General features: G+C 32.4%; 859 protein-coding genes, 38 tRNA genes, 6 rRNA genes, 2 other RNA genes, 4 pseudogenes, 8 riboswitches and 3 other annotated features (2 of these 920 only partly in view). Of the genes and pseudogenes, 551 read left to right on the forward strand and 358 right to left on the reverse strand.

Annotation, left to right across the window (positions count from 1 at the left end; all coding sequences use genetic code 11):
* The 18 genes from ACW5YJ_RS05765 to fabZ all read left to right on the forward strand — a co-directional run.
* Window positions 1-528: the 3' portion of an L-threonylcarbamoyladenylate synthase gene (locus ACW5YJ_RS05765; RefSeq protein WP_457338571.1), read on the forward strand. 516 nt of this gene lie to the left of the window's left edge; the window shows 528 of its 1,044 coding nt (coding positions 517-1,044); the start codon falls outside the window, past its left edge; it ends in the stop codon at window positions 526-528.
* Window positions 525-941 (forward strand): low molecular weight protein arginine phosphatase, encoded by a 417-nt coding sequence (locus tag ACW5YJ_RS05770; RefSeq protein WP_457338572.1) that lies wholly within the window; start codon window positions 525-527, stop codon window positions 939-941. Before ACW5YJ_RS05765 ends, ACW5YJ_RS05770 begins: the two co-directional genes overlap by 4 nt.
* A 152-nt stretch (window positions 942-1,093) precedes the next feature.
* Complete coding sequence (locus ACW5YJ_RS05775) at window positions 1,094-1,618, forward strand: TIGR01440 family protein (RefSeq protein ID WP_457338573.1); 525 nt, start codon at window positions 1,094-1,096, stop codon at window positions 1,616-1,618.
* A gap of 23 nt (window positions 1,619-1,641) precedes the next feature.
* Window positions 1,642-2,880: a serine hydroxymethyltransferase gene (gene glyA / locus ACW5YJ_RS05780; protein WP_457338574.1), complete on the forward strand. Its 1,239-nt coding sequence runs from the start codon at window positions 1,642-1,644 to the stop codon at window positions 2,878-2,880.
* Between the two features lie 18 nt (window positions 2,881-2,898).
* Entirely contained in the window at window positions 2,899-3,528 is a 630-nt protein-coding gene (upp, locus tag ACW5YJ_RS05785; RefSeq protein WP_017722086.1) for a uracil phosphoribosyltransferase, read from the forward strand.
* Window positions 3,529-3,550: 22 nt separating this feature from the next.
* Window positions 3,551-4,681: a non-hydrolyzing UDP-N-acetylglucosamine 2-epimerase gene (gene wecB, locus ACW5YJ_RS05790; protein WP_457338575.1), complete on the forward strand. Its 1,131-nt coding sequence runs from the start codon at window positions 3,551-3,553 to the stop codon at window positions 4,679-4,681.
* A gap of 157 nt (window positions 4,682-4,838) precedes the next feature.
* Window positions 4,839-5,189: an ATP synthase subunit I gene (locus ACW5YJ_RS05795; RefSeq protein ID WP_080619628.1), complete on the forward strand. Its 351-nt coding sequence runs from the start codon at window positions 4,839-4,841 to the stop codon at window positions 5,187-5,189.
* Between the two features lie 28 nt (window positions 5,190-5,217).
* The gene (atpB, locus tag ACW5YJ_RS05800) at window positions 5,218-5,940 is read left to right on the forward strand and encodes a F0F1 ATP synthase subunit A (protein WP_017722088.1); all 723 of its coding nucleotides are present in this window, start codon (window positions 5,218-5,220) and stop codon (window positions 5,938-5,940) included.
* A gap of 36 nt (window positions 5,941-5,976) precedes the next feature.
* Window positions 5,977-6,183, forward strand: coding sequence for a F0F1 ATP synthase subunit C (atpE, locus tag ACW5YJ_RS05805; protein WP_017722089.1), 207 nt, complete (start codon window positions 5,977-5,979; stop codon window positions 6,181-6,183).
* Window positions 6,184-6,280: 97 nt separating this feature from the next.
* Window positions 6,281-6,808, forward strand: a complete 528-nt coding sequence (locus ACW5YJ_RS05810) for a F0F1 ATP synthase subunit B (protein ID WP_017722090.1) — start codon at window positions 6,281-6,283, stop codon at window positions 6,806-6,808.
* Window positions 6,808-7,347 (forward strand): F0F1 ATP synthase subunit delta, encoded by a 540-nt coding sequence (locus ACW5YJ_RS05815; RefSeq protein WP_119603883.1) that lies wholly within the window; start codon window positions 6,808-6,810, stop codon window positions 7,345-7,347. Before ACW5YJ_RS05810 ends, ACW5YJ_RS05815 begins: the two co-directional genes overlap by 1 nt.
* Window positions 7,348-7,367: 20 nt before the next feature.
* A complete protein-coding gene (atpA, locus tag ACW5YJ_RS05820) occupies window positions 7,368-8,879 on the forward strand; it encodes a F0F1 ATP synthase subunit alpha (RefSeq protein ID WP_107530642.1) in 1,512 nt (503 codons plus the stop codon).
* A gap of 31 nt (window positions 8,880-8,910) precedes the next feature.
* Window positions 8,911-9,777 carry an ATP synthase F1 subunit gamma gene (gene atpG, locus ACW5YJ_RS05825; protein WP_017722093.1) on the forward strand — a complete coding sequence of 289 codons (867 nt, stop codon included), beginning with the start codon at window positions 8,911-8,913 and terminating at the stop codon, window positions 9,775-9,777.
* A gap of 21 nt (window positions 9,778-9,798) precedes the next feature.
* Window positions 9,799-11,211, forward strand: a complete 1,413-nt coding sequence (atpD, locus tag ACW5YJ_RS05830) for a F0F1 ATP synthase subunit beta (RefSeq protein ID WP_017722094.1) — start codon at window positions 9,799-9,801, stop codon at window positions 11,209-11,211.
* A gap of 19 nt (window positions 11,212-11,230) precedes the next feature.
* Entirely contained in the window at window positions 11,231-11,635 is a 405-nt protein-coding gene (locus tag ACW5YJ_RS05835) for a F0F1 ATP synthase subunit epsilon (RefSeq protein ID WP_017722095.1), read from the forward strand.
* Between the two features lie 354 nt (window positions 11,636-11,989).
* Complete coding sequence (locus tag ACW5YJ_RS05840; protein ID WP_017722096.1) at window positions 11,990-12,223, forward strand: DUF1146 family protein; 234 nt, start codon at window positions 11,990-11,992, stop codon at window positions 12,221-12,223.
* A 107-nt stretch (window positions 12,224-12,330) separates the two neighbouring features.
* On the forward strand, window positions 12,331-13,596 hold the full coding sequence (murA, locus tag ACW5YJ_RS05845) for a UDP-N-acetylglucosamine 1-carboxyvinyltransferase (protein ID WP_017722097.1): 1,266 nt from the start codon (window positions 12,331-12,333) through the stop codon (window positions 13,594-13,596).
* Between the two features lie 57 nt (window positions 13,597-13,653).
* Entirely contained in the window at window positions 13,654-14,091 is a 438-nt protein-coding gene (fabZ, locus tag ACW5YJ_RS05850) for a 3-hydroxyacyl-ACP dehydratase FabZ (RefSeq protein ID WP_017722098.1), read from the forward strand.
* A gap of 49 nt (window positions 14,092-14,140) precedes the next feature.
* Here the strand turns inward: fabZ and ACW5YJ_RS05855 are convergent, their stop codons facing one another.
* Entirely contained in the window at window positions 14,141-14,581 is a 441-nt protein-coding gene (locus ACW5YJ_RS05855) for a YwpF-like family protein (RefSeq protein ID WP_017722099.1), read from the reverse strand.
* A gap of 190 nt (window positions 14,582-14,771) precedes the next feature.
* On the opposite strand from ACW5YJ_RS05855, the gene ACW5YJ_RS05860 reads away from it, so the two are divergent.
* From ACW5YJ_RS05860 to yidC, 7 genes are all read left to right on the forward strand, one after another.
* Window positions 14,772-15,191, forward strand: a complete 420-nt coding sequence (locus ACW5YJ_RS05860; RefSeq protein WP_017722100.1) for a single-stranded DNA-binding protein — start codon at window positions 14,772-14,774, stop codon at window positions 15,189-15,191.
* Window positions 15,192-15,612: 421 nt separating this feature from the next.
* The gene (locus ACW5YJ_RS05865; RefSeq protein WP_017722101.1) at window positions 15,613-16,302 is read left to right on the forward strand and encodes a transglycosylase family protein; all 690 of its coding nucleotides are present in this window, start codon (window positions 15,613-15,615) and stop codon (window positions 16,300-16,302) included.
* A gap of 263 nt (window positions 16,303-16,565) precedes the next feature.
* Window positions 16,566-16,664: riboswitch (TPP riboswitch) on the forward strand.
* A gap of 75 nt (window positions 16,665-16,739) precedes the next feature.
* Window positions 16,740-17,420, forward strand: a complete 681-nt coding sequence (gene tenA / locus ACW5YJ_RS05870) for a thiaminase II (RefSeq protein ID WP_017722102.1) — start codon at window positions 16,740-16,742, stop codon at window positions 17,418-17,420.
* Between the two features lies 1 nt (window position 17,421).
* The gene (gene thiD / locus ACW5YJ_RS05875; protein WP_017722103.1) at window positions 17,422-18,243 is read left to right on the forward strand and encodes a bifunctional hydroxymethylpyrimidine kinase/phosphomethylpyrimidine kinase; all 822 of its coding nucleotides are present in this window, start codon (window positions 17,422-17,424) and stop codon (window positions 18,241-18,243) included.
* A complete protein-coding gene (gene thiM / locus ACW5YJ_RS05880) occupies window positions 18,236-19,024 on the forward strand; it encodes a hydroxyethylthiazole kinase (RefSeq protein WP_017722104.1) in 789 nt (262 codons plus the stop codon). The genes thiD and thiM overlap by 8 nt, the downstream gene beginning before the upstream one ends.
* A 2-nt stretch (window positions 19,025-19,026) precedes the next feature.
* The gene (gene thiE, locus ACW5YJ_RS05885; protein ID WP_017722105.1) at window positions 19,027-19,665 is read left to right on the forward strand and encodes a thiamine phosphate synthase; all 639 of its coding nucleotides are present in this window, start codon (window positions 19,027-19,029) and stop codon (window positions 19,663-19,665) included.
* A gap of 87 nt (window positions 19,666-19,752) precedes the next feature.
* Window positions 19,753-20,622, forward strand: coding sequence for a membrane protein insertase YidC (gene yidC / locus ACW5YJ_RS05890; RefSeq protein ID WP_017722106.1), 870 nt, complete (start codon window positions 19,753-19,755; stop codon window positions 20,620-20,622).
* A 101-nt stretch (window positions 20,623-20,723) separates the two neighbouring features.
* Here yidC and ACW5YJ_RS05895 read toward each other — a convergent pair whose 3' ends face one another.
* Window positions 20,724-21,371 carry an HD domain-containing protein gene (locus ACW5YJ_RS05895; RefSeq protein WP_107551576.1) on the reverse strand — a complete coding sequence of 216 codons (648 nt, stop codon included), beginning with the start codon at window positions 21,369-21,371 and terminating at the stop codon, window positions 20,724-20,726.
* 104 nt (window positions 21,372-21,475) lie between these two features.
* Window positions 21,476-22,960: a cardiolipin synthase gene (cls, locus tag ACW5YJ_RS05900; protein WP_457338576.1), complete on the reverse strand. Its 1,485-nt coding sequence runs from the start codon at window positions 22,958-22,960 to the stop codon at window positions 21,476-21,478.
* Window positions 22,961-23,102: 142 nt separating this feature from the next.
* Here cls and csoR point away from each other — a divergent pair, with 142 nt between their 5' ends.
* The 3 genes from csoR (at window position 23,103) to ACW5YJ_RS05915 (ending at window position 23,971) form a co-directional block, all read left to right on the forward strand.
* A complete protein-coding gene (gene csoR / locus ACW5YJ_RS05905) occupies window positions 23,103-23,396 on the forward strand; it encodes a copper-sensing transcriptional repressor CsoR (RefSeq protein WP_039834258.1) in 294 nt (97 codons plus the stop codon).
* A gap of 14 nt (window positions 23,397-23,410) precedes the next feature.
* The gene (csoZ, locus tag ACW5YJ_RS05910) at window positions 23,411-23,614 is read left to right on the forward strand and encodes a putative copper chaperone CsoZ (RefSeq protein ID WP_017722110.1); all 204 of its coding nucleotides are present in this window, start codon (window positions 23,411-23,413) and stop codon (window positions 23,612-23,614) included.
* A gap of 216 nt (window positions 23,615-23,830) precedes the next feature.
* Window positions 23,831-23,971, forward strand: a complete 141-nt coding sequence (locus ACW5YJ_RS05915) for an Lmo0850 family protein (RefSeq protein ID WP_017722111.1) — start codon at window positions 23,831-23,833, stop codon at window positions 23,969-23,971.
* 373 nt (window positions 23,972-24,344) lie between these two features.
* On the opposite strand, the gene ACW5YJ_RS05920 is transcribed toward ACW5YJ_RS05915, so the two are convergent.
* On the reverse strand, window positions 24,345-25,550 hold the full coding sequence (locus tag ACW5YJ_RS05920) for an FtsW/RodA/SpoVE family cell cycle protein (protein ID WP_017722112.1): 1,206 nt from the start codon (window positions 25,548-25,550) through the stop codon (window positions 24,345-24,347).
* A 251-nt stretch (window positions 25,551-25,801) separates the two neighbouring features.
* Between ACW5YJ_RS05920 and ACW5YJ_RS05925 the strand changes: the two genes are divergently transcribed.
* The 21 genes from ACW5YJ_RS05925 to rrf (ACW5YJ_RS06025) all read left to right on the forward strand — a co-directional run bounded on the left by ACW5YJ_RS05925 (window position 25,802) and on the right by rrf (ACW5YJ_RS06025) (window position 46,760).
* Window positions 25,802-26,872, forward strand: a complete 1,071-nt coding sequence (locus ACW5YJ_RS05925) for a D-alanine--D-alanine ligase (protein ID WP_017722113.1) — start codon at window positions 25,802-25,804, stop codon at window positions 26,870-26,872.
* Window positions 26,873-26,884: 12 nt separating this feature from the next.
* On the forward strand, window positions 26,885-28,240 hold the full coding sequence (locus tag ACW5YJ_RS05930; protein WP_457338577.1) for a UDP-N-acetylmuramoyl-tripeptide--D-alanyl-D-alanine ligase: 1,356 nt from the start codon (window positions 26,885-26,887) through the stop codon (window positions 28,238-28,240).
* A gap of 566 nt (window positions 28,241-28,806) precedes the next feature.
* On the forward strand, window positions 28,807-30,333 hold the full coding sequence (cshA, locus tag ACW5YJ_RS05935) for a degradosome RNA helicase CshA (protein WP_017722115.1): 1,527 nt from the start codon (window positions 28,807-28,809) through the stop codon (window positions 30,331-30,333).
* Window positions 30,334-30,521: 188 nt separating this feature from the next.
* Window positions 30,522-31,001 carry a PH domain-containing protein gene (locus ACW5YJ_RS05940; protein ID WP_017722116.1) on the forward strand — a complete coding sequence of 160 codons (480 nt, stop codon included), beginning with the start codon at window positions 30,522-30,524 and terminating at the stop codon, window positions 30,999-31,001.
* A complete protein-coding gene (locus ACW5YJ_RS05945; protein WP_017722117.1) occupies window positions 30,994-32,502 on the forward strand; it encodes a PH domain-containing protein in 1,509 nt (502 codons plus the stop codon). The genes ACW5YJ_RS05940 and ACW5YJ_RS05945 overlap by 8 nt, the downstream gene beginning before the upstream one ends.
* The gene (locus tag ACW5YJ_RS05950) at window positions 32,489-32,980 is read left to right on the forward strand and encodes a PH domain-containing protein (protein ID WP_107552348.1); all 492 of its coding nucleotides are present in this window, start codon (window positions 32,489-32,491) and stop codon (window positions 32,978-32,980) included. Before ACW5YJ_RS05945 ends, ACW5YJ_RS05950 begins: the two co-directional genes overlap by 14 nt.
* A 61-nt stretch (window positions 32,981-33,041) precedes the next feature.
* Window positions 33,042-33,404 (forward strand): holo-ACP synthase, encoded by a 363-nt coding sequence (gene acpS / locus ACW5YJ_RS05955; protein WP_119604259.1) that lies wholly within the window; start codon window positions 33,042-33,044, stop codon window positions 33,402-33,404.
* A 102-nt stretch (window positions 33,405-33,506) separates the two neighbouring features.
* Window positions 33,507-34,655 (forward strand): alanine racemase, encoded by a 1,149-nt coding sequence (gene alr / locus ACW5YJ_RS05960; RefSeq protein ID WP_457338578.1) that lies wholly within the window; start codon window positions 33,507-33,509, stop codon window positions 34,653-34,655.
* Between the two features lie 87 nt (window positions 34,656-34,742).
* Window positions 34,743-34,913: a type II toxin-antitoxin system antitoxin MazE gene (gene mazE, locus ACW5YJ_RS05965; protein ID WP_017722121.1), complete on the forward strand. Its 171-nt coding sequence runs from the start codon at window positions 34,743-34,745 to the stop codon at window positions 34,911-34,913.
* A complete protein-coding gene (locus ACW5YJ_RS05970) occupies window positions 34,910-35,272 on the forward strand; it encodes a type II toxin-antitoxin system PemK/MazF family toxin (RefSeq protein WP_047172098.1) in 363 nt (120 codons plus the stop codon). The genes mazE and ACW5YJ_RS05970 overlap by 4 nt, the downstream gene beginning before the upstream one ends.
* Before the next feature lie 349 nt (window positions 35,273-35,621).
* Window positions 35,622-36,623: a SpoIIE family protein phosphatase gene (locus ACW5YJ_RS05975; protein ID WP_107552440.1), complete on the forward strand. Its 1,002-nt coding sequence runs from the start codon at window positions 35,622-35,624 to the stop codon at window positions 36,621-36,623.
* Between the two features lie 79 nt (window positions 36,624-36,702).
* Window positions 36,703-37,029, forward strand: coding sequence for an anti-sigma factor antagonist (locus ACW5YJ_RS05980; protein ID WP_017722124.1), 327 nt, complete (start codon window positions 36,703-36,705; stop codon window positions 37,027-37,029).
* 1 nt (window position 37,030) lies between these two features.
* The gene (gene rsbW, locus ACW5YJ_RS05985) at window positions 37,031-37,513 is read left to right on the forward strand and encodes an anti-sigma B factor RsbW (protein WP_017722125.1); all 483 of its coding nucleotides are present in this window, start codon (window positions 37,031-37,033) and stop codon (window positions 37,511-37,513) included.
* Window positions 37,488-38,258 carry an RNA polymerase sigma factor SigB gene (gene sigB, locus ACW5YJ_RS05990; RefSeq protein WP_017722126.1) on the forward strand — a complete coding sequence of 257 codons (771 nt, stop codon included), beginning with the start codon at window positions 37,488-37,490 and terminating at the stop codon, window positions 38,256-38,258. The genes rsbW and sigB overlap by 26 nt, the downstream gene beginning before the upstream one ends.
* 146 nt (window positions 38,259-38,404) lie before the next feature.
* On the forward strand, window positions 38,405-40,555 hold the full coding sequence (locus tag ACW5YJ_RS05995; RefSeq protein WP_017722127.1) for a Tex family protein: 2,151 nt from the start codon (window positions 38,405-38,407) through the stop codon (window positions 40,553-40,555).
* Window positions 40,548-40,997 carry a SprT family protein gene (locus tag ACW5YJ_RS06000; protein ID WP_119604270.1) on the forward strand — a complete coding sequence of 150 codons (450 nt, stop codon included), beginning with the start codon at window positions 40,548-40,550 and terminating at the stop codon, window positions 40,995-40,997. The genes ACW5YJ_RS05995 and ACW5YJ_RS06000 overlap by 8 nt, the downstream gene beginning before the upstream one ends.
* Before the next feature lie 483 nt (window positions 40,998-41,480).
* A tRNA-Leu gene (locus tag ACW5YJ_RS06005) sits at window positions 41,481-41,563 on the forward strand.
* Between the two features lie 21 nt (window positions 41,564-41,584).
* Window positions 41,585-41,658 (forward strand) — tRNA-Gly (locus ACW5YJ_RS06010).
* A 143-nt stretch (window positions 41,659-41,801) separates the two neighbouring features.
* Window positions 41,802-43,354 (forward strand): 16S ribosomal RNA (locus tag ACW5YJ_RS06015).
* Between the two features lie 288 nt (window positions 43,355-43,642).
* Window positions 43,643-46,565: ribosomal RNA gene (locus ACW5YJ_RS06020) — 23S ribosomal RNA — on the forward strand.
* 80 nt (window positions 46,566-46,645) lie between these two features.
* Window positions 46,646-46,760, forward strand: a 5S ribosomal RNA gene (gene rrf / locus ACW5YJ_RS06025).
* The 16S, 23S and 5S rRNA genes sit together here with 2 tRNA genes alongside, the layout of an rRNA operon.
* 946 nt (window positions 46,761-47,706) lie before the next feature.
* On the opposite strand, the gene ilvA is transcribed toward rrf (ACW5YJ_RS06025), so the two are convergent.
* The 9 genes from ilvA to ilvD form a co-directional block, all read right to left on the reverse strand.
* Window positions 47,707-48,975: a threonine ammonia-lyase IlvA gene (gene ilvA / locus ACW5YJ_RS06030; protein ID WP_017723409.1), complete on the reverse strand. Its 1,269-nt coding sequence runs from the start codon at window positions 48,973-48,975 to the stop codon at window positions 47,707-47,709.
* 37 nt (window positions 48,976-49,012) lie between these two features.
* A complete protein-coding gene (gene leuD, locus ACW5YJ_RS06035) occupies window positions 49,013-49,588 on the reverse strand; it encodes a 3-isopropylmalate dehydratase small subunit (RefSeq protein ID WP_017723410.1) in 576 nt (191 codons plus the stop codon).
* 1 nt (window position 49,589) lies between these two features.
* Window positions 49,590-50,960 (reverse strand): 3-isopropylmalate dehydratase large subunit, encoded by a 1,371-nt coding sequence (leuC, locus tag ACW5YJ_RS06040; RefSeq protein ID WP_107551647.1) that lies wholly within the window; start codon window positions 50,958-50,960, stop codon window positions 49,590-49,592.
* A gap of 18 nt (window positions 50,961-50,978) precedes the next feature.
* Window positions 50,979-52,019, reverse strand: coding sequence for a 3-isopropylmalate dehydrogenase (gene leuB, locus ACW5YJ_RS06045; protein WP_017723412.1), 1,041 nt, complete (start codon window positions 52,017-52,019; stop codon window positions 50,979-50,981).
* Window positions 52,016-53,551, reverse strand: a complete 1,536-nt coding sequence (locus ACW5YJ_RS06050; RefSeq protein WP_457338580.1) for a 2-isopropylmalate synthase — start codon at window positions 53,549-53,551, stop codon at window positions 52,016-52,018. The genes leuB and ACW5YJ_RS06050 overlap by 4 nt, the downstream gene beginning before the upstream one ends.
* A gap of 141 nt (window positions 53,552-53,692) precedes the next feature.
* Window positions 53,693-54,697: a ketol-acid reductoisomerase gene (gene ilvC / locus ACW5YJ_RS06055; protein WP_017723414.1), complete on the reverse strand. Its 1,005-nt coding sequence runs from the start codon at window positions 54,695-54,697 to the stop codon at window positions 53,693-53,695.
* 48 nt (window positions 54,698-54,745) lie between these two features.
* A complete protein-coding gene (ilvN, locus tag ACW5YJ_RS06060) occupies window positions 54,746-55,219 on the reverse strand; it encodes an acetolactate synthase small subunit (protein WP_017723415.1) in 474 nt (157 codons plus the stop codon).
* Window positions 55,216-57,006: a biosynthetic-type acetolactate synthase large subunit gene (ilvB, locus tag ACW5YJ_RS06065; protein WP_017723416.1), complete on the reverse strand. Its 1,791-nt coding sequence runs from the start codon at window positions 57,004-57,006 to the stop codon at window positions 55,216-55,218. The genes ilvN and ilvB overlap by 4 nt, the downstream gene beginning before the upstream one ends.
* Window positions 57,007-57,018: 12 nt before the next feature.
* Window positions 57,019-58,707 (reverse strand): dihydroxy-acid dehydratase, encoded by a 1,689-nt coding sequence (gene ilvD, locus ACW5YJ_RS06070; protein ID WP_017723417.1) that lies wholly within the window; start codon window positions 58,705-58,707, stop codon window positions 57,019-57,021.
* A 954-nt stretch (window positions 58,708-59,661) separates the two neighbouring features.
* Between ilvD and tsaE the strand changes: the two genes are divergently transcribed.
* The 5 genes from tsaE (at window position 59,662) to ACW5YJ_RS06095 (ending at window position 62,918) form a co-directional block, all read left to right on the forward strand.
* On the forward strand, window positions 59,662-60,123 hold the full coding sequence (tsaE, locus tag ACW5YJ_RS06075; RefSeq protein WP_457338581.1) for a tRNA (adenosine(37)-N6)-threonylcarbamoyltransferase complex ATPase subunit type 1 TsaE: 462 nt from the start codon (window positions 59,662-59,664) through the stop codon (window positions 60,121-60,123).
* Window positions 60,104-60,766, forward strand: coding sequence for a tRNA (adenosine(37)-N6)-threonylcarbamoyltransferase complex dimerization subunit type 1 TsaB (gene tsaB, locus ACW5YJ_RS06080; protein ID WP_457338582.1), 663 nt, complete (start codon window positions 60,104-60,106; stop codon window positions 60,764-60,766). The genes tsaE and tsaB overlap by 20 nt, the downstream gene beginning before the upstream one ends.
* Window positions 60,739-61,203: a ribosomal protein S18-alanine N-acetyltransferase gene (gene rimI / locus ACW5YJ_RS06085; protein ID WP_017723420.1), complete on the forward strand. Its 465-nt coding sequence runs from the start codon at window positions 60,739-60,741 to the stop codon at window positions 61,201-61,203. The genes tsaB and rimI overlap by 28 nt, the downstream gene beginning before the upstream one ends.
* A complete protein-coding gene (tsaD, locus tag ACW5YJ_RS06090; protein ID WP_017723421.1) occupies window positions 61,196-62,221 on the forward strand; it encodes a tRNA (adenosine(37)-N6)-threonylcarbamoyltransferase complex transferase subunit TsaD in 1,026 nt (341 codons plus the stop codon). The genes rimI and tsaD overlap by 8 nt, the downstream gene beginning before the upstream one ends.
* 274 nt (window positions 62,222-62,495) lie before the next feature.
* Window positions 62,496-62,918 (forward strand): VOC family protein, encoded by a 423-nt coding sequence (locus ACW5YJ_RS06095; protein ID WP_017723422.1) that lies wholly within the window; start codon window positions 62,496-62,498, stop codon window positions 62,916-62,918.
* 132 nt (window positions 62,919-63,050) lie between these two features.
* On the opposite strand, the gene ACW5YJ_RS06100 is transcribed toward ACW5YJ_RS06095, so the two are convergent.
* Complete coding sequence (locus tag ACW5YJ_RS06100; protein WP_107551650.1) at window positions 63,051-64,652, reverse strand: MutS-related protein; 1,602 nt, start codon at window positions 64,650-64,652, stop codon at window positions 63,051-63,053.
* Window positions 64,653-65,018: 366 nt separating this feature from the next.
* Entirely contained in the window at window positions 65,019-66,947 is a 1,929-nt protein-coding gene (abc-f, locus tag ACW5YJ_RS06105) for a ribosomal protection-like ABC-F family protein (RefSeq protein ID WP_457338617.1), read from the reverse strand.
* 151 nt (window positions 66,948-67,098) lie between these two features.
* Between abc-f and ACW5YJ_RS06110 the strand changes: the two genes are divergently transcribed.
* The 3 genes from ACW5YJ_RS06110 to ACW5YJ_RS06120 all read left to right on the forward strand — a co-directional run bounded on the left by ACW5YJ_RS06110 (window position 67,099) and on the right by ACW5YJ_RS06120 (window position 69,292).
* Window positions 67,099-67,740 (forward strand): redox-sensing transcriptional repressor Rex, encoded by a 642-nt coding sequence (locus ACW5YJ_RS06110; protein ID WP_017723425.1) that lies wholly within the window; start codon window positions 67,099-67,101, stop codon window positions 67,738-67,740.
* A 217-nt stretch (window positions 67,741-67,957) separates the two neighbouring features.
* The gene (locus ACW5YJ_RS06115; RefSeq protein WP_457338583.1) at window positions 67,958-69,046 is read left to right on the forward strand and encodes a YeeE/YedE family protein; all 1,089 of its coding nucleotides are present in this window, start codon (window positions 67,958-67,960) and stop codon (window positions 69,044-69,046) included.
* A gap of 21 nt (window positions 69,047-69,067) precedes the next feature.
* Window positions 69,068-69,292: a sulfurtransferase TusA family protein gene (locus ACW5YJ_RS06120; protein ID WP_017723427.1), complete on the forward strand. Its 225-nt coding sequence runs from the start codon at window positions 69,068-69,070 to the stop codon at window positions 69,290-69,292.
* Window positions 69,293-69,680: 388 nt separating this feature from the next.
* Here ACW5YJ_RS06120 and ACW5YJ_RS06125 read toward each other — a convergent pair whose 3' ends face one another.
* Window positions 69,681-69,866, reverse strand: coding sequence for a hypothetical protein (locus ACW5YJ_RS06125; RefSeq protein WP_017723428.1), 186 nt, complete (start codon window positions 69,864-69,866; stop codon window positions 69,681-69,683).
* A gap of 195 nt (window positions 69,867-70,061) precedes the next feature.
* Here ACW5YJ_RS06125 and ACW5YJ_RS06130 point away from each other — a divergent pair, with 195 nt between their 5' ends.
* The 3 genes from ACW5YJ_RS06130 to ACW5YJ_RS06140 all read left to right on the forward strand — a co-directional run bounded on the left by ACW5YJ_RS06130 (window position 70,062) and on the right by ACW5YJ_RS06140 (window position 73,555).
* The gene (locus ACW5YJ_RS06130; protein ID WP_457338584.1) at window positions 70,062-71,024 is read left to right on the forward strand and encodes a LacI family DNA-binding transcriptional regulator; all 963 of its coding nucleotides are present in this window, start codon (window positions 70,062-70,064) and stop codon (window positions 71,022-71,024) included.
* A gap of 84 nt (window positions 71,025-71,108) precedes the next feature.
* Window positions 71,109-72,593 carry a sucrose-6-phosphate hydrolase gene (locus ACW5YJ_RS06135; protein WP_457338585.1) on the forward strand — a complete coding sequence of 495 codons (1,485 nt, stop codon included), beginning with the start codon at window positions 71,109-71,111 and terminating at the stop codon, window positions 72,591-72,593.
* Window positions 72,590-73,555 (forward strand): carbohydrate kinase family protein, encoded by a 966-nt coding sequence (locus tag ACW5YJ_RS06140; RefSeq protein WP_135092816.1) that lies wholly within the window; start codon window positions 72,590-72,592, stop codon window positions 73,553-73,555. Before ACW5YJ_RS06135 ends, ACW5YJ_RS06140 begins: the two co-directional genes overlap by 4 nt.
* A 35-nt stretch (window positions 73,556-73,590) precedes the next feature.
* Here the strand turns inward: ACW5YJ_RS06140 and agrA are convergent, their stop codons facing one another.
* The 6 genes from agrA to ACW5YJ_RS06170 form a co-directional block, all read right to left on the reverse strand.
* Window positions 73,591-74,307, reverse strand: a complete 717-nt coding sequence (agrA, locus tag ACW5YJ_RS06145; protein ID WP_017723432.1) for a quorum-sensing response regulator AgrA — start codon at window positions 74,305-74,307, stop codon at window positions 73,591-73,593.
* A 12-nt stretch (window positions 74,308-74,319) separates the two neighbouring features.
* Window positions 74,320-75,615: a quorum-sensing sensor histidine kinase AgrC gene (gene agrC / locus ACW5YJ_RS06150; protein ID WP_457338586.1), complete on the reverse strand. Its 1,296-nt coding sequence runs from the start codon at window positions 75,613-75,615 to the stop codon at window positions 74,320-74,322.
* A 29-nt stretch (window positions 75,616-75,644) separates the two neighbouring features.
* Window positions 75,645-75,782 (reverse strand): cyclic lactone autoinducer peptide AgrD, encoded by a 138-nt coding sequence (agrD, locus tag ACW5YJ_RS06155; RefSeq protein WP_069795725.1) that lies wholly within the window; start codon window positions 75,780-75,782, stop codon window positions 75,645-75,647.
* 2 nt (window positions 75,783-75,784) lie between these two features.
* On the reverse strand, window positions 75,785-76,354 hold the full coding sequence (locus tag ACW5YJ_RS06160) for an accessory gene regulator AgrB (protein ID WP_457338587.1): 570 nt from the start codon (window positions 76,352-76,354) through the stop codon (window positions 75,785-75,787).
* Between the two features lie 766 nt (window positions 76,355-77,120).
* On the reverse strand, window positions 77,121-77,906 hold the full coding sequence (locus ACW5YJ_RS06165) for a carbon-nitrogen family hydrolase (RefSeq protein ID WP_017723437.1): 786 nt from the start codon (window positions 77,904-77,906) through the stop codon (window positions 77,121-77,123).
* Between the two features lie 364 nt (window positions 77,907-78,270).
* Window positions 78,271-78,900, reverse strand: a complete 630-nt coding sequence (locus ACW5YJ_RS06170) for a nitroreductase family protein (RefSeq protein ID WP_457338588.1) — start codon at window positions 78,898-78,900, stop codon at window positions 78,271-78,273.
* Between the two features lie 194 nt (window positions 78,901-79,094).
* Here ACW5YJ_RS06170 and ACW5YJ_RS06175 point away from each other — a divergent pair, with 194 nt between their 5' ends.
* Window positions 79,095-81,890 carry an SdrH family protein gene (locus ACW5YJ_RS06175; RefSeq protein ID WP_457338589.1) on the forward strand — a complete coding sequence of 932 codons (2,796 nt, stop codon included), beginning with the start codon at window positions 79,095-79,097 and terminating at the stop codon, window positions 81,888-81,890.
* Window positions 81,891-81,968: 78 nt separating this feature from the next.
* Here the strand turns inward: ACW5YJ_RS06175 and mroQ are convergent, their stop codons facing one another.
* The gene (gene mroQ, locus ACW5YJ_RS06180) at window positions 81,969-82,712 is read right to left on the reverse strand and encodes an intramembrane glutamic endopeptidase MroQ (RefSeq protein ID WP_017723439.1); all 744 of its coding nucleotides are present in this window, start codon (window positions 82,710-82,712) and stop codon (window positions 81,969-81,971) included.
* Between the two features lie 178 nt (window positions 82,713-82,890).
* Between mroQ and groES the strand changes: the two genes are divergently transcribed.
* The 3 genes from groES to ACW5YJ_RS06195 all read left to right on the forward strand — a co-directional run bounded on the left by groES (window position 82,891) and on the right by ACW5YJ_RS06195 (window position 85,663).
* Window positions 82,891-83,178, forward strand: a complete 288-nt coding sequence (groES, locus tag ACW5YJ_RS06185; protein WP_017723440.1) for a co-chaperone GroES — start codon at window positions 82,891-82,893, stop codon at window positions 83,176-83,178.
* 65 nt (window positions 83,179-83,243) lie between these two features.
* The gene (groL, locus tag ACW5YJ_RS06190) at window positions 83,244-84,866 is read left to right on the forward strand and encodes a chaperonin GroEL (protein ID WP_017723441.1); all 1,623 of its coding nucleotides are present in this window, start codon (window positions 83,244-83,246) and stop codon (window positions 84,864-84,866) included.
* A gap of 329 nt (window positions 84,867-85,195) precedes the next feature.
* Window positions 85,196-85,663, forward strand: coding sequence for a DinB family protein (locus ACW5YJ_RS06195; protein ID WP_017723442.1), 468 nt, complete (start codon window positions 85,196-85,198; stop codon window positions 85,661-85,663).
* Between the two features lie 255 nt (window positions 85,664-85,918).
* Here the strand turns inward: ACW5YJ_RS06195 and ACW5YJ_RS06200 are convergent, their stop codons facing one another.
* Complete coding sequence (locus tag ACW5YJ_RS06200) at window positions 85,919-87,208, reverse strand: aminotransferase class I/II-fold pyridoxal phosphate-dependent enzyme (protein ID WP_107551523.1); 1,290 nt, start codon at window positions 87,206-87,208, stop codon at window positions 85,919-85,921.
* Between the two features lie 201 nt (window positions 87,209-87,409).
* Here ACW5YJ_RS06200 and ACW5YJ_RS06205 point away from each other — a divergent pair, with 201 nt between their 5' ends.
* The 7 genes from ACW5YJ_RS06205 to pmtD all read left to right on the forward strand — a co-directional run bounded on the left by ACW5YJ_RS06205 (window position 87,410) and on the right by pmtD (window position 91,706).
* Window positions 87,410-87,505, forward strand: coding sequence for a Trp-rich small protein (locus ACW5YJ_RS06205; RefSeq protein WP_230454283.1), 96 nt, complete (start codon window positions 87,410-87,412; stop codon window positions 87,503-87,505).
* A gap of 236 nt (window positions 87,506-87,741) precedes the next feature.
* A complete protein-coding gene (locus ACW5YJ_RS06210) occupies window positions 87,742-87,921 on the forward strand; it encodes an SE1626 family protein (RefSeq protein WP_017723445.1) in 180 nt (59 codons plus the stop codon).
* 220 nt (window positions 87,922-88,141) lie between these two features.
* Entirely contained in the window at window positions 88,142-88,522 is a 381-nt protein-coding gene (gene pmtR, locus ACW5YJ_RS06215; RefSeq protein ID WP_017723446.1) for a PSM export ABC transporter transcriptional regulator PmtR, read from the forward strand.
* Entirely contained in the window at window positions 88,519-89,406 is an 888-nt protein-coding gene (gene pmtA, locus ACW5YJ_RS06220) for a phenol-soluble modulin export ABC transporter ATP-binding protein PmtA (RefSeq protein WP_107551524.1), read from the forward strand. The genes pmtR and pmtA overlap by 4 nt, the downstream gene beginning before the upstream one ends.
* 16 nt (window positions 89,407-89,422) lie before the next feature.
* Entirely contained in the window at window positions 89,423-90,085 is a 663-nt protein-coding gene (gene pmtB / locus ACW5YJ_RS06225; RefSeq protein WP_135092820.1) for a phenol-soluble modulin export ABC transporter permease subunit PmtB, read from the forward strand.
* 20 nt (window positions 90,086-90,105) lie between these two features.
* Window positions 90,106-90,978, forward strand: coding sequence for a phenol-soluble modulin export ABC transporter ATP-binding protein PmtC (gene pmtC / locus ACW5YJ_RS06230; protein WP_017723449.1), 873 nt, complete (start codon window positions 90,106-90,108; stop codon window positions 90,976-90,978).
* The gene (pmtD, locus tag ACW5YJ_RS06235) at window positions 90,978-91,706 is read left to right on the forward strand and encodes a phenol-soluble modulin export ABC transporter permease subunit PmtD (RefSeq protein ID WP_107551526.1); all 729 of its coding nucleotides are present in this window, start codon (window positions 90,978-90,980) and stop codon (window positions 91,704-91,706) included. Before pmtC ends, pmtD begins: the two co-directional genes overlap by 1 nt.
* Window positions 91,707-91,781: 75 nt before the next feature.
* On the opposite strand, the gene ACW5YJ_RS06240 is transcribed toward pmtD, so the two are convergent.
* On the reverse strand, window positions 91,782-92,342 hold the full coding sequence (locus ACW5YJ_RS06240) for a thioredoxin family protein (RefSeq protein WP_457338590.1): 561 nt from the start codon (window positions 92,340-92,342) through the stop codon (window positions 91,782-91,784).
* Window positions 92,343-92,549: 207 nt separating this feature from the next.
* Between ACW5YJ_RS06240 and ACW5YJ_RS06245 the strand changes: the two genes are divergently transcribed.
* From ACW5YJ_RS06245 to ACW5YJ_RS06255, 3 genes are all read left to right on the forward strand, one after another.
* Window positions 92,550-92,996, forward strand: a complete 447-nt coding sequence (locus ACW5YJ_RS06245) for a hypothetical protein (protein ID WP_368679795.1) — start codon at window positions 92,550-92,552, stop codon at window positions 92,994-92,996.
* 90 nt (window positions 92,997-93,086) lie between these two features.
* On the forward strand, window positions 93,087-93,662 hold the full coding sequence (locus ACW5YJ_RS06250; RefSeq protein ID WP_119604289.1) for an HAAS signaling domain-containing protein: 576 nt from the start codon (window positions 93,087-93,089) through the stop codon (window positions 93,660-93,662).
* Entirely contained in the window at window positions 93,659-94,510 is an 852-nt protein-coding gene (locus ACW5YJ_RS06255; protein WP_017723454.1) for a DUF4097 family beta strand repeat-containing protein, read from the forward strand. Before ACW5YJ_RS06250 ends, ACW5YJ_RS06255 begins: the two co-directional genes overlap by 4 nt.
* Before the next feature lie 92 nt (window positions 94,511-94,602).
* On the opposite strand, the gene ACW5YJ_RS06260 is transcribed toward ACW5YJ_RS06255, so the two are convergent.
* Window positions 94,603-95,643 carry a C45 family autoproteolytic acyltransferase/hydolase gene (locus ACW5YJ_RS06260; protein WP_017723455.1) on the reverse strand — a complete coding sequence of 347 codons (1,041 nt, stop codon included), beginning with the start codon at window positions 95,641-95,643 and terminating at the stop codon, window positions 94,603-94,605.
* Between the two features lie 626 nt (window positions 95,644-96,269).
* On the opposite strand from ACW5YJ_RS06260, the gene ACW5YJ_RS06265 reads away from it, so the two are divergent.
* Window positions 96,270-96,440, forward strand: coding sequence for a hypothetical protein (locus ACW5YJ_RS06265; RefSeq protein WP_017723456.1), 171 nt, complete (start codon window positions 96,270-96,272; stop codon window positions 96,438-96,440).
* 174 nt (window positions 96,441-96,614) lie between these two features.
* Here ACW5YJ_RS06265 and ACW5YJ_RS06270 read toward each other — a convergent pair whose 3' ends face one another.
* Window positions 96,615-97,025 (reverse strand): YolD-like family protein, encoded by a 411-nt coding sequence (locus tag ACW5YJ_RS06270; protein ID WP_017723457.1) that lies wholly within the window; start codon window positions 97,023-97,025, stop codon window positions 96,615-96,617.
* A 119-nt stretch (window positions 97,026-97,144) separates the two neighbouring features.
* Here ACW5YJ_RS06270 and pglS point away from each other — a divergent pair, with 119 nt between their 5' ends.
* Window positions 97,145-98,188 carry a 6-phosphogluconolactonase gene (gene pglS, locus ACW5YJ_RS06275; RefSeq protein WP_026113522.1) on the forward strand — a complete coding sequence of 348 codons (1,044 nt, stop codon included), beginning with the start codon at window positions 97,145-97,147 and terminating at the stop codon, window positions 98,186-98,188.
* 112 nt (window positions 98,189-98,300) lie between these two features.
* Here the strand turns inward: pglS and ACW5YJ_RS06280 are convergent, their stop codons facing one another.
* The 3 genes from ACW5YJ_RS06280 to ACW5YJ_RS06290 all read right to left on the reverse strand — a co-directional run bounded on the left by ACW5YJ_RS06280 (window position 98,301) and on the right by ACW5YJ_RS06290 (window position 101,363).
* Window positions 98,301-99,680: an aldehyde dehydrogenase gene (locus tag ACW5YJ_RS06280; RefSeq protein WP_017723459.1), complete on the reverse strand. Its 1,380-nt coding sequence runs from the start codon at window positions 99,678-99,680 to the stop codon at window positions 98,301-98,303.
* Between the two features lie 149 nt (window positions 99,681-99,829).
* On the reverse strand, window positions 99,830-100,756 hold the full coding sequence (locus ACW5YJ_RS06285) for a manganese-dependent inorganic pyrophosphatase (RefSeq protein WP_017723460.1): 927 nt from the start codon (window positions 100,754-100,756) through the stop codon (window positions 99,830-99,832).
* 55 nt (window positions 100,757-100,811) lie between these two features.
* The gene (locus ACW5YJ_RS06290) at window positions 100,812-101,363 is read right to left on the reverse strand and encodes a cysteine hydrolase family protein (RefSeq protein ID WP_457338592.1); all 552 of its coding nucleotides are present in this window, start codon (window positions 101,361-101,363) and stop codon (window positions 100,812-100,814) included.
* 137 nt (window positions 101,364-101,500) lie between these two features.
* Between ACW5YJ_RS06290 and ACW5YJ_RS06295 the strand changes: the two genes are divergently transcribed.
* Both ACW5YJ_RS06295 and ACW5YJ_RS06300 read left to right on the forward strand, forming a co-directional pair.
* Complete coding sequence (locus tag ACW5YJ_RS06295) at window positions 101,501-102,589, forward strand: glycosyl hydrolase family 28-related protein (protein ID WP_017723462.1); 1,089 nt, start codon at window positions 101,501-101,503, stop codon at window positions 102,587-102,589.
* Window positions 102,590-102,725: 136 nt separating this feature from the next.
* Entirely contained in the window at window positions 102,726-104,285 is a 1,560-nt protein-coding gene (locus tag ACW5YJ_RS06300; RefSeq protein WP_017723463.1) for an SLC13 family permease, read from the forward strand.
* A gap of 309 nt (window positions 104,286-104,594) precedes the next feature.
* Here the strand turns inward: ACW5YJ_RS06300 and ACW5YJ_RS06305 are convergent, their stop codons facing one another.
* Window positions 104,595-105,398: a prephenate dehydratase gene (locus ACW5YJ_RS06305; RefSeq protein WP_017723464.1), complete on the reverse strand. Its 804-nt coding sequence runs from the start codon at window positions 105,396-105,398 to the stop codon at window positions 104,595-104,597.
* 39 nt (window positions 105,399-105,437) lie between these two features.
* The gene (locus ACW5YJ_RS06310; RefSeq protein ID WP_457338593.1) at window positions 105,438-106,502 is read right to left on the reverse strand and encodes a nitric oxide synthase oxygenase; all 1,065 of its coding nucleotides are present in this window, start codon (window positions 106,500-106,502) and stop codon (window positions 105,438-105,440) included.
* Between the two features lie 241 nt (window positions 106,503-106,743).
* Between ACW5YJ_RS06310 and ACW5YJ_RS06315 the strand changes: the two genes are divergently transcribed.
* The 11 genes from ACW5YJ_RS06315 to ACW5YJ_RS06365 all read left to right on the forward strand — a co-directional run bounded on the left by ACW5YJ_RS06315 (window position 106,744) and on the right by ACW5YJ_RS06365 (window position 118,959).
* The gene (locus ACW5YJ_RS06315; protein ID WP_107551536.1) at window positions 106,744-108,213 is read left to right on the forward strand and encodes a nicotinate phosphoribosyltransferase; all 1,470 of its coding nucleotides are present in this window, start codon (window positions 106,744-106,746) and stop codon (window positions 108,211-108,213) included.
* Window positions 108,206-109,027, forward strand: a complete 822-nt coding sequence (gene nadE, locus ACW5YJ_RS06320; protein WP_017723467.1) for an ammonia-dependent NAD(+) synthetase — start codon at window positions 108,206-108,208, stop codon at window positions 109,025-109,027. The genes ACW5YJ_RS06315 and nadE overlap by 8 nt, the downstream gene beginning before the upstream one ends.
* 82 nt (window positions 109,028-109,109) lie before the next feature.
* The gene (locus ACW5YJ_RS06325; protein WP_017723468.1) at window positions 109,110-109,688 is read left to right on the forward strand and encodes a DUF2179 domain-containing protein; all 579 of its coding nucleotides are present in this window, start codon (window positions 109,110-109,112) and stop codon (window positions 109,686-109,688) included.
* Window positions 109,685-109,870, forward strand: coding sequence for an NETI motif-containing protein (locus ACW5YJ_RS06330; protein WP_017723469.1), 186 nt, complete (start codon window positions 109,685-109,687; stop codon window positions 109,868-109,870). The genes ACW5YJ_RS06325 and ACW5YJ_RS06330 overlap by 4 nt, the downstream gene beginning before the upstream one ends.
* 222 nt (window positions 109,871-110,092) lie before the next feature.
* Window positions 110,093-111,388, forward strand: coding sequence for an adenylosuccinate lyase (gene purB / locus ACW5YJ_RS06335; protein WP_017723470.1), 1,296 nt, complete (start codon window positions 110,093-110,095; stop codon window positions 111,386-111,388).
* Between the two features lie 86 nt (window positions 111,389-111,474).
* On the forward strand, window positions 111,475-111,777 hold the full coding sequence (locus ACW5YJ_RS06340) for a YerC/YecD family TrpR-related protein (protein WP_017723471.1): 303 nt from the start codon (window positions 111,475-111,477) through the stop codon (window positions 111,775-111,777).
* Window positions 111,778-112,034: 257 nt separating this feature from the next.
* Entirely contained in the window at window positions 112,035-112,715 is a 681-nt protein-coding gene (locus ACW5YJ_RS06345; protein WP_457338594.1) for a M15 family metallopeptidase, read from the forward strand.
* Between the two features lie 116 nt (window positions 112,716-112,831).
* The gene (pcrB, locus tag ACW5YJ_RS06350; RefSeq protein WP_017723473.1) at window positions 112,832-113,524 is read left to right on the forward strand and encodes a heptaprenylglyceryl phosphate synthase; all 693 of its coding nucleotides are present in this window, start codon (window positions 112,832-112,834) and stop codon (window positions 113,522-113,524) included.
* The gene (gene pcrA, locus ACW5YJ_RS06355; protein WP_017723474.1) at window positions 113,521-115,731 is read left to right on the forward strand and encodes a DNA helicase PcrA; all 2,211 of its coding nucleotides are present in this window, start codon (window positions 113,521-113,523) and stop codon (window positions 115,729-115,731) included. Before pcrB ends, pcrA begins: the two co-directional genes overlap by 4 nt.
* Window positions 115,732-115,734: 3 nt before the next feature.
* Window positions 115,735-117,738, forward strand: a complete 2,004-nt coding sequence (gene ligA, locus ACW5YJ_RS06360) for an NAD-dependent DNA ligase LigA (RefSeq protein WP_017723475.1) — start codon at window positions 115,735-115,737, stop codon at window positions 117,736-117,738.
* Window positions 117,739-117,750: 12 nt separating this feature from the next.
* Window positions 117,751-118,959, forward strand: a complete 1,209-nt coding sequence (locus ACW5YJ_RS06365; RefSeq protein WP_017723476.1) for a CamS family sex pheromone protein — start codon at window positions 117,751-117,753, stop codon at window positions 118,957-118,959.
* Window positions 118,960-119,053: 94 nt separating this feature from the next.
* On the opposite strand, the gene putP is transcribed toward ACW5YJ_RS06365, so the two are convergent.
* Window positions 119,054-120,589: a sodium/proline symporter PutP gene (putP, locus tag ACW5YJ_RS06370; RefSeq protein WP_017723477.1), complete on the reverse strand. Its 1,536-nt coding sequence runs from the start codon at window positions 120,587-120,589 to the stop codon at window positions 119,054-119,056.
* A 368-nt stretch (window positions 120,590-120,957) separates the two neighbouring features.
* Here putP and gatC point away from each other — a divergent pair, with 368 nt between their 5' ends.
* From gatC to dinB, 7 genes are all read left to right on the forward strand, one after another.
* Complete coding sequence (gene gatC / locus ACW5YJ_RS06375) at window positions 120,958-121,260, forward strand: Asp-tRNA(Asn)/Glu-tRNA(Gln) amidotransferase subunit GatC (RefSeq protein ID WP_017723478.1); 303 nt, start codon at window positions 120,958-120,960, stop codon at window positions 121,258-121,260.
* Between the two features lies 1 nt (window position 121,261).
* A complete protein-coding gene (gene gatA / locus ACW5YJ_RS06380; protein WP_017723479.1) occupies window positions 121,262-122,719 on the forward strand; it encodes an Asp-tRNA(Asn)/Glu-tRNA(Gln) amidotransferase subunit GatA in 1,458 nt (485 codons plus the stop codon).
* A 12-nt stretch (window positions 122,720-122,731) separates the two neighbouring features.
* Window positions 122,732-124,159 carry an Asp-tRNA(Asn)/Glu-tRNA(Gln) amidotransferase subunit GatB gene (gatB, locus tag ACW5YJ_RS06385; protein ID WP_457338595.1) on the forward strand — a complete coding sequence of 476 codons (1,428 nt, stop codon included), beginning with the start codon at window positions 122,732-122,734 and terminating at the stop codon, window positions 124,157-124,159.
* Window positions 124,160-124,550: 391 nt separating this feature from the next.
* The gene (locus ACW5YJ_RS06390) at window positions 124,551-125,468 is read left to right on the forward strand and encodes a diacylglycerol kinase (RefSeq protein ID WP_017723481.1); all 918 of its coding nucleotides are present in this window, start codon (window positions 124,551-124,553) and stop codon (window positions 125,466-125,468) included.
* 72 nt (window positions 125,469-125,540) lie between these two features.
* Window positions 125,541-126,902, forward strand: coding sequence for a 23S rRNA (uracil(1939)-C(5))-methyltransferase RlmD (rlmD, locus tag ACW5YJ_RS06395; RefSeq protein ID WP_171914579.1), 1,362 nt, complete (start codon window positions 125,541-125,543; stop codon window positions 126,900-126,902).
* A 212-nt stretch (window positions 126,903-127,114) separates the two neighbouring features.
* Window positions 127,115-127,666, forward strand: a complete 552-nt coding sequence (locus ACW5YJ_RS06400; protein WP_107530768.1) for a DUF3267 domain-containing protein — start codon at window positions 127,115-127,117, stop codon at window positions 127,664-127,666.
* A gap of 202 nt (window positions 127,667-127,868) precedes the next feature.
* A complete protein-coding gene (gene dinB / locus ACW5YJ_RS06405) occupies window positions 127,869-128,939 on the forward strand; it encodes a DNA polymerase IV (RefSeq protein ID WP_457338596.1) in 1,071 nt (356 codons plus the stop codon).
* 48 nt (window positions 128,940-128,987) lie between these two features.
* Here dinB and ACW5YJ_RS06410 read toward each other — a convergent pair whose 3' ends face one another.
* Together ACW5YJ_RS06410 and ACW5YJ_RS06415 are read right to left on the reverse strand one after the other, a co-directional pair.
* Window positions 128,988-129,542, reverse strand: coding sequence for a 3'-5' exonuclease (locus ACW5YJ_RS06410; protein WP_017723485.1), 555 nt, complete (start codon window positions 129,540-129,542; stop codon window positions 128,988-128,990).
* 296 nt (window positions 129,543-129,838) lie between these two features.
* Window positions 129,839-130,342 (reverse strand): ferritin, encoded by a 504-nt coding sequence (locus tag ACW5YJ_RS06415; protein WP_017723486.1) that lies wholly within the window; start codon window positions 130,340-130,342, stop codon window positions 129,839-129,841.
* A gap of 168 nt (window positions 130,343-130,510) precedes the next feature.
* On the opposite strand from ACW5YJ_RS06415, the gene murT reads away from it, so the two are divergent.
* Window positions 130,511-131,830: a lipid II isoglutaminyl synthase subunit MurT gene (gene murT / locus ACW5YJ_RS06420; RefSeq protein ID WP_017723487.1), complete on the forward strand. Its 1,320-nt coding sequence runs from the start codon at window positions 130,511-130,513 to the stop codon at window positions 131,828-131,830.
* Window positions 131,827-132,549 carry a lipid II isoglutaminyl synthase subunit GatD gene (gatD, locus tag ACW5YJ_RS06425; RefSeq protein WP_017723488.1) on the forward strand — a complete coding sequence of 241 codons (723 nt, stop codon included), beginning with the start codon at window positions 131,827-131,829 and terminating at the stop codon, window positions 132,547-132,549. The genes murT and gatD overlap by 4 nt, the downstream gene beginning before the upstream one ends.
* Before the next feature lie 192 nt (window positions 132,550-132,741).
* On the opposite strand, the gene ACW5YJ_RS06430 is transcribed toward gatD, so the two are convergent.
* Window positions 132,742-133,728: an FUSC family protein gene (locus ACW5YJ_RS06430; RefSeq protein ID WP_426432726.1), complete on the reverse strand. Its 987-nt coding sequence runs from the start codon at window positions 133,726-133,728 to the stop codon at window positions 132,742-132,744.
* A gap of 176 nt (window positions 133,729-133,904) precedes the next feature.
* Between ACW5YJ_RS06430 and map the strand changes: the two genes are divergently transcribed.
* The 5 genes from map to vraR all read left to right on the forward strand — a co-directional run bounded on the left by map (window position 133,905) and on the right by vraR (window position 137,525).
* Window positions 133,905-134,657 (forward strand): type I methionyl aminopeptidase, encoded by a 753-nt coding sequence (gene map, locus ACW5YJ_RS06435; RefSeq protein WP_017723490.1) that lies wholly within the window; start codon window positions 133,905-133,907, stop codon window positions 134,655-134,657.
* Window positions 134,658-134,761: 104 nt separating this feature from the next.
* Window positions 134,762-135,148 carry a hypothetical protein gene (locus tag ACW5YJ_RS06440; protein ID WP_017723491.1) on the forward strand — a complete coding sequence of 129 codons (387 nt, stop codon included), beginning with the start codon at window positions 134,762-134,764 and terminating at the stop codon, window positions 135,146-135,148.
* Between the two features lie 16 nt (window positions 135,149-135,164).
* Entirely contained in the window at window positions 135,165-135,866 is a 702-nt protein-coding gene (gene vraT, locus ACW5YJ_RS06445) for a cell wall-active antibiotics response protein VraT (protein ID WP_457338597.1), read from the forward strand.
* Window positions 135,863-136,906, forward strand: a complete 1,044-nt coding sequence (gene vraS, locus ACW5YJ_RS06450) for a sensor histidine kinase VraS (protein ID WP_017723493.1) — start codon at window positions 135,863-135,865, stop codon at window positions 136,904-136,906. The genes vraT and vraS overlap by 4 nt, the downstream gene beginning before the upstream one ends.
* Complete coding sequence (vraR, locus tag ACW5YJ_RS06455) at window positions 136,896-137,525, forward strand: response regulator transcription factor VraR (protein ID WP_017723494.1); 630 nt, start codon at window positions 136,896-136,898, stop codon at window positions 137,523-137,525. The genes vraS and vraR overlap by 11 nt, the downstream gene beginning before the upstream one ends.
* 269 nt (window positions 137,526-137,794) lie before the next feature.
* Here the strand turns inward: vraR and ACW5YJ_RS06460 are convergent, their stop codons facing one another.
* The 3 genes from ACW5YJ_RS06460 to ACW5YJ_RS06470 form a co-directional block, all read right to left on the reverse strand.
* Complete coding sequence (locus ACW5YJ_RS06460) at window positions 137,795-138,940, reverse strand: YihY/virulence factor BrkB family protein (RefSeq protein ID WP_017723495.1); 1,146 nt, start codon at window positions 138,938-138,940, stop codon at window positions 137,795-137,797.
* Window positions 138,941-139,295: 355 nt separating this feature from the next.
* Complete coding sequence (locus ACW5YJ_RS06465; RefSeq protein WP_017723496.1) at window positions 139,296-139,580, reverse strand: hypothetical protein; 285 nt, start codon at window positions 139,578-139,580, stop codon at window positions 139,296-139,298.
* Between the two features lie 6 nt (window positions 139,581-139,586).
* Window positions 139,587-140,051 (reverse strand): low molecular weight protein-tyrosine-phosphatase, encoded by a 465-nt coding sequence (locus ACW5YJ_RS06470; RefSeq protein WP_017723497.1) that lies wholly within the window; start codon window positions 140,049-140,051, stop codon window positions 139,587-139,589.
* Between the two features lie 134 nt (window positions 140,052-140,185).
* Between ACW5YJ_RS06470 and ACW5YJ_RS06475 the strand changes: the two genes are divergently transcribed.
* From ACW5YJ_RS06475 to ACW5YJ_RS06485, 3 genes are all read left to right on the forward strand, one after another.
* Window positions 140,186-140,389, forward strand: coding sequence for a DUF1128 family protein (locus tag ACW5YJ_RS06475; RefSeq protein WP_017723498.1), 204 nt, complete (start codon window positions 140,186-140,188; stop codon window positions 140,387-140,389).
* Between the two features lie 17 nt (window positions 140,390-140,406).
* Window positions 140,407-141,645, forward strand: a complete 1,239-nt coding sequence (locus ACW5YJ_RS06480) for an aminopeptidase (RefSeq protein WP_017723499.1) — start codon at window positions 140,407-140,409, stop codon at window positions 141,643-141,645.
* A 92-nt stretch (window positions 141,646-141,737) separates the two neighbouring features.
* Window positions 141,738-142,259, forward strand: coding sequence for an acyl-CoA thioesterase (locus tag ACW5YJ_RS06485; RefSeq protein WP_017723500.1), 522 nt, complete (start codon window positions 141,738-141,740; stop codon window positions 142,257-142,259).
* A gap of 151 nt (window positions 142,260-142,410) precedes the next feature.
* Here the strand turns inward: ACW5YJ_RS06485 and yfkAB are convergent, their stop codons facing one another.
* Window positions 142,411-143,565, reverse strand: a complete 1,155-nt coding sequence (gene yfkAB, locus ACW5YJ_RS06490) for a radical SAM/CxCxxxxC motif protein YfkAB (RefSeq protein WP_017722809.1) — start codon at window positions 143,563-143,565, stop codon at window positions 142,411-142,413.
* Between the two features lie 259 nt (window positions 143,566-143,824).
* Between yfkAB and ACW5YJ_RS06495 the strand changes: the two genes are divergently transcribed.
* From ACW5YJ_RS06495 to ACW5YJ_RS06525, 7 genes are all read left to right on the forward strand, one after another.
* A complete protein-coding gene (locus tag ACW5YJ_RS06495; RefSeq protein WP_135092843.1) occupies window positions 143,825-144,007 on the forward strand; it encodes an SE1561 family protein in 183 nt (60 codons plus the stop codon).
* An 86-nt stretch (window positions 144,008-144,093) separates the two neighbouring features.
* Window positions 144,094-144,612 carry a type 1 glutamine amidotransferase domain-containing protein gene (locus ACW5YJ_RS06500; RefSeq protein ID WP_017722811.1) on the forward strand — a complete coding sequence of 173 codons (519 nt, stop codon included), beginning with the start codon at window positions 144,094-144,096 and terminating at the stop codon, window positions 144,610-144,612.
* A gap of 300 nt (window positions 144,613-144,912) precedes the next feature.
* Window positions 144,913-145,722 (forward strand): monofunctional peptidoglycan glycosyltransferase SgtB, encoded by an 810-nt coding sequence (sgtB, locus tag ACW5YJ_RS06505; RefSeq protein ID WP_017722812.1) that lies wholly within the window; start codon window positions 144,913-144,915, stop codon window positions 145,720-145,722.
* A 266-nt stretch (window positions 145,723-145,988) separates the two neighbouring features.
* Window positions 145,989-146,807, forward strand: a complete 819-nt coding sequence (gene recX / locus ACW5YJ_RS06510; RefSeq protein WP_017722813.1) for a recombination regulator RecX — start codon at window positions 145,989-145,991, stop codon at window positions 146,805-146,807.
* Entirely contained in the window at window positions 146,785-147,099 is a 315-nt protein-coding gene (locus tag ACW5YJ_RS06515; RefSeq protein WP_017722814.1) for a YfhH family protein, read from the forward strand. Before recX ends, ACW5YJ_RS06515 begins: the two co-directional genes overlap by 23 nt.
* A gap of 15 nt (window positions 147,100-147,114) precedes the next feature.
* Window positions 147,115-148,647, forward strand: a complete 1,533-nt coding sequence (locus ACW5YJ_RS06520; RefSeq protein ID WP_107551933.1) for an ATP-binding cassette domain-containing protein — start codon at window positions 147,115-147,117, stop codon at window positions 148,645-148,647.
* A gap of 9 nt (window positions 148,648-148,656) precedes the next feature.
* Complete coding sequence (locus tag ACW5YJ_RS06525) at window positions 148,657-149,496, forward strand: sugar ABC transporter permease (protein WP_107551934.1); 840 nt, start codon at window positions 148,657-148,659, stop codon at window positions 149,494-149,496.
* Between the two features lie 164 nt (window positions 149,497-149,660).
* Here the strand turns inward: ACW5YJ_RS06525 and ACW5YJ_RS06530 are convergent, their stop codons facing one another.
* The gene (locus tag ACW5YJ_RS06530) at window positions 149,661-150,638 is read right to left on the reverse strand and encodes a metal-dependent hydrolase (RefSeq protein WP_017722817.1); all 978 of its coding nucleotides are present in this window, start codon (window positions 150,636-150,638) and stop codon (window positions 149,661-149,663) included.
* A 122-nt stretch (window positions 150,639-150,760) separates the two neighbouring features.
* On the opposite strand from ACW5YJ_RS06530, the gene mutY reads away from it, so the two are divergent.
* The 3 genes from mutY to ACW5YJ_RS06545 all read left to right on the forward strand — a co-directional run bounded on the left by mutY (window position 150,761) and on the right by ACW5YJ_RS06545 (window position 154,361).
* A complete protein-coding gene (gene mutY, locus ACW5YJ_RS06535) occupies window positions 150,761-151,807 on the forward strand; it encodes an A/G-specific adenine glycosylase (protein WP_457338598.1) in 1,047 nt (348 codons plus the stop codon).
* Between the two features lie 67 nt (window positions 151,808-151,874).
* Window positions 151,875-152,417 (forward strand): nucleoside tri-diphosphate phosphatase, encoded by a 543-nt coding sequence (ntdP, locus tag ACW5YJ_RS06540; RefSeq protein WP_017722819.1) that lies wholly within the window; start codon window positions 151,875-151,877, stop codon window positions 152,415-152,417.
* 207 nt (window positions 152,418-152,624) lie between these two features.
* A complete protein-coding gene (locus tag ACW5YJ_RS06545) occupies window positions 152,625-154,361 on the forward strand; it encodes an ABC transporter ATP-binding protein (protein WP_017722820.1) in 1,737 nt (578 codons plus the stop codon).
* Window positions 154,362-154,443: 82 nt separating this feature from the next.
* Here the strand turns inward: ACW5YJ_RS06545 and ACW5YJ_RS06550 are convergent, their stop codons facing one another.
* Together ACW5YJ_RS06550 and ACW5YJ_RS06555 are read right to left on the reverse strand one after the other, a co-directional pair.
* Window positions 154,444-155,538: an FUSC family protein gene (locus ACW5YJ_RS06550; protein WP_017722821.1), complete on the reverse strand. Its 1,095-nt coding sequence runs from the start codon at window positions 155,536-155,538 to the stop codon at window positions 154,444-154,446.
* Window positions 155,539-155,602: 64 nt separating this feature from the next.
* Window positions 155,603-156,892: a glutamate-1-semialdehyde 2,1-aminomutase gene (locus ACW5YJ_RS06555; protein ID WP_017722822.1), complete on the reverse strand. Its 1,290-nt coding sequence runs from the start codon at window positions 156,890-156,892 to the stop codon at window positions 155,603-155,605.
* 82 nt (window positions 156,893-156,974) lie between these two features.
* Between ACW5YJ_RS06555 and bcp the strand changes: the two genes are divergently transcribed.
* The 44 genes from bcp (at window position 156,975) to fumC (ending at window position 177,117) form a co-directional block, all read left to right on the forward strand.
* A complete protein-coding gene (bcp, locus tag ACW5YJ_RS06560; protein ID WP_017722823.1) occupies window positions 156,975-157,430 on the forward strand; it encodes a thioredoxin-dependent thiol peroxidase in 456 nt (151 codons plus the stop codon).
* Between the two features lie 6 nt (window positions 157,431-157,436).
* Window positions 157,437-158,387: a phosphoglycerate dehydrogenase gene (locus ACW5YJ_RS06565; RefSeq protein ID WP_457338599.1), complete on the forward strand. Its 951-nt coding sequence runs from the start codon at window positions 157,437-157,439 to the stop codon at window positions 158,385-158,387.
* Between the two features lie 94 nt (window positions 158,388-158,481).
* Window positions 158,482-158,934 (forward strand): peroxide-responsive transcriptional repressor PerR, encoded by a 453-nt coding sequence (perR, locus tag ACW5YJ_RS06570; protein WP_457338600.1) that lies wholly within the window; start codon window positions 158,482-158,484, stop codon window positions 158,932-158,934.
* An 862-nt stretch (window positions 158,935-159,796) separates the two neighbouring features.
* Window positions 159,797-161,349: ribosomal RNA gene (locus tag ACW5YJ_RS06575) — 16S ribosomal RNA — on the forward strand.
* Between the two features lie 103 nt (window positions 161,350-161,452).
* A tRNA-Ile gene (locus ACW5YJ_RS06580) sits at window positions 161,453-161,529 on the forward strand.
* A gap of 20 nt (window positions 161,530-161,549) precedes the next feature.
* Window positions 161,550-161,625 (forward strand) — tRNA-Ala (locus tag ACW5YJ_RS06585).
* Window positions 161,626-161,815: 190 nt separating this feature from the next.
* A 23S ribosomal RNA gene (locus ACW5YJ_RS06590) occupies window positions 161,816-164,738 on the forward strand.
* Between the two features lie 80 nt (window positions 164,739-164,818).
* Window positions 164,819-164,933, forward strand: a 5S ribosomal RNA gene (gene rrf, locus ACW5YJ_RS06595).
* 9 nt (window positions 164,934-164,942) lie between these two features.
* Window positions 164,943-165,018: transfer RNA gene (locus ACW5YJ_RS06600), tRNA-Val, on the forward strand.
* Window positions 165,019-165,034: 16 nt separating this feature from the next.
* Window positions 165,035-165,110: transfer RNA gene (locus ACW5YJ_RS06605), tRNA-Thr, on the forward strand.
* Window positions 165,111-165,117: 7 nt separating this feature from the next.
* A tRNA-Lys gene (locus tag ACW5YJ_RS06610) sits at window positions 165,118-165,193 on the forward strand.
* A gap of 13 nt (window positions 165,194-165,206) precedes the next feature.
* Window positions 165,207-165,288, forward strand: a tRNA-Leu gene (locus ACW5YJ_RS06615).
* Window positions 165,289-165,291: 3 nt separating this feature from the next.
* A tRNA-Gly gene (locus ACW5YJ_RS06620) sits at window positions 165,292-165,366 on the forward strand.
* An 8-nt stretch (window positions 165,367-165,374) separates the two neighbouring features.
* Window positions 165,375-165,460 (forward strand) — tRNA-Leu (locus tag ACW5YJ_RS06625).
* A gap of 17 nt (window positions 165,461-165,477) precedes the next feature.
* Window positions 165,478-165,551: transfer RNA gene (locus ACW5YJ_RS06630), tRNA-Arg, on the forward strand.
* An 8-nt stretch (window positions 165,552-165,559) separates the two neighbouring features.
* Window positions 165,560-165,633 (forward strand) — tRNA-Pro (locus tag ACW5YJ_RS06635).
* An 18-nt stretch (window positions 165,634-165,651) separates the two neighbouring features.
* Window positions 165,652-165,727: transfer RNA gene (locus ACW5YJ_RS06640), tRNA-Ala, on the forward strand.
* A gap of 27 nt (window positions 165,728-165,754) precedes the next feature.
* Window positions 165,755-165,828 (forward strand) — tRNA-Met (locus ACW5YJ_RS06645).
* 27 nt (window positions 165,829-165,855) lie between these two features.
* Window positions 165,856-165,929 (forward strand) — tRNA-Ile (locus ACW5YJ_RS06650).
* A 9-nt stretch (window positions 165,930-165,938) separates the two neighbouring features.
* Window positions 165,939-166,031: transfer RNA gene (locus ACW5YJ_RS06655), tRNA-Ser, on the forward strand.
* Between the two features lie 44 nt (window positions 166,032-166,075).
* A tRNA-Ser gene (locus ACW5YJ_RS06660) sits at window positions 166,076-166,168 on the forward strand.
* Window positions 166,169-166,181: 13 nt separating this feature from the next.
* Window positions 166,182-166,255: transfer RNA gene (locus ACW5YJ_RS06665), tRNA-Met, on the forward strand.
* 8 nt (window positions 166,256-166,263) lie between these two features.
* Window positions 166,264-166,339: transfer RNA gene (locus ACW5YJ_RS06670), tRNA-Asp, on the forward strand.
* 10 nt (window positions 166,340-166,349) lie between these two features.
* Window positions 166,350-166,422: transfer RNA gene (locus ACW5YJ_RS06675), tRNA-Phe, on the forward strand.
* 10 nt (window positions 166,423-166,432) lie between these two features.
* Window positions 166,433-166,508: transfer RNA gene (locus ACW5YJ_RS06680), tRNA-Thr, on the forward strand.
* Window positions 166,509-166,514: 6 nt separating this feature from the next.
* Window positions 166,515-166,598: transfer RNA gene (locus ACW5YJ_RS06685), tRNA-Tyr, on the forward strand.
* A 17-nt stretch (window positions 166,599-166,615) separates the two neighbouring features.
* Window positions 166,616-166,689, forward strand: a tRNA-Trp gene (locus ACW5YJ_RS06690).
* Between the two features lie 2 nt (window positions 166,690-166,691).
* Window positions 166,692-166,764: transfer RNA gene (locus tag ACW5YJ_RS06695), tRNA-His, on the forward strand.
* A gap of 11 nt (window positions 166,765-166,775) precedes the next feature.
* A tRNA-Gln gene (locus ACW5YJ_RS06700) sits at window positions 166,776-166,847 on the forward strand.
* Window positions 166,848-166,856: 9 nt separating this feature from the next.
* Window positions 166,857-166,927 (forward strand) — tRNA-Cys (locus ACW5YJ_RS06705).
* A gap of 100 nt (window positions 166,928-167,027) precedes the next feature.
* Window positions 167,028-167,102 (forward strand) — tRNA-Gly (locus ACW5YJ_RS06710).
* A gap of 15 nt (window positions 167,103-167,117) precedes the next feature.
* Window positions 167,118-167,192, forward strand: a tRNA-Gly gene (locus tag ACW5YJ_RS06715).
* Between the two features lie 15 nt (window positions 167,193-167,207).
* Window positions 167,208-167,282 (forward strand) — tRNA-Gly (locus ACW5YJ_RS06720).
* 187 nt (window positions 167,283-167,469) lie between these two features.
* Complete coding sequence (panD, locus tag ACW5YJ_RS06725; RefSeq protein ID WP_107552541.1) at window positions 167,470-167,856, forward strand: aspartate 1-decarboxylase; 387 nt, start codon at window positions 167,470-167,472, stop codon at window positions 167,854-167,856.
* 319 nt (window positions 167,857-168,175) lie between these two features.
* Window positions 168,176-168,258 (forward strand) — tRNA-Leu (locus ACW5YJ_RS06730).
* Window positions 168,259-168,525: 267 nt separating this feature from the next.
* Window positions 168,526-169,593 carry a PTS sugar transporter subunit IIC gene (locus ACW5YJ_RS06735; RefSeq protein WP_457338601.1) on the forward strand — a complete coding sequence of 356 codons (1,068 nt, stop codon included), beginning with the start codon at window positions 168,526-168,528 and terminating at the stop codon, window positions 169,591-169,593.
* A gap of 292 nt (window positions 169,594-169,885) precedes the next feature.
* Window positions 169,886-171,352 (forward strand): ABC transporter substrate-binding protein/permease, encoded by a 1,467-nt coding sequence (locus tag ACW5YJ_RS06740; protein ID WP_457338602.1) that lies wholly within the window; start codon window positions 169,886-169,888, stop codon window positions 171,350-171,352.
* The gene (locus ACW5YJ_RS06745) at window positions 171,345-172,067 is read left to right on the forward strand and encodes an amino acid ABC transporter ATP-binding protein (RefSeq protein WP_107552076.1); all 723 of its coding nucleotides are present in this window, start codon (window positions 171,345-171,347) and stop codon (window positions 172,065-172,067) included. The genes ACW5YJ_RS06740 and ACW5YJ_RS06745 overlap by 8 nt, the downstream gene beginning before the upstream one ends.
* Window positions 172,068-172,229: 162 nt before the next feature.
* A complete protein-coding gene (gene queG / locus ACW5YJ_RS06750; RefSeq protein ID WP_017723189.1) occupies window positions 172,230-173,360 on the forward strand; it encodes a tRNA epoxyqueuosine(34) reductase QueG in 1,131 nt (376 codons plus the stop codon).
* 1 nt (window position 173,361) lies between these two features.
* Window positions 173,362-173,832, forward strand: a complete 471-nt coding sequence (trmL, locus tag ACW5YJ_RS06755) for a tRNA (uridine(34)/cytosine(34)/5-carboxymethylaminomethyluridine(34)-2'-O)-methyltransferase TrmL (RefSeq protein ID WP_457338603.1) — start codon at window positions 173,362-173,364, stop codon at window positions 173,830-173,832.
* Between the two features lie 182 nt (window positions 173,833-174,014).
* Window positions 174,015-174,614 (forward strand): sugar phosphate isomerase family, encoded by a 600-nt coding sequence (locus ACW5YJ_RS06760; RefSeq protein WP_017723187.1) that lies wholly within the window; start codon window positions 174,015-174,017, stop codon window positions 174,612-174,614.
* Window positions 174,615-174,634: 20 nt separating this feature from the next.
* Window positions 174,635-174,820: an SAS053 family DNA gyrase inhibitor gene (locus ACW5YJ_RS06765; protein ID WP_017723186.1), complete on the forward strand. Its 186-nt coding sequence runs from the start codon at window positions 174,635-174,637 to the stop codon at window positions 174,818-174,820.
* 272 nt (window positions 174,821-175,092) lie between these two features.
* The gene (locus tag ACW5YJ_RS06770) at window positions 175,093-175,503 is read left to right on the forward strand and encodes a hypothetical protein (RefSeq protein ID WP_017723185.1); all 411 of its coding nucleotides are present in this window, start codon (window positions 175,093-175,095) and stop codon (window positions 175,501-175,503) included.
* A gap of 228 nt (window positions 175,504-175,731) precedes the next feature.
* Entirely contained in the window at window positions 175,732-177,117 is a 1,386-nt protein-coding gene (fumC, locus tag ACW5YJ_RS06775; RefSeq protein ID WP_017723184.1) for a class II fumarate hydratase, read from the forward strand.
* A 224-nt stretch (window positions 177,118-177,341) separates the two neighbouring features.
* Here the strand turns inward: fumC and ACW5YJ_RS06780 are convergent, their stop codons facing one another.
* The gene (locus tag ACW5YJ_RS06780) at window positions 177,342-178,169 is read right to left on the reverse strand and encodes an RluA family pseudouridine synthase (RefSeq protein ID WP_107552079.1); all 828 of its coding nucleotides are present in this window, start codon (window positions 178,167-178,169) and stop codon (window positions 177,342-177,344) included.
* Between the two features lie 190 nt (window positions 178,170-178,359).
* On the opposite strand from ACW5YJ_RS06780, the gene ACW5YJ_RS06785 reads away from it, so the two are divergent.
* The 6 genes from ACW5YJ_RS06785 (at window position 178,360) to ACW5YJ_RS06810 (ending at window position 184,756) form a co-directional block, all read left to right on the forward strand.
* Window positions 178,360-179,469, forward strand: a complete 1,110-nt coding sequence (locus ACW5YJ_RS06785) for a GAF domain-containing sensor histidine kinase (RefSeq protein WP_135092746.1) — start codon at window positions 178,360-178,362, stop codon at window positions 179,467-179,469.
* Between the two features lie 21 nt (window positions 179,470-179,490).
* A complete protein-coding gene (locus tag ACW5YJ_RS06790; protein ID WP_017723181.1) occupies window positions 179,491-180,114 on the forward strand; it encodes a response regulator in 624 nt (207 codons plus the stop codon).
* A gap of 120 nt (window positions 180,115-180,234) precedes the next feature.
* Complete coding sequence (locus ACW5YJ_RS06795) at window positions 180,235-181,515, forward strand: dicarboxylate/amino acid:cation symporter (protein ID WP_457338604.1); 1,281 nt, start codon at window positions 180,235-180,237, stop codon at window positions 181,513-181,515.
* A 274-nt stretch (window positions 181,516-181,789) separates the two neighbouring features.
* Window positions 181,790-182,974, forward strand: coding sequence for an FtsW/RodA/SpoVE family cell cycle protein (locus ACW5YJ_RS06800; protein ID WP_017723179.1), 1,185 nt, complete (start codon window positions 181,790-181,792; stop codon window positions 182,972-182,974).
* A gap of 44 nt (window positions 182,975-183,018) precedes the next feature.
* Complete coding sequence (locus ACW5YJ_RS06805; RefSeq protein ID WP_107551659.1) at window positions 183,019-183,933, forward strand: LCP family protein; 915 nt, start codon at window positions 183,019-183,021, stop codon at window positions 183,931-183,933.
* A 34-nt stretch (window positions 183,934-183,967) separates the two neighbouring features.
* Window positions 183,968-184,756, forward strand: a complete 789-nt coding sequence (locus ACW5YJ_RS06810) for a sulfite exporter TauE/SafE family protein (RefSeq protein WP_017723177.1) — start codon at window positions 183,968-183,970, stop codon at window positions 184,754-184,756.
* 294 nt (window positions 184,757-185,050) lie between these two features.
* On the opposite strand, the gene ACW5YJ_RS06815 is transcribed toward ACW5YJ_RS06810, so the two are convergent.
* From ACW5YJ_RS06815 to purU, 5 genes are all read right to left on the reverse strand, one after another.
* Window positions 185,051-185,359 carry a hypothetical protein gene (locus tag ACW5YJ_RS06815; RefSeq protein WP_017723176.1) on the reverse strand — a complete coding sequence of 103 codons (309 nt, stop codon included), beginning with the start codon at window positions 185,357-185,359 and terminating at the stop codon, window positions 185,051-185,053.
* A 189-nt stretch (window positions 185,360-185,548) separates the two neighbouring features.
* The gene (locus tag ACW5YJ_RS06820) at window positions 185,549-186,349 is read right to left on the reverse strand and encodes an ABC transporter permease (RefSeq protein WP_017723175.1); all 801 of its coding nucleotides are present in this window, start codon (window positions 186,347-186,349) and stop codon (window positions 185,549-185,551) included.
* A gap of 228 nt (window positions 186,350-186,577) precedes the next feature.
* Window positions 186,578-187,333, reverse strand: coding sequence for a pyruvate formate-lyase-activating protein (pflA, locus tag ACW5YJ_RS06825; protein WP_457338605.1), 756 nt, complete (start codon window positions 187,331-187,333; stop codon window positions 186,578-186,580).
* 18 nt (window positions 187,334-187,351) lie between these two features.
* On the reverse strand, window positions 187,352-189,601 hold the full coding sequence (pflB, locus tag ACW5YJ_RS06830) for a formate C-acetyltransferase (RefSeq protein ID WP_107551661.1): 2,250 nt from the start codon (window positions 189,599-189,601) through the stop codon (window positions 187,352-187,354).
* A gap of 392 nt (window positions 189,602-189,993) precedes the next feature.
* Window positions 189,994-190,845 carry a formyltetrahydrofolate deformylase gene (gene purU, locus ACW5YJ_RS06835; protein WP_153672511.1) on the reverse strand — a complete coding sequence of 284 codons (852 nt, stop codon included), beginning with the start codon at window positions 190,843-190,845 and terminating at the stop codon, window positions 189,994-189,996.
* A gap of 431 nt (window positions 190,846-191,276) precedes the next feature.
* Between purU and xdrA the strand changes: the two genes are divergently transcribed.
* The 6 genes from xdrA (at window position 191,277) to yhaM (ending at window position 199,100) form a co-directional block, all read left to right on the forward strand.
* Window positions 191,277-191,741: an XRE family transcriptional regulator XdrA gene (gene xdrA / locus ACW5YJ_RS06840; RefSeq protein WP_017723171.1), complete on the forward strand. Its 465-nt coding sequence runs from the start codon at window positions 191,277-191,279 to the stop codon at window positions 191,739-191,741.
* 259 nt (window positions 191,742-192,000) lie between these two features.
* Entirely contained in the window at window positions 192,001-193,131 is a 1,131-nt protein-coding gene (locus tag ACW5YJ_RS06845; protein WP_017723170.1) for a DUF445 domain-containing protein, read from the forward strand.
* A 68-nt stretch (window positions 193,132-193,199) separates the two neighbouring features.
* Complete coding sequence (locus ACW5YJ_RS06850) at window positions 193,200-193,544, forward strand: YlbF/YmcA family competence regulator (protein WP_017723169.1); 345 nt, start codon at window positions 193,200-193,202, stop codon at window positions 193,542-193,544.
* A 495-nt stretch (window positions 193,545-194,039) separates the two neighbouring features.
* Window positions 194,040-195,224: a metallophosphoesterase family protein gene (locus ACW5YJ_RS06855; RefSeq protein WP_017723168.1), complete on the forward strand. Its 1,185-nt coding sequence runs from the start codon at window positions 194,040-194,042 to the stop codon at window positions 195,222-195,224.
* Window position 195,225: 1 nt separating this feature from the next.
* Entirely contained in the window at window positions 195,226-198,159 is a 2,934-nt protein-coding gene (locus tag ACW5YJ_RS06860; protein ID WP_153672512.1) for an ATP-binding protein, read from the forward strand.
* On the forward strand, window positions 198,159-199,100 hold the full coding sequence (gene yhaM, locus ACW5YJ_RS06865) for a 3'-5' exoribonuclease YhaM (protein ID WP_017723166.1): 942 nt from the start codon (window positions 198,159-198,161) through the stop codon (window positions 199,098-199,100). The genes ACW5YJ_RS06860 and yhaM overlap by 1 nt, the downstream gene beginning before the upstream one ends.
* A 184-nt stretch (window positions 199,101-199,284) precedes the next feature.
* Here the strand turns inward: yhaM and prsA are convergent, their stop codons facing one another.
* The 4 genes from prsA to ACW5YJ_RS06885 all read right to left on the reverse strand — a co-directional run bounded on the left by prsA (window position 199,285) and on the right by ACW5YJ_RS06885 (window position 202,167).
* Entirely contained in the window at window positions 199,285-200,277 is a 993-nt protein-coding gene (gene prsA / locus ACW5YJ_RS06870) for a peptidylprolyl isomerase PrsA (RefSeq protein ID WP_017723165.1), read from the reverse strand.
* A gap of 211 nt (window positions 200,278-200,488) precedes the next feature.
* On the reverse strand, window positions 200,489-201,052 hold the full coding sequence (locus ACW5YJ_RS06875; RefSeq protein ID WP_017723164.1) for a DUF3267 domain-containing protein: 564 nt from the start codon (window positions 201,050-201,052) through the stop codon (window positions 200,489-200,491).
* Window positions 201,053-201,290: 238 nt separating this feature from the next.
* Window positions 201,291-201,662 carry a YtxH domain-containing protein gene (locus ACW5YJ_RS06880; protein ID WP_017723163.1) on the reverse strand — a complete coding sequence of 124 codons (372 nt, stop codon included), beginning with the start codon at window positions 201,660-201,662 and terminating at the stop codon, window positions 201,291-201,293.
* Window positions 201,663-201,741: 79 nt separating this feature from the next.
* A complete protein-coding gene (locus tag ACW5YJ_RS06885) occupies window positions 201,742-202,167 on the reverse strand; it encodes an HIT family protein (protein WP_017723162.1) in 426 nt (141 codons plus the stop codon).
* Between the two features lie 128 nt (window positions 202,168-202,295).
* Between ACW5YJ_RS06885 and ecsA the strand changes: the two genes are divergently transcribed.
* Entirely contained in the window at window positions 202,296-203,033 is a 738-nt protein-coding gene (gene ecsA, locus ACW5YJ_RS06890) for an ABC transporter ATP-binding protein EcsA (RefSeq protein ID WP_017723161.1), read from the forward strand.
* Window positions 203,030-204,253 (forward strand): ABC transporter permease EcsB, encoded by a 1,224-nt coding sequence (gene ecsB / locus ACW5YJ_RS06895; RefSeq protein ID WP_457338606.1) that lies wholly within the window; start codon window positions 203,030-203,032, stop codon window positions 204,251-204,253. Before ecsA ends, ecsB begins: the two co-directional genes overlap by 4 nt.
* A 79-nt stretch (window positions 204,254-204,332) precedes the next feature.
* Here the strand turns inward: ecsB and ACW5YJ_RS06900 are convergent, their stop codons facing one another.
* Window positions 204,333-204,836, reverse strand: a complete 504-nt coding sequence (locus ACW5YJ_RS06900) for a signal transduction protein TRAP (RefSeq protein WP_107551665.1) — start codon at window positions 204,834-204,836, stop codon at window positions 204,333-204,335.
* A gap of 262 nt (window positions 204,837-205,098) precedes the next feature.
* Between ACW5YJ_RS06900 and hemE the strand changes: the two genes are divergently transcribed.
* The 12 genes from hemE (at window position 205,099) to ACW5YJ_RS06960 (ending at window position 210,380) form a co-directional block, all read left to right on the forward strand.
* A complete protein-coding gene (hemE, locus tag ACW5YJ_RS06905; protein WP_017723158.1) occupies window positions 205,099-206,133 on the forward strand; it encodes a uroporphyrinogen decarboxylase in 1,035 nt (344 codons plus the stop codon).
* An 85-nt stretch (window positions 206,134-206,218) separates the two neighbouring features.
* Window positions 206,219-207,142 (forward strand): ferrochelatase, encoded by a 924-nt coding sequence (hemH, locus tag ACW5YJ_RS06910; RefSeq protein ID WP_017723157.1) that lies wholly within the window; start codon window positions 206,219-206,221, stop codon window positions 207,140-207,142.
* Between the two features lie 17 nt (window positions 207,143-207,159).
* Entirely contained in the window at window positions 207,160-208,554 is a 1,395-nt protein-coding gene (gene hemY / locus ACW5YJ_RS06915; RefSeq protein ID WP_017723156.1) for a protoporphyrinogen oxidase, read from the forward strand.
* Between the two features lie 180 nt (window positions 208,555-208,734).
* Complete coding sequence (locus tag ACW5YJ_RS06920; protein WP_017723155.1) at window positions 208,735-209,292, forward strand: RBBP9/YdeN family alpha/beta hydrolase; 558 nt, start codon at window positions 208,735-208,737, stop codon at window positions 209,290-209,292.
* 376 nt (window positions 209,293-209,668) lie between these two features.
* A tRNA-Met gene (locus ACW5YJ_RS06925) sits at window positions 209,669-209,742 on the forward strand.
* 9 nt (window positions 209,743-209,751) lie between these two features.
* A tRNA-Asp gene (locus ACW5YJ_RS06930) sits at window positions 209,752-209,827 on the forward strand.
* An 11-nt stretch (window positions 209,828-209,838) separates the two neighbouring features.
* A tRNA-Phe gene (locus ACW5YJ_RS06935) sits at window positions 209,839-209,911 on the forward strand.
* 20 nt (window positions 209,912-209,931) lie between these two features.
* A tRNA-His gene (locus ACW5YJ_RS06940) sits at window positions 209,932-210,007 on the forward strand.
* A 13-nt stretch (window positions 210,008-210,020) separates the two neighbouring features.
* Window positions 210,021-210,094: transfer RNA gene (locus ACW5YJ_RS06945), tRNA-Gly, on the forward strand.
* A gap of 10 nt (window positions 210,095-210,104) precedes the next feature.
* Window positions 210,105-210,179 (forward strand) — tRNA-Asn (locus tag ACW5YJ_RS06950).
* Window position 210,180: 1 nt separating this feature from the next.
* A tRNA-Glu gene (locus ACW5YJ_RS06955) sits at window positions 210,181-210,252 on the forward strand.
* Between the two features lie 39 nt (window positions 210,253-210,291).
* Window positions 210,292-210,380, forward strand: a tRNA-Ser gene (locus ACW5YJ_RS06960).
* A gap of 25 nt (window positions 210,381-210,405) precedes the next feature.
* Here ACW5YJ_RS06960 and ACW5YJ_RS06965 read toward each other — a convergent pair.
* Window positions 210,406-210,980: pseudogene (locus ACW5YJ_RS06965) on the reverse strand (tyrosine-type recombinase/integrase); the annotation flags it as partial.
* Window positions 210,981-211,026: 46 nt separating this feature from the next.
* Between ACW5YJ_RS06965 and ACW5YJ_RS06970 the strand changes: the two are divergent.
* Entirely contained in the window at window positions 211,027-211,191 is a 165-nt protein-coding gene (locus tag ACW5YJ_RS06970) for a YolD-like family protein (protein ID WP_241962529.1), read from the forward strand.
* 337 nt (window positions 211,192-211,528) lie between these two features.
* Window positions 211,529-211,726: a Trp family transcriptional regulator gene (locus ACW5YJ_RS06975; protein ID WP_107552425.1), complete on the forward strand. Its 198-nt coding sequence runs from the start codon at window positions 211,529-211,531 to the stop codon at window positions 211,724-211,726.
* On the opposite strand, the gene ACW5YJ_RS06980 is transcribed toward ACW5YJ_RS06975, so the two are convergent.
* Entirely contained in the window at window positions 211,723-212,625 is a 903-nt protein-coding gene (locus tag ACW5YJ_RS06980) for an ABC transporter substrate-binding protein (RefSeq protein ID WP_119604032.1), read from the reverse strand. The two genes, ACW5YJ_RS06975 and ACW5YJ_RS06980, sit on opposite strands and share 4 nt — an antisense overlap.
* Before the next feature lie 878 nt (window positions 212,626-213,503).
* Between ACW5YJ_RS06980 and ACW5YJ_RS06985 the strand changes: the two genes are divergently transcribed.
* The 4 genes from ACW5YJ_RS06985 (at window position 213,504) to ACW5YJ_RS07000 (ending at window position 216,397) form a co-directional block, all read left to right on the forward strand.
* Complete coding sequence (locus ACW5YJ_RS06985; RefSeq protein ID WP_017722221.1) at window positions 213,504-213,695, forward strand: hypothetical protein; 192 nt, start codon at window positions 213,504-213,506, stop codon at window positions 213,693-213,695.
* 302 nt (window positions 213,696-213,997) lie between these two features.
* Complete coding sequence (locus ACW5YJ_RS06990; protein WP_119604033.1) at window positions 213,998-214,420, forward strand: hypothetical protein; 423 nt, start codon at window positions 213,998-214,000, stop codon at window positions 214,418-214,420.
* Window positions 214,421-214,943: 523 nt separating this feature from the next.
* The gene (locus ACW5YJ_RS06995; protein WP_153672326.1) at window positions 214,944-215,453 is read left to right on the forward strand and encodes a YagU family protein; all 510 of its coding nucleotides are present in this window, start codon (window positions 214,944-214,946) and stop codon (window positions 215,451-215,453) included.
* Window positions 215,454-215,890: 437 nt separating this feature from the next.
* Window positions 215,891-216,397: a staphylokinase domain-containing protein gene (locus ACW5YJ_RS07000; RefSeq protein ID WP_457338049.1), complete on the forward strand. Its 507-nt coding sequence runs from the start codon at window positions 215,891-215,893 to the stop codon at window positions 216,395-216,397.
* A 493-nt stretch (window positions 216,398-216,890) separates the two neighbouring features.
* On the opposite strand, the gene ACW5YJ_RS07005 is transcribed toward ACW5YJ_RS07000, so the two are convergent.
* From ACW5YJ_RS07005 to ACW5YJ_RS07020, 4 genes are all read right to left on the reverse strand, one after another.
* Window positions 216,891-218,195 carry a trypsin-like serine peptidase gene (locus ACW5YJ_RS07005; RefSeq protein WP_457338050.1) on the reverse strand — a complete coding sequence of 435 codons (1,305 nt, stop codon included), beginning with the start codon at window positions 218,193-218,195 and terminating at the stop codon, window positions 216,891-216,893.
* 52 nt (window positions 218,196-218,247) lie between these two features.
* Complete coding sequence (locus ACW5YJ_RS07010) at window positions 218,248-218,514, reverse strand: hypothetical protein (RefSeq protein ID WP_017722216.1); 267 nt, start codon at window positions 218,512-218,514, stop codon at window positions 218,248-218,250.
* A gap of 5 nt (window positions 218,515-218,519) precedes the next feature.
* On the reverse strand, window positions 218,520-219,521 hold the full coding sequence (locus ACW5YJ_RS07015) for a glycosyltransferase family 2 protein (protein ID WP_107552517.1): 1,002 nt from the start codon (window positions 219,519-219,521) through the stop codon (window positions 218,520-218,522).
* Between the two features lie 745 nt (window positions 219,522-220,266).
* Window positions 220,267-220,830, reverse strand: a complete 564-nt coding sequence (locus ACW5YJ_RS07020) for a PepSY domain-containing protein (RefSeq protein WP_457338051.1) — start codon at window positions 220,828-220,830, stop codon at window positions 220,267-220,269.
* A 265-nt stretch (window positions 220,831-221,095) separates the two neighbouring features.
* On the opposite strand from ACW5YJ_RS07020, the gene menE reads away from it, so the two are divergent.
* Together menE and menC are read left to right on the forward strand one after the other, a co-directional pair.
* On the forward strand, window positions 221,096-222,475 hold the full coding sequence (menE, locus tag ACW5YJ_RS07025) for an o-succinylbenzoate--CoA ligase (protein WP_457338052.1): 1,380 nt from the start codon (window positions 221,096-221,098) through the stop codon (window positions 222,473-222,475).
* A gap of 18 nt (window positions 222,476-222,493) precedes the next feature.
* Window positions 222,494-223,498 carry an o-succinylbenzoate synthase gene (gene menC, locus ACW5YJ_RS07030; protein ID WP_153672323.1) on the forward strand — a complete coding sequence of 335 codons (1,005 nt, stop codon included), beginning with the start codon at window positions 222,494-222,496 and terminating at the stop codon, window positions 223,496-223,498.
* On the opposite strand, the gene yidD is transcribed toward menC, so the two are convergent.
* Window positions 223,492-223,731 (reverse strand): membrane protein insertion efficiency factor YidD, encoded by a 240-nt coding sequence (yidD, locus tag ACW5YJ_RS07035; protein WP_119604210.1) that lies wholly within the window; start codon window positions 223,729-223,731, stop codon window positions 223,492-223,494. The two genes, menC and yidD, sit on opposite strands and share 7 nt — an antisense overlap.
* Before the next feature lie 72 nt (window positions 223,732-223,803).
* Here yidD and ytkD point away from each other — a divergent pair, with 72 nt between their 5' ends.
* Complete coding sequence (ytkD, locus tag ACW5YJ_RS07040) at window positions 223,804-224,274, forward strand: RNA deprotection pyrophosphohydrolase (RefSeq protein ID WP_167750752.1); 471 nt, start codon at window positions 223,804-223,806, stop codon at window positions 224,272-224,274.
* Complete coding sequence (locus ACW5YJ_RS07045) at window positions 224,258-225,031, forward strand: alpha/beta hydrolase family protein (RefSeq protein ID WP_171915699.1); 774 nt, start codon at window positions 224,258-224,260, stop codon at window positions 225,029-225,031. Before ytkD ends, ACW5YJ_RS07045 begins: the two co-directional genes overlap by 17 nt.
* A gap of 72 nt (window positions 225,032-225,103) precedes the next feature.
* Here the strand turns inward: ACW5YJ_RS07045 and pckA are convergent, their stop codons facing one another.
* Entirely contained in the window at window positions 225,104-226,693 is a 1,590-nt protein-coding gene (gene pckA, locus ACW5YJ_RS07050) for a phosphoenolpyruvate carboxykinase (ATP) (RefSeq protein WP_135092736.1), read from the reverse strand.
* Window positions 226,694-226,859: 166 nt separating this feature from the next.
* Window positions 226,860-226,972: riboswitch (SAM riboswitch) on the forward strand.
* A 109-nt stretch (window positions 226,973-227,081) separates the two neighbouring features.
* Here pckA and metK point away from each other — a divergent pair.
* The 3 genes from metK to ACW5YJ_RS07065 all read left to right on the forward strand — a co-directional run bounded on the left by metK (window position 227,082) and on the right by ACW5YJ_RS07065 (window position 230,404).
* A complete protein-coding gene (gene metK / locus ACW5YJ_RS07055; protein ID WP_135092735.1) occupies window positions 227,082-228,278 on the forward strand; it encodes a methionine adenosyltransferase in 1,197 nt (398 codons plus the stop codon).
* A 93-nt stretch (window positions 228,279-228,371) separates the two neighbouring features.
* On the forward strand, window positions 228,372-229,280 hold the full coding sequence (locus ACW5YJ_RS07060; RefSeq protein ID WP_029376984.1) for a nuclease-related domain-containing protein: 909 nt from the start codon (window positions 228,372-228,374) through the stop codon (window positions 229,278-229,280).
* A gap of 287 nt (window positions 229,281-229,567) precedes the next feature.
* On the forward strand, window positions 229,568-230,404 hold the full coding sequence (locus tag ACW5YJ_RS07065; RefSeq protein ID WP_457338053.1) for an aldo/keto reductase: 837 nt from the start codon (window positions 229,568-229,570) through the stop codon (window positions 230,402-230,404).
* Window positions 230,405-230,625: 221 nt separating this feature from the next.
* On the opposite strand, the gene ACW5YJ_RS07070 is transcribed toward ACW5YJ_RS07065, so the two are convergent.
* The 3 genes from ACW5YJ_RS07070 to ACW5YJ_RS07080 form a co-directional block, all read right to left on the reverse strand.
* Window positions 230,626-230,979: a fluoride efflux transporter FluC gene (locus ACW5YJ_RS07070; protein WP_457338054.1), complete on the reverse strand. Its 354-nt coding sequence runs from the start codon at window positions 230,977-230,979 to the stop codon at window positions 230,626-230,628.
* A complete protein-coding gene (crcB, locus tag ACW5YJ_RS07075; protein ID WP_017722203.1) occupies window positions 230,979-231,341 on the reverse strand; it encodes a fluoride efflux transporter CrcB in 363 nt (120 codons plus the stop codon). The genes ACW5YJ_RS07070 and crcB overlap by 1 nt, the downstream gene beginning before the upstream one ends.
* A gap of 229 nt (window positions 231,342-231,570) precedes the next feature.
* Entirely contained in the window at window positions 231,571-231,876 is a 306-nt protein-coding gene (locus tag ACW5YJ_RS07080) for a hypothetical protein (protein WP_017722202.1), read from the reverse strand.
* A 278-nt stretch (window positions 231,877-232,154) separates the two neighbouring features.
* Between ACW5YJ_RS07080 and ACW5YJ_RS07085 the strand changes: the two genes are divergently transcribed.
* From ACW5YJ_RS07085 to ACW5YJ_RS07095, 3 genes are all read left to right on the forward strand, one after another.
* Complete coding sequence (locus ACW5YJ_RS07085; RefSeq protein ID WP_017722201.1) at window positions 232,155-232,868, forward strand: transaldolase; 714 nt, start codon at window positions 232,155-232,157, stop codon at window positions 232,866-232,868.
* Window positions 232,869-233,076: 208 nt separating this feature from the next.
* The gene (locus ACW5YJ_RS07090) at window positions 233,077-233,712 is read left to right on the forward strand and encodes a pentapeptide repeat-containing protein (protein ID WP_017722200.1); all 636 of its coding nucleotides are present in this window, start codon (window positions 233,077-233,079) and stop codon (window positions 233,710-233,712) included.
* Between the two features lie 136 nt (window positions 233,713-233,848).
* Window positions 233,849-234,298 carry a hypothetical protein gene (locus tag ACW5YJ_RS07095; protein WP_107551465.1) on the forward strand — a complete coding sequence of 150 codons (450 nt, stop codon included), beginning with the start codon at window positions 233,849-233,851 and terminating at the stop codon, window positions 234,296-234,298.
* A gap of 8 nt (window positions 234,299-234,306) precedes the next feature.
* On the opposite strand, the gene ACW5YJ_RS07100 is transcribed toward ACW5YJ_RS07095, so the two are convergent.
* Both ACW5YJ_RS07100 and ACW5YJ_RS07105 read right to left on the reverse strand, forming a co-directional pair.
* Window positions 234,307-234,729 (reverse strand): competence protein ComK, encoded by a 423-nt coding sequence (locus ACW5YJ_RS07100; protein WP_107551464.1) that lies wholly within the window; start codon window positions 234,727-234,729, stop codon window positions 234,307-234,309.
* Window positions 234,730-234,741: 12 nt separating this feature from the next.
* Window positions 234,742-235,209, reverse strand: a complete 468-nt coding sequence (locus ACW5YJ_RS07105; RefSeq protein ID WP_457338055.1) for a sigma-70 family RNA polymerase sigma factor — start codon at window positions 235,207-235,209, stop codon at window positions 234,742-234,744.
* 217 nt (window positions 235,210-235,426) lie between these two features.
* Between ACW5YJ_RS07105 and ACW5YJ_RS07110 the strand changes: the two genes are divergently transcribed.
* Window positions 235,427-235,651, forward strand: a complete 225-nt coding sequence (locus tag ACW5YJ_RS07110) for a hypothetical protein (protein ID WP_017722196.1) — start codon at window positions 235,427-235,429, stop codon at window positions 235,649-235,651.
* A 165-nt stretch (window positions 235,652-235,816) separates the two neighbouring features.
* Complete coding sequence (sagB, locus tag ACW5YJ_RS07115; protein WP_017722195.1) at window positions 235,817-236,671, forward strand: peptidoglycan release complex glucosaminidase SagB; 855 nt, start codon at window positions 235,817-235,819, stop codon at window positions 236,669-236,671.
* 430 nt (window positions 236,672-237,101) lie between these two features.
* Here sagB and ACW5YJ_RS07120 read toward each other — a convergent pair whose 3' ends face one another.
* Window positions 237,102-238,028 (reverse strand): osmoprotectant ABC transporter substrate-binding protein, encoded by a 927-nt coding sequence (locus ACW5YJ_RS07120; RefSeq protein ID WP_017722194.1) that lies wholly within the window; start codon window positions 238,026-238,028, stop codon window positions 237,102-237,104.
* A gap of 171 nt (window positions 238,029-238,199) precedes the next feature.
* Between ACW5YJ_RS07120 and ACW5YJ_RS07125 the strand changes: the two genes are divergently transcribed.
* The 5 genes from ACW5YJ_RS07125 (at window position 238,200) to ribH (ending at window position 243,573) form a co-directional block, all read left to right on the forward strand.
* Complete coding sequence (locus ACW5YJ_RS07125; RefSeq protein ID WP_017722193.1) at window positions 238,200-239,663, forward strand: FAD/NAD(P)-binding protein; 1,464 nt, start codon at window positions 238,200-238,202, stop codon at window positions 239,661-239,663.
* A gap of 265 nt (window positions 239,664-239,928) precedes the next feature.
* A riboswitch (FMN riboswitch) is annotated at window positions 239,929-240,062 on the forward strand.
* Window positions 240,063-240,226: 164 nt separating this feature from the next.
* Window positions 240,227-241,270, forward strand: a complete 1,044-nt coding sequence (ribD, locus tag ACW5YJ_RS07130) for a bifunctional diaminohydroxyphosphoribosylaminopyrimidine deaminase/5-amino-6-(5-phosphoribosylamino)uracil reductase RibD (RefSeq protein WP_119604069.1) — start codon at window positions 240,227-240,229, stop codon at window positions 241,268-241,270.
* A 6-nt stretch (window positions 241,271-241,276) separates the two neighbouring features.
* Complete coding sequence (gene ribE, locus ACW5YJ_RS07135; protein WP_017722191.1) at window positions 241,277-241,909, forward strand: riboflavin synthase; 633 nt, start codon at window positions 241,277-241,279, stop codon at window positions 241,907-241,909.
* 10 nt (window positions 241,910-241,919) lie between these two features.
* The gene (locus tag ACW5YJ_RS07140; RefSeq protein WP_017722190.1) at window positions 241,920-243,101 is read left to right on the forward strand and encodes a bifunctional 3,4-dihydroxy-2-butanone-4-phosphate synthase/GTP cyclohydrolase II; all 1,182 of its coding nucleotides are present in this window, start codon (window positions 241,920-241,922) and stop codon (window positions 243,099-243,101) included.
* A 13-nt stretch (window positions 243,102-243,114) separates the two neighbouring features.
* A complete protein-coding gene (gene ribH, locus ACW5YJ_RS07145) occupies window positions 243,115-243,573 on the forward strand; it encodes a 6,7-dimethyl-8-ribityllumazine synthase (protein ID WP_017722189.1) in 459 nt (152 codons plus the stop codon).
* 202 nt (window positions 243,574-243,775) lie between these two features.
* Here the strand turns inward: ribH and ACW5YJ_RS07150 are convergent, their stop codons facing one another.
* Complete coding sequence (locus tag ACW5YJ_RS07150) at window positions 243,776-244,777, reverse strand: proline dehydrogenase family protein (RefSeq protein WP_017722188.1); 1,002 nt, start codon at window positions 244,775-244,777, stop codon at window positions 243,776-243,778.
* 266 nt (window positions 244,778-245,043) lie between these two features.
* Here ACW5YJ_RS07150 and ACW5YJ_RS07155 point away from each other — a divergent pair, with 266 nt between their 5' ends.
* From ACW5YJ_RS07155 to ACW5YJ_RS07165, 3 genes are all read left to right on the forward strand, one after another.
* Window positions 245,044-245,868 carry an alpha/beta fold hydrolase gene (locus ACW5YJ_RS07155; RefSeq protein ID WP_107551459.1) on the forward strand — a complete coding sequence of 275 codons (825 nt, stop codon included), beginning with the start codon at window positions 245,044-245,046 and terminating at the stop codon, window positions 245,866-245,868.
* 216 nt (window positions 245,869-246,084) lie between these two features.
* The gene (locus tag ACW5YJ_RS07160) at window positions 246,085-247,041 is read left to right on the forward strand and encodes an L-lactate dehydrogenase (protein ID WP_107551458.1); all 957 of its coding nucleotides are present in this window, start codon (window positions 246,085-246,087) and stop codon (window positions 247,039-247,041) included.
* A 150-nt stretch (window positions 247,042-247,191) separates the two neighbouring features.
* Entirely contained in the window at window positions 247,192-247,593 is a 402-nt protein-coding gene (locus ACW5YJ_RS07165) for a transcriptional regulator, SarA/Rot family (protein WP_029377004.1), read from the forward strand.
* Between the two features lie 99 nt (window positions 247,594-247,692).
* On the opposite strand, the gene mnmM is transcribed toward ACW5YJ_RS07165, so the two are convergent.
* Window positions 247,693-248,253 carry a tRNA 5-(aminomethyl)-2-thiouridylate-methyltransferase MnmM gene (gene mnmM, locus ACW5YJ_RS07170; protein ID WP_107551457.1) on the reverse strand — a complete coding sequence of 187 codons (561 nt, stop codon included), beginning with the start codon at window positions 248,251-248,253 and terminating at the stop codon, window positions 247,693-247,695.
* Complete coding sequence (gene mnmL, locus ACW5YJ_RS07175; RefSeq protein ID WP_017722183.1) at window positions 248,250-249,203, reverse strand: tRNA modification radical SAM protein MnmL/YtqA; 954 nt, start codon at window positions 249,201-249,203, stop codon at window positions 248,250-248,252. Before mnmL ends, mnmM begins: the two co-directional genes overlap by 4 nt.
* Before the next feature lie 109 nt (window positions 249,204-249,312).
* Here mnmL and ACW5YJ_RS07180 point away from each other — a divergent pair, with 109 nt between their 5' ends.
* The 3 genes from ACW5YJ_RS07180 to ACW5YJ_RS07190 all read left to right on the forward strand — a co-directional run bounded on the left by ACW5YJ_RS07180 (window position 249,313) and on the right by ACW5YJ_RS07190 (window position 253,789).
* Window positions 249,313-250,482 (forward strand): MDR family MFS transporter, encoded by a 1,170-nt coding sequence (locus tag ACW5YJ_RS07180; protein WP_457338056.1) that lies wholly within the window; start codon window positions 249,313-249,315, stop codon window positions 250,480-250,482.
* A gap of 561 nt (window positions 250,483-251,043) precedes the next feature.
* Window positions 251,044-253,458: a leucine--tRNA ligase gene (leuS, locus tag ACW5YJ_RS07185; RefSeq protein ID WP_457338057.1), complete on the forward strand. Its 2,415-nt coding sequence runs from the start codon at window positions 251,044-251,046 to the stop codon at window positions 253,456-253,458.
* Window positions 253,459-253,477: 19 nt separating this feature from the next.
* Entirely contained in the window at window positions 253,478-253,789 is a 312-nt protein-coding gene (locus ACW5YJ_RS07190) for a rhodanese-like domain-containing protein (protein WP_017722180.1), read from the forward strand.
* Window positions 253,790-254,136: 347 nt separating this feature from the next.
* On the opposite strand, the gene ACW5YJ_RS07195 is transcribed toward ACW5YJ_RS07190, so the two are convergent.
* A complete protein-coding gene (locus ACW5YJ_RS07195; protein WP_119604074.1) occupies window positions 254,137-255,411 on the reverse strand; it encodes a BaiN/RdsA family NAD(P)/FAD-dependent oxidoreductase in 1,275 nt (424 codons plus the stop codon).
* Window positions 255,412-255,540: 129 nt separating this feature from the next.
* Here ACW5YJ_RS07195 and ACW5YJ_RS07200 point away from each other — a divergent pair, with 129 nt between their 5' ends.
* From ACW5YJ_RS07200 to ACW5YJ_RS07235, 8 genes are all read left to right on the forward strand, one after another.
* Window positions 255,541-257,178, forward strand: coding sequence for a putative polysaccharide biosynthesis protein (locus tag ACW5YJ_RS07200; RefSeq protein ID WP_457338058.1), 1,638 nt, complete (start codon window positions 255,541-255,543; stop codon window positions 257,176-257,178).
* On the forward strand, window positions 257,175-257,873 hold the full coding sequence (locus ACW5YJ_RS07205; RefSeq protein ID WP_017722177.1) for a pseudouridine synthase: 699 nt from the start codon (window positions 257,175-257,177) through the stop codon (window positions 257,871-257,873). Before ACW5YJ_RS07200 ends, ACW5YJ_RS07205 begins: the two co-directional genes overlap by 4 nt.
* An 18-nt stretch (window positions 257,874-257,891) precedes the next feature.
* Window positions 257,892-258,305, forward strand: a complete 414-nt coding sequence (locus tag ACW5YJ_RS07210) for a YtxH domain-containing protein (protein ID WP_017722176.1) — start codon at window positions 257,892-257,894, stop codon at window positions 258,303-258,305.
* 351 nt (window positions 258,306-258,656) lie between these two features.
* Complete coding sequence (gene pepV, locus ACW5YJ_RS07215) at window positions 258,657-260,066, forward strand: dipeptidase PepV (protein ID WP_017722175.1); 1,410 nt, start codon at window positions 258,657-258,659, stop codon at window positions 260,064-260,066.
* A gap of 2 nt (window positions 260,067-260,068) precedes the next feature.
* The gene (dat, locus tag ACW5YJ_RS07220) at window positions 260,069-260,914 is read left to right on the forward strand and encodes a D-amino-acid transaminase (protein WP_017722174.1); all 846 of its coding nucleotides are present in this window, start codon (window positions 260,069-260,071) and stop codon (window positions 260,912-260,914) included.
* A gap of 458 nt (window positions 260,915-261,372) precedes the next feature.
* Window positions 261,373-262,164, forward strand: coding sequence for a phosphotransferase family protein (locus tag ACW5YJ_RS07225; protein WP_017722173.1), 792 nt, complete (start codon window positions 261,373-261,375; stop codon window positions 262,162-262,164).
* A 12-nt stretch (window positions 262,165-262,176) separates the two neighbouring features.
* The gene (gene trmB / locus ACW5YJ_RS07230) at window positions 262,177-262,812 is read left to right on the forward strand and encodes a tRNA (guanosine(46)-N7)-methyltransferase TrmB (protein WP_017722172.1); all 636 of its coding nucleotides are present in this window, start codon (window positions 262,177-262,179) and stop codon (window positions 262,810-262,812) included.
* A 199-nt stretch (window positions 262,813-263,011) separates the two neighbouring features.
* The gene (locus ACW5YJ_RS07235) at window positions 263,012-263,839 is read left to right on the forward strand and encodes a YtnP family quorum-quenching lactonase (RefSeq protein ID WP_426432695.1); all 828 of its coding nucleotides are present in this window, start codon (window positions 263,012-263,014) and stop codon (window positions 263,837-263,839) included.
* A gap of 208 nt (window positions 263,840-264,047) precedes the next feature.
* Here the strand turns inward: ACW5YJ_RS07235 and ACW5YJ_RS07240 are convergent, their stop codons facing one another.
* Window positions 264,048-264,365, reverse strand: a complete 318-nt coding sequence (locus ACW5YJ_RS07240; RefSeq protein ID WP_017722170.1) for a PepSY domain-containing protein — start codon at window positions 264,363-264,365, stop codon at window positions 264,048-264,050.
* Between the two features lie 115 nt (window positions 264,366-264,480).
* Here ACW5YJ_RS07240 and ACW5YJ_RS07245 point away from each other — a divergent pair, with 115 nt between their 5' ends.
* The 10 genes from ACW5YJ_RS07245 to ccpA all read left to right on the forward strand — a co-directional run bounded on the left by ACW5YJ_RS07245 (window position 264,481) and on the right by ccpA (window position 277,703).
* On the forward strand, window positions 264,481-265,524 hold the full coding sequence (locus ACW5YJ_RS07245) for a M42 family metallopeptidase (protein WP_398575113.1): 1,044 nt from the start codon (window positions 264,481-264,483) through the stop codon (window positions 265,522-265,524).
* Between the two features lie 15 nt (window positions 265,525-265,539).
* Window positions 265,540-265,848 carry a thioredoxin family protein gene (locus tag ACW5YJ_RS07250; RefSeq protein ID WP_017722168.1) on the forward strand — a complete coding sequence of 103 codons (309 nt, stop codon included), beginning with the start codon at window positions 265,540-265,542 and terminating at the stop codon, window positions 265,846-265,848.
* Between the two features lie 130 nt (window positions 265,849-265,978).
* Entirely contained in the window at window positions 265,979-266,842 is an 864-nt protein-coding gene (locus ACW5YJ_RS07255) for a DUF1444 domain-containing protein (RefSeq protein WP_017722167.1), read from the forward strand.
* A gap of 13 nt (window positions 266,843-266,855) precedes the next feature.
* On the forward strand, window positions 266,856-267,455 hold the full coding sequence (gene ytpR, locus ACW5YJ_RS07260) for a YtpR family tRNA-binding protein (protein ID WP_017722166.1): 600 nt from the start codon (window positions 266,856-266,858) through the stop codon (window positions 267,453-267,455).
* Window positions 267,456-267,472: 17 nt separating this feature from the next.
* Window positions 267,473-271,336 carry a DNA translocase FtsK gene (locus ACW5YJ_RS07265; protein WP_171915724.1) on the forward strand — a complete coding sequence of 1,288 codons (3,864 nt, stop codon included), beginning with the start codon at window positions 267,473-267,475 and terminating at the stop codon, window positions 271,334-271,336.
* 23 nt (window positions 271,337-271,359) lie between these two features.
* Window positions 271,360-272,673 carry a UDP-N-acetylmuramate--L-alanine ligase gene (murC, locus tag ACW5YJ_RS07270; RefSeq protein ID WP_017722164.1) on the forward strand — a complete coding sequence of 438 codons (1,314 nt, stop codon included), beginning with the start codon at window positions 271,360-271,362 and terminating at the stop codon, window positions 272,671-272,673.
* 70 nt (window positions 272,674-272,743) lie between these two features.
* Window positions 272,744-273,238, forward strand: coding sequence for a DUF948 domain-containing protein (locus ACW5YJ_RS07275; protein ID WP_017722163.1), 495 nt, complete (start codon window positions 272,744-272,746; stop codon window positions 273,236-273,238).
* 80 nt (window positions 273,239-273,318) lie between these two features.
* Window positions 273,319-274,716 carry a hypothetical protein gene (locus ACW5YJ_RS07280; protein ID WP_017722162.1) on the forward strand — a complete coding sequence of 466 codons (1,398 nt, stop codon included), beginning with the start codon at window positions 273,319-273,321 and terminating at the stop codon, window positions 274,714-274,716.
* 420 nt (window positions 274,717-275,136) lie between these two features.
* Window positions 275,137-276,228 carry a bifunctional 3-deoxy-7-phosphoheptulonate synthase/chorismate mutase gene (locus ACW5YJ_RS07285; RefSeq protein WP_017722161.1) on the forward strand — a complete coding sequence of 364 codons (1,092 nt, stop codon included), beginning with the start codon at window positions 275,137-275,139 and terminating at the stop codon, window positions 276,226-276,228.
* A gap of 485 nt (window positions 276,229-276,713) precedes the next feature.
* Entirely contained in the window at window positions 276,714-277,703 is a 990-nt protein-coding gene (gene ccpA, locus ACW5YJ_RS07290; RefSeq protein WP_107551384.1) for a catabolite control protein A, read from the forward strand.
* A gap of 314 nt (window positions 277,704-278,017) precedes the next feature.
* Here the strand turns inward: ccpA and ACW5YJ_RS07295 are convergent, their stop codons facing one another.
* Complete coding sequence (locus tag ACW5YJ_RS07295) at window positions 278,018-279,175, reverse strand: acetoin utilization protein AcuC (RefSeq protein WP_017722159.1); 1,158 nt, start codon at window positions 279,173-279,175, stop codon at window positions 278,018-278,020.
* Between the two features lie 13 nt (window positions 279,176-279,188).
* The gene (locus ACW5YJ_RS07300; protein ID WP_171915507.1) at window positions 279,189-279,821 is read right to left on the reverse strand and encodes a GNAT family N-acetyltransferase; all 633 of its coding nucleotides are present in this window, start codon (window positions 279,819-279,821) and stop codon (window positions 279,189-279,191) included.
* A gap of 180 nt (window positions 279,822-280,001) precedes the next feature.
* On the opposite strand from ACW5YJ_RS07300, the gene acsA reads away from it, so the two are divergent.
* The gene (gene acsA / locus ACW5YJ_RS07305; protein ID WP_426432693.1) at window positions 280,002-281,711 is read left to right on the forward strand and encodes an acetate--CoA ligase; all 1,710 of its coding nucleotides are present in this window, start codon (window positions 280,002-280,004) and stop codon (window positions 281,709-281,711) included.
* 317 nt (window positions 281,712-282,028) lie between these two features.
* Window positions 282,029-283,696, forward strand: a complete 1,668-nt coding sequence (locus ACW5YJ_RS07310) for a formate--tetrahydrofolate ligase (protein WP_171915443.1) — start codon at window positions 282,029-282,031, stop codon at window positions 283,694-283,696.
* A 213-nt stretch (window positions 283,697-283,909) separates the two neighbouring features.
* Here the strand turns inward: ACW5YJ_RS07310 and ACW5YJ_RS07315 are convergent, their stop codons facing one another.
* Complete coding sequence (locus ACW5YJ_RS07315) at window positions 283,910-284,809, reverse strand: biosynthetic peptidoglycan transglycosylase (protein WP_017722155.1); 900 nt, start codon at window positions 284,807-284,809, stop codon at window positions 283,910-283,912.
* A gap of 385 nt (window positions 284,810-285,194) precedes the next feature.
* On the opposite strand from ACW5YJ_RS07315, the gene tyrS reads away from it, so the two are divergent.
* Window positions 285,195-286,457, forward strand: a complete 1,263-nt coding sequence (gene tyrS, locus ACW5YJ_RS07320) for a tyrosine--tRNA ligase (protein ID WP_135092725.1) — start codon at window positions 285,195-285,197, stop codon at window positions 286,455-286,457.
* Between the two features lie 308 nt (window positions 286,458-286,765).
* Here tyrS and ACW5YJ_RS07325 read toward each other — a convergent pair whose 3' ends face one another.
* Window positions 286,766-288,061 carry a S1C family serine protease gene (locus ACW5YJ_RS07325; protein ID WP_119603616.1) on the reverse strand — a complete coding sequence of 432 codons (1,296 nt, stop codon included), beginning with the start codon at window positions 288,059-288,061 and terminating at the stop codon, window positions 286,766-286,768.
* Window positions 288,062-288,228: 167 nt separating this feature from the next.
* Between ACW5YJ_RS07325 and ACW5YJ_RS07330 the strand changes: the two genes are divergently transcribed.
* The 3 genes from ACW5YJ_RS07330 (at window position 288,229) to ACW5YJ_RS07340 (ending at window position 291,846) form a co-directional block, all read left to right on the forward strand.
* Window positions 288,229-288,849 (forward strand): lysophospholipid acyltransferase family protein, encoded by a 621-nt coding sequence (locus ACW5YJ_RS07330; RefSeq protein ID WP_017722152.1) that lies wholly within the window; start codon window positions 288,229-288,231, stop codon window positions 288,847-288,849.
* 179 nt (window positions 288,850-289,028) lie between these two features.
* Window positions 289,029-290,525 (forward strand): N-acetylglucosamine-specific PTS transporter subunit IIBC, encoded by a 1,497-nt coding sequence (nagE, locus tag ACW5YJ_RS07335; protein WP_017722151.1) that lies wholly within the window; start codon window positions 289,029-289,031, stop codon window positions 290,523-290,525.
* 199 nt (window positions 290,526-290,724) lie between these two features.
* Window positions 290,725-291,846, forward strand: a complete 1,122-nt coding sequence (locus tag ACW5YJ_RS07340) for an HAD family hydrolase (protein WP_017722150.1) — start codon at window positions 290,725-290,727, stop codon at window positions 291,844-291,846.
* A 278-nt stretch (window positions 291,847-292,124) separates the two neighbouring features.
* On the opposite strand, the gene serA is transcribed toward ACW5YJ_RS07340, so the two are convergent.
* The 3 genes from serA to ACW5YJ_RS07355 all read right to left on the reverse strand — a co-directional run bounded on the left by serA (window position 292,125) and on the right by ACW5YJ_RS07355 (window position 295,501).
* Window positions 292,125-293,741 (reverse strand): phosphoglycerate dehydrogenase, encoded by a 1,617-nt coding sequence (serA, locus tag ACW5YJ_RS07345; RefSeq protein ID WP_017722149.1) that lies wholly within the window; start codon window positions 293,739-293,741, stop codon window positions 292,125-292,127.
* A complete protein-coding gene (locus ACW5YJ_RS07350) occupies window positions 293,734-294,894 on the reverse strand; it encodes a pyridoxal-phosphate-dependent aminotransferase family protein (protein WP_017722148.1) in 1,161 nt (386 codons plus the stop codon). The genes serA and ACW5YJ_RS07350 overlap by 8 nt, the downstream gene beginning before the upstream one ends.
* 166 nt (window positions 294,895-295,060) lie before the next feature.
* Window positions 295,061-295,501, reverse strand: a complete 441-nt coding sequence (locus ACW5YJ_RS07355) for an SACOL1771 family peroxiredoxin (protein ID WP_107551391.1) — start codon at window positions 295,499-295,501, stop codon at window positions 295,061-295,063.
* 79 nt (window positions 295,502-295,580) lie between these two features.
* Between ACW5YJ_RS07355 and ACW5YJ_RS07360 the strand changes: the two genes are divergently transcribed.
* On the forward strand, window positions 295,581-296,321 hold the full coding sequence (locus ACW5YJ_RS07360; protein WP_017722146.1) for a glycerophosphodiester phosphodiesterase: 741 nt from the start codon (window positions 295,581-295,583) through the stop codon (window positions 296,319-296,321).
* A gap of 94 nt (window positions 296,322-296,415) precedes the next feature.
* Here the strand turns inward: ACW5YJ_RS07360 and ACW5YJ_RS07365 are convergent, their stop codons facing one another.
* The 3 genes from ACW5YJ_RS07365 to ACW5YJ_RS07375 all read right to left on the reverse strand — a co-directional run bounded on the left by ACW5YJ_RS07365 (window position 296,416) and on the right by ACW5YJ_RS07375 (window position 298,480).
* A complete protein-coding gene (locus ACW5YJ_RS07365; protein ID WP_171915743.1) occupies window positions 296,416-296,928 on the reverse strand; it encodes a GNAT family N-acetyltransferase in 513 nt (170 codons plus the stop codon).
* A gap of 229 nt (window positions 296,929-297,157) precedes the next feature.
* A complete protein-coding gene (gene rpsD / locus ACW5YJ_RS07370) occupies window positions 297,158-297,760 on the reverse strand; it encodes a 30S ribosomal protein S4 (RefSeq protein WP_017722144.1) in 603 nt (200 codons plus the stop codon).
* A 255-nt stretch (window positions 297,761-298,015) separates the two neighbouring features.
* Window positions 298,016-298,480, reverse strand: coding sequence for a GAF domain-containing protein (locus tag ACW5YJ_RS07375; protein ID WP_017722143.1), 465 nt, complete (start codon window positions 298,478-298,480; stop codon window positions 298,016-298,018).
* Between the two features lie 223 nt (window positions 298,481-298,703).
* Here ACW5YJ_RS07375 and ezrA point away from each other — a divergent pair, with 223 nt between their 5' ends.
* The 9 genes from ezrA to ACW5YJ_RS07420 all read left to right on the forward strand — a co-directional run bounded on the left by ezrA (window position 298,704) and on the right by ACW5YJ_RS07420 (window position 308,557).
* Entirely contained in the window at window positions 298,704-300,395 is a 1,692-nt protein-coding gene (gene ezrA / locus ACW5YJ_RS07380) for a septation ring formation regulator EzrA (protein WP_017722142.1), read from the forward strand.
* Window positions 300,396-300,569: 174 nt separating this feature from the next.
* Window positions 300,570-301,706, forward strand: coding sequence for a cysteine desulfurase family protein (locus tag ACW5YJ_RS07385; RefSeq protein WP_426432690.1), 1,137 nt, complete (start codon window positions 300,570-300,572; stop codon window positions 301,704-301,706).
* Window positions 301,703-302,926, forward strand: coding sequence for a tRNA uracil 4-sulfurtransferase ThiI (gene thiI, locus ACW5YJ_RS07390; RefSeq protein ID WP_017722140.1), 1,224 nt, complete (start codon window positions 301,703-301,705; stop codon window positions 302,924-302,926). Before ACW5YJ_RS07385 ends, thiI begins: the two co-directional genes overlap by 4 nt.
* Before the next feature lie 42 nt (window positions 302,927-302,968).
* Complete coding sequence (locus ACW5YJ_RS07395) at window positions 302,969-303,742, forward strand: sulfite exporter TauE/SafE family protein (protein WP_426432689.1); 774 nt, start codon at window positions 302,969-302,971, stop codon at window positions 303,740-303,742.
* A gap of 284 nt (window positions 303,743-304,026) precedes the next feature.
* Entirely contained in the window at window positions 304,027-305,019 is a 993-nt protein-coding gene (gene sppA, locus ACW5YJ_RS07400; RefSeq protein ID WP_107551394.1) for a signal peptide peptidase SppA, read from the forward strand.
* An 8-nt stretch (window positions 305,020-305,027) separates the two neighbouring features.
* The gene (locus ACW5YJ_RS07405) at window positions 305,028-305,570 is read left to right on the forward strand and encodes an RDD family protein (protein WP_171916311.1); all 543 of its coding nucleotides are present in this window, start codon (window positions 305,028-305,030) and stop codon (window positions 305,568-305,570) included.
* 91 nt (window positions 305,571-305,661) lie between these two features.
* Window positions 305,662-306,156 (forward strand): thiol peroxidase, encoded by a 495-nt coding sequence (gene tpx, locus ACW5YJ_RS07410; protein WP_017722136.1) that lies wholly within the window; start codon window positions 305,662-305,664, stop codon window positions 306,154-306,156.
* Between the two features lie 169 nt (window positions 306,157-306,325).
* Entirely contained in the window at window positions 306,326-307,273 is a 948-nt protein-coding gene (locus tag ACW5YJ_RS07415) for a class I SAM-dependent methyltransferase (protein WP_017722135.1), read from the forward strand.
* Window positions 307,274-307,357: 84 nt separating this feature from the next.
* Complete coding sequence (locus tag ACW5YJ_RS07420) at window positions 307,358-308,557, forward strand: acetate kinase (protein WP_017722134.1); 1,200 nt, start codon at window positions 307,358-307,360, stop codon at window positions 308,555-308,557.
* 171 nt (window positions 308,558-308,728) lie between these two features.
* Here the strand turns inward: ACW5YJ_RS07420 and ACW5YJ_RS07425 are convergent, their stop codons facing one another.
* Both ACW5YJ_RS07425 and ACW5YJ_RS07430 read right to left on the reverse strand, forming a co-directional pair.
* Window positions 308,729-309,907, reverse strand: a complete 1,179-nt coding sequence (locus ACW5YJ_RS07425; protein ID WP_457338059.1) for an esterase-like activity of phytase family protein — start codon at window positions 309,905-309,907, stop codon at window positions 308,729-308,731.
* A 238-nt stretch (window positions 309,908-310,145) separates the two neighbouring features.
* Entirely contained in the window at window positions 310,146-310,649 is a 504-nt protein-coding gene (locus ACW5YJ_RS07430) for a universal stress protein (RefSeq protein WP_017722132.1), read from the reverse strand.
* A 142-nt stretch (window positions 310,650-310,791) separates the two neighbouring features.
* Here ACW5YJ_RS07430 and ald point away from each other — a divergent pair, with 142 nt between their 5' ends.
* Window positions 310,792-311,907 carry an alanine dehydrogenase gene (gene ald / locus ACW5YJ_RS07435; protein ID WP_107551397.1) on the forward strand — a complete coding sequence of 372 codons (1,116 nt, stop codon included), beginning with the start codon at window positions 310,792-310,794 and terminating at the stop codon, window positions 311,905-311,907.
* A 122-nt stretch (window positions 311,908-312,029) separates the two neighbouring features.
* On the opposite strand, the gene ACW5YJ_RS07440 is transcribed toward ald, so the two are convergent.
* Complete coding sequence (locus ACW5YJ_RS07440) at window positions 312,030-312,659, reverse strand: copper homeostasis protein CutC (protein ID WP_107551398.1); 630 nt, start codon at window positions 312,657-312,659, stop codon at window positions 312,030-312,032.
* Window positions 312,656-313,708, reverse strand: a complete 1,053-nt coding sequence (locus ACW5YJ_RS07445; protein ID WP_107551399.1) for a M24 family metallopeptidase — start codon at window positions 313,706-313,708, stop codon at window positions 312,656-312,658. The genes ACW5YJ_RS07440 and ACW5YJ_RS07445 overlap by 4 nt, the downstream gene beginning before the upstream one ends.
* Before the next feature lie 210 nt (window positions 313,709-313,918).
* Here ACW5YJ_RS07445 and ACW5YJ_RS07450 point away from each other — a divergent pair, with 210 nt between their 5' ends.
* The gene (locus tag ACW5YJ_RS07450; protein ID WP_107551400.1) at window positions 313,919-314,608 is read left to right on the forward strand and encodes a metal-dependent hydrolase; all 690 of its coding nucleotides are present in this window, start codon (window positions 313,919-313,921) and stop codon (window positions 314,606-314,608) included.
* Between the two features lie 73 nt (window positions 314,609-314,681).
* On the opposite strand, the gene ACW5YJ_RS07455 is transcribed toward ACW5YJ_RS07450, so the two are convergent.
* Window positions 314,682-315,095 (reverse strand): universal stress protein, encoded by a 414-nt coding sequence (locus ACW5YJ_RS07455; protein WP_017724728.1) that lies wholly within the window; start codon window positions 315,093-315,095, stop codon window positions 314,682-314,684.
* 227 nt (window positions 315,096-315,322) lie between these two features.
* On the opposite strand from ACW5YJ_RS07455, the gene ACW5YJ_RS07460 reads away from it, so the two are divergent.
* From ACW5YJ_RS07460 to pyk, 8 genes are all read left to right on the forward strand, one after another.
* Complete coding sequence (locus ACW5YJ_RS07460) at window positions 315,323-316,615, forward strand: DRTGG domain-containing protein (protein ID WP_457338060.1); 1,293 nt, start codon at window positions 315,323-315,325, stop codon at window positions 316,613-316,615.
* Window positions 316,616-316,642: 27 nt separating this feature from the next.
* Window positions 316,643-317,578 (forward strand): DHH family phosphoesterase, encoded by a 936-nt coding sequence (locus ACW5YJ_RS07465; RefSeq protein ID WP_017724726.1) that lies wholly within the window; start codon window positions 316,643-316,645, stop codon window positions 317,576-317,578.
* 21 nt (window positions 317,579-317,599) lie between these two features.
* Window positions 317,600-320,803 carry a DNA polymerase III subunit alpha gene (locus tag ACW5YJ_RS07470; RefSeq protein WP_457338061.1) on the forward strand — a complete coding sequence of 1,068 codons (3,204 nt, stop codon included), beginning with the start codon at window positions 317,600-317,602 and terminating at the stop codon, window positions 320,801-320,803.
* Window positions 320,804-321,059: 256 nt separating this feature from the next.
* Window positions 321,060-322,292, forward strand: a complete 1,233-nt coding sequence (gene ystJ / locus ACW5YJ_RS07475) for an NADP-dependent malic enzyme (RefSeq protein WP_457338062.1) — start codon at window positions 321,060-321,062, stop codon at window positions 322,290-322,292.
* A 78-nt stretch (window positions 322,293-322,370) separates the two neighbouring features.
* On the forward strand, window positions 322,371-323,237 hold the full coding sequence (gene accD, locus ACW5YJ_RS07480) for an acetyl-CoA carboxylase, carboxyltransferase subunit beta (protein WP_017724723.1): 867 nt from the start codon (window positions 322,371-322,373) through the stop codon (window positions 323,235-323,237).
* Window positions 323,230-324,174 (forward strand): acetyl-CoA carboxylase carboxyltransferase subunit alpha, encoded by a 945-nt coding sequence (locus ACW5YJ_RS07485; protein WP_017724722.1) that lies wholly within the window; start codon window positions 323,230-323,232, stop codon window positions 324,172-324,174. Before accD ends, ACW5YJ_RS07485 begins: the two co-directional genes overlap by 8 nt.
* Window positions 324,175-324,443: 269 nt before the next feature.
* Window positions 324,444-325,412, forward strand: a complete 969-nt coding sequence (gene pfkA / locus ACW5YJ_RS07490; RefSeq protein WP_017724721.1) for a 6-phosphofructokinase — start codon at window positions 324,444-324,446, stop codon at window positions 325,410-325,412.
* Between the two features lie 20 nt (window positions 325,413-325,432).
* Complete coding sequence (pyk, locus tag ACW5YJ_RS07495; protein ID WP_017724720.1) at window positions 325,433-327,193, forward strand: pyruvate kinase; 1,761 nt, start codon at window positions 325,433-325,435, stop codon at window positions 327,191-327,193.
* Between the two features lie 211 nt (window positions 327,194-327,404).
* Here pyk and ACW5YJ_RS07500 read toward each other — a convergent pair whose 3' ends face one another.
* Window positions 327,405-328,763: an amino acid permease gene (locus ACW5YJ_RS07500; protein ID WP_017724719.1), complete on the reverse strand. Its 1,359-nt coding sequence runs from the start codon at window positions 328,761-328,763 to the stop codon at window positions 327,405-327,407.
* Between the two features lie 353 nt (window positions 328,764-329,116).
* Here ACW5YJ_RS07500 and ACW5YJ_RS07505 point away from each other — a divergent pair, with 353 nt between their 5' ends.
* The 30 genes from ACW5YJ_RS07505 to ACW5YJ_RS07650 all read left to right on the forward strand — a co-directional run bounded on the left by ACW5YJ_RS07505 (window position 329,117) and on the right by ACW5YJ_RS07650 (window position 364,957).
* A complete protein-coding gene (locus ACW5YJ_RS07505) occupies window positions 329,117-330,235 on the forward strand; it encodes a citrate synthase (RefSeq protein ID WP_119603901.1) in 1,119 nt (372 codons plus the stop codon).
* A 113-nt stretch (window positions 330,236-330,348) separates the two neighbouring features.
* Window positions 330,349-331,614 carry an NADP-dependent isocitrate dehydrogenase gene (gene icd / locus ACW5YJ_RS07510; RefSeq protein WP_017724717.1) on the forward strand — a complete coding sequence of 422 codons (1,266 nt, stop codon included), beginning with the start codon at window positions 330,349-330,351 and terminating at the stop codon, window positions 331,612-331,614.
* Window positions 331,615-332,103: 489 nt separating this feature from the next.
* Window positions 332,104-332,814 (forward strand): response regulator transcription factor, encoded by a 711-nt coding sequence (locus ACW5YJ_RS07515; RefSeq protein ID WP_017724716.1) that lies wholly within the window; start codon window positions 332,104-332,106, stop codon window positions 332,812-332,814.
* A complete protein-coding gene (gene pnpS / locus ACW5YJ_RS07520; protein ID WP_107551861.1) occupies window positions 332,814-334,502 on the forward strand; it encodes a two-component system histidine kinase PnpS in 1,689 nt (562 codons plus the stop codon). The genes ACW5YJ_RS07515 and pnpS overlap by 1 nt, the downstream gene beginning before the upstream one ends.
* 405 nt (window positions 334,503-334,907) lie before the next feature.
* Complete coding sequence (gene polA, locus ACW5YJ_RS07525) at window positions 334,908-337,538, forward strand: DNA polymerase I (RefSeq protein WP_457338063.1); 2,631 nt, start codon at window positions 334,908-334,910, stop codon at window positions 337,536-337,538.
* A gap of 15 nt (window positions 337,539-337,553) precedes the next feature.
* Window positions 337,554-338,426 (forward strand): bifunctional DNA-formamidopyrimidine glycosylase/DNA-(apurinic or apyrimidinic site) lyase, encoded by an 873-nt coding sequence (gene mutM, locus ACW5YJ_RS07530; protein WP_017724713.1) that lies wholly within the window; start codon window positions 337,554-337,556, stop codon window positions 338,424-338,426.
* Window positions 338,427-338,441: 15 nt separating this feature from the next.
* Window positions 338,442-339,062 (forward strand): dephospho-CoA kinase, encoded by a 621-nt coding sequence (coaE, locus tag ACW5YJ_RS07535; protein ID WP_017724712.1) that lies wholly within the window; start codon window positions 338,442-338,444, stop codon window positions 339,060-339,062.
* A 284-nt stretch (window positions 339,063-339,346) separates the two neighbouring features.
* Window positions 339,347-340,372, forward strand: coding sequence for a type I glyceraldehyde-3-phosphate dehydrogenase (gap, locus tag ACW5YJ_RS07540; RefSeq protein WP_017724711.1), 1,026 nt, complete (start codon window positions 339,347-339,349; stop codon window positions 340,370-340,372).
* Window positions 340,373-340,701: 329 nt separating this feature from the next.
* A complete protein-coding gene (nrdR, locus tag ACW5YJ_RS07545) occupies window positions 340,702-341,172 on the forward strand; it encodes a transcriptional regulator NrdR (protein WP_017724710.1) in 471 nt (156 codons plus the stop codon).
* Window positions 341,173-342,555: a replication initiation and membrane attachment family protein gene (locus ACW5YJ_RS07550; protein ID WP_017724709.1), complete on the forward strand. Its 1,383-nt coding sequence runs from the start codon at window positions 341,173-341,175 to the stop codon at window positions 342,553-342,555.
* Window positions 342,556-343,479, forward strand: coding sequence for a primosomal protein DnaI (dnaI, locus tag ACW5YJ_RS07555; RefSeq protein WP_107551856.1), 924 nt, complete (start codon window positions 342,556-342,558; stop codon window positions 343,477-343,479).
* Window positions 343,480-343,829: 350 nt separating this feature from the next.
* Entirely contained in the window at window positions 343,830-345,767 is a 1,938-nt protein-coding gene (thrS, locus tag ACW5YJ_RS07560) for a threonine--tRNA ligase (RefSeq protein WP_017724707.1), read from the forward strand.
* Window positions 345,768-345,827: 60 nt separating this feature from the next.
* A riboswitch (Lysine riboswitch) is annotated at window positions 345,828-346,002 on the forward strand.
* Between the two features lie 215 nt (window positions 346,003-346,217).
* Window positions 346,218-347,708, forward strand: a complete 1,491-nt coding sequence (locus tag ACW5YJ_RS07565) for an amino acid permease (protein WP_122062491.1) — start codon at window positions 346,218-346,220, stop codon at window positions 347,706-347,708.
* Between the two features lie 60 nt (window positions 347,709-347,768).
* Window positions 347,769-347,897 (forward strand) — a sequence feature (ribosomal protein L20 leader region).
* A gap of 23 nt (window positions 347,898-347,920) precedes the next feature.
* Window positions 347,921-348,448, forward strand: a complete 528-nt coding sequence (infC, locus tag ACW5YJ_RS07570; RefSeq protein WP_039069398.1) for a translation initiation factor IF-3 — start codon at window positions 347,921-347,923, stop codon at window positions 348,446-348,448.
* A gap of 29 nt (window positions 348,449-348,477) precedes the next feature.
* Complete coding sequence (gene rpmI / locus ACW5YJ_RS07575; RefSeq protein WP_002507378.1) at window positions 348,478-348,678, forward strand: 50S ribosomal protein L35; 201 nt, start codon at window positions 348,478-348,480, stop codon at window positions 348,676-348,678.
* Window positions 348,679-348,740: 62 nt separating this feature from the next.
* Window positions 348,741-349,097 carry a 50S ribosomal protein L20 gene (gene rplT / locus ACW5YJ_RS07580; protein ID WP_017724704.1) on the forward strand — a complete coding sequence of 119 codons (357 nt, stop codon included), beginning with the start codon at window positions 348,741-348,743 and terminating at the stop codon, window positions 349,095-349,097.
* 210 nt (window positions 349,098-349,307) lie between these two features.
* Window positions 349,308-349,919, forward strand: coding sequence for an NUDIX domain-containing protein (locus ACW5YJ_RS07585; protein WP_017724703.1), 612 nt, complete (start codon window positions 349,308-349,310; stop codon window positions 349,917-349,919).
* Between the two features lie 12 nt (window positions 349,920-349,931).
* A complete protein-coding gene (locus ACW5YJ_RS07590; protein WP_107552299.1) occupies window positions 349,932-350,855 on the forward strand; it encodes a hypothetical protein in 924 nt (307 codons plus the stop codon).
* Between the two features lie 167 nt (window positions 350,856-351,022).
* Window positions 351,023-352,333 (forward strand): trigger factor, encoded by a 1,311-nt coding sequence (tig, locus tag ACW5YJ_RS07595; protein ID WP_107552301.1) that lies wholly within the window; start codon window positions 351,023-351,025, stop codon window positions 352,331-352,333.
* Window positions 352,334-352,518: 185 nt separating this feature from the next.
* Window positions 352,519-353,781: an ATP-dependent Clp protease ATP-binding subunit ClpX gene (gene clpX, locus ACW5YJ_RS07600; RefSeq protein ID WP_017724700.1), complete on the forward strand. Its 1,263-nt coding sequence runs from the start codon at window positions 352,519-352,521 to the stop codon at window positions 353,779-353,781.
* Between the two features lie 277 nt (window positions 353,782-354,058).
* A complete protein-coding gene (gene yihA, locus ACW5YJ_RS07605) occupies window positions 354,059-354,646 on the forward strand; it encodes a ribosome biogenesis GTP-binding protein YihA/YsxC (protein ID WP_017724699.1) in 588 nt (195 codons plus the stop codon).
* A 173-nt stretch (window positions 354,647-354,819) separates the two neighbouring features.
* Entirely contained in the window at window positions 354,820-356,154 is a 1,335-nt protein-coding gene (gene hemA / locus ACW5YJ_RS07610) for a glutamyl-tRNA reductase (RefSeq protein WP_017724698.1), read from the forward strand.
* 21 nt (window positions 356,155-356,175) lie between these two features.
* Entirely contained in the window at window positions 356,176-357,012 is an 837-nt protein-coding gene (locus ACW5YJ_RS07615) for a cytochrome C assembly family protein (protein ID WP_017724697.1), read from the forward strand.
* 49 nt (window positions 357,013-357,061) lie between these two features.
* Window positions 357,062-357,988, forward strand: a complete 927-nt coding sequence (gene hemC, locus ACW5YJ_RS07620; protein WP_026113599.1) for a hydroxymethylbilane synthase — start codon at window positions 357,062-357,064, stop codon at window positions 357,986-357,988.
* 18 nt (window positions 357,989-358,006) lie between these two features.
* Window positions 358,007-358,693 (forward strand): uroporphyrinogen-III synthase, encoded by a 687-nt coding sequence (locus ACW5YJ_RS07625; RefSeq protein WP_119603905.1) that lies wholly within the window; start codon window positions 358,007-358,009, stop codon window positions 358,691-358,693.
* Window positions 358,683-359,663: a porphobilinogen synthase gene (hemB, locus tag ACW5YJ_RS07630; protein WP_017724694.1), complete on the forward strand. Its 981-nt coding sequence runs from the start codon at window positions 358,683-358,685 to the stop codon at window positions 359,661-359,663. Before ACW5YJ_RS07625 ends, hemB begins: the two co-directional genes overlap by 11 nt.
* A gap of 13 nt (window positions 359,664-359,676) precedes the next feature.
* Window positions 359,677-360,960, forward strand: coding sequence for a glutamate-1-semialdehyde 2,1-aminomutase (hemL, locus tag ACW5YJ_RS07635; RefSeq protein WP_457338064.1), 1,284 nt, complete (start codon window positions 359,677-359,679; stop codon window positions 360,958-360,960).
* 94 nt (window positions 360,961-361,054) lie between these two features.
* Window positions 361,055-362,125 (forward strand): AbrB family transcriptional regulator, encoded by a 1,071-nt coding sequence (locus ACW5YJ_RS07640; protein WP_457338065.1) that lies wholly within the window; start codon window positions 361,055-361,057, stop codon window positions 362,123-362,125.
* Window positions 362,126-362,432: 307 nt separating this feature from the next.
* Entirely contained in the window at window positions 362,433-363,836 is a 1,404-nt protein-coding gene (locus ACW5YJ_RS07645; RefSeq protein ID WP_017724691.1) for an MFS transporter, read from the forward strand.
* Between the two features lie 272 nt (window positions 363,837-364,108).
* Window positions 364,109-364,957, forward strand: coding sequence for a YitT family protein (locus tag ACW5YJ_RS07650; protein ID WP_457338066.1), 849 nt, complete (start codon window positions 364,109-364,111; stop codon window positions 364,955-364,957).
* Between the two features lie 384 nt (window positions 364,958-365,341).
* Here ACW5YJ_RS07650 and ACW5YJ_RS07655 read toward each other — a convergent pair whose 3' ends face one another.
* Together ACW5YJ_RS07655 and ACW5YJ_RS07660 are read right to left on the reverse strand one after the other, a co-directional pair.
* Window positions 365,342-365,503, reverse strand: a complete 162-nt coding sequence (locus tag ACW5YJ_RS07655) for a hypothetical protein (protein ID WP_171914356.1) — start codon at window positions 365,501-365,503, stop codon at window positions 365,342-365,344.
* A 400-nt stretch (window positions 365,504-365,903) separates the two neighbouring features.
* Window positions 365,904-366,482, reverse strand: a complete 579-nt coding sequence (locus ACW5YJ_RS07660) for a DNA-3-methyladenine glycosylase I (RefSeq protein WP_119604228.1) — start codon at window positions 366,480-366,482, stop codon at window positions 365,904-365,906.
* Window positions 366,483-366,540: 58 nt separating this feature from the next.
* Window positions 366,541-366,782: a binding site (T-box leader), on the forward strand.
* Between the two features lie 42 nt (window positions 366,783-366,824).
* Between ACW5YJ_RS07660 and ACW5YJ_RS07665 the strand changes: the two genes are divergently transcribed.
* The 6 genes from ACW5YJ_RS07665 to ACW5YJ_RS07690 all read left to right on the forward strand — a co-directional run bounded on the left by ACW5YJ_RS07665 (window position 366,825) and on the right by ACW5YJ_RS07690 (window position 373,896).
* Window positions 366,825-369,455 carry a valine--tRNA ligase gene (locus ACW5YJ_RS07665; RefSeq protein ID WP_119604227.1) on the forward strand — a complete coding sequence of 877 codons (2,631 nt, stop codon included), beginning with the start codon at window positions 366,825-366,827 and terminating at the stop codon, window positions 369,453-369,455.
* 11 nt (window positions 369,456-369,466) lie between these two features.
* On the forward strand, window positions 369,467-370,732 hold the full coding sequence (locus tag ACW5YJ_RS07670; protein ID WP_457338067.1) for a bifunctional folylpolyglutamate synthase/dihydrofolate synthase: 1,266 nt from the start codon (window positions 369,467-369,469) through the stop codon (window positions 370,730-370,732).
* Window positions 370,733-370,975: 243 nt separating this feature from the next.
* Entirely contained in the window at window positions 370,976-371,794 is an 819-nt protein-coding gene (locus tag ACW5YJ_RS07675; RefSeq protein ID WP_457338068.1) for a squalene/phytoene synthase family protein, read from the forward strand.
* Between the two features lie 288 nt (window positions 371,795-372,082).
* Window positions 372,083-372,787 (forward strand): prepilin peptidase, encoded by a 705-nt coding sequence (locus tag ACW5YJ_RS07680; protein WP_026113598.1) that lies wholly within the window; start codon window positions 372,083-372,085, stop codon window positions 372,785-372,787.
* A 2-nt stretch (window positions 372,788-372,789) separates the two neighbouring features.
* Window positions 372,790-373,467, forward strand: a complete 678-nt coding sequence (gene radC, locus ACW5YJ_RS07685) for a RadC family protein (RefSeq protein ID WP_017724683.1) — start codon at window positions 372,790-372,792, stop codon at window positions 373,465-373,467.
* A 147-nt stretch (window positions 373,468-373,614) separates the two neighbouring features.
* Window positions 373,615-373,896, forward strand: coding sequence for a hypothetical protein (locus ACW5YJ_RS07690; RefSeq protein ID WP_017724682.1), 282 nt, complete (start codon window positions 373,615-373,617; stop codon window positions 373,894-373,896).
* A gap of 253 nt (window positions 373,897-374,149) precedes the next feature.
* On the opposite strand, the gene ACW5YJ_RS07695 is transcribed toward ACW5YJ_RS07690, so the two are convergent.
* Complete coding sequence (locus tag ACW5YJ_RS07695; protein ID WP_107551686.1) at window positions 374,150-374,326, reverse strand: hypothetical protein; 177 nt, start codon at window positions 374,324-374,326, stop codon at window positions 374,150-374,152.
* A 149-nt stretch (window positions 374,327-374,475) separates the two neighbouring features.
* Here ACW5YJ_RS07695 and ACW5YJ_RS07700 point away from each other — a divergent pair, with 149 nt between their 5' ends.
* The 24 genes from ACW5YJ_RS07700 (at window position 374,476) to ACW5YJ_RS07815 (ending at window position 398,546) form a co-directional block, all read left to right on the forward strand.
* Window positions 374,476-374,934, forward strand: coding sequence for a DUF4930 family protein (locus tag ACW5YJ_RS07700; protein ID WP_017724681.1), 459 nt, complete (start codon window positions 374,476-374,478; stop codon window positions 374,932-374,934).
* 69 nt (window positions 374,935-375,003) lie between these two features.
* Window positions 375,004-375,159, forward strand: a complete 156-nt coding sequence (locus tag ACW5YJ_RS07705; protein ID WP_017724680.1) for a hypothetical protein — start codon at window positions 375,004-375,006, stop codon at window positions 375,157-375,159.
* Window positions 375,160-375,817: 658 nt separating this feature from the next.
* On the forward strand, window positions 375,818-376,660 hold the full coding sequence (mreC, locus tag ACW5YJ_RS07710; protein ID WP_017724679.1) for a rod shape-determining protein MreC: 843 nt from the start codon (window positions 375,818-375,820) through the stop codon (window positions 376,658-376,660).
* The gene (gene mreD, locus ACW5YJ_RS07715) at window positions 376,660-377,184 is read left to right on the forward strand and encodes a rod shape-determining protein MreD (RefSeq protein ID WP_017724678.1); all 525 of its coding nucleotides are present in this window, start codon (window positions 376,660-376,662) and stop codon (window positions 377,182-377,184) included. Before mreC ends, mreD begins: the two co-directional genes overlap by 1 nt.
* Before the next feature lie 29 nt (window positions 377,185-377,213).
* Window positions 377,214-377,287 (forward strand) — a sequence feature (ribosomal protein L21 leader region).
* A gap of 12 nt (window positions 377,288-377,299) precedes the next feature.
* Window positions 377,300-377,608, forward strand: a complete 309-nt coding sequence (gene rplU / locus ACW5YJ_RS07720) for a 50S ribosomal protein L21 (protein WP_017724677.1) — start codon at window positions 377,300-377,302, stop codon at window positions 377,606-377,608.
* Window positions 377,609-377,610: 2 nt separating this feature from the next.
* Entirely contained in the window at window positions 377,611-377,931 is a 321-nt protein-coding gene (locus ACW5YJ_RS07725; protein ID WP_026113597.1) for a ribosomal-processing cysteine protease Prp, read from the forward strand.
* Window positions 377,932-377,943: 12 nt separating this feature from the next.
* Window positions 377,944-378,228, forward strand: a complete 285-nt coding sequence (gene rpmA / locus ACW5YJ_RS07730; RefSeq protein WP_017724675.1) for a 50S ribosomal protein L27 — start codon at window positions 377,944-377,946, stop codon at window positions 378,226-378,228.
* Window positions 378,229-378,360: 132 nt separating this feature from the next.
* Window positions 378,361-379,656 (forward strand): GTPase ObgE, encoded by a 1,296-nt coding sequence (gene obgE / locus ACW5YJ_RS07735; protein WP_017724674.1) that lies wholly within the window; start codon window positions 378,361-378,363, stop codon window positions 379,654-379,656.
* Window positions 379,657-379,668: 12 nt separating this feature from the next.
* A complete protein-coding gene (locus ACW5YJ_RS07740; protein WP_017724673.1) occupies window positions 379,669-380,124 on the forward strand; it encodes an ACT domain-containing protein in 456 nt (151 codons plus the stop codon).
* Window positions 380,125-380,136: 12 nt separating this feature from the next.
* Window positions 380,137-380,739, forward strand: a complete 603-nt coding sequence (gene ruvA, locus ACW5YJ_RS07745) for a Holliday junction branch migration protein RuvA (RefSeq protein ID WP_017724672.1) — start codon at window positions 380,137-380,139, stop codon at window positions 380,737-380,739.
* A 31-nt stretch (window positions 380,740-380,770) separates the two neighbouring features.
* Window positions 380,771-381,775 carry a Holliday junction branch migration DNA helicase RuvB gene (gene ruvB / locus ACW5YJ_RS07750; RefSeq protein ID WP_017724671.1) on the forward strand — a complete coding sequence of 335 codons (1,005 nt, stop codon included), beginning with the start codon at window positions 380,771-380,773 and terminating at the stop codon, window positions 381,773-381,775.
* A 2-nt stretch (window positions 381,776-381,777) separates the two neighbouring features.
* Window positions 381,778-382,803, forward strand: coding sequence for a tRNA preQ1(34) S-adenosylmethionine ribosyltransferase-isomerase QueA (gene queA, locus ACW5YJ_RS07755; RefSeq protein WP_017724670.1), 1,026 nt, complete (start codon window positions 381,778-381,780; stop codon window positions 382,801-382,803).
* Between the two features lie 20 nt (window positions 382,804-382,823).
* Window positions 382,824-383,963, forward strand: a complete 1,140-nt coding sequence (gene tgt / locus ACW5YJ_RS07760) for a tRNA guanosine(34) transglycosylase Tgt (RefSeq protein WP_017724669.1) — start codon at window positions 382,824-382,826, stop codon at window positions 383,961-383,963.
* An 18-nt stretch (window positions 383,964-383,981) separates the two neighbouring features.
* Entirely contained in the window at window positions 383,982-384,242 is a 261-nt protein-coding gene (yajC, locus tag ACW5YJ_RS07765) for a preprotein translocase subunit YajC (protein ID WP_017724668.1), read from the forward strand.
* 528 nt (window positions 384,243-384,770) lie between these two features.
* Window positions 384,771-387,047: a protein translocase subunit SecDF gene (secDF, locus tag ACW5YJ_RS07770; protein ID WP_457338069.1), complete on the forward strand. Its 2,277-nt coding sequence runs from the start codon at window positions 384,771-384,773 to the stop codon at window positions 387,045-387,047.
* A gap of 232 nt (window positions 387,048-387,279) precedes the next feature.
* Entirely contained in the window at window positions 387,280-389,559 is a 2,280-nt protein-coding gene (recJ, locus tag ACW5YJ_RS07775) for a single-stranded-DNA-specific exonuclease RecJ (RefSeq protein WP_457338070.1), read from the forward strand.
* 12 nt (window positions 389,560-389,571) lie between these two features.
* Window positions 389,572-390,090 (forward strand): adenine phosphoribosyltransferase, encoded by a 519-nt coding sequence (locus ACW5YJ_RS07780; RefSeq protein WP_017724665.1) that lies wholly within the window; start codon window positions 389,572-389,574, stop codon window positions 390,088-390,090.
* 372 nt (window positions 390,091-390,462) lie between these two features.
* Window positions 390,463-392,652: a RelA/SpoT family protein gene (locus tag ACW5YJ_RS07785; RefSeq protein ID WP_119604053.1), complete on the forward strand. Its 2,190-nt coding sequence runs from the start codon at window positions 390,463-390,465 to the stop codon at window positions 392,650-392,652.
* Between the two features lie 12 nt (window positions 392,653-392,664).
* Entirely contained in the window at window positions 392,665-393,117 is a 453-nt protein-coding gene (dtd, locus tag ACW5YJ_RS07790) for a D-aminoacyl-tRNA deacylase (RefSeq protein WP_457338071.1), read from the forward strand.
* Window positions 393,114-393,989 (forward strand): N-acetylmuramoyl-L-alanine amidase, encoded by an 876-nt coding sequence (locus ACW5YJ_RS07795; protein ID WP_017724662.1) that lies wholly within the window; start codon window positions 393,114-393,116, stop codon window positions 393,987-393,989. Before dtd ends, ACW5YJ_RS07795 begins: the two co-directional genes overlap by 4 nt.
* 326 nt (window positions 393,990-394,315) lie before the next feature.
* Window positions 394,316-395,578, forward strand: coding sequence for a histidine--tRNA ligase (gene hisS / locus ACW5YJ_RS07800; RefSeq protein WP_017724661.1), 1,263 nt, complete (start codon window positions 394,316-394,318; stop codon window positions 395,576-395,578).
* Between the two features lie 12 nt (window positions 395,579-395,590).
* On the forward strand, window positions 395,591-397,357 hold the full coding sequence (gene aspS, locus ACW5YJ_RS07805) for an aspartate--tRNA ligase (protein WP_017724660.1): 1,767 nt from the start codon (window positions 395,591-395,593) through the stop codon (window positions 397,355-397,357).
* 64 nt (window positions 397,358-397,421) lie between these two features.
* A non-coding RNA gene (ssrS, locus tag ACW5YJ_RS07810) (6S RNA) lies at window positions 397,422-397,612 on the forward strand.
* Window positions 397,613-397,775: 163 nt separating this feature from the next.
* Entirely contained in the window at window positions 397,776-398,546 is a 771-nt protein-coding gene (locus ACW5YJ_RS07815; RefSeq protein ID WP_171915207.1) for a tRNA threonylcarbamoyladenosine dehydratase, read from the forward strand.
* A gap of 105 nt (window positions 398,547-398,651) precedes the next feature.
* On the opposite strand, the gene ACW5YJ_RS07820 is transcribed toward ACW5YJ_RS07815, so the two are convergent.
* Window positions 398,652-399,926: a replication-associated recombination protein A gene (locus ACW5YJ_RS07820; RefSeq protein ID WP_017724658.1), complete on the reverse strand. Its 1,275-nt coding sequence runs from the start codon at window positions 399,924-399,926 to the stop codon at window positions 398,652-398,654.
* Window positions 399,927-400,012: 86 nt separating this feature from the next.
* On the opposite strand from ACW5YJ_RS07820, the gene cymR reads away from it, so the two are divergent.
* From cymR to ACW5YJ_RS07835, 3 genes are all read left to right on the forward strand, one after another.
* Entirely contained in the window at window positions 400,013-400,432 is a 420-nt protein-coding gene (gene cymR, locus ACW5YJ_RS07825; protein WP_017724657.1) for a cysteine metabolism transcriptional regulator CymR, read from the forward strand.
* A 132-nt stretch (window positions 400,433-400,564) separates the two neighbouring features.
* The gene (locus tag ACW5YJ_RS07830; RefSeq protein ID WP_017724656.1) at window positions 400,565-400,747 is read left to right on the forward strand and encodes a CsbD family protein; all 183 of its coding nucleotides are present in this window, start codon (window positions 400,565-400,567) and stop codon (window positions 400,745-400,747) included.
* 35 nt (window positions 400,748-400,782) lie between these two features.
* A complete protein-coding gene (locus ACW5YJ_RS07835) occupies window positions 400,783-400,950 on the forward strand; it encodes a hypothetical protein (protein WP_017724655.1) in 168 nt (55 codons plus the stop codon).
* A 352-nt stretch (window positions 400,951-401,302) separates the two neighbouring features.
* Here the strand turns inward: ACW5YJ_RS07835 and ACW5YJ_RS07840 are convergent, their stop codons facing one another.
* Window positions 401,303-402,301, reverse strand: coding sequence for an LLM class flavin-dependent oxidoreductase (locus ACW5YJ_RS07840; protein WP_017724654.1), 999 nt, complete (start codon window positions 402,299-402,301; stop codon window positions 401,303-401,305).
* 290 nt (window positions 402,302-402,591) lie between these two features.
* Between ACW5YJ_RS07840 and sal the strand changes: the two genes are divergently transcribed.
* From sal to holA, 33 genes are all read left to right on the forward strand, one after another.
* Window positions 402,592-404,223 carry a Sal family ABC-F type ribosomal protection protein gene (gene sal / locus ACW5YJ_RS07845; protein WP_457338072.1) on the forward strand — a complete coding sequence of 544 codons (1,632 nt, stop codon included), beginning with the start codon at window positions 402,592-402,594 and terminating at the stop codon, window positions 404,221-404,223.
* 60 nt (window positions 404,224-404,283) lie between these two features.
* Window positions 404,284-405,429 carry a cysteine desulfurase family protein gene (locus tag ACW5YJ_RS07850; protein ID WP_017724652.1) on the forward strand — a complete coding sequence of 382 codons (1,146 nt, stop codon included), beginning with the start codon at window positions 404,284-404,286 and terminating at the stop codon, window positions 405,427-405,429.
* Window positions 405,430-406,542 (forward strand): tRNA 2-thiouridine(34) synthase MnmA, encoded by a 1,113-nt coding sequence (gene mnmA, locus ACW5YJ_RS07855; protein ID WP_017724651.1) that lies wholly within the window; start codon window positions 405,430-405,432, stop codon window positions 406,540-406,542. It begins immediately after the preceding gene.
* Window positions 406,543-406,677: 135 nt separating this feature from the next.
* Entirely contained in the window at window positions 406,678-407,343 is a 666-nt protein-coding gene (locus tag ACW5YJ_RS07860; protein ID WP_457338073.1) for a tetratricopeptide repeat protein, read from the forward strand.
* A 3-nt stretch (window positions 407,344-407,346) separates the two neighbouring features.
* Window positions 407,347-409,734, forward strand: a complete 2,388-nt coding sequence (gene recD2, locus ACW5YJ_RS07865) for an SF1B family DNA helicase RecD2 (RefSeq protein WP_017724649.1) — start codon at window positions 407,347-407,349, stop codon at window positions 409,732-409,734.
* Window positions 409,735-410,082: 348 nt separating this feature from the next.
* Window positions 410,083-412,713 (forward strand): alanine--tRNA ligase, encoded by a 2,631-nt coding sequence (alaS, locus tag ACW5YJ_RS07870; RefSeq protein WP_017724648.1) that lies wholly within the window; start codon window positions 410,083-410,085, stop codon window positions 412,711-412,713.
* Between the two features lie 68 nt (window positions 412,714-412,781).
* Window positions 412,782-413,042 carry an IreB family regulatory phosphoprotein gene (locus ACW5YJ_RS07875; RefSeq protein ID WP_017724647.1) on the forward strand — a complete coding sequence of 87 codons (261 nt, stop codon included), beginning with the start codon at window positions 412,782-412,784 and terminating at the stop codon, window positions 413,040-413,042.
* A 3-nt stretch (window positions 413,043-413,045) separates the two neighbouring features.
* Complete coding sequence (gene ruvX / locus ACW5YJ_RS07880) at window positions 413,046-413,474, forward strand: Holliday junction resolvase RuvX (protein ID WP_017724646.1); 429 nt, start codon at window positions 413,046-413,048, stop codon at window positions 413,472-413,474.
* Between the two features lie 16 nt (window positions 413,475-413,490).
* Complete coding sequence (locus ACW5YJ_RS07885; protein WP_017724645.1) at window positions 413,491-413,817, forward strand: DUF1292 domain-containing protein; 327 nt, start codon at window positions 413,491-413,493, stop codon at window positions 413,815-413,817.
* Between the two features lie 648 nt (window positions 413,818-414,465).
* The gene (locus tag ACW5YJ_RS07890; RefSeq protein ID WP_017724644.1) at window positions 414,466-415,107 is read left to right on the forward strand and encodes an O-methyltransferase; all 642 of its coding nucleotides are present in this window, start codon (window positions 414,466-414,468) and stop codon (window positions 415,105-415,107) included.
* A complete protein-coding gene (locus tag ACW5YJ_RS07895; RefSeq protein ID WP_017724643.1) occupies window positions 415,104-416,027 on the forward strand; it encodes a peptidase U32 family protein in 924 nt (307 codons plus the stop codon). The genes ACW5YJ_RS07890 and ACW5YJ_RS07895 overlap by 4 nt, the downstream gene beginning before the upstream one ends.
* 13 nt (window positions 416,028-416,040) lie before the next feature.
* Complete coding sequence (locus tag ACW5YJ_RS07900) at window positions 416,041-417,309, forward strand: peptidase U32 family protein (RefSeq protein ID WP_017724642.1); 1,269 nt, start codon at window positions 416,041-416,043, stop codon at window positions 417,307-417,309.
* Window positions 417,309-417,932, forward strand: coding sequence for a uridine kinase (gene udk / locus ACW5YJ_RS07905; protein WP_017724641.1), 624 nt, complete (start codon window positions 417,309-417,311; stop codon window positions 417,930-417,932). The genes ACW5YJ_RS07900 and udk overlap by 1 nt, the downstream gene beginning before the upstream one ends.
* A gap of 27 nt (window positions 417,933-417,959) precedes the next feature.
* A complete protein-coding gene (greA, locus tag ACW5YJ_RS07910; protein WP_017724640.1) occupies window positions 417,960-418,436 on the forward strand; it encodes a transcription elongation factor GreA in 477 nt (158 codons plus the stop codon).
* Between the two features lie 304 nt (window positions 418,437-418,740).
* On the forward strand, window positions 418,741-419,463 hold the full coding sequence (gene pxpB, locus ACW5YJ_RS07915; protein ID WP_026113596.1) for a 5-oxoprolinase subunit PxpB: 723 nt from the start codon (window positions 418,741-418,743) through the stop codon (window positions 419,461-419,463).
* 1 nt (window position 419,464) lies between these two features.
* A complete protein-coding gene (locus ACW5YJ_RS07920) occupies window positions 419,465-420,463 on the forward strand; it encodes a 5-oxoprolinase subunit C family protein (RefSeq protein WP_017724638.1) in 999 nt (332 codons plus the stop codon).
* Between the two features lie 2 nt (window positions 420,464-420,465).
* A complete protein-coding gene (locus tag ACW5YJ_RS07925) occupies window positions 420,466-420,906 on the forward strand; it encodes an acetyl-CoA carboxylase biotin carboxyl carrier protein (protein WP_457338074.1) in 441 nt (146 codons plus the stop codon).
* Between the two features lie 21 nt (window positions 420,907-420,927).
* Window positions 420,928-422,289: an acetyl-CoA carboxylase biotin carboxylase subunit gene (locus ACW5YJ_RS07930; RefSeq protein WP_107551187.1), complete on the forward strand. Its 1,362-nt coding sequence runs from the start codon at window positions 420,928-420,930 to the stop codon at window positions 422,287-422,289.
* Entirely contained in the window at window positions 422,286-423,044 is a 759-nt protein-coding gene (pxpA, locus tag ACW5YJ_RS07935; RefSeq protein WP_457338075.1) for a 5-oxoprolinase subunit PxpA, read from the forward strand. The genes ACW5YJ_RS07930 and pxpA overlap by 4 nt, the downstream gene beginning before the upstream one ends.
* A 3-nt stretch (window positions 423,045-423,047) precedes the next feature.
* Window positions 423,048-424,280, forward strand: a complete 1,233-nt coding sequence (locus tag ACW5YJ_RS07940; protein WP_017724634.1) for an NRAMP family divalent metal transporter — start codon at window positions 423,048-423,050, stop codon at window positions 424,278-424,280.
* Window positions 424,281-424,510: 230 nt separating this feature from the next.
* The gene (mtnN, locus tag ACW5YJ_RS07945; protein ID WP_017724633.1) at window positions 424,511-425,197 is read left to right on the forward strand and encodes a 5'-methylthioadenosine/S-adenosylhomocysteine nucleosidase; all 687 of its coding nucleotides are present in this window, start codon (window positions 424,511-424,513) and stop codon (window positions 425,195-425,197) included.
* A gap of 15 nt (window positions 425,198-425,212) precedes the next feature.
* Window positions 425,213-425,740 carry a YqeG family HAD IIIA-type phosphatase gene (locus ACW5YJ_RS07950; protein ID WP_017724632.1) on the forward strand — a complete coding sequence of 176 codons (528 nt, stop codon included), beginning with the start codon at window positions 425,213-425,215 and terminating at the stop codon, window positions 425,738-425,740.
* Window positions 425,741-426,847 (forward strand): ribosome biogenesis GTPase YqeH, encoded by a 1,107-nt coding sequence (gene yqeH, locus ACW5YJ_RS07955; protein ID WP_457338076.1) that lies wholly within the window; start codon window positions 425,741-425,743, stop codon window positions 426,845-426,847. It begins immediately after the preceding gene.
* Window positions 426,848-426,859: 12 nt separating this feature from the next.
* The gene (gene aroE, locus ACW5YJ_RS07960) at window positions 426,860-427,657 is read left to right on the forward strand and encodes a shikimate dehydrogenase (protein WP_457338077.1); all 798 of its coding nucleotides are present in this window, start codon (window positions 426,860-426,862) and stop codon (window positions 427,655-427,657) included.
* 11 nt (window positions 427,658-427,668) lie between these two features.
* On the forward strand, window positions 427,669-427,959 hold the full coding sequence (gene yhbY, locus ACW5YJ_RS07965; RefSeq protein ID WP_017724629.1) for a ribosome assembly RNA-binding protein YhbY: 291 nt from the start codon (window positions 427,669-427,671) through the stop codon (window positions 427,957-427,959).
* Window positions 427,959-428,531 carry a nicotinate (nicotinamide) nucleotide adenylyltransferase gene (nadD, locus tag ACW5YJ_RS07970; RefSeq protein WP_026113595.1) on the forward strand — a complete coding sequence of 191 codons (573 nt, stop codon included), beginning with the start codon at window positions 427,959-427,961 and terminating at the stop codon, window positions 428,529-428,531. Before yhbY ends, nadD begins: the two co-directional genes overlap by 1 nt.
* The gene (gene yqeK / locus ACW5YJ_RS07975; protein ID WP_107551137.1) at window positions 428,521-429,105 is read left to right on the forward strand and encodes a bis(5'-nucleosyl)-tetraphosphatase (symmetrical) YqeK; all 585 of its coding nucleotides are present in this window, start codon (window positions 428,521-428,523) and stop codon (window positions 429,103-429,105) included. Before nadD ends, yqeK begins: the two co-directional genes overlap by 11 nt.
* A complete protein-coding gene (rsfS, locus tag ACW5YJ_RS07980) occupies window positions 429,106-429,459 on the forward strand; it encodes a ribosome silencing factor (RefSeq protein ID WP_017724626.1) in 354 nt (117 codons plus the stop codon).
* A gap of 2 nt (window positions 429,460-429,461) precedes the next feature.
* On the forward strand, window positions 429,462-430,178 hold the full coding sequence (locus tag ACW5YJ_RS07985; RefSeq protein WP_119604131.1) for a class I SAM-dependent DNA methyltransferase: 717 nt from the start codon (window positions 429,462-429,464) through the stop codon (window positions 430,176-430,178).
* 48 nt (window positions 430,179-430,226) lie between these two features.
* Complete coding sequence (locus tag ACW5YJ_RS07990) at window positions 430,227-430,940, forward strand: helix-hairpin-helix domain-containing protein (protein ID WP_457338078.1); 714 nt, start codon at window positions 430,227-430,229, stop codon at window positions 430,938-430,940.
* A gap of 84 nt (window positions 430,941-431,024) precedes the next feature.
* A complete protein-coding gene (locus tag ACW5YJ_RS07995; protein ID WP_017724623.1) occupies window positions 431,025-431,486 on the forward strand; it encodes a ComE operon protein 2 in 462 nt (153 codons plus the stop codon).
* Between the two features lie 127 nt (window positions 431,487-431,613).
* On the forward strand, window positions 431,614-433,713 hold the full coding sequence (locus tag ACW5YJ_RS08000; RefSeq protein ID WP_135092648.1) for a DNA internalization-related competence protein ComEC/Rec2: 2,100 nt from the start codon (window positions 431,614-431,616) through the stop codon (window positions 433,711-433,713).
* Window positions 433,714-433,785: 72 nt separating this feature from the next.
* Window positions 433,786-434,760 (forward strand): DNA polymerase III subunit delta, encoded by a 975-nt coding sequence (gene holA, locus ACW5YJ_RS08005; protein ID WP_107551134.1) that lies wholly within the window; start codon window positions 433,786-433,788, stop codon window positions 434,758-434,760.
* Window positions 434,761-435,209: 449 nt separating this feature from the next.
* On the opposite strand, the gene rpsT is transcribed toward holA, so the two are convergent.
* Window positions 435,210-435,461 carry a 30S ribosomal protein S20 gene (rpsT, locus tag ACW5YJ_RS08010; RefSeq protein ID WP_017724620.1) on the reverse strand — a complete coding sequence of 84 codons (252 nt, stop codon included), beginning with the start codon at window positions 435,459-435,461 and terminating at the stop codon, window positions 435,210-435,212.
* A gap of 320 nt (window positions 435,462-435,781) precedes the next feature.
* Between rpsT and lepA the strand changes: the two genes are divergently transcribed.
* The 8 genes from lepA (at window position 435,782) to ACW5YJ_RS08050 (ending at window position 445,426) form a co-directional block, all read left to right on the forward strand.
* The gene (lepA, locus tag ACW5YJ_RS08015) at window positions 435,782-437,605 is read left to right on the forward strand and encodes a translation elongation factor 4 (protein ID WP_017724619.1); all 1,824 of its coding nucleotides are present in this window, start codon (window positions 435,782-435,784) and stop codon (window positions 437,603-437,605) included.
* A gap of 98 nt (window positions 437,606-437,703) precedes the next feature.
* Complete coding sequence (hemW, locus tag ACW5YJ_RS08020; protein WP_017724618.1) at window positions 437,704-438,828, forward strand: radical SAM family heme chaperone HemW; 1,125 nt, start codon at window positions 437,704-437,706, stop codon at window positions 438,826-438,828.
* Window positions 438,829-438,928: 100 nt separating this feature from the next.
* Window positions 438,929-439,909: a heat-inducible transcriptional repressor HrcA gene (gene hrcA / locus ACW5YJ_RS08025; protein ID WP_119604096.1), complete on the forward strand. Its 981-nt coding sequence runs from the start codon at window positions 438,929-438,931 to the stop codon at window positions 439,907-439,909.
* Window positions 439,910-439,935: 26 nt separating this feature from the next.
* On the forward strand, window positions 439,936-440,547 hold the full coding sequence (gene grpE / locus ACW5YJ_RS08030) for a nucleotide exchange factor GrpE (RefSeq protein WP_017724616.1): 612 nt from the start codon (window positions 439,936-439,938) through the stop codon (window positions 440,545-440,547).
* Window positions 440,548-440,602: 55 nt separating this feature from the next.
* Window positions 440,603-442,447, forward strand: coding sequence for a molecular chaperone DnaK (gene dnaK, locus ACW5YJ_RS08035; protein WP_017724615.1), 1,845 nt, complete (start codon window positions 440,603-440,605; stop codon window positions 442,445-442,447).
* A 146-nt stretch (window positions 442,448-442,593) separates the two neighbouring features.
* Window positions 442,594-443,730 (forward strand): molecular chaperone DnaJ, encoded by a 1,137-nt coding sequence (gene dnaJ, locus ACW5YJ_RS08040; RefSeq protein ID WP_017724614.1) that lies wholly within the window; start codon window positions 442,594-442,596, stop codon window positions 443,728-443,730.
* 3 nt (window positions 443,731-443,733) lie between these two features.
* Window positions 443,734-444,672 carry a 50S ribosomal protein L11 methyltransferase gene (gene prmA, locus ACW5YJ_RS08045; protein WP_017724613.1) on the forward strand — a complete coding sequence of 313 codons (939 nt, stop codon included), beginning with the start codon at window positions 443,734-443,736 and terminating at the stop codon, window positions 444,670-444,672.
* 1 nt (window position 444,673) lies between these two features.
* Window positions 444,674-445,426, forward strand: a complete 753-nt coding sequence (locus ACW5YJ_RS08050) for a 16S rRNA (uracil(1498)-N(3))-methyltransferase (RefSeq protein WP_026113594.1) — start codon at window positions 444,674-444,676, stop codon at window positions 445,424-445,426.
* Window positions 445,427-446,600: 1,174 nt separating this feature from the next.
* Here the strand turns inward: ACW5YJ_RS08050 and ACW5YJ_RS08055 are convergent.
* A complete protein-coding gene (locus tag ACW5YJ_RS08055; protein WP_017724610.1) occupies window positions 446,601-446,828 on the reverse strand; it encodes a hypothetical protein in 228 nt (75 codons plus the stop codon).
* Between the two features lie 338 nt (window positions 446,829-447,166).
* Between ACW5YJ_RS08055 and rpsU the strand changes: the two genes are divergently transcribed.
* From rpsU to recO, 10 genes are all read left to right on the forward strand, one after another.
* Window positions 447,167-447,343: a 30S ribosomal protein S21 gene (rpsU, locus tag ACW5YJ_RS08060; protein ID WP_002483157.1), complete on the forward strand. Its 177-nt coding sequence runs from the start codon at window positions 447,167-447,169 to the stop codon at window positions 447,341-447,343.
* Between the two features lie 346 nt (window positions 447,344-447,689).
* The gene (locus ACW5YJ_RS08065) at window positions 447,690-448,328 is read left to right on the forward strand and encodes an NfeD family protein (RefSeq protein ID WP_216652801.1); all 639 of its coding nucleotides are present in this window, start codon (window positions 447,690-447,692) and stop codon (window positions 448,326-448,328) included.
* Window positions 448,329-448,340: 12 nt separating this feature from the next.
* Window positions 448,341-449,324 carry a flotillin-like protein FloA gene (gene floA, locus ACW5YJ_RS08070; protein ID WP_017724608.1) on the forward strand — a complete coding sequence of 328 codons (984 nt, stop codon included), beginning with the start codon at window positions 448,341-448,343 and terminating at the stop codon, window positions 449,322-449,324.
* A 16-nt stretch (window positions 449,325-449,340) separates the two neighbouring features.
* Window positions 449,341-450,009 carry a hypothetical protein gene (locus tag ACW5YJ_RS08075; protein WP_017724607.1) on the forward strand — a complete coding sequence of 223 codons (669 nt, stop codon included), beginning with the start codon at window positions 449,341-449,343 and terminating at the stop codon, window positions 450,007-450,009.
* A 386-nt stretch (window positions 450,010-450,395) separates the two neighbouring features.
* Window positions 450,396-451,343 (forward strand): PhoH family protein, encoded by a 948-nt coding sequence (locus ACW5YJ_RS08080; protein ID WP_119615130.1) that lies wholly within the window; start codon window positions 450,396-450,398, stop codon window positions 451,341-451,343.
* Window positions 451,344-451,805 (forward strand): rRNA maturation RNase YbeY, encoded by a 462-nt coding sequence (gene ybeY, locus ACW5YJ_RS08085; protein ID WP_029377168.1) that lies wholly within the window; start codon window positions 451,344-451,346, stop codon window positions 451,803-451,805.
* An 8-nt stretch (window positions 451,806-451,813) separates the two neighbouring features.
* On the forward strand, window positions 451,814-452,152 hold the full coding sequence (locus tag ACW5YJ_RS08090; protein ID WP_017724604.1) for a diacylglycerol kinase family protein: 339 nt from the start codon (window positions 451,814-451,816) through the stop codon (window positions 452,150-452,152).
* A gap of 101 nt (window positions 452,153-452,253) precedes the next feature.
* The gene (cdd, locus tag ACW5YJ_RS08095; RefSeq protein ID WP_017724603.1) at window positions 452,254-452,658 is read left to right on the forward strand and encodes a cytidine deaminase; all 405 of its coding nucleotides are present in this window, start codon (window positions 452,254-452,256) and stop codon (window positions 452,656-452,658) included.
* Window positions 452,658-453,557 carry a GTPase Era gene (era, locus tag ACW5YJ_RS08100; RefSeq protein WP_017724602.1) on the forward strand — a complete coding sequence of 300 codons (900 nt, stop codon included), beginning with the start codon at window positions 452,658-452,660 and terminating at the stop codon, window positions 453,555-453,557. The genes cdd and era overlap by 1 nt, the downstream gene beginning before the upstream one ends.
* 32 nt (window positions 453,558-453,589) lie before the next feature.
* The gene (gene recO, locus ACW5YJ_RS08105; RefSeq protein WP_017724601.1) at window positions 453,590-454,348 is read left to right on the forward strand and encodes a DNA repair protein RecO; all 759 of its coding nucleotides are present in this window, start codon (window positions 453,590-453,592) and stop codon (window positions 454,346-454,348) included.
* A 647-nt stretch (window positions 454,349-454,995) separates the two neighbouring features.
* On the opposite strand, the gene ACW5YJ_RS08110 is transcribed toward recO, so the two are convergent.
* Window positions 454,996-456,387 (reverse strand): glycine--tRNA ligase, encoded by a 1,392-nt coding sequence (locus ACW5YJ_RS08110; protein ID WP_017724600.1) that lies wholly within the window; start codon window positions 456,385-456,387, stop codon window positions 454,996-454,998.
* Between the two features lie 324 nt (window positions 456,388-456,711).
* Here ACW5YJ_RS08110 and ACW5YJ_RS08115 point away from each other — a divergent pair, with 324 nt between their 5' ends.
* The 30 genes from ACW5YJ_RS08115 (at window position 456,712) to gcvPB (ending at window position 484,338) form a co-directional block, all read left to right on the forward strand.
* Complete coding sequence (locus ACW5YJ_RS08115) at window positions 456,712-457,356, forward strand: helix-turn-helix transcriptional regulator (RefSeq protein WP_017724599.1); 645 nt, start codon at window positions 456,712-456,714, stop codon at window positions 457,354-457,356.
* Window positions 457,357-457,370: 14 nt separating this feature from the next.
* Complete coding sequence (locus ACW5YJ_RS08120; protein WP_017724598.1) at window positions 457,371-458,192, forward strand: pyruvate, water dikinase regulatory protein; 822 nt, start codon at window positions 457,371-457,373, stop codon at window positions 458,190-458,192.
* Window positions 458,193-458,238: 46 nt separating this feature from the next.
* Entirely contained in the window at window positions 458,239-460,023 is a 1,785-nt protein-coding gene (dnaG, locus tag ACW5YJ_RS08125; protein ID WP_426432670.1) for a DNA primase, read from the forward strand.
* Window positions 460,024-460,153: 130 nt separating this feature from the next.
* Window positions 460,154-461,260 carry an RNA polymerase sigma factor RpoD gene (gene rpoD, locus ACW5YJ_RS08130; protein ID WP_017724596.1) on the forward strand — a complete coding sequence of 369 codons (1,107 nt, stop codon included), beginning with the start codon at window positions 460,154-460,156 and terminating at the stop codon, window positions 461,258-461,260.
* 207 nt (window positions 461,261-461,467) lie between these two features.
* Window positions 461,468-462,145, forward strand: a complete 678-nt coding sequence (locus ACW5YJ_RS08135) for a tRNA (adenine(22)-N(1))-methyltransferase (RefSeq protein WP_153672181.1) — start codon at window positions 461,468-461,470, stop codon at window positions 462,143-462,145.
* The gene (locus ACW5YJ_RS08140; protein ID WP_017724594.1) at window positions 462,146-463,249 is read left to right on the forward strand and encodes a Nif3-like dinuclear metal center hexameric protein; all 1,104 of its coding nucleotides are present in this window, start codon (window positions 462,146-462,148) and stop codon (window positions 463,247-463,249) included.
* Window positions 463,250-463,525: 276 nt separating this feature from the next.
* Window positions 463,526-464,866 (forward strand): DEAD/DEAH box helicase, encoded by a 1,341-nt coding sequence (locus tag ACW5YJ_RS08145; protein WP_119604304.1) that lies wholly within the window; start codon window positions 463,526-463,528, stop codon window positions 464,864-464,866.
* A 9-nt stretch (window positions 464,867-464,875) separates the two neighbouring features.
* On the forward strand, window positions 464,876-465,766 hold the full coding sequence (locus tag ACW5YJ_RS08150; RefSeq protein WP_107551754.1) for a deoxyribonuclease IV: 891 nt from the start codon (window positions 464,876-464,878) through the stop codon (window positions 465,764-465,766).
* Between the two features lie 225 nt (window positions 465,767-465,991).
* Window positions 465,992-466,765 carry a metal ABC transporter ATP-binding protein gene (locus tag ACW5YJ_RS08155; protein WP_017724591.1) on the forward strand — a complete coding sequence of 258 codons (774 nt, stop codon included), beginning with the start codon at window positions 465,992-465,994 and terminating at the stop codon, window positions 466,763-466,765.
* Window positions 466,762-467,622, forward strand: a complete 861-nt coding sequence (locus tag ACW5YJ_RS08160; RefSeq protein ID WP_107551753.1) for a metal ABC transporter permease — start codon at window positions 466,762-466,764, stop codon at window positions 467,620-467,622. Before ACW5YJ_RS08155 ends, ACW5YJ_RS08160 begins: the two co-directional genes overlap by 4 nt.
* Complete coding sequence (locus ACW5YJ_RS08165; protein WP_107551752.1) at window positions 467,612-468,025, forward strand: Fur family transcriptional regulator; 414 nt, start codon at window positions 467,612-467,614, stop codon at window positions 468,023-468,025. The genes ACW5YJ_RS08160 and ACW5YJ_RS08165 overlap by 11 nt, the downstream gene beginning before the upstream one ends.
* 258 nt (window positions 468,026-468,283) lie before the next feature.
* On the forward strand, window positions 468,284-468,883 hold the full coding sequence (locus tag ACW5YJ_RS08170; RefSeq protein ID WP_017724588.1) for a superoxide dismutase: 600 nt from the start codon (window positions 468,284-468,286) through the stop codon (window positions 468,881-468,883).
* 122 nt (window positions 468,884-469,005) lie between these two features.
* Entirely contained in the window at window positions 469,006-471,057 is a 2,052-nt protein-coding gene (locus tag ACW5YJ_RS08175; RefSeq protein ID WP_135092638.1) for a peptidoglycan D,D-transpeptidase FtsI family protein, read from the forward strand.
* Window positions 471,058-471,179: 122 nt separating this feature from the next.
* Window positions 471,180-471,329: a 50S ribosomal protein L33 gene (gene rpmG, locus ACW5YJ_RS08180; RefSeq protein ID WP_002483181.1), complete on the forward strand. Its 150-nt coding sequence runs from the start codon at window positions 471,180-471,182 to the stop codon at window positions 471,327-471,329.
* Window positions 471,330-471,459: 130 nt separating this feature from the next.
* Window positions 471,460-472,002 (forward strand): 5-formyltetrahydrofolate cyclo-ligase, encoded by a 543-nt coding sequence (locus ACW5YJ_RS08185; protein ID WP_017724586.1) that lies wholly within the window; start codon window positions 471,460-471,462, stop codon window positions 472,000-472,002.
* Between the two features lie 11 nt (window positions 472,003-472,013).
* The gene (locus ACW5YJ_RS08190) at window positions 472,014-473,471 is read left to right on the forward strand and encodes a rhomboid family intramembrane serine protease (protein WP_017724585.1); all 1,458 of its coding nucleotides are present in this window, start codon (window positions 472,014-472,016) and stop codon (window positions 473,469-473,471) included.
* Entirely contained in the window at window positions 473,455-473,652 is a 198-nt protein-coding gene (locus ACW5YJ_RS08195; RefSeq protein ID WP_026113590.1) for a YqgQ family protein, read from the forward strand. Before ACW5YJ_RS08190 ends, ACW5YJ_RS08195 begins: the two co-directional genes overlap by 17 nt.
* Window positions 473,653-474,037: 385 nt before the next feature.
* Complete coding sequence (locus ACW5YJ_RS08200; RefSeq protein WP_017724583.1) at window positions 474,038-475,024, forward strand: glucokinase; 987 nt, start codon at window positions 474,038-474,040, stop codon at window positions 475,022-475,024.
* Window positions 475,024-475,347 carry an MTH1187 family thiamine-binding protein gene (locus tag ACW5YJ_RS08205; RefSeq protein WP_029377188.1) on the forward strand — a complete coding sequence of 108 codons (324 nt, stop codon included), beginning with the start codon at window positions 475,024-475,026 and terminating at the stop codon, window positions 475,345-475,347. Before ACW5YJ_RS08200 ends, ACW5YJ_RS08205 begins: the two co-directional genes overlap by 1 nt.
* Before the next feature lies 1 nt (window position 475,348).
* Entirely contained in the window at window positions 475,349-475,972 is a 624-nt protein-coding gene (locus ACW5YJ_RS08210; RefSeq protein WP_457338079.1) for an MBL fold metallo-hydrolase, read from the forward strand.
* Between the two features lie 97 nt (window positions 475,973-476,069).
* Window positions 476,070-477,044 (forward strand): competence type IV pilus ATPase ComGA, encoded by a 975-nt coding sequence (gene comGA / locus ACW5YJ_RS08215; RefSeq protein ID WP_017724580.1) that lies wholly within the window; start codon window positions 476,070-476,072, stop codon window positions 477,042-477,044.
* On the forward strand, window positions 477,016-478,083 hold the full coding sequence (gene comGB / locus ACW5YJ_RS08220; protein ID WP_119604186.1) for a competence type IV pilus assembly protein ComGB: 1,068 nt from the start codon (window positions 477,016-477,018) through the stop codon (window positions 478,081-478,083). Before comGA ends, comGB begins: the two co-directional genes overlap by 29 nt.
* A 19-nt stretch (window positions 478,084-478,102) precedes the next feature.
* A complete protein-coding gene (comGC, locus tag ACW5YJ_RS08225) occupies window positions 478,103-478,420 on the forward strand; it encodes a competence type IV pilus major pilin ComGC (protein WP_017724578.1) in 318 nt (105 codons plus the stop codon).
* Entirely contained in the window at window positions 478,395-478,844 is a 450-nt protein-coding gene (comGD, locus tag ACW5YJ_RS08230; protein ID WP_245168349.1) for a competence type IV pilus minor pilin ComGD, read from the forward strand. The genes comGC and comGD overlap by 26 nt, the downstream gene beginning before the upstream one ends.
* Window positions 478,831-479,130, forward strand: coding sequence for a hypothetical protein (locus ACW5YJ_RS08235; protein WP_119604245.1), 300 nt, complete (start codon window positions 478,831-478,833; stop codon window positions 479,128-479,130). Before comGD ends, ACW5YJ_RS08235 begins: the two co-directional genes overlap by 14 nt.
* Complete coding sequence (gene comGF, locus ACW5YJ_RS08240; RefSeq protein ID WP_135092634.1) at window positions 479,102-479,545, forward strand: competence type IV pilus minor pilin ComGF; 444 nt, start codon at window positions 479,102-479,104, stop codon at window positions 479,543-479,545. The genes ACW5YJ_RS08235 and comGF overlap by 29 nt, the downstream gene beginning before the upstream one ends.
* A 206-nt stretch (window positions 479,546-479,751) precedes the next feature.
* Window positions 479,752-480,225, forward strand: coding sequence for a shikimate kinase (locus tag ACW5YJ_RS08245; protein WP_051035296.1), 474 nt, complete (start codon window positions 479,752-479,754; stop codon window positions 480,223-480,225).
* A riboswitch (glycine riboswitch) is annotated at window positions 480,222-480,328 on the forward strand. Its footprint overlaps the gene before it by 4 nt.
* Before the next feature lie 83 nt (window positions 480,329-480,411).
* Window positions 480,412-481,503 (forward strand): glycine cleavage system aminomethyltransferase GcvT, encoded by a 1,092-nt coding sequence (gene gcvT, locus ACW5YJ_RS08250; RefSeq protein WP_107552363.1) that lies wholly within the window; start codon window positions 480,412-480,414, stop codon window positions 481,501-481,503.
* 17 nt (window positions 481,504-481,520) lie between these two features.
* Complete coding sequence (gene gcvPA, locus ACW5YJ_RS08255; protein WP_135092633.1) at window positions 481,521-482,873, forward strand: aminomethyl-transferring glycine dehydrogenase subunit GcvPA; 1,353 nt, start codon at window positions 481,521-481,523, stop codon at window positions 482,871-482,873.
* The gene (gene gcvPB, locus ACW5YJ_RS08260; protein WP_017724570.1) at window positions 482,860-484,338 is read left to right on the forward strand and encodes an aminomethyl-transferring glycine dehydrogenase subunit GcvPB; all 1,479 of its coding nucleotides are present in this window, start codon (window positions 482,860-482,862) and stop codon (window positions 484,336-484,338) included. The genes gcvPA and gcvPB overlap by 14 nt, the downstream gene beginning before the upstream one ends.
* A gap of 181 nt (window positions 484,339-484,519) precedes the next feature.
* On the opposite strand, the gene ACW5YJ_RS08265 is transcribed toward gcvPB, so the two are convergent.
* A complete protein-coding gene (locus tag ACW5YJ_RS08265) occupies window positions 484,520-484,906 on the reverse strand; it encodes a rhodanese-like domain-containing protein (RefSeq protein WP_017724569.1) in 387 nt (128 codons plus the stop codon).
* 172 nt (window positions 484,907-485,078) lie between these two features.
* Between ACW5YJ_RS08265 and ACW5YJ_RS08270 the strand changes: the two genes are divergently transcribed.
* Window positions 485,079-485,909 carry a lipoate--protein ligase family protein gene (locus ACW5YJ_RS08270; RefSeq protein ID WP_017724568.1) on the forward strand — a complete coding sequence of 277 codons (831 nt, stop codon included), beginning with the start codon at window positions 485,079-485,081 and terminating at the stop codon, window positions 485,907-485,909.
* Window positions 485,910-486,051: 142 nt separating this feature from the next.
* Here ACW5YJ_RS08270 and ACW5YJ_RS08275 read toward each other — a convergent pair whose 3' ends face one another.
* Window positions 486,052-486,273: an SA1362 family protein gene (locus tag ACW5YJ_RS08275; protein ID WP_017724567.1), complete on the reverse strand. Its 222-nt coding sequence runs from the start codon at window positions 486,271-486,273 to the stop codon at window positions 486,052-486,054.
* Window positions 486,274-486,295: 22 nt separating this feature from the next.
* The gene (locus tag ACW5YJ_RS08280; protein WP_017724566.1) at window positions 486,296-486,883 is read right to left on the reverse strand and encodes a hypothetical protein; all 588 of its coding nucleotides are present in this window, start codon (window positions 486,881-486,883) and stop codon (window positions 486,296-486,298) included.
* 103 nt (window positions 486,884-486,986) lie between these two features.
* Between ACW5YJ_RS08280 and ACW5YJ_RS08285 the strand changes: the two genes are divergently transcribed.
* From ACW5YJ_RS08285 to ACW5YJ_RS08375, 19 genes are all read left to right on the forward strand, one after another.
* Complete coding sequence (locus ACW5YJ_RS08285) at window positions 486,987-488,045, forward strand: M24 family metallopeptidase (protein ID WP_107551713.1); 1,059 nt, start codon at window positions 486,987-486,989, stop codon at window positions 488,043-488,045.
* Between the two features lie 28 nt (window positions 488,046-488,073).
* Entirely contained in the window at window positions 488,074-488,631 is a 558-nt protein-coding gene (gene efp, locus ACW5YJ_RS08290) for an elongation factor P (RefSeq protein ID WP_017724564.1), read from the forward strand.
* Between the two features lie 560 nt (window positions 488,632-489,191).
* Complete coding sequence (accB, locus tag ACW5YJ_RS08295) at window positions 489,192-489,683, forward strand: acetyl-CoA carboxylase biotin carboxyl carrier protein (RefSeq protein WP_017724563.1); 492 nt, start codon at window positions 489,192-489,194, stop codon at window positions 489,681-489,683.
* Window positions 489,683-491,041: an acetyl-CoA carboxylase biotin carboxylase subunit gene (gene accC / locus ACW5YJ_RS08300; protein WP_017724562.1), complete on the forward strand. Its 1,359-nt coding sequence runs from the start codon at window positions 489,683-489,685 to the stop codon at window positions 491,039-491,041. The genes accB and accC overlap by 1 nt, the downstream gene beginning before the upstream one ends.
* Before the next feature lie 12 nt (window positions 491,042-491,053).
* Window positions 491,054-491,416: an Asp23/Gls24 family envelope stress response protein gene (locus ACW5YJ_RS08305; protein WP_107551714.1), complete on the forward strand. Its 363-nt coding sequence runs from the start codon at window positions 491,054-491,056 to the stop codon at window positions 491,414-491,416.
* Between the two features lie 130 nt (window positions 491,417-491,546).
* Entirely contained in the window at window positions 491,547-491,933 is a 387-nt protein-coding gene (gene nusB / locus ACW5YJ_RS08310; protein ID WP_017724560.1) for a transcription antitermination factor NusB, read from the forward strand.
* 14 nt (window positions 491,934-491,947) lie between these two features.
* Window positions 491,948-493,285 (forward strand): exodeoxyribonuclease VII large subunit, encoded by a 1,338-nt coding sequence (gene xseA / locus ACW5YJ_RS08315; protein ID WP_017724559.1) that lies wholly within the window; start codon window positions 491,948-491,950, stop codon window positions 493,283-493,285.
* Window positions 493,278-493,523: an exodeoxyribonuclease VII small subunit gene (locus ACW5YJ_RS08320; protein WP_026113588.1), complete on the forward strand. Its 246-nt coding sequence runs from the start codon at window positions 493,278-493,280 to the stop codon at window positions 493,521-493,523. Before xseA ends, ACW5YJ_RS08320 begins: the two co-directional genes overlap by 8 nt.
* Entirely contained in the window at window positions 493,516-494,400 is an 885-nt protein-coding gene (locus ACW5YJ_RS08325) for a polyprenyl synthetase family protein (RefSeq protein WP_017724557.1), read from the forward strand. The genes ACW5YJ_RS08320 and ACW5YJ_RS08325 overlap by 8 nt, the downstream gene beginning before the upstream one ends.
* 363 nt (window positions 494,401-494,763) lie before the next feature.
* A complete protein-coding gene (gene ahrC, locus ACW5YJ_RS08330) occupies window positions 494,764-495,216 on the forward strand; it encodes a transcriptional regulator AhrC/ArgR (RefSeq protein WP_017724556.1) in 453 nt (150 codons plus the stop codon).
* Window positions 495,217-495,238: 22 nt separating this feature from the next.
* Window positions 495,239-496,915: a DNA repair protein RecN gene (gene recN, locus ACW5YJ_RS08335; RefSeq protein WP_026113587.1), complete on the forward strand. Its 1,677-nt coding sequence runs from the start codon at window positions 495,239-495,241 to the stop codon at window positions 496,913-496,915.
* Window positions 496,916-496,994: 79 nt separating this feature from the next.
* Window positions 496,995-497,891 carry a phosphate acyltransferase gene (locus ACW5YJ_RS08340; RefSeq protein WP_171915395.1) on the forward strand — a complete coding sequence of 299 codons (897 nt, stop codon included), beginning with the start codon at window positions 496,995-496,997 and terminating at the stop codon, window positions 497,889-497,891.
* A 306-nt stretch (window positions 497,892-498,197) separates the two neighbouring features.
* Window positions 498,198-499,259 (forward strand): butyrate kinase, encoded by a 1,062-nt coding sequence (gene buk / locus ACW5YJ_RS08345; RefSeq protein WP_426432664.1) that lies wholly within the window; start codon window positions 498,198-498,200, stop codon window positions 499,257-499,259.
* 10 nt (window positions 499,260-499,269) lie between these two features.
* On the forward strand, window positions 499,270-500,691 hold the full coding sequence (lpdA, locus tag ACW5YJ_RS08350) for a dihydrolipoyl dehydrogenase (RefSeq protein ID WP_017724552.1): 1,422 nt from the start codon (window positions 499,270-499,272) through the stop codon (window positions 500,689-500,691).
* Between the two features lie 16 nt (window positions 500,692-500,707).
* Window positions 500,708-501,706, forward strand: a complete 999-nt coding sequence (locus ACW5YJ_RS08355) for a thiamine pyrophosphate-dependent dehydrogenase E1 component subunit alpha (RefSeq protein WP_135092631.1) — start codon at window positions 500,708-500,710, stop codon at window positions 501,704-501,706.
* Window positions 501,699-502,682 carry an alpha-ketoacid dehydrogenase subunit beta gene (locus ACW5YJ_RS08360; RefSeq protein ID WP_017724550.1) on the forward strand — a complete coding sequence of 328 codons (984 nt, stop codon included), beginning with the start codon at window positions 501,699-501,701 and terminating at the stop codon, window positions 502,680-502,682. Before ACW5YJ_RS08355 ends, ACW5YJ_RS08360 begins: the two co-directional genes overlap by 8 nt.
* A gap of 12 nt (window positions 502,683-502,694) precedes the next feature.
* Window positions 502,695-503,990, forward strand: a complete 1,296-nt coding sequence (locus ACW5YJ_RS08365; protein ID WP_017724549.1) for a dihydrolipoamide acetyltransferase family protein — start codon at window positions 502,695-502,697, stop codon at window positions 503,988-503,990.
* Between the two features lie 369 nt (window positions 503,991-504,359).
* Window positions 504,360-504,797 carry a bacilliredoxin BrxB gene (gene brxB, locus ACW5YJ_RS08370; RefSeq protein ID WP_017724548.1) on the forward strand — a complete coding sequence of 146 codons (438 nt, stop codon included), beginning with the start codon at window positions 504,360-504,362 and terminating at the stop codon, window positions 504,795-504,797.
* A gap of 12 nt (window positions 504,798-504,809) precedes the next feature.
* Window positions 504,810-505,802, forward strand: coding sequence for an aromatic acid exporter family protein (locus ACW5YJ_RS08375; protein ID WP_426432663.1), 993 nt, complete (start codon window positions 504,810-504,812; stop codon window positions 505,800-505,802).
* Window positions 505,803-505,927: 125 nt separating this feature from the next.
* Here ACW5YJ_RS08375 and prli42 read toward each other — a convergent pair whose 3' ends face one another.
* Window positions 505,928-506,026 carry a stressosome-associated protein Prli42 gene (prli42, locus tag ACW5YJ_RS08380; protein WP_017724546.1) on the reverse strand — a complete coding sequence of 33 codons (99 nt, stop codon included), beginning with the start codon at window positions 506,024-506,026 and terminating at the stop codon, window positions 505,928-505,930.
* A 213-nt stretch (window positions 506,027-506,239) separates the two neighbouring features.
* Between prli42 and ACW5YJ_RS08385 the strand changes: the two genes are divergently transcribed.
* From ACW5YJ_RS08385 to ACW5YJ_RS08400, 4 genes are all read left to right on the forward strand, one after another.
* A complete protein-coding gene (locus tag ACW5YJ_RS08385; protein WP_171915672.1) occupies window positions 506,240-507,370 on the forward strand; it encodes a M20/M25/M40 family metallo-hydrolase in 1,131 nt (376 codons plus the stop codon).
* 74 nt (window positions 507,371-507,444) lie between these two features.
* Window positions 507,445-508,854, forward strand: a complete 1,410-nt coding sequence (gene gndA / locus ACW5YJ_RS08390) for an NADP-dependent phosphogluconate dehydrogenase (RefSeq protein ID WP_107551721.1) — start codon at window positions 507,445-507,447, stop codon at window positions 508,852-508,854.
* 223 nt (window positions 508,855-509,077) lie between these two features.
* A complete protein-coding gene (locus ACW5YJ_RS08395) occupies window positions 509,078-510,091 on the forward strand; it encodes a LacI family DNA-binding transcriptional regulator (protein ID WP_107551722.1) in 1,014 nt (337 codons plus the stop codon).
* Window position 510,092: 1 nt separating this feature from the next.
* Window positions 510,093-511,742, forward strand: a complete 1,650-nt coding sequence (locus tag ACW5YJ_RS08400) for a glycoside hydrolase family 13 protein (protein ID WP_171916485.1) — start codon at window positions 510,093-510,095, stop codon at window positions 511,740-511,742.
* 300 nt (window positions 511,743-512,042) lie between these two features.
* On the opposite strand, the gene ACW5YJ_RS08405 is transcribed toward ACW5YJ_RS08400, so the two are convergent.
* Window positions 512,043-512,915, reverse strand: coding sequence for an AraC family transcriptional regulator (locus ACW5YJ_RS08405; RefSeq protein WP_107551970.1), 873 nt, complete (start codon window positions 512,913-512,915; stop codon window positions 512,043-512,045).
* Between the two features lie 409 nt (window positions 512,916-513,324).
* On the reverse strand, window positions 513,325-514,809 hold the full coding sequence (gene zwf / locus ACW5YJ_RS08410) for a glucose-6-phosphate dehydrogenase (RefSeq protein WP_107551971.1): 1,485 nt from the start codon (window positions 514,807-514,809) through the stop codon (window positions 513,325-513,327).
* Window positions 514,810-514,959: 150 nt separating this feature from the next.
* On the opposite strand from zwf, the gene rnz reads away from it, so the two are divergent.
* A complete protein-coding gene (rnz, locus tag ACW5YJ_RS08415) occupies window positions 514,960-515,880 on the forward strand; it encodes a ribonuclease Z (RefSeq protein WP_017724539.1) in 921 nt (306 codons plus the stop codon).
* 97 nt (window positions 515,881-515,977) lie between these two features.
* On the opposite strand, the gene proC is transcribed toward rnz, so the two are convergent.
* The gene (proC, locus tag ACW5YJ_RS08420; protein ID WP_107551973.1) at window positions 515,978-516,793 is read right to left on the reverse strand and encodes a pyrroline-5-carboxylate reductase; all 816 of its coding nucleotides are present in this window, start codon (window positions 516,791-516,793) and stop codon (window positions 515,978-515,980) included.
* Window positions 516,794-516,930: 137 nt separating this feature from the next.
* Between proC and ACW5YJ_RS08425 the strand changes: the two genes are divergently transcribed.
* On the forward strand, window positions 516,931-517,680 hold the full coding sequence (locus ACW5YJ_RS08425; RefSeq protein ID WP_457338080.1) for an SDR family NAD(P)-dependent oxidoreductase: 750 nt from the start codon (window positions 516,931-516,933) through the stop codon (window positions 517,678-517,680).
* 700 nt (window positions 517,681-518,380) lie between these two features.
* Here the strand turns inward: ACW5YJ_RS08425 and ACW5YJ_RS08430 are convergent.
* On the reverse strand, window positions 518,381-519,295 hold the full coding sequence (locus ACW5YJ_RS08430) for an aldo/keto reductase (RefSeq protein WP_017724536.1): 915 nt from the start codon (window positions 519,293-519,295) through the stop codon (window positions 518,381-518,383).
* A gap of 159 nt (window positions 519,296-519,454) precedes the next feature.
* Between ACW5YJ_RS08430 and ACW5YJ_RS08435 the strand changes: the two genes are divergently transcribed.
* The 3 genes from ACW5YJ_RS08435 to xerD all read left to right on the forward strand — a co-directional run bounded on the left by ACW5YJ_RS08435 (window position 519,455) and on the right by xerD (window position 521,477).
* Window positions 519,455-519,997 (forward strand): NUDIX hydrolase, encoded by a 543-nt coding sequence (locus ACW5YJ_RS08435; RefSeq protein WP_017724535.1) that lies wholly within the window; start codon window positions 519,455-519,457, stop codon window positions 519,995-519,997.
* A gap of 103 nt (window positions 519,998-520,100) precedes the next feature.
* Window positions 520,101-520,547 (forward strand): ferric iron uptake transcriptional regulator, encoded by a 447-nt coding sequence (gene fur, locus ACW5YJ_RS08440; RefSeq protein WP_017724534.1) that lies wholly within the window; start codon window positions 520,101-520,103, stop codon window positions 520,545-520,547.
* 42 nt (window positions 520,548-520,589) lie between these two features.
* Window positions 520,590-521,477 (forward strand): site-specific tyrosine recombinase XerD, encoded by an 888-nt coding sequence (xerD, locus tag ACW5YJ_RS08445; protein WP_107551976.1) that lies wholly within the window; start codon window positions 520,590-520,592, stop codon window positions 521,475-521,477.
* A 75-nt stretch (window positions 521,478-521,552) separates the two neighbouring features.
* Here the strand turns inward: xerD and ACW5YJ_RS08450 are convergent, their stop codons facing one another.
* Complete coding sequence (locus ACW5YJ_RS08450; RefSeq protein ID WP_017724532.1) at window positions 521,553-522,059, reverse strand: DUF309 domain-containing protein; 507 nt, start codon at window positions 522,057-522,059, stop codon at window positions 521,553-521,555.
* Between the two features lie 92 nt (window positions 522,060-522,151).
* On the opposite strand from ACW5YJ_RS08450, the gene ACW5YJ_RS08455 reads away from it, so the two are divergent.
* The 6 genes from ACW5YJ_RS08455 (at window position 522,152) to ACW5YJ_RS08480 (ending at window position 527,777) form a co-directional block, all read left to right on the forward strand.
* Complete coding sequence (locus ACW5YJ_RS08455; RefSeq protein ID WP_119603885.1) at window positions 522,152-522,889, forward strand: segregation and condensation protein A; 738 nt, start codon at window positions 522,152-522,154, stop codon at window positions 522,887-522,889.
* Entirely contained in the window at window positions 522,879-523,421 is a 543-nt protein-coding gene (scpB, locus tag ACW5YJ_RS08460; RefSeq protein WP_026113586.1) for an SMC-Scp complex subunit ScpB, read from the forward strand. Before ACW5YJ_RS08455 ends, scpB begins: the two co-directional genes overlap by 11 nt.
* Window positions 523,414-524,151 carry a pseudouridine synthase gene (locus tag ACW5YJ_RS08465; protein WP_135092629.1) on the forward strand — a complete coding sequence of 246 codons (738 nt, stop codon included), beginning with the start codon at window positions 523,414-523,416 and terminating at the stop codon, window positions 524,149-524,151. The genes scpB and ACW5YJ_RS08465 overlap by 8 nt, the downstream gene beginning before the upstream one ends.
* A 130-nt stretch (window positions 524,152-524,281) precedes the next feature.
* The gene (locus ACW5YJ_RS08470; RefSeq protein ID WP_017724528.1) at window positions 524,282-525,004 is read left to right on the forward strand and encodes a response regulator; all 723 of its coding nucleotides are present in this window, start codon (window positions 524,282-524,284) and stop codon (window positions 525,002-525,004) included.
* Window positions 524,991-526,766 (forward strand): ATP-binding protein, encoded by a 1,776-nt coding sequence (locus tag ACW5YJ_RS08475; RefSeq protein WP_039835895.1) that lies wholly within the window; start codon window positions 524,991-524,993, stop codon window positions 526,764-526,766. Before ACW5YJ_RS08470 ends, ACW5YJ_RS08475 begins: the two co-directional genes overlap by 14 nt.
* Window positions 526,767-527,027: 261 nt before the next feature.
* Window positions 527,028-527,164: riboswitch (FMN riboswitch) on the forward strand.
* A 67-nt stretch (window positions 527,165-527,231) separates the two neighbouring features.
* Window positions 527,232-527,777, forward strand: coding sequence for an ECF transporter S component (locus ACW5YJ_RS08480; protein ID WP_017724526.1), 546 nt, complete (start codon window positions 527,232-527,234; stop codon window positions 527,775-527,777).
* A 341-nt stretch (window positions 527,778-528,118) separates the two neighbouring features.
* Here ACW5YJ_RS08480 and ACW5YJ_RS08485 read toward each other — a convergent pair whose 3' ends face one another.
* Window positions 528,119-528,367 carry a ferredoxin gene (locus ACW5YJ_RS08485; protein ID WP_026113585.1) on the reverse strand — a complete coding sequence of 83 codons (249 nt, stop codon included), beginning with the start codon at window positions 528,365-528,367 and terminating at the stop codon, window positions 528,119-528,121.
* A gap of 110 nt (window positions 528,368-528,477) precedes the next feature.
* Here ACW5YJ_RS08485 and ACW5YJ_RS08490 point away from each other — a divergent pair, with 110 nt between their 5' ends.
* From ACW5YJ_RS08490 to ypdA, 4 genes are all read left to right on the forward strand, one after another.
* Window positions 528,478-529,440, forward strand: coding sequence for a helix-turn-helix domain-containing protein (locus ACW5YJ_RS08490; protein WP_017724524.1), 963 nt, complete (start codon window positions 528,478-528,480; stop codon window positions 529,438-529,440).
* On the forward strand, window positions 529,430-530,812 hold the full coding sequence (locus ACW5YJ_RS08495; RefSeq protein ID WP_017724523.1) for a RecQ family ATP-dependent DNA helicase: 1,383 nt from the start codon (window positions 529,430-529,432) through the stop codon (window positions 530,810-530,812). The genes ACW5YJ_RS08490 and ACW5YJ_RS08495 overlap by 11 nt, the downstream gene beginning before the upstream one ends.
* Window positions 530,813-530,952: 140 nt before the next feature.
* On the forward strand, window positions 530,953-532,449 hold the full coding sequence (locus ACW5YJ_RS08500) for a LysM peptidoglycan-binding domain-containing protein (protein WP_457338081.1): 1,497 nt from the start codon (window positions 530,953-530,955) through the stop codon (window positions 532,447-532,449).
* 222 nt (window positions 532,450-532,671) lie between these two features.
* Window positions 532,672-533,658 carry a bacillithiol disulfide reductase YpdA gene (gene ypdA / locus ACW5YJ_RS08505; RefSeq protein ID WP_107552024.1) on the forward strand — a complete coding sequence of 329 codons (987 nt, stop codon included), beginning with the start codon at window positions 532,672-532,674 and terminating at the stop codon, window positions 533,656-533,658.
* 252 nt (window positions 533,659-533,910) lie between these two features.
* Here ypdA and ACW5YJ_RS08510 read toward each other — a convergent pair whose 3' ends face one another.
* Complete coding sequence (locus ACW5YJ_RS08510; protein ID WP_107552025.1) at window positions 533,911-534,885, reverse strand: asparaginase; 975 nt, start codon at window positions 534,883-534,885, stop codon at window positions 533,911-533,913.
* Window positions 534,886-534,963: 78 nt separating this feature from the next.
* Here ACW5YJ_RS08510 and cmk point away from each other — a divergent pair, with 78 nt between their 5' ends.
* From cmk to ACW5YJ_RS08635, 25 genes are all read left to right on the forward strand, one after another.
* Window positions 534,964-535,623 carry a (d)CMP kinase gene (gene cmk / locus ACW5YJ_RS08515; protein ID WP_171914408.1) on the forward strand — a complete coding sequence of 220 codons (660 nt, stop codon included), beginning with the start codon at window positions 534,964-534,966 and terminating at the stop codon, window positions 535,621-535,623.
* A 293-nt stretch (window positions 535,624-535,916) separates the two neighbouring features.
* Window positions 535,917-537,098 (forward strand): 30S ribosomal protein S1, encoded by a 1,182-nt coding sequence (gene rpsA, locus ACW5YJ_RS08520; protein WP_017724518.1) that lies wholly within the window; start codon window positions 535,917-535,919, stop codon window positions 537,096-537,098.
* 179 nt (window positions 537,099-537,277) lie between these two features.
* A complete protein-coding gene (gene der, locus ACW5YJ_RS08525; protein ID WP_017724517.1) occupies window positions 537,278-538,588 on the forward strand; it encodes a ribosome biogenesis GTPase Der in 1,311 nt (436 codons plus the stop codon).
* 16 nt (window positions 538,589-538,604) lie between these two features.
* The gene (locus ACW5YJ_RS08530; protein WP_017724516.1) at window positions 538,605-539,603 is read left to right on the forward strand and encodes an NAD(P)H-dependent glycerol-3-phosphate dehydrogenase; all 999 of its coding nucleotides are present in this window, start codon (window positions 538,605-538,607) and stop codon (window positions 539,601-539,603) included.
* A gap of 169 nt (window positions 539,604-539,772) precedes the next feature.
* On the forward strand, window positions 539,773-540,045 hold the full coding sequence (locus tag ACW5YJ_RS08535) for an HU family DNA-binding protein (protein WP_002483248.1): 273 nt from the start codon (window positions 539,773-539,775) through the stop codon (window positions 540,043-540,045).
* 322 nt (window positions 540,046-540,367) lie between these two features.
* A complete protein-coding gene (locus ACW5YJ_RS08540; protein ID WP_171914406.1) occupies window positions 540,368-540,940 on the forward strand; it encodes a heptaprenyl pyrophosphate synthase subunit A in 573 nt (190 codons plus the stop codon).
* A gap of 1 nt (window position 540,941) precedes the next feature.
* Window positions 540,942-541,643 carry a demethylmenaquinone methyltransferase gene (locus ACW5YJ_RS08545; RefSeq protein ID WP_171914404.1) on the forward strand — a complete coding sequence of 234 codons (702 nt, stop codon included), beginning with the start codon at window positions 540,942-540,944 and terminating at the stop codon, window positions 541,641-541,643.
* Between the two features lie 25 nt (window positions 541,644-541,668).
* Window positions 541,669-542,622, forward strand: a complete 954-nt coding sequence (locus ACW5YJ_RS08550; protein ID WP_171914403.1) for a polyprenyl synthetase family protein — start codon at window positions 541,669-541,671, stop codon at window positions 542,620-542,622.
* Between the two features lie 151 nt (window positions 542,623-542,773).
* Entirely contained in the window at window positions 542,774-543,223 is a 450-nt protein-coding gene (ndk, locus tag ACW5YJ_RS08555) for a nucleoside-diphosphate kinase (RefSeq protein ID WP_017724512.1), read from the forward strand.
* A 454-nt stretch (window positions 543,224-543,677) separates the two neighbouring features.
* Window positions 543,678-544,844 (forward strand): chorismate synthase, encoded by a 1,167-nt coding sequence (gene aroC, locus ACW5YJ_RS08560; protein ID WP_017724511.1) that lies wholly within the window; start codon window positions 543,678-543,680, stop codon window positions 544,842-544,844.
* 38 nt (window positions 544,845-544,882) lie between these two features.
* A complete protein-coding gene (gene aroB / locus ACW5YJ_RS08565; RefSeq protein ID WP_457338082.1) occupies window positions 544,883-545,950 on the forward strand; it encodes a 3-dehydroquinate synthase in 1,068 nt (355 codons plus the stop codon).
* Window positions 545,951-545,959: 9 nt separating this feature from the next.
* Window positions 545,960-547,258: a 3-phosphoshikimate 1-carboxyvinyltransferase gene (gene aroA, locus ACW5YJ_RS08570; protein ID WP_017724509.1), complete on the forward strand. Its 1,299-nt coding sequence runs from the start codon at window positions 545,960-545,962 to the stop codon at window positions 547,256-547,258.
* Between the two features lie 4 nt (window positions 547,259-547,262).
* Window positions 547,263-548,510: a tetratricopeptide repeat protein gene (locus ACW5YJ_RS08575; RefSeq protein ID WP_107551358.1), complete on the forward strand. Its 1,248-nt coding sequence runs from the start codon at window positions 547,263-547,265 to the stop codon at window positions 548,508-548,510.
* Between the two features lie 18 nt (window positions 548,511-548,528).
* Window positions 548,529-549,089: a YpiB family protein gene (locus ACW5YJ_RS08580; protein ID WP_017724507.1), complete on the forward strand. Its 561-nt coding sequence runs from the start codon at window positions 548,529-548,531 to the stop codon at window positions 549,087-549,089.
* 4 nt (window positions 549,090-549,093) lie between these two features.
* On the forward strand, window positions 549,094-549,696 hold the full coding sequence (locus ACW5YJ_RS08585; RefSeq protein WP_017724506.1) for a DUF1405 domain-containing protein: 603 nt from the start codon (window positions 549,094-549,096) through the stop codon (window positions 549,694-549,696).
* Between the two features lie 36 nt (window positions 549,697-549,732).
* Window positions 549,733-550,428 carry a zinc metallopeptidase gene (locus tag ACW5YJ_RS08590; RefSeq protein WP_017724505.1) on the forward strand — a complete coding sequence of 232 codons (696 nt, stop codon included), beginning with the start codon at window positions 549,733-549,735 and terminating at the stop codon, window positions 550,426-550,428.
* 403 nt (window positions 550,429-550,831) lie between these two features.
* A complete protein-coding gene (locus ACW5YJ_RS08595) occupies window positions 550,832-551,149 on the forward strand; it encodes a nucleotide pyrophosphohydrolase (protein WP_017724504.1) in 318 nt (105 codons plus the stop codon).
* Window positions 551,150-551,180: 31 nt separating this feature from the next.
* On the forward strand, window positions 551,181-552,329 hold the full coding sequence (gene bshA / locus ACW5YJ_RS08600; RefSeq protein ID WP_107551357.1) for an N-acetyl-alpha-D-glucosaminyl L-malate synthase BshA: 1,149 nt from the start codon (window positions 551,181-551,183) through the stop codon (window positions 552,327-552,329).
* Complete coding sequence (locus ACW5YJ_RS08605; protein ID WP_457338083.1) at window positions 552,322-553,521, forward strand: CCA tRNA nucleotidyltransferase; 1,200 nt, start codon at window positions 552,322-552,324, stop codon at window positions 553,519-553,521. The genes bshA and ACW5YJ_RS08605 overlap by 8 nt, the downstream gene beginning before the upstream one ends.
* A complete protein-coding gene (locus tag ACW5YJ_RS08610) occupies window positions 553,514-554,485 on the forward strand; it encodes a biotin--[acetyl-CoA-carboxylase] ligase (RefSeq protein ID WP_457338084.1) in 972 nt (323 codons plus the stop codon). The genes ACW5YJ_RS08605 and ACW5YJ_RS08610 overlap by 8 nt, the downstream gene beginning before the upstream one ends.
* A 29-nt stretch (window positions 554,486-554,514) precedes the next feature.
* On the forward strand, window positions 554,515-557,214 hold the full coding sequence (locus tag ACW5YJ_RS08615; RefSeq protein ID WP_017724500.1) for a helicase C-terminal domain-containing protein: 2,700 nt from the start codon (window positions 554,515-554,517) through the stop codon (window positions 557,212-557,214).
* 92 nt (window positions 557,215-557,306) lie between these two features.
* Window positions 557,307-558,599 carry an asparagine--tRNA ligase gene (gene asnS, locus ACW5YJ_RS08620; protein WP_107551353.1) on the forward strand — a complete coding sequence of 431 codons (1,293 nt, stop codon included), beginning with the start codon at window positions 557,307-557,309 and terminating at the stop codon, window positions 558,597-558,599.
* A gap of 84 nt (window positions 558,600-558,683) precedes the next feature.
* A complete protein-coding gene (locus tag ACW5YJ_RS08625; protein WP_457338085.1) occupies window positions 558,684-559,370 on the forward strand; it encodes a DnaD domain-containing protein in 687 nt (228 codons plus the stop codon).
* Window positions 559,360-560,019: an endonuclease III gene (gene nth, locus ACW5YJ_RS08630; protein WP_017724497.1), complete on the forward strand. Its 660-nt coding sequence runs from the start codon at window positions 559,360-559,362 to the stop codon at window positions 560,017-560,019. The genes ACW5YJ_RS08625 and nth overlap by 11 nt, the downstream gene beginning before the upstream one ends.
* A gap of 5 nt (window positions 560,020-560,024) precedes the next feature.
* Entirely contained in the window at window positions 560,025-560,354 is a 330-nt protein-coding gene (locus tag ACW5YJ_RS08635) for a YpoC family protein (protein ID WP_017724496.1), read from the forward strand.
* Window positions 560,355-560,576: 222 nt separating this feature from the next.
* Here the strand turns inward: ACW5YJ_RS08635 and ACW5YJ_RS08640 are convergent, their stop codons facing one another.
* Window positions 560,577-562,745, reverse strand: a complete 2,169-nt coding sequence (locus ACW5YJ_RS08640; RefSeq protein WP_017724495.1) for a transglycosylase domain-containing protein — start codon at window positions 562,743-562,745, stop codon at window positions 560,577-560,579.
* Window positions 562,742-563,368 (reverse strand): Holliday junction resolvase RecU, encoded by a 627-nt coding sequence (recU, locus tag ACW5YJ_RS08645; protein WP_107551350.1) that lies wholly within the window; start codon window positions 563,366-563,368, stop codon window positions 562,742-562,744. Before recU ends, ACW5YJ_RS08640 begins: the two co-directional genes overlap by 4 nt.
* A 251-nt stretch (window positions 563,369-563,619) precedes the next feature.
* Here recU and ACW5YJ_RS08650 point away from each other — a divergent pair, with 251 nt between their 5' ends.
* From ACW5YJ_RS08650 to ACW5YJ_RS08690, 9 genes are all read left to right on the forward strand, one after another.
* Window positions 563,620-563,958 carry a DUF1798 family protein gene (locus tag ACW5YJ_RS08650; RefSeq protein ID WP_107555587.1) on the forward strand — a complete coding sequence of 113 codons (339 nt, stop codon included), beginning with the start codon at window positions 563,620-563,622 and terminating at the stop codon, window positions 563,956-563,958.
* Window positions 563,955-564,521: an SLOG family protein gene (locus ACW5YJ_RS08655; protein WP_107551349.1), complete on the forward strand. Its 567-nt coding sequence runs from the start codon at window positions 563,955-563,957 to the stop codon at window positions 564,519-564,521. The genes ACW5YJ_RS08650 and ACW5YJ_RS08655 overlap by 4 nt, the downstream gene beginning before the upstream one ends.
* Window positions 564,522-564,531: 10 nt before the next feature.
* The gene (locus tag ACW5YJ_RS08660; RefSeq protein WP_017724491.1) at window positions 564,532-564,894 is read left to right on the forward strand and encodes a DivIVA domain-containing protein; all 363 of its coding nucleotides are present in this window, start codon (window positions 564,532-564,534) and stop codon (window positions 564,892-564,894) included.
* Between the two features lie 139 nt (window positions 564,895-565,033).
* An RNA gene (gene rnpB / locus ACW5YJ_RS08665) (RNase P RNA component class B) lies at window positions 565,034-565,408 on the forward strand.
* Between the two features lie 167 nt (window positions 565,409-565,575).
* Window positions 565,576-566,709 carry a THUMP domain-containing class I SAM-dependent RNA methyltransferase gene (locus ACW5YJ_RS08670; protein WP_107551348.1) on the forward strand — a complete coding sequence of 378 codons (1,134 nt, stop codon included), beginning with the start codon at window positions 565,576-565,578 and terminating at the stop codon, window positions 566,707-566,709.
* A gap of 40 nt (window positions 566,710-566,749) precedes the next feature.
* Complete coding sequence (rarD, locus tag ACW5YJ_RS08675) at window positions 566,750-567,655, forward strand: EamA family transporter RarD (protein ID WP_017724488.1); 906 nt, start codon at window positions 566,750-566,752, stop codon at window positions 567,653-567,655.
* Window positions 567,656-567,938: 283 nt separating this feature from the next.
* Window positions 567,939-568,574: an SDR family oxidoreductase gene (locus tag ACW5YJ_RS08680; protein ID WP_017724487.1), complete on the forward strand. Its 636-nt coding sequence runs from the start codon at window positions 567,939-567,941 to the stop codon at window positions 568,572-568,574.
* A 350-nt stretch (window positions 568,575-568,924) separates the two neighbouring features.
* On the forward strand, window positions 568,925-572,365 hold the full coding sequence (locus tag ACW5YJ_RS08685) for a dynamin family protein (RefSeq protein ID WP_107551347.1): 3,441 nt from the start codon (window positions 568,925-568,927) through the stop codon (window positions 572,363-572,365).
* Between the two features lie 20 nt (window positions 572,366-572,385).
* Complete coding sequence (locus ACW5YJ_RS08690) at window positions 572,386-573,267, forward strand: 5'-3' exonuclease (RefSeq protein WP_017724485.1); 882 nt, start codon at window positions 572,386-572,388, stop codon at window positions 573,265-573,267.
* A 120-nt stretch (window positions 573,268-573,387) separates the two neighbouring features.
* Here the strand turns inward: ACW5YJ_RS08690 and ACW5YJ_RS08695 are convergent, their stop codons facing one another.
* On the reverse strand, window positions 573,388-573,792 hold the full coding sequence (locus ACW5YJ_RS08695) for a ribonuclease HI family protein (protein ID WP_171915643.1): 405 nt from the start codon (window positions 573,790-573,792) through the stop codon (window positions 573,388-573,390).
* 167 nt (window positions 573,793-573,959) lie between these two features.
* Between ACW5YJ_RS08695 and ACW5YJ_RS08700 the strand changes: the two genes are divergently transcribed.
* A complete protein-coding gene (locus ACW5YJ_RS08700; RefSeq protein ID WP_315969111.1) occupies window positions 573,960-574,532 on the forward strand; it encodes an RBBP9/YdeN family alpha/beta hydrolase in 573 nt (190 codons plus the stop codon).
* A 16-nt stretch (window positions 574,533-574,548) separates the two neighbouring features.
* Here the strand turns inward: ACW5YJ_RS08700 and ACW5YJ_RS08705 are convergent, their stop codons facing one another.
* Window positions 574,549-575,253, reverse strand: a complete 705-nt coding sequence (locus tag ACW5YJ_RS08705; protein WP_457338086.1) for a queuosine precursor transporter — start codon at window positions 575,251-575,253, stop codon at window positions 574,549-574,551.
* 251 nt (window positions 575,254-575,504) lie between these two features.
* Between ACW5YJ_RS08705 and ACW5YJ_RS08710 the strand changes: the two genes are divergently transcribed.
* From ACW5YJ_RS08710 to ACW5YJ_RS08805, 20 genes are all read left to right on the forward strand, one after another.
* Entirely contained in the window at window positions 575,505-575,699 is a 195-nt protein-coding gene (locus tag ACW5YJ_RS08710; protein WP_029377283.1) for a zinc-finger domain-containing protein, read from the forward strand.
* Between the two features lie 16 nt (window positions 575,700-575,715).
* On the forward strand, window positions 575,716-575,973 hold the full coding sequence (locus tag ACW5YJ_RS08715) for a NifU N-terminal domain-containing protein (protein ID WP_017724480.1): 258 nt from the start codon (window positions 575,716-575,718) through the stop codon (window positions 575,971-575,973).
* 15 nt (window positions 575,974-575,988) lie between these two features.
* On the forward strand, window positions 575,989-577,107 hold the full coding sequence (locus ACW5YJ_RS08720) for a conserved virulence factor C family protein (RefSeq protein WP_171915804.1): 1,119 nt from the start codon (window positions 575,989-575,991) through the stop codon (window positions 577,105-577,107).
* Between the two features lie 40 nt (window positions 577,108-577,147).
* Window positions 577,148-577,582 carry a bacilliredoxin BrxA gene (brxA, locus tag ACW5YJ_RS08725; RefSeq protein ID WP_017724478.1) on the forward strand — a complete coding sequence of 145 codons (435 nt, stop codon included), beginning with the start codon at window positions 577,148-577,150 and terminating at the stop codon, window positions 577,580-577,582.
* Window positions 577,583-577,900: 318 nt separating this feature from the next.
* The gene (locus ACW5YJ_RS08730) at window positions 577,901-578,857 is read left to right on the forward strand and encodes a thymidylate synthase (RefSeq protein ID WP_119604000.1); all 957 of its coding nucleotides are present in this window, start codon (window positions 577,901-577,903) and stop codon (window positions 578,855-578,857) included.
* A gap of 100 nt (window positions 578,858-578,957) precedes the next feature.
* Window positions 578,958-579,443, forward strand: a complete 486-nt coding sequence (locus ACW5YJ_RS08735; protein WP_017724476.1) for a dihydrofolate reductase — start codon at window positions 578,958-578,960, stop codon at window positions 579,441-579,443.
* 9 nt (window positions 579,444-579,452) lie between these two features.
* Window positions 579,453-580,292, forward strand: a complete 840-nt coding sequence (locus ACW5YJ_RS08740; protein ID WP_107551340.1) for a DegV family protein — start codon at window positions 579,453-579,455, stop codon at window positions 580,290-580,292.
* A gap of 126 nt (window positions 580,293-580,418) precedes the next feature.
* Window positions 580,419-580,946 (forward strand): peptide-methionine (S)-S-oxide reductase MsrA, encoded by a 528-nt coding sequence (gene msrA / locus ACW5YJ_RS08745; RefSeq protein WP_017724474.1) that lies wholly within the window; start codon window positions 580,419-580,421, stop codon window positions 580,944-580,946.
* The gene (gene msrB, locus ACW5YJ_RS08750) at window positions 580,939-581,367 is read left to right on the forward strand and encodes a peptide-methionine (R)-S-oxide reductase MsrB (protein ID WP_017724473.1); all 429 of its coding nucleotides are present in this window, start codon (window positions 580,939-580,941) and stop codon (window positions 581,365-581,367) included. The genes msrA (ACW5YJ_RS08745) and msrB overlap by 8 nt, the downstream gene beginning before the upstream one ends.
* A gap of 14 nt (window positions 581,368-581,381) precedes the next feature.
* Window positions 581,382-581,882 carry a PTS sugar transporter subunit IIA gene (locus ACW5YJ_RS08755; protein WP_017724472.1) on the forward strand — a complete coding sequence of 167 codons (501 nt, stop codon included), beginning with the start codon at window positions 581,382-581,384 and terminating at the stop codon, window positions 581,880-581,882.
* Window positions 581,882-582,103 (forward strand): YozE family protein, encoded by a 222-nt coding sequence (locus ACW5YJ_RS08760; protein WP_017724471.1) that lies wholly within the window; start codon window positions 581,882-581,884, stop codon window positions 582,101-582,103. Before ACW5YJ_RS08755 ends, ACW5YJ_RS08760 begins: the two co-directional genes overlap by 1 nt.
* 154 nt (window positions 582,104-582,257) lie before the next feature.
* Entirely contained in the window at window positions 582,258-583,733 is a 1,476-nt protein-coding gene (locus ACW5YJ_RS08765) for a S41 family peptidase (protein WP_017724470.1), read from the forward strand.
* A gap of 21 nt (window positions 583,734-583,754) precedes the next feature.
* Window positions 583,755-584,264, forward strand: coding sequence for a GNAT family N-acetyltransferase (locus ACW5YJ_RS08770; protein WP_017724469.1), 510 nt, complete (start codon window positions 583,755-583,757; stop codon window positions 584,262-584,264).
* Window positions 584,265-584,274: 10 nt separating this feature from the next.
* Window positions 584,275-585,348 (forward strand): undecaprenyldiphospho-muramoylpentapeptide beta-N-acetylglucosaminyltransferase, encoded by a 1,074-nt coding sequence (locus ACW5YJ_RS08775; protein ID WP_017724468.1) that lies wholly within the window; start codon window positions 584,275-584,277, stop codon window positions 585,346-585,348.
* Between the two features lie 15 nt (window positions 585,349-585,363).
* The gene (locus ACW5YJ_RS08780; RefSeq protein ID WP_017724467.1) at window positions 585,364-585,978 is read left to right on the forward strand and encodes a phosphatase PAP2 family protein; all 615 of its coding nucleotides are present in this window, start codon (window positions 585,364-585,366) and stop codon (window positions 585,976-585,978) included.
* A 539-nt stretch (window positions 585,979-586,517) separates the two neighbouring features.
* Complete coding sequence (locus tag ACW5YJ_RS08785) at window positions 586,518-587,180, forward strand: response regulator transcription factor (protein WP_017724466.1); 663 nt, start codon at window positions 586,518-586,520, stop codon at window positions 587,178-587,180.
* Window positions 587,177-588,532 (forward strand): HAMP domain-containing sensor histidine kinase, encoded by a 1,356-nt coding sequence (locus ACW5YJ_RS08790; RefSeq protein WP_017724465.1) that lies wholly within the window; start codon window positions 587,177-587,179, stop codon window positions 588,530-588,532. The genes ACW5YJ_RS08785 and ACW5YJ_RS08790 overlap by 4 nt, the downstream gene beginning before the upstream one ends.
* A 330-nt stretch (window positions 588,533-588,862) precedes the next feature.
* Window positions 588,863-591,664: a 2-oxoglutarate dehydrogenase E1 component gene (locus tag ACW5YJ_RS08795; protein WP_107552444.1), complete on the forward strand. Its 2,802-nt coding sequence runs from the start codon at window positions 588,863-588,865 to the stop codon at window positions 591,662-591,664.
* Window positions 591,665-591,677: 13 nt separating this feature from the next.
* Complete coding sequence (sucB, locus tag ACW5YJ_RS08800) at window positions 591,678-592,940, forward strand: dihydrolipoyllysine-residue succinyltransferase (RefSeq protein ID WP_107552446.1); 1,263 nt, start codon at window positions 591,678-591,680, stop codon at window positions 592,938-592,940.
* Between the two features lie 362 nt (window positions 592,941-593,302).
* Complete coding sequence (locus tag ACW5YJ_RS08805) at window positions 593,303-593,485, forward strand: hypothetical protein (RefSeq protein WP_017724462.1); 183 nt, start codon at window positions 593,303-593,305, stop codon at window positions 593,483-593,485.
* 140 nt (window positions 593,486-593,625) lie between these two features.
* On the opposite strand, the gene ACW5YJ_RS08810 is transcribed toward ACW5YJ_RS08805, so the two are convergent.
* Complete coding sequence (locus ACW5YJ_RS08810) at window positions 593,626-594,174, reverse strand: helix-turn-helix domain-containing protein (protein ID WP_457338087.1); 549 nt, start codon at window positions 594,172-594,174, stop codon at window positions 593,626-593,628.
* 268 nt (window positions 594,175-594,442) lie between these two features.
* Window positions 594,443-595,321 (reverse strand): helix-turn-helix transcriptional regulator, encoded by an 879-nt coding sequence (locus ACW5YJ_RS08815; protein WP_135092466.1) that lies wholly within the window; start codon window positions 595,319-595,321, stop codon window positions 594,443-594,445.
* Window positions 595,322-595,441: 120 nt separating this feature from the next.
* Between ACW5YJ_RS08815 and ACW5YJ_RS08820 the strand changes: the two genes are divergently transcribed.
* From ACW5YJ_RS08820 to ACW5YJ_RS08850, 7 genes are all read left to right on the forward strand, one after another.
* Complete coding sequence (locus tag ACW5YJ_RS08820; protein ID WP_457338088.1) at window positions 595,442-596,308, forward strand: sugar phosphate isomerase/epimerase family protein; 867 nt, start codon at window positions 595,442-595,444, stop codon at window positions 596,306-596,308.
* Between the two features lie 108 nt (window positions 596,309-596,416).
* On the forward strand, window positions 596,417-597,307 hold the full coding sequence (locus ACW5YJ_RS08825; RefSeq protein ID WP_457338089.1) for a sugar phosphate isomerase/epimerase family protein: 891 nt from the start codon (window positions 596,417-596,419) through the stop codon (window positions 597,305-597,307).
* Complete coding sequence (locus ACW5YJ_RS08830) at window positions 597,307-598,452, forward strand: Gfo/Idh/MocA family protein (RefSeq protein ID WP_457338090.1); 1,146 nt, start codon at window positions 597,307-597,309, stop codon at window positions 598,450-598,452. The genes ACW5YJ_RS08825 and ACW5YJ_RS08830 overlap by 1 nt, the downstream gene beginning before the upstream one ends.
* Window positions 598,453-598,478: 26 nt before the next feature.
* Complete coding sequence (locus tag ACW5YJ_RS08835; RefSeq protein ID WP_457338091.1) at window positions 598,479-599,486, forward strand: Gfo/Idh/MocA family protein; 1,008 nt, start codon at window positions 598,479-598,481, stop codon at window positions 599,484-599,486.
* A 154-nt stretch (window positions 599,487-599,640) separates the two neighbouring features.
* Window positions 599,641-600,210, forward strand: coding sequence for a dihydrofolate reductase family protein (locus tag ACW5YJ_RS08840; RefSeq protein WP_107552215.1), 570 nt, complete (start codon window positions 599,641-599,643; stop codon window positions 600,208-600,210).
* A gap of 27 nt (window positions 600,211-600,237) precedes the next feature.
* Entirely contained in the window at window positions 600,238-601,056 is an 819-nt protein-coding gene (locus tag ACW5YJ_RS08845; protein WP_457338092.1) for an ATP-binding cassette domain-containing protein, read from the forward strand.
* Between the two features lies 1 nt (window position 601,057).
* A complete protein-coding gene (locus tag ACW5YJ_RS08850) occupies window positions 601,058-601,762 on the forward strand; it encodes an ABC transporter permease (RefSeq protein WP_171914787.1) in 705 nt (234 codons plus the stop codon).
* Between the two features lie 96 nt (window positions 601,763-601,858).
* On the opposite strand, the gene ACW5YJ_RS08855 is transcribed toward ACW5YJ_RS08850, so the two are convergent.
* Window positions 601,859-602,059 carry a hypothetical protein gene (locus tag ACW5YJ_RS08855; protein WP_017724452.1) on the reverse strand — a complete coding sequence of 67 codons (201 nt, stop codon included), beginning with the start codon at window positions 602,057-602,059 and terminating at the stop codon, window positions 601,859-601,861.
* 216 nt (window positions 602,060-602,275) lie between these two features.
* On the opposite strand from ACW5YJ_RS08855, the gene ACW5YJ_RS08860 reads away from it, so the two are divergent.
* The 6 genes from ACW5YJ_RS08860 (at window position 602,276) to ACW5YJ_RS08885 (ending at window position 609,698) form a co-directional block, all read left to right on the forward strand.
* Window positions 602,276-603,088, forward strand: coding sequence for a VOC family protein (locus ACW5YJ_RS08860; protein ID WP_017724451.1), 813 nt, complete (start codon window positions 602,276-602,278; stop codon window positions 603,086-603,088).
* Between the two features lie 18 nt (window positions 603,089-603,106).
* Window positions 603,107-603,310 (forward strand): DUF6501 family protein, encoded by a 204-nt coding sequence (locus tag ACW5YJ_RS08865; protein WP_017724450.1) that lies wholly within the window; start codon window positions 603,107-603,109, stop codon window positions 603,308-603,310.
* Window positions 603,311-603,473: 163 nt separating this feature from the next.
* Window positions 603,474-604,265 carry an ATP-binding protein gene (locus tag ACW5YJ_RS08870; RefSeq protein ID WP_026113580.1) on the forward strand — a complete coding sequence of 264 codons (792 nt, stop codon included), beginning with the start codon at window positions 603,474-603,476 and terminating at the stop codon, window positions 604,263-604,265.
* Window positions 604,266-604,277: 12 nt separating this feature from the next.
* Window positions 604,278-606,167, forward strand: coding sequence for a vWA domain-containing protein (locus ACW5YJ_RS08875; protein ID WP_171914785.1), 1,890 nt, complete (start codon window positions 604,278-604,280; stop codon window positions 606,165-606,167).
* A 123-nt stretch (window positions 606,168-606,290) separates the two neighbouring features.
* Window positions 606,291-607,634 carry a branched-chain amino acid-like transporter carrier protein BrnQ3 gene (gene brnQ3, locus ACW5YJ_RS08880; protein ID WP_017724447.1) on the forward strand — a complete coding sequence of 448 codons (1,344 nt, stop codon included), beginning with the start codon at window positions 606,291-606,293 and terminating at the stop codon, window positions 607,632-607,634.
* A 555-nt stretch (window positions 607,635-608,189) separates the two neighbouring features.
* Complete coding sequence (locus tag ACW5YJ_RS08885) at window positions 608,190-609,698, forward strand: BCCT family transporter (protein ID WP_017724446.1); 1,509 nt, start codon at window positions 608,190-608,192, stop codon at window positions 609,696-609,698.
* A gap of 290 nt (window positions 609,699-609,988) precedes the next feature.
* Here ACW5YJ_RS08885 and ACW5YJ_RS08890 read toward each other — a convergent pair whose 3' ends face one another.
* From ACW5YJ_RS08890 to ACW5YJ_RS08900, 3 genes are read right to left on the reverse strand one after another with little or no spacing between them, the layout of a single operon-like run.
* Entirely contained in the window at window positions 609,989-611,119 is a 1,131-nt protein-coding gene (locus ACW5YJ_RS08890) for a toxic anion resistance protein (protein WP_017724445.1), read from the reverse strand.
* Window positions 611,120-611,149: 30 nt separating this feature from the next.
* A complete protein-coding gene (locus ACW5YJ_RS08895) occupies window positions 611,150-611,773 on the reverse strand; it encodes a 5-bromo-4-chloroindolyl phosphate hydrolysis family protein (protein WP_017724444.1) in 624 nt (207 codons plus the stop codon).
* Window positions 611,774-611,786: 13 nt separating this feature from the next.
* The gene (locus ACW5YJ_RS08900; protein ID WP_017724443.1) at window positions 611,787-612,056 is read right to left on the reverse strand and encodes an acylphosphatase; all 270 of its coding nucleotides are present in this window, start codon (window positions 612,054-612,056) and stop codon (window positions 611,787-611,789) included.
* 360 nt (window positions 612,057-612,416) lie between these two features.
* Between ACW5YJ_RS08900 and msaA the strand changes: the two genes are divergently transcribed.
* Entirely contained in the window at window positions 612,417-612,725 is a 309-nt protein-coding gene (gene msaA, locus ACW5YJ_RS08905; protein ID WP_017724442.1) for a regulatory protein MsaA, read from the forward strand.
* Between the two features lie 182 nt (window positions 612,726-612,907).
* Window positions 612,908-613,108, forward strand: coding sequence for a cold shock protein CspA (gene cspA, locus ACW5YJ_RS08910; RefSeq protein ID WP_001831260.1), 201 nt, complete (start codon window positions 612,908-612,910; stop codon window positions 613,106-613,108).
* Between the two features lie 246 nt (window positions 613,109-613,354).
* Here cspA and lysA read toward each other — a convergent pair whose 3' ends face one another.
* The 10 genes from lysA to ACW5YJ_RS08960 all read right to left on the reverse strand — a co-directional run bounded on the left by lysA (window position 613,355) and on the right by ACW5YJ_RS08960 (window position 624,782).
* Complete coding sequence (gene lysA, locus ACW5YJ_RS08915) at window positions 613,355-614,620, reverse strand: diaminopimelate decarboxylase (protein WP_017724441.1); 1,266 nt, start codon at window positions 614,618-614,620, stop codon at window positions 613,355-613,357.
* Window positions 614,621-614,623: 3 nt separating this feature from the next.
* Window positions 614,624-615,697 (reverse strand): alanine racemase, encoded by a 1,074-nt coding sequence (locus ACW5YJ_RS08920; protein ID WP_017724440.1) that lies wholly within the window; start codon window positions 615,695-615,697, stop codon window positions 614,624-614,626.
* Window positions 615,694-616,851 (reverse strand): M20 metallopeptidase family protein, encoded by a 1,158-nt coding sequence (locus ACW5YJ_RS08925; protein ID WP_017724439.1) that lies wholly within the window; start codon window positions 616,849-616,851, stop codon window positions 615,694-615,696. Before ACW5YJ_RS08925 ends, ACW5YJ_RS08920 begins: the two co-directional genes overlap by 4 nt.
* A 257-nt stretch (window positions 616,852-617,108) precedes the next feature.
* A complete protein-coding gene (gene dapD / locus ACW5YJ_RS08930; protein WP_017724438.1) occupies window positions 617,109-617,828 on the reverse strand; it encodes a 2,3,4,5-tetrahydropyridine-2,6-dicarboxylate N-acetyltransferase in 720 nt (239 codons plus the stop codon).
* A gap of 22 nt (window positions 617,829-617,850) precedes the next feature.
* Window positions 617,851-618,573 carry a 4-hydroxy-tetrahydrodipicolinate reductase gene (gene dapB / locus ACW5YJ_RS08935; protein WP_017724437.1) on the reverse strand — a complete coding sequence of 241 codons (723 nt, stop codon included), beginning with the start codon at window positions 618,571-618,573 and terminating at the stop codon, window positions 617,851-617,853.
* On the reverse strand, window positions 618,570-619,457 hold the full coding sequence (dapA, locus tag ACW5YJ_RS08940; protein ID WP_017724436.1) for a 4-hydroxy-tetrahydrodipicolinate synthase: 888 nt from the start codon (window positions 619,455-619,457) through the stop codon (window positions 618,570-618,572). The genes dapB and dapA overlap by 4 nt, the downstream gene beginning before the upstream one ends.
* Before the next feature lies 1 nt (window position 619,458).
* Window positions 619,459-620,448: an aspartate-semialdehyde dehydrogenase gene (locus tag ACW5YJ_RS08945; RefSeq protein WP_107551997.1), complete on the reverse strand. Its 990-nt coding sequence runs from the start codon at window positions 620,446-620,448 to the stop codon at window positions 619,459-619,461.
* A 50-nt stretch (window positions 620,449-620,498) separates the two neighbouring features.
* Entirely contained in the window at window positions 620,499-621,701 is a 1,203-nt protein-coding gene (locus ACW5YJ_RS08950; protein WP_017724434.1) for an aspartate kinase, read from the reverse strand.
* A gap of 89 nt (window positions 621,702-621,790) precedes the next feature.
* A riboswitch (Lysine riboswitch) is annotated at window positions 621,791-621,969 on the reverse strand.
* Between the two features lie 191 nt (window positions 621,970-622,160).
* Window positions 622,161-622,991: an aldo/keto reductase gene (locus ACW5YJ_RS08955; RefSeq protein ID WP_171914569.1), complete on the reverse strand. Its 831-nt coding sequence runs from the start codon at window positions 622,989-622,991 to the stop codon at window positions 622,161-622,163.
* Between the two features lie 186 nt (window positions 622,992-623,177).
* On the reverse strand, window positions 623,178-624,782 hold the full coding sequence (locus tag ACW5YJ_RS08960; RefSeq protein WP_017724432.1) for an ABC-F family ATP-binding cassette domain-containing protein: 1,605 nt from the start codon (window positions 624,780-624,782) through the stop codon (window positions 623,178-623,180).
* 143 nt (window positions 624,783-624,925) lie between these two features.
* Between ACW5YJ_RS08960 and ACW5YJ_RS08965 the strand changes: the two genes are divergently transcribed.
* The 6 genes from ACW5YJ_RS08965 (at window position 624,926) to phoU (ending at window position 630,833) form a co-directional block, all read left to right on the forward strand.
* Entirely contained in the window at window positions 624,926-625,825 is a 900-nt protein-coding gene (locus tag ACW5YJ_RS08965) for a CvfB family protein (RefSeq protein ID WP_017724431.1), read from the forward strand.
* A gap of 437 nt (window positions 625,826-626,262) precedes the next feature.
* Window positions 626,263-627,216: a PstS family phosphate ABC transporter substrate-binding protein gene (locus ACW5YJ_RS08970; RefSeq protein WP_017724430.1), complete on the forward strand. Its 954-nt coding sequence runs from the start codon at window positions 626,263-626,265 to the stop codon at window positions 627,214-627,216.
* 132 nt (window positions 627,217-627,348) lie between these two features.
* Entirely contained in the window at window positions 627,349-628,278 is a 930-nt protein-coding gene (gene pstC / locus ACW5YJ_RS08975) for a phosphate ABC transporter permease subunit PstC (RefSeq protein WP_017724429.1), read from the forward strand.
* A gap of 1 nt (window position 628,279) precedes the next feature.
* Window positions 628,280-629,194, forward strand: coding sequence for a phosphate ABC transporter permease PstA (gene pstA, locus ACW5YJ_RS08980; RefSeq protein WP_017724428.1), 915 nt, complete (start codon window positions 628,280-628,282; stop codon window positions 629,192-629,194).
* A 105-nt stretch (window positions 629,195-629,299) separates the two neighbouring features.
* Window positions 629,300-630,175, forward strand: a complete 876-nt coding sequence (gene pstB / locus ACW5YJ_RS08985; RefSeq protein WP_017724427.1) for a phosphate ABC transporter ATP-binding protein PstB — start codon at window positions 629,300-629,302, stop codon at window positions 630,173-630,175.
* 7 nt (window positions 630,176-630,182) lie between these two features.
* Window positions 630,183-630,833 (forward strand): phosphate signaling complex protein PhoU, encoded by a 651-nt coding sequence (phoU, locus tag ACW5YJ_RS08990; protein WP_119604023.1) that lies wholly within the window; start codon window positions 630,183-630,185, stop codon window positions 630,831-630,833.
* A gap of 71 nt (window positions 630,834-630,904) precedes the next feature.
* Here phoU and pepF read toward each other — a convergent pair whose 3' ends face one another.
* Complete coding sequence (pepF, locus tag ACW5YJ_RS08995; RefSeq protein WP_171914852.1) at window positions 630,905-632,713, reverse strand: oligoendopeptidase F; 1,809 nt, start codon at window positions 632,711-632,713, stop codon at window positions 630,905-630,907.
* A 243-nt stretch (window positions 632,714-632,956) separates the two neighbouring features.
* Here pepF and ACW5YJ_RS09000 point away from each other — a divergent pair, with 243 nt between their 5' ends.
* Entirely contained in the window at window positions 632,957-633,307 is a 351-nt protein-coding gene (locus tag ACW5YJ_RS09000; RefSeq protein WP_017724424.1) for a hypothetical protein, read from the forward strand.
* A 79-nt stretch (window positions 633,308-633,386) separates the two neighbouring features.
* Here ACW5YJ_RS09000 and ACW5YJ_RS09005 read toward each other — a convergent pair whose 3' ends face one another.
* Window positions 633,387-634,394 (reverse strand): siderophore ABC transporter substrate-binding protein, encoded by a 1,008-nt coding sequence (locus ACW5YJ_RS09005; protein ID WP_171914854.1) that lies wholly within the window; start codon window positions 634,392-634,394, stop codon window positions 633,387-633,389.
* Between the two features lie 1,006 nt (window positions 634,395-635,400).
* Here ACW5YJ_RS09005 and ACW5YJ_RS09010 point away from each other — a divergent pair.
* Complete coding sequence (locus ACW5YJ_RS09010; protein ID WP_107552000.1) at window positions 635,401-635,922, forward strand: HdeD family acid-resistance protein; 522 nt, start codon at window positions 635,401-635,403, stop codon at window positions 635,920-635,922.
* Window positions 635,923-636,257: 335 nt separating this feature from the next.
* On the opposite strand, the gene ACW5YJ_RS09015 is transcribed toward ACW5YJ_RS09010, so the two are convergent.
* The 16 genes from ACW5YJ_RS09015 to ACW5YJ_RS09090 form a co-directional block, all read right to left on the reverse strand.
* A complete protein-coding gene (locus tag ACW5YJ_RS09015) occupies window positions 636,258-637,517 on the reverse strand; it encodes an aminoacyltransferase (RefSeq protein ID WP_457338093.1) in 1,260 nt (419 codons plus the stop codon).
* A gap of 28 nt (window positions 637,518-637,545) precedes the next feature.
* Window positions 637,546-638,808, reverse strand: coding sequence for an aminoacyltransferase (locus ACW5YJ_RS09020; RefSeq protein ID WP_017724420.1), 1,263 nt, complete (start codon window positions 638,806-638,808; stop codon window positions 637,546-637,548).
* A 464-nt stretch (window positions 638,809-639,272) separates the two neighbouring features.
* Window positions 639,273-639,932 carry a type 1 glutamine amidotransferase domain-containing protein gene (locus ACW5YJ_RS09025; protein WP_017724419.1) on the reverse strand — a complete coding sequence of 220 codons (660 nt, stop codon included), beginning with the start codon at window positions 639,930-639,932 and terminating at the stop codon, window positions 639,273-639,275.
* Window positions 639,933-640,048: 116 nt separating this feature from the next.
* Window positions 640,049-640,777 carry a tryptophan synthase subunit alpha gene (gene trpA / locus ACW5YJ_RS09030; protein WP_017724418.1) on the reverse strand — a complete coding sequence of 243 codons (729 nt, stop codon included), beginning with the start codon at window positions 640,775-640,777 and terminating at the stop codon, window positions 640,049-640,051.
* Entirely contained in the window at window positions 640,770-641,984 is a 1,215-nt protein-coding gene (gene trpB / locus ACW5YJ_RS09035; RefSeq protein WP_457338094.1) for a tryptophan synthase subunit beta, read from the reverse strand. The genes trpA and trpB overlap by 8 nt, the downstream gene beginning before the upstream one ends.
* A gap of 2 nt (window positions 641,985-641,986) precedes the next feature.
* The gene (locus ACW5YJ_RS09040) at window positions 641,987-642,616 is read right to left on the reverse strand and encodes a phosphoribosylanthranilate isomerase (protein ID WP_135092448.1); all 630 of its coding nucleotides are present in this window, start codon (window positions 642,614-642,616) and stop codon (window positions 641,987-641,989) included.
* Window positions 642,613-643,395 (reverse strand): indole-3-glycerol phosphate synthase TrpC, encoded by a 783-nt coding sequence (gene trpC / locus ACW5YJ_RS09045; RefSeq protein ID WP_457338095.1) that lies wholly within the window; start codon window positions 643,393-643,395, stop codon window positions 642,613-642,615. The genes ACW5YJ_RS09040 and trpC overlap by 4 nt, the downstream gene beginning before the upstream one ends.
* Window positions 643,379-644,395, reverse strand: a complete 1,017-nt coding sequence (gene trpD / locus ACW5YJ_RS09050) for an anthranilate phosphoribosyltransferase (protein WP_457338096.1) — start codon at window positions 644,393-644,395, stop codon at window positions 643,379-643,381. Before trpD ends, trpC begins: the two co-directional genes overlap by 17 nt.
* Window positions 644,364-644,960, reverse strand: a complete 597-nt coding sequence (locus ACW5YJ_RS09055) for an anthranilate synthase component II (protein WP_457338097.1) — start codon at window positions 644,958-644,960, stop codon at window positions 644,364-644,366. The genes trpD and ACW5YJ_RS09055 overlap by 32 nt, the downstream gene beginning before the upstream one ends.
* A complete protein-coding gene (locus ACW5YJ_RS09060; protein ID WP_457338098.1) occupies window positions 644,957-646,363 on the reverse strand; it encodes an anthranilate synthase component I in 1,407 nt (468 codons plus the stop codon). Before ACW5YJ_RS09060 ends, ACW5YJ_RS09055 begins: the two co-directional genes overlap by 4 nt.
* A gap of 592 nt (window positions 646,364-646,955) precedes the next feature.
* Window positions 646,956-647,168: a hypothetical protein gene (locus tag ACW5YJ_RS09065; RefSeq protein ID WP_029377356.1), complete on the reverse strand. Its 213-nt coding sequence runs from the start codon at window positions 647,166-647,168 to the stop codon at window positions 646,956-646,958.
* A gap of 239 nt (window positions 647,169-647,407) precedes the next feature.
* Entirely contained in the window at window positions 647,408-647,878 is a 471-nt protein-coding gene (locus ACW5YJ_RS09070) for a GNAT family N-acetyltransferase (RefSeq protein WP_457338099.1), read from the reverse strand.
* A gap of 74 nt (window positions 647,879-647,952) precedes the next feature.
* On the reverse strand, window positions 647,953-648,591 hold the full coding sequence (locus ACW5YJ_RS09075) for a LysE family translocator (protein ID WP_457338618.1): 639 nt from the start codon (window positions 648,589-648,591) through the stop codon (window positions 647,953-647,955).
* A 503-nt stretch (window positions 648,592-649,094) separates the two neighbouring features.
* On the reverse strand, window positions 649,095-650,054 hold the full coding sequence (locus tag ACW5YJ_RS09080; RefSeq protein ID WP_436944669.1) for an accessory Sec system protein Asp2: 960 nt from the start codon (window positions 650,052-650,054) through the stop codon (window positions 649,095-649,097).
* Window positions 650,055-650,070: 16 nt separating this feature from the next.
* Window positions 650,071-652,344 (reverse strand): bifunctional glycosyltransferase/CDP-glycerol:glycerophosphate glycerophosphotransferase, encoded by a 2,274-nt coding sequence (locus tag ACW5YJ_RS09085; protein ID WP_457338100.1) that lies wholly within the window; start codon window positions 652,342-652,344, stop codon window positions 650,071-650,073.
* On the reverse strand, window positions 652,344-653,699 hold the full coding sequence (locus ACW5YJ_RS09090) for a glycosyltransferase family 2 protein (protein WP_326012395.1): 1,356 nt from the start codon (window positions 653,697-653,699) through the stop codon (window positions 652,344-652,346). The genes ACW5YJ_RS09085 and ACW5YJ_RS09090 overlap by 1 nt, the downstream gene beginning before the upstream one ends.
* Window positions 653,700-654,641: 942 nt before the next feature.
* On the opposite strand from ACW5YJ_RS09090, the gene ACW5YJ_RS09095 reads away from it, so the two are divergent.
* Window positions 654,642-654,818: a hypothetical protein gene (locus ACW5YJ_RS09095; protein WP_182478240.1), complete on the forward strand. Its 177-nt coding sequence runs from the start codon at window positions 654,642-654,644 to the stop codon at window positions 654,816-654,818.
* Window positions 654,819-655,220: 402 nt separating this feature from the next.
* Here the strand turns inward: ACW5YJ_RS09095 and ACW5YJ_RS09100 are convergent, their stop codons facing one another.
* The 3 genes from ACW5YJ_RS09100 to ACW5YJ_RS09110 all read right to left on the reverse strand — a co-directional run bounded on the left by ACW5YJ_RS09100 (window position 655,221) and on the right by ACW5YJ_RS09110 (window position 657,702).
* Window positions 655,221-655,505, reverse strand: a complete 285-nt coding sequence (locus tag ACW5YJ_RS09100) for a hypothetical protein (protein ID WP_457338101.1) — start codon at window positions 655,503-655,505, stop codon at window positions 655,221-655,223.
* Between the two features lie 115 nt (window positions 655,506-655,620).
* Window positions 655,621-656,655 carry a M42 family metallopeptidase gene (locus ACW5YJ_RS09105; protein ID WP_426432652.1) on the reverse strand — a complete coding sequence of 345 codons (1,035 nt, stop codon included), beginning with the start codon at window positions 656,653-656,655 and terminating at the stop codon, window positions 655,621-655,623.
* 120 nt (window positions 656,656-656,775) lie between these two features.
* Window positions 656,776-657,702 carry a D-2-hydroxyacid dehydrogenase gene (locus ACW5YJ_RS09110; protein WP_457338102.1) on the reverse strand — a complete coding sequence of 309 codons (927 nt, stop codon included), beginning with the start codon at window positions 657,700-657,702 and terminating at the stop codon, window positions 656,776-656,778.
* A 351-nt stretch (window positions 657,703-658,053) separates the two neighbouring features.
* On the opposite strand from ACW5YJ_RS09110, the gene ACW5YJ_RS09115 reads away from it, so the two are divergent.
* Window positions 658,054-659,145 (forward strand): prephenate dehydrogenase, encoded by a 1,092-nt coding sequence (locus ACW5YJ_RS09115; RefSeq protein ID WP_017724405.1) that lies wholly within the window; start codon window positions 658,054-658,056, stop codon window positions 659,143-659,145.
* A 143-nt stretch (window positions 659,146-659,288) separates the two neighbouring features.
* On the opposite strand, the gene ACW5YJ_RS09120 is transcribed toward ACW5YJ_RS09115, so the two are convergent.
* Window positions 659,289-660,551, reverse strand: a complete 1,263-nt coding sequence (locus tag ACW5YJ_RS09120; protein ID WP_153672486.1) for a Y-family DNA polymerase — start codon at window positions 660,549-660,551, stop codon at window positions 659,289-659,291.
* A 149-nt stretch (window positions 660,552-660,700) separates the two neighbouring features.
* Between ACW5YJ_RS09120 and ACW5YJ_RS09125 the strand changes: the two genes are divergently transcribed.
* The gene (locus ACW5YJ_RS09125; RefSeq protein ID WP_017724403.1) at window positions 660,701-660,886 is read left to right on the forward strand and encodes a 2-hydroxymuconate tautomerase; all 186 of its coding nucleotides are present in this window, start codon (window positions 660,701-660,703) and stop codon (window positions 660,884-660,886) included.
* A 254-nt stretch (window positions 660,887-661,140) separates the two neighbouring features.
* Window positions 661,141-661,233, forward strand: coding sequence for a type I toxin-antitoxin system Fst family toxin (locus tag ACW5YJ_RS09130; protein WP_107531577.1), 93 nt, complete (start codon window positions 661,141-661,143; stop codon window positions 661,231-661,233).
* Between the two features lie 243 nt (window positions 661,234-661,476).
* Here ACW5YJ_RS09130 and ACW5YJ_RS09135 read toward each other — a convergent pair whose 3' ends face one another.
* Complete coding sequence (locus tag ACW5YJ_RS09135; RefSeq protein WP_017724402.1) at window positions 661,477-662,457, reverse strand: LCP family protein; 981 nt, start codon at window positions 662,455-662,457, stop codon at window positions 661,477-661,479.
* 139 nt (window positions 662,458-662,596) lie between these two features.
* Here ACW5YJ_RS09135 and msrA (ACW5YJ_RS09140) point away from each other — a divergent pair, with 139 nt between their 5' ends.
* A complete protein-coding gene (gene msrA / locus ACW5YJ_RS09140) occupies window positions 662,597-663,112 on the forward strand; it encodes a peptide-methionine (S)-S-oxide reductase MsrA (protein WP_017724401.1) in 516 nt (171 codons plus the stop codon).
* Between the two features lie 158 nt (window positions 663,113-663,270).
* Here msrA (ACW5YJ_RS09140) and ACW5YJ_RS09145 read toward each other — a convergent pair whose 3' ends face one another.
* The 12 genes from ACW5YJ_RS09145 to parE form a co-directional block, all read right to left on the reverse strand.
* The gene (locus tag ACW5YJ_RS09145) at window positions 663,271-664,185 is read right to left on the reverse strand and encodes a D-ribose ABC transporter substrate-binding protein (protein ID WP_135092442.1); all 915 of its coding nucleotides are present in this window, start codon (window positions 664,183-664,185) and stop codon (window positions 663,271-663,273) included.
* Window positions 664,186-664,198: 13 nt separating this feature from the next.
* A complete protein-coding gene (locus ACW5YJ_RS09150) occupies window positions 664,199-665,143 on the reverse strand; it encodes an ABC transporter permease (protein WP_171914834.1) in 945 nt (314 codons plus the stop codon).
* On the reverse strand, window positions 665,130-666,620 hold the full coding sequence (locus ACW5YJ_RS09155) for a sugar ABC transporter ATP-binding protein (protein ID WP_457338103.1): 1,491 nt from the start codon (window positions 666,618-666,620) through the stop codon (window positions 665,130-665,132). The genes ACW5YJ_RS09150 and ACW5YJ_RS09155 overlap by 14 nt, the downstream gene beginning before the upstream one ends.
* A gap of 14 nt (window positions 666,621-666,634) precedes the next feature.
* Window positions 666,635-667,024 carry a D-ribose pyranase gene (gene rbsD / locus ACW5YJ_RS09160; protein WP_017724397.1) on the reverse strand — a complete coding sequence of 130 codons (390 nt, stop codon included), beginning with the start codon at window positions 667,022-667,024 and terminating at the stop codon, window positions 666,635-666,637.
* 42 nt (window positions 667,025-667,066) lie between these two features.
* The gene (locus ACW5YJ_RS09165) at window positions 667,067-668,041 is read right to left on the reverse strand and encodes a LacI family DNA-binding transcriptional regulator (RefSeq protein ID WP_017724396.1); all 975 of its coding nucleotides are present in this window, start codon (window positions 668,039-668,041) and stop codon (window positions 667,067-667,069) included.
* 477 nt (window positions 668,042-668,518) lie between these two features.
* Window positions 668,519-671,044, reverse strand: coding sequence for a bifunctional lysylphosphatidylglycerol flippase/synthetase MprF (gene mprF, locus ACW5YJ_RS09170; protein ID WP_017724395.1), 2,526 nt, complete (start codon window positions 671,042-671,044; stop codon window positions 668,519-668,521).
* Between the two features lie 488 nt (window positions 671,045-671,532).
* A complete protein-coding gene (locus ACW5YJ_RS09175; RefSeq protein ID WP_017724394.1) occupies window positions 671,533-672,759 on the reverse strand; it encodes an AI-2E family transporter in 1,227 nt (408 codons plus the stop codon).
* 535 nt (window positions 672,760-673,294) lie between these two features.
* A complete protein-coding gene (locus ACW5YJ_RS09180; protein ID WP_107551917.1) occupies window positions 673,295-674,386 on the reverse strand; it encodes an acyltransferase in 1,092 nt (363 codons plus the stop codon).
* Between the two features lie 292 nt (window positions 674,387-674,678).
* Window positions 674,679-675,542 carry a glucose PTS transporter transcription antiterminator GlcT gene (gene glcT, locus ACW5YJ_RS09185; RefSeq protein WP_135092436.1) on the reverse strand — a complete coding sequence of 288 codons (864 nt, stop codon included), beginning with the start codon at window positions 675,540-675,542 and terminating at the stop codon, window positions 674,679-674,681.
* 140 nt (window positions 675,543-675,682) lie between these two features.
* Window positions 675,683-677,125 (reverse strand): glutamine transporter AlsT, encoded by a 1,443-nt coding sequence (gene alsT, locus ACW5YJ_RS09190; protein WP_017724391.1) that lies wholly within the window; start codon window positions 677,123-677,125, stop codon window positions 675,683-675,685.
* A 237-nt stretch (window positions 677,126-677,362) separates the two neighbouring features.
* A complete protein-coding gene (gene parC / locus ACW5YJ_RS09195) occupies window positions 677,363-679,765 on the reverse strand; it encodes a DNA topoisomerase IV subunit A (protein ID WP_017724390.1) in 2,403 nt (800 codons plus the stop codon).
* Window positions 679,762-681,756 (reverse strand): DNA topoisomerase IV subunit B, encoded by a 1,995-nt coding sequence (gene parE / locus ACW5YJ_RS09200; RefSeq protein WP_426432901.1) that lies wholly within the window; start codon window positions 681,754-681,756, stop codon window positions 679,762-679,764. The genes parC and parE overlap by 4 nt, the downstream gene beginning before the upstream one ends.
* A 200-nt stretch (window positions 681,757-681,956) precedes the next feature.
* Here parE and plsY point away from each other — a divergent pair, with 200 nt between their 5' ends.
* Both plsY and ACW5YJ_RS09210 read left to right on the forward strand, forming a co-directional pair.
* Complete coding sequence (gene plsY, locus ACW5YJ_RS09205) at window positions 681,957-682,565, forward strand: glycerol-3-phosphate 1-O-acyltransferase PlsY (protein WP_457338104.1); 609 nt, start codon at window positions 681,957-681,959, stop codon at window positions 682,563-682,565.
* 294 nt (window positions 682,566-682,859) lie between these two features.
* Window positions 682,860-683,156 (forward strand): HesB/YadR/YfhF family protein, encoded by a 297-nt coding sequence (locus tag ACW5YJ_RS09210; protein WP_017724387.1) that lies wholly within the window; start codon window positions 682,860-682,862, stop codon window positions 683,154-683,156.
* A gap of 225 nt (window positions 683,157-683,381) precedes the next feature.
* Here the strand turns inward: ACW5YJ_RS09210 and menI are convergent, their stop codons facing one another.
* From menI to ACW5YJ_RS09225, 3 genes are all read right to left on the reverse strand, one after another.
* Entirely contained in the window at window positions 683,382-683,840 is a 459-nt protein-coding gene (gene menI, locus ACW5YJ_RS09215; RefSeq protein ID WP_017724386.1) for a 1,4-dihydroxy-2-naphthoyl-CoA hydrolase MenI, read from the reverse strand.
* Window positions 683,841-684,176: 336 nt separating this feature from the next.
* Window positions 684,177-686,879, reverse strand: a complete 2,703-nt coding sequence (gene acnA, locus ACW5YJ_RS09220) for an aconitate hydratase AcnA (protein WP_426432651.1) — start codon at window positions 686,877-686,879, stop codon at window positions 684,177-684,179.
* A gap of 277 nt (window positions 686,880-687,156) precedes the next feature.
* Entirely contained in the window at window positions 687,157-688,800 is a 1,644-nt protein-coding gene (locus tag ACW5YJ_RS09225) for a BCCT family transporter (protein WP_107551921.1), read from the reverse strand.
* Window positions 688,801-689,003: 203 nt separating this feature from the next.
* Between ACW5YJ_RS09225 and mscL the strand changes: the two genes are divergently transcribed.
* Entirely contained in the window at window positions 689,004-689,357 is a 354-nt protein-coding gene (mscL, locus tag ACW5YJ_RS09230; protein ID WP_029377388.1) for a large conductance mechanosensitive channel protein MscL, read from the forward strand.
* A gap of 132 nt (window positions 689,358-689,489) precedes the next feature.
* Here mscL and sbcC read toward each other — a convergent pair whose 3' ends face one another.
* The 8 genes from sbcC to sosA form a co-directional block, all read right to left on the reverse strand.
* Window positions 689,490-692,519 carry an exonuclease subunit SbcC gene (gene sbcC / locus ACW5YJ_RS09235; protein ID WP_457338105.1) on the reverse strand — a complete coding sequence of 1,010 codons (3,030 nt, stop codon included), beginning with the start codon at window positions 692,517-692,519 and terminating at the stop codon, window positions 689,490-689,492.
* Window positions 692,520-693,650, reverse strand: coding sequence for an exonuclease subunit SbcD (sbcD, locus tag ACW5YJ_RS09240; protein ID WP_171915547.1), 1,131 nt, complete (start codon window positions 693,648-693,650; stop codon window positions 692,520-692,522).
* Between the two features lie 210 nt (window positions 693,651-693,860).
* A complete protein-coding gene (locus tag ACW5YJ_RS09245; RefSeq protein WP_017724380.1) occupies window positions 693,861-694,328 on the reverse strand; it encodes a CcdC family protein in 468 nt (155 codons plus the stop codon).
* 246 nt (window positions 694,329-694,574) lie between these two features.
* Complete coding sequence (locus ACW5YJ_RS09250; protein WP_017724379.1) at window positions 694,575-694,760, reverse strand: hypothetical protein; 186 nt, start codon at window positions 694,758-694,760, stop codon at window positions 694,575-694,577.
* A 638-nt stretch (window positions 694,761-695,398) separates the two neighbouring features.
* A complete protein-coding gene (locus ACW5YJ_RS09255; RefSeq protein ID WP_017724378.1) occupies window positions 695,399-695,638 on the reverse strand; it encodes a YneF family protein in 240 nt (79 codons plus the stop codon).
* 208 nt (window positions 695,639-695,846) lie between these two features.
* Window positions 695,847-697,835, reverse strand: coding sequence for a transketolase (gene tkt / locus ACW5YJ_RS09260; RefSeq protein ID WP_457338106.1), 1,989 nt, complete (start codon window positions 697,833-697,835; stop codon window positions 695,847-695,849).
* Between the two features lie 76 nt (window positions 697,836-697,911).
* Window positions 697,912-698,160 carry a DUF896 domain-containing protein gene (locus ACW5YJ_RS09265; RefSeq protein ID WP_107531355.1) on the reverse strand — a complete coding sequence of 83 codons (249 nt, stop codon included), beginning with the start codon at window positions 698,158-698,160 and terminating at the stop codon, window positions 697,912-697,914.
* A gap of 129 nt (window positions 698,161-698,289) precedes the next feature.
* Complete coding sequence (gene sosA, locus ACW5YJ_RS09270) at window positions 698,290-698,520, reverse strand: DNA damage-induced cell division inhibitor SosA (protein ID WP_216652781.1); 231 nt, start codon at window positions 698,518-698,520, stop codon at window positions 698,290-698,292.
* Window positions 698,521-698,665: 145 nt separating this feature from the next.
* Here sosA and lexA point away from each other — a divergent pair, with 145 nt between their 5' ends.
* A complete protein-coding gene (gene lexA, locus ACW5YJ_RS09275; RefSeq protein WP_017724374.1) occupies window positions 698,666-699,289 on the forward strand; it encodes a transcriptional repressor LexA in 624 nt (207 codons plus the stop codon).
* Window positions 699,290-699,484: 195 nt separating this feature from the next.
* Here lexA and ACW5YJ_RS09280 read toward each other — a convergent pair whose 3' ends face one another.
* From ACW5YJ_RS09280 to rpsN, 3 genes are all read right to left on the reverse strand, one after another.
* Entirely contained in the window at window positions 699,485-700,498 is a 1,014-nt protein-coding gene (locus ACW5YJ_RS09280; RefSeq protein ID WP_182477230.1) for a CAP domain-containing protein, read from the reverse strand.
* A gap of 20 nt (window positions 700,499-700,518) precedes the next feature.
* Window positions 700,519-701,496: a GMP reductase gene (gene guaC / locus ACW5YJ_RS09285; protein ID WP_017724371.1), complete on the reverse strand. Its 978-nt coding sequence runs from the start codon at window positions 701,494-701,496 to the stop codon at window positions 700,519-700,521.
* Window positions 701,497-701,686: 190 nt separating this feature from the next.
* Window positions 701,687-701,956 carry a 30S ribosomal protein S14 gene (gene rpsN, locus ACW5YJ_RS09290; protein ID WP_017724370.1) on the reverse strand — a complete coding sequence of 90 codons (270 nt, stop codon included), beginning with the start codon at window positions 701,954-701,956 and terminating at the stop codon, window positions 701,687-701,689.
* Between the two features lie 150 nt (window positions 701,957-702,106).
* Here rpsN and rpmG (ACW5YJ_RS09295) point away from each other — a divergent pair, with 150 nt between their 5' ends.
* Window positions 702,107-702,256: a 50S ribosomal protein L33 gene (gene rpmG / locus ACW5YJ_RS09295; protein ID WP_017724369.1), complete on the forward strand. Its 150-nt coding sequence runs from the start codon at window positions 702,107-702,109 to the stop codon at window positions 702,254-702,256.
* A 414-nt stretch (window positions 702,257-702,670) separates the two neighbouring features.
* On the opposite strand, the gene ACW5YJ_RS09300 is transcribed toward rpmG (ACW5YJ_RS09295), so the two are convergent.
* Complete coding sequence (locus ACW5YJ_RS09300) at window positions 702,671-704,158, reverse strand: catalase (RefSeq protein WP_017724368.1); 1,488 nt, start codon at window positions 704,156-704,158, stop codon at window positions 702,671-702,673.
* 224 nt (window positions 704,159-704,382) lie between these two features.
* Between ACW5YJ_RS09300 and ACW5YJ_RS09305 the strand changes: the two genes are divergently transcribed.
* Together ACW5YJ_RS09305 and ACW5YJ_RS09310 are read left to right on the forward strand one after the other, a co-directional pair.
* Window positions 704,383-705,828 (forward strand): amino acid permease, encoded by a 1,446-nt coding sequence (locus tag ACW5YJ_RS09305; RefSeq protein WP_135092428.1) that lies wholly within the window; start codon window positions 704,383-704,385, stop codon window positions 705,826-705,828.
* A gap of 291 nt (window positions 705,829-706,119) precedes the next feature.
* Window positions 706,120-706,434 carry a hypothetical protein gene (locus ACW5YJ_RS09310; RefSeq protein WP_017724366.1) on the forward strand — a complete coding sequence of 105 codons (315 nt, stop codon included), beginning with the start codon at window positions 706,120-706,122 and terminating at the stop codon, window positions 706,432-706,434.
* Between the two features lie 262 nt (window positions 706,435-706,696).
* Here ACW5YJ_RS09310 and ACW5YJ_RS09315 read toward each other — a convergent pair whose 3' ends face one another.
* The 4 genes from ACW5YJ_RS09315 to ACW5YJ_RS09330 are packed head-to-tail and all read right to left on the reverse strand — an operon-like array spanning window position 706,697 to window position 710,817.
* Complete coding sequence (locus ACW5YJ_RS09315; protein ID WP_017724365.1) at window positions 706,697-707,503, reverse strand: Cof-type HAD-IIB family hydrolase; 807 nt, start codon at window positions 707,501-707,503, stop codon at window positions 706,697-706,699.
* Window positions 707,504-707,547: 44 nt separating this feature from the next.
* A complete protein-coding gene (gene thrB, locus ACW5YJ_RS09320; protein WP_017724364.1) occupies window positions 707,548-708,468 on the reverse strand; it encodes a homoserine kinase in 921 nt (306 codons plus the stop codon).
* 1 nt (window position 708,469) lies between these two features.
* Entirely contained in the window at window positions 708,470-709,531 is a 1,062-nt protein-coding gene (gene thrC / locus ACW5YJ_RS09325) for a threonine synthase (protein ID WP_171914821.1), read from the reverse strand.
* 5 nt (window positions 709,532-709,536) lie between these two features.
* The gene (locus ACW5YJ_RS09330; RefSeq protein ID WP_017724362.1) at window positions 709,537-710,817 is read right to left on the reverse strand and encodes a homoserine dehydrogenase; all 1,281 of its coding nucleotides are present in this window, start codon (window positions 710,815-710,817) and stop codon (window positions 709,537-709,539) included.
* Window positions 710,818-711,005: 188 nt separating this feature from the next.
* Between ACW5YJ_RS09330 and ACW5YJ_RS09335 the strand changes: the two genes are divergently transcribed.
* A complete protein-coding gene (locus tag ACW5YJ_RS09335; RefSeq protein ID WP_017724361.1) occupies window positions 711,006-712,373 on the forward strand; it encodes an aspartate kinase in 1,368 nt (455 codons plus the stop codon).
* An 82-nt stretch (window positions 712,374-712,455) separates the two neighbouring features.
* Here the strand turns inward: ACW5YJ_RS09335 and ACW5YJ_RS09340 are convergent, their stop codons facing one another.
* Window positions 712,456-713,049, reverse strand: coding sequence for a hypothetical protein (locus ACW5YJ_RS09340; RefSeq protein ID WP_017724360.1), 594 nt, complete (start codon window positions 713,047-713,049; stop codon window positions 712,456-712,458).
* A gap of 112 nt (window positions 713,050-713,161) precedes the next feature.
* Complete coding sequence (locus tag ACW5YJ_RS09345) at window positions 713,162-713,632, reverse strand: sugar phosphate isomerase family (protein WP_017724359.1); 471 nt, start codon at window positions 713,630-713,632, stop codon at window positions 713,162-713,164.
* A gap of 270 nt (window positions 713,633-713,902) precedes the next feature.
* Between ACW5YJ_RS09345 and ACW5YJ_RS09350 the strand changes: the two genes are divergently transcribed.
* Window positions 713,903-714,766, forward strand: a complete 864-nt coding sequence (locus ACW5YJ_RS09350; protein ID WP_457338107.1) for a hypothetical protein — start codon at window positions 713,903-713,905, stop codon at window positions 714,764-714,766.
* A gap of 108 nt (window positions 714,767-714,874) precedes the next feature.
* Here ACW5YJ_RS09350 and nucI read toward each other — a convergent pair whose 3' ends face one another.
* A complete protein-coding gene (nucI, locus tag ACW5YJ_RS09355) occupies window positions 714,875-715,411 on the reverse strand; it encodes a thermonuclease NucI (protein ID WP_017724357.1) in 537 nt (178 codons plus the stop codon).
* A gap of 277 nt (window positions 715,412-715,688) precedes the next feature.
* Here nucI and ACW5YJ_RS09360 point away from each other — a divergent pair, with 277 nt between their 5' ends.
* Window positions 715,689-715,880 (forward strand): hypothetical protein, encoded by a 192-nt coding sequence (locus tag ACW5YJ_RS09360; RefSeq protein WP_107531964.1) that lies wholly within the window; start codon window positions 715,689-715,691, stop codon window positions 715,878-715,880.
* Between the two features lie 407 nt (window positions 715,881-716,287).
* Here the strand turns inward: ACW5YJ_RS09360 and ACW5YJ_RS09365 are convergent, their stop codons facing one another.
* The 8 genes from ACW5YJ_RS09365 to hflX form a co-directional block, all read right to left on the reverse strand.
* Entirely contained in the window at window positions 716,288-717,157 is an 870-nt protein-coding gene (locus tag ACW5YJ_RS09365; RefSeq protein ID WP_367651157.1) for an AraC family transcriptional regulator, read from the reverse strand.
* 462 nt (window positions 717,158-717,619) lie between these two features.
* Complete coding sequence (locus ACW5YJ_RS09370; RefSeq protein ID WP_017724353.1) at window positions 717,620-717,817, reverse strand: hypothetical protein; 198 nt, start codon at window positions 717,815-717,817, stop codon at window positions 717,620-717,622.
* 498 nt (window positions 717,818-718,315) lie between these two features.
* Window positions 718,316-718,924, reverse strand: coding sequence for an FMN-binding negative transcriptional regulator (locus ACW5YJ_RS09375; protein WP_017724352.1), 609 nt, complete (start codon window positions 718,922-718,924; stop codon window positions 718,316-718,318).
* A 398-nt stretch (window positions 718,925-719,322) separates the two neighbouring features.
* Window positions 719,323-719,751: an organic hydroperoxide resistance protein gene (locus ACW5YJ_RS09380; protein ID WP_119614601.1), complete on the reverse strand. Its 429-nt coding sequence runs from the start codon at window positions 719,749-719,751 to the stop codon at window positions 719,323-719,325.
* A 388-nt stretch (window positions 719,752-720,139) separates the two neighbouring features.
* Window positions 720,140-721,480: a type I glutamate--ammonia ligase gene (glnA, locus tag ACW5YJ_RS09385; protein WP_017724350.1), complete on the reverse strand. Its 1,341-nt coding sequence runs from the start codon at window positions 721,478-721,480 to the stop codon at window positions 720,140-720,142.
* Between the two features lie 20 nt (window positions 721,481-721,500).
* The gene (locus ACW5YJ_RS09390) at window positions 721,501-721,869 is read right to left on the reverse strand and encodes a MerR family transcriptional regulator (protein WP_017724349.1); all 369 of its coding nucleotides are present in this window, start codon (window positions 721,867-721,869) and stop codon (window positions 721,501-721,503) included.
* 262 nt (window positions 721,870-722,131) lie between these two features.
* Window positions 722,132-723,370, reverse strand: coding sequence for a methionine gamma-lyase family protein (locus ACW5YJ_RS09395; RefSeq protein WP_457338108.1), 1,239 nt, complete (start codon window positions 723,368-723,370; stop codon window positions 722,132-722,134).
* 16 nt (window positions 723,371-723,386) lie between these two features.
* Entirely contained in the window at window positions 723,387-724,622 is a 1,236-nt protein-coding gene (gene hflX, locus ACW5YJ_RS09400) for a GTPase HflX (RefSeq protein WP_017724347.1), read from the reverse strand.
* 104 nt (window positions 724,623-724,726) lie between these two features.
* On the opposite strand from hflX, the gene ACW5YJ_RS09405 reads away from it, so the two are divergent.
* A complete protein-coding gene (locus tag ACW5YJ_RS09405) occupies window positions 724,727-725,200 on the forward strand; it encodes a glutathione peroxidase (RefSeq protein WP_119604081.1) in 474 nt (157 codons plus the stop codon).
* A 427-nt stretch (window positions 725,201-725,627) separates the two neighbouring features.
* Here ACW5YJ_RS09405 and hfq read toward each other — a convergent pair whose 3' ends face one another.
* The 21 genes from hfq to ACW5YJ_RS09510 all read right to left on the reverse strand — a co-directional run bounded on the left by hfq (window position 725,628) and on the right by ACW5YJ_RS09510 (window position 749,268).
* Window positions 725,628-725,852 carry an RNA chaperone Hfq gene (gene hfq / locus ACW5YJ_RS09410; RefSeq protein ID WP_119604080.1) on the reverse strand — a complete coding sequence of 75 codons (225 nt, stop codon included), beginning with the start codon at window positions 725,850-725,852 and terminating at the stop codon, window positions 725,628-725,630.
* A gap of 1 nt (window position 725,853) precedes the next feature.
* On the reverse strand, window positions 725,854-726,801 hold the full coding sequence (gene miaA / locus ACW5YJ_RS09415; protein WP_017724344.1) for a tRNA (adenosine(37)-N6)-dimethylallyltransferase MiaA: 948 nt from the start codon (window positions 726,799-726,801) through the stop codon (window positions 725,854-725,856).
* A gap of 19 nt (window positions 726,802-726,820) precedes the next feature.
* Window positions 726,821-727,747, reverse strand: a complete 927-nt coding sequence (locus ACW5YJ_RS09420) for an alpha/beta hydrolase (protein WP_017724343.1) — start codon at window positions 727,745-727,747, stop codon at window positions 726,821-726,823.
* 194 nt (window positions 727,748-727,941) lie between these two features.
* Window positions 727,942-729,615, reverse strand: a complete 1,674-nt coding sequence (locus tag ACW5YJ_RS09425) for a glycerol-3-phosphate dehydrogenase/oxidase (RefSeq protein WP_153671943.1) — start codon at window positions 729,613-729,615, stop codon at window positions 727,942-727,944.
* A gap of 144 nt (window positions 729,616-729,759) precedes the next feature.
* Window positions 729,760-731,262 (reverse strand): glycerol kinase GlpK, encoded by a 1,503-nt coding sequence (gene glpK / locus ACW5YJ_RS09430; RefSeq protein ID WP_107551866.1) that lies wholly within the window; start codon window positions 731,260-731,262, stop codon window positions 729,760-729,762.
* Between the two features lie 182 nt (window positions 731,263-731,444).
* Window positions 731,445-732,263, reverse strand: coding sequence for an MIP/aquaporin family protein (locus tag ACW5YJ_RS09435; RefSeq protein ID WP_017724340.1), 819 nt, complete (start codon window positions 732,261-732,263; stop codon window positions 731,445-731,447).
* 171 nt (window positions 732,264-732,434) lie between these two features.
* Window positions 732,435-733,475 carry a S66 family peptidase gene (locus ACW5YJ_RS09440; protein ID WP_457338109.1) on the reverse strand — a complete coding sequence of 347 codons (1,041 nt, stop codon included), beginning with the start codon at window positions 733,473-733,475 and terminating at the stop codon, window positions 732,435-732,437.
* Window positions 733,476-733,606: 131 nt separating this feature from the next.
* Entirely contained in the window at window positions 733,607-734,140 is a 534-nt protein-coding gene (locus ACW5YJ_RS09445; protein WP_017724338.1) for a glycerol-3-phosphate responsive antiterminator, read from the reverse strand.
* Between the two features lie 11 nt (window positions 734,141-734,151).
* Window positions 734,152-736,146 carry a DNA mismatch repair endonuclease MutL gene (gene mutL / locus ACW5YJ_RS09450; protein WP_457338110.1) on the reverse strand — a complete coding sequence of 665 codons (1,995 nt, stop codon included), beginning with the start codon at window positions 736,144-736,146 and terminating at the stop codon, window positions 734,152-734,154.
* Between the two features lie 12 nt (window positions 736,147-736,158).
* A complete protein-coding gene (gene mutS / locus ACW5YJ_RS09455) occupies window positions 736,159-738,813 on the reverse strand; it encodes a DNA mismatch repair protein MutS (RefSeq protein ID WP_107551869.1) in 2,655 nt (884 codons plus the stop codon).
* Window positions 738,814-739,248: 435 nt separating this feature from the next.
* Window positions 739,249-739,737 carry an energy coupling factor transporter S component ThiW gene (gene thiW / locus ACW5YJ_RS09460; RefSeq protein ID WP_017724335.1) on the reverse strand — a complete coding sequence of 163 codons (489 nt, stop codon included), beginning with the start codon at window positions 739,735-739,737 and terminating at the stop codon, window positions 739,249-739,251.
* Window positions 739,738-739,778: 41 nt separating this feature from the next.
* A complete protein-coding gene (locus tag ACW5YJ_RS09465) occupies window positions 739,779-740,138 on the reverse strand; it encodes a YlbF/YmcA family competence regulator (protein WP_017724334.1) in 360 nt (119 codons plus the stop codon).
* The gene (miaB, locus tag ACW5YJ_RS09470) at window positions 740,138-741,679 is read right to left on the reverse strand and encodes a tRNA (N6-isopentenyl adenosine(37)-C2)-methylthiotransferase MiaB (protein ID WP_017724333.1); all 1,542 of its coding nucleotides are present in this window, start codon (window positions 741,677-741,679) and stop codon (window positions 740,138-740,140) included. The genes ACW5YJ_RS09465 and miaB overlap by 1 nt, the downstream gene beginning before the upstream one ends.
* Window positions 741,680-742,150: 471 nt before the next feature.
* A complete protein-coding gene (locus tag ACW5YJ_RS09475) occupies window positions 742,151-742,447 on the reverse strand; it encodes a thiamine-binding protein (RefSeq protein WP_017724332.1) in 297 nt (98 codons plus the stop codon).
* Between the two features lie 108 nt (window positions 742,448-742,555).
* A complete protein-coding gene (locus ACW5YJ_RS09480) occupies window positions 742,556-743,452 on the reverse strand; it encodes an NAD(P)/FAD-dependent oxidoreductase (protein WP_457338111.1) in 897 nt (298 codons plus the stop codon).
* A gap of 65 nt (window positions 743,453-743,517) precedes the next feature.
* Window positions 743,518-743,907 carry an RrF2 family transcriptional regulator gene (locus ACW5YJ_RS09485; protein ID WP_017724330.1) on the reverse strand — a complete coding sequence of 130 codons (390 nt, stop codon included), beginning with the start codon at window positions 743,905-743,907 and terminating at the stop codon, window positions 743,518-743,520.
* A 72-nt stretch (window positions 743,908-743,979) separates the two neighbouring features.
* The gene (locus ACW5YJ_RS09490; RefSeq protein WP_457338112.1) at window positions 743,980-744,603 is read right to left on the reverse strand and encodes a poly-gamma-glutamate hydrolase family protein; all 624 of its coding nucleotides are present in this window, start codon (window positions 744,601-744,603) and stop codon (window positions 743,980-743,982) included.
* Window positions 744,604-744,720: 117 nt separating this feature from the next.
* Window positions 744,721-745,353, reverse strand: a complete 633-nt coding sequence (locus ACW5YJ_RS09495; RefSeq protein WP_107552053.1) for a poly-gamma-glutamate hydrolase family protein — start codon at window positions 745,351-745,353, stop codon at window positions 744,721-744,723.
* A 383-nt stretch (window positions 745,354-745,736) separates the two neighbouring features.
* Entirely contained in the window at window positions 745,737-746,603 is an 867-nt protein-coding gene (locus ACW5YJ_RS09500) for a 2-oxoacid:ferredoxin oxidoreductase subunit beta (protein ID WP_017724327.1), read from the reverse strand.
* Window positions 746,604-748,364: a 2-oxoacid:acceptor oxidoreductase subunit alpha gene (locus ACW5YJ_RS09505; protein WP_119604215.1), complete on the reverse strand. Its 1,761-nt coding sequence runs from the start codon at window positions 748,362-748,364 to the stop codon at window positions 746,604-746,606.
* A gap of 115 nt (window positions 748,365-748,479) precedes the next feature.
* Entirely contained in the window at window positions 748,480-749,268 is a 789-nt protein-coding gene (locus ACW5YJ_RS09510; protein ID WP_017724325.1) for a TIGR00282 family metallophosphoesterase, read from the reverse strand.
* A gap of 166 nt (window positions 749,269-749,434) precedes the next feature.
* On the opposite strand from ACW5YJ_RS09510, the gene ACW5YJ_RS09515 reads away from it, so the two are divergent.
* A complete protein-coding gene (locus ACW5YJ_RS09515) occupies window positions 749,435-749,650 on the forward strand; it encodes a hypothetical protein (RefSeq protein ID WP_017724324.1) in 216 nt (71 codons plus the stop codon).
* A gap of 217 nt (window positions 749,651-749,867) precedes the next feature.
* On the opposite strand, the gene rny is transcribed toward ACW5YJ_RS09515, so the two are convergent.
* The 17 genes from rny to rbfA all read right to left on the reverse strand — a co-directional run bounded on the left by rny (window position 749,868) and on the right by rbfA (window position 770,722).
* Window positions 749,868-751,427 carry a ribonuclease Y gene (gene rny, locus ACW5YJ_RS09520; protein ID WP_017724323.1) on the reverse strand — a complete coding sequence of 520 codons (1,560 nt, stop codon included), beginning with the start codon at window positions 751,425-751,427 and terminating at the stop codon, window positions 749,868-749,870.
* Window positions 751,428-751,910: 483 nt separating this feature from the next.
* Window positions 751,911-752,960, reverse strand: coding sequence for a recombinase RecA (recA, locus tag ACW5YJ_RS09525; protein WP_017724322.1), 1,050 nt, complete (start codon window positions 752,958-752,960; stop codon window positions 751,911-751,913).
* Window positions 752,961-753,133: 173 nt separating this feature from the next.
* A complete protein-coding gene (locus ACW5YJ_RS09530; RefSeq protein WP_017724321.1) occupies window positions 753,134-754,276 on the reverse strand; it encodes a CinA family nicotinamide mononucleotide deamidase-related protein in 1,143 nt (380 codons plus the stop codon).
* A gap of 206 nt (window positions 754,277-754,482) precedes the next feature.
* The gene (pgsA, locus tag ACW5YJ_RS09535) at window positions 754,483-755,058 is read right to left on the reverse strand and encodes a CDP-diacylglycerol--glycerol-3-phosphate 3-phosphatidyltransferase (protein ID WP_017724320.1); all 576 of its coding nucleotides are present in this window, start codon (window positions 755,056-755,058) and stop codon (window positions 754,483-754,485) included.
* 51 nt (window positions 755,059-755,109) lie between these two features.
* Window positions 755,110-755,502 carry a helix-turn-helix domain-containing protein gene (locus tag ACW5YJ_RS09540; RefSeq protein ID WP_457338113.1) on the reverse strand — a complete coding sequence of 131 codons (393 nt, stop codon included), beginning with the start codon at window positions 755,500-755,502 and terminating at the stop codon, window positions 755,110-755,112.
* 31 nt (window positions 755,503-755,533) lie between these two features.
* Window positions 755,534-756,364 carry a YmfK family protein gene (locus ACW5YJ_RS09545; RefSeq protein WP_017724318.1) on the reverse strand — a complete coding sequence of 277 codons (831 nt, stop codon included), beginning with the start codon at window positions 756,362-756,364 and terminating at the stop codon, window positions 755,534-755,536.
* Between the two features lie 185 nt (window positions 756,365-756,549).
* On the reverse strand, window positions 756,550-757,254 hold the full coding sequence (gene ymfI / locus ACW5YJ_RS09550; protein ID WP_017724317.1) for an elongation factor P 5-aminopentanone reductase: 705 nt from the start codon (window positions 757,252-757,254) through the stop codon (window positions 756,550-756,552).
* Between the two features lie 2 nt (window positions 757,255-757,256).
* A complete protein-coding gene (yfmH, locus tag ACW5YJ_RS09555; RefSeq protein WP_017724316.1) occupies window positions 757,257-758,549 on the reverse strand; it encodes an EF-P 5-aminopentanol modification-associated protein YfmH in 1,293 nt (430 codons plus the stop codon).
* The gene (yfmF, locus tag ACW5YJ_RS09560) at window positions 758,549-759,838 is read right to left on the reverse strand and encodes an EF-P 5-aminopentanol modification-associated protein YfmF (protein ID WP_107552014.1); all 1,290 of its coding nucleotides are present in this window, start codon (window positions 759,836-759,838) and stop codon (window positions 758,549-758,551) included. Before yfmF ends, yfmH begins: the two co-directional genes overlap by 1 nt.
* Before the next feature lie 10 nt (window positions 759,839-759,848).
* Window positions 759,849-760,562 carry a GntR family transcriptional regulator gene (locus tag ACW5YJ_RS09565; RefSeq protein ID WP_017724314.1) on the reverse strand — a complete coding sequence of 238 codons (714 nt, stop codon included), beginning with the start codon at window positions 760,560-760,562 and terminating at the stop codon, window positions 759,849-759,851.
* Between the two features lie 2 nt (window positions 760,563-760,564).
* Window positions 760,565-763,015: a DNA translocase FtsK gene (locus tag ACW5YJ_RS09570; RefSeq protein WP_107552015.1), complete on the reverse strand. Its 2,451-nt coding sequence runs from the start codon at window positions 763,013-763,015 to the stop codon at window positions 760,565-760,567.
* A gap of 300 nt (window positions 763,016-763,315) precedes the next feature.
* Entirely contained in the window at window positions 763,316-764,989 is a 1,674-nt protein-coding gene (rnjB, locus tag ACW5YJ_RS09575; RefSeq protein ID WP_017724312.1) for a ribonuclease J2, read from the reverse strand.
* A gap of 414 nt (window positions 764,990-765,403) precedes the next feature.
* The gene (pnp, locus tag ACW5YJ_RS09580; RefSeq protein WP_457338114.1) at window positions 765,404-767,497 is read right to left on the reverse strand and encodes a polyribonucleotide nucleotidyltransferase; all 2,094 of its coding nucleotides are present in this window, start codon (window positions 767,495-767,497) and stop codon (window positions 765,404-765,406) included.
* Window positions 767,498-767,839: 342 nt separating this feature from the next.
* On the reverse strand, window positions 767,840-768,109 hold the full coding sequence (rpsO, locus tag ACW5YJ_RS09585; RefSeq protein WP_017724310.1) for a 30S ribosomal protein S15: 270 nt from the start codon (window positions 768,107-768,109) through the stop codon (window positions 767,840-767,842).
* 103 nt (window positions 768,110-768,212) lie between these two features.
* Window positions 768,213-769,184, reverse strand: coding sequence for a bifunctional riboflavin kinase/FAD synthetase (locus ACW5YJ_RS09590; RefSeq protein ID WP_017724309.1), 972 nt, complete (start codon window positions 769,182-769,184; stop codon window positions 768,213-768,215).
* 13 nt (window positions 769,185-769,197) lie between these two features.
* Complete coding sequence (gene truB, locus ACW5YJ_RS09595) at window positions 769,198-770,115, reverse strand: tRNA pseudouridine(55) synthase TruB (protein WP_017724308.1); 918 nt, start codon at window positions 770,113-770,115, stop codon at window positions 769,198-769,200.
* A gap of 259 nt (window positions 770,116-770,374) precedes the next feature.
* On the reverse strand, window positions 770,375-770,722 hold the full coding sequence (rbfA, locus tag ACW5YJ_RS09600; RefSeq protein WP_026113574.1) for a 30S ribosome-binding factor RbfA: 348 nt from the start codon (window positions 770,720-770,722) through the stop codon (window positions 770,375-770,377).
* A 611-nt stretch (window positions 770,723-771,333) separates the two neighbouring features.
* Here rbfA and ACW5YJ_RS09605 point away from each other — a divergent pair.
* On the forward strand, window positions 771,334-772,206 hold the full coding sequence (locus ACW5YJ_RS09605) for an HTH domain-containing protein (protein WP_017724306.1): 873 nt from the start codon (window positions 771,334-771,336) through the stop codon (window positions 772,204-772,206).
* Window positions 772,207-772,710: 504 nt separating this feature from the next.
* On the opposite strand, the gene ACW5YJ_RS09610 is transcribed toward ACW5YJ_RS09605, so the two are convergent.
* The 26 genes from ACW5YJ_RS09610 to ylqF form a co-directional block, all read right to left on the reverse strand.
* Window positions 772,711-773,709 carry a hypothetical protein gene (locus ACW5YJ_RS09610; protein WP_457338115.1) on the reverse strand — a complete coding sequence of 333 codons (999 nt, stop codon included), beginning with the start codon at window positions 773,707-773,709 and terminating at the stop codon, window positions 772,711-772,713.
* A gap of 398 nt (window positions 773,710-774,107) precedes the next feature.
* Window positions 774,108-776,216 (reverse strand): translation initiation factor IF-2, encoded by a 2,109-nt coding sequence (gene infB / locus ACW5YJ_RS09615; RefSeq protein ID WP_017724304.1) that lies wholly within the window; start codon window positions 776,214-776,216, stop codon window positions 774,108-774,110.
* Window positions 776,217-776,220: 4 nt separating this feature from the next.
* The gene (locus ACW5YJ_RS09620) at window positions 776,221-776,538 is read right to left on the reverse strand and encodes a L7Ae/L30e/S12e/Gadd45 family ribosomal protein (RefSeq protein WP_017724303.1); all 318 of its coding nucleotides are present in this window, start codon (window positions 776,536-776,538) and stop codon (window positions 776,221-776,223) included.
* Window positions 776,535-776,819 carry an RNase P modulator RnpM gene (gene rnpM / locus ACW5YJ_RS09625; RefSeq protein WP_017724302.1) on the reverse strand — a complete coding sequence of 95 codons (285 nt, stop codon included), beginning with the start codon at window positions 776,817-776,819 and terminating at the stop codon, window positions 776,535-776,537. Before rnpM ends, ACW5YJ_RS09620 begins: the two co-directional genes overlap by 4 nt.
* 17 nt (window positions 776,820-776,836) lie before the next feature.
* A complete protein-coding gene (gene nusA / locus ACW5YJ_RS09630) occupies window positions 776,837-778,009 on the reverse strand; it encodes a transcription termination factor NusA (protein ID WP_017724301.1) in 1,173 nt (390 codons plus the stop codon).
* A 23-nt stretch (window positions 778,010-778,032) separates the two neighbouring features.
* Window positions 778,033-778,500 carry a ribosome maturation factor RimP gene (gene rimP, locus ACW5YJ_RS09635; RefSeq protein WP_017724300.1) on the reverse strand — a complete coding sequence of 156 codons (468 nt, stop codon included), beginning with the start codon at window positions 778,498-778,500 and terminating at the stop codon, window positions 778,033-778,035.
* Between the two features lie 382 nt (window positions 778,501-778,882).
* Entirely contained in the window at window positions 778,883-783,199 is a 4,317-nt protein-coding gene (locus ACW5YJ_RS09640; protein ID WP_017724299.1) for a PolC-type DNA polymerase III, read from the reverse strand.
* Window positions 783,200-783,612: 413 nt separating this feature from the next.
* Complete coding sequence (locus ACW5YJ_RS09645; protein WP_171914817.1) at window positions 783,613-785,313, reverse strand: proline--tRNA ligase; 1,701 nt, start codon at window positions 785,311-785,313, stop codon at window positions 783,613-783,615.
* Between the two features lie 20 nt (window positions 785,314-785,333).
* Window positions 785,334-786,620, reverse strand: coding sequence for an RIP metalloprotease RseP (gene rseP / locus ACW5YJ_RS09650; RefSeq protein WP_026113573.1), 1,287 nt, complete (start codon window positions 786,618-786,620; stop codon window positions 785,334-785,336).
* 394 nt (window positions 786,621-787,014) lie between these two features.
* Window positions 787,015-787,797 carry a phosphatidate cytidylyltransferase gene (locus ACW5YJ_RS09655; RefSeq protein ID WP_457338116.1) on the reverse strand — a complete coding sequence of 261 codons (783 nt, stop codon included), beginning with the start codon at window positions 787,795-787,797 and terminating at the stop codon, window positions 787,015-787,017.
* Between the two features lie 17 nt (window positions 787,798-787,814).
* Entirely contained in the window at window positions 787,815-788,576 is a 762-nt protein-coding gene (locus ACW5YJ_RS09660) for an isoprenyl transferase (protein WP_107551592.1), read from the reverse strand.
* A gap of 230 nt (window positions 788,577-788,806) precedes the next feature.
* Entirely contained in the window at window positions 788,807-789,361 is a 555-nt protein-coding gene (gene frr, locus ACW5YJ_RS09665) for a ribosome recycling factor (protein ID WP_017724294.1), read from the reverse strand.
* A gap of 17 nt (window positions 789,362-789,378) precedes the next feature.
* Window positions 789,379-790,101: a UMP kinase gene (gene pyrH / locus ACW5YJ_RS09670; RefSeq protein ID WP_017724293.1), complete on the reverse strand. Its 723-nt coding sequence runs from the start codon at window positions 790,099-790,101 to the stop codon at window positions 789,379-789,381.
* A 131-nt stretch (window positions 790,102-790,232) separates the two neighbouring features.
* A complete protein-coding gene (gene tsf / locus ACW5YJ_RS09675) occupies window positions 790,233-791,111 on the reverse strand; it encodes a translation elongation factor Ts (RefSeq protein WP_171915556.1) in 879 nt (292 codons plus the stop codon).
* A 93-nt stretch (window positions 791,112-791,204) separates the two neighbouring features.
* Complete coding sequence (rpsB, locus tag ACW5YJ_RS09680; protein ID WP_017724291.1) at window positions 791,205-791,993, reverse strand: 30S ribosomal protein S2; 789 nt, start codon at window positions 791,991-791,993, stop codon at window positions 791,205-791,207.
* 297 nt (window positions 791,994-792,290) lie between these two features.
* A complete protein-coding gene (codY, locus tag ACW5YJ_RS09685) occupies window positions 792,291-793,064 on the reverse strand; it encodes a GTP-sensing pleiotropic transcriptional regulator CodY (protein WP_017724290.1) in 774 nt (257 codons plus the stop codon).
* 23 nt (window positions 793,065-793,087) lie between these two features.
* Window positions 793,088-794,497 (reverse strand): ATP-dependent protease ATPase subunit HslU, encoded by a 1,410-nt coding sequence (hslU, locus tag ACW5YJ_RS09690; protein WP_017724289.1) that lies wholly within the window; start codon window positions 794,495-794,497, stop codon window positions 793,088-793,090.
* A 142-nt stretch (window positions 794,498-794,639) separates the two neighbouring features.
* Window positions 794,640-795,182 (reverse strand): ATP-dependent protease subunit HslV, encoded by a 543-nt coding sequence (gene hslV, locus ACW5YJ_RS09695; protein ID WP_017724288.1) that lies wholly within the window; start codon window positions 795,180-795,182, stop codon window positions 794,640-794,642.
* A gap of 3 nt (window positions 795,183-795,185) precedes the next feature.
* A complete protein-coding gene (gene xerC / locus ACW5YJ_RS09700) occupies window positions 795,186-796,076 on the reverse strand; it encodes a tyrosine recombinase XerC (protein ID WP_107551590.1) in 891 nt (296 codons plus the stop codon).
* 118 nt (window positions 796,077-796,194) lie between these two features.
* Window positions 796,195-797,502 (reverse strand): FADH(2)-oxidizing methylenetetrahydrofolate--tRNA-(uracil(54)-C(5))-methyltransferase TrmFO, encoded by a 1,308-nt coding sequence (gene trmFO, locus ACW5YJ_RS09705; protein ID WP_107551589.1) that lies wholly within the window; start codon window positions 797,500-797,502, stop codon window positions 796,195-796,197.
* Between the two features lie 142 nt (window positions 797,503-797,644).
* The gene (topA, locus tag ACW5YJ_RS09710; RefSeq protein WP_017724285.1) at window positions 797,645-799,711 is read right to left on the reverse strand and encodes a type I DNA topoisomerase; all 2,067 of its coding nucleotides are present in this window, start codon (window positions 799,709-799,711) and stop codon (window positions 797,645-797,647) included.
* Window positions 799,712-799,915: 204 nt separating this feature from the next.
* Complete coding sequence (dprA, locus tag ACW5YJ_RS09715) at window positions 799,916-800,785, reverse strand: DNA-processing protein DprA (RefSeq protein WP_017724284.1); 870 nt, start codon at window positions 800,783-800,785, stop codon at window positions 799,916-799,918.
* 249 nt (window positions 800,786-801,034) lie between these two features.
* Entirely contained in the window at window positions 801,035-801,940 is a 906-nt protein-coding gene (gene sucD / locus ACW5YJ_RS09720; protein ID WP_017724283.1) for a succinate--CoA ligase subunit alpha, read from the reverse strand.
* 21 nt (window positions 801,941-801,961) lie between these two features.
* Window positions 801,962-803,128 (reverse strand): ADP-forming succinate--CoA ligase subunit beta, encoded by a 1,167-nt coding sequence (sucC, locus tag ACW5YJ_RS09725; protein WP_017724282.1) that lies wholly within the window; start codon window positions 803,126-803,128, stop codon window positions 801,962-801,964.
* A gap of 107 nt (window positions 803,129-803,235) precedes the next feature.
* A complete protein-coding gene (locus ACW5YJ_RS09730) occupies window positions 803,236-804,006 on the reverse strand; it encodes a ribonuclease HII (protein ID WP_017724281.1) in 771 nt (256 codons plus the stop codon).
* 6 nt (window positions 804,007-804,012) lie between these two features.
* On the reverse strand, window positions 804,013-804,873 hold the full coding sequence (gene ylqF / locus ACW5YJ_RS09735; protein ID WP_107551586.1) for a ribosome biogenesis GTPase YlqF: 861 nt from the start codon (window positions 804,871-804,873) through the stop codon (window positions 804,013-804,015).
* Between the two features lie 372 nt (window positions 804,874-805,245).
* Between ylqF and ACW5YJ_RS09740 the strand changes: the two genes are divergently transcribed.
* Complete coding sequence (locus ACW5YJ_RS09740) at window positions 805,246-807,825, forward strand: YfhO family protein (protein WP_457338117.1); 2,580 nt, start codon at window positions 805,246-805,248, stop codon at window positions 807,823-807,825.
* Between the two features lie 41 nt (window positions 807,826-807,866).
* Window positions 807,867-810,500, forward strand: a complete 2,634-nt coding sequence (locus ACW5YJ_RS09745; RefSeq protein WP_457338118.1) for a YfhO family protein — start codon at window positions 807,867-807,869, stop codon at window positions 810,498-810,500.
* A gap of 328 nt (window positions 810,501-810,828) precedes the next feature.
* Here ACW5YJ_RS09745 and rplS read toward each other — a convergent pair whose 3' ends face one another.
* From rplS to rpsP, 4 genes are all read right to left on the reverse strand, one after another.
* Window positions 810,829-811,179 carry a 50S ribosomal protein L19 gene (gene rplS, locus ACW5YJ_RS09750; protein WP_002483481.1) on the reverse strand — a complete coding sequence of 117 codons (351 nt, stop codon included), beginning with the start codon at window positions 811,177-811,179 and terminating at the stop codon, window positions 810,829-810,831.
* 102 nt (window positions 811,180-811,281) lie between these two features.
* Window positions 811,282-812,019 carry a tRNA (guanosine(37)-N1)-methyltransferase TrmD gene (gene trmD / locus ACW5YJ_RS09755; RefSeq protein ID WP_457338119.1) on the reverse strand — a complete coding sequence of 246 codons (738 nt, stop codon included), beginning with the start codon at window positions 812,017-812,019 and terminating at the stop codon, window positions 811,282-811,284.
* The gene (gene rimM, locus ACW5YJ_RS09760; protein ID WP_017724276.1) at window positions 812,019-812,525 is read right to left on the reverse strand and encodes a ribosome maturation factor RimM; all 507 of its coding nucleotides are present in this window, start codon (window positions 812,523-812,525) and stop codon (window positions 812,019-812,021) included. Before rimM ends, trmD begins: the two co-directional genes overlap by 1 nt.
* 242 nt (window positions 812,526-812,767) lie before the next feature.
* Entirely contained in the window at window positions 812,768-813,034 is a 267-nt protein-coding gene (rpsP, locus tag ACW5YJ_RS09765) for a 30S ribosomal protein S16 (protein WP_017724275.1), read from the reverse strand.
* A 214-nt stretch (window positions 813,035-813,248) separates the two neighbouring features.
* A riboswitch (TPP riboswitch) is annotated at window positions 813,249-813,347 on the forward strand.
* Between the two features lie 111 nt (window positions 813,348-813,458).
* On the opposite strand from rpsP, the gene ACW5YJ_RS09770 reads away from it, so the two are divergent.
* The 3 genes and pseudogenes from ACW5YJ_RS09770 to ACW5YJ_RS09780 all read left to right on the forward strand — a co-directional run.
* Window positions 813,459-814,211, forward strand: coding sequence for a 3-oxoacyl-ACP reductase (locus ACW5YJ_RS09770; RefSeq protein WP_017724274.1), 753 nt, complete (start codon window positions 813,459-813,461; stop codon window positions 814,209-814,211).
* A gap of 20 nt (window positions 814,212-814,231) precedes the next feature.
* A complete protein-coding gene (locus ACW5YJ_RS09775) occupies window positions 814,232-815,533 on the forward strand; it encodes an LLM class flavin-dependent oxidoreductase (protein ID WP_457338120.1) in 1,302 nt (433 codons plus the stop codon).
* Window positions 815,534-815,794: 261 nt separating this feature from the next.
* Window positions 815,795-815,908: pseudogene (locus tag ACW5YJ_RS09780) on the forward strand (IS3 family transposase); the annotation flags it as partial.
* Window positions 815,909-816,073: 165 nt separating this feature from the next.
* Here ACW5YJ_RS09780 and ffh read toward each other — a convergent pair.
* The 10 genes from ffh to fapR form a co-directional block, all read right to left on the reverse strand.
* Window positions 816,074-817,441, reverse strand: a complete 1,368-nt coding sequence (gene ffh / locus ACW5YJ_RS09785) for a signal recognition particle protein (RefSeq protein WP_017724272.1) — start codon at window positions 817,439-817,441, stop codon at window positions 816,074-816,076.
* Window positions 817,442-817,464: 23 nt separating this feature from the next.
* On the reverse strand, window positions 817,465-817,797 hold the full coding sequence (locus ACW5YJ_RS09790) for a putative DNA-binding protein (protein ID WP_017724271.1): 333 nt from the start codon (window positions 817,795-817,797) through the stop codon (window positions 817,465-817,467).
* Window positions 817,784-819,001, reverse strand: coding sequence for a signal recognition particle-docking protein FtsY (gene ftsY / locus ACW5YJ_RS09795; RefSeq protein ID WP_457338121.1), 1,218 nt, complete (start codon window positions 818,999-819,001; stop codon window positions 817,784-817,786). The genes ACW5YJ_RS09790 and ftsY overlap by 14 nt, the downstream gene beginning before the upstream one ends.
* Window positions 818,998-822,567 carry a chromosome segregation protein SMC gene (smc, locus tag ACW5YJ_RS09800; protein WP_457338122.1) on the reverse strand — a complete coding sequence of 1,190 codons (3,570 nt, stop codon included), beginning with the start codon at window positions 822,565-822,567 and terminating at the stop codon, window positions 818,998-819,000. The genes ftsY and smc overlap by 4 nt, the downstream gene beginning before the upstream one ends.
* 148 nt (window positions 822,568-822,715) lie before the next feature.
* Window positions 822,716-823,420, reverse strand: coding sequence for a ribonuclease III (gene rnc / locus ACW5YJ_RS09805; RefSeq protein WP_371094549.1), 705 nt, complete (start codon window positions 823,418-823,420; stop codon window positions 822,716-822,718).
* Between the two features lie 267 nt (window positions 823,421-823,687).
* A complete protein-coding gene (locus ACW5YJ_RS09810; protein WP_017724267.1) occupies window positions 823,688-823,921 on the reverse strand; it encodes an acyl carrier protein in 234 nt (77 codons plus the stop codon).
* 155 nt (window positions 823,922-824,076) lie between these two features.
* Window positions 824,077-824,811: a 3-oxoacyl-[acyl-carrier-protein] reductase gene (gene fabG, locus ACW5YJ_RS09815; protein ID WP_457338123.1), complete on the reverse strand. Its 735-nt coding sequence runs from the start codon at window positions 824,809-824,811 to the stop codon at window positions 824,077-824,079.
* Window positions 824,804-825,730 carry an ACP S-malonyltransferase gene (fabD, locus tag ACW5YJ_RS09820; protein WP_457338124.1) on the reverse strand — a complete coding sequence of 309 codons (927 nt, stop codon included), beginning with the start codon at window positions 825,728-825,730 and terminating at the stop codon, window positions 824,804-824,806. Before fabD ends, fabG begins: the two co-directional genes overlap by 8 nt.
* Window positions 825,723-826,709 (reverse strand): phosphate acyltransferase PlsX, encoded by a 987-nt coding sequence (gene plsX, locus ACW5YJ_RS09825; protein ID WP_135092394.1) that lies wholly within the window; start codon window positions 826,707-826,709, stop codon window positions 825,723-825,725. Before plsX ends, fabD begins: the two co-directional genes overlap by 8 nt.
* A complete protein-coding gene (gene fapR / locus ACW5YJ_RS09830) occupies window positions 826,702-827,271 on the reverse strand; it encodes a transcription factor FapR (RefSeq protein WP_017724263.1) in 570 nt (189 codons plus the stop codon). Before fapR ends, plsX begins: the two co-directional genes overlap by 8 nt.
* A 472-nt stretch (window positions 827,272-827,743) precedes the next feature.
* On the opposite strand from fapR, the gene ACW5YJ_RS09835 reads away from it, so the two are divergent.
* The gene (locus ACW5YJ_RS09835; RefSeq protein ID WP_107551772.1) at window positions 827,744-829,303 is read left to right on the forward strand and encodes a M4 family metallopeptidase; all 1,560 of its coding nucleotides are present in this window, start codon (window positions 827,744-827,746) and stop codon (window positions 829,301-829,303) included.
* 182 nt (window positions 829,304-829,485) lie between these two features.
* On the opposite strand, the gene recG is transcribed toward ACW5YJ_RS09835, so the two are convergent.
* From recG to ACW5YJ_RS09860, 5 genes are all read right to left on the reverse strand, one after another.
* Window positions 829,486-831,531, reverse strand: coding sequence for an ATP-dependent DNA helicase RecG (recG, locus tag ACW5YJ_RS09840; RefSeq protein WP_457338125.1), 2,046 nt, complete (start codon window positions 831,529-831,531; stop codon window positions 829,486-829,488).
* 2 nt (window positions 831,532-831,533) lie between these two features.
* Window positions 831,534-832,403 (reverse strand): L-serine ammonia-lyase, iron-sulfur-dependent, subunit alpha, encoded by an 870-nt coding sequence (gene sdaAA, locus ACW5YJ_RS09845; protein ID WP_017724260.1) that lies wholly within the window; start codon window positions 832,401-832,403, stop codon window positions 831,534-831,536.
* 12 nt (window positions 832,404-832,415) lie between these two features.
* Window positions 832,416-833,081, reverse strand: a complete 666-nt coding sequence (gene sdaAB, locus ACW5YJ_RS09850; protein ID WP_017724259.1) for an L-serine ammonia-lyase, iron-sulfur-dependent subunit beta — start codon at window positions 833,079-833,081, stop codon at window positions 832,416-832,418.
* 381 nt (window positions 833,082-833,462) lie between these two features.
* Complete coding sequence (fakA, locus tag ACW5YJ_RS09855) at window positions 833,463-835,121, reverse strand: fatty acid kinase catalytic subunit FakA (protein WP_457338126.1); 1,659 nt, start codon at window positions 835,119-835,121, stop codon at window positions 833,463-833,465.
* A 14-nt stretch (window positions 835,122-835,135) separates the two neighbouring features.
* Window positions 835,136-835,507, reverse strand: a complete 372-nt coding sequence (locus ACW5YJ_RS09860) for an Asp23/Gls24 family envelope stress response protein (RefSeq protein ID WP_017724257.1) — start codon at window positions 835,505-835,507, stop codon at window positions 835,136-835,138.
* Between the two features lie 248 nt (window positions 835,508-835,755).
* Between ACW5YJ_RS09860 and rpmB the strand changes: the two genes are divergently transcribed.
* A complete protein-coding gene (gene rpmB, locus ACW5YJ_RS09865; protein ID WP_002483503.1) occupies window positions 835,756-835,944 on the forward strand; it encodes a 50S ribosomal protein L28 in 189 nt (62 codons plus the stop codon).
* An 89-nt stretch (window positions 835,945-836,033) separates the two neighbouring features.
* Here the strand turns inward: rpmB and ACW5YJ_RS09870 are convergent, their stop codons facing one another.
* The 11 genes from ACW5YJ_RS09870 to ACW5YJ_RS09920 all read right to left on the reverse strand — a co-directional run bounded on the left by ACW5YJ_RS09870 (window position 836,034) and on the right by ACW5YJ_RS09920 (window position 846,721).
* Entirely contained in the window at window positions 836,034-836,669 is a 636-nt protein-coding gene (locus ACW5YJ_RS09870; protein ID WP_107551775.1) for a thiamine diphosphokinase, read from the reverse strand.
* 5 nt (window positions 836,670-836,674) lie between these two features.
* A complete protein-coding gene (gene rpe, locus ACW5YJ_RS09875) occupies window positions 836,675-837,319 on the reverse strand; it encodes a ribulose-phosphate 3-epimerase (protein ID WP_017724255.1) in 645 nt (214 codons plus the stop codon).
* Window positions 837,320-838,195 carry a ribosome small subunit-dependent GTPase A gene (rsgA, locus tag ACW5YJ_RS09880; RefSeq protein WP_107551777.1) on the reverse strand — a complete coding sequence of 292 codons (876 nt, stop codon included), beginning with the start codon at window positions 838,193-838,195 and terminating at the stop codon, window positions 837,320-837,322. It lies immediately after the preceding gene.
* 716 nt (window positions 838,196-838,911) lie between these two features.
* A complete protein-coding gene (gene pknB, locus ACW5YJ_RS09885; RefSeq protein WP_457338127.1) occupies window positions 838,912-840,960 on the reverse strand; it encodes a Stk1 family PASTA domain-containing Ser/Thr kinase in 2,049 nt (682 codons plus the stop codon).
* The gene (locus ACW5YJ_RS09890; protein WP_017724252.1) at window positions 840,957-841,700 is read right to left on the reverse strand and encodes a Stp1/IreP family PP2C-type Ser/Thr phosphatase; all 744 of its coding nucleotides are present in this window, start codon (window positions 841,698-841,700) and stop codon (window positions 840,957-840,959) included. Before ACW5YJ_RS09890 ends, pknB begins: the two co-directional genes overlap by 4 nt.
* Window positions 841,701-841,704: 4 nt before the next feature.
* Window positions 841,705-842,799 (reverse strand): dual-specificity RNA methyltransferase RlmN, encoded by a 1,095-nt coding sequence (gene rlmN, locus ACW5YJ_RS09895; RefSeq protein ID WP_017724251.1) that lies wholly within the window; start codon window positions 842,797-842,799, stop codon window positions 841,705-841,707.
* 3 nt (window positions 842,800-842,802) lie between these two features.
* Window positions 842,803-844,110, reverse strand: a complete 1,308-nt coding sequence (rsmB, locus tag ACW5YJ_RS09900; RefSeq protein ID WP_230454294.1) for a 16S rRNA (cytosine(967)-C(5))-methyltransferase RsmB — start codon at window positions 844,108-844,110, stop codon at window positions 842,803-842,805.
* A gap of 2 nt (window positions 844,111-844,112) precedes the next feature.
* On the reverse strand, window positions 844,113-845,045 hold the full coding sequence (gene fmt, locus ACW5YJ_RS09905; RefSeq protein WP_026113572.1) for a methionyl-tRNA formyltransferase: 933 nt from the start codon (window positions 845,043-845,045) through the stop codon (window positions 844,113-844,115).
* Window positions 845,038-845,526, reverse strand: a complete 489-nt coding sequence (locus tag ACW5YJ_RS09910) for a peptide deformylase (protein ID WP_017724248.1) — start codon at window positions 845,524-845,526, stop codon at window positions 845,038-845,040. Before ACW5YJ_RS09910 ends, fmt begins: the two co-directional genes overlap by 8 nt.
* A gap of 228 nt (window positions 845,527-845,754) precedes the next feature.
* Window positions 845,755-846,444, reverse strand: a complete 690-nt coding sequence (locus ACW5YJ_RS09915) for a GNAT family N-acetyltransferase (protein ID WP_457338128.1) — start codon at window positions 846,442-846,444, stop codon at window positions 845,755-845,757.
* Between the two features lie 82 nt (window positions 846,445-846,526).
* Entirely contained in the window at window positions 846,527-846,721 is a 195-nt protein-coding gene (locus ACW5YJ_RS09920) for a hypothetical protein (RefSeq protein ID WP_017724246.1), read from the reverse strand.
* Between the two features lie 599 nt (window positions 846,722-847,320).
* Here ACW5YJ_RS09920 and ACW5YJ_RS09925 point away from each other — a divergent pair.
* Together ACW5YJ_RS09925 and ACW5YJ_RS09930 are read left to right on the forward strand one after the other, a co-directional pair.
* A complete protein-coding gene (locus ACW5YJ_RS09925; RefSeq protein ID WP_457338129.1) occupies window positions 847,321-847,899 on the forward strand; it encodes a DUF5067 domain-containing protein in 579 nt (192 codons plus the stop codon).
* A 670-nt stretch (window positions 847,900-848,569) separates the two neighbouring features.
* The gene (locus ACW5YJ_RS09930) at window positions 848,570-848,797 is read left to right on the forward strand and encodes a hypothetical protein (RefSeq protein WP_026113570.1); all 228 of its coding nucleotides are present in this window, start codon (window positions 848,570-848,572) and stop codon (window positions 848,795-848,797) included.
* 176 nt (window positions 848,798-848,973) lie between these two features.
* Here ACW5YJ_RS09930 and priA read toward each other — a convergent pair whose 3' ends face one another.
* From priA to gmk, 4 genes are all read right to left on the reverse strand, one after another.
* The gene (priA, locus tag ACW5YJ_RS09935) at window positions 848,974-851,382 is read right to left on the reverse strand and encodes a primosomal protein N' (RefSeq protein WP_017724244.1); all 2,409 of its coding nucleotides are present in this window, start codon (window positions 851,380-851,382) and stop codon (window positions 848,974-848,976) included.
* A 1-nt stretch (window position 851,383) separates the two neighbouring features.
* The gene (coaBC, locus tag ACW5YJ_RS09940) at window positions 851,384-852,592 is read right to left on the reverse strand and encodes a bifunctional phosphopantothenoylcysteine decarboxylase/phosphopantothenate--cysteine ligase CoaBC (protein ID WP_017724243.1); all 1,209 of its coding nucleotides are present in this window, start codon (window positions 852,590-852,592) and stop codon (window positions 851,384-851,386) included.
* A gap of 454 nt (window positions 852,593-853,046) precedes the next feature.
* A complete protein-coding gene (gene rpoZ / locus ACW5YJ_RS09945; RefSeq protein ID WP_017724242.1) occupies window positions 853,047-853,259 on the reverse strand; it encodes a DNA-directed RNA polymerase subunit omega in 213 nt (70 codons plus the stop codon).
* The gene (gene gmk / locus ACW5YJ_RS09950; RefSeq protein ID WP_017724241.1) at window positions 853,259-853,882 is read right to left on the reverse strand and encodes a guanylate kinase; all 624 of its coding nucleotides are present in this window, start codon (window positions 853,880-853,882) and stop codon (window positions 853,259-853,261) included. Before gmk ends, rpoZ begins: the two co-directional genes overlap by 1 nt.
* Window positions 853,883-854,041: 159 nt before the next feature.
* Here gmk and ACW5YJ_RS09955 point away from each other — a divergent pair, with 159 nt between their 5' ends.
* On the forward strand, window positions 854,042-855,739 hold the full coding sequence (locus ACW5YJ_RS09955) for an Rqc2 family fibronectin-binding protein (RefSeq protein ID WP_153672352.1): 1,698 nt from the start codon (window positions 854,042-854,044) through the stop codon (window positions 855,737-855,739).
* Window positions 855,740-856,010: 271 nt separating this feature from the next.
* Window positions 856,011-856,376 (forward strand): annotated as a pseudogene (locus tag ACW5YJ_RS09960) (transposase); the annotation flags it as partial.
* A gap of 62 nt (window positions 856,377-856,438) precedes the next feature.
* Here the strand turns inward: ACW5YJ_RS09960 and ACW5YJ_RS09965 are convergent.
* Window positions 856,439-856,846 (reverse strand): VOC family protein, encoded by a 408-nt coding sequence (locus tag ACW5YJ_RS09965; RefSeq protein WP_017724238.1) that lies wholly within the window; start codon window positions 856,844-856,846, stop codon window positions 856,439-856,441.
* A gap of 150 nt (window positions 856,847-856,996) precedes the next feature.
* Window positions 856,997-857,851, reverse strand: coding sequence for a YitT family protein (locus ACW5YJ_RS09970; RefSeq protein ID WP_457338130.1), 855 nt, complete (start codon window positions 857,849-857,851; stop codon window positions 856,997-856,999).
* Between the two features lie 827 nt (window positions 857,852-858,678).
* On the opposite strand from ACW5YJ_RS09970, the gene ACW5YJ_RS09975 reads away from it, so the two are divergent.
* A complete protein-coding gene (locus ACW5YJ_RS09975) occupies window positions 858,679-859,587 on the forward strand; it encodes an Mph(C) family macrolide 2'-phosphotransferase (protein ID WP_017724236.1) in 909 nt (302 codons plus the stop codon).
* Between the two features lie 396 nt (window positions 859,588-859,983).
* Here the strand turns inward: ACW5YJ_RS09975 and ACW5YJ_RS09980 are convergent, their stop codons facing one another.
* The 29 genes from ACW5YJ_RS09980 to bshC form a co-directional block, all read right to left on the reverse strand.
* Window positions 859,984-860,166 (reverse strand): hypothetical protein, encoded by a 183-nt coding sequence (locus tag ACW5YJ_RS09980; RefSeq protein ID WP_017724235.1) that lies wholly within the window; start codon window positions 860,164-860,166, stop codon window positions 859,984-859,986.
* A gap of 22 nt (window positions 860,167-860,188) precedes the next feature.
* The gene (gene pyrE / locus ACW5YJ_RS09985; RefSeq protein WP_426432642.1) at window positions 860,189-860,800 is read right to left on the reverse strand and encodes an orotate phosphoribosyltransferase; all 612 of its coding nucleotides are present in this window, start codon (window positions 860,798-860,800) and stop codon (window positions 860,189-860,191) included.
* Window position 860,801: 1 nt separating this feature from the next.
* Entirely contained in the window at window positions 860,802-861,494 is a 693-nt protein-coding gene (pyrF, locus tag ACW5YJ_RS09990; RefSeq protein ID WP_135092380.1) for an orotidine-5'-phosphate decarboxylase, read from the reverse strand.
* Window positions 861,495-861,598: 104 nt separating this feature from the next.
* A complete protein-coding gene (gene carB, locus ACW5YJ_RS09995) occupies window positions 861,599-864,772 on the reverse strand; it encodes a carbamoyl-phosphate synthase large subunit (RefSeq protein ID WP_119604190.1) in 3,174 nt (1,057 codons plus the stop codon).
* Complete coding sequence (locus ACW5YJ_RS10000) at window positions 864,765-865,865, reverse strand: carbamoyl phosphate synthase small subunit (RefSeq protein ID WP_153672356.1); 1,101 nt, start codon at window positions 865,863-865,865, stop codon at window positions 864,765-864,767. The genes carB and ACW5YJ_RS10000 overlap by 8 nt, the downstream gene beginning before the upstream one ends.
* On the reverse strand, window positions 865,865-867,139 hold the full coding sequence (locus tag ACW5YJ_RS10005; protein WP_017724230.1) for a dihydroorotase: 1,275 nt from the start codon (window positions 867,137-867,139) through the stop codon (window positions 865,865-865,867). Before ACW5YJ_RS10005 ends, ACW5YJ_RS10000 begins: the two co-directional genes overlap by 1 nt.
* Window positions 867,136-868,038, reverse strand: coding sequence for an aspartate carbamoyltransferase catalytic subunit (locus tag ACW5YJ_RS10010; protein ID WP_017724229.1), 903 nt, complete (start codon window positions 868,036-868,038; stop codon window positions 867,136-867,138). The genes ACW5YJ_RS10005 and ACW5YJ_RS10010 overlap by 4 nt, the downstream gene beginning before the upstream one ends.
* A gap of 31 nt (window positions 868,039-868,069) precedes the next feature.
* Complete coding sequence (locus ACW5YJ_RS10015) at window positions 868,070-869,374, reverse strand: uracil-xanthine permease family protein (RefSeq protein ID WP_153672357.1); 1,305 nt, start codon at window positions 869,372-869,374, stop codon at window positions 868,070-868,072.
* 277 nt (window positions 869,375-869,651) lie between these two features.
* Entirely contained in the window at window positions 869,652-870,179 is a 528-nt protein-coding gene (gene pyrR, locus ACW5YJ_RS10020) for a bifunctional pyr operon transcriptional regulator/uracil phosphoribosyltransferase PyrR (RefSeq protein WP_017724227.1), read from the reverse strand.
* A gap of 589 nt (window positions 870,180-870,768) precedes the next feature.
* Window positions 870,769-871,686, reverse strand: coding sequence for an RluA family pseudouridine synthase (locus tag ACW5YJ_RS10025; protein ID WP_017724226.1), 918 nt, complete (start codon window positions 871,684-871,686; stop codon window positions 870,769-870,771).
* Between the two features lie 12 nt (window positions 871,687-871,698).
* Window positions 871,699-872,175, reverse strand: coding sequence for a signal peptidase II (lspA, locus tag ACW5YJ_RS10030; RefSeq protein ID WP_017724225.1), 477 nt, complete (start codon window positions 872,173-872,175; stop codon window positions 871,699-871,701).
* Between the two features lie 212 nt (window positions 872,176-872,387).
* On the reverse strand, window positions 872,388-873,182 hold the full coding sequence (locus ACW5YJ_RS10035) for a VOC family protein (protein WP_017724224.1): 795 nt from the start codon (window positions 873,180-873,182) through the stop codon (window positions 872,388-872,390).
* Window positions 873,183-873,429: 247 nt separating this feature from the next.
* A complete protein-coding gene (ileS, locus tag ACW5YJ_RS10040) occupies window positions 873,430-876,180 on the reverse strand; it encodes an isoleucine--tRNA ligase (RefSeq protein WP_017724223.1) in 2,751 nt (916 codons plus the stop codon).
* A gap of 250 nt (window positions 876,181-876,430) precedes the next feature.
* On the reverse strand, window positions 876,431-877,048 hold the full coding sequence (locus tag ACW5YJ_RS10045; protein ID WP_107551543.1) for a DivIVA domain-containing protein: 618 nt from the start codon (window positions 877,046-877,048) through the stop codon (window positions 876,431-876,433).
* A 153-nt stretch (window positions 877,049-877,201) separates the two neighbouring features.
* On the reverse strand, window positions 877,202-877,981 hold the full coding sequence (locus tag ACW5YJ_RS10050) for a YlmH family RNA-binding protein (protein ID WP_017724221.1): 780 nt from the start codon (window positions 877,979-877,981) through the stop codon (window positions 877,202-877,204).
* Window positions 877,982-878,070: 89 nt separating this feature from the next.
* Window positions 878,071-878,361 (reverse strand): YggT family protein, encoded by a 291-nt coding sequence (locus tag ACW5YJ_RS10055; protein ID WP_017724220.1) that lies wholly within the window; start codon window positions 878,359-878,361, stop codon window positions 878,071-878,073.
* 12 nt (window positions 878,362-878,373) lie between these two features.
* On the reverse strand, window positions 878,374-878,973 hold the full coding sequence (locus ACW5YJ_RS10060; protein ID WP_017724219.1) for a cell division protein SepF: 600 nt from the start codon (window positions 878,971-878,973) through the stop codon (window positions 878,374-878,376).
* A gap of 5 nt (window positions 878,974-878,978) precedes the next feature.
* Window positions 878,979-879,653, reverse strand: a complete 675-nt coding sequence (locus ACW5YJ_RS10065; RefSeq protein ID WP_017724218.1) for a YggS family pyridoxal phosphate-dependent enzyme — start codon at window positions 879,651-879,653, stop codon at window positions 878,979-878,981.
* 17 nt (window positions 879,654-879,670) lie between these two features.
* A complete protein-coding gene (pgeF, locus tag ACW5YJ_RS10070; protein WP_017724217.1) occupies window positions 879,671-880,459 on the reverse strand; it encodes a peptidoglycan editing factor PgeF in 789 nt (262 codons plus the stop codon).
* Between the two features lie 125 nt (window positions 880,460-880,584).
* A complete protein-coding gene (gene ftsZ, locus ACW5YJ_RS10075) occupies window positions 880,585-881,760 on the reverse strand; it encodes a cell division protein FtsZ (RefSeq protein WP_017724216.1) in 1,176 nt (391 codons plus the stop codon).
* A 29-nt stretch (window positions 881,761-881,789) separates the two neighbouring features.
* Entirely contained in the window at window positions 881,790-883,217 is a 1,428-nt protein-coding gene (gene ftsA / locus ACW5YJ_RS10080; RefSeq protein ID WP_017724215.1) for a cell division protein FtsA, read from the reverse strand.
* A gap of 105 nt (window positions 883,218-883,322) precedes the next feature.
* Entirely contained in the window at window positions 883,323-884,210 is an 888-nt protein-coding gene (locus tag ACW5YJ_RS10085) for a cell division protein FtsQ/DivIB (RefSeq protein ID WP_457338132.1), read from the reverse strand.
* Window positions 884,211-884,225: 15 nt separating this feature from the next.
* The gene (gene murD / locus ACW5YJ_RS10090; RefSeq protein ID WP_017724213.1) at window positions 884,226-885,575 is read right to left on the reverse strand and encodes a UDP-N-acetylmuramoyl-L-alanine--D-glutamate ligase; all 1,350 of its coding nucleotides are present in this window, start codon (window positions 885,573-885,575) and stop codon (window positions 884,226-884,228) included.
* A gap of 1 nt (window position 885,576) precedes the next feature.
* The gene (gene mraY / locus ACW5YJ_RS10095; protein ID WP_119613807.1) at window positions 885,577-886,542 is read right to left on the reverse strand and encodes a phospho-N-acetylmuramoyl-pentapeptide-transferase; all 966 of its coding nucleotides are present in this window, start codon (window positions 886,540-886,542) and stop codon (window positions 885,577-885,579) included.
* 216 nt (window positions 886,543-886,758) lie between these two features.
* A complete protein-coding gene (locus tag ACW5YJ_RS10100) occupies window positions 886,759-889,074 on the reverse strand; it encodes a penicillin-binding protein (protein WP_107551541.1) in 2,316 nt (771 codons plus the stop codon).
* Window positions 889,055-889,447, reverse strand: coding sequence for a cell division protein FtsL (ftsL, locus tag ACW5YJ_RS10105; RefSeq protein WP_017724210.1), 393 nt, complete (start codon window positions 889,445-889,447; stop codon window positions 889,055-889,057). The genes ACW5YJ_RS10100 and ftsL overlap by 20 nt, the downstream gene beginning before the upstream one ends.
* Window positions 889,448-889,461: 14 nt before the next feature.
* On the reverse strand, window positions 889,462-890,397 hold the full coding sequence (gene rsmH, locus ACW5YJ_RS10110; RefSeq protein ID WP_017724209.1) for a 16S rRNA (cytosine(1402)-N(4))-methyltransferase RsmH: 936 nt from the start codon (window positions 890,395-890,397) through the stop codon (window positions 889,462-889,464).
* A 15-nt stretch (window positions 890,398-890,412) separates the two neighbouring features.
* Window positions 890,413-890,844, reverse strand: coding sequence for a division/cell wall cluster transcriptional repressor MraZ (mraZ, locus tag ACW5YJ_RS10115; RefSeq protein WP_017724208.1), 432 nt, complete (start codon window positions 890,842-890,844; stop codon window positions 890,413-890,415).
* Between the two features lie 148 nt (window positions 890,845-890,992).
* Window positions 890,993-892,606 carry a bacillithiol biosynthesis cysteine-adding enzyme BshC gene (bshC, locus tag ACW5YJ_RS10120; RefSeq protein WP_457338133.1) on the reverse strand — a complete coding sequence of 538 codons (1,614 nt, stop codon included), beginning with the start codon at window positions 892,604-892,606 and terminating at the stop codon, window positions 890,993-890,995.
* Between the two features lie 270 nt (window positions 892,607-892,876).
* On the opposite strand from bshC, the gene ACW5YJ_RS10125 reads away from it, so the two are divergent.
* Complete coding sequence (locus tag ACW5YJ_RS10125) at window positions 892,877-893,323, forward strand: N-acetyltransferase (protein WP_017724206.1); 447 nt, start codon at window positions 892,877-892,879, stop codon at window positions 893,321-893,323.
* Window positions 893,324-893,456: 133 nt separating this feature from the next.
* Here ACW5YJ_RS10125 and ACW5YJ_RS10130 read toward each other — a convergent pair whose 3' ends face one another.
* From ACW5YJ_RS10130 to ACW5YJ_RS10305, 36 genes and pseudogenes are all read right to left on the reverse strand, one after another.
* The gene (locus ACW5YJ_RS10130) at window positions 893,457-894,143 is read right to left on the reverse strand and encodes a YjjG family noncanonical pyrimidine nucleotidase (protein ID WP_119613811.1); all 687 of its coding nucleotides are present in this window, start codon (window positions 894,141-894,143) and stop codon (window positions 893,457-893,459) included.
* A 116-nt stretch (window positions 894,144-894,259) separates the two neighbouring features.
* Entirely contained in the window at window positions 894,260-894,394 is a 135-nt protein-coding gene (locus ACW5YJ_RS10135; RefSeq protein WP_017724204.1) for a beta-class phenol-soluble modulin, read from the reverse strand.
* 43 nt (window positions 894,395-894,437) lie between these two features.
* Window positions 894,438-894,572: a beta-class phenol-soluble modulin gene (locus tag ACW5YJ_RS10140; RefSeq protein ID WP_017724203.1), complete on the reverse strand. Its 135-nt coding sequence runs from the start codon at window positions 894,570-894,572 to the stop codon at window positions 894,438-894,440.
* Between the two features lie 42 nt (window positions 894,573-894,614).
* Window positions 894,615-894,749: a beta-class phenol-soluble modulin gene (locus ACW5YJ_RS10145; protein ID WP_017724204.1), complete on the reverse strand. Its 135-nt coding sequence runs from the start codon at window positions 894,747-894,749 to the stop codon at window positions 894,615-894,617.
* 43 nt (window positions 894,750-894,792) lie between these two features.
* Entirely contained in the window at window positions 894,793-894,927 is a 135-nt protein-coding gene (locus ACW5YJ_RS10150) for a beta-class phenol-soluble modulin (RefSeq protein ID WP_017724203.1), read from the reverse strand.
* 41 nt (window positions 894,928-894,968) lie between these two features.
* Window positions 894,969-895,103 carry a beta-class phenol-soluble modulin gene (locus tag ACW5YJ_RS10155; RefSeq protein WP_017724202.1) on the reverse strand — a complete coding sequence of 45 codons (135 nt, stop codon included), beginning with the start codon at window positions 895,101-895,103 and terminating at the stop codon, window positions 894,969-894,971.
* A gap of 477 nt (window positions 895,104-895,580) precedes the next feature.
* Window positions 895,581-897,464, reverse strand: coding sequence for a DUF5776 domain-containing protein (locus ACW5YJ_RS10160; RefSeq protein ID WP_457338134.1), 1,884 nt, complete (start codon window positions 897,462-897,464; stop codon window positions 895,581-895,583).
* A gap of 665 nt (window positions 897,465-898,129) precedes the next feature.
* Window positions 898,130-898,336 (reverse strand): annotated as a pseudogene (locus ACW5YJ_RS10165) (ABC transporter ATP-binding protein); the annotation flags it as partial.
* A gap of 33 nt (window positions 898,337-898,369) precedes the next feature.
* Window positions 898,370-898,537, reverse strand: coding sequence for a hypothetical protein (locus ACW5YJ_RS10170; protein ID WP_017724199.1), 168 nt, complete (start codon window positions 898,535-898,537; stop codon window positions 898,370-898,372).
* A 700-nt stretch (window positions 898,538-899,237) separates the two neighbouring features.
* Window positions 899,238-899,954, reverse strand: coding sequence for a trypsin-like serine peptidase (locus ACW5YJ_RS10175; protein WP_457338135.1), 717 nt, complete (start codon window positions 899,952-899,954; stop codon window positions 899,238-899,240).
* A gap of 684 nt (window positions 899,955-900,638) precedes the next feature.
* Entirely contained in the window at window positions 900,639-901,238 is a 600-nt protein-coding gene (locus ACW5YJ_RS10180; RefSeq protein WP_196583684.1) for a hypothetical protein, read from the reverse strand.
* 40 nt (window positions 901,239-901,278) lie between these two features.
* Complete coding sequence (locus ACW5YJ_RS10185) at window positions 901,279-902,091, reverse strand: hypothetical protein (RefSeq protein WP_196583685.1); 813 nt, start codon at window positions 902,089-902,091, stop codon at window positions 901,279-901,281.
* Between the two features lie 14 nt (window positions 902,092-902,105).
* Window positions 902,106-902,291: an XRE family transcriptional regulator gene (locus ACW5YJ_RS10190; RefSeq protein WP_196583686.1), complete on the reverse strand. Its 186-nt coding sequence runs from the start codon at window positions 902,289-902,291 to the stop codon at window positions 902,106-902,108.
* 157 nt (window positions 902,292-902,448) lie between these two features.
* On the reverse strand, window positions 902,449-902,607 hold the full coding sequence (locus tag ACW5YJ_RS10195; protein ID WP_326016520.1) for a hypothetical protein: 159 nt from the start codon (window positions 902,605-902,607) through the stop codon (window positions 902,449-902,451).
* Window positions 902,608-902,653: 46 nt separating this feature from the next.
* Window positions 902,654-903,064: a YolD-like family protein gene (locus ACW5YJ_RS10200; RefSeq protein ID WP_457338136.1), complete on the reverse strand. Its 411-nt coding sequence runs from the start codon at window positions 903,062-903,064 to the stop codon at window positions 902,654-902,656.
* A gap of 167 nt (window positions 903,065-903,231) precedes the next feature.
* On the reverse strand, window positions 903,232-903,780 hold the full coding sequence (locus ACW5YJ_RS10205; protein WP_196583689.1) for a hypothetical protein: 549 nt from the start codon (window positions 903,778-903,780) through the stop codon (window positions 903,232-903,234).
* A 302-nt stretch (window positions 903,781-904,082) separates the two neighbouring features.
* Window positions 904,083-905,030, reverse strand: a complete 948-nt coding sequence (locus ACW5YJ_RS10210) for a peptidoglycan recognition protein family protein (RefSeq protein ID WP_457338619.1) — start codon at window positions 905,028-905,030, stop codon at window positions 904,083-904,085.
* A 427-nt stretch (window positions 905,031-905,457) separates the two neighbouring features.
* The gene (locus ACW5YJ_RS10215; protein WP_196583690.1) at window positions 905,458-905,715 is read right to left on the reverse strand and encodes a phage holin; all 258 of its coding nucleotides are present in this window, start codon (window positions 905,713-905,715) and stop codon (window positions 905,458-905,460) included.
* A gap of 27 nt (window positions 905,716-905,742) precedes the next feature.
* A complete protein-coding gene (locus ACW5YJ_RS10220) occupies window positions 905,743-906,246 on the reverse strand; it encodes a phage holin family protein (protein ID WP_330999342.1) in 504 nt (167 codons plus the stop codon).
* Window positions 906,247-906,294: 48 nt separating this feature from the next.
* Window positions 906,295-908,184, reverse strand: coding sequence for a glucosaminidase domain-containing protein (locus ACW5YJ_RS10225; RefSeq protein ID WP_196583691.1), 1,890 nt, complete (start codon window positions 908,182-908,184; stop codon window positions 906,295-906,297).
* A 55-nt stretch (window positions 908,185-908,239) separates the two neighbouring features.
* Window positions 908,240-908,572 carry a DUF2977 domain-containing protein gene (locus ACW5YJ_RS10230; RefSeq protein ID WP_186335311.1) on the reverse strand — a complete coding sequence of 111 codons (333 nt, stop codon included), beginning with the start codon at window positions 908,570-908,572 and terminating at the stop codon, window positions 908,240-908,242.
* Complete coding sequence (locus tag ACW5YJ_RS10235; protein ID WP_457338137.1) at window positions 908,572-910,431, reverse strand: BppU family phage baseplate upper protein; 1,860 nt, start codon at window positions 910,429-910,431, stop codon at window positions 908,572-908,574. The genes ACW5YJ_RS10230 and ACW5YJ_RS10235 overlap by 1 nt, the downstream gene beginning before the upstream one ends.
* Window positions 910,431-912,338: a phage baseplate protein gene (locus tag ACW5YJ_RS10240; protein WP_457338138.1), complete on the reverse strand. Its 1,908-nt coding sequence runs from the start codon at window positions 912,336-912,338 to the stop codon at window positions 910,431-910,433. Before ACW5YJ_RS10240 ends, ACW5YJ_RS10235 begins: the two co-directional genes overlap by 1 nt.
* Window positions 912,339-912,352: 14 nt before the next feature.
* A complete protein-coding gene (locus tag ACW5YJ_RS10245) occupies window positions 912,353-914,206 on the reverse strand; it encodes an SGNH/GDSL hydrolase family protein (protein WP_457338139.1) in 1,854 nt (617 codons plus the stop codon).
* Between the two features lie 11 nt (window positions 914,207-914,217).
* The gene (locus ACW5YJ_RS10250) at window positions 914,218-915,144 is read right to left on the reverse strand and encodes a phage tail family protein (protein ID WP_457338140.1); all 927 of its coding nucleotides are present in this window, start codon (window positions 915,142-915,144) and stop codon (window positions 914,218-914,220) included.
* Between the two features lie 11 nt (window positions 915,145-915,155).
* The gene (locus tag ACW5YJ_RS10255; protein ID WP_196583696.1) at window positions 915,156-918,245 is read right to left on the reverse strand and encodes a phage tail protein; all 3,090 of its coding nucleotides are present in this window, start codon (window positions 918,243-918,245) and stop codon (window positions 915,156-915,158) included.
* 2 nt (window positions 918,246-918,247) lie between these two features.
* On the reverse strand, window positions 918,248-918,556 hold the full coding sequence (locus tag ACW5YJ_RS10260) for a hypothetical protein (protein WP_196583697.1): 309 nt from the start codon (window positions 918,554-918,556) through the stop codon (window positions 918,248-918,250).
* 62 nt (window positions 918,557-918,618) lie between these two features.
* Window positions 918,619-919,113, reverse strand: a complete 495-nt coding sequence (locus tag ACW5YJ_RS10265) for a tail assembly chaperone (RefSeq protein WP_196583698.1) — start codon at window positions 919,111-919,113, stop codon at window positions 918,619-918,621.
* Window positions 919,114-919,164: 51 nt separating this feature from the next.
* Window positions 919,165-919,713 carry a phage tail protein gene (locus ACW5YJ_RS10270; RefSeq protein ID WP_196583776.1) on the reverse strand — a complete coding sequence of 183 codons (549 nt, stop codon included), beginning with the start codon at window positions 919,711-919,713 and terminating at the stop codon, window positions 919,165-919,167.
* A gap of 2 nt (window positions 919,714-919,715) precedes the next feature.
* A complete protein-coding gene (locus tag ACW5YJ_RS10275; protein WP_196583699.1) occupies window positions 919,716-920,138 on the reverse strand; it encodes a DUF3168 domain-containing protein in 423 nt (140 codons plus the stop codon).
* An 11-nt stretch (window positions 920,139-920,149) separates the two neighbouring features.
* Window positions 920,150-920,563, reverse strand: a complete 414-nt coding sequence (locus tag ACW5YJ_RS10280) for an HK97-gp10 family putative phage morphogenesis protein (protein ID WP_196583777.1) — start codon at window positions 920,561-920,563, stop codon at window positions 920,150-920,152.
* Window positions 920,550-920,885, reverse strand: a complete 336-nt coding sequence (locus ACW5YJ_RS10285; protein ID WP_196583700.1) for a phage head-tail adapter protein — start codon at window positions 920,883-920,885, stop codon at window positions 920,550-920,552. The genes ACW5YJ_RS10280 and ACW5YJ_RS10285 overlap by 14 nt, the downstream gene beginning before the upstream one ends.
* A 1-nt stretch (window position 920,886) precedes the next feature.
* The gene (locus ACW5YJ_RS10290) at window positions 920,887-921,183 is read right to left on the reverse strand and encodes a phage head-tail connector protein (RefSeq protein WP_196583701.1); all 297 of its coding nucleotides are present in this window, start codon (window positions 921,181-921,183) and stop codon (window positions 920,887-920,889) included.
* The gene (locus ACW5YJ_RS10295; RefSeq protein ID WP_196583702.1) at window positions 921,183-921,476 is read right to left on the reverse strand and encodes a Rho termination factor N-terminal domain-containing protein; all 294 of its coding nucleotides are present in this window, start codon (window positions 921,474-921,476) and stop codon (window positions 921,183-921,185) included. The genes ACW5YJ_RS10290 and ACW5YJ_RS10295 overlap by 1 nt, the downstream gene beginning before the upstream one ends.
* A 13-nt stretch (window positions 921,477-921,489) precedes the next feature.
* On the reverse strand, window positions 921,490-922,422 hold the full coding sequence (locus tag ACW5YJ_RS10300) for a sugar-binding protein (protein ID WP_196583703.1): 933 nt from the start codon (window positions 922,420-922,422) through the stop codon (window positions 921,490-921,492).
* Between the two features lie 12 nt (window positions 922,423-922,434).
* Window positions 922,435-922,746 carry the 3' portion of a phage scaffolding protein gene (locus ACW5YJ_RS10305; RefSeq protein ID WP_196583704.1) on the reverse strand. It continues 213 nt past the right edge of the window, so 312 of the gene's 525 nt are visible here — the last part of the coding sequence; its start codon lies off the right edge, out of view — the gene reads right to left on this strand; the stop codon is at window positions 922,435-922,437.

Consider the following 922,746-nt stretch of genomic DNA (forward strand, 5'->3'; position numbering starts at 1 on the left):
GATGGGATTGTTAATGGTGACCAAAGTGAAGAGGGGCTAGAAAGTACAGTGTTAGACTGTACACAATATCCTTTTAGAATAGCAAGACCTGGATCAATTACAAAATCAATGATTGAAAAAGTATTACCTAACAGTATTGCCACAGATGTATCGTTGAATACTGACAAGCCGATTGCTCCAGGTATGAAATATAAACATTATTCACCAGACACACCTATAAAAATATTAGAAAATTTTCATAAGAAACCTTCATCAGCTAAGAATTGGAGTAAGGTTGCCTTTATTGTCCCACAGAGTCATCGAGAAATAGTTCCAAATCAAGCAAAATTTATACCATTATGTAAAGATGGTAATGATATTAAAGGCGCCAACCATAACCTTTATCATATATTACATCGATTAGATCAAGATCGTGAAATAGAGCGTGCTTATATCTTTGGCTTTACCTTGAACGATGATACTACTGCAATTATGAATAGAATGATGAAAGCAGCTAACCAAACTGTTATAAAAGGAGACCAATTATGAAAATCGTTTTCGTATGTACAGGGAATACATGTAGAAGTCCTTTAGCAGAAAGTATAGCGAAAGCAAAATTACCTAACCATACTATAGTATCAAGAGGTATTTATGCTATGGATGGTCAACCTATCTCTAAACATTCATTAAATATAATAGAAGAAAAAGGATTGCCAGTACCAAAACATGCGATGTCGTTTACACATAAAGATTTAAATGCAGATTTGATTTTGACCATGAGCCGTTCGCATAAGTTAGCTATTCAACAAATGGGTCATGATGCAGCACATGTTTTTACCTTGAACGAATATGTTGGAGTGCATGGAGAAGTCTCAGACCCATTTGGCGGTAATAAAGCTGACTACATTAAAATATTTAATGAATTAAATATACTGATAGATAGTTTAAAAAATAAAATATAAAAAAATTAAATTTGTGAAATGAGTATGAGAGCGTTCGTAAATACGTTATAATGATAACGTGTAGCAAATTTGCTGTCAGTCAATTTTGTATGTTGTTAAAGCACCTTGGTATTTACATACTTTTATTCAACTTAATTAAAAGGGGTGGAAGAATGGAAGACTTAAAGTTACTGTTAAACGAGTTAAAAGCACAATCATTTTTTAAAGCTGGTGAGTTATGCCTCATTGGTTGTTCTACATCTGAAGTAATTGGTGAACGTATCGGTAGCGTTGGATCAATGGAAATTGCTCAAGAAATATTTGGGGCATTAAAAGAAATTGAAAACGAAACAGGCGTTTCGTTTGTATTTCAAGGTTGTGAACATATTAATCGTGCAGTGACCATTGAGAAATCAAACTTTAACCCCATTACAATGGAAGAAGTTACAGTTGTACCAGATGTTCACGCTGGTGGAAGCTTAGCAACTTATGCGTATCAACATATGGTTGATCCAATGGTTGTTGAGCATATTTCTGTACCTAAAGGTATTGATATCGGACAGACTTTAATTGGAATGCATATCAAACATGTGGCTATTCCAGAGCGTACGAGTGTCAAGCAAATTGGTGAAGCAATTGTTACAATCGCTTCTTCAAGACCAAAAAAAATTGGTGGCGAAAGAGCAAAATACAACTAATACAGAAACGAGGGAATTACCAAATGTCATTTATTCAAGAGCAAGATAAGGAAATATATGAAGTGATTCAAAATGAATTTAACCGTCAAAACAACAATATCGAGCTAATTGCTTCAGAAAACTTCGTATCAGAAGCGGTTATGGAAGCGCAAGGTTCAGTATTAACTAACAAATATGCTGAAGGCTACCCAAACAGAAGATACTATGGTGGTTGTGAATTTGTGGATGTTTCAGAAGCTTTAGCGATTGATCGTGCCAAAAAATTATTTGGTGCAGAACATGTTAACGTACAACCACACTCAGGTTCTCAAGCAAATATGGCTGTTTATCTCGTAGCATTAGAACACGGTGATACTGTATTAGGTATGAATTTAAGTCATGGTGGGCACTTAACACATGGCGCGCCTGTTAACTTTAGTGGCCAATTTTATAACTTTGTTGAATACGGCGTAGACGAAGAAAATGAACAAATTGACTATGATGAAGTATTAAAAGTAGCCAAAGAACATCAACCTAAATTAATCGTTGCAGGTGCTTCTGCGTATTCAAGAACAATTGATTTTAAACGTTTTAAAGAAATTGCAGACGAAGTAGGCGCAAAATTGATGGTAGATATGGCTCATATTGCAGGTTTAGTAGCAGTTGGTTTACATCCAAATCCTGTAGAACATGCTGATTTTGTAACTACTACAACTCATAAAACATTACGCGGACCTCGTGGTGGAATGATTTTATGTAAAGAAGAATATAAAAAGCAAATCGATAAAACAATCTTCCCAGGTATCCAAGGTGGTCCATTAGAACACGTTATCGCTGCTAAAGCTGTGGCATTTGGGGAAGCATTGCAAGACGACTTTAAGGTATATCAACAACAAGTAATTAACAATGCTAAAACTTTAGCAAATACATTGACTGACGAAGGATTTAGAGTTGTCTCAGGTGGTACTGATAATCATCTTGTTTCTGTAGATGTCAAAGGTTCAGTAGGCATAACTGGTAAAGTTGCTGAAGAAACATTAGATGCTATAGGTATTACATGTAATAAAAATACAATTCCATTTGATCAAGAAAAGCCATTCGTGACAAGCGGAGTTCGTTTAGGTACACCAGCAGCAACAACACGTGGATTTGATGAAGCTGCTTTTGAAGAAGTTGCAAGAATCATTAGCTTAGTTTTAAAAGATCCAGAAAATGAAAAAGTGTTAGAAGAAGGAAAAGAAAGAGTTAAAGCTTTAACTACTAAACATCCTTTATATAACTAAAATTGGAGGAAATAAATTATGGGCAAAGTACATGTTTTTGACCACCCACTTATTCAACACAAATTAAGTTACATTCGAGACGTACATACTGGGACTAAAGAATTTAGAGAATTAGTAGATGAAGTTGGTATGTTAATGGCATACGAAGTAACAAGAGATTTAGAATTACAAGATGTAGAAATAGAGACACCTGTTACTAAAATGATAGCTAAACGCTTAACAGGTAAAAAATTAGCTTTCGTACCAATTTTAAGAGCTGGTTTAGGTATGACACAAGGCATATTGAACTTAGTACCAGCAGCTAGAATTGGACATGTGGGACTATATAGAGATCCTGAAACACTTGAAGCTGTAGAATACTTTGTAAAATTACCGCAAGACATCGAAGAGAGAGAAATTGTAGTTGTTGATCCTATGTTGGCAACTGGAGCATCAGCTATAGAAGCAATTAACTCACTTAAAAAACGTGGAGCTAAAAATATCCGTTTTATGTGCTTAATTGCAGCGCCTGAAGGTGTAGAAAAACTACAAGAAGCTCACGAAGACGTAGACATTTTCATCGCAGCATTAGACGAGAAATTAGATGAACATGCTTATATTACACCAGGCTTAGGTGATGCAGGAGACCGTTTATTCGGTACAAAATAGTTTCGCCTAGGAGTGGAATAAAATGAAAAAAATAATGACTGTATTTGGGACACGTCCTGAAGCAGTAAAAATGGCCCCTCTTGTACAAGCATTGAAAAAAGATGATGAACTAGATCCGATTGTTGTAGTTTCGGCTCAACATAGGGAAATGCTTGATTCAGTGTTGGAAAGTTTTCATATCACGCCAGATTATGATTTGAATATTATGAAACAAGGGCAATCTTTATCAGAAATTACATCGCGTATTTTACAACGGTTAGAGCATGTCATTCAAGAAGTGAAACCAGATATGATACTGGTTCATGGCGATACTATGACGACTTTTGCTGGGAGTTTAGCTGCTTTATACAATCAAGTACCTATTGGGCATGTTGAAGCTGGCTTACGTACATGGGATAAATATGCGCCATTTCCTGAAGAAATGAATCGACAAATGGTAGGAGTAATGGCAGATTTGAATTTTGCTCCTACTAATAATGCTGCAAATAATCTTATTGCAGAAAACAAACCGTTGGATTCTATAGTAATAACTGGTAATACAGCAATTGATGCGATGAAGACAACGATTCACGAAAATTATCAATCTGATATTATTTCGAAACATAAAGATAAACGTATCATCCTATTGACTGCGCATAGACGTGAGAATATTGGTGAACCAATGTCACATATTTTTAAAGCGGTAAGAGATATTGTGGATACTTATGAAGATGTTGTTGTTGTTTATCCTATGCATAAGAATCCTCAAGTACGAGAAATTGCTGATATTTATTTATCTGGACATAATCGTATAGAATTAGTCGAACCGTTGGAAGTGGTTGATTTCCATAATTTCGCCCACCAATCGTATTTGATATTGACTGATTCTGGAGGAGTACAAGAAGAAGCGCCATCATTAGGCAAACCTGTGTTAGTTTTAAGAGATACAACTGAAAGGCCAGAAGGTGTAGAAGCTGGCACACTTAAAATAGTAGGTACAAATGAACAAACAGTATTTGAGGCTACAAAACAATTACTTGAAAATCAACAAGTGTATGAAACAATGAGTAGTGCCCGCAACCCTTATGGTGATGGTAATGCATCATTACGAATATGTGAGAATATTAAATATTATTTTCATATAATTTCTGAAAAGCCAGAATCATTCAAATAATAAAAGGTGTTAATGTGTCATTTTTGTGACAATCATGTAAAAAATAAAACTACATTTTGAATAGAATTGACACGTTAACTACCCTATATTATTATTAAAATTGTATGATTGAAATGGTTTTCATAATTGAACGAAAAAGACGAAGTGAGGCACAGTCATGAAACGTTTCAACATCTTTTTTAATAGGTACGTTAAATACTATTTTTATGGTATAATTGTGTTATTAATTGTGTTTATTTTCACATACTCACCATTTGTTTTGGGACTTATAATAGGTACGCTCGGATCACTTATTAACACCTTTACTTTCGAATATTATTTAGAGAAAGCAAAAGAGAAAGACAATATACATATATCAACGGGCAACGTTTGGAGATATTTAATAGTGATACTTTCGTGTTGTATTTGGTATTTTTATAAGGAGCAAATTAGTATTATTGGTGTAGTCATTGGTTTAATGATTTCGTATGTTTTGATTGTTTTCAAACCATTTATACACAAGAAATAAATTTAATATATGAAAGAGGTGAGAAAGCATGAAGCATAAAGACCCTCTTGTCAGTTGGGATGTATTCGGTATAGACATCGTGTTTAACCTATCATCAATTTTGATGTTGATTATTACATCGGTTATTGTTTTTGTCATAGCTATTATTTGTACACGCAACCTCAAGAAACGTCCGACTGGTAAGCAAAATTTTATCGAGTGGGTTTTTGACTTTGTACGAGGAATTATTGAAAGTAACATGGCTTGGTCCAAAGGCGGTCAATTCCATTTCTTAGCTGTTACATTAATATTTTTTATATTTGTAAGTAATATGCTAGGGCTACCATTTCAATTAATTTCAGGTCATACACTGTGGTGGAAATCACCGACAGCAGATGCCACCGTAACTTTAACACTATCAACATTAGTCATCCTATTGACACATTATTATGGTGTTAAGATGACAGGTACTAAAGGCTATTTCCAAAACTATACAAAACCTATCTTCTTATTACCGATAAACATTTTTGAAGAATTCACTTCAACGTTAACTCTTGGTTTACGTTTGTACGGTAATATATTTGCAGGTGAGTTATTACTTGGATTATTGTCAGGTTTAGTATTTAGTTTCCCTGCGTGGGGATGGATAATTGGATTACCTGGACTCGTAGTTTGGCAAGGTTTTTCAATATTCATAGGTACAATTCAAGCATACATTTTTGTAATGCTTTCAATGGTTTATATGTCCCATAAAGTTCAGGACAGTCATTAAATAAAATTAAAAGAAAAAATTAGGAGGATTTTATAAATGAATACAATCGCAGCAGCAATCGCAATCGGCTTATCAGCATTAGGTGCAGGTATCGGTAACGGTCTTATCGTTTCAAGAACAGTAGAAGGTGTAGCACGTCAACCAGAAGCACGCGGACAATTAATGGGTATTATGTTCATTGGTATTGGTTTAGTTGAAGCATTACCTATCATTGGTGTAGTTATCGCTTTCATGTCACTATAATTCAAACAGCTATTCAGGCGAAGTCACTGTGACTTTCGCCGTTCGTTTTTATAAATATGTCTTATGATGATAATGAATGAAAGGAGTGTCTATGTAAGTGACTGCTACGACAAATATGTTCGTACTTGGTGCAGCTGGAGCAAGCGGTGTGCAATGGGGAACTATTATAGTTACCTGTATAACTTTCGGTATCTTATTACTATTATTGAAAAAATTTGCATGGGGTCCATTAAAAGAAGTAATGGATAAACGTGAACGTGATATTAATAAAGATATTGATGATGCTGAACAAGCTAAGCTAAATGCACAAAAGTTAGAAGAACAAAATAAACAAACACTAAAAGAAACGCAAGATGAGGTTCAAAGGATTTTAGAAGACTCTAAAATTCAAGCACGTAAACAACATGAAGAAATTATACATGAAGCGAATATCAGAGCAAATGGTATGATTGAAACAGCACAAAATGAAATTAATAGTGAGAAAGAACGTGCAATTGCAGATATCAATAATCAAGTTTCTGAGCTTTCAGTATTAATCGCATCGAAAGTACTTCAAAAAGAAATTTCAGAAAAAGACCAAAAAGCATTAGTTGAAAAGTACATTAAAGAGGCAGGTGATAAGTAATGGCTAAAATAGCAAAAAAATATGCCAAGGCATTATTTGATACTGCTAAAGATGCAGACATCCTTGACGCAATGTATGAAGAATTTTCAACTATTGATAAAGCAGTTCATTCTGAAATAAAGAAGTTACATGAATTGGATAGAGATCCACAAAAAGATGTTGACCAACGTCACCGTTTTGTGAATATTGTTTTTGGCCATGCCAACCAGTATATGCAAAATATGTTGATGATATTAGCTAGTAATCGTCATCTTGGATATATTCATGAAATATACACAGAATTTGAAACTTTATACAATGAACTTCACAATCAAGATTATGCTGTTATCGAATCAGTATATGAACTCTCTGAAGAAGAAGTATCACGTATAGAAGAAATTATAAAAGCTCGTACAAAACTTTCTAAAACAATGATTACTAATAAAATTAATCCAGAACTTATCGGTGGTATCAGAGTAAAAGTAGGTACTAAAGTTATGGACGCAAGTTTGAAAAATGATCTTGCACAATTAGAAAAACAATTTACTAGAGTGAAATAAAAATAAAAGGAGTGACATAGATGGCCATTAAAGCTGAAGAAATCAGTGCATTACTTCGCTCACAAATAGAAAATTATGAGTCGGAAATGGCAGTTACTGATGTAGGTACAGTTCTACAAATTGGTGATGGCATCGCTTTAATCCATGGATTAAATGATGTTATGGCTGGTGAGCTAATAGAATTCAAAAGTGGCGTTCTAGGCTTAGCACAAAACTTAGAAGAATCAAATGTAGGTGTCGTTATTTTAGGGCCATACGCTGATATCAAAGAAGGGGACGAAGTAAAACGTACTGGACGTATTATGGAAGTACCTGTAGGTGATGAATTAATCGGCCGTGTGGTTAATCCATTAGGACAAGCTATTGATGGGCAAGGACCAATCAATACTACTAAAACACGCCCTGTAGAGAAGAAAGCAACTGGTGTAATGGATCGTAAATCCGTTGATGAACCACTACAAACAGGTATTAAAGCCATTGATGCGCTTGTACCAATTGGTCGTGGGCAACGTGAATTGATTATCGGTGACCGTCAAACTGGTAAAACAACAGTAGCAATCGATACAATTTTAAACCAAGCTGATCAAGATACAATCTGTATTTATGTCGCAATTGGACAAAAAGATTCAACAGTTCGTGCCAATGTTGAAAAATTACGTCAAGAAGGCGCATTAGATTATACAATCATCGTATCTGCATCAGCAGCAGATCCGGCTCCAATGCTTTACATAGCGCCATATGCTGGTGTTGCTATGGCTGAGGAATTCATGTTTGCTGGTAAAGATGTATTAATCGTTTATGATGACTTAACGAAACAAGCTGCTGCTTATCGTGAATTATCATTATTATTACGTAGACCGCCAGGCCGTGAAGCTTATCCAGGTGATGTATTCTACTTACACAGTAGATTACTTGAGAGAGCTGCGAAATTAAATGATGATTTAGGTGGAGGCTCAATTACTGCTTTACCAATTATCGAAACACAAGCTGGTGATATTGCAGCATACGTTCCAACAAACGTAATCTCAATTACTGACGGGCAAATCTTCTTACAATCAGATTTATTCTTCTCTGGTGTTAGACCTGCAATTAACGCAGGACAATCCGTATCACGTGTTGGTGGTTCAGCTCAAATTAAAGCGATGAAAAAAGTTGCCGGTACATTACGTTTAGATTTAGCGTCTTATCGTGAATTAGAGTCATTCGCTCAATTTGGTTCTGATTTAGATGAATTCACTGCTCAAAAATTAGAGCGTGGTAAACGTACGGTTGAAATCTTGAAACAAGATAAAAATAAACCACTACCTGTAGAAAACCAAGTTTTAATTATTTATGCTTTAACTAAAGGTTATTTAGACGATATCCCTGTTGAAGATATTACACGTTTCGAAGACGAGTTAAATCAATGGGCTAAATCTAATGCGACTGAATTATTAAATGAAATCAGAACTTCAGGTGCGCTTCCTAAAGATGACGCGTTTGAATCTGCAATTAATGAATTTAAAAAAAGTTTCAGTAAGTCAGAAGCGTAATAGTTAAAGTTAAATAAAAGGTGGTGAGATAATGGGGTCTCTTAAAGAGATTGATACACGTATAAAATCAACCAAAAAAATGAAACAGATTACGAAAGCAATGAACATGGTATCAAGTTCAAAATTGCGTCGTGCTGAAAGTAATACAAAACAATTCAGACCTTATATGGAAAAAATGCAAGATGCTATTACTGCAGTAGCTGGTGCTGATAAAAATTCACATCATCCAATGTTACAACAACGTGAAGTGAAGAAAAGCGGCTACTTAGTGATTACTAGTGATAAAGGCCTTGCAGGTGCATATAACGCAAATGTACTCAAACACCTAGTGAAAGATATAGAGAGTAAACATGCTAGTAAGGATGAATACTCAATCTTAGTCTTAGGACAAACAGGTGTGGATTTTCTTAAAAATAAGGGATATGAAATTCATGAATCGCTGATAGATGTACCAGATCAACCTTCGTTTAAAGAAGTACAAGCGATTGCTAAAAAAGCGATTGATTTGTATAGCGAAGAAGTTGTTGATGAGGTTAAAATTTATTTTAGTCATTTCGTTAGTGTATTAGAAAATACGCCTTCAACTAAAACCGTGCTTCCATTGTCTCCTGAAGATTCTAGTTTAGGACATGGTCAAATGTCTTCATATGAGTTTGAACCAGACAAAGAAGCTATATTAAGCGTTATTTTACCTCAATATGTAGAAAGTTTAATATATGGAACAATTTTAGATGCAAAAGCAAGTGAACATGCTACACGTATGACTGCAATGAAAAATGCGTCAGATAATGCGTCAGATATTATTGATGACTTATCAATACAATATAACAGAGCAAGACAAGCAGCGATAACTCAACAAATTACTGAAATCGTTGGTGGTTCAGTAGCGCTTGAATAATTATTAAAGGAGGAAAAAAACATGGGATTAGGCCGTGTAACACAAGTTATGGGTCCAGTAATTGATGTTCGTTTTGAGCACAATGAAGTTCCAGAGATTAACAACGCCTTAGTACTTGATGTAGAAAGAGACGAAGGTACTGTTTCTCTTACATTAGAAGTCGCATTACAATTAGGCGACGATGTAGTTCGTACGATTGCAATGGATTCAACTGATGGTGTTAAACGTGGTACAGAAGTTCGAGATAGTGGTAGCAGTATTAGCGTACCAGTTGGTGATGCTACACTTGGGCGTGTGTTTAACGTTTTAGGTGATACAATTGATTTAGATGATAAACTTGAAAGCTCCGTTAAACGTGATCCGATTCATAGAGAATCACCTGCTTTTGACCAATTATCAACAAAAGTTGAAATTTTAGAGACAGGTATCAAAGTAATTGATTTACTTGCACCTTATATTAAAGGTGGTAAAATCGGTTTATTTGGTGGAGCTGGAGTAGGTAAAACAGTATTAATTCAAGAATTAATTAACAATATTGCTCAAGAACATGGTGGTATTTCAGTATTTGCTGGTGTAGGTGAACGTACACGTGAAGGTAATGACTTATACTATGAAATGAGCGATAGTGGTGTTATTAAGAAAACTGCCATGGTGTTTGGTCAAATGAACGAGCCCCCTGGTGCGCGTATGCGTGTTGCATTATCTGGTTTAACAATGGCAGAACATTTCCGTGATGAACAAGGCCAAGATGTTTTACTATTTATTGATAACATTTTCAGATTTACACAAGCTGGTTCAGAAGTATCAGCGTTGTTAGGCCGTATGCCTTCAGCAGTTGGTTATCAACCAACACTTGCTACTGAAATGGGACAATTACAAGAACGTATCACATCAACTACTAAAGGTTCGGTTACTTCTATTCAAGCAGTATTCGTACCAGCCGATGACTATACTGACCCAGCGCCAGCTGCAGTATTTGCTCACTTAGATGCCACAACAAACTTAGAACGTAAATTAACTGAGATGGGTATTTATCCAGCAGTTGATCCATTAGCATCTACATCAAGAGCACTTGATCCAACAATTGTTGGGCAAGATCATTATGAAATAGCGCGTGATGTACAATCTACATTACAAAAATATAGAGAATTACAAGATATCATTGCTATTTTAGGTATGGATGAATTATCTGAAGAAGATAAACAAACAGTTGAACGTGCACGTCGTATTCAGTTCTTCTTATCACAAAACTTCCACGTAGCTGAACAATTTACTGGTCAAAAAGGATCATATGTACCTGTTCAAAAAACTGTAGAAGGCTTCAAAGCAATTTTAGATGGTGAATATGACCATATCCCAGAAGATGCATTCCGTCTTGTAGGTAGTATGGAAGAAGTAGTTGCCAAAGCTAAAGATATGGGTGTTGAAGTTTAAAAATTAGGAGGTATGGATAATGAACACATTAAGCCTAAATATTGTCACTCCTAATGGTTCTGTTTACGACCGAGAAGATGTTAATCTTGCAGTGTTACAAACTACTGCAGGTGAGATTGGTGTCATGTATGGACATATTCCAACTGTTGCAGCACTTGAAATTGGCTATGTCAAAATAAATTTTGACGGTGGTTCAGAATATATTGCAGTGAGTGAAGGTTTTGTTGAAGTAAGACAAGATAAATTATCAATTATTGTACAAACTGCAGAACCTGCGAAAGAAATAGATGTTGCTAGAGCAGAATTAGCAAAATCTAGAGCAGAATCTCATTTGAATAATGAAGAAGATAGTAGCGATATTAATAGAGCTAAACGTGCTTTAGATCGTGCGAATAACCGGATTCGTGTTGCTAATTTACAATAAATTATGCGTTAAAGTTTCTTAAGTAGAAATGTCTTAAAACTGTTGATAAAGTCACTGGCTTTATCGACAGTTTTTTTATGTTGTTAGTGAAACGCTGTATTTTACTATACAAATAGTCATCACTATTTACTTTACAATCATTGATTGACAATATTGTTTTTACATAATAGTTACAATGAGCTATGCGATTTATGAGTTATCTTTCTTCGGAAAGAATATGAATAATGCATTTGAAACGGGGAAAAGGTACCATATAAGCAGTGAGAATACCTTAAATAGTGCAGTTCTAAAAGTATCATTTCGTCCATTTTTCATGTAAAATAAATGGACAGTGTAAAGCGAGGAGCATGACTTATGGAATATTTAGGACAATTTTCGATTGTACATCTCATCTTACATGTTATTTGTATTTGTATTGCTTATTGGGCACTAAACGCAGTAAGGTTAGAGCAGTTTTTTAAAAAAGGCTTCCCTATGCAAGTTCAAATTTGCATGATTTTCTTAGCGATTTTATTAGGTACTGCTGTAAGTAATTTTATTGTGGATTTACTACAATTTTCAACACAAATAAAATATTTGGCACAATAATTCAAATGCTTGTATATTTTTTTGAATTATAGATATAATTAATAAGAAGTACTTAATAGTTAAAAATTTAAAACGAAATATATAAGTAGTTAAGTGGAGGATTTAAGATGGATATGATAGAAATCAACGGTGGAAATAGATTAACTGGTGAAGTCAAAGTTTCAGGTGCAAAAAATGCTGTATTACCAGTATTAACTGCTTCACTATTAGCATCAAAAGGTGTTAGCAAACTTATGAATGTGCCAGCATTAAGTGATGTAGAAACAATTAATAATGTTATTTCAACGTTAAACGCAGACGTTTCTTATAATAAAGAAGAAGAATCTGTTACAGTCGATGCAACAAAGCAACTAAATGAAGAAGCACCATACGAATATGTGAGTAAAATGAGAGCAAGTATTCTTGTTATGGGTCCTTTATTGGCACGTTTAGGTCATGCAAAAGTTGCCTTACCAGGTGGGTGTGCGATTGGTTCTAGACCTATTGAACAACATATTAAAGGTTTCCAAGAATTAGGCGCAGATATTCATATGGATGGCGGTTTTATTTATGCTAGTACTGAAAATGGTTTAAAAGGAACAACAATCCATTTAGATTTTCCAAGTGTAGGTGCTACACAAAATATAATCATGGCAGCATCTTTAGCAGATGGTAAAACAGTATTAGAAAATGTTGCTCGTGAACCTGAAATCGTTGATCTAGCTAATTACATAAATGAAATGGGAGGAAATGTTACTGGAGCAGGAACAGACACAATTATTATACACGGCGTAGATGAGTTACATGGTGTTGAACATGCGATTATTCCTGATAGAATTGAAGCCGGTACATTGTTAATTGCTGGTGCAATTACTCGTGGTGACGTTTTAGTTAATGGTGCGATTAAAGAGCATATGACTAGCTTAGTATATAAATTAGAGGAAATGGGTGTCAATTTAGATTATCAAGATGACGCGATTCGAGTGACAGTTGAAGATGAACTAAAACCAGTAGATATCAAAACATTACCTCATCCTGGTTTTCCTACTGATATGCAATCTCAAATGATGGCTTTATTACTAACAGCCGAAGGCCATAAAGTGGTTACTGAAACAGTATTTGAAAATAGATTTATGCATGTAGGCGAATTTAAGCGCATGAATGCTAAAATCACAGTTGAAGGTAGAAGCGCTAAAATAGAAGGTAAAAGTCAGCTACAAGGAGCACAAGTCAAAGCAACAGATTTACGTGCCGCAGCTGCATTGATTTTAGCTGGTTTAGTAGCAGATGGCAAAACCCAAGTTACTGAATTAAAACATTTAGATAGAGGTTATGTTGATTTGCATGGTAAGTTAAACGCATTAGGTGCAGATATTAGACGTATAGACAATTAAAATCTTGCTACAATAATTTATGAATTGCAACGAAAGAAGATTTGGAGGAAGAAAACGATGGAAACAATTTTTGATTACAATGAAATAAAAGAAATTATACCACATAGACAACCTTTTTTATTAATCGATCGTGTGGTTGAATATGAAGCAGGTGAACGCTGCGTCGCAATTAAACAAGTTTCTGGTAATGAACCCTTTTTCCAAGGCCATTTCCCTGATTACGCTGTTATGCCTGGTGTATTGATAACAGAAGCACTGGCACAAACAGGTGCAGTAGCTATCTTAAATAGTGAAGAAAATAAAGGAAAGCTAGCACTATTTGCAGGTATAGATAAATGTAGATTTAAGAAACAAGTAACTCCTGGCGATACATTAAAACTAGAAGTTGAAATTACTAAAATGCGTGGACCAATTGGTAAAGGTAATGCCAAGGCTACAGTAGATGGTCAATTGGCTTGTAGTTGTGAATTAACGTTTGCCATTCAAGCTAAATAAATAAAAGCCTCAAGGTTTAGGTGTATCATACACCAACCTTGAGGCTTTTCTATTTTTCTATTTTTTCATCTTTTAGACGTGGTTTCGATTGCATCATTCGATTAAATGATTTTTTTAGTTCTTCGCCAGTTAATCCTTCATCAATTAATTGTTCTAATAAGCTTTCTGCATAAACTTGTCTAAGTGTATAAATATGACATTCAAAAACGACAGAGATAGAATGTTCAAGTTTACTGATATTTTTTATAGTTGCATCAAAAAGTGCCGGATCATTTGCAGGCCGTGTAATAACCACACGTATATCTAATAACGTTTCATCTTCCATATACGTTTTCATAGTTTCATAATGAAAGTCTGAAATAACAATTTCTAATAACCAGCCAGTACCACTATTTTCTTTATTGATTATAACTCCATCTTCTAATTCGTATTCAGTGACACCACCACTTTCTGATACGATTTGAAATCGAACAGCTTTAAATGATTTCATCGTCCTCACATCCATTTAATAAATTTAAATTCTACAATTATTTCATTTATACAATCATTATAACGTAATTTTAAATAGTAGAGGTGAATTTTGTAGAATTTAGTGTGAATTCACTTTTAAATTCTAGTATTAATGCATTTTGACCTGTGATTTGAAAATGATTAGTATAAAGTTATAAAGGAGGTGACATATGATTAACAACATTGTCATAGTAGGGAGATTAACCAAAGACCCTAAAATTTATGAGAAGGAGGGGAATAAATTAGCTACAATGTGTGTAGCGATAACAAGAAATTATAGAGATAAGGACCAAAATACCATTTGTGATTATCTATATTGTAAGGCAGTTGGTAAAATAGCTAATAATATCGAACTATATTTAAATAAAGGATCACTTGTGGGAATTACTGGTCAAATGCAATCAAGAAAATATGAAAAAGAAGGGCAGATGCATTTTGTATCAGAACTTTTTATCGAAACGATTAAATTTATGTCTCCGAGAAATAAAGATGAAATTAGTGAATTTCATGAAATATTCCCTATAGAGCAAGTTTGTAATTCAACTAAAGAAAAAAGTCTACAAGATAATGAAATATACGAAATTGTATAATACTCCCAATTTAAACCTACCTCAAAATTAACCCACCCAAATCTATATACATTAAATCCTACTATCAATTATACTTCTTCAGGCTATTCCTCTTAATATAAGTAAAAAAGAGGGGTAGCTTTTTAAATATAAAGAGTTTTGAGAAATAGGAAAGAAATATAGGCATTAATCATCCAGAATAATCAGATAAATTACAATTACATTACATACTATATAACGATGAAATATTCTGGAAAACTTTCACAGTAGTATTTAAGTAGAAAAAAATTAATTTCAAAATATATTTATATGTAATTTAATCGTAAAAAAACTACAGGTTTTTTCATTTCTCTGTAACCTACTATAGTTTTATGAATGTTATAGTTGTACTTGCAAATTAATCATAAATAACTTATTTACCTTATAGGAGGACTTTTTTACAATGAAAAAAACAGTAATCGCATCAACTTTAGCAGTAGGACTTGGAGTAACAGGATTTGCAGCAGGAAATTCAGCTGACGCTGCTGAACAAGGTGTAGACAAAGCTCAATTAGCGCAACAAGCACTAACTAATCCAGAATCATTAAACGAAGCACCAGTTCAAGAAGGTGCATATGACATTAATTTCACATATAATAATACAAATTTTAATTTTTCTTCAGACGGTGAAAACTTTAGCTGGAGCTACGGAGAAGGTTCAAGCGAAGAATCAAACACGTCAGTAGAACAAACTACAGATAATAATGCACAAGAAGAGCAAGCTCAACCAGCTCAAACTGCTACAGAGCAACCAACACAAGAAGCAGCACCTCAAGAAGAAACAACACAACAACCACAACAAGAAGCAACTTCACAATCTTCTTCTAGTTCAAATGAAGCTTCAGAAGGTTCATCAGGTGTGAATGCACACTTACAACAAATTGCACAACGTGAATCAGGTGGCGATATTCATGCTACAAACCCATCATCAGGTGCTTCAGGTAAGTTCCAATTCTTACAAAGCACATGGGATTCAGTAGCACCAGCTCAATATCAAGGTCAACCAGCTGCTAATGCACCAGAAGCAGTACAAGACGCTGCAGCGCAAAAACTATATGATGAAGTTGGCGCTTCACAATGGGTAACTGCATAATTTAACAGTACCCAAATAAAGTATCTTATTAAAGCCCTCGACATAACTATATGTCGAGGGCTTTTTAGCGTATAGAAAACACGCTAGTAGAGTGTATAAAGTTAAAGATTAATATGATTTATAAAATAGTCATATTTCTAGGGGAGTAATTAATCTAATGAAATCATTTTAACTTAATATAATTTTACACCTTCGTTTTATATAAACTGTTTTATTGCAATAGGTGGTATACTTTGATATGTTTTAGATAAATATAATATATAAAAATCTACTAGGGGAGCCTTTTGGCTGAGATGATTTACATCAGACCCTTACAACCTGATTTGGTTAATACCAACGTAGGAAAGTAGTTTAATTATAGTTAAATTGCTATACCTTTCTATTAATTAACTACGTTCCTAGTTGGAATGTAGTTTTTATTTATAGGAGGAAATCATTTGTTATTTTCAGAAACGTTAAAGAAAGAATCACAAAATATTATAGATGATATTTATAATGATCCATTTATTCAAGAAATGTTGAACGGTAATTTACCTATTGAGGCAACAAAATTTTATTTACGTGCCGACGCATCGTATCTAAAGGAATTTGCTAATATATATGCATTGCTTATTCCAAAAATGAATAAATTAGAAGACGTGAAATTTTTAGTGGAACAAATTCAGTTTATTGTTGATGGTGAAGTGGCAGCACATGAAATATTAGCTGAATATGTTGGAGAAAATTATGATGATATTGTAAGTGAAAAAGTATGGCCACCAAGTGGTGACCATTACATTAAGCATATGTATTTTAATGCGTATGCAAAGGAAAATGCAGCATATACGATTGCTGCTATGGCACCTTGTCCTTATGTTTATCAAGCTATTGCTCAACGTGCATTAGAAGATAATCAATTAAATAGAGATTCGATATTAGCAAAATGGTTCGATTTTTATAGCACTGAAATGGATGAATTGGTTGATGTATTTGATAAATTATTGAATAAATTAACTGAAGCATGTACTGTGGATGAAAAGCATGAAATAAAAATGTGTTTTTTACAAAGTACAATTCATGAACGTAATTTCTTTAATATGTCATATATTGAAGAAGATTGGTTATATGGAGGGGAATAGAATGAAAAAACCAAAAATTGCTTTAACCATTGCAGGTACTGACCCAACTGGTGGTGCCGGTGTAATGGCAGATTTAAAATCTTTTCATGCTTGTGGCGTGTACGGGATGGCCACTATAACGAGTATTGTAGCTCAAAATACGAAAGGCGTACAACATATACACAATTTAGAAACACAATGGTTATCTGAACAACTTAGCAGTGTTTTTGATGATGAGTTACCACATGCAATTAAAACAGGGATGATTGCATCAAAAGATATGATGAAAGTTATTCAAGAGTATTTAGTAACGTATCCTGATATACCATATGTTATAGATCCAGTTATGCTAGCAAAAAGTGGAGATTCATTGATGGACGATGATGCTAAAAAGGATTTGCAAAATATTTTATTACCTTTAGCTACAGTCGCAACGCCAAATTTACCTGAAGCAGAAGAAATCACTGGATTGACGATAGAGGATGAAGCGTCTATTTATAAAGCCGGTAAAATTTTTATAAATGAAATTGGTAGTAAAGGCGTTGTGATCAAAGGTGGGCATGCAGAAGATTTAGATAGAGCTAAAGACTACTTATTCACCAAGGATAATGTTTATACCTTTGAAGAGCCACGTTATGAAACGAAACATACACATGGTACAGGATGTACATTTTCAGCGGTAATCACAGCGGAACTAGCCAAAGGTAAATCAATTTATGAAGCAGTAAAAAAAGCCAAAGCCTTTATTTCGTTAAGTATAAAATACACACCTGAAATTGGTCAGGGTAGAGGGCCGGTAAACCATTTTGCATATATGAAGAAAGTAGGTTTAGATGATGAGTAGCTTGAATCTATTAAGAGAAAATAATCCGTTAGTTATTTGTTATACGAATGATGTTGTGAAGAATTTTACAGCCAATGGCTTATTAAGTTTAGGTGCAAGTCCAGCTATGAGCGAAGCACCGGAAGAAGCGGTTGATATGCTTACTTATGCAAATGCACTACTAATAAATATTGGTACATTGACGAAATCAAGAGAAGTAGATATTTTAAAGATTGCTAAAACGGCAAATCAAATAGGGACGCCCGTTGTTTTTGATCCTGTAGCGGTAGGAGCGTCTCAATATAGAAAAGATTTTTGCGCGACATTCTTGAAAGAAATTGATGTTGCCGTAATCAAAGGTAATGCATCAGAAGTATTAGCATTGATAGATGCTGACACAACAATGAAAGGGACAGATAGTGACCAAGATTTGGATGCGATTACTATTGCTAAAAATGCATATAATCAATTTGATACAGCGATAGCTATTACAGGAGAAACAGATATTGTGGTTTATGACAATAAAATTTATAAATTATCTAATGGGTCACCATTACTTGCAAAAGTAACAGGTGCAGGATGTCTATTGGGTGCAGTTATAGCTAGTTTTTTAAATAAAGATAAAAAAGTGACTACGGAAATGTTGATAGAAGCTATTTCAATTTATAATATAGCTTCAGAACATGCTGAACAAAATTCAAAAAATGACGGACCTGGGTCATTTATGATTGAATTACTAAATGCACTTTATCATATTAAATACGATGACTATTTAAAATTGAGTAATAGACAAGAGGTGTAGTGATGTTCGATAAAACTAGTTTGAAAGTTTATTTTATATGCGGCACACAAGACATACCTGAATCAAAATCGATAAAAGAAGTTGTAAAAGTAGCCTTAGAGTCAGGCATTACTATGTTTCAATACAGAGAAAAGGGTGATGGCTCTTTAACTGGGAATGATAAAGTTGAAATGGCACGACAATTATTAGAACTATGTCACTTTTATAATGTACCTTTTATTGTAAATGATGATGTAACATTAGCTGAAAATATAAACGCTGATGGAATTCATGTAGGGCAAAATGATATGAAAGTTACGGAGTTTGCACAAAAATTTAAAAATAAAATTATTGGTTTAAGCATTAGTGATGTTAATGAATACCAGCAATCTGATTTAACTTATGTTGATTATATCGGTGTTGGCCCCATGTATGCTACTAATTCTAAAAAGGACGCAAACTTACCAGTAGGTCCTGAAATGATACCTAAGTTAAGAAGTTATATTGAGGGTTTTCCAATCGTTGCAATAGGTGGAATTACCGTTGATAATACCAAAGAAATAATTCGAGCTGGAGCAGATGGAGTATCAATCATTTCCGCAATTAGTAAAAGTGATAATATAAGTAAGACAGTGAGACAATTTTTACAAAATGTTGATTAAAGTATAAAAATTTCTTTTTTTGTTTTCTACTTCCCTCCTAATATGATAAAATAAATTCTATGTGAATATATCATTAGAGGTGGAAAAATGAAGAAGAAAGCGCTACTCCCTTTATTATTAGGTGTAATGGTCTTTTTGGCAGGCTGTGACTATTCAAAACCTGGAAATAGAGATGGATTTTTCTATAATACGTTCGTAGAGCCAATGGATAAAGTTATACATTGGTTAGGAACTAGTTTTAATAACGACTATGGTTTAGCAATCATAGTACTTGTATTGGCAATTCGTGTAGTATTATTGCCATTCATGTTATCAAACTATAAAAACAGTCACATGATGCGTGAGAAAATGAAGGTTGCAAAACCAGATATTGACGCTATTCAAGAAAAAGTTAAACGTTCACGTACGCAAGAAGAGAAGATGGCAGCAAACCAAGAAATGATGGAAGTTTATAAAAAATATGATATGAACCCTATGAAGAGCATGCTAGGTTGTTTACCAATCTTAATCCAAATGCCGATTATTATGGGATTATTCTTCGTATTAAAATACCCTTCGAGCGGTGGTTTCACTGAACACCCTAACTTCTTATGGTTTAATTTAGCAAAACCAGATATTTGGATTACAATTATTGCAGGTATTTTATACTTCTTACAAGCATACGTTTCAAGTAAGAGTATGCCAAATGAACAACGTCAAATGGGTTATATGATGATGGTCATTTCACCTATAATGATTGTGTGGATTTCATTGAGTTCTGCATCTGCGTTAGGTTTATATTGGTCAGTCAGTGCGGCATTCTTGATCGTACAAACACAAGTAGCGAATATGTATTATTCAAAACTTGCTAAAAAAGAAGTGGCACCAATGATTGAAGCAATGGAGAAAAATAAAGCAGAATCAACTGCTAAAGGTAAAAATACACAAGTAGTATCTAAGAAGAACAAAAGGAAATAAAATAAGCACCAAAAATTAAAATTATAGATATAAAAAGAATCCCGAACTGATAATTAACTCAGCTCGGGATTCTTTTCAATTATTTAAAGTTGATGATACAACTAGTAATACCATTCATTAAAAAATTGTTCAACAAATTGTTGCATGTATTTATGACGTTGTTGTGCGATTTGTTTTGCAGTTGCTGTGTGCATTAAATCTTTAAGTTTAAATAATTTTTCATAAAAATGTTTAATGGCAGAGGGCGACCATTCGCTATAAAAAGACGCATGGACTTCGTTAATATTCTTAGTATCATGTTCTAACCACATAGGTTCTTTAAAATGACCAGAAAATTGAAAAGTCCTAGCAATACCAATAGCACCAATTGCGTCTAACCTGTCAGCATCCCGTACAATTTGGCCTTCAATAGATAATGTTACATGGTTATTTTGGCCATTTTTATAACTGATATGTTCAATAATGTATAAGATATGTTGTAGCTGTTCGGGAGCTAATTGTAAGTTTGTTAGAAAATCTTCCAAGTTTTGTAATGATTTGTGAGTATTTGTAAGTTTTGTATCAATGGTGTCATGTAACAAGCTTGCTAGTTGGATTGTTAACAAATCACCTACTTGTTCCTGTTCTGAGATGTATGTCGCCATTTTAACTACACGATTAACGTGAGCAACGTCATGCCCTGTCGCATCATGTTTATGAAACTGAGTCATATACTCAGTTGCTTGATTAAGTATGTCTGTATGATTCAAAATAAAATCACCTCTAAAGTTGTATATTGATGAATAAATGTTACTTTTAAAATAAAGGTCTAAGTAGTTTAGCTCATAAACGTTATCTTAGACCTTAAAGCATACTATAATATTGGAGATAATAATCTAGAAATGCCTTCTTTAAATTTAATCCATAAACTCCGCTGTTCGTAAATTTCTTTAGTTAATCTATAAGATACTTCTAAATCCTTTTCAAAAGCAAATCTTAATTCTTTAGCTATATGCGTATCATAAATAAAGGCATTTATTTCAAAGTTCAACGTAAAGCTCCGATGGTCCATATTAGTAGTACCTACACTTGCAACTTCATCATCAATCACTAATGTTTTTGAATGTAAGAATCCATTATTATAATGGAATATATTTACACCTGCATCTAATAAAGAAGCAACGTTATTGTATGTCGCCCAATATACAAATGGGTGATCAGGTTTATTTGGAATCATAATACTTACATCAACACCACCAAGTGCTGCAATTTTTATTGCGTCTAAAAATGATTGATCTGGAATAAAGTAAGGAGATTGAATATGGATAGATTGTTTTGCTGAAGCAATCATTTTTAAGTAACCATATTTAATTTGTTCCCAGGCTTCATCTGGGCCGCTAGATGCTATTTGTACACCTATGGTACCTCCTGAATCTACATCTGGGAAATAGCGGTCAGCATATTTGAGATTATCACGTGTAGCTTGCGAGTTCCAATCTAGCATGAAACGTAACTGTAAGGCGTTGACAGCATCACCAACAATACGTAAGTGTGTGTCTCTCCAATAACCAAATTTTTTCTTCTTGCCTAAATATTCTTCACCCACGTTAAAACCGCCCACATAGCCAATGTGGCCATCAATAATAACAATCTTTCTATGGTTTCGATTATTCATTCTAAGGTTGATAAGTGGTAATTTAGAAGGGAAGAACGCTTCTACTTGGCCACCATTTTTTCTGAAAGATTTAAAATCTTTCAGTGAAAGACCTCTAGAACCCATATCATCATAAAGCATTTTAACTTCAACACCTTGTTCAAGCTTTTGCTCGAGTGCGTTCAGGATAAGTTCTCCAAGCGAATCATTTCTAAAAATATAGTATTGAATATGGATATAGTCAGTTGCTTCATCTATATCTTTAAGAAGAGAATCAAATTTTTCTTTGCCATCAGTAAAAATTTTGATTTCATTGTCTGTTGTTAAGAAAGCAGCATTATTATATAACAACATTTGAACCATATCTTTAAACTTCACTATTTGATGATTGCCTTTAGAAAAATCATCATTTTTTAAGGCTTCTAGTTGTTCACTTACAATCATTTCAATACCGATTTTATCATCTTCATCCAATGAGAAGATGTGATCGCGCTGGATTTGTCTTCCAATAAATAGGTAAATAATAAAACCTAAGATGGGTATTAACACAAGGACTAAGAGCCAAGCCCATACCGAACCAGCTGATCTTCGTTCCATAAATATAATTGTAAACGCAAAGATAAGGTTTAATATAAATGCAGTAATCAAAATAATGTTAATCACTACATTGGTATAATTGAGTGACATTGAAAATATTTCTATCATATTAAACCTCCAAAATACAATTAATTAATTTTTAACTAGCGAAAGTCTTAATTATTGTAACATGTTCATACTGTTTTATCACTTGACTAATACCTATAAGGGGTATACTATATTGATGATATATGTAGGAGGTGTTGAGAAAGTGACAGAAATGCAAAAAGCGCATCATTCAGACCAAATAAAATCAAATTTGAAATCGAGACTAAATAGAATCGAAGGGCAAGTACGAGCGATCAATCGCATGATAGATGAAGATGTTTATTGTGATGACGTACTTACTCAAATTAGAGCGACACGTTCTGCACTAAATAGTGTAGCAACTAAATTGTTAGACCATCATATGAAAAGTTGCATCATGGATAAAGTGGAAAAAGGTCAACAAGAGGAAGCGATGGAAGAACTGTTAGTAACTTTTCAAAAATTAATGAAGGATTAGATAGGGTGACAAAAATGCAATCAAAAGTTATTCACGTCTCAAGTATTAATTCAGAACAACAACAATATCAAATAAAACAACAATTAATGAATGTTATAGGTGTACACAATGTTGCTATAGACAGTGATAAAGGAGAAATACTTATTAATTTTGAAACACCTGCGAGTTTAAATAATTTAGAGAAAGAAATTTACGATTTAGGATATCAAATATTCTAATAAACTTATGAAGTGAATTATATTACAATTTGAGTTTAAATACCTACAGCATAGTTATAAAATGTAAAATAACGATATAAAACTAAAATTTAAATGGAATTATACAATTAAAATTACAATTTTTTTGAAGTGATTAAAAAAATTTTAATATAATGTGGTATTTTTCATTCAAAAAGGGTAAGATATAGTAGAAGCTAGAGATATAGGGGTGATGATATGAATAAAGATAACGAAAAAATTCAAAACGTAGTTAAACTATTATCATCATTAGGGGTAAACATAAAGAAAACCAAATCACGATTAGAAGTTATGCACACTCTACCAACTACTGTGAAAACCGCTAACGAATTGAAATAGTCAAGTTACCCAATGAAGTGATTGGAGCCAATGGTTCTAGTCGCTTTTTTATTTTTCACTATATAAAACAAAAGTACCTATAATAATTGATATTTATAATATTTAATTATAAAGGCGCCCCTAGAAGTTAGATTTTTGTCCAACTTTTAGGGGCTCAATATTGTTTAGCGCTAATTGTCATCTATACGGTAAGGTAGTTGAGTAAATTGATAATTTGTAGTAGTTAACACGTGAGCATTACTTAGGGAAGTATTAAATGACCATTACTTCATACAAACAATTTTCTAATAGTAATCTACCTCGCCGTTCTGTTCGCTATAATTTTTAATTTATATAATTACATATCATTGTATGGCGACAACATTAATGAAACCTAATTCTTTGATCTAGTTAATGATTTTGTCGTTGAATATTGTTTTGGTTGATGATAAGTAAACGATAATATAACACCGATTCCGCACATTAAACTCCATAACGAACTACCACCGTAACTGATAAACGGTAATGGAATACCTGTTATTGGTAATAACTGAATAGTCATGCCAATGTTTTGTAATACATGGAATAAAACAAGAGTTGCATACCCAATAATAAATAATTTACTGAAGGGTAATTCGAATTTCGTAGCAAGCCTAACTAAATGGAATATAAAGGCTAAGAAAACTAATATTAAAATAACAGAACCAATAAATCCAAATTCTTCACCGATAACGGAAAATATAAAGTCTGTATGATTTTCTGGAATATAAACTTCGCCATGATTAAAGCCTTTACCAAATAGTTGTCCTGAACCAATGGCTTTAAGTGATTCAGTTAAATGATAACCATCACCACTACTATATGTGTAAGGGTCAAGCCAAGAATTAATACGCCCCATTTGATAAGTCTTGATACCAAAACTATTTTCAATTAGTGAAGGCTTGTAAATGATTGAAAGAATAATGCTTGATGCTAAGACGATTCCTGCAATAAATACAGGCGCTAATATCTTCCAAGAGATACCACTTACGACAATAACTCCTACTATAATTGCACAAAGTACCAACATAGTCCCTAAATCATTTTGTAATAATATAAGGCCCATTGGGATAACTGAAATGCCTGCAATTTTTAATAATAGTTTAAAATCAGTTTCTAATGATTTGTTAAAGGTAAATTGATTATGCCTAGAAACTAATTTTGCAAGTGCTAGTATGAGTACAATTTTCATAAATTCTGAAGGTTGTACACTAATTGGCCCTAATTTATACCAACTTTTAGCTCCATTAATAATAGGCGTGATAGGTGTTTCCGGAATAATAATGAGTATAAACAAGGCTGCACAAAGTAAAAAATATAACAAGTATGTATATTTTATTAATTTCTTAGGTGATACGAGCATTATTAAACATGCGATTAAACCACCCAACACGTAATATAAAATCTGTCGTATGCTAAAGTTGGCACTGTATTGGCCGCCGCCCATAGCTGAATTAATAATCGTGACACTAATTATTGCTAATAATACGAGGATACCTATTAAAACCCAATCAATCCGCCGTATCCAATGGTTATTTTTTAATTGACGTGAAATTCTCATTTCTTACCCCTTTAAACTACTTAGATTTCTCTAGATTTGTATTATATATAGATTTTACCGAACTTTAGCATATTTTGCTAGAATGAGGGTGCTTTATTTAGAAAATTATAATTATTATAATACTGCAAAACTTTAAAAATACACTGGAGATATCTTTGGAAAATAAATGCTTTTAATACTACTAAACAAATGCAAAAAATTATTAAATCGTGATATGATGTAGTTTAAGAATTGTATATGGAGGCTAAAATATGGCTAAAGAAAATGTATGTATCGTATACGGAGGAAAAAGTGCAGAACACGATGTTTCAATATTAACAGCACAGAATGTTTTGAACGCTATTGATAAAGCGCAATATCAAGTAGACATTATTTACATAACAAATGATGGTGCGTGGAAAAAGAAAGAAAATATCGTAGACACTATAAATGATATAGACACTTTGCGTTTAACAGAAGTTGAAGCGGGGGAAATTTCCCAGTTGCTTAACGTAGGTAGTACTGGAAATCCTTATAGTGCAGTTTTCCCTGTATTACATGGGCCAAATGGTGAGGATGGTACAATCCAAGGTTTGTTTGAAGTATTGGATATACCGTATGTAGGGAATGGCGTTTTAGCTGCCTCAAGCTCAATGGATAAATTAGTAATGAAACAACTTTTTGCACACAGAGGCTTACCTCAATTGCCATATGTGAGTTTTTTAAGAAGCGAGTATCATAAATATGAAGGTAATATCTTAAAATTGGTACATGATAAATTAGAATATCCAGTGTTTGTTAAACCAGCTAACTTAGGATCCAGTGTAGGGATTAGTAAATGTAATAATGAAGAAGAATTAAAAGTTGGTATTGAAGAAGCATTTCAGTTTGACCGTAAGTTAGTTATTGAACAAGGTATTGATGCTAGAGAAATTGAAGTTGCTGTATTGGGTAATGATTATCCTGAAACTACTTGGCCTGGAGAAGTCGTTAAAGACGTTGCGTTCTATGATTACAAATCAAAATATAAAGATGGAAAGATTAGATTAGAAATTCCAGCTGATTTAGATGAAGAAGTTCAAATGACTTTAAGAAATATGGCTGTCGAAGCATTTAAAGCAACTGATTGTTCTGGCTTATTACGTGCCGATTTCTTTGTTACTGAAGATAATCAAATTTTTATAAATGAGACTAATGCTATGCCAGGATTTACTGCGTTTAGTATGTATCCTAGTCTATGGGAGAATATGGGTGTATCTTATGCAGATTTAATTAAAAAATTAATTGAATTAGCTAAGGAAAAACACAATGATAAAAAACAAAATAAATACAAAATTGATTGAGGCGGATAAATTATGATTGAGGTAACATTAGAACAAATTCAAGAATGGATTCCTTGTGAAATTGACAATGAATATATGGATCAAGGTATACAAGGTGTTTCTATTGATTCACGCGATATTAAAAGCCAAAATTTATTTATTCCGTTTAAAGGCGAACACGTTGATGGGCATCAATATGTAGCACAAGCATTAAGAGATGGTGCAGGTGCTTCATTTTATCAAAAAGATACGCTTTTAGATGAAAATGTTGAAGGCCCGATTATATGGGTAGAAGATACATTAACAGCGCTACAACAACTTGCAAAAGCTTATTTAGAGTTTGTGAATCCTCAAGTTATTGCAGTTACAGGATCAAATGGTAAAACTACTACTAAAGATATGATTGAAAGTCTATTAAAACCACAATTTAAAGTTAAGAAGACACAAGGCAATTATAATAATGAAATTGGTATGCCATTAACAATTTTAGAATTGGATATAGATACTGAAATATCAATTCTTGAAATGGGTATGTCAGGTTTTCATGAAATTGAATTTTTATCAAATTTAGCAGAACCTGATATTGCTGTAATTACTAATATTGGTGAGTCACATATGCAAGATTTAGGTTCTAGAGAAGGTATTGCGAAAGCTAAAGCTGAAATTACACTAGGTCTAAAACCAGGCGGTTTGTTTATCTATGATGGTGATGAACCGTTATTAAAACCTTATATAAATCAATTATCTAATATAGATTTAATTAGCATAGGTAAACATTCAACTAATTCACTTGTGAGTCAAATTGAGTCTATTAATAATGATGGTATTTCATTTACCGTTAACGAAGAAGAGCGATTTGAGCTTCCAATATTAGGTGAACATAATATGAAAAATGCTACGATTGCAATTGCAGTAGGCAAGAGGATGAATTTGAGTTATGATACAATTTTTAATAATTTACGTGAAGTTCAATTGACTGGTATGAGAATGCAGCAATATCACACTTCAGATAATTCATTAGTAATCAATGACGCTTATAATGCAAGTCCTACTAGTATGAAAGCGGCTATAGATACTTTAGCAGTGATGAATGGTAGAAAAATACTAGTATTAGGTGATGTATTGGAGTTAGGCCCTAACAGTCGAATCATGCATGAACAAGTTGGAGAATATTTAAATGGTAAAGACATAGATACATTATTTACATTTGGTGAGGAGTCACAATATATAAGTAACGTAGGTAATCAGTATGTAAATCATATGGAGCATTTTGAGAATAAGCAAAAGTTGATTGAAACTATAAAAACATATGTACAACCAGAAGACAAAGTTTTAGTAAAAGGTTCAAGAGGCATGAAATTAGAAGAAGTCGTTGAATCATTAATTTAAGCTAATTAATATTAAATAGTAGTTGTAATTATGAAAGTTAATCATATTATTAAAAGTTCATTATCATATATGAGACATATCTAAATACATTAGGCCGAGGCATAAAATGTCTCGGCCTTATCTACGCTAGTAACACATAAGATTATTGTATATCGCTATATGCAGTTGATATATAATGATGGATTTTAATTCAATTATCTATTATTTAAATTTATTATAGTGAACTATTATAATTTTCTAATGGTATAAAATATTTAAATAAATATATTTAAACTGAAAGGTAGTTCCGCTTTCACAGTATAATAATCTGACAATTAACTGAATAAATAAATTAACAAAAAAATTTAAGAAGTTAAAACTCATGTTGTAAAATATAATTAAACGCTTACAACCTATGTTTTACAAGGTTTATAGTGTCTACAGTGACAATCAATACATAGGATATAGCTTATTTAATCAAATTTGGTTTATTGCGATTATATACTTGAGGTGGTACTATAAAGAAGTTGAAGAAACTTAAGTGAACATATATGTATAGAAATACAGATAAATAAAGGAGAATTATATTGCAAAATTTTAAAGAATTAGGGATCTCAGATAAGATGGCAGAAACCCTACAATCCATGGGGTTCGATGAGGCCACTCCTATACAAAAAGAGAGTATCCCTCTTGCCTTAGAAGGCAAAGATGTTCTTGGTCAAGCACAGACTGGTACAGGTAAAACAGGTGCATTTGGTATTCCATTAATTGAAAAAGTGGCAGACCAAGAAGGTGTTCAATCATTAATCCTTGCACCAACAAGAGAATTAGCAATGCAAGTTGCTGAATCGCTTAAATCGTTTTCTAAAGGACAAAATGTCCAAGTAGTTACAGTATTTGGCGGTATGCCAATTGATCGTCAAATCAAAGCGCTTAAAAAAGGACCACAAATCGTAGTAGGCACACCAGGCCGAGTGATTGATCACCTAAATCGTCGTACATTAAAAACAACTGATATTCATACGTTAATTTTAGATGAAGCGGATGAAATGATGAACATGGGCTTCATCGATGACATGAAATTTATCATGGATAAAATACCTGCTGAACAACGTCAAACTATGTTGTTCTCAGCAACTATGCCTAAAGCAATCCAAACATTAGTACAACAATTCATGAAATCACCTGTCATTGTTAAAACAATGAACAATGAAACTTCCGATCCACAAATCGAAGAATTTTACACTATTGTAAAAGAATTAGAAAAATTCGATACATTTACAAGCTTTTTAGATGTACACCAACCAGAATTAGCTATCGTATTCGGTCGTACAAAACGTCGTGTTGATGAGTTAACAAGTGCGTTAATTTCAAAAGGGTACAAAGCTGAAGGTTTACATGGTGATATTACACAAGCTAAACGTTTAGAAGTGTTGAAAAAATTCAAAAATGATCAACTAGACATTTTAGTTGCAACAGATGTTGCAGCAAGAGGATTAGATATTTCAGGCGTAAGCCATGTTTATAACTTCGATATCCCTCAAGATACTGAAAGTTATACACACAGAATTGGACGTACTGGTCGTGCCGGTAAAAAAGGTGTAGCGATTACATTTGTTAACCCAATTGAAATGGATTATATCCGTCAAATTGAACAAGCAAACAAACGTCAAATGACAGCTTTGAGACCACCTCATCGCAAAGAAGTGCTTAAAGCTCGTGAAAATGACATTAAAGGTAAAGTTCAAAACTGGATGTCTAGAGACAGTGAACCTAGATTACAACGTATTGCTACTGAGTTAATTGAAGAATATAATGATGTGAATTTAGTTGCTGCATTATTACAAGAGTTAGTTGAATCTAATGATGATGTTGATGTTCAATTAACATTTGAAAAACCATTATCTCGTGGCAAAGGTCGTCAAGGTAAAGGTGGACCAAAACGTGGTGGTGGAAATCACAAACGTGGCGGTGGCAAATTCGATAACAAAAATCGTCGTTCAGGTAAAGGCGGATTCAACAACAAGAAGAAAAATGATAGACCTTCTTCAGATAGAAACAACAATAAGAAATCATCAATGAAAGGTCGCACATTTGCTGACCATAAAAAATAAAAAATAATTTATCATATATGAAATTTAGGTTTAATCACTCCAATTATTTGGGGTGATTTTTTTGTATGTAAACATAAATTGTACGTTATTATTGAAATACAGTTTAATATATATACTGCATAAGGGAAATGAAGCTTGTAATAACCATATGTTATAATGAGTTGAAAACTCAATGGAGGAGTGTATATATGTCGAGCGAACAACTATTTAAGAAAAGTCCTAGTCAAGCATTAACTTACTATTATATAAGTGAAGGACTATCATTTATAGTTAATATGATTATAGCAATTGTCTTAATATTTTTATGGAGTCATTTCGATTGGTGGCATTTTATAATCTATTTAATTTGTGCATTTATTTTATTTGATATTATATATGCAGCCTTAAAACCTTGGATTACTTATCGGCATACTTATTTTCGCATTATGGAAAATTATATAGAAATTAAATTCGATTTCTTTTTTAAAACACAAAAAATTGTGAAACTCGAGCGTACTCAATTTACTGAACGAAAAAATAATCCAATCTTAAAGAAGCTAGGCTTGGCTAAAGTATCTTTAGTTACGGCAGGTCATAAAGTGAGCTTCCCGTTAATATCGGTTAAAGATTCAAAAGCTTTTGAATCTAAGACACTCAGTTATTTGAGAGGAGCTGATTTTGATGTATAAACCACAAAAACTTCATCCTATTTCATATTTAACAGGTATTATTGAAGCAATTAAGCAAAATATCTTTTTAATCATTATATTTTTGGTGTTTAATATTAGAGACTTTGATTTCACTAATATTTATGCTTATATCTTTCCAGGTATAGTAAGTTTGTTTTTTATTATTTCTTTTATAACCCAAGTGCTAAAAGTTTATAATACGCGCTATTGGATAGAGAACGATCATTTTGTTTTAGCAACAGGTATATTTACAAAAGAAAGAAAAGAGTTAAATATCCGTCGCATTCAAACGCTAGATACATCACAAGGTATCATCAATCAATTAGTTGGTGGTGTTAAATTACAAATCAAAACACCTAGTGATGGTGTTGATCTAGATACAGTTTCAAAATCACAAAGTGAAACGATACAACAAGCTTTGAGAGATAAACAAAAAGAATTAATCAATGGTAGTGAAGAAATTCAAAGTGAGAAAGAAATTTTGATAGAAGATGAATATACTACTGAAGTAACCAATCAGCCTTTACATTTATATAAGCTGAACTTTAAAGAATTGTTATTTATGGCACTGACTAGCGGTGCTATAGGTGTTGCGTTTGCTGCTATATCACCAATTATAGGCGGTTTGTCGAATGTGATTCCTTGGGGTTGGTTAACAGATGAATTTGCACAAATATCACAGGCAATTTTCGTCATAGTGCTAATGATGGTTGCAATGATTGTGGCAATTAGTTATATAGTAGGAACGCTTATCGTCATCATACGTAATTTTAATTATACTGTGACACAAAACGATAATCAGTTAAATATTAAATATGGTCTTTTTAATGTAAAAAGTATTACTGTTCCTACAGATAGGGTACAAGCAATTGTTGAAAAACAATCCTTTTTCAGAAAATTATTTGGCTATACATCAATCTACTTTGTAATTACTAGTGACATGAACGGTAATGATAAAGATGATGTGTCGTTAGATGGCAATGTTATGATTCTACCATTTATTAAACGTGATAAAGGCTATGCGATTATTAAAGAGTTAATTCCTAGTATGTCATTTGATAAGCCGGAACAAGGTATGCCTTGGCGTGGTTTCCATAGACACTTTTGGAGAGAGTCTATTGTTCTAATAATTGTTGCTGCTATCATAAATTATTTTTGGCAGCCATGGGTCTTTTTAATCACTGGAATAATAATACTTTTATTAATCATACATAGTTATCTTATTGTTAAGTATTCCGGCTTGAAAGTACGAAATGATGAACTCGTAGTACGTAATGTAACTCTATTTGGATTTAGAAACTCATATTTTAAGCATAATAAAATATTGGGGATGGAGATAAGGCGGAATCCGTTTCTTATTAAAAGTAATTTAGGTAATTTTAATTTTATTATTGCAAAAGCTGCGGGGAATGAAGCAGTAGGTCTTGATTTTAATCCGCAGCAGCACGTACAAATGCTTAGGAATTGGTATTTGAGAGGTGAAAACGATGGAGAACTATAATAATATGCATGAATCAGGAAAAACTGTCATGCGTCTATCTGCAATTATTACTGTTTTGATTTTTTTAATAGTATTAACTATATTTAGCGTGGTCAACCGTTTATGGATCGAATGGATTGATAAAGAACATATGAAATGGGTTTTGATCATTGGAGTATGTATAGCGTTTATATACTTAATTTTAAATGCTATATTCTTTCCTATCTATAGATATAAAATTTTTAAATATAGTATAGATAATCACGTAGTTACAGTTAGAAATGGTTTGTGGTTTGTATCAGTAATGAAGGTTCCATTGTTTAGAATACAAAATGTAGATACACACGAAGGGATTTTAATGAGAAAATACAAATTAGCAAATCTAACATTATCAACTGCCGGTGGTAATATAAATATTAAATTTATTAATAAAACAACTGCGACAAAGTTGAAACAACAAATTAAATACGTTAATAACGATAAAAATCAGTCAGACTAAATGATAAATATGTATTTATAAGTAAGAGAAAAAAGTTATATAAAAAATGAGGAGAAGCGCTATGATACATGGTATTGGTGTTGATTTGATTGAGATTGATAGAATAAAGAAACTATATCAAAAGCAAGATAAACTTGTGGGACGTATCTTATCAGCGAATGAACAATATAAATTTAACAGTTTCCAAAATGAACAACGTAAAATAGAATTTCTAGCTGGACGCTTTGCATGTAAAGAAGCATTTAGTAAAGCATTAGGTACAGGTATTGGTAAAAAAATCGCTTTTAATGATATAGATTGCTTCAATGATGATAATGGAAAACCTTGCGTCAATTACAATGGCTTTAACGTGCATGTCAGTATTACGCATACAGAGCACTATGCGATGAGCCAAGTTATTTTAGAAGCTGATGAAGTTTTTTAAAATTTACAGTATGTTTGATTTGGCTATCGTCTCGTGAGTGTTATAAAATTAATTTAATGTAAAAAATGTATATCATATAAGCATATAGGAGGTATAAATTTAATGTCTGATAAGTACTATAGATCGTCATACTTGAATGTGGATTTAAATGCGATTGTTTCTAATTTTCAAGTCTTTCGAAAATTACATCCAAATAAAACAGTTATGCCAGTAGTTAAAGCAAATGGTTATGGCTTAGGAAGTGTACCAATTGCTAGACAACTTATGGAAAATGGTGCGGAATTTTTTGCAGTGGCGACACTTGATGAAGCTATTGAGTTACGAATGCATGGTATAGATGCGAAAATACTCGTATTAGGTGTAATACCTTCATATAATATTAGTAAAGCTATTCAACATCGTGTTGCAATTACAGTACCTTCAAAGGCTTGGTTAACTGATGCAATTCAAGAAATTCCAGAAACAAATGAAAAAGATATTTGGTTACATATTAAATTAGACACTGGTATGGGTAGATTAGGTATGAAGGACGTTGATGAATACAAAGAAGTTATATCGCTTATCCAAACACAAGAACATTTGATTTTTGAAGGTGTGTTCACACATTTTGCATGTGCAGATGAAGCTGGTGAATCAATGAACCAGCAACAATCTTTATTTGAAGAAATAGTTAATCAAGCTGATAAACCGAATTATATACACTCTCAAAATTCAGCAGGTGCATTAATAAAAGATACACAGTTTTGTAATGCAGTTAGAGTCGGCATCTCATTATATGGTTATTATCCTTCTCAATATGTCAAAACGAATGTTAAAGTACATTTGAAACCTAGTGCGCAGTGGATTAGTGAAATTGTTCAAACAAAAATATTACAATCGGGAGAATCAGTAAGCTATGGTAGTGTATATACAGCTGATGTACCAACAAGAATAGGTATTATTCCAGTGGGATATGCGGATGGTTTTCCGAGAATGATGAAAGGCTTTAGCGTTAATGTGAATGGTATTCAATGTGAAATCATTGGAAAAGTATGTATGGATCAGATAATTATAAAAATTCCTGAGGATATACAAGCAGGAGATAAAGTCATCATTATGGACCATCATAGTGATAATCCACAATCTGCTGAAGCGTTGGCACACCAGCAAAAAACAATTAATTACGAAGTTTTATGTAGGTTAAGCAGGAGATTACCAAGGATTTATCATGAGACTAAAGGCTTAGAAATTCGAAATGAATTGCTAAAATAGTATAGTCACTGTGTGTAAAATTTGTTATTATATATCTAACAACAAATCTCGATATATTCTATTTTAGTCACCTGGAGGTCTTTATTCATGGCAAGTTTTAATCAAAGTAGAAATCATAGTATTGAACAACTATTAAAAGAAGGCTATTCTCAAATGGCTGACTTAAATCTCTCCCTTGCAGCAGAAGCCTTTCCATTTGAATGTGAAGCTTGTGATTGCAATGAAGTTTACATTAGCTCCAAGAATAATAATGAATGATGAGAAGAGGAGACGTTTATTTAGCTGATTTATCACCAGTGCAAGGGTCTGAACAAGGGGGAATTAGACCCGTCGTTATTATACAAAACGATACTGGGAATAAATATAGTCCTACAGTAATTGTAGCCGCAATTACTGGTAGGATTAATAAAGCTAAAATACCTACACATGTAGAGATAGAAAAAAGTAAATATAAACTTGATAAAGATTCTGTTATATTGTTAGAACAAATCAGGACTTTAGACAAAAATAGGCTAAAGGAAAAATTAACATATCTTTCTGAGAAAAAAATGAAAGAAGTTAACATTGCTATTGATATAAGTTTAGGATTACATAATATTAGGAATCATAAATCCTAATTTTCAAGGGGTTACTTAATAAGTAAATATAATAGTAAATGACAGGCATCGATTTGCTATAACATGTAACAACCATTTAATTGTTGAGTTAATTAAGTTTGCTGAATTTTGATTTTTATTATAGTGGTTGGATACCTTTGCATAAGATGTCTAAGTGAGAAGCTTTAGGGTGTCCTAAAGCTTTTTTAAATATTAAAGTTAAGGCTATTCTAAATGATAATTTAGCTTATAGACATACTAAAGCAATGCTTAACACTTAAATACCCCGTTAAAAACATACATAAAGAACATATATATGTTACATCCAATGTATGCGATTTATATTTGCATTTTGAGGAGGATATACCGCGTGGAAGAATTCAAAAATCAATATAAAGCGCTAATTGATAAGAGCTTATATACTAATGATTCAACCGGATTATTAAACGAGTGTAAGCGTTTTACTGAAGAGGTGATAAAAAAGGATTTATTACCTGAAGATATAGTGCAAATACATAAAGAGTACATAAAGAGTCATAGTCTAGATGAATCCCAAATTTTAAAAACATTTAATGTATTAAAAGAAATTGTTAAAGGATTTGGTTATAGCTACAGGGACTATAAACAATTAGTAGATCGCTTACAATATCATGATAAAGAGATTGATTTAGCATCACGTTTACAACAGACTATGTTGAAAACAGATATACCTCAATTTGACAGTATACAAATCGGTGTGATTTCTGTTGCAGCTCAAAAAGTAAGTGGTGATTACTTTAATCTTATTGATCATAAAGATGGAACGATGAGTTTTGCGGTAGCAGATGTCATTGGGAAAGGTATCCCAGCTGCATTAGCTATGAGTATGATAAAGTTTGGTATGGACTCATATGGACATTCTCAGTTACCAAGTGATGGTCTGAAAAGACTGAATCGTGTGGTAGAAAAAAATGTTAACCAAAATATGTTTGTAACTATGTTTTATGGACTATATGAAGAACTGAACCACTTATTATATTGTAGTTCAGCTGGCCATGAACCAGGCTATGTATATCGTGCAGAAACTGAGGCCTTTGAAGAAATCACTGTACGCGGACGAGTCTTAGGTGTAAGTCAACAAACACGCTATAAGCAGCAAGAAATTCCAATCTATTTAGACGACTTAGTGATTATATTTACTGATGGGGTGACAGAAGTTAGAAATGAAGCTGGAGACTTTTTAGATAAACATCATCTATTAGATATGATTCATAAATATAAGCACATGCATCCTCAGGATATAGTGCAGCTTTTATATGAGGCGATTTTAAAGATACAGAATCCAGAAAAAAGAGATGACTTAACAATATTAATAATAAAAAGAGTGAATTAGTTTTTGATATTTTAGATTTAAAATTTAACTTTAAGGGTATAAAAGTTATTAATGAGACTATAATTAGGAGTGTAATGTTATGAACCTTAATATTGAAACTGTGACTCATGATACTCATTATGAGGTGAAAGTTGGTGGAGAACTGGATGTTTATACAGTTCCTGAGTTAGAAGAAGTCTTAGTTCCAATGAGACAAGAAGGAACACATGATATATATGTATACTTAGAAAATGTTAGTTATATGGATTCAACTGGCTTAGGTTTATTTGTAGGCACGTTAAAAGCGCTAAACCAGAACGATAAGGAATTATATATTCTAGGTGTTTCAGATCGGATAAATCGACTATTTGATATTACAGGATTAAAAGATTTGATGCATGTTAATGAAGGAACGGAGGTCGAATAACATGCAACATAAACAGGATTATATTGAAATGCGTTTGCCAGCCTCAGCAGAATATGTAAGTTTAATACGATTGACATTATCAGGCGTGTTTTCACGTGCAGGTGCTTCGTATGATGACATAGAAGATGCCAAAATTGCAGTTAGTGAAGCGGTTACTAATGCAGTGAAACATGCGTATAAAGATGACCCAAATGATGTAGGAATGATAAACCTTTGTTTTGAAATTTTTGATGACAAGATAAAAATTGTGATTTCTGATCAAGGAGAAAGTTTTGATTATGAAGAAACTAAAGCACAATTAGGACCTTATAAAGAAAATGAAAACATCGATTTCTTAAGAGAAGGAGGTTTAGGTCTGTTTTTAATTGAATCATTAATGGATGAAGTTACGGTTGATAAAAAATCAGGAGTAACAATCAGCATGATAAAGTATATTAAAAAAGAGCAGGTGCGAAATAATGGCGAGAGAGTCGAAATCAGTTAATGATGTATCACCTGAACAAATTAACCAATGGATTACAGAGCACCAAAACAATGAAAATTCTGATGCTCAAGATAAACTTGTAAAGCACTATAGAAAGTTAATCGAATCGTTGGCATATAAATATTCTAAAGGTCAATCTCATCATGAAGACCTCGTTCAGGTCGGTATGGTTGGTTTAATCGGTGCAATTAACCGGTTTGACTTATCCTTTGATAGAAAGTTCGAAGCCTTTTTAGTACCAACTGTAATTGGTGAGATAAAACGTTATTTACGTGATAAAACATGGAGTGTTCATGTACCTAGAAGAATTAAAGAAATCGGACCACGTATCAAGAAAGTAACAGATGAATTAACAAACGAACTTGAGCGTTCACCCTCTATTGCAGAAATTGCTGACAGACTTGAAGTAAATGAAGAAGATGTATTAGAAGCAATGGAAATGGGTCAAAGCTATAATGCGTTAAGTGTTGATCATTCTATTGAAGCAGATAAAGATGGTTCTACAGTCACATTATTAGATATAATGGGGCAACAAGATGATAATTATGATTTAACAGAAAAAAGGATGATATTAGAAAAAATATTGCCTATTTTAACGGAAAGAGAAAGACAAATTATTCAATGCACATTTATCGAAGGTTTGAGTCAAAAAGAAACAGGAGAAAGAATTGGTCTGAGCCAAATGCATGTTTCAAGATTACAAAGAACTGCGATTAAAAAACTTCAAGAAGCTGCGAATAAATAATTATTAAAACCAAAAGGCAAGATCTCTAAATATAGAGTTCTGCCTTTTTTATTTGTAGTTATATATTTAAAATAATGTATTAATCAAATATGTTAAAATGTATAAGATAGACAAGAATAAATACATAATTGTGAGTGGAGGATTTTATGGATAGTAATTTAATACAATCTATAAGGAATAAATATAATTTTACGACTAAACAAATCAATGCAGTGTTAGCTTTATTGGAAGATAAAAACACTGTACCTTTTATTGCTCGTTATAGAAAAGAACAAACTGGTGGTTTAGACGAAGTTGAAATTAAACAAATTGATGATGAATACCAATATATGGTTAATCTACAAAAAAGAAAAGAAGAAGTTATACATAATATAGAAGAGCAAGGTTTATTAACAATAGATCTAAAAAAAGATATTTTGAAACAGACTAAACTTCAACGTGTTGAAGATTTATATAGACCATTTAAACAGAAAAAGAAAACAAGAGCTACAGAAGCAAAAAGAAAAGGATTAGAACCATTCGCACAATGGTTAAAACAATCAACGATAGATACATCGATCGAATCAAAAGCACAACAATTTATTACAGAAGAGGTTCCAAGTGTAGAAGATGCAATTAAAGGCGCACAAGATATTATTGCAGAGTTAGTGTCAGATGAACCTAAATATAGAAGCAAGATTTTAAAAGACACATTTCAACATGCTAATATTGTGACTCAAAAGAAAAAGAATGCTGAAGATGAGAAAGAAATATTCTCGATGTATTATGATTATGCTGAACCAGTTAAAAAGATTGCGAACCATCGTGTATTAGCTGTTAATCGTGGAGAAAAAGAAAAAGTACTAAGCGTAAAAATAGAAATGGATACGCAAGGCATTGAAAACTTTATTTGCAAAAATGAAATAAAAGATAAGCATGAAGGCACTTATATAATTGAAGATGCTATAAAAGATAGTTTAAAACGTTTAATCATGCCTTCTATTGAAAGAGAACTAAGAGGAGATTTAACTGAGAAGGCTGAAAATCATGCCATAGACGTGTTTAGTGAAAATTTAAGAAATTTATTGTTACAGCCTCCAATGAAAGGCAAACAAATATTGGGTGTAGACCCAGCTTTTAGAACTGGGTGTAAACTTGCAGTAATCAATCCATTTGGGACTTTTGTTGCTAAAGGTGTTATGTACCCACACCCGCCAATTAATAAAAAAGAAGATGCTGAAAAAACGTTTGTAGAATTTGTACAATCGTATGATGTTGAATTAATCGCTATAGGGAATGGGACAGCTAGCAGAGAAACGGAACAATTTGTTGCAACAATGATTCAAAAACATAAACTAGATGTACAGTTTATTATTGTAAATGAAGCAGGTGCATCTGTGTATTCTGCATCAGAAGTGGCAAGAAGTGAGTTTCCTGAATTTCAGGTTGAAGAACGAAGTGCAGTTTCAATAGGTAGAAGAGTACAAGATCCACTAAGTGAACTTGTTAAAATAGATCCCAAATCTATTGGTGTTGGACAGTATCAGCATGATGTAAATCAAAAAGCTTTGGAAGGTGCGTTAACATTTGTAGTTGAAACGGCAGTTAACCAAGTAGGAGTTGATGTTAATACTGCTTCTCGTTCATTACTACAATATGTTTCTGGGCTGACGCCAACTATTGCCCAAAATATAATAGATTATAGAGAAGAAAATGGTGCAATAACTCATAATAAAGATATCGCTAAAGTAAAACGATTAGGCGCAAAAACATTTGAGCAAAGCATTGGTTTTATGAGAATAGTGGATGGTAAAGAACCATTAGACAATACATCAATTCATCCTGAGAGTTATGATGTTACTTATCAATTGTTAAAAGAAATTGGGATGACTTCAAATGATCTGGGTTCAGAACAGCTTAAGTTAGCATTAAATCATGTGAATATTGAATTAACTGCAGAAAAGCTTAATGTTGGACAACCAACATTAGAAGATATAATAAAATCATTAATTGCACCAAATAGAGACCCTAGGGATGAATTTGAAACTCCGATATTAAAATCAGATGTGCTTTCTATTGAAGATTTATCTAAAAATATGAAACTTCATGGAACGGTGAGAAATGTCGTGGACTTTGGAGCGTTTGTAGACATAGGTGTAAAACAAGATGGTTTAGTACATGTATCCAAATTGTCTAAGAAATTTGTTAAAAACCCAATGGATATTGTAAGTGTGGGAGATATTGTAGATGTATGGATTTTAGATATAGATGAGAAAAAAGGAAAAGTATCATTGACGATGATAGATCCTAATGGATAATAATGATTTACAACATTTAACAGAAGAAATATCAACAACTTATTTTGACCGAAGATTTGAACATAAAGTGTATTTTAATAAAAGATTAAAAACCACTGGTGGGCGCTATCTATTAAATTCACATAATATAGAAATAAATGAAAAGCAATTTATAAAATATGGCGAATCTGCAATTATTGATATTATTAAACATGAATTATGTCACTATCATTTACACATTCAGGGTAAAGGTTATAAACATAAAGACTCAGATTTTAAATGTTTAAGTAAACAGACAGGGGCACCAAGATTTTGTACACCATTAGAAAATTATGAAGAACGAGCGAATTATATTTATAAATGTAAGAAATGTGAAGTTGAATTTCTAAGAATAAGAAAAGTAAATACAAATAAAATGGTCTGTGGCAAATGTAGAGGTAAATTAATTCAAGTAGAAAATTAGATTATTAAGGTGAGAGAATGAGTCTGGGACATAAATAGATGTCTCAGGCTCATTTTCAATTTGGCAGTAGGTGCCAGAATTGAAAATACGATTGATTATATCAAGCTATTTTCAATCCTAGTCACAATTGCTGGGGTGGGACTACGAAATCTATATTAGAAAATTTGATTTCTCTCCCACTCCCATTTTGTATGTAAAAGATACTTAAAACACTATTAACGAAAGAAATAAATGAGTATTTTAACAATATATGAGGATTATAATGAATAAGGTTGTGTTTTTACTCATTTTAATTTTTGTTTTATATTGACGTTAGGATTTATATGTTATAAGATAATAAACGTTGAAAAAATAATAACTACTTCTGTTAAGGAAATATTAACTTCATTAAATTGAATTTAAAAAGTTGTTGACAAAATGTTAAATGTATATTACAATAGTATACGTTACTTAATAGAGATGAAAGAAAAACCGTTTTGCTAAGCGGCCGTGGCGGAACGGCAGACGCGCTAGGTTGAGGGCCTAGTGGGAGTATTCCCGTGGAGGTTCAAATCCTCTCGGCCGCATCAAATACCTTAATTGAATATGCGGGTGTAGTTTAATGGCAAAACCTCAGCCTTCCAAGCTGATGTTGTGGGTTCGATTCCCATCACCCGCTCCATATAGAAATTTTAATGAACATTGAAAACTGAATTGCAATATGTCAACGTTAATTCCGAACACAACATTAAATTGTTGGTTCAAAACAAGTGTTAGAGATAACACAAATTAGTATTTTATGAGCTAATCAAACATCATAATTCATTTATGGAGAGTTTGATCCTGGCTCAGGATGAACGCTGGCGGCGTGCCTAATACATGCAAGTCGAGCGAACAGATAAGGAGCTTGCTCCTTTGACGTTAGCGGCGGACGGGTGAGTAACACGTGGGTAACCTACCTATAAGACTGGGATAACTTCGGGAAACCGGAGCTAATACCGGATAACATTTGGAACCGCATGGTTCTAAAGTGAAAGATGGTTTTGCTATCACTTATAGATGGACCCGCGCCGTATTAGCTAGTTGGTAAGGTAACGGCTTACCAAGGCAACGATACGTAGCCGACCTGAGAGGGTGATCGGCCACACTGGAACTGAGACACGGTCCAGACTCCTACGGGAGGCAGCAGTAGGGAATCTTCCGCAATGGGCGAAAGCCTGACGGAGCAACGCCGCGTGAGTGATGAAGGGTTTCGGCTCGTAAAACTCTGTTATTAGGGAAGAACAAATGTGTAAGTAACTGTGCACATCTTGACGGTACCTAATCAGAAAGCCACGGCTAACTACGTGCCAGCAGCCGCGGTAATACGTAGGTGGCAAGCGTTATCCGGAATTATTGGGCGTAAAGCGCGCGTAGGCGGTTTCTTAAGTCTGATGTGAAAGCCCACGGCTCAACCGTGGAGGGTCATTGGAAACTGGGAAACTTGAGTGCAGAAGAGGAAAGTGGAATTCCATGTGTAGCGGTGAAATGCGCAGAGATATGGAGGAACACCAGTGGCGAAGGCGACTTTCTGGTCTGTAACTGACGCTGATGTGCGAAAGCGTGGGGATCAAACAGGATTAGATACCCTGGTAGTCCACGCCGTAAACGATGAGTGCTAAGTGTTAGGGGGTTTCCGCCCCTTAGTGCTGCAGCTAACGCATTAAGCACTCCGCCTGGGGAGTACGACCGCAAGGTTGAAACTCAAAGGAATTGACGGGGACCCGCACAAGCGGTGGAGCATGTGGTTTAATTCGAAGCAACGCGAAGAACCTTACCAAATCTTGACATCCTTTGAAAACTCTAGAGATAGAGCCTTCCCCTTCGGGGGACAAAGTGACAGGTGGTGCATGGTTGTCGTCAGCTCGTGTCGTGAGATGTTGGGTTAAGTCCCGCAACGAGCGCAACCCTTAAGCTTAGTTGCCATCATTAAGTTGGGCACTCTAGGTTGACTGCCGGTGACAAACCGGAGGAAGGTGGGGATGACGTCAAATCATCATGCCCCTTATGATTTGGGCTACACACGTGCTACAATGGACAATACAAAGGGCAGCTAAACCGCGAGGTCATGCAAATCCCATAAAGTTGTTCTCAGTTCGGATTGTAGTCTGCAACTCGACTACATGAAGCTGGAATCGCTAGTAATCGTAGATCAGCATGCTACGGTGAATACGTTCCCGGGTCTTGTACACACCGCCCGTCACACCACGAGAGTTTGTAACACCCGAAGCCGGTGGAGTAACCATTTATGGAGCTAGCCGTCGAAGGTGGGACAAATGATTGGGGTGAAGTCGTAACAAGGTAGCCGTATCGGAAGGTGCGGCTGGATCACCTCCTTTCTAAGGATATATTCGGAAACATCTTCTTACGAAGATGAAATAGGAATAACATTGACATATTGTATTCAGTTTTGAGTGCTCATTGGAGTATTCATTGCATTATTTTGTACATTGAAAACTAGATAAGTAAGTAAAATTTATGATTTTACCAAGCAAAACCGAGTGAATTAGAGTTTTTTAACAAGCTTTGAATTCAAAAAGAAATAATCGCTAGTGTTCGAAAGAACACTCACAGATTAATAACATTTTGGGTTTTCAACCGACTTGTTCGTGTTGAAAGTCAAAAAAGATTAAGTTATTAAGGGCGCACGGTGGATGCCTTGGCACTAGAAGCCGATGAAGGACGTTACTAACGACGATATGCTTTGGGGAGCTGTAAGTAAGCTTTGATCCAGAGATTTCCGAATGGGGAAACCCAGCATGAGTTATGTCATGTTATCGATATGTGAATACATAGCATATCTGAAGGTAGACGCGGAGAACTGAAACATCTTAGTACCCGCAGGAAGAGAAAGAAAAATCGATTCCCTGAGTAGCGGCGAGCGAAACGGGAAGAGCCCAAACCAACGAGCTTGCTTGTTGGGGTTGTAGGACACTCTATACGGAGTTACAAAAGAATAAACTAGACGAATCATCTGGAAAGATGAATCAAAGAAGGTAATAATCCTGTAGTCGAAAGTTTATTCACTCTTGAGTGGATCCTGAGTACGACGGAACACGAGAAATTCCGTCGGAATCCGGGAGGACCATCTCCCAAGGCTAAATACTCTCTAGTGACCGATAGTGAACCAGTACCGTGAGGGAAAGGTGAAAAGTACCCCGGAAGGGGAGTGAAATAGAACTTGAAACCGTGTGCTTACAAGTAGTCAGAGCCCGTTAATGGGTGATGGCGTGCCTTTTGTAGAATGAACCGGCGAGTTACGATTTGATGCAAGGTTAAGCAGTGAATGTGGAGCCGTAGCGAAAGCGAGTCTGAATAGGGCGTTGAGTATTTGGTCGTAGACCCGAAACCAGGTGATCTACCCATGACCAGGTTGAAGTTCAGGTAACACTGAATGGAGGACCGAACCGACTTACGTTGAAAAGTGAGCGGATGAGTTGTGGGTAGCGGAGAAATTCCAATCGAACCTGGAGATAGCTGGTTCTCTCCGAAATAGCTTTAGGGCTAGCCTCAAGTGATGATTATTGGAGGTAGAGCACTGTTTGGACGAGGGGCCCTTATCGGGTTACCGAATTCAGACAAACTCCGAATGCCAATCAATTTAACTTGGGAGTTAGAACGCGGGTGATAAGGTCCGTGTTCGAAAGGGAAACAGCCCAGACCACCAGCTAAGGTCCCAAAATATATGTTAAGTGGAAAAGGATGTGGCGTTGCCCAGACAACTAGGATGTTGGCTTAGAAGCAGCCATCATTTAAAGAGTGCGTAATAGCTCACTAGTCGAGTGACACTGCGCCGAAAATGTACCGGGGCTAAACATATTACCGAAGCTGTGGATTGTCCGTAAGGACAATGGTAGGAGAGCGTTCTAAGGGCGTTGAAGCATGATCGCAAGGACATGTGGAGCGCTTAGAAGTGAGAATGCCGGTGTGAGTAGCGAAAGACGGGTGAGAATCCCGTCCACCGATTGACTAAGGTTTCCAGAGGAAGGCTCGTCCGCTCTGGGTTAGTCGGGTCCTAAGCTGAGGCCGATAGGCGTAGGCGATGGATAACAGGTTGATATTCCTGTACCACCATAATTCGTTTTAAGCGATGGGGGGACGCAGTAGGATAGGCGAAGCGTACTATTGGATTGTACGTCCAAGCAGTAAGACTGAGTGTTAGGCAAATCCGGCACTCTTAAGGTCAAGCTGTGATGGGGAGAGGAAATTGTTTCCTCGAGTCGTTGATTTCACACTGCCGAGAAAAGCCTCTAGCTAGAATTGTGGTGCCCGTACCGCAAACCGACACAGGTAGTCAAGATGAGAATTCTAAGGTGAGCGAGCGAACTCTCGTTAAGGAACTCGGCAAAATGACCCCGTAACTTCGGGAGAAGGGGTGCTCTTTAGGGTTCACGCCCAGGAGAGCCGCAGTGAATAGGCCCAAGCGACTGTTTATCAAAAACACAGGTCTCTGCTAAACCGTAAGGTGATGTATAGGGGCTGACGCCTGCCCGGTGCTGGAAGGTTAAGAGGAGTGGTTAGCTTCTGCGAAGCTACGAATCGAAGCCCCAGTAAACGGCGGCCGTAACTATAACGGTCCTAAGGTAGCGAAATTCCTTGTCGGGTAAGTTCCGACCCGCACGAAAGGCGTAACGATTTGGGCACTGTCTCAACGAGAGACTCGGTGAAATCATAGTACCTGTGAAGATGCAGGTTACCCGCGACAGGACGGAAAGACCCCGTGGAGCTTTACTGTAGTCTGATATTGAAATTCGGCACAGCTTGTACAGGATAGGTAGGAGCCTGAGATACGTGAGCGCTAGCTTACGTGGAGGCGTTGGTGGGATACTACCCTCGCTGTGTTGGATTTCTAACCCGCACCATTTATCATGGTGGGAGACAGTGTCAGATGGGCAGTTTGACTGGGGCGGTCGCCTCCTAAAGAGTAACGGAGGCGCTCAAAGGTTTCCTCAGAATGGTTGGAAATCATTCATAGAGTGTAAAGGCATAAGGAAGCTTGACTGCGAGACTTACAAGTCGAGCAGGGTCGAAAGACGGACTTAGTGATCCGGTGGTTCCGCATGGAAGGGCCATCGCTCAACGGATAAAAGCTACCCCGGGGATAACAGGCTTATCTCCCCCAAGAGTTCACATCGACGGGGAGGTTTGGCACCTCGATGTCGGCTCATCGCATCCTGGGGCTGTAGTCGGTCCCAAGGGTTGGGCTGTTCGCCCATTAAAGCGGTACGCGAGCTGGGTTCAGAACGTCGTGAGACAGTTCGGTCCCTATCCGTCGTGGGCGTAGGAAATTTGAGAGGAGCTGTCCTTAGTACGAGAGGACCGGGATGGACATACCTCTGGTGTACCAGTTGTCGTGCCAACGGCATCGCTGGGTAGCTATGTATGGACGGGATAAGTGCTGAAAGCATCTAAGCATGAAGCCCCCCTCAAGATGAGATTTCCCAACTTCGGTTATAAGATCCCTCAAAGATGATGAGGTTAATAGGTTCGAGGTGGAAGCATAGCGATATGTGGAGCTGACGAATACTAATCGATCGAAGACTTAATCAAATTTTAAATTGTTTTGTTTTGGTTAAATCATATTTTACTTACTATCTAGTTTTGAATGTATAATTTCATACATTTCATTGTCTGGTGACAATGGCAAAGAGGTCACACCTGTTCCCATGCCGAACACAGAAGTTAAGCTCTTTAGCGCCGATGGTAGTCGGACTTACGTTCCGCAAGAGTAGGACGTTGCCAGGCAATTAAAGACCCAATAGGGTCTTTTTTTTATGCGCAAAGAGCTTAACTTCAACTGAGAGTAATTGTCGAGAGAAAGCGTTTGAAGCTGACGAACTAAATGAGCGACGAAACGAGCTTACGAGTGGTAAGTGAGTAAGGAGAGCGTGCAAGTGAGGAAAGATGCGAGCGCTTGTCTCACGGCAAGAAAGGTCTTTAGCGCCGAAGGTAGCAGACTTACGTTCCGCAAGAGTAGGACGTTGCCAGGCAATTAAAGACCCAATAGGGTCTTTTTTTTATGCGCAAAGAGCTTAACTTCAACTGAGAGTAATTGTCGGTGGTTTTAGACGGAGTACATGAGCAAAAGCTCATGCATAAGTCCCACTAATACAATGAAATATAACATAGTAAGAGATTTACGAGTCTATCTTAATAAATTTAGAAGTTAGAATTTAAAAAGTGGGACTATAGAAGCTGACGAACTAAATGAGCGACGAAACGAGCTTACGAGTGGTAAGTGAGTAAGGAGAGCGTGCAAGTGAGTAAGGAGAGCGTGCAAGTGAGGAAAGATGCGAGCGCTTGTCTCACGGCAAGAAAGGTCTTTAGCGCCGAAGGTAGCAGACTTACGTTCCGCAAGAGCAGGACGTTGCCAGGCAATTAAAGACCCAATAGGGTCTTTTTTTATGCGCAAAGAGCTTAACTTCAACTGAGAGTAATTGTCGGTTTTCAACGGAGTACATGAGCAAAAGCTCATGCATAAGTCCCACTAATACAATGAAATATAAGCTGATGAGAGCGTCACAAGTTTACCTTAATAAATATAAAGTTAGAATTTAAAATAGGACTTGATAAAAAAACCGAAACATATATTTAATATGCCTCGGCCATAATATACATATAATCATTGTATAAGAAGGTATAGAAAAATTTATTTTTCATATAAACAATGAAATTCTTTTAGTATGCATAACTAAATTAGTAAGGAATAAAGCATTTTATTTTCATTAATATAAATATTAGAATTATCAAACTCATCTACATTTGCTTTTAAGTTATCTAAGTCTTTGTGATTATTTAATTGAATACCTATGATTACTGTGCCTGTATTTTGAGAAGATTTTTTTAGATATTCAAATTTGGTTATATCATCTTTAGGTCCAAGGACTTCATTAACAAATTCTCTTAATGCACCAGGGCGTTGTGGGAAATTTAAAATAAAATAATGTTTCATTTCTTCGAATAATAAGGAACGTTCTTCAATTTCTTTCATTCGATTAATATCATTATTACCACCGCTAACTACACATACAACTGTCTTACCTTTGATTTCTGCTTGATATTGATCAAGCGCTGCGACGCTTAACGCACCAGCAGGTTCTGCAACAATGGCTTGTTTTGAGTACATATCTAAAATAGTGGAACAAACAGCACCTTCATGTACTTGAACATAGTCATCAACTACATTTCTGCAAATATCAAATGTGATTTGACCAACACGTGCTACAGATGCGCCATCAACAAATTTATCTATATCAGGTAATGTGACAATTTGTTTTTCTAAAACTACTGAAGCATACATACTACTTGCACCAGCAGGTTCTACACCAATAATTGAAGTCTCAGGAGCATGCTCTTTAAAGTAAGTACCTACGCCTGAAATTAAACCGCCACCACCGATTGCAGCGAATAAATAATCAAATTGAATATCGTCTTCTTTTGATTGTTCAAGTATTTCTTTTGCTAGTGTCCCTTGTCCAGCAATTGTAAAAATATTATTGAAAGGATCAATAAAGTTCATGTTATTTTCTTCTGTGTAAACAAGAGCTTCTTTTAAGCAATCATCAAATGTATCTCCAGTTAAAACTACTTCAGTATTACTGCCACCAAAGAATTTTACTTGATTAATTTTTTGTAATGGGGTAGTTACTGGCATAAAAATCACTGCATTTAAATTCAACTTACTAGCAGTATATGCTACACCCTGAGCGTGATTACCAGCACTAGCACATGTAATGCCGTTTTGGCGATCAATTTCATTTAGCGCTATAATTGCGTTATATGCACCTCTAAGTTTAAATGACCTTACCCATTGTAAATCCTCACGCTTAAGATAAACATTACAATCATATTTATGAGATAAATAATGATCTTTTTGTAATGGTGTCTCTTTAGCAATATCTTTTAATTGTAAATAAGCTTCATCGATATCTTTAGAAGACACAGTAGTTTTTACAGTCATATGATTTCACACCTTTACTTATTAATTTAGTAATTATTTAATACGTTTTTGCTGTTTCATAGGCTTTAATTGCATCCTCGTATTGTAAAGTCAATGCAATATCATCAAGTCCATTAACGAGCTTATTTTTCCAAGTTTCATCGATTTCAAAATCAAAAGATTTGTCTAATGTAGAAACTGTTTGATTTGGTAAATCTACAGTAATTTTACTTGCTTGTGCAAGATATTTTCTTGTATTTTCATCTAAAACTATTGGTAACATAGCATTTTTAGTGCAATTCATATAAAATATATCACTATAACTACCAGCAATAATAATATCAAAACCATAATCTTTAAGGGCCCAAGCGGCGTGTTCACGACTTGAACCACAACCAAAGTTTTCACCAGTAATTAAGATTGAAGCCCCTTTATATTCAGGCTTATTTGGATTAAAGTCTGGATTATCTGATCCATCATCTAGGTAGCGCCACTCATCAAATGCAAAAGGACCGAAACCTGATTTTGATATGCGTTTCAAATGTGCTTTAGGTATAATTTGATCGGTATCAATATTATCATGGAATAATGGAACTACTTTACCTGTATAAGTAGTAATAGGTTTAATTTCCATATCAGACAACCACCTTTCTTACATCTACAAATTTTCCGTTAATTGCTGCAGCTGCTGCCATAGCAGGGGAAACTAGGTGTGTTCGTGCACCTTTACCTTGACGACCTTCAAAGTTTCGGTTACTAGTTGATGCACAATGTACGCCGTCAGGTACTTGATCAGGGTTCATACCTAGACACATTGAACAACCAGGTTCACGCCAATCAAATCCTGCTTCTTTAAAAATTTTATCAAGACCCAATTTTTCTGCTTCGATTTTTACAGTACGTGATCCTGGAACCACAATAGCTGTAATATTTGGATGTACTTTATTTCCTTTTACGATATGACTAGCTTCAACCAAGTCAGAAAGACGAGCATTTGTACATGAACCTAAGAATACATAACCTAGATTAATATCTTCAGCTTTTTGACCAGGTTCAAGACCCATATAATTATAAGCACGCTCATCGTTAACATTCTTTATTTCAGGGAAAGGTGTATGGAAACCAACTCCCATTTCTGGGCTTGTCCCCCATGTAACTTGAGGTTCTAAATCAGATACATCCATTTCAATGACTCTATCAAATTCAGCGTCTTCATCTGTATAGAGTTCACGCCAAGAATCAACATCATATTCAAAGTTAGTAGAATATGGACGTCCTTTAACATAATCAAATGTAGTTTCGTCAGGGGCCATCATACCGTATTTTGCACCTGCTTCAATAGCCATGTTACAAATAGTCATTCGCGCTTCCATAGATAAGTTTTGAATTGTTTCACCAGCAAATTCTAATGCGTATCCCGTACCAAAATCAACACCATATTGGTTAATTAGATATAGAATAATGTCTTTTGCATAAACGCCAGTAGGTAATTGTCCAGTGACTTCAATTTTTAGGTTCTTAGGTTTGGTTTGCCAAAGTGATTGTGTAGCAAAAACATGTTCTACTTCACTAGTACCAATGCCGAAAGCAATTGCACCAAATGCACCATGTGTTGCAGTGTGTGAATCTCCGCATACTATAGTTTTTCCTGGTTGTGTTAAACCTGTTTCAGGTCCAACCATGTGGACAATACCTTGTTCATCTGAACCCATATCAAATATATGAACACCAAAAGCCTTAGCATTATTTTGCAAAGTCGTAATTTGTTTATTTGCAATTTCATCTTTAATATTAAAAATATCTACAGTTGGCACATTATGGTCAAGCGTCGCATAAGTTAAATCTGGTCTGCGTAGTTGTCTATTATTTATTCTTAATCCCTCAAAAGCTTGAGGAGATGTGACTTCATGTATTAGATGTAAATCTATATATAATAACTGTGGGTCACCTTCTTTACCAGTTAAGACATGTTTGTTCCAAACTTTGTCAAATAGTGTTTTACCCATATGACATCTCCTCCTTTTTTAAAGATTTTTCTTAACGTAATTAAAAATATCAGATGTATTATAATCACCATTGAGATCGCGTGTTGTTTTACCTTCTTTAATTAATTGATAAATAACTGTTTCTAATTTATCAGCTGCCTTATTTTGGTTTAAACTTTCTCTAAGGCACATTACAACAGATAGTAGCATACCAAATGGATTAGCAATATCTTGATTAGCAATATCAGGTGCTGAGCCATGTATAGGTTCATAAAGTCTAGGTCCATGTTCACTGAAACTTGCAGAAGGTGAGAGGCCTAGAGAACCTGGAATAACAGATGCTTCATCACTCAAAATATCACCGAATAGATTTTCTGTAACTATTACGTCGAATTGGGCTGGGTTAGTTATTAAGTGCATGGCACAAGCATCAACAAGTAAATGATTCACTTCAACTTCAGGATACTCAACCGCGACGTCGTTAATCACTTGACGCCACAATTTACTAGAGGATAAAACATTTTCTTTATCTACTGAAGTTAATTTTTTATGGCGTTTTTGAGCTAAATCAAAACCAACTCTAGCAATTCTTTCTATTTCAGCTCTGGTATAGGTTAATGAATCGAGCGCATCGTTATCATTTAATTTTTTTGGTTCACCGAAGTAGATACCACCAGTTAACTCTCTTACTAAAATGAAATCTGTACCTGCAACACGTTCTTCTTTAATAGGGGATAAATGACTAGTGCCATTTGTAACTGTAGTAGGGCGTATATTTGCAAACAGACCTAATGCTTTACGAATACCTAATAAACCTTGTTCTGGTCTATTATTAGGATCTGTCCAATTAGGCCCACCCACAGCGCCTAATAGAATTGCGTCTGCATTTTTGCAAGCATTTAATGTTGATTCTGGAAGTGGTTCACCGTGGTTATCAATGGCAATGCCACCAAAATCATGTGTTTCTATATCATACTCAAAATTAAAGGATTTACTTAGTTGTTGTAATACTTCTAATGAACCATTCAATATTTCAGGTCCAATTCCATCTCCTGGAAGGGCTACAATCTTATGGCTCATGAGTGAATACCTTCTTCCTCATGTGTATTTGCAACATATTTAGCATGTGCTTCAACATATGATTTACAAGAAGCTAATAAGATATCATGGTCAATACCTACACCAGTAACAATTTGATCATCTATCTTAATTTGTACATGTACTTCTGCTTGAGCATCAGTACCTTCAGTTACCGAATCTATGCGATATTCAATAAGTTCTGTCTTGCGATCAAAGATACGATCAACAGCGTTGTATACTGAAACAATTGAACCTGTACCAATACTTGAATCTTGATAAGTATTACCATCTTTATCTTTAATGACGACAACGGCACTTTGTAGTCCGTTAGATACAAATTGTAACTGTAACGTTTCCACTTTATATATAGCATTTTGTTCATGCTCTGTGCCTTGAATTAATGCATGAATATCACGATCTGTGACTGATTTTTTCTTATCTGCAATTGTTTTAAACTGTTTAAATAAAGCTTTTTGATCTTCAGGCTCTACATCGTATCCTAAAGCTGTCAGTTTTTCTGCAAAGGCATGTTTACCTGATAGTTTACCAAGAGGTAGTTCAGTTGTTTTCACACCAACTAGTTGTGGAGTCATAATTTCATATGTTTCTGGATTTTTCAGAACGCCATCTTGATGAATCCCAGATTCATGACTGAATGCATTTTGCCCGACAATAGCTTTATTTCTAGGAACTCGAATACCCGCAAATCTTGCAATTAAATCTGAAGTTTGTTTGGTTTCTTCTAGGTTGATTTTTGTCTGATTATTGTAATGATCTTGTCGAACGTAAAGGCCGAGAGCAACTTCCTCGAGAGCTGTATTACCTGCACGTTCCCCAATACCATTTAATGTACCTTCGATGCGTTTTGCACCATTTTCAATTGCTGCCATACTATTGGCAACAGCAAGTCCAAGGTCATCATGACAATGCGCACTGTAAATTACTTCATGATTCGTTGTTATTGATTCTTGCAGTGTTTTGAAAATTTGGCCATATTCTTTAGGATAACTGAATCCTACAGTATCAGGTATGTTGATAACACTGGCTCCGGCGTCTACAGCTGTTTGAACACATTCGATTAAAAATGATGGTTCTGTTCTTGTAGCATCTTCAGGTGAAAATTGAACGACATCAAAGTATCGTTTCGCATAAGATACATGTTCTTTGATTGAAGCTAATACTTCTTCTTTAGACATCATTAATTTTGAATCTCGGTGTATTGGACTAGTCGCTATAAAAACATGAATTCTCGGTATTGCAGCTTCTTTTGTCGCTTCATATACAGCATCTATATCTTTCTTTACACAACGTGCTAATCCACAAACTGCAGTTGTAGTTAATGCTCTAGATATTGCTTCAACAGATTTGAAACTACCAGTACTTGATGCAGGAAAACCTGCTTCTATAATATCGACGCCCCATTTTTCCAATTGTTTTGCTATCTTCAATCTTTCATCGAATGAAAAGTTTACTCCAGGTGTTTGTTCACCGTCTCTAAGTGTTGTATCAAAAATTTGAATATGGCTACTCATTTTCAACATCTCCTATTACTAAATTTTAGACACAATTATATTAAGTCGTAAGTATTAAAGAATCTCAAAGAGGGGAAAACTATAGTATGATTATACCTAATGAGATTCTTCTTACCACGAGTTAATAAATTTAGTGTCTATTTATTTTTCAATACTTTTAGATTTAATGAATGGCATCATTTCACGAAGATCTCTACCAACTGCTTCGATTTGATGTCCATGTTGCTCTTCACGTAATTTATGGAATTCTTCAAAGTTATTTTCATTATCTTTAATAAAGCGATCACTGAAGTTTCCTTTTTGAATATCTTCTAGTACAGCTTTCATATTATCTTTTACATCTGGAGTGATAACACGTGGGCCAGAAACATAGTCGCCAAATTCTGCTGTATTAGAAATTGAATAGCGCATGTTTTCCATTCCGCCTTCATACATTAGATCAACGATAAGTTTCATTTCATGTAACACTTCGAAGTAAGCAATTTCAGGTTGATAACCCGCTTCTACTAATGTTTCAAAACCAGATTGAATTAATTTAGTAGTTCCACCACATAAAACTGCTTGTTCACCAAATAAATCAGTTTCAGTTTCTTCTTTAAATGAAGTTTCTAATACACCAGCACGTGTAGCACCGATACCTTTGGCATAACTTAATGCTAAATCAGTGGCTTCACCACTAGCATCTTGTTCAACGGCGAATAGGGCAGGGACTGCGCTGCCTTCAGCGAATGTACGACGCACTAAATGTCCTGGTCCTTTTGGTGCAACTAAGAATACATCAACGTCTTCTGGTGGTTGGATAACACCGAAATGAATATTAAATCCATGAGCGAATACTAATGCATTATTAGGTTCTAAATTAGGTGCAACTTCTTCTTTATATACTTGTCCTTGGATTTCATCTGGTAAAAGTACCATGATAACATCAGCTTGTTTTGCTGCTTCATTTACAGGATATACTTCGAAGCCGTCATCTTTTGCTTTATCAAAAGAACGTCCATGTCTGATACCGATAATTACGTCATAACCGTTGTCTTTTAAATTTTGAGCGTGGGCGTGTCCTTGAGATCCATAGCCTAAGACTGCTATTTTTTTACCTTGTAAAGCGTCTTTCGTTACTGATTGGTCATAATAAACTGTTGTCATAATAAAATCCTCCATGTTTTTTAAAATTTAGTTATTGTTGTTTCAAAACTATACTAAAGCTGCTGAACCAGTTCTTGAAACTTGTTCAATTTTATATGATGATAGATCATCTAATAAATTATCCATCGTATATTGTGGGCCTGAAGCTTGAAGATAAGTATACTCATCTTCATTTTTCAATATAGAGACTAGCGCATCATAAGGTTTGATTACTTTTTGTAAGTCTTGTTGATTTATTGGTTTTTGTAATTTCACCAATACTAATTCTCTATTGTAAGTATTGGTTTCGGTAATATCTTCAACATCTATGATGTTAATTTGCTTTTCAAGTTGTTGTAATAAATTACGTAATACATCTGTATCTGGTACTTCTGCTACAAAAGTTATATCAGATATACCTTCCTCTAATGTAGGTGTCGCAGAGAGTGTAACGATGTTAAATTGTCTACGAACAAAAATACTCGTTAATCTATTTAATGTACCAGCTTTATCTCTTACCTTAGTTCTAAATGTCCTTCTCATAATAGTCCCTCCATCTCATGGTTGGCTTTACCACTTGGTACCATAGGAGTTACTGGTTCGATTGGTGAAATACGAACATCTATTAGTGCTGGTCCATCATGTTGGAAAGCCGCATCAATTTGTTGTTCTAATTGTGCAGGATCATCAACGATATATCCTTTGACATTATATGCTTCAGCGATTTTTAAAAAGTTCGGTTGACCATTAAATACTGAATGTGAGAAACGTTTATTGAAAAACTTATCTTGCCATTGTTTAACCATACCTAGCGTACCGTTATTAACAATTACAATTTTTATATCAAGATTGTATTCTTCTAAAATTGCCATTTCTTGGTTGGTCATTTGGAAACCACCATCGCCTACAAAGCAAATAACTGTTTTATCAGGTTCTGCAAGTTTTGCTCCAATAGCAGCAGGGATACCAAATCCCATTGTTCCTAAACCACCACTTGTTACAAGTTGCCCGTGGTCTTTGAATGGGTAGTACTGAGCAACCCACATTTGATGTTGACCCACATCAGTTGTTACGATTGCATCTCCATTTGTGATTTCACCTATATACTCAATTGTACGTTGCGGTTTGGAGAAAACACCTTGCTCATCTTCTTGATAGGCAAAAGGTTGATTTACTTTGTTTTCGTTACAAGTTTCTAACCATGATCCATGTTTAATTGAATAGCTATCAAAATCTAATAGTGCCTCTAATGTAGCTTTACAATCTGCAACAATGCCTAAATCTACTTTGATTATTTTATTAATTTCTGATGGATCGATGTCTACGTGAACGATTTTAGCATTTGGCGCAAATTCATCTGGATTACTAGCTAAACGGTCATCAAAGCGGCTACCAAAGTTGATGAGTAAATCACATTCAGTTAATGCCATATTACTGGCGTATGATCCGTGCATACCGCCCATACCCAAGAAATAGGGGTTTTCATATGGTATTGCACCAAGACCAAGTAATGTACTAACTACTGGTAATTGATGTCTATTTATAAATTCAGTAAATACATCATTTGCTTTTGCATGGTTAATGCCTGCACCAGAAAGCACAACGGGTTTTTTAGAGCTTTTTAAATAATCACGAAGTTTTTGTATGTCTTCCTTTGCTGGTTGATTTGGCACTGTATAACCTGGTAATTCTATTTCGTTTGTGGTTTGAGCGTTAGTTGATAAAATACCCATATCTTTAGGAAAATCGATAACGACAGGGCCTTTTCTACCACTATTAGCGATATAGAAAGCTTCGTGGATTATTTTAGGAATATCATTAACATTTTTTACTTGGTAGTTATGTTTTGTTATTGGTGTTGTCATAGAAAGTAAATCTGCTTCTTGGAAGGCATCTTTACCTATGCCTGGTGTTGCTACTTGTCCAGTGATTACTACCAAAGGTAACGAGTCACTATAAGCATCAGCGATACCAGTAATAGCATTTGTGGCCCCTGGACCACTTGTTACAACAACTACACCAGTATTGCCTGATACACGTGCATAACCTTCTGCTGCATGAGTAGCACCTTGTTCATGTCTTGCTAGAATATGCTTGATTTTACCTTCATAAAAAGTGTCATAAAGCGGAAGAACCGCACCACCAGGGTATCCAAATATAAAATCTACTTTTTCATTTGCAAGAGATTCAACGAGCAATTCTGAACCAGATTTCATTTCATCTATTGTTTCTTGTTCTAATTCAACTTCAGGTTCAACAGTTTCAGCGGCTTCTAAATAATCGAAATTTTCTGACATTTCTTGTTCAAGCGTTTCAGTTTGTCTAGACATAGTGCTCACTCCTTAAATTAGATTTTCTGGTACTTGCATGATTCCACCTGTATTAGCGCTTGTTACTAAAGCAGTGTAACGTGCAAGATAACCTGTTTTTACTTTTGCTTTAAATGGTTTTAAATCTTGTTTTCTAGCTTCTAATGTTTCAGTTGATACTTCAACGTCTAAGGTTCTATTTGTTAAATCAATTGTAATTTCATCACCATCTTTGATGAGTCCAATTGGGCCACCTGAAGCCGCTTCTGGAGATACATGACCTACTGCGATACCACGTGTTGCTCCTGAGAAACGGCCATCTGTTATTAAAGCTACATCTTTACCTAATCCTCTACCTACAATTGAGGAAGTAGGGGCTAACATTTCTGGCATTCCAGGACCACCTTTAGGGCCTTCGTATCTAATAACAACTACATGACCTTCACGAACAATATGATTATCAATTGCTTCAACTGCTTCATCGTGTGAATCAAAACAAATTGCTTTACCTTTAAATACTTTAATAGATGGGTCAACTCCACCAACTTTTATAACTGCACCCTTTGGCGCTATATTACCGTATAAAATGGATAAGCCACCTTGTTTATCATAAGGGTTATCAAGATGCCTAATAACATCACTGTTTAAAATCGCCTTGTCTTCATTATTTTCTCGTAATGTTTTGCCTGTAGCTGTTATTCTGTCTGGATGAAGTGTGCCTTCTTTTTTGAACAGTTCATTGATGATTGCAGGAACGCCACCAGCTTCGTGTACATCATGCATTGAATATGAAGAGCTAGGTGCAATTTTTGAAAGATAAGGTGTCTTCTTGGCAATTTCATTGATTCGTGTTAAATCATAATCAATACCGGCTTCATTAGCGATTGCAAGTGTGTGTAATACAGTATTTGTTGAACCACCCATCGCCATGTCTAATGCGAATGCGTCATCAATGGCTTCACGTGTTACAATATCTTTTGGTTTTAAATCGTTTTTAATATTATCTACTAATTTAAATGCTGCTTCTCTAATCATTTCTCTGCGTTGTTCACTCACTGCTAATGCTGTACCATTGTATGGAAGGGAAAGACCTAATACTTCCATTAAACAGTTCATTGAATTGGCTGTGAACATTCCAGAACATGAACCACAGGTAGGGCATGCATTTTGTTCCATATCTAAGAATTCTTCTTTTGAAATTGAACCATCTTTAAAAGCGCCTACTGCTTCAAACATTGATGATAATGTTAAGGCTTTTCCTTCAGAAGATAATCCTGCTTTCATAGGTCCTCCTGAACAAAAGATTGCTGGGACATTTGTTCTTACTGCAGCTAATAACATGCCAGGTGTTATTTTGTCGCAGTTTGGAATGTAAAATACGCCATCAAACCAGTGTGCATTAATTACAGTTTCTGCTGCGTCTGCGATGATTTCTCTAGAGGGTAGGGAATATCTCATTCCAATATGGCCCATTGCGATGCCATCATCTACGCCGATTGTGTCAAATTCAAAGGGAATTGCGCCTGCTTCACGAATTGCTTCTTTGGCAATATCTGCTAATTCTCTCAGATGTACATGTCCTGGGACAATATCGATATACGAATTACAAATTGCCACGAAGGGCTTGTTCATATCTGTTGGTTTTTCTAATGCACCAGTAGCGTGCAAAAGACTTCTTGCTGGAGCTTGCTGATCTCCTTTTTTGATCATATCGCTTCTCATATCTAATTCCCCCATAAAATTGAAAATAAAAAAGCGTCCCAATAAATAATTGGGACGCTTTTAAGTCCCATTCAACTAGAATAAGGACTTAAACGTTTAGTAGCTTCTTTACTAAAGTTCCAGTCCTATGAGCATAATAAAATGACTAAAATATTTGAAGTTGTCGGTTGATATTGCATTGTATATTTGGTCATTTTATTATACTCCTCTCGATAGAATGGTTTATTTTTTGATTTGTTTGAAATGTCTAAAAATTTGATAAATTAAATTTACTACATCACATTGGCGATGTCAACAACTTTTTGTAATTTTCTATCAATTCAAACTATTCTAATTTAGTAAGAACTTGTTTCACTTTGAAGTAATATTGGAAAAAATTTGTTAAACTATAATAGTTAATTTTATGTAGATAAAAAATTATAAGAATGTATAGACGCAAAATTTTTGTTTAAGCTTGCAAAGTTTATTATTCAACAGTGACTACTAATGCATAAGTGCCACTAATCCAAATAAATTTGGAAGTATAACAAGGGCCGCCTTAGCTTAAAGCCAATGCAAAAGCCAATGCAAAAGCGACACTAATCCAAATGAATTTGGAAGTATAACAAGGGCCGCCTTAGCTTAAAGCCAATGCATAAGCGACACTAATCCAAATGAATTTGGAAGTATAACAAGGGCCGCCTTAGCTTAAAGCCAATGCATAAGCGACACTAATCCAAATGAATTTGGAAGTATAACAAGGGCCGCCTTAGCTTAAAGCCAATGCAAAAGCGACACTAATCCAAATAAATTTGGAAGTGTAACAAGGACCGCCTTAGCTTAAAGCCAATGCAAAAGCGACACTAATCCAAATGAATTTGGAAGTGTAAAAAGGACCGCCTTAGCTTAAAGCCAATGCATAAGCGACACTAATCCAAATAAATTTGGAAGTGTCGCTAAAAAAGGGAGAGGACAATGATAAAAATTAATAATATCAATGACATGTCACATTTTGGTGAGGTGTTAACAAAATATCTATCTGCCGGTGACTTAATTTTACTAAACGGAGACTTAGGTGCTGGAAAGACAACTTTAAGCCAATACATCGGAAAAGCTTTAGGTGTAAAGCGAAACATTAATTCTCCAACGTTTAATATAATAAAGTCATATCAAGGTACAGATTTAAAATTACATCATATGGATTGTTATAGATTAGAAGATTCAGAAGAAGATTTAGGATTTGAAGAATATTTTGAAGATGACGCCGTAATTTTGATTGAATGGAGCCAATTTATAGCAGAATTTTTACCTGATTATTATTTATCTATTAACATTCAAACAGAGAATAATACTGAGCGCACGATAACTATAGATGCTCAAGGGGAGCATTATCTTAGAATTAAGGAGGATGTTGAACGTGAACTATCTGCTAATTGATACGTCCAATCAACCTTTATCCGTTGCCGTAACACAAGATAATAAAGTGTTAAACGAGATAAATACTAACGAGAAAACAAATCATTCGGTTCAGTTAATGCTAGCTATTTCCAAAGTGATTACTGGCAGTCAAATAGCAAAGGAAGACATAGATGCCATTATTGTAGCAGAAGGACCAGGTTCATATACTGGTCTGAGAATTGGAGTTACTGTAGCGAAAACGTTAGCCTACGCTTTAAATGCTGAACTATATGGTGTATCTTCATTGAAAGCACTTGCTGCAACAGCACCTGAAGAAGCTGGTTTAATTGTACCTATATTTGATGCGCGACGTGAAGCTGTTTATACAGGCGTTTATAAAAACGAAAATGGACAACTAAAACAAATTATAAAAGACCAATATATTACAATTAAGAGCCTGTTAGTTATATTACACGAACTAGCTGAACCATATAAATTTATTGGAACAGATAGCGAAAAGTTAGAAGCTCTATTAGATAGCACTTGTATTCCAAATTTACCACAAGCCAAGTATATGCAAGCACTCATAGACCAACCAACTGATGTACATCAATTTAAACCAAACTATATTAAAGTGTCCGAGGCTGAAAGAAATTGGTTAAACCAACAGAACAAGAGTTAAATATTCGGTTAATGAATTTGGGAGATGTCCCTCAAGTATTTGATATAGAAAGAAATAGTTTTAATGATAGCAGTTGGTCAATTGATGCATTTTATCATGAAGTGGAAAAAAATGAATTTGCACATTACTTCATTATAGAATTTAATGAAAAAATAATTGGCTATATAGGTGTTTGGATTGTTATAGATCAAGCACAAATAACTACGGTTGCTATTGATGAATCATATAGAGGTTATGGGCTTGGACAATTATTACTTAAATATGCAATGAGTTATGTACAAACTAAATGTGAAGTAATGAGTTTAGAAGTGCGTGTGGATAATGAAATTGCACAACATGTTTATACAAACTTAGGCTTTCAATATGGTGGTAAGCGAAAAAATTATTATGGTGAAGGTGAGGATGCAATAGTTATGTGGGTGAATTTAAATGAATGAGACAACAATAATATTAGCAATTGAATCCAGTTGTGATGAAACAAGTGTCAGTGTTATTAAAAATGGAACAGATATACTGAGTAATATCGTCCTAAGTCAGATTGAAAGCCATAAAAGATTTGGGGGCGTCGTACCAGAAGTAGCGAGTAGGCACCATGTTGAAGGTATCACAACTACTATTGATGAAGCGTTGAACACTGCTGATGTAACAATGCTGCAGGTTGATGCAGTAGCAGTCACGCAAGGTCCTGGATTAATAGGAGCGTTGCTAGTCGGTATAAATGCTGCGAAAGCATTAGCATTTGCATATGACAAACCATTAATTCCAGTTCATCATATAGCAGGTCATATATACGCGAATCATTTAGAAAAGCCACTCCAGTTTCCAGTCATGTCTTTAATCGTTTCGGGTGGACATACAGAGTTAATTTATATGAAAGATCATTTGAACTTTGAGGTTATTGGTGAAACTAGAGATGATGCCGTAGGTGAAGCATATGACAAAGTAGCTAGAACCATCGGGCTTAGTTATCCAGGGGGGCCACAAGTTGATAAATTAGCAGCTCAGGGTCAAGATAGTTATGATTTTCCAAGGGTATGGTTAGACAAAGATAGTTATGATTTTAGTTTTAGTGGATTAAAAAGTGCAGTAATAAACAAACTTCATAACGTTCGACAAAAAGGTGAAGAAATTAACGAAGCGGATGTTGCCACAAGTTTCCAAAATAGTGTGGTTGAAGTATTAGTTGGCAAATCTATATCAGCATGTGAAGCTTATAATGTAAATCAACTTATAGTCGCGGGTGGTGTAGCGAGTAATAAAGGTTTAAGATCTGCATTATCTGAAGCTTGTGAAAGTCATAATATCACACTCTCAATACCAAGCCCTAAATTATGTACAGATAATGCTGCTATGATTGGTGCAGCGGCTCACTATTTATATAATGCTGGTGTTAGAGCAGATATGACATTGAATGGTGTTAATAGTTTAGATATTGAATCATTTACAGTTAAATAATTAGTGAAAATTATCAATTTAATATTAGGTAGTTACTTTCAAAAAGGTCCTGGATATCAATAAATGTCTTGGACTTTTTTTGTGTTTATCAGATTTATAGATGTTAGATAAATTGATTGTTGCTCTTTAAGTTTTTAACTATTTAAGGTTGTAGTACAAAAATTTAAAATTCTAAACTTTATAACAATAGAATATGGGTATAGGTAGTTTATAGAGATTCAAATAATTGATTTAATATGTGTTGATGTTTAACACCACAAGGAGGAAGTTAATAATGAAAGCAGTTCAATATTTTAATTTTCAAAATAGTTTAGCCGCGTTAAATTTTTATGAAGAACATTTTGGTGCAACGGATATACAACGTGTAGGTGGAGACCATGAAATGTTCGCAAATATGCCTGAGGAATATCAAGTAGACGCAGATTTTACGATGAACGCCTCATTTAATATACTTGGCGAAACATTCTATTGTAGTGACACGTGGAAGAACAAGAAAATAGATAATAGTGGCGCGATTGTTACATTTACATTTGATGGTTCGAATGAAGCGGAAAAAGAAACAGCAAAAGCCTTCTTTGATAAAGCGGTAGCAGCAGGATGTGAAGTGACGATGCCGTTAGGTAAAACAGAATGGTCAGATTTCTATGGTATGTTTAATGATCCATTTGGTGTTACGTGGATGGTTAATGCGGAATAAATCATGAATTTAAAATCGAATCTTTATAATAAATATGTTTAATTTATCCAAATAGAGAGGGCGGGTTATGTATCCATCCTCTCTATTTGTAGTTATAAGCAATATCAAATGAAACGAAAAAACAATTTTAAATTAAGTATTACGGTTTGCTGTTGACTTTGCTCGATTATAAATTTTCTTTGGAAATGCCATAATCCTAAGTAATTCTATCGCATTTCGGGTGTCAGCTTTACCTTGCTTAATCTTAAAGTCGAAGGAAATATTATCCTCAGTTATAGACTCGTTAAAATGATAGTTTGAATATATATTGTCTAATAAAGAAGAGAGTTCAATATCATGCGTAGCGGCAATGACAGTATAGCCTTTAAGTTGATCAAGATAACTTAGAACAGACTCTGATGCAGCAATACGCTCAGTTGTATTTGTACCTTTAAAAATTTCATCAATAAAACAATAAACTTTTTCAGTTGTAGTGATATCAAATAGACGTTTAATAGATTTGATTTCAGTCATGAAATAACTATCACCTGTTAAGATATCATCTTGGTTTACCATTGAAGTATAAACCATACCGGGTTTATACCTAAATTCTTCAGCTGTAGCAGTGTTAACTGTTTGTGATAATACGATGTTTAGTGCAACAGCTTTCATAAATGTGGACTTACCCGATGCATTTGAACCAGTTAGTAAGATATGATTGTCTATTGCTAAATTGTTTGGTACTGCATCATTAATCAATGGATGTGTTAATTGTTCAAAATGAATAACATCTTTTTCTATAACCTGAGGAACTGTATAATGATCTAGAGTTTCTCTCCATAAAGCAACGGCGTAGTGATTATCAATATTAGCGATGTATTCATAACACGCCATTACTTCATCTTCATACTTTTTAAAACTGTTTTGAATTAAATGAAATAGATGGTAATCCACCATAAAGATTAATTTGAATAATAACGAAAACACGGATGTTTCGTCGTTTGAGTTCACACGACCTAACAATCCACTAAATTTGCGTGCAGTAATAAAATGTTTAAAGTCAACATCTAAATTAGGCGCAAGTTCGTGTTGTTGGATGGCATAAGCTTTTTTAATAACCGTTGACGTGTAGAACATTGAATTTAAATCTTGTTCATAGGTCTTTTTTAAGAAGCCACTTAACATCATATTAAAAATTGCGGAAAAAATAGTTAAAGTTATGCCAATACTAGGTGTGAAAATGGATAGAATTATAAAAATTAATGGTAAGTAAGTACAAAGCATAAAAAAGTTATTGCGCTTAATCGATGAGATTTGATCTGGAAAAGTAGGGTAGATTGCTTTTCCGATTTGCGCTAAATACAGTGATATTTCATTTCTGAAATCTATGTTAGTTGTAAAATTATAAAGAAGTTTAGCGTCTGTTACTTGAAACATATTTTTTAAAGTTGCAAAAAGTCTCATTTCACCAATAGCTGTAAAGTTAAAATTCATATTATGAAATACGCTATCAAGATTTAAATCTGACCACGTTTTTTCATCTGTCAATGTTGCACTGTTAAATTTGTGTTTATATGTATCAAATTGATAACGATAAGTATGATTCGGTCTAATAAAGTTTTCTAAAGGACGTTTATTAGCCCATAAAGGTTTGATATCGTGCATAAGTTTTTTGTTGGCGACAATGGGTGAGATAATCATCAATGCAGTACCCAATAAAAGAAAAGCTATGAAGAACCAAAAAATTGTTGGCATGTTGTATTACTCCCTTTATTAATATGTAAATAGCTATGAGATAATTATGACATTATCGCTAAAATTTAACAAACTGAGATAATATATTACATAAGACAAAATAATCTAATGTCAATAGAGAACATGCGTACTTATCAACAAATAGTGCACAAGTTGTGGATAAGTTTGGGTAAAATATGTGGATATAAGCTATTATCTGAATTTTATACGCAAAAAAAGATTACTTTTTACTTGTGGATAACTAGGATAACTTTGTGGATAGCCTTTGTTATGGGGTGAATAATGTGAATAGTTATTGTGTAGTTCATGCTAAGAAAAAAAGTTAAAGTAGAAAATTCTACTTTAACTTTTGTTTTGAATAAGGATTTATATTAACTTTTCTTGTAATTCTGCCCATTCGGCCATGACTTGTTCTAGTTTTTGTTCGATTTCTGATTTTGAAATTGCTAAGGAATTTGCTTTTTCAGGATCAGAGTATACGTCTGGCAAGGTAAGTTGATGATTAATATCATTTATTTCTTCTTCATAGGTTTCTATATTTAATTCACATGTTTCAATTTGACGTTCGATTTGACGTTGTTCACGTTTTTGTTGTTTTTGATCAATATATGAGTCATTTTGTTTGATAACCGTATCATCTACTGTTGGATTTTCTAATTCTTCTTTTGCTTTTAATGCTGCTTTTTCCTCAGTTTTTTCAATGTAATATTGATAATTTCCTAGATACATTGTGCCACCCTCAGAATCTAAATCGTAAACTTTATTGGCTAATTCATTAATAAAATAACGATCATGAGATACAAATAGGATTGTGCCTTTAAAGTTTGCTAAAGCTTGTTCTAACATTTCTTTTGAATCTATATCTAAATGGTTTGTAGGTTCATCTAAAATGAGTACATTGTTTCGCTCAAGCATTAATAAAGCAAGCTGTAAACGTGCTTTCTCTCCACCCGATAGATCGTTAATTATTTTTTTAACGTCTTCTTGTACAAATAGAAAACGACCTAAAACAGCGCGAATGTCTTTTTCATTCATAGTAGGGTATTGGTCCCATAAGTAATCAAGTATTGTTTTATTTGATTTAAATTCGGCTTGCTTTTGATCATAATAACCAATTTTTAAGTTGGCACCGGTAGTGATTGTCCCATTTAATGCATTTTGTATATTGGCAATGGTTTTTATTAAAGTTGATTTCCCAATGCCATTAGGTCCGATAATTGCAATATGATCTCCTTTTGTTACTTCAAAAGTGATTCCTTTAGTAACCGGAGACTCATAGCCGATTTCTAAATTTTTTATATGGAAGACATCATTACCAGTATTACGATCAAATTCAAATTGAATGTTGGCACTTTTAGCATCAATCATAGGTTTATTTATGCGTTCAATCTTTTCCAACATTTTCCTACGGCTCTTAGCCATACCTGTAGTTGAAGCGCGGGCAATATTTTTATCGACAAAAGTCTCTAATCGTTTAATTTCAGCTTGTTGATTCTCATATTCTTGCATACGTTTTTCATAATATTTATCTCTTTGATTAATAAACTGAGCATAATTGCCTACATAATGTTGAACATCACCGAGTGCAACGTCATAAATTTGAGTCACAATTTTATCTAAGAAATATCTATCATGACTAATAATTACGATGGCACCTTTAAAGTAATTTAAATAACTTTCTAACCATTGGGTCGTTTCCATATCTAAATGGTTGGTGGGTTCGTCTAAAAGTAATAAATCAGGTTCGCTTAGTAACATTTGTGCCAAAGATAATCTTGTTTTTTGACCACCGCTAAAGTCGTTGATAGGTCGGTCGAAATCCGCTTCACTAAAATTCAATCCGTGTAAGACTGTTTTAATTTTGCTTTCATATTGATAGCCATCTTGTTGTTCAAATTGATTGGATAACGCTTCATAGCGATCGATATGAGATTTATATGCCTCAGTATCATACTCATTCGCATGTTGTGCTAACCAATCTGTTTCCAATTTCATTTCTTGTTCTAAATTTTTCATTGCCTCAAACGGCTTAGACATTTCTTCAAATACAGTTTGATCTGTATTTAATGTCATTTGCTGTGTTAAATAACCAAGTTTCAAATTTTTACTCTTAGAAATATGACCACTATCATAATCTTCAACACCAGCAATTATTTTCATTAATGTAGATTTTCCGGCGCCATTACGACCTACAATACCAATGCGTTCACCAGTTTTAACTTCAAAATCCACATTATTAAAAATATCTTCGCCGTCGAATGATTTAGTTAAATCATTGAGTTGTAATAATATCATCTGATTTTGCACCTCTCTATTCATTATCATTCTACAGTATTCAGCGTGTTGTTAAAACTATCATTGTTTATTTTTATTATTCAGTCATGTATAATGTTGTAGTGATTATAAGATTAATGAATAACAGATAATGAAATAGGGGGAAATAATCTTGGCTAATCAAAGCGAAAAGATTCCTCGTGCCACATTGAAACGTTTACCGTTATATTATAGATTCGTCAATACATTAAAATCTAAAGGCATTGATAGAGTTAATTCTAAAGCCATCAGCGAGGGCTTAAATATTGATTCTGCGACGATTCGAAGAGATTTTTCTTATTTTGGCGAGTTAGGCAAGAAAGGCTATGGCTATAATATTGATAGCTTATTACATTTTTTTAAAAATGAAATTAGCGAAAATGACGAGATTAAAATTGCAATTGTAGGTGTAGGGAACTTAGGTAAAGCATTATTAACATATAACTTTTCAATACATGATGAAATGACTATAACTGAAGCATTCGATATTCGTGAAGAGGTTATTGGGACACAAATAGGTAAAGTGACAGTAAGTCCATTTGATAAAATAAAGGAAATATTAACACAAGAAGATATAGATGTAGTGATATTGACTACGCCTGAAGAAGCAGCTCAAAACGTAGCTGATGTATTAGTAGATTCAGGTGTTAAAGGGATACTTAACTTTACACCAAGTCGTGTGCTAACTCCATCAGACGTTCAAGTTCATCATATTGATTTAGGTATTGAATTACAATCGCTATTATTTTTTATGAAAAATTATAGCAATAAATAAAAAATGATTAGTTAGTTTTTTATAGATACAGTAATACACTCAGTGTGCTGTGTTTATAAAAAACTATTTTTTTTATGGGTGTTTAATTTTAATTTGGAAATACTGTTACTATATAAGTTAGTAGAAAATTAAAAATTTATGAGTTGCAAGGTTGAAATTTTATACGATTTCTAATATTATTAATCTTATTGATTTTATCGGAAAAGAGGTTATTAATATGACTTGGTTAATAATCAGCGGCATTATTGTGGGAAGTCTTTTAGGCTTTGTTATGCAAAGAACACGGTTTTGTCTGGCTGGTGGATTTAGAGATATGTATATTCAAAAGAGTAACAAAATGTTTTATGCATTACTTATAGCAATTACAGTTCAAAGTATAGGATTGCTCATTTTGACTTCTACTGGTTTAGTACAAATACCTGAGTCAACTTATCCTATTATTGGAACAGTAATAGGTTCATTTATATTTGGTTTAGGTATTATATTAGCTGGCGGATGTGCAACCGGTACATGGTATAGAGCAGGTGAAGGTTTAATAGGCAGTTGGATGGCACTCATCGCCTATGCATTTACTTCGGCAGCTACGAAATATGGATTATTATTACCATTAATGGATGGTTTAAATAAGCCTACAAATGTTAATACAAGCATATCACAAACTACAGGGATACCGACATGGGTTTGGGTAGCAATACTTACATTTATCACAGTGTTTTTTGTAGTCAAAACTTTACGCAAACCGAAACCTAAATTTGCTGTTCCTAAATTAAAACAGAAATTCACAGGTTTGCGGCATTATTTATTTGAAAAGAAATACCACCCATTTGTTGCTGCTATTGCAGTAGGGCTCATTGCTTTAATTGCATGGCCTGTAAGTGAGTCGACAGGAAGAATGTATGGACTAGGTATTACAACACCATCCGCTAATCTAGTACAGTTTTTTGTAACTGGTGATTTGAAATTATTAGACTGGGGTGTTTTCTTAGTTCTTGGGATATTCCTAGGATCTTATATTGCGGCTAAAGGGGCAAGAGAGTTTAAATGGAGATTGCCAGATACAAAAACTATTCGTAATAGTATTATTGGCGGCGTGCTTATGGGATTTGGCGCTTCAGTAGCAGGTGGTTGTTCAATAGGTAATGGACTAGTAGAAACAGCAACGATGTCATGGAAAGGTTGGATTGCGCTTGCTTCAATGATTTTAGGAGCTTGGACAATGAGTTATTTTGTGTTTATCAGACCTATGAAAAAAGCGCAGAAGCAAACTTCTAACGAAACTGTAACATCACAAACGCAAACAATATAATTAATATAGGAGGCACAAATTATGGTACACGAGTTAGGTACAGTTGGAATGGTTTGTCCATTCCCGTTAATAGAAGCACAAAAGAAAATGAATACGTTAGATAATGGTGATGAATTAAAAATAGATTTTGATTGTACTCAAGCAACTGAAGCTTTACCAAATTGGGCAGCTGAGCAAGGCTATCCAGTTACTAATTATGAACAATTAGATGATGCATCATGGACAATCACAATTCAAAAAGCTTAATTAATAGTAATAGTTGAGATTGAGACTGCAAGTGAACTTCACTTAGTCAATTAGACAACATAATAATTAAAATAAAAATGATTGAATTCATAGCTATGCTCTGAGTTCGATCATTTTTATTTTAAGTCTTTTTATTATTTGAATTTATTATATATTTTGTAGTCAAAATTTTGTTTTTTTAATATTTGTAATTGATGCATAGATTCCAATTATTAAAATTATTATCGGTAGAACAATGACCAAATAAATAGAAAAAGATTCAAAGGTATTAGTATTTAACGCTAATATTAAAACAATGAGTAAAAATAAATTTAATAAATTTAGCCTTACAGTTTTTGTCATGTTTTGCCTACATTAAACTGAATAACTATATAACCAATAAACATTCTTAATCTTTATCTTTATTAGTGCCTTTAGCTTTAAAGATAAAGTAAATAATTAATATCATTATAGGGATAAAGGCTGAAAAAATTGCTGAGTAACTACCATTTTTAAGTAAAAATGACAAAGAAACAACAATAACTATTATACAAATACTTAATATTATAAAGGTGTACAATTTACCTTTATTCATGGTATATCGCTCCTTAAGGTTGTTATTTCCACAACTATATCATATTAAAATCTCAATTTATATATCACTTATTTAGAGATACTATTAGTAAGTTTTAACCTTTCTATAAACGTAGATTTAAATAGTATTTAAAGCGATTGCATTATGATAAAATAAGTATTGTTTATAATAGCTAATTAATGAGAGTGAGAAAATATGAAGAACATTGCTGATATAGCTAAGATTGCTGGCGTTTCAAAAAGCACAGTGTCGAGATACTTAAATAATGGATCGGTAAGTTTAAAAACAAAACAAAGATTAGATAAAGTCATTCGCGAAAATGACTATCAGCCTAATCAATTTGCACAAAGTTTACGTGCGCGTAGAACTAATATGATAGGGGCAATTATACCTAGAATGAACTCTTTTGCTGTTGATGAAACAATTAAAGGAGTCAAAATGATTTGTGATCAATTGAATTATAGTTTGCTTCTAAATTATACAAATCTTAATACTCAATTAGAAATTGATGCCCTTGAAACGTTTAATAGAAGTAAGGTAGATGGTATTGTCTTTATGGCAACAGAGATCACAGATAAACATTTAGAAGTTATTAATAAAATAAATGTTCCTGTGATTATCGTTGGTCAAGCACATAATGATTTACATTGCATCATTCATAATGATTATCAAGCTGGATACTTGGTTGGTGATATGTTAGGTCAAAAAGGTTATAAACATATTAAATTCTTTGGTGTGACAGAAAGTGATATTGCTGTAGGTGTTCAACGTAAAGAAGGTCTGATTGCGGGTTTAGAATTACACGATATACAACCTCATATTTCACTAACATCATTTAATTATCAAGAGGCGATGATCGATGTTGTAGAAGCGTTGCAAGATTGCCCTCATTATGATGCAATTGTTGGGGCTACGGATTCAATTGCCTTAGCCATACATAAATATAATTCAGAACACACGCCACATAAGCATGAAAAGTATATTGTTGGATTTGGTGGAGATCCAGTAACTGATATTGTGTCTCCCTCTATCCATACCATAAATTACAATTTTGAATTTGCAGGTAGTGTAGCTATGGACAAACTAAATCAGATGATACAACATCAAGAAATTGAACAGCGCATTATTATTGATGTTGAACAATCATTTAAAAATTAAAAGAAAAATGGTATGATGAAAAAGTATATTATGGAACCGGTACCATTTAAATGAGGTTATTTTTTAAATAGGAGGATACGCACCATGACGGAGTGGACAAAAGAACAACGTTATCAAAGATATGAAGATATTGATCAACAAACGATTGAATCATTAATTGAACAAGTTAAACAGTCAGAATATAGACAAACTTTTCATATACAACCCCAAATAGGATTGTTAAATGATCCTAATGGGCTTATCTATTTTAAGGGGAATTATTATGTATCTCATCAATGGTTTCCTTTAGGACCTGTACATGGACTGAAATATTGGTATACATATCAAAGTAAGGATCTTGTGGATTTTGAAGCTATTGGTCCAACGATTAAACCTAATACAAAAGACGATAGTCATGGTGTGTATAGTGGCAGTGCATTTGAATATCATGATCATTTATATTATATGTATACAGCAAACCACCGTGATAGTGATTGGAATAGAATTTCTACACAACATATAGCAAAAATGGCTAAAGATGGATCGATAAATAAATTTCCTAAAGCGGTGATATCAGAACCGCCCTTTGGATATACTCAACATTTTAGAGATCCTAAGGTACATGTTCAAGATGGAATTTATTACGCAATGATAGCTGCACAAAATATTAAAAAACAAGGGAGAATTCTGCAATATCGTTCAACAGATATCGTAAACTGGGAGTTTCAAGGAGAGATACAAACGAATCTAGATGATTTTGGTTATATGTGGGAGTGTCCAGATTACTTTAATTTAAATGGTTATGATATGTTACTATTTTGTCCTCAAGGTATAGATTCAGAAGGGGAGCGTTTTAAGAATATTTATCAATCTGGATATATTATGGGCCAGTATGACATTAATAATTTAACTATGAACCATGGTGATTTTCATGAATTAGATTATGGTTTTGATTTTTATGCTCCTCAGACATTCTTAGATGAAAATGGACAACGCATACTAATTGGATGGATGGGTTTACCAGAAATCAACTATCCTTCAGATGCCGATGGTTGGGCGCATTGTTTAACTATCCCACGTGTATTAACAATTGAGTCAGGCAATTTAAAGCAGCGTCCAATAAAAGCACTTGAAAAACTTCGCACAAATGAAGAAACGGCACTAGGTTATGCTAATAAATTCACTAGACAATTACATCCATATGAAGGTAAACAGTTTGAATTAATCATTGATATTTTGGAAAATGAGGCGACAGAAGTATACTTTGAAGTACGAACATCTAAGACTGAATCTACACTAATTACGTACAATAAGAGAGAACAAAAATTAACATTAGACCGTAGTGAAAGTGGTCCATTACCAGAACCTGTTGAAGGAACAACGAGGAGTACTTATTTAGATACTCCGTTATCAAAACTACAATTATTTGTAGATACTTCTAGTGTTGAAATTTTCTGTAATGACGGTGAACGTGTGATGACGACAAGAATATTTACTGATGAAAACGCAACAGGCATTAAAACATCTACTGAATCAGGCCAAGCCTATTTAAAATTTACAAAATATGATTTGAAAGGTGACACTATATGAAACGTCTACTAGCAATTGGAGAGGCTTTAATTGATTTTATACCGAATACTACAGATTCTAAATTAAAAGATGTAGATAAGTTTACTCGACAAGTCGGGGGAGCACCATGTAATGTGGCTTGTACAGCAACAAAACTGGGTGGCAATGCTGAAATGGTCACACAATTAGGACAAGATGCATTTGGTGATTTAATTGTGGAAACGTTAGAGAATATAGGTGTAGGTACCCATTATGTGAGTCGCACTGATGAAGCCAATACCGCCTTAGCATTTGTGAGTTTAACTAAAGACGGTGAAAGAGACTTTTCATTTTATAGGAAACCATCTGCTGACATGTTGTACAGTATAGATGCAGTAAGTACTATCAATGTAACTGAAAATGATATGTTGCATTTCTGTTCAGTTGATTTAGTGGAAAGTCCTATGAAATATGCACATAAGAAATTGATTGAAAAAGTGACAAATGCAGGGGGAACAATTGTGTTTGATCCTAATGTGAGATTACCATTATGGGAAAATGAAGCGGATTGTAAGTCAGCAATCCATGAATTTATTCCATCAGCACATATCGTCAAAATATCTGATGAAGAATTGGAATTTGTAACTGGAATTGCAGACGAAAAACAAGCTATACAATGGTTGTTCCAAGGAAATGTAAATGCAGTGATTTATACGAAAGGCGCTGATGGCGCAGTCATATATTTTAAAGACGGGATTGAAATTTCTCAACAAGGATTTAAAGTTAAAGCCATTGATACTACAGGTGCAGGTGATGCATTTATAGGTGCCTTAATTAGCAAATTATTAATTTCTGAAAGTACAGACGTGATAACAGTATTGAAAAGTGAAGGTGAAAGGATACTTGAATTTAGTAATTACGTAGCTGCAAAGGTTACTACTAAATACGGAGCGATATCAAGTATTCCAACTTTAGAAGAAGTGAATAAAGCAATAAAAAGCTGAGCATGTATTTAATTACATGCTCAGCTTTTTATGTATTATATCTTTTTAACATTTCTTACAGATGCATAACAATGTTCATTGTTTTTAAAATAAACTACGCGTGATTTAGAGTCGATGGACTCGATATTGTGTCTATTTACTACGAAACTATTATGACATCTAAAGAAACGTTTATCTAACTGATCAATTTCTTTTAGGTTTCCATAGAATTCGATTTGACGATTATCGAGATGTGCAATTAAACGATGGGATTTACTAGATGATTCGAAGAACATTACATCGTCATATTGTACATAAATAGAATTGCTACCACGTTTTAATTCTATTGTTTCAACACTACTTTCTTTTGAAAGTAGTTTTAATCGTGATTCAGATGTTTCTAAGCAATCAATCACTCTTGATTTTAATTCGTCTGGATCATCTTTGAAAATGAAATCCATTGCTGCAACCTTGTAGACAAATGTTAAGTATGTCAGTTCACTATGACTTGTAACAAAAATAATATTACCAACCGGATCATGTTTGCGTATTTCACTTGCAAGCTTGATACCATTGATGTCAGCATCTAGTTGAATATCTAAAAAGTAACATCCTATATCATTAATGTTCTTTGAGCGTTCTAAAATGTCATAAGGATCAGCTGTTGCGACTTCAATTTCCATTGGTTTTTCTTCAATCATAATATAGTTATTTATAATTGAGACCATATGTTCACGTTGTCTTTCATCATCTTCGCAAATGAATATTTTCATAGTAACACATCCTTATGAATCAGAATTTAAGATTTCCACTTTTTGAATAAAGTAGTTGTTATCAATAGTTGTATCTAATAAAACATTTGTTGTTGAATCAGTCAATTCTTTTAATGTGGATAATCCAAGTCCACGGTTTTTTCCTTTAGTAGAAAAGTTTTCTTGGAAAAGAGTATGTACTTTTGGCATATCTGGTTCACACTTATTCATAACGATAAATGTCACGGATGTGTCTTCATTTTTAATAAAAGCGATACGAATAAGTGGTTCTTCAGTGATTTTTTCAGAAGCTTCAATTGCATTATCAAGTAATATACCGATTACTCTACTTAAATTTATAATAGGCATACCGATTTTTTCGATTGGTTCTGGGACCTCGATGCTGATGCGAATATTTTTTTCTTGAGCTTGAAGTATTTTAGTAGTTAACAAACCTTTAATTTCACGAACATGCAAGTTTTCAATACCATTGATTTTAATTGCATTCATTTGCATACTATCTTGCATGGGTAATATTTCAGAATGAAAGTAATCTCTTAGACCTTCCATATCTTCTTCTCTGATAAAGTCAGAGAGGGTAGAAAGTATATTGACATAATCATGTCTGAATTTACGCATTTCATTATTGATTTTTTCAATCTGTAACGTATATTTATAATAATTTTCGATTTCCTGCATATTTCGCTTATATTGAATTTGGCGAATAATACTAAAAGAAATTGTAATGATAAGAATAGCAGTGGTAATAATAACAACTGCATATATAATTGACAGAAATTTTGCATCTCCAAAAGATATAATTCTATTAGGTAAATAAAAGTAAATTAAACCTAAAATTATTAATAAAAATAGGCTCACTAGTGTTAGGTAGATTTTATTTAATGATAAATATGAAAATGATAATTGATTAATGAAAAATCTTGCTATATATGCATAAACTAAAGAAGCAATTGTAAATGTAACTATAAAAATAATAGAAAAAGCATATTTTACTGTTATTATATCTACAATTAAAGTAGTAATCCAAACACTTGTGAAATTTGCCATATATAAAATAAAAAAGCAAATTAGCACAGATACTATACCAATAAATTTTCTCCTAATATACATAAATATGATACTAGTGAAAAATAGGAAAAATACTACTTTAGTATCAAAATAGATAAATAAAATAGTAGAAGGGATTATAATCCCAGCAATCGAAATATAATCCCTTTTAGTATAATTCATACCATTTATAAGCTTAATATTAAAGAATAGTATTATAGCTTGTAATAATGATAAAAAAACTGAATTTAAAACTTCCATTTTATACACACTTTCTACATTAGAAACTTTTATTCATAAAGATTTGTTAATTCTTTTGGCACTTCTGGCTCATCTACAAAACCACTACAAGGTTTCATTCCAGAAATAGCTCCAATAACAGCAAAGAATTTAGCGATAAAATTTAAGATAGATTCAAAAATATTCATGATTAATTATCCTCCTTAGGGAAAAGTATTGGGAATTGCAAGATAGAAATAATAATAATCCCTAGTAACATAAGTTGTTGATAGGGTTCGTTTAAAAATAGAGAAATTACCAATAAAACTATAGTTACAATAATTGTTTTTATTTTCTTGCCTCCTCTAAGACGTTGTGGAATTGGTTGCTTTTTAGTAGCAGATGGTGCGTATTTTATAAGTATTAATAAACTAATTATAGCTAATGGATACATTATTAAAGACGACACTTCCATATACCCGATAATCCAAGGAAGTAAAACAAAATAAAATAGACTTTCTAAATAACAAGCAAAAGAATTTTTGGCATGTGCTCCATGTGCAAAATGTCTAATTAAAAAAAACGATAAATGTACAGTTAGTGTGTATAAAAAAAGATGACAAAGGATTGAAACCCCGTAAATAACAATTGTTTTTAGAATATTACTAACGACAACTTGCATACCTAAACGCATTTTTAAATATTCAATATGGTCTAAATTGTTGCGTAGTTGAAGACTTTTAGCAAAGTTGTCTATTTTAGTATCAATTAATTTACTCATTGGCTTTTCTCTCCTTACTCGTATTATACAATTTTAATTAAATTTTATGCGTCTTATTGCTTAACTGTATATTTTCAATTCCTAACTGTTTAAAATATTTATCTGACTAATTTTATCATATTTATGCTTACATTTAGGAATAAAAACTAACGAGTTAGGGAATTTTTAACATTAATTTAAAAAATCATGGTTAAATGTACTTGTATCACAAAGAAGTGATTACATTTTACAAATCATTTAATCAAAATTTTGTTTGAATTTTTGTTTGAATGATAACGTTGATTAGACTTTTGAGCAGGAGTCTGATTAACACACTGATATTGTAACTGTACTTTCTTCGTATAGTTGTTATAGTTACAAGTTAAGTTCTCGTTTTTCAATTAATTGATTACAAGCAAGAGGAGGCTGATGTAGTGACAAACCATTTCTCAGCAATGATTAGTGATTTCGTAAAATAATACTTTCAGGTACACAACGCGCTTAATTTTATTAAGCAATCCCGAATTTGAATTCGTAGAACATTCCCAGTCTCAATTCAAATATCATTTTTAACATTGCCTACAACAGAGGCGATTTAAAGTATTAACATGTAAGCTATCGTAAACATCATTCAATTTATCATTTTAATCGGTAAATTCACTAAATTTTTTCATAATTAATAACATCCCCAAAAATAGATAGAGAAATAACTGTAAAAAACATTCCCTTAATAATAAGTTACAAAAACCGTGAGTCCCTCCCAAGCTCACGGTTTTTATTTTGTTATTTATTTATATAAATGAGGGCGAAGATTTTTGAAAACTGGAATGTTTTCTCTTTGAGTAGTAACTTCATCTAAGTCGATATTACATGAAATGTGATCCGGCTTACCTTCTAATTGCGCAATTATTTCACCATTTGGATTAATTACGATAGAATGACCAGCATATTCTGTTTGTCCATCGTCCCCACATGCATTACATCCTATTACAAACATGTCATTTTCAATAGCACGTGCTTTTAAGAGTGCTATCCAATGACTCACCCTTGCTTGAGGCCATTGTGCTACATAAAAAGCTATTTCTGCATCTTTTCGAGCAGGGTAGCGTAATAATTCAGGGAAACGTAAATCATAGCAAATAATTTGCGTGGCTTTAATGCCATTAGTTAAATTAAATGCTTCAGGTACAGCGTTACCAGCAGTTAAGAACGTAGGCTCGTTTAACATAGGAACTAAATGAACTTTGTCATAACTATTGATTAAATAGCCATTTTTTGAAACTGCAAATGCAGTATTATACACATCATCTTTCATAGCATTTGAAACAGAGCCTGCAATTATATCAACATCATATTGAATCGCAAGCTTTGATATAAACTCAAAGCTACGTGATAGTTGATTGTCAGCTAGTTCTTTTAGCTGAGGTAAAGCATATCCATTATTCCACATTTCTGGTAATACAACGACATCAGTTTCTGGGGTTACAAATTTAGAAAACCAATTAACGATGTTTTCTTCATTTAATGAAACATTTGCCGGTTCGATTTTAAATTGAAAAATTTCTATATTCATTTTTATCGCCCCTTAAATTATTGTTAGCATCAATATACTAAAAATATTCTGATAATTCAAAATTAGTAGCTGTTTTAGATTAATAACTTTAGAAAGGAATAAACTGCGGTGGAAAATAGTTGTAGTAACTAGTGAAGATATTTGTTTTTTTTTATTTAGAATTAAGTTGGAGAATGAAATGGAGTTTATAAGCATGTTATTTATGTGCGTAAAATTGAACTTATTAGTTTTGGTGGAAATAAGATATAAATTTCATTTCCTTAAATTTATTGAGTTAAATCATTTGATATTAAAAGAGGTCGAAGCATTTATATGCTCGACCTCTTATTTCTCAATTAAATACTAATGAAGTAAGTAAAAGTAATTATTTTCTAACTAAAAAGCGTTTGCTTATATCATGGAATTCTTTCTCTCCAGCCTCATCACGAACATTACCGAAAGGCATTTGCGCTACAAGCTTCCATGTTTTAGGTATTTCAAAAGCTTCAGAAACGGCAACATCAACAAGTGGATTGTAATGCTGTAATGAAGCACCAACACCTACAGTACTTAAAGCTGTCCAAATTGCAAATTGGTGCATTGCATTTGTTTGGCTAGACCAGATGGCAAAATTTTCTGCATAGTTAGGCATTTGATTTTGTAACCCTTCGATAACATCTTGGTCTTCAAAGTAAAGAATTGTACCATGAGAATGTTTGAAGTTATCTACTTTGTCAGAAGTTGCTTGGAAATCACGGTCTTCGCCCATAGCGTTTTTAAGTTCTTGTTTAGCGATATCCCAGAATTTGTTATGGCTATCATTTAAAAGTAATACAATACGTGTGGATTGTGAGTTAAATGATGATGGAACATGTTTAATAGCATGCTCGATAATATCTTCTACTTCGCTATCAGAGATTGAAATCTCTTGATCTAAACTATAAATAGTACGTCTCGTTTCTATTGCATTTTGAAAAGTTTCCAATGTTGAGTCTTTTTTACTAAATAATCCCATTGTGAATGCTCCTTTATATCAATTTATTTTATATAGTAAGTATAATAATTATACCATAGTTTGTAAATAGGATTTTACATAAATTTTCAAAAGGATTAATATTTGTTTTCAATAAATTGGTTTTGATGAAAAATAGGTCTTTTTCTTATATACTATATATGAATGTAAAAAATATGAATTTTGGAGGTGAATCTATGAAATGGTATTTTTCGCATAAACTTGTGATGTCCAGCTTTGCTATAGCTTTAAGCACAACATTTATTTCTAGCCAAACTCACGCTGCTGAACAACAACTTAATGAAAAACTAACAAACGAAACCCCAAACCAATCAAATAAAAAGCCAATTCATTCTGATCCTAAAAATCATACAGATAGTTCAAGAGCAGGGAATACAATACAAAGCGATGATACAACTAATCTAGGAATTGATAACAGCTCAGGTGAAACGCCGCAATCTGAAGTACTTAATCAGGCTCAATCAGATCAAAGTAGTGACATTGTTTCAACTGAAACAGTTCAAAATAATGAAGAAATGCAAAATACTTCTGATAATCAAAATCCCAACAATAATGCATTAAGTAATTCTGAAAGACTAGAAGATAATAGTAATTTAACTGAACAAAATCAATCGAATACAGATAAGCAAAGTACTGAAGACAACACAGACAATCAACAAACCTCAGCTGAACCAAATAATGGGGATGATGGAGATAATACTCCGACCCCTGACAGCCCAGATAATGGGGACACTGGAGATAATCAACCAAATCCGGACAACCCAGATAATGGAGACACTGGAGACAACCAACCAAATCCGGATAAGCCAGATAATGGAGATGGAGGAGACAATCAACCAAATCCGGATAAGCCAGATAATGGAGATGGAGGAGACAATCAACCAAATCCAGATAATCCAGATAATGGAGACGGAGGAGATAATCAACCAAATCCAGATAATCCGGATAATGGGGACACTGGAGACAATCAACCAAATCCAGATAACCCGGATAATGGGGACACTGGAGATAATCAACCAAATCCGGATAAGCCAGATAATGGAGACGGAGGAGACAATCAACCAAATCCGGATAATCCAGATAATGGGGACACTGGAGACAATCAACCAAATCCGGATAATCCAGATAATGGAGACGGAGGAGATAATCAACCAAATCCGGATAATCCAGATAATGGAGACGGAGGAGACAACCAACCAAATCCAGATAATCCAGATAATGGGGATGGAGGAGACAACCAACCAAATCCAGGTAAGCCAGATAATGGAGACACTGGAGACAATCAACCAAATCCAGATAACCCGGATAATGGGGACACTGGAGATAATCAACCAAATCCGGATAAGCCAGATAATGGAGACGGAGGAGACAATCAACCAAATCCGGATAATCCAGATAATGGAGATGGAGGAGACAATCAACCAAATCCAGATAATCCAGATAATGGAGACGGAGGAGATAATCAACCAAATCCAGATAATCCGGATAATGGGGACACTGGAGACAATCAACCAAATCCAGATAACCCGGATAATGGGGACACTGGAGATAATCAACCAAATCCGGATAAGCCAGATAATGGAGACGGAGGAGACAATCAACCAAATCCGGATAATCCAGATAATGGGGACACTGGAGACAATCAACCAAATCCGGATAATCCAGATAATGGAGACGGAGGAGATAATCAACCAAATCCGGATAATCCAGATAATGGAGACGGAGGAGACAACCAACCAAATCCAGATAATCCAGATAATGGGGATGGAGGAGACAACCAACCAAATCCAGGTAAGCCAGATAATGGAGACACTGGAGACAATCAACCAAATCCAGATAACCCGGATAATGGGGACACTGGAGATAATCAACCAAATCCGGATAAGCCAGATAATGGAGACGGAGGAGACAATCAACCAAATCCGGATAATCCAGATAATGGAGATGGAGGAGACAATCAACCAAATCCAGATAATCCAGATAATGGAGACGGAGGAGATAATCAACCAAATCCAGATAATCCGGATAATGGGGACACTGGAGATAATCAACCAAATCCGGATAAGCCAGGTAATGGAGATGGAGGAGACAATCAGCCAAATCCCGACAATCCAAGTAGTGGAGGTTCAGAAGACCCAGACCCTCCTCATGACGAAGATAATACAAATAACCCCAATGACGGTAGTCATGGTGGTTCAAACATCCCCAATAATCCTGAAGTAGATAATACAAGACCTTCTAAACCTAATGGTCAAGGAGGTTCAAATGGAACTCTAAGTTCAGGCTCTAACACCGATAATAATGATTCAAATACTACTAACAATGCGATTAATTACAATAATGATAATAAAAATGAGCATCAATATGGAAGTTCTAGTCATCATGAGTTTGCAAGTGGTGGAGCTTCAGTGAGTTATGGTGATTTAGCCAAAAGCGAAAAACCTCAATCGAACGAAAAACAATTAATAAATAGATTTGATCAAATGTCTACTGGTTCGTTTAAATATAATCCTTTTGTAGTTAATCAGGTTAAGCAGCTGAGTTCTAGTGCTAAAACAGTAACTGATAGAGAGATTTCGTCGATTTTAAGGCGCCAAACCTTTGCAGATAATGCATTTTTAAATGAATTACAAAAAGGCACAAATTATTTTAAATTCCAATATTTTAATGTTTTAAAATCTAGTGATTATTATAAAAATTTAGATAACCAAGTATTAGCATTGATTACAGGTGAAATTGGCTCAATGCCAGATTTAAAAAACCCTAAAAGACAACAATCATCAGGTAAATACGAATATCATTCAAGTAGTGAGGATGAATTGACACATACTACAAATGGACAATCTAAAAATGAAATTGATGTTAAATTTGAACGTACACTATTTGCTTTAATCACAGCAATGATAATTATCTTTATTGGTATGGTCTTAGGATATTTCGTCAATAGAAGAAATAAAAAAGATAACAAATAATAATCAAAACATAAAAAAGGGAAGAAGCTATGACATAAAATGATGTCATAGCTTCTTCCCTTTAATGTTTGATAATGGTTAAAATAAAAAGTTGAAAATAAATGAAGCAGATTCCTGTATTTCTTTTATTTTTTCTGGTCCTACTAATACTTGAATTATAACTACAAAACCATTTTGCATAATATGTACTAAAATAGGAACCCAAATTCGTTTAGTATAAACATATAATGCTGAGAAAATCATACCCATACCAAAGTAAATGATAAAAAAGGAAGGGTCTGAATGGGCAGCACTAAAAATAATTGAACTCACAATCCCTGCAATTAAAAATCTAATAGTTTTATTCGCTTGAATTATATTATAAATTTCACCGAAAATCACTTTTCTAAAAACAAATTCTTCTAAAATAGGACCAACTACTGAAATTAATATAATGAATATAGGAATTTCTTGAGCTACTTTCATCAGTCTCTCTGTGTTTGGACTAGATTGAGGTGCGCCTAATAAATAGATATTAATCATATTAGCAATAATTTGATAAATCATTACTACAAAATAACCAACAAGCGCCCATCCAATAGCGTATCTTTTCTTTTCTTTGGGTTGCTGTTCTAAAGAAGTAGGGTTAGCGATAAAATGATTAATTATAATAATTATGAAAGATGCAATAATAAATAATATAACTTGTGTATAAATTTGCGCAAAGACAAGTTCTTTGCCACTATAGTTATTAAATAGACCAGACAATTGTAAAATGATTACACCAAATTGTGCTAGGCCATATATAACCAATGTCAATATGGACACCCATAAACGAGACATAATGAACCTCCAAAAATTAAATGATACCTTATTTTATCGTAAAATAGTGTTTTATACAAAATTTAGCTGAATAGTTTTAACTTGAAATATTGACCAACTTTGATTATTATAGAAGTACATTAGCACTCATTCACTTTAAGTGCTAAAAAATTTTATTCTTTTTAAGGAGGAACAATCAATGTTAAAGCCATTAGGTAACCGAGTAATTATTCAAAAATCAGAACAAGAGCAAACAACAAAGAGCGGTATTGTATTAACTGATAGCGCGAAAGAGAAATCCAACGAAGGTACGGTAATTGCAGTAGGTGCAGGGCGTATTTTAGAAGATGGTACTCGAGTTGCTCCTGAAGTAAATGAAGGCGATAATGTAGTATTCCAACAATTCGCTGGAACAGAAGTAAAACGTGGAGACGAAACTTATTTAATCGTAAATGAAGAAGATATTTTAGCTATTATTGAAGCATAAAAAATCATAAATAAATTCTGATAATTTCAAATAAATCAATAAAACATCATGGAGGTATAAGTAATATGGCGAAAGATTTAAAATTCTCTGAAGACGCACGTCAATCTATGTTAAGAGGTGTAGATAAATTAGCTAATGCCGTTAAAGTTACAATTGGACCAAAAGGGCGTAATGTAGTATTGGATAAAGAATATACATCACCGCTTATCACAAATGATGGTGTGACAATTGCTAAAGAAATTGAGTTAGAAGATCCTTATGAAAACATGGGTGCAAAATTAGTTCAAGAAGTAGCTAACAAAACAAATGAAATTGCTGGTGACGGAACAACAACTGCGACTGTTTTAGCACAAGCTATGATACAAGAAGGATTGAAGAATGTTACTAGTGGTGCAAATCCAGTAGGTTTACGTCAAGGTATTGATAAAGCTGTAGAAGTAGCTATTGATGCATTACATGATATTTCTCAAAATGTAGATAATAAAAATGAAATTGCTCAAGTTGGTTCAATTTCTGCTGCTGATGAAGAAATCGGTAAATATATTTCTGAAGCTATGGAAAAAGTTGGTAACGACGGCGTTATTACCATTGAAGAATCCAGTGGTTTTAACACAGAATTAGAAGTTGTAGAAGGTATGCAATTTGATCGTGGTTATCAATCACCATACATGGTAACAGATTCAGATAAAATGGTTGCAGAACTTGAAAAACCTTATATTTTAATAACTGATAAAAAGATTTCATCATTCCAAGACATTTTACCGCTATTAGAACAGGTTGTTCAATCAAACCGTCCAATCTTAATCGTAGCTGACGATGTGGAAGGTGACGCATTAACAAATATAGTATTAAATCGTATGCGTGGTACATTTACTGCTGTTGCTGTTAAAGCTCCTGGTTTCGGTGATCGTCGTAAAGCAATGTTAGAAGACTTAGCGATTTTAACAGGCGCACAAGTAATTACAGATGATTTAGGATTAGATATTAAAGACGCTACAATTGATATGTTAGGTACATCAAATAAAGCTGAAATTACAAAAGACAATACAACTATTGTTGATGGTGATGGAGATCAAAATAATATTGATGCACGTGTAAGCCAAATTAAAGCTCAAATTGAAGAAACAGATTCTGAGTTCGATAAAGAAAAACTACAAGAGCGTTTAGCTAAATTAGCAGGTGGAGTAGCTGTAATTAAAGTTGGTGCAGCAAGCGAAACAGAATTGAAAGAACGTAAATTACGTATTGAAGATGCGTTAAACTCTACAAGAGCTGCTGTTGAAGAAGGTATCGTAGCTGGTGGAGGAACTGCCTTCATGAATATTTACGATAAAGTTTCTAAAATTGAAGCTGAAGGCGATATAGCAACTGGTATTAATATTGTATTGAAAGCTTTAGAAGCACCGGTACGCCAAATTGCTGAAAATGCTGGTTTAGAAGGTTCAATTATAGTTGAAAGACTTAAAAATGCAGACGTAGGCGTTGGTTTCAATGCGGCTACGAATGAATGGGTAAACATGTTAGAAGCTGGTATTGTTGACCCTACTAAAGTAACACGCTCATCACTACAACATGCTGCAAGTGTTGCTGCAATGTTCCTTACTACAGAAGCAGTGGTTGCTAATATTCCAGAAGAAAGTAGTAACGACGCTCAAGCAGGTATGGGCGGAATGCCAGGCATGATGTAAAGTTCAATATAGATATTTAATTAAATTGCATGGGACTTCTTTTGATAACATTAATAAATTATATGTAGTAAAATCTATAGAGGCTGGGACAAATTTTTAATTGTCTCAGCCTTAGTCTTTGTACTAGTATTAACTTACTATAATGAAGAGATAGGAATTTTATTTTTAAGTACATAAATTTTGAAAAATCAGTTTGATTTTATAAAGCATTTTATTATGTGAATATTTAATTATAGTTTAGGGTAAAGTATGTAAGTATAATTAGAAGCGGTTCTTATACATGATTTTAAGTGTACTTAAATTTTTGAAAGACGAAAGGAAGTTTAATTATGACAAAACCAACAGTTTATGAAGTTATCGATTTAGGTATTAACTATTTAATATCAGGATACGATAATTGGAGTAACGAACAGGTATTAGATGATAAGATTGCTGCCTTTCCAAATACAATTCATTGGCAATATGGACATGTACTTACGATATTTGAAAGTGCATTATCATTATGTGAACAAAACGAAGTAGATATTGCTAAATATACAAGTTTATTTGGATATGGTTCTTCACCAGAAAAGTGGGGAGATGAAGATATTCCTACCGTTGATGAAATATTTGAACATTTAAAAACATTACCAGACCGTGCGAGAAGCTTAACTGATGAACAGTTAGAACAAGAATTGACAGAAACTATTGCTGGTTGCAGTACACTAAATGAATTATTAGTACTCAATGCAATTCATATTCCACTACATGCTGGTAAAATTGAAGAAATGTCACGTATACTTAAACAACATCAATAGATATAACGAATTTAATAAGCTCATAACATAAAAAGATGTTTTGGGCTATTTTAATACATCGTTGATCTTGTTCGAGCTGGATGAGCATAACGAAAGATTTTTTAGCAAAAGTCGGTGTTGCGGCACTCCTGCTGGGGTGGACACTAGTTAGTAATATTTACAATGGTTGTAGGATTTTTCAATTATGAAAAAAGAGGGGTAATGAAAGCTTTAAACTTTCATTGCCCCTCTTTAATGTTATATTAAATTAATAAATTATTCTTGTAATTCTGAGATTGCTTTTGCAATTGTATCAAATACATGTGGGATGTCGTCTTTTTCGACACAACTGAACGCGATACGTATATCAGTACCATTTAACGCGATTATACCAATTGAATACGTTTCTATTAAATGTAAACGCAATTGTTCAGGATCTACACTATGAACTTTTAACGCCATGAAATATCCAGAATTAAAGTCATACACTTGCCAATAAGGAGCATATTGCTCGTCATAAACTACTGACTTAGTAATTTCATATCTCGCTTGTAGTGTATCAATATTGTGTTGTATTTCATTTTCGAAAGTTTCAGGGTGTTCTAAAACATATTTAACAGCACTTTGAGAAGGCATTGGTCCACTTGAGATGTTACTTCTAATTAATCCTTTTACTTTTTCTTCAAGAACGTGTTTAGTCGTTTCATTTGAGACGCCAAAGCTAATGAATCCAACTCGAAGCCCCCAAGCAAAGAATTCTTTTGTAGCACCATCTAAGCGGATTGGCAATACATTATCTAAATGTAAATTTGTTAAAGCAGTAAATAGTGATTGTGTATATACGTCTTCATAAAATAAACCATAATAAGCATCATCTACCAAGGCAATAACATTTGTACCACGTTCTGCTAATGTTTTGATAGCAGCAACTATTGTACTAACTTCTTCTTTAGTAGGTGTGTAGCCTGTTGGATTATTAGGATAGTTTAAAATTAAAACTACTTTATCTTTTTGGTAGTTATCCAAAGTATCAACAAAGTTATCAGTTGTAAAATGGCCATCTTCATCAAAGATATCATATGTTTCGATATCAGCGTTATGTCTAGCGCTATATACAAGTTTATAATTCCCCCAATTATGAGTTGGTAATAGTAATGTATCACCACTATCAACAAACATGTCGGCTACTAATGATAAACCATGTGTTAAAGCATTAGTAAGGATTGGTTTAGTCATGTCGCTCGGATCTAAATCTGGGTTTTCTTTTAACATTTTTTGTTGCCATAAATCACGGAGTGATTCAATACCTTGAGGAGGAGCGTACGGAAAGATTTCATCAGGAGTAAGCTCTGTAAAAACATCATTTAATGTATTAGCATACATTTTACTGTCTTTATAAGTAGCCATACCAATTGTTGCATTATACTTTGTAGATTTTGCTTCAGCAGACTGAGATAAAATACCTTTCGGATAATACATTAATTTTCCAAGGTCTGATAGCATATCTGCTATTTCTGGGTTTGATTTAGATAATTTTTCATTCAAATCTAAAGCTAAAGGATTCATATGTTGGTCAACCTCTCTTTACTATTTCAGGATACTATTATATTATCGCGAAACAGCTTGAAATTAAAGCATAGCGCAAAGATTTGACGGGAAAATAAAAAAACTATAGTTTTATACGAACATGTGTTCTGTTTTATGTTAGAATATGGTTAGGCCATCGAAATCCTACATGGTACTTTTTTCTGTGGGAGGTGTAATATGATCACGTGGTGGCAAGAAATCATAACAACTTTGTTAACAGGTAGCTTACTTGTTGTATTCCGTGTTTGGTTAGAAAATAAATGGAAAGACAAATAGGTGGCCTTACACACAAAAGACCCCAAGTCTGCGTCATCAGACTTGGGGTTGTGTAATATAATCCGTGGATACATTAATAATTTTATCATCATATTTTAATGACTGCAAACAATATATTTTATTGCTTGAAATATGGTAGCGAGAAAATAAAAATCAACAAAATTAAATGAAACAATAGTGATTTAGAAATATTTAACATAATTTGGTATAATGAAAATTGTTTTGAGGTGAAATGGATGAAATATTTAACAAAGATATTTGTAATTATTGCTATTGTCTTGTTTGTGGTGGGGTATTACTTGCAAGCTACAGGACATGAAAGTTCTGGCATAAAATTATTAATCGCAGCTATAATGTTTATAGTTTGCGCGTTTATTAATCGTAACAATAATAGACGAAAAAAGAAAAATGACTAACAGAAGTAAAAGTTATTATAAAGACTATATTTATGAAAACGACAAAAATTTGTTTTCTTTCATAATATAGTCTTTTAATTTTGTATATGAATCTCAAATATAATATTTAGTGTTTCAAATTTACAAAATTAAAAAGCATGCAATTAATTTCTAATTTTCTCTTTACAAGTGTGTATATATTGTATATATTGTGTATATACAGTTGCAAGGGAGGACGTCCGTGAAAATACTTTTGAAAAATAGTAGTGAAAGCCCTATTTATGAACAAATCAAGCAACAAATTAAAGAGAATATTTTAAAAGGATACGTAGTTCCAGGTGAACATTTACCTTCTATGCGTGAATTAGCACAAGATTTAAGCGTTAGCGTGATAACCACTAAGCGTGCATACGAAGACTTAGAAAAAGATGGCTTTGTCTTTACAATCAGAGGTAAAGGTACATTTGTAAAAGAACAAGATAGTTCCATTCTGAAAGAAAAACAATTCATCGTGATTGAGTCATTAGCTAAATCAATGAGCAAAGAAGCTAAGACAATCGGCATGTCATTGCCTGAGCTACAAGAAATTCTAGAGATGATCTTTGAGGAGGACGAGGAATGAATGCTATAGAATTAAATGCTGTTAATTATCAGCATAAAGAATTCAAGTTGAATGATATTTCTTTTGAAGTTCCTCAAGGATTTGTCACAGGATTTATTGGCGCAAACGGTGTTGGCAAAACGACACTCATTAGATTAATTATGGATTTAATTGAACCAGAACAAGGAGAAATCTTAGTTTTTAATAAACAGATGAAAGATAACGCTGAAGAAATCAAAAATAGAATAGGTTTTATTTATTCAGAGCTGTATTTAAATGACAAGTGGACAGTTAACAAAATTGAAAAATATATCGCTCCTTTTTACAAAAAGTGGGATAATACGCGTTTCAATTATTTTCTTAAAAAATTTAATTTAGTTCGGGATAAAAAGATTAAAACTTTCTCAACAGGTATGAAAATGAAATTATCTATTGCGATTGCTTTTAGCCATCATGCAGAATTATTTATTTTAGACGAACCTACTTCTGGTTTAGATCCGATTGTTCGAAATGAAGTTTTAGATATCATTCAACAAGAACTCATCGATGAAAATAAAACTGTATTTATTTCCACGCACATTATTTCAGATTTAGAGAAAATTGCTGATTACTTAGTGTATTTAAAAGATGGTGAAATTGTGTTTAATGATTTTTTAGATGATATTTTGAATAAGTTTCAAATTGTAAAAGGTGATTCAAATCAGATAGACGATGAGTTGGCGTCCTTAGCATATTATATAGAATATAATAAAACCGGCTATACGGCGCTTACAACACATGCAAATGTGTTTAAAGAAATATTTGGTAATGAGGTAGCAATAACTAGACCGAAAATTGAAGAATTAATGGTTTTCCTTGAAAAAGGGCTACACAAAATTGAATTTGAAAATGATGGCATTTCATAGTGAGGAGGGCCATTAGATGAAAAATTTACTTATTAGAAATATAAAATTACGTAAATGGACTATAATTATTTATTCGATGTTATTGTTATTTTCACCATTACAATTAGTGATTGGAAATGATACTTTACTTACTAAATCAATTTATTCAGTAATTGCGATGATATTATTGTTCATATCTATCGTTGATTCTGGACATGCGTTTAGATTCAATAGTAAATTAGGACACAAAATGTCATACGATTTTTTTGCGAGTTTACCAGTTTCAAAAAGCGCTCTACTTAATGCAAACTATGTAACGGTAATTATGTTTACATTAATAGGAGCAGGTATATTATCTCTATACAATATACCGGATTCTAACGTTTCTGCGGACCAATTAAATTTGAATGTTATGGTGCCTTACTCTTACATAACAATTAACTTCTTTGCTATACCTATAGCATTTAAAAGGTATACTGAACAAAAATCTGAGTATATTTCTTATTTGATATATTTACTAACGATGTTTATTATTATACCGGTTTTTGTCATACTGATTGCTGTTGGTCTTATCGCAGTATTTAACTTTAATATAAGAGAATTGGATTATTTAGAACCGATGTTTAACTATGGATTTTTAGTAATGAGTATTCTGTTTTTTATTACTAATTATTTCATTCAATATAAAAAAATAAATTAATCTCAAAGGGAGGCGCATTTATGGAATTAAAGAATATTACTAAAACGTATGGTAATAACAATGTTTTAGACCATATTGATTTTGATTTTGGTCAGAGCCAAATTGTTGGCTTAATAGGTAAAAATGGTGTCGGTAAAACAACACTTATGAAAGTTATGAATGGAAATATTATCAATTATAAAGGGGATGTAAAAACAGGTAATAAAGAAAATATCGGTTACTTAATTGAACATCCCAAACTGTATGATAATAAATCAGGATTATATAATTTAAAACTTTTTGCGAATGTTTTAGGTAAAGGATTCGACAAAAAATATGCAGACCAAATTATCGATGCATTTGGTATGAGACCTTATGTTAAGAAAAAAGTTAAAAAATACTCTATGGGTATGAAACAAAAATTGGCAATCGCTGTTTCATTAATGAATAAGCCGAAGTATTTAATTCTTGATGAACCTACAAATGGTATGGATCCAGATGGTTCCATTGATGTTTTAAAAACAATTCAATCACTTGTGAAAGAATTAGAAATGAAAATTTTAATTTCTAGTCATAAGTTGGAGGATATAGAATTAATTTGCGATAGAGCAGTATTCTTACGAGACGGTAAATTTGTTCAAGATGTAGATATGAAAGAAGGGACACCTTCTGACTCTACAGTAATACTGTTTGAAGATAAAGATTTCGATACTGCTGCAACATTCTTAAATGAAGAGTTTGATGTAATTCAAACACAACAAGCGAGCGGAGAAATTATTATAAAAGCTCAAAATAGTTATAAAAATGTTCTTAAAGGTTTAGCGAACAAAGACGTTTATCCGAAATTTATTGAAACACGTAAAAGTTCATTGCGTGATACTTACTTCAATATTAATCAGAAAGGTGGTCAATAATGAATAGTTTACAACTCGTAAAATATGATATGTTCAGCATTTTTAAAAGTCCATTAACGTATTTAGCGTTGCTTCTAACATTGTTACCAATGGTTGGCTTCATAATTTTATTTTTACAACAGGCAGATGAAATGAATGGCAATACATTACTTACAATAGGTAGTTGGTTCTTTTCAATTATGGGCTTGCTATTTGTAATCAAAACAATTACACGTGATATTTCACAAGGTACAATTCAACTTTACATGAATAAAACTTCTAACCGTATTGGTTATATTATTGCAAAAGTGATTTCGATTATTTTAATTGCAGTATTGATTACAGCTGTATTAGTTGCGTTTGTACTTATTGTTCAAGGTTTCGTTGATGGGGACAATATTAAAACTAAAAAGATTTTTGAACTATTATGGTTCTTTTTAATGTTCCATTTATTCTTTGGATTACTTTTATATTTATTTTCACTTATCGTACCTAAGACAGCACTTATATTTACGCTTGGTGTATTCTTAGTGTTAATTGTTCCATTTGCGGAACCATTCCTGCCTATGATTCCTAAAATTGGAGACAATATACAAGATTCATTAAAATATATTCCATTTAGCTATTTAACTTCAAAAACAACTTCAGGTGATTACACATTTACGAATTGGCAATGGTTTATAACTTCAGCGTCGATCGTTATCTTGTTTATTGTTAATTTATTCTATTCATCTAAGAAAGATATTTAACAATGGATAACTAATAAAAGAGTTAAAAGAAAGACGTATGAATGTGCAGTTAAACAGCATCATTCATACGTCTTTTTATTTTATGATTAACTTATCTAATATGGAATCATAAACATATTTCCATAATTGAGAATCAGTTTTGTAACGATTCATCATAATTGTATGTGCTTCAGCAGACTTGTCTTCAAAAGTTGGATCGTCCTTTGCTGGGACGTTTGAACGTGCTTCATCTACAAAATGCTGCACTTGTCTTGCACGGGGCCCCCAAACAGTTTGTTGTTCATAAGCATCATTTAAGAAAACGAAAATAGGTATTGAACGAGCGGTTCCATTTGTTAAATACTGATCTATTAAATCAGTGTTCTCGTCGCGATGGAATACTCGAACTTCTAAATTTAAAGTTTCACTAATATGTTTTAAAATTGGGACATTCATCATGGCATCCCCACACCAATCTTCAGTGATGACTAAGACTTTGGAATAGTTTAATGATTTAATTTTTTCAATTCGATTATCCTCTTCTGGTAAAGAGAAAGAATTGTAAATCGTTAACAAATTCTCTTTGTTTTCAGTCATAGCTTTGATATATTGATCAAGCGGTTGACTGTTTTTGAAATAAGTTTCTAAACTTGTCATAATATTTCCCCCTTTAGCGTATTAGTTATTATTATATCAATTTTTAATATGAAAGAAAATTTTAAATACTTAGAAAAAATAAATTTGATTTCAAGTTAACCTGATAATTAAAAATATCAGATTTGTCTTTTATTAAATATATGGAGTGTGACAACAATATTGAATTTACATAATAGACCATTTAAATTATTAATATTTACTCTCTTTATGACAATGGGGACAGGGACTATCTTAATTGTGAATTACATTAATTATACGCAATCTACGAATTTATCTCAGTTAACTATCGATAATATGAAATTAGACACACAAATAGATGACCAAAAATATACAGCGTATAATCATATCGTAATGAAAAATCATAGTTTTTATATAAAAGGGCACGAACCTCATTTAACATTTAAAGTAAATAAAAAAGACGGTTACATGAAAGGTATCACGCTCGTTAAAGATACGACAATTGAGACTAATTTTAATGCAAATATAGATGGCGATATACAAAGCGTAATTAATAAATTAGGTGAACATTATAAGAGTAAGAAGTTACATAAATCATATAAAGTTATTACTTATAGAGACAAAGTTAATCAAATAAAGTTATCTATTGTGTGTAAACATGATAAAATAAAGAAAATTGAATTCTACAAAAAATGAAGGATTTAAAAATCTAATGAATGACAATCTTATGCAATACGTTATTCTTAGATATTACATAAAATATTTTGATTCGAATCTAGAATTAGAATGGCGGTAGATAACTTGGATAAAATCACTTTCTTGAATGAACTTGAACAAGAATTAAGTAGCATACCAAGCGCAGAACGAGATAGCGTCATGTATGAGTATGAGCAATACTTCTTTGATCAAGAAAGAGAGGGGAAAAATGAATATCAAATTATAGGTGCATTAGAATCACCTAAAAAAATTGGAAAAGAAATTAAAGCAAAAAATGCAATTGTTTCTGCAGAGTATAGGCCAAATGCTAAATCAATTCTTAGAGCTATTATGGCCTCACTAGGTATGGGAATTTTGTCTTTAATCATTATCTTGATACCAATGATATTTATTGGCAGTTTTATGTTCGTGTTACTTTTAGTTGCATTGTTTTTAGCAATTAGCCCGATTTTATTAATTATTCATGGCTCATTATATAATATGTTCAGTTTAGCAATTAGTAATTATCTTTTTGCGTTTTCATTTACTGGTTTAGGTATTGTATTATTTGTGACCATTGCGAAATTAGCTCAATTCGTTTATCGTTTGATACTAAAATACTTACGTTGGAATATCAAGACGATTAAAGGAAGTGCAAATGAATGAGGAAATTATTTTTTAGTGGTTTAGCATTATTTATCGTGTGTTTTACCTTAGGCTGTATTACTTGGTTTGGTTTTGAAAAGCAAAACAATAAACTTAATGTTATTGATAAAACGTATAATGATGCGGAAGTAAAGCATTTAGATATTGACAGCCGCTCTAGTAATGTAACGATTACAAAAGGAAATAAGTTTGCAATTCATTATAAAGGCCAACAGAAAGTAGATATAAATAAAGATAAGCAATCATTAAAGTTGAAAGAAACTAGTAATCGAGTTGATAATTATGGCTTGAATTATAACCCATTTAGACAAATTAAGGCTAAAATGAAAATCACCATACCAAATGAGAAATTAAAGGAATTGAAAGTTTCGAGCAAGGCACGCAATATTAAACTTCAAAATATCGAAGTTGATAAAGTCGATTTTAATATGAACGATAGAACTGGTAGTCGTGTTTATGTGCAAAATTCAAAAATTGAACAATTGTTGTATAGAGGTTTGAAATCACCTATACATATTAGTGATAGTAAAATTGTTAATGCTAATATTAAAACAAAAGAAGCGAGTATATATGCTGAAAATGCACTAATTAAAAACTCTGTATTGCTTGCCCAAAGTGGTCATATCCAATTAGATCGTATGGACATTGATTCTGCATTTAAAGCTTCTAGTCAAAATGGTGATATTATTATGTCTTACAATAAAAAACCAGATAATACGTTATTGAAATTAAACCCTGATGATGGCGTAGAAAAAGTCAATAATAAGAGTTTTGATAACGATAGAGTTGGAGAAGGTGATAATATTTTAGAATTCTATACTGTACACGGTGATATTCATATTAATTAATAGACTGTATATTATAATAGCTATGGAGAAATCTATATTGATAGATGACTTCATAGCTATTTTTCTAACTTATTATCATATTTAACATATATTTAATAACTGGCAAAGGTCAAATCAGTGTCTATATGTCCATAAAGGGCATGAATATCTAGTGACTGTCCGTTTAGCCATTGTTGAAAATCAATTACTGCAGGTGTGTTATTTTCACCTAAAGTCATGTATGCTTTAAGTGACTGTGGTTCATACATAGTTGTATGAATTGTACCAGACCAACTTTTAAATAATTTACTATATATTTCAAATTCTGGATTATTAAATAATTCAAATGCGTGCATTTTATCCAGGCCATTCGGTGTTTGTTTTAAAAGTCTATCTAAACGTTCTTTAGACTCTTTTGTATAGTTTCTATTTTCATGAGTTAGCAATTTGAAATGGTTCGTACATGTATGATCATACCTTACATCAAGTGATCTAGGAGAAACCTCGATTATGGCGTGATTTAAGTGCTTATCCATGACAATATAGCTAAATGAACTTCTATGTGGAATTTCTTTCAATAATTGAATTGCCTCTGGTACGTCTTTACAATATTGTAAAATGAGTCTGCCAATCATATAGCATACGAAGCCATCGCCTGGATGTTTTCTATGCATAAAGTTATACCCCATAGATAGTCCAGCTTCATTCATACCATCCATTCTACCAGTCACGCGAGATGTTGGACCAATTTGTGCTAGACCTCCATCATTTGGTTGGAAAAGCTGATAACGACCATCATAAGTTGCAGGGTGATAGTCATAATTTCTTACCATGTAGTCTTGTCCTAAATACACCGTACAGCCACTATTTTTTAGTGGTGTAAAACGATAGTGTGCAAAGTTTAATATCATTTGATTTGTTGGTAGATTAAGGACTTCTTGCATACCTCTGATTTCTTCCCAAATTTGAGGTGCGTAGGTTTGGAAGATATCATATGTTTCCTTTATGTGGATATCGAAACGAGGCATACGTTTTTTCCATTCTTTTTCTCTATTTTTTAATAATGGTGTTTGTTGCATCCATTGAGCAGTTTGTACACCTAAATCAAAATGTGACCCGCGGTGAGTTAATATATCTGTTTTTACTTTTTGCATAATGTAAAACTCCTATTTTAGTTGTGTAATCTTACAAATTTGTAACTATATTGTAACCCCACGTTAATTGTATTATACGATGCTTGTCGTTATTATTAAGTATAACAACGACGACTGATTATTTATTTTTAAATTAAAATGAGGTGATTGCAATGGCAAATTATTATGATACTGTTAGAGATGCAATGAGTACTTGGTGGGGCAAGTAATTGACTAAGCGGCTGGGACAAATTAATTGTCTCAGCTTTAAGTATTATATAGAGTTAGTGGGATATTAGCATGAGCGTCAGCCCAGTTAAACTATTTATCCATATTAATTCTAGTGAATTTTGTTGGGGTGGGACCGTGAAATATTTTTAAATAAATTAGATTCCTTTCCCACTCCTTTTTCTAATATGACTAATAAATGTAATCTTTCTAAGAGTTCTGTTATTATTAAAGTATTAAAGGTAGTAATTAATATACAGTATTTAATTATAACTTAAAGCATTACTACAATAATATCATATTATTACTATAATAATATTTAAATTAAAGTAGTGAAAAGTAGGTATATATTTATTGATGCTTTTAAGTATGCTATCATTAATAATGGATATGTTAATAATTTATTGAGGTGAAACAGAATGTGGAATTTTATTAAAGGTTTATTTAAATTTGTATTCGGTACAATCCTTACTGTATCATTAGCAGCAGGAATTGGTGCAGTTGTGTTCGCTTATATTTTCAAAAAAGACTTTGAAGATATTGAAAGTAAAACAAAAGAGATTGTTTCAGATATCGAATCTAATAATTAAATTATTAATAGAACACTTTAGAGTGTTCTATTTTTTTTATGAATATCGGTAGTGATTATTTGATGAGACAATTAGTTGTTCTTTCGTAATAAACATGAGCTTAGTTGAACTCTCCAAAGTTATATTAGTGAAATAAGTCTAAGTATGAGATTTTGTAGTATAAGAACTTAGGAGTTATGGATTATATGGATTAATGCGAGTGATATCAAAAAGTGATAATTTAATAACTTCTGATTTGTTTAGCGAATAGCCTTCTAAATACATATGAACCATGTCTATATTCTTAATTTTTAATGTTATGTGTTCTAGCCATCCGGATTGGTAATATTCAATTGTGATATGTTGTTCTGTATGTAGTGCTTGATGAAGTTGTAAGTTAAGTTCATTCAATTGATCGTCCGATAGCGTTGGGCGATCAATTTTATTTTGATCAATCAAATATTGCTGTATGGTTTCGAATTGTTCCGGTAAGGTAGCGAAGGGTTGCCATTTAACCATGCCACGACCTTTGGGTATATTTGGATTTAAATATTCTCTAGGGATATTTCTATAATCAGTTTCGTTCTTAAATTCTTTCGGAATCATTTTATCACCTCTATATCATTATAGAACATATGTTCGATTTAGTGAAGTGATAATTCATTATATTGTATTTGTAATAAATCTCTATTAAAATGAAACTATCATAATATGGAGGGGTTTTCATAATGACGATAGGTTATATCGGTACTTATACAAAAAAAGAAGGTAAAGGGGTCTACCGTTTCCAACTTGATGAACAAACAGGGAAAATAATTGAAGTTGAAACTGGTTATGAACTAGAAGCCTCAACTTATTTAAATCAACATAATTCATTTTTATATGCAATAAATAGAGAGGGCGACAACTGTGGTATCGCTAGTCTTAAAATAGAGGAAGATGGCAAGTTAAGCCTCATTAATAAATGTTTAGCGTCAACAGCTGGTACTGGTTGTTATGTTGCAGTATCGCCAGATGGTAAATATATTTTTGAAACTGTTTATGGTGCAGGATTAGCGCGTATATATGAAGCAAATCCATATACGGGAGAAATTGTTCGACTTATACAGGAATTAGCGCATGATTTTCCAACTGGTCCGTCAGAGCGACAAGATCATGCACATATTCATTTTATGGATATTACACCAGATAAAAAATATGTAGTGGCGATGGACTTAGGTACGGACAAATTAGTGACATATGAGTTTGGTGATGAAGGATACAGTGAATATGCTGTGTTTGATTTTGAACCAGGTGATGGACCTAGACATATTACCTTCCATGAAAATGGTGAATATGCCTATGTAGTTCATGAAATATCAAATATTGTAAGTACAGTAAAATATGAAGATGGTAAATTTACAGAAATAGAACGTCATTTGACGATACCAGAAAACTTTGAAGGCGATACAAAATTAGCAGCAGTGAGATTATCAAAAGATCAAAAATTCTTATATATTAGTAATCGAGGTCACGATAGTATTGCTATTTTCAAAGTAGCTGATGAAGGCGACATGATTTCATTAGTGGATATTGTATCAAGTGGCGGGGAGTTTCCACGTGATTTTAACATTACTGATTCAGATGATTATTTAGTATGTGCACACCAAGAAGGTGATTATGCACTTACTGTATTTAGACGTGATAAAGTAACAGGTGAACTAGAAAAAGTAGACGATAAATACACTGCGCCTGAAGGTGTTTGTGTACAGTTTTTAAAAGAAATATAAAATTGGAAGTTTGTTAAATGACTCAATTACTAACTTAATAACATAAAAATGCGCCTTTCCCAAATGTAATGGGAAGGCGCATTTTTATGTTATAGAACTTTCATAAACAGAGTTACTTATTAAAGAAGGTCTTAATATATTTAAATTTACCTTTGTATGGTGGGAACAATAAACTAGATTCAAGTCGAGTTGATTTAAAAATATATGATTTGTCATGACTAAATGTATCGAAACTGTATTTACCATGGTATTGACCAATACCAGATGCGCCAACACCACCAAATGGTAAGTTTGAATTTGCCAATTGCATTAAGGTATCGTTAATTGCGCCCCCACCAAATGATATTTCATTTAATACACGTTCTGTTGCATTTTCATCTTCGCTAAACAAATATAAACTTAGCGGTTTAGGTTTGGAACGTATAAAATCAATAGCTTCATCAAAATCATCATACGTAATGATTGGTAAAATAGGACCGAAAATTTCGTCTTCCATTATTTTAGCATTAAAAGTAATACCATCTAATAGTGTAGGAGCAATGTACCTTTCATCTTTGTTTGATTTACCACCAAAGGCAATCTCAGCATGATGAATCTTTAATAAATTATCTAAACGACTAAAGTGTTTATGATTTACAATACGTCCAAAATCAGGGCTTTCCTGAATGTCGTTACCGTAAAATTCGGTAATGGTTTTTTTTAGCGCAGCGATTAATTCATCCTTCACTTTACGATTCACAAGTATATAGTCAGGAGCAACACAAGTTTGTCCAGCATTTGTAAATTTTCCAAAACTGATACGTTCACTTGCGACTTTAATATTTGCTGTTTCATCAACAATTACTGGAGATTTACCGCCAAGTTCTAACGTTACAGGAGTTAAATTTTTACTTGCTGCTTGATACACAATTTTACCAACTTGTTCGCTACCTGTGAAAAAGATATAGTCAAATGGTAATTGGATTAATGATTGCGTAGTTTCAGCATCACCTTCACAAATACTAATATATTCAGAATCGAATACATCTTCGATTATATGTTTAATAACTTCTGAGATGTTTGGCGTGAATTCAGAAGGTTTGAGTATGGCAGTATTTCCAGCTGCTATAGCGCCAATAAGTGGCTCAATTAATAATTGGAAAGGGTAATTAAAAGGTCCAATTATTAAAACTGTGCCATAAGGCTCTTTTAGGATATAGCTTTTAGTTGGAAACATATAAATAGGCGTATTGACTTGTTTCCTTTTAGCCCAATTTTTTAGCTCTTTACGAGCATTTTTAATATTTTTTAAAGTGAAGCCGATTTCTGTAGCATAAGCTTCAACTTTATTCTTACCTAAATCTTTTTGAAAAGCCTCTAATAAGGTGTCTTCATGATTTTTGATACTTTTACCTAAAAGCTTAAGTTGTTTTCTTCTGAATTTTAAATCTTTAGTAACGTGTGTTTTAAAATATTGAGTACTATTGTGGAAAGTTTGCTCTATTGAATTCAAATATATTCCTCCTAGTATAATAGATGCGTTTCGTAGGTATAAGTGATAAAAAACTGGAACATATGAACTATGCTCCAGTATAATGAATTTTTAAATCTAGATATTTAATTAAAATCACCTTAAAACTGTACTAATTTAAAGGCGTTTTATTAGTTTAAAGCCTCTGTGATTTGTGGAACTACTTGCTTTTTACGTGATACAACACCAGGTAAAAATGCAGTATTATTATCAAGCTCTACATTGAAAGCAATGCCAACTTTATCTTTTTCAGCACCAACTACTAAGATTTTAGAGTCGCTATTAATAATGTCTGTAACAACTAATACAAATAAATCATATTTTTCATTAGCGCTTACTTCTAACATTTCTTTTTCCAATTCTTCTTGACGTGCAAATACTTCATCAATATCAACAGTATTAACTTGTGCGATACGAGTTACGTAGTCACCCATGTTGAATGACTTCGCATCCATAGTTAAAATGTCTGTTGCTGATTTTTCTTTAGTAGAAGCGCCAGCTTTTAACATTTCTAAACCATAAGTTTCTAGGTCAACACCAGCAATTGATTTTAATGCTTCAGCGGCTTTTACATCTTCTTCTGTACAAGTAGGTGATTTGAACAATAGGCTATCTGAGATAATTGCTGATACCATTAATCCAGCAATCTCTGGTTTGATTTCAAAACCACGTTCTTGATACATTTTGTATAAAATTGTAGCTGTACAACCAACTGGTTCAGAACGGTAGTATAATGGTGCTGCCGTTTCAAAGTTAGAAATTCTGTGATGGTCGACCACGTGGTGAATTGTAGCATCATTAATTGAATCAGCACTTTGTTGGAATTCATTATGGTCTACTAGAATTACTTTTTGATCGGATAAATCATCATTAAGTAACGCTGGTGCAGTTACATTAAAATGATCTAAAGCATATTGTGTTTCAGGTCCTACTTCGCCTAAACGGTATGCTGTAGCTTCAGTGTTACCTGTTTGTTGTTCGAAATCTGCCATGATAATAGCAGATGAAATTGCGTCTGTGTCTGGATTTTTATGTCCGAAAATATAAGTTTTTGCCATATCTAAATTCTCCTTATTTATATAGTTATTATTATTCTAGCACGATTTTGCATAGTTATTCTACTACAGCACCTAGTGAATTTTTAAAATGATCTAAAGCCCATGCGTGCCCCGAAGGATTAAAGGAAGCAACCCCACGATGTGAAATAGTTATTGCGTACCCTAGATTATAAGCGCTAATTGCTGAATGAAGCACGCAAATATCTGTACATACTCCGACAAATTCCAAGTGTGTAATATTTCTCTCTCTTAGCATTAAATCTAAAGAGGTCCCACAGAAAGCATCATAACGTGTTTTATCTAGGGAATGTATGTGATCATTAAACAAAATATTTTGATAGATATCATTCACTTTGCCATAGAGTTCTCTACCAACAGTACCAATAATATTATGTGGAGGGAATAAATTACTTTCTGGGTGATATTTATTTTCTTCATAATGTAAATCCATCATGAAAAAGATATCGTGTTGCTTTTTATTGTACACTTCAATTCGTTCAACAATATAGTTTTCAATTTGCTGACCTGGAAGGCCACAAGTTAATTTTCCGTTGTCAGCTACAAAGTCATTCGAGTAGTCAACTACGATTAATGCGCTTTTTTTCATAAGATAAAAACACTCCCAATAAACAATATAAAAGTAATTATATACTAAGTCGCTCAATCAATAAAGGGAGCGTAAATGCGTTTGAAAGATATCATTTTTGTTTATTATAAAGTAATAGCTGAGAAAGGAATTAGCATATGATAATTAATGCAAAACAATTTGGTTTAAAAGGGAAAAGTAAATACGCAGATACAAGAGCGATGCAAAAAGCGCTAAATTATGCTAAGAAGCATAAACCAACGACTATATTCGTACCAGAAGGTGAGTATCATATACGTAAACCACTGGTTATATATGATTCAACAACGCTGTTACTAGATGAAGCGGCAGTACTTAAAAGATGTGGAAAAGATACATTGTTGAAAAATGGACGCAGATTTAAATTGTATTATGGGTATAACGGTAATAGTCATATTCACATATCTGGTGGGACATTTGATATGAATGGTTTCAAATATCCATATAATAATACAACGGTGTGCATGGGACATGCAGAAGATATTCAGATACAAAATGTAACTTTTAAAGATGTTGTAGGTGGGCATTGCTTAGATGCATGTGGTGTCAATGGATTATATATCAATAATTGTAAGTTTTTAGGTTTTAGAGATCTAGATGGAACTCGTTTTTTCTCTGAAGCAGTTCAGATAGATATACAGGTTCCGGGCGCTTTTCCTAAATTTGGTGCTACTGATGGAACAATTACTAAAAATGTAATTATAGAGCGTTGTTATTTTGGTGATTCAGATACACCAACAATGCAAAGTTGGAATCGTGCAATTGGCTCACATGCCAGCCGCTATGATCAATATTATCAAAATATTCATATCCGCTATAATACATTTGATGGATTGAATCAATACGCACTTACACCGTTGAAATCAAAAAATACTTATATTCATCACAATATATTTAAAAATTGCGCTGGTGGTATAAGATTTTTAGCAGTTAAAGACGGTAAAAATGCTAAAGACTTAAAAGGTATAGAGCGCGGGACGCAAGCTGGCAGTAATTTAAATATTTATCAAAATAGTTTCATTGGAGAAATGGATAAAGAATCAATACGCATTCAAAGTTATAACGAGGTTAAACATCAAGCTGTACTTATAGCTGATAATATTTTTGATCATTCATCCCAAAGTATGCATTTACAAGATATAGAAGCATTACTACTATTTAATAATAAAGGTAGTGATATTAAAATAAGAAAAGTTCGTGTGGAATGATTATATTTTTGAAATAAAATCATAAATATTCTTTATATAAGCGATTAAAAATGCTAACCCTATTTAAAATATATTATGTTATACTCTAATAAATTATTATGAATATTCAGATAATAATTAAAAGGGGGAAGACATTATGAATGATTTGAATAAAGGGGATATGAGACAATCACATTATTTGAAGTTTTTTTCAAACAAAAAGGAAAAGAAGTCATATAATGCCGGCCAATTAACAGGTTTAATATTGGGACCATTGTTATTTGCGTTAACGTTATTACTATTTCATCCGGATGATTTATCGGGTAAGGGTGTTTATGTTTTAGCAATCACACTTTGGATAGCGACTTGGTGGATTACTGAAGCGATACCCATTGCTGCAACTAGTTTGTTGCCATTGATTTTATTACCAATTGGACATGTGTTGAATCCAGAAGAAGTTTCAGCTCAATACGGTAATGATATTATTTTCTTATTCTTAGGTGGTTTTATTTTAGCTATAGCGATGGAAAGATGGAATTTACATACTCGTGTTGCTTTATCTATTATTAATACACTTGGTACAAGTACTGGGAAGATTTTATTAGGCTTTATGATTGCTACTGGATTTTTATCAATGTTTGTTTCTAATACAGCGGCCGTGATGATAATGATACCTATTGGTCTTGCGATTATAAAAGAAGCAAATGAATTAAAAAGTCAAAATACTAAACCGGAAAGTATATCTAAATTTGAACAATCTCTTGTGCTTGCAATTGGTTACGCAGGAACAATCGGAGGACTTGGTACACTGATTGGCACACCACCTTTAATAATTTTAAAAGGGCAATATCAATCAGCATTTGGTGAAGAAATTAGTTTTGCTAAATGGATGATTATTGGTGTGCCAACAGTAATTGTATTACTCTTTTTGGTTTGGATATATATTCGTTATATTGCATTTAAGCATGATATGAAAGAATTACCTGGCGGACAAAAATTGATAAAAGAAAAATTAAATGAATTAGGTAAAATGAAGTATGAAGAAAAAATTGTTTCAGTTATATTCTTACTTGCCAGTTTCCTGTGGATCAGTAGAGAATTTTTATTAAAAAATTGGTCAGTTACTTCTGGAGTTGCTGATGGCACAATTGCAATGTTTATATCTGTTTTGTTATTTCTTATTCCTTCTAACAACAAAGAAAAACATAAGAGGATTATAGATTGGGAAGTTGCTAAAGAATTGCCTTGGGGCGTTTTAATACTGTTTGGTGGGGGTTTAGCTTTAGCAAAAGGTATTTCAGAAAGCGGGTTGGCAAATTGGCTTGGTGAACAATTGAAATTAATCGAAGGTGTAAGTCCATTGATTATTGTTCTTGTAATCACAATATTTGTTTTGTTCTTAACTGAAATTACATCAAATACAGCAACAGCTACAATGATTTTACCTATTTTGGCAACACTTTCAGTTGCAGTAAATGTGCATCCGTTGTTACTTATGGTACCAGCAGCCATGGCTGCTAATTGTGCATATATGTTACCGGTTGGAACACCACCAAATGCTATTGTATTTGGTACGGGTAGAATAAGCATCAAGAAGATGGCATCTGTAGGTTTTTGGGTCAATTTATTAAGTATAGTTGTAATTGTCCTAGTTGTGTATTTCTTAGTACCACCAGTGTTAGGTATTGATGTTACAAAACCATTGCCATTGAAATAAAAAATAAGAATCATTTATATTATATAGAAAGCATATCGTATCAAAGTTACTCAATGTAACACTGTGGTACGGTGTGCTTTTTTAATATATATCAAGTTAAATCAATTTAGTTTGTAAATAACAGCTGTTCAGAATATAGTGAATATAAAATAGACAAAAAATACCGACAAAGTCAGGGGAGACGATGTCGGTATTATGATATTTACCATTGAATAGTCTTTTTTGACGATAAATAACTTAGTTTAATAGCGTTTTTTAATTTATATTAAATATTGAATTATGAAATATCCTGTTGCTAATTAGCTTGTACTAATTCAATTTGTCAAACGAACCTATTATAGTAACTTGGAAGTCTAAAGTATTGAGAATTTTAATTACTTTAGATAAATCTTCTGTTATTGGTGTGTCTGCTTGGACAAAAAAGTGATACATACCTAGTTGAGTTTTTAATGGTCTAGATTCTATCCAAGATAAGTTAATATTAAACAATACAAACGTATTTAATATACTAGCTAATAACCCTGGCTTATCGAACTGAGGAGTTATAAGTAACATAGTATCGCTAGCATTTTCTATATGACGTGGTTGGTTACTAACGACTAAAAAGCGAGTAACGTTATGTGGATAATCTTCTATATTTTGCTCTATAGGTGAATAGCCATACGTTTCTCCACTGCCAAGTGGTGCAATAGCACCGACGCCATTCTTAATCATATCTAAGCTTTTAATTGTGCTATCTACGTAATCAATCTCGAAACCATATGATTGGATATATTTACTAGTTTGACTAATGGCAGGTCCAATAGAATAAACTTTTGAAATATCGTTCACAGAAGCGCCATCAACACCATATAATGCAAATTGAATATCTAAATGTAGTTCGCCTTGTGCGTAAATATTTTGTTGTGTTAATGCATCTGCAACGATATTGATAGTACCCTCTATTGAATTTTCAATTGGCACAACAGCTATGCTATCGTTGTCTTCAGATACAGCCGCAACTACCTCATATAAATTAGACTTTGATACATAATCTATGTCTGTTTCTGATTGATATTGTGTTGCAGCTAAGTAGGAAAAAGTTCCTTTTGGACCTAAATAATAAAGTTTCATTTGACGTTACCCCTTGTTTATATGTGTGTGGTAGGGTCGTTAATGAAATGGACAACCATTAGCTTCTGTTTTTTTATAAAAGAAATTAGGCTCTTTCATAACATTTTTATATCCGTGATGATAATTGGATACTAATGTGGGTGACAGGGAAGGAGCTAACCATGACCATTTACCAGTAACTTCTCTACCATTTCTTGTTTCGTTTAGTTCGAATCTTTCAAATTGCTTCGATGCAGTGAGATGATCAACAATAGATACCCCAGATTTTTTAAAGGAGTGATAAACTGCATAATTCAATTCGACAAGTGTGCGATCTTTATTGAAAGAATTATTCTTTAGTGTATCAAATTCAAACGCTTCTGCAACACTTTCTAATAAATTATAACGATAAGAGTCTGTAAAATTACGTACAGCTATTTCATTTACCATATACCAACCATTAAATGGTGCAGTTGGATATGTAATACCGCCAATCTTTAGATCCATGCTAGATATGATTGGTACCGCGTACCATTTTAATCCAAGTTGCTGTAATTTTGGAAAATGGTCATGTTCAATTATAACTTCTTTGATTAAGTGTGGTTGATATTCATGATATTTCATTGTCTCATTAGGCATTTTATAAATTAAAGGTAAAATATCGAAGTCAGTATGTGAACCATGCCAGCCAAGATGTTCAGCAAGTTGGGTAATGCTTTTCTCTGCGGGGTCACCTATATCTTCATAACCTGCATATCTGATTAATTGATTATTAAATATTTGAGGAGGATTATCCTTCGAGAATATTGTGATATAGGGTTTTATTTTTCCGTTATTTGTCGCTGTTGCAATATGGTTTTCTATTGCATTAATAAACTCATTTTCAGATTGTATGTGTCTTGCATCAACAACAGTTAATGAATCCCAAAAAAATCGTCCAATACAGCGATTGGAATTACGCCAAGCCATTTTCGTTCCATAAGTTAATTCTTCTGCAGTATGTTCATAAGTTCCGGTTTCTTCAATGGCATACTCAACTTCTTTAATTCTTTTTGAAATGCTTTGGTTATCATAATTTAATTCTTTATACATCGTGTCGATGAAGGATTTTGCTTCTTTTAACATATAAACACCTCAATTAAGATTATAAATCATTTTTGAGTTTTTATAATCTTATATCATATAAATGTCACGACATTGTCGTTAGTCATGTCACATTTTAAACAAATTTAAATCATAGATTAAATTGTATATGAAAAAAATATAATCTTATGTTGAATTTTCCAGTATATTTAAGTCCTCTTTCATGTGCTATCAAGCTTTCATTTATGCTAAACTAATGGAAAAGCCGATTGGAGAGATGGTTGTGTACCAATTTGAAGACGATACGTTAGTATTGCATAACGATTTATATCAAATAAATATGGCAGAAAGTTATTGGAATGATGGGATTCATGAACGTATGGCAGTATTTGATTTATATTTTAGAAATATGCCTTTTGATAGTGGGTATGCTGTTTTTAACGGGTTGAAACGTGTCATTGATTACATTAATGGTTTTCACTTCTCAGAATCAGATATCGATTATTTAAAATCTATTGGTTACCAACAAGATTTTCTAAGTTATTTAAAAACTTTAAAATTTACTGGCAATATTCGTTCAATGCAAGAAGGGGAACTTTGCTTTGGTAATGAACCGTTATTAAGAGTCGAGGCACCCTTAATACAAGCACAATTAATAGAAACGATGCTATTAAATATCGTTAATTTCCATACATTAATAACAACAAAGGCGAGTAGAATTAGACAAGTAGCACATGAAGATATGTTAATGGAATTTGGTACGCGTCGAGCACAAGAAGCAGATGCAGCATTATGGGGAGCTCGAGCTGCTTACATTGGTGGATTTAACTCTACAAGTAATGTACGAGCAGGAAAATTATTTGGTATCCCTGTTTCAGGAACACATGCGCATGCCATGGTACAAACATATGGTGATGAATATATTGCGTTTAAAAAATATGCTGAGCGTCATAAAGATTGTGTGTTCTTAGTTGATACGTTCCATACATTAAAATCTGGTGTACCGACAGCAATTAAAGTTGCTAAAGAATTAGGTGATAAAATTAATTTCGTGGGCATTCGTTTGGACTCTGGGGACATAGCATATTTATCAAAAGAAGCACGTCGTATGCTAGATGAAGCTGGATTCCCTAATGCTAAAATTATCGCTTCGAATGATTTAGACGAGCAGACAATTACTAGTTTGAAATCACAAGGCGCAAAAGTCGATTCATGGGGTGTCGGAACAAAACTCATAACTGGTTTTGATCAACCTGCATTAGGCGCAGTTTATAAATTGGTTGCAGTAGAAGGTAATAATGGTGAGTATGTGGATCGTATTAAGCTTTCTAATAATGCTGAAAAAGTTACAACACCAGGTAAGAAAAATGTTTACCGTATTATCAATAAAAAAACGAATAAAGCTGAAGGTGACTACATTACGCTTGATCATGAGGATCCATATGAAGAATCGCCTTTAAAACTATTCCATCCAGTTCATACCTATAAAATGAAATTTATAAAAACATTTATCGCAAAAGATTTACATCATGATATTTTTAAAAATGGTCAACTAGTTTACGAAATGCCAAGTGAGAGTGAGGCACAAACGTATTTAAGAAATAGTCTTGATTACTTATGGGATGAAAATAAACGTCATTTAAATCCACAAGAATACCCAGTAGATTTAAGTACAGCATGTTGGGAAAATAAACACAAACGTATTTTTGAAGTTGCTGAACACGTTAAAGAGATGGAGGAAGAAAATGAGTAACCTACAAGATATTGTTGTTAGAGAAATGAAAGTGAAACCTGAAATAGAAAGTAAAATTGAAACAAAACAGATTATTCATTTTATAAAAAGTTATGTACAATCCCATTCCTTTGTACAAGCATTAGTATTAGGAATTTCAGGTGGCCAAGATTCAACATTAGCAGGGAAATTGTGTCAAATGGCAGTTGAAGAATTAAGAGAAGAAGGTAATTCATGTGAATTTATAGCGGTCAAGTTACCTTATGGGGAGCAAAAAGATGCTTCAGAGGTTGAAGATGCATTAACCTATATTCAGCCAGATGAAATCAAAACTATAAATATTAAACCTGCAGTGGATCAAAGTGTACAATCCCTTAAAGATGCTGGAATTACTTTGACAGATTTTCAAAAAGGCAATGAGAAAGCTAGAGAGCGTATGAAAGTTCAATTTTCAATTGCATCTAACAAAAGAGGCATCGTTGTAGGTACGGATCATTCTGCTGAGAATATAACAGGTTTTTACACTAAATATGGAGATGGCGCTGCAGATATTGCACCTTTATTTGGTTTAAATAAAAGACAAGGTAAGCAACTATTAAAATATTTAGGTGCGCCCAAACATCTTTATGAAAAAGTGCCAACTGCTGATTTAGAAGAAGATAAACCCCAGTTACCTGATGAAGAAGCGCTAGGTGTAAGTTATAATGATATCGATGATTATTTAGAAGGTAAATCAGTACCTAGTGATGTAAAGACTATAATAGAAAATCATTATATTAAAACTGCACATAAAAGAGAGTTAGCATATACAAGATATACTTGGCCAAAAAATTGATTAAGTTCTAAATATTTTTAGTGACAAAATAAAAAGATGTTGGTAAAATAACTTGAATTTGATATCAGAAAGGAAAATGGTCATGTCAGTGATAACATCTAACCCATGGTTAATGGTTTTAGCGATTTTTATTATAAACGTTGCCTATGTAACGTGTCTTACAATGAGAACAATATTAACACTTAAAGGTTATCGCTATGTAGCTGCAATTGTCAGCTTTTTAGAAGTTCTTGTATACGTCGTTGGATTAGGCATGGTAATGTCTAGTTTAGATCAAATTCAAAATGTATTTGCATATGCCTTTGGGTTTTCAATTGGGATTATTGTAGGTATGAAAATAGAAGAGAAATTAGCGCTAGGTTATACTGTCGTTAACGTTACCTCATCTGAATATGAGTTAGATTTACCACGACAATTAAGAGATTTAGGTTACGGTGTAACGCACTATACAGCTTATGGTCGTGATGGAAATCGACTAATTTTACAAATTTTAACGCCACGACGTTTTGAATTTAAGTTAATAGAGACCATTAAACAAATAGATGAAAAAGCATTTATTGTAGCGTATGAACCTCGTACAATTCACGGTGGTTTCTGGGCGAAAGGTGTTAGAAGTAAAAAGCTTAAACAATATGATACGGATGAAGTTGAAAGCATATGAAAAAACAGCAAAAATTTAAAGTAGAAGAAAATGAAACAATTCAAGATTGTTTGCAACGCATGCGTGATGCAGGGTACACACCTGTGAAGCGCTTTGAAAAACCACTTTATAAAGAGAATGAAGATGGAACTTTTGAAGTGTATAAGCAAGAAATAGAATTCGTTGGTAAAATTTTACAATAATGATTGGTAAACCGTTATGGAATTACATGTCCATAACGGTTGTTTTTATCGGCACTTAAATTTTTTATGCAGATAGTTGAAAAGGTTTATACTTTTCATAAGAATTCTGTTAAACTAATAATGAAAAGGATAAACACGAACTTTTATTTAAAATTATGTTTTAATGTACATGTTTTAAGGCGTAATATTAACAAAAATTATGTATGATAGGAGCTTATTTCAATGATTGAACGTTATTCTAGAGAAGAAATGTCTAATATTTGGACTGATCAAAACCGCTATGAGGCGTGGTTAGAGGTAGAAATCCTTGCGTGTGAAGCATGGAGTAAATTAGGAGATATACCTGCAGAAGATGTTAAAAAAATACGTCAAAATGCTAAGGTTGATGTGACGCGTGCACAAGAAATCGAACAAGAAACACGTCATGATGTTGTTGCATTTACAAGACAAGTATCAGAAACGCTTGGCGAAGAACGTAAATGGGTACACTATGGTTTGACATCAACAGATGTTGTAGACACTGCGTTAAGTTATGTTATTAAACAAGCAAACGATATTATTGAAAAAGATTTAGAACGTTTTATTGAAGTATTAGCGAAAAAAGCAAAAGACTATAAATATACATTAATGATGGGACGTACACATGGCGTACATGCTGAACCAACAACATTTGGTGTTAAGATGGCACTATGGTACACAGAAATGAAACGTAATTTAGAACGTTTTAAACGTGTAAGAGAAGAAATAGAAGTTGGTAAAATGAGTGGTGCAGTAGGTACTTTTGCAAATATTCCACCTGAAATTGAAGCATATGTTTGTGAACATTTAGGACTAGACGCAGCCCCAGTTTCAACACAAACATTACAACGTGATCGACATGCTTATTATATTGCGACACTTGCTTTAATTAGTACATCAATGGAAAAATTCGCTGTAGAAATACGTAACTTGCAAAAAACTGAAACGCGTGAAGTTGAAGAAGCATTCGCGAAAGGTCAAAAAGGATCTTCTGCAATGCCACATAAACGTAATCCAATTGGTTCAGAAAACATTACTGGTATCGCACGTGTAATTAGAGGTTACGTAACAACTGCATATGAGAACGTGCCATTGTGGCATGAACGTGATATCTCACATTCATCTGCTGAACGAATCATGTTGCCAGATGTTACAATTGCATTAGATTATGGATTGAATCGTTTCACTAATATTGTAGAAAGATTAACAGTATTTGAAGATAATATGCTTGATAATATCGATAAAACATTTGGTTTAATTTATTCACAACGAGTATTACTTGCTTTAATAAATAAAGGTTTGGCTCGTGAAGCTGCATATGATAAAGTACAACCAAAGGCAATGGAATCTTGGGAAACAAAGACACCGTTTAGAACTTTAATTGAACAAGATGAGTCAATTACAGAGTTATTGACTAAAGAAGATTTAGATGAATGTTTCAATCCTAAACACCATTTAAACCAAGTAGATACAATTTTCCAAAGAGCCGGTTTAGAATAATTGAATTTTTCAAGTGAAATCGTTACACTTTAATGTATTAGTACGTTAAACTGAGATTAAATTGAAAAATACAGGGGTTGTTTTAAATGCAAATAGAAAAACTAAAAGGGAAAGCATTAGATGAATTGTTTGATGCTATTTTAACACTAGAAAATAGAGAAGAATGTTATCAGTTCTTTGATGATTTATGTACTGTTAATGAAATTCAGTCATTATCACAGCGGTTACAAGTAGCAAAAATGATTAAACAAGGCTATACGTATGCAACCATTGAACAAGAGTCTGGTGCATCAACTGCAACTATTTCACGTGTGAAAAGATCATTACAATGGGGTAATGATGCTTATACGATGATTCTAGAGCGCATGAACATAGAAACGGCCGATTAACGATTTCGCAAATTAGAAAATAAAAGATTTGGCTTATTTGAGCTAACGATAAGATGTTTAACATCTTTGTCGTTAGCTTTTTTGTTTTTATAAGGAATATCATTGAAACTATTAAAAAGCCTTTTTTAAATGTATACATATTATAAAACTTGGTTTAAATGTTTATAAAAATAAAGTAAGGTAATTGAAAGGTAACAACGAATAAATATAATAGTCATTGAATTGACTTGTGTAATTGAGTGAAAGGAAGTAACTTTATGTTCAAAAAATTGTTATTTGGTTTGATAATAATAATATTATTATTAGTCCTTATATTTGGAATTGTTTTGGCAGTATTTTCGAATTCATACACACCAACTAAATCGAGTATTGTAAAACCTACCAATGCCTTGCCAATCATTAATAAAACACAAGGAGTTACACGTGTTAATGGTCATGTAATTGTAAATAAAAAATATAAACTCCCTCCACAATACCATCCAGGTGAAGATAAAATAGCGAAACAAAATTTTAATAAATTATTAGCTAAAGGTGAAACAGATCAATTAGATTTAAAATTTTCTAGCGGTTATCGAAGTTATAGTGAACAACAAAAAGTAGTGAAAGAATATGAGAAAAAAGATGGTGAAAAAGTTGCACATCAATATACTGCAAAACCTGGGCACTCAGAACATCAAACAGGTCTTGCATTTGATGTTGGTACCAATAAACCGTTAGATGACTTTCATAAAGATTTTGAGAAAACTAAAGAAGGTCATTGGATAGCACAAAATGCATCAGACTATGGCTTTATTATTAGATACCCAAAAGGTCAATCACATGAAACAGGTTATGCATATGAGGCATGGCATCTTCGTTATGTTGGTAAACCGCTTGCCAAAATTATTGATGAACAAGATACTAATTTAGAAAGTTACTATCGTTTAAATGAAAAATGAAATTAAAATAAACAAATCACTTCGAAAATTCGGGGTGATTTTTTCTACATCATTTTAGAACTCATAGCATAAAAATGCTATAATCAAATGTATGCTAAAAGAAGGAGTAACATGTTATGAATGAGATTAAAAAGTGGAAACATATTTTTAAATTAGATCCTGCAAAGCCAATTAGTGACGAGGATTTAGGGTTAATTTGTAGGTCTGGAACCGATGCTATTATGATAGGTGGTACAGATAATGTTACCGAAGATAACGTTTCACACTTAATGAAAAAAGTTAATACTCATTCCGTACCGTTAATATTTGAATTTTCAAATTTAGAGAGTATCGTGCCAGGGTTTGATTTATATTTTATACCTACAGTGTTAAATAGCATGGATGTAAAGTTTCATAATGGTATGCTCTTAGAAGCACTGAAAAATTATGGGTATTTAATCGATTTTGAAGAAATAGTATTCGAAGGTTATGTTGTACTAAATCCCGATTGTAAAGTGGCAAAATTAACACAAGCTAACACACAAATAACAACAGAAGATATTGAAGCATATGCACAAATGATTAATGATATTTATAAATTACCGGTTATGTATATTGAATATAGTGGTGTTTATGGAGAAGTTGATATGGTAGAAGCAGCAGCTTATTCATTATCTAATACACAATTATTTTATGGTGGTGGTATTAGTGATTATGAAGAAGCAGAGGCAATGGCTTCTGTGGCTGATACAATCATCGTCGGCAACATTATTTATGAAGATATAAATAAAGCACTAAAAACAGTTAAGATAAAGGAGACACATAAATGAATGCATTAGTTAATAAAATGAATGATGAACAAAGCCAGGCAGTACGTACAACAGAGGGCCCATTACTTATAATGGCAGGCGCGGGTTCAGGTAAAACGCGTGTCTTAACACACCGTATTGCTTATTTGTTAGACGAAAAGGGAGTGTCTCCGTATAATGTTTTAGCGATTACTTTTACAAATAAAGCAGCTAAGGAAATGAAAGAACGTGTCCAAACTTTAGTTGGTGAACAAGCTGAAGTTATTTGGATGTCAACGTTCCACTCAATGTGTGTGAGAATACTTAGAAGAGACGCGGATCGTATTGGTATTGAAAGAAACTTTACAATTATTGATCCAACTGACCAAAAATCAGTTATTAAAGATGTTTTAAAAAATGAAAATATAGATAGTAAAAAATTTGAACCTAGAATGTTTATAGGCGCAATTAGTAATTTGAAAAATGAATTAAAGACACCTGAGGATGCGCAAAAAGAAGCAAATGACTATCATACGCAAATGGTTGCGACTGTATATAAAGGTTATCAACGTCAACTTTCAAGAAATGAAGCACTAGACTTTGATGATTTAATTATGGTGACAATTCGATTATTTGAGCGTGTTCCAGAAGTATTAGATTATTATCAAAACAAATTCCAATACATCCATGTGGATGAGTATCAAGATACGAATAAAGCGCAATACACATTAGTGAAATTATTAGCATCAAAATTCAAAAATTTATGTGTAGTGGGAGATTCCGATCAATCAATTTACGGTTGGCGTGGGGCAGACATCCAAAACATCTTGTCATTTGAAGAAGATTATCCTGAGGCAAAAACAATTTTCTTAGAACAAAATTATCGTTCTACTAAAAATATATTAAATGCAGCGAATGAAGTTATTAAAAATAATTCAGAGCGTAAACCTAAGGGGTTATGGACAGGCAATACAGATGGAGATAAAATTCATTATTACGAAGCAACAACTGAACGCGATGAAGCAGAATATGTTGTACGTGAAATCATGAAGCATCAACGAAATGGTAAGAAATATCAAGATATGGCAATACTATATCGTACCAATGCACAATCACGTGTTTTGGAAGAAACTTTTATGAAATCTAATATCCCTTATACTATGGTCGGGGGCCAAAAGTTCTACGATAGAAAAGAAATTAAAGATTTATTAAGTTACTTAAGAATAATTGCAAACAGTAATGACGATATTAGCTTACGTCGTGTTATCAATATTCCAAAACGTGGTATTGGTCCATCTTCAGTAGATAAAATTCAAGCTTATGCCGTACAAAATGATTTGAGCATGTTTGATGCATTAGCAGAAGTTGATTTTATAGGTTTATCTAAAAAAGTAACACAAGAATGCATAACTTTTTATGATACGATGCAAAACATCATCAAACAGCAAGAATTTTTAGAAATTACAGAGATTGTAAATGAAGTATTAGAGAAATCAGGTTATCGTGAAATGTTAGAGCGTGAACAAACATTAGAATCTAGAAGTAGATTAGAAAATATTGATGAGTTCATGTCTGTGCCAAAAGATTATGAAGAAAATACTCCGTTAGAAGAACAATCTTTGATAAATTTCCTTACTGACTTATCATTAGTTGCTGATATAGATGAAGCACAAATTGAAAATGGTATAACGTTGATGACAATGCATTCGGCTAAAGGTTTAGAATTCCCGATTGTTTTTATAATGGGGATGGAAGAATCGCTATTCCCACATATTAGAGCGATTAAAAGTGATGATGAACATGAAATGCAAGAAGAAAGACGTATTTGTTATGTGGCTATTACACGTGCAGAAGAAACATTATACTTAACACATGCTACATCTAGAATGTTATTTGGTAGACCGCAGTCTAATATGGCATCTAGATTCTTAAGAGAAATTCCTGAAGATTTATTAGAAAATGAGTCTAAGCGTAAGTCTACATCTCAAAGTCAAGGAAATCGTTTCCAATCAGCTACGAAACAACCCGCTAAAAGAGCACATAGCCAAAAAACTACTGCTTCAAGAAAAGCTCAAGCAACAACTAATTGGAATGTTGGCGATAAAGTGATGCATAAATCTTGGGGTGAGGGTATGGTTAGTAATGTGAAAGAAAAAAATGGTTCGGTAGAATTAGATATTATCTTTAAATCAGAAGGACCAAAACGTTTACTAGCACAATTCGCACCAATTGAGAAGAAGGGGGAGTAACAAGTGGCTGATTTGCAATCGCGTGTAAATGAATTACATGAATTATTAAATCAATATAGTTATGAATATTATGTTCAAGATAATCCGTCCGTGCCAGATAGCGAGTACGATAAGTTGTTACACGAGTTAATAGATATTGAAACAACTCATCCTGAATATCGAACAGAGGATTCACCTACAGTGAGAGTAGGTGGTAGTGCGCAATCGACATTTGAGAAAGTGCAACATGATACCCCTATGCTTAGTTTAGGTAATGCATTTAACGAGGAAGATTTAAGGAAGTTTGATCAACGTATACGTGACAACATTGGTGATGTGGAGTATATGTGTGAATTAAAAATAGATGGTTTAGCTGTGTCATTAAAATATGAAAATGGAAGATTTGTCCAAGGGTTAACACGTGGCGATGGTACAACAGGTGAAGATATAACAGAAAACTTAAAAACCATTCACGCTATTCCTTTAAAAATTAATGAACCTAGAACATTTGAAGTTCGTGGTGAGGCGTATATGCCTAGAAAATCATTTTTTAATTTGAATGAAGCTAAGGCAGAAAATGATGAACAGCCTTTTGCAAATCCAAGAAACGCAGCTGCAGGTTCGCTAAGACAATTAGATTCTAAACTTGCAGCTAAACGTAAATTAAGCGTCTTTTTATATAGTGTGAATGATTTTACGCAATTTAACGCAGATACTCAAAGCGAAGCGTTAGATGAGTTAGACCAATTAGGATTTAAAACAAATCAAGCACGCCAACGTGTTCAAACGATAGACGAAGTGTTAGCATATATCGAAAAATGGACAGAACAACGAGAAGATTTGCCATATGATATTGATGGTATTGTTATTAAAGTGAATGCTTTAGAACAACAAGAAGAACTTGGATTTACCCAAAAATCACCGCGTTGGGCTATTGCATATAAATTCCCTGCAGAAGAAGTAATAACAGAGTTGTTAGATATTGAGTTAAGTATTGGTAGAACGGGTGTTGTGACACCAACAGCAATACTGGAACCGGTAAAAGTTGCAGGAACAACTGTTTCTCGCGCTTCGTTACATAATGAAGATTTGATACATGAGAAAGATATTAGGATTGGTGACAGTGTTGTTATTAAAAAAGCTGGAGATATTATCCCTGAAGTTATCAAGAGCGTGTTAGATAGACGTCCTGAAAATGCAGAACAATATAATATGCCTACACATTGTCCTAGTTGTGATCATGAGTTAGTAAGGATTGAAGGCGAGGTTGCATTACGCTGTATCAATCCGAAATGCCAAGCACAATTAGTAGAAGGTTTAATACATTTTGTTTCTAGACAAGCTATGAACATTGACGGTCTAGGCACAAAAATTATTCAACAATTATATGAAAATGAACTGATAAAAGATGTAGCTGATATTTTCTACCTTACGAAAGCGGACTTAGAACCACTTGATCGCATGGGTGAGAAAAAAATCGATAACCTGCTTAAAGCTATCGAATTAGCAAAATCTAATTCTCTTGAACAATTATTGTTTGGATTAGGTATAAGACATCTAGGTGTGAAAGCAAGTCAAGTCATTGCAGAAAAATATAGTACCATGGATAAGTTGTTTGATGTTACAGAAGAAGATTTGATAGCAATCCACGATATTGGACATAAATTAGCACAATCAGTAGTGACTTATTTAGAAAATGAAGATATTCGTGCACTGATTGAAAAATTAAAAGCTAAAAATGTTAATATGACTTATAAAGGTGTTAAGACAAGTGAACTTGAAGGACATCCTGAATTTAAAGATAAAACAATTGTCCTTACTGGTAAGCTGTATCAAATGACACGAAATGAAGCATCAAAATGGTTAGCGTTACAAGGTGCAAAAGTAACAAATAGTGTTACTAAAAGTACAGATTTGGTCATTGCAGGTGAGGATGCTGGATCTAAGCTAACTAAAGCAGAAAAATTCGGTACCGACATTTGGTCTGAAGAAGACTTTGTTCAGAAACAAAAAGAAATTGAGGGATAGAGGAGATAATGCATGAAAAGAACGATAATATTAATCATTTCAGCAATTTTTGTATTATCAGCATGTGGTCAAAACGAAGAGAAACCAAAAGAAAAATCAAAGGGTAATGAACAGCAACAAGAATCAGGTTCTGTAAAAGAAATCGCAACTGATAAAAATGTACAAGGTGATAACTACAGAACAATTTTACCTTTTAAAGAAAGTCAGGCTCGAGGATTATTACAAGATAATATGGCTAATAGTTATAATGGAGAAGACTTTGAAAATGGCCTTTTAGATTTAAGTAAAAGCGTATTCCCAACTGACGAATATTTATATCAAGATGGCCAATACTTAGATAAATCCACAATTAACGCATTTTTAAGTCCGAAGTATACGAAATCTGAAGTAGATAAGATGGATGAAGATGAGCGTAAAGAGAAAAAAGCAAATGAGAATTTAGGGCTTAATCCTTCTCATAATGGTGAGACAGACCCTGAAAAAATTGCTAAAAATTCCCCAGCCTATTTATCTAACATTTTAGAGCAGGATTTTTATGGTAGCGGTGATACTAAAGGTAAAAAAATCAAAGGTATGACAATAGGTTTAGCAATGAATAGTACATACTATTATCAAAAAGAAAAAGATGGCGAAACTTATAGTGAAGATTTAGATGATAAAGAAATTAAAAAGCAAGGCAAGCAAATGGCAGGAGAAATTCTATCTAGAATTCGTGAGCATAAAGATTTAAAAGAAATACCAATCCATTTTGCAATCTACAGACAAACTGGAGAAAATTCTATTGTACCTGGAGAGTTTATTGCAGGTACAACTGTTGAAGAAAGTAAAACTCGTATCAATGACTGGAAAGATATTAATCAAAAGACAGTCTTATTACCTTCACAAGAAGCGGCTGATTTAGATGAAAACTTAAATAATGATTTTAAACAGTTTAATGATGACTTGCAAACTTATTTTAATAACTTTACTCAAGCAGTAGGAACGGTTAAATTCGATAAAAAAGAAGCAAAACAATTGTCTGTCGATGTACCAATTGATTACTATGGTAAAGCAGAAACAATTGGTATCACTCAGTATGTGACAGAACAAGCAGAAAAATATTTTGATGATATTGATGAATATGAAATTCATATTAAGGATGGTAATAATCCCAAAGCCTTAATCAGTAAATCAAAAGATGATAAAGAACCGCAAGTTCATATTTATAAAAATAATAATTAGTAAATAGAATATATTAAATTAACGCCCTTCAAGATGGTAACTTTATATCAATCTTGAAGGGCGTCTTCACATTATATAAAGAATTAGCAAGTGTTTATTCTTTAATAAGTTGTTTGACTTTATTGAGATCTTTTTCGACAAAATCTCCAGGTTTTTTAGTATATTTACTAACAAGGTAAGTTACAATCACACTTGTCAAGAAACCAGGTATGATTTCATACATACCAAATATTTCGTTGATAGTAGCTAAAGGTTTTATCCAAGCAATCCAGATAATAACAACTACTGCACCTGTAATCATGCCAGATAAAGCCCCTGCATGTGATAAACCTTTCCAGTATAGTGAGAAGATAACTAAAGGACTGAAAGCAGCGCCAAATCCTGCCCATGCATTTCCGACTAAATTTAAAATAGTATCATTTGGTGACCAAGCAATCCAAATAGCAACAATGGCTACTAACAATACAGATAACCTACCAACTAAGACGAATTCTTTTTCATGTTCTCGGGCTTTATCTTCTCCACGAATTAATTTATAAAAATCTTCAGTTAATGAACTAGAGGTTACAAGTAACTGAGATGATATTGTGCTCATAATTGCAGCCAATATCGCTGCTAATAAGAAACCACCTACAAGAGGGTGGAATAAAATTTGACTCATAACAATAAATAGGGTTTCAGGATCTTCTAATTGAATATTGCGCTCAGAAACAAATGCAATACCAGTAAGCCCAACTGCTACAGCACCTAACAAACCTATAACCATCCAACTAATGCCAAGTCGCCTTGCTTTAGGTAACAATTTATGTGTTTTAATAGACATAAACCTAACAATGATATGTGGCTGACCAAAATAGCCTAAGCCCCAAGCAAATAATGAAATAATGCCTAGTACTGTTGTACCTTTAAATAAGTTCATATTTGTTGGTTTCATTTCAGCTACTTGTCTAAATGTATCCAAACCACTGAGCTCTAGGAGAGCAACAATGGGTACCATGACCATGGCAATTAACATGATAACTCCTTGGAAGAAATCTGTAATAGAAACAGCTAAGTAACCTCCAAAAAAAGTATAAAAAATGACAATAGCAGCTACTATAATAAGCCCCCAGTGATAGTTCAAACCAAAAGCACTTTCGAATAATTTGCCCCCTGAAACAAAACCAGAGTGTGTATACAGCGTGAAGAAAACTACGATAATTAAACCAGAAATAATTTTTATATAATTATTTTGATCATTCAGTCTATTTTTGAAAAAATCTGGTAATGTAATCGCATCGCCTGCGAGTTCAGTATAAACTCTTAACCTAGGCGCTACGACAAAGTAGTTCACATATGCGCCTAATGAGAGACCGATTGTTATCCACATTGCTGAAAGCCCCGTACTATATACAGAACCAGGTAATCCCATAATCATCCAACCACTCATATCCGATGCACCAGCTGAAAGAGCGGTGACATAAGGACCAATACTTCTGCCTCCAAGCATAAATTCACTTAAATTACTTGTAGACTGTTTATACCCATAATAACCAATAACGAGTAGTATAATGAAATATATTACGATCATAATATAAGTTTGCCAACTCGCATGAACTTGATTAGCTAATGAAGTGCCCAAAATCAGCATGGCTCATCATCTCCCTTTGTCTTTATCTATTAAATTGTTGTACATGAATGATTATACAATAAAATTTATAAATAGAGTAGTACTATTTTTATTTTTAAAAGATATATTGCGTTTATCAAACTATTGTTAAGCGCTTACATATTTTGTTGTAATGATACACTTGTTATAAAATTTTGTGATTTAATATGCAATTTAAAATGATTAACCTATAGATAAAGATAATGAATCCATTATAATTAAAAAAGTAAATGGTACATCTTAGTAAATTAAAACGCTTTAATTTGCGTATATTATTGAAAAACTTAGATTTTTGACCGGAATTTTGGTACAATTTTGTAATGAATGAGTAAAAAGGAGGCTTTTATTTAATGGCTAAAGTTACACGAGAAGAAGTTGAACACATCGCTAATTTAGCAAGACTTCAAATTACTGAAGATGGAACTGCAGAAATGCAAAACACTTTAGAAAGTATTTTAAACTTTGCTAACCAAATAGATACAGCGGATACAAGTAATATTGAACCAACATATCATGTATTAGATTTACAAAATGTATTACGTGAAGATAAAGCAGTCGAGGGCATTCCCCAAGAACTTGCATTAAAAAATGCTAAAGAGACGGAAGATGGGCAATTTAAAGTGCCATCTATCATGAATGAGGAGGACGCTTAAGATGACGATCCGTTATGAATCTGTGGAGAATTTAATCAGCTTAATCAAAAACAAAGAAATAAAACCATCACAAATTGTCAATGACATTTACGATGCAATTGAAGAAACGGATCCAACTATTAAATCATTTCTTGCGTTAGATAAAGAAAATGCAATTAAGAAAGCACAAGAGCTTGATGAACTACAAGCTAAGGATCAAATGGAAGGTAAGTTATTTGGTATCCCAATGGGAATTAAAGATAACATTATTACCGAAGGCGTGGAAACAACTTGTGCTAGTAAAATGTTAGAAGGATTTGTACCGATTTATGAATCAACTGTAATGAACAAGTTACATAATGAAAATGCGGTACTTATCGGTAAATTGAATATGGATGAATTTGCAATGGGTGGTTCAACAGAAACATCTTATTACAAAAAAACAGTGAATCCATTCGATCATACTGCGGTTCCAGGTGGCTCATCTGGTGGTTCAGCAGCAGCTGTAGCAGCTGGCTTAGTACCGTTTAGTTTAGGTTCAGATACTGGTGGCTCAATCCGTCAACCAGCTGCATACTGTGGTATCGTAGGTCTAAAACCAACATATGGACGTGTATCTCGTTTTGGTCTTGTTGCATTTGCATCATCATTAGATCAAATTGGTCCATTGACACGTACAGTTAAAGATAATGCACTAGTGCTAGAGGCAATTACAGGTGTTGACGAAAATGATTCAACAAGTGCTCCTGTTGAAGAAGCTGATTATACAGCTGACATAGGAAAAGACATCAAAGGTCTTAAAGTAGCTTTACCAAGTGAATATTTAGGCGAAGGTGTTTCTGATGAGGTTAAAGATTCAGTTAAAGAAGCAGTCGAAACACTGAAATCATTAGGTGCAACAGTTGAAGAAGTTTCATTACCTAATACGAAGTATGGTATTCCGTCTTATTATGTTATTGCATCTTCAGAAGCATCATCTAACTTATCTCGTTTTGATGGTATAAGATATGGCTATCATTCACCTGAAGCCAATTCATTAGAAGAATTATATAAAATGTCCAGAAGTGAAGGTTTTGGTGAAGAAGTTAAACGTCGTATCTTCTTAGGTACATTTGCATTAAGCTCAGGATATTATGATGCTTTCTACAAAAAATCACAAAAAGTTAGAACTTTAATTAAAAACGACTTTGATCGTATTTTTGAAAATTATGATGTTGTAGTAGGACCTACTACACCAACTACTGCATTTAATTTAGGTGAAGAGATTGATGATCCACTTACAATGTATGCGAACGATTTATTAACAACGCCTGTAAACTTAGCAGGATTACCAGGTATATCTGTACCGTGTGGGCACTCAAATGGTCGACCAATTGGTTTACAATTTATCGGTAAACCTTTTGATGAAAAAACATTGTACCGTGTCGCTTACCAATACGAAACACAATTCAATTTTCATAATGAATACGAAAAATTATAAGGAGTGGAAATCATGCATTTTGAAACAGTTATTGGGCTAGAAGTCCATGTTGAGTTGAAAACAGATTCTAAAATGTTCTCATCATCACCAGCGCATTTTGGAGCGAAACCAAACTCAAATACAAATGTAATTGACCTTGCATATCCTGGTGTCTTGCCAGTAGTAAATAAACGTGCAGTTGATTGGGCTATGAGAGCATCAATGGCATTAAATATGGAAATTGCTACGGAATCAAAATTTGACCGTAAAAACTATTTCTATCCAGATAATCCAAAAGCATATCAAATATCACAGTTCGACCAACCAATTGGTGAAAATGGCTATATTGATATCGAGGTTGATGGAGAGACAAAACGTATTGGTATCACACGTTTACACATGGAAGAAGACGCTGGTAAATCAACACATAAAGATGGCTATTCTTTAGTTGATTTAAATAGACAAGGTACGCCATTAATTGAAATCGTATCTGAACCAGACATTCGTTCACCACAAGAAGCGTACGCGTACTTAGAAAAATTACGTTCTATTATTCAATACACAGGCGTTTCTGATTGTAAAATGGAAGAAGGTTCACTACGTTGTGATGCTAATATTTCTTTACGTCCATATGGTCAAGAAGAGTTTGGTACAAAAGCAGAACTTAAAAACCTAAATTCATTTACGTATGTTCGTAAAGGTCTAGAATATGAAGAAAAACGCCAAGAAGAAGAGTTGTTAAATGGTGGGGAAATTCTTCAAGAAACACGTAGATTTGATGAATCTAATGGTAAAACATTATTAATGCGTGTTAAAGAAGGTTCTGATGACTATCGTTACTTCCCGGAACCAGATATTGTTCCTTTATACGTTGATGATGAGTGGAAAGAGCGTGTTCGCCAAACAATTCCAGAATTACCAGATGAAAGAAAAGAAAAATATGTTAACAAATTTGGTTTACCAGCTTATGATGCACATGTACTTACGCTTACTAAAGAAATGTCAGATTTCTTCGAAGGTGCTGTAGCACAAGGTGCTGACGTCAAATTAACATCTAACTGGTTAATGGGCGGGGTGAACGAGTATTTAAATAAGAATCAAATTGAATTATTAGATACTAAACTTACACCTGAAAACTTAGCTGGAATGATTAAATTAATCGAAGACGGCACAATGAGTAGTAAAATTGCTAAAAAAGTATTCCCAGAACTTGCCGAAAATGGTGGGGATGCCAAGCAAATTATGGAAGATAAAGGTTTAGTTCAAATCTCGGATGAGGCAACGCTTCTGAAGTTTGTAAATGAAGCATTAGATAATAATGAACAATCAATTGAAGACTATAAAAATGGTAAGGGTAAAGCGATGGGCTTCTTAGTTGGTCAAATTATGAAAGCTTCGAAAGGCCAAGCAAATCCACAACTAGTCAATCAATTATTGAAACAAGAATTAGATAAAAGATAATAGTTCACGCATAGATATTTATTAATTGCAAAATTATTATCATATGTGCTGAAACTTTTATTGCTAATACTAGTGGGCTGGGACAATTTAATTGTCTCAGCCTTAATCATTATATTTGAAATAGCTAAAGTCGCACTTCTCTAAAGAGTCACTTCTTTATTTGTTAAGTTAGTGGCTCTTACACATGAGAACAAACTCAGGTGTTCCGCTTTTAAGAGTTAGTGGGACTTATGCATGAACGCAAGCTCAGGTAAAGCTCATAATCCAAACAATGCTAGTCATTGCCAGGGATGGTTATATATTTTCTTTTAAAATTTAACGTAAAATGCTTTTATCATCTATGTAAATCATTTAATATAGTTAATGAGTATACGAAGTTGAGGGATAAATTATGAGAAAACGAGCTAGAATCATTTATAACCCAACATCTGGAAAAGAACTTTTTAAGCGCACCTTACCAGATGTTTTAATTAAATTAGAAAAAGCAGGTTTTGAAACAAGTGCTTACGCAACTGAAAAAGTCGGAGATGCTACAACAGAAGCAACACGTTGTTTAGAACAAAATTACGATGTACTCATAGCCGCTGGTGGTGATGGCACTTTAAACGAAGTTATCAATGGTATAGCAGAAAAAGCCAATAGACCGAGTTTAGGTATCATTCCAATGGGCACTGTTAATGATTTTGGTCGTGCGTTACATTTACCTACTGATATAATGAGTGCGATTGATGTTATCATTGAAGGTCACATTACGCGTGTAGATATAGGGAAAATGAATAGTCGCTATTTTATTAATTTAGCCGCAGGAGGACAATTAACTCAAGTATCGTATGAAACACCGAGTAAATTAAAATCAATTGTTGGACCGTTTGCATATTATATAAAAGGGTTTGAAATGTTACCGCAGATGAAAGCAGTAGATATCCGCATTGAATATGATGACGAATTATTTCAAGGCGAAGCACTTTTATTTTTACTTGGTTTGACAAATTCAATGGCAGGTTTTGAGAAATTAGTACCTGATGCAAAATTAGATGATGGTTATTTTACTTTGATTATCGTTGAAAAGGCGAATCTTGCAGAACTAGGTCATATAATGACTTTAGCTTCAAGAGGTGAGCATACGAAACATCCAAAGGTACATTATAAGAAGGCGAAATCTATAAGTATTTCCTCATTTACTGATATGCAACTTAATGTAGATGGCGAATATGGTGGTAAACTACCAGGTAATTTCTTGAATTTGAAACAACATATTGAAGTGTTTACACCAAGTGATATACAAAATGAAGAAATAGTTGAACAATAAAATATAGAATAAACTACGAGGTTAGGTCAGTCTATAAATATTCCCTAACCTCTTTTAATGTGGGGTGAAATAATGAACACAATTCAAAAAAATGAAGTCGTAGAGGGTAAAGTTGTAGATTTAACGCACGAAGGTCATGGTGTTGTGAAATTCGATCGTTATCCTGTTTTTGTTCCTAATGCATTAATTGATGAAATTATTGAATTTAAAGTAATTAAAGTGAAGAAAAATTTTGCAATAGGTAAATTAATGACTATTAAAGAGCAAAGTGAGTCGCGTGTAGAACCACCTTGTGTCTATTATTATAAATGTGGTGGTTGTCAGTTACAGCATATGACTTATCAATCACAATTAGATATGAAAAAAGAACAAGTGATAAATTTATTTCAACGAAAAGCAGGGTTTAAAGACGTAGTTATACACGATACAATTGGAATGGATAATCCTTGGTATTACAGAAATAAATCACAAATTCCAGTAGGTAAAAATAATGAGCATGAAGTAATAACTGGATTTTATCGTCAACGTAGTCATGACATAATCGACATGGATGAATGTTTAATACAAGATAGTTTACATCAAGACGTTATAAATAAAGTTAAAGTATGGTTTAATGAACTTAATGTGAGTATTTATAATGAACGTCAGAAGCAAGGATTAATGCGTCATGTAGTTATTAGAACTGGACACCATTCGAGAGAATTAATGGTTATCTTTGTCACAAATGGCAAAAAATTTAAACAAAGTGACATCATAACAGATAGATTAGTGGCTGACTTCCCAGAAATTGTCAGTATTAAACAAAATATAAATACAACACATTCTAATGTAATTATGGGAGACAATTCATATACTTTATATGGAAAAGATGAGATTGAAGATACATTATCTGATGTTACATTCAAAATAAATGACCAATCATTTTATCAAATTAACTCCATTCAAACTGAAAAGTTATATCAGCGTGCTATAGAATATGCTGAACTACAAGGTGAAGAAGTTGTACTTGATACGTATTGCGGTATTGGTACTATAGGATTATACATGGCTCCAAAAGCGAAACATGTTTATGGAGTTGAAGTTGTTCCTGAAGCGATTAAGGACGCGCAGTTAAATGCGACTATAAACCAATTTGAAAATACTACTTTTGTCTGTGGCAAGGCCGAAGATGTTATCTTAAAATGGGAATCAGAAGGAATTAAACCAGATATAGTAATGGTTGATCCACCTCGCAAAGGGTGTGACGAAACATTTTTGGAAACATTATTGGAATTAAAACCCAAAAAGATCGTCTACATTTCCTGCAATCCATCGACACAACAACGTGATGCTCAATTACTAGCACGTCATTATAAATTAACGCAAATAACACCCGTAGATATGTTTCCACATACAACACATGTTGAGACTGTTGCACAATTTGAGAGACTTTAGATTTAAATCATTAAGTGAATGGGATGTTTTATTATATATAGTAATTGTGAAATTAATTAATTAGTTGTTTACTGAGTATTGCAGATTATTGCAAATCGAGTAAGTTTGTTAAAATTTAATTACAAGCAACTAACTTTCTTGAAAAGCCCTTTATTAGTGGAGATAATCGTTGTATACTCTAGGTAATAACGAATGACATGGAGGGTTGACTGATGTTCAAAATTGATTTATTTTCGAGCAAAAAGGCGCTTGAAGGCTTTATCTTATTTCAATTTACAATTGTGATGATTAGCATTTTAGTATCTTATAAATTAGCTTATTCTATGACACATATTATTGAACAGAATATTGTTTTAAATTTGTTGCTTGGCATAATAGGTTTTGCAGTTGTATACTTTTTACATGAATTTATTCACAACATTATGTTTCGAATGTTTGCAAAGGGTAATAAACCTACGTATCGTATTCGATTAGGTTTAATGACAACACATATGCCAAATGTTTATTTCAAAAAATGGCAGTACATCAGCATCATGTTAGCTCCATTAGTCATCATTACAAGTGCGCTATTCGTATTATTTTCTTTCTTTGCATATTCATCGCTTATATTTATAGCATGTTTTCACATAGGATACTGTGTGTTGGATTTGTACTTTCTATCAGGTGCTTTTAATAAAAATGTGCAATTGATTGAAGACACAGAAGATGGTATTATATTTTACACTAAAGCTTCACTTCAAGACTTACAAACAGAAGCAAAATAGCATATATTTAACATAAATTGTTTTTAATTAGAGAGTTAGGCTTCTGCTATTAACATACATATTGACGATACGTTCAGTATGTATGTTAATAGCTAGAACTAACTCTTTTTTTATGAGCAAATTTGAAGAATTAGAATATAGTAAATTGTAAGATATAAGTAATGTAAAATTTGAAAAATAGTAAAAAGAGGAGGTGAGGTTATTGTCAGAGAGAAGAATCATTCATATTGATATGGATTATTTTTTTGCGCAGGTTGAAATGAGAGATAATCCTAATTTAAAGGGGAAACCAGTTATTGTAGGTGGTAAAGCAAGTGGTAGAGGCGTTGTTTCTACAGCGTCTTATGAAGCAAGGAAATATGGCGTCCATTCTGCAATGCCCACCGCTCAGGCTCATAAACTTTGTCCAAATGGTTATTATGTGAGACCTCGGTTTGAAGCTTATAGGGAAGCGTCAGAACAGATCATGAATATATTTAAAAGTTATACTGATATAGTTGAGCCACTTTCATTGGATGAGGCCTACCTAGATATTACACATCTTGTCAGACAGGATTTACCTGCTTCTCATATTGCACAATATATACGAAGAGATATTTTTGAAGCGACACAACTCACTTCATCTGCAGGTGTCTCTTATAATAAATTTCTGGCAAAGTTAGCTAGTGGGATGAACAAACCAAACGGCTTAACTGTAATTGATTATCATAATGTACACAAAATATTGATGGAGTTAGATATTGGTGATTTTCCGGGGGTAGGTAAAGCTTCGAAAGAAAAAATGCATGAGCATCATATATATACGGGGCAAGATTTATATAATCAAAGCGAGCGAGAGCTTATTAGATTGTTTGGTAAAAGGGGTCACGGCTTATATAACAAGGCGAGAGGGATAGACGATAATCCGGTTAAATCAACGAGGATTAGAAAATCTGTCGGCACAGAGCGAACATTTGCTACAGATATGAACGATGATGATGAAATATTACAAAAAGTTTGGGAATTAAGTAATAAAACAGCAGAAAGGTTAGCTAAATTGCATAAATCGGGTAAAACAGTAACCGTTAAAATAAAGACATTTAAATTTGAAACATTATCAAAGCAACGCAGCTTACGTGATCCTGTACGGAACGAAACCGATATATATAATGTTGCATATAGTTTATACACTGAGCTAAAAGATTCCGATACACCTATTAGACTTATAGGTGTAACCGTAGGGAACCTAGAAAAGGCGATATTCGAAAATATGACAATTTATGACTATATTTAAATGAGTTTAATTTATATAGCTTTAACAATTTATATGTCTTAATAGTGTTTAGTCCTTATCTCTAAGATCTTTACCGTATACCCTAAGCATACTGGGTAAATTGTCATAATGTTTTAAAAGTCTAAATGTAATCATAGCACAAGCTTTAGCGTCGTTTAGAGCATCGTGATGTCCATGGAAATCTAAATTGTAATATTGCATCATATAGTTTAAGCCATAACGGTGATGATGAATTGTTCTTCGTGATAATTGAAGTGAACAAAAATAAGTCATGCACGGTGTTTCAATCCCTAATGATTTAATACTTTCATGTAATACAGTCATATCAAAAGCTGCATTATGAGCTACTACAGGTAAATCACCTATAAATTTTAACATGTATGGGTACACAGTTTTAAAAGTAGGAGCATCTGCAACTTCCTCGGGATGAATACCATGAACCGCAATATTTTGTTTTGAAAAGAAGTCATTAGGATTAATGAGTGTATAAAATGTTTCTGTTATTTGATGATTGATAACTTTAACCATCCCAACTGAACAAATACTCGTACGTTTTCCATTTGCAGTTTCAAAATCTAGTGCAATAAAGGCTTCTGAATTCATGTTACATGGTCCCTTTCTTAATATTAATATGTAATGACTTTATATAAATATAGCAAACTAGTCAAGTTAACAGAACTATTCAAAGTCGTTTTTGTAATTAGTTTAAAGAATATTATATTGTGGAAAAATATAAAAAAGAGGAAGTGGAGTAAAAATCAATTTAACAAAAATTTGATTTGTAATCTGCGCCTTTTATGATTTACCAAATTAGGGCATGGAGTGTAAAAAAAGATATTTATGCTATGGTATTTTGATAGCATAAATATCTTATAAGTAGGTTAAATGTAAGATGAGACTTAAGCTTCCTCGTCGAAAGAACGTGCAGCTAATTCTTTTTCATAAAGATAGAGTGTATTACTATCATCACCAATACGATTTAAATAATCGATATGTGTTTCAAACATAGCTTCTTCTTCAACTTGTTCATCTAAGAACCAATTTAAGAATGAAATTGTTGCGTAGTCTTTAGCTTTATTGGCTAAATCAGATAAGTTATAGAACCTACGTGTAACGTCTTGTTCTTGTGCTAAACCATCTTTAAATGTTTCTAAAATACTTGAAAATTCTGTTTTTGGAGCAGGGATTGAACTAAATAGTGCATGGCCGCCACGATCATTAATGTAGTCGTATATTTTTTTACCATGGAAACGTTCTTCTTTAGCTTGTTGAATATAGAAGTTAGCAAACCCTTCATAAGAATTATCATCACAAAAAGCAGCCATAGCCATATATGCATGAGCTGCATAAAATTCATGATTCATTTGTTCATTTAACGCATATAATAAGTCTTCATTTAACATAATTAATAAGCCTCCAATGCTTTTTTTTAAGTATATCAAAACTATTCATAGTAGTAAATTATACACAATAACATTAGTAAAAATGTAATGGTAATTTAGATTTAGAATTGTTTGGAATACAACATAATCATGTTATAATATTCTAGTGAATAGTAGAGGAGGAAGTATATGAGACATTGGACTGCAACCCGATTAGCAAAAATGGCTAGGCAAGCGAGTAGAGCTGCCGGTAAAAAAGGCACAGATTTGCCAGGTCAAGTTGCTAGAAGAATAGATAAAAATATATTACGAAAATTAGCTTCTAAAGTTGATGAGATTGTCTTTATTAGTGGTACAAATGGGAAGACTACAACTTCGAACTTAATCGGTCATACATTAAGAGCTAATGATATAGAAATCATACATAATAATGAAGGTGCAAATATGGCTGCAGGTATAACATCAGCCTTTATTTTGCAAAATAACAAAGATACAAAAATTGCAGTTATTGAGATAGATGAAGGGTCAATTCCAAGAGTGCTTAATGAAGTAACACCGACAATGATGGTTGTTACGAATTTCTTCCGAGATCAAATGGATCGTTTTGGTGAAATCGATATTATGGTTAATAACATAGCAAATGCAATCAATAATAAGGGAATTAAGTTGCTATTGAATGCGGATGATCCATTTGTTAGTAGATTAAAAATAGCTAGTGATACAGTTGTTTATTATGGGATGAAAGCACATGCACATGAATTTGAGCAAAGTACAATGAATGAAAGTCGTTATTGTCCAAACTGTGGTCGATTATTACATTATGATTATGTACAATATAATCAAATCGGGCACTACCATTGCGAATGTGGATTTAAACGTGAAGATGCAAAATACGAAGTATCTCAATTTACGCTTACACCATTTATTAATTTAGATGTAGGAACAACTACATTTAATATGAAAATAGCTGGTGATTTTAATGCATATAATGCGATAGCAGCATACACAGTTTTAAGAGAATTAGGCTTAGATGATGAAGGTATACGACAAGGTTTTGAAACTTATACTTCGGACAATGGGCGTATGCAGTATTTTAAAAAAGATAGTAAAGAAGCAATGATAAATCTTGCGAAAAATCCTGCTGGAATGAATGCAAGTTTATCTGTGGGAGAACAATTAACTGGTAGTAAAATTTATGTGTTGAGTTTAAATGATAATGCAGCAGATGGTAGGGATACATCATGGATATATGATGCAGACTTTGAAAAGTTAACTAGACAACAAATTGAAGCAATTATTGTTACAGGTACACGTGCTGAGGAATTGCAATTACGATTGAAACTTGCTGGTGTTAACGTACCGATTATTTTGGAAAAGGATATATATAAAGCAACAGCTAAAACAATGGATTATAAAGGAAGTTTCACCGTGGCCATTCCAAATTACACTTCACTTGCACCAATGCTAGAACAATTAAACCACTCATTTGAGGAGGTCAAAGTGAAATGAATGAATTAACTATTTATCATTTTATGCCAGACAAATTAAATTTATATAGTGACATAGGTAACATTATAGCACTAAAGCAACGTGCCAAATTAAGAAATATTAAATTGAATGTTGTAGATGTTAACGAAACAGAAGGTGTTACATTAGATGAGTGTGATATATTCTTTATTGGCGGTGGAAGTGATAGAGAACAAGCCCTTGCAACAAAAGAGTTGAGTAAAATTAAAGAAATTTTAAAAGAAGCGATAGAAGATGGAATGCCAGGTCTAACAATTTGTGGAGGATACCAATTTTTGGGTAGTAAATATATTACTCCTGATGGTACAGAACTTGCGGGCTTAGGTATATTGGATTTTTATACAGAATCACAAAAAGAGCGTCTTACTGGTGATATCGTTATACAAAGCGAGACTTTTGGCACAATTGTTGGCTTTGAAAATCACGGCGGTCGCACATATCATCCATATGGTACATTAGGCAAAGTAACACATGGTTATGGTAATAACGATGATGAAGCAGCAGAAGGTATCCATTATAAAAATTTATTAGGTACGTATTTACATGGCCCAATTTTACCAAAAAACCATGAAATTACAGATTACTTATTAGAGAAAGCGTGTGAGCGTAAAGGTATAGAATTTGAGCCGAAGCAAGTGGATAATACAGAAGAAGAAGCTGCTAAAAGAGTAATTGTTGAGCGTGTACAAAAAAATAATTAAATTTAAAGACTTTACGATAAATGTTTTGAATAAAGTGTATTAAAAATTTATGTTAATACGATAGCATGATTTACTGTTGATGCAAAAGAGTGGTACAGAAATTATTTTTGGCTTAAATAATTTCTGTACCACTCTTTTTTATGTATAATTATTTGAAAAAATGAAAGCATATAGATTGTAATTATAATGTTATTAAGCGAAACGATGATCTAATATGCGATATATTAATAGAATTTCATAAATGATGTGACTTTTAATTTGGTTTTCGTCAAATTCATCTAAACCTTTGACTGATGTCTTTAGCAATGAAGCATGGCGTGGTTGGCGTTCAAAATGTCCAGTAGCATAGATGTTATTTATACTATGTGCAATATAAAGGATAGCCAATTTTTCCTCATGTGTAAATGTTACTTTAGTATCTTTTGGTAAGTAGACTAAATTTGATAAATGAGTTATAAATAATCTATTTGTGTGTGATCGAGTAGTTAATGATTTTAATCGTAACCAATCGGAGTCATTATGCTTATGGTAACTAAGTTCATCTTTTTGGTAAGCTAGTAACATTTCCACTTTTTGATTAATGTCAATTAAAGCATTTAACTGGCGATAAGGTGCGTTTTTGGTAAATTTACCAAGTAAGAGTTGACGCATCCTTAAATTAAACAGAGCATACATTTTACGTTCTGAAGTATTAATTGAAGATTCTAATTGCTCATAATACTTTGGCGGTAAAATTATAAAGTTTACAAGGCCAGCAGTTACAAGGCCAATGATAGCCGTTAAAAGTCTGGAAAAGAAGTTAAAGAAATAAGCATCGTGAATGCCTGGAATCATAGCCATTGCTGTCAGCGTTGCCACTGTTGTACCTACGTGTAAATTTAATTTTGTACACAAAATAATTGTAAATGTTGCACTAAAAGCATAGGCAAAAGGTGATTGGTCACCGAAGATAAATGTAAATACTACGGCAAATAAAGCACCAATAATTGTTGCTGGCAGTCTTCGATAGCCTTTTTTTAGAGAAGCTTTAGCAGTCGGTTCAATCGTAACAATTGCTGTTAAAATTGCAAAAATAGGGTTTAAGTCTAAAGCTAAGCAGAAAAATGCTGTTAAAAATGTAGCTAATCCTGTTTTGATTGTTCGTGCACCAATAATCTTTTTATACCAAATGTCATTCATAGAAAAACTCCTAATGGTGTGCATAGTAGTCAAATCAACATGAAATATTAAAAGTAGTCATGTCATTCGTTCCATAAAATGTTAAACTATACATGTTAAAATTTTCTAATTTATTATATCAAAAAAATTCTGCTATAATAAGGGTGAATATAATATATATAAAGGAACGGGATAATATGATCGTAAAAACAGAAGAAGAATTAACAGCTTTAAAAGATATTGGTTACATATGTGCTTTAATAAGAGATGAAATGCAAGCTGCCACTAAACCAGGCGTAACTACTAAAGAGTTAGATGATATAGCAAAAGTATTATTTGAAGAACATGGTGCAATCTCAGCACCTATTCACGATGAAAACTTTCCAGGTCAAACATGTATCAGTGTAAACGAAGAAGTTGCTCACGGTATTCCTGGGAAGCGCAAAATAAACGAAGGTGATTTGGTAAACATCGATGTGTCAGCCTTAAAAAATGGTTATTATGCGGATACAGGAATTTCATTTGTTGTTGGTGAAGCTGATAATCCATTGAAACAAAAAGTTTGTGACGTAGCACTAGAGGCTTTTGAAGCAGCGATGACAAGAATTAAACCCGGTGCAAAGCTTAGCCAAATCGGTAAAGCAGTGCATGCGACTGCACGTAAAAATAATCTTACTGTAATTAAAAACTTAACTGGTCATGGTGTTGGACAATCATTACATGAAGCACCAAATCACGTGATGAACTATTACGAACCAAAAGATAAAACTTTACTAAAAGAAGGTACAGTCATAGCAGTAGAACCATTTATTTCTACAAAAGCAACATACGTTACTGAAGGGAAGAATGAATGGGCGTTTGAAACAAAAGACAAAAGTTTTGTGGCTCAAATTGAACATACTGTCATTGTGACAAAAGATGGACCGTTATTAACTACTAAAATAGATTAGATAGTGTTTCGGTCTAAAGTCCTAATATAAGATGGTTCCGGAGCCTATATTAAAGGTTCCGGATAATTTTTATAATAGAAGCTAATCAATCATGAGGTGATTCTATGAATTATATTAAGACTTACTTAGAAAAAATGACAAAAAACACTTTCTATACTAGTTTAGTAGAATATAGACAGTATTTAGATAAAAAATTAAGAAGTATTGAAATGTACATAAATTACTTAATCGAAAGAAAAATTTATGTAGAGAAATTAATTGATAATTTAACTTTATCATTAGAAAATAAGTATATTGATATGATAGATGAAGATTACATTTATTGTGCTCAAGAGATTGAGGATATCGAAATAGATAGAATAAAAAATGATTTAAATGAAATGGAAGCAGACTACGCTCGAATCGAATCCGATCTATCACAACAAGCAGTTGAAAGAGCAAATATCGAAACTGAGTGTGATTTAATCGAACGCATTAGTTTAGTCGCTTGAAGAAAGGTGGCGAAACATGACTCATAAATATATATCGACAGAGATGCTTATTGTTTTTACAGCATTGATGATTATTGCCAATTTTTACTATATTTTCTTTGAAAAAATTGGCTTTTTACTTGTTTTATTACTTGGTTGTATTTTAGTTTATGTAGGTTATATTTATTTTCATAAAGTACGTGGGTTACTCTCGTTTTGGATAGGGATATTGTTGATTGCATTTACGCTGCTGTCTAATAAATACACGATTATAATCTTGTTTGTATTTTTAATAGTACTTATTGTGAGATACATTATATATAGATTTAGACCTTTAAAAATAACCGCTACTGAAGAAGAGGTCGATACGCCAGACTTTATAAAGCAAAAATGGTTTGGTGAACAACGTACGCCTGTATATGTATATAAATGGGAAGACATACAGGTACAACATGGTATTGGAGACATCCATATCGATATGTCGAAAGCAGCAAATATTAAAGAGAATAATACTCTAGTTATCCGTCATATTATTGGGAAAGTACAAATTATCGTCCCATTGAACTACAATATAATCTTGCATTTCACGACACTATATGGCAATGCCTATGTAAATGAGACATCTTATAAAGTCGAGAACAATAATATCAAAATTATTGAGGAAACTAAAGAGGATAACTATGCTGTGAACATTTATGTTTCGTCCTTCTTAGGTGATGTTGAGGTGATTTATAAATGAATCACTATATTAGAGCAATAGGTTCAATGTTGATATTAGTTTATAGTACATTTTTTGCCATATTTTTTATTGATAAAGTATTTGTTAACATCATGTACTTTCAAGGTATGTTTTATACGCAAATATTTGGTATACCCGTCTTATTATTTTTAAATCTAATGGTTATTTTACTCTGTATTATTGTAGGTTCTGTATTAGCTTATAAAATAAACCAGCAAAACCATTGGTTAAAAGACCAAATAGAAAGGTCAATAGAAGGGCAAACTGTAGGTATAAATGATCAAAATATAGAATTGTATAACGAAACCATTGAGTTATATCAAACGTTAGTCCCTTTAAATCAAGAAGTACATAAATTAAGGATGAAAACGCAAAATTTAACAAATGAATCATATAATATTAATGATGTAAAAGTGAAAAAGATTATTGAAGATGAACGACAAAGGTTAGCACGCGAACTACATGATTCGGTGAGTCAACAGTTGTTCGCAGCTAGCATGATGTTATCAGCGATAAAAGAAACAAAATTAGAAGCACCATTAGATCAACAAATTCCAGTACTAGAAAAAATGATACAAGATTCTCAGCTAGAGATGAGAGCTTTATTATTACATTTAAGACCTTTAGGTTTGAAAGATAAATCACTTGGTGAAGGTATTAAAGATTTGGTTGTAGATTTACAGAAAAAAGTACCGATGAAAGTTATACATGATATAGAAGAATTTAAAGTACCTAAAGGTATCGAAGATCATTTGTTTAGAATCACACAAGAAGCTATATCGAATACGTTAAGGCATTCGAAAGGAACTAAAGTGACTATAGAGTTATTCAATAGAGATGATTATTTATTATTGAGAATACAAGATAATGGTAAAGGCTTTAATGTAGATGATAAAGTAGAACAAAGTTATGGCTTGAAAAATATGCGTGAACGTGCACTTGAGATTGGCGCAACGTTTCATATTGTGTCATTACCTGACGCAGGTACCAGAATTGAAGTTAAAGCCCCATTAAATAAGGAGGATTCATATGCCGATTAAAGTTTTATTTGTGGATGACCATGAAATGGTCCGAATTGGAATATCTAGCTATTTATCAACACAACCAGATATTGATGTTGTAGGAGAAGGGAAATCCGGAAAGGAAGCAATTGAAAAGGCACACCAATTGAATCCAGATTTAATATTAATGGATTTACTAATGGATGATATGGACGGTGTTGAAGCAACTGAACAAGTTAAAAAAGATTTACCTCATATGAAGGTAGTCATGCTTACGAGTTATATAGAAGATAACGAAGTATACCGTGCGCTTGATTCTGGTGTAGATAGTTACATTTTAAAAACAACGAGCGCTAGTGATATTGCAGAAGCAATAAGAAAAACCTATAATAATGAATCGGTTTTTGAAGCAGAAGTTTTAGTTAAGATGAGAAATAGGATGAAACAACGTGCAGAATTATATGAAATGTTAACAGAGCGTGAGATGGAAATCTTATTATTAATTGCAAAAGGCTACTCAAACCAAGAAATAGCAAGCGCCTCACATATTACAATTAAAACCGTTAAAACACATGTAAGTAATATTTTGAGTAAATTAGAAGTACAAGATAGAACACAAGCTGTTATTTACGCTTTTCAACACAACTTAATTCAATAAGTTACAAAGTATTTAATAAATAAAGGCTAAAACAGAAACGTAATCATTTAATACGTTGTGTTTTAGCCTTTATTTTTATATAAAGATGAGCCAAGTCAGTCATAATTAGTATATTAAGTTAGTAGGACTTGTGCCTAAACTACAGCTCAAGTAATCACTTTATAACTATTAAGCTAGTCATTTTTTGCGGATAAGAGCGACGAAAAATTTTTATAAATTGGATTTTTATCTCGCTACCATAACTAAAGGTATTATATTGTTGTTAAAATTTATTGATTATTTTCTTTGCTATTATTAGAATCAGTAGCTAAATTTACATCTTCTGAATTAGATTCTTGTCGTTCAGATGATGTATGATTTTGTTTGATTTCTTCAAAAGTTTGTTCTTCAGGTGTCTTACCAACAACAACTTTTCTTTGATGAAAAATGGCATTGATTTCAGCACCTATAATGATAATAAAACCAGTGATATATAACCAAAGCATCAATATAATAATACCAGCGATACTACCGTACGTTTTAGAATAATTGGAAAAATTAGATATATATATACCAAATAAGTATGAACCAGCTAAGAAAACGATAGTTGCAAAGATAGCGCCAGGTATGACAGACATTAACTTAATTTTAACATTTGGTGCTAAGGTATATAAGACCATGAATGCAATCAAAACTACAATTACTGGAAGTACATAACGTATCGTGTCAAATATCCATTTCACTTGTTCGCCTAGACCGAGTGGGCCGAATAATAAATCGCCAATTTGTTGACCGAATGTCGGTAATACCAGTGCTACTGGCATAACAATTATCATAGCTAATGTAAACAAAACACTAAATAATTTTGAAACAACAAAATTTCTACTATCTTCAACATCGTAGGCAACGTTAAATGAATTCATTAATGCAGTCATTCCATTAGATGCTGACCACAATGCTAAGATTAAACCTACAGATAAAATACTACCACTAGCATTACTCATGATATCGCCGATGATATCAGCTACCTGTGAAGCATAAGTAGGTGGCACATGATCTTTAATCATATCTCTAATAGTAGATTGTTTTACACCAACTACAGGAACTATTGATAGTAAAAATAATAGCATAGGGAATAGGGATAACATGAAGTAATAAGACAGTTGGGCTGATAAACCAGATGCGTCATCTTTTCCTATTCTATATACCAAATAAGAGAAAAAATTAGAATCTTTGGTATATTTTGCTGGTTTGTTAATACGTGATACAAAGAACGCTTGATTGTCCTTTTTGGGTGATTTTGATTTGAATTCGTCAGGTGTAATATATGTACGATCACGTTTAATCTGTTCACCATTATTTTCGTTTGAGTCCTTCTTTTCCATCTCTTTAGCAGAATTTAAAAAGTTAGAATTAGTTTTTTCTTTTTTAGACATATCAAAACTCCTTATGTATTTATATTTTTAATATACTTTAAAATGATAATAAGGTAAATATGTGTTGCAATATTCTTACTGTAAAAATGAAATGAATAATTCTAGATAATATTGTAAATTATAAAATAATATAAAAAGGAGCGAGACAGAAATCAAAATTTTAATCTGATTTCATGTTTCGCCCCGAGTTAGAGTGATTGATATCTAAAAAAATAAAATGACTAATACTTAGTATTTAAATATCAATTATTACTGTGTATGGAATTACTATAGAATTACAAACTTGCAATTTTAGTTTGTTAATGATAATAAATAACATACAATGTAATACCTCATGTTTATTTCAGAAACTGCATTAGCTGTTTAAACGATTGTTTTTACGTTCGACAAATGTGTTTTTAGCTTCTTTTATTGAGCGTTCCAATTCAGGATTATTGCGTCTGATTTCTTCAACAACATCTTTCCAATAAAATACTTCATCTTTTATATTATTAAGTGCAGATGGTTTTTGAGGACGGTTGCCTTCTTTTCTATCTTTAATAGACTGCTTTAAAGACTGTCTTGTTGATTTGTCTGCTAATGTTGCTGCACCTCCGATGATGGCACCTATTAATATTCCTGGAATTAATTTGTTTTGCATTATATTTTACCCCTCTCTTAAGTTTGCATCTTTAATTATAAAATTAATTAAATTATCACAAGATGATTGTACCATTTTATAAACACCTTCGAAATTATTTGTATAATAAGGGTCTGGCACATCAGTTTCGTCCATATCACTAAAGTCTAACAATTTGTATAATTGACCTTTAATGTTTGGATTGATTTGTTTAATGTTATCTACGTTACTTTGATCCATTGCAATGATATAGTCAAAGTCATCATTAGGCTGAAACAATTCGCTAATCATACCATTGAATGGTATGTTATGCGAGTTTAGAATTGCTTGAGTCCCTTCATGAGGAGGTTCTCCTAAATTCCATTTCCCTGTACCTTTAGAGGATACATTGATATCTTGAATGTTTCTATCTAGTAATTTTTGTCGCATAATGGCTTCTGCCATAGGCGAGCGACATATGTTACCTAGACACACGAATGCTACAGTTGTCATATGAGTACCTCCAAATTTATATAATCCTCATTCCCATTTTAAAGCTTTTTTAATCATTTCTAAAGGGGGAATTATGATAAAAGTTTTACAAGGTAATTAAATTTGATAAAATGAGAAAAAAAGAGGTGAATAATTTGGCAAATAATAATGAGCAAATGATAGACGAAATAAGAGGACGCTTAAATCTTGTGAATCAAAGCGTGATTGATCCAGAAAAGTTTAAAACAGCGAATGAGCAAGAAATTCGTGAAATTTACGATTATGTTACATCAAAGGCGTCATTTACGCCAAGTGAAGCATCAGCTATTGCAGAGGCACTTGGTCAGATTCGTCAATAGAAATGGAGTGAGTACATATGACTCAATTACAAGATAAACTTAAACAATATGCCGAACTTTTAGTAGGTGTAGGTATGAATGTTCAAAAAGATCAACCAGTATTTATTCGTTCGAGCGTTGATGCATTGGAGTTAACACATTACATAGTAGAAGCTGCTTATCAACGCGGTGCCTCTGACGTTAAAGTCGAATATAGTGATGATAGATTGTCACGCTTGAAATTTGAGTATGAGACAGTAGAACATTTTGAGAAAAATGAAGTTAAATCATACGAAGTTGAACAACGCATGGATTATGTTAAAAGAGGTGCAGCGAATCTTGCGTTAATTACTAAAGATCCTGATTTATTAAGTGGTATAGATGGAGATAAATTATCCGCATTTCAACGAGAATATTCAATGGCATATAAAGGATATATGGAAGCGAGTCAAAAAAATCAATTTCCTTGGTGTGTAGCAGCATTTCCATCTAAATCATGGGCAAAACGTGTCTATCCAGAACTATCTGAAACAGACGCATACTGTAAATTTATTGATGAAGTGCTAGATATTGTGCGTGTAGATGGTAATGATCCAGTTACGAATTGGCAAAAACACGTAGACAATTTAAGTCAACATGCTAAAAGGTTGCAACTTAAAAACTATAAAGCTTTTCATTATGTGTCAGAAGGTACAGATTTAGAGATTGGTTTACCTGAAGGGCATATTTGGGAAGACGCTACGAGTTATACAAGTGAAGGACAAGCTTTTGTAGCTAACATTCCTACAGAAGAAGTTTTCACTGCACCACATCGATTGAAAGTTAATGGCTATGTTACGAATAAATTGCCTTTAAGTCATAATGGCAATATTATTGATAATTTCACGTTAACATTTAAAGATGGTGCTGTAGTTGACTTTAAAGCTGAAAAAGGCGAGTCAGTATTACGCGACTTATTAAATACTGATGAAGGTGCAAAACGTTTAGGAGAAGTAGCGCTTGTACCTGATGATTCACCGATTTCAAACAGAAATACGATTTATTATAATACATTATTTGATGAAAATGCTTCATGTCATATTGCTTTAGGTGCGGCATATGCTTTCAATATTGAAGGCGGTACAGAAATGACAACAGATGAAAAAATAGAACACGGACTTAATGACTCATTGGTGCATGTCGATTTTATGATTGGTAGTCGTGATTTAACTATTTATGGTATTACACAAAATGGTGAAAAAGAACTAGTGTTTGAACAGGGAAATTGGGCAAAATAAGATATAACGGTTAATAAATAAATTTACAGTGTTTTGATGTCATTTCAGAACACTGATTTTTATTAGTTCAAAGCAAAGGAATGGATTATATTATGGGAAATGTAAAGCGTAAGTCAATGTCAGAATCAAGAAGTATTAAGGAACGACAAGTATTTCCGCAAGATACAAACCATTTGCATACAATGTTTGGAGGCATGTTGATGGCAAATGTGGACGAAATTTCTGCAATAACAGCAACGAAACATAGTAATTCTCAAGTAGTAACAGCTTCAACAGATTCTGTCGATTTTTTAAAACCGATTAAGACTGGTGATATTGTGTCCTATGAAGCTATGGTGTCATATGCAGGACAATCATCTATGGAGGTTTGTGTACAAATCATTATAGAAGATATTATAAGAAATGAGCGTCATTTAGCAGCGTTAAGTTTCTTAACTTTTGTTGCACTAGATGCGGATGGTAAACCACAAGAAGTACCTCAAGTTTATCCAGAGACACAAACTGAAATGTGGTTTCATGACACGGCGCTTGCACGAGTGAAACGTAGAAAAGAACGTAGAAATGAAAGTAAAGAAACCATAGCTTTTTTAGCAAATGCTCAAAATATGAAATAGTGATTGGCACAACGAAATCTAATATAATGATAAAAAAAGCGGCTAGGACCTTTAATGGTCCTAGCCGCTTTTTTTATCATATTAGTATAACTCGAGTTTCGTCCTATTTTTATAATTGAATTAAAACAATTACGATACATATGATTAGTATTTAAAGCATTGTATGTAATGAGTGCATATCTTTTTCTTTTTCTTTAAAATCAGTGTTTGGATAATACATGTTTTTTACAAGAACATTAGGACCAAGACAACTAAATGATGAACAATGACAATTGAGAGATTGTGCGAGTGAAGAGTTTAACCAATGGTTAAATACATCGGGTAATTTATCATTTTTAATATTTGAAATAGTGCCGTTTTCGTCTCCAAAATCTGTGACAATTACATTACCTGTAAACACATTAACATTTAATCTGTTTCTACCATCCGGGTCATTGCGCATTGTGACATTTGGCGTATCGCGCAAACGTTGAAGCAACGCTTGGTCATTTTCGTCATTAATACATGGATAAATTGGTAGCGTACCAAATAGCATCCATAAGTCTGGATCACGTAAATCTAAAAGATGATGTATCGCTGCTTTCATGTCTTTAAGTGATAATACATCCAATTGACTCGCAAAATCTGCAGGATACATCGGATGAATTTCATGTCGTTGACATTTCATATCATTAACGATTTCTTTATGAATCTTTTCAAGATATGGTACAGTACTTTGATTTAACATAGTTTCAGCTGAAACAAACATACCTTGATCAGAAAGAGTGCTAGAATTTGTAAGCATCTGATCATATAATTTAAGTTTTGCTTTTAAAGGCGGTTGCTTATCCATGGCTCCGAAACCAACGTCTGTAAATTCATCGATGGTACCCCAATTGTGGGAAATGTGCATAACATCTATATATTCAGCGATATCTAAATAGCGATCTAATGGTAATGTAAGATTTGAATTCATTTGCGTGTAAATACCACGGTCATAAGCGTATTTTAATAATGGTTTAACGACATTTTTAATAGATTTCTTAGAAAACATAGGTTCTCCACCGGTAATTGACATTGTTTTAAGATCTGGTATTTCATCCAAACGACGATAAATTAAGTCCATAGGCAGTGGATCAGGATCGGCTGTTTGCAATGTATAACCAACAGCACAGTGACTACAACGCATATTACATAAATTGGTCGTAGTAAACTCTATATTACTTAACGTTAAACGCTTGTGTTCTTGCATGTCATTGTAAGCTTCCCAAGGGTCATTGTTTAGTGAAATTGGTTTTTTTGACTTAGTAGTGTGTAGATTTAGCATAAATTAAACTTCCTTTTTATTAACTTTGTACTTAGGATAATTGAAAATAAATGAATTTTAGTAATTGCATCATAGCATAATAAATAAATGAATTTAGTGAGTAGTAATGTGATTTATAAAATAATGTATGTATGATTTTTTGAGGTATGGAAACATAAAACAAATCAAACATTCAATTTAATATTATTAAGACTATACCAAAATTTGTCAAATCCATGTTAGGATATAACTATCATAAAAAAAGGAGTCATTTTTAAAAATGGATGAAAATCAAACGATTGATCAAATAAAGGCTAGATTAGAAAAATTTATCGATGACATTGACCATGTTAATCCAGATGAAGTCAAAGTGGAAGATATTGATGAGTGGATTGGCTTACTCGATCAACTAGAAGAAAAAGTTAAAACTGTTTCAAGCACTTCTGACTCAAACAACGCATAAGTAAATGAAAATAAGAAACTATGTTTAAATCCTAGTTATTTAGTCTATATAGTATGTAGAACTTAAATAGAGAAAGGTGATTATACATGGCGAAAAAAGTAGCGATCATAGTAACGAATGAATTTGAAGATAGCGAATTAACAAGTCCTAAAGAAGCAATTGAAGAAGCAGGACATGAAACAGTTGTAATTGGCGATGAAGCAAATAGTGAAGTAGTCGGTAAACACGGTGAAAAAGTTACAGTAGATTTGAGTATTGCAGATGCTAATCCTGAAGATTATGATGGATTATTAATTCCTGGTGGATTTTCACCTGATCACTTGCGTGGAGATTCTGAAGGTAGATATGGCACATTTGCGAAATACTTTACTAAAAATGATGTTCCAACCTTTGCAATTTGCCACGGACCACAAATTCTAATAGATACTGATGACTTAAATGGTCGTACACTAACTGCAGTATTAAACGTCCGTAAAGATTTGGCTAATGCCGGAGCACAAGTTGTCGACGAATCTGTAGTGGTAGATAAAAATATCGTTACAAGTCGTACACCAGATGATTTAGATGATTTTAATAGAGAGATTGTGAATCAACTTAACGACTAAGAGTAACACTAATTAAATAAAATAGTGGTTTAATTTTCCATTACTGGAAAAACATATGATAACGCATATTAATAAGTGATATTTTTTAATTTATCATGAAATAATATGTAAGTGTCTCTGTTTTTCCAGTTTTTTTATGGAAATGTAAGTTATTTTATGTGGCTTAGTTATAATGTAAAACTTCATGTTGAGTATGGCATACACCCTTGGACTGATTTTTACAATTAGCTCTAGATAAACATTTAAACTATTGATAAACTCACTTATAATGATATGAGAGCAACATAAAGGAGCTACCGCATGAAAAGAAGCGATCGATATAAAGAAAATAAACAATATAAAGCAAAAGGTTCGAATATACCGCACCACAATACTTACTCACAACCTGTTAGTAAGCCAAAGAAAAAGAAAAAAGGCATCGGGTTGTTATTTAAACTATTAATGCCAATTATTCTCATAATAGGGGTTTTTATAGGTGCAATGTATGCTCTGTCTTTACGAGCAGATGTTGATGAATTAAAAACAATTGAAGACAAAGAAAGCTTTGTTTCTGCTTCAAATATGCCTGATTATACAAAAGGCGCATTTATTGCTATGGAAGATGAACGATTTTATAAGCATCATGGATTTGATTTCAAAGGAACTTCAAGGGCACTTTTTTCAACACTAAGCGATAAAAGTGTTCAAGGTGGAAGTACCATCACCCAACAAGTAGTGAAAAATTATTACTACGATAATGAACAGTCTTTTACTAGGAAAGTCAAAGAATTATTTGTCGCTCATAGAGTAGAAAAAAATTATGATAAAAATGAAGTGTTAAGTTTTTATATGAATAATATATATTTTGGTAGCAATCAGTATACTGTAGAATCTGCAGCGAATCATTATTTTGGGGTAACAACAGATAAGAACAACCCTAATTTACCACAAATATCAGTTTTACAAAGCGCGATCTTAGCAAGTAAAATTAATGCACCAAGTGTGTATGACATAAATGATATGTCAGGGAATTTTATTAATCGAGTTAAAACAGATTTGGAAAAAATGAAGCAACAAGATTATATAACAAATGAACAATATGAAAATGCTATACAAGAATTAGGTGTTTAACTAAATAAAGCAGCAATATGATAACTAGTACCAAAAGGATATCATATTGCTGCTTTTCTATATTTTGGAGAAAGTATATGCAAACTGTTTTATGTTGTTCGTACTAATATTCGTTTGAATTTATGATATATTCATAAAATTTTTTACGTTATTAATGTTATAATTTAGTAATACATATTATGAATTAAAATTAATTTTAAATATGCTAGACACTATAATTCCATTAATAAACAATATAAGTTATCCTAATAAGTGGAGTGAGGATTATGCCTAAAATTACTAAAATAGAAGTTCAGAAAAAGAATAAAGAGCGCTTTAATTTATATTTAGATGGCGAATTTGAAATGGGTATAGATATGGACACGTATATTCATTTCAATTTAAAAAAAGGCCAAATTGTCGAAGCGCAAGATATGGAAAAAATTCAAAATTATGATCAATATAGACAAGCTGTAAATACAGCGATTCAATATATATCTTATCGGAAAAGAACAGATCATGAAGTTATACAACATTTACAAAAAAAAGAAGTTTCAGAATCTGTAATAGCAAAGGTAATAGAATACTGTCATGATCAACGTTTGATTGACCATAACGATTACGCTAATAGCTTAAAAAACACTATGATTTTAACTACTGACAAAGGTCCAGGTATATTCAAAGAAAAATTACGTGAAGCTGGTGTCGAGCAAATTATCATAGATGATTATGTAGACAAATATGAAGCAGAACAACCATTAGAAGCGGTTGTTAAAGTAGCGAATAAGATTTTAAAGCAAAAAAAAGGTCCAGTAGTAAAGAGAAAAGAAAAATTAACTCAGTCATTAATGCAAAAAGGATACTCATTTGAAAAAATTAAAGAAGTTATAGATGAATTGGATTTTTCTCAGCCAGAAGAAGAATTAGATGGTTTATTACAACAAGAATTAGAGAAAGTATATAACAAACAGTCTAGAAAATATTCGGGCAGAAAATTGATTAATAAAACGATTGAAGGTCTCATGAGAAAAGGCTATAAATATGATAAAATTAAAGGTAAATTAGAAGAGAGTGGTATTGTCGATGGAACAGAAGAAATTGAGTGAAATGAGTGAAATAGAATTACGTCACGAAATTCAAGGTTACAAAGAAAAAATGAGAAAAGCAGAAATGAATGGTATTTTAAATGAATATGATGTCTATCAAAGTAAAGTTATAATTGCAGAAAGCTACTTAGTTGATAGAACAAAAATTGAACTAGGAAAAATATACAAATTAAATGATGGTACAGGAAACTATTTTAAAGTTGAAAGATTAAAAGGTGTATTTGCATGGGGCTTTAGAATTAAAAGTGCAGAACCTGAAGAAGGTTTACCTATTGCATTATTAAAATTATAGAAGGATGAAGATAGGATGGGTAGTTCAATTATATTAAAGTTACTGAATGTAACGCATTATTATAGAAATAGAAAATCCAAAAAATGGTATCAACCCTTTGGTTATGATGCAGAAGATATAGAATTGAATAATATTAACCTACATATCTATCAAGGTGAAGCCTTAGGTATAATTGGTGAAATCGATTCCTCTAAATCATTGATAGGTCGTTTGTTGAGTGGTGAAATCAAACCAGATAAGGGTAAAGTTGTGAGAAAGACAGATATGTTTTTCGCGGATATCGAAGATAAATCGTTGTTATCTTTATCGGTAAGTGATTATGTAAAAAATGCAATTACATTATTCCAATACAACACTTCTGAACATAAAGTAGAACAAATAATAAAGTTTTCACATCTTCATGATGTAACAAATGCACCAATTAACTCTCTAACCGATCAACAGTATGCTCAATTGCAATTTACGTTAGCTAGAACGTCTAAAGCTAGCATTATTATCATGAATCAAATCTTACATAATTTGGATGAAAGTTATTTTGAAAAAGCAATTGAATTAACAGATGAATACATAAATAATAACTTAACAATAGTTATGATAGATGATGATATAAATCGTATTTCAAGAGCTAGTAATTATTTAGCATGGATTTCTCACGGACAATTAAGAATGGAAGGTTCAATCAAACAAGTATTGCCTATGTTTAAAGAACATGAAAAGGATAGACAATCATTAAAGAGTGAAGAAGAGAAAGATAATTTTGATGTGGACTGGAAAAAAAGTAGAACAAGAATTCCAGAATTGACTTACAATTTTAGAAGAATTGAACGTTATAAACATGCGAAGCCACCTGTTGCATTGGTTCGTTTTTGGACTTTGTTTACGGTTTTCTTTATGGGTCTGTTATTTATGGCATTATTGATGTTTAATGATTTAGGTAAACTTGAGATTGGTGAAAATCAAGACCAGGCTTCTATTCAAAATCAACAGAAAAATCCATATGAAGAGAAATTGGCGTATGGCATTGTATTAAATGATGCTGTTAATTTAGAGAACATGAAAAATGGTAAGAAAATGAATGCAGATCAATATTCATTCGTCACTATCACTGGTGAAAATTCTAAAAACTACCGTGTTGTTGTAGATAATACCAATTATAAAATTGCCAAAAATAAATTACGCTATTTTGACCCAGCGGGATTATTTGAAGAGCATAGCTTGAAATCATTATCACCGTATATGCATACAAATTATAGTAATTACAATGAGTTTTTTAACAGTCATTTGCATAAAAAGCATAATAAAGTAACAGACTCACTTGTACCTGAAAACGGGAAAGATAATCGCTTTAATGTACCAATTGTACAACAACCAATTGCTATGATTTTTGACGATCAAAATAAATTAACTGGTTTCACTTTCCCTATTAAAGATAAAAAAGAATTGAAAGATAAATTTGATATTGAAAATAATTTCTGGATTACTAAATCAGGCGATGGTTTTTTCATGGCAGATTTAAAGAATAATAAATGGATTTATATTGAATTGTAGGTGTAAAAGATGATTGATAGTATGATTAGCTATTTTAAAAATACGCCATATTTAATGAAACATGCATATCATCGTTTGAAGTCAAAGTGGATGTGGTTAGTAATACCGTTTATGGTAAGCATTGCTATGTTACTTATAATGATGTTGATATTTCATTTAAGTGGTACTGAAGAAATTAAGCAAGCACGTGGTTATTTTAGATTATCTTCATTAGTCTGTTTTGTGTTTATTTGGGTTGCGATATACCAAAGCTATAACACATTTAAAGACGATTATTTTATAGTGAAATTATTTAATTTAAACCCTATTTACCAAAATGTTCTTATTGCGATTGTTACAAGTATAACTATGTTTATTACACTCATAATTATTATCTTAGCAACGCCTGTTAATATTGAAAGTTCTATTTATTCGGCATTATTTTATGTTGTTATGACTATGCTGTTTATAGTAGTTATATCTACTCTTTTAGGTTTAATTTCAATCATACAAAGTAAAGTTGATATCATATTCTATGTTGTTACATTCATTATGTTCTTTACTGTACCAATTATTTTTATTCCTAATAGTGACACCTCTATATGGTCGCATATTTTAATGTTGAACCCTTTGTTCTATTTGGTTGAAGGTATTTCACAATCTGTAGTGTTAGGCGCATTGAGTTTGAATAATATTCCATATCATTTATATTTTGTTTTGTTTTTAGCAATTATGTGTGTATTTATCTATGCATTGTATAGAATAATAGCATATAAAAAATATGTTTACGCGGAATCACTTTCAAATAAGGAAGAGACAACACAAGAAAACCAACAAAATGAAGAAGAACAACATACACCAGAATATTAAATGTATAACCTTAATAGTATGAAAAATTCAAATTATAAATGATTTCTAATTTAAAGTATTATTTTCGTTGTTTTAAAAATAATATTTGTAAATGAAACAGAAAACTGGAGGCAACCGTTAAAAAATAACGTGTGCCTCCAGTTTTATTAATGAAATATTGATTTTTACTTTGCAAATAATTTACGTTGTAATTTATCTTCGCTAAATACCCAACCAATGTATGAATGGTCTATCTGCATATTTTTATCTAAGTGAGCAATAGCAACAAAAGAATAGTGACCATTTTTTAAATAGCGTAAATCAACTAGCCTTATTTCAGTAGTACCATCCTCTAATTTTTTGGCTTGCCAACGATAAATAGAGGAAAAATTAAGGAAAGTTCTTATGTTTTTATCATTTTTTACATATTGCATTAAATCATCATTAGGAAATGACTGCCGTTTACCTTTATCACTGAAGACTATATTACGTCCATAACTTCTTCCTACATAATCGTGTTTTTCAGTTTGAATAGCAACGCGCCATTGCATAAAACGAATAGTTGGTGCTACAAAAACTTTTACAGGATTATGTTCTTGCTTGATTTGTTTCAATGCTTGTTGTTTAATTATCGCTTGCATTCTAAAACGTATCATATAATATACTACAAGAATAGCGATGATAGGGAAGAAAGCGACATATGGATGGATACCAATTAGCCAAAATAATATTCCTACGCACCATAATATGAAAATAATAGGATCAAAAGTATTGATTACGCTTAACTGAATCCATTTATTAGTAATGGGTCTAAGGGCTTGCGTACCATAAGAATTGAAGATATCAACAAATACATGAAGAAATACAGCAAGTTGAGCCCATAACCAAACATGTGTGGTATCTACATTTTTAAAAAATGTGAAAATGAAAAGTGTGATTAATAAAGGCCATAGAATTGTAAAAGGTATTGAATGTGTTATCCCTCTATGATTGGATATATAAGTAGCATTATCTTTTAATTTAAAAACCGTGTCACCATCAGGTATTAATGAACCAACTACTAACGTTGTAGCTGTTGCTGCAAAAGAACCAGCCATAGCTGGGTCTTGGGTAGCTAATGCAGTGAGTCCGATACCCATGACTATATGTGTTCCTGTATCCATAAGTATTCACTCTTTTCATGTCAATATTATATTCATTATAATCGAATATGCATAATTTTAAAAATAACATACTATGTTAATCATAAAAAACTTTTACTAAACTAAAGAAAGAGATGTGGAAAATGTTTAATGAACAGAAATTTAAAAACAATCTTGTAACATGGTTTGAAACCAATCAACGTGAAATGCCATGGAGAGAAACTTCAAATCCTTATTATATCTGGTTAAGTGAAGTCATGTTGCAACAAACACAAGTAAAAACAGTTATAGATTATTATCATAGATTTATTAACCGTTTTCCTACAATTGAAGATTTAAGTAATGCAGAAGAAGATGAAGTGCTAAAGTATTGGGAAGGTTTAGGTTATTATAGTAGAGCGAGAAATTTTCATACTGCAATTAAAGACGTCCATGAAAACTATCGTGGACAAGTGCCTAATTCACCAGAAGTATTTGGTGAATTGAAGGGCGTGGGACCGTATACACAAGCCGCAGTGATGAGTATTGCATTTAATTTACCTTTAGCAACTGTAGACGGTAATGTCTTTAGAGTATGGTCAAGGTTAAATAATGATACTAAAGATATTAAATTGCAATCAACAAGAAAAGCATATGAAAAAGAATTACAACCATATGTTGAACAAGATTCTGGTACATTTAATCAGGCTATGATGGAATTAGGAGCTTTAGTTTGCGCCCCTAAAAATCCACTGTGTTTATTTTGTCCTGTACAAGAGAATTGTGAAGCATTTGAAAAAGGGACTGTCGAGGACTTGCCTGTAAAAACAACAAAAATTAAAAAGAAACATGTAAAGCAACATGTATACATTGTTAGAAATGAAGATGATCAATTACTAATAGAAAAAAGAATGCAGAAATTGTTAAATAATATGTGGGAATTTCCAATGTATGAGGCGGATGAAGCAGAAAATATTAATACGAAACTAAATACAAATCTTCAATTTTCCCAAGCACCTATTTATAAATTGAAACATCAATTTACTCATATTACATGGGATATTGAAGTATACTTAGCGGATAAAGTAATTAATAAAATGGATGTTAATTTGCCTGAAAATATGACATGGATGCACGTTAATGAGAAAGAATTGTTTAATTTTCCTGTGAGTATGTCGAAAATATTTAAATTCATTTCAACACATGGTTAGACTCGTTGTTGAATCCATACTTATGTTATAATTTATATTGTGAAATTAAGAAAAGGTGGTGTGGAGCATGGTAAAAGAATCCATACCTAAAGAAGGTCAGACAATTAAGATTCAAAGTTATAAACATGATGGTAATATACATCGTGTTTGGTCTGAAACTACTATATTAAAAGGTACGGAACATGTTGTAATTGGTGGAAATGATCATACGCTTGTTACTGAAAGTGATAGTCGCACATGGATAACTAGAGAACCAGCAATTGTTTATTTCCATTCTGAATATTGGTTTAATGTTATATGTATGTTTAGAGAAGATGGTGTGTATTATTATTGTAACTTGTCATCACCGTTTGTTTGTGATGAAGAGGCGTTAAAATACATTGACTATGATTTAGATATTAAAGTTTATCCAAACGGTAAGTATCATTTATTAGATGAAGATGAGTATGAACAGCATATGAGACAAATGAATTATTCTTCAGATATCGATGTGATTTTAAGACGTAATGTTGATATTTTACAACAATGGATTGAACAGAAGAAAGGTCCGTTTGCTCCCGATTTTATAAAAGTTTGGCGTGAACGATATAAAAAAATTAGAAATTATTAAGCACATTTAATGTTTTTAATTACATTATCATTTATAGTGATATGCGTATGAGCTATTTAGGCATGGCAAAACATGTTTGATATAAATAATCGTATGCGCGCGAATGAAATGATAAACAAACCAAGATAACGCGTTTACTACAGCCTCGTTGATAGCTCAATGTAGGCTGTTTCATTTGCTATCAAGTTTGGGGGAGGAATGAAATATATGATTCGTAGATATTTACAATTTGTAAAACCATATAAATGGCGAATCATTGCTACGATACTTGTTGGTATTTTAAAATTTGGGATTCCGATGTTGATTCCATTATTAATAAAATACGTTATTGACGATATTATTAATAATAATTCAATTTCGGTAGAAGAGAAATTTACAAGATTAGCTATTGCTTTGGGGATTGCAGTGTTTATTTTTGTAATTGTACGACCACCAATTGAATTTTTAAGACAATATTTAGCACAGTGGACAAGCAATAAGATTTTATATGATATACGCAGAAGACTTTATAACCATTTACAAGCATTAAGTGCTAGATTTTATGCAAATAACCAAGCAGGACAGGTTATATCTAGAGTAATCAATGATGTCGAGCAAACAAAAGATTTTATTTTAACAGGATTGATGAATATTTGGTTGGACTGTATCACCATTGTGATTGCACTTTCCATTATGTTTTTCTTAGATGTTAAATTAACACTAGCAGCACTTGTGATTTTCCCGGTGTATATACTAACTGTTTACTTTTTCTTCGGTCGTTTAAGAAGTTTAACTAGAAAGAGATCACAAGCATTAGCGGAAGTTCAAGGTTTTTTACATGAGCGTGTACAAGGTATGTCTGTTATTAAAAGTTTTGCCATTGAAGATAATGAAGCGCAAAATTTTGATAAACATAACCGTAATTTCTTGCAAAGAGCATTTAATCATACACGTTGGAATGCTTACTCCTTCTCAGCGATTAATACAGTAACTGATATAGGGCCGTTAATTGTTATTGGCTCAGGTGCATTTTTAGCTATCAATGGCTCAATAACTGTTGGGACATTGGCTGCATTTGTCGGCTATTTAGAACAATTATTTGGTCCGTTACGTAGACTTGTATCTTCATTTACAACATTGACACAAAGTTTTGCTTCAATGGACCGTGTTTTCCAATTAATGGATGAAGGTTATGACATTAAAAATAAAAAAGGTGCATTACCAATTGAAATTAATAAAGGTCATATAGAGTTAAATGATGTAAGTTTTAAATATAACTCAGAAGAGTCAACAATTTTAAATAATATAAATTTAGAAATTAATCAAGGTGAAACTGTGGCATTTGTTGGTATGAGTGGTGGAGGAAAATCTACTTTAATCAATTTGATTCCAAGGTTCTACGATGTAACAGATGGTGAAATAAAAATTGATGGAACCAACATCAAATCATATTTAACTGGAAGTTTAAGAAATCAAATAGGTTTAGTCCAACAAGATAACATCTTGTTTTCAGATACAATAAAAGAGAATATCTTATTAGGTCGTCCTGATGCCACAGATGAAGAAGTAATAAAAGCTGCCAAAATGGCAAACGCTCATGACTTTATCATGGAATTATCTGAAGGCTATGATACAGAAGTTGGAGAAAGAGGCGTAAAACTTTCCGGAGGGCAGAAGCAACGCGTATCTATCGCTCGTATTTTCTTAAACAACCCACCTATTATTATTTTAGATGAAGCTACAAGTGCATTAGATTTAGAGAGTGAATCTATTATACAGGATGCATTAAATATTTTAAGTGAAAATCGTACGACATTGATAGTGGCACATAGACTTTCAACTATTACGCATGCTGATAAAATTGTGGTAGTTGAAAACGGAGAGATTGTCGAAATAGGCACACATGAAGCGTTATTAGCTAAAAGAGGTGCTTATGAACACCTTTATAGTATACAAAATCTATAAAATGCTACTTTTCTGCTGCTGATTTAAATAAATGATATAAAAAAGCCCGAGGTTGTTGTAATAACACAACCTTGGGCTTTTTTTATAAATCGAAATCTTCATCTAAAATATCAATTTCATTATCGTTATTATGATATGAGAAGAAACTGATGCGTAATCTGTCTAAGTGTTCTAGTGTATAGCGATATTCTTCTATAGCAGATATAATTTGCATAATATTAGCATAGGAGTATACCGTTTGATATGGGTTTTTAATTATTTCTTTTTGGAAAGCATCCATAAGTTCTTTTTTCTGTGGATTCTCTATTTGACTATCAAATTGACTGACATCATATTTAGCTTTTTTAGATAGACTTATAAATATTTGTTCATGATATGCAATTAGTGTATCTAGTTCTAATTTAATTTGTAGTAATAACTCATGATTTAAATTGTGTAAATCGTTTTGATAGCGATTCATTTTTTTTAGTACCTCATATGCATGACGAGTACTGCGGACGACTTCTTTAAAAAGAATCTTTTTACGATTTTGCGCATATACTTGTTTTTTAGTAAATGGTCGTTCTTCTTCATAATAACTAAATGTTTGTTCAAGTCTCTTAATACGACCGCTTATTACACCTCTATCTTCTTTAATATGATGATATTCTGATGTATCGTTCAATACGAGTTTAAACCATACAAAAATATCAGAACATATATTCAAGGAGTTGTAATAAATTTTCGATTCAAATTTTGGTGGTAAGAATAATAGATTAACTGTTGAAGAACTAATTACACCAATCATAACTAGTACAAATCTATAAAATGCAGAAACATAAAAATCTCCTGAGTGCTGTCCCATAATAATTAACGCTGTAACACTCGCTAATGTAGCAACATGTGCTAAATTGAAACGGAAAAGTATAGCAATTAAAAGTATGACAGTAACACCCATAATTATGACGTTATCTCCAAATACCGTAACCATTGCTACAGCAAGTAATGCGCCAACGACATTACCAAGCGCTTGGTCAGAAACAGTTTTTATAGATCGAAAAACGCTTGGTTGCATAGCAACGACTGCACTGACTCCAGCGATTGCTTTTAAACCAGCTTCATCAGGTAATAGAGAAGCGATAAACAAAGCAAGTATAATGGCTATACCTGTCTTGAGAATACGGGCTCCTAATTTCAAATGTACCGCTCCTTAATAAATGTATTTATACTTGTTATACAATGATTGGAGCTAAAATTCAAGTTTATTTCATTTGACTAAAAGCGTAATCAGCTGCTTTTAATGTTATATCTATTTCTTCTTCAGTATGTTCCGTTGTTAAGAACCAAGCTTCGAATTTAGAAGGTGCTAGGTTTATACCTTGATTTAGCATCAATTTAAAGAATTTAGCGAATGCCTCTCCGTCAGAATTTTCCGCCTGATCATAGTGGACTACAGTTTCTTCTGTAAAATAGAGTGTCAAAGCACCATATACTCTATTAACTGTCGCTGTGATATTATGCTTTTCTATTAATGAAAGAAGGCCATCTTCTAAACGTTTACCTAAGTAATCTAATTTTTCATAAACACCTTCTTGTTCTAGTACTTCTAATAACGCAATACCTGCTTTCATAGATAAAGGATTTCCAGCCATCGTACCAGCTTGATATGCAGGTCCCAATGGGGCAACTTGTTCCATGATGTCTTGTTTACCACCGTATCCACCAATTGGTAGACCGCCTCCGATAATTTTGCCAAACGCAGTTAAATCAGGATAAACGTTATACAAATCTTGAGCTCCGCCAAAATGGAATCTAAACGCAGTTATCACTTCATCATATATTACTAAACTACCATTGTTATGTGATATTTCATTCACTTGTTCTAAGAAGTTGGGTTGTGGTTTCACCATACCAAAATTTCCGACAACCGGTTCAACAAGAACTGCAGCAATTTCGTCGCCCCAATAATCTATAGCTTCTTTGTAAGCGTCAATATCATTGTAAGGCACAGTAATAACCTCTTGAGCAACACTTAAAGGTACACCAGCAGAATCAGGAGAGCCTAATTGTGATGGACCGCTACCAGCAGCTACTAATACTAAATCTGAGTGTCCGTGATATTGTCCGGCAAACTTGATGATTTTTGTTCGATTGGTATAAGCACGTGCAACACGTATAGTAGTCATTACAGCTTCGGTACCAGAGTTAACAAACCTAATTTTCTCTAATGAAGGAATTGCTCCACGTAATTTCTTGGCGAATTCAATTTCTAATTCAGTAGGCGTCCCATATAACACGCCTAATGCTGCTTGTTCTTGAATCGCTTTAGTAATATGTGGGTGAGCATGCCCAGTGATAATAGGACCATATGCTTGTAAGTAATCAATATATTTGTTTCCATCTACATCATAAAGATATGCGCCTTGTCCAGAACGCATCATTACTGGTGCACCACCGCCAACTGCTTTATATGAACGTGAAGGTGAATTAACACCACCTAAAATATATTCATCAGATAATTTCTGAAGATTTTCACTTTCAGTAAATTTCATAGTTATCAACCTCTTTTTATTTAATATTTGCGTCTATTATCGTATCATAAATTAAAGAATAAAAAGAAATAGGGTGAATGAAATGTTAAAAAAAGGAAGTCAGTTTCCAAAATTTGAATTAGAAAACCAGAATGGTGAGTTAATATCAAATGAAAGTATTAAAGGTAAAAAGGCTGTGCTTTATTTTTACCCGAGGGATAATACACCCACATGTACTACAGAAGCTTGTGATTTTAGAGACAACCTTGAAATGTTCAATGAATTAAATGTAAATGTTTATGGAATTAGTGGAGATAGTAAAAAGAAACACCAAAATTTTAGTAATAAGTTAGAGTTGAATTTTGATTTATTGGTAGACGAAGATTATAAGCTTTCTGAAGAAGTTGGTGTATACCAATTGAAGAAATCTTTTGGTAAAGAGTCTATGGGTATTGTAAGAACTACTTTTGTTTTAGATGAAAATGGGATTATTATAGATGTGATTAATAAAGTTAAAGTGAAAACTCAAATAGAAGAACTAAAAGATATATTGGGGTGATTTAAAATGAAAGCTGTAAGCTTAATGAGGATGGATGATCTAGAAACCGATTTAATTGAACGCTTTCCCAATGTCGACTTTGTATTTACAAAGGGTGTTTCTAGCATCAATGCTGAAGATAAACAAACTTTAGATATATTGTTTGGTTACGATAGTGACTTAGATGCTGCATTTTTAAGTGATTGTCCAAATTTAAAATGGATAGCCTGGTACTCTACAGGTGTCAATATACTTCCGTTAAAATTTATTGACGAAAATAATATAAAACTTACAAATGGTAAAGGTGTACATGCAAAACAGATGTCAGAGTTTATCTTTGCATATATCTTAGATGATTATAAAAAAATGAGAACTTCCTATTTAAATCAAATTAATAAGCATTATGATTCAAAAATGAGTGGTAAAAGATTAAGTGGCCAACGTATATTATTTCTAGGTACAGGCAGTATCGCACAAAATACCGCTAAAATAGCTAATACTATGAATATGGAAGTACTTGGGATAAATACAAGTGCTCATGATGTAGATGGCTTTAGTAAAACATATGCTATTAAAGATTTAAAGAAAGTTATATCTGAAGCGGATATTATTGTTAACACACTCCCCGAAACAAATGAAACAATACATCTACTCACAAAAAATCATTTTGAATTGATGAAAAACGAAGCATTATTTATTAATGTAGGTAGGGGAACTATCGTAAAAGAAGAAGTTTTAGTTGAAGTTTTAAATGAAAAATTGATTAGACATGCATATTTAGATGTATTTGAAAATGAACCATTAACTTCTGAAAACCCACTATATGAATTAGAGAATGTTACAATTACAGCTCATATTACTGGTAATAACTCAGAAAACAAAGCAGAAGTAACAGAGATTTTTATTGAAAACCTAACATCTATTCTCAATAATAATAAGCTAATTGAGAATTTGGTTGATCCAAAGAGTGGATATTAACGAGTTTAGACTAAGAATATTGACATTTCCCTAATTTAACAGTTATATTAATATTAAGTAATAATAATTCTTAAATAGAAAGATGGTGAGGGAAATGAGTGCAGAGATGGAAACAGTTGAACATCAACTAGAAGATTCAATTGCATCTTTAAGAAATAATGGCGTGAGAATAACTCCACAAAGACAAGCAATTCTTAAATTCTTAATTGCTTCAGAGTCACATCCTACAGCCGATGAAATTTATCAAGCACTTTCACCTGATTTTCCAAATATAAGTGTTGCTACTATATATAATAATTTACGTGTCTTCAAAGAAATAGGGATAGTTAAAGAATTACCGTATGGAGATTCATCAAGCCGTTTTGATTTCAGTACACACAATCACTACCATGTTATATGTGAAGATTGTGGTAAAATCGTAGACTTTCATTATCCACAACTAGATGAGGTAGAACAATTAGCCCAACACGTAACAGACTTTAATGTAACGCATCATCGTATGGAAATTTATGGTTTATGCAAAGATTGCCAAGATAAAGAAGAATAATCGTAACCATAGTTGAAGTAATGATTAATTTAATAGCTATGAAGAAACTAAATTGAAAGTAAGTAAACATATTATGGAAATAATTTACTTTTTATGCACAGAGAAAACTAATTATGTTTGAAATTGATATTTAGCATCTTTAAGCTTCTAATTGTTTATCAATTAAATGGACTGTTAAATAAGTTCAACTTGTACCAGTTAGTTGTTGTCTTGTACAAAGCTAGAAACCGAGATATCTGATATCTCGGTTTCTTTTTATTTTCAATTCTTTCTATAAGTAGAAACAAGTATTATTAAAAATATATGATTATTTAAAATATAGGAGATAGATCGTATATAAAAATACATTTACTTACTAGGAGGATGAGAAATTACAACAAAATGTGTAATTAGTTATACAATGTTATTACACCATTTTAAAAACCTGTACATCTATTTACTAAATAGTGAATATAAAGGTAAAATTCAACTAAAAAGATTCGCAATAATTATTGACGATATGGAATAATCTTGATACTATATAAAAGTCGTCAAAACAAGACGCATTGCAACATCAATTGAAACAAAATGAATTTTAAAAAGTGTAAAATTAACGCTTGTGAATATCATTTGTAAGTTATATAATAGTAAATGTTGAGTTGAGGAAAACGAAACAAACTTAACGAAAAAATTAAAAATTTATCATTGACTTAACAAAAACTTAATGATAAAATAATTTCTTGTAACACATTAATGAACATTGAAAACTGAATTGCAATATGTCAACGTTAATTCCGAATACAACATTAAATTGTTGGTTCAAAACAAGTGTTAGAGATAACACAAATTAGTATTTTATGAGCTAATCAAACATCATAATTCATTTATGGAGAGTTTGATCCTGGCTCAGGATGAACGCTGGCGGCGTGCCTAATACATGCAAGTCGAGCGAACAGATAAGGAGCTTGCTCCTTTGACGTTAGCGGCGGACGGGTGAGTAACACGTGGGTAACCTACCTATAAGACTGGGATAACTTCGGGAAACCGGAGCTAATACCGGATAACATTTGGAACCGCATGGTTCTAAAGTGAAAGATGGTTTTGCTATCACTTATAGATGGACCCGCGCCGTATTAGCTAGTTGGTAAGGTAACGGCTTACCAAGGCGACGATACGTAGCCGACCTGAGAGGGTGATCGGCCACACTGGAACTGAGACACGGTCCAGACTCCTACGGGAGGCAGCAGTAGGGAATCTTCCGCAATGGGCGAAAGCCTGACGGAGCAACGCCGCGTGAGTGATGAAGGGTTTCGGCTCGTAAAACTCTGTTATTAGGGAAGAACAAATGTGTAAGTAACTGTGCACGTCTTGACGGTACCTAATCAGAAAGCCACGGCTAACTACGTGCCAGCAGCCGCGGTAATACGTAGGTGGCAAGCGTTATCCGGAATTATTGGGCGTAAAGCGCGCGTAGGCGGTTTCTTAAGTCTGATGTGAAAGCCCACGGCTCAACCGTGGAGGGTCATTGGAAACTGGGAAACTTGAGTGCAGAAGAGGAAAGTGGAATTCCATGTGTAGCGGTGAAATGCGCAGAGATATGGAGGAACACCAGTGGCGAAGGCGACTTTCTGGTCTGTAACTGACGCTGATGTGCGAAAGCGTGGGGATCAAACAGGATTAGATACCCTGGTAGTCCACGCCGTAAACGATGAGTGCTAAGTGTTAGGGGGTTTCCGCCCCTTAGTGCTGCAGCTAACGCATTAAGCACTCCGCCTGGGGAGTACGACCGCAAGGTTGAAACTCAAAGGAATTGACGGGGACCCGCACAAGCGGTGGAGCATGTGGTTTAATTCGAAGCAACGCGAAGAACCTTACCAAATCTTGACATCCTTTGAAAACTCTAGAGATAGAGCTTTCCCCTTCGGGGGACAAAGTGACAGGTGGTGCATGGTTGTCGTCAGCTCGTGTCGTGAGATGTTGGGTTAAGTCCCGCAACGAGCGCAACCCTTAAGCTTAGTTGCCATCATTAAGTTGGGCACTCTAGGTTGACTGCCGGTGACAAACCGGAGGAAGGTGGGGATGACGTCAAATCATCATGCCCCTTATGATTTGGGCTACACACGTGCTACAATGGACAATACAAAGGGCAGCTAAACCGCGAGGTCATGCAAATCCCATAAAGTTGTTCTCAGTTCGGATTGTAGTCTGCAACTCGACTACATGAAGCTGGAATCGCTAGTAATCGTAGATCAGCATGCTACGGTGAATACGTTCCCGGGTCTTGTACACACCGCCCGTCACACCACGAGAGTTTGTAACACCCGAAGCCGGTGGAGTAACCATTTATGGAGCTAGCCGTCGAAGGTGGGACAAATGATTGGGGTGAAGTCGTAACAAGGTAGCCGTATCGGAAGGTGCGGCTGGATCACCTCCTTTCTAAGGATATATTCGGAAACATCTTCTTACGAAGATGAAACAGGAATAACATTGACATATTGTATTCAGTTTTGAATGCTCATTAGAGTATTCATATCGGAATGGGCCTATAGCTCAGCTGGTTAGAGCGCACGCCTGATAAGCGTGAGGTCGGTGGTTCGAGTCCACTTAGGCCCACCATTAGATTTGAATATTTTTATGGGGGCTTAGCTCAGATGGGAGAGCGCCTGCTTTGCACGCAGGAGGTCAGCGGTTCGATCCCGCTAGTCTCCACCATAAAATTTGTACATTGAAAACTAGATAAGTAAGTAAAATTTATGATTTTACCAAGCAAAACCGAGTGAATTAGAGTTTTTTAACAAGCTTTGAATTCAAAAAGAAATAATCGCTAGTGTTCGAAAGAACACTCACAGATTAATAACATTTTGGGTTTTCAACCGACTTGTTCGTGTTGAAAGTCAAAAAAGATTAAGTTATTAAGGGCGCACGGTGGATGCCTTGGCACTAGAAGCCGATGAAGGACGTTACTAACGACGATATGCTTTGGGGAGCTGTAAGTAAGCTTTGATCCAGAGATTTCCGAATGGGGAAACCCAGCATGAGTTATGTCATGTTATCGATATGTGAATACATAGCATATCTGAAGGTAGACGCGGAGAACTGAAACATCTTAGTACCCGCAGGAAGAGAAAGAAAAATCGATTCCCTGAGTAGCGGCGAGCGAAACGGGAAGAGCCCAAACCAACGAGCTTGCTTGTTGGGGTTGTAGGACACTCTATACGGAGTTACAAAAGAATAAACTAGACGAATCATCTGGAAAGATGAATCAAAGAAGGTAATAATCCTGTAGTCGAAAGTTTATTCACTCTTGAGTGGATCCTGAGTACGACGGAACACGAGAAATTCCGTCGGAATCCGGGAGGACCATCTCCCAAGGCTAAATACTCTCTAGTGACCGATAGTGAACCAGTACCGTGAGGGAAAGGTGAAAAGTACCCCGGAAGGGGAGTGAAATAGAACTTGAAACCGTGTGCTTACAAGTAGTCAGAGCCCGTTAATGGGTGATGGCGTGCCTTTTGTAGAATGAACCGGCGAGTTACGATTTGATGCAAGGTTAAGCAGTGAATGTGGAGCCGTAGCGAAAGCGAGTCTGAATAGGGCGTTGAGTATTTGGTCGTAGACCCGAAACCAGGTGATCTACCCATGACCAGGTTGAAGTTCAGGTAACACTGAATGGAGGACCGAACCGACTTACGTTGAAAAGTGAGCGGATGAGTTGTGGGTAGCGGAGAAATTCCAATCGAACCTGGAGATAGCTGGTTCTCTCCGAAATAGCTTTAGGGCTAGCCTCAAGTGATGATTATTGGAGGTAGAGCACTGTTTGGACGAGGGGCCCTTATCGGGTTACCGAATTCAGACAAACTCCGAATGCCAATCAATTTAACTTGGGAGTTAGAACGCGGGTGATAAGGTCCGTGTTCGAAAGGGAAACAGCCCAGACCACCAGCTAAGGTCCCAAAATATATGTTAAGTGGAAAAGGATGTGGCGTTGCCCAGACAACTAGGATGTTGGCTTAGAAGCAGCCATCATTTAAAGAGTGCGTAATAGCTCACTAGTCGAGTGACACTGCGCCGAAAATGTACCGGGGCTAAACATATTACCGAAGCTGTGGATTGTCCGTAAGGACAATGGTAGGAGAGCGTTCTAAGGGCGTTGAAGCATGATCGCAAGGACATGTGGAGCGCTTAGAAGTGAGAATGCCGGTGTGAGTAGCGAAAGACGGGTGAGAATCCCGTCCACCGATTGACTAAGGTTTCCAGAGGAAGGCTCGTCCGCTCTGGGTTAGTCGGGTCCTAAGCTGAGGCCGATAGGCGTAGGCGATGGATAACAGGTTGATATTCCTGTACCACCATAATTCGTTTTAAGCGATGGGGGGACGCAGTAGGATAGGCGAAGCGTACTATTGGATTGTACGTCCAAGCAGTAAGACTGAGTGTTAGGCAAATCCGGCACTCTTAAGGTCAAGCTGTGATGGGGAGAGGAAATTGTTTCCTCGAGTCGTTGATTTCACACTGCCGAGAAAAGCCTCTAGCTAGAATTGTGGTGCCCGTACCGCAAACCGACACAGGTAGTCAAGATGAGAATTCTAAGGTGAGCGAGCGAACTCTCGTTAAGGAACTCGGCAAAATGACCCCGTAACTTCGGGAGAAGGGGTGCTCTTTAGGGTTAACGCCCAGGAGAGCCGCAGTGAATAGGCCCAAGCGACTGTTTATCAAAAACACAGGTCTCTGCTAAACCGTAAGGTGATGTATAGGGGCTGACGCCTGCCCGGTGCTGGAAGGTTAAGAGGAGTGGTTAGCTTCTGCGAAGCTACGAATCGAAGCCCCAGTAAACGGCGGCCGTAACTATAACGGTCCTAAGGTAGCGAAATTCCTTGTCGGGTAAGTTCCGACCCGCACGAAAGGCGTAACGATTTGGGCACTGTCTCAACGAGAGACTCGGTGAAATCATAGTACCTGTGAAGATGCAGGTTACCCGCGACAGGACGGAAAGACCCCGTGGAGCTTTACTGTAGTCTGATATTGAAATTCGGCACAGCTTGTACAGGATAGGTAGGAGCCTGAGATACGTGAGCGCTAGCTTACGTGGAGGCGTTGGTGGGATACTACCCTCGCTGTGTTGGATTTCTAACCCGCACCATTTATCATGGTGGGAGACAGTGTCAGATGGGCAGTTTGACTGGGGCGGTCGCCTCCTAAAGAGTAACGGAGGCGCTCAAAGGTTTCCTCAGAATGGTTGGAAATCATTCATAGAGTGTAAAGGCATAAGGAAGCTTGACTGCGAGACTTACAAGTCGAGCAGGGTCGAAAGACGGACTTAGTGATCCGGTGGTTCCGCATGGAAGGGCCATCGCTCAACGGATAAAAGCTACCCCGGGGATAACAGGCTTATCTCCCCCAAGAGTTCACATCGACGGGGAGGTTTGGCACCTCGATGTCGGCTCATCGCATCCTGGGGCTGTAGTCGGTCCCAAGGGTTGGGCTGTTCGCCCATTAAAGCGGTACGCGAGCTGGGTTCAGAACGTCGTGAGACAGTTCGGTCCCTATCCGTCGTGGGCGTAGGAAATTTGAGAGGAGCTGTCCTTAGTACGAGAGGACCGGGATGGACATACCTCTGGTGTACCAGTTGTCGTGCCAACGGCATCGCTGGGTAGCTATGTATGGACGGGATAAGTGCTGAAAGCATCTAAGCATGAAGCCCCCCTCAAGATGAGATTTCCCAACTTCGGTTATAAGATCCCTCAAAGATGATGAGGTTAATAGGTTCGAGGTGGAAGCATAGCGATATGTGGAGCTGACGAATACTAATCGATCGAAGACTTAATCAAATTTTAAATTGTTTTGTTTTGGTTAAATCATATTTTACTTACTATCTAGTTTTGAATGTATAATTTCATACATTTCATTGTCTGGTGACAATGGCAAAGAGGTCACACCTGTTCCCATGCCGAACACAGAAGTTAAGCTCTTTAGCGCCGATGGTAGTCGGACTTACGTTCCGCAAGAGTAGGACGTTGCCAGGCAATTTATATGGAGGATTAGCTCAGCTGGGAGAGCATCTGCCTTACAAGCAGAGGGTCGGCGGTTCGAACCCGTCATCCTCCACCATTTATTACTTTTAATAGCCGGCCTAGCTCAACTGGTAGAGCAACTGACTTGTAATCAGTAGGTTGGGGGTTCAAGTCCTCTGGCCGGCACCATTTTAAAGAGCCATTAGCTCAGTTGGTAGAGCATCTGACTTTTAATCAGAGGGTCAGTGGTTCGAGCCCACTATGGCTCACCATTATTTTAATATCGCGGGTGTGGCGGAATTGGCAGACGCACTAGACTTAGGATCTAGCGCCTTACGGCGTGGGGGTTCGACTCCCTTCACCCGCATATGCAGAAGTAGTTCAGCGGTAGAATACGACCTTGCCAAGGTCGGGGTCGCGGGTTCGAATCCCGTCTTCTGCTCCATTATTTTTGCCGGGGTGGCGGAACTGGCAGACGCACAGGACTTAAAATCCTGCGGTGAGAGATCACCGTACCGGTTCGATTCCGGTCCTCGGCATAATCCTATAAAATTATGCGCCCATAGCTCAACTGGATAGAGTACTTGACTACGAATCAAGAGGTTATAGGTTCGACCCCTATTGGGCGCATTAATTTACGGGAAGTAGCTCAGCTTGGTAGAGCACTTGGTTTGGGACCAAGGGGTCGCAGGTTCGAATCCTGTCTTCCCGATAAACCTAAAATATATATGGGGGCTTAGCTCAGATGGGAGAGCGCCTGCTTTGCACGCAGGAGGTCAGCGGTTCGATCCCGCTAGTCTCCACCATATTTAATAATACAACATAAATACAACGGCGGTGTAGCTCAGCTGGCTAGAGCGCACGGTTCATACCCGTGAGGTCGGGGGTTCGATCCCCTCCACCGCCACTAATTATTAGTTGTAAATTATATTTAGGACCTTTAGCTCAGTTGGTCAGAGCTAACGGCTCATAACCGTTCGGTCGCAGGTTCGAATCCTGCAAGGTCCATATAATTTTGGAGGAATACCCAAGTCCGGCTGAAGGGATCGGTCTTGAAAACCGACAGGGGCTTAACGGCCCGCGGGGGTTCGAATCCCTCTTCCTCCGCCATTTTTATCATAATTGAATATAATTTAATTTTAGCTAATATTTGTGGAGGAATACCCAAGTCCGGCTGAAGGGATCGGTCTTGAAAACCGACAGGAGCTTAACGGCTCGCGGGGGTTCGAATCCCTCTTCCTCCGCCATTAATATTATTATCGCGGGATGGAGCAGTTCGGTAGCTCGTCGGGCTCATAACCCGAAGGTCGGTGGTTCAAATCCGCCTCCCGCAATTTTTAAAGGTCCCGTAGTGTAGCGGTTAACACGCCTGCCTGTCACGCAGGAGATCGTGGGTTCGAATCCCATCGGGACCGCCATTTTAATTATGGTTCAGTAGCTCAGTTGGTAGAGCAATGGATTGAAGCTCCATGTGTCGGCAGTTCGATTCTGTCCTGAACCATTTTATGCAAGCCGGCCTAGCTCAACTGGTAGAGCAACTGACTTGTAATCAGTAGGTTGGGGGTTCAAGTCCTCTGGCCGGCACCATTCTTAGGAGGGGTAGCGAAGTGGCTAAACGCGGCGGACTGTAAATCCGCTCCTTCGGGTTCGGCAGTTCGAATCTGCCCCCCTCCACCATTTATTTTTAATTTAATAGGGGCATATTTCAACGGTAGAATAGAGGTCTCCAAAACCTTTGATGTGGGTTCGATTCCTACTGCCCCTGCCATGGCGGTTGTGGCGAAGTGGTTAACGCATCGGATTGTGGTTCCGACACTCGTGGGTTCGATTCCCATCATCCGCCCTCTATATTAATGGGCTATAGCCAAGCGGTAAGGCAATGGACTTTGACTCCATCACGCGCTGGTTCGAATCCAGCTAGCCCAGTTTTTTATTGGCGGCATAGCCAAGTGGTAAGGCAGAGGTCTGCAAAACCTTTATCACCGGTTCAAATCCGGTTGCCGCCTTCATCAAAATGCGGGAGTATTTCAACTTTCAGAATACGTTCCTTCCCGGAACGTGGTATAGGTGTAAGTCCTATCTTCCGCTCCATAATTTAATAATTAAGCGGGAGTAGTTCAACTCTCAGAACACATTCCTTCCCGGAATGAGGTATAGGTGTAAGTCCTATCTTCCGCTCCATAATTTAGTAATTAAGCGGGGGTATTTCAACTTTCAGAATACGTTCCTTCCCGGAACGTGGTGTAGGTGTAAGTCCTATCCTCCGCTCCATAATTTAATAATTAAGCGGGAGTAGTTCAACTCTCAGAACACATTCCTTCCTGGAATGAGATATAGGTGTAAGTCCTATCTTCCGCTCCATTTATTCTTCCTTATGGGAAGTTTTTTTATATCTTTTTTGTCTTAACATGTAATCTTATTTTAAATTCTAATATTTGTAGCAATTTCTATATAATATGGTAATATGAATAATCATAATAGTATTTTGTACTATTAATTTAAACAACATACATTATTATAAATATTTTGTGGTAGGAGATTGTATATAATGATTAGAACAATGATGAATGGAAAAATTCATAGAGCGAGAGTTACGGAATCAAATTTAAACTATGTAGGTAGTATTACTATAGATAAAGATTTATTAGAAGCAGTTGATATATTACCTAATGAAAAAGTAGCTATTGTAAATAATAATAATGGGGCAAGGTTTGAAACATATGTGATTGAAGGTGAACGAGGTAGTGGTAAGATTTGTTTGAATGGCGCGGCCTCTAGATTAGTTGAAGTGGATGATGTGGTAATCATTATGAGTTATGTTCAACTGAAGGAAGAAGAGCTTTCTACACATGCCCCAAAAGTTGCTGTTTTGAATGAATATAATCAAATTACACAAATGATTCATGAAGTTGAGAGTGAAGTCATAACTGATTAGCATTAATATTTTACTTTGATCTTTTTAATTCCTCTATATAATTATATAGAGGAAATTCATGTTTTATAGATTTTAACTTTTACTTAATTTTTAACATTTATCTAAGTTATTATGCTTAAAGCTTTGAAGTTGAATAGTGACAAAATTTACAATTTACATTTTAAATTATTGTACTTAAACCTAGCAATTACAGGTTTATTTAATAAATCTATTGACGACAAATGTAGTTAGTAATATAATGTATTTATGCCATTTAGAAGTTGTATAATATTTACAGATATAAATGATGATTAATAAATAGTCTCGTATGAGCTATTGAGCCGGCGTGGCGGAATTGGCAGACGCGCGGGACTCAAAATCCCGTTCCTTTTTGGAGTGTCGGTTCGATCCCGACCGCCGGTACTAATAAAATAACTAACACTTTAGAAACATCATTTAATGATGTTTCTTTTTTTTTTACTTTCTTTAAGTTTAAATAGAAGTAAATTTAAATATTGTATTTTAAATTTAGTCATATGTCATTTCTTTTATTAATATAGAAGTTTTTTTGTAAATCTCTATACTTATAGAACCTTTAAAATTAATTATTACTATGCTTAAGTTAATATTGTAGTTTAATACAATGTGTAATATTATTAGTCTAATGTTATATTTGGAGGACATAATTTGATGGTTAAGTATAAAAGTTCAGAATCAAATGGAAAACAATTTTTTAGTAATATTTTACAAGCTGTTGGTGCAGGAGTAGTAATTGCTTTATTACCTAATGCATTATTAGGAGAGTTATTAAAGTTTTTTAAAGATGGTAATCAATTACTAGAATCAATATATCAACTTGTAGTATTAATTCAGTCATTTATGGCATTTATCATTGGCGTTTTGGCAGCACATCAATTTAAGTTTAATGGTGCAGGTGCTGCAATGGTTGGTGTCTCTGCTATGTTAGGTAGTGGTGCCGTGAAAATTACAGCTGGAGGATTTGTGTTAAATGGTATCGGTGATATTATAAACACTATTCTCGTCGTTATTGTTGCATGTTTTTTATATTTATTATTACGCGATAAACTAGGTTCATTAGAAATGATTATTTTACCAGTGTTAATACCTGTAATAAGTGGCGTTATTGGATTATATACGCTAAGTTACGTATCAAATGTTACTAAAGGTTTAGGGCATTTTGTTAGTTCGTTTACAGAACTTAATCCAATGTTAATGTCGATATTAATTTGTATTACTTATTCATTATTAATGGTAACGCCAATATCTGTTGTAGCTATTGCAACTGCCATAGGTTTATCAGGATTAGGAAGTGGGGCTGCAAATATGGGGATAGTTGCTGCGTGTGTAACATTTTTATTTGGTTCAATTAGAGTTAATAGCGCTGGCGTGAATTTAGTTCTAATAATCGGTGCTGCAAAAATGATGATACCGGTTTATTTTAAACATTTAATTATTGCAGTTCCATTAACTATAAACGGTATAATTGGTGGCTTGATTGCTTATTTCATAGGTATACATGGCACACCAATGTCTGCTGGATTTGGATATACAGGCCTTGTAGGACCAATAAACGCATTTAATCGTATGGATGGAGATCCGACGACCAACATTATTCTACTTGTTTTTGGTTACTTTATCATACCTTTTGTATCAGCGTTTTTTGTACATGAATTATGTAAAAAATTCATTGGTAAATATTCTGATGAAATTTACAGATTCGAAATCCCGAGACAATAGGCGTATCAAACGCTATAAACTAAAACAAATAATTTAAATTTTGCATATACTTATACCTATACCAAAATAAAGGAAAGTATATGTTATATCACTCTTTGAGGTGCTTAATAGGGCGGTTTAGGAAATCATTACTAAAATTTTGATTTCTAACCGCTTTTTTTATACATATTTTTTGCATAATAATTTATTTTAATTAAAGGAAGTGCGATATAACAATAATTTTTAAATTTGCTGTTGAATAATATTACGTTATTGTGTATAATAATTGATATTATAGAGAGGGGATACGAAAATGAAATACATATTAAAAAGCTTTATGGTATTTATAATTATTTTTAGTGCCATAATAAGTTATATAAACCCTACAGCTCATGCACAAGCGCAAGATGATCAATGGGAAAAAATAAAAGAGCGTGGTGAGTTAAGAGTCGGTTTGTCCGCGGATTATGCACCTTATGAATTCGAACATAATGTTAATGGCAAAACTGAATACGCGGGAATAGATATTGAATTAGCTAAAAAAGTAGCAAAGGACAATGATTTAAAATTAAAAATTGTAAATATGCAATTTGATAGTTTACTGGGAGCTATTAAAACTGGGAAAGTAGATTTAATTATTTCTGGTATGACACCTACACCAGAACGTAAAAAGGAAGTAGACTTTTCTGATCCTTATATGACGGTTCAACAAAAAATGATTATAAAAAAATCCGATACTGATAACTTAAAAACTATTGATGATTTTACTAATAAAAAAATAGGGGTTCAAAAGCAAACGCAACAGGAAAAAATCGCTCAATCAGATATTGAAAATGCTCAAATTCAATCACTGACTAGAGTTCCAGAAGTCATCATGTCATTAAAAAGTGGAAAAGTTAGCGGCATGGTCATTGAAGGCCCAGTGGCAGAAGCGTATTTAAAACAAAATAAAGATTTAACTTTTGCTGATGGAGTGAAATTTAATGAAGGAACTAAAAGTACTGCAATTGCTGCACCAAAAAACGCTCCTAAATTAATGGAAAAATTAAATTCTAGTATTAAAGAAGTTAAGGATAAAAACTTAATTGCAGATTATAAAGATTCAGCTGCAGAAGCAATGAAGAAAGATGATGGTAACTTCTTTAGCAAGTATGGCAACTTTTTCTTAAAAGGTATTCAAAACACTATTTTAATTTCAATTGTGGGAGTGTTATTAGGGACTGTTTTTGGAGCTATTATAGCATTAATAAAACTTAGTAAGATAAAAGTACTTAGATGGATAGCTTCAGCTTATATTGAATTTTTAAGAGGTACGCCATTGTTAGTACAAGTATTTTTAGTTTATTTTGGTACCACAGCGATGCTTGGTTTAGATATTTCAGCTTTAATTTGCGGTATGATTGCGCTTGTAATTAACTGTTCTGCTTATATTGCCGAAATAATAAGAGCAGGAATTAACGCGGTAGATAAAGGACAAACGGAAGCTGCACGTAGTTTAGGGCTTACTTACGGTCAAACTATGAAAACAGTTATATTACCTCAAGCGATTAAAAAGATATTACCAGCGTTAGGTAATGAATTTGTAACTGTAATTAAAGAATCATCAATTGTTTCTGTAATAGGTGTAAGTGAAATCATGTTTAACGCTCAAGTAGTACAAGGTGCTTCATTTGATCCATTCACACCATTATTAGTGGCAGCAGTCTTATACTTTATACTTACATTCACACTATCTAGAGTGATGTATTTCTTTGAAGGGAGAATGAAAGTTAGTGATTAATATTAAAAATTTATATAAAACTTTTGGTAAAAATGAAGTTTTAAAAGGTATTGATATGTCAGTGAATCAGGGAGAAGTTGTAGCTATCATTGGACCTTCAGGTAGTGGGAAAAGTACATTGCTGCGTTGTATGAATTTATTAGAAACACCTACAAGTGGTGAGGTTATATTTAAAGATCATAGCTTAACGAGTAAAAATACAGAGTTAGAAAAATTACGTCAACAAATGGGGATGGTATTTCAAAACTTCAACCTATTCCCACATAAAAAAGTAATAGATAATATCATTTTAGCCCCAAGTTTATTAAAAAAAGACAAGCAAAGTAATTTAAAGGAACAAGCTCAGGAATTACTAGATAAAGTAGGATTAAGTGATAAAGCTGATGCATATCCTTCACAATTGTCAGGTGGACAAAAACAGAGGGTTGCTATTGCTAGAGCATTAGCCATGAATCCAGAAGTTTTACTTTTTGACGAACCTACTTCAGCATTAGACCCAGAAGTGGTTGGTGATGTTTTGAAAGTTATGAAAGATCTTGCAAAAGAAGGTATGACAATGGTTGTTGTAACTCATGAAATGAATTTTGCTAGAGATGTGAGTGATAAAGTAGTATTTATGGCAGATGGTGTTATCGTTGAATCAGGTACTCCGGAAGAAATATTTGAGCAACAACAACATGAAAGAACTAAAAACTTCTTAAGTAGAGTATTATAAATTTTTGTTAAAGCCAGGTAGATTAAGTAATTATGATAATACAATTACTTATTTGCTTGGTTTTTATTTTTGGTAATAAAAATTGAATTTGCGCATACTCTTAACACGAAATAATGTGTTAAACTGTAGGATGTATGTTTTTAATGTGGGGTGTAAGAATAAATGGATTTAAATCAATTAAAACAAGATGTAATTGACTATGCACATACGATAGGTATTGATAGTATCGGTTTTACCACTGCTGATCCATTTGATGAAATGAAACAAAAATTAGTTGACTATCATGCTAAAGGTTATGCATCAGGTTTTGAAGAATCAGATATAGCGTTGAGGACTGAACCGAAATTAACATTACCAACTGCACGTTCCATTATAGCGATTGCGGTAGGTTATCCTAATAAATTAAAGGGCGCACCTAAAAGTACTAGAGGAGATAGAAGAGGTATGTTTGCTCGTGCTTCATGGGGGCAAGATTATCACTCTATTATGAGAAAACGCTTGGATAAACTAGCCGACTACTTGAGAGATAGAGTAGATGGTGTTGAAATCCAGTCAATGGTAGATACAGGAGCATTGTCAGATAGAGCTGTGGCAGAGCGTGCTGGTTTAGGCTATGTTGGTAGAAATGGCTTTGTAATCAACCCTGAGCTAGGAACTTGGACATATTTAGGAGAAATGCTTGTAAGTGTGCCTTTTCCACCAGATGACCCATTACTGGATAGTTGTGGAGATTGTACCATTTGTGTTGACCGTTGTCCGACTGGTGCACTAGTTGGAGATGGTCAGTTAAATAGTCAAAAATGTATTAGCTTTTTAACTCAAACAAAAGGATATTTAGCAGATGAATATCGTTATAAAATAGGTAATAGGCTATACGGATGTGATACTTGTCAGCAAGTGTGTCCAAGAAATAAAGGTATTAACACCCAGCATGAAGATATTGTCTTAGAACCTGAAATTTTAAAACCAAGATTAGTACCATTACTAAAAATGAGTAATAAAGAATTTAAAAATACGTATGGTCATTTAGCAGGTGCTTGGAGAGGCAAAAAGCCAATCCAGCGTAATGCGATAGTAGCGTTAGCACATTTTAAAGAAGAGAGTGCTATTCCTGACTTACAAGATGTAGCATTAAATGATCCTCGTCCAATGATTAGAGGTACTGCGTATTGGGCAATTGGACAAATACAGGGCGAAGATGCTAGAAGTTTTATTGAACAACAATACCAAAATGAACTAGAAGAAGTTCAACAAGAAATGTTAAAAGGATTAGAAATGAGGAGAGAACAATAGCATGACAAACCATATCGTATTATTTCAACCGCAAATACCAGGCAACACTGGTAGTATTGCAAGAACTTGTGCAGGAACATATACCAATTTACATTTAATTAAACCATTAGGATTTAGTACAGATGATAAAATGTTAAAACGTGCAGGACTAGATTATTGGAAAACTGTAAACATCATGTATCATGAAAGTATAGAAGAATTTTTTGAAGCCACTGAAGGAACATATTATTTGTTAACAAAATTTGGAGAAAAAACATATTCAGACTTTGATTTTACAAATACAGAGCATGACCACTTTTTCATATTTGGTCGAGAAACAACAGGCTTACCTGACTGGGTAAAAGAGAAATATGCAGATACTGCACTTCGTATACCTATGAATGATAATATTAGATCTCTGAACCTTTCAAACACTGCTTCTTTACTAATTTATGAAGCCTTGAGACAACAGAAATTTCCAGAGTTGCATTAATACTTACCTAAATGAATGAAAATATACTAAAAGCTTTGTATAATGATAATAAGTCTTATAATGGCTATTTGGACGAATCGTCACTTAGTTTAATAAAGTACTGGTTTACAGAAACATTATGTAGGGTATTAATAAAAATAATGCTAGAACCGTCTTAATAGAAAAAGAGGAGTGTAATTACTATGGCAATGAACTTTAAAGTTTTAGAAAACGAAAAAGTTGTAGCTGAATATGCTGCAGATATTTTAAGAAAACAATTTAACAATAATCCAACAACTATCGCAGGTGTACATCTTGCTAGTGACAATGCTCCTGTATTGGATGAATTAAAGAAAAATGTAGATAAAAACGCAGTAGATTTCAGTCAAATAAATATATTAGATTATGATGATAAGAAATCTTATTTTGAAGCGTTAGGAGTACCAGAAGGTCAAATATATAATGTATCATTTAGTGAAGATACTGAGTCATTTATTAAAGATAAGATTAAAACTAAAGAAAACAAAGGCAAATTAGTGACACAAGTACTTTCTATTGATACAAAAGGTAATTTGGACGTAAGTATCAATCAAGGTCTTTTCTCTGCACGTGAAGTAATTTTAATCATTACTGGTAGTGAGAAAAAAGAAGTAGTTCATAAACTTTATGAAGAAAATGGTAAAACAAGTTTTGAACCGTCAGATTTAAAAGCTCACCGTATGGTTAATGTAATTTTAGATGAAGCGGCTGCAGAAGGTTTACCAGAAGATGTTAGACATTATTTCACAGCACGTTTTGCATAAACAAATGTGAGGTGATTCAAATGACAAAAAATAAGAATTCAGATGAACAACCAAACGAATCTTTAGTACCCGAGAATGAAATGGTCGACGATTACGATGATGTTGTTGAATTAGGCAAAGAGATGGAACAAATTTCAGAAGAAAATGATGAAGATAAATTAGATAAATCACATGATACTGAAGTACGTTCTGATCTTAATGATTAATATATAGCTACCCGAGACATAATTAGTGTTTCGGGTTTTTGTATGTCACATAGTATTTTACAATTAAAAAGTGTATCACTTGTTTTAGCTAATAATAGTAACCTTACGATAACATGTGTATTTATAGATGAAGAAATAGAATGCAGATGGAAAGTTCTATATTGTTGTTGACTTATTGCAAATTAGATTATAGTGCGAGTTACAAAAAGCAATGCAATGTTAAAAGTTAATATGGTATGATTAAATCATTATTGATTTAAGGAGATTTATATATGTTAAGTAAGCAATGGAAATATATCATGATAGTTGCAGTAATTGTTAACTTAGTATCAATTAAAGGTTTCCCAATGGCAATAGGTGCTATCTATTTACCTGTATTATTTAAAATTATTAAATTGCAGATAAATCTGTCACGTGGCCTTGTAGATCAGGTTAATGCTTCAACATTTGTTAAAGGTAATCAAACAGGTATTATTATCAGCGTTTTATGTTGTATGATCGTAACTGTTTTATTGTTTAAGCCGCTAGGAGAGTTTTATAGTAATTTAGATGGCTTTTTAGGTTTTCTAATAACGATAAGTCCAGTAACTATGGTAATCGGTGCAATACTGTTAATTTTAACTGCTATTGGTATTATTCAAGCTGCTAAAGAACAGTTTAAAAACGTAAATATTACAAAATAACTATAATGACTCATCATTTTTAAGTAGAAAACCTCGGAAATATTCGAGGTTTTCTTTTTTATATAAGAAGAAACTATTTATCGAAGAGATAGAAGAAAGAGTTGGTAAAAATTATGTTTTTAAGAAAAATGAATTTATTATGAAAACGCTATATAATACGATTGCCCGTTTAAAATGATTAATGCTATACTTAAAACGAACTAAGATTAATGAAGGGGAGATTTATAAATGTCAGTTAGAATTGAACATGATACATTCGGTGAAATAGAAGTACCGTCAGACAAATACTGGGGTGCACAAACAGAAAGAAGTAAACGTAACTTCCCTGTTGGTAAAGAACGTATGCCAATTGAAGTCGTTTATGGATTTGCTCAATTAAAAAGAGGTGCCGCTTTAGCTAACCATGAATTAGGAAAATTATCGGATGCTAAAAAAGATGCAATTGTTTATGCATGTGACCGTGTATTAAATAAAGAATTAGATGATCATTTTCCTTTAGTAGTTTGGCAAACAGGTAGTGGTACGCAAAGTAATATGAATGTTAATGAAGTTGTCAGCTTTGTGGCAAATACTTATTTAAAAGAGCAAGGTAGCGATGAGTCTATTCATCCTAATGATGATGTCAATAAATCACAAAGTTCTAATGATACGTTCCCTACAGCAATGCACGTTGCATTATATAACGAAGTAGAAACGAAACTAGAGCCTGCTTTAAAAGCTTTAAGAGACACATTTAAACAAAAAGAAGAACAATACAACGATATTATTAAAATAGGGCGTACACACTTACAAGATGCTACCCCAATCCGTTTAGGACAAGAAATTAGTGGTTGGCGTTATATGTTAGATAAATGTGAAACATTATTAACTGAATCAAAAGCACATATCTTAAATTTAGCAATAGGTGGAACTGCCGTTGGTACAGGTATTAATGCCCATCCTGAATTTGGTGACAAAGTCGCTAAATTCATCGCAGAAAATACAGGTTATCCATTTGTATCTTCTGAAAATAAATTCCATGCATTAACTGCACATGATGAGGTAGTACAATTACATGGTTCTTTAAAAGCGCTTGCGACAGACTTAATGAAAATTGCTAACGATGTTAGATGGTTAGCATCAGGCCCACGTGCAGGATTGGCAGAAATCTCAATACCTGAAAATGAACCAGGTTCATCGATTATGCCAGGTAAAGTAAATCCTACACAATGTGAAATGTTAACAATGGTTGCTGTACAAGTTATGGGGAATGATACAGCAGTAGGAATTGGTAGTTCACAAGGTAACTTTGAATTAAATGTATATAAACCTGTTATCTTACTAAATACACTACAATCTATTTATTTATTAGCAGATGGTATGGACACATTTAATAGTAACTGTGCTGTCGGAATAGAACCAATTCCTGAAAATATCGATAATTACTTAAATCAATCGCTTATGTTAGTTACTGCTTTAAACCCACACATTGGTTATGAGAAAGCAGCAAGTATTGCTAAAAAAGCACACAAAGAAGGCTTAACTTTAAAAGAATCTGCAATTCAATCAGGCTATGTAACAGAAGCACAGTTTGAGCAATGGATTAAACCAGAAGATATGGTTGAACCGAAGTAAATATACCGTAAAAAATCAATTGTTGTTATCAACTAAGTAATGTCTTGTAATCACATCGAAAGATATATTCTTAACTAATAAACACACTGCCATTTTAACTGACAGTGTGTTTTCTTTTTATGATATTAAGAATTTTGAATTAACAACTATATATAACCTATAATAAAATAGGTGGTGAAATAATGGTTATAACTTTGAGTAAATAGTATAACTTTGCTACTTAATTAGATTTCATCATCTAGACTGACAGAAATTTGTGCTTGTGTCAGTGGATGGATGAACTCAATTTTGTAACTATTTAATTGAAGTTGTCTCAATGTAGAATTTCCATATAATGGGTCACCTATAACTGGATGTCCAATTTCAGCTAAATGAACACGAATTTGGTGAGTACGACCTGTATCTAATTTTAATTCTAATTCACAGACATCTTCTTTTAGCATTTTTGAGTCAAGAATATGTGTAATTGCTGATTGACCTGTTGGTGATACCCTACGTTTGTTAGAATGGAATTTATCTTTACCAATCGGCATATCAATAGTTTGAGGTTTGATTGGTAATAAACTATAAACATTAGCTTTATAGATACGATCAATTTCATTTTCTTCTAACATACGATCTAATATTTTCTTCATCAATGGATTTTTCGCTACAATTAATAAACCAACCGTTTCTTGGTCTAGGCGGTGAATTGGTTCAACATAGTCACTTTTAACTGTATAAATAACGTGATTCATTAATGTATTGCTTTCTTTTAAATCATTTGGATGTGTTTTAACACCTTTTGGCTTCATGACTATAGCGATATCATCATCTTCATAGTAAACTTGTGCAAAACGATAACTAGGTAAATAGTTACTTACTTCATCTGGAGTAGGAATAAAGACTTTGTCACCTGTGTTAACTTTTGTCATTAATGAAGCGGTTGCGTCGTTAATTGTAATTGCTTTAGACATGTTTAGATTATGCAAATCTTTTTTTGGTAAATGCAATTGTTGGAAAATTTCTCTTAACGTTAAATTATTGTATTTAATAGGGATTTCAAATTTCATAGTATCCTCCTTGATAATCAACTATTATCATAACACAAACATAGATTTAAAAATATTAGATAAATACTTTCAGTAGATTAAAAATTACATTTGTAATTACAACATACATTTAAACAATAAATCAGGATTTTTAAATTGTTCACTGAGAAGGTATAATAAATATAAAGTTGTAAAGAAATGGACTGGTTAAATGGAAAAACCAACGAGACTTGCATTGTTAAAAGAAATTGCTGAATTTTTAAATGAAGAGACAGAAACATATAATATGATTCAGGGTGCATTGGAATATTTAATCGAAGGTACTGCATTTACTACGGGTTGGATATTTTTTATAGATGATGCTGGACAACATGAATTAGTTGCGCATTATGATTTACCTGGTGCATTAGCAAAGCGAAATTGTAAATATATGTGTGAAGGTACCTGCTGGTGTGTGCAAGCTTATCAAAATAAAAAACTGACAAAGGCATCAAATATTATAAATTGTTCGCGTATTAACCTTGCAAATCGAGCGTTTCAAGAGGAAACAGAAGGCATTACACATCATGCCACGGTGCCGCTGCGTTCGGGAGATGAATTGTTTGGTCTTTTAAATATAGCAACGCCATACAAGACAAGTTATAGTGAAGAAGATTTAGAATTATTAGAGTCTGTTGCTTTTCAGATAGGGTCTGCAATAAAACGCATCATATTAACGGATCAAGAGAAAGAAGCAGCACGTATAAGTGAAAGGAATCGCCTTGCACGTGATTTACATGATTCAGTAAATCAATTGCTCTTTTCTGTAAAATTAACCGCGCATGCTGCACAAGGTATTTCTAATGAAGAAGTGTCACGTAAAGCTTTTAATATAATTGAAGAAACGAGTCAACAAGCAGTAAATGAGATGCGAGCATTAATTTGGCAACTAAAACCAGTTGGGTTAGAACGAGGTTTAGTTAAGGCTATTCAAAATTATAGCGACGTATTACAATTAAATTTATCAGTTAGTGTAGAAGGTTTAATTAGTTTACCAAGTATTATTGAAGAAAATATCTATAGAATTATCCAGGAAGGTATGAATAATACTAAAAAGCATGCTCAAGATACAGAAACTACATTAAAATTAGCGCAAAATCAAAACTATTTTTATGTAGAAATTAAAGATTACGGTGTAGGTTTTAATATGCGACAATCAAACTATAATAATTCTCATGGCATTAATAATATGAAACAACGAGCAAAAGTGATTAATGCCGATATAGAGATAACATCTGAAGAAAATAAAGGAACTCAAATTTATATAAAAGTGCCGTTATAATATGATGGAAGGAAGATTAAAATGAATCGAATCGTGCTTGTTGATGATCATCACATTGTAAGGCAAGGATTAGAATTTTTATTGTCTACAGTAGATGATTTAGAAGTCATTGGGGGATTTTCAGATGGTAAATCATTTTTAGCATCCTTAACAACTAATGTTTTACCAGATATTGTATTACTAGACTTAGTCATACCAGAGATGAACGGTATTGAAATTACAAAGATATTAAAAGATAATTACCCACAAATAAAAATATTGGTCTTAACGAGTTATGTTGATGATGAACACGTAATATCTGCCATTGATCAAGGGGCTGATGGGTATGAAATGAAAGATGTTGAACCAGAGCAATTAATTAAAACAATAAAAAAAGTGTTGAATGGAGAAAAAATAATTCATCCACAGGCTCAAAGTGTTATAGAAGCTGTTAGTAAAAAACCACATTTTACGAATAAATTATCTAAACGTGAGGCAGAGGTTTTAGCTGAAATGGCTAAAGGTAAGACTAATAAAGAAATTGCAGAATCATTGTTTGTATCTGAAAAAACGATTAAAACGCACGTAAGTCACATATTTAATAAATTGCAAGTTACGGATCGTACACAAGCAGCTATCTATGCGATGCAGAACAACTTAATATAAATTTCGATTTTATTTAAAAATATACTATGAGGTAGCAATTTGCTCAGTATTTTGAAAAATTACTTTAAAATATATAAAAATACTATATAATAAAGTTAATACTCAAAAGGGGATGTTGCTATGAAAACAAAAAATCTTTCATTGAAGATCGTCATAGCATTAATACTAGGTATTGCAATCGGTTCTATTTTTAATATTTTTGCGGGCTCAGTGTTTGTAGAGAACGTAGATAAATACCTATTTAATGTTATTGGACAAATTTTCTTGAATTTAATCTTTATGCTTGTAGTACCAGTAGTATTTGTATCTATTGTATTAGGCGTAGTAGGTGTTGGGGATCCGAAATTATTGGGAGGAATTGGACTAAAGACAATTACTTTCTTTTTAACTACGACTGCAATTGCAATTACAATCGGACTTACTTTGGCAATGTTGTTACAACCTGGTGCAGGTAAATCTGATCTTTTAAATAGTGATGATGTATCAAGTTATCAAAAAACACTGGATAAAGAGAATAGTGCGCAAGATTCAGCTGCAAAACAAACATTTGATCAAACACTTATTAATTTATTTCCTAAAAATCCATTGCAAGCAATGACTGAAGAAAATATGCTGCAAATCATTACATTTGCGATATTTATTGGCGTTGGTATTATTATGGTCGGTTCAAAAGCACAGATGGTACATAAATTTTTAGAACAAACCAATGAAGTTTTAATGTATATCGTTACTATGATAATGAGTGTATTTGCTCCAATAGGGACGTTTGGATTGGTAGCACATGCATTTACAGGAGCAGGATTTGGGGCAATTCAACAACTGGGGATGTACTTCTTTATTGTATTGTTAGCCCTAGCAATACATTTCTTTGTAGTATATGGTACTGCTGTCAAGGTTATGGGTAGAACAAGTCCGTTAAAGTTTTATAAGGAATTTATTCCTGCTATTACATTAGGGTTTAGTGCTTCAAGCTCAACCGCAACTTTACCTGTTTCTTTAGAATGTACAAAGAAAATGGGAGTTAGACGTGAAATTGCTTCATTTGTCCAACCTTTAGGTGCAACTATTAATATGGATGGTACAGCAATAATGCAAGGTGTTGCTACTATATTTATTGCTCAAATATCCGGTGCATCCTTATCTTTTGCCCAAATTATAACGGTAGTCGTAATTGCCGTAGTAGCTTCAATTGGTACTGCTGGTGTTCCAGGTGTGGGTCTAATAATGTTAGCTATGGTGTTAAACGCGGTAGGATTAGATCCAGCTGCAATTGGGATAATCTTAGGTATTGATAGGTTACTGGATATGACAAGAACTTCAGTGAATATAACTGGTGATGCAGCCTGTGCATTAATTATTTCTAGAGCTGAAGAGAGAAAATTAGCCGCAAAGAATGAATAATTTTAAATAGTTAGAATGATAATTTAAGAGGACGAAACATTATTATAATGTTCTGTCCTCTTTTTTTAATTAAAATCAATAGTTGTAAAAATAAATATGTTATTGGTTAATTGTTTTTATAAATTATTTTATAAAAACAAATTATATGTTTTAAGTTGTTGTTAAAATTATTTTTGTTATCTAAAATAAGACTTTAGGACTACCTAAAAAATATTGCCATAACATTACCTTTGTGCAACAATTGTAAACATAGTATTAAGAAAGGGTAAATGTAATGTTAAATATATTGAGAAGCTTTAAAAAGCGATTAAAACATTTAGATATTGGTATCATAATTAGTTTTATAATTCTAAGCGTCATCGGTGTCATAATGGTATACAGCGCAAGTATGGTTCCGGCTTCTAAAGGGAGTTTAACAAATGGAACACCCATAGAAGCTAATTATTTCATGAAAAGACAATTTATCTTTTTCATTTTAAGCGTTTGTATAATCTTATTTATTAGTATGTACTTTAATATCAAAATGCTAAGAAATGCCAGCACTCAAAAATTTCTAATAGTAGGGACATTTGCATTATTAATCCTGACATTACTGATTGGTAAAGATGTAAATGGTTCTAGAAACTGGATTAATCTGGGATTGTTTAGTTTACAATCCTCTGAGTTTTTAAAATTAGTTGCTATTTTTTATCTTTCATTTATTTTAGATAAAAAATTAACTAACAATAGAGATTATAAGTTGAAGAATATTGTTCCACCATTAGGCATATTAGGTGTGGGATTAGTTCTAGTTCTAATGCAGGGAGATCTCGGAGGCACATTATTAACAGTTGCAATTATTGTAGCTATCTTAATGTATTCGGATATCAAAAATAAAATAAAAATCCAAATTTTAACAATTACTTCAATTCCTGTAGTACTATACATCTTTTATACTTTAGTTTTTGATTCGAAAAATCTATACAGAATGAAGCGAATTAAAGTAGTATTGGATCCATTTAAATATGAAAATAGTGATGGATATCAACTGACAAATGCATTAGTTTCAATAAGTAACGGCGGGGTGTCCGGCCGTGGTCTAGGTAATGGTATCTTGAAATTAGGCTATTTACCAGAACCACATACAGACTTTATATTTACTGTTATTTCAGAGGAATTAGGACTCATAGGTGTATTACTTATACTACTAATGTATGGCTTTATTATTTTAAAAGGATTTATTTATGCAAACAAAACGCGTAATCACTTTTATAAATTAATTTGCGTAGGTGTAGTGAGCTATTTATTTATGCAAGTATTTGTAAATATAGGCGGTGTATCTGGCTTGATACCATTAACTGGTGTAACACTCCCATTGTTAAGCTATGGTGGGTCATCCATGTTAAGTATCAGCATAGCATTGGGTATTTTATTGGCAGTTATCCGAGAAATTAAAAAAGAGACAAAAGTATATGAATGATACATAAAAAACAATTGAATAATAAGTGGAAAGGAAGAAGTAATTTGAAATTATCGAAAAGAGGCAAAATTGTAGCGATTATTTTATTGTTAATACTTATAATAATTGGATTTTTTGCATATAAGTTATTTCATTTGAATCAAGCAATACATGATTCAGACGGAACAGATGAAGCAACGAAAGCAACACAAGAAAAAATAAAAAACAATAAACCAATATCTATCGCAATATTTGGGGTGGATTCAGATGTGAAACGCGCTGAGGAAAATATGGGACAACGTACAGATACACTATTAATTGCATCAATAAATCCCGAAAAGAATAAAACAAAACTCATTTCTATACCTCGTGATATGAATAGTAATATCCCTGATGTCGCTGGTAATCAAAAGATTGCACATGCTTACGCATATGGTGGTCCGAAGACAGCAATGGAGACACTTAGACAAAATTTAGATGTACCGGTAGATGCTTATGTTACTTTAGATATGGATGGTTTCAAAAAGATGATCGACATTTTTGATGGTGTAACTGTAACAAGCAATGCTACATTTAGTTATAATGGTTCTAGTTTTAAAGAGGGACAAAAAGTAAAATTAGCTGGTGATAAAGCACTTAATTATGTGCGTAGTCGTAAAGAAGAAGGTGCAGGTGGTGACGAAGGTCGTACTGAAAGACAACGTCAAGTAATTGATGCACTGTCTAAAAAAGCAAATGGGTCTTCCAATTTATTTAAGTTAAACAAAATACTTAAAGTTAGTGAAGAAAATGTTAAAACTGACCTTAATGTTGGAGATTTAAAATCTTTATATTCAAATTATAAGGATGCTACAGAATCTATTGATAAAGAATCTATCGATGGTGAAAATTTAATAGAATCTGATGGAGTTTGGTATTTTGAACCAAATGAAGAAGACAAAAATGTTAAAATAAACGAATATAAGAATAATTTAAAATAGAATATAGGGTTTGAATGTTGAGAGGTGTAAAGCAATGACAATTATTATATTGCTTATAATAGGACTCGTTTCCTCTATTATAGGTTCTTTGATCGGTGTTGGTGGGGGTATTATTATTGTACCAACACTTGTTTTTATAGGTGCAAATTTTGATTTATTAAGTGGTATTACAACACAAACTGCAATTGGCATTTCATCTTTGACGCTTGTTTTTACAGGTTTATTTTCAATAATTGCTTACCGAGGTAAAGGTAAAGATACAATTGATTTTAGAAATGGTATTTTATTTTCTATTGGTATTATTCCGGGATCGTTATTAGGTGCTTATCTAAGCCAATTTCTGAATGATATATATTTTAATATTATATTTGGTATATTTTTATTTTTAATTTCAATTTTGCTCTTTGTAAAAGACTATTTGGCATCTAAAAAGGATAGCACTACAGAAAAAAATGTGAATTTAACAATAGGAATTATTTTTGCATTTTTTGTAGGTATCAGTGCTGGGTTGTTTGGAATTGGTGGCGGTGTGTTAATGACACCGTTAATGATTATTGTCTTTAACTTTACGCCACATGTAGCTGTAGCAACAAGTATGATTATTATTTTTACTTCAAGTTTAGCCAGTTCAGTAGGTCATGTGATTCAAGGACATGTTATTTGGGGTTATGGGTTAATATTAATCATTGCCAGTTATGTAGGAACAAAATGTGGTGTAAAAATTAATAGGTCGATTAATTCTGCAAAGTTATCAAACTTACTTAAATTCGTTTTGATTTGTTTAAGTATTTATTTGATTATTAAAGGATTTATCGAATTATAAATTTAAAAGTATGAGCAAAGAATGTGGCTAATTGATTAATCACTGTCGCTTGCTTATGACACAGTTGGCTAGAATTGAAAAAGTTGTTTAAGCGCTTTTTGAATTCTAGCCAGCTTTTAACAATTTAATAAAAATGAAAAAGATTGGTAAGTGCATTTTTTAATATACTTGAAAACTTGCAATCATCTTTACAGAAAACAAGGCTAAGACATGTTAATGTTTTAGCCTTGTTTTAAAAATAGTAAGCATTAGTAAAATAATTAATATATTATCTCTTTGCGCTAAATTTTTAAACTAATGAATTTTATTATAAAGTTCTATAAATTGCTTACCTTTTTTACGATTTATAGAATTAAAAACCCATGGTTCGCCGTCTAGGTCCATAATAACTATCCTATAACCGATTAATGTTAAACCCATTTTTATGTTTTTAATGTCTGAAAATAGTAATTCATCTTTAAAGTTTGGTAGTTTTGCACCATCACTAGTTTTAAAATATATGCGATCGCTGAGCAAAATTAAATCTCCAACAATTGATTGTGAAAGTGAATATTTCAATGTAGCTTGAATAGTACATACTGGATTATTCATATCTATATTCATAACTTATTCCTCCAAGGTTTAATTACTGCGTTAAATTAATGAGAGTTTGACATAAGATCTAACTATTTATTTAATATTACCACTAATGTTGCGTGCTATAAAATATTTACAGAACTAATAACCCACCTTATTTCATCATTAATGATATAAAGTGGGTTTTGTATAAATATAAATTTGATGAAAGAGATTTTACATAAAATCGGCAAAATGGTCTCTATAACGCATGTGCAATATAGAACCAACAATAAATAAAATAACTACTAGTACAAGGTTATAAAGCGTTAAGTGCCAGTGTTCTATAAAATACCATTCATGGTGAAGAACAGAGGCTCTATAGCCCTCTGCTAGGAAATAGATTGGATTTAATTTCATCACTGTCATTACAATTTCATTTTTAGGCGTATACAAAATAGAAGAGACAAAAAATATGATTCTCATCAACGATTGAACTACCATCTGCGTATCACGGATGAGTACACCTAATGTTGAAGTTAGTAGTGAAATAACTATAGTAAGTATAAGGGCATAGGGCACATAAATTAATAACTGTAATGAGTATATGGAAGGGGAATAACCTCCAAAGAAACATAATATTAATACAATCATAAGTAAACCAAGATGACCATAAAATCTACTAAAAACAATGTAACTTGGTATGATAGATAATGGAAACTTCATTTTAGCTACTTGATTATACTTTGAAGAGATTGATTTCGTACCTTCCAATACACCTTGGTTAACGAAAAACCACATGCTAATTCCGACAATTAACCAATAAATAAATGGAATACCATCATGTGTTGTATTATTTCGTAGGCCTAAACCAAAGACAAACCAGTAAACTGCAATTTGCATGGCTGGGTTTATAATCTCCCAAGCAACCCCTAAATAATTATTGTGATTTGAAATACGTAGTTGAAAATCTGCTAGTCTTTTAATTAAATATAAATTTTTCAATTGCTCTTTTAAAACAAAACATATTGCATTCATTTGAATATATCACTCTTTCATGCTGACTTTAAAAAACTGATAAATAGGATTATACATTATTTTTAAAAATATAAGCAAATATAAATATAATACCAAAAACATTTAACTTTAAAGTATGTCTATAAATAGCTTGGGTTCATTATCATTAAATACTTTACTTTATTTAAGTTAAAACGAACCTCACCAATTAACATAGCGGGAGGTTCGTTAAAATACCATATAGAATGGTTATATTTTCAAGGGGATGTTACCTTTAAAATCTACTAATTGATAAGCTAATTTAACATCGTTATCTGAAGGGGGTTGAACATCGTTTAAAGGATAGCTCAAGTTCATTGCTTCCCATTTGTGAACACCAAGTTGATGGTAGGGTAATAGTTCAAATCTTTTCACATTATCTAATGTATTTATAAATGTGCCTAATTGCATTAAATCTTCCTTGGTATCAGTATATCCGGGAACTAGCACGTGTCTAATCCACACAGGCTGTTTAAGATCTGATAACTTTTTAGCAATGTTTAATATTTGTGTGTTAGGTTTTTCGGTTAATGCTATATGTTTTTTGTTATCAATATGTTTAATATCTAATAGTATTAAATCTGTATATTTTAATAATTCATCGAAGTGACGTTGAAATGCTACTGTATCATTTGCACAGCCTGCAGAAGTATCGATACATGTGTGAATTCCATTTTCCTTTAATGCTTTAAATAAAGCTGTGATAAAGGGCATTTGTAATAACGGTTCACCACCACTTATAGTTACTCCTCCTCCAGATGCTTCAAAATAAGGTTTGAAAGCTGTGATTTCATCAATCATTTCATCAACTGTTACTTCTCTAGAAAATGAATTGACTTTCCATGTATCTGGATTATGACAATATAAACATCTCAATAAACAGCCTTGCATAAAAAGTATATATCTAATACCTGGACCGTCGACAGTGCCCATACTTTCGACAGAGTGCAAGTGTCCTTTAAGCATTTTGCTCCCACCTTTTATTTACATTCTTTCATGGAACGTACGAGAAATAACATCTAATTGTTGTTCTCGTGTTAATTTAATGAAATTAACTGCATAGCCAGAAACACGTATAGTTAGTTGTGGGTATTCTTCAGGATGATCCATTGCATCTAACAATGTGTCTCGGTTAAAGACGTTTATGTTTAAATGATGGCCGTGTTGCATAGCATATCCATCAAGCATACTTGTAAGATTTCTATTTTGTTCCTCTGGTAATTTTCCTAATGATTTAGGAACGATACTGAATGTATTTGAAATACCGTCTTTACAACAATCATATGGAATTTTTGCAACAGAGCTGAGTGATGATAATGCTCCTTTTTGATCTCGTCCATGCATTGGGTTGGCACCCGGGGCGAACGGTTCACCAGCTTTTCGTCCATCAGGTGTATTACCGGTCTTTTTACCATAAACTACATTTGAAGTGATAGTAAGTACACTCATCGTATGTTCAGAATCACGATACGTTTTATGACTTCTTAATTTAGTCATAAAGCGTTCTACTAAATCAACGGCAATATCATCTACACGAGTATCATTGTTGCCATATTTAGGGAAATCTCCATTTATTTCAAAATCAATTACTAAACCATTGTCATCACGTATTGGAGTAACTTGAGCATATTTAATTGCTGACAATGAATCCGCAGCAACTGATAATCCTGCAATACCAGTCGCCATTGTACGTATAATATTAGTATCATGTAACGCCATCTCGATACGCTCGTAACTGTATTTATCGTGCATATAATGAATAACATTTAAAGAATTGATATAAACGCCTGCTAACCAATCCATCATCTTATCAAATTTTTCAAATACTTCATCGTAATTTAATACATTTGAATTGATAGCTTCATAGGATGGTCCTACTTGCATACCAGATTTTTCATCTTTTCCACCATTAATTGCATATAATAAAGTTTTAGCTAAGTTTGCACGAGCACCAAAGAATTGCATTTGTTTACCAATTTTCATTGCAGATACACAACACGCAATACCATAGTCATCACCGTATGATTCACGCATTAAATCATCATTTTCATATTGTATTGAACTAGTTTTTATACTCATTTTTGCACAGTAATTTTTAAAGTGGGACGGTAATTGTACCGACCAAAGTACAGTTAAATTTGGTTCTGGTGCAGGTCCTAAGTTGTCTAATGAGTGCAAGAAACGGAATGAGTTTTTAGTTACAAGTGGTTTACCATTAATTCCTATACCACCAATTGATTCAGTAACCCAAGTAGGGTCCCCAGAGAATAATTCATTATAATCTGGTGTACGTGCGAATTTCACAATACGTAATTTCATAATAAAATGGTCAATTATTTCTTGAATTTCACGTTCTGTTATCGTGCCATTTTTTAAATCTCGTTCAGCATAAATATCTAAGAATGTAGACGTGCGTCCTAAACTCATAGCAGCACCATTTTGTTCTTTAATAGCAGCTAAATATGCTAAATAAAGCCATTGTACAGCTTCTTTAAAATTATTAGCAGGGCGACCAAGGTCAAAACCGTATGTTTTACCTAATATTTTCAATTCTTTAAGTGAGCGATATTGTTCTGATAATTCTTCGCGTAAGCGAATAACATCTTCTGACATTTCAGTAGATATAGTATTAAAGTCATGCATTTTTTCTGCCATCAAAAAGTCAATGCCATATAGCGCAACACGGCGATAGTCACCAATGATTCTCCCACGACCGTAAGCGTCAGGAAGACCTGTTATAATACCAGCTTTTCTACAATTAAGCATTTCCTTAGAATAGGCATCAAACACGCCTTGATTATGTGTTTTACGATAATCTGTAAATATTTTTTCAGTTTCTGAATCTAACTCATAACCATATGCTTCGCAGGCAGCTTTAGCCATACGAATGCCTCCAAATGGTTGCATAGATCGTTTAAATGGTTTCTCAGTTTGGACACCGACAATAGTTTCTAAGTCTTGGTTTAAATAACCAGCTTCATGTGAAGTGATTGTAGAAGGCACTTTTGTATCCATGTCCCACATGCCACCACGTTCACGTTCTTCTTTGGATAAAGCCATCACTTGATCCCACAGCTTCGTTGTTGCCTCAGTCGGTCCTTCTAAAAATTGATCATCACCTTCATATAGTGAGTAGTTTAGTTGGATAAACTCACGAACATCAACATGGCGATTCCAACGTCCACTTTTGAATCCTTGCCAAGCAGTTTCATGTAATTTTTCTTTTTCTAACATTTTTACTCCTCCATTCATTTTGTTAATAATTTCACAAACATTGTAACATTATCATTGTTAATTTTTTCACAATATTTGTGAAAGTTTTTAATACAAACTGTGAACGATTTGAGAAACTGTAAGAAGTTATATGACAGTTTTATAATATTGTGTATCTGTTATACAACAGGTGATTATTGAAGTATTATAAATAAGCAAAGGTAAGAATTGCGCGAAGAAGAGTATAAAAAATAAGAAACACAAAGCAGGCCACTTTTATCCTTATTAATTAGAGGATAAAAGTGGCTTAATAAATCGTGCATATATAATAGAAGGTTTTAGAAATTAAATTGTGTATTAATTTATATTAATCATTATGATAACAGTAATTAGTACACTTATTATACACAATATTAATTAAAAACAATTGTTTTATTGCCATCATTTACGATGACTTTATGTTGAACATGATATTCAACTGCTTGAGCTAAAACAGAAGATTCAACATGACGTCCAATTTTACGTAAATCTTGTACGTTATAACGATGATTAATACGTGTGACATCTTGGTCTATAATCGGTCCTTCATCTAAATCAGAAGTTACGTAATGACTTGTTGCACCGACTAATTTAACGCCGCGCTCCCAGGCTTGTTTGTATGGGTTCGCTCCAATGAATGAAGGTAAGAAAGAATGGTGGATATTAATAATTTGATTTGGATAATGACTTACAAAATTATCAGTAAGTATTTGCATATACTTAGCTAAAACTATTAATTCTACTTCGTGTTTTGCGCAAATATCTAATATGTTTTGTTCAACAACAGCCTTATCATTGTTACTTGGTACATAGTAAAAAGGGATATTAAAAGATTCAGCAAAATGCCTATTGTTTTCATGGTTACTGACAACACAAGTAATTTCAGCAGGAATTTCTTTACGCTGAACTCTTAATAATACTTCATTAAAAGCATGGTCTTCTTTTGATACAAATAATGCGATTTTTGTTTTATCACTTGTATCAAAAATATCAAAATTAATATTATTTTGGCTTAAAGTGTTTTCTAGAGCTTCTTTCAATTGTGTTACTTTTTCAAACTCAAATCTTAAAAATAATTTTCCTGCGGTATCTTGTGCATGATCGTATTCAGTAAAGTGATCAAGATGTAAAATATTAGAGCCGTATTCTGCAATAATATTTGTAATTAATGACGTTATACCAACTTTGTCATTGCATGTTGCGAGTAATATGTATTTATCTTCCATTTAAGCACCTCAAAATTTAAAAAGTACTTAAAATTATAGGGAATATTCTGAACAATGTAAATAAATAAAATGTTTTTCAATAAAAATAGAACAATTTATACTTTTAACTATACTATTATAGTAGAAATAGGCTATAATAATGAATAGTGTTTTTATCTTTTATGAGTAATAAGTAATGATGGATAATGACACTTTTTATGAAAATAATACGCTTACAAACAAAGTGATTTTTGTTTTTAACTAAATTATAAGATATAAGATTGATTATTTTGATAATTGCGCCAATGATAAAAAACGATGAAAATTTGATTTCACTCTTTTATTTTCTTAAAAATTGTATTAAGATGTAATTTGTGTTTCAAGAAGCGTGTATTATTGCAATTTCTTGTGTCCGGATAAAATATTCTTTAGATGAAAGGTAGATTAAAGTAATGGATAGACAGAATTTCACAGATTTAATTCAAACAAAATTTAAAATGGTACGTATTGAAGCAGGTTATACGCAAGATACGATGGCCCAAACTATTGGTCTTTCAAAAAAGACTTTAGTACAAATAGAAAAAGAAAGAGTACTACCTAACTGGACAACATGTGTCTCAATTTGTGCATTATTTAGAGATTCAGATGTTTTAAATAGTACATTTGGTTGTGATCCTCTAGAAATGGTACAAACTATTTCTCGTAATCACTGTGCATACCCTAACCATTCAACAACAAGTGACATCTACTGGAACACTGTTGATAGCCGTAATGGTTTCATCTTACAAAGCAATAAAGTAAGTGATATTTATCGCGTACTTAACCAAGAAACACAACCAATATTTGGTACTTCTAAATTAAGAGAAGCAGAAACGTATTTTGGTAGAATTTCTAAAGAAGAGTTAATGCACGTATAATATTAATTCAATTTGTGATAGAAGAATCATTATTTATATAATTTGGTGACATAGGACTTTAAATTGTATATGAATGATTTAGTCACTATACACTACTTGACCTAAACAAAAGATTTAGGTCTTTTTTTATTTTTAATTGTTTTTTTAAATGAATAAGTGTATTCTTCTACACAATTAAACTATATGTATTGTACAATGTTTAAGAGTGAATTTTTATATTGTAGTACGTTACCAAGTAAAATAAAAAGGAGAAACTTTTATGCATGCATTTTTAATAATTATATTTATGATGATAATTGGTGCATTAATTGGCGGAGTAACGAACGTTATTGCGGTGAAAATGTTATTCCATCCATTCAAAACATATTATATTTTTAACAAACGCGTGCCATTCACGCCAGGTTTAATACCCAAACGAAGAGCAGAAATTGCTGATAAAATTGGGCAAGTTATTGAAGAACATTTACTTACTGAAAGTATGATTCAGTCCAAATTAAATGCAGCAGCGACGAGGACTGCAATCGAAGAAGTAGTACAAAAACAAATTGAGAAGTTAAAGGAAAATCGTACATCTTTTGATTATTTAGCAAATAAAATGGATATAGATATTAGCCAATTAGCAAATAGGAAATTAGAAACGGTCATGTCAGAAAAATTAGAACTGTTTTATTATGATCATAGGGATACTTCAATTGCACAATTAATTCCTGAAGATATTGAAAAAAGTTTAGATAGTAAGGTTGAAGCAGTACCAGAACTATTATTTGATAGAGCACGTGTCTATTTGAAATCTGAAAAAGGCGCTTCAGACATCGCATCAATGTTAGACACATTCTTCAATGAAAAAGGAAAAATTGTTGGGTTATTACAAATGTTTATGACGAAAGAAAGTATTGCTGATCGTATCCAACATGAATTAATCAGATTGACTAATCATCCCAAAGCGAAAGTTATTGCAAATCAAATTATCGAAAATGAGTATACAACCTTTAAATCCAAACAGTTAAGTGAAGTGCTAAATGAACAACAATTTCAATCTTTTAAAATATCAGTAACTGATTTAGCAATAGGTTATATGGATATTAATAATATGGCAACGAAGCCACTAAATACCCTTATGCCAAACTTTATACAATTTTTAGAAAATAAAGTGTCGCAAAAGCTAACAAATGTGATTATTGAAAATGCATCAAAACATATCTCGCCAATTATGAAGAAAGTTAATTTACGTCAAATGGTCGAACAGCAGATTAATACGTTTGATTTAGCATATATAGAAAAACTTATTATAGATATAGCGAATAAAGAGTTAAAATTAATTATGTTATTAGGTTTCTTATTAGGTGGTATTATTGGTTTATTACAAGGAGTAATTGCAATTTTTGTATAACATATTAAATTATGTTATTGTAATATCGATGTGGTTTTCACACATATACAAAAAAGGAGTGAAGCATAGTGGCAGTAAATTTATACGATCATGCAAATCAATTAGAACAAGCATTAAGAGAAAGTGATGAATATCAAGCTATTCAAAATGCTTATGCAAAAGTTAAAGAAAATCAAGAATCAAAAGATTTATTTGATGAATTCCGTGAAACACAATTAAATTTCCAACAAAAACAAATGCAAGGTGAAGAAATCGGTGAAGAAGAGCTACAAAAAGCACAAGAACAAGCTCAAAAAATCGAAAATGATTCTAACATTTCTGAATTAATGGCTGCTGAACAAAATATGAGCCAAGTATTCCAAGAAATTAACCAAATCATTGTAAAACCTTTAGATGAAATTTACGCTGACTAATTTTTGTTAGTCTAACGTGTGAAGACTATGATACAAACAAATATAGTGTTGTAGTTTAAATGGGGTGCACAGAAAACTAATTATTTTATAACTAAGATTTTGTCATCCATCATGGTAGTAGAGACTATAATTGCAATAGCTTAATTTAAACGCAATTCCAATTAGTAGTAACTATCAATACAATATTTGAGGCTGAGGCATATAATTATGTGTCAGCCTCATTTTTTTGTGAGTCTTTTTAAAGATTCTGTTTTAATTAAAAAACGGTAGAAATGGATAAACACTAAGTCATTTAATAATAATTTGAAATGATATCGTCTTAAATTGAGCATCTTTTGTTTTATCGACTGTCTAATAGGCAATGTGGTAAAATATACTAATACAAGGTATTTGTATGCATAAATTTTAGTATTAGTTGAAGCGTGTAATCTGTTACTGAAATATCAAATATGCATCAGTTTAAATAAACCTTTCAATAAAGGAGAAAGATACTGTATGGTGAAATTTATTCATTGTGCTGATTTACACTTAGATAGTCCTTTTAAGTCAAGAGATTATCTCAGTCAGCCTATTTTCGAAGATATTCAAAAAAGTGCTTATGAAAGTTTTAAAAAAATAGTAGATTTAGCATTAGCCGAAGAAATCGATTTTATGATTATTTCAGGTGATTTATTTGATCAACAAAACCGCACATTACGTGCAGAAGTGTTTTTAAAGGAACAATTCGAACGTTTAGAAAGAGAACAGATTTTTATCTATTTATGTCACGGTAACCATGATCCATTATCATCGAATATTGCTACTGTATGGCCAGATAATGTATCAGTTTTCTCTGAAAATGTAGAAACATATCAAACGATAACTAAAAACGGTGAAGAAATTTATCTTCATGGTTTTAGCTACCAAAATGATGCGAGTTATGAGAATAAACTTGATGAATATCCAACTAGCCAAGGTTATAAAGGTATTCATATAGGCATTTTGCATGGCACATATAGTAAGACTAGTACAAATGACCGTTACACAGAGTTTAGATTAGAAGACTTAAATAATAAATTGTATCATTATTGGGCCTTAGGACATATACACGAACGTCAACAATTGAGCGATATGCCACAGATACATTATCCTGGCAATATACAAGGAAGACACTTTAAAGAGCTTGGTGAAAAAGGTTGTTTACTCGTTGAAGGTGACAACTTAAATCTCGATGCTAAATTTGTGCCAACGCAATTTATACGATTTGAGAAAGCTGTTCTGGAAACAAAACAAACGTCTAAACAAGGTCTTTTTGATGATATACAAGCATTTAAAACGCAAGTTAGAAAAAACGGTAAAGCAATCTATCAGCTTAAAGTAATAGTTGATTCGGATCATTGGATACCGGAACAAGATATTTTACAAATTCATGAAATGATAAGTGATTATGAGGCTAATGAACATAACTTTGTATTTATTGAAGATTTAACAATCAAGAATAAATATGATGATCAAAATACATTAGTTAAAGAATTTTCTCCTGAGTTAATCGAGGACAATACTGTATATGATCAAGCGATGAATGACTTATATTTAAATCCTAAAGCATCTAAGTATTTAGAAAAGTATAGCGATTTTGATAGACGAGAACTTATTGAACATGCTGAAGAACTCTTGAAGTCAGATATGAGGGGAGAATAAAATGAAAATTAAATCATTAGAGATTTATGGATACGGTAAATTTATACAAAGAAAGATTGAATTTGATGAATCATTTACTGAAATATATGGAGAAAATGAATCAGGTAAATCAACTATCCAAGCATTTATTCATTCCATACTTTTCGGCTTCCCAACTAAGAAAGAAAATGAGCCACGTTTAGAGCCTCGATTAGGAAACCAATACGGTGGAAAATTAACTTTAATTCAAGATGATGGATCGTTAGTAGAGGTTGAACGTATTAAAGGCAGTGCAACAGGTGACTTAAAAGTATACTTACCTAACGGAACTATTAAAGATGAAACTTGGTTGAATAAAGAACTGAATTTTATATCTAAGCGTACATATCAAGGCATTTTTTCTTTTGACGTACTTGGACTTCAAGATATTCATAAAAAAATGGATGAAACGCAATTACAAAATTATCTGTTACAAGCAGGTGCATTAGGTTCAACAGAATTTACAAGTATGCGCGAAATATTAAGCAATAAAAAAGAAATGTTATATAAGAAAAATGGTCGTAATCCTATCATAAATCAACAATTAGAACAGTTGAAAGAACTTGAAGGACAAATTAGAGAAGAAGAAGCAAAGTTAACTTCATATAAAAGATTAGTTGATGATAAAGATAAAGCTGAACGTAGGTTAAGTAATTTAAAGCAAAATTTAACACAATTATCTAAAATGCATGAGCAAAAACAAAAAGAGATTGCATTACATGAACAGACTCAAGAATGGAAACAACTAGAAACCCAATTAAATATTGAACCAATAGTGTTTCCAGAACAAGGTATTGATCGTTATGAATCTGCAAAAATACAAACACAAAATTTAAAACGTGATATTGGTTTACGTGAGGAACGATTAGCACATCTAAAAGCAGAAAATGAAAAAGTAAAAGTGCCAAAACAAAGTGACATAGATGCGTTTAATCATTTACATCAACAAGAAAACGAAATTAAACAAAAAGAATATGAATTAAAGGCTGTAGAAAAAGAAATTCAAGATAAAACACGTGAAAAATCAGGGCTAAGTTCAAATATTGGTTGGCAAGATGTTCATCATCAAGTAGACGATTCTGAAGCAATGAAAAGTCACGTGAGTAATCAAATTAAAAACAAGCAAGAACAAACTGCATATATACAACAACTTGAACGTAACATTGAAGAAAATAAAATTGATAAAGACACAAACAACGTAGAAATAAAATCATTAGAAGCGGACATTGTTCCAGAAGAAAATTTTGAAAAGAAAAAGCAATATAATAAAAGAGTATTTGAATTACAAGAAAAAAATAACCTCTATCAAAAAATGAAAGAGGCATTTGATACTGAGCAACGTGAAAATGAAAAAAAACAAAATTCATTACGTATAGGTCTAATGATATTAGCAGTAATAGGAATTGGGTTAACAATTTTCTCATTTGTATCTGCAAATATTATTTTCGGTGTAGTATTCGCAATTTTATCTCTTATCTTTATCGTAGGTATATTCTTTATAAAATCAAAAGAAATTGGACATAGCGAAACATTTTCAAAAGAGATTGATGATTTGCAGCATCAAGTGAATCATTTAGAGGAAAATTATGACCTTGATTTTGATTTGGATGATCAGTATAGAGTGCGTGAACAGTATCAAACTGCAATTAAAACAAAAGAAGCAATCGATAAAAAAGCAGCTTATTTAGAAGACACATTAGAGAAAGCCAAACAACATTATCAAACTGCTCAGAATAATATTAATGACGTTAAATCAGATTTGTTCTTATCGAATAAAATGTCTGACGAATTAATTATTGATAGTATTAATACAATGAATAAAATAAAAGAACATGATGTTCATATTACTGAACTTCATGAAAAAGCACATGAATTACAACAACAATTAGATGAATTTTATGCTCATGCGCAAGAAATCACTAAAAAGCAATTTTCATATTTTAATGAATTGTCATTATTCCACGATATAAGACAATGGCTAAAAGAAGAAACAAGTAATTTAGATAAGTGGAATAGAAACAATGAACAAATTAAGTTGATTGAAAGTGAGGTTGCACAACTTCATAATAGATTAAACGAAAATAGTAATGTAATTTCACAATTATTTAATTTTGTTAATGTTAATGATGAAGAGTCTTATTATCAACATCATGTTCAACATCAAAATTACCATCAACAGATGGCACGTTTTAATGATTTATCAAAATACCTAGAAAATCAAAATTACAATTATGAAACTAGTTCTAGATTGAGTGAGAAAACTGCTGCGCAATTAACTAATGAAGATGAAGTACTCGCACGACAAGTAGATGATTATAATGAGCAATATTTAGAACTACAGTCACAAGTAAGTGATTTAAATGCTAAAATTACAGATATGGAAACAGATAAAACTTTAGCTGATCTAAGACATAGATTCCATATACTTAAAAACAAAGTGAATGATGAAGCTAAAGATTGGGCTAGTCTTAGTTATCTACAAGCTTTAGTAGAAGGGCATATTAAGCAAATTAAAGATAAACGTTTGCCACAAGTGATAAACGAAGCAACAAATATCTTTTCGCATTTAACAAATGGTCATTATGTGCAAATCACATATGCTAATGACGATTTAATGGTAAAACAAGCAAATGGACAGATGTATGAGCCTGTAGAGTTAAGTCAGTCTACGAAAGAAATTTTATATATTGCATTACGTTTGAGTTTAATTCAAACTTTAAAACCGTATTATCCATTCCCAATTATTATTGATGACGCTTTTGTGCATTTTGATAAATATAGAAAAGATATCATGATGAATTATTTAAGACAAATGCCAAGCAGTTATCAAATTTTGTATTTTACATGTGTGAAAGATACGAGTGTGCCTTCAAAACAAATTATTACTTTAAATAAAATCGAGGAAGGCGGTAAATAATGAGAAATGTTGAAAATTTAAATCCTGGAGATTCAGTGGATCATTTTTTCTTGATTCATAGAGCTACACAAGGTGTAACTGCTCAAGGTAAAGATTATATGACGCTTCATTTACAAGACAAAAGTGGTGATATTGAAGCGAAACTTTGGACTGTAAGTAAAGAAGATATGAAAGTATTAGAGCCTGAAAAGATTGTACACGTTACAGGTGATATCATAAATTATCGTGGCCGTAAACAAATGAAAATTAATAAAATAAAATTGGCTACACCTGAAGATAATATGAAAACACAAGATTTTGTAGATGGTGCACCTATGACACCTGATGAAATTCAAGAAGAGATTTCACATTATATGTTAGAAATTGAAAATGCGACTTTACAACGTATTACGCGTCATTTAATACGTAAACATCAAGAAGCGTTCTTTACATTTCCGGCTGCAAGTACGCACCATCACAACTTCTCAAGTGGTTTAAGTTACCATGTGTTAACAATGTTGCAAGTAGCTAAATCAATATGCGATATTTATCCATTATTGAATCGCAGCTTATTATATAGTGCCATTATTTTACATGATTTAGGTAAAGTAAGAGAATTAAGTGGACCAGTAGCTACATCTTATACGGTTGAAGGAAACTTATTGGGGCACATTTCGATTGCAAGTGATGAGGTAGCTGAAGCTGCTAGAGAATTAAACATTGATGGTGAAGAGGTATTGTTATTACGTCATATGATTTTAGCACATCATGGTAAAATGGAATTTGGATCACCTAAATTACCACACATGAAAGAAGCTGAAATATTGTTCTTTATTGATAATATAGATGCGAAAATGAATATGTTTGAAAAAGCATTTAAGAAAACAAATAAAGGACAATTTACGGAACGTATCTTTGGATTAGATGGTAGACAATTTTACAATCCGACATCTTTAGATTAATAGTTAAAGCTAGAATATTTCTTGAAATAGATTGATAAAAGAAATTTTAAAATTAAGTATTGAGAGTGGGGCCGCAATTACATTTAAAAATGGGTGCGTCGTCCTACTCTCATTTTTATGTATTGCTTTTATTTATAATATATAAAAAGAGGTTAGGAATTTTCCTAACCTCTTTTTAAAATTACTATTGTCCTGTAGACATACCAGCACCACTTTGTTGCATCATTTGTTGCTGTTGTTGTTGTTGCTGTTGTTGTTTAATTTTCTCAGGATCCAAGATTGAATCTTCGATTGCTTTTTTGATATCTCTATCTTTGTAATCTACTTTGTATTCATCCAATAACTCTTTATATGCATCTGTTAATAATTTAGGTTCTTTTTGAACTTTAGATTGAATTAATTGTGCTTTAAGTTTCCCTTTTTCTTTATCAAAATCATCTTGCTTATCTGCTTTAATGATGTGATAGCCGTAATCAGTTTTGACTACATCAGAAATGTCACCCTCTTTAAGCTTGAAGAGTGCCTTTTCAAATTTATCTTCCATTTGACCTTTGGTAACATAACCTAAACTTCCATCTTTTTTAGCTGAGGATTTATCCATTGATTCTTTTTTAGCAATTTCGCCAAATTTATCTGGATCTTTCTCAACTTGTTTTTGGATTTTTTCTGCTTTAGCTTTAGCATCTTTATCCGATAAGCCTTCTTTATCATCTTTGTTTTCTTTAACTTTAATTAAGATGTGAGAGCCTTTTTTAGTATCTTCTTTTATTTCTTTATCTGAGATATCTACTTTGTCATTAAGCAATTCTTTTTGATAAGCTTGTAATTTTTTTTGTTCTTTGTAATCGCCTAGAGACATTTTTTGTTGTTTTAACATACTTTCAAATTGGTCTTTACCACCATATTGTTTTTGCTCTTTTTCAACTTCTTTATCAATATCTTTAGTGTTAACTTCATCTTTATATTTATCAGCCAGTAGTTTATTTAATAAAATAGAGAAAGAACTGTTAGCAATTTGTTCATCACCAATTTTATTCATAACATCTTCTACTTTAACGTCACCAGCTTTGGAAGAAATAATTGTATCTTCTTTTGAGTCTGTTGCACTGTTACCACACGCACCCAATAATAATGCACTTGCAGTAACAGGAAGTATAACTTTTTTCAATGTTTTCATGGTTGGAAACTCCTTTTGTAAGAATAACAACGTAAATATAACATATTATTGTGTAATCACCAATTAGAAACACAATTTCTAAGACTATAGTATTAGGATGTTAATAAAAAAGACAACAAAATCAAATTCCAAAAATAAGATTTTGTTGTCCCATTAGACAAAATAATTTAAATTGTAAAAACTCGTTAAAAACAGCTTTTGAAATAACAAGTTATATATGACGTTCATGTTTTGATTCAACTTTATTTAATATATTGATGCCTGTTTGATGTTCTTCAATGTAAGTTCCTTCATTTGAAAATATAATAATCTTTAAATATAGAAAATCCATTACCGAATAGCCCATGTTTAAGGCAATAAGAAACATTAGATAATGTCCATACTGCGGGAATAAAGTACTTAAATAAGCGCAAACACAAGTGATTATAATAACTGGTGTTATCAAATCAAAACAAAAATAATACTTGTTTACAGGCGTGTTAACGTACGTGTTATAAAATGGGATGTTTTTTTGTTTTAATAACTTATACTTTTTAAATGATTTATAGTACGGAAACAAAAAGAATAAATGAATTGCTTTATGAATAGGGTATAAAACTAATACGAGTAACAAAAAAACTAAAAAATATTTATCTGTTAACTTTGTATTTGAAAAGAAGTATAAAATTTCATAAGCAATGAGAAATGTAATGATTGTTGTGACTAAACTAAGAAAAGCAATCCTAGGTAAACCAAAACGCGCATTAATATCTATTTGCCGTGTACAAAGATACATTATTTGGTCATACTCCTTTATATTATAATTCGCATGCTATATACTTTCGTATTATCTATCTTAATAGAAAAAACGTCAAGATAAATTTGTTTCTAGTAATACACTTAAAATTAAGTATTATATTACGGTTTAAGTCTGAATAGCTAAAGATTAAAAAAGAACTGCAACTCACACAAATAAAGGGTGAATTGCAGTTCAGAAATGTTAGCAACAGAGCTTAAACCGAGGCAAGATAAACTTAATTATCTTTTTCGAACGCTTTAGTAATTTCTTCTCCACGGTTTTGAAGGTTTTCTATATGAGATTGTAGTTTTTCGATATTAGGGTCTATATCTGATTTGAAATCACCAATCATTGTTTTAACTTCATCACCTATTGAACTACCAAATTCAGTACTTTCAGACTTTATTTGAGCAATATAGTTAGTGATGTCGTTTATACTTTGTTTAATTGTATTGATTTCTCTATCAAACTCAGACTCAGCACCCACCGGTTTTTTTGCGTGTTCAATAAATTCATTAGAATCTTTTTTATCACGATTCATCAACGCTACGCCTAGACCAGTAGCAACTCCAGCACCTAGACCTAATAATATTTGAGCTGTTTTCATAAAAATTCTCCTCATTTCTAAATAATATCTCAACGGTTAATAATTTTTATATACCCCATATGTGATAAAGTAAGCATTTTTAATCGAAGTGAGCAGCTATCTCTTCTGCGATTTTTGCTTTTTGTTCATCATCGATACTTTCTGCATGTGTTTCCCATTTATAACCGAACCCATCCACATCGTTTTCATATCTTGGTAATAAATGGAAATGAAGATGGAAAACAGATTGATCGGCAAATTCGCCATTATTTTGTATAATATTTAATCCATCAGGGTTAAAAGCTGATTTAATAGCATTTGCTACTTTTGGTAAAGCAACACCGATATGTGTCATAGTTTCACTATCAGTTTCAAAAATATTTGCAGATGCTTTCTTTGGTACTAATAATGTGTGACCTTTTGTAACTTGTGAAATGTCTAAGAATGCATATACGTATTCATCTTCATATACTTTATAACTCGGGATTTCACCATCAATAATTTTACTGAACACTGTTTCTGACATAAAAGCTTCACTCCTTGTAAGATTGTTACTGCCTATTATAGCATTACTATATTATTCACGTCAGTTTTCGCAATAAATTTATACCTACAGCTTAATTTTTGATACAATATACATTGTGGAGGTGCCATATGACAGTAAAAGTTGAACATTTAACAGGTGGATATGGTAAACGACCTGTAATTAAAAATATAAATTTTGAACTCAATCAAGGAGAAATTGTTGGTCTTATTGGGTTGAACGGTGCAGGAAAGAGTACAACAATTAAACATATGTTAGGATTACTGACCCCAATGGAAGGTAGTCTAACTATTTCTGATATCAACATTAATCAAGATGTCGAGACTTATAGAAGGAAACTATCATATATTCCTGAATCGCCAGTCATATACGAAGAACTAACATTACAAGAACACATTTATATGACTGCTATGGCTTACAATATTAGTAGGGAAGAAGCAATGGAACGAGCACGCCCATTACTTAAGACTTTTAGATTAGAAGATGAGTTAGATATCTTCCCAAGTCATTTTTCTAAAGGAATGAAACAAAAGGTAATGATAATATGTGCTTTTATAGTAGATCCTGAACTATACATTATTGATGAACCATTTTTAGGTTTAGATCCTTTAGGAATCCAATCAATGTTAGATTTAATGGTTGAGAAAAAGAATGAAAATCGAACAGTTTTAATGAGCACACACATTTTAGCAACTGCGGAAAGATATTGTGATCGATTTTTAATCATGGATGAAGGCGAAATAGTTGCTTTCGGAAATTTGGAAGAACTTCGAAAGCAGACAGGTTTAGAAGGTAAAACACTAGATGAGATATACATCCATGTAACACAAGGTGGCAATAATTCATGATGCAGGATGCTAAGCAATTATTTTCTAGTAGAAAAAAAGAAATCAGTAAAGAAAAGCAATATTATAATAAATTTATTTTCAATGGTCATTTTTCAGTATTCCTTGTAATTTTATTAGGTGCATTTATATTAGGATATGGTGATTGGTTAAAATCTATTCCGCAACATATTAATTATGCTTTGATTGCGAGTGTTATTGTGGCTATTACCTCAATGTTTCCATTAAGGACTTTACTGAAAGATGCGGATAAGTTGTTTTTATTACCCTTCGAAAAAAATATGGAAATATACATGACACAATCGCTAGTTTATAGTTATTTTTCCCGAATAGGACTTCAGCTTTTAATTTTAATCGTACTATTTCCATTGTTTTTCGTAATAAATAACCGATCATTTGAATTTTATATACTGTTTGCTGTGTTAATGCTGGTTATGCCTTATTTAGGATTATTAGTGAAATGGCAATGGTACAAATATAAATTAGAAAGTTGGTCTCTCCATCTTGTATTATTTATCGTTTATGCTTCAGGATACTATGTTGCGTTAGATGCAAAAAACTTATCTAGCTTAACCTCTATATTCGTATTAATTGGATTAGCCATTTTGCTTAAATATCAAAATAAAAATCAATTATTCCCTTGGGAAAGAATGATTAAATCAGAACAACAACACCATATGAATTACTATAAATTTGTAAATATGTTTACCGATGTTAAGCATTTAAAGGAAACAGCAGTACGTAGAAGTTATCTTGATCCATTGTTAATTACGCCGAAAAATAAGAAATTTAATGAAAATTATATGTATCTTTATTTATTTATTAGAAGTTTTGCAAGAGGTAAAGATGCGTTTAACATAATATTAAGATTAGTTGTATTAGCGATGATTTTAATGTTTTGGTTAGCTCAACCATTAATTACTCTAATCATAGGTAGTCTGTTTATGTATATAGTTTTATTACAAATGGCTCAGTTTTATACGCAGCAAGCTTATGGCTTGTGGCCACAAGTTTGGCCGATTCCGGATACTAAAGTAATAAAAGGTTATGAACAATTTCTATATAGACTCATGTTTATTGTTGGGGTATTGTTTGTAATCGTTTATGCAATCACATTACCGATGTATAGTTATTATGGCTTGTTATTCTTTTTAGTAGGGTGGTTAACCATCAGAAATGTAGTCAAAAAACTTAAATATCAAGAATCATTATTAAAAGATTAAAAAAGTGGTCGTTACTCAATACATCATTAAATGAAATGAGCAACGACCATTTTATTTTGATTATGATCTTTACGAAAAATTAGTTATCATCGATTGGGAAGAGATATCTTTCGAAATAACTTGAATGTTGACCACTAGAGCCAAAGAATTGACTAAGCGCAAGTTTATCAAAATTATCTTTGAAAACAGAGGAAGCTTTAAAGTCTTCATAAGCTGTCCTGCTTTCAAAGCCAAAGTAAATTTTATAAGTTAACCCATGCTCTGGTTTTAAGAAACGGTAGCATCTATAACCTGCAAATTGTTTGAAATCAGTAGTTAAATTTTCTAATCTTTTTTCTAGTTGATAGGCATGATCTTCTGATGTCGGTACAAAGATTACAGAATAAAAATGGTTTGCGTTTAAGTCTCCCTCAGACTCAAGGATGTCATAAATTAAAGGCTGTTTTAATACTGATTTTTCATCTGTTTCTTCCAAAATTACTGAAGAATCTGATGCAGAAAATTGTAATAAGTTATGGTCAGGATTATTTAATCTGATTTGATTTAAATAACCAAACGTCCCATAAGATGCAAAAATTTTCATAAAGATTTTCCCCCTTGCTTTGTTTATGAAAGTATAGTTAACTACTATACCTTACTATAGATATATCTAATTTTTCAAATAGATATAAAATAAGCTTTGATAACATTATAATTGATTTCTATTATAAAACAATAGTCAAATGATTAAATCGTGAAAAGCTAACAGTTTGTCTTTTTTATGACATTTAAGCACAATGAAATACGAGTAATAATGCAGTATGGTATTATAGATAAGAATGATTACAATGTAGGAGGATTACAAGGTGCATAATAAAAATAATACAATCCTAAATATGATAAATGGTGAAACTGTCTCGCACACTCCAGTATGGTTTATGCGACAAGCAGGGAGGTCACAACCTGAATATAGAAAATTAAAAGAAAAGTATTCATTATTTGAAATTACGCACCAACCAGAATTGTGTGCATATGTAACACATTTACCTGTAGATAATTATAATACAGATGCAGCAGTACTTTATAAAGATATTATGACGCCACTACAACCAATTGGTGTAGACGTTGAAATAAAATCAGGCATTGGCCCTGTTATTCATAATCCAATAAAAAATATTCAAGATGTTGAGAAACTAGGCACTATAAATCCAAAACGAGACGTACCTTATGTTTTAGATACAATTAAATTATTAACTGAAGAAAAATTAAATGTACCTTTAATAGGTTTTACTGGCGCACCATTCACTTTAGCAAGTTATATGATTGAAGGTGGACCTTCAAAAAATTATAATTTTACAAAGGCAATGATGTATAGTGACGAAGCAACATGGTTCGCTTTAATGGATCATCTTGTTGACATGTCTATCACTTATACTGCCGCTCAAGTAGAAGCGGGTGCCCAAATCATTCAAGTATTTGATTCTTGGGTGGGTGCATTAAATGTTCAAGATTATCGTTATTATATAAAACCAGCTATGAATAAGTTGATTAGTGGTATAAAAGCAAAATATAATGTGCCAGTTATTTTGTTTGGAGTTGGCGCGAGTCATTTAGCCGATGAATGGAATTCTTTACCAATCGATGTTCTAGGTTTAGATTGGCGTTTATCTATTAAAGAGGCAAATGAGTTGAATATTAATAAAACGTTACAGGGTAATTTAGATCCATCTCTGTTATTAGCACCTTGGGACGTTATAGAAGAAAGACTAAAAGTGATTTTAGATCAAGGTATGGAGCACGGGAAACATATTTTCAATTTAGGTCATGGAGTCTTTCCAGAGGTGAAACCTGAAACTTTAAAACGAGTGACTACGTTTGTACATGAATATACACAAAGATAGTACGACATAAACATTGGCTACCAAGATTTACAAATACTTATGTCATATACATCTAAAATTTATTATACAAGAGGATGATTTAAAAATGACAAAAACGATAGGCTTATTAGTAATGGCTTACGGTACACCATATAAAGAAAGTGATATTGAACCATATTACACTGATATTAGACATGGTAAAAAGCCGACTGATGCAGAATTACAAGACTTAAAAGATAGATACCAATTTATAGGAGGACTGTCTCCTTTAGCAGGTACAACAAATAGACAAGCTGAAGCTTTACGAGACGCGCTCAATGAAGCATATGATGAAGTGCAATTTAAACTTTATATAGGCTTGAAGCATATCTCTCCATTTATAGAAGATGCAGTACAATCAATGCATGAAGATGGTATAGATGAAGCAGTTACGGTTGTATTAGCGCCACACTATTCAAGTTTTTCAGTGGGATCTTATAATACACGTGCCCAAAAAGAAGCAGATAAATTTGGTATTCAATTTAAACATGTAGCGCATTATTATCAACAGCCTAAATTTATACAATACTGGACTGAAAAAATTAATGAAACACTAACAAGAATTCCTCGTGAAGAGCACGATGAAACCGTCTTAGTAGTATCAGCTCATAGCTTGCCTAAAGGATTGATTGAGAAAAATAATGATCCTTATCCGAATGAATTGCATCATACTGCACAATTATTAGAGGAACAATCTGATATCATTCATGTGGCAGAAGGATGGCAATCTGAAGGTAATACGGGCACGCCATGGTTAGGACCAGATGTTCAAGATTTGACGAAATCTTTGTATGAAACACATGGATACAAGCATTTCATATATACACCAGTAGGTTTTGTTTGCGAACATTTAGAAGTATTATTTGATAACGATTATGAATGTAAAGTGGTTTGTGATGAACTAGGAGTAAATTATTACAGACCTTCAATGCCTAATACAGATCCATTGTTCATCGGTGCAATCGTTGACGAAGTAAAAAATGTTTATTAAAGGAAGCGTGAATTAATTTGGGTAAAAGTATCGCAATAATTGGTGCTGGTATTACAGGATTATCTAGTGCTTATTTTATAAAAAAATTACGTCCCGATGTAGATGTAACTATATACGAATCTTCTAATAGAACTGGTGGAAAAATCCAAACATATAGAAAAGATGGTTATACTATTGAGTTAGGTCCAGAATCTTATTTAGGTCGCAAACAAATTATGACTGATATCGCTCAAGAGATTGGTTTAGAAAATGATTTGGTTACCAATCAAACTGGACAGTCTTATATCTATGCAAAGAATAAATTATTTCCAATACCTGGTGGGTCTATACTAGGCGTACCAACAGATATAAAACCATTTTTAAAGACAAAGTTAATATCTCCCAAAGGGAAAATACGTGCTGGATTAGATTTATTTAAAAAGCCAACAAAAATGGATGGAGATATTTCTGTTGGCGCATTTTTCCGAGAACGTTTGGGTGATGAGGTACTAGAAAATCTAATTGAGCCCTTAATGGGTGGTATTTATGGTACAAATATCGATGATTTAAGTTTAATGAGTACTTTTCCCGAGTTTAAGCAGAGAGAAGAACAATTTGGTAGTTTGATTAAAGGCATGAGACATGAAAAAATACAGCGCCAAAAGCAGCGTCAATTATACCCAGGTGCACCTAAAGGACAATTTAAACAGTTTAAACATGGACTTAGTTCATTTATAGAATATTTGACTGAATATGTTGTCAATCAAGGTGTTGAAATTAAATATCAAACGCCAATTAAAGATATCATAATTACACAAAATAATTATGAAGTTATCAGTGGAGAAAATAAAGACACTTACGATAGTGTGTTAGTGACCACACCACATCAAACGTTTATGCAATGGTTTGGAAATGATCCTGCATTTGATTATTTTAAATCTATGGATTGTACAACAGTTGCCACTGTTGTATTAGCCTTTGACGAAAAAAATATTGAAAACACATACGACGGCACTGGCTTTGTCATTGCACGCACAAGTGAAACCGACATAACAGCTTGTACATGGACAAGTAAGAAATGGCCATTTACGACACCTGAAGGCAAAGTACTTATACGCGCTTATGTAGGCAAGCCTAATGATACAGTTGTAGATGATCACACAGATGAAGAATTAGTTAATATTGTTAAAAAAGATTTAAACCAGATGATGACATTTAAAGGTGCTCCAGACTTTAGTATTGTAAACAGATTACCTAAAAGTATGCCACAGTATCACGTCGGTCATATCAATAAAATTAAATCAATACAAACACATATTAAACAAAATTATCCAAAACTACGTATTACAGGTGCATCATTCGAAGCGGTAGGTTTACCTGATTGTATTCAACAAGGTAAAAATGCTGTAGAAGAGTTATTAGCAGAATTATAATAATTAAATAATAACAATTAACCGTACCATCTATTTATCGAATAGTTATATAGATGATACGGTTTTTTAGCTATGGATATATAATTATTTATAATTCAAATTAATATATGAGATAATGAAATAGTTGTAAAATTAGTATATTAGATAGCTAATGAGATTCAGATAAAGTGGGGGATATTTATGACTGATATCGTAATAGTACATTCAAAATATGGCGATGCATCAAATCATTGGTATGATTGGTTAGCAAATAATCTTAGATTAGAAGGTTATAATGTAACATTATTTAATTTACCATATGAAAAAGATAGCAAAATCGAAAAATGGATAAGTGAAATGAAGCAACAAATTCAAATTAATAAATATGAAACTTATTTTGTTACGCATGGCTTTGGTACTTTAGCATCATTAAAATTTATTGAAGAAGTGGATGTAAATTATATAGAAGGTTTGTTTAGTATTTCAGGATTTATGGAAGATGTTCAAATGCCGGATGAATTAGCTTACACAGAAAAATTTCAAATCGATTATGAACAAGTTAAAGAAAGAGTGGAATCTTTTTATGGTTTGTGCGCTAGAGACGATAAATACATATCATATGAAGAGACTAAAAGGTTAATGGATACATTAGGTGGAAAATGTAAAGTAACTGAATATGGCGGGCATTTTATGGAAGATGATGGATTCACAACATTTACAAGATTGCAAAGTAAAATGCAAGGTATTATGAGTCAATAAATAACAATCTTAAATAGAGTTATTTAGGTGGAAAGTCTATATCTATTGAACTATTGTTACTTTTTTTTGATTAATATAGTGTCTAAAAACTATAAAAAATTGACGAAGGTACTAATTTTTTATATAAAAAGGGAACTAAAATTAAAATAATATTATTATAAACCATTTTTACACAAATTAGTTTTTGAAACCCATTGACTAAACCATGAAATCTTTATATACTGAGTTAGTCTTATTTGATAGGTGATGTGCAAACAGCCACTATCATACTTAGTTTTAAAACTTATTAAGCCAATGTAAATTATTTTAAAAAAACGTTGACATTAAGTTAACATTTATGGTATATTTAATAGGTAGTCGTCATTAATAATATTAACGCGGGATGGAGCAGTTCGGTAGCTCGTCGGGCTCATAACCCGAAGGTCGGTGGTTCAAATCCGCCTCCCGCAATTTTCAAAAGGTCCCGTAGTGTAGCGGTTAACACGCCTGCCTGTCACGCAGGAGATCGTGGGTTCGAATCCCATCGGGACCGCCATTTTTAATTATGGTTCAGTAGCTCAGTTGGTAGAGCAATGGATTGAAGCTCCATGTGTCGGCAGTTCGACTCTGTCCTGAACCATTCTTTTGATTTTTACTTTGGCGGTTGTGGCGAAGTGGTTAACGCATCGGATTGTGGTTCCGACACTCGTGGGTTCGATTCCCATCATCCGCCCCATAATCGTTAAAATGCGGGTGTAGTTTAATGGCAAAACCTCAGCCTTCCAAGCTGATGTTGTGGGTTCGATTCCCATCACCCGCTCCATTATAATTATTCCACAGTAGCTCAGTGGTAGAGCTATCGGCTGTTAACCGATCGGTCGTAGGTTCGAGTCCTACCTGTGGAGCCATGGCCCCGTGGTCAAGCGGTTAAGACACCGCCCTTTCACGGCGGTAACACGGGTTCGAGTCCCGTCGGGGTCATACAAACAGAAGTGAAATATCGCTTCTGTTTTTTTATATGGAGAGTTGTCCGAGTTGGCCGAAGGAGCACGCCTGGAAAGTGTGTAGGCGCCACAAGCGTCTCGAGGGTTCGAATCCCTCACTCTCCGTACGTAAAAATTGATATAATAGGCTTTAAGAAGAGCAAGTGTCAAATATGTGCCAAGAGAATAATTCTCTGACACGTTGGCCTTGCTTTTTTTTATGTTCTTCTAACAAGTGAGAGTACGTATCTAAAGTTATTGATATGCTAGCATGTCCTAAACGTTTACTAATATATTCGATAGGTAAGCCCTTAGAAAGTAAATAAGATGTGTGAGTGTGTCTAAGTGAGTAGGGGGTTACATTATCATCATCTAATCCAATAACTTTTTTCGCGTGCTTAAAAGATTTATTTACTGCTGTATGACTTAAAGCAAATAACTTTCCATCAATTCTACGAGCTAATTTAGACAACTTAGAATTAATTAACATTATGTCTTTTTGATTCACTTCAACATCTCTTTTTGAATTTTTAGTTTTTGTACCAGGTAAATGTATAACACCATTTCCTTTATTTAGGTCATCGTAATTCATATTAATAGCATCACTATATCTTGCGCCTGTAATTGCTAATAAATAAAAAAAATATAACTTTGCTCATTTTTACCTTTAAAAAAATCAATCATGTTTAAATAATTTTTAATGCTCATATACTTAAAATGTTCCTCAAGCGACCACCAATTAAATGATTTAAACGATAAGTTAATATTCAAAATGTATCATGACCCAACGGTTGAATTGCGTTATTTTGTAGATGGATATATTAAAACGAAAGAGGGTTATATACACAAAGTAGATGTTCACACACAAATACTACATTTATATGAAGAAACTGGTTTCAGTAAAGTTAATTTGTTAGATATTGTGGAGATAAAATAGTTAAAAAAGATGGAAATTATAGTAGACGAACATGTACTAACGTGTTATAATAGTATTATGGAGGTGAGGGAGACAGTGAGTAAACAAAAAAAGCTCAAATGTGTAAGAATCACAATCAAGATAAACTTCTACTTTATCAAGATTGACTTCACATTCGAGCCATAAACAAAATGGGGAGTTCGCTCCCCTCTCATTAATAATATACAATATTACTCACTGCATTACAATGAAAATACAAATGAGTGTTAGAAAAACAACTAAAGTAGAAAAGAAAGAATTCATGATTGGTTTTTTAGTATTAGTAACAATTGTCTTGATTTTTAAGTGGGTGTTTTAAATGAACGCGATCAATGAAATATATCAAACTATACAAAAATTACTAGAATCTGAAATCACAGCTTACCAAATAGAAAAAGATACGAGTATTAGTCGTGCGAAAATTGGCAGATTGAAAAACGGTAAAAATGATTTAAATAATTTAAGCTTAGAAACTGCAGGGAAATTATACGAATATGCAAAAGCCCACCTGTATTAGGTGGGTTTTTTTGTTAAAATATTTTTGAAATGATTTGATAATTTTTCTAGTGAAGATGGATTTGAATATGTTGCATTATCTTTAGAATAATAATAAACGTGTCTGTTTTTATAAGCTTTTTGATTCTTCCATAATTCAGATTTTGTGAAATCGTTGGTTTCGACTTTACCTGAATCAGTTGGAATTAAAACATAATCCGCGGCGTATTTATTGTATTTTTCATACGGAACCTTTTTAAAGCCATTTTTAGCTAAGCCATCTTTTGCTCCTTTCGGGAAAGGAAACTTATATTCTTGGTAAATGATTGGTGTTCCTCTACCGAAGTTTTCTCCGAAAATTGACAGTTGTTTTGGTTGAATTTCCATAACCGTAAATGTTTTATTTTTACCAATTTTTTGTTCGATAGCTTGTCCATCTTGGCGCAATTGATTTTCTAAATCTTTAATTTGATCTTTGGCTTTTTGTTCTTTACCTAAAATTTTACCAATAGCTAAATGCATTTCTTTATATGAGTAATCTGTGTATTTGATAGGAATAGTCGGGGCTATCTTTTTATACTTTTTGATTTTAGTGTTAACATCGTAAGTTAAAATTAAATCGGGTTTTAATTTTGCAACGCTTTCTACATCTTCTGAACTAATACGTTTAGAGCCTTTTTCATTTACATATTTTGATTTTGGAAAGTCGGCGTCGATACCAACAGGTGTTACCCCAAGGTCTTTGAAGTTCCCTCCATTTGAGGTTAATACGACGATACGTTTTGGATTTTTTGGTATCTTAATTTTATCTCCTGATTTTGTTTCAAAGGTTTTTGTTTCCTTTGAATATGATGACTTGCTTTGTCCACATCCAGTGAGTACAAGTAATAAAGCTATAAATAAGACGATAGTTCTCTTCATAAAATCATTCCTTTTAGTATTTTAATTAATTATGAACTAATTGATATTTATTATCAATAGCGAAAGTGAAAAAAACGCCTAAATGAATAGACGGGTTGTTTTACGTGTCAAATACGTGTCAATTTAGTTATATTTCTTTAATTTTAGTTATAAACAAAATGCTGTTATTTAGCGTATTTAACCATTTTAATATGAATTAGAAAGTTAACTAATGCCCTCACTCTCCGTTAATTACATAATTTGAGCTTTCCTGAGACACCGTAACCCTTGATATAATAGGGTTTCGGTGTTTTTGTTTTGTATTACTTTTTATAATTTATGCCAACTTCATGCCAAATTGGCGTAAAAATTAATAAAACTATGTCAAAATTAAGGTTTCGTTGACGTAAATTGAAATAGAGGTACTTTTAAATGGCTACCCTCATATCACAAATATGAAGATAGCCAAAATACATTTTTTTTTTAGTGTTTACTTGACGGGGGTCAGTTCAGAATAGGTGGGTTTTTAATAATTTGGCAGTCTTAAATATCTATCCAACTTTTCTCATTACTTAATTAACTACATTTTATATTGATTATAGTTTTGTAAAAGTTGAAATAGACTTTTTATTTGGAGATTTAATAAGTACAAGTTTATTATTCTTTTTACAATAATTCCTGATATGCGATTATTTCATATTTTATGGCTATTTCTTTAATAAAGTTTTCATTCTATCTACTGCTCCTTGTATGTTCTAACTTATCTTCAATATTTTTGAAATCTTTTATGTTCTCCTTTCTTGTCTGAAAAAACGTGACGTTTTTTATATTATGTTACAAAAGAAGTATTAAATTGATTAAAGAGAACAAATGTTCTATTATATACTTGAGGTGATTACATGGAACCCAATTTAGATTGGAGTAAAACTTTTCAAGAATTTCAAGATATATTAAATTCAGGAATCAATCCAGAATGGCTTTATTCTACAAAAGCAAACATGATTTTGAATCCAGCATATACTGGGGAGGGTAAACAATTTTTCTTCACAAAGGATATTGTTAAAGCTAGTAAAATTATTTCATTCTTTTAAGTTAGTACTATGAAGATAACAAACTCAGACGCACCACGTGAATATAAACACGAAATTTACTTCCATAAGATATCTGGCGAAAGATTTATACTATTATTACCTTAAGGTTTATAGTTAATAGACAATCATTTATATAAATACTATTAAAGTAGTAGTCATAAATATTGCCGTAGTATTGTACGAAATTTTAAAATACCAATGCATTAGTTATTCTATTTTCTTGGCTGTTTTATTCTTTAAAAATATTTTGATTTTTATAATATAGGGTATTTATAATAAAGAATATCAATGGGGTGTTATTATTGTCTTTAAATGTAAATATAAATAGTTACTTAAAATTATTGGAAAATGAAAGTTTAACAGAACAAAGATATTATCAAGAAAAAAATTATATATCTAAGTTTTTTTACAAGTTGTTTAAGCATCCAAGAGATAAAAGAAAAGAATTACTATATTTAGATTCAATTGATGACGAGTCGTTTTATCAATTATTTAGCGCATACACCATAGGCAGTGAATTACTAACTATACCCGATTGTTTAAATGAAGATATAATGATTTACGGTAATATAGACGATTTTTTCAAAGATAGAGTTAAAATTATGAAAGATAGATTACCATTAAAACATGAAGCTGCAATCCATTTTAAAGATAAAGATTGTAATTTTGTTAAGGAAAGTTTACTTGCCTTTCAAGAAAAGTTTTGTCATCAAGATATATTTTAAATTTGTTGAAGCTTATTTGTGGTTTAATGCTTACGAAGCAATTGGTTTATCAGGTACAAACGAACAAAAATTTAGAAATGCTTTTTATAGATACAAAATATTTTCAGAAAGGATATGGTACTAAAATACTATAGTATCTAATTCAAGAAAACAAAGTTCATTATACTGACGTAAATAAAGATAACTATAATGCTGTAAATTTTTATATCAAAAATGGATTTAAAAAGTATAAAGAATCTCAATAGGATCAACGAGGAAGACATTATCCAATATTACACCTCAAGCTGTAAAGATTACTTAATGATATCGTTTTGAGCAAAGCGTTTGAATAGTTAGATGAGTTTATTTTGTGAAAAAAACTTACAGAAAGCTTTTTTAAATCTAATTGATTTGAAGACATTTTTTAATAATACTAATGTCGAAAAACAGACAAAATATAAATAATAATTATATTGTTTCCTCTATTTAAATTTGATAAAATTTTTAAAATTATGTCATTTTGACGCGTAGAGGAGAATTTAAAATGAAAGAAAAATTATCGTTTACTCAAATTATTTATGCTACTATCATTGGTGGGCTATTATCGGGAATAGTGAAATTAGGATGGGAAGTTATGCTACCGCCTAGGACCCCAGAGCGTAATGCAACTAATCCACCACAAGAATTACTACAAAAGTTTGGTTTTAGCTCAGATTTTACACATATGAGTTATCAATTTTCAGAACAATCAATGCCTTGGGTAAGTTTTATTGTTCATTTTAGTTTTTCAATAGCATTTGCGTTCATTTATATTATGCTAGTCAAATATTTTTCAAAAGTAGCAATTGGCTATGGTTCTATTTTTGGTCTAGTTGTTTGGATAGTCTTTCATTTAATTATAATGCCAATAATGAATATCGTTCCAAATGCTTTAGAGCAACCATTCCACGAACATGTATCTGAATTGTTTGGTCATGTTGTGTGGATGATGGTTATAGAATTTGTTCGTAGATATTTTGTATGTAAAAATGAGTTGAAGGTAAATAAATATTAATTCAAACATTTATTCGAATGAAAGGGATGTACTTTTATATAAGTGCATCCCTTTTTGATTCCGATATATGTATGACTAGTTAGTGTGTGCATTTATTGGGTAAAAGGATAATGCTTATTCCTTAGTGAATCATAATTTTTATGTACATACAATAGGGATTATTTATTGGTAGATTGAATGTACATATAATCTATGACACATACAAATAAGTGTTAGTTCTGTAAAGGTTATATAAAATAAATTTAAATTTAAAAATCACGGAGAAAACAATCCGCTTAATTTAAGAGGTGGTTTATTTTAATTTTTGTCGGCAGAAATTTTTCTCTTTGATACATAATTCGCCTGTTATTTTTGTTTGTTAAAAAATTGTAACAAATAAATAATAATTGCATTCTTATTTTGTGTTATTATATAAAAAAATAAAGAGGTGATTTAAAATGAAAAATTATAAAAAAGTTATTGTAGTTTCTTTGATAGCAAGTAGCGTGGCTTATACGCCTGTAATTAATTCTGAAGTAAATGCATCTACTATTGATTATAATTTATTTAAAGTAGGGGGAGATAGAGGAGATTATCAAGAGATTGCCGGACCACATTTAATCGTGAGAATAACTGCCCATGATAAACAAGGGAAAAATAGTTTTGAACCTCGTTATGTAGAATTTCCATTAAAACCAGGAAAGGTACTTACAAAGAAAGATGTTATAAACTATATTGAGTGGACACTTGATGCACATGTTTATAACAAATATCGAGTTGTAGAATTGGACTCAAAAGCTAAAGTCCAAGTTTCATATTTTAGCAAAACAGAAAAACAAGTAGTAACAGAATATTTTCCTGTAACAGAAAAAGGGTTTATTATTCCTGATTTGTCTGAACATGTGCACAATCCTGGTTTTGTTATAGTAACAGACGTAGTTGTTGAAGAACGGAATCCTAAGTAAATTCAAATGGACTGTTTTTTTATTTTTATGATATTTATACATGAAGAATTAAGGTCAATGGTTTGATTTGTGTTTTTAGTTATTATCTTAATAGATCAGTCATACATAGATGACAATATTAAAAATGTTATTCAACTTCATAAAAATTTTTCTATAAAAAAGCCACTATTCAATTTAATGAGTTAGTGGCTTTTATGCAAAGAATTTAATTATAGTTATGTATATCCTGTTTAGAACAGAACAAACTTTATTGATATATCCATGTTTATTGAAACATAATTTTAATAGTAAATTGAATAGAAATTTTCAGATTATAAGAGAAGCATTACTAGCCTCGAGACATTTAACTAGTTTATTTATATTAGGTGAAATAGCATATTCAATATAGAATATACATCATTTAAAAGTTGCTTGTTAGAGTTAGTATTATGAATTTTATTTCTAGATTGTGCTTCATTTATAGTATTACAGCTAATATGTTTATTTAGATACATTACTGTGTGGCTTTTTTATTTATGTAGCCTACCCACTTATTTTTGGAATCATATAAAGAATAAAATTCTTCATTATTACCAAGTACGTAACTATATTTGGCATTTAAAGTTTTACCATAGAAGTTTTTGCTTAGACCTTTTTTGTTATCGAAATAAAAAGAATCCCAGATTACATAATTGTTTTTATTTATTTTGACTTTTTTATTCAGTAGCGTTCCTTTTAAATCAGAAACATCTCTTTTATTAAAATAACCTATCCATTTATTTTTATTATCATATATAGATAAATAAGTTTGTCCATTGTTATGTTTGTATATATATTTCGCTTTATAAACATTACCGAGTTTAATATGAGTCAGGGGTTTCTTAATATGAAATTGAAAATCGTTCCAAACCGAAATGTTACTTTTGGATACAGTGACATCTTTGTTGTAGACATGACCAACTGGAATGTTTGTCCATTTTTTTATTAATTTCAAATTTGTATCATTTATTTTGGTGGCAAAGTTTAGCGGGCTAGAACCATAAGCATGTACTCCAATAATTTTCTTGTCTCTATTCCATACTGGACTGCCACTTTGTCCACCATAAGTATCTATATCGTAATAAACATTAAAATTAGTAAATTTTTTTAATAGACCGTTTCCTTTATATAATGTCCAACCGCCTTTATCAGCAGGGTATCCAGCTGTTTCTATAGGTTCGCTTAATTTCATTTCGTTAGTTATTCCTAAAGTACCTGTTTGGTCTCCAAGAGAGGTTTTTAACTTAATAACTGCTAAATCATGTTGAGAAGATTGAGAATTGATCCATTCTGGTAATACATATTTTTTATCTACTTTTGCTTTACCTATAGTAGCTTTGTTAGCTCTTGCTCCAGCATAAGCTGTTATTTCAGTAGCCCAACCGCCAAGTCTTGAATCGTAAACGTTATGCGCTGCTGTAAGTATTGTATCAGGAGCAATCACAGTACCTGTACCAATATAAGTTATATTGTTAAATGTCATGTTTAAAAGTACTATAGTTTTATAGGGATAAGAGGTATAATTTTCTACTAATATACGGTCATCTTTGCCTAAAATTCTTTCTATATCACTTCCAGTGGCTTCTTCTATAGGTCTAAGGTTTTCTTGTGGTATCTCATAATCAACAGGTGTAGCATCTTTTATAGGTTTTGTGGGTTCAGTTATATATGTATCATCATTGTTTAGTGATGATGCATCAACACTTTTCTCTTTTAAAACATAAGAGATGAGCAATAGAATCGATATTATTAAAAGAGATCTCCTTATTAAATTTCTCATTATTTTAAATTCTCCTAAAAACAAAATTGTAAAAGTAATATTCCTAAATTAATTAATCGCTGTATGTCACATAAATTAGTTTGTCCTTGGTAAAATCAAATACTACTTTTAAGTCATTAAAGTATGCTGTCGTATCTAAGTTTTTAATTCTTGCAATTTTATAACCGTTCATAATTAACCAAGGCATATCATATTTTTGGATTTTTAAGGTTATATTTTCATAATTTGCATATATCCATTCAATTTTGTTCTTGTTATTTTTTATATCTATGGCATTTAATTCAAGCTTTTTTGTATCATTATAGTTGTAATCATGCACTTTAGTTATTCTCCTTTAATGAATTTATCTGCTGCCATAACAGCTAACAAATTATTTTGTCTTATGGCTTCTAATTTCATATTGAAAATTTGTGTAACATACTGATCGGCGCTTCTAGGCACACTATTAAGTGTTTTTGAAAAATACTTCAACCATTCAATTTTATCTTCATATTTCATTTTACTAATTGCAAAATTTTTCTTTTGCCCGTGTCTAAATAACCGCGTAGTAAATTTTCCAGCAAATTGGTCCCGTGTTTTTTGATCTTTGTAAATAGGGCTTTTGTAAATAGTGTTATAAATTTCGTTAATTGTTGCAAAGTACTGTTTCCCTGAACTTTTATGATGTGATAAATGTGTACCATTATCAAAATTATTGACTACGACGTAGTATTCGTAATCTGTTTTTATAGCATAATTCCTAGAGTTCATTAGAAATTCTATAGTGAATAGTTGATCTTCACCAGTTTGTGAAAATGTTTTAAATCTTAACTTATTTTTATCTATAATTGCTTTTTTAAACATTTTGAGTACAGATAAAGCATAGAACATACTATTTTCAATAATATTAGCTTTCGGAACATTTCCATTTTCAAATATAGCTTTAGGTACGCTTCTACCTTTACCTTTAACGCCGTATTTCCCAATAATCAAATCACTTTTATGTTTAATTCCATAATTATATAAGTCTTCTAAAGTACGCGGGTGTAAAAAATCGTCAGAATCTAAAAAGAAAATATACTGACCACTACTCATTTCAATACCTTTATTTCTTGGTTTGCTAGCACTACCACTGTTGAATTTTAGTCGTTTGAATTTAATTAACTTACTGTATTTTTTTGTATAGGATTTAATAATATTTAATGTATTCGAGTTAGTTGAATGATCGTCTACAATTATTAGCTCATAATTGGTTTTCTCCATTGTTTGATTAATAACAGAATCGATTGTACGAGAAAGAGAACAATCGTTATTGTATGTTGGCATAACTATGCTGACTTTTTTAATTTTAAACGCCTCCTTTTTTACAAAGTTAGCAAAGAAGGCATTATTAGTATATGTAGTTAGTCGTTTTTTAAAATAAGTACAAGCAAAAATAATAAAAAAATAAGTTAGATTAACGAAAGTTATATATGAAAATAAAATATTAAATAGTAATACGATTTATTTTAATTTTAGGTTATGCAAGTAATTTTTTATTTAGTAAATGATGTAAGCGGATTAATAATATAGGGGAGGAGGTATATTAAAGGATGTGTTATACAATTGCTATAGTAGAGTTATAAAGTAAAATATAGACTGACAATTGGTAAGATATTTAGAAGTTAATATTTGTTATAAAGTGGGTTACTGAAGTGAGTCTTATGTATAAGCACCAGCTCAAGCAATTATTTTAAAGAACCAATAATTAATTTATTAAGTTAGCAGTTCTTAAGCAAGAGCTTTGGCGCTTGTAAATATAATATTAAGTTAGTGATTCTTGTGTAAGAGCTTCAACAGCAAATTAAGAAAGTGTTATTAAAGTTTTCAATCCAGTCAACTTTTCTAATAAAGAACAACGAATTTCGTTTTAAATAGTTAAGGTTTCTCTCAGTACCCATATAGCACAAATGCTTATATTTAACAAAAGTAATAGTTTAATTTAAGTGTTTTTCTTTCATTTATAATTTCTTAATTATGATAAAAATTGTGAATTAATAGAAATGGATTTTTTGAATCACTGAATATAATTAAATACTTAACTTAGAAATATTTAATTATCTTGTTTGTTATTTAATACTTTGCCATTCTTAGCATCAATAGTCACTTCGTGTTTTTCTTTATCTTTTTTAAGGTCTAAATCATAAACGAGTTTCCCATCGTCTTTTGATAGTGACCACTCTTTGATGTCTCCGTCAAATTCTTTTTGACCTTTTTTAATGGCGTCTTTATAATCGATGGCTTCATTATAATTAAATGCTTCGTTATTATTAATTGAATCTTCGTTCTCTTGTTCTTTATTCAAGATTTTTTTATTTTTATCAGAGATAATAACTTCTGATTCTTTATTATCACCTTGTTGTTCAATTTTATATGCCCATTCGCCATTGCTTCTTTCATATGAGATGCCTTTTAAATTTTGGTTGTCGTATGTTTCTTGGGCCTTTTTGATAGCGTCATCAGGACTTGTTTTGATTTTGTTGATAGCGATAACTTGGTTATCGGATTTTGTATCTTTTTTATTTTCAGATTTTGAATCACTGTCAGATGAACCATTTCCACAACTAGCTAATAATAAACTAGAAAACATTATTGCTGATAAACTTTTTAACTTCATCTGTTTCACTCCTTTATTATTTTTACAATAAATAATTACCCAACCTTTGGTGTAGACAAAACATTAAAGGTGAAAATTTGATTATAACCTGTTGAATGAGTTGATTTAACTAAATTTCAAAATGAAAGTAACATTTATATTTTAAAAAGGTAAAAATAGTTAATAAATAGGAAAAATATTAAAAATCACACGTGTTGTGCATGAATACTGTTAAATAAACATAAACACGTTATAATAATTATAACTGAGATGGAGGAATGACAGATTGGATTTTTGGTTAAAAACACAAGCTGAACAAAATAATAAAGAAATATTTATCGATGATGGTGTGAATGAAATTACTTTTGGAAAGATGTATGAGAGAGCTAAAAGACTCGCTTATAGTCTAGAACAATTAGAATTAAGCAGAATAGGTTTATATATTAACAATACAATTGAAGCTATAGTATTAATTAATGCTGCATGGGTAGCAGGCATAGAAGTAGCTATGGTCAATACGAGATTAACTAAAAAAGAAATGATTGCTCAAATGAAATCTATAGATGTAAGTACAGTCATAGCGATGGAACAGCTTCATTTAAGAGATATTAAAGTGATAGATTTTCAAACATTGCAGACTCAAGAAGGGTACGAATTCGAAGCGCCGTTCTCAATTGATCGTATCGCATCGATTATGTTTACTTCTGGTACTACAGGTCCTCAGAAGGCAGTGCCACAAACCTTTTACAACCATTATGCAAGTGCATTAGGTTGTAAAGAGAGTCTTGGATTTAATCAATCTACGAAATGGTTATCGGTATTGCCGATTTATCATATTTCTGGTTTGAGTGTAGTGTTACGAGCGTTAATTGAGGGTTTTACATTACGACTTGAAGCGAAATTTGACGCTGATAAAATGATGAAGATAATTAAAGAGGAAACACCCACACATATATCATTAGTACCACAAACACTAAAATGGTTAATGGACAAAGGATGGCATCAACCGTTTTCGATCGAAAAAATATTGCTTGGTGGAGCTAAACTAACCACATCGTTAATAAATAGAGCGTTAGACTATGGTTTACCGATTTATAATTCTTTTGGTATGACTGAGACGTGTTCGCAATTCTTAACAGCAACACCAAGAATGTTGAAACTAAGACCAGACACGGTTGGAAAACCTAGCGATAATGTTGAAGTGAAGATTTCGCAGCCAAATGTTAATGGTCATGGAGAATTATTGATTAAAGGTGACAATGTCATGAATGGTTATCTTTTTCCAATGCATAAAAAAGATACATTTGTAGATGGTTATTTTAAGACTGGTGATATAGCAGAAATAGATGAAGAAGGTTATGTCATGGTATATGATCGTCGAAAAGATTTAATTATAAGTGGTGGAGAAAATATCTACCCTTACCAAATAGAAACAGTCGCTAAAAAGCACGAATCTATCGAAGATGCAATGTGTGTTGGTGTTGAAGATGCTACATGGGGAGAAGTACCTTATTTATATTATGTTGCTTCAGAAGCTTTAACCAATAAACATTTAATAGAATTCTTCCAAAATCATCTAGCAAAGTATAAAGTGCCAAAACAATTTAAACGTGTTACTTCGTTACCTTATACATCAACAGGTAAATTGCAGAGAAATCATTTATAAAAGTAATGAGGAGTTTATATGAAAATAGTTGATATGCATCTATACCTCTATGACGAGCGTTTTAATACACCAATAATTACACCTAAAATAAAACTAGAAACACGTAAAGCATTGTTTGTAGCTTTAGTTACGGAAAATAATTCATATTACTATGGAGAGTGTAATGCGTTTGAAACTGATTGGTATACAAATGAAACGATTGATGATGCCCAAATCCAAGTGAAAGATTGGTTCGAAAGTATTAAAGATATAGAGTTTTATACATTCGATGAAATATTATGTAGTTTAAAACATCTATCTAAATATCCGGCAACTAGAAGTATGATTGTAATGGCCTGTTATCAAATGTTTTTCAAATTAACAGATTTTAGCGTAGCCTATGGTGCAACAATTAGCGGTTTAGCAGAAGAAAATATTTTGCAATTATCCCAAACACAACCCCAACGTGTTAAAGTGAAATGGTCTGATTCAATTTTAAGTGATATTAAATCAATTAAACAATTACCATTTAAACCAGATATTGTTGTAGATGCAAATGAATCTATAACCGATTCGGAGATAGCAAAGCTAACAACAATTGGGTATGATCAATTATTGTATATTGAAGAACCATTTAAATTTTTAAATAAACTAAATCAGTTTGATGCATACGAATTACCACCAGTTGCTATAGATGAAAAGGCAGACACGATAAATAACATTTTAGAAGTGATAGATGATTTCGCTATAGATGTTGTTGTATTGAAACCATTTAGACTAGGTGGAATCGATAAAGTGATGGATACTATTAAAATTCTTAAGGAAAAAAATGTAAAAATAGTCATAGGTGGTATGTATGAGTATGGATTAAGTAGATATTTTACTGCGATGTTAGCCCAATTTTCTAGTTATCCCAGTGATATCACACCAGAAGGTTATTATTTTGAAAAAGATGTGGTTGATCGTGCAGGTATATTAAAAGGAGACTCAATCTATTTTGAGCCTCCAAAGGTTAAAAGTACAAGATTAACACGAATTTATTGATTTTTTTTGTTATCTTTTTTCTTAAGGGGAACTGGATCAAAGCCGCCTTTATGAAGCGGATGGCATTTTGAAATCCTTTTAATACCTAACCAAGTACCTTTTAATGCACCATATACCTGAATTGCCTCTCTGGTATATTCAGAACAAGTAGGATAAAAACGGCAAGTTGCGGGCGTCAAGGGCGATATAAATCGTTGATAAATATGGATGAGTCCAAGAAATATAGTTTTCATAAATTTTGCCTCCAACAAATAACTTAGCTTTAGCATAGTTAGTTTAACATAATAAGGGGAAGAGTGATGTATATGAAGTTTAAAGATAAAGATAATGACAACGTATATTTATCATATAAAGATAAAGAAGATATTGCTGACGGAAATCATGTACTTATTATTCCGAAATATAAAAATCAGTTGCTATTTACAAACCATAAATTACGTGGTGTTGAATTCCCAGGCGGTAAAAAAGAAGACGGAGAAACAAGTGAAGTAGCTGTTGCACGGGAGTTATTTGAAGAAACTGGAGCAAAGATAGCGCATTGTGAGTATATTGCACAATATGAAGTACAACGTACGAATGGCTTATCTTTCACAAAAGATGTATTTATGGTAAATGTATCAGAGATAAGTGATCAAGATGATTATTTAGAAACAAATGGCCCTTTATTTTATAAGAATATAGCTGAGATACCAGAGAGTAAAAAAAGTTATTTGTTGAAGGACGATGCGATTTTACACTGTTTAGAGAGAGTGATATCACTTGGATTTTATAAATAGAAAGCGTATGCCAATTGAATCAATACATCATATATTTGATGAAGTCACGTATTGTGTCGATAACTTAAAAGTTCGAGGCTTAATAATGACGCCAAAAGAAGATGTAAAAAGAATTGTGATATATCTACGAGGTGGTAAGGGCCAAGTAGGTAAAGTACGAGCAGCTAGAATGATGCAATTTGCAAATAAAAGCACTTTAGTTTTTGGTCCATATTATAGAGGTAATAACGGTAGTGAGGGGAAAGATGAATTTTATGGAGCGGATTTAAATGATGTCACGGTTGCTATACGTATACTGCATCAAAAATACCCTTATGCTACCATTCATATGGTTGGATTTTCCAGAGGTGGACTTCAGGGTTTGCTCACATTTCAAGATTTACCAATCTCAAGTTATATTATCTGGGGTGGAGTATCTGATATATACTTAATGTATGAAGAACGCGTTGACTTAAGAGGTATGTTGAAACGCATGATTGGTCATCCTAAAAAGCAAGCTGTTGCCTATCAGCAGCGAGATGCATTAGCTCAAATTACTAAGTCTAGCCCGCCTATACTTATTGTTCATGGTGGAAAAGATAAGCAAGTAGGCATTCATCATGCCTATCATTTAGCACAGCAATTAGAGGAAAAGGGAACAACTTATCGTACGTTTTATCAAATGTTAGAAGGTCATGTACCGAGACCATTTGCACTAAAACAAACGCTTTGTGAAATTAAACAGTGGATGATAGATGTGGAAGAGAATAAAATATAATAGAGTAAATCAAAAGAGAGGATTGGTTTCTAATACCCAATCCTCTCTTTTATATCATATAAATAACAAATATTATTTAAACCCACCATGTATTGCTAGATCATCAACTTCTATCCCGAATTTTTCGAAGTTGTGATTGAAACGGTTAATTAAATCTTGAGCTTGCTCTCTATAGGCTTCTGGCTTACTCCAAGCATTAATAGGATTCAATAGCGTTTGAGGCACATCCTCAACTTCAACTGGAATATCTAAACCAAACATATCATCTTTAATATATTCAGCATCTCTTAATTGCCCTGTGATTGCTTGATTTACCATTTGTCTTGTGTAACTTAGGCTTATACGACGTCCTACGCCATATTTACCACCAGTCCAACCAGTGTTTACAAGATAAACATCTACATCGTGTTGATCGATTAAGTTACCTAATAAATCAGCATAAACTTTAGCGTTTAGAGGTAAGAAAGGTGAACCGAAACATGTAGAGAATGAAGGTTCTGGCTCAGTTACGCCACGTTCTGTACCAGCTAATTTAGCAGTGAATCCACTCAAGAAATGATACATTGCTTGATCTTTGGATAGTTTTGAAATAGGTGGTAGAACACCAAAAGCATCTGCAGTTAAGAAAATAATTGTATTAGGATGAGCTGCTTTAGATGGCGTTACAATATTTTCAATGTGGTTGATTGGGTATGCTGCACGAGTATTTTCTGTGTATTGATTATCATCGAAGTCAACATCACCATCTTCGTCAACAACAACATTTTCTAAAATAGTACCATATTTAATAGCGTCATATATTTGAGGTTCTTTTTTATAAGAAAGGTTAATTGCTTTAGCGTAACAACCACCTTCAATGTTGAAAATACCATTTTCATTCCAACCATGTTCATCATCGCCAATAAGTTTACGTGTTGGGTCAGCTGATAGTGTCGTTTTACCAGTACCAGAAAGGCCGAAGAATAAAGCGACGTCACCTTTGTCTCCAACGTTAGCTGAACAATGCATGCTCATAATGTTATCTTTAGGTAGTAAATAGTTCATTACGGAGAAAATACCTTTTTTCATTTCACCAGCATACTCAGTCCCACCAATGAGGATAACTTTATGTTTGAATGATGTGATGATAAATGTTTCTGAGTTTGTGCCGTCAATTTCTGGATCGGCTTTAAAATGTGGTGCTGAAATAATTGTGAAGTTTGGTTTGATTTCTTGTGCTTCTTCTTTTGAATTAGGACGTATAAACATATTTTGAGCAAATAGATTATGCCACGCCAATTCATTTACAACAGTTAATTTCAATTGTGAGTCATGATCACTACCGGCATAACCATTGAATACATATAGTTCATCTTTTTTGTCTAAATAGTTTAGAACCTTATCATATAATTTTAAAAATGTTTCTTCCTCAATCGGTTGGTTAACATTACCCCAGTCAATATCATCTCTATAAGATGGCTCATTTACAATAAACTTATCTTTTGGTGAACGACCTGTATATTTACCTGTTCTAGCGTTAATTGCACCTAATTCGGTAAGTTCGCCTTCATTATTATCTAAAATCTTGTTATACAACTGTGTTGTAGATAATTGAAATAATGAAGATTGTTTGTCTAAAATACTTTCAATTTTGTTTGTATAAGTGTATGTATCTACAGCCATACTAATCCCTCCAACGCTATTTAGTTATTGTAAGCCTTTACAATTACAGAGTATAACACATATATATCAATAGTCCATACCAATCTAAAAGGAATTTTAAATAAATATTAATAAATGTAAAATTGACATTATATCGCTGATTCTGTACTATAGGACTTAACGGATTCTCTTATCCTGAGTGGCGGAGGGACATGGACCCAATGAAGCCCAGCAACCTCTTCTTAATACGAAGAAAGGTGCCAAACCGTTTGCAGACAAATATCGTCTGAACGATAAGAGCGAATGGACGTATAAGGGCCTTCTCTCTATTTATTGATAGTGTAGAAGGCTTTTTTAATGAGCTCAACAGAGAGAGAATTTTCGTAATTTAAAACTAAAGGAGCAAATTATGACTTACAATAGAAGATTATTCACTTCAGAATCGGTAACAGAAGGGCATCCAGATAAAATAGCGGATCAAGTATCTGATGCTATATTGGATGAAATATTGAAAGATGACCCAAACGCACGTGTTGCTTGTGAAACGACGGTGACTACTGGTATGGCGTTAATTTCAGGAGAAATATCAACAACAACATATGTTGATATTCCAAAAGTGGTTAGAGAAACAATTAAAGAGATAGGTTACACGCGTGCTAAATACGGTTATGATAGCCAGACAATGGCAGTATTAACGGCAATTGATGAACAGTCACCAGATATCGCTCAAGGTGTCGATACAGCTTTAGAGTATCGTGAAGACGTATCAGAAGAAGAAATCGAAGCTACAGGAGCGGGAGACCAAGGTTTGATGTTCGGTTATGCTACGAATGAAACGGATACATACATGCCTTTACCAATCTTCTTGTCACACCAACTTGCTAAACGCTTATCAGATGTACGTAAAGATGAAATATTAAATTACTTACGTCCTGATGGTAAAGTACAAGTAACTGTGGAATATGATGAGCAAGATCAACCACATCGAATTGATACGATTGTCGTGTCAACACAACATGCTGAAGATATCGAATTAGCACAAATTCAAGATGATATTAAACAACACGTCATTTATCCAACAGTGCCAGAAGCGCTTTTAGATGAGAACACTAAATTTTATATCAATCCTACTGGTCGTTTCGTTATAGGTGGACCACAAGGTGACGCAGGTCTTACTGGACGTAAAATAATTGTTGATACGTATGGTGGTTATGCACGTCATGGTGGGGGATGCTTTAGTGGTAAAGACCCAACTAAAGTTGATCGTTCTGCTGCTTATGCTGCCCGCTATGTAGCAAAAAATATCGTTGCTGCTGAATTAGCAGACAAATGTGAAGTGCAACTTGCATATGCTATTGGTGTAGCTGAGCCGGTTTCTATTTCTATAGATACATTTGGTACAGGAAAAGTTAAAGAAATTGAATTGGTTGAGGCAGTTAGACAACATTTTGATCTAAGACCAGCTGGAATTATTAAAATGTTAGACTTGAAACACCCTATTTATAAACAAACTGCTGCATATGGTCATTTTGGTCGTACAGACGTACTATTACCATGGGAAAAGTTAGATAAAATTAATTTATTAAAAGATACAGTTAAAGCTTAACTAGAACAAAAAATTTTTTAACTTTATTCTCGAATGCTATGCGTTTATCTATTATAATTAAGTTACTGAACACATAAAGGAGCGTTTTTTGTTATGAATTCATTTGGACCATTAGAGATTGGTTTAATTGTGGCAATTGTTGTAGCAGTAATTTGTTTCATTTTATTTATCATTGCTTTGAAAAGTAAGAAGAAAGCACAACAAAAGGTAGAAGAACAATACAAAACCAGAGAACAAAAACTAAGCGATGAGCATGAAGAAGAATTAGAAAAAGAAAGAATAGAAAATAAAAAAACAGTAACAAAGCAAAAAGAAGAATATAATGCTACAGTTAGTTCGAAAAATAGAGAAATTGATGCATTGAAATTATTCTCTAAAAATCAAAGTGAATATGTAACTGATATGAGACTTATTGGTATTCGAGAAAGATTAGTAAATGAGAAAAGAATTCGCCCAGAAGATATGCACATTATGGCCAATATATTTTTACCTAAGAATGAATTTAATGATGTACAGCGTATTAGTCATTTAGTACTTACGCGTACTGGTTTATATATAATTGACTCACAATTATTAAAAGGTCACGTATACAATGGTGTGAGTGCCGCACAATTTAAAGAACAACCAACAATGGAGCAAGTGTTTAACACGTTGGACCTTGATAGACAAGAACCACAAACTCTTGTATTAGATCAAAACGAAGATGAAAACTCATTATCTTTTGTTAATTATACGACTCATTTGAATGATATTGAGAAACTAGCTGGTGATATTCAAACAGAATTGAATTTAAAATTCACACCAACAACAATTTTATATTTCAATCCTAAAAATGAGGGCGATGTAACAATTTCAAACTATGCGCAAAGTTCAAATACCAAAGTGTTAGTTGGTCCAGAACAATTGGATGAATTCTTCAATAAATTCGTATTCCATGGTCGCATTCAATATAACGTTGAAGATTTGCAACGTGTTATGGATGAAATTGAATCATTTAATTAAAGACACAAATTTCAAATTTTGAGAATAAATAAGGCTATGTAGTATAAACTGTCAACAAAAGTATTTAGACTTTTGTTGACAGTTTTTTTGGATTGTAAAACTTTAAAAATATTATCTGATACAGCCTGCATGTTTAATTTAGCCATAAATTAAATATACGATTGATGACATACGCTTTAAAGAATTGCAAAAATAAAAATTAATTTTAAACAAATAGGCATTTTTATTTATATATTTGGGAATATTAATTAGTATAATAATTAACAAAATAAAAAGGGGATTTTAACTTGGAAAATATTACATTTTATAATGGGAATGAAATGCCAATTGTTGGATTGGGCACATTTCGTGTGGAGAATAATGATGAATGTGCAACGTCAGTAAAACATGCAATTGAAAATGGTTATACACATATCGACACAGCAATGATTTATGAAAATGAAGATAAAGTAGGTCAAGGTATTGCTGAAGGATTAGCTTCAACAGGATTAAAAAGAAGTGATTTATTCATTACTTCTAAATTATGGCTTGATGATTACGGTCGTCAAAATGTCGCTGATGCATATGAAACAAGTTTAAACAAATTAGGTTTAGACTATTTGGATTTATATCTAATGCACTGGCCTGGAACTGATGAAGCACTGATGATTGATACTTGGCAGGGTATGGAAGACCTTTATAAAAATGATAAAGTGAAAAATATTGGTGTAAGTAACTTTAATATTGAACATTTAGAAGCATTATTAGCACAAGTTTCAATTAAACCAGTAATAAATCAAGTAGAATTCCACCCATATTTATTACAATCATCTTTAAATAGATATCTGGAAGTTCAAAATATTCATATGGAGTCATGGTCACCATTAATGAATGCACAAATTTTGGAAGATGAAACAGTAAATGCGGTAGCAAATGAAGTGGGCAAAACACCGGCTCAAGTAATCATTAGATGGAACATTGAACATGGTGTTGTAGTAATACCAAAATCGGTCACTCCTTCTAGAATAGAAGAGAATATTAATGTATTTGATTTTGCTTTAACAGCTGCACAAATAGAAAAATTAGATAACCTCAATGAAGAACGTAGAATTGGACCAGATCCTGCAAAATACAGTGGTCATTAAAGTGTTATATAAAACTGTATTATTATTTAAGTGTTAATAATTAAATTAATGATTTAATGATATTGACTCGTTAACTTTGATTTAGTCAAATTTGCGATATAATATTACAAGCCTAATGAAATTGTCATTATTAAGCATGGACAATGTATATGACATAAAAAGCCACAAAACCAATTTAATGGTTTTGTGGCTTTTTATAATGAACTTTATTAGGTTTTCCGTTAAAGTATGTAGCCTAATAAACAAGCTAAAAAGGAAACGCCGTATTGGAGTGCAGAATAAACAATGAAATAAATAACTTTCTTTTTAGTCATTAATAGTTGGACGAGTTCAGATGATAAAGTAGAAAAGGTAGTAAGACCACCTAATATACCAACGATTACAAAGGGCTCAACCCAATCTAACTTAAGCAATGTGCCTAATAGGAAACCAATGAGAAAGCTACCAACTATGTTAACGAAAGGTGTTGCAACAGGTAATATACTATTGAATTTGCGATTACAAAAATTAGTAATAAAAGCACGGATGACTGCCCCTATGCCACCACCTAACATGATTAATAAACAGTTAATCATTAGCTACGCGCCCCCAATCTAACGCCGATATAGCATAAGAAAATTCCTAAAACATAACTACTGATTGCGTAAATAGCAACAGCTAGATATTCTTGTTGCTCAAATAAATGCATAAGCTCAAATTGAAATGTTGAAAAGGTAGTCATTGCGCCCAGCATACCTGTAGTAATACCTTTTTTTAAAAGTGGATTATTCTTGTAATATTGTATAGCTAGCGTCCCTAGAAAACCCATTAAAAAAGCGCCTAAAATATTAGCGATAAATGTACCAGTAGGAAATGTTGAATTAACATTCATAAATGAAAACAAGTATCTAAGTAGTGCACCGACAGCGCCACCTACAAAAATATATAAATATTGCATTGTTGGCATGCTTCCTTTCTTAAAAACAGTGCAAGTTTTAGCAACATGGCATTGCTATTAAATCTTATTTGTTGTTTTTATAATGTCAAATATAACTAGAAATTTAGAGTGTATTTATAATTGAAATTGTCCGGATTGTTTAAACTTAAGCATAATTTTATTAAATCAAAGATTCACTTTAACCACAATAACAGAGGCCAAGACATCAATTGTTGTCCTAGCCCCTTAATTAGAATATTATGCCAAATGTTGATAGAGAAGCAAGAATATGAATAATAATTACGACTAAAATAACGTATGGTAATATCTTACTTGCTTTTCGTATCCAATCTGAATCTTCATGTAGATGTTTGATTGATTTATCAGCAAAAATAATGGAAATTATTAAAATGATAGCATTTATAATACTACAAACAAATATTAATTTTATCATTGAATTAAAATGCATATTTAATAGAGGGTTTCTTGTATTAAAATAAAAACTAATAATAACCAATAAAGTAGATAAATAAAAGTAAAGTTTTGAACGTGCCATTTGTACCTCCTAATGCAATTCATTTAACAATAATACCATAAATTTACAAAAACTAATGGAATTTATATTTATATAGTATATTAACATATTGAATATATGCTTATGTAGGATTAGTTCTCTTAGTATAAAAAAGTTTAATATTACTGTAAAAATATTCTGATTTTAAGCAAAAAATTAGAATTAATTCTTTATAGGTGGTATAACTAAGTTGTATGGTTAATAACCGTTATCAAATAATTCTTTGTTGAATTATTTAATTAAGTCAGGAGGAATAAGTAATGGCAAAATTAAATGTTGAAGTATTTGCAGATGGTGCAGATATTGAAGAAATGAAAGCAGCTTATAAAAATAAACAGGTTGATGGTTTTACTACTAACCCAAGTTTAATGGCAAAAGCAGGGGTAACTGATTATAAAGCTTTCGCTGAAGAAGCTGTTCGCGAGATTCCTGATGCTTCTATCTCATTTGAAGTATTTGCAGATGATTTAGAAACTATGGCAAAAGAAGCTGAAATTTTAAAACAATATGGTAGTAATGTATTTGTTAAAATTCCAGTTGTAAACACAAAAGGTGAATCAACTATTTCTCTAATTAAAAAATTATCAGCAGAAAATGTACGTTTAAACGTAACTGCTGTTTATACTTTAGATCAAGTTAAAGAAATTACAGATGCTGTAACTGAAGGCGTTCCAACTTATGTGTCAGTATTTGCTGGCCGTATTGCAGATACAGGAGTTGACCCAATCCCTATGATGAAAGAAGCTGCTGAAATTACTCACAGTAAAGACGGCGTGAAATTATTATGGGCTAGTTGTCGTGAAGTAATTAACGTTATACAAGCTGATGAAGTTGGTGCTGATATTATCACATGTCCAGCAGATGTTGTTAAAAAAGTAAACAACAATCTTGGTCGTGACATTAATGAACTATCAGTTGATACAGTTAAAGGGTTTGCAAAAGATATCCAAAGCTCAGGCTTATCAATTCTTTAATTGTAAAAGTAAATTTAGTTTTATTTGTAATTTAAATATAACTAAAAAAGACCGGGACATTTATTAATGTCTTGGTCTTTTTTTATACATTAAAAATATAAAATTTTGAAGTATATCTGATATACTATATATTATAAATTTTCTGGCTAATTCACTCTTTGTTCAATGTTATGATGCATGCAATGATTAGTTGGAGAGGAGTGAAGTAATGAAGATACAGCAACCTAATATTAATGGTTATTTAGAAAAGAAGGATTTAACAGAAGTATTTGATGAAGTCGATGATTTAATAGAATTGGCAGAAATATCCAATTCATCACTGGAAGAAAAAGTATTAGATAGGTTGTTAATATATGGATCAACAATCAAAGATTGTAGTTTTGCTAATGCAGATTTAGGGCGTGCTGATTTTACAGATGTTGTATTTGAAAACTGTGATTTTTCTAATTCTCAGATGGATTATGGAACGATTCATAGGGTTACTTTTAAAAATTGTAGAATGACAGGAACATTATTCAAAAACATGAGATTAAGTCATATTACATTTGAAGAAGTAAAAGCAAATTTTATAAATTTAGTAGAATCGAAAATTGATGCATTTAGAATCAATACAAGTGATCTAGAAAATGCTGAATTTCATAATACATTGCTTAAAAATGTGGAATTTTTAAACTCTAATCTAAATCATATGTCAATCTATCAAACGTCATTAAAAAGTTGTGATATAAGTAAATCATTTTTTGGACATATCACTGTTGGAAAAGATGATTTAATAGGGTGTAAAGTATCGAGTGAACAAGCTATTCAAATTGCTAAGTTAATTGGCATCGTTGTCGTTGACTAAATATAAAGAAATAAAATAGTGATAATACATATTTGTTTTAAAAACCGTCAAATTTAATTGAATCACTGTGATAATTGATTTATTATTTAAAGAAGTAACTGAAGTGATGTGAACGTGATAAAGGAGAACATTTCAAATGAAAGCAAATATCTTTGAGCAAAAAGTGAAAAAGCAATTATGGTTTTTAAACAAAAAAGAGAAAAATAAATTAGATGAAGTGTTATCTAAAACAGTTGATTTAAATGAAAGCAATCAATTAAATCGTCCAGTTGCATTCTCAAATCAATTTTTGAAGGAATATATTTTTAAAGAAAAAGTCGTTTCAAGTACGCAATTATTCGTATTATTATTAGGCATTTTAGGTACGTATATCGTACTTATTGGTTTGTTCTTGTTCGGTTTTTTGACAAGTTTGACTTCAGTACAATATTTCATTAAGCCAGAAGTCGAACTATCAACTGTCACTGTTGTATTAACTTTGGTGGGAGCATTGCTATTAGTTATAGTCAGTCTATACATGATAAAAGTAGTAACTGGATATTTCACTAAAAAATTACTAGAATATAAACATAATAAAACCTTATAGTAATGAAACTATCTTAAAAGGTGAGAAAGTGTTAAACTTTCTTGCCATTTTTTATATATAAAAATATATGGGGCGTCTACAGTGATAAATGTACCATTATCAAAATAAATGATTGTGGATGAACCTTTGGATTTTAAGCCGTTAATAGTACAAGCATTGATATAATATTGTATAGGGGAACGTTGGGGTTTTACAGGGAATATTGTTGTTTGATAATCGATATAAATAGGTACTAACTTCTTAATCTTTAATATTCGTTTAGACTGTTCTAGCTGTACTTTATGTGAACGTTGATACTTTTCTAAAATGTAGTTAATAGTTTGATTAATTGGAGATGGATATATAAATTGATGTGTAGTGAATTGGCATATTGTAAGTATTTCTGGTCCTATTGCAGTTTTGAAATATAATATTTTAGTTAGATTAGACATGAATGTTTCACCTCATTTATTAAGATAATAATTTTTATACTTTCTTTTGACTCTATTTTGATAATTTTTTAATGTGGAAATTGAACAATTTAATTCTTTAGCTAATTCTTTTTGTTTATAACCGGCTAATTTTAATTGTAGCCAAAATTGTTCTTTTTCTGATAAGTGAGAAAGAAAATTATCATACAGGAGCCGAGCATCATCAAAGGGAGAATTAATATTGGAAATGTTATCTAATTCAAAAATGTTATATGTTTCAAAAGTATGTTGAGAACGAAAAAGATCGATAATAAAGAAATTGAGACGACGATATAAAAATGAATTTAAAGAAGATTTTTGAGGGGTGTAAACTTTTGATAGTTCCCACATTTTTATTGTGAGTAATTGCACATATTCATCATTATTGTACTTAATATTATATTTTTTTAGAAGAAAATAGATAATGTGCTTGAAATTTTTATATAGTTCATCAAAGTTCATTGTTAAACTCCATCGTTGTATATACAACAAAAATTTCCGGATAGATTTATTTTATTGTGAAAAATAATAAATTTCATTTGCTAAATAGTAACATAAGGTGTTAAATAGAAGTCATAAGGTAGATAAATTTAAGTTTTATAACATTAACGCGTATTCAACTTAAAGATATAGCATTTAGAGATGAATATTATCTTCGGACAATTATCAGGAGGTTTATATGGATTACGCACATTTAAATTTAGAACATTTTTTTGCGAAACATAATGATTTAGATATAATTAAAGATAAATCAGACTTTGTTATGATTAATAATATGACAAACGAAATGATGTATCGAGATGGTGAAATAGAAGGTGCAATAGATTTGAACCGTTATTATTATAAAAATAGATCTCAAGCAGCAAGTTTTATCATAATGGAATATCGTAAAAGTCAAGAGTAATGAAATTAAGATTTCATTACTTTTTTTATGAATATGTGACAACAATCAGATTAAATTGTACGATTAAGTATTTAGTGTTAAACTTTATTATCAGATAGTCTCAATAGTAGTATTACATAAGATTAAAGAGGCTCCATTCCTAATTATTACCTAAGAGGTGTGAACATGACGAAGCATAAAAAAGGCTCTATATTATCAATTATTGGTTTATTGATAATCTTAGGTGTAGCTGTTGTTGTTGTTTTTTCAATGATATCAGATCAAATCTTTTTTAAAGATGTAAACGAACAAGAAAAAGTTGAAAACCTAAAAGTTACTTTAGATAAAGCATCTAAAAAGCAAATTGATAACTACACAAGCCAACAAGTTTCAAGTAAAGATAATAAAAGTTGGAGAGATGCATCATCTACTGAGATAAAAGCCGCAATGAATAGTAGTGAGTTTATAGAGAGTGACACTCAAAAATACCAATTTTTAGAGTTGGATAAATACCAAGGAATTGATGAAAACAGAATTAAACGTATGTTAATTGATAATCCAATATTATTAAAACATTCAGATGACTTTATACAAGCAGCGAAAAATAAACATGTAAATGAAGTTTATTTGATTTCTCATGCGTTACTAGAAACAGGATCAGCTAAGAGTGAACTTGCAAGTGGCGTAGAAATTGATGGAAAAAAATATTATAACTTTTTTGGGGTCGGTGCACTAGATGAAGATCCAATCAAAACTGGATCAGAATATGCCAAGAAACATGGTTGGGACACACCTGAAAAAGCCATAAGTGGTGGTGCAAACTTTATTCATGATCACTTTTTATCAAATAAAGACCAGAACACCCTTTATAGCATGAGATGGAATCCTAAAAATCCTGGTGAACATCAATACGCTACCGACATTAAATGGGCTGAAAGTAATGCAAGCTTAATGGCCAATTTCTATAATGATATGAAAACAGAAGGTAAGTATTATAAATACTTTGTGTATAAAGATGATGAAAAGCATAAAACGCAATAAATAACCATGTGCTAAGCATATTGTTTATCCTGTCAATGAAGTATTAACTTTGTTGACAGTTTTTTTATTTTTTATACTTGTTTTCGTAGTTTATTGATTTGTAAAAGGATAACTATGTAATTTTGGACATAATACTGTTTAGAATTGTATGAGGATAAGTATTGGTTGGTCATTTAGAAAAGCTAGCTTTCATATTCAGTTTCAATATCTATAACAAAAAGCCAAGCGTCTACTGACGTTTGGCTTTTCAACATTATTTTATAATAGCTATAATTAGGGATGTTCTAATTTATTTAGCTTTATTTTTTTGACTAATAAGAATAAATAACATAAGCGTAGAGATAAATACTTTTAAAATAAATTTCATAGTGTCACTTCCTACTTAAGATTGTTTAAATTAATTGAGACTGATTAACATTTTAATATTTATCTACTTTTCATCAAAATAATTATGTTTTTTTAAGAATGTTTCAGCTACAATTGCTGGTTCTTTTCCTTTACCATCAGCTTCATAATTTAATTTTTGCATTTGTTCTGTACTAATTTTATCATCAAGTTTCGAGATTGCTTTTTTGATTTGTGGATGTTCTTTGAGTAACTTATTTGGAGCAACTGCACTGGCATCATATGGTGGGAAGAAATTTTTGTCATCTTTTAATACAACTAAATCATACGCAGCTATTCTTCCATCAGTTGTATAGCCTAATGCCACATCCAATTTATTATTTTTTAACGCATCATACACAAGACCGATTTGCATAGGTTTAAGTGAATTAAAACCGAAGCCATAGTGTTTTTGGAAAGGTGCGTATCCATCCCCACCACGTTTAATCCAAGTTGTATCTGTTCCAACATTGACTTTATCTTTAATTTTTTTTAAATCTGAAACAGTTTGTAGATTGTATTTTTCTGCGGTTTCTTTTGTGACCATAAATGCGAATGTGTTTTCGAAACCATAAGAATTAAAAAATGTTTGATTAAACTTTTGGTTAAATAATTTTTTAGTAATCGCCATAGCTTTACTTGTATCTGTAATAGGTTCTTGTTCAAGTACACCAACTAAATCTGTACCAGTGTAACGAGTGCTTGATATATCAGCGTCTCCATTCATTAATGCATTGTGTTGTATTGTAGCAGACCCTAAATTGTTGATGATAGTGCCAGATGTTTCGCCTTGTGTATCATGTTCAATAAGTTCTTTTAACATATAAGCCATAATTTGTGATTCACTAGTAGCTAAAGCTGATATTTTAACAGTATTTTTTGATTGGCCACCGCCTAAACCTGGCAAATCGCAACTAGCTAGTAAAAAGGTACTTGCTAAAATGAAAAATAAAAATCTTTTTAAATATTTCATTATTGAACTCCTTATATATATTAAAAAACTATTATTGCAATATATTAAGATTAACACACTTAGCAAAACATTATAACACTGCTTGATAAAATACTAGCAGACCATTAATGTGTAATATACACTAAAGGACTGGTATAATAAGGACAAATAATCTTAGTAAGGAAGTGTACTATGAGAATTGCCATTATTGGAATGGGCACTGCAGGTGTCACGCTTTTAAAAGAATTAGTGAAAAGTGACTCTTTTTCTAAAATGAATATTGATGTATATGACAATCCTATAAATATGGGCCAGGGTGTTCCTTTTCAAAATGACAGTGCAGAATTATTGATAAATCTACCGGCAGCACAAATGTCTTTGAATTTAGATAACCATAGAGAGTTTTATGAATGGTATGAAATGCAATCTACATTTAAATTTTCAAATCCAGAATATTTACCAAGATTTATATTTGGTCATTATATGAAAGATTATTTACAGAAGTTTAATCATGATTACGACAATATACATACAATCAAAGAAGAAGTTAATGAAGTATTTATTGAGTCAAAAGTAGGGCAGACAGATGTGACATATTGTGTTTGTACTTCTAAAGAAATGGAAAATTGTAAAAAGTATGATGTTGTCTTTTTGACTATTGGTACTCTGTCATACCATGATCCATATGGCTTAAAGGGGATACGTGGTTATATTAAAACACCATATCCGACCTATAACACATTAAACGATGTACAAGATTCCGATGAAATCGCTATTATAGGTACAGGATTAGCAAGTTTAGATGTTATTCGTTATGTAACGGCACATCATCCTAAACTACCTATTACTATTGCTAGTCGAAAAGGACGATTGCCAAGTGTAAGAGGTGTGATGCCTGACATCGACTTTGAATATGTAACTCCAGAAAAATTTAATGAAATAAAACACAAGCATTTTGGCAATGTACCCCTAGATGAGGCAATAAAGTTGTTCTTGAAAGATTGTGCGTTACATAATATTGATGTTGAAACATTAATCCATCGTAGTCAAGGTGATTCAATTAAAGATTTAACTTATGATTTAGAACATGCTGATGAATTAGGGAAATTACAAAGTATACTTGAATTAACGAAAGAAAATTTAAATTGGATTTGGAATAGTTTAAGTAGAGAGGACCAAAAACGGTTTTTAACTAATTATCAGCCTATATTAAAAGAGAATTCAAATCCGATGCCGCCTCAAACAGCACGATTATTGATTGATCACATTAACCATGGCACGATTAAAATTAAGAGTGATTTAGAGGATGTTCAATATAATGATAATAAGTTCAACTTTAAATATAAAGATGCGTCAGTAGAACAGTATGATATTGTAATTAATGCTACAGGATCAAAGACACAACTTGCAGATTTAGATGGCGATGACCAACTCGTATTAAATCTCGAGAACAGACAGGTTGTACAAGCGCATCCACTTGGTGGAATTCAAATTGTTGCTGAAACTAATCAAATTATAAGTCCGCGCTATGGCACACTGAAACATATGTATGCGCTCGGCCAATTAACAAATGGAATTAACCAATCACGTAATGGCGTAATGATGATTGTAAAACAAGCTGTTAATGTAGTTGACCATTTATTAACTACAAAATAAAGGAGTTTACTATTTAGGGATAAATTGCACAATGATAAATTAACTAAATAAGTTGTGGATTAATCGTGACGTTTATTCATAATTTGACTAGATGTCACCAGGTTAAAACTAATTTGTTTGTGCTTTAAATTGTAGTATTGTAAAGAATATAAAAAAACAAAACCGACTTAGATAATAAGAATTGTCATTTTCTCAAAAGTGTAGTACCATTATTTTGTAACTTATTCAAAGTTACCTGACTCAATCATCGAATACAATTTCATAAATATTCTTTCGGGGCAGGGTGAAATTCCCAACCGGCAGTAAATTAAGCCTGCGACCTGCATTTGTCGAAGCAAATGTGGCTGATCTAGTGAAACTCTAGAGCCGACAGTAAAGTCTGGATGGGAGAAAGAATGAAGTATAACTTGAAAATAGCACTTTTTAAGTGTTTATTTAGCATACACTTTTATTTGAATATGTATAAGTGTATATTTTACTATTGCTAAAAATGTTATATCAATATATATCCCACACCTGAAATGTTAAGTTCAGGTGTTTTTTTATTTTTTAGAGGTGATAAAATGAGTCATTATTTGAATTACGCTATTCAATTAGCAAAAATGGTAGAAGGCCAAACGGGTTTGAACCCACCAGTTGGATCTGTAGTAGTAAATGATGGCCATATTGTTGGCATGGGAGCCCATTTGCAAAAAGGTGGTAAGCATGCTGAAGTACAAGCTTTGGATATGGCCCAAGACAATGCGCGAGGAGGAACTATATATATTTCGCTAGAGCCATGTACGCATTATGGTTCGACGCCACCGTGTGTAAATAAAATTATTGAAGCGGGTATTAAAAAGGTTGTCTATGCAGTTAAAGACACAACATTACCCTCTGAAGGTGATGACATATTAGGACAGGCCGGCGTTGAAGTGATATTCCGTCCTCAATCAGAGGCAGAATCACTATATAGGGATTTCTTTATAGCTAAGAATGAATCTATTCCAGAGGTTACAGTTAAAGTCTCATGTAGTCTTGACGGTAAACAAGCGACTGATAAAGGTGAAAGTAAATGGATTACTAATAAAGCAGTAAAAAATGATGTCTTTCACCTACGTCATAAACACGATGCAGTGTTGACAGGTAAAGGCACGATACATGCAGATAACCCACAATATACTACACGTATTGAAGAAGGTAAGCATCCTATAAAAGTCATCTTATCTAAAACTGGTGAAATTGATTTTAATTTAGATATTTTTCAATTAAGAAATGAACCAATTTGGATTTATACTCAAAATAAAAATTTAAAAACAAATATTGAACATGTAGAAATCATAGAATTAACTAATTGTTCAATTGAAAATATATTAAAAGATTTATATCAAAGAGGGATTGGAAGTGTGCTAGTAGAGGCAGGGCCCACAGTGACTTCGGAATTTCTTCAATCTAAATTTACGAACGAACTAATATTATATTACGCCCCGAAAATAATAGGTGGTTCTGGTAGTTATCAATTTTTCCAAAGTGAAAGTATTTTTAATCTATCAGAAGTACCACAGTTTGAAATTGTAAATTCACAAATGCTTGAGCAAAATATCAAACTAGAGTTACGAAAGAAGTGATCGTCGGTGTTTACAGGAATTGTTGAAGAAATTGGAACCATAAAAAAAGTATCAACGCAACAGTCTGTAGTTAACTTAAAGATTGAGTGCCAAACAATTTTATCAGATATGCATATCGGAGATTCAATCAGTGTTAACGGTGCATGTTTAACGGTGGTGGAATTTGATCATCAAAGTTTTTCAGTTCAGGTTATTAAAGGTACCGAGAATAAAACATATTTAAACCAATTAACTCAATCTGCTGAAGTGAATTTAGAAAGAGCTATGAGTGGACAAGGTCGTTTTGGTGGTCACTTTGTTTTAGGTCATGTAGATGAAGTTGCTAAAATCACACGTATACAAGCATCAGACAACTCTAAAATCGTTACTATTAAACCATCAACTGCACTAATTAAACAAATGGTTAGTCAAGGTTCAATTACTGTAGATGGTGTGAGTTTAACTATTTTCCAACTAAAAGAAGCTGAGTTTGATATTCATCTTATACCAGAAACAAGAAAATCAACAATTTTAAATCAGAAACGTGTTGGCGATCCAGTGCATATAGAAACTGATATGTTATTCAAATATGTTGAACGAATTATAAATACTAACGAATCGGAATTGAGCCCAGAAAAACTTAGAGCATTTGGATTTTAGGAGGGGTAATATGCAATTAGATAGTATAGAAAAAGCTTTAAAAGCATTAAAAAATGGTGACAGTATTATCGTTGTAGATGACGAAAATAGAGAGAATGAAGGTGACTTAGTAGCTGTAACTGAATGGATGCATAATGACACTGTTAATTTCATGGCTACGCATGGTAGAGGATTAATTTGTGCACCTATCAGTAGTGATATAGCTAAAAAATTGGATTTAAACCCAATGGTTAGTAATAATTCTGATATTTATGGAACACAATTCACAGTTAGCATTGACCACGTCGATACAACTACAGGCATAAGCGCCGACGAGAGAATGTTGACAGCAAGAGCTTTAATAGATGATAGCGTAAGTGGGAATGATTTTAATAAACCAGGTCATTTATTTCCATTAATAGCACAAGATGATGGTGTGTTGACAAGACGTGGACATACAGAAGCATCAGTTGATTTAGCTAAATTAACAGGTGCTAAACCTGCTGCATTAATTTGTGAAATTATGAATGATGATGGCACTATGGCAAAAGGTGAGTCATTAGAAACATTTAAAGAAACACATGACTTAGTAATGATTTCGATAGAAGATTTAGAAAAATACCGTAAGTCTGCGATTTCGAAATTAGAAGCAAAAGCAAAAGTGAAATTGCCAACGGATTATGGTGTGTTCGATATGTACGGTTTTACAACTTCAGATAGTGACGAAGAAATAGTGGCTATTGTAAATGGCGATATTAAACAAACTGAAAATGTACGCATACACTCAGCATGTTTAACAGGAGATATATTTCATAGTCAAAGATGTGATTGTGGCGAACAATTAGAAGCGTCTATGAAATATATAAATGAACACGGTGGAATTATTTTATATTTACCTCAAGAAGGTAGAGGTATTGGATTAATAAATAAATTAAAAGCATATGAACTGATTGAACAAGGTTATGATACAGTAACAGCAAATATTGCTTTGGGCTTTGAAGAAGACTTAAGAAATTATCAAAATGCTGCCCGAATATTAAAATATTTTGGCGTTGAAAGTGTTAATTTATTAAGTAATAATCCTAAGAAATTTGAAAGCTTAGAGAACTACGGTATTGATATTACTAAACGTGTCGAACTTATTGTACCAACTAATAAATATAATCAAGATTATATGGATACAAAAAAAGAAAAAATGGGTCACTTAATATAAGGAGGAAAATATAATGAATTTTGAAGGTAAATTAATAGGTTCTGATTTAAAAGTTGCTATAGTAGTAAGTAGGTTTAATGATTTTATAACAAATCGTTTATTGGATGGAGCGAAAGACACTTTAATTAGACATGAGGTACCAGAAGAAAACATCGATGTAGCTTATGTACCCGGTGCTTTTGAGATTCCTTTAGTAGCTAAAAAATTAGCAGAAAAAAGTGATTACGATGCAATTATCACTTTAGGTTGTGTGATTAGAGGTTCGACTTCACATTACGATTATGTATGTAATGAAGTAGCGAAAGGTATTTCTAAAGCAAATGATGTAACCAATACGCCAGTAATTTTTGGAATTTTGACAACTGAAAATATCGAACAAGCTGTCGAACGAGCTGGTACTAAAGCAGGTAATAAAGGTTCAGAAGCAGCTGTTAGTGCCATTGAAATGGCAAATTTATTACGAGAAATATAAAAAACCCTCAAGTATTTAAACGAGGATTGTGGCTGATAATTGTAAATTTATACGTTTGGAAAATAAAATATATGAACAGCACATGATGACTAGAAAACTAAATTACTTGTATTAAGTTATTTAGAAATCTAGCCAACAGTGGAAAAACGGGTATGTAATATCAATTTATTAAATTTGGTGTTGTACATACCCGTTATTTATGTTATTTCTTAAAAATACGGTATATAAATGTTGTTGCTAGCCCAAATGATGCAACAGCACCACTAACTATACCAACTTTTTTAAGAATATCGGGTTTCATAACTTCTTTAAACATTAAGTTTAAATTTTGTGGTCTCTCTGCTAGTCTGCGCATAAAGTAACTAAACCAATCATCGCCATAAGGGACGTAGATACAGAAGTTATTACCTTCACCAGCAATTTTTTCTGCTAAATCTGTACGGAAACCATACAACATTTGAAATTCGTATCGACTTTTTTCAATATTATTATCTTTAATAAATTGTTTCATGTGTCTGATGATTTCATCATCATGTGTAGCAATTGAAGTTACATTTTTTGAATTTAAAAGCCTTTTCTCCATCAAACGAATATAATTTTTATCTATCTCTTCTTTTGTTTGATAGGCTATAGTATCGCTTTCTTTGTAAGCACCTTTTACCATGCGTAGTCTTAATTCTGGATATTTATCAATAAGTGCATCAGCTTTATATAAATATGCCTGAATTACAGTGCCCACATTTTTAAATTCACCTTTTAAGCGATCTAAAACTTGGGTGATATCGAATAGACTATCATACTTTTCAGTATCTATATTAATATGCATATTATCAAATTGATTAGCCTTCAATAATATTTCACGTAAATTGCGATAAGCAAGATCTATATCAAATTCTGAACCTAACTGACTCAGTTTAATAGACATGTGACCATCTAAGTTATGATTATAAATTGCATACATCACTTCTATGATTTGGTCTTTTGCTTGGATTGCTTCACCTTCAGTTAGAACAAACTCTCCAAGGCAATCTACTGTAACAGTAATCCCCTTGTTATTTAAACGTTCAATTGTGTCCACCAAGGCAGTAATAGTATTACCCGCAACTACTTTATTTGCCCCGAGCATCGGCCCGATTTCCTTGGCGCTCTTATTCAAAAGCGGATTATTTGATAATCCGATAAAAAAATTCTTCACAATTGGCATATTAATTCCTCCTATTCCGCTTATAGCTATGTTTCATTAATAGTGTAGCATGAATCAAATAGTAATGAAATCGTTTACAATAAAATATATTACACTTTAAATTATTAAATATACTCATGAGTTCCATATTCAAGAGAATTATAAATTTAGTTGTAGGAAATAAACTCACTTTTAGAGTTGTATTGTTATGTTTAAAATGGAAAAACTACATGATATTTTGATACAATATAGTTAATGAATTTAAAGTAGAAGGGGAAGTATGGATAATGTGGAAATGGGAAACCGAAAATGAAGCCAAAGGTGTTGTTGTAATCGCACACAACATGCTTGAACATACAGGTAGATACGCATATGTAATTACAATGCTTCGCCGTAATGGGTACCATGTAATTATGGGTGATTTGCCAGGACAAGGGCAAACTTCACGTTCAAACAAAGGGCAAATTGATAATTTTGATGTATATCATGAGCACATACTTGAATGGATCCGAATAGCGAATGAATATAAATTGCCAACTTATGTCTTAGGCGTAGGATTGGGTGGTTTAATTGTTTTAAACTTGCTTGAAAAAGTGGAAGTACCAATTGAAGGCTTGATGTTACTTTCACCTTTACTTGAGTTTAAAAAAAGCAATAAAACTAGAAAAGATAAGATTATTTCGAATATAGGTAAACTTGCTAAAGATACTAGGTTTAAAGTTGGTATTACAGTTGAAGATTTAACTAGAAATTCAGAAGTAATCGATGAAACAAATAATGATCAACTTATGCTACAAAAAGTAACATATCATTGGTATAAACAAATTGTTGAGATAATGAAGGAAACAGTAAACCACTTAAAAGATGTGAAATCTTTACCATTGCTTTTAATGTATGGTACAGAAGATAAAGTAGCTGATGTCACGGCGATGGATTTAATAAAAGAAAAAATAATTACTGAAGAATTATATTTCAAAGCTTGGGATGGGTTATATCATGAAATACATAATGAACCTGAAAGAGATGAAGTAATGAGATATATTTTATCTTTCTTGAATAATAGTTCAAGTAACAATGGATTCATAGTTCATGATGAAAATGAAGTCTCATAATAATCAAGAAATCTAAATAAAGGCCAGTTGCGAATACACATTTAATAAGAAAGCGTACCTTAGTGTGCGTTTTCTTTTTTAATTTTGATTGGCGAACGAAAAAAATTAATTTGTGAATTACATCACAAAAACATTGCGTTTTTTCTCGGTCCCTGTTATATTTAATTTGTGAAATAAATCACAATAAAAGTTCGTATACGTAAGGAGAGTCTTATTATGGAATATATTAAAAGTAATAAAGTGGTTTTAATTGGAGATGGCGCTGTAGGCTCTAGCTATGCATTCGCATTAGTTGCTCAGGGTGTAGCGGATGAATTAGTGATTATTGATTTAGCAGAAGAAAAAGTTAAAGGTGACGTTATGGATTTGAACCACGCTGCACCTTATGGTGGATCACCTATAAAGATTAAAGCGGGTAGTTATAAAGATTGTGATAATGCAGACATAGTTGTAATTACTGCTGGTGCTGCTCAAAAACCAGGAGAAACAAGGTTAGATTTAATTGAAAAAAATACAAAAATATTTAAAAATATAGTTTCTGAAGTAATGGATTCAGGGTTTGATGGTATTTTTCTTGTAGCTACAAATCCTGTAGATGTTCTGACTTATGTAACAAGAGAGGTTTCAGGTTTACCAAAAGAAAAAGTCATTGGTTCTGGAACGATATTAGATACTGCAAGATTTAAATACGAATTGGCAGAAGAATTTGGTGTATCAGATAGAAGTGTTCACGGTCAAATTATAGGCGAACATGGAGATTCAGAATTAGCAGTTTGGTCACAAGCAAATATTGCAGGTCAACCGCTATATCAATTACTTAAAGATGATCCCGAAAGACAACACAGAATTGAAGAAATTTTTGTGAATACTCGTGATGCGGCGTATGATATTATTCAAGCTAAAGGGGCGACATACTATGGTATCGCTATGGGCTTGGTTCATATTACAAAAGCTATATTAAATAATCAAAATCTCATCTTAACAGTTTCTAGTTATTTAGAAGGAGAATATAACCAAAAAGATGTCTATGTAGGTGTTCCTACAAAAATTAACCGACAAGGCGCGGTGAAAGTATTTGAAATACCTTTAAACGAGGAAGAAGAAAGTTTATTCAACAATTCTGTCAATATTTTGAAAGAAATGCAAAATAAAATATCTCATTTAATTGCATAATTCATAGTTTGAATTTAAACTGTATATAAGATTAATTTTATTAAAAATTCTAATATTTATTCAGTGAAGATTTTATATCACAATGAATGATGATTTTTATGAATTAATTTTACATGTTTAAACTTTATTCTATGATTGGGGGATTATTATATGGGGAAGACATTTGCTGATAAAGTTGATGGCGTATTGCAATTGGAATCGGTTTTAAAAGAAATTGACGATATTTTTGCCAAAGTACAAAAGCAATACAAAATGTCAAAAGAAGAAATATTGATTCTTCTTACACTTTGGAAAGAAGGTTCAATGACTTTAAAGGAAATGGATGATTTTGTTCATATTAAGTCTTATAAACGTACAAGAACGTATAATGATTTAGTTGAAAAAACTTGGATCATTAAAGAAAGACCACAGAATGATGAACGTACAGTTATCATACATTTCAATGAAGATTTAAAAGATCAACGGGAAAGTCTTTTAAACTTTTTTAAAGAAGAAATTGATGGCAAATCAACAAGTATTCAAAACAGTCTTAAATCTATCATTAATCTATAGGGAATAGTAAAGCCACAGTGCCTATGCACTGTGGCTTTATTTTTTATAAAATAAGTTCTGTGATACATATATTATTTTGTATTTGCATGTTTCTTGTTATTATCTTTTTTCGATTGCACAAATAAATGGTGGATCGTTTTGCTGATTTATAAATTGATACTGTAAAATGTGAGCTTTGTTTTGGTCAAAGTTTTTCAAATAATTTATTACAGCATCACGTTCAATTTTTCCTTCTTCATGCCCTGGATATATTACCAAGATAATGATACCTTCTGATGATAAAATTTCAAATATAGCTTCGATAGCTGCAATAGTACTATTCGGTAGTGTAACAACAGATTTATCTCCTTTAGGAAGATAACCTAAATTAAATATTGCAGCATCTACCGCTCCATGTGATTCAGCAGGTATATATTTCTTCACCTCTGAATGACTTGCCTGATGAAGTGTCACATTATCAAAATCTTTCGTTTTTTGCAGTGTATTTAGGATTGCAGCTTCCTGTATATCAAAAGCATGCACATGACCTCTTGCAACGTGTCGTGCTAAAAATAACGTATCATTTCCATTACCGCATGTAGCATCGATAACAATGCTCTCATCATGTGTGTGTTGTTTGATAAGCGTCTTAGCAAAAGGGAGAATACGTTCTAATTTCATGATTTCACAGTGCTTTCGAAAAATTTACCTTGATAAGATGCTCTACGTGCTAGTTCGTTATCAATTTCATTTAAAACTTCCCATTTATTGACACTCCACATTGGGCCAACCATTAAATCAATCGGACCATCACCAGTAATACGATGAACAATCATTTCTTTTGGAATAATTTCTAATTGATCACAAACTAAGTTAGTATATTCTTCTTGCGACATAAATTCAAGCATACCTTTGTCGTATTGTTTGACCATTGGTGTGCCTTTAAGTAAGTGAAGTAAGTGAATCTTAATACCTTGGACATCCATTTGCGCTACTTCCTTAGCTGTTTCCATCATCATATTATAATCTTCACCAGGTAAACCATTAATAATATGTGTACAAATATTAATGTTATGCTTACGTAATTTTGCTATACCTTCATAATAAGTTTCCATATCATGTGCGCGATTAATTAGGTCTGAAGTTTCTTGATGGATTGTTTGTAAGCCTAATTCCACCCATAGATATGTACGTTCATTAAGTTCTGCTAAATACTCAACTACGTCATCTGGTAAGCAATCAGGACGAGTACCTATAGACAGGCCGACGACGCCCGGCTCTTTTAGTGCAGTTTCATATTTTTCACGTAATACTTCAACAGGTGCGTGTGTATTAGTGAATGCTTGGAAATATGCGATATATTGTCCGTCATGCCATTTTTCGTGCATTCTATCTTTAATTTGTCTAAATTGTACTTCGATAGGATCCACACGGTTTCCTGCAAAATCACCACTGCCTGCTGCTGAACAGAACGTGCAACCGCCATGTGCAACAGTGCCATCCCTATTTGGACAATCGAAGCCACCATCAATTGCAACTTTAAATATCTTTTGACCAAATTTATTTTTCAAGTGATAATTCCATGTGTGATATCTCTTATTCTCGAATGCGTAAGGGAAAAATTGTCCCATATAACATTTTCCTTTCTAAATTCATTCTAGTTAAAGATTTTAACATATTTTAGTGATATAGTGTTTAGAGTAAAATGAGAAATTTAAATTTAGAAGGGAGCTTAATGTTATGAATATGCCTAAATCAGTATGGTGGTTAGTTATTGGTATGGCATTAAATATCACAGGCTCAAGTTTTTTATGGCCGTTAAATACAATTTATATGAATGAACAATTAGATAAAAGTTTGACTATGGCTGGATTAGTGTTAATGATTAACTCTTTTGGTATGGTCATTGGTAATTTATTAGGAGGTAATTTATTTGATAGATTAGGTGGCTATCGGACAATTATGATCGGCACTATTATATGTCTGATGAGTACAACGCTACTAAATTTCTATCACGGTTGGCCATGGTATGCGGTGTGGTTAGTAGCATTGGGGTTTGGTGGCGGCATGATAATACCAGCAATTTATGCATTAGCAGGTGCGGTGTGGCCTAACGGTGGTCGACAAACGTTTAATGCTATTTATTTGGCACAAAACCTTGGTGTAGCAATTGGTGCAGCTTCAGGTGGTTTTGTCGCAGAGTTGAGTTTTAATTATATATTTATTGCTAATTTATTAATGTATGTGGCTTTTGCAATTGTTTCAGTTACTCAATTTAACATTAAGTTAGATGTGAAAGTAAAATCGAATGATGCGATGAGTTTGTTATCGAAAGCATATCGACCACAATTCATAGCGTTATCGTTGCTGTGTGTCATGTTTAGCATATGTTGGATAGCATATATTCAATGGGAAAGTACCATTGCTTCATTCACACAAGAAATAAATGTTTCTATGAGTCAATACAGTCTATTATGGACAGTAAATGGTATTATGATTTTGGTAGCTCAACCATTAATTTTACCAGTTATTAGGCTGTTAAAAGGTAATTTGAAATATCAAATGCTTGTAGGAATAATTATATTTATATTGTCGTTCTTTGTCACAAGCTTTGCTGAACAATTTTCAGTATTCATGATAGGTATGATTATACTTACATTGGGTGAAATGTTTGTATGGCCAGCGGTGCCGACTATTGCCAACCAACTTGCGCCTAATGGTAAAGAGGGATCATTCCAAGGTTATGTTAATTCTGCCGCTACGGTAGGTAAAGCCTTTGGACCGTTAATTGGCGGTGTAGTAGTTGATACGTTTAATATGCAAGCTATGTTTTTAAGTATGATTTTCTTACTTGTTATAGCGCTAATATTTTTAATGATCTATGATAAAAGGTTATCAAAGGAAATTTAATTTCTAACTATAACGAAATAAATGTTATAGTTTTGTGATATTGTAAATAAAAATTAATTGTAACCAATGTCCGAGTCATAAATAAATGTCTCGGACTTAATGCGTTTAATTAATATAAAAATAAGGAGTACCTGAGTTAAAGCTCATGTGTAAGAACCACTAACTCATAATCTGCAAAAGAGTTTAAGTGATTATATAAGACCAGTTTTTTTAAAAGAAGAACACCTGAGCTAAGGCTCATGTGTAAGAACCATTAACTCAATAAATGAGAAGTGGTTCTTTAGTTTTACTCTTGAAATAAAAGTCTTTTTCAAATATGATTAGTAATGTATATGGAGTAGTAGCTTTAAGATTTATCTACAGAGAGCTAGGGTTGGTGTAACCTAGCGTTAAACTTCAAGCGAACTTACCAGGACTTATAGATAAATGATGACATCTCTTACTATTTTATTAAAATGAGTGCACAGATAATGTGAAGTTGGGTGGTACCGCGGTGAAAATCGTCCCTATGTAATTCAATAATAGTTTGAGGTGTCTTTTTATTAAATAGGAGGAGAAGTAGTGAATTACAATCATAATGAAATTGAGAAAAAATGGCAGGATTACTGGGAAGAATATAAAACATTTAAAACAAGCGATAATTTAGGACAAAAGAAATTTTACGCTTTAGATATGTTTCCTTATCCTTCTGGTGCAGGGCTACATGTAGGACACCCTGAAGGTTATACAGCAACAGATATCATCTCTCGTTATAAGCGTATGCAAGGCTATAACGTTTTACACACAATGGGATGGGATGCATTTGGTTTACCTGCAGAACAATATGCTCTAGATACTGGTAATGATCCTCGTGAATTTACTAAAGAAAATATTCAAACTTTCAAACGTCAAATCAAAGAACTAGGTTTTAGTTATGATTGGGATAGAGAAGTAAATACAACAGATCCTGAATATTACAAATGGACACAATGGATTTTTATTCAACTTTATAATAAAGGATTAGCATATGTAGATGAAGTGGCAGTAAATTGGTGTCCAGCTTTAGGTACAGTTCTTTCAAACGAAGAAGTGGTGGATGGCGTGTCAGAACGAGGCGGCCACCCTGTTTATAGAAGACCTATGAAGCAATGGGTATTAAAAATCACTGAATATGCAGATAGATTATTAGAAGATTTAGATGACTTAGACTGGCCAGAATCATTAAAAGATATGCAACGTAATTGGATTGGTCGTTCTGAAGGTGCATCGGTTACATTTGAAGTTGCTAACTTGAATGAAGATATAGAAGTTTTTACAACACGTGCAGACACGATTTATGGTGCTTCCTTCTTAGTTTTAAGCCCTGAACATGAGCTTGTAAATAAAATTACAACTGAAGATAAGCGTGAAGCTATAGAGACTTATCAAAAAGAAGCGGCTAAAAAATCTGACTTAGAACGTACTGGTTTAGCCAAAGGAAAATCAGGTGTATTTACAGGTGCTTATGCCATCAACCCATTGTCTGGAGAAGAAGTTCCTATTTGGATAGCTGATTATGTGTTATCTACTTATGGTACAGGTGCTGTAATGGCAGTTCCAAGTGGTGATCAACGAGACTATGAGTTTGCGAAAGCCTTTGATCTACCTATAATTGAAGTTATCGAAGGCGGGGACATGACTAAAGAAGCATTTACAGGTGATGGTCCTCATATCAACTCTGGGGAGTTAAATGGCTTATATAATGAAGCTGCGATCGAAAAAGCAATTGAATTATTAGAAAATAAAAATGCTGGTAGTAGAAAAGTAAATTACAAACTTAGAGACTGGTTATTTAGTCGTCAAAGATACTGGGGCGAGCCGATACCAGTTATACATTGGGAAGATGGTTCAATGACAACTGTTCCAGAAGATGAATTACCATTGTTATTACCTGAGACAGATGAAATTAAACCTTCAGGGACTGGAGAATCACCTCTTGCTAACATTGATGAATTTGTAAATGTTGTCGATGAAGCTACAGGTATGAAAGGTCGTCGTGAAACAAACACAATGCCACAATGGGCTGGTAGTTGTTGGTATTATCTAAGATATATAGATCCAAATAATGATAAAATGCTTGCTGATCCAGAAAAATTAAAACATTGGTTGCCAGTAGATTTATATATTGGTGGAGTAGAGCACGCGGTTCTCCATTTATTATATGCAAGATTTTGGCATAAAGTATTATTTGATTTAGGTGTTGTACCTACAAAAGAGCCATTCCAAAAATTATATAACCAAGGTATGATTTTAGGTGAAGGAAATGAAAAAATGAGCAAATCTAAAGGTAACGTAATTAATCCAGATGATATTGTTCAATCACATGGAGCAGACACTTTACGTTTATACGAGATGTTCATGGGTCCGCTTGATGCGGCGATTGCATGGAGTGAAAATGGCTTAGATGGTTCAAGACGTTTCTTAGATAGAACTTGGCGTTTACTAGTTACAGAAGATGATTTAATTACTAGTAAAGTGGTAAATACTAATAGTAAAGCGTTAGATAAGAGCTATCATCAAACTGTGAAAAAAGTTACAGAAGATTATAATTCATTAAACTTTAATACTGCGATTAGCCAATTGATGGTATTTATCAACGATTGTTATAAAGCTGATGAGATTTACAAACCATATATTGAAGGCTTTATTAAAATGTTGGCACCTATTGCACCTCATATTTCGGAAGAATTGTGGGCGCGTTTGGGTCATGAAGAAACAATCACTTATCAACCATGGCCGTCTTATGATGAATCATTATTAGTTGATGATGAAATCGAAATTGTAATTCAGGTTAATGGAAAAGTGCGTGCTAAGGTTAATATGTCTAAAGACATCTCCAAAGAAGCAATGGAAGAAGTTGCTCTCGGCAATGAAAATGTTAAATCTGAAATTGCTGGCAAGGACATTAAGAAGGTTATCGCAGTTCCTAAAAAACTTGTTAATATCGTAGCTAAATAATAAATAGGAGGAATTAATAATGGAATCTATTACAATTGATGAATTAAAGAGTGAAATTTTAAATGCTGATCCTGTTAATATCGTTGATGTTAGAACTAATGAGGAAACAGCGACGGGAATTATTCCTGGTGCAAAAACAATTCCAATGAATGAAATACCAGAGAACCTTAACCAATTTAATGAAAATGATACTTATTATATTATCTGTAAAGTTGGTGGCAGAAGCGCGCAAGTTGTTCAATATCTTGAACAAAACGGCATTAATGCAGTGAACGTTGAAGGTGGCATGGATGCTTGGGGAGACGAAGGTTTAGAATTAAAAAGTGTTTAACTTTTACAAGAAAATAAAATGAATAATCGCATGTATACCAATGTTATACATGTACTGAATTTAATTTATAAGTACTTCAAAGGGGTCACATTGAAAAGTGTCTACTTTGAAGTACTTTTTTAATGTGAATTTTTGGAGGAGATTTCTAATTTTGAACGATTGAAATATAATAGTTTAGAATTTGTAGATATAATGAAGTGTATATAATAAAAAACAGTCCGAACATAAATATATGTAAAATGGACTGTTTAAGTGTTTATAAAAAGAATTATAGATGCTCTAATTCGAAGACGTTTAATACTTTGGTTGTTTTACCGCAAATTTAATCTTTCCTACAATATTTAAAGTTAAAGTGTTTGAGTTGTGGAATCGAACTCACTTGCATTAGTACCAGCAACATGTCCAGTGACCAATGCACTAGTAATGTTATATCCGCCAGTATAACCGTGAATGTCTAATACTTCACCACATAAAAATAAGCCGGGGACAATTTTGGACATCATTGTTTTAGGTTGTATTTCTTTTAGTGAAACACCACCGCCGGTTACGAAAGCTTTTTCGATAGATAAAGTGCCATTGACGTAAAAAGTAAAACCTTTTAATAACGCTACAATATTATTGATTTGTGCATTGGAAATGTGATGTGCAGTTAAATCATCAGGGATATCCGCTTGTTCGATAATAAATAATAAATAGCGTTCTTCAATTAAACCGTGTAAACTGTTTTTGATGTATTTGTCTGGTGTGTTTTTAAGTAAATCACGAATTTTTAGTTCTAATTCGTTTTTTGTTATTTCTGGAAAAGCATCAATTTGCATTTGTATTTCTTGTCGTTTTTGGTTTTTTTGTTCTTTATAAACGAATTGGCTGCATCTTAATGCAGCAGGGCCGCTAACACCAAAATGTGTGAATAACATATCCATTTGATGTGTGATTCTTGTTTTTCCATTCTTTTTTAATACTGAAAGTGCTACATCTTTTAAACTCAATCCTTTTAGTCGTTTGTTTTTAATGAAAGACTCAGCAGAAGTAATCGGGACTTCAGTAGGAAATAATTCAGTAATGGAATGTCCTAATTGTTCAGCAAATTTATAACCATCTCCAGTAGAACCGGTTTGCGGCACACTTGTACCACCAGTTGCAATGACTAAACTTTGGCTTTCAAAAGATTGTTGATCATTAAGCGACACTTGGAAAGTTTGATTATCGGTGTATGAAATTGAAGCAACAGTGGCTTCTTCTTTAACTTCTACCTTATTTTGTTGCAAAGTGTGAATAAGTGCATCCACTACATCTTGAGCTTTATTAGAAACTGGGAACATACGTCCATGGTCTTCTTCTTTTAAAGATACACCCCTAGATTCAAAAAAATGAATGATTGATTCATTGTCAAAAACTGAGAATGGGCTATATAAAAACTTTCCATTACCAGGAATGTTTTTTATAATTTCATCATAAGGAAGACGATTAGTTACATTACAACGACCGCCACCAGAAATTTTTAATTTGCGGCCTAGTCCTTTTTTCTTTTCAATTAATAAAACACTATTGCTTAATTTACTTGCTGCAGCAGCTGCCATAAGCCCACTTGGACCACCGCCGATGATAATTGTTTGATACATTTCATTGCCTCCCTTTACTAAATAGTGTTATTTTATAGTTTATAGTAATATAGTTTTGAAAAAAAGTGGTTATAACGTTATTATTGAAGTTACGAGTGTAAAAATTTAATTTGAGATAGGAAGATCTGAATGAGTGAAAGTAAAGAATTAGTTAGGGGTACCTTTTTAATCACCCTTAGTATATTGATTACTAAAGTTCTGGGTGTAATATATATAATTCCATTCTACGCCATTATTGGTGGAGAAGAAAAATTGGCACCTTTTAACTATGCATATACGCCTTATAATATAGCAATTGCTATTGCAACTGCTGGTGTACCATTAGCGGCGTCTAAATATGTGTCTAAGTATAATGCTTTAGGTGCATATAAAGTAAGTGAAAAATTATATAAATCCAGTTTTATTGTTATGACCATTACAGGATTTATAGGATTTTTCATTTTATATTTATTAGCGCCAAGTATAGCAAGCATCACATTAGCTCACGAATCAGGAGCTAAAGGTGGATGGTCAGTCGATGACATTACATGGATTATTAGAATTATCAGTATGGTCGTAATATTTATTCCATTACTCGCTACATGGCGTGGTGTGTTCCAAGGTTATAAATCAATGGGGCCAACAGCAGTATCAGAAGTTATAGAACAAATTGCACGTATCTTATTCATTCTAATTGGAAGTTATTTAGTGCTTAATGTCTTTAACGGTAGTGTATTACAAGCTAATGGTGTTGCAACGTTTGCTGCAGCAATAGGTGCCGTAGCTGGTATCTTTACATTGTGGTACTACTGGAGAAAAAGAAAACCTAATATTGAAAAAATGGTTGCAACAGATGTTTCAGGCATAAGCGTTTCATATGGGAAAATGTATAAAGAAATTATTTCGTATAGTATTCCATTTGTTATTGTTAGCTTGAATTTCCCATTATTTAATTTAGTTGACCAATTTACACATAATGGTGCTTTAGATTTAGCAGGTGTACCGAGCCAATTACATGACTATTTCTTTACTATTTTAAATATGACAACTAATAAAATAGTGATGATTCCAACATCACTATCAGCTGGTTTTGCAGTAAGTTTAATTCCATTTATTACAAAAACATACGAATCTGGTGAGCTAAGTGAGATGCATAGACAAATTAGAACTTCTTTAGGTGTATTGATGTATATCACAGTACCAGCAAGTTTAGGAATTATGGCTTTAGCATTACCGTTATATACTGTGTTCTATAGTTATAATGTTGATGGAAGTCAGCTACTATTCTATTATGCACCAGTTGCTATTTTAATTGGATTATTAAGTGTGACAGCATCCATGCTACAAGGTATTGATAAGCAAAAACTGACTGTATTTGTAATTTTATCAGCAGTTGTTTTAAAAGTTATACTCAACACACCACTCATTATGGCTTTCCATACAGCTGGCGCAATTTTAAGTACAGCGATTGCACTGCTGTTTGCTGTTTTATGTAATTTTTATATACTTAAAAAATATGCGAAATTTGATTTCTCAGAGACTTGGTTACACTTTGGTAAAATATTCCTATATGGTTTAATCATGATGATTATCGTTGAATTATCTTCATTTATATTACAAATGTTGATTTCACCAGAATCTAAAATAGGTTCATTAACTATTTTAATTATAAGTGTAGTAATTGGTATGATTGTTTATGGAGGTATCACTATGAAGACAAAATTAGCCGATCAATTTTTAGGTGAAATACCAAATAGACTTAGACGTAAATTAGGGATTATTAAATGAGATTAGATAAGTTTTTAGCAAATATGGGTGTAGGTACACGTACCGAAGTTAAGCAATTATTAAAAAAGAAACAGGTAACTGTGAATGATAATGTAGAAACATCACCAAAAAGGCAGTTAAATCCAGATGTTGATATTGTAAAAGCAAATAATAGACATATCCAATATATTGATAAAGTATATCTAATGTTAAACAAACCTAAAGGTTATATTTCAGCAACTGAAGATGACAAACAACAAACTGTCATTGATTTGGTCGATGAATATAAATATTTAAATGTTTTTCCGGTGGGACGTTTGGATAAAGATACAGAAGGTTTATTATTAATTACTAACGATGGGCAATTCAACCATGACTTAATGAGTCCAACAAAGCATGTTCCTAAAACATATGAAGTGATTTCTGAAAAAAATATTACAAAAAATGATATAAATGCATTTAAAGTGGGTATTGAATTAAATGAGGGATTGGCAAAACCAGCGGAATTAGTGAAAAGTGATGAAATGTATAAATCATTTGTTACGATTCATGAAGGACGTTATCATCAGGTTAAGCGTATGTTTCATGCGATAAATAATGAAGTTTTAGAATTGAAACGTATTAGCATTGGCGACCTTCATCTTGATTTAACACTGGCACCAGGAGAATATCGTCAATTAAATCAGCAAGATTTTAAAAGTTTAGGATTAAAATAAAGAAGAGGTGTAGTTATTATGTCAAAATTATTTAAAGCAATTGTAGGCATCGGTGGAGCAGCCGCAGCCGTTGTTCTCTCTAAAAAAGAAAATAGAGATAGATTGAAAGATGAGTACAGTAAATATAAATCTAACCCAGAATCTTATAAACAAAATGCTAAAGACATCGCAAGTCAAATAAGTTCTAAAGCTGGAGAAACATATAATGAAGTAAAACAAGATCCAAAGGGATATGCTTCAAAAGTTAAGCAAGATCCTAAAGGATTTATCAATGAACAAAAAGATCGCTTTAAAAATGTTAGTGAAAATGAAGAAGAGCATATTGAAGAAGCGAGATTTACTGATGAAGGCGCTGCTGATCCGTCAAACAACCTACGCGTTGTAACAGAAGAAGAATTAAAAAATAACAGCAACAAACATGATGAAAAATAAAATTTAAAATGTATATATGTATGGTTAAATTATGAACAGCGTTATCTATGTGTGTAATTAAAACAAATTATTCACATTAGCTATTACTTAACTTAATACATTTATCATAAGTTAATTAAATATTTAGTTAGCCATAGGGGCGAGAATAAGAAATCAAATTGTGATTTCTAGCTCGCTCCTTTTACTATATTAATACAGGTATTTTATTTAGTAATATATAGCGTTTAAACTGTTTTAATACAAATCATAACAGTTAATTTTTTGAATTATTAGACACATCTCACTGTAGTTTCTTCTCTAGTTCATGTAAAATATTAAATATATTAGTTATAAGAAGGAAGTTGATTGCAAATGTGGAGAGATAAAGTAAAAGCGTATGAAGGGCAAATTATCGAGGATTTGAAAGGACTTTTATCTATCGAAAGTGTAAGAGAAGATGATAAGGCATCTTCAGAGAACCCTGTTGGACCAGGGCCACGTAAAGCCTTAGATTACATGTACCAACTTGCAGAACGAGATGGATTTGGAATACATGATGTTGATCATATCGCCGGACGAATCGAAGCGGGTGAAGGTGAAGATCTTTTTGGTATCTTATGCCACGTAGATGTTGTTCCTGCTGGTGATGGATGGGACTCAAATCCATTCAATCCATTAGTCACTGATGACAAAATTGTAGCTCGCGGTACTTTGGATGACAAAGGCCCAACAATTGCAGCTTATTATGCAGTCAAAATTTTAAATGAAATGAATGTAAATTGGAAAAAGCGTATACATATCATCATTGGTACGGATGAAGAGTCAGATTGGAAATGTACGGATCGTTATTTCGAAACAGAAGAAATGCCAGTATTAGGTTTCGCTCCAGATGCTGAATTCCCAGCTATTCATGGAGAAAAAGGCATCAGCACGTTTGATGTAATTCAAAACGACAAAGCTGAAGATCAAGATGAACCTGAATACGAATTACGTTCATTTAAATCTGGTGAAAGATATAATATGGTTCCAGACGAAGCAGTAGCACATGTTGCGGTTAAAGAAAATATGACAGACGTCATTCAAAATTTTGAACAATACTTAAATGACTATCAAATTGATGGTGAAAGTGTTGTTGATAGTGGTGTATTAGTTCTTAAGGTATATGGTAAAGCGGTCCATGGTATGGATCCATCTATTGGAGTAAATGCAGGTTTATATTTAATGAATTTCTTATCAAGTTTAGATTTAGATAAGACAGCAGCTAATTTTGTTGAATTCAGTAATAAATATTTATTCGAGTCTCATTTTGGAGAAAAAATGGGTATGAAATTCCACACAGATGTAATGGGAGACGTTACTACTAATATAGGTGTAATAACTTATGATAATCAAAAAGGTGGATCATTTGGTATCAATTTAAGATATCCAGAAGGCTTTGAATTTGAAGAAGCATTGACTAGATTTAAGAGTGAAATAAATCCATTAGGTTTTTCAATTGAATTAGGTAAGAACCAAACACCACATTATGTGGAAAAAGATGATCCATTTGTACAAAGTTTAGTAGAAGCGTATAGAAACCAAACTGGTGACCAAACTGAACCATATACAATAGGTGGCGGTACTTATGCGCGTAATTTAGATAAAGGTGTTGCATTTGGTGCTATGTTCAGCGATTCTGAAGACTTAATGCATCAAAAAAATGAGTATATTACTAAAAAACAATTATTTAATGCGACAAGCATTTACTTGGAGTCATTATATAAATTGTGTGTGGAGGAATAAATATGACAAAAGTGCTAATAAATGAAAAACTTGTGGACGAGCAAGATGCAAATGTACCGTATAATGATAGAGGTTATGTCTTTGGTGATGGCATTTATGAATATATAAGAGTTTATGATAATAATGTTTTTACAGCTAAAGAACATTTTGAAAGATTACTACGCAGTGCCAAAGAAATTGGTTTGGAACTAAAATACAATGTAGACGAATTGACGGAATTGATTCAGGAATTGTTATCTACAAACAACATCGTTAATGGCGGTGTCTATATCCAGGTAACTCGTGGTGCTGCTCCACGTGATCATGCATTCCCTACACCATCAGTAGAGGCAAACATCATGGCATTTACGAAGTCATATGATCGCCCATACAAATTGCTTGAAGAAGGCATTAATGCTATTACAACTGAAGATATTCGTTGGTTAAGATGCGATATTAAAAGTTTAAATTTATTAGGAAATGTATTAGCTAAAGAATACGCAACAAAATATAACGCTCAAGAAGCAATTCAACACCGTGGTGATATCGTCACAGAAGGTTCTTCTAGTAATGTGTATGCGATTAAAAACGGTGAGATATACACACATCCAGTAAATAATTATATATTAAATGGTATAACACGTATGGTTATCAAATCAGTTGCTGAAGATAAAGGTATACCTTTTAATGAAGAAGTATTTACATTGGATTTCTTAAAAAATGCAGACGAAATTATTGTGTCTAGTACATCAATAGAAGTCATGCCTGTCGTTAAATTGGATGGAGAAAATGTAGGTGATGGTGAAGTAGGTAGTATTACGAAATCATTGCAAGAAGGATTTAATAGATACATTGACACACATAGTTAATATTTTCCATAAATGGATATAAAATGTCACATAAATTACGTTGAAATTATGTTATAATGCTAACTGAGCCGTTTAAGAGATTTCAATATAAAATTGAAAGTAAAATGTATCTTTTTGTTTCTCATTTTTGGTTGAAATTCAACCTCAAACATTATAAAATCTTTTATGAGTCTTGAAATTGACCGTAATAAATTTAAGAAAAAAAGATATAGAAATATTAAAATAGTACTCTGTTTGAGATTGATTTATGGTATGATGTAAAAGTTGCTATAATTTGAAACTAGGTACTGTTATTAAATAACTTAACTTGAATCACATGGGACATTGTGTCAGTCATAAAACTTGAGGCGACATAAATTTGGGTTGAAGTTTAAAATATTGTAATAGAAAATGATTATATATGGCTCTCGAAATCTGTTTTCTTGAGCCATTTTCTAATTGAAAGTGAGGTGAACGTGTTGGAGCAGTTTTATCAATTGGGATGGACGCTTGATTCAGCGGGTGGTGCATCTGGTGAGGCATATATGGCTGAACAAGATGGGCAAAAGTTATTCCTAAAAAGAAATTCAAACCCATTTATTGCGGCATTATCGGCCGAAGGTATTGTACCAAAATTAGTGTGGACAAAACGCATAGAAACTGGTGAAGTGGTAACCGCACAACATTGGAAAAATGGTAGAGAACTTACTTTCAACGAAATGCACGAACAACGGGTAGCCAATTTATTGAAAAAGATTCATAGTTCTAAAACATTACTTAATATGTTAAAACGTATGGAAATGGAGCCAATCACTCCTGATATTCTACTAAACAAGATTAATGCTTCTTTATCAAGAGAAGTTTTAACGCATCATGTTGTTAGAAAAGCTTTAACTTATCTTGAAGAGCATATGCCAAACTTGGATCCTCGTTTCTTTACAGTAGTCCATGGTGATGTTAATCACAATAACTGGCTATTGTCGGATCATGATGAATTATATCTAGTTGATTGGGAAGGCGCGATGATTGCTGATCCAGCGATTGATTTAGGTATGCTGCTATACAATTACGTTCCAGAAAAGAAATGGCCTCAGTGGTTAAACGTTTATGGTACGAAAGATTCAATGGATTTACAAAAACGTATGAAATGGTACACAGTGGTACAATCTATTGGTATGGTACAGTGGTATGAAGAACAAAAACGTTATAAAGACATGAATATGTGGCTTAAATTTTTAAATGAAGTTATGAATAACAATGCATTTATATAAGGAGTTATCAAAATGAGAATGCGCTACAAGCCGTGGGCGGAAGACTACTTAAAAAAAGAACCGAATATAGTGGATCTCGACGGTAGTCATGCAGGGCAAATCAGTGATTGGTTTGATAATGATCAACCGATTTATATTGAAATAGGTTCAGGAATGGGACAGTTTATAACTACGCTTGCTGCACAAAATCCTGAAATTAATTTTATTTCAATGGAACGGGAAAAAAGTGTAATGGTTAAAGTTCTAGATAAAGTATTAGATCAAGGTTTAACTAATATTAAACTCATATGTAACGATGCTATAGAACTTAATGAATATTTTAAAGATGAAGAAATTTCACGCATCTATTTAAATTTTTCAGATCCATGGCCTAAGAAAAGACATACTAAACGTCGATTGACTTATCATACTTATTTAGCTTTGTATAAACAAGTATTAAAAAAAGACGGAGAACTTCACTTCAAAACTGATAATCGAGGACTATTTGCATATAGTTTAGAAAGTATGTCGCAATTTGGTATGTATTTCACCAAAATTAATTTGAATTTGCATCAAGAAGATGTTGAAACTAACATAGAGACAGAATATGAAAGAAAGTTTTCTGATAAAGGCTCTAGAATTTATCGGATGGAAGCCAAATTCCATTAATTTAATAAAATCATTCTAATTGATAGGGCAAAGCCTTATCAATTTTTTTATGCTATTGTAATGTATTTTTGTATTAAATAATGAGAAAAAAGTGCTTAACATGCTCGATAGTGCATTATTTTACGTAATAGTTTGTTTGTATTAATATAAAAGATAATGAGTAACAAAGGTTTATAGGATACTGAGGAGGAATTAATTTATGAAATTAGGAGATTTTAGCGTACATTATTTAAACGGGGGTATTACAAATATTGATGGAGGGGCCATGTTTGGCGTTGTACCTCGAGCTTTATGGACAAAAAAATACGAAGTGAATGAAAAGAATCAAATTCCTTTACCTACGCATCCAATATTAATACAAACTGGTGATAAAAATGTCATTATAGATACTGGTATTGGATTTGGTAAATTAACAGATAAAGAACGTAGAAATTTTGGTGCAGAATACGAAAGTCATATGAATGATGATTTAGAAGCATTGGATATGACAACAAAGGATATTGATTATGTGTTAATGACACATATGCATTTTGACCATGCTGCAGGCTTAACTGATGATGAGGGACATGCGATTTTTGAAAATGCTATTCATATTATTCAGCAAGACGAGTGGCATGAATTTCAAAGCCCGAACTTGAGAAGTAAATCAACTTATTGGAAGAAGAATAACGGTGATTTCCAAAGAAAATTATTGTTATTTGATGAAGAAATGGAAGTTTTACCAGGTGTTAACATCATGCATACTGGGGGACATAGCTTTGGTCATTCTATTATTACGATAGAGAGTAAAGGTGAAAAAGCTATTCACATGGGAGACATATTCCCGACAATTGCTCATAGAAACCCGTTGTGGGTAACTGCTTATGATGACTATCCTATGCAGTCAATAAGAGAGAAAGAACGCTTGATTCCCAACTATATTTTAAATGATTACTGGTTCTTGTATTATCATGATGTGAATTATTTTGCAGTGAAATTTGATAAACAGAGTATGACAGAAATTGAAACATTTATTTCTAGAGATTAAAAAAGGTTAAAGTTATGAATTTAAGCTTCGGAGTTAAAATATGAATTAAGAAATATATGTGTATATTTCTTGAGCATAATCCATTTTAATCCTTCGACTTCAATTATGTATATAGTTTTGGTGATATGAGGCAATCTCAGCTCACATCTAATAGATGAAGCGTATGCTTATACTATATACATTTTACGTTCATAACTTTAACCTTCTATCATTCACATTCAATAATATTAATGATTTCTCCACTATTTGCATCGACAAAAAAATCATATGAAGTAAGTGACCCATTGTTTTGGGTAGTAATACCTCCTTGGTAAACAAGCGTAGTATCACTAGTGTTTTTATAAGTAATTGGTTCATGCAATATGTATGAGCCTATAACATTCATAAAATAGGTTCTAACTTCAGAAATGATTTTTTCTGGATCTTGATATTGTTGATGCTTGCGGCGAGTATAAAAATAAATAGATCCGACAATAGTTGTCAGCGTAATAAATAAGATGATGAACCTATTTTTTTTATTCAACATAACACAATCTACCCCCAATAAAGTCATATTTATAGTTTACCATAATGAAGATGATATAATAAATCTTAAGGAGTGAGACACGTTGGATATAAACAATAATAAAACATTAACAAGAATGAAAATATTAACAGAATTACATGGTGCACCTGGTTTTGAAGGTGATGTAAAATCATATATGGAATCTGAAATGGCGCCTTTTGTAGATGAATTTATTTATAATCGAATGGGCGGCTTTTACGGAGTGAAACGCTCGAAAAAATCTAATGCTAAACGTATAATGGTTGCTGCTCACATGGACGAAATTGGTTTTATGGTGACGAATGTAACAAGCAACGGTATGTTACAGTTTACCAACTTAGGTGGCGTTGCCAATGACATATGGCAAGGCCAAAGGCTTAAAGTAAAGTCACGTCAAGGTGAAGAAATCAGTGGTGTTGTTGCAAATATACCTAAACACTTTAGGTCAGGCAATGAAGGTGCTCCTAAAATTGAAGAATTGTTATTAGACATTGGTTCACAAAATAGGGAGGAAGTAGCGCAACGAGGTATTGAGATTGGTGATAGTATTGTACCTGATACTACTTTCACGCAATTATCTGAATTCCGATATGCTAGTAAAGCTTGGGATAATCGTTATGGTTGTTTAATTGGCATCGAATTATTAGAATTACTAAAAGATGTAGAATTGGATTTTGATTTGTATGTAGGAGCTAACGTACAAGAGGAAGTAGGACTACGAGGCGCAAGCGCTTCTGCCGAACTCATTGATCCAGATGTAGCCTTTGTTGTCGATTGTTCTCCAGCAAACGATATGAAAGGCAAGCAAAACTTGTCAGGTGAATTAGGGGAAGGCACTTTAATTAGAATTAAAGATGGTACAATGCTACTAAAACCAACATTTAGAGATTATTTACTTTCGCTTGCTAAAGAGTTTGGTATAGCTCACCAATATTACGTTTCGCCAGGCGGAACAGACGGCGGAGAAATTCACAAAGCTAAGATAGGTATTCCTACAGCAGTCATTGGCGTTTGTGCACGATACATCCATAGTACAAATGCAGTTTTTGATATTAGAGATTATGAAGCTGCAAGAAAATTATTATTGGAGAGTATAACGCACTTAAACCAAGAAGAAATTGAAATATTACAATATAAATAACATAGGAGTGGTACGATGAAGCATTTAGAAAGTGAACAACAGTTTGAGCAATTAAAAAATGGAAAAACTGTATTTTTATTTACTGCAGACTGGTGTCCTGACTGTAAAATTATTGAACCAGAACTCCCTCAAATTGAAGAGAAATTTATTGAATATAAATTTATATCAGTAGATAGAGACAAATTTATTGATTTATGTGTTGAGCATGGCATCATGGGTATACCAAGTTTTCTTGTGTTTAATGCTGGTCAACAAATTGGTAGCTATATTGGTAAAGAGCGCAAATCAATTGAACAAATTGATGCATTTTTATCTTCATTATAAGTCGAGTCATTTTGTGGAGAAACCAAGATCAATTTATAAAAATATATACCCTTAGAACTTACATTTTTTCTGTTCCTAAGGGTACTTTTATTGTAAACTAGAACAAGGCACGTTAATAGGAGTGTTAAACATGAATGTCTTTCAAATGAGAGATAAATTAAAAGATCGATTGAACCATCTAGACGTTAAATTTAGTTTTAATCGTGACGAAGAAACATTACGTATATCTAGATTAGATAATGATAAAGGTGTTACTGTTAAACTCTCTCAGATTGTAGCTAAATATAAATCTCAAAAAGAAAAAATAGTTGATGAGATTGTCTATTATGTGGAGGAAGCTGTAGCACAAATGAATGATGCGACATTATCTAATACTGATGACATTAAAGTAATGCCAGTATTAAGATCGCCAAGCTTTGATAAGAAGGACAAAAGCGGAAATGCATTTGTTATAGATGAACATACTGCAGAAACTAATATATACTATGCGATGGATTTAGGTAAGTCTTATCGTCTAATTGATGAAACAACACTAGAACAAATGAATCTCACTAAACAACAATTAAAAGAGATGGCGCTATTTAACGTAAGAAAATTAGAAAATAAATATACGACTGATGAAGTAAAGGGTAATATATTCTATTTTGTTAATACCAATGACGGTTATGATGCTAGTAGAGTATTAAACACTTCATTTTTAAATAACATACAAGAACAATGCGAAGGCGAAATGTTAGTAGCGGTGCCACATCAGGATGTATTAATCATAGCTGATATAAGAAATAAAACAGGTTATGATGTGATGGCACATTTAACTATGGAGTTTTTCACAAATGGTTTAGTGCCAATTACTTCACTATCCTTAGGATATGATAAAGGACATTTTGAACCTATTTTCATTTTAGGTAAAAATAATAAACAAAAAAGAGATCCAAATGTAATACAAAGATTAGAAGCTACAAGAAAACAATATGAAAATAAAGATAAGAAGTAAGGAGTAAATTTTAATGAATCTTTTTTATAATAAACAAGCAGTAGGAGATGTAGCATTTTTACAAATAGAGCCCGCTAACGGTGAATTTAACTATGAATTTAAAGGTGATGTCGTTGAAATACAACACGAAAATAAAGTTGTAGGATTTAATATATTTAATGCCTCACAAAAATCATCTATAGATGGTAACGGCCACGTTAAATTAAATGAAACATTAGTTAATGAATTACAAACTGCTATTGAAGAAGCTGGATTCACTTATAAGTTAGATACAGATTTTTCACCTAAATTTGTAGTAGGTTATGTTGAGACAAAAGAAAAACATCCAGATGCTGATAAATTAAGTGTATTGAGTGTTGATGTTTCCACTGAAAAATTACAAATTGTTTGCGGTGCAGCTAATATTGAAGCAGGACAAAAGGTTGTTGTAGCGAAAGTTGGAGCTGTTATGCCTAGCGGTATGGTAATTAAAGATGCTGAACTAAGAGGAGTTGCATCAAGTGGCATGATATGTTCAATGAAAGAGTTAGGCTTACCAAACGCACCACAAGAAAAAGGTATTATGGTCTTATCTGATGATTACACAGTAGGTCAAGCATTTTTTGAAGAATAAAAGGAGGTAATGTGCGTATGAGCTGGTTCGACAAGTTATTTGGAGAAGATAATGACTCAAGTGAAGATTATCTTAATAAAAGAAGCCAACGACGTCAAAAAGCTACACAACAAGAAGACCAAGATTCATTACTTCCTCAGAACAATGATGTTTATGAAAGGCCTAAAGGAAAGTTTAGATTTCCAATGCGTATTTTGGAAGAAGCAAATGAAACAAATAACGTAAATAACGATGCAAATGTAGATAACTCGAATACTGAAGTTAATGATAACCATACTTATCGCAAGAATGACGATAATATAAGTGTTAATCACAAACAAAGAAGACGTAGACATATGTATGAAAATGATGTTTCTAACAATGTGGATTCGCAACGTACAAAACAAAATAACACACGTGACGAAGTAGTTTCTGAACCAAAAAGTGAACAGAGAAGTCACAAAGGTAAAAGAATGAGAATTCAGACGGATGTTTTACGCGCAAATGCGGCTTCAAAACATAAAACTAATACACCTAGTTACCATCAAAGTGATTTTAAAGCGAGTGAAGTCCCTTCTGCGATTTTTGGTACAAAAAAACCTAGTCCACTAGTTAATGGCGTTATAAAACAGAATCAGCAGTCTGAAGCTGACTCAAATGATGATAAAGTTAGTTTGGAATTTGATAATACGGATCAGCACGATTCTCATAATTCGAGTTCAGATGATACGACATATTATAACGATCAATATGTCGATGATCTTACTAAAGATAATAATGCTGTGGCATCTTCATCAACTATTGAACAAACAGAAGATAGTGAAAGTGAAGAAGAGAAAATACAAAATAACTCGTTTGATGCAACAGAGATAGCTAAACAAGAACCTCTTGCTAAGCGTGCAAAAATTGATAATACAATTAAAATTGAAAATATATATGCTTCACAAATTGTTGAAGAAATACGCCGTGAACGTGAAAGAAAAGTGCTTCAAAAGCGACAATTTAAAAAAGCATTACAACAAAAACGTCATGAATATCAAGAGAACCAAGAAGATAGTATACAAAAAGCAATCGATGAAATGTATGCAAAACAAGCTCAAAACTACATAGGTGAAAGCTCGTTAGATGCTGAAGATCAAACGACAAATGCTACTGAAATTGATTCGGAAGCATCAGTTCAAGATGCTCCAAATCCTAACGTTACGCAAAATACATCTGACAATCAGCAAGAAGAGGAAATTGACTCAACGTATAATTACGAAGAAATTAATTTAGATAATATTCGGGATATACATACGATCAATGACGAATATGTAAATATTGATACTGAAATACAGACAGACAAAAGTATTACAGAACCTCAAGCAATCGATGATGATATGTCAGAAGATAAGGATGAAAATGTATCTTACGATTTAACCAATACGCATGACAATAAGTCTTCAGATGAGGTATTCAACTCACAATCTAATGAAAGTCTTAATAAAGATACAACAGAAATACAATCAGAAACAGAAGCAAGTCAAAACGCAGAAACTGTAGATAATGACATAGCTGATGCAAATTACAGAGAGTTAGCAGATAATGGCACGAGTGAATTAATTTCATCAAATAATGAGCCTTTACATTCAAATGATGATGATACAAATGAAAATGTAGAAACATCTCAAGAGTCTGAACCCGAAGAAATGGTAAACGGGTCTCTTGAATCTGCTAATCCATCTTTATCAGCTGAAGGTGATAGCGAAGACTCAAACCTATCTCATTCTGAAGAAAATGCAGTAAATGATATAGACGTTAGTCTTTCAAAAGTAGTTCATGATGATAAAGATATTTCACAAGATAAAGTTTCAGAGGAACAAGAAACAAATAATACAGTAGATTCAAAAGTTGATACAGGTAAAGCAACATATCGTGACCAGTCAACTCAAGCCAAATCAGCTAATAAAAAAGGTAGTAAACCTTTCAATGTTGTCATGACACCTTCAGATAAAAAACGTATGCTAGATACAAGAAAAGCACAGAATCAAAATCGAGCTAGTTCAAATATAGAATATGCGACAGAGCATACAACTGAACGTGCAACAAACGATAATACTACTGAACTTAAGACGACAGAGCAACAGACACATACAGAGCATACGGTTTCTTCAGAACATAAAAACAAAGGTGTGACAAATGAATCAGATAATGTTCAATACAGCTCTGCAAAAAGTGAGCTAAATAATACGTCAGATACTGAAGATGCAACATTAACTGATGAAACGTCAATAAATGAAACGGAACATAAATATGTTGAAGCTAAAACAGCAAAAAGTAACAACCAACAATCTGATAAATCAGGTGCGTCTATAGATAGCAATGTTATTAGCAACCATCAGTCAGTTAACCCAAATGAGGACACTGGACAATCTGTCCAAGAACCATTACTAAAACCAGAATCCACCTCACAGCAAGGTGCTTCAAAAACATCAAATGAGAATGAAAATAAAACAACTATACGTCGAGGACCAAATATTAAATTACCGAGTGTAGAATTATTAGAAGCACCTAAACAACATGAAGTAGATGAGTCTTGGATAGAGGATAAAAAACAAGAGTTAAATGAAGCTTTCTATTATTTTAATGTACCAGCGGAGGTACAGAACGTAACAGAAGGACCAAGTGTGACACGTTTTGAATTATCTGTTGAAAAAGGCGTGAAAGTTTCAAGAATCACTGCTTTGCAAGATGATATTAAGATGGCGTTAGCTGCTAAGGATATTCGTATTGAAGCACCAATAGCCGGTACAAGTTTAGTTGGTATAGAAGTACCAAACCAAAATTCAACAACAGTAAATTTACGTTCAATTATTGAAGAGCCCGCGTTTAAAAATTCAGAATCTAAGTTAACTGTAGCCATGGGTCTTAGAATTAACAATGAACCGTTATTGATGGATATCTCTAAAACACCACACGCTTTAATAGCTGGTGCTACAGGTTCTGGTAAATCAGTATGTATAAATAGTATCTTAATGTCTTTATTATATAAAAATCATCCAGAAGAATTAAAATTACTTTTAATCGATCCAAAAATGGTTGAATTGGCTCCATATAATGATTTACCACATTTAGTTTCACCAGTTATTACAGATGTAAAAGCAGCTACGCAAAGTTTGAAATGGGCTGTTGAAGAGATGGAAAGACGTTACAAAGTCTTTGCTAAATATCATGTAAGAAATATAACCGCTTTTAATAAGAAAGCAACATATGAGGATAGAATGCCGAAAATTGTTATAGTTATAGATGAGTTAGCAGATTTAATGATGATGGCACCACAAGAAGTAGAGCAATCGATTGCTCGTATAGCACAAAAAGCACGTGCATGTGGTATTCATATGTTAGTTGCAACACAAAGACCATCTGTCAATGTAATAACAGGTTTAATCAAAGCAAATATTCCAACAAGAGTTGCATTTATGGTATCGTCAAGCGTTGATTCCCGTACCATATTAGATAGCGGTGGTGCAGAACGCTTACTTGGATACGGTGATATGCTTTATCTCGGAAGTGGAATGAATAAACCAATACGAGTTCAAGGAACCTTTGTATCTGATGAAGAAATTGATGATGTAGTTGATTTTATTAAAGAACAAAGAGAACCAGAGTATTTGTTTGAAGAAAAAGAATTATTAAAGAAAACTGAAAGTCAACCGCAGGATGATTTATTCGATGATGTGTGTCAATTTATGTTGAATGAGGGACATATTTCAACTTCATTAATACAACGACATTTCCAGATTGGTTACAATCGTGCAGCCAGAATAGTTGATCAATTAGAACAACTAGGTTATGTTTCGGGAGCTAATGGTTCAAAACCAAGAGATGTATACATTACAGAATCAGATTTAAATGAGAATTAATATAGAGATAAAGGAGTGTTTTTATGACACATTATCATTTTGTTGGCATAAAAGGTGCCGGTATGAGTTCATTAGCACAAATCATGCGTGATCTTGGAAATGAAGTTCAAGGTTCAGATATTCAAAACTATGTTTTTACAGAAGTAGCATTAAAAAATAATGGTATCAAAATTTTACCTTTCAATGCAGATAATATAAAAGAAGATATGGTCATCGTACAAGGTAATGCCTTTCCAGACACACATGAGGAAATTGTACGTGCACATGAATTAAAAATTGAAGTTATTCGCTATCATGACTTCTTAGGTCATATCATCAATCAATATACGTCTGTAGCAGTTACAGGTGCACATGGTAAGACATCTACTACAGGTCTATTATCACACGTTATGAATGGTGATAAAAAGACATCATTCCTAATCGGTGATGGTACTGGCTTAGGTATACCAGCAAGTGATTATTTCGCATTCGAAGCTTGTGAATACCGTAGACATTTCTTAAGTTATCACCCAGATTATGCAATTATGACAAATATAGATTTTGATCATCCGGACTATTTTAAAGATGTTGATGATGTATTTAACGCGTTCCAAGAAATGGCGCAGAACGTGAAAAAGGCTATTATTGCATGGGGCGATGATGAGCATTTACGAAAAATTGAAGCTGACGTACCAGTTTACTATTATGGTTTTTCTAAAGATGACGATGTTTATGCAGATAACTTAAAAATTAGTGAAAAAGGTACTCAATTTGATGTTTACATTAAAAACGAATACTATGACACCTTCCTTTCGCCACAATTTGGCGATCATAACATTCTAAATGGTCTTGCTGTAATTACAATTAGCTATTTAGAGAGCCTAAACGTAGATAATATCAAAGCTGCGTTAGAAACGTTTGGTGGCGTGAAAAGAAGGTTCAACGAGACAAAAATTGGAAATCAAGTGTTAGTTGATGATTATGCGCACCACCCTAGAGAAATTAGTGCTACAATTGAAACAGCGAGAAAGAAATACCCTAATAAAGATGTTATCGCAGTTTTCCAACCTCATACGTTTAGCAGAACTCAAGCGTTTTTAGATGAATTTGCAGATTGCTTAAGTTTAGCTGATACAACATTCTTATGTGAGATTTTTGGTTCTATAAGAGAAAATACTGGTAATTTAACAATTCAAGATTTGATTCAAAGAATCGATGGCGCAAAACTAATCGATGAGCAAAGTGTAAGCATATTAGAACAATATAATAATTCAGTTATTCTATTTATGGGTGCTGGCGATATACAAAAAATTCAACGTGCTTATATGGAAAAAGTTGGTGCCACTTCGTCATTTTAATATGTTTATGTTAAAATGATGGGGGTATTTATATTAAATAACAACATATGATTAATAGGAGGCGTTTTTAATGGAATGGATTTTACCTATAGCTGGAATTATTGCGGCGATTGCATTTCTAATATTAGTAATTGGTATCGTTGTAGTATTACTTTCAGTTAAGAAGAATTTAGATCACGTTGCTAAAACACTTGATGGAGTTGAAGGGCAAATTCAAGGTATTACACGTGAATCTACAGATTTACTTCACAAAGCGAATCGCTTAACTGAAGATATTCAAGATAAATCTGATCGTTTAAATTCAGTAGTTGATGCTGTTAAAGGTATCGGTGATTCTGTACAAACTTTAAATGGTTCAGTTGATCGAGTTACAAACTCAATTACGCACAATATTTCTCAAAATGAAGACAAAATTTCTCAAGTTGTACAATGGTCAAATGTAGCAATGGAAGTTGCTGATAAATGGCAAAACAGAAGAAATCGTAGAGATAGTGCAAATTATAAAGCGAGCAGTGTAGCAAACGATACAAATCATAGCTATACTACACGTGTAGATAACAAATAATTCATATATTTAAAAAACAAATGCACTTAAATGAGGTTTGAAACTTATTTAAGTGCATTTGTTATAGGGGGCATTCAATTATGAAATACTATAATCGAGATAATTATGAAAGAAACTTAGAAAGTTATCAAGTACCAGAATATTTTACAAAAGGTGCCAGAAATGAATTTGTGTATGGATTTATCGTAGGCGCTGTGATTGGTTCAGCTTTAGGTTTAGTTTCCATTAGTAAATCTAGATCTTCTAATAAAAATGTTCCGGATAATAAAGAACAATTTAAATCGAATATTGTTGCACAAAGTGAACAAGAACAACAAGATGCTGAAAATAAATTAGCAGGGTTGAAATCAACTATTACAGAATCTCAAAAAAATCACACTGAAGTGACAGATGAAGAATTAGCAGCCCAAAAAGTTGCCATTCAAAAAGAAGCATCTGATAATGACTTAGCTAATATGTCACCTGAGGCACAAGAGCAACAAGAAGCAAAAAATGGAAATAATAATGATGATGTAGCATCCAATAATTTATCTACTGAACACATTGATCCAGATGCTAAACCAACTGAAGATGAAATCAATGCTCAACAAGACGCTATAAAAGAAGAAACATCGGATAATTCAGACATTAAAACAAACTCTACAGATGATTCAGCTCAAAATGAAGGCGTCAATGGTAAAACAGCGGCAGCAACTGCAGGAGGTGCTATTGCTGCAGGTGGTTTAGCAAGCGCAGCACAAAATAAAAAAGAAGCAATAAATAATGATTCAGAGGTTTCAGAAAACACTTCGAAACTGACTAATGAAGATAATAAAACAAAACAATCAGATAAAGCCGCACCAAAATTAGTAACGCAAGAAACTACTAACGAATCATCTTCTCATGATGGAGGTAAGTCTACAGCAGCGATTACTGGTACAGTTACTGCATCAGGCTTAGCATTAGCAGCTAATAACAAACAAAAAGCAATTAATAATAATCAAAGCATTGCGGAGAATACTGCTAATTTACTAGTTCCAGAGTCGCCAAAGCAAGCTAAACATCATTCTGTGCCAACTTTAATTACTCCAAATGTTGGAAATGCAGTAGAATCAACTGATAAAGTTGATAATAGTGCAGACAAAAGTAATAAAAAAGCAACAACAACAGAAATTTCAAAGCCAACAGCAGCTGAACAACGTGTTAAACAAACACATAAGACTGTAACATTTAAAGATGGTATTATTGTTCATGAAAATGCTACAAGAAATTTAAGCGAACAATCAGTTGGACAAAGTAGTGCAAAGCAAAATACTAATAATTCATCTACTAAATCAAATGATGGTATTCTTAACCATGATGAAGCACAGAATAGTGAAAAAAAGACAAAACCAACTAAAAGTAAATCAACTAAAAAAACGTATACTAAAAACAGACCACAAGTGAATAAGACAGAAAAAGCTGAAAGTAAAATTGATAAAAGAACATTCAATGATTAATTTAATCAATAAAAGGATCCAAGACATAATAATTGTTTTGGATTCTTTTTGTTTACGTTATTTGAAGCAACGATTAGATTATTAATCAATTAATTCTTTGTAATTGATATATTCATAAATTCATTTCTTAACATGCTTGCTTTTCGCTTTTAATTTCTTGTGGTATGTTAAATTTTATACATAGATTATTTAAATTGCTATTATGAAGAAATATTGAAAAACATATAATAGTGTAAAAAAGGTCTAGATATTGACTGAAAATTCAGTTATCATTAATGTTATTCACTTTTAAAGTGATTTTTTTCAATCGCTACTTGAACTTCTAAGTAGTTATTGTTAGAATAACGTTTAACATATATTTTATCGCTTTAAAGCAAAATAAAATATCGCTTTTTAAATTTTTCATAGAGGTGAATAAAAATGACAGACAAATTAAAAGAATACAGAGATGAGATAGTTGAGATTAATGAAGAGATTTTAGGGCTATTATCTAAAAGAGGTAAAATAGCACAAAAAATAGGCGAGGAAAAACGTAAACAGGGCACACTTGTATATGATCCTCAACGTGAAAAAGAAATGATTAATCAATTATTAGATAAGAACGAAGGACCATTTAATGACAATGTAATCAAACAATTATTTAAAGAAATTTTTAAAGCCTCTACTGATTTGCAAAAATCTGAAAATGAAAAACACTTATATGTATCTAGAAAATTAAAACCAGAAGATACTATTGTTCAATTTGATAATGGAGGTATTATTGGAGATGGCAACAAATCATTTGTATTTGGACCATGTTCAGTAGAATCTCAAGAGCAAGTTGATGCCGTTGCAGCTAATTTACAAGCTAGAGGAGAAAAATTCATTAGAGGTGGGGCATTTAAACCGCGTACATCTCCATATGATTTCCAAGGATTAGGTGTTGAAGGTCTAAAAATACTTAAAAATACTAAAGATAAATACGGCTTAAATGTCGTAAGTGAAATAGTTAACCCAGCAGACTTTGAAGTAGCTGATGAATACTTAGATGTATTCCAAATTGGTGCACGTAACATGCAAAACTTTGAATTGCTTAAAGAAGCAGGTCGTTCAAACAAACCTATATTATTAAAACGTGGCTTATCAGCTACAATTGAAGAATTTATATATGCAGCTGAATATATCGCTTCACAAGGTAATGAAAATATTATCTTATGTGAACGAGGCATCCGCACATATGAAAAAGCAACAAGAAATACTTTAGATATTTCTGCTGTACCAATCTTAAAACAAGGTACACACTTACCAGTAATGGTTGATGTTACGCACAGTACTGGACGTAAAGATATCATGATTCCAACAGCAAAAGCTGGCTTAGCAGTTGGCGCTGACGGCATTATGGCTGAAGTACATCCTGATCCATCTGTTGCATTAAGTGATAGTGGACAACAAATGGACTTCAATGAATTTGATAAATTCTACAATGAAATTAAACCACTTGCAGATATGTACAACAGTAAAAAACTTAAATAATAGTTGCAAAGTTTGAGGCAACATTGCTATATAAGGCTGGGACAAATTTAATTGTCTCAGCCTTAATCATTATATTGAGATAGTGAGGGTTCTACTCAACCTTCAGGCCTGGTCAATCTTTTTTTATTTCTTCCAAAAGTATGGTGACGTAATCTTTCTAAATAAATTAGATTTCTGTCCCACTTTTTTTGCATTTTTACAATAATATGAGATTATCTTTAAGCATAATTTATTTTCAGAAATTACATTTAATATCAGTTTATATTTAAAATTGAGTAGTATTTTTATATCTTTAATTCTATCTAATTAGATTATAATGGAAATTTAAAGCTAGTAATATAAGCGGGGTTTTTAATACTATGGAATAAAAAACATTATAACAATTAAAACAAAATGATTTTACATTTTCTAAAAATGTGGTAAACTTTGAAAATGTTATGAAAACAGATTATAATAATAAAGAAATCGCTTTCAAGGAGGAAAATATGACTGTTACAATATATGATGTAGCTAGAGAAGCTAGAGTTTCTATGGCAACCGTTTCTCGTGTAGTTAATGGCAACCAAAATGTTAAGCCTGAAACACGTGACAAAGTAAACGAAGTTATTAAGAAGTTAAACTATCGTCCAAATGCAGTAGCAAGAGGATTAGCAAGTAAACGTACAACAACAGTTGGCGTTATTATTCCAGATATCTCAAATGTGTATTATTCACAATTAGCACGTGGTTTAGAAGATATCGCAACAATGTATAAATACCATTCTATTATTTCAAATTCTGATAATGACCCAAGTAAGGAAAAAGAAATTTTTAATAATCTGTTAAGTAAACAAGTGGATGGTATCATATTCTTAGGAGGTACAATCTCTGAGGAAATAAAAGATTTAATTAATAAATCTTCAGTACCAGTAGTTGTTTCAGGTACTAATGGTAAAGATGAAGGCATCTCATCAGTTAATATTGATTTTGAAGCTGCTGCTAAAGAAATAACAGAACACTTAATCGAAAAAGGTGCTAAATCATTTGCCTTTGTAGGTGGAGATTATTCTAAGAAAGCACAAGAAGATGTTTTAGTAGGATTAAAAGATGTATTAGTTCAACATAAATTAAAATTAGACGAACAATTAATCTTTAATGGAAATGAAACCTATAAAGATGGATTACGTGCGTTTGAATCATTAGCGACTGCAAAACCGGATGCAATCTTATCAATCAGTGACGAACAAGCTATTGGATTGGTGCATGCTGCTCAAGATGCTGGCGTAAGTGTTCCGGACGATTTACAAATTGTTAGCTTTAATAATACAAGACTTGTTGAAATGGTTAGACCACAACTTTCTAGTGTAATTCAGCCGTTGTATGACATAGGTGCAGTTGGTATGAGATTACTTACAAAATATATGAATGAAGAAGATATCGATGAGCCTAATGTAATTTTACCTCACAGAATTGAATATAGAGGTACTACAAAATAATTTATATATTTATTTGTACCAAAATGGGAGTGGGGCCATAAACCTCCTTCTTCAAAATAAGAGAGTTAATCCATAATCGGTTAGCTCTTTTTTTATTTGAAATTTTGCGATTAACTTATTTACTTGCTAGGATATAGTATGGTTCGACCTTGTGTAACTATACATATACAATTACGCCGAACAATAGGCAAGTTATAAAACTGCTACAAAATTTCATGAAAATAAAGAATGCATCAATTTCTATTAAAAATTATAGAAATTGATGCTTATTTTAAGCTCAGAAATTTTTACGTTTTAACTTGATTATTGCTCCCTTATTTAAACCAGTTCAATACTTTTTGAGCCTGTTTCATATTAATCTCACTTATTTCTTTTCTTCGAGGTATTTCTATATAATTCTCTTTATCATCATTCCAATTGGTGGGTAGCGCACAAGTAGCATAAGGTTGCCATTTATTAAGCCATCGTTCTGGAAGATTACCTGTTGGGGGTTGTTCTCCTATCAATGCTAAAAATACATGAGACCATGCACGTGGCACAACTTTCCATATATTATAGCCACCGCCACCAAACATAATAACCTTACCTTGTGTATATGTATCAGCTAGTGATTTAATAATGTATGGTATTTCATAAAGTGTATTCAATGTGCAGCTCATATGTGTGAGTGGGTCAAGATAATGTATATCTACACCATGGACACTTACAATAATATCCGGTTTAAATGATGCTACGACGGGTTCAATGGTTTGTTTAAAAATATCTAAAAAGGACTGATCTTCAGTATAAGGTTCTAACGGTATATTAACCGTATAGCCAAATCCTTTTTCGGTGCCACGCTCTGTATAATGGCCTGAACCTGGAAATAAAAACTTTCCTGTTTCATGTATTGAATAGATTAGTGATTGATCATTAGTGTAGAAACTCCATTGAGTACCGTCTCCATGATGAGCATCCGTATCAATACACAGAACCCGTTGACTGTATTTTTTCATTAAATATGAAATTGTAATGGCAACATCGTTATAAATACAAAAGCCATTTGCACGCCCAGGAAGACTATGATGTAAGCCACCACCTAAATGACAACCGTTTGTTAAGGTACCACTCATAATTTGATCTGCTAAGTTTAACGCACCACCGACGATGCGTGCACTATGTTTATGCATCATTCTAAATTGAAGTGTATCCTCTCCATCTAAGCCATATTTTTTAGCTTCATTTTCATTTAAAATACCATGCGAAGCATGCCTTATTGCTTGTATATAATCATAGGAATGTATTAGCGATAATTCATCATCTGATGCTATTCTGGGTGCTATAATGTGATGTTGCTTTAATTGTCCTAGTTCCATAAGTAATTCTGTTGTTAATTTTAATCTCATTTGGTTAAATGGATGTTTATTACTAAATCGATATTGTAAAAGTTCATTAGCGTAAACATAACCTGTTGTTTGTTGCATATTACTCATATTTTTCTCCCCTTTAAAAGAAAAATCGATTCATGAATCTAATATCATCAAATGCTTGTAATTGCTCAATAGAAATTCTTGAACCGATTCTAGCCATCAAACAATTTGCTGGATGACTCGTAATTTCTGGATCGTCTGTTGCAAAAATCTCAAGGCCCCCATACCCCATAAGTTTTTGCATTAATTTTTTATATTCATATACATCGAGGCCAGAATTTTTTAAATCCCAGTGCCAATAATATTCTGTCGTTAATACAATGTAATCTTCATATTCATCTGCAGCGAGACTTACTTTAATCAATTCGCTTCCTAAATGTAAGTGCCTATAAGCTAAACTGATTTCAATTGCGCCTAATTCTATTAAGTATTCTAAATCACCGTTTGACCATCTTTCTAAAGGGTCAGGATAATGAAAAGTCACATACCCAACAATGTGTTGTTCTTTACGTAATATAAATATTCTACCTTCTTCTAATTCACTGATTTCTTTAACTGCTTCAAATTGATCTTTCGGTGGACGAAAGGCAGATAAACCTTCATCAAATGTCATTGTTTCAAGCTTTCTACATGGAATAGGGCCTTCAATGACAAACTGTCCTTCGTCTAACTGATAGGTTTGGGATTGATACGTTTTAATATGTTTCATTTTTTCACTCCAAACTACCACATGGGTATTCTATAATCAATCTTATTATTTATAGTATAAGTGATAATTGAATAAAATAACATGTAAATGAATTCGCTTACACTAATTATTTTGAAAATTTTGAAAATGTTAGTTATAATAATTTTTGAAGAGACGATTTCATTCAGAGGGGGATTTAAAATGAAAGTAGAAGTATACAAAGGGGAAAGTGGAGATTTTAACCTTCAAGACTATACAACAGAATATAATCAATTTGATTGGAAAGAGGTAGAAAAGTCATTTTCATGGTATGAAACAGGAAATGTGAATATGGCACATGAATGTATTGATCGTCATGTAGATGAAGGTAAAGGGGAAAAAATTGCCTTACATTATAAAGATGATCAACGTAAAGAAAGTTATACTTTTAACGAAATGAAAGCAAATGCTAACAAAGCTGCAAATGTGCTAAAAAATAAAGCTAACGTTGAAAAAGGAGATCGAGTTTTTGTATTTATGCCAAGAACACCGGAACTCTATTTTGCTCTTTTTGGAACGTTAAAAATAGGTGCTATTGTCGGTCCATTATTTGAAGCGTTTATGGAAAAAGCGGTTGGCGATAGATTAGAAAATAGTGAAGCTAAAGTTATAATCACTACGAATGCATTACTACCTAGAATACCAAAAGACAAATTACCACGTTTAGAAACCATTGTAGTGGTAGATGAAGAAGTAGATGGCACTTACGTTGATTTTAATACTGAATTTGAGCAAGCTAGTGATCAATTTGATACTGAATGGCTATCTTTAGATGATGGTTTAATTTTACATTACACTTCAGGTTCTACAGGACAACCAAAAGGCGTATTACATGCACAAAGAGCTATGTTATTACATTATATATCTGGTAAATATGTATTAGATTTTAAAGAAGATGATGTATATTGGTGTACTGCCGATCCAGGTTGGGTAACTGGTACATCTTATGGGATATTTAGTCCTTGGTTAAATGGTGTTACAAACTGTATTGCTGGTGGTAGATTTTCACCTGAAGCTTGGTATGGAATGATCGAAGAATTTAAAGTTACTATATGGTATACAGCGCCAACAGCATTAAGAATGTTGATGAGTGCAGGTGATGATATAATTGAAAAATTTGATTTATCATCAGTTAAAAGCATCTTATCCGTTGGTGAACCATTAAATCCTGAAGTCATCAAATGGGCTAAAGATGTCTTTGGTAAACGTGTACTAGATACATGGTGGATGACTGAAACTGGTGGCCATATGATAGTGAATTACCCTTCTATGGACGTTAAGTTAGGATCTATGGGTAAACCACTACCTGGTGTAGAAGCAACAATTATTGATGACCAAGGAAATGAATTACCACCAAATAGAATGGGAAATCTTGCGATTAAAAAAGGATGGCCATCTATGATGGTTTCCATTTGGAAAAACCCAGAAAAATACGATTCTTATTTCATTGGTGATTGGTATGTATCTGGTGATTCAGCTTATAAAGACGAAGACGGATATTTTTGGTTCCAAGGACGTGTTGATGATGTAATTATGACAGCTGGAGAACGCGTAGGTCCATTTGAAGTAGAGTCCAAATTAGTAGAACATGAAGCAGTAGCTGAAGCGGGTGTCATTGGTAAACCTGATCCTGTCAGAGGAGAAATTATTAAAGCGTTCGTCGCATTACGTCCTGAATATGACGAATCAGATGAATTAAAAGAAGAAATTCGTAAATTTGTTAAAGAAGGATTAGCTGCTCATGCTGCACCAAGAGAAATTGAGTTTAAAGATAAGTTACCAAAAACACGTTCAGGTAAAATCATGCGTCGTGTACTTAAAGCATGGGAGCTTGATTTACCCGAAGGTGATTTAAGTACCATGGAAGATTAAACAAAGGCTAATCCAAAAATAGAACTTGTTATTTTTGAACAGTAAGTTATATAACACTCAACCTAAACTACCTTTATATCTCTTTAACATATAAGAGATATAAAGGTAGTTTTTGAATTAGAAAACAAAATAGTGTTTATGTAATCTAAAGTTTTAATATTACCCTATATTAGTGGAAGCGCTATCTATAAAAGTCGACAACGCAACTTAAGTTGGTTAATATAAAGTATGTAAGGATTTATTTTTGTCAGTAGTATATATGATAAATATATAGTGATTATTGATTTAAAAATTAATTTTAGAAGGGACGAATGAATTTGACACATTTATCTGATTTAGATATTGCAAATCAATCTACATTAAAACCAATTGGGGAAATTGCAAAGAAAGCTGGTATTCCAGCGGATGCATTAGAACCTTATGGTCATTACAAAGCAAAGATTGATATTAATCAAGTTCAACAAAAAAATGGTAAGGGGAAAGTAGTCTTAGTAACTGCTATGAGTCCAACGCCAGCAGGTGAAGGTAAATCAACAGTTACAGTTGGTTTATCTGATGCATTTAATCAACTTAAACAAAATGTGATGGTTGCACTACGTGAACCAGCTTTAGGGCCAACTTTTGGTATTAAAGGTGGCGCTACTGGTGGCGGATATGCTCAAGTGCTACCTATGGAAGATATCAATTTGCATTTTAATGGGGATTTTCACGCTATTACAACTGCAAATAATGCGTTATCAGCATTTATTGATAACCATATCCATCAGGGGAACGAGTTAGAAATAGATCAAAGACGTATCGAGTGGAAACGTGTGTTAGATATGAATGATCGTGCATTACGCAACGTGATCGTTGGTTTAGGCGGCCCGACTCAAGGCGTACCTCGTGAAGATGGTTTCAATATTACTGTAGCTTCTGAAATCATGGCAATCCTCTGCTTAGCAAATAATATAAATGATTTGAAAGCAAAAATTAGTAATATCACAATTGGTTATACTCGTTCACGTAAACCAGTGACAGTAGCAGATTTAAAAGTTGAAGGCGCATTAGCTATGATATTAAAAGATGCGATTAAACCTAATCTTGTACAAACTATTGAAGGTACACCGGCACTTGTACATGGCGGACCATTTGCTAACATTGCTCATGGTTGTAACTCTATATTAGCTACAGAAACTGCAAGAGACTTAGCGGATATCGTTGTTACAGAAGCAGGATTTGGATCTGATTTAGGTGCAGAAAAATTCATTAATATTAAAGCACGTGAAGCAGGTTTTGAACCTTCAGCAGTTGTTGTAGTTGCAACGATCCGTGCTATTAAAATGCATGGCGGTGTAGCAAAAGATAACTTAAAAGAAGAAAATGTAGAAGCATTGAAATCCGGTATCGTTAACTTAGAACGTCATGTTAAAAATGTAAGGAAATATGGACTAGAACCAGTCGTAGCTTTAAATGCATTTGTACATGATACAGATGCAGAAACAGAATTTGTACAACAATGGGCAAAAGATAATGGTGTTCATCTAGCTTTAACTGAAGTCTGGGAAAAAGGTGGCAAAGGCGGCATCGATTTAGCTAATAAGGTATTAGAAGTTATAGAACAACCGCAAACATTTAAACATTTATATGATTTAAAACAACCTTTAGAAGATAAAATCGAAACGATTGTTAAAGAAATTTATGGTGGTTCAAAAGTGACATTCAGTAGTAAAGCACAAAAACAATTACAACAATTTAAAGATAACGGTTGGGATCATTATCCAATTTGTATGGCTAAAACGCAATATTCATTTAGTGATGATGCTACACAATTAGGTGCACCTGAAGGTTTTGAAATTACAATCCGTGAATTAGAAGCTAAAACAGGAGCAGGATTTATTGTTGCACTAACAGGCGCAATTATGACTATGCCTGGATTACCTAAGAAACCAGCTGCTTTAAATATGGATGTGACTGATGATGGTCACGCAGTTGGTTTATTCTAAAATTAGTAATGATTGATATTGTATAAATAATGACTATAGAAAATTATTTACGATAACTAAATTTTAATATTAACGTTAAGTATAAAATATTTTCATTTGGTTTATGATTGATAAAATTACAATGCATAAGGGAGTAGGGGCGAAATCATAGTTGATTGAATGGTTTCACCCCTACTCCCTTAAGTTTAGCTATGGTAATTTAAGGCAAAGAGCTTATTTTGATAATAAGTGTTGGCGAATACTGAACCTTTCAGCTCTTTTATAATCATATTCTGTGATTTTCCCTTCTACTAACATTCGTTTTAATACATAATGTTGTCTATCTAGACCAATTTGTATATCTGCATCAGATTTTAGAGTGCCGTTTTCTTCATATGGTGTATAAAAATAGGGGCTTTGTAATAAACCTACTAAATAGGCCGATTCAGCAATATTTAAGTCTGATGGCGACTTTCCAAATAAACTATATGAAGCTGAAGCTATACCGGATATGTTTGAGCCATTATAATCACGTCCAAATGGTACAATATTTAAGTACGTATATATAATTTCATCTTTGGTCAATAATTTTTCAGCTCGCATTGATAGAACTAACTCATTCGCTTTTCGATTATATGTTTTTTCGTTTGTTAGTAATTGATTCTTAACAAGTTGCTGCGTTATTGTACTGCCACCAGTGGCACTTTCAGTATTAAAAATATCTTGGCCAACTGCTCGAACCAAAGCTTTAGGTAAAATACCATTATGTCTGAAAAACAAACTATCTTCTGAAGCTGTTAATGCTTTGATGACATTTTTGTTAACATTTTTAGGGCCAACAATTAAGGTGTTCATGGATTCGTTATACTCAGTTAAAATATGTTTATTGTCATAATCTATATCTTGGCTACCGACAATGTAAAGTAATTTAAGTTTTAAATCATCATCAGACATATGTATTGCTTCTTTTGTGATACTTTGAAAATAAAAAACAGTAATTGCTAATATTATCACCGAGGTACATGTTAGTATCGCAAACAAGCCGATGAAAATATGTTTCAGTTTTTTATAGATGCTTTCAAATTTATCAAAACATGACGGTTGATGTTGATTTTCAACTGTTTGATGCGTCATATACAGCCTCCTTATGTATGCAATATTATAACATAAATTAACATATTGACTTTTAAATTATAGTTACTTATAATTAGTATCAATTCGATATCGTTTTTTGGATAAAGGAAAAGTAACTTCTTGTGTTATCTTCAGAGAGTTAGTGGTTGTTGTGAACTAACGTTGCGCATTTTGTGAATACACCTTATTAATTAAAGTAATCCAAACGTTTTAGTTAATGAACGTATCATTAATAAAGTTGTTTGACTTAAGTATGGTGGTACCGTGCGCATGCGCCCTTACATTAATTTGTAAGGGCGTTTTTTAATTTTTAACAAAAGTAGCGTTATTGTTTCATAACTTTTATCCGAAGCGAAATCATAAATTAAAACAGGAGGCTGATACAATGGCAAATGCACTATTAGAAGATTTAAAATGGAGAGGCTTGGTTTATCAACAAACTGATGAGTCTGGTATAGAAGAAATATTAAATAAAGAGCAAGTCACATTATATTGTGGTGCGGATCCAACAGCAGATAGTTTGCATATTGGACATTTATTACCATTCTTAACATTGCGTCGCTTCCAAGAACATGGACATAGACCACTTGTATTAATTGGTGGTGGGACAGGTATGATAGGTGATCCTTCAGGTAAATCAGAAGAACGTAAATTACAGACCGAAGACCAAGTAGAAAACAATGTACAAGGTATCAGTAATCAAATGCATAAAATTTTTGAATTTGGTACTGAAAAAGGTGCTAAATTAGTTAATAATAAAGATTGGCTTGGCAAAATTTCTTTAATTGATTTCTTACGTGATTATGGTAAACATGTAGGTGTGAATTACATGTTAGCTAAAGATTCTATTCAAACACGTTTAGAACACGGTATTTCATTTACAGAATTTACCTATACAATATTACAAGCGATTGACTTCGGTCATTTAAATAAAACATATAATTGTAAAATTCAAGTTGGTGGTTCAGACCAATGGGGAAATATTACGAGCGGTATTGAATTGATGCGTCGTATGTATGGTCAAACTGAGGCTTATGGGTTAACAATTCCATTAGTTGTGAAGTCAGATGGTAAAAAGTTTGGGAAAACTGAAGGCGGCGCAGTTTGGTTAGATGCTGACAAAACGAGCCCATATGAATTTTATCAATTTTGGATTAACACGACAGATGAAGATGTAATCAAGTTCTTAAAATACTTTACTTTCTTAGAAAAAGAAGAGATTGAAGCATTGGAAACATCTTTAAATGAAGCTCCTCATTTACGTGAAGCACAAAAAGCATTAGCCGAAAATGTAACACGTTTTATTCATGGTCAAGCTGCTTTAGACGACGCGATACGTATATCTAAAGCTCTATTTGCAGGAGATTTACAATCACTTTCTGCGACGGAATTAAAAGAAGGATTTAAAGATGTGCCACAAGTAGAATTAAATCAGGAGACTACAAATATTGTAGAAGCAATCGTTGAAGCTGGAATTTCTTCTTCTAAACGACAAGCACGTGAAGATGTAAATAATGGTGCTATTTACATCAACGGTCTTAGACAACAAGATGTTAATTATGAACTTACTAACGATGATAAGATTGAAGATGAGTTTACAATTATACGTCGAGGTAAGAAAAAATACTTTATGGTTAATTATAAATAATAATTTTTATGCAGCAATCTATTTGAACATAGTAGATTGCTGCTTTTTTAATCTAGTTAAAATTGTGACTGATTAAACGCTAATTAATATTGATTAGACCTTAAACTATAATAAATTTTAGTTCAAAGTAATTTTTCTCACGCTTGTAATAAGCAGGAGGGCAATCTGTAATTATTGTATGGAAAGCTAGTTAGGCGCAAATTTCATTAAAAAAGGCTATAAAAAATGTGCTAAGGAGGTGAAACCGAGAGAGGTTTGTCAGTCCTAAGCACATTATGTTTAATAATTTACAAATATCTTAGATGGAATTAATTGAACGGTGAACTTTTTTCTTCACTTGAGTCTTCAGAAGGTTGTGATGTTGTTTTTTGTTCTTTTAATGTTACATCTATTTTTTGTTGTTTACCTTTACGTTCTACAGTCAATTTCACCGAATCGCCAGGTTTTTTATTTTCATAAAGATAAGAACGAATATCTGTATCTTCTTTAACTTTTTTATCATCAATTGCTGTAATAATATCGCCTTCTTTAAGACCATTATCACCATCAACTTTTGCTACGTATGCGCCATCTTTACGTGATGTTTTAAGTTGGTCTTTATATTCGTCTGGAATTTCGCTGACATTGAGTAAGCCAATACCAATAGAAGGACGATCAATCTTACCTTTCTCTACTAGCTCTTTAATAGTAACTTTAACTTCGTTACTTGGTATAGCAAAACCAATGCCTTCCACTTGTTCATTAGCAATCTTCATTGAGTTTATACCTACTAGATTACCGTTAATATCTACAAGGGCGCCACCAGAGTTACCTGGATTTATGGCTGCATCTGTTTGAAGTACGTTAACTTTGTTTGAACCAGCTGATGTTTGAGTATCAATGGTACGTTCACTTGCTGAAATAATCCCAGAAGTTACTGAATTAGCAAATTCTAAGCCTAATGGGTTGCCCATGGCAAATACACTATCTCCAGTCTTAACTTTTGAAGAATTGGCAAAGTTGATTGCTTTTGTGCCTTTAGTTTCATTAATTTTTAGCACTGCCATATCAGTTAATGCATCTTTACCAATTAATTTAGCATCTACTTGTTTAGAGTTATGAAGTTGAACTTTGATTTCGCTCGCACCATCTATCACATGATTATTAGTAACGATGTATGCAGAACCATTATTTTTCTGATATATTACACCAGAACCTACACCGGCTTCTTGCGCTTTCGAAGATTTACCTTTTAATAAATCATCTAAGTTTTGAGCTTTTTGCATGTTGATAACACCAACAATTGCTGGAGAGACATCATTAATCATTTGATTGACGGAATTATACTTTTCGCTTTTTCCATCAAGAGTATTTCCACCATTTCCAGTGTTTGATGCTTCATTTACAGATGAGCCATTATCGTTTAATACTGTAGTTTCCATTAGTTTACCGACGCCTAATACAATAAGGGCTCCAATGATACCAGCGACTAAGGCAACTATAACTGTTCTAAACCATGGGAATTTAGGTTTTTGCCTTATCCGTTTATTTGAGGTGTATTGCGTTGTGTTTTGTTGGTAATTTTGATTGTTGTTTGTATTTTGCTCATTGTTAAATTCTGACATATTCTACCTCCAATTATTACTGTATATCCTATTATGAAAGTTTTGTGCAACTTTTTCTAGTATACCACTATACGACTTTAGACTGAAATATAAATCTTCTTGTCCATAATCTTACTAAATGATAAAATCAATGAGGAAAGATAAGCAAAATGAAGTAGGTGCAAAAAATGTATAAATTTATAAGTGGTTTGTTGAAATTAATTATTATAAAATTAAGTAATTCGTTAGAAGTTCAAGGAAAAGAAAATATACCTCAACTTCATAGGTATGTAGTGACTTGTACTCACGAGAGTTATAATGAAGTAATCATGTTAGGCACAGCGATTTATCCTAACCAAATACATTATATGGCTAAAAAAGAACTATTTAACAACAAAGTTTTTGGTAAATTTTTATCGTCATTAAATGCATTTCCAGTAGATAGAGATAATCCTGGACCAAGCACATTAAAAAAACCAATAAAACTGTTAAAAGAAAATAAAACTGTTGGAATCTTTCCCACAGGACACCGCATGAAGTATGATGAAGGTTCACCAATGAAAAGAGGAGCTGTAACTATAGCGATGATGGCTCAAGCTCCGATTTTACCTGCAGCTTATGTTGGGCCAAAAGAAATAAAAGGATTGATTACTGGAAAAGCAATTATCAGATTTGGTGAACCAATAGAAACTAAACATCTTCCAAAAGACATGAAGCGTAATGAAAAATTAGAGTATTTAACTAAAGAATTAGAGCAAAGAACAATTCAATTACAATCAGAATTAAATGACTATGTAAAAAATAACTAAATAAAAACATTAATATATTGGAATAATTAAACTTTTTTATTTTTGATACGTAATCTTTAAATCATATGTTATTATATAACTGTACAATAACAGTTAGTAAAGAGTTTACAAACACCACGTGGACAATATTGTGCATGTGGTGATTTTTTTGGGAATTTATTTTGAAATGGGGAATATTTATGTATAGTTTCTTTCAACGTTTAGGAAGATCACTTATGCTACCTGTAGCTGTATTGCCAGCAGCAGCCATTATCGTTGGTATAGGTAATGCATTAACTGCACTTGGCATATTGCCTACAGTAGCTGCCTTTTTCTCTACGGCAGGATCAACGATTCTTGAACAATTGGGTATTTTATTTGCAATTGGTGTTGCATTAGGTATGGCGAAGAAAAATGATGGCGCAGTTGCACTTGCAGCAGCCGTCGGTTTTTTCTTAACGACAGTTGTACTCAGTCCAGAAAAACTAGCGCCATTATTAGGCGTGAAAGAATCTGGTGTAAATGCAGCATTTGAACAAATGAATAATCAAAATGTCTTAATTGGTTTGGTTATTGGTTTAGTGGCAGCATATACGTATAACAGATTTAGTACAACAGAATTGCCAACAGCGTTATCATTCTTTAGTGGGAAACGTTTGGTGCCTATTTTAACTGCGTTTTTCAGTATATTTATAGCAGTTATTATGTTATTTGTTTGGCCAATTGTGTACTCAGGAATTGTTACTTTTGGGACATGGATATTAGATTTAGGACCTGGTGGGGCATTTCTGTATGGATTTTTCAACCGTCTCTTAATCCCAACCGGACTACATCATGCATTAAACGCGGTATTTTGGTTCGATTTAGCTGGTATAAACGATATTGCGAAATTCCAAACTGGTGATGGTGCAGTTCAAGGCGTTACAGGGCGTTATATGGCCGGTTTCTTCCCAGTAATGATGTTTGGCGTCCCAGCAGCCGCATTAGCGATGTATCATACAGCAGAAACAAAACAAAAGAAAAGAGTTTACGGGTTAATGTTTGGTGGAGCTATTTCAGCATTTTTCGTTGGAGTTACGGAACCTATTGAATTTTCATTTATGTTTGTAGCTCCGCTATTATTCTTAATACATGCTGTGTTAACTGGTTTATCTTTGTTTATAGCCGCGTTATTCCATTGGACAGCAGGATTTTCATTTAGTGCGGGATTAATTGACTTTTTATTATCTTTGATTAACCCAGTAGCAAACCATCCGATGATGTTAATGGTTCAAGGTCTTGTATTCTTTGTTATTTATTACGTAGTATTTAGATTTGCAATCAAATGGTTGAAACTTAATACTCCTGGTCGTGGTGATAACTTACTACCTGATCCAACATCCGATGAAGCTACAACAGGAGATACTGAAGATTCAACTGAGATTTCAAATTCAGGAAAATCGCAAACAGGTAAATATTCAAAGACAGCTAGTCAAATCTTAGAAGGATTAGGTGGTAAAGAAAATATTGTAACGTTAACAAACTGTGCCACACGGTTACGCATGGAATTACATGATAATAATGTGATTGATGAAGCTAAGATTAAAGGCGCTGGTGCTGTTGGTGTAACGAAGAGTGGTAAACACAATACACAAGTTATCATTGGAACTCAAGTCCAACAAGTTGCTGATGAAATTGAACTTCAAATGGAAAAATAAAATAAAGGTATTTTAAACATCTAATTGGCTGAAATTTATAATATTACTTCAGCTTAGTTAGGTGTTTTTTTATAGCTAAAACTTATAAAAAGATCTGTTGATTTGTTTAACAAAACACTGTAAATGCATTGCTCTTTTGTTTGTAAAATAGTACGATATAATAGTATCAGAATTTTCTGATTAAAGGAGAGTAGGTAGTATGAAGTCAGTTTTATTTGATGTTGATGGTGTTTTTTTAAGTGAAGAAAGGTGTTTTGATGTATCGGCGTTAACCGTATATGAAATGCTTATGAGTAAGGATTATATTGGTTTAGATCCCTCGATACAATTTGGAAATTTGAGTGATGAACAAATCACAGAAATCAGGGATATTGTATTCTATCATGATGAGATACTAACTAAGCTAAAATCACTTGGTTTAAACTCAAACTGGGATATGCTATTTGTTGTAATAGCTATTCACTTCGTTGATATTTGTAAAAATTTATCTGCTGATGCGTTAGCGGAAATTTTAAATCCTGAAAATTTTGGACAAGCAACATTACAAAAATTAGGGCATCAAATTTCTGATATAACATTGAATTTTGACGCACCATTATCATTTTTAGATCATGTACGCACAGGTAAAGACAATATTTACCAGGATCTGATTAAGTATGCGAGTGAACAATTAGACACACAACAAACAGCACTATTTGAGTTGAAAAGTCCATTTTGGATACTTTCACAAGAAATTTATCAAGAATGGTACTTAGGTAATCAACTTTATAATGAGGTTGAACAAAAATTGAATCGTTCTGACTTTAAAAAAGGTTACATATATAATGAGGTAATATTAAGACCAGTTGCTGAGATTAAGCAATTGTTAGAAGACTTAAAAGCCGCAGGGTATCATATAGCGATAGCCACAGGGAGACCACGCACGGAAACGTTAGTTCCATTTGATACAATTGGTATTAAAGATATATTCGATGATAAACACATTGTTACTGCAAGCGAAGTACTAATCGCTGAAGATATTTATCCTGAATTGAAACCTTTAGGTAAACCAAATCCATTTAGCTACTTGGCAACACTTGAAGGCAATTTCGAAGAGGATTATAAAAAATATGCAACAAATCAAGAAAATCGAGTTGTTAAAAATGAAGTCTTTGTAGTAGGAGATTCATTAGCTGATTTGCTAAGTGCTAAAAAAATTGGCGCAACTTTTATTGGTCCTTTAACTGGATTGAAAGGTCAATACGCTCGTGAAGAACTAGAAGCTTATGAAGCAGATTACATAGTCGATCATGTAGGCGAGATAAGAAATATTTTATTATAATGATTACTGACACATTGCAAAGTTATTTTCTGAAAACGATTATAAATTTGAAAATGTGTCATTTTTTTGTCCAAATAAGTTAGGGTCAATATTTAGTGATTATTAAATTAAAAATATAAGATTAATGCATATTAAATAGCGTAGCGAAGCAGCATCTTTTAATGTCTTTAGCGACATTAAAACGAGAAGGGTTTAGCATTAAAAAGCGCGAGTAAGAAATTTTAATTAAATTCCATACTCGCGCTTATGTTATATCATTTATTTAAAAAGAAAAAGAATTAAATATTGTAATTAATATTGTTATCAATTTCTAATTCTACGCTTCTAATTAAATTGAAACCTTCAATTTGATATAAACCGTCGATAACATCTTCTGTTACAGGGTGGTCGATTGATAAAATCATTAGTGCATTACCACCTTGATTAGTACGACCGAGGTGCATAGAAGCAATGTTGATACCATACTCGCCTAAGATTTGACCAGTACGTCCTACAATACCGGGTCTATCATTATGATTAATAACAAGTTGATATTGTTCAGGTTTAAAGTCTACCGGATAGTCATTAATACGAACAATTCTTGGACCATACCCGTTTAATACAGTAGCACCAATCTTGATTTGTTTGTCTTTATTGATAAGTGTTAATTCAATGTAATTACTAAAACCACGGTGTTTTGTATTTTTTTCAATGTTATAAGAAACACCTTGTTCATTTAGAAGTACTAATGCGTTAATCAAGTTAACACGTTCAGCTAAATCTCGTTTTAGTACACCTGAAACTAATGTTCTAGTTAATAAACTTGTATCATCTAACGCGATGTCACCTTCGTATTTAATGTGGAGTTCACGAGGTGCTTTTTCAAGTAATTGGATGCCAACTTCACCTGTTAATTTGCTTAATTCGATATATGGCTTTAACTCATCGTTGATTTCACTGTAAGTCATACGTGGTGCATTTATTGCATTTAATACATTACCGTTTTCAAAGATATCTACGATTTCATTAGCAACTGATACTGCTACTTTTTCTTGTGCTTCAACTGTAGAAGCACCTAAGTGAGGTGTAACAATAATTTTTTCATTTTCAACAAGAGGCGATTCAGTTGCTGGCTCAGTTTCAAAAACATCAATCGCAGCACTCTGAATTTGATCATTATCTAAAGCTTCCAATAATGCTTCTTCATCTATGATACCACCACGCGCTACATTGATGATTTGTAATGTTGGTTTTGCTTTTTCAAAAAATGCTTTACCAACGATACCTTTTGTTTTAGGCGTTAATGGTGTGTGTACAGTAACGAAATCTGCTTGTTCTGCAATTTCTTCAACTGTTGCACGTGTTACGTTTAATTCTTTAGCTTTATCTTCTGATAAATAGGGGTCAAAGGCTAATATATTCATACCGAAACTTTGTGCGCGTTTTGCAACACCAAGTCCAATTCTACCTGCACCGATTACACCAAGTGTTTTATTAAAAAGTTCCGTACCTCTATAAGTCTTACGGTCCCATTTTCCATTTTTTAATGATTGATGTGCTTGTGGGATATTTCGTGCCATCGATAAAATCATTGCCATTGAATGTTCAGTGGCAGAAATTGTATTACCATCTGGTGCATTGATTACTATCACGCCGTTTTTTGTAGCGGCATCCACATCGATATTATCCACACCAACACCAGCACGAGCAATTACCTTGAGGTTAGGTGACGCTTCAATAATAGCTTCAGTGACTTGTGTTTGACTACGTACAATCAATCCTTGGTAATCTTTAATTTCTTCTATTAATTCATTTTCAGTTAAATCTGTATTTATTTTAACTTCAAAATCTTTATGGTCAATTAAACTTTTTAAACCTTCTGGTGAGATTGGATCAGATACTAAAATTTTATACATAAGCTTTGACGACCTCCATATACTTAGTGATTGCTTTACCAACATAAGATTCATTTCTAAATTCTGTTAACAGGATTTCCAATGCTGAAACTACTTGTAAAATATCAAATGGAGAGATTTGCCCCATATGACCAATACGTAATATTTCACCTTTTAAGTGGCCTTGGCCGCCAGCAATTGTGATAGCAAAACGGTTTTTTAATTCATTTTTGATAAAATTTAATTCATCTTTTGTTTTAGGAGTAAAAGCAGTGACAGTAGGCGAAGCATATTCGTCTTCGACTAGTAAATCTAATTCTAGTGCTTTCAATGCTTCTCTAAGACCATCACGTATTGCGTAATGACGAGAGACTACATTACTAAAACCTTCTTCTTCAACTAATTTTGCATATGCGTTTACGCCTCTAAACAACGAAACATTAGGTGTGAAAGGTGTTGAGTTTTCAGATTGTGATTTTAAATATTTGTTCAAGTCTAAATAAAAACGCGGAGTTGTAACTTCACTAAAGCGTTTTTTAGCACGATCATTATAAGCTACAAATGCTAAACCAGGTGGTAACATGATTGCTTTTTGACTACCTGAAATAAGGACATCAATTGCATCACGTTGTAAATCAACATCTACTGCACCGATACAACTTACGCCATCAACAACAAAGTAAATAGATTCATCATATGCTTTAAGTGCATGACCCAATTCACTTACGGGATGCAATACAGCTGTTGAAGTTTCACAATATTGGCTGTAAACAGCTGTAATATTAGTATTTAAAGATTTCAAGAAATCTATGAAGTCAGGTACATTGACAGCTTTACCCCATTCGACCTCGAAAATATGTACATTATTGTAATAAGTTTCTGCAATTTGTTTAAAACGATTACCAAATGCGCCAGATACGATAATAACAATTTCATCATCTGGATTTGCAAGATTTAGCATACTTGCTTCTAGTGAGCTTGTACCACTGGAAGTAAGTATCATTACATCATTTTGTGCACCAAAAATTGGTTTAAGCGCACGAAATGATTCTTCAGCAATTGCTTCGAAATCACTTGATCGATGACCGACCATAGGTGACTGTGTAGCGTGTAAAATTTGTTCTGGTACTGGTGTAGGTCCTGGTGTTAGTAACAAAGGATGATAATATTTCATGAGTAATTCCCCCAATGCTTAAGATTGTACAAGTTTAGCAAATTTTCAGATAATATAAAAGTGCAAATATTAAAAAAACAGACGGAACAGACAGTTTATCTATCAAATGTAAGGGTATTCATTGCTAATTTAATCATATTCCGTCACACATAAAATTTTTTTAAAATTATTTTATTTTTGGTTCTATTTTTACAGAAACGTTGCCTCTAATAGAATTAGAAATCATACAATTATTGTCTGCAACCTTTAATAGTTTAGGTAATTTTTTTGTTAAAAGTTCTTTTTGATTTGTTTCAACTGAAATTATTGGATAATGTATTATAGTATCCATACGGAATTTTGCATTTTCAAAAATTGCTGTTCCAATAGAGGATTGGTTTATCGTAATATTATTGAATCCTGAGCGTTCTAATACCGCCGCTAGTGAAATGATATAACATGATGAAGCGGCGGACACTAATAACTCATCTGGATTTGTGCCTGTTCCATTACCACCAAGTCCTGATGGTATTGATATTTGCTCGCTTAAAACATCACCTTTGAGGTCACCGACTGATTCACGGCCACCTGACCAATTTGTTTGTACTACAAATTCATGTTGTACCATATAGATTGACCTCCAGTATAATTATGATAACTTTAGTTTAGACGATTCTAAGAGATAATGAAAGTGGGGCATTATAAGAATGCATAACTATTTAGACGATAGTAGAGTAATGCTGATTGCACATCGTGGATTTTCAACTGATTTTCCAGAAAACACACGAGCAGCTTTTGAACCTGCATTAGAAAGTAGTATAGATATGCTAGAAATAGATATACATAGAACAAAAGATAATTACTTAGTTGTAATTCATGATGACACAATAAATCGCACTTCAAACGGTAAAGGCAAAGTGAAAGATTATAGTTTAAATGCATTGAGGCAATTTGATTATGGTGTGGCTAAGCATATTAAATTTAAAGGACAACATTTGATGACATTAGAGCAAGTGTTGTTATTAATTAAAAATCACCCACAAAAGCTTTTAATTGAAATTAAACAACCTCATATTTATCCAGAAATTGAGCAACAATTAATTGATATGCTAAAAAAACATGACATTTCTGAGGAAAAAGTAATTATACAATCGTTTGATCAAAAATGTATTCGTAACCTTTATGAAATGAAAGTGGAGTTTAAGCTTGGTGTTTTAATTAGCAAAAGGAAATATTGGTATAAAATGCCGAATTTTGACAAAATTGCAGTATATGCGGATTATGTAAATCCACATTATTCCTTAGTAAATCATAAATTTATGACTGCTGCACATAGCCTTGAACTGTCAGTTATGCCATATACTGTTAATGAGCCAAGCATTGCTAACAAGTTAATCATGTTAGGTGTTGATGGCTTAATTTCTGATAATCCGACAAAATTAAAATAACTTAACATAAAAAATATGTGAACTTTGTAAATGAATTGATTTCAACTAAGTTCACATATTTTAATTTAACTATAGATGTATGGAGTATTTACAATTAACTATCTTCATGTGTATTAATCCAATGTTTTTTAAGTAAACCCATAATATGGCAATTACTATATTTTCCTCGAGTATAGAAATGTTCTTGTAGTGTGCCTTCAATAACAAAATTTTGGCTTTTATAGATATGGACTGCTCTTTCGTTTTGAACATCTACAAAAAGGTAAATCTTATGCAAGTTCAACACTAAAAACGCATAATCAATTGCTTTTTTAAATGCATTTTTTGCATATCCTTGCCCGCTATATTGAGGGTCAACGATAATTTGAATCTCACAATTACTATGTACAAAGTTAATTTCTACTAGCTCAACGACCCCGATACGAATTTTGTCATCTTCTATGATGAAGCGGCGTTCAGATTCATCCAATAAATGTTTTTTATATAATGATTGCAGTTCACTTAATGATTGATAAGGTTCTTCAAACCAATAGGACATAATTGAATATTCATTATTTAAGTGATGTACAAATTCTAGATCAGTTTCTTCTAAAGCTCTAATAATCAAAATATACACTCCTTTAACTATATACTCATCATACTCAAATATAGTAAGATTGTAAATATTGATGTAATTATAAACTATGTATATATTTTTGATATGCATGAATATGTTTACAAGTTCAATTCATACTTAAAGACGTTATATTTTTGTATAGGGAGAGGGAAGTTAAAGTTTAGAAGGCAATAAAAAAACCAAGAAATCAATAAGATTTCTTGGTTCGACATAATCACGCTTATCTTGAGTAGTACTCAACGATAAGTTGTTCGTTGATTTCAGCAGGTAATTCACTACGTTCTGGAACGCGGATATATTTACCTTTTAAGTTGTCTGCATCAAATTCTAAATAATCTGGGACAAAGTTGTTGATTTCAACAGATTCAGCGATGATATCTAATTTTAAAGATTTTTCGCGTACTGAGATTTCTTGACCAGGTTTTAAAGTGTATGATGGGATATCAACACGTTTACCATCAACTTCGATGTGACCGTGGTTAACGATTTGACGAGCTTGACGACGTGTACGTGCTAAACCTAATGAATATACAACTGCATCTAAACGAGCAGCTAATAATTGCATGAAGTTTTCACCGTGGACACCGTGTTGGTTACCAGCAGTTTCAAAAGTGTTACGGAATTGTCTTTCAGTCATTCCATATAAGTAACGTAACTTTTGTTTCTCACGTAATTGTAATGCATATTCTGATAATTTTTTACGTTGGTTAGGACCGTGTTGACCTGGTGCGTATGGACGCTTCTCTAATTCTTTACCAGTACCACTTAATGAGATACCTAAACGACGTGATTTTTTCCAGTTTGAACCTCTAAATCGAGCCATAGTAGACTCCTCCTTTTTCTCTTTTGTTGTTATGAAAAAACAAAAAAGAGTGTTGCATGCTTATTTGGATATATTGTTTTATGTGTCCTCGCCTCATAGCTACGGTTACACGGCACGTCCGCGTTGGGAACAACATAGTGCCAAATAATATACAACTGCTAATTTCGTTTATTCACACAAAGTACATTGTACCATGATATTAAGAACTGTCAACAACTAATGAGTATTTTAATGATAAGTAGTTTTCTTTTATACTTATGCGATTTGATTTTCAATAGTTTTTACAATATTTTCTAATGCGTTCTTATCAGTTTCTGAAAAACGATTTGTGATTGGCGCATCAATATCTAATACTCCAATTATTTGTTCATTTTGATGAATAGGAACTACAATTTCTGATTTGCTGTTAGCATCACAAGCAATGTGACCTGGGAAGGCATGAACATCTGCTACTAACTGTGTTTCATCTTGAGCTACTGCAGTACCGCATACACCACTACCAATTGCAATGTGCACACACGCTGGATGACCTTGGAAGGGACCTAAAATCAATTCATTATTTTCTATTAAATAAAAGCCAACCCAATTGACTTGATCTAAAGAATCATTTAATAAAGCAGACACGTTACTGAGTATGGCGATTAAATTTGATTCATCTTCTATTAAACTATAAACTTGTTTTTCTAATAAGTTATAATTGGTTTCTTTAACCTCTGACATACAAAAACCTCACTTTTTACTTTTCATTTAGTATAAAGACTGTTTTAATAGTAATCAAACAAATGATTTGTAAGGGCTTTTTTTAATTACTTTATACATATAATTACTAGAGGTGAATTTAACGCAAATATTGAAATATTCATATGAATTAATTCATTTTCTCTTTTAATGCATAGGTAAATTACGTTATAATAAATAGTGATAAAATAGGAGGAGAAAACGTATGGTATTGTATATCATTTTAGCAATTATTGTCATAATACTGATTATTGTTGGTGTATTGTTCTATATGCGTTCAAACAAAAGCCAAATTATTGAAAAGGCAGAAGAACGTAAAGTTAAAGTAGAACAATTACCTTATGATGAAAGTTTATCTCAATTATCTGAGTTAAATTTAACTGGTGAAACAAAATCTACCTATGACAATTTAAAACAATCATCATTAGATAGTAAAAATCAATATTTAGTACCAGTAGAAGAAAAAATTCATAGTGCAGAAGGTTTGTTAGATAAATTTAAGTTTTCACAAGCTCAAACCGAAGTGGATGAAGCCCACGAAATGATGGATCAATATGAAGCGAACTATAATGAACTTACTACAAAAGTAGAAAATATTATAGAACTACATAAAGAAAGTGATCATTTATACGAAGAATGCACAACTGATTATCGTGAAATGAAACGTGATGTATTAGCAAATAGACATCAATTTGGTGAAGCAGCTACGCCACTTGAACAAGAAATTGAATCGTTTGTACCTGAAATGGAGACATATGAAACGTTAAAAAATGAAGGCAACTATAATCAAGCGCATGAACATATTAAAACTTTAAATGATGATATGAATTATTTGAAAAAAGATATGGATGAAATTCCTGATTTGATTAAAGAAGCGCAAAAAGAATTACCGGGACAATTCCAAGACCTTAAATATGGTTGTAGAGACTTAAAAGTTGAGGGTTATGATTTAGACCATGTCAAGATTGATAGCACGCTACAAACATTGAAGACTGAACTCAGTTTTGTTGAACCAATGATTAGTAGATTAGAGCTTGATGAAGCAAATGAAAAACTTAATAGTATTAATGATCGATTAGATGAAATGTATGATTTAATTGAACATGAAGTGACAGCTAAAAATGAAGTAGAAGAAACAAAAGAAGTTATTACTGATAATTTATTTAGAGCTAAAGAAATGAATTATACATTACAAACTGAAATTGAATATGTTCGTGAAAATTATTATATTAATGAAAGCGATGTTCAAAATGTACGACAGTTTGAAAACGAAATTCAAAACATGATTGCTGTATACGATGATATCCTTAGAGAAATGTCAAAATCAGCAGTAAGATATAGCGAAGTTCAAGATAACTTGAAATATATCGAAGAACATGTTGATGTTATTAACGAAAAACAAGAAAAATTACAAAATCATTTAGTTCAATTGCGTGAAGATGAAGCAGAAGCAGAAGAAAATATCTTACGTGTACAAAGTAAAAAAGAAGAAGTGTACAGAAAGTTACTTGCTTCAAATCTACCTAGTGTACCAGAGCGCTTTATTATCATGAAGAATGAAATTGATTACGAAGTAAGAGAAGTAAATAAAAAATTCAGCGTACGCCCAATACATGTTAAACAGCTAAAAGATAAAGTTTCTAAAGTAGTACTACAAATGAATAAATTTGAAGATGAAGCTACTGATGTACTTGTGAATGCTGTTTATGCCGAAAAATTAATTGAATACGGTAACCGTTATCGCAAAGACAGTTCGAATATAGATAAGAGCCTAAACGAAGCAGAACGTCTCTTTAAAAATAACCGTTACAAACGTTCAATTGAAATTTCTGAGCAAGCTTTAGAAAGCGTAGAGCCAGGCGTTACAAAGCAAATTGAATCAAAAGTTATCGGTTAAGTTCGGTTATAACTCATATTATATAGTAAGTTGACACGGAATGATTTCACATTTCGTGTCTTTTCTTTTTGATAAAAGCGAGTATAATGCTAAAGGGAAAACTTAAAAAGATTACGTGAAGAAAAGTTATACACTAGATAGTTTATAATATATATAATGAATGGAGTGAACGCGGTGATATACTTAGATAATGCTGCGACGACAAAGCCCAACCCTGAAGTATTGGACACCTTTGTTAAAGTGAATCAGTCACTATATTTTAACCCTAACAGTCCACACCAAGCTGGATTACAAGCAGAGCAATTACTACAACAATCAAAGCAACAAATTAAAGACCTATTTGATTTGAATCAATCATTTGATATTATCTATACAAGTGGCGCTACTGAAAGTAATAATATAGCAATTAAAGGTATTGCATATAAGAAAAAAGCATTTGCCAATGAAATTATTACTTCAGTATTGGAACATCCTTCAGTTTTAGAAGTAGTTCGTGCGCTTGAAGCAGAAGGTTTTATTATTAAATATGTGAATGTTTTAGGTGATGGACAAGTAGATTTGAACCATTTAGAAACGTTAATGACAGACAATGTGGGATTAGTAACTTGTATGCATGTTAATAATATAATGGGGCAAATACAACCTATTAAAGATATTGCTAATATTGTTCATCAATATCCTAAAGCACATCTACATGTAGATGCAGTACAAGCATTGGGTAAAATATCGTTAATATTTGACGGCGTAGATACACTTAGTTTAAGTGGCCATAAATTTAATGGATTAAAAGGGCAAGGTGTACTCTTTGTTCGTAATATTCATCAATTAGAACCCATTGTACATGGTGGCGGTCAAGAATATGGTGTGAGAAGCGGCACGGTGAATTTGCCAATGGATATAGCAATTGTAAAAGCGATGAAAGCAGCCGTAAATCAAACATCTACATTAAATAGTCAGTTACGTCGCTTTCATGATGAACTTAGCCAGTTCTTAACTAACTTTACGGGTGTGAAAATTAATTCACCGCAAGCAGGTGCACCGCATATACTGAATGTTGGTTTACCAGGTGTTAAAGGAGAAGTTTTAGTAAATGCATTTTCTAAAAATGATATTATGTTATCAACAACAAGTGCCTGTTCATCTAAAAAAGCGAGTCTTAACGAAGTGTTATCGGCTATGAATGTACCGGTAAAACAAATTGAAGGTAGTATTCGAATTTCTATGGGAAGCCATACTACATCAGAAGATATACAAGGGTTTAAAGATAAATTTAAATTAGTTTATGAAGAAGTGAGGGATTTATTAGTATGATATATGATCATATATTAGTTAGGTACGGGGAGTTAACCTTAAAAGGAGCTAACCGTAAAATATTTGTGAACAAATTACGTTCAAATGTAAAGCGTTCACTAATGCCATTACAAGGATACACGGTAAAGGCAAATAGAGATAGAATGTATATAGAATTAGCAGAAGGTGCAGATATTGAAGAAATGTGCAACAGATTAAGAAAAGTCTTTGGTATTTATTCAATAAGTCCTGTATTAAAAATTGATAAAACAGTAGAAGCGGCAAAAGAATTAGCTATCCGATTTGCTAAAGAGTATGCACAAGATGACACTTTTAAAATTGATGTAAAGCGTTCGGATAAAAACTTCCCATATGACACGTATGAATTACAAAGAACTTTAGGGGGAGCTGTATTAAGTGGAACAGATCATTTAAATGTAGATGTACACAATCCAGATCACGTGATTAAAGTTGAAGTGCGTTTAGATGCCATTTACATGTATGATCAAGTGATTGCAGGTTCTGGCGGATTACCTGTTGGTACTGGAGGTAAAACTTTATTAATGCTATCTGGTGGTATTGATTCTCCAGTTGCTGGTATAGAAGTTATGCGTAGAGGTGTTACCGTAGAAGCGATACACTTCCATAGTCCACCGTTTACAAGTGAAAAAGCAAAAGAAAAAGTAATCGAACTAACGAGAATTTTATCAGAACATGTTGGACCAATTAAATTACACATCGTGCCATTTACAGCACTTCAAAAACAGGTGAACAAAGAAGTTCATGAACGTTACACTATGACTTCGACACGTCGTATGATGATGCGGGTAGCCGACAAAGTTGCACATGATATTGAGGCGCATGCGATTGTAAATGGAGAAAATTTAGGGCAAGTTGCTAGTCAAACATTAAAGAGTATGTATGCGATAAATCATGTCACATCTACTCCTGTATTACGTCCTTTACTGACTTTAGATAAAGAAGATATTGTTAAAAAAGCAAAAGATATAGGTACATTTGATGTATCTATCCAACCATTTGAGGATTGTTGTACAATTTTCACTCCTAAAAATCCAGTTACTGAACCGGAATTAGAAAAAGTTGAAAAATATGAAAGTGGTTATGATTTTGAACCACTTGTACAACAAGCTGCCGACGAAATTGAGACATTATATATTACAAGCGATTACCAAAGTGAGAAAGATTCAGCTACACAAGCGCTAGCTGACGATCTATTTTAACTTTAAAAATTAATTAATTAAACAATCAAGGGGAGTGATGGGATGTTGGAATGGGACATATCTATCGTAGTCATCATTATTCTTTTAGGGTTTTTGGCAGCATTTATTGATGCTGTTGTTGGAGGTGGCGGTTTAATTTCTATTCCTGCACTGTTAGCTGTTGGAATGCCACCGTCTATGGCCTTAGGTACAAATAAATTAGCGAGTGCATTTGGTTCAATGACAAGTGCTTTTCGATTTTTACGGTCAGGTAATGTAGATTTAAAAATTGTAGGTAAGTTATTTCCAGTTGTATTTATTATGGCTATGGGAGGCGCAAGTATTGCAACATTCTTGCCCTCTCAGTTATTAAAACCTGTCGTAATTGTCGTATTAACAGTTGTAATGATTTATACGATTATGAAGAAAGATTGGGGTAATGTACGAACTTTCACAAAATTAACTATACCTAAAGCGATTTTATTTACATCTTTAATGAGTTTGATTGGTCTTTATGACGGCTTTCTTGGTGGCGGTACAGGGTCATTTATGCTATTTATATTATTGATGTTTGGTTTTGATTTTTTAGGTGCAGCAGGAAATGCTAAAGTACTTAATTTTGCATCTAACTTAGGCGCATTAATTCTTTTTATCTTTTTAGATCAAGTAGATTATTTTTATGGCTTTATTATGGCAGCAAGTATGATTTGTGGTTCATACATCGGGGCGATGTTTGCTATTAAAAAAGGTGTTGGCTATGTTAAAGCCTTATTCATTATTGTTACTGCAATTTTGATTTTGAAAAATACATATGATTATATCATGCAAATAATATAAAAGAATCTAATTTAATAAAACTAACACAGTGATAAAATGTGAGTTTAGGCAGTTATTAAATAGAAAAATATACAAATGTGATACACATTTTTCTTGAAAATTAATTGTTGCAAAATTTATATTCACCGTATGACAAGGCAGAACACTGAAATCAACTTTACGTTTATGATTTCTGTTCTGCCTTGTTTTCAATTGTTTGGTAAAAAGGTATACATTAATGAATTAATTGTGTTTAAATTAAGCGTGAGATAACAAGATTATTAAAATATAGGAGTGATTAGTAAATGTCGAAAAAACGCATTATTGCTATAATAATTGCAATTGTTATAGTGATTGGTGGTATTGTTATGAGTTCGATATCAGCTTTTGTAACCACAATGTTTAATGATTCGTCTTCTACAGCGATGGATCCCTTTACAGAAGAAATAGAAAAAGAAGGCAATTCTAACAAACGTATCGCACATTTAACATTAAATGGAGAAATCGCCGAAGGTACGGGCGGTGGTTTGTTCGGTGGAAGTGGCTATAATCATGAGTCTTTTCTTAAACAATTAGATAATGTGAAAAAAGATGACACGATTAAAGGCGTATTATTAACAGTCAATACACCTGGCGGTGGCACATACCCAAGCGATGAAATATATGAAAAAATAAAAGAAATTAAACAGAAGAATAAAAAAGTTTATGTACATATGGAATCGATGGCAGCATCAGGAGGCTATTATATTTCAGCGCCTGCCGATAAAATTTATGCAGGACCACAATCAATGACAGGTTCTATCGGAGTAATTATGTCTAGTGTCGATTATTCTGAATTACAAAAGAATTTAGGGATAAAAGAAAATGTTATTAAATCTGGCGACCATAAAGATATTTTAAGTAGTTCAAGAGAGATGACTTCAGAAGAAAGAAGTATATTACAATCTGTATTAGATGATAGCTTTGATCGTTTTGTAAATATCGTTAAAGAAGGCAGAGACATGTCAGAAAGTAAAGTTAGAAAGTTAGCTGATGGTCGCATTTACAGTGCACAACAAGCTAAAAGTAACGGTTTAATTGATGAAATAGGTTATGAAGATAAGACTATAAAAGCTTTACAGAAAGATATTAAATCTAAAGATGCTGAAGTATTTGAATATACAGAAGGCGGTGGATTTTTCTCTTCATTTTCAGATATGAAGACGAGCGTTTCTCAGTTTACAGATAGTTTTAAAGATATCAAATCAATAATTAATAATGATACTAAAACTGAACCTATGTATCTATACGAAGGTTAGGTGTGACAATGGAAAATGTACAAAATGAATATAGAGATAATGAGAAAATAAGTAATGACGACAAGCAAGTTGAAACAAGTGATCTTTACCACGAACAAATATCTAAAGCATTATATGCAGGATTTGGTATAAGATTTTGCGCATTTATCATAGATTTACTAATTATTTTTGGTGTAGAGAGTTTTATTTTGAAACCTATTTATCATTTTACAAACATTGATTCTTTAAAATTGTGGATTGATTATTTTAGTGTTGGACACTTGCTAAATGCATTAGTATTTTACTTGTATTTTGTACTACTTACGAAGTACTTTAAACAAACATTAGGAAAAATGATATGTAATGTAAGGGTTGAGCGTATAGACAGACAACGTTTGACTTGGCAAGATGTATTATTTAGAGAGTGGATAGGTCGTATTATTAGTGGTGTATTTATGAATTTACCATACTTGGTAGTTATATTTACGAACAAACATAGAGGTGTTCACGATTATTTTGCAGATACAGTCGTTATAAAAAATAAATTAGATAAATTGTTTTATTTGAAGTAGTTTAACACAATTTATAAGTTGAATAGTTTATTTCAGAAACACAAACAGTTATAATTACAAAGTAAACACTTTTAATTTAGGAGGCGTTCTAATGGCGCAAATTACATTCAAGCAAGATCCAATTACTTTATTAGGTTCACAAGTGAAAAAAGGAGAAACTGCACCGGATTTCGCTGTATTAGATAATGATTTAAATGAAGTAAACTTATCAACTTACGATGGTCAGAAAAAACTTATTAGTGTTGTACCATCTATAGATACTGGTGTTTGCGATCAACAAACACGTAAATTCAATGAAGAAGCTTCAAAAGAAGACGGCGTTGTATTAACTGTTTCTGTTGATTTACCATTTGCACAAAAAAGATGGTGTGCCTCAAACGGATTAGATAATGTTATTACATTAAGTGATCACAAAGATTTATCTTTTGGTAAAAGCTATGGCGTTGTGATGGAAGAATTACGTTTGCTTGCACGTTCAGTTTTTGTCTTAGATAAAAATAATAAAGTTGTATATACTGAAATTGTTTCAGAGGGTACAGATTTCCCAGATTTCGATGCTGCTTTAGAAGCTTACCGTAGCATTTAATTTGATTAGTTTTAATAAAAATATCATATGTTAAAATATTGTTACACAGAAAAACAGTATCATTGACATTATAAAATTTACTGTCCATAATTATTTGGTAAAATAAGTTAGTTAAAGCTAACTTGATTTCAATTAAATTATGGACAGTTTTTTTAGAAAGGACTATTAAATGACACAAGAAGAAACAGTAATGGAGAAGTTATTCCAGACATTAGATGAAAAAGCTAAATCGTTAAATGAAGATAATGGGCAAAGTTTTATTGAGAATTTAGGACTAGCAATGGAGCATGTTTATACGAATAAAAGAGACTTGTTAGAACAAGCTACTTTGCAAGATAGAAGAAAAGCATTTCAGTTTGCTTATTTAAGTTTGATGCAAAATGAAGATATACAAGCAAATCATCAAATTACACCAGATTCTATAGGTCTAATCCTAGGTTTTCTATCTGAGCGTTTCTTGAAAAATAGTGAAGCCATGCATATCGCTGATCTTGCTAGTGGAGCAGGACATTTAAGCGCCTCTGTTCATGAAGTACTTTCTGATCATACGTTAATGCATCATTTGGTAGAGGTCGATCCAGTATTATCTAGAGTAAGTGTACATTTAGCTAATTTCTTAGAAATTCCATTTGACGTATATCCACAAGATGCTATTATGCCTTTACCGTTTGAAGATGCTGACGTTGTTATTGGTGATTTACCGATTGGGTATTATCCGGTAGATGATAGAAGTAAAGAAATGGCACTTGGTTTTGAAGAAGGGCATAGTTATTCACATTTCTTACTCATCGAACAAGCTATTACAGCAATGAAACCATCTGGTTATGCTTTTTTAGTTGTACCAAGCAATATTTTCGAAGGCGAAAATGTGAAACAGTTACAAAATTTCATTGCTACAGAAACAGAAATGCAAGCTTTTTTAAATTTACCAGCGACATTATTTAAAAATGAAAAAGCCCGTAAATCTATACTTGTATTACAGAAAAAAGAAACGAATGTAACCAAATCTGTAGAAGTTTTACTAGCAAATATTCCCGATTTCAAAAGCCCACAACAATTCCAAGGATTTTTACAAGATTTAAATGCATGGATGCAAGAAAATCACCCTGAAAATTAAGCTGTAATATTCTTGTATTTGAACTGTATTAATGATTAAATAGATATGGATATTAAAAACTTAAAAAATGGAGGCATTATGCTTATGTCAAAATTAATTTTGGCCATTAACGCTGGTAGTTCATCTTTGAAATTTCAACTTATTGAAATGCCGGAAGAGAAAATTGTAACTAAGGGACTTATTGAACGTATTGGATTAAAAAATTCTATCTTCACTATTGAAGTGAACGGGGAAAAAGTAACTGAAACAAAAGACATTGAAAACCATGAAGATGCAGTTAATATTATGTTAGAAAGTTTTAAAGAACATGGTATTATTGAAAGTATTTATGATATTGATGGTACTGGCCATCGTGTCGTTCATGGAGGAGAAATATTCCCATCATCAACTTACGTAGATGATGAAGTTGAAAAACAAATTGAATCATTAAGTGAGCTTGCACCATTGCACAATCCTGCTAACTTAATGGGAATTCGTGCATTCCGTAAGTTACTTCCTGAGATACCTCATGTTGCTGTGTTTGATACTTCATTCCATCAAACTATGCCAGAGAAATCTTATCTATATAGTTTACCGTATCAATATTACGAAGATTTCGGAATTCGTAAATATGGTTTCCATGGTACGAGCCACAAATATGTATCTCAACGTGCTTCAGAAATCTTAGGTAAGCCTATTGAAGAGTTACGTATTATTTCATGTCATATTGGTAATGGTGCTTCTATTGCCGCTATTGATGGTGGTGAATCTGTAGATACTTCTATGGGCTTCACGCCATTAGCAGGTGTGACAATGGGAACACGTTCAGGTAATATTGACCCAGCGTTAATTCCATTCATCATGGAGAAAACTGGTAAAAATGCTGAAGAAGTCTTAAACACTTTAAATAAAGAATCTGGTTTATTAGGTATTTCAGGTACTTCTAGTGATTTAAGAGATATTATTGATGAAGCTAAAGAAGGTAAAGAAAGAGCGCAATTAGCACTTGATGTATTTGCTTCTCGTATTCATAAATATATTGGTTCATATGCAACGCGTATGCATGGTGTAGACGTGATTGTATTTACAGCTGGTGTTGGTGAAAACTCAGATCCAGTTAGAGCGAAAGTATTAGAAGGCCTAGAATTTATGGGCGTTTATTGGGATGCTAAGAAAAATGAAGCGATTCACGGTGAAGAAGGATTTATTAACTACCCACATTCACCCGTTAAAGTAATCGTTATCCCAACAAATGAAGAAGTTATGATCGCACGTGATGTAGTTGAATTTGGTGACGTTAAATAATATTTATAAAGATAGAATATTAGATGTAAGACTAAATAGATCTGATTAAGATACAAATATTGTATCTTATAAGCGAGCATTAAAAATTAAAGCACCGCGGGAACCTTATGCATAGCATGAGATTGCTCGTGGTGCTTTTTGTGAATAATAATCTATGTTGTAGTGTTGAAATTACGTCTTGTTGTTTATTACTTCAAATACAATGAATTGTGATATTTGTGATTTATTGAAGTTATTATCTGATACAACTACAAGTGAATCATTACCATTTGCTAGTTTTTTTCCAAATGTCATACCTTCGATATTATCTACTTTATCTAATTGCTCATTGTTTAAATTAGCAACTAATTTCTTTTTAACAGGTTTTACTTCAGCATTTTGGAAAGTCTTTGTATCTTTTATGTCAGATGCATGATTAACATCTATTTTATAAATCCGTACATAGTTATTAAATGAACCATCTGATGACTGAACACTAGCTCTTTCTAATGTTAAAAATTCATGTTTATTAATGGCTAACATTTCAGAAACGCCGTTTTCTGCTGTTTTAGTGTTGTCTCCTACATGTGGCACTGAATCGATTGGATAGGCATATTCTGATAATACGTTACCTCTGCGATCATATTGTGTGATGCGTGATAGAGCGCCTGAATCGGCTGTAGGAACAGGTCCGTCTTGTATTACTGGTGCTTCCATAGATGTCCATATAGATGTGCCATCAACTGAAAAAGTACTGCCTTCAATGGCTAGATTATTACGAAATCCTTTTTTTGATTGAGTATCCATTTTTAATGATTCGTTAATAGGCAATTCAGAAATAAAGGTACCGTTTAAATTACTAAACCTGATAAATGGATTTAATCCTAAATTTCGATCACCTTCACTTGTATATAAAATATTGTTCGTCAAAGGATCAAAACGGATTGATTCTGGGTCCGCCACAATATCCTTTGATTTATTATTAAATTGTTTTTTACTTATATAATTATTACCATTTGGCTGTTTTAAGTTATTAACATTTTTAATATTTATGTTATTAAACTGACGAAGATTATAATTTAAATTCGCTTCATAAAATCTGGAAGGGCTATGTTCCGAACGGTCGTCACTAAGGAGATACCACTTGTTAGATTTTGGATTATATGTAATACCTGATATACCACCGACTTTAGTTTTATTATATGTTTGTTCATGTGGTATTGTTTTATTGTCTATAAGTCTTAGCTTATCAACTTGATGAGAGTGTGGCGTAACGTCCTTTGCACTTATTGTGAATGCATTAAGTGATATCATATTTATCATTACAATAGCCAGTAATGTAATGAAGGTAATTTTTGTGACTAGTTGCATAACTGTTATGCTCCTTTCATATGCTTACTAATTAAAGGATAAGTTATGATTGTGAAGGATACTTGAATTTTGGATAACAATGCTGTAAAAATGAGAGTTTTAAAAATATTCATTATTTAACGCTAATAAATTAAGACATAAAAAGCAGGATAAAATGCCCAGCTAATATGAACAAAACATCCTGCTTAAAACCTTATTATGTTTTAAATGAATAATATCATTCATTATTCGTATCGACTTAACGAGCTTGGTATTGTGATCTGAATTCATCAGTGGCAACTTGTGGTTGGAAGTCTTCTGGAAGTTCTTCTGTACGTACAACTAATACATCACAAGGAGAATGACGCACAATAGCCTCAGACACAGAGCCAACAATGAATCTTTCTACTGCATTTAAACCAGACGTACCACACATAATTAAATCTGCATCGACATCAGCAGCTAATTTTTTAGGAATAATTGCTTTTGGTGAACCAAACTCTAAACGTGTTTCAACATCAGTAACACCTGCATTTGTAGCGACTTCTTTATAACCTTTTAATAAATCTTCAGAGAAATTTTTAGATTTCTCAGTAAATTGCGCATCATATACTTCGTATGAAGAATATGTTCTTGAATCAATAACATTCACAACAGTAAGTTTTGAATCGTTACGTTTTGCTACGTCTACAGCCTTGTTAAATGCCCACTCTGCCTCATGTGATCCATCAACTGCTATTAAAATATTTTTATAAGTTAGCATCGTAATTACCTCCTTATTTTTCTTATTTATATTATACCACTGTTTACAGAATATTAACACAATTTGTATGTTGTAAAACTACCCTAAACTATGATTGCGCTTTCATTGGATACGCGTTACTATGGATTTGGAGGTGGAAGAAATGATTATAGGTATCCCTAAAGAGATTAAAAATAATGAAAATAGAGTGAGTTTGTCTCCGAGTGGTGTACATGCACTTGTTGAACAAGGGCACACTGTTATCGTTGAAAAATCTGCAGGTTTGGGTTCATATTTTGAAGACGTGGACTACACTGCAGCAGGGGCTAAAATTGTTAATGAGCAAGCAGAAGTTTGGAATGTAGATATGGTCATGAAAGTTAAAGAACCATTAGCAGAAGAGTTCCAATATTTTAAAGAAGGCTTAATTTTATTTACTTATTTACATTTAGCGAACGAACCAGCGTTAACTCAAGCTTTATTGGATAATAAAGTTGTTGGTATTGCATATGAAACTGTGCAATTGCCAGATCGTTCGTTACCATTGTTAACTCCAATGAGTGAAGTAGCGGGACGTATGTCTGCTCAAATTGGAGCTGAATTTTTACAAAAATATAAAGGCGGCATGGGTATACTTCTTGGTGGCGTACCGGGCGTTTCTAAAGGACGCGTATCAATTATCGGTGGGGGTCAAGCAGGTACAAATGCTGCAAAAATTGCGCTTGGACTAGGTGCAGATGTTACGATTTTAGATGTTAATCCTAAACGATTACAAGAATTGGAAGACTTATTTGATGGTCGAGTACACACAATTATGTCTAATCCTTTGAATATAGAGCAATGCGTGAAAGATAGCGATTTAGTCATTGGTGCAGTATTAATTCCTGGCGCTAAAGCTCCAAACCTTGTAACTGAAGATATGGTTAAACAAATGAGAGATGGTGCAGTCATAGTTGATATAGCAATTGATCAAGGCGGTATATTCGAAACAACTGACCGTATTTCTACACATGATGACCCAACTTATAAGAAACATGGTGTTGTACATTACGCAGTAGCAAATATGCCTGGTGCAGTGCCTCGTACATCAACGATTGCTTTGAATAATGCAACACTACCTTATGCGCAACAACTTGCTGGAAAAGGTTATTTAAAAGCATTACAAGATAATCAAGCATTGTCATTAGGTTTAAACACAATTAATGGTGAACTTACTAATAAAGGTGTGGCTGAAGCATTAAAATTATCATATACCGATATTGAAAGTGCATTAAAATAATTATATTAAAAAATAAAAACTGGTAAGCCAATGTGAATTAACGCATTATGGGCATTACCAGTTTTTTATTGATAAATATTTTATCCAAATTTAAAAATTGATCTTATTAGCTTTAAATTGATTTAGACGATTTTTGTCCCGTGTACCTCTTGAAAAGGGAAAGCTTCAAGAAGTTCTTGTAAATTATCCTTATTTAATCCGCCTCCAGGCATAATTTCAATGTTGCCGCCTGAATTAACGACTAATTTACCTAGATGATTTAAATTATCAAAGATATCAGTGTCACTAGCACCACCATGTGTTAGCAATCTAGTGAATTTAAGGTCAATTAATTGGTGTAGCGCTTTAATTTGACCATGCTGATGAATTTCGTCGAATGCCATATGACAAACAACAGGAATAGAGTCAGCAAGTTGTTTTAATGTTTTCATTTGCCATTCATTTAAAACTACATCTTGCGTCAGACAGCCAAATACAAAATAATCAACATTAAATTGTTTTAGTGCCTTGATATCTCGTTGCATAATTTCAAAGTCATATAGATTATAGACAAAATCTCCGCCGCGTGGTCGAATCATTACTGCTATTTCTACGTGATTTGCGTGACATATTTCTGTAGCAATTTCGACCATACCAACACTTGGCGTTGTGCCCCCAACAGTTAAGTTGTCACATAGTTCAATACGATTCGCCCCGTTACTTATCGCATGTTCGACTTGCTGAATTGTTTCAACTACTGCTTCTTTAATCATTTTTCGTATCCAGTCAAGCTTTCATGTCCATCTTTGGTAACAAGAATGTCGTCTTCTATACGTACACCTGCTACTCCAGGTACATAAATACCTGGCTCTACTGTAACTACCATACCAGCGACAAATTGATTTGTATTTGAACTAGAAATATCTTGATATTCATGTTCTTCTAGACCTAAACCATGACCTAATCTATGAGGGAAATATTCACCATAACCAGCATCACTAATGATATTACGTGCAATATCATCAACATCTTTAATTGTTACACCAGGTTTTATAGCAGCGATAGCCTCTTGTTCTGCTTTTAATACGATATTATAAATTTCTTGTGCTTCATCACTAGGTGTGCCAAATCTAACAGTTCTTGTCATATCACTACAATAATTATCGTAAATTACGCCTAAATCAAATAAAACAAACTCATCTTTTTGAAGTTGACGATCACCTGGAGTGCCGTGAGGAGAGGCCGCGTGATCACCAAATAATACCATTGTATCGAAACTCATTTCGTTGACACCATAAGCTTTAATTTCATTTTCTATATGGTTAACAACTTGTCGTTCTGTGACACCTTCTTCTAAAAATGCTACACCAATTTCAATACATTTATCTGCGAGTTCACACGCTTTTTTAATAGTAGCGATTTCATGTTCACTTTTAACATTTCGTAATTCTTTAATTGTTTGGTCGATATCACCGAATTGTTGAACTCCAAATGCATCTATAAGCGCACGTTGACGATGAAGTGTTAAGTGTTCCGCTTCAACAAGTAATTTATTGATTTTAAGTGGGTATTTATCTAAACCATTTTCTGTGTCCAAATAGCCAATAATTTCTCCTTCAAACGGCGAATTTTTAACATCTTCCATTTCTAATTGTGGGCAAAATAAAATTTGCTCTCCGTTAGCTTTAATTAATAAAGCTAGTAAACGTTCGTGAGGATCACTTAAGTAACCTGTGAAATAAAATATGTTCAGTGGTGTCGTAATCCAAGCTGCGTCAGCTTGTTGTATTTGTAATTCTTTAGTAATCTGTTCTAATTTCATTTTTTGTTCGTCCTCCTAAAATTATAATCATTTTAATTTTATGCCACTTCATAGAGGAATTCAAAAGTTAAATATTATAACATTCATATTTCATTAGTTTATGTATTAATTTAATATACCTCATAACTATTTAAAATTAATTAGTGTGTTATATGAGAGTGATATCGTGGTATAAGTAATGTAAATAGATTTATGGGAGGAATTAAAATAATGAAACTTTCATTTCATGGACAATCAACAATATATTTCGAGGCGAATGGTAAGAAGGTTATCGTAGATCCATTTATAACGGGTAACGGTATGTCAGATTTAGATGCATCGACATTGGAAGTTGACTATATCATTTTGACGCATGGCCATGGTGACCATTTTGGTGACACAATTGAACTTGCTAATAGAAACCATGCAACGGTTATTGGGTCTGCAGAATTAGGAGATTATTTGACTACATATCATAATGTAGAGCATGTTAGACCGATGAATATAGGTGGGAAAGCAGAGTTAGACTTCGGAAGTGTAAAATTTGTACAAGCATTTCATAGTTCAAGTTTAACAGATGATAATGGGGTGCCAGTATATTTAGGTATGCCAATGGGAGTTATTATAGAAGCTGAAGGCAAAACGATTTATCATACTGGAGATACAGGGTTATTTAGCGATATGAAATTAATTGCTGACCGTCATCCTGTGGATGTATGTTTTATTCCAATTGGTGATAATTTCACAATGGGTATAGACGACGCGAGTTATGCAATAAATACTTTTATTAAACCTAAAATTACAGTGCCAGTGCACTATGATACGTTTGAACTTATTGAACAAGATCCTAATGCATTTAAAGAGGCTGTCGCAACAGGAGAGGTTCAAATATTGAAACCAGGAGAAGCAGTAAAATTTTAAATATGATATAAAATATAAGCTAATTTATATAGAAAAGCCTGAAGTACTTTATAGAACTTCAGGCTTTTTATAATTACTTTACTATTAATACAGGGATGCGTGCTCTTTTAGCAACCTTATGACTTACACTGCCTAAGACAAACTTTTTCTTATCTTCAGCTTTTCGGTTACTAAGTACAACAATTTCGTATTTACCACTGTTAGCTTCTCTGACTAATTGCTCTTTGGCATTCCCGCGGACTATGATTTCGTCATACTCAATACCGTATTCTTTTAAAGCGTTACGTGTACTCTCGAGACCTTCGCTACGTTTTTCTACGAGTTTATCTAAATGAACACCAGATTTGATTGATGCTTGTGCATCCTGTTCGCTAATTGCATTTAAAATTGTAACCTTTGTACCTTCTCCTGCTAATTTTGAAACTTCATCAAGTGCTTTTTCATTTTTAAGTGTTGTATCAACACCAAGTAATATATTTTTGAACATTGTTCATCCCTCCTTAACTCCATTCTAATAAAAGTTCATTGATAAAGCCAACTAAAATATTGGATTTAACATATTAAAATTATTAATAAAGCTGTTATATATAATTTTAAGGAAATCTTTTTACTTAAATCGATATAAATTATTTTATTTGGTTTGTTACATCGCATTTTTAGTTATAAAAAGTTATAATATGATAGAAACTGTTCAAAATAAATGAGGTTATTGAAATGACAAAGCATGAACAAATTTTATCATATATAGAATCTCTAGCAGTTGGTCAAAAAATTTCTGTTAGAAAAATTGCGAAAGATCTCAATGTCTCTGAAGGGACAGCTTATCGTGCTATCAAAGATGCTGGCCAAATTGGTTTAGTAGCTACAATTGATAGGGTCGGTACTGTTCGCATTGAGAAGAAATCACGAGAACAAATTGAACAATTAACTTTTGCTGAAATTGTAAAGATTATAGATGGTCAAGTACTTGGTGGTAGAAATGGATTAATTAAAACTCTCACAAAATTTGCAATAGGTGCGATGGAAATAGAGGATGTCGTAAAATATTTAAGCGCGCACACTTTGCTGATTGTTGGTAACCGTAAAGACGTGCAATTAGCAGCATTAAAAAGAGGAAGTGCAGTACTTATTACAGGTGGATTTAATACTTCACCTGAAATAATCAAGTATGCAGATGACCATGATTTACCAATACTTTCATCGAATTATGATACATACCTAGTTGCAAATATTATTAATAGAGCAATGTATAACCAAATGATTCGCAAAGAAATTTTAGTCGTTGAGGATATTGTTAAACCTGTAAATGAAGACACAGTGGTATTTGATCATATGTCTCTCAATGATTATAAAGTTAAAGCAAGTGAAACAGGTCATTCAAGATTTCCAGTTATAGATGATGAATGGCGACTTGTGGGCATAGTGACTAGCAAAGAGATTATAAAGATGCAAGAAAATGATACCCTTGCACAATTTATGACAAAAGCGCCAATTAATGTACAATTATCAACAACTGTTGCTAATTGTGCACATATGATGATTTGGGAAGGTATTGAATTGCTACCAGTGATTACACCAAGCAAGAAGCTTATAGGGGTTATCACAAGAAAAGATGTACTGACAGCCATGCAACTATTGAGTAGACAACCTCAAGTCGGTGAAACAATCAATGATCAAATTGCAAAGCATATTACTATTACTAATGATGGCATACAAGTGCAAACTACTCCATTACTAACTAACCAATATGGTACATTAAGCAAAGCAGTTTTTGTAGCAATCATAGAAGAAACAGTACGTTATGAAATGAGAAAACTAAAAAAACTAGAAGTTATGATAGAAAGTTTGAATATTATATATATCAAAACAGTTCAAATTGAGTCGGAAATACATGTACATTATGAAATGTTAGATGTTGGAAGAAATTTTGCTAAATTAGAAATAACAATGACAAGTGATAGTCAACAAGTAGCTAAAGCAATGATAATTTGTCAGATGATAGATTAAATATAAAAGTGAAAAGGAAGTATAGAGATGACTAAAGCGTTTAACCAAATTATGCAAGAAGTAGAAGCAGCAGAAACGATTATTATACATAGGCATGTAAGACCAGATCCAGATGCTTATGGTTCACAATTAGGTTTGAAAAATTATCTAAAATTAAAGTTCCCAGACAAGTATATTTATGCAGTAGGGGAGTCGGAACCTTCATTAGACTTTATAGGGACATTTGATGAAATAGCTGATGATCAATATAAAGATGCACTCGTAATTGTCTGTGATACTGCTAACGCTCCTAGAATTAGTGATGAACGTTTTGACAAGGGACGTATGTTAATCAAGATTGACCATCATCCAGCAGTAGATCAATATGGTGATATTAACTACGTGAATGATCAAGCATCTTCAACAAGTGAAATTATATTTGATTTTATAGAACATTTTAACGATTTATCAATTATAGATGCTTCAGTAGCGAGAGTACTTTATTTAGGTATTGTAGGCGATACAGGACGTTTCCTATTTAACAATACGACGCCTCATACAATGAGTGTGGCAAGCCAATTGTTGACCTTCCCATTCAGCCATAATGAAGAACTTAACAAAATGGGTGAAAAAGATCCCAAATTATTACCTTTCCAAGGTTATGTATTGCAACATTTTGATTTGAATGACAAAGGCTTTTGTAAAGTCATCATTACCAAAGATATCCTCGAGCAATTTGATATTGCAGCAAATGAAGCGTCGTTATTTGTAAATACTATTGCAGATATACAAGGCTTAAAAATATGGATTTTTGCTGTAGATGAAGGGTCTGAGATTAGATGCCGTATTAGGTCTAAAGGTATCATTATCAATGATGTTGCTAGTGACTTTGGAGGTGGCGGACACCCAAATGCTTCAGGTGTGTCGGTGAGCGATTGGGCTCGTTTTAATGAATTGGCAGACGCATTAAATAATAAATTGTAGAAAGATTGGAGGTATTTGCTGATGGTAGTACATTTAAATGTTCATACGACGTATGACTTGTTGTATTCTAGTTTGAGAATTAAAGATGTCGTTGCTAAAGCTGCTAAAGAAGGTTATACAGCATTAGCTATAACAGATACAAATGTATTATATGGTTATCCACAATTTTATGATGCGTGTATCGCAGCAAATATTCATCCTATCTTTGGTATGACTGTTAACGTTACAGATGGATTAGATGTCGTTGAAACAATAGTATTAGCACGAGACAATATAGGTCTTAAAGATTTATTTAAGTTATCTTCTGCTATAAAAATGAAAGAAAAAACAGAAACCCCTGTAGAATGGTTGAAAAAATATATAGAACACCTTGTCGTTATTTTTAAAGATGTCTCATCATCTAATGAGGCATTAGTAACAAAATTTGAGGATTACTCATACGTATATGTCAACCATACGAGTCAATATACATTTGATTTGCCAATTGTATGGGCACAAAGTACGCGCTATCTAAATCAGCAAGACTCAGATACACTAACCGCATTATCAGCTATTAAAGATAATAGTAAACTAGATTTGGTGAGTGAACCGAAAGATTATGATGCACATCTATATTCAAAAACACAACTAGATAATTTAGAATTAAGTGAAGCAGTATGGGAACAAACAAATCAGCTTGAAAATATATGTCAAGCTGAGATAACTTATAATCAATCTCTCTTGCCTAAATTCAAAACGCCAAATAACACACAGTCAAAACAATATTTATGGCAAATATTGGAGACGAAATTAAATGATATGGATTTAAAGCAAAAGCATTTTGAAACTTATAAGCAACGGTTATTACATGAATATAAAGTTATTACTGACATGGGCTTTGAAGATTATTTCTTAATTGTAAGTGATTTGATTCATTATGCTAAAACGCATGATGTATTAGTAGGCCCAGGACGTGGTTCGGCAGCTGGGTCTTTAGTCAGTTACCTATTAAATATTACAACGATAGATCCTATTCAATACAATCTCTTATTCGAACGTTTTTTAAATCCAGAGCGTGTGACGATGCCAGATATTGATATAGATTTTGAAGATACACATCGAGATAAAGTGATTCAATACGTCCAAGAGAAATATGGTGATACTCACGTTGCGGGTATCGTGACTTTTGGGCATTTACTTGCAAGAGCTGTGGCCAGAGACGTGGGTAGAATTATGAGTTTTGATGAAATAACATTGAATGAAATTTCGAAACTAATACCTCATAAATTAGGGATTACATTAGATGAAGCTTATCAACAAGAAGATTTTAAGCAATTTGTTCATCGTAATCATCGTAACGAACGTTGGTTTGAAATATGTAAGAAACTAGAAGGGCTTCCTCGTCATACTTCTACACATGCGGCAGGCATAATTATAAATGACCACCCACTTTACGATTATGCGCCACTCACATTAGGAGATACAGGCTTGTTGACACAATGGACGATGACAGAAGCAGAGAGAATCGGATTGTTAAAAATTGACTTCTTAGGGTTAAGAAACCTCTCAATTATTCATCAGATTGTGAAACAAGTAAAATATGACATGCAGATAGATATTGATATTGAACAAATACCTTTTGATGATAAACAAGTATTTCAATTATTATCCCAAGGTGACACGACTGGTATTTTCCAGTTAGAGTCTGATGGGATTAGAAATGTATTGACGAGGTTACAGCCAGAACATTTCGAAGATATAGTTGCCGTAACTTCACTTTATCGTCCTGGACCAATGGAAGAGATACCAACTTATATTTCTCGTCGACATAACCCAGACAAAGTACAATATTTACATCAAGATTTAGCACCAATATTATCAAAGACGTATGGTGTTATTATTTATCAAGAACAAATTATGCAAATTGCGAGTAAGTTTGCGAATTTCAATTATGGTGAAGCGGATATTTTACGCCGAGCTATGAGTAAAAAAAATCGTGCTGTACTTGAAAGTGAAAGACAACATTTTGTAAATGGTGCAATAAAAAATGGTTATGAAGAAGCATTAAGTAAACAGATTTTCGATTTAATCTTAAAATTCGCTGATTATGGCTTTGCTCGTGCTCACGCAGTTAGTTATTCAAAAATTGCCTATATTATGGGTTATCTAAAAGTGCACTATCCAAATTATTTTTATGCGAATATATTAAGCAACTCAATTGGTAGTGAGAAGAAGACTGCACAAATGATTGATGAAGCAAAACATCAAAATATCAATATTTTAGCACCCAATATTAATTATAGTCATTGGTTTTATAAAGCAACTAATAAAGGAATATACTTGTCTATTGGGGCGATAAAAGGTGTTGGATATCAAAGTGTCAAACTTATCGTTGATGAACGAAAAGAAAATGGAAACTACAAAGATTTCTTTGACTTTACGAGACGCATTCCTAAAAGAATTAAATCTAGAAAATTATTAGAAGCATTGATACTTGTAGGGGCTTTTGATACATTAGGTAAAAATCGTGCGACATTATTACAATCTATAGACCAAGTGTTAGATGATGTTTCAGATGTCGAACAAGATGGTTTTATATTTGATGTACTCACACCTAAAACGAATTATGAAGACAAAGAAGAATTGCCTGATAAGATGCTTAGCGATTACGAAAAAGAATACTTAGGATTTTATGTGTCAACTCATCCTGTTGAGAAAGCATTTGAACAAAAACAGTACTTAGGTATTTATAAATTATCCAATGCGAGAGATCACCAACCTATCTTCATTCAAATTGACGGCTTTAAAAAGATTAGAACGAAAAATGGTCAAAATATGGCTTTTATAACTTTGAATGATGGCATCAATAATTTAGATGGTGTTGTTTTCCCTGAGATATTTAAAAAATATGAAACAGAATTGAACAAAGATCAAATGTTAATAATAAGTGGGAAATTTGAAAAAAGAAATAATAAGCAGCAACTTATTATAAAGAAAATCGAATCAATTGAAAGTTTTGAGCAATCCAAGCTTCAACATGCACAAAAAATTGTTATTCGTAATCAAATTGATGAGTTAGAGATAGATAAAATTTTAATAAAAGATTCAAAGGAAAGTAATATTCCTGTACAGTATTTTGATGAAAGTCAAAATGTAATAAAGACAATCGGCTTTATTCCTAGAGAAAATAATATAATAGAAAAATTGATTCAACACTTTTCACCATGGGATATTCGAATTATTTAACTTTAATAGCGCTATAAACTATGGTATAGTAAACTGATGGTTGAGCATAAATTTGCCATCAGTTTTTATTTTCTATAAATTAAGATTCTAAAAATATATAATAATTTAGCTGTATATATATTTTTATTACAAATAATAACTTCAAGAGTAAATTGGCAAAAATGTTAACGATATCATTTGTAATTTGAGTTGCTTTGTAATAAAAATATATATGAAATGATATTTATACTAATCGAATGTAAAGGGGTAGGTTTACATGACTTTAAGAGACGACGCTTTAGAAATGCACAGAAGAAATCAAGGAAAATTACAAGTTTCACCAAAAGTAAAAGTTACAAATAAAGAAGAATTGAGCTTAGCTTATTCTCCAGGTGTAGCAGAACCATGTAAAGAAATTCACGAAGACAAACGAAAAGTTTTTGAGTATACAATGAAAGGTAATACAGTAGCAGTTGTTACTGATGGTACAGCAGTTTTAGGTTTGGGCGATATTGGACCTGAAGCGAGTATACCAGTAATGGAAGGTAAAGCTGTACTCTTTAAGAGCTTCTCAGGAATTGACGGCGTACCAATTGCGTTAGACACAACTGATACAGACGAAATTGTTAATACAGTGAAATTACTAGAACCTAATTATGGTGGCATAAACTTGGAAGATATTTCTGCACCACGTTGTTTTGAAATCGAGGAACGTTTGAAAAAAGAAACGAAAATTCCTGTTTTTCATGATGATCAACATGGAACAGCCATTGTTACGGTTGCAGGCATGATTAATGCATTAAGAATTGTAGACAAAGATCTATCTGACATTAAAGTAGTATTAAATGGTGCTGGAGCAGCAGGTATAGCTATCGTAAAATTACTTTATTCTTATGGAGTAAGAGATATGATTATGTGTGATTCAAGAGGCGCGATTTATGAAGATCGTTCATTTGGTATGAATGATACAAAATCTTATGTCGCAAGATGGACAAACAGAGATAAAATTGATGGTAGTTTAAGTGATGTTATTAAAGATGCTGATGTATTTATTGGTGTATCAGTAGCAGATTTATTATCAAAAGAAATGGTCGAATCGATGGCAGATGATCCAATTATCTTTGCTATGGCAAACCCAAATCCAGAAATAAATCCAGATGTAGCAAAAGAAGCTGGTGCTAAGGTAATTGGTACGGGTCGTTCAGATTATCCTAACCAAATTAATAATGTGTTAGCATTCCCAGGTATTTTCAGAGGAGCTTTAGATGTAGAAGCTACACATATTAATGAATCAATGAAGCAAGCTGCAGTTGAAGCAATTGCTGATTTAATTAAACCTGACGAGCTAAACGCGGATTATTGTATACCAGGTCCTTTTGATAAACGAGTAGCATCTTCAGTAGCTAGAGAAGTTGCGAAAGCTGCAATGGAATCAGGTGTTGCTAGAATAGACGTTAACCCTGAAGATGTTTATGACAAAACAATGAAATTAACAGACTTAGATAAATAATATTCATTAACGCTGATCTCATATATTATGTAAGAATAATATTGAACTAAGATCGCGATGGTTAAGTGGAGGTTTACAATGTTTAAAGATTTTTTCAATAGAAGTAGTAAAAAGAAAAAGTACGTAACTGTATCTGATTCGAAACAAAGTGATGTACCAGCAGGGATTATGACAAAATGTCCTAAATGTAAAAAAATTATGTATACAAAAGAATTAGCAGAAAACTTAAATGTTTGTTTTAATTGCGATCATCATATTGCTTTAACGGCACATAAACGCATTGAGGCTATTTCAGATGAAGGTACGTTTACTGAGTTTGATAGAGGAATGACCTCAGCTAATCCATTAGATTTTCCGAGTTATGAAGAAAAAATTCATAAAGATCAGCAAAAAACTGGTTTGAATGAAGCTGTCGTTACAGGAACAGCACAGTTGGATGGCATTACATATGGCGTCGCTGTAATGGATGCTCGGTTCAGAATGGGCAGTATGGGATCAGTATTAGGTGAGAAGATTTGCAGAATTATTGAACACTGCATCGAAAATCGCTTGCCATTCATTTTGTTCTCAGCAAGCGGTGGCGCAAGAATGCAAGAGGGCATTATTTCGTTAATGCAAATGGGTAAAACAAGTGTATCATTAAAGAGACATGCTGACGCTGGATTGTTATATATTTCTTATATAACAAATCCAACAACAGGTGGAGTCTCTGCAAGTTTCGCATCTGTTGGTGATATCAATATTAGTGAACCTAAAGCATTGATAGGCTTTGCGGGTAGACGTGTCATTGAACAAACTATCAATGAAAAATTACCTGATGATTTCCAAACATCAGAGTTTTTATTAGAGCATGGACAATTAGATAAAGTTGTACATAGAAAAGAAATGAGAACGACACTCTCTAATATTCTAAAAATGCATCAAGAGGTGAAAATAAATGCTTGATTTTGAAAAGCCACTTTTTGAAATAAAAAATAAAATCGAATCCTTAAAGGAATCTCAAGAAAAAAATGATGTGGATCTCCAAGAGGAAATAGAAATGCTTGAAGCATCTCTAGATAGAGAAACTGAAAAAGTATATACTAATCTTAAACCATGGGATCGTGTGCAATTAGCACGCTTACAAGAGCGTCCAACATCATTGGACTATATTCCACATATCTTTGATTCATTTATTGAATTGCATGGAGATAGAAATTATAGAGATGATCCAGCAATGATTGGCGGTATAGGTTATTTAAATGGTCAACCAGTTACTGTTGTAGGACAACAACGTGGTAAAGATACAAAGGATAATATTTATCGTAATTTTGGTATGGCGCATCCAGAAGGTTATCGCAAAGCGTTGAGATTAATGAAACAAGCTGAAAAGTTTAATAGACCGATTATTACTTTTATCGATACAAAGGGTGCTTATCCAGGTAAAGCTGCAGAAGAGCGTGGTCAAAGTGAATCTATTGCACGAAATTTAGTGGAAATGGCTGCATTAACTGTACCTGTTATTTCAATTGTTATTGGTGAAGGTGGTAGTGGTGGTGCTCTAGGATTAGGCATTACAAATCGAATATTAATGCTTGAAAATAGTACATATTCAGTCATCTCGCCAGAAGGTGCATCAGCATTATTATGGAAAGATAGTAACCTCGCAAAAATAGCAGCAGAAACGATGAAAATTACTGCAGAAGATTTACATGAATTAAAGATTGCAGACGAAGTAGTAAAAGAGCCTTTAGGTGGAGCTCATCAAGATGTTGAAACACAAGCTCAAAATATTAAACGTACTTTTGAGGCACATTTAAAAGAATTAAATTCGTTCAGTAAAGAACAGCTTGTCGAAGATCGCTATCAAAAATTTAGAATGATAGGTTCTTATAAAGAATAAAATAGTAAACAAAAGGAAGTTCTAATAACCTAGGGCTTCTTTTTGTTTTTTTAAATAAAAACTATTTAATTTGTTTAATTATTTTAAATAAAAGGTATTAAATAAAAGGTCTAAAGTTCTATTTATAATTAAATTAAAGGAAACGCTTTCTAAAAGATTCGTTGGATTAAAAACGTTTACATTAGTCACAAAGCCTTATTTTAATGGCACCAGGCTAAATTTTATGGTATTTTTAGAATAAGAAATACATGTTAGAAAGGTATGTCGTCATGAAAAAAATTGCAGTGTTGACAAGTGGTGGAGATTCTCCAGGCATGAATGCAGCAGTAAGAGCTGTAGTTAGAAAAGCGATTTACAATAACATTGAAGTTTATGGTGTTTACCAAGGCTATCAAGGTTTGTTAAACGATGATATTGAGAAACTTGAACTCGGTTCAGTGGGAGACACAATTCAACGAGGCGGGACTTTTTTATATTCAGCAAGATGTCCTGAATTTAAAGAAGCAGAAGTTCGTAAAAAAGGTATTGAGAATTTACGTAAAAGAGGCATCGAAGGACTTGTAGTTATTGGTGGTGACGGTAGCTATAGAGGTGCACAACGTATAAGTGAAGAATGTGAAGAAATCCAAACGATAGGTGTTCCAGGAACGATTGATAATGATATCAATGGTTCAGACTTTACAATTGGATTTGATACAGCATTAAATACTATAATTGATTGTGTTGATAAGATTCGTGATACAGCATCAAGCCATGCAAGAACGTTTATCATTGAAGTCATGGGCCGTGATTGTGGTGATTTAGCACTTTGGGCTGGTCTTTCAGTCGGTGCAGAAACAATCATTGTTCCTGAAGTTGAGACAGATATGAAAGATGTAGCTGAAAAGATTGATAATGGTATTAAACGAGGCAAAAAACATTCAATAGTTATGGTCGCTGAAGGTTGTATGTCAGGTGAAGTTTGTGCTCAAGAACTGACTAAATATATTAATGTTGACGCACGTGTTTCTGTGCTTGGACACATCCAACGTGGTGGTAGCCCAAGTGGTGCAGATAGGGTTCTAGCTTCACGTCTTGGCGGCCATGCAGTGGACTTGTTGTTAGAAGGTAAAACTGCGATTGGCGTTGGGATTAGGAATAATGAACTTACTGACACGTCATTTGAAGAAATATTTAGATCAAATGAACATGAATTTGATTTTGAAACTTTTGAATTAACGAACGAATTATCTATATAAAATACTGGGAGGAAATAATAATGAGAAAAACTAAAATTGTTTGTACAATTGGACCTGCGTCTGAATCAGAAGAAATGCTTGAGAAATTAATTAAAGCTGGAATGAATGTGGCGCGTTTAAACTTCTCTCATGGTGACCATGCAGAACATAAAGCGAGAATCGATACTATTCGCGAAGTTTCTAAGAGATTAGGGAAAACAGTTGGAATTTTACTAGATACGAAAGGTCCTGAAATCCGTACACACAACATGCAAAATGGTGTGATTGAACTTGAAAAGGGTAGTGAAGTAATCGTTAGTATGACTGAAGTAGAAGGTACTTCAGACAAATTCTCAGTAACTTATGATAACCTTATCAATGACGTAGACGAAGGTTCTTATATCCTTTTAGATGATGGTTTAATTGAATTACAAGTTAAATCAATTGATAAAGCTAATGGCGAAGTTCTTTGTGATGTTTTAAACACAGGAGAATTAAAAAATAAAAAAGGTGTTAACTTACCAGGAGTAAAAGTTAGTTTACCAGGTATCACTGATAAAGATGCTGAAGATATTAAATTTGGTATCAGTGAAGGCGTAGATTTTATCGCTGCAAGTTTCGTACGTCGTCCAAGCGACGTATTAGATATTCGTAAATTATTGGAAGCACAAAAAAATACAAATATAAGTATTATTCCTAAAATTGAAAACCAAGAAGGTATTGATAATATCAAAGAAATTCTTGAAGTTTCTGATGGTTTAATGGTTGCCCGCGGCGATATGGGTGTTGAAATCCCACCTGAATCAGTGCCAATGGTCCAAAAAGATTTAATTAGACAATGTAATAAATTAGGTAAACCTGTAATTACAGCAACGCAAATGTTAGATTCTATGCAACGTAATCCACGTGCGACACGTGCGGAAGCTAGTGACGTTGCTAACGCAATTTATGATGGTACAGATGCTGTTATGCTTTCTGGTGAAACAGCTGCAGGACAATACCCTGAAGAAGCTGTTAAAACTATGCGTAATATCGCAGTTTCAGCAGAGGCTGCTCAAGATTATAAAAAACTATTATCTGACCGCACTAAATTAGTTGAAACTTCATTAGTTAATGCAATTGGTGTATCAGTTGCCCATACTGCTTTAAACTTAAGCGTTAAAGCAATTGTTGCTGCTACAGAAAGTGGTTCAACTGCACGTACAATTTCTAAATACCGTCCTCAATCAGATATTATTGCTGTGACACCTAGTGCAGAAACGGCACGTCAATGTGCTTTAGTATGGGGTATCCACCCAGTAGTTAAAGAAGGACGTAAGACTACAGATGCATTATTAAATAATGCGGTAGCAACTGCAGTTGAAACTGAAAGAGTTCAAAATGGTGATTTAATTATTATCACTGCAGGTGTACCAACAGGTGAAAAAGGTACTACAAACATGATGAAATTACACCTTGTAGGGGACGAACTTGCTAAAGGTCAAGGCGTTGGAAGAAACTCAGTTGTCGGACAAACTTTAGTTGTGAATGATGCTAGTGAATTAGAAGGTAAAGACTTATCAGAATCAATTATCGTTACAACTTCTGTAGATGAAACACTTGTACCTTATATTGAGAAAGCAATCGGTCTTATTACAGAAGAAAATGGTATTACATCACCAAGCGCGATTATTGGTTTAGAAAAAGGAATTCCTACAATAGTTGGTGTTGAAAATGCTACTTCAAATATCCAAAATGACGTTTTAATTACTGTAGATGCTAATCAAGGGAAAATCTTCGAAGGTTATGCAAACGTACTATAATCTAAACAAGTTTTCAATTAGCAGTTTAGTTTAAACCTTATAATAATTATGGACACATTTGTCTAAGTATAAAGTAAAAAGACGAAGTCATTTAAAAATGATTTCGTCTTTTTTGTAGAGATTTATATTAAACGATAAATTCTATTAATAATAAAAACTGGGACATCAATTGATGTCCCAGTTTTTATCTGTTATTACTGTTTATTGATTACTATTGCTTACGAGACACCTGTTTATATCTTAGATACATTAGAGTTAATAAGATAAACCATATAGGTGTTAAAAATACTGCTATTCTTGTATCAGTGTTTACAAATAATAAACAAAAAACTAATAAGAAGAAAGTTAAAATAGCATACCCCATATATTTTCCACCAGGCAATTTAAACGTTGCTTTTTTATGTAGTTCAGGATTTCTACGGTGATAATTAATATAAGCTACAGTGATTAAGCCCCAAACAACAATAAATAATACAGTTGAAACTGTGGTAATGTAGGTGAAAACAAGTGTTGCATTTGGAATAATATAGTTTAACAGTGCTGCAATCATAAGCAACGCACACGACACAAATATTGCAATATGTGGTACGCCATTTTTATTTGTCTTCTCAAAGTAAGGCGGCGCTTGTTTTTGTGTTGAAAGCCCAAACAACATACGACTATTTGAGAATATACCACTATTACAAGAAGAAGCCGCAGCTGTTAATACCACAAAGTTTATGATTCCTGCTGCAAAAGGTATACCAATCAGTGCAAACAGTCTCACAAATGGGCTTTCTTCAGGATTAATTTGATTCCATGGAATGATGGACATGATAACAGCTAACGCACCTACATAGAATACTAAGATACGAATAGGCACACTGTTAACAGCTTTAGGTAAGGTCTTTGATGGATCTTTCGTTTCTCCAGCTGTGACTCCTATAAGTTCAATACCTACAAACGAGAATAATGCCATTTGGAAAGACATTACGAAACCGCTTATACCTTTAGGAAATATTCCATTGTTATATAGGTTGGATAATGATGCATGGCCAAATTGTGTGTCATAAGCCATAATAATCATTATTGCCCCAACTACAATTAAAGCAATAATAGTAAATATTTTAATAAGTGCAAACCAAAACTCTAACTCACCAAATAGTTTAGCGCTTAATAAATTTAGTGACATTAATACAAGTACACAAAATAATGCACTTATCCAATTTGGTATGTTTGGAAACCAAAAACTAACATACTTTGCAACAGCAGTTACTTCTGCCATACCTGTAATGATCCAACAGAACCAATAAGTCCAACCTGTTACAAAACCTGCAAATGGGCCAATATAGTGATTAGTGACATCTGCAAATGATTTGAAATTCGTATTTGTTACTAATATTTCTCCCAGTCCACGCATAAACATAAAAAGCATAAAACCAATTATGATATATGTAAGTAAAATAGAGGGGCCAGTTAACGCAATAGTTTGACCTGCTCCTAAAAATAGTCCTGTACCAATTGCTCCCCCGATTGCAATTAGCTGGATGTGACGATTACTTAGTTCTCTTTGTAATTCATGATTAGCCATAAAATTATACTCCTTTATTTAGTTAATTATTATTATGCTATGCAATATAAAATAAAACAACTATTTTTTTAAATAGAGTCTATGGCGTTTAGTATAATAATACATTAATTATTTGTTATTAATCATGATAACCAATTAAAATGCTATAAAAATTGAAGTGAGACAGTTTCCATATTAAAATGAACTTATAACAATGTAAGTGATAGAAGTGTGTTAAAGGGCATATAAATAAATAAGTATTTCATATTGGTTTGATAAGAAAATATACTCAAAATATTCACAAAAGAGTAAAGATTGGATATAATGAGTTGTGAAAGCCATTTCATAATGAAATAGAAAAGGGGAATTTATATATGGCAGAGTTACAGAAAGGTTTAGAAGGGGTAATTGCATCTGAAACAAAAGTAAGTTCTATTATCGATAGCCAATTAACTTATGCTGGTTATGATATTGATGACTTAGCACAGAATGCTGAATTTGAAGAAATCATCTTTTTATTATGGCATTATCGATTGCCAAATGAGGATGAATTAAAAGACTTAAAACAAAAGCTTTTTGAATATATGACTTTAAATCCTAGAGTGTATAACCACTTTAAAGAATACGCAACAGGCAATGTTCACCCAATGACAGCTTTAAGAACTTCAGTTTCATATATTGCTCATTTTGACGAGCATGCTGAAGATGAAGACGAAAGTCAAACACTGGAGCGTGCTATACGTATTCAAGCCAAAATTGCTTCATTAGTTACAGCTTATGCGCGTGTTAGGGAAGGAAAAGAAATTGTTAAACCAAGTAGTGATTTAAACTATGCGGGTAACTTCTTGTACATGTTAAGAGGGGAACTACCTTCTGAAATTGAAATTGAAGCATTTAATAAAGCACTTGTATTACATGCAGATCATGAATTAAATGCATCAACATTTACAGCTAGATGTGCAGTATCATCATTATCTGATATGTATTCAGGAATTGTAGCTGCTGTTGGTTCATTAAAAGGACCACTTCATGGCGGTGCAAATGAACGTGTAATGAGCATGTTATCTGAAGTGAAATCTATTGATGAAGTCGATGAATATATTGATAATAAAATTAAAAACAAAGAAAAAATTATGGGTTTTGGACACCGTGTATATAAAGATGGCGATCCAAGAGCTAAATACTTAAAAGAAATGAGTAGAAAAATCACTTCTGAAACAGGACAAAGTCAATTATTTGATATTTCAGTGAAAATAGCAGATAAAATGAAAGCTGAAAAAGGTTTGATTGCAAATGTCGATTTCTTTAGTGCTACTGTATATCATAGTATGAATATTGAGCATGACTTGTTCACTCCAATCTTTGCGGTGAGTAGAACTTCTGGTTGGATTGCACATATCTTAGAACAATATAGAGATAACAGAATCATGCGCCCAAGAGCTCAGTACATTGGTGAAACAAATAGAAAATATGAGCCAATCGAAGAAAGATAATTAAATTATTAAATGAATAATACAATTTATGAAAATTGAAAATAGTATTAATTCATGTATGATAGTGGTTAGTACAACTAAAATAGAACTCAAAATGACGGAGGTTTTTTCACATGGCAGGAGAAAAAGTAGTTAAAACAAATGAAGGTTTAACAGTACCAAATAATCCAGTAATTCCATTTATAATCGGTGACGGTATCGGTCCTGATATCTGGAATGCAGCAAGTCGCGTAATTGACGCTGCAGTTGAACAAGCTTATAACGGCGAAAAAAAAATCGAATGGAAAGAAGTGTTAGCTGGTCAAAAAGCTTATGACGAAACTGGCGAATGGTTACCTAAAGAAACACTCGAAACAATTGAAGAATATTTAATTGCTATTAAAGGCCCTTTAACTACTCCAATTGGTGGGGGTATTCGTTCACTAAATGTTGCATTACGTCAAGAGTTAGATTTATTCACATGTTTACGTCCAGTACGTTGGTTCCAAGGGGTACCTTCACCTGTAAAACGTCCTGAAGATACAGACATGGTAATTTTCCGTGAAAACACTGAAGATATCTACGCTGGTATTGAATTTAAAGAAGGTACGCCAGAAGCGAAAAAATTAATTGACTTCTTACAAGACGAAATGGGCGCTAAAAACATTAGATTCCCTGAAACATCAGGTATTGGTGTAAAACCAGTTTCTAAAGAAGGTACTGAGCGTTTAGTTCGTGCTTCTATCCAATATGCTATAGATAATAATCGTAAATCATTAACTTTAGTACATAAAGGTAATATTATGAAATTTACTGAAGGTGCTTTCAAACAATGGGGTTATGATTTAGCACATAATGAATTTGGAGATAAAGTATTTACATGGCAACAATATGATGAAATTGTTGAAAAAGAAGGTAAAGACGCTGCAAATGCTGCGCAAGATAAAGCTGAACAAGAAGGAAAAATTATCGTTAAAGATTCAATTGCTGATATTTTCTTACAACAAATTTTAACACGTCCAGCTGATCACGATGTAGTAGCTACTATGAACTTAAATGGTGATTATGTATCAGATGCATTAGCTGCACAAGTCGGGGGTATTGGTATTGCTCCTGGTGCCAATATCAACTATGAAACTGGACATGCCATTTTCGAAGCTACACATGGTACTGCACCTAAATACGCCGGATTAAATAAAGTGAACCCATCATCTGAATTATTAAGTGCTGTATTAATGTTAGAGCATCTTGGATGGCAAGAAGCTGCTGATAAAATTACAAGTTCAATCGAAAAAACGATTGCTTCTAAAGTTGTAACTTATGACTTTGCACGTTTAATGGATGGTGCAACAGAAGTTTCTACTTCTAACTTCGCAGACGAATTAATTAAAAACCTATAATTATATATAATCAAAGGTAATTTACCTTGAATTAAAATCAACAGATAAGTCTGGGGCATGATTAGGTGTCTCGGGCTTTTCTTTTTCTAGTTAGCCCATATATAACAAATGAAAATTTTTAATTCTTTTATATTTAAATTTATAGGGATAAAAGAACTAGAGCGAGTAAAAATAAAATCTTTGATTTATTGTAAAAGTGTAATTTTTTCATGATGTTAGTTGAGGCTCGCTTGACTATCATGTAATAAGTGTTCATATTATTAATTAAATGTTAAGATTTTATTAATAACGGGTAATTAGTATGGTGTAATAATTCAAGCGGATTTGTTTGATTCTTTGCATAGGCTAACGTTGCAAAAATCGCGTGTATATTGGCATAGTTTAGTAACAAACGCATTGTAAAGTTTATGTTAAAAAATTTTAAACTATGTTATTTTTATTAAAATATAAGTTATAATTAATTTGTAAACACAATTATGGAGGTATACTATGTCACAAAAAGTACTTGTAGTAGATGATGAACAATCAATCGTAACCTTATTAAAATATAATTTAGAGCAAGCCGGATACATAGTAGAAGTGGCTTATGATGGAGAGGATGCATTAGAAAAAGTTAACTCTACAAATCCTGAATTGATTGTGTTAGATGTTATGCTTCCCCAAAAAGATGGTATAGAAGTTTGTAAAACAATTCGTTCTGATAAAAATTTAGTACCTATTTTGATGTTAACTGCCAAAGATGATGAATTTGATCGTGTTTTAGGACTTGAGTTAGGAGCAGACGATTACATGACTAAGCCATTTTCACCAAGAGAAGTGGTAGCAAGAGTAAAGGCGATATTAAGAAGATCAGCCATAGTCAATGAAGCAGTACCAGTTGAAAATGATGAAGACGATATATTAATTGGCTCAATAAGAATTAGACCAGAATATTTCGAAGTGTACAGAGAAGATGAATTGCTAGAATTGACTCCAAAAGAGTTTGAATTATTATTATATCTTATTGAAAGACAGGGCAGAGTGATTACTCGCGAGCATATGTTGAATTCAGTATGGAATTATGAATTCGCAGGCGATTCTAGAATTGTGGACGTACATATTAGTCATTTGAGAGATAAATTAGAAGAAAACCCTAAACAACCGAAACTCATTAAAACCGTTCGTGGATTAGGGTATAAATTGGAAAGACCCAAAGTCTAATGCTTAAGTTTCACCAAAGACTTTTATTTTTATTATGTACCATCGTTATTATTAGCTTTTTAATATTGGGTACTATTATTACACATGTAATCCATAACACTATTACAACTGGTCAAGAAGGCAATTTAGAACATCAAGCTCAGCATTTTGTTAATCTTTATAGTGATCATAAAAAAGATGAAATGAGAGATGTCGCTAAAAGTGAAGAACTTACAGTGTATATTAAAGAAAATAACGATGTCTTGTTTTCGACAAAACAAGGGACGCAAATTAATAATGATATAAATAATCCTGCTATTCCTTCTAAATTGACTTATGATAAGCAAAATGATGACCATAGATTTACATTTAAGACATCTATAAATGATAAAGATGTTTTAATTAGTGGTATAAATAATGAGATTTTAGAAATACAGATTGAAGTTTGGAAATATATAGCGATTATTGGTTTATTTGTATTAATCATCATATTTTTAGTTGTTAGAAGCATTAATCGAACATATATCAGACCAATCAATGAGGTGACCTACGCCACAAACTTATTGGCTGAAGGCTATTATCATGTAAGAGTACCAGAAAGCAATGTCAAAGAGACAAGAGAACTGTTTGTAACTACTAATGAGCTAGCGCGTAGGTTGCAAAGACTAAATCATAAACAGAAACTGCAATCAAATAGGTTGAAAACAACTGTTGAAAATATTCCAAGTTCGATTTTAATGATTGATAAATACGGTGAAATTGTTGTAGCAAATAAATCGTTTTATCATGTGTTTACGCCAGATGAAGCTGTTGAACATAAAAGCTATGTTGACTTTACAGATGTTAAATTACAAAAGTTAATTACTGAAGCTTTTAAAGTTGAGAAACCTATTTATGATCAAATTAAATTAACTATAAATCAAGTGCATGAGAAATATTTTGATACAGCCTGCGTTCCAATATTATCAAGAACTAGGAAAAACCTTTATGGCATGGTCATTGTTTTACATGATATAACAAATCTAAAAAAACTTGAGAATTTAAGACGTGAATTTGTAGCTAATGTATCTCATGAATTGAAAACACCTATTACGTCAATTAAAGGATTTGCGGAAACATTATTAGATGGTGCTAAAAACGATGAACAAACACTCAATGAGTTTTTAAAAATTATTTCTAAAGAGTCCGATCGTATAGAGACTTTAGTATTTGATTTATTGGATTTATCACATGTAGAACAACAAACAGAAATAGAAACAGCGTATATGAGTTTGTCAGATATTGCAGAAACAACAATTAAAAACATGCAAAAAATTGCAGAAGACAAAAATATTACTATAATTAATGAAATCGATTCTGATATTGTTATTAATGCAAATCAAGACAAAGTGTCTCAAGTTGCGCTTAACTTATTATCAAATGCAATTAGTTATTCTAAAGAAGATAGTGATGTAATAATTCGTGTTTATAAAGATGAACAGAAGCGTATCATGGAAGTACAAGATTTTGGTATTGGCATAAGCAAAGAAGATCAAAAACATATTTTTGAACGCTTTTATCGTGTTGATAAAGCACGAAGTAGAGATTCAGGCGGTACTGGGCTTGGTTTATCTATTACTAAACATATTATGGAAGCGCATGGTGGAAGAATTAATGTATGTAGTGAAGTTGGTAAAGGTTCGACATTCAGAGTTACTTTTTTTAAATAGTGGTTGTAAATAAAAGTTATGATGATTGAATTATAAATAGGATGATTTTAATGATATGTATTGAATTCAAAAAACATATAAAAAGCCATCGTATTTGTGTACTGAACTAATTAAGTATTGTACGTGAGTTAGAAATCGACGTCTGAAATTTAAATTCGGCGTCGGTTTTTTATGCTTTTTAAGAGTAATACCTAGCATAACATCGAAATTTTAAACGTATATTTAAAAAGGACAAACGTGTTATGCTAGTAATAGAATTAAAATCCTTATATATGATAATCGCAAGAAACTACATGCTTACAGTTAAAATGATGATTATAAAATAAGTTATGATAATGTTTCGATATAGGTAAGTTAGTAATTTATGCTAAAATGTTAAATAAATATGTGTTGGAGGTTAAAATAGTGAATAAATTAATTCTAATTGATGGTAACAGTCTGAGCTTCAGAGCCTTTTATGCTTTACCATTATTACAAAATAAAGCAGGTATACACACTAATGCTGTGTATGGATTTGCAATGTTACTAGAAAAAATAATCAAAGAAGAACAGCCCACACATTTTCTTGTTGCGTTCGATGCAGGAAAGACTACATTTAGACATGATAAATATAGTGAATATAAAGGTGGACGTCAAAAAACGCCACCCGAGTTGAGCGAGCAATTTCCTTATGTAAGACAGTTATTGGACGCTTATCAAATTAAAAGATATGAATTAGAAAACTATGAAGCAGATGATATTATTGGGACATTAAGTAAAGAGGCTGATGACGCACAATTTGAAACTATTATAGTTACAGGAGATCGCGACTTAACACAATTAGCGACGGATGATGTTACTATTTATTATACTAAGAAAGGTGTGACAGATGTTGATCATTACACACCTGATTTTATTGCGGAAAAATATGATGGTTTAGTTCCAAACCAAATCATAGATATGAAAGGTTTGATGGGGGATGCATCAGATAATATCCCAGGTGTAGCTGGAGTTGGTGAAAAAACTGCAATCAAGCTACTAAAACAATTTTCAACCGTGGAAAATGTTTATGAACATTTGGATGAAGTATCAGGTAAGAAATTGAAAGAAAAACTAGAAAATAGTAAAGATGATGCCTTGATGAGTAAAGAACTTGCAACAATTAATTGTGCAAGTCCTATTGAAGTGTCACTCGAAGATACAAAGCTGCCAGAAAATACAGATACTTCAGCTAAAATTGATTTATTCAAAAAACTAGAATTTAAACAATTGCTTGAACAAATAGATGTAGACGGGACACATTCTACGACTGAGGAAAAAGAACTGAATGTAGAATCTGACTTTACAAATATTGATTTTAAATCTTTAACTTCTGCAACTGTTCATTTTGAATTGGACGGCTCCAATTATTTGAAAGATGATATTTTGAAGTTTGCATTGTTTGATGGTGACCATCATGTTGTTATTGATGCAACAACCATTCATGATTATCCTGAACTTATAGCTTGGTTAGAGGATGATACAACAGAAAAAAATGTTTATGATGCTAAAAAGACGTATGTTGTTGCGCACAGGTTGGATATATTGATTAAAAATATTATTTTTGATGTGATGCTTGCAAGTTATATTATAGATCCATCTCGAGCTATTGATGATGTAAACTCTGTAGTTAGCAATTACGGTCAACATTATGTTCAACAAAGTATTGAGGTATATGGTAAGGGTAAAAAGAGGCATTTACCTGAAGACGATGTTTTGAATCGTTATGTTGCAACAGTGATAGAAGCGATTAATCAAGTTAAACCAATTATGCAAGAACAATTAACCGAATATAATCAAACGGATCTATTAAATAATTTAGAACTACCATTAGCGCGCATATTAAGTGATATGGAAGAAACGGGAATTTATACTGCGGTTAGTGATTTAGAAGAAATGGAAAAAGAAATTCAAACAAAATTGGATGTATTGATTGATAATATATATCAAGCTGCAGGAGAATCATTTAATATTAACTCTCCAAAGCAATTAGGTGTCGTATTGTTTGAAACATTAGAATTACCAGTAATTAAGAAAACAAAAACAGGATATTCTACTGCAGTAGATGTGCTCGAACAATTACAAGGACAACATCCAATCATTGAATATATATTAGAATACAGACAACTTGCAAAGTTACAATCCACTTATGTTGAAGGTTTGCAGAAAGTTATAAGTGGTGATAATAGAATCCACACAAGATTCAATCAAACATTAGCACAAACAGGTAGATTATCGTCTATCGACCCAAATTTACAAAATATCCCTGTCCGTTTAGAAGAGGGCAGAAAAATAAGAAAAGCATTTAAATCCACTGATGAAAACAATGTTATTTTTTCTGCAGATTATTCGCAAATTGAACTCAGAGTGTTAGCTCATATCACCCAAGATGAAAGTATGAAACAAGCATTTATTAATGATGATGATATTCATACGGCAACGGCGATGAAAGTATTTGGGGTAGAGCCTGATGAAGTAGACGGCATGATGCGAAGACAAGCTAAAGCAGTTAACTTTGGAATTGTTTATGGTATCAGTGATTATGGTTTGAGCCAAAGTTTAGGAATTACTCGGAAACAAGCTAAACAATTTATTGATGATTATTTAGATAGTTTTCCTGGCGTAAAACAATATATGGAGGATATCGTCAAAGATTGTAAAGCACAAGGATATGTAGAAACCTTGTTACATCGTCGTAGATATATTCCGGATATAACAAGTAGAAATTTCAATTTACGTGGTTTTGCTGAAAGAACTGCAATGAATACGCCAATTCAAGGTAGTGCTGCTGATATAATTAAATTAGCTATGGTTAACTTTGATAAAGAAATTAAGAATACAGATTTTCACGCAAAATTATTATTACAAGTACACGATGAATTAATATTTGAATTACCGAAGAATGAAGTGGAAGCATTCAGTAAATTTATAGAAGAAATCATGGATAATGCGCTTGAACTAGATGTTCCATTAAAAGTAGAGTCTAGTTATGGCGCTACATGGTATGAGGCAAAATAGAAAGAAGGTACTTAAATGCCTGAACTCCCAGAAGTAGAACATGTAAAAAGAGGTATTGAACCGTTTGCTACCGGTCAAAAAATTGAATCTGTTATATTTTCAGAGAAAGTTAAAGAAGGTAAGGCAAGTCAACGTGAAACCATAATTAAAGGTATGGCATTAGATACATTCCAAAAATTCACAGAACAATATGTGATTAAAGAGATTGAACGTCGTAGTAAATATATTGTGTTTCACCTGGAAAAAGATAACGAAGAAAGAATACTCATCAGTCATTTAGGTATGGCTGGTGGATTCTTTGTGGTTAATAAAATTGAAGATATTAGTGTGCCAAATTATAGAAAGCATTGGCATGTCATATTTAAGTTAGATAATGATAAATTGCTAGTTTATTCAGATATTAGACGATTTGGAGAAATTAGGAATGTACCTGATTTTGAGGCGTATCCTTCATTTTTAGAAATTGCTCCAGAACCTTTTGAGGAAGATGCAAAAGGACATTATTTAGCTTGGTTTGATAAGAAGATGTATCAAAATAAGCCTATTAAACAAATGATTTTAGATCATAGAGTGATTTCAGGTTGCGGTAACATATACGCTTGTGAAGCATTATTTAGAGCGGGCATACATCCAGCTCGATTAACAAAATCATTAAACAATCAAGAGCGCGACATATTATTTTATTATGTTCGAGATGTGTTAGAATCGGGTATAAAATATGGTGGAACAAGCATCTCCGACTATCGTCATGCAGATGGCAGTACTGGGACGATGCAACAGCACCTTAATGTTTATAAACAAAAGGTTTGTAAGGTTTGTGGAAATGACATAGAAACACAAGTAATTGCAACTAGAAACAGTCATTTCTGTCCTTCTTGCCAAAAATAAAGGAAGAGTGAGAATATGCCAAAAGTTATAGGACTAACTGGTGGTATCGCATCAGGTAAATCTACAGTATCAGAACTTTTAACAGCACATGGATTTAAAGTTGTAGATGCAGATATTGCATCTCGACAAGCTGTTGAAAAAGGAACTGAAGGACTAGCACGCGTCAAAGAGGTATTTGGCGATGAAGCAATAGATGAAGATGGGAATATGAATAGATCTTATGTTGGTGAAGTTGTTTTTAATCAACCAGAGAAGAGATTGATTTTAAATGAAATCGTTCATCCAATTGTTCGTGATATAATGGAAAAAGACAAGGAAGAATATCTTAAGCAAGGTTATAATGTGATTATGGATATTCCATTGTTATTTGAAAATGATTTACAAGAAACTGTAGATGAAGTGTGGCTAGTGTACACTTCTGAGAGCATTCAAATAGATCGATTGATGGAACGCAATGACTTATCGATGGAAGAAGCGAAAGCACGTGTATATAGTCAAATATCAATTGATAAAAAACGTAGAATGGCAGATCATGTTATAGATAACAGAGATACTAAATTAGAACTTAAACAAAACTTAGAAAATTTGTTGCTTGAAGAAGGTTACATTGAGAGTGGTACTGAAGAAGCACAATAATAGAATTGTAAAATCATCCAGTTTTCATTACGAAATTGGGTGATTTTTTATATATAACAACACCAAGTAGTTATTTAACAGCGTATACTATAACAATCAATAAAATTACATTTGATGTTTTAAAGAAGAGAATTGAAATTGAATTGTATGTATTTGTGTAACTAAAAGTATAGATTATTTGAAATTAAAAAATTTTACATTTGTTTCAGAAAACGCTTTCTTAAAATCTAATTTATGTTATACTATTTTCATAAAGTATAACACTAAGACGAGGGGTGCTTCGAATGACGACAAATATTGCGATTAACGGAATGGGTAGAATAGGTAGAATGGTATTGAGAATTGCGCTCAATAATAAAGATTTGAATGTAGTAGCAATTAATGCTAGCTACCCAGCTGAAACAATTGCTCACCTAATTAACTATGACACAACGCATGGTGCTTATGATTTAAAAGTAGAGCCAACGGAAGCGGGTATTAAAGTGAATGACCATGTCATCCAATTGGTATCTGATAGAAATCCGGAAAATTTACCTTGGGAAGAATTGAATGTTGATATAGCAATAGAGGCAACAGGTAAATTTAATCATGGAGATAAAGCAATTGCGCATATTAATGCAGGTGCTAAAAAAGTATTGTTAACAGGACCATCAAAAGGTGGCGATGTGCAAATGATCGTCAAGGGTGTAAATAATGATCAATTAGACATAGAGCAATACGATATCTTTAGCAACGCTTCATGCACAACAAATTGCATTGGACCAGTCGCTAAAGTTTTAAATGATGAATTTGGTATTCAAAATGGATTAATGACTACTGTTCATGCTATTACTAATGATCAGAACAACATCGACAACCCTCACAAAGATTTAAGACGTGCACGTTCGTGTAATGAAAGTATTATCCCAACTTCTACAGGTGCTGCAAAAGCGTTGAAAGAAGTCTTACCTGAATTAGAAGGAAAATTACATGGTATGGCTTTAAGAGTACCAACAAAAAATGTATCTTTAGTAGACTTAGTTGTAGATTTAGATGCAGATGTAACGGCAGAGCAAGTGAATCAAGCATTTAAAGACAATGATTTACAAGGTGTTATTTCAACTGAAGATGCACCATTAGTATCAATGGATTTCAATACTAATCCACATTCAGCTATCATTGATACACAGAGTACAATGGTTATGGGTGATAATAAAGTGAAAGTAATTGCATGGTACGATAACGAATGGGGCTATTCAAATAGAGTTGTGGATGTTGCTGTTCAAATTGGTCAATTATTGAAAAGTGATGTTGCAGCCGTAACATATTAAAACTAAAATTATACCTGTAACAACAATATGATTGTATTAATTTATAAACTCCTTTTAAGTTAGTTTGCATTTAAGCATACTAATTTAAAAGGAGTTTTATTAATGTTATTAACACATCGATGAATAAGAAGCTAGATATATTCAAATGCTTGGTGTAATGAGAGTATCCTTTTATAGTAAGAGTTGTCATCAGAAAAAATGTGTAAGAGTTAGTTTAAAATAATTTAGCATTAATTCATATATGCTAAATTGTGTAATAGCGATTCTTTTGTGACATGTATATTTATAGTATAATAGAAGATAATCATAAATGAGAGGGTGATAATTCGATGAAATGCCCGAAATGTAATTCGACTCATTCTCGTGTTGTAGACTCTAGACATGCAGATGAAGTTAATGCGATTCGTCGTAGAAGAGAATGTGAAAATTGTGAAACAAGGTTCACAACCTTTGAACATATAGAGAAAAGACCACTTATCGTGGTGAAAAAAGATGGAACACGGGAGCAATTTTCGCGTGAGAAAATATTAAATGGTTTAGTCCGTTCTTGTGAAAAGAGACCAGTTCGTTACCAACAATTAGAAGATATTACTAATAATGTAGAATGGAAGTTGCGAGATGAGGGGCACGCAGAAATTTCTTCTAGAGAAATAGGAGAGCACGTGATGAATTTACTTATGCACGTAGATCAAGTGTCCTATGTACGATTTGCTTCTGTTTATAAAGAATTCAAAGATGTAGATCAATTATTACAATCAATGCAAGGTATATTAGTAAATAATAAACGGAGTGATTCGTAAATGGGGTTACAATCATATGATTATGGATTGAGACCACATGATAATTTTACTATCGTGCGTGAATTTTATTTAAATAATAATCATTTAGAAATCTTGAACAGATTGTTTACACCAATGATAGGCGCTAATGCGACAGGACTATATCATTATTTAAACCAATTTGTGGACCACGAAGTAGATGCGGTGTTGACGCACTATATTATTATGAGTGAGTTGAAAATTAATCTATTAGAATTCAGAAAAGAAATGGATTTGTTAGAAGGTATTGGATTGGTAAAATCTTATGTAAATCATAACGAGCAGCATTCCTCATTTGTTTATGTTCTTAATCAACCACCTACTGCGAAACAGTTTTTCAGTGATCCTATGCTATCTGTTTATCTATATAGTGAGGTGAGTAAACAACGTTACCAACAATTAAAACGTCACTTTGAAACTAAAAAGGCTGTAGACTTAAGTAGTTATCAAGATATAACACGCACATTTACTGATGTTTTTAAAATTCCTAATAAAGCATTAGCGCAAGATACAGCATACATCCAAGATGATAAGCCGTATGAAGGTTTAGACCTTACACGCGTTCACTTTGACTTTGAAACATTATATGATTTGTTACAAAATCATTTTATTAGTTCAAAAATAGTTACGAATGATGCTAAAGCGTTAATAACACAAATTGCAACATTATATGGTTTGACGCCTGAATCGATGAAGCGTATTATTTTAAAATCGATAACTAGTGCTCAAGAATTATCTTTTGAAGAATTGAGAAAACACGCACGTACTTATTATTTAATGGAACATGAACAACAGTTACCAAATTTACAAGTTAAATCAGAAAAAGATAATGTCCCTTCTTTACAAGTAACCAATTCTGAAGAAACGTCAAGTCAATCTGATAATTGGTTGGTACAATTGGAGCAAACAAGCCCGATTGATATGTTAGCATCGTGGTCTGAATCAGAACCTACTACACAGCAAAAATTCATGATTGAAGAATTGATTGAACGTGAAAACTTATCTTTTGGTGTTATTAATATTCTATTGCAATTTGTTATGTTGAAGGAAGATATGAAATTACCTAAAACTTATATTTTTGAAATAGCATCAAATTGGAAGAAAAAAGGTATTAAAACGGCTGAACAGGCATATGAATATGCAATGAAAGTTAACCAACCTAAAAAAGAATCTTATCCTACCAAAAATAGATATAAACAAAAACAATTAGCTTCTAGAGAGATGACACCGAAATGGTTAGAAGAGCGAGATGAGAAAACAGAAAAAGATAACCAACAGCATAACGACGAAGAAGATGAGAAGCTAAAAAATGACAGAGAGCAATTTTTAAATCAATTAAAAAATAGATGGAAGGAGGACGAATAAATGAAATCTTTTAATAATATCATGGGGGAGTCAGATGATTTATCAAAACGCATAGAAAAAATAAAAAAAGATGTGATTAATGATCCTGATGTTAAACGCTTTTTAAATGAGCATCAATCAGAATTGACAAATGCCATGATAGATGAAGACTTAAATATTTTACAAGAATACAAAGACCAAGTGAAACACTATGATGGCCATGATTATAAGGATTGTCCCAACTTTGTAAAAGGTCATGTTCCAGAACTATATGTTGAAAGTAACCAGATCAAAATTCGTTATTTACCATGCCCGTGTAAGATAAAGTATGATGAAGAAAGGTTTAACTCTCATCTAATTACTTCGCACCATATGCAACGTGATACTTTAGACGCTAAACTTGAAGATATTTACATGGATAGAAGAGATAGATTAGATGTTGCAATGGCAGCAAACAAAATTTGTGATAAAATCACGAAGCACGATCCTCAAGTTAAAGGATTATACTTGCACGGCCCATTTGGAACAGGAAAGTCATTTATCTTAGGTGCAATTGCGAATCAGTTAAAAACCGAAAAGATTCCTTCTACTATTGTCTATTTACCTGAATTTATTCGTTCACTTAAAGGCGGATTTAAGGATGGAAGTTTTGAAACAAAATTATCCAGAGTACGAGAAGCGAATATTTTAATGTTAGATGATATCGGTGCTGAAGAAATTACGCCATGGGCTAGAGATGAAGTAATAGGACCGCTATTACATTACAGAATGGTACAGGAATTACCAACATTTTTTAGCTCTAATCTAAGCTTTGAAGAATTAGAGTATCATCTTTCTGTAACACGGGATGGTACTGAAAAGACTAAAGCGGCTCGAATCATGGAACGTATCAAAACTTTGGCGACACCTTATTATTTAGAAGGAAAAAATTATAGGAACGATTGAAATCTAAAATAAATGTTGTATAATATAATTAAATCTAAATCAAACGAAATTAAACGAAGATACGATTGATATTTCACTACTTCACAGAGAGCCATTAGATGTTGAGATATGGTAAGTATATTTATTGATTACTCCTTCGTCAGTGATGTTGTAATGAACATCCGGCTCAAGACCGTTATCTTACGTAGAGAGAAGCTATTTTGTAACTAAGCAGAAAAGCTTTAATTTAGGGTGGTACCACGAAGACCTCGTCCCTTTTTAGGGATGGGGTCTTTTTATTTTCTCTGCAATTATTGATAAATTGTATTTCGCTTTGATTTAAGTGCTTGAATAAATAGGAGGAATGTTAAATGGACCAAATTAATATAAAATTTCCAGATGGTAATACGAAAGTGTTCGATAAAGGCACAACAACAGAAGATATAGCACAATCAATAAGTCCAGGATTAAGAAAAAAAGCCGTAGCTGGAAAGTTGAATGGCCAATTAATTGATTTAACTAGACCGATTGAAGAAGATGGCGATATAGAAATCGTTACGCCTGGTACAGATGAAGCTTTGGAAGTGTTACGACATTCAACGGCCCATCTTATGGCGCAAGCATTAAAACGTTTATATGGAAATGTGAACTTTGGTGTAGGTCCCGTAATTGAAGGCGGTTTTTATTATGACTTTGATATGGAAGAGAGTCTTTCTTCAGATGATTTTGAGAAAATTGAAAAGACAATGAAGCAGATTGTTAATGAGAATTACCCAATTGAACGTAAGGTTGTTTCTCGTAATGAAGCTAAAGCATTTTTCTCAGAAGACCCTTATAAATTAGAACTTATAAATGCAATCCCTGAAGATGAGAATGTCACATTATACACTCAAGGTGAATTTACAGATTTATGTCGTGGCGTGCATGTACCTTCAACTTCAAAAATCAAAGAATTTAAACTATTATCGACAGCTGGAGCTTATTGGCGTGGTGATAGTAACAACAAAATGTTGCAACGTATTTATGGTACAGCATTTTTCGATAAAAAGGACTTGAAAGCACATTTACAAATGCTCGAAGAAAGAAAAGAACGTGATCATCGTAAAATTGGTAAGGAATTAGAGCTATTCTCAAACAATCCATTAGTAGGCGCTGGTTTACCACTTTGGTTACCAAATGGTGCAACAATTCGTCGAGAAATTGAACGTTACATCGTAGACAAAGAAGTAAGCATGGGTTACGATCATGTTTATACACCAGTTATGGCTAATGTTGATTTATATAAAACATCTGGTCACTGGGATCATTATCAAGAGGATATGTTCCCGACAATGAAACTTGATGAGCATGAAGAAATGGTACTTAGACCAATGAATTGCCCGCATCATATGATGATTTATGCTAATAAACCGCATTCATATCGTGAATTGCCAATTAGAATTGCTGAATTAGGCACAATGCATCGTTATGAAGCAAGTGGAGCTGTGTCAGGTTTACAACGTGTACGTGGTATGACTTTAAATGATGCACATATCTTCGTTCGTCCAGATCAAATTAAAGAAGAATTCAAACGTGTTGTTAATCTAATTATTGATGTATATAAAGACTTTAATTTTGAAAACTATAGCTTCAGACTAAGTTATAGAGATCCAGAAGACAAAGAGAAATACTTTGATGACGATGAAATGTGGAATAGAGCAGAGAGCATGTTGAAGGAAGCGGTTGATGAGTTAGGCTTAGATTATGAAGAAGCCATTGGTGAAGCGGCATTCTATGGTCCGAAATTAGATGTACAAGTACAAACTGCAATGGGTAAAGAAGAAACTTTATCTACAGCACAACTTGATTTCTTATTACCACAAAAATTTGATTTAACATATATTGGTAATGATGGAGAACAACATAGACCAGTTGTTATTCATCGTGGTGTTGTTTCAACAATGGAACGTTTTGTTGCGTTTTTAACTGAAGAAACAAAAGGAGCTTTTCCAACTTGGTTAGCACCTAAACAAGTAGAAATCATTCCTGTGAATGTTGATTTACATTATGATTATGCGAGACTTATTCAAGATGAGCTTAAGTCACAAGGTGTTCGAGTTGAAATTGATGACAGAAACGAAAAAATGGGGTATAAAATTAGAGAAGCACAAATGCAAAAAATCCCATACCAACTTGTCGTAGGTGATAAAGAAGTAGAAAATAGTGAAGTTAATGTGAGAAAATATGGCTCACAAGATCAAGAAACTATAGAGAAAGACGAGTTTATTTGGAACTTGGTCGATGAGATTAGATTGAAAAAGCAAAGATAGTCTTGAAAGTAATGTAGAAATCATGTATATTACAGGTTAGTGAGTTAAATATAAAATTAAATTTGAGTTAGAGGTTGCATTTTTAAAGAGTAAGTATTCAGAAGCTGTATGGGGCGTATGTTGAATTCATGAAAGGTAAAAATGCCGAAACTGGTATTGACCATTTACACAATATCAGTTGGGACAGTTATCGAAAGAGACTGGACTGTCACATATGTGATGTGCTACCTATATAAATGCTATTATTAAAATGGTTGCATATCTAATAGGTATGCAACCATTTTGTTTTGGTTGAGTGATTAAAATAATACTTTTACGGGATAGAGTGAAAATTGTAGTAAATGTAGTTGAGAAAATATTTAGTGCTACGTTTAGGTTTTTCATATTAAAAACTGTATTCTTTAATCATAATAGTAAGTTAGCCTCTAAGTTTAAAGAAAGGACGCTTCTATGGCAAAACAAGAAAATCAAAGCAATGGAGTTCAAAGAGGATTAAAAGATCGTCATATTTCCATGATTGCGATTGGTGGATGTATTGGAACAGGACTATTTATGACTTCGGGTGGAGCGATTCACGATGCCGGAGCCTTAGGTGCATTGTTAGCTTATGCAATTATTGGGGCGATGGTCTTCTTCCTTATGACGTCATTAGGAGAGATGGCGACATATTTACCAGTATCGGGATCATTTAGTACTTATGCCACACGTTTTGTTGATCCTTCATTAGGATTTGCATTAGGTTGGAATTATTGGTTCAACTGGGTTATCACGGTTGCGGCAGATGTTACAATTGCAGCGCAAGTTATACAATATTGGACACCTTTAACTGGTATGCCAGCTTGGGCTTGGAGTTGTCTATTCTTATTAATTATTTTTGGTCTTAATGCATTATCTGTTCGCGTATATGGTGAAAGTGAATACTGGTTCGCATTAATTAAAGTAGTTACGGTTATCATATTTATAGGAATTGGTTTACTAACAATCTTAGGTATTATGGGTGGAGAATTTGTTGGTTTTGATACCTTTACTAAAGGTGGCGGACCAATACTTGGTGATGGACTAGGTGGTAGCTTATTAACTATCTTAGGTGTATTCTTAGTTGCTGGATTCTCCTTCCAAGGAACTGAATTGATTGGTATAACTGCAGGTGAATCAGAAAATCCAGAACGTGCTGTACCTAAAGCAATTAAACAAGTATTTTGGAGAATATTGATTTTCTATATTATGGCAATTTTTGTTATTGGTATGTTAATTCCTTATGACAGTGCAGCATTAATGGGTGGAGGCGATGATATTTCAACATCTCCATTTACACTTGTATTCCAAAATGCAGGATTGGCATTTGCTGCGTCATTTATGAATGCTGTAATATTGACTTCAGTTCTGTCTGCGGGTAACTCAGGTATGTACGCATCAACGCGTATGTTGTATTCAATGAGTAAAGATAAATTAGCATACCCTGTATTTGGTAAAACAAATAAATATGGTGTGCCTTATGTATCATTATTAGTCACAGCACTTATTGTAATAGGTATATTTGTATTACAACATTTAAGCGGTGACGCTTATGAATATATTGTTGCTGCTAGTGGTATGACTGGATTTATTGCATGGGTTGGTATTGCAGTCAGTCATTATAGATTTAGAAAAGCGTTTGATAAACAAAATTATGATAAATCAAAATTAAAATACAAAGCTAAGTTATTCCCGTTTGGTCCAATATTTGCAGGTGTACTCTGCGTACTTGTTATAATAGGGCAAGACGTAGACTTTATAAAAACGGGCGATTTCAATCTAAATAGATTCGTTATAACTTATATGGGCATACCTGTATTTTTAGCATTTTTCATTTATCATAAATTGAGATACAGAACGAAAATCGTTCCGTTAGAACAAGTGGATTTACGTCAAGATGTTGATATGGATGAAATTAATAAATAATAAAAAAACAGTTGACTAATGTCATTATTGTTGTTATGATAGGTAATGTTGAATACGAAACGAACCAAGTAGAAGCTCCCGCTTCTCACCTGTTGCGACGCAAAAGCTGTTGGCAGGTCTTATATATGCATGATGTAGTCATGCGTAGAGAAGAGCGGGTATATTATATACTCGCTCTTTTTGCTTGGGATAATTTCGTAAAAATCTTGGAGGTGTCAACCATAGCAAAAGATCAGACTCAAGTTAACGAAAAGATTCGTGCAAAAGAATTACGCTTAATCGGTCAAGACGGAGAACAAATTGGTGTAAAAACTAAGACAGAAGCTCTAGAAATGGCAGATAGAGTAGGTTTAGACGTAGTTATCATGGCTCCGAATGCTAAACCACCTGTTGCTAGAATTATGGATTATGGTAAATATAAATTTGAACAACAGAAAAAAGAAAAAGAAATGAAGAAAAAACAAAAAACAATTAACCTTAAAGAAATACGTTTAAGCCCAACTATTGAGGAACATGATTTCCAAACTAAGTTGAAGAATGGACGTAAATTCTTAGAAAAAGGCGACAAATGTAAAGTTTCAATTCGTTTCAGAGGTCGTGCGATTACGCATAAAGAAATTGGTCAACGTGTTTTAGAAAAATTTGCAGATGAATGTAAAGATATCGCTACAGTTGAACAAAGACCCAAAATGGATGGACGCCAAATGTTTATTACATTAAGTCCAATCAATGAAAAATAATAATAAGATATTACAGGAGGAAATGAATCATGCCTAAAATGAAAACACACCGTGGAGCAGCTAAACGTGTTAAAAGAACTGGTTCAGGTAAATTAAAACGTTCTAGAGCTTTCACATCTCATATGTTTGCAAACAAAACAACTAAACAAAAACGTAAATTACGTAAAGCTTCATTAGTATCTAAATCAGATATGAAACGCGTAAAACAATTATTAGCTTACAAAAAATAATGACTAAAATGTCATAACGTATCAATTTGAAAGATTGAACATATTTAGAGGAGGAATTTATTATGCCACGAGTTAAAGGTGGAACAGTAACAAGAGCGCGTCGTAAAAAGACGATTAAATTAGCTAAAGGTTACTTCGGTTCAAAACGTACATTATATAAAGTTGCAAAACAACAAGTTATGAAATCAGGTCAATATGCATTCCGTGACCGTCGTCAAAGAAAACGTGATTTCCGTAAATTATGGATTACACGTATCAACGCAGCAGCTCGTCAACACGACATGAGTTATTCAAGACTTATGAACGGTTTGAAAAAAGCTGAAATCGACATTAACCGTAAAATGCTTTCAGAAATTGCTATTTCAGACGAAAAAGCTTTCGCTGAATTAGTAACTAAAGCTAAAGATGCTTTAAAATAGTATCTAATTATAGAGGGAGTGCGACAGAAATACTATTATAAAAAATAGATTTCTGTCGCACTCCTTATTTTTAGTTAATAAACAGTTTTAAATATTTGATATAAGCGCCAATGAATCTATCTGGTTGCATTTTAAGATACGAATTATCATTTTGATAAATAACCATCATTTGATAAAATAGCTTAGAAGTCATAAATGGAGGAGAAACTAATGTCTAAATTCGATGAAATGATTACAGTAGTGCCGAGAAATATTTTATTTAATGATGAAAAGAATAAATTCAATGGTTTCTTAGATAAAAATACTGTTAAAGGGCAAGAAATTTTTGACACACTTTCTAAATTTGAAGTTAAACGTCGTGGAGATATGGAAGAAGATCCGGCATACAAGCAGTTAATTTCTTATTGTATATTGGAAAATGAAAACGATGAGTTATTAGTATATGAACGTTTATCTGGTGGAGGAGAATCTCGTTTGCACGGCCAATCATCTATTGGTGTAGGTGGTCATATGAATGATGTTAAAGGTGCAGAGTCAATTAATGAAGTATTGAGAATTAATGCGCAAAGAGAATTAGAAGAAGAAGTAGGCTTATCAGAAAGTAAGTCTCAGAATTTAGCTTACATAGGTTTTATCAATGATGATACGAATGAAGTCGGTGAGGTCCATCTAGGTGTTGTGTTCAAAATTCATGTAAACAGTAATGACGTAGAAGCTATGGAAACAGACACATTACGTATAAAATGGGTAGATCAAAGTAAAATTGAAGATTATGATGAGTTTGAAACATGGAGCGCTTTAATATTACAAGCTATAAAATAGGGGTGTCTGAAGATGTCTGATATCATTCCTTTTCCACGTTCAAAAGATAAATTAGTGAGAGAAATTAAGCAATCATTTAATGATAACAATTTTGAGCATACTTATGACTTATTTGAAGACTTTGAAGAACAATTTGAACTAGATGAACAACTGTCTTTGTTAAAATGTTCAATGTTATATAAGATGGGTCATTTTCTCGAACTACGTGAAGAAGCTATTATTTTATTAAAACAAGGAACAACTAAGTATGATGATTTGATGATGTATTATATTAAAAGTTTGAATGGTCTAGGGCAATATTTTGAAGTAGTGGAAGTTATTAATCAAATTATTGATGAAGTCCATGATCATAGAACACGTATGGAATTGTTTCCAATTAAAGAATATGCATTAAGCCAAATCGATAAACATAACGAACATGCTACACATATGTTGCAAAATTTTGATGCTATCTCTCTTAGAGAACAAATCAATACTATATTAACGTTAATTGACCATAGTCAATTTAGATATCAAGAAACGATTGTCAATATTATCAATGAACTGACCTTACCACCTAATGTGGTAAGTCTAATGCTTGAATATTTACGTTTTGGTGGTTACAATCAGACCATTCAAATTCAAAAATTTGGATTTAATATAGAAGTTGTTCCAGTCAATTTATCTGGTTTAGAACATACAGTGTTTAAAACCAATTTAATACCGAAAGTAATTGACCAAATTGAAGATAGTGCGCCACAAATGATTGAAGAGGCATTTCGTTTAATGAATAATCATGCGATTTTATTTTATCCATTAGAATTAGAACGCATAGCATTAGAATCAGTATGGATTGAAGCATACGTAAATTATTTTAAATCTATGCTAGGTTTAGAAAGTTTAGATATGTCAAATGAGGTTGTGAAATTCATAACTAACATTGATAGTGTAGAATAATTAATCATTTGATTTTCGGGTAATGGAAGAAAGTAGCTATAATAAAAATTTTCAAGTTTACATTTTAAATCACGTGTTATAAACAGAGTGTTTGTGTAGAGCATAGACGTGTGCTATAATAGTGAAGTTGAAAAAATAAAATAGGATAATCATGGAGGTTTTTATACATGACAGCAACTTGGGAAAAAAAGGAAGGTAACGAAGGTGTTTTAACCGTTACAGTTCCAGCAGAAAAAGTAGACAAAGCAATTGATCAAGCTTTCAAAAAAGTGGTTAAACAAATAAACGTACCGGGCTTCCGTAAAGGGAAAGTACCTCGTCCAATCTTTGAACAACGCTTTGGTGTAGAAGCATTATATCAAGATGCAGTTGATATCTTATTACCAGAAGCTTATGGTGAAGCTATAGATGAAACTGGCATAAAACCAGTTGATCAACCAGAAATTAATGTGACATCTATTGAAAAAGGTAGCGAAATGACATTTGAAGCAAATGTTGTTGTAGAACCAGAAGTACAATTAGGTGATTACAAAGGTTTAGAAATTGAAAAACAAAACGTTGAACTAACTGATGAAGAATTACAAGAATCAATTGATCATCAATTAGGACATTTAGCTGAAATGGTAGTTAAAGAAGACGGCGCTATTGAAAATGGCGACACTGTTAACATCGATTTCGACGGCTATGTTGACGGCGAACAATTTGAAGGTGGACAAGCTGAAGGCTATGATCTTGAAATTGGATCAGGTTCATTTATTCCTGGATTTGAAGAGCAATTAGTAGGCGTTAAAACTGGTGAAGAGAAAGACGTTAACGTTACTTTCCCAGAAGAATACCACGCTGAGGAATTAGCTGGAAAAGAAGCTACTTTCAAAACTAAAGTAAATGAAATTAAATTCAAAGATGTTCCAGAATTAACAGACGAAATTGCTAACGAATTAGACGCAGAAGCAAACACTGTTGATGAATTCAAAGAAAACTTACGCAAGCGTCTAACTGAACAAAAAGAAACTGATGCTGAAAACAATCAAAAAGAAGAAGCAATTAACAAAGCAGCAAACAATGCTACAATTGATGTTCCAGAAGCAATGATTAACACTGAGTTAGACCGTATGGTTCAAGAATTTGGTCAACGTATGCAACAACAAGGTCTTAATCTAGAAACTTATTTCCAAATTTCTGGCCAAGATGAGTCACAATTAAGAGAGCAAATGAAAGATGATGCAGAAGAACGTGTTAAAACAAACTTAACATTGACTGCTATCGCAGATGCTGAAGAAGTTGAAGTATCTGATGATGACATCGACAAAGAATTAGAAAAAATGAGTGGACAATTTAATATCTCTGTTGAAGATATTAAACAAACACTTGGTAATACTGACATTGTTAAAAACGATGTACGTATCCAAAAAGTGATTGACTTATTAGTTGAAGAAGCTAAATTAGTAGAACCATCTAAAGATGACTCAGAAGCGTAACTAAATATAGAGTGAGCAAATTATTTTGTGAATTATATGTTAGTCGTTTAATATAGTAAACTAGTAGCAGATGCATTCAAAGATGTATCTGCTACACTATTTTGTGCAAATAACTTGTGAAAGGTGCAAGTTGCATATTAAAATACTATCTAGTATAGTCTTTAGGGAATAGGGGTGTAAATAGAATGTTCAAATTCAATGAAGATGAAGAAAATTTAAAATGCTCTTTCTGTGGTAAAGATCAAGACCAAGTAAAAAAATTGGTTGCAGGAAGTGGCGTGTATATTTGTAATGAATGTATTGAGCTATGCTCAGAAATTGTTGAAGAAGAATTAGCTCAAGTAGAACCTGAAGGTTTAACTGAATTACCAACACCTAAAGAAATTATGGACAAATTAAATGATTATGTAATTGGTCAAGAAAAAGCTAAGAAATCATTAGCTGTTGCAGTTTATAATCACTATAAGCGTGTTCAACAGTTAGGTCCAAATGAGGATGAAGTTGAACTACAAAAAAGTAACGTAGCATTAATTGGTCCAACTGGTAGTGGTAAAACACTTTTAGCACAAACATTAGCTAAAACATTAAATGTTCCATTTGCGATTGCAGATGCTACTAGTTTAACTGAAGCTGGTTATGTCGGTGATGATGTTGAAAACATTTTACTCCGTTTAATACAAGCAGCAGATTTTGATGTAGATAAAGCTGAAAAAGGTATTATTTACGTCGATGAAATTGATAAAATTGCAAGAAAATCAGAAAATACATCAATTACCCGTGATGTTTCTGGTGAAGGTGTACAACAAGCCTTGCTTAAAATTTTAGAAGGTACAACTGCAAGTGTTCCGCCACAAGGTGGACGTAAACATCCAAACCAAGAGTTAATACAAATCGATACTACAAATATCTTGTTTGTACTTGGTGGTGCATTTGACGGAATAGACGAAGTTATCAAGCGTAGATTAGGCGAAAAAGTTATTGGTTTCTCAAGTAGTGAAGCTTCTAAATACGATGAAGATGCTATTCTTGAACAAATTAGACCAGAAGATTTACAATCATATGGTTTAATTCCTGAATTTATTGGTCGTGTACCAATCGTAGCTAATCTTGAAACGTTAGACGTTGATGCGTTAAAAAATATCTTAACGCAACCTAAAAATGCATTGGTAAAACAATATACTAAAATGCTTGAATTGGATGATGTTGAGTTAGTGTTTACAGACGAAGCGTTATCTGCAATTAGTAACAAAGCAATAGAACGTAAAACAGGTGCACGTGGATTACGTTCAATTATTGAAGAAGCTTTAATTGACATTATGTATGATGTACCATCTACAGATGGTGTTGTAAAAGTTGTCATCACAGACCAAACAATAACTGAAGAAAAAAATCCTGAACTATATGATAAAGAAGGTAATCTTGTAAACAAGGAACAAACTTCTGCGTAATTTATCTATAAAGTAAGAAAGTATTTATAGTATATACTTTTTAAGAATATTCATTTTATAATGCAAACTTGGCATAAGAAACAAACTTTGAATTGAGTTTAAATAAATACTTTTTCAAATTTGTTTATTATTGTCAATATCATATTTGAGGCCGACACGTTTATGATGTCCGGCCTCATTTTTTATGAAAATAATGTGATATTTAAAAAATACATATTCATATTAGACTTTGTGTAATATAATTAACAAGTGAATTTAGAAGAAAAGAGGGTCGATAATGAAAATTAATCCTAACGAAATAGAATTATTAATAAGTGCTGTGAAGCCAGAACAATATCCAGAAACTGGATTAAGTGAAGTTGGCTTAAGTGGTAGATCTAATGTGGGGAAATCAACATTTATAAATAGTATGATTGGCAGAAAGAATATGGCGCGTACGTCACAACAACCAGGTAAAACTCAAACACTGAATTTTTATAATATAGACAACCAACTTGTATTTGTAGACGTGCCTGGTTATGGGTATGCAAAAGTAAGTAAAAAGCAACGTGAAGCTTTTGGAATAATGATAGAAAAATATATCTCACAAAGAGAAGAATTAAAACTAGTTATACAACTTGTAGACTTAAGACATAATCCGACTGAAGACGATATCTTAATGTATAATTATTTAAAATATTATGAGATTCCAACCTTTGTCGTAGCTACAAAAGAAGATAAGATTGCTAAAGGTAAAGTGCAAAAACATTTAGCTAATGTACAACAAAAATTAGAAATGGAACCTGAAGATGAAATTATAAGCTACTCTTCAATCAAAAATAATAATCAACAACAGATTTGGAATATTATTGCTAAATATCTTTAGTAACTAATAAAAAAGTTATTAAAACTATTAAGGATGAATTGTATTTGAGTTTAATTATGACAACAATATGAATGTAAATTATAATTCTTCTAATTTACTGGTGCAAGTTACTTAACTCAAGCTATAATTGTGTTATAATTTACTTATTGTAATATGTATGGAGGGCGTTATAAATGCATTTAATTGCGGTTAGCATAAATCATCGCACAGCAGATGTAGCACTTAGAGAAAAAGTTGCTTTTAAGGATGATGCCATACGTTCAGCCAATGTTGGTTTATATGAAACGAAATCTATATTAGAAAACGTGATATTATCAACTTGTAATCGTACAGAAGTATATGCTGTAACAGATCAAATTCATACGGGTCGCTATTATATTCAAAGATTTTTAGCGAGATCCTTTGGTTTTGATGTTGAAGAAATTAAACAAATGACTGAAGTAAAAGTGGGGGACGATGCAGTAAAACATTTATTGCAAGTTACTTCAGGTTTAGATTCTGTAGTTCTAGGAGAAACACAAATTCTTGGACAAATAAGAAATGCATTTTTTATTGCTCAAGAAGAAGATACAACAGGTACAATCTTTAATCATTTATTTAAACAAGCAATTACTTTTGCGAAAAAAGCACATAATGAAACAGATATTGCTGATAATGCAGTAAGTGTTTCGTATGCTGCAGTTGAACTAAGTAAAAAAGTGTTTGGCAAAATTAGTAATAAGCAAGCTTTAATCATTGGTGCAGGGGATATGAGTGAACTATCACTTCTTAATTTAATCGGTTCAGGTGTAACAGATATTACGATTGTAAATAGAACTTTGAGTAAAGCTCAAAATCTAGCAATGAAACATAACGTGAAATTTGAAGCAATGACATCTTTACCGCAACTTTTAGCAAACGTGGACATAGTAATCAGTTCAACAAGTTCTGATGAATATATTGTAACGAATAAAATGTTGCAATCATGCGCGTCTGAACGTAAAAATGATTCTTTAGTATTAATTGATATTGCAGTTCCTAGGGATATTGAACCTACAATTGATGCAATAGCAGATGTGTTTAATTATGATGTAGATGACTTAAAAGGGTTGGTAGATGCCAATTTGAGAGAACGTCAAAATGCAGCTGATCAAATTATGCAAAGTATTCCAAATGAAATTTCAGCGCATAATGAATGGGTGAACATGCTAGGTGTTGTACCAGTTATTCGTGCATTAAGAGAAAAAGCAATGAATATTCAAGAAGATACTATGGATAGTTTAGATCGCAAATTACCTGGATTATCAGAAAGAGAACGAAAAATAATCTCAAAACACACGAAAAGTATTATCAATCAAATGTTGAAAGATCCTATAAAACAAGCTAAAGAATTAAGTAGTGATAAGAAAAGTACCGAAAAATTAGAGCTATTTCAAAACATTTTTGACATTGAGGCTGAAAATGCATATGAATCTAAAAAAGAAACTACTAATAAGGTGGTAAACAGCCAAATATTGAGTTTTGAATAAGCATATTCAAATGGTGATGATATGCAAGAAATTATGTTCATAAGGTTAAATGAACTTATATTATTATTTTATTTTTTTAGTATCGCTTGTTACTTTTTTGATTTTATCAAAAAGTTTTATAAAGTAAGAAGAATTGGATTTGTTACATTAGGGATTGTTTGGGTGTTACAAACAATCTCTTTATCATTTTATATTAATGCTACGAAACAAGTACCCTTAGGTAATATTTTTGATGTGTTTTTTGCATTGGCATGGTTGATTATTTCTATTTCTATTGTGATTAGTGTTATTAAACAAATAGATTTTTCAATTTTTTTATTCAATTTAATTGGTTTTATATTTATTGCGATGAGTACTTTTCAACCAATGCATTACCATGGTACAGGTGAAAAATTAAACCTAATCAACGAATTGCTTATTGTCCATGTCACATTTGCAATTATTAGTTACGCCCTATTTGCTTTTGCTTTTGTAAATAGCATTTTATACTTAATTCAGTATAAAAATTTAAAACAAAAACGATTTGATCAAAAATATTTTAGAATAGCAAGCGTTGCTACGCTTGAGCAAATTGTATTCTATAGTAGTTTAATTGGTTTTTTATTTATCATTTTAAGTATTATCTTAGGTGCTCAGTGGGGATTCAATGCTTTAGGATTAAATATTTTGATTGATCCTAAAGTGGTTATGTCGATAGTTATCACTTTGCTATATGGCATTTATATCATTTTTAGAGTGAAGCATATGTTAACTAAACATAAATTAATTTATTTTAATATCATCTTATTTTGTTTGAGTATGATAAATTTATTTTTTGCTTCACATGTTTCTGATTTTCATCAATGGACAGGGATATAATTATAAAAATTAAATGATAAATAGTTGTATTTTTAGGAGGTTGCGCATGATGCGTAAGTTAGTCGTTGGTTCAAGAAGAAGTAAATTAGCTATGACACAAAGCCAACAGTTTATAGATAAATTAAAAGCAATAGAGCCTGAGTTAGATATTGAGATTAAAGAAATAGTAACAAAAGGTGATCGAATAATAGATAAACAGCTATCAAAAGTTGGCGGCAAAGGATTATTTGTTAAAGAAATACAAAACGAATTATTCGACCATTCAATTGATATGGCGATTCATTCTTTAAAAGATGTACCAAGCGTTATACCTGAAGGTTTAACATTAGGTTGTATACCAGATCGTGAAAATCCATATGACGCCTATATAGCTAAAAATCACATTAAATTGGATGAACTTCCAGATAATAGTATTGTAGGTACTAGTTCGTTGCGCCGCGGCGCACAAATTTTGGCAAAATACCCGAATTTACAAATAAAATGGATTCGAGGTAACATTGATACGCGATTAAGTAAATTGGAAACTGAAGATTATGATGCTATTATTCTTGCTGCTGCTGGTCTTAAACGTATGGGATGGTCTGATGATATCGTCACGACTTACTTAGATAAAGAAACATTAATCCCTGCAATTGGACAAGGTGCCTTAGGTATTGAGTGTCGTTCAGATGACAAAGAGTTACTAGATTTATTAAGCAAAGTTCACAACGATGATGTAGCTTCATGTGTGACTGCTGAAAGAACATTTTTAACTCGTATGAACGGTAGTTGCCAAGTGCCTATCGGTGGCTATGCAACTAAAGAAAGTGATGGTACAATTGAGTTCACTGGATTAATTATGTCGCCTGATGGCAAAGAACGTTATGAACACACAGAGCGTGGTACAAACCCAGTTGAACTCGGGGAAAAAGTTACTGAAGTATTAAATGCGCAAGGCGCTTACGAAATAATTAAAGCACTAAACGAAGAACAATAATCCTTCGAGGTGAAAATGATGAGACCAGTTATAGTTATGACACAAACCAGTGAATTTAAAAGAAATGATGCATGTATCATACACAGACCATTTATCCGTGTAGAGGCATTATCATTCGACTTAAATTTATTGAATGTGAACTATGACTGGCTTATTTTTTCGTCCAAAAATGCGGTGAAGTTTTTTCAACCATATCTAAAACATGTTAATGTGGGTAAGATAGCAGTTATTGGTGAGAAAACTGCGAACTACTGTAAGTCATTGGGATTGGAGGTATCTTTCTGCCCAAAAGACTATTCTCAAGAGGGATTTCTTGAGTCGTTTTGTGCTGAAGAAGGTAGTAGAATATTGTTGCCTTCCAGTAATGCGGCAAGGTCTTTGTTACAAGATGAACTATATAATCAAAATTATATAGTTCAGAAAATTGACTTGTATAAACCAGTTCCACATACTGATAATATCAATGATGTTAAAATGATGATTAAAAAAGGTGAAATAGATGCTGTAGCTTTCGCAAGCTCATCAGCTGTACGTTATTATTTTAATCATGAAATGACAGTGAACTTTGACCATTATTTTGTAATTGGTCTACAAACATTGGAAACATTACATCAATATCATGCTAAAGGCACGGTATCAGAAATTCAAACGCTAGAATCATTAGTTAGCAAAATAATAGAAAGTTGGGAAACAAATGCAATTTGATAGACACAGAAGATTACGTAGTAGTAAATCAATGAGAAGTATGGTACGTGAAACACATATAAGAAAAGAAGATTTAATTTATCCTATTTTTGTTGTAGAGCGTGATAATGTTAAAGAAGAAATCAAATCAATGCCAGGTATATATCAAATAAGTTTAAATTTACTTGGTGAGGAAATTAAAGAAGCTTATGATTTAGGTATTAGAGGTATTATGTTTTTTGGTGTACCAAATGAAAAAGATGCTGTAGGTACAGGCGCTTATGATCATAACGGTATCATACAAGAAGCCACTAGAAAAGCAAAATCAATGTATAGTGATTTACTAATTGTAGCAGATACATGTCTATGCGAATATACAGACCATGGACACTGTGGAGTGATTAATGAAGAAACGAAAGATGTCGACAATGATAAATCATTACCATTACTAGTAAAAACTGCAATCTCTCAAGTTGAAGCAGGAGCTGATATCATTGCTCCAAGTAATATGATGGATGGCTTTGTAGCAGAGATTCGTGAAGGCTTAGATCAAGCAGGTTATCATAATATACCTATTATGAGTTATGGGATTAAATATTCATCAAGTTTCTTCGGGCCATTCCGTGATGCTGCTGAATCTGCACCACAATTTGGCGACCGTAAAACATACCAAATGGATCCAGCAAATCGTAGAGAAGCTTTAAGAGAATTAGATAGTGACTTAAATGAAGGTGCAGATATGATGATAGTTAAACCTGCATTAAGCTTTTTAGATATTATTAGAGACGTCAGAAATACAACAAATGTACCTGTCGTTGCATATAATGTAAGTGGCGAATATAGTATGACCAAAGCTGCATCAATTAATGGATGGATAGATGAAAAAGCAGTGGTTATGGAACAAATGATTTCTATGAAACGTGCAGGTGCAGATATGATTATCACTTATTTTTCAAAAGATATTTGTCGATATTTAGATGAAGAACAATAGGAGGATGGATACAATGCGTTACAGTAATTCTGAAAAAGCAATGGAAGCAGCAGAACATTTAATGCCTGGTGGTGTAAATAGTCCAGTTAGAGCATTTAAATCTGTAGATACACCAGCAATTTTTATGGATCATGGTGAAGGTTCAAGGATATATGATATTGACGGCAATGCTTATATTGATTATGTACTAAGTTGGGGACCGTTAATTTTAGGTCATAAAAACAAGCAAGTTATTGATAAGATTCATGAGGCGGTAGATAAGGGTACAAGTTTTGGTGCTTCAACAACACAAGAGAATAAATTAGCAGAACTTGTTATAGATCGAGTACCATCTATTGAGAAGGTACGTATGGTATCATCTGGTACAGAAGCGACACTAGATACTTTGCGTTTAGCGCGTGGTTATACTGGAAAAAATAAAATCATTAAATTTATTGGTTGTTATCATGGTCATAGTGACTCTTTACTAATTAAAGCTGGTTCCGGCGTTGCGACTTTAGGATTACCAGATTCTCCAGGCGTGCCTAAAGGGATCGCTAAAAATACAATTACAGTGCCTTATAATGATTTAGAGGCAATTAAAGTTGCATTTGAAGAATTTGGTGACGACATTGCAGGCGTTATTGTAGAACCCGTTGCTGGTAACATGGGTGTCGTTCCACCGATTGAAGGCTTTTTACAAGGACTAAGAGATATTACAACTGAATATGGTTCATTATTAATTTTTGATGAAGTTATGACAGGCTTTAGAGTAGGATATAATTGTGCGCAAGGATACTTTAATGTGACCCCAGACTTAACTTGTTTAGGTAAAGTAATTGGAGGAGGTCTACCAGTAGGTGCCTTTGGCGGCAAAAAAGAAATCATGGACCATATTGCCCCAGCAGGTGATATCTATCAAGCTGGTACTTTATCAGGTAATCCTTTAGCTATGACTAGTGGGTATGAGACTCTTGTACAACTTAAACCAGAAACATATGATTATTTTAATAAATTAGGCGATCAATTAGAAGCAGGATTAAAAACAGTGTTTGCAAAACATAATGTGCCAATCACTGTAAATCGAGCAGGTTCTATGATAGGATATTTCTTGAATGAAGGGCCTGTTACAAACTTTGAAGAAGCAAACAATAGTGATTTAGAAATGTTTAGTCAAATGTACAGAGAAATGGCAAATGAGGGAGTATTTTTACCACCATCACAATTTGAAGGTACATTTCTTTCAACCGCGCACACCGAAGAAGATATTAAACAAACTATAGAAGCGTTCGATACTGCTCTAAGTCGAATTGTATAAAGTTTAAATTATGCCCGAACAACCAATGCGTTGATCGGGTTTTAATATGGATAGCTCAGTTAAGTATGACGATAACTACGAAAGTTGTGAGAACATGAGTAAACAATTAAGAAATAATATCATCGTTTTATTGCTAGCTATTTTATTAAGTCTAATCTTAAATGCAGCAAATATACTATTACCATTTATGTTTGGACCTATAATTGCAAGTGTCATTTGTGTTAGATGCTTTCACATGGAAGTTGAATGGCCGTTTTGGCTAAGTCAAATTGGATTGGTATTATTAGGTGTCCAAATAGGATCAACTTTTACCGAAAATGTAATCTTTGATATCAAAGATGATTGGCTGACTATTATATTAATCACAGTTATGCTATTAGGACTTGCATTAATAATAGCCTTTTTCTTTAAAAAAATTGCTAAGGTAAATACTGAAACTGCAATATTAAGTGTGATTCCAGGCGCGTTAAGTCAAATGCTTATAATGGCAGAGGAAAATAAGAAAGCGAATATTATGGTCGTCAGTTTAACACAAACATCAAGAATTATATTTGTTGTTATTCTTGTGCCATTTATTTCGTATTTCTTTCAAGACAGTGTTGGTAGTCATTCGTCAGGTGGTAGTATGGTCAATACACTAACCGAAGCATTGACTATTCCAAATATACTTTTATTAGCACTTGCAGTATTTTTAGTATATGTCATTATGGGGAAAATTAATTTTCCGACCAGACAATTACTTGCACCGATATTAGTACTTATATGTTGGAATTTATTAACTGGTGTTACATTTACCTTAGACAATTATATTATTGCTGCAGCACAAGTTATTTATATGATACGTATAGGTATACAAATTGCTAAATTATTAGACCAAATGAAAGGTAGAATCGCTGTAGCAATTGCATTTCAAAATATACTATTAATATTTTTAACTTTTGTAATGGTGCTATTTATTGCAATGGTTTCCGACCATTCTGTTAATGAATTGTTTTTAGGTGCTGCGCCAGGTGGTATGAGTCAAATCGTATTAGTTGCAATTGAAACTGGTGCAGATGTAGCATTGATTTCAAGTTATCACATCTTTAGAATATTCTTTATACTATTTCTAATTGCACCATTATTAAGTTATTTCCTAAAGTTTAGAAATAAATCACATTCTTAAAACTAAAGTCTTTATTTATATTTCTAACTTTTAGGATATTCCACTTTAATAATAAATAAAAATTTTTAATTAGTACTTCTAAATATGGAAGTGCTAATTTTTTTATAAAATACATAATGATAATTTGTGTGTTTATGTGTAATTTTGAATTTATAATTAAAAATTTGTTAAAAATTTTTAAAACATTCTTTACATTATTGCTCTAAGGAGTAAGCGAATACATTTTCTTTTTGGATCATTTGGCTTATTGACGTGCAATTAAAACGTGCTAAAATGTCTTATTGTGAGTAAAAGGAGTGTATGTATCATGAAATTTAATAAAAGGAAAATTAATACTGTAGACATTAACCAAGCGAAAAAAAGCGTATTTGCTACTGGCATTGGTAATGCTATGGAATGGTTTGATTTTGCATTATATTCATATTTAGCAGTGATTATAAGTAAAAATTTCTTTAGTCAAGTTGATAATGATGAAATAAAATTGATTTTTACATTTGCGACTTTTGCTATTGCTTTTTTACTTAGACCAGTCGGAGGTATATTTTTTGGTAAAATTGGTGATAAATATGGAAGAAAAATCGTTTTAACAACTACGATTATATTAATGGCATTCTCGACATTTTTAATAGGTATTCTACCTACATATGATCAAATTGGTATATGGGCGCCAATAATATTGTTGTTAGCTCGCATATTACAAGGTTTTTCTGTTGGTGGAGAATATGCTGGTGCAATGGTATATATTGCTGAATCTTCACCTGATAATAAGCGTATTAGATTAGGGAGTGGACTAGAGTTAGGTACGTTATCTGGCTACATACTTGCTTCAATATTAGTGACAATAATGTTTTGGTTAATACCAAGCAGTAGCATGGAAAGTTGGGGATGGAGAATACCTTTCTTCATTAGTATTCCTATTGGACTATTTGGCTTGTATTTGAGAACACATTTAGAGGAATCACCTATTTTTGAAAATGATTTAGCTGACAGTAAAGAAGAAACACAAAATATTTTACAAATAATTAAAGATAATAAACGTGACATTTTGTTATGCATTGTTTTTGTTGCTTTCTTTAATATTACAAACTATTTATTGTTAGGTTATATGCCTTCTTATTTGGATGAAAATGTAGGCATCAAAGATACGATTAGCACACCAATTACAGCAGTGGTACTCATAATCATGTTACCATTTGCAATAATGTTCGGTCGATTAGGCGATAAAGTTGGTAATAAAAAAATTATCAGTATAGGTTTAACATTAGGAATTGTATTTTCATTAATCTCATTCCAGTTTTTAAATAATGGTAATTTAGCCTTCTTATTTATGGGCTTATTAATGATCGGCATCGTGTTATCTGTATATGAAGGTACAATGCCGGGTACGTTACCAACATTATTCTTTACCAACGTTCGTTATAGAACGTTATCTTGGACATTTAACATTGCTGTATCCGTGTTCGGTGGAACTACGCCTTTAGTAGCTACTTGGTTAGTACATGAAACTGGAAACAATCTAGCGCCTGGCTTTTATTGGTTATTTGTTAGTATAATTGGACTTATAGTTGTAGTATTTTTATTTAAAGATACTTCAAAACAATCATTAAAAGGTTCTTATCCAACTGTTTCAAATGAAAAAGAATTTAAAGTGGCTGTTGAAAATCCTAAAGATTCATTATGGTGGTATTCAGAAAGCCAACAAGATAAATAACTTATTCGTTATAAAAAATGTACTTTTCAATGTTCTCATTTAATCCTACCAAATGAGAGCTATTGAAAAGTATTTTTTTGAAGTAAAAACATACTAAGATTGGCTATATTTATTCTATGGCCGGTATATAACTGTATGTAACCTATTACTTCTACAATGCTCAATTTTCAATTTGTTGAGCTAGTTTTACATAAAAAAGAATATATAAAATATATCCTTTAAGTATTTGAATATGATATTACGTATAAATTATTAAAAAAGAGGGATTACTTATGAAGGCAATGATAGTAAATCATTATAAAAACATTATTATATGTTTAGTTGGTACTTTTATAAATGCTATTGGCGTAAATGGGTTTTTACTAGGATCTAATTTAGGAGATGGAGGAACTGTTGGTATTTCTTTAGCCTTGAAATATTCACTGGGTTTATCACCAGCGTTAACTTCATTAATAATAAATATAGTACTTATTATTATTGGATGGAAATATTTAAGTAAAACAGTAGCAATATATACAGTCATATCTAATACAGCGTTGTCATTGTTTTTAGAGTTGACTAAAAGCGTGAATTTAGGGATTGATGATTTTGTAATTAATTCGGTGTTTGGTGGAGCGATAATTGGTATAAGTGTAGGATTAGTATTGTCTACAGGAAGTACAGTAGGTGGACCAGCTGTTATCGCTAGAATACTTAATAAATATTTTGGTTTTAAAACGTCTAAATCTATATTTTTATTAGACAGTTTAATAGTTTTATCATTTTTAATTGTTCTACCTTTAAGAAATGTGTTATTTACGATTATTATGTTATTTATTACTGAAAGAGCAACATCTTTTATCATTGAAGGTTTTAATCCTAAAAAAGCAGTAACTATTATTTCTGAAAAAAATGAAATGATAGCAGATAAAATTAATAATTTCACCGGAAGAGGAACTACAATATTGCCTAGCAAAGGGGGATATTCAAAAAATGAGACAGGCATGCTTTATGTAGTAGTTCATCAATCTCAAGTTACTAAAATTAAAAATTTAGTTTACCAAGAAGATAAAAAAGCATTTTTAGTTATACATGATGTAAGAGATGTATTAGGTAGTACGTTTATTAATAACATCACATAAAAATATACTAAGTAGTTGATTCTATTAGCTTTTTATATGAATTATTAAGTAATATTATGATGCAAAATCAATGTGTTTTTTTATTATCAGGAAAAATAACTTTTTTTACTGTTGCGACTGAAGGCATTGACCGAAGTATAGCGGAAAAGTATTGAACAGATGAAGAAACATTTAAAACTGATACTGATGCTTCATCTAAAGAAGTAGAAAACATAAAAAGTAATGTTAATCAAATTAACCCAAGTGTTCAAGGTGCAAAACATGTTACAGTTGAAAATGAAGAATCAGTAACATATCTATCTGATGCTGAAGTTGATCAATAATTAGTAAAGCAAGGTTTAATAGAATCTAAAGTTTCGTCTAATAAAATGGTCACAGAAGCAGCTAAAAAAGCGGAGTTACTAAAGCTACATACGGAATAAATGGCACAATGAATCTATATTTGTCTCCTGCAGCAACAACTAATTTATTACGAATTGGAACAGTCGAATCGGCGGCTTTCTTAGGAGCCGTTATATCAGTATCAGCAACAGGTGCGATTTCCAATTTTTCACATTCTGTTATTAGTATCTATGCTTCCAAAGCTGTAAATAAAAACGGTAGTGTAAATAATGAAAATTTTAGCGTTTATATTATACATCATAGTTATTACCTATTTGTGTGCTATTATTATACCCAAATATACTTCAAGCGATATACTATCAATTGTTTTAGTATTTATAATTTTGTGTTTGGCTAGTTTCTTAATAAAGCAGTTATTTAAGGATGGTTAATTTACTTCAGTAATTGCCTATATATTATTGTGTGTTACTAGTACATGTAAAGTTAGTAAACTATACGAATACGCAAAAGCCCACCTAAGTGAATAGGTGGGCATTTTTAAGGGCAAAAAAAGGCAGATTTTCGAGAAAAGGGCAAACACTGTGGGAAGATTGAAATTTAAATATTACTCAAAACCTTTGCCTTTATAATGATTGGGGTTGTTCGGGCACGTTTGTAAATGTGCATTATACAAACCAGCTGCTTCTAAAAAAGAAAAAACAGTAACAGGACCTAAAAATTTAAAACCATATTTTTTAAGTTGCTTTGAAAGTTTTGTAGCACGGTCATCTACTGTAACGCGTTCACTTGGTGTAGCATAGGCGCAATCAATCGGTTTATAATCTACAAAAGACCATAAAAAGTCACTAAAGCTTCCATAATCCTTTTCTATATTGAAATAACCTTGTGCTTGACTAATTATTGCTTCTATCTTTTTACGATTATGCACGATATTGGGAAAAGTCATTAATCGATCAACATCTTCAGTTGTCATTTTTGAAATTTTAGTTGGATCAAAATTATAAAAAGCTTGTTCGTAAGATTCTTTTTTCTTTAAAATAGTTAACCATGAAAGGCCCGCATGTTGTGATTCAAGTGCAATTAATTTAAATAATTTCAAACTATCATAAATAGGTTGTCCCCATTCCTCATCGTGATAGTGGAGGTAAAGGGGATCTTTTGTTCCAAATGCGCATTCATTCATAAATTTCACTCCAGTGCATTGACTTATTTTAACATCCATTATACTATAATTAAGTAAAAGAATATTGTCTACTGGGAAGAGTAAATAAGCTGAAATTTAGAAGAGAGTACATGGTTGGTGTAAATGTACAATTTTACTTATTGAAGGTAGCCCACATTGAACTTTAGCTGAAATATAATACTTTTAAATAATTATAGTATAGGCTAAAGCGTGTTTGAGCGTTAATCATATAATTAAGTGCTTGAAATTATACTATAATTTCTTGAATTTAGGTGGTACCACGGAATAACCGTCCTATATTGATAGGGCGGATATTTTTATTTTTAAGGAGGATTTTAACGAATGGAAATGAAACCAAAATATAATCCGAACGAAGTCGAGTCCGGACGTTATGACCAATGGGTTAACAATGGTTATTTTAAAGCGACAGAAGATAGTTCAAAAGAGACATATACAATTGTAATCCCACCACCAAACGTAACTGGTAAATTACATTTGGGGCATGCATGGGATACTACATTACAAGATATATTAACGCGAATGAAACGTATGCAAGGCTATGATACTTTATATTTACCAGGCATGGATCATGCAGGTATTGCTACGCAAGCAAAAGTAGAAGCAAAGTTAAACGAGCAAGGTTTATCAAGACATGATTTAGGTCGAGAAAAATTCCTTGAACAAGCTTGGGATTGGAAAGAAGAATACGCTAATTTTATCAGAGAACAGTGGGCGAAACTTGGCCTAGGCTTAGATTACAGTAGAGAACGTTTCACGTTAGACGAAGGTTTAAGTAAAGCTGTGAAAAAAGTATTTGTGGATATGTATAATAAAGGTTTAATATATCGCGGTGAATATATTATAAATTGGGATCCAATCGCACGTACTGCTTTATCTGACATTGAAGTAATACATGAAGATGTTGAAGGTAAGTTTTACCATTTTAAATATCCATATGCAGATGGTGATGGATTTATTGAAATTGCTACAACACGTCCTGAAACAATGTTAGGTGATACTGCGATTGTCGTAAACCCTAACGATGAACGTTACAAAGATGTTATTGGGAAGAAAGTAATTTTACCTATCATTGGTAGAGAACTACCTATATTAGCAGATGAATATGTTGATATTGAATTTGGTAGTGGTGCAATGAAAGTAACACCAGCACATGACCCTAATGACTTTGAAATAGGAAATCGCCATGATTTAGAACGCATTATCGTAATGGATGAATCAGGCAAAATGAATGATAAAGCTGGTAAGTATCAAGGCATGGATCGATTTGATTGTCGTGAGCAATTAGTGAAAGACCTAGAGGCTGAAGACCTTGTTATTAAAATTGAGGCACATGAACATTCAGTAGGTCATTCAGAGCGTTCTGGCGCAGTTGTAGAACCGTATTTATCAACACAATGGTTTGTTAAAATGAAACCACTTGCTGAGCAAGCACTAGATAATCAAAAAACAGACGATAGAATTGATTTTGTTCCTGCACGTTTTGAAAAAACTTTTAATCGTTGGATGGAAGAAATTAGAGACTGGACAATATCACGTCAACTTTGGTGGGGGCATCAAATTCCAGCTTGGTACCATAAAGAAACGGGCGAAATTTATGTGGGTGAATCAGCACCTGAAGATATTGAAAATTGGACTCAAGATGAAGACGTATTAGATACTTGGTTCTCAAGTGCTTTATGGCCATTTTCAACATTAGGTTGGCCAGATACAGAAGCAGAAGACTTCCAACGTTACTTCCCAACTAATGCATTAGTAACTGGATATGACATTATCTTCTTCTGGGTTGCAAGAATGATATTCCAAGGTTTAGAATTTACTGGAAAACGTCCTTTTAACGATGTATTATTACATGGATTAGTCCGTGCAGAAGACGGTAGGAAGATGAGTAAATCACTTGGCAATGGTGTGGATCCTATGGATGTCATTGATGAATATGGTGCAGACAGCTTAAGATACTTCCTTGCTACAGGTTCATCTCCTGGTCATGATTTACGTTATTCTACTGAAAAAGTTGAATCTGTATGGAATTTCATTAATAAAATATGGAATGCTGCGAGATTTAGTATTATGAATATTGGTGAAGACTTTAAGGTAGAAGATGTAGACTTATCAGGAAACCTTTCTCTTGCAGATAAGTGGATTTTAACTCGATTAAATGAAACCATTGCAAATGTTACGGATTTAAGTGATAAATATGAATTTGGTGAGGTTGGTCGTACTCTTTATAACTTTATTTGGGATGAATTCTGTGATTGGTATATCGAGATGAGTAAGATACCTATGAACGGTGAAGATGAAGCGCAAAAGCAAGTTACACGTTCAGTACTTACGTATGTTCTCGATAACACAATGAGAATGTTACACCCATTTATGCCATTTGTTACTGAGCAAATATGGCAAAACTTACCTCATGAAGGTGAAACAATTGTAAACGCATCTTGGCCAAAAGTGAATGACGAACTCACATTTGATGACAGTAAAGAAACGATGCAACAACTTGTTGAAATTATTAAATCAGTTAGACAATCACGTCTTGAAGTAGATACGCCGCTTTCAAAGGCAATTCCAATCTTTATTAAAGCAAAAGATGATAATATCAAAGAGACATTGTTAAACAATTCGAATTATATTGATAGATTCTGTCATCCAAGTGAATTGACAATTGATATGGATATTGAAATTCCTGAAAAAGCCATGACCTCTGTTACGACTGCTGGTGAAGTTGTGTTACCATTGGAAGGTCTAATAGATATGGATAAAGAAATTGAGCGTTTAGAGAATGAACTCTTGAAATGGGAAAAAGAGCTCGATCGCGTGAATAAGAAATTAGCAAATGAAAACTTCGTCAATAAAGCACCTGAAAAAGTTATTAATGAAGAACGTGAGAAGAAACAAACATATCAAGAGAAATATGACGGTGTTAAATTACGAATTAATCAATTAAAAGCATAGGAGTCCTTAAAATGAATTACCTAGATAGCTTATATTGGATACATGAACGAACTAAATTTGGTATTAAACCAGGCGTCAAACGTATGGAGTGGATGTTGGATAGACTAAATAATCCCCAATTTAATATAAACGGTATTCATGTTGGTGGCACAAATGGCAAAGGGTCCACGGTGTCGTATCTACGTTCAGCACTTGTTGATAACGGATATGATGTGGGCACTTTCACATCGCCATTTATTGAAACATTCAACGAACGTATTAGTTTGAATGGTCTACCAATAAGTGATGATGATATTGTTAAATTAGTTCAAAGAGTAAAACCAGTAAGCGAAGCCTTAGAAGTGGAAACTGACCTTGGAACTGCAACCGAATTTGAGATTATTACAACGATGATGTTTTTATATTTTGGTGAAATCCACCCAGTTGACTTTGTAATTGTTGAAGCGGGATTAGGTATTAAAAATGATTCTACCAATGTTTTTAAACCAATCTTATCAATATTGACAAGTATAGGTTTAGACCATACTGATATATTGGGCGACACGTATGTAGATATTGCAAAAGACAAAGGTGCGATAGTAAAACCAAACACACCTATTATTTATGCTGTGAAAAACGAAGAAGCGCTTAAAGTTATTCGTGATTATGTTGAACAACAAAATGCTGAAGGAATTGAGTTGGATAGAGATATTAGTGTTATCTCTGAAGATGAAGAATTCACTTATCGCTATAAAGATTATGAACTTGAGACGCTTTTATTAAATATGTTAGGTGAACACCAAAAAGAAAATGCCGCGTTAGCAATTACCGCACTTATTGAATTAAATGAGTCAGATATCGTTGATTTAGATTTCAATAAAATGATTGATGGTATTGAATCGGTGAGTTGGACTGGTCGAATTGAACAAGTGAAAGAACGTCCTTTGATGATTGTCGATGGCGCACATAACGTTGAAAGTGTAGAGGCGCTAATAAGTACGATGAAAAATTATTATCACACTGAAAATATTGATATTTTATTTTCTGCAATCAAAGGAAAACCTTTAAATGCTATGGTGGATCAACTAAAAACGATTGCTTCTACATTCTATATAACAGATTTTGATTTTCCGAAAGCTTTAACAAAAGAAACGATTTTTGATGAAGTTCGATTTGATCAAAAAGTACTTGTTGATGATTATGTGAAGTTTATCGAATCATATGAAGGCGACGGTTTAATTATTACTGGAAGCTTGTACTTTATAAGTGAAGTAAAAGCTAAAGTTAATTTTAGTTAAATATATATTTAATAAATAAGCGAACGGTTCGATAGGTTGTTGAATCATTCGCTTATTTTTGTGTTAAATAAAAGAAAAATGATATCTAAATATAATTTTAATAAAGAGTAAAAGTTAGTTTGAAAATTTGAGGTTTGTCAATTTTTTGACGAGTCTATTTTGATTAAATTAGGTGACAAGCATTTCCTATTTTATTTTGTAATTATATGATAATATTTAAAAAAGGGGAGGTATTAGATTAAAATGACTGAAAAGAAATTCCCAAAAGATGCAATGCGTGTTTTAAAAGAAACAAGTCGTACTTTTTATATTCCGATAACTTTTTTAGAAAAAGAGTTAAAACATACGGTAGCATCTGCTTATTTAGTATTAAGAGCAATAGATGAAATTGAAGATCACGAGGAATTGGATAACGATTTAAAACATTCAATACTGATGCAAGTAAGTGAGTTATTTAAAGCTCCTTTTGATGAAGCGAAATACATGCAAATTCTTGAACCCGTGAAGGATAAAATGCCTGAAGTCACTTTAAGATTAGGTGAGTGGATAGAAGCTTGTCCAAATAAGACAGTATCAATTGTATTAGAGGCTTCTAGCGAAATGGCATTTGGTATGGCAAAATGGGCTAAAGCAAACTGGGACATCCATACCAAGGATGATTTAGATGATTATACATATTATGTAGCGGGACTTGTCGGTGTCATGCTCTCGCAATTGTGGGACTTATGTGCAAATGTTAAAACAGATAGGGAATTGGCAATTGGTTACGGACGAGGCTTGCAAGCTGTTAACATTCTTAGAAATGAACAAGAAGATTTAGCAGAACGTGGTGTAAGTTTTGTACCGGATGATTGGACACGTGATGATTTGTTTAAATATGCTGAAGATAATTTAGCTAAAGCAGATGCATATATGAAAGATATTAATAAAAAAACCATTTTACTCTTTTGTCGTTTACCATTAGCGCTGGCTCACAAATCACTTACAGCAATGAAAAATGGTAGAGAGAAGATATCCAGAAAAGAAGTAGAAGAAACTGTCGATGAAATTCAACAAGATTAGATGCTAAAACCTTTTTTTGAATGATTCATTTTTATTAATGTTACAAAATTAAAACTATTAGTAACTTTATACTTATAAAACCAGCTCATTATATTGTTGAGCTGGTTTTATTATTCTAAAATATAATTCATTAATGAAATAATATGTGGTGATAATGCTCAATCAACAAACTAAACTATATACAAAATTTGGTTTGTTGATTGAGCATTGTTGAAATTATTTCAATAGTGTTATTTTTCTTATTGGTATTATGGATTGATGCTATAATATTTGTTAGGAGGTGAAGTGTTGATAACGCTGCTTTTAATTTGTCCTATATTATTTAGTTTTTTATATCAGCTATGTTTTGTAGAAAACCTGAAAATAAGTTATCTCACAACCCGTTCAAGATGTGATTATTGTCGCAAAAAAATAACTATAATAGAAACAATACCAATTTTAAGCTTTATTTTTTTAAGAGGCACTTCAAAATGCTGTAATCACAGAATAAGTGTTTTTTATCTGCTTGGGGAGTTTCTTTCTTTGATTCCTGTATTTTACATGATTTATTTACCTCACAAACTAACGATTGACAACACTACTTTAATACTAATTTATTTATTCCTCCTCACCTTTTCTATATTTGATATTAAGACATACACAGTTCCTTTGCATGTGGTAGTCGTTTTTGCTATTTGCATTTGTTTTATTACTCCAATTCATATCATGTCATTTTTCTTCGTAACGAGCTTGCTTCATATATTTTATTTACTATTTCATAATGCCATTGGCTATGGAGATATAATTATCTTTTCTTTGCTAGCTTTAGCTTTAGCATCTTCAGAGTTTTTAATCACTCTTTTGTTTACATTTATCTGTGGTGGTGTTTTTGCTTTGCTCGTGTTACTTGTTTCTCGTAATGAAAGAGCAAGAATTCCACTTATTCCTTTTATTTATATCGCATTTAATATAATGCTTATAACATCTCAAAATTTAAACTTTGGAGGTTTTTAAAAATGAAAATAAAAGAACTCGCCAATAATCAGAAACCTAGAGAAAGATTGTTAAACAATGGACCTGCACATTTATCTGATGGTGAACTACTAGCCATTTTAATTAATACAGGTAGAAAAGGGTTTTCAAGTTTAGATATAGCTAATGAATTGTTAAAGTCAGTAGAAAGTTTAAAACAGTTAAAGGCATTATCCATCAATGATTTGAATAAAGTGAAGGGAATTGGTTTATATAAAGCATTGATTCTAAAAGCTGCTTTTGAGCTAGGGGAACGCATGCATTCGGGGAGTTTAGATGAGAAGATACAAATTACTAGTCCTCAAGATGTTGCTAATTTTATGATGGGAAAAATGGAGCATTTAACTCAGGAAAAGTTTATTGTGTTATTTCTTAATTCTAAGAATGTTGTTATTAAGCAGAAAACAATATTTATTGGAACATTAAATTCATCAATCGTTCATCCTCGAGAAATATTTAGCGAAGCTATAAAATGTGCAAGTAATGCAATTGTGGTGCTTCACAATCATCCATCAGGTGATACTACACCGTCCAAAGAAGATATTAGGACAACTGATAGATTAAGAGAATGTGGAGAAATTCTAGGAATAGATTTACTGGACCATATTATTATTGGAGATCATACTTATATGAGTATGGTAGAGGACGGCTATTTTGATTAAAACATGATATACGAAGTTGCTTACATAAACGCATAGACTGATTAACGCATTATTATATTTTTATTGCATGCTTTAGTATTAATTTTGGCTTTCTGTACTCACTCAGTTACGGTATAATCAAGTTGATAATTAAGGAGGCGTTATCAAGTGGGAACGATATTATTGATTGGTTTGTTACTGCCGGTAGTTTATTTAATGCAATTAGTTAGAATTAAAAAGCCTATTGATTTTAACAGTACTAAAAAAACAGTAGTTATTTCAGTTGTAGGTGTCTTATTAACTACTATGCTATTCTTTATTTTTAGTACGAATCACACATCTTTTTGGTTATATTTAATAGGTTCATTGATTATAGCTGTTATATGGGCATTATTATTGTGTGCTTGTTATTATTTTTATCAAGTGCTATCAAATAATGTCAAAAAATAACTATAATGTTTGTGAAACATTAGTTTTTATATTAAGGTTAGAAAATATTTTTGATTATGAAATATGTTTAACATCTCAATTTCCATAGATGTAACTATAGTTGAATGTTAAAAAAAACGGAGCAAGGAATCCATTTTTGATTCCTTGCTCCGTCTGAACAACCAAATTATAATATTACAAGTATATTTAAGTAATACTATAGTCTGCTACTGGAATAATCTATATCTGTGATAACATGCATAGATTGTGTTGTTTATATAAAACTAAAGTAATTATTAAAGTTTTCCATTATCCAAAGAATACCTTGATAACCTAGATATATACATAATACAATAATTCCAACGTATATTAAAAATCTTAAAATTGATAAACCTACTCTAAATAATAATATAACTAAGAGGGCAAGTAGGATTATAGATATAATACTCATATTATATTTCACTCCCTTTGTACATAATTGTACTATGAAAAAAGCATGTATGCATCAGTCTATCGTTAACTTTTGGATACTACTACAGACTGATGATATTTAAATTAATTGATTTTATAATATAGGGTGAAATTATGGGAGGGTGGTTCATGCGGTTTATATTTAGTATTATTAAAAACTTTATAGCTATTATAGCAATTATAATCATTGTATTCTTCGCGTTGAAATATGCGCCGTTTTTAAAAGACCAGCAATGGAACCCAGTACATAATAATGAGCCACCTACGAGCAACACCCAATCAGAAGGTGGTTTAACAGGTGGTCAACGTTATTCTGTAGAAGACAATGATATTTTGAAAAATGTCCCTCGCAGTCAGGCTAAAAATGTATTTGATTGGATAGATAAGAAAGAATTTATGTCTGTTTCAGGAATTGGTAGAATGGGGTATAGCGATAAATATCTAGCAGGCCAACGTGGCGATGAATTTATAATTTATAAATTTGGTTCAGACTCCATTCGTGTTTATAAAACTGAAATAGAAATGGAGCAAGACCTAAATCAACTTGGGGAGCATATTGAACTACAGCCACCATCTAAATACGAGTAAGTGGTTTGAATTCTCAGCAAAAATGCGTTAGCCTTATATAAGTAAAAACGTAAAAGGTTGGTGTCAATTATGAGTGAACAGTCTAAAGATAAAAAAGTAGATGAACAAGCAAAAGCACAAAATCTATTCGCACGTTGGCGTAAAGAAGAAACTTTATATAAAGAAGACGAAAAAGAAGCTGAAAAATCTGCTGAAACAGAAAAAAACGACGCAGAAGAAAAATAATTATATTTTTGCTGAAACTAATGGACGTTAAATTATTTCTAAGAAATGAATTTATTTGAATCGAAACTGAAATTTAAAATTTTAGCGGATATTCAATGACTTGACGTTGGACAGGTCTAAATTTAAAATTTACAATAATCGAAAACGCAATTTCCATTCTAGTACTGTTGTAAAAAGTATACCGAAAGCTGAGACATGATTTCATGTGTCAGCTTTTTTGCTTTTATACAAAACGTTAATGTATAGTTAATGATAAATAAACGTAAACTGTCTAAGGGCAAAAGCGTGAGAATATAAATGGTTGGAAAAATAATAAAACTCACTGTTTAACTAGCATAAATTTATTATCATAGCAATTTTTCCTTTTTCCTTTTTTATTTAAAAACACATTTAACTTATATACATAATTTTGGATTTAAAAAATTGGAAAATCTAAGACTTTAGTACACTATTTACTTTGAAACTTGTTATAATACAAATTAACACTACATTTTATGTTTTAAAGTAGAATCTCAGCAATATTTGTTCTAGCTTTAATATATTAAATGAGTGGTTAGAATTTAATTTGTGAATAATAAGGTTACTACTTTATTTCGATCTATGAGTAATATAAAATAATATCAAGTAGTAAAATAGTCGGGTAATAGAGGTGTTTAGGTTGTCAAAGTTTTTTAAAAACAACAAGTTGATTGTTATTTTATGTGCAATCATTGTATTTATTGCCTTAATTGGTGTATCTTTACGTTCGCAATCACAATCACCAGTAGAACAATACGTAGGAGATTCAGTTGCATTCGGTCAAAAGGCGGTTAGTTATCCTGTTCATTTCGTAACAGGTTCAATCAATAACCTTTTTGCAAAAGATAGTTCAAAAGAGCAACAAAGCAAGGTTAAACAATTAGAAGCTGAAAACGAAAGACTGAAATCAGAAAACAAAAAGTATAAAAAAGAATTAGATATAGAAGATATATCTAAATTCGAACCAATTTCTAGTACAGTATTATCTAGAAATCCAGATCAATGGATGAATACACTAGTTATTAACCAGGGTGCTAAAGATGGTATAAAAAATAATATGGCTGTGATGACTTCAGAAGGATTGGTAGGTCGAATCTCTAAAGTAAATCAATTTTCCTCACAAGTTGATTTAATTTCAACAAACACACGCGCTAACCGTTTATCAGTAAATATTCAACATGATGATAAAAATGTATTTGGGTTAATCGATCATTATGATTCTAAAAATGAAGAACTTATTATTACTGATATTAATAATAAAGACAGTGTGAAAAAAGGAGATAAGGTTGTTACAAGTGGTTTAGCTGATCAATTACCAAGTAGTATATACATAGGTGAAGTTTCAAAAGTAGAAAATGATGAATATGGCTTATCAAAAGAAGTTAGAGTTAAAACAGCTGCTAATTTATCAGATTTAAATCATGTATATGTAGCTAAAAGAGACCCTAAGACAATACCGGATAATGAAAGTGGTGATAATTAATGCGTGCGTTATACTACTTTCTTATCGGTATTGTATTATTTTATATTGATACTGCAATTGGGTTAATTATACCAATGCAAATTGGCACGAAAGACATAATTTTTGTTCCACACTTGACTTTAATGTATTTACTAATAATATGTGTTCACAGAAGTTTTGGTGTAGCTATTATATTATCTACGGTGTTAGGCCTAATTACTGATTTATATTTTGGTAGTTTTTATGGCTTGTATTTATTTGGTTATATACTGTTCGTTGTAATTCAAGACTTTTTCTTCAAAACATTTTATAGAGACTATACAATGTTATTCTTTATAGTATTATTAAGTACAATTTTCTTAGAAATTTATGTAGCTACTATTTATAGCATATTGGGGTTGATAGCATTTAATTTATTTGATTTTGTGTTGTATAGATTAATTCCTACATTGGTGCTTAATTTTATATTACTTATTATTTTCTATCCGATTATTACTAAATTCTTTAGAAAAGTGCAATTGAAGATTGACAGTAAGAAAGCCTAATGCTAAAATGCAGTAGTTGAGTAGTTTTTAGCTACATACAACCGCTCGGATTTAGGTTAAAGAACATGTATGTCACCTAAATTTGGCGTGACTTAAATTATAGGAGGTGCAAAGTATGTTTGCTATTATTGAAACAGGTGGAAAACAAGTTAAAGTAGAAGAAGGACAAGAAATCTTTGTTGAGAAATTAGATGTTAACGAAGGTGACTCTTTCACATTTGACAAAGTATTATTTGTAGGTGGAGACGCAGTTAAAGTTGGTGCGCCAACTGTTGAAGGTGCTTCAGTTACTGCTACTGTTAAGAAACAAGGTCGCGGTAAGAAGATTACTGTATTCACATATAAACGTCGTAAAGACTCAAAACGTAAAAAAGGTCATCGTCAACCTTACACTAAATTAACAATCGACAAAATCAACGCATAATTATGATTACTGTTGATGTTACATTGAACGATGTCGGTCAAATCACTGATGTTATCATGGATGGCCATGCAGAACATGGCGAATATGGACATGATATAGTTTGTGCAGGTGCATCCGCAGTGCTTTTCGGAAGTGTTAATGCTATAATGGGATTAACAAATGAGAAGCCCGATATTGATTACAATGATGACGGTGGACATTTCCATATTAGAAGTGTAGATACTTCTAATGAACAAGCGCAGTTAATTCTTCAAGCAATGTTAGTTTCGTTGCAAACCATTGAAGAAGAGTATAAAGAAAATATCAGATTAAACTATAAGTGAGGTGCAATCATAATGTTAAAATTAAATTTACAGTTCTTCTCATCTAAAAAAGGACTTGGTTCTACAAAAAACGGACGTGACTCAGTTTCTAAACGTTTAGGAGCTAAACGTGCTGATGGTCAACACGTTACAGGTGGTTCAATCTTATTCCGCCAACGTGGTACTAAAATTTATCCTGGTGAAAATGTAGGTCGTGGTGGCGACGATACATTATTCGCTAAAATCGACGGCGTGGTTAAATTTGAACGCAAAGGTCGCGACAAAAAACAAGTTTCTGTTTACGCAGCAGCTGAGTAATTTGTCATCGTTAACACCAGAAGTGATCACTTCTGGTGTTTATTTTTTGTCTTTATTTTCTAGTTAATGAGATAATGATATAATATACAGAATGATATAAAAAAATAAATTTTAAGAAAAAGAGGTGAAATCATGTTTGTCGATCAAGTAAAAATATCACTTAAAGCAGGTGATGGTGGTAACGGTATAACAGCATATCGTAGAGAGAAATATGTTCCATTCGGTGGTCCAGCTGGCGGTGATGGTGGCGATGGTGCATCTATTATATTTGAAGTAGATGAAGGTTTGAGAACATTATTAGATTTTAGATACCAAACACATTTCAAGGCCAAAAGAGGCGATGCCGGTCAAAGTAGTAATATGCATGGTAAAAATGCGGAGGAACTCGTATTAAAAGTTCCACCTGGTACGATTATTAAAAGCGTTGAAACAGAAGAGGTTTTAGCTGATTTAGTTGAAAATGGTCAACGTGCAGTAGTGGCTAAAGGTGGTCGAGGCGGTCGAGGAAATTCACGTTTTGCATCTCCTAGAAACCCAGCACCAGATTTCAGTGAAAATGGTGAACCTGGTGAAGAAATTGACGTTACCTTAGAATTAAAATTGCTAGCTGATGTTGGGTTAGTAGGTTTCCCAAGTGTAGGTAAATCTACTTTATTATCTATTGTATCTAAAGCTAAACCTAAGATAGGTGCATACCATTTCACAACAATTAAACCTAATCTTGGTGTAGTTTCTACGAAGGATCAAAGAAGTTTTGTAATGGCAGACTTACCAGGATTAATAGAAGGTGCGTCTGAAGGTGTAGGATTAGGACATCAATTTTTAAAACACGTTGAACGTACAAAAGTAATAGTTCACATGGTAGATATGAGTGGATCTGAAGGTCGTGATCCTTATGAAGATTATAAAGTTATTAATGAGGAATTAAATGCCTACGAACATCGTTTAGAGGAGCGACCTCAAATTGTGGTTGCTAATAAAATGGATATGCCTAACGCAGAAGAGAATTTAAAAGCATTTAAAGAAGCTTTGAATGATGATTCTGTGCACATTATCCCACTTTCAACATTTATGCATGACCATATTGATGAACTGCTTTATGCTATAGCAGACAAATTAGAAGAAGTAAAAGACATTGACTTTAGTAAAGATGAAGAAGAAGATTTAGGTGTTAATAGAGTGATTTACAAACATACACCTAGTCAAGATAAATTCACAATTACACGCGATGATGATGCTGCATACGTTGTAAGTGGTAAAGCAATCGAAAGAATGTTCAAAATGACTGACTTTAATAGTGACCCTGCTGTACGTAGATTTGCGCGTCAAATGCGTTCTATGGGTATTGATGAAGCATTGAGAGCACGCGGATGTAAAAATGGAGATATTGTTAGAATCCTTGGTGGAGAATTTGAATTCGTTGAATAGGAGTGCTTGAAAATGGACAAAAAAGATTATAAAAAGTTTTACTTAATTCGCGAGGATGTATTACCAGAATCTGTTGTAAAAACCTTAAAAATTAAAGAAGTTTTAAAAAATGATCCGTCACTGTCCATATTTGAAGCAGTTAAACAATTCGATTTATCAAGAAGTGCTTTTTATAAATATAGAGATACAATATTCCCTATTGATGAAAAAATGGAGTCTACACGTGAATTCACATTAATATTATATGTGAATGATATCGTAGGGATGTTGGCAGAAGTTTTAAATACTTTATCAAGTTTAAGTTTGTCAGTATTAACAATTCATCAAAGTATACCAATGGAAAGTAGAGCAACGATTACACTTTCATTAGATGCTAAAGGTACAAATTTAGAAATTGATGATGTTATGGAAGCGTTGCGAGTTATTGATCACGTTTCTAAAGTAGAATTAATTAGTATGACTATATAAGGAAGTGTAACTATGTATGCATATATAAAGGGGACGTTAGCAGTTTTGAACCCTACACACGTGGTTGTAGAAGCCTCAGGTGTAGGATACGAAATTCAAACGCCCAATTCTTACCGTTTTCAAAAATTTATGGAACAAGAAGTTGTAATTCATACGTCATTAATAGTTAGAGAAGATGCTCAACTTCTTTATGGATTCATAAATCAAGAAGAAAAAGATATGTTTTTAAGCTTAATTAAAGTAACAGGTATTGGACCAAAATCTGCGTTAGCTATATTAGCTAGTAGTTCGCCTAATGAAGTTAAGATAGCTATAGAGAACGAAAATGATGCCTATTTAACAAAATTCCCTGGTATTGGTAAAAAAACAGCACGACAAATCGTATTAGATCTTAAAGGAAAAGTTCAAATAAACGAAGTAGATAGTAGCCAAATATTAAATGTTGAAGCTTCACTTAGTGATAATACACCGATTATTAAAGAAGCACTTTTAGCATTGGAAGCGTTAGGATACTCAAAACGAGAGCTAACAAAAGTAGAAAAAGCATTAGCTAAAGACTCGTTCGAATCTGTAGATGATGCAGTTAAAAAAGGACTGCAATTATTGATATCATAATTACAAATAATATTTTAAAGGGGTGTAATCAATGGACGATAGAATGGTAGATCAATCTATACATGATGAGGAATCTTCATTTGAATTTTCATTGCGACCGACTAAATTACGTCAGTACATAGGTCAATCAACAATTAAATCGAATTTAGAGGTGTTTATAAAAGCAGCTAAAATTAGACAAGAGCCATTAGACCATGTGCTATTATTCGGCCCCCCTGGATTAGGTAAAACGACTTTGTCTAACATTATTGCAAATGAAATGGATGTTAACATTAGAACGATTTCCGGGCCTTCGATAGAAAGGCCAGGAGATTTAGCTGCAATTCTTTCTAGTTTACAACCTGGTGATGTTTTATTTATAGATGAAATTCATAGACTAAGCAGTGTGGTAGAAGAAGTTTTGTACCCAGCTATGGAAGATTTCTTTCTAGATATTGTTATAGGCAAAGGTGAAGAAGCGCGTAGTATACGTATAGACTTACCACCATTCACATTAATTGGTGCGACGACTCGTGCTGGTAGTTTGACGGCCCCATTGCGAGACAGGTTTGGTGTGCACCTCAGATTAGAATATTATAAAGAACATGAATTAAAAGAAATTATTGTGCGTACTGCAGAAGTACTTGGTACTTCAATTGATGAGGAAAGCGCTATAGAATTAGCGAAACGTAGTCGTGGTACACCTAGGGTAGCCAATAGGTTATTAAAGCGGGTTCGTGATTTTCAACAAGTCAATGATGACGAATTAATCTGTATTGCAACCACAAGAGCATCATTGCAATTGCTACAAGTTGATGATGAAGGATTGGATTACATTGATCATAAAATGATGAATTGTATTTTGGAGCAATATAAAGGTGGCCCTGTTGGGTTAGATACTATTGCTGTTTCGATTGGTGAAGAGCGGGTTACAATTGAAGATGTTTATGAGCCTTTTTTAATTCAGAAGGGTTTTATCGAACGTACGCCCCGTGGTCGTAAAGCGACACCTTATGCATTTGAGCATTTTAGTAAGAAGAATGAAAAGAGGGAATAAGTTTGGATATTGAAGCATTTGATTATCATTTGCCTGAATCATTAATTGCACAAACACCTCTGAAAAACAGAGATGAAAGTAGATTGCTAATTCTTGGCAGACAATCTGGTAATATTGAACATCAACAGTTTAAAAATGTTATTGATTATTTAGAAAGTGGAGATACCCTTGTATTAAATGATACGAGAGTAATGCCTGCAAGGCTATTCGGTTTAAAAGAAGAGACTGGTGCAAAAGTAGAAATGTTGATGCTTACTCAAATCGAGGGTGATGATTGGGAAGTGTTACTAAAACCAGCTAAAAGAATTAAAGTAGGCAACAGATTAACTTTTGGTGAAGGTAAAATTGTTGCCGAGTGCATAAAAGAGCTTGATCAAGGCGGTCGTATTATGAGACTGCATTATGATGGCATCTTACAAGAACGTTTAGATGAATTAGGCGAAATGCCTTTACCTCCTTATATTAAGGAACGTTTAGATGATCAAGAGCGCTATCAAACTGTATATGCAAAAGCATCGGGTTCTGCAGCGGCACCAACAGCAGGGCTCCATTTTACAGATGAATTATTAGCCAATATTAGAGATAAAGGTATTAATATTGCTTTTATCACATTACATGTAGGACTAGGAACATTTAGGCCAGTTAGTGTAGATAATATAGATGACCATGAAATGCATAGCGAATACTATCAAATGGATAGAGAAACTGCGGAACTATTAAATGAAACGAAAGATAATGGCCACCGTATTATATCGGTTGGTACAACGTCTACAAGAACATTAGAAACAATTATGCAATCAAATGACAAATTTGTAGCACAAAGTGGTTGGACAGATATATTTATCTTCCCAGGATTTACTTTTAAAGCTATTGATGGATTGATTACAAATTTTCATTTGCCGAAATCTACGCTTGTAATGTTAGTTTCAGCTTTTAGTTCGAGAGATAATATTTTAAATGCTTATAATCAAGCAGTTTCTTCAGAATATAGATTCTTTAGCTTTGGAGATGCAATGTTAATTATTTAGGGAATGAAAGGAGCGTTTATATGCCAGCAGTTACGTATGAGCATATTAAAACTTGTAAACAATCCGGTGCGAGATTAGGTATCGTGCACACACCACATGGCTCTTTTGAAACACCAATGTTTATGCCTGTTGGAACAAAAGCGACAGTTAAAACGATGAGTCCAGAAGAATTAAATCAAATGGAAGCAAAAATCATTTTAGGAAACACATATCATTTGTGGTTACAACCAGGAAATGATATCATCAAAAAGAGTGGGGGATTACACCAGTTTATGAACTGGAATGGTCCAATACTGACTGATTCTGGTGGTTTTCAAGTATTTAGTTTAAGTAATTTGAGGAAAATTAGTGAAAAAGGCGTAGAGTTCCGTCATCATACAAATGGTTCGAAATTGTTTTTGAGCCCAGAAAAAGCTATGCAGATACAAAATGATTTAGGTTCTGATATTATGATGGCTTTTGATGAATGTCCACCTATGCCTGCTGAATATAAATATGTGAAAGACTCAATTGAAAGAACAACGAGATGGGCAGAACGTTGCCTTAAAGCACATAAGAGACCTGATGATCAAGCCTTGTTTGGAATTATACAAGGCGGAGAATATAAAGATCTAAGAAAACAAAGCGCTGAAGAATTAGTTGCTTTAGATTTTCCGGGATACGCAATTGGTGGTTTGTCTGTAGGTGAACCTAAGCCAGTTATGTATGATATGGTAAAGCATACTGAACAATTTATGCCGAAAGATAAACCACGTTATTTGATGGGTGTGGGTTCACCAGATGCATTAATAGAATGTAGTATCAGAGGTATGGATATGTTTGATTGTGTGTTACCAACACGTATTGCACGTAATGGTACTTGTATGACATCGCATGGTCGTGTGACTATTAAAAATGCTAAGTATGCAGAAGATTTAAGTCCGCTTGATGAAAACTGTGATTGTTATACTTGTAAAAATTATAGTAGAGCATACATAAGACATTTAATAAAAGCAGAAGAAACTTTTGGTATCCGTCTTACTACTTATCATAATTTACATTTCTTGCTTAAATTAATGGAAAATATCCGACAAGCAATTCGTGAAGATCGACTTCTTGATTTTAAAGAAGAATTCTTTGAACAGTATGGACTGAATGTTGAAAACCCAAAAAACTTTTAAAAAGGGAGAAATAAAATAATGCAATTTACTTCATTGATATTACCAATTTTATTATTAGTATTAATGTGGTTCTTCTTAATAAGACCACAACAGAAAAAGGCTAAAGAGCATCGTGAAATGATTAGCCAAGTTACTTCTGGCCAACGTGTAACAACTATCGGCGGTATCAAAGGTACTGTACGCAGTGTTGATGAAACTACAGTTGTATTAACTTTAAATGGTAATGGTACTGAAATCACTTTAGAAAAACCTGCTATCAAACAAGTTGATCCTTCATAATAAATAATGTATTGATACATGGGAATGTATTAATTTTGAAATAAATAAACCTTAGGGGATAATTCTCCTAAGGTTTATTTATGTTTGCATAGTTATTTTTAGAAATAGCAGTGAAGTTAACTTTCAAACCAAATTTGGCTCTGTTATCAATTGATTTATTCAACATAATAAACACCAAATGCTATTTTTAATATTTGTTTTATTTATTTAATTCTAATTAAATATTCAAAATAAATGACATAACTTCATTTACTTAAAGGCCATTTTATTCAGGTCATGTTATACTTTAAGGTATATCTTACGCATCATATGCCTATATCTTTAAAACATTTAATACGAATAGATTCTATAATTGTAACGCTTACAATTAAATTTTCTCACAATATTTAATAGAGTTAGTTTTTACACAGGATGTAATATGTTAAGATATATAGGTCGTTTAGATAATTTAGCGTAGTTTAATAAAACTTGCAATAATTGATATTAGAAGCGTATTCTTAAAACATAAGCTTAGAATGAGGTGTTCAAGTGAAGAAAAGTAATCGAATAGTTGCGTTTATATTACTTGTAGTGCTCCTGTTTGCAGGCATGGGACTCACGTATAAGAGCGTAGTTAAGGATGTTAATCTTGGTCTTGATTTGCAAGGTGGATTTGAAGTCTTATACCAAGTAGATCCTTTACAAAAAGGTGATAAAATAGACGATAAAGCGGTAAAAGCTACGGCTAAAACGCTTGAAAATCGTGTGAACGTCTTAGGGGTTTCGGAACCTAAGATACAAGTAGAAGATAAAAATAGAATTCGCGTACAACTTGCCGGTGTTAAAAACCAATCACAAGCACGTGAGATATTATCTTCTCAAGCGAATTTAACAATTCGTGATGCTGATGATAATATCAAACTAACTGGTAAAGATATTCAGCAAGGATCTGCAAAACAAGAATTTAAACAAAATACGAATCAGCCAGCGGTTACATTTAAATTGAAAGATAGTGCTAAATTTAAAAAAGTAACTGAAGAAATTTCTAAAAAAGATGAAAATGTTATGGTCGTATGGCTAGATCATGAAAAAGGTGACACTTATCATAAAGAAATGAATAAGAAAGATCCTAAATATGTTTCTGCAGCTTCGGTTGATCAACCGATAAACTCCGATAGCGTTGAAATTTCAGGTGGTTTTAATGGTGAAGAAGGCGTAGAAAAAGCAAAACAAATTGCAGATTTACTAAATTCTGGTTCACTACCAGTTGACTTGAATGAAATATATTCAAATTCTGTAGGTGCTCAATTTGGTCAAGATGCTTTAGATAAAACGGTATTTGCTGCTGCAATCGGTATTGCTGTTATTTATCTATTCATGTTAGGATTCTACCGTTTGCCTGGTTTAGTTGCTATAATTGCGTTAACAGCATATATTTACTTAACGTTATTAGCATTTAACTTTATTTCAGGAGTATTGACGCTTCCAGGTCTAGCAGCATTAGTACTAGGTGTTGGTATGGCTGTTGATGCTAATATAATTATGTATGAGCGGATAAAAGATGAACTGAAGATTGGACATACACTTAAACAGGCATATAAAAAAGCGAATAAGAGCTCTTTCTTAACTATAGTAGATGCCCAGTTAACAACAGTAATTGCTGCTGCTGTACTATTTTTCTTTGGTGAAAGTTCAGTTAAAGGTTTCGCTACAATGTTATTATTAGGTATTTTAATGATATTTGTAACAGCTGTATTCCTATCAAGATGGTTGCTAACTTTACTTGTGTCATCTAATTATTTTAAAAAATCAAATTGGTTGTTCGGTGTAAGTAAGAAAAATATTCATGATATTAACGATAAAAAAGAAATCCATGATTTGAAAACACCATATGAACGCATTGACTTTATGAAACTTGCTAAACCATTGCTAGGACTAAGTGTACTTATAATCGCCGTAGGTGCAATTATTTTATTTGTATTTAAGTTAAACTTAGGTATTGATTTTACAAGTGGTACTCGAGTTGACTTTGAATCAGATAATAAAGTCACTGAAACTAAGGTTAAAAATACTTTAGAAGATAATGATTTTAGACCTAACCAAGTATCTTTAGGTGAAAATGGTAAAACGGCAACAGTTCAATTCAAAAAAGATTTATCTAAAGATGAAGTATCTAAAATACAGGATACGATAGATGATCAATTTGGTCACAAACCAACTGTTAATACGGTTTCACCAGTAATAGGCCAAGAACTTGCTAAAAATGCTATGCTCGCATTACTATATGCTGCAATCGGCATTATCATCTATATTACATTTAGATTCGAATGGCGCATGGGACTTTCATCTGTGCTCGCATTATTACATGATGCATTTATGATTGTCGCAGTGTTCAGTTTATTTAGATTAGAAGTAGATATTACATTTATAGCAGCTGTGTTAACAATTATTGGTTATTCAATAAATGACACTATTGTTACATTTGATAGAGTTAGAGAAAATTTACACAAAGTAAAAGTGATTACTAAGAAATCCCAAATTGATGATATTGTTAATAGATCAATTCGTCAGACAATGACACGTTCTATAAACACAGTATTAACAGTAGTTATTGTTGTTATTGCATTATTGTTACTTGGCGCTCCAAGTATCTTTAATTTCTCACTAGCATTATTAATCGGATTGATTTCCGGCGTATTTTCTTCTGTATTTATCGCAGTACCGCTTTGGGGTATTATGAAGAAACGTCAACTTAAAAAATCTGATGATAATAAACTTGTAGTTTATAAAGAGAAAAAATCAAATGACGAAAAAATCTTAGTATAATTGAATATTAAATTTCAAAAGACCACAATTTTTGCTAATGCATTAATTGTGGTCTTTATCTGTTTAATTGTTTTGAGAGTATATGAATTGATATGTTATAAAATAGTGAATTTAAAATAGTACATGACAACTTTATTATCAAATAGTCGATTCAATCGATTCTATAAAAGAAACTACTTTTTATTTTGGTATATCTTTTGTATAATGACTTGTGGAAATGAGGGAGAATAGTATGATTAAATCAAAATATACTTGGGACGTTAATTTACCAGAATATGAAATTGCAGAAGCAGATTCTTCGGATTTAAAACTAACTCCTATTGTAAAAAAAATCCTAGAGAGTAAAGGATTAACAAATAAAAACACAATTAATAATCTCCTTAATGGCACACCTGATATGCATGATCCAATGTTGATGAGCGATATGGATAAAGCAATAGAACGTATAAATTTTGCGATAGATCAGAATCAAAAGATTTTAGTTTATGGCGATTACGATGCGGATGGTGTTACCTCTACAACAATTTTAGTGAATACACTAAAGGAATTAGGTGCACATGTAGGTTGGTACATACCCAATCGTTTTTCCGAAGGCTATGGGCCTAATGAAATGGCTTTTAAAAATGCATATGAAGAAGGTATCTCTTTAATCATTACAGTCGATAATGGAATTCAAGGTCATGATGAAATTCAAATGGTTCAGGATTTAGGTGTTGATGTAATAGTAACCGATCACCATGAAATTGGTCGTACAATGCCAAACGCATATGCAATTGTTCACCCTATGCATCCAGAATTTGATTATCCATTTAAGTATTTATGTGGCGCAGGTGTCGCGTATAAATTGGCACAAAAATTATTGGACGAACCTCCAGCATATTTCTTAGGATTAGTTGCGATTGGAACAGTAGCAGATTTAGTATCATTGACAGATGAAAATAGAGCTTTAGTCCAAAAAGGATTGGAAGTATTAAACGATCATTGTCCAGCATCTATAAGAGCTGTATTAAGCCAAGCAGGTTACAGTGATAGTATTACGGAAGAAACAATTGGTTTTATTATAGGCCCAAGACTAAATGCAGTAGGTAGACTTGAAGATGCAGGACTTGCCGCAGAATTATTGATGACCGATTCAGATGAGGAAGCAGATTTTCTTGCGGAACAAGTGGAGTTTTTTAATCAAGAACGTAAAGACATTGTATCTCAAATTACTGAAGAGGCGTTAGCAGCAGCGGAGATCCAAGTAAATCAAGGAGCGAAATTTCTACTTTTAGCTCAGTCTGATTGGCATGAAGGTGTATTAGGTATCGTTGCTTCCAAAATAGTAGAAACTTATAGTCTGCCAACTCTAATTTTAAATATAGATGAAGGGCAAGATCATGCTAAAGGTTCTGCACGTAGTATTGAACAAGTGTCTATGTTTGAAATTTTGAATGCGCACACAGATTTAATAACAAAATTTGGTGGACATCATATGGCTGCAGGTATTACTATGCCAATTGAAAATATTGATTCGTTACGAAATGGTTTAAACGATTGGATGGAACAACTTGCAAGCACAACTTCATTGGAACCACGTAAAAAAGTTGACGTGAAAATTGATGAATCTGATATTACTATTAAAAACATTCAAGATATCCAAAGGTTACGTCCGTTCGGTACAGATTTTTCTAGCCCATGTTTTGAATTAGAAGATATTACAGTCAATCAAAGTAAAGCGATCGGTCAAGAAAGTAAGCATTTAAAGCTAGTTATGGGAGATAGTAAGTTACAAGCTATATTTTGGCAACATGGTCACTTAGTTAAGGAATTGGGTGAGCAACAACCAATTAATGTAATAGGAACATTACAAATTAATGAATGGAATGGCTTCCAATCTCCTCAATTTATGATACAAGATTTAGCTAGTAATAATTTACAGATTTTAGATTATAGAAGTAAACGTAATATTAGTAGTTTTGAACAAGGTAATAATGATGTCGCATATTTAATCCATAATAAGAATGAAAAATTAGGAGATAATTATTACTATTATGGGGAAACGATTTTACAACAATACGATAAGTATGTATTTCGTGATTTACCAACGTCTATTCAAGAAATTAAAGACACGCTTAAAACAATGAGTGTTTCACAAATTTATTTGGTTTTAAATCATGAGCAATCAATATACTTTGAGGGTATGCCAAAAATGGAAACATTCAAAAAATGTTTTAAAGCATTAGTAACGAAAGGTGAAACCAATTTAGTTAATGATGGGATGCAATTATGCCAGTTTTTAAATATACAGCCGAGTATGCTTAAATTTATCTTAAAAGTTTTTCTCGATTTAGAGTTTATAAAAGAGGAAAATGGTATAATTAAGATGAACAGTGTTTCCACAAAGAGAGAGATTGAATCTAGTAAATATTATCAAGGTCGACTAAATAGAATAGAAGTTGAAAAAGTTCTATTATACGACGACTTTAGTAACTTAAAAAAATGGATTAAATCAGAGCTGATAGATAAATAGGAGGAAGTTTGAATGGATTTAAAACAATATGTGTCTGAGGTTGAAGATTGGCCCAAATCAGGCGTTAATTTTAAAGATATAACAACAATTATGGATAATGGTGAGGCGTATGGTTATGCTACTGATCAAATCGTGGAATACGCTAAAGATAGAGATGTTGATGTTATCGTCGGGCCAGAAGCACGTGGATTTATCATTGGTTGCCCGGTAGCTTATTCAATGGGGATAGGTTTTGCTCCAGTAAGAAAAGAAGGTAAATTACCAAGAGAAGTAATTCGCTATGAATATGATTTGGAATATGGAACAAACGTACTTACAATGCATAAAGACGCTATTAAACCAGGTCAACGTGTGTTAATCACAGATGATTTACTTGCGACAGGTGGAACAATAGAAGCGGCTATTAAACTTATAGAACAATTAGGTGGAATTGTGGTTGGTATTGCATTTATTATTGAACTTAAATATTTAAATGGAATAGAAAAAATAAGAGACTACGATGTTATGAGTTTAATCTCATATGATGAGTAATTATCTCAATTAAGTTAAAGGATTGAATTACCAACTTTACTTAAAATAAAAATGCATCTTCATTTTCTAAATGGGGATGTATTTTTTAATTTAATTACGCTAAACAAAAAGTGACCTGAGTCATCAATTATTTCTGGAAAAATAACTTTATTTTGTATTTACAAGATAAAAATAAACCCATATTTTACTATTAGTATCGCATACTCATTTATTTATTTATTAACATGTAGTATTATATAACTATTATACATAATTTGGCCGAATAACGTTAAAATACGTTACAATCATAATTAAGCAAAAATTAATTGAAGCTAACGAAATATAATACTGGGTATCTAATAGCGATTAATATTTAGTATAGGGGTGTCTTAAGTGAACAATGAATATCCATATAGTGCCGATGAAGTACTATCCAAAGCAAAATCATATTTATCTAAGGAAGAGTATGAATATGTGTTGAAAAGTTACCACATTGCCTATGAGGCACATGAAGGCCAATTTAGAAAAAATGGTTTACCGTATATTATGCATCCAATTCAAGTTGCGGGCATTTTGACTGAAATGCATTTAGATGGTCCAACCATTGTTGCAGGTTTTTTACACGATGTTATAGAAGATACACCTTATACATTTGATGATGTGAAGGGCATGTTTAATGAAGAAATTGCAGTTATCGTTGAGGGTGTAACTAAATTAAAAAAAGTGAAGTATCGTTCAAAAGAAGAACAACAAGCAGAAAATCATAGAAAATTATTTATAGCGATTGCTAAAGATGTGCGGGTAATCTTAGTTAAATTAGCAGACCGCTTACATAATATGAGAACATTGAAAGCAATGCCTAGAGAAAAACAAATTCGAATTTCAAAAGAAACACTTGAAATTTATGCTCCTTTAGCACACAGATTAGGTATTAACACTATTAAATGGGAATTGGAAGATACTGCGTTGAGATATACAGATTCTGTCCAATATTTCAGAATAGTAAATCTTATGAAGAAGAAACGTAGCGAACGAGAAGAATACATTCAAAATGCGATTAACCAAATACAAAACGATTTGTCCAATATGCATATTATTGGGGACATAAACGGGCGTCCCAAGCATATTTATAGCATTTATAGAAAAATGGTTAAACAAAAAAAACAATTTGATCAAATCTTTGATTTATTAGCAATTAGAGTTATTGTTAATTCAATTAACGATTGCTATGCTGTTTTAGGCCTTGTCCATACATTGTGGAAACCGATGCCTGGAAGGTTTAAGGACTATATTGCCATGCCGAAACAAAATATGTATCAATCTTTACATACTACTGTAGTAGGTCCAAATGGTGATCCACTAGAAATCCAAATTAGAACTTATGAAATGCACGAGATAGCAGAACATGGTGTGGCAGCGCACTGGGCGTATAAAGAAGGCAAAAAAGTTACTGAAAAATCTCAAAGTTTCAATAAAAAATTAAATTGGATCAAAGAGTTAGCTGAAACCGATAATACTACTTCTGATGCAGAAGAATTTATGGAAACTCTAAAATTCGACTTACAAAGTGATAAAGTTTATGCCTTTACGCCAGAAAGTGATGTCATTGAATTACCATATGGTGCAGTACCAATTGATTTTGCTTATGCAGTTCACAGTGAAGTTGGTAATAAAATGATTGGTTCAAAAGTAAATGGCAAAATCGAACCAATCGACTATGTGTTACAAACAGGAGATATTGTTGAAATAAGAACAAGTAAACATTCATATGGCCCTAGTCGTGATTGGTTGAAAATAGTAAAATCATCAAGTGCTAAGAGTAAAATTAGAAGTTTCTTCAAAAAACAAGACCGTTCTTCAAACATTGAAAAAGGTAAATTTATGGTTGAGGCTGAAATTAAAGATCAAGGTTTTAGAGTGGATGCAGTCTTAACAGATGAAAATATAGAAATTGTCAACAATAAATACAATTTTGCTAATGAAGATGATTTGTTTGCTGCAGTAGGTTTTGGTGGTGTGACAGCGTTGCAGATTGTTAATAAATTGACTGAAAAGCAACGTATTTTAGATAAACAAAAAGCATTAAATGAAGCTCAAGAGATAACTAAATCAGTACCTATTAAAGAGGATATAACGACTGATAGTGGCGTCTATGTTGAAGGTATTGAAAATGTTTTAATTAAATTATCAAAATGTTGTAATCCAATCCCTGGTGATGATATTGTAGGATATATCACAAAAGGCCATGGTATAAAAGTGCATCGTACAGATTGTCCAAATATAAAAAATGAAAATGAACGTCTGATTCATGTAGAGTGGGTGCGTTCTAAAGATTCGACCCAACGTTATCAAGTAGATTTAGAAGTTACTGCATATGATCGAAACGGTCTGTTAAATGAAGTATTACAAGCAGTTAATTCAACACAAAGTAATCTAGTAAAAGTATCTGGACGCTCTGATATTGATAAGAATGCAGTAATTAATATCAGTGTAATGGTAAAAAATGTAAATGAAGTATATCAAGTTGTAGATAAAATTAAGCAACTTGGAGATGTGTATACAGTAACAAGAGTTTGGAATTAGAGGTGTAACTAAATGAGAATAGTAGTCCAGAGAGTCAAAGAAGCATCAGTTTCAAATGATTCTATTGAAAACAAAATAAATAAAGGCTACTGTTTGCTTGTGGGTGTTGGTAAAACTTCAACAGAAGCAGATATAGCTACATTAGCTAAAAAAATCCTCAATGCAAGACTATTTGAGGATGAGGATGGAAAATTAAACTTAAATCTTCAACAAATTGGTGGAGAGATTTTATCTATTTCTCAATTTACACTTTATGCAGATGTTAGAAAAGGTAATAGACCTGGGTTTACCAAATCCATGCCTCCAGAACGTGCTAATGAATTATATGAAAAATTAAATGAAACACTCCGTTCTTATGGAATAAATGTGTTGACAGGTGAATTTGGAACAGACATGTTAGTTAAGATTGCCAATGATGGACCTGTAACAATTATTTATGAAAGTCAGGATGGCAAAATTATATGAAAAAAATCAATACTTGGCTAGAAAAAAATAAACTTAAAAATTTCCCCGCGCTAATTGTCATTGTAACATTTGTTGTCTTTATCATTATGATTATCTCTTTCTTAAATCATAATGATGAGAATAGTAGTAGTATCTATGTTACTGAAGATGCAGAACTAAGAACTGGTCCAAGCTCAGCTTATCCAGTTATTAATAACATCGATAAAGGACAAAACTTCCAAAAAATAGGTAAGACAGGTAAGTGGATAGAAGTAGAATCTTCTAACAAGAAGGAAAAAGGTTGGGTAGCAGGATGGCATACGAATTTAGATATTGAAGCAGATGCTAATCATAATGCCAAACCCTTAAAAGATAAAACGATAGTACTTGATCCTGGTCACGGTGGTAGTGACCAGGGAGCTTCAAGTAATACAAATAAAAAAAGTATCGAAAAAGTATATACTTTAAAAACTGCTAAAGAACTAAAATCACTTTTGGAAAAAGAAGGTGCTACGGTTAACATGACTCGTGAAAGCGACGAATACGTTAGTCTTGATGAGCGAAACATAAAAGGTGATGCTTATATTAGTATACATAATGACTCATTAAAGTCATCTAAAGCAAACGGCAGCACAGTCTATTGGTTCAAAGATAATCAAAAGGCGTTAGCCGAAACATTAAATGCTAGTTTGCAAAAGAGAGCATTACTGACAAATAAAGGTGCTAGACAGGAAAATTTCCAAGTATTGAGACAGACAGATATACCAGCTGTATTATTAGAATTAGGTTATATTAGTAATCCTACTGATGAAGATATGATTACGGATCAATTGCACAGACATATACTTGAAAAAGCAGTTGTCGATGGCTTGCGTGCATATTTTTCAGAATAAAAAGGTTGCATAATTCTCATAAACTGGTTATTATTAAATATGAATTCTATATTAAAACCGATATGATTCTTGAATTTTCTTTACGAAATGGTAGCAAAATTTGCGAAGAGACATAATTCCTGGCTGAAAAATTATGCATAGTAGTTTTGAGAAATTGAACACAAGAACAGGTGCTTTGATAAAAGCCGTTTAGCGAGCGTTATTCGTATGAAGTGGATTATAAATTTAACGTTTATAATCAATTAGGGTGGCAACACGGAAATTCGTCCCTTGTATGACTTATTAGTCATGCAAGGGTTTTTTTATTGCATAAAAGGAGAGATTCTATGATAAATATACCTAGAGGGACGCAAGATATATTACCAGACGAAACAAAAAGATGGCGCTTTATTGAATCAAGGTTAGATGAGTTAATGGAAGTTTATAATTATCAAGAAATTCGTACACCAATTTTTGAAAGCACGGAATTGTTTGCACGTGGAGTAGGTGATTCGACGGACGTAGTCCAAAAGGAAATGTATACGTTTAAAGATAAAGGAGACCGTAGTATTACTCTACGCCCAGAAGGCACAGCTGCGGTAGTCCGTTCTTATATTGAAAATAAGATGCAAGGTTTGCCTAATCAACCAATTAAATTATATTACAATGGACCAATGTTTAGATATGAACGTAAACAAAAAGGGCGTTATCGCCAATTCACACAATTTGGTGTTGAAGCAATTGGTGCTGAAGATCCAGGCATAGATGCTGAAATTTTAGCGATGGCAATGCACATTTATCAATCATTTGGATTGAAGCATTTAAAATTAGTGATTAATAGTATCGGTGACATTGAATCACGTCGCGAATACAATGATGCACTAGTTAGACATTTTGAACCTGTAATTGATGATTTCTGTAATGACTGTAAGGCGCGTTTACACACAAATCCAATGAGAATACTAGATTGTAAAGTTGATAAAGACAAAGAAGCTATTAAAACTGCTCCTAGAATCACTGACTTCTTAAATGAACAATCTCAAAAATATTATGCTGACGTTAAGCAACATTTAGATGATTTAGGTGTACCTTATGTAGAAGATCCTAACTTGGTTCGAGGTTTAGATTATTATACGCATACAGCATTTGAATTAATGATTGATAATCCAAATTATGATGGTGCGATTACAACATTATGTGGTGGTGGTCGCTATAATGGTTTACTAGAATTGTTAGATGGACCAAGTCAAACGGGTATTGGGTTTGCGTTAAGTATAGAAAGATTATTACTAGCTTTAGATGAAGAGCAAATCGAACTTGACGTTGATCATGATTTTGATTTATTTATCGTAACTATGGGTGAAGAAGCAGATCGTTATGCCGTGAAATTACTTAATGATTTACGTAGAAATGGTATTAAAGCCGACAAAGATTATTTACAACGTAAAGTTAAAGGGCAAATGAAACAAGCCGATAGATTAAAAGCAAACTATACTATTGTTATAGGTGAGCAAGAATTAGAAGAAAATAAAATAAATGTTAAAAATATGCAATCAGGTGAAAGTGAAACTATTCGTTTAGATGCAATTATAAATTATTTTAAAAACTAAGGAGAAGATATCATGAGTAAGCGCACAACATACTGTGGTTTAGTAACTGAATCATTATTAGACCAAGAAGTAATATTAAAAGGTTGGGTACACAACCGTAGAGACTTAGGCGGTCTGATTTTTGTTGATTTAAGAGACCGTGAAGGATATGTACAAGTCGTATTTAATCCTGATTTTTCTGAAGAAGCATTAAAAATAGCTGAGACAGTAAGATCTGAATATGTAGTTCAAGTCAAAGGTATCGTCAAAAAACGTGATCCTCAAACTGTGAATCCCAAAATTGCTACAGGTCAAGTAGAAGTACAAGTTTCAGAAATTGAAATTATAAACAAAGCAGAAACACCTCCATTTGCATTGAATGAAGAGAATCAAAACGTTGATGAAAATATCAGATTAAAATATAGATATCTAGATTTAAGACGTCAAGAATTAGCACAAACATTTAAAATGAGGCACCAAACTACACGTTCAATCAGACAATACTTAGATAAAGAAGGCTTTTTCGATATTGAAACTCCAGTATTAACTAAGTCAACACCTGAAGGGGCACGTGACTATCTGGTGCCTTCACGTGTGCATGATGGTGAATTCTATGCATTACCACAATCACCACAACTATTTAAACAATTATTAATGATAGGCGGTTTCGATAAATATTATCAAATCGTAAAATGTTTCCGTGATGAAGACTTACGTGCTGATCGTCAACCTGAATTTACACAAGTCGATATTGAAATGAGCTTTGTAGACCAAGAAGACGTTATGGAAATGGGAGAAGAAATGCTCCAAAATGTAGTCAAAGATGTAAAAGATGTCGAAGTTCCAAGACCTTTCCCTAGAATGACATATGCTGAAGCAATGCAACGCTTTGGTTCAGATAAACCAGATACACGTTTCGGTATGGAATTAGTAGACGTATCAGAATTAGGAGAAATCATGGATTTCAAAGTGTTTAAAGATGCTGTGACTAATAATGGCCAAGTTAAAGCGATAGTTGCAAAAGGTGCGTCAGATCAATACACAAGAAAAGATATTGATGGTTTAACTGAATTTGTAAATATTTATGGTGCTAAAGGTTTAGCATGGGTAAAAGTCGTTGACGAAGGTGTGAACGGTCCAATTGCTAAATTCTTTGAACCAGACCATGTTGCTAAACTACAAACATTAACTGAAGCAGAGCCAGGTGACTTAGTATTATTTGTAGCGGATAAACCAAGTGTAGTTGCACAAAGTTTAGGTGCGTTACGTCTTAAGTTAGCTAGAGAGTTAGATTTAATTGATGAATCTAAATTAAACTTCTTATGGGTAACAGATTGGCCTCTACTAGAATATGATGAAGACTTGAAACGTTATACTGCGGCTCATCACCCATTTACTGCACCAAAACAAGAAGATATCGCTAAATTAGATACTGAACCTGAAAATGCACAAGCTAATGCTTATGACATTGTATTAAATGGTTATGAATTAGGTGGCGGATCTATCAGAATTCATAATGGTGATTTACAGTCTAAAATGTTTGAAGTATTAGGATTTACCGAGGAACAGACGCAAGAACAATTTGGTTTCTTGCTAGATGCATTCAAATATGGTGCGCCACCACATGGCGGTATCGCACTTGGATTAGACCGTCTAGTAATGTTATTAACAGGTCGTACAAACTTACGTGATACAATTGCGTTTCCTAAAACAGCTTCAGCTACATGTTTATTAACAAATGCACCAAGTGAAGTTTCTGAAAACCAATTAGAAGAATTGTCATTACGTATTAGGCATTAATTTTTGTTATAAGCTTTTATTCTTGCTAATTTCAAATATTGTGTTATTATTAATCCCATAAGATAGTCATCTGTAGTGTTCGTATGTTTGCTTTATATTTGGGCCTAACACTCTTTGATCCGGGAGCCCAATGGGTTTTCTTGCAGCGCACACGCCTCACTAGGAGGACTTGCAAAACAAGAAACAGGGCACCCACCTGTTTTAAGCAGGCCGAATGATCAAGCATTTTATAACTACGGCACTTATGGACTCTATCGGTACGCAAGACTTCGGTCTTGCGTATTTTTTTGATATAAAATACAAAACTTGATATTTTTAATTAAATTGAAATAAAATAAATATATTAAATTCAATAAGAGAAAAAGAATTTCAAATGTACAAATTATATTTAATTGCTCTTATTATTAAGGAGAATGGCATGAAACATCAATTTTCAAGAAATGAATTGGCTTATGGTCAAGAAGGTTTAGAATTATTAAAACAAAAAACTGTGGTGATTTTAGGCGTTGGAGGAGTCGGCTCATTTGCTGCTGAAGCTCTAGCACGTACTAATATTGGACATATCATTTTAATAGATAAAGACGATGTAGACATCACTAATGTGAACCGTCAATTACATGCATTAACAACTACTGTTGGACAAAGTAAAGTTACTTTGATGGAAGAACGTATAAAATTGATTAATCCTGAGTGCAGAGTAACTTCATTACATATGTTTTATACAGAAGAAACATACGAAGCTTTGTTCAATAATTATGATATTGACTACTTTGTTGATGCAAGTGATACTATCATGTATAAAGTGCATTTAATGAAAGAATGCTTGGAAAGAGGCATATCTGTTATTTCCAGTATGGGTGCTGCAAATAAAACAGATCCGACACGGTTTAGGATTGCTGATATTTCTGAAACGTATATGGATCCAATGGCTAAAATTATTCGTCGTAAATTAAAAAAACTTGGGATATATAAAGGGATCCCTGTTGTATTTTCAGATGAAAGTCCCATAGTAATAAGAGAAGATGTTAAAGATACTGTAGGTGATGCAAACGCACCAACGAGAAAAGGTCAAATCCCACCGTCTTCTAACGCATTTGTCCCAAGTGTAGTTGGTTTGATTAGCGCTAGCTATGTTGTTAATGATATTTTAAAAGATATACCTGTATCACGTATTAAAGATAAAATGTAAAGTCATACCTAGTATGCAGTTATTCAATATTTTATATTAAAAAAACAGAGGTTGAGATGTAATAATCTCAACCTCTGTTTTTTTAATATAAATCTAGAGTTATTATTATTTTTGTTGCGCTTGGGTGATGTTTTCATAAACCGATTTGAATTGTTGTTCACTTTTAGAAGTCGTTTTCGGTTCATAATAAATTCTACTTTTAAGTTTATCAGGTAGATATTGTTGAGGAATAAATCCACTGTCATAACTGTGAGGGTACTTATAACCAATAGCACGACCTAGTTCTTTAGCTCCAGCATAATGACCATCTTTTAAATGATCAGGAATTTGTCCTATATGCCCTTTGCGTATATCAGAAAGGGCAGCATCAATAGCAGCGATTCCTGAATTAGATTTAGGTGATAAGCAGAGTTCAATAACGGCCTGGCTTAAGGGTATTCTAGCTTCAGGAAAGCCTAAACGTTCAGCTGATTCGATAGCAGCTAATGTGCGTTGTCCCGCATTAGGGGATGCAAGACCTACATCTTCATAACTTATGACTAACAATCTCCTAACGATTGTAGGTAAGTCGCCAGCTTCAATTAAGCGCGCTAAATAATGAAGTGCAGCATTTACATCACTACCGCGAATTGATTTTTGAAATGCACTCATCACATCATAATGCATGTCACCATCTTTATCACTTACAAATGCACCTTTTTGTAAACAATCTTTAGCATCTTGTAAGGTGATGTGGCGTTGGTTATCCGTTATGTCTGAACTTAAAACTGCTAATTCTAATGCATTTAAAGCACTTCTCACGTCACCTTGACTTTGAGTTGTAAAATAAGTCATCGCGTCTTCGTCTACAATCGGATTATAGCTTGCTAAACCACGTTCTTCGTCATTTAGAGCTCTATTCAATGAAGCTTTGATGTCATCTTCATCTAATGGATAAAGTTCAAATATTTGAGCTCTAGAACGGATGGCAGGGTTTATTGCGTGATATGGATTTGATGTCGTAGCCCCAATAAGAACAATTTTTCCATCTTCCAAATGTGGTAATAGGAAATCTTGTTTAGCTTTGTCTAAACGATGGATTTCATCTAATAATAAAATAACTTGCCCAGACATTTTAGCTTCTTCAACTATAAGTTGCATGTCTTTTTTTGTATTTGTAACTGCATTTAATTGACGAAATTTAAATTGAGTACTTCCTGATATAGCTTTAGCAATACTTGTTTTGCCGATACCAGGTGGTCCATAAAAAATCATTGAGGATAATCTTTTTGTTTCTACCATCCTTCTGATAATGCCTTTTGGACCAACTAAATGCTCTTGAGATATAATCTCATCAATGTTGCTTGGTCGCATTCTTGAAGCTAGTGGTTCGTTTAACACAATGTTTCACACCTTTCTAATTCTATATTAACGTAAAAAGTGATAGAATGTTATTATATAGTATTCGAATTAAGTGAGGTAATATAATGAAAATTTCAACTAAAGGAAGATATGGGTTAACACTAATGATATCTCTTGCTAAAAAAGAAGGTCAAGGGTGTGTTTCTTTAAAATCTATTGCGGAAGAAAATAATTTGAGCGATTTGTATTTAGAGCAATTAGTCGGTCCATTGAGAAATGCCGGATTAATTCGAAGTGTTCGTGGTGCAAAAGGTGGTTACCAGTTAAGAGTACCATCTGAAGAGATAACAGCGGGGGATATTATTCGTTTATTAGAAGGTCCAATTACATTCGTTGAAAGTATTGATTCAGAACCACCTGCTCAAAAGCAACTTTGGATTAGAATGAGAGACGCAGTAAGAGATGTGCTAGATAACACATCATTAAAATATTTAGCAGAATATAAAGATACAAATAATCTAGATGGGTATATGTTCTATATCTAAATTATACAGAAGTATCATTTTGCAGTAATGATATAATAATTTTGGAAAATATTTATTAATCTATGTTTGAGATGTTTATTTATTAAAATTAGTGGTACCTATAATATATACATCATTAAGGAGGTAATTTACATGGCAGACGAAAACAAAGTAGAACAAGCAAAAGGTAACGTGAAAGAAACATTAGGTAACGTTACTGATAATAAAGATTTAGAAAACGAAGGTAAAGAAGATAAAACTTCTGGTAAAGCTAAAGAATTTGTAGAAAATGCAAAAGATAAAGCTAATGATGTTATCGATAAATTTAAAAAATAACCTATAGTTTATGACTAATAAAGGAGAGATTTTAAATGGCGGAAAACTTTTTAGATAAAGCAAAAGAAGCTGCAAAAAATGTATCAGATAAATTAAAAGATACAGACAATGAAAAAGCAAAACAAGCATCTGAACAAATCGATAAATTCACTGGTGGCAGTGATAACGATAAAAAAGATGACAAAAATGACGATAAAAAATAATATTTGTTGTAAAAAATAGGATAATGAAGAGGGGTTAGGATAAAATAATGTCTTGACCCTTTTTATTTGCAATTAAATGTAATTAATTATAAATAATGCCTACTAAACATCGGATAAGAACTAGACTTAAGCTTTCCATTGTTTAGTAGGCATTAATTTTTATGATAGGTTGTGGCAATCTAGTATGAATAATTGCAAGTTTATATTTTGAAATTTAACTATGATGAATTTCAAAATATAAACCCTTATTAATTAAAATTTTAAATTTATATTTCGTATATTCACTTACTTAACTACTATTTTGATGAATATTAAACATTGAATTGCGAAAAGTCTGGGCTTATTTAATAAATTATATCTCTTCGACAATTGTTTTGAGCTTTTTATAAGAATCTAACTGTGCGTCTTGATCATAAATATAACTAATTGCCATCAGTTCATCTATTTCACCGTGTTCTTTGATAAAGTCTTGAATTTTAGCTTTAACTGTCTCTTTAGACCCGATTAAGGATTGTTGCATTCTTTGTTTTGCAATTTCATATTCTGTAGGCGTTAAGAGCCCTTTTAAATCATCAGTTGGTGGTTGTACAGGTTGCATTCTACCTCTAGTGATGCTCACCATTACTTGTGCTTGCGTAGTTGCTAAGTATTCAGCTTGTTCATCTGTATCTGCAACAATTGCATTAAGGCAAACAATAACATAAGGTTTGTCTAATACGTCAGATGGCTCAAATAGTTCTTTATATATTTGAATAGCATCTTTCATTTGTTGCGGTGCAAAATGGCCAGCAAACACATATGGTAGACCTTTACGTGCGGCTAAATGCGCTGAATCTGTAGAAGAACCAAGTATATAAAGTGGTATTTGCTTATTAACAGCTGGATAGGCACGTACATATCCTTGTTGATTAGCTGGGCCAAAGTAAGTTGAAAGTTGTTCAACTTCTTCAGGGAATTCATAAACGCCGTTATGTTGATCTCTACGTAAAGCGCTAGCAGTCATCATGTCTGTTCCTGGAGCACGGCCTAATCCAAGGTCTACACGGTTTGGGAAAACAGTTCCCATTGTTCCGAATTGTTCTGCAACAACTAATGGTGCATGATTTGGTAACATAATACCACCAGAACCGACACGTATTTTTGAAGTGTGTTCTAGTGTGTGTTGAATTAATAAGGCAGTTGCCGAACTTACTAAATTAGGAGCGTTATGGTGTTCAGCTATCCAATAACGTTCGAATTCAAGTGCTTCTAAATCTTGCGCAAGTTTAACCATATCTTTGATTGCTGCTTGATCATCTTGACCTTCGCGGATTGGTACTAAGTTAAGCGCAGATAATTTTAAATTGTTCATTTTATATCGTAATCCTCCTTGAGCTTGTTAATACACAGTAGTATAACAGGCGATTAAAAACTTGCGTAAGAAATTGCTCATTGTTATACTTATATGAAAATAAAACGTTAGGTGGCTTAATTAAGACAATGGATAAATCTCATAAGAAATATACAAACCAATTAAATTTAAATAAAAATTATGGGATATGACCCTGTCTAAATTACGTGAAAATACTTAAGCAACAACATATAAAGTAATATATATAACACAATGAAGATATGTCATGTCCATAAAGTGGGGGAATTGATATGTCTTTTTATTATGAACAAAAACCATTTGAACAGTATGGACAAATACTGATTGATAAGGTGCTCATTGAGATAGAAGAAGGAGAACATGTTGCGTTTTTAGGAGACAATGGTGTTGGGAAATCAACACTCTTGCATGCGCTTAAGGATACTTATAGAGAAAGCGCATATTTAATGGAACAAGATATGACTGATTATTATGAGATGACAGCAATGGAATTTATCCTATTTCTAAAACCACAATTAGCTCAATTGAAAAAAGAGATACTAAATAATTATGAAAAAATAAGTGATTACGTTGCATTGGAAGGCTATGAATTTGAACAAGAAATCATTACGCAAGCAAAATTATTTGATTTAACGGAAATCGACTTAGATAAAAAGGTTGCGTCGCTTAGTGGAGGACAGCAAACACGTGTAGCGATACTAAAAGCATTTTTGTCAAAAAAATCGTTAATATTACTTGATGAACCTACTAATCATCTTGATATGACAATGCTAGATAATTTGATAACGAATATAAATAAATCTAAACAGACTATCGTTTTTGTATCGCATCACAGAGGATTCATCAATCAAACGGCATCACACATTTATCAAATAACACGTAATGGAACGAGAAAATTTCAAGGTAATTATGATCACTATAAACATGTTGTAGATTTGGCTCATCAATCACAAGTCAACGCTTATGAAAAACAACAAAAAGAAGTCAAAGCACTTGAAGCAACTATTAGACGAGTGAATGAATGGCATTCAACTTCACAACAATCAACTAGTGTGCGAGACCCAATACAACAAAAAAGGTTAAGCAAATTAGCTCAAAAAGCTAAAGTAAAGGAATCACAACTAAAACAAAAGGTTAATGAAAAGCAAATTGAAGCACCCAAAAATGATAATAGGGATTTTCATTTTAATGAGCAAACACGTTTGCGAAAGCGTAGCTTAATTAGATTTGAAAATGTTAGTATAACTATAAATCAACAAGAAATTTATACGAATGCTAACTTTGAAATGAAAAATAAAGAAAATATACTTTTAACGGGTCCGAATGGTAGTGGCAAATCATTATTTATCGCAATGATTAAACAAGACATAAAACCGAATAAAGGTGATATATATATTACGCCATCGCTTAAAATGGCTAGTTTTGACCAGCAAAATAATAACTTGAACTTTAACAGCAGTTCATTAGACATGGTGATGGCATTGGACAGTATGACTCGTAGTGAAGCGCAAACGATTTTAGCTTCTTTTGATTTTAATAAGGAAAAAATTAATCAACCTATCGCATTTTTATCCATGGGCGAGAAAAGTAGATTGCAGTTTGTATTATTATATTTCTCAAACCCACATCTTCTTATTTTAGATGAACCAACCAATTATTTTGATATAGCTACGCAAGATTTAATATTAAAAATGATTGAAAGTTTTCAAGGTCAAGTACTTATCGTTACACATGATCAGTATTTACAATCAAAAATCACTGCTACGCACTGGCATATTAATGATAAGCGATTGCAAAATATGTCATTGAATAGTAAACAACCATCAGATATCAAAAACACTATGAAATTATTAGAGGATTTTAAAGATATTGATGAAAATGGTCATTTTGAAACAGACAACTAGAAAAATTAATTATATGGTGCTATCATTGGAACATTGATAAAATTTTAAGGAGTGTCAAGCATGGAAGTATATGCAGATTATGCTGCTACAACACCAGTTAAGCAAGAAGTAATTGATAAAATGATGGATATTTATTCTGTTCATTATGGTAATCCGTCTTCCATTCATAGTATAGGGAGAGATGCACGGAAGTATTTAGATGAAGCACGTCGTACAATTGCATCTTCTTTTAACGCAAAACCAAGTGAAGTAATTTTTACAAGTGGTGCGACAGAATCTAATAACACTGCTATTAAAGGAATGGCTTATGACCAGATGCACAGAGGAAAACATATTATCACTTCCAAAATTGAGCACCATTCTGTACTCCATGTATTTGAGCAACTAGAGAAAGAAGGTTTTGAAGTCACATATTTAGATGTTGATAAACAAGGCATAATAAACCTTCAACAATTAAAAAATGCTATTACAGAACAAACGATTTTAGTTTCAATCATGTTTGTTAATAATGAAGTAGGTACCGTCGAACCAATGTACGATATTGAAGAAATTGTTGGTAAATCTAATGCGCTGTTTCATGTTGATGCAGTACAAGCGATTGGTCATTTAGAAATAGATTTTCATGAATTTGCCATTGATGCAATGAGTATTACTGCACACAAATTTGGTGGTCCTAAAGGCGTTGGAATACTACTACTAAAAGAAGGCACTTCATTAAAATATCAACAATTAGGTGGAGAACAAGAGGCTAAACGTAGAGCTGGTACTGAAAATTTACCGCAAATTGTCGGATTAGCTGAAGCTGTTACGCTTGCAAACCAATATAGAGACGAAAACAATGTCCATTTAATGAATCTTAAAAATTCATTCTTAGTTTCATTACAAGAACGCTCAATCCCATTTGAATTAAATGGTTCTATGACAGATTCAACTGGCCACATTGTAAATTTATATTTACCATTTATAGATGTAGAAACAATGCTAACTTTATTAGATTTATCCAATATATATGTTTCATCAGGTTCAGCTTGTACTGCAGGGACTACAACACCATCACATGTATTACAAGCAATGTATGATGAAGAAGATAATCGAGCAAAACATTCGGTAAGGTTTAGTTTTAATGAACAAACAACTGAACAAGAAATAAAATATATAGCTACAGAAATTCATAAAATTTATCATAAATTTAAGGAGGACGTGTAAGTGTCAAATAAAGATACACGAGTTGTTGTCGGGATGTCTGGTGGCGTAGATAGTTCCGTTACAGCACATTTGTTAAAAGAACAAGGTTATGATGTCATAGGTATATTCATGAAAAATTGGGATGATACTGATGAAAATGGCGTATGTACAGCTACTGAAGATTATAATGATGTCATCGCAGTATGCAATCAATTAGATATTCCATACTATGCAGTGAATTTTGAGAAAGAATACTGGGATAAAGTATTTACGTATTTCCTAGATGAATATAAAAAAGGACGTACGCCGAACCCTGATGTAATGTGCAATAAAGAGATTAAATTCAAAGCTTTTTTAGAACACGCATTAAAACTTGGTGCTGATTATGTTGCTACAGGTCATTATGCACGTGTGCGTCGTCACGAGGATGGACACGTTGAAATGTTAAGAGGCGTGGATAACAATAAAGATCAAACTTATTTCTTAAATCAATTATCACAAGATCAATTATCTCGTGTAATGTTCCCAATAGGTGATATCGATAAAAAAGAAGTACGTCGTATTGCTGAAGAACAAAATTTAGCAACTGCTAAAAAGAAAGATTCAACAGGTATTTGTTTTATTGGAGAACGTAATTTCAAAGAATTTCTTTCACAATATTTACCAGCACAATCTGGAGAAATGCGAACACTACAAGGTGAAAAAATCGGTACGCATGCTGGACTAATGTATTATACAATCGGGCAACGTCATGGTCTAGGTATTGGTGGAGACGGTGATCCATGGTTTGTAGTTGGTAAAAACTTAAACGATAACGTATTATATGTTGAACAAGGTTTCCACCATGAAGCATTGTACAGTGATTACTTGATTGCATCAGATATCTCATTTGTAAACGATGTCGACTTAGAAAACGGATTTGAATGTACTGCAAAATTCAGATACCGTCAAAAAGATACCAAAGTATTTGTACAAAAAGAGAATAATAATGCAATTCGTGTAGTATTCGATGAACCAGTTCGTGCGATTACGCCTGGTCAATCTGTTGTACTTTATGATGGCGATGTCTGTCTTGGTGGTGCTACAATTGATGATGTTTTCAAAGAATCTGGACAATTAAGTTACGTTTTATAAACCAAAAGATGAAGTATTATTTAGAAATCGTTAGTAGACTATATAATATAGTATCTAGCGATTTCTTTTTTTAAAATTAATATTTCAAAAAAATGAGTAAATGTTATAATTAATAGTCAGAAAAGAGGGTTAAAGTTGAATCAAGAGCAAATATATAAATTAATCAAACAGGGTAATTTTGAAGAAGCACTTAAAGCATTATTTGAAAATATAGAAGCTAGTCCAAAAGAAGTTGAAAATTACATAAATGCTGGAATATTATTGGCTGAAGCGGGAGAAGTAGAAAAAGCTGAAAAATTCTTTCAAAGAGCAATCACTTTAGATCCGGAAAATGGTGCAATTTATTATAATTTAGGTAATGTATATTACAATGAAAGTCGTTTTAATGAAGCGATAAAATTATACCAACAAGCGCTAAAATTTAACGTTGATAAAGTTGATACAAATTACATGATTGGAATGTCTTTCAATCAACTAGAAGCATTTAACGAAGCTTTACCATTCCTAATGACTGCAGCGGAACAAGATGACCGTGATGATGCTGAGGTACAATTCCAATACGGACTTGTGTTATGTCATTTAGAGATGTTTGAACAAGCTATTGACCAGTTAAATCGAGTATTAGTACTCGATAAAAAACATGCAGATGCTCTTTATAATTTAGGTTTAGCGACTTATATGCAAACAGAAAATACTGACGAAGCTATTCGCCACTTTGAAGCGGCTGTCGATGCCAATCCAGATCATGTCATGAGCCATCATGCTATTAAAACTTTTAAATCTATCGCAGAGGAGGAATAACTTATGGAAAACCCTACACTATTTAACAATTCAATGATTAAAGGGACCGTTGACGCGATTTTGTTTCAAAATAAAGAAAATTTTTATACGGTTTTAAAAGTTGATACGATTGAATCCAACGAGACATTTGATTCAATGCCTACAATTGTAGGGTTTTTTCCAGATATTGCTGAAGGTGACGTTTATACATTTAAAGGCCAAGTAGTTACGCATGCGAAATATGGGAAACAATTAAAGGCTGAAACATTTGAAAAAGAGTTACCACAAACAAAAGAAGCAATTATAAGTTATTTATCCAGTGACCTTTTTAAAGGAATAGGTAAAAAAACAGCACAAAGTATTGTAAATAAATTAGGTGAAAATGCAATTAGCGACATATTAAATGATCCAACTGTATTAGAAAAAGTACCTAGCTTACCTAAAAAGAAACAAAAACAAATTGCTGAACAAATTGCAAGTAATCAAGAAACAGAACAAATTATTATTCGTCTTCATGATTTAGGTTTTGGGCCAAAGCTAGCAATGGCTATATACCAAGCATATTTAGGCGAAACACTCAATGTAGTTGAAAACAAGCCTTATCAACTTGTATATGACGTCAAAGGTATCGGCTTTAATAAGGCGGACACTTTAGCACGTAATGTAGGCATTCAATTTAATGATTCAGAACGTCTTAAAGCAGGTTTGCTTTACGTGCTAGAAGAAGAATGCATAAAACAAGGCCATACATATTTACCAACTAATAATGTACTAGAGATGACTCAAGATATGTTATCACAACCGCCAGCTGAATTAATAGAAACACAGCAACTTGAGCAAGTTTTACAGGATTTAGTAAATGACACTAAATTAATCCAGCAAGAAAATGAAGTCGCTATTCCAAGTCTGTATTACTCAGAACTGAAAAGCGTACAAAATTTATACCGTAATTTTACTTATACAAACAAACTTAAAGAAATAGAGCAATCTGATTTACTGCTTGAAATCGGTGAAATTGAAGATCGCAATAAAGTGACTTATGCAGATTCGCAAAGAGAAGCCTTACAAACAGCGATTAACTCTAAAATAATGTTGCTGACAGGTGGTCCAGGTACAGGAAAAACTACTGTTATTAAAGGAATTGTTGAACTGTATGCAGAGTTGCATGGTTTATCCTTAGATTATGACGATTATCAAAATGATGATTATCCAGTAGTTCTAGGCGCGCCAACCGGAAGAGCATCGAAGCGTTTATCAGAGTCAACTGGTTTGGAGGCTATGACGATACATCGTCTAATAGGTTGGAATCAAGATACGCAACCAGAAGATATATTAGATAATGAAATTTCTGCAAAACTTATCATAATTGATGAAATGTCAATGGTTGATACATGGTTATTTCATCAATTTTTAAGTGCTGTACCTATCGATGCGCAAGTTATACTAGTCGGGGATGAGGATCAATTGCCATCTGTTGGACCTGGTCAAGTATTTAAGGATTTAATTGACTCGAAAGTGATTCCTCGTGTGAATTTAACTGAAGTTTACCGTCAACAAGATGGTTCAAGTATTATTGAATTAGCGCACAGGATGAAGCTAGGAGAAAAGATTGATATTACACAACGATTTCATGATCGTAATTTTATAAACTGTACAACAGAACAGATACCCTCTGTTGTTGAAAAAGTAGTATCAAGTGCAGTGAATAAAGGTTATGATATGAGTGATATTCAAGTATTAGCTCCGATGTATAAAGGATCTGCAGGTATAAAGAAACTAAATACAGTATTACAAGATATCTTGAATCCTAAAGAACAGGATACTCGAGAAATTGAGTTTGGCGACATTGTTTTTAGAAAAGGTGATAAGGTATTACAACTTGTTAACCGACCAAGCGATAATATATTTAATGGTGATATTGGAGTTATTGTAGGTATCTTCTGGGCTAAAGAAAATGCGTTAAACAAAGATGTTTTGGTAGTTGATTTTGAAGGTAACGAGATTACGTTTGTTCGGCAAGATTTAATGGAATTAACACACGCTTATTGTACATCAATTCATAAGTCACAAGGTTCAGAATTTCCAATCGTTATTATGCCAATGGTTAAACAGTACTTTAGAATGCTTCAAAAACCTATATTATATACAGGTTTAACCCGTGCCAAACAGTCACTTGTGTTCTTAGGAGACCCACAAGCATTCGATATTGGCCTAAAGACTCATGGCCAAGTGAGAATGACACAATTGTGTGTGTTTCTTAAAGCGTATTTTAATAATGATGAAGAAACTGAAAGTGCTGATGTCAGTAAATCCTTTGATTCAGATATTATATTGTCTGAAGAAAATATATTTAAAATAAATCCAATGATTAATATGGGGGAATTTTCCCCGTATGACTTCGTTGAAGATTGACATTGTTGTTGAAAATAAATACAATATAAATAACTTCGCATGAAGATAAGTAAACTATGTTTTATCTCCAGAGATGTACTGCTTGGTGAAAAGTACAATGAATATAGTTGAAAGCTACTTTGTGTCAGTAAGCATAATAACTAATTGAGTGATAAGTGTATGTTAGTAAATTTGTTAAGACCGTTGAATTGCATAATTTTAACAATGAAGTCTATAAAGATTTACTGATGCTTATAACTAGGGTGGTACCGCGAAACGTTCGTCCCTTTTATGAGGATGGGCGTTTTTTATTTTCATTTTTTATGAATTACTGTTATAACTTGAGTTGAGATGGAGGAAATTTAAGGTATGAAAAACTTAAAGGCAAGTGAAATTAGACAAAATTTTATCGATTATTTTGTAGAACAAGGTCATATGGTTGAACCATCAGCACCGTTAGTTCCAATTGATGATGATTCTTTACTATGGATTAATTCTGGCGTAGCAACGTTAAAAAAATATTTTGATGGAAGAGAAACGCCAAGAAAACCACGTATTGTGAATTCACAAAAAGCAATTAGAACAAATGACATTGAAAACGTAGGGTTTACTGCACGTCATCATACATTTTTTGAAATGTTAGGTAATTTCTCAATTGGTAATTATTTTAAAAAAGAAGCAATTGAATTTGCATGGGAATTTTTAACTAGTGAGAAATGGATGGCAATGGACCCTAAAATGTTGTATGTGACTGTTCATCCAGAAGATATTGAAGCGTATCGTATATGGAACGAGGATATTGGCTTAGAAGAAAGTAGAATTATTAGAATTGAAGGAAATTTCTGGGACATTGGTGAAGGTCCTTCCGGTCCTAATACAGAAATTTTCTATGACCGTGGAGATAGTTATGGTAAAGATGATCCAGCTGAAGAAATGTATCCAGGTGGAGAAAATGAGCGTTTCCTTGAAGTGTGGAATTTAGTTTTTAGTGAATTCAACCATAATAAAGACCACACATATACACCACTCCCTAATAAAAATATTGATACAGGTATGGGATTAGAAAGAATGGCATCATTAGCTCAAAATGTACGTACAAATTATGAAACAGATTTATTCATGCCAATAATCCGTGAAGTAGAAACACTATCAGGGAAAAAATATTTAGAAAAAGATGCATATGATGTTGCATTTAAAGTTATATCAGATCATATTCGTACGATTGCATTTGCAATTGCTGATGGTGCATTACCAGCTAACGAGGGTCGTGGTTATGTATTACGTCGCTTGTTACGTCGTGCTGTAAGATTTAGCCAATCTTTAGATATCAATGAACCATTTATGTATCAATTAGTTGATATAGTTGCTGATATTATGGAACCGTATTATCCAAACGTAAAAGAAAAGTCTGATTTTATTAAACGTGTAATCAAATCTGAAGAAGAACGTTTTCACGAGACATTAGAAGAAGGGCTCACTATTTTAAATAATCTTGTAGCTCAAGCAAAAAACCAATCTAATGAAATTAGTGGTAAAGATGCTTTTAAACTGTATGATACTTACGGCTTCCCTGTAGAACTAACTGAAGAGATTGCAACACAAGAAAATTTATCAGTAGATATGGCTACATTTGAGTCTGAAATGCAGCAACAAAGAGATAGAGCTAGACAAGCAAGACAAAATTCACAATCAATGCAAGTGCAAAGTGAAGTATTGAAGAAAATTACGACTGAAAGTAAGTTTGTTGGTTATGATGTGATGGACAGAGCAACTACAATAACTGATATCATTCATAATGGCGAATTAGTTGATACTGCAGAAGCTGGTGAGATTGTTTATTTCATCCTTAAAGAGACGCCGTTTTATGCAGTAAGTGGTGGTCAAGTTGCCGATGAAGGTAAAGTAAGTAATGAAAACTTTGAAATTGCAGTAACTGAAGTTACGAAAGCACCTAATGGTCAAAACTTACACAAAGGTGAGATTCAATTTGGTACAGTAAAAACAAATACAGAAGTGTCTGCAAGTGTTAACCATAAAGATCGTAGTGCAATTAAGAAAAACCACAGTGCAACACATTTATTACATGCAGCATTAAAAGAAGTGTTAGGCGAACACGTTAATCAAGCTGGCTCATTGGTTGAAGCAGATCGTTTAAGATTTGATTTTTCACATTTCGGCCCTATGACTCAAGAAGAAATTGATCAAGTGGAACGCAGAGTTAATGAAGAAATATGGAACAGCATTGAAGTTAACATCCAAGAAATGCCTATAGAAGAAGCTAAACAAATTGGTGCAATGGCATTATTTGGTGAGAAATACGGTGATGTAGTTAGAGTAGTAAATATGGCACCATTCTCAATTGAGTTGTGTGGCGGTATTCATGTTAATAACACTTCTGAAATTGGTCTATTTAAAATCGTAAGTGAATCAGGAACTGGTGCTGGAGTTAGACGAATAGAAGCTTTAACTGGTAAATCAGCTTTTCTATATTTAGAAACGATACAAACGCAATTTAATGCTGTTAAAACTCAAGTAAAAGTTAAAACAGATGACCAAGTATTAGATAAAGTAATACAAATGCAAACAGAAGAAAAAGAATTAGTGAAACAACTAGAACAAAAAAATAAAGAAGTTACTTCACTGAAAATGGGTGATCTTACAAACCAAGTTGAAGAAATTAATGGTTTGAAATTCCTTGCTGCCGAAGTTGAAGTGCCTAACGCCAAAGCTATACGTGAAACGATGGACGATTTTAAATCAAAACTACAAGACACAGTAATTGTACTAATTAGTAATGTAGATGGTAAAGTATCGTTAGTAGCAACTGTACCAAAAGCGTTTACTGATAAAGTAAAAGCTGGTGATATTATTAAAAATATGGCACCAATTGTAGGTGGTAAAGGTGGAGGTCGCCCAGACATGGCTCAAGGTGGCGGAACTCAGCCGGAAAACATAACAGAAGCATTACGATTTATTAAAGATTACATTAAATCGCTATAACTTCAAGTCATTCTCATGTAGAATGAGAATAAGAACTTTTTTATCTCGATACAAAAGGAGTGTTGTATATGGAAAATTTTGATAAAACAATGAAATTTAATTATGATGAAATTCCAAAAGAAGATGTCAAAACAGTGTTACAAAATGTCTATAATACGTTGAAAGAAAAAGGATATAATCCAGTAAATCAAATCGTAGGTTATTTACTCTCAGGTGATCCTGCCTATATTCCACGTCATAATGAAGCTAGAAATCAAATACGTCGCATTGATCGTGATGACATTATGGAAGAATTAGTTTCTAGTTACTTACAAGAGAAAACTAACTAATTTATGTTAAAACATAAAATAATTGGTTTAGATGTAGGTAGTAAAACTGTTGGCATTGCAATAAGTGATCTTATGGGTTGGACAGCCCAAGGGTTAGATACACTCCGTATAGACGAAGAAAAAAATGAATTAGGTATAAATCAACTTGTAGATATTATACAAAAAGAGAAAGTTGGTACCGTAATTATCGGATTACCAAAAAATATGAACAATTCTATTGGATTTCGAGGCGAGGCTTCGTTACAATACAAGGAGCAACTTCAAGAAGCACTGCCATCATTAGAGATAATCATGTGGGATGAACGCTTAAGCACTATGGCTGCAGAACGTTCACTGCTTGAAGCAGATGTTTCTAGACAGAAACGAAAAAAAGTAATTGATAAAATGGCTGCGGTTTTTATATTGCAAGGCTATTTAGACTCATTACAATAAAAAGGAGCGTTTAATTATGACCGAACACAATCACGATTCTCAATTAGAAATTAACAACGAAGAGGAATTACTTACTCTATACGATGAGGAAGGTAATGAAGTCTTATATCGTAAAGTATTAGAATTCTTCCACCCAGAATTTAAAAAAGAATATGTGATTCTTGCTGAAGAAGGCGCAGAATCTGATGATGATGATTTAATAGAATTGGTACCAATGATTAATGAACCAGATGAAAATGGTGAAGGTGGTAAATTCTTACCTGTAGAAACAGATGAAGAGTGGGACATGATTGAAGAAGTAGTTAATACTGAAATGGACGATCATGATCACGACCACGAATAATAGATAGTAATTAAAATGCGAAAAGCATAAGAGTTTGGGGTTAAAATACCTATTCTCAAAATAAGAGGGCTAACCCATTAGGGATTAGCTCTCTTTTATATTTAAAATCTTATAAGTTTGAACACATATAGTTCCTTTGGATAAGATTTTGAGCTTATGGTCGATACTATAATCCTCATAGTTATATTTCTCAGTTATTAGTACGTCAGTAGAATATGCAATTTTATGCAAAGAAATACGTTGTTCTATACCGTGAAATTTCTATATTATAACATTAAAGCGAGGCGTTTTTTGTAATCATGTTTATGACATGATTCTAATTTTATTATCAATGGAAAATACAATACTAAATACTATGAAAAATAGATAAAACATTGACATGTATTATAATTCTATTTTTTAATTTGGTATTCACTGTGACTTTACACTTATATTATCTATGTGTTTGTGATAAAATATATAAAGTTAAATTTGTGCGTACATACATAAAAGAAAAAATTTTATACTGAATCACAATTAAAATAAATACGCATATTGAATTTAGGATTTAATATTTTGTTTAAATTATTTAATCAGTCACTAAATGGCTGATTTATTTTATTGCTTGAATCCAAAGTATGATTTTACAACAAAGGAAGTTATGAAGAAATGGATAATAATCAATCCTATTTATTAAATTTACACAAGCAAACAGATGAAAATATAGAAACTCTAAGAACGTTTGCAGAGAAAAATAATGTCCCAATTGTAGATAGACTGACGCTTGAGATGATAAAACAAGTAATCAGATTACATAAATCAACAAACATATTAGAAATTGGTACTGCCATTGGCTATAGCGCAATGCAATTTGCTTCGATATCTAAAGAAATTCAAGTGACAACAATAGAACGTGATGAAGAAATGATAAATAAAGCAAAAGAAAATATAGAATTATATGGATTTAATAACCAAGTAAATATAATAGAAGGCAACGCGTTAGAACAGTTCAATAAGGTGAACGGTCAAACATACGATATGATATTTATTGATGCTGCAAAAGCACAATCAAAGAAATTTTTTGAACTTTATACGCCTATCTTAAAAGATGGCGGTGTTGTTATTACAGATAATGTTTTATACCACGGTTTTGTTTCGGATATATCTGTGGTACGCACACGTAATGTACGTCAAATGGTTAAAAAAGTAATAGAGTATAACGAATGGTTAATTAATCATGAAGGCTATACAACTAATTTTTTAAACATAGATGATGGTTTAGCAATTTCAATTAAAGGAGAATCACAATGACAGAATTATTAGTTACACCCAAATCTGTTAAACATATTGAAGTGTTGATTGAAAAAGGCGCTGATGCATTTGTGATAGGCGAGCAGAAATTTGGATTGAGGCTTGCTGGTGATTTTAATAGAGAGGCTATGCGAGAAGCTGTAAATTTGGCACACAGTAATGATAAAAAGGTTTATGCAGCTGTGAATGGGCTTTTTCACAACTATCATTTAAATGCCGTTGAATCCTATATAGAATTTTTGCACGAAATTAAAGTAGATCGTATTATTTTTGGTGATCCGGCTGTAATTATGTTTGTTAAAAATCAGGATAATCCAATTCCACTAAATTGGGATGCGGAAACGTTAGTGACAAATTATTTTCAGTGCAATTACTGGGGGAAAAAAGGCGCCAAACGTGCTCAATTAGCAAGAGAGTTGAATTTAGAAGAAATACTAAATATAAAAGCTAATGCAAATGTGGAAATTGAAGTACAAGTACATGGTATGACATGCATGTTTCAATCTAAGCGCATGTTGTTAGGCAATTATTACACATTTCAAGAACGCCAATTAAAGATTGAGCGTAATCTAGTAGCTGATGAATTATTATTATATGACGAAGAACGTGATAACAAATATCCAGTCTTCGAAGATTATAATGGCACACATATTATGTCTCCGCATGATATATGTTTAATAGAGGAATTAGAACCATTATTAGAGGCTGGTATAGATGCATTGAAAATAGATGGTGTGTTACAGTCAGAAGAATATATAAATGTGTGTACTGAACAATATAGAGAAGCCATTGATTTATATAATGAAGATCCTGAAGCTTATGACGACGAAAAATTTATGCTTGTTGATCCAATTGAAGCAATACAACCAGAACATCGTCCATTTGATGAAGGATTCTTATATAAACAAACGGTATATTAATGGAGGTTGAACAGTGGAAATTTTAGAGGAAATTAATATTCAACATATACCTAAAATAAAAAAGCCTGAACTTCTTGCACCAGCTGGCAATTTAGAAAAACTGAAAATCGCCGTACATTATGGTGCAGATGCCGTTTTCTTGGGTGGACAAGCATATGGTTTGAGATCAAACGCCGATAATTTTACATTAGCAGAAATAAAAGAAGGCGTTGAATTTGCCAAACGATATAATGCTAAAATTTATGTTACTACAAACATAATCGCTCATGATGAAAACATGGAAGGTCTAGATGACTATTTACGTGACTTAGCATTGGCAGGTGTTACAGGAATCATTGTTGCAGACCCGTTAATTATTGAGACTTGTAAAAGTGTTGCGCCAGAACTAGAAATTCATCTATCTACACAACAATCTCTTTCAAATTATAAAGCGGTTGAATTTTGGAAAGACGAAGGTCTAGACAGAGTTGTTTTAGCACGTGAAACCGGTGCAATGGAAATGAAAGAAATGAAAGAGCAAGTAGACATCGAGATTGAATCATTTATACATGGAGCTATGTGTATTGCTTATTCAGGTAGATGTACTTTAAGTAATCATATGACTGCAAGAGATTCAAACAGAGGTGGTTGTTGTCAAAGTTGCCGCTGGGATTATGATTTACTGCAAGTGGAAGCTGACGGAGAATTAGACTTATATTATGGAGATGAGGAAGTCACACCATTTGCAATGAGCCCGAAAGATTTAAAATTAATAGAATCTATTCCAAATATGATGGATATTGGTGTTGATTCATTGAAAATAGAAGGGCGTATGAAATCAATTCACTATATTGCTACAGTTGTTTCTGTTTATAGAAAAGTGATTGATGCTTATGCCGAGGATCCTCAAAATTTCAAAATCAAACCAGAATGGTTGATAGAATTAGATAAATGTGCCAACAGAGATACTGCTTCCGCTTTTATAGAAGGTACACCTGGTTATGAAGAGCAGATGTTTGGGCATCAGAATAAGAAAAATTCAGCTTATGACTTCTGTGGATTAGTATTAGATTATGATGAGAAAACTAAGATTGCAACGATTCAACAACGAAATAAATTTGAGCCTGGACAAGAAATAGAATTTTTCGGCCCAGAAATTGAGACTTTTCGACAAGTTGTAGAGACAATTTATGACGAAGAGGGTAATGAACTTGATGCTGCCCGTCACCCATTACAAATTGTGCAAATTAAAGTTAATCATCCAATTTATGCAAATAACATGATGAGAAAGGAAATTGGATAATGAAAAGTACAACAATAATCGGTATAGCTGGTGGGTCTGGATCAGGTAAAACATCAGTCACAAATGAAATTATGAAAAATTTAGAAGGTCATAGTGTTGCACTATTGGCTCAAGACTATTATTATAAAGACCAATCGCATTTAACTTTTGATGAACGTTTGGAAACCAATTATGACCATCCCTTCGCTTTTGATAATGACTTGTTAATTGAAAATTTAACCGACCTACGAAATGGTAAACAGGTTGAAGTGCCAACATACGATTATACTAATCATACAAGAAGTGAGGAAACGATTGCATTTGAGCCAAAAGATGTTATTATCGTAGAAGGTATATTTGCGCTTGAAAACAAAACATTAAGAGATTTAATGGATGTAAAAATTTATGTCGATACAGATGCTGATTTACGCATATTAAGACGTCTTCTTAGAGACACTGAAGAAAGAGGACGTACAATGGATTCTGTAATCAATCAATATCTAAATGTAGTTCGACCAATGCACAATCAATTTATAGAACCTACAAAAAGATACGCAGATATTATTATTCCAGAAGGTGGAAGTAATAAAGTAGCAATCGATATAATGACAACTAAGATTCAAACTTTAGTAAGTAAACAATAGTATTTATATGTAAAGGAAGATGACATAATGGAAAATCAAAAACAATATCCAATGACTCAAGAAGGATTTGAAAAGTTAGAAAACGAACTTGAAGAGTTAAAAACAGTTAAGCGACCTGAAGTCGTGGAAAAAATTAAAGTTGCGCGTTCTTTCGGAGATTTATCAGAGAACTCAGAGTATGATGCCGCTAAAGATGAGCAAGGTTTTATTGAACAAGATATCCAACGTGTAGAACATATGTTGCGTAATGCACTTATTATTGAAGATAATGGTGATAATAACCAAGTGCAATTAGGTAAAACTGTAACTTTTGTAGAACTACCTGGTGATGAAGAAGAAGAATATCAAATTGTCGGTTCTGCAGAATCTGATGCATTTAAAGGAAAAATCTCTAACGAATCACCAATGGCAAAAAGCTTGATTGGGAAAAAATTAGATGATGAAGTACGTGTACCATTACCAAATGGTGGAGAAATCAACGTGAAAATTGTTAATATTAAATAATATAATTAAGTACCCCCTAGTAGTGTTCGTACTGCTAGGGGGTACTTAAAATATATTGTAGTATTTCTATACTTATGGATTGTATTTAAAAAACGTTAAAAGTTATTTTATAGTGTATTTATAAAAAATGACTCTACTTAATAATTAAATATTAAGGTTTTTATGTATTTGCATTTATTATTATTGTTGATAATTATTTACTATTAAACAGAAAAATAAAATGAATGATATAATGATATTGTTGATCACGTAATTAAGTTTTTATTTAAAATTAATTGTAGAAAGTATAAAGGGGGATACGTTTCTGGACTATAAATTAATAAATGAACAAACTATTATGATTTATTTCGAAGCTCAAATAAATCATGAGATTTTTAATAAAGTTCAACAGATTAGACAGTATATTATAAATCAAAAACATCCTGCTATTATAGATATTGTACCGAGTTATAGAGCAATTATGCTTAGTATTGATATCGCCCAATGTGATGTTAACCAAGTAGTTGAAGAACTTAAATTGGATCAATCAGACAATAAATTGGAAGCGCATACAAGAGGAGAAGCTAAGCAAATCAATATCCCTGTCTTTTACGGCGGAGAATATGGTCAAGACCTTAATGAAGTTGCTTCATATAATAATTTATCAGAAGAAGAAGTTGTACAATTACACACAGAAAATACATATTTAATATACATGCTTGGCTTTATGCCTGGTTTTCCATTTTTAGGAGGTTTGAATCCACAATTACATACTCCAAGAAGGCAAGAACCAAGAACAAGTATACCTGCCGGTTCAGTTGGTATTGCTAATAATCAAACTGGTTTATATCCAATGGAATCGCCTGGGGGATGGCAGATAATTGGTCGTACACCAATTCGAGTATTCGATATCAATCGCTCTCCAATGTGCTTGTATAATTCAGGAGATACAATTAAGTTTTATTCTATTGATGAAGAAACGTTTAAGCATATACAACAGTCACAACTACAAGATGATTTCGAAATTTCAAAGTGGGTGAATATATAGTATGAGTATTAAAATATTAAATCCTGGCTTATTTAGTACAGTTCAAGACTTAGGTAGAGTTGGTTATCAAGATCAAGGTTTCTCAACAGCTGGGGCTCTAGATACTTACGCTTTAAGAATAGGGTATACATTAATAGGTAATGATGGACCGGCCATTGAATTCACTATAATTGGGCCGACAATACAATTTCTAAAGGATAATACATTTGTGTTAACAGGTGGGCTTTTTGAAGCGACATTAAACGATCAAGCTATCTCTCACCAAACAGTTATTTTTGTTAAGAAGGGTGATGAATTAAAAATAGGCACAGTTGTTGATGGTGCAAGAGGATATATATTGTTCGGAAAACCACTTGAAATATCAAAAGTAGCTAATAGTTATTCAACACACACCAGAAGTAAGATAGGTGGCTATCATGGCAGAGCGTTAAAGTCTTCTGATGTAATCACATGTCGACAAAATAATATGTACACAGAACGTATAGGTTTGAGTTGTCCAGTTGAGGCGTTAAACCAAGAATTAATTCAGATAATTGAAGGCCCTCAAATAGATAGCTTTAGTGATGAAGGTAAACAAAAGTTAGTAAGCGGAGACTTTGAAATTTCAGAAAAATCTGACCGCATGGGTTTTCGTTTACAAGGCGAAAAAATTGCACCAATGGAATCTGCAGATATTATTTCTGAACCTGTAGCTTTAGGTAGTATACAAGTTCCAAATGATGGTAATCCTATTATTTTATTAAATGATAAGCAAACGGTTGGTGGCTATACTAAAATCGCAACAGTGTGTGCTGCCGATTTATCGATACTTGCACAGAAAAAACCTAATGAAAAGATTAAGTTTGAATGGATTACGGTAGCAACAGCTACAGAAAAGCTAAAGCGAAAAGAGCAAGAGCTTAATGAAAAGCAAAATCAAATATTAAAAGCACCTATTTTCGATTTGTCTCAATTGAGAAAGACTTCAAATCGAATTAATAAATTACTTAAAGGAGAATAATAATGAATTTAGAAAAAGTAGAACAATTAATTAAATTAGTTAAATCAAATGAAGTTAAGAAATTCACTTATAAAGATTTTGAACATGAAATATCAATAGATTTCACAGAAAGTGTAGCTAATAATGTTGTTTCAAATCAACCATCGAATCAGTCAAGCGAAGCATATTCAAACGATACATCTAATGGTGAAACAAATGAATCAAGTTATCAATCAGTCAAATCGCCTATGGTCGGGACATTTTTCTTACAAGATGAGAAAGAGTTAACCAATCCAATAGTAAAGGTTGGTGACGAAATTAAAAAAGGAGATACGATTGGTTACATAGAAGCGATGAAAGTTTTAAATGAGGTAGTAAGTGACGTTTCTGGTGTGGTTGATGAAATTCTTGTCGAGCATGGCTCTAATGTTGAATATAATCAACAGATTATAAGAGTGAAATAAGTTTGAAAAAGGGGTGGTCGTATGTATCGTTGTTTAATCGCAAACAGAGGAGAAATTGCAGTAAGAATTATTCGAGCTTGTAGAGAACTAGGTATTGAAACGGTTGCAATATATGCTCTAGGGGACGAAAAAAGTTTACATGTCAGTTTAGCGGATCAAGCAGTTTGTATTGGTGACGCTAACCCATTAGAAAGTTATTTAAACCAAGACAGAATTATAAGCGCAGCTAAAATTACAGGCGCGAATGCGATTCATCCTGGGTATGGATTTTTATCAGAAAGTTCGTCTTTTGCACGAAAAGTAGAAGATAATGATATCTACTTTATAGGCCCTACGCAAAAAACAATGGAAATGATGGGGGATAAAATTACTGCAAGGCAAACTGTAGATAATGCAGGCGTACCAATTATTCCAGGATCGACTAAAGCTGTAGAATCAATTGGTGAAGTGCAAAACATTGCACAAGAAATTGGCTATCCACTTGTGTTGAAAGCTGCTAGTGGTGGTGGCGGTAAAGGAATTAGAATTGTTAAAACTGAAGATATGCTTGCTAAATCTTTTAAAGAGGCAAAAAGCGAAGGAAAAAAATATTTTGATGATGATCGTATTTATGTAGAAGCCTTTATACCAGTTGCAAAACATGTTGAAGTTCAAGTGATAGGCGATGGGAACGAAAATTACATACATTTAGGCGAAAGAGATTGTTCAGTACAAAGAAAAAATCAGAAGTTGATCGAAGAATCACCGTGTGCAGCTATAACTGATGAAATGAGAGAATCTATGTGTTTAGATGCAGTTAAGGTTGCAAAAGCTTCAAATTATAGGAGCGCAGGCACAATAGAATATTTAGTTACTAAAGATGCATACTATTTCATTGAGATGAATGCGCGTATTCAAGTAGAGCATACTGTAACTGAAATGAGAGCTAATCGCGATTTGTTACAAGCGCAACTTTATTTGATGCAACATGGTACGTTACCATTTAATCAAGAAGATATTATTTTTGATGGTCACGTAATAGAAGCAAGAATTAATGCTGAAAACCCAGAAAGACAATTTCAACCTTCACCAGGTACAGTCCAATCGTTACATTTACCACAAGGTTTTAATATTCGTGTGGACAGTTTGTTATATCATGGGTACACAGTTTCCCCTAATTATGATTCGTTGGTTGCTAAAGTTATTGTTAAATCATCGACTCGCCAATTAGCAATTAAGAAATTGAAAGTAGTACTTGATGAAATGGTTATAGATGGATTTACAACCACCGCAGATTTTCTATATGCTGTATTATCATATCCTTTATATGCGGAAGGAAATGCTGAAGAAGTAGATATCAAGTTTTTAGATAGGCATCAAATTATTAAGGAGGAAACAAAATGAAAGTGGATTTAAATTGCGATTTAGGTGAAGCATTTGGTAATTATTCTTTTGGTGGCGACAAAGATATTATCCCACTCGTTACATCAGCAAATATTGCTTGTGGTTTTCATGCTGGTGATCAACATGTTATGAATCAAACGATTGCACTCGCAAAAAAACATAATATTGGAATTGGTGCACATCCAGGTTTACCGGACTTGCAAGGGTTTGGTCGCAGAAATATGGATATTACACCGAATGAGATTTACGATATTGTAGTTTATCAACTTGGTGCACTTTCAGGATTTTGTAAAATACATGATGTTTCATTGAATCATGTCAAACCTCATGGAGCGCTATATCAAATGGGAGCAAGAGATAAAGCAATTGCACAAGCAATTGCGCAAGCAGTTTATGACTTTGATGAATCACTGATATTTGTTGGACTATCAAATACATTGCTTATATCTGAAGCTAAATCAGTAGGGTTAACAACTGCTTCAGAAGTGTTTGCTGACAGACGCTATGAAGATGATGGACAGCTTGTAAGTAGGAAAGATGCCAACGCACTTATTACAGATACAAATGAAGCTATCGAACAAGTTATAAATATGGTAAAATCACAAAAAGTTATTACCAAAAATAACAATACAATAGGTATAGAAGCTGATACTATTTGCGTACATGGAGATGGTGCGCATGCGCTTGAATTTGTATCGCAAATAAGAGAAAGATTATCGAAAGAAGGTATTTCTATTTCAAGGCTGGAGGGCTAAATTATGGGGGAAAGATTAAAGTCAGATGAGCAAGAATTTAAGTTTACTAAGAACCACAAAAGACTACTATTAGGGTCAGTATTTTTAATGGCGACATCTGCAATAGGGCCAGCATTTTTAACACAAACTGCTGTTTTTACTGCACAATTTGCATCAAGTTTTGCGTTTGCAATTTTGTTATCAATAATTATTGACATAGGTGCACAAATCAATATTTGGCGTGTATTAGTTGTAACTGGAAAACGAGGACAAGAAATAGCTAATGAAATATTCAATGGGCTAGGAACATTTATTTCTATTCTTATCGCAATAGGCGGTCTCGCATTTAACATTGGTAATATTGCTGGTGCTGGACTAGGCCTAAATGCCATATTTGGATTAGACGTTAAAATTGGTGCAGCAATTACCGCCGTCTTATCAATTGGTATTTTTATTAGTAAAAGCGGACAGAAAATAATGGATGTAGTTACAATGTTCTTAGGCGTATTGATGATTATTGTAGTAGCATTTGTTATGTTCAAAGCTAATCCACCTTATGCTGAAGCGGCCAAACATATAGTGATGCCTGAGCAACCACTTGCACTAGTCTTGCCTATAATTACTTTAGTCGGTGGTACGGTTGGTGGTTATATTACTTTTGCAGGAGCACATAGAATATTAGACTCAGGCATTCAAGGGAAGGCATACTTACCATTTGTAAATAAAGCAGCCATCTCAGGTATTTTAACAACAGGTGTTTTAAGAACATTGCTATTCTTAGCAGTACTAGGTGTAGTAGTTACAGGCGTAACATTAAACTCAGAAAACCCACCAGCTTCTGTGTTTGAACATGTTCTAGGACCGATAGGACGTAATATTTTTGGTGTTGTATTATTTGCTGCAGCCATGTCATCAGTTATTGGTTCTGCATATACGAGTGCTACGTTCTTAAAAACACTTCATAAATCAGTCTATAATAAAACAAATATTATTGTAATTAGTTTTATTGTGTTTTCAACTTTAGTGTTCTTATTACTAGGTAAGCCTGTAACACTATTAATAGTTGCAGGGGCATTAAATGGTTTGATTTTACCAATTACGTTAGGTACAATATTAATTGCTAGTAAACGTAAATCTATAGTTGGAGATTATAAACACCCAACGTGGATGCTGATTTTTGGTATTGTTGCAGTCATAGTAACTATTGTAACAGGAGTGTTCTCATTACAAGGACTAACTGAATTATTTGGTAGTTAATAAATAATTTTATAAAACCCTGTAAGTAATGTCATTGATGCATACTTACAGGGTTTTAACTATTATTTGCGTAATAATTAAATATGATAGAAATAGTTTAGATTAATAATCGAAATAGATAATGAATTGAGTATTTGGAATTTGAATAAAAACATAGAACTAATATCGAGCTATTTCTTTAAATGTGGTAGAATAACAAAGGCTAGGATTTTAAGATGAGGTGAATAAATGTGATTGGTATTATAGGTGCTATGGAAGAAGAAGTAGCAATCTTAAAAGATAAAATAAAAAATTTAGAAGAAATTAAAATCGCGCATGTAATCTTTTATAAAGGGAATTTAGAAGGCAAAGACATAATTCTTACACAGAGTGGTATTGGTAAAGTGAATGTAGCGATTTCAACTACATTATTAATTAATCAATTTAAGCCTAACTTAATTATTAATACAGGTTCTGCTGGTGCACTAGACAAATCATTAAATGTAGGAGATGTTGTCGTAAGTGATACGGTTGCCTATCATGATGCAGACGCAAGAGCTTTTGGCTATCAATTAGGACAAATCCCACAAATGCCGGCGCAATTTGTTGCAGATAAAGAATTAATAGATAAAGCAATTGAAGCTATTAAGCAACAACAAATCAATGCCAAGACAGGCTTGATCGTTAGTGGGGATAGTTTTATTGGCACAAGTGAACAACGCACGGCAATTAAAGCAAATTTTCCGCAAGCTATGGCAGCGGAAATGGAAGCCACGGCGATTGCACAAACTTGTCATCAATTCAACATGCCATTTATAATTACTCGAGCAATTTCAGATTTAGCAGATGGCGATGCGGGTATAACATTTGAAGCATTTTTAGAAAAAGCAGCAATATCTTCAAGTGGAATCGTAGAACACTTAATTAAAACTATATAAAAAGGTGAAAATAAAATGGGTATGATAAAGCATTATTTTATGCCAAATGAATATGTTCAATCTATTTTTCAAATAGATATTGAAAAACTTGCAGCATCTGGTGTTAAAGGTATAATTACAGATTTAGATAATACACTTGTAGGATGGGATGTAGCAAATCCAACAGAGGCTGTTAAGCAATGGTTTGAACAAGCAAAAGAAGCAGGTATTACAGTAACAATTGTTTCTAATAATAATAAACAACGTGTTGGAAGTTTTTCAGAATCATTAAAAGTTGATTATATATTTAGGGCGAAAAAACCAAGAGGTAGAGCTTTTAACCAAGCATCAAAATTAATGAATTTGAAACCCTCTGAGATTGTAGTAATAGGAGATCAAATGCTAACAGATGTATTTGGTGGTAATAGAAGAGGCTTATTTACAATTATGGTTGTTCCTGTAAAGCAAACAGATGGTTTTATAACAAAATTCAACCGTTTAATCGAGCGAAGATTGTTACAACACTTTAGAAAAAAAGGTTATATTACATGGGAGGAAAACTGATTGGCTGAAACTGAAATATTGAAATGTATTGGTTGCGGTGCTCCATTACAAGCTGAAGATCCAAATGCGCCCGGTTATGTACCAGAACATAATTTATACCGCGAGGATGTCATTTGTAAAAGATGCTTTAGATTAAAGAATTACAACGAAGTACAAGATGTAGGGTTAGATAGTGAAGACTTCTTAAAATTACTTAATGGCTTAGCTGATAGAAGCGGTATTGTTGTTAATGTAGTTGATGTATTTGATTTTGAAGGTTCATTTATTAATGCAATTAAACGTATTGTAGGTAACAAAAAGATTATTTTAGTAGCCAATAAAGTAGATTTATTACCTAAACAAATTAATAAGCGTCGTGTGAAAGAGTGGCTGAAAAAGACAGCTAGAAAATATGGGCTAGAAGCTGATGAAGTTGTAATTATTTCTGCTGAAAAAAATGAAGGGATTGAAGATTTATTAAATTCAATCAATACATTAAGAAACAGTGAAGACGTTTATATTGTAGGTACGACAAATGTAGGTAAATCAACGCTTATTAATAAATTAATTGAACGAAGTGTTGGCGAAAAAGACGTAGTAACAACATCAAGATTTCCAGGTACGACTTTAGATATGATTGATATTCCTTTAGACGATACTTCTTTCATGTATGATACACCTGGTGTTATTCAAGAACATCAGATGACACATTATGTCACTGAAAATGAACTTAAGACAATCATGCCGAAAAAGGAAGTTAAACAACGTATATACCAATTAAATGAAGGTCAAACTCTATTCTTTGGTGGACTAGCAAGAATCGATTACGTAAGTGGTGGGAAACGACCACTAGTCTGTTATTTTTCTAACGAATTAAATATACACCGTACCAAAACTGAAAATGCCAATGAATTATGGCGCAATCAGTTAGGTGCTGTACTTACGCCACCTAATAACCCAGAGCATTTTGACTTAAAAGATGTTAAAGCGGTAAGGTTGGAAACTGGAAAAGAAAAACGCGACGTGATGATTTCTGGTTTAGGGTTTATTACAATTGATGAAGGTGCTAAAGTTATAATTCGCGTACCTAAAAATGTTGATGTAGTATTAAGAAATTCAATAATGTAAGGTGGCATAAACATGAAATATGCGGTAATAGGTAACCCAATAGTACATTCATTATCCCCGATCATGCATAATGCGAATTTTGAAGCGTCAAACAATCCATCATCTTATGAAGCAATTAACATACCAGAAGACCAATTTCACCTAATCAAAGAAATTATTGATGAAAAAGCACTTTCTGGATTTAATGTGACGATTCCTCATAAAGAAAATATATTGCCATATCTAGATGAAATAGATGATCAATCCAAGACAGTTGGCGCTGTTAATACAGTGAAAATTGAAGATGGTAAATGGATTGGCTACAATACAGATGGTATTGGGTATGTAACTGGCTTAAAACAGGTATATCCAGATTTGGAAAATGCTTATATATTAATTTTAGGCGCTGGCGGTGCAAGTAAAGGTATTGCAAATGAATTAGTTAAGCATGTACACTCTAAATTAACAATTGCTAATAGAACTTTGAAACGTTTTGAAAATTGGGATTTAGATGTGAACCAAATTACTTTGGAAGAAGCTGAAAAAGCACTAGATGAATTTGATATCGTGATTAATACAACACCTGCCGGTATGCATGAAAACAAGGAAGTAGTTATAAATCTAGATAATTTAGATTCGCGAACTTTAGTTAGTGATATTGTGTATGTACCTTTTAAAACGCCTATTTTAGAAATAGCAGAAGCGAAAGGAAATCCAATTCACAATGGCCTTGATATGTTTGTATATCAAGGGGCAGAGAGTTTTAAAATATGGACAAATGAACTACCTCAAATCCAAATTATGAAAGAGGCAGTTTTAAAGCATTTATAAAGGAGCTAATTATGTTAACAGGTAAGCAAAAAAGATTTTTACGCAGTAAAGCCCATAATGTCGACCCAACTTTTCAAATAGGTAAAGCGGGTATAAATGATAATATGGTAGATCAACTACAAGATATTTTAGAAAATAGAGAACTAATTAAAATACATGTGTTACAAAATAATTCTGAAGATAAAAATGATTTAGCACAGACTTTAAGTGATGCAACGCGTAGTGACATTGTGCAAGTAATCGGGTCTATGATTGTGTTGTATAAAGAATCTCAAGACAATAAGCAAATACAATTACCATAATGACAAAATCAATCGTAATATATGGTGGGCAGTTTAACCCGATTCATCTTGCTCACATGGTAGTAGCTAGTGAAGTTAATGATGTCATTAAACCAGATGTATTTTATTTTTTACCAAGTTATATGTCACCTTTAAAGGTTCATGATGACTACTTAGATGCAAATCATAGGGTTACAATGATTCACAATGTTATTAAAGAACTTGGATTCGGCGAAGTTTATTTAGACGAAATAGAGCGAAAAGGACAGAGTTATACATTTGATACCGTTCGTTCTATATTACAAGAAAACCCCGAAGCTAAAATATATTTGGTAATTGGCACTGATCAGTATAATCAGCTAGATAAGTGGTATAAAATAGATGAATTAAAAGAGCTCATCACATTTGTAATTGTTAATAGAGACAAGGCACAACAAAGTGTTGATGCAGATATGATAGCAATTACAATCCCGCGCATTGATATTAGTTCAACGTTAATTAGAGATAGAATAAAATCTAATAGGAATATCCAGGTTTTGGTTCCTCCAAGTGTTGAACAATATATCCGAGAGGAAGGATTATATGAAAATTGATCAAGCAGTTGAAATTGTTAAGGAGAAATTGCCTGAAAAAAGGTTTAACCATTCATTAAGAGTAGCAGAAACAGCTGTGAAATTAGCAGACATCTATGATGGGGACAAAGATAAAGCTGAACTTGCAGGTGTTTTACATGATTATTCAAAGTATGATGACCTAGGTTCAATGTATCAAATTGTTACACAACAAGATTTAGATCGCAATTTACTAAGTTATGGCTCTGAAATATTACACGGCCCAGTTTGCGCAGTAATTATGAAAGAACACTATGGTATTAAAGATGAAGAAGTATTACTTGCAATTAAAAATCATACGACTGGCCGTGCCCAAATGACGAAAACCGAAAAACTTGTATTTATTGCAGATTATATAGAACCAGGCCGTCAGACCCCAGGCGTTGAAGAAATTAGAGATTTAGCATACAATCAAGGTAGCTTAGATAAAACTATATATGAAATATCTAAGCGAACAGTGTTATATTTAATTAATAAAGATATTAATGTTTATGACGCAACGATTGCATGTTTAAATTATTATAATTACAGTGACGAAAGAGTAAAGGATGATTAGATGAAATCAGATCAACTATTAAAGCTAGCTGTCGAAGCAACAGAGAATAAAAAAGCAGAAGATATTATTTCATTAAATATGAAAGGTATTAGCGATATGACAGATTATTTCGTAGTTTGTCACGGAAATAATGAAAAACAAGTTCAATCAATTGCACGAGCAGTTAAAGACGCAGCTAATGAAGCAGAAATTGAAGTTAAGCGTATGGAAGGCTTTAATGAAGCGAGATGGATTCTTATTGATTTAGCAAATGTAGTCGTACACGTTTTCCACAAAGACGAAAGAGATTATTATAATATTGAAAAATTATATAGAGATGCACCATTAGAATCATATAGACAGGTAGTTTATTAATTATGTCTCAATATGAAGAAATGAGCCTGTTTTACGATCAGTTAACGCTTGATCAACCTTATGAGTCTTGGTTAGAGATTGTAAATTATTTTGCAGAAAATAAAGGCTCTATCCTAGATATAGGATGCGGTACAGGCAGCTTAACGTCATTATTTAATGAATTTAAACAAGTGACTGGGATGGACCTTAGTATCGATATGCTTGCGATAGCAACACAAAAATCAGAACATGTTAATTGGCTAGAAGGCGATATGACTGATTTTCAACTCAACACATCATTTGATGTTATCACTATTTTTTGCGATTCATTAAATTATCTACCAGAGACAGAGCATGTTGTTGCTACTTTCAAACGTGTTTTCGAGCATTTAGATAATAATGGTGTATTTATGTTTGATGTACACACAAGTTTTAAAATGGATACTTTATTTAATAATCAAAGTTATATAGATGAATCGGATGATGTATTTCTTGGATGGGAAGCTGTTAAAGGTGAAGAACCATTAAGTGTATGGCATGATATGTCATTTTTCATTAGGCAATCTGATGGTAAGTATAATCGATTTGATGAATCTCACTATCAGCGTACCTATCTAGAATCAGAATACAAGGATATGCTTGCTCAAGTAGGTTTTAAGGATATTCAGACATTTGTTGATTTTGAAATTGATAATCATGATGCTGAAGGGCACCGCTTGTTTTTCATTGTTAAAAAATAAAAGTAAAATCACTCCTTTGTACGTGTATGGTATAAAGGAGTGATTTTTATGTTGTTTCAATGGGAAAGATGGAAAGAAATTATTAACAAATATAAAATTATATTTAGCATTATTTCAATCGTTTTATTACTAACACTTATTTTTTTAGGCAATAAATTTATTCACACGGATGACAAAGAGATGAACGAAATTTCAACAGTATCTATAAATAAAGCTGCAAGTGAATCTCAATCTAATGAAACTGAATCCAATATTAAACGCAAAGAAAATCCTAGAAAATCCAAAAATGAAGTTATTATTGTAGATGTAAAAGGTGCGGTTAAACATCCTAATATCTACGAGATGAAGTCTACAGATAGAGTCAAACAGTTATTAGATAAAGCGCAGGTTTTGGATAATGCAGATCTTTCAACGATTAACCTTGCAGAAAAGTTGTTGGACCAAAAAGTTATTTATATTCCCCAAAAGGGAGAAACGCCAGCTACAAGTACTAATGATTCAAGTAAATCAAATAACCATCAACAAGACCAAACGCTAGCTTTGAAAACTAAATTGAACGATAGACAACAAGGGAAAATAAACTTAAATAGTGCTAGCGAAACTCAATTGTTAAGTGTAAATGGTATTGGTCCTACAAAAGCTAAATCTATTATTGAGTATAGAGAGCAACATGGCAATTTTGAATCAGTGGAGCAATTGAAAGAAGTTAAAGGCATAGGGTCAAAAACACTGGAAAAGATAAGCGATTATTTTGTAGTTTAAGTTTTTGTTGCATTTTTAAATGATACAAATTAACCTATAATTAAATCAAAATTTTATTTTAATCAAAAGACGGAGGCTATCATCATGGATCGCATTAAATGGGAAGAATATTTTATGGCACAAAGTCATTTATTGGCATTACGCTCTACGTGTCAACGCTTGTCAGTAGGCGCTACTGTTGTAAAGGATAATAGAATTATAGCTGGAGGATACAACGGGTCTGTATCAGGTGAGGTTCATTGCATTGATGAAGGTTGTTTATTAGAAGATGGTCACTGTATACGGACTATACATGCTGAAATGAATGCCTTATTACAGTGTGCTAAACAGGGAGTATCTACTGATGGTGCAACAATTTATGTTACTCATTTTCCTTGTTTGAATTGTACGAAGTCAATTATACAAGCAGGAATTAAAACAATTTATTACGCTGAAGATTATCACAATCACGATTATGCGTTGAAATTATTAGATCAATCAGGTATCGAACACACGAAAATCCCTTTCAATCAAGAACATGTAGCACAATACTTAATGAATCAATAACTTTTTGATTTTTTATGCATTAGCATATTTAGTTGGTGTTTTATGGCTACATGTCAAATCATTGTCGATGCTGATCTTTTTAATCATAATGGTAATAAGTATTAGAAAAAGATTAAGATGGTTTCAAATGCTATTCATTATATTAATATCAATATTATCTAATATTTATTTTCAATATCATTTAAAAGTGACAGTTGAACAACATAACTTTTTAACGAAACAAACTGTGCATACTCAAGCTTATTTTATAAACAAGCCAAATTTGAACAATAAAAAATTAACTGGAAACGTCAAAATAGGAAAGCGTACTTTTAAATATTATTATCAAATAAAAAGTGAAAATGCTAGGGCAGTACAATCAAAAATTGTTTGGCAAAATTGCAAAATTGATGCCATATTTAAGTCGTACAACAATCACCCGTATAGCCAATTATCACTTTTTATAAATAATATTGATTTTAATAGTTGTTATAAATCCAAAAGCGATTATTCATATATTTTAGATTATCACAAACAGTACGTATTAGAACGACTTAAGCATTTACACATAGAATCTACTGGTAAGGTTTTTGCACTTATAAGTGGTGACGTATCAGAAATTAGTAAAGACGACATTGATAAATATAAAGAAATTGGGATATATCATCTATTAGCCATTAGTGGAATGCATATAGGTACATTAACAAGCATATTATATTTTTTGTTAAACCATATGAAATGCCCAATCGTTATCATTAAAATAGTTATTTGCGTTATTTTACCATTATATGTTTTTTATATAGATTTAGCTCCAAGTGCTATAAGAGCAACTATAACTTGTCTCTTGTTAATTATATTATCTAAATCAATTGCAAAAAATACGCTTAATTTACTATCACTATCATTTATTTTTATGACTTCGCTTCATCCACCTTTTATCTATCATTTAGGCTTTCAATTTTCTTTTCTTATCACATTTTTTATTTTGTTTGCTCTTCCAATATTAGAAAAAGCTCATTTGATAAAAAATATTTTCTATCTATCTTTAATTGCGCAACTGGGTTCATTTATTATAAGTGCTATTTATTTTAATCATATTCAATGGATTGGTATTATAACTAACCTATTTTTTGTACCTTTTTATACATTTATACTATTTCCATTTGTTATTTTCATCGTTATCCTCTTACATTTTCCCCTAGAACTAAGCTTTCTTAGCACACCACTAAATTTATTAATGACGTTTCATGATGTAGTTATCAATCTATTCATACACATGAACATTTATAAATGGCATGTACCTGAACTTAATGAAATATTTATTACTTTAACTTTTGTTACAGTTTTTATAGCATTAGTTTTTTTAGTTCATAAATATTATGTATGTTTTATCATAACTGTGCTTATTTTGTATATCATTTCTACAATCATTCCTCATGATGATTCTTATAAATTAACAATGTTAAATGTGAATCAAGGAGATGCATTTCTATTCGAAACAAATGAACGAGAAAGCATACTTATTGATACTGGTGGCACATCGATGTACTCAGCTAGGGATTCAGCAATGAAAGGAAATCATAATATTGCTAAATATCATATAATACCTACACTTAAAAAGCACGGTCTAACATCTTTAGATTATATTATTATTTCACATCCCCACGTGGATCATATAGGTGAATTAAGTTACTTAATAACTAAGTTCAAGATAAAAAATATAATCATTAATACAACGAGTTTTAATATGAATAAATTAAAGACTTTAATCCACCAAAGTGAGAGAAATCATATAAAGCTAATTGATTTTAAAAACATACAACAATTTAACTTAGGTAAAGCAAATATTACTTTACTTGATACAACAATTAAGTATTCACAGGATTTAAATGAACATTCTATTGTAACTTTTATAGAATATAATAAGATTAAAATGTTGTTTATGGGAGATGCTACCACTAATAATGAACAAATACTTTTGCGTAATTTTAAATTGTCAAAGATAGATATACTAAAAGTGGGTCATCATGGAAGCAAAACAAGTACTAGCAATGAATTTTTACAAAAAATACAACCAACAATTTGTCTTGTTTCTGTAGGTAAGACAAATCGGTACCATCTACCGAATCAAGAAGTTATAACTAAATTAAAAAGGTTAGGTGCTCAAGTTTTCCAATCAAATGAGTATGGAGAGGTAACTATAAAATTAAATTCCCAATTAACTATAAATACCGAAATGAACCAATGATTTTATGTAGAGAGATCAACTTCTCCATGCTATAATAATTAAATGCGTAATAGTGATGAAAGGGTGCTAAAGATGAGCGATAAGATAATTACAATTTACGGTGAAGTACCTGAACTTATTGAAAAAAAGTCAGCTGAGGTCATTAACCGTTACTTGAATGCCCCTAAAGATGATTTTAACTTTGTTAAATATAATTTATATGAAAGTGATTTATCTCCTATAATTGAAGAAACACTAACCTTACCATTTTTTTCTGACAAAAAAGCAGTATTAGTTCAAAATGCATATGTATTTACAGGCGAAAAAGCGCCAAAAGACCTAAATCATAATACTGATCAACTAATTGAATTTATTGAAAAATATGATGGGGAAACTTTAATAATATTTGAAGTCTATCAATCAAAATTAGATGAAAGAAAAAAGTTAGTTAAAACTTTAAAGAAACACGCTAATTTAATCAAAATTGAACAAATGACCGAAGAAGAGATAAAAAAATGGATGAAAAATGAACTTCACGAAAATTACAAAGATATAAAACAAGATGCGTTAGACTTATTTTTAGAACTTACGGGTATTAATTTTAATATTGTAAAACAAGAACTTGAAAAAGTAATACTATTTTTAGGTGATAGGGCTACGATTAATAAGCAAGATGTCCATCAAATTGTTAATAGAAGTTTAGAACAAAATGTCTTTTTATTAACTGATTATATTCAGAAAAATAAAAAATCCCAAGCTATACAATTGGTCAAAGACTTGATAGCAATGAAAGAAGAACCAATTAAATTATTAGCATTAATTACAAGTAATTATCGCTTATTTTATCAATGTAAAATATTAGGTCAAAAAGGCTACAGCGGCCAACAAATAGCTAAAACAATCAATGTACATCCATACCGTGTTAAATTAGCTTTGAACCAATCAAGAAATTATCAATTAGAGAAGTTATTAAACATAATTGATACATGTGCAGAAACAGATTATAAATTGAAGTCATCATATATGGATAAACAATTGATTTTAGAACTGTTTATATTGTCACTTTAATTATATACAAATAGTCACGATTAACTTAATGAAGTGAGATTTGACAGTATTAAAATAGTTTTTCTAGTGGATTTTTAACTAATTGATTTTGGATTTTTAAATAGTATCATTTTATGTTAAATCTAAATGATATATTGAATTTGTCCATAGAATTTGGCTGTTGATAATACTTTTATATTGTCGACAGTCTTTTTGTTTAATAAGCAAATACCAAGAGATAGATGTTTGATGAGTTTTTGAAAGATAAGTTTGCAAGACTGGTCACACTAAAAAGATTATGATATATAAATTAAACCAAGGTGGTATATATTATCTTGAATAAATTAATTGATGAAGGGTGACTGCTATTTTAAAAATAATTATACAAATATAAATAAACAAACCTTAGGCGAACTATCACCTAAGGTTTGTTTGATTAGTAGACTCGAGCAGTTGCTTGAATCTGTTTATTATTTAGCAGCTGTCATTAATGAAGACTTGATACGAGCAGCTTTGTTAGTGTGGATTAAGTTGCGTTGTGCAGCTTTATCTACTTTTTTCAAAGCAAAGCTCACTAAGTCAGCTTTGTTATCAGCACCAGCTTCTATAGCTGAATGAGCTCTCTTAACTGCTGTACGCATTTCATTTTTTTGAGAAATATTACGAGCTTCAGCAGTATGTGTTGTGTTAACACGTTTAATTGCAGATTTAATGTTTGGCATGTGTGTCACCTCCTAAAAGTGATCTTCGCTATCAAAGTTAATTTGATTACAACAAGAAATATTTTATCAAAACAAGCAACTTTCTGCAATCATTTATTTATCTAAGGCGCGTAAAAGAGATATAAATGATACAATCTACTATAGAAAGATAAAAAAGTAACACAAAAGTTCAATTCAAAATCTCTTTAAAATGTTATGACTTAATGAGTATTACTGTTAAAATACTTTGCAAGTTTGCAATTAACTATTAAAAACGTTATTATATCAAAGAATGTCATACATATTACGGGCTAGAATTATGAAAGTGAGAAGGATAATACATGGATAAACAAGAACGCTATAATCGACGTAAAAATATTAGAAACTTTTCCATTATCGCACATATAGACCATGGTAAATCTACATTAGCTGATAGAATTTTAGAAAATACAAAATCAGTCGAGACTAGAGACATGCAGTCTCAATTATTGGATTCTATGGATTTAGAAAGAGAACGCGGTATAACAATTAAATTAAATGCAGTACGTTTAAAATATGATGCTAAAGATGGGGAAACATATACGTTCCACTTAATCGATACACCAGGGCATGTCGATTTTACTTATGAGGTGTCTAGATCACTTGCTGCATGTGAAGGTGCTATATTAGTTGTGGATGCGGCACAAGGTATAGAGGCACAAACTTTAGCTAATGTGTATTTAGCACTTGATAATGATTTAGAATTATTACCAGTTATCAATAAAATAGATTTGCCAGCGGCAGAACCCGAACGAGTGAAACAAGAATTAGAAGACGTTATCGGTATCGATAAAGATGATGTAGTACTGGCAAGTGCAAAATCAAATATTGGTATTGAAGATATCTTAGAGAAAATCGTTGAAGTAGTACCACCGCCTGAAGGTGACCCAGAAGAACCTTTAAAAGCACTTATATTCGATTCAGAATATGATCCATATAGAGGAGTTATATCTTCTATCAGGGTGGTGGAAGGTATTGTAAAAGCAGGCGATCGTATTAAAATGATGGCAACTGGCAAAGAATTCGAAGTGACTGAAGTTGGTATCAATACACCAAAACAATTACAAGTTGATGAATTGACTGTCGGTGATGTTGGTTATATCATTGCTAGCATTAAAAATGTAGATGATTCACGTGTAGGGGACACAATTACCCATGCCGATAGACCAGCGGCTGAACCATTACAAGGTTATAAGAAAATGAATCCAATGGTCTTCTGTGGTCTATTCCCAATTGATAACAAAGATTATAATGATTTAAGAGAAGCACTAGAAAAATTACAATTAAATGACGCTTCGTTAGAATTTGAGCCTGAATCATCACAAGCTTTAGGTTTTGGTTATCGTACAGGTTTCTTAGGTATGTTGCATATGGAAATTATCCAAGAACGTATTGAACGTGAATTTGGAATAGAACTTATTGCCACAGCGCCTTCAGTTATTTATGAATGCATCTTAAAAACAGGCGATGAAGTAACGGTGGATAATCCTGCGAACATGCCTGATAGAGATAAGATAGAAACAATATACGAGCCATTTGTGCGCGCGACTATGATGGTTCCTAATGACTATGTAGGTGCAGTAATGGAGTTATGCCAACGCAAACGTGGTCAATTTATAAATATGGAATATATGGATGATATTCGTGTGAATATTATTTATGAGATCCCATTATCAGAAGTAGTATTCGATTTCTTTGATCAGTTAAAATCTAATACTAAGGGGTATGCTTCATTCGATTATGAATTTATCGATAATAAAGAAAGTGATTTAGTGAAGATGGATATCTTGTTAAATGGTGAGAAAGTAGATGCTTTAAGCTTTATCGTGCATAAAGAATTTGCATATGACCGAGGAAAAGCTTTAGTCGAGAAACTTAAAACGCTGATACCTAGACAACAGTTCGAAGTTCCTGTACAAGCAGCTGTAGGACAAAAAATCGTAGCAAGAACGAATATTAAATCAATGGGTAAAAATGTTTTGTCTAAATGTTATGGTGGCGACATTACTCGTAAGAGAAAACTTTTAGAAAAACAAAAAGCTGGTAAAGCTAAAATGAAAGCAGTAGGTAATGTTGAAATCCCTCAAGACGCTTTCTTAGCTGTACTTAAGATGGATGAAGATTAATATAAATTAAAAATTGGGGCCTTAAATCCAAAAGATTTATGGCCCAGTTTTTTATGATGATTCTAAGTCTTTAATAAACGAAAGAAGGTGCACGCAATATGGAAGTGAAAAGTGCATATATCCATATTCCATTTTGTGTAAGAATATGTACATATTGTGATTTCAATAAATATTTTATACACAATCAACCAGTAGATGAATATTTAGATTGCTTAATTAAAGAGATGTGCGATAGCGAGGTTAGAGTTTTAGAAACTGTGTTTGTAGGCGGCGGAACACCAACAGCATTAAGTTATGAACAACTGAAGCGATTACTAATTGCAATTACTGATACGTTTAAAATTAAAGGTGAGTTTAGTTTTGAAGCTAATCCAGATGAATTGACAATTGAAAAAGTTCGATTATTAAAAGATTTTGGTGTAAATAGATTGTCAATGGGCGTACAAACGTTTAAACCTGAACTTTTAAAAATATTAGGTAGGACACATCATACTACTGATATATATCAAGCTGTCACTAACGCGCGTGCAGTAGGCATCCCTTCTATAAGTTTAGATTTGATGTATCATTTACCACAACAAACGTTAGAAGATTTTAAGGATAGTTTAGAAAAGGCATTGAGCATGGATATTGATCATATTTCAAGTTATGGACTTATATTGGAACCTAAAACACAATTTTATAATATGTATAAAAAAGGTAAGTTGAAAATTCCAAATGAAGATATTGGTGAAGAAATGTACGAGTATCTAATTGAGAGAATGAATAAGTCTGATTTGCATCAATATGAAATTTCAAATTTTGGGAAAACAGGCCATGAATCGGAACACAATAAAGTTTATTGGAAAAATGAAGGGTATTATGGTTTTGGTGCAGGTGCAAGTGGCTATGTGAATGGTGAACGTTACAGTAATGTTAATCCTGTAAATCACTATATAAAAAAAGTGAACAGCAATGAAAGACCTATATTACAATCAACTTATCCAACGAAAACAGAACAAATGGAAGAAGAAATGTTCTTAGGTTTGAGAATGAATAAAGGTGTAAGTAAAAATAGGTTTTTTGAAAAATTTGATCAAACAGTTGAGCAAGTTTATGAGCAGTCGCTTAAAGATTTAACTCAAAAAGGACTTATTGTTGAACAAGATGACTACATTTCTATGACTGATCGCGGAAAAGTCGTCGGAAACTTAGTGTTTGAATCTTTTTTACTTAATGTATAAAAATTTATAAAAATCCAGTGCTTTAACATTGACTTACTTTGACCAATTTGATAAATTATAATTAGCACTTGAAACAAAGGAGTGCTAATGAGGTGAAAACATGATTAGTGATAGACAATTAAGCATACTAAATGCAATTGTTGAAGATTATGTTGATTTAGGTCAGCCAATTGGTTCAAAAACACTGATTGAACGGCATAAATTGAATGTTAGTCCTGCTACTATTAGGAATGAGATGAAGCAATTAGAGCTTCTTGAACTAATAGAGAAGACGCACACGTCGTCAGGACGATATCCTTCAGAATCAGGTATCAGATATTATGTGAATCAATTATTACAAGAAACATCTCATCAACAACAAACTAAAATTCAACGTTTGAGAGATTTATTAGTTGAAAACCATTATGATATTGCGACTTCACTCAGTGATTTTGCAAATGAACTTTCAAATCAATCTCAGTATACAACGTTGGTAATGCGTCCAAATCATAAAAAAGATATTATTAATAACATTCATTTGTTTAGAGCAAATGCTTATTTGGTTATAATGGTTGTTGTATTCTCATCAGGTCATGTTGAAAACTTACATTTAGCATCTCAAGTTCCATTATCAAATAATGAACTTACAAATGTTTCTAATTTTGTTACTGCTAAATATAACGAGTGGAACGATCATCATTTTGAAAACGACTTGAATACTTTTGTGAAATCAGATATTGAAAAAGATTTTATAAAAGACATGTTGAATACAATAGATATTCATTTTGATAATCAAAGTAATGGCATTTTTATGGGCGGAAAGGTTAAACTCATAGATGCGTTGAATGAAACGAACGTATCATCAATTCAACCGATTCTACAATATATAGAATCGAATAAAATCACACAATTACTTGATGAAATGTCTAATTCAGCTATTAATGTCAAAATTGGTCATGAAATTGAATCAAGTTTAAGTGATATTTCAATCGTTACAAGTGAATATCACATTGATGATAGACTTAAAGGTCAAATTGCGGTTATCGGACCAACGGCAATGAATTATCAGAACGTAATCAGATTACTAAATACGATTTGGTAATTAACAATTGTATTGGAGGGCAGACAATGACAGAAAAAAATGAATCAGTTTTCGACCAAAACGAAGATGTAAATGAACAAACTTCAGAAGAAAATACGGTTGAAAACACTGATGAAACTACAGAAACATCACAAGATAATCTGCAGGAGGACGATTCACAAAATATCTCAGAAGACGTAGATCCTAAAGATGAAGAAATTCAACAATTGAAAAAAGATGTTCAAGAAAATGAAGAAAAATATTTAAGATTATACGCTGAATTTGAAAACTATAAGCGTAGAATTCAAAAAGAAAACCAGACAATGAAAGAGTATAAAGCACAAGATGTTTTAAATGATATCTTACCAACAATAGATAACATTGAACGTGCTTTACAAATTGATGGCGAAGATGAACAGTTTAAATCACTTAAAAAAGGTGTGGAAATGGTTCATGAAAGCTTATTAAATGCATTGAAAAATAATGGTTTAGAAAAAATAGAAACTGAAGGTCAACAATTTGATCCTAACTTCCACCAAGCTGTAGTTCAAGATGATAATCCTGATTTCGAATCTGGACAAATTACTCAAGAGCTACAAAGTGGTTATAAATTGAAAGAAAGAATTTTAAGACCTTCAATGGTTAAAGTAAATCAATAAATTATTTTATTGTTGAAAACACCAAATTTTCAAACATAACAGGAGGAATTTATTTATGAGTAAAGTAATAGGTATTGACTTAGGTACAACAAATTCATGTATTGCAGTATTAGAAGGCGATGAGCCAAAAGTAATTCAAAATCCTGAAGGTGCTAGAACAACACCATCTGTAGTTGCATTTAAAAATGATGAAACTCAAGTAGGTGAAGTTGCTAAGCGTCAAGCAATCACTAACCCTAACACAATTCAATCTATCAAACGTCACATGGGTACAGATTACAAAGTAGACGTTGAAGGTAAATCATATACACCACAAGAAATTTCAGCAATGGTATTACAAAACCTTAAAAGTACAGCAGAAGATTACTTAGGCGAAAGCGTAGATAAAGCTGTTATTACAGTTCCTGCATACTTCAATGACAGTGAACGCCAAGCTACTAAAGATGCTGGTAAAATTGCTGGTTTAGAAGTTGAACGTATTATTAACGAACCAACTGCAGCTGCATTAGCTTACGGTTTAGACAAAACAGAACAAGATCAAAAAGTTCTTGTATTTGACTTAGGTGGCGGTACTTTCGACGTATCAATCCTTGAATTAGGTGACGGCGTATTTGAAGTACTTTCAACAGCAGGTGATAATAAACTTGGTGGGGACGACTTTGACCAAGTAATTATTGATCACTTAGTTGCAGAGTTCAAAAAAGAAAATAGTGTAGATTTATCAAAAGATAAAATGGCTTTACAACGTCTTAAAGATGCTGCAGAAAAAGCTAAAAAAGACTTGTCTGGTGTTTCTCAAACACAAATTTCATTACCATTCATCTCAGCTGGGGAAAGCGGTCCATTACACTTAGAACTTACATTAACTCGTTCTAAATTTGAAGAATTAGCAGATTCATTAATCAGAAGAACTATGGAACCAACTCGTCAAGCAATGAAAGACGCTGGTTTATCTAGCTCTGACATCGATGAAGTTATCTTAGTTGGTGGTTCTACAAGAATCCCTGCAGTACAAGACGCAGTGAAAAAAGAAGTAGGTAAAGACCCTCATAAAGGTGTTAACCCTGATGAAGTAGTAGCAATGGGTGCAGCAATTCAAGGTGGCGTTATCACAGGTGATGTTAAAGACGTAGTATTATTAGACGTTACACCATTATCATTAGGTATTGAGATTATGGGTGGACGTATGAACACACTAATTGAAAGAAATACTACAATTCCAACATCAAAATCACAAGTATACTCTACAGCTGCAGATAACCAACCAGCAGTTGATATCCATGTATTACAAGGTGAACGCCCAATGGCAGCGGATAACAAGACACTTGGTAGATTCCAATTAACTGATATCCCAGCAGCTCCTCGTGGTGTACCTCAAATCGAAGTTACATTCGATATTGATAAAAATGGTATTGTAAACGTTACTGCAAAAGACTTAGGTACTAACAAAGAACAAAACATTACAATACAATCAAGCTCAGCGCTTTCAGACGATGAAATTGATCGCATGGTTAAAGATGCTGAAGAAAATGCGGAAGCAGATAAAAAACGTCGTGAAGAAAGTGATTTGAGAAATGAAGCAGATAGTTTAGTATTCCAAGTTGAAAAAACAATCACTGATTTAGGTGAAAATATCAGCGAAGAAGATAAAACAAATGCTGAAGATAAAAAAGAAGCATTAAAATCTGCGCTTGAAGGCGAAGATATAGAAGATATCAAAGCTAAAAAAGAAGAATTAGAACAAGTTGTTCAAGACTTATCAACTAAAGTTTACGAACAAGCTGCACAAGCTCAACAACAAGCTCAAGGTGAAGATGCAAACGCTTCTCAAGATAGCAATGTTGAAGATGCAGATTTCACAGAAGTTAAAGATGACGACAACGAAGATAAGCAAAAATAAGTGTAGTCATGGACTAATTAATTGTTATTGATAGAAATATATGACACAATTGCTTAGCCAAATTAAGTCAAAGTCAATTGAACATTGGCTTTGACTTTTTCCTTTTTTATAAAAGATTTAATAAAACCGTAAAAGGAGAGATAACAGTGGCCAAAAGAGATTATTATGAAGTCTTAGGTGTTAGTAAAAGCGCTTCTAAAGATGAAATTAAAAAGGCTTATCGTAAATTATCAAAGAAATACCATCCTGACATAAATAAAGAAGAAGGTGCAGACGAGAAGTTTAAAGAGATCTCAGAAGCATACGAAATTTTAAGTGATGACAACAAACGTGCTAATTATGACCAATTTGGCCATGACGGACCACAAGGTGGATTTGGTGGTCAAGGATTTGGTGGCCAAGACTTTAGCGGATTCGGAGGCGGCGGTTTCGAAGATATTTTCAGTTCGTTCTTCGGAGGCGGCAGACAACAACGTGATCCAAACGCGCCAAGAAAAGGTGACGATCTACAATATACGATGACTGTTACTTTTGATGAAGCAGTTTTTGGTAGTGAGAAAGAAATTTCAATACGTAAAGATGTTACTTGTCACACATGCGATGGTGAAGGTGCTAAACCCGGCACTAAGAAAAAAACATGTCATTATTGTAGCGGTGCTGGTCATGTTTCTGTTGAACAAAATACAATACTTGGTCGAGTTAGAACTGAAAAAGTTTGTCCAGTATGTAGTGGCTCAGGTCAAGAATTTGAAGAACCATGTCCAACATGTCACGGAAAAGGCACTGAAAACAAAAATGTTAAAATCAATGTGACAATACCTGAAGGTGTTGATAATGAACAACAAATTAGATTAGCTGGTGAAGGTGCTCCAGGTGAAAATGGAGGACCACAAGGTGATTTATACATCGTCTTTAGAGTTAAACCTTCAGAAAAATATGAAAGAGATGGCGACGATATTTATTATTCTCTTGACGTAAGTATTGCGCAAGCAACGTTAGGTGACGAAGTTAAGGTTCCGACGTTAAATGGCAGTGTAATGTTGACTATTCCTGCAGGCACTCAAACAGACAAACAATTCCGTCTTAAAGAAAAAGGTATCAAAAATGTGCATGGCTATGGATATGGTGACTTATTTATAAATATTAAAGTAGTTACACCAACTAAAGTAAGTGAACGTCAAAAAGAATTGCTTAGAGAATTTGCAGAAATTGATGGCGAAGAGATTTCAGAACAACCATCAAATTTTAGAGATAAAGCTAAAAGATTCTTTAAAGGAGAATAATATATGGACTGGACTGAAGTATCAATCAACATTAATCACGAGGCCTCATCAATTATTTCTGATATATTAGAAGATTTTGGCTCAAATGGTGTAGTTATAGAAGATTCTAAAGATTTAGAACAAGCATTTGAGGATAAATTTGGTGAAATTTATGCATTAAATGCTAATGATTATCCTCAAAAAGGTGTAAGAATAAAAGCGTACTTCAATGAAATTAAATATACAGAAAAATTTAAATCTGAGCTTATTAATACAATTAAGCAAGTTACTTCTCTGGATCTTTCACTTTTTGAGTACGAAGAACAAACATTACGTGAGCAAGATTGGGAAAATGAATGGAAAAATTATTTCCATCCATTTAGAGCTTCAGAACAGTTCACAATTGTTCCTAGTTGGGAAACATATCAAAAAGAAGATGAAAGTGAATTATGCATTGAGTTAGATCCAGGCATGGCGTTTGGTACTGGTGACCATCCTACAACTAGTATGTGTTTAAAAGCAATAGAATCATATGTGAAGCCAAGCTATTCTGTTATTGATGTCGGCACTGGTTCAGGTATATTAAGTATTGCTGCTTATTTGTTAGGTGTAAAACGTATTAAGGCATTAGACGTAGATGAAATGGCAGTAAGAGTTGCTAAAGATAACTTTGAGAAAAATAATTGTGACCATGCAATTGAAGTCACGACTGGAAATTTATTAAAAGAAGAAGCTGAAAAATTTGATGTTGTGATTGCTAATATTCTAGCTCATATTATTGAAGAAATGATCGATGACGCATATAATACCTTGAATGAAGATGGTTATTTTATTACGTCTGGTATTATAGAAGAAAAGCACGAAGCGATTGTAAGACACATGGAAAGCACTGGTTTTAAAGTATTGTCTATTAACCATGAAAATAGCTGGGTCTGTATCGTAGGGCAGAAAGTGAGCGATTGACATGCAAAGATACTTTATTAATCAAAACGCTGATTCACTTCAGCGTTTTTCCATTATCGAAAAAGGTGACATCCATCACATTTTGAATGTAATGAGGTATCAAATGAATGATGAAATTATTATTACTTTTTCGGATCAATTTGTTTATAAATGTAAAATTAGCAATATAGATACTGATGAAATTGAAATCGAGCTAGTTGAACAGATTGATATAGATTCAGAATTACCTCAAACCATTACTATATGCAGTGGTTTAATCAAAGCGGATAAATATGAATGGTTGTTACAAAAAGCAACTGAACTAGGTGCTAGTGAATTTTTAGCTGTGGGAATGAAACGCTCCGTTGTAAAATTAAATGATAGTAAGATAACTAAAAAATTAGAACGCTGGCAGAAAATTATCAAAGAAGCTGCCGAACAAAGCTATAGATTAGCAATACCTTCTATCGATTATAAAGCATCACTAAAAGAAGTTTTTCAACAAAGTGATTTATATGATTATATTTTGATAGCGTACGAAGATGCTGCAAAACAAGGTGAAGTTAGTAATCTTAAAAAGTTGATAAAAACATTCCAGCCAAATGATCGTGTTTTAGTGATTTTTGGGCCTGAAGGTGGTTTAGCGGAAGAAGAGTTAGCATTGTTTAATGACAATGCATATCAAGTTGGGCTTGGTCCTAGAATATTAAGAGCTGAAACAGCACCTCTATATGTGCTAAGTGCCATCAGTTATGAATTAGAATTGTTAGATTAATCCTAATTCAAACAGATGTTGGATAAGCTACGAATTCAAAAATAAAACTTATTACAGTACTATTTGTAAGGTAAGTGATAAGTTTTATTGTATTAAAATGGAATTGAAATGACTAACAGAAAAAAGAAAGGACTAACGCAGAATAAAATCTGTTTTAGTCCTTTTTAATTAATGTGAAGCGCTTACATTTTTACTTAGGGATAGCAGCGATGATTGCTTGGATGATAGTGATAATTGCATTAACGATGTCTGTAATCATAATTTTCACCTCTTTATATTTTATTTATTATATTGTACATCAATCAATAAATAAATTGTTTAAATATTGCATAATTGGATGATTTTAATGCCTAATTGCATAAAAATGAATTGCTCAATACACTTTTGAATACCTAACTGTTATTATTGTCTAAAATGTAATAATTTCACGTGATTATAAATAAAGTAGGCACTTACGTACTCGCCTTAATGTTGTGTTTTAATATTGAAATTAATTTATAAAGGAGAAAATAATGTATTTAGAGTATTGGAAAAATATATTTAATTATAAGGGGACATCGAAATTAAGTCATCTGGGAGTTATTATTCTAATAAACATAGTAATATTATTTATGATTATGTTAAGCGGTATTTTTGTTCCAATTAAATGGGAAAATACTGTCGTAGATATATATTATATTGTCTTACTTGTAATGTTTTTGCCTACTATATCTATGATGGTTAGAGTAGTTAGAAGTTTCACTCAAAAATGTTAGCTATGATGAGACAGGGATCCATGTGCTTATTCTATTTATAATTAAACTTTAAGATTAAAACATTATGAAAACTATATTATTCTACTCATACTTGCATGGTTAAATGTATCATTTGGAAATGATATATCAAAAAGTGTAGTCACATTAATCGCTAGGTTGCTAATAATTAAAGTATATAAAAGCAAAAGAAGTGCAATAATGTACACGATTAATGAAATCAATCAGATGATGAATAAATTATTCGAAACCGAAACAGCTTATAGTATACCTGAAAACTTGGTTTATCACGTCAAAATGTGGTTGACCTAGTGACTAGAAAATCAAACCTCAGAAAAGCGGAACTCATTACAATAGCAATACTACATGAATATACAAAAACCCACCTAAATGAATAGGTGAGCTTTTTTAGAGGAAAATAATTAATACCCGAATGCAGCCATACCTAGAACAAATCCTAGAATTGCACAAGCTATAGCAGCTATCATCATTATAGTTCCATGTTGTACTTGTCCTTTATTTCGCAATAAATAACCAAAAATCACGCCGCCAGCACCAAATAAAATTGGAATAAATAACAATGACATTGCAGTACATACCCAACCTAAGATGATGAATAATTGAGTGTTATCTTTATTTTGTTGTGACATATTATATTCTCCTAACCTTTATTTTTTAACCGCACAATAAACATATCATAAAAATTAGATTTTGTAATATGATTTTTTATAATTATATAATTGTCCAACTCGTTAAATGAACATACATTAAAAATCAAAACTTCCATTCAATATGCAGCTTTATCATAATTTTAAAAATTAAAACCATTGATTTAACGGTATTTCAAATGTAGTGTGTAATATGAATCATTAAATTAAAATTTTACTAATTGACCACATTAATCAGATATATTATACTAAGTTATACATGGTTAATACCATGTGATGATAATAAAGTTTCGTTGATATTTGGAGGGAGGGAAATACACATGTCTAAAACAGTAGTCAAAAAGAACGAATCACTTGAAGATGCGTTACGTCGTTTCAAACGTACAGTTTCTAAAAGCGGTACAATTCAAGAAGTACGTAAACGTGAGTTTTACGAAAAACCTAGCGTTAAACGTAAAAAGAAATCAGAAGCTGCACGTAAACGTAAATTCAAATAATTAATTGTTTCGTTGACTCCCTCAACACCAACATTAATTATAAACCAAAATAGCCTTTAGTTGATAATCAACTAAAGGCTATTATTTTTATCTAAATTCTTATATAACGTTTGTTTTATAGTAATTGCCAATACAAATTATTAGCGTTTCTTAATAAATTCTTCCAATTAAGAAAATTTTAAAAATTAATTTATTGATTACGAAATTTTATGCTGTAAACGCTATAATCACGTATTGATTTCATGTATAATTAAATTGAGAGCGAGGTGATAGAGTGATTCTTTCAAGTAGTTTACATACAATATTTTCAGCTAATTTTGTTGAAAGTGGGAACTGGGTTGATAATATGGCTAATTTCATTGTAAATCCAGTAGTTGCGTTAATTTTAACATGTATTATCTTTTTAGGTTTCTTATACCAATTGTATTCAAATAAAATTAACATAATAGGAATTGTTGCCACATTAACTTTATTGATATTCTTTTTAGGATTTTATATAAAAGGAGATGTCAATTTATATTCTGTGATTTTATTTGGCATAGGCGTTATATTTGTAATAATTGAACTTTTTGTAGTCGGCGCGGTTATCGGTATTATCGGTATGGCACTTATAGTTTTTAGTATTATTACTTTAGGAGATAACTTAGTTTATATGATTGCCAATGTCGTCGTTGCATTAATTCTATCAATTATTGAATGGGTGATACTTGTGAAGATATTCAAACGGAAAATTCCATTTTTAGACAAGGTTGTATTAAAAGATTCTACAAATGCAGAAGCAGGCTACACTTCACACGAAGATCGCTCTCATTTAGTTGGGCAAACTGCAACAACTTCAACTGATTTAAGACCTGCAGGAATTATTACTTATAACAATGAGCGTATTGATGCAGTTTCTGATGGTTCTTTTATTTTAAGAAATAAGCAAGTTACTATTTTAGAAGTAGAAGGCACGAGAGTTGTTGTAAGAGAAAACGAATCATAAAGGAGAGAAAGTATGATTGGATTAATTATTATTGTCGCTATAGTAGTAATAGCATTATTGTTATTATTTTCATTTGTACCAGTCGGATTGTGGATTTCAGCAATTGCTGCTGGTGTTAAAGTAGGAATAGGTACATTGGTAGGTATGAGATTACGTAGAGTATCCCCAAGAAAAGTTATTTCACCGCTTATTAAAGCACATAAAGCAGGACTTAACTTAACTACGAATCAACTTGAATCTCATTATTTAGCTGGTGGTAACGTTGACCGTGTAGTTGATGCGAATATCGCAGCACAAAGAGCGGATATTAACTTACCATTTGAACGTGGCGCTGCTATCGACTTAGCTGGTCGTGACGTTTTAGAAGCTGTTCAAATGTCAGTAAATCCTAAAGTTATAGAAACACCGTTTATCGCTGGTGTTGCTATGAATGGTATCGAAGTAAAAGCCAAAGCTCGTATTACAGTACGTGCCAACATTGCTCGTTTAGTTGGTGGCGCTGGTGAAGAAACAATCATAGCTCGTGTAGGTGAAGGTATTGTTTCTACTATTGGTTCAAGTGAACACCATACAGAAGTATTAGAAAATCCAGACAATATTTCGAAAACTGTTTTAAGTAAAGGTTTAGATTCTGGTACAGCTTTTGAAATCTTATCAATTGATATTGCTGATGTTGATATTAGTAAAAATATCGGTGCAGACTTGCAAACTGAACAGGCACTTGCAGATAAGAATATTGCACAAGCTAAGGCTGAAGAACGTCGTGCTATGGCCGTAGCGCAAGAACAAGAAATGAAAGCGAAAGTACAAGAAATGCGTTCTAAAGTTGTTGAAGCCGAAGCTGAAGTACCATTAGCAATGGCAGAAGCTTTACGTTCTGGAAATTTAGGCGTAAAAGATTATTACAACTTGAAAAATGTTGAGGCAGATACAGGTATGAGAAATTCTATTAATCAACGTACAAATCAACAAGATGATGAATCACCGGATAAATAACTTTAGGGGTGATTAAATGAATATAGGTATTATTATTTTTGTAATATCTGTGATTGTAACAATAATCGGAGCTATTAATGATAATAGCCATAAAGATAGACAAAATCAAAAGCCACCAGTAAATAAAGGACCAAATAGTAATGGTGAGCAACCGAAAAAAGGCGGATTCTTAGATGAAATAGGTAAAACCTTCAAAGAGATTGAAAAGCATATTAATGAAGATCCTACGTCACAAAGAAGAGAACCTGAGCAAATGCCTCAACACGAACGTTCACAATCTTCACCAACGGAAACACGTGCAGAAAAAATGGAATCACCAAGTTCTGAGCGTAAAACAAGAAAAGATAATGAAACTGAAGCAGACAAAGCAAAACGAGCTCAACAGCAACAAGATGATAAATTACAAAAAGAGCTTGAAGCTGATTTAATGGGGCAAATTCAAGATGTTCGAACTGAAATTGATCGTGAAAATGAGAAAAGGCTTCAGAGAACTGAGAAAAAAGCGCGTGCAATCATTGCAGATAAATATTTATCTGAAAGAACAAAAAGAATTCGCTTGAAACAATTGATGAATGCACATGCTATTCAAAGTCCTGCTAATAATGATCAGTTTAGGTTTGCTGATGATGAAGTGGTGAATGGTATTATTTGGTCAGAGGTATTGGAAAGACCTAAAAGGTTATAATTTTATATTTTAACGTCTTATAAAAATCAACGTATGTAGATTTTTATAGGGCGTTATTTTTTGTTGCAAAACACTGTACAAATAAGAAATTTTTAACTATTATTGAATAATTATTCAATTTACGTATTGCTTAATTTATTCAATTAGATAGAATGTAAATCTTCTGTTAAAATTGTGGAAATCACTTACGATTCAATACTCTTTAAAATAATATCAGTCATTTTCGTGATATAATGAGAGTGTAACTTGAATGGTGAGTTTGAATCATAAAAATTCAACTGAATAAATATCTGAAATGATTTATTGTTTATTAAAAACTTTTTGTAACTTAAAATCTAATAGGATAAAATAAGAAGTAACGAATATATTTGTAAAGGAGTACTTATATGCCTGGAATTATTCAAATAGATGACAATAACGAAGCGCAAGCACTCATTGGTAATAATGATGAACATCTTAAATCAATTGAGGAAGGCTTTGATGTCATTGTGCATGCTCGAGGACAAGAAATCTCTGTAAAGGGTGAGAAAGTTGAGCATGTTGAAAAAGCAGAATCTGTGCTAATAAACTTACTGAAAGTCATTCAACAAGGCGTTTCTATATCTATTAAAGATGTAGAAGCTGCTGTGAAAATGGCTCAAAATGGTACGATTCAATACTTATTAGATTTATATGAAGATGAAATTACTAAAGATGCATATGGTAAAACAATCCGTGCTAAAACAATGGGACAACGTATGTATGTCAATGCAATGCACCATAATGATCTAGTTTTTGGTGTAGGACCAGCTGGTACTGGTAAGACTTTCTTGGCAGTTGTTTATGCAGCGAAACAACTACGTAAAGGTAATGTAAAACGTATTGTACTTACTAGACCTGCCGTTGAAGCTGGAGAATCATTAGGTTTCTTACCTGGTGATTTAAAGGAAAAAGTAGATCCATATTTAAGACCATTATATGATGGTTTGAATACAGTTTTAGGAAGAGAACAAACAGCCAGATTTATAGAAAGAGGCATAATTGAAATTGCTCCGTTAGCCTATATGAGAGGTAGAACTTTAGATGATGCTTTTGTCATATTGGATGAAGCACAAAACACCACTCATGCTCAAATGAAAATGTTTTTAACTAGATTAGGTTTCGGTTCTAAAATGGTAGTAACTGGAGATAAAACACAGATAGACTTACCAAAAGGTGTTAAAAGTGGATTAAAAGAAGCGATTAAAAAGCTAGAAAATGTAAAAGGACTAAGTATTCATAACCTTGACCAAAGTGATGTTGTACGTCACCCATTAGTAAGTAAAATTATTGATCGTTATGAGGGAGAAGAATAAATGTTTACAATAGATTTTAGTGATCATACAGAGTTAGTACAAAATGAATGGTTAACCCAAATAGATGAATTGCTTACTTTTGCTAAAAAACAAGAAAATATAGAAGAAGAAGCCGAATTGTCTGTGACATTTGTTGATAAAGAAGAAATTCAAGAAATTAATAAAATGTATCGCGATAAAGATAAAGTAACAGATGTTATTTCTTTTGCTTTAGAAGAAGATGAACCAGAAATAACTGGGCTTGATATGCCAAGAGTATTAGGGGATATAATAATTTGTACTGATGTTGCGAAAGAACAGGCTGATAATTATGGTCATAGTTTTGAAAGAGAACTCGGTTTTCTTGCATTACATGGTTTTTTACATTTATTAGGCTACGATCATATGAATGAACAAGATGAAAAAGAGATGTTCGGACGGCAAGAACAAATACTTAATGCCTATGGATTAACAAGAGATTAGAGGCGCATATGAAACGATTTAGTTATGCTTTTCATGGCATGTTAGTACTGATAAAAAAGGATCATAAATTTTTATTACATCTTTTATTAGCTTTAATAGTAATTATTGCGGGTTTTGCTTTTAAAATCAACGAAGTAGAATGGCTTTTTATTATTATATCAATCGGCTTAGTACTCGCGTTTGAAGCAATTAATACTGCCGTAGAATATGTAGTGGATTTAGTTACTAGTGACTATCATGTTTTGGCAAAAAAAGCTAAAGATATTGCTGCTTTTAGTGTTGTACTTGCTTCTCTCGTTGCCTTAGTTATAGGGCTCATTATTTTTTCACCTTATGTATTTAAATAGTAGTGCAATTTTGTAAAATTTGTTTATACTAATAAGACATAGCAATTTAAAAAAATAAATATATTTGAGGATAACTTATCATTAAATAGGGGAGATAAACTATGGCTTACCAATCACATTATTTTACAGAAGTAAGAAATGCTCAAGCAAATGCATATGCACCATACAGTAATTTTAAAGTTGGTGCGTATTTAAAAACTAAAGATGGAAAAACATATTACGGTGCTAATGTAGAAAATGCTGCTTATCCCATGTCTATATGTGCAGAAAGATCTAGTTTAGTGTCAGCAATTGCGGATGGTTATCGACCAGGAGATTTTGAGTCAATTACTGTTACTGTAGATGCAGATGAACCTTCTTCACCATGTGGTGCTTGTCGACAGGTAATGAAAGAACTATGTGATGATGATATGCCAGTGTATATGACAAATCATCAAGGCGATATGATAGAATCGACAGTAAACGAACTACTACCATTAGGATTTTCAGGAAAGGATTTAAATTAATGACAGAACACAAATCAGGATTTATCTCAATTATAGGTAGACCGAATGTTGGTAAATCAACTTTTGTAAACCGAGTAATTGGGCATAAAATCGCAATAATGTCTGACAAGGCACAAACTACTAGAAATAAAATACAAGGTGTTATGACGCAAGAAGATGCTCAGATTATCTTTTTGGATACACCGGGTATTCATAAACCAAAACATAAATTAGGCGATTATATGATGCGAGTCGCTACAAATACATTATCTGAAATTGATGCTATTATGTTTATGGTAAATGTTAATGAAGATATCGGTCGTGGTGACGAGTACATTATGGACATGCTCAAAACTATTAAAACACCAGTATTCTTAGTATTGAATAAAATTGATTTAGTACATCCAGACGAACTGATGCCACGAATTGAAAAATACAAGCAATATTTGGATTTCACTGAAATTGTTCCAATTTCAGCATTAGAAGGTCACAACGTTGACCATTTTATCAATGTTTTAAAATCTTACTTACCAGAAGGCCCTAAATATTATCCGGATGATCAAATTTCCGACCATCCAGAACAATTTGTAGTTGGAGAACTAATTCGCGAAAAAATACTACATTTGACTAGCGAGGAAATACCTCATGCCATTGGGGTTAACGTAGATCGCATGGTTAAAGAAGATGAAGATAGAGTGAGAATTGAAGCTACTATTTTCGTAGAAAGAGATTCTCAAAAAGGTATTGTGATTGGAAAAGGCGGTAAAAAGCTAAAAGAAGTAGGTAAACGTGCTCGACTTGATATAGAACGTCTATTAGGCTCCAAAGTTTATTTGGAACTGTGGGTAAAAGTTCAAAAAGATTGGCGTAACAAAGTAAACTTCATACGTCAAATGGGCTACTTAGAAGATCAAGATTAGGGCAAAGAATTTTTGAAAGTCGGTGAGCTATTGTGTTGATTAAACAAAAAGGTATAATCATAAAAACAGTTGATTATGGCGAATCCGATAAAATTATAACAATTTTGAATGAACATGGCGCAAAGGTACCTTTAATGGTAAGGCGAGCTAAAAAAAGTAAAAGTGGTTTACAAGCCAACACCCAATTATTTGTGTATGGCTTGTTTATTTATTCTAAGTGGAAAGGCATGGGGACATTGAGCTCCGTCGATGTGATTGAACAAAATTATAATCTTCGTTTAGATATTTACGAAAGTAGTTTTGCTAGTTTATGTGCCGAAACAATTGATCGTTCACTTGAAGCAGATGAAATTTCTAAATATAGCTATGACCTTTTACATTTTGTTTTGGACAAAATTAAAAATGGTGTTTCAGCGCAACTGATGTCTGTAGTTGTTTTATTAAAATGTATGAACCGTTTTGGATTTAATGCTACATTTGATAAGTGTGCTATTACTGGCATTGATGATCAGTCCAAATTAATAGCATATAGTTTTAAGTATGATGGTGCTATTTCTGAAGGTGTTAAATATCAAGATCCACACGCACTCGTTTTATCTAATAAAACACTTTATTTGCTAGATATTCTTCAAAAATTACCAATTAGTCAAATGAGTTCTCTTAGTATTCATGATGATGTTGTCAATGAGATGTCTGAATTAATGATTCTATTATATAAAGAATATGTGGGAATGTATTTTAAAAGTCAAAAACTAATCAATCAATTACATAGATTAGATAATTTATCTTGACTACGTCGTATAGATATTAATTCTTATCAGCCTTCATATAAAATCAACTGAATAAACACATGATAAGTTAGAAAACCTCGCTAACAATAGATATAAAAATCTTATTGTTAGCGAGGTTTTTATTTTTAGAGAATAGTTCATTTAAAAAGGCTCAAGTAAAAACTTTATAAGCTTTTGCTAAATGATTATATACCACAAAATATAAGAAAAACATTAACCTCCAACTAACTATAATTATGTTATGTAACCCTATAGTATAAATTTAAAAGATCAAAATCATATTATAAGGATTGTTGATATACATAGACAGAAAAACTAACTTTCTGATAATCTACTAGAAAATTTTAAATCTTTAATGATAGTAGAGTCCAAAAATTTAAAAGTTATATTAATGACATCGAAGATAACTTCTATTTTCAATAAAAATAGTTAAATGCCAAAGTAGCGGTATATTTTAAGAAATAAAATGTTCAATCATATGTTCAACACAAACTGATTAAACTTTTTATGCGCATGTTCATCAATTTAGTGAAAGCATTACACTAAACTTCCTTAGTAGGAATCTTTAAATGTTAAATATAAAAAAATAAACCAAACGTTATATTTAACGTTTGGTTTATTTATAAGTAATGTTAACTATAACTGAATTAGAATTTAACTTTTTCAGCTAAGAAAGCATTTAGTTCTGTAATTGGCATACGAACCTGTTCCATAGTGTCACGATCACGTACAGTTACTTTTTCATCTTCTAAAGAATCGAAGTCGAAAGTGATACAGTATGGTGTACCGATTTCATCTTGACGACGATAACGTTTACCAATTGATTGTGATTCATCGAAGTCTATAGAGAAGTTAGCACTCAATTCTTCAAATACTTTAATCGCATCACCAGATAGCTTTTTGCTCAATGGTAATACTGCTGCTTTATACGGAGCAAGCGCAGGGTGGAAGTGTAATACAGTTCTAGAATCTTTACTACCTTCAACGCCTTCTTCATCATAAGCGTCACATAAAAATGCTAATGTGACACGGTCAGCACCTAATGATGGTTCGATACAATAAGGAATATATTTTTCGCCTGTTTCTTGATCATGGTAATGGAAATCTTCACCTGAGTGTTCGCTGTGTTGTTTCAAGTCGAAATCAGTACGGCTAGCGATGCCCCATAGTTCACCCCAGCCAAATGGGAATCGATACTCAATATCAGTAGTTGCATTTGAATAGTGAGAAAGCTCGTCAGCATCATGATCACGTAAGCGTGTAGCTTCTTCGCTTAAGTTTAAATCTTTTAGCCATTGGCTTGCGAACGTTTTCCAATAATTTTGCCATTCTATTTCTTCACCTGGTTTACAGAAGAATTCTAGTTCCATTTGTTCGAATTCACGTGTTCTGAAAATGAAGTTACCTGGTGTGATTTCATTACGGAATGACTTACCTACTTGACCAATACCAAATGGTAATTTTTTACGCATTGTACGTTGAACATTTTTATAGTTTACGAAAATACCTTGTGCAGTTTCAGGGCGTAAGAAAATTTCATTTGTAGAATCTTCAGTTACACCTTGGAAAGTTTTGAACATTAAATTGAATTGACGAATATCAGTCCAGTTTGCTGTTCCACTTACGGGACAAACGATACCTTCTTCATCAATAATGCGTTTCATTTCATCAAAGCTTAAACCATCAGCAACGAAATTTTCATCGCCTTTTTCATTTGCCATATAATCTTCGATAATTTTATCAGCACGATAGCGGATTTTACTATCTTTGTTATCAATCATAGGGTCGTTAAAGTTACCAAGGTGACCAGACGCTTCCCATGTTTTTGGATTCATTAAAATTGCAGCATCAATACCCACGTTATATGGAGATTGTGTAATGAATTTTTGCCACCAAGCTTTTTTAACGTTATTTTTTAATTCTACGCCTAGTGGACCATAATCCCATGTGTTTGATAAACCACCATAAATATCACTACCAGGGAATACAAATCCTCTATGTTTCGCTAATGAAACAATTGTTTCCATATCTTTTGCCATAAAAAATACACTCCTCTTTAACATAAAAACGTCCCAAGACACAGAAAAAAATAAAACTTTATCCGTGTCTTGGGACGAGTTAATCTTTTTTAATCACATATTCAAAATATGTGTTTGTTTACAGAATTTTTTGTTAACCCGCGGTTCCACCCAAGTTAGTGTGAACACTCGCTTTTACAAATCATTTAGTTGTAGCCATTAAACTTTGTTAAGCTTTCACTATCCTTAACTCGCTTTAAATCTAATTTTAATGTATTGATGGTTTATAAGCAAGTAAATATATGTATTTGTAGCAATTTAAAATTCAATGTATAATTGAGTAAATTGATTAAAGGGGTGAGCGTTATAGAACTGAGTAAAAGGCAACAGCAAATTGTTGAAATTGTGAAGAATAATGGCCCAATTACTGGTGAACATATAGCTGAACGGCTGAATTTAACACGCGCGACTTTAAGACCCGATTTAGCTATTTTAACAATGTCTGGTATCTTAGAAGCTAGACCACGTGTTGGTTATTATTATTCTGGAAAACCCAAAAATAAATTAATAGCCGATGAATTAAAACAATATGTAGTTAAAGATTACGCATCTCACCCAGTAGTAGTAAAAAGTGAGATGACTGTTTATGATGCGATATGTACTATATTTTTAGAAGATGTTAGTACGCTGTTTGTAATTAACAATAACGGGGATTTTATGGGAGTTTGTTCACGTAAAGATTTATTAAGAGCTTCAATGATGGGGGAAGATATACATACGATACCCGTGAATATTATCATGACACGCATGCCAAATTTAAGTTTCGTTTTAGAAGACGAAAGAGTGATATTTGCAGCGAATCTCATGATTGAAAAAGAAATTGATTCTTTGCCTATTGTGGTTAAAAAAGAAAATGGAAAGTATGAAGTTAAAGGTCGCATTTCTAAAACGACGATAACTAAAATCTTTGTATCATTATTAAATGAATAGGTGGTATTAAATTAATGGAAAATATTAGAATAATAGTCGCATCCGACTCAGTGGGTGAAACCGCAGAACTAGTAGCAAGAGCCTGTATTTCACAATTTAATCCAAATCAATGTGACAGTGAAATAAGCAGATATCCTTACATTGAAGCTTTAGAAAACGTGGACGAAGTCATTTCCGTCGCAAAAGATACTGAAGCAATTGTAGTTTATACATTAGTAAAACCAGAAATAAGAAAATATATGGAAGCGAAAATCAGTGAATTTAATATTAAATCTGTAGATATCATGGGGCCATTGATGAATATTTTATTGGATAAAATTGATGAACAGCCATATTTTGAACCGGGTCTTGTCCATCAATTAGATGAAGCTTATTTCAAAAAAATTGATGCTATTGAATTTGCTGTTAAATATGATGATGGTAAAGATGCAAAGGGTTTATCAAAAGCAGATATTGTCTTATTAGGAATCTCAAGAACTTCAAAAACGCCATTATCTCAATACCTTGCACATAAAAGTTATAAAGTTATGAACATTCCAATTGTACCCGAGGTTACACCACCAGACGATCTATTTAATATTGATTCATCTAAATGTATTGCTTTAAAAATAAGTGAAGAAAAATTAAATAAAATTCGTAAAGAACGCTTGAAACAACTTGGATTAGGAGACAGTGCTAGATATGCTACAGAACAACGTATTGAAGAAGAACTTAATTATTTCCATGACTTAGTTGAAAGAATCGGCTGTCCGATAATTGACGTATCAGATAAAGCGATTGAAGAAACTGCAAATGACATTATTAGTATTATAGAGCAAAATAGTTTCAAAAAATAAATAAAACATTTATAATAGTGTAACTAATGTCTAATAGGTGATTATTTTGCGAATCGAACAATCTACAATTAACGAAATAAAAGAAAAAACTGATATACTCGATTTGGTTAGTGAGTATGTGAAGTTAGAGAAAAGGGGACGCAATTATATAGGTTTGTGTCCTTTTCATGATGAAAAGACCCCATCTTTTACCGTGTCAGAAGATAAGCAAATTTGTCATTGTTTCGGTTGTAAAAAAGGGGGCAACGTTTTCCAATTTACACAAGAAATTAAAGACATCTCTTTTACTGACGCTGTTAAAGAATTAGGGGAACGAGTTAATATTAAAGTTGAAACAGAATCGTCTGGTTCAAACCAAGAGGGCTCACATCAAGTTGCATCAGACGATTTAAAAATGATTGAAATGCATGAATTAATGCAAGAATATTATCATTATGCTCTGAAAAAAACAGTGGAAGGTGAATCTGCCCTAAATTATTTGAAAGAACGAGGTTTTACTGATGCGTTGATCGACGCGAGGAAAATTGGCTATGCGCCAAACAACTCACATTTTTGTCATGATTTTTTAAAGAAAAAAGGATATGATGTTCAACTGGCATATGAAGCTGGGTTGCTATCTCGAAACGAGGAAAATTTTAGTTACTATGACCGTTTTAGAGATCGTATTATGTTTCCGTTAACCAATGCACAAGGACGAACTGTCGGTTATTCTGGTAGAACATATACAAATCAAGAACCAAAGTATTTAAATAGCCCAGAAACACCAATATTTCAAAAGCGTAGATTACTATATAACGTTGATCACGCTAGAAAATCCATCAGAAAAACTGATGAATTAATTTTATTAGAAGGCTTTATGGATGTTATTAAGGCTGATCAAGCTGGTCTCAAACAAGTTGTTGCTAGTATGGGAACGCAAATATCACAGGAACATATAGCATTTATTAAAAAGTTAACATCTAATGTAACTTTGATGTTTGATGGGGATTACGCTGGTACAGAAGCTACATTAAAAACTGGACAAATTCTGTTACAACAAGGTTTTAATGTGTTTGTAGTGCAGTTACCTAAAGATATGGACCCTGATGAGTATATTGGGAAGCATGGGGCTGAAGCCTTCAATTACTTTGTAGAACATGAGAAAAAGTCGTTCATTATTTATAAAGTTCATACTCATCAAGAAGAAATTGAAAATAATGATTTAGCATATGAACGATATTTAAAAGAAATCACTAACGATATTTCTTATATGAGTTCAACTATCTTGCGGAAAAAGATATTGCAAGAAGTTTCGGAATTGTTTAAAGTTAGCTTGGATAGTCTAAATAATATAGTAGGACAACAACAAGATTATTATCAACCTCAAGACTATCATGTACCGTCTGCGCCACAATTTAATAATTTAAACAAAAATGAGAAGGCAGAACGTGCTTTACTTAAGCATTTTATGAACGATAAAGACACTTTTTTAAATTATCATAAATTACTTCAATTAGAAGACTTTACAAATGAATATTTTAAGCGTATATTTAATATTTTACACGAGTTTTACTCTGAAAATGATACGTTCAATATTAGTGATGTATTACAGTACATTGATTCCAATGAAATTAAAGAAGCATTTATATCATTAGATAACTATTTGATAAATGAAGAACCTTTTGAACATGAAATTGATGACTATATAAATACACTGACAACTAATAGAAGTGAAGAAACTATTGAATCGCTTAATCAGAAGCTACGAGAAGCCTCAAGATTGGGTGATTTAGAATTGCAAAAATATTATTTAGAAAAAATTGTAAATCATAATAAAAGTAGAATGAATTGAAAAATATGTATTTGTCTGTATTTTTTAATCACTTAATGTGTATACGATACAATGTTTTGAGTAGATTTTACTAATTTTATCTATAAAATATTTGGATATCAAGTTGATATTATATTCGGGAGGCCTTTTCATGTCTGGAAATAAAGTTAAAGTTAAAAAGCAAACCATTGATCCATCTCTAACTTTAGAAGATGTAAAAAAACAATTAATTGAAAAAGGTAAAAAAGAAGGGCACCTAAGCCATGAAGAAGTTGCTGAAAAATTACAAAACTTCGAAATGGATTCTGACCAAATGGATGAACTATTTGATCAATTAACAGATAACGATATTAGTTTAGTTAATGAAAAAGATAGTTCTGATAAAGATTCTAAATTGAATCTAAACGATTTAAGTGCACCTCCAGGTGTAAAAATAAATGATCCAGTTCGTATGTATCTAAAAGAAATTGGACGAGTAGATTTATTAAACGCTCAAGAAGAAATTGAATTGGCTAAAAAAATTGAGCAAGGCGACGAAGTTGCCAAATCTCGTTTAGCCGAAGCTAACTTACGTCTTGTTGTTAGTATCGCGAAGAGATATGTAGGTCGTGGCATGTTATTCTTAGACCTTATCCAAGAAGGTAATATGGGATTAATAAAAGCTGTTGAAAAATTTGATTTTAATAAAGGATTTAAATTTTCAACTTATGCAACGTGGTGGATTCGTCAAGCGATTACGCGTGCCATTGCTGACCAAGCGCGTACAATACGTATTCCTGTTCACATGGTTGAAACAATCAACAAGTTAATCCGTGTTCAGAGACAATTATTACAAGACTTAGGCCGTGACCCTGCTCCTGAAGAAATCGGAGAAGAAATGGACTTACCTCCTGAGAAAGTAAGAGAAATACTGAAAATTGCTCAGGAACCTGTTTCATTAGAAACGCCAATAGGTGAGGAAGATGACAGTCATTTAGGGGATTTCATTGAAGACCAAGAAGCGCAAAGCCCTTCTGATCATGCAGCTTATGAACTATTAAAAGAACAATTAGAAGATGTATTAGACACATTAACTGATCGTGAAGAAAATGTATTGCGTTTACGTTTTGGATTAGATGATGGTAGAACACGTACACTAGAAGAAGTTGGTAAAGTATTTGGTGTTACAAGAGAACGTATTCGTCAGATAGAAGCAAAAGCACTTAGAAAATTAAGACATCCAAGTAGAAGCAAACGTCTAAAAGATTTTATGGACTAATTTTTAGCGCTTGAGGCATCGACTATACATTAAATGGGTATTGATGTGTCTCTATATACACATGTATAATAGCTGACGAAGTGCACAATACGCTATTTAATAGCTTTAAAACAAGTTAGTGATACAGGGAGCGGGAATACGAGATCAAATTAAAAATTTTGATTTCTCTTCCGCTCCTTTTTTACATATTAAAAGGGGAGCACTTTTATGATTCCATTAAATCAAAGATTAAAAAGAGTAAGTAATTATATTAAAGGTGAATATTTAGCAGATATTGGTTCGGATCATGCTTATCTACCTATTTTTGCTATAGAAAATAAATTAACAAGAAGAGCAATTGCAGGCGAAGTCATTAAAGGGCCTTTTGATGCTTCTAAACGAAACGTATGCGAACATCAACTCAGTCACCATATCGATGTACGATTAGGTGACGGGTTAACTGTTATACAAGATGGAGATCCTATAACTACAATTACTATATGTGGCATGGGTGGTCCTCTTATAGCTAAAATTATAAGTGATGGCGCCAATAAATTGTGTAATAAACCGAGATTGGTGTTACAAAGTAATATACAGTCAAGTGCCATTAGAAATAAGCTTACTGAATTAAATTATGGCATAATAGCTGAAGAAATTATGGAAGAAAAAGGCCATATCTATGAAATTATTGTTGCTGAGTACTTCGAAAAAATACCACCTATGACTCAAATAGAATTAAAATTTGGACCCGAATTGGTTAAAGATAAAAATGATTTATTTAACAAAAAATGGGAACGTGAAAAAGAAGCATTATTAAAGATAAAGAATAATTTAAATCCTAAAATACATGCCCAACGTTTAGACGAAATTAATGATGAGTTAGATTTAATTAATGAGGTGTTATAAATGATTATAGATGAATTATTAAAAACTATTAATACACATGTACCTTTTGATACAGCAGAATCATGGGATAACGTAGGTTTATTAATTGGTGATAAAGCTAACAAAGTCACAGGTATATTAACAGCACTCGATTGCACTGAAGAGATTGTTGATGAAACGTTAGATAAAGGCTATAATACAATAATTTGTCATCATCCTCTTATTTTTAAAGGGGTGAAAAATATTACTCAACAAGAAGGATATGGGGCAATCATACGTAAACTAATCAAAAACGACATTAATCTCATTGCATTACACACTAACTTGGATGTTTATCCAAAAGGTGTGAATGCGATGCTTTCTAATAAATTAGGTTTAGAAAAACAACAGATTTTAAACCCTGAAAATATACCTTATTACAAAGTTCAAGTATTTATTCCTGAAGAAAATTTAAGCGATTTTAAAGATGTATTAAGTGAAGCAGGTATAGCTCAAGAGGGGGATTATCAATACTGTTTTTTCGAAAGCCCTGGCACTGGTCAATTTAAGCCAGTAGATAGTGCAAACCCACATATCGGTGAAATAGATCAAATTTCTAAAGTACAAGAATATAAATTAGAATTTATGATTGACCATACACAAAGAACTTTAACGCAAGACTTAATAATACAACATCATCCATATGAAACTCCGGTTTATGATTTTATAGAACTTACAAAACAAGCGAATTACGGTTTAGGCATGATAGGCAAACTTAATGAAGTTACGACAGTGAAAAAATTTGTGAGCCATGTTAAAGCACAATTGAAAATGCCAAGTGTACGTTTCTCTGGCGATGTTAACGCAAACATAGAAACAGTAGCTATTATAGGTGGATCAGGAATTGGATTTGAGTATGCAGCCAGTCAGAAAGGCGCTGACATCTTTGTCACAGGAGATATAAAACACCATGATGCATTAGACGCTAAAATCGCAGGCGTTAATTTATTAGATATCAACCATTACAGTGAATATGTAATGAGAGAAGGGCTATGCCAACTTTTAGAAGATTGGCTGAATGTTGATGATAAAATATTTAATATTGAAGCGTCTGAAATCAATACAGACCCCTTTGAATATTTATAACAACAATTTGTGGCTGAGGCATAATCAATGCTTCAGCCGTTAATATGAATTATTGCGTGACAATTAAAATATAATTGATCTTTGCCAATAATAATATATTATAGTTAACATTCTTAGAGAAAATTATTGGGATATTGCTATAAGTTTATATTAATACTACTAATCAAAAACATTTTATAGCATACATTACTTATTTAACTTGATATGATAATTTAGTTCAAAATTATACGGTAATGCTTTATAATAGATAAGATGAAGATTTAAGGAGGCCAAGACATGGCAAATCACCCATTTGAGAAATTTAATTTAGAACCAAGTCTGATTGATGCTGTGAAAGATTTGAATTTTGATCAACCGACTGAAATTCAAAGCCGAGTAATACCAAAAATAATAAAACAAGTAAATTTAATCGGCCAATCACAAACAGGGACAGGTAAATCCCATGCATTTTTATTACCGTTAATCAATTCAATAGATACAGAATACAAAGAACCGCAAGCAATTGTTGTAGCTCCCACAAGAGAATTAGCGCAACAACTTTTTGATGTTGCTAGCCATATAACAAAATTTAAAGAAGATGTGTCAGTAAAATTATTCATAGGTGGCACAGATATTGAAAAAGATCGTAGTCGTGCAAAGAATCAACCACAACTTGTTATAGGGACACCTACACGTATTAATGATTTAGCTAAACACGGGGATTTACATGTACACTTAGCATCCTACTTAGTCATTGATGAAGCAGATTTAATGATAGATTTAGGGCTAATAGATGAAGTTGATCATATTGCTATAAGATTAGATGAGAAAGCACATATTGCAGTATTCAGTGCAACAATACCTAAATCGTTACATCCATTTTTAAATAAATATCTTGAAAATCCGGATTTTGTAGAGATAGAAAATACAGAAAAAAACAAAAAGAATATAGAATTCTATTTAATTCCAACAAAAGGCGAAGCCAAAATAGAAAAGACTTTAAAGTTAATTGATGTACTGAACCCATATTTATGTATCATTTTCTGTAATAGTAGAGACAGTGCTGATGAATTAGCAAACCAACTTAATGCAGCTGGTTTGAAATTAGGCATGATTCACGGTGGTCTTTCACCTAGAGAACGTAAACAACAAATGAAACGTATTAGAAATTTAGAATTCCAATACGTAATAGCTAGTGATTTAGCATCACGAGGTATTGATATTGATGGTGTAAGTCATGTAATTAACTTTGATGTACCAAATGATATTGATTTCTTCACACATCGTGTAGGACGTACTGGTAGGGGGCAATATAAAGGCGTTGCAATTACTTTGTACAGCCCTGATGAAGAAAATAACGTTGCATTAATTGAACAACGCGGCTATCATTTTGAAAACGTTGATATTAAAGACGATGAGTTAAAGCCTATTAAAGCTCATAATTTACGTCAATCACGTAAAAATAAAGATGATCATTTAACAAATCAATTAAAATATAAAGTTAAAAGTAATAAGAAAAAAGTCAAACCTGGTTATAAGAAGAAATTTAAACGTGATTTGGATGATTTAAAACGAAAAGAACGCAAACAATTTAGTAAGCAAAAGAGTAGACAGGAAAGAAAAAATAGAAAAGGATAGGTGAATTTTATGTTATTAGGGTCTCATGTATCGATGAATGGTAAAAAAATGTTAGAAGGCTCAGCTGAAGAAGCCCAAAAATTTGGTGAGTCTACATTTATGATTTATACAGGTGCGCCACAAAACACTAGAAGAAAGCCTATCGAAGAATTAAATATTGAAAAAGGTCATGAAGTAATGAAAGCTCATGGTCTATCAAATATTGTTGTGCATGCACCTTATATTATAAATATTGCTAATACAGTTAAACCACATGTCTTTGAACTTGGTGTGGAGTTCTTACAAAGTGAAATTGAACGTACACAAGCACTAGGCGCGAAAGATATAGTATTACACCCAGGTGCTCATGTTGGCGAAGGTACAGATGCAGGTATCAAAAAGATAATAGAAGGCCTTAACGAAGTTCTAACGAATGATAATGATGTTAGAATAGCATTAGAAACAATGGCTGGTAAGGGATCTGAAATTGGCAGAAACTTTGAAGAGATAGCCAGAATTATTGATGGAGTAGATCATAATGAAAGACTATCTGTCTGTTTTGATACATGTCATACACACGATGCCGGTTATAACGTAAAAGAAGATTTTGATGGTGTTTTAAACGAATTTGATAAAATTATAGGTGTCGATAGAATTAAAGTCGTGCATGTAAACGATAGTAAAAATGATATTGGAGCACATAAAGATAGGCACGAAAATATTGGATTTGGTTATATTGGGTTCGATGCGCTTAACTATATTGTACATCACGATACTTTTAAAGAAATTCCAAAAATATTAGAAACACCTTATGTGGGTGAAGATAAAAAGAACAAGAAACCACCATATAAATTAGAAATTGAAATGTTAAAACAACAACAATTTGATCCAGATTTGAAGAGTAAAATTTTAAATCAATAATAATATTTCTTAAAAATTGACCGGATATTAAAGGGTTTAATTAATCACTTTTAAACAATATAATAAGAAATATGCTGGGAATTTGTTCTGCTAGAACGGCAAGAGTAATATGTGAATTCTAATGATCCACTTAGAATTCGCATGTTACTCTTTTTTTGATAATTCGTAAACATTACTATTTACATAATTAATATCTCATTGTATAGTATAGAACGAGGTGAAAACATGTCTACGCCAGTATTCGAATTAAAAAATATAGATTATTATTTTGACAACAAACAAGTACTTGAAAATATAAATATTAAAATTAATAGAGGAGAGTTTGTTGCAATTGTAGGACCAAATGGTGCCGGGAAATCAACTTTACTAAAAATTATACTTGGCTTATTACCAATCCAAAAAGGCCAAATTTATGTTGATGGGAAAGACTATAATGGAAATCAATCTTTACTTAAAATTAGTTACGTTTCCCAAAAAGCACAAGCGTTTAAAGCAGGCTTCCCTGCTAGCGTTAAAGAAGTCGTGATCAGTGGGCTTACCAAGCGCAAGAAACTATTTCAATGGTTCAATAAAAAAGATGAGCAAAGTGTAAAAACTGTTTTATCACGTCTTAATATTGAACATTTAATTGACAAAAACATAGCTGAATTATCCGGTGGACAACAGCAAAGAGTGTTAATTGCACGTGCGTTAATCAGTGAACCATCTGTACTAATTCTTGATGAACCAACTAGTGGGATTGATGCAAAACACGTGAGTGAATTTTATGAGACTTTGGATACATTAAAGAATGAAGGTGTAACCATTATTCTTGTTACACATGATATTGGTGTTGTTGCAGACACAGCAACTGAAGTAGCTTGCTTGAATAAGCATTTACATTTTCATGGTACAACTGAAGATTTTAAATCGCTAGATGAAGTTGAAATATCAAAAATTTATGGTCATCCTATTCAATTTGTTGATCATCAGCATAGTAGGGAGTGTTGTTCGTCATGATTGAAGCCTTACTAAATTTTGATTTCATGAGATATTCACTTATAAGTGGGCTTCTTATTGGCTTAATTGCACCATTAATCGGTGCTTTCATTGTTGTGAGGAGACTATCATTAATTGCTGATGCGTTAAGTCATGTCACGCTTGGTGGTATTTCATTTGGAATGTTTGTTGTTACAATAATCCCAACAGTGGCATTTATAAATCCAATGTGGTTTGGTATTCTATTTGCTGTGATTGGCGCATTACTTATTGAAAAGTTAAGAACTTCTTATAGTAACTATCAAGAAATTGCTATTCCAATTATTATGAGTGCGGGAATCGCCTTAAGTGCAATATTTATTTCACTTGCAGACGGCTTTAATCAAGAAATTGTTGGATTATTGTTTGGTTCTATCAGTGCAGTAACATTAAGTGACTTATTTACAATTATTGTAATTGTCATCGTTGTTCTTATATTTATATTTTCTTTTTACAAAGAATTATTTATATTATCTTTTGATGAAGAATATAGTAAAGTAATAGGAATACCTAAATGGATTCAATTTATATTTATTATTATTGTAGCAATGGTTATATCTGCATCTATGCGTGTTGTAGGTATCTTATTAGTGAGTGCACTAATAACGTTACCTGTAGCAATTTCAATGCGACTCACAAAAGGTTTTAAACAGTTAATCATTTTAAGCGTTGTTATTGGAGAAATTTCAGTCATTGGAGGACTCGTATTAGCGTTTTATATGAATATATCACCAGGTGGTGTAATTGTAGTATTACTTGTACTAATACTCGCTATTACGATGATGTATCAGAAATTTAGAATAAGAACAATTAAAGGAGATGCTAACGATGAAAACTGAAGAGGCTATTAATATCATTAAAAATCACGGACATAAATATACAAATAAGAGACGTGAAATGCTTGATATATTTGTTTCTGAAGATAAATATATCAACGCGAAATTAATCCAGCAAGAAATGGATAAAAATTTCCCAGGCATATCGTTTGATACAATTTATCGTAATTTACATTTATTTAAAGATTTAGGTATAGTTGAAGGCACAGAATTAGACGGAGAGATGAAATTTAGAATTGCTTGCACAGACCATCACCACCATCATTTTATATGCGAGTCATGTGGCGATACAAAAGTAATTGATTTCTGTCCTATTGAACAAATTAGAGCGTTTCTTCCTAAAGTTGATATCCATACACATAAATTAGAAGTTTATGGCGTATGTGAAACTTGTCAACAAGCTTGATTATAAATTGTACAAATGAGAGTAAAAATACAAAATATTTTCCACAAATCATAGGTCTTTCGTATGAATTAAATTGAATTTTTAAAATTGTTGCATAAACATGTTTAAATAAGTCCAATTTGAGATATACTAGTAGAGTAACTAAAGATGACAAATATTATTCAATAACGTTTCAATTAAACTTTAAGCAGATTAATTGTTGTTATCATAATTAGTTGTTATGCTTTATTTAAAGATTAATTAGGAGGATGATTATTTATGGCTTTTGAATTACCAAACTTACCTTATGGTTTTGATGCATTGGAACCACACATTGATCAACAAACAATGGAAATTCACCATGGCAAACACCATAACACTTATGTAACTAAATTAAACGCAGCAGTAGAAGGAACTGATTTAGAATCTAAATCAATTGAAGAAATTGTTGCGAATCTAGACAGTGTTCCAGAAAACATTCAAACAGCTGTTCGCAATAATGGCGGTGGACATTTAAACCACTCATTATTCTGGGAATTATTAACTCCAAACTCAGAAGAAAAAGGTACTGTTGTTGACAAAATTAAAGAACAATGGGGCTCTTTAGACGCATTTAAAGAAGAATTTGCAGACAAAGCAGCAGCACGTTTCGGTTCAGGTTGGGCATGGCTAGTAGTTAATAACGGTAACTTAGAAATCGTTACTACACCTAACCAAGATAATCCAATTACTGAAGGCAAAACACCTATCTTAGGATTAGATGTTTGGGAACATGCTTATTATCTTAAATACCAAAACAAACGTCCAGACTATATTAGTGCATTCTGGAACGTTGTAAATTGGGAAAAAGTTGACGAATTATATAACGCAGCTAAATAATTGAGCTAGCGAATATGACGGCCTTTTAGTAGGTCGTCATTTTTTTTAACTAAAATAATAGAAATATTCGCTAATTTCATATATCATTTGTAGTGAGAACTTTTGAATTGAGGTATGCTGTTTTGTTAAAAAGATTAAAAGAAAAGTCAAATGATGAAAAAATTAGAAATACAATGAATAAAAGAATTAGTTTTATATTTGGTGTGATTGTATTTATTTTTGCAGTAGTTGTCTTAAGGTTAGGTTATTTACAAATTGCACAGGGTTCTCATTATAAACAACTGATAAAAAATAGCGAAAATTTAACAGTTAATGAAGCCGTACCGAGAGGGCGTATATTAGATAGAAACGGTAAAGTCCTTGTTGATAACGCTTCTAAAAAAGCGATTACATATGCGCGTGGTAGAAAAACTTCACAAACAGAAGTTTTAAAAATTGCAAAAGATCTATCTGATTTAATTAAAATGGATACTGACAAAATAACAGATCGAGATAAACAAGACTATTGGCTTCAATTACATCCAAATAAAGCGAGAGAATTAATGCAAAGCGAACAAGCATTACTTGATGATGGTAGTATTTCTCAAGACGACTATGACGAGTCCTTATATAAAAAAATTGGGAAAAAGCAAATCAACACACTAAGTGATAAAGATTTGCAAGTCTTAGCTATTTATAGAGAAATGATGTCTGGTTCAGCGCTTGATCCACAAATGATTAAAAATGAGGATGTCACTGATGAAGAATACGCAGCGGTCTCACAAAAATTATCAGATTTGCCAGGTGTAAATACGACAATGGATTGGGATAGAAAATATCCAAATGGTGATACATTAAGAGGTATCTTTGGAGATGTATCTACAACCGAAGAAGGTATTCCTAAAGAATTAACCGAGCAATACTTGGCTAAAGGATATTCTCGTAATGATCGTGTAGGAAAATCATATCTAGAATATCAATATGATGATATTTTAAAAGGCAAGAAAAAAGAAATGAAATATACTACTGATAAATCAGGCGAAGTCATTGATTCCAAAGTTATTAATCCTGGCTCTCGTGGAGATGATTTAGTGCTTAGTATTGACATCGACTTACAGAAAAAAACCGAAGAATACTTAGAGAAGCAAATATCAAAACTTCGTAGTGAAGGCGCTAAAGATATGGATAATGCACTAATAGTTGTACAAAATCCAAATAACGGCGATATTTTAGCGATGGCAGGTAAACAAATAGATAAGAATGGCGATTTAACGGATTATGATATAGGCACATTTACATCACAATTTGCTGTTGGCTCATCTGTAAAAGGTGGCACTTTATTAGCCGGTTATCAAAATAATGCAATTAACGTTGGTGATCAAATGGTCGATGAACCACTGAAATTTGCTGGTGGTCTGACAAAACGCTCTTACTTTAACCAAGATGGTAGAAAAACGATAAACGATAAGGAAGCACTAATGCACTCATCTAACGTTTATATGTTCAAGACAGCTTTGAAAATGGCTGGATCTCCCTATTCAGCAAATATGACATTACCAAATGATATTTCTGAGGCAGGCCAAAAGCTACGTAAAGGATTGAATCAAGTAGGGCTTGGCGTTAAAACAGGTATTGATTTACCGAATGAAACAAATGGACAAATTGAACCATTAACTGATAATCCAGGTAATTTCCTTGATTTAGCAATAGGACAATATGATACGTATACACCTTTACAATTGGCACAATATGTTTCTACAATTGGTAATAACGGGTATAGAGTTCAACCACATATTGGCTTAGAAATTAGACAGGCAACAAATAAAGATACATTGGGCCCTGTTAAAGAGAAGGTTAAGGGGAAAGTGCTAAACAGAGTGAATAACTCAGGAGAGCAAATTAAACAAATTCAAGATGGATTTGAAATGGCATTTAATGAAAAACCCGGCACAGGTTATCAAAGTTTTAATGATACCGAAGTTCCATCAGCAGGTAAAACGGGTACAGCCGAAGTTTTCCAAAATGGTGAATCAAGAGTAAACTCAACTTATGTTGGTTATGCACCAATTAAGGACCCTAAACTTGCATTTTCAATTGTCTATACAAACCAACCAGTTCCAGAACCGTGGTTAAATGGTGGAGATTTAGGTAGAGATGTTATAAACTACTATTTTAAAGAACGAGCTAAAAAATAAAATAAGCGATTTTGTTATAAATACTGATATAGTCGTCTTTATTGAAAAATAATACTTTTCAATTTTATAACTAAATGGTATGATTAATAGGTCGTATTTTGAAAAGGTAAGGAGGAATTAGCATGCGCGTAAACGTAACTCTAGCTTGTACAGAATGTGGAGAAAGAAACTACATTACTACAAAAAATAAACGTACTAATCCTGAACGTATAGAAATGAAAAAACACTGTGCACGTGATAACAAACACACTATGCACCGTGAAACAAAATAATTAATATTTTAAGCCAGATTCTAATACAGGATCTGGTTATTTTTTCGTTTATTTTAAAAAGCAGTTAAATGACATTACATTTTTTTAACGTTATAATAATATAAGTATGTATTTGGGGAAGGTGTTCAAGATGTCCAAAAAAACTTTGCGTCAAAAAAATATTAATTTAATGAGACAATTTATGAAACAATCGAATAAGCAAGAGGCAGATCAATATTTAAGCGATCATTTTTTTAATACAGATGAATACAGATTTTCACAACGGATTGGCATTGTATTATCGATGCCCCATGAAGTAAATACATATCCAATTATTCAACAAATGATAGAAGACGGAAAAACTGTTTTTGTACCTGAAACAAATTATCAAACGAAGGAAATGACATTTAAACATGTAGATGATTTAAATCACATTAGTCCAGATGATAAAGGCATTAATCACGTTAACGCAGATACTGAAATCACCAATAATTTAGATTTAGTAGTAGTTCCTGGCGTCGTATTTAATAATATTGGTTACCGTATTGGTTATGGTGGTGGGTATTTTGATAAATTTTTAAGTACTAATAAACAATCTACTATCAGTCTACTATACGACTTTCAATTAAATTCGTTTGAGATAGAAGTACATGATGAACCGGTTGAAAAATTAATCATAGCAACAACTAAATAATGGAGGCAAATATGATCACTGAGAAACATTATTGGAAGTGCATATATACTTGGATTAAATATCTGAACTATCATGTTGTTCACACAAATAAAGATAATGATGAAATTTGGTTAGCGAATAAGAAATCGGAAAGTATCGTGATATTTAAATATGGCGCTAATTCAACTCAAGATGTTAGGTTTGATAAAACTCGAATACAAGAAAACCAAGATAATATCATTGCATTTCTAGGGTTTAAACCCAAGAATTATGAATTATATATTTTTACAGATAAAATATTTACAGATGAGAACTTAAATGAAACTAAACCGGTTAAATTTAAGGTTAAAATCATTAGAGAAGCAGAGCATATAGAAAGAATAATGCCAAACTTCTTTGTGAAAAAAATGTATAATCGTACAACTAAGCATACAAAATCATACTATAAACAACGCACTCTCAATAACAATCCTATTGAAAAACATATGCTTAAGTTTGCCCCTGTAACATATACGTTAATAGCAATTAATATTATTATTTGGTTAGCTATGACATTGTTTTTAAATCGTTTTTCAGATTTAAAATTATTAGATGTAGGTGGGCTTGTTCATTTTAATGTTGTACATGGTGAATGGTATAGATTGATCACCTCTATGTTTTTACATTATAATTTTGAACATATTTTAATGAATATGTTGAGTCTATTTATATTTGGGAAAATTGTAGAAGCTATCGTGGGTCATTGGAGAATGTTTGTAATATATATTGTCGCTGGTTTATTTGGTAACTTTGCATCCCTTTCATTTAATACAGATACCGTTTCCGTAGGTGCAAGTGGTGCCATATTCGGGTTAATTGGAGCAATTTTTATATTTATGTATGTAGGTAAACAGTTCAACCGCAAATTAATTGGTCAATTATTAATTGTACTTTTAATTATGATTGGACTATCTTTATTTATGCAAAATGTAAATATTGTTGCACATATAGGCGGTTTCATTGGTGGGTTATTAATAACATTAATAGGATTCTATTTTAGAACAAATAAAAATCGTTTCTGGTTTCTAATAATATTAATACTAGTCTTATTTATTGCCGCTCAAATCAGAATTTTTACAATTAAAGAAGATAATATATACAATACGATTATTACAAACGAAATGAAACAAGGAAATTATGATGATGCAAAAGATATGGTAAAGCATACTATCAATAAGAATTATGCTGATGACGAAACTTATTATTTAAATGGACTTATTAAAGCAACGTTAGACTCGAAAGCAGAAGGCATTGCAGTATGGGAAAGAGGATTAAGGGAACACCCTAACTCAGGACTCTTAAACTATCAATTAGCCATTGCAAATAGGTCTCTTGATAACAAAGATAAAGCCAAGAAATACATAAAAGCTGCGTTAAAGTCTGACCCTAGTAATAATGATTATATTAATTTAAATAAAGAATTGAGCGATGATAGTGATTCAGAAAATTAATACATTTTATGACGTGCAGCAACTCCTTAAAAAATTTGGGTTTATCGTTTACTTTAAAGATAAAGAAGACATGTATGAAATGATGGAACAAGAAATAAAATCGCTATTCAACATAGGGCTTATTTCAAAGGACGACTTTTTAAAATGTCGATTAATTATTAATCAAAGAAAAAATGAATAAACGAAGTTGTAGAAGAGGTCGAGGCAGTGTTTTGCCTCGACCTAAAATATTATATTATGACTATTTATCATAAGTTATTATAAACGCTATATTGACAATTTAAATTCAATGCTTTTTAATTTTCAAATGCTATAAATTACAAGTATCTTTCACTGTCAGATAAGTTGTTTCATAATTATTGCAATTGAGAATTGATTAAGATTAAAATGTAATTAAGGAAATATAAATCTATATTAAATGGTTTATAAAGGCTAGATTCAAAAAGTCTTATTATCTGGTATACTTATTGGTGTAAAATCTCCAATTCCCTTGATATATAAGTTTTTTTGAACTACAGTTAGAGGATGTGCACCCTTTTAATAAATCAGAGAAGGATGAAAATTAAATGAACAAAATTATATTAGCCGCAGATATTGGTGGAACTACATGTAAACTAGGAATTTTTGATGAAAATCTTAACCGTTTATCAAAATGGTCAATCGATACAGATACTTCAGATACTACTGGATATTTACTATTAAAAAATATATATGATTCTTTCATACAGCATATAGATAAATCAGACAACACTTTTTCAGATGTTTTAGGTATTGGAATTGGTGTGCCTGGACCTGTGAATTTTGAAACGGGAGAAGTAAACGGAGCAGTTAACTTATACTGGAAAGACACAGTAAATGTAAGAAATATTTTCAAACAATTTGTAGATTGTCCAGTTTATGTTGATAATGACGCAAATGTTGCTGCTTTAGGTGAAAAGCACAAAGGTGCGGGTAATGGTGCAGAAGATGTAGTTGCTATTACACTCGGTACTGGATTAGGTGGTGGCATTATTTCAAATGGTGAAATCGTGCATGGCCATAACGGTTCTGGTGCTGAGATAGGACATTTTAGAGTAGACCATGACCAACGCTTCAAATGTAATTGTGGGAAATCAGGTTGTATAGAAACAGTGGCGTCTGCTACGGGTGTCGTAAACCTGGTTAATTTCTATTATCCTAAATTAACATTTAAATCTTCAATTTTACAATTAATTAAAGATAATAAAGTAAGCGCAAAAGCAGTTTTTGATGCTGCAAAAGCTGGGGATCAATTCTGTATCTTTATAACAGAACGTGTAGCTAATTATATCGCTTATTTATGTAGTATAGTCAGCGTTACGAGTAATCCGAAATATATCGTTTTAGGTGGAGGTATGTCCACTGCAGGATTGATACTAATTGAGAATATTAAAACAGAATATCATAATTTAACATTTACGCCTGCTCAACAAAACACTGAAATTGTACAAGCTCAGCTTGGAAATGATGCAGGTATTACAGGCGCTGCAGGATTAATTTACACTTATATTATCGAAAAGGATGGTGTTAAATAATGGCTATCGTAGACGTAGTTGTTATACCGGTCGGCACAGAAGGACCGAGCGTGAGTAAGTATATTGCCGAAATTCAAACTAAATTAAAAGAATATAAAGCACAGGGTAAAATTGATTATCAATTAACGCCAATGAACACATTAATTGAAGGAGATTTAAAAGATTTATTCGAAGTTGTACAAGCAATTCATGAATTACCATTTGATAAAGGGCTAAGCCGTGTATGTACAAATATTAGAATTGATGATCGACGAGATAAATCACGCAATATGAATGAGAAAGTAAAGGCAGTAGAAAAATATTTGAACGACGGAGGTAACTAGAATGAAAATTTCGAGTCTATCTTTAGGTCTAGTCGAAACAAATGTTTATTTTATAGAGAATGATACAAGTGTCATTTTAGTTGATCCAGCTAATGATAGTGATTTAATTATTAAAAAGTTAAATCAAATTAATAAAAAATTAGTCGCTGTATTACTTACTCATGGTCATTTTGATCACATTGGTGCTTTAGATGACATTATTGAAAAATATGATGTACCAGTATTTATGCATAAATCGGAATTTGATTTCTTAACAAATACAACTAAAAATGGTTCAGAAAAATTCAAACAATATGGATTACCTAATGTTATTAGCCACGCAGCACCACAACCGCTAGAAGAAGGCGATGCAAGTATAGAAGGGTTTAATTTCAAGGTATTACATACTCCTGGTCATTCTCCAGGAAGTTTGACGTTTGTTTTTAATGAATTTGCTGTTGTGGGTGATACATTATTTAAACAGGGTATAGGTCGAACTGATTTATATAAAGGTGATTACGAAACATTAGTTAATTCAATATTAGACAAATTATTTGAATTAGATGATGATCTACCTTTATTCCCAGGACATGGACCATATACCACAGTGGAAGATGAACAAATGAATCCTTATTTACATGGGTAAATTTAGTAGAGTTGAATTTCTATAGTAATATCACTGATACAAAACAAAAGTAATTTTCACACCTCTTACGTGTATATATGTAGGAGGTGTTTTTTTATTGAAGTTATTGTTTAATAGTATGATTGAAAAGGCAATTAATAAAGATGCATCAGATATACATTTTATTCCTGTAGATAAAGAAGTTTTGATTAAATTTAGAATCCGTGATGATTTGAAATCAATAGAAACATTACAATTAAATACGTATTTTAAATTACTAACTTATATGAAATACCAAGCTGGATTAGATGTCTCTAAACACAACGCTGCTCAGAGTGGTAGGTATATTTATAAATTAAAACAAATTTATTTCCTTAGAATATCAACGCTTCCTTTATCTCTAGGAAATGAAAGCTGCGTTATTAGGATTATCCCGCAACATTTTCAAAAGCAAAAACATAACCAAAACATAACGCATTTATATAATCTAATGAACAAAAAGCAAGGATTAATTTTATTGAGTGGACCCACTGGTTCTGGAAAAAGTACGTTAATGTATCACATGTTGTCTTATGCTAAAGAGCACTTAAATTTAAATATAATTACAATTGAAGATCCCGTTGAACAATTGATAAATGGTATAACTCAAATATCATTGAATGAAAAGGCAGGGATAAATTATGAAACTTCTTTTAAAGCAATATTGCGATGCGATCCAGATATTATTTTAATTGGTGAAATAAGAGATGCAAATGTAGCTAAACATGTTATACAAGCCAGTTTAAGTGGCCATTTAGTACTTTCTACAATTCATGCTAGTAATTGTAAAGGTGTGATATTAAGACTGTTAGAAATGGGGATAACAGTACAACAGCTTATACAATCAATCATTAGTATATTAAATCAAAGGCTTATTACTACTAAAGAAGGTGTTAGGGAACTTGTATATGAACAGGTAACAAAAGAAGATATTTATCATTTCTTTAAAAATAGTTATACATTACCCAAAGATTTCCATAACTTATCTTATAAGTTAAACAAAATGTCAAAAGAGGGGATGATATGTGAAACATCGATGGAACGTTATCTATAAATTTTATCCTTTTACAATATTAAGTGAAAAGGACAAAATTGATTTGCTATCAAAGTTAAAAGACTTACTGGAACATGGCTTTACTTTAAGTGATTCATTTGATTTTTTACTACAGCATACCAAGATTAGGTCGCTAGAAATTAAATCATTAATTAAAGCGGAATTAAGACATGGTGCTGATTGCTCTGAAATTCTTAAAATACTAAAGTATCCTAAATCAATTATTATGCTAATTTATTTTGCAGAGATGTTTGGTAATTTAACAGAGACATTACCACATGCTCAAGAATATTTAATACGTAATTATAAGATTAAGAAACGTTTACTTAAAACAATACAATATCCTTTACTTTTACTTTCCATATTCATCATTATGCTCATGGTTCTTAATCATACTATTATTCCAGAGTTTCAAAATTTATATCATAATATGGGAGTAGAAATTACTTCAGTACAGCGAAAACTAACTTTTATAATAGTAAATTTGCCTTCTTTCATATGGTATTTGGTTATTGTTGTTCTGATAACTCTGGCACTATTTTGGTTGTTATATATAAAGCTCTCTGTACATTATAAATTAAAGTTAATGTTGTCAATGCCCATTGTTTCAAAATTCTTTAAGCTTTATAAAACTTTTCGCTTAGCTTCAGAGTTTTCGCTATTTTATAAAAATGGAATTAGTCTACATAAAATTGTGGACATTTATTCCGAGCAAAAAGATGACAGTTATTTAAATTATTTAGCTTACGCGCTCTCGACTGGTACACAGAGAGGTTTGAAATTGAGTGAAATTCTAACAAAATTATCATGCTTTGAGGAAGAGCTAGTTATTTTTATAGAAGAAGGTGAGAAAAAAGGGCGTCTTGAAGTGGAATTAAAATTATATAGTGAAATCATTATTGATAAAATTCAACAATCAATGCAATTTATAATCAAATTTATACAACCATGTATATTTTTAATAATAGCTATTATGATTGTGTCATTATATTTAGTCATCATGTTACCAATGTTTGATTTAATGCAAACAATAAAATGAAATGAGGGTTTAATAATATATGAAAAATTTTAAATATAAGTTTAACAAAAAAGCATTCACACTCATTGAAATGCTATTGGTTTTACTAATAATAAGTTTGTTATTAATATTAATTATACCTAATATAGCTAAACAATCCTCACACATACAAACTACTAGTTGTGAAGCACAGCTTAAAATGGTAGATAGTCAAATTGAAGCTTATAGCTTGAAGTTCAATAAGAAGCCAAATACTATGGAAGAACTCGTTAACGAAGGTTATATAAAAGAGAATCAAAAACGATGTAAATCAGGCGCATTAATATCTATTCATGATGGTGAAGCAGTTGCAAGCTAGTAGATCATTTACTTATGTTGAAATGTTATTTGTATTGAGCATTGTCAGTTTGCTTGTTTTTATACAAATGCAACGACTATCTTTTAACAAAGATAACTTAACTTCACCACATTCAAAGATTAGTAACTTAATAATGCAATTTAATTACTTAAAGTCAAAAGCAATTAAAGACCAACAATCTATCACATTAATATTCAATGATTTTTCAACTCAAATCCGTGTAAAAGAACAATATATGCAGAATTCTACTATCGATTTACCTCAAAATACCTATATACATCCTCGTACAAATTTATCTTATATAAACTTCGACAAAAATGGTGATGTAAACAAATTTGGTTCTTTATATCTAAGTATCGATAAATCTTTATATAAAATAATATTTCATATAGAAAAAGGCCGCTTAAGATATGAGAAAGTATAATTTAAATGGTTCATTATTTATAGATGCACTTTTATCTTTTTCAACAATAACCTTGATATGTATTTTATTTATCCCTTTAATGTTGCAACTTTCCAAAGAAGTTCAAAATAAAATAATCGATATGGAGCTGAAAAGGGTTATAATTAGCTCTTTACACCAATATGACAAATCAGTTCTGAAAAAGGGAGTGAATTTAAATATTTATCATCTAAAACTAAGTAATCAAAAACTTTGTATAACAAGAAAAGGAACTAAATATGAAAAATGCTATGGCAAAAAAACTTAAATCATTTACGTATGTCGAAGTATTGTTTGCATTATTCATTACTATATTGATATTTACAATATTACCTTCGTTATTTAAAACAACGCACTTTATCGAAGCGCGCTTAACAAATCAAACCAATTTAGATTTAGAATTTTTTGCCGCTGATTTAACCCGTGACTTGTTAGGAAAAAATTCTCAAATTAAAGTAAATGATATACGTAAAAACAAAGTAGTCATAAAAAATAAAGATAAAAATATTATTTATGAATTTAAAAATAGCAAAATAATCAAAAGTATTAACGGTAAAGGGAATATAACGTTATTGAATAATGTGAAATCTGTAGAGTTTAGTGTTGTAAATTATAAGACGTTGAAAGTTAATTTAAACATAATTGAAAAAGGAAATTCTTATGAAAAACAACTATATATTTAATAGTAATGCATACATCTATCCTTTTGTGTTGGTGGTATTTATGCTATATTTATCTATAATTACAATTTATGTATTTCAAATTGGTATACAATTAAAAACTTTAGATAACATAGAGAAATATTATGAAAATCAAATTAATTTATTTTTGAAGAAGGAAGATATTTTTGAATAACATTAAAATAGAACCATTGATATTAATTGGATTTATGGGAACTGGTAAGACAACATTAGGTAAATATCTTTCAAAGCATAATCAACTATCCTACGTTGACTTAGATGCGTACATAGTAGAACAAGAAAATCAATCTATTCCAGATATATTTAAACAAATAGGTGAAACGGGCTTTAGAGAATTAGAATATAAGTATCTAAAAGAATGCATAAACCATTACAATATTATTTCGACCGGCGGAGGTATTATTGAAAGTGATCAAACATTCGAATTTTTAAAATTACAAAAACGAGTAATATGGTTAGATTGTGACTTGAATATTGTTTACAATAGAATCAAAAATGATAGCAATAGACCTAATGCAAACAATAAATCTCTTTTTGAATTAAAAAGCTTGTATTCCTCAAGGGTTTCAAGATATAATGAAATCGCATTCATAAAATTAAATAGCAGTAAATCTCTACACTCATTACAAAGTGAGATTATGGAAGAGATTGTTTGCGAATGATCAGTATTGGAGAGAATGGTTAGTTATATTATTTATAACTTTAGTCCATCGCCGAAGGTGCAAGTTTAACGAAACTCTCAGGCAAAAGGATAATACTGTGACGCATTCCTGGAGAATTTAAACAGGGTAGCTTAGTCTACTCTGTTTTTTTTAATATATTTTACTTAAACAATAGGAGGTTTCTTCATGTCCAATGAACTAAAAAAAACACCACTTTATCAAACTTTTGTAGATAGTGGTGCTAAAATCGTAGAATTTGGTGGATGGGCTATGCCAGTCCAATTTTCAAGTATTAAAGAAGAACATAATGCTGTTAGAACAGAAATCGGTTTGTTTGATGTAAGCCATATGGGTGAAATTCTGATAAAAGGTAGTGAAGCTGCACAGCTAGTACAATATCTACTTTCTAACGATACTGAAAATTTGACTACAAATAAAGCTCAATATACTGCACTATGTAATGAAAATGGTGGTATTATTGATGATTTAATCACATATAAATTAGACGAAAATCAATATTTATTAGTAGTAAATGCTGGTAATACAGATAAAGACTTTGTTTGGATGAAAGAGAAAGCCGAAAAATTCGATGCAGAAGTAATTAATGTTTCGAATGACTATGGTCAATTAGCAATTCAAGGACCAAATGCGCGTAACTTAGTTCAACAACATGTTGATGTAGATGTATCTTCAATGAAACCTTTCGAATTTAAACAAAATGTAGCGTTTTTTGGGAAAAACGTAATTTTATCACAATCAGGATATACTGGTGAAGATGGTTTTGAAATATACTGCGACGCGGATGATGCTCCTTATTTATGGAAAAAAATACTAGAGCATAACGTTGTTCCATGTGGCTTAGGAGCAAGAGATACATTAAGATTGGAAGCTGGTTTACCTCTACATGGTCAAGATTTAAGTGAAGAAATCACACCGTATGAAGCGGGCATCGCATTTGCAGTCAAGCCATTAATTGAAGCCGATTTCATTGGCAAAAGTGTCCTTAAAGAACAAAAGGAACATGGTTCAAAACGTAGAACAGTTGGTTTAGAAATGATTGATAAAGGCATTCCTAGAACTGGTTACGAAGTATTGGATTTAGATGGTAATCAAATAGGAGAGATTACTTCGGGTACCCAATCACCATTAACTGGTAAATCGATTGGTTTAGCTCTAATAAATCGTGAAGCTTTTGAAATGGGCAAAGAAGTGTTAGTTCAAGTAAGGAAGAGACAAGTTAAAGCAAAAATTGTTAAGAAAAATCAAATAAGCAAATAATACAAAGGGGTGTTACTGTGAGTCATCGTTATATTCCATTAACAGAGCAAGATAAGAAAGAAATGTTAGATGTTATTGGTGCAGAATCAATTGCAGAATTATTTGGAGATGTACCAAATGACATATTATTAAATAGAGAGCTAGCTATTCCAGATGCAGAAGCTGAAACTACATTAACAAAACGCTTAAGTAGAGTTGCAAGTAAAAATATCACTAAAGAAACCCACACTTCATTTTTAGGGGCAGGCGTATACGATCATTACGCACCAGCAGTAGTAGATGCGATGATTTCTCGTTCAGAATTCTATACTGCATACACACCTTATCAGCCAGAAATTTCACAAGGTGAACTACAAGCAATTTTTGAATTCCAAACGTTAATTTGTGAATTAACTGACATGGATATTGCAAATTCATCTATGTATGATGGTATTACAAGTTTTGCTGAAGCATGTATTTTAGCTTTTAATCAAACACGTAAAAATAAAATTGTAGTTTCTAAAGGATTACATTATCAAGCATTACAAGTTCTCAACACATATGTAAAAACACGTGAAGAGTTTGAAGTCGTAGAAGTTGATTTAGATGGTACTATTACAGATTTAGAAAAGTTAGAAGCAGCTATAGACGATGATACAGCTGCAGTGGCTGTTCAGTATCCTAACTTCTATGGTTCAATTGAGGATTTAGAGAAAATCCAATCGTTTATTGAAGGTAAAAAAGCTTTGTTTATTGTTTATACTAACCCACTAGCATTAGGCTTACTTACACCTCCAGGTAGTTTTGGTGCCGATATTGTAGTAGGAGATACACAACCATTTGGTATACCTGCACAATTTGGTGGGCCTCATTGTGGTTTCTTTGCTACAACTAAAAAATTAATGCGCAAAACACCTGGGCGTTTAGTAGGTCAAACCGAAGATGCAGATGGGCATCGTGGTTTTGTTTTAACATTACAAGCTCGCGAACAACATATACGTCGTGATAAAGCTACTTCAAATATTTGTTCAAACCAAGCATTGAATGCATTAGCTTCCTCAATTTGTATGTCAGCATTAGGAAAAGAAGGTATTTATGATATTTCAGTACAAAACTTTGAAAATGCAAACTATGCAAAGGAACAATTTAAACAAGTCGGTTTAGAAGTGTCAACTGGAACTTCATTTAATGAATTTGTAGTGAAATTCGATAAACCTGTTAAAGATATTAATGATGCACTTATACAAGAAGGAATTATAGGTGGTTTCGATTTAAGTGAAGTAACAGAATCATTTGAAAATCATATGTTAGTTGCTGTAACAGAATTGAGAACAAAAGATGAAATTGATACATTTGTTAAGAAAGCAGGTGAATTAAATGGTAGTAAGTAAATCAAGTCCATTAATTTTTGAACGTTCTAAAAAAGGTCGTTATGCGTATTCGTTACCAAAAAAAGAAATAGATAATGGCGCTGTTGAAAAATTACTAGACGAAAAATATATTAGAAAAAATAAAGCAGAACTACCAGAAGTTGCTGAATTAGATTTAGTGAGGCATTACACAGAGCTTTCAAATAAAAACTTTGGTGTAGATTCAGGATTTTATCCATTAGGTTCTTGTACTATGAAATATAATCCAAAAATAAATGAAAAAATTGCTAGAATTCCTGGATTTGCAGAATCACATCCATTACAAGATGAATCGCAAGTTCAAGGATCTTTAGAGATTATTCATAGTTTACAAGAAGAGTTGAAAGAAATCACTGGTATGGATGAAGTAACGTTACAACCTGCTGCCGGCGCGCATGGTGAGTGGACAGCATTAATGATTTTTAAAGCATACCATCAAAAAAACGGAGAAGGTCATCGTGATGAAGTTATCGTTCCTGACTCTGCACACGGCACCAATCCAGCTTCAGCTGCGTTTGCAGGCTTTAAGTCTGTAACAGTTAAATCAAATGAACGCGGAGAAGTAGATATTGATGATCTGAAACGTTTAGTTAATGATAAAACAGCTGCAATCATGTTAACTAATCCTAATACTTTAGGCATTTTTGAAAAAAACATTATGGATATTCGGAATATCGTTCATGAAGCCGGAGGATTATTATATTATGATGGTGCAAATTTAAATGCCATTATGGACAAAGTTAGACCAGGCGACATGGGATTTGATGCAGTTCACTTAAACTTACACAAAACATTTACGGGGCCACATGGTGGCGGTGGTCCAGGTTCTGGACCAGTAGGTGTAAAAAAAGAACTTGCGAGCTTTTTACCTAAACCAATGGTTGTCAAAGAAAATGATATTTATAAATATGATAATGATATAGCAAATTCTATAGGACGCGTTAAACCATTCTATGGTAATTTTGGCATCTATTTAAGAGCTTATACTTATATTCGTAGTATGGGAAACAAAGGACTTGAAGAAGTATCTGAAGCTGCTGTATTAAATGCCAATTATATTAAAGCAAGACTGAAAGAACATTTTGAGATTCCTTATAGTCAATATTGTAAACACGAGTTTGTCTTGAGTGGGTCTAAACAAAAAGAACAGGGCGTTCGTACACTAGATATGGCTAAACGACTATTAGATTTCGGAGTACATCCACCGACAATTTATTTCCCACTTAATGTCGAAGAAGGCATGATGATTGAGCCGACTGAAACTGAGTCAAAAGAAACTCTAGACCACTTCTGTGATACGATGATTCAAATTGCAAATGAAGCTAAAGAGAATCCGGATATTGTATTAGAAGCACCACATACAACTATTATTGATAGATTAGACGAAACCAAAGCAGCAAGAAATCCAGTGTTAAAATTTGAAAACTTACGTTCAGAAAAAGAATAGTTAGTTTACACTTTTACACGGTTATATTGAATTTACCTTTAATATATAAATACTTAAAGATCGGACTGGTATAAAACCAGTTCGATTTTTTGTTCAAAATAAAAAGCGTGGTCAACTTTAAATGTTGATCACGCTTTTATTTTGAACATTCACTTTATGTCATTAATTTTAAGATATAAAGTTATTTTTTAGATTTAATTTTACCAGTCCATTTTTTATATCCACCTTTTAACATGTAGATATCCGTGTAGCCGTTTTTCTTTAAAGTTCTAGCTGCACGATAACTGGCAATGCCATTCGCATCACAAAGATAGATTGGTTGATCTGTTCGTAAACCTTGATATCTTTGTTTAAACATTGTAATTGGAATATTACGTGCACCATTGATGTGTCCGTATTCATAATCCACTTTTTCTCTTACATCAATAACTTGAGCTTTGCGCAAACCATCATGGAACTCATTTTGGTTTAATTCTGTGACTGCTCTTTTATTAAGAAGATAATTGATTAGCATGTAAGCGATGATAATTATTAAAACTGCTAACGCTATAAACCAAAAGTTACTCATCTTGCATCCTCCCTAATTAACCGATATTATATATTATAAGACTGTTAGCGCAATTTATCAAAATATTTTTCTCACGATAAAAAGTTATTGCTGACAAACTTGAACAATTATTGAAAACGATAACACAAAATTGCTGTTATCACAATTTAATTTAGCGATAGGAGTTTTGAAAGTGACAGAAACATGGAATTTTATAAATACTGGTAGCAAAGACCCATATTATAATATGGCAATGGATGAAGCTTTACTTAATTTTGTATCTAGAGGAGAGATAGATCCAGTAATTAGGTTTTATACATGGGACCCTGCGACTTTATCAGTTGGTTATTTTCAAAGGCTAACTAAAGAAATAGATATTGAAAAGGTGAATGCTAAAGGTTATGGCCTTGTACGTCGTCAAACTGGTGGCAGAGGTGTGTTACATGATAAAGAATTGACGTACAGCGTCATTGTTCCAGAATCACACCCTGACATGCCTTCAACAGTTACTGAAGCCTATAGAGTTATTTCAGAAGGATTACTAGAAGGTTTTAAATATTTAGGTTTTGATGCTTCATTTGCTATTCCAAAATCAAAAGAGGAAAGAGCAAATTTAAAGCAACCAAGAAGTGCAGTTTGTTTTGATGCACCTAGCTGGTATGAATTAGTTGTAGAAGGACGTAAAATTGCTGGAAGTGCTCAAGTTCGTCAGAAAGGGGTTATCTTACAGCATGGCTCTTTGCTACAAGATGTAGACATAGATGATTTGTTTGACATGTTTGTTTTTAAAAATGATCGTCTTAAAGATAAAATGAAGCAAGCATTTGTAGAAAAAGCTGTGGCAATTAATGATATTTCAGATCGCCATATTAGTTTAGAAGAGATGGAAAAAGCATTTGAAATAGGCTTTAAAAAAGGATTGAATATTGACTTTAAGCCACTAGAACTCAATGAAAAACAGCAAAATGAAATCAATGAGTTAATCGATAAATACAAATCTGACGAGTGGAACTATCGTAAATAGTTTAGTTTTAAATTGCTGACTCGACATTTAAAACAGCAACACATATTAAGGAATTTTAATAAGTATAAATTATAAAATAAACCCCTGAAAAGATATCTATTTTAAGATAATCTTTTCAGGGGTTTATAAATCTTAGTATACGTTACTTTTTCTTTCTGTTTTGTCTTTTATACTTACGTTGCGCACGTTTGTATTTACGCTGATCTTCAGTTAAGAAGAAGAAATAGTAAATTGCATATATAATACCTCCAAAAATGGCTAAGCTAATGACCATTCTTACAAAACTGAAGATAAAGGCATCAAGATTGAGTACTAATCCTACAATTGCAATTGCGATAATGATATAAAATATTGCTTGTTTCACCTAAAACACTCCTATGTGGTTGTTAACTTTGACTATCTTTAATACTGATGATTGATAAAGCTTTTTGACCTTTTTGAATCTTCTTCTTATCTTTAGCATCGTAACCATCTTTAATATCACTAAATGCTGAATTTAAGTCTTTGTCCAATTTAGTTATATTTTTATTTTTGGTTTTATCTTCGCTATCCATTTTTTCTTTATTGACATCATTTTTATATGTCGTAAATGCGGTATCTATTTTATTTTTAAGTTCTGCAAGTTTATCTTGTACTTTCTTATCGCCTTTGTTTTTAGATACATCACTTTCGATTTCGTTATATTGATCAATTAATTTAGCGATATCTTGATAATATGTAGATGATGCTTTTAAATTAGCTGCTTTCTTTTTATTACTTTTCGCTTTGCCAATGTCTTTCTTATCTTTCTCTAGAGCCGCAACTTTATTTTGCTCTTTGCTAATTTCTTGTTTTAATTCTTGAATGTTCCCCTTTAACTTATGGTTTTCATCGCGAAGTTTAGTCGTCTTTTCTTCTAAAGGACCTAGGTTTTGACTTCCGCAACCAGCAAGTACACATGAAGCACATAAAATAGCCACTATTTTTTTCTTCATAACTCTCTCCTAATTCAAAAACTATAAATTTATACAATAATTATGCTATCATTTTAATGTATAAAAAGAAAATGTACAAACTTATTGTATAGGAGGATAACAAATGACAAGAATTGATAAATTAAATACCGCTATAGAAGCCAAACATTTAGAAGCAGTGGTAGTATTATCTGACTTTAATAGACGTTATTTATCTGGTTTTACTGGTACAAGTGGGGCGTTAATTATTACGAAAGATCACAACTTATTGCTAACTGATTTTAGGTACATTGAACAAGCGTCTGCACAAGCCCCAGAATTTGAAATCATCAAACAAGAAGGTAGCTTAATTGATGAAGTCAAAAATCAACTTGAAAAATTAAACGTACAAAATGTTGGATTTGAAGGAAACTTAGTCAGCTATGATACATATCTTCAGTTGAGTAAATCGTATATTAGTTTAATTAGCATTTCAGGTATGATAGAAAAGATACGTGAAGTTAAAGATGAATCAGAGATTGAGTTGATTCAAAAAGCAGCAGATATCGTTGATGAGGCATACGAATACATTTTAACTGTCGCAAAAGCTGGTATGACTGAACAGCAACTAAAAGCAAAGTTAGAAAGTAAAATGTTAGAACTTGGCGCTGAAGGAACTTCATTCGAAACAATTGTAGCTTCTGGTGAACGTGGTGCGTTACCTCATGGAGTTGCTAGTGATAAAGTTATAAATTCAGGAGAATTAATTACATTAGATTTTGGTGCATATTACAAAGGATATTCATCAGATATTACTCGTACATTTGCAATAGGTGAACCTGATCCAAAACTTAAAGAAATATATAATATTGTGTTAGAGGCGAATCAAAAGGGAATTGACGCCGCTAAAAAAGGTATTACTGGTAAAGCATTAGATGCTATTGCTAGAGATTATATCACTGAAAAAGGTTATGGTGAGGCATTTGGACATTCACTTGGTCATGGTATTGGATTAGACGTTCATGAAGGCCCTAATCTTTCTAAAAAATCGGAGACGCCATTAGATATTAATAATTGTGTTACAATTGAACCTGGTATATATTTAGACGGGTTAGGTGGCGTTCGTATTGAAGATGACATTTTAATTAAAGAAAATGGCTGTGAACGCTTTACTAAATCTTCCAAAAACCTTATTATTTTATAGAAGACCTTATAATTGAGGAGGAAACTGAATGATTTCGGTTAATGATTTTAAAACAGGCTTAACAATATCAGTAGATAATGGCATTTGGAAAGTTTTAGATTTCCAACATGTTAAACCAGGAAAAGGCTCTGCATTTGTACGTTCTAAGCTACGTAATTTAAGAACTGGTTCGATTCAAGAGAAAACATTCAGAGGTGGCGAAAAAGTAGAAACTGCTATGATTGAGAATCGTCGTATGCAATATCTATATGCCGATGGAGATACACATGTTTTCATGGATAATCAAACATTTGATCAAACAGAGCTACAAGGAGATTATTTACAACACGAATTAAATTTCTTAAAAGCAAATATGGAAGTCCAAATTCAAACATATGGTAATGAAACACTTGGTGTTGAATTACCAAAAACAGTTGAACTTGTAGTAACAGAAACTGAACCAGGTATTAAAGGGGACACAGCAAATGGTGCTACTAAATCTGCTACAGTTGAAACAGGATATACATTGAATGTACCTTTATTTGTTAATGAAGGAGACACACTTGTAATTAATACAGGTGACGGTAGCTATATTTCTAGAGCCTAACATTTTATTGTTTAAAAAATGATATGTAATTAAAGTGATGAGCAAAAACCTTTCCAATTTATATATTGGAAAGGTTTTTATGGTTATTATGAATATAAAAGGTTATATTAGATAATATTATGTTTATGAATACTATAAATTCTATAATTAAAATGTTAAATTATAAATGTTTAACTTTATATTTAATCTTTAACCTAAGAATTATTAAGTGTATTACGCTATGATACATAGCGATTTATAGCTGAACATAAAGAAGTGGATTGAACTATCATCAAATTAGAAAACTTGATGATATCTAAATTATAGTGATGTAATTTACTTATAAATACGAGAAGTTAAATTATGCGATTTATTGTATAATATATTTCGCTTTCTTTTTGTTAAATCAAATATCACATCATCTTACTCAAAAAAGTTAGATTTCAGCACGCTTATAGGTATATAGAACACGATAAAAGTTAATCAGTTTATTATAGAAAGTATGTATATGCTTGAATTGAACATATCACTAAAGTAAAATAAACAAGGTAAATGAAAACAATCTGAAGGAGTCAGTATTTATGAATTTTAAAGAAATTAAAGAATTGATAGAAATTCTTGACCAATCTAGTTTGACTGAAATTAATATTGAGGATAAGGGCAATATTGTAAATTTAAAAAAAGAAAAAGAAACTGAAATTATAACACCTCAAATCTCACAACAACCGATGCAACAAATAGCACCACAACAAGGCGTGGCATCAACTCCTGCAGGAACACAAGGTGCTGATGAAATTAGCATGAATAGTAATACAAATACTAATACTGCAGAAGATAACTTGCAAACAATTAATGCGCCAATGGTTGGGACGTTTTACAAATCACCGTCTCCAGAAGAAAGTGCCTATGTGCAAGTTGGAGATTCTGTAACAAACGATTCAACAGTATGTATATTAGAAGCTATGAAATTATTCAATGAAATACAAGCCGAAGTCAGTGGTGAAATTGCTGAAATCTTAGTAGAAGACGGGCAAATGGTAGAGTATGGCCAACCGTTATTTAAGGTAAAATAATGAATAAAATTTTAATAGCAAATAGAGGGGAAATCGCAGTAAGAATTATTCGTGCATGTCATGATTTAGGTTTACAAACGGTGGCAATATACTCAGAAGGAGATAAAGACGCTTTACATACTCAAATTGCTGATGAAGCATATTGCGTCGGGCCAACACAATCTAAAGATTCTTATTTGAATATCCCAAACATATTATCTATTGCAACATCTACAGGGTGTGACGGCATTCACCCTGGGTATGGTTTCTTAGCAGAAAATGGTGATTTTGCTGAATTATGCGATGCGTGCCAACTTAAATTCATTGGACCAAGTTTTGAATCTATTCAAAAAATGGGTATTAAAGACGTTGCTAAAGAAGAGATGAAACGCGCTGAAGTACCAGTTGTCCCTGGTAGCGAAGGACTTGTTTTAAATATCGAAGACGCGAAAAAGATTGCAAATCAAATAGGCTATCCAGTTATCATCAAAGCTACTGCTGGTGGTGGTGGTAAAGGTATCAGAGTTGCTCGTGATGAAAAAGAATTAGAAACTGGTTTCAAAATGACGCAACAAGAAGCGGAAACCGCTTTTGGTAACAGTGGTCTATATTTGGAAAAATTCATCGAGAATTTCAGACATATTGAAATACAAATTATGGGAGATAGTTACGGCAACGTGGTTCATTTAGGCGAACGTGATTGTACCATTCAACGTAGAATGCAAAAACTTGTAGAAGAAGCCCCTTCTCCAATATTAACTGAAGAAAAGAGACAAGAAATGGGTAACGCTGCAGTAAGAGCTGCAAAAGCAGTTAATTACGAAAATGCAGGTACTATTGAATTTATATATGACTTAGACTCTAATGAATTTTACTTCATGGAAATGAATACACGGATACAAGTTGAACATCCTGTTACTGAAATGGTTACAGGCGTAGACTTAGTTAAACTACAATTAAAAGTTGCGATGGGAGAAAAATTACCATTCAAACAGAAAGATATTAAAATTGAAGGGCATGCAATGGAATTTAGAATTAATGCTGAAAATCCATATAAAAACTTTATGCCTTCGCCAGGGCAAATCACCCAATATTTGGCTCCAGGTGGATTTGGCGTAAGAATTGAATCTGCATGTTATACTAATTATACAATTCCTCCATATTATGACTCTATGGTTGCAAAACTTATTGTTCATGAACCAACTAGAGACGAAGCAATCATGACAGGTCTACGTGCGTTAGGTGAATACCTTGTATTAGGTATAGACACAACGATACCATTCCATGTCCGTCTATTGAACAATGACATTTTCAGAAGTGGGGAATTTAACACTAATTTCTTAGAAACATATAATATTATGGATGATGAATCTAATTAGGGGGTAAGTGAAATGGTCAAAGTATCAGAGTCCACACATTCCAATTTAGGGAAAATTGAGATTGCGCCCGAAGTTTTAACAGTTATAGCAAGTATAGCAACATCTGAAATCAAAGGCATTCAAGGTCATTTTAAAGAGTTAAAACATACAAGTATTGAAAATATTAGCAAGAAACAATTAAGTAGAGGTATAAAAGTAGATACAAGAGAAGATGGCATTTATATAGATGTATATTGCACTTTGTCCTATGGTATTAATATCTCAGAAACAGCTAAAAAAATACAACAGGCTATATATAATTCGTTAACTACAATGACTACGATTGAACCAAGTCAAATTAATGTCCATATCACGCATATTGAACCAATAAATTAAAATTAAATAAAGCAAATTTACTTTATAAATACATTTTGTGTACAACTGAAATAATTGTTTGTTTTTTAAACGTATCATATTTCTATGCACAAATGATTTATAAATAATACTATGCTTAAGGGAGTTTATAATGAGTCGTAAAGAATCGAGAACACAAGCTTTTCAAACTCTATTTCAGCTTGAAATGAAAAATAATGAATTAACTATTGATGAAGCGATAAGTTTTATTAAAGATGATAATCCTGATTTAGAATTTGATTTTATCAACTGGCTAGTAACTGGTGTAAAAGATCATGAATCAGTCTTAGATGAGAAAATTCAACCACACTTAAAAGATTGGACTTTAGATAGATTACTAAAATCTGATCGTATTATTTTAAGAATGTCTACTTATGAATTGTTAAATAGTTCAACACCACAAAAAGTAATCATCAATGAAGCTGTGGAATTAGCAAAACAATTCAGTGATGATGATCATTATAAATTTATAAATGGTGTATTGAGCAATATTGAATAAAAGAGTGATATAACATGGCAGAATATTTAAGTGTTTCTACACTTACAAAATATATAAAATATAAATTTGATCAAGACCCTCATTTACAATCTGTGTTGATTAAAGGAGAACTTTCTAATTTTAAAAAACATAGTAGTGGGCATCTCTATTTTAACGTCAAAGACAATAATAGTGTTATTAGCGCCATGATGTTTAAAGGCAACGCTTCGAAAATTGATTTTGACCCTAAAGAAGGTGACGAGGTACTTTTAGAAGCACGTGTGTCAGTATATGAACGTCGTGGGAACTATCAAATTTATGTCAATAAAATGCATTTAGATGGTGTTGGTAATCTATATCAAAGATTAGAACAGCTGAAGAAGAAACTTACTAAAGATGGTTATTTTGATCAAAGTAACAAGAAATCTATACCTAAGTTTCCCAAGAAGATTGCAGTGTTAACAGCAGGCACAGGTGCAGCCATTAGAGATATTCACACTACAATCAACAGTAGATATCCTTTAGCAGAACAAATTCAAATCAATACGCTAGTACAAGGTGAACAAGCGAAAAACGATATTATAAAAAACATACAACATGCTGATGACATGGGTGTAGATACTATAATTATTGGACGAGGCGGAGGTTCTATTGAGGACTTATGGAACTTTAATGAAGAGGATGTAGTTAAAGCAATATACGCATGTACTACACCTATTATTTCAGCAGTTGGTCATGAAACAGATTTTACGCTTAGTGATTTTGTTGCAGATATTCGTGCAGCTACACCTACACAAGCAGCGGTTATGGCTACGCCAGATCAATTTGAATTACGTCAATACTTAAAACAAACCAATTTGTCGCTTACTCGTTTTATAAAACAACATTTACAGCAACAAAGAAAGCATTTAGAACATGTATCATCGTATTATAAATTTCAAACGCCAACATTATTATATGATCAACAGATTCAAAAACGAGATGATTTAGAAAAGCAACTTAACCTGTCGATGAATTTAGTAATCAAAAATAATCAACAGCAATTACAATTATTGTTAAATAAGTTTAACCTTAAAGGTTTTAAACAAAATATAAATAGAGAACAACTAACAAATGCTCAAAAGCGTGATGATTTAAATAAAGTTATGAATAATTTTATTCAAAATCAAAAAAATAATCTAGCTAGAAAATTAGAAAGTCTTAATAATTTGAGTCCGACAAATACGATGTTGCGTGGTTATACAATCGTTAACAAGGATGACGATGTTATTACAAGTACTAGTGATTTAGCTGAGAACGACAACATAGTATTAACAATGAAAGATGGCGTTGTTGATGCTCAAGTTAAGAAGGTAAGGTGTAATGATGAGTAATAGTAATACACAAAGTTTCGAGGAAATGATGAAAGAGTTAGAAAATATAGTGCAAAAACTTGATAACGAAAATGTATCATTAGAAGAATCTCTGAACTTATATCAACGTGGTATGAAATTATCAGCAACTTGCGATGAAACGTTAAAAGACGCTGAAAAGAAAGTCAACGAATTAATGGCAGATGAGCATACTGATAATAATGACGATGGCGTGAAGGAAGATACTGAAAATGAATAAAAAGATGGAAAACTTAACAGCGGAAGTTAACCAACTATTATCCGAGACGATCCCGAATTCAGATTTAAACACAAATTTAGAAGAAAGTATGCGGTACTCATTAGAAGCTGGTGGTAAGCGAATTAGACCAGTGTTATTACTATTAACTTTAGAGATGTTATCTAGTGATTATAAAGCCGGACTTTCTTCGGCACTTGGTTTAGAAATGATTCATACCTATTCTTTAATACACGATGATTTACCACCGATGGATAATGATGATTATCGCAGAGGCAAGCTTACAAATCATAAAGTGTTTGGTGAGTGGAAAGCAATCTTAGCTGGCGACGCACTTCTAACCAAAGCATTTGATATGATTGTTAATGATGAAGCAGTTGATGATACTGCTAAAATCAAGTTAATTAAACGTTTAGCTTTTGCTAGTGGTCATTTGGGTATGGTTGGAGGTCAAACTCTTGATATGCAAAGTGAAGGCGAAGGTGCAAAAGTTAATATCGACACACTAGAACAAATTCACAACGCTAAAACAGGTGCGTTACTTAAATTTGCAGTGATGGCTGCAGTAGATATTGCTAAGCCAGAACAAAGTGTTGCTAATGCATTAGAATCATTTAGCGAGCATTTAGGATTAATGTTTCAAATCAAAGATGATTTGTTAGATGTATATGGTGACGAAGCGAAATTAGGTAAAGCTGTAGGCAGCGATATTGATAATGATAAAAGTACATATGTATCACTATTAGGACAACAAGGTGCCGAAGATAAAATGACATATCATACACAAGAAGCCTACGAATGTCTAAATCAATTACCAGATCAGTACAATACAGAAAATTTGACTTATATTATTGAGTTATTTAACAATCGCGAATCTTAATACATTCTTGTAGAGGGCGAGAATACGAAATCACTTATCTAATTTTGATTTCTGTTCCCGCTCTCTTTTTATTATGAAAAATGTACAATATACACTTCAAAGATTAGGTCATTAAACTTTATTTTGAAAACAAGGACGATTTTTATTTATTAGAAATCACATACTATTCAATAATTATTCATCGCATTCATAATATTCACCATGATTTAGCAATCATTCAAATATACTTCAAGTTATGATTTTACCTTTGATATGCAGAGTTATCGTTTTCACATAAGTAAAATTCCAACTATCTTTAGTAGTAGTATTTATATGCATGTGTTAAAATAAATGTATAAATATTCGTTTATAGAGGTGCTATACATGGCTAAAAAATCAGTAAGACATATTAAAATTAGAGAAATAATTTCAAACGAAAAAATCGAAACACAAGATGAATTAGTAAAAAGATTAAATGAGTATGAATTAAACGTCACTCAAGCTACAGTTTCCAGAGATATCAAAGAATTACAATTAATTAAAGTCCCCACGCCAACAGGACAATATGTTTATAGTTTGCCTAATGATAGAAAATATCATCCTCTTGAAAAACTAGGCCGTTATTTAATGGATTCATTTGTAAATATAGATGGCACAGGTAACTTATTAGTTCTAAAGACATTACCAGGAAATGCTCAATCAATCGGTGCAATCTTAGATCAAATTGATTGGGAGGAAGTTTTAGGTACTATTTGTGGTGATGATACTTGCTTAATTATCTGTAGAGATGAGTTAGCAAGTGAAAAAATCAAAACGCGCATCTTTAATTTATTATAAGTGTAAGGAAGTGTTTAAAAGGATGCTACAGACTTTATCTATTAAACAATTCGCTATCATTGATGAACTAGAAGTTCACTTTGGTGATGGATTAACAGTGTTAAGTGGTGAAACTGGCGCAGGTAAATCAATTATTATCGATGCCATTGGACAACTGATTGGTATGCGCGCATCATCAAATTATGTGAGACATGGTGAGAAGAAAGCTATTATTGAAGGTATATTTGATATTGATGAAAGTAAAGAAGCCATTTCGATACTTGAAGCTTTAGACATCGACATAGATGAAGATTTTTTATTAGTTAAAAGAGAAATTTTCAGCACAGGTAAAAGTATTTGTAGGGTTAATAATCAAATAGTTACATTGCAAGATTTACGTAAAATTATGCAAGAGTTGTTAGATATCCACGGGCAACATGAAACACAAACTTTATTAAAGCAAAAATATCATCTACAATTACTCGACAACTATGCTGAAAATCAATACAAAAATTTACTTGAACAATACGTTACCACTTATGATCAATATAAAGCTAAAAAGAAAGAACTTGAAGATTTAGAATCTGCCGATCAAGCCTTATTACAACGCCTAGATTTACTTAAATTCCAGTTTGAAGAAATACAAGAAGCAAACTTGGTCGACGGTGAAGTTTCTCAACTCGAATCAGACATAAAGCGGATACAAAATTCAGAAAATCTAAGTTTAGCTTTAAATAATGCTCATCTTACTTTAACAGATGAGCATGCTATTACAGATCGCTTATATGAATTGAGCAATCAATTGCAATCAATAAGTGAAATATTACCAGAAAAATATGACACGCTTAAAGAAGAGGTCGATCAATTTTACTATACTTTAGAAGATGCTAAACATCAGTTGTATGATGAATTGACCAATACTGAATTTGATGAGCACTACTTAAATGAACTTGAAGCTAGAATGAATGTCCTGAATGATTTGAAAAGAAAATATGGCAAAGATATTACTGAATTAATTAAATATCAAGATAAATTAGAAAATGAAATTAATAAAATCGAAAACTACGAAGAAAGCACTTCACAGTTAAGACATGAAATTGAAAGATTATATGAAGATGTAATCAAACTAGGTACAGAATTATCCCGTGAACGTAGAATTGTGGCACAAACTCTGCGTGATCATATCGTGGATGAAATTCAAAATTTACAAATGAAAGATGCTAATTTAGAAATTTCATTTAAACCTTTAGATGTTCCAAATCGAGAAGGCATTGAATTTGTAGAATTTTTAATCAGCCCTAATAAGGGAGAACCGCTTAAAAGTTTAAATAAAATTGCATCTGGTGGGGAATTATCACGTATAATGCTTGCCCTTAAAACCATTTTCGTTAAAACACGAGGACAAACTGCAATATTATTCGATGAGGTGGATTCTGGAGTTTCTGGACAAGCAGCACAAAAAATGGCTGAAAAAATGAAAGGATTAGCTAAGCATATTCAAGTAATTTGTATCTCCCATTTGCCACAAGTAGCATCAATGAGCGATCATCATCTGTTTATCAGTAAAGATTCAGTAAATGACCGTACTACAACACACGTCCAAGAGCTTTCAGGCTCAGAACGTATAGATGAAATAGCAAGAATGATTTCAGGAGCTAGTGTAACTGATATCACACGTCAAAATGCTAAAGAAATGATAGAACAAAATCAACATGCCTAACGATGTACATTTTCAATAATTATTTTTAGTATTATCAAACATAGTCACTTCATAAAATGAGAAAGGTGTTGATTTTTTTATGCAATATCAACATTTAATTGATTCTTCATATTATTTAAAAGGTAATGTTGCTATTTTATATGCAAATGATGAAAAAATGTTATCCGTTATCATGAAAGCACTCGTTTTGACAGAGATTGATGTATATTTATATGACACACAAGATCCAACAGAGATAATTCGCTCATTCGATATGGATCCGCAACTACTCAATAGAATTCATATTCTTAATTTTAGTAACGACAATGAACTCTTTAAACAATGTGCTGATGATTTGTCTTCTGGTAAAGTATCAGTCTTAGTTAAAGGTAATTTGATGTCATCAACCTTATTATCCTTTGTACTGAGTAATAAAAATTTTATTGCTAAGCATAGTTTCTTAAATCATGTTGCATGTTTTAACGTGCCAAATTATCATAAAACATTAATGTTAAGTGATGTAGCATTAAATATTAATCCTTCTGTTGAAGAAAAGAAACAAATTATTAATAATTTAACTGAATTTTCTAAAGCACTTGGCTATAATCAGTTTAAAGTTGGTATTCTTTCATCCGTTGAAAAGCCTACTAAGAAAATCTTGTCATCTACAGATGCTGAAAAGCTCAAGAACATATTTAGTAGAGCGACGTCTGATTATTTATATGTTGACGGTCCATTAGCTTTCGATAACGCAATTAATATGGAAAGTGTTATTAAAAAAAATATCAAGTCACACGTAGCAGGCGATGTAGATGCATTATTGGTACCACATATAGATGTTGGCAATGCACTATACAAATCTTTCACTTATTTTGCAGGTGCGCGAGTAGCTAGTTTAGTCTTAGGAGCAAAATTCCCGATTGCATTGACTTCAAGGGCGGACACGAAACAAAATAAACTAGATTCCTTATTATTAGCGTTGAAAATATTAAATTAATTGCGGAATGTAATAAGTTACTCAAAACATTTAATTATAAGAGCTGTAACTATCTCAAATATCTTAATAGAATAATTTTTATTTAGCAAATTTCTTTACATTCCCAACTTATAAAATCAATTTTGGAAATAGGTTATTAATTTTATAATGTAAGAAATTGATGTAATATATAAGTAGATAATATAATTTATAAATACAATTACTCAGCTAGTGGTACATAGTATCCAACTATTTATCATAATTGATTTTAAGTAATGAGGCTTAACATACAAAAGTTATGTTATTTTTCAAGAAGAAGGTGCAACAATGACTAGAATTCTAGTTTTAAATTTAGGTAGTACATCATCAAAAATTGCAGTATATAAAGCACATCAGTGTATGTGGTATGACACGATTCGACATGATATCCAACTTACTAACATACCATTATTAGAACAAAAGCCACTAAGACTTAAAGAGATTATATACTCATTAAATCTTACATCAGATTATACAAATAAAAATTTTGATGCGATTGCATGTAGGGGTGGATTGCTAAAGCCAATGCAAGGTGGCGTTTATCATATAAATAATGAAATGTATGAGGACCTTAAAGCATTTAAATATGGTGTACACGCATCTAACCTGAGTGGTATGATTGGTTATGAATTAGGAATAGAGATGAATATTCCCGCTTTTATAATCGATCCAGTCGTTGTTGACGAATTATCCGATATTGCAAAAGTTACAGGTTTAAAGAATATTAAACGTCGTAGTATATTTCATGCATTAAATCAAAAGGCTGTTGCTAGATTATATGCATCCTCTATTCAACAAGCATACGAAGATGTAAATGTTATCGTTGCACATATGGGTGGTGGTATAACGATTGGTGCACATAAAAACGGACAAGTAGTAGATGTAAACGATGGATTGTTAGGAGAAGGCCCTTTTAGTCCAGAGCGTGCCGGTTCTATACCCAATGACCAACTCTATGAATTTGGATACAAACATAATTTCACACCTGAAGAGATGAATCACTTTTTAAGTAAAAAAGGTGGTTTCATTAGTATGTTCAAAACAAATGATTTAAAATTATTATCGGATAAATATGATTCAAACTCCGAAGTCAAATTAGCGTTTGATGCATTAGCATATCAAGTTTCTAATGCTATTGGAGCTCGGTCAATTATTTTCCGCGGACAGGTAGATCAAATTATTTTAACGGGCGGTTTAAGCTACAATAAGTTATTAGTACAAAAAATAATATCATTCGTTGATTGGATTGCGCCTGTAACAATTTATCCAGGAGAAAAAGAAATGGATACATTGGCATTACGTACATCAAACGTACTAGACGGAAAAGAAAAGGTTAAAGCTTATAGTTAGGAGTATTAATATGTCAGAAGAAAAATATGATTTAGTCATTCTTGGTGGAGGTACTGCGGGTTATGTATCTGCAATAAGAGCTTCACAATTAGGAAAGAAAGTTGCGCTAGTAGAAAAATCGTTACTAGGTGGAACTTGTTTACATAAAGGATGCATTCCGACAAAAGCATTGTTAAAATCTGCAGAAGTTATGCGTACAATTACAAACGCAACTAATTTTGGTGTGGATGTTGATGGATTTAAATTAAATTTTGCGCGAATACAAGAAAGAAAAAACGAAGTAGTAAGCCAAATGTTTAGCGGTGTTAACCATTTAATGAAGCATAACAGTATCGATGTATTTAATGGGACAGGCAGGATATTAGGTCCTTCCATATTTTCGCCACAAAGTGGTACGATTTCTGTAGAATACGAAGATGGTGAATCTGAATTAATCCCTAATAATAACGTTCTTATAACTACAGGATCACAACCTATGTCATTACCTTTTTTACCGTTTGACCATAAAGTTGTGCTGTCCAGTGATGATATCTTGCAAATGGAACAATTGCCAAATAACCTAGCTATTATTGGTGGTGGTGTTATCGGTTTAGAATTTGCTTCACTGATGACTGATTTTGGCGTCGATGTAACTGTAATTGAAGCTGGCTCACGTATTTTACCTACTGAAAGTAAAATGATTGCCAAAACTTTAAGAAATGAATTAACTGATAGAGGTGTCACATTTTATGAAAATACACAATTATCTGAGTCTGATATAACAGTCGACGAAGATCATATTAATATCACATTAAATGACGAAATACTACAATTTGAAAAATCATTGATTTCTATTGGCAGACTGCCTAATACCGAAGATATTGGATTAAATAATACAAAGATACAATTAACAGATAAAAAGCATATCAGTGTTAATGAATATCAGCAAACTGATGATAAACATATCTATGCAGCGGGCGATTGCATCGGTAATTTACAATTGGCACATGTTGGCTCTAAAGAAGGCATTATTGCAATTGAACATATGTTTGATCAGTCACCACTTCCAATTGATTACAATAAAATGCCGAAATGCGTTTATACTCAACCTGAAGTGGCAAGTATTGGGCTGAATATGGACCAAGCTAAATCTGAAAACATTAAAGCAAAAGCAGTTAAAGTACCTTTCAAAGCGATTGGTAAAGCAGTTATTGAAAACACCACTAATCAAAGTGGCTTTTGTGAAGTTATAATCGATCAAGAACAAGATACTGTGTTAGGACTTAATATGATCGGTCCTCATGTCACAGAATTAATTAACGAAGTGTCACTATTCCAATTTATGAATGGTTCAACTTTAGAACTCGGCCTAACAACACATGCACATCCATCACTATCTGAAGTGTTGATGGAATTAGGGTTGAAGGTTGAGAACAGATCGATTCACGTTTAATTTAGGAGGAAATAAGATGTTTGATTATAAATCAGTTGGACTAGAAGAGTCTGATTTAAAAGCAATGTATAAATGGATGGATTTAGGGCGTAAAATAGATGAACGTATGTGGCTATTAAACCGTGCAGGTAAAATCCCGTTTGTTATAAGTTGTCAAGGACAGGAAGCTACTCAAATAGGTATGGCGTATGCTATGCAAGAAGGAGATATTTCTTCACCTTATTATAGAGATTTAGCGTTTGTTACCTATATGGGTATGACAGCTTTAGACTCAATGTTAGCAGCATTTGGTAAACGTGATGATATTAGTTCAGGTGGAAAGCAAATGCCATCTCATTTTAGTAAACGTGAAAAAGGAATTTTATCTCAAAGTTCACCAGTTGGTACACAAATTGTACATGGTGTCGGGGCAGCATTAGCGTTGAAAATGGATAATAAACCAAATATTGCTATGGCTACAGTTGGTGAAGGTAGTTCTAACCAAGGTGATTTTCACGAAGGATTAAACTTTGCAGGCGTACATAAACTACCATTTGTTTGTGTAATTGAAAATAATAAATATGCTATTTCTGTTCCAGATTCGCTACAATATGGTGCTGAAAAATTGTCAGACCGTGCTATTGGTTACGGTATGCATGGTGAACATGTAGACGGCAACGATCCAATTGCAATGTATAAAGTTATGAAAGAGGCTAGAGACCGCGCATTAAATGGTGGAGGTTCTACATTGATTGAAGCCATGTGTACAAGATTGACAGCCCACTCTTCAGATGATGATGATAAATATCGTACGAAAGAAGAACGTGAAGAGTTGAAATCATTAGACTGTAATCTTAAATTCAAAACATTTCTTCTTGACGAAGGCATTATAAATGAACAATGGTTAGAAAAAGTTGAAAGTGAACATAAAGAAATTGTAAACCAAGCAACTAAAGAAGCCGAAAAAGCACCTTATCCGTCTCCAGAAGAAACATATACACATGTTTATGAAGAAGGGAGTTTAGACAATGCCTAAATTAAGTTACTTAGAAGCAATCCAACAAGGACTCGACCAAGCAATGGAAAAGGACGACGATGTATTTGTATTAGGTGAAGACGTCGGTAAAAAAGGTGGCGTATTTGGTGTCACTTTAGGTTTACAACAAAAATATGGTGAAGCACGTGTTTTAGATACTCCGCTAGCAGAGTCTAACATCGTAGGCACTAGTATTGGCGCAGCAATGTTAGGTAAACGTCCTGTAGCAGAAATACAATTTGCCGAATATATTCTACCTGCAACAAATCAAATCATGAGTGAAGCAGCTAAAATGAGATACCGTTCAAATAATGATTTTCATTGTCCAATTACGATTCGCTCTCCATTTGGAGGCGGCATTCACGGTGCACTTTATCACTCTCAAAGCGTGGAATCTGTATTTGCAAATACACCAGGACTCACAATTGTTATTCCATCCACGCCATATGATGCGAAAGGCTTATTATTAGCTTCAATCGAATCAAATGACCCAGTATTATATTTCGAACATAAAAAAGCTTATCGCTTACTTAAAGAAGAAGTGCCGGAATCGTATTATACAGTGCCAATTGGAAAAGCTGATGTTAAGCGTGAAGGCGACGATATTACTGTATTTACTTATGGCCTATGTGTAAATTATTGTATTCAAGCAGCCGATATGCTCTCAGAAGATGGCATTAATATAGAAGTTGTTGATTTACGTACAGTATACCCATTAGATAAACAAACAATTATCGAAAGAGCAAAACTAACAGGTAAAGTTTTATTAGTTACCGAAGATAATTTAGAAGGTAGTGTTATGTCTGAAGTAGCTGCTATAATTGCAGAAAACTGTCTGTTCGACTTAGATGCCCCAATAATGAGACTCGCAGGTCCTGATGTTCCAGCGATGCCATTTGCACCAACACTCGAAGACGAGTTTATGATTAATCCAGATAAAATAAAAATTAAAATGCGTGAACTCGCAGAATTCTAAGGAGGCACAAACATGGAAATAAAAATGCCTAAACTCGGTGAAAGTGTTCATGAAGGAACTATAGAACAGTGGCTTGTCTCAGTAGGGGATAAAGTTGAAGAATATGATCCATTATGTGAAGTAATTACAGATAAAGTCACTGCAGAAGTACCTTCTTCTTATGCAGGTACAATTACTGAAATAAAAGTTGAAGAAGGCGATACTATAGCTGTAGATGAAATTATTTGTCTATTAGATACTGGTGACGAACAAAATGAAACTGAACAAGAACAATCGACTAATAATCAATCTGAAGATGTCAAAAAAGAGTTACAAAACAAGCAGTCAACAAGTGATAATAACATCCAAAATGATTCAGTTTCAACTACTGCTAATACTAATGCAGATGGACCTAAAAACAATGGCCGTTATTCACCAGTCGTGTTCAAATTAGCATCTGAAAACCAAATTGACTTAGATCAAGTTGTAGGCACAGGCTTTGAAGGGCGTGTAACAAAGAAAGATATAGAGAAAGTTATTAAAGAAGGTATCAGCAAAGCACCTTCTACAATTGTAGCGCCCAAAGATTCTCCTAAAGTCTCACAACAATCAGCGTATAATGATCCATCACCAGGTTCATCAATACCAGTTAATGGCGTACGTAAACAAATAGCTCAAAATATGGTGAACAGTGTTAACGAAATTCCCCATGCTTGGATGATGGTAGAAGCAGATGCAACTAACTTAGTTAAAACACGTAATTATCATAAGAATAGCTTTAAAGAAAGTGAAGGCTATAACCTTACATTCTTTGCATTTTTCGTTAAAGCAGTTGCTGAAGGATTAAAAGCTTATCCTTTATTAAATAGTAGTTGGCAAGATTCTGAGATAGTGATGCATAAAGATGTTAATATCTCTATAGCAGTTGCAGACGAAGATAAATTATACGTGCCTGTAATTAAAAATGCTGATGAAAAGTCAATTAAAGGTATCGCTCGAGAAATTAACGAATTAGCGCAAAAAGCACGTAACAAGAAATTACGCTCAGAAGATATGCAAGGTGGTACGTTTACCGTAAATAATACAGGTACGTTTGGCTCAGTATCTTCTATGGGTATAATTAATCATCCTCAAGCAGCAATACTGCAGATTGAATCTGTGATTAAAAAACCAGTAGTTATTGATGATATGATTGCAATACGAAACATGGTTAACTTATGTATTTCTATCGACCATCGTATCTTAGATGGCTTACAAGCAGGTAGATTTATGAACTTCGTAAAAACACGTATCGAACAATATTCAATTGAGCATACAAGTATCTACTAATTAACTTACAACTCAATAAAGTTGATAATATTTTAGGCTGAGACACAAAATATATGTCTCAGCCTAAAATATTATATTATTAATGTAGTGTTTTGACTTTCAATAATAAGCTACAAATTAATTTTATTAGAAATATAAATAACGCAAAAATTGAAAATGAGTTTTCGAATCTTTTAAAAAATTTAAATATAAATTTTAAACAAGAAGAAGTAATCTATAAGTAATCTAATAACTTCCATTTTGCTATATAACTTATGTTTAAAAAGCAAATATTCTTGAAAGTTTATTGAATAATGTGTACACATGTTGAACAATTGAATATATATTAGTAGAATGAAGGTATCAACTTGAAATGAAAGGTGAATTATTATGGACTTAAACTTTGATTTATATATGACAGATGTAGTTAATCAAGCACGTAATGAAATAGAAGAAGCAGGTTACGAGCAATTAACATCTGCAGAAGAAGTAGATAATGTTTTAAAACAAGAGGGAACAACATTAGTAATGGTCAACTCTGTTTGTGGATGTGCAGGTGGTATTGCAAGACCAGCAGCCGCACATGCATTGCACTATGATAAATTACCAAATCGTCTTGTTACTGTGTTTGCTGGTCAAGATAAAGAAGCTACACAACAAGCTAGAGACTATTTTGAAGGTTTTGCTCCATCAAGTCCATCGTTCGCCTTAGTCAAAGATGGTAAAGTCACAGAAATGATTGAAAGGCACCAAATCGAAGGTCATGATGTGATGGATGTGATTAATCAATTACAAAACTTATTCGACACTTATTGTGACGAAAAATAGAGGTCTTATTAGATGATGAGTTTAAATCCATATCGGATCGGATTTAGAACAATTAAGACTGCAGTTGGAATGGCGCTAGGAATCATAATTGCTAAATTAATGGGTTTAGATAATTTTGCTTCCAGTGCCATTTTAGTTGTTTTGTGCATCAAACATACTAAAGTGCATTCACTACAAGCAATTGTTTCTCGTTTTGTATCATGTCTTATGGTTCTAATTCTAGGTTCTGTTGCTTTTAGTATGTTAGGGCAAAGCGCGATTGTTTTAGGTCTAATTGTACTGTTTTTTATACCGTTAACAGTAGTATTTAAAGTGCAAGAAGGCGTTGTAACCAGTTGTGTCATTTTATTACATGTTTTCAATGCGTCAGCCATTGATTTAAAATTGTTTTACAATGAGATTCTGCTTTTAATCGTAGGTCTGGGTATTGCATTCTTAATGAACGTTATTATGCCTAGTTTAGATAGTAATTTAAAACATTATAAACAAGAAATCGAACAACAATTCACTTATATTTTTGAGCAGTTTAGCAATACATGTATAAAGCCAAATAATAATGTGAATATAGCTTTTGAGGAATTAAAATATACAATTCGCAAAGCAAAATCTATCGCTTTTAGAGATGTTAAAAATCATTTTGTTAGAAATGAAAATTCTTATTACCATTATTTTGATATGCGTGAGGAACAATTAGAGCTTTTACGCCGTATGTCTGTAATCATTGAAAATATTGAGACCAAAGACTGTTTATTGTCTAAAATATCTAATTTGTTTGCAGAAGTAGCTACCAATGTTAATAGCAATGATTACACTGTGTTGCGACTGCACTCATTATATGAAATAAGGTTAGAATTAAATGAATTAGAATTGCCAACTTCGCATGAAGGATTTAGAACGCGTGCAAATCTATTTCAATTATTGAATGAATTAGAAGCATATTTAGCTGTTAAATCGCAATTTGGCTCATTACGTCTACACAGCGATCAAAAATCTGCAGCAACATAAAAAGCTCACACATTGTATGAGATCGGTTTGAGTTTATATGCTCAGCCTTGTACTCATATTATGTGTGAGCTTCGTTTATTTTAAGAGATTGATATACAACATTTAAACTTACATTTAATTAATGATTAATTCACTAGTGGAACGACACTTGTTAATATCAATGCAAGTACAACAGCTACTAACATTACTACGATAATAACTCTCAATACTTTATTATTGTTCAACGTATATTCCTCCAAATCATTGAAAATAGGATTAACCTGTATCTTTTCATTTATAACACTTAACCAACTAACTATATTCAAATTTAAATTAGTTTTATATTGCCATTATAGCATATGATCAGTCTGAGCAAAGAGTCATATTAGTTTTACTACTACATATATTTCGTTAAACTAAACTAAGAGCCACATAAATATAAGAATGGGGAATTATAAATGATAAATAAACAACGTCTTATTGATACTTTCTTAGAATTAGTACAAATCAATTCTGAGAGCGGTAAGGAACAAGCCATACAACAATTCCTTAAATCCAAATTTGAAACTTTAGGCGTTATTGTAAAAGAAGATAACGCAAGCAGTAATGAAAATTTGGGAGCTAATAATTTAGTTTGCACATTAAAAGCAACAGAAAATATGGATAATGTAGATAAAGTATATTTTACAAGTCACATGGACACAGTAACTCCAGGTGTAAATATTAAACCACAAATTAAAGATGATGGATACATATATTCTGATGGAACTACTATTCTAGGTGCTGATGATAAAGCTGGATTGGCATCTATCTTAGAACTTGTACAAACAATAAATGACAATAAATTATCACATGGTCAAATACAATTCGTTATAACAGTGGGTGAAGAATCTGGATTAGAGGGAGCAAAAGCTTTAGATCATACATTATTGGATGCTGATTACGGTTATGCAATTGATGCAAGTGTTGATGTGGGCAAGACAGTTACCCACGCTCCTACACAAATGAAAGTTAATGCAACAATATATGGGAAAACAGCACATGCAAGCACACCTAATAAGGGGATAAGTGCAATTAATATTGCAGCAAAAGCCGTAAGTGAAATGAAGTTAGGTCAAATTGATGAGTTTACAACTGCTAACATCGGCCGCTTTGAAGGGGGATCCGCTACAAATATCGTTGCAGATAAAGTTACTCTTAAAGCTGAAGCGCGATCACATTCTGAGTCAAGTATACAGGCTCAAGTGGAACATATGCAGTCTGTTTTTGAAGAAACAGCTCAAAAATACGGCTGTACTGCTGATGTTGAAATAATAAAAAGTTATCCTGGCTTTGAAATTGCAAATGATGCGCTAGTTACCAAAGTAGCTAAGTCAAGTGCTGTCGCTTTAGGATTAGCTCCTGAGACTGTGATTGCTAGCGGTGGATCAGATGGCAACATCATCAATCAATTAGGTATACCAACTGTAATTTTAGGTGTAGGTTATGAAAATATCCATACTATTGATGAACGTATGCCTGTTAGTTCATTAAACCTGTTAGCAGAACAGTTAATTAAGATTGTTGAAATAATTAGTCAGAAATCTTAAAACTGATTAAGTGAATATTCTTACGTCTTTATGATACAATATACTAGAAAACTTTAATAAGAGAGGTTAGTAATATGACACAACAAATTGGTGTAGTAGGTTTAGCCGTAATGGGTAAAAACCTAGCTTGGAATATTGAATCACGTGGATACAGCGTTTCGGTTTTTAATCGCTCATCTGCAAAAACGGATGAAATGGTTACAGAATCTGAAGGTAAAAACATACATCCAACGTACTCTATAGAGGAATTTGTTAATTCTCTAGAAAAGCCCCGCAAAATTTTATTAATGGTTAAAGCTGGACCTGCAACAGATGCAACAATTGAGAGCTTATTACCATTATTAGATAACGATGATATCTTAATTGATGGTGGTAATACGAACTATCAAGATACTATTAGACGTAATAAAGCACTTGCTGAGAGTGGTGTTAACTTTATCGGAATGGGTGTATCTGGTGGTGAAGTTGGGGCATTAACTGGTCCTTCATTAATGCCAGGCGGTCAAGAAGAAGCATTCGATAAAGTAAGTCATATTTTAGAATCAATCTCAGCCAAAGCTGATGACGGAGCTGCTTGTGTCGCTTATATTGGCCCTAACGGTGCTGGTCATTACGTAAAAATGGTCCACAATGGCATTGAATATGCAGATATGCAATTAATTGCAGAAAGTTATGCAATGATGAAAGATTTACTAGGTATGTCTCATGAAGAAATTTCAAAAACTTTTAAAGATTGGAATGCTGGCGAATTATCAAGTTATCTAATCGAAATTACTGGTGATATCTTTACTAAACTAGATGAAGGTAAAGACGAAGCTTTAGTTGAACAAATTCTAGATACTGCCGGCCAAAAAGGTACAGGTAAATGGACATCAATCAACGCTTTAGAATTAGGTATTCCACTGACAATTATTACTGAGTCAGTATTTGCTCGTTTTATTTCTTCAATAAAAGAAGAGCGTGTTAACGCTTCTAAACAATTAAATGGTCCAAGTGCTAAATTCGAAGGAAGTAAAGATGAGTTCCTTGAAAAAATTCGTAAAGCATTATATATGAGTAAAATTTGTTCATATGCACAAGGTTTCGCTCAAATGAGAAAAGCTAGTGAAGATAACGAATGGAATTTAAAACTTGGCGAATTAGCTATGATTTGGCGTGAAGGTTGTATTATTCGTGCGCAATTCCTACAAAAAATCAAAGAAGCATATGATAATGATACTGAATTACAAAACTTATTATTAGATCCATACTTCAAAGATATTGTAACGAATTATCAAGATGCATTACGTGATGTAGTCGCAACTGGTGTTCAAAACGGTGTACCAACACCTGGTTTCTCTGCAAGTATTAACTATTATGATAGTTATCGCTCAGAAAACTTACCAGCTAACTTAATCCAAGCTCAACGTGATTATTTTGGCGCACATACTTATGAGCGTAAAGATCGTGATGGCGTATTCCATACACAATGGATTGAAGATTAAGATTAACCCTTGATTTAATTTTATAAAAATGAACTACCCGTAACTAGAGACATATGTCTTTAGTTACGGGTAGTTTTTGTATCTTGTAAAACTTGATAAATTAGAAAAACAACCAATATGTGCAAACGTTTGCACATATTCTTTGACATGCTAAATAGCTTTAATTATTATAAGAGTTAGTAACATAAAGTTTGCTTTTGAAACTAAATAAAGGATGACGTTTATGGTCACAATTAAAGATATTGCACAAGCTGCAAATGTTTCAGCTTCAACTGTTTCAAGAGTCATTCGTGGTAATCCAAGAATTAGTACGCATACACGTGAAAAAGTAAAGGCAACTATGAAAGCTTTCAATTATCAACCAAATCAAGCGGCGAGAACGTTAGCAACAAAACAGTCAAATACAATTGGTATTATACAAAAGTCTGCTTCTATTGAAGATAGTCAAAACCCATTTGTTATAGATGTACTTTCAGGTATTTTTAGTGAATGTAAAAACCATGGTTATTCCACAATTTCAACTACAAATAATGAGACTATAGGAATAGAACTAGAAGTGCAGGAAATGATTCATTATCATTCTGTTGATGGATTTATAGTACTTTATTCTAAAAAGGATGATCCTATAATTGATATATTAAAGGCACATGCTATGCCGTATGTGATTATTGGTAAATCTTTAACAAATGATGGCATCATACATATAGACAATGACAATGTTAGTGCATCACAATCATTAACACGTCTATTAATTGATAAAGGACATAATAAATTTTTATTTGTAGCAGAAACTGGCGACTATGAAGTTGTAAAAGATAGAGTAGCAGGCCATCTAAAAGCTATAGAACAGGCTGGCTCACTTACAGAAATTGTATATTTTGATAAAAATCGCCAACATATTAGGTCATTTTTTCAAGAGCTCATTAAATATCGTACATTACCTACTATCGTAATTACAACCGACACGTTACTGAACCACCTGATATTGAGTGTGTTTTATGAATTAAAGTTGCATATTCCTACAGACATTCAAACAGCAACATTTAACGATTCTTATCTAAATGTATTTGCATCTCCACCACAAACAACGGTGAATATCTATCCAAAATCACTCGGTGAAGTAGCAGCTGAATCAGTTATAAACGTAATCCAAGGGCACGATATAGTAGATTTTAATAAATTAATACAAACAACAATTATTGAACGTGATTCAACGACAACAATTCAGGGGGTATAGTATGAACAAACAATGGTGGAAAGAAGCAGTAGCTTACCAAGTTTATCCGAGAAGTTTTAATGATTCTAATAATGATGGTATTGGCGATTTACCTGGTGTTATTGAAAAGTTAGATTACTTAAATGAATTAGGGATTGATGTGATATGGTTAAGCCCTATGTATAAATCCCCTAACGATGATAACGGTTATGATATTAGTGATTATACTGATATTATGGATGAATTTGGAACAATGGATGATTTTAATTCATTGCTTGAAGGTGTTCATCAACGTGGCATGAAATTGATTCTTGATCTAGTTGTTAATCATACTTCTGATGAACATCCATGGTTTATAGAATCCAAATCCAGTAAAGATAATCCTAAACGTGATTGGTATATATGGCAAGAACCAAAACCTGATGGATCAGAACCTAATAATTGGGAAAGTATATTTAATGGTTCTACATGGGAATATGATGAAATAACAGGTGAATATTACTTCCACTTATTTAGTAAAAAACAGCCAGACTTAAATTGGGACAATTCAGAGGTTCGTAAGGCTATTTTTGAAATGATGAATTGGTGGTTTGAAAAAGGAATCGATGGTTTTAGAGTAGATGCTATCACTCATATTAAGAAATCGTTTGAAGCAGGAGATTTACCTGTACCAGAAGGCAAAACTTATGCCCCTGCATTTGATGTGGATATGAACCAACCTGGAATTCAAAGTTGGTTACAAGAAATGAAAGAAAAATCATTGAGTCAGTACGATGTTATGACAGTCGGTGAAGCAAATGGTGTAAATCCGGAAAATGCAGTGGAATGGGTAGGGGAAAACGAAGGAAAGTTTAATATGATATTTCAATTTGAGCATTTAGGCTTATGGAATACTGGTGATTCTAAATTTGATGTCAAAGCCTATAAAGATGTTCTTAATAGATGGCAGAAGCAATTAGAGAATATAGGATGGAATGCATTATTTATAGAGAACCATGACCAACCTCGTCGCGTCTCTACATGGGGTGACGACCAAAGTTATTGGTATGAATCAGCTACAAGCCATGCTATTGTTTATTTCTTACAACAAGGTACGCCATTTATTTACCAAGGACAAGAAATTGGTATGACAAACTATCCTTTTGAAAGTGTAGAAACCTTCAATGATGTTGCAGTAATTAACGAATATAATATTGTTAAATCACAAAATGGAGATGTTTCTGCATTATTGGAAAAACATAAAATGGAAAACAGGGATAATTCAAGAACACCAATGCAATGGAATGACCAAACAAATGGTGGTTTTTCAGAACATACTCCTTGGTTTCCTGTAAACCCAAATTATAAAGCAATTAATGTTGCTAGTCAGCAACAAGATCCAAACTCAATATTAAACTTTTATAAATCATTAATTATTTTAAAAAAATCTGATGATATATACACATATGGTACATTCGACTTAGTAGATAAGAATAATGAACAAGTATTTGCTTATAGTAGAACATTAAATAATAAAAAAGTACTAATTGTAGGTAATTTAACAAATCAAACTGCTAGATTTAAATATAATGGCCCAATAAATAAGAATAATATTTTACTTCATAATTATAATGATGAAGCAATAGACATTAATGCTATAAAGCCATTTGAAGCATTTGTTGTATCTATATAATAATTAACGTTTGAGAAATGAATAGATTAATAAATGAAAGAATGGTAATAAAAAGTACAGGCTAACGACATCTAAATTTTACTAAGATATCGCCAACCTATACCAACAATAATATTTAATTATATTAAATACTGCTTCGGAATGTATTTTGAATTTAAAGTTTTACTAACTTTGAGAAACTACCAAAATATATTCATTTTTAATCTTACTGCCAGCATTTTGTTGGTAGTTTTTCATTTATGCATTTCATGATTTGCATTGATACAACAAACTTGAAATCATTCTTCGCAACGACACTATTTAAAAATCATCTGTTACATATTGTTCTTGATCGACAGGCATCCATAATTGAACTTTAGTGAATGGATCGTCAAATGAAATATCGAAAGGATAAATTTCTACATAAAGACTATTATGTTCGTACGGCAAAGTCATCTGTAAGCTAGTTTCAATATAATACCATGCTTCATTTACTACGTAATCGAGTTCTCCTTGCAAATTAAATTTTGCATATTGTCTTTCTGGTAAAAAACGACTTTCTAGATGAGCGGGGTATCTTTCACTTGGAACACCAACAAATATTTCCATACCTTCATCTAATGGACAGTTAACGACAAACAATTCATGTGGGCTAATATCATTATAGCGTTGAAGCTCAGTTATTTTCCCTTCATTTAGCAAATCGTCTAAAAAGTCTGGCACTTTAAATGGATTTTCTAAATGTTCTGAATCAACAAACTGAGCATAACCCACTAATGAAATACCTTGTGTATCCTCTAAACGATAAGCATTTGGCGGTTTTTCTGTTGTTGTAAGTTTGATATAAAGTCGAGCTTGCATCTTTAATTCATCACGCTTTGTATTTACTTGTATAGGTGAGACACCATGAAAATCGCTAAAGTCATTTGCAAAATCATTTGTGTTAGCATAATTATACTTTTTTGCAACATCTACTAATCTACTTGATCCACTGATAATTTCTTTTGCTGCCAAAGTCATTCTACGAGCTCTAGCATATTCAGTGGGGGATTGACCAACTATCATTTTAAAAGATTGATCAAGATGATAAGGTGAAAGACCAACGTAATCACTGAGTGATTGCAAATGAAAAGGCTCTAGCAAATGATCCTCAATATAAACAATTGCCTGTTGTATTTGCTTGATAACGTCCAAAACTTTCACTCCTAATTTTCAATTAACTACTGTTCACTTTTCAAACCATTTTAATGCTATATCTATATGTTTTGTATATTTACTAATTAAGTATATTCTACATCATTTTCGTTCCACTTACATCTAAAAAATAATTAATAGGGTAAAATGTAAATAACTGGTTTTAGCCCACTATTTTACTTCAACAAATTAAATAATAACACAAAAAAGATATAAGAAAAAAGAGAGCGAGACTGAAATCAAATATTTATAATTGATTTCACGTCATGCTCTCTTAATATAAATCTTTTAATAACCAATAAATGAGGTAATTAATATAGGTCACTCAAGGCATCAAACCTTAATAGCTAGATAATTGTGGTTTTATAAAGCAACTTTATATTTAAACCACATATTTTTCACTTTATAATTAATGAATATCGTCCCACCAATGGAAACCATCTCTACTTAGTAGTAAATCACTTTCCAACGGACCATTTGAACCTGATTCATAGTTAGGGAATTCTGGTTCGTTTTGATTCCATTCTTCTTGTATAGCATCTACAAATTTCCAAGTAGATTTTAATTCTTCCCAATGAGTAAAGTTTGTAGCATCTCCATTTAAACAATCAAATAATAAGTTTTCATATGCATCTACTGTATTCATCTTATCTTGTGCACTCATAGCATAAGATAATTGAACAGGTTCAGTTTCAATACCTTGGACATTTTTCTTTGCATTTAAATGTAGTGATACGCCTTCATTAGGTTGGATATTTATAACAAGTAAATTAGAATCTAATTTTTTATCTGTTTCATAATATAAATTCATAGGAACTTCCTTGAATTCAACGACTACTTGAATTGTTTTGCTCTTCATTCGTTTACCAGTTCTAATATAGAACGGCACGCCAGCCCATCTAAAGTTATCAATAGTTAATTTCCCTGATACAAATGTAGGCGTTGTAGAATCTTCAGCTACTCTATCTTCATCTCTATATTTAGGAACTTTTTTACCATCAATTGTGCCTTCGTCGTATTGTCCACGGACAAAGTTATGGCGTACTTCTTCTGTTTCAAGTTTACGTAATGACTTTAATGCTTTTACTTTTTCGGCTCTGATGTCTTCACTATTTAAGCTGATCGGCGCTTCCATAGCAAGTAGGGCAACCATTTGTAACATATGGTTTTGTACCATATCTTTTAGCGCACCACTAGATTCGTAATAACCACCTCTGTCTTCAACACCAAGCACTTCTGAAGATGTAACTTGAATATTAGAAATATATTTATTGTTCCATAGAGGTTCAAACATTGCATTAGCAAAACGTAATACTTCAATATTTTGTACCATATCTTTACCTAAGTAATGATCGATACGATAAATCTCTTCTTCTTTAAATGAACGACGTAATTGCTCATTTAATTTTTCAGCTGATGCTAAATCCGTACCAAATGGTTTTTCAATAACAAGGCGTTTGAAGCCTGTTGTATCTGTTAATCCAGATGATTTCAAATAATCTGAAATTACACCGAAGAATTTAGGTGCCATTGCTAAATAAAACAGTCTATTGCCATTTAGCTGGAATTCACTATCAAGCTTATTACTTACTTCTAGTAATGATTGATAACTCGCTTCATCACTAACATCATGCTTATGATAAAAAACGTGTTCCATAAATTTATCTAAATGTTTTGTATCTTTAACATGTTCTTGTATTGATGACTTCACTTGATTACGAAAATCATCATTTGTTAAGTCTCTTCTACCAATACCAATTATAGCAACTTGCTCATTTAAATTTTCTTGTTGATATAAATGGAACAATGATGGGAATAATTTTCTATGACTCAAATCCCCAGTTGCACCAAAAATTGTTATTAAGCATGGAATGTCTTTGTTTTTAGTATTCAAGATCAAAACCTCAATTCTTTTTATAAATCTCTATTTATTATAGAACAATAATCAAACATGTTCCTACCATTTTGCTTGAAAGAATTTATTTTTAATATATTTTTTATTCTTTTCTGTGATAAAATGTGAACAAGAAGAGGAGGCATATGCATGGAAATCACATTTTTTGGTACGAGTGCTGGTCTACCAACAAAAGAACGTAACACACAAGCTATTGCTTTAAATTTGGAACCATACTCCAATAGTATCTGGTTATTTGATGTAGGTGAAGCTACACAACACCAAATCTTACATCACTCTATAAAATTAGGTAAAGTTGATCATATTTTTATTACGCATATGCATGGTGATCATATTTTTGGCTTACCCGGTTTGTTAACAAGTAGGTCTTTTCAAGGCGGCGAAGGAAAACCTTTAACTGTCGTTGGGCCAAAGGGTATAAAAGCATTTATAGAAACAACTTTGCAGTTGTCAGAATCGAAATTAAATTATCCAATTACATATATAGAAATAGAAGACCATTTATCATATCAAAATAATGGTTTTAATGTAGAAGGACATATGTTAAATCATGGTATACCGTCATTCGGTTATCGTATTGAAGCTCCTTATACATCTGGAAAAATTGATGTAGCTGCCCTTAAAGAGATAGGTCTCGAGCCAGGTCCTAAATATCAAGAAGTTAAAAATAATGAAACTTTTGAATATAATGGCCAAATTTATACTTCAAAAGACTTTAAAGGAGAAGCAACCAAAGGACCTGTTATCGCAATATTTGGTGATACTATGCCATGTAACAATGAAGCAATTATTGCAGATAAAGCAAATGTTATGGTGCATGAAAGTACATATATTGAAGGTGATAAATCTTTAGCAAATAATTATCATCACAGTCATATCGAAGACGTGTTTGACTTAATAGAAGTAGCACAAGTGGAATATAGTTTAATCACACATTTAAGCAATCGATATACTCTGGATGAAATAGAGAATATTAGTTTAGCACTTAAATCAAAACCTTCAACGCCACCGTTTACTTTCGTTAAAGATTTTGATTCTTGGACATTTTAATTACTCACTTAAAATAAAAAATGTGGTTGAGACAGAATAAATGTCTCAACCACATTTTTATAAATTATTAATCAACGCCAATTAAATTAAATCTGAATTATTCATCATCTTGGTTTGATAATTCAACACTTCGGTTGACCGCTGCTCTTAAACAATCTTCAAAGACACTTTCTAAGTCATGTTGACTTAATGCATTTAAGCCAGCTTGTGTTGTGCCTCCTTTAGAAGTTATGTTCTTTCTCAACTGTTCCATGCTTAATTCTGAGCGTTCAATCATTTTACTTGTCCCAATAATTAAATTACGTATAGATTCTTCGACTTGAGCTTTTTCAAGACCTAGTCTAGTTCCAGCAGTTACATATTGTTCAAAAACATGATATAAAAATGCTGGTCCGCTTCCAGTAATAGCAGTCACTTGATGTAAATTATCTTCAGAGACTTCTATCGCTGAACCGAATGCATTAATTAAACTATCAACTTCTTCTTTTGATTTTGCCCCAAAGTTACTAGAGAAACTAATACCTGTTACAGAATGACCGACGTGTGCATTCGTATTTGGCATAATACGTGCAACTGGACTGTTAAAATCTAATTTTTCACGAATATAACTAATTGGTAAACCTGCCATAATTGATATAAATTTATTATTTTCAACAATATACGGTTTGATTCTTTCTGCTAAATCATCAAAATCATATGGTTTTGTTCCTAAAAATACATAATCTGCATTCTTTAATAAAGCTTCATCATCATAGCTATAATTGACACCTAACTCATCAGCATATTCTTTTAAAGCAACTTCATTTGAACGATTTGTTAAATATATATCGTTAGAATCAATAACGTTTGAATTAACGATACCTGTAAAAATTGCATGTGCCATATTTCCGGCACCATAAAATACTAGTTTCATGTGAACATTTCACTTCCTCTAAGTTTTTATGTATCCATACTAACATAGTTTTAATATATGGCTAATATTTATAGATGACACATATAAATCTTTTCATTTATACTGTAATTAAATTAACAAAGGGTAGGGATGTCTATATGATTGGAAAACATTATGTGTTGACTGGAGGGACAAGTGGATTAGGTCAAGCTTTATTAGAAATATTACTAAACAAACAGGTACATGTAACTGTGCTAGCACGCAATCCACAAAAAATAGCAAATAAGTATGATACTTCATTATTAACAGTCTTAAAATGTGATTTACAGTCTCAAGAACAAATTTTAAATCTCAAAAATCAATTTAATGGGAAAATAATTGATGGTATTATTTATAGTTCGGGGTTAGGTTACTTTAAATCTATAGAACAACATTCAACAGAGGAGATGCTTGAAACTTATAATTTAAATATAGTTAATTTCAATACATTATTAACTACATTACAACCATTTTTCAGTCACTTTCCTACAATCGTTGGTATTGGTAGTCAATCTGCATTTTTAACACAAGCTTATGCAGCACATTACGGGGCTAGTAAAGCAGCATTTAATCAAGTGCTAAATGCATTACGTATTGAAAAACCTAATTATCACATATTAACAGTCAACACTGGACCAATTGCCACGCCGTTTCACGAGAAAGCAGATCCGTCATTAGCCTTTAGACAAAAATATAAAAGTATAATGCTTGATCCTGATGCATTAGCTCATAAAATCATAAAAGGGATGCTTATCACTAAACAAGAAATCAATGAACCTAAATGGATGGACTTATTTTTACGAATATATCAAATAGCGCCACGATTCATCGAAAAACATTTCACATTCCTGTTTAAAAACAAAATGTAAAGAACCACTCTCAATTTATTGAGTTAGTGGTTCTTATGCATGAGCAAAAGCTCAGGTAATCATTTAAACCACTCTCAATTTATTGAGTTAGTGGTTCTTATGCATGAGCGAAAGCTCAGGTAATCATTTAATCCACTCTCAATTTATTGAGTTAGTGGTTCTTATGCATGAGCGAAAGCTCAGGTAATCATTTAATCCACTCTCAATTTATTGAGTTAGTGGTTCTTATGCATGAGCGAAAGCTCAGGTAATCATTTAATCCACTCTCAATTTATTGAGTTAGTGGTTCTTATGCATGAGCGAAAGCTCAGGTAATCATTTAATCCACTCTCAATTTATTGAGTTAGTGGTTCTTATGCATGAGCGAAAGCTCAGGTAATCATTTAATCCACTCTCAATTTATTGAGTTAGTGGTTCTTATGCATGAGCGTTAATTCAAGTGATTTACTTCTGAAAGTACGTCAACTCAAGTCATCATTGAAAATAACTTTCCTGAACTGAAAAATCACCCTAAAAAAGAGCCGGACACATAAATAGATGTCTCAGGCTCTTTTTCGATTTGGCAGTAGGTGACTGAAGTGAAAATACGATTATAGTAAGTTTTTTCAATTCTAGTCGCCTTTGCCGGGGTAGGACTACGAAATCTATATTTGAAAATTTGATTTCTGTCCCACTCCCTTGATACACGAGTTTTAGCTCATTATTTCAAATGCTGGTTATACTCTAAGTTTTTAACTCTTTCACGAGCAGCTTTTAATTGTTCCAAACTAATATCTCTTGAAAGCTGATAGTTCTTTACATTCTCATCTAATTGATCCACGCTGCTTGCGCCAACTATAATTGACCCTAGGGCGTCATGCGAAGTAAGATAATTAAATGTTAACCCTGTTAAATTACTTTCTATTTCTTTAATAGAAGCAATCGTTTCTCCTAATTCTTGATAACTATAATCAAAAATACCTTCAGCAAACTTATCATCTAAAGCTTGGTTACTATTAGAAGTTAATAATCCTTTGAACACTGGTCCACGCGCAAGTACTTTCACCTTTTGTGCATGTATCTCATCCAATAAAGCTTCTGGTCTATTATCAATTAAGTTAAATTGCGACATTAACGTTTCTATATCACTATGCTTCAAATAATAATCAATTACATTTGGACGTATGGAGGAAATTCCATAAGCACGTACTAAGCCTTCTTGTTTTAACTCATCAAATGCACTAATCGTTTCATCTAACGGGTCATCAATAGTACCACCGTGCAATTGATATAAATCTAAATGGTTTAAGCCTAAGCGTTTTAGCGAGTCTTTTACAGCTTCTTTTATATAAGTTTTTGATGGATCCCAAAAAGTAGAACCATCTTCAGCTAAATGATTGCCAACTTTTGTACCTATAACGATATCATCTCTATCTTGATATTTTTTTAATGCCTTACCTACGATATCTTCATTAATACCTTTATCATAAATATCTGCTGTATCAAAATAAGTAATGCCATGTTCTATCGCACGTTCAATAATAGGTTCTGCTTCATTATAATCAGTACCTAAACTCATACAACCTAAACCTAATTCTGAAATCTCGATACCACTTCTTAATACATTTTTTTGCATGTAGTTTCTCCTTTCGATACACTTAAATCATAGGGTGTAAAAACAATATATGCAATATCACTTAATTTGATGCGTATATTAACTGTAATAGTTGCTCCCTACATACTACCGTATATATCTTAACAATAACTCAAATCAAATAAAAGGAACGTGATTAAAATGAACCTATATGAAAAGACAATACATAAAACATCCATTTACCAGGGATCCATTATTGATTTAGAAGTACACGATGTTGAATTACCCGATGGTAAAACATCTAAACGTGAACTTGTTTATCACAATGGCGCGGTAGCAGTCTGTGCATTAACACCTGAGAATAAAGTGTTGCTTGTTAAACAATTTCGTAAGCCAGCTGAAAAACCACTATTAGAAATCCCGGCAGGTAAACTAGAAATAAATGAAGTGCGATCAGAAGCAGCTAAACGTGAACTAGAAGAAGAAACCGGCTATATTGCTGATAATTTAGAATTAATAACTGAGATGTATGGATCTCCTGGTTTTTCAAATGAAAAAATATCAATTTATTTAGCTAAAGACTTAAAAATAGGTCAAATGAATTTAGATGATGATGAATTTATTGAATTAGAACAGTATTCTTTATCAGAAGTCAAAGTCATGCTAAAAAACAAAGAACTTGAAGACGCTAAAACTATTATTGCGTTACAACACTTGCTTCTTAATTATAATGATTATAAATAAATAACGCGTATACTTGCGTATTTTATCAATTACTGGTATTTTATATATAAATCATTATACAAATTAAAATGATTATAATTATTAGTAGGGGAGTGAGGCTTCCGTGGAAGAACGTCTAAATCGCGTGAAGCAACAATTACAACAATCTTCATATAAATTAACGCCACAACGTGAAGCGACGTTACGTGTATTAATTGAAAATGAGAAAGATCATTTAAGTGCTGAAGATGTATATTTAAAAGTAAAAGACAAAGCACCTGAAATAGGTCTAGCTACTGTGTATCGTACACTTGAGTTATTATCAGAACTTAAAGTAGTTGATAAAATTAATTTTGGAGATGGCGTTGCTCGATTTGATTTGCGTAAAGAAGGCGCAAAACATTTCCACCATCATCTCGTTTGTATGGAATGTGGTAAAGTTGAAGAAATTGAAGAAGATTTATTACCTCAAGTAGAAGAACGCGTTGAACAAGATTTTGATTTTAGAATCTTAGACCACCGTTTAACATTTCATGGCGTATGTTCAAATTGCCAAGCTCAAGGTAAATAATCTTGTACGAACAAAAACCTTTTATGAATAGAGGTGTTAAGCTTGGATGATATAATTGAAGAATACTTAAAATTTATACAATTAGAAAAAGGGTTGAGCACAAATACTATAGGTGCATATCGTAGAGATTTAAAAAAATACAAAGCTTTTATAGAACTTCAAAAAATCAGTCACATTGACTTTGTAGATAGACAAGCTGTACAACTATGCCTTGGTCACTTACATGATGATGGAGCATCCACAAAATCATTAGCGCGTTTTATATCAACGGTTAGGAGTTTTCACCAATTTGCTTTGAGAGAAAAGTACGCAGCAAAAGACCCTACTGTGCTAATTGAAACACCTAAGTATGATCGTAAGTTGCCTGATGTATTAGAAATAAATGAAGTGCTAACATTATTAGAAACACCAGACCTTTCAAAAAATAACGGTTACAGAGACCGTACAATGTTAGAGCTTTTATATGCTACAGGTATGCGCGTTTCTGAATTAATTCAAATTGAGCTTGAAGATATCAATTTAATTATGGGCTTTGTTAAAGTGTTCGGTAAAGGAAACAAGGAGCGTATAATTCCATTAGGAGATGCGGTTATCGATTATTTGACTACATATATAGATACAGTAAGGCCACAATTATTAAAAAGAACTGTAACTGATGTATTATTTTTAAACATGCATGGTAAACCTTTATCTAGACAAGCGATATGGAAAATGATCAAACAAAACGGCGTCAAAGCAAATATTAGCAAATCTTTAACGCCACATACCCTAAGGCATTCATTTGCAACACATTTATTAGAAAATGGCGCAGACTTGCGAGCAGTTCAAGAAATGTTAGGACATTCCGATATTTCTACAACCCAACTGTATACACATGTATCAAAATCACAAATTCGTAAAATGTATAATGAATTCCATCCACGTGCATAAACACAGACCAGTTTATTCGTAGAATAACTAGCCTGTGTTTTTATATGTCTAATATTCAAAATAGGAAGTTCATTATTACATTTTGGCATTTCTTCTTTCACGAAGTGCTTGTAAACGTGCAGCTTGAACTTCTGACCGATCTCTTTCTATATGATGATTTACTATATAACTGTCCTCAATAGTATAATCAGTCATCGTAAAGCTAGGATAATCCTTTAGTATAGCTTGTTGCATGCTTGGTGTTAACGGTAGTTGTATTGGTACAAAATTATCGTAATTTTTAGCAGCTTCTATTAATTCTAAAAGTATCGCTTTATAAGAATCTAATTCAATGCCTAATTCTGTGTCATTAGTATAACCTTGGATCACATTTAGCGCTTTATTAAATGATTTCATAGCACCTTTATGATTAGCTCGACGAAAATGATAACATCCTGTCGCTAATAAGATTAAACTTACGACTGCATCATCTTTACGAAAGTGTTCGTTGTCTTTCCATGCTTCTTCTAATATGTCATGACATAAAAAGTAGTGTTGATTGGTGTGAAAGTGAAAATAAAAATCTTTCAATGCTTTTTCCATATTACAATCGCTCCAAATTTAAATGTTTACTATAAACATGCTATAATATTTTAGTGAATTACGCACTTAACTTGCGATATGAGGTAGATAAAATGTATGAAGTAAAGTTAGATGCCTTTAATGGTCCATTAGACTTATTATTGCATCTTATTCAAAAAATTGAAATTGATATTTATGATATTCCTATGAAGGAATTAACTGAGCAGTATATGCAATATATTCATGCAATGAATCAATTAGAAATAAATATTGCAAGTGAATACTTAGTAATGGCTTCTGAATTACTTGTAATTAAAAGTAAGTTGCTATTACCACAAACAAATGAAGAAGAAACGTTAGATGACGACCCACGTGATGATTTAGTCGGTCGTTTAATAGAATATCAAAACTATAAAGAATATACAGAAATTCTAAATGAAAAGAAATCAGAACGTGCATACTATTTTTCAAAACATCCAACCGATTTATCACATTTAGAATCAACAGAAACATGGGATTCAGAAAACACAATAGATTTAACAGAATTAATCATTGCTTACCAGAAAGTAAAAAACAGAGTAGAATTTAATACACCTAAAACTGTTGATATACACAAAGAAACATTTACTATTCAGCAAGCTACAACACAAGTTTCTGAACGTTTAAAGCAGCATGATTCTTTCAATTTCTTTAGTTTGTTTAATTTTACTGAACCCGTAGAAATGGTTGTAACACATTTTCTAGCAATACTTGAAATGTCCAAATCTGGTATTGTTAACATTGAACAACCCAAAAGTTTTGATGATATCAATATTTTAAGAGGGGTAAACTATGGCATTATTGAACGTTAAAGGAATTCTAGAATCATTATTATACACAGCTGGTGATGAAGGACTAGACAAAAAACAATTACTTGAAATTTTAGAAATAGATGAGGCTACTTTATCAGAAATTGTTAATACATATCAATCTGATGGTTTAATGATTCAACATTTTGGACAAACTTATGTATTAACAACTAAAAAAGAAGCTTCAGAATATATCGAGAAATTAATTGAACAAAAATCAAAAATGAAGTTATCACAAGCGGCAATGGAATCTTTATCCATTATTGCCTACAATCAACCTTTATCACGAAGCGATATAGAAATGATTAGAGGTATTAATTCTGATGGTGCTGTGAAAACTTTAATTGCTAGAGGACTTGTAGAAGCAAAAGAGCAAGCTGATTCAAGAAGTCAACAACTATATACAACCGAATTATTTTTAAATGTATTTGGTATTGAGCACTTGGACGATTTACCTACGACAGATGAAGAAGATGAAGAGATAGAAGCATTCTTCAGTAATTTAGTGAACCAAAAAGGAGAAAATAATGAATAAAGAGACAGAAAGATTACAAAAACGCATAGCCAATAGTGGTTACACATCACGCCGTAAAGCAGAAACACTTATTACAGAAGGTAAAGTTAAAGTCAACGGCTCGATTGTTACTGAATTAGGTACTAAAGTGAAAAATTCAGATAGTATAGAGGTTGAAGGTATTAAACTGGAACAAGAAGATAAGTTATACATTTTGTTTTATAAACCAGCACAAGTAATTACAAGTGTATCTGATGATAGAGGCAGAAAAGTCGTAACTGATTACTTCAAAGAAATTAAAACTAGAATCTATCCTGTTGGCCGTTTAGACTACGACACTTCAGGGTTACTTTTATTAACGAACGATGGAGAATTTACAAATTTAATGACACATCCTAGCTATAAAATAAAGAAAAAGTATGTTGTTAAATTAAAAGGTTACCTAATGAGAGAAGAAGTTAAAGCATTAGAACAAGGTATAAAATTAGAAGACGGCGTCACGCAACCAGCAATTGTTAAAGTGAAAAATCAAGATAAAGATAAAAATAATACACTTGTTGAAATTACAATTACAGAAGGTCGCAATCGTCAAGTTCGTCGTATGTTTGAACACTTCGGACACCAAGTTTCTAAACTTCAACGTATTGAATTCGGACCATTAGACTTAAAAGGATTGAATGCGGGTGAGGGTAGAGTTTTAACGCCACATGAAGTTAAAACAATTCGTCACCTTGCAGAACATGGTAAATAGATAGTAATTTCTCTTCATCTATGCTTATGAGAATTTTTTCACAAACTTTAAGGTCACAGTCACTTTTAAAGACCAACCTATGATATAATATTGTTGAATATGAAAGTAGCAGTGTGGGAGGTATATATGCATGTCAAACGAAATACTTATCGTAGACGATGAAGACAGAATCAGAAGATTGTTAAAGTTATATCTTGAAAGAGAATCTTTTGAAATACACGAAGCAAGTGATGGTAATGAAGCATATAAAATGGCTGTAGAACATGATTATGCTTGTATCTTATTAGATTTAATGCTACCAGAAATGGATGGAATCACGGTAGCATCTCGATTAAGAGAACATAAAGAAACGCCAATTATTATGTTAACTGCTAAAGGTGAAGAAACAAACAGAGTAGAAGGTTTTGAGTCTGGTGCTGATGATTATATCGTTAAACCATTTTCACCACGTGAGGTTGTGTTACGTGTCAAAGCATTATTAAGACGTACTCAAGTTGCATCTGCTGAACAAAGTGAACCGCATGCAAGAGATTTAATTGAATTTGATCACTTAGTTATAGATAATGATGCACACAGAGTGTTAGCTGATGGCAATCAAGTGAACTTGACACCTAAAGAATATGAACTATTAATCTTCTTAGCCAAAACACCAAATAAAGTATTTGATAGAGAACAATTATTAAAAGAAGTCTGGCATTATGAGTTCTATGGCGACTTGCGTACAGTAGACACGCACGTTAAACGTTTAAGAGAAAAGTTAAATCGAGTATCAGAAGATGCTGCTCATATGATACAAACTGTATGGGGTGTAGGATATAAATTTGAAGTCAAATCAAATAATGAACCTACTTAATAGTGTAGTTGTAAAACTGTGGTTAACTATAATATTTATAGTAACTACAGTTTTAATTCTATTAAGTGCAGCTCTTATAACGTTTATACAGTCTTATTTCACTCAAGAAACAGAAGATTCTTTATTAAAAGACGCCAAAAGGATAAGCCAACTTGTTGAAAGTTCTGACGATAGAGCTACTGCTATCGAACACAGTCGAAAATTAATTGAAGGCCCTGTAGGTCTTATCATAATGAATGATAAGCATAAAGATAACCACGACAATGATGTTACAAAAAATGAAATGTTCAAAGAAATTAAAAATAACAAAGATTATGATCGCGTCTTTGACCATGGCAAACAAATTTCAGAACATGTGACGGTCAGTTTTAATAATAAGCAACGAACATATGTATTAATTGGTTATCCAACGAAAAATATCGAAGCATCAAATAGTTCGAATAGTAAATATAGTGGCGTATTTATCTATCAAGACTTAAAGACAATAGAAGAAACCAATAATGTTATTACAGTAATTATCTTAATCACTGCTATCATCTTTTTAGCAATAACAACTGTATTTGCATTCTTCTTATCGTCACGTATAACAAAACCACTACGTAATCTAAGAACGCAAGCACTAAAAGTTTCCAAAGGTGATTATGCTCAAGTTGTACCAGTTAACTCTAAAGATGAAATTGGTGAATTATCACGTACATTTAATACAATGAGTTCTGAAATTCAACAGCATATTGACGCATTGTCATCCTCTAAAAATATTCGTGATAGTCTAATTAACTCCATGGTTGAAGGCGTTTTAGGATTTAATGACCAAAAAGAAATTATTATCTCTAATAAATTAGCCAATACAATTTTACGAATGTTAGATGAATATGCGTTAGAGAAATTAGATGAACAAAATGAGCTTACATTTAGTAGCAAAAAAACGCAATTTGAAGTTTATGAAATCAATACACGTTATTTTGTTATTATTACTAGCTATATAGAGCAAATACAGCCTGATGGTAGAAGTGGTATCGTAGCCATAATTCGTGATATGACAAACGAGCATAATATGGATCAAATGAAAAAAGATTTTATTGCAAATGTTTCTCACGAATTACGTACGCCTATATCCTTATTACAAGGATATACTGAATCTATTGTTGATGGTATCGTAACTGAGCCTGATGAAATTCACGAATCATTATCTATCGTCTTAGATGAAACTAAAAGATTGAATAGGTTGGTCAATGAATTATTAAATGTAGCGCGAATGGATGCTGAAGGTTTAACTGTAAATAAAGTTGTACAACCAATTGATTCATTACTCAACAAAATGCAACAAAAATATCAAAAGCATGCTAAGGATTTAGAATTAAATATGCGTTTAAATCCAGATACACAACAACGTTTATGGTATTTTGATTCGGACAGAATTGAACAAGTGTTAACTAATTTAATAGATAATGCATCTAGATATACTGAACCTGGAGATACACTCAACATAGAGGTAAGTGAAACTAATTCAGAACAAATATTATATATATCCGACACCGGTTCTGGTATCGCACCCGAACATTTGCAACAAGTTTTTGATCGCTTTTACAAAGTAGATACTGCACGTAAGCGTGGTAAACAAGGAACTGGGTTGGGATTATTTATATGTCGTATGATTATTGATTCTCATGGCGGTACTATTGATGTAAAAAGCAAATTAGGGAAAGGGACTACTTTTATCATTTCCTTACCTAAACCAGAAATTGAAGACGACAATAGTTAAGTATCATTGCTAGATCAATAAACAATTAACAATGATTACAAATAAGAATAGTAATTGGAAATAATGATCATATATTTAGTATATTTTTATATGCAATTCATTTATCCATATATAGCTTAAAAACTGCCGGCAAAGTTAAATACTTTGCTGGCAGTTTTTATACTACTTTCAACCATTTTATTTACATCGTTAATATATTTTAAGCAAGTCTATTGTTTTTACCTGAGCAATAAGCTATGATAAATTTATAAAATTTAAGAAATTCATCTTCGGGGTAGGGTGCGATTCCCAACCGGCAGTAATTTAAGCCTGCGACCCATTTTTCTAATTAATAGATTAATGGCTGATCTAGTGTGAATCTAGAGCCGACAGTATAGTCTGGATGGGAGAAGATGGAGGGTTTATTTGTTGTGCAATTATATCCTCCTATTCTGAAAAAAGATGAATGGAAGGAGATAATTTAATATGCAACAACAAACAAAACGCCTCATTACTATTAGTATGTTGAGTGCAGTAGCATTTATTTTAATGTTTATAAAGTTTCCGATACCATTTTTACCACCATATTTAACTTTAGATTTTGGAGACGTACCAGCTTTGTTAGCGACATTCACTTTAGGTCCTGTTGCCGGACTTATTGTAGAATTTATTAAAAACTTACTCAATTTTCTATTCAACGTTGGTGATCCAGTAGGGCCTGTAGCTAACTTTTTAGCGGCATCAAGCTTTTTATTAACAGCTTATTTCATCACTAAACATAAAGGCGCCCTCAAGTCTCAAATTATAGGACTTAGTGTAGCTACGATAGTTATGACAATTGTTCTAAGTATACTAAACTACTTTATTTTATTACCTTTATATGGCATGATTATGAATCTATCTGATGTAGTAGAAAATATTAAAATAGTTATTGTATCAGGCGTTATACCTTTTAATATTATTAAAGGAGTCATCATCTCAATTGTCTTTATTCTTTTATATAACCGATTAAAAAACGTATTACCACGTTAAATTTGTAATATAACTTTTTTATCTGAAATGATAAAAGCCTTTCAAAGTACCACTGAACAAGTGAGAAATGAAGGGCGTTTTTATTTCAAATATAAATATTAAGGTTACTTTGGGGAATTTATAGGTGGAATTGTAAATAATTCAAAAGTGAGTAGCCAGAATTCAATCATTTTTACAATATGAATTCACTGGAGTAATACAACTTTATAGAATAACTGGATACAAAAAATCCGAGACAGTTATTTATGTCCCGGATTTAAACTCAATTACATCTAAGTCGTTAAATGATGCTATTGGAATAGTAAGGTAACCACTTGTTTACACTTAAATACAATGCATTTCTATTCAAATTTTAACGCGTCACCATCAAATGGTTCTTCTTCAATTTTAATAGAATCAGTAGGGCATCCGTCTATTGCATCTTCCATATCTTCATATAATTCTTCTGGTACCTCTGCAGTACCTTGGTTATCATCTAGTATTACATAAGCGATACCTTCGTCATCATAGTCATATATATCAGGGGCAGCGGCACCGCAAGCGCCACATGCTATGCATGTGTCCATATCAACAATTGTATATTTAGCCAATTTCTTCGCCTCCTTTGACAAAAATGCTACAATAATTACACAAATATTATTGTAATCACTGTTTATCATTTTTTCAAATGTTTTCGATTTATAAAAGTGAGGGAGCATCCATGTATAATTTAATTCATTTTGCATACACGCAGTCACATAATTACAAAACCGAAAAAAGTATATTTAATATTATCACAGGTAAAAAATCGCATCAAACCTTTTTTGACGCCTGTAGTCAACAACTCTTATCATTGTATCATAGTATGCCTAAACTAAAATATCCTTTATTCGAACAATATTCTAGTAATTCTAACATCAACGAACAACAAATTCAAAATATCATTAGCCATCCCCGGCATACATATGACAGCTTATTAAACACTTTCAATGCATTACAATTATTAACACAAACGTTGTCTAATATCCAACATGACAATTATCAATTTGTACCTATTACGCAACATAGAACAGTTCATCAAAAGGTTAAATACTTATATAAAAAAATTTCTGACGAACAATTAGAAAAATCGTTTATAACAGAACTCACATCACTTTTTCAGTCTTTAACAAACCATAATAATGACATATACATTCATTATTATTTGCAAGGTTTCGAAGAAAGTATGTATACAAGACAACAAGTTAGTTTAATAGAAGCAATATCGCAAGAAATGCTTTTTGAATTAGAAATGAGGGATTTAGTAACTTTAATGTATGAAATAGAGAATGAAGAAAAGTACCCATTATTACATAGCTTAATTATTCTTCCAACATTATTAAACAAAACCGAAAAAACTTATTTAGGAATACAAAATGGATTAAACTTCAAACAACTTGCTGCGCAGCAAAATGTTAAACCTAATACAATCGATGATCATATTTTAGAATTATTTATCAAAGGATACTTAACTGATTACGATAGTTATTTAAATCATGTAGAATACAAACCATTTATGACTTATTATATAGCTAATCGCAGTGAAAGACTGCGTAGCTATAAGGACAATTTCTCTGAACTCAGTTACTTTGAAATTAAATTAATTATTGTTGGTGTCGAAAGAGGTGAACTAAATGTTACATGATGACTTGAAAAAATGGTTTGGATTTGAGTCATTTAAGCCTGGCCAAGAGGAAATTATTAATAATGTACTTAATAATATTGATACCTTAGGAATCTTACCTACTGGTAGTGGTAAAAGCCTATGTTACCAATTACCAACCTATATAAAACAAAAGCCAACTTTAGTTATCTCTCCGTTAATTTCACTGATGGATGACCAAGTTATGCAACTCAAGTTACAAGGAGAAAAAAATGTGTGTTGTATACATTCAGGCATGGATGAAAATGAAAAACAAAAAAATATTAACTACTTAAAGCAAAGTAAATTTATTTTTTTAAGCCCAGAGTTTATATTACAAAAACACAATTTCAAATTAATTAAAAATTTAAATATCGGTATGATTGTCTTAGATGAAGCACACTGTTTATCAGAGTGGGGGTATGATTTTAGGCCGCACTATGCACTTGTAGGTAAAATCGTAAATCATTTCAATGAAGCTACCGTATTAGCATTGACTGCAACAGCACCGTCTTATTTAACTTTTGATTTAGAGCAAATATTAAGTAAATCATTTTCAGTCATAAAAAATAGTATGAATAGAGATAACATTTCACTAGCACATAAAAATTTTGCTGATGATGATGAAAAGTTAAACTGGCTTTTACCTACATTAGAGCAATCAGGACCGACAATTATTTATGTATCATCTAAAAAAATGTGTCTATCATTAGCTCAAAGTATTTATAACTATGGTTTTTTAACTGGCATTTACCATGGTGATCTGTCATACCAAGAAAGACATACAGTACAACATCAATTTATTAATAATGAAATCCCTATTATCGTTGCTACAAGCGCTTTTGGCATGGGTATTAACAAAAAAGATATTAGAACAATTATTCATTTCCATTTATCCACAAGTCCATCTAGTTATATGCAAGAAATAGGCAGAGCAGGCCGTGACGGTAATCAAAGCCAAGCAATAAGTCTTTATCAACCCGATGATAGCTTTCTTTTAGAGACTTTATTATTCACAGACATAATTAACATTGAAGATGTAAATGCGTATGAATTATCTCAATTTCTACCACCTGAAAAGTCAGACATACTTGATGTACTCAGTACACAGTATACTTTTGAACAATTACGCAATATCTTTGATATGGCTTATAAACGTAAAAAATTAGGTTACATACGTATGCTAGGTTATAAAAATCTTGATCAATGCAGAAGATCTTATTTAGTTGAATTTTTTGATGAAATTTTGATAGAAAAGCCAAAATTATGTTGCGATAATGATTGTGAATTAAATTTAATAAATTTAATAAATAGAAAAAAAGTAAAAAGAAAAATAGAATTTAATGAAAAAATACAAAATTTGTTTAAAAAATAGACAATTACTTTACTTCATATTTTCAATCAAGCTATAATACACATATACACTTATTTAACAGTATTTTTTCTTAAAAAATAATACATATTTACGTTCTGTTAGGGTAAAACAGTATATACTTAAATAAAAAAGGAAGGATGATGACTTTGTCTAAAAACAATTTTAAAGATGATTTTGAAAAAAATCGTCAATCCATTGATCCAAAAGAACATCAAGACAATGCCAAGGATTCAGTTAACAATTCCGTTGACAATGTGAAAGAGGAAGTTTCTGATAAAACAGACGAACAATTCCCTCCAAGAAATGCTCAGCGAAGACAACGTAGAAGAGATACTGCTACAAATCAAAGTGAAGATGAACAGACTAATCAAACAAATCAACAAGAACATAGCGAGGATGAAGCATTTGATAGCGAACAGTACAACGAAGACAATTCAACGTCTGGCTTAACATCAGAACGTAATACTGATGATCCTTCACAAAATAACAATTTAAGTCATGAGCCTACTAACGATAAAACAAATGCTAATGATCATAAGTACAGCGAAGACAATGATGGTTCAGAGGGCGATAACAGTTCTAAGAAAAAAGGCTCTGCTGTAGCAGGTGGAGCGGCAGCTACTGGAGCTGGCGCATATGCTGCTAGTAAACATAAAGGTAAAAATAGTTCCGATACAAATCATGACGAGTCAAAAAATGACAATCAAAATCATGCAGATGAACAAGATGTTGATGAAAATCAACCAGATAACCAATCAAATCAAGATCAAAACGAATCACAACAGGATGACTCTAAAAATAGTTCTAAGAAAAAAGGTGCTGCTGTAGCAGGTGGAGCCGCGGCTGCTGTAGCAGGCGGAGCTGCTGCTGGAACTGGTGCTGCTGTTGCTAGCCATTCAAAATCAAGCGGTGGTAATGGTGGCAACGGTAACGGCGGTAACGGTGGTAATAAAAATAATGACGATGACGACAACAAGAAGAAAAAAGGTGGTTTATTAGGTAAATTATTACCTATCCTTGCTGCTATCTTAATCTTAGCTGCTATTGCGATATTCGCCGGTATGGCACTTACTGGAAACAACGACAACAGTAATAACAACGATGATAAAAAAGTCGCTGATAACAAAGATAAAGATTCTGATAAAGACTCTGACAAAGATAAAAAATCAAATGACGATAAAGCTAACAAAGATGATGACAAAAATGCTTCTTCTGACTCAGATGACAACAGTAATTCTTCAGATGATGCTAATAGCGATTCTGACCAATCAGATTCTGACTCACAAGACCAAGCAAATAGTGATCAAAACCAAAATCAAAATGACCAAGCTAATCAAAGCGATCAATCACAACAAAATCAACAAGATAGTCAATCACAACAAAATGATCAAGCAAATACACAAAATAGTTCAACTGAACAATCTCAAGGTTCATCAAGTAATAACCAACAGAATAATCAAGCTACAAACAATAATTCCGGACAACGTACACACGTTGTAAATGGCCAAAACCTTTATAGAATTGCCATCCAATATTACGGCGAAGGCTCTCCAGAAAATGTAGAAAAAATTAGAGAGGCGAATAACTTACAAGGTAATGACATCCATAATGGTCAACGTTTAGTTATTCCTCAATAAAGAAAATAAGTATCTATTTCATAATTCAAAATGGATTCTAGCAACAATCCATTCATATAAAAAGATCTCACTATAGATTTGTATATATAGTGAGATCTTTTTTATTTTCTCAATATATTTATAGAAAAAACAATTTTGTAATAAAATTTTCAATTTCTTTCATTTGGTTTTTTTAAAACTATTGGTATAATATATGGGTGGTAAAAGGAGGACGAAGGAAGAATGCAAACAGTTGAAAGTATAATTATAGGCGGCGGCCCTTGTGGACTTAGCGCTGCTATCGAACAAAAAAGAAAAGGTATAGATACATTAGTTATAGAAAAAGGGAACGTGGTAGATGCAATTTATAATTACCCAACACATCAAACGTTCTTTTCTTCAAGTGATAAATTAAGTATTGGGGACGTTCCATTCATAGTGGAAGAAAGTAAACCACACCGTAATCAAGCGTTGGTTTACTATAGAGCTGTTGTAAAACATCATCAACTTCGTATTAATGCTTTTGAAGAAGTCCTCACAGTAAAAAAAATAAATAACCGTTTCACAATAACAACTACTAAGGACGTATATCAATGTAGATTTCTTACTGTAGCTACAGGTTATTATGGACATCATAATCAACTTGAAGTTGAAGGTGCTGAACTTCCTAAAGTTATGCATTACTTTAAAGAAGCTCATCCTTATTTTGATCAAAATGTAGTGATTATTGGTGGTAAAAATTCTGCTGTTGATGCGGCATTAGAATTAGAAAAAGCAGGTGCTAACGTTACAGTCATTTATCGAGGTAGCGATTATCCTAAAGCGATTAAACCTTGGATATTACCGAATTTTGAATCTCTCGTCCGTCACGAAAAAATTAATATGGCGTTTGATTCAAATGTGACTAAAATAACAGAAGATAGTGTAATTTATGAACAAAATGGACAAACATTTGAAATAGCTAATGACTATGTTTTCGCGATGATAGGATATCACCCAGATTATGAATTCTTACAATCTATAGGTATTGAAATTAACGAGAATGAATATGGCACTGCACCAATCTATAATAAAGAAACATATGAGACAAATGTAGAAAATTGCTATATCGCAGGTGTTATTGCTGCTGGTAATGATGCAAACACAATATTTATCGAGAATGGTAAATATCATGGTGGTATTATAACTCAAAGTATTTTATCTAAAAAACAAACACCTCTTGAATCTTAAAACAATTATATTTCAGTCGCATTCTTAAGAAAGTAGTTATAGTTATTCTTTAATAATCAAAATCAAAACGAGCCTGAGACATAAATAGATGTCTCAAGCTCGTTTTCAATTTGACGGTAGGTGACTGAATTGAAAATACGATTATATCAAGCTTTTTCAAACCTAGTCACACTTGCCGGGGCGGGACTACGAAATCTATATTAGAAAATTTAATTTCTGTCCCACTCCCTTTTTATTTACATATATATTTCATTATAACTGTGATTCAAAATATTGTTTCAACTGTTCTGATGACAATTGGTTACTTAACCCAACGAGAAGTTTTAAACGTGCTTTAGGTCCATTTAAACCATTTGAGAAAATAACGCCTTTCTCGGCTAGAGTTGCGCCGCCGCCTTCATAAGCGTAAATTGGGCCAACAATACCATTGAATGATCTAGAAACAAGAACTATTGGTATATGTTTACGTAAACAATTGTCCAAACCTTCCAAACTAGTTGGTGGTAAATTACCTTGCCCAAGCCCTTCAATAATAATACCATCTACATTATTTTGGCTATAAAAAGTCAAAACATCACTGTTCATTCCCATATAAGCCTTAACCAAAGGTATGTTTAAATTGTGATCTATTTCATCAAGGATTAGATGCTCAAAAGGTTTATGATGAAATTGGACACTGTTTTTAGTTACTACACCTAAAGGACCATGGTTTGGACTTTGAAATGTATTTGTATTAGAAGTATGTGTTTTTGTTACATTGCGAGCAGTATGTATTTCATCATTAAAGACAACCATAACACCCATATCTGTAGCTTCATCACTTGTTGCAACTCTAATAGCTGATATAAAATTATATAAACCATCGGAGCCAATTTCATTTGAGGAACGCATTGCACCTGTAATTGCTATAGGTTTAGAAATAGCAATTGTTAAATCTAGCAAGTATGCAGTTTCTTCCAATGTATCTGTACCATGTGTGATAACAAATGCATCATAGCTTTCATTTTGAGCTGCATTTTCAATTAATTCTTTTAATTTTTCAACATATTTAATATCCATATGTGGTGATGGAACATTAAATGGTGTGATTTCAGTTACATCAGCATACCTTTCTATTACATCCTTGTGATTAGATATAGGATTGTCTGTATTTGTGACTACTTTATTAGCTTCATCTTGTGACATGCTAATGGTGCCACCGGTATGAATAACAAGAACTTTTTTCATGCGGGCATTCCTCCTATTTATAAAGTACATATTTATGATAAAATATTATTCATAAAACAACAAGGAAGGGTTACTAAAATGAAATTATTAAATATCGCACTTGACGGGCCTGCAGCAGCAGGAAAAAGTACAATTGCTAAGCTTGTTGCTGGTGAATTATCTATGATCTATGTAGATACTGGTGCAATGTATCGTGCAATTACTTATAAATACTTACAACAAAATAAAACTGAAGACTTTAATGAATTAATCGATACGACAGAATTATCACTCACATATGATGAAGTTAAAGGACAAAGAGTCATTTTAGATAATCAAGATGTCACTGACTACTTAAGAGAAAATAATGTAACTAGTCATGTATCATATGTGGCTTCAAAAGAACCCGTTCGTACATTTGCAGTAAGAAAACAGCAAGAATTAGCAGCTAAAAAGGGTATTGTTATGGACGGTAGAGACATCGGAACTGTCGTATTACCAAATGCTGATTTAAAAGTCTATATGGTGGCTTCAGTGGAAGAACGTGCGTTACGTAGACAGAAAGATAATGAAGAAAGAGGTATTGATTCAAATATAGAGCAATTAAAAAAGGAGATTGCAGACAGAGATCATTATGATATGAACCGTGAAATTTCTCCTTTAATGAAGGCTAACGATGCAATTACTGTAGACACAACTGGTAAGAGCATAGAAACTGTTACATCAGAAATATTAACTTTAGTAAAATCATTAGTTTAATCATAGATGCCTCAAATTTAATATAAATATTTTTCATATAGTGTAATAAGGTTATACATTGAAAAAAGTGGGTATATAATACACGTGTATTATTATACTAATCAGAATTAATATACTATATAAAAATGTAAAATTTAGGTAATGTTTTTATTCTTTTTGTTAGATTAGAAAAACCTGTTTTACAAAACATTAACAATTTAAAATTGATTCTCTCGAATAAAGGGGAATTTCTTGACAATTCTGTCAGTTTATAAGATGTTATAATTATGTAGTGTAATAAGGAGGCAGACAAGATGACTGAAGAGTTCAACGAATCAATGATTAACGAGATTAAAGAAGGGGATAAGGTTACTGGTGAAGTTCAAGAAATTGAAGAGAAACAAGTAATCATCCATGTCAATGGCGGTAAATTTAATGGCATTATCCCTATTAGTCAACTTTCAACGCATCATATTGACAACCCAAGTGATGCAGTAAAAGTTGGTGATGAAATCGGTGCATATGTTACGAAAGTAGAATATGACGAAGAAAATGAAACGGGTGCATATATCCTTTCAAAACGCCAACTCGAAACTGAAAAATCATATGAATTTTTACAAGAACAGTTAGATAATAACCAAACTATCGAAGCTAAAGTCACAGAAGTAGTTAAAGGTGGCTTAGTTGTAGATGTTGGCCAAAGAGGATTTGTACCTGCCTCATTAATTTCTACAGATTTCATTGAAGATTTCTCTGGTTTTGAAGGACAAATTTTAAAACTTAAAGTTGAAGAATTAGATCCTGCAAATAATCGTGTCATTCTTAGTCGAAAAGCAGTAGAGGCACTAGAAAACGCAGAGAAAAAAGATAAATTACTAGAGTCACTTAACGAAGGTGACGTTATCGAAGGTAAAGTAGCGCGTTTAACTAATTTCGGTGCTTTTGTTGATATTGGAGGCGTGGACGGTCTTGTACACGTTTCGGAATTATCACACGAACATGTTAAATCACCTGAAGATATTGTAGCTATTGGAGATAGCGTGAAAGTTAAAATCAAATCAGTAGACAAAGATTCTGAACGTATTTCACTGTCTATCAAAGATACATTACCAAGTCCTTTTGAAGCAATTAAAGGTGAAATCAATGAAGGCGAAGTTATAGAAGGAACTGTTGTTAGATTGACTAACTTTGGTGCTTTCGTAGAGATTCAACCTGGCGTACAAGGATTAGTTCATATTTCAGAAATTAGTCACTCACACATCGGCACACCTGGCGAGGTATTACAACCAGGCGAAAAAGTGAGTGTTAAAGTACTAAGTGTGGACCCAGAAAACGAACGTATTTCATTATCAATAAAAGCAACATTACCAGATGAAAATGTCATTGAAAGCGATAGGGAAACTACCCAATCTTATTTAAATGATAATTCAGAGGATGAAGATAATCCAACGCTTGGTGATGTATTTGGAGATAAATTAAAAGACTTCAAATTTTAACAATGTAAGTAATAGCAACTTTAAATCTTGTCCTAGTATATGTTAGGGCAAGATTTCTTTTTTGTTATTCAAAATTTGTATGATTATTCTATAACAAAAATATTGATTTAATATTTCTTTTGATTTCATTACCCCTTATGATAGAATTATAGAGATTAAAGAAGAGAGGAAGTTAGTTTATGACTAAACCTATAGTAGCAATTGTAGGCAGGCCAAATGTAGGCAAATCTACAATTTTTAACAGAGTCGTAGGTGAACGCGTTTCAATCGTAGAAGATACACCTGGTGTGACTCGCGATAGAATTTATTCATCAGGTGAATGGTTAACTCACGATTTTAACATTATTGATACTGGTGGTATTGAAATTGGAGATGCCCCGTTCCAAACACAAATTAGAGCACAAGCTGAAGTTGCCATCGATGAAGCCGATGTAATTATCTTTATGGTAAACGTAAGAGAAGGCCTAACTCAAAGTGATGAAATGGTTGCTCAAATGTTATATAAATCAAAAAAACCGGTAGTACTAGCAGTTAACAAAGTTGATAATCCAGAAATGAGAAATGAAATTTATGATTTCTACTCACTTGGTTTCGGGGACCCGTATCCAATTTCTGGTTCCCATGGATTAGGTTTGGGAGATTTATTAGACGAAGTTGTTAAGCATTTTAAAGAGGAAGAACCAGACCCATATGACGATGATACAATACGCTTATCAATCATTGGACGTCCAAACGTTGGTAAATCAAGTTTAGTAAATGCAATACTTGGCGAAGATCGTGTAATCGTATCAAACGTAGCTGGTACTACTAGAGATGCTGTTGATACCGAATATAGCTATGATGATCAAGATTATGTGTTGATAGACACTGCTGGAATGCGTAAAAAAGGTAAAGTCTATGAAAATACAGAAAAATATTCAGTGCTACGTGCTTTAAAAGCCATTGAACGCTCTAATGTAATTTTAATCGTTATTGATGCGGATCAAGGTATCATCGAACAAGACAAGCGTGTTGCTGGCTATGCACACGAAGAAGGTAAAGCAATTGTAATTGTCGTGAATAAATGGGATACAGTAGACAAAGAAACTAATACTATGAAAAAATTTAAAGATGAAGTTCGTAAAGAATTCCAATTTTTAGATTATGCAGAGGTTGCGTTTGTTTCCGCAAAAGAGAAGCAACGTCTCAGAACATTATTCCCATATATTAAAGAAGCAAGTGAGAATCATAAAAAACGTGTTCAAAGTTCAACACTAAATGAAGTGATTACGGATGCAATTTCCATGAATCCTACACCTACAGATAAAGGTCGACGTTTAAACGTATTCTATGCTACACAAGTTGCTATTGAACCGCCGACATTTATCGTATTTGTAAATGATGTCGAGCTATTGCATTTTTCATACAAACGTTATTTAGAAAATCAAATTAGAGCTGCATTCGGCTTTGAAGGTACGCCAGTACACATTATAGCAAGGAAAAGAAATTAAATACCGGGGGGATTCCATGTCTAAAGTAACTGTCTTTGGTACGGGAAGTTTTGGTACGGCATTAGCAAATGTCTTAGCAGAAAACGGACACCAAGTTTTAATGTGGGGGAAAAATGAGCAAACAATCAATGAGATTAATTCACAACACATTAATAGCAAATACTTAAAAAAAGCACAACTTAATGACACAATAGAAGCAACATTAGATATTAATAGCGCTGTATCATTCTCAGAAGTCTATTTAATGGCGTTACCTACAAAAGCAATGAGAGAAGTAGCGAAATCAATCGATTCACTATTAACCTCTAAAAAGACCTTTATTCACGTAGCTAAAGGTATTGAAAATGAAACATATAAGCGTGTTTCTGAAATGTTGGAAGATTCAATTTCACCAGAGCATAATGCAGGTATAGGTGTACTTTCAGGACCAAGCCATGCTGAAGAAGTTGTAATTAAACAACCAACTACTGTAGCAGCTTCATCTAAAACTCCAGAAGTCAGTCAACTAACACAAGACCTTTTCATGAATGATTATTTACGTGTATATACAAATGATGACTTAGTAGGTGTTGAACTAGGTGGTGCATTAAAAAATATTATTGCAGTAGCTAGTGGTGTAATATCAGGAATGGGATTCGGTGATAATGCTAAAGCAGCGCTTATGACCAGAGGTTTAGCTGAAATTAGCCGCTTAGGTGAAAAACTAGGTGCAGACCCAATCACGTTTCTAGGCCTAGGAGGCATAGGAGACTTAATTGTAACTTGTACCTCAACCCATTCTAGAAACTATACACTTGGTTATAAATTAGGTGAAGGTAAATCATTAGACATAGCTTTAAATGAAATGAACATGGTCGTTGAAGGTATATATACAACAAAATCTGTTTATCACTTAGCTAAAGAGGTCGATGTAGATATGCCAATCACTGCCGCACTTTATAGTGTATTGTTTGAAAATAGACCGGTGGATGAAAGCGTTAAAGACTTGATGGGACGAGGAAAGAAAGCAGAATAGCGAAGTATTATTACACTTTTTAGTTAATTTATATCAATTAACTGTCAAAATCCTATTATTTCAACGTTTTTTGCGCATAAATCATTGCAGTAGCAGTAATCGTTGTGTTAAAGTCATAGCATAATGATATTAAGTTATCATTATTAACCCTAGGGGAGGTGAATTCATAATGAACAAGACAGATTTAATCAATGCTGTTGCAGAACAAGCTGACTTAACTAAAAAAGAAGCTGGCTTAGCTGTAGATGCAGTATTCGAATCAATTCAATCATCACTTTCTAAAGGTGAAAAAGTACAATTAATTGGATTCGGTAACTTCGAAGTACGCGAACGCGCTGCTCGTAAAGGCCGTAACCCTCAAACTGGTAAAGAAATTGATATCCCTGCAAGCAAAGTTCCAGCATTTAAAGCTGGTAAAGCTTTAAAAGACGCAGTAAAATAATTCTTTACTCAAAGTAAAGCCCTTTTCAAGGGGCTTTTTCTTTTTTTATAGAGAATTTTTTATAAAGCTTTAAATCATATATCTTTTAACTTTATAATTGTGATATCATTCGAAGTAGCGATTTTAAATAAATGTAGTAAAATAACTACTGAAAATTAATGAGTTTATTAAACAAATTTACATATAACTATTACTCAATTACACAAACACATGAGTATTTTTAATATATATTACATAAATATCCTTTACTTTGATTTACGTTGATTTTATTTTTCTCTATATAATGTTAATATGTATATGGATAATAACGTGAGGTGTGAACATGGAAACGACATTCAGCATATTAGAAACTCAAATTACACAGCGACTCAGCAGTGTAAATCATTATGAACCAATCTATATCAATCAAGCATTAGCAGAAATACTTGATTCTTATGAGATACCTCAAGAAGCTAAATTAGCTTGCCTCACAATAGATACTGCGATGCGTCATCTAGACGAAGTTTCAACTACGTTATCGTCTAAGAAATCTATTTTAATTGGCGACTTGTTAAGCGCTCATTTTTATACATTATTAGCAAAACTCAATGATCCAATTTATCAAAAAGAAATTAGTACAGCAATTGTTGAAGTAAATGAAATGAAATCTTCAATTCATCATGCCGCAATTGATAATAGCGACATTAGTGACTATATTTTAAAAGTTGAAAATACTTTTCCGTTTATTACAATTAAAAGATATGTCTCTGAAGTTAATATTAATTTTATCAATGACAAAATGATAGCGAGTTTAGCTGAACATCATCCTTCTTACTTAGGCGAATTTTCTAAAGAAAAACTAGATGGTTTTATAGATAAATTAAAAGCTGAAATACATTCAAAAAGAGGTAATTAACATGGCAGATAATAAAGCAAAAAAAGAACAAGTACACAATGTTTTCCAAAATATTTCTGGTAAATATGATCGACTCAACAATATCATTAGCTTTGAACAACACAAGACATGGAGAAAACGTGTTATGAAAGAAATGAACGTTAAAGCTGGAAGTAAAGCACTAGATGTATGTTGTGGTACTGCTGATTGGACTATCTCATTAAGCAAATCAGTAGGACCAACTGGCGAAGTAATTGGTGTTGATTTTAGCGAAAACATGCTTGAAGTCGGTAAAAGCAAGACCTCAGACATGCATAATTTAAAGCTTGTACATGGTGATGCAATGAATTTACCATTTGAAGACAACGAGTTTGATTACGTTACTATTGGATTTGGTTTAAGAAATGTTCCTGATTATTTAGCAACTTTAAAAGAACTAAACCGCGTTTTAAAACCTGGTGGAATGGTTGTTTGTTTAGAAACTAGCCAACCAACGACACCTGTTTTCAAACAATGCTATAAACTTTATTTTAAATTTGTAATGCCAATATTTGGTAAAATATTTGCGAAATCCAAAGACGAATACGAATGGTTACAACAATCTACATTCGATTTTCCAGATAAAGAAAAATTGAAACGTTTGTTTACACAAGCTGGTTTCAGCAACATAAAAGTCCGTAGCTTTACAGGTGGCGTTGCAGCAATGCACCTTGGCTATAAATAAAATGAATCAACCAAAGGTGATTAGCGTGGCAAAGTTAAACATGAACAGCGAAATAAAAAAAATTGAAAAGCAATTAGAGCAGTCTATAAAAAGTAATGACAAGATTCTTGAATCAGCGTCATATCATTTATTTTCATCTGGTGGCAAACGCGTTAGACCCGCCTTTGTAATCTTAAGCAGCCAATTTGGTAGAGAAAGAAACGACGAAGTCTATCGTGTTGCCGTAGCACTTGAACTTATTCATATGGCAACGCTGGTACACGATGATGTTATAGATAAAAGTGATAAACGAAGAGGTAGCTTAACTATAGCTAAAAAATGGGATCAGAATACAGCTATACTCACAGGAAACTTCTTATTAGCTCGCGGACTTGAGCACATATCTAACATCGAAGATAATCGTGTACATAACGTCATATCTAGTGCAATTGTAGAAGTTTGTATGGGGGAGTTATATCAATTCCAAGACCAATTCAATGGTAATCAAACAATCACCAACTATTTACGGAGAATTAATCGTAAAACAGCATTACTTATTCAATTATCTACTGAAGTGGGTGCAATTGCTTCGGGAGCAGACGCTAAAACAATTCGCAATTTAAAAATGATAGGCCACTATATTGGTATGAGTTTTCAAATTGTCGACGATATCTTAGATTTCACGAGCACTGAAAAAAAATTGGGTAAACCAGTTGGTAGTGATTTAATGAACGGTCACCTAACGCTTCCAGTGCTGTTAGAGATGAGAAAAAATGAAGAATTCAAAGGGATTATACAACAATTAAATGTAAATAGTAGTCAAGAAACGTTCGAATACTGTATTAATCATGTGAAGACTTCTGATGTCATACAGCAATCTCAGGCAATCAGCGACAAGTATTTGGATAAGGCACTTTACTTAATTGATCAATTAGAAAATGAAGATTCAAAACCATTATTTAAGAAACTAATTAAAAAAGTTGGAAAAAGAAATGTATAACTTGTGTGAAAACCATTGAAAGCGCTTTAATTACCTGTTAATATATTAATGTGCTTCAAAACATACTTTTATTTTGATACATATACAATTTTATATATTGTTGAAAAATTAAAGGACATTGATACATAACAAACAGGGGGATAAACACACAATGGAAAGAACATTTTTAATGATTAAACCAGATGCGGTGCAAAGAAATCTAGTAGGAGAAATTATTTCTCGTATTGAAAGAAAAGGACTAAAACTTGTAGGTGGTAAGTTTATGACTGTGCCACAAGCACTTGCTGAGGAACATTATGCAGAACATACAGATAAACCTTTCTATAAACATTTAATTAGCTTTATTACATCAGCACCAGTATTTGCAATGGTTGTTGAAGGGGAAGATGCTGTAAACGTTGCCCGTCACATCATCGGCAAAACAAATCCGTCTGAAGCGACTCCAGGCACAATTCGTGGAGACTTAGGTTTAACAGTAGGTAGAAATATCATTCATGGTTCAGATTCAGTAGAGTCAGCTAATAAAGAAATTAACCTTTGGTTTAAAGCAGAAGAATTAAGTGATTATACAGAAGCACGTGAAGCATGGTTATATGAATAATTTAAATACTTATAGAACAAAATTTGAGACTACGTTGTCTTAAACAATAAATAAACGATGATTTTTACTTTATACCTGTAAAAATCATCGTTTTTTATATTTTATAAGATTGAGTTATAATGTTCTGTTAAATAAATACAATAGACAACAAAGTTACTTGAAATTTTTAATTCCAATCTAGAGTCTTTGAAAATAAGAAATATAGTGAATTTTTATATTATTTCATAGCTTTATGTATGATGAATCATTTAAAATTATGGTATTACAATCATAAAATAGCAAAATTCAATATTAATAAAAATGTTTAAATGTTACACTGAAAAATAACATTCTAACCGTAAAAATTAAAGAAGATTTATTATTTGTGAATTTTTCTGTTAATTTGAACAATTGAATATGATAAGATATAGAACATATATCAATTTAAAGTACTAAAGAACGGAGTGGGTAAAGTATGAGATATTTAACTTCTGGTGAGTCACACGGACCACAGTTAACTGTAATTATTGAAGGTGTTCCAGCAAATTTAGAAATCAATGTTGCTGACATTAACGAAGAAATGTTTAAAAGACAAGGCGGTTACGGCCGTGGAAGACGTATGCAAATTGAAAAAGATGCTGTTGAAATCGTATCTGGCGTGAGAAATGGTTATACTCTAGGAAGTCCTATTACGCTTATAGTTACTAATGATGACTTTACTCATTGGAAAAAAATTATGGGTGCAGATCCAATCAGCGAAGAAGATCAAGATAATATGAAGCGTGTAATCACTAAACCTCGTCCAGGACACGCAGATTTAATCGGTGGCATGAAATATAACCACAGAGATTTAAGAAATGTTTTAGAACGTTCTTCAGCAAGAGAAACAGCTGCACGAGTTGCTGTTGGTGCAGTTTCTAAAATATTACTCAAACAATTAGATATTAATTTTTATAGTAGAGTAGTAGAAATCGGTGGGATTAAAGATGATATTGAATATGATATCGATACAATTAAATCAAATATTGATAAAAATGATGTGCGCGTCGTTAATGATGAAATTGCACAAGCTATGCGCGATAAAATTGATGCAGCTAAAAAAGCTGGCGATACAATTGGTGGAGTAGTTCAAACTATAATTGAAGGCGTCCCTGTTGGAATAGGTAGTTATGTACATTACGATCGCAAACTTGATGGCAGAATTGCTCAGGGTGTAGTGAGTATCAACGCTTTTAAAGGTGTAAGTTTTGGTGAAGGTTTCAAAGCTGCAGAGAAGCCAGGTAGCGAAATACAAGACGAAATATTATATGATACGACAAATGGTTATTATAGAGGTTCAAATCACTTAGGTGGTTTTGAAGGTGGAATGTCTAATGGCATGCCTATCGTAGTTAACGGTGTAATGAAACCAATCCCTACACTTTATAAACCTTTAAACTCTGTAGATATCAATACAAAAGAATCATTCAAAGCGTCAATTGAGCGCTCTGATAGCTGTGCTGTACCTGCTGCAAGTGTTGTTGTTGAAAACGTAGTGGCTTTTGAATTAGCAAAAGCATTACTTGAAGAGTTCCAATGTAATCATATTGAGCAATTACAATCGCAAATCAAGGAACGTCGCTTATTAAATATTGAATACTAATCAATAAATTAAAATTTATGAAATAATTAGGTGATTACATGAAATTAGAAACCACTTATAAATCTAATAACTATCCAATTATTATTGAACATCATGCCCTTGATCAATTACATGATTATATTAAAAATTATCAAGATATTGTTCTTGTCATTGATCAAAAAGTTGAAAACGAATGGAGTCATATCACTGAGTTCATCGCTAGTGAATATGAAGCTCATAAACTTATTGTACCTTCTGGCGAAACAACGAAGACGCTATCTTTTTACGAAGAAACGATTGAATCGTTGTTGAGTAAACAACTAACAAGAAATACTTGTTTAATTGCTATCGGAGGAGGTGCCACTGGTGACTTCACTGGGTTCCTTGCCTCTACTTTATTAAGAGGTGTCGATTTCATTCAAATACCAACTACCATCTTAGCTCATGATTCGAGTGTAGGTGGTAAGGTTGGAATTAATTCTAAACACGGTAAAAACCTTATTGGTGCTTTTTATAGACCTAAAGCAGTCATTTATGATTTGAACTTTTTAAGTACATTACCATATTCAGAAATTTTAAGTGGATACGCAGAAGTTTATAAACACGCTTTGTTAAATGATATTGAATCGGTAAATCATATCGAGGCACAGTACTCAGATGAACAAGCGCTTAAATCACTTGATGAAATTGAATATTATTTATACAAAGGTGTTCAAACAAAATTGAATATTATTGTAGCAGATGAGAAGGAATCAAACGTCCGTAAATTTCTTAACTTAGGCCATACATTTGGTCATGCAGTTGAATATAAATTTAAAATTCCACACGGACATGCTGTTATGATAGGCATCGTTTTTCAATTTATAGTTACGAATATAATGCTAAATAAATCATTTAATATTGCACATTATGTGAATTATCTAAGGGGGTTAAACTACCCGTTAGATATTGTTAATGATTTAGAATTTGAATCTTTATATAAATTAATGCTAAACGACAAAAAAAATGATGAACAAGGTGTGCAAATGGTACTCCTCAAAGATATTGGAGATCCAATTGTGAGACATGTTGATTACAAAACACTTTCTAAAGCTTTCGCAGAATTTAAATCATATTTTAATAAGTAGGTGACTGATTTGGCAAACAGTAAAACAATAAATATTAACGGACCGTTAGTCGGTGAAATCGAAGTACCTGGAGATAAATCTATGACACATAGAGCTATTATGCTCGGTTCTCTAGCCTCAGGAAAATCAACAATATATAAACCATTACTTGGTGAAGATTGTTTGCGTACTGTTGAAATATTTAAGTTATTAGGTGCTGATATTAAAGTATCTGAAGATAAAATAGAGATTGATTCACCAGGATTTAAGCATTTTAAAACACCTCATCAAGTTTTATATACAGGTAATTCAGGCACGACCACACGTTTAGTGGCTGGTTTATTAAGTGGTCTAGGTATAGAAACTGTTCTTTCTGGTGATGAATCAATAGGCAAACGACCAATGGACAGAATTATGAAACCTTTAAAATTAATGCAAGCCAATATTACAGGCATCGATAATAACTATACACCTTTAATTATCAAACCTGCTAAAATCAAAGGTATTGCATACGAAATGGAAGTTGCCAGTGCACAAGTTAAAAGCGCAATACTATTCGCAAGTCTATTCGCTGAAGAACCAACGACAATTAAGGAATTTGATACTTCTAGAAACCATACCGAAACGATGTTTCAACAATATCACATCCCTGTTTCTACAAAAGACAAATTGATAGATATGCCTGCCCGTGGCATTGACCATATCAGACCTGTAGATTTTCACGTTCCAGGCGATATATCTTCAGCTGCGTATTTTATTGTAGCTGGCTTGATAACACCTGGAAGTGATATTACAATACACAATGTTGGCATTAACCCAACTCGTTCAGGTATTATTGATATCGTGACACAAATGGAAGGGAATATTACTTTATTCAATCAAACTGATGGACCAGAACCAACTGCATCCATACGAGTGCAATACTCTCCAGACATGAAGCCTGTTCATATTGATGGTGACTTAGTGCCTAGAGCAATCGATGAAATTCCTATCGTTGCTTTGCTTTGCACACAAGCTAATGGTACAAGCGTGGTTAAAGAAGCTGAAGAATTAAAAGTAAAAGAAACTAATAGAATTGATACAACCGCTAATATGTTAAATTTACTTGGTTTTATGTTACAACCAACTAATGATGGTATGATTATTCATCCATCAGCTTTAGAACAAACTGCAACTGTAGATAGCTTTACAGACCATCGTATAGGTATGATGTTAGCAGTTGCCTCACTTTTAACTAATGAAGCAATTACCATTAATCAATTTGACGCAGTTAATGTTTCTTTCCCAGGATTCTTACCAAAGTTAAAACAATTAGAAAAAGAGGGATAAAAGTATGGAAGATATCTATAAATTAATAGATGATATCAACTTACAAAAATTAGAGAACCTAGACACACGTGTTAATGATGCATTAAGTTCCCCTAAGGACGATGCTTTATTTATTCTAGGTGAAACATTATATAATTATGGATTGATGCCACAAGGTTTAGAAGTATTCCGTACGCTTTACCATAAATATCCTGATGAAAGTGAATTATTAATATACTTTATTGAAGGATTAATGGCTGAAAACCACACTGATGAAGCGTTAGAATATTTAAGTGAAGTTGAAATATCAACAGAACGGTTAATGTTAGAGGCAGATTTATATCAACAATTAAATATGCTTGAAGTTGCAATTAGTAAACTTGATGAAGCGATTGATATTGAGCCAAATGATCCAATCATACATTACGCACTTGCTGAGATATTATACTTTGATGGTCAATATTTACGAGCAACTTCAGAATATGAAACCGTGCTTGAAACGGGAGAATATGAAGTAAACGGTGTAAATCTATTTTCACGTTTAGCTGATTGTAGCTTGCAAAGCGGTAACTACAGTGATGCAATTAAAATGTTTGATGAAATCAATGAAGATGAAATGGATTCAGAAGATTATTTCAAAAAAGCCATCGCTTATGAAAAAAATGATCTATCACAAGAAGCTATTAAATTAGTTCAAACGCTATTATCTAAAGACCCTGACTTTCTACAAGCATATTTCTATTTACAACAGTTATATGAAAACGAACATAATCACGCCGACGCAATCGAAATCGGTAAAGAAGGATTAAGATTAACGCAATTCTATAAAGAATTGATGGTATCCACTGGTAGCATCCAAATAGAACACGGAGACGCTAATGAAGGCGTTCAATTATTAATTCAAGCACTTGAAGTTGATAACGCGTACCAAGAACCATTATTGATATTAAGTGATCTATATAGACAAGAAGAAGATTATGAGTCACTTATTGGATTATTGAAATATGTAGATGAAGAAGACTTAGATCCAGTATTTATGTGGCACCTCGCTTATGCATTGGGACAAGAAGAACGCGATAAAGAAGCACAGCATTTCTTTGAATTAGCATACGACACATTACAAACACAATCTGCATTTTTAAGTGACTATTATTTTTATGTAATAGAAATTGGTCAAATTGAATTAGCGAAAAAGCTATTAGACCAATTAGTTGAATTAGAACCATCTAATGAGACATGGCATGATGAAGCGGAAAGACTGACGTCTTTCTAGTATAGGAAGGTGAGTTAAATGTTTGATACCCTACAACAATCAAAAGCAACTTTCATAGAGTATTTACTCTTTCAATATGAATTCAAGTCTAGGATTAGTGTATGGGTATTGAACTTACTCAAATCTTCGCCAGAATTACTACAAAACGTACATTTCGTAGATGAACGTATCGACAATCATAATACGCTTGAAATTTCTATGTTACACACTGAGCAATATGGTATTAAATTTAATTATAAAGACCAACAAATGATTAATAGTAATGAGATTTTCGAGCACATCGCTCTCAATCAATTATCTTTTGATATTAAGCTGAATTTTAATGTTGAACAAGATAGGGAAGCGAGATTAGATGACTTACTCATTAAACAATTATTACATTCACCATATTATGCGTTATATATTCAAGACATCTATCGAATTCCGCTTTCAAAACAAAATGAATCTTCTATCATCACACATTTGCAAGATAATATTGATTTAAGCTTACAATTACATGATAGCGATTTGTTTTATCAATTATCACAAATCCTTAATACTTTTAAATTAAGAAATGTAAATATAACAACGAAGGATTGACAGTATGAATATAAAATCACTTTGGGAATTAATGTTGTATCACAAAGGCATACTTTACTTTTTACTTTTGTGTAATTTGTTAGGTACAATCTATGGTTACATATGGTACGGTGAGCAATTAAGTATGACTGAAACTCAATTTAAAATATTTGTACCAGATAGTCCAACCGCTTCACTGTTTTTATGTTTCGTAATTATTACATTCATATTAGGTAAGAATATCCCAGTATTTGAAGCCCTTGCTTTCGTCTCACTTATTAAATACGGAGTTTGGGCAGTTATAATGAATATAATCATGTTTATTCAATATGACACGGTTACAATCACAGGATGTATGCTCATACTCTCACATGGCATTATGGCGATCGAAGCATTTATATTTTATCCGAGATTCAAAATTTCAATTATTGGTTTTGTAATTGCTATGATATGGGTGTTTCATAATGACATTATAGATTATGTATTTATGCAATATCCTTATTATGATTTTATTGCAAGTCATTTAGAAGGTGTTGCCTACCTCGCATTTTGGTTAAGCGTAATTCCATTAATACTTTATTTATATTTAACTCGATTTAAAAAAGATAAAATATTTGACCACCATTGATGTTCACAGTAAAATGTTTATAAAGGAGTGAGGTTTTTGTCTTTTATCTATATGATTATATACTTTGTTATTTTAATGGTGTTGCCTCTATGGGCACAGCATAAAGTTAAATCTAATTACGAAAAATATTCACAAGTTAGATCAACAAGTGGAAAGACTGGTCAAGAAGTTGCTTTAGAAATTTTACATGCAAATGGTATCTATGATGTTGACGTGGTTGAAGGTAAAGGTTTCTTAACTGACCACTACGATCCGAGAAAAAAGGTGCTTGTACTATCACCAGCCAACTTTAGTAGACCTTCTGTTGCTGGTACAGCTATTGCTGCTCACGAAGTTGGCCATGCAATTCAACATGCGCAAGGTTATTTCTTCCTAAGATTTAGAACATCGTTAGTACCACTGGCTAACCTTGGTAGCTCAATTGGTTATTTAGCCGTTTTTGCAGGTATTATTTTAACGAGTTTACAAAGTACTTTAGGTTCAACTGCGCTATGGATTGGAATTGCATTTATGTCATTTGCTGTCCTTTTCTCTATCGTTACACTGCCGGTTGAATTCAATGCAAGTAGTAGAGCTATGAAGCAAATTCAAAGCTTAAACATTGTTAACGAAAAGGAATATCGTCATGCTAAAAAAGTATTGACAGCTGCAGCAATGACTTATGTTGCATCAACTGCAGTAGCTTTAGCGGAACTTGCAAGATTTATCCTTATCGCTAGATCTAGTGAATAATAATATAAATTGAAGTGATGCAGAAGCCTTATTTTGAAATAGGTTTTCGTTACTTCAGCTTAGATGACTAACATTTAAACAGCTTATTATAAGGCTCAATTTTACGTTAGATTATAATTACTAAACTAATATTTTGAGGTTGGGACATTCGAAAAATGTCTTAGCCTCCTTTTTTATGCTTAATTTAATAGATTGTTTTTATTAATTCAGATCCAATATGTTATAGCATTTTTAATATCGCATAAAATATCACAAAATGTTTATGAAATTACAAAAATCATACTAGACAATCAATTAGTTTAAATATGTATGACATAAGCCTTAACTGTTGCAGGAATAATGCATGAAACATAAAATTAGTCTATACTATATAAGAAACCTAAAGGAATGTGAGGCGTTTAAAATGAAATCTATGAAAGATATGCAAACAGAAGTTGATGACTACATTGGTCAATTCAAAACTGGATACTTTTCTCCTTTGGCAAACCTTGCACGTCTAACTGAAGAAGTAGGTGAATTGTCGAGAGAAATTAACCATTATTATGGTGAGAAAAAGAAAAAATCGTCAGAAGCCGAAAATACAATTAAAGCAGAACTCGGTGACAATTTATTCGTATTAATGTGTATTGCGAATTCTTTAGATATAGATTTAACTGAAAGTTTTGATGAAACAATGGAAAAATTTAATACTCGAGATAAAAATAGATTTGAACGTAAATAATATAATCAAATAAGAAAGGATGTCCCGCCTTATGAAAATAGGCATCACTTGTTATCCATCTATGGGTGGTTCAGGCATTATAGCTACAGAGTTAGGCATAAAACTTGCTGAACGTGGACATGATATTCATTTCATCACTTCTAATATTCCTTTTAGAATACGTAAACCATTACCAAATATTACATTTCACCAAGTAGAAGTGAATCAATATGCAGTTTTTCAATACCCACCCTATGACATTACATTAAGTACAAAAATAGCAGAAGTTATTAATGAATATGATTTAGATTTATTACATATGCATTATGCTGTTCCTCACGCAGTATGTGGTATTTTAGCAAAACATATGTCTAATAAAGATATAAAAATTATGACTACACTTCATGGTACAGATATCACCGTTTTAGGTTATGATCATTCATTAAAAAATGCTATTAAATTTGGTATAGAAGGTAGTGATATCGTTACAAGCGTGAGTCAATCACTTGCAGAGCAAACATACGATATCATTGAAACAGATAAACGTATTGTGCCTATATATAATTTCGTTAGAGAGAAAGAATTTCCTGTTAAACCAGATCAAGCCACTCAGGACGATGAACGTTTGAAAACTTGTTACGGTATAAAACCGGGTGAAAAGGTATTAATACATGTATCTAACTTTAGAGCAGTTAAACGAATTGATACAATAATAGATACCTTTGCAAAAGTTCATCAAGCGATACCTTCAAAGTTAATATTATTAGGTGATGGTCCAGAATTGATGGATATGAAGCAGAAAGCACGTGATTTAGGCATTGAAGATGCAGTTTTATTTTTAGGTAAACAAAATTGGGTAAGCGAGTTCTATCAAATATCAGACTTGGTATTACTTTTAAGCGAAAAGGAAAGTTTCGGGCTGACTTTATTAGAAGCGATGAAATCTGGCGTCGTACCTATTGGTTCTACAGCAGGAGGTATAAAGGAAGTCATTAAACACGATGAAACTGGCTTTATAGTAGATGTAGGAGATAGTAAACTAGCGAGTGAATATGCAATTAAATTATTAACTGATACAAAACTTTATAAAAACATCCAAGAAAATATGTTACAAGATGTATCGGCTCGTTTCTCCTCTGATTTAATTGCTGATCAATATGAATATTACTACAAAAAAATGTTAGAGGGTAACAATGACTAATAATTTATTTGAAAAAGCTAAACCTATTTTAGAAAGACTACAATCACACGACTTTCAAGCTTACTTTGTAGGTGGTTCTGTTAGAGACTATATCATGAATAAGTCAATTCACGACATTGATATCACAACAAGTGCCACTCCGGACGAAATCGAGTCGGTATTTGAAAAAACCATCCCAATAGGCAGGGAACATGGCACTATTAATGTTGTTTACCAAGGCGAACAATATGAAGTGACAACTTTTCGCGCTGAAGGTGAATACATCGATCACCGTCGACCTAATGAAGTTTATTTTGTAAGAAATCTATTTGAAGATGTGAGACGCAGAGATTTCACAATGAATGCGATTGCTATGGACATGCAATATCAGATCCATGATTATTTTAATGGGCAACAAGACATTGTTGATAAAATAATCAGAACAGTGGGTAATCCGTCAGAGCGCTTTAATGAAGATGCATTACGTATCATTAGAGGGTTACGCTTTCAGTCTCAATTAGATTTTGAATTAGATCCTGATACCTTTAAAGCTATGGAGCAACTTATTTCAGATATTAGTCATTTATCAATTGAACGAATTGTTGTTGAGCTTAAGAAGTTAATGCTTGGCATCGCAATTAAGCAAACTTTTAATAATCTAAAGCAATTTAAAGCATTTTCTTATATGCCTTTCTTTAAATATTTTGATTTATCGGAAGTTATCATAGAACAACCGATGCCTCTTACAGTATTTATTGCATTATTAAAAGTCCAACAACCTGACATAACTTCAAATATTTCAGATTTAAAAATGAGTAACCAAGAGAAAAAATATATAAATAAAATCATTCAGATAATAGAAACTATTCCTAAAGTACAAACAAAAAGGCAACTTAAATTATTTGTTTATGATTATGGTAAAGAAGATATATTAGAAGTATTGAGTTATGCAGATACTTTTAAAGAGAATCAAATAGTAACAAACTCTCCATTTATCATAAATAACAGAGCAATTATAGAAATGGCACGAGTATTGCCAATACACTCGAGAAAAGAAATGGATATCAACGGCAAAGATATTTTAACATTAGTTGATAAACCCAGTGGACCATGGCTCAAATCAACATTACGAGAAATTGAGTGTGCTATTATAACAGGTGAAGTGAACAACATTAAACCTGAACTAATAAAGTGGGTGAAAACACATGTCTAAATATAGTAAAGATGTGATACACATGTTGTATCAATATCAACCTGAATATATTTCAGGTCAATTTATTGCTGAACACTTATCTATTTCCAGAACTGCAGTTAAAAAAGTTATAGATCAACTAAAATTAGAAGGTTGTCAAATTGAATCAATAAATCATAAAGGTCATCGGTTAATACAACTTCCTGATAAATGGTATAGTGGAATTGTCATACCTAGTATAAAAACACAGCAACTATTTAAGCATATTGAAGTGTTCGAAAATATAGATTCCACACAGTTACTAGCAAAACAAAAATTAGTAGGTAATACTGATACTTTTTTAATACTTAGTGACGAACAGACAAAAGGCAAAGGTCGCTTCAATCGACCATGGTTATCTACACGGGGGAAAGGTTTGTGGATGTCGGTTGTATTACGCCCTAATGTCCCGTTCGATATGATTACAAAATTCAATTTATTTATGGCATTAGGGATTCGTGATGCTATACAAGCTTTCAGCAAAACTCCAGTTTCTGTTAAATGGCCAAATGATATTTATATTAATAGTAAAAAAGTATGTGGTTTTTTAACAGAAATGGTGGCGAACAGTGATGGTATAGAAGCGGTTATTTGTGGTATTGGTATTAATATGAACCAAACACAAACAGATTTCGACGGTGAACTTTCACAAAAAGCAACAAGTATGCGTATACAAGGAAATGAAAAAGTAAATCGCTACGAATTTTTAAAATTACTTATACAACAAATAGAATATCGTTACGCACAATTTTTAAAAGAACCATTTTCCACAATTCGTCAAGAATATATAGAGGTCTCAAATATTTGGAACAAGCGATTAAAATTTACTGAAAACGGTAATCAGTTCCAAGGCGAAGCAATAGACATTGACAAAAACGGCTATTTAATTGTTAATGATGAAGATAATCAAAAACATCAATTAATGAGTGCAGATATCGAAATATAAACAAAACAACGATGAAAGGAGGAATCCAAATGACAAAACCGTGTTATGCTGTTGTCGACTTAGAAACAACAGGTAATCAATTAGATTATGATGAAATTATTCAAATAGGTATTACATTTGTTCGCGAAAACAAAATTATTGGCACATATCATTCAATGATAAAAACAGATTTAGAAATTCCTCCTTTTATTCAAGCTCTAACGTCGATAGAAGAAGACATGTTAAATCAAGCGCCATATTTTCATGAAGTTGCCGAAGATATATACAAGCAAATAAAAGATTGTATATTTGTCGCGCACAATGTCGCTTTTGATTTGAATTTCATAAAGAAATCATTTAAAAATTGCAATATTAAATATCGTCCAAAAAAAGTTATGGATACCTTAGAATTGTTTAAAGTTGCGTTTCCAACAGATAAAAGCTATCAATTAAGTGAATTAGCAGAGACTCACGGCATCGTTTTAACAAATGCGCACAGGGCAGATGAAGATGCTGCAACAACAGCAAAATTAATGATTATGGCTTTTGCTAAATTCGAATCGCTACCGTTAGATACACTTAAACAACTATACTATCTCAGCAAAAACTTAAAATATGATTTACAGGATATTTTATTCGAAATGGTGCGTAATCATAGTGTACAGCCACTAGACAATCAATATGAGCAATTTGAACAAATTATATATAAAAAACAAATCGACTTTAAAGCACCGACTGTTAATTTTAACGGAACATTAAAAGAACTATACACACACGTAACAAAAGAACTAGGGTTAACATACCGACCACAACAGTTATATCTGTCTGAAATTATATTAGAACAACTCATGCACAGTGAAAAGGCAATGATTGAGGCACCTTTAGGAAGCGGGAAATCCTTTGCTTATTTGCTAGCTTCGCTTATGTATAATATTGAAACTGGCAAGCATGTAATGATTTCTACTAATACGAAGTTATTACAAAATCAGTTATTAGAAAAAGATATTCCAGCATTAAAACGTGCATTAGATTTCAAGATTAACGCAACTTTAATTAAAAGTAAGAGAGATTATATTTCATTAGGGTTAATTAGCCAAATATTAAAAGAAGATTCTAGCAACTACGAAGTTAGTATTCTAAAAATGCAATTGCTTATATGGATAACAGAAACAGCTACAGGTGACATACAAGAATTAGATTTAAAAGGCGGACAGAAGATGTATTTCGAACAAAAACTAGAAACATATGTACCTGTTCGTAATGACATCAATTATTTCAATTTCATTAAGCGAAACGCACAAAATATACAAATAGGCATCACAAATCATGCACATTTAATACATGCAACACACGATAATTCAATTTATCAATTATTTGATGACTGTATTATAGATGAGGCTCACAGATTACCAGATTATGCTTTGAATCAAGTTACAAACGAACTTAGTTATTCAGATATTAAATACCAACTAGGCTTAATAGGTAAGACAGAAAATGAAAAACTACTTAAATCTATTGATAATCTAGAACAGCAAAGAATATTAGAAAAGTTAGATATACCACCAATAGATGTATTTGGTTTGAAAACTACAGTTAACGAAATTCACGATTTGAACGAAAAATTATTCTCAACGATGTATGAAATCATTCGCGCTTCAGAAATCCAAGATGACGAAGTTCATAAATTGCATTTCGTGTATCATTTTGATGTCACGCCAATTTTAAATGATTTACATGCTATTATTCACAAGTTAAATATGACGTTGGAGTTTTTCAATGGAATGAGTCATAAATCAATTAAATCTGTACGCAAGCAATTTTTATATATTAATGATCGTTTTAAAGAAATAGAACAAAGTCTCAAAAACAATCATACAAGTTATCTTTCAATCAAAAACTTAAATCAAAAATCAACGATTAAATTAAATGTGAAAGATTATGGTGTGAAAGAAATACTAACAAAACAAGTGTTAGATAAATTCAATTCCCTTACTTTCATATCAGGTACGTTAACTTTCAACCATACATTTGATAATTTCAGACATTGGTTCAACAAAGATATAGACTTTAATACTTATGAAATAGACTCTACAGTGATGTCTCCAAATCAAACTACAGTATTCATACCAAATGACGTAACTTCTTATAATTATAAAAATATTAATGATTATGTAAGTTCAATCGTCAATTATGTGATTGAATATGTGAATATTGTTGAATCTAAATGTTTGATACTATTCACAAGTTATAAAATGATGCACATGGTACAAGAACTATTAAATGAGTTACCCGAATTTGAAGATTATGTCGTATTAACACAACAACAAAATCAAAATTATAAAATAGTTCAGCAATTTAATAGTTTTAATAAAGCGATATTACTTGGTACGGGAACCTTTTTCGAAGGGTTTGATTTTGAATCAAACGGAATTAAATGTGTCATGATTGCTAAATTACCATTTATGAATCAAAATAATACTAAATATTGGCTTATGGAATCAGAGTTTACTTCAACTTTTAAAGAATACGTTTTACCAGATGCTGTAACACGTTTTAGACAAGGTCTTGGTAGATTGATACGTAGTGAAAACGACAAAGGAATTATTGTATCTTTTGATGATCGTTTAATCAGAAGTAACTACAAACAATTTTTCGAGCAATCTTTAGAAAGTTATCGCCAAAACAAAGGAGATATTAAACAATTTTCTAGCATCCTTAAAAAATTAAAAAAAGATGAGAATAACTCATAAACATAGCGTTCACAACTAGAACTTATATATGGATTTTGTTAAAATATATAAGGATAAAGCATAGAAAACTACAATATAATAGGAGACTGGTTATGAATATAACGATAAAAGAAGCAAAACAGTATATCGACCAAGAAGTTACAATAGGCGCTTGGTTAACAAACAAACGCTCAAGTGGTAAAATCGCATTCTTGCAATTAAGAGATGGGACTGGATTTATGCAAGGTGTTGTTGCCAAAGCTGCAGTTGATGAAGACACTTTCCAAAAAGCTAAAGATATTACTCAAGAAAGCTCACTTTATATTACAGGTGTCATCAGTGAAGATAATCGTTCAGATATTGGTTATGAAATGCAAGTTACATCTATTGAAGTGATTTCAGAAGCGCATGATTATCCAATCACACCAAAAAATCACGGTACAGAATTCTTGATGGACCACCGCCATTTATGGTTACGTTCTAAAAAACAACACGCAGTTATGAAAATAAGAAATGAAATAATTCGTGCAACTTATGAATTCTTTAATGATAATGGTTTCACAAAAATTGATCCACCAATTTTAACAGCAAGTGCACCTGAAGGTACAAGCGAGTTGTTCCATACAAAATATTTTGATCAAGATGCATTTTTATCTCAAAGTGGGCAGCTTTATATGGAAGCGGCAGCTATGGCGCACGGCAGAGTATTTTCATTCGGACCAACATTCCGTGCTGAAAAATCAAAAACACGTCGCCATCTTATTGAATTTTGGATGATTGAACCAGAAATGGCATTTTGTGAACATTTCCAAAGCTTAGAAATACAGGAACAATATGTTACACACGTTGTTACATCTGTTTTAAATAACTGTAAGTTAGAATTAAACGCATTAGAACGTGATACTTCAAAATTAGAAAAAGTATCAACACCGTTTCCACGTATCACATATGATGATGCCGTCGTATTCTTAAAAGAACAAGGTTTTGATGATATTGAATGGGGCGAAGATTTTGGTGCGCCACATGAAACTGCAATTGCCAATCATTATGATTTACCTGTATTCATCACAAATTATCCAACAAAAATCAAACCATTCTATATGCAACCAAACCCTGAAAATGAAGACACCGTCTTGTGTGCTGATTTAATTGCACCAGAAGGCTATGGTGAAATCATCGGAGGTTCAGAACGTATTAACGATCTCGAACTACTTGAACAACGTTTAAATGAATTTGAATTAGACGCTGAAAGTTACAGCTATTATTTAGATTTACGTCGTTACGGTAGTGTGCCTCACAGCGGATTCGGATTAGGCTTAGAAAGAACTGTAGCTTGGTTATCAGGCGTAGAGCATGTTCGTGAAACTGCTCCATTCCCACGTTTATTAAATCGTTTATATCCATAAGCATTATATATATCAACATTCGTCCAGTCTATTATCTATGGCTGGACGTTTTTATAACGCAATTAATGAAAGGAGGGCGCATGTTTGAATAGCGAACAACTTAAAGTTAGACCAGTAATTATTAGACAAGAACTATTAAATAATTATAATCAATTAGGTATAAATGAAACGGAATTAGTAATTTTAATTAAACTTATACATGCTTCAGAAACATCTAACAAACAGCCTTCCATTGAATCATTACAACAAGGGTCATCTCTAGATTCCAAGGCAATTACTTCTGTCATTCAAAGTTTAATTCAAAGCGATTTGCTAGAACTAAAAGTAAATAAAGACGAAGAAGGAAAATTCACAGAATATATGAACCTGAATCCATTTTATAATAAATTAAGTGAAATCATGGAAGAAATGGAAGTCCAACATGACGAAGAAAAATCTGAAGTAGATTTTAATACGTTATTTCAACAAATCGAACAAGCTTTTGCACGACCGTTATCTCCATTTGAAATGGAAACTTTAAATCAATGGTTAGACATAGATAATCATGGTTTAAGCGTGATTCAAGCTGCCCTTGATGAAGCAACAAGTCAAAACAAATTAAGTTTTAAATACATGGATCGTATTCTGCTCAATTGGAAGAAAAATAATGTCAAAACGATTGAAGACTCGAAAAAGATTAGCCGTCAATTTAATCAACCTAAAATGAAGCATACCGTAACAAAAGTACCCAAATTTGATTGGTTGAATGGAGAGAATCCAAATGATAAGTAACAAAAAAGCATTAGAAATGGTGGATGTTATTGCTGAGATGTTTCCCAATGCTGAATGTGAACTGAAACATGATAATCCCTTTGAATTAACCATTGCAGTATTATTATCTGCTCAAACTACAGATATTTCAGTAAATAAATTAACAGATAAACTATTCAAAAAATACAAAACGCCTGAGGATTATTTAAGCGTAGATATTTCAGAATTAGAAAATGATATTCGCACAATCGGTCTATATAGAAATAAAGCTAAGAATATTCAAAAATTATGTAAGTCGCTTTTAGATAAATTTGATGGTGAAATTCCACAAACACATAGTGAACTAGAAAGTTTAGCAGGAGTTGGTAGGAAAACAGCAAATGTGGTCATGAGTGTTGCTTTTGGCGAACCGTCCCTAGCTGTTGATACACATGTTGAACGCATTTCTAAACGCTTAGGTATTTGTAGATGGAAAGACAACGTTAGGCAGGTAGAAGATAAATTATGTAAAGTAGTTCCTAGAGAGCGTTGGAATAAAACACATCATCAACTCATCTTTTTTGGGCGTTATCATTGTTTAGCAAGAAGCCCTAAATGTGATGTTTGTCCATTATTTGAAGAATGTAGAGAAGGACAAAAACGCTATAAAGCCAATGTGAAAGAGGCATAAATATAATGATTACAAAAGAACATTTTAAAATTTTAGAAGATCAACTTGATTATTTTGCAAAAGCAAAGCAATTAAAATCAACTGAAGCGAAAGCATTGCTAGATGATTACTTTGATTTAATTGAACAATATTTTAAACAAATAAATAATATTGATAACCTTGAATTTCAAGAGCTAGATGATTATCCTGTTGTACCGATGAATTTTGAAGAACGCTACAATTATATGATAGCAAGAAAATATCACTTTATGGGTTATAGTCAAATGAAAACATTAAAGTCAGAACTTATTAAAATGAATGCATCGTATCAAATTCGTCGTAAAAATAAAAAATAATTAATATGCACGGTGTTCATTGGAAATGTTTAATTCTTTTGAATATACCGTGCTTTTTTATATAGGAAAACAATATCGTTATGAATAGTCAAAATAAAAAACACACTCAGCGCTATACTTAGCGTCGAGTGTGTTTTTTATTTTAGACATGTGGATATTAATTATTTTAAATTAATAATGTTAATTTACCTTCGTCTAAGACTCACTGTATTTAATTAAGTACTATCTTGCGGCACTTTGACCGTTTGTACTATTTGATGAACTACTAGAACTATCACTGCTATTTGAACTTGATGAAGAACTGCTGCCTCCACCTTGTCCTTGAGGTTTATTCGATGTTGTATTGTCATCTGGACTACCTTTAACAGATAATGAATCTTTCGAATCTCCACTTACTGAATCAGGTTTATTGAAGTCTTTACCATCTCTTGGTGAAATGTTATCCATAACATCTTCTAACAGATATTGTGGGTATTCTTGTTCTTCATGGCCAACAAAGGAGTTTGTACCACCTTGTTTAACTTCACTGAATCCCATCCATACAGACATACTGTATTTTGGTGTAAATCCGTTAATCCAAACATCTTTAGCAGCATTATCTGGTAAGTTGTATTGTTGATAAGTTTCAGCACCATAAGTACCTGTACCAGTTTTTGCAGCTATGTTAACGCCAGAAATATTATGGCCATAAGCTGAACCGTATGCTTCAAATGTACCTTTTAATACTTCAGCTAACATGTAAGAAGTTGAATCTTTCATTGCTTTTTTACTTGTATGGTCATATTCAATAGTTTCGCCGTTTTGTTTTTCGACTTTTTTAATTGAATGAGCATTATTGTATTCGCCACCATTTGCAATTGCTGCAAAGGCAGAAGCTAATTGGGTAGGTGAGAATTCGGATGCTGAACCACCTAGTACTTCAGATGGGCCAATATCTCCTTCATAGTCAAGACCTACATTTTTAGCAAAGTCTTTAGGTGCATCATTACCAGCGTTTTCTTTAGTTGACTGCCATGCTTTAAGTGCTGGAATGTTGAAACTTTGACGAAGTGCGTCATAAAGTTTAACTTTACCATGGCTTTCTGTATCATAGTTTCTGAAAGTAACGCCATCTACTTGATATGCTTCCTCATCTTGAATTGCATGGTTTGTCGCCCATGACATATTCTCAATTGCTGGACCATATGCTAAGAATGGTTTAAGTGATGAACCGGTAGGGTGTGCGTCAGTCGCTAAGTTTCTATCTACGATATCTTTATAATTTCTACCGCCTGATATAGCAACTAGACCTCCATTTTCACTATCTACAATAGAAGATCCTACTTGTTGGTCATCATTTTTGTAATAGCTACCGTTATTAATACGGTCTTGTAATGTTTGTTGAACATTTTTATCCATATTAGTATAAATCTTAATACCACTATTTAATACAGATCCTAAATCTTGGTCTTTAAATGCTTTGTTGTTCATAAGTTCAGATTTTACAAAGTTAATATATGAATCATATTCTGGATTTGAGTTATCTTCACTTACTTCACGTTCTTCAGAAGAACGTTGAACTAGGTTATCTTCAACAGAAGTATTTTGAGCTTTTTCTTTCTGTTCTTTTGTAATTCTATTATGATATTCCATTAAATAAAGAACAGTGTTTTTTCGTGATTCTGCTTCTTTTGGATGTTCATAGATGTTATAAGTATTTGGCACCTGTGGTAAACCAGCAAGATAAGCGGATTCAGCTAAATTTAAATCTTTCAAATCTTTGTTGAAATAGTATTTAGCAGCAGCTTTAACACCATAAACACCGTCAGAATAGTAGATTTTGTTTAAGTACATTTCGAATATTTCATCTTTACTGTACTCTTGCTCTAATCTATAAGACAAATATGCTTCTTGTGCTTTACGTGCTATTGATTTTTGATCGGTTAAAAATGAACGTTTAACAACTTGTTGTGTCAGCGTCGAAGCACCTTCAGCTCCAAAACCACCGGTTACGTTTTTAGCAACTGCACCGAACAGTCGTTTATAGTCTAACGCGCCATGATCATAGAAACGATTATCTTCAGTAGCTAATACCGCTTCTTTCATCGTTTTCGGAACCTCATCTAAATTAACGTGTTCGCGTCGCTGTCCATTATCTAACGTCTTAACCAAGTCGCCATCTTTATCATAAATCTTTGCTGGAATAGGGTCTTGTAATTTTGATTCCGTAAATGCTGGTGCTTTCCAAGCATAATACGCAAATAACAAGATACCAATTAATGCTAAAACGATAAATGCAATAATTAGAAAACCAATTATCTTAATTATCGTTCGTTTTATATTCCTATTCTGTTTTTGCTCAGACTTTCCATTCTTACTGTTAGACTGGGAAGTCTTCTTTTTCTCCGTCATACGCGGTCCTCACTTTCATCTAATATCAACTTATCAACTGTTTTGAGATAATTCAATCGTGGTTGATACTGATAAGGAATATAGTAACCATTTTTTCTTATTTCTTCAACCGTTATCGACTTTTTAATTTCGTTAATGTGTCTTTCCCAAAACATTTTGAAATTAGAATATGGAAGCAAATAAACTTCATCGAGCGATTTAAAACGAATTAATAAAAAGACAATTCCGTTTTGTTTATAACAGGCATCCATGTGTTTCACTTGATGATCATGCATGTTATTTAAAGGAAAGGACGTTTTATTTTTCGTTTCTTTCGCTTCAAAGTCTAAATATCGGCCATTATAAATACCGTTATAGTCGGTAGTCGACGGCGTTCTGAAATAAGCCTCATTTATAACAGCTTTACTTCTCATCGGATAGTGAACATTTACTATTTGAACGGGTGTAGGTTTCTTATGTATTACAGCTATACCATGATTCAAATAATAAGTATTCGACAATTCTATATCGTTTTCTAGCGACATACCTCTGCCACCGTAATCAATTTTACTAGTTTGCCCCTGATGAGTTCGTCCGTCTTGAGACTTATTTCCATTAAATGGCTTTCCATTTGGGTAATTCATTTATTTTCACCACTTTAGTTAGGAAATCAAAAACTTGCTCCATTATACATGAGTGCAGCAATTTTTTCCAAACTATGAAATTTGAACCAATGTATTTACAAATACATCACATACATTTTAACGTGCTTTGCCCAATTAAACAATATTTGAAACAAAATATTATAGTAATATAAGGTAAATGTTAGGCGACTCTTTAAAAAATGACTGAAAATCAATTTTATGGTAAATTTGAAATGTAGGGGGAAGTCTCAATGCAACAAATTATTACACAACTATTAAATGATGTTTTGTTAATGCAAGAAAGGTATGAATCCGTGAAAGCATCAGGAGAAGATTACGACTTTTATTCTACTGTTGTACCGTTTACCACTGAGATAGACCAACGCTTAAACACACTTTTGAATCGAGAATCACAAATCCTTCAATTACAATATATGAACAAAAAGAAGTTCGACCTTTTAATTTCAAATATCGAGTCACTTTCAGTTGAATGCCATTTCAAACGTACAAGCCGAAAATTGTTCACAGAAAAATTAAAAGCTGTACAATATGATTTAAGTTATATTCAAAGAAATGAGTTTTGTTTATGATAAAAACAATTTATGTTACTGGCTATAAATCATTTGAACTCAACATATTCAAAGATGATGCACCAGAGGTTAGTTATTTAAAGAAATTTATCGAACATAAATTAAATCAGTTGATTGAAGAAGGGTTAGAGTGGGTATTAATACAAGGACAGATGGGTATAGAATTATGGACGGCAGAAGTGGTTCTTGAATTGAAGGCGAGCCACCCTGATCTAAAATTAGGTATAATAACGCCTTTTTATGGACATAGTGAAAGGTGGAACGAACAGAATCAAGCTAAGTATAATAACATTACACAAAAAGCAGACTTCGTTGACAGTGTGTTCCATGTCCCATATGAAGGCCCACATCAGTTTAAACAAACGGATCAATTCATGTTAGATCATACAGATCAGACACTTTTAATTTACGATGAAGAGCAAGAAGCTAGTCCTAAGTTCTTTAAGCACATGTTAGTTGATTTTATGGAAAAAACAAATTATACTTGTGATATTGTGACGTTCGATGAATTAACTGAGTTCATCAACGACTTACAGTGGTCTCAAGAACAAAGTTTTGAATGAGGTGGAAAAAATGTCAGATGTTTCATTAAAATTATCAGCAAAAGATATTTATGAAAAAGATTTTGAAAAAACTATGACTCGTGGCTATAGAAGAGAAGAAGTAGATGCCTTCTTAGACGATATTATAGCAGATTATCAAAAGATGGCAGATTTAGATAATGAAGTTGTAAAACTTTCAGAAGAAAACAATAAACTAAAAAAAGAATTAGAAGAGTTACGTTTACGTGTTGCTACATCGAGACCACAAGAAAATAAAAATTTCTCTTCAAACAGTAATGCAACAACTAAAAGTAATAACAATAATAACAACAATAACAATGTAGATATTCTAAAACGAATATCTAATCTAGAAAAAGCAGTTTTCGGAAAATAACATACACGTGCATTGAGCTGATGAAATGTTATTAGCGTAGATTTCATATCATCTACATAAAGATAAGTTTTGATTTTTTCAAAACTTATCTTATTTTATTTGTTTAACAACTAAAATAATGATATACTTCTTGGGATGGTGTTTCGGGTAATCGCTATAGCGATATAGAGGAAAGTCCATGCTCACACAATCTGAGATGATTGTAGTGTTCGTGCTTGATGAAACAATAAGTCAAGGCATTAAGTTGACGGCAATGAAATAACCTAAGTCTTAGGATACGGTTAGATTAGTTTGAAAGTGCCACAGTGACGTAGCTTTTATAGAAATATAAAAGGTGGAACGCGGTAAACCCCTCGAGTGAGCAATCCAAATTAGGTAGGAGCACTTATTTAGCGGAATTCAACGTATATTTAAGGCATACTTTAGATAGTATGTAGACAGATGGTTACCACCAGCGTACGAGTGTTTCTAGTACACGTTCGCAGTACAATGGTACAAAACATGGCTTACAGAAATATCATCACTAGACCCAAGCTCTCCCAATATAGGAGAGCTTTTTTAATTGGTTAAAATGAATTGAAATAATTATCAGTTCACTATAGAACTTGATGCAATGTCATATCTATTTAAAATAACTTTTGATAAAATAAAATAAAATCTTTAATAAGAAGGAGCAAAACAATGTATCAATTATTAGCTGTATGTCCAATGGGATTAGAAGCAGTTGTAGCCAAAGAAATTCAAGAATTAGGTTATGAAACAACTGTCGAAAATGGCAAAATCTTCTTTGAAGGTGATGAAACTGCAATTGTTAAATGTAACTTATGGTTACGCACAGCCGACAGAATCAAAATAGTAGTTGGACAATTTAAAACTACAACTTTTGAGGAACTATTTGAAAAGACAAAAGCATTGCCTTGGGAAACATTGATTGAACAAAACGGTAACTTCCCTGTACAAGGTCGTAGTGTTAAATCAACATTATATAGTGTGCCTGACTGTCAAGCTATCGTTAAGAAAGCAATTGTAGAACGTTTAAAGCACGCTTATCAAGAACGTGGGTGGTTAAGTGAAAATGGAGCAAAATATCCAGTTGAAGTGGCTATTTTAAAAGATAATGCACTGTTAACTATAGATACTTCTGGTTCAGGCTTAAATAAACGTGGCTATCGTTTGGCACAAGGTGAAGCTCCAATTAAAGAAACACTAGCAGCAAGTTTAATCCGTCTAGCTAACTGGACAGGTGACACGCCTTTAGTTGATCCATTTTGTGGGTCGGGGACAATCGCAATTGAAGCTTGTTTAATCGCTCAAAACATCGCTCCTGGTTTCAACCGTGATTTTGTATCAGAAAAATGGGATATTATGCCAGATAGTTTATATGACGAAATGAGAGACGAAGCCGATCAACAAGCAAATTATGATCGTGAGCTAGAAATATATGCCTATGATATAGATCCAGAAATGATTGAAATAGCGCGCAGAAACGCTGAAGAGGTTGGTCTCGCTGATATTATTCAATTTAATGTTAAAGACGTTAACACATTAACTTTAGGCGATGAAAAACCGTATGCATTAATTGGTAACCCACCATACGGCGAACGTATAGGTGATAGAGATAAAGTCGAAGAAATGTATCGTTATATTGGATCACTTATGCAAAATCATCCACAAATATCAACTTACGTTCTTACAAGTAATACTGAATTCGAATTTTTAGTTAATAAGAAAGCAACAAAACGCAGAAAATTATTTAATGGTTATATTGAATGTACTTATTATCAATATTGGGGAGAGAAAAAACCTCGCAAGTAAATTCTTCTCCTGTCTTGATCATTAGAAAGAGGTGTTACAATTGAATACAGAATTTAAAAAAGGAATTATCTTTGCTTTCGGAGCATATTTCTTATGGGGCATACTACCCATTTATTGGGGATTAATTGACGATATAGGAGCATTTGAAATATTAGCATTTCGAATTGTACTTTCTATGATTTTTATGTTATTTATCGTTATCCTTACTAAAAATACTGCGCCATTTAAACGAGATATTCAACGACTATTTACGAATCCAATACAACTCATTGCGATTATTGCAGCTGGCTATGTGATAACAATTAATTGGGGCACATTCATATGGGCTGTTACAAATGGACACGTGTTACAATCCAGTTTAGGTTACTACATAAATCCACTTGTAAGTATTTTACTTGCATTAATATTTTTAAAGGAGCGATTCAATAAACTTGAATGGATTGCCATAGGACTTGCTGTTGTAGGTGTGTTATATATGACATTGAAAATAGGGGTATTCCCTGGCATTTCTTTATTGTTAGCAGGTTCATTTGGAATCTATGGATTAATTAAAAAACTTGTTCCAATAGATGCTATAAGCAGTATAACTATCGAATGTATTGTAACAGCGCCTGCTGGATTTATCTATTTATGGTATATATGGTATCACGGTGGACTTACATTTGGTATGAACGTTTCTTCTTTTTGGTTGTTATTCTCAGGAGCCGTTACAGCAGTCCCACTTATATTGTTCTCAGCCGGTGCCAGACGCATACCGTTATCATTAACTGGCTTTATACAATATATCGGACCTACTTTAATGTTTTTAATTGGCATCTTCCTATTCAAAGAGCCATTTGATTTAGATCAACTCATTACATTTATCTTTATTTGGGTGGGGATTATAATTTATAGCATTTCACAATATGTAAAAATCAAAAAAGATAAAAACCCAGTGATAAATTAAATCAACTATAAAATAATGTCTCTAGCGCAAGGACAACGTATTACATTTATGTGTGTAAACCGTCCTTGAACTAGGGTTTTTATTTTTTGAAAATACAATTTATAGCTTTTGACAATTCTACTTTCACGTTTACTTAACTAAAAATAGGATAACTATAATATTGTGAGTGTAAACATAAGAAGTGAATTATTTAGAAAAAATAATTATACTATACATAACACTATTAAATAATAAGAGAAAAATAAGGTCTCGTATAATAACTAAAATGTACAGGAGTGATTAGATGACAAGAGTATTGATACTAGGAGCTAATGGTGCGATTTCTAAAGCAGCTATCAACTCATTTTTAGAAAATACAACATATACCTTAAGATTATTTTTAAGAGATGCAAACAGATTACCTGACTATGCCTCAGATCGTATACGAGTTCGTGAAGGCGATGCCACAAATTTAGATGATGTTACTAATGCAATGGAAGATGTTGATATTGTCTTCGCCTCATTATCCGGTAATTTAGATAAAGAAGCACAAACAATTGTCGAAGCCATGAATGCAAATAAAGTAAAACGACTTGTATTTGTTACTTCACTTGGTATCTACAACGAAATCCCAGGTAAATTTGGTGAGTGGGTACAAACTCAAATTAGTGAATCATTACCAGTCTATAAAAAAGCTGCAGACATAATTGAACAATCCGGTCTTGATTATACAATATTCAGACCAGCTTGGTTAACTGATATAAACGAAATTGATTACGAAATCACTAAAAAAGATCAACCCTTTAAAGGAACTGAAGTATCTAGAAAAAGTGTAGCTGCAGTAGCAGTACAAATTGCAAAGAATCCAAAACTATATTTAAATGAAAACATTGGTATAAATAAACCAAATACAAATTTCGAGAAACCAAGATGGAAATAATTGATTTAAAATTAACATATTAAAAGCCAGTCCGAGACATCAATAGTTGCCTCGGGCTGGCTTTTGTAAATATAGAGTAATTAGCTAGAGTAAGCAATTACAAATTATAGATGAATATGGCAAAGTCAATTCAGCAAAAAAGTATTTCTAATGCGTAATATCATTGAATTTTATATTTTGAAATTCAAAAAATATTAAAAGATTATACAGCTTGTACCTATAACATCTTTAATTAAATGATAGTATTTTCAATTTGTAACAACTTATTTTAAAATACTTACTTTAGACAAGTAACGATTTGTTATACAATAAGAAGTAATTACATATAAGTAATAAAGGGGATACGAAACATGTCTAATACTGAGCAACTCGATATTTTATATAAATTAAAAAAAGAAGTAGAAAAATCTAAAAATGGTAGATTAGTCCATATTATCAATCAAGTAATTAAAAAAGTGTTTTTAGAACAATACACTGCGACTTTTGTAGGTCATTTTTCAGCAGGAAAATCCACATTAATCAATTTACTACTAGAAGAATCTATATTACCAAGTTCTCCCGTACCTACAACTAGTAATACCGCAATTGTTTCTGTCGCAGACCAGCCAGGAATTATTGCAAACCTAAGTAATCAACAATATACATTATTAAATAATTACGATGATGTAAAAAAAATGAATCGTGAAAATTTCGATGTGGAATCAGTGGAAATTAAATTTCCGTCTGGTAAATTTCGCAAAGGATTTACATTACAAGACACGCCTGGGGTCGATTCTAATGTGTCTAGCCACCAATCTAGTACAGAAGAGTTTATGTATACGAGCAACGTACTCTTCTATACAGTAGATTATAATCACGTCCAATCTGCTTTGAATTTTCAATTTATGAAACAACTGAACCAAGCAGGTGTTCCAGTCGTATTTGTAATTAACCAAATTGATAAGCATAATGAAGACGAAATCAGTTTCAACACATTTAAATCACGTGTTGAAAAGTCAATAGTAGAATGGGAAATTGATTTAGATAAAACTTTTTATGTTTCTAAATTTAGTCATGCACATAATGAAATTGAAGCACTTTCAAAATATCTTGTAGAAAAAGATAAAAATCGTGAAACAATGGAGAATTATGTTAATCGAATCGTAAAATTCATCACAGAAGAACAATTATCCTATATTAAATATGAAATCCAAGACCTATTAGATAAATTGGATATTTTCGAAGCGGATTTTGAACAAGCTTATATCAATTTCAAGCAACATCAGCAGGTCAGTGAAGAAGCAAAGTTATTAAACAACCCAGATGAGTTGTATGAATTTTTAAAACAAAAAAGAAAGGCAATTATCGATAATGCTTATATAATGACACATGATACAAGAGAAACGATTCGAATGTATTTAGAAAGTCGTACTAAAGACTTCACAGTTGGCGGACTTTTTAATAAAAAGAAAAAAACACAAGAAGAACAACAACGTAGATTAAATATGGCACTCGCGCAATTACAAGAAAAAGTTAACCAAGAGATCAGACAACCACTTAGAGAAGATATGTCATTTTTAACTCGCTTTATAAATGATTCTGAAATAAATGAAGCTATATTAAATCAACATTATAAAATCCCAGAATCGTTAATAACTGATTTATATCAAACACAGATTACTATTAGCAACCAGTATGTATTAACATTTTGTGATGATTTAATGAAATCACTTAAACAGTATATCGGCAAAACTTCTGATCCATTGTTCAAAGAAGCTATCAGTCATGCTCAAGCAAATGATATTGGTATAGAGCAAGAAGATGACTATAATGATTATGAAAAATTTATGGAAATGCGTAATCTAAGGGAATCACTTGAAACACAAAATTACTTACATTATTACATTCATATAGATGATTCGCTCGATAAACTTATAGATAGAAAAGAAATCACATACACTCCAAAAGCAAATAAAGTAAAATCCGTTAATCATTCCAAGTCAGAAACTTCTATAGAACCAAACCAAGAAGATAAAACACAAAATATTAAGCATGCGCTTGAAGTTATTAAAGATGTACCGTTGTTCGAACAGAGCAAACAAAATATAGATGACACACTTGCTCGACTAGATAACAAAATAATCAAAATAGGTGTGTTCGGGACGTTTAGTGCTGGTAAAAGTAGTTTAATTAATGCTTTATTAGGTGATAATTATTTAGTGAGTTCACCGAACCCTACAACAGCTGCTATGACAGAACTAACATACGGTCACGATAGTCAAATTACGTTAAAATCGGCCGACCAACTTTTAGAAGAAATAAACCAAGTCTTCGAAGTGGAAAATGTTACATTTGATAGTATAGAGACGCTTTTAAATAAAAATACAAATAAATTAAAAGCATCACTAGAAAAAAATAAGTTAGCTTTTGTAAATGCTGTAGAAGAACATTATGGCATGTATCAAGATATGTTAAAAAATGGCTTAATACACACAATTGACCAAGATGAAATTAAAAAATGGAGCGCAGAAGACGAATATGCTACATTTGTTAATACTGTCCATTTAAAATTACCGGTAGATTGGTTAAAAGATAAAATTATAGTAGATTCACTTGGACTGCACTCTAATAATCAACGTCATACTAATGAAACTGAAAAAGTATTAACATCAGCTGATTTAATTTTGTATGTTAGTTACTTTAATCATTCATTTACAGATAATGACAAACGCTTTATTGAACATATGAAAGCAATGAACCAATTAAACGAAAACCAAGCATTTAAAATGATAATTAATGCAACAGATTTAGCAGAGACAGAGGAAGATTTAAACGCGGTTATTGAATACGTAGGAGATGCTTTAACTCAAGTTAATATGGATTCAGACATCTTCGCTGTTTCAAGTAGGGAAGCATTAAAAACAAATGACATTGGTATCGAAAGACTTAAGAAGAGTATTGAACATTTTGTTCAAGTTGAATCCAAAAACATTCTACAAAAACAAATGTTGGGTCAACTTCACCATATTTCTGAAGCATATGAACAAATGATTGAAGCATTTCATAATGATAAAGCAGAAATCAACAAACGTAATCAAAAATTACAAAGTTATGATAATGCAACAATTTTCAAAAACAATTTACTTCAAATCGCTGAACAACGAACATCAAATGAAGTAGATGATCAAATCTATCATTTAAATGAACGATTAAAATTACAATTATTAGATGAAGTTAAATCTATCTATAATGGACAAATGACTAAAAACACGAATTTCAATGAGGAAAAACGTCAATCAACAAAATTATACTTAGACCAAGTTCACCAGCGATTATATCTAGAGCAATCATTGCTTGTAGAACGTATAAAGAAATATTTCCATGAACAATTACACACTGAAATTGCCCCTTTAAAGCAAAAGTTACAACAGTTGCACGTGTTTATAGAACCTGAATTTGATAAAAGTAAAATTGAGTTAGATAATCCTTACTTAAAAATTGATTTAACTCAAATGATTGACGCATTACCAAAATCACTTTCTAAAAAGAATATCTTACAACCTAAAACGCAAAGTATAATTCAAGAACAAATAACACAAGAAACGATTAATTTATTAGCTCCATGTATAGCTAATTTAAGACAAGCTGTTAACGAAACAGTTATGCAAATGCAAAGTAATGCTGAAGATAAATTTAACCAATTTGAAAATGAAGCTCATAGTCAAATTAAGGAACTTTTATCTTTTGAAGTAGACGATGCATTTATTCAACAACTACAAGAAACAAATAATAATTTAAAACCATATATGTAATTAGAGGAAGAGGTACTTTTATGTCCAAAAAAATATTATTAATTGATGGCATGGCTTTACTATTTCGCCATTTCTTTGCCACAAGTCTTCATAAACAATTTATGAGAAACTCTTCGGGAACACCAACAAATGGTGTTCAAGGGTTTATACGCCACGTTTTCACTGCAATAAACGAAATTCAACCAACACATGTAGCTGTATGTTGGGATATGGGTAAATCTACTTTTAGAAACGATATGTTTGATGGTTACAAGCAAAATCGACCTGCACCACCAGACGAACTAATACCACAATTTGATTACGTCAAAGAAGTCTCTAACCAATTCGGTTTTGTTAATATAGGAGTTCAAAATTTTGAAGCAGACGATGTCATTGGTACTTTAGCAGAAGCCTATTCTGAGCAAAACCAAGTCTATATCGTTACAGGGGACAGAGATATTTTACAATGTATTAATCCAAATGTTGAGATTTGGCTAACCAAAAAGGGATTTAATATCTACAATCGTTACACATTAAATAGATTCCAAAGTGAATATGGTTTGAATCCTTCGCAACTTGTAGACGTAAAAGCATTTATGGGCGACACTGCGGACGGATATTCTGGTGTAAAAGGTATCGGAGAAAAAACAGCAATCAAACTAATCCAAAATCACGGCTCAGTTGAATCTGTTATCGCTGCTTTAGAGCAATTAACACCTGGTCAGCGTAATAAAATAGAAGCCGATATGGACAATCTTAAACTTTCAAAAACCTTAGCAAAAATCCACACAGAAGTTCCTTTAAATACGAATGACTTATTGGATGAAATGGCATTTGGTACTGAAATAACAAAAGTTTTAAACATATGTAACGAACACGAGTTATACGTATCCGGTAAATATCTAGCCACTCATTTTAGTTAACTCAAATACATGTAAGTAAGGCTTATAAACTATATACAAAGCGGACATATGAAATCAAAGTTTTCTCTTTAATATCATATGTCCGCTTTCTTCATTTTTAATAAATTACTAGTAGGGCACTTATTTTTTATTTTGCTTTGTTATTTTATAAAGTTCATTTTTAGCGTGATGATTTGCCTCTTTATTTTGGTTTCTAGGTACCCATCTAACGAAAAACAATTCGAAATGATGTTCTAACTCTAACATCTTATCGTAATAAGGTTTGAATTTTTCATTTTTAACGCTACCTTTATTAATACTATCCTCTATAAGTTTCGAATCTGTAAACACTAAAGCCGTAGATATATTATGTTTAACAGCACATTCCAAAGAAAATATTAAAGATGCCCATTCAGCACTATGATTATCCATAACACCTAAATCTTTTGTATAGCGAAAGCGCTCATTGTCAATTGCTAACACGACTGCACATACGCTTACTCCAGGATTGCCAGCTGTAGCAGCATCAAAGTAAATTTTTGCCATAAGTTCCACCTTTATCTATCAATTTATGTTTATTTTATCAAACTAGCCACTTATATACTATTTTGGCGACATTTAATTGCTTGTGAATTTATATGATATAGCTTATACTTTTAATTATCCTTACTAAAAGAATCGGATTTTAAAGGAAGTTGATATATTTGAAAAATATGTTTATTATACACGGTTATCAAGCTACTACTAAGAGTCATTGGTTTGAGTGGTTAGCTACCGAAGTGAAGCAGTTTGGTTATTCTACGGAAATCGTGTATTTACCGAATACAAATCAACCCAATTTAGATGAATGGATAACAGCTATACAAAATAGTTTAGAAAATAAGCTAAATGCAGAAACCATCATTGTTGCACATAGTTTAGGTGTAATAACTATACTTGATTATTTGTCTAAGCTAAAACACGCTCCGAATATTAAAGGCCTATTTCTCGTTTCTGGATTTAATGAGCAATTAACAAATTTACCAGAACTTGATCACTATATATTACAAACTCAGATTGATTTCCGTAAGATTAACGCACAGCACATCGTAACGATTGCCGGTAGCCATGACCCAATTGTCAATATTGATGCAACCGACAGATTGTCTCATGAATTAAAGACCGAAACATTACATGTGTCACACGAAGGTCATTTCCTTGATAGCGATGGATATAGGACTTTCAATTTCCTAAAAGACCAAATCACTCAAACATTAAATAATAAAAACTCTAGGACTGGAAGTTAACCAATCCTAGAGTTTTTTAGTAACCTTCATCTAGTTTATTTATTTTACCCTTGCGGTACATTGATTTAGCCCAATAACCAAAAGGAACATTAAATATTGTTGATATTACTTTCAATAAGTAAGTAGTTATAAATATTTCAAAAACTGCAGCATTTGGCATAGAACCGATAAATGCAATCGATACAAATAGTGCAGTATCAATAATATTACTGATGATTGTACTACCGTATGCTCTAATAATAAACGTTTTATCTGAACTAAAAAGTTTTTTTATTAAACTAAATAGTAAGACGTCTAAATGTTGGCCGATAATGTAAGCAATCACAGATCCCAATGCGATTCTAGGAACAAGGTTAAAGATACTTTCTAATGCTTGTTGAGAACTATCAATTGGCGATGGTGTGAAATGCAATGACATTTGCATAACAATAATCATAACCAAGGTAGAACTAAAACCTATCCAAACTGCCCGTTTTGCAACTTTCCTACCATAAATATCATTTAATATGTCTGTCGCAAGATAGATCGAAGCGAACATGACATTACCCAAAGTTGCAGAAATCGTAAATACATCTACAGTTTTAATCACTTGAATGTTTGCAATAATCGTACCTATTGCTATCCAAGCAATCAGACCATGTTTACCAAACAATCTATACATGGCTACTAATAAAAGAAATGTTACTAAAAATGTTACTACTCCAAATATTTCATTAAACAATTTATTTGCCTCCTAAATTTTGTTGATGCGGGTGTTTAGAAACCGCAAAATAAACAACTAAATAATTTTACCAAATAAAACAAAAAATACAAGTACCTTAAATAAAATCATTGGCAAAAGTAGATAAAAATTGTGTATAAATTTTAAGATTAAACAAACATTGTTACAAATGATATAATGATTCTAAGTGTCAAAACCTTGTAAATTTAATGTATTTATTAGGGACATTTTATTTATAGAATAACAGGAGAGTGACAAGTATTCTAACTTATTCTGAAAAAGAAGCAATAGAAGCAATAGATCATCTTATGAACACATATTGCAATAAATGCTTACTTAAACATCACATTAATAAAACTCAAGGAAAAACACATGCCCACCATTTTTGCATATCAGAATGTTCGGTAGGGAAAGAAATTAAACAATTAGGCAATGAGCTGCAATAATTAGGAGGAATTTTAAATGGAAATCGTAGAGGTAGCACAAACACCAAACCCAAATACAATGAAAATCGTTTTACAATTATCAGGTGAAGACTATAAACCCAACACTTATACTTCTGTCAAAGATGGTCAACCTGATTTTATCAACGCAATACTTGAATTAGAAGGCATTAAGTCTATTTTTCAAGCTATGAATTTCATATCCGTAGATAAGAAATCTGATTCCAATTGGGACGACTTATTACCAAGAGTAACCGAAACATTAGAAAATATTTAATAAGGAGGTTCTTAAATGGAAATCGTACGTGTTGAACCTACGCCAAGTCCTAACACGATGAAAATTGTATTAAATGATAAGAGGAAAGATAATAAATCAAATACGTATACTACTATCCAAGATGAGCAGCCCAATTTTATTAATGACGTATTAGCCATAGAAGGTATCAAATCTATATTTTATGTTATGGATTTTCTTGCAATAGATAAAAAACCAAAATACGACTGGGAAGCATTATTGCCTAAAGTCACTGCTACATTAAATAAAGATGTAGCAGAATTAGAAGAACCTATGCCAGATGAACATTTTGGAGAAGTTAAAGCTGAAGTTTTAAAGTTTAAAGGCATCCCTTATCAAGTAAAACTAACAACTAATTCAGAAGAAAAACGTAAGCAATTACCAGAAATCTATATAGATAGCATGCTTGCAGCACAGAAAGACGATGATAATATCGTTTTTCAACGCAAGTGGGAAGATTTAGGAGTTCGTTACGGTGAACTTGAAGAAATTATGTCAGAAGTTTTTGAAGAGATATTAGCAGTTTATCCCACTGACAGATTAGAAACACTCGTACAAGATGCATTAAACACAGATGCAGTAATACCTGAAAAGCATTATCAGCATGTGTCGCTTGAAACTTATCAGTCTACAGAAGATTGGAAAGAACGTTTAAGAATGTTGAAAGCTTTTCCAACACCAACAGAACAAGATTTCCCATTATTAGGAGATGTTGTTAGCGACGAAGAGAAAACACCTTTAAGACGTGAAGCTATCGTCTTACTTGGCATGGTAGAAGATAAGGCTGTATTGCCATATTTATTCAAGGGTTTACACGATAAAAGTCCAGCAGTAAGACGAACTGCTGGGGACTGTTTAAGTGATTTAGGTTTTAAACAAGCCTTACCAGAAATGGAAAAAGCATTAGACGATCCACAAAAAATTGTTAGATGGAGAGCAGCGATGTTCATCTTTGACGAAGGGGGCCCAGAGCAATTAGCATCTTTACGTGCACATGAGAATGATCCAGCATATGAAGTTAAACTTCAAATCGAAATGGCGATTGAAAGAATTGAAAATGGAGATCAAGCTCTGGGCTCAGTTTGGAAACAAATTGCTAACAGAAATAAAGTATAATTGTTAAAATATTATTATTAGATTTTAAGGAGTGTTCGAAATGAATGCATATGAAGCATATATGAACGAACTTGCTACACAGATGCGTAGCGAATTAACTGGACGTGATTTTGAAAGTTTAGAGACTTCAGATGATGTGACAAACTATATGAGCAATGTTTCAACAGATGACACTACATTCGTTGTAATCAATTCAACGTGTGGATGTGCAGCTGGTTTGGCTAGACCAGCTGCTGTAACTGTTGTAGAGCAAAATGAAAAAAAACCAACTAATAAAGTGACTGTTTTTGCTGGTCAAGATAAAGAAGCTACTGAAACGATGCGAAATTACATTCAACAAGCACCATCAAGCCCATCATATGCATTGTTTAAAGGCCAAGTGTTGAAACACTTTATCCCTCGCGAACACATTGAAGGCAGAGATATTCAAGATATATGCATGGATATTAAAGATGCCTTTGACGAACATTGTTAATATGGTCAAAAATACATCTTATCTTAATTAAGTAAACTTATATAAACTCGAAGCGGTAAAATAAATTTATACTAATTAAACATATTTAAATGCCAACTTACTACGTATCTATTTTTTAATCTTGAGATATGACTAGGTTGGCATTTATTTTTTAAAATAATGCTACTTTTATAACGTTTACACTGAAATGTTGTATAATTTAGCTAACATGCAATATTTTTACACAATCTTTTTTACACAATCTATAGTAAATTCTTTTAATTGTTGCTAATATCCAATAAGATTAAATAAAAATATAATTGAAAGGAGTGTGCTATTATGTTAAATAGTTTCGACCAATCTTATCATAATCTGTGTGAAGAAATTCTTGAGATAGGAAAACAAAAAAACGATCGCACAAATACTGGCACAATTTCAAAATTTGGACATCAACTCAGATTTGATTTATCTAAAGGATTCCCTTTACTGACGACAAAAAAAGTTTCATTCAAATTAATCGCTACTGAATTATTATGGTTTATTAAAGGTGATACGAATATCAAATATTTACTTCAATACAACAATAATATTTGGAATGAATGGGCTTTTGAAAATTACGTAAATTCACCTGATTATCATGGACCAGACATGACTAATTTTGGCCATAAAGCACAAACTGACGAAGCTTTTAATGCAATTTATAAAGAAGAAATGCAGAAATTCAAGCAACAAATATTAAATGATAATGATTTCGCTTCAAAATACGGTGATTTAGGTAATGTTTATGGTAAACAATGGCGCGATTGGGAAGATAAACAAGGTAACCATTTCGATCAGTTAAAAACAGTAATTAATCAAATTAAAAATAACCCTAATTCTCGTAGACATATCATTTCTGCGTGGAATCCAACTGAAATTGATACAATGGCTTTACCACCATGCCATACGATGTTCCAATTTTATGTTCAAGATGGAAAATTGAGTTGCCAATTATATCAGAGAAGTGCTGATATATTCTTAGGTGTGCCATTTAACATTGCAAGTTATAGTTTATTAACGCACTTAATAGCTAAAGAATGTGGTTTAGAAGTCGGAGAATTTGTGCATACTTTTGGTGATGCTCATATTTACTCAAATCATATCGATGCGATAGAAACACAATTATCACGTGATAGTTACGAACCACCTAAACTTAAAATTAATTCTGACGCTTCAATTTTCGATATAAATTATGAAGATTTAGAAATTGTAGATTATGAATCTCATCCTGCTATTAAAGCACCGATTGCAGTTTAAAACATAAGCTTTTATTTAAATTAATAAACCTTTTACTATATAATTAAGACCATGAACTTTAGAGATACTTATTTAGAATTTCACTATTAGGAGGAAAATTATGACACTGTCGATACTAGTAGCTCATGACCAACAACGTGTCATCGGGGTAAATAATCAATTACCTTGGCACTTACCTAGTGATTTAAAACATGTTAAAGCTTTAACCACGGGCAATACACTTGTCATGGGACGTGCAACATTCGATTCTATTGGGAAACCACTTCCTAATAGGCGTAATGTTGTTTTAACAAGAAACAAATCATTCCACCATGAAGGTGTAGATGTCATACATTCTATGAAAGATATTTATGACTTACCAGGGCATGTATTCATTTTTGGTGGTCAATCACTTTTTGAAGAAATGATTGATAAGGTTGATGATATGTATATCACTGTGATTGAAGATAAATATAATGGCGATACATTTTTCCCGCCATATACTTTTAAAGATTGGGAAGTTGAATCATCAGTCAAGGGGGAAATTGATGAAAAGAACACAATTCCTCACACTTTTTTACATTTGAAACGTAAGGAAACTTCATAGGAGGAAATTATGATGAAAAAGAAAATTGTAACCGATTCAACATCTGATTTATCACATGAGTATTTATCTGATAATGATATACATGTGATACCACTTAATTTAACAATCAATGGCGAAGCCTATGTAGACCAAGTAGATATTTCATCTGAAGCATATATTCAGAAAATGCAGGAAGATGCAGATGTTAAAACAAGCCAACCTGCAATTGGTAAATTTATTGAAATGTATGATGAACTAGGTGCAGACGGTTCTGAAATTATCAGTATTCATATGACTTCAGGTTTAAGCGGCACATACCAAACAGCGCTACAAGCGAGTCAAATGACTGATAGTAAGGTAACAGTTATTGATTCTAAATCCATTTCTTTTGGGCTAGGTTATCAAGTACAGCATATTGTAGACTGGAATAACGAAGGATATGACACTACAGATATCGTATCTAAAATTACTGAATTACAAAAAAATATAAAACTGTATGTTGTAATAGGTCAATTGAGTCAACTAATCAAAGGTGGTCGCATTAGTAAAACTAAAGGTTTGATAGGTAATATGATGAAAATCAAACCAATTGGAACACTTGAAGATGGCAAAATCGAATTAATACACAATTCAAGAACTCAAAATGCAAGTGTACAATTTTTAAAGAAAGAAATTAGCGCATTTATTGGTGATAGAAATATAAAATCTATAGGAATTGCACATGCAAATATTATTGAATTTGTAGATAAAGTTAAAAAACATTTTTCAGAAGAATTTAACTTTACACAGTTCGACACAAATGTAACAACACCTGTGATTAGTACACATACAGGACAAGGTGCAATTGGTCTCGTAGTTTTAAAATCATAAGTTCCATTAAAGGGTCGCTATGAATATACTTGAAACAATATGTCTTAATTAATAAATAAACAATTTTATAGCGTATCTCTTAAAATAATGGTAACTTTATGACAAAATAGACTTAGGAGGTATATTATGGCTTATGCAACATTAGCTGGAGGTTGTTTTTGGTGTTTAGTTAAACCATTCACTTCATATCCAGGTATAGAGAGTGTTATTTCTGGATATAGTGGTGGTCATACTGATAATCCTAATTATGAAAGTGTAAGTACTAACCAAACGGGTCATGTAGAAGCAGTACAAATCACCTATAATCCGGAAATTACTTCCTTCGAAAATATATTAGATGTTTATTTTAAAACATTTGATCCAACAGACAATGGCGGTCAATTTTTTGATCGTGGTGAACATTACGAGCCAGCAATTTTTTATCATGATGAAACACAAAAAAAAGCTGCCGAAGCAAAGATACAACAATTAAACGAGCAAGCAATATTTGATAATCCTGTTATCACGCCCATTAAACCGTATAAAAACTTCTATCCTGCAGAATCTTATCATCAAGATTATTATAAAAAAAACCCGCTACATTATGAACAATATCAACGCGGTTCAGGACGCAAAGGTTTTATAGAAAAGCATTGGGGGAAACAAAATGATTAAAAAAAATAAAAATGATTTAAACGAAATGGAGTACTTAGTTACACAAGAAAATGGTACTGAACCTCCATTTCAAAACGAATATTGGAATCACTTTGATAAAGGTATCTATGTAGACAAAATTTCTGGGAAGCCATTATTCACTTCAGAAGAAAAGTTTGAGTCAGATTGTGGTTGGCCAAGTTTTTCAAAAGCATTAGATAATGAAGAAATTATTGAACTTGTAGATAAAACATTTGGCATGGTAAGAACGGAAGTTCGTTCAGAAGATGCAAATAGTCATTTGGGCCATGTATTTAATGATGGACCAAAAGAAAGTGGCGGTTTGAGATATTGCATTAATTCTGCTGCAGTACAATTCATACCATTCGACAAGCTAGAAGAACTAGGTTATGCAGATTTAATACCACATTTTGAAAAATAAGGAGCGAACAAGATATGTTTAAAAAATTATTCGGTAAAGGTAAAGAAGTAAATAAAGATAGCGCTATTTATGCACCACTTTCTGGAGAATATGTAAAAATTGAAGATATACCAGACCCAGTATTTGCCCAAAAAATGATGGGTGAAGGTTTCGGTATTAACCCAACAAATGGAGAAGTAGTTTCACCAATTGATGGTAAAGTAGACAATGTCTTCCCAACAAAACATGCTATTGGCCTTAAAGCTGATAACGGATTAGAATTACTTGTTCACATCGGTTTAGATACTGTTCAATTAGATGGCCAAGGTTTTGATATCCTTGTCGAAAGTGGCGACACTGTAAATGTAGGAGATCCATTACTTAAATTTGACTTAGACTACATTAAGGAACATGCTAAGTCCGTTATTTCTCCAATCATTATTACAAATTCTGATAATACATCTTCAATTTCTGTTTCTGATGTAACTACAGTTACAAAAGGTGAAACTAAAATCGTTGATGTAACAATGAACTAATGAAAGATCATTCATTTTATCAATTTGCACTTACGGCACGAGGTCGTAGTGACGCAAAAGGCGAATTAGCAGAAGAAATTTTTGATGACTTATCTTTCCCAAGACAAGAAAAAGATTTTCATATACTTTCTGAATATATTGAAACTCGAGGAGACTATACAGTTTCATTAGCCGTATTTGATGATTTATATGAAGAATATACAGAGTGGCTAAAATTTTAATACTTAAATAATTGAGGAGATATAGTAAAATATATTAAGATATTTAAGTATCATTTACAGGGCTGGGATTAAACTAAATGGTTCAATCCCAGCTAATTTTATTTTATGACAAATGGATAGATTTTATTTATACATATGTATTGGAAGTGATTAAATGTCAGATCATAAAGACATAAACGAACAAAATATTGATACAAACGAAGATAAAAATCAACATACAAATTCAAAAAACTTTAAATTCAAACGTAGTTATTTCATTTTACTATTATTAGCTACCATACTTGTTACAGCAGTAATTACTGTTTTCGCTACAATATGGATAAGTAATTGGAAAAGTGGTTTAACAAGCAACCAAAGGCATGAAGTACAAAAGATAGAAGAAGTTTATAAAACTTTAAACAATGAATATTACAAAGATACAAATCCTGAAAAACTTTCTTCTGCAGCAATTGATGGTATGGTAAAAGATTTAGATGATCCTTATTCAGATTACATGACAAAGGATGAAACAAAATCATTTAATGAAGATGTTTCTGGTGATTTTGTTGGTATTGGCGCAGAAATGCAAAAAAAGGATGATAAAATTGAAATTACAAGTCCGATGAAACAATCACCAGCAGAAAAAGCAGGTATACAACCAAAAGATATCGTTAAAAAAGTGGATGGTAAATCCATAAAAGGACAACCTTTAGAGGCTATTGTTAAAAAAGTGAGAGGCAAACAAGGTACAAACGTTACTTTAACTATTGAACGAGCTAATCAAACGCATGATATTACAATTAAACGTGATAAAATCCATGTAAAAAGCGTTGAATATGAAAAACATAAAAATGTGGGTGTCTTTACAATTAATAAATTTCAAAATAGTACTTCTGGCGAATTAAAATCATCATTGATTAAAGCACATAAAGATGGTGTACGGAAAATCGTTTTAGATTTACGCAATAATCCTGGGGGCCTTTTAGATGAGGCTGTAAAAATGGCTAATATTTTCATAGATAAGGGAGAAACTGTAGTTCAACTTGAAAAAGGCAAACACAAAGAAAAGATACAGACTTCAAATGATGCTTTAAAAGAAGCAAACGATATGGACGTATCTATTTTAGTTAATAAAGGATCAGCCAGCGCCTCAGAAGTTTTTACTGGCGCTATGAAAGACTATGATAAGGCAAAAGTTTATGGTGCTAAAACATTTGGTAAAGGTATTGTTCAAACAACACACGAATTTGATGATGGCTCCTTATTAAAATTCACTAATATGAAATGGTTAACACCAAAATCTCATTATATACATGGCAAAGGTATTGAACCTGATACTAAAATAAGCGAACCAGCATATCAATCTTTAAATGTCATTCCTAATGATAAAACGTACCACTTGGGTGATAATGATAAAAATGTTAAAACAATAAAAGTAGGTTTAACTGCATTAGGTCATAAGACGTCAAATGAATCCAATGAGTTTGATAACTCACTAGAAACTGCAATTAAGTCATTCCAAAAAGAAAATGACTTAAAAGTGAATGGCACTTTTAATAAAGAAACAAATGAGAAGTTCACACAACAATTAGTAAATAAGGCAAATAAAGAAGATACTGTACTCAATAAACTTTTAAAAACAATAAATTAAAATTAGAGAGGTATAAGTTTCATGATTAGAATTGCTAACAAAAATGATTTGTTAAGTATATTAAATATTGTTGAAGAAGCTAAAGCAACTATGCAAGAAGATGACAATAATCAGTGGGATGAACACTATCCTTTAGAAGAACATTTTAAGAAAGATATAGAGAAAGAAGCACTCTTTGTACTAGAAGAAAATGATGAAATTTTTGCATTTATAGTTGTCGACCAAGAACAAGCAGAGTGGTATGATAATTTAGAATGGCCTGTTAATAGACAAGGTGCATATGTCATTCATAGACTTGCCGGTTCAGCAAGCTATAAAGGGGCTGCAACACAATTATTTGATTTTGCAGTTAATCTTGCACTTGATCATGATATTCATGTGATATTGACAGATACTTTTGCATTAAATAAGCGTGCGCAAGCTCTATTTAGTAAGTTTGAATTTAATAAAGTAGGCGAAATAGAGATTGATTATCATCCTTTTAATAAAGGGGAACCATTTTATGCCTATTATAAAAAATTAGAAGAATAGAGGTAATAATATGACGAAAATCGCATTTACCGGTGGAGGCACAGTTGGTCATGTATCAGTTAATTTAAGTTTAATTCCAACTGCACTCGAAGAAGGTTATGAAGCCTTTTACATCGGTTCAAAAAAAGGCATTGAACGTGAAATGATCGAATCTCAGTTACCTTCTATTAAATATCATTCGATATCTAGCGGTAAATTGAGACGATATATATCATGGGATAATATCAAAGATGTGTTTAAAGTTTTAAAGGGTATATTAGACGCGAGAAGTGTATTAAAAAAGGAAAAACCTGATTTATTATTTTCTAAAGGTGGGTTTGTTTCTGTACCTGTAGTTATAGCAGCTAAATCTTTAAAGATTCCTACTATTATACATGAATCTGATTTAACACCAGGTCTAGCAAATAAAATTTCGCTCAAATTTGCTAAAAAGATTTATACTACATTTGAAGATACCCTACAATTTTTACCTAAAGAAAAAGCAGATTTTGTAGGTGCAACTGTTAGGGAAGATCTTAAAACTGGAGATAAAAAGAGAGGTTATCAACTCACAGAGTTCAAAGATAACAAAAAGGTACTATTAGTTATGGGCGGTAGTTTAGGAAGTAAAAAGCTTAATAGTATCATTAGAGAAAATCTTGAGGCTTTGCAGGCTTCTTATCAAATTATTCATTTAACAGGTAAAGGACTAATCGATGAACAATATACGAATCAAAAAGATTATATTCAATTTGACTTTGTTAAAGATGATTTAACTGATTTACTTGCTATTACTGATACAGTAATTAGTCGCGCTGGTTCAAATGCAATTTACGAATTCTTAGCGCTTCGTATACCGATGCTTTTAATACCATTAGGACTCGATCAATCACGAGGTGACCAAATTGATAATGCTAAGAACTTTGAAACTAAAGGTTTTGGTAAGGCAATCCCTGAAGATGCTTTAACCGAACAAAAATTAATAGATCAATTAAATGATATTGAAACTAATCGTGATACAATAATTAATCAAATGCAAACATATAAAGAAAGTTTCACGCGACAAGACTTATTTAGAAAAATAATTAAAGACGCATTAAATTAATGAGGAGGTTATGCAATGAGTCGTTGGAAAAGAATATCTTTACTCATCATTTTCACGTTAATATTTGGCATCATTGCATTCTTCCACGAATCTAGGCTAGGTAAGTGGATTGATAACGAAGTGTATGAGTTTATATATTCTTCTGAAAGTTTTATCACTACAACTATTTTTCTCGGTGTTACTAAAATTGGAGAAGTATGGGCAATGGTTTGTTTATCGCTTTTATTAATAGCTTATTTAATGTTAAAACGCCTAAATGTCGAAGCACTATTTTTTGCAATTGCTATGGGGTTATCAAGTACACTAAATCCTTTATTAAAAAATATCTTTGATAGAGAACGTCCAACATTACTTAGGCTAATAGACATCTCCGGTTTCAGTTTTCCAAGTGGACATGCAATGGGATCTGCAGCTTTTTTTGGAAGCGCCATGTATATTGCCAATCGAACAATGAAAGGTAGATCAAAAGCCTTTATGGTTGGTTTATCTGCTTTATTTATTATAATGATTTCAACATCACGTGTGTATCTTGGTGTCCATTATCCTACCGATATCATTGCAGGTATTATCGGTGGCGCATTCTGCGTAATTCTATCAACATTAATATTACGTCATAAATTACAAATTTAATTTCTTTTAATCAAGTGCTCTCGGAAAAGTTCAAACTTTGCAGAGAGCATTTTTGCATTATCTTAATAGAGCAAAAACTTAAATGAAATTGTTTAAATAATATAAACTGAAAAATTTTCAACATAAAAAGACAGTTAAATGATAAAGTAATCATCTAACTGTCTAATATGTGTCAAAATTTATTATAAAAACCGATTTTACAAAGTAAAACCGGTTTTTATATTCACGTTGTCTCGCAACGTTAGTCTTTTACGGGCATATAAAAGGGGATATTTTTGAAAATGATCAATCCAAATAAGAACGAAATATGTGTGGGGGGGAATGTCTTACTTTTGGAATTGATAATCATTTTCAATTACATTATACAACACTGAGAATGATTGTCAATTGAATTTCCGAAATTTTTTAATTTCGTAAGAAAACTCTGTAAATTAGCATCGATCGTATTAATTCATAAGGACTTTTAATATATAATTATTTTTAGCAATGACTTTCTACAATTAACTATTTCATATAATATATAACTTGAGGTGCTACTTATGACAAAAATTTTAATAGTGGAAGATGAGCAAAATCTTGCTCGTTTTATTGAACTTGAACTTGAGCATGAAAACTATGAGGTCGATATTGAATATGATGGACAACCTGGTTTAAATAAAGCATTAACTAATGATTATGATCTAATTCTCTTAGATTTAATGTTACCAAGTATAAATGGCCTAGAAATATGTAGACAAATTCGTCAACAACAAACAACGCCTATAATCATTATTACAGCAAAAAGTGATACGTATGATAAAGTAGCTGGATTGGATTACGGCGCAGATGATTATATAGTAAAGCCATTTGATATAGAAGAATTATTAGCTAGAATTCGCGCTATGTTACGACGCCAGCCACAAAAAAATGTGATTGATATTAAAGGTATTATCATTGATAAAGATGCATTTAAGGTAACCGTCGATGGCCAACCTTTGGATTTAACTAAAACAGAGTATGATTTATTATATCTATTAGCAAATAATAAAAATCACGTATTACAAAGGGAACAAATTATTACGGATGTATGGGGATACGACACAGAAGTAGAAACAAATGTCGTTGATGTTTATATACGTTATTTAAGAAATAAACTCAAACCATTTGGTAAAGATAAATGTATAGAAACTGTTCGTGGCGTTGGGTATGTGATTAGACAATGAAACAGCGTAAATTAAAAACTAAATGGATGATGATTACTACAACCATTACATTTTTAACTATATTTGTATTTAGTCTAATTATTATATTCTTTTTAAGTAGCTCACTCAGACATAACGAATTAAGTGAAGCTAACCGTAGTTCTGATGATATCGTTCAATTATTTGAATCAAAAGATATTGATAATATAACGCCTTTGGATTTAAATGCTTCATTAGGAAATTTTCAAAAAGTGATTCTATTTAATGATGATGAAAAAAAATTAATCGAAACTTCAAACGACAAATCAATTACCTTCTCACCAGAAGTAGTTCCTAAAGATAGAAATAATATTGTGATTAAAAAACATCACAACACCGATTATTTAATAATAACGGATCATATAGAATCACCAAAATTTAACGGTTATAGTGTGATTGTACATTCTTTGGAAGATTACAACGCACTCGTTAATTCTCTTTACTTTATAGCATTAATCTTTGGTGTAATCGCTACGTTTATTACAGCAATTATTAGTTATTTCTTTTCATCACAAATCACAAAACCTTTAATATTGATGTCTAACAAAATGCAACAAATACGTCGAGATGGCTTCCAAGAAAAAGTTGAGTTATCTACAAACTACGAGGAAACTGATAACTTAATCGCTACGTTCAATGAAATGATGTTTCAATTGGAAGAATCGTTTAATCAGCAAAGACAGTTCGTTGAAGATGCTTCACATGAACTCCGAACACCTTTACAAATTATACAAGGTCATTTGAATTTGATTAATCGATGGGGTAAAAAAGATGCAGCTATTTTAGAAGAATCTTTAGATATATCGTTAGAAGAAATGTCTAGAATTACAAAATTGGTAGAAGAATTATTATTACTTACGAAAGAAAATAATAACAGTCGAGATGGAAACATTGAAAATGTAGAAATCAATGCAGAAATTACGTCACGTATTAAATCATTGAAGCAACTTCATGAAGATTATACTTTTGAATTTGATGCATTTCCTAAGCCATTGAATATAAAAATCGACCGCTATCAATTAGAACAAGTTTTGATTATTTTTATTGATAATGCAATGAAATATGATCAGGTCAACAAACATATCCATATTCAGACAAAGTTAAGAAATAAACAAACATCTATAGAAATTACAGATCATGGTGTTGGTATTCCTAAGGAGGATATTGAATTTATCTTTGATAGATTTTACAGGGTAGATAAATCACGTTCACGTAAACTAGGCGGTAATGGATTAGGGCTATCAATCGCCAAAAAGATAATAGAATTAAATCATGGTAAGATTCAAGTAGATAGTGTAGTAGGCCAATATACAACTTTTAAAATTACATTTTAATAATACTTCTATTAACTTAAAAAATAATACAGCAACAAACAAAATCACGTAAACTAATATTAAAGGTACTTTCAGCGCGGGTTAATTCTAATCTATTGTTATTCAAAAAATGTACTTGTGACACTTTCCAAGAATACAAAATACACTTACAACGAATTTTTTCACTATTATAAATTTTTACTGGAGGTGAGGTATAAATCTTATTATTATAATTAGATTTATATTGCACCTCCTTTTTTCGTATAAGTGAGTTATTGGTACTTTAATTTGTATATATTTAATGCTATTATTGATTTGTAAGCGTTTCAACTATTTTGTGGAGGGTGTAAAATGAGCAACGAAAGTCAGGTTTCCGAGGCACCTGTAAATTTCGGAGCAAATCTTGGATATGTTTTAGATTTATATGATATATATCTAAATGATCCTGGTGCAGTTCCTGAAGATTTGCAAGTCCTTTTTAGTACAATTAAAAACGGTGAAGCAAACATCACAACAAATAATGAAAGTCAGAGTAACATAACTAAGGGAGATAGCACAATCAAACGTGTTATGCGCCTTATCGATAATATTCGTCAATATGGGCATTTGTTGGCAGATATTTATCCAGTTAATAGGCCTGAAAGAGAAAATGTACCCAAATTAACAATCGAAGATTTTAATTTGGACAAAGAAACACTTGAATCAATTTCAGCCGGTATTGTTTCTGACCATTTTAAAGACATTTATGATAATGCATATGAAGCAATTGTACGTATGGAAAAACGTTACAAAGGCCCAATCGCCTTTGAATATACCCACATTAATAATAATAGAGAACGTGTGTGGTTAAAGCGTAGAATTGAAACTCCATACAAAGCAACATTAAATGATAATCAAAAAATCGAACTATTTAAAAACTTAGCCCACGTTGAAGGTTTTGAAAAGTATTTACACAAAAACTTTGTTGGAGCTAAACGTTTCTCCATCGAAGGTGTAGATACTTTGGTACCTATGCTACAACAAACATTAAGAATTGCGAGCGACGAAGGCATCCAAAATATTCAGATAGGTATGGCCCATCGTGGTAGATTAAATGTTTTAACACATGTTTTAGAAAAGCCATATGAAATGATGATTTCTGAATTTATGCACACAGATCCGATGAAATTCTTACCTAAAGATGGTAGTTTAGAATTAACATCCGGTTGGTCTGGTGACGTTAAATATCATCTTGGTGGTGTGAAAACAACCCAATCATATGGTACTGAACAAAAGATCTCCTTGGCGAACAATCCAAGTCATTTAGAAATCGTATCACCAGTAGTCCTTGGTAAAACACGTGCCAATCAAGATACAACTGATAAACCAGGCTCAGTAACTACCGAATTCAAAAAATCTATGCCTATATTAATCCATGGTGACGCCGCTTATCCTGGGCAAGGTATTAATTTTGAAGCTATGAACTTAGGTAACTTAGATGGTTATTCAACAGGTGGTTCACTACACATTATTACAAATAACCGTATAGGCTTTACAACCGAACCGCAAGATGGCCGTTCTACAACTTATTCTTCAGATGTTGCAAAAGGATACGACGTTCCAATCATGCATGTAAATGCTGATAATGTCGAGGCAACGATTGAAGCAATTGAAATTGCAATGGCGTTTAGAAAAGAATTCCATAAAGACGTAGTTATCGATTTAGTAGGTTATCGTCGCTACGGTCATAATGAAATGGATGAACCATCAATTACAAATCCACTACCATATCATGAAATACGTAAACATGAGTCAGTTGAAATCTTATACGGAAAACAACTTGTCAGCGAAAATATAATTTCAGAAGATGAAATGAATAATATCATTGACGAAGTTCAAAAAACTTTAAGAACTGCTCATGACAAAATTGATAAAAACGACAAAATGGACAACCCAGAAATGCAAAGACCTGAAAGTTTAGCAGAACCAATACAAAATGACGATTCGCAATTAAGCTTTGAACAGTTAAAAGAAATTAATGATGCAATGCTGACTTATCCGTCAAACTTCAATGTATTGAAGAAGCTAAATAAAGTACTAGAGAAACGTAAAGAACCATTTGAAAGTGAAGATGGATTAGTTGACTGGGCTCAAGCAGAACAATTAGCTTTTGCAACTATCACTCAAAATGGAACACCTATACGTTTAACTGGTCAAGATAGTGAACGTGGTACTTTTAGTCACCGTCACGCTGTGTTACATGACCCAGAAACTGGCGAACAATATGTACCATTACACAATGTTCCTGATCAAAAAGCAACATTTGAAGTGCGTAACTCTCCATTATCAGAAGCTGCTGTTGTAGGTTTTGAATATGGCTATAATGTGCAAAATAAGTCATGTATGACTATTTGGGAAGCACAATACGGGGACTTCTCAAATATGGCTCAAATGATTTTTGACAACTTCTTATTTAGTTCACGCGCTAAATGGGGCGAACGTTCAGGACTAACTTTATTCTTGCCTCATTCATTTGAAGGACAAGGTCCAGAACATTCATCTGCACGTTTAGAAAGATTTTTACAATTAGCTGGTGAAAATAATTCAACTATCGTTAATTTATCTAGTTCAAGTAACTATTTCCATTTATTACGTGCACAGGCAGCTAATCTTGGTACACAGTCTATGAGACCATTAGTAGTTATGTCACCGAAGAGTTTATTACGTAATAAGACTGTTGCAGATCCTATCAGTAAATTCACTTCAGGTAAATTCGAACCAATTTTACCAGAAGATCACGATAAAGCATCAGTAAAAAAAGTTATTTTAGCATCAGGTAAAATGTTTATTGATTTAAAAGAGTATTTGGCCAAAAATCCGAATGATTCTATTTTAATCGTAGCAGTAGAAAGACTTTATCCTTTCCCTGCTGATGAAATTAATGCATTATTAAACGAATTACCTAATTTAGAAAATGTAGCTTGGGTACAAGAAGAACCTAAGAACCAAGGTGCATGGTCATTCGTTTATCCTTATCTAAAAGAATTAACAACTGATAAATATGATTTAAGTTATCACGGTCGCATCCAACGTTCAGCTCCCGCTGAAGGTGATGGTGAAATTCACAAACTCGTACAAAATATGATAATCGAACAAAGTACAAACATTAACTAGGGGGAAGTTAAGCATGCCAGAGGTAAAAGTTCCAGAATTAGCAGAATCCATAACAGAAGGTACCATTGCAGAATGGTTAAAACAAGTAGGTGATAGCGTAGATAAAGGTGAAGCTATTGTTGAATTAGAGACAGATAAAGTAAACGTAGAAGTTGTTTCAGAGGAAGCAGGTGTACTTCAAGAATTATTGGCTGACGAAGGCGACACAGTAGAAGTTGGCCAAGCAATTGCAGTAGTTGGAGAAGGCAGTGGTAATAATACTTCTGAGTCACCAGCGAAACAAGAAGATACAAAAGCAACTGACAATTCAAATAACGAACAACAATCTTCTGAATCAACAGAAAGCAAACCAGAAGCGTCATCACAAGATAACGGACAACGAGTAAATGCTACACCATCTGCTCGTAAATACGCTCGTGAAAAAGGTATTGACTTATCTGAAGTATCACCATCTTCTAACGATGTAGTGAGAAAATCTCATGTTGATCAAAGTCAACAACAATCAAACACTCAACAATCACAACCAGCTGCTAAAGAAGAAACTAAAAAACCAGCACAACAAAACCCATCAAAACCAGTTATTAGAGAAAAAATGTCTCGTCGTAAGAAAACAGCTGCCAAAAAATTATTAGAAGTATCTAATAATACAGCTATGTTAACTACTTTCAACGAAATCGATATGACAAATGTTATGGACTTACGTAAGCGTAAGAAAGAACAATTCATCAAGGATCATGATGGTACGAAACTTGGTTTCATGTCATTCTTTACAAAAGCAGCTGTAGCAGCATTGAAAAAATATCCAGAAGTAAATGCTGAAATTGATGGCGATGACATGATAACTAAACAATATTATGATATCGGTGTTGCAGTTTCTACAGAAGACGGTTTACTTGTGCCGTTTGTTAGAGATTGCGATAAGAAAAACTTTGCTGAAATAGAAGACGAAATTGGTAATTTAGCTAAAAAAGCGCGTGACAAAAAACTTGGATTAGATGATATGGTTAACGGATCATTTACAATCACAAATGGCGGCATCTTTGGTTCAATGATGTCTACACCTATCATTAACGGTAGTCAAGCTGCGATTTTAGGTATGCACTCAATTATCACTCGTCCAATTGCTATCGATGCAGATACAATTGAAAACCGTCCAATGATGTACATCGCTTTAAGCTATGACCACAGAATCATTGATGGTAAAGAAGCTGTAGGTTTCTTAAAAACAATTAAAGAATTAATTGAAAATCCAGAAGACTTACTATTAGAATCTTAATCCACAACACAAAATAGTTTACTAACCCTAATACAACGGCGTTCAGCGTCGTTGTATTTTTATGATTATATATAATTTTAAAAGTCCTAATCAAAAACCATCTAATTTGTATTAAGTTATATATCAAAAAGCTTAGAAAGCAAAAGAGAGTGGCATATAGGTGCAATTTTCAAATTCCTAAGGTGCTAAGTCGGAAATTCTATTATAACGTTAAAAACACCTTTAAAATACAAATTCTAACTATTTAACACTTAGGAATTTAAAACACACGCTTTCGGATTTATAAAACATTCACAATATAAAATTGTTATTATGTAATGTAAGATATAGGTTTAAAATTATTTGTAAAAAGGAATGATTTTATGACTTTTAAAAACGCATTGAAATTCGGTATCATTATGTCATTAGTCATGTGCACAGCATTTTATATTATCCCGCCACCTGAACACATATTAGGAAAAATAGTTTATTCATTAATTACTACTTGCATCGGTTTATTACTAGCTTATTTTATATTAGGCAAAGAAAACATGAAAAGAAGATGATACTGAAAATTCATAAACAAATTCTATATCTAATATTTTATTAACTTTATGTAATAAATGATGATTAGGAAGTACACACGAAAACATACACAATAAAAAAGAGTTGCCTACACATAAAATTGCGTAGGCAACTCTTTAATTTAATAATGAATAATCATATTCATCCTCATCGTTGTCTCATGCTCGTTTAAATATTTATGAAACGTGTTCCCATTAAACTTTAGCGATTCATCTTTTTTCACAACAACTCGTTCGTCACCTAATATAAGCGTCAATGTACCATCAAATACAGTAATGTATTCATTTGCACTAGAGCCACGCGTTTCTCCATTCATGGTGCCTCCAGGCTCTATTACAACCATATGGCTTTCAAATTTTTTAGCAATATCAAATTTGAAGTAAGGATAAACGCTATATTTTTGCTCAGATGATGATAAAGACTGTATGTCTTGAATCGTAATTTTTTTAGCGAATTCCTCATTGTCTTGTGTCAATTCGGCAAAAGACACTTTTAAACCTTCAGCAATTTTCCACAATGTAGTAATAGATGGTACAGACTCTTTGCGTTCAATTTGTCCTAACATTGTTTTACTTACCTCTGTAAGAACTGATAAATACTCTAATGAATAACCATTTTGTTTTCTATATAATTTTAGATTTTCTGCAATAATATCATTAATTTCTTTCATCTAAAAACACCTCATCATACAATATAACGTACAAAAATAACAATACAAAGTATTACGCTATAACGTTTTTAAGAACGTTATAGCGTATTTATAGGTGGGGTAGGGGAAGTGCATTGTGTACAAACCCCTTAGTAACAGCGTTAACAGGGTTTATTGAATAAATCTATCTTATGAAATATTCACTCCAACAACATTGAATTATAATAATATTTTTTATTTATATATTTCAACAATTACACATTTAAACAAAATATATTATTATATTTAATTAACCATTAGCTAAATGTTGTTGATAATAACTTTTAGGACTACACCCGTATATTGTTTTAAAACGTCTATAAAAATTCGAGTAATCACTAAAACCACATAATACTGCTACTTGCTGAGGGCTTTCTCCTTTTTTTAACATTCTTTGTGCATTTTGTAGTCTTATTTGTAATAAATAGCGGTAAGGAGGATATCCTACTATTCTTGTAAAATGCTGTGTTATTTTATATCGACTAACATAGAATTTCTTTTCCAAATCTTCTAAAGATATTTGATCAGCATAGTGTAATTCCATATAATCTAAGACTTGTCTAACTAACTGCATTTGTGGATCGTCCTCTACCTTTACTTCAGCATTTTCTATGGAAACTCTGTTAAGTAGAACGAAAAATTGAGTCAACATAGATTCTTCAGCTAGTTTTTTGCCGAATTTATTATTTTCTTGCTCATTCAAAAGGCCTTGTAATAAGTAATAAAGCTCACGTTTTTGTACCTCTGTTAGTTGTAGCGAGTGCTTAAAATTTGGTGATTTGGTATCAAAACATTGCATTAAATTACATTCAGGAGTGGAAAGCGACTCTAATAACTGTCCGTCAAATCTCAGACCAATTCTTTCAGCATGTCCATCCATTTGTTCATTCAACTGATGAAATTCGTATGGCGTAATTACCAACATAGAACCCACGTCTAATTGAAATTGCTCTCCCTCAATTGTGTACAACATATTTCCAGATAGTGAAAAGAAAATTTCATAATGATCATGATAATGTAGCTCGTTACCAAAGTGACCATCACTTATTTTATGCCATACTGCATATTCTCCCTCGAACGGCAGTGAAATAGTATCAAATTTCAGTTTAAATGTTTCATCGTCTAACATCGATATGCCTCCCACTCAAAATACAATCTTTTTATCTTTTTTTACAATGTTTAAAATTTTCTAATAATTTATACTCCCATTATAGCACTTAAAGTTCATTATTATGAAAGGATGATTTATATGGTTAAACCACAAATTGGGGTACAAATGATGATGTTAAAGCAAAAAGTGGAAAAAGATGGAATCTACAATGTATTGCGAACGATTCATGATCTTGGGTACCAAGCTGTAGAAGTATCACAAATTGAAATGACTCCTCATAACATTTCTGAAATGCAAAAAGCCATCAAAGATTTTGATATGAATATTGCTGCTATGTCATGTGGAGTAGAAGATATTTCAACCAATCAAAAATATCCTGGGGATACTTTACAAAATGATTTTGAAAAGATTGTTGCAGATTGTAAAGCAGTTGACTGTAATATATTAAGAATTGGTATGTTGCCGATGAATTACATGGGCTCAAAGGAGCGTACACTTAACTTTGCAAAAATTTGCGATGACTATGCACTACGATTAAAAGCAGAAGGCATTGATTTATATTACCACGCACACAATCTTGAATTTGTTCGCTATGATGGGCAATTTATGCTTGATTTAATGCGTGATAATACAGAAAATCTAGGGTTTGAATTAGATGTACACTGGATATGGAGAGCCGGTCTTAACCCTATAGACGTTATACCAAATTATGCGCAACGTATTCGTGCAATCCATTTAAAAGATTTTCGTGTAGGCGAAATTGACATGGATCAATATCCTGGTGAAGGTCATGAGAAAATATACTATATGCTACATATGATTACGCAATTTGCAGAACTAGGTGAAGGCACTTTACCTTTAAAAGACATTATTGAGGTTGGGTTAGAAAGTGGTAGTGAATACTTCTTCGTTGAGCAAGATGAATTATATGGTGCCGATCCTTATGATTGTTTAGTTACAAGTCGAGATCATTTATTAGAATTAGGTTATAAACATTGGTTTTAATATCTAATTACAATTATAGACAAAGTGGATATTTCACAAATTCACGACCAAAAATATGTAAGCGATTACTATTATAAGCGTTATTCTTTAGAAATTGGAGGTAAATTCATGTTAAATAACATTGCTATATCAGGTTTTTCTGATGAAATATCATCAGATTTAGACACACAATTGCAAAAGGTATCAGAATTAGGTATGCGTTACATTTCATTACGTGGCATTGACGATGAAAATATAGGTGATTATACAGTCGAGAAAATAAAAAAGAATGTTATTCCAAAATTAAAAGAATGGAATATCTCAGTTTCTTCTATTGGCTCTCCGATTGGTAAAATATATATTCAAGATGAAGAAGCGTTTGAAAAACAATTAGAAGTCTTAAAAAACATGTGTCAAATCGCAAATGTATTGTCTTGTAAGTATATTAGAATTTTCAGTTTCTATATACCTAAAGAGCAAAATTTTGATGATTATCAGCATACAGTTATTAAGAAATTAAAAGCATTTGCAAAAATTGCAGAGCAATATAACGTCGTTTTACTGCATGAAAACGAAAAAGATATTTTTGGTGATATAGCTCGTCGTTGTAAATTCATCCTTGATGAAGTAACGTCAGACCATTTTAAAGCGATTTTTGATTTTGCCAATTTCGTTCAATGCGGAGAAGAGACACAAGCTTGTTATGAACTCTTAGAATCTGACATTGAATACATCCACATCAAAGATGCGGTCTATAAAGACAGTATTAACGTTGTTTGTGGCACAGGCGATGGCCAAATTGAGTCTATTCTTAAACAAGCGATAACTAGTGGCTATAAAGGTTTCTTAACTTTAGAACCTCATCTTGTTGTATTTGATGCAATTAAAGATTTAGAAATAGAGCATTCCACCGAAACAATTCAAAATACAGCTGCAAAAGATGGCGCTGAAGGATATCAAATTCAGTATGAAGCGCTTTTAGAAATTTTAAAAAATATTGAAAATAAGGAGAATGTATAATGACAAATATTCGTTTAGGCATAATTGGATTAGGAGCACAAGGCAATACTTATGCTGACTTTATCAATGAAAACAAAGTAAAAAATGTAGTAATTGGTGCCATTTGTGATATCGATCCTGATAAAAAAGCACTAGCTACCGAAAAATACCCAAATACGCCTTTTTATAATGATTATATCGATTTATTAGAAAGCGGAGATGTCGATGCTGTTGTGACAACAGTACCACATTATTTGCATACTGAAATAGGTAAAGCCGCATTAAACAGAGACATACATGCGCTATTGGAGAAACCAGCTGATATCTATGCCGAAAAAGTAAAAGAAATTAGCGACTTAGCCGCTTCAAAACCTGAATTGACATTTGGTATTTTCTTTAATCAAAGAACTAATCCACTTTATCAAAAAGTTAAAGCCTTAATTGATGATGGAGATATCGGACAAATTAGACGTACAAATTGGATTATTACTACTTGGTGGCGCCCACAAGCATATTATGATCAAAGTTCATGGCGTGCAACTTGGAATGGAGAAGGTGGTGGTGTACTAGTTAACCAAGCACCACATCAAATTGATTTAATGCAATGGTTATGCGGACTACCAGAAAAAGTATATGCCAATGTAAAATACGGTTACCAGAGAAATTTAAATGTTGATGATGATGTGACGACTGTATTAGATTACGGTAATGGGGCGACAGGTGTTTTCATCACATGTACGCATGACATCATTGGCACGGATCGACTAGAAATTACAGGAGATAAAGGAAAAATTCTAGTAGAAGATAGTAAGAAAATAACTATCAAACGCTTAAAACAATCTGAAAACGAAATGAATGAAACTATGACTTGGGCGGAGGTAGCAGAAATCTTCAAAGGTGATGGTATGGGAGATATCTATGAAACAGATACTTTTGAATTTGATAGTGTCTGGGGCGAACAACACATCAATGTACTTGAAAACTTCGCTGCAAATATCATCGATGATACACCGCTTATAGCGCCTGGTAGCGATGGAATTCATGGCGTTAACTTCGTAAATGCAATTTATCTTTCTAGTTGGTCAGGTAAAGAAGTAACACTGCCTGTAGACCCAACAGAATTCAAAAATGCTTTACAACATAAAATCAATACAGAAAATAAATAAATTCACCTATAACAGGAGATGATAAAATGTTGAAAGTTGGTGTAGTCGGTTTAGGAGATATCTCACAAATTCATATACATGCAATACAACAAAATCCTAAAGCTCAATTAATCGCGGTTTGTGATGAAGATGAATCATTAAAAAACAAAGCACCTCATAGCAATTTTTATAATAATCTAAATAGCATGTTAAATTCAGAAAAGTTAGATTGCGTTCACGTTTGCTTACCTCACCACTTACATGTATCTGCTACTACAACATGTGTTGAAAAAGGGATCCATGTATTACAAGAAAAACCCTTAGCTGTAAATGCGAAAGAAGGACTCGAATTAGTCGCTTTACAACGTCAATTTCCAGAAATTAAGATAGGTATATGCTTTCAGAATAGATATAACGACACCTTCCAGACATTAAAAAATATTGTTGGAAGCGGACAATACGGAGAGGTCATTGGAGTAAAAGGTCTAGTAACATGGTTTCGACCTGAATCCTATTACACAGAGAAACCTTGGCGTGGACAAATGGCTTATGCAGGCGGAGGTGTTCTAATCAATCAATCCATTCATACATTAGATTTAATGCAACTACTTTGCGGGAATGTAACCTCTATTAAAGGAACCGTATCTCAATTATTAGATTATGATATCGAAGTAGAAGATACAGCATCCGCACATATTAAATTTGAAAATAATGCGAACGGCATGTTCTTTGCTACTAATGCTAATTTTGGAAACTCAAGTGTAGAGTTACAGGTTATATTTGAAAATGAAAAATTAACAATTAAAGATAATATACTTACACGTATGAATAAACAAGGTTATAAGATTCAAATTAATGAAGATGAAAAGCTAGATGGTGATAAATCGTATTATGGTCCTAGCCATGGCAAGTTGATTAACCAATTCTATGATTGCATTATTGAAGATACTGATGATTATATACAGCCTAAAGATGCATTAGCATCTATCGCCATGATTGATGCTATACAAAAATCTTCCAAATCAAACAGTGTGGTTCATTTTGCTAGAAATTAAATAGTTTTATTATCATTCATAATTTATTGCACACCGATTTTTATCGTTGTGCATTTTTAATTCGAATATATTTATATTAAAATTATTATCAATTGAATTTATACATATATTTCCATATACTAAATATAATATCGACAATAGTAGGTGTATTAATATGAACAATCAATCAAAAGTTATTTTAGACCTCGCTGTAAGTCTCGATGGCTACATAGAAGGGCCAAATGGGGAAATTGACTGGTGTATTATGGATCCAGAAATGAATTTCAATACTTTTTTAAAACAGATTAGCGCTATCATATACGGTAGGAAAAGCTATGATTTATGGGGGACTTATACGCCTCAATTAGGTAATGAAGAAAATGGAGACTATAGTATGTGGCAAGAGATTCATAGCAAACAGAAATATGTATTTACGCAACAGAAAAATCTTGTTTCTGCAGATGTCGAATATATAAATTCAGAAGATATGCTAGTTAATATAGACAAAATCAAAGCCCAACAGACTAAAGATATTTGGTTATACGGCGGTTCTAATATTATAACTTCTTTTATAAATAATGACTTAATTGATGAATATCGCTTATCTATACACCCTATTGTGTTAGGTTCTGGAAAACCTTTATTTGAACATTTAGCAAATAGAATTAATCTGATACATGTAAAAACTAATACGTACCAAAGTGGCGTCGTACAACTTATATATAATAAAAACAAATCATTATAGCTGCGTATTGTATAAAGGAGTATATATATGACTGAAATAGCAGTAGAAATGGATCAGGTAACATTAAAGCTTAACAACAAAACAATCATCAATAATTTATCATTTCAAATACCCAAAGGCTCAATCACCTTATTAAAAGGGAAGAATGGCGTCGGTAAAAGTTTGACACTCAAATTGATGACAAAATTAATAACACCAAATACCGGTATTATTAATGTCTCTGGCTACACAAGTTACGCGCCTGACAGTTTCCCTAAAAACATAAAACTAACAACAAAATCATTTCTAACAACTATTCAAAATTTGAATATGAAGCGGAAACCTGACAGACATACCGTTGATGACTATTTGGCACTATTAAACCTATCTTCATTACAAAATACTAAATTACATCATCTTTCAAAAGGCTCTTTACAAAAAGTGAATATCATCCAAACTTTATTAACGGATGCGGATATAATGGTATTTGACGAACCATTTTCAGGTTTAGATAAAATGTCAGAAGCACAATTTTTAACTCGTTTACAACAACTATCGAAAACTAAAACAATAATTATTACAGATCATGATTCTAATATTGAACATACAATTGCGACTCATATATTAAGTTTAGATGATTATACATTTATGCCACAATCTAATCATCAAGAATTGAAGTCTATCACAATTACCAACCAACAATATGTTAATGAAATCATCGAACGTGATTTAGCATCGTGGGTATGTGCTAAATTAACTTCAAATCATCAATATGTCACCTTACAAATTGACAAACAAAATTTAAATGTCGTTTTACAACATTTACTAAAGCATAATTGCGAAATCATCGAAGTAAAGGATCTTTAAAATGCTATATTCTTTTTTAAAATATGAACACTTAAAATTTTTAACATCGTATCAATTCATTGCACCAGTATTTACATACTTACTGTGGGTCATCGGTATATATATCTATCGAGATATGCCTGTGCTATCAAGCTATGGTTCTACAGCAATTGGTTTATTTATAGTAATGACGTGGATGACTATTATTAATTTCGGTCGTGACACTTTAAATGAACGTCATATTTTCTATATGCAATTAAAATCAAAAACTACTTATTTGTTAATAAAAATACTATATTTATATTTATTTAGTGCATTGCTGATTATTTTCTCATTAATCTATCCACTTTTACTTAGTGTATTTGATAAACCTGTTTCCTTTAACTTTGTCTTAATTGGGATAGTTACTCATCTGTTATTAAGTATGTTTGGCATTGTATTAGGCGCTTTTATTACAAATACGAAAATTGCGACTAAATCTTATAGGTGGTTATTAACCATATTTATTATGCTCATCATTTTCACTAAAGAGGTACTTATAACGACCGTACCATTTACAAAATGGATACTCTGGTTATTACCACCAATTAGCAATCTTTTAAATCAATTGAATAGCGATAATTTGTCATTGCTTAATAACAATTTCCTGCTATTATGTTTATTTGCTGTGATTTATATTTTAATAGCACTTAAATTGCTTATTGTACTATTTAAAAAAACTGAGTAACTCACTATAAAAAGACATCCCTACAAGATTGTTATACATTCTTGTAGGGATGTCTTTTTATTGATTTAAATAGTTAAAATATACCTAAAATTACAATTAAGCAATATAAACAAATAGTTCAATAATAGCAATAATTAAAAACACCAAAAATACAACACCGTAAATATTATTCTTTTTAGCGCTCTGCTCATTTTGAGATTTTTGTTTTGCTTTATTGTTTATGTTAGTGAAGAAGGTAATACCAGAATAAACTGCAATAAGTACGGTTATACCAAACACAAACCACATACCACCCATTATGACAAACCTCCTTTATTAATAATCATTATACAACTAATCTTTTTATAAGATTAAAATCATGATATATACCTATATTAATACATTTTTTCAGTTCATCCAATGTATATTCTAAAAATTTAATTAATATATACATTTGCAATAAACTTCATCGTATAAATAACGCGTAAAATAAGTTATAATGATTGAAAAGCTATGAATAAAGGGGTTAATATAATGAATGGTCTTAGAAGTGTAACCACAGGGACAGATAATTTAGAAAAAACTAAAACTTTATTTAAAGATGTATTAGGTCTAAACGTTGAAGATAAAGGGCAAGCTCTCCGTTTTGGTGATGCAGAACTAAACTCCGGCACACGTATCCATTTTGTAGAAATACCAAACTATACAAATCAAGAGAATCATATTGAAAATATTGGTTTACGTTTACCAAGTGACGAGGGTTTAGATGAATACCAAACTATCTTAGATGACCATCAAATTGATCATAGTGAAATTACTGATTTAAATGGGCATAAGTATTTTGAATTTAATGACCATAATCATCAGACGTTCAATATTTATTCAAACGAACACAATACGGGTGCACCTCTAGGAATGCCCACATTTGATAGTACTGTTAACCCACTGCATCAAATTCAAGGTTTAGGGCCAGTCTTACTTAAAGTAAATGAATTATTACTCACTCAATCTATTTTGACAAAAGTGTTTGGCCTTACGCATTTCGCTGAATATACACCACGTCCTGACGCAGACTATAAAGTACAAGTCTTCCGAATCGGGGAAGGTGGTTTAGGTGGGGAATTACACTTACACGCTACTGAAGAAGATTTAAAAATGCCGAAACATGGTATTGTAGAACAAATTGAGTTTGCAACTGAATCCAAAGCACAATTCCAAAATGCATTACAACAACTTGAATCTATAGGTATTCCTTACCAATCATTAGATCAAGAAGGTGAAAAATCCTTAAGAATTAGTGAAAAAAGTGGTATCACTTTTATATTGACTTTAGAAATTAAATCATAGAAAGAGGAATGTTTATTTATGTTACATGAAACATGGAAAGAAAATACACCAGTGAAAAAAGTTGAAGTTATTCATACAAATGCTAAGAAATTCACAGTTGCTGATATGCTAACTATTGGGCAACAATATGATGTTATAAATGAAACTGAAGAATATTACCAAATTATTGATAACTCTGGGCTTGTTGGTGGTTATTACAAAGAGTATTTTAAAGAGGTATAGAATTAACAAATAAATCTTGCGCTCATATTGTGTTGCGCGTTCAAATAAATTCTTAACAAATAGGGCTAGGGCGAAATATGATGATGTATTCATGCCCCAGTCTATTTTTAATGATTTTTTATAAATAAGTAAGCCATATTTTATATAGAGGAGACAATTCATGATGACAAGTACAAACTATATTAATAGAGATAAAACAGTCTTTAACGATGCAGAAGCTTTAATGCAACTAAATAAAAACATTTTACTAAAAGGACCTACAGGATCGGGTAAGACGAAATTGGCAGAAACATTAAGCGAAACAATGAATCGCCCAATGCACCAAATCAATTGTTCAGTCGATTTAGACGCGGAAAGCCTACTCGGATTCAAAACCATACAAACCAACGACAACGGAACACAAGAAATTGTTTTTATAGATGGACCAGTAATTAAAGCCATGAAAGAAGGCCATATACTGTATATTGATGAAATTAATATGGCTAAACCTGAGACGTTACCTATTTTAAACGGCGTGCTAGACTACCGTAGAAAACTGACGAATCCATTTACAGGAGAAGTCGTCAATGCAGCACCTGGATTCAACGTCATTGCAGCAATCAACGTTGGATATATAGGTACTTTGCCAATGAACGAAGCATTAAAAAATCGTTTTGTTGTCATTCAAGTAGATTATATCGACGGTGATATTTTAAGTGATGTCATTAAACAACAAAGTCAGTTAAATGACACTGTATTAATTCAAAAAATCATTAAGTTTAATGAAGACTTACGTACGATGACAAAACAAGGTCAAATATCTGAAGAAGCGGCTAGTATTCGTGCATTAATAGACTTAAGTGATTTAGCTACTATTATGCCAATTGAACGTGCCATTCAAAGAACAATAATAGATAAGTTAGAAGATGAGCGAGAACAACAAGCTATTTTAAACGCGGTAGAATTAAACTTTTAGTGAGGGATAAACATGAGTGACCGTTTTATAAAATTCAATGACGAGCAACTAGATGCTAAACAAGTGATGATGCTTCAGGATTTAGCACGTCTTTTACTGAAAAATGAGCAAACACAAGTTAAGATTCAAAAGTTCCCTTATTATGATCCAATTAATAATACTTTAATAACGAGTTCTTTTTGGTCACATAGAAATGAATATGTTGAAACTACAGGATTAAAAACTGACGTCATGCTCGCTGCTTATGGTTACCAAATGATGGATGAAAAGGTTGTGAATCATGTTATACAGAATCATGAGTTCAAACATCCTAAATTCTATCAGCAACTTTTCAAACTACTCGAAGACCAACGCATCTTAAGCACGATAGCAAAGGAACGACCATCAACTAAATCAGCTATTCAGATGCGTAATGAAGTTAGGCTTAACTACAATAAGACACAAATAAATGTATACAGAACCAAAACTACTTTTACAGATTTATTATTTCTATATCTGGAGGCTTCTTTTATAACAGAAAACTTTTACGATATACCACAAATACATCCACAAATTGATGATGTGTTAAATAATATGTATATGTACTTACCGAACTTTTTCTATAACAAGACTTCTGAAGATAATATGTATTTAGTGGAGCGAATTATGTTCCAAATCGACGATATATTAAAAGAGGATATGCTAAACGAATATTATCATTTACCAAAAAAAGTTTATGAATCTATACAAGCACTTCAATTCGAGGATTTAACTAGAACAGATGCGAGCAATACAGACGGTAGTTCAAATGAAAATAAAGACGAAGATTCAGTAAGTGAAGAGATGGAATCAAATAATCAAGATAGTGCCTCACAAGGTGGCGCATACTTAGAAATGGAATTACATGAAGGGGAAAATAGCCAAGTCATGGGCGATAATGATAATGCGCGTGAAGGCGATCCTGCTGATGATATGACTGATATGCAAACCAAAAAGGGGAAAGGTTCATCTAATAATATAGAAGACGATCAAGGCGGTTCTGTTGGGCATAATCAAGCTTTCGCTTTAAAAGGAATTAATGAAAACGTCGAAATCAAATGGAACATCCCTGAAATTCAACCTCAATTTATCCACCAATACCAAAAAGTTGAATCTGATATCCAGTTTGAAACCAAAGATTTAATTCAAATCATACAAAAAACGATTGATAGAGAATATCAAGATGAACGACATAATTTAACAAAAGGCAGATTACAAAAAAACCTACTCAATTGGTTTATAGACGATCAATATAAACTATTTTATAAAAAACAAGACTTAAGTCAGTCATTCGATGCTACGTTCACATTATTAGTAGATGCTTCAGCCAGTATGCAAGATAAAATGGAAGAAACAATTAAAGGTGTCGTACTATTTCACGAAACATTAAAGAGCCTAAATGTAAAACATGAAATATTGGCATTTAATGAGGATGCCTTCGATGCCGATGAAGCAAACCAACCCAATATTATAGATGAAATCATCACATACAATCGTTCTATGATGGATAAAGATGGGCCAAGAATAATGGCATTAGAACCACAAGATGATAATAGAGATGGTGTTGCTATTAGAATTGGTAGTGAAAGACTCATGCGTCGCTCCCATAATCAGCGTTTCTTAATTGTATTTTCAGATGGAGAACCTTCTGCATATAATTATAGCCAAGATGGTATATTAGATACTTATGAAGCGGTTGAAACAGCTCGTAAAATGGGTATTGAAGTCTTCAATGTGTTTTTGAGCCAAGAGCCTATCACAGAAGATATTGAGCAAACGATTCATAATATATATGGACAATACGCTTTATTTGTAGAAGGCGTTGAAAATCTCCCATCCCAATTATCACCATTATTGAAAAAACTATTATTAAAATCATTTTAAATAGGCTATTTTTGACAAATAATAAATGATATATTTAAATATTCTGAAATTTATATAGACGATATCTAATTAACCATGATAGAATAGGTAATATTATTTTATTGGTTAGAAGGAGCAAGTCATATGAATAAAAATACATGGATTATAGGTTTTACATTGTTCGCAATGTTTTTTGGGGCAGGTAATCTTATTTTCCCACCAAATTTAGGCTTAGATAGTGGACAGTATTTCTGGCCATCAATCTTAGCATTTGCTTTAACAGGTATTGGACTACCACTATTAGGCGTTATCGTAGGCGCGTTAGATAAACAAGGTTATATTGGATCATTAAATAAAATTTCACCTAAGTTCTCTATCATATTCCTAGTCATCATCTATCTTACAATTGGACCACTGTTCGCGATTCCTCGTACAGCATCGACATCGTTTGAAATGACAGTGACACCGATTGCACACACAAATAGTAGTTTAGCATTGTTTATCTTTACTGTAATATATTTCCTGATAGTTTTATATTTATGTATTAATCCAACTAAAATGGTAGATCGTATTGGTTCGCTATTAACACCATTGTTATTGATCACTATTTTAGCAATGATTATCAAAGGATTTGTTGATTATGGTAGTAATTCCCATAGTCAAGCAACTGAAGCATTCACATCGAACTTTGCAGGTTTCTCACAAGGGTTCACAAATGGTTATCTAACTATGGATGCTATTGCAGCTATAGCTTTCTCAATGATTGTTGTTAATGCAGTAAAATCAACAGGTATTACACATGCCAATCAAATTTTCAAACAAACGTTAATGGCTGGCGTTATTGCAGCTGTAGCTTTAATGTTTATTTATATCTCATTAGGATTTATAGGTAATCATATGGCAGTACCTCAGGAAAAAATAGCGAGCCTGACTGCCAATGACCAAAATATTGGTACATATTTATTAACGACTATGGCAAGTCTTGGATTTGGAACATTGGGTAAATATTTATTAGGTATTATTGTGGCACTTGCTTGTCTTACAACAGCTTGCGGTTTAATCGTAGCTGTATCAGAATATTTCCATAGAATTTTCCCAAGAATTTCTTATAAAATATATGTAATTGTGTTTACACTAATTAGTTTTATTTTAGCAAACCAAGGACTTAACTCAGTCATTACTATGTCTGTGCCAGTACTAAGTATTGTGTACCCTGTAGCAATTACATCGGTATTACTTATTTTAATAGCACGTTTTGTACCTACAAAACCAATTGCACAACAAATTCCTGTTACTATTGTTACAATTGTATCTATTTTAAGTGTCATTCATACACAAGGCTGGCTAAAATTGAGTTTCATTGATAGCTTGCCGTTAAAAGACTATTCACTTGAATGGTTCCCAATTGCTGTTGTGACAACAATCATAGGTTATATTGTAGCTGCAATGGTAAAAAATCAAAAACCAATTGTTTACGAAAAAGAATAACATTTAAAATTAAAGCAAATCGGCGCTTAAACTGGCGTTGATTTGCTTTTTTATTAATTCCCAATAATATATTGATTATAGTAAGTGATATATTTTACAATCATATTCATAAAACACGATGATTTGAAGAAAATAAATTTGAAAAGTCGATTTGATTAGTTATTAAAAATAAGCTATACTCTTTACTTCAAGTGTTTCGTCAAAGAGCAATATAAGAGTATTATGGTGATAGTCAATTTGTATTTTCATAAGTTCAAAATAGTGTATTTTATAGAATGTGACTTTTTAATATAGATAAAACAAGCTTAAATTAATTGTTTATGGTTTTCACATAAACAGTTACACCTCTCATATTATAGATTCATCTTTACTATTTAATGTCCTAATAAATCTCTTATTAAAATTATTAAAAATAGCATCATACACTCAATAATTATATTGGTCAGAACACGTATAATAGAGGGGTCGAATAATATTAAATATTCACAATGGAAAGATAAATTAGATTGGCCAGTATTTTTAATTAGCGGAGGCATCCTAGTTTTATTTGTACTGATGTCATCCGTTTTTACACAGGCAACTTCGAATTTAGTTCAGAAAGGTTTTCAAATCTCAATTACTTATTTCGGAGCTTTTTGGCAAATATTACTTCTTGCAACGTTTGCCGTAGGTGCGTTTTTAGCATTTTCAAAATATGGTCGTGTTCGACTAGGAAACGCTTCTAAACCAGAAATGGGTTATTTTAGGTGGGCTGCCATCGTAATTACTTCAGGCTTAGGCGCAGGAGCTATTTTTTGGGCTGCAGCAGAACCAATGTATTATTTTATAGATGTCCCACCAACAATGGATTCTGACATTAAAAATGGCAGTACTCAAGCCATACCAGCTGCTATGGCACAAAGTTTTACCTCTTGGGGCTTTACAGCGTGGGCAGTTTATGGAGCAATCAGTGGTATTATTATTATGTATGCACACTATAATAAACACTTAAAAATGCGTCCACGTACACTACTATATCCAATTTTTGGTAGTAAAATAGAAAAAAGTAAAATTGGATGGATTATAGATGTTTTTTGTATTTTAGGCGCTGTAGCTGGTACTATTGGTACAATTGGGTTCTTCGGTTTTCAATTTAGTTACTGGTTACATAGTATTTTTGGTATACCAGATAATATAATTACTCAAATATTATCTGTCACAGGCTTAATGGTTGTTGTGACCATTTCTGCTACTACTGGCATCGAGAAAGGCATACAATTTTTAAGCAAATTAAATGTATGGCTGGCACTAGCACTTGCAGCATTTATATTATTATTAGGTCCTGGGCACTTTATTATAGATACATTTATATCTTCATATGGTGTTTATATAACTCATTTTCTAGAAATTAGTACATTTAGAGGAAATGATAAATGGGCTGGCACGTGGATGTTGTTTTTCTTTGGTTGGTTTATAGGATATGGGCCTTTAATGGGAATGTTAGTTGCTCGTGTATCTAGAGGTCGTACAATTAGAGAAATATTTTTACTTGTATCTATAGTAGCTGCAGTAGTTTCTCATATATGGTTTTCTATTCTTGGTGGTAGTGGTCTATCTTATGAGATCAAAAATAGTGGTACAATTAGCGGGCCATTAACAGATAATGGATTACCTGCAGCAGTCATTTCAATTGCATCTCATTTGCCATTAGGTACTGTAATGGTAATTGTTTTATTATTGTTGACGTTAATATTTGTCATCACAACTGCTGATACGATGTCGTATTCAATTTCGATGTCTGTTACTGGAGAAGGTGATCCACCGAAAATGATAAGACTCTTTTGGGTTGTTATTATGGGTGTTATATCAATCATTTTAATAAATATAGGGGAAGGTAGTATCAATGCCATTCAATCGTTTATTATTGTTACAGCCGTTCCGATATCAATCATTATGCTGCCAGCAGTATGGACAGCACCAAAAATTGCACATAAATTAGCTATAGAACAAAACATAGCAGTGAATAAAGAAAAAGAAACTTCAAAAAACAATATTTTAACTGAAAAATCTTCTGATAACGATTAAACTTTTAGCATAGCAATGCCAGAACATATACTATAAGTGTTTAAGTTTAGTGCTAAAATAAAATCGAGTTAAAAGTAATCTTATATTAAATTCAAAAGAGCGTATCCATATATGAAAATGGATACGCTCTTTTTCTATAACAAATTAGTTTTTGGTATAGAAAGACAATAAGTGAAAATAACCTTATAACAAGATTTTTACTAGTTTATGTACTTTCCATAAAAAACCGGGACATCTATTTATATCCCGGAGTCATTTTTTATAACAAATATTTAATTAAACGCAAAAATTTATTTGTTTTGTTTCATATCTAAAAGTTGATTTTGTAATTCAGTTTCAAGTTGATTTAATTCGGACTCAGCTTGTTTACGTTTATTACGACCTTGTTCTTGAATCTGTAGTGTCTGTTCTATTGTTTCAATAATGTCATTTTGTGTTGTTTTTAGAGTCTCAATATCAACGACGCCACGTTCATTTTCAGTAGCAGTTGCTAGAGCATTTTGTTTCAGTAGTTCAGAGTTCTTTAATAATAAATCATTTGTCGTATCGGTAACAGCCTTTTGAGCAGTTACTGCATTTCGTTGTCTCATTAAAGTTAGTGCAATTGACATTTGATTTTTCCACAAAGGAATACTTGTGAGAATAGAACTTTGAATTTTTTCTGCTAAAGCTTGGTTAACATTTTGAATCATTCGTATTTGCGGCGCTGTTTGTATCGCAATTTGTCGAGATAGTTGTAAATCATAAATACGTTTATCTAATCGATCAATAAATTGTTCCATATCCGATGCAGCTTGCACATCCATCTGATTACCTGTTGATTTTGCCTGCGCTCTTAATTTAGGCACATCTTCTTGTTGCAGATCATGTTGTTTCTTTTTGGCTGCTTCAATATACAATGATAATTCATCAAAATAGTCTTTATTCATATTGTATAATTCATCTAACATATCTACATCTTTGACTAAGTTGTTTTTATGTTTATCTAACTCGATAGATATGCGATCTATTTGTGAACCAACCGATTGCATCTTTGAAAAAATTTCATTTACAGATGCCTTTGTTCTTCTAAAAATACGCTTTAATTTAGATTGATTTTCTGGATTCAATTCATCAGGGTTTACTGATTTCAGTTTACTCATTAGTCCATTCAACGATTCACCAACTGGTCCAACATCAGTTGTTTTAACTTCATTTAAAATACGGTGTGAGAATTGTGACATATGTGATTGAGCTTCCGTACCATAATTCAATAAGCCATCATGGTCCATGGGTTTTATTTTTTCACTCAACTCATTAATCTTTTGTTGGTCTTTTTGAGTATACTGGGTAGAATTCACGACTTCAGATTCACTTGAAGAATTTTCTTCTATATATTTATCTAATGGATGTGAATTTATATAGTCTTGTTCTCTTGCCATAAAATCTCTCTCCATTCTTGTTTTAATTTGCTACTTCTTATTCCGACTTTGTTCTATCTTGTTTAATTCCATCTCTATATCTAACTTACTATAATCCTCATCATTAATTCTTCTTAAATCAGCTACCAATGTTCTTTTAACTTCATCCAAAGTAATTCTTGTTTGTTCTAATTTTTGTTTTTCTTCTTTAGTCTTCTTAGGTGATTTTGACAACCTTGTATAAGCTTCAATTAAATTTAATGCATTATCAATATGCGAATAGAAGAAACTTTCGACTTTAAAAAATGAACTTGGTTGTTGTTTTACTGCATAAAATATAGCTCGAGATATCCGATAGATTTCATTTACTTGTCTAAAGTCTTTAATAGATCTGACATTTACAAATGATTTGAATATCCGTCTGATTTTATCCTGTGCATTATTTAATTGACTGTTTACAAAGTGATAATCTCGACGAGTTAGACCAATTTCATTTAAATATTTTCTAGAAGTTAATCGTTGAGTAGGGAAGTAAAACGTTATAAATGTTGCTATAGAAATCAACAAATCAAAAATAAAATAAATATCTAAGGCAAATATACTAACAAACCATGCGATAACTGCTGCTGGCAAAGCAATAATTGTCCCGAAAATACGAGAAATATTATATCTCAAACTTCATCTTCCTTTATATAGTTTTAAAATCTTTCAATGATTGCTCAATTTCTATCTCTTCAGTAGTAAAGTCCTCAACATGGGAGGCTGGGGAAGCACCTTCTGTAACTGCATTAATAAACTGTGTTAATGATTGCTCATCCCCTTGAGCATATATATCAACGTAATTATCTACATTTTCAACGGTACCAACAATATGATACTTTCGTGCTATTTTTTGGGTATAATAACGAAAACCTACACCTTGTACCATCCCAAATACTTTAATGTGTTTACGTTTCATAAAATCACCTCTTAATTAACATTATACGAAATTTAACGCTACAAAACTAATATTTAAGTTTATAAACTGATAGTTTATCGGCCAAAAGTATGAGTCAGATAACTTGATTTTGTATCTTAACTCGTTAAAATATTACACATAGACAAAAATTGTACGTCTCTAAATCAAAATAAGAACGTCTATATTTAGTTTTGTTTTATTTCTATTTATAAACATGGGGGATTTAATTTAGAGTATATGTGTGATCAAAATACATACATAGGTATAAGCACTTTGTTCTATAGGTCTAAATAGCGAGGTGCACATTCAGTTACACCAAAAAAGTAATTTGGGCTATATATGAAAGGGTGAAGATTTACAATGTGGACAGTTGCAAAAATTCGAGCTGATTATGAAGGCTGGTGGTTATTTAGTGACTGGACTGATCATATCGTAGAACAGTATGACTTCGAGACTTACGATGAAATGTTAAATTTTTATACATCATTAATTTTTAAAAGCAAAAATTCATTCGATAACTATTTAGTTGGAAAGCACAATATTCATGCGTTTTATAACAATTGTGAATTAGGATTTTGTGAAGATTGTGATGAAGATTTACAAATATTCTATAGTTTTATAGTTTTAAATGAAAATGAAGTTTATTTTAATTTGCCTATAATTGAATAAACAATTAATTAACGTTTGCCTTGCAATTCAACTGAAAATATCCTATAATATTAGTCAAGCAATTGTTTTATTCCATATTGCAAAGAATATTGTACTAACAGATTCATCCTGTTTCATTGTATTTTTTGTAATATGCGAATAACGCATATTGAATGAATATTAGTCTTGGAGGTTTCACATTTATGAAACAAGGTACAGTAAAATGGTTTAACGCTGAAAAAGGATTTGGTTTTATCGAAGTTGAAGGAGAAAACGATGTATTCGTACACTTCTCAGCAATTAACCAAGAAGGTTACAAATCATTAGAAGAAGGTCAATCAGTTGAATTTGAAGTAGTTGAAGGCGACCGCGGTCCTCAAGCTGCAAACGTTGTAAAACTATAATATAGATTGCAATATTGACTATGTAAAGAACCTTGTTAAAGGTTCTTTTTTTTATAGACCCCCTTGCGATGAGCTAGGGGGTCTTAATGCATGCATTCTCGCATGTGCTCCTTTGCTATGAATTGTCATATTGCTTAATTATGTTGGCTTAACGCATACATAAGTTGTATTATTTTATACCAGTATAAACTAAATAAAAAGTGGTTCCATCAGCCTAAAGGGAGGGTAGAACCACTTTTTTATAATTTATTTCGTATCATTAATGATTAATTGACGTAATGACTGACGTTTAATAACTTCTCTAGCTTTACCGTCTTTCAAGAAGAATACTGAAGGCTTCTGCATTTGATTATAGTTTGAAGCCATTGAATAATGATAAGCACCTGTAGATAAAACTGCTAAATAATCGCCACGTTTTAATGTGCTAGGTAATTTTGCATCTTTGATAATAATGTCACCAGACTCACATAATTTTCCTGCAATCGTAACTGTTTCATCTTTAGGATCATTTCTATTAACAAGTAGGGCTTCATATTGTGCATCGTATAATGACGTTCTAATATGATCACTCATACCTCCATCAATAGAAACGTATTTATTAACATTAGGGATTTCTTTAATTGTTCCAACTTCGTATAAAGTGATACCAGCTTCACCTACAATTGAACGCCCAGGTTCAATACCGATTTCAGGAATAGGGTAACTAGCTTCTTCAGCAATCGATTTAACCGCAGTAGCAATTTCCTCAATACCTTCTTCAATAGGAAAACTTATATCTCCTTCAACATATTTAATACTGAAGCCACCGCCAAGATTTATTAGCTCTACTTCAATATCATTTTCTTTCAACCAATGAACTACAAGTTTTGTAGTCTCAATCATTGCTTCAGTACCTTCAATTTGGGAACCTACATGAAAATGAACACCTTTAAGTTTTAAATATTTTGAAGTTTTAACTTTCTGTACACCTTGAATAGCTAAACCATGTTTGATAGATAAACCGAATTTACTATCTTCTTGTCCAGTTTGAATAAATTCATGCGTATGCGCTTCAACTCCTGGGTTTAATCTAATAACTACATTCACTTCTTCATTTGCGTAACGGTCAATAAGATCAATTTCTTCCAATGAATCTATAACGATATAGCCAACTTTGCTTTCTAAAGCATATCGAATTTCATGTTTCGTCTTATTATTTCCGTGAAAGTGGATATGTTGTGGGTCAAATCCAGCTTCTAAAGCCGTGTATAGCTCACCCTCAGAGACAACATCTAATTCAAGATTTTCTTCTTGAACCAATTTAACCATTTGTAAACAAGTAAATGCTTTAGATGCATATGAAACATTATAATTTAATCCACTTTTTTTAAAGGCTTCATGAAAACGTCTCATTTGATTTCTAATTTGTACTTCATCATAGACAATTGTAGGCGTCCCAAAACTTTGCGCTATAGTTTTAAGACTTGTTCCTCCCATTGTAAGTTCGCCACTATCATTATATTCTACTACCATAATTTATCTATACTCCTTTATTAGTGAGTCATGATTCATTGCACTCAGTTGTTCTGAATTGGCACCGACACCTTTAAACGTATATTCATCAACACGTATATCATTATTATATAATATAACTTCATCTCGTGCATTTACACTATCATCGACTTCTACAAACATATGACTCATCATCAACGCACGTATAGGGAAACGTTTACCGTTTATCATTGCTTCATGCTTCGCTCTTGATTTAAGAATGCCATCACCATAACCAATATCAACTACTGCTAGTTTAGTCTGATCTTTTGTTGCTTCAAATGCAAAACTATAACCACAGTAATCACCTTGATTTACTTCTCTTATTTGAATGATATTGCCTTTAACCGTTAATGATTGTTGAATGACTGTTTCGTCTATCGTACTATATGGTCTTGATCCGTACAAAGCAATACCTACACGTGCATGTGTATGATTAGGAAATATACCTTCTTCTCTATAATAACTTGCACTATTTTGAGCATGAATCATATCAAATTGGTAGTTTTCAGCTAATAATGCTTCTACAATATCTAACCAAGCTTCACGTTCAATTTTATAATCAGTCACATCAAATTCATCTGCATAACCAAAATGGGTCCACAAACCCACAATATTCATTTTATTTGTATTTTGATTTTGCTCATGATGTGAAAGTAGTTCTTTGATTTCAGCTATCGTCTTCATTCCTGAACGATGTAATAAGTTCTCATATTCCACATGTACTTGTATATCATATAGTTCATTAAAATTCTCATAATAAAATGATAGGGAAGGTAAAGTCATTTGTATGTTATAAGCACGTACTTTATCAAATTCATAGACAGCATTCATTAAAAAAATAGTAGCATCTGGAGCTAGTTTACGAACCCGTATAGCTTCTCTTAATGAAGTCGTGCTAAATGTATTAATACCTATTGCCAAAAATTGTGTTACTGCAAATTCTAATCCATAATGATATGCATTATTTTTAACGACTGCCATCAATTGGTTGTCTTGTTTTACATTTTCAGCGTTTTTTCGAAATTTTGCTGTATCCACAGACCAAATAGCTGTCATTTTACGCGCACCTCACTGTAAGAATTTAATATTTGTTCATAATAATCAGCAATTCTAATAAGCATATGTTCATTAAAATTCAAATGAGAAGTATGTAACCCCGTAACAAATCCTTTGGATTCATCACGTACACCTACAAAAACAAAATAACTTGGAGCTAGTTGACTATAAAAACTAAAATCTTCTCCAAATAAATATGGTGTAGGTTTATCAATCACTTCAAATTTCGCATTTCTCAAACCAGTTTCTACACGTTTACGCAAATTCGGATCATTATAAGTAGGGGGATAACCTTCTTCAAATTTCACTTCACAGTCGACATTGAATAATAATTTCACACTTTCTGCAATTTTAGCCATTTGTTGCTTAATTATTTCTAAATCATTAACATCATAAGTGCGAATAGTACCTTCTAAATATCCATGACTAGGTACCGTATTAATAGCTTCTCCAGCTTCAAAATGACCCATATGAACTATATTTCGTTTCAAACCATTCAAATGATATTGTTGAATTTGACCAACTTGACCCAGTACATGTTGCAATGCTTCTCCACAAGAATATCCTTGCTCTTTATCTGCTACATGACTTGATAGACCATTTAAATAAAATCTATATTCTGTAGCACTTGCAGTAATTTCTTCATCTCTAATGACAACACGACCTTCATTTTCAAATGGCATCACATGGACACCAAACACAGCTTCAATAGGGTAATGACTAAATGCACCAGCTCTAATTAGTCGATTGGCGCCACCACCTGTTTCTTCAGCAGGTTGAAAGATAAAGACAACATTTTGAGGAAGTTCACCACGATCAGCTATGATTTTACAACGTTTAACAAAGAGCATTAACGCCGTTGTATGTCCATCATGCCCACATGCATGCATTACATTATCCGTTTTACTTTTAAAATCTATATCATTTTCTTCAAAGATTGGCAACGCATCGATATCTGCTCGATAAGCAATTGTGTGTTCGCCATTACCAGGTAAGTACGCAATAACCCCTGTTTCAAGGGGTCTTTGATATTCGACTCCCAATTCTTCTAAAAAGTTAGCAATATATTCAGTTGTTTCATATTCATGTAAGCTCAACTCTGGATGTTGATGCAAGTAACGTCTATGTGTTGTAACAAATTCTAACTCATTCATCAAAATCAAATCCTTTTAGTTAAAGTTATATTTATACTCTATTTCGTTCTTACAAGTCTATTATGTATCATTCTATATTATAAAAATGAGGAGGTAAGACGACCTTGTTATAAATGAAATTACTATCACATATAACAAGTTGAGACATTATAATAAATTTTACGCAGTCTCGTCTAAACCTCCCATTTTGCTATTTCAACATTTAATTAAATTTCATCAGTATGTTTTCATTTGCAATTAATATCTTTTATTTTAATTTAGTCATTTAATTTTCTTAACGCTGAAACAATCTCGCGTTTTGAATCTTCAACTTCGCTTGTTTGTTTAATGACTTTTGCAGGAGTACCAGCTACTACAGAACCTTCAGGTACATCTTGTGTTACGATTGCGCCAGCCGCAACAATAGAACCTTTACCAACACGAACACCTTCAAGAATTACTGCATTTGCACCAATTAACACATCATCTTCAATGACTACTGGTGAGGCGCTTGGCGGCTCTATTACTCCTGCTAATACTGCACCAGCTCCAACATGGACATTTTTACCAGTAGTAGCACGTCCACCAAGCGTTGCATTCATATCTACCATAGTACCTTCACCAACTACAGCTCCAATATTAATTGTAGCACCCATCATGATTACTGCACCATCTTCAATAATCGCTTGTTCGCGAATAAAAGCGCCAGGTTCAATTCGTGCATTCGTGTTTGTTAAGTCTTTCAACGGAATTGCAGAGTTGCGACGATCCATTTCAACTTCTAATTGATCAATACTTGATTGGTTGCTTTCGTAAAATTGTTTCCAGTCATCAGCTTCACAAAAGATTACTTTTGAATCAGCGGAACCAAAGACTTTAAAACTTTCAGGAAAGTTCACATTTTCAAATTTCCCATTTACATAGACTTTTAGTGGTGTGGATTTTTTTGCATCACTAATAAATTGAATAATTTCTTCTGCCGTTAAATGTTGTACCATAATTAAATACGCTCCTTAGGGTTTATAGATTGTCAAATGTATAATAGTCATTTGCTTTATTGATTAATTTTTCTGCTGCGCCAATTGCACCATTGGCAAAAATATCTTTAGACTGTGCACGATGTGTTATTTCAATCGTTTCATCAGTACCAGCAAAAAGTATATCATGTTGTCCTACGATAGTACCTCCACGAATTGAATGAACTCCAATTTCATCTTGAGTACGCTTTTCATTGTTTTCATGTCTATCATAAACTGGTGTAGATTGTGTACGTAATGATTCAATCACATCGTAAAGTTTAACTAGCGTACCGCTTGGTGCGTCAACTTTTTTATTATGGTGAGCTTCTGTAAGCTCAATATCAAAGTCTTCTAGTAATGGCACAGCAGCTTCTAAAATTTTAGTTAGTGCGTGAACGCCATAACTCATGTTTGCACTGAAAAATACAGGCATACGATTACTTAGTTCTTTTAGTTTATTAATAATTGTATCTTTTTCACCAGTGGTCGCAATTACCAATGGTAAAGTGAAATCTTCTTCTAATAGAGGCAATAATAATTCAGGGTTTGAAAAATCAATAGCAACGTCTGCGTCTGTAACATCCGCAATATGTTGATAAGTAGGGTAAGGGTAGTCTTTAGTTTCATTTCTTACAATTACCCCTACAATTTCATGTCCCTTTTCTTCAGCTAGTCTAGCAACACGTTGGTTCATTGCGCCATAGCCAATAAGTACTACTTTCATGCTTTTTCACCTGCTTTAAAATTTTCATAAGCTTGTTCTAATGTTTCACGTTCACTGTCTTCAAGTGGAACTAATGGTAAACGGACTTCATAATTTCCAAATCCTTCCACTGCTGTTAATACTTTTACTGGAATAGGGTTTACATCTACTGATAGGGCATCAAGCAATGTTTGAATTGGTTGAAATTGCATTTCAATATTTTCCCCATTTTGTTTAGCGTCGTATAGCGCTTGGAATGATTTCGGAATCACATTTGCAACAACTGAAATCACACCGTGACCATCTTTATTAAAATATTCAACCACATTATCGTCATTCCCACTATATAATGCAAAGTCATCTAGGTTAAGGCGTTGTTTTAAATCGTCTAAATAATCAAAATCATTTGTTGCATCTTTTAGTGCGACGATATATTCATTTTGACTTAAAGTTTCGACAGTTTCAGCTTCAATTGTCATATTCGTGCGAGAAGGAACATTATATAAAACGACTGGTAATTTAACTGCATCAGCAATTGTCGTAAAATGTGCAATTAAACCACGTTGGTTCGTTTTATTATAGTAGGGCGTAATCAACATGATTGCATCTGCACCTAATTCTCTAGCACGTACTGAGGCTTGAATAGATTTTTGGGTATTATTAGTACCTGTCCCTGCAATTACCGGTACTCGACCATCTACATGATTAATGACACTTTCTAATATTTGATCTTTCTCATCATCAGTAAGTGTAGGGTTTTCTGCAGTAGTACCATTGACTACAATAGATTTCGTATCGTTCTCTATTAAATAATCAACGTGTCTTCTAATGGCTTCATAGTCAACTTCATTGTGTGTGAATGGCGTTGCTAAAGCTACACCAACACCTTCAAAAATGTGTCCCATGTTATTTAACTCCTTTCAAGCTCATCACTTGTTCAAGAATTTGTACTGCATTTAATGCTGCACCTTTCAATAAGTTATCAGAAGTACACCAAACGTGGAATGTATTATCTAAACTATCATCACGTCGAATACGTCCTACAAAAATTTCATCTTTATTAGTAGAGTGTATCGCTAATGGATATTCATTATTCTGTGGATTATCTACAAGTACAACACGATCATCATTTTCAAATAATGCTTGTATTGCTTCAACTGTCGCTTCTTTTTCTAATGTTACACTCATGTGAACGCTGTGACTATCTTGTACTGGTACACGAACACATGTCGCTGTAACTTTTAAATCATCCGCATTTAAGATTTTACGTGTTTCATCAATCATTTTTTGTTCTTCTTTTGTATACCCGTCTTCTAGGAAACTATCTATATGTGGCAACACATTATTATAAATTGGATGTGGGTAAGCTTCAGGCGCTTTGCCATTTGCACCTTCTGCTAAATCTGCCTTACCTTTAACTCCAGATCCAGATACTGCTTGATAAGTTGTGTATGCTACGCGTTTCAAACCATAAGTTTCTTGTAATGGTTTAAGTGGCACAACTGATTGAATCGTAGAGCAGTTAGGATTCGCAATAATCTTTCTATCCAATTTAGGTTCATTCACTTCTGGTACGATTAAATCGATACCTTCAGTCATTCTCCATTGGCTGGAGTTATCAATAACAATAGCACCTGCTTCTTCAAAGATAGGTGAGAAATGCTCACTAGTACTACCACCTGCGCTCATCAATACATAATCAAATGATTCTTTAGCCGCATCTTCAGTTAACTCTCTAACTGTATACGTTTGACCTTGGAATTCTACTTGTTGGCCAGCTGAACGTGCTGATGAAAACAGCACCAATTCATCAAAAGGAATCTCTTTTCTATCAATAGTTTCTAACATTTTTCTTCCTACTAAACCAGTTGCACCTGCAATTGCTAATCTTGTCATATACAATACACTCCAATGTTATTTTTTAATAGTAATATAATTTTGAAAATTCAGATATCAAAGGTTTGATAAAGGGTTTGAACAGCTCTTTCGCCATTCATAGCATCAATAACACATGAAATACTAATTTCTGAAGTTGTTGTTTGATAAAATGAAATATCATTTTCAATCAATGTTTTGAATGCTTTTGAAGCTACGCCCGACATGTCTCTCATGCCAGAACCAATTAGAGAGAGTTTAACGTAATCTTCATTTATCTTAAAGTCTAACGCACTAAATGATTCTTTTAAAGACTCTAAAATCGTAGAAATTTGTATGACATCTGTATCTTTAATCGTGAACGACATTTGTAATCCTTCCAAATTAACGATTTGTGATATCATATCAACATTAACGGAACCATCTTCTAAATGGTTGAATAACGCAGTTAATAATTTGTTATCGGGTAGAGGATAACTAATAGTAACGTGCATCATATGCGTATCTAATGCAACGCCTGTAACGGCTTTTCTTTCTAATATTTCAGTTTGGGGCATAATCCATGTTCCTTTCACATTTGATAAAGTTCTTCCTAAGTAAAGTGGAATACTGTAATTGTTTGCCAATTCTACACTTCTTGTTTCAAGCACACCTGCGCCTAAAGCACTCATCTCCATCATTTCTTCATAAGAGACATAGTCTAAACGTTTAGCGTCCTTGTAAAGTCTTGGATCTGTTGCATAAACACCATCAACATCTGTATATATTTCGCATGCTGTGTTATTGCTTGCTGCTAATGCGACTGCTGTAGTATCTGATCCACCACGACCTAATGTAGTTACTTCAAAGTTATCATTAATACCTTGAAAACCTGCTATGACTAAAATGTCATTTTCGGTAAATGATTGCTCGAACGTCTCAGGATCAATTTCTGCTATACGACTCTTCAAATGATGTCCAACGGTTTTAATTCCTGCTTGATAGCCAGTCATGGCTTTGGCGTTAATACCAATATCATTTAAAACCATCGATAAATAAGAAACTGTTTGTTGCTCTCCTGTGGTAAGTAAGAGGGCAAGTTCTTGATCTTTAGGACTACTAGTTAAAGTCGAAACATTTGCCATTAGTTCATCTGTTGTTTTACCCATAGCGCTTACAACCACAATTAATTGTTCACCTTGTTCAACTCTTAATCTAAGCATTTCGGCAATATTTTTTATTTTAGTAAAATCACTTACTGAAGAACCTCCAAATTTCAAAACACTTCTTTTCAATTTCTATATCCTCCTCAACGAATAGGGGAGAATCACAGTATTATAAAAAAAGAACAAGTTCGGAATGCGAACCTGTTCTATAATATATATACAAGTGATGCACTCCATTATTTTAAAATAATGACAGACTCTTAGCTCTTAACCATAAAGTCCAACGTGTTATAAGCTGCTATTATAACTGTTTCGGCATCTCACCCTTTCAAAATTAGCTGCTAGCAGGCAGGTTCTTCTAATAATTACTAATGATTGATGCGCCTCATCAAAACCATATTTAATTTTTTGTTTATGATACACATTATACATAGGCATGCATATACTGTAAACCGCTTTTACAAAGTTTTTTTAATTTACTGAAAAATTCAATACTTTATAAATCTTTTTTGCAACTTATGTGTAAAAAGTGTTGTGAATCAATTCATATTCCCAATTTTAAATTATAATAAGGGAAATTACAGTGGATTAAAATTCTTCATATACTGCCGGATCTTGTCCTTTTAATCTGCCGTCTTTTTGAGTTAATGCATTTATTTTTTCTATATCATCATGCTCTAATGTAAAATCAAAAACATCTTTATTTTGAATTTGTCTAGCAATAGAAGTTGCTTTTGGAATGGGTACTACACCATTTTGAATGTGCCATCTCAAAATAATTTGAGGAATAGTTTTATCATATTTTTCTGCTATCACTTCAATATCCTTATCATTTATAACTTCTGAAGCACGACCAAGAGGGCTCCATGCTTGCGTGATAATTCCTTTTTCATTATGATATCTAATCATATATTGTTGGTTAAAATAAGGATGTAATTCTATTTGGTTAACCGAAGGAAGGATTCCTGTTTCTTGTTCTAACGTTTCAATGTGTTCAGGCAAGAAATTACATACACCGATAGATTTAATTAACCCAGCATTACGAGCATCAATCATCGCTTGCCAAGCTTCAACAAATTTACCATGTCTTGGATTTGGCCAATGTATTAAGTATAAATCTATATATTCCACATTCAGACGATAAATCGATTCTTGAATTGCAACCATTGCCGCATTGTAGTCTTGATAACGTCCAGGAAGTTTAGAAGTTACAATAATTTGGTCTCTTGAGACATGACTTTGTTCAATCGCTTTACCAACGGTACCTTCATTCTCATAATTATATGCAGTATCTAATAAACGATAACCTTGATTTAACGCGCTAACAATCGCATGCATACCTGATGCACCGTTTAACTTATATGTACCAAATCCTATTTGGGATATTATCTTGCCGTCAATCATATCTAAATTTTGCATTTTCAAATTCCTCCTAGCTTAAACTTATAATGATTATATAATTCTTGAAAAGCATTTCAAAGTAATTGGCCCTTACAACATTTGTTTTACAATCATCAAAAGGGGAGTAATAAAAAAGTCTGCCAGATTATAAACTGGCAGACAAATATATTTTCATATTTTTAATTATTATTAAACAATCATTAATTATTTCGTTAATACACCAGTTTCTTCTAAATAAGCTTGGTATGATATCTCTTTAGATACAGCTCCAGCTGGATTTAAGTCGATTACACGATTTGCGATTGTATTGATAAATTCAAAGTCATATGAAGTAAAAATAAGAGAACCTTTAAAGTTCTTCAAGCCATCATTTACAGCAGTGATACTTTCTAAGTCTAAGTGGTTCGTAGGCTCATCAAGTAATAATACGTTTGCGCTTGATAACATCATTTTACTTAGCATACAACGCACTTTTTCTCCACCTGATAATACACTTGCTTTTTTCTTAACTTCTTCACCACTAAATAACATACGACCTAAGAAACCACGTAAGAACGTTTCAGTTTGTTCATCCTCAGGTGCGTATTGGCGTAACCAATCGACAAGATTCATGTCAACACCTTCAAAGAATTCTGAGTTATCTTTAGGGAAGTAGCTGCGAGATGTAGTAACACCCCATCTTACAGTACCTTCATCAGGTTCCATTTCCCCAGCTAGTATTTTCAGTAATGTTGATTTAGCAAATTCACTATCTCCAATTAATACAGCTTTATCATTTGGATCCATTGTAAATGAAATGTTATCAAGAACTTTAACACCATCAATTGATTTTGATAGGTTTTCTACAAATAATAAGTCGTTACCAATTTCACGTTCTGGCGTGAATTTTACAAATGGATAACGGCGCGAAGAAGGTTGAATATCATCGAGTTCAATTTTCTCTAATTGCTTTTTACGGCTTGTAGCTTGTTTAGATTTAGATGCGTTTGCAGAGAAACGCGCAACAAATTCTTGTAGCTCTTTAATTTTTTCTTCTTTTTTCTTATTTTGATCTTGGGCCATTTTCATAGCTAATTCACTTGACTGATACCAGAAATCATAGTTACCTACATAAACTTTGATTTTACCATAATCTAAATCAGCAATATGAGTACACACATTATTTAAAAAGTGTCTATCATGTGATACGACAATAACAGTGTTATCAAAATTGATAAGAAAATCTTCTAACCAACTTATAGCTGGAATATCTAGTCCGTTGGTCGGCTCATCTAGTAATAGTACATCTGGCTGACCAAAGAGGCTTTGTGCTAATAACACTTTAACTTTTTGGTTATTTTCTAATTCTGACATCGTTTTGTCTTGCAAGTCTGCTTTAATACCAAGACCAGAAAGTAGGGAACCAGCATCTGCTTCTGCATTCCAACCATCCATTTCTGCGAATTCACCTTCAAGTTCAGCAGCTCTGATACCGTCTTCATCACTGAAATCTGGTTTCATATAAATTTCATCTTTTTCTTTCATTACTTCATATAAACGTTCGTGACCTTTAATAACAACGTCTAAAACACGTTCATCTTCAAAGGCGAAGTGATCTTGTTTCAACACTGCTAAACGTTCATTTTTACCCATTGAAACATGGCCAGTTTGAGCGTCTAATTCACCGGATAAAATCTTCAAGAATGTTGACTTACCAGCTCCATTTGCCCCAATCAAACCATAGCAATTGCCATCTGTAAATTTAATATTTACATCTTCGAATAATTTACGATCGCCAAATCGTAAACTTACATCAGTAACTTGTAACATGCATTTACTCCTTTTCGTTAATCTACCGGACAAATTATAACACACTTAGCTTGTACTTTCGACCATTCTCGCTATACTGATGCTTGTTTCCTTATAGCATGTTATAATAAGAAAGAATAAATTTATGTACGAAGGAGAAAAGTATGGCCCAAGATGAAAAAGATATAGTAGGTTCAATAGAATTTCTTGAAGTTGTTGGCATAGAAGGCTCAACATACCAATTAAAAGGACCAAATGGCGAGGATGTAAAACTAAACCAATCTGAAATTAACGAAGAAGATGAATTACAAATAGGAGAAGAATATAGTTTCTTCATCTATCCAAACAGATCAGGAGCATTATTTGCCACACAAAATATGCCTGATATCACAACAGATAAGTATGCTTTTGTTAAAGTAATTAAAACAGACCGCGATGGTGCGCATGTAGATGTCGGTTTACCGAGAGAGGTATTAATTCCTTGGGTAGACTTACCAAAAGTAAAAGAAGTATGGCCAATACAAGGTGATGAGTTATTTGTTACTTTACGTGTGGACAGAGACAACAATATGTTTGCGCGATTAGCGACTGAAACTATTGTCGAACAAATGTACACCCCTTCATTTGAAAATGAAAAGCAAAACCAAGTTATCGAAGCTAGACCATATCGTCTATTAAGAATTGGTAGTTTCTTACTATCTAAAGATGGATATAAAATATTTGTTCATGAATCTGAACGTAAAGCAGAACCACGTCTTGGTGAAAATGTAAAAGTACGTATTATTGGCCAAAATGATAAAGGTGAATTAAACGGGTCATTTTTACCATTAGCTCACGAAAGATTAGATGATGATGGGCAACGCATTTTTGATTTACTTGTAGAATATAATGGGGAACTACCATTTTCGGATAAATCAAGTCCTGAAGCCATTAAAGAAATATTTAACATGAGCAAAGGGTCCTTTAAAAGAGCAATTGGTCATCTTTACAAAAATAAAATTATTAACATTGAAAGTGGTAAAATAGCTTTGACTCAAAAGGGCTGGGACCGAGTAGAAAAATAGTCCACGAAGTTAAATGTAAAAAACTATTTACAACCAATAGTATGATAATACAGAAATAAAATATGATTAAATCAAATTATTCTTTATAGAAACCTCTATTATGTTTTTGTAAAAACTTTAAAACGTCATATAGAAATACACGTTATAACCTGAAAACACTACGGTAATGTAGTTGTTTTCAGGTTTTTTTAGTTTTTATATTACAAACCCTGAATTTTTGTAATATATCACTCACATTATAAACACTGCTACCAAAGCATTTTTAGTACTAATACACATTATCATATGCAATATATAAACATTGTAAATAACAAAAATGTTTTCTTAACGAAACATTTACACTAACTATATTTCTATTTAATAAACATTATGTAGTATAGGAACTGTAATAAATACATATAACTTTTGGGTTATTCACTTATTAGGAGGATGTTTCAATGAAAAAATGGCAATTATTTGGTACTACAGCAATCGGCGCTTCACTTTTATTAGGTGCTTGTGGTGGCGGTAACGCAAACTCAGGTAAAGGCGAAGGAGAAGTAAAGGGCGATGGCTCTTCTACAGTAGGTCCAATCATTGAAAAACTAAATGAAAAATTTGCTAAAGATAATTCAGATGTAACAGTTTCTTCTGGTACTTCAGGAACAGGTGGTGGCTTTGAGAAATTCATAGCGGGGAATACTGATTTTTCAAATGCTTCTAGACCAATCAAAGATGAAGAAAAGAAAAAACTAGATGATAAAGGCATTAAATATGATGAATTCAAAATTGCTCAAGATGGTGTAACGATTACAGTAAACAAAGATAATGATTTCGTTGATGAACTTACAAAAGAACAACTTAAAAAAATCTACTCAGGCGAAGCAAAAACTTGGAAAGATGTTAATTCAGAATGGCCATCAAAAGAAATCAAAGCTTTCTCACCTGACCAATCACATGGTACTTATGACTTCTTTACCGAAGAAGTAATGGATAAAGGGGATATCAAGGCTGAGAAAAACGCTGATACAAACGTAATAGTACAATCAGTTCAAAACAATGAAAATGGTGTTGGTTACTTTGGTTACAACTTCTACGAACAAAACAAAGATAAATTAAAAGAAGTTAAAGTTAAAGATGATGAAGGTAAAACTACTGAGCCAACTAAGAAAACAATACAAGATGGTTCTTATGCTTTAAGTAGACCATTATACATTTACACAAATGAGAAAAAACTAAAAGATAATGAAGGATTCCAAGACTTTATGAAATTTGTACTTGAAGACAAAGGTAAATCAGCTGAAGATGCAGGTTTCGTAGCATTACCTGAAAAAGATTACAAAGAACAACAAGATAAATTAAAAGATATTATTGGTAAAGAAAGTAAAGACAGCAAAAAAGAAGAAAAATAATTTTTAATTAGATCGTTAAGGGTTGGGATTCTGGAATGGACACAAAGTAAACTTTGTACACTACTTTGTCATCACACTTCCAGTCCCAACTTTTTTAAATAATTGGGAGTTTACAAGAAGGAAGGAATTCACATGGCGAATAATAACCTCTCCGTAAGTGAAATGATAGCAAGAAATAATGCTAAAAAGAATGGTACGAGTGATAAAATTGCACCAATAATTTTAGGCATTATTGCAGTTTTCTCTATTTTAGCAACAATTGGCATTATCGTAACACTGTTAACAGAAACAATCACATTTTTTACACGCGTTTCATTAGCAGACTTTTTCCTTACAATGGAATGGAATCCGTTTTCATCAACACCTAAATATGGCATTTGGGCTTTAATCTTAGGAACGCTAAAAATTACAGCCATCGCTACCGTTGTTGCAGTACCGCTTGGTTTAGGTGCAGCATTATATTTAAGTGAATATGCTTCAAATAGAGCAAGAAGCATTATTAAACCAATATTAGAAATACTTTCTGGTATCCCGACAATCGTATTTGGTTTCTTTGCCTTAACTTTTGTTACACCTTTATTACGTTCTATATTTCCGGAATTAGGCAGTTTCAACTCAATAAGTCCAGGATTAGTCGTAGGGGTTATGATCATACCATTAATCTCAAGCATGAGCGAAGATGCGATGTCTTCTGTTCCAAACAAAATGCGTGAAGGTGCATTAGGTCTAGGCGCAACAAAATTCGAAGTCGCAACTAAAGTAGTGTTACCAGCAGCTACATCGGGTATCATGGCATCAATTGTTTTAGCTATATCACGTGCTATAGGCGAAACAATGATTGTGTCTCTTGCAGCCGGTAGTACACCAACTGCTTCTTTGGATTTAACTGGTTCTATTCAAACAATGACTGGTTATATCGTACAAGTAGCTACAGGGGACGCAACATTTGGATCAGATATTTATTATAGTATATACGCTGTAGGCTTCACATTATTTATTTTCACTTTAGTCATGAACTTATTATCACATTGGATCACAAAACGTTTCAGAGAGGAGTATTAATATGGCTGAAACAAACAATAGCAAAGTACTTGTCGATCAAAACACCGTTGAGAAAAAACTCTCTGGACGCTTATCCGTTAATAAAATTAATAAATGGGCATTCTTTGCTTGTACAATGATTGGTTTACTTGTCTTAGCAGCATTAATCATAGATACACTCTTTAAAGGCGTCGGGCATCTGACACCATCATTTTTCACAAGTTTCTCATCTTCAACGCCGTCGATGGCAGGTATTAAGGGCGCTTTAATCGGAACAGTATGGTTGATGATTACAATTATCCCAATTTCTATTATTTTAGGTGTCGGAACTGCAATTTATTTAGAAGAATACGCTAAAGATAATGCATTTACAAATTTTATTAAAGTTAGTATTTCAAACTTAGCTGGTGTCCCATCAGTAGTATTCGGTTTACTAGGTTTAACTATTTTTGTTCGAGGCATGGGTATCGAAGCTTTAGCGTTAAGTAATTCTATCTTAGCCGCTGCGCTGACAATGTCGTTGTTAATTCTACCTGTAATTATTGTTGCAAGCCAAGAAGCTATAAGAGCAGTACCTAATTCAATTAGAGAAGCTTCATATGGACTAGGTGGTAATAAATGGCAAACTATCCGTCGCATTGTATTGCCAGCAGCAATACCTGGTATATTAACAGGCTTTATACTTGCGCTATCTAGAGCATTAGGTGAAACTGCACCATTAATTCTTATTGGTATACCAACTGTGTTGTTACAGTTACCATCAAGCGTATTCGATCAATTCCAAGCTTTACCAATGGCAATCTACAACTGGGCTAAGTTACCTCAAGCAGAATTCCAAAACGTAGCTTCAGCAGGAATAATCGTATTACTAGTAATCTTATTATTGATGAACGCTATTGCAATATTCTTAAGAAATAAATACAGCAAAAAATATTAATTTAGTAATAGAACACAAGATTTTATCTAACTAGGCTATGAAAATGGGAATATGCTAACATTTTCGAAAATGTTAGCACATAGCTTTAAAAAAGGAGTTTTAATTATGACTAACAAACAAATTAAAGATAGAAATGATGATTTACAATCACATACGAATCGTAGCGACACACCTATAGCAACAATAGATCCAAACGCGTCGGAAAATAAAATACCTAATACGCAAAAAAATATTGTGTATTCTACTAAAAACTTAGATTTATGGTATGGCGAAAATCACGCTTTAAAAAACATTAATCTCGATATTTTAGAAAATAATGTAACTGCTATTATTGGGCCTTCTGGTTGCGGTAAATCAACATATATTAAAGCATTAAACCGTATGGTAGAACTTGTACCATCTGTTAAAACAGCAGGAAAAATTTTATATCGTGATAATAATATTTTTGATGATAAATATTCTGTTGAAAAATTAAGAACAAATGTTGGCATGGTATTCCAACAACCGAACCCATTCCCTAAATCAATTTATGATAATATCACATATGGTCCTAAAATTCATGGTATTAAAAATAAAAAAGTTTTAGATGAAATTGTAGAAAAATCATTACGTGGCGCAGCAATATGGGACGAATTAAAAGATCGCTTAGATACAAATGCATACAGTTTATCAGGTGGACAGCAACAACGCGTCTGCATCGCTCGTACATTAGCAATCGAACCAGATGTCATACTGATGGATGAGCCAACTTCTGCTTTAGATCCTATCTCTACATTAAAAGTTGAAGAACTTGTTCAAGAATTAAAAGAGAAATATTCGATTATTATTGTGACACACAATATGCAACAAGCAGCTCGTGTTTCTGATAAAACCGCATTCTTCCTTAATGGCTATGTAAATGAATACGATGATACTGACAAGATCTTCTCAAATCCTTCTGATAAACAAACAGAAGATTATATCTCTGGTAGATTCGGATAATTTAAATATGGCGATTATTAGACGCAAATATGAAGGCCAACTCGACGATTTAATCAAAGATTTACGTCGACTTGGTCTTCATGTATATCGTAATATTGAATACGCATTAACGTCATTAAGTGAAGAAGATCGTAACTATGCTAGACAAACTATAGCCAAAGATAAAGAGATCAATGCGATTGAAACTGAAATTAACGAAAAAGTTATCATGCTTATAACTAAACAACAACCCATTGCTAGCGATTTGCGTTTAATGATGGCAGCAATGAAAATTGCTTCTGACTTCGAACGTATTGGAGATAACTCAGCTAATATTGCTGAAATTAGACTTAGAGCTAAAATCATTGATAATTACGTCCTAACAAGACTTAACACAATGGGGAAACTCGCACTTTTAATGTTAAAAGATTTAAACGATGCTGTAAGAGACAATGATATTACTTTAATTAAAGAGATCATCGAAAGAGATGTAGACATTGACGATTTATATAAAAATATAGTCAATACGACTTATTTAATAGATAATGATCCTTTTGTAGCTGGCCAAGCTCATTTAGCCGCAAGATATCTAGAGCGTATAGGAGACCATATTACAAATATCGCTGAAAACATTTATTTTTTCATCACAGGTGATCGCTACGAATCATATAATAAATAAAAAAGGCTCAATAGTCGCACAGAAGTTTAGCACCTTGCGATTATTGAGCCTTTTATATCATTCTACAAGCTTTATGCTTGTTCAATTTCATCTGTAAGTTTTTCTAATTCATCCACTAGACTACCTATATAGCCAATTGTTGATTTTAAAGGAGCATCTGTACGGATATCTATATTAGCGATATCTGCAAGTGCTACAGGTGATTTACTACCACCAGCTTTCAACGTTTCTAACCAAGCATCAACTGCAGGTTGTCCTTCGTTTTGAATGCGTTGAGACATAACTGTACCAATTGTTAAGCCAGCAGAATACGTATAAGAATACAAACCCATATAATAGTGAGGCTGTCTCATCCATGTTAATTCTGTACCTTCAGTCAATTTAACACTATCACCAAAGAATTGTCCATATACATCTAGCATAATTTGATTGAGTACAGGAGCAGTTAATGATTCTCCTTTATCCACTTTATTATAAACTTCACGCTGATATGCTGCTTCTAATAAATGCGTAACCATATTATGATAGTAAGTCCTTGAAATAATTGAACCAATTACCCAACGCTTAAATTTAGGATTGTCACTATTTTTGAACAAGTAATTAGACATAAGCATTTCATTCATTGTTGACGGTGCTTCAACAAAATACATAGAAGCTTCTGATTCTAAATAATTCTGGTGTTTCTGTGCCAAAGTGAAGTGGCCAGCATGACCAAGCTCATGTGCTAGAACAAACGTTTCAGTCATTTTACCAGTCCAAGAGATAAATATATATGAATGTGAGGCGTAAGGACTTGCACAGTATGCACCAGTATCTTTACCTTTATTTTGAGCAAAATCTATCCATCTATCATTGTACGCTGATTCAACCATTTTTAAGTAATCTTCACCTAAGACTTCTAAAGCACCATAAATATATTGCTTAGATTCTTCAATCGAGATTTCTGGTTCATAATCCGGATCAATAGACACTTTCAAATCTTCGAACCCCATAACTTCTAAGCCATGAACACGTTTGATTAACTTAGCATATTTTTGCATAATTGGAGCTAAATCACTCATAATTACATCAATTTGGCGATTAAACATATCGTGTGTGACTTCTTGATCTTGTAATAAATAATCAATAACTGAGTCATAACCCCTTAAATCTGCTTCTATTTTCTCTTGCTGAACTTGCATATTGTATGTAGCGGCAGTAGTATGTTGATATTTACGTAATGCGTCGCTGAAATATTTGAAGCTTGTTTTTCTAAACGTTGCATCTGGATTATCTTCATATTCATTTTCAAATGTTGCATAATCTAAAGGATAGGCTTGATTATTGTGTTCAAAAGATTCAAAGTTTATGTCCAACATTTTAGTAGTGCCATATAACTCATATGCACTATCAAAAGTAGGAGACAAACTAGCTAATACTTTTTCAACTTCTGGTGATAATTCATGTGCTTTTTTAGATTTAACTTTAGTAAGAAAATGGGGGTATTTCGACATATTAATTAGTTCATTTAAATCTTGTTCGGATAAGGCTATAATCTCTGATACTACAAAAGATAACTCACTTGCAATTTTGCCATAAGATGTAGATAATTTTGCACTTAGTGTCTGTGATTGTTCGTTGGCTGTATCTACACTTAAGCGTAATTCTGCGTAATTAGCCATTCTGTCTAATTGAATTAATATTTCAGAATAGTCATCCAAAGCTTGTTCAATTATCTGTACATCTTTCAACTGGTTAACATATTGAGCGTTAAACTCCTTAGCTGATTTAATAGTATCTGTTAAAGTTTGATAAAATTCATCATCTGAGATGAATAAATCTGTAACGTCCCATGTTTCTTCTAATGGGACTTCTTTTCTGAACGGCAATGTTTCAGTCATTGAATCACTCCTAAAATTTATTTAGTATTCACAGTTAATTATACATGAAAGACCCTTAAGAAATACAACCGTAAGTTTAGTAAAATTTAAAGTAGGGAACAGTTATAAAATAGATTGACTACACATGAATCCGTAGATATTATTAAATTATACTCCCGCAGCCGGAGACTATTCATATGAAAATATAGTACAATTAATAAACACTACTTAAAACCACGTTTTAAAATATAAGGAGTGCAATAGATGACGATTTTTGATATGCCTAATTTTTTATGGATTTCAATTGTTGCAGTTATAGTTGTAACTGTTTTTTGTAATCTCGTATTAAATAAATGGTTTGCCACAGCTGTTCTAACATTTATAGTGTTAGCAATAGCCGCGTTTCTAATTCCTAATTTCCAAGATATTACATATGAGCCATTACTAGGATTTGCGGCGTTTATGGCTGTTCTAAGCTTAATCATTAGCTTTTTGATATGGTTTTCTACGAGAAATTGGAGACGTAAACGTCGAGAGAAAAAAGCAAAAAAAGAAATTCGTAAACGTGGAGGAATACCACAAGACGAAATAGAAAATTACAGAGAAAAAAGATAAACATTTATAAAAGGAATTGTAGCAATCTACGTTACGATTCCTTTTATTTTTTATGACTATTAAATAGGTTAGTGGGGGGTTATTTATAAGCTTTTTGTATTTGCTCTAGCTGTTCGATTGTTAAACCAATACCACCTTCACCGAAAAACCAACTGTTTGGTTCAAAAAGTGTAACATCATTATTTTTAATTGCTTTTGAATTTTTAATTACATCATTTTGTAATGCTTGAGGTATGACTTTATTCTGTCCATTAGCTTTTTTAGTTCTATCAATAACAAATAATTTATCAGGATTAATTTCATTTAAGTATTCATTAGAAATAAGTATGCCACTTGAATTAGCTTTCATTTGTTTATCAGCGTGTTTAATACCTAAATCTTTATTTAAGAAGCCTCCGAATCTTCCTGTAGAACCATATGTTTTTAAACCTTTATCATCAATATTTAAAAACAAGACTGATTGATCACCGATTAGTTGTTTTGTTTCAGCCACTTTGTCATCTAGTTGTGCAACTAATTTTTTTACTTCGTTTTCCTTTTCAAAAATCCTACCAATATTTTCAGTGTTTTGTTTAATTGAATTTATGTAATTATCATTTTGTGGACTTACAAAAACAATTTTAGCATTTGGAGCAGCTTTCTTCATTTCTTCCAAAGTTTTAGTATGCGCTTGTCTGAAAGAAGCAAAAATAACATCTGGTTTAGACTTTGCTAACTCATCATAATTAGGTTGCCCTGGATTACCAATATTTTTATATTTTTCATTCTTAAATGATTTTAGTCTATCTGGTAAAAATGAATCTCCTTGTCCTTTAGCAATAGCAACTATACGATTTTCTAATTTTAATTGTTGCATTATATCTAAAGCTCCGTAATCCATAACTACAACTCGTTTAGGATTAACAGGAACTTCAACAGTCTCATGTTTCATTTCGCCTCTATTATGGTCTTTAGTCTTATCTTTGAACTCATAAGAAGTTTTGATTTTAACTGTTTGTTTCGATTCTTTATCACTTTGAGCATTATTACAAGCACCTAAAAATAAAATACATAAAGCTGTTAATATAAATAATGTGAATCTATTCATATGTAATTCCTCCTTTAATTTAGAAGTTAATTATATATTAAATGAAAACCATTATCAATTAGACTTTTAGTAATTCTTAAGTATTGTATGATATTTTTAGCAACTTTAAATGTTCATTGAGATTTTACAAAATTGCAAACAAATACATCTATAAAGAACAAACTAAACATTTAACTAATACTAGTAAAAATCAAATTCTAAATCCGGTATATAAAGATGGTTTTATCATATATGTAATAATTGCGTCTTGGCATTTAACAAATAGATGTACTAGAACAAAATACATAACAAGAGACAAATAACAAATGGATTTACATATGATGAAATAGGGTCATGAGCATAAATTATATTGAAATACCAATAACTTCCTATAATATATATTATGTAAACTAAAATGAATTTCAAAATTTTGTAAACTTACATATGAACAATTTGCTTTAAATTATATTATTTACTTTACGTATTAAAACCTCGCTTATATATGCACATACTAATTATTGTTACTTAAATAATTAAACTATTTATCATTTTAAAATCTTCGCTAGATACATACATAAACTTGCACATACTTTACATATCGTAATTCATACCTAAGTTTGAGTTTGCTTAAAGTCATCAGTTTACAAGTTCACTCAAAGATCCACATTTGCACAAGCAATTATTCATTTATAGTATCTGTTTAAAATACGCCGTATAACATCAAATAATACATAGTTGTTTATTTGCATTAATCGATTAACGATACACAGACATCTTATTTGATGCTCAGAAATTGAAATCTCAGCGTCAAAATCCAGACAATTGATAGAAAAAAATAATTTTACGTAAATGTTTACTTTAATATGTGATATTATACCTACTAGAACCTTCAATCCTTAAATAATGGTCTTGATTTTGCTATTACTTATATAGGGTTACATAACATAATTATAGTCTACTTAAAAATAGTGTTTTTTTCTCGTTTTTGGGTATATATTAATTAGTAAAAATTTTAGGAGTGACATTTATGAAGCAATCTTCAACTATTAAATGGTCCAGTTTAATCATCGGCGTAATATTTCTTGTTATCGGGGTATTTATTATAAGTTTTCCAGAAGAAAACTTATTTGCTATAACTTGGCTAATTGGTCTTTTATTTATAATTAATGGTTTTTTAGAAATATTTATAAGACAAGTAATCAAAAGAACAGCACAACAAAGTTCGACAATGCTTATATTATTAGGTATTTTTAATATTATCTTTGGTTTATTAATCTTGTTCAATGTAGTAACAAGTACGACGTTTATTGTTTATTTGTTTGCAATTTGGTTTATTATTAACGCAACTTTTAATATGTTTAATGTAACGCCTGTAGAAAAATCAAACAAAACTTTCCATATAATCTCAATTCTTTTAAATATTATAGCTATTTTATTCGGGATTATATTATTATTTAATCCGCTCATTGCAGCTTTCATTATTGCAATATTTATTAGTGCTGTGTTCTTTATTATAGGTATCAGCTATATTATAGATGCATTACATTAATCGCTTTTTATTTATTCAAGCAGCTATTATTTAGAGTAAGAAAACATTTACAACCAAAAAACACCCTAAACGCAATGGTTCAGGGTATTTTTTATATAATTTTTATAAAATAAAAAATATTTTTACTATAAAATTATTTTTATGTCCGAATATTGAAATTGTTTTACTCTATGCTATACTAAATTACGTGGAGTACAACCAGAAACGAACTTCTCAGACTATTCCACACTTTAGTTCACTGTTATATTGGAATGCCATCCTAATATAACCAACTTCAGAACGAAAGAAAGCATACTGACCAGGGCTTAACATCATCAGTATGCTTTCTTTTTTTATTATTTTCTAACCTTTTTTCTTAAATTATTCAGTGTATTAAACAACCGGTATTTCGATTTCTTGATTGGTTTGTAGAAGTCACCGATTAATTCTTCGATTTGTACATTAAAACCACGTTTAAAGCGATAAACTCCGTAATCCTCACTATTTTCAGTGAAATCACCTGATAGACCATAGAAATTATAACGCCCATATCCATGATCAAAACAATAATTCAACATAAACCAGTGCATCATATAAGGTCCCATATATTGGTTATATTTCTCTGAAGAACCACCTGAGAAATAATTTACTTCATACGCGTTTGCAAAGTATACACCTGCCGCTAGATTCAATATCGCCCCATCAGTTTGTCTTAATTCACTTGCTTGAAGCAATTCCTTTTTATCATGATCAATTTGTTTGTCTAACTCAGCAATTTTTTTCAATTGCTTATCTGATTTGTTTTCATTTTGCATCATTTGATCTCTACGCGCTTCTTTTTCATTAATACCCTCTTGCGTATTATTAATATATTCATCTAAATCAATATATGCCAATGGTACTAACGCTTTATCCTCATAATTATCAATAAAATTATAGAAATATTCATCTGTTTTTGAAACAAAACCAGCACGTTCTTCCGTTTCACGATAAAGTTCCAAGAATACACCAAATTCTTCTCTTGGTAATAATCTTACTTTAACACCGTAATTAATTGCTTTATTTATGTTTCGCTTACGTTGACTATCGAACTGTTTTTTTAAGGAAGCTGGTGTTTCACCATCAAGATTCAATACACCCATCCATCTCACTTGGCTTGATGTGTCATATTTCGTTGTAAAACCATGATGCGTATAGTTGTGAGATTTAAATAAATTCACTAATGCATCATTCTTATCTTGATTCGGTAAAGGATTAATATCTTTATCGTAAATTTGATAAATCCAATATGGATCCATTTTTACATATAAACAATTATGTTGTTGCAAATAAGTATCTAATTCACGTAAATAAAAATCTACTAATCCCAAATCATTGTAATCCATCACTGGTCCACGATTTGAATAATAAACATAGCTTCCCATTGTAGGGATTTTAGAGAAAAGACTAGCAGCAATAACTTGATTGTCGTCATCTTTTAAGCCTAATAAAACAACTTGAAATCCATCTTCTTCTCTTGTCGCAATATTTTCTTTCACTTGAAAGTAATGACTCTCTAGTGCTGGATTCTGTACAAAATTGTCATATTCTTTGACAGTTAACTCTGTAAATTTCATTCTAGCTTAGTTCCCTTCTATTAAATGTTTATTTCTTTTTATCTTTAATTTTCTTTAATGTCGTATAAATTTTGTACATTGGTTTATTGATTGGTTTAATAAAGTCACCAACATATTCCACTACATCCGCATTAAACCCTTTTTTAAATTTAACTACACCTGCGTCTTCCGCATCTTCAGTGAAATGACCACTAATTCCATAAAAATTATATCTATCAATATTATGATCAATAGCATAGTTAATCATCTTCCATTGAATGGCATAACTACCAGCAAAATGTCTAAACTCATTCGACGTTCCACCTGCATAATACACAACTTCATAAGGATTAATGATGAAATATGCTGCTGAGATTGGTAGTTCATTACCATGTTTCTCTTGTAAAACTTTAGCTTCATCGATTTTTTGTTGATTCGCTATAAGTTGTTTCTCTAGGTTATCTTTTTTGTTATATGCTTTTTTATTTTCAGGTCTTTTCTCGATATCTTTTACTGCCTTATTGATATCTTTGCTTAATACCTCACGTTCAGCTTGCAATTCTTCAATATATTCATCGAAATCCATATAAGCCAGAGGTACTAGTACGCGGTTCTTGTAATACCTTAATCTATTATAGTAAAAATCATCATCTCTATCGTCAAAATCTTTACTTTCAGATGTATCTTCCATGAACGAGCGGAAAATTGGCAACTCATCTTCCCCTAAGAACCTTACTTTCACACCATTTTTTTGTACTTTTTTAGTATTACGTTTACGTAAACTATCCATACCATTTAATACATCTTTAGCTGTTTTGCCTACTAAATCCAGTACAGAGTGGAATCTAATTTGAATAATTGAATCGAAACCAGTTAAAAATCCTTGGTGTTTATATCCAAGCTGTTTCATTTTATCGAAAACCCAATCATGTCCTGCATTCTCCAATACATCACCATCATGATTACGGTATTGATATGCTAAATAAGGGTCAACTCTTAAATAAAGCGCATTATGTTTTTTTACATATTTAGATAGTTCATTGAAAAAGTAATGTACTAATTCTTTATTTTCAAAATCTATAACCGGACCTCTATTAGTGTAAAAATACTTAAAGAACTTCATTACTGGCACCGCAGTTAATAAACAAGCTGCAATGACTTCATTTTCATTGTTTTTTATACCTACTAAATGTGTTTCAGTACTTTCTGCAATTTTCAATTCATAATTCCCTACCATTTGTGTGAAATGGCTATTTGGCATTTTATCTGTAAATGCACCAAACTCTTTTGCAGTTAAATTTGTAAATTTCATTTTTGTATACTCCTAATTGTCTATAATTCTTTTTCGAGTTAAACTTCAATCTTAATTATTATACAATATTCATTCATAAAACAAAATCAATACCCTGTCCACAATGCTTTATAATCGTGCTGTGTCTTACAATTATATCATTACTTCTATTCTAACAAAGTATTTATATTTAATCTTTCATCAGCATTATTTTAATTATTAAAAAGTGTTTTAATATTCAAGTATTGACCAAAAGTATCTTAATAACAATATTTTAAAAAACAATATTTCCCTTTATAATTACGCTTTTAACATAAACAGTCATGTATACATTTATCTGTGCTTATTTCTCCCTTCTTCAACTATATTTAAATTCAAATATTACTGTATATTAGTCTACTTCTTAAAATATAATAAAAACTGGGAAACTTAATAAGTCTCCCAGTTTTTATTTAGCACAAACAACTAATAAATTATCGTTGTGTTTATTTTAATGCATCGCGTAACGCTTTACCAATAGCAACACTTGATTGTGGATTTTGTCCAGTGATAAATTGACTATCTATTTCTACATGTTCGCTAAAGTTTTCTTTAGTTATGAACTTAGCACCTTGATTTTCTAATTCTGTTTGAGTTAAGAATGGTACTTTATTTTCTAAGCCCATTGCACGTTCTTCTTCATCTGTAAATGAAGTAAGTGTAACGCCATTAACTAAGAAATTACCTTGTTTATCTTTGGCGCCAACAAATGCACTTGGTCCGTGACATACAGATGAAATAATTTTATCTTCATCTTTAAAATCAGCTAATATCGATGATAATTGTTGATTGTGTGCATAATCAAATACTGTTCCATGACCACCAGGTAGATACACAGCATCGTACTGAGCTACATCTACTTCTGCAATACTAGGTACATCTTTAATTTTTGCTACAAATTCTGCATATTTATCAAGTTCGTTATTTTGTGTTGAGTTTGGATCTAAAGGAACTGCACCGCCTTCAATAGAAGTTATATCTACATCAATGTCTGCCTCTGTTAATATATTATAAGGCTCGCTCGCCTCTTCTAACCATAATCCTGTTGGCGTTCCATCTTCATATTGATCTCTGCTTGTTAGTATGAATAAAACTTTTTTACTCATTTTATATCACCTCTTTATAAAATAAGGATTATCATCGATACAATATATACCAAGAATCCTCTGATAATCTGTTACCCTTATTTTAACAAATCTATACATAAAATTATTGTGGAATTTTATTGATTAAGTGCATTTCTTATAGATTTCAAGTAATTCAACATATTTTTTTCACTATCATTTTCAAATCGTTTAACAATTTCACTACCTATGACTACACCATCTGATGCCTCAGTAATATCTTTAACATGTTCCGGTGTTCGTATACCAAAACCAGCAACTACGGGCACCTCAGATTTATCTTTTATTTTTTTAATTCTATCTTTTAGCTCTGGATGAAATTTACCATTTTCACCAGTTGTTGCATTCATCGTTACAGTGTATATAAAACCTTCTGCATCTTTAGCAATTTGATTACTTCGAGATTCAGATGTCGTCATAGCTATTAATGAGATTATTTGTGTCTTTCTTTGTGGATGGCGTTCTTTAAATTGTTGCACTAATTCATGTGGTAAGTCAGGGATAATTAATCCGTATACACCAGCACGTTCACATGCTTGTAAAAACTCTGATTCACCATAGTAATTGATGATATTATAATACGTCATTAATACATAGTCACTTTGAATTTCATCACGATGTTTTGTGAGTTGATCCAAAATGAATTGTATATTCACACCTTCTTGAATTGCTTTATTACCAGCATCCATAATGACAGGGCCATCAGCTACTGGATCTGAAAAAGGCACCCCCACTTCAATAATATCGGCACCTACATTACTTAATGTTTTTACATTTTCAATAAAATGCTTATTCCCCATAACATAAGGTATAAATAATTTATGCATGTTTGTCACCGTCCTGTTTCATATAATTTCTAATTGTTTCCATATCTTTATCACCACGACCTGATACTGTAACAACTAAGATTTCATCTGAGTTCATAGTCGGTGCTAATGTTTCTACATAACTTAAAGCATGTGCGCTTTCAATAGCAGGAATAATACCTTCAGCTTTAGTGAACCTAACAAGTGCATCCATCGCTTGTTTATCACTCGCAGTTGCATACTTCACTCTGCCGATATCATGATAATACGAATGCTCAGGACCAACGCCAGGGTAATCTAATCCAGCTGAAATAGAGTGTGCTAATTCAATTTGACCATGCTCATCTTGAATTAGGTACATCTTGGTACCATGTAACACGCCTTCTTTACCTTTATTTATTGCTAATGCATGTTTGTTAGAATCAAAACCTTCACCAGCTGCTTCGACACCATATAGCTTTACATCCTCTTCCACAAACGGATAAAACGTTCCAATTGCGTTTGATCCTCCACCCACGCAAGCAACAATTGCATCAGGTAAGCGACCTTCAATTTCTTGAACTTGAGATTTGATCTCATTACCTATAACTTTTTGGAAGTCTCTTACAATAGTAGGAAATGGATCTGGACCTAACGCAGAACCTAATAAATAATGTGTATCTTCTACATGACTGACCCAATATTGCAATGCCTTGTTCACTGCATCGGACAGTGTTCCTTGACCTTCAGTTACTGGTTCTACTTTTGCACCTAATAATTCCATTCGAAAAACATTTAGTGATTGTCTCTTAATATCTTCTTCACCCATAAATACAACAAGTTCCATATCAAACAACGCAGCTACTGTTGCGCTAGCCACGCCATGTTGACCTGCACCTGTTTCAGCAACCAGTTTTTTTTTGCCCATACGTTTGGCCAACAGTGCTTGTCCAAGCGCATTATTTATTTTGTGAGCGCCAGTATGGTTTAAGTCTTCACGTTTCAAATAGATTTTGGCGCCACCTAATGATTCGGAGTATGACTTAGCATAAGTCAATGGCGTTTCACGACCTACATAATCTTTTAAATAACCATCGAGTTCTTCTTGAAATTTGGGATCTTCTTTTGCCTCTTGGTATGCCTGTTTAAGTTCTTGTACTGCTGGCATTAATGTTTCTGGTACATATTGACCACCATAATTACCAAAGAAACCAAACTCATCTACTTCTGTTTGGATGTTTTTTACCATAATTAATTAGCTCCTTTTACATGTTCTATTATTGATTGCATTTTACATTTATCTTTAACATTATTCGTTTCTATACCACTAGCAATATCATAGCCACTGTGTTGAAGTGATAATTTTTCTATCTTTTTAATATTCTCATAATTGATACCGCCCGCAATCAAATAATCAATATCATTAATAACTTCAAGTATTTCCCAATCATAAACTTTTCCTGTGCCACCATAGTTTTGTGATGGTGTGTCTATAATAAATTGGTCTATTACATGTTTATAATATTCAATTGCTGTCAGTAATGATTCACTATCTTTAGCTGGCAAAGCTTTAATAATCTTTATATCCTTACTTTTTTGTCTTATATATGAGATTGTGGCCAATGGTTCCTCACCGTGTAATTGAATTGATGTAATACCAGTTTCTTCTATTAAATTGTCTACCACATCATAATCTGGGTTCACCAAGATAACTACCTTTTCCTTATCATCAGGGATAACTTCTGTAAATTGTCTAATGGTTTGAATATCAACAAATCGCTTACTTTTGGGAAAATGGATAAAACCCATAGCATCGATATCTAAATCTTTTGCTTTCTTCACATCAGCTAGTTGACGAAAACCACAAAATTTCAACTTCATTGCTTCACCTTATTTAATTTTAATCCTGGTAAAAACTGGCTTAAATCATCACATTTCATTAACGATTCACCAATCAGCAAACCATCTATACCCGAATCAACAACATTCGCTACATCTTGTTCATCACGAATGCCACTTTCTGAAATATAATAGTAACCATCTTTTTTATTTTCTAAAATTTCATTAGTATGCAAGACATCTGTAACAAATCTTTTTAGATCTCGATTATTCACACCAATAATTTGTGGATTTAGCTGATAAGCACGTGATAATTCTTCTTTATCATGCACCTCAACAAGTACTTCTAAATTTAATGAAGTTGCATATTGATATAACTCTTTTAATTGCTGATCGGTTAAGACATTGACAATCAACAGAATAATTGAAGCACCTGCTTTTTTAGCTACATCTATTTGTACTTTATCTACGACAAAGTCTTTACATAATACTGGTAAATCAGTTTGAGTAGTTAAGGATTGTAAACGTTCATAGCTACCACCAAAGTACTGCTCATCAGTTAATATTGAGACTGCGTTTGCTCCGTTTGCTTCATAATCTTTAACTTGCTGCGTTAAATCCCTACCAGGCAATTCATTTAATGTTGGGCTTTTAGATTTAATTTCTGCAATAACAGCTAAACGGTTTGATTCATCTATTTGTGCTTTAAATGTAGTTTTATGTGAAATATCTACATCATCAAGTGTTTTTAATTTTTCTTCATAATAGCCCTGTTCGAGCAAATCCTTTTTATATAATACGATTTCATTCAATATAGTCATACGTTTTTCCTCCCATTTTGTTATATTGTGCCAATGCTTCACCTTCATCAATCAATCTCTGTGCTTTACTTACGCCTTCTTGAATTGTACTCACTTGCTCTGATACATATAGTGCAATACCAGCATTCAATACAACGACATCTCTTTTAGCACTGCGATCTGTTCCATTTAGAATATTTTTAGTTATTTCTAAATTTTCAGCTGGTGTACCACCGATTAATTCTTCATTTGGCGCATAATCTAACCCAACATCGTTAGCATTTAAAGTATAAGTTTTAACACTCTCATTTGCATTCACTTCATATATAATATTGTCTCCAGACAAAGTTGCTTCATCCATACCATTAGCCCCATACACTACAATTGCTTTTTTACGCCCTAAATCTACTAACGTTTGAGCAATTTTGTCTAATTTTGAAGTTTCATACACACCCATAACCTGATAATCTAATTTAAATGGATTTATCATCGGTCCTGTTATATTAAAAATCGTTGGATTACTCATATGTTTTCTTATAGGTTGTATTTGCTTCATAATTGGATATGTTTCTATCGCACTCAAAAACGCTAAACCTGTATCGGCTAATTGACTCGGTGTCTGTTCTACAGAAGTAGTTTGAATTTGCATCGCATTAAGTAAATCTGTACTTCCTGATGATGACGTAACACTCTTATTACCATGTTTAATAACTGGAATCTTGGCACTTGCGATTATAAAAGAGACAGTGGTTGAAATATTGAAACTATTAGATTTATCTCCACCAGTACCGCAAACACACATACTATTTGGATAGTAAGGCTGTTGATCATACATAGAATGTATCAAACTTTTAGCAATGTATGTTAATTCTTCTTGTGTAATTTCTTTTTCAGAAAACGAAGTTAAATATTCTATTTTCACTTCATCTTTCACATCTTCAGAAATAAGTAACTCAATAAACGCATTCATTTGTCGTTGATTTAGTGGTTTATATTGATTGAGTAATGTTTGTAATTCCATGATTTTCAACCTCCTCTACTATATTTAAAAAGTTTTTAATAATTTGTTCTCCAAATTCAGTTGCAAATGATTCAGGATGATATTGAATGCCAAAGTGTAATAACTGCAAATGTTCGAATGATTGAATACAATCTTTCGTTGTCGCTGTAATTGATAAAGATTCAGGCATCGTTTGTGGATCGCTAATAAGTGAATGGTATCTCATTATTTCAGAATATTCTGGAATATCACTGTATAACTTTGTCTCTTTTATGATTTGCATTTGATCTTTTTTACCATGCATAATATGTTCACTTTGGATCACATCTCCTTGATGATAACAAGTTAATGCTTGTGCACCCAAGCAAACACCTAATATAGGTTTATTTTCATAGTGCTTAATAATATTTATTAGATTATCAGTATCTAACGGATGACCAGGACCTGGTGATATCACTATACCTTCAACATCTAAATTATATATATTTGGGTCATCTGGATACTTAATAATCACTTCTTTATGCTGTGCTATCATATTTACTAAATTATAAGTAAAAGAATCGTAGTTATCGACAATTAATATCATGGTGATACCTCCAATAAACTTTTGGCTTTCAGTTTCGTTTCTTCAAGCTCTTTTTCAGGTATAGAGTCAAATACTAAACCGCAGCCTGCTTGAACATTCACATGTGTTTCATCAATCATCATCGTTCTTATTGCTAATGCAAAATCTAAATCATGATTACAATTAATATAACCAATACCACCACTATAAACACCACGTTTATGTGGTTGTGATTCGTAGATACGTTGAATCGCTCTCAGTTTTGGCGCACCTGAAACCGTTCCTGTAGGTAATAAACTCGCAATTACAGACATTGGAGAATAGTTACTTTTTAATTTACCGGTTACTTCACTTACGATATGCATTACATGTTCATAGCGTTCGATTGTCATTAGTTTTTGAATTTTTGATGTTCCAGTCTGACTCACTCTATGAATGTCATTGCGTCCTAAATCAACTAGCATACTATGTTCACTTAATTCTTTATCATCATTTTTCAACTGCGCTTCATTTATTTTATCCTCATCTTCGGTAGCACCTCTTTTAATTGTTCCAGCAATTGGATTAGTGATTACCGTTTCACCTTGTACCTTTACAAAACTCTCAGGTGAACTTCCAACAATAATAGGTTCATCCATATTCATATAGTACATATATGGACTTGGATTTTGCCGTTTTAGATTTTGATAAAGTTGGTATGACAATTGTTGTAGCTGTTGCCCAAAAAAGTGTTCGTAGCTATAAATAATCGATGGTACAACTTGGAACATATCTCCTTGTTGAATAAGTGTTTTCATATGTTCAACTGTTTCAATAAATTGTGTTGGTGCCATATTGGATTTTATGTCCTTCTCTGTTGAAAGATGCTCAATTTGTGTTGGATAAATTTTAATATATTGCAACTCTGCCACACGACGTTGCACACGCTCCTGTAATTGTGAGTCATTGTCATTAGAAAATAAGTTCGTCGCTATAACATATAAATGTTCTTTATAATGATCAAAAATATAAACATCCTCTACCATATGAAATTTCGTATCGTGTTGTGGATGATCTGCTAATTCGATTTTCTTTAATACCGGGAACTCATGTCTCACTAAATCAAAACTACATGATCCAACAAACCCTGATATAAATGGTAATTGAGCCAATATTTCGTCATCTATAGCTGTTTTGTATTGATCAATAAGTTCTTTCATCTTGTCATATGGTTGGTTACGTTCTATGTTAATTCCGTTCGGTGTTTCTACAGTCATTACGTCATTATCTAAAGTAACAGCTCCATATGTGTCGAAAATGACAATAGAATAACGCCCTTTTAATTGCGATTGATCCGAACTTTCTAAAATTATTTTATTATTTCTTAATCTTGCAAGAGCTTCTGGGCTAACTTCAGCTTTTAATTTTTGATATTGTACTTTCATATTACTTTCCTCCTTATAAAAAAAGTCAGCATCCTTAAACAATGTTTAAGGACGCTGACGCGCGGTACCACCTAAAATTAGTAGATATCTAGTTTTCTATAAACCATCTACTCTCTCTTTGTTTTATTCATTTTTTATCCAACAAAACCCAATTTCAGTATATGTAGGTGTTAGTTCTCATCAACCACTAACTTTCTGCAACTACCTAATCATCACTTACTTCATTTTGCCTTCTAATTCAGTTCAATTTAAATATAAAAAAACACCACACTAACGCATACTGTAAGGACGCGTTACCGTGGTGCCACCTTAGTTAACAAATTCATTGTTCACTTTAATTGCTATTTAATTTTCATTTAAAAGCCCAATTCACAATATATGCAGTGCTAATTTCCATCAACCATTAGCTTTCTTATTGCTACATCACATATTTGCTACGTTATCTTTCAAATGGCAACTTTTGTTGCGATAAGTAATTAAGTAAAATCCTACTAGTATAAATCGACTTTGTCAACACTTAAATTTAATTTCATAAATTTTACTGTCGTTTTCAAAGAAGTGTCAATTATTAAAAACCTTGTATTCACAACTTTTATCGTAATCTATCTTCGTTATTTTGATATTTTTCATAATTATCTTTCGGTGCTACTTTCTTGATAATATTCGCACCTATTGCAAATAAAAATAAGAATATAATTGGATGATATGGTATCTTATCATCTGCAAATGTTACATAAGCAGCATATAACAATACTAAAAGCCAAAATATAGTAAATAGTACCGCTCTCAAACTTAGTTTTTTCATAGTTTATAATCTCCCAAATAGCATTTTCATTCTTGGATCAAAATTTAGTTATAATTTCGTTCTAACTACTTACTCTCTATTTTAAAGCTATCACAATAAGATGCAATAACTAAAGTGAAAACTGTGGTCATATACCATGAAATATAGTCTTAAAAGTAATGATTTCATTTCTGATTCCACTTATTTTTAACCTTTTCTTTGGCTTAAACAATAATTCGCATTATTCCTTCAGTGTATACTTAGATAAATTTCTTCATAGATACAATATGTAATGACTCATTATTCGTCTTATCAATCGTATAATGATCAAATATAGAATAACCAATATCTTTATAAAGATTAACATTTCTTTTTATATTCATGCGAACTTTACATATAATTTCTGCTACGCCTTCATTTTTTGCATATAGTTCTAATGACTTTAACAAATGCTTTCCTACACCTTTTCCTTGGTATAGAGGATTTACAGATAGACGATAAAAATTCATTTTATATTGTTCTATTTTGAATCTAACCATTGCCACTGGCTCATCTGACTCATATGCAATTAAAGCTTTTTCTCCTTCTTGCGATAATGCTTTAGCAATATTACTCTCTGTTTCTTCTAAAGCGCTAGACGGCATTTTATCATTTTTGTATTCTGAAAATGCTTTAATCATCAACTTATGAATTATAGGTACATCAGAAATCGTTGCTTCTTTAAAGTACATATTTATTCATCCCCTCTTCGACTAGAAATCGTTATAAACAATTTGTTTCACATTATTAGTTAAAAACCTTTAAATTAAAGCATATGCTTTACCTCTCCAATAAATAAAAAAGCAAAGTATAGGCTAAAACCAATAAGTAAAAAACCTGCAATCATAGACGCCCATTTTGTAAAAGTGTGATTAACAAATTTACGTGTATAACTAATAATTCCCATTAATATGACATCGTGAATCAATATTCCGAACAATATTCCTGAAGCTACTAATAAAAACTGATATCCACTTACATTATTTATTGCAGTAGTAAGGGCAGTTCCAAATACACCTATCCAAAATACAATGTTAGAGGGGGTAACAGCCATCATAATTCCTCTACCATAAGACTTAATTAAAGATTTTTTACCTACATTACTACCAGCGACATCTAGGGGCTGCTTTGCCTCTTTAATACTTTCTATCCCAATATACATTAAGAATAAAAATCCTATTAGCCACATTATTGTTTCAACAGTTGGTAGAATTAAAAATTCAGAGAAACCAAAATAAATTATTAGTATCATAATTAAGTCTACTGTCATACCGCCTATACCAACAAACCAACCATGAAAGAATCCGTTTTTCAATCCTTGTTTTGACATTTCAATCGTCATAGTTCCAGCTGGTAAAGATAAGGTGATACCTAAAATCATGTAAGATATAAATAGTGAGATCATATTTAACAAAACTCCGTTCGTTATATTTTTCTGTATGTAAGCTTTATTTACTTTTCCAATACTGTTATTACTTTAAATAACAGATTTTTCAGTTAATTATTCACATATGTTTTGGATAACTTTAAAACTAACCAGTAAATATCGTGCTTAAATAATTTTATCACTAAATCTTTCGGAAATAAACGATATTTATACAAATATATGCATCTTTATAACATCATTAATATATTACATTAGTCATCCTATAGAAAATCAAATGCCTATTTATAAAAATAACCTATCTGATGTAAGATAGGTTATTTTTTCATATATTAAATTAATGATGTTATTAATTGTTAAACTGATTCCTATATTTAATTAAATATAACTACTTCTTTAAGTTCAACTTCAAATGCTAATTTATAGAATTCTAATGTGGCATATATTTCCGTTTCAAATAATTATAATACCTATTAATATTGTTGTTATTGCCATTCGTGATTTTTCATTGTTTATATCTTATTTTATTGAAATAATTTTTCTCCGCCTAATAAATAATTTAATATCATAAGTTGTTCGGGCACGCTGTTTGGTGATACATCGGAATGAATAGATATATTATCATCTTCTAAATCAATACGCTTAATATAATTATTATCTATTTTCATTATTTGTTCATAATAAAGTTTAACGTTTTTGCAGCAAATAACAAACTTTTCCTGTTTATTAGACTGAGCTAAATAATTATTGACTTTCGGGGTAACATCTTCATCTCTTAACCCTTTCAAAAATCGCTTATCATTCATGAACATATTTCCACCAATATTAAGTAGAGGGTCGACTGCTAATACTTTATAATCTGACATCGCTCCATGATATAGCGCTCCTGATCCACCTCTAGAAAACCCATAAAATACGACATTTTCTTTTAAAACTCCTAAATTATCCATAACTTCTTTTATTGCTTCTTGAATCTCATGCTCATACAAAGGATTATTAGTTGTATTAACATAGAATGAACCATGTGAAACATTCAAATCCATTATTCTCATAATATGCACATTTTTAACTAAGCTTCTTTCAATATTATCAAATGTAGGAGGGAACATTCTGACCGGTATTTTAGCGTTGTCATACATTTTATTACTGGGCATCCGAGCAAAAATAACTAATAATTTTTTGGATACTTTATTGTTTATTTTACGTCCGCTCGGTGGGTTTAATTTATATAAAATATTTTTGTATCTATTGAGCTTATGTTCTTCAGTAAATAATTTATAAGTAAACTCTCTTTTGCAAAAACGTGAAACTGAATTCTTGTGCAAATAAAGAATATAATCATTAGCTAATAAGTCTTTATAAACACTTTTAATGTCACTATCTTTTCGTGATAATTCTAGTAAGTTTTTTTCACTACCAGTATTCACAAGGATTTTTTCTTGGTCAAGAAATTCTATATCTTTATAAGAATTATATATTTTCATACGCTCTAGATGTCTCCTATTTTATACTGTCTATAAACTCATAAATTAGTTTATTAGAATTTAAAAGTCTAGTATTTAAATATTTTTGTGGTACTACAAATTTTTGAAAATTATCTGATTTAATTTTTTGAGCTAATGCATTTTCATCTCTAGCAACAATTGGTAAAAAGTCTTGATACATATCATTATAAATTCCACGTACCAAATCAAATTCTGGGAAATCTTTCATTAGTAAATAAAATGGTTTATTAATATGAATTGCATCAAAAAAGATTGATGAATAATCTGTTACTATAACGTCTGAACTTATAATTAACTCTTGAATATTAGTATTATTATTTACAGTAATAACGTTTTTCATACCCAGATTCCATGACGGTTGACTATCCATCGTATGTGCTTTGTTAATAATAATATAATCATTTCCTAATTGATTTAATATTTTACGAAAATCGGCCATATACTTTTTGTTTTTATTCTGTTCAGCAACTTTATAATTATAATCACGCCATGTAGGTGCGTATAATATTACCTTTTTATCTAGTGGAATATTATTTTTAATTTTTATATCTTTAATTAATTCATTATTATCTTTATTCTCTACTAACCACTGATTCCTTGGGTACCCTGAATTTAAAATCTTACTTTCATCTATATCAAATGATGATTGGAACTTTTCTTTAGCTACTCTAGAGTCAGATAATAAATAATCCCATCGTGCTATATCTTTTTTTTGCTGGACTTTATGATTAGGGTTTAATGAAATCATTTTAATTTCGTTTGTATCAAACAACATTTTCTTGAAAGGTGTACCATGCCACAATTGTATCCACTTTTGCCCTTCTTTTTTTCTAAAAGCTAAAGGAATCCAAGACTCTGCTATAATAATATTTGATGAATAAAATGTTTCAAAGAATTCTTGGGATCGTGGCTCTATTCTATATTCCTCTGGAACATTTGAATTGAATGTTGCTATTTTTAAGAAATTATTTGTGTATTTATTTCTTAAATATTCAAAAAGATATTTAGAATTACCAGTAAATGAATAGTCATACCCTAGCATTAAAATTGATTTTTTCTTCATATCTTTATTCAATAATATCTCTAATTCTTTGTTGTTCTTTTTAGCTCTTCTAGAGTGCACTTTTCTTCTAGCTTTATATATTAAAGGTTTCAAATAAAAATTATTATTTAATGTGTTTTTTAATTTTTGCTTCTTCAATTTTTTATCTATTTCTCTACTTTGATAAAAGTTCAACCTGTTTTCTTTGTGAAGATTAAACAGTTTCTTCATTAATTTTACATCTAATTTTTTTACAATTCCTTGTTTAAAAGCATAGTCATATAAAGGAATAACACCCTTTGGAACTTCGATAATCGGAGAATTTTTATTTATAATCTGCATACTTGATAATATAAAACCGTTAACTACATGCTTATCATTCGGCAATCTTTTTTCCGCGTATAACATTGTTCTATATATTAGATATTTATTTAAATGATATGGGGAAAATTTGTTTTTAAACCCATTATGCAATTGAGCAGTTGCATCATTCATTGCAATCAAAAATGAATCTCTATGTTTCAAACTCTCATGATCAGTTTTAGTTGTTGATTCATTATGAACACGAATTTTATATAAAATATTTGAAACAATAGGAACTCTATTCGCCCTTAAAGTTGCTTTTACATAAAATACTAAATCTTCATATATATACCCTTCACCATATCTTATATTATGATTATCTAAAAATTCTTTTCTATACAATTTGTTTACCGTGAAATATGAAGAGCAAGATAAAAGCATTTCACATGTTTCACGATATAAAGCTTTTTTACTTTGATATTTTTCTTTGTTTACAAAAATTGTTTCATCTCGATCAGGATAATAATATGCCCATTCAAAAATAACAAAATCATTTTCAATTGTCCCTTTTAACCTATCAAATGATATCTGAATAGCATCTTTAGTAAGTAAATCATCAGAATCTAAAAATAAAATTGCCTCACCATTTGCATTATCTATCCCAAAGTTTCGTCTTGCACCCTGTCCCTTATTTACACCATCATTAAACAACCTATAGTTAATACCTTTATTGCTTGGCTTACTAATAAAATCTTCTATTATCTTTACAGATTCATCTTCAGAACCATCATTAATTAAAATCACTTCGATTGAACCATTAAAACGCTGGTTTTCAATAGAATTTAACGTTTCTTTAATATGTTGTTCAGCGTTAAATACAGGTATTATAATACTAACATCATTTTCATTTTCCAATTTTTTCACTACCCTTCAAAATAAGTTCGTTTAATACTTAGACGTTTTTTACCTATCTTTAACCTCTTAAGTATTCTTACAAGTAAAGATGGATTTTTAACCTGTATAATCTCGTTTAAAGTTTTATCTAAAATCAATATATCGCATCCCCATACTACTTGCCTCCATGAAACTTTAGCCTTATATATATTACGGCTAAAATCGTTGAATTGTTTTTCTAATATAAAAAAGAATCTCTCTTTACATAATGTAGCCTTGGCAAGCCTCTTACGCTTACTATAAATATATACATCAGAGTCATTTGGTATTCCAAACGAGTTTTGAGAAAAACTAAATTGCATCTCTCTCTTTGTAAAATTATAATTTTGGATAAACAAACTAATATTTTTGACATATTTATAATATGGAAATGGTTCGTTCTTTAGATAATACAAATAATTTTTATGGCTATTAGGAACTTTTAATTTGTCTATAACTGACACAGAAATATACTCAAACATTTTTCTTGCACTTGAGATGAATTCTAAATCACTCAACACAAAATCAAAGTTAATTTTAGATTGATTATGTTCTCTTATATATTCTAAAAAATGGTTAGCTAGTAGAAATTGAATATATTCTATTGCTTTATCATATTTCCCTATGGAGTGTCTTATTAGTTGGAAGTAATTTGCCTTTATTTGATACGTGTAGCGATTGGAGGAATTCCACGCAGTATTACTTAGCGAGAAATTATCATTTCTATTGTAAAAATAGGTGGCTTTTTTTATTAATCCATAAAATTGCTTCTCTAAAAAAATAGAATTAATCAATTTTGCATCTTCCCAATAACTTATAGTTTCATCAAATCGATACCTTTCGTGACTAAATAATTTCTTTCTAAAAACTACTCCTCCAATATGATAATGTATACTCTGCGAATTTTTAATTATATCTACAACTTCAGTTTGAGAATTAAATTTATAATTTAAATTATTATCTCTTTTTTTCCCATTTTCAACTATGGTTATAGGTGTAACTGCTATATCTATTTCATTATTCCTTTTAAAATAGTTTAATACATATTCAAAGAATTTCTCACCTAAATAATCGGAATCATCAACAAAAGTTACGAACTGTGTATTTTCACTTAGAACTTCTAATGCAACATTTCTAGCTGAACTAACTCCATGATTAGATTGATTAATTACTTTTACATTACTATAACCCTTATATTTATTAATTATATTACTTGTACCATCTGTGCTTCCGTCATTAACAATGATAACTTCATCTTCATAAAAAGGTAGCTTACGTAAAATATTAAGCAAAGTCTCTTCAATTGTAGTCTCACTATTGTGGACGGGAACAATAACTGAAAACATTTTATCCCCCCAATTACATACTTCATATGGCAAAAATTGAAATTATTAGTTTCCTACATTAATAATTTTTATGTTGAACCTTGCTTATTTATTTCTAAAACACACTAAAAACTCCCATATTAATAGTATGTCAAATTAATATAGATTCATTAAAAATTAAATTGAATTTCAATGTCAGATCACCGGTATTCCTCTATACTCTGTAAATTCTAGAGATACAATCCAACTAAAAAACCAAAAACATTATAATATATGGCCAAATTTAATACTATTAAAAATAGAACAATAAAGTAATCTCATATATTTTAATTAACAAATAAAAAATGCCTAGACTTTATCAATTAGGCATCATATATTTAATTCATTTAATTTATCGTTGTATTGTTTTTCACTAATTAAATTTAACACAATGCAAATATATATTCAATATACATTTTTGCGTTCTTAATTTATTGAATATTGAGCATAAAGCAAATTTAGAAACATTATTTGTTAGTATGAAAACTAATCAAGGTGTTACCTATTATTCCTCAGTCATTCACAACATGATTAGATAGTATGGATATAAACTTATCGACTTTTAGATCCATATGACCGATCGATAAGATTAATGGCTAATAAGGAAGAATTAATTGATTATGTCTTTAAACCTCTAATAAAATATGATATTAATAGTTTTGAAACAACAAAAAATAATGGTACTGTTTTATATTGCTAAAATTAACAGTTAAACAACTGATATATTAAAAAAGATAATATAGATTTGTAACTTTCGCATTCTGTTATATTCCGAATTGTTAATATGAGACTTTTGATTCAGTTAGCTTTTAAATAGATTAATTGATAGGAAATTTCCTATATCGATAAAAAAGTTCTCTAAGAGACTATTACTGAAGAATGTAAATAGACAATGCTATAAATCATTATTAATGAGGTGTTTTTATGACTAAAGTTTTAAGCGTATTATTAACGGCCATTTTATGTACTATATATGCATTTGTAATATTATTTCTAGTTTCTAATAATACTTTAAGCACAATACTTTTACCTGCAGGTTTATTTATAATCATTTATGGCATTAGTAAACTTGAACAGAAATTAGCAGAAAAGGATACGTAAATTCTTAAAAATTGGTAATTAGAAAGAAGTTTAGTTTATATTCATAAACTTGTCTCGAGTATTTTTACAGATAGTATAATAATATAGACGCCTATCTATCATACATAAATTTGAAAAAAAGAAATGGTGTAGAAAGTAAAAGATATTCTTGTTCACATCATGATCACAGCTGCAACTTGTTACATTATCACTTTATTTACGTATTGGCTTTTTCAAACGAGACAATAAATAAAGTAGTGGATATGTCACACAAAAAACCCCTCACTATTTTCAGTAGTGAGGGGTTTGGTGCATCAAATTCAGATATCCTTGCTAAATATATTGTAGTATCGCGAGAAACTAGAATAAAAACTGCTTATGTTTATTATCAATTATTACTCATATTTCAAATTAAATTAAGTCTTATCCTTCTACCTTATCTGATTCTTTTTTCGTCTTTTTCTTGTTATCTTTTTGTGCGCTATCCCATTGGCCAAGTAGAAATAATAGTCCTATAATGCCAAATATTACAGCTCCCCATATATTTAACCCCAGCTTTTCTGTTAAATATAAATAAATAAGAACGATTACAAATATAACAGGCACGATTGCCCCCACCATTTTATTTCCTGTTCTAGATAAAAAATATTGAATTGCTAATAACACCGCATAAAATATTGCTGGTGATAGTATTGCTAAATTATTCATGACAAATCAAGCTCCTTACTATTTAAAAAATGAAAAGTAAATTTTAATATAATCTTTGCTAATAATTTACTTATAGCCTTCTATAAGTTTCATAACAAGACTTTTTATATCATCATTATTGTATAGGAGCTAAACAATATGCATGAAGCAGTGCTTGAGTTGCTCTTAAAGAATCTATGTGCGTACGCTCTAGTGCATGTGAAGATTCAATACCTGCACCAAACAAACCATGTCTGATATCAGCGCCTGCCTTTAATGCTGCAGAGGCATCTGACCCATAATATGGATAAATATCTACTTTATATGGGATATTATTAAGTTGGCATAAATTAACTAATTGTTCACGTAACGCCTTATGATAAGGTCCTGATGCATCCTTCGCGCAAATCGATACTGTATATTCATCGGATGCTTGACCATCACCTAAAGCCCCCATATCAAATGCTATAAAATCAACAATTTTGGGTGAGATTGAAGCATTTGCCCCATAACCAATTTCTTCATTGTTTGAAATATAGAATTGTGTAGTATGAGGTAGTGTTAAGTTTTCGTTGTTAATTGTTTTTAAAAACTCTATAATCATTGCAACACTTGCTTTATCATCTAAATGACGGGATTTTATAAATCCTGATGGTGTGATTTGAGTTCTTGAATCAAAACTTATAAAGTCTCCTACTTCTATACCTAAACTTTCAGTATCTTCTTTTGACAATACTTTTTCATCTAATCTGACTTCCATATGTTCAACATTTCTTGATATATCGTCATTATTTCTATACACATGTACACTCGTCTCATGTAAACAGATGGTACCGGTAAAAGTTTGTCCTGATGAAGTTTCTATTTCACAATATTCTCCTTCAATAGCGTTATAACTAAAGCCACCAATTAAATCCAAGGCTAATCTGCCATCTTCTTTAATTTCTTTTACCATAGCGCCAAGCGTATCAACATGTGCAGTAATACATTTTTGTGCTTCATCGTTCTCACCTTTTACAGTGATTAATAATGCCCCTTTGTTCGTCAGTGTTGTTGTATAACCTAAATGTTCAACTTCATCTTTAACGTAATTAATTGCCTTTTCTGCGTGTCCTGATGGGCTATTAATTTCTGTTAATGCTTGAATTGTGGTGAAAATTGATTCAGTCATGCAATCCCCTCCTAATATATATAAGTCTATTTTAACTTTTATCCTCGAAAATTGGTATAATTGTACAAAAATCCTTAACAGTTATACCTAAAATAAACTTGTTTAATTCTTAACTAAATTTTAGTATCCTTTACTGAAATCAACTTGATTAGATACTGTTTCATTATTTTCTAATTTTTTCAATGTGTTACAAAAACATGATATGGCATCATCGATATCTGTTAACGCTGAAATATGAGGAGTAATCGTAACATCTTTCCTTTGCCATAACTCAGAGTCCTCTGTTAATGGTTCTGACTCAAAGACGTCTAATACAACATGTCTTAACTTCCCTTCATCTAAAGCATCTAGTAAGTGATCCGTATCAACTACTTTCCCTCTACCTACATTTATAAAATATGCATTGTCTAAATAATCAAAGTGATGTTGATTTAATAGCTTTTCTGTATCTTGTGTTAATGGTAAGGTACTAATTATATAATTTGAGCGTTCAAGTATTGTATGAGCATTTTCTATATTACTTATTTGATTAAAATGGGCTTTATCTTGACCACTGTTTGAAATGCCATTTACAGTCGCCCCAAATGTTGAGAATACTTCTGCAATCTTTTGTCCAATCTCACCTGTACCTAGTATTGTTATGATTTGATCCTTCAATGAACCTGGTGATTTAACAGACCAAACTTTAGCTTTTTGCTGTGCTTTAAATTGGGAGTGATATTGTAAATCAGCTAATATATAACTCAAGCAATATTCGCTCATTTTTTTTCCGAAATCACTGATTGTTCTAGTTAACAGTGTATTGTCCCAACCAGAAATGGCTAAATAATTATTCACACCTGCATTAAATGTGTGCACCCATTTGACTTTAGAAGGTTCAAAATTTTCATTAGGAGCAAATCCTACATATGTATCTGCCCAGTTCATATCCTCTTGCGAAATGACATCGGTCGATTTAAAACGTAAATTATACTTCTCTAGCTGTTTCAAATATGGCTGAAAATCAAATTCGTGTGGACCTGCAATTAAAATGTTCTCTATTTTCAAATTTTACACTCCCTTTATTTTTTGAATATCATTGTAAATAGTCGTATTTAAAAATTATCACTATCCTTATCATTTATTACGTTGTACATTGTTTACTTTCTCTTACTTTAGCATAATTCTATTTGTTTTATGTTCTTATGTTTCACATATTCATTTCTTATCTATTTGTGTTAGGTAATATTTCGTATTGTCAGCTCTAACAACTCATCCTCAATAAAATTATCACTACGATTTTAAAGTTTATAAAATATCATTAGTGGTGAAGCAAAAATTTCATCACGTATTGCGTATTAGTAACACCTACTATACAATATTACTATTCTGAAAATTTTGATAGAGGTGATTCGCTTAATGAAACAAATACTTTTCGTTGGTCTAGGCCTAATCGGCGGCAGTCTAGCGAGTAATTTAAGATACTATCATAATGATATAGAAATTACAGCATTTGATGCTGATACATCTCAATTAGATAAAGCTTTATCTATTGGTATCATTGATTTTCAATCGACAGACTATAAATCAAGCGTCGAAAATGCAGATATCATTATATATGCAACACCCGTACAACAAACAATAAAATACTTACAAGAATTACCAAGCTATCAATTAAAGAAAAACGTTATTATTACAGATACTGGTAGTACAAAATCAACGATTCAACAGTATGAACAATTTCTTTTAAAACGTGATATTCACCTTATCGGTGGCCATCCAATGGCTGGGAGTCATAAGTCTGGTGTATTAAATGCTAAAAAACATTTGTTTGAAAATGCTTTTTATATACTCGTGCATAATGAACCAGCTAATGATCTAGCTTTTGAAGAAATCCAAGATCTATTGAAAACAACTGATGCTAAATTCATTTCAACAACTGCAGAAGAACATGATTTTGTTACTGGGATTGTCAGTCATGTCCCTCACATTATCGCTTCAAGTTTGGTTCATTTAAATGCTCAACATGTGGATGATTCTGCTTTAGTGAAAACATTGGCTGCTGGTGGTTTTAGAGATATCACTAGAATTGCAAGCAGTAACCCAATTATGTGGCGTGATATTACAGTTGAGAATAAAGACACTATATTAAGTATCTTAAAAGAATGGAAAGAGCAAATGGGAGAAGTTATATCGTTAATTGAGCGTAATAACGCCGAAGACCTTCACGCTTTCTTTAATGATGCTAAAACTTATCGTGATGAACTTCCCCTTAAACAACAAGGAGCGCTTTCTGTGGAGTATGATCTATATGTCGATATTCCGGATAAACCAGGTATGATTAGCAAAGTGACAAACATTCTGAGTTTACATAATATTTCTATAAGCAACCTTAGAATTTTAGAAGTTCGCGAAGATATATACGGGGCATTGCGTATTAGTTTTAAAAATCCTGATGACCGTAAAGCTGGCGCTGAGGCACTCAATGATTTTGATACTTATATTGGTTAATATATGAAATTTTATAAGTGGGGCTACGAAATCATTTTTCGTAGCCCCACTAGTTTAATAGTTTAAACAATGGTTTTTAGGTTTATGTGAGCTATTGCTCATGCATAACTCCCACTATCTCAACTAAATTGAGAAGTGAGACTTTACATTTTATGGCCTGCCATAAGACCAAGACGACCATGTTTTGTACCTGCATCTGTATAAGATACCGCTCTAGATACAATTCCTCGTCCAAATTTCCGATGTAAGGCGTCTATAGTTTTAGCTAGCTTTTCATTTCTTTTTCTTTCGTACTCATCAATAAATAAATTCAATTGTCTATCTTTCTCATCGATGAACTGAGTTAAAGAAATACTTACTGTACGAAATAATGCATAATGGTCACATAATTCATCTGCAAAACCTTCAACCACTTTGTACATGTTATCTTCTAGATTTGTTGGATCTTCTAACGTATACTGTTTGCTTACACCACCTTCATCACTGTAACCAAATGAAAAGTGAATCGTCTTAGCTAATTGATTTCTTCCTCTAACACGACTAGCAACATCCTCAATCAATTCACGCATAACTACTTTGGCTTCGCTGTACCGATAATCTCGCATGAGTATTTGACTCTTACAAATAGATGGATTCATCACTTTATATTTATCTCGCACTCTACTTTCATCAATTCCATTTGCATGTAAATGTAAATCGATACCAACGACACCTAAGTCTCTTTTTAAATACGTATAAGAATAATGTGCTAGGTCGCCAACAGTAAAAATTCCTCTTTTATTCAATTTAGCCTCTGTTCTTCTGCTAATCCCCCAAAATTTGCTCAATGGTTGAATTGGCCAAAGTTTTTTAGGTACATCTTGATAACGCCATTCTGCAATTAAACTATCGTTATGTTTGGCTTCTATATCCATTGCAATTTTACTCAATAACATATTTGAGCCTATGCCTATTGAACAATTAATACCTGTTGCTTCTTTAATTTCAAGTTGTAATTTTTGACAAAATGAATGAACCGTACTATTAAATCTATGATAACTATTCGTCACATCCATAAAGAACTCGTCTATACTGTACTGATGTAAGTCTTCTGGTGCAATATATTGCAATGCAATTTTTGATATTTCTATAGAAACTTCCAAATATTTTCGCATGCTTGGATTAATTATATAAATGTCATTTCTATGTGGTATTTCAAATAATCTAGATCCAGTTTTGATACCTAGTGCTTTTAGTGGTCCTGTGGCAGCTAATACTACTGAACCTTGTTTTTTAGTGTCAGCAACCACTGCTAATTTTTCAGTAGTAGGGTCTAATCCTTTTTGAATACAAGATACACTCGCAAAGAAACTCTTTTGATCTATACACAAGATGTCTCTTTCTTCCACTAGATTATAATCATACATATCAAACAACCTCCCTGAATTAACTCTATTATATACGAACACACGTTCTTAATCAATATAAAAAGAACAAATGTTCCTGTTGCCTATTTTTATAATTTTTCGAATTTTCGTGATATAATATCTTTAAATTATTTTAGGAGGAATTACATATGCCAATCGTAAATGTAAAATTATTAGAAGGTCGTTCAGATGAACAACTCAAAGACTTAGTAAGTGAAGTAACAAATGCAGTTGAAAAAACAACTGGTGCTAATAAAGAAGCAATCCAAGTAGTTATAGAAGAAATGAAATCATCACATTATGGGGTTGCAGGAGTTAGAAAATCTGACCAGTAGTAATAATCATTCTATTACAGAATATAAGCTCATCTTGTCTAAAAATAAGAATCTTGCACCAAAAAATAGAGCAAAAATCCAATTTTTTAAAAAATATTTCACCATCCTATCTCTGAAGATAAAAGATTTACTTGAGCTATTACTCATGCATAAGTCCCACTAACTCAATAAATTGGGAAGTGGGACTTTATGGTATAATAATGAAGTCGCCTATCTCTCAGGCGTCAGTTCGACGTAGAGAGGAGGTGTATTATTTGTTAATCTTTTTCGTTCACATCATTGCGCCAGTCATCAGTGGCTGCGCCATCGCATATTTTACTTACTGGCTAAGTAAACGCGATAGATAACTCATAGGCGACAATAGCCAACACTATAAAAAATCCCCCTCACTATGACAGTAGCGAGGGGGATTGGTGTATTAATGCTAATCTTTTTCGTTAAATCTATTATAACATCATACTGCGTAAAAATGCAAAAACTTCACCATTCTATACTTCTTGCTAAATATATTTACTCGAACAGACTAACGAAATATGATAAAAATCAAGTACTGTATTACTTCTTGGTCTCACACTTACATAGCAACAATACTATTCATCCAAGAATTTCTTAACTGCTTCTTTGTTTTTCTCTTTATCAATTTCTAAAGCACTGCCATCCGTTGGTGACTGGATATCTTGATAAGTACCCTTAATTGGTAATGTTATAGAATCTACATTCTTATCGCCACGAATACCGAAATTCAACCCTGATTGCACCAATGCAGAATCCGGCATATTGGTGTTTAAATAGCCTCTTAAAATACCTGCAACTCTAGGTAACTTGAGAATTGAATCTACACTCACAAGTTCCTCTTTTAGCGATTGCATCACTTGTTGCTGTCTACGGACACGTCCAAAATCTCCTTCAGGATCATGTCTAAATCTAGCATAACCTAAGAGCTCTTTACCATTTAAACGATGATGACCTTTTTTCAACGATACGCCAATATTTTTTGACATGTCTTTTTCAACGTCTATCGGTACACCATTCGGTTCCAGTTCATCTATCATTTTTTCAAAACCAGTGAAATCTAAAACTGCGTAATATTCAGGATCAATACCTAAATTTTTCTTCAACGTTTGTCTTAATAATTCTGGTCCGCCGATGGAATATGCAGAGTTAATCTTATGTTGCCCATTTCCTGGAATGTCAGCATAGATATCACGCATTACAGAGACCATCTTCATCTTTTTATTAACATAATCGTATTGAGCGATCATAATAGAATCTGTTCTAGAAATACCACCGTCTTCGGCGTCTGCTCCTAATACCATTACCGTAATCTTACCGTCATTTTTAGCGGCACCATTAAATTTTTCTTGCTTTAATGTTTTCCCGTGGTCTTTTGCATAATTAATACCGGAATTGTAACCATGTACTGCATAACCTACGATAATTGCTAAAATCACAATAAAAATTAAAATGATTATTGGTAATTTCTTAATCCGCTTCTTCTTAACCCTACGCATAGGCGCTTCTTTAGTGTTGTTGCTTGAGTTTGTATTACTTCTTTGTTTGTCTTCATTCATTAGTATCAACCTTATATCTTCAAAATTGCACTGCTATGTACTATAATTAACATATATTAAAGTTATATAAAAAGAGTATAAAAATCAAGTGATATCTTTATATATGGTACTAAGGTCTAATACGGAAAGGATGTTAAGCATGAATATTAATAAAGCATACTTCGCTGGAGGTTGCTTTTGGTGTATGGTTAAACCCTTTGATACATTTGAAGGCATAGAAAAAGTAACCTCTGGGTACATGGGAGGACATGTAGATAATCCTTCATATGAACAAGTCAAAAGTGGTAATACCGGCCATTTGGAAACTGTGGAAATCGAATATGATGTCGCATTGTTTTCCTACAACAAATTATTAGAAATTTTCTTTTCTGTAATAGATCCCTCTGATGAAGGCGGACAATTCCAAGATAGAGGTTCACAATACAAAACTGCTATCTTCTACACAAATGAAGATCAAAAAGAACTGGCAGAAATTTATATTGAGAAATTAAAGGATACTATGGATAAAGACAAAGCGATTGCAACACAAATTCTACCCGCTTCTACATTTTACGAAGCAGAAGCTGAACATCAAGATTTTTACAAAAAGAATCCTGAGCGTTATGCAAAAGAACAACAAGAGCGTCAAAAATACGAAAAAGGATTAGACATCTAATTTACATCAAATCCTTTTATTAACTTCATTGAAATGGTAGTAACTTTAATTTTATAGTCAATTTGTGTCAACGCAATAACTGAAATAAAGCTATTTATATAAATTTTAAAGCCGGAGTAGTGTTTGCTACATCCGGCTTTATTATAGATTATTATCAATTAATTTTGTTTTTTCATTTCTAATGGAATTTTGTTTTTCTTCTCTACTTTCTTACCATCAAATAAATTCATTACTGTTTTAATGCTTTCCTCTCCCATTAAATGAGGTTGTTGCGCAACAGTAGCATATAATTTATTGTTTTCTACCGACTTAATTGCATCCTCGTTACCATCAAAACCAATAACTTTGATATCCTTATTACCCACCGCTTCTACAGCACCTAGTGCCATTTCATCATTTTGCGCAAAAATAGCTTTGATATCTGGGTGTGCTTGTATAATGTTTTGCGTCACATTCAATCCTTCTGTTCTATTGAACTTAGCACTTTGCTTCGATACCACATCAAGTGATTTATCTGCTACATTATGGAATCCTTTACCACGTTCTCTCGTTGCACTTGCACCAGGTATACCTTCTAATTCAGCAACTTTCGTATTTTTACCGAATTGCTCTACAATTAGTTGGCCACCCATTTCTCCACCTTTAACATTATCTGAAGCAATAAATGATGCTACTTCCCCTTTAGCAACTTCCCTATCTAAAGTAATTACTGGGATATTTTGATCATTCGCAATTTGTATACTACCCGAAATCGCATCTGAATCTGTTGGATTAACGATAAGGTAGTCTACGTTTTGTTGAATTAAATCATCTATGTCATTTGATTGTTTTGCTGCATCATCTTGTGCATCGGCAAATTTCACTTTAACGCCTTGTTTTTTTGCTTCATCCTCAATACCATCTTTTATTTTTACAAAAAACGGATTATTTAACGTAGATATACTAACGCCAATGACAACTTCAGATTTTTTCTTGTTTGATTTATCCTTGTTATTATTTTCTAATGGAGATTCTAGTGAACACCCTGCTAAAAGTAACAATATTGCAATAGCACTAATAAATACCTTTTTCATTAAATGACCTCCTCTATGATTTATTCTTTCTATCTATTAGCACTGCAATAATAATTACAACACCTTTAACGACTTGTTGATAAAATGAAGACACACCCAATAGGTTTAAACCATTGTTCAGAACGCCTATAATAAGCACACCGATTAATGTGCCAAGAATGCGTCCTTTACCGCCTGTAAGTGAAGTACCACCAAGTACTACAGCTGCAATAGCGTCTAATTCATATGACATGCCCGCTGTTGGTTGTGCAGAATTCAAACGAGATGTTAATATTGCTCCTGCCATCGCAGACATTAAGCCAGCTAAACTATATATCATAATCTTCAACTTATTTACTTTGATTCCTGAGATAAATGCCGCTTTTTCATTACCGCCCATAGCATAAGTCTGTCTACCAAACACCGTTTTATGTAAAATAATATATAAAATAATAAATGTGATAAACATCGTAACTGCTGGTACAGGTATACCTATAAAGTAGCCACGTCCAAATAGTTGAAATGCATAACTACCATTTAAATTTGTAATCGGATTACCATCAGTAATAACCAATGTGACACCTCTAAACACGGTCATTGTTGCTAAAGTTGCGATAAATGGCGCCATCTTACCTAATGTAATTAAAAGCCCGTTAATCGCTCCTAAAATAGCACCAAAGATACAACCAATTAACAACGCAACAATTGAATCAACACCAGATACCATTAATATGGCTATCATCGCACTAGATAACGCAAGGGTGGAACCAACTGATAGGTCTATCCCCCCTGTTAAAATGACGAATGTCATACCAAATGCTATTAAACCATTAATGGATACTTGTCTTAATAAATTAAACAAATTAGATGGTTCTAAAAAAGCACTGTTTAATGCACTTATAATAATGACTAATAATATTAATCCAATAAATGGTATAATTTTTTCTAAATATGAAAAAGATAACTTAGATTGATTCATTTATTTTCCCTCCAGTAGCTAAAGTCATAATACGTTCTTCAGATAATGATGCCTTATCTAATATCCCTACAATGTTACCTTCATGGACAACAGCAACATTGTCACTCACGCCAATAACCTCAGGTAACTCTGATGAAATCATAATAATAGACATTCCTCGTTCTGTAAGTTCATTCATTAATTGATATATTTCTCTTTTAGCACCTACATCAATTCCTCTAGTAGGCTCATCTAAAATCAATACACGTGGTGCTGTCGCTATCCATTTCGCTAAAACTACTTTTTGTTGGTTCCCACCAGACAAATCTATGCACGCATCATCTTGTTTGCCTTTAATATTTAATCGCTTAATCATTTGATGTGTATATTGTTCCATTGAACCTTGAGCTAGAAAGCCTGATTTTGAAAAACTTTTTAGCGCAGGTAGTGATATATTCTCTAAAATAGAATCTTGTAAAACTAACCCTTCTTCTTTTCTATTTTCAGTAATAAAAGCTAAACCATGTTTTATAGATTGGTTAGGGTTATTTATATAAATCTCTTTACCATTCAATTCTACTTGCATAGTTCCTTTATCTAGCCCAAACAACACGCGCATAATCTCTGATCTACCTGCACCCATTAACCCACTAAAACCTAAGATTTCTCCTTTATGCAACTCAAAGTGCACCGATTTTAGATTATGCTCATTTGAACTAAGCTCCTTAACAGAAAGAACTAATTCATCTTGCTTATAATCCCTTTCAGGATATTGGTTATCTAAATCTCTACCTATCATCGCCTTAACGATTTGTGGATGTGTTGTAGATTCAGTGGCAGACGTTAAAATAGAGCGACCATCTCTCATAACGGTAATACGATCAGAAATACTAAATATTTCTTCCATTCTATGTGAAATATAGACAAAAGATACGCCTTCACTTTTTAACTTTTTAATTTGTTCAAATAACACTTCTATTTCATTATTTGTTAATGCAGCAGTTGGCTCATCCATTATAATAACTTTAGCCTCTTGCATAAGCGCTTTACTAATTTCTAACATTTGTTGCATACCAACCGATAAATCTCCTGCTAATTGATTTAAATCAATCGTTATATTCAATTTTTTAAATATCTCTTGTGCTTGCACCCTCATAGCTTTATTATCTACGATACCGAAAAATTTAGTTGTTTCTTTTCCTAGAAATAAGTTTTCTAATACTGTCAAATTAGGCCAAATATTCAATTCTTGTTGTATAAATGCGATGCCATGGCTTTCAGCATCTTTAGTATTTTTAAAATGAATCGGTTGCCCATTTTCTACTACTGTGCCACCATCCGCTTCATAGACACCTGTTAGAATTTTCATTAATGTACTTTTACCAGCACCATTTTCCCCCATCAATGCATGGACCTCTCCATCAGCAATTTCAAGATCCACACCCAACAACACATCATTTTGTCCAAATGATTTATATATTTGATCCATATTAATCATTATTAATCACCCCTTTAAAATAAAACGCCGCTCTTTAATATCGCATTAGCAAAAGGTTTAGCTTCGCCTGTTCTGATAATAGCTTTAACTTTGCAACTATCCGCTTTTAACTGTTCATGAGATATAGTACTAATATCAATGTTTTCCGACACCATTTGTATATAGAGTTCATCATTTTGCTTAATCATTTCATTAGCAATTGTTACTTGCTCAATTACCATATGATTCTTTATTAAGTGAAATACTTCTAAAAATGATGGTTTCCCAAATTCTAAGGCAAGATCTATTTTCTTAACCCCTTGTGGTACTGGCAAACCACAATCAGCAATAATAATTTGATCTGTATGACCTAAATCACTTAGCAATTTTGAAATTTCACTATTTAAAATACCTGTTTTATACATCAAACCACTCCTTTTTTTGTGTAACCCGTTACATGTTACGCATTAATGACGTGTACTCGATCTCTTTATTACGGAAATTGCTACTTTTTCTAGTTCGACATAATCTTGATTATCATACAATTTAAGTAACTTTGACATTGCTAGTTCTCCCAAACGATAAGCCGACTGATCGATTGTACTAATTTTGGGAAATGTCATAGTTGAAAATGGTATATTATCATACCCTACAATTTGAACATCCTTTGGAATTTGCAAGTTATGTTGTTGAAGTATCCCCATTACTTTAATTGCTAATAAATCATTACTGCAGATAATACTATCTATATTGTGCATCCTAATTAAATTAATAAATGAACCTTCATCGTTTAAATCCTGCGCTAAATATGTTTTATAGTTAATACCACGTTCTTTAAAAATTGACACTACACCTTTAACGCGAGATTTAAAAGCATCAATAGTTAAATCTTCATGTACGACTAGACCATAATTACAAACTCCTTCAATAACAAGCTCTGCTTGACGTTGTCCACCTTCATAATGGTCAGTTGAAACACCTGATATTTCATTATTAGTTCGGTCGACAAATACAAAAGGCATATGAAGAGGTTCTAACATATTTTCAATTATCTTTTCGTTAAGTGCAGTAGTAATCATGCCAGCACAATTATGAGATACAAACGTTGTTAAATAAGCCTTTGCTTTTTCTATATCATTATCACTGTTACCAATTAAAACTTGGTAACCATGTTCAACAGCAACATCTTCTACTCCCCTTGCAATTAACGTAAAGAATGGATTACTTATGTCTGGTAGGAGCAATCCAATCATTTTTGATTTTCTTTTGTATAATGTTCTTGCCGCTTCATTTGGTTGGTAATTCAATTCTACAATTGCACGGTCAATTTGCGATCGCGTTTCTGCTTTAACATACCCAGTATTGTTAATCGCTCTAGAAACAGTTGCAACTGAGCAACCAGCTAATAGTGCTACATCTTTTATCGTTGTCAGTAAAATCACCCCTCTTATGTAACCGTTTTCATAATATCACATATTTTCTCTATTTAACAGAAGTTTCCATGATTAATTTATTAAATTATTTTTTGTTTAAAATAAAAAATAGCGTTAATCCGTGTGATTTATCACTATAAATGGAAGTCTTTTTTGACCTGTCACTTAGAATAAGTAATAATACATATAAATATTAATAAGAAAACGTACGTATAATATCTCCATAATAAAGTGAATAAGATTTCAATACACTATTGAAAGCGTTTTCTATTGATGATATATTTATATTGTACCTTTAACAAAGGGGTAACGAGAAATTCAAATGTAGTTAGAATCAAAATGATATTTAAAAGGGTAACAATTGTTAGTTTATTAAAGTAGTTAATAACTTCTCCAAAGGTTAACTACACAAACCATTAAGCACTATTAAACTCCTTAAAAAGCACCCCACATGCATATGACATGTGGGGTGCTTCATGTTGTACTTTAACTATTTTTTCTAATGATACGCATTACTTTTAACATGCTCACCCATAATGAGTGGCGTTTACGATAAACGAGAAATCTTGGCTCCCATTTCGGATTAAATTTCTCTTTATATCTTCTGAGACCTTGGAATCTATATAGGCCGTTGAAATGTTCAAACACACGCCCAGCGATCCTTTCCCCATAAAATGAATAAGGAATTTGTCCAACATTAGATAACGTCGCCATTCCCATATTAAAATGTTCGTAGTTATTAGCTTTTGACCAAAGTAGCATATTCAAATATAAACTATCCATTAATGGCAACTCAATGTCTTGTTTCCAACGTATTAAATCAACTGAAATCACGCCACTATAGTAAGTTGGCATCAATGTACAGAAAGCAATGATGGATTGTTCATTATCTTTTAACACGCCTATCGGAGCTTGTGATATATAATTTACGTCAAAACTACCAACAGAAAAATGCATTTCATTTTTATCAGCTAACCATTCATCACTGATGGCTTTTAAATCAGTAATCATCTGTTGTGAGAAAGGTGGATTCACCACTTCAAATGAATAACCCAAATCATCAAGTTTGTTTAGCGTCGCTCGCAAACCACGCTTTTTCTTCCCTGACGTTGTAAATGTTGTTAAATTTATAATAGCTTCTTCACCTAATTTAAAGAATTGATTACCAAAACTATGATAGAGTGACATGTGTTTATCCGTTACTTGATAAAAAATAATATCATAACCTAAATATTCCGCTTCTTGATAAAATGATTCTAATAAATTGTAAAATGATTCTGTATTACCAATTGGATCACCTAAAATAATATACGTATTATTATGATAGCGATACATTACAAAAGCATCTTCATTGTCATTTATAAAAAATTTCTTATCTCCACTGTACATTAAGTGACTTAAATAGTTCCCATTATATTTATCAATAATCGCTTCACAGGTAGCGATGTTATCTCTACTATTTGATAATCTATATCTGTATTCAAACCACCATACAATAACTCCAACTATAATTGCTACTAATAAAATAGTAATCCAGAAATAATATCTCAAAATAGAAGTCAGCATTTCAATATGATAAATATCTAAGGAATAAAACGTACTCTTAACCACAAGATGATTAATATAAAGTATTATCGTACCTGTAAAAATACTTAATAATAACTTGGAATATCTAAACGGTCGTTTGATAATCCGAGCCCGTTTATAAAATACAAGCAATAATACAAAGATTACTGTAAGCCAACTTAATAGTATGAATGATGCATACGTATAAGCCGTTGCAATAAATATAAACAATACAGAAATAATTGCGAATAGTATCGCACGTTTAGATAATTTATATACGCCTATGACATTTAATAATAATAATAAACAAGCACATGTATGAATTGAAACAATAATATAATAGATATAATGATTTGAATCATATAATCCATCATAAATAATTGTTAAATTATTCAAAAAGAATACTAAACTCGTAAATAGCAATAAAAGTGCCATAGCAAAAGATGGTACACGTGCAATTATGTCCTTTTGATATGAGCCTAATAAGGACGTCATATCTTTTACTGGCACTAATATGCGTGAATCTTCCCAGTAACGTTTGGCAGTACTACGGAATTCAAATGTAGATAAAATCAATGCAATAAGTACAGGGAATAAATAATAAGCAAAACGATAAAGTAATAAACCTAATACGATTGCTTCCTCATCAATATTTAATGCCTTCAAACCTAACAGTACAACTAAATCAAATGTACCAAATCCACCAGGAATAAAACTAATTAACCCCGATAACGCTGCTAGAATAAAAATCCCCATAAATGTAGCAAAAGGTATTTGAACACCCACGATAGCCATTGCCATGTATAACACTAATGCTGCAACAAACCATTCAACACCTGAAACAATTGTGCAATATACGCCAAGCAATCTATGTGTTTTTTGTACTGGCTTAATTATAGTAAATACTACAAATATTGGTAAAAACAATGCTACTACGTACATTAACCACTTAACCCATGGATACGGTGTAAAAATATGTGAAATATCAAAGACATGAATCACTACTAAGATAGAAAGCAAACTCAAACCAGTTAACATTGAAATTAAAACAATAGAAATGGTATGTAAAAGCGCTTTTTTATCTTCAGTTGTATTCTTATAAAATAGAAAACGTACACTGGCCCCTATAAATCCCCCAAAGCCAACAACAGCATTTAAAGCATTAACAATATAACCAATTCTAATCGTTTTACCTAAACCAATTTTTAACTTTAATGTTTTAGCTAAAATCACATCATACATTGAAAGCACTATAATAGATGCGCCACCACTAAAGAACAGTGTAACAAGCCAAAATCTATTAATTTTACTAAATGATTTTATTGCGTCTTTGAGATTAATATGTGAGAGCTCTTTGTATAAAGTAATAGCAACAATTATAAATAACGTAAATGCGAATGCAATTTTTAATATAGAAAATAATTTGCTTCTCAATTCTTTTGACATCTTTTCACTTCACTTTTAATAATCTAATCGTTCCATAAAAATATAGCACAAGAACAATACATAATAAATAAAATTTTTAATAATAACTACTAACAAAATTGTTAGATGTATGACTTAATTTTAAATATCATGAATTAAACGTCATTAAATAGGGTGGAATTCTCAATAATATAGCCATATTGTACAAAACTTCCATGTATAACGACAATCTAATTCAGTAAGTTAATAAATCATCATGAAAATAATTAAGGACGAGACAAGAACCACATTTTAGAAGTTGATTTCATCATCTCGTCCTCAATAGTTTTTATAACTATAGTATATTATAAAAACGCCTATAGATTACAGTATGTATCTGCATTATATCTATAGACGCTTATCAATTTTGTTTACTAGCCAACTGCTTCAGTATGAACACTATTATGATATAAAATCGAAATTAAAATATTGTTTATTGTCAAAGCATACTGAACAAAACTTATAATAATTTAACGAATTTCTTCATCCGTAGTAATTTCATATTCTCCAGCATCTTCACCATAATACTTATTATATCTACGTTTAAACATACTATATAAATGTGAAACCAAGACTTTTAATATTGCATAAGCCGGTATACCTAAAATCACACCTACAATACCTAATAAGTTACCTGCACTTAACAAGATGAAAATAATTGTTAGTGGGTGTATTTTAAGTGTTTTACCCATGACATTAGGTGAAATTAGATGACCTTCGATAAACTGAACAGCCGTCCAAACTACAATTAATTTCAATAACATAATTGGGGAAGTTATTAGCGCAATAATAATTGCTGGTGATATTGCAATTGTAGGACCAATGTACGGAACCACACTTGTAACAGCAGCGATTGATGCTAAAATCAAGCTATAATCTAACCCAATAATGCTATAACCTATAAATAATAAAATACCAATACAAAATGATACAATAATTTGTCCTTGAATATAAGAACCAACTTGAACACTCATTTTGTCTAATAAATCATGATAATCTTTTCTGAATTTAGGTGGCATTAATTTTGTAGAAAATTCTTTAAAACGATGTCCATCTTTTAACATAAAGAACAACACAAATGGTGTTGTCGCAATGACTACACCTACATTTACAATTGCCTCAGCAAAATTCTTAACCTTTGAACCAAATCCGTTGAAGTAATCTGAAACCATAGATGGCAATTTGTTAGCCAACGCATCCAATTGTTCTTGAATTTGACTATAGAAATTCGATATCAAGGAATACTTTGTAACACTATCTATAAATTGATTGACTTTATCTACATATAATGGGAAATTATTACCAAAACTTCTAAATTGAGACCCTATCACAGGTATCAAAAGGTTAATAACAAGTGTTATGACACCTACAATCAACAAAAATAATATGATTACGCCCCATAATCTAGAAATATTATAACGTTCCATTAAATTGACTAATGGATTCAATAGATAATATAAAATCACTGAAACAATAATAGGTGCAGCAATAGTATTAAAAATAATAATAAACGGTTTAAAAATATAAGATACTTGATCAAATATAAATATAGCTATACCTACTAATATTAAAATTAACAAACCAAAAAGTAAGTCTTTGCCCCCCGCAAACTTCATGAAGCGGGTTTCAGGGAAACTAAGTTTTAACTTATCTTTCCCCTTCTTATTTTCTTGTCTTACATTGTCTTCATTCGACATATAACTCACCATACCTTAAATTAATTCTAGAAATAGTAATTACTTGTTATGATTATAAAAAGAAGGTACAAAACTCTATTATAAAAAACTTTAATAGTTTATTGTACTATGCTTAATAATAACACATCCTCTATATGACAATCATCTATTATACTAAATTATAATTGTCATCTCGCTTCTGCATAAATTATTCACTATTCCATTATAATTAAACACATTTTCCAAATTTTTCTAAATAATACTTAAATTAAAAGTATTATTGAACACAGAAAGCTAAATCGTTAAAATTCATGTATTTTAGTACAAAAAATAAGGCCCTTGCGTATAATAAAATTACCATCACATAATCTTAAAAAAAGACGCCTTATGTATAAAGGTTATAACATGACTCAACTTACATTACTATTGTAAGCTTCAATATTTTATAAAAATCAAAAAAACACCAATTTCTATATATACTCAGTAGAAATTGATGTTTATTCTTTATTCAGAGATATTTATGTCCCAGAGATTTAAAAATACTTTATTTTCATTTTTATGTCGTTGCTTCATTACCAGTATCACTATTATCTCGAATATTAGTAAGGTGTTTACTAGCTTTCTTTTTCGGAATAGGTACAATGTAATTTCCAAATGGTAGCTTGCCAATTAAGTATACAATGAATACTGATAAAGCAACAGCTGCTATAAATACACCCATAAATTTACTTTGAGCATCAATCTCCTCAACAAGAGGCAAACGCTTCACGAATTGGATTGCTACATAATGTACTAAATAGACGCCCATAGAGTAATCTCCTATTAATGTAAGTGTACGCAAAATTATTTTATTTTTCTTTACATGTTCAAACATGTAGTTAAGAAACACAATAAAAAACGGGATATAAATTATATTTGAAACATGGATTGAACTGTGTAAATTGTCTAAATCAATACTGATCAATAAATCAATAAATAATATACCTATAATAATTGAAAGTAACGCCTTATATTTGAATATCAGTACTTTTATTTCATTATAAAATTTTGCGTAAACAATACCTAAAACGAAAAAGGAGATCCAGTTCATAATGAAGAGTTTATCATTTACAAACCGTTCTACTCCACCACCGCCCAATGAAACTGGTCCCATCATTATCCAAACTATATTAGCAATAGTTGCAACTATGAATAAAGTAATAATTGGCCATCCTTTTTTAAATTTGTGTACAAATGGAAATAAAAAATAGAATTGTATTACAGTTAATATAAAATATAAATGAAAATTTGCCTTACCGAATACAAAATAATTTATTAATTTACCATCATCTTCTAAGTTATGTAAAAAATAAGCCCTGTATAATAAATAAAAAATTGTCCATATAATATAAGGAATTAAGATTTTGCTAAACCTTGATTTTATAAAATAATTCAAACTAAAGCCTTTATGAATGACAGAAATAGTTAATAAAAAAGCACTAACTACTGCAAAAATAGGTGTGCCTAACCTTGCAATTTGATTTATATATCCTAACCCATCTGAAGTGAACGAGTCTCCTGAAAGTGCGATACTATTAACTGTATGAATAGCAACAACAAGCATAGCTGCCACTGACCTAATTATAGGAATTTCATCATAGTACTTAATACGAAAACATCCCCTTTAAACAAACCAACTTTAAAACTAATTCTATGATTTTTAATTGGTATAGTAAAGTAAATTTGCATACATAAATAAAAACATAATACTTTCATTACACACAATTAAAACTCTTAACCCCAACTTTATAATATGCAACTAATTACACATTTAGTTTTCTATAAACTCCAAATTTGTCATAGATATTAACAATATATAATAAATATAATTACGAAATTAAAAATACGACGTCACACTATTTAGTGACATCGTATTTTTAAATGTAAACTATTTAAAGACTTTAATCATTAGATGTATCCGTATGATCAGCAACAACCATAAAATGATAGACATGCAAAGTTAAATAAATAACTTCTGCATCATATATTTTAATACCCAATTCCTGCTGCAACATTTTCATTATTTTTAATGCGATATTGAAGCATAAAGGATACTGAGTTTTCAATAACTCTTCAAATGCATTTGTTTTTTGCAAATTTTCTCCAGTTCTCAATCTTTTAATTAAAAATTGAATATGCCTAATAAAGCGCTGATACTGGACTGTGTCTTTTTCTATTTCATGTTTTAAATCATGTTCTAGAATAAATATACTTTTATTAATCAAACGATTAATCAGTTCCATTTCACGTATAGGTAAAGTTTCGGTATTAGAAGCTATATGTAATGCTATAAACCCTATTTCGTCTTCCGGAAAATTCACATCTAATACATGGTTTAAACGATCTATTACTTTTTCAGCAATGCCATATGCCTCTGTATATAATTGCTTTGTTTCTACAACAAAAGGATTATTTATTAATTGATTTTGTTTCAATCGGTTATATGCAAATATAATATGATCAGTTAAAGATATGACTAATTTTTGATTATCTATCTTCATTACTGAATTCGTAATAATATTAACAGCTTCAATTACTGCTTGAATTAATGTGTCATCAGCTTGTTCAACCAGAGATTTATAATGGTCTTGTTGAGACTTTTGATCTAATATATACGTTTTCTCAACTGTTTGATTTTCTTGCAAAGTCATGCCACTTTTTTTATTAAAGCCAATGCCTTTAGCAATGAGCACATATTCTTCTTGTGCTTTTTTACAGATAATAACATTATTATTTAAAACCTTAGTTATCAGGTAATCACTCACATGAATCATCCTTCTTTTTCTGTCAATCAATATTATATAGTGTATTTTCAAAAATTGAAAGACATAAAAGAGCCTTCCAAATTCTCACTAATCAGTGATTTATTTGAAGGGCTCTATATGTTGATATAAATAATTTTTAATTATTTTTTCATACCCCAACTTTCAATACCAAATAAATTAATTTCTAATTCTTCTGGTCTGAAAATAGGTTTTTTACCGGCTCTACGTTGACGTTGGTAATCGTTCATAACAGCAAATGCGATATTTGATAATCCAATGATTGCCACTAAGTTGACAATTGCCATTAATCCCATGAATAAATCGGCAGTACTCCAAACAACATCTGTTTTAGCTACTGCACCAATAAATACTAACACGACCACTAAGCATCTAAATATAAATAAAATCGTTCTATTATTAGATAAAAATTCAATGTTAGATTGTCCATAATAATAGTTACCTACAACTGAAGAGAATGCAAACAGCGTAATCGCAATTGTTAAAAAGATACCGCCTACACTGCCTAAATGTTCATTTAAAGCAGATTGTGTAACTGCAACACCTTGTGCTGCATTGTCACCAAATTCTAAACCTGTGTAAAGTAAAATCATGATGGCTGTAGATGTACATACAAGCATAGTATCAAAGAATACACCTAAAGATTGAATTAAGCCTTGCTTGACTGGGTGTGGTGCAGCAGCTGTTGCAGCAGCATTAGGTGCTGAACCCATACCCGCTTCATTCGAGAACAAACCACGTTTAACACCCTGTAAAATTGTAGCACCGATTGCGCCACCTGTAGCTTGCTCAAAACCAAATGCACTTTTTATAATTGTAGAAATCATAGGAATGATTTGATCGAAATTCATGAATAAGATGATAACAACCATGAAAATATATAATATCGCCATTACAGGCACAATTACTGATGACATAGTTGCAATACTACGCACACCACCAAATATAATAATTGCTGTAAATACTGCCAATACAATACCTGTTATCGCAGGGCTTACATTATATTGTGTTTTCAATGATTCAGCGATTGTATTTGATTGAACAGTATTAAATACAAATGCAAATGTAATTGTTATTAATACTGCAAAAACAACACCTAACCATTTTTGGTTTAAACCTCTCGTTATGTAATACGCTGGACCACCACGGAAGCCGCCTTCTTTATCAGGTACTTTATAGACTTGCGCTAAAGTTGCTTCAATAAATGCACTTGCTGCCCCGATAAAAGCGATAACCCACATCCAAAATACAGCACCAGGACCACCGAGTACAATTGCGGTTGCAACACCAGCGATATTACCTGTACCTACACGTGACGCTGCACTAATTGCAAACGCTTGGAATGGAGCAATACCTTTCTTACCATTATCTAATGTTTCAGGTTTTTCACCAACAGCGCGAAACATTTCTGGAATCCATCTTAACTGAACAAATTTTGAACCGATTGTAAAGAATATACCGGCTGTTATTAACAATCCAATTAAATACTGTGACCAGATTAAATCATTCCCGACTTGGACAAATGTTTTGAACCAATCTGGAATTAAACCATCAAAATCTCTCAATTTAATCCCTCTCATCTTATGTATATTTAATTTCAAAATTAGAGCAAGAGATTTATAGCTACGCTCATAGTAATACGCTTTATATTATAACTATGAGTATAAGTAAAATTGTGAATGCTAATAACTAAACACATCTTTTTTACTGCGCTATAAACCTTTTTATTAATTATTTATTGCACCTAACTGGTATTTTATCACTATATAGTTGTATTTACTAACAATTTTTTATAAGATGTTTTATTTTATTTCTAAATCCTTTATTTCACCAAAATCACTAGTATCTACGATAAAGCTACCATTTGTATATTGTTCTGATAAGTGGATATCCTTGATTAAGCCAGACTCTTGCTGTTTATCAGAGTAGATTGTATAAGTCGTTTGGTCTGATTGAATAACTGCAGCGTCTATAATGCGGTGCGGTGTTTTCTTTAATTCTTTTAATAACGTAATACCACGTTGGGCGCGTTTAGCCGTTTGTAATACTTTAAAACTGATGCGTTTTAAAGATCCGCGTTGTGTCGCCATTAATATTGTATTATTTGAAGTTACAATATCTGTTAATACTGTATAGTCTTCATCTTTTAAGTTGATAGATTTAACACCTGCTGCTCTCAAGCCAGTATCAGAAAGTTCATCACTATCATAAGTAAGCGACATGCCTTTGTTTGTAACCACAGTAATCAATTGTGTCTCTGATATACGCATAACATTTATAATTTCATCATTATCTTTCAACTTCATGGAGACAAGTGGTTTATTATATCGTGTTGTTTTAAACATAGATATATTACTTTTTTTAATCATACCATTACGTGTTGCTAAGATATAAAATGCTTCTGGTTTAAAGTCATTTTCACAATAAGCGTTAATAACATATTCACCTTCATCAAGTGGCACAATTTGAGAGACATGTTGCCCTAAATCTTTCCATTTTATATCAGCTAATTTATGAACAGGTATAAATAGATAACGACCTTTATTAGTAAACACTAGCGCTGTATCTAAAGTGTTGACTTCTTCATATTTCATGATTGAGTCTCCATCTTTAGTACCCACTTCATCTACACCACTTGCATTAAAACTACGTAATGATGTTCGTTTAATATAACCATGTTTAGTGATACTCATAATTACAGTTTCACTAGGGATCATCACTTCTTTATCAATCTTAATTTCTGATATCTCAGCCTCTATAGAAGATAGACGCTTTTGTTTAAATCTATTACGAATTTCGGTTAATTCCTCTTTAATTACATTTAATAATGCATCGTGATTATCTAAAATATTTCTCAAATGCTCGATTAACGCTTTCAATTCATCATGTTCTTCTTGTAGCTGAACAATATCTGTATTCGTCAAACGATACAATTGTAATGTCACTATCGCTTCCGCTTGAGCTTCAGTAAAGTCATATTCAGCTACCAAATTTTCTTTAGCATCTTTTTTGTTTTTTGAAGCTCTAATAAGTTTAATCACTTCGTCTAATATAGATAAAGCTTTCATTAAACCTTCAACGATGTGCATTCTATTTTCAGCATGATCTAGTTCATAACGTGTACGTTTCGTTACAACATCGATTTGATGATTTAAATAACTATCTATAAATTGACGAATGCCCATTAATACTGGGCGCCCTTCACTAATAGCAACCATGTTAAAGTTATATGAAACTTGTAAATCTGTATTTTTATAAAGGAAATTGGCTACAGCTTCACTATTAATATCTTTTTTCAATTCGATTGCAATACGTAATCCTGTACGGTCAGTTTCGTCTCTAACTTCGACGATGCCATCAACCTTTTTATCAGCACGTAATTCATCCATTTTTTTAACTAATGCACTCTTATTAACTTCATAAGGTACTTCTGTAACAATTAGTTGTTTTCTACCATTTCTTAATTCTTCAACTTCAACCTTTGAACGAACTACGATTTTCCCTTTACCTGATTCATACGCTTTCTTAATACCATCCACACCTTGAATAATACCACCTGTTGGAAAATCAGGGCCTTTGATATATTTCATCAATTGATTCACAGTTATATCCGGGTTATCAATAAATTTAAGTGTTGCTTGAATCACTTCACCAAGATTATGTGGCGGAATATCTGTAGCATAACCAGCAGAAATCCCAGTACTACCATTTATCAATAAATTAGGAAGTCTTGCAGGCAAGACCATTGGTTCCATCGTCGTATCGTCATAGTTTGGCATAAATGGTACAGTTTCTTTGTTAATATCTCTTAAAAGTTCTTCTGAAAGACGGCTTAATTTTGCTTCAGTATAACGCATTGCAGCAGCTGGGTCATTATCGATACTACCGTTATTACCTTGCATTTCTATAAGTACATGTCGTAGCTTCCATCCTTGACTTAAGCGAACCATCGCATCATATACAGACGAATCACCGTGCGGATGATACTGACCTATAACATCACCAACAGTTTTAGCACTTTTACGGAAATTTTTGTCGTAAGTGTTACCGCTTGAATACATTGCATATAAAATACGTCTTTGAACAGGCTTGAGACCGTCGCGAACGTCTGGCAATGCACGTTCTTGAATGATGTATTTACTATATCTACCAAAACGATCGCCAATAACATCTTCTAGCGATAAATCTTGAATTACTTCACTCAATTTACTTCCTCCTCATTAGGCGCTTCCTGTTCCAATATTTGAATTTCATTATTATCTAAAATACTTTGTTGTTCTTGTAAACCAAATTCAACATGATTTTCAATCCATTCACGTCTTGGTGCAACTTTGTCGCCCATTAGTGTTGTAACACGTTTAGATGAACGTAACTCATCTTCAACTTGTACTCTGATCAAGGTTCTCGTATCAGGGTTCATAGTCGTTTCCCACAATTGGTCGGCATTCATTTCACCAAGACCTTTATAACGTTGTAATGAGAAACCTTTACCTAATTTTCGTTGTAATTTCTCTAATTCTTCATCTGTCCAAGCGTATTCTACTTTTTTTGATGCACCTTTTCCTTTTTCGAGTTTATAAAGTGGTGGTAATGCAATAAATACTCGACCCGCCTCAACTAATGGCTTCATATATTTAAAGAAGAATGTTAATAATAACACTTGAATATGTGCACCATCTGTATCAGCATCTGTCATTATAATGATTCTATTGTAGTTACTATCTTCAATTTTGAACTCATTTCCGACACCAGCTCCAATAGTATGAATAATTGTATTAATCTCTTCATTTTTAAAGATATCGTCAAGACGTGCTTTCTCAGTATTAATTACTTTACCTCTAAGTGGTAAAATCGCTTGGTATTTGCGATCACGACCTAACTTTGCAGAGCCACCCGCTGAGTCACCTTCGACAAGGTATAATTCTTTTTTCTCAGTATTTTTACTTTGTGCAGGTGTAAGTTTACCAGAAAGTAAAGTGTCTTTACGTTTATTTTTCTTACCTGAACGTGCATCTTCTCTCGCTTTACGTGCTGCTTCTCTAGCTTGTTGTGCCTTTAAAGCCTTTTTAACTAACGATTTAGATAATTGTCCTTTTTCTTCCAAATAATATGGTAATTTGTCGGCTACAACTGAATCTACTGCACTTCTGGCTTCAGGTGTGCCTAACTTAGATTTAGTTTGTCCTTCAAATTGTAACAATTCTTCAGGAATTCGAATTGAAATAATAGCAGTTAAACCTTCTCTTATATCATTACCATCTAAATTTTTATCTTTTTCTTTTAATTCATTAATACGACGTGCATAATCATTAAACACACGCGTCATAGCTGTTTTAAACCCAACTTCATGTGTTCCGCCATCTTTTGTACGCACATTATTAACAAAACTTAGTATGCCTTCTGAATATTGATCGTTATATTGGAATGCAACTTCCACTTCAATATTATTAGCTTCCCCAGAGAAATCTGCTACATCATGTAATACTTCTTTCCCTTCATTGACATAAGCAACGAATTCTTTAATACCATCTTCATAATGGAAGATATCTTCACGTTCTTTGCCTGCTCTTAAGTCTTTTAGAATGATTCTCAAGCGTTTAAGTAAAAATGCTGATTCTTGTAGTCTTTCACTTAAAACATCATAATTAAACGATGTAGATGCTTTGAATATCTCTGGATCTGGTTTAAATGTCACTTTAGTACCAGTCTTTTTAGTTTTACCATGTTTTTTCAAACCAGTTGTTGGTTTCCCACCATTTGCAAAGCTTTGAGAATATATATTACCATCTCTATAAATTTCAACTTCTAACCATTCACTCAATGCATTGACGACTGAAGCACCAACACCGTGTAAGCCACCTGACGTTTTATAACCGCCTTGTCCGAATTTTCCACCTGCATGAAGTACCGTAAAAATGACTTGAACAGTAGGTTTTCCAGAAGTATGAATACCTGTAGGCATTCCACGTCCATTATCTTCTATAGTAATGCTCTCATCTTTATTTATCGTAACAGTGATTTCACTTCCGAAACCATTTAATACTTCATCGACGGAATTATCGACAACTTCATATACTAGATGATGTAAGCCACGTTTATCGGTAGAACCAATATACATCCCAGGTCTTTTTCTAACGGCCTCTAGTCCCTCAAGTACCTGAATGGAATCATCCGAATAATTATTTTTTTTATTCATTGCCAATCGTTTCGCCCTCCTACAAACGTACGTTCGTTTTTAAAACTATACATTAGTTATTCTTATATAAATCTTGATAAATTGCAAGTGTCAAATCAATTTTCAGTAGATAAATGCTTTTCATTTGAAATTTTTATTCGTATTATGATGCTCTTATGTGGTAAAATAATTTTAATGTCATTAAAGGATGTGGATTATATATGATGATTGTAATCATGTTAATACTAAGTTACCTCATTGGTGCTTTTCCAAGTGGCTATGTAATAGGTGAATTATTTTTCAAAAAAGATATTCGACAATTTGGTAGTGGCAACACTGGCGCAACAAATAGCTTTAGGGTACTAGGAAAACCTACTGGATTTTTAGTTACTTTTCTAGATATATTTAAAGGGTTTATTGTGGTCTTTTTCCCACTGTGGTTGCCTGTTCATGCGGAAGGTACAATTAGTACATTTTTCACAAATGGACTTATCGTAGGTGCTTTCGCGATTCTAGGTCATGTATATCCAGTTTATCTTGGTTTTAAAGGTGGTAAAGCCGTTGCTACAAGTGCTGGAGTCATACTAGGAGTTAATCCTGTCTTATTATTAATATTAGCAGTAATTTTCTTTGGAATATTATATCTAACAAAGTATGTATCACTCTCAAGTATCATTGCATCAATTTGTTGTGTTATCGGTGCATTATTAATTCGAGACTATATCCTCTTTGTTGTTAGTATTGGTGTAGGCGTACTACTGATAATTAGACACCGTACTAATATTGTAAGAATATTCAAAGGTGAAGAACCTAAAATAAAATGGATGTAACTATTACAAAAGTCGCAGTGTAAAAACGAATAAATTATGTAAACAAACGCTAAGCTGGGACATTAAGATGTTTCCAGCTTTTTAACATTGTATCTATTATACTACGTAAACAACGTTTTATCATAGTATTTATACAATTCATATTTTTGTAAATCATTTGTCGAAATTAATTGAAAAATTATGTTATACTACCTTTAACATTACTCAAAGTGGGTAATGTATAAATTACTAATTTAAAAATTAGTAATCAACGTTCATAAGTGAAATCTTATGAATCGAAAGGAGACTTTTATTATGGAAATAGAACTTTCAGATAATGCTGTATCTTGGTTTAAGGAAGAACTAGATTTACCAGAAGATGACAAAGTCTTACAATTCTTTGTACGTTATGGCGGAGAATTCCAACTAAAACAAGGGTTTAGTCCTGCTTTCAGTGTAGACAAGAAAAATGATGTGGAAATTGGTTACGAAAATCATTACGATGGATTAGATGTCGTAATCGCTGAAAAAGATTTGTGGTATTTTGAAGACCACAATTTATATATTGATGTTAGTAACAGTATTGATGAAATTTCATATGCCACAAAATAAATTATAAATTATTCCAAGGTTTTACTAATTCCCTTGTCCATTATTTTTGGAAATAAGCGTATGAAACCTTTATACATTTTAAATAAATCATGTTAAATAATAAAAAAAGCGTTCGGGTCTCTTCCCAAACGCTTTTTTTAGCTTAATTCTAGTTTGATTGCTATTGAATAACATATATTCTCTTGTTCGTTTCAATATGCTAGTCACTGAAGCCTAAAGCATGCCTTATATGCCTTTAACCACTTCTAAGTCCTCGCCTGCCTTATTTCTTTCAGCGACATCGCTATATACAGCGTGCCATTCAGGAAAATATCTATCTAATCGTATCGGCTTGAAGTCTTCTTTTTTAATACAAGTCAATGTAGTTGATCCTGTAGTTGCTAATTCTCCAGCTTCATTGTATATTTCATAGCAATATTTAGATCGTAATCTAGAATATTTTTCAACCCATGTTTTTATTTTTACGGTTTCTGGATAAAAAATAGATTTAATATATTTAATGTCCAAATCAACAACTGGAGAAATAATACCTGAATCTTCCATAGCTTTATAGCTAAAACCTAATTTAGAGATATAATCTGTACGAGCTACCTCAAACCATGTAGGGTAATTACCATGATAAATCACACCCATTTGGTCAGTCTCTGAATACCGTGATTCTATTTGTGTCATACTGTAAATCATTATAAGCGTCCTCTTTTCAATTGTTCATCTTATATCTTTTTTACTATTAAATATTAACATAAAAAATTAAGTATAGCATTTTACTAGTTTATCCTTAGTAATACTCCAATAAAGTATCTATAACCTATTCTATATTCATTATCTAAACATCACTTACAGGTAGTGCTATTTCAAAGCAATGTTAATCCAAGCATTTATCCCAACCTATATAATAAAGGAATACATTATGTACATCTTCATAGGCCTTCAATAACGCCTTTGAGGCTGAGACATATCTATGTATGCCCCAGCCTCGTTTGAATCTTTATTATTAAATTAATGCTTCTAACTGTAAAGTTATTCGGCTAATTTATTTCTTAATACTAATTGAAGAATACCACCATGACGATAATAATCCATTTCAACGTTTGAATCGAAACGAGCCATTGCTTCAAACTCTATTACTTCGCCATTTTCTTTCTTAGCTTGTACTTTTACAAGATCATGCGGTTTTACATTTTCATCAATATCTACTGAAATAACTTCAGTACCATCAATGCCAAGGCTATCCGCAGATTCGCCTTCTTTGAATTGTAATGGTAAAACGCCCATCATTACTAAGTTTGAACGGTGGATACGCTCATAACTTTGTGCGATAACTGTTTTAACACCTAATAAATTTGTCCCTTTAGCTGCCCAGTCACGAGATGAACCCATTCCGTAATCATTACCAGCTAAAACAACTAAACCTGTGCCGTCTTCTTTATATTTCATGGCAGCATCAAATATTGGCATTTGTTCACCTGTTGGCCAGTAAGTTGTGAAACCACCTTCAGTTCCTGGTGCTAATTGGTTTTTAATACGGATATTCGCAAATGTACCACGTACCATCACTTCGTGGTTACCACGACGTGAACCATATGAGTTGAATTGACGAATAGGGACGCCATGTTCAAGTAAATATTTACCTGCAGGTGTATCTTTACCAATTGCACCCGCTGGTGAAATATGGTCAGTTGTTACTGAATCTCCAAATTTACCCATAACCCTTAAATCTTTTAATGAATCAATAGTTCCTGGTTCTTTAGAAAGACCTTGGAAGAATGATGGGTTTTGAATATACGTTGATTCAGGGTCAAAATCATATAGCGGTTGATCCGTAACATCAATTTCATTCCACATTTCATTATTATTGTACACAGTTTCATATTCTTCTTTAAATAGTTTCGGAGTCACAACCGTATCAACAGTGTCTGAAACTTCTTTAATTGATGGCCAGATATCTTTTAGGTAAACATCTTCTCCATCTTTACCTTTACCAAGTGGCTCATTTTGTAAATCGATATCCACAGTTCCTGCTAATGCATATGCAACAACTAATTGTGGTGAAGCTAAGTAGTTAGCTTTAACTAATGGATGGATACGACCTTCAAAGTTACGGTTACCTGATAACACAGAGGAAACGAGCAAATCTTCATCAGCAATTGCTTTTTCAATTTCTTCTAGTAATGGACCAGAGTTCCCGATACAAGTTGTACAACCATAACCAACAAGGTTAAAGCCTAAATCATCCAAATATTCAGTTAAGCCTGAATCTCTTAAATATCCAGTAACAACTTTAGAACCTGGAGCTAATGACGTTTTAACGTATTCTGGGACTTTTAATCCTTTTTCTACAGCTTTTTTAGCAACTAGTCCAGCACCTAACATAACATATGGATTAGATGTATTTGTACATGACGTAATCGCTGCAATCGCTAAATCACCAGTTTTCATTGTAGTTGACGTGCCATCTTTAAATTCGATTGTTGCAGTTTTATCGAATTCACTTTCATCAAAACCGTGGCCTTGGTTACCTGCTGGCGCAGTAACTGATTTTTCGAATTCTTCTTTCATATCACTTAAGAAAATTAAATCTTGTGGACGTTTTGGTCCTGATAATGATGGTTCAACAGTAGATAAGTCTAATTCAACTACATCAGTGTATTCAGGGTCTTCTTTTTCAACAGTGAAGAACATGCTGTTTTCTTCTAAATATTTTTTCACAAGATCGATTTGTTCATCAGTACGACCTGTTAAACGCATGTATTTTAATGCTTCTTCGTCTACAGGGAAGAAACCACAAGTAGCACCATATTCTGGAGCCATGTTAGCAATTGTTGCACGGTCTGCTAATGGTAAGTGTTGTACACCTGGACCAAAGAACTCAACAAATTTTCCAACTACACCTTTTTTACGTAATTCTTGAGTTACACGTAAAGCTAAGTCTGTTGCAGTCGCACCTTGAGGCAATGCATTAGACAATCTAACACCGATTACTTCAGGAATTGGGAAATATGACGGTTGACCAAGCATTCCGGCTTCGGCTTCAATACCCCCTACACCCCAACCTAATACACCAAGACCATTAATCATTGTTGTATGTGAGTCAGTACCTACTAATGTATCAGGGAAAGCTACTGTTTCACCATCTACATCACGTGCATGTACAACATTAGCTAGATATTCCAAGTTTACTTGGTGAACAATACCAGTTGCTGGTGGCACAGCGCTATAGTTATTAAACGCTTTTGTAGCCCAATTTAAAAATTGATAACGTTCATAGTTTCTTTCAAACTCTAATTTCATATTGCGCTCTAATGCGTCTGGATTTGCATAGCTATCAACTTGAACTGAGTGGTCAATAACTAAATCTACAGGTACTTCAGGGTTGATTTTATTTAAATCTCCGCCTACATCATTCATTGCCTTACGTAATGACGCCAAGTCAACAACTGCAGGTACACCTGTAAAGTCTTGTAAGATAACACGAGAAGGTTTGAATGGTACTTCGCCTTCAGTGCCTTTAGTAAATTCTGATAACGCTTTAATATGTTCATCAGTAATTACAAAACCATCCTCTTGTCTTAATACAGATTCTAGTAATACTCTAATTGAATATGGCAATTTTGAAACTTTTGTTAAACCTTGTTCTTCTAAAGTGTTCAAATCATAAAAAGTATATGATTTGCCGTTTAACTCAAACGATTTTTTCGATTGCTGTTTAATATTAGAAGCCATATAAATCCCCCTTGAAATTTTTGTAATATATATGCCGTTATTTAAATTGTATAATTATATGTAATTTAAAACAACTAGCTAAAGCCAGAAACATCTATAATTTAGATTTGAATTTTCAATCAGTATGTATAAGCAAAACTTATCTTGACTCCAGTGTGTAATAAGTTATTATTATCAATTGAGAATCATTATCATCCTGATGGCAGACATTTCCTCATTTTTATATAAAAAAACTGAGTATCCAAATGGATACTCAGTTTTAAATTATAAAGTCTGTTTATTGATCATTTTTTTCTGCATTTCTAAGTGGTTTACGCTGTTCAATAATATCATCTTCATAATCTTCTTGTTGATGCTGTAAGTAATCTTGTAATCTATGTTTATTAGGTGTCAATGTTAAACCTAAGAATTTACGTTCTTGGTTAGCATCTTTATAGAATGAAATCATCATCATGATTACTACAAATGAGAATGGCAAGGCGCTTATAATGGCGGCACTTTGAATTGCGTTAAGAGCCTCAGCACCATTTCCTCCACCTGCAAATAGTAATACAAAAGCGATTAATGATTGTGCTATACCCCATGTCATTTTAACAACATTTGACGGCTCTAATGAACCATAAGTCGTTTGCATACCTAACACAAAGGTTGCAGAGTCAGCCGATGTAATAAAGAATGATGCAATTAATACTAAAGCAATGATAGATAATATCATACCCAATGGTATCTCATTAAACACTCCGAAAAGTTGTGTTTCAGCAGTCATATCAAATAATTCTGGATTTTTCTTACCAGTTTCAATACCTAACACACCAAACACACTGAACCAAACGAAACTTACAAGAGCTGGTACTAGCAGTACTCCTCCTATAAATTCACGTATAGAACGTCCTTTAGATACACGTGCAATGAAAATACCTACGAATGGGCTCCAGCTTAACCACCAACCCCAGTAATAAAGTGTCCAACTAGACATCCATTCACGTTTTTGAGGGTTTTGTGCTGCAGTGTCAAACGTATTTAATAAGAATGAGTTTAATAAACTACCTGCAGAGCTCGTCATCATATTTAAAATCAATACTGTTGGTCCAATAATAAGTACAGCAATCATCAAGATTGCCCCTAAACTAATATTTAAGTTACTTAAATATTGAATACCTTTACTTAATCCAGACCAAGCACTCATCATAAATAAAATTGTTACTACTACTATGATTATAGCTTGAACCCAAACATTATTTGGTATACCAAATAGATAATTAAGCCCACCATTAATTTGTAAGGCACCCATACCTAGTGATACGGCCACACCTACTACTGTAGCAAATACAGCAAGTACATCAATGATTGTCCCAATTGGGCCTTCAACTTTGTTACCTAAGATAGGACGTAATGTTCTTGAAATAAGTCCTGGTTCGCCTTTTCTAAATTGGGCATAAGCTAGTGCTAATGCAACAACACCATATATTGCCCACGCATGGAATCCCCAATGGAAGAATGTTGAACGCAATGCTTCTGTATAAGCTGCTGTCGTTTTTGGATCTGCATTTGGTGGCGCTGCAAAATCAGCCATTGGTTCTGCTGCACCATAGAATACAAGTCCAATTCCCATACCAGCACTGAATAACATCGCAAACCATGAGATAGTGTTGAATTCAGGTTTGTCATTTGGTTTACCTAATTTTAATTTCCCAATAGGACTAAAAATTAGAAATACACAGAAGAAAACTATAAACGTTGTAAGAATTAGGTAATACCATCCAAGTTTATCTGTAATCCATAGTTTAATCGTATTCGTAACATAATCAAATTGTCCCGGTAATACTGCACCGATAATAACTACAATTGCTACGATGATAGCACTATAGATAAAAACTGGAGATATCTTCTTACCATTAGATTGGTTACTAGAAGAATTCATAATTAATTACTCCCTTTCTTATCATATTAAATTTTCAAGCCAAATAGAACTTTCATTTTTTAAAAAATTCTATTTATGTATTAACCACGTATTAGAATAACAAAACAATGAGGTAATATCAAATTTCGTTAAAAAAACTATTCTCTTACTTTTAAATATATTGTATAATAATCTTTAAAATTAAATAAAAGGGAGTTAATCATATGTTTCAAGAGTTTAAAGAGTTCGCATTAAAAGGCAATGTACTCGACTTAGCTGTAGCTGTAGTTATGGGTGCAGCATTCAACAAAATTGTTACAGCTTTAGTTTCATTCATTATCATGCCTTTAATTGGATTGATTTTTGGTACAGTTGACTTTGCTAAGAGCTGGTCATTTATGGGAATCAAATACGGTATGTTCGTTCAGTCAATTATAGACTTTATCATTATTGCTTTTGCATTATTTATCTTTGTGAAAATTGCTAATACGCTAATGAAAAAAGAAGAAGAAGAAGAAATCGAAGAGAATACTGTTTTACTTACTGAAATTCGTGATTTATTACGTGAAAAAAATTAATTAAAATACTAAAAAGACGAGAGTCCTAGCAGAATGACAACTACTAGAACTCTTTTTATTTAGCTTACTTTATTGGATTTTCACACATTATATATTATTTTGAGCTACTTCGACATATATTATTTAAGTAAATTATTGTTTCTTAAAAGTTGTCGTACTTTGATATTGTTCCGTAACTACTTCTAAAATGAGGGGAATTCTTTGTTTCAATTCACTTACATGTGAAATGATTCCTACCATTCTCCCTGTAGATTTTAAACTTAACAGTGTATCTAAAGCTGTTTCTAAAGTTTCTTGGTCTAATGTTCCAAATCCCTCATCGACGAACATAGAATCTAATGCAATACCACCTGATTCTTGTTGAACTATCTCACTTAAACCTAAAGCTAAAGCTAATGAAGCTTGGAAAGTTTCCCCTCCAGACAATGAACTAATGTGCCTAGATTGATTAGAGTGTGCATCAAACACATCAATCTCAAGTCCACTGTATCCTTGTGAAACTTGTGATCTACGTGTCAATTGATACCGCTGACCCGTCATTAAAGATAAACGTTGATTGGCTTGAGCTAAAATTCTTTCCAAATAATAAATTAACACATAATTTTCTAATGTTAATTTTTGTTCATTTTTCCCTGCTAGAATTTCTGCTAGTTGAAAAACTTCTTGTTGTGTTTTTAATTCACTTTCTAATTTACCAATAATATCTCTAATTTCAGTTATTTTTTTATTATTAAACGCAACTTTATATTCATGTTGACTCAATTCAGTACAGATTAATTCAAACGCTTGTTGCTGTTGTTCAAAAGCTTCTATTAGATGTTGAGTATCTTCTAACTTTTTATCGGAAATCTCTTCTTTTAATTGTGAGATTACTACTTCAAAAGATTGTTTTGATTTATTAAATTCAGTTATTTCATTTTCTAGAGTTTCTTTTTCACTTACTTTAGAAACTGTATTATATACTTGTTCTAAATCCGTGAAACCAATATGTTTCATTTCATCATCAATTTTCACACTTATATTTTTAATCTCTAGTTCAATTTCAGATAAATTATTACTTAAATGATTTCTATTATTTTGTTCTATAGCAAGTTTACTCTTATATTGTTGTATATTCTTCTCCAACTCATCCAAGGTTTTTTCATATTTCTCAATTTCACTTTTATTGTTTTCAAAAAGCTCTATAAAAGTATCGACGTCACTATAACCTGTAGTATTTTCAAAATCATTTATAGTAATTTCATTTTGTTTTAGATTATGTTGTTTAGTTTTTTTATCTAATTCTAATTGATGATACTGTTGTTCATATTGTTGTTGTAATTCCTTTAATTCAACAATCGCTTCATTTTCCTTTTCAATGATCTGTTTTTGTTCTGTTTTTTTCTTAACTTCCACCTCAAGTTCTTGATAATTTATATTTTCTAATTTCTCTTCATCAAATTTTGCCAACTGTTCTTCTATATAATTCAGTTCGCTTTCAACTTTAATTTTATCTTCAGTTCTATCGTTTTTCTCTTGTTCTAACTGTGCGAGACTTTGATGTCGTGCAGTTAAATCATCAAAATCGATATGTTGCGTTATAGTATGTACTTGATTACCACAAATTGGACAAGTGTCTCCAACACTTATTGCTGATTGCAAAGTACTAATCAAATCTTGCTTATTATTTAAATCTATACTTGTTTTATCTATTTTTTTATAAGCATTCGTTAGCTGTTGAAGTTCATCAGATAACTTTTTACTGTCATTGGCTTTTTGCTGTTTTCTTTCTTGTAATTGTAGGTATTCTTTTTTATCAAGTTCATTTTGTTTTAGCACTGTAACTTCATTATTCAACCTGTAAATTGTTTCATTTATTTGTTCTATTTTCTTATAGTTCGGTACTCTACCGTTTATTTTTTCTTTAATTTCATCTAATTGCTTTATTTGTGTATCTATCTTTGTTTGAAGTGATACAAAACCTTCTTTAAATGATTGTTGCTCTTCATACGCCTCTTTGTACTTTTGGGATCTTTCAAAGAAAAGTTTTGTCTTTTCAATAAAGTTTTTAATATCTGTTATTTTAGCTGAGTCATTTTTATGAGCATCTAACTGTTCATTTGCTTTTTCTATTTGAATTTCAAGTTCTGAAATAATTTTTATTTTTTTATTGATATCTTCTTTTATTTTTTGTTGTTTTGTGTATAATTCGTCTCTAGACTGTAATAAATGAGCAATTGGCCTTACCTCATTAATTGCATTCAAACGATTGATTTTTTCATTTATATTATTTTCTTGCGTTAATAGTCGTTCATAATTTCGCTGATTTTCTTCCAACTTATTTAATGTTTCTTCTAATTTTTGGTTGTTTTTCAAACAAGATTCAGCATCATTTAACTTAGTTTTATACTCAACCTTTTGTTGTTTTAATTTATTATGAATATGTTCCGCTTTTTCATAAAATACATTTAATACTTCAAGCACTTGATTTGTTTGTCTTGGATTAATAGCTTTATTCTCAATTAATGTTTCATCGTTGAACGTTTCTAAATCTAGCCAATTTGTTTCTAACAAATGATATTTTTGTTCAATTTGCCCTCTAACTTCTTTAACATCTTCAGATAAGTTTTTTTGTATTTCTTCAAATCGCTGACTATTAAAGAGTGTTCTTAATATTTCTTGTTTCTCAGAACTTTTTGATAATAAAAATCTTTTAAATTCTCCTTGAGGTAAGATAAATAACTGCCTAAATTGCTCAGCGTTTACTCCCAATAATTCTTTAATAAATTGATTACCATTCGTTATTTTACTTTCTCTAAGTTCATACTTCTCAGTTTCCATTTGATATACAGCAAGTTGACCAAGTGTTTTATTCTTATTACCTTCTTTAACAAAAGCCCCTTGTCTTTTTATTTTAAAATATTGGTTTCTTAATTTGAATTCAAATTCTACTACCATAGGCATCTTACTTTCAGCAAAATGACTTCTCAAATCACTTTCTTTTCTATCTTTTGTAGAAGCTTCTCCAAATAAAGCGTAAACAATGGCATCAAAAATCATAGTTTTTCCTGAACCAGTTTTACCACTAATTAAAAATAATTGATTATTATTCACATAATTAAAATCAATTTTTTCATTTAAAAAAGGACCAAAATTATTTAATTTAAGTGTTATTGGTCTCATTTATTTAGAGCCTCCTTCTAATATTGTACGCATAACATACTCAATTTTTTCTTTTTGGTTAGTTGTTAATTTTTCATCTGTTATGCTTTGATAAAAATTATCTATAATAGCCCCGTCATCAAGCTTTTGTATTTCTATATTTTCGTGATGCATCGATGTATTAAATTCAAAGGTTTGGTTAGTTAATGCTAGAGTATTTGGATAAATTTGCTTTAAATGCATCATTGGATCATTCACATGTGACATATGCTTTAATTTAAAATGTATATAGTTTTCTTTATTTTTAACTTCTATCTTTTCTTGTATTGCATCCTCGTAATCACCTTCTATAACTTCCAGTTGTCTTAACGGCTTCAAAGGTGTAAACTTATCTTTTATATCATTTTCATTTATTGAAATTACTCTATAACCTTTAGGCTGATTCACTTCCGAAAATGAATATTGTAATATAGACCCACTATAATTTATAAAATTTGATTCAATACTAAATGGGTGATGTAAATGCCCTAATAGTACTCTATCAAATTGCTGAAACATCTTCTCTTCTACTGATTCTACCGTACCAATAGTTAATGGTCTCTCAGAATCTGAACGTATGCCACCTTGCACTGTTAAGTGACCTATGAACATATTTATTCTATGTTTATTAATCACTTCATTCATTTGATTCAAAGCATATCCAAGTGCCTGTTGATGTGTTTCAATTTCTTCATTATCGAAGTAGTATTGCATCTCATTAATTGTTGCATATGGCAGTGTATAAAAATCTACACCATCTATTGAAATAGGATTTTGCATATCTTTCAAACCCGTGCGGATATACATATTCGATTTTTCAAACCACTTAGCACCATAATTCAATCTTTCTTTACTATCGTGATTACCACTAATTAAAATTAATGGAATTTTCATTTCAAGATTCAAGGTATCAATCGTATGCTCCAATAATTGAATCGCATTTTTATTAGGATAACTCGTGTCATATAAATCTCCGGCAATGACAATTACATCAGGTCTTTCTTCTCGCATCGCTTCAATAAATTGTTCCAATATGTATGATTGATCTTCTAACAATGACTTGCCATTTAAAATTCTACCTAAATGCCAATCCGCTGTATGTACAATCTTCATTTCAACACTCCCTTTCAAGAACGTTCGTTCGTTATTTTATTATATTATACTTTAAGTATATTAAAAATGAAGCAATCTTATTTTATAAAATTTCGTAACCTATCCCTATTTAGATAGCTAGAGTCGATATGGATAAAAGTATTGCCTGAGCCAATCATTATTTAATGATTAAGGCTGAGACAATTAATTTGTCCCAGCCTCGTGTATAACTTATTGAATTAAAGTTCTTTTCACCTTTTTATATTTGTATAACATCGCTAAACGCCAAGGTACAATCATACAAAAAGCAAGTAGGAAAAACATTCCTGCAATTTCGCCAGGATCTATCTGGTTACTTATAAAAATTTTAATTATTGTACGTACTAAAAGTAATGTTATAAGAATTATAGGAAAGGCTTTTGAACGTTTCATATAAATTTCACTACCTTGTGTTTCAAACCTAGATGTCCAAATTAGAATTGTAGAAAATAAAACACCTAGAATAATACATTCTACTATTTCAAAACCTGTTAACCTAAAATATGGAACAACGTACATTAGTGCCCCTGTCGCCATAAAAAAAGGAGGTAATATAATTTTCTTTTCATTTACTGGAAAGTGTTGTGCTTTCATTCGCACAATTATAACACCTATTCCCATTAGAAATGCAAATACAATGGAAAATATTAAATACAACATGCTTACACCTACTTTAAGTTTCTACAAGATGATATTCACTTTGGTTAGTATATCATTTAAATAAATAATAATCAGTATTTGTACGTCTATTTTTATTTACTATTAACCAATAGCACATATATTATATCTTAGTATTTTTTAAATTACTAAGAAAATAATTGCAGTTCAATCGAATATCATAGATGAGCACAAATAAAAATACGATAAGATAAGCCTTTTTAAAAGCTCATCTTATCGTACTTTTATTTAAAAAGCATGTGTCTGGTTACATGTCGATAATGCATCATTTAAAGTGTATCTAAGATAATTCATATCATGAATTTGCATCGCATTATGATATTTCTTAAATGCCTCATCGGTCGGAAAGTTAATATGCATATTTGCTAGTCGATCAAGTACTTCTTTATCTTCCATGTCATAAGCATCCTTCACTTATCGATACCTCCCTTATATATATATTATAACAAACCACATTTTAGAATCAATTATTTTCTGAATATTTCAATAAATTAATACAGCTATAATATTATATAAACTTAATACCAATACTTTTAATTAAAAAATCATCAAAACATCATTTTATTATTTACTCTTCTTTATGCAAGAAAATTTAACCGATATTATTCATATTACTTATTCAAAATCAATCTAAAAATTCATATATAAGCTCACTCAATTTTAAGTAAAAGGTTATTTTCAAAACAAACGCCATGTAAATATATAAATTACAAACAGTGTAATGATATTTTTATCTATTTTCTTACGAAAACTTGTGTAATCAAAAAGTAAAAATCGAAAAAGTCATTTTAGAAACAATAAATTAGATAATCCATATATATATATATCATTAAACTGATTATTGAAACTAATATACCAACTTTGGAAATTGATTTTATTACCAACCAACGAACCTAAATGCACCGCAATATAGCAACTTATCCCTATGCGTTATAGCCTTGCCTTTTGTTATAAGTAAAAATCAAAAGCATACTCCACATAAGTCAACCACAGACAAAAATAAGGGCTAACAACTACTCAATATAAGTAGCTGTCAGCCCTTTATTTATGCGCTATTTCTTTTTCTTCATAGCGTCTTCCTGATTTTTATTCATCATTGTCATCATTTGATTAATTTTCTTTTGAGATGGTTTTTGACCCATTTGCATCATCATCATACGTAGCATTTCTTCATTAATTGGTGGGTTCTTTTTAAGATAATCCATCATATATTTTCTTGCAAGGAAAAATCCACCGACTAATCCTAGAATTAGTGCTAACACGATTAATAATATTGCTAACCAAGTTGCCATTGTTTCACCCACTTTCCTATCCTAATGAATTTTACTAAAATTAGTGCCCCTTTTCAAGAGCAACTCAATTAATATAGCGTTTCGACTTATGTATTATACCAATTAAAAATTAACTTTGTAAATATAAGTATATTTTTATTTCTAAAAATAAAAAATTGGTATGAGAACCTAGGCTCTCATACCAACAAATTAAGCTTAGTTACATAAATTAAAATGTTTGAATTTGATTCAATACATTTTCTTTTGTGAAGCCATATTTTTCAACAACTAAGTCTCCAGGCGCACTAGCACCGAAACCATCGATACCGATAACTTTACCTTCAGTGCCTACATATTTATGCCAACCAAGTGGCGAAGCCATTTCAATTGCTACACGTTTAGTAATTGATGATGGAATTACTGATTCTTTATATTCATCAGTTTGCTGATCGAACGCATTCCAGTTTGGCATAGAAACAACACGTACACCTTTACCTTGTGCCTCTAAATCTTTAGCCGCTTCAATTGCTAAGTTAACTTCAGAACCAGTAGCTAATAATAAGAATTCTGGCTCTTTGTCTGATTCAAATACTACATACGCACCTTTACGTACGCCTTCTTCTACAGTTTCTTTTGGTAAATCCATAGTAGTAAGATTTTGACGAGTTAAAACAAGTGATGTTGGTGTATTTTCAGATTCTAATGCTACTTCCCAAGCTACACGAGTTTCGTTACCATCCGCTGGACGAATAACATTCATGTTTGGGATGGCACGTAAACCAGCTAATTGTTCAATCGGTTCATGTGTAGGACCGTCTTCACCAACTGCAATTGAATCATGTGTGAAGATAAACGTTGAATTTAATCCCATGATTGCTGAAAGACGTAATGCTGGTTTTAGGTAGTCACTGAACACGAAGAAAGTTGCACCATAAGGGTGTAAACCGCCATGTGCAGCCATACCATTTACTGCAGCGCCCATTGCAAATTCACGAACACCAAACCAAATATTTTTACCTTCTGGTGTATCTTTATCAAAATCTGTTGCATCTTTGACATTAGATTTATTTGAACCAGCTAAGTCAGCTGAACCACCAAAGAATGAAGGTACAGTTTTACTTAAAGTTTGAATTACTTCACCAGAGTCAGCACGTGAAGCACCACTATGTCCAGCTTCAAAGTGTGGTAACTCATCTCTATAGTTTTCTGGTAATTTACCACTGATAGCCAATTTAAATTCTTTAGCTAATTCAGGGTATTTATTACTATATTCTTCAACAAGTTTATTCCATACTTCTTCTTTTTCGTTAGCGCGTTTCAACATACTTTGTTGGAAAATTTCATAAACTTCTTCTGGAACATTGAAACGTTTTTCAGGATCTAAACCATAGTTTTCAAGCGCTAATTTTCTTTCGTCTTCACCAAGAGGCGCACCGTGAACACCATGTGAAGCTTGTTTATTAGGCGCACCATAACCAATAATTGTTTTAATTTCAATAATTGTTGGTACATTTTGAGATTTAGCTTCTTCAATCGCTTTATCAATTGCGTCTAAATCATTACCTTCTTCAACTAAAATGTGTTTCCAACCATAGGCTTCAAAACGACCCTTAACATCTTCAGAAAAAGCTTTATTTAAATCTCCATCTAATGAGATATCATTTGAATCATATAAAACAATCAATTTGTCTAATTGGTTATGTCCTGCTAATGAAGCTGCTTCGTGAGAAATACCTTCCATTAAGTCACCATCTGAAGCAAGAACATATGTGTAATGGTCAACAACTTTAGCATCTTCTTTATTAAATTTACCTGCTAAATGCTTCTCAGCCATAGCCATACCAACAGACATAGCAAAACCTTGTCCAAGTGGACCAGTTGTAACTTCTACACCATCAGTGTGTTTGAACTCAGGATGTCCTGGTGTTTTAGAACCCCATTGTCTAAATTCTTTTAATTCTTCTAATTCTAAACTACCTGAAACATGTAATAAGCTATATAATAGCGCAGAACCATGTCCAGCTGATAATACAAAACGATCTCTGTCAAAGAAATCTTTTGATTGGGGATTAAAATTCAAGTGACGTGTCCATAATGTGTATGCCATAGGAGCAGCGCCCATTGGTAATCCAGGGTGTCCTGAATTTGCTTGTTCAACTGCATCGATACTTAGCGCTCTAATCGTATCTACCGCTAATTGATCTTTTTCTTTATTCATCTAAATGACTTCCTTTCTTCTAGCAAGTTTCTATATTATTATACCTTATTTGGTATCTATTTAACAAAAAATTGATTTAGTTTTTATCTTCTTTATTTTTAGAATCTAATATATTTTTCACTTTATCAGGCGTTACATCGTTTCCTTCAGGATCTATGACTCTTGTACTTTCAATTTGCTGCTTAAATTTTTCTCTAAATGAATCTAAGTAAGCTTTTCTCAATTTAGATTGTTCTTTAGCTTCTTTTTCAGTCAAGCCTTTTTCTTTTTTCTTTTTTGCTAATTCATTTATACGTTGTAAATCTACACCGTCTTTATCAGCCATAATAAACCTCCGATATTATTGATATAGAAAAATATAACAAAAAAATGAACGAAACTAAATTGTTTCGCTCACAAAAACACCATTATATTAACATTTACATTCACTAAAGTTCACGCCACTAAAAAACTATTAGTGAACAGCTGCCATCACTTGCTGTGAAGTTTGTTCGCTTTGTAGTTTAGTTTCATTATTACTCTGTTCGCCATTTACTGATTGACTTGTCATTTGATGGTCAGTCATTTCGTACGTCTGTTCTGAATTCGCACTATTGTGTGCACTTAATATAAACAAGGCGCAAAGTACCATTGTCACCGTTAACACTATAATATAAGACTTTATTTGCGATTTATAGTTCTTCATTATTTATAACCACTCCTAGAACATTTGTTTGTATAGTTACTTTATCAGAACATCTGTTCTATGTCAACAACCAAACGAACAAACGTTTGTAAAAATGCTATAATCATGCTATAATTAAGTCAAATTAAATTAGGGAGTGCCTATTATGAGAGAGTTAACTAAACGACAAAATGAAATTTTTGAATATATCAAGCAAACCGTCCAATCCAAAGGGTATCCGCCAAGTGTTAGAGAAATTGGAGAAGCTGTTGGATTAGCCTCTAGTTCAACAGTCCATGGCCATTTATCTAGATTAGAGGAAAAAGGTTATATTAGAAGAGATCCAACTAAACCTCGTGCCATTGAAATTGTGTCAGAGCAATTAGGTGAATCAATTAATATGGAAGAAACAATCCACGTTCCTGTTATAGGGAAAGTAACTGCGGGCGTACCTATTTCTGCGGTTGAAAATGTTGAAGAATACTTCCCATTACCAGAACATTTCACTTCAACACATAATAGCGATATATTCATCTTAAATGTTGTTGGTGACAGTATGGTTGAAGCTGGTATTCTTGATGGAGATAAAGTTATCGTTAGAAGTCAAACTATTGCAGAGAACGGAGATATCATCGTTGCGATGACAGAAGAGAATGAAGCGACTGTTAAGCGTTTCTATAAAGAAAAAACTCGTTATCGTTTGCAACCGGAAAATAGTACAATGGGACCAATTTATCTTGATAATGTAACTGTATTAGGAAAAGTGGTTGGATTATTTAGAGAAATGTAATTGATATTTCGACTAATGCTAACACTCTCAAAAAAAGAGGATGCGCTCATCGCGCACCCTCTCTTTTTTCATCTTTTTTCTCTAAAACATCTTTTACTTTTTCAAGTATATCTTCTGTTTTATCTTTTTTGTTTGTTGTCATAACTTTTCATCCTCACATGATAACAGATACCCTCAAACAACAAACCTTAAACATTATCCAGTATAATTTTCTGTCCAATAAGGCTGACGATTTTTATTAAAGTCAACACCTACACCAAGCGTATTAAATTCTTTCTTAAGAATATTCTTTCTGTGTCCTAATGAATTCATTAAGCCCTGGTGAGCATAAATACTACTTGTTTGACCATATGCCAAATTTTCACCTGCTGCATTAAAATTGTGTCCGTCAGCTTCCATACGATCAAATGGAGTATCGCCTGATAAATTATTATGATCAAAATAATTATGTTCAGCCATATCTTTACTGTGTTTTCTAGCCGTCTCAGAAATACCAGTAGAATATTTAAGTGGCTCTAACTCATGCTGTACTCGTTCTGAATTAACTAAATCAAAGTTTTGCAATTCAAAGCTTTGTGCTAATCCCTCAGATGGTGCGCCATATTGTTGTTGTAATCGGTTTTCCATTTTTTCACTAACTTGTAATAGTGCTGTTAAGTTATTGCTCTCATGTTTATCATAAAAAGCTGTTGTGTATATTTTGTCTTTATGAAAATTATCAAATTCATCATCTTGAACATCAAATTTCACATGCCCTTTTTGCTTATCAGTAATAGGTTTACCTAAACGGTCCCTTACCTTGTCTTTAGGTGTGCCATATTTAATTTTTGATTTTGATGATATAACGTTTTGGTTACTATATAGCGCATTTACTTTATCATCTATATAACTAACCATCACAAACCCTCTATAACCATCCGAATAATACGTGTGCCAATTTGTACCATATTCATTTGATGAGACACGTTGGGAACGCCCTAGCTTTTCTTCTACAGCGTCTTTAGTCATATTCATTTGAATATTGTTAACTGCAAATTCTTGTTTACTTGGTACTTTCAACGCATCTTCATTAGTTGTTTTTGATGAAGACCAATCAGCAACTTTATCCTTTAATTGCTGTTGTACTGTAATCATTGGTTCTGTTTCTTTGATTGGTAGGACAAGAATAACTACTAAGAAAGTAAGTACATACAAAAATAATTTTCTAATTTTTTACACCTACTAATATATTAGTCTCTATCACCATTAAAAATTGAGTTTCTTACAATTACATAATCCACTTTTCTTAATGATTTAAGGTCAGTGCCACCCGCATATGAAATTGAACTTTGCAAATCTTGTTGCATTTCAATCAATGTATTAGATAATGATCCTTTGTGTTCAACAAACATTTTCTTACCTTCTACATTTTTATGTTCACCTTTTTGGAATTCAGAGGCGCTACCGAAATATTCTTTATATAGTTTGCCATCTAATTCCACTGTTTCACCAGGTGACTCTTCATGCGCAGCAAATAATGATCCAACCATAACCATAGATGCACCAAAGCGTATAGATTTAGCAATATCACCATGCGTTCTAATACCACCATCAGCAATAATTGGTTTTCTTGCCGCTTTACTACAGTGATTTAATGCTGATAATTGCCAACCGCCTGTACCAAATCCTGTTTTAATCTTAGTTATACAAACTCTTCCTGGTCCGATACCAACTTTGGTAGCATCTGCGCCAGCGTTTTCTAATTCGCGTACGCCCTCTGGAGTACCAACATTACCTGCGATTACAAATACTTCAGGAATATGTTGTTTAATATGTTTAATCATATTGATTACAGAATCTGAATGACCATGTGCGATATCAATTGTAATATAATCTGGAATTATTTTTTCATTAGCTAATTGCTCTACAAAATCAAATTCACGTTCTTTAACACCTACAGAAATTGATGCAATCAAACCTTTTTCATGCATTCTCTTTGTAAATGGGATACGTGCCGCTTCATCAAATCTGTGCATAATATAAAAATAATCATTTTCAGCAAACCATTCAGCTAATTCTTCATTCATTACTGTTTGCATATTTGCTGGAACGACTGGTAATTTAAAACTTTTTGGACCAAATTGAACTGTCGTGTCACATTCAGAACGACTATTTACAATACATTTATTCGGTATTAGTTGGATATCTTCATAATCAAAAATCTTCATTGTTAACAAACCCCTAACATTTTTAATAAAACATTTATTTAATGGTAAGATTTTCATGATGTATTCAATAATTATATGGAGAATAATAGTTATATTTACCAAAATTCCCGAACAATAACTTTTTATTTATCTTTACCAATAGATAATATACATTGTTTTAAACTAAATGTAAATGGACTTAAGTCTTAAATTACCAACTTGCTTTTTTAACACCTGGGATTTGCCCTTTATGTGCATGTTCACGTAAAGCAATACGTGACATTCCAAATTTACGATATACACCTCTTGGTCTCCCAGTAACTTTGCAACGACGCGTTAATCTTGTAGGTGATGAATCTCTTGGTAATTTTCTTAAAGCCTCATAATCACCTTTAGCTTTCAATTCTTTACGTAACTCATAATATGCTTCTACTAATTGTTCTCTTTTTTGTTCTTTCGCTATTTTTGATTTCTTTGCCATTATTCTAACTCTCCTTATAAATCGTAATCATTACGTTTTAAATAATAACATACTCACTTTATATTTCAACTTAAAAGTATTTGAAATTATTATCTTTATATGCTAAAATTTTAAAACGTAATCATTCCTGTTAAGAAAGAGGTGTTAACTTTGCGCGTAAATATTACATTAGCATGTACAGAATGTGGCGATCGTAACTATATTTCTACAAAAAACAAACGTAATAATCCTGAGCGTATTGAATTAAAAAAATTCTGCCCTAGATTAAATAAATATACGTTACATCGTGAAACAAAATAATTTCTCTGCTAAAATTATCTTTTAAATACGACAATTTAAATACAACAGTATGTTGTAATGATATTTAGCTTATAGCACTAGAGTTATCTTCATTTAATTATGATGACTTATGATTGCCAACTACATTTTTATAATTGTGGTTGGCATTATTTATTTTCATAGAAAAACACCTCCGTATGATTCATTTTAAATGAATTCAACGAAAGTGTTTTTATTTCATTCCCGTTATTTGGGGTCAGTTCAACTATCACCTAAGGTTTGTTTTGTCTACGTTCTGAAGAGACTAATTACGGGTCTCTTTTTCAAATGTAAGTAAATTCTTCTAAACTAATAACTAATTATCATTTTCAAAAGGATTTGAAACACTAATTTCAAAAATATTCATACCTCATTGTTTTTCTACATTATTAATTATTAATCTTTAATTTCTAAATCAACATCATTAATATCAATACCTAAAGCTTTCGCTACACCTTTACCATATTCACTATCAGCTTTATAACAGTGACGGATGTGACGGTGTTGTACTTCTAATGTAGTACCTTGCATCTCGTTTGCAGTATTTTCAAAAATGCGCTCTTGTTGTTCTTTAGATTGCAATCTAAATAAGCGTCCTGGTTGTTCAAAGTAATTGTCATCATCTTGTCTGAAATCATATTCATAAGCTTCACCTTCAACTTTTAAGCCAGGCTTTTTGAATTCAGGTTGATCCTCAAACGAACCATCACTATTTGGATAATAATGAGTGCCTCCACCTTGATTATTATCCAAAATTCTCATTTGGCCATCTCTACTAAATGGGCAGATATTTTCAATGCCTACACCTTTTGGTTGGTTTACTGGTATTTGCCAATGATTTACACCTAATCTATAACGTTGAGCATCACCATATGAGAATAAGCGACCTTGTAACATTTTATCTGGCGAAAAATCTAAACCAGGTACAATATTAGTAGGTGCAAAAGCAGCTTGTTCTACATCTTGGAAATAGTTATCTGGATTTCGGTTAAGTTCCCATTCTCCTACTTCTATTAATGGATAATCACCTTTATACCACACTTTAGTTAAATCAAATGGATTATCTTTATGATTTCTCGCTTGTTCTTCCGTCATCACTTGGATGTACATCTTCCATTTCGGATAATCTTTATTTTCAATTGCTTCGAATAAATCACGTTGTGATGATTCTCTATCGTCGGCAATAATTTTCGCTGCTTCGTCAGGTTGTAAGTTTTCAATACCTTGTTGTGTTCTATGATGGAACTTCACCCAAACGCGTTCGCCTTTGTCGTTATACATTGAGTAAGTATGAGAACCAAAACCATGCATATTTCTATAACCTTTTGGAATACCACGGTCAGACATCAAGATTGTAACCTGATGTAATGCTTCTGGTAATGACGTCCAAAAGTCCCAATTATTTTGAGCACTACGCATATTTGTTCTTGGGTCACGTTTAACTGCGTGATTTAAACTGGCGAATAATTTAGGATCTCTGAAGAAGAATACTGGTGTATTATTACCAACTAAATCCCAATTCCCCTCATCTGTATAGAATTTCAAAGCGAATCCTCTAATATCACGCTCTGCATCTGCTGCACCACGTTCACCTGCTACTGTTGAAAAACGCGCAAACATTTCAGTCTGTTTACCAACTTCAGAGAAAATACTTGCTGAAGTATATTGCGTAATATCATTAGTAACTGTAAAGGTACCAAATGCGCCTGATCCTTTTGCATGCATACGTCGTTCTGGAATCACCTCTCTATCAAAGTGAGCCATTTGTTCTAAAAAATACCAATCTTGCATTACTAGTGGGCCTCTTGGTCCAGCAGTCATACTATTTTCTCTATCAGAAACTGGTGCACCAAATAAGCTAGTTAATTTTTTATTGTTGCTCATCACATTTCCCCCTCATTCTCTATCCAAATAATAATAATTATTACCTAGTACTTATTTTAATGTAAAGTAGTTTTAAAAGCAACATATCTAACGTTAATTAATTAGACTATTTTCGCAATATTTAAACATTTTGCGACTTTTAGCCGATAAAAAGCATTGCTTGTGTCTATCAAAAGCATTAAAATGGAGTGTATATATTTTAATTAACTATTAGGAGACTTATTATGGCACAAAATAATATGAATCGTGGTCTAAATTCTCGACATATTTCAATGATAGCAATTGGGGGCGCCATTGGAACCGGACTTTTTGTTGCTACAGGTAATGTAATTTCTCAAGCTGGACCTGGTGGTGCAATATTAGCTTATTTAATTATTGGGGTAATGTTGTATTTCTTAATGTCCTCTATTGGGGAACTAGCCACATTTTACCCTGTTTCAGGATCTTTCAGTTCTTACTCTACCCGTTTCGTAGATAAGTCATTAGGATTCACTATGGGATGGCTCTATTGGGCAATATGGTTACTCGTAACGAGTGTAGATATCATTATTTCTGCAAGTGTACTTAATTATTGGGATACGTTTCAATTTTTCAGTCCAGTAACCTGGAGTATTATCTTTTTATGTTTACTTTTCTTATTAAATATATTTTCAGTTAAAGCATTTGGTGAAACTGAATTTTGGTTATCATTAATTAAAGTAATTACAATTATCGTCTTTATCGCCATCGGTATTCTAACTATCGTTGGTATTTTAGGTGGTAAAACATATGGCCTTTCAAATTACACTGTGGGAGAAGCGCCATTCGTTGGCGGTTTTTCAGGTTTCTTAGGCGTACTACTCGTTGCAGGATTTTCAGTTGGTGGTACAGAGGTAGTTGCAGTCACTGCAGGTGAATCATCTAACCCTGACCGTTCGATGCCAAAAGCAATAAAGCAAGTTTTTTGGAGAATATTATTATTCTATGTTTTATCTATTGCAGTTATTTCTGCAATCATACCTTATACTGATCCTTTGTTACTAAACGAAAGCGAATCGGTATCTCAAAGTCCATTTACAATTGTCTTTGATCGTGTGGGAATTGCTTTTGCAGCATCTGTGATTAACGCAGTTATCTTAACTTCGTTATTATCAGCAGCTAACTCAGGTATTTATACAACTAGTAGAATGTTATACTCAATGGCTGAAGACAAACAAGCACCAAGATTCTTAGCAAAATTAAACAAAACAACAAAACTACCTTTGGTTGCACTATTCACAACTTTCATTATTGTATTAGCAGTAATTATATTAGCTCAATTCAAATCAGATATTGTGTTTACATTGCTTAATATCATCGGTTCTTTAGTTATTGTTATTTGGGCAGCTAGTATTCTAGCTCAAATCAGACTTCGCTTAGCAATTAAAAAGCAAAACAAAGACCCTAAAGATGTGCTACCGTATAAAGCACCGTTTTATCCTTTAGGTCCGATTATTGTAATCATCGCTTTACTGTTCTTGTTTGGAGGTAATTCGTTCGGTGCAGCATTATCGGGAGATATTAGTGCACTATTTAGAAACATAATACCTATAGTCATTTTAGTTCTAATATACTTAGTACATAAATTTATTAGAAAAACTAAAATTGTAAAACTCGAAGAAATTGATCTAAAACGTCACGACTTGAACTAATTATTTCATATTAAATAGGCGTAAATAACCTTTAATATGACGAGCACACCAACAACTGAAATATGATATCTCAAAGTTACTAAAATGGGAGTACGAAAGCAATTTAAACATTGATTTTGTATTCCTGTTTTTTTGTTATATCGTATTTTATTTAAAATACATAGATTTGTCAGTATAATATGAAAATATTTTTATTAATTCTTTCCAAATACATAAGCCTCAGTTATTTTCAGTTATATAGAAGTATAGTATAATAATTAATAACAATGACGTAACTTAGAGGTGGAGAATATGATTGGACAAACGAATTTATTTGACGATATTTTAGAAACTGAAGAACGCTTCGTTATAGTTGTGCAATCACTTGAAGATAAGCATCAACGCTTAATCAAACGTACATTAAGAGAGTATAGTAGTTTAGACCATTCTCAAATGGAAAGTCTTTTTGAACATTTGAAAGACTTATTCTTGCAAGAAGACTTTGAGGAAAACCAATCTGCATTTGCAATAACTGTTTATACTAACTTAGACTACGCGGCAGATCATGTATACGCCCATGTCAAGCGGCATCGTGGCAAAAATGAATGGACGCACACAGCAAAATAATATACATCATTCATTAAAAATTTAGTGTATTAGTAATTTTACTATCACAACCTTTTATAAAGTCATAATTTACATTGATTTAAACATATCAAATAGGACAGCCACACTGAAATTTCATATTCATTGAATCGATTCCAGTGATTACGTACAAAATCAGTTTATTCATTCTAAAGCTTGCTATAAGCTACTTTTGAATGTTAACAAACAACTATTAGCATTAAAAAAGCCCGAGACACATAACTGAATGTCTTGGGCTCTTTCTTTAATTTAATAAGGATTTTAAAGCATGTGGAATACCATTATCACTATTACTTAAAGTTATCTCATCAGCAACTTTCTTCACATCATCATTAGCATTTCCCATTGCTACAGCGTGTCCAACAACTTTTAACATAGAAATATCATTGGCACTGTCACCAAAAGCAATGACTTCTGATAGATCAATTTGTACTTTTTCACATAATTCAGTAACGGCATTTCCTTTTGATACACCATTAGCCATAAATTCTAAGAAATAAGGTTTACTTGTAGTAACATCAATTTCTTCATTAAAATGGCCTGCCAAATCTTTATTGAGGCTTGTAATCGTAGGTACATAGTCAACGCCCATGACTTTAGGCACATCTTCTTGAATAAAATCCTTTAAGTCATCTACATGTTTCATAGGCAATCCAGTTAATTCAGATTCAATATTCATATATTCATGTTCACCTTCGTAAACAATAAATCCATCCTGATAAGTTAATACAAATAATTCATTTTCCCTACAATAGTCGACTATAAAATCAAAATTTTCTTTAGAAACAGTACGGCTTACTTCCACTGCTTCTGTATTAACATTTACGGTTTTCCCACCATTATAGCTAATTACATAACTTTGAAATTTATCTAATTGTAAAGTTTTAGCAGTAGGTAACATACCTTCTGTAGGACGTCCTGATGCTAATACAACTTTGTACCCTTTATTTTGTATTTCAATTAAATAACTTTCTGTTTCAGGACTCATTTGATTCTCACGGTTCATCAATGTATCATCCATATCCATTACTACCATTTTATATTTACTCATGTTGCTTGTCTCCCTTCAACGTCTTCATTCTATATTACAACAAATTATTGACGTTGGTACAACACTTTAAGTTCAACACCAGTCTCATTAATCGTCACCAACTCTGAACGACAATTTTCAAATGTTCCTTTTAACTCTCTAACCAATTCACCACTACGTTCAGGAGCTATCATAGTAAGTACAGTGGGACCTGCACCACTTATCACCGTAGCATATGCTAAATATTGTTTTGCTAGTCCTTTAATTGTCTGGAATTCAGGAATTAAATCTTGTCTGTATGGTTCATGAAACCCATCTTGCTCCATCATTTTTCCAGCTAATACGTAATTATGTTGAATAAGTGCACTAATCATCGTATTACTAATCGCACTATTTTGAACAGCTTTTTTATGTGAGAAGGTATCAGGTAAAGCATTTCTTGAATCAACCGTTCTTAATTCATAAGATGGAACTGTAATAATGATATCTACTTTAGGTGTATCAATATAAGAAACATCAGTTACCTTAGTTTCCGGATTATAATAACCTAACACTAAGCCACCGTATATCGTCGGTGCAACATTATCTGGATGACCCTCAAATTCGGTAGCGAGTTGCAATAATTCATATTTTGATAACTCAATATCACCAAAATAATTTGCTATGTATAAGGCACCTACTAAAGCAGATGCCGAAGAGCCTAATCCTCTAGCCAAAGGAATCTCACTTCTCATTTCAACTTCTAACGTAGGTAAAACCACGTTATACTTGTGCGCAACTTTTTGTGCGATTTGGTAAATGTAATGACTATTATCTGTTGGTAAACCTTCCACATTAGGACCGATATGGTTAAACGACCAATGATCGTCATCACTTATTTTCACATCTAAATATAAAAATTTATTTAAAGCCATACCAATTGAATCAAATCCGACACCTAAATTTGCAGTAGATGCTGGGATTTTCAAATGTAACTTTTCGCTCATGCTAAAGTGCCCCTTTGATATAATCTAAAATACTTTCTCTATCATTTGGCAATGGTTTAATGGGATTATCCAACAAGGAAATTGCAGTATCTGGATCTTTCAAACCATTACCAGTTAATACAGAAACCACTTTTTTACCTTGAGGTAATTTGCCTGCTCGATGTAACTTAATAAGGCCGGCAATCGAAGCATTACTAGCTGGCTCACTGAATACGCCTTCGTTACGCGCCATCAATTGATATGCCTTTAAAATTTCTTCGTCAGTAACGCTATCTATTTGTCCATTAGATTCTTCAAGTGCAGCAGTCGCTTTATCCCAACTTGCAGGGTTTCCAATTCTAATTGCTGTGGCAACCGTGTCTGGATTTTTCACTACTTTATTTTGAACGATTGGCGCAGCGCCTTCCGCTTGAAAACCAAACATTTGTGGTAATTGGGTATCATTTGCTTCATGGTAATCTTTGAAACCTTTCCAATATGCAGAGATGTTTCCAGCATTACCTACTGGTATTGATAAAATATCAGGTGCCACACCGTCTAATTGTTGGATGACCTCGAAAGCGGCTGTTTTTTGGCCTTCGATACGAAAAGGGTTCACTGAATTTACTAGAGCAATTTCTCCATTTTTAGCAATTTCTTGAACAATTTCTAAAGCTTCGTCAAAATTACCTTCTATTGATACAATTTCTGCTCCGTACATCACAGCTTGTGACAATTTACCTAAAGCTATTTTACCTTCTGGAATAACTACAATAGCTTTTAATCCAGCACGTGCTGCATATGCAGCTGCCGAAGCTGATGTATTTCCAGTAGAGGCACAAATTACAATTTTTTTGCCTTCTTCTTTCGCTTTAGCCATTGCCATAACCATGCCTCTATCTTTGAATGAACCTGTCGGATTGGCCCCTTCATATTTTACGTGTAATTCAATACCTAACATTTCAGACATGTTTTCACAATAAATTAATGGTGTGTGTCCTTCATTTAATGATAAAGATGGTGTTTTTTCAGTTACTGGTAAATAATTTTTAAATTCTTCTACTAAACCTTTCCAATTCTTCATATTAATTAAACCCCTTCTACTGGATAAATTTTCTTAACGATATAACCTGACTCTGTAATTGACGCTTCTGGGTTTTCATCAATCCCGATTACTGCAACACCTACTGTATGAGCGTCACGTTCAGTTACTGCTAATGATTTATGGAAAGGTAAAGCACCCTTAAGTAAAGTTTCAACTTTATTGATATCTTCACCGTCTGTTTGCACTACAACATAGTAACTTTCTTTTTCCTTAATTGATACCGTATCTCCATCATCCATAATCGCTTTTGTTTTTTCAGTTTTTAATTCAAAATGTGGTGGTAAAGTGTGTAAATTTGTATCAAAGTTTAATGTTACATTTAATAGATCACTTACAACCGCGCTTCCAGTAGCGAGGCTACCAGCACCTTTCCCGTAAAACATTGTTTCGCCTACTGCATCGCCGATAACATAAATTGCATTAAACTCATCTTCAACAGCGGCTAATTGATGGGCTTTGTTAATAAGTGTAGGTGAGACAGAAGCTTGTACTTGGCCGTGCTCATATGTCCCTTTACCAATCAACTTAATCTTATATCCAAGATCATCGGCAACTTTAATGTCTGAGGGCTCAACATCACTAATGCCATGTCTTACCACATCATCTAAATTAATAACTTGGTTAAATGATAAATATGAAGTAATGACAACTTTTCTAGCAGCGTCGATACCTTCAACATCATCAGTCGGATCTGCTTCTGCAAAGCCTAATCTTTTCGCTTCATCTAATGCATCCTCGAATGACGTTTGTTCTTTTGTCATTTTACTTAAAATAAAATTAGATGTTCCATTTAAAATACCCATAAATTTACTTATGTTATTAGCATTTAATCCATTGTTAATTGCGTTTACAATTGGAATACCGCCTGCGACACTAGCTTCATATTTTAAAGCTACATCATTTTCTTGTGCTAAATCTTCTAATACGTTTAGATGCACCGCTAATAAATCTTTATTTGCAGTCACAACATGTTTCTTTTGACTTAATGCGCGTTTCAACCAATCCACTGTTGGCTCAATACCACCCATAACTTCTACTACAATATCAATTGAATCATCGTTTAATATTTCATCAATATCTTCAGTTAAATTATAATTCGACACATTGATTGGACGTTGTCTTGATTTATCTCGAACCAATATGTGTCGAATATTAATGTTTTTATTCATTGTTTCTTTTATTTGTTCTCTATTTTCTTCAATAATTTTTACTACACCTGAACCCACAGTTCCTAAACCTAGTAAGGCTACATTTAATTCCTTCATAATTTCATTCCTCCGATTGTTCTTCTAAAAAATACAGTTGTACAGTTGAAAAATACTTGAATATGGTATAGTATAAATTCATTCATTATTTTTGTAAAGGTGAAAATTTAGATTCTATATCTATCCTATCACTCTCGTGATAAAAACTAAACAAAATTTTCTGATTTTTTAGAAAGGTTGTATGTCCCATGAAAGTTGCCAAGTTTGGAGGAAGTTCTGTATCTACTGCAGATCAAATTAAAAAAGTATTAAATATTGTTAATTCCGATGAAGATCGGAAAATTATCATTGTTTCCGCACCAGGTAAACGTCATAAAGAAGATGTTAAAACAACAGATTTACTTATTCGTCTGTATGAAAAAGTCATTGATGATTTAGATTACATTTCTAAAAAAGAAGAAATTGTTCAGCGTTACGCTGATATCATTTATGAATTAAATATGAGTGATAACTTATTAACTACCATAGATCAAACGTTAGAAAATTTTATTGCTACATTAAAAGATAAACCTTCACGTTTATTAGATGCTTTACTTTCATGTGGTGAAAATTTCAATGCACAATTAATTGCAGAATATAATAATAGTCAGGGCACACCAACTCGTTATATATCTCCTGGCGAAGCAGGCATTCAAGTTACCGATTTGCCCCAAAACGCACAAATTTCAGATCAATCATATGAAGAGCTATATAACTTAAGAGCGTATGACGAAAAATTAATCATCCCAGGTTTTTTTGGTGTTTCAAGACAAAACTATATCGTAACATTTCCTCGTGGTGGGTCTGACATCACTGGTGCTATTGTTGCAAGAGGTGTCAGAGCAGACTTATACGAAAACTTCACTGATGTTTCAGGCATTTTTAGAGCAAACCCAACAATTGTCAAAAATCCTGAAGTTATTGATGAAATTACTTATAGAGAAATGAGGGAATTGTCTTATGCAGGTTTCGGCGTCTTTCATGATGAAGCTTTACAGCCTTTGCATAAAGATAGAATTCCTGTCGTTATAAAAAATACAAATAGACCAAATGATACAGGAACGTTTATTCGCCATGATAGAGAAATTAATTCTAATAATATCGTGAGTGGTATTAGTTGTGATAAAGGATTTACTGTATTAAATATCAAAAAATATTTAATGAATAGACAAGTAGGATTCACTCGTAAAATCTTAGGTGTGTTAGAAGATTATAATATTTCTTTCGACCATATGCCTTCAGGTATTGATAGCATCAGTATCATTATGCGCTCAAAAGAAATTCATAACAGAGAAGAACAAGTGCTTAATGATATCCGTGATAAATGTGACGTTGATGAGTTAAGCGTAGAACATGATTTAGCCATCTTAATGATTGTTGGTGAAGGTATGCACAGAATCGTTGGTACCGCTAACACAATTACACACGCTTTGGCAGAATCTAAAATAAATTTAAAAATGATGAACCAAGGTGCTTCGGAGATTTCAATTATGTTCGGTATTGATGTAGCTGATGCAGATAAAGCTGTGAAATCAACTTATGAATATTGCTACAACGGAAAATGCTTAAAAATATAGCATCACACATTACTTAACAAGCAAAAAAACCTTCAAATTCATTTTGTCTTCCTATTAGGACTAACGAATGATTTGAAGGATTTTATATTGCTTTTTTCTCTGAAATAAGTGCTTGATTAATACGTTCATCTCCAACAACTAACCTCAATATTACAAACTGATAATAACTTAATGAATCTATTACATTTCTATAATTTGGTAGTTGATGATAATCTATTGGATCTAATAGTTCATACATTAATACAATTTCTGGTTTAATATAATCTACATCCCATTTAATAGAATGGAAGTAAATATTTTTCTCTGGCAACCTTATATTATGGTTCCATCTAAACATCCATTCTTCATCTTTCACATCGTATACAATCACGGTCATAACCAATGTATCACCATCATATATATTAGCATGAGTTATCTTTGAAAAGTCTACTGCTGTAAAATCAGAAGTACTATGTGAAGTATCATGCAATAACGTTCGATATTCATTTGGAATATATTTTAAAACTTCACCTAGAAACTTTCTCTCTACACTAATATCAACTTTATTCTCAAGGTTAAATGCATCATGTAAAAACAATTGTTTTGCTACTTCACCATTATATTTAATTAAATTTGGTACATTAATGTTTAAAATTTCGACAATTCTCTTTATCGATTTATTTTTTTCATTTTCCAAATGTGCACCTCCCGACAAAAAGTAAGCGTTTCCAATAATTAATATTATATAGTTTGTCCATAGATATTTCAATGTATTAAATACAAAATCGTGAAATAAAACACAAATTATTTTAAAAACTGCCTACCAAAGTATAATCATGGTTGGAGTGATTATCTAAAACATCTGGTCTGTTTAACAGAAAAACACCCTTAGCATTTGTATTAAGTGTTCTTTGAATGTCGGCAATAGCAGGTATTGTCTGGTATAAATTATTATCAAATATATATGGTACAGTGATGAAGTAATATCGAATACGGTATTTTGAAAATGTTTGTACTACATCCGATCCCACAATGATATGGAAAGCACTATCAACCACGCCATTAGGTACAATAATATTAAAATTTGTGCACCTCGATACGTATTTAATAATATCTGTAGAGTAACTAATCACAGATATTTTAATATCATAATTAGAAAGTTCGTCTAAAATTTTATATGCAAAAGGATGATTATCAAAAGCTATAATATCCTCATGTTTAATTGTTCGAGTAATGTGCTCGAGATATTCTTTTATCGCACTCAAATCGCTTTTCACCATCTTCCTTAATTTATATTGCATATAATTTATTATAGCTATTAATCTGCATAAGTTAAACCGTTATCTATTTAAAAAAATACCACTTAAGTGCTCAAAAGATACGAAAGGAATTAATTTACAAATATAAATTATGTACAGGTTTGTTATAATATATTACTATGAATATAATTATAGTAACTATAATGAATTGATAAATAGCATTTGTAGAAAGTTAAATAAAAGCGTAAAATAAGCTATGTTAAAAAATTTAATAAGATTAGGATGATATTCATGTTTTTACCACTTATATTACTTATAATAATAGTACTACTTATTATTATAATATTTATAGATCATCGTGTTATGCAAAATAAACTTGAAACTGAAAGTTATGCTAAGGATCAATTAGTAACTAAAATAAGTACAGTTACTCGTGAAAATACAAATTTGAAAAATAAAATGTTGGATATTGATTCAAATAATGACACGCATCACCATGGTCTCAGAAAAGCTAAACAATATTTAACAGTCATTTTAAATGAACAAAAAGAACAAGGCGTAATAGCGTACTTCGATATTATTGCTACTGGTAATTTAGCTGTTAAGCATCCTCTATTTGAATATGCAAGAGCTTTTGACTATATTGTTTTTACTGAAAAAGGAATCTTTAATATTAATGTCAAAAATTGGAAGCAAAAAACTTTTTATCACTTTACACCTGATTCAGCAGAACAAACTGAAATTGATAAAGAGAATTCAGTACATCAAATTGTAGGAAGATATATTGCCAATCAATTTCATGGACAATTTCAATCATCGCGTTCTACAACTTATACATTTATAGAACGTATTAAAAACAATTCTGTCATTTATGACTTTTACAATTATGATCCTTATGAACAAGCTTCTAAAAATACTCAAGCATTAGAAGCAAAAATCCAAGAACGTTTAAATCAACAAATTCCAAATGTTGGTCTAGTCTACTTCACAGATGGTAGTGTTAATTTAATCGATGGTCCAGCAATTAGAAATAATTACGTGGAAACTGTTTCTTCAAAATCTTCTTTACAAAAGATTATAAAAGAGACTTTAAATTCAAATAATGATGTTTTAACTAAAGAACAATATGATAAATTAGTTGCACGTTTTAGCTAATTTAACAAAACAAACCTGTTACTTAAAATAAATTTAAGTAACAGGTTTATTTTATACTTTATTTTTCCACTAAATAATATAAAGGCATATCAGCTACTTAGAATAAGTTTACTTACTCCAAAGGTTTATTTGGTCATTTTTAGCCTGTGTTTCAGCTTGTTTAAATACTTCTCTATACTTTCCATTTGGAGAAAAATATTTTTCTCTAGCTAATCCTCTTTTCACCAATTCCTCATTGAACATCGTTTTATCATCTAGCCATACATATGCTAATGTTCTTCCATAACGATCTTCTTTTTCTTTATCATATTCTAAATACACATCTTTATTCGTTAAATGTTTTTTAGAATAATCCGAGGCTTCTTTACCATAAGGCTGTACAGGCGTATTAGGTTTAACTGTCTCTGGTGTATCCATACCTATTAACCTTACCTTCAATTGTTCATTATCACTGTTTTTAGCAACTAAGGTATCTCCATCTACAACGCGATCAACATGAACCTTTTCTGAATTATCAGGCCCTGAAGAGGTATCACTACTACCATTTTCTTGAAATGGCCCCGTATGATTAATAAATTGAAATGCTAATACACCCAATACAATTACTATTGCAATCAAAGATGTCGTTTTCTTTTTTGATTTCACTGTTGCACCCACTTCTTTTTAATTGTCCAAATTAGCATATAGAAAAAAGCGTCCTGCGTCAACATAACAGATATACTTTCTAAACAATAAAAAATTATTGAGCTATTAATCGAGCCATTATAATCTTCTTGTAAAGGGACTATTTATACTAAAAATTCCCATTTTCAATATAATCATTAGATTATATAAAAATTAGAAGTTCAATCAAATCTATTTTGTTTTATTTATCTATTTAAATAACTCATGCTATAATACTTGATGAATAGGAGTGAACAAGTTGAGTATATTTAAAGAGAACATGATAACGATTATCGCAGTTATTATAGCGATCATTATTGGTATGGTATTACAGTTTCAATTCCAATTACCCCCAATGGTATCAGCAGTTGTAGCTATTTTATTAGGCCTCTTAGTTGGTTTTATCGTATTTGTAATCCAAGCAATTGTCACTAAAAATAAGAATAAATAAATAAATTTAACTGCCGCATATTCAATGCTGGCAGTTTTTTACTTTAACATCAAATAATTTTATATCTAGCCTTTCTAAACTTATATGAATAATAGTTCAGTGTACAACTTATCTCACTGATTTCATTTAATTATTTTAACCTTTACCTAATTGCAATTATATCTTTAAATTATTATCTAATACGCTTTCAGATAAAGCTAAGCAAAAAATTAGTGTGTGATGTCACAACTTCATAGTGACAAATATCATGATTTAAATTCACCTCAATCAGGTTTACATAATAAAGATATTGTTACTAAAAATAGCTAACCTCATATATTATGAGATTAGCTATCCTTTCTTTATGATTTAGTTGTCTATTAGATTACTTATTCTTCACTACAAATTAGGAAATTTAAATAATTAGACTAATAATTATTTATAGCTACCCAAATCTCACTGTAAGCAACGTCTTGTTCATTATCTTTAAAATTAGTAAATGAAAACATTGGCAAATCAGATAATTCATATTCTGAATCAGGTAACCATTCAGAGTAAATTTTAGCGTAAGTCTCCTGTAAAACGTTTGGATACTCGCCTTCATTTTCAAAAACAACCCATTTACTCGCTTTAAAGTTTAAGATTTCTAATTGCTCACTAGGGTTACTTTCAGTAGTTAAAACTCCAATCATATGTGTCAATTCGCCTTCCTCTTTTGTAAATGATTCATCAGCATCATATGACACGTTTACGATTTCTTTAGGTTCTATATTTTGTAATTGATGCATTTCTTCTTTTTGTGTATTTGTAATGCTTTTTGCCAATGCTACAATTTCATCATTAACTCCTTCAAATTGCATAGGTACTCGTTTTTGAACACCGACAATATTAAATTCAGGTTGCTCTACGATTCTTGTTTTCATGTTTATTCCTCCTTTGGTATTAATAGAAAATGAAAGTTTAGGAAATGATATTAAAATTTGATGTTCATAAACTTGCGATGGCAAGTAACCACTCCAAGCTTTAAACGCTCTTGTAAATCCATCAATGGAATAGCCATATTTTGTAGCTACTGTTGTAACTGAATACTTATTTAGTAAATCTTTATTGGCAAAATATAATTTTCTCTTTTTGATATATTCTGACAAACTCATCTCAGATAAGAATATAAATAAATTTCTGTAATGTTGTTCAGGCATACCAATATAATTTGCGATATCAGATAAGTTCAATTCATTTGTTAAGTTATTATCTATATAATCTATAGATTGATTTAATTGGTTTATAATCATTTCCATCACCTTTCACCTATATAGTAATCAATTTTTATAAATCCAACTCGACTATTCAAATATAAAATATATCGATTGCATTTGATTGCTTTAAATTCAAAACTATATTTAATATTAAAGAAGTAATACCTAAATTATACTACTTACGACTCACTTAGATTTATATATATTATTTATGGTCATAAATTACCTAGTTGCTAATCTTGATAAAATAAAAAATGTTTATTAAATAATACGTAAGTCTCGTATTTTTTTAAAAGCATTTTAATATAAAATGCTTTATGGATACAACGTATTTTGGCGAGACTCTTAAGGGAATAGGACAAGCTGAAGACTACAGGCTGAAGCTAATCCCTATGAAAGAGAGCCAGCAATACGAAGTATTGAATACAAAAAAGCACTCAGATGAATTGAATTAAATCACCTGAGTACTTTTTTGCTGAGATTTATGTTCCAGTCCCCTAAATATTAACGCTCTTTTATAAAAGTTAGAATTGCATGAAATTCTTGTTCATTCGCTGAAAAAGTACGCTCTTCAATTTCTCGCACTGTAGAATTCAATAATTTATAACCAGCAACTTCATCATCTTGTAAATAAGCATTAATGCTAGATTCTAATTCCTTTAATGTTGTTGCCTTTAATGTAGATAATTTAACTTCTTGCATATTGCCATCCCCTTTAGAATCTTAAATTTATATTGCTTATATCATACTATTTCGACGAATGACATTCAAACAATAAAACAAAAATGTACGCAGCTCAATAAAATTATTTCACTCTTAATATAACTCTAAATTGACGCGACTTATAGCTTATTTTAAAATTAAAGTTCACTAAGTATGATTGAGGTGATTATTTTCTTTAAAACAAAAGAAGTGCGTGCGTTTATTATCTATTTTGCAGTATGTCTTACTTTATTTATATTATATTTGATACCATTTTCGCATGCAATATTTGGTTAATAGCTTATATCTAAAATTAAGCTATTTGATTGAAATAACACAGTAATTTAAACTGAGTTATTTCAATCTTTTTTTGTCCACCTCAATCTATTTCACCTTTCAAAAATTGATTATTATTTAAACCTTTTGAAATTGTTATCCAACGTTTATTCTTTTATTTATAAAACTACATACGCTTTCGCCCGTCCAATCGTTTTTTAATCACTGTTGATCTTTGATTGCATCAGCTAACTGTGAATTTAAAGGCGCTCCAGTTTGCTTAAGGTGTTTCATAATATTCTCCTTTTCCTTTTGACTACGATTTTGGCTTAATTTATATGAAGTTTCTAATTTATCTACTTTTACTTTAAATCCAATTATTCCATTTATTTGTTGCTTTGTTTTTTCTGATAAGTTTTCCCACGTCGCACCATTTATATGATTACTTTCATATCTATTTAGTAACATACTTAACTCTTTTTTCAATTGCGCTTCATTTAATAACTCTCCTGTACCATATGCATGAACACTTTGATAGTCCCACGTTGAAACATCCTCAGTTTCATACCACGTTGAAGATATATAGCCATGTGCCCCTGAAAAAATAATTAATATTTTGTCATTTCCGTCTATTGTTTGCCATTGTTTATTAGCTTTTGCAAAATGACCTGATAAATATAAACTATTTTCCTTTTCCTCAATGTTAAGTGGTAAATGTGTTGCAATAGGCGTTGATTCATGGTTAGTTACAATAGTTGCAAAATTATTAGCTGTTATAAAATCTTTTACATTTTGATAATCTTTCATTTCATAATATTTAGGAATATACAATATAAAAGCCCCCTAACAGATGATTAATGTAAAAACATTCAACCTTTAACCTTATTCTATTATATATACAAATTTATAAAATTACTTCTCAAAAAAATCATTCCATATTACAGCATTTAAAATAGTTTCCTTTAGCCATAAAAAAATACACTCCCTAAATGTGTGCACTTTAATTTGACTAAAGTGTTTATTTTAGGGAGTGCCTTAGATTAAAATGGCTTTTGATAATCTACTTTTGAACTAGGGAGTTATATATATAGTTTAGCATTATTAAGTCAATTACATATATTAGGGAAAGCCCTAAATAAAAATAACTTCTCAGTTGTATTTACTCGTTATATCTAAAATTATTTCACCATAAATTTCGCACATTAATGGAAAATTTTATAACATATTTTTTAATTAACACTTACATTGATTTCAATATCTATTGTTTCTTTTAATGCCTTTGAATATGGACAATAATTATGTGCTTTTTCTACATACGATTCTGCATCTTCTTGACTAAGATCTTTAACGGTTACATCTAATTCAGCAGCCAATTTAACTCCGCCATCTGTTTTGTCCGGTAATAAGTATGCTGTTACACGCACTTCTGGTTCAATTGAGCCTTTACCATCGCTTTTTAAAATGTGCATAAGTGCATTATTGAAACATGAGCTATAGCCAGCTGCAAATAATTGTTCTGGATTTGATTCAGTAACACCGTTTCCTCCCATTTCTTTAGGTACAGCTAAATCCTGATAAAAAGTATTGTCTTCACTAAAAACTTTACCATCTCTACCACCATTGCTAATAACAGTAACTTCGTATAATGGTTTTACCATTCCAACCACTCCTTTTAATTAAATAAATTATTCTTGCCTTAATGAATTATTCTCAATTCATTAATAATATAGCATTAATTTTTAAATAATAAAAATTAAAAGATTAACTAAATAACGCTAAATCAAATAAACAACAATTTTATTTAAATGCATTAAGTAAAGTAGATATTTTACAATTGCAAAGAAATGTATGTTCATGTTGTAATTAGTACTAATTTGTTAAAAGTGAAAAATAACTTTTAACAAACTTTACTTCCGTATATTGTACCCATTCTGCACTCCAAATGCTCAATAATATAAAAAGAAAAGCAAAAAACAACCCGAGACCATCCTATTAGAATGACTCGAGTTGCTTATATACCTAGTGTTTAACCCCTTTGTTTAGCACCTAGTATTGTTTGATATATTGTTCTCTTTCCCATTCAGAAACTTGAGTTCTGTAGTAATCCCATTCAATTGATTTAGAATTAATGAATTGGTGATAAATATGATTACCAAGTGCTTGTTTAATTGGTTCATTGTTCTTCATAGCTTTAATTGCTGTATATAAAGTTGAAGGTAAATCTTCAATGCCAACTGCTTCGCGTTCTTCACGGTTCATCTCATAAATATTTTGATTAACTGGTTCTGGTACTTCTAATTTATTTTTAATACCATCTAAACCAGCTTGTAAGATTGCTGCTAATGCTAAGTATGGATTTGCTGCTGGATCGACTGAACGTACTTCAACACGTGTTGATAATCCACGAGATGATGGTACGCGGATTAATGGAGAACGGTTTTTACCACTCCATGCAATATAACAAGGCGCTTCATAACCTGGAACTAAACGTTTATATGAGTTTACTAACGGATTACATACACCTGTAAATCCACGTGCGTTTTTCAAGATACCTGCAACAAAGTGGAACGCATCTTTAGTCATTTGCATATCACCATCTGGATCAAAGAATGCATTCTCTTTGCCTTTAAACAATGACATGTTAAAGTGCATACCGCTACCGTTCACACCGAATAATGGTTTTGGCATAAATGTTGCGTGTAGGTTGTGTTGACGAGCAATTGTTTTTACAACAAGTTTAAATGTTTGGATATTATCACATGCGGTAATCGCATCTGCATATTTAAAGTCAATTTCATGTTGTCCTGGTGCAACCTCGTGGTGACTCGCTTCAATATCAAAGCCCATATCTTCTAACTCTAATACGATGTCACGACGACAATTTTCACCTAAATCCGTTGGTGCTAAATCGAAATAACCACCATCATCATTTAGTTCTAATGTTGGTTCACCTTTTTCATCTAATTTGAATAAGAAGAATTCAGGTTCAGGCCCTAAGTTTAATTCTGTGAATCCTAGCTCTTTCATATCATTTAACACACGTTTTAAGTTTGCACGAGGGTCCCCTTCAAATGGTGTTCCATCTGTTTTATATACATCACAAATTAAACGAGCAACTTTACCTTGCCCAGCAGTCCATGGGAAAATAACCCATGTATCTAAATCAGGATATAAGTACATATCAGATTCTTCGATACGTACGAAGCCTTCGATTGAAGAACCATCAAACATCATTTCGTTATCTAAAACTTTTTCTAATTGGCTAACTGGTACTTCAACGTTTTTAATAACTCCTAAAATATCAGTAAATTGCAATCTTAGATATCTTACATTTTCTTCCTTAGCAAACTTATAAATATCTTCTTTAGTAAATGAACGTTTTGGCATTGTAAATGTCCCCCATTATTTTATTTGATAAAGCGTGATAAGTCTCCACGATTTATCGGAATTGCTTCTCGCTGCGGTTTCTGAGTGGCTTCAACTATCATTTGTTTTCTTGTCTCTTGTTCATCATCAGTCAGGTGATCTTGATCATTTTTTATAATTTGTTTAATTCCTTTTATATTAAAACCTTTTTCAATTAAGCTTTTAATTTCTAAAAGTCGTTCCAAATCATTCAATGAAAAAAGTCTTTTGTTCCCGTCTGATCTATGTGGTTTAAGCAGTTCATGTGTTTCATAATAACGAATTTGTCTTGCAGTCAATTCGCTTAATTTTGTTACAACACTCATAGGGAAAACCGGCATACTTCGTCTTAATGTATCATTTGACTTCAATCCGATCACCTCTATTTTTGAACTTGTAATAAATTTAGCATAATAACTAAATTAATTCAAAGATATGTAAGGTTTTCTTACATGTCATTTAACCCCTTGCTATAACTACTCTTAAGACGCTTTCTATCCATTAATCAGCTAAGTTTTTAGAAAATTCCTTAAATTTTTTCAAAAAAATACCATATATTTTGCCTATGATTCATAAAATTAGTACTCAATTTTAGTTCATCATAAAATAAAATATATGGTAAATAATTATTATTTATACAAGTTGTTGTGTTTTTAATTTTTGTGCCGCTCTAGTAACAGCTAATTTAACGTGTTCATATGTTAAACCACCTTGTACATACACTTCATACGGTGGCCTTATCGGGCCATCTGCCGACAATTCTATAGAAGATCCTTGTACAAAGGTACCTGCCGCCATGATTACATCATCTTCATAACCAGGCATATAAGCTGGTTCTGGACTGAAATGTGCATTTATTGGAGAAGCTTGTTGGATACTTTGGCAAAATAGAATCATTTGTTCTTTTGTATCAAATGACACAGTTTGTATCAAATCAGTTCTCTCTACGTCATAGCGCGGTGCTGTACGCATATCCATTTTCTCTAATAATAAACTAGTAAATAATGCGCCTTTTAAACTTTGGCTTACTACGTGTGGCGCAAGAAAAAATCCCTGATACATTTCTTGAAGGGAATTTAGCGAAGCACCCGCTTCTTTTCCTATACCTGGCGCAGTTAATCGATAACCACATCTTTCGACTAGCGCTTTTTCACCTGCGATATAACCACCAATTTTTGCTAAGCCGCCACCTGGATTTTTAATCAATGATCCCGCAATTAAATCTGCACCACATTCAATAGGTTCACGTTTTTCAACAAATTCACCGTAGCAATTATCTACAAAAATGATTATATCAGGATATCGTGCTTTTATTTGTTGTATTGCCTGTTCGATTAAATCTAATTTAATTGAAGGGCGTTGATCGTAACCTTTCGATCTTTGGATAGCAATTACTTTTGTTTGTGGTTTAATTTGTTTGAACACGGATTGAATATCAATGTCGCCCTCTTTTAAATCAACCTTATCATAACTCACGCCATGTTCTTTCAAACTTTCTATCCCATTGCCATTAATACCTATTACTTCTAACAATGTATCATATGGGTTACCTGTAATATATAAAAGTTCATCTCCATATTTCAAAACGCTCTGCAAGGCAATTGTAATCGCGTGTGTACCAGAGATAATTTGAGGTCTTACAATCGCATCTTCCGCTTTAAAAGCGTGTGCATAAATTGCTTCAAGGTGATCTCGACCTAAGTCATCATAACCGTAGCCAGTAGTACCTTGTAAGTCATTTTCTGTTGCTTTGACTGCATGAAAAGCATTTAATACTTTTTCTTGATTCGCATAGGCAACCTCTTCAATATCTTTAAAATAAGGTGCTAATGTTTCTTCAGTTTCTGCAATCAGTTGTTTCATCTCTTCCATTAATCATTACTTCCTTCTACTCTTTTTTATAGCCTTTCACTTCATAAGTCGCAGTTGTTTCGTTAAAATTCAATTCAGACACTAATGTATTTTGTTTTAAAAAATATAAACGATCGGCATCTGAACTTGGTACATCCTCTTCATAATAAGTTAATACTTTTTTCACTTCATTATATAAAAGTTCTTTAACCTTTTCTACATCTTCTTGTTCTTTACTCGAAACAAAAACATGCGGTTTATTTGTAGCTGGTAATGTCCCTTCATGCAAATCTTTTTTATTAAAGATAATCGCTTGAGGGATTTGTCCCATTTCTAAATCACCAATAATTTGATTCACCGTATCATATTGCGCTCGATATTCTGGATGACTACTATCTACTACATGTAACAGTAAATCTGCATTTTTAGCTTCTTCTAAAGTGGATTTAAAAGCAGCAATAAGCGTTGTTGGTAATTTTTGTATAAAACCAACCGTATCAGAAATAATGAGATTAAACCCATCGTTAATTTGAATTTGTCTCGTTTTAGGATCAAGCGTTGCAAACAATAAATTCTTTTCATACGTTGTTTCTTTAGCTAATGCGTTAAACCACGATGATTTACCAGCATTTGTGTAACCAACCAGTGCAACTTGAAACACATGATTTTGTTCGCGATTGTTACGATAACGTTCACGATGCTCTACTACAGTTTCTAACTGGTGCTTGATTTCATTCATTCTTGTTCTTATATGTCTGCGGTCCATTTCAAGCTTTGTTTCACCAGGGCCTCTTGTACCGATTCCACCACCTAAACGCGATAAGCTTCTCCCGTGTCCTTGCAATCTAGGCATTAAATAATCTAATTGAGCTAATTCTACTTGTAATTTACCTTCTTTACTACGTGCTCTTAAAGCAAATATTTCTAATATAAGCTGTGTTCTATCAATGATTTTAACATTTAAATTACCGTTGAGTGTCTTAGATTGCGCTGTTGTCAATTCATCGTTCGCCACGATAACATCAATATCATGAAATTCAACATATGCTTTTATCTCATCTAATTTACCTTTACCAACATAATATTTGTTATCAACGTTTATTCTATTTTGAGTAAATTGCTCTTGAACGTCCAATTGACATGTTCTGGAAAGAGATGCCAACTCTTCCATCGTAGATTCGAAATTAAAATCATTATCTGTTTGAGCATGTACTCCAATTAATATAGCTGTCTCTAATTTTTGTTCGGTGGTATGCGTTTGATATTGGGTCATAATATGCACCTCTTTTCCAAGTTTTCTTAGCCATTCTATCACAGTGCCAATATAAAGACTATAAACTCAAATTGTGTTAAATTAATATAAAGAGGTGAATTAAAATGACTATATATGATATAGAAGTTCAACAGCCAAATGGAGAAACATATCATTTAGACACATATAAAGATAAAGTTATGCTGATTGTGAATACTGCTAGTGAATGTGGATTCACACCTCAGTTTGAAGGTTTACAAGAATTGTATGAGAAATATAAAGATCAAGATTTCATCGTTTTAGGATTCCCATGTAACCAATTCGGTGGTCAAGAACCTGGTAACGGTGAAGAAGCCACACAAAATTGCAAAATTAATTACGGTGTTTCTTTTCCAATGCATGAAAAAATAGATGTTAAAGGAGAAAACCAACACCCACTTTATAAATTTTTAACAGAAGCGCAAAATGGGTTATTCAACGAAAAAATTAAATGGAATTTCACAAAATTCTTAGTTGATAAACAAGGGAACGTCGTTCATCGTTTCTCTCCACAAAAGAAACCAAATCAAATTGAATCTGAGATTGAAGCTCTACTTTAATATAACTGGAATCACTTGAAATAAGAATCTCAATAAATGTTCGAATAATTTTTAAAAGCAATAAGATCATAATTCAGACTATGTAATTTAATAAGTTATACTTTAAACCGATGATCAATAAAGATTTAGTTATCGCTACTTATAGAAAGATACTAAAGATAGGGACTTAAATACCCTTTCTCAAAAGGACTAATCCAGATTAAAAAAATGGATTAGTTCTTTTTATGTACAAATCTCACTGCTTTGTACATAAGAGTGAGAGTATGCCATAAGCCATAAATTGTTCAAAAAAATGAAAACGCCAGTTTCCTATTGAGATAAATAGAAACTGGCGTTCATGCTTTAGACAGAGATATTTACGTCTCTGCCTCTTCTACTTTATACATAAAGTATCATATTAAATGTTAATTTTTAAAATGTAGAATTTTTATACTTCCTCGTTATTGTTTGAATCGTCAATTGTAAATGTACTAATCGCATGTTTGTAAATTAAATGCTGTTTGCCTTGTGATAATAAGCATACTAAATACTTATCATAATCTTCGATAATACCTTTCATTTGAAAACCATTCACTAAAAACACAACTACCTTTGTTTGATCAGCCTTAAATTGCCCAAGGAATTTATCTTGGATGTTCTCTGTTGTATTCATATTATGTTCTCCTTTTCTGTATTTGGACTGAAACCTCTTCTAACATCAATGATAGTGACATTTTCTCTCTATCTAACCACAACACGTCGAGCTTGTTTTTAAACCAAGTCATTTGTCGCTTAGCGTAATTTCTAGAATGCTGTTTTAATTTTTCAGTTGCTTCATCTAAACTTAATTCTTGTTTGATGACTGGTACAATTTCTTTGTATCCTATCGCTTGCATACTTTGACTAGTTTCATATCCGTTATCAACGAGTTGTTGCACTTCACTAACTAATCCACGCTCCAACATTATATCTACGCGTTTATTAATTCTTTGATATAATATGTCACGCGACATTTCTATCCCTAATAATAATGTATCATAATTTTCAGTAAATTGTTGTACTTTCTTGCGAGAACTTAAAAGTTTTTTTGTTTTTAAATAATATTGTATCGCTCTTCTAACTCTTTTTCGATTATTTGGGTGTATTTCTTGTGCAGAGACCTCATCAAAAGACGCCAAGTATCGATGCAACGCCTCATTTGATAATTTATCAAGTTCAGATAACTTTGCTTCAATTTCTAAACTTTTCTGTTCTGAAATAGTTTCATCTTCAAACTCATAATTATAGATAAGAGATTGAATATATAGACCTGTGCCGCCTGCAATAATAGGCACACGTCCTCTCGCTATAATATCTTTAATTAATCGTTGCGCTCTATTTTTAAATTCATATGCTGAAAAGTTTTCATCCGGTTCTAAAATATCAATCATATGATGAGGGATACCTGACATCTCGTCTTGCGTAATTTTAGCAGTTCCAATATCCATTTGTTTATAAACTTGCATTGAATCACCACTAATAATTTCACCATTCACTTTCTTTGCTAATTCAATGCTAAATTCTGTTTTGCCCACAGCCGTTGGTCCTACTAATACGATTAAAAATGGTTTGTCGCTTTGCACGTGTATCAACTCTCTTTTTCTATTTGTACTTTTTTAAAATTTGTTTTTCTATCCACTCATACATATGTTGCCATGTTTCTGTATAACCTTGCTCAAATAATACTTCATGTCTCTTGTTTTTATACAAGTGTACAGTGATATGCTTAACCCCTGCTTTTTTATATAAATTACCTAATTTTCTTATTCCTTTACCATATTCACTTAATGGATCATCTTTACCAGATATTAATAAAATTGGAAGACTTGGATTGATTTTTTTCATATTTTTACCACTGCTTGTCAGTAACATATGTTTCATTGATTCGTAGATCAATTGGTTAGATACCAAGAAACCTGTATAAGGATCTTTGATAAATTGTTTCACTTCTTCAGGATTACTAGATAACCAATCACTTGTTGTTTGCTGATTAACTATATTTTTGTTAAATGTTCTATACATAATACGATTCAACCAATTTAAACGCCGTTTTTTCCCTGAAATTAGTGTGATTAATTTTAAAACCATTCTTAGCAATACAGCTTTATATTTAGGATATTGTGTCGTTCCTGATAAAATTACCCCTTGTGCAGCATCTGGATATTTTTGAACAAAAATACGTGCAATAATTGACCCCATAGAGTGCCCGATTACAATGTAAGGTATATTATAATAATGTGCACACATTGTTTGTGCTATTTCATATGTATCATCAGCTACTTGCGACATATTATCAATATTTCCTCTTTCACTATCGTCAATCTCTTTACCATGACCTCTATGGTTATGACGCAATACATCGTAACCTTGCTGATTTAACGATTCAACTAGATGATCGTATCTATCCATATGCTCAGCCATACCATGAAGTAAATGCACGATACCAATTGTTTCATTTTTAGCTTTATCTAATTTAACTTCTAACATTGTCCCGTCTGAAACTGTTATTTTAAATTCATTTTTACTCATGTGTTTAGCCTCCCATACCATACGATTATCATTATCTATATTATACAATATACCTTCAAAATATCATGTTATCAAATACTACGCTAAGTATTTAGTCATAAGTGACAATTTCTATTTTATAAAAAGCAGCTACTAACTCAATAGAGTCAGTAGCTGCTTTTCTTTTAAACTTTGTAGTACAAAATTTAAAATAATTATTCTTTTTCTGCTGGTTGCTGGTTACCAGTTTGTGCTTCATCAATAGCGATTTGTAATTCTTTTGTATAAGCTTCTTTTTGAATATTAGTGTAACCTAATAAGTCGCTCATAACTTCAATAACTTGCTCTTTATAATTTAATACATCATCAATTTTGAAATAAAGTTTACCCGTACGACGAATAAAGAAGTCAGTTGGACGGTGCACCATTTCATTTTGTATTGAATAAATTAATTCTGTATAAATATCTAATGGCAATCCAGTATCTTGATGTTGAGCTGTTTGTGCAATTTTAAATAATTCTTCAGCATTAGAACCATACTTAGAAGCAAAGTGACGTGCTGTTGCTTCGTCTATTTGGTATGATTTAGCTTCTTCAACTTTTTGGTCGATGAATTGTTCAAAGTTTTTACTGCCACCAACATCTCCACCAGAAATTGTTAAATGTTTTGTAGCACATTTAGCAAATTTCATACCATATTGCTCTTTCAAACGTTTTGATAATAAGTCTACAATTTCTAAAGCCATGTGGCGGTAACCAGTTAATTTACCACCAGCAATTGTTAATAGACCTGATTTACCTTCCCAAACTTCATCTTTACGGGAAATTTCAGATGGGTCTTTACCTTCTTCTAAAATTAATGGTCTAATTCCAGCCCATGATGATTCAATGTCTTCATCTTTAACGTCTACATCTGGGAACATATAATTGATTGCCTCAATTAAGTAATCTCTGTCTTCTTGCGTAGCAAGTGGTGAAGCTTTGTCGTTATTATAGAATGTATCTGTTGTACCTACATAAGCTTTACCTTCACGTGGTATAGCAAAAATCATACGACCATCTTTTTCAGTATCAAAATAAACAGCTTGACCTAATGGGAATTTAGATTGATCAATAACAATGTGAACACCTTTAGTTAAGCGTAATTGTTTATTATTTCTAGCATAGTCACCACTGCGAACTTCGTCTACCCATGGACCACTTGCATTGATAACTTTTTTAGCTTTTATTGGATAAGTTTCATTGTTAATTTGATCTTCTACTTGAATACCATTAACTTGTTCATTGGAATCATATGTGAAATGAATAGATTTTGTATGGTTAATAATCGTTGCGCCTTTTTCTTCTGCACGTTTCATAACTTCTATTGTTAAACGAGCGTCATCAGTACGATACTCAACGTAAGAACCGCCACCTTTAAGACCAGATTTTTTAACAAGTGGTTCTTTTTCTAATGTTTCTTTAGCATTTAACATTGTTTTGCGTTCTGCCTTTTTAACACCAGCTAATCTATCATACATTGTTAAACCGATAGCAGTAGTGAATTTACCCATTGAACCGCCTTTGTGCATTGGTAAAAGCATACGCTCAGGTGTTGTTACGTGTGGTCCATTTTCATATACAATTGCGCGTTCACGACCAGTTTCTGCTACAACTCCAACTTGTAGTTGTTTCAAGTAACGTAAGCCACCATGTACTAATTTAGTAGAACGTGAGCTTGTACCTTGTGCAAAGTCTTGCATTTCTACTAAAGCAACTTTCATACCTCTTTGACTAGCATCTAAAGCAATACCTGCTCCAGTAATACCGCCGCCAATAATGACAACGTCAAAATCTTTATTTTTCAAATCTTTCTTGATCTGTTCTCTTTTTAATGTTGATAAACTCATAAAAACTAGGCCTCCTAAAATAATAAAAAAAGAGAGACTCATCCCATACATATATAATTGTACGAACTGAATCTCTCATTTCTCATCTCTGTATTATTAACTTACCCATATTGTAGCATACATAACAACTTTTAGTCTATTTTTTTATTCATCTTCTAATTTAAAGACTTGAGTTGCTTCTACAGCTTTTTTCCAGCCTTTATATAATTTCTCTCTTTCTTTATCTTCCATATTCGGTGTGAAATCTTTTTCAAGTTTCCAACGATTAGCAATTTCATCTTTACTGTCCCAGAATCCTACAGCAAGTCCTGCTAAGTATGCAGCACCTAAAGCTGTCGTTTCATTAATTTCTGGGCGTTCTACCCCAACATTTAATAAGTCAGCTTGGAATTGCATAATGAAATTATTTTTTACAGCGCCACCATCAACACGTAGATTATTTACTGTAATGTCAGAATCTTTTTCCATTGCTTCTAATACATCACGCGTTTGATAACACAATGATTCTAATGTCGCACGGATGAAATGTTCTTTTTCTGTACCACGTGTTAAGCCGAAAATTGCACCTCGTGCTTCTGCATCCCAATAAGGTGTACCTAAACCAACAAACGCTGGTACAACATATACACCTTCTGAAGATTCAACACGCTCAGCATAATTCTCTGATTGTGGAGCAGAATTAATCATTCTAAGACCATCACGTAACCATTGAATTGCAGAACCAGATACGAAAATAGAACCCTCAAGTGCATAATTCACTTTACCATCTATCCCATATGCAATAGTTGTTAATAAACCACTCTTAGATGTAACAGCTTCTTCACCAGTATTCATCAACATGAATCCACCAGTACCGTAAGTGTTTTTCACATCACCACGGTTAAAGCAAGCTTGTCCAAATAAAGCTGCTTGTTGGTCACCAGCAATACCAGAAATCGGTACTTCTTTACCGAAGAAGTGATAATCAATTGTATTTGCATAGACTTCACTTGATGCTTTCACTTCAGGTAGCATAGAATTAGGAATTTCTAAAATATCAAGTAACTCTTGATCCCATTCTAACTCATGAATGTTATAAATTAATGTACGGCTTGCATTTGTATAATCTGTAATATGTGCTTTACCACCAGATAATTTCCAAACTAACCACGAATCAATTGTTCCGAATAATAGTTCGTCATTATCAGCTTTTTCTCTCGCACCTTCAACATTATCTAAAATCCATTTTACTTTTGTACCTGCAAAATAAGGGTCTAATAACAAACCTGTTTTCTCACGGAATTTATCTTCTAGACCTTGTTCTTTTAAATCTTGACAAATGCTTTGAGTTTGACGAGATTGCCATACAATTGCATGGTAGATAGGACGTGATGTTTCTTTATCCCATACTACTGTTGTTTCGCGTTGGTTAGTAATACCGATACTAGCGATTTGATCTGCACCGACATTTTCTTCATTTAAAACTTCAGCGATAACCGCTAAAACTGATGTCCAAATTTCATTTGCATCATGTTCTACCCAACCTGATTTAGGGAAGAATTGTTTAAATTCGCGTTGTGCTACACCTTTGATTTTACCATCTTGGTCAAAGAGAATTGCTCTTGAACTTGTAGTTCCTTGGTCAATTGATAAGATATATTTTTCCATAATTATAATCTCCCTTTTATCATGTTCGCTTTTTACATAGTATATGTAAAATTTGACACTTTAAACGTCTAATTTACACATTGCCAAATAACTCACTCTACAAACATGCTTTTATTACTTATATTTATATATTATAAAGCCTGTTTATATTTTAACTTATAAACAGGGCTGTTGAAACTTAATTAATAAACCGATTCGATACCTTTTGCACTTTTAGATTTATTTAACACAATACCAAGGGCAACTGTAACTATTAGTAATACTATTGCTACAACTGACATCATATCAAATGCCCCTTTGTAAACTAATCTATAAATAACAGCACCAATCATACCACCTGTGACGGGGCCTAAAACAGGAACAATTGCATAACTCCAATTCGAATTACCTTTACCTGCAATTGGTAATATCGCATGCGCAATACGCGGACCTAAGTCACGAGCTGGGTTAATCGCATAACCAGTTGGACCACCTAAACTTAAACCAATTGCAATAATCAAGCTACCAACGATTAATGGATTTAAACCATCAGCGATTTTATTCATACCTATAAACATTAAGCCTAATGTTAGAGCAGCAGTACCAATAATTTCACTTAAGAAGTTTGCAAAATAGTTTTTAATTGCAGGCGCAGTAGAGAATACACCTAATTTTGCTCCTTGATCTTCCGTTTGTTTCCAGTGTGCTAAATACATTAACCAAACAACGATACCACCAGTAATACCACCTAGAATTTGGCAAATTATATACCCTGGTACCATGCCCCAACTTAAAGCACCATCCATAGCGAACGCAAGTGTTACCGCGGGGTTAAGATGCGCGCCTGAAATATTACCGACAGCATAGACTCCCATTGTAACCGCAAGTCCCCAACCTAATGCAATAACAACCCAATCCGCGCCGTTACCAGCACTTTTTTTCAAATTGACGTTGGCACAAACGCCTCCCCCAAATAATACTAATATTGCTGTTCCCAAGAATTCAGCAAAATATACACTCATAGAGACTCCTCCTAAAAATAGATAGAGAGACCCCTACAATTATAGCCAGTTTCGAACCACCGGTTTAATTACTGTAGAAATCTCCCATCTCTGTTCTAATTATTAACTTAAATTCATCTTACACCGATTTTGTAAGCGTTGTCAAATATTTTGTTAAAATCTTGTCACAAATTAATCCTCAGTAACAGCTTTTTCAGTAATAAAAAATTGTTTAGTTTCGCAATTAATTTGTGCTTCAACACCATAAGGCAATATATGTTTAGGTTCGTTATGACCAAATGACAAATTATATAATATAGGTAATTGCTTGAGTGGTTCTACGTTGAAAAATGTCAATATTTCATCTTTATATTGCTCATAATAAGTATTGTTAAATGGTTTACCGAATATTATACCGTTAACTCTATGGAACACTCCCTTTTTAAGCAATTGAAACAACATGTCTCTAAATTCATCAGGGTTAGGCATATCTTCCGAAGTTTCTAAAAATAAAATAGCCTGTTCAAAATCATTTAGTTGCGGAAATAATTCAGAATCTATAATATCTACAAGTGTTTCCAAATTCCCACCTATTAAGTGTCCTTTGATATTAACTTGTCTTTGTCCCTGTAAGAAAATATATCCTTGTTGTTGTATAACCGGTCTCGCTATTGTTTTATTTTCAACATTCCAACTTAATCCATAAGGTCTAATATATTTTGCAGGTCTCACTTCACCAATTGGTTCACTATTAAACCAATTCTTTTCTATATCTTTTATAGTATAACAATCCATGTTAATATTCTCTGCAAAATCTGTTAACAACGCTGGACCGTAAAAACTAGTGATTCCCATTTTATAAAACATCATATGTACTGTTGTTGAATCTGAATACCCTGAGAAAATTTTCGGGAAGTTTTGGAGTGCTTCACGATCTACATAAGGCCATATCCTAATCGCATCATCCCCACCAATACAACTTATAATAGCTTTAACTTCTCTATCTCTTATAGCTTCATTTAGGTCTGAGGCACGCAATTCTGGATGTTGTTGTATAAACTCACTGCCCTTTAGTGCATGCGGCATTATTTTTACTTTCAAACCGAAAATCTCTTGTAATCTTTGTATTCCTTGATATGTTCGCCATATAATAGAATCATCACCTGCGATACCTGAAGATAGCGATACAATAGCAACCGTATCTCCCCGTTTTAACTTTTGCGGTTTTAACATAATTAATCACCCCATAAAAATTTTATAAAAAAAGCTAGCTCATTTAATGCGGCAATGAGATTACCTTATGCTTAAATGGCTAACTTTTGAATTTAATTTGTTGTTTTTGAATTAATTAAAGTACTATCGATTTACCATAAATGTCTATCACTTGTGGTAATATATTTAGCACCATTTTCGACCGCTACTTCAACTTCATCTACTGTGTTGATTAAACCTCCAGCTATTACAGAAGTATTTGTTTCTTCATTAATAATTTGAATTACTTTACTGGCAATTCCTGGTAAAACTTCTACATAATCAGGTTCTACACGTTTAATTAATTCTATGCTTCGTGATAAAGCGTGACTATCTAATATAAACACTCGAAAAACAGTCGTTGTATTCAATGATTTCGCCTTATTGATTACCTTTGTTTTAGTAGAAACTATACCCTTAGGATGATAATTTTGTATGATATATTCACATGCAAATTCATCATGACTCATACCTTTAATTAAATCGATATGCATATACGTTTCAATTTTGTTCTTCTTAAGTAATTCCATAATGCTTTTAACATGTCCAATATGTGTATCTAGTAACACACATTCTTTATAATCCGTTTGTATCATTTTCTCCAAGTCTTTCATTGATCGAATAGCTGGTAAAATATGTGGTTTCATCCACTAACCTCCTAGATAATTCGTTTGAACAGTCGCTCTAATTCATAATTTGAAAAGTTTATAATAATCGGTCTGCCATGTGGACAAGTAAAAGGATCTTCAGTTTCTCTTAATTGATTAACTAAATCGGCCATTTCATTATTTTTCAAATAGTGATTGGCTTTAATAGATTGTTTGCAACTCATCATAATCGCAGCTTCTTCACGTATTTTTTTGACATTAACTTTCTTATGCTCTAATACATATTCAATCATATCTTTTATAATTTCTTCCGCTTCAGACGCAGGGAACCAAACTGGATAACTATCTACTATATAATCATTACCACCGAATGGTTCTAAATGCACACCAACTTTATCTAATTCTTCTTTGTGTTGATTTATAATCATCAGTTCATCTGTAGAAAAGTGGAACGTTAAAGGAATTAATAAATTTTGGATTTCATTTGAAACTTCACCAATTTTCTCTCTAAAATACTCATATTTAATCCGTTCTTGAGCCGCATGTTGATCAATCATGTACATACCTTGTTCGTTTTGAGCGATTATATATGTACCATGGACTTGGCCAACTACTTCCATATAAGGTACACGTCTTGAGGCATCTTTACTAACACTACCTTTGATATCTTGACTTGCGATATCTTGCTCCATGTCATCTTGGTTAAAAGTTTCGTGTCGGTTCTTCTGATCGAGCGTTGATTCTTGTTCATAAGTATCCATTTCATTTAATAACGCTCTTTGCGATTGTGCATACTCGTCATTATTGACATCTGTTTCCTGTATAGTTGATTGAACATCATTATTATTAGGCTTATTTTCAGTATTATATTTTAATTGAGTTTGCGATTTTGGTTCATGACTTTCATGGTTTTCATAGCCTTGTACCTCATCACGAAAAGGTTGTTGTTGAAGTTCGTTTTGTTGTTTACGTTTTTCAAAATCCATTTTTTGCTGTTCAAATTTATCCAGCACTTTATTTTTCTTAGCGATTTTATCCATGTCGTTTTGCGGAATTAAAATACGATCTTGAAATGCATCACGAATTTTTTCAACTATTAAGTCAAAGAGTTGATCTTCTTTGGAAAGTCTTACTTCTAGTTTAGTTGGATGTACATTGACATCTACTAGTATAGGGTCCATTTCTATATTAATGTAACAAATAGGGAATCGGCCAATCATCAATAGCGTATGATAACCTTCCTGAATTGCCTTATTAAGTAAAAAGTTTTTAATGTATCTACCATTTATAAAAATAGAAATATAATGTTTATTACTTCTAGAGTGCTCAGGTTTTGCGACATAACCTTCTAAATGGTAATCACTCGTATCTCCAGTAATATGAACTAAATCTTTAGCTACTTTCATACCATATATTTCAGCCATAACTTCATTTGTACGGCCAGAACCATTTGTCTTAATAATAGTCTTACCATCAGAAATCAATGAAATACGTATATCAGGATGACTCATTGCCATACGATTCACAATATCCGTTATTTTACCTAATTCTGTATATAAACTTTTAATATATTTGAGACGTGCAGGTGTATTATAAAATAGTGATTCAACTAAAATATCTGTACCACGTTTAGCTTTTGCTGGTTTTTGATTAAGAATTTCACCATTTTCGACATAAATTTCTTGCCCTTCTTCATTATCTGTACAAGTCTTCAGTGTCACTTTCGACACTGAAGATATACTTGCTAAAGCTTCTCCTCGGAAGCCTAACGTACGTATATGGAACAAATCGTCATCTTGATCTAATTTACTCGTAGCATGGCGATGAAATACAAGCCCTAAATCATCTATGGCAATCCCAGTACCATTATCGACTACGCGGATAGACTCAACACCAGACTGCGCTACTTCTATATTGATTTCGGTCGCTTGGGCGTCAATGGCATTTTCTAATAATTCTTTAACTACTGACCCTGGACGTTCAACAACTTCTCCAGCAGCAATTTTATTTGCTAATGATGTCTGTAACTCTTTAATTTTACCCATTTGACTTCACCTCTATTTCAATTGTCTTTGTAATTCACTTAGTTTCACAAGTGCTTCTATAGGCGTCATATTAGATAGGTTTAATGTTTTAATTTCATTTTCAATTTCACTTTGTTTTGCAGAGGTATCGAATAAATCAAATGCCGCCTGTTCAAATTGACTTTGCTCTTGGCTAGCAGATTTCTTAGCATCTGGTGTTTGATATTGATACGTTGCATGTGAGTCATTTACTGAATCATTAAATGGCTCGTTGCTACTATTCTCTAATTCTACAGTATTTACGTCAACTTTAGTTTCTTGTTTATTGCTTTGTTCAAAAGCATCTAATATTACTTGAGCTCTATCAATCACTGCATCTGGTAAATTTGCTAATTTAGCTACTTGTATACCGTAACTATCATCAACCGCACCGTCTTTCACCTTATGAAGGAATATCAATTCACCTTTATATTCATTTGCTGCAACATGTACATTTTTCAAACAAGGCAACGACTGATCTAGTGTAGTCAATTCATGGTAATGTGTTGAAAATAACGTTTTAGCATTTGAAGTATGTGCAACATATTCAATCATCGCTTGGGCTAATGCCAAACCATCATAAGTAGATGTACCACGTCCTATTTCATCAAAAATGATTAGACTATCTTCAGTAGCATGAGCAAGTGCTTTTTGCGCTTCTAGCATTTCAACCATAAATGTACTTTTACCTGAAACTAAATCATCGGCAGCACCAATTCTAGTAAAAATCTGATCAAAAACAGGTAATGTTGCCGATTCACATGGCACATAAGCTCCCATCTGCGCCATGATACTAATAATGGCTACTTGTCTCATATAAGTTGATTTACCTGACATATTTGGACCAGTAATCAAATATATAAATGTATCTTGATTAAGTGCACAATCATTAGGCACGTAGTCATTATGATCCATCACACGTTCTACAACTGGATGTCTCGAATTAATAAGCTCTAACGTTTTATCTTCGCTAAAAGTAGGTCGTGAGTAATTATATTTTTGAGCAATTTCTGCAAAACTTTGTAAACAATCAAGCTCCGATATCACTTTTGCTTGTTTTTGTAATCGCTCTGTATATGATTTAATTTGCTCTCTAAGCTCTACAAATAATTGATACTCTAATTCAATTGCTTTGTCTTCAGCTCCTAGGATAATATCCTCTTTTTCTTTCAACTCGTCTGTTATAAAACGTTCGGCATTTGAAAGTGTCTGCTTTCTATGATATCCAAAATCTGTAGGGTCAAAACCTTGTAAGTTAGCTCGTGTGATTTCAATAAAGTAACCAAATACTTTATTGAAACTGATTTTCAGTGATTTAATACCAGTTCTTTCACGTTCTTTGGCTTGTAATTCTGCTAGCCATGTTTTTCCGTTTTTTGAAGCTTCCAAATAACTATCTAATTCACTGTTAAAGCCAGCTTTAAACAAGCCGCCTTCTTTAACTGAAATCGGTGGTTCTTCTTTTAAACTTTCTTCTAATAAAGCTAATAAATCATCTAAAGGTTCTAATGCCTTAAACTGTGCAGTCATTTGTTCATCGAAATCTTCTAATAAGTGTTTAATATTTGGTATTTCTGAAATTGAATGTTTCAACTGAATCAAATCACGTGCATTGACATTGCCATAGCTCACACGTCCCACTAATCTCTCAATATCATATACTTGATTTAAATGATTACGTAAAGTGTCTCTTTCAATAAAATGATTTATAAATTGACTAACTGTATCTAAACGAGACTCGATTTGTGATTTTTGAATAAGTGGACGATCAATCCATTGCTTTAAGCGTCTAGCCCCCATGGGTGTTTTAGTTTCATCCATTAGCCATAACAATGTACCTTTTTTAGTTTTCAAACGTATACTTTCAGTCAATTCTAAATTACGTTTTGCATAGAAATCCATTTTCATAAAATCAATAGCTTCGTACTTAATTACGGTTTCAATATGTGATAAATCTCTTTTTTGTGTATGGTGGATATAATCTAACAATAGTTGAGTTGCATTAAACAAATATGTTTCCGTCATATTATTCACTTCATAACTCGCATTAGAAATATCTGATAACACAGTAATTGTCTCGGTAGTTAAACTAATTTGGCGTTTTAACGTTTCACCAATTTCTTCATTAACAACGATTTCATTAGGATTAATTGTTGTAATTTCATTAATTAATGTCGCTTCATCTTCAAAATGAGTAGCCTTCAATTCACCTGTTGATACATCACAATAACTTAATGCATATGATGAGGCACCTTGAATAAAACTTAATATATAATTGTTTTGCTTTTCATCGACGCCGCCTTGGTCCATCACTGTCCCCGGTGTAACTATACGTACCACTTCTCGGCGAACCATACCTTTTGTCTGCCTTGGATCTTCCATTTGTTCACAAATAGCTACTTTATAGCCATTACTGATCAAAGTTTCAATATAACCATCCGCAGAATGATAAGGCACGCCGCACATTGGTATTGGGTCTTCTTTTTTAGCGTCACGTTTTGTTAATGTTATTTCTAAAACTCTAGATGCAACTTTAGCATCCTCGAAAAACATTTCGTAAAAATCCCCTAGTCTAAAAAATAAGAGACAATCTTGATATTGCGATTTGATTTTTAAATACTGTTGCATCATTGGCGTTTGATTTGTCATATTAATATGTCACAGTCCTTTTTTAAATTCTTATGTATTGGTTTTCATTTAAACTTTTTGTTTTATAAATTAATTTAATGATTACTTTTCATCAACGATCAGGCACATTTACTTACTGAATATACATGCGATACCGTGCGTTTCTGAATACTTTTCATTGATTTTTTAATCATACCCGCTCATATTCTTTAACTAATTTAGTTAATTTAACTCTTAAATTTTAACATATGTTTTCAATTTTCGCCCATTTATTAAATTAATATACAGACCCTTGTTTATTAACTTAATCTTTTCATAAGTTAAAGATTAATTAAGAACAAAAAAATTAAGACAACTTTGTAAATGATTGATTTAATAGATATACTTCTGCAGTAAATCTATTAAACCATACTCATATTAGTAACAAAGTGCCTTAACTTGATTTATTAAGATTGATTATAAATATTTTTTTAATATACCTTTTCTTTTCAATATCATTAAAATGATGTAACTAATGATGGCACCAATAACACTTGATACAATAAAGGCTGTCATTAAAGGTTTAACGGCAAAGTTTGAAAAGCCTAAAATCCATGCTAACGGTATGCACATTATACTACCAATAATGCCTGTACCTATTACTTCTCCTACTGCTGCCATAAAGATATGTTTACGATAAAAATAGAAACCACTAGCAAGCAACACGCCTACCATACTTCCCGGAAAAGCAAAGAAACTTCCTGTACCAAAAATCATACGTATGATAGATGAAATAAAAGCTTGAGCAAGCCCAAACCATGGCCCTACTAGTACAGCACATAACACATTAATCAAATGTTGAATTGGCGCTGCTTTAACTGGACCTAACGGGATTACAATAATACTACTTAACACAACGTTTATAGCAATAAAAATTGCAGTTAGCGTTAACTTTCTCGTCTTCATATGGCTCATTTCCTTTCCAACAAGTTCCACCACAATCTCTGTTAATCTTTATCTCCATGTTGTTGATTTAAACGATCTGACATGGTACTAATCATCATTTGTAATAAATCATTAGCTTCAGTCTGTGATTCTCTAAACTCTTCTACAATAGGTAAAATATTAATATCTTCTTCAATATGCTGAATTTTATCCTCAGAATCTTTCAATGCTTGCGTCTTACCGTAATTTTGTAAGTTAACCGATTGCTTTTGATTTTTTTTTAATTCTTTCATTCGCTGCTCTATATTTTTATTTTGATGTATTTGCGATTCAACATTATGATATTCCTTAACCGTATCTAAAGATTTAATGCGTTCGCTAATACGATCCGCTTCGGCTAAAATTTCTTCTTTTTCATACATTATGGTGTCACCATCGCTTGTTTACTTACATTTAAGAATGTACCATTAAGAGAAAATTGTTTCGCTTCATCTACTTGTACATCTACAATTTTGCCAATCATAGATTTAGGCGCTTTGAAGTTGACTAATTTGTTTTTTGAAGTGTAACCGGCTAAGACTGTTTCGTCTTTTTTACTAGATCCTTCACATAAAACTTGTACAACTTTGCCTTCATATTCTTGCATAGCACGTTCAGAATAGTATGCAACCTTTTTATTCAATTGTTGTAATCTATCTTTTTTCACGTCTAAAGGCACATTATCTTTCATTTTAGCTGCTGGTGTACCATCTCTTTGAGAATAAATATACGTATATGCATGTTCAAATTCAACTTCATCATAAAGTGTTAATGTTTCCTCGAATTGTTCATCTGTCTCGTTTGGATAGCCAACTATGATATCAGTAGTTAAAGCAACATTAGGAATTCTTGACTTGATGCGATTAACTAAGTCTAAGTAACTTTCACGTGTGTATTTACGTCCCATAATTTTAAGCACGGCATTGTTACCCGATTGAACTGGAAGATGAACATGAGGAACTATATTTCCGCCGTTAGCAATAACCTCAATCATTCTATCTGTAAAGTCCCAAGGATGACTTGTTGTAAACCTGACTCTTGGAATATCAATTTGAGAGATATCCTCTAACAAATCACCTAAACCGTATGCTAAACCGTCTATATCTTTGCCGTAAGCATTAACATTTTGGCCTAACAATGTAATTTCTTGATACCCTTGACGTGCTAAATCTCTTACTTCTTCAATGATATCTTCTGGTCGTCTACTACGTTCCTTACCTCTTGTAAACGGAACGATACAGTATGTACAAAACTTATCACAACCATACATAATATTCACCCACGCTTTGATATTGCCTTCTCTTACTTTTGGAAGGTTTTCAATGACATCGCCTTCTTTTGACCAAACTTCAACTACCATCGCTTTTGATAAATAAGCTTCTTCAAGTATTTCTGGTAAACGATGAATATTATGTGTGCCAAAAATCATATCTACATTTTGATATGATTTTAAGATTTTATTTACGACAGATTCTTCTTGGGACATACATCCGCAGACACCAATTACTGTTTCTGGTTTCTCTTTTTTCAAATGTTTTAAGTTACCGATTTCACTAAATACTTTATTCTCCGCATTTTCGCGGATTGCACATGTATTAATTAAAATTACATCTGCCTGATTAATATCTTCTGTTGGTGTATAACCTAACGCCTCTAGGATACCAGCCATTACCTCTGTATCATGCGCATTCATCTGGCAACCATATGTTTTAATTAAAAATGTTTTTCCCTGTCCCATATTTCTATATTTCTCATCTATTTGAAAATCACGGTTATAATTAATTTCTTCTTTACCGCGTTTACGAGCTTCTTTTAAACTTGGCGGTTGATACACATGTTCAAAATACTTGCTATAGTCTTTTTCCTTTTTATCTCGTTCAGCTAAAATATCGATAGAAGTACTTTTTCTTTGTTCTTCATTCACTCTACAAAACCCTTTCTATATCATAAAAACTAAGAACAAGTATTTTAAAATATCCCTCAAGATTTTGTTTTTCAACCTTGACGTTCAAAGTTCTATAAATTTATCCATAGTCATTATTATATTATATTAAATTTGACTTCAAAGTGCAAAAAGACTAACAAATAATCAGTTTATTGCACAATATTCTCAATACTAAGATTATCAAATCACAATTTAACGTTTTAAAATACAAATGAGGGAGCGGGAAAGAGCTTCTGACTGAAATCATATCTTTCTAAAATGATTATGTCTGAGCTCCACTTCCTGCTCCCTTATATAATTAAGCTCTAATTCACTTAATACATGATTTTATCTAAAATTTAGGCCATTCATATTATTTTGTCTAATCTACACTCGCTAAACATAAATAAAGGTTATAAACAAACTCCGCATTTACAGTTTGTCTTTTAATGTAATTTCACGTGTTAAATTTTAAACTTCGTCGTATTTTCCGGTAAGCGTCTCAATAGTAATACCTTCTGGTACATGATAAAACTTAACTTGACTTATTGTACTAGGTATTTCTAATTCAACCATACGCTCATTTAATTTTTGAATTAAGATTAGGCACTCATTCATTTCACCTTGAACAGTTGTTTCTAATGGCCCAACTCTGTATGTTAATCCCGAATCATCAATGACTTTAATTGCTTCATCTACGTAGGGAATAACATCTTCTCCGTTGGCTATTTTAGGAATAATCTGAATACTCATCAAAGTATCATTCATGTTATTACAACCCCTTAATTATTTAACTTATTGTTAGTTTATCAAATTATAAGTTAAAGGCATAGTTAAAAGTGAATGAATATATTAAAGTATTATAGCGCCTAGTAATCAAAAATCTTCTTCTATCTGTTTCATCATCATCATTTTTGCAATCACGCCACCATTAGCAGCTGAATCTAATAATTGACCTGCAAAATTATCTTTAGCTTCACCAGCTACATACAACCCTTCAACAGATGTCTCTCCGTATATATTAGTTTCGAATTTACCATCTTCGTCTCGTATCATACTTAATTTATTTAAGAAATCAAATTGTGTATCCCAATACATCTTAGCAAATGCACCTTCTACTGAAATAATTTGCTCATCGTTTAACTCAATGCCATTTAAACGTCCATTGTTGCCAATCAATCGTGCAATAGGTTCGGTATAGATATCAATACCTTTTTTGTCAAGCAATACTTTGTCTTCTTCAAGAACCTTCTTTTCTCCATTTGTAAACACGACTAAGTCTTGTGAAAAGTTACTTAACAGTTTGACCATATGAAGCATCATTTCACCTGAATAAATAACTGCAAGTTTTTTATTACGCATTTCATAACCATCACACCAAGGGCAATAAAAGATAGATTGGCCATAAAAGTCATTGAAATTTGTAATATTAGGACCTTGTTCTCTTAATCCTGTAGCTAATAACACTTGTCTTGCATTAAATGTCTGATCTTGTGTCTTAACTATAAATTCCTTATCTATTTTCTCTATTTGTTCTACATGTTCTTCCAAATAAGTAACATCTTTATATTTAATTACGTCTGCTTTAGCTTTTCTTTTGAATTCGGTTGGTGTAACACCATCTTGCGTTAAAAAACTATGTGACAGTTGAGTAACACTATTACGTGGTTTATCCTCATCGATTACAAGTGTTTGTTTCATACCTCTACCGAAATTTAGTGCAGCATTTAATCCTGCTGGACCTCCACCAATGATAATTACATCATAATACATTTGCCTCGCTCCTTTATAACTTTTAAAGACTCTTAATATCTGTAATTAGGTTGAATTATAAGAACTTAGCTATTAGCTAAGTCCTTTAACGTCTTATCTTCTAAATTGGTAATTAAACTATGCTCTGCTTCGTCCATAATTTGTTTAATTGGACATTCTTTAGCATGATTAAAACTATCTTCTAATAAGCTTTGCTTGCCATCAATGGTAATAATGACTTCATATATCGAAACGTCTTCCCAACCAGTTTTTAATTGATAGCCACCTTTCGCGCCACTACTAGCTGAGATGATGCCCACCTTTACAAGGCGTGTCAATATTTTCGATAAATATGTTGTTGAGACTTTTAATGCTGTTGCTAAATCTTGTACTGGAATCCTACTTGATTCACCATTACTTTTAATCATATATAAAAGTGCATGTAATGCGTAGTCTGTCGCTTTAGAACATTTCATATTTTATCAACTTCCTAATTGTAGATATCGTTAGTCTACAATAACTCAATTAGTGATAATTTGCAATCACTATTATTGAATGTTCTGTATAGATTTCACGATAGCAGTGGTAAATCCATCCATAAATTGACTCCAATTATGTTGATCTTCACGACTTTTTTTATTATATTTTTGGTTGTCAAAACACTTTTTTCTTAATCCAGGAGTTAACTCTAATTGTACGCCTGCGCCTGTTTTGCAACAATTAATTATATTATCATCATGAGCACCTGAAATATGTTCTGGCGCTTGCTCTACGCTTATATTCAATTGCCTAAATTGCTTAGTCATTTCATAAATAAGTTTTTGATCTTTTCCACCGACATAGATAATATTTTCATTACCTTCACAACCATGAATTGCTACTGCACATGTTTTGTTCTTTATCATTTTCATCAATTCAGACTGATCATAATTTCGAGAAGTTACATGTAAATCTTCATTCCCTTTTGATTTAGTACCTTTAAAAGAAAAATAATCATACTTACCTTTTTGCGCAGTTAAATCAGCAATTTCAGTTGTACCAGGTTCGATACCTCCGCCGTGCATCGCAGTGATAATTACTTGACTATCTAAGTAACGAGATACAATTTCCCAGTCACTATGTTCAATAGTCTCCGCTTCCAACTCTGACATTGAATTATACTTATCAGTCATATAAAAACTCCTTCCAAAGTTTCTATATTTGTATTTCCCAAACCCCATTCCTATTAACTTAAGATTTTGTAAAGGGCAACTTAATATTTTTAATTATCAAACACAATATAATTATATTTATATAGTTCCCTCTACATTGTTTATCGCTTTATTTATAGCTGTCGAAAATAAATACATAAGTTGTGACCAATTCTGTCTATTTTCTCTATCATTTAAATTATACTTATTATTGTTAAAGTATTGTTTTCTTAATGCCACAGTTAATTCTAGTTGAACACCAGCGTTTTTTTGACCAGCATTGACAAAATTATCCGTATGCATACCTGATATATGTGAAGGCGCCGGTTTAACAATGATGTTTACTTTTTCCAGTTGTAATTTTATTTCAGATGCTAGTTCAAAGTCTCTACCACCAATATAAACTTCAGGAACATTCCCCATACACCCATGTAAAGATATAATGCTATGATGACTAGACACCATTTGCGTAAGTTTTGGTTCATCAAAATGTCGTGATGTAACATGTAATTCATTATTTTTATTATTTCTTATACCTTTAAAAGTATAAAAACTATGGTTACCTTGCTCACTAATTAACTGTGCTATTTCTGTCGTTCCTCGCTCAATTGCCCCACCATGAATTGCAGTTATGAGTGTTGATGATTTCTTACTTACTGTTTGTATTTCCCAGTCATTATGTTCTGCAGTCTCTGCAACCAATTCAGTCATCGACTTAAATTTATCTACCATAACTATTGCCTCCGTTAATTAATAACACTATGAAATTTTATAGCAATTTCACATTTAAATCAAAACAAAAAACCGTTACAATACTTAACGATGTTAAGTTTTAGAACGTAGACAAACCTAGAAGATAGTTCAGTTAAGGTTTGTTTATTTACATTTATATAATTGTTTGAAAAATATAAGTTTTCTTTTATCAATTAATTTATATACTATATTTTTCACTTCGTTATTAGCATAGATTTGGGCCGTTTCCTATAGGAAGGATGCTAGACTAAGACTACAGGCTAAGGCAGTGCTCGCGGAAAGCATATACAAAAAGACTGTCAACAAAGCCGAAGACTTTGTTGACAGTCTGTTACTTAACGAAGTTAAGTTTTACTATATATTTATACGAATTGTTTTGTTAAGGCTTCAAATTGCGCTTCATCAATATGAAGATCTTGTTTAGCAAGTGGTGTACCATTCATTTCTTCAATTTGCGATTCATAAGATGGCGTTTCTGAATCCTGATAAACAATACCTTTAAGCAGTGAATTATATTCTAAAACTTTTTGAGTCGCTTTTTGTTTGTCAGTTGTGTCGAAGTCTTCGATTTCTTCAATACTTGTTAAATTTTCTTTAAACCAGTCGTAAGTATTAACTTTATTATATGTTACACAAGGTGAAAATACATTTACAAACGAAAATCCATCATGATTAATGGCGTCCTCAATCATTTTCGTAAGTCCTTTGATATCGCTTGAAAATCCTTGTGCTACAAATGTTGCTCCTGATGAAAGTGCTAGTTCTAATGGCGCAACATTTTGTTCGATATTTCCTTTTGGTGTGGATTTGGTTACAAAACCTTGTGCTGAAGATGGTGATGTCTGTCCTTTGGTCAAGCCATAAATTTGATTATCCATTACAATGTAAGTCATATTCATGTTTCTACGTAAAGCATGGATTGTATGTCCCATACCTATCGCATAACCATCGCCGTCACCGCCTGAAGCAATTACTGTTAAATCTTTATTAGCCATTTTCACGCCTTGAGCAAGTGGCAATGAGCGTCCATGTATACCATGTACACCATAAGAATTTACATATCCTGACAAACGTCCTGAACAACCGATCCCAGTAATAATAGCTACTTCTTCAGGTTCTAACCCTACATTTGCAGCTGCTTTTTGAATCGCTGCTTGCACTGAAAAATCACCACAACCAGGGCACCAATTGGGTTTTACATTATTTCTAAAGTCTTTAAATGTTGCCATTTATACCAACTCCTTTATTTCTTTAGCAATTTCTAGTCCTTTAGCTTCAATTTCTCTTGGTAAAAATGGTGTACCATCATATTTGGTCTGATTAATTAATTTGTCACCTAAATTTACATTCATTTTTAAAATGCTAGCAAGTTGTCCTTGATAATTATGTTCCACAACAACAACTTTAGAAGCTTTATCTACTTCTTTTTGTATCGATTCACTAGGAAAAGGATGTAATTGTCTAATTTGAAGATGGTTTACTTTTAGCCCTTCTTCTTCTAATCTAGCTTTTCCTTCTTGAATTGCACCTTTTGTTGAAATAAAGCCTAAATATAAAATATCTGCAACTTCATTTTCTGCAGCTAGCTCAACAGGATCTTGAATAAGTAAATGTTCTGTTTTACGCATACGTTTATCCATTTGCTGTTGTCTATTGTCTGCAGCTTCGCTTGTTTTTCCTTCTTCATTATGTTCAACACCGGTTACATGATGTATACCACCTTTAACACCTGGTATAGGTCTTGGTGATACGCCACTGTCTGTAAGGGCATAACGTCTAAAGTATGATTTATCATCTTCTTCACGTTCTATATCTGATTGGATGATTTCACCACGATTAATTTCAATTTTACTATAATCTAACTTTTCAACAGTCTGTTTACCTAATGATAATTGTAAGTCACTTAATATAATTACAGGACATTGGTACATTTCTGCTAAATTAAATGCTTCAATAGTTAAATAAAAGGCATCTTCAGCATCAGTCGGCGCTATTACAATTTTAGGGATATCGCCGTGTGTGCCATATATCATCTGCATTAAATCAGATTGTTCTTGTTTTGTAGGTAAACCGGTAGATGGCCCGCCACGTTGCGTATTAATAACTACAAATGGTGTTTCTGTCATACCTGACAAGCCAATTGCTTCCATCATTAATGAGAGACCAGGTCCTGCGCTCGCTGTAAACGAGCGAACACCTGCATAATTTGAACCAATAGCCATATTTGCCGCTGCAATTTCATCTTCAGTTTGAACAACTGTACCGCCAACCTTTGGTAGGTTTTCAATCATATATTCCATGATTTCAGAAGCAGGAGTGATTGGATAAGCTGCCATAAATCTAGATCCAGCTGATAAAGCACCTAGTCCTATCGCATCATTTCCAATCATATATAAGTGAGGTGCACCCTTTGTTTCCTCTAAAACAAAATCACCATCCACAGTAGTTAATTGTTCATGCATTAAACGATAACCTTCATTCAATGCTTCTATGTTCATTTCTACAACTTTGTCACCTTTTTTAGTAAACATATTCGTAATCAGCGTTTCAAAATCTGAAATATCAAAATCCATGATCGCACAAGTCGCACCTACTGCAACCATATTTTTCATTAAAGCAGTGCCTAATTCTTTTGCAGTCGCAGTAAAAGGTAAATCTATTAATTGTGCGCGACAATCGTCTGGTTTTTCAGGTTTTGCTTTACTATCCGCAATAATCACACTATCTTCGCGCATTTCTTGATGGTTTAGCTCTATTGTTTCTTGGTCAAATGCAATTAAGATATCTAAGTCATCGCTAATTGCATGTACTGGCGTAGTAGAAACTCTTATTTTATTATTTGTGTGGCCGCCTTTAATCCTACTTGAAAAATGACGATATCCGTATAAGTAGTATCCCTTACGATTCATAGCAGTCGCGAAGATTTCTCCAGTAGATTCAATACCTTCGCCTTGTTGTCCGCCCACTTTCCATGATACTTGTGATTTCATATCATCTTGCCTCCTAGTGGTTATAATAATTCATTATTCATCATATCAAAAAATACCACTCTATTACTATGTTAAGAGTGGTATTTTTCAAATTCATACTAATGGACGATACTTTTTAAAAGGGATGATCATCATTAATTAACACTCGTTCAATGTGTGTTGTTTTCCCTTCTTTATTAATATCAATAATAACGCCTGATAATACACTTCTGCCTTCGTCTGGTACTACGTGTCTTTGAGGTAAACTTGTAATAAATCGAGTAATTACTTCATCTCTATTAATTCCTAGTATACCATCATAAAAACCCGTCATCCCTACATCTGTGATATAACCTGTACCACCAGGTAAGATACGTTCATCTGAGGTTTGGATATGTGTATGTGTGCCTACTACCGCACTCACTTTACCATCTAAGAACCAACCCATTGCATTTTTTTCTGAAGTAGTCTCAGCATGAAAATCTACAAAAATATAGTCTGTTTCTTTTTGAGCCTCTTTGATAAGTGCATCAGCTTTTTTAAAAGGGTCATCTATATCTTGCATAAATGCACGGCCTTGTAAATTGATAATCGCTAATTTAATCTCATTGATCTGAATAAATCTCATACCTACCCCTGGCGCTTCTTCTGGGAAGTTCGCTGGTCTCACCATACGATTTGCCGATTCAATAAAATCATAAATTTGACGTTGGCCAAAAGTATGATTACCCATAGTCATAAAATCTACGCCTTCTCGCAATAGATCTTTATATATTTTTTCAGTTAATCCTTTACCATGTGCAGCATTTTCAGCGTTTACAATAGTAACTGTAGGACGATACGTTTGTTTTAATTTAGGTAAATACGTTGTAATAGCCTCACGACCTACTTTACCTACTATATCTCCGATAAATAATAATCTCATTTACATGTTCATCCTCTCTCTTAATGTTAGTTTAATGCAATTTATTTACGATGAAAAGTATCATTATAAAAATTTCATTAATTTAACTAAGTTTTAATCATAAAATTGGTGGTATAAATTATAGTAGGAATTAAATAATTCAAAATATAGGAGTTGGAAGTAATACATGGCAATTAATATTGACCCACAACATTTTGCTGACTTAGTTGTTACAGCAAACCCATCCAAAAGCGAAGATCCAGAGGATATAGCAAAAGAAAGTTTAGAACTATATATCCACGCTTATCGTTTAGCTGAAAGATATGCTAATATTTCAACAAACTGTTATGATACAGCTGAAATTATTAAAGAAGTTAAAAATGCTGATTTAGAATTAACTTAATTTTAGATTAGTCTTTTAGCACAAAATATTTAAAGTTAATTTGGAAATGAATATAAATGATTTTAACACCTCATATGTACTTTTAGCATATGAGGTGTTTTCATTTGTTAAGAATTATGTAAGCATCAAATCTATCTGCTAATTTAAATATAAAAAACAAACTAAACGATAATTTCGTTTAGTTTGTTTAAAAATTCATTGTTAAATATTTTAAATCTTATTTTGCATATTCAATTGCTCTAGTCTCACGAACAACTGTCACTTTTATATGACCAGGATATTGAAGTTCATCTTCAATTTGGCTCTTAATATCTCTTGCTAAGCGATGTGATTTTAAGTCGTCGATAGTATCTGGTGATACGATAACTCGAATTTCTCTACCCGCTTGGATTGCAAATGCTTTCTCAACACCATCATAGCTTTCTGAAAGTGTTTCTAGTCTTTCCAGTCTTCTAATATAGTTTTCTAAAGTCTCTTTACGAGCACCTGGTCTTGCTGCTGATAACGCATCGGCAGCTGCCACTAATATAGAAATAATAGAAGTCGGTTCGACATCACCATGGTGAGAATGAATTGCATTAATAACGGTTTCATTCTCAGCATATTTTTTAGCTAATTCAACACCAATTTCAACATGGCTTCCCTCAACCTCGTGATCAATTGCTTTACCAACGTCATGAAGTAGTCCAGCACGTTTAGCCAATGTAACGTCTTCTCCTAGTTCAGCTGCTAACATACCACTAAGGTGTGCAACTTCAATAGAATGTTTCAATACATTTTGTCCATAGCTAGTACGATACTGTAAACGACCTAAGATTTTCACTAAATCTGGATGCATATTATGCACATTTATTTCAAATGTAGCTTGTTCCCCAGCATCTCTAATAATATCGTCTACTTCTTTTCGAGCTTTATCTACCATATCTTCTATACGTCCAGGATGGATACGACCATCTGAAACAAGATTAACTAATGCAGTTCTTGCAATTTCACGTCTAATTGGGTCAAAACCAGAGAGAATTACCGCTTCTGGTGTATCATCTATAATTAAATCAATACCAGTTAACGTTTCTAAAGTTCTAATGTTTCTACCTTCTCTACCAATGATTCGACCTTTCATTTCGTCATTTGGTAAATTAACAACTGATACTGTTGATTCAGATGTATGTTCTGCAGCTAATCTTTGAACAGTAGTTGCTAATAACTCTTTTGCATTTTTATCGACTGCTTCTTTTGCTTCTTTCTCTTTTTCCTTAACAAGTATAGCAATATCTTGTGACAATTCCTCTTCAACTCTTTGAAGTTGCTCTTGTGCAGCTTCTTCTTGAGAGAGACCAGAGATGCGTTCTAATTCTTGTTCATGCTTATTTATTAATGTTTGAACACTACTCTCTTTTGCATCTACTTGTTGTTGTCGTTCTTCAAGTTTAGACTCTTTTTGCTCTAAAATCTCATCCTTTTTATCTAACAGGTCAGATTTTCGCTCTAAGTTTTCTTCTTTTTGTAGAAGTCTTGCTTCTTGCTTTTGAAGATCTGCACGCCTTTCACGAAGCTCATTTTCAGCTTTTTCTCTTATGACTTGGTTTTCTTCTTTAGCTTCTAGAAGCTTTTCCTTCTTGATATTCTCTGCTTCTTTATTACCTTGTTCGATAATATCATCGGCAGTCTGTCTTGCTTGTAATTGCTTTTGATGCAATATATTTCGGGCAACAACGTACCCTACAACAACTCCGAGAATAATACCTAGCAAAATGAGTAGGAGGCTTAACAAATTCACACAAACACCCCCTTTTATCTAGGATTTTGCTCTGTATATCAAAATTCAATATGATTATATGAAGTTATATAAGAATCATACAATGTAATTGTACGGTTTTAAACTAAGAAGTGTCAAGGTTTGACTACACAATAATTCAATATTTGAGGCATCTCTTTTACACTAAATTTACTTTAATGTTGGCTAAACCTTAATTTATCTTATTTTTGAAACGAAATCGTTTAACATAATATTTTTATATTCTTATATGAACTTCGTATATAAGGACAAAATATAATATATTTCATCCCTAATCATATTCCATTTAAGATATATCACTATAAAATCCTATAGAAATTACAACCAAAGAATAATAAAATTTCAAATTTTTATCTATATTAAACAAAAAACAAACTAAACGCCTTGTTAAGGGTTCAGTTTGTTTTACTACTAAATAAATACAATAACTTAATGATTCAAAATATATTATTGTAACTATTTAACCTATTCTTCTTCATCCAAAAGTGTCGCTGTATTTTCAGCTTCCGATTCTTCAACATCTCCATCAAATATACCTAATTTTTCTCTTAGCTTTCTATCTATTTCTGCTTTGACAGCAGGGTTTTCTTTAAGGTAAGATTTTACATTTTCTTTACCTTGTCCCATTCTGTCGCCATTATAAGAATACCAAGCACCCGACTTATCAACGATTTCATTTTCAACACCTAAATCGATTAATTCCCCCTCTTTAGAGATGCCTTTACCATACATAATATCAACTTCAGCAACTCTAAATGGTGGTGCGACTTTATTCTTAACAACTTTAATTTTAGTTCTATTACCGACAATATCTTGTCCTTGTTTTAATTGTTCCGCACGGCGTACTTCTAAACGAACAGAGCTATAGAATTTCAGTGCACGACCACCTGGAGTAACTTCAGGGTTACCGAACATAACGCCGACTTTCTCACGGATTTGGTTAATGAATACTGCAGTCGTATTTGATTTAGATATCGCACCTGAAAGTTTTCTTAGGGCTTGTGACATCAAACGTGCTTGTAAACCAACGTGTGTATCTCCCATTTCACCTTCAATTTCTGCTTTAGGTGTTAATGCTGCAACAGAGTCAACAACAACTATGTCTACAGCACCACTTCTTACAAATGCTTCTGCAATTTCTAATCCTTGTTCCCCATGGTCAGGTTGTGATAAATATAAGTTTTGAATATCAACACCCAATGCTTCTGCGTAAACTGGGTCTAATGCATGTTCAGCGTCAATAAAAGCTGCCACGCCACCATTTCTCTGAACTTCCGCAATGGCATGAAGTGCCACAGTGGTTTTACCAGAACTTTCTGGACCATAAATTTCTACAATTCTACCTTTAGGGTAACCACCTACTCCTAAAGCATTATCTAATGTTACAGAACCACTTGAAACACTTGAAACTTTGCGTGCTTCGTTATCGCCCAATTTCATTACCGCGCCTTTACCAAATGATTTCTCCATATTTTTAATTACTGTATCTAAAGCCTTTTGACGATCGTTATCCAATGTTGGACCTCCTATATGAGAATTCTCTCTGAAAAATATCTTAACCATACTATACCTTGATTTAGATTATTCCGCAAGTATTTTGCGAATATTTGTTCGCTAAAGAAAAGAGATAGCCACCCAAAAACAGAACACACGTACTATATTTTTAACTTTTAGCAAGGCGTTACTAGCTATTTAAATAAATTTAGCAACCTAATTAACACATAATTTTGCGTTCTACTTTTCATTAAATTTCTTTTGCGAGTCATTTTAAATGATTGTATCGTTAAGTTTTCGCCTTTTAAAACACCTAAATATACGATATCACCTTGACTCAATATCGAAATACCAACCTTTGCATTATATAAATCTCTTATAATTTGCGCTGTTATGGAAAGTTGAGATTCAATTGTATCATGTTCATTTATAAATTGTGAGTGATGAGGTAACATACCTCTCAACGTTTCACTATCATCAAAATTTTTCATTCTAGAATATAATTCACCGTCAGTCACACCATCATATATAGCAAAAGATTCATTAACTAATGACATAACAGCTTGTTCTAGCAGTATGTCGTCAGAACCATAATAATATTTACCAATGCGATTTAGTATTGCGCTTTTCACAGGCGCGATTAAATCCTTACATGCTTGCTGCGATGCCCCATTTGCAGTTAACCTTATATTTACTTCATGTGTTCCAGCGAGCGGTGCAATAGTTGGATTAGTTTGTTGATCTATCAAATCCATTAAGTCAGTTTCTACTTTTGACTCACCAATTCCGGCAAAACGTAGTAGTTCTGAAAATATAGTTTGCTCCCCATTAAGTAGATAAGGTAATAACTCATGTTTCGCCATTGGTTGCATTTCTTTAGGTGGTCCTGGTAACAAAGCAATTTTTTTATCTCCGTGATCAACAAGCATACCTGGTGCCATACCGACTTTATTTTCTAAAATATGTGCGCCTTCAATCACAAGTGCTTGCTGTCTATTATTTGGTGTCATGTCGATGTCCTGCTCTCTAAAATATGATTCAATATAATTTAGTGCATGTTCATCAATGACTAATTCATGTCCTAATATTTTAGCTACAGTATGCTTGGTTAAATCATCTTTTGTTGGACCTAAGCCACCCGTTAAAATCACTGTATCATATTGATTAAGGGCTTGCTTGACAACTCTTTCTAAACGCTGTGGATTATCCCCAATTACAGAATGCTCTACAACACTATGACCGACACCATTTAATAGCTTTGATAAATATTGGCCATTAGTATTAACAATTTGTCCAAGAAGCAATTCCGACCCTACTGCGATGATTGATATATTCACAAATACTCCTCCTCAAATAACAAAGTTCCAATTATCCATCATATGATTTTAATGTCCTTTGTTTATACAATACATTTTTACTTCCCTTAATTATAAAAGGAAAACCACGAAAAAACGAAAAATCTGACTTCATATCATTAAAACTTAAAAAAACTGGAAAATGTCTCTACTATAAGTACATCTTCCAGTTTATTAATAATTTTTAATTATACTTTAAAAACATCTTTACCTTTATAGAAATATTCTATGCCTGATAAAATTGTAAAGAATACACCAATATACAATAATACTTGTCCTATTGGGAAACCAACCCATGTAACTAATGGATCACCAAATAGTATCCAAATGATTGCTAGCATTGTGACTGCAGTTTTAATCTTACCTAATTGACCAGCAGCGCTTACAAAACCTTGTTCAATTTGCAATAAACGTAAACCTGTAACAGCAAATTCACGTGCTATGATAATAATAGCAACTACTGAATTTGTTAGCCCTAGTTGAACTAAAGCAATTAATGCACTGGAAACTAATAACTTGTCTGCAAGTGGGTCTAAAAATTTCCCCATATTAGTAACAAGTCCCCACTTTCTTGCTAAATAACCATCTAAGAAATCACTTAACGATGCAACAATAAAGATCACACCACTTATTAATAATTCAATTTTAATTTCATATCCACCGATAAATGAAAGGTTACCAAATCCAAAATCTACTAATGCAAAAACAAGAAATATTGGAATTAGTATAACTCTAAACACAGTTATCCAATTCGGTATATTCATACAAAGTCCTCTTTTCTATTTATAACTTATAGTTTATGTTTGTTTGCCACTTTAAAATATCAATACTGAGAATACCCACAACAATGCTGTAATAATAATCGCTAAACTAATCACAACACCAACTTGTAAAGGTTCTTTATTTTTGCTGCGGTATGTTGGTTTGTCATCATTAGCGAAGACTGCAATTGTTTGATGTATCGCTTCATCATTATTGGGAATTTCTTCTCTGTGTGCATTAATCAACTGTACTGAATCAATATTCACTGCTTTAGCATATTTTCTAATAAAACCTTCCGCATACTCAGCTTTTTTTAATGATTCGAAATCATTATTTTCAATCATCACTAACGTTTGTCGTTTAATTTGTGTACGCGATTCTAATTCATTTAATGTCATACCTAAACGTTCTCGTCGTCCTTTTAATGTCTGACCAACTAAGCTCACAATATCAGCCCTCCTCAATCAACAATCTTTATTACTCAAAGAAACCAAATCCGCCACCAAATGGATCGTTACCAAAATCCAAATTGTTTTTACTCTTAACTGTTTGTTTTTTCATTTCTTCATAATGAATTTCTTGATTTTTATTTTCTCTTAATTCGATGATATAATCAAAATCACTCATCTTGTAGTCGCTTGCTTCAACAAATAAGTCAGGGTGTTCAACTACTTTAATAGCAGGAAGACTCATAACTTCTTTCACTAATTCTTGGTGTTTCTGACTAGATTCTCTTGCTGTAACAGCACCATCAATGATATAGACATGGTCTGAATCATATTCGCCTTTAATTAATGAACTACGCACAGTTTGCTTAATAAGTGTAGAACTAATAAACAACCAACGTTTATGTGCACAGACGCTACCTGCTACAATTGATTCAGTTTTACCAACTCTGGGCATTCCACGAATACCAATTAATTTATGACCTTTTTCTTTAAATAATTCCGCCATAAAATCAACTAGTAAACCTAAATCTTCTCTTTCAAAACGAAATGTCTTTTTATCGTCAGCATCTTGCTCTATGTATCTTCCATGTCTCACTGCCAATCGATCTCTTAACTCTGGCTTTCTTAACTTAGTAATAGAAATATCATCTATTTCGGTTACAATATTTTCGAAACGACTTACTTTTTCTAGACTATCAGATTTAATTAATAGACCTCTACGACCTTCATCAATACCATTGATTGTTACTATACTAATCCCCATCATGCCTAACAAACTTGATATATCACCTAGAAGTCCGGCTCGGTTCATTGTTATCTCATACTCTAAATACCATTCTTTTTTAGTAGCAACTGTCATGAAATAAGCACCCCTTTATTTAGAAACCATGTACAAATAATTTATACATGAGCATGTAACTCATTTAAAACAACTTAACCTTGGCATATTTTCAACTTAAATATGCATATAACCATTTTATTGTAATGATATTATATCATTGAATGTTTCATAGTTGGTTTATTTTTTGTACATTATTTAAAAATCTATACGTACCATCCACCATTGACTTTCTGAATCGTTCCGGTGATGCTTCTTGCCATCGGATGACACAAATAACTGCAAGTATGTGCAATCTCAACAGGATCAATTAGCCTTTGTTGTGGTAATTCTTCAGTAATTGCCTGTAATTCTTCTTCAGACCATACTTGAGCCATATTTCCGCTAACAAATCCAGGAGCAATCGCATTTACAGTTACTGTTGTCATAGCTAACTCTTGGCTTAAAGCTTTTACAAACGCAATTTGAGCACCTTTCATTGCAGAGTAAATACTCTCCATGCTAGCACCAGTTTCTCCCCAAATAGATGATATGACAACGATACGACCATGACTGCTTTGTCGCAATTTATCAGTAAAAAATCTACAAATTCTAATTAGTTGGCGAACATGGACTTGATAACAATCGTCTATTTCTTTATCAGTCACATCTTGTAATTGACCATATAAAGCTGTTCCGCTTGCGTATACCAAACAATCCAATTTTGTTATACAAGAAAAATATGATTCTAAATCTATGTCTTGATTTAAATCACATTGTAAAAACTCAACTGGTTTTCCAATATAATCGCTTTGAAGTGTTTCAATATTCGTATTATTATAATGTACAATTACTTCAAAACCATCTGATAATAGCCTGTTAACAATTGCTTTTCCTATCGTTCCAGAACCACCAATAACTAATGCCTTCACTATTATTTCATCTCCAAGCGACTATCTACTACTTGTGTTAAATTCAAGCATGTTCGTGCTGTATCATTCACACTTTCTAAAGTTATACTTTCAACAATATCTAATAAGTCGAATAAACTTACGCCTTCAAAATATAATTTTGTATATTGGTTCGCAATGTATTCCGGTGAGTTCAAACCTGAAATAAATTCTCCAATAAACTGTTTTTTCAACAGACTAAAGGCCTCTAAATCATCAAGTTTCCCTAAATTGTTTTTAATTTCATTTAATAATAAAGTTTTTAATTTATCTGGATATTGCGTTGCACTTGTTATAACTGAAAAACTGTATGTAGGTTCTAATAAAAATTGATATCCAAAAGTTTCGTCTATTAATTCATCGTTGAGAAGTGACTGATAAAAATCTGTTTCTTCACCAAATATCAATTCATAAAATAAAGTCATTTCTAAATCACGTTTAACAAAAGCTTCATTAGGCTCGTCGTATAATGGTTCATTTTTAAAACCTAACATTAATCTTGGTGATTGCAATTTCATCGTTTCTGAAATTTTTAGTTCTTTCACTGAAGCTTGTTCAATTAACGGGTCTCTTACGATTTGCGGCTGTGCTTCTTTATCACGTTGATTCTCATGTTCTTCAATAACTTTATAAATATGATTCACGTCCACATCACCAACAACAAACAATACCATATTCGAAGGATGATAAAATGTTTCATAACATAGATATAAATCGTCTTTAGTTATTTCATAAATACTTTCAACACTGCCAGCAATATCTACACGTATTGGGTGTGTATCATACATAGCTCTTAAAGTATTAAACATTAACTTATAAGCTGGTTGTTCTTGGTACATCTTGATTTCTTCAGCAATTATACCTTTTTCTTTATCTACTGTTTCTTTAGTGAAATAAGGTGTTTCTACCATAGTTAACAGCCGTTTGATGTTACGCTCTATATTATCAGTTGCGCTAAATAAATAGCTTGTTCTATCAAAACTCGTAAAAGCATTGACCTGTGCATTGTCTTCAGCAAACGCTGTAAACAAATCTTCTTCGTCGTCACCATTTTCAAATAACTTATGTTCTAAAAAGTGTGCCACTCCATCAGGAACCGTAACAAAATCATCACTACCATGTGGTTTAAATTTGTTATCTAACGACCCAAATTTCGTAGTATAAGTCACAAAGGTTTTCTGAAATCCTTTTTTAGGAATTATAAATAATTTTAGACCATTTTTTAATTCAGCTTCAAATACTCGTTCGTCTATTTGATCATAGTAGGTTTCATTCATTAGTCATCGCCTCCTTTTGTCAAAATATATATTGTATCTAATGTAGTTGCCTGTGCTAGTTGTTGGATATCTGATTTATTAACGTTTTGAATCCCCGAAATATAACTTTCTTCCGACATCGGTTCATCTAATAATATGTTGTTATTCATGATTTCTATAATACTTTTAGCTCTATCATGAGATTCTTGTCTTTGAGATAGTATCACTTTTTTAGCAAGAGCTATCTTCTCTTCTTCAAAATCCCCTTGTTGGAATTTCTCAAATTCAGATACAATCGTCTCTTTAGCAATTTCATATTTATCGGTTGAAACACCACTTAATACAAATAAAAAACCATTTTTTGCGTCTATTTGGGAATGGATGGAATATGCTAAACTTTGCTTTTCTCGTACTTCATTAAACAATACGGAAGATGGATCGCCGCCAAACATAACATTAAAAACAATCATCGCAAAATACTCTGGATCTCCGTATTTTGCTGGTAATTTAAAACCCATATTTAACTTAGCTTGATCGACATCGTCTGTTTCTACTATAACTTGAGGTGTATTATGGTCTTGTCCTATTGGAGTAGACTGTGATAATTCAAAAGAGAATGAATTAATATTAAAATATGTTTGGATTTGGGATTTCACCTGTTGTTCATCTACGTTGCCTACCACATATACTGCACAGTAGTCATTTTCCAACATAGATTGATATGTATGATATAGATTTTCAGATGTAATGTCAGCTATGTATTCAACTTGCCCAGTTGCTAAATGTCGATATGGTTGTTCCCCAAACATATATTTCAATAAGTTCAAAAATGAAATTTGTGATTTGTTGTCGATCATAGCATTTAATTTTTTTGATAATAACGATTTTTCTTGAGCGACAAATGTTTCATCAAATTTATTATCTGATATTAAAGGATTGTATATCATTTCTTTAAGCAATTCTAAGCCTTTTTCAAAAAGCGGTGTTTGATCTTTTAAATAACGTTCATTTACTAATTCTAAAGATATGGTAATAACATGCTTATCTTTAAATTTGGAAACAAAACTATTAACATACGCACCATATAAATGAGATAAGTGTCGATTAAAATCCTTATCTGATGGCCATTGCTTTGTAGCACGTACTAAAATTTTACTTAAAATAGATCGCGCAGTCATTGTTTGGCTGTCTAACGGTGCCATAAATTTAAGCGTAATCGTTGTGGTTTTAAATTTTGTTGTCGGCAATACTTTAACATGTAAATCTTTCTGTGGGTTTTCTATTTTCAAATTGTCATACCTCACTTTCATAAATTTATTATTATAATCTATTTTTAACCGTTTTAAACGTAACTAAACTACTTTTGAAATAATTAAATGAATATAATATTGGTTGATCATCTGTATCATAATGCACTAATTTTAACAACATGAGTCCTTCATGTGGTGAAGCTCCTAAGAGATCTGAGATATGTGGCTCATAACTAATCGCTTCCATTTCAGTATCTGCATATGAAACTTTTTTATTTGTATAAGCTTCAATTGCACCTAAAAGTGACTCATCACTACTTTGGTATTGTGCACAAGTTAGATAATTTGCAGGCACTTTATCTAAACAGTAAACGACTGGTTTTCTATCTGCAGTTCTTAAACGTTCTATAATTGTAACAGGCGCCTTGTCTGTAGTATTTAATCTTTTAGAATCTAAAGAGGTCGCAGGTTTTTCATCAAAACTAATATATTCTGTCCCTGGTGTGTAACCTTGATCTTTAATCATTCTACTAATACTTACAACTTCTCCTAATGGGTAATAGAATGGGTGCAGTGATTTAACACGTGCACCTTCTTCTAAATTATTGGATAATACTTGTTCAGTAATTAGTTCGTCTACTGCATCATAAACGTCATCTGTTTTTACTTTTAAGGTTCTTGCTATGGCTAAATTACTCGGAAGTGGCTCACCATGTTGTAATTTGCCTTCCTTAATTTGTTGAATCATCCATTCTTTTACTTTATAAACTGAAGTTAATTCCATATTTACACCTCATCACTATCAATATCCACTAAAATTTGTCTAGGTTTACTACCTTTTTGTGGTCCAATAACTTGATTACGTTCTAAATCGTCCATTAATCTTGAAGCTCGGTTATAACCAATTCTGAATTGTCTTTGTAATAAAGAAGTACTCGCTTTTTGCTGTTCTAACACAAATAAATATGCTTCATCATAAAGTGCATCTTCACTTTTCATTTCTGATTTATCAACTGGTGCATCTGGTTCCATTTCTTTTACATAATTGGCTTTTTGCTGTTCTACGACATAATTAACAACATCTTGTACTTCTTGGTCACTTAAAAATGCGCCTTGTACACGTGTTCTAGTAGATCCACCGTTAGCAACATATAACATGTCACCTTTACCTAATAATTTATCGGCGCCAGCGCTATCAATAATCGTACGAGAGTCGATTTGCGAACTTACTGCAAAAGCTATTCTAGATGGTATATTATTTTTAATCAAACCAGTAATTACATCTACAGAAGGTCTTTGCGTTGCAATAATTAAATGAATACCGGCTGCACGTGCCATCTGCGTAATACGTTGAATAGCATTTTCTACCTCTTTACCAGCAACCATCATTAAGTCTGCCAATTCATCAACAATAACAACAATATACGGTAATTCTGATTGTTTTTCTTCTAATTCAGCATTTTGGCGTCTAATTGCCTCATTATAACCTTCTATATTTCTAGTTGAAGAGTGTTGGAATAAATCATAACGACGTTCCATTTCAGCAACTACTTTTTCTAATGCCTGTGATGCTTTGTGAGGATTAGTCACAACTGGTATCAGTAAGTGAGGAATACCATTGTATATGTTCAATTCTACCATTTTTGGGTCAATTAACATAAGTTTTACCTCATGTGGTTTAGCATTAAGTAAAATACTTGTAATTATTCCGTTGATACAAACAGACTTACCACTTCCTGTTGAACCTGCAACAAGCATATGTGGCATTTTGTTTAATTCTACTGTAATAGGATCGCCTGATATATCTCTGCCTAAGCCCACTTCTAATTTATTTTTAGCAGGGAATTTTTCATCTAAAACTTCTTTTAATGAAACAAGAGAAATCTTATCATTAGGAACCTCAATACCAACAGCAGAGCGACCAGGTATTGGCGCTTCTATACGAATATCTTTAGCAGCAAGTGCGAGTGCAATATCATTATGCAAGTTAACAATTTTACTAACTTTAACCCCTTGTGCTGGTTGAATTTCATATTGTGTCACTGCCGGTCCTATTTTTATTTGCGTAACTCTCGCATCAACACCAAAGTTCTTAAGCGTCGTTTCCAATAGTTGTCCTTTTTTCTGAACTTCTGCTTTAGAAGTAGCTTTTTGTTTAGTTGGTTGCTTTAGCAAAGTGAGTGGAGGTAGCGTATATGCTTCATTTTCCACTTCTCCTGCTTCAGAAATTGAATTAATCGTTTCACCTTGTTCACTTTGTTCGGACTCCATATCAGCTATTTGTTGATCGAGTGATGCTTGATTTGAGTTAGTGGTTTGTTGTGTTGCTGTTTGATTTAGCTGTCCTTCTTGATCAAACATGCGTTTAGTACGTTTACCTATAGGTTTTTCTGAGGTTTGCTTATGGTCATCTTCACTATCACTATGTCCGTATATAGGGATAGATTGTTGTTCCTCAGATTTTGAATTAGGAATTTCTTTTAAATCGCTAACATCTGTAACATTGTCATCTGATTTTTGCGCTTCAGTTCTTGCTTGTTGTTCTGCTTTTTTTTCAGCTTTAACACGCGCTTTGGCTTCTTTTTTCACTTTATTCTGTTTACGTCGCTCTTGATAATTTTCCGAAGCATCTTTACTTTTAACCTTCAGCTTTTCAAATAGTAACTTTGATACGTCACGATGTTTTTGCTTAAGTAATAAAATTACACTTGAAGCGATTAGTAGTATCGTCACTATAATAATACCCACAATAGATATAAGCGGTATAAACAGTGCTAACAGGTAATGACCTATTAAACCGCCCCCAAATACTGGAAAATTAGAATGCTCATAAGATTTATATACGAAAGATAAAACTGGTTCACGTTGGGCCTGAGCTTTATGTGTAAAGTAAAAGATAATATGAGTAACTAATAGTAAAGCTACTTGTAATACAAATGCGCCAACAGTACGTCTAGTTTTAGGTAGAGCTTTATAATATGTAATAAAAACTGTGCCTATTAAAATAAGAATGTATGTTAAGAATCTACTTGTACCAAATAAATAATTAAAGAAACTATCTATCATAGTTCCAATAATACCAAGTTGAAAGGCACCTAACGTCACTATTACAAATATAGCTATTGCCACAATATATCTTAACGGACTATCCCCTTGCTTTTTCTTATTGTTAGTAGTTTTCTTTCTTGTATTAGTAGGTTTTCTTTTTGTTGTTTGTCTCTTTTTTGTTTGTGCCAAATTTACCACCTTTTCTTCGACTGTGCTCAAAATCAGTATATATTCACACACTACTGTATAAAATAGATTATTTCATATTGGCAATAATAATTTCATCAGTTAAATATATGTAAATTTATGTATGATTAATAATTAATCTTTCTATCTATAATAACATAAAAGAGGTAAGACATTTAACGCCTATAGCCATTTCAAAGGTCGCATGAATGTCATTTACTTCAAAAACATTCAATCACATTTTACCTTTAAAAATATTTACCTAAGCGCTTGTCTTAACCTCTTTGTTTAGTACAGGAATTATTAAATTTCAGAAATTACTGGAATAATCATTGGACGACGTTTTGTATTTTCAAATAAAAGTTTGCTAATTTGATCGCGCATGTTTTGTTTGATTTCAGACCATTCGATGCGTTTCTCTTGTAAGCCTAGTTCAACGATTTCACGGACTTTTTCTTCAGCTTCATTTAATAAGGCTTCACTTTCTCTAACATATACGAAACCTCTAGATTGAATTTCTGGACCTGCTGCAATTCGTCTGTTTTTAGGATCGAGTGTTACAACTGCGATAAAGATACCATCTTCCGCTAGCAGGTGACGATCTCTTAGCACGATATTGCCAACATCACCGACCCCGATACCATCAATTAGTACATTACCAGAGTGAACTTTTTCATTTAAAATCATTTCTTCCCCATCGTAATTAACTACGTCGCCTTTTTCAACAAGAAAGATTTTTTCAGGTTGCACGCCTGCTTCATTTGCTAATTTAGCGTGTGCAATTTGCATTTTAAATTCGCCGTTAACTGGAATAAAGTACTGAGGTTTCATAATATTAATCATCATTTTCAATTCTTCCATACAACCATGGCTTGAAGTGTGAATCTTTTTACTATTTGGAATAATCTCTGCACCAGCACGTACTAATTCATTAAGTGTATTTCCGACAATCACTTCCATATTAGCAGAAGCGGTAATAGCTAAAAATACAGAATCTCCTGGTTCAATATTCATTATTTTGTGTTTTTTCTGAGCCATTTGGCTTAAAGCTTCTACAGGCTCACCTTGCATACCAGTAGCAATAATAATAACTTCATTTTTAGGATAATTCTCAACTTCATTAATTGGAATTAATAAGTCTTTTGATATATCAAAGTATCCCATTTTTCTAGCAGTATTGAAAGAGCTCTCCAATGAACGACCTAAAAATGATACTTTTCTATTTAATCTTTGTGCAAGATTTAAAACTTGTTGAATGCGAATAAAATTAGATGCATAGCAGGACACAATCAATCGACCTTTCACTTTTGTAAAGGCATCATACATGTGTGATTCAATTACATTTTCTGGTGTATTGTATCCAGGTTTTTCTGCTTCAGTAGAATCACTGATTAATGCAAACACACCTGCTTCTCCAATTTCAGTCATTTTCTTTAAGTCTGGTGCATAATGTCCTTGTAAACTTTGGTCAAATTTAAATTCACCTGTATATACAATTGCCCCGTATGAAGTATGAATGCACACACCTAAACTATCTGGGATACTGTGTGTCGTATCAAAGAACGTTACATTAACACCTTTGAAACGCATAATAGATTCATTATTAACTGTATAATATCTTACTTTTTTATTAATATTGCGAGCTTTCATATTCTCCTTAATTAAAGCAATTGTAAGCTTTGAACCATAAACTGGCGCATCAACTTGTTCTAAAACATACGTGACAGCACCGATTGCATGTTCATGACCATGTGTTAAGAAGATCCCTTTTAATTTATCTTTGTTCTCAATAACATATTGAATGTCTGGTATAACAATATCTACACCTAACATCTCATCTTCTGGGAACATTAAGCCAGCGTCAAGCATGAACATTTCGTCATCTACTTCGACGATATACATATTTTTCGCTATTTCTCCAACTCCGCCGAGTGGAATGATGCGAATATTTTTATTATTTTTCTTTATTAAACTCAAAATGTTACCTCCTATTTAAATTCCCGTCCATATATAAACTCATAATTTATTATAAGTTAAAATAGGCATTATGTACACTATTAAAGTAATAACTGATATAGCTTAAAAACTTATTAATGTAATCATAATTCCATTAACTTAAATTGCTTGTACAGAAAATTAAGTCAAAATTTTATAATAACAAAAAATATTTATTATTAATTATATGTTGCATGACAACAATTCCCTAATGTTGTAATTTTATGTATAACTTTATCTTATAAATGTAATCATTGACCTTTATATAATAAAAAAGAAACTAGTGTATACTGATTTTAAGCATGCTTTTACAATAGAATTAACGGCATTCTACTATAAAAGCACAAATCAATGACTAGCCTCTAATTAAAAATTCAATGTATTTAGATTTTGGTTTTACAACAAGACTTTATGTGATGCATTAACGCGTCCTTGTTTATCAATTTCAGTTACTTTTATTTTAAATGTGTCTCCAACTTTCAACACATCTTCTACTTTTTCAATACGTTCATTAGCAATTTGTGAAATGTGAACAAGCGCATCTTTACCTGGGAATAATTCAACAAAAGCACCGTATTTCTCAATACGTTTTACTTTACCTTCGTATACTTGGCCAACTTCTGCTTCACGCGTGATATCTTCTATAATATTACGCGCGCGATCAATCGCGTCTTTATCAACAGCGCCAATGAATATTGTACCGTCTTGTTCAATGTCTAATTTAACACCAGTTTCATCAATAATTTCATTGATTTTTTTACCACCAGGTCCAATTACGTCTCTAATTTTTTCAGGTTTAATTGTCATAGTTACTACTTTTGGCGCAAATGCACTTAATTCGTTACGTGGTGTATCGATTGTTTGTAACATATGATCTAGAATAGCAAGGCGACCTACGCGTGCTTGCTCTAAAGCTTCTTTAATAATTTCTTTTGTTAAACCATCAATTTTGATATCCATTTGAATAGCAGTAATACCTTTAGAAGTTCCGGCAACTTTAAAGTCCATATCGCCTAATGCATCTTCCATGCCTTGAATATCAGTTAAGATAGTATAACTATCATCGCGTGTTACTAGACCCATCGCAATACCTGCTACTGGCGCTTTAATTGGTACACCTGCATCCATTAATGCTAATGTAGAACCACAAATCGACGCTTGTGATGAAGAACCATTTGATTCTAAAACTTCACTTACAATTCTCACAGTGTATGGGAAATCTTTTACATCAGGAATAATATGGCTTAGAGCACGTTCACCTAGAGCACCATGCCCGATTTCACGACGTCCTGGAGAACGTACTGGCCCTGTTTCACCTACTGAATAGTTAGGGAAATTATAATGATGCATAAAGCGTTTTTGTTCTTCTTCGCCTAAACCATCTAGAATTTGATATTCGCTCATAGAGCCTAACGTTAATACTGAAAGTGCTTGTGTTTGTCCGCGTGTAAATAATCCCGAACCATGTGCTCTCGGTAACACACCAACTTCAGATTCTAGTGGGCGAATTTCATCCGTCTTACGGCCATCTGGTCTGATTTTTTCATCTGCAATTAATCTTCTTACTTCTTCTTTAACTAAGTCATTCAATATGCTATTAACTTCTTTAATTAAAGCTTCATTGTCAGCATCAGTTTCATCAATAAATTCAGCTGCAACTTTTTCTTTTAAATTATCTAAGTTAATATCACGTTGTTGTTTATCAAATGTTAAAACAGCATCTTTCAAACCATTTGCTTCAGTCAATTGAGTAACTTTTTCTACAAGGGATTCATCTTTTTCAACAGGAACAAATGCTTTCTTCTCAGGTTGAATATGATCTACAATTTCTTGTTGGAAATTAACTAAACGTTGGATTTCACTATGTCCGAAGAAAATGGCATCTAACATTTCACTTTCAGTTATCTCACTAGCACCAGCTTCAACCATGTTTACAGCGTCTTTATGACCAGCAACTTCTAAGTCTAAACGTGATACTTCTTTTTGTGCAACTGTTGGATTGATAATGTACTCTCCATCGATATAACCAACATTCACACCAGCAATTGGTCCTTGGAATGGAATATCAGAAACACTTAATGCCATTGATGAACCTATCATTGCTGCCATTTCAGGCGAACAATCAGGGTCTGCACTTAATACAGTATTCATGATTTGAACGTCATATTTATAACCTTTAGGGAATAATGGACGAATTGGTCTGTCGATTAAGCGCGCAGTTAACGTCGCTTCATCACTTGGGCGACCTTCGCGTTTCTTGAATCCTCCTGGAATTTTACCAGCAGCATACATTTTTTCTTCATAATTAACCATTAATGGGAAGAAGTCCCCATCGCGCGGTTCTTTTGAAGCAACCGCAGTTGATAAGACAACTGTATCACCATAACGAACGAGTACAGCACCATTGGCTTGTTTAGCAAGTTGACCAGTTTCAATCGTCAATGATCTGTTTGCCCATTCAGTTTTAAAAACTTTTTTCTCTTGAGACATTACAAATCTCCTCTCATATATCTAATAGTACTATCATATCATTTCTTAGAAAATTTTTATATTAGTATATTATTTTTTAAAAATGCTCACTTCTAATTATAAAAAAGGAGCAGGACAGAAATCTAATAATTCAACTAAGATTTCATTATCCCACCCCTATCAAAGATGAGTAGAAAAAGCGTTTAAATTCTTGTATAAACACTACTTACACCATAAATTAAGTCATTTACATTAACAGTAGTATGTTTTACAAATACTTTTTCAAATCTGTCGGTGCCTATATCAAAGTTGAGGCTGAGACATTTAATTATGTCCCAGCCTCTATCAATATACGTCCTAAAATTAACGACGGATACCTAATGATTTAATTAATTCACGGTAACGTTGAACATCTTTTTCACGTAAGTAGTTAAGTAAGTGTCTACGACGACCTACCATTTTTAATAATCCACGACGTGAATGGTGATCTTTTTTGTGCTCACGTAAGTGTTCATTTAATGCAGTGATTTCTGCAGTTAATACAGCGATTTGAACTTCTGGAGATCCAGTGTCCGCTTCGTGTGTACGGTATTCTTTAATTAATTCATTTTTACGCTCTTGTGAAATTGCCATTGTCAATTTCCTCCTTTAATTTTTATTCGCCTTTATCCGAGCAAATCGTCGGAGTTTCGATGTGCCAAGGTAAAGGTGCTAAAATGTGTTATACACATTCGACTTAAATATTATATGATACTTCATCACCAAAATCAACCGATAACAAGTATTTTGCTTTTTCTTTATCTTTATTCATTTGTTCCACTAATGGATCAATACCATCAAATTTAATTTCAGGTCTCAAATAATGATGCCAAAATACTGTAACGCGTTCACCATAAATGTTTTCTCCAAAATCAAATAAATTCACTTCGATTACCACTTGAGCTTTAGAAGGATCATGGAATGTTGGTTTTACACCTACATTAGCTACCCCTCTATAAATCTGTTTATCCGCACCTATTTCCATGCTAACTGCATAAACACCATTCTTAGGTAATACATAATCACCACTTGGTTGTACGTTTGCTGTAGGAAAACCAATAGTTCTACCTCGTTTCTCCCCTTGCACGACCGTACCTTTAATGCGATAGCGATAGCCTAATTCTTCATTAGCTTTTTGTAACTCTCCAGTTTTCAATGATTTTCTGATATCAGTAGTAGAAATTTTTTCAGAATTAATTTCTTGTTTGCTTACTACTGTAGAATTAAATTCAGTCATTTCATCTAAAATCATCATATTACCTTTGCCGTATTTTCCAAAAGTAAAGTCAAAACCAGCAATGACTTCTTTAACATGATTCTTGATAATATAATCTTGTATAAAATCTTCAGCACTTACTTCTGCAAATTTAGATGAAAAATTAATGACAATACAATAGTCAATACCATAAGATTCTAGGATTTCTATTTTATCTTGAATCGGCGTTAAATAATCAGTTCTTTTTAGTTTAGGATTTAATACAACCGAAGGATGTGGATCAAATGTCATTACTGCCTTTTTTAAATTCGCAGCTTCTGCTTTTTGATTTAAAATATCAAATACTTTTGCATGGCCTTTATGCATCCCATCAAAAAATCCAAAAGCCATAGCAACATCTTCTGTTATATATTGTTCTTCCTGAATTGGATGAGTTACTTCTATCACTTTCATGCGTATTTCTCCTTTAGTTAAACACCTTTTTAGGTTTAATTTCATCTAGTTTTTCTGGATGAGGTTCATAAATTGCTAACACTTTGTGTGTGTGCTCATCTACCATTGTAACCATATCGTCTATATTTTGCTTGAACATTGTTTTTTCAAATTTTTGTCCATTTAAAATTTTAGACTTAATATTTTCTTCTGAAATTATAATTTGTGGTAATCCTTTCAAACCATATTCTATAGGAAATAACTTGTCTTGTAATGATTCATGCTCATGTAATGCTGCTACATCATTTAAAGTTAAACTGTCCTTAATGTCAAATCCACCACTCTGTGTACGTGTTAACTTTGACATATGTGCAGGTAAATGTAATGACCTGCCTATATCTGTTGCGAGTGTACGTATATATGTACCTTTACCACATTCTACAATTATATCAAATTGACAGCCGTTGTGGTCAAAACGTAGTTCAGTTGTACGTTTGATTTTATATATATGCGCTTGACGTTCAGGTCGAACAACTTCTTGGTTATTTCTAGCATATTCATATAATTTTTTCCCATTTACTTTTACTGAAGAATACATTGGTGGTATTTGTGTAATAACACCCTCAAATTGTTGGAGTATTGAATCGACATCCTCAGCAGTAATTTCACCATTTAAGATATCTTTCTCTTCTATCACATCACCAGTTTGGTCTTCAGTAGTGGTTGCACTCCCTAAACTAACTGTCGCTTCGTAAGTTTTACCCATTTCCATTATGTAGTCACTAACTTTTGTCGCAGCTCCTATACATATCGGTAACACACCAGAAACTTCCGGATCTAATGTTCCAGTATGTCCCACTTTTTTAGTCTTCAATATTTTTCTCAACTTAAAAACCACATCATGACTTGTCAATCCACGATCTTTAAATACCGGTAATATGCCGTTATACATTCTTATTTCACCTTCAAAGTCTGATTTTTTAAATCTCTAATCTCATATTAACATGTAATAATTGATAAAAAGTTATGTAAAAAGAGCGGGACAGAAATCAAAACTAAATTTGATTTCGTATTCCCGCCCCCACAATTTTGTCAAAACATCTAATCAAGTTAATTTAATTATAATTTAGAATTAGTTCGACAATTGCGCAAGTTCTAATTTACAGCACGAACACCACATGCTATATATATGTGCTAATTATTAAGAAAGACTAATCTTTCTTATGCAAATCTTGAATCATTCGTTCTATTTTATTACCGTAGTCGATCGATTCATCATATTCGAAATTTAACTCAGGAATAATTCTAAGTCTCATTCTCGAACCAAGCTCAGATTTAATAAAACCTTTCGCTTTTTCCAAACCTTTAAATGTATCTGCTTTTTGTTTTTCATTTCCTAAAACAGTTAAATAAACCGTTGCAATAGATAGGTCATTAGTTAATTGAACTTCTGTAATTGTCAAGAATCCAATTCTCGGATCTTTAACTTTATTATTAGCGATATCCATGATTTCTTGTTTCATTTGTTCGCCTACACGTTCTGCTCTCATATTCATTATATTTCACCTCTCATTGTTTATAAGTCCGTTAATCTTTCCCTTACTTACAGATTATATGACAGTTTATTTCATAACGTCAAACAAATTTCACTTATTCACTGCTCAAAATAATATATTGTAAATAGATATCACTTTTTGAAAAGGTAAATTGTATATTATCAATAAAATTTAAACATCTTATTACAGTTAGGCATAATTTTATTTCCAAACTGTTAAATTATGTAATAATTTTTCATGAAAACGTTATGAATTTCATTTTTAATTGCCTATCTGTTAATTTTTTTGCCTTAGTGTTAAATTTAATTTAGTAAACCTTTGTGATTGAAAATTTTCTCATTATTTATGTGATTAAAAAATAAAATATTACACATTTTATAATTTATAATGGTATACTTCAAGGGAGCGAGACAGTAACTATATATTTTTAAATATATATTATCGCCTTCCCTCATATGCATGGCTTAAATTAACGAACGCACACATAAATATGCAAGCACCACTAGCTTTAAATAACAGATTACATGCATCTCACTTATGCTTAAGTGCCACTTTACAGGTCAAAATATTTTAATAATTCGACCTTATTTTCAAAATTATAGGAGCGTATATTATTGGAAAAACCAGAACGCCTTTTGTACATTTATACACGATTTTTAAACGGAAAAGCATTAAACAAAGAAGAACTCGCACAGCAACTACATGTAAATGTAAGATCTATTCAACGAGACATAAGTGACATAAATAATTTTTTATATGAAGATCAAGAATGGCATGGTCTAAAAGGTCAAATTGTATACGATAATACCATAGACAAGCATCGTTTAAAAATTGATAGATATAAATTTAAGAATAATAGGTTACTTAATTTGATTTTTCGTATGAAAAACTTCACACCTATAATTCATGAAGATACATATAATCTTATAAGAGGCTTAAATGCCAATTCAAACTTAGCCGAAAAAATTTTGTCTAATAAAATATTAAGTCAATTTAATATACATCGTGAATTTAGTGAATCAACTTTAATTTTTAGAATACAATTAGCGATTGAAAACAATCATAAAATTTCTGTTCAATTACAAAACATACGTGTAACAGACATTATCCCTATTTATACACGTTATTTTGCCGATAAATATTGGTTCACTTATTTAGCTAATGGAATAGTTTATACTCTCGATTTATCTGCTGTAAAAGAAGTCGAACAACTTAACGATGTTTATGATCAATCTGTATTTGAAGATATTAGTAGTGTGACTATGCTTATTCAAGATCATATTTGGCCAAAAATCAAACGTCAGTTTATCATTGTAAATACGAAATCTGTAGATAATGGACGAATTGCAGATATCATTATTTCAAAAGAAGAATGCATGCACATTGCTTATGAACATCCAACTCAAATCACATTACTAAAACCTCAACATTATGTCGATGATTTCAAAGCAATTATAAAATCATTGTTCAACTCTTACAACATTTAAATTAGATAACAAGAAACATATTAATTAAATAGCTTTAATTTATGGCTAGTGTTAATTTAATTAATATGTGTCCAATATTTAAAAATGATAAATTAACGATGAATTTTTTTATCAATTATAAACAATTAATCTTTAAAAATACGCTTAACAGAATGACAACTTTATATTAAAAAGAATTTTAAGTTACAAAAATGCGATGATTTTTCAAATTATCCGTTCATCAGTCAACTTACGTAAATTTCATCTACAACAAAGTTTTTCATAGCTCAATAAATTACAAAATGACATAAAAACTAAGAAAACGTCAATTTCTATAATCTCAATAGAAATTGACGTTTGTTCTGTATACGAGATATTTAAATCTTAATCTCTTGTTCCCACATATTTATTCACTTTACCAGATAACTAGAACCTACGCATGTACTCAGCTATTATCATTTTTTCTACTCATACATATATTTATAAATTATATTACTACTTTTCATAATACAATTTATAAGTTTATTAATGTTGTCTTTCCAATGTATGTTGTAAAATTTTTATTTTTTCGTGAAAATCAGAATTTCCGTTTTCACGTGCTACTTTTTGTTCTTGATTCCATTTATAATATTCGATTTTACTAAGTTCTTGCTTTTTCTTAATACGAATACGTTGTTCCCTATAACTTAACACATTACATACTGTAAGATGACGATTTTGCTTCGATAATAGTACGAATAAATGATCAATTAAATACTGACATAATTCACTATCTGCGAAATTCTTAAATATAGAAATATATAATTCTTCTTCACTAACGATATAGATACGTGGTTTGTCATCTTTCAACATTTTTATTAACAACTCATAGTTTTTTACTTGAGACGGAAGTTTGTGATTAAATGTTAAAAAATCTTTAGGTATACCTGCAGAATGTCCAGTCTGATATGGAAAAAAATTGAGTACCATAACCCTGTTAGGATCGATATTAAATTGTTTTAATGTCGACGCATTACTATATAAATATTTCACAAACCATCTATGTCTATCTATATAAGGTAAAAATAATTTTTGTCCATCAAATAATAATTTACCTTGAATGTCTAATAAAATTCTTTTTCTGTATTCAATTGCCTCATCATCAGCTAGATTTAGTTGGTATGTTTTAAAATCATTTTCTGGTTGCTTCTTTAATATTACTATATCTGCAATTTCTGGATTGCCAAAATAAGGTCTTGCAATAGCTGGATTTAAATCTGCGTTTTCGAATGTGACTCTTTGTCTATTTTTATTTAAAGTAACTTTGCCGTTCGCAAAGTCTATCATTTTTTTAAACCTTGGAATGTCAGTAAAATTATTTCCAAAGTGTTCTTGAAAATAAGCATAATCCATAGGATGTAAAAATGCTGTTGTATCATTATTTTTAATAATTGCCTTTAATGTTGATTCGTCATAAATAGAGTTATACTGACTAAAATATTGTTCCCAAAATTCATTTATATCTTTTAAATATTCACTCATCATTTATAACCTCCTATTTAACTTAACTATAATTAAAAGGATAGACAACTATTGTCAGCGTACCTCGATAAGTGTAAATTTACAATATTTTTTTAATCTAATTTACAACTATGAATAGGTATATAATTTATATAAATTAATATGTCTACATTTGCAAGATTCAATTTTTATGTTTTATTATTGTTCAAAAAAGAAAAGTTTTAGATTGTTTATTTTGAGCAATATGTTTTTATTTAATTGTTAAAAATAATATCGTTTTTTATTAATTGTTTACAGAATACCGCTAAGAATTAATTAAAGAAATTAAGACAAAAAAACAAAGCAAACAACATAATAAAAGTTTGCTTTGTTTCTAATATATAAACTTTTCCAAAAAGGAAGATATCATTAAAGATTAAAAGTTATCTTTTAATTTCAACCATTTCGAACGCTTCAATAATGTCGCCTTCTTTTAGGTCATTGAATTTTTCAACTGTTATACCACATTCATAGCCTTGAGCTACTTCTTTAACATCGTCTTTAAAACGTTTTAATGTGTCTAATTCACCTTCGAATTGTACTACACCATCTCTGATTACACGAACACCAGCATTACGTGTGATTTTACCATCTATCACATAACTACCAGCAATCGTACCTACTTTAGAAACTTTGAAAGTCTGGCGAACTTCTGCTTGACCAATAACTTGTTCTTCAAATTCTGGATCTAGCATACCTTTCATTGCAGATTCAATTTCTTCGATAACGTTGTAAATAACACGGTGTAAGCGCATATCTACGCCCTCATTATCTGCAGCTCGTTTCGCACCAGTATCAGGACGTACATTAAAGCCGATAATGATACCATTTGAAGCATTAGCAAGTGTAACATCTGATTCATTAATCGCACCTACTGCAGTATGAATAATTCTTACATTAACGCCCTCAACATCTATCTTCATTAAGGATGCTGCAAGTGCTTCTACTGAACCTTGTACATCACCTTTGATAATTACGTTAAGATCTTTCATTTCACCCTGTTTCATTTGTTCGAACAGATTATCTAATGAAACACTCTTACTTTCTTGACGCTGTTGCAATACATTTGCTTCATGACGTGCTTCACCGATACGTCTTGCTTGTTTTTCATCTTTGAAGACAACAAATCTATCACCAGCTTGTGGTACATCGTTGATACCAGTAATTTCTACAGGTGTAGAAGGACCAGCTGACTTAATACGTTGACCTAAATCATTTACCATAGCACGGATTCTACCATAAGTGTTTCCTACTACTAGCGAATCTCCAACATTAAGCGTTCCGTTTTGAACTAATAATGACGCAGATGGTCCACGTGATTTATCCAATTCAGCTTCAATCACAGTACCCACAGCATGTTTGCTTGGATTTGCTTTTAATTCTTGAACTTCAGAGGTTAGGACAATCATCTCTAGTAAATCTTCAATACCATCTCCACTTAAAGCTGAAAGTGGTACGAAAATTGTATCTCCACCCCACGCTTCAGGAATTAAACCGTATTCTGTTAATTCTTGCATTACACGGTCAGGATTAGCTGTTGGTTTGTCAACTTTGTTTACAGCAACAATTGTAGGCACCTCTGCTTCTTTAGCATGGTTAATCGCTTCAATTGTTTGTGGCATTACCCCATCATCTGCTGCTACTACTAAAATTGTAATATCAGTGACTTGGGCACCACGAGCACGCATTGTTGTAAATGCAGCGTGACCTGGTGTATCAAGGAAAGTGATTTTTTTACCATCATTTTCAATTTGATATGCACCGATATGCTGTGTAATACCACCTGCTTCTCCAGCAGTTACTTTAGTATGACGAATTGAGTCTAATAATGTTGTTTTACCATGGTCAACATGTCCCATGATTGTAACAACAGCTGGACGTTCAATTCCATTTTCCTCGTCAGCTTCATCTTCAAAATAAATTGATAAATCTTCTTCATCAATGATAACTTCTTTTTCAAGTTCTACACCATAATCATCTACGATTAATTCTAATGTTTCATCATCTAAAGATTGATTAATGTTTGCCATTATACCTAGTAAGAATAATTTTTTAATAATACCTGAAGAATCTATATTTAATTTCTCAGCAAGTTCACCTACAGTGATACCATCATGATACGTAATTTTAGAAGGTATTTCCTTTGGTTCTTCTTGTTTAGGTTGTTTATTATTTTTATTGTTTTTATTAGTGTTCTTATTATTTTTGTTATTTTTCTTGTTGTTAGATTTATTATTTTGATTACCTTTGTTGCCTTGGTTATTTTTATTATTCGTCGTTGCTTGTTTATTTTGAGCGCTTTTCTGCTCTGATTTAGCAGGTTGCTGAGCTTGTTCTGGTTTATAGATTTTATCTAAAGCCTTAATTTGGTCGTCTTCTAACGTTTGCATGTGGCTTGTTACCTCAACGTCCATTTTAGCTAACTCATCTATAATATCTTTACTTTTTAATTTTAAATCTTTTGCGTATTCGTAAATTCTTTTTTTACTCATATAGTCACTCCTTACGATATTCATCAATCATTGACAATAACTTTTTAGCAAAGCCTTGATCAGTGATTCCAATGTTTACACGTTCTGCTTTCCCTAAAGCTTGTCCTAATTCAGCTCTCGTTCCAAATATGCGTAATGATATATGGTAACTTTCACATTTGTTCTGTATCACTTTAGTTGTGTTATCAGAAGCATCTGTTGCAATGATTACGAGCTTTAACTTGTTCTTTTTTAAATCATTTAAAATGACAGATTCACCTGTTTTAACTTTTCCAGCACGCATTGCTAAACCTAAAAAATTTACGATGTTCTCCTTGGTCATTTAGGAATCTCTTCACGATAAATAAGACGTATAATTTCTTTATAAACAGGTTCTAGTGTTTCAGCATCAGCTTTATAATATTTTTCTAATATACCTTTTTGCTGTGCCTCTTCTACTAATTTAACATCTTTTGATACATATGCACCACGACCTTGTTGTTTTCCAGTTGCATCGGCAAAAATTTCGCCTGCTTTATTTATCACAACTCTTATCATATCGTTTTTCGGATGCATTTCATTTGATAATATACATTTACGCATTGGAATTTTTTTCTTTTTCATAAAGTAATCACTCCAATTTATTTTTCAGTATCTACATCTTCTTCAATGATTTCGCTTGTAGTATCCTCAGAATGTGCTACTTCTGTGTCAACTGTTTCTGAAGGAGTATCAATTTCTTCAATGATACCTTCCTCCGTTGGATAAACGCCTGCTTCTCTGGCATCAGTTTCAGATTTAATATCAATCTTCCAACCTGTTAATTTTGCAGCTAAACGGGCATTTTGACCACGTTTACCAATTGCTAATGATAATTGATAATCCGGTACGACAACAATTGTAGATTGATTTGCCTCATCAACAATAACTTGTAAAACTTGTGATGGACTTAAAGCATTTTTAACAAATACCTTTGGATCTTCGTTCCATTGAACGATATCAATTTTTTCTCCACCAAGTTCTTCTACTACAGCCTCAACACGAGCGCCTTTGGCACCTACACATGCTCCGACTGCATCAATATCAGGATTATCAGAGTGTACACTGATCTTAGAACGATCTCCAGCTTCACGTGCTACAGATTTAACAATTACTGTACCGTCAAATATTTCAGGCACTTCTTGCTCAAATAAACGTTTTAATAAGCCTGGGTGACTTCTTGATACATAAATTTGTGGACCTTTTGTAGTTTGTTCAACTTTGTTTACGTATACTCTAATCCTTTCATTCGGAATATAGCTTTCATTTGGACTTCTTTCCGCTTCAGATAAAACTGCTTCAGTACGTCCCAAGTTTACATAAACATAGCGATGATCTACTCTATCAATTAAGCCTGTTACAATGTCATCTTCTTTATCGATAAATTCATCATATAAAATTTCACGCTCTGCATCACGTAAGCGTTGCATCACAGCTTGTTTGGCTGCTTGAGCACCCACGCGTCCGAAGTCATTTGGTGTAACATCTTCTTCATAAATATCACCAATTTCATATGCAGGGTTTTTAACAAGTGCAGTACTTAAATCAATTTCTTCTCTATCATCCATTGATTCTTCTACAACTTCTTTACGTGCGATAACATGAAATGTACCATTATCCATATTTAATTCAACACGTACGCTTCTTGCGCTATCATAGTTCTTTTTATAAGCAGTGATTAAAGCTGCTTCTATAGCATCAACTAACACTTCTCTAGGAATCTTTTTTTCTTTTTCTAAGTACTCAGTTGCTAATAATAATTCATTACTTGACACGACTTATCATCCTCCTTATCATGTTATATCATTACAGCATGACGTGCTTTAGCGATCTTACTTCTTAATATTTCAACTTGTTTTGTTTTCGACTTATCCTTAACTTCCATAGTTATCGTTTCGTCATCAACAGATTTTAAAATACCTAACCATTCTTTAGAACCTTCAATTGGTGCGTATAAAGATACGAAAATAGGTTTTGATACAGCATTATAGAAATCTTTTTCTTTTTTAATTGGTCTTTCTGCACCAGGTGACGCAACATCTAAGTAATACATTTCTTGAATAGGATCTTCCGCATCCATAACTTCGCTGATTTTTTCAGAAGCTAACGCACAATCATTTAAGTCTACGCCGCCTTCTTTATCAATAGATACTCTTAAAAAATGGTCTTTTCCTTCTTTTGTAAACTCAACTTCTACTAATTCAAAATTTAAGTCGTTAAGGACAGGTTGAATAATTGCTTCAACTTGTTCAGTTATTTTACTCATGCTGACCTCCTTTTTTGGCAAATAGAAAAGAGCGGGTAATATGCCCACTCTTCCTGCCTGAGTCTAATTTTTTAAGCACTGTTATTATATCATATGTTTATTTTCTATACAAATAACTATATTTTAAAAATCCCATAATGACAAGATAGTCACTTTGTTGTGCTATATTTTATACGTTTAAAGTATTTATTTCATTGAAGTATTGTTTCAAATAAATCGTGATTAAATCTTAACCGTTTTGTCGTTTTAGTAAACTAATACCATGACATATTATTCAAAAATGTAATAATTAAGCTTAAAGTTACTTCTTTAAAGTTTACATACTTGTTCAAATTTATTTTAACTAATTATACTTTTGGCTTTTTGTTTTATGATACACACGTTACATGTCAAAAATAGAAAGTTGAGCTTTGTCTGGTAAATTAGGTAATGAGCCTAATTCATCCAAATACTCAATTACTTTTTGTGATAAACCAGCTTTCTTATTTAAATCTTCTTTAGACAAGAATGGCCCTTCTTCACGTGCTTCAACTATTCTTTGTGCAACATTTTCTCCAAGACCTGGAACAGATATAAATGGTGGGATTAAAGTATCACCTTCAATAATAAATTCAAAGGCTTTACTCTTTTCTAAACTAATTGGTTGCATACGATAACCTCGTTGAGCCATTTCATTCATAATTTCCAGCACAGTTAATGTATCTTTTTCCTTTTTAGCTAAATCCATATACCTTGAATACATGTCATTTACTGTATTACGAATACTTTCTTTGTCTTTAATCATTGAAATCAAGTCAAAATCAGATGCACGCACTGTGAAATAACTTGCATAATAATACAACGGGTAATGGACTTTGAAATAAGCAATACGTACAGCCATCAGTACATAAGCGGCAGCATGCGCTTTAGGGAACATGTATTTAATTTTTCTACAAGAATCTAAATACCAATCTGGTACTTCATTATCGACCATAGCTTCAACCATATCATCTGTTAATCCTTTACCTTTACGCACAAACTCCATTGTTTTGAAGGCAAGTGATGGTTCTAAACCGTTATACATTAAGTAAACCATAATATCATCACGACAACAAATTACGCTAGCTAGATCACATTTTCCAGAACGAATTAAATCTTGCGCATTACCTAACCATACATCCGTACCATGAGAAAGGCCTGAAATTCTAACAAGCTCTGAGAATGTCGTAGGCTTAGTATCTTCTAGCATTTGTCTAACAAATCCAGTACCAAATTCAGGTACACCAAATGTGCCAGTTTTACATAGAATTTCTTCTGAAGTCACACCTAATGGTTCTGGTGAACTAAATATACCCATTGTATCTTTATCATCAACTGGGATAGTTTTCGGATCAATACCAGATAAATCTTGCAACATACGTATCATAGTTGGATCATCGTGGCCCAGAATATCTAGTTTTAAGACATTATCATGAATTGAATGGAAATCAAAATGCGTCGTCATCCAAGATGAAGCTTGATCATCTGCAGGGAATTGAACTGGTGTGAAATCATATATATCCATATAATCAGGTACAACTATGATACCACCTGGATGTTGCCCTGTTGTACGTTTAACCCCTGTACAACCTTTTACTAGTCTATCAATCTCGGCACCTCGTTTATGGATACCTTGATCATTTAAGTAACCTTTAACAAAACCAAATGCAGTTTTTTCAGCAACAGTACCTATCGTTCCGGCACGGAATACTTTATCTTCTCCGAAAAGTTCTTTTGTATAATTATGTGCTTCTGGCTGATATTCCCCACTAAAGTTCAAGTCAATATCTGGTACTTTATCTCCTTTGAATCCTAAGAACGTTTCAAAAGGAATGTCTTGTCCTTCTTTAATTAAGTCACAGCCACAAGATTCACACTTTTTATCAGGTAGGTCAAAACCAGAACCAACTGAACCATCATTAAAAAATTCACTATTTTTACACTCAGGACAAATATAATGCGGTGGCAATGGGTTTACTTCTGTGATCTCTGTCATTGTTGCGACAAAACTTGACCCTACCGAACCACGTGAACCTACTAAATAACCATCATTTAATGATTTTTTTACAAGTCTCTGTGAAATTAAATAAATAACGGAGAATCCGTTTCCAATAATACTTTCTAGTTCTTTTTCTAAACGATCAATAACAATTTGAGGCAAGTCCTCCCCATATAATGCTTTGGCATTATTATAACTCATTTCACGAATCTCATCGTTTGCGCCTTCCATTCTTGGCGTATACAATTCATCTTTAATTGGTACAACACGTTCAATTTTATCTGCTAATTCATTTGTATTTTTAATAACAAGTTCATAAGCTTTTTCTTCGCCTAAAAAATGTAATTCATCTAACATTTCATCAGTTGTTCTAAAATGTGCTTGTGGTAAAGTAGAGCGATTCAATGGATTACCTGGTTGTGATGCAATTAAAATTTTACGTGCAATTGCGTCATGTTCGTTTAAATAGTGGGCGTTGCCTGTTGCAATTACTGGAATATTATTAACATCTCCTGCTCTAATTAAACGATTATATATTTCATGTAATGTTTCATTGTCTCTCACAAGTTCTCTATCTATTAAATCTTGATAGAGTGCTGGTGGTTGAACTTCAATAAAATCGTAATATTTAGCAATTCGTTCTACTTGGGATTGGTCTTTTTGCATTACTGCGGTAAAGACTTCACCTTCATCACAAGCTGAACCTACTAGTATCCCTTCGCGATATTCATCTAGCAGTGAACGTGGAATTCTCGGCGTACGATAGTAATATTGAACTAACGAAGCACTTACAATTTTAAAGAGATTCTTCAATCCTTCTTGGTTTTGGACAATAAGCGTAACATGGTTAGGTCTCGCACGTTTATACGCATCTTCGTTGGTTAAAGAAGTATTGATGTCTTGGTGATTATGAACACCGAGCTCTTCTAATTGTTTCAACATTTTTATAAACATATATGCTGTTGCTTCAGTATCATAAATAGCTCTATGGTGCTGAGTCAATTCCACACCATATTTTTTAGCTAAGAAATTTAAACCATGTTTACCATATTCAGTATTAATTGTTCTAGATAATTCTAATGTATCTATAACACCGTTTGTGGAAGCACCTATACCTACATGTTCATAACCTGTATCAATGAAGCCCATATCAAAGGAAGCGTTATGAGCAACAAAGATTGCATCTCCAACCCATGATTTAAATTCTGTTAACACTTCTTCAATTTCTGGTGCATCTACTAACATATCATCAGAAATATGAGTTAAATTTTTAATCGTTTCTGATAAACGTTCATGTGGGTTACTAAAACGTTCAAACTTATCTATGATTTCACCGTCTTTAACTTTGACTGCTGCAAGCTCAATAATCTTGTCGTATTGGTTAGATAATCCTGTCGTCTCAACGTCAAACACAACATATGTTGCTGTTTTCAAATTACAATCTTTAGGTTTATACGCTATTGGTACTCCGTCATCTACAAGCATGCCCTCCATGCCATATATCATTTTAATTCCATTTTTTTCAGCTGCAGCGTGTGCATCTGGAAATGCTTGGACAACGTTATGGTCCGTAACAGCAATTGCTTTATGACCCCACTTAGCAGCTTGGTCTACATATGTAGAAATATTGGGGATACCATCCATTTGGCTCATTGAAGTGTGCAAATGGAATTCTACTCGTTTTTCTTCTGCTTTATCTTGCTTTGTTGCTTTTTTAATTTCCTCTATGTCTGACATCATCATAACTAAATCTCGTACGAAAGTATCTTCTTCTATTCTACCTTGTGCGCGCACCCATTTCCCTACACTTAAAGCTTTAAAATGTGCTAAGTCATCTTTATTTTTACGTGTGAACATTTTTAATACTAGAGAATCTGTATAGTCTGTTACCTTGATTTCTACAATATGTCGGCCGCTTTTTAACTCTTTCAGATTAATATCAAAAATAACGCCTTCGACTGCTACTTTAAACTCTTCTTCAATAATAGAATCAATTGTACGTACGTTCTCAATTTGAATTGGTTTACCAATTTGACATTTTGAGACAGAACTTTCGTTATTATCTTGTTGTTTCGCTTTTTCAGCTTTCATTTTTTCTAATTTTTCCGTTGCTTCACGTGCACTCTTTTCATCTTCTTCTTGTATGTGTGCCTCTAATGATGCTAAATCACCATCGTTGACTGCACTATCAGTTTCAAAAACAACTTTACTTATGCTAAATCCGCACTGTTGATATGCTGAAATTAAACTACCGTTACAAGCTTTATCAAAATGATCGCGTTCAACATCGTTTTGGCACATCACTTTTAAAATATCTCCAGACATAATCAAACGTTTCTGTTTCAATTGACCTTTAACTTTTGGTGATAACTTTGTTTGATCAATACAATGGCTAAAGTATTTAATAGCATATTCATCTTGGTTAGCTTTATCTTTTATCGTAATATTACACTTAACATCAGCAATTGTTTTGAATTCTTCAGTAATTGCACTTGTGAAAAGTAAGTAATCTTCTATTGCTAAAAAATATGGAAACGTGATTTGAAATACCCATGAACGATCCACTGTTTTAACGTCCACTCGTGTTAATTCGCTTTTTGTTAATATTTCAGGATCCAAATGCTCTGCGATTTTAATTTGGTCAGCTAGGATTTTAAACTTTTCCTCATTTGTCATTGCCATGACGATAACCACCTTACTATTAATTACACTGTTTTACTTGTATATTATTAATTACATTTTATGACGGTGTATGTATTATTTTTCATTCTCTCTATTATAACTAAATATATTCGAAATTCTAATAGTTCAACTTATAGGATTAGATGCATAATTTTTACAAATAAATAGGAGCGGGACAGAAATCAAAATTTTAAATTTGATTTCATATGCCCGCCCCCACAAGACTGAATAAGTATTTAAAAAATCTTGAAACTACTATTTTTTTAAATACTAAACAGCTACTGTGTATGCTCAAATCTATACACATCAGCATTAAACACTTTATTTTGTTTCAGCCTCATGATTTTTTATAGGCATTATTTACCTATTTACATTAGCCATTATAACAAATTATCATCGACTCTGCTTTCAACTTATATCTTTGAATATAAGTCATTTACATAATTTGATAAATTGTCAATGTGAACATCTTCACTGTCACCAGTATCACGACGCTTAACCTCAACAATACCCTCAGCAGCGTTTTTACCAACAACAACTCGTATTGGTAAACCAATTAAATCTGCATCATTAAATTTCACACCCGCACGCTCTTTACGGTCATCATATAACACATCAAATTGCTCTTTCAACTGTGTGTAGAGTTGATCTGCTAATTCACGTTGATCATCTTTTTTAGGATTAATTGTTATTAAATGTAAATCAAATGGTGTAATTGACTTTGGCCAAATAATACCATTTTCATCATTATTTTGTTCGACTATCGCACTTAATGTTCTAGAAACACCAATACCATAACAACCCATTAATAGTGGTTTAGCTTTGCCTTGATTATCCAGGAAAGTAGCATTCATACTTTCTGAATATTTTGTACCTAGTTTAAATACTTGCCCTACTTCAATACCTTCGGCAAAGTGAGCTGAACCTGAACCATCTACTAATGGCTCACCTTCTAATATAAATCTGAAATCACCATATTCTGTAACTTCAAAATCACGGCCTACATTTGCATTTAATAAATGATAGCCATCTTCATTTGCACCAACAACGATATTATTTAAATCTTGAATGTAATTATCAGCATAAATCTTAATATCTTTATCGAAAATCGGACCTAAAGAACCTGGTTTTGCACCAAGTAGATTAACAATCTCATCTTCCGTTGCTAATTCAATATTATCTGTGGCAAAGTATGCTTTTAATTTAATGTCATTAATTTCGTGATGGCCACGCACTAAGACCATAATGAATTCTCCGTCTACTTTAAATATCATAGATTTCGTAATTTCATCTAATGGCTTTTCAAGGAATGACGCTAACTCTTGTGCAGTATGAACGTTAGGTGTTTCTATTTTAGTTAATGGTTTAACTTCATCATGCTTTTCATTTGGTTGATAAATAACTTCTGCTTTTTCAATATTTGCAGCATAATCACTTTGGTCACTAAATACAATCGTATCTTCACCAATTTCACTTAATGCCATAAATTCATGCGTATGACTACCACCAATTGCACCAGAATCAGCAACAACAGGTCTCGCATTAATACCAACTCGTTTAAAGATACGACCATATGCATTATACATATCTTGATATGAAGCATCTAATGATTCTTCATCAGCATGGAAAGAATAAGCATCTTTCATAATAAATTCTCTACCACGTAATAAACCAAATCGTGGGCGTTTTTCATCTCTGTATTTAGATTGAATTTGGAATAATGTCATAGGTAATTGTTTATAAGACTTTAATTCATCTCTTACTATAGAAGTAACTACTTCTTCGTGAGTTGGTCCAAGGGCAAATTCACGACCATTACGATCTTGTAAACGCATGAGTTCTGGTCCGTATGCGCTCCAACGACCAGATTCTTCCCATAATTCTGCTTGTTGCAGTGCTGGCATTAAGATTTCCACTGCATCAATACGTTCCATTTCTTCACGGACAATTGCCTCTATATTATTTAATACTCTAGCTGCGAGTGGTAAATAACTATATATGCCACTTGTACTTTGTTTGATTAAACCTGCTTTCAATAACAAACGATGGCTTAATGCTTCAGCACCAGCTGGTACTTCTTTCATAGTTGGTATAAATACTTTAGACTGTTTCATTTATATACTTCTCTCCCTCTTTATAAGAAATAACGTTGTATATCGTTCCAAGTCACTAAGACCATTACGATTAATACAAATACTGCACCGATTGCAATAATTGTTGTTTCTGCTTTTTTATTTACAGGCTTTCTGAATATCGCTTCGTAAATGACAAATAGTATGCGACCACCGTCTAAAGCAGGTACAGGTAACAAATTCATTAATCCTAAGTTGACACTTAATAGTGCCGTCCAAGAAATTAAGTTTATTATACCAGTTTTAACTACAGAATCGACTGAATGGTAGATACCAACAGGCCCATTCAACATATCAAAAGAGAAATTCCCTGTGAAAATACTAGCAATCATTCCGACAATTGCAGTGAAGATAAGTTTTCCAGCTTCTAGTGTGCGGTCGATACCAGCAACGATTGGTTTAAATAAAGTATGTTCTGTGCTAGGAGTATAACCAAATAAATATCTTGTTTGACTCTTATTTTTAGTAACTTTTTGTTCTACTTTTTTAGGCTTTATATCTATCGTATGAGTATTACCATCACGTTTTACTATCATCGTTGTTTTTTTGTCTTTATTCTGTTCAACAACTTTATCGATATCACTTTTGTCTTCTATTTTTTTGCCATCTAATTTCACAATTGTGTCACCAGATTTAAGTCCAGCTTGAGCAGCCGGCGTATCCTTCGCTACTTCATCTACTGAATTTGTAGGTGTACCTTGATAATAAGCTAAGCCGATAAATAAGACTAATGTAAGTAAGAAATTAAACAATGGTCCAGCAAATAACGTTAAGAATTTTTGATAAGGCTTTTTATATGTGAATTGTCTGTCTCTTGGTGCAATTTGAATTAAACTACCATTTTCTACAAAATATGATTTTTCTGCAATAGAGAAACGATGACGAGCCTCATCATAAGCAGTCACACCTTCCACAAACAGGCCATCTTTGAAATCGCATTGTTTCACTTCCATAGCTTCAATTTGTTGGAATTTATGTTGGTCATCTAAAATGATGTGTGTAATTTCATCTTTATCATTTAATTTAATTTTTACATGCATCCCGGGTTGAACTGGCGGCTCTTCTAGGCCATCACCTGCCATACGAACATAACCACCTACAGGTAATAGTCGTATTGTATATAATGTTTCATTTTTTCTAAAACTAAAAATTTTCGGTCCCATACCGATCGCAAATTCTGGACACATAATCCCTGCCCGTTTGGCAAAAAACATATGACCATATTCATGCACGGTTACGAGGACACCAAAGACGATTATAAAAGAAATAATTGTTACTAAAAAACTCAATTTGATACACCTCATATATTCTTAATAAATTAAATACGTTTAACTTTAAAAATCTAACAATTCAAAATTACTGTTCTCACTACAGATTATAAAATTATAACACAATAATGCTAACTGACACACGTAACTATTATATATCATTGTAGCCGTTTTTTATGTAAAAACATATCAACTTATAGTTTAGTTTTATTTAATTTTTTAGATGCTATGATTATGTAGAAATTTTCACCTGATTTAACTTTTATATTTTAAAACAACAAAATAGAGTATTAAATTGAAACCTTAAGATTTATTAAAGGAGTTAAGAATCATATTAACTGTATGCTTTACGCAGTTACTCCAATTCATTAACTCCTTGTGTATGATTTATAAAAATTTTTAAAAGCAAAAACGTTTAGCTTTGAATTAATAATATATTCAATAGTGGCAACACAAACATAAAACTATCAAATCTATCTAAAATACCACCATGCCCGGGTAAAATTCTGCCTGAATCTTTAACACCAAAATGACGTTTAAAACCTGATTCAACAAGATCTCCTAGTTGTCCGAACATACTTAAAATAATTGTAACTATAATTAATAACCAAATAGCTATATTAAAATCGACAAATAGCATCATCACAAGCGGTACAATAATACTGCAAATTAATCCGCCAATAAAACCTTCTACTGTTTTATTAGGGCTAATAACTGGCCATAACTTATGTTTACCCATCATTCTACCAAATATATATGCTCCAGTATCAGTTAACCACACAACTAAAAATGCAAACAATATATAATGCAATCCTTCTGAGCGCGTTTCATATAAATACATGAAACCAATACCAACATATGCGATTGACATAAGACAGAAAGCTGCATCCATGAAACTAAATCTATTTTTAGAAAGCACAGTATAACTTAATAATATAAAACTCATAGCTATTAAAGATTTCAATTGGAAGTTACTAACCCAGTCACCCGCCTCTTGAGGCAACATTATAATTAATATACCTAATGCACTTATTATACCTGGTATTGATAAGAATTTAATCATATTCATATTGAGTAATTCTTTTAGAGCTATAAAAGCTAATAAATATGAAAATAGCATTAGAATAAAGCCGCCCTTTAGTAATACAGGGAGAAAAATGATAAGTGCTATGATTGCTGTTAAAGTTCTAACTTTCATACTAATCTCCTAACTATTTATAACCCACCAAAGCGACGTTGGCGTGATTGATAAATTTTAATACAATTTATTAATTCTTCCTTATTAAAGTCCGGCCATAATTTTTCGTTAAAAATAAATTCACTATACGATACTTGCCAGATAAGGAAATTACTAATTCTTTGTTCTCCTGAAGTTCTTATCAAAAGATCTGGGTCAGGATATGCATGAGTCATTAAATGCTCATCAATCATTTGTTCAGTGATTTCATCGCTTGATAATCCTTTAGCAGTTAATTGGTCATAAATTTTTTTCACACTATTTACAATTTCGGCACGTCCACCATAGTTCATAGCAAAGATTAATTTTAAGCCTGTATTATCTTTAGTATCTTCTTTTGCTTTAGCTATTGCTTTGAGTGTAGAATTTGGCAAATGTTCCAAAAAGCCAATCGTCTCTACTCTAACATTATTTTCTATCAATTCCGGTAGAAAAGTTTTTAAAAATGTGCCTGGTAAGCTCATAATATAGTTAACTTCATTTTCCGGTCTTGACCAATTTTCTGTAGAGAATGCATATAACGTTAAGTATTTAATTCCTAAATCACTGGCTACTTTAGTAATGTTTTTTACGGTTTGTGTACCTTGGTAATGGCCTTTAATTCTAGGCAATTTCCTTTGTTTCGCCCAACGACCATTACCATCCATTATGATTGCAACATGTTCAGGTATATTATGTAGATCCAATTCGAAATCGGATTGGTTAGGCTGACTTTTCTTCTTATTTAACTTTTTAAACATGGTATTTCCTCCGAGCGTGATCATCTATGTTTATTATAATAGGTTCTAGATGCAATTATCTACCATTTTATCATACTAGATAAGTGCATTGAATAAACAAATAAAAAAACTGTACCAAAGTCTGATTTGATACAGTTCAGATAAAATATGATAAACCTCTGATTCTTGAATTCCATTGGTTAATTTCTAACAATAGAAGTGAAGTGAAGTCTTACCATCCATTACCATGTTTATACTGACATAATATCTTGTTCTTTTTCTTCTAACAATTTATCGATTTCTTTAATTGAATCGTCAGTTAGCTTTTGTACATCTGCTGTTTGTGATTTTAAATCATCCTCAGTGATGTCAGCATTTTTTTGTTGTTTTTTAAGTTCGTCGTTAGCATCGCGACGTACATTTCTAACAGCCACTTTAGCATCTTCGCCGATTTTCTTAACTTCTTTCACCAAATCTTTACGACGTTCTTCTGTTAAAGCAGGAATACTTATGCGAATAACTTCACCATCACTCGAAGGATTAACACCTAAGTTAGCAGCATTGATTGCTTTTTCAATGTCACCTACAGATGATTTATCATATGGCGAAATTACTAATAAACGTGCTTCTGGCACACTGATGCTTGCAAGTTGTTGTACAGGAGTAGGAGCACCATAATAGTCAACAGTTACACCGTTTAATAAATTTGAGTTAGCTCTACCTGCACTGATATTAGCTAATTCTCTAGAAAGATTATCTACAGATTTTTGCATTTTTGATTTCGTGTCATTAATAATGTCACTCATAGTCATACACCTCTAAATTATTTTGTAATTAACGTTCCTATTTTTTCACCCATAACAGCACGTTTAATATTACCTTCTTCTGTTATCGAGAATACATTCAATGGAATATTATTATCCATACAGAATGATGAAGCCGTTGAATCCATAACTTGTAAACCTTCTTGTAACATTTGAATATGTGTTAAGTGTTCATACTTAATCGCATTTTGGTCTACTTTTGGATCAGCAGAGTAAACACCATCAACATTGTTTTTACCCATTAAGATAACATCAGCTTCAACTTCAGCCGCACGTAATGCTGCTGTAGTATCAGTAGAGAAGTAAGGATTCCCTATACCAGCCGCAAATATAACAACACGTTTCTTTTCTAAATGTCTAATTGCGCGACGACGGATATATGGTTCTGCAACTTGTTTCATTTCAATTGAAGTTAAGACGCGTGTATCACACTCTAATTGTTCAAGGCTATCTTGTAAAGCTAATGCATTCATAACCGTAGCTAACATACCCATGTAGTCAGCAGTACCACGATCCATGCCTAAGTCACTACCAGTTTTACCTCTCCAAATATTGCCTCCACCAACGATAACAGCAATTTCACAATCCATTTTTGCTACTTCAGCTACTTGTTTTGCAACACTTTTAATAATAATTGGGTTGATTCCAAACCCATCGTCACCTGCTAGTGCTTCGCCACTTAATTTTAGTACAACACGTTCGTATTTAGAAGTTTGAGCCATTGTCTTATCCTCTCTATTGTAAAATATGTAATTATACAAGTAAAGAAGACACAATAGGTCTTCCAATACAAAAGTGAATCTTTCATACGGAGCACAAAAGGTGTCTTCTTTCTTGTTCTAACTATGAAAAATTATTTCATTTGTCCTTTAACTTCGTCAGCAAAGTTTTCTTCACGTTTTTCCATACCTTCGCCTACTTCATAACGTACGAAGTCAACAAGTTTACCACCTTTAGATTTTAAGAAAGCTTCAACTGTTTGATCAGGATCTTTTACAAAGTTTTGGTCCACCGCACAAATTTCTTGTAAATATTTACGTAAGCGACCTTCTACCATTTTTTCAACAATTTTCTCTGGTTTACCTTCATTTAAAGCTTGTTGTTTTAGTACTTCTCTTTCGTGATCAATTTCATCTTCACTTACTTGTTCTGATGAAACATATTTAGGGTTGATTGCAGCAATGTGCATAGCTACATCTTTAGCAGCTTCTTCATCAGTTGAACCTTCAACTACTGTTAATACACCAATGCGTCCGCCCATGTGTAAGTAAGCACCAAATGAATCGTTATCAGTTTTAGTTCTGATAGCAAAACGACGGATACTTAATTTTTCACCGATTGTAGAGATAGCTTCTTTAACACGTTGGTCAACTGATTTACCATCTGGTAATTCAGTTTCTAATAAAGCTTCTACTGATTCAGCTTTTGTATCCAATACTTGGATAGCAATTTCTTTCACTAATTGTTGGAATCCTTCGTTACGAGCTACGAAGTCAGTTTCTGAATTAATTTCTACAATTGCTGCTTCGTTTCCTCTTGCTTCAACGTGTACTAAACCTTCTGCCGCAATACGGTCAGATTTTTTAGCAGCTTTAGCAATACCTTTTTCACGTAGGAAGTCTACTGCTTTATCGATGTCACCATCAGTTTCTGTTAACGCTTTTTTACAATCCATCATGCCAGCGCCAGTTTTTTCACGTAATTCTTTTACAAGTTTAGCTGAAATTGCCATTTCATATTCCTCCATTATTTAATGAATTTTATTATATTTATTTTAAAAAAAGGTGATAAGCTTAAATATCTTATCACCCATTTTACATTATTCTTAGTTTGATTCAACAGAAGTGTTTTCTTCAGTTGTTTCTGCTTCAGTAGCTTCAGTTGATTCGTTTAAATCAATGTTTTGTTCAGCTGCTACTTCTTCATTTGATACACCTTGTTGACCTTCTAAGATTGCATCTGCCATTTTACCAGTTAATAATTTAACTGCACGGATAGCATCATCGTTTGCAGGGATAACGTAATCAATTTCATCTGGATCACAGTTAGTGTCTACAATACCAACGATTGGGATGTGTAATTTACGTGCTTCAGCGATTGCGTTGCGCTCTTTACGAGGGTCAACTACAAATAATGCTTGAGGCATAGATTTCATATCACGAATTCCGCCTAAGAATTTAATTAAACGGTCATATTCTTTTTTAAGTTCTACAACTTCTTTTTTAGGTAATACTTCGAATAAGCCATCTTCTTCCATTTTTTCAATTTCAGAGATACGTTTGATACGTTTAGAAATTGTTTTATAGTTAGTTAAGATTCCGCCTAACCATCTTTGGTTTACGTAAAATTGACCAGCACGTTCTGCTTCAGATTTAACTGAATCTTGTGCTTGTTTCTTAGTACCAACGAATAAAACTTTTCCGCCATCTTCTGATACTTGTTTAATGAAGTTATAAGCTTCTTCTACTTTTTTCACTGTTTTTTGTAAATCGATAATGTAAATACCGTTTCTTTCAGTGAAAATGTATCTTTTCATTTTTGGGTTCCAACGGCGTGTTTGGTGACCGAAGTGAACACCTGCTTCTAGCAATTGTTTCATTGAAATTACTGCCATAATAAAATTCCTCCTAGTGGTTTTCTACCTCCATAAAAAGCTCATATAAACACAACATTAAACATGTCGCACCCTTTATACTTTCACTTTTTATGTGTGTATTGGCTTCATAGCCGTCAATAAATATAACATATACATTTCTATAAATCAATACTTTCAAACTACTATTTTAAACATTTAAGAGGCTCAAACGTCACAATCTGTTTCAGCCTCTTAATTAGTATTGTATGTTATCTATATTACCTTTCTCAGTGTGTACAATTGTATAACATTTGTACAATTAATAGTTCATATGAATTATTTAATGCGATCTAATTCATCTAAGAATTTCTCTTTTTTAACTTTGATGAAAGTACCTTTCATTCCAAGTGAACGTGATTCAATTACACCAGCACTTTCAAGCTTACGTAACGCATTTACAATTACTGAACGTGTAATTCCAACTCGATCTGCTACTTTAGATGCAATTAAGAGACCTTCTTTGCCTCCTAATTCTTCAAAAATATGTTCAATCGCTTCACTTTCTGAATATGACAACGAATTGATCGCCATGCTAATCGCAGCTTTATCTCTAGCTTCTTTTTCTACTTCGTTATGTTTTTCACGTAAAATTTCCATGCCAATAACTGTCGCTGCATATTCTCCTAAAACTAAGTCGTTTTCTGAGAAATCGTCAGTTACACGACCAAGTACTAATGTACCTAATCTTTCACCACCGCCTAAGATTGGGAAAATTGTTGTCTTGCTATCACCAAATAGGTCTTTATTTTCTGGTGGGAATACTGTTAATACATTGTCAATGTCGATATTTGATTGTGTTTCCTTAACATCCATCAACTGATCAGTGTATTCAACAGGGATATGTCTACTTTCTAACATTTGGATGATACGTTCATTTTTTAAAAGTTCATTCAAACTTGATCCTAAAATTTTACCTTTTCTTGAAACTATAAATACATTAGTAACTGTTACGCTACTTATCGTTTGTGCTACATCTTTAAAATCTACAGCAATACCTTTATGTTTTTGTAAAAGCGTATTTAATTCTCTAGTTTTCGATAATAAGCTCATATTCCTTCTCCTTTTTATTTATATTATAAAATAAATGCACTTAAATCTTTATTTGTTGAAATTGTTTTCAACTTATCGTCTACATATTGTGGTGTAATGTCTACAACCGCATTGGGCATACTTGGTGCTTCAAAAGATAAATCTTCCAACATTTTTTCAAGTATAGTATGCAATCGACGTGCGCCGATGTTATCAGTATCTTGATTCACCTGAAATGCTATCTCTGCTAGGCGTTTGATTGCATCATCGGTAAAATTAACTGTTACTTGCTCTGTTTGAAGTAACGCTTCATATTGTTTTATAAGTGATAGTTTAGGTTCAGTCAATATTCTAACGAAATCTCCCACGGATAGACTTTCTAATTCAACACGAATTGGAAAACGACCTTGTAACTCTGGAATTAAATCACTTGGTTTAGACACGTGGAATGCTCCTGCACCAATAAATAGCATATGTTCAGTATTAACAGTACCATACTTCGTTTGAACCATGCTACCTTCAAGAATTGGTAAAATGTCTCTTTGGACGCCTTGGCGCGAAACATCTTGACCTGAACTTTGATTATTTGTAGCTACTTTATCTATTTCATCGATAAAAATAATTCCCATTTGTTCCGCTAATTCAATCGCTTCTTGATTTGCTGTCTCTTGATCAATTAATTCATCGGCAAATTCATCCGTCAATATCTTGCGAGCTGTTTTAACAGGTACTTCTCGTTCAACTTTTTTCTTCGGCATTAATTGGTTCATCATATCTTGCATCTGTTGATTTTGATTCGTCCCTAACATTCCCATTGCAGCAGGATCTTGCTCTACCTTCAACCTTACTTTTTCTTCTTCTAACTTACCTTCTAATAGTTGCTGTTTAATTTCTGAACGCTTTGTTTTAACTTCTTCAGTAGGTGTTTCTTCCTCTTCGTCATTATTTTGACCAAAATTAGGCATCGAACCTCCAAAAAGTGACTCTAATGGATTATTACTATTGTTTGCCGTGGCCTTTTTCTTCATGCTCGGCACTAATAATTTAACTAACTTCTCATTAGCTTTATTTTGTGCCTCATCATGTACTAATATTTTTTTCTGTTCTTTTACTAACCTTACCGCGATATCAACGAGGTCACGTACCATACTTTCTACATCTCGACCTACATAACCAACTTCCGTAAACTTCGTAGCTTCTACTTTGATGAATGGCGCACCTACTACTTTTGCCATGCGTCTAGCGATTTCTGTTTTACCAACACCTGTTGGTCCAATCATCAATATATTTTTCGGAGCGACTTCTTGTTTTTCTTCTTCAGTCAAAAGGCTTCTTCTATATCGATTTCTTAAAGCAATCGCAACTTTACGTTTCGCATCATCTTGACCGACTATATATTCATTAAGTTTTGTAACAATATCTTTAGGTGTTAATTTAATACCATTCGTCTCCATTAGACAAGTTACCTCCGTTATAATCATTTTTTTATCTCTGTAACATATTAATAGTTATTTATGGAAAATTTTTACTATTCCAACTATATCTTAATGATAAACATTTTTACATTGCAACCAATCAAATTTCTATTTTTTTTATTTATAATTCTTCTACGATGATTTGATCATTTGTAAATACACAAATATCAGAAGCAACTTTTAAGCTTTCATATGCCATTTCACTCGCTGTTAAGTGTGTTGCGTTACTTTTTAGAGCTCTACCTGCACTTAATGCGTAGTTACCGCCAGAGCCTATAGCGATTAAATTATCATCTGGAGCAATAACTTCACCAGTACCACTAACCACAAGAATTGAAGTTTCATCCATAACTATAAGCATAGCTTCTAACTGTCTAAGTTGTTTATCTCCACGCCATTCTTGCGCCAATTCTACCGCAGCTCTTTCTAGATTACCGCTAAATTGTTGTAGTTTTGTTTCAAACTTTTCAAATAAGGTAAATGCATCAGCTACACTTCCAGCAAAACCCGCCAAAACTTTATCATTATATAAACGTCTTACTTTTCTAGCTGTTTGTTTCATAATGACTTGCTCTCCAAGAGTAACTTGACCATCACCAGCCATTGCCGAATGACCATTGTGTTGTACTGCAAATATAGTTGTTGCATGGATAGATGTACTCATAAACTAATTCTCCTTTTTTGCACGTGGATGTGCATTTAAATAAACTTTCCTTAATTGCTCATTTGTTACATGTGTATATCGGCCTGTTGTAGACAAATTAACATGACCCAATAGTGATTGTACTGTTCGTAAATCAGCGCCTTGATTTAACATATGTGTTGCAAACGTATGCCTTAATTTATGAGGATGGATTTCAGTCACACCTGCAGTACGTTTTACAACATCATTTAATACATAACGTACACCACGTTCTGTAATAGGTTCTCCCTTCATGTTGACTAATAAATACGCATGATCACTAATTGTTTTAGGTTTAAATTGTGTTAAGTAACGTTCAATGCTTTGCTTGCAAAATTCACCAAAGGGTATAAAACGTTCCTTACCACCCTTACCCAATACTTTTACTCCTGGCGCATACATATCTACATCTTGTTCTTTTATATTAACCAATTCAGAAACCCTAATTCCAGTTGCATAAAGTAATTCTAAAATAACTCTGTCTCTCAAACCTTTTTTAGCATCACTTTCAACAGTATCAAATAAGGCTTTCATTTCTTCTTCATAAAAAAAGTGAGGTAAATATTGTTCTTTCTTAGGATGTACTAATTGTATGAATGGATTAACTACTTGTTCATCTTGCGTCATCCAATATTCGTAAAAACTTCTCAGCGTAGAAATTTTACGAGAAACTGATGTTCTTTTCAAGTTTTTTGAGTATAAGTAACTTAAATAATTTCTAGCATCTTTGTACTCGAATGTAGCTAATACAAGATGTTCTTGTGATAAGAAATCATTAAACTGCTCTAAATCATCGTGATATGATTTCAATGTATGTTCTGAAAAATGTTTCTCCACTTTCAACATATATAAATATGCTTGTTGGATTTTTTCCATTAAAAACCCCTCCATCAATATGAATTGTAGCATATTGAAAGAGGAGTCTGCGAAAAAAAACTATTAAATTGAGTAAAACTTTCAAAATTTTCGAATTTGTTTGTTAAATGCGATGTTTTTAAAGCGTTTTTTTATAGTTATCTAAATAGTCCAATGCACGATTTGCTAATGTTTCATAACGTAACTTTTTGTCTTTAATTCTATTTTCCAAAGTAGGTAAAAGCCCAAAGTTGGCATTCATCGGTTGGAAGTTCTTTTCATTTTTAGCATGTGAAATATAATATGCCATACTTCCAATCATTGTTTCTCTAGGGAAAATAACCTCACCTTTGTTTTGAATTTTATGTGCAACATTTATACCAGCTACGAGTCCACTCGCTGCACTTTCTACATAACCTTCTACGCCTGTCATTTGACCTGCAAAATATAGTTCTTCTCTCCCTTTCAATTCATACGTTTCCGTTAAAACATCAGGAGAATTGATAAAGGTATTACGATGCATGACGCCATATCTTACAATTTCAACGTTCTCTAAGCCTGGTATAAGGCGAATAACGTCTTTTTGTGCACCCCATTTTAAATGTGTTTGGAATCCAACAATATTATATAGAGTGCCTGCCGCATCATCTTGACGCAATTGAACAACAGCATATGGTCTTTTCCCAGTCTTTGGATCTTCGAGTCCTACTGGTTTCATTGGACCGAACAGTAAAGTTTTTCGGCCGCGCTCAGCCATAACTTCAAAAGGCATACAACCTTCAAAGTATTTTTCTTTTTCAAATTCATTGACTGGAGCAACTTCTGCTTCCATTAAAGCATCATAAAATGTATTAAACTCTTCTTCAGTCATAGGGCAATTTAAATAGGCTGCTTCACCTTTGTCATAACGTGATTTTAGGTATGCTTTGTCTAAATCTATACTATCCTTTTCAACGATAGGCGCTGCTGCATCATAAAAATATAATTGATCCTTACCAGTGGCTTCGACAATTTCATTTGCCAATTTATCTGTTGTTAAAGGTCCAGTAGCAATAATAGTATACCCTTCTGGTATGCTATTAATTTCTTCATTTAATACTGTTATATTTGGATGTTCTTTTAATGTTTCTGTAACATAACCTGCAAAATCATGACGATCGACCGCTAAAGCACCTCCTGCTGGTACCCTTGCTTTATCTGCAGCACGAATAATCAATGAATCCAAACGTCTCATTTCTTCTTTAAGTACACCTACTGCATTAGTTAACGCATTACCTCTTAATGAGTTAGAACACACTAATTCAGCAAACTTATCGGTGTGATGTGCAGGTGTTTGCTTAACCGGCCTCATCTCAATAAGATTGACTTTTATACCTCGTTGAGCCAATTGATATGCAGCTTCTGAACCGGCAAGTCCAGCACCTACGACGTTTACTACTTGAGTCATTTATTTACCTCCTACTTATAAAATAGCAACTTAGACATTCTATCATATTTATAAATATATCATCTAAATTATAAATATATGTCGTAAGCTGCTACTATCATTCATATATAATTATTTAAAACAACAAGCGATATTTCATTATTTATTTCTGTTCTTCTTCTTTGTAATCACAATTAGAACATACAACTTGACTCTTACGTCCTTGTTTTTTCTCAACAAGATATTGTTCACATTTCGGACAGTCTCGACCTATTGGTTTGTCCCATGTAACAAAATCACATTCTGGATATTTCGAACAACCATAGAACACACGATTTTTCTTCGACTTACGCTCTACGACGTCGCCTTCTTTACATTTTGGACAAGTCACCCCAATTGTTTTAACAATGGCTTTTGTATTACGACAATCCGGGAAATTTGAGCATGCCATAAATTTACCATAACGTCCCATTTTAATGACCATTGGTGAACCACATACTTCACAGTCTTCACCAGCCGGTTCATCTTTAATTTCAATTTTTTCCATTTCTTCTTCAGCACGCTCAACATCTTGACTGAAACTACTGTAAAAGTCTCTTATCACCTTTTTCCATGGAATTTCACCATCTGCCACTTTATCTAGTAACGTTTCCATATTTACAGTGAAATCAACATCTATGATTTCGGGGAAGTAATCTTTTACTTGCTCGTGTACGATTTCGCCTAATTCTGTTGGTACAAATCGTTTACTTTCATTTTTTACATAATTTCTTTTTTGTATTGTATCAATAGTTGGTGCATACGTAGAAGGTCTCCCAATCTTCAACTCTTCCATTGTTTTAACTAGGCGAGCTTCAGTATAACGTGGTGGCGGCTGAGTGAAATGTTGTGATGGTTCAATATCTGTGGCTGTAACCATTTCACCCTCTTCAATATTCGGTAATTTATTATCTTTACCATCATCGTTATCATCTTTTGCTTCAACGTATAATGTCATAAAACCTTTGAATTTGATTGTTTGACCATTTGCACGGAATTTTATATCATTTTGCGTTATATCCATGGCAACTGTATCTAAGATTGCTGGTGCCATTTGACTTGCTACAAAACGCTCCCAAATTAGTTTATATAATCTATGTTGATCTCTAGTTAAAAATTGTTTCATTTCATTTGGTGTACGTAAAGTACTTGAAGGTCTAATCGCTTCGTGAGCATCCTGAGCCCCTTGACCTTTTGCTTTGCGACTTGATGTATAATTTTGACCATAAGTCTCTTCAATATAGTTTTTAGCTTCTGCTTTGGCTTGATCGGATATTCTCGTTGAATCAGTACGCATATAGGTAATTAAACCAACCGTGCCTTGTCTTTTCAAGTCAATACCTTCATATAGTTGTTGAGCTAGCATCATTGTTTTACGTGCTTTAAAGTTTAATTTACGTGCAGCTTCTTGTTGTAACGTTGAAGTTGTAAAAGGATTTGCAGGGTAACGTGTTTTTTCTTTCTTAGTTACTTTCGTTACTTCGAATTGATCTCCGTCCAACTGTGTTGTCACTTTTTCAACGTCATCTTTGTTTGTTAATTTATACGGTTTGTTTTTTAAATGTAAAAATTTAGCTGTAAATTTAGATTTTTTATATCTAAATTCGCCTTCAATTTTCCAATATTCTTCTGGTTTAAAGTTTCTTATTTCATTTTCTCGATCAATAACAAGTCTTAGTGCCACTGATTGTACGCGACCGGCTGACAGCCCTTTTTTCACTTTTTTCCAAAGTACTGGTGAAATATTATAACCTACTAAACGATCTAATATACGACGTGCTTGTTGTGCGTCAACAAGTTCCATCTCAATACCTCTTGGATGTTTAAAGCTATCTTTCACAGCATCTTTTGTTATTTCATTAAACACTACTCTATTTTCTTTTGAATCTTCTAAATTTAATATATTTGCTAAATGCCAAGCAATAGCTTCACCTTCACGGTCCGGGTCACTCGCTAGGAAAACTTTTTTGGCTTTCTTAGCATGTTTCTTTAATTCTTTAACTACAGGACCTTTGCCGCGTATTGTTATATATTTGGGTTCATAATCATTTTCTGCATCTACGCCCATTTGACTACGAGGCAAATCTCGAACATGCCCCATTGATGCGATAACTTTGTATTTTTTCCCTAAATATTTTTCAATAGTTTTAGCTTTTGCAGGCGATTCAACTATGACTAAATTTTCTGCCAAAGTAGTTACCCCCTTGCATTTTCTAATTACAAAGATAAATGATAAACGGTGTATTTTGTTTTTGTCAATGTTTTTAATTTTAGTGTGTATTAAATTAGCGTATTATTGTGGCAAAATTTTATAATAGTCATTGCTTTTACATATGTTTTCTACAAGACTAAATTTTTAACAATTTAAGTATTATATACCATTATTTTATGATGACTAACTGTAATCTTCTAAAATATCACAAGCCTTCACAACAATCTTAGCTCCTTCTTGTGCACTAACTAAATTTCCTTGAACCATAGGATTGTATATAGATCCCGGTAATACATATACTTCCCTATTTTGTTCCAATGCACAATCCATCGTTATATTTGTCCCACTACTCACAGTGGATTCTGTGATAAAAACTCCCTTAGAAATGCCGCTAATAATTCTATTTCGTTCAGGAAAATAATGCTTTCGAGGTCCATCAGTTGGTAAATACTCACTAATCACTATACCTTTAGCCTCAATTTGTTTTCGAATAGCATAAGTTTCTTTAGGATAATGATGCTTATGACCAAATCCTAATACAGCAATCGCCCCCATATTATGTTTCAGTGTTTGCTCATGAGCTATTCTATCTGCCCCTTTAGCCAAACCAGATATGATAATTAAATTCTCATTTTTAAAATTAGGAAAAAATGTTTCTAGTGTTCTTCGAGTATAATTAGTAGCTTGCCTCGAACCGATAATAGCAAGTGTTCGAGTAGATTGCATTAATGTAGGATTACCTTTATAGAAAAGGATAAATGGTGGATCATGTATTTCACGTAATAATTTAGGATAAGTATTGGAATCAATAGCCACATAACTAATATGCCATTGCTTTAGCAGTTTGAAAATATGCTCATACTCTAAATTTAAAAAATTGTCATAAATGATGTGTTTACGAGTTATTGCTGACTCTGTTAAAAACCTTTTAAGGGTGTGATTTTGTTCTAATTCGTGCTCATATATAAATGAAGGTGAAAATTCAAATAGTTGGTACAAATGTCGTGTAGTTAATCCTGCAAATCTTAGTTTTAAATAAAGTTGTCCTTTCATGTATCGCGCTCCTTTATATATACATTATAGAGGAGTTTCTATTGAATTTACTTTACATTATAAAATCATTTTTCATGAAATTTAATATAACTTTAAAGAGTAATTATCACTATATAAACGTGTTAGTCTGAAAGTATTGATGAATACTATTTTCTTATAATATTCACTATTAATATGGTAGAAAAACAACCTAAAAAAGCACAAACTCCGACATATTATCGGAATTTGTGCGCATTATAAAACAAATAATTACTTAACAGTTAATAATTGTTCGTATATACCTGCTTCTTTTGCAGCATCTATCAATGTAGTACCAATTTCAGAAGGTGTATCTGCAGTTTTCACACCACAGCTATTAAGCGTTTTAATTTTCTCATCTGCAGTACCTTTACCGCCCGAGATAATAGCGCCAGCATGGCCCATACGCTTACCAGGAGGAGCTGTTTGTCCACCAACGAAACCTACAACAGGTTTAGTCATATTAGCTTTAATCCACTCTGCAGCTTCTTCCTCTGCAGTACCACCGATTTCACCAATCATAACCACTGCCTTAGTTTCTTCATCTTCATTAAATGCTTTTAATACATCAATAAAGTTTGTGCCGTTAACAGGGTCCCCGCCAATACCTACAGCAGTTGTTTGACCAATACCTTCTTCAGTTAATTGATGCACCGCTTCATAAGTTAATGTACCAGAACGTGAAACTACGCCTACATGGCCTTTTTTATGGATATAACCTGGCATAATTCCGATTTTACATTCATCAGCAGTGATTACGCCTGGACAGTTTGGCCCAACAACACGTGTCTTCTTACCTTCTGAGTAACGTTTAACTTTAACCATATCAACTACTGGGATGTGTTCTGTAATACAGATTGCTAAATCTAATTCAGCTTCAATACATTCTAAAATTGCATCTGCAGCAAATGGTGCAGGTACATAGATTACTGAAACTGTAGCACCTGTTTCTTCTTGTGCTTCTTCAACTGTATTGAATACTGGAACGCCTTCAACAACTTGTCCGCCTTTACCTGGAGTGACCCCAGCAACAATTTGTGTACCATATTCAAGCATTTGTTTTGTATGGAAAAGGGCAGTTGACCCTGTGATACCTTGTACAATTACTTTTGTATTCTTATCAATAAATACGCTCATCTTCGTGCTCCCATCCTTTCCTTATGCTTCTTTAACAAGTTTTACGATTTTTTGTGCGCCTTCAGCCATTGTAGCTGCTGGTTCAATTGCTAATCCAGATTCTTTAAGGATTTCTTTACCTTTTTCAACGTTTGTACCTTCTAAACGTACAACAAGTGGTAGTGTAAGTTCTACTTCTTTAACTGCGGCAACTATACCTTCTGCAATGATGTCACATTTCATAATTCCACCAAAGATATTTACAAAGATACCTTTAACTTGCTCATCACCTAAAATAATTTTAAAGGCTTCAGTAACTTTTTCTTTAGTTGCGCCGCCCCCTACGTCAAGGAAGTTAGCCGGATTTCCACCGAAGTGATTAATTGTATCCATAGTAGCCATCGCTAAACCAGCACCATTTACCATACAACCGATATCTCCATCTAATGCAATATATGATAAATCATATTTAGATGCTTCGATTTCTTTTGGATCTTCTTCTTCTAAGTCACGTAATTCTTGAATATCTTTATGTTTAAATAATGCATTATCATCAAAGTTTACTTTTGCATCTAACGCTAATACTTCACCTTCACCTGTAGTTACAAGTGGGTTGATTTCAACGATAGAACAATCTTTTTCGATGAACACATTATATAGTGATACTAAAAATTTAGCCGCTTTATTAATTGATTCTTTTGGAATATTAATGTTGAACGCTATTCTTCTAGCTTGATATGGCGCTAACCCGACAACAGGATCAATTGTTTCTTTGAATATTTTTTCAGGTGTTTCAGCAGCTACTTCTTCAATTTCTGTACCGCCTTCTTCTGAAGCCATTAAAGTAACTCTATCTGTTGCACGATCAATTACAAAACCAACATAATATTCTTTTTGAATATCGCAGCCTTCTTCTATGTAAAGGCGTTTAACTTCCTTACCTTCAGGCCCAGTTTGATGTGTAACAAGCGTCTTACCTAATAATTCATTTGCATAAGTTTCCACTTCGGATAGTGATTTTGCAATTTTCACACCGCCAGCTTTACCTCTGCCCCCTGCATGAATCTGTGCTTTTACCACATAAACTTTTGAATCTAATTCTTTTGCCTTTTCAACTGCTTCTTCAGCAGTATATGCTACGCGTCCTTCTGGGACAGCAACGCCCATAGAACGAAATATTGCTTTACCTTGATACTCGTGGATATTCATTCTCCATCCTCCTGTTTCTTAGGTTAAGTTCATAATCAATTATAAGAAATGAAAGCGCTATTGTAAACTCATTTATTCTACTTATTTCAATTATTTCATTTTAACTATTAATTTGTGAGCGATTTAATTGGCTCAAATGTTTTCCTGTGTTCAGGTATAATGCCCAATTGTTTAATGCCGTCTAAGTGTTGTTGGGTACCATAGCCAGCATTTTTTTCAAAACCGTAGCCAGGATATCTCTCAGCTAATTCACGCATATATTTATCTCTATGTTCTTTTGCCAGCACGCTTGCAGCTGCAATAGATACACTTCTAGCATCACCTTTAATTAATGATGTTTGTGGGATATCTATATCTAAAGTCATCGCATCAACAAGTAAGTGTGTAGGACGTACTGATAATGCATTAATCGCTCTTAACATAGCAATTTTTGTGGCCTCATAGATATTTAATCGATCAATCTCTTCGACTGTTGCATAACCATAAGCATATGCAAAAACATCATTTAATAGTTGTTTCTCTATACTTTGTCTTTGCTTTGCAGATAATTTCTTAGAGTCATTTAACCCTGTAAAATGATGATTCTCATTTAAAATTACAGCACATGTTACAACCGGCCCTGCTAATGGGCCACGACCAACTTCATCGATACCGCAAATAAGCTCATCACTATTTTGCGTTAACAATGCGGTTTCAAACTCTGACATTTCTTCATAATTTTTTAGCAATAACTCTTCTTTTTCTAATTGTTTACGTCTTTGTATGATAGCATTTTGCACACCTTTCCGTTCATCTTCAACAAACGTGTGTGCATTAAGCTCTTCTATAGATTGTATTGTTTGTAATAACGTCTTCACTTCTTGAATCGATTGTTTCATGTTTGTCTACACGTCCATTTCATTGATGATATCAAACGTGTACGTGCCAACCTTAGCATTTCTTACTTCATGAATAATCAAATCGATTACCGCTTCATAATCTATTTCATTACCTCGACGCAACAATCCACGTCTACGTCCTATCGCATCAAACCATTCTATGCTTTCTGCATCTACAGGGACATCAATCTTATAGTGATGTTTTAAACCTTCGTAATCATGTGCTTTCATGAAATCTAAAGCATAAATAGCAACTTCGTCTAAATGAACAATACTATCTTTAATTGCTCCAGTAACACTTAGTTTCTTACCAACGAGTTGATCTTCGAATTTAGGCCATAAAATCCCAGGCGTATCTAACAATTGTAGTGAATTCCCTACTTTTATCCATTGTTGTTGTTTGGTTACCCCTGGCGTATTACCTGTTTTAGCAATAGATTTATTAGCTAGTTTATTAATCAACGTTGATTTCCCTACATTAGGTATACCGACAATCATTGCTCTAATCGCTCTAGGTTTTAATCCTTTTTGTTTTTCTCTTTCAAATTTTTCTTTGGTAGCTTTAATGGCCGTTTGTTCTACTTGTTTAAGCCCTTTACCATGTTTTGCATCAATTGCCACAGGGTAATAACCTTTATCCCTAAAAAATGATTCCCATTTTTCTAATTCTTTTAAATTTGCCATATCTTTCTTATTTAAAATAACTACGCGTGGTTTTTGTTGTATCACTTCATCAATCATAGGATTTCTAGAACTATACGGAATTCTAGCATCAACTAATTCAAATACGACATCGACTTTTTTTAATTGTTCTGATACTTCTCTTTTTGCTTTAGCCATGTGGCCTGGATACCATTGTATTACCATATCTATATCACCTTTCTATTTTTGCGAATTTCAGATTTTTTTAAATTTAAATATATAATTATACTTGCACGTTGCTTTGACTTTAAAATCATAACACGCTACATAGTGCTTGATAAACAAAATAACGTCACGACTTATTTACCACCTTCAATTTTACACTATTATTTAATATATAAATATAGATGATTTATAGTTACACTTTAGATGTCTGTGTATAGGTTAATGTTTTATTTATCTCTGTTTTTTTGAGAAAATTAAGATATATATCTTAAAAAAGATTAATTTCACACAAAATATATAGTCTTTTTAAACTAAATTTGCAAAAAATCGTTACAATAGAATTATATTTAATACATATATAGGAGATTACCTATGAAACGTAAATTATTGTATGTCTGTTTGTTTATTATATTAGCAATTATTGGGCATAGCTATGTTATTTATAGATATATTTATGATGGGGTATTGTTTACCGGCCCCAATGATGGGATAGAACAGATGGTGCCAATTCAAATGTACTTGTTTGATAATTGGAGTAAGGGGAATTGGTTCTACGCTTCTGATTTCGGTTTAGGAGGAGATTTTTCCACTGATTTAAGCTACTATTTCTCCACTAACATTATTTTTATATTCAATGTACTCACCATTGTAATACTTAAAATTTTCATTCCATTAAACACTTCAGATGTTTTATTTTGGACAACAAATGCCCTGATTATATCAATCATTAAATCTGCTATCGCTATGCTAGGAACCTTTATATTTGTGCGTAATATTTCATTTAATCGTAATATCGCTATACTTGGTGCGTTCATTTTTGTTATATCACCGCTTTACTTTAGATTTACAGTATATTGGCCATTTTTTAGCGATATATTTATATGGCTTCCGCTATTGTTATGGTCCATAGAACGTTTCCTCAAAAATGGGAAAATAGGTTGCTTTATACTAATTGTTGCAATTTCACTAATTAACAATTTTTATTTTGCATATTATCAATTATTAACTGGCATTCTATACTTATCAATTAGAATCTTATTCAGACATAAAAAAGATTTAGTCCCTAGGTTTAAAGCATTTTGGTCGTTAACTTTAGCATCTTTCGTGGCCTTGGGTTGTAGTTTGTTTATTTTTTTCCACTCCGTCCAAGGTTTCTTAAACAATAGACGTACACCTTTTGATAGCAAAGTAGATTGGTTTGAACCTTTTAATCAGAATACAAATGTTTTTTACGATAACTATTTAATTGTTTTATCTTTTATTGTTTTACAAGCATTATTATCTTTTAAATTATACAAGCACTATTATTTTAGATTATTTGCCTTATTTACCATTATATCTATTGGCGCAAGTTTCATTCCATTTATTGATCAAATATTTAATGGATTTTCTGCACCTCAAAAACGATGGCATTATCTTATTGCATTAAATACTGCAGTTTTAATCAGCTTCTACATCAAACATTTTAGAACACTATCAATAAAAAATTATGTTTTGTCAGCTATAGGCGCATTAAGTTACCTATTTATCAGTGCATGGTATTATAGTGAGTTTGTGTCGTGGTTGTGGTTTACACCTATTGTAAGTGTAATTGGCTTTCTGATACTTTTAGTCAATGAGGCGAAATCACGCGTTAAATTAACATATTTATTTATCATTTCTATTATGATTCTTAATTTGCTAATTTTATTTGTTTTTATTCGTAATCAAATTTACTTTGAAGACCATGTTGAACGAGCTAATAAAAATTATATTAACGCTAGTCTCTATAACACTCCTCTCCAACGACAGTTAATATCACAAATGACACATCATAAATCTGAAGATGAACGTATTGATTGGCGTGTTAATGAACAAGATAACACACCTATGTATCAACACTTTAAAGGCGCGAGTATTTATTCAAGTATTTTTAACCATAATATATTAGATTACTACTATGATGATTTGAAGATTAATATGCCAGAAGAATCAGTCAGTAGATATCAATCCACCAATGCACGTCAGAATATTAACAGCTTATTTTCAATCAAATTTTTAATGCTTAAAGATTATCAAAATAACGTGCCAAACTTTTTCAAAAAAATAAAAACGGAAGGACAGTATCAAATTTATGAAAATACATTGAATCTTCCATCTGTTCGTGTCACAAATAAAGTTTATGATTCAAACTCTATTAATACAGCTATTGATAGAGAACACGCCATGATTGATGGCGTTGTAGTTAATGGCAAAGGAAAAGAATATACAGATACTACTAGAAATTTATTAAATCAAAGTCAAATATCTTATCAAAATATTAATAAGATGGCTGGACATCGTATACAGCTTCGTAACGATAATAGTCAAATACAGTTGCACATCCCAGAACACCTGAAGCAACGTTTTAGTGATTTTTATTTAACTTTAAAAGTAAAACGCGGTTATCCGGACAGTAACTTTACAGTAAATATAAATGACTATGCAAACCATCGATTATTCAATAATTCTACATATCGAACAGGCGTAGATACTCAACTTTACAAAACACAACCAGATGAACAAGGTAATATAAATATTAATCTCAGCCCATCTGGAAATTATCAATTAGATATTAAAAGTTTACACGGTGAAAATTACCAAAAATTAAAGTCTGCCCATGGTTCTAAAACTAACATAGGTAGCTATCATGATATTAAAAATGGTGTCAAAGTTGACTTGACCTCCCATCAAAAAGGAATCGCTTCTATTAACATTCCGTATCGTAATGGCATGATAGCCTATATTGACGGTAAAAAAGTAAAACCTTTTAAAGTGAACTATATGATGACTGGCGTTTCTGTAAACAAAGACACTAGTCAAATAATTCTCAAATATCGCCCTAAATATTGGTATACCATGATAATTATTTCCGTCATATTTATATTATCTACAATTACATGGCTAATTCGTAAAAAATTCAAAAACAATTAAAACACTTTATAAAAGGAGTTTATCAGAGATGAGGTATTACCATGTTTCGTAAGCTTTGGTCCAATAAAACAACGAGATTACTATGTATCATTATAATGGGAGTTTTCGTAGCACTTCTTACGTTCACACCATATATTTATCGCTATCTTACTCATGGAGTTGTTTTTAGCGGTTACGGTGACGGTTACAGGCAAATGATGCCTTTTCAAATGTACTTGTATGAACATTTTAGTCAGTTTAAAAGTTCATATGATCACTCATTTGGACTTGGAGGCGATTTTGTACAAGATTTATCTTATTACTATTCAACCTCCCCCTTCACTTATATTAATTTTATACTTGTGTGGTTATCGGAAGTGATATTCAATAGTAATCCAAGTCAAATTACATTTTGGGCCAGTAATCAGTTAATCATTGCCTTTATTAAAGGCGTAGCAACTTTTGTTATAACTTTTTATTTCTTTAAATATTTAAAGTTTAAAAATCATTCAATATTTTTGGCTGCATTGCTCTATGCGGCTTCTACAACAGTTATATATTTTAATTTTACGTGGTCTTACTACGGTGATTTACTAATTTTTCTCCCCTTGTCATTATTAGGTATTGAACATTTTTATAGAGAAAAGAAATTAGGGCTTTTTATTTTTGCAATTGCATTAACACTTTTTTCAAATTTTTATTTTAGTTATTATGAAGCGATTGTGATATTAGCTTATGTAATATATCGTTTTATATTTCCACATCCGAGAGATATAGTTTCTCGAAAACAGCAATTGTGGATGATACCTATTGCAGTTATATTGAGCACATTAATTGGTATTTGGGGGTTCTATACGGGTGTATCTTCATTTCTTAATAACGATAGAGTGAGTAATCCACATTTTAGTATAAATATATTTACTGACTTTGCCCGTCAGAAAAACTTTTTTAGCAATGGATTTTACATTACGGTATCAATGATTACTATCATAGCTTTATTATCTTTTAAACTTTACAAACATTATTACTATAGATTTTTTGCAATCGCAACATGGATTATGTTAATTGGTTCGTTAACACCTTATTTCGATAGTATGTTTAATGGTTTTTCAACGCCAGAGCGTAGATGGGTTTATATTTTTGCATTAACAACATCGGGATTGATTGCTTTATTTATTCAGCATCTTTCTGAGTTAAATCTAAAATCTTATGCCATATCTTGTTTACCAGTTTTAATAGTTATGGTTATTATGTCATTTGTAGCAACTGATCAAAAAATCTCGTGGATGGCCGTATGTTTAATACTTATGATTTTCATAGCATTTACATTGTTTAAAAAACATTTATTGCAACAACGATGGGTTATATTTACCATCCTATGCTTATTTATTGTGCAACAAGCATTTATATTGTCTAACAATCATTTTAATAATGTGAAAAACTACGAATCAACAGTTTCAGCTATGCATGATGCTAAATATAAAAGTCCTGAGTTAGCAAAAAAAATAAATAAAATCAATCAGCAACATGGTGACGATCCATTAAATAGAATTGATTATATGTCGCAATACGGTTTGAATTCACCGATGATTTATCATTTCAATGGCACTGCTTTGTATTCAAGTATATTCGATGGTGATATCTTAGAATACTACGATAAAACTTTACAAATCAACATGCACACTGATAAAAATAGTACATATCGTTTATTATCTAATCGTGCTAATTTGATGGCTTTATGGAATGTACAAGATCGTATACGTCGTCCAAATGATTTAAATATTCCATACGGATTTAAACACGAAAGTACTGTTGAGCATTCTAAAGAAGAGTCGTTTTTACATTCTACTAATCAAGTAGCATACCCAAGTGCACACATCACGGATAAAGTTTTTGCTTCCAAAGATCTTAAATCACCATTAGATAGAGAACAAGCCATGTTACAAGGTGTTGTATTGAATGATAGTAGCGCTTCGTCCAATCAAACATTCAAAGCTAATAAAAATTTGATAACAGAAGCGACATCAACATTTAACCATGCTCACAGAAACAAAGATAATCATTTAGTTGTTTCTAAAGACAATGGGGGCATAAGTTATCATTTACCTAAATCTATTACTAACAAATACGAAGATATGTATATTGAAATGGATGTAGAGTTACTCTCACCTGATAAAGCACATGATGTTCGTGTTAACGAATACAGCCAACAACGCAATAAATTGACCTATAAATATAGACGCTTTGTTACACCAGTAACTATGCGCGTTAAAGCAAATAAAGATTTAAACATTCAATTATCTAAAGGTGATTATCGATTTAATATCAAAGGAATCTATGGTGAAGATTATCAAACATTACGTAACGCAACAAAATCTTTAAACCCTGTCAAAGTTTCTCAACAACGTACAGGTTATACAGTAACTAAGCACAAAGAAGATAAAGGATACATTGTACTTCCTATGGCCTATCGTAATGGTATGAAAGCTTATTCGGGCAAACAAGAATTACCTGTCAAACAAGGTAACGGTATTATGACGGTGATTCCCACTGAGAAAGGTCAAGAAACAATCACCTTAAAATATACTCCACCACACACCCTACTATTAGTCACGCTGTCTGTTTTCGGTGTAATTTCTAGTATTGTCTTTTTATGGTGGTTAAGAAATAAATCTAAAAATAGTACACGCAGGTAGAAAATATCATTAAATGTGCCAATACAATATAAATTCTTTATTTTGTATTGGCATAGCGATATTAAAACAATACTCATTTAGTTATCTATGCCTACTATATAGTAACTATAAAGGGAAATTAAATTTTTTTACAGCTTATGTAGATCTAAATGGATATTTAGAGGTTGAAGTCTCTACTTTAGTCCTATTAATCTTTGTAGAGATCTCTTAATTTTATATACTTCACATTGGATAATGAAGTTCATCCAATATCTTTATTTTTTCTTTGTCAATAAACAAAAAAGCGGTCCTCATAAAGAGGACCGCTTTTTTATGCTTATTATGCTGATTAACGAATTTCTTTAATTCTAGCAGCCTTACCACGTAATTCACGTAGGTAGTATAATTTAGCACGACGAACTTTACCACGACGTGGAACTTCAATTTTTTCGATTTTTGGTGTGTGTAATGGGAATGTACGTTCCACACCTACACCTGAAGAAATCTTACGTACAGTGAAAGTTTCTGAAATACCTCCACCACGGCGCTTGATTACTACACCTTCGAATACTTGGATACGTTCACGTGTACCTTCAATAATACGTACGTGCACTTTTAAAGTGTCACCCGGACGGAATGAAGGTAAGTCAGTGCGTAATTGCGATTGAGTTACTGCTTCGATTAATTTGTGATTACTCATTATTTTTCTCTCCTTCAACCTATGTTCTTGCCTCGACAAAATATAGCAGCGGATCATAGTGATTTTTCGTGTGTCGCACACTTAAAATATGTTAGCACATAGTTAGTCTTTTTTCAAATGCTTTTTGTATCTTTCTATAATCTCTTTGTCTTCTTGAGACATAGTATCGTAATTTAAAAGATCTGGTCGCTTCGTCCAAGTTCTAAAAATTTTCTGCTCATGACGCCATTTTTCAATATTTGCATGATTACCTGACAACAATACATCTGGCACATCCATCCCTTTATATTCACGCGGCCTTGTATATTGAGGGAATTCTAGCAAACCATCTTGAAATGAATCATCTTCATGTGATTGTTGATTACCTAACACACCAGGCAGTAGCCTAACAATTGCATCAGTCATTACCATTGCTGGTAGCTCTCCACCAGTTAATACATAATCCCCCATGGAAATCTCATCCGTCACTAAATTTTCACGGATTCTTTCATCATAACCTTCATAATGACCACAAATAAAAACTAAATGCTCTGCTTGACTAAGTTCATTAGCAATGTCTTGATTAAATGGACGTCCTTGAGGACACATTAGTATCACTCTCGTGTCAGCTGTCTTGTCGATACTATCCATTGCATTAAATATAGGTTCAGGCTTTAATACCATACCTTGCCCACCACCATAAGGATAATCATCTACTTGATTATGTTTATTTTCTGCAAAATGTCTAAAATCTACAGTATTGACTTGTAACACATCTTTTTCTTGAGCACGCTTAAGAATAGAATGGTTTAACACGCCATTAAACATATCTGGAAATAGAGTTAAATAATCAATCTTCATTAATCTAACAATCCTTCCATTGGTGAGATTTGAATACGTCTACCTTCGACATCAATTTTTTTAACTACATCTGCAATATAAGGTATTAAATATTCTTTATCTCCTTTAACGACCCAAACATCATTGGCGCCTGTTTCAAAAATTTCTATCACACGACCAATTGGAGTATCTTCTTCATCGAAGACCGTACAACCAATAATATCTGAATAATAATATTCATGTTCACCTAATTCAATTTCTTCATGATCACGTTCTTGAACTAATGTTTCACCTTTTAAATGTTCAATATCGTTTATATTATTGATTCCTTCAAATGTTAACATATGAAGTCCTTTATGCATTCTATATGATGAAATTGTAAATGTTAATGATTCTTTGTCTTTACGTTCTATCTCAACAATTTCGCCTGGTTGAAAACGTATATCGGTAAAATCTGAATTGGATTTTACCTTGATTTCTCCTTTTATCCCATGTGTATTTACAATCTTCCCTACTTCAACTTTCATATATGTTCCTCCATAATAGTTTGACTAATTCATTTATCTTTGATTATGTATATTCGCTATTTTATTAGCTCATTATAACATGTAAGTTCGATCACTGTGACTCATTATATTTAAAAAATAAAGGTTCTATGATATATCGCCGTTTTTCATTATTGTTGAATTTTATTTGATATTTCTCAATAAAAAAAGAGTACCTCTTGAGGTACTCTTACAAATATACAGAATGTATATTAGGTTAAAAATTATTTTTGCTCATCAAATTTTTTCAAGATACCTTCTCTTGATAAAATGTTATGAACTGTATCAGTTGGTTTCGCACCATCTTTTAACCATTTAAGTGCTAATTCTTCGTCGATTTTAACTTCTGGTGCATTTACATTGTTAGGGTTGTAAGTACCGATTTGTTCGATATTACGACCGTCACGTGGTGCACGAGCATCAGCTGCTACGATACGATAGAATGGATTTCTTTTTGAACCTAAACGTGTTAAACGTAATTTAACTGCCATTTATATTCGCTCCTTTAATTTTCATAGTTTTTATTTTCTACAAGAAATAATGATAACAGTAATATCCAACTTTGTAAAGAGTTTCTTCTTTACCAATTTCAATATTCTTCAAATTTCTTTTCTTCATCTCAAAATGATATTGTATAAAATCTTAAATCATCCTAAACTTGACATTAACTACTAAAAAATATACATTGAAGTTAAATTAAATAACCAAATGCACTAGGGGTGTTTCTAACTGAGATGAGTCTGACTCAAACCCTTTGAACCTGATCTAGTTTGAACTAGCGGAGGAAAGTGTGAAGTCTAGCATATTTCAAAAGCTTTTTGAAGCACTTTTTATACATATATTGCTATTTCTAATACACAACTTTCTTTCGGAAGGGTTGTGTATTTTTTTATTGAAAATTAAGGGGTGTATATAATGAAAAAAAACGTAATAGTAACTGGCAGTAGCCGTGGATTAGGTGCAGTCATAGTAAAAACACTAGCTCAGCATGGTCATAACGTTGTAATAAACTATCATAATAGTGAACATGCTGCACAAAAGCTTGTTGATGAAATTGGAACTCGACAAGCAATCGCTATACAAGCAAATGTGACAAAACGAAATGAAATTGACAGATTAGTTGATGAAGCTACACAATATTTTGGTCAGATAGATGTTGTAATTAATAATGCATTAGTTGGATTTAAATTTGATCCTGTTCAACAAAAAGCATTTGCAGATCTTTCATGGGATGATTACCAGCAACAAATTGATGGTACATTAAAAGCAGCTTTCAATGTATGTCAAAGCGTTATACCTCAATTCATTCAAAGAAAAAAAGGTAAGATTATCTCAATAGGCACGAATTTATTTCAAAACCCTGTTGTCCCTTATCATGAATATACAACAGCTAAAGCGGGATTAATTGGATTTTCACGTAATTTGGCTGCCGAATTAGGTCAATATGGTATCACATCAAACGTAGTATCTGGTGGTTTATTAAAAACAACCGACGCAAGTGCAACTACATCAACTGAGGTCTTTGATTTAATTGCTCAAACAACACCTATTAAAAATGTTACCGCACCACAAGATGTAGCTAATATGGTTGCATATCTCGTATCGGATCAATCTGATGGCATTACAGGTCAGAACTTTACAGTGGACGGCGGCTTAACAATGAATTAATAAGGAGGACTAATTATTCTATGACACAATCACAACATCTAAACATCGGTGTACTCATCTATGGATGTGGTCACCATCAAGCTGCATGGCGCATGCCTCATTCAAGCATTGAACGTATTGGTGATATTACATATTATCAGTCGTTAGCAAAAATTGCAGAACAAGGCTTATTTGATGCTATATTTTTTGCTGACAACCAATCATTTCCAGCTAATTCTAAAAGTGATATGCCTGCATTTTGGTTCGATCCCCTAGTTAATTTAACAGCTATATCACAAGTTACTCAACATGTTGGACTAGTCGCTACTATATCTAGTACATTTTCTAACCCTTTTACAGCCGCTAGACAATTATTAAGTGTTGACCACATTAGTCAAGGTCGCGCTGGTTGGAATTTAGTAACTTCAATGACAGATTTGGAAGCTGAGAACCATGGTATGGACCACTTGCCCGAACACGAAGAACGCTATAAAAAAGCAGATGAATTTGCTCAAGTGATGAATCAATTACTTGAATCTTGGAGTGTTGATGATTTTTTACATAATAAAGAAGACAATAATTTAATTAATAATTCTGCAATCAATCCTATCAATCACAAAGGTTCACATTTCAGTGTTCAGGGACCATTGACTACACCAAGTAGCCCCCAAGGAAAACCTGTTGCAATGCAAGCCGGTGCATCGGATCCTGGTATCGAATTGGCAACTAAATACGCAGATGCAGTCTATGCTGTGGCTTGGAACTTTGATCAAGCAAACAATTTTAAAAAGAAATTAAACCACAAATTAATACAACAAGGAAAATCCGAAAATAGCTTAAAAGTATTCCCTGGTTTAGTAACATATGTTGGACAATCATATGAAGAAGCTTATGCAAAAAAACAACAACTCGATGAATCTTTAGAAGTTGATACAGCTTTAAATCAATTAGAGTTTTTTATTCGTCAAGATTGTCATGATTGGGATTTAGATGAACTTGTACCATCGTTACCTCCCGTAGAATCTTTTAATGGGCCCAAAGGACGTTATCAAACTGTATTAGAAATTATCAAAGATAAAAATCCAACATTACGAGAATTATTAGGTTATTTAAGTGCAGGTGGCGGACATTTAACACTTATTGGGACACCAAAAGATATTGTGGATGAAATGGAACATTGGTTTAATGAGGGAGTTGCGGATGGTTTTAATTTAATGCCTCCAGTATTCCCCAATAGTTTACAAGATTTCGTCGATGATATCATACCTGAATTACAAAAACGTGGTTTATACCGAACTGAATATGAAGGCAAAACATTCAGGGAAAATATCGATATTCATTAATAATTATTTATCAGTGTCTTCTCCTCAAAACAAACGTTTGTTATAAACAAAATCGCCGTCATACAGTTGGTTTTCTACTATCGATAAAGCCTCCGATTTTGTTGGCAGTTTTTTGTGCTCGCTTTCCGTGGACACTGCCTTAGCTTGTAGTCTTCGGATAGTGATCTTCCCACAAGAGTTAGCGCAATTCACTGCCCAAATTATACTTAAAAGATTTTAGTATATAAAAATTAAACAGTGGTTCTGTTATTGTATTGAATAAATCAATTGATAATAGATATTGTCGAAAATTGCATTAAAAACTATAATAGTAATCGAATTCAACAAAAACTAGGCTACTTAGCCCCTATAAAATACAGGGAATTAGCCGCCTAGAACATAGTATTTTTATTAAGTTCCCACTTTAGGGGTTTAGTGCCATAGTTCTCCTAAGGTTTGTCTACGTTTTAAAGCTAGCGCAAAAAAGTAGTAATCCACACTTTCGATGAGGATTACTACTTTTTAAATTATTGTTAGATTAATCTATTTAAGAAACACCTTTTAAAATGGTAAGTTCATACCATTCATCATATTTTCCATTTGCTTACGTTTACCTTTTTTACCTTTTCCGCCACCGGAAAATTGTTTCATCATTTTCTTCATATCATTAAATTGTTTCATTAATCTATTTATTTCTTGAACTGAACGACCAGAACCCTTAGCGATACGTTTTTTACGAGACACATTCAATGTCTCAGGTTCATTACGTTCACTTGGTGTCATAGACTGAATAATTGCCTTAATATGATCGATTTGCTTTTCGTCCATATTCAATTTATCCATGCCTTTCATCTTGTTCATACCTGGTATCATTTTCATAATATCATCAAGTGGTCCTAGATTTTTAACTTGGTCTAATTGTTCTAAGAAATCTTCAAGCGTAAACGATGAAGTACGCATTTTTTTCTCTAAATCTTTCGCTTTATCTTCATCAACATCTTGTTGTGCCTTTTCAATTAAACTTAATACATCTCCCATACCGAGGATACGTGAAGCCATACGTTCAGGATGGAATGGTTCTAAGCCATCTAGCTTTTCACTCATACCTACAAATTTAATTGGTTTTTGAGTTACAGATCTAATGGATAATGCAGCACCACCACGAGTATCTCCATCTAGTTTCGTTAATGTCACACCTGAAACGTCTAGTTGCTCATCAAATGATTGCGCTACATTAACAGCGTCTTGACCCGTCATCGCATCAACAACCAGCATAATTTCATTTGGTTTTGTAATTTCTTTGACGTCTGTCAACTCTTCCATTAAAGCCTCATCGACATGTAAACGACCTGCTGTATCAATGATTACAAAGTCTAAATGTTCATCTTTAGCATGATTAATAGCATTTTCAACTATTTGTTGTGGCTTTACTTGATCACCTTCACTGTATACAGGTATATCAATTTGTTTACCTACAGTTTGTAATTGATCAATTGCAGCTGGACGGTATATATCTGCTGCAACAAGCAATGGTTTTTTATTATATTTTTTACGCATTAGTAGTGCTAATTTACCTGCAGTTGTTGTTTTACCTGCACCTTGTAAACCAACCATCATTACAACTGTTGGTGGTTTATTAGCCATTGTGATGGTTGAATTTTCCCCACCCATTAATTGAGTCAGTTCTTCTTGCACTATTTTAATTACTTGTTGTCCAGGTGTTAATGATTTCATTACATCTGAACCTAATGCTCTATCTGATACAGTTTTGATAAAATCCTTAACGACTTTAAAGTTAACATCTGCTTCTAATAATGCTAATCTAACTTCACGCATCATTAATTTAATATCAGCTTCTGTGACTTTACCTTTACCACGGATTTTTTGCATCGTTCCTTGCAAACGATCGGACAATCCTTCAAATGCCATATCAAATACCTCCTTTATGTTCTCTAATCTAAATCTTCTAGTGCTTGAATATATTGTTGTATTTTTTCTGGATCATTAACATGCTGTTTAATTTGTTCATATAGTTTTTGTCTCTGTTCAAAATTACGGTATAAACCTAATTTTGTTTCATAATCTTCAACTAAATCGCCAGTTCTTCTTATGTTATCATACACTGCTTGTCGACTCACATCAAATGTATCAGCTATCTCACTTAAAGAATAGTCCTGTAAATAGAATAATTCTAGATAATTTCTTTGTTTCTGAGTGAGTAACGCTTGATAAAAGTCAAACAAATAATTCATACGAATCGTTTTAATTAAATCATTTTGACTCATCTGAGTGACCTTCTATTTCTTCTGCGTTTTCATTAGGCACTTCATTTTCATCTACATTTTGTTCAATCATATCAGCAAATAGTCCATAAACATAACTTTCTGGATTGAATGGTTGTAAATCATCTAATTTTTCGCCTAAACCTACATATTTCACAGGTATGTGTAATTCATTACGTATTGCTAACACAATACCACCTTTGGCAGTACCATCTAGTTTCGTAAGTACGATACCTGTTACATTAGTAACTTCTTTAAATGATTTCGCTTGTGACAATGCGTTTTGACCTGTAGTTGCATCTAAGCACAGTAATACTTCATGAGGTGCTTCTGGAATAGCGCGTCCTATGACACGTTTCACTTTTTCTAATTCATTCATTAAATTAGATTTGTTTTGTAAACGTCCTGCTGTATCACAAATAAGAATATCTACATCCTTACTTTTCGCAGCATTTATTGCGTCATACATTACTGCAGCTGGATCTGAACCTTCACTCTGGCTCATTACTTCAACTCCAACACGCTCTCCCCAAACTTTAAGTTGTTGGATCGCGCCCGCTCTGAATGTATCCCCTGCCGCTAACATTACTTTCTTACCTTCTGCTTGATAACGGTGGGCTAATTTACCAATTGTTGTTGTTTTACCAACACCATTAACACCTACCATCAATATGACATTAAGGCCTTCATTTTCTATATTCATCACTTCTGAATTATCATCATTTTGGTGATAAATTTCTACTATTTTTTCTACTATAACTTCACGCAAATCTTCTGTTTCTGAAATATTGCGACGTTGAGCTTCTTCACGCAATTCTTCAACTAATTGCATTACCGTGTTAAATCCAACATCAGCTGTAATAAGCATTTCTTCTAAAGCTTCGAAGAATTCTTCATCAACTTTACGATAACGTGCAATTAAATTGTTAAGTTGAGCTTGGAAGTTTTCACGAGATTTTTCTAATCCTGCTCTGAATTTCGCACCTAATTGTTGTGCTTCGATTTCTTCAAAGTCTTCTATAGATATTAAGCCATCATCATCAAAATCTGCTTCTTTTAATTTTTTTGGCTTTTTGGCTGGTTGTTCATCTTGAGACTCATCTATCTCTTTTTGAGGGTCCTCAGGTAATTGCTCTAGGTCTTCTTGTTGCTTTGGTTCTTCTGAGGTACTGGAAAATTTATCCTTTAATCGTTTGAAAAAGCTCATGCTTGTTCCTCCTTAATAACTTCATCAATCGTATTTAAATTAACACTCACTAATTTGGATACACCAGATTCTTGCATTGTTACACCATATAATCGGTCTGAAAATTCCATCGTCCCTTTGCGGTGAGTAATCACAATAAATTGTGTTTGATCTGATAAAGATTTAAGATATTGTGCATACCTAATAACATTTGCTTCATCCAATGCAGCTTCTACTTCATCTAATATAACAAATGGTGCTGATCTTACTTTTAATATTGCAAATAATAGAGCAATTGCACTTAGTGCACGTTCTCCACCACTTAATAAAGACAAGTGTTGCAACTTTTTGCCTGGAGGTTGAACAATGATGTCTACTCCTGCAGTTAAGTAATCGTCATCCGTTAAACGTAATTCTGCTTGTCCACCACCAAAAAGTGATTTAAACACTTCAGCAAAATGACCTTGTACAGCATGGAAAGTCTCTTTAAAACGGTCTTTTACTTCTTGATCCATTTCTTCTATAAGTTGTTCTAATGTTGCTTTAGCTGCCCTTAAATCAGCACGCTGCTCATCTAAAAATGTATAACGTTCGTTGACTTCTTCAAATTGTTCAATCGCATTTAAATTAACATGCCCTAATTCTTCAATAGACATTTTTGTTAACTTGACTTTTTTACGCAATGCTTCAATATCCTCATCTAATTCGTATAACTCACTCGCACGTTCATAAGTCATATGATAAGTATCATTCAAGTGATTGATTGCATAATTTATCAGTACATCTAAACGTGATTGCTCAGATTTAATGTCTTGGTAGCGATTTTCAATAGATAGAATATCTTGATTTGCTTCTTGTAACATTTGCTCTGTTTCTTCAATTTTATCATTTAATTCTAATCTACGCGATTTCACTTCTTCGATGTCTTGTGATAATTGAGCTTTAGCATTTTTACTTTGCTCAATATTACTTTGAATTGTGTCAAAAGCTTTTTCACCAGTCATTTCATCAGAATTAAATAACTTTATTTGATCATCTAATTTTTCCTGTTGACTAGCAACAGATGAGAGTTGTTTAGTAATTCTTGTGTAAGTTTGCTTTTGTGCGTTTAATCTTTCTTTCACTACTGCTAAATCCGACTGCTTTTGGTGTAACTGTTGTTGGATTTGTGTTGTACTTTCTTTACCTTCTTTAGATAATTTTGTATAAAGATCAATATCTTCTTCTAATTTTTGTAATTGAGCTTTAATTTCAGCTAATTTTTGTTTTTTATCATTTAAGGTTTTCTTGCTTGTTGTACTTTGATATCCGTCATTTTTTTCAAATTCAAATTCTTCATGTTCATCTTTTAAATGTGCTTCACTTTTACGTAGTCTATCCAATTCTAACTCATAATCATGAAGTTTTTGTTTCACTGAATTATAAATTTGACTTGTTTCGAAGTACTTTTCACTAATATGATCCGCTTTTTCTTTAATTTCTTGAAATTGCTTTTCAAATTGAACAGTTTGCTTTTGATAATCTTCTAATTGTGCACGCATTTTAGCAAGTTCATCTTTTTGAGCTAAAATACTTTTCGATTTCCGTTCACCTCCACCGGTCATAGAACCACCAGGGTTAACTATGTCACCATCTAATGTAACAATCCGTGTACGGTATCTAATTTTTCGAGCTAGTTCGTTAGCATTTTTTAACTCATCAACGACAATTGTATTACCTAATAAATTTTGTACGACATTTTGATAATCCGCTTCAACTTGGATTGCTTGGGAGGCAATATTAACGAAACCTTCCGCTTCTTGAGCTGTTGCCAATATATCACTAGCGATTTGACGCGGCTGAATAACATTTAATGGTAAGAATGTTGCTCTACCTAAACCATGTTGTTTAAGGTATTGAATCGCTTGTCGTCCATCTTTTTCAGAATCAACAATAACATGTTGTAAAGAGGCGCCTAAAGCTGTTTCAATGGCTTTAGTTAAACCTGAAGGTACTTGGATAACTTCTGCTACAGCACCTCGAATCCCTGTTAACTGATTATTTTTTGCTTTTAATATATGTTTAACTCCATTAAAAAAATAGCTATATTCTTCTTGCTGTGTCGCAGCACTATCTATACGAGATTTGAGTTTTTCATTAAACCGATAAGCCTGATGTAATTTCTCTTCATATTCACTACGTTGTTGTTTAAGTTCTGTTAATTTGTGTTCATACTCATTAAGTTGCTGCTCTGCTTTTTTTAAATCTTTCTGTGCTGTTGTACTATTTTTTTCAACTTCGTTAATATCATGTTGAATTTGTTTCAATTGTTCAAATGCTTCAATTAGTCTTGAATCTAAGCGTGATTGTTTAGATTCGTTCTCTTGTATAGTATGCTCTAAAAAGCGTATGTCATTATTCACATCTGATTGTTCAGACATCAACTGATAATACTCATCTTTAATTCCTTCTAGCTTTTCATCGTGTTGATCATCCGTTACATAAAGTTGAGATTCAAAATGTTGTATTTTTTCGTTTAATTCTTTTTGTTGTGATTTGAGTCGGTCTATCTCTGCTTGTGTATCAACTTTCTCTTGCTTTAATGTAGCAGTTTGATTCAAGAGACTTTCTTGTTCCTCTTCAAACCTTGCGTTTGTTTTAGATTGGTTCTTTTTACGTTCTTCTAATACATTTAATTGACCTGTATATTTTTCAACTTCTTCTGTAGCTTTAACGAGCTGATAATTTAAAGTTTCGATGCGTTCATCTAATTGTTTTCTTTCAGCTTTAAACTTATTAAGTGATTGTGTATGTTGTACTTTTTCGCCGTCTTTTGTTGATTGTTGACTTTTTAAATAATTTAACTTTTCGTCTAGCTCATGGATGTTATTGTTATATTGTTCAATATCGTAGACCGTTACTAGCACGTCACTCTTTTCCATTTCCTTTGAAAGGTGTTTATATTCTTTGGCAATTGCAGCCTCTTCTCGTAACGGTTCAACTCGACCCTCTAAGTCATATAAAATGTCTTCTACGCGTGAAAGATTATCTTCAGTTTGATCTAATTTTTGTACTGAAGTCGCTTTTCTCTTTTTATATTTCAACACTCCTGCAGACTCTTCTAAAATTTGTCTTCTGTCGATGGGCTTTGCATTTAAAATTTCATCTACACGACCTTGTGATATAATACTAAACGCTTCTTTTCCTAAACCTGAATCTAAGAATAAGTCCAGGATATCTTTTAACCTTGCTCTATCATTGTTCAGGTAGTATTCACTTTCGCCACTTCTATACAAACGACGAGTCACTGTTAATTCAGTAGCTTCCACCTGTAACTTGCCTGCACTATTATCTAACTTTAATTTTACTTCTGCATAATTCTGAGCTTTACGATGTTCTGCACCTGAAAAAATAATATCTTCCATTTTTGCACCACGTAAAGATTTAGCTGATTGCTCACCTAACACCCATTTTATTGCATCAGTGATATTACTTTTCCCACTACCGTTTGGTCCAACTATTGCTGTTACTCCTTCATCAAACTGAACGTTTGTATGCTCAGCAAAAGATTTAAAACCAAAGGCATCTATAGATTTTAAATAAACCATGCTATTCTCCTTCAAGGTGTTCCTTCTCTTATATCAATTTAGAAACACTTTTACATTAACCTTTAAGCTTATGCATTGCTTAATAAACAATATTTTTAGAATTAATCCTATCAATATAATACTTATTATAAAAATGCATTTGCTATATTCACTTATTTTTCAATTTTTTGTATGCTTGTTCAGCAGCTTTTTGTTCTGATTCTTTTTTAGTTTTTCCTTTACCCTCTGCTACGGCTTTATCTTCTAAAATAACTTCAGAAGTAAACAATCGATGATGTGCTGGTCCTTCTTCATTGATGAGTCGATAAGTCACATCGCCTTGGTTTTGTCTGTGCACAAACTCTTGAAATTGTGTTTTAAAATCTACAACCCCATCTAATTCATCATCTTCTACATAAGGGAATATAATCTTCTCAGAGAATTTCCATACTGCCTCTACGCCTTGATCTAAATATAGCGCACCTACAAATGCTTCAAAAGCATCCGAAACTAGTGAAGGGCGAGTTCTACCTCCTGTTTTTTCTTCACCTTTTCCTAATAAAATTAATTCATTCAATTGAATTTTTTTCGCAAATATTACAAGTGATGGCTCACATACAATTGTTGCACGCATTTTTGTTAAATTACCTTCAGGCAATTCTGGATATTTATCAAATAAATAGCGTGAAACCGTCAATTCTAATACCGCATCTCCTAAAAATTCTAATCTTTCATTGTGATCTAAGCGATCCATATTAAAATCATTTATAAAACTAGAATGCGAAAATGCCTGTTGATATAAATCGACTTGATTAAAATTCAAATCTAATTCTTGCATTTTTTGGGCAAACTTTTTTTGGAATGCTTGAACCATTTCTTTCTTTTTATGATTGGTCAATCTCTTTCCTCCTCAGATAAAAACAACTAGATGCTAAAAATACTGTATACGCTTTTATTCTACGTGAAAGTTCAATAAAACTAAAGAAAAAACTGTTTCTCATATATAAGTTTGTAACGCTTTACAACTAGTGTGTAATCAATTCGTGTTAACCATTTAACTAAATAATCTATGATTTAAATATAGATGTTTTTCAAACAAAAAAATCTGAGCCGTTTTTAATACGACTCAGATATTTGCTTATTATTTTTGAATACTATTGATAAAGTTAACCGCGTCACCAACTGTGTTGATTTTTTCAGCTTCTTCATCTGGAATTTCAGTGCCAAATTCGTCTTCTAATTCCATTACTAATTCAGCGATATCTAGTGAGTCAGCGCCTAAATCATCTTTAAAAGATGCATCTTTAGTAACTTTTTCAGCGTCAACACCTAAACGGTCAACAATAATATCTTTTACTTTGTCAAAGTTTTCCACGTCGATTCACCTCCTTTTAAAAGTCTACTTACAGACTTTTATATTTTCCCATTTTATCAATTGAAATACAAGTAGTAATTCATAGTATTACTCTAGAAATACTATTATCATGTTCAAATGAACAACGATTTGTGAACAATTGAATAGCTCATAGGTTACATATACATGCCACCATTGACATGAATTGTTTGACCTGTAATATATTTAGCTTTTTCAGAAGCTAAAAATACTACAGTATGAGCAATATCAGAATCTTCACCAAATTCAGCTAATGGGATTTGTTCTAACATTTGTGCTTTAAGTTCGTCACTTAAAGCATCTGTCATATCTGAAACGATAAACCCTGGCGCAACAGCATTAACAGTAATGTGTCTAGATGCTAATTCTTTTGCAGCTGACTTAGTTAATCCGATAACACCTGCTTTTGTCGCGACATAGTTAGCTTGACCTGGATTACCAACTGCACCAACAACGCTCGATAAATTAATGATAGAGCCGCCTTTTTGTCTTAACATTTGTGGTGTTACTTTTTGTATACAATTAAAGACACCTTTTAAGTTTGTATCAATTACATCATCCCACTCTTGCTCTTTCATTCTCATCAATAAATTATCACGTGTAATACCTGCATTATTTACAAGTACATCTACTGAGCCAAATTGACTAACTACTTCTTTAATCATCGCTTTGACTTCATCGCCATTTGCTACATTTGCTTGAATAGCAAAACTTTCAACACCTTTAGCTTTGATTTCTTCTACGACAGCATCAGCTTTTTCTTTATTACCGGCATAATTTACTGCGACATTATAACCTTCTTCTGCTAATTGGATAGCAATACTGCGTCCAATACCTCTTGATGCTCCTGTTACTAACGCGCTTTTAGTCATTTTCATTCCAACCTTTCACATCTTCTAGTGTTTGAATTGAAGTTACTTTTACATCTCTGTTAATTTTCTTAATTAAACCTGATAGTACTTTGCCAGGGCCAATTTCAATAAAGTGATCCACACCTTGTTCAATTAACCACTGCGTTGAATCTATGAATTGAACAGGTGAATATAATTGTTCTATCATATTTGCTTTAATGACGTTTGCATCAGTTTCACCTTTGGCATGTACATTTTGTACCACAGGAAATTGAGCATCTTGCCATTCGAACTGATCAATAAATGATGCAAAATCGTCTTTGATTACTTGCATCATAGATGAATGGAACGGGCCTGATACTGCTAATGGTAATACGCGTTTAGCCCCTAATGATTTACCTTCAGCTACTAATTGATCAATTAACGTTTTGTGACCTGAAACAACGATTTGTCCAGGAGAATTGATATTTGCTGGTTCAACAATTTCCTCTTCAGTTGATAATTGCTTACATATTGCATCAACTTCATCGTAGTCCAAGCCTAATACAGCTGCCATGCTTCCCACACCATTTGGGAAAGCTTCAGCCATAAGTTGACCGCGTTTTCTTACAATCTTTACTGCGTCTTCAAATTTCAACACTTTACTAGCGACTAAACTCGCATACTCGCCCAAGCTATGCCCCATTGTGTAATCTGCATTCAAATCATTTAACGCATTTAATAAAGCGATGCTATGGGTTAATAAAGCGGGTTGTGTATTTTCAGTTTGGCCAAGTTTTTCTTCGCTATCTGTAAACATTGTTTCTAAGATATCAAAATCTAAAGCTTGTTGTGCTTGATTTAGAATTGATGTTGCTACTTCGTCATGTTCATATAAATCATTTGCCATACCAACTTTTTGTGAGCCTTGGCCTGGAAATATAATCGCTGTTTTACTCATCTTGTGTTCCCACCGTTTCTTTCATAGTTTCAACAATTTTTTGTTCACCGGCAATTTTCGCCTGACGAATTGCTGAATAAAATGCTTTAGCACTAGAACTACCATGCGCTTTTACAACTGTGCCGTTCAGTCCTAATAATACAGATCCACCATACTCAGCATAATCCATTTTCGTCATTAATCCTTTTAGGTCTTTTTTTAAAATTAGTGCTGCAACTTTATTTTTCAAGCTGCTTAAAAGTGTTGACTTAAACATTTTGCCCATCGCTTTAGCTACACCTTCTAAATTTTTCAAAATCATATTACCAGTATAGCCATCAGTCACTACAACATCTGCGGCGTCATTCATCAACCCTTTAGCTTCCACATTACCTGTAAAATGAAAGTCATTTTGCGTTTCCATCAAATGATAAGCTTTCTTAGTCAATGTATTACCTTTGGCAGCTTCAGTACCAATATTCAATAAACTTACTGAAGGTTGTGAAATACCTCTAATCTTTTGTGCGTAAATATTACCAAGTTGAGCATATTGTAATAAATGTTCTGCCTTTGCTTCTGCATTTGCACCAACATCCATAAATACAAAACCTTTACCCGAAACTGTTGGCAACGTCACAACTAATGCCGGACGCTCTACACCTTTGATACGACCGACTATAAATAACCCAGCAGACATTAGAGCACCAGTATTCCCTGCTGAAACACATCCATCTGCTTCTCCAGATTTTACTGCTTCTGCCATACGAACCATTGAGCTATCTTTTTTACGCTTAATTGCTCGGACAGGTTCGTCATTCATAGTTATAGATTCTGTACAATGACGTACTTCTACACGGTCATGTTTGAGTGTACATTTCGACTCATCACCAAATAAAATGATTTCTAAGTCTTCAAATTTGTTAACCGCCATTTCAACAGCTTCCAAAACGATTTCAGGTGCGTCATCTCCACCCATCATATCAATCGCTAATTTAACCATTTTGTTCATCCTCACTTGTATAATACATTTTAAATGTCCCTTTAAAAACAACCGTATCTTTAACATACGATTCAACTTTTATAATATAAAATTTATTTGTAATTTCAATGGTTTGCGCATTTGCGCGTACCGTTTCGTTCAATTTCACTGGTTTTGTAAATGCAACATTACTTTCACTTGTCAATACGACTGGTTTATGTATAAGCGCTACACATAAAGAGTTTGCTTGAGCAAATAGAACGTGGCCTCTTGCAATTTTATTTTTTGTAAAAACAGAATCTTCATCAATATTAATAATTGAAGTAGCATATTGATCAGGTTCTACATTGATCACGTCACCTATGATTTCATTACCTTCAATAGAACGAATACTTTCATAGTTCTTCCTAGCTACAGATTTAATTCGCGTTCTTAACTCAGGAATATTTAAGTGTGTACGATCCAACCTTATTGTTTGGATGCTTACTGAAAACAAATTACTTAAATCTAAATCTGTAATAAACGGATTTTTAGCTATCTCATTTTTTATTGCATCGCGCCGTTCTTGTTTTTTTAATTTCATCGCATTCAAACTCCCATGTTTTTAGTACCAAGTCTTAAACACTCCTAACATATCATAACACTTTCCTTTTCAATTGCTCAACAAAAAACATACGTTAAGTTTGAATTTAGTAACTTTTAAGTAAATATACTTTATTATACCTAGACCAGAGTAATTTTTCAGCTAGTAAACAATGAAAATTCATCATTCCTTAACTTCTCTGAGCTTATTTTAAAAATAAGCTTACTGGAACCACTTTGAATTGTACAACGACGAAATAGTTAACAGCATTATTTAAATGTTTATATATAATAAATTTTAGTACAGGTTATATATAATTTGTATTTGTTTATTTTAAATAAAAAATTATTTTCGATATTTCCTATTGAATTAATTATGAACTATACGTATAATTTTAAATAATTTGAAATTTCAAATATATTTAAAATAATCAGAAATTTATTTTTATACCATTCATTTCTAGGAGGATATTATGAGGAAAATTTTTTCTACCACGTTACTAGCTAGTTCAATATTAGCTATTACATCTGGTAACGTTCATGCTGAGGAAAGTAATAGTGTACAACCTGAAAGTTTTAAAAAAGCTGATAATTCAACTATTCAAAATGAGACGGATGTAAAACAATATTTAAATCAACATGCACAAGATTTAGTTAAAGATACAAGTAAAACTAAAAATGAAGCTTTTAATAAAAATGCTTTTAAACAATATGAAGTAGCAAAGAAAAACACAGATAAAACTGGTGTGACACACTATACATTAAAGGCTAAAATAAATGACGTCACTTCTAGTGATAGTACACTTAAGGTCCATGTAAACAAAAATGGTGACGTAAAATTGATAAATGGTAGTATCGACAAACCATACATAAATTTAAAAAATTCAAATGAAATAACTTCTGCTCAAGCTGAAGAAAACGCATTTAAATCCATTGGTAAATCAAAGGAAGAAGTTAAAAATATCAAAGGTTATGATATCGTCAGTAAAAACAATTTGGATATAAATAGTGATAAACAAAAACTCGTTTATAATATTGAATTAAATTATGTTTCTCCTAAGGTAGCACATTGGAAGATTCAAGTTGATGCTACAACAGGTAAAATCATAAAAAAACAAAACACACTTCAAAAAGCTACAACTGAAGGAAAAGGTACTGGTGTGAATGGAGATGTAAAATCACCACTTAACTTAACTCAATCACAAAATCAATACACACTACATGATACGTCACAAAACGCAACAATTGACACCCAAACTGCCAATAACACGACAAACACTATGTCGCCAATTACTAATGATAATACAAATTTCAATAAAAAATCTCAACGAGCTGGTGTTGATGCACATTATTATGCTAAAGAAGTTTATGATTATTATTTAGATACATTTGACAGAGACAGCTATGATGATAATGGTGGCGCTATTAATTCTATTGTTAATTACGATAAGAATTTTAATAATGCTGCATGGACTGGCCAATATATGATATACGGTGATGGCGACGGCCAAACCTTTAAAGAACTGTCAGGCGCTAGTGATATCGTGGCTCATGAACTAACACACGCAGTAACTGAGCGTACTGCCGGCTTAGAATATAGCTATCAATCAGGAGCATTAAACGAATCATTCTCTGATGTATTTGGTTATTTTGTAGATCCAGATAATTGGTTAATGGGCGAGGATGTTTATACGCCTGACCAAGATGGCGATGCTCTAAGAAGTTTAAAGAACCCTGAAGAATACAATCAACCTGCACACATGGATCAATACCAAAAAGGTAGCGAAGATAATGGCGGTGTTCATACTAATAGTGGTATACCAAATAAGGCTGCTTATCTAACAATCACAGATATCGGTAAAGACAAAGCAGAACAAATTTATTATCTTGCCCTCACCGAATACTTAACACCAAATGCTCAATTTACAGATGCTAAAACAGCACTTACTGTTGCTGCAGATAAATTATATGGCAATAATAGTGAAGAAGCTAAAGCAATTGAAAAAGCATGGGACGATGTTGGTGTGAAATAGCTAAAAAATAGTTATCACTAGTAACATCAGAAACTACATGATTATGCGAACGTTTTAAAACCAAATTAAAAACCAACATATAAATTTCAACATTATGTTAGGATAAAAAACAAGGCACTTACCTGTAAAACAATGACAAAGTCATATTATTTTACAGGTAAGTGCCTTAATTTTACCAACTATTAATCAAAACTCATATACAGCAGATTCTTCTCAATAAATGATCTCAAAGTTTGATATTGTGACTCAAAAAATATTCCTGTTTGAATCAATTCTGCCGCTTCATCTCTAGCAACTTCTAACATTTTATAGTCTTCGACGACATTTGCGACTAAGAAATCTGGCAAACCACTTTGTTTTACGCCGAAGAAATCTCCGGGACCTCTCATTTCAAGATCTCGTTCACTGAGTTCAAAACCATCTGTTGTTTGTGTCATAATATTCATGCGTTCTATGCCCGTTTCTGTTTTTGGCGAAGCAATTAGTACACAATGGCTTTGATGCTCACTTCTACCCACACGCCCCCTCAACTGGTGTAATGTAGATAATCCAAAACGGTCGGCATCATATATCATCATAAATGTAGCATTTGGTACATTAACCCCTACCTCGACTACGGTTGTTGAAACTAAAATATCTATTTCATGATTACTGAATTTTTGCATAACCTCATCTTTTTCAACAGAATGCATTTTACCATGTAATAATCCCACTTTGTCACTACCATAATAAGCTTGTAATGATTCATATAATTCAATCACATTTTGGACATCTTCTAAATGCTCAGAGCTTTCAATCAACGGACATATGACATAGGCTTGACGGCCTTTCTTTAATTCAGTTGTCATTTGATTCAAAACACTCTCATATGCTTCATGTTTTGACCATGAAGTAATAATTGGTTTCCTACCTTTTGGTAACTGTTTAATTGATGAAACATCCATTTCACCAAATACAGAAATAGCTAAAGTTCTAGGAATTGGCGTGGCTGTCATAAATAGTACATTTGTCATAGCGCCTTTTTCTCTAAGCAGTCGTCGTTGGTTCACACCAAAACGATGTTGTTCATCAGTAATAACAAGTCCAACATTATTAAATTTCACATCATCCTGAATCAATGCGTGTGTTCCAATCAAACAATCAATTTCATTATTATTTAATTGATCTAATAATAATTGCCTTTTTTTACCTTTAACTGATCCGGTTAATAACGCGACATTCATCCTGTCGCCAAATATATCCACTAAACTTTCAGCATGCTGTTCTGCTAAAATTTCAGTTGGTACCATTAATGCCGATTGAAAACCAGCAGTTTTAAGGGCGTACATGCAGATAGCTGCAACAACAGTTTTCCCTGAGCCCACATCACCTTGGAGTAAACGATGCATACGTATTGGAGCCTTCAAATCACGAAAGATTTCATTAACGCTATGTTTCTGTGCATCAGTGAGTTCAAAAGGTAAACTATCTATAAAATGTTTAACTAAATTGATATCATAATCAACTTCAATAGCTTCATCCGAAGTTTTTTCAAGCCTATTCAACCATTGCATTCTTAGTTCAAACATAAACAACTCTGTAAATGCATACGTTCTGCGTGCTTTTAGTAATGAAGCTTTATCAGTTGCAAAATGAAGTGCTTTAATTGTATTTTCTAATGATTCTAGTTTATATTTTTCTCTTAATTCTGCTGATAACCATTCATGTATAGTTACTTGATCTAATACTTGACGTATCATATCTCTTAGTGGTTTTTGCTTAATACCCTCTTTAATGCGATACACAGGTTCGAATTGGGCGGACTCTGTAACCTGTTGATTGAAAAACATTCTATTTCCATTAATTTCTTGCTTTCTTCTATCCCATTTACCTTTGACCGTAACCGTCCCATGTAGTTCAATTTTCTTTTTCAAATAAGGCTGATTGAAAAAAGTACACTTTACTGCAATATTATTGACCATTATATGTACTGTTAACTTAGATTTATTACGACCAAAAAAAGCGACAGTCGGTGTAGAATATACTTCGCCTACCACTGTCACTGTCGCTTGGTCTTCTGCTTCATTTAAGTCAATTACAGTATTATCTTCGTAACGTGTCGGTAGATATAAGATTAAATCTTCAACGGTATAAATATTTAATTCATTTAACACCGCTAAACGTTTAGGTCCTAAACCTTTAATTTGAGATAACGGAAATGGGCTTTCTATTAAATTGACTTTTGACATTATTAATCACCAAATATTTCTTGTTTTAGACGCTGACCTGTAGGCGTACCAGCTAAACCTCCACGACCAGTTTCACGCAAAGCAGATGGCATCGTTTGGCCAATCTTATACATTGCTTCAATCACTTCATCTGTCGGTATTCTAGATGTCACACCTGCCAACGCCATGTCCGCAGATACGATTGCATTAGAAGCGCCTGCAGCATTTCTTTTTACACAAGGAACTTCTACTAAACCAGCAACTGGATCACATACTAAACCTAGCATATTTTTCAAACAAATTGCAAAGGCTTCAGCTGATTGTTGCGGCGTGCCTCCAGCAAGTTCAACTGTTGCACCTGCAGCCATAGCAGCTGCCGAGCCTACCTCAGCTTGACAACCACCAGCTGCACCTGAAATTGACGCATTGTTAGCTACAACGAAACCAAACGCACCTGAAGTTAATAAAAAGTTAAGCATATCTTTACGTGTAGGTTCAAGTCTAGGTTTTAAGCCAAACAATACACCTGGCACTACACCAGCTGATCCTGCAGTCGGTGTTGCACAAATTTTTCCCATAGCCGCGTTGACTTCATTTGTTGCAACTGCTTTACTAACTGCATCTAATAACGTTGCGCCCGATAATGATTTCCCAGTTTTTAGATATTCTTTAATTAATACAGCATCTCCACCAGTTAATCCTGTCGTTGATGTTACTCCCGCTAGTCCTTCATCCAATGCATTTTCCATTGTTTGTAAATTTTTATCCATATGTGCATACACATCAGCTTCAGATAATCCTGTCACTTCCATCTCTTGTTCTAACATGATTTCATGAATTTTCTTATTTTGTGCTTCACACATCTCTATTAATTCTTTCACGCTTTTAAACATGCAATACCTCCGTTAGGCGTCTCCCATGAGTGAAACCGTCACTACACCATCGACGTTTTTAATTTTCTCTATAATATCTTTGTTTACAGCATCGTCCAACTCACAAGTCATTAACGCTTGATCGCCTTTTTCTTTTCTCGATACTTGCATACTTCCCACATTAATACTTGAATCTCCTAAAATATTAGCTACTTTACCAATCGTACCAAATGTATCCTTGTGGAAGACAAGTAATGCTGGGTAATTTCCACTAATCGCAATATTAAAGCCATTAATTGCAACAACTTCAATTTTACCGCCACCGATAGATACACCTTCCACCGAAATCTCCTTTTCAGCGTTACGCATATTTATAATAGCTGTATTGGGATGCGATCTCTCCTCAGCCATTTCTATAAAATTAACTTTCATTCCTGCACTTTCTGCTGCTTCTAAACTCGTTTGAATTCTATCATCGTCAGTATCATAGCCTAATAAACCACCTACAAGTGCAACATCTGTGCCATGACCTTTATATGTTTCCATAAATGAACCATATAAATAAATATCAACTTGACTTGGTAATTGGTTAAATAAATCTCTAGCTACCAAACCAATTCTTACTGCCCCCGCTGTATGAGACGATGAAGGGCCTACCATTGTTGGACCAATTATATCGAAAACTGTTTTATATTTCATAATTATACCCCACTCTTGTTTTTAATGTTTCTAAAGTGTTGCGCTTACATTCTCAAACATCTAGTTCATTATAACAAGTTCATTAAACATTATAAACCAAAACTGGTTGCATTGTTCTTTTTTAATTTAAAATATAATTGACCGCAATTCATATAAATTTGCACAATTATACTAAATTACTACATAAAAACGAGAGCAAGATAGAAATCAAAACTAAATTCGATTTCTTATTCTCGCTCTCATAACATCAGAATATTTAATAAACATTCTATAGTAGAAACTGTATTCAAACCATTGTTTGACAACATAACCAATTTAAAACGATACTTAAATTTCAATCACATATATATCAATGCGTTTAAATCGATGATTATCCAGCAATCATTCTACTGAAAATAAATATTGATATACAGGTTGCTGACCATCATGTTGATCTAGCTCAATATCTGGATAAGTTTCTTCTACCCATGCTTCTACTTCGGCAGTAACAGTCTCATTTGCATCTTCCCCAACAATCATAGTTATGATTTCACTATCTTCTTCAATCATTTGCGAAAGCAAACTCTTAACTGTATCAAACTCATTGTCTTCACTAGTAACAATTTTATCTTCTACTAAGCCCATAAATGCGCCTTTTTTAATTTCAACACCATCTATTTTAGTATCTCTAACAGCATAAGTAACTGAACCAGAATTAACTGCTTCTAATGATTCAATCATACGAGATTTATTATCAGCAAGTGAATCAGACGCATCATAGTTAAATAATGCAGCAATACCTTGAGGAATAGATTTTGTTGGGATAACAATAGTTTCTGCTTCAACAATATCAGCTGCTTGTTCACTAGCCATAAGGATATTTTTATTGTTTGGTAAAATAATTGCACGTTTACATTGTGATTGTTCAATCATTTTCACTATGTCTTCCGTCGATGGGTTCATAGTTTGGCCACCACTAATCATATGTGTTGCGCCCATTGATTTAAATAACTCAGAGACACCATTACCCATTGATATAGCAATTACAGCAGTTTCGACAGTTTCATTTTCATCACTTTGAGGTACAGGTTGATTGTTTTGCTCTTTTTTCACAACTTCTCTGTGTTGTTCACGCATATTTTCTACTTTTAATTTAATTAATTCACCATATTGTTGACCAAAATTAAATACATCACCTGGCTTTTCAGTATGTACGTGTACTTTAACTATTTCTTCATCATTAATCACTAATAAAGAATCACCAAATGCGCTCATATCTTCTCTAAATTCTTGTTCATCGAAAGTTTTTTTATTTTTACCAAAACGAACCATCATTTCGGTACAATAACCATATTCAATGTCTTCGGTATTAATTACACCATGAAAATCATGTGCTTCACTTACCAATGAATCTTTATCTAATTTTGATGATTGTGCGGATACTTTTTCTCCTTTTAACGCTTTTAGGAAGCCTTCGTAAACCACTACTAAACCTTTACCACCACTATCAACAACTCCTACTTCTTTTAAAACTGGTAATAAATTGGGTGTGTTTTCAAGTGAGATTTCTGCTTGCTCTAAAATATAAGTCATCAACTCAATACAATCTTCAGTTTCTTTAGCTTTACGCATTGCAGCATCTCCTGCATCTCTAGCTACTGTTAAGATTGTACCTTCTACTGGTTTCATAATTGCTTTATATGCTGTATCTACACCAGCTTTAAAGCTTTCAGCAAATTGTTGGGCATTGATTTCGTCATTGTCTTCTAAATTTTTACTAAAACCTCTAAATAGTTGAGAAAGTATTACACCAGAGTTACCTCTTGCGCCCATCAATAAACCTTTAGAATATGTTTTACCTAGCTCACCTATATGTTGTGATAAATTCTCTTCTACTGCTTCTCTACCAGATGTCATAGTCAAGTTCATATTAGTTCCTGTGTCTCCATCAGGTACTGGGTATACATTTAATGAATCGACTAAATCTGCATGATTTGATAAATTTTGTGCCCCTTGTATAATCATTTCGGCAAATAATTTACCATTTATTTTGCTAACCATTGCGTAATGTCCTCCTAGTTCTTCGTGCCATTATTGACGCGCACACCTTGTACAAATATATTTATTGAGTTTACTTTTACTTTTAATGTTTGTTCTAATGTATATTTCACAGTTGATTGCACATTACTTGCAACTTCTGATATTTTTGTCCCGAAGCTAACAATTGTATACATATCAACATCAATCACTCCATTGTCTTCTCTTACAACAATGCCTTTAGAATAATTTTCATGCCCTAATATTTCGGCAATACCGTCTCTTACTTGTTGTCTAGAAGCCATGCCTACAATTCCATAACATTCTACTGCTTTACTGCCCACCACTGATGCTATTACTTCGTTTGAAATATCTATGCTACCATAATCATTTGTGATTTCTAACGTCATAAAATTGCCTCCTAAAGTTTATGGTTCTGAAACTAACTGTAAATAAACAATTATTTAAGATGAGTTTAATAATAAAATACTATATTTATCCACAGTTTACAATTATATCATAATTTAGTTTTAACAAAAGGAGAAGTCATATAAATCAGAAAAATTTCTCATTATATTGCTATATTTTTCTATTTATGGTACATTATTCAGGTATGTAGTAGATACGTGTATTTATATTTATTAAAGGAGGTACTTTCATGGGCAAACAATGTTTCGTAACAGGTCGTAAAGCTTCAACTGGAAACAATCGTTCACACGCTTTAAATTCTTCTAAAAGAAGATGGAATGCTAACCTTCAAAAAGTTAGAATTCTTGTAGACGGAAAACCTAAAAAAGTTTGGGTTTCTGCACGTGCTTTAAAATCTGGTAAAGTAACTAGAGTTTAATAAATATAATGCACGAAAAAACCAATCCTTATGTGGAGGATTGGTTTTTTTTATTTTTGAACAATTTTTTTAACTCATGACGATTGATATTAATCTCTACTCCGTATCATCAATACGTTCCCTTTAATCAACTCAACTTCTCCGTGTGAGGATTCAATCTCATTAGAAATAGTTAACGTTGATCCCTGTTTAAGCGTCTCTTTATAAAGGTTATATTTAAAATACTTTAATGTGATGATTGTTGGATACGAAACAGGAATAAATGAAATATATGGGTAAAAGTCATTCACTTCAATATGAAATAATCCCCGTTTTAAAAGTTGAACTTCATTTGATTGATCAATCAATTTTATAACTATACCATTTTCTACATATTCGGGTTTCTCCAAGATTTGTAAAGCTCCCAAAAAATGATCTAATCTACCACCTGTAGCACCAAACACGTGTATTTCCTTATACCCACTCTGTACCGCTTGATCTATCCCTAATGCTAAATCTGTATCATCTTTTTCTGAATTATAGGGATTTATTTCAATTTGTTGCTCTATAAATGATTTTTCTTCTTGTGTAATTGAATCAAAATCACCAACTGCAAATTGCGGTGTGATACCGGATTCCAACAAAATTAATGTACCTCTATCTATGCCAATCCAATCGGCATCAGCACTATCAACCAGTATATCTTTAGGTAAATTTCGATTACCACATAATAAATTGGCTTTCATTAACGTCAACCTTTCAATGTTTTAGTAACTGACTTATAATCATTTTGTTTGAAGAAGTATGACCCAGCAACTAACATATTTGCGCCATGCTCAATCACGGTTTGGACTGTCTTATCATTAATACCACCATCAACTTCTATATTAAAATCTAAATTCAACCTTTGTTTAACTTCAGATAGCTGATCTAGTTTATCAACTGTATCTATAATAAATGATTGTCCCCCAAAACCAGGATTCACAGTCATCACTAATACATAATCTATCACTTTTATAATAGGTAGAATTGCATCTACTGGTGTTCCTGGGTTTATCACCACACCAGCCTTTACATTTGCGTTCTTAATTTGTTCTATCACGCGATGAATATGTGGTGTAGCCTCTACATGAACTGAAATCATGTCTGCTCCATGTGCCGCAAAAAGTTCTACATACTTTTCTGGTTCTTCAATCATTAAATGTACATCAATAGGTAAATCTGTTCCCGCTCTAACTGCATCTAAAATTGGAATACCAATTGAAATATTGGGCACAAATTGACCATCCATAACATCAAAATGTACACCATCTACTCCAGCTTCCTCTAAAGCCTTTAATTCCTGTTGTAAATTTAAAAAATCTGCTGATAATAAAGATGGATAAAGTTTTGCCAATTAATATCTTTCCTTTCTATTTGCAATCTCATTAAATAGTTGAACATAATGATCATATCTAAATTGAGTAATATCGCCTTGTTCTACTTTAAATTTGACATTACACTTAGGTTCATTAATATGATTACAATCTCTGAATTTACATGACTCACCATACTCATGAATTTCCATAAAATAATTTTTCAGTTCGTCTTTTTGAATATGGTCAAAATCTAATGCACTAAACCCTGGTGTATCTGCAATATATCCATGTGTTCTTTCAAAAAGTTCTACATGTCTAGTAGTATGACGACCGCGATTAAGTGCTTTTGAAATATGCTGTGTCTCAATATCTAAATCAGGAAAATATTTGTTCAACAACGTAGATTTTCCAACACCAGATTGACCGCTTAATACAGCTAATCCATCCCCCCATTGTGCAAAAATATTTTCGATTTCATCGTTGATACTAATGAATTGAGTCTTATAACCCATGTCTTCGTATATGTTTAATATCTTTGTTACCTTTTGTTGCATTTCAATTGAAGTTAAATCTTTTTTAGTTATAAGTATGCGTGGACGCATGTGATATGAGTGTGCGATAACTAAAAAACGATCTAGTAATTGTGTAGAAAAATCTGGTTCTACTGCACTCATTACTAAAATAAGATGATCAACATTACTTACAGGTGGTCTTTTAATTTCATTTTTTCTTTCATGCACATGTTGAATATAACCCTCTGTTACATTTTCAACTTCAAAATCCACTACATCGCCGACGATGGGAGAAAATTTATTTTTTCTAAATAGCCCTCGCGGCTTGGTGTCATACATTTCGCCATCTACATCTACACGATATACGCCACTAATTGATTTTATGATGCGTCCTGTCTTCACTTAGGCACCTCTCTTATAATTACTTTTACTCTTTACATTATAGCAAAGCCTTTTTAAATTAAATATGATTTAAGTTTATTTTGAATAAAAAATTAGTGATTAGTATAAAAATTTACTTTAAAGGCTTATACCATCTCCATAATTCACTTTAATTGATATACAAAACACCAATGTAGTCAATTAAATGATTACATTGGCGTTAAATTTGTTAGCGACACTATACTCGTTTACTCGTCATGTTTGGTTCGCTAGATCTTTGCTCTTGCATAAGCGACACTAAACTCGTTTTCTCCTCACGTTTGGTTCGCAAGATCTTTGCTCTTGCATAAGCGACACTAAACTCGTTTTCTCATCATGTTTGGTTCGCAAGATCTTTGATCTTGCATAAGCGACACTAAACTCGTTTTCTCATCATGTTTGGTTCGCAAGATCTTTGCTCTTGCATAAGCGACACTAAACTCGTTTTCTCATCATGTTTGGTTCGCAAGATCTTTGATCTTGCATAAGCGACACTAAACTCGTTTTCTCGTTATGTTTGGTTCGCAAGATCTTTGCTCTTGCATAAGCGACACTAAACTCGTTTTCTCGTCATGTTTGGTTCGCTAGATCTTTGATCTTGCATAAGCGACACTAAACTCGTTTTCTCGTCATGTTTGGTTCGCAAGATCTTTGATCTTGCATAAGCGACACTAAACTCGTTTTCTCGTTAAGTGTCGCTAAAAGTCATAAGGTATGTCTTTATCAGCAACAACCTTATCATCAACACGAACAGTAAAACCAGCCGTCTTACCTTTTTCAATTGTCATTGGTATTTTAATAGTCTTGTTTTCCTTAATCTTATATGTCTGTGCTGCTGATGACCCTTGGTCATCTTTATCTCTAATATATACTTTCACTTCTTGACTTTCATCATCATCACCAGTATATTGCACTTGGTATGTTTCAGTATACTCTTTCGTTGCAGCTTCATCATCTTTAGAATCGTCTTTATCTTTGTCATCTTTGTCCTTAGCGTCATCCTTAGATTCGTCTTTAGACTCTTCCTTACCTTTAGACACGACAAATGATATCGTAGAACCTTCATCTACTTCCTCACCTTTTGGTGACTGGCTAATAACATCATCTTTTTTAACTTTATCATCATTTTTTTCTTCTGAAACTTCTACCTTAAATCCTTTAGATTCTAGCTCTTCTTTAGCAGTTTTAAAAGATTTATTTTCATAATCATCAACATAAACTTGTTTGATGCCTAGTGACTCAATTAATTCAATATTACTATTATTCACTTTTACTTTATCACCAGGTGAAATGTTTTGTGATTCAATTAAACCTTTAGCTACATTTTGTTTGCTATAAGACTGTTTAACTTTGGTATCTTTTATACCTAAATCTTCTAGTTTGTTGATTGCTTCAGATTTTGACATACCATATAAACTTGGCATTTCAGCTAATTGTGGCCCTTTAGACATCACAATATCAACTTTACTGTTTTGTTCTAGTCGTTCACCTTTTTCAGGGTTCGTTTTTATTATTTTATTTTCAGGATATTTATCACTATACTCTCGAGTAGTTTTACCCATTTGTAATTTATTTTCTTTTAAAATATGGTCAGCTTCTTTTTCAGTTTTTCCAGTTAAGTCTGGTGCTTCTAAATATTTATTACCAAACATCCCCATAGCCATAAAGCCAAATAGACCAAATAATAATAAAACAATAATTAAAGTATATAAAAATTTCTTTTTCTTAGAACGTTTCTTTCTAGGAACTGCATAGATATGTTCTTCACTGGATTGAAATTGTTGTTGATTGACAATAGGAATTTGCATTGTCTCACTAATACTTTTACCTTTGTCTTCCTCACGTGTCTGGTTTGCAATTTCTGATTTATTTATCGGTACTGTTTTAGTATTAGTGATAGAAGATTGATATCGCTCTTCTGATGCACGTTCATCTGACATAACAGTTTCTAAATCATTTTGCATTTCTCTTACTGATTGGTAACGCTCCATCTTGTCTTTTTCAGTTGCTTTTAGTACAACATTGCTCAAAGCTTGACGTATATCTGAACGTTCATCAGTTACATTTGGCATAGGATCTTGAATATGCTTTATTGCAATACTGACAGCTGTTTCTCCAGAAAATGGCGGTTTACCAATAAGCATTTCATATAATACAACACCCATTGAATAGATATCTGTGCCATTATCTGTAATATCTCCACGTGCTTGTTCTGGAGACAGATATTGGACAGTACCCAATACATGATTTGTTTCTGTCATTGTTGTTTCACTTAATGCTTTAGCTATACCAAAATCCAATATTTTTAATGTTTGATTTTTATCCACCAAAATATTTTGTGGTTTAATATCTCTATGCACAATTTTTGTATCGTGAGCGTGTTTAATACCATTGATGATTTGATTTATAAAATTTAATATTGTATCCACATCTAGCGGCTGATTCTTTTGAATGTATTCAGATAATGTTAAACCTTCAATATATTCCATAACTAAATAGAAATTTTCATCATCTTCTGTAACATCAAAAACGTTAACTATATTATCATGGGATAATTGCGTTAAATTATGTACTTCTCGCTCAAATCTTTTGATTGCTTCTTCTTTTTCGCCTGCTGGAATTCTAATAGCTTTAATTGCGACACTTCGTTTCAGAATCGAGTCTTCAGCAAGATAGACTCTACTCATTCCACCGCCACCAAGCTTTTTAGTAACTTTGTAACGTTCATTAATTATTTTGCCTATCATACCTTATCACCTTCAACCTCAGCCAACACTAAACTTACATTATCATTCGTACCTTCTGTTAATGCAAGTTCAATCAAATATTGACCTTGTGTTTCTAATTCGTTGTCTTGTAGCAATGCTTCTTGAATTTTATGATTACGCACGAAATCTGTTAAACCATCAGAGTTCAACATGAGATAGTCATAAAACTTTGTCTTTTTTACAAAAATATCCGGTGTCACCAATCTATCTGTACCCATTACTTTTGTAATGATATTACGTTGGGGATGCGTATAAGCTTCTTCAGCAGTGATTTGTCCAATCATAACAAGGTGATTTACAAAAGAATGATCATTTGTAATTTGCTCAATCTCCCTACTATTTACTAAATAGGCCCGTGAATCTCCAATATTTGCAACGACCACATAGTTATCAAATACTAAAGCACAAACACAAGTTGTACCCATACCTTGATATTCTGGGTTTTCTACTGATTTGTCATAAAGTTCACGGTTAATAGCTTTTAAGGTTGTCTTCAACCAAGTTTCAGCTTGATTTGCCTCTATTAAATTTTCTTCTTCAAATCTTTGCTGTAACTCTTTTGTTACAAATTGGCTAGCTACTTCACCCGCTAAATGACCACCCATGCCATCACAAAGTACTAATAATTGTTGTTCTGTACGATTGTAAAAAACGCCACCAGCATCTTCGTTTTTATCACGATATTGTCCTGTGTCAGTAAAAAATTGTGCATTTAGCATGTCTCTACCTCGTTTCTACTTTTCGTTCCTTAGCTCTTAGTTGTCCACATGCAGCATCGATATCTGCACCTTGTTCACGTCTAATTGTTGCGTTGATACCTAATCGTTTTAACTCTTTTTCGAACTTAAAGATATCTTCTTTTGGAGTCTTAACATAATTTCTTTCCGGTACGTGGTTTACTGGAATTAGATTAACATGGCAATTTAATTTCTGTATTAAATGCGCAAGTTCTCTAGCATGTTCTACTTGGTCATTCACGCCACCAAATAAACCATACTCAAAGGTAATACGTCTATTTGTTTTCTCTTGATAATAATTAATTGCTTCCATTAATTTTTCAACGTTATAAGCTCTATTAATTGGCATCAATCGTGAACGAACTTCATCGTTTGCACCATGCAAGCTAACTGCAAAGTTAATTTGAATATCTTCATCAGCAAAATCATAAATTCGTGGAATAATACCTGATGTAGAAACTGTAATATGACGTGCACCAATATTTAAACCATTATCGTCATTAACAATTTTCAAGAAATCCATCATTTCATCATAATTTTCAAATGGTTCGCCGATACCCATAATTACAATTTGAGATACACGTTCTTCTGTTTCGTCTAATGCCTTTTGTACTGTCAATACTTGTGAAACGATTTCCCCCGCTTCTAAGTTGCGCTTTAAGCCACCTAATGTAGAAGCACAGAACGTACAACCAATACGACAACCAACTTGTGTAGTTACACATACTGAATTACCATATTCATGCCTCATCAATACCGTTTCAATCGTGTAACCATCTTGTAGTTCGAAAAGAAACTTGATTGTACCATCTTTACTTTCTTGTTTGACTACTGTAGTCATTGTAGTCATAGTAAAACTATTCTTTAAAACTTCACGTAACTCTTTTGATAAATTTGACATTTCATCAATACTATTTATACGTTTTTCATATAACCATTCAAAAATCTGTTTTGCTCTGAATTTTTGTTGGCCATTACTAACTAACCATTCTTGCATCTCATCGTATCTCAGTGAATAAATTGATTGCTTTTCAAAATCGGGAAGAAACTTATTCTTTTTTTTCTTTTCTGTAGTTATCATTTATTACGTTTCCTTTCTTTTTATCCTAGTAATGAAAAAGCCATCAGAGTTGAAATCTTGAGGTAAAACTTGCATTGTCTTCACTTTTTCTCCAGTTATTGGGTGTTCAAAAGCATCGAATTCAAAATCACTATTTGCTTTTAAGAACGTATATATTACGTTTTCATTCTCCATTTGTTCAATCGTACATGTTGAATAAATAATCGTGCCACCTGGTTTCACACTATCTTTCACATTATTCAAAATTTCTAATTGGATTTCAACTAATGATTGAATTGAATGTTGTGATTGCTCGTATTTAATTTCAGGTTTATGTCTTAACACACCTAATCCGCTACATGGTGCATCGACTAAAATCTTATCATACACTTTATCATATTTTTCAGTTGCATCGTGTTCAAAAGCAGAAATGTTAGATAATCGTAATTTTTTGATATTGAAATCAATTAAATCAATTTTATGTTCGTGGATATCTGTCGCATCAACATGACCTGTACCATTTAATATTTCAGCGATATGACAGGCTTTACCACCTGGCGCACTACATGCGTCAAGTACTTTATCGCCCTCTGTTAATGACATAACCTCACCAACAAACATCGAACTTTTATCCTGAATTGACACGAGTCCATCTTTAAATAATCTTGATTCAATAATTGGCTTTCCACTAATATGTAGGCAAGTATCAATTTCTTTATCTAGTTCTACTATATAATCATCATCTGTTAATCTTCTAATTGCTTCATCAACAGTAATTCTTGTTAGATTTACACGCACAGTTGTTGACACTTTATCTAAGAAAGATTGCGCAATCTCTTCTGTCTTTTCTAAGCCAAAATGTGTAACCCAATGATCCACTAACCATTTAGGTAAGCTATATTCAATAGCAATTCTCTTTTTATTATCTGTAATTTCCGTGAAGTCTGGTAACTCACTGCGCATCATATTTCTTAAAATACCATTAACTACGTTTCCATTATGTGGTCCGCCTTTGTATTTAGCGATTTCCACCGCTTCGTGGATGATAGCATGTTCAGGTATTTTATCTAAGTACGCATATTGGTAAATACTCATCCAAAGTAATTGTCTTACCCAGCCTTTAAGTTTTGTCTGTACAAATGGTTTTAACAAATAATCTAATGTATATTTTCTTTTTAACGTGCCATATACAAGTTCTGTAAACAAACTTTTGTCTGCTCTGTTTAATTCATTATTTGATAATACTTCGTTAATAATAATATTACTGTAAGCTTTATCATTTATAATATCTTGGATTGTTTCAAAGGCTAATAACCTTACATTTGTATCTATTGTCATGATAGTACCTTCCCAACAAGCGCAGTTTGTACTCCGCTTAAATAGTTTGCAGTTAACATACGTTTTTTACCTGCAACTTGTATATCTGTTAATGCGATAGCATCGCCAGAACCTGTAGCAACAATAATTGCTTTTTTTGTTGTTTCTATAATTGTTCCAGGTTCACCTGTCTTTCCTTGTTCAATACGACTAGCATATACTTTTAAGTTACCATCATCCATTTTTGTATATGCGACTGGCCATGGTGAAAGACCTCTTATATGGTTGTATATTGCTTCTGCTGACTTAGACCAATCTATTTTTTCTTGATCACGGCTAATGTTTGATGCGAATGTTGCCTCGTCTTCTTTTTGTTCTATACGCTGATTCGTACCATTTATAATTGAAGGTAGTGTCTCTTTTAATAAATCTGCACCTAAGAAACTTAATTTATCATGCATTGACCCAACATCATCTTGGTCTTCTATTGCAATTGCACGTTGAGAGATAATATCTCCTGCATCTAATTTTTTAACCATATACATAATAGAAATGCCTGTTTCTTTTTGACCATCTATAATAGCTTGATGTATCGGTGCTCCACCTCTGTATTTTGGTAATAATGACGCATGTACATTGATTGCACCTAACTTAGGAGCATTTAATAATGATTCTGGTAAAATTTGTCCGAAAGCTGCTGTGACAATTAAATCTGCATCTAAAGCAATAAGTTTCTCTAAATCTTCAGATTGAGCTAATTTTTCCGGTTGATATACTGGTAATCCATGTTTTACTGCCACTTCTTTAACTGGCGGTGGTGTTAATGTTCTCTTTCTACCTACTGGTCTGTCTGGTTGTGTTACTACAGCAATCACATTATGTTCAGCAATTAACATTTCTAATACTTTTGTTGAAAAATCAGGTGTTCCCATAAAGATAATTTTACTCATTGTCAAAATACGCCTCCATCTCAGCTTCGTCTAAAATACGCACTGCACGCTCTGTAAATAATATGCCATCAAAATGATCAATCATATGTAAAATCATTCTAGCAATATCATCGTGTGCTGTCATTTCTACTTCATTACCATGCTTATCGTTACTTTTAACCACAATCATTTTACTTCTAGTTACTTCAGCGAATACATTGGGCATACTAATAGAACCTTCTAAATCTGTTACTTTTTCTTCAGATTCACTTACTAATTGAGGATTAATCAGTTGTAACAAACCATCTATTTCCATATCTATAATAGCTACTTTTTGTTCAATACCTATTTGAGGTGCACAAATTGCAGATGCTTCAACATCATACATCGTATCTTCTAAATCTAACAACAATTGCTCTAATCGTTTATCAAATTGAGTCACGCTTGATATCGTCTTTTTAAGTATAGGGTGTTTGCTTGTTACAAGCTGTTTAATTGTCATAGTTATATCTCCTCATAAAAATTCATCACATCATTATAACTTATTTTAATTGAAATTGCATCATACATTCAAATTTAGGGTTTTAATATATCGTATATATTTGTATTGTTGTATCCCTTTTCAATGCGAGCATTAAGTTATTTTGTTACTATTATTTTCAATATAAAAAAGGAATGATTTTATCACAATTTAATAAAATCATTCCTTAAAAATTGATTCATTTTCATATTAGATAGATAAACGATAATTTTGATTACCAAATTCATCAAAATTCTTTTCATCTAACCATTTTTCATATTCTTGTTTAAGCTTCGGCCATTCGCTATCAATGATAGACAACCAACAAGTGTCTCGATTGCGTCCTTTATAGACTTTATGATTTCGAAAGATGCCTTCATATTTAAAACCTAAACGTTTTGCAGCTTTGATAGAATATTCATTATGTACATCACATTTCCATTCATATCTTCTATAGCCTAATGTTTCGAAGATATAATTAGCTAGTAAAAATTGAACTTCAGTCGCAATACGTGTTCTTTTTAAAATATTGGCATAATGAATATGCCCAACTTCAATGGAACCATTTGACTGATCAATCCTAAGCAAAGCAACAATACCCACTGCTTGCCCTGTTTGTCTATCAACAATCGCAAAAAAATATGGATCTTTAGATTCAACTTTTTTATTTAAGTATACTTTAAACGCTTCTATATCTTGAGGTTGCTCATCAGGCAAATAAGTCCAATTAGGTAAATCCTCAACCGTTCCAAAATGGGTATATAAGCCTTCACTATGTTTTGGTTTCAACTTTTCTAATCGACAATATCGACCTTCTATCGATAAGGCGTTCGGCACAATAGGTACTTGAAAACCATCTACTTGCTCTCCAATAGGTTGGTTGAATTCGTTATATTTCATAAGCATTTACCCCCTTGATTCTAAATACATTCAAATAGTTATATATACAATATTCTATTTAGAACTATCTAATATTGTTTATCTAAAATACATCTTCTGAAGTTGTATTAAAAAATTCTGCTAATATTTGCGCATCTTGATAATTTAATTTCGCTTTTTTCTCCTCTATCAATTCAATCATTTCAGGGCTAAGTGAAATATTATATAATGATGTAATACGATTTGATAATTCCACTACGCTTAAGCCAACCGCTTCTCTATTGCTAATCAAACTCATATGCACAACTCCTTAAACATCCATTTTAAAAATCAACTTCAACACCGAACAGTAAACTTTACTTCTTTTTACTACAAGCTTATTTCAACTTGTTAGCAATTTAAGTAGGACTCCTTACTCTTTAATATAACTCCATTTATCATTAAATGCAAAGTTAAAATTGATTATTTTTTATAAATATTATTAAATTATATATTCCTTACATGTTTTATAAATATTTTAATTTTATGAAGCAAATTATACAAAAAACAAGTACATAGAGAAGAATATAGATAAAGATGATATTTTCTTACTTACATATTCTAAATTATCTACTAATGAAATGCGGTTTGATACTCTTCAATTAAATACCCAAATGGTGCTAAAAAATATTTCGAAATGGGCTTACCACATGATATTATTATAAGCTTATAAATATAACTGCCATAACTTATTAAGAGATGGCTATTTTTTTGAGGATTGATAATATTTTGCACAACAATGTATTACCAATTATAATATGAGATATGGTTTATCCACATTGTATGAGGATTACTTAATTCAGTTTGAGCCATTACGTGTGTTTAAATATAAAAAATTAAAATAAAGGAGTATGTAAAATGAAAAAGGTTTTAGGTTTATTATTGGCAAGTACATTAGTGTTAGGAGCATGTGGAAATAGTAACAACAATAGTAAAGAGAATAAAAAAGAATCTGTAGACGCAGATAAATCACAATTTAAAAATGACACTTTAACTATCGATGGTGTAGCTTTAAAAATCAAAGACACATTTTTAATTAATGAACTTAATACTGGCGACAAGTTTTTAGCTTTTAAATATGAAGTTGAAAATAACACAAATACAAATGAAATTACTGCTCAAAATGTATGGTTATCTAATATGAAAGTAGAACAAAAAAAACAAGATACAATCAAGCAATTAAAACTAGGACCTACGCCAAATACAGGTATATTTGAAAATTGGGATAAACATTCAGAAGATAAAATCAAAAAAGGAAAAAGTGCCAAAGGAATAGTCGCTTATAAATTACAAGATAATGGTGATGTAACTTTGAAAGCTACAAAAGATAGCGATAAGAAAGAATTAGGTACTAAAAAAATAAAGATTAATAAACTTAATACTGTAGATTATGATGTAAAATCAGGCATAACTACTAAAACTGCAAACACACAATAACAACAATATACTGCAGAATTAGAAAGATGCGTGAATTAAGTAAACAATCACTATGCATCATGCAAGAATCTACTTAAACTAGACAAATAGAATAATGTTTTTTGGGCAGTTCCTACTGCCCTATTTATTTTCTAATCTTTATATTGAACTTACGTTCTAAATGTAAGGAGGAATACATTATGTGGTCAGAACAATTTAAAGATAAAGCAGGCAAAACTAAATACCGCTTATATAAGAAGTATAAAGACTTATACACGGATAAATGACGCAGAGTATGTGTTGTAATGAACAAAGATACTAAAATTTCTCAGAAAGAATCTTTATTCCAATTAGATGATAGGATAAAAAATAAGATTACTGATAATCACAATAATAAATTAGAGGAATTAACGATTCATAATTTATTAGACCAATGGTTTACATATCATAAAAATAGGCCTGGTTTTAAAGAGAAATATAGATGAATCTACACTAGTTTCAAAGCTAGATGTAAAACACGTCCAAAAACTAATCAATACATTATCTAAAATTTATTCAGAAAACCAAGTTATACGACAACTTAATGATATGAAAAAAGCTTTAGCATATGCAACGAAATTTTATAGATACACTAATAAGCATATGTTAAATGATGTAGAAGTACTTAAGAAAGCTAAAACTCTAGAAGATATTGAAAAAGAAGAAAAAAATATATAACTATCTTGAAATGATTCAAGTGTTAAAAATACGTGAATTTATATTAACTAAAAAACATATGGACAAGAGGTTGAATTCATTTATAGCTAACTTAATAGAACCACAAGCATTACAAGCAAAAGATATCGATTTTCAAAATAAAACAATAAATATAAACGGAACAATTCATTGGATTAAACATGAAAAGAGTTGGTCATACTGACGAAAAAACTACTATTCAAATATACACGCATTTAACAGAAAAATGGACAAACAGTTAACCTAGAAATTTGAAAATATTCCAAGTTAATCTATCTGCCCTTTTTCTGACCTTAGTTAATTTTGAACAACCTATAAAACCCTTTTAAATATTGAAATCAAGCCTTTTCTAATACAAAATCACATCATCATCTGTGGATTTATATCTATCTTTAAGGATAATTTCTCTTTTAAGTATTGATCATGATAATAATCGTCTAAATATTTTAGTGCCTCATGTAATGCGGGTTCACTTTTATATTTTACTAAAATTTGAAAACGGTATTCATTATTGATACGAGATAAAGCTGCCGGCGATGGACCAAGTACTAATGCTTTATCCGTTAAATGTTGTAACAAAATTTTATGAATATGTTTCGATGCTTCCATAACTTTTTTCATCTCTTTATGCGCAATCGTAAAGTTGATTAAAAAGAAATAAGGAGGATATTTACCCATTTTACGATAATTCATTTCCTTATTAAAAAAAGCCATATAATCGTTAGCTTGAACGTCTTTAATAGCATAATGTTCTGGATTATATGTTTGGATGATAACTTCCCCTTCTTTTTCATGTCTACCAGCTCGACCAGAAACTTGAGTTAATAACTGATACGTTCTTTCACTAGCTCTAAAATCCGGAAGATTTAACATAGTATCAGCATTTAAAACGCCTACTAATGTAATATTGGGGAAATCTAAGCCCTTAGCAATCATTTGTGTACCAAGCAAGATATCTCCTTTACCTGCTCCAAAATCATCTAAAAGTTTTTCATGTGCGCCTTTTCTTGAAGTTGTATCCACATCCATACGTATAATACGTGCTTCCTGGAATGCTTCTTGTAATAACTCTTCAACTCGTTGTGTGCCTGTACCTACTTGTCTAATATGCTCACTTTCACAATTCGGGCATTTATTGGGAGGCACTTCTTGATGTCCACAATAATGACATTTGAGTTGATCTGTTGATTTATGATAAGTAAGCGATATATCACAGTTTGGACATTGTGGCACGTGACCACAATCCCTGCATAACATAAATGAAGCATACCCTCTTCGATTTAAGAATAGCACGATTTGTTCGTTTTTATCTAATCTTTGTTGTATAGATTTGCGTAATTGTTCAGAAAACATCGAACGGTTACCTGAGCTAAGTTCAGCCCTCATATCGACAATTTCAATTTCTGGCAATGCTTGTTGATTGACCCTACTGGGTAATGATAACAATTCATAAACACCTTTTTCTGCTCTTGCATAAGTTTCAAGACTTGGTGTTGCACTCCCTAGAATTAATGGACATTTATGGTACTGACTTCGCCATTGTGCTATGTCCCTAGCCTGGTACCTAGGATAATCTTCTTGTTTGTAGGAAGACTCATGTTCTTCATCAATTATAATCATCCCTAAGTTTTTAAAGGGAGCGAAAACGCTTGACCTTGCACCTACACTTACGCTCGCTTTACCGTCTCTAATTTTTTGCCATTCATCATAACGTTCACCCTTGGACAAACCAGAATGTAATACTGCTACTTCGTCACCGAATCTTCGTTTAAATCTTAAGACCATTTGAGGTGTCAGCGCAATTTCTGGTACTAGCATCATCGCTTGTCTTCCTAATTTCAATACTTCTTCAATTGTTTGTAAATAAACTTCTGTCTTTCCAGATCCAGTAACACCATGAAGTAAATAAGTACGTTGCTGGTGTGCCTGAATACTTTCAAGTATAGATTTATACGCCTCTTGTTGGTCACCTGTGAGTTGTTGTTTTTGATCTTGTTCAAAAACACGTGTTTCAAAGGGATCACGTTCAACAATGGCATCATATTTTTCTACAAAACCTTTACGCATTAAAGTATCAATACTCGATTTAGAAAAACCCATATCTTCTAAATCTTTTAATAATACCGTATGATGACGCTCATCTAACAAATAAGCATAGAGCTCGTACTGTTTTTTAGATTTTTCCAATGAATCTAAGACGCTCTCATAGTCGAAACCCTCAATAATGCTAACGGCGCGTTGTTTCTTTTTGCTAACATTTTGAGATAAAAGTGTCATTTCAGATACTATACCTTTTTTGAGCAATGGTACTATTTGGCCTAAATCATCATTATATTGAGCTTCTTTATAAGGATATTGGCCACCCTTATCAAACTTAACTTTAAGCGATTCAGGAACAGCATCAGCATCTACAATTGAAAAAACTTTTGTATATTTTGCCTTTATAGCGCTTGGCAACATTACTTCTAACATTGAAATTCGTTTAGTAACGAAGTAATTATTATACCATTCAGTTAATTGGATTAGTTCTTCTGTTAATTCTGGTTTGATATCTTGTATTTCTTTAATTTCCTTTAATTTTGCGATATCTATATTGCCATCAGGTTTATCAGTGACTTGCATAACATAACCTTGAATGGTTCTTGACCCAAATGGAACAATAACTCGCATACCTACTTGAACCATTGACTGTAATCTCGTAGGAATTATATAGTCGAATGTAAAGTCAACGCTCTTGGAAGGTATATCAACAATTACCTTAGCTATCATATTATTGCCACCTTGTTTCTAAACTATTCAATATGTGCTCCGCTAATTCGACTTTTTTATGTTTTCCTAGTGTTGCGGTATCACCTGTTTTATAGTACATTGTATAGTCATTATCATCTGAACTAAAACCAATGGTTCTATCGCCTACATTGTTTGCAATTACTACATCAGCATTTTTATTTTTTAGTTTCTTTTGAGCATATTCAGCTATATTTTGTGTTTCTGCTGCAAATCCCACTAAAAATTGATGTGTTTTATGCTCACCTAAATACTTTAAAATATCAGGAGTACGTTTAAATGAAACTGACAGTGTACCTTCTTGTTTTTTCAATTTATGTTCAAGTGTATCTACCGGTGCATAGTCTGATACTGCTGCTGCTTTAAACACAATGTCTTGATATTCGAAACGTGTTTTTACTGCATGGAACATGTCTTCTGCACTTTGAACTTGGACTACTTCTACATTTGCTGGTGGTGTTAAATGAGTTGGTCCTGTAACGAGTGTAACTATAGCACCGCGTTTTGTAAGTGATTCTGCTAACGCATAACCGATTTTACCTGAAGCGCGGTTAGATAAATAACGTACAGGATCTAATTCTTCGACTGTAGGGCCAGCAGTAACTAGTGCACGTTTGCCTTCAAAACGGCTATTTTTATAAAGCGGATTTTGAGTCGGTTCATTAAAATATTGATTTAACCGCTCTACGATTTGTAATGGTTCTTCCATTCTACCTTTTGCAACATAACCACATGCTAAAAAGCCTTCACCTGGCTCGAGGAAATAGTATCCATCTGAACTCAAAGTCGCTAAATTTTGTTGAGTTCTACGATTTTCATACATATGAACATTCATAGCAGGTGCAATGAACTTTGGTGTCTCAGTAGCTAATAATGTAGAGGTCACCATGTCATCAGCAATGCCATTAGCTAATTTTGCAATTGTATTTGCAGTAGCTGGAGCAACAATAATGGCATCGGCCCAATCACCTAGCGCAACATGTTGTATTTCTTCTGGATTCTGTTCTTTAAAAGTACTTGTATAAACTGGATTTCTACCAATTGCTTGAAATGCTAGTGGTGTAACAAACTCTTGCGCATGATCAGTAAGCATTACTCTCACATCATAATTAGCTTGTGTTAATTTACTAGTTAAATCGATAGCTTTATATGCCGCAATACCACCTGTAACAGCGAGTAATATTCGTTTCATATTATTGTCATTCTCCTTCAAATAAATTAAATATGACTTTTTAAATCAACATTTTATGTGAAAGCCTAAATTAAATTTAATGATTTAAGCTTTTAAGAATACTTTGATTACTCATCATTATACACAAATTAATAACTAAATTAAAAAGAGTGAGACAGAAATCTTATTTTTTTAAAATGATTTCGTTGCCTCACCCGGAAAAGGTGAATCATAGTTAAAAAGTTTTAATTGGAATTAGCATTTTAAACTAATACTCAAATATAAGTACCACTAGATTGATAAATAGATTGATGATAAGCACTAAGTCTCTTACACAAGAAAGTTATCAGGGCTTTATTTAAAGCGTGGCCTTATCATTAAAAAGCCTGAGACATTTGTTAATGTCTCAGGCTCACTTTAAAACTCCACTTTCAAAACGCATATGTTCTATACTCGTATCTCAAGTTTATTATTTTTAGAAAGATTTTAGGAATAGTTTGTCAGGAAAAACTTCACCGTCAGCAATTTCTTCTAAAGCTTTACCTACAGGTTTTTTTGAAATATATTTATTTAATAATGCAGTTTCAGGTTTTTCATCTAATTCACGTGCACGTTTTGCAGCAGTAGTTGCTACTAAGTATTTTGAGTTTATTTTATCTGTTAATTGGTTTAATGGTGGTTGTAACATTATTTTTTTGCCTCCAATATCATTTTTCTATATTTTGCTTCAATACGTTCCCTCTTCAAGTGCTCAGCCTCTACTATTGATTGAATGCGTTGTTTTGCTAAGTCTACTTCATCATTTACAACAACATAGTCATACAAGTTCATCATTTCAACTTCTCGACGCGCTTCATGTACTCGGCTTTGAATCTTCTCACTGGATTCTGTTCCACGACCCACAAGTCGTTCACGCAAATGATCCAAACTTGGTGGCGCAAGAAAAATAAATAGAGCATCTGGGAATTTTTTGCGCACTTGTTTAGCACCTTCTACTTCAATTTCTAAAAACACATCATTACCTTGATCCATTGTGTCTTTAACGTATTGCACAGGTGTCCCATAATAATTCCCCACAAATTCAGCATATTCTATAAATTGATCTTGCTTAATCAATTCTTCAAATTCTGATTTTGCTTTGAAGAAATAATCAACACCATCGACTTCACCTTCACGCTTGTCACGTGTTGTCATCGAAATAGAATACTTATAAGATGTGGACGGATCATCAAATATTTTTTTTCTAACTGTACCTTTTCCAACGCCAGAAGGTCCAGATAGTACAATCAACAAACCTTTCTCATTTTCCATGACTTACTACCTCTCTAAACTGTTCTACTATTATTAGACAATGATACCACAATCTCTAATTAGTTGTATAGCATAGCAAAGGACAAACTTTGACCATGAAGATTTCTTATTGCCATGTTACAATATGATGAATGACTAAAAATAAGGTGGCTGATAGTAATGGCATATGATGGTTTATTCACTAGAAAAATAGTGGAATCTCTTCAATTTCTAGTAGATGGAAGAATTCATAAAATAAATCAACCCGAAAACGATACGATGTTAGTTGTTATTCGACAAAATCGTAAAAATCATCAGCTTCTACTTTCTATCCATCCTAGTTTTACTAGAATGCATTTAACAAATAAAAAATATGATAATCCATTTGACCCACCAATGTTTGCCCGTGTTTTTCGTAAACACATCGAAGGTGGTATTGTTAAAGCAGTAAGACAAATTGGTAATGATAGACGTGTAGAAATAGATGTTCAAAGTAAAGACGAAATCGGTGATACGATTTACCGTACAATTATTTTAGAAATTATGGGCAAACACAGTAATTTAATATTGGTAGATGACAATCGAAAAATTATTGAAGGGTTTAAGCATTTAACACCAAATACTAATCAATATCGTACAGTTATGCCTGGCTTTCAATATGAAGCACCTCCAACTCAAAATAAAATCAATCCTTTTGATATTTCTGGAGTTGAAGCGTTAAAATATATCGATTTTAATAGTGGGAAAATTGCGAGACAATTGCTCAATCATTTCGAAGGTTTTAGCCCGCTGATAACAAATGAGATTGCAAACCGTAGACAATTTATGACCACACAAACTTTACCGGAAGCTTTCGATGAAGTACTCGAGGAAATTCAAGGTGAGCCCACGCCTGTTTTCCATAAAAATCACGAATCTGGAAAAGAAGATTTCTATTTCATGAAATTAGACCAGTTCTATGATGACGTAGTACTTTACGACTCCCTTCATGATTTATTAGATCGTTATTATGATGCGCGTGGTGAAAGAGAACGCGTTAAACAACGTGCTAACGACTTAGTAAAATTTGTTCAACAACAACTTAACAAGTCTCAAAACAAATTAAGTAAGTTAATAGATGAACGTGAAGGTACCAAAGAAAAAGAGCAACAACAATTATTTGGTGAACTTATAACTGCAAATATCTATCGTATTAAGCAGGGGGATGAATCACTTACTGCGCTTAATTATTATAACGGCGAAGAAGTGACAATACCACTTAATCCTACAAAAACACCTGCTGTTAACGCACAAAATTATTATAAAAAATATAATAAATTAAAAACGCGTGAACACGAATTACAACATCAAATTCAATTAACCAAAGAAAATATTAACTACTTTGAAAGTATCGAGCAACAACTTACACATATTTCTGTTGATGAAATTGACGATATTCGTGACGAGTTAGCTGATCAAGGATTTATGAAGCAGCGTAAACAAAGCAAGAAGAAAAAGAAACAGACGATGCAAATTCAAGCGTACACTTCTACAGATGGCGATACAATCTTGGTTGGTAAAAACAATAAACAAAACGATTATTTAACTAATAAACAAGCTAAAAAACATCATCTTTGGTTCCACACTAAAGATATCCCTGGTTCACACGTTGTCATTATAAGTGATGAGCCAAGTGAAGAGACAATTAAAGAAGCTGCAATGTTATCAGCATATTTTTCAAAAGCTGGTAGTTCTGCACAAGTACCAGTTGATTATACTGAAATCAAACATGTTCATAAACCTTCAGGTGCTAAACCTGGTTTTGTAACATATGATAATCAAAAAACGCTTTACGCTACCCCAGATTATGATCACATTCAAAAATTAAAAGTTAAATAACATAATGAGGTTGGGACATAAATCCCAGAAAAATAGCACTCAGATGATTTAATTCAATTCATCTGAGTGCTTCTTTTTTGTTCAATACTTCGTATTATTGGCTCGCGCTTTCTTAAAGGACAGCTTCAGATTGTAGTCTTCTGCTTATCCTGTTACCTCAAGAGTCTCGCAAAATATGTCGCATGCATATGTAATTTTACATTAAAACATTGAAAGAATAAGGTCCTTACAAATAATTTTATAAATACTAATAAACTAAACGAGGTGTCTTTTGTATAAAAATTATAATATGACTCAACTTACACTACCAATGGAAACTTCAGGTCTTATACCCACAAATGATATGTCACGATATGTTACTGAAACCGTTGAAACAACCCCTGCAAATGTATTCAAACATTATCGTGGTGCTACATCATATCATCCTATAATGAGGTTAAAACTTATTCTATATGCCTACGCACAATCCGTATCGCCTAGTCGTAAAACAGAAAAATTGCTTAGTGGTAGTACCCGAATGATGTGGCTATCACAAAATCAAACAACTTTTTATAAAACAATTAATCGTTTTAAAGTAAATCCTGTAGTAGATGTCCTATTAAAATCATTATTTATTCAATTTCACGATCAATGTATGTAACAAAATCTTATAAATGGTAAGACTATTTCATAAAATAATTTATTGATCTATATTTATAATTATTTGCTTTCTGGCAGTGCCAATTGGAAATTCACACCAAATTTATCTTGTATCCACGCAAATTCTCTAAATGGCGGCATTTCTGTTTTAGGCATTAATATTGCACCGCCACTTTTCAATTTATTAAATAATCTTTCCATTTCAATTGGGTTATCAACAGTTACATATAAAGACATAGCTGGGTTCATTTCAATATCTACACCATTCATGTTGTCAATTGCCATAAATACTTGGTCTTTCAACCTAAAAATTGCATGTTGCACGGCCCCAGTAGGTTCATTGTCACTTTCACTATAACGGACCAATGCTAATATTTCAGCATCTTCAAAAGTATTTACATATAAATTTATCGCTTCTTCTGCGTTACCGTTAAACATTAAAAATGTCGTGATTTTTGGTATTGCCATTATTTTACCCCCTAAATTTTTCTTATCATTAGCATAAAGGATATTTTATAAAAAATCGACAAAGCAGAACAAAAATCAAAAGATTAAATGTGTTTTTATACTTATATCAATAAAATAATTCAATAGCATATCTCAAAAAAATATTATCATTTAAGATAAGTTGATAAAGCCATTTCCTAGCACATCTCGTACATCGTGAATAACTAAAAAGGCGTTTTCATCTTCTTCATTCACCAATTTTTTCACTCTTGTTACTTGTGATTGAGGAACAACGACATATAACATACTCGTTTCATGTTTACCGTAACCACCTTTACCATTTAATAAAGTAGATCCTCTACCCGTAAAACTATTAATTCTGTCACTAATGACTTCGTTTTTACTAGAAATAACTGTAACTGCTTTTTTAGGGTTAAATCCTTCAATTATGAATGAGGTTGCTCTTTCTGTAACAAATAGCATTATTATAGTAAATAGTACATTTGTAAGTGGTAACACAAAAAGAAAAGATAATACGACTAAACCATCTAATATGAAGATAGCTTGAGCTGTTTTTATATCTAAATATTTATTTAACATTTTTGCAATTACAGATGTTCCACCAATGACACCACCTGCAGCAATAACTAAACCAATACCAACACCGACTAAAACACCACCAAATGTTGCATTTATAACAAAATTATCTATTCCCGTATTAAAGTTTTTAGTTAAATCTAAAAAAATCGAGATGGCTGTATTCGCTATAAAAGTATAAACTGCAGTACGTGTACTTAAAAATTTCCAACCAACAATGATAACAATTGTGTTAATAATCAATGATGTTAGCGCAGGTGACCATCCAAACGCATATTTTAATGCTAACGATATACCGACTGTTCCACCATCACCTAAATTAGAACCTAATATAAAGCAATTGACCGCTAGAGCACTTACAAACGCTCCTAATATGCAAATGATGATATTTTTTGTGTGATCTTTAAACAAATGTTCCAACATTTTCATATAAGCCCCCCTCTTTTTAAAAAAACTTTTCATAAATAATAAAGTGTTTTATAAATTAATTTAAAATTATTGTGCATCAATTTCCAAAAATTATCATTTATATTGTAAGGCCAAATGTACCACAACCAATAAAGCCATACTACCTTTAATAGCACACAACTTTTATAATACAATTAAACCGTTACATCTTAATGACTATTATTGTTATACTTTATTTATGACCATAATGCTTTTACTTTTTACGTTTCACAGTTAAAATATAAATAAAATTGCTGGAGGTATTTCATGTCTTATTATATTATTCCATTACTTATAGCTGCCTTAGTAATATTGGTGGGCTATATTATTATTAAAATAATGATACGCTAGTTTTAAAATTAAAATATGAGCTTTAAATTGCTCATCTATTTTAACAACATAAATAAACATCTCCGTTTAAACTGACGGAGAGTTCAGAACACAGGTAAACTCTATGCATTAATTTGTATAGGGTTTATTTATGATATAACTTAAAAACTATACCTTAGTATATGTTGAATAACTTTTTTAAGTATTATAATAAATCAAATAACAATTTATCATGTTTTTATAGAATGCGTTACGATAAGATCCTTCATCAAAAGTATATTCAATAAATTTAATGTCTTCGGTAGAAAAACAATTTATATATAATGTTCAGAAAGTACAATCATTTATAATATTAGAACATAAATCACTTCATATTTTATATCCCGAAGTCGTATAGTCAGTTATCGTTTGCAGATTAGATTAATTTATATCAAGATAAAAATACGTTTATAAAAAAATAAAAATAAGGAGCCAATAAAATGACTCAACATAATGAAATTATTAAATGTGCTGAAAAACATCAATTACACATCCAACCTCGAACAATTTCATTGAATGAATCTGGCCTTGATTTCCAAGTTGCATTTGGAAAAGATGAACATGGCATAGAATGGGTTTTAAGACTACCAAGAAGATCTGACGTTTATAAACGAACAAAACCCGAAAAACAAGTGGTAGACTTTTTACAGAGTAATGTTTCATTTGAAATACCGAAGTGGAAAGTACACGCAAAAGACCTTATTGCTTACCCAAAACTTACTGGCAATCCTGCAGCCACAATAGACCCAGAAATACAAGATTATGTTTGGGAAATTGAACACAAACCAGTACCAGAAAACTTTGTTAATACATTAGCCGAAGCGCTCGTAGACTTACACAATATACCAGAAGAAAACATTACCGCGCAGCATATAAAAATTAAAACTATACAAGAAGTAAAAAATGACTTTCAAAGAAGAATGAATAAAGTTAAAGAAACTTATGGCGTAGTATATGAATTATGGAACAGATGGAAACAATGGTTAGAAAACGACGAACTATGGCCTCGACATGCGACCATGATACATGGAGACTTACATCCAGGACATATAATGGTTGATAACCAAGCAAACGTCACAGGTCTTATAGACTGGACTGAAGCAACTCACTCCGATCCATCAATGGACTTTATGGGACACCATCGTATATTTGGGGAAGAAGGATTAGAACAACTTATAACTGCATACGGTAAAGCTGGTGGTGAAATATGGCCTCGAATGAAAGAGCATATAATAGAACTTAATGCAGTATTTCCAATGTTCATTGCTGAGTTTGCTATGAAATCAGGAGAATCAGCGTTTGAGAAAATGGCATTGAAAGAGTTAGGTATGGAAGAAAAGGAGTTTTAAAATAAAATATATAATTTTATTAAAGTTTCAATAATAGATTACATAAGCTGAATCAAATTTCAAAAGTAATGTAATCGCCGATTATCTGAAGTTCCATTCACATAAAAACACTGACCAAAGACTAGAGACTAAAGCATTAGCCCCCAAAAAACGTGTACAAAAACTGTCAATAGTTTGAATCCTCCATCTAATTAAAATAGAGGATTTTTTCCATGTAATATTTAGTTATTACTATCTAAAGTAAAACTATTATTATGGCTTGTCGTGTATAAACAAGAATGAGACAGAAATTTAATTATTAAAAATTAAATTTCTGTCTCATTCTTTTTATTCTAAATTCTCAAATATGATGTTAAACAACATTAAAGCTATATAGAAGTCACATTGAGTTCGTTATTATATGTGCCCTTTTTGTTTAATAGTTGATTTAGATTTTTTATAAATATTGTCTTCAACTGTCTGCATTGAACTGACTTTGTCATACCTTGCATTATCTTGATGTCTATAATCTTGCTCTTTTTTTAAAAATTTGTTTAAGTGTGCGAAATGATTATAAGCTTCTTTCGGGTCATTTGTCATAACATCCCCTCCACTTAGTATATTATGATAAGTTGTCTCTCCAATCAACTAATCTACTAATATCATTGTCAGAAATTTCTCCATTTTCTTTCGCGACTTCTATAAGTTCATTATAATCACTCAAAGTGTAAAATGGTACTCCAATGTTTTGAAATTGTTCATCAGCTTTTTTCAAACCATAAGTAAATATAGCAACCACACCGAGAACCTCTGCGCCTGCTTCTCTAAGCGCATTAACAGCTGTAATTGATGAACCACCAGTAGAAATTAAATCTTCTATAACTACAACTTTTTTACCTTGACTTAATGCACCCTCAATTTGGTTTTGCTTACCATGACTTTTACTTTTTGAACGTACATAATTCATCGGTAAATTAAGTACTTCAGATACATAGGCTGCATGAGGAATGCCTGCAGTTGCAGTACCAGAAAGAATTTCAACATCTTCAAAATTTGTTTTAATCAATTCACTTAAACCATCTCTAATGTCACGTCGTACATCTGGATAACCAAGGGTTACTCGATTATCACAATAAATAGGAGATTTAATTCCTGAACTCCACGTAAATGGATCGTTTGGAGATAATGAAACTGCTTTAATATCTAATAATGATTTTGCAATTGCTTTTGCCATTTTATCTTAACCAACTTTCTTTAATTTTATGGTAACTTTCTACTGGATTACTACTTTTAGTAATTGGACGACCAACGACAATATGAGTCGCTCCCATTTCTTTAGCATCTTCAGGTGTTGTTACTCTTTGTTGATCATCTTTCGCTGAATCTAATGGTCTAATACCTGGCGTTACTTTTAAAAACGCTTCTCCTAGTTCACTTTTAAGCAGTTGAGCTTCAAGTGGTGAACATACTACACCATCCAATCCAGATAATTGTGCCAACTGGGCATAATTAAGTACAGCGTCTTCAATCGAGCTTTGAATATTTTGTTCATCTCTTAATATTCTTTCTGTTGTAGATGTCAGCTGTGTTACTGCTATCAGTTTAATGTTAGGGTTATGCTTTTTAAGTCCTACTAAAGCACTTTTCATCATTTCAGTGCCACCGGCAGCATGCACATTTACTAAATCAACGTTCAATTTACTTAATCCTTCCATCGCTTTTCCAACAGTGTTTGGAATATCATGCAATTTTAAATCTAGAAAAATATCATGACCGCGATCTTTAATCGATGATATCAATTGTGGGCCAGTTTGATAAAAAAGTTCCATTCCAACTTTTACAAATAATGGTTCTTCAAATCTGTCTAAAAATGCATCTACCGCTTCCACAGAATCAAAGTCTAATGCAATAATAGGTAAGTTTCTCATTTTATTTACACCCCAACACTTTAAATTTCTTTATTTACTTAATTAAAAGGTAAAATAGTAATTTATTCAAACACTATTTTACCTTAGATTATTTTGTTGCCATATTACATGTTTTTCATTGTGAAAGTCATACTTTCAAGGACACTTGTTAGTGCGTCTACTGTATCTAACGATGTTAGACAAGGTACGCCATTTTCAACAGATGCACGTCTGATTTGGAAGCCATCACGTTCAACTTCTTTTCCTTTTGTCATCGTATTAACGACGATTTGAACTTCACCATTTTGAATGCGAGTTAATAAATCATCTTCACCACCGATTTTGCCAACGACTTCTGAAGGAATTTGATTTTCAGCTAATTTTTGGGCAGTACCTTCTGTCGCTAAAATTTTATAGCCTACTTCGTTTAAACGATGTGCAATAGATATAATTTCATCTTTATCTTTATCACTTACTGTCATCAAAACTGTCCCGTGGTCACTGACTTCCATACCACTTGCAGTTAACCCTTTGTAAAGCGCCTTTTCCATTGTAGAATCTTTCCCCATTACTTCACCTGTTGATTTCATTTCAGGTCCAAGCGTAATATCTACATTTTTCAATTTATTAAAACTGAAGACCGGTGCTTTGACAAACACACCATTTGCGTACGGTTGGATTCCAGCTTTATAACCTAAATCGACAAGTTTTTCGCCCATAATGGAACGCATTGCCAATTGCGCCATTTGAATATCAGTAATCTTACTTAAGAATGGCACCGTACGACTGGCACGTGGATTCACTTCTAAAACATATACGCCGTCGTGTGCAATAACAAATTGAATATTAATTAATCCGACTATATTTAACCCTTTTGCCAATTTAATAGTGAAATCTTCTAGCGTATCCATTTCTACTTGAGTTAATGTTTGTGGTGGATAAACTGCAATAGAATCACCTGAGTGAACACCCGCTCTTTCGATATGCTCCATGATACCCGGAATAATTACAGTCTCTCCATCACATATAGCATCAACTTCAATTTCTTTACCTGTTAAGTATCTGTCTACTAATACAGGATGATCTGGGCTAGCTTTAACAGCTTGATTCATGTAATCTTCTAATTCTGCGTCACTATTAACAATCTCCATCGCGCGTCCGCCTAATACGTAAGATGGTCTTACAACGACTGGATAACCAATGTTCCTTGCATTTTGTAGTGCTTCTTGAGGTGATGTAGCCGTCTTACCATTTGGTTGTGGCACGCCAATTTTATGCAATAACGCTTCAAATTCTTTACGGTCTTCTGCTCTATTTAAATCTTCTAATGATGTTCCTAGAATTTGAACGTCGTGTTTTGCTAATTTATCAGCTAAGTTGATCGCTGTTTGGCCACCAAATTGAACGACTACCCCTTTAGGTTGTTCTAAATCAATAATATTCATGACATCTTCTTCAGTTAGTGGTTCAAAGTATAATTTATCTGATATTGAAAAATCAGTTGATACAGTTTCTGGATTATTGTTTACAATAATTGCTTCATAACCAGCTTGTTGAATTGCCCATACAGCGTGCACCGTTGCATAGTCAAATTCAACACCTTGACCAATACGTATTGGACCTGACCCAAGCACTAGAATTTTCTCTTTATCCGTAACGATAGATTCATTTTCGTATTCGTATGTTCCATAATAATAAGGTGTTGTTGACTCAAATTCTGCAGCGCATGTATCTACCATTTTATACACTGGTGTAATACCATTTGCTACTCTTAAATCGTGAACTTCAGTTTCTGTCATGTCGAAACGATGAGCAATGACACGGTCGCTAAAGCCATAATTTTTAGCAAATTTCAGGTAATTAATATCCCCTTTATTAGCCTTTAAATCATGCTCTATATTAATAATATGTTGGAATTTGTTTAAGAAGAAATAATCTATTTTTGTCATTTCATGAATTTCTTCTAATGTCGTACCTCTGCGGATTGCTTCTCCTATAAAGAATAGACGCTCATCATCTTGGTCTTTGATACGTGATTTAATATAATCTAAATCGAACGTTTCACCATTTGGTAAGCCTAAATGATGTACACCATATTCTAAAGAACGAATCGCTTTAAGTAAGGACTCTTCATATGTTCTTCCGATTGCCATTACTTCGCCTGTCGCCTTCATTTGTGTACCTAGAACACGTTCACCTTTTTCAAATTTATCAAATGGGAAGCGTGGAATCTTAGAAATCACGTAATCTAATGTGGGCTCAAAGGCAGCATATGATGTTTCAGTAATCGGATTCAACATTTCATCCAACGTCAATCCTACTGCAATTTTGGCAGCTAATTTGGCAATTGGATAACCTGTTGCTTTTGACGCCAACGCAGATGAGCGAGATACACGAGGATTCACCTCGATGATATAGTAATCCATAGAATGTGGGTCTAGCGCAAGCTGTACATTACAACCGCCTTCAATGCCTAATGCACGTATCACTTTTAACGATACATCACGTAACATTTGATATTCTACATCTGACAACGTTTGACTAGGTGCTACTACGATTGAGTCACCTGTATGTATACCCACAGGGTCAATATTTTCCATATTACAGACAACAATAGCATTGTCATTTTTATCACGCATAACTTCATATTCAATTTCTTTATAGCCAGCGATTGATTTTTCGATTAAACACTGTGTGGCCGGACTATAATGTAAACCGTTACCTACGATTTCTTTAAATTCTTCATCGTTATAACAAATTCCTCCGCCAGTGCCGCCCATTGTAAATGCCGGTCTTACGATTAACGGATAACCAACTTCCTCTTTAAATGCAAATGCTTGCTCAACTGTATTGACGATATCACTTTCAGGAACCGGTACATTTAGTTCGTTCATCAATGTTCTAAATAATTCTCTATCTTCAGCTTGTTGAATCGACTGCAATTCTGTTCCTAATAGCTGTACATTATTAGCTTCTAATTCTCCACTATCATGTAATTGAATTGCCATATTTAATCCTGTTTGACCTCCTAATGTAGGTAGGAGTGCATCTGGTTGCTCTTTACGAATAATACGTGCAATAAAATCATGCGTTAATGGTTCAATATACACTTTATCGGCAATTTCAGTATCCGTCATGATCGTAGCTGGGTTTGAGTTAACTAATATTACACGGTAGCCCTCTTCTTTTAATGCCAAACATGCTTGAGTACCTGCATAATCGAACTCTGCAGCTTGACCGATGATAATTGGTCCTGATCCTATAACTAAAATCGTTTCTATATCTTGACGTTTAGGCATTGATTGTACGCTCCTTTGTTTTATATTCATTCATCATGTCGATAAATTCATCAAATAAATAATTAGAATCTGATGGTCCCGGACATGCTTCAGGATGATATTGTACTGAAAAAGCTGGTAATGATTTATGTTTCAAACCTTCAACTGTGCCATCATTAATAGCAATATGTGTAATTTCTAAATCTGTATTTATTAAAGAATCTTTATCAATTGCATAACCGTGATTTTGACTCGTTAATGCAATTTTTCCAGTTTTTAAGTCTTTGACTGGATGATTAGCGCCTCTGTGACCAAACTTCATTTTGAAAGAAGTCGCTCCTTGAGCTAGTGCAAATAATTGGTGACCTAGACAAATACCGAAAAATGGAACCTGTCCTAAGATGCCTTGAATCATTTCTAATGCTGTTTCAACCGCTTCAGGGTCACCAGGTCCATTAGACAACATCACACCATCAGGTGACATTCTAATAATTTCTTCTGCAGTTGTGTCGTATGGTACTACAGTTACATTACAACCACGTGCATTAAGTTCTCTTACAATATTTTGTTTTTTACCAAAATCAACCAAGACAACACTTAAGCCATAGCCAGTAGATACATAAGGAGATTTTGTAGATACAGTTGTCACTTCATTACGTGGTAATTCTTTTGTTTTTAATTGTGTAACTATTTGCTCAATCTCGGCTTTATTATCTGTAAACGCAGCTTTTAGCACGCCGTATTTTCGAATTTTCCTTGTAATACTTCGTGTATCGACACCTGAAATGCCTGGTATATCATACTCTACAAGTACTTCATCAAATGTTTTTTGTTTTCTAAAATTACTTGGTTGGCTGCTGGTTTCTTTTACTACAACACCGTTTAAAGTAGGAACAAGTGATTCAAAATCATCTCTATTTATACCGTAATTCCCTATTAAAGGGTAAGTAAATGTAATAATTTGACCGGTATATGAAGGATCTGAAATCGTTTCTTGATAACCTGTCATTGCCGTATTAAAGACAATTTCCCCTAGTGTTAAATTATCGGAGCCTATTGGGTAACCTTCATAGTATGAACCATCTTCTAAAACAAGATAACGTTGCTTTAACATTATTTTTCCTCCTTAAATTTAACTTCACCTTCAACCATTGTTAATACTGGTGTACCATAAACGTTATACCCTATAAATGGTGTGTTACGTCCTTTAGACGCAAAGTCATCTGCGTTGATTTCAGTTTCTTTGTCTAAATTGATAACTGCTAAATCAGCTAATCCACCTTCTTCTAATCTTCCGTATGGTAAATCAAATGTCTGGGCTGGTTTAATTGTTAAATAATCAACTAATTGTTGTAACGTCCACTCACCATTTTTAACAAAGCGCGTATAAAGCAATGGGAATGCTGTTTCACTACCTACGATACCAAATGGTGCTTTAGTCATTGGTTGATCCTTTTCTTCGGCTGCGTGTGGAGCATGATCTGTTGCGATACAATCAATAGTTCCATCTAGCAATCCTTCAAGCAAGGCCTCTCTATCCTCTTTACTTCTTAAAGGAGGATTCATTTTATAAATCGCATCATCTCCAGGAACATCGTCTTCAGTCAATAATAAGTGATGTGGGGTAACTTCAGCAGTTACATGTATGCCTGCTTTTTTAGCATCGCGTATCGCTCTAACACTTTCTTTAGTTGATACATGGCAAACGTGATAATGAGCACCTGCTGCTTCTGCTAATAACACATCTCTGGCTATTTGTACTGCTTCGCAAATATTTGGAATACCTGGTATACCTAAAGCTTTGCTACGTTCTCCTTCGTGCATGGCACCGCCATAAATCAAGCTGTTATCTTCACAATGTGCTACGACAGCTTTATTAACTTTTGCAGCTTCTTGCATAGCTTCGTACATCATATTCGCTTGCTGTACCCCTACGCCATCATCGGTAAAAGCAAATGCACCATTTTGTGCAAGCGTAGAGAAATCAACATGTTCCTTACCTGCTTGCCTCACTGTTATAGCAGCGTATGGCAAGACTCTAACCTGCGCATTTTCTGCTATCAATTGATTTAAGTGATTAAGATTTTCTTCAGAATCTGGTACTGGACGAGTATTTGGCATTGGACAAACTGTAGTGAAACCACCTCGAGCTGCCGCTTTTGTTCCTGTTTCAATCGTTTCTTTATGTTCTCCACCTGGTTCACGTAAATGAACATGAACATCGACTAATCCTGGTGAAACAAATTGTCCTTTGAGGTCGATTTCTTCTGTACCCGCATCAACATCTATTTGAGGTGCGATTTTCTTAATATATTTCCCATCTATTAAGATTGATACCTTTGTTAGTTCACCGTCTTGTAATATTTGCGCATTTGTTAATAATTTCATTTTGCTGTTGCCCCTTCCATTTGTAAGATATAGTCAATAATTGCCATGCGGATATACATACCATTTTCCATTTGTTTAAAAATACGAGACTTAGGTGCTTCGACAAGCGTATCTTCTATTTCTACGCCTCGATTGACCGGAGCTGGATGCATAATAATCGCTCGATCATTTAGCTTGTTATATCGTTGTTGTGTAAGTCCAAACTGTTCATGGTATTGCATCGTTTCAAAACTAGCTATTTCACTATCGCCATGTCTCTCGTGTTGTACTCTAAGTAGCATCACGATGTCTATTGAATCAATCACTTCATCTATTTCTACATACGGTGCTTCTAATGTTTCATCTTTCCATGACTCTGGACTTGAAAACATCACATTTGCACCTAAAGCACTTAAACTTTGAAAGTTACTTTTGGCTACACGTGAATTTTTAATATCTCCACAAATTAAAATATTTAAGTTCTCAAATGTTTTGTATTCTTCGTAGATTGTCATAATATCTAATAAACTTTGAGTGGGATGTTGTCCACTTCCGTCACCAGCGTTGATAATTGGGATGTTTAACTTTTCTAACTCATCATAATAATTTGTTTGAGGATGTCGAATTACTAACACATCTGCACCTACTTGTTCTAATGTCTTACAAGTATCATATAGCGATTCACCTTTTTGAACAGAAGATGTATCTGTTTCAAAATCAATTAATTTTAATCCTAATTTTTGTTCGGCTACTAAAAAACTACTTTTTGTGCGTGTGGAATTTTCAAAGAATAAATTTGCTACGAATTTATCATTAAAACAACATGGTTTCACGTCACCATTTTTAAAAGCGCTCGCGCGTTGTATCAATTCATAAATTTCAGTCGTATTTAAGTGTTCCATTGTTAGTAAATTATCCATATTTTTCAGCTCCTTATTATGACAATTTTTATTAATCTGCTGGGGTTTCTTTCGGTAAAATCAAATTCAGTGTTATACCTGCTAAAGCAGCTAATGCCATGCCTTCAATTTCTAAATTAATACCTAAGCCGTTTAAATTAAATACAAGATTCCCTATTCCTATGACTAAAATGACAGAAGCAATGACCAAATTTCTGTTACTTGCGAAATCCACTTCACTTTCGACTAGCATCCTCAGCCCACTAGCAGCGATAATACCGAAGAGTAAAATGGATACCCCACCCATTACTGGTGTTGGTATAGATGAAACTAATGCGGTGAATTTTCCAACAAATCCTAGAATAATTGCAATTGTTGCAGCGCCACCAATAACATATACACTATATATTTTAGTTATTGCTAGCACACCAATATTTTCTCCATAAGTTGTACTTGGGGGCCCACCAATGATACTCGCAAACATCGTTGATACACCATCACCAATGATGGATTTATCTAAACCTGGGTCTTTAAAGAAGTTGCGCCCTACTATTTTGTTAATTACCATTTGATGTCCAATATGTTCACTAACAGTCACAAACACAATTGGTATTAATACCAATACTAACCCCAAGTGAAATGAAGGTGTGTAATCTTTAAATGGTATATATACTTCTGGAAATTGTAACCATTTGGCCTCAGTGATGGGCGCAAAGTTTACTAATCCCATAGCAATTGAAACAATATAGCCAGTTACTATGCCGATGAGTACTGGAATTAAAGATAAGAAACCTTTAAAGTAACCTTGTACTATAATCGTTACAAGTAATGTAATCATTGCTACTGCTAAATAACTTAAGTTATAACCTTTCATATCTCCCGAGTTCTCAAACATTGCCATATTTACAGCGGTCGGTGCTAAACTTAAGCCGATAACCATAATAACCGGGCCAACAACTACTGGTGGTAATAAGTTCATTAACCAATTTGTTCCACTAATTTTAATTGCTATACCAATCAGAACATACATGACACCACTCATAAAAAGCGCCACAAGCATGTCCCCTAAGCTATGTGAGTTTAACCCTGTAATGATCGGTGTTATAAAGGCAAAGCTTGATCCAAGATAAGCAGGTATTTTTGCTTTAGTAATTAAGATATATAACAATGTCCCGATTCCTGACGCTAAAAGTGCCGATGATATTGGTAATCCAGTTAAAAACGGCACAAGTACTGTGGAGCCAAACATTGCAAATAAATGTTGCGTACTCAAGAATGCCCATTGTCCGATTTTAGGTCTATCATCTACATCTAATACTGGTTTGACTGTTCGTTCAAACATTGTTTCATTTTCCATGTTTATGCTTCCTCTCATAAAAAAATCTCTTTACATTGAATTCATGTAAAGAGACTAAAAAGTATATATTACCTGTTTTGATTATAGAAAACTAAGCGTTATTCGTAAGTTAAAACGATAGCTCAATATAATTTAATCAAGATAATATGAAGAGGCGTTTGTTTTAAGCAAGTAGCTTATCTTTCTAAAAGCCTATAAAAATCCCGTTCAAACAATAATTTTTATAGTAGCTTTTACCTCTTCCCTTTTTCAGTCTCTCGTACTGAATTAAAAGGTGCTATTCAATTACAACTGCATTTCTATCATCTATTTCTTGGAGAAATACTGATACATCTTCTTCTTTTGCTGTAGGAATATTTTTTCCTACGAAGTCAGCGCGAATCGGTAATTCTCTATGACCTCTGTCTACTAAAGTAGCTAAGCCAATTTTTTTGGGCCTCGCATACTGTAGAACAGCGTCTAATGAAGCTCGCACTGTTCTTCCTGTGTATAAAACATCATCGATAATAACAACAACCTGATTTGTAATATTTACATCTATTTCATACGCTTTATCATTTCCTTGATTTATTGTTTGCTCTAAATCATCCCTGAATTGTGTAATATCTATTGTTCCAGTTGGCACAGCTACCTCTTCTATTTGTTCGATCTTTTGTTGTATACGTCTCGCTAAAAATGCACCACGTGTCTTAATGCCTAATAAGATTAAATTATTAGTACCTTTGTTATATTCTAAAATTTCATGTGCAATACGTGTAACTGTTCTTTGTATTGCTGCCTCATCCATAATAACGCGCTCTGACATTTTAAACACCTGCCTTTAATTAAGTGATGATATAAAGAAACCCCCATGTCTTTATTAGACATGAGGTTTAGTTAAAAAGTCTACAAACTTCAAGAGACATCACTCGATAACATGAGATGCTTTCTCTTCCATAGTTAAAAAATTATACTATGGCTCCTATTGCGTTAAGAAGCTATAACTACAATAGCGTTTCTTCATTCTTATGAACAAACAGTAAGTTTATAATCATTTTTATTAAATACATGTCTTCGGAGCCTCTCTGGACTCACAATTAAAGACTTTCGCTCTTTATTAAACTGTCATTATAATACCATGAATCATATTACCTTGCAAGTCGATAAACATGAAAATAACAAGCACATTATAGTAATCGTTAATTCAATTCGTGATAAAAGAACAATAAAGCGCTTGAGACATAAACTTAATATTCAACATAAAGGACTAACATTTATTATGATATGCTCACTTCAAGATGGACACTTAAGCATATAAACTTCAATAAACAAAGAAAACGTCAATTTCTATTTAGATTATATAGAAATTGACGTTTATTCTTTAATTAGAGATATTTATATCCAAACTCTTATAATTATTTTTCGCTTCTACGTAACTCAGTTAATAATTGCTCAAAATCATCTGGTAATGCGGCTGATTTTTCAATATTTTCATGTGTAATTGGATGTTCAAACCCTATTAAACCAGCATGTAATGCTTGGCCACCTATATCCATCGTTTTTTTCGGTCCATATTTTGGATCACCAACTAATGGGAACCCAATATATTTCATATGCACACGAATTTGGTGTGTACGGCCAGTTTCTAGTATACACTCGATTAATGTATATTTATCAAAATGCTCTAATACATTAAAATGCGTAATTGCATCTTTGCCATCATCTACAACATCCATAGACTGACGATCATTCTTGTTTCTGCCAATTGGTGCATCAATTGTGCCATAATCATGTGGAATATTACCATGAACCAATGCGACATATTTACGAGTAACTGTCTTATTAACTAATTGGTCTACTAAACTACGATGAGCTATATCATTTTTAGCGACCATTAATAATCCAGATGTATCTTTATCGATACGGTGTACAATACCTGGACGAATTTCACCATTAATACCTGATAAATTCTTCATTTGATACATAAGACCATTAACTAAAGTACCTGTGTAATGACCAGCTGATGGGTGAACTACCATTCCTTTAGGTTTATATACTATAGCTACATCATCATCTTCATAAAAAATATCTAAATTTAAATTTTCTGGTTGAATATCCGCTTCTACAATTTCTTTTTCAGTCACAACTATATAGTCATTCAACTTTGTCTTGTAGTTAGACTTAATGATTTTATCATTAACTTTTACAAGATTCTCTTTTATCCAATCTTGGATTTGAGTGCGTGACCAATCTGAATTATATTCAGGTAATAACTTATCAATACGTTGACCTGTATCGTTCTGGTCTTCTATCTTAAACTCATGTATTTCCATACGATATCTCTCCTATTCTTCTTTCTTCATATCTGTTAACAAAGCGATTACTATTAACAACACGCCTATGGTCAAACTAGAATCTGCTACATTAAATATCGGGAAATTATAACCGAAAATATTTGTATCAACAAAATCTACAACTTCTCCATGTAACACACGATCAATAAAATTACCTAATGCTCCTGCAAATAATAAACTAATAGCTACTTGCATTAATAAATGCTGTTTCGCTTCTTTAATGTAAAATATAATTAATACAACCAGAATGATAATTGTAATAATATAGAAAAAGCTCATTTTCCCACTCAATATACCCCATGCTGCACCATTATTTCGGTGAGAAGTTATATTTAAAAAATTAGGAATTACGTTAAAAGAATCTCCAACTCTCATAGAACTGGCAACAATAAATTTTGTGATTTGATCTAATAATAATATAACGATTGTTATGAATAAAGAAATACTAATGTAGTACTGACGTTTCATGCCTGTACCTCCTATTCTGCGCTCAGTCGCTTTTACAACATCTTTCATTATATCCTAATCAAACTTATAAAAAAAGTTACAGTTTGATTATATATATAAAACTTAATAATTCATAATCAACCATTGGTATAATACTATATTCTTTCATAATACTCATTTAATAAAATTTCCTAATATCATAATAAAATAATTTTGTCTTTGCTTCACATTAGTTACATTACTTTATAAAAATTAAAACGAAACAGTATTCCATCTGGTCCTGTAATATTCTTGTGAGTCGTCTCAGGATAGTGATAATCTACACATGCCAACCCATATGTTTTTTGGTTTTCAATGCGCTTAATTCGAGAAAACCAATTATTAACTACTATATGTTGGTGGTAACCATTAGAAGATAAATACAATGCTGTATTTGTTTCTAAGGAAGATGCTTCTAAACCAAAGAAATTTTTATAATATGAAATTACGCGCTTTAATTCTATCGTTTTAAGATTAATATATCCAATTAACGTTTCATCAGGTATACCTTGCCATTTTTCATTTGAAACATAGGTTAATAAATTAGGAACATTGATTGGTTGTGTTTCTAAAACAACCTTGTCATCTTCAAATACCCAATCTTCAATAGGATGATCCACATAAAATTCTAAGCCATTGCCTTCCGGGTCTTCCAAAAACAATGAGGTTGTAATATCATGCTCTCCACCATTAATAGGCAATCCATACTCACTCAATTGAACGAGCAAATCCGCTAAATCTGTTTTCGATGGTAATCTAATTGCTAAATGAAATAACCCTGCTTCCGAAGTTAATGGTTCTCTACCATAGTTAATTTGCTTTAAGGTAAGAAAATGATTTGAATTGCCAATTTCATAATGGACAATCGAATATGATTCATTCACTACATTAAGCCCTAAGATATGTTCATAAAATTGTTTCATAGCTTCTTTATCCCTTACATTTAATGTTATGCCGTTTACAAAATGTGCACTTTGGTTATGAAACATAAAAAACACCCTTCTAAAATCAAGTTTTACTTAAGCTCTTCTAAATTACTTTATCTTTGTTTTATTATCAATGTACACCATCGAAAATAAATAAAAGGAATCAGAAATATTGAGTGGTAATGACTTTATATTTTATAACATAAGTTTTATTATCATTCCACTCCAGCAAAGATGAGGCTAAGACACTTAATTATGTCCCAGCCTCATCCAAATCAATATATTCAATTAATAACAACTAGTGTCTCAATTATACTAGCGTTTTGACAACTTCTTGACAACGCGGGCACAAGTTATTTAGTTCACCTACAGAACCTAATGATTCACTGTAATTCCAGCAACGCTCACATTTTTCACCATGTGCATGCTCAATACGAATATCTCCATATTGATATGGAATTCCATCTTCTACATGATCTACTACTTCTGCTTGAGAAGTAATAAATAATTGTTGCAAATCAGCAAATTGTTGTAAGAATGATGTAGCGTCAAAGTTATCATTGCTTCCAATCACAACTTTAGCTTCTAATGATTTACCGATTACTTTTTCGTTACGTGCAACTTCTAATGCACGGTTGACATCATCACGTAATTTCATAAATGTATTCCATCTATCTACAAATTCACGGTCTACTTCAACACGCTCTGGCATGTTCGTTAAGTGTACACTTTCTTCCTCTACATGAGGAATATGTGACCAAACCTCTTCAGATGTATGCACTAAGATAGGAGCTAATAATTTCGTCATATCAACTACGATTTGGTATAAAACTGTTTGCATACTACGACGTTTATGAGAATCACGCTCTTCAATATAAAGAATATCTTTACCATAGTCTAAGTAGAAGTTACTTAGTTCTACATTAATAAAGTTTTGAACCTCTTGGAAGATATCTAAATAGTCATAGTTATCATAGTGGTCTAAAGTATTCGCAGTGAACTCACGTAATCTGTTCAATAAATATTTATCCACTTCTAATAAATTATCTTCAGCTATTGCATCTGTCGCAGGGTTATAATCATTTACGTTACCTAACATAAATCTCAAAGTATTTCTAATTTTTCTGTATACGTCAGAAGTTTGTTTTAATATTTCATCTGAAATACGTACGTCTGCTAGGTAATCAACGCTACTCACCCATAGACGTGCAATGTCTGCACCTTTTTGTTTCACAATTTGATCCGGCACAATCACATTGCCTAATGATTTACTCATTTTCTTACCTTCTCCATCCATAACAAAACCATGTGATAATAACATTTTATATGGAGATTGGCCTCTTGTAGCCACTGAAGTTGTAATTGATGAGTTGAACCAGCCACGGTATTGGTCACTACCTTCAAGGTATAAATCAGCTGGGTATGATAATTCCGAACGTGCCTCTAACACACCACGGTGTGATGAACCTGAGTCAAACCAAACATCCATGATATCAGTTTCTTTTGTAAATTCACCGTTAGGGCTACCTGGATGCGTAAAGCCTTCAGGTAGTAAATCTTTCGCATCACGTTCAAACCAGATGTTTGATCCATTTGTTTCAAATAAATCAGCAACATGGTTAACTGTTTCTGATGTCATGATAATGTCGCCGTTTTCAGCATAAAATACTGGTAATGGCACTCCCCATACACGTTGACGTGAAATTACCCATTCGCCACGGTCACGAATCATGTTATAGATACGTGTTTTACCCCAGTCCACTTTGAATTGTGTCTCATCGATAGCATCTAAAATATCTTGACGTACTTTATCTATAGATGCAAACCATTGTGGTGTCGCTCTAAAGATAACTGGTTTTTTAGTACGCCAGTCATGAGGGTAACTATGTGTAATAAATTCTAAATGTAGTAATGCATCTTTTTCTTTTAGTAAGTCTGTGATTTCTTTATTCGCTTTATCATAAAACATGCCTTCAAATTGACCAGCTTCATCAGTGAATACACCTTTATCATCTACTGGGCTAATCACAGGTAAATTATATTTTTGACCGACAATATAGTCATCTTCACCATGTCCAGGTGCAGTGTGTACACATCCAGTACCTGCATCAGTAGTGACATGTAAACCATTAATTACTAATGACTCACGCTCAAAGAATGGATGTTGTGCTTCAACATATTCTAAATCTTTACCTTTAAATTCATTTTCTAATACTAAAGTATCTTCGTCCCATCCTAACGCTTCTACAACATCACTCACTAAATCTTTTCCAATGATATATTTTTGACCATTTACATTGTATTGACCGTAAGTTAAATCAGGGTGCACCGTAATCGCCACATTTGACGGCAACGTCCATGGTGTTGTAGTCCAGATAATAAATTTTGCATCTGGATCGACAATGCCTTTACCATCTTTAACATCAAATGCTACATAAATAGATGGTGATCGTTTATCTTGATATTCAATTTCCGCTTCTGCTAATGAAGATTCACTTGATGGTGACCAATATACTGGTTTTTTACCTTTATAGATTAAACCTTTTTCTGCCATTTCTCCAAATAAACGAATTTGAGCTGCTTCATATTCTGGTTTTAAAGTAATATAAGGGTCATTAAAATCACCTTTAACACCTAATCGCTTGAAATCTTTTTTCTGGTTTTCAATTTGCTCTAATGCAAATGCTTCACATTTTTTTCTGAATTCTGCTACTGACAATTCTTTGCGTTTAACACCTTTTTTAGTTAACGCTTGTTCAATTGGCAGACCATGTGTATCCCAACCTGGCACGTACGGTGCATAATAACCACGCATTGATTTATAACGTGTGATGATATCTTTTAAAATTTTGTTTAACGCATGACCCATGTGTAAGTTTCCATTCGCATATGGTGGACCATCATGTAGAATATATGAAGGATTCCCTTCATTTTTATCTAACACTTTTTGATAGATGTTTTTTTCGTCCCATTCTTCTTGTATCTTAGGCTCTTTATTTGGCAAACCGCCACGCATTGGGAAATCTGTTTTTGGCATTAATAATGTATCTTTATAGTCCATTTCTATACACTCCTCGTTCCGATTTTCATACTTTATTCATTTTAAATAATAAAAAGAACTCTAAGTTCAATTAACAGGGACGATGAATACCGCGTTACCACCCTGATTAACTCAACTTAGAGTTCTCTCATTATCTTTATTACTTTGTGATGACATAACAGTGATATAAGAAACTAACATATGAAAGGCTCCCACTATCCCTAACTCGCTGCGATATGTTTAATGTTTCAAACGCGTCTGTTATCTAATATTATTTATTTTCTGAATCAGTAGCTGATGTTTGGTCGCTAGAAGCGGCGTTATTATCTGCTTCTGCTCTAGCTTTCATAGCTTTTTCTTCTTCAGTCAATTCATTATCGTTTAAATGATTAATGTTTTCTTCAGTGACTTGTTCAGAATCAAGATCATAATTTAATAAATAATCCCAATCTTCATTTTTAAGTAAATCTAATTGTGCTTCAACCAACATACGGAAACGTGATCTGAAAATTTTAGATTGACGTTTCATATCTTCAGTTTGGAAAGAAAGTCTACGTGCTTTTTCAACTGCATCGTTAACAATTCTATCTGCTTCTGCTTTCGCTTTAGAAACTGTTGCTTCAGCATCTTTTGTCGCAGCTGCTTTAGTTTCTTCCCCTGCTTGTTTAGCTTGTATTAACGCGTCACTAACAGATTGATGTACCTCTTTATATGATTGAATATTACTTTCTTTGTCTTCAATCACTTTTTCCAATTGTACTTTATCTTCTTTCAAACGTTCTATTTCATTACTAAGTTGTTCTAAATAACTTTCAACTTCAGTAGGTTCAAAACCATTTCTTGCATTTGTAAAAGTTTTATTTTTAATTTCATTTGGTGTAAAAGGCATAAATATCCTCCTTCTATAATACACTATTTTCTCCATTGGTTAAATAACGGAAATAGTGTTTTATCTACAATATGTTTTTATAATATATCATTTACTAAATTGTACAAAGCGTTAAAGACGTAGTCTCAAATTATATGATAGCTTATTATACCACTATTTGAATAACGTTTTGTAAGAAATTCTAATTTTATCTTTTTTAGTTTTACTGCCTATGTCAGTAATCATAGCTCTGCCAAATCCTTGTATTGACAATAAGTCACCACTATCAAGTTGAAAGTCTGCGGCATCAATCACTGTATGATTTACTTTAACACGTTTTTTGTCTATTAATTGTTTTGCAATAGTTCGAGATTTACGTATCATGTCTTTTAATACAACATCTAACCTTAAGCCACTTACTGTTGTATCAAATGATTGCCAATTCTCTTTTGATTGTATCATATCTTTTATAGGAATAGAATTAAGTTTAACTGTTGCACCTTTGATTCTATTTAATTCTAATATAATATAAGATTCAAGTTGCTTTGTCAAAGTAAATTGAATCTTATCTGATACAACAATGTCGCCTAACTGCTCTCTTTCAATTCCGAGCGACATAATTGTACCTAAAATGTGTTGATGTTGTAGTGTTACAAATTTTTGTGGGTAATCAACTTCAATCAATACAATTTCGAATTCTTCTTTAGTTGGTTCAAAGTAACTTGGCGCAATAAAAGCCCTTTTTCTTTCTGAGTATGGCCCACCATAAAATGTAACGTTCAAATCATCAAAGCTGCCTACAACAACCTCCATTATATACTGACCACGTGGGTCAAGAAATGTTGTCAATACAGGAGCGTATTGGTCATTTGCACGATTACATTTATCAATAAGTTGATCTATTAAATCATGTTCTTCTTTTCTGAAATGTTGATAAATATCGATGTGTATCACTCCAAATACAATACAAAGCACCTCTCGTTATTCAACGTTAGGTGCTTATCATTTATTTTATGTTAGTTCGTTAAGTTTTATACAATACCTTACATTAATTTAGTTAAAATCAAATTAAATATGCTCGCTAAACCACTACGGAATAGTACAAGTACTACTATTGCAACGATTGATGAAATATCAATCATTCCAATTGGTGGTATAACTTTACGGAATTGTTCTAAAAACGGCTCATATAACTTCGCTAAAAATTGACCGAATTTATTTTCACGTGCATTGGGAATCCATGACATAACAAAGTATACAATCATCCCGTAATAATAAATCTGAACCAAGAATAAAATAAAATTAAATATGTTTGCTAATAAACCAATATCCATCTATTTTTACCTCTATTCACCTTGGTATTCCATATTTTCTATTTGATCAGTAATACTCCCAGCAACTTCAACATTGTCAGGTGTGCATAAGAATATATCTGATCCAACTCGTTGAATATCTCCACCAATTGCATAAACAGTACCACTTAAAAAGTCGATAATGCGTTTAGCAGAAACTTTATCAATGCGTTGTAAATTAACTAATGTAGCACGACGATTCTTAAGTTCGTCTGCAATATCTTGTGTATCTGAAAAAACACGGGGTTCAAATAAACACATCTTAGAACTTTCTTGTGCAAAATCAAATTGATCTTGTTCTTGATTATTCATATTCACAACGTTCCTTGTATTATTTTTAGATGAACTGTTATTCATTTGATACTTCCTTTCTCCCGATGATTGCTGTAATCTTGTTGACTGTTTCTTGGGAACGGACTGTATTGATCTTGGTTTTTCTGTATAACCATTGTTTGATTGTTCATTAAAGTTGCTTTGAGACTGTGCTTGTTGTTTGTTTTGGTTTCTATTTTGTTCTTCTTCGTGCGGCGCTTCTAATTCGTCATCTTCCTCTTCTACAACGAAAAATCCATTAAATAAATCTTTTAAAGCCACGGGGCTCACTCCTCTTTTCCTACAAGTTTAGTCCCAATTCTCACAAACGATGCACCTGCTTCAACGGCTAAATGATAATCATTACTCATTCCCATAGATAGCTCAGTACAAGGTGCATAATTTAAATTGAGCGCTTTAATTTCATCTCTTTTTGTTTTTAATAATTGAAACAAGCTTTTTATATATGGCTCATCTTCAGTCAAAGGAGCCATAGTCATAAGACCAACGATTTCTATATTTTCATATTGCTTTAACTCTTCAATAAAAGTGTTAACCTCTGATAATGAAACACCTTGTTTAGATGATTCACCAGATACATTCACTTGTACAAAACATTTAATTTTATGTTCAGCTCTTTTATCAATTTCTTTTGCTAATTTCAAACGGTCTAATGCGTGGAAATAATCAACTTCATTGATAACTTCTTTAACTTTTCTAGTTTGTAAAGAACCTATAAAATGCATTACGGCGTCCTTGGGTAAGGCTGCTTTCTTTTGTTGAAACCCTTCCAAACGATTTTCACCGAAATGTCTAATTCCTGCATTATATGCATCATTAGCTCGGTCTATTGTAACATACTTTGTCACTGCAATCACGTTTGGCATTGTTGAAATATTACCCTTTTCACAATGTGTTTGTATTTGCTCACTTATACACTTTAAATTATATTGTACATCCAATTCTATACACCTCTTCGTTATTGACCAATAAATGCTAACATTCGACCTGTATTTCCTTTTTCTACTCTGTAAGAAAAGAATAATGATAAATCTTCAGATGTCGCATAGTCTGTTATATAAATATTATCTTTAGGAATGCCTGCATTTTCCAGCAATAATGCATTCGCAAGTTTTAAATCAATACCATGTCTGTCTGCACCTCTAGTTTTTATATACTGATTAATATCTATCGGTAATTCTTCAAATTTAGACTTTATATCATCGTTAATTTCATAAGAATTGGAAGTGGCTGGTCCAATGACAACACTTAAATCACATAACTCAAAATCTATATGTGAAATCATTTCGATGACGATTTGACCAACAGTTCCTCTCCAACCAGCATGTGCAAGCCCTATAAAATGATGCTTTTCACTATAAAAGTAAATAGGTACACAGTCAGCATAACACATTGTAAGCAGAATATTTTCATCATATGTGTATAAACCATCTACACCATGCAAGTGGTCTGTCAGTGAATCAATATTAGTACCTCTATCTTGTTCAGTTACTTCTACAACTTTATTTTCATGAGTTTGAATTGGAAAAACCCATTGCTCTCTAGGAAAGTCAATTGTAGTAGCAAGCATTTCTTGATGTTGAGTGATACTCTGTTGATTATCATCAATATATCTTGCCATATTAAAAGCGTTACGAGGGAAAGGACTTAAACCGTCTTCTCTTGTTGTTATACCCAATTTTACTTTTTTTAAATAATCATGTTCATAGTCTAATATATGATGCTTTTTAATAAATTTTTCTTGCATAACCACAAACCTCCATAGGACATATAAAAGCAACATTTTATTATTACTTAAATTTAAAAAAGTCATCAGATCTACTGACCTGATGACACTTTATTATTTAATTTAGTATACAAAAATTGTTGCGACTAACGTCTAGTTCTTCTTGAACGTCTTTCTTCTCTATTTCTGATGAAACTTGGAATATCATCTTCGTTAGTTGTGTGGGCTCTACTTTCACTAGCACTATCTGACGATGCTTGTGAAGCACCTACTGAACTTGAAGAAATTGTGTCTTCTTTAGTAGTACTTCCGCTTGTTGCACTATTACCAAAACCAGTGTTCGAAGCTTTACGACCTTGTGATGAAGGTTTATCTTCAAAACCAGTTGCAATAACTGTTACAACGATTTCATCTTGTAATTCTGGGTTAATTACTGTACCAAAAATCATATTTACATCTTCGTCTGCAGCATCTTGCACAATATCTGCTGCTTCTTGCGCTTCGAAAAGTGATAATGATTCTCCACCTGTAATATTCATAAGTACACCTTGTGCACCTACAATAGAAGTTTCTAATAAAGGTGAAGAAATTGCTTTTTTAGCAGCTTCTACTGCACGGTTTTCACCTGAAGAAACACCAATACCCATTAAAGCTGAACCTTGGTTAGACATGATTGTTTTAACGTCTGCAAAGTCTAAGTTAACTTCACCAGATACAGCGATTAAGTCAGAGATACCTTGAACACCTTGACGTAACACGTTATCTGCTTCTTTGAATGCTTCCATCATTGGTGTTGATTTATCAACGATGTCTAATAAACGATCATTAGGGATAACGATTAATGTATCAACAGCAGCTTTCATTGCTTCAACACCAGCTGCAGCTTGCGTTTGACGTTTACGGCCTTCAAAACCAAACGGACGTGTTACAACGCCTACTGTTAATGCGCCCATTTCTTTAGCAATTTTTGCTACAACTGGAGCAGCACCTGTACCAGTACCGCCACCCATACCAGCAGTTACGAATACCATATCTGCACCTTGGATAGCATCTTCAATTTGTTCACGTGACTCTTCAGCAGCTTTTTTACCAATTTCAGGGTTTGCACCAGCACCTAAACCACGTGTTAATTTTTCACCAATTTGGATTTTAGACTCAGCTTTTGATAAATTTAAAGCTTGTCCATCCGTATTAATTGAAATAAATTCAACATTATTCATACCATGGTCAATCATACGGTTTACAGCGTTATTACCGCCGCCCCCTACACCGATGACTTTTAACGTCGCTAAATGATTAAATCCTTGTTCAAATTCTAACATTTATATTTCCTCCTAGTTTTAATGGCCAATCAATCGAATAGAGATTTCATAAGTTTTTTGAATTTACCTTCTTCTTTGTCTTGAGGTTTACGTTCTTCATCATGATCGATGTTTACTTCGTTATCGTACACCTCTGGCTCTTCTTCTGTTTCAACAGCATTAGTTGCTTCTCTTGACTCAGTTGATGACGTTTGAGGCTCTTCATGTTTGTTCGATTTTTTCTTAAACCAATCAAATCCACTTGATTTTGTACTATGTTCTCTTTCATCAGATTCGATGACTTCTTCCTCGAATTCTTCACTGTCATGATTACTAATTGTAACATAATCTAGTAATTCGTCGAAAGTAATGCTACTAGAAATTGTTGAAATTGCTGATGAGAACTCAGGTTTTCTAATTCCCATTTGTGATGGTGTGTGAATTCTCACTTTCTCACTCACCATATCTTGAAGCAATTCCTTAACTCCTAATAAGTTTGCAGAACCACCTGTGATAACAAAACCACCATTTACTTTTGTAAGACCTAATTCTTGTAACACTTCAAACACATTAAAGAAAATATCTTCGACGCGTGCTTCAATTATGTCTGCTAAATCTTTTTGGGTGAATTCCGCTTCTTCGTCACTATTGACTTGTTCAACGGTAAACACATCATGATCAGAAGCAGAGTCAAAGAAAGCGTGTCCATATTGATGTTTAATTTTTTCAGCAGTCTCATATGAAGTATTTAAGCCTGTAGCTATATCTTCAGTAATATCTCGACCTGCCATTTCTAATGCATCTGCATCAACTAATTCACCGCGCTCGTAAAATGCAAGTTGCGTGATATCTTCACCAATGTCGATTACACATGCGCCTAATTCTTTTTCAGTAACTGAAAGTACTGAGCCATAGTTATATGCATCTGAATATACATCAAGTACATCTACACCACATGATTCAACACATTTAATCATATTAATTAATATTGATTTTTGAATTGCAATAACACCGGCTTCAACTTTCAGACTATGTCTAGCAATCAGTTCTTTTGGATCAGAAACTTCATTCTCGCCATCAACAATAAATTTAATTGGGAATGCGTTAATGATTTCAGTTTCTGGTACATCATTTTTATCGCGAATACTTTCAAGTACACTTTCAATATGTGTACCATCTAATTCTGTATCTTCATAAAATTCTATTTCATTAGATTCATCAAATACCTCTGTTCCGATAATAGGCAGTTTTAAAAATACTTCCTTAATATCTACTCCTGAAGCAATAGAGGCTTTCTTGATTGTATCTTTAATTGCTTGTTTAGCAATATCGAAATCATCAATAAGACCATTTTTAATCCCACTTGTGTAGGTCTGTCCTGTACCTATCACATTTATACCGTTGTGAAATTTCTCGCCTACTATCGTTTTAACGCTCGATGAACCGATATCTATACTTACGTAATAATGCTCTTCCATAGATAGGCACCTCCTGACAATAACTTATTCAAATTCACACTATTAATAGTTTACAATAGGTTTTGACGCTTGTGAACTATAAAGATAAGTATTTGTCGAAATTTTTTAATTATTTTTGTCCGTTTTCTTATTAATCTTATTTAATGCACTTTGAAGCTCATCTTTTGCCTTATCTTCTTCTGTTGTACCCTTATCCACATTTTGGTCACTTGAAGATTTTGTAGTGCTACCACCACTATATGGAATAAACGATGCACCTACTGATAAATCAATATATCCTGCTTTTTTTAATTCTCCAGATTCATCACGTTCTAATGATTGTGACATTTGTGGATAGTATTTCATTTTTTTGCCAATTGTATTTAAATTACCAAGAATTTGAATATCATCTGTTGTGAATAATTTGATTTGATTTTGTGCATTTTCTTGAGGGTCAAATTTAATTTCTGCTATCATCCCTCTAACCTTTGCAGGCATTTCAGAAAGCGCTTGTATAATCTTTTCTTTTTTATCTTTTTCAAATCCTTCAAGAATTGGTCCATTATCAGTAGCGTTACCATCATAATCTTCTAACTCTGTACCGTCTTCTAAAACAGGTACATATTTATCTTTCTTTTTAGTTAGAGCTACAATTTTCTTTTCTGACACTTTCACAGTTAACTTATTCGGAAAATGTTTTTTTACTTCTGCATTTTTAATAAGTGTACTTTCTTCAAGTTTGTTTTGAGCATTCGTCGTGCTATAAGTGTACATTCTCGAATTGTCTTTTACGTTTATAGCTCTATTAATTGCATCCTTAGATGTATTATCATTCCCGCTAATCTCTACACTACTAATCTTACTCAAAGGTGTAAACATATAAATCAATATTAAAATAATTATAAATAATAAAACACCAAATACTGAATATTGAATTTGCTTTTGTCTTTTCCGTCTTTTTGCTCGTTTCTCTTTTAAGTATTCAGAGTCAAATTCACTAACTTTGTCAGACATTTAATATCACACCCTTTAAAAAGAAGGTAAATTAGCTTGGAAACTCTTAATAAATTTATTCCCACGCTCTTCAAAAGTATTGTACTGATCCCAACTTGCACATGCTGGCGATAATAATACCACGTCATTGGGTTCTATGACAGACTGTATCTTATCTACGGCATCTTGAACATCAGAAGCTGTAATGACGTACTTACCTTGACTTTCACCTAACTTCACGAATTTTTCTTTTGTCTCACCAAAAGTTACCATAACTCTTACATTTTTCATATGTGGAATAAGTTCATCAAAGTCATTGCCACGATCTAACCCACCACATAACCAAATGATTGGTTGTTTAAATGAATTTAATGCAAACTGTGTAGCCAATGTATTCGTAGCTTTTGAATCATTGTAGTACTTATTCGTTTTATTTGTTCCAATATATTGTAAGCGGTGTTCAATACCTGAGAATGATGTCAAACTATCAATAATTGCTTTAACAGAAACTCCAGAAAGTAATGCTGCTAACACTGCAGCAAGAATATTCTCCAAGTTATGTTCACCAGGCAGCACAAGATCATCTATATGAATTATTCTAAATCCTTTAAATACGATGTAGCCACTCTCAACATAAATTCCGTCTACTTCTTGATGTGTTGAAAAATAATACGTTTTTGCTTTCAGTGACTCAGATTCGATTAAATGACGTTGATGATAATTACAAATTAAATAATCATTTTCAGTTTGATTAATATATATTTTTTTCTTAGCATTTTGATAATTTTCTAGTGATTCATGATAATCAAGATGTGCTGAATATATATTCGTAATTATAGCTATATGCGGTTTATACTTATCGATACCAAGTAATTGGAAAGACGATAACTCCGTAACCAAATAGTCATTAGCTGTGACTTCTTGTGCTACTTTTGAAGCCACATAGCCAATGTTACCTGATAGCTTACCTGTTACTCTGCTTTTTTGAAACATATCTCCAATTAATGAAGTAACTGTAGTTTTACCATTTGTACCAGTCACACCGATAATCGGTGCTTCTGATATTAAATAACTGAGTTCTACTTCAGTTAATATTTTTAATCCTTTTTCAGTTGCTGCTTCTATCAGTGGAACATTATATGGAATACCCGGATTTTTAAAAATAATAGGATTACTATCTAACAAGGAAAGTGGGTGTTCTCCACCAATTACAGTAATTCCCATATTTTCTAAATCTATTGCATGTGCATCTTGACTCAAATCTTTACCGTCATTGACGATTACATTTGCACCAAGTTTTTTTAATAATTTCGCAGCTTCATAACCACTTTTCGCTAATCCAATAACTAATACATTTTTATTTTCTAACTCTGTATATTTCAGCAATTTAGTTCACTCCAATCCATAAACCGATGAGTCCTGTAATCAAGCCTACTGTCCAGAATACTGTCGTTACTTTCTTCTCATTCCAACCAATTAATTCGAAATGATGATGTAGTGGTGACATTTTAAAAATACGTTTTCCAGTCAATTTGAATGAAGTTACCTGTATCATAACTGATAAGGTTTCTGCCACAAATACAAAACCAATGAAAATCAGTGACAATTCTTGGTTTAGCATAATAGAAATAGTAGCAAATATCCCACCTAATGCTAGACTGCCTGTGTCTCCCATAAAGACTCTAGCCGGATTTAAATTGAATGGTAAGAAACCAATCAATGCAAAAATCATAATCACACAGAACAATCCGATTGATGTTGCACCTTGTATGTAAGCCATAATTGCATACATTACAAAGCCAATGATAGATAATCCTGTCGCTAGTCCATCTAATCCATCTGTTAAATTAACTGCATTTGAAAAGCCTACTTGCCAAAAGACTATGAAAATTACATACGCAATTGAAAGTGGTACTTCAATATTTGTAAAAGGCAAATGAATTCCAGTAGAAAAATCAGTTAAGTTAAATACTTGGCTTAAAATAAAGAAGATAACTGCGATACCTATTTGAGCTAAGAATTTTTGTTTACTTGTTAAACCTTCATTGTTTTTCTTTACCACAATGATGTAATCATCAATAAATCCAATCAAACCAAAACCTACTGTTACAAATAATAACAAGATAACAGGATTAGAATTATCCATAAAAATGATTGCTAAAATCGAGGTTACAATAATACTAATGAGAAAAGTTAATCCACCCATAGTAGGTGTACCTGTTTTCTTCATGTGGCTCTGTGGGCCTTCTTCTCTAATACTTTGTCCAAATTTCATTCGTTTCAATGTTGGTATTAGTACTGGAACTAATATAAACGTGATTAACAGTGCGATAATTGCGAGTAAATAAACCATATTGTGCTCCTTTATTTATTTAATTGGATTAAGTCGTTATGCTCTTCGGTTAGCCATATATGTATTGAGATTAGTAGCTAATCAATTGAAACTGTTGCTACTTTATTGCAACGTTCAATGATTAGTCTACTTCTATTTCCACCTCAAAATTGATTACATAATAAGTTTTAAATTCTAATGCAATGTTCACATTCAGAATAATCAACTTAGCTCAGGTTATGATTCATTGTCTTTTGAATCTTTATTGTCATCTGAGTCTTTGTTTTCTTCTTTATCTTTTGAATCCTTGTTGTCTTCAGAGTCTTTTTGGTCATCTGAGTCTTTTTTCGAATCAGATTCAGCCTTTGAAGTTTGACCGTTTACATCTTCCGATGATAACGTTACTTCAATTTTATCTTTGCTACTTATTTTTTGTCCTTTAGTTACTGATTGGTTCGATACAAATCCGCTTCCTTTTGTTGTTACTTTAGTCTTAGTAAGTAACTCAAATGCGACAACCTCTTCTTTCGACCAACCTGTCATATCAGGCATTGTAACATCACTATCTGTCAGTAATAATACTTTAGTGTTAGGCAATACTTCTTTATTAGCGCTCACAGATTGCTTAGTAACTTTTTCTCCATTACCAATAACTATTGGTTTTAGAGACTTACCGTTTAGTTTATCTTGCGCTTTTTGAATTTCTTGTCCTTCAACGTTAGGAACTTCACTATATTTCACATCTGAGTTGTCTTTAGAATTTTTATCTCCAACATTTAAGTATTTGAGTGTATTTTCCATAATAGGTTTAAATGCTTTACTTACACCCATTTCATAGGCTTCTTGATCATTTTTTTGGGCTAAACTCATGCCAGCATAAACAATTACCTCAGGGTCATCTTTTGGTGCATCACCTATAAAGCTAACAAAATATGGGTTTTCACCTTCTGCATAACCACCATTGTCAGGGTCCGCAACTTGTGCTGTACCTGTTTTACCTGCAACATCATAACCATCAATTTGATAGTTCTTAGCATGGCTATCTTCACTATTTACAACTTTATCTAGCTCAGTACGCACTTTTTTAGCAGTATCTTTCGTTATAGGTTTACCGTCATATTCTTTCTTACCTTTATAAAAAGTATCTTTGCTAACAGGGTTCGTTATGTTATCAACGTACCAAGGTTTAATCATATTACCACCGTTAAAGAAGGCAGATTGTGCTTTAAGCATTTGCACTGGTGTTACCGTGGTAGATTGCCCGAATGCAGAAGTTTTCTGTTGCGCTTCATTATCCCAAGCGATACCGCCAGTTGCTTCACCATCAAACATACCATTTGTAGATTGACCGAAACCGAATTTCTCATACCAGTCTTTCATTTTATCTGCGCCAACTAAATCTTGCAGATGCATCATTAGTGTATTAGATGAATACGTGAATCCTAGTGACATTGGAATTTCTCCCCAACCCACTTTGTTCCAGTCAGAAATTTTTGATCCCATGACTTCTCTAGGTTCAGCTGTATATTTTTTATCTGGGTCAAATTTCCCTTCTTGAATAGCAGCTGCTAAGCCGTAAGACTTAAAGGTTGAACCGGGCTCATACGTGTTTTGATATAAATCATTCGCCCATTTCTTACCAAAGTCTTTTCCTGTTTCTGGATTAAATGTAGGTCGCTGACTAAATGCTAGTATTTCACCAGTATGTGCATCCATTACCACAGCGAATAAATCTTTCGGTTTATAATGTTCGACCATGCCATCTAAAGCCTCTTCAACAAATACTTGAATATTAGAATCTAGAGTTAAATGTACATCATCACCACGTTGAGGTGTTTTTTCTTTCTTAGTATTAGGTGCAATATAGCCCCAAATATCATGGATATAAGATAATGCCCCTTTTTGTCCAGATAAATAACTATCAAAAATTTTCTCAACGCCCATAGCACCTTTTAAATCACCGCTATCCGGATCTTTCTGAGCCATTCCAATTAAATGTGATGCAAAATTTCCATTAGGGTAAAAACGTTCAGTCTCTGGATAAAGCGTTACACCAGGTAACTTCATTTTTTCAATTTTTTCTTTTTCTTGATATGTTAAATCAGTTCCTTTTTGTCCAAATTCAACTTGGAACGCTTTTTTATTATCTAATTTGTCTTCAATCTCTTTAGCTGACATATCAATAACCGTTGCTAATTTCTTAGCTGTTTTCTTTTTATCTGTAACGTGTTTTGGCTTATCGCTACCTTCGCTTGCTTTTTTATCAATAACAGCAACGACTTTATACCGTTCTACATCTTCTGCCAAAATTTTTCCATTTCGGTCATAGATTTTTCCACGTTCAGGTTGTTGCTGGCTATTAACTAAATACTTTTCGTTCGCCTTCATAATTAAATCTTCGCCTGAAGAATGTCCAGTTAACATTATATATGAGTATCTTAAAACCAACGTAAAAAAGAGCAGTCCGAATCCAAGAATGAGTAGGACTGCCCCTATTTTACTTTGTTTAATAAGAAACTTGGGTTTTTTTAATCTAATTTTTCGCTTCGCCATTATTACGCACTACCTTTACATTGTCGTTCTTAAGGCTCATTCCTTCGTTTTTGGCCTTATCGTAAATGCGTTCATATGAAGAGTTCTTTTTAATTTCAGATTCTATTGCGCTATTTTCACTTGATTGTTTTTCGATTTTTGTATCTAAATCTGCAATTTTTCCTCGAGTATCATACGCATCCATTTTTAAAGATAGCATATAAATACTTATCAATGCAATTACTGTTATAAGTCCTATGTATAACATTTTCTCAAATTTTGTAAGTTTAACTACGACTTTGCGTTTTACGGTTTTGGGCTGGGTCGACGGTTGCGACTCAGGAATTTGTGTTTCTGGTTCATTATAAGGTTGATATATTTTTTCTACTGCCACTCAACATTCACTCCTTATTTTAATATTTCTGCCACACGTAACTTCGCACTACGCGCTCTATTATTATTTTCTAAATCTTCATCAGTAGCGGTAATAGGTTTACGGTTAACGCGTTTCAATTTAGGTGTGTATGCTTCGGGTATGACTGGCAATCCCCTTGGTACATCTGGCCCCTTTTCGTACTCTTGAAACATTTGCTTGCATAAACGATCTTCCAATGAATGGAAGGTTATGACTGAAATTCTACCATCAACTTTTACTAAATCTATCGCTTGTTCTAATGAGTCTTCAAATGATGATAATTCATCATTTACCGCTATTCTAATTGCTTGGAAAATTCTTTTTGCTGGATGCCCACCTTTGCGCCTTGCTTTGGCAGGTATACCTTCTTTTATGACATCAACAAGTTCTAATGTCGTTTCGATTGGCTGTTGTTCCCTGTTTTGTTCAATGCGTCGGGCAATTTGTTTAGCAAATTTCTCTTCCCCATAGCGATGGAAAATTTTTACTAATTTTTCAAACTCCCAATCATTAACGACTTCATGAGCTGATAATGATTGGGATTGATCCATACGCATATCCAACTTCGCATTGTGATGGTAACTAAACCCGCGCTCAGGTACGTCTAGTTGTGGACTAGAGACACCTAAGTCGTAATAAATACCATCAACTTTTTCAATATTCAAATCATTTAAAATTTCAGTTAATTTTCTAAAGTTGTTATGGACAAAGGTTACTTTATGCAAATGATCTTTTAAAACTTCTTTTGCATTTTCAATAGCCGTAGTATCTTGATCTATTGCTATCAGTCTTCCTTTGTCACCTAGTTGATTTATTAAATATAGTGCATGACCTGCTCCACCTAATGTACAGTCGACATACACGCCATCTTCTTTTATATTCAAATAATCAATGGTCTCTTTGAGCATTACGCTGACATGATGAAACAAAATAACGCCTCCATATTAAAAATCAAAGTCAATTAAGTCTTCAGCAATATCTTCAAAACTATCTTCAGATTCATCATAGAAGCTGTTCCAAGTTTCTCTATCCCAAATTTCTATTCTATTTGAGACACCTATTACTGTACATTCCTTACTTAAGTTTGCATATTGGCGTAAGTTCTGCGGAATGTTAATACGCCCTTGTTTATCAAGTTCCACTTCAACAGCACCAGAAAAGAACATACGCATAAATTTACGTGCATCTTTTTTAGTCATTGGTAAGGTTTTCATTTTTTCTTCAATAACTTGCCATTCTTCTAAAGTATAACCAAATAAACATTTATCAAGGCCTCGAGTGATTATAAAACGTTCATTTAAGTCATAACGAAATTTTGATGGAACAATCATGCGTCCTTTTGTATCCAACTGATGTTCGTATTCTCCCATGAACATTTATAATCACCTCACCTTCTCATATATATAATTTACCACATCTCACCACTATCCTCCACTAATTATACAATATTCACCAAAATTTATCGTTTTACATAAAAAAATGCCCGATTCATCTTTTTGATGAATCGGGCTAAATCTTGTGGCTCTAAGGTTTAATGATGATATGATCAAAAGTGTAAGAAAGTGGTGGATAGGTGGAGGGACTGAACACATCCATCCCAAAATCATTCATAATTTGTAGCGGATTCCAGATTCTTTCTTGTAATCCTCCCATTGGATGGAGCACTTCACTTAATTCTTTAAAATGTTTAATGCTAATTTTATTTTCTCGTTCTATATTTAATAAATATCTGTTAATTAAATAATCATATTGTTTCTGGTGTATTTCACTATTTTTATCCAATAATTGTTTATTATCATTGCTATTAGCTACTTCAGCTTGCAATGTTTGATATAACTGATATTGTTGTTCTTTCAAACGCTCTATTTGATTTATAAACTCTTGTGAAGCTTGAGCACGCACGAACTGCGCTTTATCATCTTCAATACCTTTTTCGATAATTGAATTTCTATCTAATTGATATTGTTGAATTAGTTTTTCAGTTCTCTCATATAAATAGCTAATACGCAAACGTGGCAATACAATCGGCATTGTTACATCTAACGTTTTAAATACATCACTTAATTCAGTCCAATATTTGATTTCACTTGGTCCACCCACAAAAGCAACTGTATTAAATAACCATTCTTCCATAACTGGTCTAGTAACAACATTATTTGAAAAGAGCTGCGGATCAGAATCCACTATTTTTAATAATTCCTCTTTCGAAAAATATTTATCTGATTTATTCAAATAAAATTTATCATCTTTAAAAGTTAATAATTGCCTCATATTGCCATCATGCATGAATATATGGACATTCGTATCTGTTTGAATCATTTGTTCTAATCCATTTGCAACGGTTTGCTTTTGTGTATTTCTAAACGCTTCATCTACTTCACTATGATGTTCAATAATATGCTTAATAAATGGTTGTTCCAAACTTCTTAAATTAGCATTATTTGCATCTATAATTAACAAGCCATAAAACTTAAATACTTCGTGTAACAAAGCTTTAAACATATCTGTCCAGCTATCATTCTCTTCAATAATGTCATTACACATTTTTAATAATGGTTTAGAGTGTGCTGTTTCGGTCATTTGTTTAAAAAATTGTTGTAAAGTTTCTTTTAATTGTGCTTTATCAGGATAATACCTAGAAACACTAGTTTCAGGAGGTGTCATTGTATGATATTTTATTTTTTGCAATTTAGCATATTGTGTATTATAAGCATAAGTATGATTAACTTCATCAAAATCATGATCTTCCCCAGCAATCCAAAATACAGGAACCACGTTTTTATCATGTTCTTTCGATAATTTCTCACTTAACGTAATAATAGAAAAGATTTTATGGAAAGTATATAGTGGCCCACCGAACAAACCGGCTTGTTGCCCTCCAATAATCACCTTCGCACCGTCATTTAATAATGCAATATTTCTTTCTTGTTGTTCTGTTAAAGATAAATCACTCATATATTCTTTTATGATATTAGCTAATTCAACTTCTCTGCCATTATTAGAAGCTGTTAAGCGTTCATAATAACTCTTTTCATCCATGGCATCTAAGTTGTAAAACTGTCCTAGCGTTGAATCACTTTTTTTTAGTTTTGATATAAATTGATCTTTTTCATTGAGTTTTGTCGTCATACAATCCATGCGTAATTCTCCTTATGTTACTCTATTCCTAATCAGTATAAAGTTTATATCCAATATTGACAATTATACGGCTTACAAATATCAAATTTTCAAATAGAAGCCATACAATACGCTTAAACATTAATGTTGCAACTGTTCAAATTTTTTATGTTTAGATAGTTTTAAAAACGATAATAAATTAACAAAATAGAGTTTCAAGCAGTCATTTTTGTGAAAAAACTCATAAAATAAGGTATAATAATCTTTAATAATACAAAGGGGGAAGATGCAATGACTAGCGTAAAGCGTCTTGATATTAATTACAGAACTGACGAATTATTCGAAGATTTTAGGAACTTTGGAAATGGAGATTTATATTTAGTCGATGAGCTTCGTGGTGAGATGATTGATGCAAGTTCAGATTCACCATTTTATGGCATTTATGTCGGCGATCGATTAGGTGCAAGGATGGCTCTATATCGTAAAGGTGATGTAGAAGAGAAACACTTCCCTAATTTCGACGATTATAATGTATTGTGGAAATTAGAGGTTTTACGTGATTTCCAAAATCGAGGTTACGGTAAAGCATTGTTAGATTTCGCTAAGAATCAGGGATTACCAATTAAAGTAATTGCACGTAATCAATCAAAACAATTTTTCATCAAACACGGTTTCACTGATTTAGAAGAAGCCAACAAAGAAGGCCATGATGTTTTAGTATGGTCACCGGATCAATAATTTAAATTTATTTTAATAAGCATTTACTCTATTATCAATTGTGAACTCATTATAATTCTTTAAGAACACAGAGCAATATAAAAGCGGGTCTTTGAAATCAATTTTTAAAATTATGATTTCTGTCCCGCCTTTTTTATTGAATATGAACCACAATTTCATCTAATGAAGAAATTGTATAATCAGGTCTTATTGTTGTCTCATTCACATTTTTTCTAGGGTTAAACCAACAAGTTGCTATTTCAGCATTTTTGCCTCCTAATATATCGGAAGTCACTGAATCACCAATAATCATTGATTCTTTACGTTTTTCTTCTCCAATTTTATCAAATACATAATCAAAAAACTCTGGCATTGGCTTTTGATATCCTGTTTGTTCTGATACAAACACACCTTTAAACCAATGACCGATGTTAGTTTTCTCAATTCTACGTTCCTGTGTTTCTAAAACACCATTAGTGACTATATACAAATCATAATTATCTTTTAAAATATCTAGTGTTTCAACCGTATTTGTAAAATGTTTAATAGGTGCATTGGCTAACTCATCTCTAAATATAAAATCTGCTTCCACGCCATCTATTACTAAATCATGTAATTTAAAGTACGCTTCAAACCTTTTACTTAACACTTCATCTTTAGTAAGCTCATTTTTTTGAAATGCATCCCAGTGCGCTTGGTTAACTTTCATGAAGACTTCTAAATCTTCTTTATTTGTTTTTAAGTTATAATTTTTTGTCAATTTATCAAATGCGAAAGTTTCAGCATCATGAAAATCTACTAATGTATCATCAAAATCTATAAGTAAGTTTTTGATTGTCATTTAAACCCTCCTCCGTTCATCACTAATAATCTTTAACCATTTCAGTATACACATTTTTTACACATAAAAAAATGGCCAAGGTTATCACCCTGACCATTGTATATATTATTGAAAAACTAGAATCCGAATAATTTTGATACTAAACCTACACCATTTTCCACGATGCTTACGATACTTGTTCCTAATTTAGCGCCGTCTCCTGCGATACCTGCTTGTACTGTTTCTTTGATTGCTTCAAATAATCCTGCCATAATTAATTACCCCTTTAATTTGTATTTTTTATTTATAAAAGACTTATAGTCCAAATAGTTTTCCTACTAAACTTGCACCACTTGATACGATATCTACAATACTTGAACCTAAATCTGCACCATTACCTGATTTCGCTGCTTCTACTGTGTTTGCAATTGCTTCTGCTAATTTAGTCATTTGAATGTCTCCTTCATTAATTAATTTATATTAAATTAAAATCTAGAATCCGAATAATTTTGATACTAAACCTACACCATTTTCCACGATACTTACAATGCTTGTTCCTAATTTAGCGCCGTCTCCTGCGATACCTGCTTGTACTGTTTCTTTGATTGCTTCAAATAATCCTGCCATAATTAATTACCCCTTTAATTTGTATTTTTTATTTATAAAAGACTTATAGTCCAAATAGTTTTCCTACTAAGCTTGCACCACTTGATACGATATCTACAATACTTGAACCCAAATCTGCACCATTACCTGATTTCGCTGCTTCTACTGTGTTTGCAATTGCTTCTGCTAATTTAGTCATTTGAATGCTCCTTCATTAATTAATTTATATTAAGTTAAAATCTAGAATCCGAATAATTTTGATACTAAACCTACACCATTTTCCACGATACTTACAATGCTTGTCCCTAATTTAGCGCCATCTCCTGCGACACCAGCTTGAACTGTGTTTTTAATTGCTTCGAATAAACCTTCCATTGTAAACACTCCTCGTTAAAATTTAATTATTATGACTGTTTTTATATTGAAAACGATGCTTTTAATTAATTATTTTGTTTAGCTATCGTTCCTTACATTCACTATAAGATAATACGAAATTAAATTGTCTGTTTTTTCTTACTTAACTATAAATTTGCTTTATCTGTTAATTTATTCAATTTACAAAACAGTTTTGAATTCCTAAGTGTATTATGCACAATTAAATCAACCACAACTATGTAAATTTAATATTAAAACAGTATTTCGAATTCATTAATATTGATAGACAATTCAAAACGCTGCTTATATTTCATTTTTATTTTTAAATAAAAAGTAATGATTTAATGAGAATATGAATTAAAATTTAACATCACACCTTATATGGTTATGTAATAGAAAAAGCTATAAAGACATCTATACAGATATATTCATAGCTTAAATTCCATTATTTATTATATGTTAAATATCTTTGAAAATTCATGTTTCCGTTACAAACCCAAGATTTGCCGTAATAAAGGTGCCACGGTTAGTTTTGAGTCTTGGTGTACCTTTAGAGGACAAAACTATTTTTTGAATTTCTAAATTATCACCTGAATTTAAAATATTAACTGGTTCGCCCTCAAAATTTCTATTTTTGTACTCTTTACATTTCTTCAATACAGTAACATCATTAGGTTTACGACATATATACTTACCTTCTTTGTCTTTATCAACAGGGTACACATTCTTTTTATTAGCAGTTAAGTAATAACCATCAGATGTGATAAATCTTGGCGTACCTTTAGCAGTTTTCACAAGATCTACAATATCTACCAATTCTCCAATTTCTAAACTTTTTTCAGCAAGTTGTTTAAATTCAACATCTTTATATAAATTCGCTTTTTTAACAAGCGATATCGAATTCGGTTTATATGTTAAATATTCGTTTAAACTATTAGCTTTATTTCTAGATTTTGTTGCCGATACAAACTCGGCTTTAAAATTTTGTCTGTTTAAACTTGCCCTTTGACTTGCATTAGGTAAATTCATATTCACATAAATTGATTTGTATCCATCATAGATTAAGGATATATTGAATGCAAAATCACATTGGTTCAAATCTTCCGTATCGATATAAATATAATTATTATTCATTTCAAAATTGATAGTCACATCATGTATTTCATTATTTATTTCATTCAGCATTACTTTATCAATAATTGTTTGATCATCTTTATATACACGAATTACATCTTTAAAAGCTCCCTCTATTAAATGTGTACCTTCATATACAGCAAATACTGGATCTTTAATTGGTAAAGCATCACTTAAAGTTTCTGGCATTAAGAAATGGACTCGATTATTTTTAACAAATTTATTTGCTTTACCACCTTGTTGTAATATATTTATAAATTCTATTAATTTTTGATATTCTTTATCCTTTAAAAATTGATAGATATTTTTAAATGTATCAGTCAATAAATAATCTTCAATATTTTTACCATATGATGCTAACATTAATACCATTTCATCAAATAGTTCATAAAATACGGGTTTATTTTCAGCTTTTAAAAACCTAGTATTTTTAAATAATCGTGACATATAATCAACTTCCACAATTCGACTAATCGCTTGAAACTCTGCGTTACTTGGAAGTTCAAGTTTCAAAACTTCACCTAAAATTGTTAAATTTAATTTAGTTTTTTCATTTATATCTGTTTGACCAACTAATGATTGATTATACGTATAACGATTCACGTGATAAGTCGGTTTAGGATTCATTGAAGCTGTCTTACATTTAGATATTGCTTCTATAAAAAATAATTTATCTTCGCCGTATTTCATATGTTTAAAATAAATTTCATTATCAATGATAATATCACGCTTAATTATTTTGCCCGGTGGACCAACTGCTCTAAATATTTTTTCAATTTCGTATGGAACCAAATCATTATCATTTTTATAAGAACTAAATCTCCCAATTTTCTTTATAGCTTTTTCTGAATGTTTAACACTTTGGCCAAACGCTACATCAGAATGATGAACTTTTGCTTGATTTAATAATATTGGGAGCCCTTCCGGATCTAACCAATCATCAGCATCTAAGAAAGTTATATATTCACCTGTAGCCTTCTTCATACCTATATTTCTAGGCTCAGATGGGCTACCTGTATTTTCAGCTAATTGTATTACCTTTATAAAATCATATTTAGTAGCAAATGATTCAACAATTTCTAATGAATTATCACTTGAACGATCATCAACGAAAATTGCTTCTATTTTATCTTTATTGATATTAAGTTTATTGATAGATTCTATACACGTTTCTAGAAAATACGCTTTGTTGTATACAGGTACTATGATAGTTAGTAATTTTTCCAATTCAATAATCTCCTTTTAATTCGTTTTTTGTATTAAAACTATTTATATTGATTATCAAAATGTGTATTTCCTTTCGCAATTGAACTACTCAATATGGAGATATGTTTTATACAAACCCTTAATTATTATTTTAAATAAAGCGCATTAATTAAGATAACATAATTTAATAACTCGCAACACAAATAACCTATTTGATATAAATTTAAAATCAAAGTTCTTACTATTAAATTTATTTACACTTTTCAATTTATTTTCAAACAATCATTTTGAAAATAATACACAAAAAATAACCACCTTCCAAGGGAGAAGGTGGCTCAAAAAGAATGAAGTAATGGAGTACTTCATAACACTATTTTATTACGTACAACAAAATTGTTCAATGCTTTTTACAATAACTTAACATTTCTCTTGTCAAAACTCTCAAAATTGATGGTATACAGCGTCAAATAATATTTAATTTTCTAGATAAAAATTGATACATATTTATAATTACTTATATCTTTATTTGCAAATATTCCATGAACTTTCCTCAATATATTTAAATGCATAGATTAAACATCTATAATAATCATCAACCTTATGATTGATTTTTTATAGTTATAAAATCTTAATACATTCCTCATGTTTGAAGTAACGTATGATGATTACGCGTTGAATTATTTGACTTCATTAAGTACGAGAATCTCATTAGTACTTTTAATTGTTCCTATCTTATGTGCGATAGTCATTAAAGTTTTACCTTTACTTAACTCATCAATTGCTTGTTGTATGAGGTATTCATTTTCTGGATCAATGCTTCCAGTCACTTCATCTAAAATAATAATAGGCGCGCCTTTCAAAATAACTCTAGCAATGGCAATTCTTTGCTTTTCTTATTGTAGAAGTGATAATGGATGATCATATTTTTATCCAGTAAAGTTCATATTTTCTAAAATATCTTCGGCTTGTGCTTCATCTACTTGAATATTTAGCAATTGCAGTTCTTGTTCTAAGTTTTCTATAAATAACTGTGTATTTGCATCCTGAGAGACTATGTAACTCTGCTTTAACAAGCCTTTTTTTCTAAGCAACAATATTGTGTTTTCAAATCTTCTTTTAAATCTTTCAAATCATCATCGTGATTACTTCTTTTATTTTCAATTACCGCGAATCTATTTACATTTTCTTAAATTCTGACGTGGTTTTACATTCTAATAAAGCATCTTCACAGACAACTTAATGATCTAAATTCGCGATTATATAATCATATTTGGTTCTTTAACAAAGAACCAATTTCGTTTTCTATTGTACTTCATTGTAGACAAAATAAAAGAAATCCCGTCGTAACGGGGTTTCTAAGTTTGAATTGTGCGCTATTTAACGCTATTAGTGTCCTGGGAGGGCTACTATATTGCCCGTATTATTAGTGTTTTCGGTGTTTCAGTGCCATTCCAGTGTCATAAAAATTTTGAGTATCTATTTCTTACATTTAATGGTAGAAACTAGGTTCAATATTTATCTTTACTTGATATTTAATTATTAATATTCAAGTGTTCAACGGGATCGTATATATTGATTTTGTGAGTGTTCGTCATTGTCAATAAAGACTGTAATATCAATGTTTCTGGAGGTTTTATATAGAATTAATGTTTCTAAGTGTTTGTCCTTTTCTATTTAATCTGCCCTTTTTTTGCCCTTAAAAAGTCCACCTAAATGAATAGGTGGACTTTAACGTATATATTAACTTTTATGCAAAATTATGGTTATTAAGTATAATAACTAAATGATAGCAACTTACTTTTCTACTTGTGATTGAATAAAGTTTTTTACTTCAGCTGAAAAATATACCCCATGAGTGTTTTCACTTCCCGATTGACCATTACCTGACTTACTGCCTCCTCTAAGCATACCTATTACTTCATTATTTGAATTTAAAATTGGAGACCCTGAATTCCCAGGTTCAGCAAATGCATCCATAAAAACCAAACCATCGTTTATTGCTTTTACACTTCCTGTTGATTGCATTAATTTAAACCCATTACTTGGAGGTTTTGGATATCCTATTATTGATATCCTTTCATTGATATTAGCTTTTTCTGCTAAGGGTAGTATCCCAACTTTTTCGCTAAAATTGAATCCTTCATTACTTTTTCCGTGAACATGTATTACTACTATATCTTCTTTTCCTGGATATTGAACTATGTCTTTAATGAAATAAATACCACCATTGGCAGTATATCCAGTTGGATGTGCAGCAATTCTATCCCCTACTTTATAATATTTAGCAACGTGTTTATTTGTAACTATAGTATTTTTTCCAACAGCAAATGCTGTTGCTGATCTAAATGCAAATACTGAATTATAAGGTGAAACATTGCCGTCTTTTATTTCACTTACATTACGCTCTGCCTTTGCTATTGACTGAAAACTATTTGAAATACTGTCTACTGCTCCGACTGAAGTAATAACAGTTAATGCAACCAAACTTTTTATTACTATATTTTTATTCATATAAAATCTCCTTTTATTTAATTTTCAAAGTATATAGATACAACTTAATAATATCATTATCTTTATTTTTATTGTGTGTATTTTTCGTGAATTCTATATTATTTTTAACTCTTATTTTTTTAAAACAAGTTATTTTTTTCATTGCTATTATATTTAGTATTATTATATAATGATTAATTGTGTTGTTTATTAATTGTAATCCTCTTCAATAGTTAAAGCCCACTTAAATGAATAGGTAGGCTTTTGCGTATTCTTATAGTTTTTCTATAGTAATGAATTTTGCTTTTTGGACATTTGATTTCCCAGTCATTAGGTCAGTCACAGTTTGACGAGGTAAATCAAATTTTTAGATATACTATAAGCTATTTCGTTTTCGAATAATTTACCCATCTTCTGATTTACTTCTTTGATTGCGTCCTTTTTAACACAATATATTCTACTTCTTTTAATTAGCAAATCCTATCAGAACTTTATGTTCTTCTAGTGTTTAGGTACCATTTATAATTTATGTTAAAGAAATACTAATTTCATATGAAGATAACAAAATTTACATTAGTTCATAAAAGCAAAAAACATCGAAACCTATAATATCAAGGTTTTCGATGTTTTAAGAAAGCTCAAATTATGTAATTAACGGAGAGTGAGGGATTCGTAAATCTTTGTTTTAGTAGTGTTACAAAGATTTTATTGCCCGTTTGTTGTCCGTTTAAACTTTTCTTTTATCCATTTGGTAATTTGATTTTTAGTTTTATTTGTTAATTCTTTCTTTTCTGTCCGTATTAAAACTCCTAATTTTTCTGACAGTTCATAGTTTTTACTACCAATATTTTCTTCACATTCACTTGCAATTTCTTTTAACTCTGCTTTTTCAATCTTATTCACTCTATACTCAAGAGTAGCTTTTCTTTGGTTGTTTATAGTATCCGTTATTTCATTAGTGATTTTTTCAATATCTTTAATTAATGACGTGCTAAATTCCGATTGATAAATATAAAAAATCAAATTATTATGCGCTTTATTTGTTTCAATTAATTTTTTAGATATATCAAAAGTTTTGATTTCATTGACTGAATACCTCATTAAATCCATATTATACGCAGTTATAGCATCAACATAATTTCTTTGAGCATCATTCAAATTCGTAATCCATTTATTTTGTTCTTCTAACTTAATTTGCACATATATTTCTTTACTTTTTATTTGAAAATTAGTTATTGCTGTAAATAGTGCCGCTATTACACTTGAAGATAATATAATCGCAATTGTACTTAATATTATTAACACTCCTTTTATTTAATCCACCTATTCATTTAGGTGTTGTATTTTAATCTTTATATAGTTTAGTATATTCTTTAATTAAATCATCTCTATTTTTGTATTTCATATTATTGAATGAACAATTAACCTTATCAAAAATTTTTTCGACTTTTTCTTTTTTATCATTAAAAAAAACTTTGTTTTTTTTAATGATTAAATCGATTTGGATTTTTTCTATTATTTCTTCTCGTTTATCGTTACTAAATAGCAAGGAAATATTCTTTTTATTATCTACAGAGTAATGCTCCCATAAATTTATAGATTCTATTGGAATATCATTCTTTTCTACACTCTTGATTAATCTACGTGTTTCATCATAATTAATAATCCCTTTTATTTCATTATTAAAGTTATTAGAGTTTTCATAAAGGGTTCGAATATCAGAATATAAAATGATAGAAGTTTGACTTAGGTATTCATCTTTAACTTTGCTTAAAATTTCTTTAGTTTCATTAGATGTACGTTGCAGTTGTCTCAAACCATCTGGCTCTAAAAATCCCCCACCTCTAATCAGTTTGTTAATAAAATTTATTTTCCTTTCAACATACTCCATATTTTCTAAAACATCTAGATTTATTTCCATATTTTTACTTAAATCATTCATTTTTATTTCTTGTTTAAATAACTTTCTTGATTCGCTACCAGCTATTTTAGCACCAAAATACGCGCCTAAGAAAGTTGTAATCAATCCCATTATGCCTACTATAATTTCTGCTTGTTCAAAGCTTTTCCACATTTTAAATCTAAATAGAATTAAAATTAAAATTATTAATAATTGCGCGACCAAGCCAATGATAAATATTTTAAAAAATGCCTTCATAATTTCTAAACCGCCTATTCATCTAGATGGATTTTCGCATATTCATACAATGCTACACCTTTTTCAAAACTTAAATTTTCAAGCTTCCTTTCACCTCTGCGTATGCGTCTAATAGAAGATGCATCAACGCCAGTAGCTTTTTCTATTTCAGACGCACTTATATCAGATTCTATTAATTTTTTTACTGTTTCTATTATCATAAAATTTAGTGAACCGTTTATTTGTTTACTTTAATAAAAAGTATATTGCGATTGCTAAAACGCTAAAACCAATTACATAATTTAAAAATGTTCTAATTCTTATTTTAGTTAGATTTGTCATTTTTATCACCTCGATATATAATAAGGTGGAAGGGGATTAACTCCCCAACCAATATTTTAGTAGTGAAGCAATGGTTGCTATCCCTAAGCAGTAATTTCGGAAGGTTCTGCTTTTGGTTTCTGCAATCGTTGCTTCTTTTTCTTTCCGTTCTAAACGGTTCACTGTTTGCCACCTCCTTACTACACTTCTTATCATACAGGACAATCGTCCTTTTATCAATCCTTTCTTCCCTTTTTTTAAATTATTTTATCTCGACAATATCTAACAAATTAACCTTACTGAAACCACTTTCTTCATATAAATGGAGTGTTTGTGTGTGAACATCTACTTTGTGTATGTAAACTTTTTTAGTTTTAATATAACCATCTACAAAATAACGCAATTCAATTGTTGGGTCGTGATACATTTTTAATATCAACTTATCATTTAGATCATTCAATTGGTGATTGCTTAGTATGGGTTTATCAATTTTATTTTGGTCTTGTATGTATTGTTCTAGTTGTTCATATTGTTCAGGCATTGTTTTGAAGGGTTGCCATTTAACCATTCCACGTCCTTGTGGTATACGTGGATTAAGATATTCTCTAGGTATATTACGATAATCAGTTTCATATTTATATTCATCCGGTGCGTCTGGATTTATTATTTTCATTTTACCATCTCATGAACATAATAGAACACTTGTTCGTATAAGTAAAGATGTAATTTACATATAAATAGACATAAAAAATAACCACCCAGTGACATGTGTGGGTGGTATTATATATAGTATCAAGACAAGAAGAAACTCGTTTCACTCGTTCCTAAAACAACAAAAAATCATCTAAATTTAGAACGAATCTCATCAAGAGTTTCATTTTCTAAAGTAGTAAGATTTTTAAGTGATGTTCTTTTGTATTTACACTTGGGACATTTATATTTATAAAATCCCCAATAAGTTCGAGTATCTTTCATCTTTCTCTTATCATTAGGACAATAAGGACCCCTAACTTCACCTATTTTAACTTCTTTTAAATCTTCAAATCTAACTTTTTCCAAATCATTACTCATCCAAGGCTCTGAAAGATAATCAAAAAAAACATCCCATTTGAAACCAAAACATTCCATTTTTATAGACCCTTTATAATCTTGCATTACAAAAAATCCAGATGGATCATCTTGCAATTTGTCTATGCGTTTTTTTATAATAAAACGAACTACTAGAATAAACAAAAGCAACAAAAACCAATAAAAATAAAATTTATATTTAATCAGAAAATCAAAACTTATAACTTTAAAACTCAAAATATACACTAAAAAATTAGTAATTAACGCAACTAAAAATGAAATACCTAAATCATATAAAAAAGCCCTAAATTTTGAATTCATAATAACCTCCTTAAAATTATTTTACTACAAGGCCTAATACATATTTAGATTTCACTTACTAAAAATGTTTTATTCCAATTGCTTTATTGACGTTGAGCCTCGGAATCTTTTAACAACATCAAAATATACATTTGAATTATATCATAAAAAATAGGGCAAGCACATAAGCGTCTGCCCTAAATATAATATTGATCTCGTGGTGCCATTACGAGTTATCAATAATTAAATTTTAACACAATTCATTTGTGCTTAATATATTATTTATTTAATCTTATATAAGATAATCTCTATAAACTCATTCTCTATTTAACTTCTAATTTTCCCCATAATGCTTTTTCTTTTAATAACTTCTCTTCTTTATCAGTAATCTCACCTATAGGCATGAAGAAATTATCTTTTTTGTTTGCTCCATCTGCTTGATATTTAAATCTAATCCACCACAAACCATTTTTCTTATCTTTGATAACTTGGTCGAATTTCACATATTCACCAGGATAAATCCATGACCCTTTATCTACTTGAGCTTTATTTAATCCCATTGCGCGTCTTACGACAATTGGTTCAGTATTACTCTTATTTGCTGTAAATATTCCATTCCATCCCCATACTGTGCGAGGTGGTTTTGCTTTGATAGGTTCTTTTACATCTTTTGCTACTTTTTGTGTTGGTGAATCACCTTTCATATGTTTAAGCACTAAATTATCAAGCACACTAATATCATTTCTACCATATCCTGCGGCTGTTAATAAATTTCCTGGGTCTTGTTTATCATATTGTATTTGTTGGTGACCTGGCATCTCATTTCGAGGGTTAATTTCCCATGAATTACATAAAGCCGCCATAATACGACAAGCATTATCTAATGACTTAAGCGTCCGTGAACGATCTGTAAAATAACACGCTTCAAGTCCAAATGCGATATCATTAGCATCATCGCCATACCAATTATTATCGATTGGTGTGTCATATAATACGTGCCACGCTTTCTCTGTAACTGGTATACAAATAATACATTCCTTGTCATCTACAAAAATGTGAGCTGATGCTGTTCTAGCCCAATCAATATTATAAGTATTTCTATAGTAGTTAACATTTTGTTGTGCTGGTGAATCACGATTACCTGTATCATGAAATACTGCAAATCGTGGTTTACCACTATCTAATCGTTGTCCTGTTCGACGCGTGCCAATTGGTAAAAAATCAGTATAAACGGGTACGCCATTCCATGTACCTATTCTTTTTTTGCCCATGCTTTTTCCTCCATTTTTTAAATCATTAATAAAAGGGAGTCTAATGACTCCCCAAAATCCGTTGCTATCATAATCATGTTGAACCTTTTTTACTGGAGAGCCATTCCATGTACCCCAGTTTTGATCTAAAGAGTAAAAGGTTTGTAAATTACCACTTAGGCCAATTGATACATGCCCCCATTGACCACCTATCCATACACAAATATCTAGAGGTTCCACAACTAAATCACGTGTATTAGGTAAAAATTGGGTACCTTTCGGTGCAGTAGCTCTATTTTTTAAACTAATAATATCTTTCGCATCACCTTGAAAATGCCAATTGAAATATTTTTTACATACATGAATAATCCAATCGGCACATTGACCTGGATAAATGCCATCTTCATTATGTTGAACGCCTATGCGTGAATTAACATATTTTAATGCTTCACTTTTCTTTGCCACTACGCATCACTACTTTTTCATACTTATTTTGCGTTTTTAATTCTTTCATCATTTTATTACTTTCTTTAGCAGCGCTAGTAAATGGATTATCTTTCCATGTCGTAAGCAATGCTACTGCTATTGTCATTATTGTTGCTTCGTCAACTGGAATAGGACTAATACCTTTATTTGATAACCACTGATTCACTAACACCAAAATTAAACCTAATACTCTTACGATTACTGTTACTTTTACATCCATTTAATTTCCTCCTCATAATAAAAACCATCACGAATGATGGTTTGATTCTTTATTATCTGTTTTTAATTTTGCTTCTTGTATTTCATTACACTCTATATCTTTTGTATGTTTTGTAGTAAATTCTTCTTTAAAATCTTGCTTTAATGTTTGACTATCATTTTTTACAACTAACAATTTATCATTAATCCAACTAGGAACTGGTATACCCATTTCACTACAATTTTCAATTATTGATAATCCCTCATTGGCAATATAAAAGAATACTGTCACAGTAACTAAACCATTATTCAATCCTAATAATTGATCCATTATATTTGCTAAGATAATAATAAAAAAGATAAGTATTTTACGAGCATAGCCAAATAGTGCTTTTCTACTCCACAAGTGCTTATTTTTAAATGCTTTTGTAATTCCAGTGATTATATCTATTAACATCAATATAATAAGAAAATAGATAAAATTCATATTACCTGAATACAGTAATGTATCGAACGTTTCATTTTCAGTAAATTTAAAAGTTATTTCCTCCAATAATGCACCTCCTAAAATTTAAAAATAGACTAATCCAAAAGAATCAGCCTATTTTTTATATTGATCTCTTATAAAGTAAATTCCTATTAATCCTACCTTTGAATATAAGTTATAAATCGTACTAGCTTGATGTTTACACCAATTTATATCAGTTGCATATTGCATTGTACCTGGATTACGTGGATTCCATCTCATACGATATAGTGTGTTTTTCCCTTTATTAAAGTAGTTTTCTCTTACAAATTTTGCCCCACCGTGAATACCTTTAGCAGGTGTCGTCCAACCTCTATTTTTAGCATAACCAATGGCTAAATTTGGATTGTTATCATGAGCATTAATACCGAAGAAATTGTATATGCCATACCGACCACTAGCAAAATTAGATGTACCGTACGCACTTTCTAAAAAGGCATGGGCAATTAAGTATATTTCGTTTACATTATACTTTTTACATGCATCTGCAAATGCTTTTCCTTGTCCATGTAACTTGCCTTTACCTTTTAATATTTGATTAAGTTTGTCTACAGATACACCTTGATATTTACCTAAATCCAACATTTGATATTTTTGCTTACTATCACTCCATATTTTATTTGGATCCATAGCAGTACTTACTTTTGCACGACTGGCACCAAACCAACCACCACCTGTATTAACTACTGGAAGCCCCTTTGCCATTTGAGCATTTAAGGCTTGTGTGAATGTGTATTTACTAATTTCAATATCTACCTTACCTTTCGCTTTGTGTTGAGTAGGTGGATTATTAGGTTTTTTGATAAGTACATTATTAGTAGATGGTTTAAGTTTAATTCTCTTTTTAGATTTTTTAGTTACAATTACTTGTTTAAGTAACTCATCTTTTTTACGGTACATAGTTATTAATTTTTCAATAGTAAGTTGATATTTTTCTAATTCTGGATAGCCTTTTAAAATTAAGTCATAGTTAGTAGTATCTTTCATGATTCTCCAAATGTTTTTATCCAGCTTCAAAGAATTTTTACTTAACTTTAGGTCGTTCCATTCCAACATTTTCAAACCATGGATCATTGCATAAATTAACGTCCGCATATATTCTTCTTTTGTTTCAGACTCAGAACCGCATACCTCTAATACAATCCAATCAGAATAACTTTCAACTTGAAATTTAGTATGTCGACAATGCCATGTCATTTGCTTATCTACAAAACTGTGAGGATAAATAATATCATTATCATATTTATTTCGTTGTTTATAAATATCTTTGACGCTTCTAAACATAATACTTTCTTTGATATATAATCCCTTAATCGGTGAAGTTCTCTTATTACCATCGACAATATAATGTGTGACGTTTTCTCTCTCTTTGTCGTCTCTAAAACTTGTATAGGCAATATTAATAATATTTTTGAATCTTGGTGTATTATCTTTTTTAGTTTCTGTCGGTTTATTATTCTTACTTGGCTCTTTTCCTTTACTAGGCTCTTTTTTCTTCGGTTCAGGGTAATAAGGTGGCCTTACAAAATGTGTAACTCCACCTGGTGCATCACTGTACCTATGTTTTATTTTATAAGGAGGGCTTCCATACCAATTACCAGTATAATAATTTTGATCTACTGACCAAAAATAATCTTTAGTGGCTTTACCCACAACGATAGACACATGTCCTGGATCACGATTAGCCCATACTGCCCAGTCTCCTTTTCGAGGTACAAAGTTTTTTGTGTTTCTATAAATTTTAAAATTGCGTCCTCGATAATTTGATTTTTTAGCCATAGCATTAGCATTTCCTTGCGTAAAGAAACCCCAATATTTTTTTAATATGAAATTAGGTAAGTCCCAACATTGCCCGCCCCACTTACCATCAACATTTATGGTTCTTTTTATTCTAGCGATAGTTAACGCCCATTCTTCAACTTCACTTGCAGTTGGTTTACGTTTACTAGGTGAAGGCAAACCCATTTTCCCACCTCCTTTATTGGCATAATAAAAAGACCACAAAATTTATTTGCAGTCTTTACGCTTCAGTAGGTATCACTTTTTCTACTAATTCCTTTAGTTCTTCAAACTCTTGTCTGAGTTTCTCATTTTCTTTTTCTAATTCTTCAATTTTATCTTCCTTAAACTTAACCTCATCCGTTGTACTTCCTGTAAAATCAATTTCATTAGGTGGCTCATAATTAGGATTAATAATGATACCTTCATATTCATTATAAATATATTTACTTGGTTCATAATTATTATAAAAATCATAAGGTAGCTCTTCCTCAGAAATTTCAATTGCATTTATAACATGGCCAACACGAGCATAACCTATAATTTCTCTAGACTCATTAATTAAAATTTCCATTATCTCCACCCCATTATTTTTTGAACAGTAAATTTATTTGCATTTGCCCCTGAGGCTTTTCGTAATCCTAAATCCCAAAAAACATCATTAGCAATACGTAAAGTTGTATTATTAACTTTTGAAATAATACCTTCATATGAAGCACCACCATCGCCAGTAGAATCAGGAATATTATTTTTTGAAACAATAATACTTCCTGGCATTGATACTAAACTCACCTCATTGAATGTTCCTCCAGGATATATACCAGAAACAATAAGGAAATCATATTTGGTATAATCATCAGTTAAAACAATGTCATTACCTACACCATTTACAGAACCATCAAATAACACTTTTTTTCTTTCTTCATTAAAGGTACTCCAACTACTTAAATTTGAATTATTTAAAATTCTAACTAAATTTTTTGATGTTCCTTTAGGTGTAAACTCATATAATTTATTCTTAGTGTCTTTTGCGGTAACACGTAAATACCCCTCAGTGTTTTCAATCCCTATTGGTAAATCAGGCACTTTAACTGCGTAAAAGTTTGCTGTTTTTAATTCAACTAATTCACTTTGAGAGAAATCTAAATCTATATTAATTGCATTACCTTCTGAATCGGTTAACCTATGTTTTTGTATAGCAGCAAGATTTAATTGATTTTCCATAAAGTGCTTGTTTTCTGATGTTTTAGCTTCTACAAAAGATTCAATATAATTTCTTGTAATAGTTTCATCATTAACTTTCAGCCAACTCAACCATATATTGTCTTTATAAAAACATGTGTATATTTCATTTGAATCATCTGGATACCAAATGGCTCTGCCATTATTTTCAGATTTATAAATCACTAATAGTCCCGAAGCTATAGAATTGATTATTTGAATATCTGATAATTCTTCTTCATCATTTTCAATATACTCCGCATCTACTCTGTTATTATCTTTAGGCGTAACTTCAGAATTATCATTTTGTGGTTTTACAGATGGAGCATCAGTTGCCTTATTGATATGAACAAATTTTGTAGTTGTGGCATTTTCTAAAACAGAATGTATTGTAACGTCGTTTAATTCTTCAACTATTCCTGTATCCGTAGTTAATTTAGATTTTTGATAATTGACTACATCACCTTGTTTTAAAACACCTAAATCATTTGCTTCTTGTTTGGCAGTATCTATATACGCTTTGATTTCATCTTTCACAACTACTACATTTTCTATAAAACCATTCGTTTTATTTTTAAATTCATTTTCCCGTTCATTAAATGTATTATTTAAATTTGTTTCTACTTGTGTAGCCTTAAGAGTTATAGTGCTTATGCCTTCATTAACTTTATTTTCTACACCTTCTATAAGAGAAGGAAAATCACCTAATGCTTTATTAAATTTTGATATATCCCCATTAAATTGTGCCATTATATCTTTAAGCGTTTTAATATAAACTAATTTAGTTTTACCATCAAAATCACTAATTTGATCGTCATCAATTCTAAATGAAAACTCACACATCACAATAATGTTATTGCTACCATTTTGAGTGAAAAATACTTGCCCAAATACCTTCCCTGTATATCTTAAAAAATCATCTGGCAAGGTATAAGAAAGACGCCCATTGATTGGATCAATGAACGTCAAATCATCCGATATATGTGCGCCAGTTTCCGCTCCGTAATTCTCTGTTTTCAAATCAATTGTAGCCTTAGCATTATTAAGTCCAATTTCAAATGGTTTTTCATTCTTTGTAACTATAAAGTTTAAAACAGAAGTTCCTGTATCAGTATTAAAAAAGCTAATATTAGTATCTGTGATACTCTTATATTTTGATGTCACTTCTAAAGGAATTATATTATCATCTTTTAAAAACGCTTCTTCCTTCATCATCCAACCTCCTTATAACTACCAGCATTAGTAAACCATTTTGATTTTCTAGTACCTTGAGTTGTACGTTCTAATGTTTCAGGTGGTGAAATTATATTATTTCTGAATAGAAATTCTTTATATTGATTTTGTGATAACTTAACTCTTAAGTATACAAAACCTGCGACCCCTTTATATTTGGATGGAAAATCGACAAATCGTTTTGTATCTTCAGCAGTTAAATAAATTTCTAAACCAGGTATATTTAAATCAGCCAATTTATTTATGCTCTTAGGTGGCGTTTCCCACATTTCACCATATGTTTTATGGTAGCTCCAACCCACAGATGCTTTATTAGTAAACACATCCACATTTCTAGAAAATATCATTGTATTACGACCAAATGATGATCTAGTTAATACTTGTCTGACAACACCATTTATATCACCTGGCAAAACATCAAAAAACCATCCGTACCCTCTCCACGCTTTACTTAAAGGAAAGTCTTTAATATTCAATGTATCACCAGTGTACATATAATAGTGGCCAATTTCTGTCACATTACTTAACTTGCTAAATCCTTGTGCAGGTAAAGGTTTAGCTCTACCACCAGTATCAGTCATTAATACGGGCGTCGCTCTATTTTTCAAGCTATCATTTAAATCTCTTTGTGCAATGGAATGTATCTCATGATGCCTATTATTTCCTGGTCCAGTAGTAACACCAACTAAAAGCGCTTTTTTACCAGTTTCTTCATCATAATACATAGCCAAACCTTCTGCTTCTTGAAAATCACCTACATAGTTTCCATCAATACCACCAATTGTAACTATTCGCTTCCATAAATGTTTACCATTCTTAACATCAAATGCATGTAAATAATTAGGTATTTTAGGATTACTATCGCCCGTATACCAATAAAGAATACCCTCATCATAAGTAACACCTTGCATAGGTTGTGTTGGACTTGTATATACGTCTGGAATATCAAATTTATATAATATTTTGTCTACATTATTATCAATATCTTTAATACTTCTAATTTCAATAAAATTCAATGATTTCTTATCTTTAAATTCTTGTTGTGTATATTCTCGTCTAAAAATCATCAACTGTTCTTTAGAATTATATATAGCACTTGTATAACGATTATTAAATACATGAGGCATAACGTCTTGCATTTGTTCATCTTCATATTTAATTTCGCCAGTTTTATATTTAAAGCGTACAAATTTATTTTTCTTATTAGCACTTAAAACAGCCGAATAAATCCATAGCTCTCCTTTAATATACCTATAAGCATTATGTGTACCATGACCACCATTTTTTACTAATAGTCTATCTATAAATTGACCATTAGGTTTAAGCCTACTTAACATGTAATGTCCGCCTGGTCTGGATTGTGTCATATATATAATATGTGTACGGTAATCTACCCAAAAACTTTGCATTACTGCATTAGTTCTAGGCGATAAATCAGTAATAAATTGCATTTCTTGATTTAGTGGATCAAAACGATATTCTGCATTTAAAAATTCTTCATGATTCTGTTTGGTTTCTTCTGTAAGTTCAGATATTAACTTTGTATAATATAAATTTTCATGTCTAAGTCTTTCATGCAGTGTTGGATGAACAACCCCTTGATTACCAACTCGTGCATCCTTTACTTCATTAATTCCGTCTCCGTTATGCCCTAAAACTAAATTATTTAACCTAGCTACTAAATATTTATAGAAATCTGCAATACTTTGTCTTTGATAAATAATTTGGTCGGCATTATGTGCTTTCTTATCTGTTTTACCATGTGCATACATATATAAATTAACGTTTTGCATAAAACGGTTTAACTTTTGATAGTTAAATTCATGTTGATTTATATACTTTTCATTAAATATAGCATGTAAACTTGTTATTAATTTCTCTGTCACTAAAAGCCCCTCCTTTAATCATAAAAGTAATGATAATTTTTAATTAGCTCATACATGATAACTTCGTGTGCTAATTCATTCGGATGTAGTCCATCAGGCATGTTTTTCGCTCTATACGCAGGATTATATGGATCAATCAAATTAAATCGGTAAGCGTCAAAAACTGGAATATCTAACTCTGTACACGCTTCAACTTGGGCATTAACATAATCTTTCAAAACTAAATTTAATTTGTTTTTATCGGTGTCGCGTCGTCTTATTTTGTTATTAGCAACTGGGCATTGTCTTGTTGGTGTCATAGAAACTATCTTACAATTAGGATTATTATTTTTGATTGCTGTTACTGCTTGATAAAATGCTCCATAATAAGTTTTTAAGTCTTTTTCATCTTCGCCAATTGCTATACCGCCTTGAAATAACCAATCATCATCTGTACCTTGAACAATAATCAAATCTGTATTTTTTATCTTTAAGGCTTGTTCATATATACTATTTGGTCTATTTGTAGACATGGTAGCACCACCAACAGCGCTATTTGTTACTTTCGCTTTTATTTTTTTACCGAGCATTTGACCAAAGTTTTCTTTAGCTCCAGAACCTTTTGCAACAGAATCCCCGATAACATAAATAGACTTTACATTCCGAATACTAGATATCGGTGTAAAGTCTACTGTCATAGTTCCATTTTTAGTTTTTATTGATTTTCCACTTTTAGTTGGTTTTGATGCATTTTGTTCGACTAAGTTATTAATAGCTTTAATTGATCTATTCATATCTCTATTTCTTAATCGCTCTTTTTTTCCAGGTGTTTCAGTAGATGATACGTTTAAATTCGAAACATATTTTGCTGCTTTTCTTGCCATTTTCTTATTTCTTTCTGTTAATGTAAAATCACCTAAAATTACGTCTTGTTTAATGATTTTATTATTAACATCACGTTTAGTAGTGATTTCGACAATTCTAACCTCATCATTAATATTATTGACCGAATCTTTTAGCACAGTAATATCGCCTGGCAATGGCTTCGCTTCTTTATATGATTCAAGATGAATAAAATCAGTTGAAACGGAAATTTTAATACTATCATTAATGATTTTTTCCATTTTTTCTTTCAACTTATCTTCATGTTTAATACGGCCATCTATTACAGGCGGTGCATGTATTTCACCTATTACCTTTGCTACTGGATGAACATAAGTTATTTGTAAAGCGCCCTCCATGTATGAGTCATTTTCATCAAAATCACCAAAACCTTTAATATAAGTAAAACGTTCTGATGCATCTTCTTCTAATTGCACATTATTCGCATTAATCTTTGTATCTATTCGATATTTAGCTTCCTTACCTACAGACGTTTGCAAATAAAATGTTCTCTTTTTTTCATCATAATAATATTCAAGATTATAACGTTTTAAACCCTTTTTAAATAATTCTAGCCTTGAATCACCTTCACCTAGATTTTCAAACCTAGAAGCGTAAACTTTACTTAAAAGTTTAAAGTTATAACCACTACCTTTAAAAATAAGTTTGAAATATTCTTCTCCAGTAAAACTACCAGTATAAGATTCATGTATCCGTTTAGCCTTTAAATCAAATATTTCTCTTTTAATAGCTTTAACATATACTTTCTGATTTTCACCAATGCTACTCTTTTTAATATAAATAATTTTATATTCATTAATATCATCATTTCCACCTACATTTGTGACTGTCCACATTGTCGATATACTCGTAACTAAATCAAAATTATACGCATCTTCAACAATCTCAAAAGATAATACTGATTCTTCTGATACTTTATCCTGTGTAGTTGTATTAACAAATAATGGGAAACTACGCCCCACTAAACTGTTTATTATTATAGGCATAAGTATCCTCCTTATCTGTAATACATTTTAAATTTGAAAACAACCTTATTAACAACTTGATTAAAGTGAAATTGATTATAACCAGGAACTAACGAAGGTTGATTACCTGTGCCGTATTTTTTCCCATTGATAGGGATGCCATTTTTATATGTTTGTATACCATCATATTTAATTATGTCCCCTTCTTTTAAATCAATATTTTTTACAGTCATCATTTCACTCTTATATCCAGTGTCAAATGTAAAATGGTTTGTGTTTTCACCTATAGTTATTTCCACTATAAATTTTTGATTAAATTGATTTATCGGTACGTCACCAGCATAATAAACAAAATCATTCTCTGTATTATAAAACGTAAACTTCCTTTGATCGCTATTACTTATAAAAGTCATATTGCTAGTCATACCCCATAAATCTAAATCATTTCCACTTTCTAAATCTGTACTATAACCAATTGATTCATAATAAGGTAATTCAACTGTTTCAAACTCTAAAGTTATTAGACCTTCAGTTTTAGTAGTATCAAAAGAAATGCTAGAAACTAAGGCCACTAACAACTGTTTACCATCTACATAATTAAGCTCAAATTCATGTGTAGGATCTAGCATAGTCTGAAAAGGTATCTCGATATCATTAGCTGCCATTTCTCTCAAATAAAATTGGCCAGAAAATAAATTTTGGATACTATTTTTTAAGTGAGATGCATATGCAATCTTACTAACACTATAACGAACAACCATTGTTGCTTTTTTATATCTTTCAACACTAGAATTAAGAAATCTGCCATTAATTCTCTCAATTTCATTAAAATCTAATTCTTTTTCAGAACCTTGTACATCGAATTCTACTACTTCTAGTTTTTGGCCAGTGATAGGGTTATCACTAACCCTATACAGTTCGTCATTTTTATTTATTTCTACATCATGTGCTATAAACATATGCCACCTCCTTAAAAGTTGTCTCCGATTGCTTCTCTAGCTCCTAGTTCTTCAATAGTCGATTTAATCCATTCAGCATCGCCTTCATTTCTAACTAATAGATTTACTATTGGTTTATTATTTTCTTCTAAGCTATGTCTTACATCTTTACTCATATGAGCATTTATATCACTATTCAATGAACCACCTAAACCTTCTGTTATGCCAGGTGATAAGTCTACTTTAAATGCGTCCATTACTTTCGTTGCCGCTAATCTACTTTCTTTAGCCGCTTTATTAGCATATTGTGCAATTCCATTTCCTAAACCAATCATGGAATACATACCTAAAGATTTGAATTCTCTTGAAGGTGATTTTATACCTAACGCACTTTTAGCAGCATTTAATGCCCCTTTAGCCGCATCCCAGGCTGCTTGTGCTAAATCTTTAGCTTTATCTATAACGCCTCGAATCATGCCAGCTATTAAATCAACACCAGCTTGAACAAAATCAGATACAAAACTTCTCGCTTTTGATACTGCATTTGATACTCCATCACCGACCGCATTTACTACATTCCAGAAACCTTGTACTATACGCTCTAAAAATCTAGCCATTCCGTCAACAGCGGATTGAACCATATCGTTAAAACCTTGTCTTAATTTCGATAACCATTGACTGACTTTTTCGCCAATCATTCCTACTATTTCTTGGAATTTCACAGAAATAGTAGACCAAATTTGTGAAACTTTTGATGATACTATTGACCAAATTTGTTGCCAACTTGTACCGAAAATTCCAAGTATTCTATTTAGTGTACTTGATAAAAATCCAGTAATGATCCCCCAAATATTCACTATCGTTTGCCAAATAATTTGTAAATTTGTAGTTACCATATTCTTTAAAGTCTCCCAGGCTCCGCTAAAATCGCCTGTTAAAAGTTGAATTAATGCTGTAAATAAAGAGATGATTATATTTACAGCTATTGAAATAGCCGCACCTATTAATTGCGCCGCAATTTGAATGGTAGTCCATAACCCTTGAAACGCAGTAATAACTTGAGAAATTATCAACATGATTTGAATACCAAATATTTTATTAAAAATTTCACCTAAAACCTCTAAAATTGGCATTATTGGTTGTAATGTTGATTGAATACTAGCCCACAATTCTTGGAACCATGAAATGACTCCTTGAATCGCACCACCGATAGTATTAGTCAAATCTTGCCACATTTTAGTGATGAAATTTCTAAAATCTTCATTTGTTTTCCATAAATAAACAATAGCACCAACCAAAACTGCTATGATACCAACTACAATGCCAATAGGACTTGTAAGCGCAGTAAATGCAGTGCCTAATAATGGTAAAAGTTTAACTATATTTCCTATTGGGTTTAATAAAAAGCCTATTGCTCCTTTAAGAATATTAATTATCCCAGTGAATATCTTACTTGCGTTACCTGATGTAATAAATTTCTGTGCTAAACCTAATAAAGATGTTCCGAACAATCCTAAAAAGCTATTAACTGCCATCAATGGAACTGCTAATGACCAAATCGCCCCCAATAATATACCTGATATACCAATCAATCGAGCAATCCAAGGATGATTTTCCATTAAAGCAGCTGTAAACCCTATGACTTTAGTAATTACTTTTAAAAGTGCGCTTGCAATTGGTGCCATTGCTGTACCAAAGGCTACTAATAAATTCACGATATTACCTATTAACTGCATAATAACTGGACCATTTTTTTGTACATAATCAATGAACTTTCTAAAGCCCTCTGATTTTCCAACGGTTTCTGACCAATTACGGAATTTTGCACTCATTTTATCTAAATATTCAAAAATAGTATTTGAATTTTGTCCAAATGCCTTCATTAAATTAAAAATACCGGCAAACACATTTTTAAAAATGTTGCCGATAATAGGTAAGTTCTTTTTAGTATATTCTATAAATTGTTTAATACTATTTTGGCCATTTGCGCTATTAGCCCATTTTTGAAAAGATTGTCCTAAGCGATCAAACCAATTAGCTGACCATTGGAACAAAGGAGCTAATTGTGTAAATACGTTAATTATAGCGTCACCAAAGCGACCCAATGCACTTAATAGTTTATTGAATACTGAAACCCCAGTTGTATTCATCATTTTAAAGAATTTTTGTGCTACTTTTGAATTTTCTGCCCATTCTAGCATTTTCTTACTAGCAACGTTCACACCGTCAGCTACACCTTTTAAGAATGGTGTTAATGATTTCATAGCGCTTTTAACTGTATTTAAACCATTAGCCATAGATTCAAATATTGCATTTGCATTTTGTTTAACTATATCTTGCCATGTACTTTTAACTGCTTCTAAAGCAGTTTGGTATTTTTGCGTAGCTGAACTAGCTTCAATCGTTCCATCTTCTAACATTTTGATTGCTGTTATTGCCATTCCTGCATATGCAACAAAACCACCAAAAGCAACGGCACCTGTTCCAGCAAATGCTACTACGCCACCAGTTAATACTTTAACTGCATTTAATACTGCAAATAGCGCTGGAACTAATCCAGCTATAATAGGTATTAATGCTTGTATTGACGTTAACATTATCCCTTTAAAAGTTTGTGAAAAAACAATACCAAATGATTTGATATCTCCAGCTAATCTATCTACATTATTTTTGAAATGATTAACTTGTGTTTCAACATTTCGAAACAGTCGCTGTAGTTTTGATGTAGAAGTTGTATCAACATCAATTTTAATTGTTTTCTTTTTAGGTACTGTCCTCAAAGATTGTGTTACTTTTTTTAATTTGATTTGCGCCTTAGTTATATTAGCATCAACATTAATATTTCTATTGTTAGGTAATCTATATAAATTTTGAGTTACCTTTTTTATGTTGTATTGAGCTTTTTTCACTTTGGCATCTATATCTACTTCTTTTCGAGGAGGGATGGTAGTAAGTATCCCTTTAGCTCTAGTTAACTTTTTTTGTAGCTTTCTTAAATCAGCAGTAACATCTACATTTATTTCATTAGGTACTGAAGTTTTAGCCAATCGTTGTGCTTTTCTGATATTACGTTCAAAGTTTCTGATAACTGCATATATTTTAGCCACAAAATTACTTTCCATTTTCACCCTCCTTTATGACTTGTATTTCTATTATTTAAAGAATTATAAAATTTTCTAGTTCCTCTCATAACTCTTTCTCTATTCCGTTTATTTTGAGCAAGTTTTTGCTTACGTTTCAATTCGTATTTGTCCTCTTCACCTCGAACAATGTATCTTTCACGTTCAAGTTGATTTTGTAGTTTAGTTAATCTTTTACCTGCTTGAACCATGCCATTTGCTTGCGCCATAAATAGCATGGATTCTTTTTGATCTATCAAAGCCTGACGTCTCCCGACAATCCAATCGCTCCATTTATGTGGAACTAAATTCATAAGTTCATCTTCTGAAAGATAACCTATATACTGGCTTGTCAGTTGCCTTACCTCTGAATAATTTAGTAAGGTAGTTCGCCCATGATTTCTTTGTAGTTGTTCTTCAACATTTCGATTCCGTGTTTCGTTGTTTCTTTCTCTTCTTCTTTGACCATCGGTACAGATTGATTCATCTGTGACCAATAAGCACGTGATTTCTGCTTGAAAAAACCACTATTGTTCATCATGTCTAACGCACCTTGTAACAATTCTATAGTGTCGTCTTTTTCTTCAATAACTTTCATCAATGCATCCTCAATATCTTCACGTTTTGGTGCTTTTTTACCTAAATATGCAGTAGCACATTCCCAAAAATCAGCAATTGATTTTGTATCTCTAGATAAAATACCGTTATAAATTACATTAAATCCTGGTACTTTTTCTTTCTTTCCTTTTTCATCTTCACGTTCTTCAGTAAACTTTCCTGCTTTCATGTCAAAATTAAAAGTAGCTAGTGCTTTTATTTCTTCATCATTGATTGTTAAAGTTGTAATCGGATTAAAATTTTGTTTTGTCATTTTTATACCTCTTTTCAAAATTTAAAAATAAAAAGGAGCTATACGCCCCTTTTATGCTCCAGTATCAGTTGATTTTTTAGTTCTTTCTTCAAATGATCCTTCATATTCATTCATGTTTTCAAACTCAACAGTTGTGCCAGCTTCGCTAGGATTTAACCATTCTTCTGGTAATTCATCTACTTCACCATCGGCACTATTAAATTTAACTTTAGCAGTAATTTCAATCTTGTCATCCTCGTCATCAAACGACCAATCATGTTCTTCAATTACTACATATGCAAAAGTTCCATGATGTTTACCATTTCGTTTTTGAACTTCCCAAATCCAAATTCGCAATTGTTTAAATAACTTAACTGATTCTTTTAATGCTTCTTGTCCTTTATCACCTGGCACTTTATCAACAGTTAGTTTTATTTCTTCCTCTACGCTATTACGTGAAAAGTCTTTTTTATCACCTTTAATCATTTCAGCTAAATCATTACTTATTGTATGACCACCTTCACCAAGGCTTGCTAGTAACACAGACTCTTCAATCGTTAATTTAGAAGCTAATTTCTTATCGGCAATTTGAATTGCTGCAATATACTTTTTCTGCAAAATATTCACTCTCCTTCATATCTTGTTTTATGTCTATATTTAAAAAGAAGCCGTAAAATGCCATGCTTTGTATACTGATCTATATCAGTAATAACTTGCTGGACACTTATACGACTTCTAATAAATTCATAATTAGGTATATCTAATTTTCTATTCACTACAAAGGCAATAAGACTAATAATTCTAGCGGCCTCATCACGATTATATGCTTGACTATATACATGAATAGTAATTGCTACATCTTCTTTCATACTATTTGCTGTTTCTTCGGGAGTAACATTAGTCTCTCCAACAACAATATATGGATAAACTGCATTTTTTTGTACGCCTTCATAAACTCTATGATCAACATGCTTATTAATTAATGGATGATTTTCTATTTTGTTATATAATCTTTCAAAGAGGTCAGGCTCAACCGATACCCACATGTTTAATCACCTCATCCAAAATACTTTCTAAAAAATTTCTCACCTTGGTCAACTGCTGGAAACCAAAAAGGCTGTGCCTCTTGGCCATATGTGGTATACCATTGACCATCGTCACCTTTATATGACCACGGTATTTTTTTAGCTCTTGAACCACCTGGTCCAGTAGCATAAATTCCAGTCCCAAATTCAACATAGACTGCATACTCTGCGCCAACGCTAATAACAGCGCTATAACCTCCATCTGTAAATTTAAAGTCTATACTTTCTTTTAAATAACCTAAATCTACAGGAGCTAATGCAACTGCAGCGTTATATATTATAAGTGTGGTTTTTGCTATACCTTTTTTAACCCACTCTTGCATATCTTTTTCGAATTTTTCTAGGTCTACGACTAATTTGTCACTACCATATTTAACTTTTGCCAGCCTTATACACCTTCAATCTTGTTAAATTCACTTCATTCATACCTCCTTGATCAGTGGGTTCACCAACAGTTTCATATAGTTTATCTTCAAATTTAAAAATTGATTCTCGATTTATTGGTATATGATAGGGTGTGTATAAATTTCGGTCATAAGACGCATCCATTTGATAAAATTTGAGTTGCTCACTGGTAGATGGCGTATCCATAAATCCATTAATTTTTGTCACTGAAATAAATTCTTTAGTTTGATTAGGGCGTTTACCAACTACTTCAAAATTGCCAATTTCTATTACATGTGGAAATTCATTTAAAGGATCAAACATACTACCACTTCAACTTTCTATATGTCATTAAAGGTTTATATAAAGTATCTGGTATCTCTGTAACAAAAGAATAACTGACTGACCCCATAGAACGACTAGATATATTTCCAGTTTCGCTATATTTGATACAGTCAGCTATAAACTTTTTAACTCCTGATGGGTATGGTGTTTTGAATTTATTATTACAATAATCTTCGGCAATACCCTTGTAAATTTTTATCATTGTTTCAATTTCCTCATCGTGAGAATGGTCATCTAATGGCTTTGAATTTAACAATTTAACCTCACTAGCGTCCATTAAGCATCACCTTTTAATGCATCAATAAGTTCTGCTTTTTTCATATCAGAATAACCTTCAATACCCTGTTTTTTGGCCACTTCTTTTAGCTCTGATACTTTCATACTAGAAAAGTCTTTTGCTTCTGAAATAGGCTTAATTAAAGATACTCGTTGCCTATTTTCATCTGTAGACAACTCTCTTAATCGCTCATCAGTCACTTGCAATCCATCACGAGGGAAAATATCGCCAACATTGTATTCATAGTCATTGTCTTGTAAGTCGGTAAAGTATTTAATAACTTCATACGTCATTATTACTCACTCCTTATGCTCCTGTATCTTCTGCACTTACCTTTTTAGCATGTGCATCTAAACCATCACGTTTAGTCTCTACCTCAGTTCCACCGATAGTATAAATGAATTTTTGTAAGTGTTGAGGTACAAAAGCACCTGTATAGATTAATTGCTCTGCCAAAGTTCCAAACATACCTGGAACATTTGAATTTAATTTTGCTAAGTTGGCTTGAATTGGAGACGCCATAACTTCACCAACGATTGCCATAGCTTCAACACCTTGTAAAACTTTTGATGGAACTTTTACCACTAAGAATCCATCTAATTCACCTTGAATTCCCTTACCTAATACTTTTTGTTGAGTATCACCTTGTGGTAATCCAACAACATATTTTTTAATGGATTTATAATATTTAGGTGCTACAAATAAAATACGATTTTGCGATGCATTAATTTCATCTAACTCAACTGAAACATCTAATACTGCATCATAATGTGCATCTTCTTCTGTTCCTAAAGCTATATGCTTAGCTTTATTACGTGCTAAAGTAGCAAAACGTAAGTTGTCTAAATATGGCGCCACAACTTCTGCGGCTTGTTTTGCGACAACGTAATCAATGTCAATATTACCTTCTGTATCTCGTTTATCTAATGCATCTACAAAACGACCCCAATATTTTTCTTGGTCTAAGAAATAAGTAGTTTCTTGAATTTGTGGGTGATCCCATTCATTTTGTGCATTTCGTTCATAATCTTTTAATTCAGATGTATCACCTTTTAATACAGTAAATGAACGACCTTCCATAAATATTGCATCATTACTAATAATCGCAGGTGATGAATATGAATGTGCAGCAGTTACTTTTTCAATAATTCCAATATGCTTGTTCTTTAGTAAAGTTTCCCCAGGCTCGACTTTAGTTTGTTCTGCAAAATACTGTAAGTTAAGTTTTAATTTTTTCATTATTTACCACTCCTATTTTAAAAATTCTGTCCATTGTTCAGTAGGTTTTTCCGGTTCAGGATTACCACCATCTATAGGTGAACGTCCCTTAGGTTTGTCAGCTCCGAACAAATGCGTGTTTTCTTCTTTGAAACTTTCTAAACGTTTGTCTAAACCTTTTACTGATCCATCGTCTTGTAATTCCAGGCCTTCTTTATCAATAAGTTTTAGAACATGATCGGTATTAACAGCATCTTTTGCCACTGCAACTTTAATAGCATTATCTAAGCGTAACTCTTTCATTTTTGATTCATATTCAGAGTTAGTGTTTTTGTACTCTTCAAG

This window comes from Staphylococcus sp. mip270_02 (genome assembly GCF_054031535.1).

Bases quoted from the DNA above. Each gene is read 5' to 3' on its own strand.
- ACW5YJ_RS05770 (WP_457338572.1), top strand. From the start codon at position 525: ATGAAAATCGTTTTCGTATGTACAGGGAATACATGTAGAAGTCCTTTA.
- ACW5YJ_RS05775 (WP_457338573.1), top strand. From the start codon at position 1,094: ATGGAAGACTTAAAGTTACTGTTAAACGAGTTAAAAGCACAATCATTT.
- glyA (WP_457338574.1), top strand. From the start codon at position 1,642: ATGTCATTTATTCAAGAGCAAGATAAGGAAATATATGAAGTGATTCAA.
- upp (WP_017722086.1), top strand. From the start codon at position 2,899: ATGGGCAAAGTACATGTTTTTGACCACCCACTTATTCAACACAAATTA.
- wecB (WP_457338575.1), top strand. From the start codon at position 3,551: ATGAAAAAAATAATGACTGTATTTGGGACACGTCCTGAAGCAGTAAAA.
- ACW5YJ_RS05795 (WP_080619628.1), top strand. From the start codon at position 4,839: ATGAAACGTTTCAACATCTTTTTTAATAGGTACGTTAAATACTATTTT.
- atpB (WP_017722088.1), top strand. From the start codon at position 5,218: ATGAAGCATAAAGACCCTCTTGTCAGTTGGGATGTATTCGGTATAGAC.
- atpE (WP_017722089.1), top strand. From the start codon at position 5,977: ATGAATACAATCGCAGCAGCAATCGCAATCGGCTTATCAGCATTAGGT.
- ACW5YJ_RS05815 (WP_119603883.1), top strand. From the start codon at position 6,808: ATGGCTAAAATAGCAAAAAAATATGCCAAGGCATTATTTGATACTGCT.
- atpA (WP_107530642.1), top strand. From the start codon at position 7,368: ATGGCCATTAAAGCTGAAGAAATCAGTGCATTACTTCGCTCACAAATA.
- atpG (WP_017722093.1), top strand. From the start codon at position 8,911: ATGGGGTCTCTTAAAGAGATTGATACACGTATAAAATCAACCAAAAAA.
- atpD (WP_017722094.1), top strand. From the start codon at position 9,799: ATGGGATTAGGCCGTGTAACACAAGTTATGGGTCCAGTAATTGATGTT.
- ACW5YJ_RS05835 (WP_017722095.1), top strand. From the start codon at position 11,231: ATGAACACATTAAGCCTAAATATTGTCACTCCTAATGGTTCTGTTTAC.
- ACW5YJ_RS05840 (WP_017722096.1), top strand. From the start codon at position 11,990: ATGGAATATTTAGGACAATTTTCGATTGTACATCTCATCTTACATGTT.
- murA (WP_017722097.1), top strand. From the start codon at position 12,331: ATGGATATGATAGAAATCAACGGTGGAAATAGATTAACTGGTGAAGTC.
- fabZ (WP_017722098.1), top strand. From the start codon at position 13,654: ATGGAAACAATTTTTGATTACAATGAAATAAAAGAAATTATACCACAT.
- ACW5YJ_RS05855 (WP_017722099.1), bottom strand. From the start codon at position 14,581: ATGAAATCATTTAAAGCTGTTCGATTTCAAATCGTATCAGAAAGTGGT.
- ACW5YJ_RS05860 (WP_017722100.1), top strand. From the start codon at position 14,772: ATGATTAACAACATTGTCATAGTAGGGAGATTAACCAAAGACCCTAAA.
- ACW5YJ_RS05865 (WP_017722101.1), top strand. From the start codon at position 15,613: ATGAAAAAAACAGTAATCGCATCAACTTTAGCAGTAGGACTTGGAGTA.
- thiD (WP_017722103.1), top strand. From the start codon at position 17,422: ATGAAAAAACCAAAAATTGCTTTAACCATTGCAGGTACTGACCCAACT.
- thiM (WP_017722104.1), top strand. From the start codon at position 18,236: ATGAGTAGCTTGAATCTATTAAGAGAAAATAATCCGTTAGTTATTTGT.
- thiE (WP_017722105.1), top strand. From the start codon at position 19,027: ATGTTCGATAAAACTAGTTTGAAAGTTTATTTTATATGCGGCACACAA.
- yidC (WP_017722106.1), top strand. From the start codon at position 19,753: ATGAAGAAGAAAGCGCTACTCCCTTTATTATTAGGTGTAATGGTCTTT.
- cls (WP_457338576.1), bottom strand. From the start codon at position 22,960: ATGATAGAAATATTTTCAATGTCACTCAATTATACCAATGTAGTGATT.
- csoZ (WP_017722110.1), top strand. From the start codon at position 23,411: ATGCAATCAAAAGTTATTCACGTCTCAAGTATTAATTCAGAACAACAA.
- ACW5YJ_RS05915 (WP_017722111.1), top strand. From the start codon at position 23,831: ATGAATAAAGATAACGAAAAAATTCAAAACGTAGTTAAACTATTATCA.
- ACW5YJ_RS05920 (WP_017722112.1), bottom strand. From the start codon at position 25,550: ATGAGAATTTCACGTCAATTAAAAAATAACCATTGGATACGGCGGATT.
- ACW5YJ_RS05925 (WP_017722113.1), top strand. From the start codon at position 25,802: ATGGCTAAAGAAAATGTATGTATCGTATACGGAGGAAAAAGTGCAGAA.
- ACW5YJ_RS05930 (WP_457338577.1), top strand. From the start codon at position 26,885: ATGATTGAGGTAACATTAGAACAAATTCAAGAATGGATTCCTTGTGAA.
- ACW5YJ_RS05940 (WP_017722116.1), top strand. From the start codon at position 30,522: ATGTCGAGCGAACAACTATTTAAGAAAAGTCCTAGTCAAGCATTAACT.
- ACW5YJ_RS05945 (WP_017722117.1), top strand. From the start codon at position 30,994: ATGTATAAACCACAAAAACTTCATCCTATTTCATATTTAACAGGTATT.
- ACW5YJ_RS05950 (WP_107552348.1), top strand. From the start codon at position 32,489: ATGGAGAACTATAATAATATGCATGAATCAGGAAAAACTGTCATGCGT.
- acpS (WP_119604259.1), top strand. From the start codon at position 33,042: ATGATACATGGTATTGGTGTTGATTTGATTGAGATTGATAGAATAAAG.
- alr (WP_457338578.1), top strand. From the start codon at position 33,507: ATGTCTGATAAGTACTATAGATCGTCATACTTGAATGTGGATTTAAAT.
- mazE (WP_017722121.1), top strand. From the start codon at position 34,743: ATGGCAAGTTTTAATCAAAGTAGAAATCATAGTATTGAACAACTATTA.
- ACW5YJ_RS05970 (WP_047172098.1), top strand. From the start codon at position 34,910: ATGATGAGAAGAGGAGACGTTTATTTAGCTGATTTATCACCAGTGCAA.
- ACW5YJ_RS05980 (WP_017722124.1), top strand. From the start codon at position 36,703: ATGAACCTTAATATTGAAACTGTGACTCATGATACTCATTATGAGGTG.
- rsbW (WP_017722125.1), top strand. From the start codon at position 37,031: ATGCAACATAAACAGGATTATATTGAAATGCGTTTGCCAGCCTCAGCA.
- sigB (WP_017722126.1), top strand. From the start codon at position 37,488: ATGGCGAGAGAGTCGAAATCAGTTAATGATGTATCACCTGAACAAATT.
- ACW5YJ_RS05995 (WP_017722127.1), top strand. From the start codon at position 38,405: ATGGATAGTAATTTAATACAATCTATAAGGAATAAATATAATTTTACG.
- ACW5YJ_RS06000 (WP_119604270.1), top strand. From the start codon at position 40,548: ATGGATAATAATGATTTACAACATTTAACAGAAGAAATATCAACAACT.
- ilvA (WP_017723409.1), bottom strand. From the start codon at position 48,975: ATGACTGTAAAAACTACTGTGTCTTCTAAAGATATCGATGAAGCTTAT.
- leuD (WP_017723410.1), bottom strand. From the start codon at position 49,588: ATGGAAATTAAACCTATTACTACTTATACAGGTAAAGTAGTTCCATTA.
- leuC (WP_107551647.1), bottom strand. From the start codon at position 50,960: ATGGGTAAAACACTATTTGACAAAGTTTGGAACAAACATGTCTTAACT.
- leuB (WP_017723412.1), bottom strand. From the start codon at position 52,019: ATGAGCCATAAGATTGTAGCCCTTCCAGGAGATGGAATTGGACCTGAA.
- ACW5YJ_RS06050 (WP_457338580.1), bottom strand. From the start codon at position 53,551: ATGAGTAGCCATATTCAAATTTTTGATACAACACTTAGAGACGGTGAA.
- ilvC (WP_017723414.1), bottom strand. From the start codon at position 54,697: ATGACAACAGTTTATTATGACCAATCAGTAACGAAAGACGCTTTACAA.
- ilvN (WP_017723415.1), bottom strand. From the start codon at position 55,219: ATGAGAAGGACATTTAGAACTAAGGTAAGAGATAAAGCTGGTACATTA.
- ilvB (WP_017723416.1), bottom strand. From the start codon at position 57,006: ATGTCTAGACAAACTGAAACGCTTGAACAAGAAATGTCAGAAAATTTC.
- ilvD (WP_017723417.1), bottom strand. From the start codon at position 58,707: ATGAGAAGCGATATGATCAAAAAAGGAGATCAGCAAGCTCCAGCAAGA.
- tsaE (WP_457338581.1), top strand. From the start codon at position 59,662: ATGATAAAAATTAATAATATCAATGACATGTCACATTTTGGTGAGGTG.
- tsaD (WP_017723421.1), top strand. From the start codon at position 61,196: ATGAATGAGACAACAATAATATTAGCAATTGAATCCAGTTGTGATGAA.
- ACW5YJ_RS06095 (WP_017723422.1), top strand. From the start codon at position 62,496: ATGAAAGCAGTTCAATATTTTAATTTTCAAAATAGTTTAGCCGCGTTA.
- ACW5YJ_RS06100 (WP_107551650.1), bottom strand. From the start codon at position 64,652: ATGCCAACAATTTTTTGGTTCTTCATAGCTTTTCTTTTATTGGGTACT.
- abc-f (WP_457338617.1), bottom strand. From the start codon at position 66,947: ATGATATTATTACAACTCAATGATTTAACTAAATCATTCGACGGCGAA.
- ACW5YJ_RS06115 (WP_457338583.1), top strand. From the start codon at position 67,958: ATGACTTGGTTAATAATCAGCGGCATTATTGTGGGAAGTCTTTTAGGC.
- ACW5YJ_RS06120 (WP_017723427.1), top strand. From the start codon at position 69,068: ATGGTACACGAGTTAGGTACAGTTGGAATGGTTTGTCCATTCCCGTTA.
- ACW5YJ_RS06125 (WP_017723428.1), bottom strand. From the start codon at position 69,866: ATGAATAAAGGTAAATTGTACACCTTTATAATATTAAGTATTTGTATA.
- ACW5YJ_RS06130 (WP_457338584.1), top strand. From the start codon at position 70,062: ATGAAGAACATTGCTGATATAGCTAAGATTGCTGGCGTTTCAAAAAGC.
- ACW5YJ_RS06135 (WP_457338585.1), top strand. From the start codon at position 71,109: ATGACGGAGTGGACAAAAGAACAACGTTATCAAAGATATGAAGATATT.
- ACW5YJ_RS06140 (WP_135092816.1), top strand. From the start codon at position 72,590: ATGAAACGTCTACTAGCAATTGGAGAGGCTTTAATTGATTTTATACCG.
- agrA (WP_017723432.1), bottom strand. From the start codon at position 74,307: ATGAAAATATTCATTTGCGAAGATGATGAAAGACAACGTGAACATATG.
- agrC (WP_457338586.1), bottom strand. From the start codon at position 75,615: ATGGAAGTTTTAAATTCAGTTTTTTTATCATTATTACAAGCTATAATA.
- agrD (WP_069795725.1), bottom strand. From the start codon at position 75,782: ATGAATATTTTTGAATCTATCTTAAATTTTATCGCTAAATTCTTTGCT.
- ACW5YJ_RS06160 (WP_457338587.1), bottom strand. From the start codon at position 76,354: ATGAGTAAATTAATTGATACTAAAATAGACAACTTTGCTAAAAGTCTT.
- ACW5YJ_RS06165 (WP_017723437.1), bottom strand. From the start codon at position 77,906: ATGAATATAGAAATTTTTCAATTTAAAATCGAACCGGCAAATGTTTCA.
- ACW5YJ_RS06170 (WP_457338588.1), bottom strand. From the start codon at position 78,900: ATGGGATTATTTAGTAAAAAAGACTCAACATTGGAAACTTTTCAAAAT.
- ACW5YJ_RS06175 (WP_457338589.1), top strand. From the start codon at position 79,095: ATGAAATGGTATTTTTCGCATAAACTTGTGATGTCCAGCTTTGCTATA.
- mroQ (WP_017723439.1), bottom strand. From the start codon at position 82,712: ATGTCTCGTTTATGGGTGTCCATATTGACATTGGTTATATATGGCCTA.
- groES (WP_017723440.1), top strand. From the start codon at position 82,891: ATGTTAAAGCCATTAGGTAACCGAGTAATTATTCAAAAATCAGAACAA.
- groL (WP_017723441.1), top strand. From the start codon at position 83,244: ATGGCGAAAGATTTAAAATTCTCTGAAGACGCACGTCAATCTATGTTA.
- ACW5YJ_RS06195 (WP_017723442.1), top strand. From the start codon at position 85,196: ATGACAAAACCAACAGTTTATGAAGTTATCGATTTAGGTATTAACTAT.
- ACW5YJ_RS06200 (WP_107551523.1), bottom strand. From the start codon at position 87,208: ATGAATCCTTTAGCTTTAGATTTGAATGAAAAATTATCTAAATCAAAC.
- ACW5YJ_RS06210 (WP_017723445.1), top strand. From the start codon at position 87,742: ATGAAATATTTAACAAAGATATTTGTAATTATTGCTATTGTCTTGTTT.
- pmtA (WP_107551524.1), top strand. From the start codon at position 88,519: ATGAATGCTATAGAATTAAATGCTGTTAATTATCAGCATAAAGAATTC.
- pmtB (WP_135092820.1), top strand. From the start codon at position 89,423: ATGAAAAATTTACTTATTAGAAATATAAAATTACGTAAATGGACTATA.
- pmtC (WP_017723449.1), top strand. From the start codon at position 90,106: ATGGAATTAAAGAATATTACTAAAACGTATGGTAATAACAATGTTTTA.
- pmtD (WP_107551526.1), top strand. From the start codon at position 90,978: ATGAATAGTTTACAACTCGTAAAATATGATATGTTCAGCATTTTTAAA.
- ACW5YJ_RS06240 (WP_457338590.1), bottom strand. From the start codon at position 92,342: ATGACAAGTTTAGAAACTTATTTCAAAAACAGTCAACCGCTTGATCAA.
- ACW5YJ_RS06245 (WP_368679795.1), top strand. From the start codon at position 92,550: ATGACAATGGGGACAGGGACTATCTTAATTGTGAATTACATTAATTAT.
- ACW5YJ_RS06250 (WP_119604289.1), top strand. From the start codon at position 93,087: ATGGCGGTAGATAACTTGGATAAAATCACTTTCTTGAATGAACTTGAA.
- ACW5YJ_RS06255 (WP_017723454.1), top strand. From the start codon at position 93,659: ATGAGGAAATTATTTTTTAGTGGTTTAGCATTATTTATCGTGTGTTTT.
- ACW5YJ_RS06260 (WP_017723455.1), bottom strand. From the start codon at position 95,643: ATGCAAAAAGTAAAAACAGATATATTAACTCACCGCGGGTCACATTTT.
- ACW5YJ_RS06265 (WP_017723456.1), top strand. From the start codon at position 96,270: ATGTGGAATTTTATTAAAGGTTTATTTAAATTTGTATTCGGTACAATC.
- ACW5YJ_RS06270 (WP_017723457.1), bottom strand. From the start codon at position 97,025: ATGATTCCGAAAGAATTTAAGAACGAAACTGATTATAGAAATATCCCT.
- ACW5YJ_RS06285 (WP_017723460.1), bottom strand. From the start codon at position 100,756: ATGGCAAAAACTTATATTTTCGGACATAAAAATCCAGACACAGACGCA.
- ACW5YJ_RS06290 (WP_457338592.1), bottom strand. From the start codon at position 101,363: ATGAAAAAAAGCGCATTAATCGTAGTTGACTACTCGAATGACTTTGTA.
- ACW5YJ_RS06295 (WP_017723462.1), top strand. From the start codon at position 101,501: ATGATAATTAATGCAAAACAATTTGGTTTAAAAGGGAAAAGTAAATAC.
- ACW5YJ_RS06300 (WP_017723463.1), top strand. From the start codon at position 102,726: ATGAATGATTTGAATAAAGGGGATATGAGACAATCACATTATTTGAAG.
- ACW5YJ_RS06305 (WP_017723464.1), bottom strand. From the start codon at position 105,398: ATGAAACTTTATTATTTAGGTCCAAAAGGAACTTTTTCCTACTTAGCT.
- ACW5YJ_RS06310 (WP_457338593.1), bottom strand. From the start codon at position 106,502: ATGTTAAAAGAAGCAAAATCCTTCATCGACACGATGTATAAAGAATTA.
- nadE (WP_017723467.1), top strand. From the start codon at position 108,206: ATGAGTAACCTACAAGATATTGTTGTTAGAGAAATGAAAGTGAAACCT.
- ACW5YJ_RS06325 (WP_017723468.1), top strand. From the start codon at position 109,110: ATGTCAGTGATAACATCTAACCCATGGTTAATGGTTTTAGCGATTTTT.
- ACW5YJ_RS06330 (WP_017723469.1), top strand. From the start codon at position 109,685: ATGAAAAAACAGCAAAAATTTAAAGTAGAAGAAAATGAAACAATTCAA.
- purB (WP_017723470.1), top strand. From the start codon at position 110,093: ATGATTGAACGTTATTCTAGAGAAGAAATGTCTAATATTTGGACTGAT.
- ACW5YJ_RS06340 (WP_017723471.1), top strand. From the start codon at position 111,475: ATGCAAATAGAAAAACTAAAAGGGAAAGCATTAGATGAATTGTTTGAT.
- ACW5YJ_RS06345 (WP_457338594.1), top strand. From the start codon at position 112,035: ATGTTCAAAAAATTGTTATTTGGTTTGATAATAATAATATTATTATTA.
- pcrB (WP_017723473.1), top strand. From the start codon at position 112,832: ATGAATGAGATTAAAAAGTGGAAACATATTTTTAAATTAGATCCTGCA.
- pcrA (WP_017723474.1), top strand. From the start codon at position 113,521: ATGAATGCATTAGTTAATAAAATGAATGATGAACAAAGCCAGGCAGTA.
- ACW5YJ_RS06365 (WP_017723476.1), top strand. From the start codon at position 117,751: ATGAAAAGAACGATAATATTAATCATTTCAGCAATTTTTGTATTATCA.
- putP (WP_017723477.1), bottom strand. From the start codon at position 120,589: ATGCTGATTTTGGGCACTTCATTAGCTAATCAAGTTCATGCGAGTTGG.
- gatC (WP_017723478.1), top strand. From the start codon at position 120,958: ATGGCTAAAGTTACACGAGAAGAAGTTGAACACATCGCTAATTTAGCA.
- gatA (WP_017723479.1), top strand. From the start codon at position 121,262: ATGACGATCCGTTATGAATCTGTGGAGAATTTAATCAGCTTAATCAAA.
- gatB (WP_457338595.1), top strand. From the start codon at position 122,732: ATGCATTTTGAAACAGTTATTGGGCTAGAAGTCCATGTTGAGTTGAAA.
- ACW5YJ_RS06390 (WP_017723481.1), top strand. From the start codon at position 124,551: ATGAGAAAACGAGCTAGAATCATTTATAACCCAACATCTGGAAAAGAA.
- rlmD (WP_171914579.1), top strand. From the start codon at position 125,541: ATGAACACAATTCAAAAAAATGAAGTCGTAGAGGGTAAAGTTGTAGAT.
- ACW5YJ_RS06400 (WP_107530768.1), top strand. From the start codon at position 127,115: ATGTTCAAAATTGATTTATTTTCGAGCAAAAAGGCGCTTGAAGGCTTT.
- ACW5YJ_RS06410 (WP_017723485.1), bottom strand. From the start codon at position 129,542: ATGAATTCAGAAGCCTTTATTGCACTAGATTTTGAAACTGCAAATGGA.
- ACW5YJ_RS06415 (WP_017723486.1), bottom strand. From the start codon at position 130,342: ATGTTAAATGAAGACTTATTATATGCGTTAAATGAACAAATGAATCAT.
- murT (WP_017723487.1), top strand. From the start codon at position 130,511: ATGAGACATTGGACTGCAACCCGATTAGCAAAAATGGCTAGGCAAGCG.
- gatD (WP_017723488.1), top strand. From the start codon at position 131,827: ATGAATGAATTAACTATTTATCATTTTATGCCAGACAAATTAAATTTA.
- ACW5YJ_RS06430 (WP_426432726.1), bottom strand. From the start codon at position 133,728: ATGAATGACATTTGGTATAAAAAGATTATTGGTGCACGAACAATCAAA.
- map (WP_017723490.1), top strand. From the start codon at position 133,905: ATGATCGTAAAAACAGAAGAAGAATTAACAGCTTTAAAAGATATTGGT.
- ACW5YJ_RS06440 (WP_017723491.1), top strand. From the start codon at position 134,762: ATGAATTATATTAAGACTTACTTAGAAAAAATGACAAAAAACACTTTC.
- vraT (WP_457338597.1), top strand. From the start codon at position 135,165: ATGACTCATAAATATATATCGACAGAGATGCTTATTGTTTTTACAGCA.
- vraS (WP_017723493.1), top strand. From the start codon at position 135,863: ATGAATCACTATATTAGAGCAATAGGTTCAATGTTGATATTAGTTTAT.
- vraR (WP_017723494.1), top strand. From the start codon at position 136,896: ATGCCGATTAAAGTTTTATTTGTGGATGACCATGAAATGGTCCGAATT.
- ACW5YJ_RS06460 (WP_017723495.1), bottom strand. From the start codon at position 138,940: ATGTCTAAAAAAGAAAAAACTAATTCTAACTTTTTAAATTCTGCTAAA.
- ACW5YJ_RS06465 (WP_017723496.1), bottom strand. From the start codon at position 139,580: ATGCAAAACAAATTAATTCCAGGAATATTAATAGGTGCCATCATCGGA.
- ACW5YJ_RS06470 (WP_017723497.1), bottom strand. From the start codon at position 140,051: ATGACAACTGTAGCATTCGTGTGTCTAGGTAACATATGTCGCTCGCCT.
- ACW5YJ_RS06480 (WP_017723499.1), top strand. From the start codon at position 140,407: ATGACTCAATTACAAGATAAACTTAAACAATATGCCGAACTTTTAGTA.
- ACW5YJ_RS06485 (WP_017723500.1), top strand. From the start codon at position 141,738: ATGGGAAATGTAAAGCGTAAGTCAATGTCAGAATCAAGAAGTATTAAG.
- yfkAB (WP_017722809.1), bottom strand. From the start codon at position 143,565: ATGCTAAATCTACACACTACTAAGTCAAAAAAACCAATTTCACTAAAC.
- ACW5YJ_RS06495 (WP_135092843.1), top strand. From the start codon at position 143,825: ATGGATGAAAATCAAACGATTGATCAAATAAAGGCTAGATTAGAAAAA.
- ACW5YJ_RS06500 (WP_017722811.1), top strand. From the start codon at position 144,094: ATGGCGAAAAAAGTAGCGATCATAGTAACGAATGAATTTGAAGATAGC.
- sgtB (WP_017722812.1), top strand. From the start codon at position 144,913: ATGAAAAGAAGCGATCGATATAAAGAAAATAAACAATATAAAGCAAAA.
- recX (WP_017722813.1), top strand. From the start codon at position 145,989: ATGCCTAAAATTACTAAAATAGAAGTTCAGAAAAAGAATAAAGAGCGC.
- ACW5YJ_RS06515 (WP_017722814.1), top strand. From the start codon at position 146,785: ATGGAACAGAAGAAATTGAGTGAAATGAGTGAAATAGAATTACGTCAC.
- ACW5YJ_RS06520 (WP_107551933.1), top strand. From the start codon at position 147,115: ATGGGTAGTTCAATTATATTAAAGTTACTGAATGTAACGCATTATTAT.
- ACW5YJ_RS06525 (WP_107551934.1), top strand. From the start codon at position 148,657: ATGATTGATAGTATGATTAGCTATTTTAAAAATACGCCATATTTAATG.
- ACW5YJ_RS06530 (WP_017722817.1), bottom strand. From the start codon at position 150,638: ATGGATACAGGAACACATATAGTCATGGGTATCGGACTCACTGCATTA.
- mutY (WP_457338598.1), top strand. From the start codon at position 150,761: ATGTTTAATGAACAGAAATTTAAAAACAATCTTGTAACATGGTTTGAA.
- ntdP (WP_017722819.1), top strand. From the start codon at position 151,875: ATGGTAAAAGAATCCATACCTAAAGAAGGTCAGACAATTAAGATTCAA.
- ACW5YJ_RS06545 (WP_017722820.1), top strand. From the start codon at position 152,625: ATGATTCGTAGATATTTACAATTTGTAAAACCATATAAATGGCGAATC.
- ACW5YJ_RS06555 (WP_017722822.1), bottom strand. From the start codon at position 156,892: ATGAAATTTACTGAAAGTGAAAATCTTCAGAAATTATCTGATGAATAT.
- bcp (WP_017722823.1), top strand. From the start codon at position 156,975: ATGTTAAAAAAAGGAAGTCAGTTTCCAAAATTTGAATTAGAAAACCAG.
- ACW5YJ_RS06565 (WP_457338599.1), top strand. From the start codon at position 157,437: ATGAAAGCTGTAAGCTTAATGAGGATGGATGATCTAGAAACCGATTTA.
- perR (WP_457338600.1), top strand. From the start codon at position 158,482: ATGAGTGCAGAGATGGAAACAGTTGAACATCAACTAGAAGATTCAATT.
- panD (WP_107552541.1), top strand. From the start codon at position 167,470: ATGATTAGAACAATGATGAATGGAAAAATTCATAGAGCGAGAGTTACG.
- ACW5YJ_RS06735 (WP_457338601.1), top strand. From the start codon at position 168,526: ATGGTTAAGTATAAAAGTTCAGAATCAAATGGAAAACAATTTTTTAGT.
- ACW5YJ_RS06740 (WP_457338602.1), top strand. From the start codon at position 169,886: ATGAAATACATATTAAAAAGCTTTATGGTATTTATAATTATTTTTAGT.
- queG (WP_017723189.1), top strand. From the start codon at position 172,230: ATGGATTTAAATCAATTAAAACAAGATGTAATTGACTATGCACATACG.
- trmL (WP_457338603.1), top strand. From the start codon at position 173,362: ATGACAAACCATATCGTATTATTTCAACCGCAAATACCAGGCAACACT.
- ACW5YJ_RS06760 (WP_017723187.1), top strand. From the start codon at position 174,015: ATGGCAATGAACTTTAAAGTTTTAGAAAACGAAAAAGTTGTAGCTGAA.
- ACW5YJ_RS06765 (WP_017723186.1), top strand. From the start codon at position 174,635: ATGACAAAAAATAAGAATTCAGATGAACAACCAAACGAATCTTTAGTA.
- ACW5YJ_RS06770 (WP_017723185.1), top strand. From the start codon at position 175,093: ATGTTAAGTAAGCAATGGAAATATATCATGATAGTTGCAGTAATTGTT.
- fumC (WP_017723184.1), top strand. From the start codon at position 175,732: ATGTCAGTTAGAATTGAACATGATACATTCGGTGAAATAGAAGTACCG.
- ACW5YJ_RS06780 (WP_107552079.1), bottom strand. From the start codon at position 178,169: ATGAAATTTGAAATCCCTATTAAATACAATAATTTAACGTTAAGAGAA.
- ACW5YJ_RS06785 (WP_135092746.1), top strand. From the start codon at position 178,360: ATGGAAAAACCAACGAGACTTGCATTGTTAAAAGAAATTGCTGAATTT.
- ACW5YJ_RS06790 (WP_017723181.1), top strand. From the start codon at position 179,491: ATGAATCGAATCGTGCTTGTTGATGATCATCACATTGTAAGGCAAGGA.
- ACW5YJ_RS06795 (WP_457338604.1), top strand. From the start codon at position 180,235: ATGAAAACAAAAAATCTTTCATTGAAGATCGTCATAGCATTAATACTA.
- ACW5YJ_RS06800 (WP_017723179.1), top strand. From the start codon at position 181,790: ATGTTAAATATATTGAGAAGCTTTAAAAAGCGATTAAAACATTTAGAT.
- ACW5YJ_RS06810 (WP_017723177.1), top strand. From the start codon at position 183,968: ATGACAATTATTATATTGCTTATAATAGGACTCGTTTCCTCTATTATA.
- ACW5YJ_RS06815 (WP_017723176.1), bottom strand. From the start codon at position 185,359: ATGAATATAGATATGAATAATCCAGTATGTACTATTCAAGCTACATTG.
- ACW5YJ_RS06820 (WP_017723175.1), bottom strand. From the start codon at position 186,349: ATGAATGCAATATGTTTTGTTTTAAAAGAGCAATTGAAAAATTTATAT.
- pflA (WP_457338605.1), bottom strand. From the start codon at position 187,333: ATGCTTAAAGGACACTTGCACTCTGTCGAAAGTATGGGCACTGTCGAC.
- pflB (WP_107551661.1), bottom strand. From the start codon at position 189,601: ATGTTAGAAAAAGAAAAATTACATGAAACTGCTTGGCAAGGATTCAAA.
- purU (WP_153672511.1), bottom strand. From the start codon at position 190,845: ATGGAAGATAAATACATATTACTCGCAACATGCAATGACAAAGTTGGT.
- xdrA (WP_017723171.1), top strand. From the start codon at position 191,277: ATGGATAGACAGAATTTCACAGATTTAATTCAAACAAAATTTAAAATG.
- ACW5YJ_RS06845 (WP_017723170.1), top strand. From the start codon at position 192,001: ATGCATGCATTTTTAATAATTATATTTATGATGATAATTGGTGCATTA.
- ACW5YJ_RS06855 (WP_017723168.1), top strand. From the start codon at position 194,040: ATGGTGAAATTTATTCATTGTGCTGATTTACACTTAGATAGTCCTTTT.
- ACW5YJ_RS06860 (WP_153672512.1), top strand. From the start codon at position 195,226: ATGAAAATTAAATCATTAGAGATTTATGGATACGGTAAATTTATACAA.
- yhaM (WP_017723166.1), top strand. From the start codon at position 198,159: ATGAGAAATGTTGAAAATTTAAATCCTGGAGATTCAGTGGATCATTTT.
- prsA (WP_017723165.1), bottom strand. From the start codon at position 200,277: ATGAAAACATTGAAAAAAGTTATACTTCCTGTTACTGCAAGTGCATTA.
- ACW5YJ_RS06875 (WP_017723164.1), bottom strand. From the start codon at position 201,052: ATGTATCTTTGTACACGGCAAATAGATATTAATGCGCGTTTTGGTTTA.
- ACW5YJ_RS06880 (WP_017723163.1), bottom strand. From the start codon at position 201,662: ATGAAAACAGCTCAAATATTATTAGGTCTAGGTGCTGGAGTTGCTACT.
- ACW5YJ_RS06885 (WP_017723162.1), bottom strand. From the start codon at position 202,167: ATGTCAGAAACAGTGTTCAGTAAAATTATTGATGGTGAAATCCCGAGT.
- ecsA (WP_017723161.1), top strand. From the start codon at position 202,296: ATGACAGTAAAAGTTGAACATTTAACAGGTGGATATGGTAAACGACCT.
- ecsB (WP_457338606.1), top strand. From the start codon at position 203,030: ATGATGCAGGATGCTAAGCAATTATTTTCTAGTAGAAAAAAAGAAATC.
- ACW5YJ_RS06900 (WP_107551665.1), bottom strand. From the start codon at position 204,836: ATGAAAATTTTTGCATCTTATGGGACGTTTGGTTATTTAAATCAAATC.
- hemH (WP_017723157.1), top strand. From the start codon at position 206,219: ATGACAAAAACGATAGGCTTATTAGTAATGGCTTACGGTACACCATAT.
- ACW5YJ_RS06920 (WP_017723155.1), top strand. From the start codon at position 208,735: ATGACTGATATCGTAATAGTACATTCAAAATATGGCGATGCATCAAAT.
- ACW5YJ_RS06970 (WP_241962529.1), top strand. From the start codon at position 211,027: ATGTATCATGACCCAACGGTTGAATTGCGTTATTTTGTAGATGGATAT.
- ACW5YJ_RS06975 (WP_107552425.1), top strand. From the start codon at position 211,529: ATGAACGCGATCAATGAAATATATCAAACTATACAAAAATTACTAGAA.
- ACW5YJ_RS06980 (WP_119604032.1), bottom strand. From the start codon at position 212,625: ATGAAGAGAACTATCGTCTTATTTATAGCTTTATTACTTGTACTCACT.
- ACW5YJ_RS06985 (WP_017722221.1), top strand. From the start codon at position 213,504: ATGGAACCCAATTTAGATTGGAGTAAAACTTTTCAAGAATTTCAAGAT.
- ACW5YJ_RS06995 (WP_153672326.1), top strand. From the start codon at position 214,944: ATGAAAGAAAAATTATCGTTTACTCAAATTATTTATGCTACTATCATT.
- ACW5YJ_RS07000 (WP_457338049.1), top strand. From the start codon at position 215,891: ATGAAAAATTATAAAAAAGTTATTGTAGTTTCTTTGATAGCAAGTAGC.
- ACW5YJ_RS07005 (WP_457338050.1), bottom strand. From the start codon at position 218,195: ATGAGAAATTTAATAAGGAGATCTCTTTTAATAATATCGATTCTATTG.
- ACW5YJ_RS07020 (WP_457338051.1), bottom strand. From the start codon at position 220,830: ATGAAGTTAAAAAGTTTATCAGCAATAATGTTTTCTAGTTTATTATTA.
- menC (WP_153672323.1), top strand. From the start codon at position 222,494: ATGAAAATAGTTGATATGCATCTATACCTCTATGACGAGCGTTTTAAT.
- yidD (WP_119604210.1), bottom strand. From the start codon at position 223,731: ATGAAAACTATATTTCTTGGACTCATCCATATTTATCAACGATTTATA.
- ytkD (WP_167750752.1), top strand. From the start codon at position 223,804: ATGAAGTTTAAAGATAAAGATAATGACAACGTATATTTATCATATAAA.
- pckA (WP_135092736.1), bottom strand. From the start codon at position 226,693: ATGGCTGTAGATACATACACTTATACAAACAAAATTGAAAGTATTTTA.
- metK (WP_135092735.1), top strand. From the start codon at position 227,082: ATGACTTACAATAGAAGATTATTCACTTCAGAATCGGTAACAGAAGGG.
- ACW5YJ_RS07060 (WP_029376984.1), top strand. From the start codon at position 228,372: ATGAATTCATTTGGACCATTAGAGATTGGTTTAATTGTGGCAATTGTT.
- ACW5YJ_RS07070 (WP_457338054.1), bottom strand. From the start codon at position 230,979: ATGATTAACTGTTTATTAATCATGTTAGGTGGTGGCATAGGGGCAGTC.
- crcB (WP_017722203.1), bottom strand. From the start codon at position 231,341: ATGCAATATTTATATATTTTTGTAGGTGGCGCTGTCGGTGCACTACTT.
- ACW5YJ_RS07080 (WP_017722202.1), bottom strand. From the start codon at position 231,876: ATGGCACGTTCAAAACTTTACTTTTATTTATCTACTTTATTGGTTATT.
- ACW5YJ_RS07085 (WP_017722201.1), top strand. From the start codon at position 232,155: ATGGCAAAATTAAATGTTGAAGTATTTGCAGATGGTGCAGATATTGAA.
- ACW5YJ_RS07090 (WP_017722200.1), top strand. From the start codon at position 233,077: ATGAAGATACAGCAACCTAATATTAATGGTTATTTAGAAAAGAAGGAT.
- ACW5YJ_RS07095 (WP_107551465.1), top strand. From the start codon at position 233,849: ATGAAAGCAAATATCTTTGAGCAAAAAGTGAAAAAGCAATTATGGTTT.
- ACW5YJ_RS07100 (WP_107551464.1), bottom strand. From the start codon at position 234,729: ATGTCTAATCTAACTAAAATATTATATTTCAAAACTGCAATAGGACCA.
- ACW5YJ_RS07105 (WP_457338055.1), bottom strand. From the start codon at position 235,209: ATGAACTTTGATGAACTATATAAAAATTTCAAGCACATTATCTATTTT.
- ACW5YJ_RS07110 (WP_017722196.1), top strand. From the start codon at position 235,427: ATGGATTACGCACATTTAAATTTAGAACATTTTTTTGCGAAACATAAT.
- sagB (WP_017722195.1), top strand. From the start codon at position 235,817: ATGACGAAGCATAAAAAAGGCTCTATATTATCAATTATTGGTTTATTG.
- ACW5YJ_RS07120 (WP_017722194.1), bottom strand. From the start codon at position 238,028: ATGAAATATTTAAAAAGATTTTTATTTTTCATTTTAGCAAGTACCTTT.
- ACW5YJ_RS07125 (WP_017722193.1), top strand. From the start codon at position 238,200: ATGAGAATTGCCATTATTGGAATGGGCACTGCAGGTGTCACGCTTTTA.
- ribD (WP_119604069.1), top strand. From the start codon at position 240,227: ATGAGTCATTATTTGAATTACGCTATTCAATTAGCAAAAATGGTAGAA.
- ACW5YJ_RS07140 (WP_017722190.1), top strand. From the start codon at position 241,920: ATGCAATTAGATAGTATAGAAAAAGCTTTAAAAGCATTAAAAAATGGT.
- ribH (WP_017722189.1), top strand. From the start codon at position 243,115: ATGAATTTTGAAGGTAAATTAATAGGTTCTGATTTAAAAGTTGCTATA.
- ACW5YJ_RS07150 (WP_017722188.1), bottom strand. From the start codon at position 244,777: ATGCCAATTGTGAAGAATTTTTTTATCGGATTATCAAATAATCCGCTT.
- ACW5YJ_RS07155 (WP_107551459.1), top strand. From the start codon at position 245,044: ATGTGGAAATGGGAAACCGAAAATGAAGCCAAAGGTGTTGTTGTAATC.
- ACW5YJ_RS07160 (WP_107551458.1), top strand. From the start codon at position 246,085: ATGGAATATATTAAAAGTAATAAAGTGGTTTTAATTGGAGATGGCGCT.
- ACW5YJ_RS07165 (WP_029377004.1), top strand. From the start codon at position 247,192: ATGGGGAAGACATTTGCTGATAAAGTTGATGGCGTATTGCAATTGGAA.
- mnmM (WP_107551457.1), bottom strand. From the start codon at position 248,253: ATGAAATTAGAACGTATTCTCCCTTTTGCTAAGACGCTTATCAAACAA.
- mnmL (WP_017722183.1), bottom strand. From the start codon at position 249,203: ATGGGACAATTTTTCCCTTACGCATTCGAGAATAAGAGATATCACACA.
- ACW5YJ_RS07180 (WP_457338056.1), top strand. From the start codon at position 249,313: ATGAATATGCCTAAATCAGTATGGTGGTTAGTTATTGGTATGGCATTA.
- ACW5YJ_RS07190 (WP_017722180.1), top strand. From the start codon at position 253,478: ATGGAATCTATTACAATTGATGAATTAAAGAGTGAAATTTTAAATGCT.
- ACW5YJ_RS07195 (WP_119604074.1), bottom strand. From the start codon at position 255,411: ATGTATCAAACAATTATCATCGGCGGTGGTCCAAGTGGGCTTATGGCA.
- ACW5YJ_RS07200 (WP_457338058.1), top strand. From the start codon at position 255,541: ATGAGTGAAAGTAAAGAATTAGTTAGGGGTACCTTTTTAATCACCCTT.
- ACW5YJ_RS07205 (WP_017722177.1), top strand. From the start codon at position 257,175: ATGAGATTAGATAAGTTTTTAGCAAATATGGGTGTAGGTACACGTACC.
- ACW5YJ_RS07210 (WP_017722176.1), top strand. From the start codon at position 257,892: ATGTCAAAATTATTTAAAGCAATTGTAGGCATCGGTGGAGCAGCCGCA.
- pepV (WP_017722175.1), top strand. From the start codon at position 258,657: ATGTGGAGAGATAAAGTAAAAGCGTATGAAGGGCAAATTATCGAGGAT.
- dat (WP_017722174.1), top strand. From the start codon at position 260,069: ATGACAAAAGTGCTAATAAATGAAAAACTTGTGGACGAGCAAGATGCA.
- trmB (WP_017722172.1), top strand. From the start codon at position 262,177: ATGAGAATGCGCTACAAGCCGTGGGCGGAAGACTACTTAAAAAAAGAA.
- ACW5YJ_RS07235 (WP_426432695.1), top strand. From the start codon at position 263,012: ATGAAATTAGGAGATTTTAGCGTACATTATTTAAACGGGGGTATTACA.
- ACW5YJ_RS07240 (WP_017722170.1), bottom strand. From the start codon at position 264,365: ATGTTGAATAAAAAAAATAGGTTCATCATCTTATTTATTACGCTGACA.
- ACW5YJ_RS07245 (WP_398575113.1), top strand. From the start codon at position 264,481: ATGAAAATATTAACAGAATTACATGGTGCACCTGGTTTTGAAGGTGAT.
- ACW5YJ_RS07250 (WP_017722168.1), top strand. From the start codon at position 265,540: ATGAAGCATTTAGAAAGTGAACAACAGTTTGAGCAATTAAAAAATGGA.
- ACW5YJ_RS07255 (WP_017722167.1), top strand. From the start codon at position 265,979: ATGAATGTCTTTCAAATGAGAGATAAATTAAAAGATCGATTGAACCAT.
- ytpR (WP_017722166.1), top strand. From the start codon at position 266,856: ATGAATCTTTTTTATAATAAACAAGCAGTAGGAGATGTAGCATTTTTA.
- ACW5YJ_RS07265 (WP_171915724.1), top strand. From the start codon at position 267,473: ATGAGCTGGTTCGACAAGTTATTTGGAGAAGATAATGACTCAAGTGAA.
- murC (WP_017722164.1), top strand. From the start codon at position 271,360: ATGACACATTATCATTTTGTTGGCATAAAAGGTGCCGGTATGAGTTCA.
- ACW5YJ_RS07275 (WP_017722163.1), top strand. From the start codon at position 272,744: ATGGAATGGATTTTACCTATAGCTGGAATTATTGCGGCGATTGCATTT.
- ACW5YJ_RS07280 (WP_017722162.1), top strand. From the start codon at position 273,319: ATGAAATACTATAATCGAGATAATTATGAAAGAAACTTAGAAAGTTAT.
- ACW5YJ_RS07285 (WP_017722161.1), top strand. From the start codon at position 275,137: ATGACAGACAAATTAAAAGAATACAGAGATGAGATAGTTGAGATTAAT.
- ccpA (WP_107551384.1), top strand. From the start codon at position 276,714: ATGACTGTTACAATATATGATGTAGCTAGAGAAGCTAGAGTTTCTATG.
- ACW5YJ_RS07295 (WP_017722159.1), bottom strand. From the start codon at position 279,175: ATGAGTAATATGCAACAAACAACAGGTTATGTTTACGCTAATGAACTT.
- ACW5YJ_RS07300 (WP_171915507.1), bottom strand. From the start codon at position 279,821: ATGAAACATATTAAAACGTATCAATCCCAAACCTATCAGTTAGACGAA.
- acsA (WP_426432693.1), top strand. From the start codon at position 280,002: ATGAAAGTAGAAGTATACAAAGGGGAAAGTGGAGATTTTAACCTTCAA.
- ACW5YJ_RS07315 (WP_017722155.1), bottom strand. From the start codon at position 284,809: ATGACGCATCAAACAGTTGAAAATCAACATCAACCGTCATGTTTTGAT.
- tyrS (WP_135092725.1), top strand. From the start codon at position 285,195: ATGGCAAATGCACTATTAGAAGATTTAAAATGGAGAGGCTTGGTTTAT.
- ACW5YJ_RS07325 (WP_119603616.1), bottom strand. From the start codon at position 288,061: ATGTCAGAATTTAACAATGAGCAAAATACAAACAACAATCAAAATTAC.
- ACW5YJ_RS07330 (WP_017722152.1), top strand. From the start codon at position 288,229: ATGTATAAATTTATAAGTGGTTTGTTGAAATTAATTATTATAAAATTA.
- nagE (WP_017722151.1), top strand. From the start codon at position 289,029: ATGTATAGTTTCTTTCAACGTTTAGGAAGATCACTTATGCTACCTGTA.
- ACW5YJ_RS07340 (WP_017722150.1), top strand. From the start codon at position 290,725: ATGAAGTCAGTTTTATTTGATGTTGATGGTGTTTTTTTAAGTGAAGAA.
- serA (WP_017722149.1), bottom strand. From the start codon at position 293,741: ATGTATAAAATTTTAGTATCTGATCCAATCTCACCAGAAGGTTTAAAA.
- ACW5YJ_RS07350 (WP_017722148.1), bottom strand. From the start codon at position 294,894: ATGAAATATTATCATCCTTTGTTACTAACACCAGGACCTACACCAGTA.
- ACW5YJ_RS07355 (WP_107551391.1), bottom strand. From the start codon at position 295,501: ATGGTACAACATGAATTTGTAGTACAAACAAATTGGTCAGGTGGCCGT.
- ACW5YJ_RS07360 (WP_017722146.1), top strand. From the start codon at position 295,581: ATGCATAACTATTTAGACGATAGTAGAGTAATGCTGATTGCACATCGT.
- rpsD (WP_017722144.1), bottom strand. From the start codon at position 297,760: ATGGCTCGATTTAGAGGTTCAAACTGGAAAAAATCACGTCGTTTAGGT.
- ACW5YJ_RS07375 (WP_017722143.1), bottom strand. From the start codon at position 298,480: ATGTCAGAGGTTAAAGAAACCAATTATAACTTATTAGAAAAACAAGTT.
- ezrA (WP_017722142.1), top strand. From the start codon at position 298,704: ATGGTATTGTATATCATTTTAGCAATTATTGTCATAATACTGATTATT.
- thiI (WP_017722140.1), top strand. From the start codon at position 301,703: ATGATATATGATCATATATTAGTTAGGTACGGGGAGTTAACCTTAAAA.
- ACW5YJ_RS07395 (WP_426432689.1), top strand. From the start codon at position 302,969: ATGTTGGAATGGGACATATCTATCGTAGTCATCATTATTCTTTTAGGG.
- sppA (WP_107551394.1), top strand. From the start codon at position 304,027: ATGTCGAAAAAACGCATTATTGCTATAATAATTGCAATTGTTATAGTG.
- ACW5YJ_RS07405 (WP_171916311.1), top strand. From the start codon at position 305,028: ATGGAAAATGTACAAAATGAATATAGAGATAATGAGAAAATAAGTAAT.
- tpx (WP_017722136.1), top strand. From the start codon at position 305,662: ATGGCGCAAATTACATTCAAGCAAGATCCAATTACTTTATTAGGTTCA.
- ACW5YJ_RS07415 (WP_017722135.1), top strand. From the start codon at position 306,326: ATGACACAAGAAGAAACAGTAATGGAGAAGTTATTCCAGACATTAGAT.
- ACW5YJ_RS07420 (WP_017722134.1), top strand. From the start codon at position 307,358: ATGTCAAAATTAATTTTGGCCATTAACGCTGGTAGTTCATCTTTGAAA.
- ACW5YJ_RS07425 (WP_457338059.1), bottom strand. From the start codon at position 309,907: ATGCAACTAGTCACAAAAATTACCTTCATTACATTACTGGCTATTGTA.
- ACW5YJ_RS07430 (WP_017722132.1), bottom strand. From the start codon at position 310,649: ATGCTAACTTATAAAAATATTTTAATAGCAGTTGATGGATCACATGAG.
- ald (WP_107551397.1), top strand. From the start codon at position 310,792: ATGATTATAGGTATCCCTAAAGAGATTAAAAATAATGAAAATAGAGTG.
- ACW5YJ_RS07440 (WP_107551398.1), bottom strand. From the start codon at position 312,659: ATGATTAAAGAAGCAGTAGTTGAAACAATTCAGCAAGTCGAACATGCG.
- ACW5YJ_RS07445 (WP_107551399.1), bottom strand. From the start codon at position 313,708: ATGAAATTAGAACAGATTACTAAAGAATTACAAATACAACAAGCTGAC.
- ACW5YJ_RS07450 (WP_107551400.1), top strand. From the start codon at position 313,919: ATGAAACTTTCATTTCATGGACAATCAACAATATATTTCGAGGCGAAT.
- ACW5YJ_RS07455 (WP_017724728.1), bottom strand. From the start codon at position 315,095: ATGTTCAAAAATATATTACTTGGTGTTGATACAACACTTAAAAATGAA.
- ACW5YJ_RS07460 (WP_457338060.1), top strand. From the start codon at position 315,323: ATGACAAAGCATGAACAAATTTTATCATATATAGAATCTCTAGCAGTT.
- ACW5YJ_RS07465 (WP_017724726.1), top strand. From the start codon at position 316,643: ATGACTAAAGCGTTTAACCAAATTATGCAAGAAGTAGAAGCAGCAGAA.
- ACW5YJ_RS07470 (WP_457338061.1), top strand. From the start codon at position 317,600: ATGGTAGTACATTTAAATGTTCATACGACGTATGACTTGTTGTATTCT.
- ystJ (WP_457338062.1), top strand. From the start codon at position 321,060: ATGACTTTAAGAGACGACGCTTTAGAAATGCACAGAAGAAATCAAGGA.
- accD (WP_017724723.1), top strand. From the start codon at position 322,371: ATGTTTAAAGATTTTTTCAATAGAAGTAGTAAAAAGAAAAAGTACGTA.
- ACW5YJ_RS07485 (WP_017724722.1), top strand. From the start codon at position 323,230: ATGCTTGATTTTGAAAAGCCACTTTTTGAAATAAAAAATAAAATCGAA.
- pfkA (WP_017724721.1), top strand. From the start codon at position 324,444: ATGAAAAAAATTGCAGTGTTGACAAGTGGTGGAGATTCTCCAGGCATG.
- pyk (WP_017724720.1), top strand. From the start codon at position 325,433: ATGAGAAAAACTAAAATTGTTTGTACAATTGGACCTGCGTCTGAATCA.
- ACW5YJ_RS07500 (WP_017724719.1), bottom strand. From the start codon at position 328,763: ATGGCTAATCATGAATTACAAAGAGAACTAAGTAATCGTCACATCCAG.
- ACW5YJ_RS07505 (WP_119603901.1), top strand. From the start codon at position 329,117: ATGGCAGAGTTACAGAAAGGTTTAGAAGGGGTAATTGCATCTGAAACA.
- icd (WP_017724717.1), top strand. From the start codon at position 330,349: ATGGCAGGAGAAAAAGTAGTTAAAACAAATGAAGGTTTAACAGTACCA.
- ACW5YJ_RS07515 (WP_017724716.1), top strand. From the start codon at position 332,104: ATGTCACAAAAAGTACTTGTAGTAGATGATGAACAATCAATCGTAACC.
- pnpS (WP_107551861.1), top strand. From the start codon at position 332,814: ATGCTTAAGTTTCACCAAAGACTTTTATTTTTATTATGTACCATCGTT.
- mutM (WP_017724713.1), top strand. From the start codon at position 337,554: ATGCCTGAACTCCCAGAAGTAGAACATGTAAAAAGAGGTATTGAACCG.
- coaE (WP_017724712.1), top strand. From the start codon at position 338,442: ATGCCAAAAGTTATAGGACTAACTGGTGGTATCGCATCAGGTAAATCT.
- gap (WP_017724711.1), top strand. From the start codon at position 339,347: ATGACGACAAATATTGCGATTAACGGAATGGGTAGAATAGGTAGAATG.
- nrdR (WP_017724710.1), top strand. From the start codon at position 340,702: ATGAAATGCCCGAAATGTAATTCGACTCATTCTCGTGTTGTAGACTCT.
- ACW5YJ_RS07550 (WP_017724709.1), top strand. From the start codon at position 341,173: ATGGGGTTACAATCATATGATTATGGATTGAGACCACATGATAATTTT.
- dnaI (WP_107551856.1), top strand. From the start codon at position 342,556: ATGAAATCTTTTAATAATATCATGGGGGAGTCAGATGATTTATCAAAA.
- thrS (WP_017724707.1), top strand. From the start codon at position 343,830: ATGGACCAAATTAATATAAAATTTCCAGATGGTAATACGAAAGTGTTC.
- ACW5YJ_RS07565 (WP_122062491.1), top strand. From the start codon at position 346,218: ATGGCAAAACAAGAAAATCAAAGCAATGGAGTTCAAAGAGGATTAAAA.
- rpmI (WP_002507378.1), top strand. From the start codon at position 348,478: ATGCCTAAAATGAAAACACACCGTGGAGCAGCTAAACGTGTTAAAAGA.
- rplT (WP_017724704.1), top strand. From the start codon at position 348,741: ATGCCACGAGTTAAAGGTGGAACAGTAACAAGAGCGCGTCGTAAAAAG.
- ACW5YJ_RS07585 (WP_017724703.1), top strand. From the start codon at position 349,308: ATGTCTAAATTCGATGAAATGATTACAGTAGTGCCGAGAAATATTTTA.
- ACW5YJ_RS07590 (WP_107552299.1), top strand. From the start codon at position 349,932: ATGTCTGATATCATTCCTTTTCCACGTTCAAAAGATAAATTAGTGAGA.
- tig (WP_107552301.1), top strand. From the start codon at position 351,023: ATGACAGCAACTTGGGAAAAAAAGGAAGGTAACGAAGGTGTTTTAACC.
- clpX (WP_017724700.1), top strand. From the start codon at position 352,519: ATGTTCAAATTCAATGAAGATGAAGAAAATTTAAAATGCTCTTTCTGT.
- yihA (WP_017724699.1), top strand. From the start codon at position 354,059: ATGAAAATTAATCCTAACGAAATAGAATTATTAATAAGTGCTGTGAAG.
- hemA (WP_017724698.1), top strand. From the start codon at position 354,820: ATGCATTTAATTGCGGTTAGCATAAATCATCGCACAGCAGATGTAGCA.
- ACW5YJ_RS07615 (WP_017724697.1), top strand. From the start codon at position 356,176: ATGCAAGAAATTATGTTCATAAGGTTAAATGAACTTATATTATTATTT.
- hemC (WP_026113599.1), top strand. From the start codon at position 357,062: ATGCGTAAGTTAGTCGTTGGTTCAAGAAGAAGTAAATTAGCTATGACA.
- ACW5YJ_RS07625 (WP_119603905.1), top strand. From the start codon at position 358,007: ATGAGACCAGTTATAGTTATGACACAAACCAGTGAATTTAAAAGAAAT.
- hemB (WP_017724694.1), top strand. From the start codon at position 358,683: ATGCAATTTGATAGACACAGAAGATTACGTAGTAGTAAATCAATGAGA.
- hemL (WP_457338064.1), top strand. From the start codon at position 359,677: ATGCGTTACAGTAATTCTGAAAAAGCAATGGAAGCAGCAGAACATTTA.
- ACW5YJ_RS07640 (WP_457338065.1), top strand. From the start codon at position 361,055: ATGAGTAAACAATTAAGAAATAATATCATCGTTTTATTGCTAGCTATT.
- ACW5YJ_RS07645 (WP_017724691.1), top strand. From the start codon at position 362,433: ATGAAATTTAATAAAAGGAAAATTAATACTGTAGACATTAACCAAGCG.
- ACW5YJ_RS07650 (WP_457338066.1), top strand. From the start codon at position 364,109: ATGAAGGCAATGATAGTAAATCATTATAAAAACATTATTATATGTTTA.
- ACW5YJ_RS07660 (WP_119604228.1), bottom strand. From the start codon at position 366,482: ATGAATGAATGCGCATTTGGAACAAAAGATCCCCTTTACCTCCACTAT.
- ACW5YJ_RS07665 (WP_119604227.1), top strand. From the start codon at position 366,825: ATGGAAATGAAACCAAAATATAATCCGAACGAAGTCGAGTCCGGACGT.
- ACW5YJ_RS07670 (WP_457338067.1), top strand. From the start codon at position 369,467: ATGAATTACCTAGATAGCTTATATTGGATACATGAACGAACTAAATTT.
- ACW5YJ_RS07675 (WP_457338068.1), top strand. From the start codon at position 370,976: ATGACTGAAAAGAAATTCCCAAAAGATGCAATGCGTGTTTTAAAAGAA.
- radC (WP_017724683.1), top strand. From the start codon at position 372,790: ATGAAAATAAAAGAACTCGCCAATAATCAGAAACCTAGAGAAAGATTG.
- ACW5YJ_RS07695 (WP_107551686.1), bottom strand. From the start codon at position 374,326: ATGAGTATTATATCTATAATCCTACTTGCCCTCTTAGTTATATTATTA.
- ACW5YJ_RS07700 (WP_017724681.1), top strand. From the start codon at position 374,476: ATGCGGTTTATATTTAGTATTATTAAAAACTTTATAGCTATTATAGCA.
- ACW5YJ_RS07705 (WP_017724680.1), top strand. From the start codon at position 375,004: ATGAGTGAACAGTCTAAAGATAAAAAAGTAGATGAACAAGCAAAAGCA.
- mreD (WP_017724678.1), top strand. From the start codon at position 376,660: ATGCGTGCGTTATACTACTTTCTTATCGGTATTGTATTATTTTATATT.
- rplU (WP_017724677.1), top strand. From the start codon at position 377,300: ATGTTTGCTATTATTGAAACAGGTGGAAAACAAGTTAAAGTAGAAGAA.
- ACW5YJ_RS07725 (WP_026113597.1), top strand. From the start codon at position 377,611: ATGATTACTGTTGATGTTACATTGAACGATGTCGGTCAAATCACTGAT.
- rpmA (WP_017724675.1), top strand. From the start codon at position 377,944: ATGTTAAAATTAAATTTACAGTTCTTCTCATCTAAAAAAGGACTTGGT.
- obgE (WP_017724674.1), top strand. From the start codon at position 378,361: ATGTTTGTCGATCAAGTAAAAATATCACTTAAAGCAGGTGATGGTGGT.
- ACW5YJ_RS07740 (WP_017724673.1), top strand. From the start codon at position 379,669: ATGGACAAAAAAGATTATAAAAAGTTTTACTTAATTCGCGAGGATGTA.
- ruvA (WP_017724672.1), top strand. From the start codon at position 380,137: ATGTATGCATATATAAAGGGGACGTTAGCAGTTTTGAACCCTACACAC.
- ruvB (WP_017724671.1), top strand. From the start codon at position 380,771: ATGGACGATAGAATGGTAGATCAATCTATACATGATGAGGAATCTTCA.
- tgt (WP_017724669.1), top strand. From the start codon at position 382,824: ATGCCAGCAGTTACGTATGAGCATATTAAAACTTGTAAACAATCCGGT.
- yajC (WP_017724668.1), top strand. From the start codon at position 383,982: ATGCAATTTACTTCATTGATATTACCAATTTTATTATTAGTATTAATG.
- recJ (WP_457338070.1), top strand. From the start codon at position 387,280: ATGATTAAATCAAAATATACTTGGGACGTTAATTTACCAGAATATGAA.
- ACW5YJ_RS07780 (WP_017724665.1), top strand. From the start codon at position 389,572: ATGGATTTAAAACAATATGTGTCTGAGGTTGAAGATTGGCCCAAATCA.
- dtd (WP_457338071.1), top strand. From the start codon at position 392,665: ATGAGAATAGTAGTCCAGAGAGTCAAAGAAGCATCAGTTTCAAATGAT.
- ACW5YJ_RS07795 (WP_017724662.1), top strand. From the start codon at position 393,114: ATGAAAAAAATCAATACTTGGCTAGAAAAAAATAAACTTAAAAATTTC.
- hisS (WP_017724661.1), top strand. From the start codon at position 394,316: ATGATAAATATACCTAGAGGGACGCAAGATATATTACCAGACGAAACA.
- aspS (WP_017724660.1), top strand. From the start codon at position 395,591: ATGAGTAAGCGCACAACATACTGTGGTTTAGTAACTGAATCATTATTA.
- ACW5YJ_RS07815 (WP_171915207.1), top strand. From the start codon at position 397,776: ATGAAACATCAATTTTCAAGAAATGAATTGGCTTATGGTCAAGAAGGT.
- cymR (WP_017724657.1), top strand. From the start codon at position 400,013: ATGAAAATTTCAACTAAAGGAAGATATGGGTTAACACTAATGATATCT.
- ACW5YJ_RS07830 (WP_017724656.1), top strand. From the start codon at position 400,565: ATGGCAGACGAAAACAAAGTAGAACAAGCAAAAGGTAACGTGAAAGAA.
- ACW5YJ_RS07835 (WP_017724655.1), top strand. From the start codon at position 400,783: ATGGCGGAAAACTTTTTAGATAAAGCAAAAGAAGCTGCAAAAAATGTA.
- ACW5YJ_RS07840 (WP_017724654.1), bottom strand. From the start codon at position 402,301: ATGAACAATTTAAAATTATCTGCGCTTAACTTAGTACCAATCCGCGAA.
- sal (WP_457338072.1), top strand. From the start codon at position 402,592: ATGTCTTTTTATTATGAACAAAAACCATTTGAACAGTATGGACAAATA.
- ACW5YJ_RS07850 (WP_017724652.1), top strand. From the start codon at position 404,284: ATGGAAGTATATGCAGATTATGCTGCTACAACACCAGTTAAGCAAGAA.
- recD2 (WP_017724649.1), top strand. From the start codon at position 407,347: ATGGAAAACCCTACACTATTTAACAATTCAATGATTAAAGGGACCGTT.
- alaS (WP_017724648.1), top strand. From the start codon at position 410,083: ATGAAAAACTTAAAGGCAAGTGAAATTAGACAAAATTTTATCGATTAT.
- ACW5YJ_RS07875 (WP_017724647.1), top strand. From the start codon at position 412,782: ATGGAAAATTTTGATAAAACAATGAAATTTAATTATGATGAAATTCCA.
- ruvX (WP_017724646.1), top strand. From the start codon at position 413,046: ATGTTAAAACATAAAATAATTGGTTTAGATGTAGGTAGTAAAACTGTT.
- ACW5YJ_RS07885 (WP_017724645.1), top strand. From the start codon at position 413,491: ATGACCGAACACAATCACGATTCTCAATTAGAAATTAACAACGAAGAG.
- ACW5YJ_RS07890 (WP_017724644.1), top strand. From the start codon at position 414,466: ATGGATAATAATCAATCCTATTTATTAAATTTACACAAGCAAACAGAT.
- ACW5YJ_RS07895 (WP_017724643.1), top strand. From the start codon at position 415,104: ATGACAGAATTATTAGTTACACCCAAATCTGTTAAACATATTGAAGTG.
- udk (WP_017724641.1), top strand. From the start codon at position 417,309: ATGAAAAGTACAACAATAATCGGTATAGCTGGTGGGTCTGGATCAGGT.
- greA (WP_017724640.1), top strand. From the start codon at position 417,960: ATGGAAAATCAAAAACAATATCCAATGACTCAAGAAGGATTTGAAAAG.
- ACW5YJ_RS07920 (WP_017724638.1), top strand. From the start codon at position 419,465: ATGAGTATTAAAATATTAAATCCTGGCTTATTTAGTACAGTTCAAGAC.
- ACW5YJ_RS07925 (WP_457338074.1), top strand. From the start codon at position 420,466: ATGAATTTAGAAAAAGTAGAACAATTAATTAAATTAGTTAAATCAAAT.
- ACW5YJ_RS07930 (WP_107551187.1), top strand. From the start codon at position 420,928: ATGTATCGTTGTTTAATCGCAAACAGAGGAGAAATTGCAGTAAGAATT.
- pxpA (WP_457338075.1), top strand. From the start codon at position 422,286: ATGAAAGTGGATTTAAATTGCGATTTAGGTGAAGCATTTGGTAATTAT.
- ACW5YJ_RS07940 (WP_017724634.1), top strand. From the start codon at position 423,048: ATGGGGGAAAGATTAAAGTCAGATGAGCAAGAATTTAAGTTTACTAAG.
- ACW5YJ_RS07950 (WP_017724632.1), top strand. From the start codon at position 425,213: ATGGGTATGATAAAGCATTATTTTATGCCAAATGAATATGTTCAATCT.
- aroE (WP_457338077.1), top strand. From the start codon at position 426,860: ATGAAATATGCGGTAATAGGTAACCCAATAGTACATTCATTATCCCCG.
- yhbY (WP_017724629.1), top strand. From the start codon at position 427,669: ATGTTAACAGGTAAGCAAAAAAGATTTTTACGCAGTAAAGCCCATAAT.
- nadD (WP_026113595.1), top strand. From the start codon at position 427,959: ATGACAAAATCAATCGTAATATATGGTGGGCAGTTTAACCCGATTCAT.
- yqeK (WP_107551137.1), top strand. From the start codon at position 428,521: ATGAAAATTGATCAAGCAGTTGAAATTGTTAAGGAGAAATTGCCTGAA.
- rsfS (WP_017724626.1), top strand. From the start codon at position 429,106: ATGAAATCAGATCAACTATTAAAGCTAGCTGTCGAAGCAACAGAGAAT.
- ACW5YJ_RS07985 (WP_119604131.1), top strand. From the start codon at position 429,462: ATGTCTCAATATGAAGAAATGAGCCTGTTTTACGATCAGTTAACGCTT.
- ACW5YJ_RS07990 (WP_457338078.1), top strand. From the start codon at position 430,227: ATGTTGTTTCAATGGGAAAGATGGAAAGAAATTATTAACAAATATAAA.
- ACW5YJ_RS07995 (WP_017724623.1), top strand. From the start codon at position 431,025: ATGGATCGCATTAAATGGGAAGAATATTTTATGGCACAAAGTCATTTA.
- ACW5YJ_RS08000 (WP_135092648.1), top strand. From the start codon at position 431,614: ATGCTATTCATTATATTAATATCAATATTATCTAATATTTATTTTCAA.
- holA (WP_107551134.1), top strand. From the start codon at position 433,786: ATGAGCGATAAGATAATTACAATTTACGGTGAAGTACCTGAACTTATT.
- rpsT (WP_017724620.1), bottom strand. From the start codon at position 435,461: ATGCCAAACATTAAATCTGCAATTAAACGTGTTAACACAACACATACT.
- lepA (WP_017724619.1), top strand. From the start codon at position 435,782: ATGGATAAACAAGAACGCTATAATCGACGTAAAAATATTAGAAACTTT.
- hemW (WP_017724618.1), top strand. From the start codon at position 437,704: ATGGAAGTGAAAAGTGCATATATCCATATTCCATTTTGTGTAAGAATA.
- hrcA (WP_119604096.1), top strand. From the start codon at position 438,929: ATGATTAGTGATAGACAATTAAGCATACTAAATGCAATTGTTGAAGAT.
- grpE (WP_017724616.1), top strand. From the start codon at position 439,936: ATGACAGAAAAAAATGAATCAGTTTTCGACCAAAACGAAGATGTAAAT.
- dnaK (WP_017724615.1), top strand. From the start codon at position 440,603: ATGAGTAAAGTAATAGGTATTGACTTAGGTACAACAAATTCATGTATT.
- prmA (WP_017724613.1), top strand. From the start codon at position 443,734: ATGGACTGGACTGAAGTATCAATCAACATTAATCACGAGGCCTCATCA.
- ACW5YJ_RS08050 (WP_026113594.1), top strand. From the start codon at position 444,674: ATGCAAAGATACTTTATTAATCAAAACGCTGATTCACTTCAGCGTTTT.
- ACW5YJ_RS08055 (WP_017724610.1), bottom strand. From the start codon at position 446,828: ATGTCACAACAAAATAAAGATAACACTCAATTATTCATCATCTTAGGT.
- rpsU (WP_002483157.1), top strand. From the start codon at position 447,167: ATGTCTAAAACAGTAGTCAAAAAGAACGAATCACTTGAAGATGCGTTA.
- ACW5YJ_RS08065 (WP_216652801.1), top strand. From the start codon at position 447,690: ATGGCTAATTTCATTGTAAATCCAGTAGTTGCGTTAATTTTAACATGT.
- floA (WP_017724608.1), top strand. From the start codon at position 448,341: ATGATTGGATTAATTATTATTGTCGCTATAGTAGTAATAGCATTATTG.
- ACW5YJ_RS08075 (WP_017724607.1), top strand. From the start codon at position 449,341: ATGAATATAGGTATTATTATTTTTGTAATATCTGTGATTGTAACAATA.
- ACW5YJ_RS08080 (WP_119615130.1), top strand. From the start codon at position 450,396: ATGCCTGGAATTATTCAAATAGATGACAATAACGAAGCGCAAGCACTC.
- ybeY (WP_029377168.1), top strand. From the start codon at position 451,344: ATGTTTACAATAGATTTTAGTGATCATACAGAGTTAGTACAAAATGAA.
- ACW5YJ_RS08090 (WP_017724604.1), top strand. From the start codon at position 451,814: ATGAAACGATTTAGTTATGCTTTTCATGGCATGTTAGTACTGATAAAA.
- cdd (WP_017724603.1), top strand. From the start codon at position 452,254: ATGGCTTACCAATCACATTATTTTACAGAAGTAAGAAATGCTCAAGCA.
- era (WP_017724602.1), top strand. From the start codon at position 452,658: ATGACAGAACACAAATCAGGATTTATCTCAATTATAGGTAGACCGAAT.
- ACW5YJ_RS08110 (WP_017724600.1), bottom strand. From the start codon at position 456,387: ATGGCAAAAGATATGGAAACAATTGTTTCATTAGCGAAACATAGAGGA.
- ACW5YJ_RS08120 (WP_017724598.1), top strand. From the start codon at position 457,371: ATGGAAAATATTAGAATAATAGTCGCATCCGACTCAGTGGGTGAAACC.
- rpoD (WP_017724596.1), top strand. From the start codon at position 460,154: ATGTCTGGAAATAAAGTTAAAGTTAAAAAGCAAACCATTGATCCATCT.
- ACW5YJ_RS08135 (WP_153672181.1), top strand. From the start codon at position 461,468: ATGATTCCATTAAATCAAAGATTAAAAAGAGTAAGTAATTATATTAAA.
- ACW5YJ_RS08140 (WP_017724594.1), top strand. From the start codon at position 462,146: ATGATTATAGATGAATTATTAAAAACTATTAATACACATGTACCTTTT.
- ACW5YJ_RS08145 (WP_119604304.1), top strand. From the start codon at position 463,526: ATGGCAAATCACCCATTTGAGAAATTTAATTTAGAACCAAGTCTGATT.
- ACW5YJ_RS08150 (WP_107551754.1), top strand. From the start codon at position 464,876: ATGTTATTAGGGTCTCATGTATCGATGAATGGTAAAAAAATGTTAGAA.
- ACW5YJ_RS08155 (WP_017724591.1), top strand. From the start codon at position 465,992: ATGTCTACGCCAGTATTCGAATTAAAAAATATAGATTATTATTTTGAC.
- ACW5YJ_RS08160 (WP_107551753.1), top strand. From the start codon at position 466,762: ATGATTGAAGCCTTACTAAATTTTGATTTCATGAGATATTCACTTATA.
- ACW5YJ_RS08165 (WP_107551752.1), top strand. From the start codon at position 467,612: ATGAAAACTGAAGAGGCTATTAATATCATTAAAAATCACGGACATAAA.
- ACW5YJ_RS08170 (WP_017724588.1), top strand. From the start codon at position 468,284: ATGGCTTTTGAATTACCAAACTTACCTTATGGTTTTGATGCATTGGAA.
- rpmG (WP_002483181.1), top strand. From the start codon at position 471,180: ATGCGCGTAAACGTAACTCTAGCTTGTACAGAATGTGGAGAAAGAAAC.
- ACW5YJ_RS08185 (WP_017724586.1), top strand. From the start codon at position 471,460: ATGTCCAAAAAAACTTTGCGTCAAAAAAATATTAATTTAATGAGACAA.
- ACW5YJ_RS08190 (WP_017724585.1), top strand. From the start codon at position 472,014: ATGATCACTGAGAAACATTATTGGAAGTGCATATATACTTGGATTAAA.
- ACW5YJ_RS08200 (WP_017724583.1), top strand. From the start codon at position 474,038: ATGAACAAAATTATATTAGCCGCAGATATTGGTGGAACTACATGTAAA.
- ACW5YJ_RS08205 (WP_029377188.1), top strand. From the start codon at position 475,024: ATGGCTATCGTAGACGTAGTTGTTATACCGGTCGGCACAGAAGGACCG.
- ACW5YJ_RS08210 (WP_457338079.1), top strand. From the start codon at position 475,349: ATGAAAATTTCGAGTCTATCTTTAGGTCTAGTCGAAACAAATGTTTAT.
- comGC (WP_017724578.1), top strand. From the start codon at position 478,103: ATGAAAAATTTTAAATATAAGTTTAACAAAAAAGCATTCACACTCATT.
- comGD (WP_245168349.1), top strand. From the start codon at position 478,395: ATGATGGTGAAGCAGTTGCAAGCTAGTAGATCATTTACTTATGTTGAA.
- ACW5YJ_RS08235 (WP_119604245.1), top strand. From the start codon at position 478,831: ATGAGAAAGTATAATTTAAATGGTTCATTATTTATAGATGCACTTTTA.
- comGF (WP_135092634.1), top strand. From the start codon at position 479,102: ATGAAAAATGCTATGGCAAAAAAACTTAAATCATTTACGTATGTCGAA.
- ACW5YJ_RS08245 (WP_051035296.1), top strand. From the start codon at position 479,752: ATGGGAACTGGTAAGACAACATTAGGTAAATATCTTTCAAAGCATAAT.
- gcvT (WP_107552363.1), top strand. From the start codon at position 480,412: ATGTCCAATGAACTAAAAAAAACACCACTTTATCAAACTTTTGTAGAT.
- gcvPB (WP_017724570.1), top strand. From the start codon at position 482,860: ATGGTAGTAAGTAAATCAAGTCCATTAATTTTTGAACGTTCTAAAAAA.
- ACW5YJ_RS08265 (WP_017724569.1), bottom strand. From the start codon at position 484,906: ATGAGTAACTTTTGGTTTATAGCGTTAGCAGTTTTAATAATTATCATC.
- ACW5YJ_RS08280 (WP_017724566.1), bottom strand. From the start codon at position 486,883: ATGAAGAAAAAAATAGTGGCTATTTTATGTGCTTCATGTGTACTTGCT.
- ACW5YJ_RS08285 (WP_107551713.1), top strand. From the start codon at position 486,987: ATGACAAGAATTGATAAATTAAATACCGCTATAGAAGCCAAACATTTA.
- efp (WP_017724564.1), top strand. From the start codon at position 488,074: ATGATTTCGGTTAATGATTTTAAAACAGGCTTAACAATATCAGTAGAT.
- accB (WP_017724563.1), top strand. From the start codon at position 489,192: ATGAATTTTAAAGAAATTAAAGAATTGATAGAAATTCTTGACCAATCT.
- accC (WP_017724562.1), top strand. From the start codon at position 489,683: ATGAATAAAATTTTAATAGCAAATAGAGGGGAAATCGCAGTAAGAATT.
- ACW5YJ_RS08305 (WP_107551714.1), top strand. From the start codon at position 491,054: ATGGTCAAAGTATCAGAGTCCACACATTCCAATTTAGGGAAAATTGAG.
- nusB (WP_017724560.1), top strand. From the start codon at position 491,547: ATGAGTCGTAAAGAATCGAGAACACAAGCTTTTCAAACTCTATTTCAG.
- xseA (WP_017724559.1), top strand. From the start codon at position 491,948: ATGGCAGAATATTTAAGTGTTTCTACACTTACAAAATATATAAAATAT.
- ACW5YJ_RS08320 (WP_026113588.1), top strand. From the start codon at position 493,278: ATGAGTAATAGTAATACACAAAGTTTCGAGGAAATGATGAAAGAGTTA.
- ACW5YJ_RS08325 (WP_017724557.1), top strand. From the start codon at position 493,516: ATGAATAAAAAGATGGAAAACTTAACAGCGGAAGTTAACCAACTATTA.
- ahrC (WP_017724556.1), top strand. From the start codon at position 494,764: ATGGCTAAAAAATCAGTAAGACATATTAAAATTAGAGAAATAATTTCA.
- recN (WP_026113587.1), top strand. From the start codon at position 495,239: ATGCTACAGACTTTATCTATTAAACAATTCGCTATCATTGATGAACTA.
- ACW5YJ_RS08340 (WP_171915395.1), top strand. From the start codon at position 496,995: ATGCAATATCAACATTTAATTGATTCTTCATATTATTTAAAAGGTAAT.
- buk (WP_426432664.1), top strand. From the start codon at position 498,198: ATGACTAGAATTCTAGTTTTAAATTTAGGTAGTACATCATCAAAAATT.
- lpdA (WP_017724552.1), top strand. From the start codon at position 499,270: ATGTCAGAAGAAAAATATGATTTAGTCATTCTTGGTGGAGGTACTGCG.
- ACW5YJ_RS08355 (WP_135092631.1), top strand. From the start codon at position 500,708: ATGTTTGATTATAAATCAGTTGGACTAGAAGAGTCTGATTTAAAAGCA.
- ACW5YJ_RS08360 (WP_017724550.1), top strand. From the start codon at position 501,699: ATGCCTAAATTAAGTTACTTAGAAGCAATCCAACAAGGACTCGACCAA.
- ACW5YJ_RS08365 (WP_017724549.1), top strand. From the start codon at position 502,695: ATGGAAATAAAAATGCCTAAACTCGGTGAAAGTGTTCATGAAGGAACT.
- brxB (WP_017724548.1), top strand. From the start codon at position 504,360: ATGGACTTAAACTTTGATTTATATATGACAGATGTAGTTAATCAAGCA.
- ACW5YJ_RS08375 (WP_426432663.1), top strand. From the start codon at position 504,810: ATGATGAGTTTAAATCCATATCGGATCGGATTTAGAACAATTAAGACT.
- ACW5YJ_RS08385 (WP_171915672.1), top strand. From the start codon at position 506,240: ATGATAAATAAACAACGTCTTATTGATACTTTCTTAGAATTAGTACAA.
- gndA (WP_107551721.1), top strand. From the start codon at position 507,445: ATGACACAACAAATTGGTGTAGTAGGTTTAGCCGTAATGGGTAAAAAC.
- ACW5YJ_RS08395 (WP_107551722.1), top strand. From the start codon at position 509,078: ATGGTCACAATTAAAGATATTGCACAAGCTGCAAATGTTTCAGCTTCA.
- ACW5YJ_RS08400 (WP_171916485.1), top strand. From the start codon at position 510,093: ATGAACAAACAATGGTGGAAAGAAGCAGTAGCTTACCAAGTTTATCCG.
- rnz (WP_017724539.1), top strand. From the start codon at position 514,960: ATGGAAATCACATTTTTTGGTACGAGTGCTGGTCTACCAACAAAAGAA.
- proC (WP_107551973.1), bottom strand. From the start codon at position 516,793: ATGAAACTAGTATTTTATGGTGCCGGAAATATGGCACATGCAATTTTT.
- ACW5YJ_RS08425 (WP_457338080.1), top strand. From the start codon at position 516,931: ATGATTGGAAAACATTATGTGTTGACTGGAGGGACAAGTGGATTAGGT.
- ACW5YJ_RS08430 (WP_017724536.1), bottom strand. From the start codon at position 519,295: ATGCAAAAAAATGTATTAAGAAGTGGTATCGAGATTTCAGAATTAGGT.
- ACW5YJ_RS08435 (WP_017724535.1), top strand. From the start codon at position 519,455: ATGAACCTATATGAAAAGACAATACATAAAACATCCATTTACCAGGGA.
- ACW5YJ_RS08450 (WP_017724532.1), bottom strand. From the start codon at position 522,059: ATGGAAAAAGCATTGAAAGATTTTTATTTTCACTTTCACACCAATCAA.
- ACW5YJ_RS08455 (WP_119603885.1), top strand. From the start codon at position 522,152: ATGTATGAAGTAAAGTTAGATGCCTTTAATGGTCCATTAGACTTATTA.
- ACW5YJ_RS08465 (WP_135092629.1), top strand. From the start codon at position 523,414: ATGAATAAAGAGACAGAAAGATTACAAAAACGCATAGCCAATAGTGGT.
- ACW5YJ_RS08470 (WP_017724528.1), top strand. From the start codon at position 524,282: ATGTCAAACGAAATACTTATCGTAGACGATGAAGACAGAATCAGAAGA.
- ACW5YJ_RS08475 (WP_039835895.1), top strand. From the start codon at position 524,991: ATGAACCTACTTAATAGTGTAGTTGTAAAACTGTGGTTAACTATAATA.
- ACW5YJ_RS08480 (WP_017724526.1), top strand. From the start codon at position 527,232: ATGCAACAACAAACAAAACGCCTCATTACTATTAGTATGTTGAGTGCA.
- ACW5YJ_RS08490 (WP_017724524.1), top strand. From the start codon at position 528,478: ATGTATAATTTAATTCATTTTGCATACACGCAGTCACATAATTACAAA.
- ACW5YJ_RS08495 (WP_017724523.1), top strand. From the start codon at position 529,430: ATGTTACATGATGACTTGAAAAAATGGTTTGGATTTGAGTCATTTAAG.
- ACW5YJ_RS08500 (WP_457338081.1), top strand. From the start codon at position 530,953: ATGACTTTGTCTAAAAACAATTTTAAAGATGATTTTGAAAAAAATCGT.
- ypdA (WP_107552024.1), top strand. From the start codon at position 532,672: ATGCAAACAGTTGAAAGTATAATTATAGGCGGCGGCCCTTGTGGACTT.
- ACW5YJ_RS08510 (WP_107552025.1), bottom strand. From the start codon at position 534,885: ATGAAAAAAGTTCTTGTTATTCATACCGGTGGCACCATTAGCATGTCA.
- cmk (WP_171914408.1), top strand. From the start codon at position 534,964: ATGAAATTATTAAATATCGCACTTGACGGGCCTGCAGCAGCAGGAAAA.
- rpsA (WP_017724518.1), top strand. From the start codon at position 535,917: ATGACTGAAGAGTTCAACGAATCAATGATTAACGAGATTAAAGAAGGG.
- der (WP_017724517.1), top strand. From the start codon at position 537,278: ATGACTAAACCTATAGTAGCAATTGTAGGCAGGCCAAATGTAGGCAAA.
- ACW5YJ_RS08530 (WP_017724516.1), top strand. From the start codon at position 538,605: ATGTCTAAAGTAACTGTCTTTGGTACGGGAAGTTTTGGTACGGCATTA.
- ACW5YJ_RS08535 (WP_002483248.1), top strand. From the start codon at position 539,773: ATGAACAAGACAGATTTAATCAATGCTGTTGCAGAACAAGCTGACTTA.
- ACW5YJ_RS08540 (WP_171914406.1), top strand. From the start codon at position 540,368: ATGGAAACGACATTCAGCATATTAGAAACTCAAATTACACAGCGACTC.
- ACW5YJ_RS08545 (WP_171914404.1), top strand. From the start codon at position 540,942: ATGGCAGATAATAAAGCAAAAAAAGAACAAGTACACAATGTTTTCCAA.
- ndk (WP_017724512.1), top strand. From the start codon at position 542,774: ATGGAAAGAACATTTTTAATGATTAAACCAGATGCGGTGCAAAGAAAT.
- aroC (WP_017724511.1), top strand. From the start codon at position 543,678: ATGAGATATTTAACTTCTGGTGAGTCACACGGACCACAGTTAACTGTA.
- aroB (WP_457338082.1), top strand. From the start codon at position 544,883: ATGAAATTAGAAACCACTTATAAATCTAATAACTATCCAATTATTATT.
- ACW5YJ_RS08575 (WP_107551358.1), top strand. From the start codon at position 547,263: ATGGAAGATATCTATAAATTAATAGATGATATCAACTTACAAAAATTA.
- ACW5YJ_RS08580 (WP_017724507.1), top strand. From the start codon at position 548,529: ATGTTTGATACCCTACAACAATCAAAAGCAACTTTCATAGAGTATTTA.
- ACW5YJ_RS08585 (WP_017724506.1), top strand. From the start codon at position 549,094: ATGAATATAAAATCACTTTGGGAATTAATGTTGTATCACAAAGGCATA.
- ACW5YJ_RS08595 (WP_017724504.1), top strand. From the start codon at position 550,832: ATGAAATCTATGAAAGATATGCAAACAGAAGTTGATGACTACATTGGT.
- bshA (WP_107551357.1), top strand. From the start codon at position 551,181: ATGAAAATAGGCATCACTTGTTATCCATCTATGGGTGGTTCAGGCATT.
- ACW5YJ_RS08605 (WP_457338083.1), top strand. From the start codon at position 552,322: ATGACTAATAATTTATTTGAAAAAGCTAAACCTATTTTAGAAAGACTA.
- ACW5YJ_RS08610 (WP_457338084.1), top strand. From the start codon at position 553,514: ATGTCTAAATATAGTAAAGATGTGATACACATGTTGTATCAATATCAA.
- ACW5YJ_RS08615 (WP_017724500.1), top strand. From the start codon at position 554,515: ATGACAAAACCGTGTTATGCTGTTGTCGACTTAGAAACAACAGGTAAT.
- asnS (WP_107551353.1), top strand. From the start codon at position 557,307: ATGAATATAACGATAAAAGAAGCAAAACAGTATATCGACCAAGAAGTT.
- nth (WP_017724497.1), top strand. From the start codon at position 559,360: ATGATAAGTAACAAAAAAGCATTAGAAATGGTGGATGTTATTGCTGAG.
- ACW5YJ_RS08635 (WP_017724496.1), top strand. From the start codon at position 560,025: ATGATTACAAAAGAACATTTTAAAATTTTAGAAGATCAACTTGATTAT.
- ACW5YJ_RS08640 (WP_017724495.1), bottom strand. From the start codon at position 562,745: ATGACGGAGAAAAAGAAGACTTCCCAGTCTAACAGTAAGAATGGAAAG.
- recU (WP_107551350.1), bottom strand. From the start codon at position 563,368: ATGAATTACCCAAATGGAAAGCCATTTAATGGAAATAAGTCTCAAGAC.
- ACW5YJ_RS08650 (WP_107555587.1), top strand. From the start codon at position 563,620: ATGCAACAAATTATTACACAACTATTAAATGATGTTTTGTTAATGCAA.
- ACW5YJ_RS08655 (WP_107551349.1), top strand. From the start codon at position 563,955: ATGATAAAAACAATTTATGTTACTGGCTATAAATCATTTGAACTCAAC.
- ACW5YJ_RS08660 (WP_017724491.1), top strand. From the start codon at position 564,532: ATGTCAGATGTTTCATTAAAATTATCAGCAAAAGATATTTATGAAAAA.
- ACW5YJ_RS08670 (WP_107551348.1), top strand. From the start codon at position 565,576: ATGTATCAATTATTAGCTGTATGTCCAATGGGATTAGAAGCAGTTGTA.
- ACW5YJ_RS08680 (WP_017724487.1), top strand. From the start codon at position 567,939: ATGACAAGAGTATTGATACTAGGAGCTAATGGTGCGATTTCTAAAGCA.
- ACW5YJ_RS08685 (WP_107551347.1), top strand. From the start codon at position 568,925: ATGTCTAATACTGAGCAACTCGATATTTTATATAAATTAAAAAAAGAA.
- ACW5YJ_RS08690 (WP_017724485.1), top strand. From the start codon at position 572,386: ATGTCCAAAAAAATATTATTAATTGATGGCATGGCTTTACTATTTCGC.
- ACW5YJ_RS08695 (WP_171915643.1), bottom strand. From the start codon at position 573,792: ATGGCAAAAATTTACTTTGATGCTGCTACAGCTGGCAATCCTGGAGTA.
- ACW5YJ_RS08700 (WP_315969111.1), top strand. From the start codon at position 573,960: ATGTTTATTATACACGGTTATCAAGCTACTACTAAGAGTCATTGGTTT.
- ACW5YJ_RS08715 (WP_017724480.1), top strand. From the start codon at position 575,716: ATGGAAATCGTAGAGGTAGCACAAACACCAAACCCAAATACAATGAAA.
- ACW5YJ_RS08720 (WP_171915804.1), top strand. From the start codon at position 575,989: ATGGAAATCGTACGTGTTGAACCTACGCCAAGTCCTAACACGATGAAA.
- brxA (WP_017724478.1), top strand. From the start codon at position 577,148: ATGAATGCATATGAAGCATATATGAACGAACTTGCTACACAGATGCGT.
- ACW5YJ_RS08730 (WP_119604000.1), top strand. From the start codon at position 577,901: ATGTTAAATAGTTTCGACCAATCTTATCATAATCTGTGTGAAGAAATT.
- ACW5YJ_RS08735 (WP_017724476.1), top strand. From the start codon at position 578,958: ATGACACTGTCGATACTAGTAGCTCATGACCAACAACGTGTCATCGGG.
- ACW5YJ_RS08740 (WP_107551340.1), top strand. From the start codon at position 579,453: ATGATGAAAAAGAAAATTGTAACCGATTCAACATCTGATTTATCACAT.
- msrA (WP_017724474.1), top strand. From the start codon at position 580,419: ATGGCTTATGCAACATTAGCTGGAGGTTGTTTTTGGTGTTTAGTTAAA.
- msrB (WP_017724473.1), top strand. From the start codon at position 580,939: ATGATTAAAAAAAATAAAAATGATTTAAACGAAATGGAGTACTTAGTT.
- ACW5YJ_RS08755 (WP_017724472.1), top strand. From the start codon at position 581,382: ATGTTTAAAAAATTATTCGGTAAAGGTAAAGAAGTAAATAAAGATAGC.
- ACW5YJ_RS08760 (WP_017724471.1), top strand. From the start codon at position 581,882: ATGAAAGATCATTCATTTTATCAATTTGCACTTACGGCACGAGGTCGT.
- ACW5YJ_RS08765 (WP_017724470.1), top strand. From the start codon at position 582,258: ATGTCAGATCATAAAGACATAAACGAACAAAATATTGATACAAACGAA.
- ACW5YJ_RS08770 (WP_017724469.1), top strand. From the start codon at position 583,755: ATGATTAGAATTGCTAACAAAAATGATTTGTTAAGTATATTAAATATT.
- ACW5YJ_RS08775 (WP_017724468.1), top strand. From the start codon at position 584,275: ATGACGAAAATCGCATTTACCGGTGGAGGCACAGTTGGTCATGTATCA.
- ACW5YJ_RS08780 (WP_017724467.1), top strand. From the start codon at position 585,364: ATGAGTCGTTGGAAAAGAATATCTTTACTCATCATTTTCACGTTAATA.
- ACW5YJ_RS08785 (WP_017724466.1), top strand. From the start codon at position 586,518: ATGACAAAAATTTTAATAGTGGAAGATGAGCAAAATCTTGCTCGTTTT.
- ACW5YJ_RS08790 (WP_017724465.1), top strand. From the start codon at position 587,177: ATGAAACAGCGTAAATTAAAAACTAAATGGATGATGATTACTACAACC.
- ACW5YJ_RS08795 (WP_107552444.1), top strand. From the start codon at position 588,863: ATGAGCAACGAAAGTCAGGTTTCCGAGGCACCTGTAAATTTCGGAGCA.
- sucB (WP_107552446.1), top strand. From the start codon at position 591,678: ATGCCAGAGGTAAAAGTTCCAGAATTAGCAGAATCCATAACAGAAGGT.
- ACW5YJ_RS08805 (WP_017724462.1), top strand. From the start codon at position 593,303: ATGACTTTTAAAAACGCATTGAAATTCGGTATCATTATGTCATTAGTC.
- ACW5YJ_RS08810 (WP_457338087.1), bottom strand. From the start codon at position 594,174: ATGAAAGAAATTAATGATATTATTGCAGAAAATCTAAAATTATATAGA.
- ACW5YJ_RS08815 (WP_135092466.1), bottom strand. From the start codon at position 595,321: ATGTTAGACGATGAAACATTTAAACTGAAATTTGATACTATTTCACTG.
- ACW5YJ_RS08820 (WP_457338088.1), top strand. From the start codon at position 595,442: ATGGTTAAACCACAAATTGGGGTACAAATGATGATGTTAAAGCAAAAA.
- ACW5YJ_RS08825 (WP_457338089.1), top strand. From the start codon at position 596,417: ATGTTAAATAACATTGCTATATCAGGTTTTTCTGATGAAATATCATCA.
- ACW5YJ_RS08830 (WP_457338090.1), top strand. From the start codon at position 597,307: ATGACAAATATTCGTTTAGGCATAATTGGATTAGGAGCACAAGGCAAT.
- ACW5YJ_RS08835 (WP_457338091.1), top strand. From the start codon at position 598,479: ATGTTGAAAGTTGGTGTAGTCGGTTTAGGAGATATCTCACAAATTCAT.
- ACW5YJ_RS08840 (WP_107552215.1), top strand. From the start codon at position 599,641: ATGAACAATCAATCAAAAGTTATTTTAGACCTCGCTGTAAGTCTCGAT.
- ACW5YJ_RS08845 (WP_457338092.1), top strand. From the start codon at position 600,238: ATGACTGAAATAGCAGTAGAAATGGATCAGGTAACATTAAAGCTTAAC.
- ACW5YJ_RS08850 (WP_171914787.1), top strand. From the start codon at position 601,058: ATGCTATATTCTTTTTTAAAATATGAACACTTAAAATTTTTAACATCG.
- ACW5YJ_RS08855 (WP_017724452.1), bottom strand. From the start codon at position 602,059: ATGGGTGGTATGTGGTTTGTGTTTGGTATAACCGTACTTATTGCAGTT.
- ACW5YJ_RS08860 (WP_017724451.1), top strand. From the start codon at position 602,276: ATGAATGGTCTTAGAAGTGTAACCACAGGGACAGATAATTTAGAAAAA.
- ACW5YJ_RS08865 (WP_017724450.1), top strand. From the start codon at position 603,107: ATGTTACATGAAACATGGAAAGAAAATACACCAGTGAAAAAAGTTGAA.
- ACW5YJ_RS08870 (WP_026113580.1), top strand. From the start codon at position 603,474: ATGACAAGTACAAACTATATTAATAGAGATAAAACAGTCTTTAACGAT.
- ACW5YJ_RS08875 (WP_171914785.1), top strand. From the start codon at position 604,278: ATGAGTGACCGTTTTATAAAATTCAATGACGAGCAACTAGATGCTAAA.
- brnQ3 (WP_017724447.1), top strand. From the start codon at position 606,291: ATGAATAAAAATACATGGATTATAGGTTTTACATTGTTCGCAATGTTT.
- ACW5YJ_RS08885 (WP_017724446.1), top strand. From the start codon at position 608,190: ATGTCATCCGTTTTTACACAGGCAACTTCGAATTTAGTTCAGAAAGGT.
- ACW5YJ_RS08890 (WP_017724445.1), bottom strand. From the start codon at position 611,119: ATGGCAAGAGAACAAGACTATATAAATTCACATCCATTAGATAAATAT.
- ACW5YJ_RS08900 (WP_017724443.1), bottom strand. From the start codon at position 612,056: ATGAAACGTAAACACATTAAAGTATTTGGGATGGTACAAGGTGTAGGT.
- msaA (WP_017724442.1), top strand. From the start codon at position 612,417: ATGTGGACAGTTGCAAAAATTCGAGCTGATTATGAAGGCTGGTGGTTA.
- cspA (WP_001831260.1), top strand. From the start codon at position 612,908: ATGAAACAAGGTACAGTAAAATGGTTTAACGCTGAAAAAGGATTTGGT.
- lysA (WP_017724441.1), bottom strand. From the start codon at position 614,620: ATGGTAGTAGAATATAATGATAGTGGCGAACTTACAATGGGAGGAACA.
- ACW5YJ_RS08920 (WP_017724440.1), bottom strand. From the start codon at position 615,697: ATGACAGCTATTTGGTCTGTGGATACAGCAAAATTTCGAAAAAACGCT.
- ACW5YJ_RS08925 (WP_017724439.1), bottom strand. From the start codon at position 616,851: ATGAATGAGTTAGAATTTGTTACAACACATAGACGTTACTTGCATCAA.
- dapD (WP_017724438.1), bottom strand. From the start codon at position 617,828: ATGGTACAACATTTAACGGCAGAAGAAATTATTCAATTTATTAGTGAT.
- dapB (WP_017724437.1), bottom strand. From the start codon at position 618,573: ATGAAAGTAGTACTTATTGGCTATGGCGCAATGAACCAACGTGTTGCT.
- dapA (WP_017724436.1), bottom strand. From the start codon at position 619,457: ATGGGACACATTTTTGAAGGTGTTGGTGTAGCTTTAGCAACGCCATTC.
- ACW5YJ_RS08945 (WP_107551997.1), bottom strand. From the start codon at position 620,448: ATGACAAGATTAGCAATTGCAGGTGCAACTGGTTTAGTAGGAAGAAAA.
- ACW5YJ_RS08955 (WP_171914569.1), bottom strand. From the start codon at position 622,991: ATGCAAAATTTAGATATGATTGACGGCAAGATAATATCCCAAATAGGA.
- ACW5YJ_RS08960 (WP_017724432.1), bottom strand. From the start codon at position 624,782: ATGTTACAAGTTACTGATGTAAGTTTACGATTTGGCGATCGTAAATTA.
- ACW5YJ_RS08965 (WP_017724431.1), top strand. From the start codon at position 624,926: ATGGCCCAAGATGAAAAAGATATAGTAGGTTCAATAGAATTTCTTGAA.
- ACW5YJ_RS08970 (WP_017724430.1), top strand. From the start codon at position 626,263: ATGAAAAAATGGCAATTATTTGGTACTACAGCAATCGGCGCTTCACTT.
- pstC (WP_017724429.1), top strand. From the start codon at position 627,349: ATGGCGAATAATAACCTCTCCGTAAGTGAAATGATAGCAAGAAATAAT.
- pstA (WP_017724428.1), top strand. From the start codon at position 628,280: ATGGCTGAAACAAACAATAGCAAAGTACTTGTCGATCAAAACACCGTT.
- pstB (WP_017724427.1), top strand. From the start codon at position 629,300: ATGACTAACAAACAAATTAAAGATAGAAATGATGATTTACAATCACAT.
- phoU (WP_119604023.1), top strand. From the start codon at position 630,183: ATGGCGATTATTAGACGCAAATATGAAGGCCAACTCGACGATTTAATC.
- pepF (WP_171914852.1), bottom strand. From the start codon at position 632,713: ATGACTGAAACATTGCCGTTCAGAAAAGAAGTCCCATTAGAAGAAACA.
- ACW5YJ_RS09000 (WP_017724424.1), top strand. From the start codon at position 632,957: ATGACGATTTTTGATATGCCTAATTTTTTATGGATTTCAATTGTTGCA.
- ACW5YJ_RS09005 (WP_171914854.1), bottom strand. From the start codon at position 634,394: ATGAATAGATTCACATTATTTATATTAACAGCTTTATGTATTTTATTT.
- ACW5YJ_RS09010 (WP_107552000.1), top strand. From the start codon at position 635,401: ATGAAGCAATCTTCAACTATTAAATGGTCCAGTTTAATCATCGGCGTA.
- ACW5YJ_RS09015 (WP_457338093.1), bottom strand. From the start codon at position 637,517: ATGAAATTTACAGAGTTAACTGTCAAAGAATATGACAATTTTGTACAG.
- ACW5YJ_RS09020 (WP_017724420.1), bottom strand. From the start codon at position 638,808: ATGAAATTTACAAATTTAACTGCAAAAGAGTTTGGTGCATTTACAGAT.
- ACW5YJ_RS09025 (WP_017724419.1), bottom strand. From the start codon at position 639,932: ATGAGTAAAAAAGTTTTATTCATACTAACAAGCAGAGATCAATATGAA.
- trpA (WP_017724418.1), bottom strand. From the start codon at position 640,777: ATGCATAAATTATTTATACCTTATGTTATGGGGAATAAGCATTTTATT.
- trpB (WP_457338094.1), bottom strand. From the start codon at position 641,984: ATGGTAAAAAACATCCAAACAGAAGTAGATGAGTTTGGTTTCTTTGGT.
- ACW5YJ_RS09040 (WP_135092448.1), bottom strand. From the start codon at position 642,616: ATGAAGTTGAAATTTTGTGGTTTTCGTCAACTAGCTGATGTGAAGAAA.
- trpC (WP_457338095.1), bottom strand. From the start codon at position 643,395: ATGACTATATTGAATGAAATCGTATTATATAAAAAGGATTTGCTCGAA.
- trpD (WP_457338096.1), bottom strand. From the start codon at position 644,395: ATGGAATTACAAACATTACTCAATCAATATAAACCACTAAATCAACGA.
- ACW5YJ_RS09055 (WP_457338097.1), bottom strand. From the start codon at position 644,960: ATGATATTAATTGTCGATAACTACGATTCTTTTACTTATAATTTAGTA.
- ACW5YJ_RS09060 (WP_457338098.1), bottom strand. From the start codon at position 646,363: ATGAAAGTACAATATCAAAAATTAAAAGCTGAAGTTAGCCCAGAAGCT.
- ACW5YJ_RS09065 (WP_029377356.1), bottom strand. From the start codon at position 647,168: ATGAAAAAACTAAGTTTGAGAGCGGTACTATTTACTATATTTTGGCTT.
- ACW5YJ_RS09070 (WP_457338099.1), bottom strand. From the start codon at position 647,878: ATGTACTTTAAAGAAGCAACGATTTCTGATGTACCTATAATTCATAAG.
- ACW5YJ_RS09075 (WP_457338618.1), bottom strand. From the start codon at position 648,591: ATGATCTCACTATTTATATCTTACATGATTTTAGGTATCACCTTATCT.
- ACW5YJ_RS09080 (WP_436944669.1), bottom strand. From the start codon at position 650,054: ATGAAAATATATAATTCTTATAAAGATATAGAATTTCTTGACCAAGAA.
- ACW5YJ_RS09090 (WP_326012395.1), bottom strand. From the start codon at position 653,699: ATGTTTTCAGTTATTGTTCCCGTCCACAATAGTGAGACTACAATTGAA.
- ACW5YJ_RS09095 (WP_182478240.1), top strand. From the start codon at position 654,642: ATGACTAAAGTTTTAAGCGTATTATTAACGGCCATTTTATGTACTATA.
- ACW5YJ_RS09100 (WP_457338101.1), bottom strand. From the start codon at position 655,505: ATGAATAATTTAGCAATACTATCACCAGCAATATTTTATGCGGTGTTA.
- ACW5YJ_RS09105 (WP_426432652.1), bottom strand. From the start codon at position 656,655: ATGACTGAATCAATTTTCACCACAATTCAAGCATTAACAGAAATTAAT.
- ACW5YJ_RS09115 (WP_017724405.1), top strand. From the start codon at position 658,054: ATGAAACAAATACTTTTCGTTGGTCTAGGCCTAATCGGCGGCAGTCTA.
- ACW5YJ_RS09120 (WP_153672486.1), bottom strand. From the start codon at position 660,551: ATGTATGATTATAATCTAGTGGAAGAAAGAGACATCTTGTGTATAGAT.
- ACW5YJ_RS09125 (WP_017724403.1), top strand. From the start codon at position 660,701: ATGCCAATCGTAAATGTAAAATTATTAGAAGGTCGTTCAGATGAACAA.
- ACW5YJ_RS09135 (WP_017724402.1), bottom strand. From the start codon at position 662,457: ATGAATGAAGACAAACAAAGAAGTAATACAAACTCAAGCAACAACACT.
- msrA (WP_017724401.1), top strand. From the start codon at position 662,597: ATGAATATTAATAAAGCATACTTCGCTGGAGGTTGCTTTTGGTGTATG.
- ACW5YJ_RS09145 (WP_135092442.1), bottom strand. From the start codon at position 664,185: ATGAAAAAGGTATTTATTAGTGCTATTGCAATATTGTTACTTTTAGCA.
- ACW5YJ_RS09150 (WP_171914834.1), bottom strand. From the start codon at position 665,143: ATGAATCAATCTAAGTTATCTTTTTCATATTTAGAAAAAATTATACCA.
- ACW5YJ_RS09155 (WP_457338103.1), bottom strand. From the start codon at position 666,620: ATGATTAATATGGATCAAATATATAAATCATTTGGACAAAATGATGTG.
- rbsD (WP_017724397.1), bottom strand. From the start codon at position 667,024: ATGTATAAAACAGGTATTTTAAATAGTGAAATTTCAAAATTGCTAAGT.
- mprF (WP_017724395.1), bottom strand. From the start codon at position 671,044: ATGTCAAAAGAATTGAGAAGCAAATTATTTTCTATATTAAAAATTGCA.
- ACW5YJ_RS09175 (WP_017724394.1), bottom strand. From the start codon at position 672,759: ATGTCGAATGAAGACAATGTAAGACAAGAAAATAAGAAGGGGAAAGAT.
- parE (WP_426432901.1), bottom strand. From the start codon at position 681,756: ATGAATAAAAAAAATAATTATTCGGATGATTCCATTCAGGTACTTGAG.
- plsY (WP_457338104.1), top strand. From the start codon at position 681,957: ATGATGATTGTAATCATGTTAATACTAAGTTACCTCATTGGTGCTTTT.
- ACW5YJ_RS09210 (WP_017724387.1), top strand. From the start codon at position 682,860: ATGGAAATAGAACTTTCAGATAATGCTGTATCTTGGTTTAAGGAAGAA.
- menI (WP_017724386.1), bottom strand. From the start codon at position 683,840: ATGATTTACAGTATGACACAAATAGAATCACGGTATTCAGAGACTGAC.
- acnA (WP_426432651.1), bottom strand. From the start codon at position 686,879: ATGGCTTCTAATATTAAACAGCAATCGAAAAAATCGTTTGAGTTAAAC.
- ACW5YJ_RS09225 (WP_107551921.1), bottom strand. From the start codon at position 688,800: ATGAATTCTTCTAGTAACCAATCTAATGGTAAGAAGATATCTCCAGTT.
- mscL (WP_029377388.1), top strand. From the start codon at position 689,004: ATGTTTCAAGAGTTTAAAGAGTTCGCATTAAAAGGCAATGTACTCGAC.
- sbcC (WP_457338105.1), bottom strand. From the start codon at position 692,519: ATGAGACCAATAACACTTAAATTAAATAATTTTGGTCCTTTTTTAAAT.
- sbcD (WP_171915547.1), bottom strand. From the start codon at position 693,650: ATGAAGATTGTACATACAGCGGATTGGCATTTAGGTAGAATTTTAAAT.
- ACW5YJ_RS09245 (WP_017724380.1), bottom strand. From the start codon at position 694,328: ATGTTGTATTTAATATTTTCCATTGTATTTGCATTTCTAATGGGAATA.
- ACW5YJ_RS09255 (WP_017724378.1), bottom strand. From the start codon at position 695,638: ATGGCAACTTGGTTAGCAATATTATTAATCGTGTTAGCACTAATTCTA.
- tkt (WP_457338106.1), bottom strand. From the start codon at position 697,835: ATGAATAAAGAAAAAGATCAATTAGCGGTAGATACGATTAGAGCGCTA.
- ACW5YJ_RS09265 (WP_107531355.1), bottom strand. From the start codon at position 698,160: ATGGCTGATAAAGACGGTGTAGATTTACAACGTATAAATGAATTAGCA.
- sosA (WP_216652781.1), bottom strand. From the start codon at position 698,520: ATGAAGAACTATAAATCGCAAATAAAGTCTTATATTATAGTGTTAACG.
- lexA (WP_017724374.1), top strand. From the start codon at position 698,666: ATGAGAGAGTTAACTAAACGACAAAATGAAATTTTTGAATATATCAAG.
- guaC (WP_017724371.1), bottom strand. From the start codon at position 701,496: ATGAAGATTTTTGATTATGAAGATATCCAACTAATACCGAATAAATGT.
- rpsN (WP_017724370.1), bottom strand. From the start codon at position 701,956: ATGGCAAAGAAATCAAAAATAGCGAAAGAACAAAAAAGAGAACAATTA.
- ACW5YJ_RS09300 (WP_017724368.1), bottom strand. From the start codon at position 704,158: ATGAGCAACAATAAAAAATTAACTAGCTTATTTGGTGCACCAGTTTCT.
- ACW5YJ_RS09305 (WP_135092428.1), top strand. From the start codon at position 704,383: ATGGCACAAAATAATATGAATCGTGGTCTAAATTCTCGACATATTTCA.
- ACW5YJ_RS09310 (WP_017724366.1), top strand. From the start codon at position 706,120: ATGATTGGACAAACGAATTTATTTGACGATATTTTAGAAACTGAAGAA.
- ACW5YJ_RS09315 (WP_017724365.1), bottom strand. From the start codon at position 707,503: ATGAGTAAATATAAAATGGTAGTAATGGATATGGATGATACATTGATG.
- thrB (WP_017724364.1), bottom strand. From the start codon at position 708,468: ATGAGCGAAAAGTTACATTTGAAAATCCCAGCATCTACTGCAAATTTA.
- thrC (WP_171914821.1), bottom strand. From the start codon at position 709,531: ATGAAGAATTGGAAAGGTTTAGTAGAAGAATTTAAAAATTATTTACCA.
- ACW5YJ_RS09330 (WP_017724362.1), bottom strand. From the start codon at position 710,817: ATGAAGGAATTAAATGTAGCCTTACTAGGTTTAGGAACTGTGGGTTCA.
- ACW5YJ_RS09335 (WP_017724361.1), top strand. From the start codon at position 711,006: ATGAAAGTTGCCAAGTTTGGAGGAAGTTCTGTATCTACTGCAGATCAA.
- ACW5YJ_RS09345 (WP_017724359.1), bottom strand. From the start codon at position 713,632: ATGGTGAAAAGCGATTTGAGTGCGATAAAAGAATATCTCGAGCACATT.
- ACW5YJ_RS09350 (WP_457338107.1), top strand. From the start codon at position 713,903: ATGTTTTTACCACTTATATTACTTATAATAATAGTACTACTTATTATT.
- ACW5YJ_RS09365 (WP_367651157.1), bottom strand. From the start codon at position 717,157: ATGGAAATGATTATAAACCAATTAAATCAATCTATAGATTATATAGAT.
- ACW5YJ_RS09370 (WP_017724353.1), bottom strand. From the start codon at position 717,817: ATGCAAGAAGTTAAATTATCTACATTAAAGGCAACAACATTAAAGGAA.
- ACW5YJ_RS09380 (WP_119614601.1), bottom strand. From the start codon at position 719,751: ATGGTAAAACCATTATACGAAGTTACTGTTATTAGCAATGGTGGTAGA.
- glnA (WP_017724350.1), bottom strand. From the start codon at position 721,480: ATGCCAAAACGTTCATTTACTAAAGAAGATATTTATAAGTTTGCTAAG.
- ACW5YJ_RS09395 (WP_457338108.1), bottom strand. From the start codon at position 723,370: ATGGAAGAGATGAAACAACTGATTGCAGAAACTGAAGAAACATTAGCA.
- hflX (WP_017724347.1), bottom strand. From the start codon at position 724,622: ATGACCCAATATCAAACGCATACCACCGAACAAAAATTAGAGACAGCT.
- ACW5YJ_RS09405 (WP_119604081.1), top strand. From the start codon at position 724,727: ATGACTATATATGATATAGAAGTTCAACAGCCAAATGGAGAAACATAT.
- hfq (WP_119604080.1), bottom strand. From the start codon at position 725,852: ATGAATACAACAGAGAACATCCAAGATAAATTCCTTGGGCAATTTAAG.
- ACW5YJ_RS09420 (WP_017724343.1), bottom strand. From the start codon at position 727,747: ATGAGTAAAAATGAATTTAAAATAACAGTTTCAGACGGGACAATGTTA.
- ACW5YJ_RS09425 (WP_153671943.1), bottom strand. From the start codon at position 729,615: ATGAGTTTATCAACATTAAAAAGAGAACAGATCAAGAAAGATTTGAAA.
- glpK (WP_107551866.1), bottom strand. From the start codon at position 731,262: ATGGAAAAATATATCTTATCAATTGACCAAGGAACTACAAGTTCAAGA.
- ACW5YJ_RS09435 (WP_017724340.1), bottom strand. From the start codon at position 732,263: ATGAGTGTATATTTTGCTGAATTCTTGGGAACAGCAATATTAGTATTA.
- ACW5YJ_RS09440 (WP_457338109.1), bottom strand. From the start codon at position 733,475: ATGTTAAAACCGCAAAAGTTAAAACGGGGAGATACGGTTGCTATTGTA.
- ACW5YJ_RS09445 (WP_017724338.1), bottom strand. From the start codon at position 734,140: ATGAAACCACATATTTTACCAGCTATTCGATCAATGAAAGACTTGGAG.
- mutL (WP_457338110.1), bottom strand. From the start codon at position 736,146: ATGGGTAAAATTAAAGAGTTACAGACATCATTAGCAAATAAAATTGCT.
- mutS (WP_107551869.1), bottom strand. From the start codon at position 738,813: ATGACAAATCAAACGCCAATGATGCAACAGTATTTAAAAATCAAATCG.
- thiW (WP_017724335.1), bottom strand. From the start codon at position 739,737: ATGAAGACGAGAAAGTTAACGCTAACTGCAATTTTTATTGCTATAAAC.
- ACW5YJ_RS09465 (WP_017724334.1), bottom strand. From the start codon at position 740,138: ATGTATGAAAAAGAAGAAATTTTAGCCGAAGCGGATCGTATTAGCGAA.
- ACW5YJ_RS09475 (WP_017724332.1), bottom strand. From the start codon at position 742,447: ATGAATGATACTTTGATGAGTATTCAGATTATTCCTAAAATAGCCAAC.
- ACW5YJ_RS09480 (WP_457338111.1), bottom strand. From the start codon at position 743,452: ATGTATTATGATGTAATTATCATTGGTGGAGGTCCAGCAGGATTAAAT.
- ACW5YJ_RS09485 (WP_017724330.1), bottom strand. From the start codon at position 743,907: ATGAAATGTTCTAAAGCGACAGACTACGCATTACATGCACTTTTATAT.
- ACW5YJ_RS09490 (WP_457338112.1), bottom strand. From the start codon at position 744,603: ATGACTGATAAGTATAATTCAATGTCAGAGTTGGAAGCGGAGACTATT.
- ACW5YJ_RS09495 (WP_107552053.1), bottom strand. From the start codon at position 745,353: ATGGTAGATAAATTTAAGTCGATGACTGAATTGGTTGCAGAGACTGCA.
- ACW5YJ_RS09500 (WP_017724327.1), bottom strand. From the start codon at position 746,603: ATGGCAACATTTAAAGACTTTAGAAATAATGTAAAACCCAATTGGTGC.
- ACW5YJ_RS09505 (WP_119604215.1), bottom strand. From the start codon at position 748,364: ATGAAATCACAAGTATCATGGAAAGTGGGCGGACAACAAGGCGAAGGT.
- ACW5YJ_RS09510 (WP_017724325.1), bottom strand. From the start codon at position 749,268: ATGAGATTATTATTTATCGGAGATATAGTAGGTAAAGTAGGTCGTGAG.
- ACW5YJ_RS09515 (WP_017724324.1), top strand. From the start codon at position 749,435: ATGGCAATTAATATTGACCCACAACATTTTGCTGACTTAGTTGTTACA.
- pgsA (WP_017724320.1), bottom strand. From the start codon at position 755,058: ATGAATATACCGAATTGGATAACTGTGTTTAGAGTTATACTAATTCCA.
- ACW5YJ_RS09545 (WP_017724318.1), bottom strand. From the start codon at position 756,364: ATGACAGTTGCTACTAAAAAAGAATGGTATTTAGAGTATGAGATAACA.
- yfmH (WP_017724316.1), bottom strand. From the start codon at position 758,549: ATGAATGAAACCTACTATGATCAAATAGACGAACGAGTATTTGAAGCT.
- yfmF (WP_107552014.1), bottom strand. From the start codon at position 759,838: ATGAAAGTGAGGTATGACAATTTGAAAATAGAAAACCCACAGAAAGAT.
- ACW5YJ_RS09565 (WP_017724314.1), bottom strand. From the start codon at position 760,562: ATGGAATTAACTTCAGTTTATAAAGTAAAAGAATGGATGATTCAACAA.
- pnp (WP_457338114.1), bottom strand. From the start codon at position 767,497: ATGTCTCAAGAGAAAAAAGTTTTTAAAACTGAATGGGCAAACAGATCA.
- rpsO (WP_017724310.1), bottom strand. From the start codon at position 768,109: ATGGCAATTTCACAAGAGCGTAAAAATGAATTAATTAAAGAATACCGT.
- ACW5YJ_RS09590 (WP_017724309.1), bottom strand. From the start codon at position 769,184: ATGAAAGTGATAGAAGTAACTCATCCAATTCAGGAAGAACAATATATA.
- truB (WP_017724308.1), bottom strand. From the start codon at position 770,115: ATGTATAACGGCATATTACCGGTATTTAAAGATCGTGGATTGACAAGT.
- ACW5YJ_RS09610 (WP_457338115.1), bottom strand. From the start codon at position 773,709: ATGATGAGTGAATATTTAAAAGATATAAATGAATTTTGGGAACAATAT.
- infB (WP_017724304.1), bottom strand. From the start codon at position 776,216: ATGAGTAAAAAAAGAATTTACGAATACGCAAAAGATTTAAAATTAAAA.
- ACW5YJ_RS09620 (WP_017724303.1), bottom strand. From the start codon at position 776,538: ATGACCAAGGAGAACATCGTAAATTTTTTAGGTTTAGCAATGCGTGCT.
- rnpM (WP_017724302.1), bottom strand. From the start codon at position 776,819: ATGAAAAAGAAAAAAATTCCAATGCGTAAATGTATATTATCAAATGAA.
- rimP (WP_017724300.1), bottom strand. From the start codon at position 778,500: ATGAGTAAAATAACTGAACAAGTTGAAGCAATTATTCAACCTGTCCTT.
- ACW5YJ_RS09640 (WP_017724299.1), bottom strand. From the start codon at position 783,199: ATGGCAATGACAAATGAGGAAAAGTTTAAAATCCTAGCTGACCAAATT.
- ACW5YJ_RS09645 (WP_171914817.1), bottom strand. From the start codon at position 785,313: ATGAAACAGTCTAAAGTATTTATACCAACTATGAAAGAAGTACCAGCT.
- ACW5YJ_RS09655 (WP_457338116.1), bottom strand. From the start codon at position 787,797: ATGAAAGTTAGAACTTTAACAGCAATCATAGCACTTATCATTTTTCTC.
- ACW5YJ_RS09660 (WP_107551592.1), bottom strand. From the start codon at position 788,576: ATGTTTAAAAAGTTAAATAAGAAGAAAAGTCAGCCTAACCAATCCGAT.
- frr (WP_017724294.1), bottom strand. From the start codon at position 789,361: ATGAGTGACATTATTAATGACACGAAATCAAAAATGCAAAAATCTGTA.
- pyrH (WP_017724293.1), bottom strand. From the start codon at position 790,101: ATGGCTCAAACTTCTAAATACGAACGTGTTGTACTAAAATTAAGTGGC.
- tsf (WP_171915556.1), bottom strand. From the start codon at position 791,111: ATGGCAATTTCAGCTAAACTTGTAAAAGAATTACGTGAAAAAACTGGC.
- rpsB (WP_017724291.1), bottom strand. From the start codon at position 791,993: ATGGCAGTAATTTCAATGAAACAATTGCTAGAAGCAGGTGTTCACTTC.
- codY (WP_017724290.1), bottom strand. From the start codon at position 793,064: ATGAGCTTATTATCGAAAACTAGAGAATTAAATACGCTTTTACAAAAA.
- hslU (WP_017724289.1), bottom strand. From the start codon at position 794,497: ATGGAGACGAATGGTATTAAATTAACACCTAAAGATATTGTTACAAAA.
- hslV (WP_017724288.1), bottom strand. From the start codon at position 795,182: ATGAGTACATCTATCCATGCAACAACTATATTTGCAGTACAACACAAT.
- xerC (WP_107551590.1), bottom strand. From the start codon at position 796,076: ATGGAAAAAATCCAACAAGCATATTTATATATGTTGAAAGTGGAGAAA.
- trmFO (WP_107551589.1), bottom strand. From the start codon at position 797,502: ATGACTCAAGTAGTAAACGTCGTAGGTGCTGGACTTGCCGGTTCAGAA.
- dprA (WP_017724284.1), bottom strand. From the start codon at position 800,785: ATGAAAGGACAACTTTATTTAAAACTAAGATTTGCAGGATTAACTACA.
- sucD (WP_017724283.1), bottom strand. From the start codon at position 801,940: ATGAGCGTATTTATTGATAAGAATACAAAAGTAATTGTACAAGGTATC.
- sucC (WP_017724282.1), bottom strand. From the start codon at position 803,128: ATGAATATCCACGAGTATCAAGGTAAAGCAATATTTCGTTCTATGGGC.
- ACW5YJ_RS09730 (WP_017724281.1), bottom strand. From the start codon at position 804,006: ATGAAACAATCGATTCAAGAAGTGAAGACGTTATTACAAACAATACAA.
- ylqF (WP_107551586.1), bottom strand. From the start codon at position 804,873: ATGGTAATACAATGGTATCCAGGCCACATGGCTAAAGCAAAAAGAGAA.
- ACW5YJ_RS09740 (WP_457338117.1), top strand. From the start codon at position 805,246: ATGAAACGTAAATTATTGTATGTCTGTTTGTTTATTATATTAGCAATT.
- ACW5YJ_RS09745 (WP_457338118.1), top strand. From the start codon at position 807,867: ATGTTTCGTAAGCTTTGGTCCAATAAAACAACGAGATTACTATGTATC.
- rplS (WP_002483481.1), bottom strand. From the start codon at position 811,179: ATGAGTAATCACAAATTAATCGAAGCAGTAACTCAATCGCAATTACGC.
- trmD (WP_457338119.1), bottom strand. From the start codon at position 812,019: ATGAAGATTGATTATTTAACTCTATTTCCAGATATGTTTAATGGCGTG.
- rimM (WP_017724276.1), bottom strand. From the start codon at position 812,525: ATGAAAGTTGAAGTAGGGAAGATTGTAAATACACATGGGATAAAAGGA.
- rpsP (WP_017724275.1), bottom strand. From the start codon at position 813,034: ATGGCAGTTAAATTACGTTTAACACGTTTAGGTTCAAAAAGAAATCCA.
- ACW5YJ_RS09770 (WP_017724274.1), top strand. From the start codon at position 813,459: ATGAAAAAAAACGTAATAGTAACTGGCAGTAGCCGTGGATTAGGTGCA.
- ACW5YJ_RS09775 (WP_457338120.1), top strand. From the start codon at position 814,232: ATGACACAATCACAACATCTAAACATCGGTGTACTCATCTATGGATGT.
- ffh (WP_017724272.1), bottom strand. From the start codon at position 817,441: ATGGCATTTGAAGGATTGTCCGATCGTTTGCAAGGAACGATGCAAAAA.
- ACW5YJ_RS09790 (WP_017724271.1), bottom strand. From the start codon at position 817,797: ATGAGTCAAAATGATTTAATTAAAACGATTCGTATGAATTATTTGTTT.
- ftsY (WP_457338121.1), bottom strand. From the start codon at position 819,001: ATGAGCTTTTTCAAACGATTAAAGGATAAATTTTCCAGTACCTCAGAA.
- smc (WP_457338122.1), bottom strand. From the start codon at position 822,567: ATGGTTTATTTAAAATCTATAGATGCCTTTGGTTTTAAATCTTTTGCT.
- rnc (WP_371094549.1), bottom strand. From the start codon at position 823,420: ATGGTTCAAGCATTCCAAAAAAAGTTTGCCCAAAAAATGCAAGAATTA.
- fabG (WP_457338123.1), bottom strand. From the start codon at position 824,811: ATGACTAAAAGCGCGTTAGTAACAGGAGCATCAAGAGGTATTGGACGC.
- fabD (WP_457338124.1), bottom strand. From the start codon at position 825,730: ATGAGTAAAACAGCGATTATATTTCCAGGCCAAGGCTCACAAAAAGTT.
- plsX (WP_135092394.1), bottom strand. From the start codon at position 826,709: ATGGTTAAATTAGCGATTGATATGATGGGTGGAGATGACGCACCTGAA.
- fapR (WP_017724263.1), bottom strand. From the start codon at position 827,271: ATGAAATTAAAAAAACAAGAACGGCGCGATGCAATAAAAAATGAGATA.
- ACW5YJ_RS09835 (WP_107551772.1), top strand. From the start codon at position 827,744: ATGAGGAAAATTTTTTCTACCACGTTACTAGCTAGTTCAATATTAGCT.
- recG (WP_457338125.1), bottom strand. From the start codon at position 831,531: ATGTCAAAAGTCAATTTAATAGAAAGCCCATTTCCGTTATCTCAAATT.
- sdaAA (WP_017724260.1), bottom strand. From the start codon at position 832,403: ATGTTTAAAAGCGTGAAAGAATTAATAGAGATGTGTGAAGCACAAAAT.
- sdaAB (WP_017724259.1), bottom strand. From the start codon at position 833,081: ATGAAATATAAAACAGTTTTCGATATAATTGGTCCAACAATGGTAGGC.
- fakA (WP_457338126.1), bottom strand. From the start codon at position 835,121: ATGGTTAGCAAAATAAATGGTAAATTATTTGCCGAAATGATTATACAA.
- ACW5YJ_RS09860 (WP_017724257.1), bottom strand. From the start codon at position 835,507: ATGACGTTAGAAATCACAAATGATTATGGTAGCATAGATATTTCAAAC.
- rpmB (WP_002483503.1), top strand. From the start codon at position 835,756: ATGGGCAAACAATGTTTCGTAACAGGTCGTAAAGCTTCAACTGGAAAC.
- ACW5YJ_RS09870 (WP_107551775.1), bottom strand. From the start codon at position 836,669: ATGAAAGCCAATTTATTATGTGGTAATCGAAATTTACCTAAAGATATA.
- pknB (WP_457338127.1), bottom strand. From the start codon at position 840,960: ATGATAGGCAAAATAATTAATGAACGTTACAAAGTTACTAAAAAGCTT.
- ACW5YJ_RS09890 (WP_017724252.1), bottom strand. From the start codon at position 841,700: ATGCTAAATGCACAATTTTTTACTGACACAGGACAATATCGTGATAAA.
- rlmN (WP_017724251.1), bottom strand. From the start codon at position 842,799: ATGATAACTACAGAAAAGAAAAAAAAGAATAAGTTTCTTCCCGATTTT.
- fmt (WP_026113572.1), bottom strand. From the start codon at position 845,045: ATGAGTAAAATTATCTTTATGGGAACACCTGATTTTTCAACAAAAGTA.
- ACW5YJ_RS09910 (WP_017724248.1), bottom strand. From the start codon at position 845,526: ATGACAATTAAACAGCTTGTAACAAGCAAACACCCTATACTTAAAAAG.
- ACW5YJ_RS09915 (WP_457338128.1), bottom strand. From the start codon at position 846,444: ATGAAATATAACGAATTCAACCAACCTATTGGAGAGCAAGTAGATGGT.
- ACW5YJ_RS09920 (WP_017724246.1), bottom strand. From the start codon at position 846,721: ATGAGTTTGATTAGCAATAGAGAAGCGGTTGGCTTAAGCGTAGTGGAA.
- ACW5YJ_RS09925 (WP_457338129.1), top strand. From the start codon at position 847,321: ATGAAAAAGGTTTTAGGTTTATTATTGGCAAGTACATTAGTGTTAGGA.
- priA (WP_017724244.1), bottom strand. From the start codon at position 851,382: ATGATAGCTAAGGTAATTGTTGATATACCTTCCAAGAGCGTTGACTTT.
- coaBC (WP_017724243.1), bottom strand. From the start codon at position 852,592: ATGAAACGAATATTACTCGCTGTTACAGGTGGTATTGCGGCATATAAA.
- rpoZ (WP_017724242.1), bottom strand. From the start codon at position 853,259: ATGTTACAACCACCATTAAACCAATTAACAGATAAAATAAACTCAAAA.
- gmk (WP_017724241.1), bottom strand. From the start codon at position 853,882: ATGGAAAATGAGAAAGGTTTGTTGATTGTACTATCTGGACCTTCTGGC.
- ACW5YJ_RS09955 (WP_153672352.1), top strand. From the start codon at position 854,042: ATGGCATATGATGGTTTATTCACTAGAAAAATAGTGGAATCTCTTCAA.
- ACW5YJ_RS09965 (WP_017724238.1), bottom strand. From the start codon at position 856,846: ATGGCAATACCAAAAATCACGACATTTTTAATGTTTAACGGTAACGCA.
- ACW5YJ_RS09970 (WP_457338130.1), bottom strand. From the start codon at position 857,851: ATGAAAATGTTGGAACATTTGTTTAAAGATCACACAAAAAATATCATC.
- ACW5YJ_RS09975 (WP_017724236.1), top strand. From the start codon at position 858,679: ATGACTCAACATAATGAAATTATTAAATGTGCTGAAAAACATCAATTA.
- ACW5YJ_RS09980 (WP_017724235.1), bottom strand. From the start codon at position 860,166: ATGACAAATGACCCGAAAGAAGCTTATAATCATTTCGCACACTTAAAC.
- pyrE (WP_426432642.1), bottom strand. From the start codon at position 860,800: ATGGCAAAAGCAATTGCAAAATCATTATTAGATATTAAAGCAGTTTCA.
- pyrF (WP_135092380.1), bottom strand. From the start codon at position 861,494: ATGAGAAACTTACCTATTATTGCATTAGACTTTGATTCTGTGGAAGCG.
- carB (WP_119604190.1), bottom strand. From the start codon at position 864,772: ATGCCTAAACGTCAAGATATAGAAACGATTTTAGTTATAGGATCAGGA.
- ACW5YJ_RS10000 (WP_153672356.1), bottom strand. From the start codon at position 865,865: ATGTTAAAGCAACGTTATCTTGTTTTAGAAGATGGTTCATACTATGAA.
- ACW5YJ_RS10005 (WP_017724230.1), bottom strand. From the start codon at position 867,139: ATGAAATTATTAACAAATGCGCAAATATTACAAGACGGTGAACTAACA.
- ACW5YJ_RS10010 (WP_017724229.1), bottom strand. From the start codon at position 868,038: ATGGATAATTTACTAACAATGGAACACTTAAATACGACTGAAATTTAT.
- ACW5YJ_RS10015 (WP_153672357.1), bottom strand. From the start codon at position 869,374: ATGGAAAATGAAACAATGTTTGAACGAACAGTCAAACCAGTATTAGAT.
- pyrR (WP_017724227.1), bottom strand. From the start codon at position 870,179: ATGTCAGAGCGCGTTATTATGGATGAGGCAGCAATACAAAGAACAGTT.
- ACW5YJ_RS10025 (WP_017724226.1), bottom strand. From the start codon at position 871,686: ATGGAAATACATGAGTTTAAGATAGAAGACCAGAACGATACAGGTCAA.
- lspA (WP_017724225.1), bottom strand. From the start codon at position 872,175: ATGAAACGTCAGTACTACATTAGTATTTCTTTATTCATAACAATCGTT.
- ACW5YJ_RS10035 (WP_017724224.1), bottom strand. From the start codon at position 873,182: ATGTTTCATAACCAAAGTGCACATTTTGTAAACGGCATAACATTAAAT.
- ileS (WP_017724223.1), bottom strand. From the start codon at position 876,180: ATGGACTATAAAGATACATTATTAATGCCAAAAACAGATTTCCCAATG.
- ACW5YJ_RS10045 (WP_107551543.1), bottom strand. From the start codon at position 877,048: ATGCCTTTTACACCAAATGAAATTAAAAATAAAACTTTTACAAATGCA.
- ACW5YJ_RS10055 (WP_017724220.1), bottom strand. From the start codon at position 878,361: ATGGATATTGGTTTATTAGCAAACATATTTAATTTTATTTTATTCTTG.
- pgeF (WP_017724217.1), bottom strand. From the start codon at position 880,459: ATGCAAGAAAAATTTATTAAAAAGCATCATATATTAGACTATGAACAT.
- ftsZ (WP_017724216.1), bottom strand. From the start codon at position 881,760: ATGTTAGAATTTGAACAAGGATTTAATCATTTAGCGACGTTAAAAGTC.
- ftsA (WP_017724215.1), bottom strand. From the start codon at position 883,217: ATGGAAGAGCATTATTACGTAAGTATAGATATCGGTTCATCGAGCGTT.
- ACW5YJ_RS10085 (WP_457338132.1), bottom strand. From the start codon at position 884,210: ATGTCTGACAAAGTTAGTGAATTTGACTCTGAATACTTAAAAGAGAAA.
- mraY (WP_119613807.1), bottom strand. From the start codon at position 886,542: ATGGTTTATTTACTCGCAATTATCGCACTGTTAATCACGTTTATATTA.
- ACW5YJ_RS10100 (WP_107551541.1), bottom strand. From the start codon at position 889,074: ATGGCGAAGCGAAAAATTAGATTAAAAAAACCCAAGTTTCTTATTAAA.
- mraZ (WP_017724208.1), bottom strand. From the start codon at position 890,844: ATGTTCATGGGAGAATACGAACATCAGTTGGATACAAAAGGACGCATG.
- bshC (WP_457338133.1), bottom strand. From the start codon at position 892,606: ATGGATTGTATGACGACAAAACTCAATGAAAAAGATCAATTTATATCA.
- ACW5YJ_RS10125 (WP_017724206.1), top strand. From the start codon at position 892,877: ATGACTAGCGTAAAGCGTCTTGATATTAATTACAGAACTGACGAATTA.
- ACW5YJ_RS10130 (WP_119613811.1), bottom strand. From the start codon at position 894,143: ATGACAATCAAAAACTTACTTATAGATTTTGATGATACATTAGTAGAT.
- ACW5YJ_RS10135 (WP_017724204.1), bottom strand. From the start codon at position 894,394: ATGGCAGGATTATTTGAAGCAATCAAAGAAACAGTACAAGCAGGTATC.
- ACW5YJ_RS10140 (WP_017724203.1), bottom strand. From the start codon at position 894,572: ATGACTAAATTAGCAGAAGCAATTGCAAACACAGTAGAAGCAGCGAAA.
- ACW5YJ_RS10145 (WP_017724204.1), bottom strand. From the start codon at position 894,749: ATGGCAGGATTATTTGAAGCAATCAAAGAAACAGTACAAGCAGGTATC.
- ACW5YJ_RS10150 (WP_017724203.1), bottom strand. From the start codon at position 894,927: ATGACTAAATTAGCAGAAGCAATTGCAAACACAGTAGAAGCAGCGAAA.
- ACW5YJ_RS10155 (WP_017724202.1), bottom strand. From the start codon at position 895,103: ATGGAAGGTTTATTCGAAGCAATTAAAAACACAGTTCAAGCTGGTGTC.
- ACW5YJ_RS10175 (WP_457338135.1), bottom strand. From the start codon at position 899,954: ATGAATAAAAATATAGTAATAAAAAGTTTGGTTGCATTAACTGTTATT.
- ACW5YJ_RS10185 (WP_196583685.1), bottom strand. From the start codon at position 902,091: ATGAAGGCATTTTTTAAAATATTTATCATTGGCTTGGTCGCGCAATTA.
- ACW5YJ_RS10190 (WP_196583686.1), bottom strand. From the start codon at position 902,291: ATGATAATAGAAACAGTAAAAAAATTAATAGAATCTGATATAAGTGCG.
- ACW5YJ_RS10195 (WP_326016520.1), bottom strand. From the start codon at position 902,607: ATGATAAGAAGTGTAGTAAGGAGGTGGCAAACAGTGAACCGTTTAGAA.
- ACW5YJ_RS10200 (WP_457338136.1), bottom strand. From the start codon at position 903,064: ATGAAAATAATAAATCCAGACGCACCGGATGAATATAAATATGAAACT.
- ACW5YJ_RS10205 (WP_196583689.1), bottom strand. From the start codon at position 903,780: ATGAATTCAAAATTTAGGGCTTTTTTATATGATTTAGGTATTTCATTT.
- ACW5YJ_RS10210 (WP_457338619.1), bottom strand. From the start codon at position 905,030: ATGGGCAAAAAAAGAATAGGTACATGGAATGGCGTACCCGTTTATACT.
- ACW5YJ_RS10215 (WP_196583690.1), bottom strand. From the start codon at position 905,715: ATGGATGTAAAAGTAACAGTAATCGTAAGAGTATTAGGTTTAATTTTG.
- ACW5YJ_RS10225 (WP_196583691.1), bottom strand. From the start codon at position 908,184: ATGGGTTTGCCTTCACCTAGTAAACGTAAACCAACTGCAAGTGAAGTT.
- ACW5YJ_RS10230 (WP_186335311.1), bottom strand. From the start codon at position 908,572: ATGGAAATTTTAATTAATGAGTCTAGAGAAATTATAGGTTATGCTCGT.
- ACW5YJ_RS10235 (WP_457338137.1), bottom strand. From the start codon at position 910,431: ATGAAGGAAGAAGCGTTTTTAAAAGATGATAATATAATTCCTTTAGAA.
- ACW5YJ_RS10245 (WP_457338139.1), bottom strand. From the start codon at position 914,206: ATGCCTATAATAATAAACAGTTTAGTGGGGCGTAGTTTCCCATTATTT.
- ACW5YJ_RS10250 (WP_457338140.1), bottom strand. From the start codon at position 915,144: ATGTTTATAGCACATGATGTAGAAATAAATAAAAATGACGAACTGTAT.
- ACW5YJ_RS10255 (WP_196583696.1), bottom strand. From the start codon at position 918,245: ATGGAAAGTAATTTTGTGGCTAAAATATATGCAGTTATCAGAAACTTT.
- ACW5YJ_RS10260 (WP_196583697.1), bottom strand. From the start codon at position 918,556: ATGAATTTAGTTCCACATAAATGGAGCGATTGGATTGTCGGGAGACGT.
- ACW5YJ_RS10265 (WP_196583698.1), bottom strand. From the start codon at position 919,113: ATGACAAAACAAAATTTTAATCCGATTACAACTTTAACAATCAATGAT.
- ACW5YJ_RS10275 (WP_196583699.1), bottom strand. From the start codon at position 920,138: ATGTGGGTATCGGTTGAGCCTGACCTCTTTGAAAGATTATATAACAAA.
- ACW5YJ_RS10285 (WP_196583700.1), bottom strand. From the start codon at position 920,885: ATGTTTGATCCTTTAAATGAATTTCCACATGTAATAGAAATTGGCAAT.
- ACW5YJ_RS10290 (WP_196583701.1), bottom strand. From the start codon at position 921,183: ATGGACGCTAGTGAGGTTAAATTGTTAAATTCAAAGCCATTAGATGAC.
- ACW5YJ_RS10295 (WP_196583702.1), bottom strand. From the start codon at position 921,476: ATGACGTATGAAGTTATTAAATACTTTACCGACTTACAAGACAATGAC.
- ACW5YJ_RS10300 (WP_196583703.1), bottom strand. From the start codon at position 922,422: ATGAAAAAATTAAAACTTAACTTACAGTATTTTGCAGAACAAACTAAA.